The 922746-nt window shown below is 71.9% G+C and carries 853 protein-coding genes, 9 tRNA genes, 3 rRNA genes, 2 other RNA genes, 4 pseudogenes and 2 riboswitches (2 of these 873 running past the window's edge); of the genes and pseudogenes, 492 read left to right on the plus strand and 379 right to left on the minus strand.

Going from position 1 to position 922746, the window contains the following annotated elements; translation table 11 throughout:
* The 3 genes in view from ACQPYE_RS01965 to ACQPYE_RS01975 are tightly spaced (at most 37 nt apart) and all read right to left on the minus strand, a layout consistent with a single transcriptional unit that may run on beyond the window.
* Positions 1–22, minus strand: partial view of an antibiotic biosynthesis monooxygenase family protein gene (locus ACQPYE_RS01965; protein WP_053715850.1) — the 5' portion only. Its footprint begins 287 nt before the window's first position; 22 of the gene's 309 nt are visible here — the first part of the coding sequence; its start codon is at positions 20–22; its stop codon lies beyond the left edge, outside the window.
* 9 nt (positions 23–31) lie between these two features.
* Positions 32–643, minus strand: coding sequence for a CGNR zinc finger domain-containing protein (locus ACQPYE_RS01970; RefSeq protein ID WP_498718805.1), 612 nt, complete (start codon positions 641–643; stop codon positions 32–34).
* A gap of 37 nt (positions 644–680) precedes the next feature.
* On the minus strand, positions 681–2159 hold the full coding sequence (locus ACQPYE_RS01975; RefSeq protein ID WP_498718806.1) for a M1 family metallopeptidase: 1479 nt from the start codon (positions 2157–2159) through the stop codon (positions 681–683).
* Between the two features lie 17 nt (positions 2160–2176).
* On the opposite strand from ACQPYE_RS01975, the gene ACQPYE_RS01980 reads away from it, so the two are divergent.
* Entirely contained in the window at positions 2177–2923 is a 747-nt protein-coding gene (locus ACQPYE_RS01980) for an alpha/beta fold hydrolase (protein ID WP_498718807.1), read from the plus strand.
* Here the strand turns inward: ACQPYE_RS01980 and ACQPYE_RS01985 are convergent.
* From ACQPYE_RS01985 to ACQPYE_RS01995, 3 genes are read right to left on the minus strand one after another with little or no spacing between them, the layout of a single operon-like run.
* The gene (locus ACQPYE_RS01985; RefSeq protein WP_498718808.1) at positions 2872–3369 is read right to left on the minus strand and encodes a 2'-5' RNA ligase family protein; all 498 of its coding nucleotides are present in this window, start codon (positions 3367–3369) and stop codon (positions 2872–2874) included. The two genes, ACQPYE_RS01980 and ACQPYE_RS01985, sit on opposite strands and share 52 nt — an antisense overlap.
* A 2-nt stretch (positions 3370–3371) precedes the next feature.
* On the minus strand, positions 3372–4247 hold the full coding sequence (locus tag ACQPYE_RS01990; RefSeq protein WP_498718810.1) for an HhH-GPD family protein: 876 nt from the start codon (positions 4245–4247) through the stop codon (positions 3372–3374).
* Positions 4248–4291: 44 nt separating this feature from the next.
* Positions 4292–4783 carry a beta-class carbonic anhydrase gene (locus tag ACQPYE_RS01995; RefSeq protein WP_498718811.1) on the minus strand — a complete coding sequence of 164 codons (492 nt, stop codon included), beginning with the start codon at positions 4781–4783 and terminating at the stop codon, positions 4292–4294.
* Positions 4784–4923: 140 nt separating this feature from the next.
* Here ACQPYE_RS01995 and ACQPYE_RS02000 point away from each other — a divergent pair, with 140 nt between their 5' ends.
* On the plus strand, positions 4924–5583 hold the full coding sequence (locus tag ACQPYE_RS02000; protein ID WP_498718812.1) for a hypothetical protein: 660 nt from the start codon (positions 4924–4926) through the stop codon (positions 5581–5583).
* A gap of 335 nt (positions 5584–5918) precedes the next feature.
* On the opposite strand, the gene ACQPYE_RS02005 is transcribed toward ACQPYE_RS02000, so the two are convergent.
* The 3 genes from ACQPYE_RS02005 to ACQPYE_RS02015 form a co-directional block, all read right to left on the minus strand.
* A complete protein-coding gene (locus ACQPYE_RS02005; RefSeq protein WP_498718813.1) occupies positions 5919–6950 on the minus strand; it encodes an LLM class flavin-dependent oxidoreductase in 1032 nt (343 codons plus the stop codon).
* 270 nt (positions 6951–7220) lie between these two features.
* Positions 7221–8324, minus strand: coding sequence for a LacI family DNA-binding transcriptional regulator (locus tag ACQPYE_RS02010; protein ID WP_498718814.1), 1104 nt, complete (start codon positions 8322–8324; stop codon positions 7221–7223).
* A 107-nt stretch (positions 8325–8431) separates the two neighbouring features.
* Complete coding sequence (locus ACQPYE_RS02015; protein WP_498718815.1) at positions 8432–9481, minus strand: LacI family DNA-binding transcriptional regulator; 1050 nt, start codon at positions 9479–9481, stop codon at positions 8432–8434.
* 226 nt (positions 9482–9707) lie between these two features.
* Between ACQPYE_RS02015 and ACQPYE_RS02020 the strand changes: the two genes are divergently transcribed.
* From ACQPYE_RS02020 to ACQPYE_RS02030, 3 genes are all read left to right on the plus strand, one after another.
* Positions 9708–10964, plus strand: a complete 1257-nt coding sequence (locus ACQPYE_RS02020; protein WP_498718817.1) for an extracellular solute-binding protein — start codon at positions 9708–9710, stop codon at positions 10962–10964.
* 66 nt (positions 10965–11030) lie between these two features.
* Entirely contained in the window at positions 11031–11951 is a 921-nt protein-coding gene (locus ACQPYE_RS02025) for a carbohydrate ABC transporter permease (protein WP_498718818.1), read from the plus strand.
* Entirely contained in the window at positions 11951–12844 is an 894-nt protein-coding gene (locus ACQPYE_RS02030) for a sugar ABC transporter permease (RefSeq protein WP_498718819.1), read from the plus strand. Before ACQPYE_RS02025 ends, ACQPYE_RS02030 begins: the two co-directional genes overlap by 1 nt.
* Positions 12845–12881: 37 nt before the next feature.
* Here the strand turns inward: ACQPYE_RS02030 and ACQPYE_RS02035 are convergent, their stop codons facing one another.
* Together ACQPYE_RS02035 and ACQPYE_RS02040 are read right to left on the minus strand one after the other, a co-directional pair.
* Complete coding sequence (locus ACQPYE_RS02035; protein WP_498718820.1) at positions 12882–13283, minus strand: type II toxin-antitoxin system VapC family toxin; 402 nt, start codon at positions 13281–13283, stop codon at positions 12882–12884.
* Positions 13276–13548: a PhdYeFM domain-containing protein gene (locus ACQPYE_RS02040; protein WP_498718821.1), complete on the minus strand. Its 273-nt coding sequence runs from the start codon at positions 13546–13548 to the stop codon at positions 13276–13278. The genes ACQPYE_RS02035 and ACQPYE_RS02040 overlap by 8 nt, the downstream gene beginning before the upstream one ends.
* A 217-nt stretch (positions 13549–13765) precedes the next feature.
* Between ACQPYE_RS02040 and ACQPYE_RS02045 the strand changes: the two genes are divergently transcribed.
* From ACQPYE_RS02045 to ACQPYE_RS02060, 4 genes are all read left to right on the plus strand, one after another.
* Positions 13766–14866 (plus strand): ABC transporter ATP-binding protein, encoded by a 1101-nt coding sequence (locus ACQPYE_RS02045; RefSeq protein WP_498718822.1) that lies wholly within the window; start codon positions 13766–13768, stop codon positions 14864–14866.
* Between the two features lie 161 nt (positions 14867–15027).
* Positions 15028–16023: a metal ABC transporter solute-binding protein, Zn/Mn family gene (locus ACQPYE_RS02050; protein ID WP_498718823.1), complete on the plus strand. Its 996-nt coding sequence runs from the start codon at positions 15028–15030 to the stop codon at positions 16021–16023.
* Positions 16020–16907: a metal ABC transporter ATP-binding protein gene (locus ACQPYE_RS02055; protein ID WP_498718824.1), complete on the plus strand. Its 888-nt coding sequence runs from the start codon at positions 16020–16022 to the stop codon at positions 16905–16907. Before ACQPYE_RS02050 ends, ACQPYE_RS02055 begins: the two co-directional genes overlap by 4 nt.
* A 7-nt stretch (positions 16908–16914) precedes the next feature.
* Positions 16915–17745 (plus strand): metal ABC transporter permease, encoded by an 831-nt coding sequence (locus tag ACQPYE_RS02060; RefSeq protein WP_498718825.1) that lies wholly within the window; start codon positions 16915–16917, stop codon positions 17743–17745.
* Positions 17746–18064: 319 nt separating this feature from the next.
* Here the strand turns inward: ACQPYE_RS02060 and ACQPYE_RS02065 are convergent, their stop codons facing one another.
* From ACQPYE_RS02065 to ACQPYE_RS02110, 10 genes are all read right to left on the minus strand, one after another.
* A complete protein-coding gene (locus ACQPYE_RS02065) occupies positions 18065–19471 on the minus strand; it encodes a GGDEF domain-containing protein (protein WP_498718826.1) in 1407 nt (468 codons plus the stop codon).
* A gap of 307 nt (positions 19472–19778) precedes the next feature.
* Positions 19779–21002, minus strand: coding sequence for an MFS transporter (locus ACQPYE_RS02070; RefSeq protein WP_498718827.1), 1224 nt, complete (start codon positions 21000–21002; stop codon positions 19779–19781).
* Between the two features lie 360 nt (positions 21003–21362).
* Positions 21363–22784 (minus strand): MBOAT family O-acyltransferase, encoded by a 1422-nt coding sequence (locus ACQPYE_RS02075; protein WP_498718828.1) that lies wholly within the window; start codon positions 22782–22784, stop codon positions 21363–21365.
* 442 nt (positions 22785–23226) lie between these two features.
* Positions 23227–24195, minus strand: a complete 969-nt coding sequence (rlmB, locus tag ACQPYE_RS02080) for a 23S rRNA (guanosine(2251)-2'-O)-methyltransferase RlmB (protein WP_498718829.1) — start codon at positions 24193–24195, stop codon at positions 23227–23229.
* Between the two features lie 4 nt (positions 24196–24199).
* Positions 24200–25591, minus strand: a complete 1392-nt coding sequence (gene cysS, locus ACQPYE_RS02085) for a cysteine--tRNA ligase (RefSeq protein WP_498718830.1) — start codon at positions 25589–25591, stop codon at positions 24200–24202.
* 45 nt (positions 25592–25636) lie between these two features.
* Complete coding sequence (locus tag ACQPYE_RS02090) at positions 25637–26248, minus strand: HAD family hydrolase (RefSeq protein WP_498718831.1); 612 nt, start codon at positions 26246–26248, stop codon at positions 25637–25639.
* Between the two features lie 77 nt (positions 26249–26325).
* A complete protein-coding gene (locus tag ACQPYE_RS02095; RefSeq protein WP_498718832.1) occupies positions 26326–26721 on the minus strand; it encodes a PPOX class F420-dependent oxidoreductase in 396 nt (131 codons plus the stop codon).
* Between the two features lie 5 nt (positions 26722–26726).
* Complete coding sequence (gene ispF / locus ACQPYE_RS02100) at positions 26727–27200, minus strand: 2-C-methyl-D-erythritol 2,4-cyclodiphosphate synthase (protein WP_498718833.1); 474 nt, start codon at positions 27198–27200, stop codon at positions 26727–26729.
* A complete protein-coding gene (ispD, locus tag ACQPYE_RS02105; protein WP_498718834.1) occupies positions 27197–27913 on the minus strand; it encodes a 2-C-methyl-D-erythritol 4-phosphate cytidylyltransferase in 717 nt (238 codons plus the stop codon). The genes ispF and ispD overlap by 4 nt, the downstream gene beginning before the upstream one ends.
* Before the next feature lie 26 nt (positions 27914–27939).
* On the minus strand, positions 27940–28428 hold the full coding sequence (locus tag ACQPYE_RS02110) for a CarD family transcriptional regulator (RefSeq protein ID WP_012782996.1): 489 nt from the start codon (positions 28426–28428) through the stop codon (positions 27940–27942).
* Between the two features lie 303 nt (positions 28429–28731).
* Between ACQPYE_RS02110 and ACQPYE_RS02115 the strand changes: the two genes are divergently transcribed.
* Both ACQPYE_RS02115 and radA read left to right on the plus strand, forming a co-directional pair.
* Positions 28732–29493 carry a copper chaperone PCu(A)C domain-containing protein gene (locus ACQPYE_RS02115; protein WP_498718835.1) on the plus strand — a complete coding sequence of 254 codons (762 nt, stop codon included), beginning with the start codon at positions 28732–28734 and terminating at the stop codon, positions 29491–29493.
* Between the two features lie 134 nt (positions 29494–29627).
* Positions 29628–30992, plus strand: coding sequence for a DNA repair protein RadA (radA, locus tag ACQPYE_RS02120; RefSeq protein ID WP_498718837.1), 1365 nt, complete (start codon positions 29628–29630; stop codon positions 30990–30992).
* 50 nt (positions 30993–31042) lie between these two features.
* On the opposite strand, the gene otsB is transcribed toward radA, so the two are convergent.
* On the minus strand, positions 31043–33577 hold the full coding sequence (otsB, locus tag ACQPYE_RS02125; protein WP_498718838.1) for a trehalose-phosphatase: 2535 nt from the start codon (positions 33575–33577) through the stop codon (positions 31043–31045).
* 55 nt (positions 33578–33632) lie between these two features.
* A complete protein-coding gene (locus tag ACQPYE_RS02130; protein ID WP_498718839.1) occupies positions 33633–35069 on the minus strand; it encodes an alpha,alpha-trehalose-phosphate synthase (UDP-forming) in 1437 nt (478 codons plus the stop codon).
* A gap of 588 nt (positions 35070–35657) precedes the next feature.
* On the opposite strand from ACQPYE_RS02130, the gene ACQPYE_RS02135 reads away from it, so the two are divergent.
* Positions 35658–35733, plus strand: a tRNA-Thr gene (locus ACQPYE_RS02135).
* Positions 35734–35908: 175 nt separating this feature from the next.
* Here the strand turns inward: ACQPYE_RS02135 and ACQPYE_RS02140 are convergent.
* The 4 genes from ACQPYE_RS02140 to ACQPYE_RS02155 form a co-directional block, all read right to left on the minus strand.
* Entirely contained in the window at positions 35909–37504 is a 1596-nt protein-coding gene (locus tag ACQPYE_RS02140; RefSeq protein ID WP_498718840.1) for a vWA domain-containing protein, read from the minus strand.
* 241 nt (positions 37505–37745) lie between these two features.
* Positions 37746–39143: a sensor histidine kinase gene (locus tag ACQPYE_RS02145; RefSeq protein WP_498718841.1), complete on the minus strand. Its 1398-nt coding sequence runs from the start codon at positions 39141–39143 to the stop codon at positions 37746–37748.
* Entirely contained in the window at positions 39140–39838 is a 699-nt protein-coding gene (locus ACQPYE_RS02150) for a response regulator transcription factor (RefSeq protein WP_498718843.1), read from the minus strand. Before ACQPYE_RS02150 ends, ACQPYE_RS02145 begins: the two co-directional genes overlap by 4 nt.
* A 297-nt stretch (positions 39839–40135) precedes the next feature.
* Positions 40136–41188, minus strand: coding sequence for an ADP-ribosylglycohydrolase family protein (locus ACQPYE_RS02155; RefSeq protein WP_498718844.1), 1053 nt, complete (start codon positions 41186–41188; stop codon positions 40136–40138).
* A 177-nt stretch (positions 41189–41365) separates the two neighbouring features.
* On the opposite strand from ACQPYE_RS02155, the gene ACQPYE_RS02160 reads away from it, so the two are divergent.
* On the plus strand, positions 41366–44158 hold the full coding sequence (locus ACQPYE_RS02160) for an AfsR/SARP family transcriptional regulator (RefSeq protein ID WP_498718845.1): 2793 nt from the start codon (positions 41366–41368) through the stop codon (positions 44156–44158).
* Between the two features lie 427 nt (positions 44159–44585).
* Here ACQPYE_RS02160 and ACQPYE_RS02165 read toward each other — a convergent pair whose 3' ends face one another.
* The 7 genes from ACQPYE_RS02165 to ACQPYE_RS02195 all read right to left on the minus strand — a co-directional run bounded on the left by ACQPYE_RS02165 (position 44586) and on the right by ACQPYE_RS02195 (position 52244).
* The gene (locus ACQPYE_RS02165; protein WP_498718846.1) at positions 44586–45350 is read right to left on the minus strand and encodes an SGNH/GDSL hydrolase family protein; all 765 of its coding nucleotides are present in this window, start codon (positions 45348–45350) and stop codon (positions 44586–44588) included.
* Between the two features lie 144 nt (positions 45351–45494).
* The gene (locus tag ACQPYE_RS02170; RefSeq protein WP_498718847.1) at positions 45495–46556 is read right to left on the minus strand and encodes an N-acetylglucosamine kinase; all 1062 of its coding nucleotides are present in this window, start codon (positions 46554–46556) and stop codon (positions 45495–45497) included.
* Positions 46553–47821: a 6-phospho-beta-glucosidase gene (locus ACQPYE_RS02175; RefSeq protein ID WP_498718848.1), complete on the minus strand. Its 1269-nt coding sequence runs from the start codon at positions 47819–47821 to the stop codon at positions 46553–46555. The genes ACQPYE_RS02170 and ACQPYE_RS02175 overlap by 4 nt, the downstream gene beginning before the upstream one ends.
* Complete coding sequence (locus ACQPYE_RS02180; protein ID WP_498722820.1) at positions 47818–48627, minus strand: carbohydrate ABC transporter permease; 810 nt, start codon at positions 48625–48627, stop codon at positions 47818–47820. The genes ACQPYE_RS02175 and ACQPYE_RS02180 overlap by 4 nt, the downstream gene beginning before the upstream one ends.
* 71 nt (positions 48628–48698) lie before the next feature.
* Complete coding sequence (locus ACQPYE_RS02185) at positions 48699–49679, minus strand: carbohydrate ABC transporter permease (RefSeq protein WP_498718849.1); 981 nt, start codon at positions 49677–49679, stop codon at positions 48699–48701.
* 2 nt (positions 49680–49681) lie between these two features.
* Entirely contained in the window at positions 49682–51010 is a 1329-nt protein-coding gene (locus ACQPYE_RS02190) for an extracellular solute-binding protein (protein WP_498718850.1), read from the minus strand.
* A 10-nt stretch (positions 51011–51020) separates the two neighbouring features.
* Complete coding sequence (locus ACQPYE_RS02195; RefSeq protein WP_498718851.1) at positions 51021–52244, minus strand: ROK family transcriptional regulator; 1224 nt, start codon at positions 52242–52244, stop codon at positions 51021–51023.
* 144 nt (positions 52245–52388) lie between these two features.
* Here ACQPYE_RS02195 and ACQPYE_RS02200 point away from each other — a divergent pair, with 144 nt between their 5' ends.
* Positions 52389–53024 (plus strand): DUF3159 domain-containing protein, encoded by a 636-nt coding sequence (locus tag ACQPYE_RS02200; protein ID WP_498718852.1) that lies wholly within the window; start codon positions 52389–52391, stop codon positions 53022–53024.
* A 12-nt stretch (positions 53025–53036) separates the two neighbouring features.
* On the opposite strand, the gene ACQPYE_RS02205 is transcribed toward ACQPYE_RS02200, so the two are convergent.
* Both ACQPYE_RS02205 and ACQPYE_RS02210 read right to left on the minus strand, forming a co-directional pair.
* Positions 53037–53978, minus strand: coding sequence for an N-acetylglucosamine kinase (locus ACQPYE_RS02205; protein ID WP_498718853.1), 942 nt, complete (start codon positions 53976–53978; stop codon positions 53037–53039).
* A gap of 106 nt (positions 53979–54084) precedes the next feature.
* Entirely contained in the window at positions 54085–57351 is a 3267-nt protein-coding gene (locus tag ACQPYE_RS02210; RefSeq protein WP_498718854.1) for a S8 family serine peptidase, read from the minus strand.
* Between the two features lie 115 nt (positions 57352–57466).
* Between ACQPYE_RS02210 and ACQPYE_RS02215 the strand changes: the two genes are divergently transcribed.
* Genes ACQPYE_RS02215 through ACQPYE_RS02225 form a run of 3 tightly spaced genes read left to right on the plus strand, consistent with a single transcriptional unit; the run spans position 57467 to position 60388 of the window.
* The gene (locus ACQPYE_RS02215) at positions 57467–58321 is read left to right on the plus strand and encodes a fumarylacetoacetate hydrolase family protein (protein WP_498718855.1); all 855 of its coding nucleotides are present in this window, start codon (positions 57467–57469) and stop codon (positions 58319–58321) included.
* A 1-nt stretch (position 58322) separates the two neighbouring features.
* Complete coding sequence (locus tag ACQPYE_RS02220; RefSeq protein WP_498718856.1) at positions 58323–59642, plus strand: enolase C-terminal domain-like protein; 1320 nt, start codon at positions 58323–58325, stop codon at positions 59640–59642.
* Positions 59639–60388, plus strand: coding sequence for an SDR family NAD(P)-dependent oxidoreductase (locus ACQPYE_RS02225; protein ID WP_498718857.1), 750 nt, complete (start codon positions 59639–59641; stop codon positions 60386–60388). Before ACQPYE_RS02220 ends, ACQPYE_RS02225 begins: the two co-directional genes overlap by 4 nt.
* Positions 60389–60548: 160 nt before the next feature.
* Here the strand turns inward: ACQPYE_RS02225 and ACQPYE_RS02230 are convergent, their stop codons facing one another.
* Positions 60549–61223, minus strand: a complete 675-nt coding sequence (locus tag ACQPYE_RS02230) for a FadR/GntR family transcriptional regulator (RefSeq protein ID WP_498718858.1) — start codon at positions 61221–61223, stop codon at positions 60549–60551.
* A gap of 193 nt (positions 61224–61416) precedes the next feature.
* Between ACQPYE_RS02230 and nagA the strand changes: the two genes are divergently transcribed.
* Positions 61417–62664, plus strand: a complete 1248-nt coding sequence (nagA, locus tag ACQPYE_RS02235) for an N-acetylglucosamine-6-phosphate deacetylase (RefSeq protein ID WP_498718859.1) — start codon at positions 61417–61419, stop codon at positions 62662–62664.
* 164 nt (positions 62665–62828) lie between these two features.
* On the opposite strand, the gene ACQPYE_RS02240 is transcribed toward nagA, so the two are convergent.
* Genes ACQPYE_RS02240 through ACQPYE_RS02260 form a run of 5 tightly spaced genes read right to left on the minus strand, consistent with a single transcriptional unit; the run spans position 62829 to position 68436 of the window.
* Positions 62829–63872 (minus strand): SIS domain-containing protein, encoded by a 1044-nt coding sequence (locus ACQPYE_RS02240; protein ID WP_498718860.1) that lies wholly within the window; start codon positions 63870–63872, stop codon positions 62829–62831.
* A gap of 13 nt (positions 63873–63885) precedes the next feature.
* Positions 63886–65334, minus strand: a complete 1449-nt coding sequence (locus tag ACQPYE_RS02245) for a glycoside hydrolase family 3 protein (protein ID WP_498718861.1) — start codon at positions 65332–65334, stop codon at positions 63886–63888.
* 6 nt (positions 65335–65340) lie between these two features.
* Positions 65341–66162: a carbohydrate ABC transporter permease gene (locus tag ACQPYE_RS02250; protein WP_498718862.1), complete on the minus strand. Its 822-nt coding sequence runs from the start codon at positions 66160–66162 to the stop codon at positions 65341–65343.
* Positions 66159–67145, minus strand: coding sequence for a carbohydrate ABC transporter permease (locus ACQPYE_RS02255; RefSeq protein ID WP_498718863.1), 987 nt, complete (start codon positions 67143–67145; stop codon positions 66159–66161). Before ACQPYE_RS02255 ends, ACQPYE_RS02250 begins: the two co-directional genes overlap by 4 nt.
* 7 nt (positions 67146–67152) lie before the next feature.
* Positions 67153–68436, minus strand: coding sequence for a sugar ABC transporter substrate-binding protein (locus ACQPYE_RS02260; RefSeq protein ID WP_498718864.1), 1284 nt, complete (start codon positions 68434–68436; stop codon positions 67153–67155).
* Positions 68437–68677: 241 nt separating this feature from the next.
* On the opposite strand from ACQPYE_RS02260, the gene ACQPYE_RS02265 reads away from it, so the two are divergent.
* Together ACQPYE_RS02265 and ACQPYE_RS02270 are read left to right on the plus strand one after the other, a co-directional pair.
* The gene (locus ACQPYE_RS02265) at positions 68678–69436 is read left to right on the plus strand and encodes a GntR family transcriptional regulator (RefSeq protein WP_230569723.1); all 759 of its coding nucleotides are present in this window, start codon (positions 68678–68680) and stop codon (positions 69434–69436) included.
* 515 nt (positions 69437–69951) lie between these two features.
* A complete protein-coding gene (locus ACQPYE_RS02270) occupies positions 69952–71406 on the plus strand; it encodes an MFS transporter (RefSeq protein WP_498718865.1) in 1455 nt (484 codons plus the stop codon).
* Position 71407: 1 nt separating this feature from the next.
* On the opposite strand, the gene ACQPYE_RS02275 is transcribed toward ACQPYE_RS02270, so the two are convergent.
* Positions 71408–72328 carry a threonine ammonia-lyase gene (locus tag ACQPYE_RS02275; protein ID WP_498718866.1) on the minus strand — a complete coding sequence of 307 codons (921 nt, stop codon included), beginning with the start codon at positions 72326–72328 and terminating at the stop codon, positions 71408–71410.
* A gap of 629 nt (positions 72329–72957) precedes the next feature.
* Between ACQPYE_RS02275 and ACQPYE_RS02280 the strand changes: the two genes are divergently transcribed.
* Positions 72958–74040, plus strand: a complete 1083-nt coding sequence (locus ACQPYE_RS02280; protein WP_498718867.1) for a S1 family peptidase — start codon at positions 72958–72960, stop codon at positions 74038–74040.
* Between the two features lie 117 nt (positions 74041–74157).
* On the opposite strand, the gene ACQPYE_RS02285 is transcribed toward ACQPYE_RS02280, so the two are convergent.
* Both ACQPYE_RS02285 and thiE read right to left on the minus strand, forming a co-directional pair.
* Positions 74158–74913, minus strand: a complete 756-nt coding sequence (locus ACQPYE_RS02285; RefSeq protein ID WP_498722821.1) for a dioxygenase family protein — start codon at positions 74911–74913, stop codon at positions 74158–74160.
* Complete coding sequence (thiE, locus tag ACQPYE_RS02290; RefSeq protein ID WP_498718868.1) at positions 74913–75572, minus strand: thiamine phosphate synthase; 660 nt, start codon at positions 75570–75572, stop codon at positions 74913–74915. The genes ACQPYE_RS02285 and thiE overlap by 1 nt, the downstream gene beginning before the upstream one ends.
* Positions 75573–75616: 44 nt before the next feature.
* Positions 75617–75728: riboswitch (TPP riboswitch) on the plus strand.
* Between thiE and thiO the strand changes: the two genes are divergently transcribed.
* From thiO to ACQPYE_RS02310, 4 genes are read left to right on the plus strand one after another with little or no spacing between them, the layout of a single operon-like run.
* On the plus strand, positions 75729–76766 hold the full coding sequence (gene thiO, locus ACQPYE_RS02295; RefSeq protein WP_498722822.1) for a glycine oxidase ThiO: 1038 nt from the start codon (positions 75729–75731) through the stop codon (positions 76764–76766).
* Positions 76763–76963, plus strand: a complete 201-nt coding sequence (gene thiS / locus ACQPYE_RS02300) for a sulfur carrier protein ThiS (RefSeq protein WP_498718869.1) — start codon at positions 76763–76765, stop codon at positions 76961–76963. The genes thiO and thiS overlap by 4 nt, the downstream gene beginning before the upstream one ends.
* Before the next feature lies 1 nt (position 76964).
* Complete coding sequence (locus ACQPYE_RS02305) at positions 76965–77720, plus strand: thiazole synthase (protein WP_498718870.1); 756 nt, start codon at positions 76965–76967, stop codon at positions 77718–77720.
* A 57-nt stretch (positions 77721–77777) separates the two neighbouring features.
* Positions 77778–78209: a MarR family winged helix-turn-helix transcriptional regulator gene (locus ACQPYE_RS02310; RefSeq protein ID WP_498718871.1), complete on the plus strand. Its 432-nt coding sequence runs from the start codon at positions 77778–77780 to the stop codon at positions 78207–78209.
* Here the strand turns inward: ACQPYE_RS02310 and ACQPYE_RS02315 are convergent.
* Genes ACQPYE_RS02315 through thiC form a run of 3 tightly spaced genes read right to left on the minus strand, consistent with a single transcriptional unit; the run spans position 78163 to position 80921 of the window.
* Entirely contained in the window at positions 78163–78411 is a 249-nt protein-coding gene (locus ACQPYE_RS02315; protein ID WP_498718872.1) for a hypothetical protein, read from the minus strand. The two genes, ACQPYE_RS02310 and ACQPYE_RS02315, sit on opposite strands and share 47 nt — an antisense overlap.
* 57 nt (positions 78412–78468) lie before the next feature.
* The gene (gene thiD / locus ACQPYE_RS02320; protein WP_498718873.1) at positions 78469–79272 is read right to left on the minus strand and encodes a bifunctional hydroxymethylpyrimidine kinase/phosphomethylpyrimidine kinase; all 804 of its coding nucleotides are present in this window, start codon (positions 79270–79272) and stop codon (positions 78469–78471) included.
* The gene (thiC, locus tag ACQPYE_RS02325; protein ID WP_498718874.1) at positions 79272–80921 is read right to left on the minus strand and encodes a phosphomethylpyrimidine synthase ThiC; all 1650 of its coding nucleotides are present in this window, start codon (positions 80919–80921) and stop codon (positions 79272–79274) included. The genes thiD and thiC overlap by 1 nt, the downstream gene beginning before the upstream one ends.
* 219 nt (positions 80922–81140) lie before the next feature.
* On the opposite strand from thiC, the gene ACQPYE_RS02330 reads away from it, so the two are divergent.
* Positions 81141–81902, plus strand: coding sequence for a hypothetical protein (locus tag ACQPYE_RS02330; RefSeq protein ID WP_498718875.1), 762 nt, complete (start codon positions 81141–81143; stop codon positions 81900–81902).
* 399 nt (positions 81903–82301) lie between these two features.
* Positions 82302–84578 (plus strand): AAA family ATPase, encoded by a 2277-nt coding sequence (locus ACQPYE_RS02335; RefSeq protein WP_498718876.1) that lies wholly within the window; start codon positions 82302–82304, stop codon positions 84576–84578.
* A gap of 62 nt (positions 84579–84640) precedes the next feature.
* Here ACQPYE_RS02335 and ACQPYE_RS02340 read toward each other — a convergent pair whose 3' ends face one another.
* Positions 84641–85291, minus strand: coding sequence for a LytR C-terminal domain-containing protein (locus ACQPYE_RS02340; protein WP_498718877.1), 651 nt, complete (start codon positions 85289–85291; stop codon positions 84641–84643).
* Positions 85288–85584: a DUF3263 domain-containing protein gene (locus ACQPYE_RS02345; protein ID WP_498718878.1), complete on the minus strand. Its 297-nt coding sequence runs from the start codon at positions 85582–85584 to the stop codon at positions 85288–85290. Before ACQPYE_RS02345 ends, ACQPYE_RS02340 begins: the two co-directional genes overlap by 4 nt.
* 111 nt (positions 85585–85695) lie before the next feature.
* Between ACQPYE_RS02345 and ACQPYE_RS02350 the strand changes: the two genes are divergently transcribed.
* Positions 85696–86280, plus strand: a complete 585-nt coding sequence (locus ACQPYE_RS02350; RefSeq protein WP_498718879.1) for a peptide deformylase — start codon at positions 85696–85698, stop codon at positions 86278–86280.
* Between the two features lie 428 nt (positions 86281–86708).
* On the opposite strand, the gene pssA is transcribed toward ACQPYE_RS02350, so the two are convergent.
* From pssA to moeA, 3 genes are all read right to left on the minus strand, one after another.
* Entirely contained in the window at positions 86709–87680 is a 972-nt protein-coding gene (gene pssA / locus ACQPYE_RS02355) for a CDP-diacylglycerol--serine O-phosphatidyltransferase (RefSeq protein ID WP_498718880.1), read from the minus strand.
* A gap of 4 nt (positions 87681–87684) precedes the next feature.
* The gene (locus ACQPYE_RS02360) at positions 87685–88398 is read right to left on the minus strand and encodes a phosphatidylserine decarboxylase (RefSeq protein ID WP_498718881.1); all 714 of its coding nucleotides are present in this window, start codon (positions 88396–88398) and stop codon (positions 87685–87687) included.
* A gap of 175 nt (positions 88399–88573) precedes the next feature.
* Positions 88574–89788 carry a molybdopterin molybdotransferase MoeA gene (moeA, locus tag ACQPYE_RS02365; RefSeq protein WP_498718882.1) on the minus strand — a complete coding sequence of 405 codons (1215 nt, stop codon included), beginning with the start codon at positions 89786–89788 and terminating at the stop codon, positions 88574–88576.
* A 54-nt stretch (positions 89789–89842) separates the two neighbouring features.
* On the opposite strand from moeA, the gene ACQPYE_RS02370 reads away from it, so the two are divergent.
* The 5 genes from ACQPYE_RS02370 (at position 89843) to ACQPYE_RS02390 (ending at position 95301) form a co-directional block, all read left to right on the plus strand.
* Positions 89843–90487: an AIM24 family protein gene (locus ACQPYE_RS02370; protein WP_498722823.1), complete on the plus strand. Its 645-nt coding sequence runs from the start codon at positions 89843–89845 to the stop codon at positions 90485–90487.
* An 80-nt stretch (positions 90488–90567) separates the two neighbouring features.
* On the plus strand, positions 90568–90774 hold the full coding sequence (locus tag ACQPYE_RS02375; RefSeq protein ID WP_033432301.1) for a cold-shock protein: 207 nt from the start codon (positions 90568–90570) through the stop codon (positions 90772–90774).
* A 111-nt stretch (positions 90775–90885) separates the two neighbouring features.
* Positions 90886–92139 carry a serine/threonine-protein kinase gene (locus ACQPYE_RS02380; protein ID WP_498718883.1) on the plus strand — a complete coding sequence of 418 codons (1254 nt, stop codon included), beginning with the start codon at positions 90886–90888 and terminating at the stop codon, positions 92137–92139.
* Positions 92140–92356: 217 nt separating this feature from the next.
* Positions 92357–93979 carry a chaperonin GroEL gene (groL, locus tag ACQPYE_RS02385; protein WP_498718884.1) on the plus strand — a complete coding sequence of 541 codons (1623 nt, stop codon included), beginning with the start codon at positions 92357–92359 and terminating at the stop codon, positions 93977–93979.
* A gap of 542 nt (positions 93980–94521) precedes the next feature.
* The gene (locus tag ACQPYE_RS02390; RefSeq protein ID WP_498718885.1) at positions 94522–95301 is read left to right on the plus strand and encodes a phosphodiesterase; all 780 of its coding nucleotides are present in this window, start codon (positions 94522–94524) and stop codon (positions 95299–95301) included.
* Between the two features lie 45 nt (positions 95302–95346).
* Here ACQPYE_RS02390 and ACQPYE_RS02395 read toward each other — a convergent pair whose 3' ends face one another.
* The 4 genes from ACQPYE_RS02395 to ACQPYE_RS02410 form a co-directional block, all read right to left on the minus strand.
* Positions 95347–98112, minus strand: coding sequence for a CHAT domain-containing protein (locus ACQPYE_RS02395; protein ID WP_498718886.1), 2766 nt, complete (start codon positions 98110–98112; stop codon positions 95347–95349).
* Between the two features lie 142 nt (positions 98113–98254).
* Entirely contained in the window at positions 98255–98677 is a 423-nt protein-coding gene (locus tag ACQPYE_RS02400) for a carboxypeptidase regulatory-like domain-containing protein (protein WP_268997141.1), read from the minus strand.
* 59 nt (positions 98678–98736) lie between these two features.
* Entirely contained in the window at positions 98737–99342 is a 606-nt protein-coding gene (locus tag ACQPYE_RS02405; protein ID WP_498718887.1) for an RNA polymerase sigma factor, read from the minus strand.
* Between the two features lie 182 nt (positions 99343–99524).
* A complete protein-coding gene (locus tag ACQPYE_RS02410; protein WP_498718888.1) occupies positions 99525–99722 on the minus strand; it encodes a hypothetical protein in 198 nt (65 codons plus the stop codon).
* A 130-nt stretch (positions 99723–99852) separates the two neighbouring features.
* Between ACQPYE_RS02410 and ACQPYE_RS02415 the strand changes: the two genes are divergently transcribed.
* From ACQPYE_RS02415 to ACQPYE_RS02435, 5 genes are all read left to right on the plus strand, one after another.
* Positions 99853–100506 (plus strand): copper homeostasis protein CutC, encoded by a 654-nt coding sequence (locus ACQPYE_RS02415; RefSeq protein ID WP_498718889.1) that lies wholly within the window; start codon positions 99853–99855, stop codon positions 100504–100506.
* Positions 100507–100600: 94 nt separating this feature from the next.
* On the plus strand, positions 100601–101875 hold the full coding sequence (locus tag ACQPYE_RS02420) for an extracellular solute-binding protein (RefSeq protein ID WP_498718890.1): 1275 nt from the start codon (positions 100601–100603) through the stop codon (positions 101873–101875).
* Between the two features lie 7 nt (positions 101876–101882).
* On the plus strand, positions 101883–102785 hold the full coding sequence (locus tag ACQPYE_RS02425) for a carbohydrate ABC transporter permease (RefSeq protein ID WP_498718891.1): 903 nt from the start codon (positions 101883–101885) through the stop codon (positions 102783–102785).
* Positions 102782–103627, plus strand: coding sequence for a carbohydrate ABC transporter permease (locus ACQPYE_RS02430; RefSeq protein ID WP_498718892.1), 846 nt, complete (start codon positions 102782–102784; stop codon positions 103625–103627). The genes ACQPYE_RS02425 and ACQPYE_RS02430 overlap by 4 nt, the downstream gene beginning before the upstream one ends.
* Positions 103624–104973 carry a beta-N-acetylhexosaminidase gene (locus ACQPYE_RS02435; protein WP_498718893.1) on the plus strand — a complete coding sequence of 450 codons (1350 nt, stop codon included), beginning with the start codon at positions 103624–103626 and terminating at the stop codon, positions 104971–104973. Before ACQPYE_RS02430 ends, ACQPYE_RS02435 begins: the two co-directional genes overlap by 4 nt.
* On the opposite strand, the gene ACQPYE_RS02440 is transcribed toward ACQPYE_RS02435, so the two are convergent.
* Positions 104974–105195, minus strand: a complete 222-nt coding sequence (locus ACQPYE_RS02440; RefSeq protein WP_498718894.1) for a PspC domain-containing protein — start codon at positions 105193–105195, stop codon at positions 104974–104976. It abuts the gene before it with no gap.
* A gap of 72 nt (positions 105196–105267) precedes the next feature.
* Entirely contained in the window at positions 105268–106089 is an 822-nt protein-coding gene (locus ACQPYE_RS02445) for an NADP-dependent oxidoreductase (RefSeq protein ID WP_498718895.1), read from the minus strand.
* Positions 106090–106161: 72 nt separating this feature from the next.
* Between ACQPYE_RS02445 and ACQPYE_RS02450 the strand changes: the two genes are divergently transcribed.
* The 15 genes from ACQPYE_RS02450 (at position 106162) to ACQPYE_RS02520 (ending at position 120710) form a co-directional block, all read left to right on the plus strand.
* Positions 106162–107067 (plus strand): AraC family transcriptional regulator, encoded by a 906-nt coding sequence (locus ACQPYE_RS02450; protein ID WP_498718896.1) that lies wholly within the window; start codon positions 106162–106164, stop codon positions 107065–107067.
* A gap of 38 nt (positions 107068–107105) precedes the next feature.
* Positions 107106–107984 carry an AAA family ATPase gene (locus ACQPYE_RS02455; protein WP_498718897.1) on the plus strand — a complete coding sequence of 293 codons (879 nt, stop codon included), beginning with the start codon at positions 107106–107108 and terminating at the stop codon, positions 107982–107984.
* Complete coding sequence (locus ACQPYE_RS02460; protein WP_498718898.1) at positions 107981–109066, plus strand: vWA domain-containing protein; 1086 nt, start codon at positions 107981–107983, stop codon at positions 109064–109066. The genes ACQPYE_RS02455 and ACQPYE_RS02460 overlap by 4 nt, the downstream gene beginning before the upstream one ends.
* Positions 109059–110165: an XdhC family protein gene (locus tag ACQPYE_RS02465; RefSeq protein WP_498718899.1), complete on the plus strand. Its 1107-nt coding sequence runs from the start codon at positions 109059–109061 to the stop codon at positions 110163–110165. The genes ACQPYE_RS02460 and ACQPYE_RS02465 overlap by 8 nt, the downstream gene beginning before the upstream one ends.
* A 71-nt stretch (positions 110166–110236) precedes the next feature.
* Entirely contained in the window at positions 110237–110716 is a 480-nt protein-coding gene (locus ACQPYE_RS02470; protein WP_498718900.1) for a (2Fe-2S)-binding protein, read from the plus strand.
* Positions 110713–113160, plus strand: coding sequence for a xanthine dehydrogenase family protein molybdopterin-binding subunit (locus ACQPYE_RS02475; RefSeq protein WP_498718901.1), 2448 nt, complete (start codon positions 110713–110715; stop codon positions 113158–113160). Before ACQPYE_RS02470 ends, ACQPYE_RS02475 begins: the two co-directional genes overlap by 4 nt.
* A complete protein-coding gene (locus ACQPYE_RS02480) occupies positions 113157–114011 on the plus strand; it encodes an FAD binding domain-containing protein (protein ID WP_498718902.1) in 855 nt (284 codons plus the stop codon). The genes ACQPYE_RS02475 and ACQPYE_RS02480 overlap by 4 nt, the downstream gene beginning before the upstream one ends.
* Positions 114008–114661 (plus strand): SRPBCC family protein, encoded by a 654-nt coding sequence (locus ACQPYE_RS02485; RefSeq protein WP_498718903.1) that lies wholly within the window; start codon positions 114008–114010, stop codon positions 114659–114661. The genes ACQPYE_RS02480 and ACQPYE_RS02485 overlap by 4 nt, the downstream gene beginning before the upstream one ends.
* A gap of 47 nt (positions 114662–114708) precedes the next feature.
* On the plus strand, positions 114709–115758 hold the full coding sequence (locus ACQPYE_RS02490; protein ID WP_498718904.1) for a CapA family protein: 1050 nt from the start codon (positions 114709–114711) through the stop codon (positions 115756–115758).
* A 218-nt stretch (positions 115759–115976) separates the two neighbouring features.
* A complete protein-coding gene (locus ACQPYE_RS02495) occupies positions 115977–116165 on the plus strand; it encodes a hypothetical protein (RefSeq protein WP_498718905.1) in 189 nt (62 codons plus the stop codon).
* Between the two features lie 42 nt (positions 116166–116207).
* Positions 116208–116900 carry a hypothetical protein gene (locus ACQPYE_RS02500; RefSeq protein ID WP_498718906.1) on the plus strand — a complete coding sequence of 231 codons (693 nt, stop codon included), beginning with the start codon at positions 116208–116210 and terminating at the stop codon, positions 116898–116900.
* The gene (locus ACQPYE_RS02505) at positions 116897–117802 is read left to right on the plus strand and encodes a DUF6895 family protein (protein WP_498718907.1); all 906 of its coding nucleotides are present in this window, start codon (positions 116897–116899) and stop codon (positions 117800–117802) included. The genes ACQPYE_RS02500 and ACQPYE_RS02505 overlap by 4 nt, the downstream gene beginning before the upstream one ends.
* Positions 117799–118830, plus strand: coding sequence for a serine hydrolase domain-containing protein (locus tag ACQPYE_RS02510; protein WP_498718908.1), 1032 nt, complete (start codon positions 117799–117801; stop codon positions 118828–118830). Before ACQPYE_RS02505 ends, ACQPYE_RS02510 begins: the two co-directional genes overlap by 4 nt.
* A 90-nt stretch (positions 118831–118920) precedes the next feature.
* Complete coding sequence (locus ACQPYE_RS02515; protein WP_498718909.1) at positions 118921–119808, plus strand: alpha/beta hydrolase; 888 nt, start codon at positions 118921–118923, stop codon at positions 119806–119808.
* Positions 119805–120710: an RNA polymerase subunit sigma-70 gene (locus ACQPYE_RS02520; RefSeq protein WP_498718910.1), complete on the plus strand. Its 906-nt coding sequence runs from the start codon at positions 119805–119807 to the stop codon at positions 120708–120710. The genes ACQPYE_RS02515 and ACQPYE_RS02520 overlap by 4 nt, the downstream gene beginning before the upstream one ends.
* Positions 120711–120719: 9 nt before the next feature.
* On the opposite strand, the gene ACQPYE_RS02525 is transcribed toward ACQPYE_RS02520, so the two are convergent.
* The 4 genes from ACQPYE_RS02525 to ACQPYE_RS02540 all read right to left on the minus strand — a co-directional run bounded on the left by ACQPYE_RS02525 (position 120720) and on the right by ACQPYE_RS02540 (position 124372).
* The gene (locus ACQPYE_RS02525) at positions 120720–121655 is read right to left on the minus strand and encodes an o-succinylbenzoate synthase (protein WP_498718911.1); all 936 of its coding nucleotides are present in this window, start codon (positions 121653–121655) and stop codon (positions 120720–120722) included.
* 86 nt (positions 121656–121741) lie between these two features.
* On the minus strand, positions 121742–122383 hold the full coding sequence (locus tag ACQPYE_RS02530) for a hypothetical protein (protein WP_498718912.1): 642 nt from the start codon (positions 122381–122383) through the stop codon (positions 121742–121744).
* Between the two features lie 144 nt (positions 122384–122527).
* Positions 122528–122677, minus strand: a complete 150-nt coding sequence (locus tag ACQPYE_RS02535) for a hypothetical protein (RefSeq protein ID WP_498718913.1) — start codon at positions 122675–122677, stop codon at positions 122528–122530.
* Between the two features lie 33 nt (positions 122678–122710).
* Complete coding sequence (locus tag ACQPYE_RS02540; protein ID WP_498718914.1) at positions 122711–124372, minus strand: DNA repair helicase XPB; 1662 nt, start codon at positions 124370–124372, stop codon at positions 122711–122713.
* A 210-nt stretch (positions 124373–124582) separates the two neighbouring features.
* On the opposite strand from ACQPYE_RS02540, the gene ACQPYE_RS02545 reads away from it, so the two are divergent.
* From ACQPYE_RS02545 to ACQPYE_RS02560, 4 genes are all read left to right on the plus strand, one after another.
* Positions 124583–125197, plus strand: a complete 615-nt coding sequence (locus ACQPYE_RS02545) for an LppU/SCO3897 family protein (protein ID WP_498718915.1) — start codon at positions 124583–124585, stop codon at positions 125195–125197.
* A 143-nt stretch (positions 125198–125340) separates the two neighbouring features.
* A complete protein-coding gene (locus ACQPYE_RS02550; RefSeq protein WP_498718916.1) occupies positions 125341–126216 on the plus strand; it encodes an LppU/SCO3897 family protein in 876 nt (291 codons plus the stop codon).
* Between the two features lie 76 nt (positions 126217–126292).
* The gene (locus tag ACQPYE_RS02555; protein WP_498718917.1) at positions 126293–126760 is read left to right on the plus strand and encodes an LppU/SCO3897 family protein; all 468 of its coding nucleotides are present in this window, start codon (positions 126293–126295) and stop codon (positions 126758–126760) included.
* A gap of 65 nt (positions 126761–126825) precedes the next feature.
* Positions 126826–127800: an LppU/SCO3897 family protein gene (locus ACQPYE_RS02560; protein WP_498718918.1), complete on the plus strand. Its 975-nt coding sequence runs from the start codon at positions 126826–126828 to the stop codon at positions 127798–127800.
* A gap of 122 nt (positions 127801–127922) precedes the next feature.
* Here the strand turns inward: ACQPYE_RS02560 and ACQPYE_RS02565 are convergent, their stop codons facing one another.
* Complete coding sequence (locus ACQPYE_RS02565) at positions 127923–128789, minus strand: ABC transporter substrate-binding protein (RefSeq protein WP_498718919.1); 867 nt, start codon at positions 128787–128789, stop codon at positions 127923–127925.
* A 556-nt stretch (positions 128790–129345) separates the two neighbouring features.
* Between ACQPYE_RS02565 and ACQPYE_RS02570 the strand changes: the two genes are divergently transcribed.
* The 4 genes from ACQPYE_RS02570 to ACQPYE_RS02585 are packed head-to-tail and all read left to right on the plus strand — an operon-like array spanning position 129346 to position 134541.
* Entirely contained in the window at positions 129346–132750 is a 3405-nt protein-coding gene (locus ACQPYE_RS02570; protein WP_498718920.1) for a sensor histidine kinase, read from the plus strand.
* Positions 132747–133166 (plus strand): roadblock/LC7 domain-containing protein, encoded by a 420-nt coding sequence (locus ACQPYE_RS02575; RefSeq protein WP_033442969.1) that lies wholly within the window; start codon positions 132747–132749, stop codon positions 133164–133166. The genes ACQPYE_RS02570 and ACQPYE_RS02575 overlap by 4 nt, the downstream gene beginning before the upstream one ends.
* Positions 133167–133196: 30 nt before the next feature.
* Positions 133197–133955 carry a DUF742 domain-containing protein gene (locus ACQPYE_RS02580; protein ID WP_498718921.1) on the plus strand — a complete coding sequence of 253 codons (759 nt, stop codon included), beginning with the start codon at positions 133197–133199 and terminating at the stop codon, positions 133953–133955.
* Positions 133936–134541 carry a GTP-binding protein gene (locus tag ACQPYE_RS02585; RefSeq protein WP_053718648.1) on the plus strand — a complete coding sequence of 202 codons (606 nt, stop codon included), beginning with the start codon at positions 133936–133938 and terminating at the stop codon, positions 134539–134541. The genes ACQPYE_RS02580 and ACQPYE_RS02585 overlap by 20 nt, the downstream gene beginning before the upstream one ends.
* 108 nt (positions 134542–134649) lie before the next feature.
* Here ACQPYE_RS02585 and ACQPYE_RS02590 read toward each other — a convergent pair whose 3' ends face one another.
* The gene (locus tag ACQPYE_RS02590; RefSeq protein ID WP_498718922.1) at positions 134650–135012 is read right to left on the minus strand and encodes an XRE family transcriptional regulator; all 363 of its coding nucleotides are present in this window, start codon (positions 135010–135012) and stop codon (positions 134650–134652) included.
* A gap of 3 nt (positions 135013–135015) precedes the next feature.
* Positions 135016–135408, minus strand: coding sequence for a type II toxin-antitoxin system RelE/ParE family toxin (locus ACQPYE_RS02595; RefSeq protein ID WP_498722824.1), 393 nt, complete (start codon positions 135406–135408; stop codon positions 135016–135018).
* Positions 135409–135444: 36 nt separating this feature from the next.
* Between ACQPYE_RS02595 and ACQPYE_RS02600 the strand changes: the two are divergent.
* Positions 135445–135681, plus strand: a pseudogene (locus ACQPYE_RS02600) (ATP-binding protein); the annotation flags it as partial.
* A 207-nt stretch (positions 135682–135888) separates the two neighbouring features.
* On the opposite strand, the gene ACQPYE_RS02605 reads toward ACQPYE_RS02600, so the two are convergent.
* Complete coding sequence (locus ACQPYE_RS02605) at positions 135889–138135, minus strand: helicase-associated domain-containing protein (protein ID WP_498718923.1); 2247 nt, start codon at positions 138133–138135, stop codon at positions 135889–135891.
* 225 nt (positions 138136–138360) lie between these two features.
* Between ACQPYE_RS02605 and ACQPYE_RS02610 the strand changes: the two genes are divergently transcribed.
* The 4 genes and pseudogenes from ACQPYE_RS02610 (at position 138361) to ACQPYE_RS02625 (ending at position 141566) form a co-directional block, all read left to right on the plus strand.
* Complete coding sequence (locus tag ACQPYE_RS02610) at positions 138361–138546, plus strand: hypothetical protein (RefSeq protein WP_498718924.1); 186 nt, start codon at positions 138361–138363, stop codon at positions 138544–138546.
* Between the two features lie 97 nt (positions 138547–138643).
* Positions 138644–140038, plus strand: a complete 1395-nt coding sequence (locus ACQPYE_RS02615; protein ID WP_498718925.1) for an NAD-dependent malic enzyme — start codon at positions 138644–138646, stop codon at positions 140036–140038.
* 21 nt (positions 140039–140059) lie between these two features.
* Positions 140060–140533, plus strand: a complete 474-nt coding sequence (moaC, locus tag ACQPYE_RS02620; RefSeq protein ID WP_498718926.1) for a cyclic pyranopterin monophosphate synthase MoaC — start codon at positions 140060–140062, stop codon at positions 140531–140533.
* Between the two features lie 122 nt (positions 140534–140655).
* Positions 140656–141566, plus strand: a pseudogene (locus ACQPYE_RS02625) (molybdenum cofactor biosynthesis protein MoaE).
* 126 nt (positions 141567–141692) lie between these two features.
* Here ACQPYE_RS02625 and ACQPYE_RS02630 read toward each other — a convergent pair.
* The 3 genes from ACQPYE_RS02630 to moaA form a co-directional block, all read right to left on the minus strand.
* The gene (locus ACQPYE_RS02630) at positions 141693–142343 is read right to left on the minus strand and encodes a transglycosylase family protein (RefSeq protein WP_498718927.1); all 651 of its coding nucleotides are present in this window, start codon (positions 142341–142343) and stop codon (positions 141693–141695) included.
* A gap of 380 nt (positions 142344–142723) precedes the next feature.
* The gene (locus ACQPYE_RS02635; RefSeq protein WP_498718928.1) at positions 142724–142978 is read right to left on the minus strand and encodes a MoaD/ThiS family protein; all 255 of its coding nucleotides are present in this window, start codon (positions 142976–142978) and stop codon (positions 142724–142726) included.
* A 1-nt stretch (position 142979) separates the two neighbouring features.
* On the minus strand, positions 142980–144038 hold the full coding sequence (gene moaA / locus ACQPYE_RS02640) for a GTP 3',8-cyclase MoaA (RefSeq protein WP_498718929.1): 1059 nt from the start codon (positions 144036–144038) through the stop codon (positions 142980–142982).
* Between the two features lie 127 nt (positions 144039–144165).
* Here moaA and ACQPYE_RS02645 point away from each other — a divergent pair, with 127 nt between their 5' ends.
* From ACQPYE_RS02645 to ACQPYE_RS02670, 6 genes are all read left to right on the plus strand, one after another.
* Positions 144166–144630 carry a MarR family winged helix-turn-helix transcriptional regulator gene (locus tag ACQPYE_RS02645; RefSeq protein ID WP_498718930.1) on the plus strand — a complete coding sequence of 155 codons (465 nt, stop codon included), beginning with the start codon at positions 144166–144168 and terminating at the stop codon, positions 144628–144630.
* 18 nt (positions 144631–144648) lie between these two features.
* Positions 144649–145455: an HAD-IIA family hydrolase gene (locus ACQPYE_RS02650; protein WP_498718931.1), complete on the plus strand. Its 807-nt coding sequence runs from the start codon at positions 144649–144651 to the stop codon at positions 145453–145455.
* A 108-nt stretch (positions 145456–145563) separates the two neighbouring features.
* The gene (locus tag ACQPYE_RS02655; RefSeq protein ID WP_498718932.1) at positions 145564–146121 is read left to right on the plus strand and encodes a maleylpyruvate isomerase family mycothiol-dependent enzyme; all 558 of its coding nucleotides are present in this window, start codon (positions 145564–145566) and stop codon (positions 146119–146121) included.
* 18 nt (positions 146122–146139) lie between these two features.
* Positions 146140–146307, plus strand: coding sequence for a hypothetical protein (locus ACQPYE_RS02660; RefSeq protein WP_498718933.1), 168 nt, complete (start codon positions 146140–146142; stop codon positions 146305–146307).
* Positions 146308–146439: 132 nt separating this feature from the next.
* Positions 146440–147231 carry a metallophosphoesterase gene (locus ACQPYE_RS02665; RefSeq protein WP_498718934.1) on the plus strand — a complete coding sequence of 264 codons (792 nt, stop codon included), beginning with the start codon at positions 146440–146442 and terminating at the stop codon, positions 147229–147231.
* A 51-nt stretch (positions 147232–147282) separates the two neighbouring features.
* Positions 147283–147672: a VOC family protein gene (locus ACQPYE_RS02670; protein ID WP_498718935.1), complete on the plus strand. Its 390-nt coding sequence runs from the start codon at positions 147283–147285 to the stop codon at positions 147670–147672.
* A gap of 48 nt (positions 147673–147720) precedes the next feature.
* Here ACQPYE_RS02670 and ACQPYE_RS02675 read toward each other — a convergent pair whose 3' ends face one another.
* Positions 147721–148095 (minus strand): YccF domain-containing protein, encoded by a 375-nt coding sequence (locus ACQPYE_RS02675; RefSeq protein ID WP_498718936.1) that lies wholly within the window; start codon positions 148093–148095, stop codon positions 147721–147723.
* Positions 148096–148127: 32 nt separating this feature from the next.
* Between ACQPYE_RS02675 and ACQPYE_RS02680 the strand changes: the two genes are divergently transcribed.
* Both ACQPYE_RS02680 and ACQPYE_RS02685 read left to right on the plus strand, forming a co-directional pair.
* The gene (locus ACQPYE_RS02680) at positions 148128–149099 is read left to right on the plus strand and encodes a Gfo/Idh/MocA family protein (protein WP_498718937.1); all 972 of its coding nucleotides are present in this window, start codon (positions 148128–148130) and stop codon (positions 149097–149099) included.
* A 3-nt stretch (positions 149100–149102) separates the two neighbouring features.
* A complete protein-coding gene (locus ACQPYE_RS02685; protein ID WP_498718938.1) occupies positions 149103–149366 on the plus strand; it encodes a hypothetical protein in 264 nt (87 codons plus the stop codon).
* Positions 149367–149430: 64 nt separating this feature from the next.
* Here the strand turns inward: ACQPYE_RS02685 and ACQPYE_RS02690 are convergent, their stop codons facing one another.
* Entirely contained in the window at positions 149431–149970 is a 540-nt protein-coding gene (locus ACQPYE_RS02690; RefSeq protein ID WP_498718939.1) for a TetR/AcrR family transcriptional regulator, read from the minus strand.
* A gap of 36 nt (positions 149971–150006) precedes the next feature.
* On the opposite strand from ACQPYE_RS02690, the gene ACQPYE_RS02695 reads away from it, so the two are divergent.
* Positions 150007–150660 (plus strand): HAD family hydrolase, encoded by a 654-nt coding sequence (locus ACQPYE_RS02695; RefSeq protein WP_498718940.1) that lies wholly within the window; start codon positions 150007–150009, stop codon positions 150658–150660.
* Here ACQPYE_RS02695 and ACQPYE_RS02700 read toward each other — a convergent pair.
* Positions 150620–150817 carry a hypothetical protein gene (locus ACQPYE_RS02700; RefSeq protein ID WP_498718941.1) on the minus strand — a complete coding sequence of 66 codons (198 nt, stop codon included), beginning with the start codon at positions 150815–150817 and terminating at the stop codon, positions 150620–150622. The two genes, ACQPYE_RS02695 and ACQPYE_RS02700, sit on opposite strands and share 41 nt — an antisense overlap.
* Positions 150818–150955: 138 nt before the next feature.
* On the opposite strand from ACQPYE_RS02700, the gene ACQPYE_RS02705 reads away from it, so the two are divergent.
* Positions 150956–151342 (plus strand): cold-shock protein, encoded by a 387-nt coding sequence (locus ACQPYE_RS02705; protein ID WP_498722825.1) that lies wholly within the window; start codon positions 150956–150958, stop codon positions 151340–151342.
* A 265-nt stretch (positions 151343–151607) separates the two neighbouring features.
* Here ACQPYE_RS02705 and ACQPYE_RS02710 read toward each other — a convergent pair whose 3' ends face one another.
* The 4 genes from ACQPYE_RS02710 to ACQPYE_RS02725 are packed head-to-tail and all read right to left on the minus strand — an operon-like array spanning position 151608 to position 155363.
* Positions 151608–152087 (minus strand): DUF2771 family protein, encoded by a 480-nt coding sequence (locus ACQPYE_RS02710; RefSeq protein ID WP_498718942.1) that lies wholly within the window; start codon positions 152085–152087, stop codon positions 151608–151610.
* Between the two features lie 11 nt (positions 152088–152098).
* Positions 152099–153649: an MFS transporter gene (locus tag ACQPYE_RS02715; protein ID WP_498718943.1), complete on the minus strand. Its 1551-nt coding sequence runs from the start codon at positions 153647–153649 to the stop codon at positions 152099–152101.
* 34 nt (positions 153650–153683) lie between these two features.
* A complete protein-coding gene (locus tag ACQPYE_RS02720) occupies positions 153684–154586 on the minus strand; it encodes a threonine ammonia-lyase (RefSeq protein ID WP_498718944.1) in 903 nt (300 codons plus the stop codon).
* An 18-nt stretch (positions 154587–154604) separates the two neighbouring features.
* Positions 154605–155363 (minus strand): glutaminyl-peptide cyclotransferase, encoded by a 759-nt coding sequence (locus tag ACQPYE_RS02725; protein ID WP_498718945.1) that lies wholly within the window; start codon positions 155361–155363, stop codon positions 154605–154607.
* Between the two features lie 58 nt (positions 155364–155421).
* Between ACQPYE_RS02725 and ACQPYE_RS02730 the strand changes: the two genes are divergently transcribed.
* Together ACQPYE_RS02730 and ACQPYE_RS02735 are read left to right on the plus strand one after the other, a co-directional pair.
* Positions 155422–156192 (plus strand): DUF3027 domain-containing protein, encoded by a 771-nt coding sequence (locus ACQPYE_RS02730; protein WP_498718946.1) that lies wholly within the window; start codon positions 155422–155424, stop codon positions 156190–156192.
* Positions 156189–159020 carry a sacsin N-terminal ATP-binding-like domain-containing protein gene (locus tag ACQPYE_RS02735; protein ID WP_498718947.1) on the plus strand — a complete coding sequence of 944 codons (2832 nt, stop codon included), beginning with the start codon at positions 156189–156191 and terminating at the stop codon, positions 159018–159020. Before ACQPYE_RS02730 ends, ACQPYE_RS02735 begins: the two co-directional genes overlap by 4 nt.
* Before the next feature lie 603 nt (positions 159021–159623).
* Here ACQPYE_RS02735 and ACQPYE_RS02740 read toward each other — a convergent pair.
* Positions 159624–159893 carry a DUF2530 domain-containing protein gene (locus ACQPYE_RS02740; protein WP_498718948.1) on the minus strand — a complete coding sequence of 90 codons (270 nt, stop codon included), beginning with the start codon at positions 159891–159893 and terminating at the stop codon, positions 159624–159626.
* Between the two features lie 75 nt (positions 159894–159968).
* Here ACQPYE_RS02740 and ACQPYE_RS02745 point away from each other — a divergent pair, with 75 nt between their 5' ends.
* The 6 genes from ACQPYE_RS02745 to ACQPYE_RS02770 all read left to right on the plus strand — a co-directional run bounded on the left by ACQPYE_RS02745 (position 159969) and on the right by ACQPYE_RS02770 (position 166298).
* Positions 159969–161480: an NCS2 family permease gene (locus ACQPYE_RS02745; protein ID WP_498718949.1), complete on the plus strand. Its 1512-nt coding sequence runs from the start codon at positions 159969–159971 to the stop codon at positions 161478–161480.
* 34 nt (positions 161481–161514) lie between these two features.
* A complete protein-coding gene (locus ACQPYE_RS02750; protein ID WP_498718950.1) occupies positions 161515–161964 on the plus strand; it encodes a MarR family winged helix-turn-helix transcriptional regulator in 450 nt (149 codons plus the stop codon).
* Between the two features lie 79 nt (positions 161965–162043).
* Entirely contained in the window at positions 162044–163291 is a 1248-nt protein-coding gene (locus tag ACQPYE_RS02755) for an MFS transporter (protein ID WP_498718951.1), read from the plus strand.
* A gap of 19 nt (positions 163292–163310) precedes the next feature.
* Positions 163311–164075, plus strand: a complete 765-nt coding sequence (locus tag ACQPYE_RS02760) for an ABC transporter permease (protein ID WP_498718952.1) — start codon at positions 163311–163313, stop codon at positions 164073–164075.
* 176 nt (positions 164076–164251) lie between these two features.
* The gene (locus ACQPYE_RS02765) at positions 164252–165883 is read left to right on the plus strand and encodes an ABC-F family ATP-binding cassette domain-containing protein (RefSeq protein WP_498718953.1); all 1632 of its coding nucleotides are present in this window, start codon (positions 164252–164254) and stop codon (positions 165881–165883) included.
* Positions 165884–165887: 4 nt separating this feature from the next.
* The gene (locus ACQPYE_RS02770; RefSeq protein WP_498718954.1) at positions 165888–166298 is read left to right on the plus strand and encodes a hypothetical protein; all 411 of its coding nucleotides are present in this window, start codon (positions 165888–165890) and stop codon (positions 166296–166298) included.
* Positions 166299–166303: 5 nt separating this feature from the next.
* Here the strand turns inward: ACQPYE_RS02770 and ACQPYE_RS02775 are convergent, their stop codons facing one another.
* Positions 166304–166978: a pentapeptide repeat-containing protein gene (locus ACQPYE_RS02775; RefSeq protein ID WP_498718955.1), complete on the minus strand. Its 675-nt coding sequence runs from the start codon at positions 166976–166978 to the stop codon at positions 166304–166306.
* Here ACQPYE_RS02775 and ACQPYE_RS02780 point away from each other — a divergent pair.
* The gene (locus ACQPYE_RS02780) at positions 166973–167191 is read left to right on the plus strand and encodes a hypothetical protein (RefSeq protein WP_498718956.1); all 219 of its coding nucleotides are present in this window, start codon (positions 166973–166975) and stop codon (positions 167189–167191) included. The two genes, ACQPYE_RS02775 and ACQPYE_RS02780, sit on opposite strands and share 6 nt — an antisense overlap.
* A gap of 94 nt (positions 167192–167285) precedes the next feature.
* Here ACQPYE_RS02780 and ACQPYE_RS02785 read toward each other — a convergent pair whose 3' ends face one another.
* Positions 167286–168785, minus strand: a complete 1500-nt coding sequence (locus ACQPYE_RS02785; RefSeq protein WP_498718957.1) for a glutamate-cysteine ligase family protein — start codon at positions 168783–168785, stop codon at positions 167286–167288.
* Positions 168786–168991: 206 nt separating this feature from the next.
* Between ACQPYE_RS02785 and ACQPYE_RS02790 the strand changes: the two genes are divergently transcribed.
* Together ACQPYE_RS02790 and ACQPYE_RS02795 are read left to right on the plus strand one after the other, a co-directional pair.
* The gene (locus ACQPYE_RS02790) at positions 168992–169768 is read left to right on the plus strand and encodes a TrmH family RNA methyltransferase (protein ID WP_498718958.1); all 777 of its coding nucleotides are present in this window, start codon (positions 168992–168994) and stop codon (positions 169766–169768) included.
* 48 nt (positions 169769–169816) lie between these two features.
* Positions 169817–170497 carry a DUF2537 domain-containing protein gene (locus tag ACQPYE_RS02795; protein ID WP_498718959.1) on the plus strand — a complete coding sequence of 227 codons (681 nt, stop codon included), beginning with the start codon at positions 169817–169819 and terminating at the stop codon, positions 170495–170497.
* A gap of 87 nt (positions 170498–170584) precedes the next feature.
* Here ACQPYE_RS02795 and ACQPYE_RS02800 read toward each other — a convergent pair whose 3' ends face one another.
* Positions 170585–172453 (minus strand): ABC transporter ATP-binding protein, encoded by a 1869-nt coding sequence (locus tag ACQPYE_RS02800; protein WP_498718960.1) that lies wholly within the window; start codon positions 172451–172453, stop codon positions 170585–170587.
* The gene (locus ACQPYE_RS02805; RefSeq protein ID WP_498718961.1) at positions 172450–174213 is read right to left on the minus strand and encodes an ABC transporter ATP-binding protein; all 1764 of its coding nucleotides are present in this window, start codon (positions 174211–174213) and stop codon (positions 172450–172452) included. The genes ACQPYE_RS02800 and ACQPYE_RS02805 overlap by 4 nt, the downstream gene beginning before the upstream one ends.
* 136 nt (positions 174214–174349) lie before the next feature.
* On the opposite strand from ACQPYE_RS02805, the gene ACQPYE_RS02810 reads away from it, so the two are divergent.
* Positions 174350–174544: a hypothetical protein gene (locus tag ACQPYE_RS02810; RefSeq protein ID WP_498718962.1), complete on the plus strand. Its 195-nt coding sequence runs from the start codon at positions 174350–174352 to the stop codon at positions 174542–174544.
* Positions 174545–174578: 34 nt separating this feature from the next.
* Here ACQPYE_RS02810 and ACQPYE_RS02815 read toward each other — a convergent pair whose 3' ends face one another.
* The 7 genes from ACQPYE_RS02815 to ACQPYE_RS02845 all read right to left on the minus strand — a co-directional run bounded on the left by ACQPYE_RS02815 (position 174579) and on the right by ACQPYE_RS02845 (position 180815).
* Positions 174579–175019: a hypothetical protein gene (locus tag ACQPYE_RS02815; RefSeq protein WP_498718963.1), complete on the minus strand. Its 441-nt coding sequence runs from the start codon at positions 175017–175019 to the stop codon at positions 174579–174581.
* Positions 175012–175386, minus strand: a complete 375-nt coding sequence (locus tag ACQPYE_RS02820; RefSeq protein WP_498718964.1) for a hypothetical protein — start codon at positions 175384–175386, stop codon at positions 175012–175014. The genes ACQPYE_RS02815 and ACQPYE_RS02820 overlap by 8 nt, the downstream gene beginning before the upstream one ends.
* A gap of 342 nt (positions 175387–175728) precedes the next feature.
* Complete coding sequence (gene sepH / locus ACQPYE_RS02825; RefSeq protein WP_498718965.1) at positions 175729–176640, minus strand: septation protein SepH; 912 nt, start codon at positions 176638–176640, stop codon at positions 175729–175731.
* Between the two features lie 238 nt (positions 176641–176878).
* Positions 176879–178012: a phosphoserine transaminase gene (serC, locus tag ACQPYE_RS02830; protein ID WP_498718966.1), complete on the minus strand. Its 1134-nt coding sequence runs from the start codon at positions 178010–178012 to the stop codon at positions 176879–176881.
* A gap of 121 nt (positions 178013–178133) precedes the next feature.
* The gene (locus ACQPYE_RS02835) at positions 178134–179306 is read right to left on the minus strand and encodes a hypothetical protein (protein ID WP_498718967.1); all 1173 of its coding nucleotides are present in this window, start codon (positions 179304–179306) and stop codon (positions 178134–178136) included.
* Position 179307: 1 nt separating this feature from the next.
* Positions 179308–179706, minus strand: coding sequence for a polysaccharide biosynthesis C-terminal domain-containing protein (locus tag ACQPYE_RS02840; protein WP_498718968.1), 399 nt, complete (start codon positions 179704–179706; stop codon positions 179308–179310).
* A complete protein-coding gene (locus ACQPYE_RS02845; protein WP_498718969.1) occupies positions 179703–180815 on the minus strand; it encodes a citrate synthase 2 in 1113 nt (370 codons plus the stop codon). The genes ACQPYE_RS02840 and ACQPYE_RS02845 overlap by 4 nt, the downstream gene beginning before the upstream one ends.
* A 186-nt stretch (positions 180816–181001) precedes the next feature.
* On the opposite strand from ACQPYE_RS02845, the gene ACQPYE_RS02850 reads away from it, so the two are divergent.
* Genes ACQPYE_RS02850 through ureG form a run of 5 tightly spaced genes read left to right on the plus strand, consistent with a single transcriptional unit; the run spans position 181002 to position 184661 of the window.
* Positions 181002–181304 carry an urease subunit gamma gene (locus ACQPYE_RS02850; RefSeq protein ID WP_498718970.1) on the plus strand — a complete coding sequence of 101 codons (303 nt, stop codon included), beginning with the start codon at positions 181002–181004 and terminating at the stop codon, positions 181302–181304.
* 10 nt (positions 181305–181314) lie between these two features.
* Entirely contained in the window at positions 181315–181626 is a 312-nt protein-coding gene (locus ACQPYE_RS02855) for an urease subunit beta (RefSeq protein WP_498718971.1), read from the plus strand.
* Positions 181623–183323: an urease subunit alpha gene (locus ACQPYE_RS02860; RefSeq protein ID WP_498718972.1), complete on the plus strand. Its 1701-nt coding sequence runs from the start codon at positions 181623–181625 to the stop codon at positions 183321–183323. Before ACQPYE_RS02855 ends, ACQPYE_RS02860 begins: the two co-directional genes overlap by 4 nt.
* Complete coding sequence (locus tag ACQPYE_RS02865; protein ID WP_498718973.1) at positions 183323–183973, plus strand: urease accessory protein UreF; 651 nt, start codon at positions 183323–183325, stop codon at positions 183971–183973. The genes ACQPYE_RS02860 and ACQPYE_RS02865 overlap by 1 nt, the downstream gene beginning before the upstream one ends.
* Positions 183974–183977: 4 nt before the next feature.
* Positions 183978–184661 carry an urease accessory protein UreG gene (ureG, locus tag ACQPYE_RS02870; RefSeq protein ID WP_498722826.1) on the plus strand — a complete coding sequence of 228 codons (684 nt, stop codon included), beginning with the start codon at positions 183978–183980 and terminating at the stop codon, positions 184659–184661.
* Here ureG and ACQPYE_RS02875 read toward each other — a convergent pair.
* A complete protein-coding gene (locus tag ACQPYE_RS02875) occupies positions 184631–185134 on the minus strand; it encodes a DUF4232 domain-containing protein (RefSeq protein WP_498718974.1) in 504 nt (167 codons plus the stop codon). The genes ureG and ACQPYE_RS02875 overlap by 31 nt on opposite strands.
* Positions 185135–185211: 77 nt before the next feature.
* On the opposite strand from ACQPYE_RS02875, the gene ACQPYE_RS02880 reads away from it, so the two are divergent.
* The 3 genes from ACQPYE_RS02880 (at position 185212) to ACQPYE_RS02890 (ending at position 188176) form a co-directional block, all read left to right on the plus strand.
* On the plus strand, positions 185212–186072 hold the full coding sequence (locus tag ACQPYE_RS02880) for an urease accessory protein UreD (RefSeq protein ID WP_498718975.1): 861 nt from the start codon (positions 185212–185214) through the stop codon (positions 186070–186072).
* Between the two features lie 48 nt (positions 186073–186120).
* Positions 186121–186777, plus strand: coding sequence for a pyridoxamine 5'-phosphate oxidase (gene pdxH / locus ACQPYE_RS02885; protein WP_498718976.1), 657 nt, complete (start codon positions 186121–186123; stop codon positions 186775–186777).
* A 124-nt stretch (positions 186778–186901) separates the two neighbouring features.
* On the plus strand, positions 186902–188176 hold the full coding sequence (locus ACQPYE_RS02890) for an MFS transporter (protein ID WP_498718977.1): 1275 nt from the start codon (positions 186902–186904) through the stop codon (positions 188174–188176).
* A 15-nt stretch (positions 188177–188191) separates the two neighbouring features.
* On the opposite strand, the gene ACQPYE_RS02895 is transcribed toward ACQPYE_RS02890, so the two are convergent.
* On the minus strand, positions 188192–189493 hold the full coding sequence (locus ACQPYE_RS02895; protein WP_498718978.1) for a cation:proton antiporter: 1302 nt from the start codon (positions 189491–189493) through the stop codon (positions 188192–188194).
* A 131-nt stretch (positions 189494–189624) separates the two neighbouring features.
* Between ACQPYE_RS02895 and ACQPYE_RS02900 the strand changes: the two genes are divergently transcribed.
* The gene (locus ACQPYE_RS02900; RefSeq protein ID WP_498718979.1) at positions 189625–190182 is read left to right on the plus strand and encodes a hypothetical protein; all 558 of its coding nucleotides are present in this window, start codon (positions 189625–189627) and stop codon (positions 190180–190182) included.
* On the opposite strand, the gene ACQPYE_RS02905 is transcribed toward ACQPYE_RS02900, so the two are convergent.
* Both ACQPYE_RS02905 and ACQPYE_RS02910 read right to left on the minus strand, forming a co-directional pair.
* Entirely contained in the window at positions 190176–190334 is a 159-nt protein-coding gene (locus ACQPYE_RS02905) for a DUF397 domain-containing protein (RefSeq protein WP_498718980.1), read from the minus strand. The two genes, ACQPYE_RS02900 and ACQPYE_RS02905, sit on opposite strands and share 7 nt — an antisense overlap.
* A gap of 12 nt (positions 190335–190346) precedes the next feature.
* A complete protein-coding gene (locus ACQPYE_RS02910) occupies positions 190347–191189 on the minus strand; it encodes a helix-turn-helix domain-containing protein (protein WP_498718981.1) in 843 nt (280 codons plus the stop codon).
* A 94-nt stretch (positions 191190–191283) separates the two neighbouring features.
* On the opposite strand from ACQPYE_RS02910, the gene ACQPYE_RS02915 reads away from it, so the two are divergent.
* A complete protein-coding gene (locus tag ACQPYE_RS02915; RefSeq protein ID WP_498718982.1) occupies positions 191284–191517 on the plus strand; it encodes a hypothetical protein in 234 nt (77 codons plus the stop codon).
* A gap of 71 nt (positions 191518–191588) precedes the next feature.
* Positions 191589–192971, plus strand: coding sequence for an APC family permease (locus ACQPYE_RS02920; protein ID WP_498718983.1), 1383 nt, complete (start codon positions 191589–191591; stop codon positions 192969–192971).
* Here the strand turns inward: ACQPYE_RS02920 and ACQPYE_RS02925 are convergent.
* Genes ACQPYE_RS02925 through ACQPYE_RS02940 form a run of 4 tightly spaced genes read right to left on the minus strand, consistent with a single transcriptional unit; the run spans position 192940 to position 196849 of the window.
* Positions 192940–195096: a hypothetical protein gene (locus ACQPYE_RS02925; protein WP_498718984.1), complete on the minus strand. Its 2157-nt coding sequence runs from the start codon at positions 195094–195096 to the stop codon at positions 192940–192942. The genes ACQPYE_RS02920 and ACQPYE_RS02925 overlap by 32 nt on opposite strands.
* Before the next feature lie 34 nt (positions 195097–195130).
* A complete protein-coding gene (locus ACQPYE_RS02930; RefSeq protein WP_498718985.1) occupies positions 195131–195421 on the minus strand; it encodes a YiaA/YiaB family inner membrane protein in 291 nt (96 codons plus the stop codon).
* A gap of 52 nt (positions 195422–195473) precedes the next feature.
* Positions 195474–196298, minus strand: coding sequence for an MBL fold metallo-hydrolase (locus ACQPYE_RS02935; RefSeq protein WP_498718986.1), 825 nt, complete (start codon positions 196296–196298; stop codon positions 195474–195476).
* A complete protein-coding gene (locus ACQPYE_RS02940) occupies positions 196295–196849 on the minus strand; it encodes a TetR/AcrR family transcriptional regulator (protein WP_498718987.1) in 555 nt (184 codons plus the stop codon). Before ACQPYE_RS02940 ends, ACQPYE_RS02935 begins: the two co-directional genes overlap by 4 nt.
* A 68-nt stretch (positions 196850–196917) precedes the next feature.
* Between ACQPYE_RS02940 and ACQPYE_RS02945 the strand changes: the two genes are divergently transcribed.
* Both ACQPYE_RS02945 and ACQPYE_RS02950 read left to right on the plus strand, forming a co-directional pair.
* Positions 196918–197790, plus strand: coding sequence for an aldose 1-epimerase family protein (locus ACQPYE_RS02945; protein WP_498718988.1), 873 nt, complete (start codon positions 196918–196920; stop codon positions 197788–197790).
* Between the two features lie 19 nt (positions 197791–197809).
* A complete protein-coding gene (locus tag ACQPYE_RS02950; protein ID WP_498718989.1) occupies positions 197810–199006 on the plus strand; it encodes an amidohydrolase in 1197 nt (398 codons plus the stop codon).
* A 192-nt stretch (positions 199007–199198) separates the two neighbouring features.
* Here the strand turns inward: ACQPYE_RS02950 and ACQPYE_RS02955 are convergent, their stop codons facing one another.
* Positions 199199–200338: an acyl-CoA dehydrogenase family protein gene (locus tag ACQPYE_RS02955; protein ID WP_498718990.1), complete on the minus strand. Its 1140-nt coding sequence runs from the start codon at positions 200336–200338 to the stop codon at positions 199199–199201.
* Between the two features lie 90 nt (positions 200339–200428).
* Here ACQPYE_RS02955 and ACQPYE_RS02960 point away from each other — a divergent pair, with 90 nt between their 5' ends.
* The 3 genes from ACQPYE_RS02960 to ACQPYE_RS02970 all read left to right on the plus strand — a co-directional run bounded on the left by ACQPYE_RS02960 (position 200429) and on the right by ACQPYE_RS02970 (position 203542).
* Entirely contained in the window at positions 200429–201025 is a 597-nt protein-coding gene (locus tag ACQPYE_RS02960; protein WP_498718991.1) for a TetR/AcrR family transcriptional regulator, read from the plus strand.
* Positions 201022–201960, plus strand: coding sequence for a carbohydrate kinase family protein (locus tag ACQPYE_RS02965; protein ID WP_498718992.1), 939 nt, complete (start codon positions 201022–201024; stop codon positions 201958–201960). The genes ACQPYE_RS02960 and ACQPYE_RS02965 overlap by 4 nt, the downstream gene beginning before the upstream one ends.
* Before the next feature lie 268 nt (positions 201961–202228).
* The gene (locus ACQPYE_RS02970; RefSeq protein ID WP_498718993.1) at positions 202229–203542 is read left to right on the plus strand and encodes a citrate synthase; all 1314 of its coding nucleotides are present in this window, start codon (positions 202229–202231) and stop codon (positions 203540–203542) included.
* Positions 203543–203664: 122 nt separating this feature from the next.
* Here the strand turns inward: ACQPYE_RS02970 and ACQPYE_RS02975 are convergent, their stop codons facing one another.
* The 4 genes from ACQPYE_RS02975 to ACQPYE_RS02990 form a co-directional block, all read right to left on the minus strand.
* Positions 203665–204234: a PadR family transcriptional regulator gene (locus ACQPYE_RS02975; protein WP_498718994.1), complete on the minus strand. Its 570-nt coding sequence runs from the start codon at positions 204232–204234 to the stop codon at positions 203665–203667.
* Positions 204235–204467: 233 nt separating this feature from the next.
* A complete protein-coding gene (locus tag ACQPYE_RS02980; RefSeq protein WP_498718995.1) occupies positions 204468–205655 on the minus strand; it encodes an ABC transporter permease in 1188 nt (395 codons plus the stop codon).
* Positions 205652–206563: an ABC transporter ATP-binding protein gene (locus ACQPYE_RS02985; protein ID WP_498718996.1), complete on the minus strand. Its 912-nt coding sequence runs from the start codon at positions 206561–206563 to the stop codon at positions 205652–205654. The genes ACQPYE_RS02980 and ACQPYE_RS02985 overlap by 4 nt, the downstream gene beginning before the upstream one ends.
* A 46-nt stretch (positions 206564–206609) precedes the next feature.
* A complete protein-coding gene (locus ACQPYE_RS02990; protein ID WP_498718997.1) occupies positions 206610–206867 on the minus strand; it encodes a helix-turn-helix transcriptional regulator in 258 nt (85 codons plus the stop codon).
* Between the two features lie 196 nt (positions 206868–207063).
* Between ACQPYE_RS02990 and ACQPYE_RS02995 the strand changes: the two genes are divergently transcribed.
* The 3 genes from ACQPYE_RS02995 to ACQPYE_RS03005 are packed head-to-tail and all read left to right on the plus strand — an operon-like array spanning position 207064 to position 209521.
* Positions 207064–207507, plus strand: coding sequence for a YbaB/EbfC family nucleoid-associated protein (locus ACQPYE_RS02995; protein WP_498718998.1), 444 nt, complete (start codon positions 207064–207066; stop codon positions 207505–207507).
* Positions 207508–207518: 11 nt separating this feature from the next.
* The gene (locus ACQPYE_RS03000; RefSeq protein WP_053718582.1) at positions 207519–207833 is read left to right on the plus strand and encodes a type VII secretion target; all 315 of its coding nucleotides are present in this window, start codon (positions 207519–207521) and stop codon (positions 207831–207833) included.
* Positions 207830–209521, plus strand: coding sequence for a WXG100 family type VII secretion target (locus ACQPYE_RS03005; protein ID WP_498718999.1), 1692 nt, complete (start codon positions 207830–207832; stop codon positions 209519–209521). Before ACQPYE_RS03000 ends, ACQPYE_RS03005 begins: the two co-directional genes overlap by 4 nt.
* A gap of 123 nt (positions 209522–209644) precedes the next feature.
* Here ACQPYE_RS03005 and ACQPYE_RS03010 read toward each other — a convergent pair whose 3' ends face one another.
* Positions 209645–211087 carry a glycerol-3-phosphate dehydrogenase/oxidase gene (locus ACQPYE_RS03010; RefSeq protein WP_498719000.1) on the minus strand — a complete coding sequence of 481 codons (1443 nt, stop codon included), beginning with the start codon at positions 211085–211087 and terminating at the stop codon, positions 209645–209647.
* Complete coding sequence (locus ACQPYE_RS03015) at positions 211084–211650, minus strand: TetR/AcrR family transcriptional regulator (RefSeq protein ID WP_498719001.1); 567 nt, start codon at positions 211648–211650, stop codon at positions 211084–211086. Before ACQPYE_RS03015 ends, ACQPYE_RS03010 begins: the two co-directional genes overlap by 4 nt.
* 16 nt (positions 211651–211666) lie before the next feature.
* On the opposite strand from ACQPYE_RS03015, the gene ACQPYE_RS03020 reads away from it, so the two are divergent.
* On the plus strand, positions 211667–213304 hold the full coding sequence (locus tag ACQPYE_RS03020) for an FAD-binding oxidoreductase (protein ID WP_498719002.1): 1638 nt from the start codon (positions 211667–211669) through the stop codon (positions 213302–213304).
* Positions 213294–214490 (plus strand): amidohydrolase, encoded by a 1197-nt coding sequence (locus tag ACQPYE_RS03025; protein ID WP_498719003.1) that lies wholly within the window; start codon positions 213294–213296, stop codon positions 214488–214490. The genes ACQPYE_RS03020 and ACQPYE_RS03025 overlap by 11 nt, the downstream gene beginning before the upstream one ends.
* A gap of 44 nt (positions 214491–214534) precedes the next feature.
* Here the strand turns inward: ACQPYE_RS03025 and ACQPYE_RS03030 are convergent, their stop codons facing one another.
* Together ACQPYE_RS03030 and ACQPYE_RS03035 are read right to left on the minus strand one after the other, a co-directional pair.
* Positions 214535–215542 carry an NADP-dependent oxidoreductase gene (locus ACQPYE_RS03030; RefSeq protein ID WP_498719004.1) on the minus strand — a complete coding sequence of 336 codons (1008 nt, stop codon included), beginning with the start codon at positions 215540–215542 and terminating at the stop codon, positions 214535–214537.
* Between the two features lie 41 nt (positions 215543–215583).
* Positions 215584–216294 carry a GNAT family N-acetyltransferase gene (locus tag ACQPYE_RS03035; RefSeq protein WP_498719005.1) on the minus strand — a complete coding sequence of 237 codons (711 nt, stop codon included), beginning with the start codon at positions 216292–216294 and terminating at the stop codon, positions 215584–215586.
* A gap of 35 nt (positions 216295–216329) precedes the next feature.
* Between ACQPYE_RS03035 and ACQPYE_RS03040 the strand changes: the two genes are divergently transcribed.
* Complete coding sequence (locus ACQPYE_RS03040; protein WP_498719006.1) at positions 216330–216737, plus strand: GNAT family N-acetyltransferase; 408 nt, start codon at positions 216330–216332, stop codon at positions 216735–216737.
* Here ACQPYE_RS03040 and ACQPYE_RS03045 read toward each other — a convergent pair.
* The 5 genes from ACQPYE_RS03045 to ACQPYE_RS03065 all read right to left on the minus strand — a co-directional run bounded on the left by ACQPYE_RS03045 (position 216734) and on the right by ACQPYE_RS03065 (position 221391).
* A complete protein-coding gene (locus ACQPYE_RS03045) occupies positions 216734–217153 on the minus strand; it encodes a hypothetical protein (protein ID WP_498719007.1) in 420 nt (139 codons plus the stop codon). The genes ACQPYE_RS03040 and ACQPYE_RS03045 overlap by 4 nt on opposite strands.
* Positions 217150–219915, minus strand: coding sequence for an FtsK/SpoIIIE domain-containing protein (locus tag ACQPYE_RS03050; RefSeq protein ID WP_498719008.1), 2766 nt, complete (start codon positions 219913–219915; stop codon positions 217150–217152). The genes ACQPYE_RS03045 and ACQPYE_RS03050 overlap by 4 nt, the downstream gene beginning before the upstream one ends.
* Position 219916: 1 nt before the next feature.
* Positions 219917–220168, minus strand: a complete 252-nt coding sequence (locus ACQPYE_RS03055) for a hypothetical protein (RefSeq protein WP_498719009.1) — start codon at positions 220166–220168, stop codon at positions 219917–219919.
* A gap of 1 nt (position 220169) precedes the next feature.
* A complete protein-coding gene (locus tag ACQPYE_RS03060; protein WP_498719010.1) occupies positions 220170–220430 on the minus strand; it encodes a hypothetical protein in 261 nt (86 codons plus the stop codon).
* A gap of 139 nt (positions 220431–220569) precedes the next feature.
* On the minus strand, positions 220570–221391 hold the full coding sequence (locus ACQPYE_RS03065) for a hypothetical protein (protein WP_498719011.1): 822 nt from the start codon (positions 221389–221391) through the stop codon (positions 220570–220572).
* Positions 221392–221609: 218 nt separating this feature from the next.
* On the opposite strand from ACQPYE_RS03065, the gene ACQPYE_RS03070 reads away from it, so the two are divergent.
* Positions 221610–221999: a hypothetical protein gene (locus ACQPYE_RS03070; RefSeq protein WP_498719012.1), complete on the plus strand. Its 390-nt coding sequence runs from the start codon at positions 221610–221612 to the stop codon at positions 221997–221999.
* Between the two features lie 53 nt (positions 222000–222052).
* Here ACQPYE_RS03070 and ACQPYE_RS03075 read toward each other — a convergent pair whose 3' ends face one another.
* The 4 genes from ACQPYE_RS03075 to ACQPYE_RS03090 form a co-directional block, all read right to left on the minus strand.
* Entirely contained in the window at positions 222053–222835 is a 783-nt protein-coding gene (locus ACQPYE_RS03075; RefSeq protein ID WP_498719013.1) for an alpha/beta fold hydrolase, read from the minus strand.
* The gene (locus tag ACQPYE_RS03080) at positions 222836–223441 is read right to left on the minus strand and encodes a DUF4232 domain-containing protein (RefSeq protein ID WP_498719014.1); all 606 of its coding nucleotides are present in this window, start codon (positions 223439–223441) and stop codon (positions 222836–222838) included.
* 223 nt (positions 223442–223664) lie between these two features.
* Positions 223665–224717, minus strand: coding sequence for a gamma-glutamylcyclotransferase (locus ACQPYE_RS03085; RefSeq protein ID WP_498719015.1), 1053 nt, complete (start codon positions 224715–224717; stop codon positions 223665–223667).
* Positions 224718–224868: 151 nt separating this feature from the next.
* Positions 224869–225252, minus strand: a complete 384-nt coding sequence (locus ACQPYE_RS03090; RefSeq protein ID WP_498719016.1) for a winged helix-turn-helix transcriptional regulator — start codon at positions 225250–225252, stop codon at positions 224869–224871.
* A gap of 95 nt (positions 225253–225347) precedes the next feature.
* On the opposite strand from ACQPYE_RS03090, the gene ACQPYE_RS03095 reads away from it, so the two are divergent.
* Positions 225348–226148, plus strand: coding sequence for an SDR family oxidoreductase (locus ACQPYE_RS03095; protein WP_498719017.1), 801 nt, complete (start codon positions 225348–225350; stop codon positions 226146–226148).
* Here ACQPYE_RS03095 and ACQPYE_RS03100 read toward each other — a convergent pair.
* The gene (locus ACQPYE_RS03100; protein ID WP_498719018.1) at positions 226145–227131 is read right to left on the minus strand and encodes a LysR family transcriptional regulator; all 987 of its coding nucleotides are present in this window, start codon (positions 227129–227131) and stop codon (positions 226145–226147) included. The two genes, ACQPYE_RS03095 and ACQPYE_RS03100, sit on opposite strands and share 4 nt — an antisense overlap.
* A 190-nt stretch (positions 227132–227321) precedes the next feature.
* Between ACQPYE_RS03100 and ACQPYE_RS03105 the strand changes: the two genes are divergently transcribed.
* Positions 227322–227753 carry a nitroreductase family deazaflavin-dependent oxidoreductase gene (locus ACQPYE_RS03105; protein ID WP_498719019.1) on the plus strand — a complete coding sequence of 144 codons (432 nt, stop codon included), beginning with the start codon at positions 227322–227324 and terminating at the stop codon, positions 227751–227753.
* A 69-nt stretch (positions 227754–227822) separates the two neighbouring features.
* Here the strand turns inward: ACQPYE_RS03105 and ACQPYE_RS03110 are convergent, their stop codons facing one another.
* A complete protein-coding gene (locus ACQPYE_RS03110) occupies positions 227823–228680 on the minus strand; it encodes a PhzF family phenazine biosynthesis protein (RefSeq protein WP_498719020.1) in 858 nt (285 codons plus the stop codon).
* A gap of 76 nt (positions 228681–228756) precedes the next feature.
* On the opposite strand from ACQPYE_RS03110, the gene ACQPYE_RS03115 reads away from it, so the two are divergent.
* Complete coding sequence (locus ACQPYE_RS03115) at positions 228757–229572, plus strand: LysR family transcriptional regulator (protein ID WP_498719021.1); 816 nt, start codon at positions 228757–228759, stop codon at positions 229570–229572.
* Positions 229573–229582: 10 nt separating this feature from the next.
* Here the strand turns inward: ACQPYE_RS03115 and ACQPYE_RS03120 are convergent, their stop codons facing one another.
* The 3 genes from ACQPYE_RS03120 to ACQPYE_RS03130 all read right to left on the minus strand — a co-directional run bounded on the left by ACQPYE_RS03120 (position 229583) and on the right by ACQPYE_RS03130 (position 233832).
* Positions 229583–230986, minus strand: a complete 1404-nt coding sequence (locus ACQPYE_RS03120; RefSeq protein WP_498719022.1) for a GTPase domain-containing protein — start codon at positions 230984–230986, stop codon at positions 229583–229585.
* Positions 230983–232791 (minus strand): dynamin family protein, encoded by a 1809-nt coding sequence (locus ACQPYE_RS03125; protein WP_498719023.1) that lies wholly within the window; start codon positions 232789–232791, stop codon positions 230983–230985. Before ACQPYE_RS03125 ends, ACQPYE_RS03120 begins: the two co-directional genes overlap by 4 nt.
* Positions 232792–232920: 129 nt before the next feature.
* Positions 232921–233832, minus strand: a complete 912-nt coding sequence (locus ACQPYE_RS03130) for an IniB N-terminal domain-containing protein (RefSeq protein WP_498719024.1) — start codon at positions 233830–233832, stop codon at positions 232921–232923.
* 244 nt (positions 233833–234076) lie between these two features.
* On the opposite strand from ACQPYE_RS03130, the gene ACQPYE_RS03135 reads away from it, so the two are divergent.
* Positions 234077–235342 carry an Hsp70 family protein gene (locus ACQPYE_RS03135; protein ID WP_498719025.1) on the plus strand — a complete coding sequence of 422 codons (1266 nt, stop codon included), beginning with the start codon at positions 234077–234079 and terminating at the stop codon, positions 235340–235342.
* Positions 235339–237750 (plus strand): helix-turn-helix transcriptional regulator, encoded by a 2412-nt coding sequence (locus ACQPYE_RS03140; protein WP_498719026.1) that lies wholly within the window; start codon positions 235339–235341, stop codon positions 237748–237750. Before ACQPYE_RS03135 ends, ACQPYE_RS03140 begins: the two co-directional genes overlap by 4 nt.
* Positions 237751–237833: 83 nt before the next feature.
* Here the strand turns inward: ACQPYE_RS03140 and ACQPYE_RS03145 are convergent, their stop codons facing one another.
* Together ACQPYE_RS03145 and ACQPYE_RS03150 are read right to left on the minus strand one after the other, a co-directional pair.
* Positions 237834–238307 (minus strand): DUF2165 domain-containing protein, encoded by a 474-nt coding sequence (locus ACQPYE_RS03145; RefSeq protein WP_498719027.1) that lies wholly within the window; start codon positions 238305–238307, stop codon positions 237834–237836.
* Positions 238308–238536: 229 nt separating this feature from the next.
* Positions 238537–242559: an nSTAND1 domain-containing NTPase gene (locus ACQPYE_RS03150; RefSeq protein ID WP_498719028.1), complete on the minus strand. Its 4023-nt coding sequence runs from the start codon at positions 242557–242559 to the stop codon at positions 238537–238539.
* A gap of 351 nt (positions 242560–242910) precedes the next feature.
* On the opposite strand from ACQPYE_RS03150, the gene ACQPYE_RS03155 reads away from it, so the two are divergent.
* The 7 genes from ACQPYE_RS03155 to ACQPYE_RS03185 all read left to right on the plus strand — a co-directional run bounded on the left by ACQPYE_RS03155 (position 242911) and on the right by ACQPYE_RS03185 (position 247692).
* Positions 242911–243075 carry a hypothetical protein gene (locus ACQPYE_RS03155; protein ID WP_498719029.1) on the plus strand — a complete coding sequence of 55 codons (165 nt, stop codon included), beginning with the start codon at positions 242911–242913 and terminating at the stop codon, positions 243073–243075.
* Positions 243076–243212: 137 nt separating this feature from the next.
* Positions 243213–244670: a DNA-3-methyladenine glycosylase 2 family protein gene (locus tag ACQPYE_RS03160; protein WP_498719030.1), complete on the plus strand. Its 1458-nt coding sequence runs from the start codon at positions 243213–243215 to the stop codon at positions 244668–244670.
* A 16-nt stretch (positions 244671–244686) separates the two neighbouring features.
* Positions 244687–245175 carry a methylated-DNA--[protein]-cysteine S-methyltransferase gene (locus ACQPYE_RS03165; protein ID WP_498719031.1) on the plus strand — a complete coding sequence of 163 codons (489 nt, stop codon included), beginning with the start codon at positions 244687–244689 and terminating at the stop codon, positions 245173–245175.
* Between the two features lie 200 nt (positions 245176–245375).
* Positions 245376–245960, plus strand: coding sequence for an ArsR/SmtB family transcription factor (locus tag ACQPYE_RS03170; protein WP_498719032.1), 585 nt, complete (start codon positions 245376–245378; stop codon positions 245958–245960).
* A gap of 2 nt (positions 245961–245962) precedes the next feature.
* Positions 245963–246676 (plus strand): SRPBCC family protein, encoded by a 714-nt coding sequence (locus tag ACQPYE_RS03175; protein WP_498719033.1) that lies wholly within the window; start codon positions 245963–245965, stop codon positions 246674–246676.
* On the plus strand, positions 246673–246879 hold the full coding sequence (locus tag ACQPYE_RS03180; RefSeq protein ID WP_498719034.1) for a hypothetical protein: 207 nt from the start codon (positions 246673–246675) through the stop codon (positions 246877–246879). Before ACQPYE_RS03175 ends, ACQPYE_RS03180 begins: the two co-directional genes overlap by 4 nt.
* Before the next feature lie 15 nt (positions 246880–246894).
* On the plus strand, positions 246895–247692 hold the full coding sequence (locus tag ACQPYE_RS03185; protein ID WP_498719035.1) for an alpha/beta fold hydrolase: 798 nt from the start codon (positions 246895–246897) through the stop codon (positions 247690–247692).
* A 75-nt stretch (positions 247693–247767) separates the two neighbouring features.
* On the opposite strand, the gene ACQPYE_RS03190 is transcribed toward ACQPYE_RS03185, so the two are convergent.
* Positions 247768–248601, minus strand: coding sequence for an SAM-dependent methyltransferase (locus tag ACQPYE_RS03190; RefSeq protein WP_498719036.1), 834 nt, complete (start codon positions 248599–248601; stop codon positions 247768–247770).
* A 213-nt stretch (positions 248602–248814) separates the two neighbouring features.
* On the opposite strand from ACQPYE_RS03190, the gene ACQPYE_RS03195 reads away from it, so the two are divergent.
* From ACQPYE_RS03195 to ACQPYE_RS03205, 3 genes are all read left to right on the plus strand, one after another.
* Positions 248815–249690, plus strand: coding sequence for a Sco1979 family transcriptional regulator (locus tag ACQPYE_RS03195; RefSeq protein WP_498719037.1), 876 nt, complete (start codon positions 248815–248817; stop codon positions 249688–249690).
* 129 nt (positions 249691–249819) lie between these two features.
* Positions 249820–250059: a DUF397 domain-containing protein gene (locus ACQPYE_RS03200; protein WP_498719038.1), complete on the plus strand. Its 240-nt coding sequence runs from the start codon at positions 249820–249822 to the stop codon at positions 250057–250059.
* A complete protein-coding gene (locus ACQPYE_RS03205) occupies positions 250043–250354 on the plus strand; it encodes a hypothetical protein (RefSeq protein ID WP_498719039.1) in 312 nt (103 codons plus the stop codon). Before ACQPYE_RS03200 ends, ACQPYE_RS03205 begins: the two co-directional genes overlap by 17 nt.
* A gap of 216 nt (positions 250355–250570) precedes the next feature.
* On the opposite strand, the gene ACQPYE_RS03210 is transcribed toward ACQPYE_RS03205, so the two are convergent.
* Positions 250571–251179, minus strand: coding sequence for a TetR/AcrR family transcriptional regulator C-terminal domain-containing protein (locus ACQPYE_RS03210; protein WP_498719040.1), 609 nt, complete (start codon positions 251177–251179; stop codon positions 250571–250573).
* 74 nt (positions 251180–251253) lie between these two features.
* Here ACQPYE_RS03210 and ACQPYE_RS03215 point away from each other — a divergent pair, with 74 nt between their 5' ends.
* The gene (locus ACQPYE_RS03215) at positions 251254–251796 is read left to right on the plus strand and encodes a peroxiredoxin-like family protein (RefSeq protein WP_498719041.1); all 543 of its coding nucleotides are present in this window, start codon (positions 251254–251256) and stop codon (positions 251794–251796) included.
* Between the two features lie 215 nt (positions 251797–252011).
* Here ACQPYE_RS03215 and ACQPYE_RS03220 read toward each other — a convergent pair whose 3' ends face one another.
* From ACQPYE_RS03220 to ACQPYE_RS03245, 6 genes are read right to left on the minus strand one after another with little or no spacing between them, the layout of a single operon-like run.
* Positions 252012–252464, minus strand: coding sequence for a hypothetical protein (locus ACQPYE_RS03220; RefSeq protein ID WP_498719042.1), 453 nt, complete (start codon positions 252462–252464; stop codon positions 252012–252014).
* A gap of 25 nt (positions 252465–252489) precedes the next feature.
* The gene (locus ACQPYE_RS03225) at positions 252490–253263 is read right to left on the minus strand and encodes an ABC transporter permease (RefSeq protein WP_498719043.1); all 774 of its coding nucleotides are present in this window, start codon (positions 253261–253263) and stop codon (positions 252490–252492) included.
* On the minus strand, positions 253260–254186 hold the full coding sequence (locus ACQPYE_RS03230) for an ATP-binding cassette domain-containing protein (protein WP_498719044.1): 927 nt from the start codon (positions 254184–254186) through the stop codon (positions 253260–253262). The genes ACQPYE_RS03225 and ACQPYE_RS03230 overlap by 4 nt, the downstream gene beginning before the upstream one ends.
* A 22-nt stretch (positions 254187–254208) precedes the next feature.
* On the minus strand, positions 254209–255393 hold the full coding sequence (locus tag ACQPYE_RS03235) for a cytochrome P450 (RefSeq protein WP_498719045.1): 1185 nt from the start codon (positions 255391–255393) through the stop codon (positions 254209–254211).
* 26 nt (positions 255394–255419) lie between these two features.
* Complete coding sequence (locus ACQPYE_RS03240; RefSeq protein WP_498719046.1) at positions 255420–256259, minus strand: DUF4097 family beta strand repeat-containing protein; 840 nt, start codon at positions 256257–256259, stop codon at positions 255420–255422.
* A 59-nt stretch (positions 256260–256318) separates the two neighbouring features.
* Positions 256319–256807, minus strand: a complete 489-nt coding sequence (locus ACQPYE_RS03245; protein WP_498719047.1) for a toxin-antitoxin system HicB family antitoxin — start codon at positions 256805–256807, stop codon at positions 256319–256321.
* A 431-nt stretch (positions 256808–257238) separates the two neighbouring features.
* Between ACQPYE_RS03245 and ACQPYE_RS03250 the strand changes: the two genes are divergently transcribed.
* Positions 257239–258417: a Fic family protein gene (locus ACQPYE_RS03250; RefSeq protein WP_498719048.1), complete on the plus strand. Its 1179-nt coding sequence runs from the start codon at positions 257239–257241 to the stop codon at positions 258415–258417.
* 182 nt (positions 258418–258599) lie between these two features.
* On the opposite strand, the gene ACQPYE_RS03255 is transcribed toward ACQPYE_RS03250, so the two are convergent.
* On the minus strand, positions 258600–259451 hold the full coding sequence (locus ACQPYE_RS03255) for a tetratricopeptide repeat protein (protein ID WP_498719049.1): 852 nt from the start codon (positions 259449–259451) through the stop codon (positions 258600–258602).
* A gap of 176 nt (positions 259452–259627) precedes the next feature.
* Complete coding sequence (locus tag ACQPYE_RS03260; protein WP_498722827.1) at positions 259628–259858, minus strand: transcriptional regulator; 231 nt, start codon at positions 259856–259858, stop codon at positions 259628–259630.
* A gap of 164 nt (positions 259859–260022) precedes the next feature.
* Here ACQPYE_RS03260 and ACQPYE_RS03265 point away from each other — a divergent pair, with 164 nt between their 5' ends.
* On the plus strand, positions 260023–260355 hold the full coding sequence (locus ACQPYE_RS03265) for a helix-turn-helix domain-containing protein (RefSeq protein WP_498719050.1): 333 nt from the start codon (positions 260023–260025) through the stop codon (positions 260353–260355).
* An 88-nt stretch (positions 260356–260443) separates the two neighbouring features.
* Positions 260444–260815 (plus strand): hypothetical protein, encoded by a 372-nt coding sequence (locus ACQPYE_RS03270; RefSeq protein WP_498719051.1) that lies wholly within the window; start codon positions 260444–260446, stop codon positions 260813–260815.
* A gap of 76 nt (positions 260816–260891) precedes the next feature.
* On the opposite strand, the gene ACQPYE_RS03275 is transcribed toward ACQPYE_RS03270, so the two are convergent.
* Positions 260892–260964, minus strand: a tRNA-Arg gene (locus ACQPYE_RS03275).
* Positions 260965–261162: 198 nt separating this feature from the next.
* Here ACQPYE_RS03275 and ACQPYE_RS03280 point away from each other — a divergent pair.
* Both ACQPYE_RS03280 and ACQPYE_RS03285 read left to right on the plus strand, forming a co-directional pair.
* Entirely contained in the window at positions 261163–262017 is an 855-nt protein-coding gene (locus tag ACQPYE_RS03280; RefSeq protein ID WP_498719052.1) for a hypothetical protein, read from the plus strand.
* A gap of 18 nt (positions 262018–262035) precedes the next feature.
* The gene (locus ACQPYE_RS03285) at positions 262036–262782 is read left to right on the plus strand and encodes an FkbM family methyltransferase (protein ID WP_498719053.1); all 747 of its coding nucleotides are present in this window, start codon (positions 262036–262038) and stop codon (positions 262780–262782) included.
* Between the two features lie 174 nt (positions 262783–262956).
* Here ACQPYE_RS03285 and ACQPYE_RS03290 read toward each other — a convergent pair whose 3' ends face one another.
* Positions 262957–266226: a penicillin acylase family protein gene (locus ACQPYE_RS03290; protein ID WP_498719054.1), complete on the minus strand. Its 3270-nt coding sequence runs from the start codon at positions 266224–266226 to the stop codon at positions 262957–262959.
* A 145-nt stretch (positions 266227–266371) separates the two neighbouring features.
* Here ACQPYE_RS03290 and ACQPYE_RS03295 point away from each other — a divergent pair, with 145 nt between their 5' ends.
* Together ACQPYE_RS03295 and ACQPYE_RS03300 are read left to right on the plus strand one after the other, a co-directional pair.
* On the plus strand, positions 266372–267010 hold the full coding sequence (locus ACQPYE_RS03295) for a peptidoglycan recognition protein family protein (RefSeq protein WP_498719055.1): 639 nt from the start codon (positions 266372–266374) through the stop codon (positions 267008–267010).
* A 141-nt stretch (positions 267011–267151) separates the two neighbouring features.
* Positions 267152–267799, plus strand: a complete 648-nt coding sequence (locus ACQPYE_RS03300) for a response regulator (protein WP_053719266.1) — start codon at positions 267152–267154, stop codon at positions 267797–267799.
* A 364-nt stretch (positions 267800–268163) separates the two neighbouring features.
* On the opposite strand, the gene ACQPYE_RS03305 is transcribed toward ACQPYE_RS03300, so the two are convergent.
* Both ACQPYE_RS03305 and bluB read right to left on the minus strand, forming a co-directional pair.
* Entirely contained in the window at positions 268164–269678 is a 1515-nt protein-coding gene (locus ACQPYE_RS03305; protein ID WP_498719056.1) for a GGDEF domain-containing protein, read from the minus strand.
* Between the two features lie 73 nt (positions 269679–269751).
* Positions 269752–270384, minus strand: a complete 633-nt coding sequence (gene bluB, locus ACQPYE_RS03310) for a 5,6-dimethylbenzimidazole synthase (RefSeq protein WP_498719057.1) — start codon at positions 270382–270384, stop codon at positions 269752–269754.
* 84 nt (positions 270385–270468) lie between these two features.
* Here bluB and ACQPYE_RS03315 point away from each other — a divergent pair, with 84 nt between their 5' ends.
* Positions 270469–270789 (plus strand): hypothetical protein, encoded by a 321-nt coding sequence (locus tag ACQPYE_RS03315; protein WP_498719058.1) that lies wholly within the window; start codon positions 270469–270471, stop codon positions 270787–270789.
* Positions 270790–270886: 97 nt separating this feature from the next.
* On the opposite strand, the gene ACQPYE_RS03320 is transcribed toward ACQPYE_RS03315, so the two are convergent.
* The gene (locus tag ACQPYE_RS03320) at positions 270887–271540 is read right to left on the minus strand and encodes a histidine phosphatase family protein (RefSeq protein WP_498719059.1); all 654 of its coding nucleotides are present in this window, start codon (positions 271538–271540) and stop codon (positions 270887–270889) included.
* 54 nt (positions 271541–271594) lie between these two features.
* Here ACQPYE_RS03320 and ACQPYE_RS03325 point away from each other — a divergent pair, with 54 nt between their 5' ends.
* From ACQPYE_RS03325 to ACQPYE_RS03350, 6 genes are read left to right on the plus strand one after another with little or no spacing between them, the layout of a single operon-like run.
* The gene (locus ACQPYE_RS03325; RefSeq protein WP_498719060.1) at positions 271595–271915 is read left to right on the plus strand and encodes an EthD family reductase; all 321 of its coding nucleotides are present in this window, start codon (positions 271595–271597) and stop codon (positions 271913–271915) included.
* A complete protein-coding gene (locus ACQPYE_RS03330; RefSeq protein ID WP_498719061.1) occupies positions 271912–272745 on the plus strand; it encodes a 3-hydroxyacyl-CoA dehydrogenase family protein in 834 nt (277 codons plus the stop codon). Before ACQPYE_RS03325 ends, ACQPYE_RS03330 begins: the two co-directional genes overlap by 4 nt.
* Positions 272746–272754: 9 nt before the next feature.
* Positions 272755–273885 carry a GNAT family N-acetyltransferase gene (locus ACQPYE_RS03335; RefSeq protein ID WP_498719062.1) on the plus strand — a complete coding sequence of 377 codons (1131 nt, stop codon included), beginning with the start codon at positions 272755–272757 and terminating at the stop codon, positions 273883–273885.
* Between the two features lie 21 nt (positions 273886–273906).
* The gene (locus ACQPYE_RS03340; protein ID WP_498719063.1) at positions 273907–274527 is read left to right on the plus strand and encodes a trimeric intracellular cation channel family protein; all 621 of its coding nucleotides are present in this window, start codon (positions 273907–273909) and stop codon (positions 274525–274527) included.
* A gap of 58 nt (positions 274528–274585) precedes the next feature.
* Positions 274586–275275, plus strand: coding sequence for a response regulator transcription factor (locus ACQPYE_RS03345; RefSeq protein ID WP_123744229.1), 690 nt, complete (start codon positions 274586–274588; stop codon positions 275273–275275).
* Complete coding sequence (locus ACQPYE_RS03350) at positions 275272–276666, plus strand: sensor histidine kinase (protein WP_498719064.1); 1395 nt, start codon at positions 275272–275274, stop codon at positions 276664–276666. Before ACQPYE_RS03345 ends, ACQPYE_RS03350 begins: the two co-directional genes overlap by 4 nt.
* 169 nt (positions 276667–276835) lie before the next feature.
* Here ACQPYE_RS03350 and ACQPYE_RS03355 read toward each other — a convergent pair whose 3' ends face one another.
* From ACQPYE_RS03355 to ACQPYE_RS03365, 3 genes are read right to left on the minus strand one after another with little or no spacing between them, the layout of a single operon-like run.
* Positions 276836–277714 carry a carbohydrate ABC transporter permease gene (locus ACQPYE_RS03355; protein ID WP_498719065.1) on the minus strand — a complete coding sequence of 293 codons (879 nt, stop codon included), beginning with the start codon at positions 277712–277714 and terminating at the stop codon, positions 276836–276838.
* Entirely contained in the window at positions 277711–278679 is a 969-nt protein-coding gene (locus ACQPYE_RS03360; RefSeq protein ID WP_498719066.1) for a carbohydrate ABC transporter permease, read from the minus strand. Before ACQPYE_RS03360 ends, ACQPYE_RS03355 begins: the two co-directional genes overlap by 4 nt.
* A gap of 4 nt (positions 278680–278683) precedes the next feature.
* On the minus strand, positions 278684–279982 hold the full coding sequence (locus tag ACQPYE_RS03365; RefSeq protein ID WP_498719067.1) for an ABC transporter substrate-binding protein: 1299 nt from the start codon (positions 279980–279982) through the stop codon (positions 278684–278686).
* 156 nt (positions 279983–280138) lie between these two features.
* Here ACQPYE_RS03365 and ACQPYE_RS03370 point away from each other — a divergent pair, with 156 nt between their 5' ends.
* The 4 genes from ACQPYE_RS03370 to ACQPYE_RS03385 all read left to right on the plus strand — a co-directional run bounded on the left by ACQPYE_RS03370 (position 280139) and on the right by ACQPYE_RS03385 (position 285986).
* Positions 280139–282136, plus strand: coding sequence for a beta-galactosidase (locus tag ACQPYE_RS03370; protein ID WP_498719068.1), 1998 nt, complete (start codon positions 280139–280141; stop codon positions 282134–282136).
* A 1-nt stretch (position 282137) separates the two neighbouring features.
* Positions 282138–282935: a DeoR/GlpR family DNA-binding transcription regulator gene (locus ACQPYE_RS03375; protein ID WP_201438442.1), complete on the plus strand. Its 798-nt coding sequence runs from the start codon at positions 282138–282140 to the stop codon at positions 282933–282935.
* The gene (gene galT / locus ACQPYE_RS03380) at positions 282932–284011 is read left to right on the plus strand and encodes a galactose-1-phosphate uridylyltransferase (protein WP_498719069.1); all 1080 of its coding nucleotides are present in this window, start codon (positions 282932–282934) and stop codon (positions 284009–284011) included. Before ACQPYE_RS03375 ends, galT begins: the two co-directional genes overlap by 4 nt.
* A gap of 88 nt (positions 284012–284099) precedes the next feature.
* Positions 284100–285986 (plus strand): S1C family serine protease, encoded by a 1887-nt coding sequence (locus ACQPYE_RS03385; RefSeq protein WP_498719070.1) that lies wholly within the window; start codon positions 284100–284102, stop codon positions 285984–285986.
* A 99-nt stretch (positions 285987–286085) separates the two neighbouring features.
* Here the strand turns inward: ACQPYE_RS03385 and ACQPYE_RS03390 are convergent, their stop codons facing one another.
* Genes ACQPYE_RS03390 through ACQPYE_RS03410 form a run of 5 tightly spaced genes read right to left on the minus strand, consistent with a single transcriptional unit; the run spans position 286086 to position 289462 of the window.
* Positions 286086–286484: a hypothetical protein gene (locus ACQPYE_RS03390; RefSeq protein ID WP_498719071.1), complete on the minus strand. Its 399-nt coding sequence runs from the start codon at positions 286482–286484 to the stop codon at positions 286086–286088.
* On the minus strand, positions 286481–287527 hold the full coding sequence (locus tag ACQPYE_RS03395; RefSeq protein WP_498719072.1) for a molybdopterin-dependent oxidoreductase: 1047 nt from the start codon (positions 287525–287527) through the stop codon (positions 286481–286483). The genes ACQPYE_RS03390 and ACQPYE_RS03395 overlap by 4 nt, the downstream gene beginning before the upstream one ends.
* Complete coding sequence (locus ACQPYE_RS03400; RefSeq protein ID WP_498719073.1) at positions 287524–288126, minus strand: class I SAM-dependent methyltransferase; 603 nt, start codon at positions 288124–288126, stop codon at positions 287524–287526. The genes ACQPYE_RS03395 and ACQPYE_RS03400 overlap by 4 nt, the downstream gene beginning before the upstream one ends.
* A complete protein-coding gene (locus ACQPYE_RS03405) occupies positions 288123–288785 on the minus strand; it encodes a TIGR04282 family arsenosugar biosynthesis glycosyltransferase (RefSeq protein WP_498719074.1) in 663 nt (220 codons plus the stop codon). Before ACQPYE_RS03405 ends, ACQPYE_RS03400 begins: the two co-directional genes overlap by 4 nt.
* Positions 288782–289462 (minus strand): glycosyltransferase family 2 protein, encoded by a 681-nt coding sequence (locus ACQPYE_RS03410; protein ID WP_498722828.1) that lies wholly within the window; start codon positions 289460–289462, stop codon positions 288782–288784. Before ACQPYE_RS03410 ends, ACQPYE_RS03405 begins: the two co-directional genes overlap by 4 nt.
* 151 nt (positions 289463–289613) lie before the next feature.
* On the opposite strand from ACQPYE_RS03410, the gene ACQPYE_RS03415 reads away from it, so the two are divergent.
* The 3 genes from ACQPYE_RS03415 to ACQPYE_RS03425 are packed head-to-tail and all read left to right on the plus strand — an operon-like array spanning position 289614 to position 292579.
* Positions 289614–290855, plus strand: a complete 1242-nt coding sequence (locus ACQPYE_RS03415; RefSeq protein ID WP_498719075.1) for a hypothetical protein — start codon at positions 289614–289616, stop codon at positions 290853–290855.
* A gap of 9 nt (positions 290856–290864) precedes the next feature.
* The gene (locus ACQPYE_RS03420; RefSeq protein WP_498719076.1) at positions 290865–291560 is read left to right on the plus strand and encodes a response regulator transcription factor; all 696 of its coding nucleotides are present in this window, start codon (positions 290865–290867) and stop codon (positions 291558–291560) included.
* Complete coding sequence (locus ACQPYE_RS03425; protein ID WP_498722829.1) at positions 291560–292579, plus strand: sensor histidine kinase; 1020 nt, start codon at positions 291560–291562, stop codon at positions 292577–292579. Before ACQPYE_RS03420 ends, ACQPYE_RS03425 begins: the two co-directional genes overlap by 1 nt.
* Here ACQPYE_RS03425 and ACQPYE_RS03430 read toward each other — a convergent pair.
* Positions 292548–293567, minus strand: coding sequence for an NAD-dependent epimerase/dehydratase family protein (locus ACQPYE_RS03430; RefSeq protein WP_498719077.1), 1020 nt, complete (start codon positions 293565–293567; stop codon positions 292548–292550). The genes ACQPYE_RS03425 and ACQPYE_RS03430 overlap by 32 nt on opposite strands.
* A gap of 95 nt (positions 293568–293662) precedes the next feature.
* Here ACQPYE_RS03430 and ACQPYE_RS03435 point away from each other — a divergent pair, with 95 nt between their 5' ends.
* Positions 293663–294163 carry a MogA/MoaB family molybdenum cofactor biosynthesis protein gene (locus tag ACQPYE_RS03435; RefSeq protein WP_123748144.1) on the plus strand — a complete coding sequence of 167 codons (501 nt, stop codon included), beginning with the start codon at positions 293663–293665 and terminating at the stop codon, positions 294161–294163.
* Positions 294160–294369, plus strand: coding sequence for a hypothetical protein (locus ACQPYE_RS03440; protein ID WP_498719078.1), 210 nt, complete (start codon positions 294160–294162; stop codon positions 294367–294369). The genes ACQPYE_RS03435 and ACQPYE_RS03440 overlap by 4 nt, the downstream gene beginning before the upstream one ends.
* A gap of 371 nt (positions 294370–294740) precedes the next feature.
* On the opposite strand, the gene mscL is transcribed toward ACQPYE_RS03440, so the two are convergent.
* The 6 genes from mscL to ACQPYE_RS03470 all read right to left on the minus strand — a co-directional run bounded on the left by mscL (position 294741) and on the right by ACQPYE_RS03470 (position 298597).
* Positions 294741–295142, minus strand: a complete 402-nt coding sequence (mscL, locus tag ACQPYE_RS03445; protein WP_498719079.1) for a large-conductance mechanosensitive channel protein MscL — start codon at positions 295140–295142, stop codon at positions 294741–294743.
* A 51-nt stretch (positions 295143–295193) separates the two neighbouring features.
* Complete coding sequence (locus ACQPYE_RS03450; protein WP_498719080.1) at positions 295194–296135, minus strand: RNA polymerase subunit sigma-70; 942 nt, start codon at positions 296133–296135, stop codon at positions 295194–295196.
* Entirely contained in the window at positions 296135–296554 is a 420-nt protein-coding gene (locus tag ACQPYE_RS03455) for a VOC family protein (protein ID WP_498719081.1), read from the minus strand. Before ACQPYE_RS03455 ends, ACQPYE_RS03450 begins: the two co-directional genes overlap by 1 nt.
* Before the next feature lie 462 nt (positions 296555–297016).
* On the minus strand, positions 297017–297526 hold the full coding sequence (locus ACQPYE_RS03460) for an SAF domain-containing protein (RefSeq protein WP_498719082.1): 510 nt from the start codon (positions 297524–297526) through the stop codon (positions 297017–297019).
* 88 nt (positions 297527–297614) lie between these two features.
* Positions 297615–297929 carry an FmdB family zinc ribbon protein gene (locus ACQPYE_RS03465; protein WP_498719083.1) on the minus strand — a complete coding sequence of 105 codons (315 nt, stop codon included), beginning with the start codon at positions 297927–297929 and terminating at the stop codon, positions 297615–297617.
* Positions 297930–298030: 101 nt separating this feature from the next.
* Positions 298031–298597, minus strand: coding sequence for a 5-formyltetrahydrofolate cyclo-ligase (locus ACQPYE_RS03470; protein ID WP_498719084.1), 567 nt, complete (start codon positions 298595–298597; stop codon positions 298031–298033).
* Positions 298598–298635: 38 nt separating this feature from the next.
* On the opposite strand from ACQPYE_RS03470, the gene ACQPYE_RS03475 reads away from it, so the two are divergent.
* The 8 genes from ACQPYE_RS03475 (at position 298636) to ACQPYE_RS03510 (ending at position 307873) form a co-directional block, all read left to right on the plus strand.
* Entirely contained in the window at positions 298636–299517 is an 882-nt protein-coding gene (locus ACQPYE_RS03475) for a UTP--glucose-1-phosphate uridylyltransferase (RefSeq protein WP_498719085.1), read from the plus strand.
* Positions 299518–299531: 14 nt separating this feature from the next.
* Positions 299532–300755, plus strand: a complete 1224-nt coding sequence (gene glp / locus ACQPYE_RS03480; protein ID WP_498719086.1) for a molybdotransferase-like divisome protein Glp — start codon at positions 299532–299534, stop codon at positions 300753–300755.
* A gap of 50 nt (positions 300756–300805) precedes the next feature.
* A complete protein-coding gene (locus ACQPYE_RS03485; RefSeq protein ID WP_498719087.1) occupies positions 300806–301462 on the plus strand; it encodes a GNAT family N-acetyltransferase in 657 nt (218 codons plus the stop codon).
* A 161-nt stretch (positions 301463–301623) separates the two neighbouring features.
* Complete coding sequence (gene sepX / locus ACQPYE_RS03490; protein WP_498719088.1) at positions 301624–302316, plus strand: divisome protein SepX/GlpR; 693 nt, start codon at positions 301624–301626, stop codon at positions 302314–302316.
* A gap of 63 nt (positions 302317–302379) precedes the next feature.
* Positions 302380–302452 (plus strand) — tRNA-Ala (locus ACQPYE_RS03495).
* Between the two features lie 230 nt (positions 302453–302682).
* Positions 302683–305658 carry a UvrD-helicase domain-containing protein gene (locus ACQPYE_RS03500; protein ID WP_498719089.1) on the plus strand — a complete coding sequence of 992 codons (2976 nt, stop codon included), beginning with the start codon at positions 302683–302685 and terminating at the stop codon, positions 305656–305658.
* Between the two features lie 132 nt (positions 305659–305790).
* On the plus strand, positions 305791–306210 hold the full coding sequence (locus tag ACQPYE_RS03505) for a VOC family protein (protein WP_498719090.1): 420 nt from the start codon (positions 305791–305793) through the stop codon (positions 306208–306210).
* Positions 306211–306556: 346 nt separating this feature from the next.
* A complete protein-coding gene (locus tag ACQPYE_RS03510) occupies positions 306557–307873 on the plus strand; it encodes an alpha-lytic protease prodomain-containing protein (RefSeq protein ID WP_498719091.1) in 1317 nt (438 codons plus the stop codon).
* Between the two features lie 61 nt (positions 307874–307934).
* On the opposite strand, the gene ACQPYE_RS03515 is transcribed toward ACQPYE_RS03510, so the two are convergent.
* Positions 307935–308642 carry an SDR family NAD(P)-dependent oxidoreductase gene (locus ACQPYE_RS03515; protein WP_498719092.1) on the minus strand — a complete coding sequence of 236 codons (708 nt, stop codon included), beginning with the start codon at positions 308640–308642 and terminating at the stop codon, positions 307935–307937.
* A gap of 58 nt (positions 308643–308700) precedes the next feature.
* Here ACQPYE_RS03515 and ACQPYE_RS03520 point away from each other — a divergent pair, with 58 nt between their 5' ends.
* Together ACQPYE_RS03520 and ACQPYE_RS03525 are read left to right on the plus strand one after the other, a co-directional pair.
* A complete protein-coding gene (locus ACQPYE_RS03520; protein ID WP_498719093.1) occupies positions 308701–309270 on the plus strand; it encodes a TetR/AcrR family transcriptional regulator in 570 nt (189 codons plus the stop codon).
* A 16-nt stretch (positions 309271–309286) separates the two neighbouring features.
* Positions 309287–311284, plus strand: a complete 1998-nt coding sequence (locus ACQPYE_RS03525; protein ID WP_498719094.1) for a serine/threonine-protein kinase — start codon at positions 309287–309289, stop codon at positions 311282–311284.
* On the opposite strand, the gene ACQPYE_RS03530 is transcribed toward ACQPYE_RS03525, so the two are convergent.
* Both ACQPYE_RS03530 and ACQPYE_RS03535 read right to left on the minus strand, forming a co-directional pair.
* On the minus strand, positions 311235–312377 hold the full coding sequence (locus ACQPYE_RS03530; RefSeq protein ID WP_498719095.1) for an APC family permease: 1143 nt from the start codon (positions 312375–312377) through the stop codon (positions 311235–311237). The genes ACQPYE_RS03525 and ACQPYE_RS03530 overlap by 50 nt on opposite strands.
* The gene (locus ACQPYE_RS03535; protein WP_498719096.1) at positions 312374–312766 is read right to left on the minus strand and encodes a DUF2000 domain-containing protein; all 393 of its coding nucleotides are present in this window, start codon (positions 312764–312766) and stop codon (positions 312374–312376) included. Before ACQPYE_RS03535 ends, ACQPYE_RS03530 begins: the two co-directional genes overlap by 4 nt.
* A gap of 104 nt (positions 312767–312870) precedes the next feature.
* Here ACQPYE_RS03535 and ACQPYE_RS03540 point away from each other — a divergent pair, with 104 nt between their 5' ends.
* Positions 312871–313329: an Lrp/AsnC family transcriptional regulator gene (locus ACQPYE_RS03540; RefSeq protein WP_498719097.1), complete on the plus strand. Its 459-nt coding sequence runs from the start codon at positions 312871–312873 to the stop codon at positions 313327–313329.
* A gap of 12 nt (positions 313330–313341) precedes the next feature.
* Here ACQPYE_RS03540 and ACQPYE_RS03545 read toward each other — a convergent pair whose 3' ends face one another.
* Complete coding sequence (locus tag ACQPYE_RS03545; RefSeq protein WP_498719098.1) at positions 313342–314913, minus strand: dolichyl-phosphate-mannose--protein mannosyltransferase; 1572 nt, start codon at positions 314911–314913, stop codon at positions 313342–313344.
* Between the two features lie 24 nt (positions 314914–314937).
* On the opposite strand from ACQPYE_RS03545, the gene rsmI reads away from it, so the two are divergent.
* The 9 genes from rsmI (at position 314938) to ACQPYE_RS03590 (ending at position 325429) form a co-directional block, all read left to right on the plus strand.
* Positions 314938–315783 (plus strand): 16S rRNA (cytidine(1402)-2'-O)-methyltransferase, encoded by an 846-nt coding sequence (gene rsmI, locus ACQPYE_RS03550; RefSeq protein ID WP_498719099.1) that lies wholly within the window; start codon positions 314938–314940, stop codon positions 315781–315783.
* 133 nt (positions 315784–315916) lie between these two features.
* Positions 315917–317707, plus strand: coding sequence for a methionine--tRNA ligase (gene metG, locus ACQPYE_RS03555; protein WP_498719100.1), 1791 nt, complete (start codon positions 315917–315919; stop codon positions 317705–317707).
* Positions 317704–318540, plus strand: coding sequence for a TatD family hydrolase (locus ACQPYE_RS03560; protein WP_498719101.1), 837 nt, complete (start codon positions 317704–317706; stop codon positions 318538–318540). The genes metG and ACQPYE_RS03560 overlap by 4 nt, the downstream gene beginning before the upstream one ends.
* 281 nt (positions 318541–318821) lie before the next feature.
* Positions 318822–320255 (plus strand): resuscitation-promoting factor, encoded by a 1434-nt coding sequence (locus ACQPYE_RS03565; protein ID WP_498719102.1) that lies wholly within the window; start codon positions 318822–318824, stop codon positions 320253–320255.
* A gap of 94 nt (positions 320256–320349) precedes the next feature.
* Complete coding sequence (rsmA, locus tag ACQPYE_RS03570; RefSeq protein ID WP_498719103.1) at positions 320350–321228, plus strand: 16S rRNA (adenine(1518)-N(6)/adenine(1519)-N(6))-dimethyltransferase RsmA; 879 nt, start codon at positions 320350–320352, stop codon at positions 321226–321228.
* Between the two features lie 86 nt (positions 321229–321314).
* Positions 321315–321407, plus strand: a riboswitch (SAM riboswitch).
* A 202-nt stretch (positions 321408–321609) separates the two neighbouring features.
* A complete protein-coding gene (locus tag ACQPYE_RS03575; RefSeq protein WP_123744188.1) occupies positions 321610–322620 on the plus strand; it encodes a methionine ABC transporter ATP-binding protein in 1011 nt (336 codons plus the stop codon).
* On the plus strand, positions 322617–323300 hold the full coding sequence (locus ACQPYE_RS03580; protein WP_498719104.1) for a methionine ABC transporter permease: 684 nt from the start codon (positions 322617–322619) through the stop codon (positions 323298–323300). Before ACQPYE_RS03575 ends, ACQPYE_RS03580 begins: the two co-directional genes overlap by 4 nt.
* 28 nt (positions 323301–323328) lie before the next feature.
* A complete protein-coding gene (locus ACQPYE_RS03585) occupies positions 323329–324135 on the plus strand; it encodes a MetQ/NlpA family ABC transporter substrate-binding protein (RefSeq protein WP_498719105.1) in 807 nt (268 codons plus the stop codon).
* A gap of 328 nt (positions 324136–324463) precedes the next feature.
* Entirely contained in the window at positions 324464–325429 is a 966-nt protein-coding gene (locus ACQPYE_RS03590) for a 4-(cytidine 5'-diphospho)-2-C-methyl-D-erythritol kinase (RefSeq protein ID WP_498719106.1), read from the plus strand.
* A gap of 1 nt (position 325430) precedes the next feature.
* Here the strand turns inward: ACQPYE_RS03590 and ACQPYE_RS03595 are convergent, their stop codons facing one another.
* Positions 325431–325823 (minus strand): PASTA domain-containing protein, encoded by a 393-nt coding sequence (locus ACQPYE_RS03595; RefSeq protein WP_498719107.1) that lies wholly within the window; start codon positions 325821–325823, stop codon positions 325431–325433.
* A gap of 119 nt (positions 325824–325942) precedes the next feature.
* On the opposite strand from ACQPYE_RS03595, the gene ACQPYE_RS03600 reads away from it, so the two are divergent.
* Positions 325943–327712, plus strand: a complete 1770-nt coding sequence (locus ACQPYE_RS03600) for an ABC-F family ATP-binding cassette domain-containing protein (RefSeq protein ID WP_498719108.1) — start codon at positions 325943–325945, stop codon at positions 327710–327712.
* A 181-nt stretch (positions 327713–327893) separates the two neighbouring features.
* On the opposite strand, the gene ACQPYE_RS03605 is transcribed toward ACQPYE_RS03600, so the two are convergent.
* On the minus strand, positions 327894–329237 hold the full coding sequence (locus tag ACQPYE_RS03605; RefSeq protein WP_498719109.1) for a DivIVA domain-containing protein: 1344 nt from the start codon (positions 329235–329237) through the stop codon (positions 327894–327896).
* A 107-nt stretch (positions 329238–329344) separates the two neighbouring features.
* Here ACQPYE_RS03605 and ACQPYE_RS03610 point away from each other — a divergent pair, with 107 nt between their 5' ends.
* Positions 329345–330994: a fatty acyl-AMP ligase gene (locus ACQPYE_RS03610; protein ID WP_498719110.1), complete on the plus strand. Its 1650-nt coding sequence runs from the start codon at positions 329345–329347 to the stop codon at positions 330992–330994.
* 69 nt (positions 330995–331063) lie between these two features.
* Here ACQPYE_RS03610 and pth read toward each other — a convergent pair whose 3' ends face one another.
* The 8 genes from pth to ACQPYE_RS03650 all read right to left on the minus strand — a co-directional run bounded on the left by pth (position 331064) and on the right by ACQPYE_RS03650 (position 338959).
* Positions 331064–331633 carry an aminoacyl-tRNA hydrolase gene (gene pth / locus ACQPYE_RS03615; protein WP_498719111.1) on the minus strand — a complete coding sequence of 190 codons (570 nt, stop codon included), beginning with the start codon at positions 331631–331633 and terminating at the stop codon, positions 331064–331066.
* Positions 331623–332135, minus strand: a complete 513-nt coding sequence (locus ACQPYE_RS03620; protein WP_498719112.1) for a DivIVA domain-containing protein — start codon at positions 332133–332135, stop codon at positions 331623–331625. The genes pth and ACQPYE_RS03620 overlap by 11 nt, the downstream gene beginning before the upstream one ends.
* 58 nt (positions 332136–332193) lie before the next feature.
* Positions 332194–332799 (minus strand): 50S ribosomal protein L25/general stress protein Ctc, encoded by a 606-nt coding sequence (locus tag ACQPYE_RS03625; protein WP_498719113.1) that lies wholly within the window; start codon positions 332797–332799, stop codon positions 332194–332196.
* 363 nt (positions 332800–333162) lie between these two features.
* Positions 333163–334134 carry a ribose-phosphate diphosphokinase gene (locus ACQPYE_RS03630; protein ID WP_498722830.1) on the minus strand — a complete coding sequence of 324 codons (972 nt, stop codon included), beginning with the start codon at positions 334132–334134 and terminating at the stop codon, positions 333163–333165.
* A 13-nt stretch (positions 334135–334147) separates the two neighbouring features.
* Positions 334148–335626 carry a bifunctional UDP-N-acetylglucosamine diphosphorylase/glucosamine-1-phosphate N-acetyltransferase GlmU gene (gene glmU / locus ACQPYE_RS03635; protein ID WP_498719114.1) on the minus strand — a complete coding sequence of 493 codons (1479 nt, stop codon included), beginning with the start codon at positions 335624–335626 and terminating at the stop codon, positions 334148–334150.
* 68 nt (positions 335627–335694) lie between these two features.
* The gene (locus tag ACQPYE_RS03640) at positions 335695–337344 is read right to left on the minus strand and encodes a GGDEF domain-containing protein (protein WP_498719115.1); all 1650 of its coding nucleotides are present in this window, start codon (positions 337342–337344) and stop codon (positions 335695–335697) included.
* 91 nt (positions 337345–337435) lie between these two features.
* A tRNA-Gln gene (locus ACQPYE_RS03645) sits at positions 337436–337506 on the minus strand.
* 307 nt (positions 337507–337813) lie between these two features.
* Positions 337814–338959, minus strand: a complete 1146-nt coding sequence (locus ACQPYE_RS03650) for an alpha/beta hydrolase family protein (RefSeq protein WP_498719116.1) — start codon at positions 338957–338959, stop codon at positions 337814–337816.
* Between the two features lie 155 nt (positions 338960–339114).
* Between ACQPYE_RS03650 and ACQPYE_RS03655 the strand changes: the two genes are divergently transcribed.
* Both ACQPYE_RS03655 and ACQPYE_RS03660 read left to right on the plus strand, forming a co-directional pair.
* Entirely contained in the window at positions 339115–340074 is a 960-nt protein-coding gene (locus ACQPYE_RS03655; RefSeq protein WP_498719117.1) for an acyl-CoA desaturase, read from the plus strand.
* A gap of 128 nt (positions 340075–340202) precedes the next feature.
* On the plus strand, positions 340203–340796 hold the full coding sequence (locus ACQPYE_RS03660) for a TetR family transcriptional regulator (protein WP_498722831.1): 594 nt from the start codon (positions 340203–340205) through the stop codon (positions 340794–340796).
* 188 nt (positions 340797–340984) lie between these two features.
* Here ACQPYE_RS03660 and ACQPYE_RS03665 read toward each other — a convergent pair whose 3' ends face one another.
* Both ACQPYE_RS03665 and ACQPYE_RS03670 read right to left on the minus strand, forming a co-directional pair.
* Positions 340985–342109 (minus strand): PQQ-dependent sugar dehydrogenase, encoded by a 1125-nt coding sequence (locus ACQPYE_RS03665; protein ID WP_498719118.1) that lies wholly within the window; start codon positions 342107–342109, stop codon positions 340985–340987.
* A gap of 101 nt (positions 342110–342210) precedes the next feature.
* Positions 342211–342741 (minus strand): DUF4291 domain-containing protein, encoded by a 531-nt coding sequence (locus ACQPYE_RS03670; protein WP_498719119.1) that lies wholly within the window; start codon positions 342739–342741, stop codon positions 342211–342213.
* A 153-nt stretch (positions 342742–342894) separates the two neighbouring features.
* Here ACQPYE_RS03670 and mfd point away from each other — a divergent pair, with 153 nt between their 5' ends.
* The 6 genes from mfd to ACQPYE_RS03700 all read left to right on the plus strand — a co-directional run bounded on the left by mfd (position 342895) and on the right by ACQPYE_RS03700 (position 353308).
* Positions 342895–346473: a transcription-repair coupling factor gene (gene mfd / locus ACQPYE_RS03675; protein ID WP_498719120.1), complete on the plus strand. Its 3579-nt coding sequence runs from the start codon at positions 342895–342897 to the stop codon at positions 346471–346473.
* A 13-nt stretch (positions 346474–346486) separates the two neighbouring features.
* Positions 346487–347422 (plus strand): hypothetical protein, encoded by a 936-nt coding sequence (locus ACQPYE_RS03680; protein ID WP_498719121.1) that lies wholly within the window; start codon positions 346487–346489, stop codon positions 347420–347422.
* Complete coding sequence (locus ACQPYE_RS03685) at positions 347419–348333, plus strand: nucleoside triphosphate pyrophosphohydrolase (protein WP_498719122.1); 915 nt, start codon at positions 347419–347421, stop codon at positions 348331–348333. The genes ACQPYE_RS03680 and ACQPYE_RS03685 overlap by 4 nt, the downstream gene beginning before the upstream one ends.
* A 103-nt stretch (positions 348334–348436) precedes the next feature.
* A complete protein-coding gene (locus tag ACQPYE_RS03690) occupies positions 348437–351607 on the plus strand; it encodes a S41 family peptidase (protein WP_498719123.1) in 3171 nt (1056 codons plus the stop codon).
* A 102-nt stretch (positions 351608–351709) separates the two neighbouring features.
* Positions 351710–352261 (plus strand): hypothetical protein, encoded by a 552-nt coding sequence (locus ACQPYE_RS03695; protein WP_498719124.1) that lies wholly within the window; start codon positions 351710–351712, stop codon positions 352259–352261.
* A gap of 204 nt (positions 352262–352465) precedes the next feature.
* Positions 352466–353308, plus strand: coding sequence for a lytic transglycosylase domain-containing protein (locus ACQPYE_RS03700; protein ID WP_498719125.1), 843 nt, complete (start codon positions 352466–352468; stop codon positions 353306–353308).
* A gap of 109 nt (positions 353309–353417) precedes the next feature.
* On the opposite strand, the gene ACQPYE_RS03705 is transcribed toward ACQPYE_RS03700, so the two are convergent.
* From ACQPYE_RS03705 to ACQPYE_RS03715, 3 genes are all read right to left on the minus strand, one after another.
* The gene (locus ACQPYE_RS03705) at positions 353418–353753 is read right to left on the minus strand and encodes a DUF6968 family protein (protein ID WP_498719126.1); all 336 of its coding nucleotides are present in this window, start codon (positions 353751–353753) and stop codon (positions 353418–353420) included.
* On the minus strand, positions 353750–354127 hold the full coding sequence (locus ACQPYE_RS03710) for a tetratricopeptide repeat protein (protein WP_498719127.1): 378 nt from the start codon (positions 354125–354127) through the stop codon (positions 353750–353752). The genes ACQPYE_RS03705 and ACQPYE_RS03710 overlap by 4 nt, the downstream gene beginning before the upstream one ends.
* Before the next feature lie 68 nt (positions 354128–354195).
* The gene (locus ACQPYE_RS03715) at positions 354196–354909 is read right to left on the minus strand and encodes an alpha/beta fold hydrolase (protein WP_498719128.1); all 714 of its coding nucleotides are present in this window, start codon (positions 354907–354909) and stop codon (positions 354196–354198) included.
* Between the two features lie 109 nt (positions 354910–355018).
* On the opposite strand from ACQPYE_RS03715, the gene eno reads away from it, so the two are divergent.
* The 11 genes from eno to ACQPYE_RS03770 all read left to right on the plus strand — a co-directional run bounded on the left by eno (position 355019) and on the right by ACQPYE_RS03770 (position 368119).
* Entirely contained in the window at positions 355019–356305 is a 1287-nt protein-coding gene (gene eno / locus ACQPYE_RS03720) for a phosphopyruvate hydratase (protein ID WP_498719129.1), read from the plus strand.
* The gene (locus ACQPYE_RS03725; RefSeq protein WP_498719130.1) at positions 356305–356925 is read left to right on the plus strand and encodes an FtsB family cell division protein; all 621 of its coding nucleotides are present in this window, start codon (positions 356305–356307) and stop codon (positions 356923–356925) included. The genes eno and ACQPYE_RS03725 overlap by 1 nt, the downstream gene beginning before the upstream one ends.
* Positions 356922–357413 carry a DUF501 domain-containing protein gene (locus tag ACQPYE_RS03730; protein WP_498719131.1) on the plus strand — a complete coding sequence of 164 codons (492 nt, stop codon included), beginning with the start codon at positions 356922–356924 and terminating at the stop codon, positions 357411–357413. The genes ACQPYE_RS03725 and ACQPYE_RS03730 overlap by 4 nt, the downstream gene beginning before the upstream one ends.
* Positions 357414–357579: 166 nt before the next feature.
* On the plus strand, positions 357580–358905 hold the full coding sequence (locus tag ACQPYE_RS03735; RefSeq protein WP_498719132.1) for a lytic transglycosylase domain-containing protein: 1326 nt from the start codon (positions 357580–357582) through the stop codon (positions 358903–358905).
* Between the two features lie 466 nt (positions 358906–359371).
* On the plus strand, positions 359372–361093 hold the full coding sequence (locus tag ACQPYE_RS03740; protein WP_498722832.1) for a cellulose-binding domain-containing protein: 1722 nt from the start codon (positions 359372–359374) through the stop codon (positions 361091–361093).
* Between the two features lie 416 nt (positions 361094–361509).
* Complete coding sequence (locus ACQPYE_RS03745; protein ID WP_498719133.1) at positions 361510–362460, plus strand: Ppx/GppA phosphatase family protein; 951 nt, start codon at positions 361510–361512, stop codon at positions 362458–362460.
* 172 nt (positions 362461–362632) lie between these two features.
* Positions 362633–364273, plus strand: a complete 1641-nt coding sequence (locus ACQPYE_RS03750) for a peptide ABC transporter substrate-binding protein (RefSeq protein ID WP_498719134.1) — start codon at positions 362633–362635, stop codon at positions 364271–364273.
* A gap of 52 nt (positions 364274–364325) precedes the next feature.
* The gene (locus ACQPYE_RS03755; RefSeq protein WP_498719135.1) at positions 364326–365249 is read left to right on the plus strand and encodes an ABC transporter permease; all 924 of its coding nucleotides are present in this window, start codon (positions 364326–364328) and stop codon (positions 365247–365249) included.
* Entirely contained in the window at positions 365242–366141 is a 900-nt protein-coding gene (locus ACQPYE_RS03760; RefSeq protein WP_498719136.1) for an ABC transporter permease, read from the plus strand. Before ACQPYE_RS03755 ends, ACQPYE_RS03760 begins: the two co-directional genes overlap by 8 nt.
* Positions 366142–366150: 9 nt before the next feature.
* Positions 366151–367125 carry an ABC transporter ATP-binding protein gene (locus tag ACQPYE_RS03765; protein WP_498719137.1) on the plus strand — a complete coding sequence of 325 codons (975 nt, stop codon included), beginning with the start codon at positions 366151–366153 and terminating at the stop codon, positions 367123–367125.
* Entirely contained in the window at positions 367118–368119 is a 1002-nt protein-coding gene (locus ACQPYE_RS03770) for an ABC transporter ATP-binding protein (RefSeq protein ID WP_498719138.1), read from the plus strand. Before ACQPYE_RS03765 ends, ACQPYE_RS03770 begins: the two co-directional genes overlap by 8 nt.
* Positions 368120–368197: 78 nt before the next feature.
* On the opposite strand, the gene ACQPYE_RS03775 is transcribed toward ACQPYE_RS03770, so the two are convergent.
* Entirely contained in the window at positions 368198–369682 is a 1485-nt protein-coding gene (locus tag ACQPYE_RS03775; RefSeq protein WP_498719139.1) for a S10 family peptidase, read from the minus strand.
* Between the two features lie 30 nt (positions 369683–369712).
* Between ACQPYE_RS03775 and ACQPYE_RS03780 the strand changes: the two genes are divergently transcribed.
* From ACQPYE_RS03780 to ACQPYE_RS03845, 14 genes are all read left to right on the plus strand, one after another.
* Positions 369713–370414, plus strand: a complete 702-nt coding sequence (locus tag ACQPYE_RS03780) for a uracil-DNA glycosylase (protein ID WP_498719140.1) — start codon at positions 369713–369715, stop codon at positions 370412–370414.
* A 48-nt stretch (positions 370415–370462) separates the two neighbouring features.
* Positions 370463–370744: a type II toxin-antitoxin system RelE/ParE family toxin gene (locus ACQPYE_RS03785; RefSeq protein WP_498719141.1), complete on the plus strand. Its 282-nt coding sequence runs from the start codon at positions 370463–370465 to the stop codon at positions 370742–370744.
* Between the two features lie 13 nt (positions 370745–370757).
* On the plus strand, positions 370758–371057 hold the full coding sequence (locus tag ACQPYE_RS03790; protein WP_498719142.1) for a HigA family addiction module antitoxin: 300 nt from the start codon (positions 370758–370760) through the stop codon (positions 371055–371057).
* An 81-nt stretch (positions 371058–371138) separates the two neighbouring features.
* Positions 371139–371918, plus strand: coding sequence for a hypothetical protein (locus ACQPYE_RS03795; protein ID WP_498719143.1), 780 nt, complete (start codon positions 371139–371141; stop codon positions 371916–371918).
* Positions 371919–371983: 65 nt separating this feature from the next.
* Complete coding sequence (locus ACQPYE_RS03800; RefSeq protein WP_498719144.1) at positions 371984–372646, plus strand: DUF4129 domain-containing protein; 663 nt, start codon at positions 371984–371986, stop codon at positions 372644–372646.
* Entirely contained in the window at positions 372643–373110 is a 468-nt protein-coding gene (locus ACQPYE_RS03805) for a hypothetical protein (protein ID WP_498719145.1), read from the plus strand. Before ACQPYE_RS03800 ends, ACQPYE_RS03805 begins: the two co-directional genes overlap by 4 nt.
* A gap of 41 nt (positions 373111–373151) precedes the next feature.
* Positions 373152–374108, plus strand: a complete 957-nt coding sequence (locus ACQPYE_RS03810) for an AAA family ATPase (RefSeq protein ID WP_498722833.1) — start codon at positions 373152–373154, stop codon at positions 374106–374108.
* Positions 374105–375505 (plus strand): DUF58 domain-containing protein, encoded by a 1401-nt coding sequence (locus ACQPYE_RS03815; protein ID WP_498719146.1) that lies wholly within the window; start codon positions 374105–374107, stop codon positions 375503–375505. The genes ACQPYE_RS03810 and ACQPYE_RS03815 overlap by 4 nt, the downstream gene beginning before the upstream one ends.
* A 159-nt stretch (positions 375506–375664) precedes the next feature.
* Positions 375665–376171 carry a hypothetical protein gene (locus tag ACQPYE_RS03820; RefSeq protein WP_498719147.1) on the plus strand — a complete coding sequence of 169 codons (507 nt, stop codon included), beginning with the start codon at positions 375665–375667 and terminating at the stop codon, positions 376169–376171.
* Between the two features lie 170 nt (positions 376172–376341).
* Complete coding sequence (locus ACQPYE_RS03825; protein ID WP_498719148.1) at positions 376342–377667, plus strand: NAD(P)/FAD-dependent oxidoreductase; 1326 nt, start codon at positions 376342–376344, stop codon at positions 377665–377667.
* Between the two features lie 194 nt (positions 377668–377861).
* Positions 377862–377984 (plus strand): hypothetical protein, encoded by a 123-nt coding sequence (locus ACQPYE_RS03830; protein WP_267935188.1) that lies wholly within the window; start codon positions 377862–377864, stop codon positions 377982–377984.
* 3 nt (positions 377985–377987) lie between these two features.
* Complete coding sequence (locus tag ACQPYE_RS03835) at positions 377988–379106, plus strand: ATP-grasp domain-containing protein (protein WP_498719149.1); 1119 nt, start codon at positions 377988–377990, stop codon at positions 379104–379106.
* A complete protein-coding gene (locus tag ACQPYE_RS03840; protein ID WP_498719150.1) occupies positions 379087–380157 on the plus strand; it encodes a SagB family peptide dehydrogenase in 1071 nt (356 codons plus the stop codon). Before ACQPYE_RS03835 ends, ACQPYE_RS03840 begins: the two co-directional genes overlap by 20 nt.
* 87 nt (positions 380158–380244) lie before the next feature.
* Positions 380245–380318 (plus strand) — tRNA-Leu (locus tag ACQPYE_RS03845).
* Between the two features lie 181 nt (positions 380319–380499).
* Here the strand turns inward: ACQPYE_RS03845 and ACQPYE_RS03850 are convergent.
* The 11 genes from ACQPYE_RS03850 to ACQPYE_RS03900 form a co-directional block, all read right to left on the minus strand.
* Positions 380500–382128 carry a DUF885 domain-containing protein gene (locus ACQPYE_RS03850; protein ID WP_498719151.1) on the minus strand — a complete coding sequence of 543 codons (1629 nt, stop codon included), beginning with the start codon at positions 382126–382128 and terminating at the stop codon, positions 380500–380502.
* Positions 382129–382181: 53 nt separating this feature from the next.
* Positions 382182–382829, minus strand: coding sequence for a LuxR C-terminal-related transcriptional regulator (locus ACQPYE_RS03855; protein WP_498719152.1), 648 nt, complete (start codon positions 382827–382829; stop codon positions 382182–382184).
* Entirely contained in the window at positions 382781–384058 is a 1278-nt protein-coding gene (locus tag ACQPYE_RS03860; protein ID WP_498719153.1) for a sensor histidine kinase, read from the minus strand. Before ACQPYE_RS03860 ends, ACQPYE_RS03855 begins: the two co-directional genes overlap by 49 nt.
* 104 nt (positions 384059–384162) lie before the next feature.
* Entirely contained in the window at positions 384163–385038 is an 876-nt protein-coding gene (pqqB, locus tag ACQPYE_RS03865; protein WP_498719154.1) for a pyrroloquinoline quinone biosynthesis protein PqqB, read from the minus strand.
* Positions 385035–386108: a pyrroloquinoline quinone biosynthesis protein PqqE gene (gene pqqE, locus ACQPYE_RS03870; protein WP_498719155.1), complete on the minus strand. Its 1074-nt coding sequence runs from the start codon at positions 386106–386108 to the stop codon at positions 385035–385037. The genes pqqB and pqqE overlap by 4 nt, the downstream gene beginning before the upstream one ends.
* A complete protein-coding gene (pqqD, locus tag ACQPYE_RS03875) occupies positions 386101–386370 on the minus strand; it encodes a pyrroloquinoline quinone biosynthesis peptide chaperone PqqD (RefSeq protein ID WP_498719156.1) in 270 nt (89 codons plus the stop codon). Before pqqD ends, pqqE begins: the two co-directional genes overlap by 8 nt.
* An 11-nt stretch (positions 386371–386381) precedes the next feature.
* Positions 386382–387086, minus strand: coding sequence for a pyrroloquinoline-quinone synthase PqqC (gene pqqC / locus ACQPYE_RS03880; protein WP_498719157.1), 705 nt, complete (start codon positions 387084–387086; stop codon positions 386382–386384).
* Positions 387087–387196: 110 nt separating this feature from the next.
* A complete protein-coding gene (pqqA, locus tag ACQPYE_RS03885) occupies positions 387197–387292 on the minus strand; it encodes a pyrroloquinoline quinone precursor peptide PqqA (RefSeq protein ID WP_498719158.1) in 96 nt (31 codons plus the stop codon).
* A gap of 78 nt (positions 387293–387370) precedes the next feature.
* Positions 387371–388534 carry a polysaccharide deacetylase family protein gene (locus ACQPYE_RS03890; RefSeq protein WP_498719159.1) on the minus strand — a complete coding sequence of 388 codons (1164 nt, stop codon included), beginning with the start codon at positions 388532–388534 and terminating at the stop codon, positions 387371–387373.
* 67 nt (positions 388535–388601) lie between these two features.
* Complete coding sequence (locus ACQPYE_RS03895) at positions 388602–389306, minus strand: class F sortase (RefSeq protein ID WP_498719160.1); 705 nt, start codon at positions 389304–389306, stop codon at positions 388602–388604.
* Positions 389303–390718, minus strand: a complete 1416-nt coding sequence (locus ACQPYE_RS03900; protein ID WP_498719161.1) for an MSCRAMM family protein — start codon at positions 390716–390718, stop codon at positions 389303–389305. The genes ACQPYE_RS03895 and ACQPYE_RS03900 overlap by 4 nt, the downstream gene beginning before the upstream one ends.
* A gap of 249 nt (positions 390719–390967) precedes the next feature.
* Here ACQPYE_RS03900 and ACQPYE_RS03905 point away from each other — a divergent pair, with 249 nt between their 5' ends.
* A complete protein-coding gene (locus ACQPYE_RS03905) occupies positions 390968–391768 on the plus strand; it encodes a Bax inhibitor-1/YccA family protein (RefSeq protein WP_498719162.1) in 801 nt (266 codons plus the stop codon).
* Positions 391769–391945: 177 nt separating this feature from the next.
* Here ACQPYE_RS03905 and ACQPYE_RS03910 read toward each other — a convergent pair whose 3' ends face one another.
* From ACQPYE_RS03910 to ACQPYE_RS03920, 3 genes are read right to left on the minus strand one after another with little or no spacing between them, the layout of a single operon-like run.
* The gene (locus tag ACQPYE_RS03910; protein ID WP_498719163.1) at positions 391946–392158 is read right to left on the minus strand and encodes a hypothetical protein; all 213 of its coding nucleotides are present in this window, start codon (positions 392156–392158) and stop codon (positions 391946–391948) included.
* Positions 392159–392212: 54 nt separating this feature from the next.
* Positions 392213–393433 (minus strand): acetyl-CoA C-acetyltransferase, encoded by a 1221-nt coding sequence (locus ACQPYE_RS03915; RefSeq protein ID WP_498719164.1) that lies wholly within the window; start codon positions 393431–393433, stop codon positions 392213–392215.
* Positions 393434–393489: 56 nt separating this feature from the next.
* Entirely contained in the window at positions 393490–394269 is a 780-nt protein-coding gene (locus tag ACQPYE_RS03920; RefSeq protein WP_498719165.1) for an SGNH/GDSL hydrolase family protein, read from the minus strand.
* A gap of 98 nt (positions 394270–394367) precedes the next feature.
* On the opposite strand from ACQPYE_RS03920, the gene ACQPYE_RS03925 reads away from it, so the two are divergent.
* From ACQPYE_RS03925 to ACQPYE_RS03935, 3 genes are all read left to right on the plus strand, one after another.
* Positions 394368–395738: a cystathionine beta-synthase gene (locus ACQPYE_RS03925; protein WP_498719166.1), complete on the plus strand. Its 1371-nt coding sequence runs from the start codon at positions 394368–394370 to the stop codon at positions 395736–395738.
* 172 nt (positions 395739–395910) lie between these two features.
* Positions 395911–396996 (plus strand): RDD family protein, encoded by a 1086-nt coding sequence (locus ACQPYE_RS03930; protein WP_498719167.1) that lies wholly within the window; start codon positions 395911–395913, stop codon positions 396994–396996.
* An 86-nt stretch (positions 396997–397082) separates the two neighbouring features.
* Positions 397083–398234 (plus strand): cystathionine gamma-synthase, encoded by a 1152-nt coding sequence (locus ACQPYE_RS03935; protein WP_498719168.1) that lies wholly within the window; start codon positions 397083–397085, stop codon positions 398232–398234.
* Between the two features lie 268 nt (positions 398235–398502).
* Here the strand turns inward: ACQPYE_RS03935 and ACQPYE_RS03940 are convergent, their stop codons facing one another.
* The 3 genes from ACQPYE_RS03940 to hppD form a co-directional block, all read right to left on the minus strand.
* Complete coding sequence (locus ACQPYE_RS03940) at positions 398503–398775, minus strand: DUF2277 domain-containing protein (RefSeq protein ID WP_498719169.1); 273 nt, start codon at positions 398773–398775, stop codon at positions 398503–398505.
* A 31-nt stretch (positions 398776–398806) separates the two neighbouring features.
* Positions 398807–399037, minus strand: coding sequence for a hypothetical protein (locus ACQPYE_RS03945; RefSeq protein ID WP_498719170.1), 231 nt, complete (start codon positions 399035–399037; stop codon positions 398807–398809).
* Positions 399038–399207: 170 nt separating this feature from the next.
* Positions 399208–400389 (minus strand): 4-hydroxyphenylpyruvate dioxygenase, encoded by a 1182-nt coding sequence (hppD, locus tag ACQPYE_RS03950; protein ID WP_498719171.1) that lies wholly within the window; start codon positions 400387–400389, stop codon positions 399208–399210.
* Positions 400390–400464: 75 nt separating this feature from the next.
* Between hppD and ACQPYE_RS03955 the strand changes: the two genes are divergently transcribed.
* Positions 400465–400959, plus strand: coding sequence for an Lrp/AsnC family transcriptional regulator (locus tag ACQPYE_RS03955; protein WP_053719386.1), 495 nt, complete (start codon positions 400465–400467; stop codon positions 400957–400959).
* 106 nt (positions 400960–401065) lie between these two features.
* Here ACQPYE_RS03955 and greA read toward each other — a convergent pair whose 3' ends face one another.
* Positions 401066–401560: a transcription elongation factor GreA gene (gene greA, locus ACQPYE_RS03960; protein WP_498719172.1), complete on the minus strand. Its 495-nt coding sequence runs from the start codon at positions 401558–401560 to the stop codon at positions 401066–401068.
* Between the two features lie 185 nt (positions 401561–401745).
* Complete coding sequence (locus ACQPYE_RS03965; protein WP_498719173.1) at positions 401746–402156, minus strand: DUF4307 domain-containing protein; 411 nt, start codon at positions 402154–402156, stop codon at positions 401746–401748.
* Positions 402157–402266: 110 nt separating this feature from the next.
* On the opposite strand from ACQPYE_RS03965, the gene mca reads away from it, so the two are divergent.
* Together mca and ACQPYE_RS03975 are read left to right on the plus strand one after the other, a co-directional pair.
* Entirely contained in the window at positions 402267–403148 is an 882-nt protein-coding gene (gene mca, locus ACQPYE_RS03970) for a mycothiol conjugate amidase Mca (RefSeq protein WP_498719174.1), read from the plus strand.
* Complete coding sequence (locus ACQPYE_RS03975; RefSeq protein WP_498719175.1) at positions 403145–403465, plus strand: hypothetical protein; 321 nt, start codon at positions 403145–403147, stop codon at positions 403463–403465. The genes mca and ACQPYE_RS03975 overlap by 4 nt, the downstream gene beginning before the upstream one ends.
* 12 nt (positions 403466–403477) lie before the next feature.
* Here the strand turns inward: ACQPYE_RS03975 and ACQPYE_RS03980 are convergent, their stop codons facing one another.
* Positions 403478–404224, minus strand: coding sequence for a metallophosphoesterase (locus tag ACQPYE_RS03980; protein ID WP_498719176.1), 747 nt, complete (start codon positions 404222–404224; stop codon positions 403478–403480).
* 53 nt (positions 404225–404277) lie between these two features.
* Here ACQPYE_RS03980 and ACQPYE_RS03985 point away from each other — a divergent pair, with 53 nt between their 5' ends.
* The 3 genes from ACQPYE_RS03985 to ACQPYE_RS03995 all read left to right on the plus strand — a co-directional run bounded on the left by ACQPYE_RS03985 (position 404278) and on the right by ACQPYE_RS03995 (position 407973).
* Entirely contained in the window at positions 404278–406245 is a 1968-nt protein-coding gene (locus tag ACQPYE_RS03985) for a thioredoxin domain-containing protein (RefSeq protein ID WP_498719177.1), read from the plus strand.
* Positions 406246–406321: 76 nt separating this feature from the next.
* Complete coding sequence (abmR, locus tag ACQPYE_RS03990; RefSeq protein ID WP_498719178.1) at positions 406322–406879, plus strand: ATP-binding transcription factor AbmR; 558 nt, start codon at positions 406322–406324, stop codon at positions 406877–406879.
* Positions 406880–406920: 41 nt separating this feature from the next.
* The gene (locus ACQPYE_RS03995) at positions 406921–407973 is read left to right on the plus strand and encodes a M1 family metallopeptidase (protein ID WP_498719179.1); all 1053 of its coding nucleotides are present in this window, start codon (positions 406921–406923) and stop codon (positions 407971–407973) included.
* Here the strand turns inward: ACQPYE_RS03995 and trhA are convergent.
* Positions 407964–408635, minus strand: coding sequence for a PAQR family membrane homeostasis protein TrhA (gene trhA / locus ACQPYE_RS04000; protein ID WP_498719180.1), 672 nt, complete (start codon positions 408633–408635; stop codon positions 407964–407966). The two genes, ACQPYE_RS03995 and trhA, sit on opposite strands and share 10 nt — an antisense overlap.
* 81 nt (positions 408636–408716) lie before the next feature.
* Here trhA and ACQPYE_RS04005 point away from each other — a divergent pair, with 81 nt between their 5' ends.
* Entirely contained in the window at positions 408717–409496 is a 780-nt protein-coding gene (locus ACQPYE_RS04005) for an isoprenyl transferase (protein WP_498719181.1), read from the plus strand.
* 167 nt (positions 409497–409663) lie between these two features.
* Here the strand turns inward: ACQPYE_RS04005 and ACQPYE_RS04010 are convergent, their stop codons facing one another.
* Both ACQPYE_RS04010 and ACQPYE_RS04015 read right to left on the minus strand, forming a co-directional pair.
* Entirely contained in the window at positions 409664–409993 is a 330-nt protein-coding gene (locus ACQPYE_RS04010; RefSeq protein WP_498719182.1) for a hypothetical protein, read from the minus strand.
* Positions 409994–410309: 316 nt separating this feature from the next.
* Entirely contained in the window at positions 410310–410660 is a 351-nt protein-coding gene (locus tag ACQPYE_RS04015; protein ID WP_498719183.1) for a hypothetical protein, read from the minus strand.
* 240 nt (positions 410661–410900) lie between these two features.
* On the opposite strand from ACQPYE_RS04015, the gene ACQPYE_RS04020 reads away from it, so the two are divergent.
* Both ACQPYE_RS04020 and phoH2 read left to right on the plus strand, forming a co-directional pair.
* A complete protein-coding gene (locus ACQPYE_RS04020) occupies positions 410901–412139 on the plus strand; it encodes a DUF885 domain-containing protein (RefSeq protein ID WP_498719184.1) in 1239 nt (412 codons plus the stop codon).
* Between the two features lie 507 nt (positions 412140–412646).
* Positions 412647–413936 carry an RNA 5'-3' helicase PhoH2 gene (phoH2, locus tag ACQPYE_RS04025; protein ID WP_498719185.1) on the plus strand — a complete coding sequence of 430 codons (1290 nt, stop codon included), beginning with the start codon at positions 412647–412649 and terminating at the stop codon, positions 413934–413936.
* Here the strand turns inward: phoH2 and ACQPYE_RS04030 are convergent.
* From ACQPYE_RS04030 to pdxR, 4 genes are all read right to left on the minus strand, one after another.
* Positions 413924–414646, minus strand: a complete 723-nt coding sequence (locus ACQPYE_RS04030; RefSeq protein WP_498719186.1) for a Pr6Pr family membrane protein — start codon at positions 414644–414646, stop codon at positions 413924–413926. The two genes, phoH2 and ACQPYE_RS04030, sit on opposite strands and share 13 nt — an antisense overlap.
* Positions 414647–414738: 92 nt before the next feature.
* On the minus strand, positions 414739–416178 hold the full coding sequence (locus ACQPYE_RS04035; RefSeq protein ID WP_498719187.1) for a GuaB1 family IMP dehydrogenase-related protein: 1440 nt from the start codon (positions 416176–416178) through the stop codon (positions 414739–414741).
* Positions 416179–416823: 645 nt separating this feature from the next.
* Positions 416824–418392, minus strand: a complete 1569-nt coding sequence (locus ACQPYE_RS04040) for an ATP-dependent DNA ligase (protein ID WP_498719188.1) — start codon at positions 418390–418392, stop codon at positions 416824–416826.
* Positions 418393–418448: 56 nt separating this feature from the next.
* Entirely contained in the window at positions 418449–419825 is a 1377-nt protein-coding gene (gene pdxR, locus ACQPYE_RS04045; protein WP_498719189.1) for a MocR-like pyridoxine biosynthesis transcription factor PdxR, read from the minus strand.
* 47 nt (positions 419826–419872) lie between these two features.
* Here pdxR and ACQPYE_RS04050 point away from each other — a divergent pair, with 47 nt between their 5' ends.
* Positions 419873–420787, plus strand: coding sequence for a DMT family transporter (locus ACQPYE_RS04050; RefSeq protein ID WP_498719190.1), 915 nt, complete (start codon positions 419873–419875; stop codon positions 420785–420787).
* A 55-nt stretch (positions 420788–420842) separates the two neighbouring features.
* Here the strand turns inward: ACQPYE_RS04050 and ACQPYE_RS04055 are convergent, their stop codons facing one another.
* The gene (locus tag ACQPYE_RS04055) at positions 420843–422234 is read right to left on the minus strand and encodes a class II fumarate hydratase (RefSeq protein ID WP_498719191.1); all 1392 of its coding nucleotides are present in this window, start codon (positions 422232–422234) and stop codon (positions 420843–420845) included.
* Positions 422235–422312: 78 nt separating this feature from the next.
* Here ACQPYE_RS04055 and ACQPYE_RS04060 point away from each other — a divergent pair, with 78 nt between their 5' ends.
* A complete protein-coding gene (locus tag ACQPYE_RS04060; protein ID WP_498719192.1) occupies positions 422313–423299 on the plus strand; it encodes an NAD(P)/FAD-dependent oxidoreductase in 987 nt (328 codons plus the stop codon).
* Here the strand turns inward: ACQPYE_RS04060 and ACQPYE_RS04065 are convergent.
* The 8 genes from ACQPYE_RS04065 to ACQPYE_RS04100 all read right to left on the minus strand — a co-directional run bounded on the left by ACQPYE_RS04065 (position 423296) and on the right by ACQPYE_RS04100 (position 429074).
* Positions 423296–423727, minus strand: a complete 432-nt coding sequence (locus tag ACQPYE_RS04065) for a L,D-transpeptidase (protein WP_498719193.1) — start codon at positions 423725–423727, stop codon at positions 423296–423298. The genes ACQPYE_RS04060 and ACQPYE_RS04065 overlap by 4 nt on opposite strands.
* Before the next feature lie 56 nt (positions 423728–423783).
* On the minus strand, positions 423784–424371 hold the full coding sequence (locus ACQPYE_RS04070) for a L,D-transpeptidase (protein WP_498719194.1): 588 nt from the start codon (positions 424369–424371) through the stop codon (positions 423784–423786).
* 161 nt (positions 424372–424532) lie between these two features.
* Positions 424533–425297, minus strand: a complete 765-nt coding sequence (locus ACQPYE_RS04075; protein WP_498719195.1) for a S1 family peptidase — start codon at positions 425295–425297, stop codon at positions 424533–424535.
* A gap of 207 nt (positions 425298–425504) precedes the next feature.
* Positions 425505–426560: a class II fructose-bisphosphatase gene (gene glpX, locus ACQPYE_RS04080; protein WP_498719196.1), complete on the minus strand. Its 1056-nt coding sequence runs from the start codon at positions 426558–426560 to the stop codon at positions 425505–425507.
* A gap of 55 nt (positions 426561–426615) precedes the next feature.
* Positions 426616–426825, minus strand: a complete 210-nt coding sequence (locus ACQPYE_RS04085) for an exodeoxyribonuclease VII small subunit (RefSeq protein ID WP_498719197.1) — start codon at positions 426823–426825, stop codon at positions 426616–426618.
* Positions 426822–427229 (minus strand): sugar ABC transporter substrate-binding protein, encoded by a 408-nt coding sequence (locus ACQPYE_RS04090; RefSeq protein WP_498719198.1) that lies wholly within the window; start codon positions 427227–427229, stop codon positions 426822–426824. Before ACQPYE_RS04090 ends, ACQPYE_RS04085 begins: the two co-directional genes overlap by 4 nt.
* Positions 427210–428535: an exodeoxyribonuclease VII large subunit gene (gene xseA, locus ACQPYE_RS04095; RefSeq protein ID WP_498719199.1), complete on the minus strand. Its 1326-nt coding sequence runs from the start codon at positions 428533–428535 to the stop codon at positions 427210–427212. Before xseA ends, ACQPYE_RS04090 begins: the two co-directional genes overlap by 20 nt.
* Positions 428532–429074, minus strand: a complete 543-nt coding sequence (locus tag ACQPYE_RS04100; RefSeq protein WP_498719200.1) for a lipid droplet-associated protein — start codon at positions 429072–429074, stop codon at positions 428532–428534. Before ACQPYE_RS04100 ends, xseA begins: the two co-directional genes overlap by 4 nt.
* A gap of 64 nt (positions 429075–429138) precedes the next feature.
* Here ACQPYE_RS04100 and ACQPYE_RS04105 point away from each other — a divergent pair, with 64 nt between their 5' ends.
* Positions 429139–430083: a 4-hydroxy-3-methylbut-2-enyl diphosphate reductase gene (locus ACQPYE_RS04105; RefSeq protein WP_498719201.1), complete on the plus strand. Its 945-nt coding sequence runs from the start codon at positions 429139–429141 to the stop codon at positions 430081–430083.
* 68 nt (positions 430084–430151) lie between these two features.
* Here the strand turns inward: ACQPYE_RS04105 and ACQPYE_RS04110 are convergent, their stop codons facing one another.
* The gene (locus ACQPYE_RS04110; protein WP_498719202.1) at positions 430152–430355 is read right to left on the minus strand and encodes a DUF397 domain-containing protein; all 204 of its coding nucleotides are present in this window, start codon (positions 430353–430355) and stop codon (positions 430152–430154) included.
* The gene (locus ACQPYE_RS04115; RefSeq protein ID WP_498719203.1) at positions 430352–431215 is read right to left on the minus strand and encodes a helix-turn-helix domain-containing protein; all 864 of its coding nucleotides are present in this window, start codon (positions 431213–431215) and stop codon (positions 430352–430354) included. Before ACQPYE_RS04115 ends, ACQPYE_RS04110 begins: the two co-directional genes overlap by 4 nt.
* A 121-nt stretch (positions 431216–431336) precedes the next feature.
* On the opposite strand from ACQPYE_RS04115, the gene ACQPYE_RS04120 reads away from it, so the two are divergent.
* Positions 431337–431840, plus strand: coding sequence for a hypothetical protein (locus tag ACQPYE_RS04120; RefSeq protein WP_498719204.1), 504 nt, complete (start codon positions 431337–431339; stop codon positions 431838–431840).
* Between the two features lie 70 nt (positions 431841–431910).
* Here ACQPYE_RS04120 and ACQPYE_RS04125 read toward each other — a convergent pair whose 3' ends face one another.
* Entirely contained in the window at positions 431911–432834 is a 924-nt protein-coding gene (locus tag ACQPYE_RS04125) for a hypothetical protein (RefSeq protein ID WP_498719205.1), read from the minus strand.
* A gap of 284 nt (positions 432835–433118) precedes the next feature.
* Between ACQPYE_RS04125 and ACQPYE_RS04130 the strand changes: the two genes are divergently transcribed.
* Positions 433119–435002 (plus strand): ABC transporter ATP-binding protein, encoded by a 1884-nt coding sequence (locus tag ACQPYE_RS04130; protein ID WP_498719206.1) that lies wholly within the window; start codon positions 433119–433121, stop codon positions 435000–435002.
* 347 nt (positions 435003–435349) lie between these two features.
* A complete protein-coding gene (locus ACQPYE_RS04135) occupies positions 435350–438220 on the plus strand; it encodes an AfsR/SARP family transcriptional regulator (RefSeq protein ID WP_498719207.1) in 2871 nt (956 codons plus the stop codon).
* A gap of 42 nt (positions 438221–438262) precedes the next feature.
* Here the strand turns inward: ACQPYE_RS04135 and ACQPYE_RS04140 are convergent, their stop codons facing one another.
* Positions 438263–441142, minus strand: a complete 2880-nt coding sequence (locus ACQPYE_RS04140; protein WP_498719208.1) for an AAA family ATPase — start codon at positions 441140–441142, stop codon at positions 438263–438265.
* A gap of 56 nt (positions 441143–441198) precedes the next feature.
* Positions 441199–442341 carry a metallophosphoesterase family protein gene (locus tag ACQPYE_RS04145; protein ID WP_498719209.1) on the minus strand — a complete coding sequence of 381 codons (1143 nt, stop codon included), beginning with the start codon at positions 442339–442341 and terminating at the stop codon, positions 441199–441201.
* Between the two features lie 96 nt (positions 442342–442437).
* Here ACQPYE_RS04145 and ACQPYE_RS04150 point away from each other — a divergent pair, with 96 nt between their 5' ends.
* Positions 442438–443376, plus strand: a complete 939-nt coding sequence (locus ACQPYE_RS04150) for a DNA recombination protein RmuC (protein WP_498719210.1) — start codon at positions 442438–442440, stop codon at positions 443374–443376.
* A gap of 37 nt (positions 443377–443413) precedes the next feature.
* A complete protein-coding gene (locus ACQPYE_RS04155) occupies positions 443414–444208 on the plus strand; it encodes a DUF6542 domain-containing protein (RefSeq protein ID WP_498719212.1) in 795 nt (264 codons plus the stop codon).
* A 4-nt stretch (positions 444209–444212) separates the two neighbouring features.
* Here ACQPYE_RS04155 and ACQPYE_RS04160 read toward each other — a convergent pair whose 3' ends face one another.
* Both ACQPYE_RS04160 and ACQPYE_RS04165 read right to left on the minus strand, forming a co-directional pair.
* Positions 444213–444710, minus strand: a complete 498-nt coding sequence (locus ACQPYE_RS04160) for a methylated-DNA--[protein]-cysteine S-methyltransferase (RefSeq protein WP_498719213.1) — start codon at positions 444708–444710, stop codon at positions 444213–444215.
* A complete protein-coding gene (locus ACQPYE_RS04165) occupies positions 444707–445975 on the minus strand; it encodes a bifunctional transcriptional activator/DNA repair enzyme AdaA (protein WP_498719215.1) in 1269 nt (422 codons plus the stop codon). The genes ACQPYE_RS04160 and ACQPYE_RS04165 overlap by 4 nt, the downstream gene beginning before the upstream one ends.
* Positions 445976–446055: 80 nt before the next feature.
* Between ACQPYE_RS04165 and ychF the strand changes: the two genes are divergently transcribed.
* Entirely contained in the window at positions 446056–447135 is a 1080-nt protein-coding gene (gene ychF, locus ACQPYE_RS04170; RefSeq protein ID WP_498719217.1) for a redox-regulated ATPase YchF, read from the plus strand.
* A gap of 9 nt (positions 447136–447144) precedes the next feature.
* On the opposite strand, the gene ACQPYE_RS04175 is transcribed toward ychF, so the two are convergent.
* Entirely contained in the window at positions 447145–447714 is a 570-nt protein-coding gene (locus ACQPYE_RS04175) for a Uma2 family endonuclease (RefSeq protein WP_498719219.1), read from the minus strand.
* A 437-nt stretch (positions 447715–448151) separates the two neighbouring features.
* On the opposite strand from ACQPYE_RS04175, the gene ACQPYE_RS04180 reads away from it, so the two are divergent.
* Positions 448152–449363, plus strand: a complete 1212-nt coding sequence (locus ACQPYE_RS04180) for a mannosyltransferase (RefSeq protein ID WP_498719221.1) — start codon at positions 448152–448154, stop codon at positions 449361–449363.
* Here ACQPYE_RS04180 and ACQPYE_RS04185 read toward each other — a convergent pair.
* Positions 449319–449612 (minus strand): 4a-hydroxytetrahydrobiopterin dehydratase, encoded by a 294-nt coding sequence (locus tag ACQPYE_RS04185; protein WP_498719224.1) that lies wholly within the window; start codon positions 449610–449612, stop codon positions 449319–449321. The genes ACQPYE_RS04180 and ACQPYE_RS04185 overlap by 45 nt on opposite strands.
* Positions 449613–449749: 137 nt before the next feature.
* Between ACQPYE_RS04185 and ACQPYE_RS04190 the strand changes: the two genes are divergently transcribed.
* The 3 genes from ACQPYE_RS04190 (at position 449750) to ACQPYE_RS04200 (ending at position 453386) form a co-directional block, all read left to right on the plus strand.
* Positions 449750–450784 carry a thiamine ABC transporter substrate-binding protein gene (locus tag ACQPYE_RS04190; RefSeq protein WP_498719226.1) on the plus strand — a complete coding sequence of 345 codons (1035 nt, stop codon included), beginning with the start codon at positions 449750–449752 and terminating at the stop codon, positions 450782–450784.
* A gap of 83 nt (positions 450785–450867) precedes the next feature.
* Complete coding sequence (locus tag ACQPYE_RS04195) at positions 450868–452415, plus strand: ABC transporter permease (protein ID WP_498722834.1); 1548 nt, start codon at positions 450868–450870, stop codon at positions 452413–452415.
* Positions 452415–453386 carry an ABC transporter ATP-binding protein gene (locus ACQPYE_RS04200; RefSeq protein ID WP_498719228.1) on the plus strand — a complete coding sequence of 324 codons (972 nt, stop codon included), beginning with the start codon at positions 452415–452417 and terminating at the stop codon, positions 453384–453386. The genes ACQPYE_RS04195 and ACQPYE_RS04200 overlap by 1 nt, the downstream gene beginning before the upstream one ends.
* Before the next feature lie 7 nt (positions 453387–453393).
* On the opposite strand, the gene ACQPYE_RS04205 is transcribed toward ACQPYE_RS04200, so the two are convergent.
* Genes ACQPYE_RS04205 through ACQPYE_RS04220 form a run of 4 tightly spaced genes read right to left on the minus strand, consistent with a single transcriptional unit; the run spans position 453394 to position 456904 of the window.
* A complete protein-coding gene (locus ACQPYE_RS04205) occupies positions 453394–453894 on the minus strand; it encodes a GNAT family N-acetyltransferase (RefSeq protein WP_498719230.1) in 501 nt (166 codons plus the stop codon).
* A gap of 3 nt (positions 453895–453897) precedes the next feature.
* A complete protein-coding gene (locus ACQPYE_RS04210; RefSeq protein WP_498719232.1) occupies positions 453898–454731 on the minus strand; it encodes an ABC transporter permease in 834 nt (277 codons plus the stop codon).
* Positions 454728–455768, minus strand: a complete 1041-nt coding sequence (locus tag ACQPYE_RS04215; RefSeq protein ID WP_498719235.1) for an ABC transporter ATP-binding protein — start codon at positions 455766–455768, stop codon at positions 454728–454730. The genes ACQPYE_RS04210 and ACQPYE_RS04215 overlap by 4 nt, the downstream gene beginning before the upstream one ends.
* A complete protein-coding gene (locus ACQPYE_RS04220; RefSeq protein ID WP_498719237.1) occupies positions 455765–456904 on the minus strand; it encodes a LolA family protein in 1140 nt (379 codons plus the stop codon). The genes ACQPYE_RS04215 and ACQPYE_RS04220 overlap by 4 nt, the downstream gene beginning before the upstream one ends.
* 137 nt (positions 456905–457041) lie before the next feature.
* Here ACQPYE_RS04220 and ACQPYE_RS04225 point away from each other — a divergent pair, with 137 nt between their 5' ends.
* The 3 genes from ACQPYE_RS04225 (at position 457042) to ACQPYE_RS04235 (ending at position 460000) form a co-directional block, all read left to right on the plus strand.
* Positions 457042–457776 carry a response regulator transcription factor gene (locus tag ACQPYE_RS04225; protein WP_498719238.1) on the plus strand — a complete coding sequence of 245 codons (735 nt, stop codon included), beginning with the start codon at positions 457042–457044 and terminating at the stop codon, positions 457774–457776.
* Positions 457773–459059 (plus strand): sensor histidine kinase, encoded by a 1287-nt coding sequence (locus ACQPYE_RS04230; RefSeq protein WP_498719240.1) that lies wholly within the window; start codon positions 457773–457775, stop codon positions 459057–459059. Before ACQPYE_RS04225 ends, ACQPYE_RS04230 begins: the two co-directional genes overlap by 4 nt.
* A 125-nt stretch (positions 459060–459184) precedes the next feature.
* A complete protein-coding gene (locus ACQPYE_RS04235; RefSeq protein ID WP_498719242.1) occupies positions 459185–460000 on the plus strand; it encodes an NUDIX domain-containing protein in 816 nt (271 codons plus the stop codon).
* A 205-nt stretch (positions 460001–460205) separates the two neighbouring features.
* On the opposite strand, the gene trpS is transcribed toward ACQPYE_RS04235, so the two are convergent.
* Positions 460206–461171, minus strand: a complete 966-nt coding sequence (trpS, locus tag ACQPYE_RS04240) for a tryptophan--tRNA ligase (RefSeq protein ID WP_498719244.1) — start codon at positions 461169–461171, stop codon at positions 460206–460208.
* 333 nt (positions 461172–461504) lie between these two features.
* Entirely contained in the window at positions 461505–461735 is a 231-nt protein-coding gene (locus ACQPYE_RS04245; RefSeq protein ID WP_498719245.1) for a hypothetical protein, read from the minus strand.
* A gap of 147 nt (positions 461736–461882) precedes the next feature.
* On the opposite strand from ACQPYE_RS04245, the gene typA reads away from it, so the two are divergent.
* The 10 genes from typA (at position 461883) to ACQPYE_RS04295 (ending at position 474855) form a co-directional block, all read left to right on the plus strand.
* Positions 461883–463784 carry a translational GTPase TypA gene (gene typA / locus ACQPYE_RS04250; protein WP_498719247.1) on the plus strand — a complete coding sequence of 634 codons (1902 nt, stop codon included), beginning with the start codon at positions 461883–461885 and terminating at the stop codon, positions 463782–463784.
* 949 nt (positions 463785–464733) lie between these two features.
* Entirely contained in the window at positions 464734–466386 is a 1653-nt protein-coding gene (locus ACQPYE_RS04255) for an ABC transporter family substrate-binding protein (protein WP_498719248.1), read from the plus strand.
* A 294-nt stretch (positions 466387–466680) separates the two neighbouring features.
* Positions 466681–468504 carry an ABC transporter family substrate-binding protein gene (locus ACQPYE_RS04260; protein ID WP_498719250.1) on the plus strand — a complete coding sequence of 608 codons (1824 nt, stop codon included), beginning with the start codon at positions 466681–466683 and terminating at the stop codon, positions 468502–468504.
* Positions 468505–468654: 150 nt separating this feature from the next.
* Positions 468655–469653, plus strand: a complete 999-nt coding sequence (locus ACQPYE_RS04265) for an ABC transporter permease (protein ID WP_498719252.1) — start codon at positions 468655–468657, stop codon at positions 469651–469653.
* A complete protein-coding gene (locus ACQPYE_RS04270) occupies positions 469646–470605 on the plus strand; it encodes an ABC transporter permease (protein WP_498719253.1) in 960 nt (319 codons plus the stop codon). The genes ACQPYE_RS04265 and ACQPYE_RS04270 overlap by 8 nt, the downstream gene beginning before the upstream one ends.
* A complete protein-coding gene (locus ACQPYE_RS04275; protein ID WP_498719255.1) occupies positions 470602–471783 on the plus strand; it encodes an ABC transporter ATP-binding protein in 1182 nt (393 codons plus the stop codon). The genes ACQPYE_RS04270 and ACQPYE_RS04275 overlap by 4 nt, the downstream gene beginning before the upstream one ends.
* A complete protein-coding gene (locus tag ACQPYE_RS04280; protein WP_498719257.1) occupies positions 471780–472847 on the plus strand; it encodes an ABC transporter ATP-binding protein in 1068 nt (355 codons plus the stop codon). The genes ACQPYE_RS04275 and ACQPYE_RS04280 overlap by 4 nt, the downstream gene beginning before the upstream one ends.
* A 70-nt stretch (positions 472848–472917) precedes the next feature.
* Positions 472918–473757, plus strand: coding sequence for an N-acetyl-1-D-myo-inositol-2-amino-2-deoxy-alpha-D-glucopyranoside deacetylase (mshB, locus tag ACQPYE_RS04285; RefSeq protein ID WP_498719259.1), 840 nt, complete (start codon positions 472918–472920; stop codon positions 473755–473757).
* Positions 473754–474146 (plus strand): hypothetical protein, encoded by a 393-nt coding sequence (locus ACQPYE_RS04290; RefSeq protein WP_498719261.1) that lies wholly within the window; start codon positions 473754–473756, stop codon positions 474144–474146. The genes mshB and ACQPYE_RS04290 overlap by 4 nt, the downstream gene beginning before the upstream one ends.
* The gene (locus ACQPYE_RS04295; RefSeq protein ID WP_498719263.1) at positions 474127–474855 is read left to right on the plus strand and encodes a hypothetical protein; all 729 of its coding nucleotides are present in this window, start codon (positions 474127–474129) and stop codon (positions 474853–474855) included. Before ACQPYE_RS04290 ends, ACQPYE_RS04295 begins: the two co-directional genes overlap by 20 nt.
* On the opposite strand, the gene ACQPYE_RS04300 is transcribed toward ACQPYE_RS04295, so the two are convergent.
* Positions 474831–475568 carry a GNAT family N-acetyltransferase gene (locus ACQPYE_RS04300; protein ID WP_498719265.1) on the minus strand — a complete coding sequence of 246 codons (738 nt, stop codon included), beginning with the start codon at positions 475566–475568 and terminating at the stop codon, positions 474831–474833. The two genes, ACQPYE_RS04295 and ACQPYE_RS04300, sit on opposite strands and share 25 nt — an antisense overlap.
* Before the next feature lie 146 nt (positions 475569–475714).
* On the opposite strand from ACQPYE_RS04300, the gene fdxA reads away from it, so the two are divergent.
* Entirely contained in the window at positions 475715–476041 is a 327-nt protein-coding gene (fdxA, locus tag ACQPYE_RS04305; RefSeq protein WP_498719267.1) for a ferredoxin, read from the plus strand.
* 2 nt (positions 476042–476043) lie between these two features.
* The gene (gene dapC, locus ACQPYE_RS04310) at positions 476044–477132 is read left to right on the plus strand and encodes a succinyldiaminopimelate transaminase (protein ID WP_498719268.1); all 1089 of its coding nucleotides are present in this window, start codon (positions 476044–476046) and stop codon (positions 477130–477132) included.
* A 154-nt stretch (positions 477133–477286) separates the two neighbouring features.
* Here the strand turns inward: dapC and dapD are convergent, their stop codons facing one another.
* A complete protein-coding gene (gene dapD, locus ACQPYE_RS04315; protein ID WP_498719270.1) occupies positions 477287–478258 on the minus strand; it encodes a 2,3,4,5-tetrahydropyridine-2,6-dicarboxylate N-succinyltransferase in 972 nt (323 codons plus the stop codon).
* Positions 478259–478283: 25 nt separating this feature from the next.
* Here dapD and dapE point away from each other — a divergent pair, with 25 nt between their 5' ends.
* From dapE to ACQPYE_RS04330, 3 genes are read left to right on the plus strand one after another with little or no spacing between them, the layout of a single operon-like run.
* Positions 478284–479363, plus strand: a complete 1080-nt coding sequence (dapE, locus tag ACQPYE_RS04320; RefSeq protein WP_498719271.1) for a succinyl-diaminopimelate desuccinylase — start codon at positions 478284–478286, stop codon at positions 479361–479363.
* Between the two features lie 10 nt (positions 479364–479373).
* On the plus strand, positions 479374–480138 hold the full coding sequence (locus ACQPYE_RS04325) for an LOG family protein (protein WP_498719273.1): 765 nt from the start codon (positions 479374–479376) through the stop codon (positions 480136–480138).
* Positions 480135–480671, plus strand: a complete 537-nt coding sequence (locus tag ACQPYE_RS04330; RefSeq protein ID WP_498719274.1) for an LOG family protein — start codon at positions 480135–480137, stop codon at positions 480669–480671. The genes ACQPYE_RS04325 and ACQPYE_RS04330 overlap by 4 nt, the downstream gene beginning before the upstream one ends.
* Here the strand turns inward: ACQPYE_RS04330 and ACQPYE_RS04335 are convergent.
* The 3 genes from ACQPYE_RS04335 to ACQPYE_RS04345 form a co-directional block, all read right to left on the minus strand.
* Positions 480664–481707, minus strand: a complete 1044-nt coding sequence (locus ACQPYE_RS04335) for a DNA glycosylase AlkZ-like family protein (protein WP_498719276.1) — start codon at positions 481705–481707, stop codon at positions 480664–480666. The two genes, ACQPYE_RS04330 and ACQPYE_RS04335, sit on opposite strands and share 8 nt — an antisense overlap.
* Positions 481700–482071: a DUF3224 domain-containing protein gene (locus ACQPYE_RS04340; protein ID WP_498719277.1), complete on the minus strand. Its 372-nt coding sequence runs from the start codon at positions 482069–482071 to the stop codon at positions 481700–481702. The genes ACQPYE_RS04335 and ACQPYE_RS04340 overlap by 8 nt, the downstream gene beginning before the upstream one ends.
* A gap of 324 nt (positions 482072–482395) precedes the next feature.
* Positions 482396–483892: a CocE/NonD family hydrolase gene (locus ACQPYE_RS04345; protein WP_498719278.1), complete on the minus strand. Its 1497-nt coding sequence runs from the start codon at positions 483890–483892 to the stop codon at positions 482396–482398.
* 171 nt (positions 483893–484063) lie between these two features.
* Between ACQPYE_RS04345 and folP the strand changes: the two genes are divergently transcribed.
* Positions 484064–484933: a dihydropteroate synthase gene (gene folP, locus ACQPYE_RS04350; protein WP_498719279.1), complete on the plus strand. Its 870-nt coding sequence runs from the start codon at positions 484064–484066 to the stop codon at positions 484931–484933.
* Entirely contained in the window at positions 484930–485832 is a 903-nt protein-coding gene (locus tag ACQPYE_RS04355; protein WP_498719280.1) for a glucosyl-3-phosphoglycerate synthase, read from the plus strand. The genes folP and ACQPYE_RS04355 overlap by 4 nt, the downstream gene beginning before the upstream one ends.
* Before the next feature lie 197 nt (positions 485833–486029).
* Here the strand turns inward: ACQPYE_RS04355 and ACQPYE_RS04360 are convergent.
* The 4 genes and pseudogenes from ACQPYE_RS04360 to ACQPYE_RS04375 form a co-directional block, all read right to left on the minus strand.
* Positions 486030–487235: pseudogene (locus ACQPYE_RS04360) on the minus strand (ATP-binding cassette domain-containing protein); the annotation flags it as partial.
* A complete protein-coding gene (gene cydD / locus ACQPYE_RS04365) occupies positions 487232–488791 on the minus strand; it encodes a thiol reductant ABC exporter subunit CydD (protein WP_498719281.1) in 1560 nt (519 codons plus the stop codon). The gene cydD and the pseudogene ACQPYE_RS04360, both read right to left, overlap by 4 nt.
* On the minus strand, positions 488778–489623 hold the full coding sequence (locus ACQPYE_RS04370) for a cytochrome d ubiquinol oxidase subunit II (RefSeq protein WP_498719283.1): 846 nt from the start codon (positions 489621–489623) through the stop codon (positions 488778–488780). Before ACQPYE_RS04370 ends, cydD begins: the two co-directional genes overlap by 14 nt.
* A gap of 10 nt (positions 489624–489633) precedes the next feature.
* Positions 489634–490800, minus strand: a complete 1167-nt coding sequence (locus ACQPYE_RS04375) for a cytochrome ubiquinol oxidase subunit I (RefSeq protein WP_498719284.1) — start codon at positions 490798–490800, stop codon at positions 489634–489636.
* 89 nt (positions 490801–490889) lie between these two features.
* On the opposite strand from ACQPYE_RS04375, the gene ACQPYE_RS04380 reads away from it, so the two are divergent.
* From ACQPYE_RS04380 to ACQPYE_RS04400, 5 genes are read left to right on the plus strand one after another with little or no spacing between them, the layout of a single operon-like run.
* Positions 490890–491228: a PadR family transcriptional regulator gene (locus ACQPYE_RS04380; RefSeq protein WP_498719286.1), complete on the plus strand. Its 339-nt coding sequence runs from the start codon at positions 490890–490892 to the stop codon at positions 491226–491228.
* Entirely contained in the window at positions 491210–491887 is a 678-nt protein-coding gene (locus ACQPYE_RS04385) for a permease prefix domain 1-containing protein (RefSeq protein ID WP_498719287.1), read from the plus strand. Before ACQPYE_RS04380 ends, ACQPYE_RS04385 begins: the two co-directional genes overlap by 19 nt.
* A gap of 28 nt (positions 491888–491915) precedes the next feature.
* Complete coding sequence (locus ACQPYE_RS04390) at positions 491916–492263, plus strand: DivIVA domain-containing protein (protein ID WP_498719289.1); 348 nt, start codon at positions 491916–491918, stop codon at positions 492261–492263.
* Positions 492250–492663, plus strand: coding sequence for an SRPBCC family protein (locus ACQPYE_RS04395; RefSeq protein WP_498719290.1), 414 nt, complete (start codon positions 492250–492252; stop codon positions 492661–492663). Before ACQPYE_RS04390 ends, ACQPYE_RS04395 begins: the two co-directional genes overlap by 14 nt.
* Complete coding sequence (locus tag ACQPYE_RS04400) at positions 492660–493223, plus strand: DNA-3-methyladenine glycosylase I (protein WP_498719292.1); 564 nt, start codon at positions 492660–492662, stop codon at positions 493221–493223. The genes ACQPYE_RS04395 and ACQPYE_RS04400 overlap by 4 nt, the downstream gene beginning before the upstream one ends.
* A gap of 55 nt (positions 493224–493278) precedes the next feature.
* Here the strand turns inward: ACQPYE_RS04400 and ACQPYE_RS04405 are convergent, their stop codons facing one another.
* On the minus strand, positions 493279–494058 hold the full coding sequence (locus ACQPYE_RS04405) for an enoyl-CoA hydratase-related protein (RefSeq protein WP_498719293.1): 780 nt from the start codon (positions 494056–494058) through the stop codon (positions 493279–493281).
* 15 nt (positions 494059–494073) lie between these two features.
* The gene (locus ACQPYE_RS04410) at positions 494074–494853 is read right to left on the minus strand and encodes a PaaX family transcriptional regulator (RefSeq protein ID WP_498719295.1); all 780 of its coding nucleotides are present in this window, start codon (positions 494851–494853) and stop codon (positions 494074–494076) included.
* A gap of 262 nt (positions 494854–495115) precedes the next feature.
* Between ACQPYE_RS04410 and ACQPYE_RS04415 the strand changes: the two genes are divergently transcribed.
* The 3 genes from ACQPYE_RS04415 to ACQPYE_RS04425 all read left to right on the plus strand — a co-directional run bounded on the left by ACQPYE_RS04415 (position 495116) and on the right by ACQPYE_RS04425 (position 497538).
* The gene (locus tag ACQPYE_RS04415; RefSeq protein WP_012783412.1) at positions 495116–495283 is read left to right on the plus strand and encodes a DUF3117 domain-containing protein; all 168 of its coding nucleotides are present in this window, start codon (positions 495116–495118) and stop codon (positions 495281–495283) included.
* Positions 495284–495453: 170 nt separating this feature from the next.
* Positions 495454–496905 (plus strand): leucyl aminopeptidase, encoded by a 1452-nt coding sequence (locus tag ACQPYE_RS04420; RefSeq protein ID WP_498719297.1) that lies wholly within the window; start codon positions 495454–495456, stop codon positions 496903–496905.
* Positions 496906–497169: 264 nt separating this feature from the next.
* Complete coding sequence (locus tag ACQPYE_RS04425) at positions 497170–497538, plus strand: hypothetical protein (RefSeq protein ID WP_498719298.1); 369 nt, start codon at positions 497170–497172, stop codon at positions 497536–497538.
* Here ACQPYE_RS04425 and ACQPYE_RS04430 read toward each other — a convergent pair.
* Positions 497520–498386, minus strand: coding sequence for a LysR family transcriptional regulator (locus tag ACQPYE_RS04430; RefSeq protein WP_498719299.1), 867 nt, complete (start codon positions 498384–498386; stop codon positions 497520–497522). The genes ACQPYE_RS04425 and ACQPYE_RS04430 overlap by 19 nt on opposite strands.
* A 56-nt stretch (positions 498387–498442) precedes the next feature.
* On the opposite strand from ACQPYE_RS04430, the gene ACQPYE_RS04435 reads away from it, so the two are divergent.
* The gene (locus ACQPYE_RS04435) at positions 498443–499861 is read left to right on the plus strand and encodes an MFS transporter (RefSeq protein WP_498719301.1); all 1419 of its coding nucleotides are present in this window, start codon (positions 498443–498445) and stop codon (positions 499859–499861) included.
* A gap of 1341 nt (positions 499862–501202) precedes the next feature.
* On the opposite strand, the gene glgA is transcribed toward ACQPYE_RS04435, so the two are convergent.
* Complete coding sequence (glgA, locus tag ACQPYE_RS04440; RefSeq protein WP_498719302.1) at positions 501203–502366, minus strand: glycogen synthase; 1164 nt, start codon at positions 502364–502366, stop codon at positions 501203–501205.
* A 103-nt stretch (positions 502367–502469) separates the two neighbouring features.
* Here glgA and glgC point away from each other — a divergent pair, with 103 nt between their 5' ends.
* Positions 502470–503684, plus strand: a complete 1215-nt coding sequence (gene glgC / locus ACQPYE_RS04445) for a glucose-1-phosphate adenylyltransferase (RefSeq protein WP_123744050.1) — start codon at positions 502470–502472, stop codon at positions 503682–503684.
* A 150-nt stretch (positions 503685–503834) separates the two neighbouring features.
* On the opposite strand, the gene ACQPYE_RS04450 is transcribed toward glgC, so the two are convergent.
* On the minus strand, positions 503835–504461 hold the full coding sequence (locus tag ACQPYE_RS04450; protein ID WP_498719303.1) for an O-methyltransferase: 627 nt from the start codon (positions 504459–504461) through the stop codon (positions 503835–503837).
* A 216-nt stretch (positions 504462–504677) separates the two neighbouring features.
* Between ACQPYE_RS04450 and sigE the strand changes: the two genes are divergently transcribed.
* The 4 genes from sigE (at position 504678) to tatB (ending at position 507926) form a co-directional block, all read left to right on the plus strand.
* A complete protein-coding gene (gene sigE / locus ACQPYE_RS04455) occupies positions 504678–505253 on the plus strand; it encodes an RNA polymerase sigma factor SigE (protein ID WP_498719304.1) in 576 nt (191 codons plus the stop codon).
* Complete coding sequence (locus ACQPYE_RS04460) at positions 505250–505888, plus strand: anti-sigma factor family protein (RefSeq protein ID WP_498719305.1); 639 nt, start codon at positions 505250–505252, stop codon at positions 505886–505888. Before sigE ends, ACQPYE_RS04460 begins: the two co-directional genes overlap by 4 nt.
* Positions 505889–505969: 81 nt before the next feature.
* Entirely contained in the window at positions 505970–507496 is a 1527-nt protein-coding gene (locus ACQPYE_RS04465; RefSeq protein WP_498719307.1) for a S1C family serine protease, read from the plus strand.
* Positions 507497–507545: 49 nt separating this feature from the next.
* Positions 507546–507926, plus strand: coding sequence for a Sec-independent protein translocase protein TatB (tatB, locus tag ACQPYE_RS04470; RefSeq protein ID WP_498719309.1), 381 nt, complete (start codon positions 507546–507548; stop codon positions 507924–507926).
* A gap of 109 nt (positions 507927–508035) precedes the next feature.
* On the opposite strand, the gene ACQPYE_RS04475 is transcribed toward tatB, so the two are convergent.
* From ACQPYE_RS04475 to ACQPYE_RS04485, 3 genes are all read right to left on the minus strand, one after another.
* Complete coding sequence (locus ACQPYE_RS04475; protein WP_498714637.1) at positions 508036–509208, minus strand: ISAs1 family transposase; 1173 nt, start codon at positions 509206–509208, stop codon at positions 508036–508038.
* A 179-nt stretch (positions 509209–509387) separates the two neighbouring features.
* Positions 509388–513071 carry a CARDB domain-containing protein gene (locus tag ACQPYE_RS04480; protein WP_498719311.1) on the minus strand — a complete coding sequence of 1228 codons (3684 nt, stop codon included), beginning with the start codon at positions 513069–513071 and terminating at the stop codon, positions 509388–509390.
* A gap of 246 nt (positions 513072–513317) precedes the next feature.
* On the minus strand, positions 513318–514487 hold the full coding sequence (locus ACQPYE_RS04485; RefSeq protein ID WP_498719312.1) for an Mrp/NBP35 family ATP-binding protein: 1170 nt from the start codon (positions 514485–514487) through the stop codon (positions 513318–513320).
* A 97-nt stretch (positions 514488–514584) separates the two neighbouring features.
* Here ACQPYE_RS04485 and ACQPYE_RS04490 point away from each other — a divergent pair, with 97 nt between their 5' ends.
* Complete coding sequence (locus ACQPYE_RS04490; RefSeq protein WP_498719313.1) at positions 514585–515046, plus strand: MarR family winged helix-turn-helix transcriptional regulator; 462 nt, start codon at positions 514585–514587, stop codon at positions 515044–515046.
* Positions 515047–515049: 3 nt separating this feature from the next.
* Here the strand turns inward: ACQPYE_RS04490 and ACQPYE_RS04495 are convergent, their stop codons facing one another.
* The 4 genes from ACQPYE_RS04495 to ACQPYE_RS04510 are packed head-to-tail and all read right to left on the minus strand — an operon-like array spanning position 515050 to position 518167.
* The gene (locus tag ACQPYE_RS04495) at positions 515050–515631 is read right to left on the minus strand and encodes a DUF1003 domain-containing protein (protein ID WP_498719315.1); all 582 of its coding nucleotides are present in this window, start codon (positions 515629–515631) and stop codon (positions 515050–515052) included.
* Positions 515624–516877 (minus strand): magnesium transporter MgtE N-terminal domain-containing protein, encoded by a 1254-nt coding sequence (locus ACQPYE_RS04500; RefSeq protein ID WP_498719318.1) that lies wholly within the window; start codon positions 516875–516877, stop codon positions 515624–515626. The genes ACQPYE_RS04495 and ACQPYE_RS04500 overlap by 8 nt, the downstream gene beginning before the upstream one ends.
* A gap of 58 nt (positions 516878–516935) precedes the next feature.
* Positions 516936–517835 carry an aminoglycoside phosphotransferase family protein gene (locus ACQPYE_RS04505; protein ID WP_498719320.1) on the minus strand — a complete coding sequence of 300 codons (900 nt, stop codon included), beginning with the start codon at positions 517833–517835 and terminating at the stop codon, positions 516936–516938.
* Positions 517832–518167 (minus strand): hypothetical protein, encoded by a 336-nt coding sequence (locus tag ACQPYE_RS04510; protein ID WP_498719322.1) that lies wholly within the window; start codon positions 518165–518167, stop codon positions 517832–517834. The genes ACQPYE_RS04505 and ACQPYE_RS04510 overlap by 4 nt, the downstream gene beginning before the upstream one ends.
* Before the next feature lie 116 nt (positions 518168–518283).
* Here ACQPYE_RS04510 and ACQPYE_RS04515 point away from each other — a divergent pair, with 116 nt between their 5' ends.
* Together ACQPYE_RS04515 and ACQPYE_RS04520 are read left to right on the plus strand one after the other, a co-directional pair.
* Positions 518284–519243, plus strand: coding sequence for an HpcH/HpaI aldolase/citrate lyase family protein (locus ACQPYE_RS04515; protein WP_498719324.1), 960 nt, complete (start codon positions 518284–518286; stop codon positions 519241–519243).
* 300 nt (positions 519244–519543) lie between these two features.
* On the plus strand, positions 519544–519705 hold the full coding sequence (locus ACQPYE_RS04520) for a hypothetical protein (protein ID WP_498719326.1): 162 nt from the start codon (positions 519544–519546) through the stop codon (positions 519703–519705).
* On the opposite strand, the gene ACQPYE_RS04525 is transcribed toward ACQPYE_RS04520, so the two are convergent.
* A complete protein-coding gene (locus tag ACQPYE_RS04525; protein WP_498719328.1) occupies positions 519706–520002 on the minus strand; it encodes a DUF4190 domain-containing protein in 297 nt (98 codons plus the stop codon). It abuts the gene before it with no gap.
* A gap of 143 nt (positions 520003–520145) precedes the next feature.
* On the opposite strand from ACQPYE_RS04525, the gene ACQPYE_RS04530 reads away from it, so the two are divergent.
* Positions 520146–521342 carry an acyl-CoA dehydrogenase family protein gene (locus ACQPYE_RS04530; RefSeq protein ID WP_498719332.1) on the plus strand — a complete coding sequence of 399 codons (1197 nt, stop codon included), beginning with the start codon at positions 520146–520148 and terminating at the stop codon, positions 521340–521342.
* A 162-nt stretch (positions 521343–521504) separates the two neighbouring features.
* Here ACQPYE_RS04530 and ACQPYE_RS04535 read toward each other — a convergent pair whose 3' ends face one another.
* Both ACQPYE_RS04535 and ACQPYE_RS04540 read right to left on the minus strand, forming a co-directional pair.
* Entirely contained in the window at positions 521505–521747 is a 243-nt protein-coding gene (locus ACQPYE_RS04535; RefSeq protein WP_498719334.1) for a hypothetical protein, read from the minus strand.
* Between the two features lie 203 nt (positions 521748–521950).
* On the minus strand, positions 521951–522532 hold the full coding sequence (locus tag ACQPYE_RS04540) for a hypothetical protein (protein WP_498719336.1): 582 nt from the start codon (positions 522530–522532) through the stop codon (positions 521951–521953).
* 746 nt (positions 522533–523278) lie between these two features.
* Between ACQPYE_RS04540 and ACQPYE_RS04545 the strand changes: the two genes are divergently transcribed.
* The 8 genes from ACQPYE_RS04545 (at position 523279) to ACQPYE_RS04580 (ending at position 531833) form a co-directional block, all read left to right on the plus strand.
* Positions 523279–523824 carry a YflT domain-containing protein gene (locus ACQPYE_RS04545; RefSeq protein WP_498719338.1) on the plus strand — a complete coding sequence of 182 codons (546 nt, stop codon included), beginning with the start codon at positions 523279–523281 and terminating at the stop codon, positions 523822–523824.
* A gap of 171 nt (positions 523825–523995) precedes the next feature.
* Positions 523996–525252 (plus strand): ABC transporter substrate-binding protein, encoded by a 1257-nt coding sequence (locus ACQPYE_RS04550; protein WP_498719340.1) that lies wholly within the window; start codon positions 523996–523998, stop codon positions 525250–525252.
* Positions 525253–525308: 56 nt separating this feature from the next.
* Entirely contained in the window at positions 525309–526220 is a 912-nt protein-coding gene (locus ACQPYE_RS04555; RefSeq protein WP_498722835.1) for a carbohydrate ABC transporter permease, read from the plus strand.
* Entirely contained in the window at positions 526220–527065 is an 846-nt protein-coding gene (locus ACQPYE_RS04560) for a carbohydrate ABC transporter permease (protein ID WP_498719343.1), read from the plus strand. Before ACQPYE_RS04555 ends, ACQPYE_RS04560 begins: the two co-directional genes overlap by 1 nt.
* 4 nt (positions 527066–527069) lie before the next feature.
* The gene (locus ACQPYE_RS04565; protein WP_498719344.1) at positions 527070–528251 is read left to right on the plus strand and encodes an ABC transporter ATP-binding protein; all 1182 of its coding nucleotides are present in this window, start codon (positions 527070–527072) and stop codon (positions 528249–528251) included.
* A 293-nt stretch (positions 528252–528544) separates the two neighbouring features.
* Positions 528545–529432 carry an SDR family NAD(P)-dependent oxidoreductase gene (locus tag ACQPYE_RS04570; protein ID WP_498719347.1) on the plus strand — a complete coding sequence of 296 codons (888 nt, stop codon included), beginning with the start codon at positions 528545–528547 and terminating at the stop codon, positions 529430–529432.
* 156 nt (positions 529433–529588) lie between these two features.
* Positions 529589–530560, plus strand: coding sequence for a hypothetical protein (locus ACQPYE_RS04575; RefSeq protein WP_498719349.1), 972 nt, complete (start codon positions 529589–529591; stop codon positions 530558–530560).
* 187 nt (positions 530561–530747) lie between these two features.
* Complete coding sequence (locus ACQPYE_RS04580) at positions 530748–531833, plus strand: DUF2332 domain-containing protein (protein WP_498719350.1); 1086 nt, start codon at positions 530748–530750, stop codon at positions 531831–531833.
* Positions 531834–531972: 139 nt separating this feature from the next.
* On the opposite strand, the gene corA is transcribed toward ACQPYE_RS04580, so the two are convergent.
* Complete coding sequence (gene corA / locus ACQPYE_RS04585) at positions 531973–533049, minus strand: magnesium/cobalt transporter CorA (protein WP_498719352.1); 1077 nt, start codon at positions 533047–533049, stop codon at positions 531973–531975.
* A gap of 296 nt (positions 533050–533345) precedes the next feature.
* Here corA and ACQPYE_RS04590 point away from each other — a divergent pair, with 296 nt between their 5' ends.
* Both ACQPYE_RS04590 and ACQPYE_RS04595 read left to right on the plus strand, forming a co-directional pair.
* Positions 533346–533849: a MaoC family dehydratase gene (locus ACQPYE_RS04590; protein ID WP_498719354.1), complete on the plus strand. Its 504-nt coding sequence runs from the start codon at positions 533346–533348 to the stop codon at positions 533847–533849.
* Between the two features lies 1 nt (position 533850).
* A complete protein-coding gene (locus ACQPYE_RS04595) occupies positions 533851–534936 on the plus strand; it encodes a DUF2332 domain-containing protein (RefSeq protein WP_498719356.1) in 1086 nt (361 codons plus the stop codon).
* 14 nt (positions 534937–534950) lie between these two features.
* Here the strand turns inward: ACQPYE_RS04595 and ACQPYE_RS04600 are convergent, their stop codons facing one another.
* Positions 534951–535364 carry an NUDIX hydrolase gene (locus ACQPYE_RS04600; RefSeq protein WP_498722836.1) on the minus strand — a complete coding sequence of 138 codons (414 nt, stop codon included), beginning with the start codon at positions 535362–535364 and terminating at the stop codon, positions 534951–534953.
* A 142-nt stretch (positions 535365–535506) separates the two neighbouring features.
* Between ACQPYE_RS04600 and ACQPYE_RS04605 the strand changes: the two genes are divergently transcribed.
* The 5 genes from ACQPYE_RS04605 to ACQPYE_RS04625 are packed head-to-tail and all read left to right on the plus strand — an operon-like array spanning position 535507 to position 538333.
* Entirely contained in the window at positions 535507–535665 is a 159-nt protein-coding gene (locus tag ACQPYE_RS04605; protein WP_170185132.1) for a hypothetical protein, read from the plus strand.
* A gap of 37 nt (positions 535666–535702) precedes the next feature.
* Entirely contained in the window at positions 535703–536263 is a 561-nt protein-coding gene (locus tag ACQPYE_RS04610) for a PH domain-containing protein (RefSeq protein ID WP_498719358.1), read from the plus strand.
* Positions 536264–536277: 14 nt separating this feature from the next.
* Positions 536278–537135, plus strand: coding sequence for a PHP domain-containing protein (locus ACQPYE_RS04615; RefSeq protein ID WP_498719360.1), 858 nt, complete (start codon positions 536278–536280; stop codon positions 537133–537135).
* A 45-nt stretch (positions 537136–537180) separates the two neighbouring features.
* Positions 537181–538020 carry a RecB family exonuclease gene (locus ACQPYE_RS04620; protein WP_498719362.1) on the plus strand — a complete coding sequence of 280 codons (840 nt, stop codon included), beginning with the start codon at positions 537181–537183 and terminating at the stop codon, positions 538018–538020.
* Between the two features lie 10 nt (positions 538021–538030).
* The gene (locus ACQPYE_RS04625; RefSeq protein ID WP_498719364.1) at positions 538031–538333 is read left to right on the plus strand and encodes a hypothetical protein; all 303 of its coding nucleotides are present in this window, start codon (positions 538031–538033) and stop codon (positions 538331–538333) included.
* Between the two features lie 18 nt (positions 538334–538351).
* On the opposite strand, the gene ACQPYE_RS04630 is transcribed toward ACQPYE_RS04625, so the two are convergent.
* The 3 genes from ACQPYE_RS04630 to ACQPYE_RS04640 all read right to left on the minus strand — a co-directional run bounded on the left by ACQPYE_RS04630 (position 538352) and on the right by ACQPYE_RS04640 (position 543239).
* Positions 538352–539224 carry an alpha/beta fold hydrolase gene (locus ACQPYE_RS04630; protein ID WP_498719366.1) on the minus strand — a complete coding sequence of 291 codons (873 nt, stop codon included), beginning with the start codon at positions 539222–539224 and terminating at the stop codon, positions 538352–538354.
* 94 nt (positions 539225–539318) lie between these two features.
* A complete protein-coding gene (locus ACQPYE_RS04635) occupies positions 539319–540692 on the minus strand; it encodes an Rv3212 family protein (protein WP_498719368.1) in 1374 nt (457 codons plus the stop codon).
* Between the two features lie 897 nt (positions 540693–541589).
* The gene (locus ACQPYE_RS04640; RefSeq protein ID WP_498719371.1) at positions 541590–543239 is read right to left on the minus strand and encodes a DEAD/DEAH box helicase; all 1650 of its coding nucleotides are present in this window, start codon (positions 543237–543239) and stop codon (positions 541590–541592) included.
* A 354-nt stretch (positions 543240–543593) separates the two neighbouring features.
* Between ACQPYE_RS04640 and ACQPYE_RS04645 the strand changes: the two genes are divergently transcribed.
* Positions 543594–544289: a ferritin-like fold-containing protein gene (locus ACQPYE_RS04645; protein WP_498719373.1), complete on the plus strand. Its 696-nt coding sequence runs from the start codon at positions 543594–543596 to the stop codon at positions 544287–544289.
* A gap of 41 nt (positions 544290–544330) precedes the next feature.
* A complete protein-coding gene (locus ACQPYE_RS04650; RefSeq protein WP_123744014.1) occupies positions 544331–544561 on the plus strand; it encodes a DUF3107 domain-containing protein in 231 nt (76 codons plus the stop codon).
* Positions 544562–544668: 107 nt separating this feature from the next.
* Here the strand turns inward: ACQPYE_RS04650 and ACQPYE_RS04655 are convergent, their stop codons facing one another.
* On the minus strand, positions 544669–544971 hold the full coding sequence (locus ACQPYE_RS04655; RefSeq protein ID WP_498719375.1) for a DUF4873 domain-containing protein: 303 nt from the start codon (positions 544969–544971) through the stop codon (positions 544669–544671).
* Positions 544971–545705 (minus strand): TetR/AcrR family transcriptional regulator, encoded by a 735-nt coding sequence (locus tag ACQPYE_RS04660; RefSeq protein WP_498719377.1) that lies wholly within the window; start codon positions 545703–545705, stop codon positions 544971–544973. The genes ACQPYE_RS04655 and ACQPYE_RS04660 overlap by 1 nt, the downstream gene beginning before the upstream one ends.
* An 83-nt stretch (positions 545706–545788) precedes the next feature.
* Between ACQPYE_RS04660 and ACQPYE_RS04665 the strand changes: the two genes are divergently transcribed.
* Complete coding sequence (locus tag ACQPYE_RS04665) at positions 545789–546688, plus strand: AurF N-oxygenase family protein (RefSeq protein WP_498719380.1); 900 nt, start codon at positions 545789–545791, stop codon at positions 546686–546688.
* Positions 546685–547593: an alpha/beta fold hydrolase gene (locus ACQPYE_RS04670; RefSeq protein WP_498719382.1), complete on the plus strand. Its 909-nt coding sequence runs from the start codon at positions 546685–546687 to the stop codon at positions 547591–547593. The genes ACQPYE_RS04665 and ACQPYE_RS04670 overlap by 4 nt, the downstream gene beginning before the upstream one ends.
* A gap of 49 nt (positions 547594–547642) precedes the next feature.
* Here ACQPYE_RS04670 and ACQPYE_RS04675 read toward each other — a convergent pair whose 3' ends face one another.
* Positions 547643–548290, minus strand: coding sequence for a TetR/AcrR family transcriptional regulator (locus ACQPYE_RS04675; RefSeq protein ID WP_498719383.1), 648 nt, complete (start codon positions 548288–548290; stop codon positions 547643–547645).
* Between the two features lie 140 nt (positions 548291–548430).
* Here ACQPYE_RS04675 and ACQPYE_RS04680 point away from each other — a divergent pair, with 140 nt between their 5' ends.
* From ACQPYE_RS04680 to ACQPYE_RS04740, 13 genes are all read left to right on the plus strand, one after another.
* Positions 548431–549414, plus strand: a complete 984-nt coding sequence (locus ACQPYE_RS04680; RefSeq protein WP_498719385.1) for an alpha/beta fold hydrolase — start codon at positions 548431–548433, stop codon at positions 549412–549414.
* A gap of 82 nt (positions 549415–549496) precedes the next feature.
* Entirely contained in the window at positions 549497–550525 is a 1029-nt protein-coding gene (locus ACQPYE_RS04685) for a DUF3152 domain-containing protein (protein WP_498719387.1), read from the plus strand.
* Positions 550526–550625: 100 nt separating this feature from the next.
* On the plus strand, positions 550626–551798 hold the full coding sequence (moeZ, locus tag ACQPYE_RS04690) for an adenylyltransferase/sulfurtransferase MoeZ (RefSeq protein WP_498719389.1): 1173 nt from the start codon (positions 550626–550628) through the stop codon (positions 551796–551798).
* 211 nt (positions 551799–552009) lie between these two features.
* Complete coding sequence (locus ACQPYE_RS04695) at positions 552010–552804, plus strand: TIGR02569 family protein (RefSeq protein ID WP_498719391.1); 795 nt, start codon at positions 552010–552012, stop codon at positions 552802–552804.
* A gap of 152 nt (positions 552805–552956) precedes the next feature.
* Positions 552957–554930 carry a molybdopterin oxidoreductase family protein gene (locus ACQPYE_RS04700; protein ID WP_498722837.1) on the plus strand — a complete coding sequence of 658 codons (1974 nt, stop codon included), beginning with the start codon at positions 552957–552959 and terminating at the stop codon, positions 554928–554930.
* Positions 554927–556369, plus strand: a complete 1443-nt coding sequence (locus ACQPYE_RS04705; protein ID WP_498719393.1) for an FAD-dependent oxidoreductase — start codon at positions 554927–554929, stop codon at positions 556367–556369. The genes ACQPYE_RS04700 and ACQPYE_RS04705 overlap by 4 nt, the downstream gene beginning before the upstream one ends.
* Positions 556370–556469: 100 nt before the next feature.
* Positions 556470–557822, plus strand: a complete 1353-nt coding sequence (locus ACQPYE_RS04710) for an MFS transporter (RefSeq protein ID WP_498719395.1) — start codon at positions 556470–556472, stop codon at positions 557820–557822.
* A 119-nt stretch (positions 557823–557941) separates the two neighbouring features.
* Positions 557942–560446, plus strand: a complete 2505-nt coding sequence (nirB, locus tag ACQPYE_RS04715; RefSeq protein ID WP_498719397.1) for a nitrite reductase large subunit NirB — start codon at positions 557942–557944, stop codon at positions 560444–560446.
* Positions 560443–560763: a nitrite reductase small subunit NirD gene (gene nirD, locus ACQPYE_RS04720; RefSeq protein WP_498719399.1), complete on the plus strand. Its 321-nt coding sequence runs from the start codon at positions 560443–560445 to the stop codon at positions 560761–560763. Before nirB ends, nirD begins: the two co-directional genes overlap by 4 nt.
* Positions 560760–561875: a uroporphyrinogen-III synthase gene (locus ACQPYE_RS04725; RefSeq protein ID WP_498719400.1), complete on the plus strand. Its 1116-nt coding sequence runs from the start codon at positions 560760–560762 to the stop codon at positions 561873–561875. Before nirD ends, ACQPYE_RS04725 begins: the two co-directional genes overlap by 4 nt.
* On the plus strand, positions 561872–562537 hold the full coding sequence (locus tag ACQPYE_RS04730) for a sirohydrochlorin chelatase (protein WP_498719403.1): 666 nt from the start codon (positions 561872–561874) through the stop codon (positions 562535–562537). The genes ACQPYE_RS04725 and ACQPYE_RS04730 overlap by 4 nt, the downstream gene beginning before the upstream one ends.
* Positions 562538–562706: 169 nt before the next feature.
* Positions 562707–563666, plus strand: a complete 960-nt coding sequence (locus ACQPYE_RS04735) for a pirin family protein (protein WP_498719405.1) — start codon at positions 562707–562709, stop codon at positions 563664–563666.
* Positions 563663–564067: a tetratricopeptide repeat protein gene (locus ACQPYE_RS04740; protein WP_498719407.1), complete on the plus strand. Its 405-nt coding sequence runs from the start codon at positions 563663–563665 to the stop codon at positions 564065–564067. Before ACQPYE_RS04735 ends, ACQPYE_RS04740 begins: the two co-directional genes overlap by 4 nt.
* On the opposite strand, the gene ACQPYE_RS04745 is transcribed toward ACQPYE_RS04740, so the two are convergent.
* Entirely contained in the window at positions 564030–564356 is a 327-nt protein-coding gene (locus tag ACQPYE_RS04745; protein WP_123748116.1) for an MGMT family protein, read from the minus strand. The two genes, ACQPYE_RS04740 and ACQPYE_RS04745, sit on opposite strands and share 38 nt — an antisense overlap.
* A 61-nt stretch (positions 564357–564417) precedes the next feature.
* Between ACQPYE_RS04745 and ACQPYE_RS04750 the strand changes: the two genes are divergently transcribed.
* Together ACQPYE_RS04750 and ACQPYE_RS04755 are read left to right on the plus strand one after the other, a co-directional pair.
* Positions 564418–567582: an ATP-dependent helicase gene (locus ACQPYE_RS04750; RefSeq protein ID WP_498719409.1), complete on the plus strand. Its 3165-nt coding sequence runs from the start codon at positions 564418–564420 to the stop codon at positions 567580–567582.
* Between the two features lie 70 nt (positions 567583–567652).
* A complete protein-coding gene (locus tag ACQPYE_RS04755) occupies positions 567653–571144 on the plus strand; it encodes an ATP-dependent helicase (RefSeq protein WP_498719411.1) in 3492 nt (1163 codons plus the stop codon).
* Here ACQPYE_RS04755 and ACQPYE_RS04760 read toward each other — a convergent pair.
* Entirely contained in the window at positions 571141–571677 is a 537-nt protein-coding gene (locus tag ACQPYE_RS04760) for a hypothetical protein (RefSeq protein WP_498719413.1), read from the minus strand. The two genes, ACQPYE_RS04755 and ACQPYE_RS04760, sit on opposite strands and share 4 nt — an antisense overlap.
* 79 nt (positions 571678–571756) lie before the next feature.
* The gene (locus ACQPYE_RS04765) at positions 571757–572137 is read right to left on the minus strand and encodes a DoxX family protein (RefSeq protein WP_498719415.1); all 381 of its coding nucleotides are present in this window, start codon (positions 572135–572137) and stop codon (positions 571757–571759) included.
* Between the two features lie 69 nt (positions 572138–572206).
* Between ACQPYE_RS04765 and ACQPYE_RS04770 the strand changes: the two genes are divergently transcribed.
* Both ACQPYE_RS04770 and ACQPYE_RS04775 read left to right on the plus strand, forming a co-directional pair.
* Positions 572207–573619, plus strand: coding sequence for a M20/M25/M40 family metallo-hydrolase (locus ACQPYE_RS04770; protein ID WP_498719417.1), 1413 nt, complete (start codon positions 572207–572209; stop codon positions 573617–573619).
* 68 nt (positions 573620–573687) lie between these two features.
* Complete coding sequence (locus tag ACQPYE_RS04775; protein WP_498722838.1) at positions 573688–574683, plus strand: potassium channel family protein; 996 nt, start codon at positions 573688–573690, stop codon at positions 574681–574683.
* Between the two features lie 76 nt (positions 574684–574759).
* Here ACQPYE_RS04775 and ACQPYE_RS04780 read toward each other — a convergent pair whose 3' ends face one another.
* Together ACQPYE_RS04780 and ACQPYE_RS04785 are read right to left on the minus strand one after the other, a co-directional pair.
* The gene (locus ACQPYE_RS04780) at positions 574760–576484 is read right to left on the minus strand and encodes a sensor histidine kinase (RefSeq protein WP_498719418.1); all 1725 of its coding nucleotides are present in this window, start codon (positions 576482–576484) and stop codon (positions 574760–574762) included.
* Positions 576481–577158: a response regulator transcription factor gene (locus ACQPYE_RS04785; protein ID WP_498719421.1), complete on the minus strand. Its 678-nt coding sequence runs from the start codon at positions 577156–577158 to the stop codon at positions 576481–576483. Before ACQPYE_RS04785 ends, ACQPYE_RS04780 begins: the two co-directional genes overlap by 4 nt.
* Positions 577159–577750: 592 nt before the next feature.
* On the opposite strand from ACQPYE_RS04785, the gene ACQPYE_RS04790 reads away from it, so the two are divergent.
* Complete coding sequence (locus tag ACQPYE_RS04790) at positions 577751–578188, plus strand: hypothetical protein (protein ID WP_498719425.1); 438 nt, start codon at positions 577751–577753, stop codon at positions 578186–578188.
* On the opposite strand, the gene ACQPYE_RS04795 is transcribed toward ACQPYE_RS04790, so the two are convergent.
* Positions 578158–579057 (minus strand): neutral zinc metallopeptidase, encoded by a 900-nt coding sequence (locus tag ACQPYE_RS04795; RefSeq protein ID WP_498719427.1) that lies wholly within the window; start codon positions 579055–579057, stop codon positions 578158–578160. The genes ACQPYE_RS04790 and ACQPYE_RS04795 overlap by 31 nt on opposite strands.
* Before the next feature lie 15 nt (positions 579058–579072).
* Positions 579073–580404 carry a neutral zinc metallopeptidase gene (locus tag ACQPYE_RS04800; protein WP_498719429.1) on the minus strand — a complete coding sequence of 444 codons (1332 nt, stop codon included), beginning with the start codon at positions 580402–580404 and terminating at the stop codon, positions 579073–579075.
* A gap of 75 nt (positions 580405–580479) precedes the next feature.
* Here ACQPYE_RS04800 and ACQPYE_RS04805 point away from each other — a divergent pair, with 75 nt between their 5' ends.
* From ACQPYE_RS04805 to nudC, 4 genes are all read left to right on the plus strand, one after another.
* Positions 580480–582120: a DUF2207 domain-containing protein gene (locus ACQPYE_RS04805; RefSeq protein WP_498719431.1), complete on the plus strand. Its 1641-nt coding sequence runs from the start codon at positions 580480–580482 to the stop codon at positions 582118–582120.
* 336 nt (positions 582121–582456) lie between these two features.
* Positions 582457–583743 (plus strand): M16 family metallopeptidase, encoded by a 1287-nt coding sequence (locus ACQPYE_RS04810; RefSeq protein WP_498719433.1) that lies wholly within the window; start codon positions 582457–582459, stop codon positions 583741–583743.
* Positions 583740–585128: a M16 family metallopeptidase gene (locus tag ACQPYE_RS04815; RefSeq protein ID WP_498719435.1), complete on the plus strand. Its 1389-nt coding sequence runs from the start codon at positions 583740–583742 to the stop codon at positions 585126–585128. The genes ACQPYE_RS04810 and ACQPYE_RS04815 overlap by 4 nt, the downstream gene beginning before the upstream one ends.
* On the plus strand, positions 585125–586075 hold the full coding sequence (nudC, locus tag ACQPYE_RS04820) for an NAD(+) diphosphatase (protein ID WP_498719437.1): 951 nt from the start codon (positions 585125–585127) through the stop codon (positions 586073–586075). Before ACQPYE_RS04815 ends, nudC begins: the two co-directional genes overlap by 4 nt.
* 40 nt (positions 586076–586115) lie before the next feature.
* On the opposite strand, the gene ACQPYE_RS04825 is transcribed toward nudC, so the two are convergent.
* A complete protein-coding gene (locus ACQPYE_RS04825; RefSeq protein ID WP_498719439.1) occupies positions 586116–586985 on the minus strand; it encodes an NmrA/HSCARG family protein in 870 nt (289 codons plus the stop codon).
* 58 nt (positions 586986–587043) lie between these two features.
* Here ACQPYE_RS04825 and ACQPYE_RS04830 point away from each other — a divergent pair, with 58 nt between their 5' ends.
* Complete coding sequence (locus tag ACQPYE_RS04830; RefSeq protein ID WP_498719441.1) at positions 587044–587517, plus strand: MarR family winged helix-turn-helix transcriptional regulator; 474 nt, start codon at positions 587044–587046, stop codon at positions 587515–587517.
* A gap of 49 nt (positions 587518–587566) precedes the next feature.
* Positions 587567–588769: an ROK family transcriptional regulator gene (locus ACQPYE_RS04835; protein ID WP_498719442.1), complete on the plus strand. Its 1203-nt coding sequence runs from the start codon at positions 587567–587569 to the stop codon at positions 588767–588769.
* 20 nt (positions 588770–588789) lie between these two features.
* Here ACQPYE_RS04835 and ACQPYE_RS04840 read toward each other — a convergent pair whose 3' ends face one another.
* Complete coding sequence (locus ACQPYE_RS04840; protein ID WP_498719444.1) at positions 588790–589863, minus strand: alkene reductase; 1074 nt, start codon at positions 589861–589863, stop codon at positions 588790–588792.
* Between the two features lie 114 nt (positions 589864–589977).
* Here ACQPYE_RS04840 and ACQPYE_RS04845 point away from each other — a divergent pair, with 114 nt between their 5' ends.
* Entirely contained in the window at positions 589978–590349 is a 372-nt protein-coding gene (locus tag ACQPYE_RS04845; protein ID WP_498719446.1) for a MerR family transcriptional regulator, read from the plus strand.
* A gap of 33 nt (positions 590350–590382) precedes the next feature.
* Here ACQPYE_RS04845 and ACQPYE_RS04850 read toward each other — a convergent pair whose 3' ends face one another.
* From ACQPYE_RS04850 to ACQPYE_RS04860, 3 genes are read right to left on the minus strand one after another with little or no spacing between them, the layout of a single operon-like run.
* Positions 590383–594780: an SbcC/MukB-like Walker B domain-containing protein gene (locus ACQPYE_RS04850; protein WP_498719448.1), complete on the minus strand. Its 4398-nt coding sequence runs from the start codon at positions 594778–594780 to the stop codon at positions 590383–590385.
* Positions 594777–595943, minus strand: a complete 1167-nt coding sequence (locus tag ACQPYE_RS04855; RefSeq protein ID WP_498719450.1) for a TIGR02678 family protein — start codon at positions 595941–595943, stop codon at positions 594777–594779. The genes ACQPYE_RS04850 and ACQPYE_RS04855 overlap by 4 nt, the downstream gene beginning before the upstream one ends.
* The gene (locus ACQPYE_RS04860) at positions 595943–597424 is read right to left on the minus strand and encodes a DUF2397 domain-containing protein (protein ID WP_498719452.1); all 1482 of its coding nucleotides are present in this window, start codon (positions 597422–597424) and stop codon (positions 595943–595945) included. The genes ACQPYE_RS04855 and ACQPYE_RS04860 overlap by 1 nt, the downstream gene beginning before the upstream one ends.
* Positions 597425–597475: 51 nt before the next feature.
* On the opposite strand from ACQPYE_RS04860, the gene ACQPYE_RS04865 reads away from it, so the two are divergent.
* On the plus strand, positions 597476–598444 hold the full coding sequence (locus tag ACQPYE_RS04865) for a cobalamin biosynthesis protein (protein WP_498719454.1): 969 nt from the start codon (positions 597476–597478) through the stop codon (positions 598442–598444).
* On the opposite strand, the gene ACQPYE_RS04870 is transcribed toward ACQPYE_RS04865, so the two are convergent.
* The 3 genes from ACQPYE_RS04870 to ACQPYE_RS04880 all read right to left on the minus strand — a co-directional run bounded on the left by ACQPYE_RS04870 (position 598386) and on the right by ACQPYE_RS04880 (position 600323).
* A complete protein-coding gene (locus tag ACQPYE_RS04870) occupies positions 598386–599189 on the minus strand; it encodes an SURF1 family cytochrome oxidase biogenesis protein (RefSeq protein WP_498719456.1) in 804 nt (267 codons plus the stop codon). The genes ACQPYE_RS04865 and ACQPYE_RS04870 overlap by 59 nt on opposite strands.
* Positions 599190–599205: 16 nt before the next feature.
* Positions 599206–599769, minus strand: a complete 564-nt coding sequence (locus ACQPYE_RS04875) for a DUF1349 domain-containing protein (RefSeq protein WP_498719458.1) — start codon at positions 599767–599769, stop codon at positions 599206–599208.
* Positions 599770–599867: 98 nt separating this feature from the next.
* A complete protein-coding gene (locus ACQPYE_RS04880) occupies positions 599868–600323 on the minus strand; it encodes a low molecular weight protein-tyrosine-phosphatase (protein WP_498722839.1) in 456 nt (151 codons plus the stop codon).
* 63 nt (positions 600324–600386) lie between these two features.
* Here ACQPYE_RS04880 and ACQPYE_RS04885 point away from each other — a divergent pair, with 63 nt between their 5' ends.
* From ACQPYE_RS04885 to ACQPYE_RS04915, 7 genes are all read left to right on the plus strand, one after another.
* Positions 600387–600860 carry a hypothetical protein gene (locus tag ACQPYE_RS04885; RefSeq protein ID WP_498719460.1) on the plus strand — a complete coding sequence of 158 codons (474 nt, stop codon included), beginning with the start codon at positions 600387–600389 and terminating at the stop codon, positions 600858–600860.
* Positions 600861–600915: 55 nt separating this feature from the next.
* Positions 600916–601152: a hypothetical protein gene (locus ACQPYE_RS04890; RefSeq protein ID WP_498719462.1), complete on the plus strand. Its 237-nt coding sequence runs from the start codon at positions 600916–600918 to the stop codon at positions 601150–601152.
* Between the two features lie 76 nt (positions 601153–601228).
* The gene (locus ACQPYE_RS04895) at positions 601229–602239 is read left to right on the plus strand and encodes a polyprenyl synthetase family protein (RefSeq protein ID WP_498719464.1); all 1011 of its coding nucleotides are present in this window, start codon (positions 601229–601231) and stop codon (positions 602237–602239) included.
* Between the two features lie 27 nt (positions 602240–602266).
* Positions 602267–603310, plus strand: a complete 1044-nt coding sequence (gene cobC, locus ACQPYE_RS04900; protein WP_498719465.1) for an Rv2231c family histidinol phosphate aminotransferase CobC — start codon at positions 602267–602269, stop codon at positions 603308–603310.
* Positions 603307–604125, plus strand: coding sequence for a Nif3-like dinuclear metal center hexameric protein (locus ACQPYE_RS04905; protein WP_498719467.1), 819 nt, complete (start codon positions 603307–603309; stop codon positions 604123–604125). The genes cobC and ACQPYE_RS04905 overlap by 4 nt, the downstream gene beginning before the upstream one ends.
* 56 nt (positions 604126–604181) lie before the next feature.
* Positions 604182–604919 carry a zinc ribbon domain-containing protein gene (locus ACQPYE_RS04910; protein ID WP_498719470.1) on the plus strand — a complete coding sequence of 246 codons (738 nt, stop codon included), beginning with the start codon at positions 604182–604184 and terminating at the stop codon, positions 604917–604919.
* Positions 604916–606040, plus strand: a complete 1125-nt coding sequence (locus ACQPYE_RS04915) for a bifunctional RNase H/acid phosphatase (RefSeq protein WP_498719472.1) — start codon at positions 604916–604918, stop codon at positions 606038–606040. The genes ACQPYE_RS04910 and ACQPYE_RS04915 overlap by 4 nt, the downstream gene beginning before the upstream one ends.
* On the opposite strand, the gene ACQPYE_RS04920 is transcribed toward ACQPYE_RS04915, so the two are convergent.
* Entirely contained in the window at positions 606037–606597 is a 561-nt protein-coding gene (locus tag ACQPYE_RS04920) for an NAD(P)H-dependent oxidoreductase (protein ID WP_498719475.1), read from the minus strand. The two genes, ACQPYE_RS04915 and ACQPYE_RS04920, sit on opposite strands and share 4 nt — an antisense overlap.
* Before the next feature lie 221 nt (positions 606598–606818).
* On the opposite strand from ACQPYE_RS04920, the gene rnpB reads away from it, so the two are divergent.
* Both rnpB and ACQPYE_RS04930 read left to right on the plus strand, forming a co-directional pair.
* An RNA gene (rnpB, locus tag ACQPYE_RS04925) (RNase P RNA component class A) lies at positions 606819–607219 on the plus strand.
* Positions 607220–607523: 304 nt separating this feature from the next.
* Entirely contained in the window at positions 607524–609134 is a 1611-nt protein-coding gene (locus tag ACQPYE_RS04930) for a DUF6345 domain-containing protein (RefSeq protein WP_498719477.1), read from the plus strand.
* A 115-nt stretch (positions 609135–609249) separates the two neighbouring features.
* Here ACQPYE_RS04930 and ACQPYE_RS04935 read toward each other — a convergent pair whose 3' ends face one another.
* Positions 609250–609594: a ParB family protein gene (locus ACQPYE_RS04935; protein WP_498719479.1), complete on the minus strand. Its 345-nt coding sequence runs from the start codon at positions 609592–609594 to the stop codon at positions 609250–609252.
* Positions 609595–609977: 383 nt separating this feature from the next.
* Here ACQPYE_RS04935 and ACQPYE_RS04940 point away from each other — a divergent pair, with 383 nt between their 5' ends.
* From ACQPYE_RS04940 to ACQPYE_RS04980, 9 genes are read left to right on the plus strand one after another with little or no spacing between them, the layout of a single operon-like run.
* A complete protein-coding gene (locus ACQPYE_RS04940; protein WP_170185127.1) occupies positions 609978–610253 on the plus strand; it encodes a hypothetical protein in 276 nt (91 codons plus the stop codon).
* A gap of 3 nt (positions 610254–610256) precedes the next feature.
* Positions 610257–610730: a hypothetical protein gene (locus tag ACQPYE_RS04945; RefSeq protein ID WP_498719481.1), complete on the plus strand. Its 474-nt coding sequence runs from the start codon at positions 610257–610259 to the stop codon at positions 610728–610730.
* A 25-nt stretch (positions 610731–610755) separates the two neighbouring features.
* Entirely contained in the window at positions 610756–613572 is a 2817-nt protein-coding gene (locus ACQPYE_RS04950) for an ATP-binding protein (protein ID WP_498719483.1), read from the plus strand.
* A 40-nt stretch (positions 613573–613612) separates the two neighbouring features.
* On the plus strand, positions 613613–615517 hold the full coding sequence (locus ACQPYE_RS04955; RefSeq protein ID WP_498719485.1) for a hypothetical protein: 1905 nt from the start codon (positions 613613–613615) through the stop codon (positions 615515–615517).
* Positions 615517–616128 carry a hypothetical protein gene (locus tag ACQPYE_RS04960; protein WP_498719487.1) on the plus strand — a complete coding sequence of 204 codons (612 nt, stop codon included), beginning with the start codon at positions 615517–615519 and terminating at the stop codon, positions 616126–616128. Before ACQPYE_RS04955 ends, ACQPYE_RS04960 begins: the two co-directional genes overlap by 1 nt.
* A gap of 1 nt (position 616129) precedes the next feature.
* A complete protein-coding gene (locus ACQPYE_RS04965) occupies positions 616130–617131 on the plus strand; it encodes a C40 family peptidase (protein WP_498719489.1) in 1002 nt (333 codons plus the stop codon).
* A 12-nt stretch (positions 617132–617143) separates the two neighbouring features.
* Entirely contained in the window at positions 617144–617671 is a 528-nt protein-coding gene (locus tag ACQPYE_RS04970; RefSeq protein WP_498719491.1) for a hypothetical protein, read from the plus strand.
* Positions 617672–617708: 37 nt separating this feature from the next.
* Positions 617709–617897 (plus strand): hypothetical protein, encoded by a 189-nt coding sequence (locus tag ACQPYE_RS04975; protein ID WP_157621353.1) that lies wholly within the window; start codon positions 617709–617711, stop codon positions 617895–617897.
* A 21-nt stretch (positions 617898–617918) separates the two neighbouring features.
* Positions 617919–619325 carry an RNB domain-containing ribonuclease gene (locus ACQPYE_RS04980; RefSeq protein WP_498719493.1) on the plus strand — a complete coding sequence of 469 codons (1407 nt, stop codon included), beginning with the start codon at positions 617919–617921 and terminating at the stop codon, positions 619323–619325.
* A gap of 70 nt (positions 619326–619395) precedes the next feature.
* Here ACQPYE_RS04980 and ACQPYE_RS04985 read toward each other — a convergent pair whose 3' ends face one another.
* Positions 619396–620520: an FAD-dependent monooxygenase gene (locus ACQPYE_RS04985; RefSeq protein WP_498719494.1), complete on the minus strand. Its 1125-nt coding sequence runs from the start codon at positions 620518–620520 to the stop codon at positions 619396–619398.
* Positions 620521–620644: 124 nt separating this feature from the next.
* Here ACQPYE_RS04985 and ACQPYE_RS04990 point away from each other — a divergent pair, with 124 nt between their 5' ends.
* Genes ACQPYE_RS04990 through ACQPYE_RS05000 form a run of 3 tightly spaced genes read left to right on the plus strand, consistent with a single transcriptional unit; the run spans position 620645 to position 623050 of the window.
* A complete protein-coding gene (locus ACQPYE_RS04990) occupies positions 620645–621574 on the plus strand; it encodes a TetR/AcrR family transcriptional regulator C-terminal domain-containing protein (RefSeq protein ID WP_498719496.1) in 930 nt (309 codons plus the stop codon).
* 52 nt (positions 621575–621626) lie between these two features.
* A complete protein-coding gene (gene npdG / locus ACQPYE_RS04995) occupies positions 621627–622295 on the plus strand; it encodes an NADPH-dependent F420 reductase (RefSeq protein WP_498719497.1) in 669 nt (222 codons plus the stop codon).
* Positions 622295–623050, plus strand: a complete 756-nt coding sequence (locus ACQPYE_RS05000) for a helical backbone metal receptor (RefSeq protein WP_498719498.1) — start codon at positions 622295–622297, stop codon at positions 623048–623050. The genes npdG and ACQPYE_RS05000 overlap by 1 nt, the downstream gene beginning before the upstream one ends.
* Here the strand turns inward: ACQPYE_RS05000 and ACQPYE_RS05005 are convergent.
* From ACQPYE_RS05005 to ACQPYE_RS05025, 5 genes are all read right to left on the minus strand, one after another.
* On the minus strand, positions 623040–623489 hold the full coding sequence (locus ACQPYE_RS05005; protein WP_498719499.1) for a GNAT family N-acetyltransferase: 450 nt from the start codon (positions 623487–623489) through the stop codon (positions 623040–623042). The two genes, ACQPYE_RS05000 and ACQPYE_RS05005, sit on opposite strands and share 11 nt — an antisense overlap.
* A 54-nt stretch (positions 623490–623543) precedes the next feature.
* Positions 623544–624488: a prolyl aminopeptidase gene (gene pip, locus ACQPYE_RS05010; RefSeq protein ID WP_498719500.1), complete on the minus strand. Its 945-nt coding sequence runs from the start codon at positions 624486–624488 to the stop codon at positions 623544–623546.
* Positions 624489–624530: 42 nt separating this feature from the next.
* Positions 624531–625007, minus strand: coding sequence for an AbeC-like domain-containing protein (locus tag ACQPYE_RS05015; protein ID WP_498719502.1), 477 nt, complete (start codon positions 625005–625007; stop codon positions 624531–624533).
* 136 nt (positions 625008–625143) lie between these two features.
* Positions 625144–625998: a 3-methyl-2-oxobutanoate hydroxymethyltransferase gene (gene panB, locus ACQPYE_RS05020; protein WP_498719504.1), complete on the minus strand. Its 855-nt coding sequence runs from the start codon at positions 625996–625998 to the stop codon at positions 625144–625146.
* A 265-nt stretch (positions 625999–626263) separates the two neighbouring features.
* Complete coding sequence (locus tag ACQPYE_RS05025) at positions 626264–627949, minus strand: right-handed parallel beta-helix repeat-containing protein (RefSeq protein WP_498719506.1); 1686 nt, start codon at positions 627947–627949, stop codon at positions 626264–626266.
* A 57-nt stretch (positions 627950–628006) separates the two neighbouring features.
* Between ACQPYE_RS05025 and ACQPYE_RS05030 the strand changes: the two genes are divergently transcribed.
* On the plus strand, positions 628007–628819 hold the full coding sequence (locus ACQPYE_RS05030) for a TetR/AcrR family transcriptional regulator C-terminal domain-containing protein (protein ID WP_498722840.1): 813 nt from the start codon (positions 628007–628009) through the stop codon (positions 628817–628819).
* Positions 628820–628854: 35 nt separating this feature from the next.
* Here the strand turns inward: ACQPYE_RS05030 and ACQPYE_RS05035 are convergent, their stop codons facing one another.
* Positions 628855–629604, minus strand: coding sequence for an SDR family oxidoreductase (locus tag ACQPYE_RS05035; RefSeq protein ID WP_498719508.1), 750 nt, complete (start codon positions 629602–629604; stop codon positions 628855–628857).
* 120 nt (positions 629605–629724) lie between these two features.
* Here ACQPYE_RS05035 and ACQPYE_RS05040 point away from each other — a divergent pair, with 120 nt between their 5' ends.
* Positions 629725–630570 (plus strand): helix-turn-helix transcriptional regulator, encoded by an 846-nt coding sequence (locus ACQPYE_RS05040; protein ID WP_498719511.1) that lies wholly within the window; start codon positions 629725–629727, stop codon positions 630568–630570.
* Here ACQPYE_RS05040 and ACQPYE_RS05045 read toward each other — a convergent pair.
* Positions 630471–630938 carry a helix-turn-helix domain-containing protein gene (locus ACQPYE_RS05045; protein WP_498719513.1) on the minus strand — a complete coding sequence of 156 codons (468 nt, stop codon included), beginning with the start codon at positions 630936–630938 and terminating at the stop codon, positions 630471–630473. The two genes, ACQPYE_RS05040 and ACQPYE_RS05045, sit on opposite strands and share 100 nt — an antisense overlap.
* A 176-nt stretch (positions 630939–631114) precedes the next feature.
* Here ACQPYE_RS05045 and ACQPYE_RS05050 point away from each other — a divergent pair, with 176 nt between their 5' ends.
* Positions 631115–631396, plus strand: a complete 282-nt coding sequence (locus ACQPYE_RS05050; protein WP_498719514.1) for a DUF4287 domain-containing protein — start codon at positions 631115–631117, stop codon at positions 631394–631396.
* Between the two features lie 24 nt (positions 631397–631420).
* Positions 631421–632068: a uridine kinase family protein gene (locus tag ACQPYE_RS05055; protein ID WP_498719516.1), complete on the plus strand. Its 648-nt coding sequence runs from the start codon at positions 631421–631423 to the stop codon at positions 632066–632068.
* A gap of 21 nt (positions 632069–632089) precedes the next feature.
* Here ACQPYE_RS05055 and ACQPYE_RS05060 read toward each other — a convergent pair whose 3' ends face one another.
* Positions 632090–633025 (minus strand): hypothetical protein, encoded by a 936-nt coding sequence (locus ACQPYE_RS05060; RefSeq protein ID WP_498719518.1) that lies wholly within the window; start codon positions 633023–633025, stop codon positions 632090–632092.
* Positions 633026–633114: 89 nt separating this feature from the next.
* Positions 633115–634662, minus strand: a complete 1548-nt coding sequence (locus ACQPYE_RS05065) for an alpha/beta hydrolase (protein ID WP_498722841.1) — start codon at positions 634660–634662, stop codon at positions 633115–633117.
* A gap of 88 nt (positions 634663–634750) precedes the next feature.
* On the opposite strand from ACQPYE_RS05065, the gene ACQPYE_RS05070 reads away from it, so the two are divergent.
* Both ACQPYE_RS05070 and ACQPYE_RS05075 read left to right on the plus strand, forming a co-directional pair.
* The gene (locus tag ACQPYE_RS05070; RefSeq protein WP_498719519.1) at positions 634751–636466 is read left to right on the plus strand and encodes an NAD+ synthase; all 1716 of its coding nucleotides are present in this window, start codon (positions 634751–634753) and stop codon (positions 636464–636466) included.
* A gap of 82 nt (positions 636467–636548) precedes the next feature.
* Complete coding sequence (locus ACQPYE_RS05075) at positions 636549–637328, plus strand: hypothetical protein (protein WP_498719520.1); 780 nt, start codon at positions 636549–636551, stop codon at positions 637326–637328.
* A gap of 6 nt (positions 637329–637334) precedes the next feature.
* On the opposite strand, the gene ACQPYE_RS05080 is transcribed toward ACQPYE_RS05075, so the two are convergent.
* Positions 637335–637850 carry an HdeD family acid-resistance protein gene (locus tag ACQPYE_RS05080; RefSeq protein WP_498719522.1) on the minus strand — a complete coding sequence of 172 codons (516 nt, stop codon included), beginning with the start codon at positions 637848–637850 and terminating at the stop codon, positions 637335–637337.
* Positions 637851–638327: 477 nt separating this feature from the next.
* On the opposite strand from ACQPYE_RS05080, the gene ACQPYE_RS05085 reads away from it, so the two are divergent.
* Positions 638328–639494, plus strand: a complete 1167-nt coding sequence (locus ACQPYE_RS05085) for an MFS transporter (protein ID WP_498719524.1) — start codon at positions 638328–638330, stop codon at positions 639492–639494.
* Positions 639495–639884: 390 nt separating this feature from the next.
* Here the strand turns inward: ACQPYE_RS05085 and ACQPYE_RS05090 are convergent, their stop codons facing one another.
* Both ACQPYE_RS05090 and ACQPYE_RS05095 read right to left on the minus strand, forming a co-directional pair.
* A complete protein-coding gene (locus tag ACQPYE_RS05090) occupies positions 639885–641390 on the minus strand; it encodes an MFS transporter (protein WP_498719526.1) in 1506 nt (501 codons plus the stop codon).
* A gap of 23 nt (positions 641391–641413) precedes the next feature.
* The gene (locus ACQPYE_RS05095; RefSeq protein WP_498719528.1) at positions 641414–642064 is read right to left on the minus strand and encodes an LppX_LprAFG lipoprotein; all 651 of its coding nucleotides are present in this window, start codon (positions 642062–642064) and stop codon (positions 641414–641416) included.
* Between the two features lie 151 nt (positions 642065–642215).
* Here ACQPYE_RS05095 and ACQPYE_RS05100 point away from each other — a divergent pair, with 151 nt between their 5' ends.
* The 6 genes from ACQPYE_RS05100 to ACQPYE_RS05125 all read left to right on the plus strand — a co-directional run bounded on the left by ACQPYE_RS05100 (position 642216) and on the right by ACQPYE_RS05125 (position 654617).
* Complete coding sequence (locus ACQPYE_RS05100; protein WP_073896124.1) at positions 642216–643559, plus strand: glutamine synthetase family protein; 1344 nt, start codon at positions 642216–642218, stop codon at positions 643557–643559.
* Between the two features lie 59 nt (positions 643560–643618).
* Complete coding sequence (locus ACQPYE_RS05105; protein ID WP_498719531.1) at positions 643619–648028, plus strand: FkbM family methyltransferase; 4410 nt, start codon at positions 643619–643621, stop codon at positions 648026–648028.
* 469 nt (positions 648029–648497) lie between these two features.
* A 16S ribosomal RNA gene (locus ACQPYE_RS05110) occupies positions 648498–650015 on the plus strand.
* Positions 650016–650368: 353 nt separating this feature from the next.
* Positions 650369–653450, plus strand: a 23S ribosomal RNA gene (locus ACQPYE_RS05115).
* Between the two features lie 117 nt (positions 653451–653567).
* Positions 653568–653684 (plus strand): 5S ribosomal RNA (gene rrf / locus ACQPYE_RS05120).
* The 16S, 23S and 5S rRNA genes sit together here, the layout of an rRNA operon.
* 75 nt (positions 653685–653759) lie before the next feature.
* Positions 653760–654617 (plus strand): GNAT family N-acetyltransferase, encoded by an 858-nt coding sequence (locus ACQPYE_RS05125; protein ID WP_498719533.1) that lies wholly within the window; start codon positions 653760–653762, stop codon positions 654615–654617.
* On the opposite strand, the gene ACQPYE_RS05130 is transcribed toward ACQPYE_RS05125, so the two are convergent.
* From ACQPYE_RS05130 to ACQPYE_RS05145, 4 genes are read right to left on the minus strand one after another with little or no spacing between them, the layout of a single operon-like run.
* Positions 654598–654804 carry a helix-turn-helix domain-containing protein gene (locus tag ACQPYE_RS05130; protein WP_498719535.1) on the minus strand — a complete coding sequence of 69 codons (207 nt, stop codon included), beginning with the start codon at positions 654802–654804 and terminating at the stop codon, positions 654598–654600. The genes ACQPYE_RS05125 and ACQPYE_RS05130 overlap by 20 nt on opposite strands.
* Entirely contained in the window at positions 654801–654947 is a 147-nt protein-coding gene (locus ACQPYE_RS05135; protein ID WP_498719537.1) for a hypothetical protein, read from the minus strand. Before ACQPYE_RS05135 ends, ACQPYE_RS05130 begins: the two co-directional genes overlap by 4 nt.
* Positions 654944–655558: a hypothetical protein gene (locus tag ACQPYE_RS05140; protein ID WP_498719539.1), complete on the minus strand. Its 615-nt coding sequence runs from the start codon at positions 655556–655558 to the stop codon at positions 654944–654946. Before ACQPYE_RS05140 ends, ACQPYE_RS05135 begins: the two co-directional genes overlap by 4 nt.
* Before the next feature lie 29 nt (positions 655559–655587).
* On the minus strand, positions 655588–656052 hold the full coding sequence (locus ACQPYE_RS05145) for an Lrp/AsnC family transcriptional regulator (protein ID WP_498719541.1): 465 nt from the start codon (positions 656050–656052) through the stop codon (positions 655588–655590).
* 79 nt (positions 656053–656131) lie between these two features.
* Here ACQPYE_RS05145 and ACQPYE_RS05150 point away from each other — a divergent pair, with 79 nt between their 5' ends.
* From ACQPYE_RS05150 to ACQPYE_RS05175, 6 genes are all read left to right on the plus strand, one after another.
* Entirely contained in the window at positions 656132–656569 is a 438-nt protein-coding gene (locus tag ACQPYE_RS05150; protein ID WP_498719543.1) for a rhodanese-like domain-containing protein, read from the plus strand.
* Positions 656570–656583: 14 nt separating this feature from the next.
* Positions 656584–657321 carry a type 1 glutamine amidotransferase gene (locus tag ACQPYE_RS05155; RefSeq protein WP_498719545.1) on the plus strand — a complete coding sequence of 246 codons (738 nt, stop codon included), beginning with the start codon at positions 656584–656586 and terminating at the stop codon, positions 657319–657321.
* Positions 657322–657447: 126 nt separating this feature from the next.
* Positions 657448–658581 (plus strand): inorganic phosphate transporter, encoded by a 1134-nt coding sequence (locus ACQPYE_RS05160; protein ID WP_498719547.1) that lies wholly within the window; start codon positions 657448–657450, stop codon positions 658579–658581.
* Positions 658578–658802, plus strand: a complete 225-nt coding sequence (locus ACQPYE_RS05165) for a hypothetical protein (protein ID WP_498719549.1) — start codon at positions 658578–658580, stop codon at positions 658800–658802. Before ACQPYE_RS05160 ends, ACQPYE_RS05165 begins: the two co-directional genes overlap by 4 nt.
* Before the next feature lie 39 nt (positions 658803–658841).
* Positions 658842–661784, plus strand: coding sequence for a bifunctional [glutamine synthetase] adenylyltransferase/[glutamine synthetase]-adenylyl-L-tyrosine phosphorylase (locus tag ACQPYE_RS05170; RefSeq protein WP_498719551.1), 2943 nt, complete (start codon positions 658842–658844; stop codon positions 661782–661784).
* 12 nt (positions 661785–661796) lie between these two features.
* Complete coding sequence (locus tag ACQPYE_RS05175; protein WP_498719553.1) at positions 661797–662726, plus strand: NADP-dependent oxidoreductase; 930 nt, start codon at positions 661797–661799, stop codon at positions 662724–662726.
* A 75-nt stretch (positions 662727–662801) separates the two neighbouring features.
* Here the strand turns inward: ACQPYE_RS05175 and ACQPYE_RS05180 are convergent, their stop codons facing one another.
* Positions 662802–663020 carry a hypothetical protein gene (locus ACQPYE_RS05180; RefSeq protein WP_498719555.1) on the minus strand — a complete coding sequence of 73 codons (219 nt, stop codon included), beginning with the start codon at positions 663018–663020 and terminating at the stop codon, positions 662802–662804.
* Between the two features lie 188 nt (positions 663021–663208).
* On the opposite strand from ACQPYE_RS05180, the gene ACQPYE_RS05185 reads away from it, so the two are divergent.
* Together ACQPYE_RS05185 and ACQPYE_RS05190 are read left to right on the plus strand one after the other, a co-directional pair.
* The gene (locus ACQPYE_RS05185) at positions 663209–663859 is read left to right on the plus strand and encodes a hypothetical protein (protein ID WP_498719557.1); all 651 of its coding nucleotides are present in this window, start codon (positions 663209–663211) and stop codon (positions 663857–663859) included.
* Positions 663860–664261: a YkvA family protein gene (locus ACQPYE_RS05190; RefSeq protein WP_498719559.1), complete on the plus strand. Its 402-nt coding sequence runs from the start codon at positions 663860–663862 to the stop codon at positions 664259–664261.
* Positions 664262–664376: 115 nt separating this feature from the next.
* Here the strand turns inward: ACQPYE_RS05190 and glnA are convergent, their stop codons facing one another.
* On the minus strand, positions 664377–665801 hold the full coding sequence (gene glnA, locus ACQPYE_RS05195; RefSeq protein ID WP_498719561.1) for a type I glutamate--ammonia ligase: 1425 nt from the start codon (positions 665799–665801) through the stop codon (positions 664377–664379).
* 194 nt (positions 665802–665995) lie between these two features.
* Here glnA and ACQPYE_RS05200 point away from each other — a divergent pair, with 194 nt between their 5' ends.
* Entirely contained in the window at positions 665996–666469 is a 474-nt protein-coding gene (locus ACQPYE_RS05200) for an RDD family protein (RefSeq protein ID WP_498719562.1), read from the plus strand.
* A gap of 101 nt (positions 666470–666570) precedes the next feature.
* On the opposite strand, the gene ACQPYE_RS05205 is transcribed toward ACQPYE_RS05200, so the two are convergent.
* Positions 666571–667311 carry a DUF4191 domain-containing protein gene (locus ACQPYE_RS05205; RefSeq protein ID WP_498719563.1) on the minus strand — a complete coding sequence of 247 codons (741 nt, stop codon included), beginning with the start codon at positions 667309–667311 and terminating at the stop codon, positions 666571–666573.
* Between the two features lie 72 nt (positions 667312–667383).
* On the opposite strand from ACQPYE_RS05205, the gene ACQPYE_RS05210 reads away from it, so the two are divergent.
* The 4 genes from ACQPYE_RS05210 (at position 667384) to ACQPYE_RS05225 (ending at position 671820) form a co-directional block, all read left to right on the plus strand.
* Complete coding sequence (locus ACQPYE_RS05210; RefSeq protein ID WP_498719564.1) at positions 667384–669441, plus strand: ATP-dependent DNA helicase UvrD2; 2058 nt, start codon at positions 667384–667386, stop codon at positions 669439–669441.
* Between the two features lie 691 nt (positions 669442–670132).
* Positions 670133–670531 (plus strand): WhiB family transcriptional regulator, encoded by a 399-nt coding sequence (locus tag ACQPYE_RS05215; protein ID WP_053717402.1) that lies wholly within the window; start codon positions 670133–670135, stop codon positions 670529–670531.
* Entirely contained in the window at positions 670528–670752 is a 225-nt protein-coding gene (locus ACQPYE_RS05220) for a hypothetical protein (protein WP_498719566.1), read from the plus strand. The genes ACQPYE_RS05215 and ACQPYE_RS05220 overlap by 4 nt, the downstream gene beginning before the upstream one ends.
* Positions 670753–670902: 150 nt before the next feature.
* The gene (locus ACQPYE_RS05225) at positions 670903–671820 is read left to right on the plus strand and encodes a class I SAM-dependent methyltransferase (protein WP_498719568.1); all 918 of its coding nucleotides are present in this window, start codon (positions 670903–670905) and stop codon (positions 671818–671820) included.
* A 552-nt stretch (positions 671821–672372) separates the two neighbouring features.
* Here the strand turns inward: ACQPYE_RS05225 and ACQPYE_RS05230 are convergent.
* The 4 genes from ACQPYE_RS05230 to ACQPYE_RS05245 form a co-directional block, all read right to left on the minus strand.
* Positions 672373–672927 carry a hypothetical protein gene (locus ACQPYE_RS05230; RefSeq protein ID WP_498719569.1) on the minus strand — a complete coding sequence of 185 codons (555 nt, stop codon included), beginning with the start codon at positions 672925–672927 and terminating at the stop codon, positions 672373–672375.
* An 81-nt stretch (positions 672928–673008) separates the two neighbouring features.
* Positions 673009–674319 carry an ABC1 kinase family protein gene (locus tag ACQPYE_RS05235; protein ID WP_498719570.1) on the minus strand — a complete coding sequence of 437 codons (1311 nt, stop codon included), beginning with the start codon at positions 674317–674319 and terminating at the stop codon, positions 673009–673011.
* An 86-nt stretch (positions 674320–674405) separates the two neighbouring features.
* Positions 674406–675416 (minus strand): ThiF family adenylyltransferase, encoded by a 1011-nt coding sequence (locus tag ACQPYE_RS05240; RefSeq protein ID WP_498719571.1) that lies wholly within the window; start codon positions 675414–675416, stop codon positions 674406–674408.
* 131 nt (positions 675417–675547) lie between these two features.
* Positions 675548–675703, minus strand: coding sequence for a DUF5679 domain-containing protein (locus ACQPYE_RS05245; RefSeq protein WP_015098458.1), 156 nt, complete (start codon positions 675701–675703; stop codon positions 675548–675550).
* Positions 675704–675905: 202 nt separating this feature from the next.
* Between ACQPYE_RS05245 and ACQPYE_RS05250 the strand changes: the two genes are divergently transcribed.
* Positions 675906–676433, plus strand: a complete 528-nt coding sequence (locus ACQPYE_RS05250; protein ID WP_498719573.1) for a M48 metallopeptidase family protein — start codon at positions 675906–675908, stop codon at positions 676431–676433.
* 15 nt (positions 676434–676448) lie between these two features.
* Here the strand turns inward: ACQPYE_RS05250 and ACQPYE_RS05255 are convergent, their stop codons facing one another.
* Entirely contained in the window at positions 676449–677807 is a 1359-nt protein-coding gene (locus ACQPYE_RS05255) for a zinc-dependent metalloprotease (protein WP_498719574.1), read from the minus strand.
* Between the two features lie 81 nt (positions 677808–677888).
* On the opposite strand from ACQPYE_RS05255, the gene ACQPYE_RS05260 reads away from it, so the two are divergent.
* Positions 677889–678974, plus strand: a complete 1086-nt coding sequence (locus tag ACQPYE_RS05260; protein ID WP_498719575.1) for a YlbL family protein — start codon at positions 677889–677891, stop codon at positions 678972–678974.
* A 15-nt stretch (positions 678975–678989) separates the two neighbouring features.
* Here the strand turns inward: ACQPYE_RS05260 and ACQPYE_RS05265 are convergent, their stop codons facing one another.
* The gene (locus ACQPYE_RS05265; RefSeq protein ID WP_498719577.1) at positions 678990–679532 is read right to left on the minus strand and encodes a PPA1309 family protein; all 543 of its coding nucleotides are present in this window, start codon (positions 679530–679532) and stop codon (positions 678990–678992) included.
* Between the two features lie 128 nt (positions 679533–679660).
* Between ACQPYE_RS05265 and ACQPYE_RS05270 the strand changes: the two genes are divergently transcribed.
* From ACQPYE_RS05270 to ACQPYE_RS05280, 3 genes are all read left to right on the plus strand, one after another.
* A complete protein-coding gene (locus ACQPYE_RS05270; protein ID WP_498719578.1) occupies positions 679661–682642 on the plus strand; it encodes a UPF0182 family protein in 2982 nt (993 codons plus the stop codon).
* A 94-nt stretch (positions 682643–682736) separates the two neighbouring features.
* Positions 682737–682810 (plus strand) — tRNA-Met (locus ACQPYE_RS05275).
* A gap of 297 nt (positions 682811–683107) precedes the next feature.
* A tRNA-Met gene (locus ACQPYE_RS05280) sits at positions 683108–683184 on the plus strand.
* 53 nt (positions 683185–683237) lie between these two features.
* Here ACQPYE_RS05280 and ACQPYE_RS05285 read toward each other — a convergent pair.
* Entirely contained in the window at positions 683238–683435 is a 198-nt protein-coding gene (locus tag ACQPYE_RS05285) for a hypothetical protein (protein WP_053717392.1), read from the minus strand.
* A gap of 378 nt (positions 683436–683813) precedes the next feature.
* On the opposite strand from ACQPYE_RS05285, the gene ACQPYE_RS05290 reads away from it, so the two are divergent.
* The 6 genes from ACQPYE_RS05290 (at position 683814) to ACQPYE_RS05315 (ending at position 687964) form a co-directional block, all read left to right on the plus strand.
* Positions 683814–684314 (plus strand): PadR family transcriptional regulator, encoded by a 501-nt coding sequence (locus ACQPYE_RS05290; RefSeq protein ID WP_498719580.1) that lies wholly within the window; start codon positions 683814–683816, stop codon positions 684312–684314.
* Positions 684315–684365: 51 nt separating this feature from the next.
* The gene (gene prfB, locus ACQPYE_RS05295) at positions 684366–685466 is read left to right on the plus strand and encodes a peptide chain release factor 2 (protein WP_498719582.1); all 1101 of its coding nucleotides are present in this window, start codon (positions 684366–684368) and stop codon (positions 685464–685466) included.
* A gap of 67 nt (positions 685467–685533) precedes the next feature.
* Positions 685534–686223, plus strand: coding sequence for a cell division ATP-binding protein FtsE (gene ftsE / locus ACQPYE_RS05300; protein ID WP_123743906.1), 690 nt, complete (start codon positions 685534–685536; stop codon positions 686221–686223).
* Positions 686224–686276: 53 nt separating this feature from the next.
* Positions 686277–687179: a permease-like cell division protein FtsX gene (gene ftsX, locus ACQPYE_RS05305; protein ID WP_123743905.1), complete on the plus strand. Its 903-nt coding sequence runs from the start codon at positions 686277–686279 to the stop codon at positions 687177–687179.
* Between the two features lie 30 nt (positions 687180–687209).
* Positions 687210–687686, plus strand: a complete 477-nt coding sequence (gene smpB, locus ACQPYE_RS05310) for an SsrA-binding protein SmpB (RefSeq protein ID WP_498719585.1) — start codon at positions 687210–687212, stop codon at positions 687684–687686.
* 26 nt (positions 687687–687712) lie between these two features.
* Positions 687713–687964 carry a hypothetical protein gene (locus tag ACQPYE_RS05315; protein ID WP_498723109.1) on the plus strand — a complete coding sequence of 84 codons (252 nt, stop codon included), beginning with the start codon at positions 687713–687715 and terminating at the stop codon, positions 687962–687964.
* Here ACQPYE_RS05315 and ACQPYE_RS05320 read toward each other — a convergent pair.
* Together ACQPYE_RS05320 and ACQPYE_RS05325 are read right to left on the minus strand one after the other, a co-directional pair.
* Entirely contained in the window at positions 687946–688590 is a 645-nt protein-coding gene (locus tag ACQPYE_RS05320; protein WP_498719587.1) for a response regulator, read from the minus strand. The two genes, ACQPYE_RS05315 and ACQPYE_RS05320, sit on opposite strands and share 19 nt — an antisense overlap.
* Positions 688578–689828, minus strand: a complete 1251-nt coding sequence (locus ACQPYE_RS05325; protein WP_498719589.1) for a sensor histidine kinase — start codon at positions 689826–689828, stop codon at positions 688578–688580. The genes ACQPYE_RS05320 and ACQPYE_RS05325 overlap by 13 nt, the downstream gene beginning before the upstream one ends.
* Positions 689829–689994: 166 nt before the next feature.
* Between ACQPYE_RS05325 and ssrA the strand changes: the two genes are divergently transcribed.
* Positions 689995–690367: a transfer-messenger RNA gene (ssrA, locus tag ACQPYE_RS05330) on the plus strand.
* Positions 690368–690429: 62 nt separating this feature from the next.
* Here ssrA and ACQPYE_RS05335 read toward each other — a convergent pair.
* The 5 genes from ACQPYE_RS05335 to hrpB all read right to left on the minus strand — a co-directional run bounded on the left by ACQPYE_RS05335 (position 690430) and on the right by hrpB (position 695547).
* Positions 690430–691299, minus strand: a complete 870-nt coding sequence (locus ACQPYE_RS05335) for an SDR family NAD(P)-dependent oxidoreductase (protein WP_498719591.1) — start codon at positions 691297–691299, stop codon at positions 690430–690432.
* A gap of 106 nt (positions 691300–691405) precedes the next feature.
* Positions 691406–691984, minus strand: coding sequence for a TetR/AcrR family transcriptional regulator (locus tag ACQPYE_RS05340; protein ID WP_498719593.1), 579 nt, complete (start codon positions 691982–691984; stop codon positions 691406–691408).
* 147 nt (positions 691985–692131) lie between these two features.
* Positions 692132–692743, minus strand: a complete 612-nt coding sequence (locus tag ACQPYE_RS05345; RefSeq protein WP_498719594.1) for an alpha/beta fold hydrolase — start codon at positions 692741–692743, stop codon at positions 692132–692134.
* On the minus strand, positions 692740–693165 hold the full coding sequence (locus ACQPYE_RS05350) for a hypothetical protein (RefSeq protein WP_498719595.1): 426 nt from the start codon (positions 693163–693165) through the stop codon (positions 692740–692742). Before ACQPYE_RS05350 ends, ACQPYE_RS05345 begins: the two co-directional genes overlap by 4 nt.
* 57 nt (positions 693166–693222) lie before the next feature.
* On the minus strand, positions 693223–695547 hold the full coding sequence (gene hrpB, locus ACQPYE_RS05355) for an ATP-dependent helicase HrpB (RefSeq protein WP_498719596.1): 2325 nt from the start codon (positions 695545–695547) through the stop codon (positions 693223–693225).
* A gap of 28 nt (positions 695548–695575) precedes the next feature.
* On the opposite strand from hrpB, the gene ACQPYE_RS05360 reads away from it, so the two are divergent.
* The 6 genes from ACQPYE_RS05360 (at position 695576) to ACQPYE_RS05385 (ending at position 700645) form a co-directional block, all read left to right on the plus strand.
* On the plus strand, positions 695576–696676 hold the full coding sequence (locus tag ACQPYE_RS05360) for a glycosyltransferase family 2 protein (protein ID WP_498719598.1): 1101 nt from the start codon (positions 695576–695578) through the stop codon (positions 696674–696676).
* 4 nt (positions 696677–696680) lie between these two features.
* Entirely contained in the window at positions 696681–697493 is an 813-nt protein-coding gene (locus ACQPYE_RS05365) for a GNAT family N-acetyltransferase (RefSeq protein ID WP_498719599.1), read from the plus strand.
* A gap of 61 nt (positions 697494–697554) precedes the next feature.
* Positions 697555–698871: an MFS transporter gene (locus tag ACQPYE_RS05370; protein WP_498719601.1), complete on the plus strand. Its 1317-nt coding sequence runs from the start codon at positions 697555–697557 to the stop codon at positions 698869–698871.
* 67 nt (positions 698872–698938) lie between these two features.
* Positions 698939–699706: a DsbA family protein gene (locus ACQPYE_RS05375; protein WP_498719603.1), complete on the plus strand. Its 768-nt coding sequence runs from the start codon at positions 698939–698941 to the stop codon at positions 699704–699706.
* 129 nt (positions 699707–699835) lie between these two features.
* A tRNA-Ala gene (locus ACQPYE_RS05380) sits at positions 699836–699908 on the plus strand.
* A gap of 497 nt (positions 699909–700405) precedes the next feature.
* Positions 700406–700645 (plus strand): hypothetical protein, encoded by a 240-nt coding sequence (locus tag ACQPYE_RS05385; RefSeq protein ID WP_498719605.1) that lies wholly within the window; start codon positions 700406–700408, stop codon positions 700643–700645.
* 19 nt (positions 700646–700664) lie between these two features.
* Here ACQPYE_RS05385 and ACQPYE_RS05390 read toward each other — a convergent pair whose 3' ends face one another.
* Positions 700665–700910, minus strand: coding sequence for a hypothetical protein (locus ACQPYE_RS05390; protein WP_498719607.1), 246 nt, complete (start codon positions 700908–700910; stop codon positions 700665–700667).
* Positions 700911–701134: 224 nt separating this feature from the next.
* Here ACQPYE_RS05390 and ACQPYE_RS05395 point away from each other — a divergent pair, with 224 nt between their 5' ends.
* From ACQPYE_RS05395 to ACQPYE_RS05420, 6 genes are all read left to right on the plus strand, one after another.
* Positions 701135–702700 carry a helix-turn-helix domain-containing protein gene (locus ACQPYE_RS05395; RefSeq protein ID WP_498719608.1) on the plus strand — a complete coding sequence of 522 codons (1566 nt, stop codon included), beginning with the start codon at positions 701135–701137 and terminating at the stop codon, positions 702698–702700.
* Between the two features lie 278 nt (positions 702701–702978).
* Positions 702979–704760 carry a GmrSD restriction endonuclease domain-containing protein gene (locus tag ACQPYE_RS05400; RefSeq protein WP_316037338.1) on the plus strand — a complete coding sequence of 594 codons (1782 nt, stop codon included), beginning with the start codon at positions 702979–702981 and terminating at the stop codon, positions 704758–704760.
* 783 nt (positions 704761–705543) lie between these two features.
* A complete protein-coding gene (locus ACQPYE_RS05405; protein ID WP_498719610.1) occupies positions 705544–705801 on the plus strand; it encodes a hypothetical protein in 258 nt (85 codons plus the stop codon).
* Position 705802: 1 nt separating this feature from the next.
* Positions 705803–706621: an SPASM domain-containing protein gene (locus tag ACQPYE_RS05410; protein WP_498719612.1), complete on the plus strand. Its 819-nt coding sequence runs from the start codon at positions 705803–705805 to the stop codon at positions 706619–706621.
* 109 nt (positions 706622–706730) lie between these two features.
* Positions 706731–707384, plus strand: a complete 654-nt coding sequence (locus tag ACQPYE_RS05415; RefSeq protein WP_498719614.1) for an AAA family ATPase — start codon at positions 706731–706733, stop codon at positions 707382–707384.
* A gap of 56 nt (positions 707385–707440) precedes the next feature.
* Positions 707441–708226, plus strand: a complete 786-nt coding sequence (locus ACQPYE_RS05420; RefSeq protein WP_498722842.1) for an aminoglycoside phosphotransferase — start codon at positions 707441–707443, stop codon at positions 708224–708226.
* A 464-nt stretch (positions 708227–708690) separates the two neighbouring features.
* On the opposite strand, the gene ACQPYE_RS05425 is transcribed toward ACQPYE_RS05420, so the two are convergent.
* Positions 708691–709875: a tyrosine-type recombinase/integrase gene (locus ACQPYE_RS05425; protein WP_498719616.1), complete on the minus strand. Its 1185-nt coding sequence runs from the start codon at positions 709873–709875 to the stop codon at positions 708691–708693.
* Positions 709876–709980: 105 nt separating this feature from the next.
* Positions 709981–710295, minus strand: coding sequence for a helix-turn-helix domain-containing protein (locus ACQPYE_RS05430; RefSeq protein WP_498719618.1), 315 nt, complete (start codon positions 710293–710295; stop codon positions 709981–709983).
* A 247-nt stretch (positions 710296–710542) separates the two neighbouring features.
* On the opposite strand from ACQPYE_RS05430, the gene ACQPYE_RS05435 reads away from it, so the two are divergent.
* Positions 710543–710983: an NUDIX hydrolase gene (locus tag ACQPYE_RS05435; RefSeq protein WP_498719620.1), complete on the plus strand. Its 441-nt coding sequence runs from the start codon at positions 710543–710545 to the stop codon at positions 710981–710983.
* A gap of 54 nt (positions 710984–711037) precedes the next feature.
* Here the strand turns inward: ACQPYE_RS05435 and ACQPYE_RS05440 are convergent, their stop codons facing one another.
* From ACQPYE_RS05440 to ACQPYE_RS05450, 3 genes are all read right to left on the minus strand, one after another.
* Positions 711038–712321 (minus strand): NsdA family TPR-like regulatory protein, encoded by a 1284-nt coding sequence (locus ACQPYE_RS05440; protein WP_498719622.1) that lies wholly within the window; start codon positions 712319–712321, stop codon positions 711038–711040.
* Positions 712322–712555: 234 nt separating this feature from the next.
* Positions 712556–713721 (minus strand): IS3 family transposase gene (locus tag ACQPYE_RS05445; protein WP_498719624.1). Its coding sequence is split into 2 segments (ribosomal slippage): positions 712556–713434 and positions 713437–713721, totalling 1164 coding nucleotides; the frame shifts between segments, so codons are not numbered across the junction.
* A gap of 45 nt (positions 713722–713766) precedes the next feature.
* Positions 713767–714072 carry a hypothetical protein gene (locus ACQPYE_RS05450; protein ID WP_498719627.1) on the minus strand — a complete coding sequence of 102 codons (306 nt, stop codon included), beginning with the start codon at positions 714070–714072 and terminating at the stop codon, positions 713767–713769.
* A gap of 91 nt (positions 714073–714163) precedes the next feature.
* On the opposite strand from ACQPYE_RS05450, the gene ACQPYE_RS05455 reads away from it, so the two are divergent.
* The 3 genes from ACQPYE_RS05455 (at position 714164) to ACQPYE_RS05465 (ending at position 716261) form a co-directional block, all read left to right on the plus strand.
* Positions 714164–715018 (plus strand): helix-turn-helix domain-containing protein, encoded by an 855-nt coding sequence (locus tag ACQPYE_RS05455; RefSeq protein ID WP_498719629.1) that lies wholly within the window; start codon positions 714164–714166, stop codon positions 715016–715018.
* On the plus strand, positions 715018–715305 hold the full coding sequence (locus tag ACQPYE_RS05460) for an HC3 family zinc finger protein (RefSeq protein WP_498719631.1): 288 nt from the start codon (positions 715018–715020) through the stop codon (positions 715303–715305). The genes ACQPYE_RS05455 and ACQPYE_RS05460 overlap by 1 nt, the downstream gene beginning before the upstream one ends.
* A gap of 365 nt (positions 715306–715670) precedes the next feature.
* Complete coding sequence (locus tag ACQPYE_RS05465; RefSeq protein WP_498719632.1) at positions 715671–716261, plus strand: DinB family protein; 591 nt, start codon at positions 715671–715673, stop codon at positions 716259–716261.
* 190 nt (positions 716262–716451) lie between these two features.
* On the opposite strand, the gene ACQPYE_RS05470 is transcribed toward ACQPYE_RS05465, so the two are convergent.
* A complete protein-coding gene (locus tag ACQPYE_RS05470) occupies positions 716452–717501 on the minus strand; it encodes a replication-relaxation family protein (protein WP_498719634.1) in 1050 nt (349 codons plus the stop codon).
* A gap of 774 nt (positions 717502–718275) precedes the next feature.
* On the opposite strand from ACQPYE_RS05470, the gene ACQPYE_RS05475 reads away from it, so the two are divergent.
* Genes ACQPYE_RS05475 through ACQPYE_RS05495 form a run of 5 tightly spaced genes read left to right on the plus strand, consistent with a single transcriptional unit; the run spans position 718276 to position 736912 of the window.
* Positions 718276–719406: a serine/threonine-protein kinase gene (locus ACQPYE_RS05475; protein ID WP_498719636.1), complete on the plus strand. Its 1131-nt coding sequence runs from the start codon at positions 718276–718278 to the stop codon at positions 719404–719406.
* A 58-nt stretch (positions 719407–719464) separates the two neighbouring features.
* Positions 719465–722458, plus strand: coding sequence for an SNF2-related protein (locus tag ACQPYE_RS05480; protein ID WP_498722843.1), 2994 nt, complete (start codon positions 719465–719467; stop codon positions 722456–722458).
* Positions 722455–727914 (plus strand): class I SAM-dependent DNA methyltransferase, encoded by a 5460-nt coding sequence (locus ACQPYE_RS05485; RefSeq protein ID WP_498719638.1) that lies wholly within the window; start codon positions 722455–722457, stop codon positions 727912–727914. Before ACQPYE_RS05480 ends, ACQPYE_RS05485 begins: the two co-directional genes overlap by 4 nt.
* Complete coding sequence (locus ACQPYE_RS05490; RefSeq protein ID WP_498719639.1) at positions 727911–734648, plus strand: DEAD/DEAH box helicase; 6738 nt, start codon at positions 727911–727913, stop codon at positions 734646–734648. Before ACQPYE_RS05485 ends, ACQPYE_RS05490 begins: the two co-directional genes overlap by 4 nt.
* Positions 734645–736912 carry a UvrD-helicase domain-containing protein gene (locus tag ACQPYE_RS05495; RefSeq protein WP_498719641.1) on the plus strand — a complete coding sequence of 756 codons (2268 nt, stop codon included), beginning with the start codon at positions 734645–734647 and terminating at the stop codon, positions 736910–736912. The genes ACQPYE_RS05490 and ACQPYE_RS05495 overlap by 4 nt, the downstream gene beginning before the upstream one ends.
* Before the next feature lie 361 nt (positions 736913–737273).
* Here ACQPYE_RS05495 and ACQPYE_RS05500 read toward each other — a convergent pair whose 3' ends face one another.
* Entirely contained in the window at positions 737274–737495 is a 222-nt protein-coding gene (locus tag ACQPYE_RS05500) for a hypothetical protein (RefSeq protein WP_498719642.1), read from the minus strand.
* Between the two features lie 72 nt (positions 737496–737567).
* Here ACQPYE_RS05500 and ACQPYE_RS05505 point away from each other — a divergent pair, with 72 nt between their 5' ends.
* The 3 genes from ACQPYE_RS05505 (at position 737568) to ACQPYE_RS05515 (ending at position 746176) form a co-directional block, all read left to right on the plus strand.
* Positions 737568–737774 carry a hypothetical protein gene (locus ACQPYE_RS05505; protein ID WP_498719644.1) on the plus strand — a complete coding sequence of 69 codons (207 nt, stop codon included), beginning with the start codon at positions 737568–737570 and terminating at the stop codon, positions 737772–737774.
* A gap of 562 nt (positions 737775–738336) precedes the next feature.
* Positions 738337–741579: a hypothetical protein gene (locus ACQPYE_RS05510; protein WP_498719646.1), complete on the plus strand. Its 3243-nt coding sequence runs from the start codon at positions 738337–738339 to the stop codon at positions 741577–741579.
* Entirely contained in the window at positions 741545–746176 is a 4632-nt protein-coding gene (locus tag ACQPYE_RS05515; RefSeq protein WP_498719648.1) for a DEAD/DEAH box helicase, read from the plus strand. Before ACQPYE_RS05510 ends, ACQPYE_RS05515 begins: the two co-directional genes overlap by 35 nt.
* A gap of 899 nt (positions 746177–747075) precedes the next feature.
* Here ACQPYE_RS05515 and ACQPYE_RS05520 read toward each other — a convergent pair.
* Both ACQPYE_RS05520 and ACQPYE_RS05525 read right to left on the minus strand, forming a co-directional pair.
* Positions 747076–747924, minus strand: a complete 849-nt coding sequence (locus tag ACQPYE_RS05520; RefSeq protein ID WP_498719650.1) for a DNA-processing protein DprA — start codon at positions 747922–747924, stop codon at positions 747076–747078.
* A 4-nt stretch (positions 747925–747928) separates the two neighbouring features.
* Positions 747929–748678: a hypothetical protein gene (locus tag ACQPYE_RS05525; RefSeq protein WP_498719652.1), complete on the minus strand. Its 750-nt coding sequence runs from the start codon at positions 748676–748678 to the stop codon at positions 747929–747931.
* A gap of 1220 nt (positions 748679–749898) precedes the next feature.
* Here ACQPYE_RS05525 and ACQPYE_RS05530 point away from each other — a divergent pair.
* The 11 genes from ACQPYE_RS05530 to ACQPYE_RS05580 all read left to right on the plus strand — a co-directional run bounded on the left by ACQPYE_RS05530 (position 749899) and on the right by ACQPYE_RS05580 (position 762419).
* Positions 749899–750345, plus strand: coding sequence for an NUDIX hydrolase (locus ACQPYE_RS05530; RefSeq protein WP_498719653.1), 447 nt, complete (start codon positions 749899–749901; stop codon positions 750343–750345).
* Between the two features lie 141 nt (positions 750346–750486).
* Complete coding sequence (locus tag ACQPYE_RS05535) at positions 750487–750933, plus strand: YbaB/EbfC family nucleoid-associated protein (RefSeq protein ID WP_498719656.1); 447 nt, start codon at positions 750487–750489, stop codon at positions 750931–750933.
* A gap of 4 nt (positions 750934–750937) precedes the next feature.
* Positions 750938–751243, plus strand: coding sequence for a type VII secretion target (locus tag ACQPYE_RS05540; RefSeq protein ID WP_498719657.1), 306 nt, complete (start codon positions 750938–750940; stop codon positions 751241–751243).
* The gene (locus ACQPYE_RS05545) at positions 751240–755712 is read left to right on the plus strand and encodes an RHS repeat-associated core domain-containing protein (RefSeq protein WP_498719659.1); all 4473 of its coding nucleotides are present in this window, start codon (positions 751240–751242) and stop codon (positions 755710–755712) included. The genes ACQPYE_RS05540 and ACQPYE_RS05545 overlap by 4 nt, the downstream gene beginning before the upstream one ends.
* Positions 755713–755764: 52 nt before the next feature.
* Positions 755765–756166, plus strand: a complete 402-nt coding sequence (locus ACQPYE_RS05550) for a hypothetical protein (RefSeq protein WP_498719660.1) — start codon at positions 755765–755767, stop codon at positions 756164–756166.
* Entirely contained in the window at positions 756153–756494 is a 342-nt protein-coding gene (locus tag ACQPYE_RS05555; protein WP_498719662.1) for a hypothetical protein, read from the plus strand. Before ACQPYE_RS05550 ends, ACQPYE_RS05555 begins: the two co-directional genes overlap by 14 nt.
* A 310-nt stretch (positions 756495–756804) precedes the next feature.
* Positions 756805–758016, plus strand: a complete 1212-nt coding sequence (locus ACQPYE_RS05560; protein WP_498719664.1) for an ISAs1 family transposase — start codon at positions 756805–756807, stop codon at positions 758014–758016.
* A gap of 642 nt (positions 758017–758658) precedes the next feature.
* The gene (locus ACQPYE_RS05565) at positions 758659–758928 is read left to right on the plus strand and encodes a hypothetical protein (RefSeq protein ID WP_141978925.1); all 270 of its coding nucleotides are present in this window, start codon (positions 758659–758661) and stop codon (positions 758926–758928) included.
* Positions 758921–759532, plus strand: a complete 612-nt coding sequence (locus ACQPYE_RS05570; RefSeq protein WP_498719666.1) for a DUF6879 family protein — start codon at positions 758921–758923, stop codon at positions 759530–759532. Before ACQPYE_RS05565 ends, ACQPYE_RS05570 begins: the two co-directional genes overlap by 8 nt.
* Before the next feature lie 222 nt (positions 759533–759754).
* Positions 759755–761935, plus strand: a complete 2181-nt coding sequence (locus ACQPYE_RS05575; RefSeq protein ID WP_498719668.1) for an ATP-binding protein — start codon at positions 759755–759757, stop codon at positions 761933–761935.
* 283 nt (positions 761936–762218) lie between these two features.
* Positions 762219–762419 carry a hypothetical protein gene (locus ACQPYE_RS05580; RefSeq protein ID WP_498719670.1) on the plus strand — a complete coding sequence of 67 codons (201 nt, stop codon included), beginning with the start codon at positions 762219–762221 and terminating at the stop codon, positions 762417–762419.
* A 224-nt stretch (positions 762420–762643) separates the two neighbouring features.
* Here ACQPYE_RS05580 and ACQPYE_RS05585 read toward each other — a convergent pair whose 3' ends face one another.
* Positions 762644–763153: a hypothetical protein gene (locus ACQPYE_RS05585; RefSeq protein ID WP_498719672.1), complete on the minus strand. Its 510-nt coding sequence runs from the start codon at positions 763151–763153 to the stop codon at positions 762644–762646.
* Positions 763154–763639: 486 nt separating this feature from the next.
* A complete protein-coding gene (locus ACQPYE_RS05590; RefSeq protein WP_498719674.1) occupies positions 763640–766864 on the minus strand; it encodes a DEAD/DEAH box helicase in 3225 nt (1074 codons plus the stop codon).
* Between the two features lie 97 nt (positions 766865–766961).
* On the opposite strand from ACQPYE_RS05590, the pseudogene ACQPYE_RS05595 reads away from it, so the two are divergent.
* Positions 766962–767267, plus strand: a pseudogene (locus ACQPYE_RS05595) (SbcC/MukB-like Walker B domain-containing protein); the annotation flags it as partial.
* 484 nt (positions 767268–767751) lie between these two features.
* On the opposite strand, the gene ACQPYE_RS05600 reads toward ACQPYE_RS05595, so the two are convergent.
* Entirely contained in the window at positions 767752–769494 is a 1743-nt protein-coding gene (locus tag ACQPYE_RS05600) for a hypothetical protein (protein WP_498719676.1), read from the minus strand.
* 187 nt (positions 769495–769681) lie between these two features.
* A complete protein-coding gene (locus ACQPYE_RS05605) occupies positions 769682–771004 on the minus strand; it encodes a phosphorothioated DNA-binding restriction endonuclease family protein (protein ID WP_498719678.1) in 1323 nt (440 codons plus the stop codon).
* A 148-nt stretch (positions 771005–771152) separates the two neighbouring features.
* Between ACQPYE_RS05605 and ACQPYE_RS05610 the strand changes: the two genes are divergently transcribed.
* Genes ACQPYE_RS05610 through ACQPYE_RS05635 form a run of 6 tightly spaced genes read left to right on the plus strand, consistent with a single transcriptional unit; the run spans position 771153 to position 780926 of the window.
* A complete protein-coding gene (locus ACQPYE_RS05610; RefSeq protein WP_498719679.1) occupies positions 771153–771470 on the plus strand; it encodes a hypothetical protein in 318 nt (105 codons plus the stop codon).
* Positions 771467–772801: a helicase-associated domain-containing protein gene (locus ACQPYE_RS05615; RefSeq protein WP_498719682.1), complete on the plus strand. Its 1335-nt coding sequence runs from the start codon at positions 771467–771469 to the stop codon at positions 772799–772801. Before ACQPYE_RS05610 ends, ACQPYE_RS05615 begins: the two co-directional genes overlap by 4 nt.
* 13 nt (positions 772802–772814) lie before the next feature.
* Positions 772815–774044: a TIGR02679 family protein gene (locus ACQPYE_RS05620; RefSeq protein WP_498719685.1), complete on the plus strand. Its 1230-nt coding sequence runs from the start codon at positions 772815–772817 to the stop codon at positions 774042–774044.
* 38 nt (positions 774045–774082) lie between these two features.
* Positions 774083–775636, plus strand: coding sequence for a TIGR02677 family protein (locus tag ACQPYE_RS05625; RefSeq protein WP_498722844.1), 1554 nt, complete (start codon positions 774083–774085; stop codon positions 775634–775636).
* Entirely contained in the window at positions 775633–776865 is a 1233-nt protein-coding gene (locus tag ACQPYE_RS05630) for a TIGR02678 family protein (RefSeq protein ID WP_498719687.1), read from the plus strand. Before ACQPYE_RS05625 ends, ACQPYE_RS05630 begins: the two co-directional genes overlap by 4 nt.
* On the plus strand, positions 776862–780926 hold the full coding sequence (locus ACQPYE_RS05635) for a TIGR02680 family protein (protein WP_498719689.1): 4065 nt from the start codon (positions 776862–776864) through the stop codon (positions 780924–780926). Before ACQPYE_RS05630 ends, ACQPYE_RS05635 begins: the two co-directional genes overlap by 4 nt.
* A 210-nt stretch (positions 780927–781136) precedes the next feature.
* Here ACQPYE_RS05635 and ACQPYE_RS05640 read toward each other — a convergent pair whose 3' ends face one another.
* Both ACQPYE_RS05640 and ACQPYE_RS05645 read right to left on the minus strand, forming a co-directional pair.
* Positions 781137–782249: a serine hydrolase domain-containing protein gene (locus ACQPYE_RS05640; protein WP_498719691.1), complete on the minus strand. Its 1113-nt coding sequence runs from the start codon at positions 782247–782249 to the stop codon at positions 781137–781139.
* A 298-nt stretch (positions 782250–782547) separates the two neighbouring features.
* Positions 782548–783678 carry a serine hydrolase domain-containing protein gene (locus ACQPYE_RS05645; RefSeq protein WP_498719692.1) on the minus strand — a complete coding sequence of 377 codons (1131 nt, stop codon included), beginning with the start codon at positions 783676–783678 and terminating at the stop codon, positions 782548–782550.
* Between the two features lie 280 nt (positions 783679–783958).
* Here ACQPYE_RS05645 and ACQPYE_RS05650 point away from each other — a divergent pair, with 280 nt between their 5' ends.
* From ACQPYE_RS05650 to ACQPYE_RS05670, 5 genes are all read left to right on the plus strand, one after another.
* Positions 783959–785182 carry a sensor histidine kinase gene (locus ACQPYE_RS05650; RefSeq protein ID WP_498719693.1) on the plus strand — a complete coding sequence of 408 codons (1224 nt, stop codon included), beginning with the start codon at positions 783959–783961 and terminating at the stop codon, positions 785180–785182.
* Positions 785170–785826 carry a response regulator gene (locus ACQPYE_RS05655; protein WP_498719695.1) on the plus strand — a complete coding sequence of 219 codons (657 nt, stop codon included), beginning with the start codon at positions 785170–785172 and terminating at the stop codon, positions 785824–785826. The genes ACQPYE_RS05650 and ACQPYE_RS05655 overlap by 13 nt, the downstream gene beginning before the upstream one ends.
* Positions 785827–786036: 210 nt before the next feature.
* Positions 786037–786645 carry a hypothetical protein gene (locus tag ACQPYE_RS05660; protein WP_498719697.1) on the plus strand — a complete coding sequence of 203 codons (609 nt, stop codon included), beginning with the start codon at positions 786037–786039 and terminating at the stop codon, positions 786643–786645.
* Positions 786642–789842 carry an ATP-binding protein gene (locus ACQPYE_RS05665; RefSeq protein WP_498719698.1) on the plus strand — a complete coding sequence of 1067 codons (3201 nt, stop codon included), beginning with the start codon at positions 786642–786644 and terminating at the stop codon, positions 789840–789842. Before ACQPYE_RS05660 ends, ACQPYE_RS05665 begins: the two co-directional genes overlap by 4 nt.
* 212 nt (positions 789843–790054) lie before the next feature.
* Entirely contained in the window at positions 790055–790717 is a 663-nt protein-coding gene (locus ACQPYE_RS05670; RefSeq protein WP_498722845.1) for a DUF4097 family beta strand repeat-containing protein, read from the plus strand.
* Between the two features lie 94 nt (positions 790718–790811).
* Here ACQPYE_RS05670 and ACQPYE_RS05675 read toward each other — a convergent pair whose 3' ends face one another.
* Positions 790812–791678, minus strand: a complete 867-nt coding sequence (locus ACQPYE_RS05675; RefSeq protein WP_498719700.1) for a hypothetical protein — start codon at positions 791676–791678, stop codon at positions 790812–790814.
* A gap of 238 nt (positions 791679–791916) precedes the next feature.
* On the opposite strand from ACQPYE_RS05675, the gene ACQPYE_RS05680 reads away from it, so the two are divergent.
* From ACQPYE_RS05680 to ACQPYE_RS05695, 4 genes are read left to right on the plus strand one after another with little or no spacing between them, the layout of a single operon-like run.
* Positions 791917–792507: a toll/interleukin-1 receptor domain-containing protein gene (locus ACQPYE_RS05680; RefSeq protein ID WP_498719702.1), complete on the plus strand. Its 591-nt coding sequence runs from the start codon at positions 791917–791919 to the stop codon at positions 792505–792507.
* Entirely contained in the window at positions 792507–794120 is a 1614-nt protein-coding gene (locus tag ACQPYE_RS05685; RefSeq protein WP_498719704.1) for a tyrosine-protein kinase family protein, read from the plus strand. The genes ACQPYE_RS05680 and ACQPYE_RS05685 overlap by 1 nt, the downstream gene beginning before the upstream one ends.
* An 11-nt stretch (positions 794121–794131) precedes the next feature.
* Complete coding sequence (locus ACQPYE_RS05690; RefSeq protein ID WP_498719707.1) at positions 794132–794740, plus strand: hypothetical protein; 609 nt, start codon at positions 794132–794134, stop codon at positions 794738–794740.
* Positions 794737–797877: an ATP-binding protein gene (locus ACQPYE_RS05695; protein ID WP_498719709.1), complete on the plus strand. Its 3141-nt coding sequence runs from the start codon at positions 794737–794739 to the stop codon at positions 797875–797877. Before ACQPYE_RS05690 ends, ACQPYE_RS05695 begins: the two co-directional genes overlap by 4 nt.
* A gap of 92 nt (positions 797878–797969) precedes the next feature.
* Here ACQPYE_RS05695 and ACQPYE_RS05700 read toward each other — a convergent pair whose 3' ends face one another.
* Positions 797970–798875 carry a hypothetical protein gene (locus ACQPYE_RS05700; protein WP_498719710.1) on the minus strand — a complete coding sequence of 302 codons (906 nt, stop codon included), beginning with the start codon at positions 798873–798875 and terminating at the stop codon, positions 797970–797972.
* 248 nt (positions 798876–799123) lie between these two features.
* Here ACQPYE_RS05700 and ACQPYE_RS05705 point away from each other — a divergent pair, with 248 nt between their 5' ends.
* Complete coding sequence (locus tag ACQPYE_RS05705) at positions 799124–799303, plus strand: hypothetical protein (protein WP_498719712.1); 180 nt, start codon at positions 799124–799126, stop codon at positions 799301–799303.
* A gap of 109 nt (positions 799304–799412) precedes the next feature.
* Positions 799413–800636, plus strand: a complete 1224-nt coding sequence (locus ACQPYE_RS05710) for a helix-turn-helix domain-containing protein (protein ID WP_498719714.1) — start codon at positions 799413–799415, stop codon at positions 800634–800636.
* 50 nt (positions 800637–800686) lie between these two features.
* On the opposite strand, the gene ACQPYE_RS05715 is transcribed toward ACQPYE_RS05710, so the two are convergent.
* Positions 800687–803617 (minus strand): AfsR/SARP family transcriptional regulator, encoded by a 2931-nt coding sequence (locus ACQPYE_RS05715; protein ID WP_498719716.1) that lies wholly within the window; start codon positions 803615–803617, stop codon positions 800687–800689.
* A gap of 162 nt (positions 803618–803779) precedes the next feature.
* Between ACQPYE_RS05715 and ACQPYE_RS05720 the strand changes: the two genes are divergently transcribed.
* Both ACQPYE_RS05720 and ACQPYE_RS05725 read left to right on the plus strand, forming a co-directional pair.
* On the plus strand, positions 803780–804361 hold the full coding sequence (locus ACQPYE_RS05720; protein WP_498719718.1) for a vWA domain-containing protein: 582 nt from the start codon (positions 803780–803782) through the stop codon (positions 804359–804361).
* A gap of 86 nt (positions 804362–804447) precedes the next feature.
* On the plus strand, positions 804448–805365 hold the full coding sequence (locus ACQPYE_RS05725) for a hypothetical protein (RefSeq protein ID WP_498719720.1): 918 nt from the start codon (positions 804448–804450) through the stop codon (positions 805363–805365).
* Positions 805366–805384: 19 nt separating this feature from the next.
* On the opposite strand, the gene ACQPYE_RS05730 is transcribed toward ACQPYE_RS05725, so the two are convergent.
* Entirely contained in the window at positions 805385–805795 is a 411-nt protein-coding gene (locus ACQPYE_RS05730; protein WP_498719722.1) for a RidA family protein, read from the minus strand.
* A gap of 80 nt (positions 805796–805875) precedes the next feature.
* Here ACQPYE_RS05730 and ACQPYE_RS05735 point away from each other — a divergent pair, with 80 nt between their 5' ends.
* The 3 genes from ACQPYE_RS05735 (at position 805876) to ACQPYE_RS05745 (ending at position 810415) form a co-directional block, all read left to right on the plus strand.
* Positions 805876–806250 (plus strand): winged helix-turn-helix transcriptional regulator, encoded by a 375-nt coding sequence (locus tag ACQPYE_RS05735; protein ID WP_498719724.1) that lies wholly within the window; start codon positions 805876–805878, stop codon positions 806248–806250.
* A 141-nt stretch (positions 806251–806391) separates the two neighbouring features.
* Positions 806392–808407: a cellulose binding domain-containing protein gene (locus tag ACQPYE_RS05740; RefSeq protein ID WP_498719725.1), complete on the plus strand. Its 2016-nt coding sequence runs from the start codon at positions 806392–806394 to the stop codon at positions 808405–808407.
* Between the two features lie 301 nt (positions 808408–808708).
* Positions 808709–810415, plus strand: a complete 1707-nt coding sequence (locus tag ACQPYE_RS05745; RefSeq protein WP_498719726.1) for an RICIN domain-containing protein — start codon at positions 808709–808711, stop codon at positions 810413–810415.
* A gap of 51 nt (positions 810416–810466) precedes the next feature.
* Here ACQPYE_RS05745 and ACQPYE_RS05750 read toward each other — a convergent pair whose 3' ends face one another.
* From ACQPYE_RS05750 to ACQPYE_RS05760, 3 genes are all read right to left on the minus strand, one after another.
* Positions 810467–811150 carry a dihydrofolate reductase family protein gene (locus tag ACQPYE_RS05750; RefSeq protein WP_498719727.1) on the minus strand — a complete coding sequence of 228 codons (684 nt, stop codon included), beginning with the start codon at positions 811148–811150 and terminating at the stop codon, positions 810467–810469.
* Between the two features lie 72 nt (positions 811151–811222).
* On the minus strand, positions 811223–812467 hold the full coding sequence (locus ACQPYE_RS05755; RefSeq protein WP_498719728.1) for an RNA polymerase sigma factor: 1245 nt from the start codon (positions 812465–812467) through the stop codon (positions 811223–811225).
* A complete protein-coding gene (locus ACQPYE_RS05760; protein WP_498719729.1) occupies positions 812464–812835 on the minus strand; it encodes a YciI family protein in 372 nt (123 codons plus the stop codon). The genes ACQPYE_RS05755 and ACQPYE_RS05760 overlap by 4 nt, the downstream gene beginning before the upstream one ends.
* 185 nt (positions 812836–813020) lie before the next feature.
* Here ACQPYE_RS05760 and ACQPYE_RS05765 point away from each other — a divergent pair, with 185 nt between their 5' ends.
* Entirely contained in the window at positions 813021–813908 is an 888-nt protein-coding gene (locus ACQPYE_RS05765; RefSeq protein WP_498719731.1) for a substrate-binding domain-containing protein, read from the plus strand.
* Between the two features lie 15 nt (positions 813909–813923).
* Here ACQPYE_RS05765 and ACQPYE_RS05770 read toward each other — a convergent pair whose 3' ends face one another.
* Together ACQPYE_RS05770 and ACQPYE_RS05775 are read right to left on the minus strand one after the other, a co-directional pair.
* Positions 813924–815075 carry a DUF1700 domain-containing protein gene (locus ACQPYE_RS05770; RefSeq protein ID WP_498719733.1) on the minus strand — a complete coding sequence of 384 codons (1152 nt, stop codon included), beginning with the start codon at positions 815073–815075 and terminating at the stop codon, positions 813924–813926.
* On the minus strand, positions 815072–815395 hold the full coding sequence (locus tag ACQPYE_RS05775) for a PadR family transcriptional regulator (RefSeq protein WP_123743866.1): 324 nt from the start codon (positions 815393–815395) through the stop codon (positions 815072–815074). Before ACQPYE_RS05775 ends, ACQPYE_RS05770 begins: the two co-directional genes overlap by 4 nt.
* Positions 815396–815584: 189 nt before the next feature.
* Here ACQPYE_RS05775 and ACQPYE_RS05780 point away from each other — a divergent pair, with 189 nt between their 5' ends.
* Complete coding sequence (locus tag ACQPYE_RS05780) at positions 815585–815902, plus strand: hypothetical protein (RefSeq protein ID WP_498719735.1); 318 nt, start codon at positions 815585–815587, stop codon at positions 815900–815902.
* Positions 815903–815963: 61 nt separating this feature from the next.
* Here ACQPYE_RS05780 and ACQPYE_RS05785 read toward each other — a convergent pair whose 3' ends face one another.
* A complete protein-coding gene (locus ACQPYE_RS05785; RefSeq protein WP_498719737.1) occupies positions 815964–818003 on the minus strand; it encodes a beta-galactosidase in 2040 nt (679 codons plus the stop codon).
* Positions 818004–818171: 168 nt separating this feature from the next.
* Here ACQPYE_RS05785 and ACQPYE_RS05790 point away from each other — a divergent pair, with 168 nt between their 5' ends.
* Genes ACQPYE_RS05790 through ACQPYE_RS05805 form a run of 4 tightly spaced genes read left to right on the plus strand, consistent with a single transcriptional unit; the run spans position 818172 to position 822252 of the window.
* The gene (locus ACQPYE_RS05790) at positions 818172–819458 is read left to right on the plus strand and encodes an ABC transporter substrate-binding protein (protein ID WP_498719738.1); all 1287 of its coding nucleotides are present in this window, start codon (positions 818172–818174) and stop codon (positions 819456–819458) included.
* Between the two features lie 4 nt (positions 819459–819462).
* Positions 819463–820392 carry a carbohydrate ABC transporter permease gene (locus ACQPYE_RS05795; protein ID WP_498719740.1) on the plus strand — a complete coding sequence of 310 codons (930 nt, stop codon included), beginning with the start codon at positions 819463–819465 and terminating at the stop codon, positions 820390–820392.
* Entirely contained in the window at positions 820389–821222 is an 834-nt protein-coding gene (locus tag ACQPYE_RS05800) for a carbohydrate ABC transporter permease (protein WP_498719742.1), read from the plus strand. Before ACQPYE_RS05795 ends, ACQPYE_RS05800 begins: the two co-directional genes overlap by 4 nt.
* Before the next feature lie 7 nt (positions 821223–821229).
* Positions 821230–822252, plus strand: coding sequence for a LacI family DNA-binding transcriptional regulator (locus ACQPYE_RS05805; protein ID WP_498719744.1), 1023 nt, complete (start codon positions 821230–821232; stop codon positions 822250–822252).
* A gap of 3 nt (positions 822253–822255) precedes the next feature.
* Here the strand turns inward: ACQPYE_RS05805 and ACQPYE_RS05810 are convergent, their stop codons facing one another.
* Together ACQPYE_RS05810 and ACQPYE_RS05815 are read right to left on the minus strand one after the other, a co-directional pair.
* Positions 822256–822816 (minus strand): HD domain-containing protein, encoded by a 561-nt coding sequence (locus ACQPYE_RS05810; RefSeq protein WP_498719745.1) that lies wholly within the window; start codon positions 822814–822816, stop codon positions 822256–822258.
* Between the two features lie 10 nt (positions 822817–822826).
* A complete protein-coding gene (locus ACQPYE_RS05815) occupies positions 822827–823888 on the minus strand; it encodes a helix-turn-helix domain-containing protein (protein WP_498719748.1) in 1062 nt (353 codons plus the stop codon).
* Between the two features lie 211 nt (positions 823889–824099).
* Here ACQPYE_RS05815 and ACQPYE_RS05820 point away from each other — a divergent pair, with 211 nt between their 5' ends.
* Positions 824100–824303 carry a hypothetical protein gene (locus ACQPYE_RS05820; protein ID WP_498719749.1) on the plus strand — a complete coding sequence of 68 codons (204 nt, stop codon included), beginning with the start codon at positions 824100–824102 and terminating at the stop codon, positions 824301–824303.
* A complete protein-coding gene (locus ACQPYE_RS05825; protein ID WP_498719751.1) occupies positions 824300–824662 on the plus strand; it encodes a hypothetical protein in 363 nt (120 codons plus the stop codon). The genes ACQPYE_RS05820 and ACQPYE_RS05825 overlap by 4 nt, the downstream gene beginning before the upstream one ends.
* Here ACQPYE_RS05825 and ACQPYE_RS05830 read toward each other — a convergent pair.
* The 10 genes from ACQPYE_RS05830 to ribA all read right to left on the minus strand — a co-directional run bounded on the left by ACQPYE_RS05830 (position 824652) and on the right by ribA (position 836566).
* Positions 824652–825881: a hypothetical protein gene (locus ACQPYE_RS05830; protein ID WP_498719752.1), complete on the minus strand. Its 1230-nt coding sequence runs from the start codon at positions 825879–825881 to the stop codon at positions 824652–824654. The two genes, ACQPYE_RS05825 and ACQPYE_RS05830, sit on opposite strands and share 11 nt — an antisense overlap.
* 208 nt (positions 825882–826089) lie before the next feature.
* Positions 826090–827364 carry a hypothetical protein gene (locus tag ACQPYE_RS05835; RefSeq protein ID WP_498719754.1) on the minus strand — a complete coding sequence of 425 codons (1275 nt, stop codon included), beginning with the start codon at positions 827362–827364 and terminating at the stop codon, positions 826090–826092.
* A gap of 30 nt (positions 827365–827394) precedes the next feature.
* On the minus strand, positions 827395–828039 hold the full coding sequence (locus tag ACQPYE_RS05840) for a response regulator transcription factor (RefSeq protein ID WP_498719755.1): 645 nt from the start codon (positions 828037–828039) through the stop codon (positions 827395–827397).
* Positions 828027–829262 (minus strand): sensor histidine kinase, encoded by a 1236-nt coding sequence (locus ACQPYE_RS05845; RefSeq protein ID WP_498719757.1) that lies wholly within the window; start codon positions 829260–829262, stop codon positions 828027–828029. Before ACQPYE_RS05845 ends, ACQPYE_RS05840 begins: the two co-directional genes overlap by 13 nt.
* A gap of 4 nt (positions 829263–829266) precedes the next feature.
* The gene (locus ACQPYE_RS05850) at positions 829267–831714 is read right to left on the minus strand and encodes an ABC transporter permease (RefSeq protein WP_498719759.1); all 2448 of its coding nucleotides are present in this window, start codon (positions 831712–831714) and stop codon (positions 829267–829269) included.
* Positions 831708–832433, minus strand: a complete 726-nt coding sequence (locus tag ACQPYE_RS05855; RefSeq protein ID WP_498719761.1) for an ABC transporter ATP-binding protein — start codon at positions 832431–832433, stop codon at positions 831708–831710. Before ACQPYE_RS05855 ends, ACQPYE_RS05850 begins: the two co-directional genes overlap by 7 nt.
* 194 nt (positions 832434–832627) lie before the next feature.
* Entirely contained in the window at positions 832628–833269 is a 642-nt protein-coding gene (locus tag ACQPYE_RS05860) for a response regulator transcription factor (RefSeq protein ID WP_498719763.1), read from the minus strand.
* The gene (locus ACQPYE_RS05865; RefSeq protein ID WP_498719764.1) at positions 833266–834378 is read right to left on the minus strand and encodes a sensor histidine kinase; all 1113 of its coding nucleotides are present in this window, start codon (positions 834376–834378) and stop codon (positions 833266–833268) included. Before ACQPYE_RS05865 ends, ACQPYE_RS05860 begins: the two co-directional genes overlap by 4 nt.
* A 10-nt stretch (positions 834379–834388) precedes the next feature.
* Positions 834389–835819 (minus strand): alpha/beta hydrolase, encoded by a 1431-nt coding sequence (locus tag ACQPYE_RS05870; RefSeq protein ID WP_498719766.1) that lies wholly within the window; start codon positions 835817–835819, stop codon positions 834389–834391.
* A 99-nt stretch (positions 835820–835918) separates the two neighbouring features.
* A complete protein-coding gene (ribA, locus tag ACQPYE_RS05875) occupies positions 835919–836566 on the minus strand; it encodes a GTP cyclohydrolase II (protein ID WP_498719767.1) in 648 nt (215 codons plus the stop codon).
* A gap of 94 nt (positions 836567–836660) precedes the next feature.
* On the opposite strand from ribA, the gene ACQPYE_RS05880 reads away from it, so the two are divergent.
* The 4 genes from ACQPYE_RS05880 (at position 836661) to ACQPYE_RS05895 (ending at position 839930) form a co-directional block, all read left to right on the plus strand.
* A complete protein-coding gene (locus tag ACQPYE_RS05880) occupies positions 836661–837059 on the plus strand; it encodes a 6-pyruvoyl trahydropterin synthase family protein (protein WP_498722846.1) in 399 nt (132 codons plus the stop codon).
* Positions 837056–838063: a glycosyltransferase family 4 protein gene (locus ACQPYE_RS05885; protein WP_498719769.1), complete on the plus strand. Its 1008-nt coding sequence runs from the start codon at positions 837056–837058 to the stop codon at positions 838061–838063. The genes ACQPYE_RS05880 and ACQPYE_RS05885 overlap by 4 nt, the downstream gene beginning before the upstream one ends.
* On the plus strand, positions 838060–838839 hold the full coding sequence (locus tag ACQPYE_RS05890; RefSeq protein WP_498719771.1) for a class I SAM-dependent methyltransferase: 780 nt from the start codon (positions 838060–838062) through the stop codon (positions 838837–838839). The genes ACQPYE_RS05885 and ACQPYE_RS05890 overlap by 4 nt, the downstream gene beginning before the upstream one ends.
* Positions 838840–838976: 137 nt before the next feature.
* A complete protein-coding gene (locus ACQPYE_RS05895; protein ID WP_498719772.1) occupies positions 838977–839930 on the plus strand; it encodes a lysylphosphatidylglycerol synthase transmembrane domain-containing protein in 954 nt (317 codons plus the stop codon).
* On the opposite strand, the gene ACQPYE_RS05900 is transcribed toward ACQPYE_RS05895, so the two are convergent.
* Positions 839859–840542 carry a creatininase family protein gene (locus ACQPYE_RS05900; protein ID WP_498719774.1) on the minus strand — a complete coding sequence of 228 codons (684 nt, stop codon included), beginning with the start codon at positions 840540–840542 and terminating at the stop codon, positions 839859–839861. The genes ACQPYE_RS05895 and ACQPYE_RS05900 overlap by 72 nt on opposite strands.
* A gap of 40 nt (positions 840543–840582) precedes the next feature.
* Entirely contained in the window at positions 840583–841536 is a 954-nt protein-coding gene (locus tag ACQPYE_RS05905) for a zinc-dependent alcohol dehydrogenase (protein ID WP_498719776.1), read from the minus strand.
* A 44-nt stretch (positions 841537–841580) separates the two neighbouring features.
* On the opposite strand from ACQPYE_RS05905, the gene ACQPYE_RS05910 reads away from it, so the two are divergent.
* On the plus strand, positions 841581–842363 hold the full coding sequence (locus ACQPYE_RS05910) for a CDP-alcohol phosphatidyltransferase family protein (protein WP_498719778.1): 783 nt from the start codon (positions 841581–841583) through the stop codon (positions 842361–842363).
* Positions 842356–842751 (plus strand): DoxX family protein, encoded by a 396-nt coding sequence (locus ACQPYE_RS05915; RefSeq protein WP_498719780.1) that lies wholly within the window; start codon positions 842356–842358, stop codon positions 842749–842751. The genes ACQPYE_RS05910 and ACQPYE_RS05915 overlap by 8 nt, the downstream gene beginning before the upstream one ends.
* Here ACQPYE_RS05915 and ACQPYE_RS05920 read toward each other — a convergent pair.
* Positions 842733–843404: a RibD family protein gene (locus ACQPYE_RS05920; protein ID WP_498719782.1), complete on the minus strand. Its 672-nt coding sequence runs from the start codon at positions 843402–843404 to the stop codon at positions 842733–842735. The genes ACQPYE_RS05915 and ACQPYE_RS05920 overlap by 19 nt on opposite strands.
* A 73-nt stretch (positions 843405–843477) precedes the next feature.
* On the opposite strand from ACQPYE_RS05920, the gene ACQPYE_RS05925 reads away from it, so the two are divergent.
* The 6 genes from ACQPYE_RS05925 to hisS all read left to right on the plus strand — a co-directional run bounded on the left by ACQPYE_RS05925 (position 843478) and on the right by hisS (position 850846).
* Positions 843478–844689 (plus strand): sensor histidine kinase, encoded by a 1212-nt coding sequence (locus tag ACQPYE_RS05925; RefSeq protein WP_498719783.1) that lies wholly within the window; start codon positions 843478–843480, stop codon positions 844687–844689.
* Complete coding sequence (locus ACQPYE_RS05930) at positions 844686–845357, plus strand: response regulator (protein WP_498719785.1); 672 nt, start codon at positions 844686–844688, stop codon at positions 845355–845357. Before ACQPYE_RS05925 ends, ACQPYE_RS05930 begins: the two co-directional genes overlap by 4 nt.
* Before the next feature lie 108 nt (positions 845358–845465).
* Positions 845466–846134, plus strand: coding sequence for a DUF2306 domain-containing protein (locus ACQPYE_RS05935; protein ID WP_498719786.1), 669 nt, complete (start codon positions 845466–845468; stop codon positions 846132–846134).
* Positions 846131–847708: a sulfatase-like hydrolase/transferase gene (locus tag ACQPYE_RS05940; protein WP_498719788.1), complete on the plus strand. Its 1578-nt coding sequence runs from the start codon at positions 846131–846133 to the stop codon at positions 847706–847708. The genes ACQPYE_RS05935 and ACQPYE_RS05940 overlap by 4 nt, the downstream gene beginning before the upstream one ends.
* Positions 847709–847794: 86 nt before the next feature.
* Complete coding sequence (locus ACQPYE_RS05945; RefSeq protein WP_498719790.1) at positions 847795–849243, plus strand: serine hydrolase; 1449 nt, start codon at positions 847795–847797, stop codon at positions 849241–849243.
* A gap of 316 nt (positions 849244–849559) precedes the next feature.
* Positions 849560–850846 (plus strand): histidine--tRNA ligase, encoded by a 1287-nt coding sequence (gene hisS / locus ACQPYE_RS05950; protein WP_498719792.1) that lies wholly within the window; start codon positions 849560–849562, stop codon positions 850844–850846.
* Between the two features lie 127 nt (positions 850847–850973).
* On the opposite strand, the gene ACQPYE_RS05955 is transcribed toward hisS, so the two are convergent.
* The 4 genes from ACQPYE_RS05955 to ACQPYE_RS05970 all read right to left on the minus strand — a co-directional run bounded on the left by ACQPYE_RS05955 (position 850974) and on the right by ACQPYE_RS05970 (position 855380).
* Positions 850974–853004 (minus strand): iron ABC transporter permease, encoded by a 2031-nt coding sequence (locus ACQPYE_RS05955; RefSeq protein ID WP_498719794.1) that lies wholly within the window; start codon positions 853002–853004, stop codon positions 850974–850976.
* Positions 853004–853978: an ABC transporter substrate-binding protein gene (locus ACQPYE_RS05960; protein WP_498719795.1), complete on the minus strand. Its 975-nt coding sequence runs from the start codon at positions 853976–853978 to the stop codon at positions 853004–853006. The genes ACQPYE_RS05955 and ACQPYE_RS05960 overlap by 1 nt, the downstream gene beginning before the upstream one ends.
* A gap of 34 nt (positions 853979–854012) precedes the next feature.
* Positions 854013–854831, minus strand: a complete 819-nt coding sequence (locus ACQPYE_RS05965; protein WP_498719797.1) for an ABC transporter ATP-binding protein — start codon at positions 854829–854831, stop codon at positions 854013–854015.
* A gap of 90 nt (positions 854832–854921) precedes the next feature.
* Entirely contained in the window at positions 854922–855380 is a 459-nt protein-coding gene (locus ACQPYE_RS05970) for an SRPBCC family protein (RefSeq protein WP_498719798.1), read from the minus strand.
* Positions 855381–855604: 224 nt separating this feature from the next.
* On the opposite strand from ACQPYE_RS05970, the gene ACQPYE_RS05975 reads away from it, so the two are divergent.
* The gene (locus tag ACQPYE_RS05975) at positions 855605–857812 is read left to right on the plus strand and encodes a terpene synthase family protein (protein WP_498719799.1); all 2208 of its coding nucleotides are present in this window, start codon (positions 855605–855607) and stop codon (positions 857810–857812) included.
* Positions 857813–858178: 366 nt separating this feature from the next.
* Positions 858179–860836: an AfsR/SARP family transcriptional regulator gene (locus ACQPYE_RS05980; RefSeq protein ID WP_498719800.1), complete on the plus strand. Its 2658-nt coding sequence runs from the start codon at positions 858179–858181 to the stop codon at positions 860834–860836.
* A gap of 121 nt (positions 860837–860957) precedes the next feature.
* Here the strand turns inward: ACQPYE_RS05980 and ACQPYE_RS05985 are convergent, their stop codons facing one another.
* A complete protein-coding gene (locus tag ACQPYE_RS05985; protein WP_498719802.1) occupies positions 860958–862268 on the minus strand; it encodes an MFS transporter in 1311 nt (436 codons plus the stop codon).
* 156 nt (positions 862269–862424) lie between these two features.
* On the opposite strand from ACQPYE_RS05985, the gene ACQPYE_RS05990 reads away from it, so the two are divergent.
* From ACQPYE_RS05990 to ACQPYE_RS06000, 3 genes are read left to right on the plus strand one after another with little or no spacing between them, the layout of a single operon-like run.
* Entirely contained in the window at positions 862425–862994 is a 570-nt protein-coding gene (locus tag ACQPYE_RS05990) for an NADPH-dependent FMN reductase (RefSeq protein ID WP_498719803.1), read from the plus strand.
* Position 862995: 1 nt separating this feature from the next.
* Positions 862996–863970 (plus strand): zinc-binding dehydrogenase, encoded by a 975-nt coding sequence (locus ACQPYE_RS05995; RefSeq protein ID WP_498719805.1) that lies wholly within the window; start codon positions 862996–862998, stop codon positions 863968–863970.
* Positions 863971–863980: 10 nt separating this feature from the next.
* A complete protein-coding gene (locus ACQPYE_RS06000) occupies positions 863981–866944 on the plus strand; it encodes a helix-turn-helix transcriptional regulator (RefSeq protein WP_498719807.1) in 2964 nt (987 codons plus the stop codon).
* Between the two features lie 90 nt (positions 866945–867034).
* On the opposite strand, the gene ACQPYE_RS06005 is transcribed toward ACQPYE_RS06000, so the two are convergent.
* The gene (locus tag ACQPYE_RS06005; RefSeq protein ID WP_498719809.1) at positions 867035–867859 is read right to left on the minus strand and encodes a hypothetical protein; all 825 of its coding nucleotides are present in this window, start codon (positions 867857–867859) and stop codon (positions 867035–867037) included.
* Between the two features lie 329 nt (positions 867860–868188).
* Between ACQPYE_RS06005 and ACQPYE_RS06010 the strand changes: the two genes are divergently transcribed.
* Genes ACQPYE_RS06010 through ACQPYE_RS06030 form a run of 5 tightly spaced genes read left to right on the plus strand, consistent with a single transcriptional unit; the run spans position 868189 to position 872163 of the window.
* A complete protein-coding gene (locus ACQPYE_RS06010; protein WP_498719811.1) occupies positions 868189–869313 on the plus strand; it encodes an acyl-CoA dehydrogenase family protein in 1125 nt (374 codons plus the stop codon).
* Positions 869313–870320: a s-methyl-5-thioribose-1-phosphate isomerase gene (locus ACQPYE_RS06015; RefSeq protein ID WP_498719813.1), complete on the plus strand. Its 1008-nt coding sequence runs from the start codon at positions 869313–869315 to the stop codon at positions 870318–870320. The genes ACQPYE_RS06010 and ACQPYE_RS06015 overlap by 1 nt, the downstream gene beginning before the upstream one ends.
* Positions 870313–870978 carry an acireductone synthase gene (mtnC, locus tag ACQPYE_RS06020; RefSeq protein ID WP_498719815.1) on the plus strand — a complete coding sequence of 222 codons (666 nt, stop codon included), beginning with the start codon at positions 870313–870315 and terminating at the stop codon, positions 870976–870978. The genes ACQPYE_RS06015 and mtnC overlap by 8 nt, the downstream gene beginning before the upstream one ends.
* Positions 870975–871577 (plus strand): methylthioribulose 1-phosphate dehydratase, encoded by a 603-nt coding sequence (mtnB, locus tag ACQPYE_RS06025; RefSeq protein ID WP_498719817.1) that lies wholly within the window; start codon positions 870975–870977, stop codon positions 871575–871577. The genes mtnC and mtnB overlap by 4 nt, the downstream gene beginning before the upstream one ends.
* 13 nt (positions 871578–871590) lie before the next feature.
* The gene (locus tag ACQPYE_RS06030; RefSeq protein WP_498719819.1) at positions 871591–872163 is read left to right on the plus strand and encodes a 1,2-dihydroxy-3-keto-5-methylthiopentene dioxygenase; all 573 of its coding nucleotides are present in this window, start codon (positions 871591–871593) and stop codon (positions 872161–872163) included.
* On the opposite strand, the gene ACQPYE_RS06035 is transcribed toward ACQPYE_RS06030, so the two are convergent.
* The 3 genes from ACQPYE_RS06035 to ACQPYE_RS06045 form a co-directional block, all read right to left on the minus strand.
* Positions 872138–872707 (minus strand): HD domain-containing protein, encoded by a 570-nt coding sequence (locus ACQPYE_RS06035; RefSeq protein WP_498719821.1) that lies wholly within the window; start codon positions 872705–872707, stop codon positions 872138–872140. The genes ACQPYE_RS06030 and ACQPYE_RS06035 overlap by 26 nt on opposite strands.
* 151 nt (positions 872708–872858) lie before the next feature.
* The gene (locus ACQPYE_RS06040) at positions 872859–874145 is read right to left on the minus strand and encodes a HAMP domain-containing sensor histidine kinase (RefSeq protein ID WP_498719823.1); all 1287 of its coding nucleotides are present in this window, start codon (positions 874143–874145) and stop codon (positions 872859–872861) included.
* On the minus strand, positions 874142–874810 hold the full coding sequence (locus ACQPYE_RS06045; RefSeq protein ID WP_498719825.1) for a response regulator: 669 nt from the start codon (positions 874808–874810) through the stop codon (positions 874142–874144). Before ACQPYE_RS06045 ends, ACQPYE_RS06040 begins: the two co-directional genes overlap by 4 nt.
* Positions 874811–875050: 240 nt before the next feature.
* Here ACQPYE_RS06045 and ACQPYE_RS06050 point away from each other — a divergent pair, with 240 nt between their 5' ends.
* From ACQPYE_RS06050 to ACQPYE_RS06070, 5 genes are all read left to right on the plus strand, one after another.
* Positions 875051–875770 (plus strand): hypothetical protein, encoded by a 720-nt coding sequence (locus tag ACQPYE_RS06050; protein ID WP_498719826.1) that lies wholly within the window; start codon positions 875051–875053, stop codon positions 875768–875770.
* 283 nt (positions 875771–876053) lie between these two features.
* Positions 876054–877841, plus strand: a complete 1788-nt coding sequence (gene ctaD / locus ACQPYE_RS06055) for an aa3-type cytochrome oxidase subunit I (protein ID WP_498719828.1) — start codon at positions 876054–876056, stop codon at positions 877839–877841.
* 90 nt (positions 877842–877931) lie between these two features.
* Complete coding sequence (serB, locus tag ACQPYE_RS06060) at positions 877932–879158, plus strand: phosphoserine phosphatase SerB (protein WP_498719830.1); 1227 nt, start codon at positions 877932–877934, stop codon at positions 879156–879158.
* Positions 879159–879172: 14 nt separating this feature from the next.
* A complete protein-coding gene (locus ACQPYE_RS06065) occupies positions 879173–879853 on the plus strand; it encodes a peptidyl-tRNA hydrolase (RefSeq protein ID WP_498722847.1) in 681 nt (226 codons plus the stop codon).
* A 30-nt stretch (positions 879854–879883) separates the two neighbouring features.
* Positions 879884–881293 (plus strand): phospholipase D-like domain-containing protein, encoded by a 1410-nt coding sequence (locus ACQPYE_RS06070; protein WP_498719831.1) that lies wholly within the window; start codon positions 879884–879886, stop codon positions 881291–881293.
* A 111-nt stretch (positions 881294–881404) separates the two neighbouring features.
* Here the strand turns inward: ACQPYE_RS06070 and ACQPYE_RS06075 are convergent, their stop codons facing one another.
* On the minus strand, positions 881405–883432 hold the full coding sequence (locus tag ACQPYE_RS06075) for an ATP-dependent DNA helicase (RefSeq protein ID WP_498719833.1): 2028 nt from the start codon (positions 883430–883432) through the stop codon (positions 881405–881407).
* Positions 883433–883574: 142 nt separating this feature from the next.
* Positions 883575–884150 (minus strand): biotin transporter BioY, encoded by a 576-nt coding sequence (locus ACQPYE_RS06080; protein WP_498719835.1) that lies wholly within the window; start codon positions 884148–884150, stop codon positions 883575–883577.
* 694 nt (positions 884151–884844) lie between these two features.
* Here ACQPYE_RS06080 and wecB point away from each other — a divergent pair.
* The gene (gene wecB, locus ACQPYE_RS06085; protein ID WP_498719837.1) at positions 884845–886008 is read left to right on the plus strand and encodes a non-hydrolyzing UDP-N-acetylglucosamine 2-epimerase; all 1164 of its coding nucleotides are present in this window, start codon (positions 884845–884847) and stop codon (positions 886006–886008) included.
* Between the two features lie 132 nt (positions 886009–886140).
* The gene (locus tag ACQPYE_RS06090; protein WP_498719839.1) at positions 886141–886803 is read left to right on the plus strand and encodes a hypothetical protein; all 663 of its coding nucleotides are present in this window, start codon (positions 886141–886143) and stop codon (positions 886801–886803) included.
* Positions 886804–886857: 54 nt separating this feature from the next.
* On the opposite strand, the gene ACQPYE_RS06095 is transcribed toward ACQPYE_RS06090, so the two are convergent.
* Together ACQPYE_RS06095 and ACQPYE_RS06100 are read right to left on the minus strand one after the other, a co-directional pair.
* Positions 886858–887427, minus strand: a complete 570-nt coding sequence (locus ACQPYE_RS06095) for an isochorismatase family protein (RefSeq protein WP_498719841.1) — start codon at positions 887425–887427, stop codon at positions 886858–886860.
* A gap of 9 nt (positions 887428–887436) precedes the next feature.
* A complete protein-coding gene (locus ACQPYE_RS06100) occupies positions 887437–888711 on the minus strand; it encodes a nicotinate phosphoribosyltransferase (RefSeq protein ID WP_498719843.1) in 1275 nt (424 codons plus the stop codon).
* Positions 888712–888787: 76 nt separating this feature from the next.
* Here ACQPYE_RS06100 and clpS point away from each other — a divergent pair, with 76 nt between their 5' ends.
* The 7 genes from clpS (at position 888788) to ACQPYE_RS06135 (ending at position 892780) form a co-directional block, all read left to right on the plus strand.
* Positions 888788–889087 carry an ATP-dependent Clp protease adapter ClpS gene (clpS, locus tag ACQPYE_RS06105; protein ID WP_498719844.1) on the plus strand — a complete coding sequence of 100 codons (300 nt, stop codon included), beginning with the start codon at positions 888788–888790 and terminating at the stop codon, positions 889085–889087.
* Entirely contained in the window at positions 889084–889641 is a 558-nt protein-coding gene (locus ACQPYE_RS06110; RefSeq protein ID WP_498719846.1) for a DUF2017 domain-containing protein, read from the plus strand. The genes clpS and ACQPYE_RS06110 overlap by 4 nt, the downstream gene beginning before the upstream one ends.
* Positions 889641–890198, plus strand: a complete 558-nt coding sequence (locus tag ACQPYE_RS06115; RefSeq protein ID WP_498719848.1) for a peptidase S58, DmpA — start codon at positions 889641–889643, stop codon at positions 890196–890198. Before ACQPYE_RS06110 ends, ACQPYE_RS06115 begins: the two co-directional genes overlap by 1 nt.
* A gap of 207 nt (positions 890199–890405) precedes the next feature.
* Entirely contained in the window at positions 890406–890942 is a 537-nt protein-coding gene (locus tag ACQPYE_RS06120; protein WP_498719849.1) for a DUF2231 domain-containing protein, read from the plus strand.
* 51 nt (positions 890943–890993) lie between these two features.
* On the plus strand, positions 890994–891449 hold the full coding sequence (locus tag ACQPYE_RS06125) for a M67 family metallopeptidase (protein ID WP_498719850.1): 456 nt from the start codon (positions 890994–890996) through the stop codon (positions 891447–891449).
* 71 nt (positions 891450–891520) lie between these two features.
* The gene (locus ACQPYE_RS06130) at positions 891521–891793 is read left to right on the plus strand and encodes a MoaD/ThiS family protein (RefSeq protein WP_498719851.1); all 273 of its coding nucleotides are present in this window, start codon (positions 891521–891523) and stop codon (positions 891791–891793) included.
* Positions 891794–891829: 36 nt separating this feature from the next.
* Positions 891830–892780 carry a PLP-dependent cysteine synthase family protein gene (locus tag ACQPYE_RS06135; protein ID WP_498719852.1) on the plus strand — a complete coding sequence of 317 codons (951 nt, stop codon included), beginning with the start codon at positions 891830–891832 and terminating at the stop codon, positions 892778–892780.
* Between the two features lie 52 nt (positions 892781–892832).
* On the opposite strand, the gene ACQPYE_RS06140 is transcribed toward ACQPYE_RS06135, so the two are convergent.
* Both ACQPYE_RS06140 and ACQPYE_RS06145 read right to left on the minus strand, forming a co-directional pair.
* Positions 892833–894158, minus strand: coding sequence for an extracellular catalytic domain type 1 short-chain-length polyhydroxyalkanoate depolymerase (locus ACQPYE_RS06140; protein ID WP_498719853.1), 1326 nt, complete (start codon positions 894156–894158; stop codon positions 892833–892835).
* Positions 894155–894832: a polysaccharide deacetylase family protein gene (locus ACQPYE_RS06145; protein WP_498719854.1), complete on the minus strand. Its 678-nt coding sequence runs from the start codon at positions 894830–894832 to the stop codon at positions 894155–894157. Before ACQPYE_RS06145 ends, ACQPYE_RS06140 begins: the two co-directional genes overlap by 4 nt.
* Positions 894833–895269: 437 nt before the next feature.
* Here ACQPYE_RS06145 and ACQPYE_RS06150 point away from each other — a divergent pair, with 437 nt between their 5' ends.
* The gene (locus ACQPYE_RS06150; protein WP_498719855.1) at positions 895270–896040 is read left to right on the plus strand and encodes an MBL fold metallo-hydrolase; all 771 of its coding nucleotides are present in this window, start codon (positions 895270–895272) and stop codon (positions 896038–896040) included.
* A 45-nt stretch (positions 896041–896085) separates the two neighbouring features.
* On the opposite strand, the gene ACQPYE_RS06155 is transcribed toward ACQPYE_RS06150, so the two are convergent.
* Positions 896086–896931 carry an SMP-30/gluconolactonase/LRE family protein gene (locus ACQPYE_RS06155; protein ID WP_498719856.1) on the minus strand — a complete coding sequence of 282 codons (846 nt, stop codon included), beginning with the start codon at positions 896929–896931 and terminating at the stop codon, positions 896086–896088.
* A gap of 148 nt (positions 896932–897079) precedes the next feature.
* Here ACQPYE_RS06155 and ACQPYE_RS06160 point away from each other — a divergent pair, with 148 nt between their 5' ends.
* Genes ACQPYE_RS06160 through ACQPYE_RS06180 form a run of 5 tightly spaced genes read left to right on the plus strand, consistent with a single transcriptional unit; the run spans position 897080 to position 900285 of the window.
* Positions 897080–897739: a rhomboid family intramembrane serine protease gene (locus tag ACQPYE_RS06160; RefSeq protein WP_498722848.1), complete on the plus strand. Its 660-nt coding sequence runs from the start codon at positions 897080–897082 to the stop codon at positions 897737–897739.
* Entirely contained in the window at positions 897736–898533 is a 798-nt protein-coding gene (gene murI / locus ACQPYE_RS06165) for a glutamate racemase (protein ID WP_498719857.1), read from the plus strand. Before ACQPYE_RS06160 ends, murI begins: the two co-directional genes overlap by 4 nt.
* 37 nt (positions 898534–898570) lie before the next feature.
* Complete coding sequence (locus ACQPYE_RS06170; protein WP_498719858.1) at positions 898571–899383, plus strand: MBL fold metallo-hydrolase; 813 nt, start codon at positions 898571–898573, stop codon at positions 899381–899383.
* Entirely contained in the window at positions 899373–899876 is a 504-nt protein-coding gene (locus ACQPYE_RS06175) for a hemerythrin domain-containing protein (protein ID WP_498719859.1), read from the plus strand. The genes ACQPYE_RS06170 and ACQPYE_RS06175 overlap by 11 nt, the downstream gene beginning before the upstream one ends.
* Before the next feature lie 10 nt (positions 899877–899886).
* Positions 899887–900285 carry an OsmC family protein gene (locus ACQPYE_RS06180; RefSeq protein WP_498719860.1) on the plus strand — a complete coding sequence of 133 codons (399 nt, stop codon included), beginning with the start codon at positions 899887–899889 and terminating at the stop codon, positions 900283–900285.
* Positions 900286–900435: 150 nt separating this feature from the next.
* Here ACQPYE_RS06180 and ACQPYE_RS06185 read toward each other — a convergent pair whose 3' ends face one another.
* Complete coding sequence (locus ACQPYE_RS06185; RefSeq protein ID WP_498719861.1) at positions 900436–900954, minus strand: DUF2231 domain-containing protein; 519 nt, start codon at positions 900952–900954, stop codon at positions 900436–900438.
* Between the two features lie 54 nt (positions 900955–901008).
* Here ACQPYE_RS06185 and rph point away from each other — a divergent pair, with 54 nt between their 5' ends.
* Both rph and rdgB read left to right on the plus strand, forming a co-directional pair.
* Positions 901009–901773, plus strand: a complete 765-nt coding sequence (rph, locus tag ACQPYE_RS06190; protein ID WP_498719862.1) for a ribonuclease PH — start codon at positions 901009–901011, stop codon at positions 901771–901773.
* On the plus strand, positions 901770–902375 hold the full coding sequence (gene rdgB, locus ACQPYE_RS06195) for an RdgB/HAM1 family non-canonical purine NTP pyrophosphatase (RefSeq protein ID WP_498719864.1): 606 nt from the start codon (positions 901770–901772) through the stop codon (positions 902373–902375). Before rph ends, rdgB begins: the two co-directional genes overlap by 4 nt.
* 63 nt (positions 902376–902438) lie before the next feature.
* On the opposite strand, the gene bcp is transcribed toward rdgB, so the two are convergent.
* The 3 genes from bcp to ACQPYE_RS06210 all read right to left on the minus strand — a co-directional run bounded on the left by bcp (position 902439) and on the right by ACQPYE_RS06210 (position 904790).
* The gene (gene bcp, locus ACQPYE_RS06200) at positions 902439–902912 is read right to left on the minus strand and encodes a thioredoxin-dependent thiol peroxidase (protein WP_498719865.1); all 474 of its coding nucleotides are present in this window, start codon (positions 902910–902912) and stop codon (positions 902439–902441) included.
* 19 nt (positions 902913–902931) lie between these two features.
* A complete protein-coding gene (locus tag ACQPYE_RS06205; RefSeq protein WP_498719867.1) occupies positions 902932–903462 on the minus strand; it encodes a hypothetical protein in 531 nt (176 codons plus the stop codon).
* A gap of 284 nt (positions 903463–903746) precedes the next feature.
* A complete protein-coding gene (locus ACQPYE_RS06210) occupies positions 903747–904790 on the minus strand; it encodes an LLM class flavin-dependent oxidoreductase (RefSeq protein WP_498719868.1) in 1044 nt (347 codons plus the stop codon).
* 94 nt (positions 904791–904884) lie between these two features.
* Here ACQPYE_RS06210 and ACQPYE_RS06215 point away from each other — a divergent pair, with 94 nt between their 5' ends.
* Positions 904885–905925, plus strand: a complete 1041-nt coding sequence (locus tag ACQPYE_RS06215; protein ID WP_498719869.1) for an FAD-dependent oxidoreductase — start codon at positions 904885–904887, stop codon at positions 905923–905925.
* Here ACQPYE_RS06215 and ACQPYE_RS06220 read toward each other — a convergent pair.
* Complete coding sequence (locus ACQPYE_RS06220) at positions 905891–907177, minus strand: styrene monooxygenase/indole monooxygenase family protein (protein WP_498719871.1); 1287 nt, start codon at positions 907175–907177, stop codon at positions 905891–905893. The genes ACQPYE_RS06215 and ACQPYE_RS06220 overlap by 35 nt on opposite strands.
* Before the next feature lie 169 nt (positions 907178–907346).
* Here ACQPYE_RS06220 and ACQPYE_RS06225 point away from each other — a divergent pair, with 169 nt between their 5' ends.
* Positions 907347–908363 carry a sensor histidine kinase gene (locus tag ACQPYE_RS06225; protein WP_498719872.1) on the plus strand — a complete coding sequence of 339 codons (1017 nt, stop codon included), beginning with the start codon at positions 907347–907349 and terminating at the stop codon, positions 908361–908363.
* Positions 908354–908992: a response regulator transcription factor gene (locus tag ACQPYE_RS06230; RefSeq protein ID WP_498719873.1), complete on the plus strand. Its 639-nt coding sequence runs from the start codon at positions 908354–908356 to the stop codon at positions 908990–908992. The genes ACQPYE_RS06225 and ACQPYE_RS06230 overlap by 10 nt, the downstream gene beginning before the upstream one ends.
* Here the strand turns inward: ACQPYE_RS06230 and ACQPYE_RS06235 are convergent.
* A complete protein-coding gene (locus tag ACQPYE_RS06235) occupies positions 908977–909597 on the minus strand; it encodes a DedA family protein (RefSeq protein WP_498719875.1) in 621 nt (206 codons plus the stop codon). The two genes, ACQPYE_RS06230 and ACQPYE_RS06235, sit on opposite strands and share 16 nt — an antisense overlap.
* Before the next feature lie 68 nt (positions 909598–909665).
* Complete coding sequence (locus ACQPYE_RS06240; protein ID WP_498719877.1) at positions 909666–910076, minus strand: SRPBCC family protein; 411 nt, start codon at positions 910074–910076, stop codon at positions 909666–909668.
* 47 nt (positions 910077–910123) lie between these two features.
* Here ACQPYE_RS06240 and ACQPYE_RS06245 point away from each other — a divergent pair, with 47 nt between their 5' ends.
* Together ACQPYE_RS06245 and ACQPYE_RS06250 are read left to right on the plus strand one after the other, a co-directional pair.
* Positions 910124–910675, plus strand: coding sequence for a TetR/AcrR family transcriptional regulator (locus ACQPYE_RS06245; protein WP_498719878.1), 552 nt, complete (start codon positions 910124–910126; stop codon positions 910673–910675).
* 213 nt (positions 910676–910888) lie between these two features.
* Complete coding sequence (locus tag ACQPYE_RS06250; RefSeq protein ID WP_498719880.1) at positions 910889–911839, plus strand: CobW family GTP-binding protein; 951 nt, start codon at positions 910889–910891, stop codon at positions 911837–911839.
* A 21-nt stretch (positions 911840–911860) separates the two neighbouring features.
* Here the strand turns inward: ACQPYE_RS06250 and ACQPYE_RS06255 are convergent.
* Positions 911861–911934, minus strand: a tRNA-Leu gene (locus tag ACQPYE_RS06255).
* A 175-nt stretch (positions 911935–912109) separates the two neighbouring features.
* Here ACQPYE_RS06255 and ACQPYE_RS06260 point away from each other — a divergent pair.
* Positions 912110–912331 (plus strand): DUF3618 domain-containing protein, encoded by a 222-nt coding sequence (locus ACQPYE_RS06260; RefSeq protein WP_033438423.1) that lies wholly within the window; start codon positions 912110–912112, stop codon positions 912329–912331.
* A 7-nt stretch (positions 912332–912338) separates the two neighbouring features.
* Here ACQPYE_RS06260 and ACQPYE_RS06265 read toward each other — a convergent pair whose 3' ends face one another.
* Positions 912339–912953, minus strand: coding sequence for a TetR/AcrR family transcriptional regulator (locus ACQPYE_RS06265; protein WP_498719881.1), 615 nt, complete (start codon positions 912951–912953; stop codon positions 912339–912341).
* A 94-nt stretch (positions 912954–913047) separates the two neighbouring features.
* Positions 913048–913308, minus strand: a complete 261-nt coding sequence (locus tag ACQPYE_RS06270; protein WP_498719882.1) for a hypothetical protein — start codon at positions 913306–913308, stop codon at positions 913048–913050.
* A 222-nt stretch (positions 913309–913530) separates the two neighbouring features.
* Here ACQPYE_RS06270 and ACQPYE_RS06275 point away from each other — a divergent pair, with 222 nt between their 5' ends.
* Complete coding sequence (locus ACQPYE_RS06275; RefSeq protein ID WP_498719883.1) at positions 913531–914091, plus strand: LAVTG motif-containing sortase-dependent surface protein; 561 nt, start codon at positions 913531–913533, stop codon at positions 914089–914091.
* A gap of 9 nt (positions 914092–914100) precedes the next feature.
* On the opposite strand, the gene ACQPYE_RS06280 is transcribed toward ACQPYE_RS06275, so the two are convergent.
* Complete coding sequence (locus tag ACQPYE_RS06280; RefSeq protein ID WP_498719884.1) at positions 914101–914709, minus strand: TetR/AcrR family transcriptional regulator; 609 nt, start codon at positions 914707–914709, stop codon at positions 914101–914103.
* 77 nt (positions 914710–914786) lie between these two features.
* On the opposite strand from ACQPYE_RS06280, the gene ACQPYE_RS06285 reads away from it, so the two are divergent.
* On the plus strand, positions 914787–916274 hold the full coding sequence (locus ACQPYE_RS06285) for a flavin-containing monooxygenase (RefSeq protein WP_498719885.1): 1488 nt from the start codon (positions 914787–914789) through the stop codon (positions 916272–916274).
* A gap of 121 nt (positions 916275–916395) precedes the next feature.
* Here ACQPYE_RS06285 and ACQPYE_RS06290 read toward each other — a convergent pair whose 3' ends face one another.
* From ACQPYE_RS06290 to ACQPYE_RS06310, 5 genes are all read right to left on the minus strand, one after another.
* On the minus strand, positions 916396–917112 hold the full coding sequence (locus tag ACQPYE_RS06290; RefSeq protein WP_498719886.1) for a type 1 glutamine amidotransferase: 717 nt from the start codon (positions 917110–917112) through the stop codon (positions 916396–916398).
* Positions 917109–918287 carry a MurT ligase domain-containing protein gene (locus tag ACQPYE_RS06295; RefSeq protein ID WP_498719887.1) on the minus strand — a complete coding sequence of 393 codons (1179 nt, stop codon included), beginning with the start codon at positions 918285–918287 and terminating at the stop codon, positions 917109–917111. Before ACQPYE_RS06295 ends, ACQPYE_RS06290 begins: the two co-directional genes overlap by 4 nt.
* A gap of 114 nt (positions 918288–918401) precedes the next feature.
* Positions 918402–918884 carry a helix-turn-helix domain-containing protein gene (locus tag ACQPYE_RS06300; RefSeq protein WP_498719888.1) on the minus strand — a complete coding sequence of 161 codons (483 nt, stop codon included), beginning with the start codon at positions 918882–918884 and terminating at the stop codon, positions 918402–918404.
* Positions 918885–919015: 131 nt separating this feature from the next.
* Complete coding sequence (locus ACQPYE_RS06305) at positions 919016–919681, minus strand: SanA/YdcF family protein (protein WP_498719890.1); 666 nt, start codon at positions 919679–919681, stop codon at positions 919016–919018.
* Positions 919682–919703: 22 nt separating this feature from the next.
* Entirely contained in the window at positions 919704–921440 is a 1737-nt protein-coding gene (locus tag ACQPYE_RS06310; protein ID WP_498719891.1) for an LCP family protein, read from the minus strand.
* 398 nt (positions 921441–921838) lie between these two features.
* Here ACQPYE_RS06310 and ACQPYE_RS06315 point away from each other — a divergent pair, with 398 nt between their 5' ends.
* A protein-coding gene (locus ACQPYE_RS06315) for a glycine--tRNA ligase (RefSeq protein WP_498722849.1) crosses the window boundary here: on the plus strand, positions 921839–922746 show its beginning. The gene runs 2038 nt beyond the window's last position; the window shows 908 of its 2946 coding nt (coding positions 1–908); the start codon lies at positions 921839–921841; the stop codon falls past the right edge of the window.

The following is a 922746-nucleotide window of genomic DNA, read 5'->3' on the forward strand; positions in this document are numbered from 1 at the left end:
CATTGATCTTCACAACCGCCATGCCCCGACGTTACTGCGCCCCGGCCGGTTCCGTCTCGTGGCGTGCCCGGTGGGCGCGGACCTTGTGCCGGTTGCCGCAGCGCTCCATCGAGCACCAGCGGCGGTTGCCCGCCCGGGAGGCGTCCACGAACAGCAGGCCGCAGTCGTCCGCCGAGCACTTGCGCACGCCGCCGTGCGCGACGAGCTCGACCGCGTCACGGGCCGCCGCGCCGAGCACCTGCGTGCCGGTGATCGGCCGTGCCCACGTGAGCGCGCGCGTGCGGGGGTCGACGACCGGTCGTGGTGTCTCGGCGGTGGCCGCGTTCAGCACCGCCAGGCCCTCGGCCGGGAGGTCGGCGCCCCGGACCATCGCCCGGGCGACCCGCCAGAACGCGTCGCGCAGCCGCTTCACCGCGTCCAGCTCGGCTTCGGTGACGCGCACGTCGGCCGCGGTGAACGGCGCGGTCGCGGCGAGGCGCGAGTCGACCAGCCACGCGGCCAGGTCGTCGGGCCGGTGCAGCGCCTCGAACACCCGCAGCTCGCCCGGGCCGCCGCTGACCAGCAGTTCCATCGCGAAGCTGCCGGGGTCGAAGCGGAAGCTCTGCCCGTCCGGCCGGGTCAGCGTCCTCGCCCACGTCGCCATGTAACCACTGTAGCCAGTTTCACCGACCGGCCCGGGGTCACCGCCGCAGCGTGCCCGGGTACAGGAACTCGTCGGCGGGCGCCCGGTCGCCGCGGAACCACGCGGCGAAGAACGCGTCCAGGTCCTGCCCCGACACCTGCTCCACGTGCGCCTCGAACTCCGGCCACGACGCGTTGCCGTCCCGGTTCGCGGCCACCCAGTCCTTGACCACGCGGTCGAACGCCTGGTCGCCGACCTGGCGGCGCAACGCGTGCAGCGCGAGCTGGCCCTTGTCGTAGACGCCGCGGAACTCGTTGCCCCGGCCCATGTCGTAGAGCTTGCGACCCCAGTACGTCTCGCGGTCGCCCACCCGCTCGACCTCGGCGTGGTACCGGGCGTCCAGGTCGACGTCCTGCTCGGCCTCCGCCCACAGCCACTGGGCGTAGGAGGCGAAGCACTCGTTCAGGCAGATGTCGGCCCAGTTCTCCAGGCTCACCGAGTCGCCGAACCACTGGTGCGCGTTCTCGTGCACCACGGTGTCGAGGTCGGCCCAGCCCGCGTAGATCGGCCGGGTCTGGGTCTCCAGCGAGAAGCCGATGTCGTCGGCCAGGAAGATCCCACCCGCCGAGGAGAACGGGTAGGGCCCGAACTTCTCGGCCAGGAACGCGAGCACCTCCGGCAGCCGCTCCTGGTGCTGCCTGCCGCCCTCCGCGCCCGGCGCGTAGGCGTTCACCACGGGCGTGCCGTCGGGCAGCGCCGACCGCTCGACGGTCCACCGGTCGATCGCGATCGTGGTCAGGTAGGTGGCCATCGGCTGCTCGGCGACCCAGCGGAACGACGTCCAGCCGTCGGCGGTGGTGGAGCCGGCCTCGACGCCGTTGGAGATCACCGACCAGCCCTCCGGCACGCGGGCGGTCAACGCGAACGCCGCCTTGTCGCGCGGGGTGTCGTTGGCGGGGAACCAGGTGGTCGCCGAGTGCGGCTCGCCCGCCGCGAACGCCCCGCCGGACGAGGAGACCTGCCAGCCGCTGCGGCCCAGCGCGCGGTCCTCGAACAGGGTCGGCTCGCCGCCGTACCGGACCGCGGTGGTGAACTCCTCGCCGTTCGCCAAGGGCGCCGCGGGCGTGACGACCAGCTCGTGGTCGCCCTCCTGGCGGAAGCCGGCCGCCTGCTCGCGCACGTCGACGCCCGAGACCTCCAGCGCGTACAGGTCGAGGTTGAACCGGGACAGGTCGGCGGTGGCCCTGGCGGTGATCGTCGCGACCCCCTCCAGCCGCTTCGTGGCCGGGTCGTAGCTGACGGACACGTCGTACGCGCTGACGTCGTAGCCGGTGTTGCCGTCCTGCGGGTAGTACGCGTCACCCGCCCCGTCGCCGCCCTCGGCGTTCACCACGGGCGGAGTGGTGGTGGTGGTGGTGGTGGTGGCCGGCGTGGCGGTCGGTTGGTCCCTCGGCATCCTGGCCACGACGATCCCGGCCACGACCAGCACCACGATGACGACGATCAGGTACGGGCGCGCCTGGGGACTCATGGCCATGCCGACATGATGCACGCATGAGCGTTGCGGAGTTCGGGGGATCGGGGCAGGGCATCCTGCTGCTCCACGGCCTGATGAGCCGGGCGAGCACGTGGTGGACGGTGGCGCAGTGGCTCAAGCCGCACGGGCGGGTGGTCGCGCCGGACGCGCGTGGGCACGGCCGCAACCCGGTGCGGGGGCCGTACCGGACGGAGGACTTCGTCGCCGACGCGGCCGAGGTGATCGAGCGGCACGACCTCGCGCCCGCCGTGGTGATCGGGCACTCGATGGGCGGGCTGCACGCGTGGGCGCTCGCCGCGACCCGGCCAGACCTGGTGCGCGCGGTCGTGGCGGAGGACGTGGTGCCGGACAACCGCGGTCGCACGGTCGAGGAGTGGAAGTGGTACTTCGACACGTGGCCGCCGGCGTTCGAGTCCCTGGCGCACGTGCGGCAGGTCGTGGACGTGCCGCGGGTGGAGGAGATGTTCGAGGAGCGCGAGGACGGCTGGCACCTCATCGCGCACCTGCCCGACCTGTACGAGATCGCCTCCGAGTGGGGCGAGCGGGCGTACTGGGACCACGTGGACGCCATCCGGTGCCCGATGCTGGTGATCGAGGCGGGGCTCGGCGGGCTGCGCGCCGGGCAGATGGCCGAGGTGGCGCGGCGGACGGGGGCGACGCACCTGGTGGTGCCGGAGTCCGGGCACGTCGTGCACGACGAGGCGCCGGAGGTCTACCGGGGCGCGGTGGAGGCGTTCCTGAGCGGCTCGATCGACCCGGTCTGAGTGTCCACGATCGCCATCTCGCGGGTCTTGGCGCGGATCGGCGTGATCGGGTGCAGCTCGGCGAACGCGGCCCTCACCTCGTCGTCCTCGCCGTCGACCAACGTGCAGTGGGGCACCCAGTTGCCCGGCAGGTGCCGGCCGTGGGGGTGCTTCACCCGGCCCGCGAGGACGTCGTGCACGGCCGAGTGCACGGCCAGCAGCTCGGCGTCCACGACCGCGCCGAGCTGCAACGCGCTCCCGGTGGCGCTGAGGGTCTGCAACCACACGTCGGGCAGCCACAGCCGGGACAGGTCCTCGCGCAGCTCGGCGCGCGCCTTCGGCCCGATCGTGCCCGCCGCCGCGTAGGTCAGGTGCGGCGGCAGTTCGGACCTCGCACCGATCCGCCGCCACAGCGACCGCACGGCCTGGTCGGCCTCGGCGTCGAAGAACACCACCAGCGCGTGCACGGTCAGTGCTCACCGGGCAGCGCGAACAGGCCCGCGACCGTCTGCTCGACCAGACCGTCGACGAGCAGCGAGTGCAGGCACCGGTCCCGCTGGCCCGCGTCCGACCAGACCACGTCGAGCCGGGACTTCGCCACCGGCTCGCTGGTGCCGCGCAGCACGTCCAGCAGCAGGCCGCGCACCTGCCGGTCGGTGCCCGCGAACTTCTGCGCGACCTTGGCCGGGCCGTCGTACGCGGGACGGCCGTTGAGCTGCCACGCGCACGCGTCGAACACGGGGCAGTCGGCGCACTTGGGCGCGCGGGCCGTGCAGACGAGGGCGCCCAGCTCCATCAGGGCGGCCGAGTAGACGGCGGCGCGCCCCTCCTCTTCGGGGAGGAGGGCTTCGACGTCCTTCATGTCCTTGGTGGTGGACGGCGGACCCGCGTCGCCCGCGCCGTGCACGGCCCGTGCCACGACGCGGCGGACGTTCGTGTCGACCACCGGGCACCGCTGCCCGTAGGCGAACGCCGCGACGGCCCGTGCCGTGTACGCGCCGATGCCCGGCAGGGCCAGGAGGGTGTCGACGTCGCTCGGGACGACGTCGTCGTGCAGCTCGGCGATGGCCTGCGCGGCGGCGTGCAGCCGGAGGGCGCGGCGCGGGTAGCCCAGCTTGCCCCAGGCGCGCAGCACCTCGCCCTGGCTCGCCTCCGCCATCGTCGACGGCGTCGGCCACCGGGCCAGCCACTCGTGCCAGAGGGGCTCGACCCGCGCGACGGGGGTCTGCTGCAACATGATCTCGCTGACCAGCACGCCCCACGCCGTGCACCCCGGCCGTCGCCAGGGCAGGTCGCGGGCGGTGTCGGCGAACCAGTCGAGGAGGAGCTCGGCGTCCAGGCTCATAGCGCCGCACAGTCTCCCACGACCGGTTCGCCGACCACTTCCGGTCAGACGACTTCGGTCAGCTGACCCGTGTGCACGTCGTAGACGAAGCCGCGCACGTTGTCGCGGTGCGGGAGGAAGGCGCTGTGCCGGACCCGGTTCACCGAGCCGCGCACGCTGTCCTTCACCTCGCGGAACGCCTCCACCGACCACGGCGGGCGCAGGCCGGACGCTTCCTCCAGCTCGTCCTTGAAGTCGTCCTCCGTGACCAGCTCCAGGCCGCAGTTCGTGTGGTGCACCAGCAGCACCTCGCGGGTGCCGAGCTTGCGCTGGCTCAACGCCAGCGAGCGGATCATGTCATCCGTCACGACACCGCCCGCGTTGCGCAGCACGTGCGCCTCACCCTGCTTGAGGCCGAAGATCTCGAACACCCGGATGCGGGAGTCCATGCAGGTCAGGATGGCAACTTGCATCGAAGGCCGCGGCGAGGAACGGTCGCCGGGAACGATGTTGCCCAATTCGGCGTTGCGGTGGAGCAGCTCGTCGATCGCGGTCATCGCACACCTCCCGTTGTTCCCTCGGATTGGAACCTGCCTCCCGCATGGCGGGCAAGCGAATCGGGCCAACCTCACGTTCACCTCATCGGGGGACCGATGCCTCCCCGGTAATTCCACGCGACCCGGCTACCTTCGACCGCGTGACCGAGACCACAGGTTCGCACCCGCGGTCGGTGTACCGGCGGCGTCGCGCGCTGGCCGTCGCCGGGTCGGTGGTCGCCCTGGTCCTCGCGGTCTGGCTGGTCGGCGCCTTGATCGGGCACGGCGACCCGGCGCCGCCGGCCACCCAACCGCCATCCCGCCCCCCGGAACCGCCCGCGACCCCCGTGGTCACGGCCTCGTCCTCGACCGCACCACCCACACCTCCACCACCCGTGACACCTCCGCCGACCTTGCCGCCGGGCCCGCCTCCGCCGTGCGACGACGCGCAGGTCGCCGTCGTGGCCGAGGTCGACAACCCCTCGACCCCCGCCGGCCACCCCGTGCGGTTCACCATCGCCATCTCCAACACCGGCCCGCTGCCGTGCGCGAAGGAGATCGGGCGGCAGGTGCGCGAGCTGGTCGTGACGAGCGTGGACGGCGTGACGCGGCTGTGGTCGAGCAACGACTGCTTCGCCACCGAGGGCTCCGAGGTGCGCGTGATGCAACCGGGTGAGCGGTTCACCTACGGCCTGCGGTGGACGGGCGGCACCTCCGAACCGGGCTGCCGCAAGCACTCCGCGCTGGGCGCGGGCGACTACCTGCTCACGGCGCTGGTGGCGGGCAAGGCGAGCAACCCGGTGATCTTCCGAGTGACGTGATCACAACCTCGCCGGACGGCAGAGCGCCGCACTGGTTGCTTCAACCGGCACTGGTTGCTTCACACATAGGGGTTCGTGTCATCCCGCCGACCTGGCTTTGCCCTGCCGCGCGTGTCAAGGGGGCCGGTGAAGGCTTGCCCGCGGCGTCGACTGGGGGCCGCCCCCTTGATGCGTGTGGTAGCCCGGAGGGAGGTCGGTGGGATGACACGCACCCCGACCCACAACGGACCCGCAGCATGACCACCCAGTAGGCGTCATCCTGCTGATCTGCCCGTCCGGCGAGGACATGCTTTTGAGCTCTTGTCCATGCCGGCTGTGAGGCTCCGGCCGCGGCGTCAGGGCTTCCAGCCGAGCGCCGGACCGAGGACGGTGGCGATGTCGGTGAGGATCTGCACGTAGTCGGCGTGCTCGAAGGTGAACGGCAGGGCGAACGCCACCTCGTCCACCTCGCGGAACGCCGCGTGGTCGTAGAGCCGTCCGGCGATCTCGTCGGACGTCCCGACGAGATCCGGCGCGAACAGGAGCCCGGCCGGTCCCTGTGGCGCCCTCGTGCGCGGCAGGCGCTTGGCCGCGTAGTCGTGGTACTTCGCGCGCTGCTCGTTCGTGGCCGAGTCGGTGGGGATCACGACGAGCCCCTGGGAGACGCGGGCACGTTCACCGTGAGGGTGGCCGGTGTGGAACGCCCGGATGTGCTCTCGCTGGATGTCCGCGAACCCGTCCCCCACCTCCACCCCGGTCCGACCCTCGGCCTTGACCACGCTGCTGACCAACAGGTTCATCCCGTGCTCACCGGCCCACCGAGCCGACGCGAGGCTACCCGCGCCGTACCAGATCCGGTCGCCCAGCCCTTGGGAGTGCGGCTGCACCCGGTCCGAGAAGACCTCGATGCCCTCCGTCCCCCGGAAGTCGGTGACGGGCTTGCCGCGCACGTGGTCGAGGAGCCGTTCGACGCGCCGGTGGCCGAAGTCCTCGGCGTCCGCGGTGTCGGGGTAGAGCGCTTCCCGGACGCGGTCGAAGTGCATCGGCGGCCCGGCGCTCACGCCGGGGTTGAGCCGACCGCCGGACAGGACGTCCACGGTGGACAGGTCCTCGGCGAGGCGGAGCGGGTTCTCCCAGCCGAGGGGGATGACGGCGGTGCCCAGCTCGATGCGGCTGGTGCGCTGGGTGGCGGCGGCGAGCACGGCGACGGGCGAGGAGATGCCGAACTGGAGGTGCCGGTGCCGCACCCAGGCGCTGTCGAACCCCAGCTCCTCGCCCAGCCGGATGACCTCCAACGTTGCCTCGTGCCCGCGCCGGGGGTCCGCCTCGTCGAACAGGCCGATGGTGAGGAAGCCGAGCTTGCGCAGCGGTCGTGAGGGCAACGGCATACCCCGATTGTCACTCCTCACCGCCGTCTATCCACCTGGTGGGACCACCGCACCGCCGCACTCCTGCACCACCAACGTCACGTCGCCGCACCACCAACCGCCGCGCCGCCGCACCACCAACCGCTGCACCACCCGACCGCCGCACCACCAAAATTGTCGGTGGTCGCCGGCAAAATAAAAGCAGGGGTCCCCTTGGTCGGGGACCCCTGCGGAGCGTTCAAGAGCGGGTGGGGTGTCCGGTCGTCGGTGGCAGTCAGGCCGGACGGGGGATCAGGGGCCGAACCAGCGTTCCTCCGCCGTTCCGCGCGGTGGGGCGGCGGTGGTGCCGTGGATCAGTTCGGTGGACAGCGTGACGGCTCGGGGACGGGTGCGCTCGGCCGAGTCCAGGAGCAGCTTGCCGGCCGCGCGGCCCTTCTCCAGGACCGGCTGGCGGACCGTCGTCAGGCCGGCCTGCTCCGCTTCGCGGATGCCGTCGAACCCGGTGATGGTGATGTCGGCCGGCACGCGCAGACCGCGCCGCTGGACCTCCGCCATCGCGCCCAGAGCCAGTATGTCCGACGTGCAGATCAACGCGGTGATCTGCGGGTCGCGCTCCAGCACCTGCGCCGCCGCCGCCGCGCCGGACGCCGTGGTGTGGTCGAACCGCTCCGCCACCGGCACGGTCGCCCAGTCCACGCCGACCGACTCGAACGCCTGCGCCAACCCCGCCAACCGGGCCCGCTGCACGTGGAAGTGCGCCGCCTGCTGCCGCTCCGGCACGACGAAGTCGTCGTTGCGGTCACGGGCCAGCCGCATGCACACCACGCCGACCCGCCGGTGCCCCAACGAGATCAGGTGCTGCGCCAACGAGTGCATGGCCGCCTGGTCGTCGATGCCGACGCGGTCGACGTTGCCGAGGTCGGGCTGGTCGCACACCACCGTCGGCACCGGCCGCTCCAGCACCGCCGCCAGGTGCGGGTCGTCGTCGGGCACCGAATACACCACGAAGCCGTCCACCCCCGCCCGGTGGACCGCCGCCACGTCCTCGCGCTCGGGGTTCGCCGGCACGAGCAGCAGCCCGGTCCCGGCGTCCTCGCACGCGAGCGCCAACCCCTCCAGGAACCCGATCGCCGCCGGGTCGCGGAACGCGTAGGACAGGTTCTCGGTGAGCAGCAGGCCCACCGCACCGGCCTTCCTCGTCCGCAGGGAGCGGGCAACCGGGTCGGGCCCCGGGTAACCGAGTCGTCTAGCTGTCTCCAACACCCGGCGTCGCAGCTCTGGCGAGAGCTGGTCGGGACGGTTGTACGCGTTGGACACCGTTGTCCGGGAAACACCCAGCTCCGCCGCCAGTGAGGCGAGCGTCGCGGGGCGTCGCACATGCATCGACCGCGCCATGAAGTGACCGTAACGGTTCAGAACCAATTACAGAAGTGGGGGTGACCGGCGTCCCTCTACAACGTCATCTCCGCAGATGAGGATGGGTTACCTCGGGGTACAATGGTCTAAACCAATGGGGCTTCGGCGGACGACTCGCGGACGACCAACCGCGGCCGGAAAACGCGCGTGTAATTCCCCGCCGGACGTCGTCGCCGATCGGGGTCGAGCCGGTGCACCAACTCGTCCACGGCCGCCGCCGCCATCTCCTCGATCGGCTGCGCCAGCGTGGTCAACGACGGCGAGCAGTACGACGCCAGCGGGATGTCGTCGAACCCCACCACGGACAGGTCGCGCGGCACGGTCAGCCCGCGCCGGTGCGCCTCGCGCAGCACGCCGATCGCCATGTGGTCGGACGAGCAGATCACCGCCGTCGGCCGCACGGTGTCCAGCAGCGTCGACACCGCCTCCGCCCCGCCCTCCGGCCCGAACGGCGCGTGCGCCACGAAGTCGGACGTCGCGGGCAGCCCGTCCTCCTCCAGCGCCGCCGCCCACCCGGCCCGCTTGAGCCGCGACGGCAACGACCGCGCCGGCCCCGACACGAACCCGATCCGCCGGTGGCCCAGCTCGACCAGGTGCCTGGCCGCCGCGTAGCCCGCGTGCTGCTCGTCCACGGTCACGTCCGGCACGTCCAGCGACGGCGTGGCCCCGTTGAGGAACACCATGTGCACGCCGTCGGCCAGCAGCTTCGCGTAGTACGACGGTCGCGGCGCCTGCCCGAGCGGCACCTCGACGTTGGTGATCTCCGGCGAGACGAACACCATGCCCTCGACGCCGCGCGCCAGGAGCATCCGCACGTACTCCTCCTCGCCCATCGCGCCCGCGCCGGTGGCACGCGTGTTGCACAGCAGCGACGAGTACCCCAGCCGCGCGGCCCGCACCTCCAGCGCCTCGGCGAACGCCGGGAACACCGGGTTCGACAGCTCAGGCACGAGCAGCCCGATCACGCCGGTCCGCTGGAGCGCGCCCAGCCCGCGCGGCGTGTAAGGCATTTCCGCAAGCACCGCGAGCACGCGCTGGCGCGTCTCGTCGTTCACGCCCGCCCGGCGGTTGAGCACCCGGCTGACCGTGGAGATGCTCACCCCGGCTGCCCTGGCGATCTCGGACAGACCGGACACCGTGCCTCCTCGCTGACTCGTGGGTGAGGTGCAGCCTGCCGTCAGCGGCAAACTTTTGCAACGCCCACCGTGGTTTCCCCCGATCGAGCAGGGCCGTTACGGCTTGGTTACGTCAAGACCCTTGACCCGGCCCTGGTCGGCGGGATGAAATCCGCGTCAACAATTTCGCAAGTTCTTGCAAGCGCCTTCATCACGGTGAGGGCCCGCAGGAGGGACGACAGCAACGATGCGACGTACCACCCTCGTGACCGCAGTGGCGGCCGTTTCCGCCCTCGTCCTCACCGCGTGCGGCGGTGGCGACGGCGGATCGGCGTCCGGCGACTCCGGCGAGATCACCTTCTGGGACACCAGCGGCCCGAACGAGGGCCCGGTGTTCGCCTCGATCGCGCAGGAGTGCGCGACCAAGGGCGGCTACAAGGTCAAGACCGAGACCGTGCCCTTCGACGCGGCCCTGAACAACTACCGCACCGCCGCGCAGGGCGGCCAGGGCCCGGACGTCTTCCGCGCCGAGGTCGCGTGGGTGTCGCAGCTGGCCAAGCTGGGCTACATCGCCGACCTGGCCGGCACCGAGCTGGCGAGCGACACGTCGGACTTCCTGGACACGCCGCTCGGCTCCACCAAGTACGACGGCAAGACCTACGGCGTCCCCCAGGTCACCGACTCGCTGGCGCTGTTCTACAACAAGAAGCTGCTGGCCGACGCCGGCGTCGAGCCGCCGAAGACGTGGGACGAGGTCAAGACCGCCGCGGCCAAGCTCGGTGGCGAGAAGACGATCTTCATCAACAACGACGCGTACTACGCGCTGCCGTTCATCTACGGCGAGGGCGGCGACCTGGTCGACGCCGACGCCAAGAAGATCGTGGTCAACTCCGCGGCGAACGTGAAGGCGCTGGAGACCGCCAAGGGCCTGCTGGACGCCAAGGCCGCCTCCACCGCGCTGGACCCGTCGAACTCCTACAACAACATGCAGGCCGCGTTCACCTCCGGCGAGGTCGCCATGGTGGTCAACGGCCCGTGGTCGGTCGCCGACTACCTCAAGGGCGCCGCGTTCACCGACGCCGCCAACCTGGGCATCGCGCCCGTCCCCGGCGCCACCGCCGGCAAGGGCTCCGCGCCGGTCGGCGGCCACGACTACGTGATCCGCCAGGGCACCAAGGCCAAGGACTCGTCGGTCGAGTTCATCGCCTGCATGAGCAGCACCGAGTCGCAGGTGCGCATCGCCAAGGAGCTGGGCGTGCTGCCCACCCGCAAGTCGGCCTACGAGAACGCGGACGTGAAGGCCAACGCGGTCGTGTCCGCGTTCGAGCCGGTCGTCACCGCCGCCCACCCGCGCGCGTGGATCCCCGAGGGCGGCCAGCTGTTCGACCCGCTGAAGATCGCCTACGCCGACGTGCTGGCGGGCAAGAAGGACGCCAAGACGGCGCTGGACGAGGTGGCCAAGGCGTACCAGGACACCGTCGTCCCCGAGTACACCGTCGGCTGATCATCCCCTCGTGGCGTCCGGTCCGGTCGCGGGCCGGGCGCCGCGGGGCGGCGAAGGGAGACTTCGGTGCGCAGGTTCCTGGACCGGCACTGGTACGCGTACGCGATGGTGCTGCCGGTCGTGGTGGTCATCGCGGTGTTGGTGCTGTTCCCGCTCGCCCAGGGCGTGTTCTTCACCTTCACCGACATCAACGAGGGCAACATCGCCAACCCGGTCCTCGACCGGCCGGCGACCTACGTCTCCGTTGGCCTCGACAACTACCTGAACGTGCTGTCCGGCGACGCCAGCTACGGCGCGTTCTGGTCGACGCTGGCGCGCACGCTGATCTGGACGTTCGGCTGCGTGTTCTTCCACTACACGATCGGCCTGGGCCTCGCGCTGCTGCTCAACCGGGAGGTGCGCGGCCGGGCGGTGTACCGGGTGCTGCTGATCCTGCCGTGGGCCGTGCCCGCGTTCATCAGCGCGTTCGCGTGGAAGTACATGTTCAACGCGCAGTACGGGATCATCAACCAGTTCCTGCGCTTCCTCGGCCTGGACGACCCGCCGGTGTGGCTCGGCCAGTCGGACTGGGCGCTGGTCGCGGTGATCATCGTCAACGTGTGGCTCGGCGTGCCGTTCATGATGGTGGCGCTGCTCGGCGGGCTCCAGTCGATCCCCGGCGACCTCTACGAGGCGGCCGAGGTGGACGGCGCGACGCCGTGGCAGCGGTTCCGCAACGTGACGCTGCCCGGCCTGCGGTCGGTGTCCAGCACGGTGGTGCTGCTCGGCATCATCTGGACGTTCAACATGTTCGCGATCATCTACCTGATCACCGGGCCGAACCCGAACACCCGGATCCTGGTGACCTACGCGTTCGAGCGGTTCTTCTCCGGTGCGTCCCGCGACTTCGCGGTGGCGTCGACCTACGGCGTGCTGATCCTGTCCGTGCTGCTCGTGTTCGCGGGTGTGTACCGACGCGCGCTGCGCAAGCAAGGCGAGGTGTGGTGATGACGGTCGAAGCCGCTTCGGTGAAGGCGGTCCCCCAGGCCCGCGTGCGCTCGCGCTCGCGACGGTCGCCGCTGGCCGGTCTCGGGCTGCACGGCGCGCTGGTCGTGGCGTCGCTGATCGCGGTGTTCCCGGTGTTCTGGGTGCTGGTGACGTCGTTCAAGCCGGACGCCAAGGCCGTGGAGACCACGCCGAAGCTGGTCAACGACTCCAGCCTGGACAACTACGGGCGGATCCTGGCCGGCGAGAAGGGCGACTTCCTGGCGTGGTTCGGCAACTCGGTGCTGATCGCGCTGATGACCACGGTGCTGGCGGTGTTCCTGTCCGCGACGACGGGGTACGCGGCGTCGCGGTTCCGGTTCCCGGGCAAGCGGTCGCTGATGCTGTCGTTCCTGGTCGTGCAGATGTTCCCGTTCGCGGTGCTGATCGTGCCGCTGTACAACATCCTGCTGGCGCTCGGGTTGCAGGGCACGTCGCTCGGCCTGGTGCTCGTCTACTGCACGACCGCCGTGCCGTTCTGCACGTACATGCTGAAGGGCTACTTCGACACCATCCCGACCGACATCGACGAGGCGGGGCGGGTGGACGGCCTGACGCCGTTCGGCGTGTTCTGGCGGCTGGTCATGCCCCTGGCCCGGCCGGGCCTGGCCGTGACCGCGTTCTACGCGTTCCTGACGGCGTGGGGCGAGGTGGCGTTCGCGTCGGCGTTCCTGTCGGCGGCGGACGAGTCGAAGACGCTGGCCGTGGGCCTCCAGGTGTTCGTGCAGCAGAACCGGACCGAGTGGGGCCACCTGGCGGCGGCCTCGATCCTGGTCGCGATCCCCGCGATCGTCGTGTTCTACCTGGTGCAGCGGTTCCTGGTGACGGGCTTGTCGTCGGGCGCGGTGAAGGGCTGAGCCCCGGGGGCCTCCGCTCTCGTCGCGGAGGCCCCTTTCACACCTCGATGACCTCGACCAACTGCTCCAAGCCGACGAAGTCCTTCGGGTTGCGGGTGTAGAGCGGCAGGTCGTGGCACGACGCGATGGCCGCGATCATCAGGTCCAGCCTGCGCGACCGGGGATCGCGGCCGGCCGCGAGCGTCAGCCCGATCAGGCTGCCGTAGCGCGCGGACGCGCGGTGGTCGAAGGGCAGGAGGTCGAAGTCCACGATTGCGGTGGCCACGTGCGCTGTCCGCACCGCGCGGGTCGCCGCGTCCTTCGCGGCCATCACGCCGTGGTGCAACTCGGCCAACGTGATCGTGGTCAGTTCGGGAACGGCCGGCAGGACCTGCGGGTGCAAGAGGTCGAGGTCGATGTACGCGGACGTGTCCAGGACGCCGGACTGGCGGTCAGCCACGGCTGCGCTCCCACGGGTCGTCATCGATGCGATCGACGCCGAAAACCTCGTCGATCTCCGCGCGCATCTGCGCGAAGTCGACCTGCGGCAGGCGCTTGTGCCGCTCGACGAGCTCCTCCGCGGTCCACGGCCGTCCGTCCGTTCGCGGGTGGAGCTCGATCACCTCGCCTTCGCGTCCCGTGACGCGGAGTGCCTCGCCTGTTTCGAGTGCTTCCAGGACTTCTGCGGGGTTCCGGTCGAACTCCCGTTGGCTGATGACCTTCACAGCGGAGAGGCTAGGGAGCGGGCGCTGGGCGCGCCAGCAGTAAGACCGCTGGTCAAAGGCCTGGCCCATGCACCTCGACCGGGTGACCGCCGCCCCGCCGGACCCGTACCGCCCTGCTGCCGCTGAACCGATCCGGAACTAGACCAATTCACCCGTTCCCGTAAGCGCTTGCAATCCCTAGCGTTGCGGCAAAGCTTGGTAGTGAAAGGTGCGTGGCATGGCTGAGGTCGCCTACGTCAAGGCTTCGCGGATCTTCTCCGGCAACCCGCCGGTCCGCGCGGTCGACGAGTTGTCGTTGGACGTCACCGACGGCGAGTTCCTGGTTCTGGTCGGTCCGTCCGGCTCCGGCAAGTCCACCGCGCTGCGGATGCTCGCGGGTCTGGAGGACATCGACGAGGGCGCCATCCACATCGGCGGCAAGGACGTCACCAACGTCCCGCCCAAGGGCCGCGACATCGCGATGGTGTTCCAGTCCTACGCGCTGTACCCGCACATGACGGTCGCGGAGAACATGGGCTTCGCGCTCAAGCTGCGCGGCGTCAACAAGACCGAGATCCGGGAGAAGGTCGCCGAGGCGGCCAAGATGCTGGATCTCGAGAAGTACCTGGACCGCAAGCCGAAGGCGCTGTCCGGCGGTCAGCGGCAGCGTGTCGCGATGGGCCGCGCGATCGTCCGCGAGCCCTCCGTGTTCCTCATGGACGAGCCGCTGTCGAACCTGGACGCGAAGCTCCGCGTGGAGACCCGCGCGAACATCGCCGCCCTCCAGGCCCGCCTGGACACCACCACGATCTACGTCACGCACGACCAGGTCGAGGCCATGACCATGGGCCACCGGGTCGCCGTGCTCAAGGACGGCCTGCTCCAGCAGTGCGACACCCCGCGCGCGCTGTACGACAAGCCGGCCAACGCGTTCGTCGCCGGCTTCATGGGCTCGCCCGCGATGAACCTCAAGACCGTGCCGCTGACGTCGGAGGGCGCGAAGCTCGACGGCATCGTGGTGCCGCTGGAGCGCCGCGCGCTGGACAAGGCGGCGGGCGAGGGCCTGTCCGAGGTCACGTTCGGCATCCGGCCCGAGTCGCTGGCGCTGGTCAGCTCCTCGGAGCAGGGCATGGACATGACCGTCGAGCTGGTCGAGGAGCTGGGCGCGGACGCGCTCATGCACGGCTCGGTCCGCATCGGCGACGTGCCCGAGCGGTTCGTGGTCCGCGTCGACGGCCGCACGCCGCCCACCCTGGGCCAGACCGTCAAGGTCGCCGTGCGCGACGCCGGCGAGGTCCACCTGTTCCACCCCGAGTCGGGCCACCGCCTGACCGACTGACGATCCCCGAGCCCGCAGGGGCCACCTCCCGCACCGCGGTGAGGTGGCCCCTGTGGTGTGTAAAACACCCGGTCGGTGGACATGTCGGTCGCGGAGCGTTCTAAACTGAACTCGACAACGGTTTCCATTGCCTATCTGTCAGCCTGTCGAGGAGTGCTCTGATGACCGTCCGCAACGCGTTGCTCGGCGCGGTGGCCGCCGCGACCGCCGTCGTCCTCACCGCCTGCGGTGCCCAGGACACCCCCGCCGCGAACGACGGCACGATCAAGGTCGTCGCCTCCACCAACGTGTGGGGCAGCGTGGTCAAGGCCGTCGGCGGCGACGCCGTGCAGGTCAGCGCCATCATCGACGACCCGTCCGGCGACCCGCACTCCTACGAGAGCAAGCCGGCCGACCTGGCCGCGGTGCGCGACGCGAAGCTCGTCATCTTCAACGGCGGCGGCTACGACGACTTCTTCGCCACCCTGCTCGGCCCCGAGACCGAGGGCGCCAAGAAGATCGAGGCGTTCCCGGTGTCCGGCAAGGCGTCCGGCCACGAGGAGCCCGGCCACGAGGAGCCCGGGGCTTCAACCGAGCCCGGGGCCTCGGCCGAGCCGGAGGCCTCGGCCGAGCCGGAGGGCGAGGAGGGGCACGACCACGCCGTCAACGAGCACGTCTGGTACGACTTCGAGACCGTCCGCAAGGTCGCCGACCAGGCCGCCGCCGACCTCGGCGCCATCGCGCCGGACAAGAAGGCGACCTTCGAGGCCAACGCGAAGGACTTCAACGCCGCGCTGACCGGGCTGGAGCAGCGCGTCGAGGGCAAGGGCGCGGGCAAGAAGGTGGTGGCGACCGAGCCGGTGGCGCACTACCTGCTCGACACCGCGGGCGTCGAGGACGTCACGCCGGAGTCGTTCAGCGACGCCGTGGAGGACGAGACCGACATCCCCGCCGCCGCGCTCGCCGACGTCACCCGCCTGATCGAGCAGAAGCAGGTCGCCGCGCTGGTCAACAACGCGCAGACGGAGAACGCGGGCACCCAGCGGGTCGTCGAGCAGGCCAAGTCGGCGGGCGTGCCCATCGCCGAGGTGACCGAGACGCTGCCCGAGGGCGTCACGGGTTACCTTGATTGGATGACGAAGCAGGTCGACTCCCTGGTGGGAGCGCTCGGAGCATGACGCTGCGGGACAAGGCGCCGCAGGGCGAGGCGCCGCGGGGCGGGACGCTGCGGGGCGAGGCGCTCTCGGGCAGCACGGCCCAGGCGGCGGACCAGTCCACGCGCGCGGCCGTCGCGCTGCGCGGCGCGCGGCTGTCCTACGGCGACCGCGTGCTCTGGGACGGGCTGGACCTGGACGTCGCCCCGGGCGAGTTCGTGGCCGTGCTCGGGCCCAACGGCTCGGGCAAGACCAGCCTCATCCGGGTGCTGCTCGGCCTGCAACCGCTGTCCGCGGGCACGGTCCGGGTCGCGGGCGGCAACCGGCGCATCGGCTACGTCCCGCAGCAGCGGGCGATCGACTCCAGCCTCGCGCTGCGCGGCCGTGACCTGGTCGGGTTCGGCCTGGACGGGCACCACTGGGGCATCGGTTGGCGCGCCCGCCGCGAACGCCGGGCCAAGGTGGACGCGGCGCTGGAGTCGGTCGGCGCGACGAGGTACGCCGACGAGCCCGTCGGCCTGCTCTCCGGCGGCGAGCAGCAGCGGCTGCGGGTGGCGCAGGCCCTGGTCGGCGACCCCGAGGTGCTGCTGTGCGACGAGCCGCTGCTCTCGCTCGACCTCGCGCACCAGCGCGTGGTCAGCGACCTGATCGACGCCCGGCGCCGGGCCGCGACCACGGCCGTGCTGTTCGTGACCCACGAGATCAACCCGATCCTGCCGCTGGTCGACCGGGTGCTGTACCTGGTCGAGGGCCGGTTCCGGATCGGGCCGCCCGCCGAGGTGATGACCTCGCGGACGTTGACCGAGCTGTACCGCACGAACGTCGAAGTGGTCCGCGTGCGCGACCAGATCCACGTGGTCGGCGCGCAGCACGTGTGCGAGGACGAGCCGCACCACGTGGCGGGATGAAGGGCTGATGGAGAACTTCTTCGACCTCGGGCAGACGCTCGACCTGCTGCGCTACGTCCAGCCGATGCTCATCGCGGGCGCCGTGCTCGGCTTGGTGGCGGGACTGCTCGGCCCGCTCGTGGTGACCCGCAAGATGGCGTTCGCCGTGCACGGCACGAGCGAGCTGGCGTTCACCGGCGGCGCGGCGGCCCTGCTGCTCGGGATCGGCGTCGGGTACGGCGCGCTGGCCGGCTCGGTCGTCGCCGCGCTGCTCCTCGGCCTGCTCAGCACCCGCGACTCGGACCGGGACTCGGTGATCGGCGCGATCCTGGCGTTCGGCCTGGGGCTGGGCGTGCTGTTCCTGGCCCTCTACAACGGCCGTGCGGCGAACAAGTTCGGCCTGCTGACCGGTCAGGTGGTCAGCGTCGGTTCGACCGACCTGTGGCTGCTCATCGGCGCGTCGGTCGCCGTGCTGGCCGTGCTGGTGGTCATCTACCGGCCGCTGCACTTCGCCAGCGTGGACGCCGCCGTGGCCGTGGCGCGCGGTGTGCCGGTGCGGACCCTCTCGGTGGTGTTCGCGGTGCTGGTGGGCGTGGCGACGGCGTTGAGCGTGCAGCTGGTGGGCGCGCTGCTCGTGCTGTCGCTGATGATCACGCCCGCAGCGGCGGCGACCAGGGTCACCGCGAGCCCGGTGCGGGCCACCGTGCTGGCCGTGGTGTTCGCCGAGGTGTCCGTGCTCGGCGGGATGCTGCTGTCGCTCGCGCCCGGGATGCCGGTGAGCGCGTTCGTCACGGCGGTCTCGTTCTCGATCTACCTGGTCTGCCGCCTGGTGAGCGGCAAACGAGAAAGAGTGCAGTAACACGTTTGGGACGTGTCTTTAGTGGGTACTCGCGGTCGTAGGGGGCACTGGAGGCCCGGTCGTGGGACGCGGGCCGCGCGGAGACACGGGTGCCATGCGCAGCAGGACGACCACGCCGGTGGACCACCGCGGTCGCGGTGGCGGTGGTGGGTGTCCGGGTTCGCGCCGCCGAGCCCGCCGTGCCCACGCCCGGAGCGCCGGTCACGCGCGGGACGTCGAGGACTTACGCGGTGCGGGCGACCTGGACTTGCGCGGTGCGGGTGATCTGGATTCACGCGGTGCGGGTGGACCGGATTCACGCGGTGCGGGCGACCTCGACTTACGCGGTGCGGGTGACCTCGGCGGTTGCCGCCTGGTCGGCCGTGCCCTCACCCACCTGCTGGTCGCCCCGCGGCGCGGGCAGCAGCCGGATCTCGCCGCCGGCCACCCGCACCTGGTTGCGCCCGTTCTCCTTGGCCGCGTAGAGGGCCGCGTCCGCGAAGTGCTGCGCGTCCTGGAGGCAGTCGCCGTTGTCCGGCAGCACGGCCACGCCGATGGACGCCGAGATGGCGCGCACCTCCGGCCCGTCCGGCGTCAGCGGCAGGTTCCGACCGCGCAGGGTGACTGTGTTGCGGTGCTTGTCGGTGGTCATCACGGACATCTCGCCGATCGCCTCGCGCACCCGCTCGGCGATGGCCGTGCCCTGGGCCAGGCCCGTGTCGGCGAGCACCACGACGAACTCCTCGCCGCCGTCGCGCCCGGCCACGTCGCCCGGCCGCAGCTTCTCCCGCAGGATCCGGCCGACCTCGGCCAGCACGGCGTTGCCCGCCGGGTGGCCCCAGGTGTCGTTGATCCGCTTGAAGTGGTCCAGGTCGATGGCCAGCACGGTCACCGGCTGGTTGTCGTGGCGGCACCGGTCGGTGAGCCTGCCGCCGTACTCGGCCAGGCCGTTGGTGTTGAGCAGCCCGGTCCGGTAGTCGGTGTGCGCGTCCTCGGCCAGCCGCGCCTGCAGCTGCTCCTGCTCGCGCAGCAGCCGTTCGAGGTGCGCCCGCCGTTGCGCGGCGTGGTAGAGCAGCGAGTTCACCAGGATCACCGGGAAGACCAGCAGCAGCGGACCCACCCAGTGGGTGGTCATCAGCATGCCGAGCATGGCTCCCGCGCCGAGGGTGCTCAGCTCCAGCATGTTGTCCGCGCGCGAGCCCAGGAACTCCTGGATGCGGGTGTGCGGGGTGACGATCTTCAGCGCGACGGCGATGTTCATGCCCTGCGCGCCCCAGTTGACCAGGGCGGCCGCGATGAGCACGAGCACCAGGAACAGGTCGGTCGGGATGCGGCCGGTGGCCAGCAGCGACTGGCCGGACAGGTGCACCACGGCCCAGGCCAGCATGGTGCCGCCGAGGATGCTCGCGGAGCTGAACACGAACCGGTACGGCTGGCGGCGCGCGATCGGCTGGATCAGGATCCGCATCCAGACCGTGGCCAGCACGGCCAGCGCGCCCGGCAGCGCGATGGCGGCGGCGAACGTCCAGACGGACGTCAGGTCGATGTGCGGACCGGCCGACTCGTTGCGGCGCGACTCCTCGGCCCGTCGCACGATCATGAGGTGCACGGTGATCGCGAACATCACCGCGCCGAATCTGAGCCAGTCGGCGTTCGAGATCGAGTCGAGGCCGGTGAGCAGCCAAATGGCGGCAGCCGCTACCGCCGATTCGATGAAGAAGAAGTAGACCAGCGCGGCCGGTCGCAACGTCCACAGATCCCAGTTGCGAATCGAGGGCCGGCCGACTGCCCCAGACGCCTTCTGGTCAGTCAAACTGTTCTTCACCACGACCCCCTACCCTCTGCCCGGCGCCGCGTGGCGAACGCCGTTCGCAGCGGCACGTCCGTGCCCGAGATGCGCACTGAGGAGGTGTTCGCCATGCGCAACCGCGACATGTGAGCCGCTCCCTCCATACCACCCCGGACCGAATGTTCACCGTACGTGCCCGCGGGCTAGCGGGCCGCAGCCGAGGGGTCCTTCATGTTTGACAATCGCGATATGTGATGAGTCCGTTTCAGATCGCCACCGCTTTCGGATCGTTCCGGGTGCGGGCCCGTCGCCAGGCTACGGTCGCCTGCGTGGCCAGCAACAGCCCGATGCCGCCTGCACCCGCGATCGTCGCGGTCACCGAGCCGATCGAGTGCGCCACGACACCCGCCAAGGCCATCCCGCCGCCCTGCGACGAGCGCAGAGCGGCCCGGCCGATGCCGTACGCGCGACCGCGGTAGGCGTCGGGCAGGATGCGCATCCACGCCGAGCGCGCGGGCGTGTGGTACGCGCCGGCCATGCCGGCGATCACCAGCAGCACGATGGTCCAGGTCAGGTTCGGGTTCAGCGCGAACATGACCAGCGGGGCCAAGGACAGGATGGCGAGCGGGCCGATGAGCCGCTCGCGCTTCGCGGGATCGCGCACCACCCGGAACAGCACGGCCACGCCGAGGACGTTGGCGGCGGGCTCGATGGCCAGGATCAGGCCGACGGCCCACACCGCGTCCAGACTCGCCGCCAGGGGCACGGCGAGTCCCTCCGGGACCATCGCGAGACCGGCCAGCAGGCGCATGCCCATCAGGCTGCGCAGCCGCGGCTCGGTGACCAGGAGCGTGAACGCTCCCTTGGGGCCTTCGGGGTCCCGCTTCGCGCCGCGCGGGTCGGCGGCGGGCCGGTGCTCGACCGACAGCTGCACCAGGATGGCCACCAGCACGAACGAGACCGCGTCGATGGCGAGCGCGACGTTAGCTCCGGCGTTGATGACGAGGAACCCGGCGGCGGCCAGGCCGACCATCTGCGCGACGTCCACCGACGTGCCGAACACCGCCACGCCGTCGTCGTAGCGCTTGTCCGGCAGCACGTGGGGCAGGCTGGCCTCCTGCGCCGCCAGGAACGGCGACGAGATCATCAGCACGATCACCAGCAGCACGATCATCAGCCACAGCGGCGTGCCGGGAATGGCCATCAGGCCCACCAGGGCGGCTTGCGACCACGCGCACCACACCATCACCGTGCGGCGGGGGAACCGGTCCGCGAGCCAGCCGAGCAGCGGGCCGGAGATCAGTGGCGGGAACAGCGTCAACGACCACGTGAGGGCGGTCCACGCGGCGGACTGGGTGCGCTCGAACACCAAGAGGGAGAGCGCGACCGCGGCGAGTTGATCGCCGACGGTGGACACCGTCGAGCCGATCCACATGCCGCGGAACTCGCGGTTGCCCACGAGCGCGCGGATGGTCCCCCCGGAAGTCACAACTCCCCCAGGTTGGTCGGCCCCGATGAGTGAGTCACGTTACCCCCACCCGAAGTAACAATTCCCTCGGTTAGCACGGTAGAAGCTGCCGGATGTGCAATCTCTGTCCTACCACACTGTGTACCCGAACGGAGCAGGTCGGTTACATAAAGTAGTTGCAACGGCGAAAAATCGCCCACTTATTCTTGACAGTTGACGGTAGGTGACCCGGCGTGAGCAATCCTCGCCTACCCTACGTCGACCACGGGCCCCATTGGGTACCGAGGGGCTGGTCCGACCGGGCCAGCGCGTTCCTGCGGTCGCCGACCGCGCGCCGGCGGCGGTCGGGTCAATTGTTGAACACCGTCCGCGTGTCGATCTTCAGAACTGGTAGTACAGGAACGGGCTGAACGTGCCGCTCGCCACCAGGATCGCCGCGTAGCCGACGCCCACCGTCATCAGCGAGATCCTGGCCACGGTGGCGATCTTGTCCCGGGAGGACTCCAGGTAGGGCCCGCTCACCGGATGATCGGGCATTGCGACAATCGTCAGCGCGAGCACCAGCAGCACAATGCGCTGATTGGTCGCCGCGGCCGCGACCGCATCCGTGAACCCGCCGAGATCCGGCAACAACATGTGGCCGATGATTGTGAACGCCGTACCGAGATCGGCGGATCGGAAGAACACCCAGCCGATTACCACCAGCAGCATGGTCACGATCCGGCGGGCAATTCGGGTACGCGTAGTGACCGGCGCCGAATCCCAGCCGAATCGGCGTTCCAGCACGAGCAGCCCGCCGTGGAACACACCCCACACGAGGAACGTCCAGTTGGCCCCGTGCCAGAAACCGGTGAGCACGAAAACGATCGACAGGTTCCGGTAAGTCTGCAGCACGCCGCCGCGGTTGCCGCCCAGCGGGATGTAGACGTAGTCGCGGAACCAGCGCGACAGCGACATGTGCCAGCGGCGCCAGAACTCGGTGATCGTGACCGACGAGTACGGGCGGGCGAAGTTCTCCGGCAGCCGGAAGCCCAGCATCCGGCCCAGGCCGATGGCCATGTCGGAGTAGCCGGAGAAGTCGAAGTAGAGCTGGAGCGTGTAACCGATCGCGCCGAGCCAGGCGATGGTCGTGGTCATCTCGTCGGCCGGGGTGGCGAAGCAGGCGTCGACCATCGGCGCGAGCGAGTCGGCGATGATCACCTTCTTGCACAGGCCGAGGGCGAACCGGGGGAAGCCGGCCGCGACGTCGTCCCAGCGGTGCAGGCGCGACTGCGGCAGCTGGTCGGCGATCTCGCGGAACCGCACGATCGGGCCGGCCACCAGCTGCGGGAACATCGCGATGTAGGTGACGAACGCGACCGGCTCGCGCAGGGCCGGGCGTTCGCCGCGGTACACGTCGACCACGTACGAGATGTGGTGGAAGGTGTAGAAGGAGATGCCGATCGGGAGCGCGAGCTCGACCACCGGCAGGTCGGCGCCGACGACGGCGGCGATGTCGTGCAGCTGCCCGGTGGCGAACCCGGCGTACTTCCAGACCAGCAGCACGCCGAGGTTGAGCGCGATCGAGCCGACCAGGACCAGCCTGCGGTCGCCCGGCGAGCCCGGCTCCAGCCGTCGCCCGGCCAGGTAGTTGACCACCATGCAGGCGAGCAGCAGCAGCGTCGTGCCGCCCGCGCCGGAGACGTAGAACAGCAGGCTCGCCACGGCGACCACGCCGTTGCGCCAGTTCCGGGGCGTGACGAGGACGGTCGCGAGCACGACCGGGAGGAAGAACCACAGGAACAGCGGGCTGGCGAAGGACATCGCCGCAGACCTTATCCGCCGCTCACGCCCCGCTGGTCCGGATCACCCACAAACCGGCCCCACCTCACACCCCGGCGTGTCGAACACCCAGGACGCGAGAGTCCTACGTTCAGGGTGCGAGAGTCCTGCGTTCGGGAGGGGTGAGTTCAACGTTCGGGAGGGAGAGATGAAGGCCGAAGATCAAGAGAGTCCTCGCCGGACGGGCAGATCAGCAGGATGACGGGCTGGTGGGTGGTGATGCTGCGGGTCCGTTGTGGGGCAGGGTTTCGTGTCATCCCACCGACCTCCCTACGGGCTACCACACGTATCAAGGGGGGCGGCCCCCAGTCGACGCCGTGGGCAAGCCTTCACTGGCCCCCCTTGACACGCGCGGTAGGGCGGAGCCAGGTCGGCGGGATGACACGAAGCCCTTCCGTTGGGGGAAGGGCGGTGGTGGTGGGGGTTAGCCGCGGATCTCGAGGCGGCGGCGGCGGGCGATTTCGGCCAGGACGACGCCCGCGGCGACGGAGGCGTTGAGGGATTCCACGCCGGCGGACATGGGGATGGAGACCGTCTGGTCGCACGTCTCCTTGACCAGGCGGGAGAGGCCGCGGCCCTCGGAGCCGACGACGACCACCAGTGGGCCGGTGGCCAGGTCGAGGCCGTCCACGTCGACGTCGCCGTCGGCGTCCAGGCCGATGATCATCAGCCCGGCGTCGGCCCACTCCTTGAGCTGGCGGGTCAGGTTGGTCGCCACGGCGATCGGCATCCTGGCGGCGGTGCCGGCGCTGGTGCGCCAGGCGACGGCGGTGATGCCGGCCGAACGGCGTTGGGGCAGGACGACGCCGTGCGCGCCGAACGCCGCCGCCGAGCGCACGACGGCGCCCAGGTTGCGGGGGTCGGTCACGCCGTCCAGCGCCACCAGCAGCGGGGGCAGGCCGGACTGGTTCGCGATCTTGAGCAGGTCGCGGGGCTCGGCGTACTCGTACGGCGGCACCTGGAGCCCGAGGCCCTGGTGCATCGCGCCGCCGGTGATCCGGTCCAGCTCACCGCGCTGCACCTCCAGCACGGAGATGCCGCGCGTGGCCGCGAGCTGCACCGCCTCGGCGACCCGGTCGTCCGCGTCGATGCCCAGCGCCACGTACAGCGCCGTCGCCGGGATGCCGGCGCGCAGGCACTCGACCACCGGGTTGCGCCCGGCCACGGTCTCCGGCCCGTTCTCGGCGGCCTTGCGCCGCTGCGACCGGACCTGCTCGGCCTTCGCCGCCGCGTTGGCCCGCTTGTACGCGGGGTGGTTGGGTCGTTCGGTCGCCTTCGGGGTGGGGCCCTTGCCGTGCAGGCCCTTCGACTTCTGCCCGCCGGAACCGACGACCGCGCCCTTCTTGGATCCGGGGTTGCGCATGGCGCCCCGGCGCTTGGAGTTACCAGCCACGAGCTCAGTCGTCCTTCAACGTCCACAACGGACCGTCGGGGGTGTCCTCGACGGCGATACCGGCCAGCAGCAGGTGATCGCGCAGCGCGTCCGCGCGCGCGAAGTCCCTGTCCTTGCGGGCCTGCGACCGCTCTTCCAACAGCCGCTCCACGAGCACGCCCAGCGCCCGCCTGCCCGCGCCACCCGCCGCGGCGTCGTGCCACAGCGGCGACAGCGGGTCCAACCCGAGCAGGCCGGTCATGGCCCGCACCGACTCGGCCGCGGCACGCGCGCCCAGGTCGTCTCCGGACTCCAGGGCCGTGTTGCCCTCGCGCACCCGCTTGTGGATGGCGGCCAACGCGCCGGGCGTGCCCATGTCGTCGTCCATCGACGCCACGAACGCGGGCGACAGCTCGCCGTCCGCGCCGACGGCGCCCGTGCGCTCGACCACGCGCCGCAGGAACGACTCGATCCGGCGGTACGCCGACACCGACTCGTCCAACGCCTCGGGCGAGTACTCGATCGTCGACCGGTAGTGCGGGCCGACCAGGTAGTACCGCAGCTCGGGCGCGCGGACCTGCTCCAGCATCGCCGGGATCGTCACCGTGTTGCCCAGCGACTTCGACATCTTCTCGCCGCTGAGCGTCACCCAGGCGTTGTGCATCCAGTACCGGGAGAAACCGTCGCCGGCCGCACGCGACTGCGCCTGCTCGTTCTCGTGGTGCGGGAAGATCAGGTCGATGCCGCCGCCGTGGATGTCGAACGTCCCGCCCAGGTAGGCGGTCGCCATCGCCGAGCACTCCAGGTGCCAGCCCGGCCGGCCCGGACCCCACGGCGTCGGCCACGACGGCTCGCCCGGCTTCGCCGCCTTCCACAGCGTGAAGTCGCGCGCGTCGCGCTTGCCCGTCGCGGCGGACTCGCCCTGGTGCACCTCGTCGAGCTTCTGCCCGGACAGCGCCCCGTACTCCGGGAACGAGGTCACGGAGAAGTACACGTCACCCCCGGAGGCGTACGCGTGGCCCTTCTCGATCAGCCGGTCCATCAGCTCGACCATCTGCGTGACGTGGCCCGTCGCGCGCGGCGAGGAGGACGCGGGCAGGCAGCCCAGCACGTCGTAGGCGTCGTCGAACGCCCGCTCGTGCTGGTAGGCCCACTCCCACCACTCGGCGCCGTGCTCGGCGGCCTTGGCGAGGATCTTGTCGTCGATGTCCGTGACGTTGCGCACCAGCCGCACGGTCGAGCCGTCACGGGCCAGCCAGCGCCGCAGCACGTCGAAGTTGAGCCCGCTGCGCACGTGGCCGATGTGCGGAACGCCCTGCACCGTGGCCCCACAGACGTAGATCGACGCCGTTCCGCTGACCTGCGGGACGAACTCCCGCATCGACCGGGTCGCGGTGTCGAAAAGGTGGAGGCTCACGTGAAGATGGTACGGGCGTTGACCAGCCGGGGTTGAATCGCCCGGTCAAATGTGCTTGCGGAGCACCTGCAGCAGAGCCTCCGGACGGCTCCCGGTCGGCAGCGGGTCGACGATCTCGACCTGGCACCCGAGCGCCGCCGCGCCGCCGTCGGCCTCGACGCTGTCGCCGATCATGAGGGCCTCGGTGGGGTGCACGCCGAGGCGGTCGCACGCGATGCGGAAGAGCTTCGGGTCCGGCTTGACGAAGCCCTCCTGGTAAGAGAGCACGAACTCGTCCACCCGGTTCTCGACGCCGTGACGGGCGAAGACGGCGGAGATGTCCCACGCGATGTTGCTGACGACGGCGGTCGGCAGCTCGGTGCCCAGCGCCTGCGCGGTGTCCGGGTACGGCTGCCAGAACGGCGGGCTGCACAGGTCGGCGTAGAACTTGGCCGGGTCCTTCGCGCCCGCCTTCGTCAGCACGGCGAGGTGCATCTCGCGGTGGGCGTCGGGGTCGAGGTCGCGGCGTTCCCACTGCTCGGGGTCGACGTCCAGCCCGTCCGCCACGCCGACGGGCGCGGTGAGGGCGCGCATCAGTCCGGCGTGGGCGGACAGGGAGTCGTGCTCCAAGCGGAACAGGGTGCCGGAGAAGTCGAAGAGGACGGCGCGGATCGTCACATAACGCACGTTACGTGGTCCGGACATCGGAGGTCTCGGGTATCCCGCAGACCGAGAGCAGCCTCACGGGACCGGTGTCAGGCGGCGTTGCCGGTGACCTTGGCCGGGGTCAGGCGGAGCACGACGCGGACCTTGCCGGGCGCGTCGGCGGGGAAGTGCCGGCCCGTGTACTTGAGCGACAGGAGGTCGGCCAGGGTCCGGCCTTCGTCCTCGACGATCGTCACGGTGCCGCGGACCTCCGCGTACACCTCGGGGTCGTCGTTGCTCCACACGCTCACGCTGGCCCGCGGGTCCCGGCGGAGGTTGCGCTCCTTCGCCCGGTCGTGCAGCGTCGAGAACAGCAGGTCGTCGCCGTCGCGGGTGACCCACACCACCGATGTCTGCGGGCTGCCGTCCGCGTTGAGGGTGGCCAGGACGCAGTAGTTCCGCCCGTCGACCAGGGCACGCGTCGTCGCGCTGAGGGTGACCGCCATGCGGATCAGGCTAGTGGGACGAGCAGGGCGGTCGCGACGGCGGCGATGCCCTCACCGCGACCGGTCAGGCCGAGGCCGTCGGTGGTCGTGCCGCTGACCGACACCGGGCCGCCCACCGCGTCGGACAGCACCCGCTGAGCCTCGTCGCGGCGCTTGCCGATCTTCGGCGCGTTGCCGATGACCTGCACGGCCGCGTTGCCGACCCGGTAGCCGGCCTCCTCGACCAGGCGGCGCGCCTCGGCCAGGAACTCCACGCCGTGCCGCCCGGACCAGCGCGGGTCGCTCGTGCCGAACACCGCGCCGAGGTCGCCGAGGCCGGCGGCGGACAGCAGCGCGTCGCACAGCGCGTGCGCGGCCACGTCGCCGTCGGAGTGGCCGGCGCAGCCGTCCGCGTCGTCCCAGCGCAGGCCGGCCAGCCAGCACTCGCGACCGCGTTCCACTTGGTGGACGTCCGTGCCGATGCCCACTCTGGGGATCACGGTGCTCCTCGGGTGCCGACCAGCAGCGCCTCGGCCACGGCCAGGTCGAACTTCGTGGTGATCTTCATGGCGTCGGGGTGCCCGGGCACGGTGACGACCGGCACGCCGAGCCGTTCGACCAGGCCCGCGTCGTCCGTGGCGCCCAGGCCGGCGTCGTGCGCGGCGTCGTGAGCGCGCAGCAGCACGGCCGCGTCGAAGCCCTGCGGGGTCTGCACGACGCGCAGCGCCGCCCGGTCCGGGGTGGCGACCACCACGCCGTCGGCGTCGACCTGCTTGACCGTGTCCGCGACCGGCAGCACGGGGATGACGGCCGGGTGACCTGCGGCGACGGCGTCGACCACCGCGCCGACCACGGCGGGCGGCGTGAACGCACGGGCCGCGTCGTGGACGAGCACGATGGAAGTGTCGGGGATCTCACGCAAGGCGTACGTTAAAGCCAGGCGCACCGAGTCCGACCTCTCGGCGCCGCCGGCCACGACGTGCACCGCCCCGTCGGCTGGGGCCAACGGGGCGGTGACGGTACTCACAACGTCCACATCGGACGGCGGCGCGGCGATGACGACGTGCCGAACGCGACCGGAGTCGAACAGGCCGCGCACCGCACGCACGAGCAGCGGAACGCCGTCGACCGGCACGAGCGCTTTGGGCATGCCATAGCCCAACCGCTCACCCCGGCCCGCCGCGGGCACGAGCGCGACCACACCCGTGTTCACGGTGTCCGAGGTGGTGGGTGGAACGATCAGGACGCGGTAGCCAGGACCTCGTCGAGGAGCACTTCGGCCTTGTCCTCGTCGGTGCCCTCGGCCAGCGCCAGTTCGCTAACCAGTATCTGTCGAGCCTTCGCCAGCATCCGCTTCTCACCAGCGGACAGTCCGCGATCCTTCTCGCGCCGCCAGAGGTCGCGCACCACTTCGGCCACCTTGTTCACGTCACCGGACGCGAGCTTCTCGAGGTTGGCCTTGTACCGCCGGGACCAGTTGGTCGGCTCCTCCGTGTGGGGAGCACGCAAGACCTCGAAGACCTTGTCGAGACCCTCCTGGCCGACGACGTCACGAACGCCCACGATCTCGGCGTTGTCGGCGGGGACGCGAACCGTGAGGTCACCTTGGGCGACCTTGAGGACGAGGTACTTCTTCTCCTCGCCCTTGATCACACGGGTCTCGATTGCTTCGATGAGAGCGGCACCGTGGTGCGGGTAGACGACGGTCTCTCCGACCTTGAAAACCATGTGTCCTCTGCCCCTTTCGCTAACCCCATCCTAACACGCCGAGCAATCCCCTCATCGGCCTGTTGAGATCGGTTAGCGCTGGTCAGGGCCGCGTGGGGGGTTGACAAATCACCCGGTCGCATGCAACGCCCGTGGTCGATCTTGCTCCACTGTGGACGCGCCGAGGACGGTCGCGACCCGCTGTGGGGCACCACATGCCGCAGGTCCGGGGCCACCCGGTTAGGCTCCTGGACTGGTGGTCGGACCCGCTACTACCGGGTGCGACCCGCCTCGTCAGCACACCGGGAAGGGATCCGAGCAGCCGTGGGTCGCGCACTCCAGAAGTCACCAGCGCCGCGCCGCCTGGCCGTCGTGGCCGCCCTGGCGACCGGCCTCGGCTTGGTCGCCGCAGGTTGCAGCGCAGGTCAGATCACCCAGACGGACACCCAGGTGGCCGTCGTCAACGGGGCCAGCGGGCAGGCGGGCGACATCGCCGTCCGCGACGCGCAGTTCCTCTTCCCGACGGCGCACGGGTACTACGAGGAGGGCGACGACGCCCCGATCGTGGTCGTCATCGCCAACAACGGCGCCGAGGTGGACAAGCTGCTGGGCGTGACCAGCGAGTCCTCCGAGCCGGCCGAGGTCACCGGCGACACGCGGTTGGAGCCGGCGTCGGCCATCGTCGGCGGCGCCGACCAGGACGACGCGGGCAGCCACGCCACGACGACGTCCAAGTCCGCGTCCGCGTCGGCGTCCGCGTCCGCGACTTCGGGCTCGTCCGCGTCGACCACGACCACCACGCCGTCCGGTTCGGGTGCGGTGACGACGACCACGACGGGCACGCCGACGTCGGGCAGCGGCACGTCCGTGTCGAGCCCGCCGACGACGGGCACGAAGCTGCCGTCGTCCGTCGACCCGACCGAGCCGGGCGTGGTGAAGATCGTGCTGAAGGGCCTGGCGAAGCCGCTGCGGCCGGGCCAGACGATCAAGGTCACGTTCCTGTTCGAGCAGGCCGGTGAGGTGACCCTGGAGCTGCCGATCGGCGCCTCCGCGGAACCGCGCGTGGACGCGCCCTCGGAGCACTGAGCGCACCACCGCACCGAAAGCCGCGCAGGGGTCCCCGCCGAGGGGGCCCCTGCTCTCGTCGTGCCGCCGTTCCGTTCCGGAGTCCGGACCGGAGCCGCCCGTGGGATGTCGGGGGCGCCGGATAGCCTCCGGGCGTGGCGAAGACAGCACGGGTGGCCAAGGCGACGTACCGGTGCGCCGAGTGCGGGCACGAGGTGGCCAAGTGGGTCGGGCGGTGCCCGGAGTGCCAGGCCTGGGGCACGGTGGAGGAGCGGGGCGCCTCGGCCGCTCCCCGGTTCCTCGCGGGCACGCCGAGCAGTGAGGCCCGGCCCATCGCGCAGGTCGACATCGAGTCCGCGCGGGCCGTCTCGACCGGCGTCCTGGAGCTGGACCGGGTGCTCGGCGGCGGTCTCGTGCCGGGCGCCGTGGTGCTGCTGGCGGGCGAGCCGGGTGTCGGCAAGTCGACGCTGCTGCTGGAGGTCGCGCACCAGTGGGCGCTGTCGGTCGGCCGCTGCCTCTACGTCACCGGTGAGGAGTCGGCCGGGCAGGTGCGGCTGCGGGCGGACCGGACCGGCAACCTGCACGACGAGATCTACCTGGCCGCCGAGAGCGACATCTCCGCCGTCCTCGGCCAGGTGGACGTCGTCAAGCCGACCATGCTCATCGTGGACTCCGTGCAGACCATGTCCTCGCCGGCGGTGGACGGCGCGCCCGGCGGGGTCAGCCAGGTCCGCGCCGTCACGGCCGGCCTGATCGCGGTCGCCAAGGAGCGCGGGCTGCCCGTCGTGCTGGTCGGCCACGTCACCAAGGACGGCTCGGTCGCCGGGCCGCGCGTGCTGGAGCACCTGGTGGACGTGGTGCTGCAGTTCGAGGGCGACCGGCACTCCTCCCTGCGCCTGCTGCGCGGTGTGAAGAACCGGTTCGGACCCGCCGACGAGGTCGGCTGCTTCGAGCTGCGCGACGACGGCATCGCGGGCGTGCCCGACCCGTCCGGCCTGTTCCTGCACCGCCGCGACCAGGCGGTGTCCGGCACCGCCGTCACGGTCGTCGTGGAGGGCAAGCGGCCCATGCTGGGCGAGGTGCAGGCGCTGGTCACGCCGACCGCGCTGCCCGCGCCGCGACGAGCGGTGAGCGGCCTCGACTCGGCCCGCCTCGCCATGGTCCTCGCGGTGCTGGAGAAGCGCGGCCGGGTCGGGCTGGGCAACAAGGACGTGTTCACCGCCACGGTCGGCGGGATGCGGCTCGTCGAGCCCGCGGTGGACCTCGCGGTGGCACTGGCGGTCGCCTCGGCGGCCACCGACCTGCCCCTGCCGCACGACCTGGTCGTGGTCGGCGAGGTCGGCCTGTCGGGGGAGCTGCGCCGCGTCAACGGCGTCGGCCGCCGCCTCACCGAGGCCGCCCGGCTCGGCTTCACCAAGGCCCTCGTGCCGCCGGACGCCGGTCCGCTGCCGCAGGGCACGCGCGTCCTCGTCGCCAACGACCTGCACGAGGCCCTGAACCTGCTCAAGCTCCTCAAGTAGCGGAAAACGGCGCCCCCGAAGTCGAGGACGCCGTTCCGGTGGGGAAACGACTACTTGCCGGCCGCCAGCAGCTGGGCGCAGCGGATCAGGCCCAGGTGGCTGTAGGCCTGCGGGTGGTTGCCCAGGGAGCGCTCCGCGATCGGGTCGTACTCCTCGGGCAGCAGGCCGGTGGGGCCTGCGGCGTCGACCATCTGCGCGAACAGCTCCTCGGCCTCGGTGCGCCGGCCGGTGAGCAGGTAGGACTCGATCATCCACGCCGCGCACAGGTGGAAGCCGCCCTCGTCGCCGGGCAGGCCGTCGTCACGCCGGTAGCGGTAGACGGTGGAGCCGGACCGGAGTTCGGCCTCGATGGCGGTGACGGTGGCCTGGAACCGGTCGTCGGTCGGGTCGATCAGGCCCGACAGGCCGACGTGCAGCGAGGCGGCGTCGAGGTCGTCGCCGTCGTAGGCGGTGGTGAAGGACTGCGCTTCCTCGCTCCACCCGTGCTTGAGCACGTCGCCCGAGATGGTGTCGCGCAGCACCGGCCAGGACGGGTCGACCTCGCGGCCGTAGGTCTCGGCCAGTCGCACCGCCCGGTCCAGCGTCACCCAGCACATGACCTTGGAGTAGACGTGGTGGCGCGGCGCGTGCCGCTCCTCCCAGATGCCGTGGTCGGGCTCGTGCCAGCGGCGGGCGACCGCCTCGGCCATCGCCTGCACCATGGCCCAGTCGGGGTCGGTCAGCTCACCGCGCGCGGCGGCCAGCTGCACGACCAGGTCCACCACGGGACCGAACACGTCGAGCTGCACCTGCTGGTTGGCGAGGTTGCCCACCCGCACCGGCCGCGACCCGGCGTACCCGGGCAGCGTGTCGATGACGGCCTCGGCGCCGAGCATGGTGCCCTGCAACGTGTACAGCGGGTGCAGCCGCTCCGGGCCGGGCAGGGTCGACAGCACCCCGTGCACCCACCCCAGGAACGCCTCCGCCTCGCCGGTCGACCCGACCGACACCAGTGCCTGCGCGGTCAGCGCCGCGTCGCGCAGCCAGCAGTACCGGTAGTCCCAGTTCCGGATGCCGCCCAGCTCCTCCGGGAGCGAGGTGGTGGCGGCGGCCATGATCGCCCCGGTGTCGTGGTGCACCAGGCCCTTCAACGTCAACGCCGACCGCAGCACCAGGTCCGACTCGACCTGGGGCAGCTTCAGCGTCGCCGCCCAGTCCGACCAGAACGCGCCGGCCCGGGCCCGCCGCTCCGGCTCGCCGAGCGTGGCCTCGGACAGGTCGTCCGTGCCGCAGCGCAGCTCCAGCAGGATCGGCGCGCCCTCGCGGGGGCGCACGACGGCCGTCGCGGTCTCCTGGATGCCGTCGGAGGTGATCTGCCAGTCGACGCCGGGGGAGCGCAGCACCATCGGGTCGGAGGTGCCGACCACGCGCAGGCCCTCGCGCTCGCGCAGCAGCCGGACCGGGACCTGGCCGAACTCCGGGCGCGGCGCGAACGTGATCAGCGCGTTGGTCGAGCCGGAGACGCGTCGCACCAGGTCGGTGCGGTGCGAGGCCAGGTCGTGGTCGAGGTAGTCGGTGACGAGCAGCCGCGACCAGCGGGTCTCCACGATCATCGTGCCCGGCACGTACCGCTGGCCCAGGGGCAGCGAGCCGTGCTCGGGCTTGATCGAGAAGTGCCCGGCGGCCGGGCCGCCCAGCAGGTCGGCGAACACCGCCGCCGAGTCCGGCTCCGGGTGGCACAACCAGTTCAACCGCGCGTCCGGCGTCAGCAGCGCGACCGACCGCTCGTTGGCCAGCATGGTCAACCGCTCGATCGGCACGGCCTGGTCACCGTGCAACCACGCCCGCCGCTCCTCCAGCAGGAACGCCAGCACCGTGGCCACGTCGATGCTGTCGGCGACGAAGTACTCGGCCAGCGACTCGCCGTCGCCGACCTTGATGCCCACGTCCGGCCCGGACAGCCGGGCGAACGCCTTCTCGTCGGTCACGTCGTCACCGACGAACACGGCCGCGGTCGCCGAAGCGCGGTGCCGCAGGACGTCCAGGGCGTGGCCCTTGTCCGTCTGCACCACGGCCAGCTCGATCACGGCCTTGCCCTCGGTGACCTGCACACCGTCCCACGTGGCCGGTCCGGTGCGCACGGCGTGGAGAACCCGCTCCCCCACGGCGGGGTCGGCACGGCGAACGTGCACCGCGATGCTCGCGGGCTTCACTTCCAGGCCGATGCCTTCGTGGCCGGCGACGACCCCTTCCAGTTCTGTTTCCAGGCGACGGTGCAGTTGCTTCGCGTCAGCGTCCAGCGCGTGCACGAAACCGACGTCGAACTCGGATCCGTGCGAACCCACCAGGTGCACCTCGGACGGCAGGCGCGACAGCGTCGCCAGGTCGCGCAGAGCGCGCCCGGAGATCACCGCGGCCGTCGTCTCGTGCAGACCGGCCAGGGAGCGCAACGCGCCCACCGACTCGGGCAGCGGGCGGGCGTCCTCTGGGTTGGCCACGATCGGAGCCAATGTCCCGTCGTAGTCGCAGGCGACCAGCAGGCGCGGTGTGCGTGCCAACTGCACGATCGCACGACGAAGTTCGGCGGGGAGGGCCTCGGCGGTCAACGCCCCTCCTCAATGCTCGGTGGGACAAGGGTCGGTAATATCGGTCTGAACTGATTCAGATCGTGGACTGCGTGCCCAAGGCATCAAGAAACGATCGAGCCCAGCGGTCGACGTCGTGCGTGAGGACTTGGCGGCGCAGCGCGCGCATCCTACGGCGGCCTTCGGCCGGATCCAGCGTGAGGGCGGCCTCCAGGGCGTTCTTCACACCGTCCAGGTCGTGCGGGTTGACGAGGAACGCGCTCGTGAGCTCGGCCGCCGCGCCGGCGAACTCGGAGAGCACCAGCGCGCCGCCGAGGTCGTAGCGCGTGGCGACGTACTCCTTGCAGACCAGGTTCATCCCGTCACGCACCGGGGTCACGACCATGACGTCGGCGGCGGTCATGAACGCGGTCAGCTCACGCCGGTTGACCGATTGGTGCAGGTAGTGGACCACGGGATGGCCCACGGTGGAGAACTCGCCGTTGATCCGGCCGACCGCCTGCTCGATCTCGCCCCGCATCTGCTTGTAGTGCTCGACGCGTTCGCGACTGGGCGTGGCGAGCTGCACCATGGTCACCTCGCCGGGGTCGACGCGGCCGTCGGCGAGCAGTTCGTGCAGCGCGCGCAGGCGCACGTCGATGCCCTTGGTGTAGTCGAGGCGGTCCACACCGAGCAGGATCTTCTTCGGATTCCCGAGGTCTTCGCGGATTTGTTTCGCGTGTTTTTGGACTTCTTTGTCCCGCGCGAGCGCGTCGAGTCCCGCGGAGTCGATAGAGATCGGGAATGCCCCGACCCGCACAGTGCGGTCTCCGACCTGGACGACACCGGGCCTCGTGCGCACGCCGACCGCGCCGCGGCTGGGCTCCAGGCCGACCAGGCGGCGGGCCAGCCAGAGGAAGTTCTGCGCGCCGCCGGGCCGGTGGAAGCCGACCAGGTCCGCGCCGAGCAGGCCGCGGATGATCTCCGTGCGCCACGGCAGCTGCATGAACAGCTCCACCGGCGGGAACGGGATGTGCAGGAAGAAGCCGATGCGCAGGTCCGGGCGCAGCTCGCGCAGCATCGCCGGCACCAGTTGGAGCTGGTAGTCCTGCACCCACACCGTGGCGCCCTGGGCGGCGACCTTCGCGGTCACGTCGGCGAACCGCTGGTTGACCCGCACGTAGGCGTTCCACCAGCGCCGGTGGAACGCGGGCGGCGCGACCACGTCGTGGTAGAGCGGCCACAGCGTGCCGTTGGAGAAGCCCTCGTAGTAGTCGGCGACCTCGGTGGCGCTCAACGCCACGGGGTGCAGCTGGAGGCCGTCCTCCTCGAACGCGTCCACCTCGGCGTCCGCGACGCCGGGCCAGCCGACCCAGGCCCCGCTGTGCGTGCGCAGGAACGGCTCCAGGGCGGTGACCAGGCCACCGGGGCTGTGCTTCCAGCGCTGCGTGCCGTCGGGCAGGCGCTCCAGGTCAACCGGTAGGCGGTTGGCCACGACCAGGAAATCCGCGCCGTTCTCGCCAATGCTGCTCACCGGGTAGCGCCTCCTAAGGGATTCGTCTCGCCCACCGTCGAGGTTAGTGGGAACGTGCAGGTTGGATGCCCTGTCGTCACCCCCGTCACACTGTGTTGACTTGACGAAAGCACGTCAGGTGGGCGATCTCACGTGGAAACCTCGTGTTCAGGTGCTCGACGGTGGGAACGGGCCGCCGGCCGGCCGAGTCCGGTGCGCACGGGTCGACCCAGATGTTCACCCAGGACGACGCCGCTCGCCAGTGCGAGGGCCGTTACGGCGGCCGGCACGAGGGCCGACGAACCGGCCGCGCCCGCCCCCGGCCATCTGCGCCTCGCCAGGTCGAGCACCCGCCCGCCACGCCCGACCGTGTCACATTCGAGGCTGTGTCATGCGCCACCCCTGGACGGGGTACCTAGACCAGGTGAGCCGATCACCGTGCGTTCACTACTGTTGATGGCGCTGGCCAGCGGTTTCACGGGTCGCCAGGGCCACCCGGACGGTACCCGCGACCTCCGGATGGACCAACGCGGGACCACCGTGAGCAGACCGTTCGCCGCAGGTGGCACGCCCTGCGGGCGCTTACGATGTTCCAGGCCTCCGGGCCGCGCCGGTGTAGCTCAATTGGCAGAGCACTCGCCTTGTAAGCGAAAGGTTAGGGGTTCAAGTCCCCTCACCGGCTCCACGACAGTCGGCCTGGCCTCGAAAAGCCTGGTCAGGCCGTTGGTTCATGATCATACCGCCTCCCGGTCCGCTCCCTCGCGGGCCGAGCACGTGCGGAGGACCGCCATGACGCGGTCAGCTGGACGTGGTCGCGGCCCGTGCCGGGCAGGCACGGGCCGCGACCCGTTCACGCGGTGCTAGTCGCGGTCGGTGGTGAGCTGGTAGGCCACGCCGCCGTGGTCCTCGCCCTCGACGAACTGGACGAGGTTCGTCAGGTACTCGCCCGGGACCTCGGGGGTGAAGGTGAGTTCCGCGGTGAACCGCTCGCCGGGCAGGAGCGGCACGCCGAGCAGCGCCGCCCGCCTCGGGTCGAGCTGGAACGCGGTCTCGCCGACCTGCTTCACGCCCTCGGCCTGACCGCCGCCGGCGCGCCAGCGCTCGAACAGGCGCGGGCCGAGGTCGATCACCACGGTGCCCGCCACCGGCTTCTCACCGGTCAGCACGAGGTCGGTCCTGACCTCCCGCTCGGTCCCGTTGCCCAGCGCGAACCAGCCCTTCACCGGCTGGAACACCTTGCCGCGCACGGTGACCAGGTTCTTCCACGCGATGTTGTTGTTGTTCTTGGTGTTCAGCGCGGTGTTCGAGCCCTCGGCGAACGTCATCGGGTCCGTCGCCGACACCCAGCGCGCCAGCAGGCAGAAGTGGCCGGGGCCGGGGACGTTCGCCCACGGGATCTTCGCCACCGTGCCGCCGGTGGGCACCGTCAGCGACTGCTGGCCGATGGCGACCCAGTCGCCGTTGGTGACGTTGTTCCACGTCGTGCCACCGCCGGTGGGCGTGCGGTAGACCTTCAGCGTGCCGGTGCTCGGGGCGGACGCGTTGTTCAGCCGCACGTGGACGACGTTCGTCGCGCCGACGACCGGCTGGATGCCCGCGCAGTCCGCGGTGGTCGGGCAGACCTTGATGTCCGGGCTGTTCCACACCGTCCCGTTCGGGTTCGGCTCGGCGCCCGTGTCGCTCACCTGGTCGCGGATGACCACGTCGGTCTGCCGGCAGTCCGACAGGAGCTTGCGGATCGCGTCCGCCGTGCCCGCGCCCGCGGCCGTCGTCTGCGTGAACACGCCGCCGGTGGTGGTGGCGTAGTTCTGCATGATCGGCGTGATCACGGAGGTGTAGGCAGTCGACGTCGGCACGTACACCGGCGAGATCTTGATGCCCTTGCCGAGGGCGTCGTTCGCCCGCTGCGCCGCGTTGGCGACGTCCACCGCCGCGTGCACGTTGTCGAACCCGCCGGGGCGGGCGTCGGTCACCAGCACGACGAACTTCATCGCGTTCGACCGCCACAGCCCGCCGAAGTCGGCGTTCTGCGGGCGACCGGCCGCGGGCAGGTTGTTCACGACCGTGTTCAACGCCTCGTCGGACGCCTCCGGCTCGCTGCCGCCCGCACCCGCGGCGAGGGTGTTGGTGACGTAGTTCGTCACCGCCGCCGCGTTGCCCGCCGCGAGGGTGTTGTGGACGGTGATGTCGTCCTTGAACGTGACCAGGCCGAGCCGGTAGTCGCCGCCGGACGCCGTGACGACGTCGTTGACGATGGCGTTGATGCCGGTCTTGAGGTTCGCGATGGCCCCGCCCATGCTGCCGGTGTCGTCGAGGACGAACGCGACGTCGAGGGGACCGCACGGTGAGGCGGCTGCCGGAGCAGGGGCGGCCACCGCGGGGGAGGTGAGCTGGACGGCTGAGGCGGTCAGGGCGGCGACGGCTAGCAGCGTGCCGCGTCTGAGAGAGCGACGCATGTGATCTTCTTCCGCTCGCGCGTCCGGACGCAGGGGTCCGGGAGCTCGGACACCGATGTCCGGGCACACCAGGCGGATGATCGGGAGATCGGCGGAATACCGTCCGATGGGAGCAACTTCGCCGCCCTTCGCGACCGGCGTATGGCAGCCGGGCGTGCCGAGGTGGTGAGGTGCTCCGCCTTCCGGACGCCTCGCGGTACGACCGCGTGCTCGCCCTGCGGGCGGAGCCGTCGAACGCCGGCTAGCGCGGCAACGTCACGGTGAAGACGGTGGAGCCCGGTCGGCTGGTCAGCTCCACCGCGCCGCCGTGCGCGGCGACCAGGGAGTGCACCACCGCCAACCCCAACCCGCTGCCGCCGCGGTCACGCGTGCGCGAGTCGTCCACGCGGTAGAACCGGTCGAAGATCCGGGACCGGTCGGCGGCCGGGATGCCGCGGCCGGTGTCGCCCACCCGCAGCACGGCCGAGCCCTCCCGCGCGGAGACCGAGAGCGAGACGGACGTGCCCGCGGGCGTGTGCACGGCGGCGTTGGTGAGCAGGTTGTCCACCACCTGCCGCAGCCGCAGCGGGTCGAACGCCAGCCGCACCGGCTCCTCCGGCACGGTCACCGCCAGCGGGTGGGTCGGCCGGGACGCCCGGAACGCGTCCGCCGCCTCCCGGGCCAGCGCCGCCAGGTCGCCGTCGGCCAACCGCAGCGGCGTCTCCACCTCCGCCGAGTCCAGCCGGGCGAGCAGCAGCAGGTCCTCCAGCAGCACGCTCATCCGCGCCGCCTCCGACCGCAGCTTCTCCAGGTGCGCCTCGCGTTCCTCCGGCGCGTTCGCCGCCGCGTACCGGAACAGGTCCGCGTAACCCCGGATCGACGTCAACGGCGTGCGCAGCTCGTGCGACGCGTCCGCGATGAACCGCCGCAACCGCTGCTCGGCGGCGGTGCGCGCGGCCAGCGACGTGTCGATGTGGTCCAGCATCGTGTTGAACGCCGTGCGCAGCTCCTCGACCTCCGCACCGCCGTCGCCGCCCTCCGCGCGCACCGGCAGCCGGGCCGAGTCGGTCAGGTCGTGCGAGGTGATGTCGTGCGCGGTCCGCGCCATGTCGCTCAACGGCTGCAACCCGCGCCGCAGCACCGCCCGGCCGATCACCACGAACGCGATCAGCGCGAGCAGGAACGCGGCCACCTCCACGATCACCAGCTGCCGCACGGTCGTGGTGATGTCGTTCATCGGCGCCGCGCTGACCAGCACCACGCCCGCGGACACCCCGCACCCGCGCAACCGGTACGTGCCGTCGCCGTGCAGGTACTCCGTCCGGTAGACCGGCGTGCGGCCGTCGACCCGCAACGCCACCTCGGTCAGCTCGGCGTCGTCGGCGGGCAGGTCGTCGCGGTTCCTCGGCGTGGCCGTGCCGTCGCGCACGTCGTAGATGACCGAGTACCAGCCGTAGGCCGCGCCCTTGACCGTGCCGTCCTCGGCGTAGTCCTTCTTCAGCGAGACCTGGGTCGTCGCCATCTGCGCGTCGAGCCGGTGCTCCAGGTACTCCTGCATGCTCCGCGCCATCACCGTGCCGACGACCGCGAACACCGCCAGCGCCAGCGCGCCGAGGCCCAGCGCCAGCCGCGTGCCCAGGCGCAGGCGGCGGCGCGTCACTCCGCGGCTCGCCGCAGCACGTAACCCACGCCGCGCACGGTGTGGATCAGCGGCTCGCCGCCGTCGTCCAGCTTGCGCCGCAGGTGCGAGACGACCAGCTCGACCACGTTGGACCGGCCGCCGAAGTCGTACTCCCACACGTGGTCGAGGATCTGCGCCTTGGTCAGCACGGCGGGGGAGCGGCGCATCAGGTAGCGCAGCAGCTCGTACTCGGTGGGCGTGAGCGTGACCAGCTTCCCGGCCCGGCGCACCTCGCGGGTGTCCTCGTCCAGCACCAGGTCGGACACCTTCAGCACGGACCGCTTCCAGGCCGGTCCGGTCGACCGCCGCAGCACGGCCCGCAGCCGCGCCATCAGCTCCTCCACCGAGAACGGCTTGACCAGGTAGTCGTCCCCGCCCCGGGTCAGGCCCGCGACCCGGTCCGCCGTGCCGTCCCGGGCGGTCAGGAACACCACCGGCACCATCGCGCCCGCCGAGCGCAGGCGGTCCAGCACGGTGAAGCCGTCGAGGTCGGGCAGCATCAGGTCGAGCACCACGATGTCGGGGTGGAAGTCGGCGGCGGTCCGCAACGCGGCCTCGCCGCTGCCCGCGGTCGCCGCCTGCCATCCCTCGTACCTCGCCACCGTCGCCACGAGGTCCGCGATGTGCGGCTCGTCGTCCACCACGAGCAGCCGAACCGGAGTGCCCTTGTCCACGTGCCCATGGTGCGCCACCACCACCCGGCGGGCGAAGGCGTCGACCGGGCGGTGGGCCGATCAACAGCCAGTCGACAGGTTCACGACAGGGAGGACGGGCAGTGGGGTGGTTCACAACGTGAAGGAGGTGGGCCGCCTGTGATTGGCCACACGCGCTCTGCTACGGTTCCGCCACGGGTTTTCCCGCTCCACGGCCAGGTCAGCCGGGTTCCGCGCTCGGGGCGTGTCCCTGCGCAGACCGCGTGGAGAGCCGGCCTCGGTCGCACGCTTTCGGGAACGTGCGTGCCGAGGCCGGCTTCACCCTTCTCCGGCTCCGTAGCGGGCGAGGTCGAACTCCTCGCCGATCACCGAGCGGCCCAGGTCCGAGCCCAGCCGGGTCAGCAGGTCCACCAGTTCCAGGTTCGCGAGCCAGTCGCGCGGCAACGCCGACGTGCCGTGCAGGGCGCCCAGGACGTTGCCCGTGAGCGCGGCCGTGGCGTCGCTGCCGCCGGAGTGGTTGGCCGCCGCGCGCAGGGCGTTCACGAACTGCGACCGCTTCGGGTACACCAGGACCGTGTGCACGGCGATGGCCAGCGCCTCCGGGCCCGTCCAGCCGCTGCCCAGGCGGTCGACCCGGACGGACTCGAAGCCGAGCGCCTTGTGCTCGTCGGCGAAGACGACGGCCCGGTTGAGGGTGTTCGCCGTGTACGGGTCGTCCCGCAGCACCCGGCCGATGACCTGGTCCACGGCTTCCCGGATCGGCCGCCCGCGCACCGCCAGCAGGTGGATGAGCAGCGCGAACGCCCCGCCGGACACCCAGCCGCCGGTGCCGCCGTGCGTCAGCGCGGCGAACCGGCAGCCCAGGTCGTAGGCGATCTCGGCGCTCGGGGCGAACCCGGCCGGCGCGGTGCGGGTGACGCCGTTGCAGCCGGACGACTCGTTGTGCGGCTCCTCGGGCGTCGGCGGCGTGTCCGCGGCCAACGCGCGCAGGCACGTCAGGCCCGGTGACCGGCTGGAGTACAGCCGCTCGTCGCCCACCAACCCCACCGCGCCGGGTTCGGGCGCGGCCACCTGCTGGGTGATCAACCAGCGGCGGTAGCTCTGCCAGACGACCTGGATCGGGTCCCACTCGCCCGTGGTCCGGCCGCGCACCCACGCCCGCAGGTAGCCGTCGGCGGTGAAGAGGGTGAGCTGGGTGTCGTCGGTGACCAGCGCGGGTCGCGGTGGCGCCAGCACGCCCTCCGGGCCGTGGTCCCGTTGGATGTCCGCCCACCCGAGGTACTGGATGGGCGCGCCGAGGGCGTCGCCCAGCGCGCCGCCCAGCAGGCACGCCGCGCCGCGGTCGACCACGTTCATCGGCTCGCGCGGCACTTGCCCTCCTGCACTCGCCCGGGACGTCCGGGGTCAGAACCCTAGCCGTCCGTGCTCTCATCCGGTCAGGGGAGCACGACTGGTTGAGCAAGCAACATTTACTCACAGGTATCCAACGGCACGTCCGGCGCACCTGATCCAGTGACCGGGCCGTAGCGCACGAGGCGGGGGAGGGGCATGGTCGACCGGAGCAAGAGCGGGCTGGAGTTCGGCGTCCTCGGACCGTTGCAGGTGCTCGCGGACGGCCGGCAGCTCGTCATCGGTCGCAAGGGGATGCGCGGACTGCTCGCGATGCTGGTGCTGGAGGCCAACCGCGTCGTCCCGATCGACGAGATCGTGGACAGCCTGTGGGTCGACGAACCGCCCGCGACGGCCAGGACGATCGTGCACGGCTACGTGTCGCGGCTGCGCCGGATGCTGGAGCAGGCCGACCCGGCGGGCTCGGCGCGGATCCTCACCACCCCGCCCGGCTACCAGCTCTCGGTCGACCCGTGGCGGCTGGACTTCCACCGGGCCCGGCAGCTCGTGTCGAGCGCGCGCGGCAAGCCCGCGCCGATCCGCGCGCAGCTGCTGCGCGAATCGCTCGGCCTGTGGCGCGGCCAGGTGCTGGCGGACGTGCCGGGCGACCCGGTCACCTCCGACCTGGAGGAGCTTCGGCTTGCCGCAGTGGAAGAGCGCATCGAGGCCGAGCTGGAACTGGGCCGCCACCTCGAACTCGTCGGCGAGCTGCGGCAGCTGGTCAACGAGCACCCGTTCCGGGAACGGCTGGTCGGCCACATGATGCGCGCCCTGTACCGGTCGGGCCAGCGCGCCGACGCGCTGGAGGCCTACCAGCGCTTCCACCGGCGCGTCGTGGACGAGCTCGGCATCGACCCGGGCCCCGGCCTGCGCGTGCTGCACGAGCAGGTGCTCCGCGACGACCCGGCGCTCAGCTCACCCGGCCTGGCGGAACCCGCCCTCGTGCCGCCGCGTCCCGGCGTCGTCGTGCCGGCCCAGCTGCCCGCCGCGGCCAGCGGCTTCATCGGTCGCGACGAGGAACTGGCCTGGTTGGACCGCCTGTGCGACGCGCGCGACCTGTCCGCCACCACCATCGCCGTGGTCAACGGGGCGGCGGGCATCGGCAAGAGCGAGCTCGCCGTCACCTGGGGCCACCGCCGGGCCGAGCAGTTCCCGGACGGCCTCCTCTTCGCCTCCCTGAACGGCTTCGCCCCCGGCCGCGACCCGGTCGAGCCCGCCGAGGTCCTGACCCGGTTCCTGATCGCGCTCGGCGTGCCCGCCGACGGCGTCCCCCGTGAGCTGGACGACCGCGTCGGCCTGTACCGCTCGGTGCTGGCCAAGCGGCGCGTGCTGGTCGTCCTGGACGACGCCTGGGACCCCGAGCACGTGCGCCTGCTCCTGCCGCCCGGCGCCGGGTCCGTCGTCCTCGTGACCAGCCGCAGGCGCCTGGAGTCCCTGGTCGTCAGCAACGGCGCCCGGATGCTCACGCTGGACACGCTGTCCGAAGAGGAGGCCGTCCGCCTGGTCGACGAGGTCGTCGGGAAACCGCTGTCCGACCAGGAACCGGCGGCCACCCGCATGCTGGCGGAACTCTGCGGCAACCTGCCCCTGGCGCTGCGCATCGCCGCCGCCAAGCTCGTCTTCAGTCCCGAGTGGACGGTGGAGGCCCTGGTCGCCCAGCTCTCCGACGACGCCGTGCGCCTGCGCACCCTCGACCTCGCCGACACCGGCGTCGGCGTGGAACGCGCCCTCGCCGTCTCCTACCGCAACCTCCCGCCGGAACTGGCGGAGACGTTCCGCGCCGCGGGCCTCGTACCCGGCCGCTGGGTGAGCCCGCACGCCATCGCCGCCGTCTGCGACATCGACCTGGGCACCGCCGCCGCCCGCCTGGCCGACCTCGCCGACGCGCACCTCCTCGTGGAGCAGTGGCGCGGCGGCTTCGTCCTGCACGACCTGGTCCGCCTCTACGCCCGTGGCGTGGTCGAACACCGGGAACGCGGCCTGCGTCGCCTGATGGACCACTACCTGTGCGCCTGCGACCACGCGCGACGCCTGATCAGACCGGCGTCGGACGGCCTCGACTTCACCTGCGTCTCGCCCACGTCGAAACCCGCCACCTCGTCACAGGCGCTGTCCTGGTTCGACAAGGAGTGGTCCAACGTCATCGCCCTGGTGCACGCGGGCTCGGAGGCCGGCCTGCACGTGGAGGTCTGGCAGCTCGTGCGCCTGGTCCACACCTACTGCGTGACCAGGCTCGTCAGCCGGGAGTGGCAGGGCGTGGCCGAGTTCGGCCTCGCCTCGGCCCGCGTGATCGGCGACCGCCGCGGCGAGATGCTCGTCCTGAACGCCATGCACGACGTCAACAACCGCGCCGGAACCCTGCGCGGCACCCTCGACCAGGCCCGACTGGCCCACCGGATAGCCGTGGAGTCCGCCGAACCCCGCTACCTGGTCATGACCCTCGACCAGCTCGCCTTGGCCCTGGTCGCGGAGGACCGGGTGGAAGAAGCCCTGGGGCACTACCGCGAAGCCGTGGACCTGGCCCGTCGGGACGGTGACGCCCTCGGCGAAGCCACGGTGCTGAACAACCTGGCCCAAGTGGAGCAACGGCTCGGCCACCGGGAAACGGCGGCCCAGCACCAATACCTGGCAATGGAGATCTACCACCGGAACGGCGACGAACGGGCCTACGCGGTGGCGATGAACAACCTGGCCGAGCTCTACGCCGAACTGGACCAGTTGTCGGAGGCCGAGGAGCACGCCCGACAAGGCGTGGAACTGGCGCGCGGCGGCTCGATGCAGTTCGAGGAGGCGTTCGGCCGGCAGGTGCTCGGCACGGTGCTGGCCAGACGCGGAGAACGCGTTGCCGCACAAGCGGAGCTCGCGGAATCGCTTCGGTTGTTCGTACGCCTGGGCTCCCCGCGCTCGATGTTGGTCCGAACGGCTCTTGAAGCCTTGACCTCCGAGGTTTAGCCGCTGTTTAGCTCGACCTGACGAAGTCGTGGAAACTTGGAGTCGCGCTGATCAAGCGAGTCGCGGTCGGCACCGGGTGGCTCTTGGTAGGGGGAACCAGGGGGGAAGCCACCCAAACCCCGACTGGCCGGCGTTCGGGGGAGAGCGCCGGCCAGTCGGCTCAAACGCAATCGGCACCCCCGGCAGCCACCACCCACCTGCCCACAACGGACCCGCAGCACCCCCACCGAGGCCCGATTTGACATGGGTTCGGGTGCTTTAGGCTGGTCGAAGCCGGCAGGCTTGGCGGGACGCTTCACCCCGCCGGGCCTGCCGGCTTTGGCCTGCCTGGAGTGCCCGTAAGGGCCCCGTGTCAAATCGAGCCGAACCCAACCACCCAGCAGCCGACTCACCAATCGCCGACTCACCGGACCTCACCCACCAACCGTCAATCGCAAACCGGCAACAACTCCGGCCGCTTCGGCACCACCCCGTCACCCATCGACTCACCCCGCAACTGCCGCCCGATCCACGGCACCACGTGCTCCCGCGCCCACTTCAAATCGTGCCGCCGCTGCGTCATCCAGTCCTCGTCGACCAATGGCGGCCAAGGGGTGTTCCACGCGTCGTCCGTCTCGACCCCCAGCACCTCGGCCGCCCGCAACGCCACCCGCCGGTGCCCCTCGGGCGACAGGTGCAGCCGGTCGGCGCTCCACGCGCGCCGGTCGTGCAGCACGTTCATCGACCACAGGTCGACCACCTTGCAGTGGTAGCGCTCGGCCACCGACCACAGGTGGCTATTGTAGATCGCGATCTTCCCGCGCAACGACCGCAGGAACGGCGTGTGCTTCGGGTCGAACCCGGTGAAGATGACCACCTCCGCGCCGGCCGCCCGAAGTTCGGCCACCGCGATCTCGTACACCTCGGCCACCGCGTCCGCGTCGCTCCCGGGCACCAGGATGTCGTTCCCGCCACCGCAGAACGTCACCAGCTTCGGCTTCAACGCCGTCGCCAACGGGATCTGCTCGTCCACGATCTCGTGCAGCATCTTGCCCCGGATGGCGAGGTTGGCGTACCGGAAGCCCCGCTGCTTGGCCGACATCATCCCGGCCAGCCGGTCGGCCCACCCCACGTACGTCCCGTTCGGCGCCGGGTCGTCCATCCCCTCGGTGAAGCTGTCCCCTACCGCGACGAAACTGTCCAAACCCTCCATGCGTCCCTCCACTTCGCGCGGCACCCCCATGACCGCGCAGAACAGCATGCAACGCCAAGTCCGCTCCACGCCACCGACTCTTGGCGACGCCGTTACCAAGGTGTCACTCGGTGGTGTGAACCCGTGTCGGCAATGGGTGATTCATCAGGTTCGCCCGCCGAGAGTGCGTCGCAAATCACTCTGCCCCTCGCCTACCTGACCCCCACCCGCACCTCCGACCCCAACCCGCACCTCCGACCCGTACGCCGCGCGCAACCTCGCCTCCGCCCCTGGCGACGCGCCCACCACGTCCAACCCCAGCAACGCCGCCCCCACCACCGGCGGCACGTCCACCACCCGCACCCGAGCCGCCGGCGCGACCACCCCCAACCGCGCCGCCACCGCGTCGACCACCACCCCGCCCGTCCCGGTCAGCACCCCGCCGCCGAGCACCACGTCCACCGGTTCCGCCAGCAGCCCCAACCGCGTCAACGACACCCGCGCCAGCAGCACGACCTCCTCCACCAGCCGGTCCACCACCGACCGCGCCACCGCGTCACCACCGGCCGCCACCTCGAACAGCACCGGGCACAGGGCGTTCGGGTCGGCCTCCACCTCCCCGAAGTGCAGCCGCCGCACCGCCTCGGCCACCGTCGCCGTCCCGTAGTGCGCGACCACCGCGTCCAGCAACGCCGTGGGCTCGCCCCGGCCGTCCTCGGCCCGCACCGCCAGCCACAACGCCTCCGACCCGAGGTGACCGCCGCCGCCCCAGTCGCCCGAGATGTGCCCCAGCGCCGGGAACCGGTGCGTCCGCCCGTCCGGCGCGACCGCCACGCAGTTGATGCCCGCCCCGCACACCACCGCCACCCCGATCCCGTCCGCCGTACCGGCCCTGAGCAGCGCGAACGTGTCGTTCCCGACCACGGACGTCCTCGACCACCCCTGCGCCTCGACCGCCACCCGCAGCGCGCGCTCCTCCTCGGGCAGGTCCGCACCGGCCAGGTAGGCCGCCGTGTGAGCGGCGATCACCCCGCCACCCGCCACCCCCGCCAACCCCGCCACCTCCCGCACCAACCCGTCGAACACCTCCAGGCTCCGCGCCACCCCCAGGTGCTGCGGCGACGCCCCCGGCCCGCGCACCCGGGCGAGCACCCGCCCGTCCACGTCCACCAGCGCCACGGCCGTCTTGCTGTTCCCGCCGTCGATGGCGAGCACCCGGTCGGTCACACCGATCCCCTCGCCCACGGCAGGAAGTCCGCGTTGCGCGCCACGAGCTCGTCGGCCAACCTCTCGGCCACCGCGTGCTGCCCGACCAACGGGTGCGCGAGCAACGCGTCCGCCACCCGGTCACGCCCACCGCGCACGGCCGCGTCCAACGCCAGGTGCTCGTAGCTCGTCACGTGCGCGATCAACCCGGCCACCGACGGCGGCACGGGCGGCACGGGCAACGGCGTCGCGCCGCTGCCGCGCACCACCGCCGGCACCTCGATCACCGCGTCCGCGGGCAGGAACGGCAGCGTGCCGCCGTTGCGGACGTTCACCACGTGCTGCTCCGCCCCCGAACCGCCCGTCAACGCGTGCACCAGCTGCACGGCCGCCTCCGAGTAGTACGCGCCCCCGCGCTGCGCGAGCTGCGCCGGCTTCGTCACCACCGCCACGTCCCCGTACAAGTCCAGCAGCTCCTTCTCCACCCCGGCCACCACCTCGGCGCGCGGCGGCTCGGTCTTCTGCTCGCGCACCACCTCGTCGTGGTCGTAGAAGTACTTCAGGTAGTACGACGGCGCCATCCCCAACCGCCGCATCAGCGACGCGGGCAGCCCGAGGTGCTCGGCCATCGCTTCACCGTGCCGGGTCAGCAGCTCCGGCAGCCGGTCGACGCCGTCGACGAACACGCCCGTCTCCCAGCTCAGGTGGTTGAGCCCGACGTGCTCCAGCCGCACCGACTCCGGCTCGACCCCGAGCAGCCCCGCCGTCCACCGCTGGAACGTGATCGCCACGTTGCACAGCCCGACCGCCCGGTGCCCCTCGGCCAGCAGCGCGCGCGTCACGATCCCCACCGGGTTGGTGAAGTTCACGATCCAGGCGTCACCCGCCACCTCCCGCACCCGCCGCGCGATGTCCAGCACCACCGGCACGGTCCGCAGCGCCTTGGCCAGCCCGCCCGCGCCGGTCGTCTCCTGCCCGACGCAGTCGCACACCAGCGGGAACGTCTCATCCGACGCCCGTGCCGCCTGCCCGCCCACTCTGAGCTGCAACAACACCGCCGATGCGCCGTCGACGCCGCGTTCCAGGTCGGTGGTCGTCGTCACCCGCGCCGGGTGCCCGGCGTGCTCCAGCAACCGCCGCGAGAACGCGCCGACCACCTCCAGCCGTGACACGTCCGGGTCCACGAGCGCGATTTCGTCCACCGCGAGGCTGGTCCGCCGCCCCGCGATCCCGTCGACCAGCTCCGGCGTGTACGTCGACCCGCCACCGACAACGGTGAGCTTCACCCCTTGACCCCCGTGAACGTGATGCCCCTGACGAAGGAGCGCTGCGCGAACGCGAACAGCACCACCGCCGGGACCATGATCAGCAACGTGACGGCCATCGCCAGGTTCCACTGCACGTGGTGCATGCCCTTGAACGAGGACAGCGCCAACGACAGCGTCCACCGGTCCGGCTTCTCGCTCGTGTAGAGCAGCGGTCCGAAGTAGTCGTTCCAGGTGTAGAGGAAGCAGAACAGCGCGGTCGCCGCGATCCCCGGCCGCGCCATCGGCACGACTACCCGCAGCAGCGCCTGGAGCTCCGTGCAGCCGTCCACCCGCGCCGCGTCCACGTAGGACTGCGGGATGGTCAGGATGAACTGGCGCAGCAGGAAGATGCTGAAGGCGTCGAACAGGAAGTACGGCGCGATCAACGGCCACAGCGTGCCCGTCAGCCCGAGGCTCGACCACGTGTCGTACAGCGGCACGGCCACGACCTGCGGCGGCAGCATCATCGCGCCCACCACCAGCAGGAACACCACGTTCCGCCCGCGCCACCGCAGCTTCGCCAACGCGTACGCCGCGGGGATCGAGCTGATCAGCATGCCCGCCGTGGCCAGCAGCGAGTACATCATGCTGTTGCCGAAGTACGTCAGCAGCGGGGCCTGCTCGAACACCTCCAGGAAGTTGCCCCAGTGCCACTCGCGGGGCCACAGGTCCTTCGTGAACGCCTGGCTGTCCGACATGACCGCCGTCAGGAACACGAAGACGACGGGCAGCGTGAACATCAACCCCAACGCCAACCCGAGGCTGTGCACCGCCACCCAGTCCAGCGTCCTGCGCCACGCGAACGGCCTCCGCGCCCTCCGCGCCCTCCGCACCCCAACCACACCGACCGCCGCCGTCACGACTCCTCCTGGTACGACGCCCTGCGCATCCGCTGCACCAACAACGCCGTCGCCGCGAACGAGATCACGAACAGCACCGTCGCCATCGCCGCCGCGTAACCCATGTCGAAGTACCTGAACCCCTGCGTGTAGAGCCACACCGGGAACGTCAACGTCGAGTTCTCCGGGAACCCGAGCACCTTCGTCGACCCGGTCACGTCCGCCGACCCGCTGGCCGCCGACCCCGCCACCACGGCCTGCGTGAACAGCTGCAACGCCAGGATGATCGAGTTCACCACCCCGAACGCCAGCACCGGGGAGATCGTCGGCAGCGTGATGTGCCACCACCGCCGCACCGGCCCCGCGCCGTCCAGCGCGGCGGCCTCGTACTGCTCCTGCGGCACGTCCAGGACCGCCGCCAGGATGATGATCATCAGATCGCCGGACACCCACAGCACGACCGCCGCGATCCCCGGCTTCGCCCACACCGGATCGGCGAACCACAACGGCCCGTCGACCCCGAACCACCCGAGCAGCGAGTCCAGCGGCCCCTCGTTCGGCCTCAGCACCAGGAAGAACACCAACGTCGCCGCGACCGGCGGGGCCAGCGAGGGCAGGTAGCACAACGTGCGCACCAGCCCCACGCCCGACTTCAGCCGGGCGATCACCGAAGCGACACCCAGGGCGAACACCACGCGTGCGACGGTCAGCACCACCACGAACCACGACGTGTTGTAGACCGCGGTGCGGAACAGCTCGTCGGAGAACATGTAGGCGTAGTTCTCCCAGCCGACCCACTCCGGCGGGTTGATCAGGTCGTACCTGGTGAACGAGAACCAGATCGTGGCGACCAGCGGGTAGCCGAAGAACAACGCGAACCCGAGGATCGCGGGCGCCATGAACGCCAGCACGGTCAGGCGGTGGCGGGCGCGGGCCCGGGACCGCCCCTTGGCCGGGGCGGTCCGCGCCACGTCCACGCGCTCCAGCGTGGCCGTCACGCCTACCTGCCGCTCTTCGCGATCCGGTCGTCGATCTGCTGGTCGACTTCCGCCAGCCCGGCCATCAGGTCGGGCACCGCGCCCGCCTGCCACGACGTGGCGAAGTCGCCGATCGCCTTGATGTGCGCGTCGCCGATGGGCGTCACCGGGTTGCCCCGCAACCTGCCCGACGTGGCCAGGTCGATGAACGTCCTGAAGTTCTCGTCCACTTCGAGGCGCGGGTCGGTCAGCGCGGCCTTCGTGCTCGGGATGTTCTTGATCCCGTTGGCCAGGTCCACGATCGTGTCGGTGTCGAACGACAGGTGCTTGATCAGCTCCCACGCCGCGCCGGGGTTCTTCGCGCCCTTCGGGATGCCCATGATGGTGCCGGTGGTGAAGCCGGTGCCGTACAGCTCGGGCTTGACCGTCGGGAACGGCGCGGTGCCGAACCGGACGTCCGGAGCCTGGTCCTTCAAGAACGCCGTGCGGTACTCGCCGTCGATCATCATGGCGATCTTCTCCTGGTGGAACGCGTGGTCGTTCGAGTACTCCTGGCCCAGCCCGGCCCGGAACCGCTCCAGGTTGTCGTAGCCGTAGAAGTCGACGAGCTCCTTCTGGAACGTCAGCATCTCCGCCCACTCCGGCGTGGCCAGGCCCGACCTGCCGTCCGGGGTCTCCCACTCCGCGCCGAAGTTCGGCGCCCAGATCGGCGGGCGGTTGGCGTAGAACAGCATGGTCGGCAGGAAGCCCGCGACCTCGATCGAGCCGTCCGCCGCCTTCTTCGTCGTGCGCTTGGCGAAGTCGAGCAGCTCGGCCGTCGTCCTGGGCGGCGCGCCGATACCGGCCTCGGCGAGCATGTCCCTGTTGTAGTACAGCCCGTACACGTCGCTGAGCAGCGGCATCGCGCAGCGGTTGCCCTCGTGCTCGGTGTAGGAGCGGACCGCGTCCGGGATCTGGCCGAGGTCGACGCCGTCGCGCTCGACGTAGGGCTTGAGCTCCTGGAACGAGCCGCTGGTGCAGAACTGGCCGAGGTTGTCGGTGGTGAACGACAGGGCCACGTCCGGCGGGTTGCCGCCGCGGATGCCCGCGGTGATCTTGTCGTCGTCCTGGCTGCCCTCGTGCTCGATCCGGGCGTTGGGGAACTTCTCCTTGAAGCTCTCCAGGGCCTTGGTGACCTCGGCCTGCTCACGGCCGGAGTAGTTGCTCCAGACGGTCAACGAGAACTCGTCGCCCTCGCCGGGCGCCGCCGCCGGTCCCGACTGGTCGGCCTGCCGGCCGGAGCCCGCCGCGCAAGCGGTCAGGGATACCGCCGCGGCCACGCACAGCAACGCCGCGCGGTGGAGCTTGCGCATGTGCTCTCCTTCATGTCGACGTGCCCGGTGCGGTCCCGCCCTGCCGGCTCGGACCGCGGAAGGGTTCGGTCGTGGCGGCGGGCAGACCGAACACCTGTTCCCTGACGACGGACAACGCGGAGTGCAGCGCGCCGGAGCGCACCGGTTTCCCGGTCACCAGGGCGAGTTCGACGGGGGTGCGGGGCACCACCAGGCGGCGCAGCTCGGCGGCGACGAGGTCGGCGAGCGTCGTGCCGCCCGCCTGCGCGATCTCGCCGGAGAGCAGCACCAGTTCGGGGTCGAGCACGGCGACCACGTTCGCCACGCCGGTCGCGACCCGGCGGGCCAGGTCGACCAGGAACTCCCGGCCGGCCGGCCCCTCGCTCAACGCCTTCTCCACGGCGACCTGCCCGGTGCGCGCGGACACACCGTGGGCGTGGGCCAGGCGGGCGACGCTGGGGCTGTCGAGCAGGTCGCCGTAACGGCTGCCGGTGCGCTCGGTTCCCGTGTCGGCGTGCGCGTGGTCGGGCACCCGCATGGCGTCGATCTCGCCCGCGCCGCCGGTCGCGCCGCGCAGCAGCACGCCGTTGACCACGGCGGCCGCGCCCACCGCGTCGGCGGGCCAGAGCAGGACGAAGTTCCGCACGCCCACGGCCCGGCCGGCGATCATCTCCTCCAGCGCGACCAGGTTGACGTCGTTCTCGACCGTGACGGGGGTGTCGAGGAGGGCTTCGAGCTCCTCGGGGATGTTCTTGTTCTCCCACTCCGGCATGTGCGGCGCGTAGTTGAGGCGACCGGTCGTCGGGTCCACCGCCCCGGGGCTGCCCACGACCACGTGGTGCAGGGCGTCGGTGGTCAGGCCGGCTTGGGCCACGGCCTTCGCGACCGCGCCGCGGAACGCCTCCAGCACACCGGTCTTCGGCATGGGCGCGCGGTGTTCGGTGAGCGTGGCGCCGGAGATGTCGGCGATGGCGACGTCGACCGCGTCGGGGGTGAGGGAGATGGCGGCGACGTGGGCCAGCGCGCCGTTGACCTTCCACAGCTGCGCGCGTGGGCCGCGCCCGCCGCCGCGCAGACCGTCGCGCAGGACCGTGCCTTCTTCTTCGAGGCGGGTGAGGAGCTGCGCGGTGGCCGGTTTGGACAGGCCGATGATCCCTTCGAGCTCCGCCCTGGTCAGCGGGCCGTTGCGGAGCAGCGCCTCGATGGCGGCGCGGTCGTTGATCTCGCGCAGCAGCCTCGGGCTCCCGGCTCGCATCGGGTCTCCTGTCCGTGTCGGGCGTTCCTGTCTGGTAACTTTCCAGACGATTTCGTGGAGACGGTAGTGACGGGCCTCACGGGGGTCAATGGCCCGAGACGGGTCCGTTACCTGGGTTAGGCAGGCCTAAGGCACCCTGGAGGTATGACCGACACGCGTCAGGAGTCGTTGGCCTCGCTGCTGGGCGGGCGGGGCGGGGCGCTGGACGCCTCGCTGCCGCCGTTGGCGTTCGTCCTGGGGTGGCTGCTGGGCGGGAGTTCCATCGCCGCCGGCGCCCTGGCGGCCGTCGCCTGCGGTGTGGTCGTCGGCTTGGTGCGGGTGGTCCTGGGCAGCCGTCCCCGGGCGCTGCTGGCTTCGGTGGCACTGGTCGTGGTCGCCGCGTACATCGCGTTGCAGACGGGCCGGGCCCAGGACTTCTTCCTCGTGCAGATCTTCCTCAACGCCGCGTCAGCCCTGGTCTGGGCCGTCTCGATCGTCCTGCGTTGGCCGCTGCTCGGGGTGGTGGTCGGCCTGGTCACCGGCCAGAGGTCCCGCTGGCGACGCGACCCCGACCTGCTCCGCGCGTACCGCTACGCGTCGTGGCCGTGGGTGGGCCAGTACCTCCTGCGCGTGCTCGTCTTCGGCGCCCTGTGGCTGGCCGGCGAGGTGGTCCTGCTGGGCGTCATGCGCGTCGCCCTGACCTGGCCGCTCCAGGTGGCGTGCATCGCCGTGAGCTGGTGGGTCCTCCGCCGAACCCTGCCCACCGACCACCCGGGCCTCCGCCACCCCCGCACCCCTTGACCCCTCGCGGGGTCAGGTGGGGCGGGGGGCGGAGTCGCCCAGGACTTTCACGGCGGCCAGCCAGGCGGCGCCGGCGGCGCCCTCGGTGGCGACGGTGACGGTGGCCGAGGTGCGGCCGGCCAGTTCGAGCTTCAGGCGCGCGCCCAGCGGGTGGGCGTGGACCAGGCTGCCCATCAGCACGACGGGGGAGTGGTCGTCGGACGGACGGGCGGCCTCCGCCAGGTCGGCCAGGGTGCGCACGGCGGCGGTGATGATCCGGTCGGCCGACGGGGCCGAGGCGTTCGCCGTCACGAGGGGCGCGTAGGTCGCCAACGCGATCGGCGCGGCGTCGTTGGCCACCGTGATCAACCGCCGCCAACGCTCGCGGCGGGGCACGTCGGGCACGTCGGGGATGCCGGCACGCGCCAGCACGGCGGTCGTCAGCGCGTCCGGCGAGTCCTGCTCCAACGCCACCAGGGTCGCCCGCACCGCCTCACGCCCCAGCCAGAACGCCGACCCCTCGTCACCCAGCAGCCAGCCGTACCCGCCGGCCGTCGACACCAGCTCGTGGTGCTCGATCCGGGCCGCGATCGACCCCGTCCCGGCCACCAGCACGGTCCCGTCGGGCGACGCCGAGCCGGTCGCGAACGCCGCCTCGCAGTCGGTGATCACCCGCATCGGGCACCGCAGCCCCGCGCCCGCCCACGCCGCCTCGAACAACGCCGCCACCGCCGGGTCGCTGAGCAGCTTGCTCGACCCGGCCATGCCCAGCACGCCCGACTCGACCTTCGCCGGGTCCAACCCGTCCAACGCCGCCGTCAACGCCTGCCGCACGTGCGCTGCGGCCAGCTCCGGCGGGTGGGAGTTGGGGTTCGCGCCGCCGGCCACCCCGGCGCCGCGCCGGGCGCCGTCCAGGTCGAGCACCAACGCCCGGGTGCTCGTGCCGCCCGCGTCCAGACCCACCACGAAACCCATTCGCCCGAGTATGCCCAGCACGAACGAGGTCCGGCACACCCAACCGGGTTGTGCCGGACCTGGCTCTCGGTAACGAAGGTAACGGCCGGAACAGCGGGAACAGCGGTCAGCGCACCGCGAGCACCTGCGCGCGGTCGCCGGACGCGTTGTGGTGGTGCAGGAGGAGCAGGCTGCCGCCCACCGCGGACCCACCCCGCCGCACCCGCAGCACCGCACCCGGCTCGGCCACGAACGACACCCCGTCCTCGACCCCGAGCCCCGGCCGCAGCGGGTCGAACGCCATCGGCGTGGCGATCCGGTCCACGAGCCCGTCCGCGTTGCCCGGCGCCGGGTAGTTCCCGGACGTCACGACCGTGTAGGTCAACGGCGCGCCGCCGGCCGCCGGGTCGATCCCCAACGCGGCCAACGACACCGGCAGCACCACCACGTCGCTGTCCATCACGTTGGTGTCCACGTCGCCGTAGTGGCCGTTGAGCGGCTGCTCGTCCACGACCTCGCCGTCCGCCTCGCGCACGGTCCGCGCCAGCCACACGTCGGCCGTCACGACCTCGCCCACGCTCGGCTTCGCCGCGCGCACGGTGTAGTCGCGCACGCCGTCGCCGTTGGTGTCGATCCGGATCTCCGGGCTGTTGGACAGGCCGAGCGTGACCCAGTCGTGCCAGGTCACCACCCCGAACGCGAGCATCCCGGCCCCGACGCCCGCCCCGACGTACCGCAGGTCACCGCCCCTGGCCGAGCCGTTGACCGCGCAGTCGACCTGCACCTCGTCCGCGCAGTCGGGCAGCTCCGGGCTGGCGCCCTGCAACTCGACCACGCTCACCAACGACCGGTAGGCCTCGTCGCCCTCGCCCTGGTCCAGCGCGCGCCCGCCCAGCTCGACCGTGCCGTCACCGCGGTCGACCGCCGCCACGTCCGCGACCGGTTTCGGCGCCGCGTACACCGGCACCCGCAGCGTGCGGTCGCCGGACCGGACGAGCAGCCGCCCGGACGCCTCGGCCAGGAACTGCCGCGCCACGTCCGCCTGCACCTCCTCGATCGTCGGGTCGGCGACCTTCCGCAGCTCCTCGGGCGTGACGGTCAGCTCCACCTCGACCGACGCGGTCCCGCCCGCCGGCACGACGACCGCCGGCGGCCACACGCCGAACGTCGCGCCCGGCACGGTCGTCGCGGCCTCGTAGGACAAGAACGCCGTGCGCGGCCGGCCCGACTTGTTGACCACCTCCACCGTCTTGGCCACCCTCAGCGTCGACGCCGCCTCGACCGGCCCGAACGACACGCCCACCGTGCCCGGGTCGTCCGCGACCATGGCCAGCAGGTCGACGCCGACGGCGTCCAGCGCGTCCACCCGGCCCGCGCCGACCCGCATCGGCGCCTCGGGCGTGCCGGTGGTGTGGTCGTCGCCGTCGGTCACGTCGCCGGTCGCCGTGTTCATGATCGCCGCCTTGACCTCCTCGACCGTCCACTCCGGACGCGCCTCGCGCACCAGCGCGGCGATGCCCGCCACGTGCGGCGCGGCCATGGAGGTGCCGCCCATGCTCACCGCGTCGGAGCCCGTGCCGACCGACGCGGACACGATCGTGTCGCCGGGCGCGGCCACGTCCGGCTTGGCCGCCGTCGCGCCACGCGACCCGCGCGAGGACGACGGCGTCATCGTGTCGGCCAGGGTCGGCGTCGTCGTCGGCACGGCGTTGCGCAGCGAGCCGAGCATCCGCACCTGGAGCGTGCCGCCGGTCAACGCGGGCCGCACGGCGTCGGTCGCGGCACGGGTGAACTGGAACACCGGGATGCCCGCGTTGCCCGCGATGGCCGCCTTGAAGTGGTCACTGGTGGCGGGGAGCAGCACGCCTTCCGCGCCCGCCGCCTCGGCGTTGTCGGTGCGCGCGCCCGAGCCGCACTCGCGCGTCGCGTCGTCCTCGTCCCACTCCAGCCACACGAACCGGCCGTTCAGGTCCTCGGCGATCGGCGCGCACCCGTCGACGTTCGCCGGGTCGGCCACCGGCACGACGGGCAGCGTCACGTCCAGCCCGGCGTACCCGCGGTAGCTCTTGCTGTACTGCCCGGCCTGCCGCGCGCCCGCCACCTCGACGCCGTCGAGCAGCGCGAACGCGTCCCGCGTGTTGGCCACCGACAACGCCTCGGGCGTGTTCGCGGGCGAGCCGCCGACGTCGTAGAGGTCGCCGCCGTTGCCCGCCGCCGCGACCACCACCACGCCGTGCTCGACGACCTTGCGCACGAACAGGCTGTCCGGGTCGTCCTGACCGCTGAAGTCGCCGCCCAGCGACAGGTTCACCACGTCGAGGTGGTCGCCGAAGTCGCCGTCGCCGTCCGGGTCGAGCGACCAGTCGAGGGCCTGCCCGACCAGCTCGGTCGACCCCCGGCAGCCGAACACCTTCAACGCGTACAGCGACGCCTTCGGCGCGGTGCCGGGTCCGATCCTCATGCCCGCCACGTCCTGCGGCGTCAGCGCCGAGTAGTCGCCGGTGAACGGCGTGCCGTCGGCGTTCTCGCCGTACCCGGCGGCCGTGCCCGCGACGTGCGTGCCGTGGTTCTGGCAGTCCAGGGGGTTCGGGTCGGGCGCGGGCACCGCCTGCTCCGGCGTGGTCGAGTCGTAGGCGTCGCCCGCGAAGTCGTGGCCGCCGACGACCTTCGCCGTCGGCGTCCACGGCGCGGTGCGGTCGACGGCGTCGTAGGCGGCGGCGGTGCCGGGGCCGCCGAAGTCGGCGTGCGTGTAGTCGATGCCGGTGTCGATGACGCCGATGCGCAGGCCCTCGCCGTAGCGGCCGGTGTCCCGCCACACCTGCGCGGCGCGCGTCAGCTCGGCCGCGCCCGCGTTGCGCACCGACTTCGGCACGGTCCGCCGCACGGACTTGACCTCGGGCAACGCGGTCAGCCCGCGCAGGCTCGCGGCGTCGGCGGTGACCAGGACGCCCGGCACCGCGTTGCGCGTCTTGGCGACCTCGCGGGTGGTGGAGTCCTTGCCCCGCAACGCGGTCAGCACCCGGTCGGCCTGCACGTCGACGTGCCGCCGAGCCGCCCGGGCCGCCGCCGCGGGGTCGTGCCCGCCGCGTGCCTTCTCATCGCCGTAAGCCCTGGTGGCCGGGGTCGTGGTCAGCTCGACGAACGCGGTGACCGGCCCGGTGGCGCGGGCGAGCGTCGACCCGACCCGCTCGGCAGACCCCTCACCCGTGCGGCCCTCGCCCGCATGGCCCTCGCCCGCATGGCCCTCGCCCGCGTGGCCGGTGCGTGCGTGATCGGCGCGGGCGGGCGGCAGCGGTCTGGCCGCCGGATCGGCTCCCGAGGCGCTGCCGACGAGGAGCGTGCCGAGCAGTGCGGCGGTGGCGGTGGACGCCCACACCGCGCGATGGAGTGTCATCGCGACCTTTCATAACCGGAATTCATCGGACCACTAACCGGGCGTCCTCTAGACGGAGCCACGGAGGAGCGCTATACATCCGATCTGTCGACCGGACTGTTGAGGAGGACCTGCCGTGCAGTTGCTGCGCCTGGGACCGTTGGGCTCCGAACGACCCGCCGTCCGCGCCGACGACGGCGTCACGTACGACCTGACCCCGGTGACCGACGACGTGACCGGCGCGTTCCTCGCGGCCGACGGCATCGCCCGCGCCCGAGCCGCACTGGCCGCCGGCGAACTCCACCCGATCGTGGACGACGGCGTGCGGATCGGGCCGCCGGTCGCGGGGGTCGGCAAGCTCGTCTGCATCGGCCTCAACTACCGCGACCACGCGGAGGAAACCGGGCTGCCGCTGCCGGCCGAGCCGGTGGTGTTCCTCAAGACGCCGGACACGATCGTCGGCCCGAACGACGAGGTGCTGGTGCCGCGCCGGTCGGTGAAGACGGACTGGGAGGTCGAGCTCGCCGTGGTCATCGGCCGCACGGCCCGGTACCTCGACTCCACCGAAGAGGCTCTGACCTGCATCGCCGGGTACGCGCTGTCCCACGACGTCAGCGAGCGCGAGTTCCAGCTCGAACGCGGCGGGCAGTGGGACAAGGGCAAGAACTGCGAGACGTTCAACCCCCTCGGCCCCTTCCTCGTGCCCGCGGACGAGGTCGACGACCCGCAGGCGCTCGGCATGCGGCTGTGGGTCAACGGTGTGCCGCGACAGGACTCGTCCACCAAGAACATGATCTTCCCGGTGGCCGAGCTGGTCCGCTACCTGAGCTGGTTCCTCGTCCTCCGACCGGGTGACGTCATCAACACCGGCACGCCGGCCGGGGTCGCGCTCGGCCACCCGGAGCCGAAGCCGTACCTGCGGGCGGGCGACGTGGTGGAGCTGGAGATCGACGGGCTGGGCAGGCAGCGGCAGACGCTCGGGCAGGCGTGAGATGACCACGGGGGCGGACCGGGTCGTCGCGCTGGACGTGCTCGACATCCGGTTCCCGACCTCGCGGGAGCTGGACGGGTCGGACGCGATGAACCCCGATCCGGACTACTCCGCCGCCTACGTCGTGCTGCGCACGTCGGGCGGTCCGGAGGGGTGCGGGCTGGCGTTCACCATCGGGCGCGGCAACGACGTGCAGGCCGCCGCGATCCGGTCGTTGGCGCACCACGTGGTCGGCCGGCCCGTGCCGGAGACCGCCGCCGACCTGGCCGCGTGGTACTTCGACCTCGTCGGGGACTCCCAGCTGCGGTGGCTGGGGCCGGAGAAGGGCGTCGCGCACATGGCGCTCGGCGCGGTGGTCAACGCGGCGTGGGACCTGGCGTCGCGGCGCGCGGGCCTGCCGCTGTGGCGGTTCCTGTCGGGCATGACGCCGGAGGAGATCGTCGGCCTGGTCGACTTCCGCTACCTGTCCGACGCGCTCACCCCGGACGAGGCGCTCGCCATCCTGCGCCGCGCCGAGCCGGGGCGCGCCGAACGGGCGGAAGCGCTGGTCCGGGACGGCTACCCGGCCTACACGACGTCGCCGGGCTGGCTCGGCTACGCCGACGACAAGCTGGCCGACCTGGCGCGGCGGGCGTTGGCCGACGGGTTCGACATGATCAAGCTGAAGGTCGGCGGCGACCTGGCCGACGACGTGCGGCGGATGAGGTTGGCCCGCGAGGTCGTCGGCCCGGACGTGCGCATCGCCGTGGACGCCAACCAGCGGTGGGACGTCGGCACGGCCATCGCGTGGATGCGTGAGCTGGCGCCGTTCGACCCGTACTGGATCGAGGAGCCCACGTCACCGGACGACGTCCTCGGGCACGCCGCCATCGCGGCGGCGTTGAGCCCGATCAAGGTCGCCACCGGCGAGCACGTGCAGAACCGGGTGGTGTTCAAGCAGCTGCTCCAGGCCCGGGCGGCGGACGTGGTGCAGCTCGACGCGTGCCGGGTCGGCGGCGTGAACGAGAACGTGGCGATCCTGCTGCTGGCGGCGAAGTTCGGCGTGCCGGTGTGCCCGCACGCGGGCGGCGTCGGCCTGTGCGAACTGGTCCGGCACCTGGCGATGGCCGACTTCGTGGCGGTGTCCGGGTCGCTGGAGGACCGGGTCGTCGAGTGGGTCGACCACCTGCACGAGCACTTCACGGACCCGGCCGTGGTGCGTCGTGGCCGGTACGTCGCACCCGCCGAGCCCGGCTTCTCGGCCCGGCTGCGGGAGCGGACCCTGACCGACTACCGGTACCCCGACGGTCCGGTGTGGACGGAGCTGGAGGAGGAGCGGTGAGCGAGTTCGCAGGACTGGTCGCGGTGGTGACCGGTGGCGCGTCGGGCATCGGCCTGGCCACCGCGCGGTTGCTGGCCGCGCGGGGCGCGACCGCGGTGGCGTTGGACCTGGACCCCCGGGTCGACCCGCCGTTGCACGGGATGAGGGCGGACGTCGCCGACGACGGGTCGGTGCGCGCCGCGATCGACGAGGTGGTCGAGCGGTTCGGCCGGCTCGACGTGGTGGTGAACAACGCGGGCGTCGGCGCGCAGGGCGACGTGACCGCGAACCCGGACGACGAGTGGCTGCGCGTGCTGGACGTGAACGTGGTCGGCATGGCCCGGGTCGCCCGCGCCGCGCTGCCGCACCTGCGCAGGTCGCCGTCGGCGGCGATCGTGAACACCGGCTCCATCGCGGCCTGGGCCGGCCTGCCGCAACGCGCGCTGTACTCGGCGAGCAAGGGCGCGGTGCACGCGTTGACGTTGGCCATGGCCGCGGACCACGTGCGCGAGGGCATCCGCGTGAACGCGGTGGCGCCGGGCACGGCGGACACCCCGTGGGTGGGCCGCCTGCTCGACTCGGCGGCGGACCCGGCCGCCGAGCGGGCCGCGTTGGAGGCCAGGCAACCGCACGGGCGGCTGGTCACGGCGGACGAGGTCGCGGGCGCCATCGCCTACCTGGCCGGCCCGCTCTCCGGCTCCACCACCGGCACCGTCCTCGCCGTCGACGGCGGCATGCACGGCCTGCGCCTGCGCCCAACCCCCTGACCCCGCGCGAGTCCTACGTTCAGAACGCGAGAGTCCTACGTTCAGAACGACCGTGTCCTACGTTCAGGACCCCCGAGTTCAACGCTCAGGCATCGGCGGCAACGGTCGGCGGACGCTTTCCGGCCGCTCGTCGGCACTCCCGAGTCGGTCCCGCCGGCCGTCACGTCAGGTCCGCCAGCCACTGCTCGACGCCCGCCACGTGCACCGTCGACCACGAACGGGCCAGTTCGGGTTGGTGGGCGGCCAGGGCGTCGACGATGGCACGGTGCTCGGCGACGGTCCGGTCGACCGCGCCGCCCTGCGTGATGCCGCGCCAGATGCGGACCCGGACGGTCGGGCCGGCGAGGGTGTCCAGCAGTTGGGACAGGTAGGCGTTGCCCGAACCCCGCGCGACGGCGCGGTGGAACTCCAGGTCGTGCTCGACCAGCTCCTCCACCGACCGGGCGGACTCGGCGGCGTCGCACAACGCCCGCAGCGCCGCGACCTCGTCCGGCCCGACGCGCTGCGCCGCCATCGCCGCCGCCGCCGGTTCGAGGATGCGGCGCACCTGCAGCACCTCCAGCACGGAGTCCTCGCCCCGGTGCAGGTCGAGCACGAACGACAACGCGCCCAGCAGGTCGTCGGCACGCAGGCTGGACACGTACGTGCCGTCGCCCTGCCGCACGTCCAGCACTCTGACCAGCGACAACGCCTTGACCGCCTCGCGCAGCGAGTTCCGCGACAACCCGAGCCGCCCGGCGAGGTCGGCTTCCCGCGGCAGTCGGTCGCCCGGCTTCAGCTCGCCCGAGACGATCATCTCCTTGACGCGCAGGATGGCGTCGTCGGTAACTGCCACGGCGGCCCTCGACTCGTCAGCTAGACCTCGGATGTCTGGCGCCAAGTATGAGCCACGCCGAAGCGCCGCGAGGCCGACCGCGCCGGGCGGCGAAGCATTCACCCACCTTTACTCTATTCGGTTATCTTATAACCATACGTGACGGCGTCCACCACTTCCGGCCATAATGGTCTGGACCATTTGAGGAGGGACCTTGGACACGGTTGTCGCAGCTCCGCGAGCACTGCTCGGTCGGACCATCACCGGTCCCGTCAGCCTGAGGTTGAGGGCGGGCCGGATCGTCGAGGTCGTCGCGGGTTCACCACCCGACGGCGCCGAGGTGCTGACCGACGGCCTGCTCACCCCGGGCCTGGTGGACGTGCAGGTCAACGGGGCGGTCGGGGTCGACTTCGCCGAGGTGGACCCCGAAGGCATGGCCGCAGTGGCGAGAGCGCTCCCACGAACGGGGGTGACCCGCTTCCTGCCGACCCTGATCACCGCGCCGGTGCCGGTGGCGATACGCCAGGCGCACGCCGTGCTGGCGGCGTCGGCCACCCTGACGCGGCACGCGGGCGCCAAGCCGCTCGGCGTGCACCTGGAAGGGCCGTTCCTGTCGCCGAAACGCGCGGGCGTGCACGACCCGGCGCTGATGGTGGCGCCCGGCCCGGCCGAGATCGACCTGCTGCTGGACGACGAGGTGCTGCGTCGGGCGTTGCGCATGGTGACGCTCGCCCCCGAGCAGCCGGGCGGCCTGGACGCCGTGCGCAGGCTGGCGGCGGCGGGCGTGCTGGTCGCGGTCGGGCACAGCGACGCGACGGGTGAGCAGACCAGGGCCGCCGCCGAGGCGGGCGCCCGCATGGTGACGCACCTGTTCAACGCCCAGCGCCCGCTCGGCCACCGCGAGCCGGGCGTGCCGGGCGTGGCGCTGGTGGACGACCGGTTCACGTTGGGGCTGATCGCGGACCTGGCGCACGTCGGCCCGGACGTCTGCCGGTTGGTCTTCAACGCCGCCGGGAACCGGGTCGCGCTGGTCACGGACGCCGTGGCCGCCGCGGGCATGCCGCCCGGCCGCTACCAGCTCGGTGGCGCGGACGTGCTGCTGGCGGAGGACGGCGTGCCGCGTTCGCCGGAGGGCACGATCGCGGGCAGCGCGCTGACGCTGGACCTGGCCGTGCGCAACATCGTGTCGGTGGGCGTGGACCCGGCGGCCGCGCTGGCGTCGGCGACCGTCATCCCGGCCGACGCGATCGGCGAGCCGACGTTGGGCCGGCTGGAGCCCGGCGCCGTGGCCGACCTGGTCTGGTGGGATGACGACCTCCGGCCGCGCAAGGTGTGGGTGGACGGCGAGGTCGTGTTCGACCGTTCGACGGCGTACGAGAACGCGCCGGTCGTCGTGGCCCGGAACGAGTCGGTCGGCGTGGCCGAGAACGCGCCGGTGGGCGTGGCCGCCGCGGGGCAATAGCCACGTAGCCGCACAGCCGCACAGCCGCACAGCCGGAGAGGCCCGGGGGACGTGATCCCCGGGCCTCTCCCGTGTTCTGAGCGTTGAACTCGGGTGTCCTGAACGTAGGACACGGTCGTTCCGAACGTAGGACTCTCGCGTTCTGAACGTAGGACTCGCGAGGGTCAGCGGGTGCGGGTGACCTTGTTCAGGCCGCGCGGGTTGTCGGGGTCGCCGCCCCGGGCCAGGGCCAGGCCGTGGGCCAGGCGCTGGATCGGGAGGATCTCCAGGATCGGGGCGACCTCCTCGGCGGTCTCGGCGACCGGGACGCGCAGGGCCGCGGAGACCTTGTCGGAGGCCGAGCCGACCGCGAGGACATCCGCCCCACGCCCGTGCACGGCGTCCAGCACGTCGTGCAGCGCGTCACCGCCCTTGCCCGCGCTGGTCACCGCCAGCACGGCCGTCTCCGCGTCCACCGCCGCCACCGGCCCGTGCAGCAGGTCCGCCCCGCTGTACGCCCGCGCCGCCAGGTAGGACGTCTCGGCCAGCTTCAGCGCCGCCTCCGCCGCCGTCGGCAGCGAGTAGCCGCGCCCGGTGGTCAGCACCCGGTCCACGAACCGGTACCGCTGCACCGCCTCGGCCACCGCGTCCGCCGACGAGTCCAGCGTGGACCGGGCCAGGTCGCCCAACCCCGCCACGGCCGAGCCGTCACCACCCCGGATGCCGTCCACCAGCAGGTACAGCGCCAGCAACGTCGCCGAGTACGTCTTCGTCGCCGCCACGGCCCGCTCCACGCCCGCGCCGACGTCCACCGCCAGCTCGGCCGCCCCGTTCAACGGCGACGACGCGGTGTTCGTCACCGCCACGGTCAGCGCGCCGCGGGCACGGGCCGACTCGGTCACCTCCAGCAGGTCCGGCGACCCGCCGGACTGCGACACCGCGACCAGCAGCACGTCGCGCAGGTCCGGCCGCGCCCCGTACAGCGTGGTCGTGGACGGCGACACCAGCCCGGCCGGCAGCTCCAGCAGCACCTCGGTCAGGTACTTCGCGTACAGCGCCGCGTGGTCGCTCGACCCGCGCGCCGCCAGCAGCACGAACCGCGGCCGGCGCTCGGCGATCACCGAGGCGACCGACGCGATGGCGTCCCGCCGCGCGAACAGGTCGGCGAAGATCCCCGGCTGCTGGTCGATCTCGGCCGCCATGTGCCTGCCGGGCTGGTGGTCGGTCATCGGAAGTCCCCTGTCAGGTGCTCGGTCGCGAAGGCGAAGGTGCTCGGATGGCGTCGGCGATGCGCTCGGCCGCGGCCCGCAGGCACACCCGTGAACCGCCGTGGGTGTCCACGCGGGCGGCGGCGCCGAGGTCCGGCCCCGGCACGCCCGTCTCGACGTGCACAAGGTCTAGACCAATAGTAACCAGTGACGACACCAGCTCGCGAGCCCACGCGTGGCGGTGTGCCTCACGCGTCACCACCACGACCGGACGTCCGCCGGCCGACGACGCGATCTCCTCGGCGGACGCGGACGCCGCCACCACCGAGGTGCCCGGGACGAGCTCCGCCAGGTACGGCCCGAGCCCCCACGGCACGTCGCCGACCGCGATCGACGGCTCCACCGCCAGGTCCACGACCAGCGGCGGCCCGGACAGCGCCAGCGTGCCGCGCACCTCCAGCGCCCGCCGGGCCGCGACCAGCCCCAACCCCGGGTCGTGCGCCCGCGTCGACGCCGGCGGGGCGCCCAGCGCGGCCGTCCGCCGCGCCGCCTCCGCCAACCGCGCCTGCGGCAGCACGCCCGACTCCACGGCCGCCACGATGCTGTCGACCAGCCACCGCAGCCCGTCGTCGTCCAGCGGCTCGCCGCCCAGGCACAACGCGTCCACCCCGGCCGCCAGCGACCGCACGGCGCCCTCCGCGAGGTCGCCGCCGACGGCCTTCATGTCCAGCCCGTCGGTGATGACCGCGCCGGTGAACCCCAACTCCTCCCGCAGCACCCGCACCGCCACCGGGTTCAGCGTCGCGGGCGCCGTGCCCCACTCAGGCACGACGAGGTGCCCGGTCATGATCGACCGCACCCCCGCCAGCACGGCCGCCCGGAACGGCACGAACTCGACCGCGGCCAGCTCCTCGGGGGTGCGCGGCAGCACCGGCAGCGCCGCGTGCGAGTCCACAGTGGACGCGCCGTGGCCGGGGAAGTGCTTGGCGCACGCCGCCACCCCGACCGCCTGCAGGCCCTCCACGAACGCCGCCACGTGCGCGCCCGCCGCCACCGGGTCCGACCCGAACGACCGCACGCCGATCACCGGGTCGTCCAACGTCAGCACCAGGTCCGCCGACGGCGCCAGGTTCAGGCTCACCCCGCACGCCGCCAGCCGCGCCCCGATCGACGCCGCCACCTCCCGCGTCAGGGCCACGTCGTCCGCCGCGCCCAACGCGTGGTTGCCCGGCACCTCCGACCCGTGCCCGGCGTCGAGCCGGGTGACGTCGCCGCCCTCCTCGTCGATCCCGATCACGACGTCCGCCCGCGCGCCCCTCAGCTGCGCGTTCAAGGCCGTGACCTGGGCGTCGTCCACGACGTTCCGCCCGAACAGCACGACACCGCCGAGCCCGTCGGCCACCCTCCTCAGCAGCCAGTCGGGCGCGGTGGTCCCGTGGAACCCCGGCAGCAGCACACCCGACGCGAGCCGGTGCAACGACATGCGGTCCTACCCCTTCACCGCACCGGCCGTGACACCGGTGACCATCTTGCGCTGCACGATCAGGAAGAACACCAGCACCGGCAGGGTGAACAGCGCCGACGCGGCCATCGCGCCACCCCAGTCCGTGCCGAACGCCGTCTGGAACCCCGACAGCCACACCGGCAGGGTCTCCTTCGCCTGGTCCTTGACCAGCGACAACGCGAACAGGAACTCGTTCCACGCGGTCACGAACGCGAACACCGACGTGGCCACCAGACCCGGCCCGAGCAGCGGCAGCGTGACCCGGCGGAACGCGCCCCACCGGCCGCAGCCGTCCACCATCGCCGCCTCTTCCAGCTCCAGCGGGATGCCGTTGACGAACCCGCGCAGCGTCCACGCGCAGAACGGCAGCGTCACCGCGAAGTAGATCAGCGCCAACGCCGGCAGCCGGTCCAGCAGGTCGAGGTCCCGCATCATCAGGAACATCGGGATCAGCAGCGCCTCGAACGGCGCCATCTGCGCCACCAGCAGCATCATCACGAAGCCCTTGCGGCCCCTGAACCGCATCCGCGACAGCGCGAGCGCCGCCAGCAGGCCGATCACGATCGACGCCAGGACCGCGCTCAACGTCACCAGCAGGCTGTTGCCCAACGCGCTGAGGAAACCGGGCTTGGCCCACGCCGTGGCGAAGTTCGAGCCCGTCACGGAGAACGGCACCAGGTCGTAGCCGCTGGTCAGCAGGTCCTTGCGCGGCTTCAGCGCGGTCGAGAGCATCCAGTACGTCGGGAACGCGAAGAACACCGCCACGAGCAGCGCGACGACGTTCGCGGACACCTTCTTCACGATCACAGCTCGCCCTCCTGGGACCGGACCAGCCTGCGCAGGTACTGGAACGTGAGCAGCCCCAGCAGCACGACCATCACCACGGACACCGCGGCGGCCACGCCGAAGTGGCTCTTGGAGATGCCCTCCAGGTACTGGTAGACGGGCAGCGTGGTGCTGCCGCCGTCCGGGCCGCCCTTGCGCATCGCCCAGATCTGGGCGAACACCTTGAAGTCCCACAGCAGGGACAGGAACGTCACCATCAGCAGCAACGGCCGCAGCTCCGGCCACGTCACGGCGCGGAACGTCTGCCACGCCGACGCGCCGTCGATGCCCGCCGCCTCGTACTGGTCCTTCGGGATCCCGATGGCGCCGGCGTACAGCGAGAAGGCCAGGAACGGGATCGCCTGCCACACGATCAGCAGCCCGATCACGGCCAGCGTGGACGTGCCGGTGGAGAACCACGAGAACCCGGTGAAGCCGTCGAAACCCAGCTTGACCAGCGTCTTGTTCAGGATGCCGTACTGCTGGTCGAAGATCCACTGGTAGACCGTGGTGGCCGCGAGCAGCGGCATCGCCCACGCCAGCAGCATCGCGACCTGGAGCACGATCCGGACCACCGGGCTGACCATCCGCATCAGCAGCGCGATCAGCAGGCCCGCGAGGACCGACGCGACGACCACGAGCCCGGTGAACACGACGGTGCGCGCCGCGATGGTCCAGAACTCGGGGTCGCCCAGGATCTCGGCGTAGTTGTCCAGGCCCGTCCACACGACCTCGCCGCGGGTCAGCTCGCGCAGGTTCAGCTTGCGGAAGCTGGTCACCAGGACGGAGAGGACGGGCCAACCGATCAGCCAGAGGATGGCCACCACGGCGGGGGCCAGCAGCAGGTAGGGCAGCGCCCGGTCGAAGGCGCTGCCCCGACGGCGCGGCGCGCCGTCCGGAGCGGCACGCCGCGGTGCCGACGAGTTCGTCGGCACCGCGGCGTCGGTCGTGTGCACGGCCGTCATCCGATCGTCATCCGCCCAGGGTCTTCGACAAGGCGGCGTTCGCGTCGGCGGTGGCCTGGTCCAGCGGCTTCGCGCCGGTCAGGTACGCCGTCAGCATGTCCTTCAGCGGGTTCTGGCCCGCCTCGACCGCGGCCCACGACGGCGTGGTCGGGGTGACCTTGCCGTTCGGGGCGGACTCGGCCAGCGCCTTGCCGAGCGGGGTGGTGGCCAGCTTCGTCGTGTCGGTCGAGGTGCCGGGCACCGCGCCGCCCTCGGCCAGCATGCCCTGGTACTTCGCCGAGCTGAGCAGCTTCAGGTACTCCTTGGCCAGGTCGGCGTTCTTGCTGTTGGCCGGGATCGCGAGGTTCGAGCCGCCGAGGAACACCGGGGCCGTCTTGCCCGCGGTCTTCGACGGGATCGCGAACGCCGAGGTCTTCTCCTTCAGGTCGGGGTTGGCCTTGACCGCGCCCGCGAGCTCCCACGGCAGACCGATCATCATGCCGACCTTGCCCGTGGCGAACACCTCCATCTGCTGCGGGGTGGCCTCGTCCGCGTCCTTCGGCGCCTTCGTGCCGGAGGTGTCGACCAGCTTCTTGTAGAACTCCAGGCCGGCCTTGGCCTGCGGGGTGTCGAGCGCGCCCGCCCAGGCGGAGCCCTGCGACTTGGCGACGTCGCCGCCCTCGTCCCAGATGAACGACAGCAGCACGTACCAGGACTGGCCCGGCAGGTAGAGGGGCTGGAAGTCCGGGTCGGCGGCGTTCGCGGTCTTCAGCTTCTCGATCGCGGCGACCCACTCGTCACGCGACTTCGGCGCGGCGGTGATGCCCGCGGCCTCGAACAGGTCGGTCCGGTAGATGACCGTGCGGTTCGCGGCGTAGAAGGGCAGGCCGTACTTCTTGCCGTCCCAGGTCAGCGAGTCCTCAAGGCCGCCGAGCCACTGGTCGCCGTTGAGGTCGGCGACGTCCCCGCTGAGGTCGGTCAGCGTGTCCTCGGCCGCGAACTTCGCCGTCTGGGTGTTGCCCAGCTCGATGACGTCCGGCGGGTTGTTGCTGGTCAGAGCGGTGGTCAGCTTCTCCTGGATGCCGTTCCACTTCTGGATCTCGTACTTGACGGTGACGCCGGGGTGCGAGTCCTGGAACTCCTTGTTCAGCGCGTCGGTCAGGGTGGTCGGCGCCGAGCCGTCCATCAACCACACCGTCAGCGTCTTGGGTTCCCCGGAGTTGCCGCTGCCGCCGTCGGAGCTCGTGCCACATCCGGCCACGGCCACCGCGAGTGCGGCGGCACCTACGGCCAGTCCTCTCCAGCCCTTCACGTTGTGCGCCCTTTCCCCATGCCCCGATCCCACGACCGGAACTCCAAAGTGGTGTAGACCAATGCGGCCTAGAGTGTGCCTCGCCACAAGGCATGTCAAGGCCGTTGCTGGACCGTTGCAAAGTCATCGGATCATTTTCTTGCGGCTTGTCGGGGGTTCGGGCGCACGATCCGACGAGGACAAGGCATCCTGTGTCTGGGAGCGCTGGCAAGGTCGGCTGGCAAGGGGCGAGGAGGAAGGCATGCTCGAGACGAGCCCTGCTACTGGCGTGGACGCCAGGACTCGCGCGCAGCGCGAGCCGAAGTACTGGGGACTCAAGCGGCATCTGCTCGACCTCCTGCGCGCGTTGCCGCCCGGATCGCCGATCCCGACGGAACGGTCGCTGGCGGCGGAGTTCGACGTGTCGCGCACGACGGTGCGGCAAGCGCTTGCCGAACTGACCGTGGAGGGTCGGTTGCTGCGCGTGCAGGGCAAGGGCACGTTCGCCGCGGAACCCAAGGTGGCGCAACGGCTCCAGCTGTCGTCGTACACAGAGGACATGAAGGCGCAGGGCAGGCAGCCGTCATCGCGGCTGATCGAGGCGTCGGAGATGCCCGCCGAGGCCGAGCTGGCCAGGCTGCTCGGCGTGCGGGCGGGCGCGAAGGTGCTCCGCCTGCACCGGCTGCGGCTGGCCGACGGCGAGCCGATGGCGATCGAGACCACGCACCTGGCCCTCGGTCGGTTCCGCGGCCTGCGGCGCTACCTCGCGCCGGGCGCGTCGCTGTACCAGGTGCTGCGGGAGCGGTTCGGCGTGGAGATGGGGCACGCGGAGGAGACCATCGAGACGGCGCTGGCGTCGCCGGAGGAGGCGGAGCTGCTGGGTGCGGACATCGGCCTGCCGATGCTGCTGCTGTCGCGGCACTCGTTCGACACGGAGGGCAACCCGGTGGAGTGGGTGCGCTCGGTCTACCGGGGCGATCGTTACAAGTTCGTGGCAACCCTGAACCGCCCCGCCGGCTAGTCCGCAGCCAACCGGTTGGCCGGTCAGCCAGCCGGTTGGTCCGTCGGCCAGCCGGTTGGTCCGTCGGTTGGTTGGTTGGTCGGTCAGCCAGCCGGCTTGGTCAACCGGCCGGCTGGCAGCCAATCAGCACAGCCGGCCGGCGATCCCGCCCGACCCCGAGGCGAGACCGGCGGCGGCACCAGGAGCCCGCCGGTTCTTCGCGCACGGCGAACTTTCGCGCGCCCTGAGCTCTGCGTACGTGCCGAGCCAGGCCGGGCCGAGTCGGAACCGGCCGGGCCGGAGCCGAGCCGGACTCGCCCGAGTCAAGTCCGGGATGGCGCTTTCCGCTTCACGCGGCCTGCGGCTGTTCGTGGGGCCGCACCATCGCTCGTCCACCTCCGCACGTTCGACCGCAGCGCTGCACGGCTATTGCAGCGCTGCGTATTTGTTCGCCGCACTGTGCGGTGATCGTCCGCATTGGGGTGGTCGTCAGTGCCGCCGAAGCCGGTGGGCAACGTCGGGAGCAGAATGGATCTGTGGCGGAGACTGTGGTGTGGGGCACGGGCCGGGCGAGGGCCGTGCTGGCGACGACCATCCTCGGGTCGGGCATGGCGATGCTCGACAGCACGATCGTCAACGTCGCGCTGCCCCGCATCGGCGTCGAACTCGAAGCGTCCGTGGCCGGCCTCCAGTGGATCCTCGACGGCTACCTGCTGGCACTGGCCTCGCTGATCCTGATCGCGGGCTCGCTCGGTGACCGGTACGGCCGCCGCCGCGTCTTCACCTTCGGCGTCCTCTGGTTCGGCACGGCGTCCCTGCTCTGCGGCCTCGCGCCGACCACCGAACTGCTCGTCGTCGCCCGCGTGCTGCAAGGCATCGGCGGCGCGCTGCTCACCCCCGGCTCGCTCGCCATCCTCCAATCGGCGTTCGCCCGAACCGACCGGGGTCGCGCGATCGGCGCGTGGTCCGGCCTGTCCGGCGTGGCCACGGCGATCGGGCCGCTGCTCGGCGGCCTGCTGGTGCAGGTCTGGTCCTGGCGGCTCGCGTTCCTGATCAACCTGCCGGTCGCGGCGCTGTGCGTGTGGCTGGCCCGCCGCCACGTGCCCGAGTCCCGCGACGAGGCCCTCACCGGCCCCCCGAACGTCGGTGAGTCGGTCATCGGCGCGATCGGCCTCGCCGGCATCACCGGCGCGCTGGTCGAGGCGCCGGTCCGGGGCGCCGACGCGCTCGTGGTCACGGCGGCGGTGGTCGGCGTGACCGCCCTGGTGGTGTTCGTCGTGATGCAACGCCGCGGCACCGACCCGCTGGTGCCGCCGCAACTGTTCGCCAACCGGACGTTCGTGCTGTCCAACGCCCTGACGTTCCTGGTCTACGCGGCCCTGGGCGGGGTGATGGTGCTCATGGTGCTCCAGCTCCAGGTGTCGCTGCACTACTCGCCGACGGCGTCCGGCCTGGCCAGCGTGCCCATCACGATCATCCTGCTGGTCCTGTCCGCGCGTTCCGGCGCGCTCGCCCAGAAGATCGGGCCGCGCGTCCAGCTCGTCGCGGGACCGGTCCTGATCGGCGTCGGCATGCTGATGCTGCGCTGGGTCGAGCCGGGCGCCGGCTACTGGACCGGCGTGCTGCCCGGCCTGCTGGTGTTCGGCATCGGCCTGGCGGCGGTGGTGGCGCCGGTGACGGCGACCGTGCTGGCCGCCGCCCCGGACCGGTACACGGGCGTCGCCTCGGGCGTGAACAACGCCGTCGCCCGCACCGGCAGCCTGGTCGCGGTGGCCGTGCTGCCGGCCGTGGCGGGCCTGACCGGCGCCCAGTACGCCGACCCGACCGCGCTCACCGAGGGCTGGCAGACGGCCCTGCTGGTGTGCGCGGTCGCGTCGATCATCGGCGGGCTGCTGGCCCTCGGCGTGGACAACCGCGTCCTGGAGCCGACCCCGGACGCGCCCGGCGTGGACGGCGGCGTCGACGGCCCGCCCGCGCGCGTGACCGACTGACTCAGAGGTACCGGGCGAACACCTCGGGGTCGACGTTCCCGCCGGACAGCACGGCCACGGTCCGCTCCGCCGGCCGCGCGAGGTGGGCGGCCACGGTCACCGCGCCGCTGGGCTCCACGACGAGCCGCGCCCGCCGGGCCAGCACGCCGACCGCCTCGCCGATCTGCTCCTCGGACACCGTCACGACGTCGTCCACGTAGGCGCGCATGTGCTCGAACGTCAGCTCGGACGGCTCGGCGCGCAGCCCGTCGGCGATCGTCCGGGCCCGGTCGCCCGCCGGCCACCGGACCAGCGTGCCCGCCCGCAGCGACTCGGCCGCGTCGCCGGCCAGCTCCGGTTCCACCCCGATCACCCGCGTGCCCGGGCTGAGCGCCTTCACCGCCGTGGCCACGCCCGAGATCAGCCCGCCGCCGCTGACCGGCACCAGCACCGTCGCCACGTCCGGCAGGTCGGCCAGCACCTCCAGCCCGATGGTGCCCTGACCCGCGATGACGTCCGGGTGGTCGAACGGCGGGATCAGCGTCGCGCCCCGTTCCGCCACCAACTCGGCGGCCCGGGCCTCCCGCTGCGCCATCGGCACCTGGACGACCTCGGCGCCGTGCGAGAGGGTCGCCTCGACCTTGACCCGAGGGGTGTCGTCCGGCACGACGATCACGGCGGGGACGCCGAACAGCTTCGCCGCGTACGCGACGGCCTGCGCGTGGTTCCCGCTGGAGTAGGCGACGACGCCGCGCGCCCGCACGTCCTCGGTCAGCCGGGCCATCGCGTTGTACGCGCCGCGGATCTTGAACGCCCCGACCGGTTGCAGGCTCTCCGGCTTGAGCCACAGCCCGTCGTCGAACCTCAGCAGCGGAGTGCGGACCGCCGCGCCCACGATGCGGTCGGCGGCGGCCCGGATGTCGGAGATGGTGACGAGTCCCATGCGTCGATCCTCACCCCTGCGGTGGCGCGGCGAGTACACGGGTGGTTACCGGAACTCCTCCTGGCTCACCCGCTCGGGGCAACAACATTCACACGTCTGGGGCTGGTTTGACCGAAGCGCTTACATCTGGCAAAACCGCCCGAATCGGTGATCGACTCACTACCTTGAGTGAGAGTTAACTGTCAAACGCTACACAGCGCAGTCATATCGGCGTGTCCTGTGACACACTTCGCCCTCAGATGGCTCGGACCGTAACAGGTTACGGAGTCATAACGTCGCTCGAACGGGCGAGTACTGGTCGGTAGAGACCGGGGAGGAGTGCCATGCGGGACGTGCGATCGCTGTCCTCGTGGCGCGCTTCGCCGGATTCGACGGCGGTTTCGACGGCCCGGGCGACGACACGGGCGAGAAGCAAGACACGGGCGAGAAGTAAAGGGGTGGGGCGACCCCTGCCGCCGCCCCACCACCCGTCCCCCTAGAGCCCCCGAGAGCGGTCCCTGCAACCAGGCTCTCGGGTTCCCTGCACCCGAAGATGAGGGAGACGCCTAATGAACCGCACGAGTGCGGTCCGCCTTGCCACGGCCGTCCTGCTGGCCACCGGCACGGCTACAGCTCTCAGCGTACCGGCCATGGCGGCACCCGCCGCCCCCCAGGGCGCAAGCCCGGCCGACACGGAGAGCTACCCCGCCGGGTTGCTCCAAGCGGCGCAACGTGACCTCGGCCTGACCGCCGAACAGGTCACCGCCCGTTTGGCGAGCGACACCCGCGCGGGCGACGTCGAGGCCGCGGCGCGGTCCGCGGTCGGCAGCGCCTACGCGGGCTCGTGGATCAACGCGGCGACCGGCAAGCTGGTGGTCGCGGTGACCGACTCGGCGAAGGCGGGAGCGGCCCGTGCCGCGGGCGCCGACGCCAAGCACGTCGCCTTCTCCCACCAGCAGTTGACCGGCGCGAAGTCGACGATCGACGCCCTGTCGGCGCCGACGTCGATCACCGGCTGGCGGGTCGACGAGCAGACGAACTCGGTCGTCGTCGAGGTCAACCGCCTCCAGCGGGACGCGGCGGCGGAGTCGTTCCTGGCCACGGCCAAGGCGATCAGCCCGTCGGTCCGGGTGGTCGAGGTCGACCAGAGCCCGACCACCCTGTACGACACGCGCGGCGGCGACGCCTACTACATCGGCAGCGGCCGGTGCTCGGTCGGCTTTGCGGTGAGCGGCGGGTTCGTCACGGCGGGTCACTGCGGCCGCTCCGGCACCGCGACGACCGGCTTCAACCGCGTCTCGCAGGGCACCTTCGCGGGCTCGTCCTTCCCCGGCAACGACTACGCCTGGGTGCGGACGAACTCCAACTGGACCTCGCGTCCGTGGGTGAACCGCTACAACGGCTCCAACGTCACCGTGACGGGCTCCACCTCGGCGGCGGTCGGCGCGGCGATCTGCCGTTCCGGCTCCACCACCGGCTGGCGCTGCGGCACCGTCCAGGCCAAGAACCAGACGGTGAACTACTCGCAGGGCTCGGTCAGCGGCCTGACCCGCACCAACGCCTGCGCGGAGCCCGGTGACTCGGGCGGCTCGTGGGTCGCGGGCTCCGGCTACAGCCAGGCCCAGGGCGTGACCTCCGGCGGTTCGGGCAACTGCTCCTCCGGCGGCACGACCTACTTCCAGCCGGTCGGCGAGATCCTCAGCGCCTACGGCTTGAGCCTGACCCGCGGCTGACCTCGCGGACACCAGGCGCGCGGTCGCCCCTGCGGACCGCGCACCGCTCGAAGAACGCCCCCGGGCCATCGGCTCGGGGGCGTTCTCCGCGTTCTCGGCGCTTCCGCGTGCGAGGGGTCAGGCGAACTGCACGGACCGCTTGGACAGCCCGTACCAGAAGCCGTCGACGGTGGTCGTCGCCTCCTGCGCGGCGCTCGCGCCCAGGGACACGAACAGCGGCGCGAGGTGCTCGGTGCGCGGGTGCGCGACACCGGCGGCCGGCGCCTTGCGCCCGAAGTCCAGCAACGCGTCCACGTCGCCGCCGGCCAGCGCCCGCCCCGCCCAGTCGTCGAACTCGACGGACCACGACGGCGGCCGGTGATCGGGGCCGGCGGACATGTCCACGCGGCTCAGGTTGTGCGTCATGAACCCGCTGCCGACGACCAGCACGCCCTGCTCGCGCAGCGGGGCCAGCCGGCGGCCGACGTCGAACAGCTCGCGCGGGTCGAGGCTGGGCATGGACATCTGCAGCACCGGGACGTCCGCCTCGGGGAACATCTCCTTCAGCGGCACGTACGCGCCGTGGTCCAGGCCCCGCCGCTCGTCGCGCGCGACGGGCCGGCCGACCAGCCCGGTGACCTCGCGGGCCAGGTCGGGCGCGCCCGGCGCGTCGTAGGTGACCTCGTAGTACCGCTTGGGGAAGCCCCGGAAGTCGTAGGTGAGCGGCACGGTGGTGGTCGCGCCCAGCGTGAGCGGGTCGTTCTCCCAGTGCGCCGAGACGACGAGGATCGACTCCGGGCGCGGCAGCGCCGCGGACCACGACCTCAGCTCGCCGGTCCACCGTTCGTCGTCGGCCAGCGGGGGAGCCCCGTGGCCCAGGTACAGCACAGGCATCACGCCGACGACTGTACGCCACTTAGTTGAAGTTTCAACCAGGATGCGGCGGCCCGGGGGTCCTCGGCTTCGGTGATGGCGCGCACGACCACGACCCGTTCCGCGCCCGCCGCCAGCACCTGCGGCAGCCGGTCGGCGTCGATGCCGCCGATGGCGAACCACGGCCGGTCGGTCGTGCCCGCCGTGGCGCGCACCAGGTCCAGGCCCGGCGCGGGACGGCCCGGCTTGGTCGGCGTCGGCCAGCACGGCCCGGTGCAGAAGTAGTCCACGCCCGGTTCCTCGGCCGCCGCGCGCGCCTGGCCGACGTCGTGCGTGGACCGGCCGATCACCACGTGGTCGCCGAGGACGCGGCGCGCGAGCGGCACCGGCAGGTCGTCCTGGCCCAGGTGCAGCACGTCCGCGTCCACGGCGAGCGCCACGTCCGCCCGGTCGTTGACCGCGAGCAGCGCGCCGTGCCGCGCGCACGCCTCGGCGAGCACCTCCAGCGCGGCGATCTCCTGCTTGGCTTCGAGGCCCTTGTCCCGCAGCTGCACGACGTCGACGCCGCCCGCGAGCGCGGCGTCCGCGAACTCGGCGAGGTCGGGTCGTACCGGTGTGCAGAGGTAGAGCCGTGCGTCGGCGAGCCGCCGCCTGATCCGCGTTCCGTCGAGTCCTGGCACGGGCGGCACGGTAACCGCCGGCGCGTTCCGTGCGCTACGGTGGACGTGGTCCGCACGGGAGCCTGGAACACACCGGGCTGAGAGGGAGCGTGGTTCGCTCCGACCGTCGAACCTGATCCGGGTCATGCCGGCGCAGGGAGCGTGAGTGCCTTGGCAATGCGAGTGACCGTCCTCGGCGGTGGCGTCATCGGGCTGTCCGTCGCCTGGTACGCCGCCCGCGCCGGGTACGCCGTCGACGTCGTCGACCTCGGTTCGCCGCACGGCGGTTCGTGGGTCGCGGGCGGGATGCTCGCGCCGATCACCGAGGCGTGGCCGGGCGACGAGGACGTGCTGGCGCTCGGCGTCGAGTCGTTGGCGCTGTGGCCGGAGTTCGCGCGCTCGCTCGGCGTGGCGCTGAGCCCGGTGGGGACGTTGGTGGTGGCGGTCGACCGGGCCGACGCCGAGGTGCTGGACCAGTTGTGCGCCTACCTGGGCAAGGTGGGCCGGTCGGCGTCCCGGTTGACGGGGCGTGAGCTGCGCGCGCTGGAGCCCGGTCTCGGTCCGGTCCGAAGTGGACTGTCGGTGCCGGGCGACGTGGCCGTGGACAACCGGGCGTTGCTGCGCGCGCTGCGGGAGGCGTGTGCCGCCAGCGGTGTCGTGTTCGCGCCGGAGCCCAGTTCGCCGGAGCCCGGGTCGCCGGAGCCCGGGTCGCCCGGGTCCGGTGTGGAACCGGGCGTGACGGTGATCGCGGCCGGCGCGTGGAGCCGCGACCTGCACCCGTCGCTGCGCGACGTGATCCGGCCGGTGAAGGGCGAGATCCTGCGGCTGTCGGCCCGGCCCGGCGCGCTGCCGCCACCCCGGCACACGATCCGCGCGCAGGTCTCCGGCCGCCCCGTCTACCTGGTGCCGCGCGAGGGCGGGTTCGTGCTCGGCGCCACCCAGTACGACGCCGGTTTCGACGGCGACGTGACCGTGGGCGGCGTGCGCGACCTGCTGCGCGACGCCGAGGTGGTGTGGCCCGGTGTCGCCGAGTACGCGCTGACCGAGGTCGCCGCCGGGTTCCGCGCGGGCAGCCCCGACAACGCGCCGGTGATCGACTGGCTGGAACCCGGCGTGCTGGCCGCCACCGGCCACCACCGCAACGGTCTGCTGCTCGCGCCCGTCACGGCGCGGCGGGTGCTCTCCCTGCTCCGCGAAGGAGGAAACAGTCGGTGAAGGCGAAGGTCAACGGTCTGGAGCGGGAACTGGCCGACGGGTCGACCGTCGCCACCGTGCTCGCGCTGCTCGACGCCCCGCCCCGCGGCGTCGCGGTCGCCCTGGACGGCGAAGTCGTGCCGCGCGCGGCGTGGGGGACGACGGTGCTGTCCGACGGGGTCGCGGTCGAGGTGCTGACCGCCGTGCAGGGAGGGTGACGTGGACGACCCGTTGGTGATCGCCGGGCGGGAGTTCGGCTCGCGCCTGGTCATGGGCACCGGTGGCGCGGCGAACCTGTCGGTGCTGGAACGGGCGCTGGTGGCGTCCGGCACGGAGCTGACGACGGTCGCCATGCGGCGCCTGGACGCGTCCGGCGGCGGCGTGCTCGACCTGCTGGGCCGGCTGGGCATCCCGGCGCTGCCGAACACGGCGGGCTGCCGCACCGCCGCCGAGGCCGTGCTGACCGCGCGGCTGGCGCGGGAGGCGTTGGGGACGGACTGGGTGAAGCTGGAGGTCGTCGCCGATGACCAGACCCTGCTGCCCGACCCGGTGGAGCTGCTCGACGCGGCGGAGCGGCTGGTCGACGACGGGTTCGTGGTGCTGCCGTACACGTCCGACGACCCGGTGCTGGCGCTGCGGCTGGAGCAGATCGGCTGCGCCGCCGTCATGCCGCTGGGCTCGCCCATCGGGACGGGGCTCGGCATCCGCAACCCGCACAACATCGAGCTGATCGTGTCGCGCGCGGCCGTGCCGGTGATCCTGGACGCGGGCGTCGGCACGGCGTCCGACGCGGCGCTGGCGATGGAGCTGGGCTGCTCGGCCGTGCTGCTGGCGACCGCCGTGACCAGGGCGCAGGACCCCGAGCGGATGGCGGCGGCGATGCGGGCGGGCGTGGAGGCCGGTCGGCTGGCCAGGTTGGCGGGGCGGATCCCGAAGCGGTTCTGGGCGCACGCGTCGAGTCCGGCAGTGGGGTGATTGCGGGGCACGGCATGATGGACGCTCATCGTGTCCGTCTGCCCGAGGAGGAGTGCCGTGACGGCCGACCAGGTCGAGGACGCCACCGCCCGGCTGTACCTCGCGATCGGCAGGCTGTCCCGGCTGCTGCGTCGCACGGGGTCGCCCGGGCTCGGACCGGGCGCGGTGTCGGCGCTGGCCACGCTGGCGCGGTGCGGTCCCATGAGGCTGGGGGACCTGGCCGCCAAGGAGGGCGTCGCGCCGCCGACGTTGTCGCGGATCGTGGCGGCGCTGGTGGAGGCCCGGTACGTGCGGCGTGAGCCCGACCCGCAGGACGGCCGGGCGTGGCTGGCGACACCCACGCCGGAGGGCGTGACCATGGTGTCGGGGGTGCGGTCGGCGCGGGTGCGCGAGCTGCAACGGCGGATCGAGGAGCTGGCGCCGGAACACCGCGACGCGCTCGTCAACGCCCTGCCCGCGCTGGAGGAACTGGTCGGCGAGAAGACCTGACGCGGCGGTCCGCGCCCTCACCGGCGCGGTCCCCGGACGCCGGCCGGGAGCTGCCCGCGACCACCGCGAGCAGCCGCGCCACCACGAACCCGACCGCCCCCGGGAACACCGACCCCGCGAACAGCGCCGCCACCGCCTCCGGCCGGCTCAGCACCAGCTCGGCGGTGTACGCGTCCTGCCGTGCGCCCTCTTGTGCGCTCATGCCTCACAAGACGCACGAGTTCCCCGCCGGTGGCTCAGAGCGTCCTCGGAACCGGCGCTAGCCCTCCAACCGCCACAACGGCGACACCGGACCGACCCCGCCGCCCAACGGGTACGCGGCGGCCACCGAGCGGATGATGAAGTCCTTGCCGAACCGCACCGCCGTCGGCACGTCCGCGCCCCGCGCGAGCTGCGACGCGATCGCCGACGCGAGCGTGTCACCGCTGCCGTGCGTGTGCTTCACGTCGTAGCGCGGCCCGAGCAGCTCGATGAACTCCGCCCCGTCGTACAGCACGTCGAGGCACTCCGGGTCGTCCCACAGGTGCCCGCCCTTGACCAGCACCCACTCCGGGCCCATCGCGTGCAACGCCTCGGCGGCCTTGCGCTGGTCGCCACGGCTGCGCACGTCGATGCCGGTGAGCAGCCGCACCTCGTCCAGGTTCGGCGTCACCAGCGTCGCCCGGGGGAACAGCAGCGTCCGCAACGCCGCCAGCGCGTCGTCGGCCAGCAACTGCTGCCCGTGCATCGACGCGGCCACCGGGTCGACCACGAACGGCCCGACGCTCACCCGGTCGACGGCGGCGGCGACCGCCTCGATGATCGCCGCCGACGCCAGCATCCCCGTCTTCGCCGCGTCCACCCCGATGTCCGTGGCGACCGCCTCGATCTGCGCGGCCACCACCTCCGGCGGCACCTCGGTGTACCCGGTGACGCCCAGCGAGTTCTGCACGGTCACCGCCGTGACCGCCGTCATCCCGTGCACACCGCACGCGAACAACGTCCGCAGATCGGCTTGCAGGCCCGCACCACCGCCGGAGTCGGACCCGGCGATGGTGAGGACCTTCGGTGGGGCGACGGCCATCAGTCGATCACCGGCAGGTACACCTTGGCGCCGTGGTCGGTGAACTCCTCCGACTTCTCCGACATGCCCGCCTCGATCGCCTCCACAGTGGACAGACCACGCTCCTCCGCGTACCGCCGCACGTCCTGCGTGATCTTCATCGAGCAGAACTTCGGCCCGCACATCGAGCAGAAGTGCGCCGTCTTCGCGGGCGCCGCGGGCAGCGTCTCGTCGTGGAAGGACCGCGCCGTGTCCGGGTCGAGCGACAGGTTGAACTGGTCCTCCCACCGGAACTCGAACCGCGCCTTCGACAGCGCGTCGTCCCAGTCCTGCACGCCCGGGTGGCCCTTGGCCAGGTCCGCGGAGTGCGCCGCGATCTTGTACGTGATCACGCCGGTCTTCACGTCGTCCCGGTTCGGCAGGCCCAGGTGCTCCTTCGGCGTGACGTAGCACAGCATCGCCGTGCCCAGCCAGCCGATCTGCGCCGCCCCGATCGCCGACGTGATGTGGTCGTACGCGGGCGCGATGTCCGTGGCCAGCGGCCCGAGGGTGTAGAACGGCGCCTCGCCGCACCACTCCTCCTCCAACCGCACGTTCTCCGCGATCTTGTGCATCGGCACGTGACCCGGACCCTCGATCATCACCTGCACGTCGTGCGACCGGGCGACGTGCGTCAACTCGCCCAACGTCCGCAGCTCGGCGAACTGCGCCTCGTCGTTCGCGTCCGCGATCGACCCCGGCCGCAGCCCGTCACCCAGCGAGAACGTCACGTCGTAGGCGCGCAGGATCTCGCACAGCTCCTCGAAGTGCGTGTAGAGGAAGCTCTCCTTGTGGTGCGCCAGGCACCACGCGGCCATGATCGACCCGCCCCGCGACACGATGCCCGTGACGCGGCGGGCGGTCAGCGGCACGTACCGCAGCAGCACGCCCGCGTGCACCGTCATGTAGTCGACGCCCTGCTCGGCCTGCTCGATGACGGTGTCGCGGTAGACCTCCCACGACAGCTTCGCCGGATCGCCGTCCACCTTCTCCAGCGCCTGGTAGATCGGCACCGTGCCGATCGGCACCGGCGAGTTCCGCATGATCCACTCGCGAGTCGCGTGGATCCGCTTGCCCGTGGACAGGTCCATGATCGTGTCGGCGCCCCACCGCGACGCCCACACCATCTTCTCCACCTCCTCCTCGATCGAGGAGGTCACGGCCGAGTTGCCGATGTTCGCGTTGATCTTCACCAGGAACTTCTTGCCGATGATCATCGGCTCCGCCTCCGGGTGGTTGCGGTTGAGCGGGATGACCGCCCGGCCGATCGCCACCTCGTCCCGGACGAACTCCGGGCTCATGCTCTCGCGGGCCGCCACGAACCGCATCTCCGGCGTGATGATCCCCGCCTTGGCGTACGCCAGCTGGGTCACCGCCCCGTTGACCGGCTCACGCCGGCCGACCCAGTCCGCGCGCAGCCTGGGGAGTCCACTGTGGACGTCGATGGTCGCTTTGTCGTCGGTATACGGACCGGAAGTGTCGTACAGGTCGACGTGCTCGCCGTTGGTGAGCTCCACCCTGCGGAACGGGACCCGCACACCCCCGTCCACCTCGCGGTAGACCTTGTGCGAGCCCGAGATGGGCCCCGTGGTGACGCTGGGCTTCACCGAGCGGTCGTCAAGTGCCGTCACGACATTCCTCCCTACGCCGGCATTACCCGGTCAGGTTCAGGCGGTCGGCGGCGCCGGAGCCTCGCGCTCCAGCCGCCCTCTCAGCCCGCTGTGGCGCGAGCTCCCGCGTGTGTTGAGTTGTCGGTGCGTGTCGAGCACCGACCTGACCCTAACCACGGTCCGGTGCGGATGCCAAGGTGCGGATGCCAAGCGCCACCGTTTGCGCGTACCTTTCTCCGCGTGGCTGATCACCGGCCGTTCCCGCCCGGCGCCCGGCGCGTGGCCCGCCCCGCCGCCGTCTCGCCCTGCCCGTCGTGCGGCGACCTGGCCGGTCGCGGCTACCCGGCGTGCCGGTTCTGCGCGGAGCTCGTCGACCAGTACTGGCTGCTGGACTGGCAGGTGCTGCTGGCCGCCGAACAGCTCGCCGAGGGTGGCGCGGGGGAGCGCGAGCTGGCCGAGCTCGTCCTCGCCGACGAGGTGGGCAGGCACCCGTGGACCTGCACCGACTGGGCGATGACCCTGCTCGTGTGCACCCAGTGCGGCGAGGAGCTGGCCACCGGGCCCGCCGACTGCGTCCGCTGCGCCATGGCCGACGGCCTGCGCTGGTCGTGGGACCACGCCGGGTACCCGCGCGCCATCGACGCGGGCGAGCACGCGTTGCGCGTGGCCAGGGCGACGTTGCGCGCACCGCACCGCGCCCGTGCCGCGACCGTCGGCGCGTGGCGGCTGCTGGTGCCGTTCCTGCTGGTGGGGGAGCTGCCGACGGTCGGGCAGGTGCGGCGGATCAGGGCCGCTGTCCTCGCCGGCGCATACGCCGACCTGGCCCGCTGCACCACGCACGTCGAGCTCGCGTCGTTCCCGGAACTGCCCTGGCGCCGCCCCGAACGCCCCTCGCGCGTCGACCACCAGGCGAAGGCCCAACGCGACCAGCCCACCACCCCGGCTTTGGTCGAGGGCGCGCCGAACCCCGGCTCGGGCGAGCCGGTCACCGACCCGGTCTAGTGCGCCGGCCAGCCCCAAGCTGCCCGCGTCGCCACCCATTCGAGTGATCCTCATAAAAGGCATCAACCAAAACGCCGTTATCGCCAACCTGAAACGTCGGTTGAAACAAAGAGGACCGCCCCTCAACCCCCGCCCCAACCCGCCTCCCGCCAACCCACCTCCTGCCACCCGGCCACACCGCCACCCGGCCACACCGCCACACCGCGGCTTGCCCACCCACCGGCCACCCAGCCCGCCGCCTACCGCCGCCGCCCCTGCCCGCTGCCTGCCTGCCGCCGCCGCTGTCCGCCCGCTGTTCGCCGCCGCCCTGCCCCCGCGCGCCATCTGTCCCGCCTCCCGTCCGACCCGACCCGGCCGACCACGCGCCCTCGGCCGCCCACCCCAACTACGCTCACCCCCGTGATCACGTTGACCGCCCGCCTGTCCCCCTCGGCCCTGGACACCCGCCGCGGCGTGGTCCGCCTCCACCCGGAGGTGCTGGACGCGCTGGGCCTGCGCGCGTGGGACGCGGTGCGCCTGACCGGTGCCCGGGTGAGCGCCGCCCTGGCCGCCGCGACCGCCGGCGACGACCCGCCCGGCGTGGTGCTGGTGGACGACGTCACGCTGTCGAACCTCGGCGTGGTGGAGGGCTCGGAGGTCGTGGTGGCCCCGGTGGACGTCGCCGCCGCGCGCTCGGTCACCGTGGCCGGGTCGCGGTTGGCCAGCACGTCGCTCACCCCCGAAACCCTGCGCATGGCGCTGACCGGCAAGGTGCTGACCGTCGGCGACGCCGTCTCCCTGCTGCCGCAGGACCTGGCCCCGCCGCCCGGCTCGGACGTGAGCGCCACGCGGCGCAAGCTGTCCAACGCCATCGGCATGACGTGGACCAACGAACTGCTCACCATCACCTCCGCCGACCCGGCCGGGCCGGTGGCCGTGCAGCCGTCGACGGTGGTCGGCTGGCGCGACGGCGCGCGCACGGGCGACGCGCCGGCGGTCAGGTCGGGAGCCGGCGGAACGACCGGCGCGACCGGCATCGCGGGCACGAGCGGCGCGACGGGCGCGACCGTGACGGCGACGGCAGGCGCGGGTGCGGCGGGCGCGGGTGCGGCGGAGGTCGAGGTCGTGACGCCCGCCGTGCCGGTGGCGGACCTCGTCGGGCAGCAGGACGCCGCGAAGCGGCTGGCGGAGTGGTTCGACCTCACGTTCAGCCACCCGGAGCTGCTCGCCCGGCTCGGTGCCGCACCCCGCCTGGCGGCGCTGGTCAGCGGCCCCGAAGGCGTCGGCAAGGCGACGTTCGTGCGGGCCGTCGCACAGGGCGCCGAAGCCGCGGTGGTCGAAGTCGCCGCACCCAGCATCGCCGTGCTGGAGGCGAACGCGGCGGCCCAACGAGTCGCCGACGCGCTCAGCCGGGCCCGGTCGCAGGCGCCGTCGGTGCTGGTGCTGACCGACGTCGAGGCGCTGCTGCCCGCCGCCTCGGCCCCGCCCGTGGCGACCGTCGTGCTGGACGCGCTGCGCGCACGTCCCGACGGCGTCGCGCTGGTGGTCACCAGCGCGCACCCGGAGGCGATCGACCCCCGGCTGCGGGTGCCCGAGCTGGTCGACCGGGAGCTCGTGCTCCCGCTGCCCGACGGCAAGGCGCGGACCGAGCTGCTGCGGGTCCTGCTGCGCGACGTGCCCGTCGAGTCCGATGTGGACCTCGGCGTGATCGCGGACCGGACGCCCGGCTTCGTCGCGGCGGACCTGGTGGCGTTGCGGCGCGAAGCGGCACTCCGGGCCGCGCTGCGACAGCGTGACGTGGACGAACCGCGCGTCGCGCAGGCGGACCTGCTGGGCGGGTTGGAGATCGTCCGGCCGATCTCGATGTCCACTTCGGACACGCTGCGGACCGGCGGGCTGACGCTGGACGACGTCGGCGACATGGTCGAGGTCAAGCAGGCGCTCACCGAGGCCGCGCTGTGGCCGTTGCAGTACCCGGATTCCTTCGCCCGGCTGGGCGTCGCGCCACCGCGCGGCCTCCTGCTCTACGGGCCGCCCGGGTGCGGCAAGACGTTCCTGGTCCGGGCGCTGGCGGGCACCGGCCGGTTGAACGTGCTGTCGGTCAAGGGCGCCGAGCTGATGGACAAGTTCGTCGGCGAGTCCGAACGCGCGGTCCGCGAGTTGTTCCGCCGCGCGGCCGAGGCGGCGCCCGCGATGGTGTTCCTGGACGAGGTCGACGCGCTGGCGCCCCGGCGCGGCCAGTCCTCCGACTCCGGCGTGTCGGACCGGGTGGTCGCGGCGCTGCTCACCGAGCTGGACGGGGTCGAGCCGCTGCGGGACGTCATCGTGCTCGGCGCGACGAACCGGCCCGAGCTGGTCGACCCCGCGTTGCTGCGGCCGGGCCGGTTGGAACGACTCGTGTACGTGCCGCCGCCGGACGCCGAGGCGCGGGCCGAGATCCTGCGGGCGTCGTCGCGGAACACGCCGTTGGGTTCGGACGTGGACCTGGACGCGGTGGCCGAGGAGCTGGACGGGTACTCGGCGGCGGACTGCGCGGCGTTGATCCGCGAGGCCGCGTTGACCGCGATGCGCGAGTCGCTGTCGGCGGCGGAGGTGACGGGTGCTCACCTCGCGTCGGCGCGCGAAGCGGTCCGGCCGTCGTTGGACCCGGCCCAGCTCGCGGCCCTCGCCGCCTACGCCAAGTCGCGCGAGCGGTAGAACGTCGAGCGCGACCCGGTCGGTTCCCAGCCGGGAGCCGGCCGGGACCGACCGGGAACGGCCTAGGAGACCTTGCCGGACGTGCCCCGGTAGTCGTTGGTGACGATGACGATGATGCCGGGCTGCGCGGCCTGGATGCCGTCGAACCGGGGTTCCACGCGGGCGTTGAGCAGGCGGGCCAGTTCGCGGGCCGAGGCTTCCTCGTCGGTGCCGGGGCGGAAGTAGACCGTGGTGGTCCAGATCGTGCCCTGGGAGTAGTTGCCCCTCTCGGCGACCTGCCAGCCCGCGCTTTCGACCTCGTCCGACGCGCGTTTGGCCAGGCCCTGGGTGGTGCTGTTGTTGTAGATGCGCACCGGGACCTTGGGCACCGCGATCACCGGCGGTGGCGGGGTGTCCGTGGTGGGCGCGGCGGCGTTGGCGGTCGTCGTGGGCGCGGCCGTGCCAGCGGGCGGCGAGGTCGCCGACGACGTGTCCGACGACGGGGCGGTGGTCGGCTCGGTCTCGGTGGGTGCGGCGGAGGTCTCGGAGCCGTCCGACGTGCCCGAGGTCGCCGCCGGCGGGGTCGACTGGGCGGCGGGCGGGTTGTCGTCCGGGTCGCCGGTGAACAGGCTCACCAGGCCGACCACCAGGGCGATCACGGCCACGCCGAGCAGCGCGTAACCCGCGGCGCGGGCCGGGTGCGCGGGACCCGTCGGCTGTTCCGGATTGGTCATCGGCGCTCGACGCCCAGTCGCTTCGCCGCGCGCACGCGTTGCCTGCCTGAGCGGTTCCGGCGCAGTCTCTTGATCAACATCGGATCGGCGGCCAACGCCTCTTCCTTCTCGATCAACGCGTTGAGCAGCTGGTAGTAGCGCGTCGCGGACATGTCGAACAGCTCCTTGACGGCCTGTTCCTTCGCACCCGCGTACTTCCACCACTGGCGTTCGAAGGCCAGGATCTCGCGCTCCCGGTCGTTCAAACCGTCGTCCGGCCCCTCCGCCGGCGCCAGTGCCTCTGCGGCGTCCATCTGGCTCCTCAGCCGTGTCCCGTGCGTGGGTGCCATTACATCACGTGATCTTCGTGCCGGGCGGCTCATCGGTCGGCGCGTCCGATCCGGCCCGCCGTTAGGCTGCACGCCATGGCAGTTCACCCCATCCGGATCGCCGGAGAACCCGTGCTCCACAACCCGACCCGCCCGGTCGAGGTGTTCGACGAGTCGCTGCGGACGTTGATCGACGACATGTACGAGACGATGGCGGCGGCGCACGGTGTGGGCTTGGCGGCCAACCAGATCGGGGTCGACCTGCGGTTGTTCGTCTACGACTGCCCGGACGACGACGGCGTGCGGCACCGGGGTGTGGTGGTGAACCCGACGTTGGAGACGTCGGACGTGCCGCTGGGGATGCCGGACCCCGACGACGACTTCGAGGGTTGCCTGTCGGCGCCCGGCGAGACGTACCCGACGGGTCGCGCGTCGTGGGCGAAGGTGACCGGCTTCGACGGCGAGGGCAAGCCGATCGAGGTCGAGGGCACCGGGTTCTTCGCGCGGTGCCTCCAGCACGAGACCGACCACCTCGACGGGATCATCTACCTGGACCGGCTGGTGGGGCGGCACAAGCGCGCGGCGAAGAAGATGCTCAAGGTCAACGGCTGGGGCGTGCCCGGGCTGTCGTGGGACCCGGCGACGTCGGAGGATCCGTTCGCGGACGACGACGAGGACTAGCGCGGGGGGCCTGTGGCGCGGGTCGGCGGTTTGCGGCGCGAGCGCGCGAGTGGCCCGGGACGAACTGCCCGAGGGCGAGCGGCGCGAGGACGACCGGCCCGGGACGACCGGCGCGGGGGCGAGTGGCGCGGGTCGGCGGGTTCGCGGGTCGCGGCGGTTTGCGGGTCGGTGGTCGAGCCCGGCCCGTTTCGACGGCTCGCTCAAGTCCGGCCCGATGTGACTCAAGTCCGGCCCGACGTGACCCGGGGCACTGCGGGCGCCCCGGGTCACACCGGCTCGGCGAGGGTCGGGTTGGTCGCCGGCCTCGTTGTTTCAACCGACGCCCCAGCCTGCCGATAACGCCGTTTTCATTCACAGTCGGTCTGAAGATCACTCGATCGTGAACGGTGTAGTCAGGTGAAACAGCAGGTCAGAGCCAGTGTAGCGAGTCAGGGACGATCGTGCCGGCGCAGGCCGAGCTGTCGCCAGCCCCGGCGCTTGCCCGGCCTCGCCTGACCGTTTGCCTCCGCCGCCACCTGCGTCGGGTCGACCGCGCGCCGGGGCCGCCGCACGGCGCGCATCGCGGCGCCCGCCACCCGACCGCCCAGCGGCTGCCGCAAGCCCAGCCGCCGCGCCGCGACGCCGTGGGCCCGCTTGATCGCCCGCCGATCCGCCGCCGGCACCGACCACGCCTCCGGGTGCTTCGACAACCACCGGTAGCGGCGCACCGAGTAGGGCAGGTGCGCGAGGTACACCAGCATCGCCGCGCTCAACGCCACCAGCGGGAACGTGATCACCGCCGCCGCCAGCAACCCGACCAGCACCAACAGCGGCGCGACGTAGCGCGGCGGCACCTTGATCGTCTTCACCGACAGCGTCGGGATCCGGCTCACCAGCAGCATCGCGATCCCCACGGTCCACACCGCGACGACCGCCGGACTGGACCACCAGCCGGACCGGCCGAGCTGCTCGTCCAGGATCAGCGGCAGCAGCAGCAGCAACCCGCCCGCCGGCGCGGGCACGCCGACGAAGAACTCCTTCGCGAACGGCGGCTGCTCCACCTCCAGCAGCGTGTTGAACCGCGCCAACCGCAGCACCATGCACACCGCGAAGATCAGCGCGACGACCCAGCCCTCACGACCCGGGTCGAACCTCCACACGTAGATCACCAGCGCGGGCGCGACGCCGAACGAGATCGCGTCCGCCAGCGAGTCCAGCTCCGCGCCCATCTTGCTGGTCGCGTCGAGCAGCCGGGCGATCCGCCCGTCCAACCCGTCGAACACGGCCGCCGCCGCGATCGAGCCGATCGCCGCCCCGTACATCCCGATGATCGCGAAGTGCACGGCCGACAGCCCCGCGCACATCGCGAGGACCGTGATGGCGTTCGGCAGCAGCCTGATCCCCGGCCCGCTGGGAGCCATCCGCTCAGCCCTCCGCGGGTAGCTCGGCGAGCACGGTCTCGCCGCCGATCGTGCGCTGCCCGGCCTCCACCAGCACGCGGCTGCCGGTCGGCACGTACAGGTCGACCCGCGAGCCGAACCGGATCAGGCCGTAGGTCTGCCCGACCGCCACCTTGTCGCCCTCGGCGACCTCGCACACGATCCGCCGCGCCACGAGCCCGGCGATCTGCACGACCACCACGTCGTGCCCGGACGGCGTGGTCAGCCACACCGTGTTGCGCTCGTTGTCCTCGCTGGCCTTGTCCAGGTCGGCGCTCAGGAACTTGCCCGGCCGGTAGGACACCTGGCGCACCAGGCCGGGCACGGGCACGCGCTGCACGTGCACGTCGAACACCGACAGGAACACGCTGATCCGGGTCATCGGCGTGGCGCCGAGCCCGAGCTCGACCGGCGGCACGGCCTCGACCACGTGCGACACGGTGCCGTCGGCCGGTGCGACCGCGAGGCCGGGTCGGGTGGGCGTGGTCCGCTTGGGCTCGCGGAAGAACCACGCGACCCAAGCGGTCAGCAGGCCGCCGACGACACCGGCGCGCTTGGAGTACCGGCGCAGCAGCAGCGTCGCGACGGCCGCGCCCGCAACGAAGGGACGGCCCGCGGGGTGCATCGGGGGGACGATCCCCCGGGCGAGCTCGAGGAAGTGGGAGACGGCACCACTGTGCTTGTCGCGATCGACGGTCATGGCTCTTCCGTGTCAGGGCGGTGCTTCCGGCCCGCCACACGCTACGCGGCTCCACCGGCCCGCGTCCGGCCCGCCCGTGCGTCCCCCGACGAAACGCACGGACCGGCCGAACTCCGATCACCGCCAGTGTAAGCCCCGTCACACGTGTGCTCAATAGCTCAGCGTGAGAGGGATATCACTCTCCGTGTAGAAGGCGCACCGCCACCTCGGCGCCGGCCGCGAGCTCCGTGACGTCCTCCGGCACCTCGATCAGGCAGTTGCTGATCGCCAACGCCGACAGCAGGTGCGAACCCGGCCCGCCGACCGGCGTCACCACGCGCCCCGACTCCGGGTCGTACGCGCCGCGCCGGAACTGCGTGCGCCCCGCCGGCGACGTGATCGGCGCGCTCAACCGGGCCGCCGCCGTCGGCCGCTCCACCAGGGCGAACCCCATCGCGGCACGCAGCGCCGGCCTGACGAACACCTCGAACGACACCTGCGCGCTCACCGGGTTCCCGGGCAGCGTCGCCACCGCCACCCCCTGGTAGCGCCCCGCGCCCTGCGGCCCGCCCGGCTGCATCGCGACCTTCGTGAACTCCACGCCGCGCCCGGCGAACGCGTCCTTCACCACCTCGTACGCCCCCGCGCTCACGCCACCGGACGTGAGCAGCAGGTCCACCGACGCCAGCCGCGGCGCGATCGCCGCGTGGAACTGCCCGACGTCGTCCGGCACGAACCGCAGCAACTCCGCCTCGCCGCCCGCCTCGCGCACCGCCGCGGCCAGCATCACGCCGTTCGACTCGTAGATCTGCCCCGGCTCCAGCGCCGCACCGGGCCCCACCAGCTCCGACCCCGTCGACAGCACCAGCACCCGGGGCCTGCGCCGCACCGGCAGCGAGCCGAAACCCAGCGCCGCCGCCAACCCCAGCTGCGCCGGACCGAGCGTCACGCCCGCGCGCAGCACGGTCGTGCCGACGGCCACGTCGTCCGCCATCCGCCGCACGTTCTGCCCCGCCACCACCGGCCGGTCGACCCGCACCACCGCCGTGCCGCCGTCGGTCCACTCCACCTGCACCACGGCGTCCGCGCCCGCCGGCACCGGCGCGCCCGTCATGATCCGGTGCGCCGTGCCCGCCGCCAGCGGCCCCGACGCCGCCCGCCCCGCCGGGATGTCCTCCACCACCGGCAGCTCCACCGGGACCGACGCCACGTCCGCCGCGCGGACCGCGTAACCGTCCATCGCCGAGTTGTCGAACGGCGGCAACGGCACCGTCGCCACCAGGTCCTCGGCGAGCACCAGGCCGAGGCAGTCCGCCACCGGCGACCGCACCACCGGCATCACCCCGACCAGCCCGGCGACGTGGGCCTTGTGATCAGCGACTCGGGTCAGCGTGTCAGGCACGCGCCCCATCCTGCCCCGCCCGTGGCAGACTGCTCCAACCGGCTGATCACGACAGGGGGAACGTTGCAGGTCCGGACCCGCCACACCCCCACGTTCGGGGTGGCCCGACTCGTCCTGGCACCCGGTGAACCGGTGGTGGTCGAGCGCTCCTCGGTGCTCGCGACCAGCTACGGCATCACCGTCGACGGCCGCACCAAGTCGCCCGGCGTCAGCGCCGCGCTGTGCACCGCCGGCCCCGAAGGCGGCTGGGTGGACGTCGCGCCGCCCCTGCCCGGCGACCTGCACGTGCTCGAACTCGACGCCACGACCGGCTGGTGCGTCTCCCGCGACAGCTGGCTCGCCTGCGCCGCCACCGCCCACCTCGACCCGTCCGCGCCGCCCGTGCGCTCGCTGCACGGAGGCGACCAGGGCTTCCTCACCTACGCGTTCGGCACCGGGTCCGTCGTGCTCAGCTGCTACGGCACGCTCGACGTGGTCACCCTCGAACCCGGCGAGCTCGTCACCCTGGCCGGCGGCCACGTGGTCGCGTTCGCCGACACCGTGCAGTGCCGGCTGCGCGCCGTTTCCCCGGACGCGCCCCAATCCGTGCGGAATGGCGAAGGGCTCGTCCTCGACTTCGCCGGACCCGGTCTCGTGCTCACCCGGACCCGCAGCCCGCGCGGACTCGTCAGTTGGTTGCGCGACAACGGATTCAGCGCACGCGCATGACTCCATAAGGAGGTATCGGCGAACCCCCTCGTGCCTCTAGCGTGGCGGTTTGCTCAAGGTATTTCTCGAAGGAGGACGTCTTGGCTGTCGGCACGGTCAAGTGGTTCAACTCGGAGAAGGGCTACGGATTCATCGCGGCCGACGGCGGGCCCGACGTGTTCGTGCACTACTCGGCGATCCAGATGGAAGGCTTCCGGACGCTGGCCGAGGGCGACCGCGTGGAGTTCGAGATCCAGGCAGGGCGCGACGGCCGCAGCCAGGCATCGGACGTGCGGAAGGCATCGTGACCTCCGCCCGGCCCGTCACCCGGCGGGTCGGGCGTCCTTCCCGGGGCCGGTTCGCCCCCTTTGCCGGGAACCCCGCGCAAGTCCCTGTACGCGGAGGTTAGGCTCCAACGCGTGTCGGAGGACCTGAGCGGGCGACGGCTGGGCCATTACCGGATCGACGGGGTGCTCGGCCGCGGTGGCATGAGCGTGACCTACAAGGCCACGGACGTCAGGCTCGGTCGCAAGGTCGCCCTGAAGGTCATCGGCGAACACCTCACCGCGGACGCCGAGTTCCGGGAGCGGTTCGTCGACGAGGCGCGCAACACCTCGGCGATCGACCACGCCAACATCGTGCCGCTCTACGACTTCGACGAGGTCGACGGGCTGCTCTACATCGCCATGCGGCTGGTCGACGGGCAGGACCTCGCCAGCCACATCAAGGACGGCCCGCTCTCGCCCGCGCGCACCCTGACGCTGCTCGGCCAGGTCGCCGAAGCGCTCGACATGCTGCACGGCAAGGGCCTGGTCCACCTCGACGTGAAACCGGCCAACGTGCTGGTCACCACCAAGGAAGCCGCGGGCGAGCACGTCTACCTCGCCGACTTCGGCCTCACCCGGCGCGGCGCCACCGGGCACCGCACCCGCACCGGCGACTTCCTCGGCTCACCCACCTACGCCGCGCCCGAGCACCTGCGCGGCGAACCGCTCGACGGCCGCACCGACCAGTACGCGCTCGCGTGCATGGTGTTCGCGTGCCTGTCCGGGCGTCCGCCGTTCCAGGGCAGCGTGCAGGACGTCATCCAGGGGCACCTCGGCGCGGAGATCCCGCCGTTGACCTCGCTGGTGTCGCTGCCGCCCGCCATCGACGACGTGCTGCGCAAGGGCACCTCCAAGGACCCCAACCAGCGGTACGGCTCGTGCGCCGAGCTGGTCGCCGCGGCGCGGGTCGCGTTGTCGGGGGCACCTCAAGGCGCGCCGGCGCCACGCCGCACGGACTCCGGCGCGGTGCCGATGGGGCCGCAGACCGGTGGCGCGCCCGTGTCGCCGCAGCCGGGCGGCCCGTACCGGCAGCAGCCCTACCAGCAGCACCAGCCGCCGCCGGGGTTCCTGCACGAGCCCGTGCGGCTGCGCCCGCCCGCCCAGGTCGGCGCGAGCGCGTTCACCACCACGGCCAAGTCGCGGCCGGCGTGGTTCGCGCCCGTGATCGCGGGCGCGGTGGCCATCGCGCTCATCGTCGTCCTCGTGGTGATCCTCACGCCGAAGGATGAACCTCCGCGCCAGGGCGGCACCGGCGGCAACGGCGGCACCAGCCAATCCATCGAGGTCGGGGGCACGACGAGCAAGAAACCGCTGCCGACCAGCGTGCCCGTTCGCACGTCCCGCTGACCAGCTCTTCTTGCACTCTCCTCCGTCGAGTGCTAAACACGGTACTGGCACTCGGAACACCTGAGTGCCAACACGCAGGCTAGGACGGTGAGGCCCGTTCCCTCCTGGGGGCTGGTCGTCCGTCGCGGGCACCGAATCCTGGCCGAAGCACCGTGTTCCGCTGTGGGCGCGAGCCCTCAGTGGCCCCATTCGTAATCAGGCGGAGGAACACACCGCAATGGCCAAGATGATCGCGTTCGACGAGGATGCCCGCCGCGGTCTCGAGCGTGGCATGAACATTCTCGCCGACGCCGTCAAGGTGACGCTCGGCCCCAAGGGCCGCAACGTCGTGCTCGAGAAGAAGTGGGGCGCGCCGACCATCACCAACGACGGCGTCTCCATCGCCAAGGAGATCGAGCTCGAGGACCCCTGGGAGAAGATCGGGGCCGAGCTCGTCAAGGAAGTGGCGAAGAAGACCGACGACGTCGCGGGTGACGGCACCACCACCGCCACCGTGCTCGCCCAGGCTCTGGTCCGCGAGGGTCTGCGCAACGTGGCCGCGGGTGCGAACCCGCTCGGCCTCAAGCGCGGCATCGAGAAGGCCGTCGACGCCGTGATCGAGCAGCTGCACAAGACCGCCAAGGAGGTCGAGACCAAGGAGCAGATCGCCGCCACGGCGTCCATCTCCGCGGGCGACACCACCATCGGCGAGCTCATCGCCGAGGCGATGGACAAGGTCGGCAAGGAAGGTGTCATCACCGTCGAGGAGAGCAACGCCCTGGGGCTCGAGCTCGAGCTGACCGAGGGCATGCGCTTCGACAAGGGTTACATCTCCGGTTACTTCGTGACCGACCCCGAGCGCCAGGAAGCGGTCCTCGAGGACCCGTACATCCTGCTCTACGGCTCGAAGATCGCGTCGGTGAAGGACCTGCTCCCGTTGCTGGAGAAGGTCATGCAGGGCGGCAAGCCGCTGCTGATCATCTCCGAGGACGTCGAGGGCGAGGCCCTGGCCACGCTGGTCGTCAACAAGATCCGCGGCACGTTCAAGTCCGTCGCCGTGAAGGCACCCGGCTTCGGCGACCGCCGCAAGGCGATCCTGCAGGACATCGCGACCCTCACCGGTGGCCAGGTCATCACCGAGGACGTCGGCCTCAAGCTGGAGAACGCCGACCTGTCGCTGCTGGGCAAGGCGCGCAAGGTCGTCGTGACCAAGGACGAGACCACGGTCGTCGAGGGTGCGGGTGACGCCGAGCAGATCCAGGGCCGCGTCAACCAGATCCGCGCGGAGATCGAGAAGTCGGACTCCGACTACGACCGCGAGAAGCTTCAGGAGCGCCTGGCGAAGCTCGCCGGCGGTGTCGCGGTGATCAAGGCCGGCGCCGCCACCGAGGTGGAGCTCAAGGAGCGCAAGCACCGCATCGAGGACGCCGTTCGCAACGCGAAGGCCGCCGTCGAGGAGGGCATCGTCGCCGGTGGTGGCGTCGCGCTGCTCCAGGCCGCCGAGATCGCGTTCCAGGGCCTGAACCTCGAAGGTGACGAGGCGACCGGCGCGAACATCGTCAAGGTCGCCGTCGAGGCGCCGCTGAAGCAGATCGCCATCAACGCCGGCCTCGAGGGCGGTGTCGTCGTGGAGAAGGTCAAGGGCCTGCCCGTCGGCCACGGCCTCAACGCCGCGACCGGTGTGTACGAGGACCTGCTGGCGGCCGGCGTGCCGGACCCGACGAAGGTCACGCGCTCGGCGCTGCAGAACGCCGCGTCGATCGCCGCCCTGTTCCTCACCACGGAGGCCGTGGTGGCGGACAAGCCGGAGAAGGCGGGCGCTGCCCCGGCCATGCCCGAGGGCGGCGGCATGGACTTCTGATCGACCAGGTCAACTGACCAAGGTTCGATCGGCTGAAGTCACGAAGGGCCCGGTTCACCTCAGGTGAGCCGGGCCCTTCGCCGTGCCGTGCCCGGGGTTGAGGTGGTCCGGAAGCCGTTGGGTCACACAATCGGGTGAGATCGACCGAGAAATGTACGGAAACACCGTTACCGCCCCTCGGTTAAAACAGACCGAACCCCGAACCACCCACCTGCCCCAACCCACCCCGCCCGCCACTCGATCCCACCCGCCACCCCCGACCCCACTCCGCCTCGCACAGCGCCCCGCCCGCCGCCAACTCCGCTCAACCCGCCCGCCGCCCAACCCGACCACCTGACCCCGACCCATCGCTCCGGTCCGCTGCCGCCAACTGCCGGCCCCTGACTGCCCCGCCCACCTGCCACCCGCCTCGACCGCTTGCCCCACACCGCCCGCCCGCATCACCGCCCGCACCGCCACCGCCAGCTCGCCCGCATCACCACCGCCAGCCCGCTACCGCTAGCCCGCACCGCTGCCCGGACTCGAGGACTGGAGCTGACCACGTGCTCATCGCGCACCTGAGCGACCCGCACCTGCGGACCGATGCCCTGGCCGCCGAACCGGCCGCGTCGTTGCACCGCGCGTTGGGGAGGGTGCTCGCGTTGGACCCTCGGCCCGATTGCGTGGTGATCACCGGTGATCTCACCGAGCACGGGCGGGTGGGGGAGTACTCGTGGTTGCGGGAGGTGATCGGGGAGTTTCCGCTGCCGCTGCACCTGGCCATCGGCAACCACGACGATCCGGCGGCGTTGTTGGAGGTGTTCGGGGGATCGTCGTTCCTCGGCGGCGGGAGGTCGACGCACTACGCGGTCGCGCATGAGGGATTCACGGTGGTCGCGCTCGATTCCTGGGTGAAGGACAGTCCGGCCGGGCACGTCGGCGACGAGCAGTTGTCGTGGTTGGACGACGTGCTGGCCCAACGGCCTGAAGTGCCCGCGTTCGTCTGCCTGCACCACCCGCCGGTGGCGGTCGGGATCCCGTTCCTCGACGGCATGAGGCTGGACGACGGGCCGGCGTTGGGCGCGGTCCTCGCTCGGCACGGCAACGTCGCCCGCGTCCTGGCCGGGCACGTGCACCGGGCGATCAGCGTGCCGTTCGCGGGCACGGCGGTGGCGGTCGCGCCCAGCACCTACCGCCAGACCTCGCTGACCCTCCGCGCCGACCGGCAGGTCGGGTTCCTCGCCGAGCCGACCGGGTTCCTGCTGCACGTCGCGACCGAGTCCGGGTTCGCCACGCACACGGTTGCGGTCAGTGATGCGGCGGCGGTGATCGGGGCGTTCTGAAGGGGAAGTTCACTCGGTGGTGAGGGGGCGGCGGTCGCGGAAAGTTCAGGCTCCGAAACACACGAACGGGCGACGCAGCGGGTCCGCGGCGATGGCTTCGGCGAGGGCGTGGGACACCGGTTTGCCGTCCGCCAGGAGCTTGTGGAACGCCCCCATGGTCATCGCGGCCGCCCGGTCGCCCACCTGGTTGACCGCGGCCACGACGGTGCGCGAGCCGCTCGCCAGCAGGGCGCCCGCGAAACCCAGCGCCTCGTCGCCCGGCCGGATGTGGCTCAGCGCCAGCGAGCACGCCGCCAGGACCACTTGCTCGGGTGCGGTGCGGAGGCGGGCGGCCTCGTGGGCGAACAGCGGGCCGTCGGCCAGCTCCAGGCGGGAGAACAGGGCGTTGTCGGCGACGTGCTCGCCGTGCGCCGCGATGTGCGCCAAGCGGGCGCCGTCCAGCGCGGCCAGCACGTCGCTCACCGCCTCGGCCATCACGGCGTCGGGGTACGTGCCCCGCAGGCCGCTCACCTCGCCGACCACCTCGGGCAGGTTCGGCCCGGCGACCAGCACGACCCGGGTCGCCGACGTCCGCGCCGACGTCGCGTTCAGCCACGCTGTCGCCGAAGGGGCGACCACGATCGGGCGACCGTGCAGCGACGGCAGGGTGTTCCACGGCACCGCGTACAGGTCACCGGTCGGCACGACGACCAGCTCACGCCCGCCGATCAACCCACCCAGCGGCCCGAACAGCGCGTCGTCCAACCGCTCCGCCCGCCGCGCCGCCGACGCCGCCACCGACGCCACGAGCAGCGGCGGCAGGTGATCCGGCCCGAGCACGTCCACATCGGCGTGCAACTGCCGCACCGACTCGAACACCTGCGCCGCACGCCCCAGCCGCACGAGCGTCGCCTCACCCGCCGCCAGCACCACGGCCCACAGCACGTCACCGTGCGTCACGAAGCTGACCATCGCACGTTCACCCAGAGCGGCACGCACCTCGGTCACCCCGCACACCGGCCGCGGTCGGCCCCACACGCTCGTGTGCCACCCGAGCCGCGCCACCTCGCGCTGCAACGCGTCCAGCCGGCCCTCCAGCTCCGCCACGGGCCGACCGTCCAACCGCGCCTGCTGCACCGCCCGCGACAACGACCGGGACTCCGCCACCCGCCGAGCCAGCACCGGGTCGTCGATCGCCGGCAACGGCTCGTACCGGTACACCTGCGCCCGCGTCCGCTCCAGCCAGTCGAACGTCGCCTCGGCGTCGCCGTCGTGCTCCAGCACCAGCCCGACGGCGAGTTCACCCAGCTCACGGCCGTGCACGGCGGTGCCGCAGAGTAGGTCCAGACCACCCATCCGATCGCGGACGCGGCCCAGCTCGGCCAGGCCCTCCTCCGCTTCGCGCAACGCCAGCCCCGGCTCGCCGACGGCCACGGCGAGCTCGGCGCGGCACAGCCGCAGCAGCATCCGGTGGTCGACCGGGGTGATGGGGCCCGGCGCCGGCACCTGGTTCAGCACCGCGCGCGCGGCCTTGGTGTCGCCGCGCCGGATCGCCATCCGCACGGCGAGGAGCCTGGCGACGGAGGCCTCGTCGGTCAGTCCGACCGCGGTCAACCGCTCGGCCAGCCGGGTCGCGCGGGCGGGGGTGACCCGCGCGGACGCACGCGTCGACGGGCGCGTCGAGGCCGGCGGGGCGGGCAGCGCCGCCGATCGCTCCTGCGCGGGCACGAACGAGCCGTCGGTGCTGGTGGAAGAGCCGGGCATGGGGGACGAACCGGGGCTGGTGGAGGAGCCGGGCATGGCGGAGGGGCTGGGGGTGGTGGGGGAGCCGGGGGTGGCCGGTCCGCTGGTGGCCGAGGCGAACTCGGCCCTCATGCGCATCAACGCCGCCAACTCGGCCCACGACGTGCTGCCACGTCGCCGGAACCGGCGTTGGGCCTGGTCGGCCAGTTGGCGCGCGGTGGTCGGGTCGCCCTGGAGGAGGGCTGCCGCCGCGCGGGCCAGTTCGGCTTCCGCCAGGTCCTGGCCGACGCGCCGGCGGCGCAGCACGACCAGCGCCTCGTCCAGGTGCCCGGCCGCCTCGTCCGCCAACCCCGCGGCCAGCATCACGCGCGCCCGGTCGATCTGGGTCCGCGCCACCAGGTCGGGCGCCAGCAGCCGGAACGCCCGTTCGGCTTGCTCGTGGTACGCCAGCGCGCGGGGCACGTCACCCGTCAGGTGGGCGATGTCGCCGAGGTTCCCCAGCGCCTTCGCCTTCAGCAGCGGCAGGTCCTCGGCCTCGGCCAGTTCGATCGCGCGGCGCGCGTCCCGCTCCGCCGCCTCCGGCAGGCCGAACGCGATGTGGGTCACGCCGCGGTTCATCAGGGCGGTCGCCAGGGTCGCCGCCCCGACCGCGCCGGACGCCCACCCGGCCTCCAGCCGGCGCACCGACTCGTCGTACAGCCCGATGGCCTCGGCGGTCCGGCCGGCCCGGTGCAGGATCAGGGCCTCCTGGTCCTTCACGATCGCCCGCAGGCCGACCGCGTCCGGTCCCTCGGGCAGCGTGGCGATCAGCTCGGCCGCCGTCCGCAGGCGCGCGAGGCCGTCCTCGACGGAGTCCGTCTCCGCCTCGCCGTACGACAGGGTGATCAGGATCCGGATGCGGACCGTGGTCGCTTCGGCGTTCGGCGATGTCACCGGCAGTGCCCGCAGCGCCCGGCGCAGGAGGGTCACCGCATCCGCCGGACGTCCGCCCGACGCCGCCCGGAACGCCTTCTTGTGCAGGTCGGTCGCCGCTTCGACACCGCTCGGAGTGCGGGAGGAGACCGGCAGGGCGGCACGAGACACGGACACGTCCTTAATGCCAGCACACACAACGTGTCCGAGGAGCCGTCTTGTGGACGCTCTCCGCGAGCCGAACGGATCACTCTCCGTGAGTGCTCGACCGGTCGACCCACCGTGCCACCGTCCCCGGAGCCGGCCGGCGGGAGCGTTCCTACAACATGATCGTGGGCGTCACGACCGTGCGCCCGGGCTCGCCGCGCGAGTTCACCAGGTGCACCACGATCTGCGTGGTGCCGGCGGGCACGTCGGACAGCACGAACCGGCCACCGTCGTCGGCCTTGGTGGTGCTCGACTCGTGCTCGGCCACCCTCACCTCGACGGTGTGCTCACCGGCGGGCACGAGCCAGCCGTCGATGCGGTGCCGCGCGCCGATGGACGTGAAGTTCACCATCAACGTCAGGTTGTCCACCGTGAACGTGATGGTGCCGGGGCTGCCCCCGCGCACGCCCGCGAACGAGCCGGCGCGTTCCCAGCGGGCCACCTCGACGTCCAGGTTCTCCAGCGCCACCGCGAACTGGATGCGTTCGACGAGCCCCGGTGGGGGCGCGTCCAACTCGTACACCAGGCGGTTCAGTTCAGTGAGGACAGCGGTGTCCTCTTGGCCTCTGCGGTCATCGCGCGGGTCGATGTCGTTCACCGCGATCCTCCTTCCGCGTCGAGATGTGTGCGCAACGTGGTCAGGCACCGACCCCGGGTGGGGCCGATGCTGCCGCGCGGCATGGACAGTGCCTCGGCGACCGCGCGGTACTCCGCCCGGCCGGCCAGCACGGTGAGCCGCAGAAGTTCCTGGCACTTCTGCGACAGGCGGCCGAAAGCCCGCCACAGCCGGTGGTCCCGGTCGTCGACCAGGGCGGCGTCCTCGGGCAGGCCGTACTCGCTTTCCAGTTGGTCCGCCAGCTCGTCGCTCAGCGCCGCTTCACGGCGAGCCGGTGTCCAGGTCCGTTGGGCCTCGCGGCGCGTCGCGACGACGAGCCACCCGGCCAGCGCGCGCGGCTCGACCAGCCGGTCGAGGTGCCGCAGCAGCGCGAGCCAGACCGTCTGCACCACGTCCTCCGCGGTGCTGCGGTCCAGCCCGTGTCCTCGGGCTACGTGCCACACCAGTGGCGTCAGGTCGGCGATCAGCACGTCCAGGGCCCTGCGATCCCCGTCGCGGGCGGCGACGACACAGGCGGCGTGCCGGTCCGTGCCGTCGAGCCCCTCCCACGGTGGGCGCTCACCGGCCATGCGCAGTTCTCCCACGTCGTCACCTCCTTCTCGGCGTCCCCCCAGCCGAAGCTGATCGTCACACACCTTCGCCGTCACCGGCGCGGCGGCGGTCCGCGGTGCCCCCCTCGCACCGCGGACCGCCTCCCCCCATTGCGGGCGACCTCCGATCGGCACCCCTCGAAGCCGACCGACCGCCACCCTCCTCCCCCAGAGGTCTAGCTACCCGCGGCCGGCGCGGTGTCGGCGGCCACCGGGACGCCGTGCGTCTGGTGGTGGCCGGCCGGCGTCGCCGGTGGCAGGTCGTCCAGGTCGTCCTTCGGGTCGAGCTCGTCGACCAGCTCCTCGTCGCCCGCGAACTGCTTCTCCAGCTCTGCGGGGTCCAGCTCGTCGACGCCAGGCGGATTGGCGGTCATTCGGCCTCCTCAGTCGGGGTTGAGGACCGGTCATCAGGTAAGGAGTGAGTAGTTCTACGGGAGATACACCCGGCCGATTTAACAGTTCACGGATGACGTCCGCGTCCCCGTGCGGGCTATGGTCCAGACCATGCTTGAGGTCATCGCACTGGACGCCGCCGACGCCGAGGCCGCGCAGGCCGGCGGCGCGCACCGGCTGGAACTCACCGTCGACATGGCCGCGGACGGGCTGACGCCGCCGGTCGCCGTGCTGCGGGACGTGCTCTCCGCGACCGACCTGCCGGTCCGGGTCATGCTGCGCGACGCGCCCGGTTTCGCGCCCGGCGACCTGGCCGGGCTGCGGCGGGACGCGGCGGCGTTGCGCGAGGCGGGCGCGTCGGAGTTCGTGCTCGGCTTCCTCGACGGCGCCGGGCGGGTGGACGAGGCGGCGTGCGCGGCGCTGGTCGCCGAGCTGGACGGGTGCGCGTGGACGTTCCACCGGGCGCTGGACAACTCGGCGGACCCCGAGGCGGCGTGGGGCGTCGTCGGCGGACTGGGCTGCGACACGGTGCTCGCGGCCGGGAGCGCGCGCGGGGTCGCGGACGGCCTGGGCGTGCTGGAGCGGTTGGCCGCGCGGCAGGGCCCGGTGCGCCTGCTGGTCGGCGGCGGGCTGAAGGCCGGGCACGTCGCGCCGCTGAAAGCCGTCGGCGTCACCGGGTTCCACGTCGGCGGCGCGGTGCGGCCAGGCGGGTGGGACGCCCCGGTGTCCGCCGACGCCGTCCGGACCTGGGCGAATTTGGTCTAGACCGCTTGCCGATGCGGACATTAGCATCGCCGTTGCTTCCCGTGAAATAGCCGTTGCACATCACGCAACACGGGACACCTGAAGGGTGGGCGAGATGCGGTTCGCAGTAGCAGCTGCCGTGGGCGCCGTCGTGCTGGCCGGGTGTGCCCCGGTCCAGTCCGGCCCGGCGCCGACCGGTGGGGACGAGCAGACGGGGCAGCTGAGGGTCTGGCTGTTCGACGAGGTCAACCGGGGCCCGAAGGAGGCGGTCGTCGAGGAGGCGGTCACCGCGTTCGAGCAGGCGCACCAAGGCGTCACGGTCGACGTCCAGTACATCCAGGTGCAGACCCGCGCCGAGCGGTTCAAGGCCGCGTTCAGCGACCCCGCGAGCGCGCCCGACGTCGCCGAGTTCGGCAACACCGACCTGGCCGGCTACGTCGCGGGCGGCGGGTTCGCCGAGCTCGACCTCGGCGGGTGGCCCGAGGCGAAGGACCTGCTGCCCGCCGTCCTCGACACCGGCGAAGTGGACGGCAAGGTCTACGGCGTGCCCTGGTACGTCGGCGTGCGCGCGCTCTACTACCGCACCGACGTCTTCCAGGAGCTGAACCTCCAACCACCGGCCACGTTGGACGATATCGCGCCGCTGGCGAGGAGGATCCGCGCCGCCAAGCCCGACCTGCTCGGCATCTCCGCCGGCGGCAAGTACACCTACGGCGCGATGCCGTTCGTGTGGGCCAACGGCGGCGACATCGCCCGCAAGGACGGCGACAGGTACGTCGCCGCCATCGACAGCGCCGAGTCGAAGGCGGGCCTGCGCCAGTACACCGAGCTGATCGCGGACGACATCTGCCCGCCCGCCCAGTGCGCGGGCAACGGCGGCGACGCCAGCGTCGAGGCGTTCCGCGCGGGCAAGGCGGCGATGGTCGTGGGCGGCGACTTCAACCGCAAGTCGGTCGACGCCTCCAGCGCCGCGGGCAAGTACGCGGTCGTGCCGCTGCCGGGGAAGAAGGCCGGTGACATCGCGCCGGCGTTCGCGGGCGGCAACCTGCTCGGCGTGCTGAGGGGCAGCGCGCGCAAGACGCTGGCGAACGAGTTCGTGCGGCTGCTGGGCGGCAAGGAGTACCAGCGCAAGATGTTCGACGCGATGGGCAACCTGCCGACGTTCGGCGACGTGCAGGCCGAGGTGGCGAAGGCCAACCCGGTGCTGGAGCCGTTCATCGAGACCCTGGAGGCGGGCACGCGGTTCGTGCCGGTCACGCCGAACTGGGCCAAGATCGACGCCCAGGCCGTGCTGCCGACGTTGTTGCAGCAGGTCGCCGCCGGTGGTGAGGACCTCGACCGGGCGGCCGGGGACGCGGCCGCCCAGATGAACGCCGCCTTCGGCTCGTAGCCGGACGATGGACAAGAGTGTGCTGCGGACTTCCCGGGGCGACGGGCGGATCGCGTTCGCCTACCTCGTCCCCGCGCTGCTGGTGCTGGTCGGGCTGATGGGCTACCCGATCTACCAGCTCGTGCTGATCTCCCTGTTCGACTACGGCCAGGAGCAGGTCAGCGGTGGCGCGCCGCTGACCTTCCTCGGCCTGGGCAACTACACGACCCTGCTGTCCGACGCGCGGTTCTGGTCCGTGCTCGGGCAGACGGTCGGGTTCGCCGCCGTCTGCGTGGCGGGCACCCTGCTGGTCGGCGCCGCGCTGGCGGTGCTGGCCACCAGGGTCCGCACGTGGGCGCGGATGACGCTGTTCCTGGCCGCGCTGGGCGCGTGGGCGACGCCGACGGTGGCCGGGTCGACGATCTGGCTGTTCCTGTTCGACGCCAACCTCGGGTTCGTCAACGAGGTCCTGGGCACCACCGGGCTCTCCTGGACCTACGACAAGTGGTCGGCGTTCGGGCTGGTCGCGGCGCAGGTGGTCTGGTGCTCGTTCCCGTTCGTCCTGGTCACCCTGTACGCGGGGATCAAGGCGATACCGGGCGAGGTGCTGGAGGCCGCCGCGCTGGACGGCGCGGGCACGGTCAGGACGGCGACCGGCGTGATCCTGCCGCTGCTGCGGCCACTGCTGATCGTGGTGACGATCCAGTCGGTCATCTGGGACTTCAAGGTGTTCACCCAGATCTACGTCATGACCAACGGCGGCGGCATCGCGGGCCGCAACCTGGTGCTCAACGTCTACGCGTACCAGCAGGCGTTCGCCGCCTCCGAGTACGGGCTGGGCGCGAGCATCGGCGTGGTGATGACGGCGTTGCTGCTGCTCGTCACCCTCGGCTACCTGCGTGCGCTGCGGCGGAGCGGGGAGGTGCTGTGAACCGGCGTGCGTCGCGGGGGCTGGCGGAGGTGGTCACGGTCGTCGTCGCGGCCGTGGTGGCGTTCCCGCTGTACTGGATGGCGCTGACGGCGGTGAAGCCCGAGGCGGAGGTGATCTCGGCCGACCCGCGCCCGTGGACGCTCGCGCCGACGCTCGACAGCTTCACGCGCGCGCTGACCGTGCAGAACTTCGGCCGCTACCTGCTCAACAGCGTGGTGGTGGCGGTCGCGGTGGTGCTGCTGAGCCTGCTGATCTCGTTCCTGGCGGCCACCGCGCTGACCCGGTTCCGGTTCCGCGGTCGCACCACGATGCTGATCATGCTGCTGGTGGTGCAGATGGTGCCGGTGGAGGCGCTGACCATCCCGCTGTTCTTCCTCATGCGGTCGGTGCGGGACGTGGCGCCGGTGTTCGGGCTGAACCACCTCGGCTCGCTGGTGCTGGTGCACCTGGCGTTCAGCCTGCCGTTCGCGATCTGGATGCTGCGCGGGTTCGTCGCGGCCGTGCCGGTGGAGTTGGAGGAGGCGGCCACGCTGGACGGCGCGTCCCGGTTCCGGTTCCTGTGGCAGGTGCTGTTCCCGCTGGTGGCGCCGGGACTGGTGGCGACGAGCGTGCTGTCGTTCATCCACGCGTGGAATGATTTCCTCTTCGCCAAGACCTTCATCATCTCGGCGGCGGAGAACCAGACGCTGCCGCTGGCGTTGCAGGTGTTCGTGAAACCCGATCAGAACGACTGGGGGGCGATCATGGCCGGTTCGACGGTGATGACGATCCCGGTGCTGCTGTTCTTCATCCTGGTGCAGCGCCGGCTGGTGGCGGGCTTGGCCGGGGCGGTGAAGTCGTGATCCTGCCGCGTCCGGTCTCGTTCGCCCGCGGTGAGGGCGAGGTGCCGTTCGACGGCACGTTCCAGGTCACGCGGGAGGCCGGTCCCGCCGAGGGGTACCGGCTGTCCGTCTCGCCGGACGGCGTGCGGGTGCGGGCGTCCGACGACGCGGGGGAGTTCTACGCGCGGCAGACGTTGCGGCAGTTGAGCGGCCCTCAAGCGTTCCGGGCCGTGCCCCCGGGCGCGGTCGCGCTGCCGGTGTGCGAGGTCGAGGACCACCCCCGGTTCGCGTGGCGCGGCGTGATGCTGGACGTGGCGCGGCACTTCCTGCCCAAGCACGACCTGCTGCGGTACGTCGACCTGCTGGCCGTGCACAAGCTGAACGTGCTGCACCTGCACCTGACCGACGACCAGGGGTGGCGGTTCGAGTCGCGGCGCTTCCCCCGGCTGCACGAGGTCGGCGGGTGGCGGCCCGACTCGCGGTTCGGCGACCGGCGGGCCGGCGGGATGGCCGGGCGGCCCCACGGCGGCTACTACACCCAGGACGACCTGCGCGAAGTCGTCGCGTACGCGGCGCAGCGGCAGATCACCGTGGTGCCGGAGATCGACGTGCCGGGGCACAGCCAGGCCGCCATCGCGGCGTACCCGGAGCTGGGCGCGTCCGGCGGCGGGGTGTGGACGGACTGGGGGATCAACCCGAACGTGCTGCGGGCCGACGAGCCCACCGTGGACTTCTACCGGCAGGTGTTCGACGAGCTGCTGGACGTGTTCCCGTCCGAGGTGGTCGGGCTGGGCGGCGACGAGGCCGAGGGCGGTGACGGCCGGTTCGTCCGCCGGATCGCCCAGTTCCTGCACCAACGCGGGCGGCGGCCGTTCGGGTGGGACGAGGTGCTCGGCGTCGGACCCCTGCCGACCCGCACGATCGTCGCGTCGTGGCGCGGCGAGGAGGCGGGCCTGACCGCGTTGGACCGCGGCCACGACGTGGTGATGTGCCCGGAGGAGCACGTGTACCTGGACTACCGGCAGTCCGACCACCCCGACGAGCCGATCCCCGTCGGCACGGTCACCACCCTGGAGGACGTCTACCGCTACGAGCCCGCGGCGGCCGACCGGGTGCTCGGGGCGCAGGCGAACCTGTGGACCGAGCACCTCGACTCGCCGCGGCGCCTCGACTACGCCGCGTTCCCCCGGTTGAGCGCGTTCGCCGAGGTCGTGTGGAGCCCCGCCGGACGTGACGTGGCGGAGTTCCTGACCCGGCTGGCCGAGCACCACCTGCCGCGGCTCGACGCGCTCGGCGTCGAGTACCGCCCCCTCGACGGTCCCCGGCCGTGGCAGAGGCTCCCGGGCGTGCCCGGTCATCCCCGGTGATCAGGCCTCTTCGGGCATGAGGAGCCAGCAGGCGAGGTAGAGGACCGCGCCCGCGCCGAACCCGAAGAGGGTGGCGGCGACCAGCAGGATGCGGACCAGCGCCGCGTCCACGCCGAGCAGCTTGGCGATGCCGCCGCAGACGCCCGCGACCATCTTGTCGGTCCGGCTGCGGCGGAGCTTCTTGACCTTGTCGGTGGCCTGGCCGATCACGTCGTTCGTCATGTCCCAAGAGTGCTCCGGAGGGCCCTCTCGGGACATCGGGGGCGCACCCTGACTTCCCCCGGACACCCGTCCTCAGGGTCCACTTCCCGGGGTTTCCACCAGGACCTTGCCCCTGAGGTCGCCGGTCTCGGCCCGGCGGTGCAGTTCCGGCAGGTCGGCGAGGCCGTGGCGCTCGGACACGTCGAGCACGACGACACCCCGGTCGACCAGGGCGACCAGGGCGGTGAGCTGCGCCGGGTCGAAGCGGGTGACGAAGTGGGCGCCGGGGGCGTCGCTCATGGTCGCGGAGACGACGACGCCGCCCAGCCGGGCCACTTCGGCGTCGGCGACGAGGTTGAGCACGACGTCGAACCGCCCCGTCGGCCCGTAGCCGACGACCTCGTCCGCGCCCAGCTCGCGCACGGTGTGGGCGCTGCGCGGTGACGCGGTGGCGGTGACGTGCGCGCCCGCGTGCTTGGCCAGCTGCACCGCGAACCCGCCGATGCCGCCGCCCGCGCCGTTGACCAGGACCCGGTGGCCCGGCCGGACGTCCCCGTGCTCGAACACCATCTGCCACGCGCTGAGACCGGCCAGGGGCAGGGCGGCGGCGTCGGGCAGCGGGACGGCGCGCGGCGCGGGGACGAGCCGGTCGGCGGTGGTGACGGCGTACTCGGCCGCCGCGCCGTCGATCCAGCCGACCACCGGCTCGCCGTCGACCGTGCCGGCCACGTCCCAGCCCAGCGCGTGCGGCAGGGGGAAGTCGAACACGCCCGCCCGCACCGCCACCTCCGTCGGGTTGAACGAGGTCGCGGCCACCTTCACCAGCACCTCGCCGGGGCCTGGTTCGGGGATGGGGACGTCGTCGACCACGATGACGTCGGGTCGGCCGTAGGCGTGGATGCGCGCGCTCTTCACGCTGACCAACGTATGCACCGCAGGAGAGACGATCCATGCTCTCAGATCCCGCATACATGTTTAATCGTCTTCGTGGACGTGCTCAGTGACGTGATCGCGGTGATGCGCACCGGCCGGCCGGTCGTCGCGCGGGTGGCGTGGGAGGAGCCGTGGGGGCAGCGGTTCGCGCCGGTGCCGGGTGCGTCCGGGTTCCAGGTGGTGCTGGAGGGCACGTGCTGGCTCCTGCGCGACCACGCCGAGCCGGTCGAGCTGCGCGCGGGTGACGTCGTGTTCCTGCCCGACGGCCGGGGGCACGCGCTCGCGTCCGGCCCGACCACCCCGCCGGCCGGCGAGGCGTGCGACCCGAACGACCCGGACTTCGCCGCCGACCACCCCGTGCCCGCGCACCCGACCACCGTCACGCTGTGCGGCGCGTACGAGCTGGCGGACGTCCACCCGCTGCTGCGCGACCTGCCGGACACCGTGCTCGTCTCCGGTCCGGAGCCGCACGCCGCCGCCACCCTCCTGGCCGGCGAGCTCGACCACCCGCGCCTCGGCTCGGACGCCCTCGTCCCGGCCCTGCTCGACGCGCTCCTGCTCTACCTGCTGCGCACCTGGTTCAGCGGCTCCGCGGAGGTCACCGGGTGGGCCGCCGCGCTCAACGACCCCGTCACCGCCACCGCGTTGCACCACATCCACCGCGACCCCGCGCACCCGTGGACGGTGGCGGCACTCGCCGCGACCGCCGGCCTGTCCCGCGCGCCGTTCGCCAAGCGCTTCACCGCCCTGGTGGGCCGACCACCGCTGACCTACCTGACGTGGTGGCGGATGACCACCGCCGCGCGCCTGCTCAGGGACACCGACGCGCCCCTGTCGCGGATCGCCGGACAGGTCGGCTACACCTCGGAGTTCGCCTTCGCCGCCGCGTTCAAGCGGGCGCACGGCACGGCACCGGGCCGCTACCGGCGCTCGGGCTCGCGCGACCGAGTTCCGGGGTGATCGAGCCGCCGTCCGCGGCGCGGCGGCAGACTGGCACCGTGACGCCAGACGAGCTCGCCGCCGACCTGGACCGCGTCGGCTACCTGCCCGACCGGGGCATCGCGACCGCCGCCTTCCTGGCGCTGCGCATGCACCGGCCGCTGTTCTGCGAGGGCGAGCCGGGCACCGGCAAGACGTCCCTGGCCGTCGCGCTCGCCCGAGCCCTCGACCTGCCGCTGATCCGGCTCCAGTGCCACGAGGGCATCGACGCCACCCAGGCCCTCTACGACTGGGACTTCCCCCGCCAGCTCCTGCACCTGCGCGCCCTCGAAGCCGCCGGACCCGTCGACGCCGAGCAGGCCGAGGCCTCCCTCTACACCCGCCGCTTCCTCCTCGCCCGCCCGTTGCTGCAAGCCCTGGAGGACGCGCCGTGCGTCCTGCTCGTGGACGAGGTGGACCGGGCCGACGACGAGTTCGAGGCGTTCCTGCTCGAAGTGCTCGGCGAGAACTCGGTGACGATCCCCGAACTGGGCCGCGTCACCGCCGAGACCCCGCCGCTGGTCGTCCTCACGTCCAACCGCACCCGGGAGGTGCACGACGCCCTCAAGCGCCGCTGCCTCTACCACTGGCTGGAACACCCCGACCTGGCCCGCGAGGTCGCCATCCTCCGGCGCCGGCTGCCGGCCGTCACCGAACGCCTCGCGCACCAGGTGGCGTCCGCCGTGCGGCGGTTGCGCGAACTGGACCTGCTCAAACCACCGGGCGTCGCCGAGTCCCTGGACTGGGCGGAAGCCCTGCTCACCCTGGGCCGGACCGAACTGGACGCGGAAGCGGCGGCGATCACGCTCGGTGCCGTCCTCAAGTACCGGGAAGACACCCGACGCGCCCTTTCCGCCGGTGTCCTCGGTGCCGTGGCCGGGAGCACAATCGGGGGATGACGGGAGCCGGGGCGTCGATCGGGCTCGTGGGGTTCGCCCGCGCGCTGCGGCACGGCGGGGTGGCGTGCGGGCCCGAGAGGGTGCACGCGTTCGTCGCGGCGGTCGGCCACCTCGACGTCGCACGGCGCGAGGACGTGTACTGGGCGGGTCGGGTGACGTTGTGCGGTGAGCCCGACGACCTGCCCCGGTACGACGCGGCGTTCGCGGCCTGGTTCGGTGGGGTGGCGCCCGTGCCGCCGGGCAGGCGCGCGCGGCAGACCAGTCACCTGGCCGCGCTCGGTGGCGGCGCGGTGGAGCGCGATCGGGTGGCGTCCGCGACGAAGGTCGCGGCCAGTGACGTGGAAGTGCTGCGGCGCAGGGACATCGCGGAGCTCGGTCCTGCGGAGAAGCGGCACCTGGACGAGTTGCTGGCGGCCCTCAAGCCGGTGCCGCCGACGCGGCGCGCGCTGCGCCGGACACCGGCACGGCGAGGCGCGATCGACCCCCGCCGCACCCTCAGGGACCTGCTGGCCACCGGCGAGCCGACCCGGCCCCGCCACCGCCGCCGCGCCACCCGCCCCCGCAAGGTCGTGCTGCTGATCGACGTCTCCGGCTCGATGAAGCCCTACGCCGACGCGCTGCTGCGCTTCGCGCACGTCGTCGCCCGCCACATGCCGGTCGAGGTCTGCACGCTCGGCACCCGCCTGACCCGCGTCACCCGCCAACTGCGCCACCGCGACCCGGAGCACGCACTTCGGGCCGCCGCCCGCGCCGTGCCCGACTTCGAGGGCGGCACCCGGCTCGGCGAGACGCTCAAGGTCTTCCTCGACCGCTGGGGTCAACGCGGAGCCGCCCGGCGCGCCGTCGTCGTCATCTGCTCGGACGGCTGGGAACGCGGCGACCCGGCCCTGCTCGCGGAGCAGGCGCGACGGCTCGCCCGGCTCGCGCACAAGGTCGTGTGGGTCAACCCGCACGCCGGCCACGACGGGTACCGGCCGGTGCAGTCCGGCATCGTCGCCGCCCTGCCGCACCTGGACCGGCTGCTCGCCGGGCACAGCCTCGACACCCTGCACGCCCTGCTGGAGGAGGTCCGACTTGCGTGATGTCCTCGTCGAACTGGCCGACCGCGTCGACCGGGGGGAGACGGTCGGCGTCGGCACGGTGGTCGCCACGTTCAGCTCCGCCCCGCGTCCACCCGGCGCCGCGATGCTGGTCGGCGCGGACGGCGCCGTCGTCGGCAGCGTCTCCGGCGGCTGCGTGGAAGGCGCGGTCTACGAGCTGGCCCAGGAGGTGGTGCGGCACGACCAGCCGGTCCTCCAGCGGTACGGCGTGACCGACGACGACGCGTTCGCGGTGGGTCTGACCTGCGGCGGGATCATCGACGTCTACGTCGAGGCGGTCAACCGGCACACCTTCCCCGAGCTGCCCGAGGTCCTGGAGGCGGTGCGGGCGCGGGAGCCGGTGGCCATCGCCACGGTCGTGGAGCACCCGGAGTGGGTGGGTCGGCGGCTGGTCGTCCGGCCCGACCGCGCCACCGGCGACATCCCCTCGGCCAGGACGAGGGACGCCGTCACCGACGACGCCCGCGGCCTGCTCGCCGCCGGCCGCAGCGGCACCCTGCACTACGGGCCGGACGGGCAGCGGCGCGGCGAGGGCATGACGGTGTTCGTGAACTCCTTCGAGCCGCCGCCCCGGATGCTGGTGTTCGGCGCGATCGACTTCGCCGCCGCCGTGGCCAGGGTGGGCGCGTTCCTCGGCTACCGCGTCACGGTGTGCGACGCGCGCCCGGTGTTCGCCACGAAGAGCCGGTTCCCCGACGCCGACGAGGTGGTCGTCGACTGGCCGCACCGCTACCTCGCCGCGCAGGCCGACGCCGGGCAGCTGGACGGGCGCACGGTGGTCGCCGTGCTCACCCACGACCCGAAGTTCGACGTGCCGCTGCTGGAGGTCGCGCTGCGCCTCAAGCTCGGCTACGTCGGCGCGATGGGCTCCCGCCGCACGCACGACGACCGGCTGCGCCGGCTGCGCGAGGCGGGCCTGACCGAGGGCGAACTGGCCGCGCTCGCGTCCCCGATCGGCCTCGACCTGGGCGCCCGCACGCCCGAGGAGACGGCGGTGTCGATCGCCGCGGAGATCATCGCGCTGCGCTGGGGCGGGGGAGGCGGGCGACTGGCCCGTGCGGACGGCTCCATCCACAAGTGAGGGGGTTGTCCGACCGGACGACCAAGAGCAGTCTCGGTGTGATCGCCATCACCGCCACTCCTGGAGGCTTCATGCGGATCACGGTCACCGTCGACGGCGTGGCCTATCGCGACGAGGTGGAACCACGCACCTTGCTGGTCCACCACCTGCGCGAACGGCTCGGCAAGACCGGCACGGTCGTGGGGTGCGACACCAGCAACTGCGGCGCGTGCACGGTCCACCTCGACGGGCGGAGCGTGAAGTCCTGCGCCGTCCTCGCGGTGCAGGCCAACGGCCGGGAGGTCACCACGATCGAGGGACTGGCCCGCGACGGCGAGCTGCACCCCGTGCAGCGGGCGTTCCACGAGAACCACGCGTTGCAGTGCGGCTTCTGCACCCCGGGCATGATCATGCAGACCATCGACCTGATCGAGGAGAACCCCGACCCCGACGAGGACGAGGTGCGGCACGGCCTGGAGGGCAACCTCTGCCGCTGCACCGGCTACCAGAACATCGTCCGCGCCGTGCGCGACGCGGCGAGCCGGACCACCGCCGCCGGGGGTGCCGCGTGACCGCCACCGCCGAACCCGAAATCGGCAAAGCCCGAAGGCGCAAGGAGGACGCCCGGCTGATCACCGGCGCGACCCGGTGGACCGACAACATGCAGCTCACCGGCATGCTGCACATGGCGTTGCTGCGCAGTCCCGCGGCGCACGCCCGGATCACCTCGATCGACGTCACCGAGGCCGTGAAGATGCCCGGGGTGCTGGTCGCGCTCACCGGTCGGGACCTGGCCGACGAGCAGGGCAGCCTGCCGTGCGCGTGGCCGATCACCGAGGACATGCTCGCACCGCCCGCACCGTCGCTCGCCGTCGACCGGGTGAACTTCGCCGGCGAGGCCGTCGCCCTGGTGGTGGCCCGCAGCGCGGCCGAGGCGCACGACGCGCTGTCCGTGATCGACGTCGACTACGAGGACCTGCCGGTCGTGCTCGACCTGGAGCGGGCGGTCGCGGACGGCGCCGACCTCGTCCACCCCGACCTGGGCACCAACAAGAGCGCCACCTGGGTGTTCGACTCGGCCGAGGCGGGCACCGGGTCCGACGTCGACCAGGCCATCGCCGACGCCGAGGTGGTCGTCGAGCGCACGTTCCGCCAGCAGCGGCTGATCCCGGCGTTCATGGAGCCGCGCTCGGTCGTGGTCGACCCGGCGCCCGGCTCGGTGACGATGTGGTCGTCCACGCAGGTGCCGCACATCCTGCGGTGGATGCTGTCGGTCGTGCTCGACATCCCGGAGCAGCAGATCCGGGTCATCGCGCCGGACGTCGGCGGCGGCTTCGGCGGCAAGCTCCAGGTCACGCCGGAGGAGGTGCTGACCCTGCTGGTCGCGCGCCGCCTCGGCAAGCCGGTCAAGTGGACCGAGTCGCGCACCGAGTCGATGCTGTCCGGCCACCACGGCCGCGACCAGTTGCAGCGCATCACGATCTCGGCGCGTCGCGACGGCACGGTCACCGGCCTGAAGGTGGACCTGCTCGCCGACATGGGCGCCTACCTGCGGCTGATCACCTCGGGCGTGCCGATCCTGGGCGCGTTCATGTTCAACGCCATCTACAAGTTCCCGGCCTACCGGTTCACCTGCACGAACGTGTTCACGACCAAGGTGCCGACGGACGCGTACCGCGGCGCGGGACGCCCCGAGGCCACGTTCGCCATCGAGCGGATCATGGACGAGCTGGCCGCCGAGCTGGGCGTCGACCCGCTGGAGCTGCGCGAGCAGAACTGGATCAGGCACGAGGAGTTCCCGTTCACCACGGTCGCGGGCCTGACCTACGACTCGGGGAACTACGAGGCCGCCACCGCCCGCGCCAAGGAGCTGTTCGGGTACGACGCGCTGCGCGCCGAGCAGGCCCGGCGCCGCGCCGACGGCGACCCGGTGCAGCTGGGCATCGGCATCTCCACCTACACCGAGATGTGCGGGCTCGCGCCGTCACGCGTGCTCGGCGCGCTGCGGTACGCGGCGGGCGGCTGGGAGCACGCGGCCCTGCGGATGCTGCCCACCGGCAAGGTCGAGCTGATCACCGGCACCTCGCCGCACGGCCAGGGCCACGTGACGGCGTGGAGCCAGATCGTGGCCGACCGGCTCGGCGTGCCGTTCGAGGACGTCGAGGTGCTGCACGGCGACACGCGCGTCTCGCACCGCGGCATGGACAGCTACGGCTCGCGGTCGCTGGCCGTCGGCGGCGTGGCCGTGGTGCTGGCCGCGGACAAGGTGCTGGCCAAGGCGCGCACGGTCGCCGCGCACCTGATGGAGGTCGCCGAGGACGACGTCGAGTTCACCGCCGGCACGTTCTCCGTGCGCGGCACGTCCACGACCATGGCCCTCGGTGACGTGGTGGTGGCCGCGCACGTCGCCCACAACCTGCCCGACGGCGTGGAACCCGGGCTCGACGCCGAGGCCACGTTCGACCCGGACGACTTCTCCTACCCGCACGGCACGCACCTGTGCGCGACCGAGGTCGACACGCTGACCGGCGCGGTGAAGATCCGCTCGTACGTGTGCGTGGACGACGTCGGCAAGGTGGTCAACCCGATGATCGTGGAGGGCCAGGTGCACGGCGGCCTGGCCCAGGGCATCGCGCAGGCCCTGTACGAGGAGGCCGTGCACGACGAGGGCGGCACGCTCACCACCGCCACCCTCGCCGACTACCTGCTGCCGTCCGCGGTCGACCTGCCGCACTTCACCACCGACCGCACCGAGACGCCCGCGACCGGCAACCCGCTGGGCGTGAAGGGCGTCGGCGAGGCGGGCACGATCGCGTCCACGCCCGCCGTGGTCAACTCGGTCGTCGACGCCCTGCGGCACATGGGCGTCACCGAGGTGGAGATGCCGTGCACCCCGATGCGGGTGTGGAAGGCGATCAACGGACGAGGTGGCGGCGTGCCGGCCACCCCGGGCGCGGGCGGCGGCCTCGGCTCCCTCGACTCGCGGTCCGCCGACGACCGGGGAGGTGCGCGGTGATCCCGGCCGCGTTCGACTACGTCGCGCCCGCCACGGTGGACGAGGCGGTGCGCGCCCTGACCGCCGGCGGCGAGGACGCCAAGGTGATGGCCGGCGGGCAGAGCCTCATCCCGGTGCTGCGGATGCGGCTGGCCGTGCCGACCGTGGTGGTCGACCTGTCCGGGCTGACCGAGCTGACCGGCGTGCACGACGACGGGGACTCGCTGCGCATCGGGGCCATGACCACGCACCACGAGGTGCAGCGCGACCCGCTGGTGCGCGAGCACGCGGGGCTGCTGCGGCTGGCCACGGACACCGTCGCCGACCCGCAGGTGCGGCACCGGGGCACGTTCGGCGGCTCGCTGGCCCACGCCGACCCGGCCGGCGACCTGCTCGCGCCCGCGTTGGCGCTGGACGCGGTGATGGTGTGCGTCGGGCCGGACGGCACGCGGGAGGTGCCGGCGGCGGAGTTCTTCGTCGACTACTTCACCACCGCGCTCGCGCCGGACGAACTGCTCACCCACGTGAAGGTGCCCAAGCTGACCGGCTGGGGCGCGCGCTACGAGAAGTTCAACCGCGTCGCGCAGGCGTGGTCGATCGTGGGCGTGGCCGCCGCGGTGCGGGTGTCCGAGGGCCGGATCACCGGCGCGCGGGTCGGCCTGACCAACATGGGGCCGACCCCCGTGCGGGCCCGGGGCGTGGAGGAGGCGCTGGTCGGGCAGCCCGCGACGGCCGAGGTGATCACGTCGGCGGCCACCCGTGCCGCCGAGGGGGCCGACCCGCCGACCGACGGCAACGCCGACGCCGAGTACCGGTCCCACCTGGCCCGCGTGCTCACCGAGCGGGCGGTGGCGGCCGCGGTGAGCGCATGAAGCTCGAACACCGGTTCACCGTCCCCGCGCCCGTGCCGGAGGTGTGGGCGGCGCTGCTCGACCCGGAGAGGGTGGCGCCGTGCATGCCGGGCGCCACCCTCACCGGGGTCGACGGGCAGAGGTTCACCGGGACGGTCAAGGTCAAGCTCGGGCCCGTCACGCTCCTGTACAAGGGGACCGGCGAGTTCACGTCCGTGGACGAACGGGTGCACGCGGCCGTGCTGAAGGCGTCCGGCAAGGACACCAGGGGCAACGGCACGGCGTCCGCGTCCGTGTCGGTGGCGTTGACGTCCGGCACGTCGGGCCCCTCAGGCACGTCCGGCACGTCGGCCACCGAGGTGTCGGTGGTCACGGAGCTGGCCGTCACCGGCCGGCCGGCCCAGCTCGGCCGAGGTCTGATCAGCGAGGTCAGCGGCCGGATCATCGGCGAGTTCGCGGAATGCCTGGCGACGCGGCTCGCGCCGGCGGAAGCTGAGGAGGTGACTGCCACGGAGACCGCCGCCAAGCCGCACCTGCGCGTCGTGCCGGACGAGCCGATCGACCTGGTCGGCACGGCGGGCGTGCCCGTGCTCAAACGGGTGCTGCCGGTCCTGGCCGGGCTGCTGGCGGTGGCGCTGCTGGTGCGCGGGCTCCGCGGGCGGCACCGCTGAACGCGCGCGGCGGGCGACCGGTCCTCGGGCTGGTCGCCTGCCTCTGCGTGCTCGCGGCGTGCACCGGGTCGCCGGTGGTGATCACGACCGCGCGCGCCCCGGCGTCGACCACGTCGTCGGTGGTCCCCGAGCCGCCGTCGTTCACCCTGGCCGCCGGTGGCGACATCCTGATCCACCCGGCGCTGACCGAGCAGGCCGACGCCGACGGCGCGCGCGACTTCGTGCCGCTGCTGGAGGGGCTGCGCGAGGCGATCGACGCCGACGTGTCGATCTGCCACCTGGAGACGCCGCTGTCCGCGCCAGGCGCGCCGACCTACGGCTACCCGGCGTTCAGCGCGCCGCCCGAGGTCGCGTCGGCGTTGAAGGAGATCGGCTACGACAGCTGCTCCACCTCGTCCAACCACACCCTCGACCGCGGCGCGCCGGCGATCAGGACGACGTTGGACGCGCTGGACGCGGCCGGCTTGGAGCACACCGGCTCGTTCCGCTCGCCGGAGGAGTCCGCGACCCCGTTGCTGCTGGACGTGGGCGGGGTGAAGGTCGGGCACATCGCGTTCACGTACGGGTTCAACGGCATCCCGCTGCCGCAGCCGTGGATGGCGAACCAGCTCTCCACCGAGGGCGTGCTGGCGGCGGCGCGCGCGGCGAAGGCGGCCGGCGCGGAGGTCGTGGTGGCGAGCCTGCACTGGGGCGACGAGTACCGGCACGAGGCGACGCCGCAGCAGCGGGAGGTGGCCCGGGCCGTCCTCGCCGACCCGGCGGTGGACCTGATCATCGGCACGCACGTGCACGCCGTGCAGCCGATCGAGCAGATCGGCGGCAAGTGGGTCGTCTACGGCATGGGCAACGAGGTGGCCCGCCACTCCGAGCCGCGCGGCATCACCGAGGAAGGCATCGTCACCCGCTTCAAGTTCGTGAAGGGCCCGTCCGGCTGGGCGGTCCAGGAGGCGTCCTACCTCCCGACCCTGATCGAGTTCGGCCCCCCGATCCGCGTCGTCGACCTGACCCGCGTCCCGCCCAACCCCCGCCGCGCCGAGGCCCTCGCCCGCACGGACGGCGTCGTGCGCAGCCTGGGCTCGACCATCGCCCACCCCTGACCCGGTCGCCCTCGCCCGACCGTGTGCCCAGAGTCGTAGCTCTCCGAAACCATTGGGGGACAAGACAAAACCACTTGTCACCCGGACAGGTGTTACCGGTGGGGAACGGCGTCCGGGACCTGACGGGCGCGTCGAGCTGTGCTCCACTCGAAGGGCAGGACATTCACGGGCAGCCACTACGACGAACGTCGTGACGCCCACTGTGGAGGGAGGCTCCAATGTCTGTTCACACCCGGACCCGGACGGTCGCCGCGCCGGCGGATGTCGAGCTGCTCGGCACGCTGGTGGCCGAGCCGGAGTCCGCTCTGCCCGACCCGCCGCTGCCCGCGCCGAACGCCGCCGCCATCCTCCTGCTCGGCCTGGCCGCGCTGCTCTCGCCCGCGACCCCGAAGGAACCGCGCAAGTAGTCCGCGGCCGGAAGACGCGACGAGAGAGGACGGGAGGGCTTCGTGGACGCGTCGTCCTGCGCACGTGACGCCGCGGACCTGGCCGGTCGGGTGCTCGGCGCACTGAGGGGAAGCGGCGGAGTGGGTCTGGCCGACTTCCTGGACTCGTGCGCCGACCCGACCGCCGGGCTCGGCGCGGTCCGGTTGGTGGGTGCGGACGTCTTCCTGCCGCACGTGGTGCTGAACCGCCCGCTGGACGCCCAGGACGTCGAGGTCGTCACCGCGTCCTTCGAGGTGTTCCCGCCGGTCACCGACGCGGTCGCGCCGGAGCAGCGGGTGATGGCCTGGCACGACTGGTCCACCGCCCGGCTGCTGGCCGGCCTCACCGGCGACCGGGCCGTCGCGACGCCCGACGACCCGGTCGGCGTCCTGGGCCCGGTGGCGGAGTGGGCGCGCTGGTCGGTCGCGGTGTCGCAGCTCTCGTCGTTGGCGCACCCCGGCGCGACCGGTCCCGTGGTGGACGCGGTCGCGGCCCAGCCGTTGGCGCTGTGCCGGGGCGTGCTGCGGACCGTGCTGCGCCGCGACTTCACCACCGCGTGCCGGCTGACCCGGTGGGTGGCCCTGCTGCACGCCAAGGGCGTCGACCTGCCGGTGGACCCGGTGGTGCTGGTCGACCACGTGGGCCTGCGGGTCGACGCGGAGCCGCGCCGACTGCTGAACCTGGCCGTCGCCCGCCACCTGGTGGGTGCGGCGTGACCACCGTCGTCCACATCGCGCACGACGTCACGGCGGGCGCCCTCGGCTGGTTGCACGCCAATTGCGAGCTGGGCGGGTTCGAGGACGACTCCACCGCCGACCTCAACGACCCCGAGGGCGCCTACAAGCCGCTGTGCGAGCTGGGGCTGGCGTCGTCGCTGGTGCTGCGCGAGGGCGTGGCCGGCACGACCGAGCAGCGGGCCGCGCGCGAGCTGGCGGACTTCTCGTGGAAGCAGCTGCGCGACGGCGACCTGCTCTACGAGCGCCAACTCCGGTACGCCCTGCTCACCGACCCGTTGGAGACCTACGTCCACCACGCCCGCAGCGGACTGCGGCACCCGGCGCTGGAGCGGACCCTGGAGCAGTGCTCGGCCGAGGACTCCATGACCGAGGTGCTGCCCAACCGCAGGCTGGCCGTCGCCAACGCGCACCGCGTGCTGGGCATGCGCCGCGACGACGACTTCCCGGCCATGCTGCGGCAGACGTGGCTGGGCCGCGCGCCGCAGCCCTGGTCCCTGGACTGGTACACCGCCTACTACATGACGCACACCGTCTTCCACGTCACCGACTGGGCCGCGATGCCGGGCGAGCTGCCGCCCGACGTCGTCGAGTACCTGGAGAACTGGCTCCCGGTGTGGGCCGACGTGTGGGCGGAGGCGGGGCAGTGGGACCTGCTCGGCGAGCTGCTGATCGTGGGCGCGTGCCTGCCCGAGCCCCGGTGCGACCTGGGGGAGTGGGAGCTGTTCGCGAAGGCCCAGCACCCCGACGGGTTGCTGCCGCGCGACACCGAAACCGTCGTGGACGACCCGCGGCAGCGGTTCTACGACCACCGGCACACCGCCGTGGTAGCCACCATCGCGGGCACGTTGGCCATGTCCCGGCTGCTCGGCGGGAGCACATGAGGGACCTGGTCGCGCACCTGCCGGCCGCCGCGCCCGGCGCCACGGGTGTCGCGGTCGCGCTCCGCCAGGGCGATCGGGAGGCGGTCTTCGTCGGCGGCACGACCGGGCGAGTCGATCCGCGCCCCGTCACCAGGCACACCCGGTTCGAGCTGGGCTCGCTGACCAAGACGTTCACCGGCCTGCTGCTCGCCGAGATGGCCGACCGGGGCGAGGTGGACCCGGCCGATCCCGTCCGGCGGCACCTGCCGGTGGGCGCGGCGCCGCACCTCGGCCGCGACGTCACGCTGGAGCGCCTGGCCACCCACACGTCCGGCCTGCCGCGGCTGCCGCCCGGCTGGTGGCGGCGGGCGGTGCCGCACTGGCGCACGAACCCCTACCGCGACTTCGACGCCGACGACTTCGCGGCCTCCCTGCGCCGCACCCGTTCCCGGTCGCCCGGCCGGTACCGCTACTCGAACCTCGGCGGCGCGCTGCTGGGCGAGGCGCTGGCCCGCGCGGCCGGCCTGCCCTACCCCGAGCTGCTGGCCGAACGCGTGCTGCGCCCGCTGCACCTGGACGACACCGACTGCTCCCCGTCCGCGCAGGTCACCGGGCACCTGCGCGGACGTCCCCGGCCGCCGTGGGAGATACCCGGCCTGCCCGCCGCCGGCGCCCTGCGCTCGTCGGCGCACGACCTGCTGCGCTACCTGACCGCCCACCTGACCCCGTCCGCCGGACCGCTGGGACCGGCCCTCACCGAGGTCGTCCGACCGCGTGCGTCGGCCGGTGACCACGAGGTGTGCCTGGTCTGGAACCTGCGCCGCAGAGAGGGTCACGATCTGCTGTTCCACTCCGGCGCCACCCGCGGCTGCACGGCGTTCGCCGCGTTCAGCCCCGGCGCCGGCACCGCGTTCGTGGCCCTGGCCAACGCCGGCCCGACCGCGGGCAGCTCTTTCGTGCAACGCGCCTACGAAGCCGCCTGGTCGCTGACCGACCGCCCCGCGAGTCGAACCCCCAGGCCCCTCGTGTCGAACCTCCAGGCCCCCTGAGTTCGACACCCGGGACGAGCGCCCGACCGATTCCTCCGGCCCCGCCCGCCGGTCTGCACCCCCGACACCACGATCACGAGGGCGGGGACGATGGCGAGCAGGCAGTCGGCGGCGGTGCGCGCGATGTACGAGCGGTGGACGGTGGACCGGCTCAACGGGCGGCCGATGGACCCGGAGAGCTGGGGCGACCTCACCGCCGAGCCGCGCGGTGTCGACTACGTCGAGACCAGCGGGCCCGGCACGCCCGCGATGTGGCTGCTGCCGCACGGCGCGGCGACCGATCGCGCGCTGCTGTGCATGCACGGCGGCGGGTACGTGGCCGGGTCGATCTACACGCACCGCAAGATGTACGGGCACCTGGCCAAGGCCGTGGGGGCGCGGGCGCTGCTGTTCGAGTACCCGTTCGCGCCGGGCCACGCGCACCCGGCGCAGGTGGAGCGGGCCACCGGGGTCTACCGGTGGCTGCTGGGGACGTTCGCCGCGGCGCGGATCGCGTTCGTCGGCGATTCGGCGGGTGGAGCCCTGGCGGTGACCACGCAGCTCGACGCCCGTGCGCGCGGCCTGCCGCCGCCCGCCGCCGCGATGGCGATCTCGCCGTGGGTCGACCTGGAGGTGCGCGGGGAGACGTTCCGGACCAACGCGCTGACCGACGGCTACTTCTACCGCGACTTCGTGGACGGGTTGGTGGACGCCTTCCTCGGGCCCGGCGGCGACCGCCGCGACCCGCTCGCCAACCCCCTGCACGCCGACCTGACCGGCCTCGCGCCGCTGTACGTGCAGGTCGGTGGGCACGAGACACTGGTCGACGACAGCCGGATGCTGGTCGAACGGGCCGAGCACGCGGGGGTGGAGGTGCGGTTCGACGTGTTCGAGGAGCAGGTGCACACGTTCCAGATGGCCGCCGGGCGGGCGCCGGAGGCCGACGACGCGATCGCCCGGCTCGCGTCGTGGGCACGGCCGAGGTTGGGGTGGGCGTGACGTCGTTCGAGCGGGAGACCGAGCCGTTCCGGCGGGAGTTGCTGGCGCACTGCTACCGGATGCTCGGGTCGCGGCACGAGGCCGAGGACCTGGTGCAGGAGACGTACCTGCGGGCGTGGCGGTCGTTCGACGGCTTCGAGGGGCGGTCGTCGGTGCGGGTGTGGCTGTACCGGATCGCCACCAACGCCTGCCTGAACGCCCTGAAGGGCCGCCGTCGCCGCGTCCTGCCCTCGACGTTCGAGCCGGGCGAGGAGTGGTTGGAACCGATGCCGGACGCGCTGGTCACGCCGGAGTCCGACGACCCGGCCGCCGTCGTCACCTCCCGCCACGACCTGCGCCTGGCCCTGATCGCGGGCCTCCAGCACCTGCCGCCGCGGCAGCGGGCCGTGCTGATCCTGCGCGAGGTGCTGGACGTCCCGGCCGCCGAGGTGGCGTCGATGCTGGAGGTGACGGTGGCGTCGGTGAAGAGCGCCCTGCAACGCGCGCGGGCCACCCTGGCACAGGTCGCCCCCACCGCCGACGACGTGGTCGAGCCGACGTCACCGCGGGCGCGGGCACTGCTGTCGGAGTACGTCGCGGGTTTCGAGAACTCGGACCTGTCGGCGCTGGAACGCGCACTGCGCGCGGACGCGGCCCTGGAGGTGGTCGGCTCGCCGACGTGGTTCGACGGCCGCGCCACCTGCCTGGCGTTCCTCGGCACCGTCATCGGCTCGCCGGGTGACTGGCGGATGACCCCGACCACGGCCAACAACCACCCGGCCGTCTTCGTCCACCACCAGGGCGAGCCGTGGGGCATGGCCGTCCTCACCGCCACCGGGACCGGCATCGCCCGCCTCACGGTGTTCCCGGACCCGGCGCTCGTGGCACCGGCGCTCGTGGAGCCCGGTCTCCGCCGGACCTGATCGCCTCGGTCAGCGCGCGGCGCGGACGCGGTCCAGGCGGGCCAGCCACCGGGAGGTCGTCGCGTCGTCGGCGGCGAACTCGGCGAAGCGGTCGGGTCCCGGGGCGTGCCGGGGCACGGGCAGCAGGCCGTCCACCGGGACCAGCGAGTCGGTGGTGACGTCACCGTCCAGCAGGGGCAGCGTGCCGAGGCCGCACGCGAAGTCGAGGTCCGGGAGCGCGGCGGCCAGGGCGAGGCCGGCCGCCATCCCGACCGACGTCTCCACCGCCGACGACACCACGCACGGCAACCCGCACGCCTGCGCCACCGCCAACGCCCGCCGCACACCGCCCAACGGCGCGACCTTGATCACCGCCACGTCCGCCGCACCGGCCACCGCCACCTTCAACGGGTCCTCCGCGCGCCGGATCGACTCGTCCGCCGCGATCCGCACGTCGACCCGCCGCCGCACCGCCGCCAACTCCTCGATCGACCGGCACGGCTGCTCGACGTACTCCAGGCCGCGCGCCGCCCGTTCCAGCTCGCGGATCGCGTGCACGGCCGTGTCCACGTCCCACGCCATGTTCGCGTCCACCCGGATCGCCCCGGACGGCCCGAGCGCGTCCCGCACCGCCTCCACGCGCGCCAGGTCGTCGGCGAGCGGCGTGCCCGGATCGGCCACCTTCACCTTCGCCGTGGCGCAGCCGGAGCGGGCGACGATGTCGTGCGCGCGTTCCGGGGAGACGACGGGAACCGTGCAGTTGACCGGGATCCGGTCGCGGACCGGCGCGGGCCACCCCTGCTCGGCCGCCTCCAGCGCGCACGCCAGCCAGGGCGCGCACTCGTCGTCGGAGTAGTCGAGGAACGCGCAGAACTCACCCCACCCGGCGGCCCCTTCCAGCAGCACGCCTTCACGCACCGTGATGCCGCGGAACCGGTTGCGCATCGGGATCGAGTAGACCAGCACCACGCGACCTTAGGCGATGCCGCGTCGGGTCGGACGCCCGCTACGCTTATCGAAATTCGATAGGTTTTGAGTGGTATTCGATGTGATCAAGCTCGGGAGGCTCCATGAAGTACCTGCTCCCCGCCCTGCTCCTCGTCCTCGGCCTCGCCGCCTTCGTGGCCGGAGGAGCCGACGACTCGCCAGGTCTCCAGCTCATCGGGGCCGTGCTCGCCATCGGCGCGATCGTGCTCGGCGTGCGGGCGGCCCGGCGCGTCGGGTGACCAGTGGAGCGGGTCCAGGGCGGCGACCCGGCGCAGGGCGCTGCGCGTCAGCTCCGGGTCCGACTCCTCCACGACGATCCGCAACGCCGACTCGAACTGGTCGACGCGGCGGTCCAGTTCGGCCAGTTCGCGGGTCGGCTCGGCGATCGCGGCGGCCAGGCCGGGGCGGTTCTCGGTCCGGGACAGCGACTCCCGCATGGGTTGGCTGTCCCGCAACGCCAGCAACGCCCGCCACAGCAGCAGTTCCACCCGGGTGACGCGGCGGGGGTCGAGGTCGCGCATGGCGTCGAAGTGGGCGCACAGGCGGCCGGCGCGGCGGCGTTGGACGGGATCGGTGAACTGGTCGCAGTGCACGACATCGCGTGCTCCGGCGGCCATCACGACGTCCCACTCGGTCACCCGCGCCCACCGCCGCTTCCGCTTCGCGGCACGGCGGATCGCGGCGAGGTCGGCCTCGGGCCGCCACATCCACCAGCGGGGTAACGGCGCCACTCGGGTCACGTCAGCGAGCCGCGAGGAACGCCGCGAACGCCCCGCCGGCTGAACGTCGACACCGGGCTCCGCTCATCGATTCGCTGTAGGACGACTTGCGCCACGGGGACTTCATCGCGATCACAGGTCCTTCATAGTCCGCTCGATCCACCAGGGGAAGTCTGCCGACCGCTCCGCCACTCGCGGGTCCGGGGTCGAGGAGCGCTGCTCGATCGAGGCCGAGGCGGGGTTGACGGAGGTGGTCGAGCACTCCAGCGAGCGCTCGACCACCTCCGGGCAGTCGACGCGGACGGGGCGGCCGGCTCAGCCGACCTCGGGCAGCTTGGGGCCGAGCAGGTCGTCCGCGTCCACGATCTTGTACGCGTAGCCCTGCTCCGCCAGGAACCGCTGCCGGTGCGCCGCGTAGTCGGTGTCCAACGTGTCCCGCGACACGACCGAGTAGAAGTGCGCCTGCCGCCCGTCGCCCTTGGGCCGCAACAACCGGCCGAGTCGCTGCGCCTCCTCCTGCCGCGACCCGAACGTCCCCGACACCTGCACGGCCACCGACGCCTCGGGCAGGTCGATGGAGAAGTTCGCCACCTTCGACACCACCAACGTCCGCAGCTCGCCCCGCCGGAACCGGTCGAACAGGGCCTCGCGCTCCTTGTTCTTCGTCGAACCCTGGATGATCGGCGCGTCCAGCGCCTCGCCCAGCGACTCCAGCTGGTCCAGGTAGGCCCCGATCACCAGCGTCGGCTCGTCGGGGTGCCGCGCCAGGATCGCCTTCACCACCGGCAGCTTCGTCCGGGCCGTGGAGCACAGCTTGTAGCGCTCCTCCGGCTCGGCCGTGGCGTACTCCAGCCGCTCGTGGTCGGTCAGCGTCACCCGCACCTCGACGCACTCGGCGGGCGCGATCCAGCCCTGCGCCTCGATGTCCCGCCACGGCACGTCGTACCGCTTCGGGCCGATCAGCGAGAACACGTCGCCCTCCTGGCCGTCCTCGCGCACCAGCGTCGCGGTCAGGCCGAGCCGGCGGCGTGACTGGAGGTCGGCCGTCATCCGGAACACCGGCGCGGGCAGCAGGTGCACCTCGTCGTAGACGATCAGGCCCCAGTCCCGCGAGTCGAACAGCTCCAGGTGCTTGTACTCGCCCTTCGACTTGCGGGTGATCACCTGGTAGGTCGCGATCGTGACCGGCCGGATCTCCTTGCGCTCACCGGAGTACTCGCCGATCTCCTCCTCGGTCAACGTGGTCCGCGCGATCAGCTCGCGCTTCCACTGCCGGCCGGCCACGGTGTTCGTGACCAGGATCAACGTGGTCGCGCCCGCCTCGGCCATCGCCGCCGCGCCCACCAGCGTCTTGCCCGCGCCGCACGGCAGCACGACCACGCCCGAGCCGCCCGCCCAGAACGCCTGCGCGGCCCGCCGCTGGTAGTCGCGCAGCTCCCAGCCGTCCTCGACCAGGTCGATCGGGTGGGCCTCGCCGTCGACGTACCCGGCCAGGTCCTCCGCCGGCCAGCCGATCTTGAGCAGCAGCTGCTTGAGCCGGCCGCGTTCGCTCGGGTGCACGATCACCGTGTCGTCGTCGACGCGCGCGCCCAGCATCGGCTTGACCTTCTTGTGCCGGAGCACCTCCTCCAGCACGGCGCGGTCGAGCGAGTTCAGCACCAGGCCGTGCACGGGGTGGTTGGCGAGCTGGAGCCGGCCGAACCGGCCCATCGTGTCGACCACGTCCACCAGCAACGGCTGCGGCACGGGGTAGCGGGAGAACCGGACCAGCGCGTCGACCACCTGCTCGGCGTCGTGACCGGCGGCACGCGCGTTCCACAGCGCCAGCGGCGTGATGCGGTAGGTGTGGACGTGCTCGGGCGCGCGTTCGAGTTCGGCGAACGGCGCGATGGCGGTGCGCGCGTCGTCCGACAGGGGGTGCTCGACCTCCAGCAGCAGGGTCTTGTCCGACTGGACGATCAACGGGCCGTCGGTCACGGGTGCGCGCTCCTGTCGCTTGGTGTACCTCAAGTGTGCCTACCGCGTGCAAGTCGGAAGCGGACAGTACGCGGACGCGCACCCAACGCTTACGGACTCGGTTCGGTAAAACCGCGTACGCCCATGTGGTGCAGCCGATAACTTCCCTGCGCCCCACCGCGACCCTACGCGCGGACGTACTGGGGCCCTCCCGGATGAACGAAGGTCCACATGAGCACGGACATGCCCGCGTCCGCACCGCAGTACCAGAACGGTCCGCAGTACCAGGGCGCCCCGCAGTACCAGAACGCCCCGCAGGGCCAGCCGATTCCGCCGGCGCCGAAGAAGAAGGGCATCGTCGCGCGCATCCTCACCGCGATCATCGGTATCGCGGTGGCGGCTGTGGTCGTGTACGGCATCAACTACTTCACCAGCGACGCGGCCCAGTCCAAGGCCGGTGACTGCGCCAGCCTGACCGGCACCAACACCAAGCCGGACTACAAGGCCGTGGACTGCGGCTCGGCCGAGGCCAACTACACCGTCGGCCAGGTGCTCGACTCGACCACCGCGAAGTGCCCCAGCGAGTACTACGACGAGTACACCGAGACCGCCCGTCGCGGCCCCGACTCGAAGCTGTGCCTGGTGCCGAACCTGGTCGAGGGCAGCTGCTACGACATCGAGAACACCACGCAGATGGGCTACCCGGCCGTCGACTGCGGTCAGGCCGGCACGTTCAAGCTGGTCAAGCTGGTCAAGGGCAGCGCGGACGAGAGCGCATGCACCGACGCCGCGCCGCTGACGTACCCCGAGCCGAAGACGACCTTCTGCTTCGCGCCGAACGAGTAAGGGCGGACGAGCGACGACCGCTCCACGTCGCGACCGCGGACTCCGCCGGTGAGCCGGCCGGGCCGCGAGCGGCTGATCCACGTCGCGGTGCGCGTGGCGCTACCTTCAGTGGCGTCACGCGCACCCGTCCAGCGAGGATGATCATGAGCAACGAGCCGAGTCGACCCGTCGACGACGTGCCGGCCGGGGCCGGGGGCGATCCCGCCGCGCGCCCGGACGTGCCACCCGCCGACGCCGCGCGCATCGCGGCCTCGCGGGACGCCGCCGCGGCGGCCGACGAGCGGGAGCTGTCCACCCCGGCGTCGTCCGGCCTCGGCTCGGGCGCGGGCTCCGCCGAACCCGGCGACACCACCCCCGAGCCCGGCGCGAGCGTCCGGGAGCGCCCCGTGGCCGGCAACGAGCCCGCCACGCCCGCCGGCCCGACCGGTGTGCCCGGCGCGCGCCCCGCGCCCGCCGCGGACCCCGTGGCCTCCGTCGAGCCCGCCTCCGGAGCACCCGCGGCGAACGGGACCGGCAAGTCCGGCGGCGGCCGGAAGGTCCTCATCGGCGTGCTGGTCGTGCTGCTGATCGGCCTCGTCGTCTACGGCGTGCGCCACCTCACCAGCGATCCCGCCAACGCGGAGGTCGGCGACTGCGTCAGCGTGGCCGCCGAGTCGGACAACCGGGCCGAGGTCGACACCCTGGCCTGCTCCGCCGACAAGGCCTCGTACAAGGTGGGCAAGGTCCTCGACGCGACCGACGCCACCTGCCCCGAGGACGGCCTCTACACCGAGATCGTCCCGGCCGGCGGTGTCGGCGACGGCTACAAGCTGTGCCTGCTGCCCAACATGGCCGAGGGCGTCTGCTACCGGCCCGACGAGGGCACCGGGTTCGTCAAGTCCGACTGCAAGGGTCCCGAGACCATCAAGGTGACCAAGGTCATCGAGGGCTCCAGCGACCTGGAGGCCTGTGCCGACGCCGCGGGCATGGCCTACCCGGAGCCGCCCGTCACGTACTGCCTGGAGCCCGCGGAGCTGTGACGTTCGTCGCCGGGGCCTGACCACTGGCGGGTGAACCCGCTCAACCCGGCACGCGACCGTGCCGATGCCCTGTTCCATGCGGAAGATCGGGTTGGGCATCGGGGCGGTCGCGGTCGTGGTGGCGGGCGCGTTCGCGTTCTCCCTGCTCACCAGCGGGCCCGCGGGCACCGAGCCGGGGGTCTGCGCGCACATCGAGAAGGTCGAGAGCGGCGCGAAGTACCGGCCGATGGACTGCCGGGCCGCCGACGCCAACGTGCGGGTCGCCAAGGTCGTCGACGAGGCCTCGCAGTGCCCCAAGGGCGGCGCGCCGTACACGATCTTCACCCGCGCGGACACGTTGTGCCTGATCCCCAACTTCCTGGAGGGGTCCTGCTACCAGGGCGACCGCGAGGCGGGGATGAAGAGGGTCGACTGCACGACCGCCGAGGCGATCCGGGTGGCGAGCATCGACCGCGAGCCGGTGGAGTGCGCGAACGGGCAGAAGTTGACCTACGTCGAGCCCGTCGTCACGTTCTGCCTGGTCCCGGTGTCCGACAAGGGCTGAAATCGCTGCGCCCGCGCGGCGCGCGACGGTACGTTCCGCTCGTTGTACGTCGAGAGGAACGCCAGGTGACCACGCCACCCGACCAGCCGCCCCACGGCTTCCCACCGCCCCAGCAGCCTGGCTGGGGACCGCCGTCGTCGCCGCAGGGCTTCCCGGCCCCACCGCCGGACCCGACGCAGCCGTACCAGCAGCCGGCCTACCCGCAGCCGGCCTACCCGCAGCCGGCCTACCCGCAGCCGGCCTACCCGCAGCCGGCCTACCCGCAGAACCCCGATCACCAGCAGCAAGCCCCCGGCTACCAGCCGATGCCCGGCTACCAGGACCAGCCGCCCCAGTACGCGCAGCCCCAGTACCCGGGCCAGGGGCAGGGGCAGCCCGGCCGGCCCCCGTACGCAGGTCAGGGCCAGTACCCAGGCCAGTTCGGTCAGGCCGGTCACCCGGGTCAGCCAGGCCGGTCGGATCAGGTCGGTCAGGCCGGGTACCCGGTCCAGCCGGGTTACCCGCAGCAGTTCCCGCCCCCGCCCGCCAAGGGCACCTCGCGCGGTGCGAAGGCGCTGGTCGCGGTCGTGGCGCTGGGCATCGTGGGGATCGTGGTCGCGGGCATCATCGCCGGCCTCACCGGTCCCTCGGGCGCGGAGGCCGGTGACTGCATCAAGGTCGTCTCCGCCTCGGCGACCGACGCCGACGTCGAGAAGATCGAGTGCTCCTCGCCGGAAGCGGCCTTCAAGGTGGCCGCCAACCTGGACAGCAGCGCCGACTCCTGCCCGGACGGCGACTACGCCGAGTACTCCGACAGTGGCGGACGGCGCAGTGACGGCTTCAAGCTGTGCCTGATGCTCAACGCGGCCGAGGGCGACTGCTTCAAGGAGGAGAGCTCGATTGTCGCGGCCAAAACCACCAAGGTGACCTGCGATTCGAGCGCTTCGTACAAGGTGGGCAAGGTCGTGTCGGGTCAGGCGGACGAGAACGAGTGCGAGAGTGGCGACACCGTGACCGTTTACTCACAGCCCGCTACGACGATCTGCTTGACGGAAGCCTGATCACGACTGCACCGAGATGCCGTCGCCGCCGGATCGAGTTCCAACCGACGCGGAAATCGAAAAAAATGGGGGCCTTCCGCAATGGGAAGGCCCCCTGGCGCACGGGATTCGCTAACGGTGAGTCAGTTGGTGGTTCCAGGCGGCAACAACCCGCCGACGTCCAACCGCTCCGGCAGCACCTCTTCGGTGTCCATCATGTCGGCGACGCGCTGGAGCCGGACCGGGTTCAGCGACAGCGGGAACGTGCCCACCGACACCAGCGCCGCGGTCTGCTGGTCGACGTCCATGTAGCCGGTCAGGGCGTTCTGCACGGACAGCTTGTCGTTCGACGCCGCCTCCTGCGCGTCCCGCAGGACCTGCCGGAACAGGGCCAGCGTGCGCGGGTTGCCGTCGGCGAACTTCTTGCTCGACGCGTACCCGGACATGGGGAAGTCCTTGGTCGGGCCGACGGCGGTGTCGGTGAGGATGCGCGCGCCGGCCCCCGCCTGGGCCTGGGTGATGTACGGCTCGGTCATCCACGCCGCGTCGACCTGCTTGGCCTGCATCGCGGTGACCATCTGCTCGAACGGCATCTCGGCCAGCCTGATCCGCTGCTTCTCCACGCCCGCCGTCTTGAGCACGGCCTTCGTGGTCAGCGCGCCGACGTCGCCGGTGGAGGGCACGGCGATGCGCGGGTTGACCAGCTTGCCGGGGCTGTCGTAGTCCGGGTCGAGCGTGACCAGCGCCATCGTGTTCGCGCCCGCCTGGTACGCCTCGCCCTGAAGCTGGAGCGGGGTCTGCTCGGCGTAGCTGCGGAACAGCGTGACGTGCGTCGCCCAGGTCAGGTCGAGCGTGGTGTCGAGCTGCTTGATGCCCTCGACCTCGTTGTTCAGCGGCACCAGCTGCACCTGCAGCCCGACCTTCTCGAACAGCTTGTTGTTGAACGCCAGGCGCAGCGGCGCCACGTCCACCACCGGCAGCACACCGATGCGCAGTGTGTTGCGTTCCACGTCGGGGCGGCTGTTCCCGTCGGTGCCGGGGATCAGTCCGCACGCCGTCAAGGTGGCGGCACAAGCGAACAACGCTGCCGCACGTCGCAGAACACGCGCTGGGGTAGGCATGGCACCTCTCGCCGGGATGACCTCGAGAGCGGGGTCTTTTTGATCAACGAATTTGTCGACGCACTTGTCGATGACCGGGATGGTAACCACCCAGAGGTATGAAACGACAGCCCTGCTCCGATACGGTGAGTGCTTCCGGAGTCTTCCCTGTGGCTGGGGTCGAGCACTACGCTCCCCGGCTGGTGGCACAGGTCGTCGCAGACCGTCGTGTCCCCGTGCGGGGTGGGGGTGACTAGCCGGCACCACCGCTCCTGTGCTGCAATTCGGCCCGAATTCGAGTCCATGCTTCGGTCCGCGGGGGAGAGGCCGGAACCACTGCTGCCGGAAGAGGAAGCCCAGGGTGGCCCGTCGAGAGAGAGGTCCCAGCCAGTCAGGCGTGGGGATTACACCGCGCTCCGAAAGGCCCGGAACGGGTGACGGACTGACTGCGCTGAGTGATGGAACGGTGACCGAGCACACGGGGCCGACGAAGACCGGTGCGACCACGGCCGGCCGGGCCGGGGCGGGTCGCACGGCCGGCTGGCGGCTGCGCAACTGGCGGCTGCCCACCAAGCTGACGGCCGTCCTGCTGATCCCGACCATCGCCGCGGTGGCCCTCGGTGGCCTGCGCGTGAACTCCGACCTCGCCGACGCGGCCGACCTCAACCGGCTCGCCAACCAGATCCAGCTGGAGTCGGCGGTCGCCGACCTGGTGCAGCAGTTGCAGCGCGAGCGCGACCTGAGCGCGAGCCACGTGGCGTCCGGCAAGCAGCTCGACCGCGTGGTGCTCGACCGGCAGCTGCGCCGCGTCGAGGACACCGTCCAGGCCCTCAACGCCAAGATCGTGGACCTCAGCGCCGACCTCGACGACGAGGTGGTGACCCGGTTCCGCCGGGCGTCCAGCCAGCTCAACCGGCTCAACAGCCTCCGCAACGCGGTCCGCGAGACGCAGTACCCGTCCGAAGCCGTGATGCGCACCTACTCCGAGTCCGTGGAGAGCCTCCTCGACCTCGGCGAGCAGGCCATCGCGGGCATCAACGAGCCCGAGCTGGTGCGGCTGCACCTGGCCACCAACGCGATCGCCCGCATCAAGGAGCAGGAGTCGCGCAAGCGCGGCATCATGCTCGACGTCTTCCAGGGCGGCGTGTTCGGCCCGGGCCAGGAGCGCCAGCTGCTGGCCGCGAACGCCGAGCTGGACGCGGCCCGCAACGACTTCCGCAAGTCCGCGACCGCCGACCAGGCCAAGATCTACGACGACACCGTCACGGGTCTGATCGTCGACACCGCGAACGACATGCAGGAGACGGCGCTGAACCTGGCCGCCGCCGACAAGCCCATGACGTCGCTGCGCCCGGAGAAGTGGGACATCGCGTCCACGCTGACCGTGAACCTCACCCGGGACGTGGAGAACCTGCTGCTGGAGCAGCTGCAGAACCGGACCGACGAGCTGACCGGCGTGGCGCGGGCCGCCGCGTTCCGCGACTCCGGCATCGTGCTGGGCGCGTTGCTGCTGGCCCTGGTCATGGCGCTGTTCGTGGCCCGCTCGATCCTCAACCCGCTGCGCACGCTGCGCCGCACCGCCCTCGCGGTCGCCGACCGCGGCCTGCCCGAGGCGGTCAACCGGATCCTCGCCGACCCGAACCCGCAGGAAGCGGCGAAGACGGCCATCGCGCCGGTGCCGATCACCACCCGCGAAGAGGTCGGCCAGGTGGCCCGGGCGTTCGACGCGGTGCACGGCGAGGCCGTGCGGCTGGCCGCCGAGCAGGCCATGCTGCGCGACAACGTCAACTCGATGTTCGTCAACCTGTCCCGCCGCTCGCAGGCGCTGGTCGAGCGCCAGCTGAACCTGATCGACCGGCTGGAGCAGGACGAGCAGGACCCCGACCAGCTGGCCAGCCTGTTCGAGCTGGACCACCTCGCCACCCGGATGCGGCGCAACAGCGAGAACCTGCTGGTCCTGTCCGGCACGGACCTGTCCCGGCGGCTGACCCGCCCGGTCCCGGCGGCCGAGGTGCTCGGCGCCGCGGTGTCCGAGGTCGAGCAGTACGCCCGCGTGCAGGTCGGCCAGACCCCGGAGCTCACCGTCCAGGGCCGCGCGGTCAACGACCTCGTGCACCTGATCGCGGAGCTGCTGGACAACGCCACCGCGTTCTCCGACCCGGTGACGAAGGTCACCGTGCGCACCGCCCGCACCCGCAAGGGCGAGCTGGCGATCGAGATCCAGGACCGCGGCGTCGGCATGGGCGAGCAGGAGATCACCGACGCCAACGAGCGGCTGGCCGACCCGCCGGACGTGGACGTCGCGGTGTCCCGCCGGATGGGCCTGTACGTGGTCGCGCGGCTGGCCAAGCGGCACGACATCAAGGTGCGGCTGCGGTCCAACGAGGACATCGAGGGCGGCACCACCGCGCTCGTTCTCGTGCCGGACACGCTGGTCGCCTCGCCGGGCGCGATGGGCTCCCCGATGGGCGCCGAGCCCGCCTCGGCGTTCGGCGACCCCGGCTTCGGCGACGCCGGCGGTTTCGCCGACTCCGCCGGGTTCGGCGACGCCAACGGCTTCGGCGATCCCGCGGGGTTCGGGGAGTCCGGGTTCGGGACGACGGCGCAGCGCGCGTCCGGCATCGCCGGCGCGTTCGGCACCGGCACCATGTCCCGCCTGGACGACGACGCGAGCTTCCCGAGCCTGCCGCGCGTGGAGGACGAGCCGGCGTTCCCGGTGAGCTTCGTGCAGGGCCAGGGCGAGCACGACGCGGCCCGCGTGCCCGCCTTCGGCGAGACGCCGACGTTCGGGCAGGCGCCCGCGGAGACCCCCGCCGAGGTGTCGCAGCCGTGGATGCGGACGGCCGCCGAGCGCGAGGTGGACGACCGGGAACCGGCGGGCTCGTTCGGCGAGCCGACCCTGTTCACCGCCTACGAGGACCGCTCCGAGCACGACGCGGACTACGAGCACGGCTTCGAGACCACCCAGTTCGCGCCGCTGGACAGCGGCTTCCTCGTCGAGCCGGAGCCCGAACCGGCCCCCGTCCCGGAGCCCGCGCGCCGCAACGGCTCGGTCCCGCAGGTCGCGCCCGCGGCCAGGGAGGTCGACCGCGACCTGGACGCGCCGACCGAGCGGCTGCCGATCTACGAGGCGGTCCTCTCGCAGTGGTTCCAGGCCGTGGGCAGCGAGACGTCGGCGGCGACGGCGCAGGCCGTGCCACCGGCGCCGGCCGCCGAGCCGGAGCCGGCCGCGCCCGCCGGGTCGGTGCTGCCGACCCGCCGGCCGCGCCCGATCCCGCCGGTCGCGCCCACCACGTCCGCCGACCCGCTGCCGCTGCGCGGCGGTCTGCTCGACACGGGCCACAACGCCCAGCCCAAGCGCGAGTCGGAGAGCGGTTCGCTGCCCCAGCGGGGCGAGGGGACGACCGGCCACGCCGAGGGCACTAGTCTGACCGAGGGCGGGCTGCCCAAGCGGCAGCCCGGATCGCCCACCAACCTGCCCAAGCGCGCCGCGGAGGTGTCCCGCGTGACCGAGCCCGAACCGGTCGCCGAACCCGAGCCGGCCGCACCCGCCGCCGAGTCGGTCTGGGAATCCCCGGCCGACGCGGGTTGGCAGGCGGCACAGGCCTTGCTGAACAAGGCACCCGAGTCCACGACACAGGCGGGGTTGCCCAAGCGGGTGCCCAAGGCTCAGCTTGTGCCGGGATCAGCCGCACCGAAGCCGACGGCTTCGGAGCGGCAACCGCAGCGGCCCCCGCTGCCACCACGATCGGCTGACGCGATCCGTGGACGCATGTCGAGTCTTCAGCAGGGCGTCCATCGAGGGCGGCACGCTTTGATCGACGCTTACGCTGGTGACATGTCGAGCCGGCAAGACGAGGAGCAGGAGTGACGACCGCAGCTCAGCCAGGCAGCTTTGGTTGGCTTATCACCGACTTCGTGCGCCGGGTTCCCGGTGTGGCACATTCCGTGGTCGTGTCGGCGGACGGGCTATTGCTCGCCGGCTCGCAGGGTCTGCCCCGCGACCGCGCCGAACAGCTGTCCGCCGTGGCCTCCGGGCTCGTCAGCCTCACGGCGGGCGCGGCACGGTGCTTCGAGGCGGGCACGGTCAACCAGACCGTGGTCGAGATGGAACGGGGCTACCTGTTCCTGATGTCGATCAGCGACGGGTCGTGCCTCGCGGTGCTCGCGGCCCCGAACTGCGACATCGGCCTCGTCGCGTACGAGATGACGTTGCTGGTCGAGCGCGTGGGCCAGCAGCTGACCCCGGAGCTGCGCGCGCAGCTCCAGGGCGTGGTTCGGCGGTAGATCCTCATGAGATCGTGGGGGTGAAGGCAGATGGCTGAACGATCCGGCGCCGGCGGCCGACGCTCCGGTAGGAACTTCGACTACCAGGAGTGGGCGGTCGGCGGCTTCCGATTCGCTGAGCCGGATGCCGACCCCGCACAGGACGAGGAAGCCGAGGACGCACCCAACTCGTGGCGAGGCCGCCGGGCGGAGCAGGCGCAGCGGCCACGGGTCGAAGGCACAGGGCAGGGGCAAGGCGATATGTCTCAGCGTGAGGTTGACGACTCGTCGTACGACTACGACGACGTTCCCAACCGGTTCGACATCGACGGGTACGGCAGCGGCCTGTTCGGCGGTCCGGGAGCCGATCTGTTCGGCGCTCACGGCCTGCCGGACAGCGTGCCGGAACAGGTGCCGTACGTGACCGGTCCGCAGCCGGTCGTGCGGCGCGAGGAGAACCCCGCGGCGGAGTCCGGGTCGCTGGTCCGCCCGTACACCCGGACCGGTGGCCGGACCCGGCCCGACTACGACCTCGCGATCGAGGCGCTGGTGTCGACCAGCGAGCGCGGTCTCGAACGCGACGCGGCGGTGCTCCCCGAACACCGGTCGATCTGCGGGCTGTGCACCGACACCAGGTCGGTGGCCGAGGTCGCCGCCCACCTCCGGCTGCCGCTCGGCGTGGCCCGGGTGTTGATCGGCGACATGGCGAGCATGGGTTTGGTTTTGATTCATCAGGGTGGCTTGATCACCGGGGACAAGCCGTCCATTGATTTCCTTGAGAGGGTGCTCAGTGGGCTTCGCAGGCTCTAGCCCCAACGCGGCCGAAGGCGAACGGAAGCCGACGACCTCCGCGAAGATCGTGGTGGCCGGTGGCTTCGGCGTGGGCAAGACTACGTTCGTCGGTTCCGTGTCGGAGATCGTTCCGCTGACCACCGAAGCGGTGATGACCGAGGCCAGCGCCGGGGTCGACGACCTCTCGGCCACGCCGAACAAGGTCACCACGACGGTGGCCATGGACTTCGGTCGGGTGTCGCTCGACCAGGACCTGATCCTGTACCTCTTCGGCACACCGGGCCAGCACCGGTTCTGGTTCATGTGGGACGACCTGGTGCGCGGCGCGATCGGCGCGATCGTGCTGGTGGACACCCGTCGGTTGGCGGACGCGTTCGCCTCGATCGACTTCTTCGACGACCGGCAGCTGCCGTACGTGGTCGGGGTCAACTGCTTCGACGGCCTGCTGCACCACCGCATCGAGGACGTGCGCGAGGCGCTCACGATCGACCAGTCCGTGCCGATAGTGACTTGCGACGCGCGCAACCGGCAGTCGACCAAGCAGACGCTCATCACGCTGGTCGAGCACGCCATGCGCCAGTGGATGTCGGTTCGCGCGGGCTGATCGACCTCCGGGTCGACCGGTGTGCGCGCCGATCCGACGGCTCCCGCGCCGAAGGGCGGTCTCCTCGCAGGAGGCCGCCCTTCGACGTGCGCAGGTCAGGGGCGCGGCTCAGGCCGGCGTGGCGCTCCGGTCGATCTCGCTGATCGACACCACCACGTCGTGGTCGTCGAAGTCGGCGACGACGTGCAGTCGGCCACCCAGCGCGGTGATGTAGCGCTCGAGCGTGTCCACGACCATCTGGTCCACGTCGCCGCGTTCGAGCTGGCTGACTCGGGGTTGACTGATGCCCATGCGCGCCGCGACCTCGCTCTGGGACAGGCCCTGCTGCTCGCGCAACTGGGCCAAGCGGAAGCCGAGCACGTAGGCCTGCGTGCGGTTGTGCGCCTCTTCCCGCGCCACTTCCACGTCCCGGCCGGCGGCTTGGTCGCGCCGAGCTTTGTCGGCCTTGACGTCTTTCCACGAACGAGCCATCGGTCAATCCTTTCCCCTGCGCTTGTCCAACTCGGCCAAGTGCTCGTCGAACCGTCGGTCGGCCAGTGGGACGTTGCGTTCGTACCAACCACGCCAGTTACCGGATTTGTCACCAGCGACCAGCAGGATCGCCTGTCGGCGCGGGTCGAACGCGAAGAGGATCCGCACCTCGCTCACCCCCGAAGAGGCAGGCCTGAGTTCCTTCATGTTGTGGTGCCGTGACCCCTTGATCCGATCGACCAAGGGCCGGCCCAGTCGAGGTCCTTCGCGGGAGAGGTGGTCGATCGCCTCCTCGATCAGGTCCGCGCTCTCCGGATCTTCTTCGCAGAGTCGCGCGAACCAGGTGTCGACGTTTTCGTGCAGCACCACGTCCCAGTCGGTCACATCGCCGACCATAACGCTACCCTTATAGCGGCCGGTGCGCCAGGGTAAGACGCGTTCGCCTCGATCGACTTCTTCGACGACCGGCAGCTGCCGTACGTGGTCGGGGTCAACTGCTTCGACGGCCTGCTGCACCACCGCATCGAGGACGTGCGCGAGGCGCTCACGATCGACCAGTCCGTGCCGATAGTGACTTGCGACGCGCGCAACCGGCAGTCGACCAAGCAGACGCTCATCACGCTGGTCGAGCACGCCATGCGCCAGTGGATGTCGGTTCGCGCGGGCTGATCGACCTCCGGGTCGACCGGTGTGCGCGCCGATCCGACGGCTCCCGCGCCGAAGGGCGGTCTCCTCGTAGGAGGCCGCCCTTCGGCTTGCCCGAGCGGGTGGGGGTGGCCCGGCCCTTCGACGCGCGGGTGGTGCGCGAGCGCCGCGGTTCGACGCTAAGGGGTGAGGGGTTCACCGATCAGGTGATCATCGGTGCCGAACGGGGGATTACGCGCCGTCGTCCTCGACCAGGGCGGCGGACGTGATGCGGTGCAGGGGGAAGCGGCGCACCTCGCCGTAGCTGACGTCGACGCCCTCCAGCACGCCGCCGCCCACGACCTGCGGTGTGATCACGCGCCGGGCGGCGGTGCCGTGGCCGTCCACGAAGTCGACCAGGACGCTGCGCCCCTCCCGCGCCGCCCGTTGCAGCAACGCGAGCGTGGCCGACGGTCCCGCGCCCAGGTGACCCGGCACCGACACCCGCGCACCGCCGGTGGTTGTCGCCGCGCGGTCGCCCGCACGGACCATCAGCACCAGCTCGCCCAGCTGCTCGTCCGACGGCGCGCTCGGCTGCACCGGCCTGCGCCGCCCCTTGCCCGCGATCCGCCGACCACCCGCCCGCAGGTCGAGCACGTGCCCGTCCGGCCCCTCGGCGGCGGGCGCGAAACCGGCGGCGCGCAACGCGTCCAGCACCTCGGCCAGCGGCAGCGGGCTGACGATCACCGTGGGCGCGATCTTGCGCAGCGCCAGCCGCTCGGCCGCCGCGTGCGACATCACCTCGGTGACCAGCACGGGGTCGTCGCAGCGCAGGAACGACCCGGCCGCACCGCCCCGCAACCGGCCGTGCCTGCGCGCCGCGTCGTCGATCAGGTACGTCAACGACTGCGGCACCGGCGTGCGCGACCGGGACCGGAACAGCTCGTGCAGCTCGGCGGCGCTGCGCCCGGCGTCGAACGCGCGCCGCACGGAGCCCTCGCGCACCCGGTAGACCGTGGCGCTGCCGGCCGACTCGACGTCCGCGACCAGCGCGATCTCGTCGGCCAGCTCCGGGTCGAGCCGACCGGGCGCGACGACCGTCAGGTCGGCCTGCACCAGCACGTGGTCGACCGGCGCCGGCAACGCGTCGCCCAGCCGCTTCGCCGCCGCGCCGGGACCCTCGGTCAGCAACGTGCGGCCCTGGGCGGTGATGGCGTTGTGCGCGAGGACGCCGACCCGCGTGCCCTCGTCCACGGTCCAGCGCACCAGCTCGTCGCGCAGCCGCCCACCTCGGCGGGGCGCGCGCCACGCCAGCACGGCGGCCAGCTCGTCCGGCTCGATCACGGCGGTGCCGGGCTCCAGCGCGGCCAGGGCTTCGAGGATGCGCTTGCGGTCGCGGGGCGCGCCCGGCCGGTTCAGCTCCGGCGCGAGCGGGTTGAGCAGCCGGTCGCGGTCGTCGCGCTGCCCGATCAGGCCGGGCAGGCGGGGCAGGTCGAGCCACGCCTGGGCCAGCGTCGCCCACCGGTGCTCGGGCGCGGCGACCAGCCACGCGTCGGTCTGCGTGGTCGGCACCCACTCGGGCTCGACGCCCTCGGTGTCGGCGACCAGGCCCGCGTTGACGACCAGCTCGACCAGCAGCGCGGCCCGCCGTTCGTCCACGTCGAGGTCCTTGGCGAGCTTGCGCAGCTCCCGCACGCCGACGCCGCCCGACCGCAGCACCGCCGGCGGGTCCTCCGACCAGCTCTTGAGCAGCGTCTCGACGTGCCGGGACAGCTCCAACGCCTCCCCGCCGCCGGTGTGGTCGACGTCGGAGGGGTCGCGGCGGAACGTGGTGAGCGGCGGCTCGGTGGTCTGGATCGTGCCGAGCGGGTGGTCGCCCCGGACCTTCAGGCCGATCTCGCGGGGCAGCTCGACGGTCTGCGCGTCCCGCCGGACCAGCAGGCCGCGGGCGAGGAGCTTCTGGATCGGCGTCCGGGCGTTGGCGAGGGAGACGACGTGCGCGGCGTCCTTGGTCTGGCCGATCGGCGGACCGGCGGCGAGGGTGTGCAGGACGCGGTGCTCGTCGGGTTCGAGGTCGGCGAGGTCGGCGGTGGCGAGGCGCGGCACCGAGCGGCCGAGGCCGCCGGGGAACGGGTTGACCGCGTCCCGGGTGGCCGGCGGGGTGCTCAGCGCGTGGTCGCCGCCCCAGAGCAGGGCACGGGCGCGCAGCGTGTCCAGGGGCGCGCCGATGTCGGTCGGGCCGAACAGCTCCTGCACGGCGGTCCGGCCGACCGGCGCGAGGTCGGCGTCCAGCACGAGCAGCGCTTCGAGGACGGTCAGCGTCAGCGTGTCGAGGTCTTCGCAGGCCCGCGCCACGGAAGCCCGCGACCCGATGCGGGTGGCGAGCACGGTCGTGTCCGCCGGCGGGGGCGTGGCCAGGTCCGGCCGGGCGCGCAGCAGAGCCACGAGCGCGGAGTCGTCCTGCGCCCGCAGCCACTCGGCGAGGGTCGTGCCGGACATCCCCACCACGGTATATGCCGACCGGCGGGGCCCGTCGTGCGAGTCCGGTTCACGTCGGGGGCGTGACCGGCCGTCACCGGACCGCCGGTCGCGGTCGCTCACCGGTGCGAGGGCGAGGATCACACCCGTGACGTGGCTCTCGCTTTTCCGCGTCCGGCACCCCGCGTCGCGGTCAGGGCAGATGAGGCACACTTGTCCCGACGAAGGCACGACCGAGGAGGAACCGTGGCCAAGGCCCGCCCCGAGCGCATCGACCCGCACTGGCCGGAGCCGCCCGCCGACGGCAAGTACGCGGTGTCCGAGCTGGCCAGCGACACGCAGGGCGCGATGTCGCCGTTCGGCACGCTGACCTTCCCGCTGCCCGTCGAGGAGCTGGGCTACCACCACCCGGTGACCGAGATCAACCGCTAGCACGAGGGCGCGCGCGGCCGTCGAGCCGCGCGCGTTCCGCATTTCCGCGCGGACTACGCTCGACCCCCTCTTGAGCTGTGCTGTTCTGGGAGGTTCGATGCCGGTCCCCGGCCCTGGTTACTCGATCACCGTCCGGCTGGAGGCCCCGCCGTCGGCGTCGGCCGCCGGCGACCTGACCTCGGCCGTCGGCCGGGCCGGTGGCGTGATCACCGCGTTCGACGTCGTCGAGTCGCACACGGACCGGGTGATCATCGACCTCACCTGCAACGCGCTGTCGGCCAACCACGCCAAGGACATCACCGACACCCTGGAGCTGCTGCCCGGGATCGTGGTCCGCAAGGTGTCCGACCGGACGTTCCTGGTCCACCTCGGCGGCAAGATCGAGATCGCGTCCAAGGTGCCGCTGCGCAACCGCGACGACCTCTCCCGCGCCTACACCCCCGGCGTCGCCCGCGTCTGCATGGCCATCGCGGAGAACCCGGACGACGCCCGCCGCCTCACCATCAAGCGCAACACGGTCGCCGTGGTCACCGACGGCTCGGCCGTGCTCGGCCTGGGCAACATCGGCCCGGCCGCCGCGCTGCCCGTGATGGAGGGCAAGGCCGCGCTGTTCAAGAAGTTCGCCGGCGTCGACGCCTGGCCGGTCTGCCTGGACACCCAGGACACCGAGGAGATCATCCGCGCGGTCGAGCTGATCGCGCCGGTCTACGGCGGCATCAACCTGGAGGACATCGCCGCGCCGCGCTGCTTCGAGATCGAGGCGCGGCTGCGCGAGAAGCTGGACATCCCGGTCTTCCACGACGACCAGCACGGCACCGCGATCGTCGTGGTCGGCGCGCTGCGCAACGCCCTGCGCGTGGTCGGCAAGAAGATCACCGACTGCAAGGTCGTGGTGTGCGGGGTGGGCGCGGCGGGCAGCGCGATCATCCGGCTGCTGCTCAAGCAGGAGCCGGGCGACGTGGTGGCCGTCGACGTCGACGGCATCGTGCACCGCGACCGGCCCGGCCTGGACGACAACCTGAAGTCCGTCGCCGCGGCGACCAACAAGGAGAACGTCAGCGGCCGGCTGAAGGACGCGCTGGTCGGCGCGGACGTGTTCATCGGCGTGTCGGCCCCGAACCTGTTCGGCGCCGAGCAGGTCGCCACGATGAACCACGACGCCATCGTGTTCGCGCTGGCCAACCCGGACCCGGAGATCGACCCGATGGAGGCGCAGAAGCACGCCGCCGTCGTGGCCACCGGGCGCAGCGACTTCCCGAACCAGATCAACAACGTGCTGGCGTTCCCGGGCGTGTTCCGGGGCCTGCTCGACGCCCACGCGCGCACGATCACCGACTCGATGCTGATCGCGGCGGCCAACGCCATCGCCGACGTGGTGGACGGCGACCGGCTCAACGCGTCGTTCATCGTGCCCAGCGTGTTCGACACCTCGGTCGCGCCCGCCGTCGCGGAAGCGGTGCGCAAGGCCGCCACGGAATCCGCTTCCGCCTAGCGTCGGCCTAGCATCGGCCCCATGAGCAACCAGTTCACCCACTTGGACCCCAGCGGCGCCGCGCGCATGGTCGACGTGTCCGAGAAGGAGCCGACCACGCGCACGGCGGTGGCGTCCGGTGTGCTGCGCACGACGGACGAGGTGGTGGCGTTGCTGGGCAGCGACGGGCTGCCGAAGGGCGACGCGCTGGCCACGGCCCGCATCGCGGGGATCATGGCGGCGAAGCGGACGTGGGAGCTGGTGCCGCTGTGTCACCCGATCGCGTTGTCCGGGGTGAGGGTGGACCTCGTGCTCGGTGACGCCGAGGTGCGCATCACCGCGACCGTCCGCACGACGGACCGCACGGGCGTGGAGATGGAGGCGTTGACGGCCGTGTCGGTGGCCGGGCTGACGCTGCACGACATGGTGAAGGCGGTCGACCCGGCGGCGTCGATGGACGCGGTGCGGGTCGAGCGCAAGGAGGGCGGCAAGACCGGCCTGTGGGAGCGCCCGTGACGTCCGGGGCGGCGGGGACGGCATCCGGGGCGGCGGAGGCGACGCCTCAGACCGCTCAGGTGACCTCAGGGACCGCTCAGGTGACGTCCGAGACGCCTCAGGTGACGCCTGAGGCGGCTCAGGTGGCGCGGGCGACGTCCCGGACCGCGCGGGTGATCACGGCGTCGAACCGGGCGTCCGCAGGCGTGTACGCCGACCGGGGCGGGCCGATCATCGTGGCCTGGCTGCGGGAGCGGTCCTACGACGTGCCCGACCCGGTGGTCGTGCCGGACGGCGAGCCGGTGGCGGAGGCGCTGCGCGCGGCCGTGGCGGACGGTGTCGCGGTCGTCGTCACGACCGGTGGCACGGGCGTCAGCCCCACCGACCGCACGCCGGAGGCGACCAGGTCGGTGCTGGACTTCGAGGTGCCGGGGGTGGCCGACGCCATCCGCGGGTCGGGCTGGCCGCGCGTGCCCACGTCCGTGCTGTCGCGCGGGGTGGCGGGTGTCGCGAGCCGCACGTTCGTGGTGAACCTGCCCGGCTCGACCGGCGGGGTGCGCGACGGGCTGGACGTGCTCGCGACCGTGCTGGAGCACGCCGTCGACCAGGTGTCCGGAGGTGACCACGCATGACCGAGGTGCTGCGGGCGACCGTCAGCGATCAGCCGCTGTCCGTGGACGAGCACGCGAAGCTCGTGGAGCACGTGTCGGCGGGCGCGGTGGTGACGTTCGCCGGGGTGGTGCGCGACCACGACCACGGGCGTTCGGTGCGTGAGCTGGAGTACGTCGGGCACCCGACGGCCGGCGCGGTGGTGGCCGAGGTGGTGGCGGACGTGGTGGCCCGGTTCGAGGGCGTGCGCGCCGTCGCCGTGTCGCACCGGGTCGGTCCGCTGGCGATCGGGGACGTGGCGCTGGCCTGCGCCGTGTCCGCCGACCACCGGGGTGAGGCGTTCGCGGTGTGCTCGGAGCTCGTCGACGAGGTGAAGCGGCGGCTGCCGGTGTGGAAGCGGCAGGTCTTCGCCGACGGTGACGACGAGTGGGTCAACATGCCCTGACCGAGGGCGACGCTCGGCCGCGTCAGCCGCGGGCCCACCCCGGAAACGGGTCGGGGACCCCGGATCGCCGAGGGGGGCGGTCCGGGGTCCCTGCTCCGTCGTGCGCCGACTCGCGCCGGCCACAGATCACTTGGTGGCGATCTTGTGACCCGGGAGGATGAGGTCGGCGTTCGGGATGAACTCCTTGTTGAGCTCGTGCAGCTTCGCCCAGCCGCCTTCGACCTTCAGCTCGTCCGCGATCTTCGACAGGCTGTCGCCGGCCTTGATCTCGTAGTCGCCGTTCGGGTTGGAGGACGGCAGCGCCACGGTCACGGGAGCGGGGGCCTCCTGGACCGGTGCGGCCTGCTGGACCGGCGCGGGGGCGGCCTGGCGCGGCTGCGCCGGGGCCGGGGCGGTCCTGGCGGGCGCCGCGGCGCCGCCGAGGCCCTTGGGGCCGCAGACGGGCCAAGCGCCGATGCCCTGGGTCTGCATCACGTTCTCGGCGACCCGGATCTGCTCTTCGCGGGAAGCCTGGTGGGGCATTCCGGAGCCACCGTGGGCGGTCCACGTGGACGGCAGGAACTGCAGGCCGCCGTAGTAGCCGTTGCCGGTGTTGATGCTCCAGTTGCCGCCACTCTCGCACGCGGCGACCGCGTCCCAGTTGACGCCCTGCGCGTTGGCGGTGCCGGCGGCCATGGCCAGGGGTGCTCCGACGATGACGCCGGCGACGGCGACCTTCGCGATGCTCCGGGCGGTGGAACTGGTGGTCGGACGGTGCTTGCCTCGGTAAGAAGCCATTTCCCTCTCGTCCACCCGCACCTGCGCGTCCGGCTCGGGTTCGGGCCCGGTTCGCCGTTCGGCTTGATCCCTGTCCGGTGGTTGTCTCTCGCTCGGGGGGTGTTCCGGGACACCGGTGGACAGGTTCGGTGCGAGGCGTCCCGGTCTAGCTCTGGTCGGTCGGGGCCAACCGAGAAGCGACGGTACGTAACCGGGAGGCTCGCGCCAAATGATCTGCTATGTGACACACATCACTGTAACGCGACCGAGTGACTCCCCGAGCGCTCCGTTTAGCCAGTTCAGGGCACCGTTATCGGTCTGTTTCCGTTCCGAGATTCGCCGAGATCAATCACTTTAAGTGAGGTTTAGCTCACGTGCTAAGCCGCATGAGTGGAGAAGACTCATCCCCCGGCGAAGGGTGGCAACACGTCGAGTTGTGACCCGGACCACACGGCCGTGTCATGATCACGAACGGCCACACCGTCCAGCAGGTAGCTGCACGCGGGCAGCACGCGGACCGCTTCCGCGCCGTGCCGACGCCGGACCGCCTCGATCGCGGCGCCCACCGTGGCCGAGTCGCCGGGCAGCTCGAAGCTCTCCTCCGACACGCCCACCGCCGCCCGCGCGCCCGCGAAGTACCGCACCGTCAGCCGCACCTCACCCTCCGATCGCGCTCATGGGCCGGTCCGGCTGGCTGAACCCGGCCGAGTTGATGCCGTGCCCGGCGGCCTTCACCCACGAGTTGCCGCGCCACACGCGCGCGATGTCCTCGTCCGACGCGCCACCGCGCAGCAACGCCCTCAGGTCCGTCTCCGACTGGCTGAACAGGCAGTTCCGCACCTGGCCGTCGGCGGTGAGCCTGGTCCGGTCGCACGCCGCGCAGAACGGGCGCGTGACCGAGGCGATCACGCCGACCACGGCCGGGCCGCCGTCCACCAGCCACCGCTCGGCGGGCGCGCCGCCCCGCTCGCCCGGCTCGGGCGTCAGCGTGAACCCGGTCCGCAAGGACGCCAGGATCTCCTCGGCGGTGACCATGTCGTCGCGGTCCCAGCCGTGCTGCGGGTCCAACGGCATCTGCTCGATGAACCGCAGCTGGTAGCCGTGCTCCAGGCAGTGGCGCAGCAGCGGCACGGCCTCGTCCTCGTTCACGCCGCGCATCAGCACGGTGTTCACCTTGACCGGCGTCAACCCGGCCGCGCGCGCGGCGGCCAGGCCCGCGAACACGTCACCCAGCCGGTCGCGGCGGGTGAGGCGGTGGAAGCGCGCGGGGTCGAGGGTGTCGAGCGAGACGTTCACCCGGTCGAGGCCCGCGGCGACCAACCCCGCCGCGCGCTTGGCCAAGGTCAACCCGTTCGTGGTCATCGAGATGCGGGGACGGGGGTCGAGCGCCGCGGTCGCCGCGATCACGTCGTCCAGCCCGGGCCGCAGCAGCGGCTCGCCACCGGTGAACCGGATGTCGGTCACGCCGAGGCGGGTCACCGCGATGCCGATGAGGCGGGTGAGCTCGTCGTCCGAGAGCAGGTCGGGCTTCGGCAGCCAGTCCAGGCCCTCGGCGGGCATGCAGTAGGTGCAGCGCAGGTTGCAGCGGTCGGTCAACGACACGCGCAGGTCGGTGGCGATCCGGCCGAACCGGTCCACCAGCAGGGGTGAGTCCGGTCGTTCGGAGGTGTCCGGGTTGCCGCGCACGACGGGTAGCCCCAACTCGACAGCTGTCACCCCTGCCAGGGTAATCGGCTGACACTTGTGGGTGCTGGTGGAACCGGGGGCGGCGGCGCGCGGTGACTTGGACGAGGATGCGAACACGTTCGCCGGAACCCCGGGCGGGAACGCTAAGTTGCCTGACATGACCAGTGAGCACGAGGTGCCCGCGGACGTGCTGGAGCGGTTCAGCGTCTACGCGCGGGAGACCAGCGCGCTCACCATCCTGTTCCACACCCGGGTGGCCGAGCGGATGGGCCTGTCGCCGACCGACGAGAAGTGCCTCGACCTGGCCCTGCGGTCGTCGGGCCCCATCACCGCGGGCCGGATCGCCGAGCTGTCCGGGCTGTCGACCGGCGCGGTGACCGGCGTGATCGACCGGCTGGAGCGCGCCGGGTACGTGCGCCGGGTGCGCGACCCGCACGACCGGCGCAAGGTGCTGGTCGAGGTCACCGTGGGCGACGAGGGCAAGTTCGAGCACCTGTTCGCCGGCGCGCAGGAGACGCTGCGCGAGGTGCTGTCGCGCTTCACGGCGGAGGAGCTGGACGTGCTGGAGCGCTACAACCAGGCGCTCATCGAGACGTTCCGGCGGCGCGTGATCGAGGCCTGAGCCGGCAGCATGTCCGCCATGGCCGCTCAGTGGAACTACCTGATGGACATGGACGGCGTGCTCGTGCACGAGGAGCACCCGATCCCCGGGTCGAGCGAGTTCGTCGCCGAGCTGACCGCGAACGACATCCCGTTCATGGTGCTCACGAACAACTCGATCTACACCCAGCGCGACCTGCGGGCCCGCCTGTCCCGCACGGGCCTGGAGGTGCCGGAGACCGCCATCTGGACGTCCGCGCTGGCCACCGCGAAGTTCCTCGACTCGCAGCGGCCGGGCGGCTCGGCGTACGTGATCGGCGAGGCGGGCCTGACCACGGCGCTGCACGAGATCGGGTACGTGCTGACCGACCGCGACCCGGACTACGTGGTGCTCGGCGAGACCCGCACCTACAGCTTCACCGCCATCACCAAGGCGATCCGGCTGGTGGAGGAGGGCGCGCGGTTCATCGCGACGAACCCGGACGCCACCGGACCGTCCCGCGAGGGCTCGCTGCCCGCGACCGGCTCGATCGCCGCGCTGATCGAGCGGGCGTCCGGGCGCGCCCCTTATTACGTGGGCAAGCCGAACCCGTTGATGATGCGGTCGGCGCTGCGCGCGCTGGGCGCGCACTCGGAGAGCACGCTGATGATCGGCGACCGGATGGACACCGACGTGCGGTCCGGCCTGGAGGCCGGGTTGCGCACGATCCTGGTGCTCACCGGGATCTCGACGGAGTCGACGGCCGAGCTGTACCCGTACCGGCCGACGCGGGTGGTCAAGTCGATCGCGGACCTGGTCGGGAACTCGGCGAACCCGTTCCCGGACGGGGTGGCGGACGAGGGCTGAGCGGGTGGGGCGTGGGGCGTGAGGGCCGGCTGAGCGGGCGGGCCGGGCCGGCGGGGCAGGGGTCCGCACCTCCGGGAGTGTCGGTGGTCGGGGCTAGCGTCCCCGGGCATGGGCATCGATCACCTGGCGGTCGTCGAGGAGTACAGCGGGTCCTTCACCGAGGCGGTGGCGGGCAACCTCGGCGCGCCGGTGCCGAGCTGTCCCGGGTGGACGGTGGACGACCTGGTGGCGCACCTGGCGGAGGTGCAGGCCTGGTGGACCGCGGTCGTGCTGGCGAAGGGCGCGTACCCGGACGAGGAGGCGGCGCGGCGGGCCGCCGACACCGGGCCGGACCGGGTCGAGGGGTGGCGCGAGATCAGCGCGCGGTACGTCGCGGTGCAGGAGGACTACCTGCGCGTCGCCGGGCCGGACGCGCCGGTGTGGGTGTGGTGGAACGAGGAGGGGCGCGACACGGCGGCGGCGCTGGCGTCGCGGCAGGCGCACGAGGCCGTCGTGCACTGCTGGGACGCGCGGCGGGCGGTCGGCGCGGGCGCCGTCGAGCCGATCCCGGCCGAGTTGGCGGTGGACGGGGTGGACGAGTTCCTGACGCGCTTCCTCCACGGCAAGGCGTGGGACGGCGGGCCGGCGGTGCTGGAGCTGGCGGCGACCGATTCCGGCGACCGCTAGTGGGTGGGGACGGACGGGGTGGCGAAGCCGGTGCGGCTCGCCGGGGGTGCGGCGGACGTGCGGGTCGAGGGCACGGCTGAGCAGCTGTACCTGCTGCTGTGGCGGCGTCTGGGGGTGGCTGAGGTGGCGGTGGCGGGCGACCGCGCGAAGGCGGACGCGTTGCTGGCGTGGCCTGACCTGACCTGAGGGGGAGCCGGGCGGGCGGGTCCCCTGGAAGCGCGGCCATCACCCCGGCGGGGGAGGTGCGGCCGAAGCGTCCGGGCGGAGCGCTGATCGACTTTTGCGCGCCACACCCCCGCGTCGCTTATCGTCGCAGGTGTGGAACGACCGCTCTTCGTGGTTGGCGACGTGCACGGGCACCTCGCCGAGCTGACCCGCGCCCTGCACGCCTCGGGCCTGGTCGACGCCGACGGTGACTGGTGCGGCGGTGACGCGGAGCTGTGGTTCCTCGGCGACTTCGTCGACCGCGGCCCCGACGGCATCGGGGTGATCGAGTTCGTGATGCGGCTGGCCGAGCAGAGCGGCGGCCAGGTCGACGCGCTCATCGGCAACCACGAGGTGCTGCTCCTGGGCATGCACCGGTTCGGCGACCGCAACGTCCCCGGCGCGCCGACCCCGCGCAGCTTCGCCCGCAGCTGGCTGCTCAACGGCGGCCTGCGCAGCGACCAGGACCGGCTCACCGACGCCCACATCGGGTGGCTGACCAGCCGCCGGGTGCTCACCGAGGTCGACGGGCACCTGCTGATGCACTCCGACACCCTCGCCTACCTCGAGTGGGGCGACACGATCGACGAGGTCAACGAGGCGGTCTGGGAGGTGCTGAGGAGCGACGACCTGGACCACTGGTGGGAGTGCTGGCGCAAGATGACCACCCGCTACGCGTTCCGCGGCCCGGACGGCGCGGTGGTCGCGGGCGAGCTGCTGGGGGTGCTCGGCGGCCACGAGGTGGTGCACGGGCACAGCGTCATCGCCGACCAGCTCGGCGTGCCGCCGGAGGAGATCGACGGCCCGCTGCGGTACGCGGAGGACAAGGTGCTGGCGGTGGACGCGGGCCTCTACAGCGGCGGTCCGTGCCTGGTCGTCCAACTGGTTGCGGACCAGTCGGAGTAGGCGCAGCATGGCAGCCACCGCAAGGGGGCGGCACCCGCAAGGAGGCGCGCCATGCTCACCGCGACGCGGACCACGACGATCCTGCCCGTGACGGACCCGGACCGGGCGTCCCACTTCTACGCCGACCGGCTCGGCCTGGCGCCGCTGGGCGGCAGCGGCGACGGCACGCGGCTGTTCGAGCTCGGCCGGGGCGACGTGCTCGGCCTGATGCCCGCCGAGGAGGGGGCGCAGAGCGGGCACACCGTGCTCAGCTTCGAGGTCGAGGACCTGGCCGCCGAGATCGGCGAGCTGGAGCGGCGCGGCGTGCGGTTCGAGGACTACGACCTGCCCGAGCTGAAGACCGTCAACCACGTCGCCGTGTTCGGGACCGAGAAGGCGGCGTGGTTCCACGACAGCGAGGGCAACGTGCTGTGCCTGCACGAGGTCGTCGAAGCGGGGTAGGGCAGGCGGAGGTGGCGGGTCGAGGTCGGTGGGTCGAGGTGGGGCGGGTCAGGGGAGGGCGACGATCTCCTTGCCCAGCGGCATCAGGGAGACCGGCACCATCTTGAAGTTCGCCACGCCCAGCGGGATGCCGATGATCGTCACGCACAGCAGCACGCCGGTGACCACGTGGCCGATGGCCAGCCAGATCCCCGCGACGATGATCCACACGACGTTGCCGAGCAGGGACGGCGCGCCGGAGCCCGGCCGGTCGACCACCGTGCGCCCGAACGGCCACAGCGCGTAGTTCGCGATGCGGAACGACGCCAGCCCCCACGGGATGGTGATGATCAGCACGCAGCAGACCACGCCGGCGACCACGTACCCGACGGCCAGCCAGAAGCCGCTCAGGACCAGCCAGATCAGGTTCAGGATGAGCCTCACGCACCCATCTTGCCCGATTAAGCTCCCGTCCTGTGCCGAACAAACTCCGCTGGGGTGTCGTGGCGACGGGCGGCATCGCCGACGTCGTCACGGGCGACCTCCGTTCGCTGCCCGACGTCGAGGTGCTCGCGGTGTCGTCGCGGGCCCTGCCCAAGGCCGAGGCCTTCGCGGCCAAGCACGGGATCCCGCGCGCTTACGGCGACTACGCCGACCTGCTGGCCGACCCGGACGTGGACGTCGTCTACGTGGCGACGCCGCACGTCCAGCACCACGCGGTGACCCGCGCGGCGTTGGAGGCGGGCAAGCACGTGCTGTGCGAGAAGCCCGCCACGCTGACGCTGCGGGAGTTGCAGGACGTGGTGGACCTGGCGCGCGAGCGCGGCCTGTTCTTCATGGAGGCCATCTGGACCAGGTTCAACCCGCTCATCCGGCGGATGGCGGAGGTCGTCGCGGACGGCGGGATCGGCGAGGTCCGGTCGGTTCGGGCGGACTTCGGCTTCACCCTGGAGTACGACCCGGCGCACCGGCTGTGGAACAAGGCGCTGGGCGGCGGGTCGCTGTTCGACCTGGGGATCTACCCGGTGTCGTTCACGCACCTGCTGCTGGGCGAGCCGGAGACGGTCGAGGCGCACGGGCGGCTGGTCGACGGCGTGGACGCCGAGATCGGGATGCTGCTGGGCTACGAGGGCGGCGCGCACGCGCTGCTGGGGTCGTCGTTGGTCAGCCCGTTGAAGTCCGGTGCGGTCGTGTACGGGACGCGGGGCCTGATCGAGCTGCCGGAGGCGCTGTTCAACCCCAGCCGGATCATGGTGAACGGGGTGGAGCACCGGCACGAGCAGGAGGGCGCGGGGTACGTTCCACAGCTGCGCGAGGTCGTGAACCGGGTGCTGGCGGGTGAGACGGAGAGTCCGTCCATGCGGCCCGCCGAGTCGTTGGCGATCCTGCGCACCCTCACCAGGGCCGCCGAGCGGGTGGGCCTGAACTACGACGACGTGGCGGGTTAGCGCATGGGCAAGAAGTGGTTGGTCGCGGTGTCCGGGTTGGTCGGACTGGTCGGCGCGGTGGGGTTGGTCGCGTGCTCGCGGAAGGCCGGGGGGAGTGACGAGCCGGTGCGGCCGGCGGCGGTCCGGAGGCGTGAGGCGCCGAGGCGTGAGGACGTGCGGCGGGTCGGTGCGCGGCAGGCGGGTGTGCGACAGGCGGGTGTGCGGCGGGCCGAAGTCGGTGCGCGGCGGGCCGGTGGGAGGAAGGCCGGGTCTGCGGCGCGTCGGTGAGGTCGGGTGGGTCGAGGTCGGGTGGGTCGAGGCCGGGAAGTCAGGGGGCCGGGTGAGCCAGAACTCAGGCGAGGAGCGCCTCGGTCACCTGGACGACTGACTCGGCGCGGCGGCTGCTGGGCGTGAGCAGGTGGCTCAACGCCACCCGCACGATCGTCTCCGCGATCAGGTGCACGCGCGGGTCCGGCAGCGCGGGCCAGTGCCGGCGGATGTGCTGGGCGAACACCGAGGTGGCGAGCGTGAGGATCGGTCGCCCCTTGGTGGTCAGCAGCGGCAGCATGTCCTCGGCGTTCGCGCCGTTCAGCACGGACCTGGCGAGCGGGTCCTTGGTGGCCAGGTCGAACGCGAACGCGATGCTCCGCCGCAGGCCCTCCAAGGGGTCGGGGGTGCTCAGCAGCTGCGCGCGCACGCCGTCGAGGAACTCGGCCGTCTTGTGCAGCGCCACGGCCTGCACGAGCCGTTCCTTGTTGCCGAACTCGTTGTAGACGGTCTGCCTGCTCACGCCGGCCTTGGCGGCGACCTCCGCCATGCGCAGGCCACGTGAGCCGTGTGCCGCGATCAGCTCCACCGCCGCGTCGAGCAGGGCCCGGGTGAGTTCCGTCACGGCGCAAAGCTTGGCACAGCGCATAGGGTGCGAACCGTGCCGTTGACCGTGGGTTTCGACCTGGACATGACGTTGATCGATCCCAGGCCCGGCATGGCCGCGGTGATGGACGCGGTCGCGGCGGAGAGCGGCTACCCGCTGGACGGCGCGCACTTCGCGGCCAACCTCGGCCCGCCCCTGGACATGATCTTCCGCGACTTCGGCGTGCCGGAAGAGGACGTCCCGAGGCTGATCGCCCGGTTCCGCGGGCTGTACCCGGAGGTCGTCATCCCGGCCACGGTCGCCCTGCCGGGCGCCGCGCAAGCGCTTGCGGTGGTGCGTGAGCTGGGCGGGACGACGATCGTGGTCACCGGCAAGTACCGGGCCAACGCGGCGCTGCACCTGGCGGCGTTGGACTGGGAGGTGGACCACTTGTTCGGGGAGCTGTGGTCGACCGGCAAGGCCGAGGCGCTGAAGGCGCACGGCGCGGCGGCGTACGTGGGCGACCACGTGGGTGACGTGCGCGGCGCGAAGGCGGCCGGCGCGGTGGCGGTCGGTGTGGTGAGCGGGCCGTGCGACGCCGGGGAGCTGACGGCCGAGGGCGCGGACGTGGTGCTGGCGGACCTGACGGAGTTCCCGGGGTGGCTGCGGGCGAACGCCGACCGGTTGCTCAGCGTCGGGGCCGAGGTCGGGCGTTCCGCACCGCGCTGAACACGGCCAGCGCGAGACCCGCGGGGGCGAGCAGCCAGCCGGCGGCGAACACCCAGGCGGGCAGGCCGCGTTCGCCGGCGACGAACATCGCGACGATGGCCGCCACGCCGAGCGCGAACAACGCCACTGCCAGCGGCATCAGCTTCGAGGACGACATGGGTGGAGCGTAGTCGCGGGCGCAGTCGCGCGATCGGAGGTGCCCCGGTGGTGGTGTTCTGGATAGTCTGGTGGGACGCGCCTTGGGCAGGCCCCGGGGCGCGTTCGTCGTGTGATCGCACAAGGATTGGTGGGAACGGTGCCGACCGGCAAGGTCAAGTGGTACGACTCGGAGAAGGGCTTCGGCTTCGTCACACAGGACGGTGGCGAAGACGTCTACGTGCGGAAATCCGCGCTGCCTCCGGGTGTCGAGGGCTTGAAGGCCGGTCAGCGGATCGAGTTCGGCATGGCCGAGGGCAGGCGCGGTCCACAGGCGCTGTCGGTCCGGCTGGTCGACCCGGCGCCGTCGGTGGCCGAGGCCCGTCGTCGGCCCGCGGAGGAGCTGCACGGCCTGATCGAGGACATGATCAAGCTGTTGGAGACGAAGGTGCAGCCCGAGCTGCGGCGGGGGCGGTACCCGGAGCGGAAGAACACGAAGTTGATCGCTGATGTGGTTCGGGCGGTGGCGCGGGAGTTGGACCCGTAAAGCGGAAGCGGAGCGGGGAGCGGGAGCGGAGCGGGGAGCGGGGAGCGGCTGTTCGTGCGGGCCGGCTCGATGTGACATGGGGCCCTTACGGGCACTCCAGGCAGGCCAAAGCCGGCAGGCCCGGCGGGGAAGAGCGTCCCGCCAAGCCTGCCGGCTTCGACCAGCCTAAAGCACCCGAACCCATGTCAAATCGGGCCTCGGTGGGGGTGTGGCGGGTCCGTTGTGGTGGGTGTTGGTGGGATAGGCGGGGGTCAGTGGGGGTGCGTCAGTTGGCGCGGTCGTCGATGGAGAGGATCCAGGTGCCCCGGGCGACGAAGTCGAACGCGCCGGTGGTGCTGGACTCGATCCGTGCGCCGTACTGCTGGACCTCGACGCTTTCCAGCTGGTCGTCGGGGTTCGGGAGCACGAGGGTGTAGGCGTACTTCGGGTCGCGTTCGGTGAAGAGCTTGCTGCGCAGTGGTTCCTGGGGTTGGCCCTGGGCGTTGCGGTAGGTGAACTTCACCGACCAGGCGGTGTCGGCGAGGTCGCCCGGCACGGAGATCTGGACCGGCTTGCCCGGGCGGACGCGCAGCACGCCGACCGCGTCCGGGGCGACGTCGCAGTTCTCCGATCGCAGGTCGCAGTACTGGGACGGCCCGACGTTGATCGTCTTGCCGTCGGCGTGGAACGTCACCTCGGGATCGGTGGGCGCCGCCGCGCAACCGGCCAGGACCAAGAGCGACACGGGGATCAGGAGTCGGCGCACGGCGGTCGAGCCTACGTGCCCGGCCTGGGCACGACGGGTGCGGGCCGCAGTGGGCGGTCGCCGCCCAGGCCAGGGATGAGGGTCGTGCCCCGCTTGGTCTGGACGGTCTGCGCCAGGCCGACCGCGAGCAGGACGGCCATGACGGTGAAGCCGATCCAGTACTCGGTCGGCAGGAGCACGCCGAGCGCGCCGCCGAAGACCCAGCCCAGTTGCAGGATGGTCTCAGACCGGCCGAACGCGGACGCGCGGGACTCGTCCGGGACGTCGTCCTGGATGACCGCGTCCAGGGACACCTTGGCCAGCGAGCTGGCGGTGGCGCCGACCAGGCCGACGACGGCGGCCGTGACCAGGCCGGGGAGGACGGCGGCCAGGACGACGGTGACCAGCGTGCCGACGAGGCAGCCGATGACCACCTGGTCCGGGGCGCCGAAGTGCAGTCGCGCGCCGATGGCGTTGCCGAGGAAGCTGCCGACGCCGGCCGCCGCGGCGATCACGCCCAGCAGCAGCAACTGCATGAACGCGTCGCCCTCGGTCTGGGCGCGGACCACGAACGCGGCGAACAGCATCAGGAAACCGGTCAGCATGCGGATCGAGCCGTTGGCCCAGAGGCCGACCACGACCGTGCGGCCGAGCGGTTGTCGTTTCGGCTTCTGCGGCTTGGCGCGGAGCGAGGTGGGGACCTCACCCTCGGTGACCTCGACCCACGACGGGATGCGCAGGCAGTAGTAGGCGTTGGCCAGGCAGAGGACGGCGGTGAACCAGAGCGCGCCCGGTGAGCCGAAGAGGTTCGCGAAGCCCGCTGCGACGGCGCCGAACACACCGCCGGCGGCCAGGCCGAACACGGTCATCCGGGCGTTGGTCTTGGACAGGGTTATCTCACGGGGCAGCACGCGCGGTGTTATCGCGGCCTTGAGGACCGTGAACGACTTGGACAGGACCATGCTGCCCAGCGCCGCCGGGTAGAGGCCCCAGTTGTCGAAGTTCAGCGCCATCGCGATGGACAGGAAGACGCGCAGGGCGCAGGCCGCGGCCAGCGCTATCCGCCTGCCGTGCTGGATGCGGTCGAGAGCGGGGCCGATGACGGGCGCCACCAGGGCGAACGGCGCGACGGTGATCAACAGGTAGAGCGCGACCTTGCTCCGGCTCTCACCGGACGCGGCGGAGAAGAACAAGGTGTTGGCCAGGGCGACCGCCATCGCCGCGTCGGCCGCGTAGTTCAGCATCACCGCGTAGGTGAGGGACGACAGGCCGGACTGCTTGGCGCCGTCGGCGTGCGCGGCCTTGCGGAAGGCGGCCAGGGCCTGGCTGCTGAGCTGCCTGGTGCGGAACCACGCCACGCGGGTGACGGTCAGCTTCCTCGGCGGGGTGGGGATGGTCGGCTTGTCGGCCTCGGGGTCCGCCTGGGGTGGGGCGAAGCGGGCGGATTCGCGTTCGTCCCGGGACGGGGGTGGGTCGGGTGGCGGTGGCGAGCCCGGGGTCGGGTACGGCCGGGTGCGCGGCTTGTACTCGTCGTCCTCCCACGGGTACCGCCGCGACTGGTCTTCCGGCCGAGGGGGTGTCACGCGCTCAATCCTGCCTCACCCGGTGCGGCCTGTCTCAGACATTGCCGCCGGTGAGCACGGTGGCGATCGTCTCGCCCGGGATGTCGGCCGCGGCGATGGCGGCCAGGCCGATGGCGCCCGCCGGTTCGAGCACGAGGCCGAGCGTGGTCCGGGCCAGCGCCATCGCGTCTCGAATGGCGTCGTCGGGGACCAGGAGCATGTCGTCCACGAGGGCCCGGAGCCGCGGGATGGCGGCGGGCACGGGCACGCGGACGGCGATCCCGTCGGCGATGGTGTCGATGGGCGTGTCGGCCACCGGGCGGCCCGCCCAGGCGCGCGCCACGGCCGGCGCGCCCTCGGCGCAGACACCGACGACGCGGGTGTCCGGGGAGTGCTCCTTGATCCAGCGGGCCATGCCGGTGATCAGCGCGCCGTCGCCGACGGGCACCACCGCGGTGTCGAACCGGCCGGCGCGGAGGAGTTCGACGGCGATGCTGCCCGCGCCCTCGGTGACGGCGACGTCGCGGCCGTCCTCGACGAAGATCGCGCCGACGCGCTGGGCGTGGTCGCGGGCGGCGTCCTTGGCGGCGGTGAAGTCGCCCGGGACCTCGACCACGGACGCGCCGAGGGACTTCATCCGGCGGACCTTGTCGCGGACGGCGGACCGCGAGACGAAGACCTCGACCGGGAAGCCCCGGCTGCGGCCGACGTAGGCCACGGCCTGGCCGAAGTTGCCCGCCGACGCGCACACCACCGGGCGTCCCGGCGGCAGGGTCGCGCCCATGAAGTCCGCGCCCCGGCCCTTGAAGCTGCGCAGCGGGTTGACCGTCTCGACCTTGATCAGCACCCGCCGGCCCAGGGCGGTGCAGAGCTGCTCGTCGACGTACTGGGGCGTGCCGCGGAAGACGGGGTCGATGGTCTCGGCGGCGCGGGCGATGTTGTCGAGGTCGATGTCCACGCCCGAGACGGTAGGTCACTACCGGGTGAACCGGATCCGGAAGATCGTCGGCCAGTTCTTCCCCGTCACGAGGAACTCGTCGGTGCCCGGCACGGCCGCGATGCCGTTGAGCACGTCGGACACCGGCACGCCGGCCGGCCGCAGCCCGCCGAGGTCGACGGTGGCGGTGACCCGGCCGTCCGCCGGGTCGATGCGCACCACCTCGTCGGTCTGCCACACGTTGGCCCACACCTGGCCGTCGACGCACTCCAGCTCGTTGAGCCGCGTGACCGGCCGCCCGTCGCGGCGGACGGCGACCGCGCCCGTCTCGGCGAAGGACGTCGGGTCGCGGAACGCCAGCTCGTCGCTGCCGTCGCTCATCACCAGCCGGCCGCCGTCGCGGCACAGCCCCCAGCCCTCGCCTTCGTACGTGACGCGTCTCACTTCTTCGAGCGTGTCGCGGTCCCGCTCGATGGCCACGCCATCCCTCCAGGTGAGCTGCCAGATCCGGTCGCCGACGACCGTGATGCCCTCGCCGAAGAGGGGTTCGGGCAGGTCGACCCGCTGTTCCAGCTCGCCGGAGGAGGGGTCGAGCCGGCGCAGCGAGGACTGTCCCTCCAGGCCGGTGCCCTCGTAGAGGACGCCGTCCACGAGTTCCAGGCCCTGCGTGAACGCGCCCGGGTCGTGGGGCAGCGTGCCCAGCACCTCGAACCGGGTCGGACCACCCGTCGGACCGCTCGGCGGGGTGGCGCACGCCGCCGACAGAACGAAGAGCGCCACCATCAGGAGCCATCGCACGTCCGAAAGGGTGGCACGTGTGCACGGCGAGGCGCGGACGTGCGGCACAATTCATCCCGTGACCGCCACGCCGACCCGCCAGCCCGATCCAGCGCTCGCCGACCCAGCGGCAGTCCGGCTCGCCCGAGCCGCCGCGCAAGAGGAGGCGGGCGCGGAGCGCGTCGGCGACCACGTGGGGACCGTCGCCGAGGACCCGGTGTCCGCGACCCACCTGTTCGAGGCCGACCACGCGGGCTACCAGGGCTGGAACTGGGCCGTCACGGTCGCGTTCGCCGGACCCGGCACGCCGCTGTCGGTGAGCGAGGTCGTGCTGCTGCCCGGCGACGACGCGCTGGTCGCGCCCGAGTGGGTGCCGTGGCACGAGCGGGTGCGCGCGGGCGACCTCGGTGTCGGCGACCTGCTGCCCACGCCCGAGGACGACCCGCGCCTCGCGCCGGGCTACGTCGGCTCGGACGACCCGGCGGTCGAGGAGGTCGCCCTGGAGGTCGGGCTCGGTCGCGTGCGGGTGCTGTCGCGGGAGGGCGTGCTCGACGCCGCCCAGCGCTGGCACGGCGGCGACTTCGGGCCGCGCAGCGAGATGGCCCGCAGCGCGCCCGCCCACTGCGGCACGTGCGGCTTCTACACCCGGATCGCCGGGTCGCTCGGCGCCGCCTTCGGGGTGTGCGCGAACGAGATGACGCCGGCCGACGGCCAGGTCGTGCACGTGGAGTACGGGTGCGGCGCGCACTCCGAGGTCGAGGTCGAGGGCGGCCCGCTGGTGCCGGTCGCCGAGGTCGTCTACGACGACGCGGTGCTCGACGTCGAGGCCAACGCCGAGAGCGGGAAGTGAGCGCGGACCCGTTCGGCACCGAGGCGCTGCGCGAGTCGGTGCTGGCGGCGTGGCGCGGCTCGCCCACGCGGTTCCGCGAGGACGCCAACGCCGAGGAGGACCTCAGGCTCGGCGGGTACCGCGACCGGCTGCTGGTGGAGCTGGCGCAGAACGCCTCCGACGCGGCCGGTGACGCGCCCGGCGTGCTGCGACTGTCCGTCGTGGACGGTGAGCTGCGCGCGGCGAACACCGGCGCGCCCCTGGACGCGGCGGGTGTGACGGCGCTGGCGTCGTTGCGCGCGTCCTCGAAGACCGCCGACACGGTCGGGCAGTTCGGCGTGGGCTTCGCGGCCGTGCTGGCGGTGACCGACGAACCCCGGGTCGTGTCGCGCAGCGGCGCGGTGGCGTTCTCCGCCTCCCGCACGCGCGAGGCGGTGCCGTCGCTGGCGTCCGCGCGCGGCGGTGACGTGCCGGTGCTGCGGTTGGTGTGGCCGTCGGACGAGTCGGACGTGCCGGACGGGTTCGACACCGAGGTGCGGCTGCCGTTGAAGGCCGCGGACGGCCCCGCGCTGCTGGCCGAGTTCGCGGTGCAGGTGCCGGACCTGCTGCTGGCGCTGCCGGGGCTGCGGCGGGTCGAGGTCGGCGCGGAGGCGTGGGAGCGGTCCGAGGACGACGGCGTGGTGGTGCTCACCGGGCCCGGCGGCGCGCAGCGGTGGCTGGTGCACCGGGTCGGCGGCGAACTGCCCGAGGCGCTGGTCGCCGGGGTCGAGTCGCGCCCGCAGTGGTCGGTGTGCTGGGCGTGGCCGATGGACGAACCCCTGTCCGGCGACGTGCTGCACGCACCGACGCCCACGGACGAGAAGCTCTCGCTGCCCGCCCGGCTGATCGCGACCCTGCCGGTGGAGCCGTCGCGGCGGCGCGTGCTGGCGGGCGCGGCGGCGACGTTCGTGCTGGAGGAGGCCGCGGCGGCGTACCCGGAGCTGGTGGCGAAGCTGCCGGCGGTCGAGCGGACGTCGCTGGTGCCGCTGCCCGGGTTCCCCCTGTCCGAAGTGGACGACCGGCTGCGCACCGGTGTGCTGGCGGCCCTGCGGTCGGCCTCGTGGCTGCCGCTGGCGGACGGCGAGTGGGCCGCGCCGGCCACCGCGAAGGTGCTGGACCTGGCGTCGTTCGAGCTGGTCGAGCTGCTGGAGGACGTCATCCCCGGCCTGCTGGACCACGAGCTGACGCTGCCACCGCACGCGAAGGCGCTGGCGGCCCTGGAAGTGCCGCGGCTCGGTGTGTCCGAAGTGGTCTCCGCGCTGGCCGGCGTCGGCGGCGACCCGACGTGGTGGCACCAGGTGTACGACGCGCTGTCACCGGTCGCGGACGTCGACTCCACCGCGCGCGAGGCGATGGGCAGCCTGCCCGTGCCGCTGGTGGACGGCAGGCTGGTGAGCAGCCCGCGCGGGGTGCTCGTGGGCACGGACACGGAGCTGTTCTCGGTGCCCGGGCTGCGGATCGCGCACCCCGAGGCGGTGCACCCGCTGCTGCTGCGACTGGGCGCGACCGAGGCCGGTCCGGCGGAGCTGCTGGACTCCGACGCCGTGCGCGAAGCCGTGCACCGCAGCCTGGACGACCCCGCCTTGGACGGTCCCGAGCTGGTGCGGACCGTGCTGCGGCTGGTGTCGCGGGCCGGTGGGCGGCCGTGGCTCGCGGAGCTGGCGCTGCCGTCGGCGGACGGTGAGTGGCGGCGCGCGGACGAGCTCGTGCTGCCGGACTCGGCGCTGCTGGCCGTGCTGGAGCCCGACGCGCCGTTCGGCGTGCTCGACGCCGAGGTGGCGGCCGAGTGGCCCCGTTCGGTGCTGGCGGACGTCGGCGTGATCGACGGGTTCACCGTGGTGGAGGACGACTCGCCCACCGAACCCGACCACGACCTGGCCGACGAGGGCTACTGGTGGGACGCGTTCGACGTGCCGCCGACGCGGGTGCTCGGCATCCGCGACCTGGACCTCGTGGCGCGGGACAAGTGGCCTCAGGCGTTGGCGATGATGGCCGCCGACCCCGTGGCGTGGCGGGCGGTGAGCGAGCCGGACGGCTACACGGGCTGGTGGCTGGCCCGGTACGCGACGATCGAGGGCGTGCCGCTCGGGTCGTGGCGGCTGCCGGACGCGGACGCGTTGGAGGGCCTGTACGACGTCGTGCCGTCGATCGGCCTGCCGCCGCACGTGCTGGCGGCGGCCGGGGTGCGCACGTCGTTGAGCGTGGTGGACTCCGACGACGTCACGGATCTGATCGCGCGGCTGGGTGACCCTTCGCGCAAGCTGTCCGACGCCCTGGTGCTGCGGGTGCACGCGGAGTTGGCCGAGGTGGCGGACTCGGTGAGCGTGGAGCCGCCGGACCGGGTGCGGGTGCTGACCGGCGCCGCTTCGCCTGCTGACGACGTGCTGGTGCTGGACCTGCCGTGGCTGCTCGGCGTGCTGCCGCCGGCCCAGGTGCTGGCGTCGTCCGGCGCGGCGGCCGAGCTGGCCGAACTGCTGGCGCTGCCGTTGGCGTCGGAGGAGGTGTCCGGCGCGGTGGTCGGCGAGGGCGACGAGGTGGTCTGGTCGGAGCTGGGCGCGGTGCGGTTGGCGTGCGACCTGCTCGGGGTGGAGCTGCCGGTCGGTTCGCTGGTCGTGCACGACGACCTGGTGGTGGCGGCGGAGGGTGCGGAGCACTCGGTGTCGTGGTGGGTGGACGAGGAGGTCGTGCACGCCGCCGACACGCCCGAGGGCTTGGCGCGTGCGCTGGCGTGGACCACGGGCCGCTGGGATGATCGGCACACGTTCGCCGCCCTGATCACCGACCCGACACCTGCCGTCCTGCTGGGCTGACCACCCGGCCTGCCCCCGACCGCCGAGATCACCCGATCGTGCAAGCGGCTCCGGGGATGAATGGAAATCCCGGATTTGTTGCCGGAAAAGAGGGAGGCGCGGCGCTTCGGCCCCCAGTGTCAGCCGAGCCGTCCGCGTCGTCCGAGCCCTCCGAGCCCTCCGCGTCGTCTCGGACCTCGGTCGGTGCCAGCCGCGAGAGTGGGTCGCGGCAGCCGAGGCGCGGTGGGTCCAGGGGCGGCCGGTGCCAGCGGGCGGCGGATGCCGGCGGGGGACGGACCGCGTCGGCAGGGGACGGGTGGTGTCGGTCGCCGGGTGGCGTCAGTCGGTGGCGGCCCGGGTGGACTGTGTCCGGAGTGGGCTGTGCCAGCCGGGTGGTGCCGGTGGTGCCGGCGAGGGTGGTGCCAGCCAGGCAGCCAGGCACGATCGGTCCTCGGTCCTCGGTCCCCGGTCCCCGGTCCCCGGTGCCTGAGATGTCCGGTGCCTGAGATGTCCGGTCCGTGGTCCGTGGTCGGTGCCGGGTCCGCTCCGGGCGGGGTGGGGCGGCGGTGTCGGCGGTGGGTGGGGCGGCCTGTCAGCGGTGGGTGGTGCGGGGGTGGGTGGTGTTCACTCCAGGCCTTGGCCCTGCTGGGCGGTGCGGCTGCCTCGGCGGGCGGCGGATCGTTGCCAGGTGAACAGGCCGTAGCCGGTGAGTCCCAGCAGGCCGCCGCACAGGCACGTCCAGAGCAGGACCGCGTCGTCCCGCGCGAACAGCAGCACCCCGACCAGCGCGAGCAGCCACAGGGCCGTCCCGGCCACGATCGCGGGCACGGGGTCGGCCAGGCGTGGGGGGAGCGGGGGTGGGGGAGGGAGGGGTGTCGAGTCCTGTTCGGCCACGTCGGGCAGGCTACCCGCCTGAAACACGAGTAGGGCACGCTCTGCCTGCTCCGCACCACCGATCGAGGAGATGAGATGGCCACCGCCGAGACACCCGCCGCTCAGACGCCGCCGACGCCGCCGCCGACCCCGCCGACGTCGCCCCGGTCCAAGCTGGACGGGTTCTTCAAGATCTCCGAACGCGGCTCCTCGGTCGGCCGGGAGGTGCGCGGTGGGCTCGTCACGTTCGTGACCATGGCCTACATCGTCGTGCTGAACCCGCTGATCCTGGGCAGCTTCGCCGCCGACGACCCCTCCGCGAAGGTCGACGTGCTCGGCAACATCCTCACCATCCCGCAGGTCGCGGCGGTGACGGCGCTGGTCGCGGGGGTGATGACGATCCTCTTCGGACTCGTCGCCAACTACCCGTTCGCGCTGGCCACGGGCTTGGGCATCAACTCGTTCGTGGCCGTCACGATCGTGCCGCAGATGTCGTGGCCCGAAGCGATGGGCCTGGTCGTGGTCAACGGCCTGGTGGTCCTGCTGCTGGTCGTCACCGGCGTCCGCACGGCCGTGTTCAACGCGGTCCCGGCGGAGCTGAAGGCGGCCATCGCGGTCGGCATCGGGTTGTTCATCTGCTTCATCGGCCTGGTCGACGCCGGGTTCGTGCGCCGGGTGCCGGACGCGGCGGGCACCACCGTGCCGGTCGGGCTCGGCATCAACGGGTCCATCGCGTCGTGGCCCACCTTCGTCTTCGTGGTCGGCCTGGTGGTCACCGGCATCCTGGTCGCGCGCAAGGTCAAGGGCGCGATCCTGATCGGCGTGCTGGCGGCGACCGTGCTGTCCATCGTGATCGAGGCGATCGTCAAGGCGGGCCCGTCGAAGGGCACCAACCCGGCCGGCTGGAACCTCGGCTACCCCGGCCTGCCGGAGCAGGTGTTCGGGCTGCCCGACCTCTCGCTGCTGGGCGACGTGTCGTTCGGCGCGTGGACGCGGGTGCCGGCGCTGACCGCCGCGCTGCTGGTGTTCACCCTGGTGCTCACCGACTTCTTCGACACCGTCGGCACGATGACCGGCCTGGGCAAGGAAGCCGGGGTCATCGGCAAGGACGGTCAGCTGCCGGGCGTGTCGAAGGCGTTGTTCGTGGACGGCGTGGGCGCGGTCGCGGGTGGTGCGGCGTCCTCGTCGTCCAACACCGTCTTCATCGAATCGGCGTCCGGCATCGCGGAGGGCGCGCGGACCGGGCTGGCGAACATCGTCACCGGCCTGCTGTTCCTCGCCGCCATGTTCCTCACCCCGCTGTACGCGGTGGTGCCGATCGAGGCGGCGGCGCCCGCGCTGGTCGTCGTCGGCGCGCTGATGATCATGCAGATCAAGGAGATCGACTTCGCCGACTTCTCGGTCGGCCTGCCCGCGTTCCTCACCATCGTGATCATGCCGTTCACGTACTCGATCGCGAACGGCATCGGCGCGGGCTTCGTCAGCTACGTGGTGTTGCGGGCGCTCACCGGGCGTGCGCGCAGCGTGCACCCGCTGATGTGGATCGTCGCGGCGGCCTTCGTCGTCTACTTCGCGATCGGACCGATCCAGGCCGCTCTCGCGAGCTGAGATGGGCAACTTCACAGGGACGGGTGCCGAGATCGTGAGGTATGCTAACTACGTGGTGGAGACCGAGGCTGAAGCGGGACTGGCGAGTCGGCTGCGACTGGCCGTCGTCCGGCTCAACCGCAGGCTCCGCGCGCAGCGGGTGAACTCCGCGATCTCGCTCACCCAGGTGTCCGCGCTGTCGACGTTGCACAAGTGCGGACCCCTGACGCCGGGCGAGCTGGCCGCCAAGGAAGGCGTCCAGCCACCGTCGATGACCAGGGTGATAGCCGCCCTGGAGGAGTACGGGTTCGCCACGCGCCGCCCCCACCCCACCGACGGCCGGCAGGCCATCGTGGAGCTGAGCGAGACGGGGCTGAGCTACATCAACGAAGAGGTGTCCGCGCGGGAAGCCTGGCTGGACAAGCGGTTGGCCGAGCTGACACCCGAGGACCGGGGCGCGCTGTCGCGCGCCGCCGAGATCATCGACAGGATGGCGGGGCAGTAACGAAGTGCCGGCGTACGCGGGTGGGGCAGAGACGGACCAGGTCGAACGCAACCCAGCCGCACCCCCGCCACGTCGTCGCATGTTCGGCTCGCTCCGCGTCCGCAACTACCGCCTCTACGCCTCCGGCCAGGTCGTCTCGCTCGTCGGGCTGTGGATGCAGCGCGTCGCGCAGGACTGGCTGGTGCTGGAGCTGTCCGACGGCTCCCCGGTCGCCCTGGGCATCGCGGCGGCGCTCCAGTTCGCGCCCACGTTGCTGCTGTCGCTGTGGGCGGGCGTGCTCGCCGACCGGATGGACAAGCGCAAGCTGCTGCTGGTGCTGGAGACCGGTCTCGGGCTCTGCGCGCTGACGCTCGGCCTGCTCGACGTCACCGGCGTGGTCCAGCTGTGGCACGTCTACCTGCTGTGCCTGCTGCTCGGCGCGGTGTCCGCGGTGGAGACGCCGGTGCGGCAGAGCTTCGTGGTCGAGATGGTCGGCCGCGACCAGCTCACCAACGCGGTGGCGCTGAACGCCATGACGTTCAACCTGGCCCGGATGGTCGGACCGGCCGTCGCCGGCGTGATGATCATCTTCGTGGGCACCGGCTGGGTGTTCCTGATCAACGCGATCAGCTTCCTCGGCGTGCTGGCCGGGCTGCTGCTGATGCGTGCCGCCGAACTGCACCGCGGCGACCCCGTGCCGCGCGAGAAGGGCCAGCTGCGGGAAGGCCTGCGGTACGTGCGCAAGCGCCCGGACCTGGTGATCCTGCTGTTCCTGGTGTTCTTCATCAGCACGTTCGGGCTGAACTTCTACGTCACGCTGGCCGTGCTGGCGCGCAACACGTTCGGCGGCGACGCGTCCGCCTACGGCCTGCTGTCCACGATGTTGGCGGTCGGCACGCTGGCGGGCGCCACGTTGGCCGCGAAGCGCAGTGCGAAGGGCAAGCCGCGGCTGCGGCTGCTGATCATCGGAGCCCTGGCGTTCGGCGTGCTGGAGATCGTCGCCGGCATCCTGCCCACGATGTGGCTGACCGGCGCCGCGCTGATCCCGCTCGGCATCGCCATGATGACGTTCACCACGACCGCCAACGCGACCGTGCAGCTGGGCGTGTCGCCCGCGATGCGCGGCCGGGTCATGGGCCTCTACATGCTGGTGTTCCTGGGCGGCAACCCGGTGGGCGGCCCGGTGATGGGCTGGCTGGCCGAACACTTCACCGCCCGCGCGCCACTGGTCGTCGGCGGCGTGGTGTCGATCCTGGCGGCCGTGGTCGGCGGGGTCGTGCTGGCCCGGCGGGGTGGCGTGAAGCTGCCCGCGCACCGCTTGGGCCTGCGCCGTCGCGCACGCGTCTGACCGGTCCGACAATGGGCGCGTGGTCATCGCGACGGACTGGGTCCGGCTGCTCGTCGTCTGCCTGATCTTCACCGGCGTCGCGGGCGCCGTGCTGTGGTGGGCGCGGTTGGCGTCGCCCCGGCCCGTGGTCCGGGCGGCCGTGCGGGCGACGGCGCAGCTGGCCGCGGTGTCGGCGGTGATCGCGGTGGTGCTGGCGTCGTTGCCGTTGACGGCGGCGTTCCTGGTGGTGATGGCGGTCGTGGCGACGGGGACGTCGGCGGCGCGCACGAAGACCGGGCGGCGTGGTGCGTGGGTGGGCGCGGCGATCCTCGGCGGGACGGTGCCGGCGCTCGTGGCGCTGGTGGTGAGCGGTCTGGTGCCGTTGCGGGGGATCGCGCTGGTGCCGGTCGGCGGGATCCTGATCGGTGGGGCGATGACGGCCACGACGTTGTCCGTGCGGCGGACGCTGGACACGTTGCGGGACCGGCACGGCGAGTTCGAGGCGGCGTTGGCGCTGGGGTTCACCGAGCCGGTGGCGGTGCGGGAGCTGGTGCGGGGACCGGCTGCGGAGGCGTTGGTGCCGGCGTTGGACCAGACCCGGACGGTCGGCTTGGTGACGTTGCCCGGCGCGTTCGTGGGGATGCTGCTGGGCGGCGCGCCGGTGTGGCAGGCGGGCGCGTTGCAGCTCGTCGTGCTGCTGGGGCTGCTGGCGGTCGAGGCGGTGGCGATCGCGGTGGTCGTGGAACTCGTCGCCCGCGGCCTGGTGCGCAGGACTGGTGTGGTCGGTGAAGTTAGGCTAACCTAAGGCTCGTCGCTTCGTGGTGGGAGCGGCAGTCAGTTCGGGAACAGACGAGGCCCCGCCTCCCGGTCGTACCGCCGGGTGGGTGGGGCCTCGTCGTATCGGTGGGCGGGGCCTCGTCGTGCGTCGGGGGCGGCGGAAAGTCGGGTGCCGACGGCGGGCGGGCGTGCCACGATCGGGCGGTGTTGACAGCCCGGAACGTCACGCTGTCGTTCGGTCCGCGGACCGTGCTCTCGGAGGTGGATCTCGATGTTCCCGCAGGTGAACGCGTAGGGCTGGTCGCGCCCAACGGCGTCGGGAAGTCGACGTTGCTGCGGGTGTTGGCCGGTGAGCTGACGCCCGACTCCGGCGTGGTGACCGTGCGCGGCGCCGTCGCGCACCTCACCCAGGAGACGGAGATCCGGCCGGGCGAGTCGTTGCGCGACCACCTGGCCCGGCGCACGGGGGTGGCGGCGGCGCAGCGCGCGTTCGAGGCGGCGACCGAGGCGTTGAGCGAGGGCGCGGCGGGGTCGGAGGACGCTTACGCGCGGGCGTTCGACGGGTGGACCGCGTCCGGCGCGGCGGACTTCGCGGAACGCGCGGAGGAGGTGTGCGAACGGCTCGGGCTGCCGGCGACGTTGCTGGACGAGCGCGGGTCGGACGAGGGCGGGTCGGGGTTCGTCGAGCTGTCCGGCGGGCAGGCGGCGCGGCTGCGACTGGCGGCCGTGCTGCTGACGACGGCCGACGTGCTGCTGCTCGACGAGCCGACCAACGACCTCGACCTGGCCGGGCTGGAGGTCCTGGAGTCGCACGTGCTGCGCAGCCGTGCCGGGATGGTCCTGGTCAGCCACGACCGCGAGTTCCTGGCCCGCACCACGACCGCCATCGCCGAGCTGGACGAGTTCAGCCACGGCGTGACCGTGTTCGGCGGCGGGTGGGACGCGTACGTGCGGGAGCAGGCCCGTGCGCGGGAGCGGGCGTGGGAGGAGTACGGGGCGTTCGCGGCGAAGCGTGACGCGTTGGCGCAGCGGGCGCGGCAGACGAGGGAGTGGTCGCGGCAGGGCGTGCGGCGCAACGCGAAGTCGGACGAGAGCGACAAGAACATCAAGGCCGCCCGCAAGCAGGGCGCGGAGAACCTGACCGCCAAGGCGTCCGTCGTGGACCGTCGGCTGGCGCGGCTGGAGGAGGTCGAGGAGCCGCGTGAGCCGTGGGAGTTGCGGTTGACGTTGCCCGGCGCGGGGCGGGGCGGTCAGGTCGCGTTCACGTTGCGCGGGGCGGTGGTGCGTCGGGGCGACGTCACGCTCGGGCCGGTCGACCTCACGATCGGCGCGGGGGAGCGGTGGCGGATCACGGGGCCGAACGGGTCGGGGAAGTCGACGTTGCTGGGGGCGCTGCTGGGCCGGTTGCCGTTGGCGTCGGGTGAGCGGAGCCGGGGACCGGGGGTGGTGGTGGGTGAGGTCGACCAGGTGCGCGCGGACTTCGCCGTGTCGTCGTCGGTGCTGGAGGTGGTGACCGGGATGACCGGGTTGGCGGACGTGGAGGCGCGGACGTTGCTGGCGAAGTTCCGGGTGGGCGCGGACGCCGTGCTGCGACCGGCCCGTTCGCTCTCGCCGGGTGAGCGGACCAGGGCCGGGTTGGCGGTGCTCCAGGCCAGGGGGACGACGTGCCTGGTGCTGGACGAGCCGACCAACCACTTGGACGTGGCGGCCATCGAGCAGTTGGAACAGGCGCTGGAGGGTTACGGGGGCACGCTGCTGCTCGTCACCCACGACCGGCGGATGGCGTCGGCTGTGGGGGTTGACCACACCTTGGACGTGCGGACCCTGGCAAGATAGGCGCATGGGCACCGAGGAGGACTGGCCGATCGAGCAGACGTGGTCTCTGCGCAACACGCATTGGCACGCGTATGTGGAGCACACGTCCCTCGACCACGCCTCCCCGCGCGCCGAGCGGTTGGAGCGCACGCCGGAGGAGGTCCTGAGCACGCCGACGGAGGTCGCCGCGTGGTTGGAGATCAACCTGCGCAGCGCGACCAAGCCCGAGGAGGCCGGGAAGAAGCGCACGAAGGACGAGCGGGACTTCTCCGACTCGAACCGGGTGCACACGTCGCTGGCGTCGGCGGGCGAGAGCATCTACACGGGCGTGAAGGGCATGCTGACCCTGGCGGTCGAGGCGGTGACCCCCGACGAGTGCCGCAGCTCCCACGACGGCGCCGACGTCGCCCCACTGAAGTCCGGCCGCCGCCGCTGATGAAATCAGGCCGCCGCCGCTGACCTGGGGTAATGTGGTCGTGCGGCGCTGAGGCGGGCACCGTGAAGATCACCTGAACGAGCTAACCGCGTGCGTTCGGGGATCAATGGAAACGCCGAAAGCGTTGCCGGAAGAATGAAGGCGCGGCGCTCGGCCTCAACCCTGCGCCGGGCTCCATGCCGAACGGTGCGCCATGACGAGGCCATGGTCGAGGTCGACGTGGTGATCGACGCGGGCGTGGGCGGGGGCGTGGGCGGGGGCATGGACGCGGGGCGAGGCGGGAACGCGGGAACGCGGGAACGCGGGAACGCGGGAACGCGGGAACGCGGGAACGCGGGAACGCGGGCGAGCTCACCACCAGCGTCCTGTGGTGGCGTGGTCGGTGGCGGTGTGCTCGACGCGTGCCGTCGTGTGACGCGCCGTCCAAGCGGGCTCCGGGTAGCTGTCCGCGCCGTCCAGCCCCGCCCGCCCCGCCTCGCTCCGCCCAGGTCCGCTGTGGTGAGGTCGGCTCCGCGGAGGTTCGCGACGATCAGGATCGCTTCGCCGAGGCGCGCGCCGGTCAGGTCGACCTCGGTCAGGTCCGCGTAGTCCGCCTGCGCGCGGGTGAGATCGGTCCACTTCAGCGTGGCCCGCGTGAGGTTCGCCGTTCGCAGGTCCGCGCCGACGAAGTCGCCATGCACAAGGCAGGCGCCGCGCAGGTCCAGGTCGCCCGCGGCGGGGGTGTGGCGTCGTGGGTGTGGTCGCGGGTGGTCAGCCGGGTGGTCAGCACGGTGAAGGCGGCTTGGACGTCCGGCGCCATCCGATCGGGGAGGTGGTTGTCGGTGGTGGGGTCGAGGCGGTGGGTGGTGAAGGTGCGGTGGGTGGTGGAGCTGATGAAAGTACTCAGGCGTTGACGATGGTGGGTTGGTCGCGAGGCGAGTCGGCGGCGAGGCGTTGCAGGACGGTGTGGGTGCCCGCCGCGCGAACGAAGCGCGGCGGGCACTGGTGTCACAGGCCCACGGGCCAGGTGTGGACCGGTTCGCCGGCGTGGGACAGTTCGACGTAGCGGCCCAGCATCGCGCTCAGCGCGGTGTCGCGGTCGGCGCCGCGGTCCTCCAGCAGCGCCACCGTCTCGCGTTGCCACTGGGAGCCCGTGCGCCGCGCCAGGCACCGGGCCTCGATCACGCCCAGGTAGCGCTCGCGCGCCTCGTCGGACACGCCGCACGCCCGCAGCCCTTCGTGGGCCAGGGGCAGCAGCCGGCGCAGGACGAGCTCGTCCGGCGGCACCCAACCGATGCCCGGCCAGTACAGCTGCGAGCCCATCCCGTGCCGCGACCCGGCGTACAGGTTCTCCTCGGCCGCGTGGAACGACATTTGGGTCCACAAAGGACGTTCCAGGGTGGTCAGGGCTCGTTGCGCGCCGTAGAAGAACGCCGCGTTCGCCATCGTGTCGAGCACCGTCGGCCCGGCCGGCAGGACGCGGTTCTCCACCCGCAGGTGCGGCACGTCGTCCACCACGTCGTACACCGGCCGGTTCCAGCGCCACACGGTCCCGTTGTGCAGCCGCAACTCCGTCAACGACGGCGTCCCACCGGCACCGAGCACGTCCAACGGGTCCTCGTCGCCGGTCTCCGGCAGCAGCGCCGGGAAGTACCGCACGTTCTCCTCGAACAAGTCGAAGATCGACGTGATCCACCGCTCGCCGAACCACACCCGAGGCCGGACGCCCTGGTTCTTCAGCTCCTGCGACCGCGTGTCCGTGGCCTGGAGGAACAGCGGCACGCGGGTCTCGTGCCACAACGCCCGCCCGAGCAGGAACGGCGAGTTCGCCGCGATCGCCACCTGCACGCCGGCCAACGCCTGCGCCGCGTTCCAGTGCGCCGCGAAGTCGTCCGGCGCCACCTGGAGGTGCAGCTGCACGGACGTGCAAGCCGCCTCCGGCATGATGGACTCGGCGTAGCTGGACAACCGCTCGCCCGCCCGCCCCGGCAGGGGCGAGCCCTCCATCGACAGCACGACCTCCTCACCGCGCGCGGCGAGGATCTGGTCGTTCAACGTCGTGTACCGCGCCTGCTGCGACAGCCACCGCCGGTCGAAGTGCTCGTGCCGCAACGTCGGCAGCACCCCGATCATCACGATCGACGTGCCGGCGTCGTGCGCCTTCTCGTCCGCCGCCGCGAGCGTGGAGACCAGCTCGCGCTCCAGGTCCAGCGTCTCGTCACCGGCCAGCTCGCGCGGCGGGACGTTGACCTCCAGGTTGTGCTGACCGAGCTCCAGCGTGAACGACGGGTCGTCGATCTTCTCCAGCACCTCGGAGTTGGCCATCGCGGGCCGACCGACGCCGTCGACCAGGTTCAGCTCGATCTCCAGCCCCATCTGCTGCCTCGGGAAGGAGAAGCTCTCCTCCGCCAGCATGGTCCCCAGCGCGTCCATGCACCGCTGCATGCGCTGGCGGTAGCGCCGGCGGTCCTCTCTGGTGAACGTCCGACTGGACACATCCGTACCCATGCCGCCTCCCAATCGGTAGGGCTGCTCCGGCGGGCTTAGCGGAGGCCAACCGTGACACAGCGAGCATCTGCCCGCCAGCGCCCAAATCGGTGCTCTCTGTCACATGGGAGTAACAATAAGCGAGAATGTGCTGGTTAGCGGGTTGCGGCTGCGACATCCGATCTACGAGGGGTGTTCACCTGTCGTCAGGTGGGACACTGCACGGCGTGATCGAGATCGACGACCCGGCGGACCCCCGGCTGGACGACTTCCGGGACCTGTCGACGGCCGACCGGCGACCCGACCGGCCGGGTGGGCGCGGCCTGGTGATCGCCGAGGGCGTCGTGGTGGTCGAACGGCTCCTGAGCTCGCCCTACCCGGTGCGCGGGCTGCTCGGCGTGCGGCGGAGGGTCGAAGCGCTCGGCGACCTCCCCGCGCCCGCGTACGTCACGTCCGCCGAGGTCATGGCCGAGGTGGTCGGGTTCCACCTCAACCGGGGCGTGCTGGCCGCCGCCGACCGGGCGCCCCAGCCGGACGTGGCCGACCTGGTCGCCTCGTCACGGCGGCTCGCGGTGCTGGAGGGCGTCGGCGACCACGAGAACCTGGGCTCGCTGTTCCGCAACGCCGCCGCGCTCGGCATCGACGGCGTGCTGCTCGGCCCGGGGTGCAGCGACCCGCTGTACCGGCGCAGCGTCCGCGTCTCGATGGGTCACGTGCTGCGCGTGCCGTTCGCGTCGGCGCCGAACCTGACCGAAGCCTTCGAGCTGCTGCGCCACAACGGTTTCGCGGTCGCCGCGCTCACGCCGAGGGCCGGCTCCGAGAACCTCGCCGACGCCGGGCTGCGCGGTCGCAAGGTCGCTGTCCTGCTCGGATCGGAGGGGCCGGGCCTGACGGACGAGGCCATCGCGGCGGCCGACGTCGCGGTCCGCATCCCGATGGCGGACGGTGTCGACTCGCTGAACGTGGCGACCGCGGCCGCGATCGCCTTCTACGCGATCGCCTGAACGCGCTACGTTCTCCCCGAGCACGAGCACGACCAGAGGAGGACGTAGGTGGAACTGCGGGTCCAGGACGGCCGGGCCGTGCTCGCGGGCCGTGACGACGCGGGTGAGCGGGAAGTCGACCCGCACAGCCTCCCGCTCGGCGCGGGTCTCGCCGACGCGTTGCACGAGTGGGCGAAGGTGGCCGACGCGCTGACGCGGACCGACGCGCCCTCCGACGGCGTCGCGAGCGCCCTCGTGACCAGGCGGGGACGACAACTCGCGGGAAGGCTGGCGGCTGACATGGGCACACCGGTGGAGTACACCGATCCCGTGAGCGGTGAGTTGGTGGTCGTGGACGCTCCGCCCGGTGAGGCGGAAGAGGCCGCGGGGGTTGGCGGGGCGGCGGGGGTTGGCGGGGCCGAGGGGGCGGGTGAGCCGGGTGAGGCCGGTGACGTCGCGGAGGGGGAGGCCGGGGAGCCGGAACCCCAGGAGGAGACCCCCTGGGGCACCGGGCTCACGGTCAGCTTCATCGTCGCCGCCGTGGTGACGTTCACCGTCTACACGCTGTCGGTCGGGCTGGGCGAGACCAGCCAGTGGCTCGCGTTGCTGGCGAACGTCCTGGTGGTCGGCGGCATCACCCCGTCCGTGTGGCTGGCGCGGAAGGTGCCGGTGTGGCGGTGGGTCGCGTACGGCGTGGTGGCGGGTGTGCTGGCGGCGTGGTTGTCGTTGCTGCTGACGACCCTGCTGTGAGCTGACGCCCTGCTGTGAAGCCGACGACCCTGCTGTGAGGCCGACGACCTCGCCGTGAAGCCGACGGTCCCGCGGTGAGGTGGGGGCTCAGGCCAAGGAGTCCCGCCAAGCGGTGTGCAGCGCGGCGAACCGGCCGCGCCCGCCGATCAGCTCCTCCGGCGTGCCGTCCTCCACCACCCGGCCGCCGTCGAGCACCAGGACCCGGTCGGCGATCAGCACGGTGGAGAGCCGGTGGGCGATGATGAACGCCGTCCGCTCGGCCAGCACGGTCTCCAGCGCGCCCTGCACCGCGCGCTCGGTCGGCACGTCCAGGCTGGACGTCGCCTCGTCCAGCACCAGCACCGCCGGGTCGGCCAGGAACGCCCGCGCGAACGCCACCATCTGCCGCTGCCCGGCCGAGAGCCGCCCGCCGCGCTTGCGCACGTCGGTGTCGTAGCCCTCGGGCAGCGCCCGGATGAAGTCCTCCGCGCCGACCGCCCGTGCCGCCGCTTCGACCTCCTCCCGGGTCGCGGACGGCCGGCCCAGCGCGATGTTGTCCAGCACGGACCCGTCGAACAGGAAGTTCTCCTGCGTCACCATGACCACCGCGCGCCGCAGGTCGACGTCCGCGACGGAGCGGAGGTCGACCCCGTCCAGCCGCACCGAGCCCGCGGACGGGTCGTAGAACCGGGCCACGAGCTTGGCCAGCGTGGACTTGCCCGCACCGGTCGCGCCGACCAGCGCCACGGTCTGCCCGGCGGGCACGGTCAGGTCGAACGGCGGCAGCACGACGGGCGTGGAGCCGGAGTAGCGGAACTCGACGCCGTCGAACCGGACCGCGCCCTGGACGTCGCCGAGGGGAGTCGGTTCCTCCGGTTCGCGGACCTGCGGTTCCTCCTCCAGCAGACCGGAGATCTTCTCCAGCGCGGCGGTGGCCGAGGCGTAGGCGTTGGCGAACATGGCGAGCTGGTCGAACGGGTCGTAGAACCGCCGCACGTACAGCGTGAACGCGGCCAGCACGCCCAGTTCCAGCTGCCCGCCCGCCACGCGGAACGCGCCCCACGCCAGGATCACCGCCAGCGACAGGTTGCCGATCACTCGGACGAGTGACGTGAACGCCGCCATCACGCCCATCGCGTCGGTGTTGGCGTCGCGGAACCGCGTGTTCAGCTCGCCCATGATCTTCTCGTTGCGCCGCTCGCGCCGGAACGCCTGCACCGCGCGGATGCCGTTCATGGTCTCCACGAACTGCACGATGATCTTCGCGATCGCGCCGCGCGTGTGGCGGTAGGCCCGGCCGGACCGGCGGCGGAACCACTGGGTGAGCAGGATCAGCGGCAGGAAGCCCGACAGCACGACGAGCGCCAGCGGCACGTCCAGGTACAGCAGGACGACCGAGATGCCCAGCAGGGACAGCATCGAGGAGAAGAAGCCGTCCAAGCCCTCTTCGACCAGGTCCTGGAGGGAGTCGACGTCGCTGGTCAGGCGCGAGATGACCTTGCCAGACGTGTACTTCTCGTGGAACGAGACGGACAGGCGTTGGGCGTGCCGGAAGACGCGTTCGCGCAGGACGAGCAGGATGTCCTGGCCGATCCGACCGGTCAGGCGGACGAACGACCAGCGCAGCAGCGTGGCGGAGATCGCGGCGACGACGTAGCCGCCGACGCACCAGGCCAGGGCGTCGGGACGGCCGTCGAGCGCGGCCGGGATGCCGGTGTCGATGGCCGCGGCGATGAGGAGCGGGCCGGCCAGGTTGACCACGTTCTCCGCGATCACGATCACCAGGGCCAGGATCGCGGCCCTGGTGTGCGGGCGGATCAGCTCGCCGAGGAGACGGCGAGAGCGGGCCTGGAGCTTGACCCCGGTGGCGTGGTCGACGTCCTCGACGTCCTCGGCGGCGACGCCGCGCCAGGCTTCGTCCTGGTGGGGTGGTTGGGGTGGTTGGGGTGGTTGGGGTGGTTGCGGGTGGGTGGTCACGCGGCGACCTCCTCGTCCTCCATCGTGGACAGGAGGTTGCGGTACTCCTCGTTGTCCGCCAGCAGTTGCGCGTGCGTGCCGGTCGCCGCGATCCGGCCGTCGACCAGCATCGCCACCCGGTCGGCCAGCTGCACGGTGCTCGGGCGGTGGGCGACGACGAGCGCGGTGACGTCCTTGAGCACGCGGCGCAGCGCGGCTTCGACCTCGGCCTCGGTGTGCACGTCCAGCGCGGAGAGCGGGTCGTCCAGGACGAGCACGGCCGGGTGCCCGGCGACCGCTCGCGCGAGGGCGAGGCGCTGGCGCTGACCGCCGGACAGGGACAGGCCCTGCTCGCCGATCCGGGTGTCGAGCCCCCACGGGAGGGCGTCGACGAAGCCCTCGGCGCGGGCGACCTCAAGGGCTTCGCGGACCCGTTCCTCGCTGACGTCCTTGGCGCCGAGGGCCACGTTCTCGGTGACGCTCGCGGAGAACAGGATCGGCTCCTCGAACGCGGTCCCGACGACCCGGCGGAGTTCGGCGAGGTCGAGTTCGCGCACGTCGACGCCGTCGAGCGTGATCCGGCCCGCCGTGACGTCGGCCAGCCGGGGCACGAGCGCGGTGACGGTGGTCTTGCCGGAGCCGGTGGCGCCGACGAGGGCCACGGTCTCACCCGGTCGGATGTCCAGGTCGACGCCGCGCAGCACCTCGTTGTCCGAGCCGGGGTGGTGGTAGCGGACGTCCTCGAAGCGGACGTGCCCGCGGACGGGTGTGGTCAGCGGCTTCGGGGTGGTCGGGGTGGTGACGGTGATCGGGGTGTCGGTCACCTCGAAGTACCGCTCCAGGGCGGACGCGGTCGAGTTCGTCTCCGCCAGCAACCACCCGATCGAGTCAACCGGCCAGCGCAGGTAGGCGCTCACCGTGACGGCGGCGACGAGCGTGCCGACCGTGACGGTGCCGTTGGCGATGCCCATCGAGCCGAACGCCAGCTGACCGGCGATGCCCAGCTCGGGCAGCACGATCAGCACGGCCCACAGCGCGGCGAAGATCCGGACCTTCGTGACCTCGGTGTCGCGCAGCTCGCGCGCCTGGCGGACGAACCGCTTGGTCAGGTGCGGCCCGCGGCCGAAGGCCTTGAGCACGCGGATGCCGAGCACCGACTCCTCGACCACGGTGGTGAGGTCGCCGGACTGGTCCTGAGCACGGCGGGCGACGACCTTGAACTTCGTCTCGAACAGGTAGGACAGGGCGACGAGCGGCAGCGTGGTCACCAGCACGATCAGGCCGAGCACGGGTGACAACCAGAACAGCACGCCCAGCCCGGTCAGCACGACCAGGCTGTTGACCACCAGGAAGATCACGGCGAAGCCGACGAACCGCCGCACCTGGGTCAGGTCGGTCGTGGCGCGGGACAGCAGCTGCCCCGACTGGTAGCGGTCGTGGAAGGCCACCTGAAGGTCTTGCAGGTGGTGGTACAGCTCGGCCCGCATCCGCGCCTCGACGTCCGACGCCGGTCCGGCGATCAGCTTGCGACGGGCGTAGAACAGCGCGGCCTCGGCGCAGCCGAGCAGCACGATGACGCCGATGAGCAGCGGCAACGCGCTCAGGTCGCGGCCGGCGATCGGGCCGTCCACGATTTGTTGGGTGATCAGTGGGATGCCCAGGCCGCACGTCATCGCGAGCATGGTGGCGGCCATCGCCAGCACGACGGGTGTGCGAACGGGCTTGAGGTACGGCCACAGCCTGCGCAGAGTCGCGGCTGTGGAAGTACGGTCTTCCGACACGAGTCCCCCTCCGGTCCACCATGACGGTACGAAGGTGGACCGACAATCGGCATCCGGTTTTCGTCTCTTCGACCCTGCAAGCTGGAGCTAGGTGGAGGTCAAGGTGGAGGTCAAGTATCTCCGGGCGGAGCCGGCGATGGCGTTTCCCCGCGGTCGGTTGCTGGCGGTGAGCGGGGGGAGGTTGTACGTGCTCGCGCCCGATGGGTGGGACGTGGTCGGGGGCGTCCGGCCCGAGGGGGCGAGGCCGATCAGCCGGGAGGAGGCGGAGGGCTGGTGCCGGTTCGAGGGGTTCGGCGTGGAAGTGCTCGACGAGGTGCCGGTGCCGGACTGATCCCGTCCGGTGGAGCCGCTATTCGGGGGAGCTGCTACTTCGCGCGGCGGAGGATCGCCGGTGAGGTGACCAGGCCGGCGAGGCCGTAGCTCGCGCCGGCGAGGAGGATCAGGACGGTCCACCGGTCGCCGAGGGAGGTCAGCCGCTCGGGCGCGCCGAAGTAGTGCGCGAGGCCCAGGATGATCGGGCCGAGCAGGATGATCGGCCACACCGGGCGGATCTTCAGCAGCCAGAGCACCGGTCCGGCGACCAGGGCGCTGAACACCAGCGCGATCGGCAGGCCGACCACGACCAGCAGGATGAACCCGCTCAGGCTGGTCTCGTTCACCACCCGGTCGAGGACGCCGCTGCGGTACGCCCAGATCCAGGCGATGAGCAGCGCGGAACCGAGGACGGCCGACACGACGACGCGCAGGAGCGCCTTGACCGCGAAGCCGCCCACGGTGAGGCGTGCGGGGTGCGGCGTGTCAGTCACGGGCGGAAGTGTGGCTGACCGGCTGCCTCGCTGTCACCGGGGCGGCCAGGACGAAGCCGAGCACACCGGCGGCGACGGACCCGGCGGGGATCGAGACCCAGACGGTGAGCAGGGTGAGGACGGCGGTGAACGTGACGCCCACGGTCGCGTAGCCGAGCGGGCGGTCCTGGTGGGCGGCCCTGAGGATGACCCAGGCGATCAGCACGCCCACGACCAGGCTGATCGGCATGGCGAACAGGCCCACGGCCAGGCAGTCCCAGTCCTCGGTCGAGCAGACGGCTCCGGATGCGATGAGTTCGCGCAGGCCCCACCAGGCCGCGCCCAAACCGGCCCCCAAGACGGCGCCGACGACCAGTCGTCCCAGCATGGCGGGGGGTTACCCGGATGGGGTGGTGGTCAAGCTTGCGGGTGGGGGTGGGTTGGGGACGGGCGGGTTGGGGTTGGTGGGGCGGGGTTGGGGACGGGTGGGGTTGGGGACGGGTGGGGCGGGGTTGGGTGGGGGTGGGGTGAGTCCGGCTCGATGTGACATGGGGCCCTTACGGGCACTCCAGGCAGGCCAAAGCCGGGCAGGCCCGGCGGGAAGAGCGTCCGCCAAGCCTGCCCGGCTTCGACCAGCCTAAAGCACCCGAACCCATGTCAAATCGGGCCTCGGTGGGGATGTTGCGGGTGCGTGGCCTCCGCGATGGTGCTGGGGGGCGTTGTCGTGTTGTCAGCCTCGGGTGGAGCGGACGCCCAGGAGGACGTCTTCCCAGGAGGGGACGATCGGGTGGTTCTTCTTGCCGCGCTTGGGTGGTGGGTCCTTGCGGGGCGGTTGTTGCTTGGAGCCTGCGGCCGGTTGGTGGGGGGCCGAGGGTGGCGTCGGGGCCGGTTCCTCGGCGACCGGGGCGGGTTCGGGGGTTGGTTGGGGGTCCTGGGCCGGTGGTGGAGGGGGCGGTGGGGGCGGGTCCTCGCGGGCGAGGATTTCCGGTTCCTGTTGCTTCTCCAGTTCCAGGGCCTGGCGGGCCAGTTGGGTCACCGGGCGGACCGTGCGCAGGGTCCGGTTGGGGTTCGGGTCCATGAGTTCCATGGCGCCGTCGTCCAGCGCGGTCACCGTGCCGCCCTGGGCTCCCGGGTGGAAGGCCCAGTGCGCCAGGTTGTCCGACCGGCCGGCGGTCCAGTGGAGCTGCACGACCCAGCGGCCGTCCTCGCCTCGCCACGAGTCCCAGCTGACGTCGGCGTACTCCTGGCCGCGCAGGCCGAAGGAGTGCGCGACGACCTCGCCGAGGGTCTGCACGTCCGGGCCGTCCTCGCGGACGGGGTGGGCGCGCTGGGCCAGGTCGGCGGTGCGGGAGCGTTCGAGGAGGACGGGGTAGGCGTAGCGCTCGACGCGGTGGGCGGGCAGGCCGGCGGCGGCCGCCACCTGGGCGACGGACTCGCCGGCGCGGATCCTGGCCTGGATCTCGCGGGGGCGCATCTGGCTCTCGACCTCGATCTCGATCTGGCCGAGTCGGGTGAGGTCGCCGCGTGCCGCCGCGCGCAGCCGTTCGTCGGCGGGGAGCACGAAGCGCTCGCCGCGATCCGGGTCCTCGAGGATGACGGACTTGCCGTCGTCTTCGAGCCCGATGACTCGCAACGCACGCATCATGGCCTCCCGGATGGCTCACCTCGCCGAGTACAACGTAATCCGGCGCGCCGCCTTGACGGGGGCGACTCGCCGTGTTCGCCGATATCTTCGTGTGATCTTGCCGTATGTCGGCGGCTCGCGCACCTCCGTTAGCACAAGGTTCACCTCGCCGGCCGTGCCTACGGGTTGCCGAAGTGCCTGGTCATGACTGTGGGGGCCGTCCCCGGAAGGACGACCCCCACGGTGCGGCTCGGGGTCAGAGCTTGCCGACGACCCAGTCGACGGCCTTGGTCAGCGTGCTCACGTCGGTCGGCTCGACGGCCGGGAACATGGCGACGCGGAGCTGGTTGCGGCCGAGCTTGCGGTACGGCTCGACGTCCACGATGCCGTTCGCGCGCAGGACCTTGGCCACCACGGAGGCGTCCACCGAGTCGTCGAAGTCGACGGTCCCGACGACCTGCGAGCGGTGGGCCGGGTCGGCCACGAACGGGGTCGTGTAGGAGGTCGCCTCGGCCCACGTGTAGAGCCGCGAGGACGAGTCGGCGGTGCGGTCCACGGCCCACGTGAGGCCGCCGTTGGCCAGCAGCCACTCGATCTGGTCGTTGAGCAGGAACAACGTGGCCAGGGACGGCGTGTTGTACGTCTGGTCCTTGGTGGAGTTGTCCAGCGCCGTGGTGAGGGAGAGGAACTCCGGCACCCAGCGGCCCGACTTGCCGATCTCGGCGACGCGGTCGAGGGCGGCCGGCGACATCAGGGAGATCCACAGGCCGCCGTCGGAGGCGAAGCACTTCTGCGGCGCGAAGTAGTAGACGTCGAAGTCGGAGGGGTCGACCGGGAGGCCGCCCGCGCCCGAGGTGGCGTCGATGGCGATCAGGGCGCCGTCGCTGTTCGCGGGGCGGGAGACCGGCACGGCGACACCGGTCGAGGTCTCGTTGTGGGCCCAGCCGACGAGGTCGGCGCCCTCGGCGTAGGTGATCTCGGGCGCGCTGCCCGGGTCGGCCTTGACCACGATCGAGTCGCCCAGGAACGGCGCGTCGCCGGTGACCTTGGCGAACTTCGAGGAGAACTCGCCGTAGGTGAAGTGCTGGGCGCGCTCGCGGACCAGGCCGAACGCGGCGGCGTCCCAGAACGCGGTGGTGCCGCCGTTGCCGAGGACGACCTCGTAGCCCTCGGGCAGCGAGAACAGCTCCCGCAGGCCGGCGCGGACGGAGCCGACCAGGGACTTCACCGGCTTCTGCCGGTGGGAGGTGCCCATCAGCGCGGCGCCCTCGGCCGCGAGTGCCGCCAGGGCCTCGGGACGGACCTTGGAGGGCCCGCACCCGAACCTGCCGTCGGACGGCAGCAGGTCGGAGGGCAGGACCAACGAGGTCGGGTCGGCGGTCTGGGTCATCGCGAAGCCTCCGGTTACGGGGAGGGGGTCGGCACGACCGGCGCCGTTGCCGGGAGCGCTCAGTGTTGCAGCCGCGTGGCCGGACGGTGACAGGCGGGTGTCCCTGGTCACGTGGAATGGGTCAGGCGAGGAGGTCGAGGACCTGCGCCAGGGCGGTCCGGCGCCGGCCCGAGGCCCGCTTGCCGAACGCGTACAGGAAGGGCCACTGGGAGGCGTTCTCGTACGGCGCGGCGACGTGGCCGAGGTGCTGGAGGAGCCCGCGCGCGACGGAGATCGCGCCGGTGGCCATGCCCAGGCCGACGAACACGTCCACCTGCTGGGCCATCGCCTCGGCGGCGACCAGGCCCAGCCCGCCGCCGGTGAGGGCGCCGTCGGGGCCGCGCACCAGGTCGCGCCAGTCGTTGCGCAGGCGGCCCGAGTCGAAGTCGGCCTGCAACGTCCGCAGGAGCACGCCCTCGGTGGCCGCGCCGGACCGGACGGTGGCGCACACGCCGCTCATCCAGCGGGCGAGCAGGTCGCGGCCCTCGCCCTCGGTGAAGCCGGTCAGCGGCGCGCCGCCCGCCGCTTCGAGGCGCCCGAGCAGGTCGAGGACCTGGTCGGTCAGGTCGGTGAGCAGGGCCTGGTCGGGGAGGTCGACCGCGCCGCGCGGCTCGTCGCCGTGCAGGGTCGAGAGCAGGTCGTGGAAGCGGCTCTCGCGCGGGGAGAGGTAGAACGGGGCCTCGCCGCCGGAGAGGGTCAGCGCGTCCAGGTGGTTGTAGGCGTGCCGCAGGACGTCGGTCGCCAGGGCGCGGGGCGAGTCCCGGAACCGGCCGGCGTGCTCGACGACGCCCACCGGGAACGACCCGGCGGTGGGGCCGGTGAGGGCGGCGTGGAGGGTGCCGACCACCTCGGGGTGGAGTTCGACGTGCTCGGTGGCGCGGACGGAGCCCTGCTCGTCGGGGGCGATCACCACGCGGCGCTCCGCGAGGGGCCGGGAGGCGTCGTCGCGCGCGATGGAGCGGATGGCGTCGTCGACCTCGGTGCGCCACCCGGCGCCCGACCACTGGTGGCCGTCGCGGAACGAGCGGTCCAGCAGCCAGGGCTCGCAGCCGACGACCCTGATCCGCCCGTGCTCGACGTGGCGCACGAAGTCCGCGTCGGCGACCCGGCAGCGCGGGCTCTCCAGCAGCCGGCTCGACGGCGACCACAGGACGAGGGGCGCGCTGGTGGCGATCATCCGGTGCAGGTGCTCGTAGCCGGTCTCGCCGTACTCGCTGATGTGGCAGAACGTGCGGAACACGTCGGTGTCGGCCATGTCAGTCGGTGACCTCGCGGGGGAACGCGTCGGGGTCGGCCGGGTCGTAGGGCCGGTCCGAGGCGACGAAGAGCCACAGGTCGGCCTGGCCGTCGTTGCGGACGGCGTGGGCCCAGTTCGGCGGTGGGGCGACCACGACGCCACCCGATCCGGTGAACGTGCGGTGGTGGCTCGGGGTGTCCGGGCCGGTGTCCCAGTGCAGCGACCAGGCGTCCTCGTACACCACGGTGATCAGCTCGCCCTTGTGCGCGTGGTAGTGCCGGCCGCGCACGTGGCCCGGCCGGATGGACGCCACGTGCACGTCGGCGATCGGGCCGATCGCCGACAGGTCGGCCAGGGCGAAGCTGACGCCGCGCCGGTCGGCGGAGGGCGGCAGGTGCGTGATCGGCAGCTCCGTCACGCGATCTCGTCCCAGCCCTCCACCTCGGACGGCGTGCGGGGGCCGGGGCCGACGTACTTGGCGGACGGGCGGACGAGGCGGCCCGTGCGCTTCTGCTCCAGGATGTGCGCGGACCAGCCGGCGGTGCGGGCGCAGGTGAACATCGCGGGCATCATGTGCGGCGGCACCTGGGCGAAGTCGAGGATCACGGCGGCCCAGAACTCGACGTTGGTCTCGATGGCGCGGTCCGGGCGGCGTTCGCGCAGCTCGGCCAGGGCGGCCTGTTCGAGGGCGTTCGCGGCCTCGTAGCGGGTGGCGCCGAGCTCGCGGCACGTGCGGCGCAGCACGCGGGCGCGGGGGTCCTCCGCCCGGTAGACGCGGTGGCCGAAGCCCATCAGGCGCTCGCCCCGGTCGAGGATGCCCTTGACGTAGGACTGCGCGTCGCCGGTGCGCTCGACCGCCTCGATCATCGGCAGCACGCGGGCGGGCGCGCCGCCGTGCAGGGGGCCGGACATGGCTCCGATCGCGCCGGACATGGCCGCGGCGACGTCCGCGCCGGTGGAGGCGATGACGCGGGCGGTGAAGGTGGAGGCGTTGAGGCCGTGCTCGGCGGCGGACACCCAGTAGGCGTCCAGGGCCTTGACGTGCGCCGGGTCGGGCTCGCCGCGCCAGCGGGTGAGGAAGCGCTCGGTGATGGTGCGGCACTCGTCGATGCGGTGCTGCGGCACGGCGGGGCGGCCGATGCCGCGGGCGGACTGCGCGGCGTAGGACAGGGCCATCACCGAGGCGCGGGCGAGCTGCTCGCGGGCCTGCTCGTCGGTGATGTCCAGCAGCGGCTGGTAGTCCCAGATGGGGGCGACCATGGCCAGCGCGGCCTGCACGTCCACCCGCACGTCGCCGGTGTGCACCGGGATGGGGAACGGCTCGGCCGGCGGCAGGCCGGGCCCGAAGCGGCCGTCGACCAGCAGCGCCCACACGTTGCCGAAGGTCACGTGACCGGCCAGGTCCTCGATGTCCACGCCGCGGTAGCGCAGCGCGCCGCCGTCGCGGTCCGGTTCGGCGATCTCGGTGCGGAAGGCGACCACGCCCTCCAGGCCCGGCCGGAATCCGTCGTCCTCGGTCTGCACCACGCTGTGCGCTCCTTCTCGGCGGGAGTGAAGAGTTGACAGCACCTTGCTCCCGTTCCGACGTGCGGGCAATCGGGGGTGCGCGTGTCGTCGGTCACGATCAAGGGACCGATTCAGAGGCGGGGTAGATCGTTAAGCCCTTGTTTCGGTTCCGGGCCCTGGTGTGTTTCCCGTGGTAGACCACCGGTCATGCACCTGACACCGCACGAGCGGGACAAGCTGCTGGTCCACGTGGCGGCCGACGTCGCGCGCCGGCGGCTCGATCGCGGGGTGGTCCTGAACTACCCGGAAGCGGTCGCGCTCATCACCGACCACGTGCTCGAAGGCGCCCGGGACGGCCGGACGGTCAGCGAGCTGATGGACAGCGGCAGGCACGTGCTGGGCCGGGACCAGGTCCTCGACGGCGTCCCGGAGATGATCGAGTCCGTGCAGGTCGAGGCGACCTTCCCGGACGGCACCAAGCTCGTGACCGTGCATGACCCGATCGTGTGAGGAGCAGCCCGTGGTCCCTGGCGAGATCATCACCGGCGACGAGCCGGTCGAGCTGAACCCCGGCCGGCCGCGCACCACGCTCGTCGTCGTCAACGCGGCGGACCGCCCGGTGCAGGTCGGGTCGCACTACCACTTCGCGGCGGCCAACCCCGGGCTGGAGTTCGACCGGGAGGCCGCGTGGGGCAAGCGGCTGGACGTCCCGGCGGGCACGGCGGTGCGGTTCGAGCCGGGCGTCGAGCGCGAGGTGGTGCTGGTGCCGATCGCGGGTCTGCGGCGGGTGCCCGGGTTGCGGCCGGAGCTGGCCGGGGAGCTGGACCGGTGAACGAGATCAGCCGCCGCCGCTACGCGGAACTGCTGGGGCCGACGGTCGGCGACCGGATCCGGCTCGCCGACACCGACATCCTGATCGAGGTGACCGAGGACCGGTCGAGGGGGCCGGGCGGCGCGGGCGACGAGGTGATCTTCGGCGGCGGGAAGGTGATCCGCGAGTCGATGGGCCAGGGCGTGGCCACCCGCGCGGAGGGCGCGCCGGACCTCGTCATCACGGGCGCGGTCGTGCTCGACCACTGGGGCGTGGTCAAGGCCGACGTCGGTGTGCGCGACGGCCGGATCGTCGCCATCGGGAAGGCGGGCAACCCCGACACCATGGACGGGGTCGACCCGGCGCTGGTGATCGGGCCGTCGACGGAAGTCCTGTCGGGCAACGGGAAGGTGCTCACGGCGGGCGGCATCGACTGCCACGTGCACTTCATCACGCCGGGCATCGTGGACGTCGCGGTGGCGTCCGGGTTGACCACGTTGATCGGTGGCGGCACCGGGCCGGCGGAGGGCACGAAGGCGACGACGGTGACGCCCGGCGCGTGGAACCTGGGGCGGATGCTCGCGTCGATGGACCACATGCCGGTGAACGTGCTGCTGCTCGGCAAGGGCAACACGACCCGGGAAGACGCCCTGCGGGAGCAGCTGGCGGGCGGCGCGGGCGGGTTCAAGCTGCACGAGGACTGGGGCACGACGCCGGCCGCGATCGACGCGTGCCTGCGGGTGGCGGACGAGTCCGGGGTGCAGGTCGCCATCCACACGGACACGTTGAACGAGGCCGGGTTCGTGGAGTCGACGCTGGCCGCCATCGCGGGCCGGTCGATCAACGCCTACCACTCCGAGGGCGCGGGCGGCGGGCACGCGCCGGACATCATCCAGGTGGTGTCCGAGCCGAACGTGCTGCCGTCCTCGACCAACCCCACGCGCCCGCACACGGTGAACACGCTGGAAGAGCACCTGGACATGCTGATGGTGTGCCACCACCTCAACCCGTCCGTGCCCGAGGACCTGGCGTTCGCGGAGAGCCGCATCCGGCCCACCACGATCGCGGCCGAGGACATCCTGCACGACCTGGGCGCGATCTCGATGATCAGCTCGGACTCGCAGGCGATGGGCCGGGTCGGCGAGGTGATCATCCGGACCTGGCAGACCGCGCACGTGATGCAGCGGCGGCGCGGCGAGATGCCGGACAACCTGCGCGCCCGCCGGTACGTGGCCAAGTACACGATCAACCCGGCCATCGCGCACGGCATCGACCACGAGGTCGGGTCGGTGGAGGTGGGCAAGCTGGCCGACCTGGTGCTGTGGGAGCCGAAGTTCTTCGGCGTGCGGCCGGCGGTGGTGCTGAAGGGCGGGTTCATCGCGCACGCGGCGATGGGCGACGCGAACGCGTCCATCCCGACCCCGCAGCCGGTCTTCGCGCGGCCGATGTTCGGCGCGCACTCGGCGGCGCGCAGCAGCGTGCACTTCGTGTCGCAGCAGGCGGTCGACGCCGACCTGGCGGACGTGCTGCGGCTGGCGCGGCCGTTGGTGGCGGTGCGGAACACGCGGGGCGTCACCAAGACCGACATGGTGCTCAACGACGCGATGCCGCGCGTGAAGGTCGACCCGGACAGCTTCGCCGTGCGCATCGACGGCGAGCTGGTGGAGCCCGCGCCGGTGGCCGAGCTGCCGATGGCCCAGCGCTACTTCCTGTTCTGATGAACCTCGCGGCGCTGATGATCGCGGACTCCCGGTTCCCGGGCGGCGGCCACGTGCACTCGGGCGGGCTGGAGGAGGCCGTCGCGCGGCGGCTGGTCGCCGACGAGGCGTCGTTGGCGTCGTTCCTGCTCGGGCGGTTGCGGACGGCGGGCGCGTTGAGCGCGGTGTTCGCGTCCGCCGCGTGCCGCGGGCGCTACGGGGAGCTGGACGCCGAGTTCGACGCCCGCACGCCCTCGCCCGCCCAGCGCAACGCGTCACGCGTGCAGGGGCGCGGCATCGCGCGGGCGGCTCGGCGGGCGTGGCCGTCGGCGGAGTTGGCGGAGCTGCTGCGGGTCACGCCGAGGCCGCACCACCCGGTCATCGTGGGCGTGCTGGTCGGCGAGCCGTTCGAGGCCGCGCAGACCGTGGCCTACCACGCGGTGACGGGTCCGGCGACGGGCGCGATCCGGCTGCTCGGCCTGGACCCGTTCGGCGTGAACGCGGTGCTGGCCCGGTTGGCGCCGGAGATCGACGCCATCGCCGCGATGGCCGCGGGCCACGCCGACACCCCGCCCGAGGACCTGCCCGCCCCGAGCGCGCCCGGCCTGGACCTGCTGGCCGAATCACACGACCGCCACCACTCGGAAGAGGTGCGTCTCTTTGTCAGCTGACCACGTGCACCCGGTGAACTTCGACCCCGCCGACGCGGGCCACGACCCCCACGAGGCCCATGAGCCGCACGAGCACCGGGCGGTGCGCCTGGGCATCGGCGGGCCGGTCGGCAGCGGCAAGACCGCGTTGACCGCGGCGCTGTGCCGGGCGTTGGGCGGGAGCGTGAACCTCGCCGTGGTGACCAACGACATCTACACGACCGAGGACGCCGACTTCCTGCGCGCCGCCGGGGTGCTGGACGTCGAGCGGATCGAGGCCGTGCAGACGGGCGCGTGCCCGCACACGGCGATCCGCGACGACATCACGGCCAACCTGGACGCCGTGGAGCTGCTGGAGCACCGGGTGCCCGGCCTGGAGCTGGTGATCATCGAGAGCGGCGGCGACAACCTGACCGCCGTGTTCAGCCGCGGCCTGGTGGACCGGCAGATCTTCGTGGTGGACGTGGCGGGCGGTGACAAGGTGCCGCGCAAGGGCGGTCCCGGCGTGACCACCGCGGACCTGCTGGTGATCAACAAGACGGACCTCGCGCCGATGGTGGGCGCCGACCTCGGTGTCATGACGGCCGACGCCCACCGGATGCGCGGCGAGCTACCGGTGATCGCACAGTCCCTCGTGGACACACCGGACGCGCCCGCGGTGGCCGACTGGGTGCGCGCTCAGCTCCGCACGCTCGCGACGGTCAGTTGACTCCCGAACGGGCTGACGTCGCCCGCGCAGCCGTGCTGTCCGGTCATCGGCAGGTGCAGCGGCGCCGTCTCGTCCGGCGGGAACACGCGGATGCCCCACACGGGCGTCTTGCGGCACACGTCCGGGTCGAAGTTGTCGACTTGGGCGAAACCGACGTCCGAGCGGACCGCCGTGCCGTGCGGCAGGGTGAGCAGCGGGCCGCGTTCACCGACGCGCGCGGCGGCGGCGCCGACCCGGTCGCCGTTCCCGTCCACATAGGACACGCCCGGGAAGCCCCGCAGCACGCACGTGCGCGGGCCCCGGTTGGTGAGCACGACCTCCCGGTACACCGTGCCCGCCGCGCCTTCCTCGCGGCCGAACCCGATGGTCAGGTCCGCCGACCGGCACGTGCCGGCCGCCGGCTGCGCGACCGCCGTTCCCCCGGTGACGAACACGGCCGCGACGACCGCGGCTGTTGCGACGAATCTCCTCATCACGATCTCCCCCGAGATGCGCGGGTGGGACTTCCACCCGATCCGAGGACGTGTCGGGGGTCACAGGGGTTGCTCCGGTGAGGGCGCGGGCTCACCTGGTCGTGGCCTGCGACCCGAACGGGCGATCCGTCGTGCGCGACGTGCGGTCGATGGCGCCGTTGCGCCTGGTGCCCCGGCGCGGCCCGCAGGAGGTCGCGCTCGTGCACCTGGTCAGCGCGGTCACCGCGCCGCTGGGTGGCGACGACCTGGAACTGCGGGTGGCGGTCGAGGCGGGGGCGTCGCTGGAACTGCGCGGGGTGGCCGCGACGCTGGCCCTGCCCGGTCAGCACGCGGGCGGCAGCCGTGCGCTGGTCGACGTGGAACTGGCCGACGGCGCGTCGTTGGCGTACCTGCCGGAACCGACCGTCGTCACGGCGCGTGCACGTCACGAGTCCGTGTTCCGCGCGCGGATGGGGGAAGGCGCTCGGCTGCGTGCGCGGGACGTCGTCGTGCTGGGTCGGTCGAACGAGCGGCCGGGCTCGCTCACCACGACGCTCGACGTCCGGCGGGACGGGCCGGTGATCAAGCAGACATCGCGGTTGGGAACGCACGAAGTGGACACCAGTCCGGCCGGGCTGGCCGGCCGCCGGGTGTTCGGCACGGAGTTGCTGTGCTGGGACGACGACCTGCCGGGAGCGGTCTCGGCCGACTGGTGGTCACTCGTCCCGCTGGCGCGTGGCGGGAGCCTGAGCACCGCCTTGGCCGATGACGCCGTGACCGTGGAACGCGCGCTCGACGAAGCGCGGTCCAGGCATCCCGGGTCGAGCGGCCCTCTGACACGATCCCGTGCTCGATTCCGAGGCGCGGGTCACACCGAAAGTCACGGATCGGGTGGCGGTCATCACCGTGCGAGCGGTTTCGCCTCGGGCGCGGAACCCGTACGGTCGCGGGATCGCTAGGTGCCACAAGTGCCTTGGCCAGGACGAATTACGCTCCGGGAGGTCGGGATGTCGGAGACGACGAACATCGCGTTGCCGTCGATGCGCGTGTCCTACGAACATGGCTCGCTCACAGAGAGCGACCTCGCGGCCAGTTGGCACGAGCAGCTCCAGCTGTGGCTGGACCAAGCGGCGGGGGCGGGCCTGCCGGAGCCGAACGCGATGGTGCTCGCGACCGCCGACACCGAGGGCCGGCCGTCCTCGCGGACCGTGCTGGCGAAGGGCCTCGACGAGCGCGGCCTGGTGTTCTTCACCAACTACACGTCGGCGAAGAGCCACGACCTGATGGCCACCCGGTACGCGTCGGCCACGTTCCCGTGGTTCGCGATGCAGCGGCAGGCGCACGTGCGCGGCATCGTCGAGAAGGTCGGTCCCGCCGAGACCGCGAGCTACTGGGAGAGCCGCCCGCGCGGCTCGCAGCTGGGCGCCTGGGCCTCGCCGCAGTCCCGCGTCGTCAGCGGGCGCTCCACTTTGGAGAGCGCGCTGAACAAGGTCGAGCGGCAGTTCGCCGACGCCGACCGGGTACCCGTGCCGCCGCACTGGGGCGGCTGGCGCATCCGGCCCGAAGAGGTCGAGTTCTGGCAGGGCCGCCGCGACCGCATGCACGACCGCCTCCGCTTCCGCCTCGGTCGGGACGGCTGGGAGCTCCAGCGGGTCGCGCCCTAGTCCGACCACTCCGGGAACGAGCCCCGCGGCACCTCGCCGCGGGGCTCGTCCCGCGTCCGGACCCGCTCGGGTCGTGTCCCACGTCTCGGTGAGGCTGTCGTTAGTTGCCGTACGCTAAACGACCGTGCGGAGAGTCCTGGGGAAGATTGCCATCGACACCCGGCCGTTGAGGGTCGTGGCGTACCGGCGGCTGTGGCTCTCCACCATCGTGACGGCCGTCGGCAGCCAGCTCACCGCGGTGGCGGTGCCCAAGCAGGTGTACGACCTCACCGGGTCGTCGGGCTGGGTCGGTGTCGCGGCCGGTGTGGCGCTGGTGCCGTTGTTGGTCTTCGGGCTGTACGGCGGGGCCATCGCGGACGTGGTGGACCGGCGCAAGCTGCTGATCGTCACCAACACCGGCATCGCGGTGACGTCCGTGCTGCTGTGGGTGCAGGCCGCGCTGCACGTCGACTCCGTGTGGCTGGTGATCGCCCTGCTCGGGCTGCAACAGGTGTTCTTCGCCGCGAACGCCCCCGCCCGCACCGCCTCCGTCGCCCGGCTGGTGCCCGCCGAGCAGATCCCGGCCGCCACGGCGCTGAGCTCGACGGTGATGATGTTCGGCGGCGTGTTCGGGCCCATGGCGGCGGGCGCGCTGATGCCGGTCGTGGGCCTGTCGACGTTGTACCTGGTCGACGCCGTGGCGCTGACGCTGACGATCTGGGCGGTCTGGAAGCTGCCGCCGCTGCCGCCGTTGAGCGGGACGTCGCGCCGCGCCGGGCTGCGGGACGTGGTCGACGGGTTCCGGTACCTGGCCGTGCAGAAGATCCTGCTGGCGAGCTTCCTGCTGGACATCATCGCGATGGTGTTCGGGATGCCCCGGGCGCTGTTCCCGGAGATGGCCGAGAACACGTTCGGCGACCCGCCCGGCGGCGGGTTGGCGCTGGGCCTGCTGTTCGCCGCCATCCCGCTGGGCGCGATGCTGTGCGGCCTCACGTCCGGCTGGACCTCACGCGTGACCCGGCACGGCGTGGGCGTCGTGCTCGCGGTCGTGGCGTGGGGCGTGGCGATGGTCGGGTTCGGCCTGTCGCACGCCCTGTGGCTCGCGGTGGTGTTCCTGGCGATCGGCGGCGCGGCGGACATGATCAGCATGGTGTTCCGCAGCGCCATCCTCCAGTCGGCGGCGACGGACGAGATGCGCGGCCGGATGCAGGGCGTGTTCATCGTGGTGGTGGCGGGCGGTCCCCGGCTGGCGGACCTGCTGCACGGCACCACGGGCGCGATGATCGGCCCTGGCAACGCCACCGCGCTGGGCGGCGTCCTCGTGGTGGTGGCAACCGGGCTGGCGGTGCTGGCCATCCCGGCGATCAAGCGCTACCGCTTCACGCCGGCGGTCGTGGACTCCGGGCCGCCCGCCGGCTGAACTGCCGGCCTCCGCTCAGACGGGGGTCCGCGGGGCCTGGTCGGGATCACCGTGCCGGTCCCGCGCCGCGCGCAGCCGCAAGCGGTCCAGCAGCCTGATCGACGGTGTCGCGGTGACGCCGTGCAGGACGATGGAGCCGATCACCACCAGGCCGACCACCCGCCAGATCGCGTCCTGGTCGGCGAAGTCCCCGGCTTGCAGCGCGTAGGCGACGTAGAAGAGCGACCCGACGCCGCGCACGCCGAAGAACGAGATGACGGCCCGCTCCCGGGGCCCCGTCTTGCCCCGCGCCAGCCCGATCAGCCCCGCCACCGGCCGCACCACCAGCAGGACGACCAGCGCGACCAGCACGTCCCGCCACCCGGTGCCGGCCAGCAGCCCGGTGACCGCCGCGCCGCCGAGCAGGAAGATGATCAGCACGGTGAGCATCCGCTCGACCTGCTCGACGTACTGGTGCAGGACGCGGTGGTAGCCGTGGGACCGCTCGCCCGCCCGGATCGCGCAGGCGCAGACGAAGACGGCGACGAAGCCGTACCCCTCGGCCAGCTCGGTGAGGCCGTAGGCCAGGAAGGTGGCGGCGAGCGCGACGAAGCCCTCCGCGTGCTCTGCCAACCGGAAGTCCTTCGACGGCGCGGCGAAGAACAGCTTGCGCAACCCCCAGCCGGTGAGCAGGCCGACGAGCACGCCGCACGCCAACCGCCACAGCACGTCCACGACGAGCCAGTGCGGCAGCCAGCCCTCCGGCGCGGCCCCGGCGATGCTGATGGCCACGGCGGCGTAGGTGAACGGGAACGCCAGCCCGTCGTTGAGCCCCGCCTCGGACGTCAGCGCGAACCGCGCCTCGTCCTCCTCCTCGCCCGGGTCGTCGGGGTCCTCCGCGGGCTCGGCCACCTGCACCTCGCTGGCGAGCACCGGGTCGGTGGGCGCCAGCACCGCCGCGAGCAGCACCGACGACGCCAGTCCCAGGCCGAGCGCGCCCCAGCCCAGCAGGCCGACGGCGAGCATCGACAGCGGCATCGTGACGCCGAGCAGCCGCCAGGTGGTCGACCAGCGACGCAGCCCGACCGGCCGGTTGAGCGCGAGGCCCGCGCCCATCAGCGAGACGATGACGCACAGCTCGGTGAGGTGCACGGTGAGCGTGCCGTGCGCGGTCGGGTCCGGGTCGGGCAGCGGGTCGAAGGCCGCGAACGCGACCGCGCCCGCCGCCAGGAAGACCATCGGCATGGACGCGGGCGCCCGCCCCAGGACCCTGGGCAGCACCGCGGCCAGGAGGGTCGCGACACCGACACCGGCGTAGACCACGGCGGTGGGCTCCAACGGGCGGGTTCCTCTCGTCGGCTCGCGGTCAAGAGGGCGAGTACCCACCCAGTTACCCGGATCGGGTGATGCCAACCGCGTCCGGGCGAGCCACCGCGTCACACCGGGTCCGGAGCACCGGTGTCCGGTCGGTGGACGTGACCCGGGTGACGCCGTGGCGGGCGTGGTGGACTGGACGGGTGATCACCTACGACCGCCGGGCGTTCGTGCAGGCGTTCCTCGACGCCCACCCGGAAGCCAAGCGCGGTTACTACTACAGCCAGGCGTACAACGCGGCGTTGCGCGAGCACCGCCAACGGGTGCTGCGCGGCTTGCAGGAGCTGTTCGGCCTCACGCTCGACTTCGAGGGCGTGGCCGAGTACCGGGCGCTGTTCCTGCTGTTCCGCGGCACGGCCTCGTCGTACGTCAAGATCACCGGACCGGGCGAGGGGTTCGCGGAGGCCGGGTTGATCCTCAAGCAGCTCGCCCAGTCGGGGGTGGAGCAGCCGGTCCACGACGCGCTGAACCGGATCACCGCGTGCAACGACCAGTCGGCGGAGGCCCACCTCGACGTGCTGGTGACGTTGGTCGGCGTGTTCCTGGGCGATCGGGCCACCGCGACCTTCACGTCGGCGGACCTGGCCGCCGTCGGCGTGGACGACACGGCCGGCCCGGACTCCGCCGACTACGACGTGTGGGAGGACTACTGAGCCCGCAGGAACCGCGCCCACGAGGTCGCGGGGAAGGTGACGGTGGGCGCGGGGTTCTTGGAGTCCCGCGCCGCCACCCGCTCCTGGACCCGGGCCACCTCGACGCAGTTGGCACTGCTGTTGCTGCGAGAACTCTTACGCCACAAGGTCATGGCTCCATCGTGTCACGCGAGGCCCTTCAAGTAATCCAGCGTCTCCTCCGCCGTGTAGGCCAAACGCCGCAGTGCCGCCCAGGTCGCCTCGAACACCTCGATCTGGTCGTCCTCGTCGATGAACAGGCTCGCGACCTTGTTCTCCAGCAGCACGAGGCTCGGGTCGTCGTCGTACTCCAGGATCACGAACGGCCCGTTGAGCCCGCCGTGCAGTTCGGCGTCGGTCGGCACCACCCGCACCGTGACGTTGGGGCGTTCGCCGGCGTCGACGAGGTGTCGGATCTGGCGGCGTTGTGCCGCCTGGTCGTGGAACGGCCGCTCCAGGACGCCCTGCTCGATGATCACGCTGAGCTTGAGCGGCGTGTTGCGGCTGAGGAGGCCTTGGCGTGCCATCCGACTGGCGACCAAGGCGTCCACCTGGGCATTGGTGAGAGCGTGCCCGGTGGCCTTGATGATCGACCGGGCGTATTCCGGCGTTTGCAGCAGACCGGGAATCATCAGGGGTTCGTAGTTGAGCAGTGAACTGGCCTCGTCCTCGAAATCGACCCAGGTCTGCCAGTCCTCGTGCACCCTTTGGTTGTTGTTCATGCGCAACATGCCACGCTGTTCGGCATGCCGGGCGAGGTCGAGGAGTTCGACGCGTTGCTTGCGCGCGACTTTGTAGAAGTCGAGCAGCTTCTCCAGGTCGTCGAGGTAGATGCCCGCACCGGAGGTCTCGATGCGGCTGATCTTGCTCCCGGACATGCCCACCGCCTCACCCACGGCATCGGTGCTGGTGCCGCTGGTGGTGCGGAGCTTCTTGAGGACGTGTGCGAGTCGGCGGGAGCGGACCGACGTTCCAGCGCGGCGTGCCATGCGATCAAGTTAGGGGCGCTGCAAATTGAATCGCAAGAACAGTCACTCGAATGAGTTATTGCGGAATTTAAGACAGCGCTGCGAATCTTGGGGCATGGAGCAGATCATCAAGGTGACGTCGCCGAAGCGCGAGTGGTTGTTGCGGTGCTACTCGGACCAGGAGGACGTGCTCAGCCTCGAAGTCCAGGACGGCGGGATCGACGTGTTCCTGCCCACCGGCGTGGACGGGGTGAGGCTGGAGGCGGACCAGATCGCGGCGTTCCGGGAGGCGTTGGACGAGGCCATCGCGCAGGCCGAAGCCGACCTGCGGGCCGCCGCCCGACCCTGAACATCAAGACTTGCCCAAGGTGTGCCGCTCCGACTATCCGCGCCCAGTGTGATCCGGCACACTCACACGGCATGGCGGAAGCGACGAGCGCACCGGGGCAACCGGAACTGAAACGGGCCATCGGCCCGAAGTTGCTGCTCTTCTTCGTGGTCGGTGACATCCTCGGCACCGGCATCTACGCCCTCACGGGCAACGTCGCGGGCAAGATCGGCGGCGCGCTGTGGGTGCCCTTCCTGGTCGCGTTCGCGGTGGCGTTCCTGACCGCGTTCAGCTACCTCGAACTCGTCGGCAAGTACCCCAGGGCGGCCGGCGCGGCGCTGTACACCAACCGCGCGTTCAAGATCCAGTTCCTCACCTTCATGGTGGCGTTCGCGGTGATGAGCTCGGGCATCACGTCGGCGTCCTCCGCCGCGCTCGCGTTCGGGCGCACCTACCTCCAGTCCGTCATCAAGGAGTTCTTCTCCGACACGTTCACCGTGTCGGCGACGCTGGTCGCGATCCTGTTCATCATCGGCCTCGCCGCGATCAACTTCCGGGGCGTCTCGGAGTCGGTCAAGGCGAACGTGGTGCTGACCTGCATCGAGCTGTCCGGCCTGGTGATCATCATCGCGATCGGCCTCTACGCGGTGCTGGTGGGCGACGGCGACCCGGCCCGGTTGACGCAGGTCGACCCGGCGCCGGGCCAGAGCGCGCTGGTCGCGATCACGTCCGCCACCGCGTTGGCGTTCTTCGCGATGGTCGGGTTCGAGGACTCGGTGAACATGGCCGAGGAGGTGCGCGACCCGGTCCGCATCTTCCCGCGCGCGATGCTGTGGGGCATGGTGATCGCGGCGGTCATCTACGTGCTGGTCGCGATCACGTCGTCGTTGCTCATCCCCGCCGACCAGCTGGCGAAGGCGGGCTCCTCCGCGCTGCTGCTGGTCGTGCAGGTCGGCGCGCCCGGCTTCCCGCTGTGGGTCTTCTCGCTGATCGGCCTGTTCGCGGTCATCAACTCGGCGCTGATCAACATGCTGATGGCCAGCCGGCTGATCTACGGCATGTCGAACGAGCGGATCATCCCGAAGGTGTTCGGCACCGTCCACCCGTTCCGCCGCACGCCGTGGATCTCGATCGTCTTCACGTCGGGCGTCGCGATCATCCTGGTGTCGACCACGGACATCGCCAAGCTCGGCGGCACGACGGCGTTGCTGCTGCTGGTCGTCTTCACCATCGTCAACGTCGCGGTGCTGGTGCTGCGCAAGGAGGAGGTCGACCACGAGCACTTCCGCGCGCCCACCTGGGTGCCGGTGCTCGGCGCGATCACGTGCGCCTACCTGGCGAGCCCGCTGTCGGGCCGCGCGTCGGCGGACTACGAGATCGCGCTGTACCTGCTCGCGGCCGGCGTGGTCCTGTGGCTCATCAACCGGCTGGTGCACGGCAAGGTCACGTTCGACGCGGAGAAGCTGACGAAGTGACCTCCTGACCGGGTCCGGCCAGGAGGGCGAGGAGCCGCAGCCGGTCCTCGTCGTCCTGGCGGACCCGGCGGCCGTGGATGCCGCCGCCCGGCATCGCGGCGTCGCCGTGGGCCAGGGCGCGCAGGCCGGGCAGCAGCGGGGCGGCGTCGGGGCCCAGCTCCCGCAGCGACTCGGCCAGCCAGGCCCGGGCGCCCACCCAGGTCAGCCGGTGGCGGACGGCGTCGAGGAGGGGCTCGGCCTCGCCCGTCACGCGGCGCAGGGCCAGCGCGGCGGCGTACGTGTCGTGGCGGTCCGCGAGCAGTTCGCGCAGCCGTGGCGCCAGCGCGGCGGCCGGTGGGCCGATCAGCCCCGCCAGCTCGACCGCGTCCGCCACGTGCCGGGCGTGGTCGAGGGCGTCGGCGACGGCCCGGAGCGGGGCCGCCACGTCACCGGCCCGCCGCAGGAGCCCGGCCGCGTCGAGGCGCAGCCGGGTGGTGGCCGGGGTGTCGTCCGCGTCGGTGGTGGCGAGCTCGCGCAGCGCGGGCAGCAGGTCGTGCAGGGGCAGGTCGTGGCGCACGGCGGTCTGCGCGGCCGGGACCGGCTCCTCCGCGCCGGCCTCGGCCACGCAGGCGCGCACGTGGTCGGGGTCGCCGGTGATCGCGGTGAGGGCTTCGGCGCAGTCGAGGCGGTGGCGCCAGGACGCCGCCGGGTCGTGGCGGACACCCGTCAACGCGGGGACGGCGGACGAGGCGGCCTGGCCCATCGCGGCCAGCGCGCGGACCGCCCACCACCGGTCGTGCGGGACGAGCGCGACGAGTTCCGGCACGGCCTCGGCCGCGTCCGCGCCCCAGCGGCGCAGCAGCCTGGTCAGGTTGTTCAGCTCGTTGTGCCACCGCACCCGGCCCAGGAGCGCGTCCTGGTCCGACGACGGCTCCCACCGCGCCGGCAGGGCCGCCAGCCGCCGTCGCACCGCGGTCAGCAGCACGGCGTCGCACGGCACGCCGGCGTCGATGATCGTGCCCAGGACCTCCGGCCCGATCCCGCCCGCGGCGAGCGCGGCGGTGAACGGCCGCCGCCAGCGCGGGTCGCCGAGCGTGACGAGCACTTCGAGGCCGAGGCCGAACAGCCGTGCCCCGGGGGTGTTCGGCGCGGTCGGCGGCGGACCGGTGAGGTGCGCCGCGAGGGAGTCCGCGGCCAGGGGAGCGGCCGGGGCCACGTCGCGGACCGCGGTGGCGGCGGCGACGCGCACCCACGGCTCCGGGTGGTCGACGGCGGCGGCCAGCAGCGGGGCCAGCTCCTCCCGGACCGACCGCGACCGCGCGCACCGCTCGTAGACGGCGTCGACGGCCCGTTGCGCGGTGTCGGCCGGGCCCTGCTCGATCAACGAGCGGCAGAGCGCGGCGAGGGACGCGGTGTCGGCGCCCGCCACGACGTCGGCGAACGGGTCGGCGGACCAGACCCAGTTCGTCAGCGGTTCACCGGTCACCCAGCAGGCGATGACGGACGAGGTGGCGGTGTCCGGCCACGGCAGCCCGGCGTCGGCGATCGCCCACAGCGCGCCGGCGTGGACGGCGGCCGGCCGGTCCGACCCCAGCTCGGCGGTCAGCCACCCGGCGCTCTCGGCCGGCGCGAGCCGACCGGCCGCCGCCAGCAGACCCGCGACCACGTGCGGCGACTGCTCACGCGCGCGTCGCGCCCGCACCGCCGCCACCAGCCCGGCGGTGGGCGGCAGGTTGCCCAGCAGGTAGGTGGCGACGTGCCGGAGTTCGACGTCCGGGTCGTCCAGCAGCGGCAGCAGGGTCGCGGTCTCGCGGGCGAGGGCGGCCCGCACGTCCGCCAGCACCTCCGGCGAGGCGTCACCGGTCTCGGCGACCACCCCGAGCAGGTGCGCCAGGCCCGCGCGCCGGGGCGTGCCCGGATCGGCGGCGAGCCGGGCCAGGAACGGCACCGCCCGCGGCGTCGCCGAGTACAGCGTGCCCTGGTGGTAGATGCTGCCGAAGAGGTGCTCGAACGCCTCGCCCGCCAGCTCCTCGTCCTCGCCGACGGCGTCGCGCAACGTCCGGGGCACGTCCGCCGCCGAGCCGTGCGCGTGGCCGAGGGACGCCCACTCGACGTCGTCGACGCCGTCGAGAGCGGCGGCGGTCATCGGTCTGCTCCCATGAGCGGTGCAGCCTAGGGGGTCAGGCCGCCTCCACCCGGTAGGGGTCGTGCTCGGCGAGCAGCTTCTCCAGCCGTGCCTGGTCGACCCGGCTCACCACGTAGGTCTCCTCCTGCCGGTCGCGGACGCACTTGGCCAGGGTGAACGCCGACGTGATGGTGAACAGGAGGCCGACGGCCAGGAAAGCGCGCACCCACCCGTCCACGGGCAGGTAGGCGACACCGAGCCCGACGGCGGCCAGCGAGACGACGAAGGAGATCACCGCCTGCGCGTAGAAGGCGTTGGTGGTCGGCGAGTGCGGTTTCGCGGTCATGCCCGAAGCGTCCCCGCCGACCCCTGCCGGTGTCATGAGTACTGCTACTCGATCAGGCGTGCGCCTTCTGGTGGCGGCGCAGCTCGGTGGCGTCGTGGGCGCTGAAGACGTCCACCTCGTCGTGGTGGTCGCGCACGAGTTCGCGCAGGCGCTCCTGGTTGGCGACGCGCAGCTCGGGCAGCACCTGCATCCGCTTCTGCATGAACGCCAACCCGGGCGGGCAGTGCCGCTGCGCCTCCACCTCGCCGTGGAAGAAGTACGAGTCGCCCGCGTGCAGCAGCCACCGGTCGCCGACGCGCACCGCCACGCCCGTGTGCCCGTGCGTGTGCCCGAACAACGGCACCAGCAGCACGTCCGGCCGCACCTCGCGCACACCGCCGAAGCCGAACCACGTCTCGCCGGTCGGCCCGTGCGGCGTCCACTTCGGCCCGTGCCGCCACTGCGCGTCCGGGTACCGCACCCGGTCGTTGCCCGACTTGTCCGGGCGGGTCGCCGAGGCCAGCTCCTCCGCCGACACGTGCACGCGCGCGTCGGGGAAGTCGCGCAGGCCGCCGCCGTGGTCGAGGTCGAGGTGGGTCAGCACGACGTCGCGCACGTCGGAGGCGCCGAACCCGAGCGCTTCCACCTGGCGCAGCGCGGTTTCCGGCTCCGCCAGCGCGGGTCGGCTCATCAACCGCCACCAGCGCGCCAACGTCTCGTCCGGCCGCCGCACGTCGCCGAGGCCCAGACCGCTGTCGACGAGCACCAGGCCGTCGTCGGTCTCCAGCAGCAGCACGTGGCAGACCAGCTCGGCCGCCTCGAAGTACGAGCCCTGGCCGGTCACCAGCTTCCCGCCGAACGGTCGCATGGTGCCGCAGTTCAGGTGGTGCGCTCTCATGGCCTTGGCCTTCCGAGGAGGACGCCCAGGCGGGCGCCGACGGCGTGCAGGGGGTCCGGCGAACGGCGGGTGCGGGCGAGCAGCAGCGCGCCCTCGATGGCGGCGAGCACGACCGTGGCCAGGCCGTCGTCACCGACGCGCGTGGCGATGAGGTGCTGCCACTTGGCGTAGACGTCCGCACAGGCCAGGCGGATCGGCTCGCTGTCCGACGCCGCGTCGAGCGCGACCGTGGCGACGGGGCACCCGCTGCGGAAGTCCGAAGCCAGCAGGTCGCGGACGAGGAGGTCCAGGGCGAGGGAAAGCGCTTTCGTGGAGTCGGGTTCGGCGTCGAGGACGGCGGCGAGCGCGTCGCACAGCTCGTTGCCCGCCAAGGTCACCGCCTCGACCGCCAACTGCTCCTTGCCGCCCGGGAAGTGGAAGTAGAGCGAGCCCTTGGGCGCGCCGCCCTCGGCGAGCACCTGGTTGAGGCCCGTCGCGTGGTAGCCCTGCGACCGGAACAGGTCGGCCGCCGCGCGCACCACGCGTTGTCGGGTGTCGGTCCGTCTCGGCATGGTTTTACTATAGAGACCGGTCTAGTAACTAAGTCAAGGGTCGAGCCGCTCGGATACGCTCCTGACCCATGCTGGAGATCGCCCACGGCGCGGCACGCGCCGTCATCGCACCCGAGGGTGCGGGACTCAAGTCCTACGAAGTCGGCGGCGTGCCGTACGTGGAGACGTACGACGACGAACCGCCCATGGGCAGCGGCGCGGTGCTGGTGCCGTGGCCCAACCGCACGGCGGGCGGCAGATGGGTGCTCGACGGCGAGGAGCAGCAGCTGGAGATCGGCGAGCCCGCGCGGGGCAACGCGATCCACGGGCTGGTGCGCCGCGCGATCTGGGGCACCGTGGAGCACACGGGGTCGTTGATCTCGCTGGAGACGCCGGTGGCCGGCCTGGGCTGGCCGGTCGAGCTGCGCACCACCATCACCTACGCGCTCGACGACAACGGCCTCACCGTCTCGCACGGCGTCACCAACGTGGGTGATAAGCGGACCCCGTTCGGGGTGGGCACGCACCCGTACCCGCGCGCCGGCGCGTCCCTGACCGACGAGACCTCGCTGTCGCTGGCGGCCACGACCGTGCTGCCGGTGGACGCGCAGACCATGATCCCGAACGGTCCGGCGACGCCCGTGTCGGGCGACCTCGACTTCCGGGTGGCGCGGCTGCTGGAGGGCGTGGAGCTGGACACCGCGTTCGGTGGCTGCGAGCCGGTGGACGGGCTGGTGCGGCACGTGCTGAAGGGCCCGGCGGGCGGCGTCGAGGTGTGGGCGGACCCGGACTTCAAGTGGGTGCAGGTCTACACGCCGCACAACTACCCCGGCCGTGGCCGCGCGGTGGCGATCGAGCCGATGACGTGCCCGCCGGACGCGTTGAACAGCGGGGTCGACCTGCTGTGGCTGGAGCCGGGCGAGTCGTGGGCCGGCCGGTGGGGTTTGCGCCCCCTGTCGTAGACCGTTAGCGTCGCTAACTATGAACGTCGCCATCACGGGTGGGTACGTCGTCCCGGTCGCCGGAGAGCCGATCGAGGGCGGCACGGTCCTGATCCAGGACGGGAAGATCGTCGCGGTCGGCCCGGACGTCGAGGTGCCGGCCGGCGTCCCGGTCGTGGACGCGGCGGGCGGTTGGGTGCTGCCCGGCTTCGTGGAGGCCCACGGCCACCTCGGCGTGCACGAGGAGGGCGAGGGCTGGGCCGGGCAGGACACCAACGAGATGACCGACCCCAACGGTGCCCGGCTGCGCGCGTTGGACGCGATCAACGCCGCCGACCAGGGCTTCGCCGACGCCCTGTCCGGCGGCGTCACGACCGCGGTGGTGAAGCCGGGGTCGGGCAACGTGATCGGCGGCCAGACCGTGGCGGTGAAGTGCTGGGGTCGCACGGCCGACGAGATGCTCGTGCGCAACCCCGTCAGCGTGAAGAGCGCGTTGGGCGAGAACCCGAAGCGGGTGTACGGGGACCAGAAGAAGCTGCCGTCCACGCGCCAGGGCGTGGCGGCGGTGATCCGCGACGCGTTCACCAAGGCGCAGGACTACGTGGCCAAGCGGGACGCCGCCGAGGACGGCGTGTTCGAGCGGAACACCACGTCCGAGGTGCTGGCGCGGGTGCTGTCGGGCGAGCTGCCGTGGTGCCAGCACTGCCACCGCGCCGACGACATCGCGACGGCGTTGCGGCTGGCGGACGAGTTCGGCTACCGGCTCATCGTCAACCACGGGACCGAGGGTCACCTGATCGCGGACGTGCTGGCGGAGCGTGAGATCCCGGTGATCATCGGGCCGCTGTTCACGTCGCGGTCGAAGGTCGAGGTCCGCAACCGGTCGTTGCGCAACCCGGGCATCCTGGCGCGTGCGGGCGTGCAGATCGCGATCACCACGGACCACCCGGTCGTGCCGATCCACTTCCTCGTGCACCAGGTGACGTTGGCCGTGAAGGAGGGCCTGGACCCGCGCGTGGGTCTGGAGTCGATCACCGTGAACCCGGCCCGCATCATGGGCCTGGACGACCGCGTGGGCTCCCTGCGTCCGGGCCTGGACGGCGACGTCGTGATCTGGTCGGGCGACCCGCTGGACGTGATGAGCCGGGCCCTGAAGGTCTACGTGGAAGGCCGCGAGGTCTACCGCTACGCCGACGGCGAGGAAATCGTCACCAACCCCTTCTACCGCGAACCCTGACCCGCGTGTCGAACCTCCAGGTCCCGCGTGTCCTACGTTCGCGTCACTCGTGTCCTACGTTCAGGACACCCGAGTTGAACGCTCAGAACAGTCGATCTTGTGCTGAGCGTTCAACTCGGGGTACCGGAACGTAGGACACGCGCGTTCCGAACGTAGGACACGCGGGACGCGGAGGTTCGACACGCGCGGGGGTCAGCGGAGGGAGCGGCCGATGACGAGGCGTTGGATCTGGTTGGTGCCCTCGAAGATCTGGAGCACCTTGGCCTCGCGCATGTAGCGCTCCACCGGGAAGTCGCGGGTGTAGCCGGCGCCGCCCAGGACCTGCACGGCGTCCGTGGTCACCTTCATCGCGGTGTCGGTGCAGATCAGCTTCGCGATCGCGGCCTGGCGGCGGAACGGGAGGCCGCGGTCGCGGCGGCGGGCCGCCTCCAGGTACGTGGCGCGGGCGGACTCCACGGCGGCGGCCATGTCGGCCAGCAGGAACTCCAGGCCCTGGAAGTCGATGATCGCGCGGCCGAACTGGGTGCGCTGCTTGGCGTACGCGACGGCCTCGTCCAGCGCGGCCTGCGCCAGACCGACGCCGCACGCGGCGATGCCGAGCCGGCCCGAGTCCAAAGCGGACAGTGCGATCCCCAGACCGCCGCCCTCGGTCCCGATCAGGCGGTCCGCGTCGAGCCGCACGTCGGCGAACGACAGCTGCGCGGTGATCGAACCGGTCAGGCCCATCTTGCGCTCCGGCTTCGCGGCGACCAGCCCCTCGGCCTGGCCGGGCGCGAAGAAGCAGCTGACGCCCTTGCCGCCGTCGTCGGATGTGCGCGCCATCACCGTGTAGAAGTCGGCCACGCCGGCGTGCGTGATCCACGCCTTCGTCCCGTTCACGGTGTAGTGGTCGTCGGACCGGACGGCACGGGTGGAGAGGGCGGCGGCGTCCGAGCCCGCGTGCGACTCGGACAGCGCGTAACCGCCCAGCAGGTCGCCGCCCACCACGTCCGGCAGCCAGCGCGACTGCTGCTCCTCGCTGCCGAACGTCGCCAGCGCGTAGCTGGACATGACGTGCACCGACAGCCCGACGCCGACCGACATCCACGCCGACGCCACCTCCTCCAACGCCTGGAGGTACACCTCGTACGGCTGCTCGCCCCCGCCGAACCGCTCCGGGTACGGCAGCCCGAGCAACCCGGTCCGGCCGAGCAGCCGGAACGCCTCACGAGGGAACCGCGAGTGCTCCTCCGCCTCGGCGGCGTGCGGCGCGAGCTCGTCGCGCGCGATCTCGCGGACCAGGGCGAGCAGGTCCTCGGCCTCGGTGGTGGGCAGCAGGCGCTCGGCGGGCATCGTCGACCTCCGGATCGCGGGAGTACTGTCGCCAGTACTGTAGGACGTACTCCAGTACTGGAGCCAGGCGCTGTGACAGAGTTGGCCCCCGTGACCTCGATCGTGCGCCGACCGCTGACGCCCCGGCAGGTGGAACTGCTGGCCAGGCTGGAAGCGCTCGTGCTCGCCGAAGGTTTCGCGCACTTCACGCTGGACGACCTCGCCGCCCGCCTGCACTGCTCCAAGTCCACGCTCTACGCGCTGGCCCCGAGCAAGGAGCAGCTGGCGGTCAAGGTGGTCGGCCGCTACTTCAAGGGCGCGGCCGAGCGGATCGAGCAGCGCGTCGCCGACGTCGACGACGTCCGCGCCCGCGTCGGCACCTACCTGGCGGGCGCGGCCGAGGAGCTGCGGCGCGCGTCGGACCGGTTCATCACCGACGTGTCCGCGTTCGCGCCCACGCGCAGCACCTACGAGCGCAACGCCCGCGCCGCCGCCGAGCGGATCCGCGAGTTCATCCAGGAGGGCGTCCGCGACGGGGTGTTCCGGGACGTGCATGCGACCCTGATCGCCGAGATGGCCGGTCTGCTCATCGAGGGCATCCAGACCGGTGTGCTGCCCCGGCGCGCGGGGGTCTCGGACGCCGAGGCGTTCACCGCCCTGGGTGAACTGCTGCTGGACGGGTTGCGGAGAGAACGGAGCCAGTCGTGATCGTCGTTGCAGGTGAGGCGCTGGTCGACCTGGTGCCCACGCCGGAGGGCACCCTCGCGCCGCGGTTGGGCGGTGGGCCCTACAACGTGGCCGTGGCCGCCGGCCGCCTCGAAGCGCCGGTGAGCTTCCTGTCCCGGGTGTCGACCGACCTGTTCGGCGACCGGCTGGTCGAACGGCTGCACGCCTCGACCGTGCGCACCGACCTGGTCCAGCGCGGCGGCCAGCCGACGACCCTGGCCGTGGTCGGGCTGACCGACGACGGCTCGGCGCGCTACTCGTTCTACGTCGAGGGCACGGCGGACCGCCAGGTGACCGATCCGGGGCCGCTGCCCGCCGGCACGGAGGCGGTGTCCTTCGGCACGCTGTCGTTGGTGCTGGAGCCGGGCGCGAGCACCTACGAGCGCGTGCTGTGGCGCGAGGCCGAACGCGGCGCGCTCACCGTGCTCGACCCGAACATCCGCGCGGGCCTCATCCGCGACCCCATGGCCTACCGCGACCGCTACGACTCGTGGCTGCCGCACGTCGGCCTGCTGAAGGTGTCCGTTGAGGACGCGCGGTGGCTGGCCGACCTCCCCTCGGACGCGTCCGAGGACGACGTGCTGGAGGTCGTGCGCGACTGGCAGGGTGCGGGTCCGGCCGCCGTCGTGCTCACGCGGGGTGGCGACGGACTGGCCGTGCTGACCGCCGCCGGCGACGTGATCCGCGTCCCACCCACCCCCGTGGACGTGGTCGACACCATCGGCGCGGGCGACACCGTGCAGGGCGCGCTGCTCGCCTGGCTGCACGCCCACGACGCGCTGTCCGTCGAGGCTGTCCGGGGTCTGGACGCCGCCGGGTGGGGTCGGGCGCTGGCCTACGCGGGCGCCGCCGCGGCCATCACGTGCTCCAGGGCGGGCGCCGAGCCACCGTTCAAACGAGAGCTGGAGATGACCTAGCTCTCACCCCGCGTGAGATGGAGAAACAGCCCGGAAGGGCTACCGTGGTGGATGCACGCTAGCCACCCATGCATCCGGATGTGATGCCTGTCCCACCTCACAGAATCGGTTCACACCGCGGCTGTGCGGAGGGTCGTCCTCTGACTAGCGTGGGAGAACTGACAGGACCCCAACGGGGTGGTGCTGCGGTGCGGGGCGATCCCACGCCCGCGCGCGTGCGTGCGAGACCCGCATGAGCCACCCCGCCCTAGCGTGAGAGGGACTCTGCATGCCCGACGCGACGACTGCGCCGAACGACACCCGTACCGTCGCGCTGCGCCATCCGGGCGGAGAGCACGAGATGAAGGTAGTGCCGGCCACCGAGGGTGCGCCCGGTATCGACCTCGGGAAGCTCCTGGCCACAACAGGTCTGGTCACACTGGACAGCGGGTTCGTCAACACCGCGTCCTGTTCCTCCGAGATCACCTACATCGACGGTGACGCCGGCATCCTGCGCTACCGCGGCTACCCGATCGAGCAGCTCGCGGCGAAGTCGAACTTCATCGAGGTCAGCTACCTGCTGATCTACGGCGAGCTGCCGACCCAGGCCCAGCTGGAGGAGTTCTCCTCCAAGATCAACCGGCACACGCTGCTGCACGAGGACCTGAAGCGGTTCTTCGACGGCTTCCCGCGTGACGCCCACCCCATGCCCGTGCTGTCCTCGGCGGTGTCCGCGCTGTCGACGTTCTACCAGGACAGCCTCAGCCCCTTCGACGCCAACCAGGTCGAGATCTCCACGATCCGCCTGCTGGCCAAGGTGCCCACCATCGCGGCGTACGCCTACAAGAAGTCCGTGGGCCAGCCGTTCCTGTACCCGGACAACTCCCTGGGCCTGGTGGACAACTTCCTGCGCATGACGTTCGGCTTCCCGGCCGAGCCGTACGACGTCGACCCCGACCTGGTGCGGGCGCTCGACCTGCTGTTCGTGCTGCACGCCGACCACGAGCAGAACTGCTCCACGTCGACCGTGCGCCTGGTCGGCTCGTCCGAGGCGAACCTGTTCGCGTCCATCTCGGCCGGCATCAACGCGTTGTTCGGCCCGCTGCACGGCGGCGCGAACTCCGCGGTGCTGGAGATGCTGGAGAAGATCCGGCGCGAGGGCGGTGACGTCGCCTCGTTCGTGAAGAAGGTCAAGAACAAGGAGGACGGCGTCCGCCTGATGGGCTTCGGCCACCGGGTCTACAAGAACTACGACCCGCGCGCCGCGATCATCAAGAAGACGGCCGACGAGATCCTCGGCAAGCTGGGCGCGTCCGACGAGCTGCTGGACATCGCCAAGGCGCTGGAGGAGACCGCGCTCGCCGACGACTACTTCGTCGAGCGGAAGCTGTACCCGAACGTCGACTTCTACACCGGCCTGATCTACCGCGCGATGGGCTTCCCGACGAAGTTCTTCACCGTGCTGTTCGCGCTCGGCCGGCTGCCCGGCTGGATCGCGCACTGGCGCGAGATGATCAACGACCCGGCCACCAAGATCGGCCGCCCGCGGCAGGTCTACACCGGCTCGCCGGAGCGCGACTTCGTGTCGATCGACCAGCGCTGACCGCGACTCCCACCACGTTCCGCGGCGAAGGCCCGCACCGGTGCCCGGTGCGGGCCTTCCCGTTGCGGGACAACGCTCAGCCGGTGTTGCGCGGCGGGATCGGCCCTCTCGGCCGGGCCGGGTCAGGTGGGCCAGGTCAGGGCGCCGGCGCGGATGTCGTCCACCACCGTGTCGATCCAGGCGAGTTCGGCGCGGGCCTGGCTCAAGGCGTACTCGGTCTCGATGACGTGCAGCCGGGGGACGCCGCCCGCCAGCACCTCGGCCAGGCCGCGCTCGTCGGCCGCGATGCGGGCGGACAGCCGTTGCCCGCGTTCGGTCAGGGCCTCGACGGCGCCGATCGGGCCGAGCGCGCCGAGGTAGGCGACCGCGCCGAGGAACTGGGTGAACTCCCGCTGCGGCGTGCGGATCTGGCTGTCCAGCCGGCGCACCAGCTCGTCGTGCCCGGCGTCGGTGAGGGCGTACACGGTCCGCTCCGGGCGGTTGCCGGTGCGCTCGGTGCCCCGCGGCGCGATCCACCCGGCCGTGCCCAGGGCCTCGACGACGTCGTACAGCGTGCCCCGGTTGATCGCGGTGGCCCGGTCGCTGCCGCGCGCCCGCAGGTCGGTGAGCATCTGGTACGGGTGCGCGGGGTGCTCCAGCAGGAGGCCCAGCACCGCGAGCACCAGCGGGTTGTCGAGCGCGCGTCGTGGCATGGTCGAAAACTATCAGTCGAAATCGACTATGCGAACGAGCCGGTCGTACGGACGCGCGCGTGACGCGGCGGTGGCGGAGCGGGTCGAGCTGGTGCGCGCGGGGTCGCCCTGCGCCGTCACGCCGGGGCGGGTCACCAAGGCCGACGGCACGCCGTACCGGGTGTTCACGCCGTTCCTGGAGGCCTGGCCGGACCACGGCGTGCGCCCGCCCGCGGCGACCGCCGGACGACGGCCTAGCGCAGCACGTCCCGCAGCCGCACGCGGGCGCCCGTGCGCAGGACGGCGTTCGAGTACACCTTGCCGCCCAGCCACGTGATCGCCGCGATGGCCGCCAGCGCGAGCACGATCGCCAGCAGCACCTGCCACGCCGGCGCGACGCCCATCGCCATCCGGCCCGGCATCAGGATCGGCGCGAACGGCGGCAGCAGCGACATCACCGTCACCGTCGTCCCGCCCGGGTCGGTGACCATGAAGTTGATGCCGAGCAGGAACGCCACCACGATCGACATGCTGATCGGCATCACCACCGCCTGGAGCTCCTCCTGGCGCGACACCAGCGACGCGGCGGCGGCGAAGACGGTGGCGTACAAGAAGAAGCCGAGCACGTACCACAGCAGACCGGTGGCCAGCGCGCCGCCGGCCACGCCCGCGATGTCGACCACCCCCGAGAACGACGCCAGCGCCAGCCCGAGGCCGCCGATCACGAGCAGTTGCAGCAACCCCACCGCGCCGAGGCCGACGACCTTGCCCAGCAGCAGCTGCCACGGCCGCAGCGTCGCCAGCAGGATCTCCACCACCCGGCTGGACTTCTCCTCCACCACGCCCTGCGCGACCATCGCCCCGTAGACCAGCAGCGAGTAGTACAGCAGCCCGGCGATCACCAAGCCGATCGCCAGCCGCTGGCCGCTCTGCGAGTCCTCCGGCTCCAGCGCCACCACCTCGACGCCCGCGCGTTCGACGTTGCGCGCCACCTCGGCCGGGTCGACGCCCGCCTCGGCCAGGTGCGCGTCCAGCACCTGCTGCTTGACCAGCAGGTCGAGCGAGTTGCGCAGCGAGTTGCCCAGCGAGTCCTTCACCAGCACGCGCAGGTCGTCCGACGCGCCGGTGATCAGCGCGTCCACGTCGCCCGAGCGCACCTGCTCCTCGGCCGCCGCCACGTCGGTCACGTCGACGGTCTCCACCTCGCGGCCGAACGACCGGGCGGTCTGCTTCAACGGCTCCGCGAGCGCGGTGGCCTGACCGCTCAGCGCGACCCGGTCGCGGCCGGCGTCGTCGAACAGCAGGGCTTGCAGCAGCACGTACCCCGCCATCACGGCGATGATCACCAGCGTGCCCCACACGAACGACTTCGTGCGCACCTTGCCCAGGAACTCCCGGCGCGCCACCAGGAACACCGCCCGACCGGGGGTGAGGCTGCTCATGCGGCGGACTCCTCGGTCACCACGCTGCGGAACAACTCGGTCAGCGACGGCCGCTGCCGGGCGAACTCGTGCACCGGACCCGTGGCCAGGGCGGCGCGCAGCACGGCCTGGTCGTCCACGTCCGACGTGACCTCCAGGACCGTGCGGCCGGTCGAGGTGTGCGCCGAGCGCACGCCCGGCAGGTGGTCGGCCCAGCCCGGCGGCGCCAGCGGGGCGTCCACCACCAGCTTCGACTCGCCGCCGGCGCGCAGCTCGGCCACCGAGCCGGACGCCACGAGCGTGCCGCTGCGCACGATGCCGACCCGGTCGCACAACCGCTCCACCAGGTCCAGCTGGTGGCTGGAGAACACCACCGGCACGCCGCTCGCCGCCTTCTCGCGCAGCACGTTGCTCATCACGTCCACGGCGACCGGGTCGAGGCCGGAGAACGGCTCGTCCAGCACCAGCACGTCCGGCTCGTGCACCAGGGCCGCGGCCAGCTGCACGCGCTGCTGGTTGCCGAGGCTGAGCTTCTGCACCTCGTCGTCACGGCGGTCGCGCAGGCCGAGGCGGGCGATCCACCCGTCCGCCGAGCGGTGCGCGGCGTTGGTCGACAGGCCGTGCAGCTCGGCCAGGTAGACGAGCTGGTCGAGCACCTTCATCTTCGGGTAGAGCCCGCGCTCCTCGGGCATGTAGCCGATCCGGCGGCGGGTCTCGAAGGTGATCGGCGCGCCGTTCCACCTGACCTCGCCCGAGTCGGCGGCCAGCACGCCGAGCGCGATGCGCATCGCGGTGGTCTTGCCCGCGCCGTTGCTGCCGACGAAGCCGTACAGCTCGCCCGCCCGCACGTCGAAGGTCATCCCGTCGAGCGCGACGACCTCCCCGTAGCGCTTGGAGACCCGGTCGACCTCCAGCACTCCCTGTGCCACGTGCCCTCCTCCTGTCGTGACCTGGTCGTGCCCAGCCCTCGACCTGCTAGCCGTAGACCTGCGTGGACAGCGGTTCGAACGGCGTGCGGCTGAACACCGCCTCGACCGGCAGGCCGAACACGGCGCAGATCCGCAGCGCCAGGTCGAGGCTCGGGTAGTGGTCGCCCCGCTCCAGCGCCCCGATCGTCTGGGGGTTGACCTCGACCGCCGCGGCCAACCCCGCCCTGGTCAAACCGCGTTCGACCCGGAGCACCCCGATCCGGTTGTGGATGGGCTGCCCCGGGCCCCGGCGCACCGGACTCATGCTACGAAGTGTTGCGAAAACCCAACAGAACGGCAAGTAAACAATTCACAGAATAGGCCGAACGGCGGTATCCGCCGGGGGGCGTGCCCGGGAAATCACGTTTCGGTGAAACGATACGTCGCCGGGAACCGAATCGAGGGTCGACGGGTCGAATTGCGCAGTAGGGCCGCAAGCCCCGTGGCCGTGAGGGGTGAACATGGAGCCGGACCAGTGGCTCGCGCAGTACGGAGAGAAGATCGAGCAGGCCAAGCGGAACGCCGCGCAGGCCGAGACGCAGCTCGGTGGCGTCGGCGGTAGCGCGACGTCGCCGGACGGCCTGATCACGGTCACCGTCAACGCGTCGGGCGCGTTGACGGACCTGGTCCTGCGCCCGCAGTTGCGCGGCGAGGACCCCGAGCGGATCTCCGGCGCGATCATGACCGCCGTCGCGCAGGCGCAGCGCGCCGCGGCGGGCAAGGTCGTCGAGATCATGACGGAGTTCGTCGGCGACAGCCCCGCCCTGGAGTTCGTGAAGGCGAAGATGCCCAACGGCTATTCGGGTGACGGCACGGACGCCGTGGAACCGGAGCCCGAGTTGCGGCGTCGAGACACCAGGCCCGACGACGACTACTTCACCAACCCACCCGATGTCATGGCCTGAGCAGGGGGTAGATGACCATGTTCGACTCGTTCAACGTGAACCCGGAGGAGATCCGGGCGCACGCTGGCACGGTCGACCAGTTGACGCAGCGGATGCTCTCGGCCACCAACACCGCTGACCCGTCGCTGTCGACCGACGCCTTCGGCGTGTTCGGCTCGTTCCTGGCGCAGTTCCTGCTCAAGGCGGCCGGCTCGTCGCAGGACATCCTCGGCCAGGCCACGGAGACCGTCGCCGACATGTGCCAGGGCCTCAAGGAGGTCGCCGACCTCTACGAGAACGTCGACCTCGACAACGCGTTCGGCTTCACCGGAAAGGCACGGGGATGAGCGGACAAGCCACCACCTCCCAGGGCCGCGACCCGTCGCACCTGATCAGCGACGTGCAGGGCACCGTCGCGGCGGTCGAGCGCGGCGACTGGGTCCAGGCCGGTCTCGGCATGGCGAACACCGCCATGGGCATCGTCGGCATGGCCAGCAACCCGTTGTCGGGCTTCCTGTCCGCCGGTTTCAGCTGGGCCATGCAGCACGTCGACTTCCTGCGCGAGCCGTTCGACGCGCTGCTCGGCGACCCGCAGGCGATCCAGAAGATGTCCGACAGCTGGGCGTCCGCGGGCAAGCAGATCGAGGGCATCGTCGCCGACTACCGCCGCACGGCGGTGGAGGAGACCCGGACCTGGCGCGGCCGTTCCGCCGACGGGTACCGGGAGGCGAGCAAGCGGCACGCGGCCGGGCTGGAGACGCTGTCCAAGGCCACGCAGGGCATCTCGCGCGCGGCCAAGGGCGCGGGCGAGCTGGTGGCGACCGTGCGCAAGACCATCATGGACCTGATCAGCCAGGCCGTGTCCGAGATGGTCATGAAGATCATCCAGTGGCTGGCGGCGTCGTTCCTGACCTTCGGCGCGGCCATCGGCGCGGCCATCGCGGACATCGTGCAGATGGCGTGCAACTACGCCAAGAAGCTCGCCGACTTCCTGCAGAAGCTCGGCAACTCGCTCAAGAAGCTGATCGACCTGATCAAGTCGGTCGCGCAGATCGCCCAGACCGCCAAGCAGATCCTCCAGGCGATCACCGCGATGACGTCGTCCAACAAGGGCGGCAGCGGCGGTGGCGGCTCGGGGCCGCGGCTGTCGCAGGGTGGCCTCGGCCTCGACGAGCGCCGGCTCGCCGACATGGACCGGGGCGCGAACGAGCGGTACACGAACAACCCGGGCGGCGGCGGTGGTGGCGGCGCCGGGTCGACCATCCCGTCGGGCGGCGCCAACCCGATCGGTCCGGTGGTGAGCCGTCCGCCGACGGTCGGCACGGGCTACGGGCCGGGCACGGGCGGCACGACCGACCCGAGCCGGGCCTACCCCGGTGGTCCGGGCGGTCCCGTGGTCAGCCGTCCGCCGACGGTGGGCTCGGGCGGTTCCGGCTCCGGTGGTTCCGGTTCGGGTGGTTCCGGCGGGCCCGGCAGCGGTGGCCACTGGGAGCCGGGCCGGTGGGTGCCGGAAGGTTCCGGTTCGACCGCGGGCCGGGTCCCCCCGCCGCCGACGTTCCGCGACACGACGTTCGCGACGGGTAGCGAGACGCCTCGCGTGCCGACCACGCCCCCGATCCGGCCGGTGTCGGCCGACCTGCCCACCGCTGGTGGTGGGGCCGGCGGTGGCGCTGGTGGCGGCTTCGCCGGTGGCGGTGGCGGCGGTGGCTTCGCCGGTGGCGGCGGCGGTGGTTTCGCGGGCGGTTCCGGCGGCGGTGGCGCCGGCGGCGGCGCGACGCTCCAGGCCGGTGGCACGTCCGGCGTGCTCGGCCAGGCCGGTGGTGCGGCGGCCGGTGGCGCGGCGGGCGCGGGTGCGCCCGGCGCGGGCGGTGGCCGTCCCGGTGGCGTCGGCGGCGCGGGCATGATGGGCGCGCCGATGATGGGCGCGCCCGGCCAGGGCGGCGACGGCAAGGACCACCAGCGCAAGGTGCGGCTGGAGGGCGAGCCCCTGATCGAGGAGCCGCCGAAGGCCGCGAAGCCGACCATCGGCGAGTGACCTGACCCGCCGAAGGGGGACCTCCACCACGGAGGTCCCCCTTCGCGTGTCCCACGTCCAGAACGCGCGAGTCCTACGTTCAGAACGCGCGAGTCCTACGTTCAGGTACCCCGAGTTGAACGTTCAGGACGCGGCTTGGGCGGCCAGTTCCGCGGCCACCTCGGCGGTGACGGCCGGTTCGGCGGCGGCGCGGTCGGTCGGGACCAGGCCGATCCGGGTGCGGCGGTCCAGGACGTCGTCGGCGGTCAGGGCGCCCTCGTGGCGGACGGCCCAGGCGACCTCGCCGATCTCGGCGACCCGCGACGCCTCCGCGCCGTAACGGGCGGTCAGGTGGGGTGGGCCGGTGGCCGGTCCCGCGCCCACCAGGGGGATGTGCGCGGTCCGCGAGCGGGTCGTGGTGAGGGCGGTGGCGTCCACGGCGTCGGCGGCCATGCGGCGGTAGGTGGTGAGCTTGCCGCCGACGACCGTGGTCACGCCGTCGTTCGTCAGCACGGCGTGCCGGCGCGAGAGGTCGGCGCTCGGGCCGTCGCCGGTGTCGAGCAGCGGACGCAGCCCGGCGAACGCGCCCCGCACGTCGGCACGGGTCAGCGCGCGCTCCAGCACCGACGACGCCACTCCCAGCAGGAAGTCCACATCGGACTCGGGCACGGTCGGGACGTCCGGGATCGGGCCGTCCACCGGCTCGTCGGTCAGACCCACGTACACCCGCCCGTCGCGCTGGGGCAGCACGAGCGCGTAGCGGTTGCGGGCGCCCGGGACGGGCACGGTCAGCGCCGTGCCCGACAGGCCGAGGGCGGACGCGGACAGCACGAGGTGCGAGCCGCGGGACGGGCGGAGCTTCACCTCCGGCACGAGGTCGCCCGCCCACACGCCGGCGGCGTTCACCACCGCACGCGCTCTGACGTGCAGTGACGTACCGGTGAGCGTGTCGACCACGTGCGCGCCGCGGCCCGACAGGGAGGTCGCGCGGGCCCGCGTGACGATCCGGGCGCCGTAGCCGGCGGCGGTCCGGGCCAGCGCCACGACCAGGCGGGCGTCGTCGACCAGCTGCCCGTCGAAGCTCAGCAGGCCGCCGCGCAGGCCGGCCCGGCGCAGCCCGGGGACCAGCGCCAGCGCCTCGACGGCCGGCACGTGCCGCGGACCCGGCAGCACGCGCGACGGCGTGCGGGCCAGGCGGCGCAACGCGTCCCCCGCGCGCAGCCCGGCCATCACGACCGGGTCGTGCGCCTTGCCGTGCAGCGGCACCAGCTGCGGCAGCGCCCGCACCAGGTGCGGCGCGGTCCGGGTCATCAGGATGCCCCGCTCCACCGCGCTCTCGTAGGCCAGCCCGACCTCGCCCTGGGCCAGGTAGCGCAGGCCGCCGTGGACCAGCTTGCTCGACCAGCGGGACGTGCCGAACGCCAGGTCGTGCGCCTCCACCAGGCACACCGACAGGCCGCGTGACGCCGCGTCCAGGGCGACACCGGCGCCGGTCACGCCACCGCCGATCACGAGCAGGTCGACGGACGAGGACGCCAGGTGTTCGAGGTCCGCGCGCCGCCGGGCGGCGTTCAGCGACGTGGTCACGACAGCGCCCCGTCCAGGTAGGCGGCCAGTTCGGCCAGCAGTTCCTCGAAGTCCAGGTCGGTGGTGGCCGGCCGGATCGAGAGCACCAGCGACTGCGCGGTCAGCAGCACGAGCCGGGACTGGGCGGCGGTGGAGCCCGGCCGGATCGAGCCGTCCGCGTGGCCTTCCTCGATCCGACCGGTGAGGAACGCCTCGACCAGCCGCTGCGTGCTCCCCAGCCGCCGCACGAGGTACGGCAGCATCAGCTCGGCGTCCAGGTCGAGCACCCGCCGCATCACCGGGTCGGCGGCCAGCAGCCGGATGCCCGCGATGGCCTGCGCCACGAGCCGCTGCCTGGCGTTGTCGCCGGTCACCTCGACGCGCTGGAGCAGCGCGGTGAACTCCCTGGTCATGAGGGCCCTGACCAGCGTGCCGACATCCGGGAACCGGCGGTAGAGGGTCATCCGGCTCACCCCGGCGCGCTTGGCGATGTCCGTCAGCGTGGTGCGGCGGACCCCGACCTCGACCACGCAGTCGCGGGCCGCGTCGAGGAGCGCGTCATCACTGTGACGTTGAGACGTCATGTGTCACACTGTAGCGGTGACCGAGCACATCGACCACACCCTCCGGGGCAGGTGGACCACGACCGCGGGCTCGCTGCCGCCGCACGCGGTGAAGTGGCTGCGGGAACGGACGGGGCTGGGTGACGTCCGCACGCCGGCCCGCGCGCCGGAGGCGCCGGAGTCCGCGCTGGACGACGCGGCGCGGGTGGCGCTGGGCGAGGTGGTCGGCCCCGGCTACGTCCGGGTGGACCGCGACTCGCGGCTCGGCCGGGCCGGCGGTCTGTCCTACGTGGACCTGCTGCGGCAGCGCGGCGACGGCGAGCCGGCCGTGCCGGACGCGGTGGTGCTGCCCGCGTCGCCCGAGCAGGTCGTCGAGGTGCTGGAGGTCTGCGTCGAGCACGACGTGGCGGTGGTGCCGTTCGGCGGCGGCACGTCCGTGGTCGGCGGAGTCAACGCCCTGCGCGGTGACAAGGCGGCGGTGATCGCGCTCGACCTGAACCGGCTGGACAAGCTGGTCGAGGTCGACCCGGTGTCCCGGGTGGCCGTGCTCCAGGCGGGGCTGCCGGCGCCGCGGGCGGACCGGTTGCTGGCGGCGCACGGGCTGACCATCGGGCACGTGCCGCAGTCCTACGAGCGGGCCACCATCGGCGGGTTCGCCGCGACCAGGTCGGCCGGTCAGGCGTCGTCGGGCTACGGCCGGTTCGAGGACCTGGTGGAAGGCGTCCGACTGGCCACGCCGGTGGGCGAGTGGCGGTTGGGCGGCGCGCCGGCGTCGGCCGCCGGGCCGGACCTGAAGCAGGTGGTGGTGGGCAGCGAAGGCGCCTTCGGCGTGATCACGGAGGTCGCGCTGCGGGTGCGGCGGCGGCCGGAGGTCGAGCGGTACGAGGGTTTCGTGGTGGACGGGTGGGAACGCGGGTCGGCCCTGGTGCGCGAGCTGGCGCAGCGGCGGGTGCTCGCGGACGTGACCCGACTGTCCGATGTGGACGAGACCGAGGTGTCCCTGGCGCTGGGCGGCGGGTGGAAGGTCAACGCGCTCAAGGGTTACCTGAAGGCGCGGGGCGTGCGGGAACCGTGCGCGCTCATCCTCGGTTGGCACGGCGCGTCGAAGCGCGAGGTGGCGAGGCGCAGGGCCGAGACGTTGCGCGGGGCGGAGGTCGTGTCCCTGGGGAAGGCGCTCGGCGAGGCGTGGCGGCACGGGCGGTTCAACGGACCTCGTCAGCGGGACGCGTTGATGGAGGTCGGCGTGTGCGTGGAGACGTTGGAGACCGCCACGCACTGGTCGAAGGTGTCGGAGCTGCGTGCCGCGGTGCGGGAGGCGTTGGTCGACGCGCTGGGCCGGTGCGTGGTCATGTGCCACATCTCGCACGCCTACGAGACCGGCGCGTCGCTGTACTTCACCGCGCTGGCGGCCCGGGACACCGCCGATCCGATCGGGCAGTGGCAGGTCGCCAAGGCCGCCGCGAGCGAGGCCATCACCGGGCTCGGCACGATCAGCCACCACCACGCGGTGGGCGTCGACCACGCGCCGTACCTGGAAGCCGAGATCGGCCGGTTGGGCGTGGACGTGCTGGCGTCGGTCAAGCGGACGCTCGACCCGACCGGCGTGCTCAACCCGGGCAAGCTCCTCGCTGGCGACATCGGTGTCGCGGGGCTAGCGTCGCCTGGTGACCGGTGACCTGCTGATCCGTTCCGTGCGGCCGTGGCCGAACGCCCCGGGCGCACCCCTGGTCGACGTGCTCTGCGCGGACGGGCGCGTCGCGGCGTTCGGCCGGGACGTCGACCCGCCGCCGGGGGTGGCGGTGGTCGACGGGCGGGGCGGCGTGCTGCTGCCCGCGTTCACCGACGCGCACGCGCACCTCGACTCCACCCGGCTGGGGCTGCCGTTCCGCCCGCACAGCGCGGACGAGGGGCTGGCGGGGCTGATCGACAACGACCGGCGCAACTGGCGTTCCGCCGAGGCGTCCGTGGCCGACCGCGCCACCCACACGCTCGGGCGGACGATCGCGTCCGGCGCGACGCACGTGCGCAGCCACGCGCAGGTGGACGTCGACTCGGGCCTGGAGAAGCTGGAAGGCGTGCTCGCGGCCCGGGAGGCGCACGCCGGGCGGGCGCACGTCGAGGTGGTGGCGTTCCCGCAGTGCGGCGTCCTGCGCGAGAAGGGCACCGCCGAGCTGCTGGACGCGGCGCTGCGGGCGGGCGCGGACCTGGTCGGCGGGCTCGACCCGGCGGGGTACGACCGGGACCCGGTGCGGCACCTGGACGTCGTGTTCGGGTTGGCCGAGAAGCACCAGCGCGGGGTGGACGTGCACCTGCACGACGCCGGGTCGCTGGGCGCGTTCCAGGTGGAGCTGATCTGCGAGCGGGTGGGCGCGCTCGACATGCGGGGGAAGGTGACGATCAGCCACGCGTTCGCCCTGTCCACCGTGGACGAGTCGCGGCGGGCGGAGCTGGTGGACCGGCTGGCCGAGCACGACGTCGCGGTGACGACCGTCGCGCCGGGTGCGCGGGAGCCGTTGCCGTTGCGGCAGCTGCGGTGGGCCGGGGTGAGGGTCGGGCTCGGGCAGGACGGTATCCGGGACTACTGGTCGCCCTACGGCGACGGCGACATGCTGGACCGGACGTGGCAGTTGGCCTACCGCAACGGTTTCCGGCGCGACGAGCTGGTCGAGATGTGCGTGGACATCGCCACCCGGGGCGGCGCTTCGGTGATGGGCAAGGCCTGGGGGCTCACCGAGGGCGCGCCGGCGGAGCTGGTGGTCGTGCCCGGTGACACGGTGACGGCGGCCGTGATGGACCGCGCGCCGCGCACGGTGGTCGTGCACGAGGGGCGGGTGGTGGCCGCCGACGGCGAAGTCGTGTGACCCACGCGTCGCCGGCGGCGCCCGACCGTCCTGCCCCGACCGTCCTACAGGGTCACCAGGGCCTTGCCGACGTTCTCCCCGCGCAGCATCCCGATGAACGCCGCTGGCGCCCGGTCGATGCCCTCGGTCACGGTCTCCTGATAGCGCAGCTCGCCCGAGGCGATCCAGCCGCCGACCTCGCGCACGAACTGGTCGCGCAGGTGCTGGTGGTCCATGACCAGGAACCCGCGCAGGGACAGGCGCTTGCCCACGGCCAGGCCGAGGTTGCGCGGGCCGGTGGGGGTCTTGGTGTTGTAGTTCGCGATCGAGCCGCACAGGGCGAAGCGGGCGAACGGGTTGGCCGAGTCGATCGCCGCCTCCAGGTGCTCGCCGCCGACGTTGTCGAAGTACACGTCGATGCCGTCCGGCGCGGCCTGGCCGAGCAGCTCGCCGACGGAGCCGTCCTTGTAGTTGAACGCCGCGTCGAAGCCCAGCTCGTCCACCAGGTACTTGACCTTCGCGTCGCTGCCCGCGCTGCCGATCACGCGCTTGGCGCCGCGCAACCGGGCCACCTGGCCGGCGACCTGGCCGACCGCGCCCGCCGCGCCGGAGACGAACACCACGTCGTCCTCCTTGAACGCGGCGACGTCCAGCAGGCCCACGTACGCGGTCATGCCGGGCATCCCGAGCACGCCCAGGTACGCGCCGAGGGGAGCGGCCTGCGGGTCGACCTTGGCCGCCTCGCCGGCGTCCACGGCGCTGTACTCGCGCCAGCCCAGGCCGTGCAGCACGGTGTCGCCCACCTCGAACCCGGGCGCCTTGGACGCCACGACCTCGCCCACCGCGCCGCCGGCCAGGACCTCGCCGACCTCGTACGGCGCCACGTACGACTTGCTCAGGTTCATCCGGCCGCGCATGTACGGGTCCACGCTCATCACGAGGTTGCGGACCAGCAGCTGCCCGTCGGCGATGTCCGGCAGGGGCACTTCGACCAGGTCGAAGTCCGCCGGGGTGGGGAAGCCTTCGGGACGGGAGGCGAGGTGGACCTCGCGCGCGGTGTTCGGCAACGTCATACCACGTGCAACAGCGCGGCGGAGCGGCGCTGTTCCGCCATTCAGGTGTGACCTGGGTCCCGCAGCGCGGTCACGCTCCGGTAGGTGAAACCGAGCCGCCGGTACACCGCGATGGCGGTCTCGTTCGCCCGGTCGACCATCAGCCCGCACGTGCCGTGCGCGGCCAGCAGCGCGCTCACGACGAACGAGCAGACCTTCGTGGACAGCGACCTGCCCCGGTGGTCGGGGTGGGTGGCCACGCCCGCGACGAAGCCGACGTCGGGGGAGGGCCAGGCGTCCGCCGCGACGGCGACCAGCGCGCCGTCCACGTGGACGCCCGCCCAGCGGACCGGGCCCGGCTCGCGGGGCCGCACCCAGGAGTCCGGGTTGGCCTCGCGCAGCAGCGACTCGACGTCGTCCTCGTCCTGTTCGGACAGCCAGCGGGCGTCGGGGGCGGGGTCGAGGGCGCCGGCGCGGTCCATCCAGCCGAAGGTGCCGTGGACCGGCCAGTCGAGCTCGTCGGCCACGGCGGTCGCCACCACGGGTCTCACATCGGGGCGGGCATGGGCGCGCAGCAGCGTCGAGACGTCGGCCGCGGGGCCGGTGAGCACCAAGCGGTTGAAGCGGTACAGCGCGGGCGCCAGGACGGCCACCGCGTCGCCGTGCGCCCACGCCGTGCCGCCCCGACCGGGCAGGAGCGACTGCGCCGCCCAGCGGGCGACCGGGTCGGGGGTGGCGGCGGAGACGTCGGCGGGGGAGGGCAGAACGCGCATGACCGCATCCTCGCCCAAGGGCTACCCTCGCCCGCATGGACATCCGGCGGATCACGTCGTCGGCCGCGGTGATGGCGGCGGGCCACCTGTTCGACGACGTGCCGCGCGAGGACGCGACCCGCGCGTTCCTGGCCGACGACCGGCACCACCTGCTCATCGCCTACGTCGACGGCGAACCGGCCGGGTTCGTGTCCGGTGTGGAGACCATCCACCCCGACAAGGGGGTGGAGATGTTCCTGTACGAGCTGGGCGTGGACGACGCGCACCGGCGACGCGGCATCGCCACGGCGCTGATCGGGCGGCTCATCGAGCTGGCCAAGGACCGGGGCTGCACCGGCGCGTGGACCGGCACCGAGAAGGACAACGCCGCCGCCCTGGCCACCTACCGCCGGGCCGCCGCCGAGCTGGACTTCGACACCGTCGCCGTCTCCTGGGGCTTCTAGCGGAACAGGGCGCGCTTCTGCAGCGACTCCTCCAACGCCCGGAACGCCAGGTCCAGGGCGGTGTTGTACTCCCGCTGGTCCCGCGGCGGCACCGACTCGTCCGGCCGCGGCACCGTGGTCATGGTGAACCACCGCTCGTCCCAGAGCAGCCCGACCACGGCCTCCCAGTGCTCCGCGACGACCTGCTTGACCAGCTTCTCCTGGTCGATGACCTCGGCCATCCGGTCCTGCGACTCGGCCAGCCGCTCCAGCAGCTGCCGCACCCGGGCCCGGTCGGCGGCGCGCAGCCGTTCCGCCGACTCGGCGGCCAGCGCGACGACCTCCCGGTACCGCTCGATCGCCGAGACCGCCTCGACCTCCGGCGCGCCGTGCCCGTTGGTGCGCTGCGCGGGAACGACTGAGGCGTGGCTGATCATGGTTCCTCCCCGGTGTCGAACGGGATGACGACCTGTGGTCGCGAGTGCTCGAACCGGTCGAAGAACAGGCCGCGCCGCGGTCGCGGTGACCAGGCCATGACCTGTTCCGGTCCGAACGACAGCAGTTCCTTGCCCTGGACGTCGAACGCGATCCACGCGCCGATGTCGTCGTAGACGCCCGGCGACAGGCTGTTCTTCAGCCGCTGCACGCCGCGCCACCAGCCCAGCACGTGGGTCCGGTTCTCCGGCCCGTGCTTGAGCACGGTCCGCAGGCTGTCGACCCCGGAGGCGCGGGCCGTGTTCTTCGCCTCCAAGAGGGTGTGCGCCGCGTCCACCGCGTAAACCACCAGATAGTGCGGTAGCAGCGGCACGCCCGTCTCGCCGGTCATGCTGGCGGTGATCCCGGCCGCCGTCTCGTCCACCAGCTTCCGGATGCCGTCCAGTTCGACCGACTCCACGGTGTGGCCCGCGTCGCCCAACCACTTGGCCAGCCGCTGCGCGTGCGGCAAGGCGTCCTCGGCCAGGCACGCGAGGGTGAACCGGGCCCCGCCCGGCTCGTGCTGGCGGGCCAGCGACAGCGCCGCGCCGCCCAGCACGCCCGCCGCGTCGTCGGCCAGCGAGCCGAGCACCGCGATGTTGCGGCCCGGCGTGCGGGCGAACCGCACCTTCGCCGCGCTGCCCGCCACGTCGATCACCTGGCCCAGCAGCACGGTGGGGCTGCCGCCGTCGACCGGCCCCAACGCCCGGAAGTCCGGCAGCGCCCGCAGCACGGGCACCTTGCTGCCGTCGAACAGGATCGGTTCGGCCAGGTCCGGCGGGCGCAGCCGGTGCAGCTCGGCCTGCAAGGCGTCGAACGTGCCCCGGGCGGTGGCGTCCGGGATGCGCGCGACCTCGTTGCCCGGCCGCACGCCCGACTCGTGGTTGACCACGGCGTGCCAGCGCGGCAGCTCCACCGCGGCGTCGTTCTGCGGCTCGGCCAGCACCCGCCGCGCCTTGGGCAGCGCGATGCGCACGGTGAACTGCTCGAAGATCGCCGACTTGCCCCAGAAGCCCTCGATGCCGGACACGTCCTGGCTCGACAGCACCAGGTGGATGCCCTGCGACCGGCCACGCCGGGCCACGTCCTCCAGCAGCTGGGTCGCCTGCGCGGTGACCTGGTCGCGTTCGCCGAACAGGTACTGGAACTCGTCGATCACCGCCACGATCCGCGGCCAGTGGCCGTGCGGGTCCTCCTCGCGCAGCTGCTCCAGCTTGGTGACCTCGTGCCGCTTGGCCGCGTCCGCGCGCCGGCGCATCTCGTCGGCCAGGAACGCCAGCAGCGCCACGCCGAACTCGCGGTCGGTGTTGACGTTCACCCCGACCAGCCGGGCGTGCGGCAGCCACGTCGGGTCCTTGCGGCCCGGCGCGAACTGCGCGAACGACACGCCCTCCTTGAAGTCCAGCAGGTACAGCTCCAGCTCGTCGGGCGCGTACCGGGCGGCGAGGCTGCCGAGCATGGCGTAGAGGAAGTTCGTCTTGCCCGAGCCGCTCGGCCCGCCGATCAACGCGTGCGGCGACGTGTCGCCCAGCCCCACGTGCACCGGCTCGCCTTCGAGGAACCCGACCGGCGCGAGCACGCCCGCCGACGAGTCCTCCCGCCAGAAGCGCTCCGGCAGCAGGTCGGCGAACGTGCTGAGCCGGTTGCGGCGCTCCTCGCGCCGGTCCGCGATCGCCGCGCAGGCGCGGGGCACCTGCGCGCGGGGCAGCGGCGGGTCGAGCGCGACGGCCACGTGCTTGCCGGTCATCGTGCACGTCGCGGACTGGTCGGCGGCGATCGTGACGGTCTCGATCGGCGAGTTGACCGTGACCGGGATGTCGACGACGAACAGCTGGATGCCGGCCGCCAGGCCGTTGCGCGCCACCCGTTGCAGCTGTTGCTGGTGCTCCTCCCGCAACGGCTGCCGGTTGCCGAACAGCACCGCCACCCGCCACGGCTCGGTCCGCCGCCCGCCCGCCGCCCGCACCGACTGGTGCCCCTCGGTCAGCACGCCGGTGTGCACCCGGCGGATGTGGTCGGACAGCTCGTCGAGCAGCTCGTGCAGCCGCGCCGGGTCGTGCACGGTCAGCAGGCCCGCCCTGGTCAGCGGGTACAGGCCGGGCAACGCGCCGGTGAGCTGGCCGACGTCCCACACGTGGACGTGCACCAGGCCCGGCTGGAAGTGGCTCAGCACCCGCAGCAGCAGGCCCTCCACCAGCGCCTCGGCCGCGGCGCGGCTCTCGTGGGTGGAGGAGACGTGCAGGTGCGAGTGGTCCAGCAGCGGCACCGCCACCGGGAACCGCTGCGCCTCGGGCGCGCCGCGCACCACGCCGGTGCCGATGCGCCACAGCTCGGGCGCGCCGTCGGCGCCGTCGGCCGTGCCCGGTGTGCCGAGCCACGCCTCGGGCGGCCACGACGCCGGTCCGCCGGCCGCCGCGTCGACCAGCGCGGTCAACTGGTCCGGGCCGCGCTCGGACCACTCGCGGAACGCCTCGACCCGGTCGATCAGCGCCTTCGCCAGCTGCTGCTCGAACAGCGGGTTGGCCAGCGCGTCGGCCAGCAGCGGGTCCGCCAGCGCCCGGTCGACGCCGTCGCCGCGCAGGATCACCTCGAACATGTCGCGCGCGCGTTCGTCGGCGAGGAGGCGGTGCGCGCGCGAGGCGTTGCCCAGCGCGGCGGCGACCGCCTTGCGGAACTCCTCGAAGGAGCCCTCGATCCTCTTGCGGCGCTCGTCACGCCTGCTCACGTCACAGCTCCACGGCTAGGCGTTGGACCAGTTCCAGGCTGCCCACGATCAGCTCCAACTCGTCGGCGAACCGCTCGCCCGCGGCCACGAACCCGGCGGGCACCAGGGACTCGTGGTGGTCGGCGCTCGCGTCGAGCAGGATGTCGACCGCCTCGTCCAACGCGGTCTGGGCCTCCCGGACGCTGCGGTAGGCGTCCCGGAGGAACTCGCAGCTCTGCTCGAGCGCGAGCTTGACCTCGCCCACCGACGTCACGTCACAACCTGGAGTTGATGCTCTCGGCCTGGGAGATCCCGGCGCCGAGGTGCTGCTGCAGGTCGGTGACGCCGCTGACCACCTCGGCGAAGCGCGCGTTCGCCTGCTCGACGTCGGCCTGGACGCTGCCCTGGGTGGCCGTGCTGAGCAGTGCCTGCGCGTCCTCGGCCAGGTCGGCGGCCTGTTGCAGGGCGTTCACGCTCTGCCCCGCCTTCTCGACGGCCTGTGCGATCGCGTTGCGGACCTCTTCGATGCTGGCCATGTCGGATTCCGACCCCTCCCGGCGACACTGATTGAGTTCCTATAGTTGAAAGTAGTACCTAAAGTTTCACGATTCACAAGCAAGATCGGCTGACCGGGTGGCATCCGAAATCCACTCGATCGGGTCAGCGAAGTGGATCTCAGTCGGGCACCGTCCACACGAATGCCGAGCCCGGTGTCGCTGTCAGTTCCAACGCGGCGATCCCCGCCCGCGGCACCGGCGCGGCCGACCAGCGGGTCGACCCGGACCCGGCGGACCACTCGACCTCGGACCACCCCGAACGGCCCAGCGACGCCACCGCGTCCTGTAGCGCGACCGTGGGCGAATTGATGCTCGGACCGAGGTCGACGTGCACGCTCAGTAGATGCCCGTGGGGAGCCACTCGGGTGATCTTGCCACTGCGGGCGACCCGGCTCGCTACCGCCCGCGCCTGCCATTCGGCGCCCGCGGACCGGTCGGTGGCCACGTCGACCCGCAACGACAGCCGCGACCCCGCTCGCGGCTCGGCCACGTTCGCCCGTTCGGGCGGCGGCGGCTCGTCCGGTCGCCCGTCGTCGCCCCGGGCCTCGTCCTGCTGCGGGTCGCCACCGGCCCACGCCTCCACCAGCAACCGCTCCGCGCCCGGCACCAGTCCGTCGAGCAGCGCCGGGTCGTCCAGCACCGTCCACGCCGTCGGCGGCTCGCAGGCCACCCGGGGCGTGGGGAACTCGTCGCCCAGCCGCCGGACGAACGTGCGCACCGCGCGGGCCAGCGCGCCCGCCACGTTCTGCGTCGCGCGCTCGTCGCTGACCCGGCTGATCGTCACCGACCAGCAGCCCGGTTCCTCGTCGGAGCAGTCGAAGGCCCGCACGACCCGCCCGCCGACCTGGCGCAGCAGTGCGGAGCAGGCGGCACGCGCCTGCTGCTCGTCGTCGGCCGCCACCACCGCGGTGATCAGCAGCTCAAGGTCGTCTTCCACCATGTCGACCAAATTGTCCATGAAACGCGTGGGGCGCGTGAGGGTGCCACTGATGTCACCCATAAGCAGGGACTTGCGCACACCCCTCGTGATGTCCGCTGATCAGGCCGTTTTCGCTGATCTAACCCCCGTTCACACGATGCGGTCGGCGAGGTCCGGCGAAGTGCCGTGCGAGGTAACGATGTGAACGCATGGCCGTCTACTCCACAGGAGGTTCCACCATGCGCAGCATCATCCGACTGGTCGCCGCGAGCGCCCTTTCCCTCCCGATCATCGTGGGCGCCGCCGGCATCGCGTCCGCCGACGTCGAGTTCGACCAGAACAACGCGTCCGCGTCGGCGGACGGCGCCACCCTGCACGACCTGGCGTCGGGCTCCGACGGTGAGGGCAACTCGTACTTCTACGAGTCGTACGAGCTCGCCAGCCCGTACGGCGCCGGCTCCTTCACCGTGCTGGCGTGGACGTACGGGGGTGGCGCGGGCTACTACGACCAGTACGCGTGGTCCAGCCCGGACGGCGCCTGGGTGGGTTCGACATCGGCCACCGCCGATGACGGTCACTACGTGGAGGAAGACGCCGACGCGGACGTGTCGGACGACCTCGACGATTAATCCGTGACGGGGTGGGGCGGCGACGCGTCCGCCGCCCCACCCGTTTCGGGCCGCTAGCCCAGCTCGAGCGCCCGTCGCACGAACGCCACCACGTCCGCCAGCACCTCGTCCGAGTTGGTCTCGTTGAACACCTCGTGCCGCGCGCCGGGGTAGACGCGCTCCTCGAACAGCAGGCCGCGCAACCGGTCGGTGCCGGTGCGCGTGTCCGCCGCCGGCACCAGCTCGTCGGCGTCGCCGTGCAGCCACAACGTCGGCAGGTGCTCCAGCGAGGGCCCGTAGTTCACCTCGTCCAGCGCGCGTTCCAGCGCCTGCAAGGACTCCCTCTTGTACGGCCCGTGCCACACCAGCGGATCGGACGCGTACCGCTTGCCGACCTCCGGGTCGCGCGACAGCAGCCGGGGGTCCAGCGGCTCGCCCGCGTCCTCGGACCCGAGCCGGTCCAGCCCTTCCCACGTGCCGAGCACCGGCGCGGACAGCACCAGCGCCGCCAACGGGTTCGACTGGGCGTACCGGGCCGCGACCAGCCCGCCCTCGCCGTGCCCGACCACCACGGTGGGCAGGTCGGACGCCGCCGAGCTCACCGCGGCGGACAGGTCGGCCACCAGGCCGTCGTAGTCCTCGACCAGCGCCCGCTCGCCCTCGGACCGGCCGTGCCCGACGAGGTCCGCCGCCACCACCAACGCGCCCGCCCGCACCAGTGCCTCGGCGACGTGCGCGTATCTGCCGCCGTGCTCGCCGTAGCCGTGCACGAGGACGGCGAGCCAGTCGGCGTCCAGGTTGGGCCAGGTGCGGACCGCGAGCTCGCCGGCGTGGCCGGGGACGTTGGACTCGATCACCTAGGCAGCGTAGAACGCGCTGATCTCGATCTTCCCCCCGGCGCACACCGGACCCAGGCCCCACGACAGGCTCATCGGCTCGGTCTCGTCGGGCGGGATGGCCGCCGCCTTCGCCGCCTCGGCCTGGCACGGCCGGTCCACCGGTTCCGCACCGGTGGGCACCACGGTCCAGTGCAGGTTCGCCGCCGCCACCTTGCCGGGCGCCAGCGTCACCGGCGCGGGACCGGGGTCGGCCTGGCGCTGGAGGTCGGTCGGCAGCGCGTTGCCCGCCGCGTCGAGCAGCTGCAACCCGCTGTACCCGTTGATCGTGCACGGCGCGGCGCCGTTGTTGGTCACCACGAGCTTGCCGTACCGGTTCCCCGCGCCCGAGTCGGTCGGCTCCACGGCTCCCGCCAGCACGGCCGCGGTGCACCGGCCGGAAGCGGGCGCGGCGTCCTGGGCCGAGGTCGACGCCGAGGTCACCGGCGCCGAAGAGGGAGGAACCGGTGCGACCTCCGCGGACGTCGCCGGTTCGACCACGATGGTCGACTGGTCGGCCGCTTGCCGGGGACTCCCGCAGGCCGCAAGCGCGAGCGCGAGGGCGCCGAGCGCCACGAGTCGCCTCATGTCCACCTCCTGACTAGGAACGGGTGCTTATCAGGAGGACGTACCCCACCGCCGGATGGTTGGGTGGATCGGCCAGGAATTCACTGGATCGGGCGCATCATTGACGCCCGGCAACCCCCGACCGGCGTCGACGGACGCGCGCCCGCGCCGGACCGGGCCGCCTCAGTCCGCCATCCTCCGGACCGGGCCGCGTCAGCCGGCCCATCCCCGGGGCGGCACTGCCTCAGCCCGTCCATCCTCCGGACAGCACCGGCAGGTCGCCCACCGTGGCCGTCCACACGTAGGTCCAGCACACCTGCCCATCGGGCAACGTCACCCGCACCCGGCGGTACTCGTCACCCTCGTACTCGTCCAGCACCGGCAGCGCGTCCTCGGGCCGCTCCAGCCGCAGCACGTGCCCCGGCACCCCGGGCCCGTCGCCGGGCCGCAGCGCGGGATACCCCCGGCCGGTGTCGTGCAGCGTCCCCGGCAACGACGCGGCCACCGGGTCGCCCACCACGAACGGCTCCACCAGCCGCCACGCCGCCATCCCCGGCTGGAGCGTCCCGTACGCGAACAGCCGGTCCGGCCAGTCCTGCGGCGACGGCTCGCCGTGCACCGGCGTCACGTCCAGCCCGTCGCCGTCCGCCGGCCGGCCACCGAGCCTGCGCGCCGTCCGCTGGTCCACGTCGGCGCACCGCACCGCCCGGCCGTTGACCAGCAACGGCATCCGCCTCGTCCCCGCACCGGTGTAGGCGAGCACCGAATCCACCACGCCACCGTTGAACAACGTCACCCGGCCGGTGTGCACGCGGACCAGCCGGTACCGCAGCCCGCGGCCCTCGCAGCGGTCCAGCACGCGCAGCTGCTCCGCGGTGGCGAACCACACCGCGTGCTCCTCCTCGACGCCCGGCGCGGCGGCGAGGGTCGCCGGTCGCTGGCCGTCGGTCTTGCGCAGTCCCGCGGCCCACACGGCGGCGAGCCCGTCGCACCGGGCCCTCAGCACGACCGCCGGGCCGGCCAACCCGAGCTCCTCGCGCAGCCACGTCACCTTGGCCGGGTTGGCGTTGGAGCCGTAGGCCAGCACCGGCAGCCGGCCCGCGAGCGGCGGTTCGCCGTGCGTCGCGAGCCAGTCGTCCAGGTCCTGCCCGTCGGGGGCGACCCGCCACCCGGAATCGGCGCCGGGATCGGGCGTGACCGGCCAGCCGGCGCCGTCGAGGTGCACGAAGCAGTGTCCCGGCCGAGCTCCCGGATAGGGCTCGGCCGGGTGACTGTCGTCCGTGAAGGGCTGCGTCATGGCTCCCATTCTGGCAAACCACACCGGGAATTCACCGGTCGTTGGTTTTTGGCGGGAGTAAGAGGTCGGATCTTTCACCCTTCCCCTGCGTGAATCCCCGCCTAAGGGGTCTTGTGACGTGCACACAGGTCGGAGGTGTGAACGTGACCCGTCACACGTTCTCGGCCCGTCGCGCGTCGTACTCCTCTTGCGCCGCCATGAAGTTCGGCAGGTTCTCCTCGATCCAGCCGAACAACCCGGTGATCTGCTTCGCCGCGTGGGCGCCCAGCGGCGTGAGGGAGTAGTCCACCCGCGGCGGGATCACGGGGTGGACCTCGCGGCGCACCAGCCCGTCGCGCTCCAGCGCCTGCAAGGTCTGCGCGAGCATCTTCTCGCTGATCCCGGTCACCGCCCGGCGCAGCTCGCCGAACCTCTTCGTGCCGCCACCGTCGTCCAGGAGCTTGCCGAGCACCAGGCTGCCCCACTGCCCCGTGGCGTGATTCGCGATCACCCGAGTAGGGCAGTTGCGGTCGTACACGTCACCACGCAGTTCCATGGCAACGACCCTACCTGGATGCTTTCTGACTCGTAAGTACCAAACTTTGAGGTAGGTACTTACGAATAGTTAGCACCCCACCTACGGTTTGCCGCATGACGACCTTGATCACCGGCGCGACCGGCCACCTGGGCTCCCTGATCCTGAAGCACACCCTGACCCGCCTCCCGGCCGACCGGCTCGCCGTCTCCGTCCGCGACCCGCGCAAGGCCGAGGGCCTGGGCGTCGAGGTCCGGCCGGGCGACTTCGACGGCCCCCTCGCCGACACGTTCGCCGGCGTGGAGACGCTGCTGCTGGTGTCGATCGACGGGCCGGACGAGATCCGCGTCCGACTCCACCGCAAGGCGGTCCAGGCAGCCGTCGACGCCGGCGTGCGTCACATCGTCTACACGTCCGTCACGGACGCGGACACCTCGCCGCTCGCGCTGGCCGCGGTGCACAAGGCGACCGAAGAGGCGATCCGCGCCACCGGGATCCCGTTCACCTTCCTGCGCAACGGGATGTACCACGAGAACTACCTCCCCCACGGGCCCGGGCCGATCGTCAGCGCCACGGGCGACGGGCGCATCGCCAGCGCGTCCCGGGACGACCTGGCGCTGGCCGCCGCCGTCGTGCTCGGCACCCCCGGCCACGAGAACGCGGTCTACGAGCTGACCGGCCCGCGGGCGTGGAGCTTCGACGAGCTGGCCGCGCTGGCGGGCACCACGCACGAGAAGGTGGGTGCGACCGACCGCGTCGCCGGGCTGAAGGGCTTCGGCCTGCCGGACTTCCTCGCCGAGCTGCTGGCCGACATCGAGGTCAACATCGGCCGCGGCGCGCTCGCCGAGGTCCGCCCCGACCTGGAGAAGCTGATCGGCCGCGCGCCGCGCACCATCGAGGACGCGCTCCGGGGCTAACCGCCGGCCGCCAGCGCCGCGTCGATCTCCCGGTGCGCTTCGGGGTGCTCGTCCCACCACTTCGCGTACCCCGGGTTGCGGGGCAGCACCGCGCGGTACGCCCGGGCCGCGGCGGCGAACACGTCGTGGGCCCGCCCGGCGGCGGGCCCCTCGCGGCGGGTGGCCAGCATCAGGTCCACCATCAGCGGCGCGCCGCGCAGCGGCCGGATCACGATCCCGTCCCCGCCGCGCGACTGCGGCAGCGCGAACGACACCGCGCCGTTGGCGACCAGGCCGCGGGCGGTGCTCGCCTCGTTCACGTGGTGGGTGAACCGGGGCGTGAACCCGGCCGCCGCGCACGCCGTGAAGACCTGGAGCCGGTTGCCGACGAACTCGTCCGGCGGCGCGACCCAGTCCCGGTCGGCCAACCGGGCGAGGTCGACGTCGTCCCGCGTGGCCAGCGGGTCGTCCTCCGGCAGCGCCACGAACTGCGGCTCGCTCACCAGCCGCCGCAGCTCCAGCCCGCGCAGCTCCCGCCGCTCCAGCCCCTCGAACCGGTCCAGCACGCCCAGCTGCACCTGCCCCGACACCAGCAGTTCGAGCAGGCCCGACGCGCCGGGGGTGATCTCGGTGCGGACCTCCGAACAGGGGATCACCCGGCGCAGCTCCTCCACGAAGTGCCCGAAGAACAAGGTGGGCACCCCGCCCACCAGCAGCGGGCCGGGGGTGCCGTCCCCGGTCCGCGCGCGGGCCAGCGAGACGAGCTGCGCGACCTCGTCGAGCACCAGCCGGGCCGTGCCGACGACCTGCTTGCCGAGGTCGGTGGGCAGGGAGCCGCCGGGCGTCCGGTCGAACAGCCGACCGCCCACGATCCGTTCGACGGTCCGCAGCTGGGCGCTCATCGCGGGTTGCGTGAGCCCCAGGCGCGAGGCGGCCTTGGTGAGGCTGCCTTCTTCGGCGATCGCGCACACCGCGCGCAGGTGGCGCAGTTCGAGCTCGGGCATAACGCTCTTCTATCCCCCTTTCGCATGAGCCGCCAGCCCTGTGCCCGGTCATAGTTGGCCAGGTTCCCCTGCGACCGAGGAGATTCAGATGCGTCACGCGAGCCAGATCTACTGAGCGGGCCGGGGCCGCCGGTCGTGACCGCGGAGCGGACGACCGGCGGTCCCGCCGCGTTGTGGGTAACTTCAAGGCATGTCAGTCCTGGACAGCCCTGTCGATTGGGTGAACGAGCACATCCGCAAGTACGTCGAGTCCGGCGGCGCGGAGGGGCACGAGTGGCAGCCCGGTGTCTTCACGCTCCTGCTGACCACGGTCGGCCGGAAGTCCGGCAAGCCCCGCCGGACCGCGTTGATCTACCAGCCCTACGGCGACGCCTACGTGGTCGTCGCGTCGTACGGCGGCGCGCCGGAGCACCCCGCCTGGTACCGCAACCTGAGCGAGCGCAACGAGGCCGAGGTGCAGGTGAAGGCGGACGTCTTCCGGGCCACGGCGCGCACCGCGACCGGTGAGGAGCGCGCGAAGCTCTGGAAGCTGATGACCGAGGTGTGGCCGGCCTACGACGAGTACGCCGAGAAGACCGACCGCGAGATCCCGATCGTCGTCCTGGAACGCGTCCAGGGCTGACCTGGATCGGCGGTGGTCCGTTCGGCGTCGACCGGTTCGGAGGTGGACCGGGTCCGGCGGTTGCCGGGTTCAGGCGTCGACCGGGATCCGCACCGCCGCCCCGGTCACGGTGACCCGCGGGTCGTCGGGCGAGACCGCGATCTCCAGCAGGCTGGGCCGACCCATGTCCACGCCCTGGTGGATGGTGATCGCCCTGGGCCGCCCGACCTGCCCGACGGCCCGCAGGTACCCGCCGAACGCCGCCGCGGCCGACCCGGTCGCCGGGTCCTCCACCACCCCGCCCACCGGGAACGGGTCGCGCGCGTCGAACACGTCCTCGCCCCGCTGGTGCACCAGCTGCGCGGTCACCGCGTCGTTGGCCCGCAGCAGGTCGCCCAGCGCGTCGAAGTCGTACGCCAACGCCGCCAACCGCTCCCGCGTGCGCACCGCCAGCACGAGGTGCCTCGACCCGCCGAACGCCCAGTGCGCCGGGTACCGGGGGTCGAGGTCCTCGGCCGACCACCCCAGCGCGCGCAACGCCTCCGCCACGTCACCGTCCGGTGCCGGGACGGACGACGTCGGCACGCTGGTCAGGCTCGCCCGCCCGGGCGTCGCGGCGATCTCCACCAGCCCCGCCGGCGTGTGGAACCGCACCGTCCCCGCCCGCTCCAGCGCGACCGCCGACGCCACGGTCGCGTGACCGCAGAACGGCACCTCGACCAACGGGCTGAAGTACCGCACGTCGAACTCCGACCCGCCACCGCGCGGGAACAGGAACGCGGTCTCGGAGTAGCCGACGTCGGCGGCGATCCGCAGCATCGCCCCCTCGTCCAGGCCGGTAGCGTCGAGCACGACACCGGCCGGGTTGCCGCCGGCGGGGTCGGTGGTGAAAGCGCTGTAGCGGAGCACGGTCGGCTCCTGCGTCGCGGGTTCCCGCACGTCGTTCATGCGGACAGCTTCTCCCACCACTCACCATCGAGTCCAACGATTCCCTGCGATGGCTCCGATCGGTATTGTCGATCTGGTGGACACCCGCCTCCTGCGCACCCTCCTGGTGCTCGCGCGCACGGGCAGCTTCACCGCCACCGCGGCGGAGCTGCACCTCGTGCAATCCACGGTGACGAGCCAGGTCAAAGCCCTGGAACGGCACCTGGGCGCGCGCCTGTTCGACCGGCTGCCCAGCGGCGCCCGGCTGACCGAGGCGGGCCGGCAGGCCGTCGAGCACGCCCGCGAGGTGCTCACCTCCGAGCAACGCCTGCGCGACGCCGTGCGCGGCAGCACGGCGGTGGAGGGCGACGTGCGGATAGCCGCGCCCGAGTCGGTCTGCGCCTACCGGTTGCCGCAACGCGTCGCGGACGTGGCGATGCGCTGGCCGGGCATCTCCGTGCACCTCTCGCCGGCGGGCACCCGCCAGGCCCTGGCCGGCGTCCGCAACGGCACCCTGGACCTGGCGCTGGTGCTGGAGGACTCGCTGGTCGCGCCGGGTCTGAAGGTGACCGCCGTCGGCGTGGAGCCGATCGAGCTGGTGTCCGCGCCCGGCGTGGTGCTCGACGAGCGGTACTTCCTGCTGGAGGAGGGCTGCTCCTACAGCGACCGGTTCGTGCGCGACCTGCCCGCGACGCCGAGCATCACCCGGTTCGGCAGCATCGAGGCCGTGCGGTCGTGCGTGGTGGCCGGGCTGGGCTGGACCGTGCTGCCCCGCGTCGCGGTGGCCGAGCACCTGGACGCGGGCACGCTCCAGCGCGTCCGCGAACTGCCCGACAGCACGCTGTTCCTGGTCACGGACCCGCGCCGGACCCCGTCCGCCGCCGTCCGCGCGGTGGCGGCGGCCCTGGGCTGAGGTCGGCGGGTCACCCGACCGGCTGCGCCAGCATCCCCTCGCAACTGCGCACGACCACGGCCGCCGCCCGCCGCTGCCCGTGGTCCAGCGCCGGGTCCGCCGCGAGCTCCCGCCACCGCCCCAGCGTCTCCAGCACGGCGTGCCGCAGCTCGCCCTCCGTCGGCTCGTACTCCATCCCCAGCCGCACCAGCGGGTTCGTCCCCAACCCGCCCACCAACCGCGACGCCTCGGCCTCCAGGTCACCCGGCAGCCGCGTGCGCCCGCCCTGCAACGCGGCCAGCAGCCGCAGCTCCCGGAAGTCGTGCGCCGAGGCGAGGATCCGCTCCACCGACGCCGCCAACCCGACCGAACCGGGCCGGGGCTCGGCGCGCAGCACCACGTCCAGGCCCAGCAGCGCGGACCGCGCCTTGAGCACTTCCCGCCGCTCGGTGAAGTAGACGCCGATCGAGTCGCGCAGCTCGCCGAGCCCGCTGCGCTGCACCAGCTGCCCGGTCAGCTTCACCTGCGTGTCGAAGCCCTGCCGGATCAACGTCGTCGTCAGCCGCACGCCGAAGATGCCGAACCGATCCACCAGGCCCCGCCGCGCCGCCGGCTCCAGCCGCACCGGGAAGTCCTCGCCGACGAACCGGTCCGCGGACAGCAGGTGGTCGTCCAACTCCGCGCGCGCCAACGACGCCAGCGCGGTCAGCGCGGCGAACTCCTCCGCCCGCAGGGTGCGCGCGGCCACCGCGAGCAGCCCCGCCACCGCGACCACGTTCTGGCACAACGGGGTCACCGTCGCCTCGCGCCGGTACCGGCGGGCGATCTGCTTGGCCGACGACAGCGCGTCGATCCGGCCGCCGCCGATCTCGTCGGCCCGCGACAGCACCAGCACCGTGTTCACCGGGGCGACCCGCGCCACCGGGTGGTCGTGCGCGGTCTGGAGGAACCGCGCGTCCGCGGTGTGCATGTGCCGGGTCAGGTACAGCACCGCGTCGGCCTCGCCGTAGACGTGCTCGACCGGCGCGCCCGCCGGCGTGTCGATCAGGGTCAGGTCGCGCAACGACCGGGACGGCCACTCGACGGTCACGCGCTCGGCGTCCGGCGCGTCCACGAACGCCTTGCCGTCACGGCGGACCACCGGCACCTCGTACTGGCCGACGTGCGCCCTGGGCCGGGGCCCGTCCTGGTACCACGTGGTGGCGCCGGTCGGCGCGAACTCCTCGCCGATCAACGCGCTGACCACCGTCGACTTGCCCGAACGCGGCGCGCCCGCCACGGCCACGCGCACCGGCTCGCCGAACCGCGCCTGGTGCCCGCGCAGCCACGCGACCGCGCGCGGGCTGTCCCGGTAGACCACCAGGGCGTCCTCGATCAACGCCCAGACCTCGTCCTCCAGCGCCACGCCGCCGCCCGCCTCGCCCGAAGGCGTCACGCGCTGATCCCCAGCGGTGGCGCCTGGCCCCCCGCGAGCGCCTGGACCCGGTGGTAGAGCTGCACGAGGTCGTCCAGCTCCCGCTTGGCGTCCCGGTGGCGGCGCTCCCGCTCGGCGGTGTCGTCCTGCACCGCGCGGCGGGCGCTGCGGGCCGATTCGAGCAGCGTCTCCTGCAACTCCTCGGCTAGCGCGGCGAAGTGGTGGCGCAGGCTGCGCTGGACGTGCCGGGCCGCGTCGCGGCAGTCCTTGCTGAACTTGAGGAAGAAGTCGTCCACGTGCCGGGCGGCGGCGGCCTTGGCGGCGGCCTGCCTGCGCCGCAGCCGCTGGTCGCTCTCGTCGATGATCGACTTGCCGCCGAACAGCGCGCCCGCGCCCAGCGAGATCGCGTTGATCAGCGGCATCCCGGCGAGGCTGGTGGCCAGGCCGAACATCAGCACGCCGCCGTAGGAGCCTTTCAGGCCGGTGAACGCCTTCTGCGCCACCCCGAACTTCTCGATGACCGGCTTGTCCATCGGCGCGACCCGGTCGAGCACGTCGTCCGGGAAGACCGACTCGGGCAGCAGGTCGTCGCGGACGACCGGGAAGCTCCTGGCGACCTTCTCGGCCACCCACTCCGAGCGGTCGAGCAGCCAGGCGAAGTTCGTGGTGGCGGCCTCGGTGAGGTTGTCCTCCAGCCAGGCCTCGAACGTGTCCCAGCCCAGCGCCGGGTCGGCGGTCTCGAACGTCCGGTCCACCTCGCGGATGATCTTGCGGGTGCGGTCGCGCAGGTCGTACTCGATGTCGGAGACCAGGTCGGCCATCTCGTCGGCCAGCACGGTCTGCCAGCGCGCGGACCGGCGGCGCAGCTCGTCGATGCGGCGCTGCGCCTCGTTGAGCGCGGCGATCGTCCTCTCCGGCCCCTGCGCGGCGCGGGCGGACAGCTCCTCGCGCACCGGCGCGACCAGCTGCTTGATCGCCGACGCGGCGGTGACCGCGACCGTGCGGCGGGCCAGGTGGTCGGCGGCGGCCACGATGTCCTGCCGCACGCAGGCCAGCAGCTCGGGGAAGCCGGACTCGGCGTTGAGCGCCTTGTCCCCGGTCCTGGCCGCGCGCAGGCGCAGCGCGGCGGACACCGGCACCAGCTTCGCGGTCACGCCCGCGCGGGCCAGGTGCGCCCGGTTGCGCTCCAGGACCCGCCGCCACTGCGCCGTGATGTCGATCTTGGTGAGGACCACGACCACGTTCGGGCACGACGTCATGACCTGCTTGATCAGCTCCAGCTCCGAACCGGTCAGCTCGGCCGTCGCGTCGGAGACCATGAGCACGGCGTCGGCCTGGAGCAGCGCGGCGAACGTGCTCGCGGTGTGCGCGGGACGCAGGTCGCCCACGCCCGGCGTGTCGATCAGCACCAGGCCCGAGTCCAGCAGGGCTCGCGGGATGCCGACCTCGGCGCGCACGACGTCGCCGCCGTGGTGCCGGCCGCCCACCTCGTCGGCGAGCTGGTCCAAGGGCACGGGGATGCGCTCGGTGGGGGTGTTCGCGATGGACGCGCCGCGTACGAGTGCCGCCGACGGGGTCTCCGCGTGCTGCACGAAGGTGGGGACGGTGGTCGTGACGTCGTCACCCACCGCGCAGACCGGGGCGTTCACCATCGCGTTCACGAGCTGGCTCTTGCCCTGCTTCGGCTCGCCGATCACGAGCACGCGGAGCTTGGGGTCCAGCTGGCGGGCGCGCTTGTCGCGCAACCGTTCGGCCAGGTCGGGCCGGTGGTGCGCGGCGCAAGCCCGGATCGTGTCGTCGAGCACGTCGAGCCAAGGCGCGGACATCACCCCGCAGAGTGTGCCGGTAAAACCCGTCCGGGTGAAAGTCCGGACACGCTCCGGGCACGTTCCGGGAACGAGAGGAGGGCCGGTCCCGCGGCTGCGCGGGACCGGCCCCCCGGTGGTCGACCAGTCTCAGAAGAGCAGGTCGTCCAGGTCGAGCGAGTCGACGACCGGCAGGTCGAGGCCGTCGACCGTGCCGGTGACGTTGCTCACCGCGCCGCCGAGGCCGGCGGTGTCCGCCACGCCCGCGACCGCGCCGGTGACGTCGGCCAGGGGAGCGGCGCCGTGGGTGTCGAAGTCGGCGGAGCCGGACACGCCGCCCAGGGCGTCGTCCAGGCCCGCGACGGCGCCGAGGTCGCCGACGGGCAGCGAGCCGGTGAGGCCACCGGTCACGTCGCCGATCACGCCGTGGAGCGTGTCGACGGCGCCGAACGCGGTGCTGGTCAGGCCCTCCGCGCCCGGCAGCGAGCCGGTGACCCCACCGGCGGTGGCGACGGCGCCGTCCAGCGTGCCGGTCGCCGTGCCGGTCAGGTCCGAGACCTGACCGGTGGCGGTGTGCGTCGTGCCGTCCAGGGTGTCGGTCACGTCGCCCACCGCGGAGAAGTCACCCTCGACCGTCAGCTCCGCCGAGGCGGCCCCGTCCAGCAGGTCCCAGCTCGAGACGCCGCCGAAGACGGACAGGCCGTCGGCGTCCGCGCTGAGCGTGCCCGCCACGGCGGCCTTGACGTCGCCGGCGCCGGTGGCACCCGACACCGCGAGCTGGTCCGTGACGGCCTTGAGCTGGAAGATCGCGCCGGCCTGGCCCGCGTCGACCAGGTCGAGCGGCAGGTCCTCGAGCAGCGAGCCGTCGAGGGCGGGCAGGCCCCCGGTCGGCACGTAGTCGAGCACCAGCGGGATGACTTCCTGCACGTCCAGGGCACTGATGTCGCTCAGGCCCGCCTTCGCCAGGGTGCCCTCGGCGTCGGCCTGGAAGTCGGCCAGCGCGGTCGGGTCGCTGAGCAGGTCGAGAACGAAGTCGTGCAACGTGGTGGGGCTGGAGCCCATGGTGGATGTCTCCTGGTCGAGTAGGACGCGGGTAGCCGGTCCGGCAGGGGTGAGGCCCGGCGTGGTGATCACGGTAGGAGCGGGGGGATCACCGGCCATCGGGGATTACTCCCAGTAGATGCCGCAACCACTGTGGGGTGCTTCTCGTTCACTCCCTAGGGGATTAGGGGATCACCTTGTGACCATCTCGTCACCCGTGTAGGTACTGCCGGTAGATCGTTCAGGTGAGTGAGGAGGCTCCGGGTTGCCATACGTCCTCGGGGTCGACGTGGGCACCACGCGCACCGCCGCCGCCGTGTGCAGGCTGGGCGGGGCCGGGCGCGGCGAGCCCGAGGTGGTCGGCCTCGGCGGTCCTGGCGGCGGGGTGGCGTCGACGCTCCAGCTCCTGCCGGACGGCGCGTTCGCGGTCGGCGAGCCGGGCGACCCGCGGTGGACCGCCACCGGTTTCGGCCGCCGGGTCGGCGACCCGGTGCCGGTCGTGCTCGGCGCGGACGGCGTCGCCGAGAGCTTCCCGGCGGAGGAGCTGACCGCGCTCGTGGTCAGGTGGGTGGTCGACCAGGTGGCCGCCCGCGAGGGCGAGCGGCCCGCGCACGTCGTGCTCGCGCACCCGTCCGGCTGGGGCGCCCACGCCAAGGGCCTGGCGCACCGGGCGCTGCGGTCGCTCGGCGTGGCGGCGTCGTTGGTGCCGGAACCCGTCGCGGCGGCCGAGAACCACGCGTACACCCGGTCGTTCGCCGGGTCGCTCGGCGTGTTCAGCCTCGGCAGCCACGGGTTCGGCGCGGCGGCGGTCGGCCGGGGGTTCGAGCTGCTCAACACCGCCGAGGGGGTCGACCAGGCCGCCGGCGCGGACTTCGACGACGCGGTGTTCGCGCACGTGCGGACCTCGCTCGGCCGGGCGTTGGCGGAGCTGGACGCCGACGACCCCCGCACCCGCGGCCTGCTCGCCCGGCTGCGGCGCGACTGCGAGGCGGCCAAGCGGGTGCTGTCGGGCGCGGTGGAGACGTCGATCCCGGTGCACCTGCCGTCCGGGCCGGTGGACGTGCCGATCACCCGCGCGCGGTTCGAGGACCTGATCCGGCCGGACGTGGAGCAGGCCGCCGCCGTCTTCGCCAGGGTCGCCGGTGACGTGGAGATGACCGTGCTCGTGGGCGGCAGCGCCCGCATCCCGCTGGTCGCGGCGTCCGTGCCCGGCCGGGTGGTGCTGGAGGCCGCGCCCGAGACGTCGGTGGTGAAGGGTGCGGCGCTGGCCGCGCGCAGGCTCGTGATCGGGCCCGACGCCGAGCCCGAGCCGATCGAGACCTCGGTCATGGTCCGCGACGACGACCCGCTGCTGAGGTTCCCCGTGGGTGGTCCGGAAGCGCCGGCGGCGGAGCTCACCGCGCCGCCGCCCCGCCCGCCCGTCGACATCACACCGCTCGACCTGCCGGAACGGCGCACCGTGAAGCGCGTCGTGCGCGGGCTCGTGCCGACCGGTGGGCGCCGCGCCCGTGACAGCGAGGATGGCCGTTGAGCCCGAGCGCGATCGCCCGTCCGGTGCTGTCCCACCAGGTCGCACAGGTCCTGGACGCCGTCGCGGCGGCAGCCGCCGGCTCCGGGCCGGTGCTCCGGCTGGGCGTGGTCGCGCCCGGCGGGTACGGCAAGACCACCGTGCTGCGGGAGATCACCCGGGCGTTCGAGGAGGTCGGCGCGCCGGCCGCGGTCGTGGACGACGCGCACCTGCTGCCGGACGCCGAGCTGTCGGCGCTGCGCTCGCTCGTCGAACGGGGGGACGAGCACGTCGTGGTGGCCTACCGACCGTGGCCGCGGTCGCGCGCGCTGGCGGCGTTGGCCGAGGCGGCCGGGCGGGCGCGCCCGTCGTTGATGCTGGAGCCGTTCACCCGGGAGCAGGTGCGGGCGGTGCTGCCCGCGTCCGCGCGGGGCCTGGCGGACTTCGTGCACCAGCAGACCGGTGGCGTGCCGCGGTTCGTGCGGCGGCTGGCCGGACTGACCGCGGCGGAGGTGACGCCCGAGGTGGTGGCGTCGTTCCGGGCCGACCTGGACTGGCTGGACGCCGACGTGCGCAAGTACCTGCTGGCCGCCGAGGCGGGCGCGGCGCTGCGGCTGGACCTGCTCGGCGGGCTGCTCGGGGTCGACGCCGACGCGGTCGGCGACGTGATCGAGGCGGGCCGGGCCACCGGCCTGGTCGCGGCCGACGGGACGTTGCTGCCCGTCGCCCGGCTGGCGGTGGCCACGCTGAGCCGGGCCGATCGGCGGATCGCCGTGCGGCAGCGGCTGGTCGAGCTGCAACTGCGGTCCGGCGGTCCCGTGCTCGACCTGGTGCGGCCGTTGGTCGACGTCGGCGGTGAGGACGACCGGACCGGGGTCGCCGGGCCGGGGATGGCGCAGGCGTTCCGGGCGGCGGCCGACGAGGCGCTGGCCGCGGAACCGGCGTTGGCGGCCCGGCTGCTGGCCGCCATCGGCACGGCGGGCGCCGACGTGGCCGTGCGGCGGGCGGTGGCCTCGGCCATGGCGGGCGACCTCGACGCGGCGCTGCGGCTCGCGGACCGGGTGATCTCCAGCGGGGACACCGCGCACCGGGGCGCGGCGGCGGAAGTGGCCGCCATCGCGTTGGCGCACCGGGGACAGCTGGCCCGCAGCACGGAGCTGCACCGCTGGTCGCCGAGCTCGACGTCGTCGGCGTTCGCGGTGATCGGCCAGGTCGGCACCGGGCGGCTGCCGACCGCGGCGCTGCCCGTCGCGCCGCCGACCATGCTCGACGGCGGCGCTTCCCTGATGGCGCAAGGCGTGGTGGAGTCGGTGACGTCGTCCGCGACCACCTCGCTGTCCACTTTGGTGCGTGCGGCGGGCCTGCTCGAACCGGCCGGTGGCGCCGTGCTGCTACCGGACACGCCCGCCGCGCTGGCCGCGCTGGTGGCGCTGCACAGCGGTGAGCCGGGCGTCGCGGAATCGGTGCTGGACCGGGCGATGGCGACGTCCTCGGGCGGCGCGCTGATGGTCGTGCGGCACCGGCTGCTGCGGGCGTGGATCGCGATGCAGCGCGGCAACCTCGCGCAGGCCAGGGAAGCGCTGGTGGCGCTGCGGAAGGCCGGCCGCCCGCTGGAACCGCGCGACTGGCTGTTCGCGGTGGCGCTGGAGATCGGCGTCGCGCGGCGCGACAGCGACCTGGCGACGTTGAAGCGGACGTGGGAGCAGGCGTGCGAGGCGGTGCTGAGGCACCCCGTGGACCTGTTCACGTTCCTGCCGCTCGGCGAGTTCGCCACCGCCGCCGCGCGGCTGCGCGACCAGCACCGGCTGGCGCCGCACCTCGCCGCCGCGCGGACCCTGTTGCGGGACCTGGGCGAGCCGAGCCTGTGGGCCGTGCCGCTGCACTGGAGCGCGCTGCACGCGGCGATCATCGCCGAGGAGGCGTCCGTCGCCGAGGAGCACGCCGCGTCGCTGGCCGCGTGCCGGGACCGGAGCCGGTACGCCCGGATCGTGTCGACGGCGGCGGAGAGCTGGCTCGACGTGGTGGCGGGCAAGGTGGACGCCGACCAGGTCGAGGAGTCCGCGCGCGGCTTGCAGGCGGTCGGCCAGTGGTGGGACGCGGCCAGGCTGGCGGGCCAGGCCGCGATCCGGACGTCGGACCGCCAGGCGATGGTGCGGCTCCTGGACTGCGCCCGACTGCTCCAGGGGCGCACCTCCGCGACCACGCGCAGGCAGCCCGAACCGGCCGTGGAGGCGGCCGACGCGGGCAAGCTCAGCGACCGCGAGCGCGAGGTGGCCGAGCTGGTCGTCAACGGGCTGACCTACAAGCAGGTCGGCGACCGGCTGTTCATCTCGGCCAAGACGGTCGAGCACCACGTGGCCCGCATCCGGCAGCGGCTCGGCTGCACCAGCCGGGCCGAGCTGCTGGACCAGCTCCGCCAGATCGTCGGCTAGAGACCGCAGCCCGCGCCGGCCTGGCAGCACCGGCGCGGAGGTCCGGCGGACGCTCACCGCGTTCGTGCCGGAGCGGTCTCGACTCAGTCGCGCTTGCCCGCGTGCAGCAGGATGAGGCCGAGCGCGGCGATCACGAAGTTCTGGAACGCGGCCGACAACCCGTTCCAGTCCTTGGACTGCCACATGAGGAACCACTCGCCGCCGATCGCGATGAAGCCGCCGCCGAACAGCAGCGCCTGCATCACCCAGCCCGTCGACGACAGCCGGCGCGCCAGGTCCTCCCGGCGGCGCAGCCAGGCGACCAGGCCGGCCAGCAGCACCAGCGCGGTGACCGCCTCCCAGATGATGATCAGCACGTAGGCCGCGGTCACCACGGCCGGGTTCGTGATGGCGCGCCACGACGTGCTGGGCGAGCCGAACGTGGTGTCCATCGCGAACACGTGCTGGACGAACGCGTGGTTGGTCTCGTAGTCGGTGATGTTCCCGAACGCGACGAGAGCCATGTAGAGCGCGGTGATCCCGGTCAGCGCCGTGACCGCCGCTTTCAGGCTCCCCACCCTGGCAAGTAGACGCATGATCTGTAGAACGTAGTCACGATCGACCGGAAGTCCACGAGCGGATTTCACCTTCACCGGCCCGCGGTCGGCCGGGACGGGGTCCGGCGGCGCCCCGAACCGCAGGTCGGCGGGTGGCCGGGCCCGGTCCGGCGCGCGACCCGGCCGGCCGCGCCCGGATGCGGTCTGGACCAGTCGGGGGTTCGGGGTGGGGTGGGCGCCCGAGGAGGGGTCAGGGGCAGGGCGGCTCGTAGTCCAGCTGCGGCAGGTGCTCGTCCCACCGCTCCTTCGGCAGCACGCCCTTGGTCTTGAGGCAGATCCGGCTGATCACGTGCTGAAGGTCGAGGTCCCACACCCGGACCGTGCTGTCGGAGCTGGTGGACGCCAGCCTGCGGCCGTCCGGGCTGAACGCGATGTCCCGCAACCCGCCGTCGTGCCCGGTCAGCACCTGGCCGACGGGGGTGGGGCGCTGGAGGTCGTGCACGTCCCACAGCCGGATCGTGCGGTCCTCCCCGCCGCTGGCCAGCGTCCGCCCGTCCGGGCTGAACGCCACCGTCACCGCCGCCTCGACGTGCCCGGTCAGCGGCGCGCCGATCGGCTTGACCCGGTTCGGCACGGTCAGGTCCCACAGCCGGATCGTCCGGTCGTCGCCCGCGGTGGCCAGGGTGCGGCCGTCGGGGCTGATGTCGCCCGCGCGCACCGCGCTGTCGTGCCCGGTCAGCGGCCGGCCGATCGGCTGGGCGGTGGCCGGGTCGGTCACGTTCCACAGCCGCACGGTCTTGTCCGCGCTGGCCGTGACCAGCGTCTTCCCGTCCGGGGTGAACCCCACGTAGTGCACGTACGCGTCGTGGCCGACGAGCGGGAGGCCGAGCGGCTCCGGTCGCCCGCGGTCGCTGATGTCCCACAGCTGCACGGAGTTGTCGTCGGAACCGGTGACCAGGACGCGGCCGTCGGCCCGGAACGCCACCGGCGAGCTGTAGCGGGTGCCCACCTCGATCGGCTCGCCGAGCGGTCTGGGGTCGTGCGGGTCGGTGAGGTCCCACAGCCGCACCGTCTTGTCGCTCACGCTGGCCAGCGTGACGCCGTCGTCGCTCAACGCCAGCGACCACACCCCCGCGCCGTGCGAGACCACGGCGGTCGACTTCGGCACGGCCTGGTCGCCGATGTCCCACACCCGGATCGTCTCGTCCTCGGCCGCCGACACGAGGTGGTGGTGGTCGGGGGTGAAGCGGGGACCGATGGTGCGCGCCGAGTGCCCGACGAGCACGCCGGGCGGCAGGGACCACAGCCGCACCACGGAGTCCTGGCTGCCGGTGGCCAGGGTGCGGCCGTCCGGGCTGAACGACACCGCGTACACGATGCCGTTGCGGCCCGTCAGCGGCTGACCGAGGGGGATGGGGTGCGCCGGGTCGGTGATGTTCCACAGCCGGGTGGTGCCGTCGGCGCCGGCCGCCGCGAGGACCCGGCCGCTCGGGCTGAACGCCACCGACCACACGCCCTCGGCGTGGTCGATCAGCGGCCGTCCGACGGGCCTCGGCGCCGCCGGGTCCGCCAGGTCGAACAGCCGCACGCTGTGGTCCTCGCCACCGCCCGCCAGCAACCGGCTACCCGGGCTGAACGCCAGCGAGTGCACGGTGTTCTCGAACCCGGTGATCGGCTCGCCGACCTGCTCCGGGTGGGCGGGGTCGCGCACGTCGAACACCACCACGGTCCGGTCGTCGCCCCCGGTGGCCAGCAGCGCGCCGTCCGGGCTGACCGCGATCGAGCGCACCGGCCTGGTGTGCCCGCCCAGCGGCTCGCCCAGCGGCCGGGGCTCGGCCGGGTCGGACACGTCCCACAGCCGCGCCGTGCGGTCGCCGTTGGCGGTGACCAGCGTCCGGGAGTCGGGCGTGAACGCCAGCAGGTAGACGGTGTCGTTGTCGCCCCGCAACGGCTCGCCGAGCGAGCGCGGCCGTTCCGGGTCGCTGACGTCCCACAGCCGCACGGTGGCGTCGTCGCCCGCGGTGGCCAGGGTCCTGCCGTCGGGGCTGAACACGGCGGAGGACACCCAGCTGCGGTGGCCGGGCAGCGGCGGGCCGAGCTGCACGGGGTTGTCCCGGTCGCGCAGGTCCCACAGCCGCACGGTCTCGTCGAAGCTCGCGGTGGCCAGGAACCTCCCGTCCGGGGAGTAGGACGTGAGGTACACCGGGCCGGTGTGCCCGACCAGCGGCACCGCCAGCGGCGTCGCCTGCGTGGACAGCAGCCGGGTCCGCACCTCCTGGTCGTCGGGCCGCATCCGGTGCGCGACCAGGGTCAGCTGCGCCGACGCCGACGGGTCGGACTCCTGCAACCGGTCCGCCTCCGCCACCACCTGCCGGAACACCGCGTCGTCGCGCTGCCGCACGGCCAGCACGGCGGCCGTCGCGGCGATGAGCGCCAGCACGACCACGCACGCCACCGCGGCCCGCCTGCCCCACGCCGCGCGCCTGCGGTACTGCGTCGACACCGCGAGGAAGTCCTGGGCGGTGCCGGTCACCCCCTCGGGGCCCGCCGCGTCCGCCCAGTGCCGCGCGGTCTCCAGCCGCGCGCCCCGGTAGAGCAGCGACGAGTCGCGGTCCTGGCCCGCCCAGGTCGCCGCGTCCTCCTCCAGCCGCTGCCGCAGCAGCTGGCCCTCCCGGTCCTGGTCGATCCAGCTGCGCAGCCGCGGCCACGCCTGGAGCAGCGCTTCGTGCGTGATCTCCACCGACCCCGCGTCGAGCGTGACCAGCCGGGCCCGCGCCAGCACCTCCAGCGCCTCCTCGCCGGCGGCCCGGTTCGACGCCTGGTCGACCAGCTCGTGCCGGGTGGAGCGGCGGCGGGTGTCCTGGGTGTCCTCGCCGACGCGGACCAGCCGCAGCAGCAACGGCCGCGCGGCCTGCTGCGCCTCCGGCGCGAGGTCGGCCCACGCCCGTTCCGCGGTGGCCGCGACCGCGCCCTGGATGCCGCCCGCCGAGCGGTAGCCCGCGATGGTCAGCTTGCCCGCGGCCCGGCGCTGCCAGGTGGCCAGCAGGGCGTGCGACAGCAGCGGCAACGCGCCCGCGTCGTACGCGCCCTGTCCTGCCCGCCCCTGCGCGCGCCCGCTGCGCACGCCGAGGTCGCGCAGCATCAGCTCGATCAGCCCGGGCTCCAGTTGCAGGCCCGCCGCCTTCGCGGGCCGCGACACCGCCTCCCGCAGCTCCGCCGACGTCATCGGGCCGAGCACCATCTGCCGGTCCTGCAACGCGTCGGCCAGCTCCGGGTACGCCAGGCAGCGGCCGTAGAAGTCGGCCCGCACGCCGACCAGCACCAGCGCGGACGGCGTGCCGCCGGGCACCGCGGGCGTGCACGCCACGTTCAGCGCCTGGACGAACACCTGCAACCGGTTCTCGTCCGAGGACAGCGTGAACGCCTCCTCGAACTGGTCGACCACGACCACCACCCGGTCACCGCCGTGCCGCGCCGCGTACGCCGCGAACGCCGCCCGGATCTGCCCGGCGAACCGCAGCACGCCCATCAGCGTCTGCCCGAGGAACCTGTCCGGACCGTGCCCGGAGGCCGCCGGGTCGAGGTCCGCCCCGTCCAGGGAAAGCGCCACGTCCAGGATCTCGGCCAATTCCGGGACCTGCCGGATCAATTCCTTCACCGGGTCCGCGCCGGGCGTGATGACGACCGCCGGCCACGCCGTCGAACCGGCGATGCCCAAGGCGCCGTCGCGAATGGAAGGAATGACGCCCGCGCGCACCAACGAGGATTTTCCGGCGCCCGACGCGCCGACCAGCATCACGATCCCACCGGTTTCCGCGGCGTTGCCGAGCCGGGCCACCAACGCGGCCGTGCTGCGTTCCCGGCCGAAGAACCAACCGGAATCCTCGGGCTGGAACGCGGCCAATCCCCGATAAGGGCACACGCCGATTTCGCCGGAGCTCGGCGGATCCTCGTCGTCGGCCGCCGCCACCGGGCTGGCCAGCGCCTCCTCCCACAGCGCGCGCCACGCGTCCAGGTCGTACAACTCGGTCACCGGCGGCTGCGGGCGCGACTTCCTGGCCTCACCGATCAAAATTTCAAGCACTACCGAGAGTGCCGAGAACCGGGCCGGCACGTTGCGCCCCCGACGCCAGTCGCTGACCCGTTGCGCGGTCGCCCGGATCGGTCGCCCGCGCTCGTCGACGCGCCTGGCGCGGCCGACCGACTCGGTCACCTTCTTCAGAGGTGGATCGCCCGCCTCCGCGTAGAGCAGCGCGAACCGCTCCGCGAACACGGCACGGGGACCTGACCCCTGACCGGAACCAGCCATCCGCGGCGTGCCTCCTAGAGGTCCGGTGTTCCGGACCGGAAAACCGGGTGTGAGCGCGTGAACTGGTCGTTTGTCGACCGGTGGTGCTCTTCTCGGTCCACCCTAACGACTTCCGCTGACAAGCTGACCGGGACGTTCCGGTGACGTCGACAAGTTGTGCGAAGGGACCGGTCAAAGTGGTTTCGCAGGCAACTACCGCGAGTGGCAGCTCGTTCGTCGCTGAGGGGTCCTGGGGGTCTTCTCAGCGATGTGCACCAGACCGACCAGGTCGGTGGAACGGTGCGGCGACCTGCCATGCGGACCGGAGTTGACCCGGTGCGGACCACTGGTCCACCGGTCACGGCCCGTGAGGACCGGGGCATCCCCGGTGAAGCACGGGTCTGCCCGATCCTGAGGACGGTGCTCGACGCGCACGGTCGCGACCGGGCCGAGGTGGGACTGGACCTCCTGGCCCGGCTCGCCGCCCCGGCGCACAGCTAGTCGGTGTCCGGCCGCAGGGCGTCATCGCCCTCCGGGAGCGTCGCACAGCGCGGTGCGGCGCCACCGGCCCGGTGGCGTTTTCCGCCATGTCGCATTTCCGCCGGCCACCGGCCCTCGCGTTGACCGATGCTGGTGCCGTGCACGAAGACGCGGAACGTTGTGCCCGAGCCGTGCGGTCGAAAGACGCCCGGTTCGACGGGTGGTTCTTCACCGCGGTCCTGACCACCCGGATCTATTGTCGGCCGAGTTGTCCGGTAGCGCCGCCCAAGGTCGAGAACATGCGGTTCTACCCGAGTGCGGCGGCGGCCCAACAAGCGGGATTCCGGGCGTGCAAGAGGTGCCGGCCCGACGCGTCGCCGGGTTCGCCCCGGTGGAACCACCGGGCCGACTCGGTGGCGAAGGCGATGCGGTTGATCGCCGACGGCGTGGTGGACCGGGACGGCGTCCCGGGCCTCGCCGGCCGCCTCGGCTACAGCGTGCGGCAGGTCGAGCGGCTGCTGCTGGCCGAGCTCGGCGCGGGGCCGTTGGCGTTGGCCAGGGCGCAACGCGCGCAGACCGCCCGGCTGCTCATCGAGACGACCGCGCTGCCGATGGTCGAGGTCGCGCTCGCGGCCGGGTTCGCCAGCGTCCGTGCGTTCAACGAGACGGTGCGCGAGGTGTTCGCGCTGTCGCCGACCGACCTGCGCCTGCGCCGTCGTCCCGCGCCGGACACGTCGGGCGTGCTGTCGCTGCGGCTGCCGTTCCGCGCGCCGCTGCGGCCGGACAACCTGTTCGGCCACCTCGCCGCGACCGGCGTGCCGGGGGTGGAGGAGTGGCGTGACGGCGCGTACCGGCGGACGCTGCGGCTGCCGCGCGGTCACGGCGTGGTGTCGTTGGCGCCGCAGGACGACCACGTGGCGTGCAAGCTGGTGCTGAGCGACCTGCGCGACCTGTCGATCGCCATCGCCCGGTGCCGCCGGATGCTGGACCTCGACGCCGACCCGGTCGCGGTGGACGAGCAGCTGCGCTCGGACCCGCTGCTCGCGCCCCTGGTCGACGCGGCTCCGGGACGGCGCGTGCCGGGCACCGTGGACGCCGCCGAGTTCGCGGTGCGGGCCGTGCTCGGGCAGCAGGTGTCCACGGCCGCCGCCCGCACGCACGCCGGTCGGCTGGTGCGCGCGGCGGGCGAGCCGATCGCGGACGGCGGGCTGACGCACCTGTTCCCGACGCCGTCGGCGCTGGCCGCGCTGGACCCCGCCGCGCTGGCGGTGCCGCAGGCGCGCAAGAACGCGTTCCGCGCGCTGGTGGAGGCGTTGGCCGACGGCTCGCTCGACCTGGGCGTCGGCGCGGACTGGGCGAAGGCGCGGGCCGACCTGCTGGCGCTGCCCGGGTTCGGGCCGTGGACGGTCGAGGTGATCGCGATGCGGGCGCTCGGCGACCCGGACGCGTTCATCCCGACCGACCTGGGCATCCGCGCCGCCGCCCGCGCCCTCGGCCTGCCCGGCACACCCGCCGCCCTCGTGCGGCGAGCCCAGGCGTGGCGCCCTTGGCGCGCCTACGCCGTCCAGCACCTCTGGGCCACCGGTGACCACGCGGTCAACCGGCTGCCCGCGTGAAAGGACTCCCCTCCCGATGAGCCACACCACCGTCGACAGCCCCGTCGGACCGCTCACGCTGGTCGCGCACGACGGCGCGCTGTCGGGGCTGTACATGACCGGGCAGCGACACCGGCCGGCCGACGACGAGTTCGGCCCCGAGGACGCCTCGCCGTTCGGGGACGTGGTCGTGCAGCTGGCCGAGTACTTCGAGGGCACGCGCACGGCGTTCGACCTGCCGTTGGACCCGATCGGGACGCCGTTCCAGCGGACCGTGTGGCGGGCGTTGGCCGAGATCCCGTACGGCGGGACCGTGACGTACGGGGAGCTGGCGCAGCGGCTCGGCCGGCCGTCGGCCGCGCGGGCGGTCGGCCTGGCCAACGGCCGCAACCCGATCGGCATCATCGTGCCGTGCCACCGCGTCGTCGGCGCGAACGGCGACCTGACCGGCTACGGCGGCGGCCTCCCCCGCAAGCGCCACCTCCTCACCCACGAACTGTCCCACCACCACCCCACCCTCTTCTAACCCGCGAGAGTCCTACGTTCAAGCGCCGAGAGTCCTACGTTCACGCACCCCGAGTTCAACGCTCACGACGAACGGCCGAGTGCCTGAGCGTTGAACTCACGGGTCCTGAACGTAGGACTCTCGCGCTGTGGAGGTAGGACTCTCGCGCCGACAAGGTTTTTTGTCTTGACGGGGGAAGTTGTCGGTGAGAGGGTTTCCCCATGCTTGACGTGGCAGTGATCGAGGACCCGGCGACGGCCGAGGTCTCGTTGGACCCGGTGCGGGCGAGGTTGCTGGCCGAGCTGGCCGAGCCGAGCTCGGCGACCATGCTGGCGGCCAGGGTCGGCCTGCCCCGGCAGAAGGTCAACTACCACCTGCGCACCCTGGAGCAGCACGGGCTGGTGGAGCTGGCCGAGGAACGCCGCAAGGGCAACATGACCGAACGGATCATGCGCGCCACCGCCGCGTCCTACGTCATCTCGCCCACGGCGCTCGCCGCCGTCCAACCCGACCCGGAACGCGCGCCGGACCGACTGTCGGCCCGCTGGCTCCTGGCCGTCGCCGCACGGCTGGTCCGCGACGTCGGCAACCTCCTCACCGGCGCCGCCAAGGCGGACAAGAAGGTCGCCACCTTCGCGCTGGACGGCGAGATCCGCTTCGCCACCGCCGCCGACCGCGCGGCGTTCGCCGAAGAGCTGGCCACCGCCGTCACGACCCTGGTCGCCAAGTACCACGACGAAGCCGCACCCGGCGGACGCGCGCACCGCGTCGTCGTCGCCGTCCACCCCAGCATCCCGAAGGAATGACGATGGGTCACGCGTTCGAAGGCGTCAACGAGGTCGAGCTGGCCGGCGTCACGCCGGACCAGGTCTGGGAGGCCATCGCCACCGGCCCCGGCCTCGACTCCTGGTTCATGGGCGCCAACGAGGTCGACCCCGGCGCCGCGATCAGGCAGGTCTGCTTCGGCGGCTACGAGCCGACCCACCGGATCACCGCCTGGGAACCCGGCAAGCACCTGGCCTACGGCGGCGAGAAGGCCCCCGACGGCCGGTTCATCGCCTACGAGTTCCTGGTCGAGGGCCGCGAGCACGGCAGCACGGTCCTGCGCATGGTCGCCGCCGGCTTCCTGCCCGGCGACGACTGGGAGGACGAGTTCGAGGCCATGACGGCGGGCGGCGAGATGTTCTGGCAGACCCTCGTCACCTACCTGCGCCACTTCGCCGGCCGCGCCGCCCGCCCCGTCACCGTCGTCGGACCGGCCATCGCCGACTGGCCCGCGCTGTGGGTGGCCCTCGGCCGCGAGCTCGGCCTGGACCGCGCGCCGAAGACCGGGGACCGCGTCGACCTGGACGGCGGCGTCGTCTACTTCGCCAACGCCCAGACCGTCGGCATCCGCACGGAGCACGCGATGTACCGCTTCTTCCAGGGACGGCCCGGCGCCCTGATCGCCATGCACCACGTGTTCGCCGACGACCACCGCGACGAGCGGACCTGGTCGGCCTGGCTGGGAGACCTGGCGTGACCACCCCGCGCCGACAGGACACCCCGCGCCGACAGGACACCGGCGAGAACGGCGCCCGCGAGAACGTGGCCGCGGGCGTGCTGCCGCCGACGCCGCTGCCCTTCCCGGGCGCCGCGTCGGGCACGGTCCCGCGGTACGGCGGCGCGGTCGCCGGGTGGTCGTGGGCGTCCGCCATCGCGGCGAAGCCGCGCTCCGAGATCTGAAGGACAGGGCACATCATGGGACAGGTCGTTTCCAAGGACGGCACCGCGATCGGCTTCACGCGCATCGGGTCCGGACCGGCGTTGATCATCGTGGACGGCGCGATGTGCTACCGCGCCTTCGGCCCGGCCGCGAACCTGGCCGAGGCGTTGTCCGAGCACTTCACCGTCTACACCTACGACCGGCGCGGCCGGGGCGAGAGCGGCGGCGGCACCGCGCCGCACAACGTCGGGCGCGAGGTCGAGGACATCGCCGCGCTGATCGAGGAGGCGGGCGGGTCGGCGCGCCTGTTCGGCATGTCCTCGGGCGGCACGCTGGTCGCCGAGGCCGCGCACCGGGGCGTCGCCGCCGAGCGGATCGCGATCTACGAGTCGCCGATGGTCGTCGACGGCACCCGCGAGCCGATGGCCGACGACCTGCCGCGACGGGTGGAGCGCGCGGTCGGCGAGGGACGCCGGGGCGACGCGGTCAAGCTGTTCATGCGGTACGTCGGCACGCCGGGCCTGTTCGTCGCGATCATGCCGCTCCTGCCGGTGTGGAAGAGGATCAAGGCCGTCGCGCACACGTTGCCGAACGACTTCGCGCTGGTCGGCGAGTTCCAGCGGGGCACGCCGCCGCCCGCCGGCCGGTGGTCCGGCGCGACGGCGCCCGCCCTGGTGATCGCCGGCGGGAAGAGCCCGGACTACCTGCGCAACGCGCAGCGGCACCTGGCGTCGGCCCTGCCGCACGGCGAGCTGACCGTCCTGCCCGGACAGACCCACATGGTCAAGGCCAAGGCGACGGTCCCGGTCCTCGTCGACTTCTTCACCCGCTGAGCACGCTGAGCACGCGGCCGAAACCTGGTGGTGGGCGGGGGACCGCCCCGTCCACCACCGTCGCGCGCGACGGCTTCAGGGCTTGCGGCCCACCGCGCCCGCGATGCAGTAGCTCACCGAGTCGAGCTCCTTGAGCCGCGGCCCGTCCGGCCACCAGTCCGCGCAGATGACCAGCCCCGGCTCGACCAGCTCCAGGCCGTGGAACAGCTCGCGCATCTCACTCCTGGTGATGAACCGGCCGCTGCCCATCGGCGAGTGCAGGAACGTCTGCTCCATGCGCCGCGCGATGGCGGAGTGCTCCTCGGTCTCGGGGTCGAGGAAGTGCGAGATCGCCACGTAGGAGCCGGACGGCAGGGCCTCGATGTACTCGGCCATGATCTCGGCCGACGAGGGCGTGTCGCCGTTGTAGTGGTGCAGCGTGCCCATCTGGAACAGCGCCACCGGCTCGGTGAAGTCGATGTGCTTGCGCACGACCTCGTCGTTGAGGATCTCCTGCGGCTTGAAGATGTCGGCGGCCGAGAAGTGCGTCTGGTCGTTCTCCTCCAGCAGCGCGCGTCCGTGCGCCAGCACCACCGGGTCGTTGTCGACGTAGACGACTCGGGCATCCGGGTTGATCCGCTGGGCCACCTGGTGGGTGTTCTCGGCGGTGGGCAGCCCGGACCCGCAGTCGAGGAACTGGTCGATGCCCGTCTGGCTCGCGACGAACCTGGTGGCGCGGATCAGGAAGCCGCGGTTGTCCACCGCGAGGGTGGCCGCCTCGGGCGCGATCTGCTGCACGCGCCGCAGCACCTCGCGGTCGATCTCGTAGTTGTCCTTGCCGTTGAGGAACGCGTCGTAGACCCTGGCGATGCTGGCCTTGGTGGTGTCGATGTAGACGGGGGCGGCGGCGTCCGAGGACGAACCCGGCATGTGTGTGACCTCGCATTACGGGGATGGGAGTGATGTTGTGTGCACCGCGTCACAGTCCGGTCAGCGTAAGGGTATGGGCCCAACGCGTGAGTGAGCCTCGTGCATCTGACCGGGCAGGATCATGGGTGTACGTTCAGTGACGATGCGAGTCGGCCCTCCTCGGGCGCAACCGCTGTTCGGGTGGGACGGGCACGACGGGCGGGAGGAACGGCGATGGCGACTGGCGAGTCCACGCCGGAGCGGGAGAGCGGACCGACCGCGTTGCGCATCGTGCTCGGCGCCCAGCTGCGCCGCCTGCGCGAGGCCGCCGAGATCAGCCGGGCGGACGCGGGCTACGCCATCCGCGGCTCGGAGTCGAAGATCAGCCGGATGGAGCTCGGGCGCGTCGGCCTGAAACCGCGCGACGTGAACGACCTGCTGACCATGTACGGGGTCGACGACGCGGGCGAGCGGGAGAAGTTCCTCGACATGGTCCGCCGGTCCAACGAGCCGGGCTGGTGGAACCGCTTCACCGACCTGATGCCCGACTGGTTCCACGACTACGTGGGCCTGGAGGAGGCGGCGGCGCGGATCCTGATCTACGAGACCCAGTTCGTGCCCGGCCTGCTCCAGACCGAGGACTACGCGACGGCCATCGCGAGCCACGGCCGGCCGGAGCTGGTGACGCCCGAGGTGCGGCGGCGGGTGTCGCTGCGGATGCAGCGGCAGAAGATCCTGACCCGGCCGGGCGCCCCGAGGGTGTGGGCGGTGATCGACGAATCGGTGCTCCACCGGGCCATCGGCGGCCGTGAGGTCCTGGTCAACCAGCTGGAACACTTGCTGAGCGTGACGAAGGACGGTCCGGTCACTCTGCAGATCGTGCCGTTCCCGTGGGCCGGTTACGCAGCGAAGGGGCCCTTCGCGATGCTCCGGTTCGGCGAGCCCGACCTGCCGGACATCGTGTACCTCGAACACCTCGCCGGTGCCCTCTACCTGGACAAACTCGAAGAGCTGGAGATCTACAGCCGGGTCTTCGACCGGCTCACGGTGGACGCGGAGACACCGGACCGCAGCCGGCAGATGCTCGCCAAACGGCGGGCCGAGCTCTAGCTGTCGTCCGACCGGGTGGAGTTCACGCTCCGCATCTGCACGTGCATTTACCCGTGCACCGGCCGGTGCTACGGTCCGTGCACAACCGGATGCACGTGCAGATGCATCTCTGGCTTGGAAGGTGAGTCGATGGCCACCAAGGTGCACAACGGCATGTCCGCGACCGACCTGACCGGCGTCACGTGGACCAAGAGCTCCTACAGCGACGCGATCGGCAACTGCGTCGAGTTCGCCGTCGTCGACGGCGGCGAGATCGCGATGCGCAACTCCCGGTTCCCCGAAGGCCCCGCGCTCGTCTACACGCGAGCGGAGATGGCCGCCTTCCTGGCCGGGGCCCGGGACGGGGAGTTCGATGACCTCGTCGACTGACCAGCCCTCGCGGACGACGTTCCAGCTCCGCGAGCTGATCGCGCGCGGGTTCCAGTTCCTCCACCCGCGCGACGCCAGGGGAGAACTGGCGGCGGTGGTGGGTGTTCGGGCGCACGACGCGGTGATCGACGTGGTGCGCCTGCACACCGAGGACGACGCGGTGGCCATGCGGATGCCCGCGGACGAGGTGAACGTCCTGTCTCCCAGCCGCTTCTCGTGGCGCCGTCGCGGCCCGGCCACGCACGTGCTCGAACAACTGCTCGACCTGCCGGACGAGGACGAGCTGACCGCCTGAAGTCTTCCCGTCCACATCCGCGGTGGTGGACGGGACGAGAGGGGAGAGCCCTCTCACCGGCGAACCTGACCTGGAGACGCAGCGGGAGTCGACTCCGCGCCGGAAAGAGGCGTCGACACCACGCTCGGAGCGCAACTCCGTGTTCGTCGCGTTAGGTGCGGGGGCCGAGGTCGGCTTCGGCCTCCGCACCGGCCGCATCCCTGGTGCGGCAGCGTTTCAGGGGCGGCGCAGGCCGCTCAGCACCACGTCCAGGCCGCGGCGGAACTCGATCTCCGGCGGGATCGTCCGCGCGGTGGCGGCGGTGTCGGCCAGCAACGGGAAGTGCTCGCCCATCGCGGCCAACGCGTCGGTGCCCATGCCCGACAGCGGGCTGCGGTGCTCGGTCTCGGTCGCGCCGATGAGGTAGCTCAGCAGCGCGCGCAAGGCGAAGACCCGCTGCTCCCCGGTGAACCCGGCCTTGGTCAGCACCTCCAGCACGGCTTCCGCCCAGCGCAGCAGGCTCGGGCAGCGGTGCCGGTGCGCCATCGTGAGCGGCACGACGTCGGGGTGTGCGGCGATGGCGACGCGGACCCGTTCGACCAGGACGGCGATCTGCTTGTCCCACAACGCCTTCGGTGGCACGGTGTCCACTCCGGACATCGCCTGCTCGACCGCGAGGGCTTCCAGCTCGTCCCGGTCGGCGACGTACCGGTACAGCGACATCGTGCCCATGCCCAGCTCGGCGGCGACGGAGCGCATCGACAGCGCCGCCAGCCCGTCCCGGTCGAGGACGGCGAGCGTGGCGGCGGCGAGCGCGGACTTCGTCAGCGACTTCGGACGTGGCATGGCCTTGACAGCGTACAAGTTACGCGCATAACTTGGGTAGGCGTACAGTGCACGCTTACGATGAGGGGGATGTCGTGAAGGTCGGCGCACGTGAGTGGGAAGCCGTGCTCGGTGGCACGGTGCGGGTGCCCGATCCGCGCACCCTGGTCCACCTGCAGTTCCGCCGCTTCGCCGGCTGCCCGGTGTGCAACCTGCACCTGCGGTCGATCGTGCGGCGGCACGACGAGATCACCGCGCGCGGCATCACCGAGGTGGTCGTGTTCCACTCCTCGGCGGACGAGCTGCGCCCGCACGCCGTCGACCTGCCGTTCGCCGTGGTCGGCGATCCGGAGAAGCGGCTGTACGCGGAGTTCGGCGTCGGGTCCGCGCCGCGTTCGGTGCTCGACCCGCGCGCGTGGGGCGCGATCGTGCGCGGCGTCGTGCGGGACCTCGGTCCGGTGCTGCGCGGTCGCCGTCCGCTGCCCGAGCCGGCAGGCGGGCGGCTCGGCCTGCCCGCCGACTTCCTCATCGCGCCGGACGGCACGGTGGTCGCGGAGAAGCGTGGACAACACGCCTACGACCAGTGGTCGGTGGACGAACTGCTCGCCCGTGCACAGGCGCTGACCAGCAAGGACTGAGTTGTCCACAGGGTTGTCCCCAGCTGTGGACGGCTCGAACAGGCGTTCGACACAACGTGCGGTGCACGGAGTGCGCGGCGAGACCCCGCCTCTTGTCGAGGCGGGGTCTCACGGCCCTTCGGCGTGCGTCGATCAGCCCACCGGCCGAGACATCACGAACCAGTTGAAGCCCTCCACCAGCCGGCGGGTCTTGGTGCTGACGTAGCGCGGCCCGGTCAGCTCCCACCGCACCACGTTGCGGTAGGAGCCGGCAGCAGGCTCTCGTCGGCCGGCGTGTTCGCGTCGTCCTTGGCCGCGATGTGCTCCACGACCGTCTTGCGCTCCAACGTCACGTCGAGCGACTCGTAGGCGGACTGGTGGTGGAGGTAGTCGTCCTGGCCGTGGTCCAGGGCGCGGCCCGGGTCGGCCGGCTTGAGCTGCACGGTGCCGCCGTCGAACGAGCCCTTCGCCGACACCGCGGTGACGATGTGCCCGCCGGTGCTCTCCAGGCTCCCGGCGCGGGGGCCGGGGGCGTAGCGCCCGTAGACCAGCTGCACCGGGCCCTGGTCGAGCCGCTTGCGGGCCGACGGCGTCCCGGCGTCCACGAGTACGTCCTCCACCGGGTAGGCGTTGACCACGTGTGGAGGACGGCCGAGCAGCTGGTGGACTCCCGGAGCCAGTGGTCGCACCGGGCGATCCCAGCGTCCGCGCAGCTCAGCGGGAGGGGTCGCGGTCGAACAGGACCCGCGCCCTGGCGTAGCCGACGGCGCTGAGGACGAGGCACCAGCCGACCGCCCAGTACCCGCTGCCACCGATCGGCGTGCCGATGAGCAGTCCGCGCAGGGTGTCGGTGACCGGTGTGAACGGCTGGTGCTCGGCGAACCAGGCCAACCCGCTCGACATCGAGTCGGTCGGCACGAACGCGCTGCTGACGAACGGCAGGAACTGCAGCGGCAGCGCGGAGCTGTTGGCGCCGGCGACCGTCTTCGCGCCCATGCCGAAGGCGATCCCCAGCCAGGTGAACGCGAACGCGACGAGCAGCAGCAGCCCGGCCGCGGCGACCCAGTCGGCGAGGCCGGCCGACGGGCGGAACCCGTTGAGCACCGCCACGCCGATCACCAGCGCCAGGCTGAGGACGGTGTTGAGCAGGCTGCTCAGCGCCTGCCCGGTCAGCACCGAGTAGCGCGAGATGGCCATGGTGCGGAACCGGGCGATGATGCCCTCGCCCATGTCGGTGTTGATGTTCACCGACGTCCACGCGGCCCCGGCGCCGACGGCCATCACCAGGATGCCGGGCACCAGGTAGTCCACGTAGGACGCGCCGCCGGGGATCGTGGTGTCGAGCGAGCCGCCGAACACGTGCACGAACAGCAGCATCATCACCACCGGCATGCCGATCGTGCCGATCGACATCATCGGGAAGCGCTGCACGTGCCGCAGGTTGCGGCGCAGCATGGTCGTCGTGTCGCGGATGGCCGTGGTGCTCATCGCCGCGCGGTCCTCTCCGTGGTCAGGGCGAAGAAGACGTCGTCGAGGTCCGGCGTGTGCACGGACAGGTCCTGCACGTCGACCGCGGCGTCGTCCAACCGGTCGAGCAGGGCCCGCAACTGGTGCACGCCACCGTCACCGGGCACGTCGAGGGTCAGGCCCTCGTCGTCGCGGGAGGAGCCGTCGAGCGCCTCGGCGGCGAGGTCGAGCGTGCGCGCGTCGGCGAAGCGCAACCGCACGTGCCCGCCCGGGATCAGTCGCTTCAGCTCGGCCGCGGTGCCCTCGGCGACCAGCCGGCCGCCGTTGAGCACGGCGATCCGGTCCGCCAGCTCGTCGGCCTCCGCCAGGTGCTGGGTGGTGAGGAAGATCGTGACGCCGTTCGCGACCAGGCCGCGGATGACCTGCCACATGGCGTGCCTGCTGCGCGGGTCGAGGCCGGTGGTCGGCTCGTCCAGGAAGATCAGCTCCGGCTCGCCGACCAGCGTCATCGCCAGGTCCAGGCGTCGGCGCATACCGCCGGAGTAGGTTCCCGCGGGCTTCTTCGCGGCCTCGACGAGGTCGAACCGCTCCAGCAGCCGCGCGGTGCGGCGGCGTCCGTCCCGGCGGTCCAGGTGGGCGAGGTCGGCCATGAGCCGGAGGTTCTCCTCGCCGGTGAGCAGGTTGTCGACGGCGGAGAACTGGCCGGTGACGCCGATGGCCTCGCGGACGCGGGCCGGGTCGCGGGCGACGTCGTGGCCCGCGACCTCCGCCCGGCCGCCGTCGGGGGTGATGAGCGTGGACAGGATCTGCACGGTCGTGGTCTTGCCCGCGCCGTTGGGCCCGAGCAGGGCGAACACCGTGCCGGGCTCGACCCGCAGGTCGAGGCCGTCGAGCACGACGTGGTCACCGTAGGACTTGCGCAGACCGGTGGCGGTGATCGCCATGGGTGGCTCCTCGGTCAGTCGGTCAGTCGGTCAGCGGCTGGTCGGTGAGCAGCGGCAGGGACTGCACGCCGGTGAGGTTCGGCGACGGCATGAACACCGGCCGCCGGTCGGGGTCCGTGCGCAGGCGCGGGAAGCGGTCGAACAGGACCTCCAGCGCGAGCCGTCCCTCCAGCCGGGCCAGCGGCGCGCCGAGGCAGAAGTGGATGCCGCGGCCGAAGCCCAGGTGCGGGTTGGGGTCACGGGTGACGTCGAAGACATCAGGGTTCGCGAACCGGCGCGGGTCCCGGTTGGCCGCGCCGACCCACAGCAGCAGCATCTGGTCGGCGGGGATCTCGACGCCGCCGAGCGTCTCCGGTCGGTTGGTGACCCGCGCGACCGCCGCGAACGGCGTGAGGAACCTCAGCGACTCCTCGATGGCGGACGGGATCAGCGCGCGGTCGCGGCGGACCGCCGCGAACTGGTCCGGGTGGGCGTCCAGGGCCAGCACGGTGTTGCCGAGCAGCATGGTGGTGGTGATGTGGCCCGCCACCAGCAGGACGGCCGCGAAGTTCACCACCTGCGCGTCGGTCAGGCGCTCACCGTCCACTTCGGCCTGGACGAGGTCGTTGAGCAGGCCGGGTCGCGGCGTGCGGCGGCACTGCGCGGCGTGCTCGCCCAGGTAGTCCATCAGCGGCCGGATGGCGTCGACGCTGTCGCGCAGCCCTTGCTCCTGCGTGGCCTCGTCGTCCTTGAGGGAGAACTGGTTGGTGCTCTCGAACATCTTGTCGACCCACACCTTGAACAGGCCGCGGTCGCTGCTCGGCACGCCCAGCAGTTCGGCGATCACGATCACCGGCAGTGGGTAGGCCAGGTCGCGGACCAGCTCGAACTCGTCGCCGGTGACGTCGTCGAGCAGTTCGCCGGTGAGCTCGGTGATGCGCGTGCCGAGGTCGGCCACGACCTTGGGCGTGAACGCGTGGCCGACCAGGCGGCGCAGCTTCTGGTGCGCCGGCGGGTCGAGCTGGATGATGTTGCCCTCGGTCAGCGACTCGTCGGTGGCCGGGAGCAGCCGCGTGGTGTCGGACGAGAACCGGGCCCAGTCGCCGAGGACCTCGACGGACTCGGGGTGGCCGTAGACGTTCCAGAAGCCGAGCTGCTCGTCGTACTCGACGGCGTTGCCGGGTCGTTCTCCGCGCAGCCAGAACTGCTGCGGGTTGGTGTCCCACATTGTCTTGTCCCCCAATGGTGTTGTGGTTACGAGCGGTGGATGACGATGTCCCCCAGGGAGGTCCGGGCGCGGACCTCGACCCGCTCCTCGGTGTCGCCCGGCGCGTCGGCGCCGGTCAGCTCGTTGCGCACGCGACCGGCGACCGCGCGCACGTCCAACCAGGCGGCCGTGCCCTCGCGGATGCCGACCTCCAGCCCGCCGGCCGACGTCTCCACCACCACGGAGCCGCGCACGACCTCGTCGAGGCGGATGCGGCCGTTGACGGTCTTGGCGTGCACGTCCCCGCCGGCGTGGCCGACGAAGATGTCGCCGTTCGCGGCGCCGATCCGGACCTCGCCGGTGACCTCGCCGATCCGGGTCGCGCCGTTGGAGTTCTTCACCGTGCCGGTGCCGTCGAGCCGGTCGACGCGCAGCTCGCCGGAGCCGGTCGACAGCTCGGCGCGGCCGGTGACCTGCTCCACCGCCACGTCGCCGTGGGAGGTGGTGGCCTTGAGCGCGGCGGTGTCCTGGAGCCGGATGTGCCCGGCCGAGGTCTTGAACCGGCACTCGCCCAACACGCCCTCGGCGCGGAAGTCGGCGAGCGAGCCGTGCGCGACGACGTTCGAGCCGGCGGGCAGCCGCACCACCACCTCGACCATGCCGGTCTTGCCGAAGATGCTGCGCGACCTGGGTGTCTTCACGGTGAGGCGGCCGGCTTCGAAGTCGACCGAGGTGCCCTGGGCGGCGGCGACGTCCTTGGTGTTGTCCGGGTCGGCGGGGTCGACCTCGACCACGGTGTCGCCCCGGTCGGAGGCGGCGATGAGGACGTTGCCGGCGACGACGTCGAGGGCGAGTGTGATGGTCCCGGGCGTGGCGAAAGAAGGCATGGCTTTCCCCTTGGAGTGGGTCGGGTCGGTGTTCGTGCTGGTAGCGGCGCCAGGGCCGGCTAGCGGACCCAGCCGGTGTAGCTCTGTCGGGACGAGGAACGGCCGGTCGGCCGCCCGCCGTGCCCGAGCCCGGCCGCGGCGGCCCGCACCAGCCAGGCGTTGACCGAGACGCCTTCGCGGGCGGCGGCCTCCTCGACCCGCAGCTTCAGGTGCTCGGGCAACCGCAGGTTGATCCGCGCGACCGGGCCCTCCTCGGCCGCCACCGGCGGCAGCTCCGTGGCACCACCCTGGCTCAGCGTGGCATCATCCGGCACCGACACCACGAACTCGGGGTCCCGGCCACGCAGCCGCACGTCGACCGACCCCGGCGCGAGGTCCCGCGTGATCTCGTCCACGGCCACGGAAAGGGCTTCCAGCAGCGTCAACCGCACCGCCGACTCCAGCGGGGCGACGAGTCGCTCGGCCAGCGCCCGTGCCTCCGCGCCGCCTGCCTCGGCGGCGGTGGCGAGCTCCCGGCGGAGGTTGTCGACGTACGGCGTCAGATCCATGGCACCACTATGGCACCACAGTGGTGCCAGTGCAAGCCTCGGTGGTGTCACGGCACTGGGTGGCGGTTCCGGGTGGCTGCCCACCCGATCGGATGAAATAGCGGTTCGACGAGACCGGTGGTCCATTTCGGAACGTGATGTGCTGCCGTGATCATTTTCCTGGTTGTTCGCTTGAGGTGGAATATCGCAGCTCGCGGTCCGCCGTGTGGAATCTTCGTCGTTCGTGATCAAATGGCGCTGATACGGGCTTTGAGCAGCAGAAATGTGGCGATCTTCGGTATCTGGCCGTAATTTTGCGGGCCTCCGCCGGGGCGGTGACTCGAATGGCCTAACGGGGCTATCCGCTGCGATGTGTAGTGAAGGGCGGGGTGGCTTCACTTCGATTCAAGAATGCTTGCCAAGGACTCGGTGGCCGTGCCAGTCTTCCGCCCATGGATTTCCGCCCTCTGCCTGACGGGCAGTGGTCGCCGGTGCCCGAGCTGCCCGGCATCCCCGAAGCACTCCGGCGCGAAGGCGCCTACCTGCCACCGCCGCTGCCCTCGGACCTGGCGCTGCCGGTGTCGACCTACCGCCGGTGCGCCGAGGCCGAGCACGCGCTCGGTCGGCTGGACGAGGCGGTCCACCGGTTGGGCGTGCGGCCCGCGCTCGTCCGGTCGACGCAGGTCCGCGACGCGAACAGCTCAGCCGGGCTGTCCGGGGTCGCGGTCGGCCTGCGCGAGACGTTCGCGGCGGACCTGCTGGCGTCCCGGGAAGGCTCGCCGCCGACGGACAGCGCCGCGCCGACCCAGCTGGTGGCGCCGTTCCTGCAAGCGTGCGACCACGGTCTGGCGCGGGTCCGCGCCGGCGCCCCGGTCGACGCCGAGCTGGTCGCCGAGGTCGCCGCGATCATGACCGGGGGCAAGCCCGGCCGCCGCCTGGCGGACGTGCTGCGCGACGCGCCCGGCCGGTTGGGCGTCAGCGACGCGCGGGCCTACCTGCTGACCGCGACCGGCGCGCACCTCGTGGCGCTGCTGGAGCAGTGGTCGACCTGGGTGCGCGAGGAGGACGAGCAGCCGAGGATCGCCAAGGTCGCGCTCGCGCACTACCAGCTGGAGGTGCTGCAACCGTTCCCCACGGCCAACGGGCACGTCGCGCGCACGTTCTCGACGTTGGAGATGGTGCGGTGCGGGCTGGTGCGCGACCAGGTGCTGCCGCTGTCCGTGTGGCTGGACACCGCGCTGGCCGAGTACCAGTGGCAGATCCGCGCCGTGGTCGACACCGGCCGGGTGGACCGCTGGGTCGAGTTCTTCGCCACCGCCGTCCGCGACCAGGCCCTGGCGCAGCTGCGGCTGATCGGCCACCTGGAGGCGTTGGACGACGAGTACACCGCCCGGCTGCCCCGCACGGGGACGCTGCCCCGGGTGGCGGCGGCGCTGATCGGCTTCCCCGCGGTGGACAACCGGTCGCTGTGCGCGCGTTACGGCATCTCCCCGAAGGCCGCCACCGACCTCACCTCCCGCCTGGTCGAGCTGGGCGTGCTCGTCCCGTGGGAGTACCTCGGCTACCGCCGGGTGTTCCTGTGCCGGGACGTGCTGCGCCTGCTGGCCGACCACCCCGACACCACCGCCTGACCGCTCTCGACCACCGCCCGACCCCGGACCACCGCCCGACCGCTCTCGACCACTGCCCGACCCCGTTCGACGACCCGGAAAGAAGCGCGACGACCCCGATGAACGCAACCCCCGACCGACCGTCCTCCCGCTGCCGGCGCGCCGGCTGTCTCAGGCAGCACTGCCGCCGACGGCGCCACCGCTCAGGGAACCTGCCGCGGGTCCGCCTCGTGGTCGGCCTGCTGATCCAGGTCGGCGTGGCCCTGCTGCACTGGTTCCGCGACTGACTCCAGCTCGGCCACCAGGTCGCGCACGCGTTGCGCCGCGTCGTCGTCGGTCCCGATGAGCAGCGCGAGCGCGCGGTTGAACCGCCGGTGCGCGACGGCCCGGTCGCCGGACAGCCACAGCGCCCGGCCGAGCGAGGACAGGGCGCGCGCGCGGGCGGCGGGGTCGGCGAGGTCCTCGAAGAGCTTGTCCGCCCGGGACAGGTACTTGACGGCGGAGTCGTGCCGGCCGACCTCGATCATCAGCTCGCCGAGGTGGGCCAGCGCCCGCGCGGCGCCGGGCCGGTCGTCGTGCAGGAGGTGCAGCTCCAGCACCTCGTCGGCGCACCCGATGACCTTGTGCAGCCGGCCCTGGGCGCGGTAGGTGACGGCCAGGTCGTGCAACGCGCCCGCGGCGGCGTCCGGGTCGTCGTCGCGGAGGCGGTGGACGGCCAGCTCGCGCATCCCCGCGACGGCGGCGAGGCGGAGCGCTCCTCGCCCGCGTAAGTGCACCGCGGCACGGCGGAAGCCGGTGGCCAGCAAGAGCGACGTGGGCAGGGCGGCGGCGAGCTCGGCGCCGAGGTCGAGCAGGTCGCGCGCCCACGCCTCGTCCACGTCGGCGGGCAGCGCCGGCCACACGTCGGCGAACAGCGCGACGGCGGCCTCCGGTTCGGCCGGCGCGGCGCGCAGGGCGGCGAGCAGCTCGTCCCGGTGCGCGTCGAACCAGTTGTGCCCGGCGGTCCGCAGTTCCCCGCGCAACCGCGCGACCTCGTGCCGTGGCTCGTCGCTCACCTCGTGCCACCCTTCCGCGTCCCCGTGTCGGTGGACCGACCCCTGCTCTCAGCGCCCTGCGACGTCACTTGATCACGAGTGTCAACCAAACGGGTGAGTCCGCACACCGCTGGAAGTGGCCGACTACCCGCGGACCGGTTCACACGTGCGCGGGACGCCGGCGCCACGGACCGTCATCACCGCTGGGTGGGGGCGATCTCGAAGAGGTCCTCGAACTGCATCGGCGCGAGCGCCGTCACCGCGCCGCCGATGAACGCCGGGCCGGGCTGGAGGTCGCCACCGAGGACGCGCGCGACGGTGGAGCGGTTGACGTCCATCGCCTTGGCCAGGGCGTAGTCCGAGCGGAACCCGGCGAGCCGCGCGGCTTTCCTGAAGACATCGGTGCGGAGCTTGATCGTGTACGGCATGGCCTGCCTCGTGTTGTGCACGCCCAACGCATGTTGTGAGGTCACAACGCTAGGCAGTTTGTTTTGTATGCGCAACTGATGTTGTGTACAGACAACATGCAGGTCATGGGCTACCTGGGGGGAGTGCCCAACCAACGTTGCGTGTGCGCACGTACCATGTCGGCGTGACCAAAGCCGAGAGTGCGGACTCGTCCTGGTCGGACTTCGTCCAGAAGCAGATGGACGACCGCGGGATGAGCACCGGAGAACTGACCGAGAAGACCGGCTTCGACCGGAGCCGCCTGACCGCCTGGAGGAAGGGCGAACGCCCGAACCTGGACACCGCCCGCGTCGTCGCCAAGGCCTTCGGCATGAGCCCGCTGGAAGTCATGGTGGCCGCGAAGCTGATCCTCCCGGAGGAGGCGGACCTGCGAGGGGTCTCCAGCCCCGACCCGGCCGCGCTGACGGACCAGCAACTGGTGGCCGAACTGGGCCGCCGCCTCCAGAACCGCCCCTGACCCGTCCGGGCGACCTCGGGCGGCAGCGGACCGCGGCGGCCGGACCGATCCACTCGGCCGCCGCGGTCCGCGCGGGCAGGATGTGGGCGTGTTCGACTTCGGGATCGAGGGCTACCGGCCGGACTGGGGCAACGGCCTCGACGACGCCATGCGCCACGCCGCGCGGATGCGCGCCCTGGTGGGTCGGCGGCTCACCGACGCGTGGCTGGTCTGGGACCTGGAGCGGGACGAGTGGTGGGCCGACTGCCCGGTCCTGCTCGACTTCGACGGCGAGCGGATCGAGATCAACCACGCTCGGCGGCGACCACCTGTGCGTGTTCAACGCGCTCGACGAGAACGGCCTGGAGATCGGCCCCCCGACCCCCGCCTCCCACCGCATCCCGCTGACCACCTGAAGCCCGGCTCCACGGTGACCGCTTGGCGCTCGTGGGAGCCTGGACGAACGGCGGGTCCCGGCTGACGGCGACTGAGGTAAAAGATCAGGCCCCGAGCGCGTTTCCGCTGCTCAGGGCCTGATTCACCCGGCGAAAGGTGAGTGCCCCCGGCAGGATTCGAACCTGCGACACACGGTTTAGGAAACCGATGCTCTATCCCCTGAGCTACGAGGGCGCGGTGGTGAGCGTACCGGGTCGGGGGTCGGGCTTCCGGTGGTGGGTTGTCACTCGGTGGGCCTAGGGACGTGCACCTTGGGTTAGGGGGTGGGGCCCGGCGGGTCGGCTGTACGGGGGAAGTGGGCGACCTCATCTGTTCCGCATCGGTCCAGTGAGGTACAGAGGGGCCATATCCCCCTCCGACGAAAGCCATCCCATGAGCAGCCGACCCTGGCCTGACTTCCGTCCCGGCCCCCTGGGCTCCGTCGGCGCGTGGTGGCGGCGGCTCCGCGCCCGCCCCAACGCCGAGCAGTACACGTTCGTCCCGGCCTCGACCTCCCACCAACACCCGTTCGAGTCGCCGCTGCCCAGCGCCGTCTACGGGCTCGACTTCCACGCCAAGATGACGATCCACTGGCGCGTGGACCTGACGACGGGCGCACGGCACAACGCGCCGCGCAGCGCGGCCGTCAACGACGTCATCCACCGGGCCAAGGCCCTCACCGAACGCGCGATGCTCGTCCACCACGCCCCGTTGCAGCACCAGCTCGGCGCGGAGTTGGCGGCGGAGCGGCAGGTCGAGGGCACGCACGTCTGGGCCCGGGCGGACGCGGTCGAGCTGACCGTGGACGAGCACGACCTGGCGATGGCGCGCAAGCACATCGAACTGCTCCAGACCACCACGATGCGCCAGGCGGAACGGGACGCCGAGCGCGCCGAGATCAAGTACCTGCGCGACGAGGTGCTGACCGACCTGTCCAGTGCCACGATCTGGTGGCTCATCCGCAACGGCTACGAGGTGGAGCAGGCGGTGAAGTTGAGCAGGCACCTGGCCGAGCTCGTCGGCATCGCCTCGCAGCGCCGCGACCAGCACTGGGCCGACACGCTCGTCACGTCCTTCGAGAGCGCCCTGCCCCGCCTGGAGGACGGGCACCGCGCCGACGTCCGCCTCCACCTGGCCAAGGCGCTCGGCATCTACGGCGGCTCGACGGTCGCCGCGGAGTTCGCCGAGCAGATCGGCCTGCCCGCTCAACTGCAGCAGAACCAGAACGGCGCCAAGCCCCTGACGTGATTGCCTAACCTGGTGATCGTGACCCACAACCTGACCGAGGCGCGCAGCGCGGCCGTGGCCGGCGCGTTGCGCGTCCTCGCCCGGCTCACGCCGTTCGTCGAACCCGAGCTGATCGGCCTGCGCGAGGTGGTGCGGCCCGGGGACGTGTGCGTCGACATCGGCGCCGCGCTCGGCCTCTACACCGTCTCGCTGTCCCGCCTGGTCGGTCCACAAGGGACAGTGCACAGCATCGAGCCGCTGGTGTTCGCCCACCCCGCGCTGTCCTACCTGCTGCGCCCGCGCGAAAGCCGCAACGTGGTCCGGCACTCCGTCGCGTTGGGAGCGAGCGAGGGTCGTGAGGTCATGAGCGTCCCGGTGCGGCACGGCACACCGGTCACCGGCCGTTCGTTCCTCACCTCGGGCGCGGACGGCCTCGGCTCCAACGCCGAGTTCGCCGAGCACCTCGAAGTCCTGGTGCGCACGGACACGCTGGACCGGTTCTGCGCGGCCAACGCCATCGGCCGGCTGGACTTCGTCAAGGCCGACGTGGAAGGCGCGGAACTGCGCGTGCTGCAAGGAGGTGCGGAGACGATCGAGAGGTTTCGACCGAAACTTCTCCTGGAGATCGAGGAACGGCACGTGCTGCGGTTCGGGTACCGGGCGTGCGACGTGCGGGACTGGCTGGCCGAACGCGGGTACCGGATGCACGCCTGGCACCGCAACACCTGGCGGCCGGTCGAGCGGATCGACGATCGCGTGCGCAACTACCTGTTCGTGGCGCGTTAGCCGTTCCGGGAGCGGTGTTCCGGGCAGCCGTCCGGGCAGCCGTCCTGCCGGCGGGATGTCAGCGGGATGTCAGCGGCTTGGTAGGGCCTGGTGGCGAGGTGGAGCGGGGTCGAGCTCGGAACAGCGGAAGACCCCGGTCCCTGGGGGTGGACCGGGGTCTTCCTGTGGGCCGGTCTACTGGACGTAGACCTCAAGTTCGTAAATCGAGTATCCGTAACCGGTGGCCCGTTGGATACCCGTCATTCGTACGAATCGTGCCGCATCGGGTGGGAACGACGCAAGATCCCGGCCACCATCTCCTGCGGAAGTCGTGTAGACGGTCCGCCACGCGCTGCCGTCGGCGGACAGCTCTATGCGATACGCCTTGGCATAAGCCGCTTCCCACGACAGCACGACCCGGCCGACGGTGCGCGTCGCGCCCAGGTCGACCTGGACCCACTGCTGGTCCGACCAGTCGCTGGCCCAGCGGGTGTCCGCCTTGCCGTCCACGGCGTTCGAGGGCGGCGAGCTGTACCAGCCGCGCTCGTAGCTGCTGGCGGTGGCCGCGGCGCCGGCGGCGAGGTTCGCCAGGCTCGTGCCGCGGCGGGACGGGAACTGCACGACCTGCTGGTAGGTGGGCCGGTTCTGCCAGTGCGCCTTGTCGTGCGCGATGCCGCCCATGGCGCGGTGGATGATGGTGTCGGCGCACCACTGGTCACCCGCCGCGCACGAGTCGTCGCCGGGGTAGACGGTGGTCGCCGGGGTCGCCGCCGCCGCGTTCAGCGCGTCGAGCAGCGCCTGGCGGCAGGCCGCCACGTTCCCGTTGCCGCAGTAGCGGGCGCCCAGGGCGCCGTCCACGTGATCACCGAGGACGGCGCGCAGGTCCTTGTCGACGTAGCTCCACCAGCCGTTCTGGAACGACGAGCCCTTGTGCGGAGCCGAGCCGTGGGTGTCCGACGGTGGTTCGTCGATCTGGACGGCACGGGTCAGCTGCCCGTAGAGGACGTCGCCGAGGCCGGGCTTGAACTGCGCCTCGACCAGGCGCGGCCACCACGCGTCGAGCAACCGGATGGCGTCCGCGTGCGCGTAGGTCTTGCTGCCGCGCGAGGTCTCCTTGCGCAGCGAGCCGGCGCGGTGCCACTCGCGGAGGCGGGTCACGGTGGCGGCGAGGGCGGGGTCGGTGACCGGCGCCGTGTCGATCACGCGGAGGAGGTCGGGCAGGACCTGTTCGGCGCGGAGGTCGGCGACGCCGGCTTCGGCCATGGCCTGGGTGAGGGAGGTGCGGGTGACCTTGCCGCGGTCGATCAGGGCGCGCACCCGGTCGTCCAGCAGGTCGCCCCGGTGCACCGAGCCCATGCCGTAGCCGGACGCGGAGAAGTCGAGCGACTGCTTGTTGTTCCAGCTGATGTAGTAGTCCTGGTTGATCGAGTTCGGGTGCTGCGCGAACGGCGTGTACGCGGCCGTGTTGCGGTCGGCGTCCCAACCGTCCCACTCGTACGCGGCCTCGGCCTTCACCGGCAGGTGCGGGTCGACGGTCGCCTTGCGCACGGGGTTCGCGCCGGAGTTGAAGTACGCGGTGTCGCGCGAGTCCACGTAGAACCAGTTGAACGCGTAGCCGACGTGCTCGGCGGCGCGCTGGAAGTCGGCGGCCGACGTGATCGCGTCGGGGTCGTTGAACTCCTGGAAGCCGATGATCGAGTCGACTTCGTGCAGGTAGGTGGAGCGCAGCGAGGTGTAGGCGACGAACTTGCCGCCGACCTGCGCGCGGCTCTGCACCAGGCCGTACTTGGTGCGGTGCATGACGAGCGAGTACGAGCCGGCGGGTGTCGGGTCGGCCACGGTCGGCTTCCAGGCGTTCTTGCGCTCCAGGCGTTCCATCGGCAGGCACTGGCCGTGGTAGAGGTAGTGGAGCGACGCGGCGGTGGACGTGCCGTTGGAGGGCTCGCAGAGCTCGACGGCGTAGGTGTCGGTGATGTCCTGGCCGGCCGAGGTCGCGCTCCACGAGTAGTCGACGCCGCGGCCGAGCTGCACGTACATCGAGACGCCGGCGAACGACACGCCGCGAGCGCGCAGACCGGGGCCGTGCAGCTCTTGCAGCATCAGCAGTTGCGGGGCGAAGTAGCCGGTCTGCGGTCCCCACACGGCGATCGGGTTGCCGGTGTCGGTGTGCCGGCCCGAGACGACCAGCGCGTTGGACATGCCGTGCTTCTTGGTGAGCAGGTCGGGAGGGAGCACGCCGTCGGCGAAGAGGCCTTCGAGGGGCTTGAGGTCGGGTGGGACGTCCACTGTGGAGGGTGCGGTCGAGGTCTGCGAGTGGACCATCGGTTCGGGGGTCACGACGCCGTTGTCGGGCAGCGCGACGCCTTGGGGCGAGGCGGGGGTCGTGCCGTAGGGGAAGCGCCGGCCGTCGTGCAGCGTGAGCACGGCTTCGGGGTCGTTCTGCTCGCGGAACGACCGCCACACCCGGTCGCCGGCGGTGGCGCCGTACTTGTTCTGCGCGGCCAGCTTGACCAGCGCGTTCTGCACCTCGCCGCCACCGCCCGCGCCGAACAGCCCGCCCACGACGGCGGCGATCGCGACCAGGTCGGTCGGCTGGAACGGCTTGATGTCGTTCCAGTTGGTGATCGCGTCGGCGTGCCCGGTCAGCACGTACTCGCCGGGGAACGTGCGGTTGGCGACGGAGGTGGTGAGGTAGGCGTTGATGCCCGCGATGTAGTCCTTGACGTCCTGCCAGGCCTGCGCCCCGCGCGGACCCTGGGCGGCCACTTGGTCGATCTGCGCCTGGAGGTCGGCCTCGGTGTAGGGGATCTGGTTGTAGAAGCTCTGCTCCAGCGCCCGGTTGCCCTCCGCGCCGCCCGCGAACCCGGACAGCTGGCCGCGACCGAGGTGGCGGAACAGGTCCATCAGCCAGAGCCGGTCCTGCGCGGCGGCGTAACCGGCGCCGAACTCGGTGCCGGACCGGGTCGTCCCGTAGATGTGCGGCATGCCGAGGGCCTTGTCGCGGACGATCGTGACGTCGGCGCGCGGCTTGATCGTGCTCTCGACCTGGTCGGCCGGGACGCCGAAGGAGGCGTCGTTGAAGAACGTGCCCAGCTGCTCGTTGGTCAGGCCGCCGTAGCCGGAGACGAGCGAGTCGTAGCGGCCGAGCTGGTCGGCGGAGTGCGCCGGACGGGTGCCGAGCGCGCGGTGGGCCAGGATCTCGGCGAGGGTGGCGTTGCCGTTCTGGCCGGGTGGCAGCACGTCGTGGCACTGGCCGAGGCAGTGGTCGTCAGGGGTGAACGCGGTGGTTCCGACGTCGGTGGCTGCGGTTCCGGCGGTGGAGGTGGCTGCGGTTTCGGCGGAGGCGGAGGCGGTTCCGGTGGAGGTGGAGGCAGAGGTGGAGGCAGAGGTGGAGGTGGTGGGGACGGTGATGGTCGCGGTGGCGAGGAGTGCGACCACGGCTAGCGATCGGGCGGCTCTCCGCATGACGCGAAGCTCCTTCCAGGCAGGGATCGTGTGACGCACGTTACTGGCTGGTCACAGATTCGCGAAAGACCTTCGCGTTTTGGCTGCGCCGGATGGGTGTGGGGACTTGACGCGGTGATGAGGTATTGGGAAAACAGTTCACATGATGCGACGTCGTTCGCTGCTCACCGGTCTCACCGGTCTCGCCGGTGCGGGGGTGCTCGTTGGTCTGGGTTCCTCGCCGGCGCTCGGCTCACCCGTCCTGCCGATCCGCGGCTGCGCCGACTGGGGCGCGAGGCCGCCGGCGCAGCCGACGACCGTTGTGAACGAACGGCCGGTGCGGATCCTCGTCCACCACACCGCGTCGGCGAACGTCACCGACTACTCGCAGGCGGCGGCGTACGCCAACGCCCGGTGGATCCAGAACCTCCACATGGACACGAACGGCTGGATCGACTCCGGCCAGCACTTCACGAACAGCCGTGGCGGGTTCCTCATGGAGGGCAGGCACGGCAGCCTGGCGGCCTTGCGCGCCGGTGACCGGGTCGTGGTCGGCGCGCACTGTCCCGGCCAGAACACCGCAGCCATCGGAATCGAGAACGAAGGCCTCTACATGGACGTGGAGCCGCCCAAGTCGCAGTGGGACTCGCTGGTGTCGTTCTGCGTGTACACGTGCGAGCAGTACGGCATCCCGCCGTCGGCGATCCAGGGCCACCGGGACTACCGCGACACCCTCTGCCCGGGCGACAAGCTCTACGCCCTGCTGCCACGCCTGCGCCAGGAAGTCGCGCAGGTCCTGAGCTGATCCCGGGTATTTCCTGGCAACTGTGAACAGGCTGAACCCGCGTCCTCCCGTGGTGAGATAACGGGGAATTAACGTCAGCTTGCGTGTTCGTGCACGAGGCTGGGCGGGTACGAACACGAAACGCCAACGCGGGGAGGCGTCGTGATCAAGGTGATGCTGGCCGATGACGAAGACCTCGTCCGGTCCGGCCTTCGCATGATCCTCAGCAGCGCCGGCGACATGGAGGTCGTGGCCGAGTGTGACGACGGGCACCTGGTGGCCGACCTGGCACGCCGGCACCGCCCGCACGTCGTGCTGCTGGACATCCGGATGCGGTCGTCCGACGGGTTGATGGCGCTGCGCAGGCTGCGCGCCATCCCGGACCCGCCGAAGATCGCCATGCTGACCACGTTCGACGTGGACGAGTACGTCTCGGAGGCGCTCCGGTTGGGCGCTTCGGGTTTCCTGCTCAAGGACACCGAGCCGGAGCAGCTGGTGCGGGCGGTGCGCGACCTCGCGGTGGGTGGCGCGGTGCTCGATCCCGGTGTGGCGGCGCGGGTGCTGGCGGCGGTCGCCGACGGTGAACGGGCGGCTGAGCCCGCTCGGCGGTTGCTGGCCTCGTTGTCCGAACGGGAGCGTGAGGTGTTGGTCCTGATCGGACAGGGCATGTCGAACGCGGAGATCGGTGGGACGTTGCACCTGTCCGAGGCGACGGTCAAGGGGTACGTGTCGTCGGTGCTGGGCAAGATCGGTGCGGTGAACCGGGTTCAGGCGGCGCTGGTGGCGTTCAGGGGCGGCCTGATCGCGTGAGTCCTACGTTCGGGGCTCGTGAGTCCTACGTTCGGAGCTCGTGAGTCCTACGTTCGGGGCGCGAGAGTCCTACGTTGGTGGGACGAGAGTTCTACGTTCAGGGGTGGTGAGTTGAACGGTCGGTGGTTGGTGGTGCGGGCCGGCTCGATTTGACATGGGGCCCTTACGGGCACTCCAGGCAGGCCAAAGCCGGCAGGCCCGGCGGGGAAGAGCGTCCCGCCAAGCCTGCCGGCTTCGACCAGCCTAAAGCACCCGAACCCATGTCAAATCGGGCCTCGGCGGTGGGTGCGGCGAGGCCGTGGTGGGGAGTGTCGGGGGTGCGGCGGAGCTGTGGTGGGGTGGCGGAGCCGTGGGGGTGGGTGGATCAGTTGCCGGAGATCGGTTCCGGGGTGACGAGGTGGGGTTCTACTTCGACGCGGTTGCGGCCGAGGCGTTTTGCGCGGTAGAGGGCCATGTCGGCGGCGGCGAAGAGTTGGTCCAGTTTGGCCGGGCCGGCGGCTACGCCGATGCTGACGGTGGGGCGGCAGGTGGGACCGAGGACGACGGTCCAGTCGTGGCCGTCCACGGCGGCGCGGATGCGTTCGGCGACGGTCGGGCCCACTTCCGGGGTGTTGCCGTCGGTGTGGCCGAGCAGGATCACGAACTCGTCGCCGGCCCAGCGGGCGACCAGGTCGGCGGCACGGCACTCGCGGCGGAGGAGTTGGGCGATCTCGCGCAGGGTGGCGTCGCCCGCGGCGTGGCCGGCGTCGTCGTTGACGCCCTTGAAGCGGTCGACGTCGACGAGGACGAGCCAGGGCACGCGGCCGCGGCCGGCGGTGTTCTCCAGGAGGCCGGCGGCGGCTCGTTCCAGGCCCAGGCGGTTGGCCAGACCGGTGAGGGGGTCGCGGGCGGCGGCTTCCTGGGCGGCGACGGCCAGGCGTTGGGCTTGAACGGCGACGCGGCGTTGTTCGAGCGCCTGGCCCAGTCCTTCTTGGAGGGTCTCGGTCGCCGTGCGGCCGGCCGCGACCGAGCAGCGCAGCGCGGTGGCCTCGCCGACGTGGTCGCCCATCTCGGCGCAGATGTCGGCCAGGTCCAGCGAGAACCGCAGGAGCAGGGACGGGTCGTTGATGGACTCCGAGGCGGCGACCGCGCGGCTGGCCAGGGTGCGGGCCCGGACCAGGTCGCCCTGGTCGCGCCGGACCACCGCGAGGACCCAGCAGGCGACCGCGGACGCCCACTTGTCGCCGGCGTCCTCGGCTTGGCGCAGTGCCTCGTGGGCGTGCTCCTCGGCTTGGCCCAACTCGCCGACGCCGGCCAGTGAACGGCTGTAGGCGGCGAGCAGGGCGCGGCGCATGTGCTTCTCTTCTACCAGGTCAAGGCCCTCTTTGAGGTAGCCCCGGGCTTCTTCGAAGATCGCCGGGGCGCGGTCGGGTGGTGAGGAGATCGCGCGGAAGTTCAAGGTGCCGCCCAGGCCTTGCAGGCAGTGGCCGAGGATCTCGACGGCGCTCGGGGAGCGCTCGGCGGCGCGGCGGGCGACCTGGACGGACAGGCGGAGCATGTCCACGGCGGCACGGCGGTTGCCGATGCCCTCCAGGAGGTAGGCGAGGGCGTGCATGGCCTGGGCGGCGGCGGGGTTGTCGCTGTGCTCGCCGTCGAGGTCGGTCCAGCCCTCGGCGGCCAGTTCGAGCGCGAGCGGGATGCGGCCCAGGCGCCAGGCGAGCTTGGCGCGGTCGACGAGGACGGCGGAGCGCTGCCAGCGGTCGGCGCCGGGTGGCACGCGGCTCACCACCTGGTCGAACAGGGTGTTGGCCTCGGGCAGGCGGCCAGCGTTCAGCAACGCCTTGACCTCGAGGTCGAGTTGCGGGGCCTGTCCGGCTACCAGCCGATCTCGCTGCTCCACTCGCGCTGACACTCCATTCCGACTCGGCGATGCGGTACGCGGTACCGCTCGCCGCCGGCACGGCTACCACAGGCTACCGGCCGGAACGCCGGGTGTACCGCTCCTCGTGCAGCACTGCCTCCAGGGGCAGCCGGTTGCGCCAGCCGTGCCGTTCCAGGTCCGGGGTGTCCGGCAGGTCGGCGACGGGCCCGACGCACAGCCAGGCCACCGGGCGCACGGGCTGGGGGATGCCCAGCATCCGGCGGAGCACGTCCTCGCGGTAGAAGCTGACCCAGCCGACGCCGAGGCCCTCGGCGGTGGCGGCCAGCCACAGGTTCTGGATGGCCAGGCACACCGAGTACAGGCCGGCGTCGGCGATGGCGTGCCGGCCGAGCACGGCGGGCGAGCCGCGGTCGGGGTCGTAGGTGACGACCACGCCGACCGTGGACTCCATGATGCCCTCGACCTTGATCCGGGCGAACAGCTCGGCCTGCCGCGGGTCCAGTTCGGCGGCGAAGACGCTGCGCTCGGCGTGGACGTGGTCGCGGAACGCGCGGCGGGTGCGCTCGTCGCGCACGACGATGAAGTCCCACGGCTGGGACAGGCCCACGCTGGGCGCGGCGTGCGCGGCGCTGAGCACCCGGCGCAGCACGTCCGGCGGGATCGGGGCGCCGGTGAACTCACCCCTGGTGTCCCGTCGGCGGTGCAGGACGTCGTAGAAGCTCATTCGGACGATCGTGCCTCACGCCTTCCGGTGAACCTGGCCGGGAGAGCGTGGTGTGCGTCTCAGCCGGGCGTTGAATGGCCGGTCATGGTCGGAACGGTGCACGGGTCCGCGCTGGGTTTCGCGGGTGGAGTGGTGGTGACCGCGCTGGCGGGGAGCTGGCCGGTGTTCGCCCTGCTCCTGCTGGTGGTGGTCGTGGTCGTGGTCTCGTGGTGGACGACCGTGCTCGGCGCGGCGTTGACCGCGGTGCAGTGCTGGGGCCTGTACGGGAGCTTCGTGGTCGGTGACGAGGGCCACCTGGTGGCGGACTGGCCGGCGTTGGCGGTGCTGGCGGTCGCGGGCACGGTGTCGTTCAGCGGGTTGGTGCGGGACCGGTCCGTCGCCGTGGTGGACCCCACGGTCGGGTGACCTTCACCCCGGGTGGAGCCGCGCGGTGGTCCCGGCCGGGCCGCGGAGGTCCGGCCGGGGGCGGTTGGTACAGGAGGGCCGGACACCGTGGTGCGCGTCAGCCGATCGGCCCCTGCGTCTCGCCGTCCGGGGACGTCCGCCACTGGTCGAACGGCCGGTCCAGCCGCCACGCCGCGCCGTCGTGGGTGAGGACCCGGTGCTCGCACGTCTCCAGGTTCGACAGGGACTCGAACAGCTCGATGCTCCACCCGAACAGCCGGCGGCACAGCAGCCGGATGGTGAGGCCGTGCGAGACGACCAGGGCCGTGCCGGGGTGCGCCGGGTCCCGCATCCGGGTCTCCAGGTCGGTCAGGAACGCGGCCAGGCGGTCGTCCACGTCCGCCCCGGACTCGCCGTTGGGCAGCCGGAAGAAGAAGTGCCCGAACGCGTGCCGCTGGTGCTTGAGCACCTCCTGCCGCACCGGGTCCTGGAGGTTGCCCCAGTCCTGTTCGCGCAGCCTCGGCTCGGCCACCGTGCGCTCCTGCTGGTGGCCGAGTTCGAGGTTGCGCAGGGTGGCCTTGGTCCGCACGTACGGGCTGACGTAGACCGCCGCCGGGTCGCCGTCGAGGAGCGCCTTGATCCGCGGCCCGGCGTCGCGGGCCTGTTGTTCGCCCAGTTCGGTCAGCGGGAGGGCGTGGTCGGGGACGCGGCAGTAGGCCAGCTCGTCGACGTTGCCCAGGCTCTGCCCGTGGCGCAGCAGGATGATCCGCACCGCTCCATGGTGCCGGTGTTACATTCGCAGGCGAAACCGGCCGGAAGGTGTCACATGATCAAGTACGTCGCCCTGTACCGGAAACCGACCGACGTCGAGGCGTTCGACGAGGCCTACTTCGCGTCCCACCTGCCGTTGGTCGAGAGGACGCCGGGCCTGCTGCGGGCCGAGGTGGCGAAGGTCTCCCACGTGTTCGTGCCCGGTTTCCTCGGCGAGAACGAGCCGCACGTCGTGGCCGAGATGTACTTCGAGTCCGCCGAGGCCATGAAAGCGGCCTTCGGGTCGCCGGAGTGGCACGCCGCGGGCGCGAACCTGTCCGAGATCGGCGGCGTCGAGCTGGTGGCGATGTTCGCCGCGGAGGTCGTGGACCGGTGATCGCGGTGGTGATCGGCGGCGGCACGATGGGCGCCGGTGTCGCCCACCTGCTCCTGGCCGGCGGGCACGAGGTGGTGCTGGTGGAGGCGGGCGCTGACCGGGCGGCGGCGGCCCGGCGCGCGGTGGAGGCGTCGCTGGCGAAGGCCGCCGACCGGGGCAAGCTGGCCGTGCCGCCGTCCGGTCTGCTGGCCGGTCTGACGGTGGTCGAACGGCTCGACACGCAGGTCGGGCGGGGTGCGGCGCTGGTGGTCGAGGCCGTGCCGGAGGACCTCGGGTTGAAGCGGCGCGTGCTCGGCGACGCGGCCCGGGCGTGCCCGGACGCGGTGCTGGCGTCGAACACGTCGTCGTTGTCGATCTCGGCGCTGGCCGAGGGGCTGCCGGGCGAGCGGGTGCTGGGGATGCACTTCTTCAACCCCGTACCCGTGCAGCAGCTGGTCGAGCTGGTGCACCACCCCGGGGTCGCCGCGGACGTGGTGGCGCGGGTCCGCGGCTGGGCCGAGGAGCTGGGCAAGACCGTGATCGAGGTGCGGGACGCGCCGGGGTTCGCCACGTCGCGCCTCGGGGTGGCGGTCGGCATGGAGGCGATCCGGATGATCGAGGAGGGCGTCGCCTCCGCCGAGGACGTCGACACCGGGATGCGGCTCGGGTACGGCTGGCCGATGGGTCCGCTGCGGCTGACCGACCTGGTCGGGCTGGACGTGCGGCTGGCCATCGCCGAGCACCTGGCGGCCGAGCTGGGCCCGCGCTTCGAGCCGCCGTCGTTGCTGCGGGAGAAGGTCGCGGCGGGTCAGCTGGGTCGCAAGACCGGTCAGGGGTTCTTCACCTGGTAGGGAGGACGTGTGCGGATCCGTGAGCTGACCCCGGACGACGTCGGCGAGGCCGACCGGTTGCGCCGGGTGGCGTTCGGCGGCATCGGCGAGCCGTCGTTGCGGCCCGGCCGGCGCGGGCTGCTCGCCGAGGTGGACGGGCACGTCGCGGGCCTGCTCACGATCAAGGACTTCCACCAGTTCTGGGGCGGCTCGACGGTGCCGATGGGCGGCGTCGGCGGCGTGGCCGTCGACTCCTGGGCACGGGGGCGCGGCGTGGCCGGCGCACTGCTCGACGCGGCGTTGCGGGACATGCGGGAACGCGGCCAGGTGGTGTCCGCGCTGTACGCGACCGTGCCCGCGGTGTACCGGTCGCGCGGGTGGGAGCGGTCCGGCGTGTTCGAGTGGCTGGAGTTCCCGCTGGACCGGATGCCCGCCGGCGCGCGGGTCGCCACCCGGCCCGTGGTGGCGGGCGACCTCCCCGCCTTGCAGGCGTGCTACCTGGACGTGGCGTCCACCGTGGACGGGCTCGTGGACCGCAGCCCGCCGACCATCGCCGCGGACGACCTGCTGGACGAGGCCGTGGTGTCGGTGGTGCCCGGTCACGACGGCGAGGTGCGCGGGTACCTGGCGGCCGAGCGCGACGCCGACGGGCTGCGGGTGCACGACCTGATCGGCCGGGACGTGACGACGCAGCTGGGGCTGCTGCGGGAGCTGGGCGGCTGGGCCGGCGTGCTGGACAAGGCGCGGCTGCTGGTCACGGACCCGGCCGTGACGGGCCTGCTGACGAACCAGGCGATCGAGCACACCGTGACCACGTCCGCGTGGCTGCTGCGCGTGGTCGACCTGCCGGCGGCGGTGGCGGCGCGCGGCTGGCCGGCGGCGGCGTGGCTGAAGCCCGCGGCGGTGGACCTCGACGTGGTCGACGAGCACGCGCCGTGGCACGCGGGGCGGTGCCGCCTGGTGGTGGAGGACGGCTCGGTGCGCGTCGAGGCGGGCGGCAGCGGGGCCGTGCGGCTGCACGCGCGTGCGCTCGGGCCGTGGTTCAGCGGGATGCAGGACAGCCACGCGTTGCGCCGGGCCGGGCTGCTCGACGGCGCCGGCGCGCTGCTCGACCGGCTGGTCGGCGCACCGGGCGTGCCGCGACTGGCGGATTACTTCTGACTGCTCCTAACCTGGCCAGCCGTGCTGCTCGCCGCGTTGGAACTGGTCGGTATCGCCGCGTTCGCCGCTTCCGGGGCGGTCGCGGCGGTGGGCGCGCGGCTGGACGTGTTCGGGGTCATCGTGCTGGCGCTGACCACGGCGTTGGGCGGCGGGATCATCCGGGACGTGCTGCTGGGCGTGCACCCGCCGGCGGCGTTGGTGAGCTGGCCCTACCTGGCGGTGGCCGGTGTCACCGGATTGGTTGTCTTCTGGTTTCACCCGACCGTGGCCAAGCTGTGGCGGGCGGTCCTGCTGCTGGACGCGGTCGGGCTCGGCTTGTTCGTCACGGCGGGCACCACGACGGCGCTCGCGCTGGGCGCCCCGCCGTACGCGGCGTGCCTGGTCGGGATGACCACGGGCATCGGCGGCGGCGCGCTGCGCGACGTGCTGCTGAGGGAGATCCCGCTGGTCCTGCGCCGGGAGATCTACGCGGTGGCGGCGTTGTGCGGCGCGGTCGTGGTGGCGTTCGGCGACTACCTCGGCCTGCCCGCCGTGCCGGTGACGCTGGTCGGGTCGGTGGTCATCGTCGGCCTGCGGCTGCTGGCGCTGTGGCGCCGCTGGAACGCCCCGGTGGCCCGGGACGTGACCGGCCCGGAAACTTGACGGGTAGCTCACACCGGCTTCTCAGGCGGCTCTCAGGACCAGGAGCAAGACTGACCGCATGCGCATCCTCGTTGTCGACGACGACCGGGCCGTGCGTGAGTCGCTCCGTCGCTCACTGCAGTTCAACGGCTACCAGGTCGACCTTGCCGGCGACGGCCAGCAGGCCCTCGAGTCCGTCGTCTCCCAGCGCCCCGACGCCATGGTGCTGGACGTGATGATGCCCCGGCTCGACGGGTTGGAGGTGTGCCGCCGGCTGCGCAGCACCGGCGACGACCTGCCGATCCTCGTGCTCACCGCCCGTGACGCGGTGTCCGACCGGGTCTCCGGGCTCGACGCGGGCGCCGACGACTACCTGCCCAAGCCGTTCGCGCTGGAGGAGCTGCTGGCCCGGCTGCGCGCGCTGCTGCGGCGGGCCGCGTCGGACGCCGAGGAGCCCGCGGGCGCGGTGCTGCGGTTCGCGGACCTGGAGCTCGACCCGGGCACCCGGGACGTGCGGCGCGGCGAGCGGCCGATCAGCCTCACCCGGACCGAGTTCGCCCTGCTGGAGCTGTTCCTGGCGCACCCGAAGCAGGTGCTGACCCGCGGCCGGATCCTGGAGGACGTCTGGGGCTACGACTTCCCCACCTCGGGCAACGCGCTGGAGGTCTACGTCGGCTACCTGCGCCGCAAGACCGAGGCGGAGGGCGAGACCAGGCTGCTGCACACCGTGCGCGGCGTCGGCTACGTGCTGCGGGAGACCCCTCCGTGATCGGTGCCGCCAACGGGCGGCTCCAGCGGGTGTCGCTGCGGGCCCGGGTGACCCTGCTGGCCGCGTTCTGCGTGGCCGGAGCCGTCGCCGTCGTGTCGCTCGGCGCGTACATGACGGTGAGCCGGAACCTGCACGACCAGATGGACGAGAACCTGCGGCAGCGCGCCCAGGCCGCGGTGAACGCGCCGAAGGTCAACAACGACGTCACCGAGATCCCCGGCGCGTTCCTGGCCGCGGGCGACATCCGGATCGGCGTGCTGGACGTGACCGGGCAGATCCTGTACCCGAAGGGCACGGTCGCGCCGCCGACCCAGCCCGCGGACCTGGACGTGGCGCGGGGGTCGCGGCTGGAGAACATCTGGACCGACCTGCGCACCGACTTCCGGGTGATCGCGGTGCCGTACGGCGACGGTCAGGCGATGCTGATCGCGCAGTCCACCAAGCCGCTGAACGTCACGCTGGGCAAGCTGTCCGTGGTGCTGTTCGTGATCAGCGGGCTGGGCGTGCTGGTCGCGGCGGTGGCGGGGACGGCGGTGGCGCGGACCGGGCTGCGGCCCGTGCAGCGGTTGACGGAGGCCACCGAGCGGGTGGCGCTGACCGGCGACCTGCGGCCGATCCCGGTGTCGGGCGACGACGAGCTGGCGTTGTTGTCGCAGCGGTTCAACGCGATGCTGGGCGCGGTGGCGGACTCGCAGGAGCGGCAGCGGCGGCTGGTCGCGGACGCGGGGCACGAGCTGCGGACGCCGTTGACGTCCATGCGCACGAACCTGGAACTGCTGCTGGCCTCGGAGCGGCCGGACGCGCCGACGTTGTCCGACGTGGACAAGGCGGAGATCAACGCCGACGTGCGGGCGCAGCTGGACGAGCTGACGACGTTGATCGGGGACCTGGTGGAGCTGGCGCGTGAGGACGCGCCGCAGGTCGTGCACGAGCCGGTGGACCTGGTCGAGGTGGTGGAGCGCGCGCTGGACCGCGCCAAGCGCCGTGCGACGGACGTGGACTTCGCGGTGGAGGTGCAGCCGTGGTCGTTGCTGGGTGATTCGAGCGCGCTGGAACGCGCCGTGCTGAACCTGCTGGACAACGCGGTGAAGTTCAGCCCGGCGCGGGGCGTGGTGCGCCTGTCGTTGAAGCAGCTGGGCGACGGCAGCGCCGTGGTCGAGGTGGCCGACTCGGGTCCGGGCATCGCCGACGACGACCTGCCGCACGTCTTCGAGCGCTTCTACCGCTCGTCCGAGGCCCGCACCCTGCCCGGCTCGGGCCTGGGCCTGGCGATCGTCAAGCAGGTGGCGGAACGCCACGGCGGCCTCGCCTACGTGGGCCGCGCCCCGGAGGGCGGCGCCATGTTCACCATCCGCCTCCCCGGCCGCCCTTCCCCCGTCCCCCACCACTGACCCCCGCGAGTCGAACCTCCAGGTCCCGCGTGTCCTACGTTCGCGTCGCGCGTGTCCTACGTTCAGAACACCCGAGGTGAACGCTCAGAACACAAGCGGGCTGTTCTGAGCGTTCAACTCGGGGTACCGGAACGTGGGACACGCGCGTTCGGAAGGTTCGACACGCGGGTCAGCCTTTGGTGGAGCCCAGGGTCAGGCCGCCGATGAACTGGCGTTGCAGGGTGAAGAAGACGACCAGGGTGGGCAGGGCGACCAGGAGGGAGCCGGCGGCGACCAGGTTGTTGTCCACGAAGAAGGTGCCCTTCAGGTTCTGCAGGGCCGAGGTGATCGGCATCTTGTCGCCGGTCTGGATCAGCACCAGGGCCCACAGGAAGTCGTTGTAGATCCAGGTGAACTCCAGGGTGGCCAGCGCGGCCAGCGCGGGGCGGCACAGCGGCAGGATCACCTGCCAGTACTGCCGGAACACGCCCGCGCCGTCCACGCGCGCCGCCTCGCTGAGCTCGTGCGGGATCGTCTTCATGTAGTTGCTCAGCACGAACACGCAGAACCCCGACTGGAACGCCACGTGGATCAGCACCAGCCCGAGCTGCGAGTCCAGCAGCACCCCGCTGTCGCTGAGCCAACCGGGCAACGGCGTCAGCAGGTACAGCCGGTACAGCGGCGTCACGATCACCTGCTGCGGCAGCAGGTTGCCCGCCGTGAACAGCATCAGCAGCCCCAGGTTGAACCGGAAGCCGAACCGCGACACCCCGAACGCCACCATCGAGCTGAGCAGCAGCACGAGCACCACCGCCGGCAAGGTCACGACCAGCGTGTTCAGGTAGTAGTGCGGCAGGTCGGCCTGCGTCCACGCGGACGTGAAGTTGTCGAGCGTCAGGCTCTCCGCGATCGAGAAGTACCCGTTGCGCGCCGTGTCGTCGTACGTCCGCAGCGACGCGTACAACGCCCACAGCAGCGGCGCGAGCGTGGCCAGGCACGTCAGGACCAGGAACGCGTGCAGGGCGATGCGCCCCAACGGGATCGAGCGGGGTCGGAAGGCGAACGTCACGCCCGTCCCTCCTCGCGGAACACCTGGACCAGGTAGGTGACGATGAACCCGAGCGAGATCAGCAGCAGGACCACGGCCAGCGCCGAACCCCACCCGATCCGGCTCGACTCGCCGATGATGTTGTCGGTCACCAGCACGGACAGCAGCTCCAGCCCGTTGCGGCCCTTGTTGATCACGTACACGATGTCGAACGCCCGCAGGCCCTCGATCACGGTGACCACGAGCACGACCACGTTCACCGGCTTGAGCACAGGGAACGTCACCCGGAAGAACGTCTGCCACGCGGTCGCGCCGTCCAGCGCGGCGGCCTCCTTCAACGCCGGGTCGACCGACTTCAACCCGGCCAGGTACAGCAGCATGACGTACCCGGTGTGCCGCCACCCGGCCGCGACCAGCACCGCGTACAGGTTGATGTCCGGGTCGCCCAGCCAGTTCACCGGGTCCGAGGCGGCGATGCCGAGCACGTTGTTCAGCAGCCCCTGCTCGGGCTGGTAGATCAGCTGCCAGATGAACCCGACCAGCGCCAGCGACAGCACCATCGGCAGGTACAGCGCGCTCTGGTAGATCCGCCCGAACCGCAGCTGACGGTCCAGCAGCACGGCCAGCAGCAGCCCCGCCACGGTCGGCGCCACGAGCAGGAACAGCAGCCAGACCAGGTTGTGCCGCAGCGCGGGCCAGAACCGGGGGTAGCTGGTGAAGATGTCGACGTAGTTGCGGAACCCGACCCACTCGATGTCGGCGAACCCGCCGATGCCGTCCCACGAGCTGAACGACAGCCCGACCGAGCCGAGCGCCGGCAACCACACGAGCGCGATGTGCACCACCGACGGGATGCCGAGCATCAGCCCGAGCACGAGCTTGTCGCGCGGCGCCAGCGCGGTGGCACGGCGACGCCTGCCGCGCCGGGACGTCGGGGAGGGGGCCGACGTCCCGGCGGGCTCCGGTGGGGACTGCGACGTGGTCACGCCGTCACTCCGAGAAGATCGTCTTGGCCTGGGCGGCCATGCCCCTGAGGATCGAGTCGAGGTCGTCGGGGTCCTGGATGAACGCGTTGAGCCCGTTGGTCGCCGCGTCGCTGGCGAAGCGCGGGTCGGTGTCGCGGTCGAGGAACTGCGTGATGTGCGCGGCGTCCTTGATCACCTGCGCCGACTTCTTCTGCAACGGGCTGTAGCCGGTCGTGTCGGCCTTGTTGGACGTGGGGATCTGGCTCGGGTCGGCCTTGAGGTACGCCAGCTGCGCGGCCGGCGTGGACAGGTACTCCAGCAGCTTGCGCGCGCCCTCGGCGTTGGCGGGCTTGCGGGACATCATGAAGCCGTCGATCGGCGCCTCGACGGTGTCCTGGCCGTGCTCGGGGTTGATCTCGGGGTACGGGAAGAAGTCCAAATCGTCCAGGTCCGGGCCCTTGAACTGCTGCGCCACGAACGAGCCGAGCAGGTACATGCCCGCCTTGCCCTGCTGCAACGCCTGCGCGGCCTCCTGCCACTCGCGGCCGAGCGCGTTCTCCTGGTGGTGGGGCAGCAGCCGCTTCCAGGTGTCGAACACCTCCCGCACCTTCGGTCCCTGCCAGTCCTCCTTGCCTGCCATGAGGTCGACGTGGAACTGGTAGCCGTTGATCCGGAAGTCGAGCTGGTCGAACGTGCCCATGCCGGGCCAGCCCTGCTTCTGCGCGAACGCGATCGGCACGAGCCCGTCCGCCCGCATCCTCGTGGACAGCGCCACGAGCTCGTCCAACGTCTTCGGCTGCTCGTACCCGCGTTGCTCCCAGACGCTCTTGCGGTAGAACACGCCCCACGGGTACTGCACGAACGGGACCAGGTACTGCTTGCCGTCCGAGGCGGTGGACGCCTCCTTCAGCGCCGGCTCGTAGCCGCCGGAGACCTTCGACCACACCTCGCTCAGGTCGCCGGTCAGGCCCTTCTCGGCGAAGAACCGCATCCGGTAGCCCGCGAACCAGGACAGCACGTCGTCCGGCTTGCCCTGGAGGTAGTTGTTGATCTGCTCCTGGTACTGCTCGTGCTGCTTGGTGTTGATCGCGACCTTGAGGCCCGACTCGCCCTCGAACGCCTTCAGCACGGCGGTGATCGCGTCCTTCGGCACCTGGTCGGACTGGTTGTTGCCGAACGACACCGCGTCGGTGGCGGCGCCCCCGCCGTCGGAGCCGCACGCGGCCAGACCGGGCACGGCCGCGACGCCCGCGCCCGCGACGATCGCCCGTAACAGCGCGCGGCGGCCCATCAAGGGGTGGGGGCTGGCGGAGAACCTCGTCATCGTCGCTCCTCCGGGTGACACCAAGCGATGCCAAGTGAACAAAGAGTCAACAAGAGGACTCACAATGTGGTGTCCGCCACAGTGGATGTCAAGCTATTCGACGGTTCTTGTTGGACTGTGTTGACGTTTTCGCGACAAATCGACCACTCTTGTGCCATGACGACTTGGCCCACCGGTGTGCGCGGCCTCGCCTGGGGCGCCGACTACAACCCCGAGCAGTGGCCGGAGGACGTCTGGGACGACGACGTCGAGCTGATGCGCCGGGCCGGGGTGAACCTGGTGAGCGTGGCGATCTTCTCCTGGGCGTTGCTCGAAGTGGAAGAGGGCCGCTACGAGTTCGGCTGGTTGGACCGCGTGCTCGACCGTTTGCACGCGGGCGGCATCCGGGTCGACCTGGCCACCGCGACCGCCGCGCCGCCGCCGTGGCTGACCACCGCGCACCCCGAGATGCTGCCGGAGACCGCCGACGGCGTCCGGCTGGCGCACGGCTCGCGCCAGTCCTACTGCCCCAGCTCGCCGGTCTACCGGTCCAAGGCCGTCGCGCTGGCCCGCGCGCTGGCCGAGCGGTACCGCGACCACCCGGCGCTGGCCGCCTGGCACGTCAACAACGAGTACGGCTGCCACGTCTCGCGCTGCTACTGCGACCGGTGCGCGGTGGCGTTCCGGGCCTGGCTGCGAGTCCGCCACGGGACGCTGGACGTGCTGAACGAGGCGTGGGGCACGGCGTTCTGGAGCCAGCGCTACACCTCGTGGGAGCAGGTGCTGCCGCCCCGGGCCACGCCGACGTCGCACAACCCGGGCCAGCTGCTCGACTTCGACCGGTTCTCCTCCGACGCCCTGCTGGAGCTGTACCGGGCCGAGCGGGACGTGCTGCGCGAGGTCACCCCGGACGTGCCGGTGACCACGAACTTCATGGCCGCCTCGTTCTCCGCGCTGGACTACTGGAAGTGGGCCGCCGAGGTCGACTTCGTCTCCAACGACCACTACACGATGGGCGAGGACCCCGACCGGCACGTCCACCTCGCGTACTCGGCCGACCTGGTGCGCGGCCTCGCGGGCGGCCGGCCGTGGCTGCTGATGGAGCACTCCACGTCCGCGGTGAACTGGCAGCCGCGCAACATCGCCAAGCTGCCCGGTGAGCTGCGGCGCAACTCCTACGCCCACATGGCCCGCGGCGCGGACGGCACGCTGTTCTTCCAGTGGCGGCAGTCGCGGGCGGGCGCGGAGCGCTACCACTCGGCGATGGTGCCGCACGCGGGCCCGGACACGAAGGTGTACCGCGAGGTCGAGCGGGTCGGCGCCGAGTACCGGCGGATCGCCGAGGTCGTCGGGTCGACCGTGGACGCGTCGGTCGCCGTCGTCTTCGACTGGGAGTCCTGGTGGGCCCTCGGCCAGTCCGGGCACCCGACCGGGGACTTCGTCTACTCCGAGCACGTCTTCGCGTACTACCGGGCGTTGTGGCGGGCCGGGGTGACGGTCGACTTCGTGCCGCCCGGCGCGGACCTGTCCTCCTACCGGCTGGTCGTCGTGCCGGCGCTGTACGCGGTGGACGACGCGACGCCGTACGAGGAGTACGTCGCCGCCGGCGGCCACCTGCTGGTCACGTACCTGTCCGGCGTCACGGACACGCGCGGCCACGTGCACCTCGGCGGCTACCCCGGCGCGTTCCGCGAGCTGCTCGGCGTGCGCACCGAGGAGTTCCACCCGCTGCGGGCGGGCGAGGTCGTGGCGCTGGACGACGGCTCGTCGGCCCTGATCTGGACCGAGCACCTGCACGTCGACGGCGCGGAGGTGGTCGCCTCCTACGTCGACGGCCCGCTGCCCAGTGTGCCCGCCGTGACCCGCCACGAGCGCGGCGCGGGCGTCGCCTGGTACGTGGCGTGCGGCCTGTCCGGCGACGGGCTGGAGCGGCTGGTGCGGAGCGCGCTCGACCGGGCGGGCGTGCCGGTCGGGCCGGGCGGTGACGTCGAGGTGGTGCGTCGGCGCGGTGAGGTGGCGGGCTCCGCCGTATCGTGGCTGGTCGCGGTCAACCACGGGGCCGGCGACGCCGAGCTGCCCGCGGTGGGTGTCGAGCTGCTGTCCGGCACGCGTGCGTCCGGCGGTGTGGTCGTGCCCGCCGGCGGCGTGGTCGTGATCCGGGAAGAAGGGGTGTGAGGTGCTGGCACGCCAGCGACAAGCGGTGATCCTGGAAGAGGTCCGCCGCACCGGCGCGGTGCGGGTGAGCGACCTGGTCGTCCGGCTGGGCGTCTCGGACATGACCGTGCGCCGCGACCTGGACGTGCTGGCCGCGCGCGGCCTGGTGGAGAAGGTGTACGGCGGCGCCACGTCCGTGGTCGGCCGCAGCACGGACGAGCCGGGCTTCGAGGCCAAGTCGGTGCGCCAGCTGCCGGAGAAGGAGGCCATCGCGGCGTTCGCCGCGGGCCTGGTGCGCCCCGGCACCGCGATCGGCCTGTCGGCCGGCACCACCACGTGGACGCTGGCCCGGTTCCTGGACGACATACCGGACCTGACCGTGGTGACCAACTCGATCCGGATCGCCGACGTGCTGCAGCAGAGCGGGCGCACGGACCGCACGGTGGTGCTCACCGGCGGGGTGCGCACGCCGTCGGACGCGCTGGTCGGACCGGTGGCCGTGCAGGCGCTGCGGTCGCTGCACCTGGACGTGGTGTTCCTCGGCGTGCACGGCATGGCCGAGCGCTCCGGCTTCACCACGCCCAACCTGAACGAGAGCGAGACCGACCGCGCGCTGGTCGACGCGGCCGGGCGGGTCGTCGTGGTCGCCGACCACACCAAGTGGGGCACCGTCGGCATCTCCACCATCGCCGCGCTGGACGAGGCGGACGTGCTGGTGACCGACGAGGGATTGGCCGAGCCCGCGCGGGCGGTGCTCGGCGAGCAGGTCGGTGAACTGGTCCTGGCGCACGTGCCGGGCCGCGGAGAGGAACTGGCGTGAGGCGCACGGCGGGGGAGCTGGCCGATGGTCGCGAGATCATCTACTTCGACGACACCCCGGACGCGCCGCCGCGCGACGCGGTCGACACCCGCGACCTGCCGCGCACGCAGCCGCTGTCGGAGGTGCGGCGGGACCCGTTGACCGGCGAGTGGGTGGCGATGGCCGCGCACCGGCAGACCCGCACGTACAAGCCGCCGGCCGACCTGTGCCCGCTGTGCCCGTCCACGCCCGGCAAGCCCACCGAGGTGCCCGAGTCGAGCTACGACGTGGTGGTGTTCGAGAACCGGTTCCCGTCGTTCGCCCAGGGCGTGCCGGAGCTGCCGTCCACTGTGGACGGGATGCCGATGGTGGCGCGGGCGGCCGGGCGCGGCCGGTGCGAGGTGATGTGCTTCACCTCCGACCACGACACGTCGTTCGGGTCGCTGCCCGCGTCACGGGTGCGCACGGTCGTGGACGCGTGGGCGGACCGCACGGCGGCGTTGAACGCGACGCCGGGCGTCGAGCAGGTCTTCCCGTTCGAGAACCGGGGTGAGGAGATCGGCGTGACGCTGTCCCACCCGCACGGTCAGATCTACGGCTACCCCTTCGTGACCCCGAAGACGGAACGGATGCTCGCCGTCGCGGCGGACTACCAGGCGTCACACGGCCGTCCACTGATGGGTGACATCCTGGCCGCTGAACGCGCGGTCGGCACCCGTGTCATCGCCGAGAGTGAGCACTGGACGGCGTTCGTGCCCGCCGCGGCGCGGTGGCCGGTCGAGGTGCACCTGGTGCCGCACCGCCAGGCGCCGGACCTGCCCGCGCTCACGGACGCCGAGCGGGACGACTTCGCCGGCCTCTACCTGACCGTGCTGCACCGCCTGGACGCGCTCTACGACCGCCCGCTGCCCTACATCGCGGCGTGGCACCAGGCGCCCGTGCGCACCGGTCGTGACCTGGCGTGGCTGCACCTGGAGGTGTTCTCGGTGCTGCGCGCCGCGGACAAGCTCAAGTACCTGGCCGGCTCCGAGTCGGGCATGGGCGTGTGGGTGAACGACGCGACGCCGGAGCAGATCGCCGAGAGGTTGCGCGGCTGAGCCGACCGGCTGAGATCCGGGCGGACTCACAAGTGATGCCCAGTTTCGTTTAAGGCTCCTCTCAGGCGGGCACCGCACAGTGGTGGACATGACCGAAGACGAGCAGCCGAAGCAGCCACCGCAGTCTCCGCCGGCCCAGCCGCAGAGCCCGTGGGCGCGCGGGGGCGCCGGACTCGGTCACGAGGACGCCGGTGGTCGGCAGCAGGGTGCCGACCGGCCGGGCAGCGACGACACCGGCGCCGTGCAGGGCGGCGCCGGTGCGTCGGAGTCCGTCGGCGCGGGAGGTGCCTGGCAGGGAGCCTCGACGCGGCCGCGGGACGTGACCGACGGGTCGGCGGCAGGGGCCGACCGGTCGGCGGCGGGGTCGGCCGGTGTTCCGCGGGGGAGCACCGGCCACCCGGCCGACCTGTACCCGGACAGCGCGACCTCGACCGCTGCCACCTCGAACTCCGGCTCGCCGGCCGCTCCGCACGCGAGCGCCGCCGAGCCCGTGCCCGGGTCGTCGGACGCGTGGTCGCGTCCCGGTCGCCCGGATGACTTCGGCTCGCCGGCCGCCTCGCAGGGTGCCGCCGGCCTGTCGGGAACCGGTCGGGCGGGTGCCGTGCAGGGCGGCGCCGGCCCGACCGGAGCAGGTGTGGCCGGTGCTGTGCAGGGCAGCGCCGGTCATCCCGGAACCGGTGGTCCCGGCGCCGTGCAGGGCGGCGCCGGGCTGCCGGGACCCGGGCCGGAGGCCTGGCAGGGAGGCTTCCACCGCCCGGAGCACACCGGTCCGCACGGCGTCCCGCGGACCGGCGCCCAGGACCACCCGGGCTCGCCGGCCCACTTCCCCTCGGGGTCGGCGCAGCCCGGTGGGCCGGGCCCGTACTACGCGCCGCCCGGCTCGGTCGCCGCCCCACCCCGTCCGCCGCGGGGCCGCGGCAAGGTCGTGGCGGGGGTCGCCGCCCTCGTGCTCGCGATCGGCGGCGTCGCGGGCGGTGTCGGCGGGTACGTCGGCTTCCAGGCCGCCGAGGACGCCAGGCCCGTGACCAACGCGCTCAACCAGGCCCCGCCCGCCCGGCAGAGCTCCGACGCCCCGACGGGCTCGATCGAGCAGGTGGCCCAGAAGGTGCTGCCGACCGTGGTGCAGGTGCAGGTCAACGGCGGCGCCGGGTCCGGCTTCACGCTCAGCTCCGACGGCCTGGTGCTGACCAACAACCACGTGGTCGAGAGCGCCGCCGCCGGCGGGCCGATCAAGGTCCAGCTCCAGGACGGCCGCTCGTTCGACGCGAAGATCGTCGGCCGCGACCCCACGTCCGACCTGGCCGTGGTGAAGGTGGAGGACGTCTCCGGTCTGCCCACGGCCGAGCTGGGCAACTCCGGCGACCTGCGGATCGGCCAGGAGGTCGTGGCCGTCGGCTCGCCGTTCGACCTCAACGGCACGGTCACGTCCGGCATCGTCAGCTCGCTCAACCGCCCGGTGCGCGCCGGCGGCCAGCAGGGCGGCGTGGACACCGTGCTCAACGCCATCCAGACCGACGCCGCGATCAACCCCGGCAACTCGGGCGGCCCGCTGGTGAACATGCGCGGCCAGGTCGTCGGCATCAACTCGGCCATCTACAGCCCGAACTCCAGCCAGTCCGCGCAGGGCGGCTCGGTCGGCATCGGCTTCGCCATCCCGATCGACCAGGCCCGCCGCACGGCCAAGGAGCTGTCGGAGACCGGCAAGGCCACCCAGACCGTGCTCGGCGTCCAGGTGGGCGACGCGCCGGAGGGCGGCGCGGTGGTCCGCGACGTGACCGGCGGCGGCGCGGCGGAGGCGGCGGGCATCAAGTCCGGCGACGTGATCACCAAGTTCGGCGACCGGCCCATCGACGCCTCCGACTCCCTGGTCGCGGCCGTCCGCTCCCGCGCGCCGGGCGAGAAGGTGCAGCTCACCATCGGCAAGGACCGCACGGTCGACGTGACGCTCGGCAGCCAGCCCGTCGAGATCCGCTAGCCCGGGATCCTCTGGCCTGAGATTCGCTGGCGCCCGCGAACCGCCGGCTCCCGTGCCCGAGCCGGTCGTGGAGGCCGCACACCGGCAGGTGACCGCCCCTCACCCGTCGGAGTGCGGCCTCTTGTCGCGCCTGGCGAACGCCACCGCCAGGACGACCGACCAGACCACGCCGATCGCCACCAGGAGCCCGAGCGGGTAGTCCCGGTCGACCAGGCCGGGGTTGGGCCCACCGGCGAACGGCCGCCAGAGCAGCGGCACGGCGAGCAGCACGAGCACGCCGGTGAGCGTGCCGCCGACCAGCACCGCCGCGCGCCACGGCGTCGGCACCCGGCGGGCGACCAGCAGGCCGAAGCCGGCGCAGAGGGGCGCGAGCAGGACGTCGTGCGCGATCGGGCCCGCCACGAACCACACCACCAGGTCCACGGACACCAGCGGCAGCACCAGGACCGCGCCCCACAGCCCCATGACGACACCCAGCGCGCCGATCACCCACCTCATCGGACGACCTCCAGTCGGGTGACCCACTTGGTCTGCGTCACGCCCGGTCGGCTCGGCGCGATCAGCCGGCACGGGTAGCCGTGGTCCAGCGGCAGGGGCCGGCCGTCCAGCCGCAGCGCGAGCAGCGTCACCGGGTCGCGGGCGTGGGCGGCGGGCAGCGTGCTCGCGCGGTAGAGGCCGTCGCGCTCCAGCGACTCCACCCGGACGTCACCGGGTCCGAGGCCCGCCAGCGCCAGCAGGTCGCGCACGGGCACGCCGGTCCACCGCGCCGACGCGCTCCACCCCTCGACGCACGCGATCGGCAGCTCCGCCGTGGTCTGGGGCAGCGCTTCGAGCTCCCGGCGGGTGAACCGGCGACCGCCGACGGTCAGCCGCCAGCCGTCGTCCACCTCCGACACCCCGGCGGCGGCGGCCGTGCGGTTGACGGGCAGCGCGGCCGACCGCGTGCCCAGGACGGAGGCGGTCCGCAGCCACGGCACCGTGCCGCCCGCCGTGGCCAGCACCGCGAGCGCCGCCGCGCCGCCCGTGGTGAGCAGGAACCCGCGTCGGCTGAGCGTGCCGTGGCGCACCTCCTCGGCGGGCGTGCGCACGAGCGGCAGCTTGACCGCGACGTGCACGAGCAGCGCGCCCACCGCGATCCAGGCCGTCGCGTGGTGCGCGGTCGGGAAGAAGAACTGCCACGGGTAGTTCTGCGCGGCGTTGAACAGGCCGGTGACCAGCTCGAAGAACGACGCGCCGAGCAGCACGAAGATCGAAGCGCGTTCCAGCGCGTGCGGCAGGGACCTCACCAGTGGCCGCTCGAACAGCTTCGGGTAGACCGTCCACAGCTTCGCGAGCAGCAACGGGATCGCGGCCACGCCCGAGGTGACGTGCACGCCTTGCGTGAACCGGTAGAGCCAGACCGGGCGGGTGGGCCAGGCGAACCACGCGGGCGGGTGCTGGAGGTAGTGGCTGAGCAGCCCGGTGACGAAGCACAGCCCGAACGCGACGCCGAGCCACCGGCCGACGCGGGTGGCGGTGTGCGGGCTGGACGTGCGCTTCACGGCCGCACCAACTCGGCGAACCAGCGCCCGTCGCGCTCGACGACCCACCGCACGGCCAGCCCGGCCCGTGCGGCGGCCGGCGCCAAGGCCGGCGCGTCGACCCGCGCCCAGTCGAACCACGCGCCGCCGGCGATCCGCGCGCGTTCCCGGCGCAGCCCGCAGCCGGGCGGCTCGACCTCGACCAGCGCGCTGCCGCGCCGGCGCAGGAGCTGCCGGGCCCGCCGGAGCAGCGCGACGGGGTCGCCGCCGATGCCGATGTTGCCGTCGGCGAGCAGCACGTGCGCCCAGCGGCCGGCGCCGGGCAGCCGGCCGAACAGGTCCCGGTGCAGGGCCGGGCCACCCCTCGCCCGGGTGAGGGCGACCGCGAGCGGCGAGTGGTCCACGCCCAGCGCCACCACCCCGCGCCGGACGAGCGCCGCGACCAGCCGCCCCGGACCGCAGCCGAGGTCGACGGTCGGGCCGTGGCAGGCGTCGAGGAGGACGTGGTCGGCGGCGTCGGCGTCCTCGTGCCACCGGTCGACCGGCAGGGGCACGAGGTCGCCGCCGGCCAGTTCGAGCCGGCACTCCGCGCCGCCGAGGCCGAGGTCGAACGCGGTCATCGCAGTGCTCCCAGGTGCGCGAGCGCGGCGGCGAACCGCGTGCGCGGCACGGCGGCGGCGACCTCGCGCGCCGTGGCCATGTCGTCCACATCGGACAGCACGGGCAGCAGGCCGGTGTCGAGGTCGCCCAGGGCCCGCAGCGTCGCCGCGCCCGTGTCCGACCGGGACATCGGCACGGCGCGGAGGTTCGCGGCCACCGCCGGGTCGCCGAGCCCCAGCGCCCACCACCCCCCGTCGGCCGCCGGACCGAGCACGGCGTCGTGGCCGGCCAGCCGGTCGACCGACCCGGCCAGCAGCGCGGGCGTGAGCTGAGGCGTGTCCATGCCGATCTGGAACACCGGCAGGCCGTGCGCGCGGTGCGTGTCGGCGTGCGCGTTGGCCAGCCGGTCGGCGAACGACCCACCCCGTTGGGGCAGCACCGTGAAGTGCCGCAGCACCGCGCGGATCTCGACCGACCGGCGCGCGTCGCCGAGCGACCCGGTCAGCGCCACCACCGGCCGGACGCGCGGCGTGCCGAGCACGGCGTCGAGGGTGTCCAGCAGCGCGGCGGCGGCGATGTCGGCCGCCTCCTCGATCGTCGCGGGTGGGCAGAGTCGGGTCTTCGCCAGGCCCGGAACCGGGGCCTTGGCCACCACCAGCAGGCTCGCCGAGGGGGTCATCGGCGCACGTCCCCGGCGGTGGGGCCCGGCTGGGCAACGCCCCTCCGGAGGACCGCCGCCATGTCGCGCACCGCCCGCGCGGTCCCGCGCACCGAGCCCGACACCTTCGACTTCGTGCCCGCCGTGCGCGGCCCGTACCGCACGTCCCGCTCGACCACCCGCCACCCGGCCGCCGCCGCGCGCAGCAGCAGTTCCAAGGGGTAGCCGAACGCCCGGTCCTCGATCCCCAGCTCCAGCAGGTCCCGCCGGCGGAACGCCCGCACCGGCGCGATGTCCCGCACCGGCAGCCCCTCGCGCCGCAGCAACCCGGCCAGCACCGCGTTGCCCGCCCGCGCGTGCCACGGCCAACTGCCCGCCTCCGGCACCCGCCGCCCCACGGCCAGCTCCGCCCGCGCGAGCAACGCCACCAGCTCCGGCAGCTCGCGCGGGTCGAGCGAGCCGTCCGCGTCGAGCACGCACACCACCTCGGAACGCGCGCGCTCGATGCCCGTGTGCACCGCCGCGCCGTACCCGGGCCGCGGCTCGTGCACCACCTCCGCGCCCCACGACCGGGCGATCTCCGGCGAGCCGTCACGCGATCCGTTGTCCACCACCAAGGGCCGGTAGCCGGCGGGCATGGCCCGCAGCACACCCGGCAACGCCGCCGCCTCGTCCAGGCAGGGGAGCACCACGTCGATTTCGTCCACGTCCCAGAGCATGGGTCGTCGCGGGCGGTCGAAAACCGTTGTGGCGCTTACCGAACCATGACGTGTGCGCCAGTTCTTACGGACCGCTGACGGTTGCCCTCGCGGCCACGTCGCCCGACCCGCACCGCCTTACGGTGGGCGTGTGCTCCGTGTCCTGGCCGCCGCGGCCCTGGTCGTCTCGGCCGTCGTGGCCGGCGCGCTCCTGCCCGATGACCGAACGCTCGCCCCCTTCCCGCCGCTGTTCGCCGAGTGGCTGCCGCACGTCGGCATCGGCACCCCGTTCGCCGTGCTGGTGGCGGTGGCGGTCGTGGTGTGGGGTCCGACGCTCGCCGGGCGGCTGTCCTGGCGCCCGGCGCTGGGCGCGGGTTACGCGACCGCCGTGGCGTGGACGTTCTCGCTGGCCCTGGTGGACGGCTGGGAACGCGGTTTCGCCGGGCGGCTGACCACGGAGCACGAGTACCTGCACGAAGTGCCGGGCGTGACGGACGTCGGCGCGATGCTGCGCGGGTTCTCCTCCCGCATCCTGGACTTCCAGCCCGACTCGTGGGCCACCCACGTCTCCGGGCACCCGCCGGGCGCGTTCCTGGTGTTCATCGGCCTGGACCGGGTCGGGCTGCCCGGCGGCGCGTGGGCCTCGGCGTTCGTGGTGCTGGTCGGCGCGCTGACGGCGGTCGCGGTGCCGGTGACGGTGCGTGCGCTCGCCTCGGAGGAGCACGCTCGGGCCGTGCTGCCGTTCGTGGCGCTGTTCCCCGGCGCGGTGTGGATCGGCGCGTCGGCGGACGGGTTGTTCGCGGGCGTCACGGCGTGCGGCATCGCGTTGCTGGCCACCCGGCGCGCGGTGGCGGGCGGCGTGGTGCTGGGTTTCGGCGTGTTCCTGTCGTACGGGCTGGTGCTGATGGGCGTGCTCGCGCTCGCGGTGCTGGTGTGCCACCCCCTGGGGCGCGATTGGCGGCGGATCGGCCTGGCCGTGCTGGGCGCGTCGGCGGTGGTCGCGGTGTTCGCGGCGCTCGGGTTCTGGTGGTTGGACGGCTACCACCTGGTGGTCGAGCGCTACTACCAGGGCATCGCCACGCCCCGCTCCTACGCGTACTGGGTGTGGGCGGACCTGGCCGCCGCGGTGTTCGCCTGCGGTCTGGCGCCCTTCGCGGCGCGGTGGCGGAACACGTCCACGATCGCCGCCGGTGCGGTCACACTGGCCGCTGCGGCGGCGGTGGCCATCCTGGCGGCCGACGTGTCGGGCTTGAGCAAGGCCGAGGTGGAGCGGATCTGGCTGCCGTTCACCGTCTGGCTGGTCGTGCTCGTGCCGGACCGCCGGCGGCTGTGGCTGGCGGCGCAAGCGGTGACCGCGCTCGCGGTCAACCACCTCCTGCTGACCAACTGGTGAGGCGCGGACATGGGTGAGACGACCGGGCGGGTGCTCGTCGTGGACGACGATGTGACCGTGCGCGACGTGGTGCGCCGGTACCTGGAGCTGGCCGGCCACGAGGTCGAGCTGGTCGGTGACGGCGAGAGCGCGCTGCGCCGGTTCGCCGAGCGCGAGCCGGACCTGGTGGTGCTCGACCTGATGCTGCCGGGCGTGGACGGGCTGGAGGTGTGCCGCCGGCTGCGGGTGCGCAGCGCCGTGCCGGTGGTGATGCTGACCGCGCTGGGCGAGGAGGAGGACCGGATCGCCGGGCTCCAGCTCGGCGCGGACGACTACGTGACCAAGCCGTTCAGCCCGCGTGAGCTGGCGTTGCGGGTGACGTCGGTGCTGCGCCGGTCGCGGGTGGCGGTGGCGCGGTCGGCGTCGGTGCTCAGCGACGGCGGGCTGCGGGTGGACGTCGGCGCGCGGTCGGCGTGGCTCGACGGGCGGGAGATGTCGCTGACCACGCGCGAGTTCGACCTGCTGGTGTTCTTCCTGACCCACCGGGGCACCGCGTTCAACCGCGGTGAGCTGCTGTCGCGGGTGTGGGGCTGGGAGTTCGGCGACCAGTCCACCGTGACCGTCCACGTGCGACGGTTGCGGGAGAAGGTGGAGGTCGACTCGGCCCGGCCGGTGCGCATCGCCACCGTGTGGGGCGTGGGCTACCGGTACGACGGCGGTGCGTGATGCTGGTCGAGATCTACCACATCCTCCCGTACGCGGTGCTGTTCTCGCTGCCGCTGGCGCTGCTCGGCGCGGTGCTGCTGCGGCGGTTGCGCAACGGGTCGCTGGCCACGGCGCTGACCGTGCTGGCGATCGTGCCGGTGGTGGCGACCATCGGCGGCGTGCTGGCGGTGAGCGGGTTCATGTTCACCCCGATCCTCACCACGACCGTGCTGGTGTGCCTGCTGGTGGCGCTGGTGACGGTGCCGACGGCGGTGCTGCTCGGTCGGGCGCTGGCGCGGCGCAGCGTGTGGGAGAGCGAGGCGCGGGCGCGGGAGCGCGCGGCCGAGGCGTCCCGGCGCGAGCTGGTCGCGTGGATCAGCCACGACCTGCGCACGCCGCTGGCCGGGATCCGGGCGATGGCCGAGGCGCTGGCCGACGGCGTGGTGTCGCGGCGGGACGAGGTCGCCGACTACGCGGGGCGGATCTCGACCGAGGCGGAGGCGTTGTCGGGCATGGTGGACGACCTGTTCGAGCTGTCCCGCATCACGGCGGGCGCGCTGCGGCTGACGCTGTCCGAGGTGCCGCTGGCGGACGTGGTCAGCGAGGTGGTGGCCGCGGAGAGCCCGGTGGCGTCGCGCAAGGGCGTGCGGCTGCGGGCGGACGCGGCGACGTGGCCGGTGGTGCTCGGCAGCGACCCCGAGCTGGCCCGGGTGGTGCGCAACCTGCTGTCCAACGCGATCCGCCACACCCCGCCGGACGGCACGGTGGCCGTGCAGGTGGGCGTGGACGGCACGTCGGCGCTGCTGCGCGTGGACGACGCCTGCGGCGGCATCCCGGAGGCCGACCTGCCCAGGGTGTTCGACGTGGCGTTCCGCGGCACGCCGCACCGGCAGCCGGTCGGCGGCGGGTTGGGGCTGGCCATCGCGCGCGGGCTGGTGGAGGCGCACCAGGGCACGATCGACGCCCGCAACCACGGCCCCGGCTGCCGGTTCGAGGTGCGGCTGCCGCTCAGCGCAGGGGGTCCGTTGCGAACTGCCTGACCCCGTCGGCGAAGGTCGTCGCGGCGTGGAAGCCGAGCAGCTCGCGGGCGCGGGTGGGATCGGCGACGACGTGCCGGACGTCCGCCGGCCGCGCGCCGCCCACGACGCGCGGCCGAGGACCGCCGAACGCCTCGGCCAGGTGGGTGGCGAGGTCGCCGACGGTGTGCGGCTCGCCGGAGCAGATGTTGAGCGCGGTGACCGTGCCGGGCGCCTGCGGGCGGTGCAGGGCCAGGACGTTGGCCCGCGCGACGTCCGTGACGTGGACGAAGTCGCGGCGCTGCCGGCCGTCTTCGAGGACGGTGGGCGCCTCGCCGCGTTCGAGCGCGCTGCGGAACAGGCTCGCCACGCCCGCGTACGGGGTGTCCTTGGGCATCATCGGGCCGTACACGTTGTGGTAGCGCAGCGCCCACACCGTGCCGCCCGTCTGCCGCGCCCACGCCGCCGCGTAGTGCTCCTGGGCGAGCTTGCCGGCGGCGTACGTGCTGCGGGGGTCCAGCGGGGCGTCCTCGGGGACCAGGAGCGGCTCCAGGGGGCGGTCGCAGCGCGGGCAGGGCGGTTCGTAGCGGCCCTGGTCGAGGTCGGCCTGGCGGCGTGGCGCGGCCCGGACGACGCCGTGCCGGTCGCACTCGTACCGGCCCTCGCCGTACACGACCATCGACGACGCCAGGACCAGGTGCTCCACGCCCTTCTCGTGCATCGCGGCGAGCAGCACGGCGGTGCCGAGGTCGTTGTTGCGGGCGTACAGCGGCGCGTCGGACGGGTCGAGGCCGTGGCCGACGACGGCGGCCTGGTGGCAGACCGCGTTCACCCCGTCGAGGAGGTTCTTCACCGCGTCGAGATCGGTGACGTCCTGGGCCGTCGGTGGCCGGTGGCGGTGGGCCTGGGGCAGGTAGGCGTCGAGCACGACGACGTCGTGGTCTTGGGCGGTCAGGTGGTCGGCGATGTGCGAGCCGATGAACCCGGCCCCGCCGGTGAGGAGAACGCGCACGTCACCGACGTTAGGGCCGGTTCGGCGGGATCGGGCGGCGCGGCAGCGTGACGTCACGGAACCGTCAGATCCTCCGATTGGCTACGGTGGCGCTCATGGAACGCAGCGCGCAGCGACTGGGACGCGCCCTTGTCGTGATCGTGGACGACCGGGTGGCGCACGGTGAGCACGACGACAGCACAGGACCGCTGGTCACCGAGTTGCTGGAGGAAGCAGGGTTCATCGTCGACGGGACGGTCGCGGTGGAGGGCGAGGTCGTGGGCATCCGCGCCGCGCTGAACACCGCGGTGATCGGCGGTGTCGACCTGGTCGTCACCGTCGGCGGCACCGGGGTGTCGCCGCGCGACGTGACGCCGGACGCCACGCAGGGCGTGCTCGACCGGCCGATCAGCGGCATCGCCGAGGCGCTCCGGGCCTCGGGGCTGGCGGCGGGAGCCGTCGACGCGGGCATCTCGCGGGGGCTGGTCGGCGTGTCCGGCAGCACCCTCGTGGTGAACCTGGCCGGGTCGCGGTCGGCGGTGCGTGACGGCATGGCGACGTTGTCGGCCCTGGTGCCGTACGTGATCGAGCAGCTCTCGGGACTGGACGAGGCATGACCGGGCCGGCTGACGACGCCGACGCCACCGCTGACGCCACCCCGGCCGCCTCGGCTGCCGCGGTCGCGGAGGAGGCGGCGCGGCGTCGTCGGCTGGCCGAGGTGTTCGGCGACGTGCTGCCGGAGGGCTCGGCGGACGAGCCACACCCCACCGGCCGCGACGACCGCTGGTACGAGGAGAACCGGCCGCCGCACCACGGCGGTTAGGCGGCCAGTCCTGGCCCGAGCGGATCACCAGCCGCCACCGTGACGGCTGATCCCGCCCGCGCCAGGCCACTCCCGACCACGTCCCGCGCCACCGAACGACCCGACCTCCGCCGGCCCGCCCCTTCGCGCCGGTCAACCCGCACCTTCGCCATGTCGACCCGTCTCCACCGCCGAATCGACCCATCTCTACCGCCAGGGCGACCCATCTCCATCGCCGGTTGACCTACTCGCGGCCGACCTACTCGCGCCGGCTGGCCTGTCCGCGCCGGCCGGCCTGCCCGCGTGCTAGCTGACCTGTTCGCGCCGGTTGGCCCGTTCGCCGCCGGTCGATCTTCGTCCCAGTCCTACCGGAGTTCGTGCCGCTGCCGCGGTCAGTCCTGGCGCTGGCGCTGCTGCGCGGCGAGGAGGTCGCGGATCTCCTTGAGCAGCTCGACGTCGGTCGGCTCCGCGGGGCCGACCTCCTGACCGCGCTTGCGCCGCTCCTTCAGCTTGTTCATCGGTAGCACGAAGATGAAGTAGACGATCGCGGCCACGATCAGGAAGTTGATCACCGCCGTGATGATCGCGCCGAAGTCGATGATCGTCTTGTCGCTGCTGCCCAGCTGAACGGCCAGGCCGTTGACGTTGTTGCCGCCGAACAACGCGATGATCGGGTTGATCAGGTTCGTGGTGAACGCGGTGACGATCGCGGTGAACGCGGCGCCGATGACCACCGCCACGGCGAGGTCGATCACGTTGCCGCGCACGAGGAAGTCCTTGAAGCCCTTGATCACGGTTGGCTCCTCCGTTCGGGGTATGGGTGGGGGCCAGCGGAGGGTAACGGCTCAGGGGCTCACCGGTGACGCTCCGGGTACGTGTGTCGCGGGGAGGCTGAGCAGCTCGAACCTCGAGGGGCCGAACGTGGTGATCTCGGCGATTCGGTCGCCCTCGACGCGCAGGACGTCCAACTTGAGCGCCCGGAACACCGTGTCGCCGTGTCGGCGCAGGTAGCTGGCGGCGGCCGGCATCCGGTTGGCCCGGGTCGGCACGAGCAGCCAGTCGCCCTCCCGGTCGGGGCCGAGGGCGCGTTCCACCAGCGCCGCGACCTGGTCGAGCCCGTCGAAGCACAGCGGCGCGGGCGGCATGGTGACCCTCAGGTCCTCGGCCGCGATCGCCACGGCCGCCACCGCGTCACACCGCTGGTGGGCGTCGATGAACCGGCTCAGCAGCTCGCGCTCCCGCGGGTTCGGCTCCCGGGCCGTCCAGTCGTTGCGGTGGGACGGCAGGTGCTGCCGCATGGTGGCGCGGGCGCGCTGGAGCGCGCTGTTGGCGGCGGCCACGCTGATGTCGAGCAGGCCGGCCGTCTCCTGCGCCGTCATGCCCAACACCTCCCGCGCGAGCAACGCCGCCCGCTGCCGTGCGGGGAGTAGTTGCAGGGCCACCAGGAAGGCCAGCTCCACGGTCTCCCGCGCGACCGCCACCACGTCCGGCTCGTCGTCGGTCGGCGCCACCTGGTCCAGCAGGCGGTCCGGGTAGGGCGTGAGCCAGCTGATCTCCGGCTGGGTCCTGGGCGTGCGCGCCTTGGCCCGGATCAGGTCGACGCACGTGTTGGTGGCGATCTTGTAGAGCCAGGCGCGGACGTTGCCGCCGTCGAAGGTGTCCCACGCCCGCCAGGCGCGCAGGAACACCTCCTGCACGGCGTCCTCGGCTTCTTCGTAGGAGGCGAGCATCCGGTAGCAGTGGACGTGCAGCTCGCGGCGGTGCTGCCGGGTGGCCTGCTCGAACATCAGCGCAGGGGCTTCGCGACCTGCTGGACGGCCCACGTGTTGCCGTCCGGGTCGTCGAAGAAGATGAAGGAGTTGTAGTCCCCGCCGGCCGGGTCCGCTCCGGGCGTCATCACGCCGTTCTCGAAGTGCTGCGGGCCGGAGTTCGCCACGCCCTTCGCCTCGAGGTGCGCGTGTGCCTCCTCGATGTCGGAGACCACCAGTTGGCAGCCCTTGAGCGACCCGGGCGCACCGCTGTCGCCCAGGCCCGTGCCGAAGACGATGGAGCACGCCGAGCCGGGTGGGGTGACCTGGACGACGCGGAAGGCGTCGCCCGAGCGGTGGTCGGTGTCGAGCGTGAAGCCCAACGTCTCGGCGTAGAAGGCCTTGGCGCGCTCGACGTCGGACACGGGAACGACGACGACTTGCAGCTTCCAGTCCACGGTTCTCTCCTCGGTACGGGGCCGGAGCCCCACCCTGCAATGCCTTGTACCGGGTGGAACGACAGGCGCGCCGGAAACTCATCGGTCACCCGATGAAAACTTCGTCTTCCCAGCTCACACCCGCCTGCCGCCTGCCGATAGACAAGATCGCGAACCAGGCAACGGCGGCGCGGCAAGCAGCGGCGTGGGCAAGGCGGGTCGACAGACGAGATCGCAGAGCAGATCCGGGCCAGCGCGGTCAGGCACGGTTGATGGGCGGGTGGTGGTCGGTGGGTCGGGCAACGGCGTGGGCCGGGCAGGGCTGGCCTGGCCTGGCCTGGCTCGGCTGGATGGCTGGTTGGAGGGTGGGCGGGGTAGCCCAGCCGGGGCCGGGGGTTGGGAGTAGCTGGTGAGGAAGGGCGGTGCGCCGGTACTGGGCGAGGTGTTGGGTGCGGGGTGGCGGGGTGGCGGGGTGTGGGTGGGTTAGCGCAGGATCAGGGCGACTGGGCCGGCCAGGGTTTCGGCGGCTAGGCGGTGGGCTGCCGCACGTTCGGCGGAGATCACGACCACCTCGCCTTCGCGCACCGCGACCACCGAGGCGTCCACCGCCAGCACCTCCGACTCCGCGCCGACGACGTCCACCCGGCTCCCCGGCCGCAGCAGCCCGACCACCCCGGCGTCGGCCAAGCGCACGGCCACCGACGACACACCCGGGTCGACCGGGGACAAGCGGGCGTCGGTCAGTGGCTCGCCGGAACGGGCGGCGCTCACCAGGCTGCGACCTAAAGCGTCACTCGACGACACCGCGCCCGCCGGCGACGAAGACGGTGGCACGGCGACCACGCGCACGTCGTCCGCACCGAGCGGCACGCCGGGAGCCAGATCGCGCGACGCCACCACGACGTCGACCGTCGAGCCGTCCGGCAGCACGGCGACACCCACGGCTACCAGGGCCAACAGGCCCGCCAGGATCCTTCTGAGGTGGAGGAGCACGGTTCCGACGGTAGGGGGCGGAACAGGTGCTCGGACAGCGTCAACCCCCGAGCTGTGGACAACTCGGGGGCTTGTGGACAACTTCCGCTCAGGAGGCGGCGGCAGCCGGAGCGCTCGACGTCGAGGACGACGAAGACGAGGACGACGACGTCGAAGAGGACGACGACGAAGACTCGGACTTCGCGGCTGCGGGAGCCGGCGAGGCCGCGGGAGCCCCGGTAGCAGACGAACGGCTGTCGGTCCGGTAGAAGCCGCTGCCCTTGAACACGACACCGACCGCGCCGTAGAGCTTGCGCAACCTGCCGGAGCACTGGGGGCACTCGGTCAACGCGGAGTCCGAGAAGGACTGCACCGCGTCGAACCGGTGGTCGCACTCGGTGCAGGCGTACTGGTAGGTCGGCACGGTGAGCCCTCCACGAGTCCTGTTTGGCACTCCTGCGTCACGAGTGCCAACACCGATGATGCGCCACTCGGCATCCGTGGCGCAAACATCACAGGTCAAAGTCACAGCGACGGCAGCCGAACCACACCCCGCGCGGGCGTCAGCACCGCGTCCACCCGCACGTCGTGCGGTTCCGCCGGCAACGCCTGCACGAACTCCTCGTCCCGCACCACCGCCACCACCGGGCCCGCGGCCGACCCCAACACCCGGTCGTAGTAACCGCCGCCCTTGCCCAACCGCACCCCCGAGTGGTCCACCGCCAACGCCGGCACCAGCACCAAGGCCGCCGACCGCACCGCCTCCGCACCCAACAACGGCCCCACCGGCTCCTTCAGCCCGAACGCGCTCACCCGCAACCGCCCGTCGTACGCGGCCCAGTCCAACCCGTCCCCGACCACCACCGGCAGCAACACCCGCAGCCCGTGCGACCGCAACGCCTCCACCATCGCCAACGACCCGGGCTCCGCCGCCGAAGCCACATAAGCGCACACGGTCTCACCAGGCAAAACGCCGAAAGCGGCGACGGCGGCCAGCACCTCGTCCGCCATCTGAGGCAGCACCGCGCCCCGCCGCCCGGCCCGCAGCCGTGTGCGCAGAGTCGCCTTCCGATCACGTTCACCGGACGTCATGGCAGGTCACCCTAAGCGCGCCGTTACGCTCGCAGCCCATGAGCGCCTTCCAGACAGCAATCGTGCCGGCGGCAGGCCTGGGCACGCGCTTCCTCCCCGCCACCAAAGCGGTGCCCAAGGAGTTGCTGCCGGTCGTCGACACCCCCGGCATCGAACTCGTCGCCACCGAGGCCGCCGAAGCCGGCGCGACGAAGCTCGTCATCGTGACCTCCCCCGGCAAGGACGCCGTCGCGGAGTACTTCCGCCCGCAGCCGGAGCTGGAGGCGACGCTCGAGGAGCGCGGCAAGTCCGACCTGCTCGCCAAGGTCCGTCGCGCGCCGAACCTGCTCACCGTCGAGACGGCCATCCAGGACAAGGCGCTGGGCCTCGGCCACGCGGTCGCCTGCGCCGAGGGCAACCTGACCGGCGCGGACGAAGCCGTCGCCGTCCTGCTGCCCGACGACCTGGTGCTGCCCACGGGCGTGCTGACCAGGATGTCCGCGGTCCGCGAGAAGCTCGGCGGCAGCGTGCTGTGCGCGTTCGACATCCCCAAGGAGCAGATCTCCGCCTACGGCGTCTTCGACGTCAGGGAGACCGGTGACGACGACGTCAAGCAGGTCGTCGGCATGGTCGAGAAGCCCAAGGCCGAGGACGCGCCGTCCACGTTCGCCGCGGCCGGCCGCTACCTCCTCGACCGGGCGATCTTCGACGCCCTCAAGCGCATCACGCCGGGCGCGGGCGGCGAGCTCCAGCTCACCGACGCCATCGCGCTGCTGATCAACGAGGGTCACCCCGTGCACGTCGTGGTCCACCGCGGTGGGCGACACGACCTGGGCAATCCGGGGGGATTCCTCAAAGCTGCGGTTGACTTCGCACTCGAGCACCCCGACTACGGGCCCGAGCTGGGGGAGTGGTTGCGGGCACGCCTCGCCAACTCCTGAACGAGGTCGAACTTATGAGGTCAGTGGACGAGCAGCTCGCCAGGGTGGTCGCCGCCGCCGTGCGGCCGGCCCCCGTGCGGGTCGCGATCTCCGAGTCGCAGGGCCTGCTGTGCGCCGAGGAGGTCGTCGCCGAGCGCGCGTTGCCCGGTTTCGACCAGGCGGCGGTCGACGGCTACGCCGTGCGCAGCGTCGACGTGCAGTCGGCCAACGAGGAACCGGTCACCCTCCCGGTGGTCGGCGAGATCCCCGCCGGGTCCCGCCAGCCCAGACGGCTGCAACCCGGCCAGGCGGTCCGGGTCGCGACCGGCGCGCCGCTGCCGACCCTGGCCGACGCCGTGGTGCCCGTCGGCTACACCGACGGGCACGCGGCGAAGGTCACCGTGCACCGCCCCGTGCCGTCCGCGGCGTTCGTGCGGCGCACCGGCGAGGACGTGCAGACCGGTGACGTCGCGGTGCGCCGGGGCGCGTCCATCGGCGCCGCCCAGGTCGGCCTGCTCGCCGCGGTCGGCCGCAACAAGGTGCTGGTCCACCCCCGGCCGAGGGTGTCGGTGATCTCCCTCGGCGAGGAGCTGGTCGACGTCGACCGCACGCCGGGCCAGGGCCAGGTCTACGACGTCAACTCCTACGCGCTGGCCGCCGCCGCGCGGGACGCGGGCGCCGAGGTCAGCCGGGTCGGCATCCAGTCGTCGGACCCGCGCCGGATGCGCGAGGTCGTCGAGGGCAGGTTGCTGCTGTCGGAGATCGTGGTGGTCGCGGGTGGCGTCGGGGGCGTCATCGGCGACGAGGTGCGCGCCGCGGTGGCCGACCTCGGCGACGTGGACGTGACCCGGGTGGCCATGCACCCCGGTTCGGTGCAGGGCTTCGGCCGGCTCGGACCGGACGCGGTGCCGACGTTCCTGCTGCCGGCGAACCCGATGAGCGCCCTGGTCGTCTTCGAGGTGCTGGTGCGTCCGCTGATCCGGGCCGCGCTCGGCAAGCGCAACCCGTACCGGCGGGCGGTCAGCGCGCGGCTGCTGTCGCCGCTGACGTCCACGAAGGGCCGGCGCGGCTACCTGCGCGGCCAGCTGCTGCGCGACGCGGACAACGGCGAGTACCTGGTGCAGCCACTGGGTACCTCCGGGTCGCACCTGCTGGCATCGTTGGCCGAGGCGAACTGCCTGGTCATGGTCGACGAGGACGTGACGGACGTGGCGGTCGGCGAAGAGGTCATGGTCAGCTTCCTCGCCCAACGGGGATGAGACCCCCGACGGGACGGACCCCTGACGGGAAAGAGGCACCGGGGGAATGGATGAGTTTCGCGGGTGACGGCGGTCGGCACCCCGGCTGGCCCGCGCGGCTCGGACCGCTGAGGGTCGCGGCGGGCCTGGTGGAGCTGCGTCCGCCGAAGCTGTTCGACGCCTCGGCGTGGTCGCGGGCCCGGCTGCGCGACCGGGCGTACCTGGAGGACTGGGAGCCCACCGCGGCCGAAGGGTGGCACGAGCGCAACGCGCCGCTGGCGTGGCCGCCGCAGTGGTCGTCGCTCAAGTCGCTGGCCCGGCGCGGCCAGGCGCTGCCGTTCGTGATCACCGTGGACGGCGTGCTGGCCGGGCAGATCACCGTGGGCAACGTCGTGCGCGGCTCGCTGCGCTCGGCGTGGGTCGGCTACTGGGTGGCGGCCGACCGGGCGCGCGGCGGCGTGGCCACGGCGGCGTTGGCGCTCGTGGTCGACCACTGCTTCGGCACGGGCGGCCTGCACCGGCTGGAGGCGACCGTGCGGCCGGAGAACCGGGCCAGCCTGCGGGTGCTCGCCAAGGCGGGCTTCCGCGAGGAGGGGCTGTTCCAGCGCTACCTCGACGTGGCGGGCGACTGGCGTGACCACCTGTGCCTGGCGATGACCGCCGAAGAGGCGTCACCGGAAGGGCTCGTACGCCGATTGGTCGCACAGGGGTACGCCCGAACCGCCTGATCCGCAGGCCGACCGGCTTATTCGGATCACCCGAAAGTGGGTGATACACCACACTTTGGTACGTACGCCAGTCGGCGTGCCTCCGACACAGGTGTGACTGTTGTGACTAGCGTGGCATGTGCACCACCGAGCGCGCCGCGGGGTAGGGGGAGGTGACGGGGATGCCGAGCTCGCTGATCGTCGTGGGACTGGTCGTGGCCTGGTTGGTCGTCCTCGTGCCGATGGTCGCGCGCAAGCGCGCCGACGCGTCGCGCGGCAGCATGGAGGAGGAGTACGACGCCATGCCCGAGGCTGACACGGACTTCGAGGAGTACGACGACTACGACGAGCCGGGCGCCGACTTCGTCGAGCACCGGCCGTTCCGCCCGGGGCGGGGCGGTTACGACCCGGAGACCGCGGCGATCGTGGCCCAGGCGAAGTACGCCTTCCGCCGCCGCGTCGTCGGCACGCTGCTGCTGCTCGCCCTGGTCACGGGCGTCGTCGCGGGCGTGCTCTACCCGCTCGCCTGGTGGGGCCACGCCGCCGTCGACGTGACGCTCGTCTCCTACCTCGGGTACCTGCGCCGGCAGGTGCGGATCGAGGAGGAGATCCGCGCGCGCCGCGTGGCCAGGCACTCCCAGCCCCGCCGCCGCACCACCGCGCGACCGACCGCGGACGCGCCGCCGCACACCGCCACCACGCCGTCCGCTGAGTCCGAGCCGTCCGGCGACCAGTCCGGCCTGCCCCCGCAACCGAGGTTCCAGCACCAGGCCCGCCCCGGCACCGTCGTGGTGGACCTGGACGACGAGGACCCGCTGTTCGTCGAGCTGGACGGCCCCGAAGCCCTCCCGTACCGCCGGGCGTCGGGCGAGTAGAGGGGGGTGGCAAAACCACCCCCCGGCTACTGATATGCTTCCTCCCGCACGACAACAGAACACGGGGCTGTAGCGCAGTTGGTAGCGCGACTCGTTCGCATCGAGTAGGTCAGGGGTTCGATTCCCCTCAGCTCCACGGCCTCGGCCGACCTGTGTTCGCGGAAACGCGAACCTGGTCGGTCGTTGTGCTTTGTGTGTGTGGTGGGTGCAACCCCCAATGCCGGCCCGGTCGGTTCGCACCGGATTCCCCTGTGGTGGTTGCGTTTCATGCGCGTGATGGCGCGATATCGACCGTCCACAAGTGTCGGAGGTAGTCGCGGAGGCCTCGCGCGAGGGCGGAGTGGGTCGGTCAGTACGCTCTGGCCGGTGCGCTTTGTGGCGGATCTCCACATCCACTCCAAGTACTCCCGGGCCTGCAGCCGTGACTGCGACCTCGAACACCTGACCTGGTGGGCCCGCCGCAAGGGGATCTCGCTGGTCGGCACCGGCGACTTCACCCACCCCGCCTGGTACGACCACCTCAGTGAGAGCCTGGTCGAGGCGACGCCCGGCCTGTACCGGCTGCGGGACGACCTCGACCGCGACATCGACCGCAAGCTGCCGCCGTCGTTGGCCGCGGCGCCGGTGAGGTTCATGCTGTCGGTCGAGATCTCGACCATCTACAAGCGCGGCGACCGCACCCGCAAGGTCCACCACCTGGTCTACATGCCCGACCTGGCGTCGGCGGCGCGGTTCAACGCCCGGTTGGCCAAGATCGGCAACCTCGGGTCGGACGGGCGGCCGATCCTCGGGCTCGACTCGCGCGACCTGCTGGAGATCACGCTGGAGTGCGGCGGCTACCTGGTGCCCGCGCACGTCTGGACGCCGTGGTTCGCGGTGCTCGGGTCGAAGTCCGGGTTCGACGCGATCCAGGACTGCTACGTCGACCTGGCCCCGCACATCTTCGCGGTGGAGACCGGGCTGTCGTCGGACCCCGAGATGAACTGGCGGGTGTCGAGCCTGGACCAGTACCGGCTGGTCAGCAACTCCGACGCGCACTCGCCGCCGGCGCTGGGGCGTGAGGCGACGGTGTTCGACACGGAGTTGGACTACCACTCGGTGCGGTCGGCGTTGGAGACCGGTGACGGGTTCGCCGGGTCGCTGGAGTTCTTCCCGGAGGAGGGCAAGTACCACGTCGACGGGCACCGCAAGTGCGGTGTGCGGATGGAGCCCGAGGAGACGGTGGCGCACAACGGGATCTGCCCGGAGTGCGGCAAGCCGTTGACGGTCGGCGTGCTCAGCCGGGTGGTGGAGCTGGCCGACCGGCTGCACGGCTCGCGGCCCGCCGGTGCGGCCGGGTTCACCAGCCTGGTGCCGTTGCCGGAGATCATGAGCGAGATCGTCGGCACCGGGCCGAAGAGCAAGAAGGTCGTCGCGGAGATCGACAAGCTGACCGCGGCGCTCGGACCGGAGCTGGTGATCCTCCAGGACGTGCCGGCGGACGACATCGCCGTGCACTCGACGTTGCTGGCCGAGGCGGTGACCCGGCTGCGGCGCGGCGAGGTGGTGCGCGACTCGGGGTACGACGGCGAGTACGGCGTGATCAGGGTGTTCGAGCCGGGGGAGCTGGAGCGTCGGCGGTCGGCGTTCGCGCTGTTCGACTACGACGCCCCGGCTCCGTCCACTGTGGAGCGTGCCCGGCCGGTGCCCGCGCCTGCCCCGGTCGCCGTCGCGACGCCCGTCCCGGAGTCCGCCGGTTCGTCCTTGCTGGACGGCTTGGACCCGGAGCAGCGGGCGGCGGCCGAGGTCGACGGCGGACCGTTGCTGATCATCGCCGGGCCGGGGACGGGGAAGACGCGGACGTTGACGCACCGGATCGCGGACCTGGTGACGTCGCGGGGCGTGCCGGCGTCGGAGTGCCTGGCGATCACGTTCACCCGGCGCGCGGCGGAGGAGATGGCGGAACGACTGGCCCGGCTGGCGCCGGACGCCGCCGGTGAGGTGACGGTCGCGACGTTCCACTCGCTCGGGGTGCTGATCCTGCGGGAGCACGGCGCGTCGTTCGGGTTGTCGACGTCGTTCGGGGTGGCGGATCCGGAGCGGCAGCTGGAGGTGGCGCTGTCCGTCGTCGCGGACGAGAAGGAAGCGCGTGAGCTGGTCGCCACCGGGGACGCGCGGTACAAGAAGGCGTTGCGGGCGCAGGACCTGGTGGACTTCGACGACCTGATCTCGTTGCCGCTGTCGTTGCTGGAGGAGTCGCCCTCGCTGGTCTCCGGTTACCGGGCGCGGTGGCGGTGGGTGTCGGTGGACGAGTACCAGGACGTGGACGAGCAGCAGTACCGGCTGCTGCGGCTGCTGGCGCCGCCGGACGGCAACCTGACCGCGATCGGCGACCCGGACCAGGCGATCTACCGGTTCCGCGGTGCGGACGTCGGGTTCTTCCTGCGGTTCCGGGAGGACTTCCCCACTGCCCGGACCGTGCAGCTGACCAGGAACTACCGGTCGTCGACGGCGGTGGTGACGGGCGCGTTGGCGGTGATCGCGCCGTCGTCGCTGGTGCCGGGGCGCGAGCTGCGGCCGATGGTGGACCACGGCGACGCGCCGATCGGTGTGCACCACGCGTCGTCGGAGGCGGCCGAGGCGGGGTTCGTGGCGCGGACGATCGAGCAGGTGCTGGGTGGCGCGTCGTTCCACGCGTTCGACAGCGGGCGGGTGGTGGGTGACGGCACGGAGGGGCTGGGCTTCTCGGACTTCGCCGTGCTGTACCGGACGGATCGGCGGTCGCGGGCGCTGGTCGAGGCGTTGACGCAGTCCGGCCTGCCGTTCCAGAAGCGCTCGCACGACCGGTTGGCGGACCGGCCCGGGGTGGCGCGGATCGCTCATGACCTGAAGTTCGCCGCCGGCTCCACCGTGCTGGACCGCGTGCGTGCGGTGGCCGGTGACGACCACACCGCCTACGAGCTGCTGAAACCCCTGGCCGTCGAGTGCGGGACGGACTTCGAGCGCTTCCACACGGCTCTCGCGCTGGGGGTGGAGGTGGACACGTGGGACCCGCGGGCGGACCGGATCTCGCTGCTCACGCTGCACGCGTCGAAGGGCCTGGAGTTCCCGGTGGTGTTCATCGTCGGGTGCGAGGACGGCCTGCTGCCGTTGCGGTGGCCGGGGTCGGACGACGCCGAGGCGGTGGACGAGGAGCGCCGGTTGTTGTTCGTCGGGATGACCAGGGCGCAGCGGCACCTGTTCCTGAGCCACACGACGGGGCGGCCGAGGTCCCCGTTCCTGGCGGCGTTGAAGGCTTACGAGCAGCTGGGCGACGCGCAGCCGAGGCGCAAGCGCAAGGGCACCCAACTCAGCTTGCTCTGACACCGCCTCGCGCTGACACCGCCTTCCTCTGACACCGCCTTTCCTCTGACACAGCCTCGCGCTGACACGTTGCGCTGACACCGCCGGCCTCGCTGCTCCGGGAGTGTCGGACCCCGCGGCTACGGTCGTGAGATGGCGCACACCATCGGCTTGGCCCTCGACTGCCACCACCCGACCGAGCTGGCCGAGTTCTGGAAACTGGCCCTGGGCTACGAGGACGAACCCCCACCCGCGCCGTTCAAGACGCGGGCGGAGTGGGTGGCGCACCACGACGACCCGGACGACGACCAGGACGACGGCGCCTGGCTGCACGACCCGACGGGCGCGGGCCCGAGGCTGTTCCTGCAACAGGTGCGGGAACCGAAGACGGAGAAGATCCGCCTCCACCTCGACGTCCGGGTCAGCCTGGAGGCGCCGCCGGAGGACCGCTGGGCGACGGTGTGGCGCAAGGTCGACCAGCTCTTGGCGGCCGGGGGCAGCGTGGTGCGGGAGTACCCGGAACACCACGTGACCATGGCCGACCCGGAGGGCAACGAGTTCTGCGTCTGCTAGCCCGCGTCACACCTTCGAGTGATCATCGCCGAGAAATGTACGGAAACATCGTTCCCGTACCTCGGTTAGAACGAAGCCGACCGCCGAACCACCCCACGACCCCCAACCACCCGTGACCTCCCGAACCACCCCCACACCCCCCCGAACCACCCCCACAACCCCCGAACCACCGCCCGACCACCGCCCGACCACCCGCTCGCCGGGCACGGGACGAAGATCGGAAGTGGACTGGACCATACCGCCGCGTTATGACTGGACTGGCATATCCGCTGGAGGTCTCCGCCGCCTAGCGTCGGGTGCAACGGCCCCGCATCCCGTGTCACCACCCCTGCAAGGAGACAAGCGGATGACCCGACGCACCGTCGCCGCGGTCGCCGTGGCGGTCCTGAGCGCTGCCGGACTGGCAGCCGCGCTGGCCACCACCGCGACCGCCGGCCCACCACCGCCACAGCTGGACGTCGACGGCGGCATGGTCGCGGCCATGGCGCGCGACCTCCACCTCACCCCCGACCAGGCCCGCGCGCGCATCGAGCGCGAAGCGGTCGCCACCCGGACCGAGAGCACGCTCAAGGCACGGCTCGGGCCCGGCTTCGCGGGGGCTTGGCTCAACGCCGACGCGACCGAGCTCGTCGTCGGCGTCACGGCCGCGTCGCAGATCCAGGCCGTCGAAGCGGAAGGCGCGCGGGCGATGGTGGTGCCGCGTTCGCTCGCCCAGCTGGACGCCCTCAAGGTCAAGCTCGACCGGAACGCGCGCGGCGCGCCGCGGACCGTCCCCGGCTGGTACGTCGACGCCCCCACGAACACCGTGGTCGTCCTCGCCCGCGACGTCACCGCCGCGCAAGCGTTTGCGCGTGCCAGTGGCCTGGGCGAGGCCGACGTCCGGGTCGAACCGTCCACAGAGGAGCCGCGCCCGCTGGCCGACGTGATCGGCGGCAACGCCTACTACATCGGCAGCGGCTCCCGCTGTTCGGTCGGGTTCGCGGTCCAGGGAGGGTTCGTCACCGCCGGGCACTGCGGTAGCACCGGCGCGACGACGACCCAGCCCAGCGGCACGTTCGCCGGCTCCAGCTTCCCCGGCAACGACTACGCCTGGGTCCGCACGGCCGCCGGCAACACCGGCCGCGCCCTGGTCAACCGCTACCCCGGCACGGTGCCGGTGGCCGGCTCCACCGAGGCCCCGGTGGGCGCGTCGGTCTGCCGCTCCGGCTCCACCACGGGGTGGCGCTGCGGCACCGTCCAGCAGAAGAACACCTCCGTGACCTACCCCGAAGGCACGATCACCGGCCTCACCCGCACGAACGCCTGCGCCGAACCCGGCGACTCCGGCGGCTCGTGGCTGACGGGTGACCAGGCGCAGGGCGTCACCTCCGGTGGCTCCGGGAACTGCACGTCCGGCGGGACGATCTACTTCCAGCCGGTCAACGAGATCCTCCAGGTCTACGGCCTCCAGTTGATCGTCAGCGGCGGCACGCCAACCAGCACCACCTCGCCGACCACGACGACCACCTCGAACCCCGGCCAGACCACCTGGCAGCCAGGCGTCGCGTACGCGATCGGCTCCCTCGTGACGTACGACGGCGTCGGGTACCGGTGCTTGCAGGGGCACACGTCCCAACCAGGCTGGGATCCGCCGGCGGTGCCCGCCTTGTGGGCGCGCGTGTGAGCTAGCGGCGAGCGCACGCGCGGGGTCCGGCTCGCACACGCGGCGAGCCGGGCCCGTCTGCTCACAGGTGGGCTCCTCCGGTCGCGTCCAGCCACGCTCCCGTCATCCACCGCGCTTCCTCCGACGCCACGAACGACACCACGTCGGCGATGTCGTCGGGACGACCGATCCGGCCCAACGCCGACCGCGCCGCCATCGCCGCCTCCGCCGCCGGGTTCCCCCGCAGCCACGACGCGTTCACGTCGGTGTCGACCACCCCCGGCGCGACCGTGTTCACGGTGATCCCGCGCGGCCCCAGGTGCTGGGCCAGGGTGCGGGTGAACGTGTCGAGCGCGCCCTTCGTCATCGAGTACGCGATGCCGACCGGCATGGCGATGCGCGTCGCCCCGGACGAGATGTTCACGATCCGCCCACCGTCCCGCAGCACCGGCAGCGCGCGCTGCACCAGGAAGAACGGCGCCCGCACGTTCACCGCGAACACCTCCTCGAACGCCTCGGGCGTCACGTCCTCGATCGGCGCCGGCAGCCCGATCCCGGCGTTGTTCACCAGCACGTCCAACGGGGGCAGCGCCGCCACCAGGGCGTCGAGCTCCGAGGGCAACGACGCCCGCACCGCGAACGCGCCACCCCCGGCTTCCCGCACCACGGCCCGGGCCGCGTCGACGTCCCGCGCGTGGTGCACGACCACCCGCATCCCGTCCGCCGCCAATCGCAACGCGATCGCCCGCCCGATCCCACGACTCGCCCCGGTCACCAATGCCGTCTTCACCAGCGCTCCAATCTGTAACGATCGCTATACAACGGTGGACTGTAGCGGACGTTATAGAATGGGTGCCGTGGTGGGGCGCAAGCGGGGGTTCGACCGGGACGACGTGCTGGACCAGGTCACGCGCGCGTTCTGGCGCGACGGCTACCAGGCGACCTCGGTCGCCGACCTCACCGCGACCACCGGCGTCAACCCGCCGAGCCTCTACGCCGCGTTCGGCGACAAGCGCGCCCTCTTCGCCGAAGCCGTCGCCCGCTACCAGCAGACCTACGGCGCGTTCACCGCGCGAGCCCTCGAAGAGGAGCCCACCGCACGTCGGGCCGTCGAGCGGATCCTGACCGAAGCCGCGATCGAGTACACGACCGCCGACCGGCCCAAGGGCTGCCTGATCCTCAGCGCACCCGAGCTGGACGACCTGCGCGACCAGGCCGGACAGGCGGTCGAGGCCAAGATCCGGCACGACGTCGCGACCGGCGCGCTCCCCGCGGGCACGGACGCGCGCCGCCTCGCCGTGTTCGTCGCCGCCACGGTCCGGGGGATGTCGTCGCTGGCCAGGGACGGCGCCACGCGGGCTGAACTGCACGATGTTGCCCGGACGGCACTGTCGGCGTGGCCCGCACCCGTACCCTGAGAGGCGACGAGAAGGGGTGGTGCGGGTAGTGGAACTGGCCGAGTCGCTGCTGGCGTGGCTGCACGACTGGTCCGGTGTGCCCCTCTGCCCCGGCGACTGGGCCTGGACCACCACCGCGTTCGGCGCCCTGATCGGCGTTCTGCCGACGGTCGCCGCCCTGCTGTCGATCACCGTCCGCCGCGTGGTCGGCAACTCCTACGGCCCGTTCACCGGCGCGATCTTCGCCGTGCTCGGCGTGGTCAGCACGCTGGTGCTGCCGTGGATGGCGTTCTCCGCCACCTACAAGCTGCTGCGCACCCGCGCGCTGCCGGGCACGGAGTCGCTGGACGACTCGCCGTGCCTGGCGCTGAGCCAGTACGACTACCTGATCGGCAGCGACCCGTTCATCACGGCGATCACCGGTCGGTCCGGGGTGCCGGACGTGGTCATCGCCGGGGTGACGGCGCTGCTCGCGCTGCTGTGCCTGCTGTTCGTGATGCTCCAGGCGGGCTCGGCGTTCCGGCTCGGCCCGAACTGGCCGCGCCGGGTGTTCTGGCCGCCGTTCCTGGTCCTGCTGCTGTCGACGTCCGCGCTGCCGGTGTCGCTGGTGGGCCACCTGCTGCTCGGGTTCTTCCCGATCGCCGTGGCGGGCTCCCTCGTCGTGCGGGTTTTCGGGTTGACTACCGCCATGCTGAACCGCCCCGGTCGCGATCGCGGGAACCCGAGCCCGCAACCCGCGGTGTCGAGAACGCCGCCGCCGTCGTCCCAGCAACCGCACCAGCCGTCGTCCCAACACCAGTCTTCGTCCCAGCACCAGCCGTCGGCGCAGCAGTCGCGCCAGTCCTCGCAGCAGTCGCGTCAGCCGTCGGCGTCCGCGCAGCAACCGCAGCAGCCGCGCCAACCGCACCAGCCGCCGCCCTACAAGGTGGAGAAGCCGCCGCCCTACCAGCCCGCGCAGATCCCGCCGTACCAGCCGATCCCGCCCTACCGGCCGACGCCGCCGGCTCGGCACTACCCGCCGACGCGGATCGCCGACGCGCCCGTGGAGTCGCCGAGGCCGACCAGGCCGGAGCAGCCGGCGCCGCTGGCCGACACGCCCGGCCCGCTGCCGTTCGGCCCGGGAGGCGGCAGCGCGTCGATGCCGACCCCGACGCCCGACTCCGGCAAGGTGTGGAACCCGGCGGCCGGTCGGTTCCGGCGCATCCGCCAGCTCGGCCGCGGCGGGTTCGGCACGGTGTGGCTGGCCGTGGACGAGCAGTTGGCCCGCACGGTCGCGGTGAAGCTCGCGCACGCGCCCGACAACGACACCGAGCAGCGCATGTTGCGTGAAGCGCGCGCTCTGGCCGCCGTGCGGCACCCGAACTGCGTGCGCGTGTTCGACATCGTGCAGGACCCGGACGGGCTCGCGATCGTCATGGAGTACATCGACGGCCAACCGCTCTCCGACGTCGTGCTGAACAGCGGTCTGCTCGCCGACACGCTCGCCGCCCGGCTCTGGGTGAACATGGCGGACGCGCTGGCCGCCGCGCACGAGCAGGGCGTGCTGCACCGGGACGTGAAGCCGTCCAACGTCATCGTGGACACCCGGGGCACCGCGCACCTGATCGACTTCGGCATCGCCCGGTCGAAGGGCGACAGCACGCTCACCGCCACCGGGATGATGGTCGGCACGCCCGACTTCCTGGCGCCGGAGACCGCCCGCGGCGAGGCCGCCAGCCCCGCGTCGGACGCCTGGCAGCTCGCCGCGACGGTCAGCTACGCGCTCACCGGCCACCCGCCGCGCGGGTCCCGGGAGAACCCGATCTCGTCGCTGATGGCCGCCGCGCAGGGCGAGCCGTGCGTGAAGCTGCCGCAGCACAGCGCCCACGCCCGGCTGCTCACCAGCGCGCTGGACGCCGACCCGGCCAAGCGGCCGGCGTTGGGCGCGATCCGCACCGAGCTGAGCACGTGGCTGTCGCAGGCGGGGTTGAGCAAGGAGGGCCCGGTCACGAAGATGATCGACCGGCCGGGACCGCCGACCCGTCCCGCGCGCTGACCCGTGCGCCGATCCGGGCGCTGACCAGGGCCGCGACCCCGATCACCAGCGGCACGGCCAGCAGCACGCCGGAGAACGCGAGCACCAGCGCGGTGCAGCCGAGGGCGAACGCGGCCGTGCGGCGGCGGAGGAGCTTGACGGCGGCGGCCAGTCCCGCCGCCGTCACCGCCGCGAGCGTGGTCGACGCGACGCGCATCAAGGTGTCCAGCTCCACGTGCAGGCGCAGCGCCACGGCGGTGAGCAGCGCGCACAGCACCAGCAAGCCGGTCAGGCCGTGCCGCCCGCCCAGGCGCGCGCCGCCCGCCAGGTAGGTGTTGATCGCGCCGAACGTCAGCAGCGTCGCGGCCACGGCCGTGACCAGCCGGGCGGACGGCCCGAACGCGCGTTCCAGCAGGTCGGCGAGCGGGACGTCGCTCGTCGTGCCCGCCGTCGTGATCGCCAGCCCCAGGTACAGGACGGCCACGACGACCAGTGTCCGCCGGGTCGCCCGACGCACGTCGCCGAACTCGTCGGCCAGGGCGCTCGCCGCTTCCCACCCGGAGAACGCGAAGAACAGCACCACGGCCGCGTGCCCGACGGCGAGCCACCCGTGCGGCGCGAACGGCTCGAAGTCCTCCCGCGACACGTGCGGGACGCTGTGGGCGACCGCCACGACCAGCAGCGTCGCCAGCAACCCGACCAGCAGCACCTGCGCGCCCGCCGACACCCGCACCCCGGCGTAGTTGGTCGCGAACGCGGCGGCCAGCAGCACCACGCCGATCAGCGCGGGATCACCGCCACCGAGGGCGTGCGCGACGTACCGCCCACCGACCAGCGCGCCGCCGAGCACGCCGAACGGCACGCCGACCAGGTAGAACCACCACGTGACCGCTCGTGCGGCCGGTCGGCCGAACGCGATCCGCACGAAACCGACCACCCCGCCGCGGTGCCGCTCGCCGAGCCGGGCGAACGACACCGCGATCGGGACGCTCAACGCCAGCAGCGCGGCCCACGCCAGCACGGAAGCGGGCCCGGCGGCCCCGGTGGCCAGGGCGGGCAGCACCAGCACGCCGGGACCGAGCACCGCGCCCACGTACAACGCGGTGAGCCTCATGCCATCAACGGGAGCTTGCGGGTCAGCCGGGTGACCTCGGCCCTGGGACCGTAGAGGGCGACGGCGACGAACTCGGGGTCCTCGGCGAGGGCGAGGGCGGCCAGGTACTCGGGGTAGGCGCGGGAGCGGCGCGCGACCTCGGTGAAGCCGATCTTCAGCACGCCGTCGGCGCGGTGCAGGGCCTTGAGGTGGTCGGCGGACGCGGTCAGCACCGGCACCGGGTGGGTGTTGAGGCCGAGGTGGAGGGTGCCGTCGGCGTCCTTGGCGTCCTCGCCGAGCAGGTCGGGCAGCCGGGCGCCGAGGGTGAGGCCGAGGACGACGGCGGCGTTCGCGGCGAGGTTGGGCGGCAGGTCGTCACGCAGGATCAACGCGAGTCTGGTCGGCAGCACGTCCGGGTCCGTTCGTTCGGTGGATTTCCCTCAGACTTGCCCACCCGGATGACTCGATCCAGCGTCACCGAACTTCGTTCGGCGGTGTTTGCCATGATCTGGACGTGGACGAACTTGATTCGGCGATCACCAGGAATCTGCAACTGGATGCGCGGCTGACCAACCGCGAGCTGGCCCGGCGTCTCGGCGTCGCGCCGTCGACGTGCCTGGAACGCGTGCGCGCGCTACGCGAGCGCGGCGTGATCAGGGGCTATCACGCGGACGTCGACCTGGGCGCGCTCAACCGCCCCGTGCAGGCGTTCGTCGCGGCCCGCCTGCGCCCGATGAGCCGCGCCGTGATCGCCAACTTCAAGGCGGCCATCGGCGCCCTGCCCGAGGTGACCGCGATGTACGTCGTGGCGGGCGACGACGACTTCCTCATCCACCTCGCCGTGCCGAACCTGGAACACCTGCACGCGTTCCTCATCGACCGCCTGAGCGAACGCCGCGAGGTCATCAGCTTCCGCAGCTCGGTGATCTACGAGAGCATCCGCAACCCCGTGCTCACCGAGCTGCCGCGCTGACCCGCCCCTCGGTCAGTTCCACGACGGGAGCCACTTCTGGGCGTCCCACACCTCCGGGGTGATCGGTATGCCGTTGAGGATCGGCCACAGCCACACGAAGTTGGCCACGACCAGGCCCACGTACAGCGCCACCGCGAGCAGGCCGGTGCCGCGGCGTTCCCGGCCGTCGGTCCGCCTGCCCAGGACCTCGCCCAGCGCCAGCGCGATGCCCAGCGCCAGGAACGGCGCCATCGGCATCGCGTAGAAGTAGTACATCTGCCGGTCGACGTTGATGAACCACGGCAGGAAGCCCGCGCCGTACCCGACCAGCACGGCCGCGTACCGCCAGTCCAGCTTGGCGATCGACTGCCACATCGCCCACGCCAGCATCGGGAACGACACCCACCACAGGGCGGGCGTGCCGATCAGCATGATCGCGCCGACGCAGCTCGGCCCGCCGCAGCCCTGCACCGAGCCCTCGAAGTAGTAGAGCATCGGCCGCAGGCCCATCGGCCACGTCCACGGCTTCGACTCCCACGGGTGGCGGTTGGTCTCCGACGTCACCAGCTTGGTGTGGAACTCCAGCACGTTGCCGCTGTAGTACCAGAGCGCCCGCAGCGGCGCCGGGATCCAGCCGTCCTCGGGGATCTTGGTGCCCGCGATGTGCCGGTCGATGGCCGTCTCCGACGCGAACCACGCCCACCACGTGGCCAGGTACGCCAGCATCGGGATCACCAGCAGCGCGAACAGCGACGGCAGCAGGTCCTTCGCGAACGCGCCGAGCCACGGCCGCTCCACCCCCGCCGAACGACGCGCCAGCGCGCTCCAGAGCACCGACAGCACGCCGAAGAACGCGATGTACCACAGACCGGACCACTTCACGCCGCACGCGAGGCCCAGCGCGATCCCGCCCGCGAACCGCCACCAGCGGAAACCCAGCCACGGGCCGTACGGCGAGTTCGTCGCCCAGCCCTCGCGCACCGCGACGGCCAGCCGCGACCGCACCTGGTCCCGGTCCACCACCAGGCACGCGAACGCCACCACCACGAAGAACGTCAGGAACGCGTCCAGCATCCCCATCCGCGACTGCACGTGGCTCATGCCGTCCGCGATCAGCAGCACGCCCGCGATGGCGGCGATCAGGTCCGACCGCGTCATCCGCCGCGCGATCCGCACCACGAGCAGGATCGTCAACGTGCCCGCGACCGCCGACGCGAACCGCCAGCCGACGCCGTCGTAGCCGAACAGCCACTCGCCGATCGCGATGAGCTGCTTGCCCAGCGGCGGGTGGACGATCAGCTCGTAGCCGGGGTTGTCCTCGTACCCGCCGTTGCGCAGCACCTGCGCGCCCTGCGGCACGTAGTGCTTCTCGTCGAAGATCGGGGTGCCCTTGTCGGTCGGGAACCCGAGGTTCCAGAACCGCACCACACCGCCGATCAGCGCCACGGCCAACGTGACGAGCCAGCCCCTGAGGGCGTCGCTCATCGCGCCGGGCTCCAGCTGGCGGGCCCGCTGTTCGCGGTCGTTGCCCGGTGGCGGGCTCGTCGGCGGTACCCCGCCCGCGTCAACCACGTCGTCTGCGGACTGCGGTGCGATCAGGCTCACGCGCACGATCGTAGGGTGAGGGACGTGAGACCTGTATCTGGATCAGGCCGTTTGGTGCTGGCGGCTACCCCGCTCGGCGACGTCCGGGACGCTTCACCGCGCCTGGTCGAGGCGCTGGGCACGGCCGAGGTGATCGCGGCCGAGGACACCAGGCGGCTGCGGTCGCTCGCTTCGGCCCTCGACGTCACGCCGACGGGGCGGGTGGTCAGCTTCTACGACCAGGTCGAGACGGCCCGGCTGCCCGGCCTGCTGGAGGCGCTGCGGGACGGCCGCACGGTGCTGCTGGTGACCGACGCCGGCATGCCGAGCGTGTCCGACCCCGGCTACCGCCTCGTGGCGGCGTGCGTGGAGGAGGACATCCGGGTCACGTGCCTGCCCGGCCCGTCCGCCGTGACGACCGCGCTGGCCGTGTCGGGCCTGCCGTCGGACCGCTTCTGCTTCGACGGCTTCCCGCCGCGCAAGCAGGGCGAACGCCGGCGGTGGTTCGGCGGCCTGCTCGACGAGTCCCGGACCTGCGTCTTCTTCGAATCACCGCACCGGCTGGCGGACACCCTCGCCGACGCCGCCCACGTGCTCGGCGCGGACCGCCGCGCCGCCGTGTGCCGGGAGTTGACGAAGACGTACGAGGAGGTCAAGCGGGGCGGTCTCGGCGAGCTGGCCGAGTGGGCGGCCGAGGGCGTGCGCGGGGAGGTCACCGTCGTGCTGGCGCCCGCCGAGGCCCGCGAGACCCCGCCGATGGAGGCGCTGGTGGCCGAGGTGCGGCAGCGCGTGGCCGACGGCGAGCGGATGAAGACGGCGGCGGCGGAGGTCGCGGAGGCGGCGGGGGTGAGCAAGAAGGCCCTGTACGACGCCGCGATCAGCCAGGGCTGAGACGACCGGGCAGGCGACCGCCAGACGACCGGGCAAGCCGCCGTCAGCCGACCGGGGGATCTTCCGCGCCCGGCCCCTCGCGGACTGCCCAACCCGCCAAAAACCGCTGGGAGCGGCTCCGTAGGCTTGGCCCATGAGTGCCTCCGTGCTGACCGCGGTGGCGTGGCCCTACGCCAACGGCCCCCGCCACATCGGTCACGTCTCCGGTTTCGGTGTCCCCTCCGACGTGTTCTCCCGCTACATGCGCATGTCGGGCAACCGGGTGCTGATGGTCTCCGGCTCGGACGAGCACGGCACACCCATCTCGGTGCAGGCCGAGAAGGAGGGCGTGTCCACCCGCGAGCTCGTCGACAAGTACCACCGCGTGATCGCGAACGACCTCCAGGGCCTCGGCCTGTCCTACGACCTGTTCACCCGGACCACCACCGGCAACCACCGCAAGGTGGTCCAGGAGCTGTTCCTCGCCCTCTGGCGCAACGGCTACGTCATCCCGAAGACGGAGATGGGCGCGATCAGCCCCTCCACCGGCCGCACCCTGCCCGACCGCTACATCGAGGGCACCTGCCCGATCTGCGGCTACGACGGCGCCCGCGGCGACCAGTGCGACAACTGCGGCAACCAGCTCGACCCCGTCGACCTGAAGAACCCGCGCTCGCGCATCAACGGCGAGACGCCGAAGTTCGTCGAGACCGAGCACCTGTTCCTCGACCTCCCGCAGTTCATCGACGCGCTCGGCGGCTGGCTCCAGACCCGCACCGAGTGGCGCCCGAACGTGCTCAAGTTCAGCCAGAACCTCATCAGCGACCTGCGCCCGCGCGCCATCACCCGCGACCTGGACTGGGGCATCCCCATCCCGCTCGACGGCTGGAGCGAGCAGCCGATGAAGCGCTTCTACGTGTGGTTCGACGCCGTGATCGGCTACCTCAGCGCGTCCGTCGAGTGGGCCCGCCGCAGCGGTGACGACGACGCCTGGAAGGAGTTCTGGACCGGCGACGCCCAGGGCTACTACTTCATGGGCAAGGACAACATCGTCTTCCACTCGCTGATCTGGCCCTCCCTGCTCCTGGGGCAGAACGGCCAGGGCGCGAAGGGCGGCGAGCCCGGCTCGTTCGGCACGCTGAACCTGCCCACCGAGGTGGTCAGCTCCGAGTTCCTGACCATGAGCGGCTCGAAGTTCTCCACGTCGCGCGGCACGGTGATCTACGTCACGGACTTCCTGAAGGAGTTCGGGCCGGACGCGCTGCGCTACTTCATCTCGGTGGCCGGCCCCGAGAACCAGGACACCGACTTCACCTGGGAGGAGTTCGTCCGCCGGACGAACTTCGAGCTGGCCAACGAGTGGGGCAACCTGGTCAACCGGTCGATCTCGATGGCGCACAAGAACGTGGGCGCGATCCCGAGGCCCACCAGCCCCACCCAGGCCGACCACGAGCTGCTGGAGCTGTCCCGCAGGGCGTTCGACGTGGTGGGCGCGAACCTGCGCCGCTCCCGGTTCAAGCAGGCCTCCGGCGAGGCGATGAAGGTGGTCGGCGCGGCCAACCGCTACCTGTCCGACCAGGAGCCGTGGAAGCTCAAGGACGACCCGGAGCGCCGCGACACCGTGCTGCACACCGCGTTGCAGGTCGTGCAGGACGCCAACGCCCTGCTGACGCCGTTCCTGCCGCACTCGGCGCAGAAGGTGCACGAGGCGCTGGGCGGCACGGGCGTGTGGGCGGCCCAGCCGCGGTTGACCGACGTCGCCGACCTGGACGTGCCCGACCGCGAGTACCCGGTGCTGACCGGCGACTACGCGGCCGAGCAGGCGACCTGGGCGTCCACCCCGATCGAGGTGGGCAGGCCGCTGGCCAAGCCCGCGCCGCTGTTCGCGAAGCTCGACCCCGAGCTGGGCGAGACCGGTCCCGAGTGGGCCCCGATCGCGAAGTGACGAAACGCCGAGGCGAACGGCCACCGGTCCCGGACACCCTGCCGGCGCCGGTGGTCGACGCCCACACCCACCTCGACGCGTGCGGCGCGAAGACGCCCGACCAGGTCCGCGAGATCCTCGACCGGGCCACCCGGGCGGGGGTGGACCGCGTGATCACGGTCGCCGACGACCTCGACGCCGCGCGCTGGGCCGCCGAAGCCGCCACGTGGGACGACCGGGTGTTCGCCGCCGTCGCCCTGCACCCCACGCGCACGTCGGCGTTCGGCGAGGTGGAGCAGGCCGAGCTGAGCCGGCTCGCCGAGCAGCCCCGGGTGGTCGCGATCGGCGAGACCGGCCTGGACTACTACTGGGACTACGCGCCGAAGGCCGCCCAGCACGAGGCCTTCCGGTGGCACATCGACCTGGCCAAGCGGGTCGGCAAGCCGTTGATGATCCACGACCGGGACGCGCACGACGACGTCCTCGCGGTGCTCGACGCCGAGGGCGCGCCGTCCACCGTGGTCTTCCACTGCTTCTCCGGCGACCTCTCCTTCGCGCGCGCCTGCGTGGAGCGCGGGTTCGTGCTCTCGTTCGCGGGCACCACGACGTTCCGCAACGCCCACGCGCTGCGGGAAGCCGCACTGTGGGTGCCGGAGGACCACGTGCTCGTCGAGACGGACGCGCCGTTCCTCACGCCCCACCCGTACCGAGGTCGCCCGAACGAGCCGTATTGCGTGAACTACACGCTCCGGGACCTGGCGACGCTGCGTGAGGTCGACCTGGGTGAGTTGGCCACGAAGATCACCCGAAACGCCGAACGCGTCTTCGGTCTTCGTGACGCCGTGAAGTCGTAATCCTCCTTACGACGAATGGCGGACAGACTTGCTCCCCTGACGGGGTGACTGAACTCACAAGGGTTGTCGGGGTGTTGGCACAACCCCCGTCGACCCGTTACGGTCCCGTGACCGTGCCCCGAGTCGTGATCCGGGGCGCACCCGCAGTCGGGGCGGGTCACGTTGACACCAGAAGCGAGAAGCCGAACAAGTGCGGGAGTTGCCGGAGATCACCAGCTGACCACCGACACCGAACCCGTGCGCGTCGCCGGACTTCGCGCCTTCAGGAGGTATGGCACCCCGTGAACTCGTTCAACGAGGACACCGACTGGTTTACGCCCGTGCAGCCGACACCCTCGACCGGTGTCGACGTCCTGGACAGACCCGGGCCGCCGTCCGAATGGGACACCGCGGTGTTCACCATCACCCCGGACGACGTGCTGGAAGTGCTGGGACCGGACGCCGACGAGCTGCTCGCCGGGGCGAACGTCGACGTCGACGAGCTGATCCGGCTCATCAACGCCGAGACCACGCTCCTGCCGCCGATCATCATCCCCGACGAGGTCTCCCAGGACCGGGTCGCGAGCAGCCTGGCCGCCGAGCGGCCGAGCGCCCCGCCCGCCGCGCTGGTCGAAGCCGCGGGGAAGTGGAAGCGGCGCTTCCTGAAGGCCGCCGTCCTCACCGTGCTGGTCACCGTCTCCGGCGGCGGTGCCACCGCGATCGCGATGGACAAGTCCGTCACGGTCGACGTCGACGGCGAGGCCACCACCGTCCGCACGTACGAGTCGACCGTCGGCGAGATCCTCGCCGACGAGGGCATCGTGATCGGCGAGCACGACGCGCTGAGCCCGTCACCCCAGGCCAAGGTCAGCGACGGCGGGAAGATCTCGCTGGACCGCGGCCGGCTGGTGAAGATGACGGTCGACGGCGAGCAGCGCGAGGGCTGGGTCCGCTCGGTCACCGTGGACGAGGCGCTGGACCAGATGCAGGTGGCCGACGAGGGCGCCTGGCTCTCCCACGACCGCAACATGGACGTGCCCCTCGGCGGGCTGTCGCTCGAGGTCAAGAGCCTCAAGACCATCACGCTCTACGACGGCGGCAACGAGCCGCGGCAGATCAGCACGACCGCCGTGACCGTCGAGGAGCTGCTGAAGGGCGAGAACCTGTCGCTCGGCCCCGACGACAAGCTCGGGACCGCGTTCGACCTGCGCGTCACCAACGGCGCCGAGGTCCACATCACGCGCACCGGCGTGTCGGTGATCAACGCGACGGAGGCCATCCAGCCGCCCGTCGAGGAGGTCAAGGACGACGCGCTGATGAAGGGCCAGAAAGAGGTCCTGGACCCGGGCGAGGCTGGCGAGCAGATCGTCACCTACCGCGTCACGGTGAAGAACGGCGCCGAGGTCGGCCGCGAGAAGCTGGGCGCGAAGGTCACCAAGGAGCCGAAGCCGAAGAAGGTCAAGGTCGGCACCAAGCTCCCGCCCGACGGCGCGGTCTGGGACCAGCTGGCGCAGTGCGAGGCCACCGGCAACTGGGCCATCAACACCGGCAACGGCTACTACGGCGGCCTGCAGTTCAACAAGAGCACCTGGGACGCCTACGGCGGCTCCCAGTACGCCGCGTACCCGCACCAGGCGACCCGCGAGCAGCAGATCGCCATCGCCACCAAGCTCCGCGACGCGCGCGGCGGCTACTCGGCGTGGCCCCACTGCCAGTCGAAGCTCGGACTCTCGTAACACGGCGCCGCCTCCGGCGTCGCGGCGAGGTCGCCTGGAAGTCGACGCGACCTCGCGTGGTGGTCCGGGAGCGGTGGTGTGGAGAATGGGTCCGGTGACTGAGGATTCGACGACGGCCGGGCGCGGGAGCCACCTCCTGGGCCCGGCCGACGTCCGCCGGCTGGCCGCCGAGCTGGACATCCGGCCCACGAAGAAGCTCGGGCAGAACTTCGTGCACGACCCGAACACGGTGCGGCGCATCGTGTCGGCGGCCGACCTGCGCCCGGACGACGTGGTGCTGGAGGTCGGCCCCGGGCTGGGCTCGCTGACGTTGGCGTTGCTGCCCTCCTGCCGCGCGCTGGTGGCCGTGGAGATCGACGGCGTGCTGGCCGACCGCCTGCCGGTCACCGTGGCGGAGCGGGCGCCTCAGCTGGCCGAGCGGCTGTCCGTCGTGCACGCCGACGCGATGCGCGTCACCCCCGACCAGCTCCCGGTCGCCCCGACCGCCCTGGTGGCGAACCTGCCGTACAACGTGGCCGTGCCCGTGGTGCTGCACCTGCTGGCCGTGCTGCCGTCGTTGCGCACGGGCCTGGTGATGGTGCAGTCCGAGGTGGCCGACCGGATGGCCGCCGGCCCCGGCAGCAAGGTCTACGGCGTGCCCAGCGTGAAGCTCGCCTGGTACGCCGACGCCCGCCGGGCCGGCCCCGTGCCCCGTTCGGTGTTCTGGCCCGTGCCCAACGTCGACTCGGCGCTGGTCGCGTTCGACCGCCACGAGACGCTGTCCACTGTGGATCCCAAACGGCTGTTCGCCTTGGTGGACGCGGCTTTCGCGCAACGCCGCAAGATGCTGCGCGGCGCGCTGTCCGGCTGGGCCGGCTCGGCCGCCGAGGCCCAGCGGCTGCTCGTCGCGGCCGGCGTGGACCCGGCGGTGCGCGGCGAACAACTGGCCGTCGGTGACTTCATCCGGATAGCCGAGGTCGCCTCCACTCGGTAGTCGTTGATCTTTCGGCCGAAAGTGTGATTTGCCGGACGATCCTGTTTCGGGCTTGCGTCAGCCGGTCCTGGTCAGGTCTACTCGTGGTGCCATCCCGAGCGGCCGAGAGACCTGGCTCTACGACGCCGCAGCAACCACCCCTCCACGGGGGCAGGTGCTTCCGCCAGGAACGATGGAGGATCACGTGCCCAGGATGCGAACGCTCACCCGCCGGCGGGTCGTCGACCACGGCCGCCGGACCTCGTCGGCCTGTCGCAGCCGCTGACCAGCCGCAGGCACCTCGAATCCCCGAGTCCTTCACCCAGGACACCTTTCCGAGCTGAGCCGTCGGTCACGCACGCCATGAGCGTGTGCTGCCGCATGCCGTCGTGGAGCGAAAACGTGATCACTGTCGAGAACCTCACCAAGACCTTCCCCGGGAGTACCGGGCAGGTTCGCGCGCTGGACGGCGTGAACCTGGACGTCGCCGCGGGCACCGTGCTCGGCGTCGTCGGCCCCAGCGGGGCGGGCAAGTCCACCCTGGCCCGGTGCGTCGCGCTCCTGGAGCGCCCCGACAGCGGCGCGATCCGCGTCGACGGCACCGACCTCGTCTCGCTCGACGGCACCGCGCTGCGCGCCGCCCGCCGGCAGATCGGCGTTGTGCCGCAAGGGGATTCCCTGCTGCGCCAGCGCACCGCCGCGGGCAACGTCGCGCTGCCGCTGGAAGCCGCGGGCGTGGCCGGGCCCCAGCGCCGCACCCGCGTCGCCGAACTCCTCGACCTCGTCGGCCTGACCGACAAGGCCGGCTCGTACCCCGACCAGCTCTCCGGCGGGCAGCGCCAGCGGATCGCGGTCGCGCGGGCGCTCGCCGCGTCGCCGTCCGTGCTGCTGGCCGACGAGCCGACCTCCGCGCTCGACCCCGACACCACCGGCTCCGTGCTCGCCGTGCTCGACCGGGCGCGCGCCGAGCTCGGCGTGACGGTGCTCGTGGTCACGCACGACATGGGCGTGGTCCGGAAGATCTGCGACGACGTCGCGGTGCTGGAGGACGGCCGCGTGGTGGAGCACGGCAAGGTGCTCGACCTGGTGTCGGACGCCGCGAGCCGCACCGCCGCGTCGCTGTTGCCGGCCGTCGACCAGAACCCGGCCCTGGAAGGCTCGTTCGACCGGGTCGCGGACGTGGTGCTGATCGGCTTCGCCGCCGTGGGCGCGCTGCTGCCGGAGGCCACCAGCCGGTTCGGCGTGGAGCTGAACCTGCTCGGCGGCGGCCTGACCAGGCTGGGCGAGACCCCCGTGGCGCGGTTCCGCGTCGGGCTGAAGGGCGAGCGCGCCGACTCGGCGCTGGAGTGGATCTCGGAAGCGGGCGGCTCGGTGCGCCGGACCCTCTCGGGTCCTCAGGGAGTAGCTGCGTGAGGTCCGCAACACCCTGGTCCATCGTGTTCGACGACCTGCTGGTCGCCACCGGCGAGACGTTGTACATGGTGGTCGTCTCCACCCTGATCGCGGTGCTGCTCGGAGCGCCCGTCGGCATCTGGCTCCAGCTCACCGCTCCCGGTGGGCTGAAGCCCCGGCCGGTGTTGCACAAGGTGCTCGGGTTCGTCGTCGACCTCGGCCGTTCCATGCCGTTCCTGGTCCTGCTGGTGGTGCTGACCTCGCTGACGAGGCTGCTGCTGGGCAGCACCATCGGGCCGACGGCGGCCATCGTGCCGCTCGCCGTGGGCGCGATCCCGTTCGTCGGCAGGCTGGTCCAGAACGTGCTGGCCGAGGTGCACGTGTCGGTGGTCGAGGCCGCCGTCACCACCGGTTCGTCCACGCTGCGGATCGTGCGCAGCGTGCTGCTCCGCGAGTCGTTGCCCGCCCTGGTCAACGCCATCGGCGTGACCGCGATCGCGCTGCTGGGCTACTCGGCGATGGCCGGGGTGGTCGGCGGCGGAGGGCTCGGCGACCTCGCCGTGCGCATGGGCTACCAGCGGTTCAACGACCGCTACCTGTGGAGCACGGTCGTCGTGCTGGCGGTCATCGCCACCACGATCCAGTTCACCACCAACCGCGTGGCCCGCGGCGTCGACCGCCGCCGCACCGCGTCCGTCTGATCGTCTTTCTCCTCACCTAAGGAATGAAATGCGTATTCGTGCTGCCCTGCTGGCCGTGCTGCTGACCGCGGTGGGCTGCGGTAGTGGCGACACCGGCGCCGCGTCCGACCCGGCCGCGCCGCTCAAGGTGGGTGTGAGCCCGGTGCCGCACGCCCAGGTCCTCCAGTACGTCGCGGACAACCTGGCCGCGGCCAAGGGGCTCAAGGTCGAGATCGTCGAGTTCACCGACTACGTGCAGCCGAACACGGCGCTGGTGGACGGGTCGCTGGACGCGAACTACTTCCAGACCGTGCCGTACCTGGACACGTTCAAGGCGGAGAGCGGCGCGTCGCTGGAGTGGATCGGGCCGGTGCACATCGAGCCGCTCGGCGTGTACTCGAAGAAGCACAAGTCGCTGGCCGACCTGCCGTCCGGCGCCCGGGTGGCCGTGGCGAACGACGCGACGAACGAGGCGCGCGGCCTGAAGCTGCTGCAGGACAACGGGCTGATCAAGGTCACGCCGGGTACGGAGAAGACGGCGACCATCCGGGACATCGCGGAGAACCCGCGCGGGCTGGAGTTCGTCGAGCTGGAGGCCGCGCAGCTGCCCCGGTCCCTGGACGACACGGACGCGTCCGTGGTGAACGGCAACTACGCCATCGACGCCGGCCTGAAGCCCGCGTCCGACGCGTTGGCGCTGGAGAAGGCCGAGGGCAACCCGAACGCGAACGGCCTGGTCACCCGGTCCGAGCTGAAGGACGACCCGCGGATCAAGGACCTGCTGGCCCTGCTCCAGTCCCAGGAGGTCAAGGACTACATCAAGGAGACCTTCTCGGGCTCCGTCCTCGCCGTCTGACCCGCGAGTCCTACGTTCAGAACGACCGTGTCCTACGTTCAGGACACCTGAGTTCAACGCTCAGGCGCCGTGGGTCGGCTGATCAGCCGGCCTGAGCCGTCGTCCGGCCGGGTGTCCGGCCCGGTGCGCTGCCCGAAGGGCGAATGCTTCGCAGGGGTCCCCGCCAAGGGGACCCCTGCTTTGATCCTGCCCCAGAGGTCCGACAAAGCGGGTCAGGGTGGGGTCGGGCTGTGGACAACTGCGAGAAGAGCGGGCCGGAAGTGTCTTTCGCCGCAGGTCAGCGGTCGGTGGGAGCGGGCGACCCGGAAACGCCCGTAGGCTTCATGGCGTGCTCGCTGTCGTCCCACCCCCGGTCATCGTCCGCGTCCCGGCCAAGGTCAACCTGCACCTGGCCGTAGGCGACTCCCGCGCGGACGGCTACCACGACCTGGTGACGATCTTCCAGGCCTTGTCGCTGACCGACGAGGTGACCGTCGCCATCGCCGAGGACCCCGGCGTCGAGGTGCACGGCGAGGGCGCCGACTCGGTGCCCACCGGCGCGTCCAACCTGGCGTGGCGGGCGGTGCGGGCGCTGGCCCAGCACGTCGGCCGCGACCCGGACGACCCGAAGGTCCGCATCGTCATCCGCAAGTCCATCCCCGTCGCCGGTGGCATGGCGGGCGGCAGCGCGGACGCGGCGGCGACGCTCGTCGGCCTGGCCTCGCTGTGGCGGCTGGAGATCAGCCGGGACGAGCTGGCCGGCGTCGCGGGCAAGATCGGCGCGGACGTCCCGTTCGCCATCTACGGCGGCACGGCCCTCGGCACCGACCGCGGCGACCGGATCGTGCCCGTGCTGTCCCGCCACACGTTCCACTGGGTGCTGGCGTTCGACCGGCGCGGCCTGGCCACGCCCGAGGTGTTCGACGAGCTGGACCGGCTGCGCGCCGACGGCGACCCGCCCCGCGTCGGCGAGGCGGAAGCCGTGCTCGAAGGCCTGTCCTCCGGCGACCCGCGCCAGCTCGCCCTGCTCCTCGGCAACGACCTGCAGGCCGCCGCCGTGTCGCTGCGCCCCAACCTGCGCCGCACGCTGCGCGCGGGCGTGAACGCGGGCGCGTTGGCCGGCATGGTGTCCGGATCCGGCCCGACCTGCGCGTTCCTCTGCACGGACGGCGACTCGGCGGTGCGCGTGGCGGCCGAACTGGCGGGCGCGGGCGTCTGCCGGACGGTGCGCGTGGCGCAAGGACCGGTGCACGGCGCCCGCGTCATCGGCACCGAGGAAGCACCCCGGCCGATCCCGCCCGAGGTGCACGCGTGACCTACTCGCCCGTCTTCTTCGCCGCCAGGGTGACCTCGGTGTCGCAGTCGACCACCTGACCGGCCGGGACGCTCTGCGCGGTGGTGGTCCAGTTGCGGTCGACCACCAGCAGGCGCCCCTGCCCGGTCGCGTCCTCCTCGCGCAGCCGGTACAGGCCGGCGGCCTGCATGGTGTCCTGGGCGGCTTGGTGGACCATGCCGACCACGTCCGGCACCGTGCACGTCTTCGCGGGCCGCGTCACGGTCGGAGGTGGCTCCGTCACCGCAGGAGCGGTCACCGTAGGAACGATCACCGCGGTCGTGGTGGTCGTGCCCGCGGGTGGAGTGGTCGTGGCGCCGCATCCGGCGGCCAACAGGACGGCTAACGCGCCGACGACCCGTCTGAGCTGTGACATCGGACTCCCTGCCTCGGTGGTAGCCGGTACGTCGAACCCGGCCGGGACGTCGTTACCGGCGCGATAGCTAGGCTGGCGTACTGCGTTGTCACCCCCGTTCTCGATGAAGGTGCTGGTACATGGCCAACTTGGTCAACTTGGAGAACGTCTCCAAGTCGTTCGGCGTGCGTCCGCTGCTCGACGGCGTGTCCCTCGGCGTCGGCGAAGGCGACCGGATCGGGGTCGTCGGGCTCAACGGCGGCGGCAAGACGACGCTGCTGGAGGTGCTGGCCGGGCTCGCCGCGCCGGACGAGGGGCGCGTCAGCCAGAACCGCGGTCTGCGCATGGCCGTGGTCACGCAGCGCACCGAGCTGGCCGAGGGGTCGACGGTGCGCAACGCCGTGATCGACCCGCTCGGGTTCGACTCCGAGCACGAGTGGGCCTCCGACGCGCGGGTGCGGTCGATCCTCGACGGGATCGGCATCACCGGGTTCGGGCTGGACTCGCCGGTCGCCACGATGTCCGGCGGCGAGCGGCGACGGGTGGCGCTGGCGGCGGCCCTCGTGCAGGACCTGGACCTGGTCGTGCTGGACGAGCCGACCAACCACCTCGACGTCGAGGGCGTGCGGTGGCTGGCGGAGCACCTGCTGGCCCGTCGCACGGCACTCGTCGTGGTGACACACGACCGGTGGTTCCTGGACACGGTGTGCAGCCGCACGTGGGAGGTCGTCGGCGGTCGCGTCGAGCAGTACGAGGGCGGCTACGCGGACTGGATCTTCGCCCGCGCCGAACGCGGTCGGCTCGCCGACACGCTGGAGGAGAAGCGCCGCAACCTGGCCCGCAAGGAGCTGGCGTGGCTGCGGCGTGGCGCGCCCGCCCGCACGTCCAAGCCCCGCTACCGCATCGACGCCGCCGAGGCGCTGATCTCCGACGTGCCGCCGCCGCGCGACTCGGTGGAGCTGCTGGCGTTCGCCAAGCGCCGGCTCGGGCGCACGGTGCTGGAGCTGGAGGACGCGACGCTGACCGTGCCCGACCGGGTGCTGGTGCGCGACCTGACGTGGCGGATCGGGCCCGGTGACCGGGTCGGGATCGTCGGCGTGAACGGGTCGGGCAAGACGACGTTGCTGCGGGCGCTGGCCGGTGAGCGGGAGCTGGAGACCGGCCGGCGCGTGCAGGGGCAGACGGTGAAGCTCGCGCACCTCAGCCAGGAGCTGCACGACCTGGACGGGTCGATGCGGGTGCTGGAGGCCGTCGAGGAGATCGCGCGGCGGGTGGTGCTGGGCAAGCAGGAGATGTCGGCGTCGCAGCTGGCCGAGCGGTTCGGGTTCTCGTCGCAGAAGCAGTGGACGCCGGTCGGCGACCTGTCCGGCGGCGAGCGGCGGCGGTTGCAACTGTGCCGGCTGCTGATGGCCGAGCCGAACGTGCTGCTGCTGGACGAGCCGACCAACGACCTGGACATCGACACGCTGCAACAGCTCGAGGACCTGCTCGACTCGTGGCCGGGCACGCTGGTGGTGATCTCGCACGACCGCTACCTGGTGGAACGGGTGTGCGACAAGGTGGTGGCGCTGTTCGGCGACGGTGGGCTGACGGACCTGCCGGGCGGGATCGAGGAGTACCTGCGGCGGCGGGACAAGCAGAGGGAGGTCGCCGCCGTGCCGAGCGCGAAGCCGACGTCCGGGCTGTCTTCGGCGGCGGACCAGCGCGCGGCGCGCAAGGAGCTGTCCCGCCTGGAACGGCGCCTGGAGACGTTGCAGAAGAAGGAAGCCAAGCTGCACGCGGCACTCGCCGAGGCGGCCACCGACCCGGAACGACTGCTGGCCCTGGACGCCGAGCTGAAGGCCGTGATGGCCGAGGCCGAGGACGTCGAGACCCAGTGGCTGTCCGCCGCCGAATCCGCCGAAGCCTGACCATCCCGCGCGAGAGTCCTACGTTCACGCCGCGAGAGTCCTGCGTTCAGCGCACCTGAGTTCACCACTCGGCAGACCGGACGGTCGGTCCGAGCGTTGAACTCGGGGTGCGTGAGCGTAGGACTCTCGCACTGTGAACGTAGGACTCTCGCGGGCTGAAGGTAGGACTCTCGCGAAGGGGTCAGCGGTTGCGGCGGCGGAGTTCGGCGGTGAGCAGGGGCATCAGCTCGTCGACGAAAGCGCAGTCGTAGCCCTGGCCCGCCATCAACGACGTGGCGAACTTCGTCGTCGCCACCTCCTCCGACGACGCGCCGAGCATGCCGTCGAGCGCGATGCCGACCTCCTCCAGCACCCGGTCCACCTGGGACGTCCGGTACCCGCGTTGCGCCGGCCCCGCCGACGGGATCTTGATCGCCCGCAGCTGCTTCCACGACGTGATCGGCGGGATCGGGTCGGGTCGTGGCGGTCCGTCGCCCAACTGCCTCTCCACCCGCGCCAGGAACGCGTCCACCTCGGTCTCGTCGTACCCGCGCCGGCCGAACATGGGCCGGCTGAAGCGGACCTCGCGGACCTCGCGCGCGGTCAGGTCGTCCTGCCCCAGCAGCGTGTTCTCGATCCGGTCCAGGAACTTGTCGACCTGCGACTCCTGGTAGCCGCGCCGGCCGCGCGGCGGCTTGCCGAAGGCGGCGGTGCGGACGTCGCGAGCGGTCAACGGGCGCGTGCCCGGACCGGGACGAGGCCGCAAGGGAGGCGGGGGAGAGGAGGGAGAAGCGGGAGTGGCAAGAGGCGCGAGAGGGGCAAGAGGGGCGGGAGGCGTGCGGAGAGCGGAGGGAGCAGAGGAAGCGGGAGGAGCCAGGGCGGAGGAGGCGAGGGGAGTGCGGGGAACGGCGGCAGCGGGAGGTCCGGCCCAGGCCGGCATCCGCTCCAACGTCACCACGACGAGGTCGAGGAAGGTGTCCACGTCGTCCTCGTCGTACCCCACCTGCCCCGGCGGGGCGAAGCTGAACTCGAAGTCCTGCACTTCCCGGGCGGTCAGGTCGTCACGACCCGCCAGGGTGTCCTCGATCCGGTCGAGGAACGCGTCGATCTCGCCCTCGTGGTAACCCCGGTTCCCCGGTCTCGGCTTGTGGAACCGCACACCGCGCACGTCCTGCGGCGTCAGCCGGGCCGCCGGGCGCATCCCGGTCGACGTGGCGTGCGCGCCCTGCGCGGGAGCGGTGGCCTGGCGCCGCTGGGGCGTCGAGCCGAGCGTCTCGGCCACCAGGTCCATGAACGCGTCGACCTCGGCCGCGTAGTAGCCGGGCCGCGAGGGTCTGAACCGCACCTCGCGCACGTCCTGCTCGGTCACGTCGTCGCGGCCGACCAGCGTCGCCTCGAGGCGGTCCAGGAAGGCGTCCACCTGACCCTCGTCGTACCCGGGCTGGCCGGGCGGGGGGCGGTGGAAGGCGACCTGCCGCAGATCCTGCGCGCCCAACAGCGGCGCCGGATGTGCCGGCAGGTGCCGGCGAGCGTCGAATCCGGCCACCCGATTACCTCCTTCGTGTGATGTACCGGGGAGTATCGCCGGACGAAGCGCCCGATGTTTCGCCCTATCGGCTCAATGCGCCGGAAGATCGCTCTACCCTGGCGGACATGAGCCGGTTCGTGGACACGATGGTGGCAACCGCTACGGGTGCCGGGGGACAGGCGCGTGGCATGACCACGGGGGAGCCGAACGCCCCGATCCGCAGGTCGTGGGCGGAGGTGCACCAGCGGGCCACCCGCGTGGCGGGCGCGCTGGTGGCGGACGGGGTGGCGCGCGGCGACTCGATCGCCGTGCTCGCGGGCGACCCGGCCGAGATCGCGCCCGCAGTGCAGGCGGTGTGGCTGGCCGGCGGCAGCACGACCATGCTGCACCAGCCGACGGCCCGCACCGACCTGGCCGAGTGGGCCGCCGACACGTTGCGCGTGCTCACCATGATCGGCGCGAAGCTGGTGCTGCTCGGCGCGCCGTTCGACGCGCTGTCGGGCGTGCTGGACGAGAACGGCGTCTCCTACCGCAGGCTGGCCGAGCTGGACGGCGAGCCGCTGGCGGCGCCCGTCGACGTGGACGAGGACCTGCCCGCACTGTTGCAGCTCACCAGCGGTTCCACGGCCGACCCGAAGGCCGTCCGCATCACGCACGGCAACCTGTGGTCCAACGCCAAGGCCATGGAGATCGCCGCCGAGCTCGACCCGGAGACCGACCGGATGGTCTCCTGGCTGCCGCTGTTCCACGACATGGGGATGGTCGGCTTCCTGACCGTGCCCATGCTGTTCGGCATCGACCTGGTCAAGGTCACGCCGGTCGACTTCCTCGCCCGGCCCACCCTGTGGCCGGACCTGATCAGCCGCTACCAGGGCACCATCACGGCCGCGCCGAACTTCGCCTACGCCATCGCCGCCCGCCGCATGAAGGGCGTGGACGACGGCGCGTTCGACCTGTCGAAGCTGCGGATCGCGCTCAACGGCGCCGAGCCCATCGACCCGGCCGCGGTGAAGACGTTCACCGACGCGGGCGAGCGCTTCGGGCTGCGCGCCGAGTGCGTGCTGTGCGCGTACGGCATGGCGGAGACGACGTTGGGCGTGGCGTTCGCGCCGGTGTTCACCGGCCTCTCGGTCGACGTCGTGGACCCGGAGGAGCTGGAGGCGGGCCACCGCGCCGTGCCGGTGTCGCCGGACAGCCCGAACGCGCGGGCGTTCCCGCTGCTCGGGCCGCCGCTGCCGGGGCTGGAGGTGCAGGTGGTCGACACCGCGGGCACGGTGCTCGGCGAGCGCGAGGTCGGTCAGCTGCGGGTGCGCGGCGAGGCCGTGACGCCCGGCTACCTCACCGTGGACGGGCCGAAGGACACCCAGGACGCCGACGGTTGGCTGGACACCGGCGACGAGGGCTACGTGGTCGACGGTCAGGTCGTCGTCTGCGGGCGGCGCAAGGACGTGATCATCATGGGTGGGCGCAACATCTACCCCACGGACATCGAACGCGCCGCGACCGCCGTCGAGGGCGTGCGGGCGGGCAACGCGGTGGCCGTGCGGCTGGACGCGGGCACGCGGCGCGAGCGGTTCGCCGTGGTGGTCGAGTCGAAGCTGGCCGGTGAGGACGACGCGGTGCGGGCGCTGAGCAAGGCGATCAGCGCGCGGGTCGTGGACGCGGTCGGGCTGCGGCCGTTCTCCGTGGTCGTGCTCAAGCCGGGCAGCCTGCCCAAGACGCCGTCCGGCAAGCTCCGCCGTTCCGCCGCCGCGAGCCTGGTGCCCACCGCGTGACGTCGCCGACGGCGCGGTCGACCGGCACCCGCCTCGACCGCGCCGTCGACGCGTCAGCGGAGCTCGTTGTCAGTGGAACTTGTTCTGGGCGGCTTCCAGCCCGAGCTCCAGCAACGCCTCCACGGCGTCCGCCGCGCGGTCCAGTTCCAGCGCCAGCTGCTTGCGCTCGACCAGCGAGAAGTCGCGCAGCACGTAGTCGGCGGGGTCCATCCGGCCCGGCGGCCGGTCCACCCCGAACCGCACCCGGTGGTAGTCCTTGGTGCCCAACGACTTCGTGATCGACCGCAGCCCGTTGTGCCCGTTCTCGCCGCCGCCGAGCTTGAGCCGCACCGTGCCGAACGGCAGGTCCAGCTCGTCGTGCACCACGATGATCGACGCCGGCGGCGCCTTGTAGAAGTTCGCCGTGCCCGCCACCGGGCCGCCGGAGGTGTTCATGTAGCCGCGCGGCTTCGCCAGCACGACCCGGCGTCCGGCCAACCGGCCCTCGACCACCTCGGCGCCGCCCTTGTGCGCCTTGAACCTCCCGCCCGCGCGGGCGGCCAGCTCGTCCAGCACGAGGAAGCCGACGTTGTGCCGGTTGCCCTCGTACTTGGGACCGGAGTTGCCCAGCCCGACGACCAGGGCGACGTCATCGACCACGGAACCGCAACTCCTGCTCAAGCTCGTCCAACAGGGCGTCCACCGCGCGCACCTGGTAGCCCCGCCGCAGTCCGGACGTGGTGGTGAACCGGGTGTGGCGCACCTCGCTGGAGGTCATCCGCCCCCGGCCGTCCAGCGCCGCGGCGGCCCGGCCGAGGAACGCGTCGACTTCGCCGCGATCGTAGCCGTTCGGGGAGCGCGGCAGCTTCACCGCCAGCACCGCCTCGCCGGTCTGCAACGTGGTCGGCGGCACGTGCCCGGACCGCAGCTGGTGCTCGCACGCGGCCAGGAAGTCGTCCACGGTCCGCTGGTCGTAACCGCCGGCGATCTCCGTGAACACGATCGTGCGCACCTGATCGGGGGGCAGCGGCACACGTCCGGTGAGCGCGTCGGCGATGCGCAGCACGAACGCGTCCACCTGCGCCGGGTCGTAGCCCTTGCCCTTCTTGCGGGGGAACCGGGTGGCGCGCACCTGGGCCGGACTGAGGAACGGGAACGGCACGCCACCCCAGCCGGGTGGCGGGGGAGGCGTGCCGTTCGAGTTGCCCGACGTGATGGGCTCAGCCTTCTTCGGTGGCCTCGGCCTCGGCGGCCTCGCCGGAGTCACCGGCCACCTCGGCGGCGGTCGGCGCGGCGTTGATCGCGAGGACCATCGCCTCACCGTCGGTCACCAGGGTGGTGCCGGCGGGCAGGACCAGGTCGGAGGCGTGCACCTGGGTGCCGGCCCCGAGACCGGCGATCGAGTACTCGACCTGCTCGGGGATGTTGAGCGCGTCGGCCTCCACCTGGACGGTGGTGAGGTCCTGCGTGAGCAGGGTCGCCGCGGCGGCGTCGCCGGTGAGGACGATCGGCACCTCGATGGTGACCTTCTCACCCCGCCGCACGAGCAGCAGGTCGACGTGCTCGATGTAGTTCTTGATGGGGTGCGTGGTGACGGTCTTGGTCAGTGCCAGCTCGGTGGAGGACTCGATGTCCAGCGTGAGAACTGCGTTCTGACCGTGCTCGCGGACAACACGGGCGAACTCGAGCGCCGGCAGGGCCAGGTGCTTCGGGTCGGAACCGTGGCCGTAGAGCACCGCGGGGATCTTGCCGGCGCGGCGGGTGCGGCGGGCGGCGCCCTTGCCGAACTCGGTGCGCTGCTCTGCGGCGAGACGGACCTCGGACACGGTGGGGCTCTCCTAACGGTCTGGCCTGGTAAACGTCGGCGGGTACGTCGGCGGGGCGAGCGGGGGTTGGCCTGCGGCGGCGGGCGGCGCGGAGGGTGAACACGCGCGGCATCACAACCGCCGCGTCGATCACGCCGAGCGTGATGCTCGCCCTCGCCGAGGCAACCTGGCCAGTGTAGGCCCGACCGCCGGACAAGGCCTAATCGGGGGCCTGAACGGCTCGCTCCGACCGTCGCGAACGGTGAATTCGGGGGTCCTGAACGTAGGACTCACGAGCCCTGAACGTAGGACTCGCCCGTTCCGGAGGTAGGACACGCGGGGGAGTCCTGCGTCCGGAACGGGCGAGTCGGGTCGAGCGGGGTGTCAGGCGTTGCCGTCGAACAGGGAGGTCACCGAGCCGTCCTCGAAGACCTCCTGGATCACGCGGGCCAGCAGGGGGGCGATCGGCAGCACGGTCATGGCGTCGAAGCGCTTCTCCGCCGGGATCGGGAGGGTGTCGGTGAACACGACCTCACGCGCGCCGCAGTCGCGCAGCCGCTCCACGGCGGGACCCGACAGGACCGGGTGGGTGGCCGCGATGACGACGTCCGACGCGCCCTCGGAGAGGAGCTGGTCCACGGCCTTGGTGATGGTGCCGCCGGTGTCGATCATGTCGTCGATGACGACGCACAGCCGGCCCTCGACCTGGCCGACGACCCGGTTGGCCACGACCTCGTTCGGCCGCAGCGGGTCGCGGGTCTTGTGGATGAACGCGATCGGCGTGCCGCCCAGCGTGTCCGCCCACTTCTCGGCCAGCTTGGTGCGGCCGGCGTCGGGGGAGACGACGGTGATCTCGCGGCCCGCGTACTTGCCCCGGATGTGCTCGGCCAGCAGCGGCATGGCCCACAGGTGGTCCACCGGGCCGTCGAAGAAGCCCTGGATCTGCGAGGTGTGCAGGTCCACCGACACCAGCCGGTCCGCGCCCGCGGTCTTGAACATGTCCGCCACCAGCCGGGCCGAGATCGGCTCCCGGCCGCGGTGCTTCTTGTCCTGCCGCGCGTACGGGTAGAACGGCATGATCACGGTGATGCGCTTCGCGGACGCGCGCTTGAGCGCGTCCACCATGATCAGCTGCTCCATCAGCCACTGGTTGATGGGTGCGCAGTGCGACTGGATGACGAACGCGTCGCAGCCGCGCACGCTCTCCTCGAACCGCACGAAGATCTCGCCGTTGGCGAAGTCGTACGCCGACTGCGGGGTCACCGACACGTTCAGGTGCTTGGCCACCTGCTCGGTCAGCTCGGGGTAGGCCCGCCCGCCGAAGAGCATCAGGTTCTTCTTGGGTGTCCCGGCCATCGTGGGGTTCACGTCAGCGCCCTTCATCGGTTGTGCCTGCATTCTCGGGCGTCAGGGCGCGCTCCGCCGCTTCGGCCGAAGGTGTGCCCGCGCGGCGGGACACCACCCATCCGTCCAGGTTGCGCTGGGGTCCGCCGGACACGGCCAGCGCGCCGGGCGGCACGTCGCGCCGCACCACGGTCCCCGCGCCGGTGTACGCGCCGTCGCCGACGGTGACCGGCGCGACGAACATGTTGTCGGAACCGGTGCGGCAGTAGGACCCGATCGTGGTCCGGTGCTTGTTCACGCCGTCGTAGTTGACGGTGACGCTGGCCGCGCCGATGTTGGAGTGCTCGCCGATGGTGGTGTCGCCGATGTAGCTCAGGTGCGGCACCTTGCTGCCGGCGCCGATGTCGGAGTTCTTCGTCTCCACGAAGGTGCCGATCTTGCCGCGCTCGCCGAGCCGGGTGCCCGGCCGCAGGTAGGCGAACGGGCCGACGGACGCGCCGGCGCCGATCTCCGCGCCGGAGCCGTGCGCGCGCACCACGGTCGCGCCCGCGCCGACCACGCACGCCGACAGCGTGGTGTCCGGACCGACGACCGCGCCCTCGCCGACGGTGGTGCCCGCCCGCAGCTGCACGTTCGGCTCGACCAGCACGTCCCGCTCCAGCCGCACGTCGGCGTCCAGCCACGTGGTGGCCGGGTCGACCACGGTCACGCCCGAGCGCATCGCCGCCTCCACCAGCCTGCGGTTGAGCTCGGCGCCCAGCCTGGCCAGCTGCACGCGGTCGTTCACGCCCTCGACCAGCCAGGCGTCCGACGTCACGAGCGCGCCCACGCGCCGACCGTCGCCGCGCGCGATGGTCAGCACGTCGGTCAGGTACAGCTCGCCCTGCGCGTTGTCGGTGGACAGCCGGGACAGCCCGTCGCGCAGCACGGCCGCGTCGAAGGCGTACACCCCGGAGTTGATCTCGGTGATCGCCAACTGCCCGGGCGTGGCGTCCTTCTGCTCCACGATGCCCTCGACCGAGCCGTCCGCGGACCGCACGATCCGCCCGTACCCGGTGGGGTCGGCCACCACGGCGGTCAGCACGGTGACGGCGTTGCCGCGCGCGCCGTGCTCGGCGAGCAGCCCGCGCAACGTCTCCGCGTCCAGCAGCGGCACGTCGCCGTAGGTCACCACGACGGTGCCGCCGAGGTCGGCGGGCAACTCGGCCAGGCCGCAGCCGACCGCGTGCCCGGTGCCCTTCTGCTCCTCCTGCACCGCCACGGTGACCTTGCGGTCCAGCGCGGTGGAGAGGCTGTCGAGGTGGTCGGCGACCGCGGCGCGGCCGTGGCCGACCACGACGGCGAGGTGGTCCGGGCCGGTGCCCGCGGCGGCGCGCACGGCGTGCTCCACCAGGGAACGGCCCGCGACGCGGTGCAAGACCTTCGGGGTGGCTGAGCGCATGCGGGTGCCTTCACCCGCTGCGAGGACGATCGTGCTGACTGGGGTGGGGACACCCTCGAGCATCAGCGCTCTCCCTAGCTGAGATGCGTGCCTTCGGCGGGAGGGGCCTGGCTTCCCGCCAGGTGCCGATACTAAGCCTCCGAGGAGGGCTCGCCTTCCACGGCCGCAACCTGGCAGCCACCTCGCCGCTTCGCCACGTACATCGCCGAGTCGGCTCGGGCCAGCGCCGCGTGGGCCGCCTCGCGCGGGCGCACGGAGATCACGCCGACGGACAGCGTGACCCCTCTGGACAGCTCGGATCGCAGGGTGGCGACCGCTTCCACAGCCCGGCCGAGGGCCGCTTCGGCGGCGTGCAGGGGCGCGCCGGGCAGCAGCACGACGAACTCGTCGCCGCCGTAGCGGGCCACCAGGTCGTCACCCCGCAACGCCTGGCGCAGTGTGCTCGCAATCACGCGGAGGACGTCGTCGCCCTCGGCGTGCGAGTGCCTGTCGTTGACGACCTTGAACCCGTCGAGGTCGACCAGCGCGATGGCCATGGGGTGGGTCTGCGCGTTGATCAGCGCGGCCAGCCGGTCGTCGAGCGCGCGGCGGTTCGGCAGCCCGGTCAGCGGGTCCTGCAACGCCTGCTGGGCGATCGCGCCGTGCGCGCGGGTGAGCCGCTCGTGGTCGCGCCGGGTGAGCAGGGTGGCGGTGCGCGCCTCCTGCATCAGCCACAGCTCGACCTCCAGCGCGGTGGCGTAGGTCTGCAGCGCCGAGATGGTGCGCTCGCCGTGCGGGCCGGACATCCGGGCGTACTCCCGGGTCAGGCACAGCATCAGGGTCGGCTCGGAGGTGTCGTGCTCCAGCCGGTCCTGCGCGTCGTGCAGCACCTGCAACGCCTGCTGCGGCAGCTCCTCCATCTCCAGGCAGCGGGCCAGCGCGATCGACACGATGATCAGCTCGCGGGCGTACATGGCCAGCTCGCGCAACGACCACAGCCGCGCGATGTGCTCCGCGCCCGGCTTGGCCAGCGCGTGCGCGGCGCCGATCACCGGCACCTGCTCGGCGGCGGTGCGGTCGCGCCTGCCGGGGTGCAGCGACTCGCGGAACGGCCCCTCGACGGCGGTGGCGATGGCCGACGCGGTGGCGAACCGCTCGGCGGCCTCCTCGAAGTTGTCCACCCGTTCCAGCCGCAGGCCCCAGCCGATCAGCAGCCGGGCCCGGTTGACCAGGTGGACGTAGATCTGGTGCGGGTTGGCGCTGTCCCGGATCGCGTTGTGCGCCCGCGCCAGCACCTCGTCCGCCATCTCGTAGACCCCGAGCTGGGTGAGCACGAGCCCGGTCGACTGCAACGCGGAGGCGAGCAGCCGGTCCCAGGTGCGCTTGTCGATCATCGGGTCGGGGGCGAGGTCCTCCTCCAGCATCGCCAGGCCGGCGGCGACCTCGGTCAGCGCCTTGTCCTCGAACCCGCCGAGCAGGTAGCGCCGCCCGCGCAGGGCGTGCGCCTCCGCCTCCAGCACCAGCAGGCCGTGCCGGCGGCAGTGCGCCAGCATCTCGTCCAGGACGGAGTCGGAGAGGTCGACCAGGCCGGGGGTGACGATCCGGACCACCGCGGCCGCGCGCAGCAGCTGGCCGACGATCCGCGGCTCGCCGCGGCCCTGCGCCTCGGCCAGGATGTCGTCGACCTCGTGCGCCGCTTCGAGCTGTTCGGAGAGGTGGCTGCTCTGGGCCACGGCCACGAGCTCGCTCGCGCGGCCGACCAGCCACGCGTCGGACATCTCGTGGAGAGACGGAGTCGCCACGTTGCCCTGCTCGTCGACCGCTTCCTCGTGCAGCGACTCACACCCCCATGCAGACGCAGGGCGGCCGGGGCCTTCGTGGCCCGGCCCCTCGCTCCGCCACCAGGATTCGAACCTGGACCATCGGAACCAAAATCCGAGGTGCTGCCTTTACACCATGGCGGAACGGTCGAGGTTCGCCCCGACCGCGCGAACACATGTTGTCACGAGTCCCCCTCGAAGGTCAGCACCACCACTCAAGTGGCGGCAATCCCACCGTAACTCGATCATGACACTGAGTGTTTGTGGAGGTCAGAGACGCGCTCGACGTGGCCTACATCACGGTCGAGTGAACTTCGTGCTGCTGCGAGTCGACGCTCGGTCGGCCCCGACAAGCCTTCCTCGACCCCTGTTCGACACGATTTCGTGCAAAACAATCACCCGCTTAACTACCAACGGTAGTCAATCGGGCACGCCCGGATGCCCCGTCGAGTCACCGGATGCCGTCGACCGAGTCGAGGAACTCGGTCAGCGCGAGGTCGTAAGCCTCCGGGTCGACGTTCCACGCCGCCGTGTGCTCGGCCGCGGGCACCTCGACGTACCGCAGCGGCCAGTCGAGCCGGTCCGCCGCCGCGGCCAGGTCGCGCGACGCCTGCACCGGCACGGTGCCGTCCGCGCCGCCGTGGAACAGCAGCGTCGGCGGCCTGCGCGCGGGCGGGTGGTCGAGCAGGTCGAAGCGGGCGAACTCCAGGTCGACCCGCCAGTCCGAGACCAACTCCGCGATCGGCGCCAGCTGCGCCGGCACGCCCCGGTTGCGCGACTGTAGCTCCAGCGTCTTCGACCAGCTGACGACGGGTGCGTCGAGCACCACGGCGGCCACGTCGCCCGCCTCCGCCGAGCGGCCGAGGAACTGGCCGACGATCGCGCCGCCCATGGACCACCCGTACAGCACGACGTCGCGCGCGCCGTGCTCGCGGGCGTACCGCACGGCCGCCTCCACGTCGCGCCACTCCGTGTCGCCGAGGTGGTACAGGCCGTCGGGTGAACGGGGTGCGCCGGCGTCGTTGCGGTAGGTCACGGCCAGAACGGGTAGCCCTAGTCGGTGCAACGCAGGCATGACCCGCAGCGCCTCGGCCCTCGTACCACCCCGACCGTGCACCGCGACGACCCACGTGGCCGAGGTCGCGGGGACCAGCCATGCCGGCGCGTCACCCAGTTCGGTGGGAATTCGCACTTCCGTGTACTCCAGGTCGAGCGCGGTGGCGGGGTCCGTGCGCCAGATCGAGGTCTCCAGCCGCACCTTCGTGCCGTCCGCCGGCGCGACGCCCTGAAGTTCGCGCACCACCGTGCCCTCCGACCGCCGGGTCACCTGGCCGACCTTCGCGCCGCCGTCCGGCCAGACGAGACCCCACGTGCCGGGGAGCGCGGTGACCTCGGACTCCGCCAGCGAGACGGTCCCCGAAGCCGACGACGTGACCACGTCGCGGTAGCCGGGACGGGCGTTCGCCGGGTCGAGGAGTTGGCCGCTGTAATACCAGCCGAACCCCAGCAGACCCCCGATGAGCAGCAGGAACACCACCGCGAAGGTGACCAGTGCGATGCGCGGGCGGCGGCGTCCGCGGACGTTCGGTGACCCCATCACCGAATGATGCCCCGGCGTTGATCGACACGCCCGACTTCCTGAGAACACGCCGTGACTTCGGCCCGGCCCCTGGCGGCACAAGGCTGACCTAACTTACGCTGGCGTAAGTTACGGTTCCGTAGGTAGCCCCGAACACACAACGAGGTAGATGTATGACCAGCACCCTGGAGAGCAGGTCCACGCCGCAAGGTCCCGAGGATCGTGGACCCAAGCCGATGATCGAAGGGCGACGGGGACACGTCGAACAGCTCGGCGTGTACGTGTTCGTCATCGTGCCGTTCCTGGCTCTGCTCGCGGCCGTTCCGCTCGCTTGGGGCTGGGGGCTGGGCTGGGTCGACGTCGCGCTGTTCGTCGCGTTCTACTACCTGGCCGGCCTCGGCGTGACGATCGGGTTCCACCGGTACTTCACGCACGGCTCGTTCAAGGCCAACCGGGCGCTCAAGATCGGCCTGGCGATCGCGGGCATGATGGCGCTGCAGGGCCCGGTGATCGTCTGGGTCGCCGACCACCGCCGCCACCACGCGTTCTCCGACCGCGAGGGCGACCCGCACTCGCCGTGGCTGTTCGGCCGCGGCCCGGTCGCGCTGGCCAAGGGCTTCTGGCACGCCCACATGGGCTGGCTGTTCGACCGCGACAAGACCAACGCGGAGCGCTTCGCGCCGGACCTGCTGGCCGACAAGGACCTGGTCCGGATCGACAAGCTGTTCCCGCTGTGGACCGCGATCAGCCTGCTCGCGCCCGCCGTGCTCGGCGGCCTGATCACCATGTCGTGGTCCGGCGCGCTCTCGGCGTTCTTCTGGGCCGGCCTGGTCCGGGTGGCGTTCCTGCACCACGTGACGTGGTCGGTCAACTCGATCTGCCACATGGTGGGCGACCGCCCGTTCGCCGCGCGCGACCGTTCCGCGAACGTGTGGGCGCTGGCGATCCTGAGCTTCGGCGAGTCGTGGCACAACCTGCACCACGCCGACCCCACGTGCGCGCGGCACGGCGTCAAGCGCGGTCAGATCGACACGTCCGCGCGGATGATCTGGCTGTTCGAGAAGTTCGGCTGGGCGACCAACGTGCGGTGGCCGAACCAGCAGCGACTGGCCCGCATCAGCGCCAAGAAGTAGACGTGGTCGAGAAGTAGTCGAGCAAGCGACCGCCTGCCCCTCGCGACTCACGCGGGGGGCAGGTGTTTAGGGTGGTCTGGGTGGCGGGGAGACGGCGCGGCGACGGGGCACCCGTGCCGCGCGTGCGGATGACGGGCAAGGAGCGGCGCGAGCAACTGCTCGACGTGGCCCGCGCGCTGTTCGCCGAGAAGGGCTTCGAGGTCACGTCCATCGAGGAGATCGCGCACCGGGCGGGCGTGTCGAAGCCCGTCGTGTACGAGCACTTCGGTGGCAAGGAAGGCATCTACGCGGTCGTGGTGGACCGGGAGATGCAGTACCTGATGGACCACATCGTCAACGCGCTGTCCGGCGGGCACCCGCGTGAGCTGCTGGAACAGGCGGCGTGCGCGTTGCTGGACTACATCGAGGGCTCGTCGGACGGCTTCCGGATCCTCGTGCGCGACTCGCCCGTGGCGTCGTCCACCGGCACGTTCTCGTCGTTGCTGAACGACATCGCGTCCCAGGTGGAGTCGATCCTGGGCCTGCACTTCTCGCGCCAGGGCTACGACCGCAAGCTGGCCGCGCTGTACTCGCAGGCCCTGGTGGGCATGGTCGCCCTGACCGGCCAGTGGTGGCTGGAGGTCCGCAAGCCGAAGAAGGACGAGGTGGCCGCCCACCTGGTCAACCTGGCCTGGAAGGGCCTGTCCCACATGGACCACAAACCCCGCCTCCGCACCCGCTGACCCGCGTGTCGAACCCCCAACCCGCGTGAGTCCTACGTTCACGTCACGCGTGTCCTACGTTCGCGTCGCGCGTGTCCTACGTTCAGAACACCCATGTTGAACGCTCGGAACAGTCGATCTTGTCCCGAGCGTTCAACATGGGGTACCGGAACGTAGGACACGCGCGTTCCGAACGTAGGACACGCGCGTTAGGTGGGGTTGGTGATGCGGAGGATCTTGTCGTCGGTGCCGTTCGAGGTGGTCAGGTAGAGGGCGTTGTCGGGGCCCAGCTCGGCGCCGCGGAGGCGGCCGTGGGCGCCGTCCAGCTCCGGGGGGATGGCGACCGAGTGGACGCCGCCCTCCTGGGTGACGGTGAAGAGGAGGACCTTCGCGCCCTTCAGGGCGGTGACGGCCAGGACGCCGTTCAGCGGGCCCCACTGGTCGCCGACGAGGAAAGCGGCGTCGCAGATCGCCTCCGTCGGCCGGCCGGACGACCAGACGGCGGCCACGGCGTCGGGGAAGCGCGTGAGGTCCGTCATCGGCACGTCCTCGTCGTACCCGCCGACCGTGCCACCCTGCGACGGGTCCCAGCCGTAGTTCCCGCCGGCCTTGAGCACGTTCACCTCGTCGTCCACCGACGGCCCGTGCTCGGCGGTGAACACCATCCCGTCCTGCCGCACGGCGACGCCCTGCACGTTGCGGTGCCCGTAGGTGTAGATCCGGTCCCCGAACGGGTTGCCCGCCACGCCCTCGCCGGTCGCGAGGTCGACCCGCAGCACCTTGCCGCCGAGGCTCGACCGGTCCTGCGCGACGTCGCCCCGCGCGGTGTCACCGGTGCCGATGAGCAGGTTGCCGTCGCGGTCCAGCGCCATCCGGCACCCCGAGTGACGTCCGCTCGCCGCCGTCGGCAGCCCCGAGAGCAGCGGGTCCTTCACCCTCGTCGCCTTCGAGCCGGCCAGCTCCCACGTCACCAGCCGCACGTCCGAGGACGTGTTGAAGCACGTGGTGAACCGGTGGCTGGTCGCGAAGTCGGGGTGCACGACCAGGCTCATCAGCCCGCCCTCGCCCCGCGCCTCGACGTCACCGAGATCGGCCTCGACGTCGGCGACCGACCCGTCGGCGGACACCAGCGCGATCCGGCCCGGCCGCTGCGGCACGAGCATCCGCCCGTCGGGCAGGAACCCCACGTCCCACGGGTGGCTCAGCCCGGAGGCGACCACCTCGACCTTCAGCCCCTCGGGCGTGGTCGTCGAGGGTGCGCTGCCGCCGGAGCCCTCCGCCGAACACGCGGCACACGCGGCCAGCACCGCGGCGAACCCGACAAACCGACGCATGACGCCCAGCATGCCAACCCCCGTGTGTGCTCGCTGTTCCGAGACCCGGTCGACCGGCCCGGTCGTGCGGCCCGGTCGTGCGAGCCGGTCGTGCGGCCCGGTCAAGCTTCTGGAGTCGGGTAGGGCCGTTCCACCGGGAGCAGCGCTCGCGCGTCGGCCAGTGCACCGGCACGCACCAGGGCGTGCACCTCCCGGGCCAACGGCGTCACGTCGGTCAGCCCCACGACCCACTCGTCCACGTACCGCCGCGACGCCTCACCGGCCAGCCCCAGCTGCAACGACCGGTGCGGCAGCGGGTTCAGGCGCAGGTCCCGCTCCGGGTCCCACTGCACCCGCACGTCCGGCTTCCGGCCGACGCCCTCGTCGCTCGGCACGGCCGACCGCACCGCCCAGTCGAACCCCGATCGGGTGATTCGCACGGCCAGGACGCACTCCTGGTCCGGCTTCGCGCCCCACCCGGACCGGTACATCATCCAGAGGAACGACGGCTTGATCCAGGTCATCCGGCCCGGCTTGAAGGGCGGCACGAATCGCCCCGCCGCCAGTGCGGGGACGGCGACGGCGGGCGAGTACGCCTGGTACACGGTGATGTGCCGATCGTCGTAGTCGGCCCTGATCTCTCTCTGCTCCACGTACCCAGCGTCACCCCGCGGTCAACCGAAATGACGGAGCACCTCGCCCGGAAGGGCCGTAGGCTGGGAACCGAGAACCCCTCCGGTGGACGTGTGGACGCTCAGTCCCGGGCAGGGGTCTGTCCGCGTTTGATCCCCCGGGGAGCCATCGCAATGCCCCAGCCCGGCCCGCTGTCCGGCCTGCTGACCGCTGTCCTGCCCGACAAGGCGCTGCGCGCCCTCGCCGACTCGATCGGCGTGCCCGACCTCGAACTCGAAGGACCGCCCGCCGCCCGCCCGCTGGTCGCGGCGGCCCTGGCCGGCAGCGCGCCCGTGCTCGCGGTCACCGCGACCGGCCGCGAGGCGGACGACCTGAAGGCCGTGCTGTGCGACCTCATCGGTCCCGACCAGGTCGCCCTGTTCCCGTCCTGGGAGACGCTGCCGCACGAGCGGCTGTCGCCCCGGGCCGACACGGTCGGCGCCCGCCTGGAGGTGCTGCGCCGCCTGGCCCACCCCGGCGAGCACCCGCTCAAGGTCGTCATCACCACGGTCCGCAGCCTGATCCAGCCGATGGCGCCCGGCCTGGGCGACCTCGCGCCGGTGCGCCTGGCCGTCGGCTCGGAGCACGACTTCGAGGCGCTGCTGGTCACCCTGACCGAGATCGCCTACACCCGCGTCGACATGGTCGAGAAGCGCGGCGAGTTCGCGGTCCGCGGCGGCATCCTGGACATCTTCCCGCCGACCGCCGTGCACCCGCTGCGGGTCGAGTTCTGGGGCGACGAGGTCAGCGAGATCCGCCCCTTCTCGGTCGCCGACCAGCGGTCGCTGCCGGAGGAGGTCGACGGGTTCGTCGCGCCGCCGTGCCGCGAGCTGCTGCTGACCGGGCAGGTCAGGGCCAAGGCCGCCGCGCTGGCCGCGGAGCACACGGCCGACGCGCACCTGCACGAGCTGCTGGCCAAGATCGCCGAGGGCATCCCGTCGGAAGGCATGGAGGCCCTCATCCCGGCCCTGTGCGAGGGCGAGTTGCAGCTGCTCACCGACGTCGTCCCGGCGGGCACGCACGTCCTGCTCAACGACCCGGAGAAGATCCGGGCCCGCGCCGCGGACCTCGTGCGCACCGGCCAGGAGTTCCTGGAGGCGTCCTGGATGGCCGCGGCGGGCGGTGGGCAGAGCCCCATCGACCTGGACTCCAGCGCCTACCACAGCCTCGCCGACGTGGCGCAGTCCGCGCGGGCGAAGGGCCGGCCGTGGTGGACGCTCAGCCGGCTCACCACCGAGGGCGAGGACGTCGTCCGGCTGGAGCTCAAGCCGGTCGAGGCCTACCAGGGCGACATCGAGCGGGCGTTCGCCGACCTGCGCGCCCACACCGTCTCCGGCGGCACGGCGGTCCTCGTCGTCCCCGGCGCGGGCACCGCCCAGCGCGCCACCGAGCAGTTGCGCGAGGCAGACGTCGCCGTCGTGCTCCGGGACACCCTCGACACCGCCCCGAAGAAGGGCGCGGTCACCGTCGTGCGCGGCGCGCTGGAGGACGGCTTCTCGCTGCCCGAGCTGGCCCTGGTCGTGCTCACCGAGACCGACCTCACCGGCGGGCGTCACGGCACGTCCACCAAGGACATGCGCCGGATGCCCAGCCGCCGCCGCAACGCGGTGGACCCGCTGGCCCTGCGGCCCGGCGACTACGTGGTGCACGAGCAGCACGGCATCGGCAAGTACGTCGAGATGGTGCAGCGCACGACCAAGGACACCGCCGGGGTCACCGCGACCCGCGAGTACCTGGTACTGGAGTACGGCTCCAGCAAGCGCGGCCAGCCCGGCGACCGGCTGTTCGTGCCGACCGACCAGCTCGACGAGATCTCCCGCTACGTCGGCGGCGAGCTGCCCACGCTGAACAAGCTCGGCGGCAGCGACTGGAAGAACACCAAGGCCAAGGCGAAGAAGGCGGTCAAGCAGATCGCCGCCGAGCTGGTCCAGCTCTACGCCGCGCGCCAGGCCGCGCCCGGGCACGCCTTCGCGCCCGACACGCCGTGGCAGCGCGAGCTGGAGGACGCCTTCCCGTTCACCGAGACCCTCGACCAGATGGCGGCGATCGACGAGGTCAAGGCCGACATGCAGCGCACGGTCCCGATGGACCGGGTGATCTGCGGCGACGTCGGCTACGGCAAGACCGAGATCGCGGTGCGGGCGGCGTTCAAGGCGGTGCAGGACGGCAAGCAGGTCGTGGTGCTCGTGCCGACCACGCTGCTCGCCCAGCAGCACCTGAACACGTTCGCCGAGCGGATGCGCGCGTTCCCGGTGAACATCAAGGGCCTGTCCCGGTTCACCGACGCGCAGGAGGCCGAGCAGACGATCACCGGCCTGGCCGAGGGCGACGTGGACATCGTCATCGGCACGCACCGGCTGCTGCAGAAGAGCCTGCGCTACAAGGACCTCGGCCTGGTCATCGTGGACGAGGAGCAGCGGTTCGGCGTCGAGCACAAGGAGCACATCAAGGCGCTGCGCACGCACGTCGACGTGCTCACGATGTCCGCCACGCCGATCCCGCGCACCCTGGAGATGTCGCTGGCCGGCATCCGCGAGATGTCGACCATCCTCACCCCGCCCGAGGAGCGGCACCCGATCCTGACCTACGTCGGCGGGTACGACGACAAGCAGGTCGCCGCCGCCATCCGCCGCGAGCTGCTGCGCGACGGCCAGGTCTTCTTCGTGCACAACCGCGTGTCCTCGATCGAGCGCGCCGCCCGGCACCTCCGCGAGCTGGTCCCCGAGGCCCGCGTGATCACCGCGCACGGCCAGATGAACGAGGACAAGCTCGAGAAGATCATCCAGGGCTTCTGGGAGAACGAGTACGACGTGCTCGTCTGCACCACGATCGTCGAGACGGGCCTGGACATCTCCAACGCCAACACCCTCATCGTGGAGCGCGGCGACCTGCTCGGCCTCGCCCAGCTGCACCAGCTGCGCGGGCGCGTGGGCCGAGGCCGGGAACGCGGCTACGCCTACTTCCTCTACCCGCCCGAGGCGCCGCTGACCGAGACCGCGCACGACCGGTTGGCCACGATCGCGCAGAACACCGAGCTGGGCGCGGGCATGGCGGTGGCCATGAAGGACCTGGAGATCCGCGGCGCGGGCAACATCCTCGGCGCCGAGCAGTCCGGGCACATCGCGGGCGTCGGCTTCGACCTGTACGTGCGGCTGGTCGGCGAGGCCGTCGAGGCGTTCCGCAAGCACGCGGGCGCGGACGGCGAGGTCGAGGAGGACCTGGCCGAGGTCCGCGTCGACCTGCCCGTGGACGCGCACATCCCGCACGACTACGTGCCCGGCGAGCGGCTCCGGCTGGAGGCCTACCGCAAGATCGCCGCCGCGGGCGACGCCGAGGCGCTGCGGTCGGTGTGGGACGAGCTGAAGGACCGCTACGGCACCCCGCCGCTGCCCGTCGAACGGCTGCTGGCGGTGGCCCGGTTCCGGCAGGAGTGCCGCGCGCACGGCGTCACCGAGGTCGCCACCCAGGGCCAGACGATCCGCTTCGCGCCGCTGGAGCTGAAGGACAGCCAGCTCGTGCGGCTGCGCCGGCTGTTCCCGAAGGCGGTCCACAAGGAGACCGCCCGCACCGTCAGCGTCCCCCGGCCGACGGAGGGAGCGGCCGGCGGCCGGATGGGCGCACCCCAGTTGCGTGATCAGGAATTGCTGGATTGGTGCGCCCGGTTCCTGCAGTCTTTGGCGGGGACTCCCGTGAGCGGCGTCACGAGGTCGTGAGAAGGTACTGGTCGTGAGGACTGTGCAGAGGCGCTTCACCCTGATCGGCGCGGCGGTGGCACTCCTGGTCGCGGGCTGCGGCACGGGGCCGAGCCACGTCGGCTCGGCCGCGATCGTCGGCGACACCGTGCTGCCGCTGGAGCAGGTGCAGCAACGGCTGGACGTCGTGCTCAAGAAGGAGCCCGAGGCCCAGAAGCTGCACGACCAGCGCAAGCTCGACCAGGTCGCGCGGCAGCTGGTGACCCTGGGCGTGCAGCACGAGCTGATCGAGCTGGCGGCCCGGCGCGAGGGCGTGTCCGTGACCGAGGAGGCCGTGACCGAGTCGGTCGAGCAGGCCGGCGGCGCGGAACTGGCCTCGCAGAACACCGTGTACGACGCGGCGACGTTCCGCGAGCGGGCCAAGGACCAGCTGCTGCTGGTCGAGCTGGCGCGCAGGTACGTGGACCGGATGGAAGTCACGTTCGACTACTTCTTCACCAAGGACAGCGCGGCCGCGATCGAGAAGGCCAAGCAGGTCGCGGCCGACCCGGCGAAGATGGCCGAGTTCGTGGCCGACGCGCCCGAGGGCAACCAGGGCCAGACCCTGTCCAAGGAGAGCCAGCGGGTGCGCTCGGCCGAGTCGCCGCAGGCGGCCCAGTCGCCGTTGTTCGGCGTGCCGGCGGGCACCGTGGTGGCGTTCGCGCCGGACCCGAGCAGCGCGCAGTGGATCGTGGCCTACGTGACCGACCGCAAGACCGACGTGCGCGCGTCCGGCGAGTCGGCCACCGAGCAGCTGACGCCGCAGCTGCTGGAGCAGATCGGCCTGCGGCTCGTGCAGACGCTGGCCGGCGACCCGGAGATCCAGGTCAACCCCCGCTACGGCCTGTGGGACGGCACCGCCATCTCGCTGGCGCCGAGCGAGGGCGAGCTGACCGGCTACCAGGCGACGGTGCGGCAGAAGTCGTCGTGACCGTTGTCGTCGTAGGCGCCACCCCCGTTCTGCCCGCCGCCGCGCTACCCGCTCTGCGGGGCGCGGCGGTGGTGTACGCGGGGGAGGGCGTGGACCCGGCGCTGTGGTCGGCGGAGCCGGTGTCGGCGCCGGTCGCGGGCCCGTCGGTGGTGCTGATCACCACGAACCCGGACGAGCCCGCCGCGCGGGAGCTGATCTCGGCGGGGTCCGACGTGATCCGCGCGCCGGGCCTGGCGCTGCTGGACGCGGCGGCCGTGATGGACCGCCTGCGGTCGCCCGGCGGCTGTCCGTGGGACGCCGAGCAGGACCACCAGTCGCTGCGCCAGTACCTGGTCGAGGAGACCTACGAGCTGCTGGAGGCCATCGAGGACGGCGACCGGGCGGCGATGCGCGAGGAGCTCGGCGACGTGCTGCTCCAAGTGCTGTTCCACGCGCGGATCGCGGCGGAGGACGCCGAGGGGCCGTTCGGGATCGACGAGGTGGCGGGCGACCTGGTGACCAAGCTGGTCGGACGGCACCCGCACGTGTTCGCCGGCCACGACCCGGCGGTGCGCGACGCGGCGTCCCAGCAGCACCGGTGGGAAGAGCTCAAGCAGGTCGAGAAGCAGCGCGAGTCCAGTGTGGACGGCGTGGCGGGCGGGCAGCCCGCGGTGGCGCTGGCCGGGAAGCTGGCGCAGCGGGTGGCGCGGGCCGGGTTCCCGGTGGACCTGCTGCCGGAGGGCGACGGCACCGGGGACACGTTGTTCGCGGTGGCGGCGCTGGCGAAGCTGGCCGGCGAGGACCCGGAGACGGAGCTGCGGGCCGTGGCCCGGCGGTTCGAGGCGGACGTGCGGACGGCCGAGCGGTCGGCCCGCGCGGCAGGGGTCGAGCGGCTCGGCGCGGACGACTGGCGGGCCCACTGGCCGTCCTGAGCCCGTGATCGCGGGTGGGAGCGGGTCCGATGTGGTTCCGATGCCGAAGGGCGCCGGCCGGGGCGGCTCGGGCCGGGTCGGTCGGGGCGCTAACGTCGAAGGGGTGACCGAGGCCTACCTCCGCTTCCCGCACCTGCACGGCAACCTCGTGACCTTCGTGGCCGAGGACGACGTGTGGCTGGCCCCCCTCGACGGCGGCCGGGCCTGGCGGGTGACCGCCGACCAGGTGCCCGTCTCCTTCCCCCGCTTCGACCCGACCGGAACCCGGTTGGCCTGGACCAGCCGCCGGGACGGCGCGCCCGAGGTCCACCTGGCCCCGGTGGACGGCGGCGAGGCCACCCGGCTCACCTACTGGGGCGACTACTCCACCGGTGTGCGCGGCTGGACGTCCGGCGGCGAGGTCGTCGCCGTCACGTCCACCGGCCAGGCGACCACGAACCGGCAGTGGGCGCACGCCGTGCCCACCGACGGCGGCCCGCCCCGGCGGCTGCCGTTCGGCTGGGTGGACGACGTGGCGTTCGGGCCGTCCGGGCAGGTGGTCGTCACCTCCGTGTACGGCCGCGACCCGGCCTGGTGGAAGCGCTACCGGGGCGGCGCGGCGGCCAAGCTGTGGGTCGACGTGGCCGGTGACGGCGAGTTCGCGCGCATCCTGCCCGAGCTGACGTCGTCGTTGACCTCGCCGATGTGGATCGGGGACCGGATCGCGTTCCTGTCCGACCACGACGGCGTCGGCAGCCTGTACTCGGTGACCCCGGACGGGTCGGACCTGCGGCGGCACACCGAGCAGGAGTTCTACGCCCGGGTCGCGTCGAGCGACGGCGAGCGGGTCGTCTGGCAGCACGCGGGCGAGCTGTGGGTCCTGGACGGCCTGGAGGCCGAGCCGCGCCGGCTGGAGATCGCGCTCGGCGGGCCCCGCACGGCGCGCAGGCCGCGACCGGTGTCGTCCCGGCCCGACGACTTCCACCCCGACAAGACCGGGCGCGGGAGCGTGGTCGAGGTGCGCGGCACCGTGCACTGGGTGACCCACCGGGACGGTCCGGTGCGCGCGCTGGCCGAGCAGCCCGGCGTCCGGGCCAGGCTGCCGCGCGTGGTCGGCGACAGCGTGGTGTGGGTGACCGACGCGGACGGCGAGGAGGGCTTGGAGTTCTCCCCGGTCGGCGGCGTCGAGCCGGGCAACGAGCCGCGCCGGGTCGCGGTCGGCAAGCTCGGGCGGGTGCTGGAGCTGGCAGTCTCACCGGACGGGCGCAGGCTCGCCGTCGCCACGCACGACGGGCGGCTGCTGCTGGTCGAGGTCGAGTCCGGCGAGGTCCGGGAAGTGCTGAAGGACGCGAACCCGCACGTCGGCGACCTGGCGTTCGCCCCCGACTCGAACTGGCTGGCCTGGTCGCACCCCGGCCCGCGCCCGTTGCAGCACATCAAGATGACCAACACCACCGACCTGTCCGTGGTGGACGTGACGCCGCTGCGGTTCTCCGACTTCTCGCCGACGTTCACCGAGGACGGCCGCTACCTGGCGTTCCTGTCGGTGCGCAGCTTCGACCCGGTGTACGACGCGCACGTGTTCGACCTGTCGTTCCCGACCGGCTGCCGGCCCTACCTGCTGCCGCTGGCCGCGACCACGCCGTCGCCGTTCGACCCGCTGCGCCTCGGCCGGTCGGTGGGCGACGACTCCTCGGACAAGGACAAGGAGAAGGAGGACGAGAACCCGATCACGGTCGTCGACCTCGACGGGCTGGCCGACCGGGTGGTGACGGTGCCGGTCGCCGCCGCCCGCTACTCGGGCCTGACCGCCGCCAAGGGCGGGCTGCTGTGGCTGCGGTCGCCGTTGCGCGGTGTGCTCGGCGACAACCTGGCGAGCCCGTCGTCCCGGCCGCCGCGCGCCGTGCTGGAGCGGTTCGACCTGGCCAAGTCGCGCACCGAGGTGCTGGCGGACGGCGTGGACGCGTTCGAGGTGACCGGCGACGGGCAGCGGGTGGTCGTGCGCGACGGCGGTGACCTGCGGGTGGTGCCGACCGACCGGAAGGTCGACGCCGAGGACCACGACTCGGTGGACGTCGACCTGTCGAGGGTGCGGGTGGTGGTCGACCGGGCGGCCGAGTGGCGGCAGGCGTACGCGGAGGCCGGGCGGCTGATGCGCGACCACTTCTGGCGCACCGACATGGGCGGCGTGGACTGGGCGGGCGTGCTGGCGCGCTACCGGCCGCTGGTGGACCGGCTGGGCAGCTACCACGACCTGATCGACCTGCTGTGGGAGGTCCAGGGCGAGCTGGGCACGTCGCACGCCTACGTCATCCCGGCGCACGGGGTACCCGGCCGCGCCGTGGGGCTGCTCGGGGCCGACCTGGAGCGGGACGAGGCGGGCGCGTGGCGGATCACGCGGGTGATCCCGGGCGAGACGTCGGACCCGGCGGCGCGGTCGCCGCTGGCGGCCCCCGGTGTCGCGGTGCGGGTCGGTGACGCGATCGTCGCGGTCGACGGGCGGCAGGTGGACCCGGTGACCGGGCCCGCGCCGCTGCTCGTCGGCACGGCGGGCAAGCCGGTGGAGCTGACCGTGCGGCCCGGCGGCGGTGGCGAGCCGCGGCGGGTCGTGGTCGTGCCGCTGGAGGACGACGAGCCGCTGCGCTACCACGCGTGGGTGGCCGACCGGCGGGCGCGCGTGCACTCGCTGACCGACGGGCGGGTCGGGTACCTGCACGTGCCGGACATGATGGGCGCGGGGTGGGCGCAGCTGCACCGCGACCTGCGGGTCGAGCTGGCGCGCGAGGCCGTGGTGCTGGACGTGCGCGAGAACGGCGGCGGGCACACGTCCGAGCTGGTGGTGGAGAAGCTGGGCCGGCGGATCATCGGCTGGTCGGTGGCGCGCGGGTACACCACGGCTGACAGCTACCCCGGCGACGCGCCGCGCGGGCCGGTGATCGCGATCGCGGACGAGTTCGCCGGGTCCGACGGCGACATCGTCAACGTGGCGATCAAGGAGATGGGCATCGGGCCGGTCGTCGGCACCCGCACGTGGGGTGGCGTGATCGGCATCGACATGCAGTACCACCTGGTCGACGGGACGATGGTCACGCAGCCCCGCTACGCGACGTGGTTCGCCGGTCCGGGGTGGGGCGTGGAGAACCACGGCGTCGACCCGGACGTCGAGGTGGTGGTGACGCCGCAGGACCGGGTGGCCGGGCGCGACCCGCAGTTGGACACGGCGGTGCGGTTGGCGTTGGAGGCGTTGGAGGCGCGGCCGGCGGCCGTTCCGCCGCAGCTCCCGCCCCTCACCTGAGCAAGTCCACCCGGACGTGTGACGGCGTGGTGGTTGCGGCCGGTGGCCCGAAACCGACCAATGGGTACCACGCAAGATCGGGTCCGGGGGGCGGGGTTTCGGGTGAGTCATCGTGAGTCGTCGCGCAGGGGGCGCGGGTGCCTGGCGGCGGCCGTGGTGCTGCCGCTGGCGGCGGTGGGCGGTGCGGCGGTGCTGGTGCTGACGTTCGGTCAGCCGGCGCCGCCGTCGTCGGCCCAGCCGCCGGTCACCGCCCACCAGACCCTGGTGAGCGTCCGGACCGCCGCGCCACCCGCCCCGCTGTCGCCGTTTGTGGTGGTCCACCCGACGTCGCCGCGCCCGCCGGGAGCGGTCCGATCGGCGGAGCCGACCCCGTTCCCGGAGCGCCTCGCCGGCCACCAGCCGCAGGTCCCGCCGGGCACGTCGGCGCGGAACTCCGGTCCCCGCGGCCGGGTCGACCTGCCGCCGACCCGGTCGTTCGCCACCACCGCGACCACGACCACCGCGGCCGAGCCCACCGGGCCGACCACCGCGCCGCCGGTCACCACGACGACTCCGGCGGCTCCGACGACTCCGCTGACGACCAGGCCGACTCAGCCGGCCGCGGAGCCGACGACGGCCGAACCGACCACGACGGCCCCGGCGCCGCCGCCGTGACCGGGTGGGTCGGGCGAACGGGGTGTCGCCCCCGACGCCGCCTTCGCGGACACCGGGCGGCACGGCGAAGTGGCCGGAGCCGTCGGGCTCCAAGTGCCCCCACCTCGTCCTTCGCGCAGCCCGATGAGCCCGTTGCCGGCAGGCGGGAACGAATTGGTGCGTGATCCCCGCCGTGCCGGCGTCGGGAGCACGTAGCCTGGGGTCGTGGTCGTCCCGCCGCCGCCCAAGACGTCGAAGCCCGAGCCGCGCCCGAACCGCGGCCGTGCCGGCGACCTCGTCGGACGCCTGGTCCTGGTGCTGATCCTGCTCGCCGTGGTGGCGGGCGGGGCGTGGGCGCTGGCCACGTTCAACCGCTCGGGGCCGAGGCAGGCCGCCGACCCGCCGTTCCCGGTGCCGTTCCTGGCCGTCGAGCCGGGCGTCGCCGCGCCGGGTGCGGGCGGTGAGGCGCCACCGGCCGGCGAACCGCGGTCGACCGCCGACCCGCTCGGCACGTGGGCGGCGGCGTTGTCGGACAAGACCGACATCCCGGAACGCGCCCTGCGCGCGTACGCCGTCGCGGACATGGTCATGCGGACGCAGGAGCCGGCGTGCCAGGTGTCGTGGGCGACGCTGGCCGGCATCGGCCGCATCGAGTCGCACCACGGCACGATCGGCGGCCTGCGCCTCGGCGAGGACGGCCGGCCGTCACGCCCGATCATCGGCATCCCGCTGGACGGCTCGCCGGGCGTGAAGGCGATCGCCGACAGCGACGGCGGCACGCTCGACGGCGACACCCGCTGGGACCGCGCGGTCGGCCCGATGCAGTTCATCCCGACCACGTGGGCCCGCTACGCGGTGCGCGCGAACGGCGACGGGCAGGACCCGGACCCGCAGAACATCGACGACGCCGCCCTGGCCGCCGCCCGCTACCTCTGCTCGGGCGGACGCGACCTCGGCACCGGCGCGGGCTGGTGGGCGGCCGTGCTGGCCTACAACAACTCGACCGAGTACGGCCAGAACGTCTACAGCGGGGCCGACGCCTACGCCCGGGCGAGCATCGGCGGCTGACCGGTCGGGTTGATCGGCCGAGTTGGCCGGTTGGGCTGAGCGGTCAGATCGATCGGTCGGGTTGGTCGGTTGGTTGAGCGGTCGGGTTTGATCGGTCGCGGTCGACCCGTCAGGGGCGCACGGGCGGGTCGACGGTCAGGCCCAGGTCCGCCAGGCCGAGCCAGTCCAGCTCGACCGCCGCCTCCACCGCGCGCGCGGCGAGTTCCAGGCGCACGCGGTACACGCTGAGGAGCAGGGCCTGGAGCGAGTCGACGCCGAACGACGCGCCGACGGTCTCGTTGCCCAAGCCCAGGATCTGGTGCGGGCAGCACCAGTCCTCGTTCGGGCTCAGCGGGTCCGGGTGGGGCGTGCCGAACCTGATCACGACCTCCGCGCGGGAGCCGTCGCCGGCCACGCGCCACAGCCGCCGTTCGGCCACCACGGGCCCGAGCTCGTGGGCCGTCACCGGTCGCGCTCCACCGCGAGGCGGGCGCTGACCTCGCCCAACGCCTCCTGGTACTCCGGCGACGGGTTCATCGCCGCCGCCATCCGCAGCTGCGTCAACGCCTCGGGCAGCCGGCTCTGCCGCTGCAACGTCCGGCCGAGCGCGAACCTCGCGTAGTGATCGCTGGGGTCCAGGTCGAGCACCTTCCGGAACGCCGCCTCGGCACGCGTGAGCTGGGCCGAACCGAGGTAGGCCCGGCCCGCGAGCAGCTGCACTCCCACTTGGTCCGGCGCCGCTTCGAGCACGACTCGCAGCTCGCGCAGCGCCTCCAGCGGTCGGCGTCCCGCGAGCAGCGCCTCGGCTCGGCGGAACGCCTCGAAGGTGCTGTCCGTCATGGTTCGATCAACGCTACCCGGCCATCCGGCCGCCACACGACAGCCGACCGGATGACGGGACGGGCGTGTCACGACACGAGAGCGCCGTGCAGCCGGTCGAGCACCGGCTTGATCGACAGCGGGTGCTCCACGTGGGCGTTGTGGCCCACCCCGGGCAGCACCACGGCGTCCGCCCGCGCCGCGAGCAGGTGCTCCGGCGGGCACATGTGGTCGGTCTCGCCGGCCGCCAGCACGACCGGCGCCTTCGCCACCGCCAGCAACCCCGCCACGTCCGGCTCGCCCACCCCGAACGCCGCCGGGTCCAGCGCCGCGCGCCACCCGCCGGCCACCTCGACCACGCCGTCCGCCAACGGCACACCGGCCAGCTTCGACGCCCACGCCGACGCCTCCTCGCGGGTCGGGAGCACCCGCGCGGGCTTCGCGGCCAGCGACGCCGCCCGCGCCAGCTCCTCCGCCGTCCACCGCACCTTGATCCCGAGCCCGCCGACCGCCCGCACGTCGACCCCGAACCACCCGCTGGCCAGCGTCAACGCCACCACGCCGCCCAACGAGTGCCCGAGCACCGCCACCGGACCCGGACCGACCGCGGCGGCCACCGAAGCCGCCAGCGACCCGAACGAGTACCGCGCCGCCGGCGCCGACCGACCGTGACCGGGCAGGTCGACCGCCAACCACGCGCCGGGCCACGTTTCCGCAGCTCCGCGCCACACCGACCCCGTCGCGCCGAGCCCGTGCAGCAGCACCAGCAGCGGTCCGTCCCCACCCCGCGCCACGTGAACCACCGGTGAACCCCTTCCGGCCGGTGCCCCAACAGGCGAGCCGGGGCAGTCCCACACCTTGCACCAACTAGGCTCGGCACCGATACACGGATGGTCTGACGAGGGAGCGCACGTGGCGGTCATCGAGCAGGTCGGCGCCCGCGAGATCCTGGACTCGCGAGGCAACCCGACCGTCGAGGTAGAGGTGGCGCTGGACGACGGCACGCTGGAGCGCGCCGCGGTTCCGTCCGGCGCGTCGACCGGCGAGCACGAGGCGGTCGAGCTGAGGGACGGCGACGCCAAGCGCTACCTGGGCAAGGGCGTCGAGCGCGCGGTCACGGCGGTGCTCGACGAGATCGGCCCCGAGCTGGTCGGCATCGAGGCCGTCGAGCAGCGGGTGGTCGACCAGAAGCTGGTCGACCTGGACGGCACGCCGGACAAGTCCCGCCTGGGCGCGAACGCCATCCTCGGCGTGTCGCTCGCGGTGGCGAAGGCGGCGGCGGCGTCCAGCGGCCTGGAGCTGTTCCGGTACATCGGCGGCCCGAACGCGCACGTGCTGCCGGTGCCGATGCTGAACATCCTCAACGGTGGCGCGCACGCCGACACCGACGTGGACATCCAGGAGTTCATGATCGCGCCGATCGGCGCGGAGACCTTCCGCGAGGCGCTGCGCTGGGGCGCGGAGACCTACCACGCGCTGAAGTCGGTGCTGAAGTCGAAGGGCCTGGGCACGGGCCTCGGCGACGAGGGCGGCTTCGCGCCGTCCCTGTCGAGCAACCGGGACGCGCTCGACCTGATCCTGATCGCGATCGAGAAGGCGGGCTTCACGCCGGGCCGCGACATCGCGCTGGCGCTGGACGTGGCCGCCACGGAGTTCTACTCCGACGGCGCCTACACGTTCGAGAAGACCAAGCGCAGCGCCGAGCAGATGACCGGCTACTACACCGAGCTGGTCAACGCCTACCCGATGGTGTCGATCGAGGACCCGCTGTCCGAGGACGACTGGGACGGCTGGGTGCAGATGACGGCCGAGCTGGGCGAGCGCGTGCAGATCGTCGGCGACGACCTGTTCGTGACCAACCCGGAGCGGCTGGAGGAGGGCATCTCCCGCCGCGCGGCCAACGCGCTGCTGGTGAAGGTCAACCAGATCGGCACGCTGTCCGAGACGCTGGACGCGGTCGCGCTGGCCACGTCCTACGGCTACAAGTCGATGATGTCCCACCGGTCCGGCGAGACCGAGGACACCACGATCGCCGACCTGGCCGTGGCCGTCGGCGCGGGCCAGATCAAGACCGGTGCGCCCGCCCGCGGCGAGCGCACCGCGAAGTACAACCAGCTCCTGCGCATCGAGGAGGCCCTGGGCGACGCCGCGCGCTACGCCGGCGACCTGGCCTTCCCGCGGTACACGCCGGAGAGCTGATGGCACGACGGGAACGGGAGCCCCGGCGTGGTCGCGAGGCCACGCCGAGGTCCCGCCCTGCGCGGGCGCAGGCCCGCGACGGTCAGTCCCGTGACGCCCGAGGGGGCGAGCCGCGCCAGGGTGCGGCCCGCCAGGGCGCCACCCGCCAGGACGCCACCCGCAAGCCGGAACCGCGCAAGGGCAAGGCCGCGGCGCGCAAGCCGCAGTCCCGGGCCCGCACCAGGGCGGGCGCGGGCACGGGCGGCGCGTTCGGCATGACCGGCACGCGGCGGGCCGCGTTGCTGGCGATGGTGGTGTGCGCGTTGGCGCTGAGCATCGCCGTGCCGCTGCGCACGTACCTGGCGCAGCGCGAGGAGCTGCGCGAGGTCACCGCCTCGCAGGAGACGCTGCGCGCCGAGGTGGGGCAGCTGGAGCGGCGCAAGCGGGAACTGGCCGACCCGGCGCACGTCGAGGCCGAGGCACGGCGCAGGCTGCACTACGTGCGGCCCGGCGAGACGCCCTACGTCGTGCAGCTCCCCGGTGACGAGGAGCGTGAACTGGACCAGCAGCGACCGGAGACCAAACCGGCCGAGGACAAGGCGTGGTACGAGCAGTTGTGGGATTCGGCGGCGGCACGATGACGGTGAGCGAAGAGGACCTGGCGGCGGTCGCGGCGCAGTTGGGCCGCGCGCCGAGGGGCATCAGGGCGATCGCCGCGCGGTGCCCGAGCGGGCACCCGGCGGTCGTGCGGACCAACCCCCGGTTGGAGGACGGCACGCCGTTCCCGACCCTGTACTACCTGACCTGCTCGCGGGTGAACTCCTACGTCAGCAGGCTGGAGGGGGCCGGGCTGATGAAGGAGATGACCGACCGGTTGGCGGTGGACGAGCAGCTGGCCGAGAGCTACCTCCGGGCGCACGAGGCGTACTTGGCCGAGCGGGACGCGATCGAACCGCTCGGCACGACCGTGACGGCCGGTGGGATGCCGACGCGGGTCAAGTGCCTGCACGTGCACGTGGCGCACTCGCTGGCCGTCGGCCGGGGCGTGAACCCGTTCGGCGACGAGGCGCTCGACCAGCTCGCCCAGTGGTGGCCGAGCGGGGAATGCGCGTCAAAGGTGAAAAACTGACCGTCCTGGCAGTTCTCCGGGCACAAAGCTCGTGCGTGCCCGTGACACCGCCGTTCGGATCAGGCAGGCTGGTCTTCAGGCTGGGTGACGAGTCGATGGGGAGTCCGTGGCTGTGCCGAAGTCGAAGCGTCGGGGGCGGAAGCGGACCAAGGTCCATCCGGGCACGATGACGCCTCGGCAGTGGGGCTTCGCGGCCACCGCCACCGCCGCGATGCTCGTGCCCGCGCTGCTGCACACGGCCACCCCGGTCGACTGGTTCAGCCTCGCCGACCGCGCCGACGTGGAAGCCGTGCCGCCCGGTCCGGGCGACGTGCTGGGCACGCTCGCGCTGGACGCCCGGGGCAAGCTCGGCGCCACCGGCCAGCTGCCCGAGACGGACGAGCTGAGCGCGGCGCTGCTGGCCGACGCCGACGACCCGTCGGAGTTCGAGGACGACCTGCCCCCGTTGGAGGGCGGTTACCTGCGCGAGGGCCAGCACGGCATCCCCGGCGTCATGCTCGACGCGTACATGCGCGCGGCGGACCGGCTGGGGCAGACCACGCCCGGCTGCCGGCTGGACTGGCCGCTGCTGGCCAGCATCGGCCGCATCGAGTCCGGGCACGCGCACGGCGGCCGGGTCACCGAGAGCGGCACCACGGTCGAGCGGATCGTGGGTCCGGTGCTCAACGGCGCACCCGGCGTGGCCGCGATCCGGGACACCGACGGCGGCAGGTTCGACGGCGACCGCACCTGGGACCGGGCCGTCGGCCCGATGCAGTTCATCCCGTCCACGTGGGCCGGGTACGCGGCCGACGGCAACGAGGACGGCGAGCGGAACCCGAACAACATCTACGACGCCACCACGGGCGCGGGCAACTACCTGTGCGCGAACAACGTGGACGTGAGCGACCCGGTGCAGCGCGCGCGGTCGGTGTTCCGCTACAACCAGTCCAACGAGTACGTGGCCACGGTGCTGTACTGGGCGGACGTGTACGCCAACGGCGTGCCGGTGCTGCCGGACATCATCGGCTCGGACGACGACTTCGGGCCCAGCCCGGGCAACGGCGACATCCCGTCGGACAACGACAACACCTCGCCGCCCGGGAACACGCCGCCGTCCTCCAGCACGGCGAACCCGACCACGACGACGACCACGAGGACGTCCCGGCCCGGCGTGACGATCACGTTCACCCCGACCGTGCCGACGCACTCGACGACGACCACCACGCCGACGTGCCCCACGGAGCCGACCGAGCCGACCGGGGCGACGACCAGCACGCCGACGACGACGCCCACCACGACGCCGTCGATCCCGCCCGGCTGCCCCACGCCGACCACCACCACGACGACGACCACCACCACGACCGAGGAGCCCGCGACGACGCCCGTCGGGACGACCTCGGCAGGCACGTCGCCCGCCGGGACCTCTGGAGGGACCTCGGGTGGCACGTCCTCAACCGGTTCGGGCTCGTCCTACCCGGCGTCGTCGACGTCGTCCATGAAGGCCACCTGAGCCACGCCCAACCCATCGCCGGCGTCGCCGGGGCGGAATTCGCTTAACGGGTTAAGACGGACGTTGTCGCAACGTTGCGACAGTCGTTGACAACGCGGTGGAGTCGGTCGAACACTACCCGCACCGGCAGCCCCGATCGCCGGTCCGGTCACCCCGTCGCGATCCGGTGATCCGGTCGCGATCCGGTGATCCGGTGACCTGGTCGTCCGGCCGCACGACGACCGACCGAACCGCCGAGGTGCACGTCCCCGGTGTGCGTGGCCGCCATCCCGCCACCGGCCAAGTCAGGCTCGCCGAGTGCTGTCCCGCTGCCCTCAACGAGGCGTCCGCGCTTCCCGGCGTTGAGGGCAACCCGAATCCCACTTCACCCCGCGATGCCCTGGATCACCGCCGCCGCACGTACCGGCTGAACTGATGGAGGGCAGAAATGACCATGCGTGGACACAGATTCCGATTCTTGTCAGCCGTGGCGGTCGCCGCGGTCGGCGTGGGCAGCACGGTGTTCGTGGCGCAGGCCGCCGCAACGGGCTGCGGCGTCACCTACTCCGTCCCGTCGCAGTGGAACAACGGCTTCACCGCGAACGTGACCGTGACGAACCTGGGCGACCCGATCAACTCGTGGACGCTGACCTGGAGCTTCGCCTCCGGTCAGCGGGTCACCCAGGCGTGGAACGCCACCGCGACGCAGAGCGGCGCCCAGGTGAGCGCGCGCGGCGTCAGCCACAACGCCAACCTGGCCACCGGCGCGACCGCGACGTTCGGCTTCAACGGCTCGTGGAGCGGCAGCAACCCGGCGCCGACCTCGTTCGCCCTCAACGGCGTCGCGTGCACGGGCGCGCCGGTGACCACCACTACCGCTACCGCTACCACGACGACGTCGACGACGACGACCGGCGGACCGACGTCCACCACGTCCGTGCCGCCGACCGACAACCCCGCGTGGGGCAGGTCCCTGCCGCCGGCGGGCGCGCAGACGAGCATGGCGTACGACATCGTCGTGTCGGAGAGCGCCACCGGCTACACGCCGAAGGCCGGCGAGTGCTCGCGCGAGGTCCACGCCCGGTACTGGGCGTACGGCCCGGACGGCAAGGTCTACCCGACGTGGCACCCGCCGCGCGACGCGAGCGGCTGCGCGTTCGGCCACGAGCACGGCGACGACCCGCGCACCTCCGACCTGTTCGCCGACGCGAAGTGGCCGTACTTCGGCTACACCAGCGAGGTGATGATGAGCGCCAACCCCGGTGGCGCGCACCGGCACGAGGACCACGTCGGCCACAAGGTCCTCGCGGTCAACAACTCGAACGTCATCCAGGGCGACAACGGCACGAGCTTCTTCCCGCCGCAGGGCACCACCATCGCCACGTGCGACACCCTGCTGAAGTTCCACCAGGGCACGCACTCGACGGACGCGTTCACCAACAACGTGCACGAGCTGATCTACGACAACAAGTGCACGCACCGGGACAACAACCAGGTCACCGAGGCCAAGTTCACCGCCTTGATCCCCAACGGGCGACCGGGCGGCTTCGGCGCGACCGACTGCCCCGGCCCGTTCAACAACAAGTTCACCACCGTCGGCCCGGCCATCCCGGCGGACTCGCCGTCCGACACGCGCTCGCTCGGCCGGCTGATCACCGACGCGGCGTGCGTCCAGGCGATCCGCGAGGGGAAGACGCACTTCGAGGTCATCACCGGCACCGACATCCCGTTCGACACGAACGACCTGCACGAGTTCTGGTTCTCGGACGTCACGGTCAGCACCTCGCAGCTGTCGTTCACCATCCAGCCGCTGTTCTACGTGCTGAACCCGGGCCGGTACTACGACGCCTCGAAGCCGAACAGGCTGGCCCGCCAGGTCGACCTCTGCTACGAGGGCATTCGCGGCGACTACTGCAACGCGGTCCGCCGCATCACCGAGCAGACCGGGCAGCGGGTGGCGTGGGACGACCCGCGCTCGCCGTTCAAGGGCACGCTGCGCGAGTTCCGGCCGGGCGGCTTCAAGCTGCGCAACTCCGGCCCGACCGCCGTCTACACCGACGTGTACGGCCGCAACGCGTCCACCACGCCGTTCAACGGCTCGATCAAGCAGCACTTCTCCGGCAACCACGCCGAGCAGAACATGTTCGTGCGCGGGGCGACCAGGGACTACGCGGCGAACGCCGCTGACCAGATCCACGCGCCCAACTGATTCTGGGTGGGCGGGGTTCATGTGCGGACGGGCGCTCGCGGGCTGATCGGTTCGTGAGCGCCCGTTCGTTGCTTGTTGGGCAGGAGTTTTAAGGGCTTAAAAGCTGAAGAGCGTCCTCGCCGGACGGGCAGATCAGCAGGATGACCCCTGGTCGGGTGGTTGTGCTGCGGGTCCGTTGTGGGTCCGGTGTCCGTGTCATCCCACCGACCTCCACAAGGGCTACCACGCGTATCAAGGGGGCGGTTCCAGCGGAAGGTTCCTGGTGGGATGAGATGTGCCCCCTTGACACGCGCGGTAGGGCTGCGCCAGGTCGGCGGGATGACACGAACCCCTCCTTTGGGAGGAAGGGCCTGCCGGCGGACCTCTTGTGGTTACGCTGCCGGCAGCACTCACCAGCGACGAAGGAGACCTCGGGCATGGCACGCGTGGCCGCGATCGACTGCGGGACCAACTCGATCCGCCTCCTGGTCGCCGATGTGACCACATCGGACACCGGCGGACGGTGGTTGCGGGACGTGCACCGGGAGATGAGGGTCGTCCGGCTCGGCCAAGGTGTCGACGCGACCGGTGAGCTGCACCCCGAGGCCATCGCACGCACCCGGGCCGCGCTCGTCGACTACGCGAACGTCCTGCGGCGCAAGGGAACCGAGCGCGTGCGGATGGTCGCGACGTCGGCCACCCGGGACGCCGCGAACAAGGCCGCCTTCTTCGACATGACCCGGGAGGTGCTCGGCGTGGAGGCCGAGGTCATCACCGGTGACGAGGAGGCCCGGCTCTCCTTCCTCGGCGCGGTGTCCGACTTGGACGCGGACGAAGGTCCCTTCCTGGTCTCCGACATCGGCGGCGGGTCGACCGAGTTGGTGCTGGGCACGTGGGACGGCGTGCGCGGCGAGGTCGAGGCCGCCCGGTCGGTCGACATCGGCTGCGTCCGGCTCACCGAACGCTGCCTGCACACCGACCCGCCGACCGAGGCGCAGGTCGAGCAGGCGGTCGGCGTCACCCGGGAGGTGCTCGCCGAGGCGTTCGCCGCCGTGCCGACCGCCCGGGCCAAGACCTGGATCGGCGTCGCGGGCACGGTCACGACCCTCGTCGCGCTGGCCAAGGAGCTGCCGCGGTACGAACCGGAGGAGATCCACCTCGCCCGGCTCGGCATCGACCGGATCCGCGAGGTCACCGCGAAGCTGCTCACGATGGGCCACGACGAGCGCGCCGCGCTCGGCCCGATGCACCCCGGCCGGGTGGACGTGATCTGCGGCGGCGCGCTGGTCGTCCGCACGCTCGCCGACCACCTGGAGTCGCAGGGCATCACCGAGCTCGTCGTCAGCGAGCACGACATCCTCGACGGCATCGCGTTCGCCCTAGCCTGACGGCCACACCGCGAACGAGCACGTCAACCCACCCGCCCGTCAACTGGGATTGATCGTGACCAGGTCGTGACGCGCTCACCCGTGTGGCCCGGGTCACCCGCCCCCTAGGTTCTCTCTCACGCTGCGAAAGCGGTCGACTCTGCTCGGTTACCCCGATCAGGTGGGAGGACCCATGTCAGGTTCACGATTACGCCCCTCAACCGCGACCGCTGCCACAGCCGTGGCGCTCGTCCTGGCGGCCACGGCCTGCGGTTCGGCCGAGACCCCGACCGGCTCGAACGCCGACGCCGGCATCACGATCTTCAACACCGAGCCGGAGAACCCGCTCATCCCCGGCAACACCACCGAGACCGGCGGCAGCCGCGTCCTCGACCCGCTGTTCACCGGCCTGATCGAGTACCGCGCGGAGGACGCGCAGCCGGTCAACGCGATGGCCGAGTCGATCGACACCACCGACTCGAAGGTCTTCACCGTCAAGCTCAAGCAGGGCTGGCTGTTCCACGACGGCACCCCGGTCACCGCCAAGAGCTTCGTGGACGCCTGGAACTGGACCGCCTACGGGCCCAACGCCACCCAGGGCGCCAGCTTCTTCTCCCAGATCGAGGGCTACGCCGCGGTCAACCCGACCGACCCCGACGGTCCCGACGGCGAGCAGGAACCACCGGCCCCGACCGCCAAGTCGCTGTCCGGCCTCGAAGTCGTCGACGACCACACGTTCACCATCACGCTGTCCGAGCCGTTCGCCGTGTTCCCGGTGACCGTCGGCTACGAGGTGTTCGCCCCGCTCCCCGAGGCCTTCTTCGCCGATCGCGCCGCGTTCGAGGCGAACCCGATCGGGAACGGCCCGTTCAAGTACGTCTCCCGCACGGTCGGCACCGACATCAAGCTGACCCGCTACGACGACTACCAGGGCGCCGACAAGCCGAAGTTCAAGGACCTGACGCTGAAGGTCTACCAGAGCCGCGAGTCCGCCTACGCCGACCTCGTGTCGAACAACCTGGACTTCATGGAGGAACTGCCGCCCAACGCGTTGGCGGGCAAGCAGTACGAGACCGACCTCGGCGACCGCGTCGTGCAGCGGGAGACGCTGAACAACCAGACCATCGCCTTCCCGTTCTACACCGAGCCCTACGACAACGCGGACCTGCGCCGCGCGATCTCCATGGCGATCAACCGCGAGGAGATCACCGCGCGGATCTTCGAGGGCACGCGCAAGCCCGCGGACGGCTGGGTGCACCCGCTGATGAAGGGCTACCGGCCCGGCCAGTGCGGCGAGAACTGCGAGTTCGACCCGGCCAAGGCCAAGGAGGCGCTCGCGAAGTCCGGCCACACCGGGGAGATCGTGCTGCTGTCCAACACCGACGGCGGGCACCAGGAGTGGGCCGAGGCGGTGGTCAACAGCATCAAGAACACCCTCGGCGTCGAGGTGCGGTTCGTGCCGTCGACCAGCTTCGGCGAGTTCCGGCAGAACGTGAACGCGCACAAGATGACCGGCATGTACCGGTCGGGCTGGATCGCCGACTACCCGTCGATCGAGAACTGGCTCACGCCGCTGTTCCGCACGGGCGCGTCCTCCAACGACGGGCTGTACTCGAACCCGGCGTTCGACGCGAAGCTCGCCGAGGCCGACAAGGCGTCCAGCGAGGACGCGGCGATCGAGCTGTACCTCGAAGCCGAGCGGATGCTGGCCCCCGACCTGCCGTCCATCCCGCTGTGGACGCAGAACACCATCGCGGGCCGGTCCGAGCGGCTCAAGGTGGCCAACCTCGACCCGTTCCGCACGCTCGACCTCTACTCGGTGGAAGTGGCCTGACCACGCCGAGGGCACCGGACACACCCGCCAGCCAGCCGAGGGGAGCGCGGAGTTGGGTCGGTACGTGCTGCGCAGGTTGCTCCAGATGGTGCCGGTGTTCGTCGGCACCACGTTCCTGATCTACGCGCTGGTGTGGGCGGTCCCGGGCGACCCGTTCGAGGGCAAGTGCGGCGAGCGCGACTGCCCGGCCTCCTACGTGTCGATGATGCGGGAGCGGTTCAACCTGGACGACCCGCTGCCGCTGCAGTACTGGAAGTACCTGGTGAACCTGGTCCAGGGCGACTTCGGCGTCACGTCGTCCGGCGTCCAGGTGGTCGACCGGATCGCGGCGACGTTCCCGGTGACGCTGCGGCTGGCCCTGGTCGCGCTGCTGGTCGAGGCCGTCATCGGCATCGTCGCCGGCGTGGTGTCGGGGCTGCGCGGCCGGGGGTTCCTGGACAGCCTGGTGCTGGTCTCGACGCTGTTCCTGATCTCGATCCCGGTGTTCGTCACCGGGTACGTCGTGCAGCTGGTGTTCGGGCTGCAACTGGGCTGGATCGCGCCCACGGTCACCACGCCCACGTTCGGGAACCTGATCGTCCCCGGGTTCGTGCTGGCCAGCCTGTCCATGGCCTACGTCGCCCGCCTGTCACGCGCGAGCATCGCCGAGAACCGGCGCGCGGACTACGTGCGCACGGCGTTGGCCAAGGGGTTGCCGACGCGCCGGATCGTCGGCGTGCACCTGCTGCGGAACTCGCTGATCCCGGTGATCACGTTCCTCGGCACGGACCTCGGCGCGTTCCTGGGCGGCGCGATCGTCACCGAGGGGATCTTCAACGTGCCCGGCGTCGGCGGCCTGGTGTTCCGGTCGATCCTGACCAAGGACGGCGCGATGGTGACCGGCGTGGTGACCGTGCTGGTCCTGGTGTACCTGCTGATGACGTTGCTGGTGGACCTGCTGTACGCGGTCTTGGACCCGAGGATCCGCTATGACTGACCAACTGGCCTCACTCGTCCCCGACCGGCCGCGCGGGCTGTTCGGCGACGCCTGGCACGCGTTGCGGCGTCGGCCGCTGTTCTGGGTGTCGGTGTCGTTGATCCTGCTCGTGCTGCTGATGGCGGCGTTCCCCGGCCTGTTCGCCTCCGGCGACCCGAACGCGGCCGACCTGTCCAGGTCACGCGGCGCGCCCTCGTCCGTCGCCTGGTTCGGGTACGACAACCAGGGCTACGACATCTACACGCGGGTCGTGCACGGCGCGCGGGCGTCGATCGTGGTCGGGTTGCTGGCCACGGCGGGTGTCGTCCTGGTCGGGGCGAGCGTCGGGATGCTGGCCGGGTTCTTCGGCGGGTGGCTGGACGCGGTGGTGTCGCGGGTCGCGGACGTGTTCGTCGGCGTGCCGTTCGTGCTGGGCGCGATCGTCATCCTGACCACGTTGAACGCGGGCCGTGACGCGGGGCCGGTGCGGATCGTGGCGCAGGTGGTGCTGTCGATCTCGGTGCTGTCGTGGCCGGTGGCGATGCGGATCATGCGGTCCGCCGCCATCGCCGCCAGGCAGCAGGACTACGTGAAGGCGGCACGGGCGCTCGGCGCGTCGCCGGCGCGGATCATCGGCAAGCACATGCTGCCCAACACCGTCGCGCCCGTGCTCGTCTACTCGACGATCGCGCTCGGCGCGTTCATCGGGGCCGAGGCGACCCTGTCCTACCTCGGGATCGGGCTGCGGCAGCCGGTCGTGTCGTGGGGCGTGATGATCAACAGCGCCAAGGACTACCTGCGCGTCGCGCCGCACGCGCTGCTGTTCCCGGCGGGGTTCCTGACCGCGACCGTGCTGGCGTTCGTGATGCTGGGCGACGCGGTGCGCGAAGCCCTCGACCCGAAGCTGCGGTAGGAGGGGATCATGCTGCTGGAGGTCGAGGACCTGCACGTGGAGTTCCGCACGCGGGACGGGGTGGCGCGCGTGCTCAACGGCGTGAGCTACCACGTGTCGGCGGGCGAGACGCTGGCCGTGCTCGGCGAGTCCGGCTCGGGCAAGAGCGTGACCGCGCAGACGATCATGGGCATCTTGGACACGCCGCCCGCGTTCGTGACGGGCGGCTCGGTGCGGTTCCACGGCGAGGAGCTGCTGTCGGCGTCGGCCGAACGACGGCGCGCCGTCCGCGCCGAGGGCGTGGCGATGATCTTCCAGGACGCGCTGTCGGCGCTGAACCCGGTGTTCACGGTGGGCTTCCAGATCGAGGAGCAGCTCCGGCTGCGGCGCGGGATGAGCCGGGCGCAGGCCCGGGCGCGGGCGATCGAGCTGCTCGACCTGGTGCGGATACCGGCGGCGCGGCAGCGGGTCCGCGAGTACCCGCACCAGTTCTCCGGCGGCATGAGGCAGCGGGCGATGATCGCGATGGCGCTGGCGCTCGACCCCGAGGTGCTGATCGCGGACGAGCCGACCACGGCGCTGGACGTGACCGTGCAGGCGCAGATCATGGACCTGCTGGCGGAGATCCAGCGCGAGCGGCGGATGGGGCTGGTCCTGATCACGCACGACCTGGGCGTGGTCGCCGAGGTGGCCGACCGGATCGTGGTGATGTACGCGGGGCGGATCGTGGAGCAGGCGGACGCGCTGTCGTTGTTCCGCTCGCCCGGCCACCCGTACACGGCGGCGTTGATGCGGTCGCTGCCCCGGCTGGACTCGAAGGGCGCCGCGCTGGAGACGATCCGCGGGCTGCCGCCCAGCCTGCTGCGCATCCCGTCGGGCTGCCCGTTCCACCCCCGGTGCCCCCGGGCGGAGGGCGTGTGCGCGTCGGACGTGCCCCGGGACGTGCGGCTCGGGTTCGGGCGGATCAGCGCGTGCCACTTCGCGGAGGAGGTCGTCGGTGGCTGAGCTGGTGGAGGTGCGCGACCTGGTGAAGCACTTCGCGGTGACGCGCGGGGTGGTGTTCCGGCGGACCGTGGGCCGGGTGCGCGCGGTGGACGGCGTGTCGTTCTCGCTGCGCGCGGGGGAGACGCTGGGCGTGGTCGGCGAGTCGGGGTGCGGCAAGTCGACGTTGGCGCAGGTGCTGATGCGGTTGGAGCCGCCGACGTCGGGCACGGTGCTGTTCGAGGGCGAGCCGGTGTTCTCGTTGCGGGGCGCGGCGCTGCGGCGGTGGCGGCGGGACGTGCAGATCGTGCTCCAGGACCCCTACACCTCGCTGAACCCGCGGATGACCGTGGGCGACATCGTCGGCGAGCCGTTCGAGATCCACCCGGAGGTCGCGCCGCGCGGGTCGCGGGCCGGGCGGGTGCGCGAGCTGCTGGACGTCGTCGGGCTGAACCCGGAGCACCTCAACCGGTACCCGCACCAGTTCTCCGGCGGGCAGCGGCAGCGGATCGGGATCGCGCGGGCGTTGGCGCTGCGGCCGAAGGTGATCGTGTGCGACGAGCCGGTGTCCGCCCTGGACGTGTCGATCCAGGCCCAGGTGATGAACCTGCTGGCGGAGTTGCAGGCCGGGTTCGGGCTGGCCTACCTCTTCATCGCGCACGACCTGTCGGTGGTGCGGCACCTGTCCGACCGGGTGGCCGTGATGTACCTCGGGAAGATCGTCGAGATCGGCACCGAGGAGCAGATCTACCAGCACCCCACGCACCCCTACACGCAGGCGCTGCTGTCGGCCGTGCCGGTGGCGGACCCGGCCCTGCGCGGTCGCCGTGACGTGATCCGCCTGACCGGCGACGTGCCGTCACCGCTGAACCCGCCCTCCGGCTGCCGGTTCCGCACGAGGTGCTGGAAGGCGCGGGACGTGTGCGCGATCGAGGAACCGGCGCTCATCGCCCGCGTCGGCGCCCACCCCAGCGCCTGCCACTTCGCCGAGGAACGCCACGTCGTGCCCGAAGGGTGAGGGCCCTGGTGCGATGCGCGCACCAGGGCCTCCCGTCCTGCCGCGGTCCCGCGTCCGACCCGCGCGGGATCGGTCGGATCAGCGGTTCGAGGCGGACTGGACGAAGTCGGCCAGGTCCTTCGACTGCTGCAACCGGCTCTCGGTGTGCACGTACATCATGTGGCCCGCGGGGTAGTACGCGGCCTCGATGTTGGCGTGCAGCTCCTCCGGGATCCGCAGGTGCGCGACCACGTGCTCGGCCGCGTAGTACGGCGTCGCGCCGTCCAGGTAGCCGTACGCGACGTGCACCTTGAGGTGCGGGTTGGCGCGCATCGCCGACGACAGCTTGTCCGCCACCGTCACGTGCGTGCCCTCGAACTCCTTGTACGACCACGGCCGGACGTTCATCGTCAGGATCTCGTAGGGCAGGTCGTTCTCGTACTCCAGCTCCGCCCGCACGTAGTGGTTCAGCGCCGCCGTGTACGGGCCGAGGATCGCCGAGTACGACGGGTCGTCGCTGAAGTGCTCGCGGCCGTAGTCGGCGTCCGGGCCGGTGAACCGCGAGTCCAGCCGGCCGACGACCTTGCGCTCCGAGCGCAGCAGCTCGGTGAAGAACCGCACGTGCTCGACCCGCAGGTCCACCCGGTCCACGTAGTCCTCGCTGAGCCCGGTCAACCCGGCCAGCCGCGCCACCACCGCCGTGCGCTCCTCGGCGGACAGCCGGTTGCCGCGCGCCAGCGCCCACGGGTAGTCGCGGGACGCGAAGTCCTCCGCGTCGGCCAGCACGTCCTCCAGCGAACGGTCGCCGTGCAGCCCGTGGTAGTGCGCGATCGCCGCGTAGGTCGGCAGGAACAGCGTGTGCGGCAGGTCGTTGCCCTCGCTGAAGTCCAGCGTGGTGAAGTCCAGCACGGACGAGATCAGCATCAGCCCGTTGAGGTACATGCCGTACCGCGACTGGAGGTAGTCGGCCAGGCCCGCCGCGCGCGTGGTCCCGTACGACTCGCCGGCCAGGAACTTCGGCGACATCCACCGCCCGTTGCGCGAGGTCCACAGCCGGATCACCTCGCCGACGGACTCCAGGTCGCCCTGGAAGCCGTGGTACTGGCCGGGCTTCTCGCCCTTCACCGCCCGTGAGTAGCCGGTCGACACCGGGTCGATGAACACCAGGTCGCTGTGCGCGAGCAGCGTCTCGGTGTTGTCGACCAGGTCGTACGGCGGGGGAGTGAGGTCGCCGACGTCGCCGGAGACGACCCGGCGCGGTCCGAGCAGGCCCAGGTGCAGCCACACGCTGGACGAGCCGGGACCGCCGTTGAACGCGAACGTCACCGGCCGCTTCGCCGGGTCCGCGCCGTCCAGCGTGTACGCCGTGACGAAGACCTCGGCCTTCGGCAGGTGGCCGTCGAACTTGCCCTCGGTCAGCACCTCCTGGCGCAGCACCACCCGACCGGTGGTCGTGGTGTAGTTCAGCTTGCGCCGCTTGACGGTGATGCTGTGCTGGGTGGTGACGAGGTCGTCGGCGGGGAGGTCCGCCCCGTCGACGTTGTCCTCGGCGGCCCGCTCGTCGCCGTTGTCCTTGTCGGTCATGGTCGAACTCTACGATCGGAGTCGTCGTCGGTGCTCCCGCTGTCCGCTCTCGACGAACGGGTTACCGGTTGCCGGGCGTGCCCGCGGCTGGTGGCGTGGCGCGAGGAGGTGGCGCGGGTCAAGCGGGCGGCGTTCCGCGACCAGGAGTACTGGGGACGCCCGGTGCCGGGTTTCGGGCCGGCGGACGCGTCGCTGGCGATCATCGGCCTGGCCCCGGCCGCGCACGGCGCCAACCGCACCGGCCGCATGTTCACCGGTGACCGTTCGGGTGACTTCCTGTACGCGGCGATGCACGCGGTCGGCCTGGCGACCCAGCCGACGGCCACGCACGTCGGTGACGGCCTGGAGCTGATCGGCACCCGCGTCACGGCCCCGGTGAAGTGCGCGCCGCCGGAGAACAAGCCGACCCCGGAGGAACGCGACAACTGCCGCCCGTGGCTGGTCCGCGAGCTGGAGCTGCTGCGGCCGACGTTGCGCGCGGTGCTCGTGCTGGGCGCGTTCGGCTGGCAGGCCGCGCTGCCCGCGCTGGCCGCGTGCCGCCCGGTGCCGCGCCCGCGCCCCGCCTTCGGCCACGGCGTCCACCTCACCCTGCCCGCGCCGGACGGCGGCGAGCCGCTGCACCTGTTCGGCTGCTACCACGTGAGCCCGCACAACACCTTCACGGGCAGGCTGACCCAACCCATGCTCCAGGACGTGCTGCGCCGCGCCAAGACCGCCGCCGGCCTCGGCTGAACAGCATAACGCTGGACGTTAATAACGGTATCCGTTATGCTTGGACGGGTGCTGCGATCGTTCGCCGACAAGGAGACGGAACGAGTATGGCAACGAAGTCGTTCGCGAGTACTTGATCCGAACGTCCAGCGGGTTGCCTTGCGCAAACTCGCCATCCTGGACGCGGCGGAGACCTTGGAAGACCTGCGGGTGCCGCCCGGCAACCGCTTGGAGAAGCTCCACGGTGACCGGGCGGGGCAGTACAGCGTCCGGATCAACCAGCAGTGGCGCATCTGCTTCCACTGGACGGTTGCGGGGCCGGAGAACGTTGAGATCGTGGACTACCACTGAAGGGAGCTTCGGGATGACCGACGAGATCATGCCTCCCGTTCATCCGGGTGAGATCCTCGACGAGGAGTACCTCGGGCCGCTCGGGGTGACCCAGCACCGCCTCGCGGTTGCCATCGGGGTTCCGCCACGCCGCATCAACGAGATCGTGCACGGCAAGCGCGGCATCACAGCCGACACCGCGCTGCGGCTCGCACGGTTCTTCGGAACGTCCGAGAGGTTCTGGCTCAACCTGCAGTCCCGTTACGAGCTCGAACGGGAGAAGGACCACTTGGCGCAGGAGTTGGCCCGGATCCAGCCGTTGGCCGGCGTGTAGGAGCTTCACGGGCAGGCTGACCCAACCCATGCTCCAGGACGTGCTGCGCGCCGCCGGGACCGCGGCGGGCATCCTCTAGTCATGGGTAGCCGGGCCAACTACGTGATCGTCGGGAACGGCGGCGTCGAGCTGTTCTACTCGCACGCCGGCGCGACCACCTTGCTGGACGACCTCGCCCGCGGGCCGGAGGTGGTCGGGCGGTTCCGGGCGGAGCGGGCCGTGCGGGAGTGGCTGGACGACGTGTGGTGCGAGGGTGCGGCGCTGGTCGACCTCGCGAACGAAGTGCTGCTCCACTTCACCTGGCACCACGACGGAGTGGCGGATCGGGCGCGGAAGCTCGCGGCGATCGAGGACGCCTGGGTCGGGTGGGACGTCCGCTGGGCGTACGGCGGCATCGAGGACGTCGTGGCGCACCTGGGCCTCGACCGGCTGACCGTGCGGACCGGACGGGCGGAGGTCGAGGCGCTGAACGGGCCGCACGAGGACTTCCCGCACGAGACCACGTGCGTGCTCACGGTGCGCGATGCCGACGGCGTGCTGCGCGGGTACGCCGTCCACCACGAGTTCTGCGAGCCGTTGTGGGCCGGGCCGCGGCTGCTGCACCTCGTCGAGCCGCTGACCCCGGTGGCCGGCCGGGGCGTGCTGTCCCCCGACGACCAAGGGCCGGACCTGGGCGTGCACGTCGACGTGGCCCGGCGCGAGGTCGGCTGTTGGACGGCCACCACGGTCAAGGGGTCGGTCGAGGAACTGGCCGCGGCCTGGCCCGGGTGGCGGTTCGAGTTCTGGGAGGACCGCCACGAGGAGCAGGCGCGGCGGTGCGCGGGCGAGTTCGAGGTGTTCCCGTTCCCGCCGCGCGGGTGACCCGGTTCGGCCGCGTTCCGGTCAAACCGGCCGCGCCGCGCGGGGGCGACGGGCATCCTTGGTCCATGAAGCCCCGGCTCGCGCTCGTCCTCGCGGTCGGGTCCGTGCTCGTCCTGATCGCGCTCGCGGCCCGCGGGACGTCGCCGGTGCGCTACCGGGACCGCCCGACCGCCGCCGACGAGCCCGCGGCGGCGACACCCGGGTCGAGCCCACCGCTGGAGACCGAGCTGGACGGCTCCGCGGCGGCCGGGTCGCTGCTGGTCTTCCTGGTCATCCTCATCGTGGTGGCGGTCATCGGCGTGGTCTGGCTGCTCGTCTCGCTCGGCGTCTTCCGGCGTCGGCGGCGGCGGCGTGGCCGGGGGGTCGCGGTCGACGCGCCCGACCTGCCCGACGAGCACGCGAACCCGCCGCCGATCCTCGTCCGCGGCGCCGCGGAAGCCCTCGAAGAGCTGCGCGAGCACGCGAACGGACCGCCGGGTGACGCCGTGATCGCCGCCTGGCTCTCCCTCGAACGGGCCGCGCAGGACAGCGGCGTGCCGCGCCGGGGCCACCAGACGGCGACCGAGTTCACCGGCGACCTGCTGCGCCGCTACCGCGTGGACGAGCACGCGGCGGGCACGCTGCGCCGCGTCTACCAGCGGGCCCGGTTCGGCACGGCCGAGGTCACCGCGGCCGACGCCCGCACGGCCACCGAGGCGCTGGAGCACATCGTGCGGGACCTGCGGTGAACGCCCTCGTCGGCGGCATGGGCCGCGCGGTCGCGTTGGCGCTGGTGGGCGCGGCCGTCACCGCGTTCGTGCTGACCCGCGTGGGCGCGCCGTGGCTGTGGGCGGTGGCGCTCGCGCTGCCCGTCGGCGGACTGACGCTGCTCGTCGCCCGCCTCCCGCGCGCGACGGACGTCGTCTGGGCGCAGCAGCCCGCCACCCTCTCCACCGCCACGTCCGTGCAGGCCACCACGCTCGCGAGCCGGCTCGCCGAGGCCGCCGTAGACCAGGACCGGTTCGTCCGCCGCGTCCAGCCCCGGCTGCGCCGGCTCGCCGAGGCGCGGCTGCGGCAGGTGCACGGCGTCCACGACCTGCACCACCCGAAAGCCCGCGAGGTGCTCGGCGCCGACCTGCACCGCCTGCTCACCGACCCGAACGCGCCGCTGCCCGAGCCGTCGAAGCTCGCCGACCTCTTGGAGAACCTGTGACCTCGACCGAAGCAGGAGCGGAAGCCGGAGCCGACACCGGAGTGGGCGTCGAGGTGATCGCGGCCGAGGCGAAGGCGGTGCTGGCCGCCGTCGGCACCGCCGTCGTCGGCCGGGAGCGGTCACTGCGGCTGGCGCTGGCGGCGATCCTCGCGGGCGGGCACGTGCTGCTGGAGGACGTGCCGGGCCTGGGCAAGACGCTGATGGCGCGGTCGCTGGCGCAGGCGTTGAAGCTGGACTTCAAGCGCCTGCAGTGCACGCCCGACCTGCTGCCCGCCGACGTCACCGGCTCGTTCCTCTACAACCCGGGCGACCGCGAGTTCACCTTCCGCGAGGGACCGCTGTTCACCGGCCTGCTGCTGGCCGACGAGATCAACCGCACCCCGCCGAAGACGCAGTCCGCGCTGCTGGAGGCCATGCAGGAGCGCCAGGTCACGGTCGAGGGCCGCACGTTCGCCCTGCCCCGCCCGTTCCACGTGCTGGCGACCGCGAATCCGGTGGAGTACGAGGGCACCTACCCGCTGCCGGAGGCGCAGCTGGACCGGTTCCTGCTGCGGCTGGACATCGGCTACCCGCCGCCCGCCGAGGAGGTCGAGGTGCTGCGCCGCAGGCTCACCCGGCAACGCGAGGAGACCTCGGTCGCACCCGTGCTGGACGCGGTCCGGCTGCGGCGGCTCCAGCACGGCGTCGAGCAGGTGTCGGTGGACGACGACGTGCTGCGGTACTGCGTGGACCTGGCGTCCGCGACCCGCGCGCACGCCGCCGTCGAGGTCGGCGCGTCACCCCGCGGCGCGCAGGCGCTGGTGCTGGTCGGGCGGGCGTTGGCGGTGCTGGACGGGCGGGACTTCGTGCTGCCCGAGGACGTCAAGGAGTGCGCCGTGCCCGCCCTCGCGCACCGGCTCACGCTGCGCCCGGAGACGTGGACGTCCGGCGTCACCGGCGTCGAGGTCGTGACCGAGCTGCTGGGCCGGGTGGCCGGCCCCGCGAGCACGCGGTCGTGAACCGGGCGGAACGGCTGCGCGAGGCGTTCACCAGCGGGCGCGGGGCGCACTGGCACCCCACGGACGCGCTGGTGCGCGGGCTCGCGCTGGGCATCGGGATGGTGGTGCTCGGCGGCCTGCTGCACGAGGTCGAGCTGGTCCTGTTCGGCGCGCCACTGCTCATCTCGACCCTGCTGGGCCTGCTCGCACCGGTCGTCGGCACGCCGGAGGTGCGGGTGCGCGGGCTGCCGCGCACCGGCGAGGTCGGCGCGGCCAGGTCGGTGGTGGAGGTCGACCCCGGCCAGGGCGCCGAGGTGATGGCGATCCGGCTGCCCGGCGTCGGCGAGGGCATCGGCCCGGTGCACCTGCTGCCCGCGTCGGCGCGGGAGATCGAGGTCGTGCTGCGGCGTGACGCGTGGGGCGAGGGCGTGGACCTGCGACCGGACCACCTGGTGGCGGGGCCGGACGCGTTGTTCGTGCTCGGTCCGGTGACGGCGCCCGAGCGGGGCCGGGTGATCCTGCCGCCGGTCGAGGCGCTGCCCTCCGGGTTGTTGCCCGCGCGCGCCGTCGGCCTGGTGGGTGCCCACCGGGCGCGCCGTCCGGGCGACTCGGTGGAGCTGCGCGACATCCGGGCGTTCCAGCCGGGCGACCGGCTGCGGCGGATCGACTGGCGGGTGTCGTTGCGGGCCTCCGGCATGGCCGGGTCGGCGGAGGGTACGAACCTGCACGTCCGCGAGCACCACGCGGAGGCGGACGCGGACGTGGTGCTGGCGCTGGACACGCGGTACGACGTGGGCGTGGAGCTGGGCGACTGGTCGGCACCGGTGCGGGCGACGCCGGGTCTGGTCTCCGGTCGCTCGTTCGGCGAGTGGTCGTTGACCTCGCGCGGCACGACGGTCCGGCCCGGCGGCAGCCTGGACCTGGCCGTGCGGGCGGCGGCGTCGTTGGCGGCGGGGTACCTGCGGCAGGGCGACCGGGTCGGCCTGGTCGACCTCGGTCGGCCGCAGCTCGGGGCCCGGCCGGGCGCGGGGCGGCGGCAGCTGCTGCGGCTGCGCAACCAGCTCGTGGTGTGCGCGCGGTCGGCCGGGTGGGCGCAGCGGCCCGTGCTGCGGCCCGAGCAGGTGCCGCACGGCGCGCTGGTGGTGGTGCTGTCGCCGTTCCTGGACGCCGAGGTGGTGGAGCTGGCCGTGCACGCCGCGCGGCGGGGCAACCTCGTGCTCGCGGTGGACGTGCTGCCGTCGCCGTTGTGCGCCGACCCGGAGACGCCGTGGGGTGGGAGCGCGCTCAAGGTGATCCGGCTGGAGCACGACGTGCGGCTGGAGGCGATGCGGCAGCACGGTGTGGCCGTACTGCCGTGGGGCGCGCCGATCGGGGGCGTGCTGCGCGCCGCCCGGACCGCCCGGCGGGTGTCCCGATGACGCGAACGTCGAACTCGGGGGTCCTGAACGTAGGACTCTCGCGTCCCGAACGTACGACTCGCGCGAGAGTCCTACCTCCACGCCGCGCGAGTCCTACGTTCGGAACAGGCGTGTCCTACGTTCAGGCACCCCGAGTTCAACGCTCAGGACGGGGGAGCGGTGCGGGCTGAGCTGGGCGCCGGGCTGCCGGCGTGGGTGTTGCGGGCGTCGATCGGGGTCGTCGCGGCCGGCGTGGCGTGGGTCCTCGCGGTCAACGGGGTCGAGTGGCCCGCGCTCGCGCTGTACGGCGCGCTGGCGGTCGTGGCGGCGGCGATACCGGCGTCCGCCGCGGTCGCGCTGATCATCGGGTACCCGGCGGCGGCGATGGCGTTCGCGACCGACGAGCCGTCGTGGTCGGGCGTGTTCGCGCTGGTCGTGCTCCTGCACCTGCTGCACGTCCTGTCCGCCTACGCGGCCGTTGTCCCGATCGGGTCACGCGTTCACCCGGTTGCCCTAAAGGCGCCGGCCAAGAGGTTCGTCGCCGTGCAACTCTCCGTGCTCGCCCTCGGCGTCGTGGTACTCCTGTTGCCGGGCGGCCGAACGGACGCCGCGGTCGAGGTCGTCGGCCTGGTCTGCGCCGTCGGACTGGTCGTCGGCACGGTGCTCCTCCTGCGTCGGAAAGGCTGAGGAAGACCCCCGCCGGCCTCAGCGCGAGCTGACCGTCTGGATCGTTCCTCTCAGCACGTTCACCCAGCCGCGCAGGTCAGCGGCCGAGTGTCGCCAATCACGCGGCGACTGTGGTCACAACGGGCCCGCTCGATGCGCCGGAAAGCCCTGCCCGGTGCGACCATGTGTGTATGGCTGCTGTGAAGTCGCAACCCACACGGATCGTGATTGTCGGCGGTGGGTACGTCGGCATGTACACCGCGCTGGGATTGCAGAAGAAGCTGCGTTCCGGCGAGGCGTCCGTCACGGTGATCGACCCCCAGCCGCACATGACCTACCAGCCGTTCCTCCCCGAGGCGGCGGCCGGTTCCATCGAGCCGCGCCACGTCGTCGTGCCGCTGCGCAAGGTCCTCAAGCGCTGCCACGTCGTCACCGGCCGCGCCACCCGCATCGAGCACGAGCGCAAGACCGTCACGGTCGAGCTCGCCGACGGCCACGTCGAGGAGTACGGCTACGACGTGCTCGTCTCGGCGCTGGGCGCGGTCTCGCGCACGCTGCCCATCCCGGGCCTGCCCGAGGTCGGCATCGGCATGAAGACCATCGGCGAGGCCATCTACCTGCGCAACCACGTGCTGTCGCGGCTCGACCAGGCCGCCAGCACGAACGACCCGGGGCTGCGCAAGCGGCTGCTGAGCTTCGTCGTCATCGGCGGCGGCTTCGCGGGCATCGAGACGCTGGCCGAGCTGGAGGACATGGCCCGCTACGCGCTGCGGTACTACGAGGGCCTGGAGCAGTCGGACATGCACTGGGTGCTGGTCGAGGCCACCGGCCGGATCATGCCCGAGGTGAGCGCGCGGCTGGGCGTCTACACCGTCGAGCAGCTCGAGAAGCGCGGCATCAAGTGCTACCTCGACACGCGCGTCAAGAGCATGGAGGGCGGCCACGTCGTCCTGGACGACGGCACCGAGTTCGACTCGGACACCATCATCTGGACCGCGGGCATGAAGGCCAACCCGATGCTGCGCGACACCGACCTGCCGCTCGACGAGCGCGGCCGGGTCCGGTGCACGGCGGCGATGCAGGTCGTCGGCCTGCCGGGCGTCTGGGCCGCGGGCGACTGCTCGGCCGTGCCGGACCTCTCGCGCACCGAGGAGGACCCGACGGCGACCTGCGTGCCCAACGCGCAGCACGCCATCCGGCAGTCCAAGCTGCTGGCCAAGAACATCGTCGCCAGCCTGCGCGGCAAGCAGCCGACGGACTACGAGCACAAGTACCTGGGCTCGGTCGCCGGCCTCGGCCTCTACAAGGGCGTGGCCGACGTGTTCGGCCTGCGCTTCAAGGGCGTCGTCGCCTGGTTCATGCACCGCAGCTACCACGTGATGTTCATGCCCACGGTCAACCGCAAGTTCCGGGTGTTCGTGGACTGGACCCAGGCGCTGTTCTCGGGCCGCGAGGTCGTCGCCCTCGGCCAGATCCACGAGCCGAAGGCCGAGTTCGACCGGGCCACCAAGAGCTGAGTGCGACGGGGTCCACGCCCGCTGCGCCGTTCGGGCGCGGCGGGCGTACGACTGTTCGGAGCAGCGCTTGCGCTTGAGCCCCCAGACGGGCTAACGGGCTGCGCGTCGCCTTGACATTGCGTAACGTGAACCCGAGAATACAGCTGGTGTATCGCCTGAATGTGTGATGCATCAGTGGGAGAGAGGTGACCGCGATGTCTCTCGAGGAGCTGGCCGCACAGCTTCGCCGCGGTGAGATCGAGGATCGTGCGCTGGCGGAGTACTCCGCGGAGTACGCCACCGCCGAAAAGCGTTTTTGCAGCAAGAAAGACGACTGAGTCATGACCGTCTCCGGGTGGGGGAACGAGATCGTCCCCCCGCCCGAGGCCGCCAGACCGGTGAAACCCACCCCGCTGTTGCTCCAAGGCCAGGACTACCTCTTCCGGTCGCAACCCAAGTGCCTGGACTTCCAGGAGCAGGTCCACCGCCTCGGCATGGTGGACGAGGGCGACGGCAGCCCCGTGCCCTGCGTGCTGGTCCTCGCCCGGGCCGCCGACATGGAGATGAACGAGCTCTCCATCGCGCTCGCCGAACGCGGCATCCGGATGGCCCGCATCGACGCCGACCGCTCGGTCGACCTGCCGCTGACCGTCTACACCGACCAGCCGCTGCTGGAGCTCGACCGCTGGCTGCTGCGACCGCTGCTGGTGTGGCGCAGGCACTTCGAGCTGACCGCGCTGCCCCTCGAACCCGGCACGCTGGCCGGCGCGTACGCCGTGGACCAGTGGGGCGCGGTCGCCGACTGGCTGTCCAGCCGCGGCGACTGGGCGCACGTCAACCCCAGTCGCACCACCTCCCACCTCAACCGGCTCACCCAGCTCGCGGACGCCGCCGCGTTCGGCCTGACGGTGCCGCGCACCACGGTCACCACCCGACCCGGCCGCACCCGGCCCGGCGGCGGGCGGTGCATCGTCAAGACCTCCGGCAGGCACCTGCTGGAACCGCGCCCCGGCATGCAGCACGGCCTGTTCCCGCGCCCGCTGGAGACCAGCCGGTCCGGTGACGTGCCCGAGTCCGCGCCGGTGATCGTGCAGGAGTACGTGCCCTCCGACACCGAGCTGCGCGTGTTCGTGGTCGGCGAGCGGTGCCTGGCGTTCCAGGTCGACAAGCTCGACCCGGCGCAGCTGTGGGTCGACCCCGAGGCGGTCCGGGTCACGCCCGTCGACGTGCCGAGCGGCCTGACCGACCGGCTGCTCGCGCTGGCCAGGCACTGGCGGCTCCAGGTCGCCGCGTTCGACCTGCTGGTCTCCGGCCGGGATCACGTGTTCCTGGAGGTCAACGTCAACTGCGACTGGCGGTGGTTCGAGCACCGGGCGCAGGACTCGCGGGTGTCCGACGCCGTGCACGAGTGGGTGGCGGCGCGCTTCAAGGAGCTGCTGGGTGCGGGCAAAGGTCGCTGAGCACGCGACGCTGTTCTACTCCGGCGGCGCCGTGGTGTGGGACGACTACCTCCACCACCGCCAGTTCGCCATCAGCGAGACCGCCGAGCTGCTGTGCCGCAAGTTCACCGAGTTCACCGACGTCGACGCGCTGCTCGCGCCGCTGGCCGAGGACGACCGGGCGGCGCTGCGCAAGGTGCTGGACGAGCTGGTCGAAGCCGGTGTGCTGATCGTCGAGGGCTCGCCCGAGCACGAGCGGGAACGCCGGCTGCTCGCCGCGTGGGGCGACTGGGGCACGTCGGCCCGGCACTTCCACTTCGCCAGCCGCACGCTCGCCGACGCGCCGTACCAGCGCTCGGAGGAGCACGACGCCGTGCTGGACGCCAAGCTCGACGCCCAGCCGCCGCCCGCGCCGTTCCGCAGCCTCGGGCGCACCGCCGTGCTGCTGCCCCGCCTGGACGGCACCTCGAAGTGGGCGTCGGCGGGCCTGCTCGACGTGCTGCTGACCCGCCGCACGACCCGCGAGTTCGGGCCGGGACCGCTGTCGTTGACGCGGGTCGCCGAACTGCTGGCGGTGCTGGCCGGCCCGTCGCCGACGCGGTCGCGGATCGGGCGGTCCGGCACGGTGTTCAAGACCAGCCCGTCCGGCGGCGGGCGGCACCCGGTCGAGCTGTACGCGCACGTGCGCGGCGTCGAGGCGCTGGAGCCGGGGTGGTACCACTACGACGGGCTCGCGCACGCGCTGGAGCCGATCGGGGTGGCGTGGGGGCCGGCCGAGATGGCCGCGGCGGCGGGCGACCAGGACTGGGTCGGGCAGGCGCCGTTGGTGCTCGCGTACACGGGAGTGCTCGAACGGACTAGATGGCGTTACGACACGTCACGTGCTTACCGCGTTGTGCAAATGGACGTAGGACACCTGTCCCAAACGGCTTATCTGGTTGCTACGGCAATGGGTTTTGGTATCGGCTTCACCGCAGCATTGCGGGATGAGCTCGTCGAACAAGCACTCGGCTGTGACGCTTATCACGAAGTCGTACTCGGTCTGAGCGCCTTGGGGCCATTACCCGAATGAGCGCAATAGCGGATCTCATTGAGCCGTGCGGGCGACTTCTTCTCAAGTAGCCCCACGAACGCTCGGTAACCGCTTAGGCTCCCCGCTGCCCCCGTAGCCCAACCGGTAGAGGCAGGCTCCTTAAAAGAGTCACAGTACGGGTTCGAATCCCGTCGGGGGCACGTTCGGCGCCACACACAGACCTCACCCATCTGCCGGGTGAACCACAACGGTGCGTCGTGCCGGTCAGTATCGAGTCACTCGATCGGGCCCGCGAACGCGGTGCGGTTGCCGTGAACAGGCATACCGCATCGGACGAGTCGCGAGGCCCGATCGGATGACCAGTGGAAAGCCGGCGAAAGGTCAGCGTTCGCGGATCCATTCCGCGACCACTTCGCCCAGCACCGCCAGCGGCAGCGGCCCGCCGCCGAGCAGCACGTCGTGGAACGCGCGGATGTCGAAGCGCTCGCCCAGCGCGTCCTCGGCCGCCGCGCGCAGCCGCAGGATCTCCAGCCGGCCGACCATGTAGGCCAGCGCCTGGCCGGGCGCGGCGATGTAGCGGTCGACCTCGTTCTCGATCTCCACCAGCGCCAGCGGCGTGTTCTCGCGCAGGTACTCGACGGCACGAGCGCGGCTCCACCCGTGCGCGTGCAGGCCGGTGTCCACCACGAGCCGGCCGGCGCGCATCGAGTCCATCGCCAGCATCCCGAGCCGCGCCACGTCGCCGGAGTACAGCCCCATCTCGTCGGCCAGCCGCTCGGTGTAGAGGCCCCAGCCCTCCAGGTACGCGGTGACGTGCGCGACGCGGCGCAGCACCGGCAGCTCGGTGAGCTGCTGCGCCAGCGTGATCTGGAAGTGGTGCCCCGGCACGGCCTCGTGGAACGCGATCGCCTCGGCCTGGTAGCGGAACCGCTCCTCGACCCGGTGGGTGTTCGCGTAGTAGGTGCCCTGCCGCAGCCCGTCCGGGGTCGGCGGCGAGTAGTAGGCGATCGGCGCGCCCGGCGCGTCGGCGGCGGGCACCGGCTCGACCCGGCAGCGCTGCTCGGGCACCCGGCCGAACCAGCGCGGCGCGGCCTGCTCCGCCCTGGTCACGGCCTCGCGCGCGGCGTCGATCAGCTCGTCCTCGGTGCTCCAGCGCAGGGCCGGGTCGGTGCGCATCCGCTCCAGGACCTCGGCCACGTCGGACGTGCCGAACACCCGTTGCCCCAGCTCGGCGTACTCGCGGGCCAGGCCGGCCATCACGTCCAGGCCGGTCTGGTGCAGTTCCCCGGGCGTGCGGTCGGTCGTGGTCTGGGCCCGTGCCAGCGCCGCGTACATCGCCTCGCCGCCGGGCAACCACCCCAGGCCCACCCGGTCGTCCGGGCGGCCCTGGATGCCCGCGACCACGTCCCGGTAGGCGGCGAACGCGGGCCGCACCACGTCGGCCAGCAGGCGTGCCCGCTCCGCGTCGAACGCCTCGCTGCCCGCCGGCCGGGCCAGCGGGTCCTCGTCGGCGGCGAGGTAGCGGTCCAGGTGCGCCACGGCGGCGTCCACGAGGCGCTGGACGGGCGTGCGGCCGGCCGTCGCGCCCGCGAGCTGCCGCTGGGCGATCCGGCGCAGGAAGTCGGGCACCGCGGCGAGCCGGTCCAGGTAGGCCCGCTCGGACTCCGGCCCGGACAGCACGATCGTCGGCATGACCACGAGCACCTCGCCCGCCGGGGCGAAGAACGAGTCGGTGATCGTGTACTCGACGCCGAGCGCGTCGATCTCGTCCACGACCGCCTCGGCCTGCTGGACGATCACCGCGCGCGTCACCGGGTCGTCGTCCGCGGGCAGGGCGCGCGCCCGGTCGGCGATGTCCAGGGCCCGTGCCCGGGTGGATTCCTCGGTCTCCGCCCGGTGGTCGGCGAGCAGGTGGTCGTATCCCGGCACGCCGTAGACGGTCGCGCCCAACGGCCCCCGCGAGAACATCAGGTCGAGCAGTTCGTCGGCCAACTCCGCCGTCGTGCCCATGCGCACCCCCTGGTCGTCGTGAAACCAAGATGGTACTTAGCCTAAGAAACGATTTACACCCGGTCCAAATAGGCCAGCACGGCGAGCACGCGCCGGTTGTCGTCCTCGGACATCGGCAGGTCCAACTTGCCGAAGATGTTCGCGATGTGTTTGCCGACGGCTTTCTCGGTGACGAACAGCCGGCCGGCGATCGCGCCGTTGGAACGGCCCTCCGCCATCAGCGACAGCACTTCCCGCTCGCGCGGCGTCAACGTGGTCAGTGGCTGGTCGCGCGCGCCGCGCGCGAGCAGTTGGTCGATGACCTCGGGATCCATCGCGGTGCCGCCGCCGGCGACCCGGCGAATGGCGTCCACGAACTGCTTGACGTCCGACACGCGGTCCTTGAGCAGGTAACCCACCGCGCCGCCCCGATCGGACAGCAGTTCGCGCGCGTAGAGCTGCTCCACGTACTGCGAGAGCACCAGGACCGGCAGTCCCGGCACCCGCTTGCGTGCCTCGATCGCGGCGCGCAGCCCCTCGTCGGTGAACGTCGGCGGCAGGCGGACGTCGACCACCGCCACGTCCGGGCGGTGGTCGACCAGGGCCTTGAGGAGGGCGGGACCGGAGTCGACCGCCTCCACCACGTCGAAGTCGTAGGCCTTCAGGAGCCGGATCAGGCCGTCCCGGAGGAGGACGAGGTCTTCACCGAGGACAACTCGCACGGCAGCTCCATGGTCACGATGGTCGGCCCGCCCACCGGGCTCGCGATGCCGAGTGTGCCGTCGAACGCGGCCAGCCGGCGCTCGATCCCGCGCAACCCACCGTTCTCGGCCGGCTCCGCGCCGCCCCGCCCGTTGTCGCCGATCATCAACGACAACCGGCCGTCGTCGTGCCGCACCCGCACCCACGCGTCGGTCGCGCCGCTGTGCTTGGCCACGTTCGTCAACGTCTCGGCCACCGCGAAGTACGCGGCCGACTCGACCGGCGCCTCCGGTCGGCCCGCCAGCTCCAGGTCCACCTCCACCGGCAGCGGGTGGGCCAGCGCCAACGCGCGCAGCGCGCCGTCCAGCCCGCGGTCGGCCAGCACCGGCGGGTGGATGCCGCGCACCAGGTCCCGCAGCTCGGCCAACGCCTGGGTGGACGACTGGCGCGCCTCGGCCAGCAGCTCCTGCGCCGCCCGCGGGTCACGGGCCAGCAGCTCCTCCGCCATGCCCAGGTTCAGCCCGAGCGCGACCAGCCTGGCCTGCGCGCCGTCGTGCAGGTCCCGTTCGATCCGGCGCAGCTCGGCGGCCTGCGCGTCGACGGTGTCGGCCCGCGAGTCGGCCAGCACGCGCACCCGGTGGGTGAGGGCGGCGGTGGCGCTGGGCGCGAGCAGCCACCTGACGACGGACGCGTGCAGCCGGGCGGCGCGGGGCGTGACCCACCACGCCAGCACCAGGAAGGCGATGCCCATCAGCGGCGCGAGCACGAAGTTGCCCGGGGTGTCGCGGCCGAGCAGGACGTAGTCGACGTCCCCCCGGTCCAGCCAGACCAGCGGCACCGCGAACCCGAGCACACCGTTGATCCAGACCCCGACCGGCAGCACGCCGCAGAGGATCCCGACGATCGCGTTGACGGGCAGGAACGCCAGGTCTCGCCACGTCGCGGGGTCGGTGGCGATGGTCCGGACCCTGGTCATCGGGCCCCGGTTCGCCGGCAGCCGGTACGGCGCCGGGATCTCCACCTCCAGCACCCGCGAGGCCCACCGGCGGAAGAAACCGGTGTAGTGGCGGCTCAGCGCGGTGAACACCAGCAGCAGGGGCACGCCGACGGTCACCAGGATCAGCGGGTAGGCGTAGAGCAGCAGCGGGATCAGCGCCAGGCCCGCGACGCACAGCGGTGTCCGGGCCAACCCCAGCCCTGCCTGCGTCAGCCGGGTACGGGCGGCGCGCACCAGGTCGTGGTCCGTCATGGCGGCGATTCTTCCGGCTTGCCCCAGGCAAATCGGTGGGTTTAACCCCCCAATGCCCGCGGAGGTTGATCACGGCCGCCCTCTGGGATCGATCACGGCTGCCCTCAGAGGTCGATCACGGTCCCGTCCGCGACGACCTCCACGCCCGCCCCCGTGACCTCCGCGTGCTCCGGCGACGTCGGGTCCAGCACCGGGTTGGTGTTGTTGAGGTGGGTGTAGATCCGCCTGGTCGCCGGGTGCCCGCGCAGCTCCGGGAGGCTGTGCGCGATCGGCAGGTGGCCCATCGCGGCCTGCCCGCTCGGCCTGCCGGTGGCCGCGCCCATCTCCGACGGCGCGTGGAACGTGCCGTCCAGCAGCACCACGTCCGCCTCCGCCACCAGCGCGTCGAACCCGGCCGGCCAGGACGCCAGGCACGGCGCGTACAGCAGCACCCCGCCGGTGGCCGGGTCGCGGAACCGGTAGGCCACCACCCAGTGGCCCGCCGCCGGCGGGTCGGCGGCGTAGCGGGGCCGCTTGCCGCTCACCGGGAACGCGGTGACCTCGATCCCGCCCGTCAGCGCGAACGCCCGCTCGGGCTCCACCGGCCGCCACGACCACTCGCCGTACGCGGCCAGCACGGCACGCGTGGGCGCGAGCGCGTGCAGCACGGTGGCGGGCGCGTGCACCCGCAGTCCCGGCGCGCCGCGCAGCACCGCCAAGCCCAGCGTGTGATCCAGCTCGGCGTCGGTGAGCAGCACACCGCGCACGGGCGTGTCCCGCGGGCCGGGACCGGGCGCGAGCGCGGGGGTGGCGGCGAGCTGCGCGCCGATGTCCGGTGAGGCGTTGACCAGCCACCAGTCCACGCCGTTCCCGCTCACGGCCACCGCGTCCTGCGTGCGCGCGGGCAGGACGCCTGCCCGCACCGCCGTGCACGGGCCGCACGCGCAGTTCCACTGCGGCACACCGCCACCGGCGGCCGTGCCGAGCACCACGGCCTTCACCGCACGACCCCCCGGTGCTCGACCACCTCGGCCGGCGCGCCCGCCAGGATCAGGTCGACCACGCCCCGGTGCGGCGACAGCGTGCACACCGGGTCGGTCGCCGACGCGTCGCCGGTCAGCTGGAACGCCTGGCAGCGGCACCCGCCGAAGTCCAGCTCGCGGCGCGCGCACGAGCGGCACGGGTCGCGCATCCAGTCGAAGCCGCGGAAGGCCGTGAACGCGGGCGAGGTGTGCCAGATGTCGGCCAGCGGCCGGTCCTTCACGTTCTCCACGCCGAGCCCGTCGATCACGCCCGCCGCCGGGCACGGCAGCACGTCGCCGTTCGGCGCCACGGTCAGCTGCCGCGCGCCCCACCCGTGCATGCACGGCTTCGGGTGCGCCTCGTGGTAGTCGGCGACCACGTACACGATCTCCATCGCCGACCGGGCCCGCGCGGCGGCCACCACCTCGCCGGCCCGCGCCACCTGCTCCCGCGTCGGCAGCAGCGCGGCCCGGTTGCGCAGCGCCCAGCCGTAGTACTGGGTGTTGGCCAGCTCCAGCCGGTCCGCGCCCAGGCGCTCGGCCAGCGCGACGATCTCGCCGACGTGGTCGAGGTTGAGCCGGTGCAGCACCACGTTCACGGTCAGCGGCAGCCCGGCGTCCCGGACCGCCTCGGCGGCGCGGAGCTTGGGCTCGAACGCCCGCACCCCGGCGATCCGGTTCGCGCCTGCCTCGTCCGCGTCCTGCACGGACAGCTGCACGTGGTCCACACCGGGCAGCCCCGCCAGCCGCTCGCGGGTCAGGCCGAGCCCGCTCGTCACCAGGTTCACGTAGCAGCCGAGCCCGGCCGCGTGCTCGACCAGCTCCGGCAAGTCCTTGCGCGCCAGCGGTTCGCCGCCGGACAGGTGGACCTGGAGCACGCCCAACGCGCGGGCCTGGTCGAACACCCCGCGCCACCGCGCGGTGTCCAGCTCGTCGGCGCGACGGGCCAGCTCGACCGGGTTGGAGCAGTACCCGCAGCGCAGCGGGCACCGGTGGGTCAGCTCGGCGAGCAGCCCGAACGGCGCGTCCGCCCCCGGCGCCTCACCCATCGACGTCCACCACCCGGCGGGCCACCAGCCGCGCGACGAGCTCGGCCACGTCGTCCGCCCGCACCCCGTCGAACTCCTCGGCCAGCAGGCGTGCGATGTCCTCGACGGACGTGCGCCCGTCGCACAGCCCGACCACCGCCGCCGCGGTCTCGTTGAGCACCAGCACGCCTTCCGGGAACAGCACCACGTGGCTGTCCCGGGTCTCGTCGTAGGTCGTCTTCACGCCCCGGCGCAGGCGCGGCACCGCGCTCAAGCCCGTCATGGCCGGCTCCGTCACGAGTAGTAGTCCACGGCGTCGAGCACCGCTCGCAGCACGTCGCACTTGAACGCCAGGGCGGCGATCGCCGCCTCCTGCTGCTCGCGCGTGCGGCAGTTGCGCACCACGATGTCCACAGTGGACCTCCCTTCGTCGGCGACCGCCTCGATCCGGGTGGTGAAGTAGGTGAAGCCCTCCTCGGCGATCCACGGGTAGTGCTCGCGCATGTCCACCAGCCGGCGCGCCATCAGGCCGCGGGAGAACATCTCGGTCAGCCCGGACGCGACCGCCTCCACCCACGGCCTGGTGCGGGCGAATGTCACGTAGGCGTCCACCGCGAACCGCACGCCCGGCAGCACGTGCCGCTCGTCGAGCACTTCCTCGCGGGGCAGCCCGACGGCCTCGGCCAGGCGCAGCCAGTTCTCGACACCGCCCTCGCCGGGCCCGCCGCCGTCGTGCCAGACGATCCGCTCCCGCCACACCCGCCGGACCGCGACGTCCGGGCAGTTGGCCAGGATCGCCGCGTCCTTGCGCGGTATCGCCTGCTGGTAGTACCAGCGGTTGGCCGCCCACAGCTGCAGCTCGTGCTTGCCCAACCGGCCCTCGTGCAGCCGGAGGTGGAAGGGGTGGCGGTCCCAGTAGCGGGGTGACAGGGCGCGCAGGCGCGCGGTGAACTCGGCCGGCGCCAACGTGGCGGAGCCGGACGTCTCGGGGGTGGGCACAGCGGTGGGGCACCTCTCGGGTACGCGGGCGCCGCGCCCCGCCGACGCGCGGCCGGCGGGCACGGCGGCGGGACGGGACGCGGCGGACGGGACGGGACGCGGCGGCGGGCTCAGCCGCGAGCGGCGTAGGCGGTGACTTCCATGGGGGTGTCGACGTCCCGGAAATCGGGCTTGACCCAGGTGCGCTTCTCGGGCTCGGTGGTCATGCGCTCTACTCCTCGGATGTGTGGTGCCTCTCCGTGGGGCGGCGGTAACCCACCGTAGGGCTTGCGGCGGCTACCGCGCTAGTTCCAGTTCCGCGCGGCGGGCATGCGCCTCAACTGTTCCAGCACCACCGGATCCTGCAACTGCATCCACTGGATCACCTCCGTATAGGTGGCGCACACCGTTTCGGGCTTGACGCACACCTCGCCGAGGAATCCCTCCACCGCGTTGCCGAACGCGCCGCCCGCCCACTCGTTGAAGTGGTTGCCGATCACGATCGGCGCGCGGTTGCCGTTGACCGCGGACTGGTGCACCGAGCGGTAGGTGTCCAGCACGATCCGGGTGTAGTCACCGGCCCGGTCCGGCTCGTCCTCGGCGCCGTTGAGCGCGTACCAGAGGTTGAAGTCCATCATCACGACCTGCTTGCCCAGCGCGGGCACGCGGACCTCCGGCAGGGGGAACTCCCACAGGCCCTCGTGCACGAACGGCCACACCACGCCGAGGCTCACGTGGCTGGTGTCGTAGGCCAGGCCGTGGCCGCGCATGGCCGGGAACGCCTGGCCCCACTGCCCCTCCAGGCACGGCGTGCGCCCGCCGCGCACGGCCGCCGGGTCCAGCTTGAACCCCCGCTGCCGGGCCTTCTCCACGATCGCGGAGAACTGGTCGAGCTCCCGGTTCCACTGGTCGGTGTCCCACCGGTCGACGTTCGGCTCGTCGCCGACGCAGTAGTGGCCGTTGTAGTGGGTGCCGATCTCGTGGCCCGCGTCGATGGCCGCGTTGAGGTAGCCGATCCGCAGCTCCACGTCCGCGCGGCTGCCGCCGAACCCGATGGACGAGTACCCGGGCTGGTGCCCGGGGCCGGTGTAGGTGTGGGACTCGTCGTCCGGCACCAGGTACACGCCCGACAACAGGCCGGTGACGTGCGCGTTCACCCGCTCGGCGATCGGCATGATCCGGTCCCAGTGCGGCTTGGACGCGGCGCCGTCGAACGAGAACAGCACGAACTGCGGCGGCTTCTCGCCGGGCTGCATGCGCCGCATCCACGCGGGTGGCGAGACGGCGGCGGGCACGGCCGGCGCGGCGGCGGCGCTGGTGCTGCCTGTCGTGCGCGGCGCCATCGGCAGCGGCGCGGCCAGGTCGCCCACGTCGTGCCCCGGTCTGGCCTCACGGGCTCCCAGGACGGCCAGCACCACCAGGGTGAGTGCCAGCGCGACGCCCGTGCTCAGCCAGCCCCATCGCTTCACACCCACAAGACGACGGGAAGTAGCCGGAGGTTGCCCCGCTGTGACGTGATCACCGAACGTGATCGCGTCACGGCACGGGCGTGGCGGTCACGACCTGGTTCTCCTCGTAGCCGGTGTCGCCGCCGACCCACCGCCCGCCGCACGTCACCAGCACCAACCGGTGCCCGCCGCGCGGCCCGAACAGCTCGACCGCCCGGGCCGGCAGGGCCTCCTTGCGGACCGCCTCGACCCGGCTGACCTGGAACCCGAACGTCCGGCCGGCGGTGTCGACCACGGTCACCCGCTGCCCGACCGCCATCCGCCACAGCTCGTCGAACGGTCCGGTCACGCCCTTCCAGTCCACGTGCCCCGCCAGCACCGTCGCGCCCTCGGCCGCGCCGAGGTCCACGCCCCACCACGTCGCCTCGCCGACGCCCTCCGGGATCGGCAGCGCGCCGGCCGCGGTGACCTCCTCGCGCACCAGCGTGGCCAACCCGCCCTCGGGCAGCCGTACGGTCCCCGGCTGCTGCCGGGGCGGGTCGGCGGGCGGGGGAGCCGTGGCGGTCGTCGTGGTGGGCGCGGGCGGGGGAGCCGCGGGCTGGTTCGCACCGGCCGGCATGCCCGCCAGGTCCACTCCACGTCCGGAGCGCGCGCTGTCGCCCAACGGGTGCGGCACGACGGCGTCACCGGGGACCGGCCGGCCCGCGAGGACCACGTCCGGCGCCTGGGTGGAGACGAGCGCGGCGGAGGCGAGCAGAGCCGCCACCGCCGCGCCCGTCAGCAAAGCCTTCACGACCGCGAGGCCGCCCGTCGCCGCACCAGGAGGCCGACCAACGCCGCGCCGATCAGCACCACGCCGCCGAACCCGACCAGCGCGCCGGCCGACACCTCGCTGGTGTACGCGGCCTTCGCGACCACGCCGGCGCCCTGGGACCCGGCCGCGATCGTGATCGGGACGACCGGCTTGTCTGGCTTGTTGGTCAACGCCAGCGCCAGCGTCTGGCCCGCCTCGACGGTCCCGCACACCTTGGGCGGCGCGGTGGGGTCGAAGAACTCCTCGTAGCCCTTGGCCGGCGCGACCTCGACCAGGCAGACCTCCTGCGGCGTGCGCAGGTCGGGCACGGTCGCGGTGCCGTCGGCCGCGGTCTGGAGCACCAGCGGCGTGCCCTCGGGCCCGGTCAGCTCGGTGTCGTCCTGCCGCTTCGCGGGCTTCGAGCCGTCGGCCGAGGTCACCTTCAGCGTCACGCCCGCGATCGCCTTGCCGGTCTCGGCGTCGGTCTTGGCGACCTTCACCACACCCGGCGGGGTCTTCGCGGTCGTCGACGCGTTCGCGGCCAGCTTCTTCTCGCCGCCCGTGGTGACGATCCGCTGCATGTCGTCGTCGGCCGGGATGTGCACCTTGGGCCGGTCGGCCGGGCTGTCCAGCTTCACCGTGAACGACGGGTTCGGCCCGGTCGGCACGACCTTCACCGCGAGCGACTCGCCGTCGGTGGAGGTGGTCAGCTCACCGGTGGCGGCGCCGGACTCCAGCGTCGCGTCGGTCAGCTCCACGCTCAGCGGCGCGCCGGCCACCTGGCCGCCGTCGGTCTTGGTGATGTCGACCACCCACGTGTCGGGGGTGCCGATGACCTGCTCCTTCTCCGGGGCGCTCACCTTCGCCGCCCACGGGCCGCGGTTGGCCGCCGCCTCGGCCTCCAGCCTGCCCACCGCCTGCTGGGCCTGGCCGAAGCGCCCGAGCTGCTGGAAGTGGAAGTCGGCGTTGTAGGCGATGTGCCGGAAGTCGCTGTTCGGGTCGAGGGAGATGCCCTTGGCCGGGTCCTCGCGCGCCGTCCACGTGTGCAGCAGGTGCGCCAGCGCCGCCGACTCGTCGGCCGACTGGGTGTTCGAGTACCTCAGCAGGAGGTACGAGATGCTGCCCGCCACGTCGTCGGGGAGCCGCGCGCCGCCCTTGGTGAGCAGCTCGTCGCCTTCCTTGTACTCGACCGAGCTGTCCGGCGCGAGCAGCGAGTACTGCACGCACCACACCTGCTGCCCGCGCCACAGGTAGGAGCCGAGCCAGTCCCCACCCGCCGGCTTGCCCCGGTAACCCTGCGGGTCCGTCTCGTAGCCGATGCCCTGCTGCGCCTGCGCCCCGGCTGTGACGGGCACGACGAGCAAGGTCAGACCGGCCGCGAGCACCGCGCCGGCGAGTCGTCTCCACACCATGATGTCCTGAACCCCTCGGGCGCGCCGGTGGGCGTCGCCGGTCGGTGAGAGCTGCCGGGACTGAGCCTTACGGGTCCGAGATCACGTCGACAAGCCACCAGGGGGGTGGAACGCCGACTACGCTCCGCAGCGCGGGGTGTGGATTCGAGATCGACAGTCCGAGTAAAGTCGCTTTTACCCGACGGGAACCGATCGACTCGTGTGGTCGTTGAACCCCGTGACGGCGTCAGCACGCCACAGGAGGACGAGGTGCGTACCACCAGCAACCCCGCGTTCCGCAACCTGCCGACCAGCGGCGGTAGCGGTAACCACGCAGGCTTCGGCCAGCCCTATGAGGCGCAGCAGTACGGCGGCTACCAGGGCGCGCCGCCGACCACCGGCGAGCGGCCCATCACGATCGACGACGTGGTCACCAAGACCGCGACGACGCTCGGTGTGGCCATCCTCACCGGGTTCGTCTCGGCGTGGCTGGTGCTCTCGGGCCAGATCGCGCCGTTCGCGCTCGCGGTGCCCGGCATGCTCATCGGGCTGGTCCTGGCCCTGATCATCATCTTCAAGCGCACGCCGAGCGGCCCGATGGTGCTCGCCTACTCGGCGGCGGAGGGCGTGTTCCTCGGCGCCATCACCGGCGTGTTCGAGTCGATCTTCCCGGGCATCGCCTGGCAGGCGATCCTGGGCACGTTCGGTGTGTTCGGCGCGATGCTCGTGGTCTACAAGACGGGCGCGATCCGGGTCACCCCGCGGCTGACCAAGTGGGTCATCGGCGCGACCGTCGGCGCGGCCGTGCTCATGCTCGGCAACCTGGTCATGGGCATGTTCGGCGTGAACATGGGCCTGCGTGACGGCGGCACCCTGGCGATCATCTTCAGCCTGGTGGTCATCGGCATCGCGGCGTTCAGCTTCCTGCTGGACTTCGAGGCGGCCAACGAGATGATCCGCGGCGCGCTGCCCGCCAAGTACGCCTGGCTGGCCGCGTTCGGCCTGATGACCACGCTGGTCTGGCTGTACCTGGAGATCCTGCGACTGCTGTCGTACTTCCAGAACGACTAGTCGCACCCGCACCCGAAGGGCGCCCCCGGCCACCGCCGGGCGGCGCCCTTCGCGCGTGTCGTACCTCCAGCGCCCGCGTGTCCTACCTCCAGAACCCGCGAGTCCTACGTTCGGAACGCGCGAGTCCTACGTCCAGGACCCCCGAGTTGAACGCTCGGAACGCGCGGGGCCGGGTGGTCAGCCGCGCCAGGTGTGGTCGTCCTCCATCGCCGAACCGACCTGGACCAGGCACGGCACGCACAACGTCCCGCTCCGCGACCGCAGCACGTGCTCCGGCGGCACGGAGTGGGCGCACGCCGCCTCGAAGTACGCCTCCGAGGCCTGGCGCTCGGCGAAGGCGTGGCACAGCCGGTCGTACCCGCTGTGCCACCACACGTACGGCATCGTCACCCGGCCTCCCCTGCTCGAAGGTAGGACGAGGGGTAACGGTAATCGTGACGCGGTTCAGCTCAACCGTTCGATCACCATCGCCATGCCCTGACCACCGCCCACGCACATGGTCTCCAGGCCGAACTGCTTGTCGTGGAACTGCAGCGAGTTGATCAACGTCGTGGTGATCCGCGCGCCGGTCATCCCGAACGGGTGACCCACGGCGATCGCGCCGCCGTTGACGTTGAGCCGGTCCAGGTCGATGCCCAGGTCCCGGTACGACGGGATGACCTGCGCCGCGAACGCCTCGTTGATCTCCACCAGGTCGATGTCCGAGATGGACATCCCGGCCAGCGCCAACGCCCGCTTGGACGCCTCGACCGGCCCGAGCCCCATGATCTCCGGCGACAGCCCGGACACGCCGGTCGACACGATCCGCGCCAACGGCGTGACGCCCAGCTCCTTCGCCTTCACGTCGCTCATGATCACGAGCGCCGCCGCGCCGTCGTTCAACGGGCAGCAGTTGCCCGCCGTGACCCGCCCGTCCGGCCGGAACACCGGCTTGAGCCCCGACACGCCCTCGATGGTCACGCCGGGTCGCGGGCCGTCGTCGGTCGACACGACCGTGCCGTCCGGCAGCGTCACGGGCGTGATCTCGCGCGCCCAGAAGCCGTTGGCGATGGCCTTCTCGGCGAGGTTCTGCGACCGCACGCCGAACTCGTCCATCTCCTGCCGCGTCACGCCCTTGGCCAGCGCCAGGTTCTCCGCCGTCTGCCCCATGGCGATGTAGACGTCGGGCACCTGCCCGTTCGCCCGGGGGTCGACCCACTCCGACGCGCCGGACTCCGCCACGGCCGCCGTGCGGGCCCCGGCCTCGGCGAACGCCGGGTTGTGCGTGCCCGGCCACCCGTCGGACGACCCGCGCGCGAAGCTCGACACCGTCTCCACGCCGGCGCTGATGAACACGTCGCCCTCGCCGGCCTTGATCGCGTGCAGTGCCATCCGGGTCGTCTGCACGCTCGACGCGCAGTAGCGGTTCACCGTCGTGCCGGGCAGGGCGTCGTGCCCGGACAGCACGGCCACCACGCGGGCCAGGTTGAAGCCCTGCTCGCCGCCGGGCTGGCCGCAGCCGAGCATGAGGTCGTCGATGTCGTTCGGGTCGAGCTGCGGGACCTTCGCCAGCGCGGCCTTGAGGACCTGCACGGTCAGGTCGTCGCCTCGGACGTCCTTCAGCGAGCCCTTGCCCGCGCGCCCGATGGGCGACCGGGCGGTGGAGACGATCACGGCCTCAGGCATTACGGAACTCCTTTGTTTCGCCGCAACGTGTGACGTGCAGCCTAGTTAACGCCCGTTCAGCGCGGCCACCACTCGTGACGAAGGACGCCGCACAGCGGAGCCAGCAGGACCGACGTCGCCGCCTCGTACCCGGTCGCGCTCGGGTGGAACCGGTCCCGGCTGAAGTAGTCGGCGTGCCGCGCCCGGAACTCCGCCGCGAGCAGGTCGCCCAGCGCCACCGCCACGCCGCCCGCCCGTTCCACCTCGACCCGCTGCGCCCACGCCAACCGCCGCGACCACTCCCGCGCCAGCGACCGCGCCGGTTCCGCGATCGGCCGCACCGTGCCCAGGTCGGGGCACGTGCCGACGACGACACCGACCCCCGCCGCGCGCAGCCGCCGCACCTGCGCGCCCAGCAGCGCCGCCGACCCCGGGATCGACAGCCGCGTGGTCACGTCGTTCGCGCCGATGATCACCAGCGCCACGTCCGGCGGGTCGGCCACCGCCCGGTCCACCTGCGCCGCCAGGTCGCGGGACGTGGACCCGGAGATCGCGTACGTCTCCAGCCGCACGGGCGCGCCCACCTCGTCGGCCAACCCCGTCGCCAGCACCACCCCCGGCAGCTCGGCCGGGTCGTCCACCCCGAGCCCGGCCGCCATCGAGTCACCCAGCACGGCGAACCGCACCGGCGGCCCGTCGCCGTCCCCGTACACGGCGTCGGCGCGCAACGGCGGCGCCTCGGGCACCCCGATCACCACCCGCGCCCGCCGCGACTGCTCGCTGACCAGCCCGTACGCCACGCCGGTCAACCCGCCCAACACCCCCGCGACCAGCGCGAGGAGCCGAAACCCCCGCATCGGACCCTCCACTCTCCCGATGCCCATCGTCCACCGGGCCGAACCCGCCGCCACCCATATACGCTCAGCGGGTCATCTCAAGAAGTGGAAGGTCCGTCGTGGAGTACGTCGAGAGCGTCGTAGACCTGGTCGGCAACACGCCGTTGGTGAGGCTGAACGCGGTGGCCGAGGGCCGCCGGCCGCTCATCCTCGCCAAGGTCGAGTACCTCAACCCCGGCGGCAGCGTGAAGGACCGCATCGCGCTGCGCATGGTCGAGGCGGCCGAGCGCAGCGGCGAGCTCAAGCCCGGCGGCACGATCGTCGAGCCCACCTCGGGCAACACCGGCGTCGGCCTGGCGCTCGTGGCCCAGCGGAAGGGCTACAAGTGCGTCTTCGTCTGCCCGGACAAGGTCAGCGTGGACAAGCGCAACGTGCTCAAGGCGTACGGCGCCGAGGTCGTGGTGTGCCCGACCGCGGTCGCGCCGGAGCACCCCGACTCCTACTACAACGTCTCCGACCGCCTGGTCGCCGAGATCCCCGGCGCGTGGAAGCCCAACCAGTACGCCAACCCGGAGAACCCGGCCAGCCACTACCACGGCACCGGCCCGGAGGTGTGGCGGCAGACCGACGGCCGGATCACCCACTTCGTCGCGGGCGTCGGCACCGGCGGCACGATCTCGGGCACGGGCAAGTACCTCAAGGAGGTCTCCGAGGGCCGGGTGAAGGTCATCGGCGCGGACCCCGAGGGCTCGGTCTACTCCGGCGGCACCGGCCGGCCGTACCTGGTGGAGGGCGTCGGCGAGGACTTCTGGCCGGACGCCTACGACCGCGACGTCTGCGACGAGATCGTCGCGGTGAGCGACAGCGACTCGTTCGAGATCACCCGGCGACTTGCCCGCGAGGAGGGGCTGCTCGTCGGCGGCTCGTGCGGCATGGCCGTCGCGGCGGCGCTGCGGGTCGCCGAGACCGCGGGCCCGGACGACGTGATCGTGGTGCTGCTGCCCGACGGCGGGCGCGGCTACCTGTCGAGCGTGTTCAACGACAAGTGGATGGCCCAGTACGGCTTCCTGTCGCCCGACACCTCCGGCGCGACGGTCGGCGACGTGCTGCGGCGCAAGGACGGCACGGTGCCCGACCTCGTGCACGGCCACCCGAACGAGACGGTCGCCGAGGCGGTCGCGATCATGCGCGAGTACGGCGTCTCGCAGATGCCGGTCGTCAACGCCGAGCCGCCGGTGATGGCCGCCGAGGTGGCGGGCGCGGTCAACGAGCGGGACCTGCTCGACGCGCTGTTCACCGGCAAGGCGCAGCTGACCGACCGGCTCGACCGGCACATGTCGTTGAAGCTGCCCACGATCGGCGCGGGCGAGTCGATCAGCTCGGCCATGGCGGCACTGTCCTCAGCGGACGGTGCGCTGGTGCTGGAGGACGGCAAGCCGGCCGGCGTCGTCACCCGGCAGGACATCCTGGGTTTCCTCGCCGGTCGCTGACCGGTCGCCGAGCGGACGCCGATTCCCGGTCGGACCCCTGTCGACGTGTCCCGATCCTCGTCGCGGATCGGGACAGGTTGACCGGTTGTGCGTGGCCGGGGGCACGGCATCCGCTAGCGTTGGCCACCGACTCATACACCTACGGCCCGTGCCAAGGGGGTTGGAAACTCCGATGAACGCTCCGCAGCCGCCAGGAAACCAGCAGTTCGGCGGTCACAACCAGCAGGAGCAGGGGCAGGGTGCCCAGCCCCCGAACGCCGACGCGACCCAGGTCGTGCCCGGCGGCGGCCAGCCCCCTGCGTTCCCGCCGCCGGAGGCGACCCAGGTCGTGCCCTCCGGACCGCAGCAGGTCCAGCCGAACCCGGACGCGACCCAGGTCGTGCCGCCGGGCGCGACGCAGCAGCCCGGCTCCAACCCGTACGGTCAGCCGGCGCAGCAGCCCGGCTCCGGCGCGTTCCCGGCGCAGCAGCCGCCCCAGTACGGCCAGCAGCCGCAGCAGCAGTACGGCCAGCAGAACCCGTACGGCCAGCCGCAGCAGCAGAACCCGTACGGCCAGCAGCCGCCGCAGCAGTACGGCCAGCAGCCGCCGTCGAACCCCTACGGCCAGGCGCCCGCGTCGAACCCGTACGGCCAGCCGCAGCAGCAACAGCAGCAGGCGTGGGGCGCGCAGCAGGCTTACGCCGCGCAGCCCGCTTACGCCGCGCCCTCGGGCGGTTACGCGGAGTGGGGCAGTCGCGCGGTCGGCTTCCTGATCGACTACTTCGCGCCCGGCCTGATCGTCGGCATCCTGGCCGGCATCGGCGCGGCGACCGGCGACCCGACGATCTCGTTGATCCTCAGCGGCGTCGGTTACCTGGCCCTGCTCGGCTTCATCGTCTACAACTCCTGGTACCTGGCGGGCACCACCGGCCAGTCGATGGGCAAGAAGATCGCGAAGATCAAGCTCATCAAGGAGGAGACGGGGCAGCCGATCGGCTTCGGCAACGCCTTCGTGCGCCACCTGTGCCACTTCGTCGACTCGCTGCCCTGCTACGCGGGCTGGTTCGCGCCGTTGTGGGAAGCCAAGAAGCAGACGTGGGCCGACAAGATCATGGGCACCATCGTGGTCAACGCCCCCGAGGGCGCGGCTCCCGGTGGCTACTCCGGTGGCTACGGCCAGCAGCAGCCCAACCCGTACGGCCAGGCGCCCGCGTCGAACCCGTACGGCCAGCCTCAGCAGCAGAACCCGTACGGCCAGCAGCCGCCCCAGCAGTGGTGACTTAGGTCGGACACCGATTCACCCGACCGCCCGTCGGCCTTCCGGTCGACGGGCGGTTGCTTTTCAGGTCGCCGTACCCTGAGTGCATGACGGACACCGGCCCCTACGGTTTCGCGACCAGGGCTATCCACGCCGGGCAGGACCCCGACCCGACCACGGGCTCGGTCATCGTGCCGATTTACGCCACCTCCACCTACGCGCAGGACGGCGTGGGCGGGCTGCGCGGGGGGTTCGAGTACTCCCGCACCGGCAACCCGACCCGTGCCGCGCTGGAGGAGTGCCTGGCGGCGCTCGAAGGCGGGCGGCACGGCCGCGCGTTCGCCTCCGGCATGGGCGCGACCGACACGGCCCTGCGCGCGATGTGTCGTCCCGGTGACCACGTCGTCATCCCGAACGACGCGTACGGCGGCACGTTCCGGCTGATCGACAAGGTGCTGTCGCACTGGGGCGTCGAGCACACGCCGGCGCCGCTGTCCGACGTCGACGCGGTGCGCGCGGCGATCCGGCCCAACACCAAGGTCGTCTGGGTCGAGACGCCGACCAACCCGTTGCTCAACATCGCCGACATCGCGCTGCTCGCGCAGGTGGCGCACTCGGCGGGCGCGCTGCTCGTGGTCGACAACACGTTCGCCTCGCCGTACCTGCAGAGCCCGCTGGAGCTGGGCGCGGACGTCGTGCTGCACTCGACGACCAAGTACGTCGGCGGGCACTCGGACGTCATCGGCGGGGCGTTGATCACGTCGGACGACGAGCTCGACGCGCAGTTCGGCTTCCTGCAGAACGGCGCGGGGGCCGTGCCGGGGCCGTTCGACGCCTGGCTGACGTTGCGGGGCATCAAGACGCTCGAAGTGCGCATGGAGAAGCACTCGGACAACGCCGAGAAGGTCGTCGAAGCCCTGGTCAGGCACCCGAAGGTGACGCGGGTGTACTACCCGGGCCTGCCCGAGCACCCCGGCCACGAGATCGCGGCGAAGCAGATGCGCCGGTTCGGCGGGATGATCTCGTTCAGCGTGGCGGGCGGCGAGGAGGCGGCGCTGCGCGTGTGCTCCCGCACCAAGCTGTTCCTCCTGGCCGAGTCGCTGGGCGGCATCGAATCCCTGATCGAGCACCCGGGTCGGATGACCCACGCCAGCACCGCGGGCTCGCTCCTGGAGGTCCCCGCCGACCTGATCCGCCTGTCCGTGGGCATCGAGTCGGCCGACGACCTGATCGCCGACCTCCTGACCGCCCTCGACTGACCCGAGAGTCCTACGCTCACGCCTCGCGTGTCCTACGTTCAGAACGCGCGTGTCCTACGTTCAGGACACGCGTGTCCTACGTTCGGAACACCCGAATTCAACGCTCAGAACAGGCGAACCCCGCGTCCGAGGTAGCTGGACGCGGGGTTCGTGCTGCGCTGAGCGTTCAACTCGGGTGTCCTGAACGTAGGACACGGTCGTTCCGAACGTAGGACACGCGGGGCGTGGAGGTACGACTCACGAGGCGTGAACGTAGGACTCGCGCGGGTCAGCGAGGGCCGAAGCGGGCGGCGGAGCGTTCCTTGGCCTTGGCGGCCTCGATCTCGCGGTCACGGGGCGGGGCCTGCGTGACCAGCGCTTCCAGCAGAACGCGAGTGGCCTCGGCCACCGCCTCGACGGCCGCGTCGAACGCCTCCTGGTTCGCCGCCGACGGACGCGTGGCCCCGCTCACCTTGCGCACGTACTGGACGGCCGCCGCGTGGACCTCGTCCTCGGTGGCGGGCGGTTCGAAGTTGTGGAGCACCCTGATGTTGCGACACATGGGTCCACTATCGCCCAAACGCGCGCGGACGTCAGGGCTTGACGTCGTACCGGGCGTTCTCCACCCGCGGCACGGCGGGCAGCTCGTGCCCGTCCACGCACCCGCCGACGAACTCCACCACGCCGTCGCGGTCCACGAACCGGCCCGCGTCCGCGCACCCCGCGTGGGCCACGGTGAAGAAGGCCGCGCCGGTCAACGCCACGGCCGTGGCCACCGCGCCGACGAGCGGGAGCACCGCGGTGACCCGTGCCGCGAGCGCCATGCCACCCTCCAGGTGAATGCTGTGTGAGATATCCCCGCACCGAGAGTACCGGTCCCGGCGCGTGCGGTACGGCCATCGTCAGCGTTCCGACAGGATCCGACGCGAAAGGGCCGGCCCGGGGTGCCCGGACCGGCCCGTTCCCGAAGCAGCAGCTGCGGGAGACCGCGGAGCTAGAGGTTGCCCCGGCGCTCCTGCTCGCGCTCGATCGCCTCGAACAGGGCCTTGAAGTTGCCCTTGCCGAAGCCGAGCGACCCGTGCCGCTCGATCAGCTCGTAGAACACCGTCGGCCGGTCCCCGATCGGCTTGGTGAAGATCTGCAGCAGGTAGCCGTCCTCGTCCCGGTCGACCAGGATCCGGTGCTCCTTGAGCACCTCGATCGGCACGCGCACCTCACCGATGCGCGCCCGCAGCTCCGGGTCGTCGTAGTACGAGTCGGGCGTCTCCAGGAACTCCACGCCGGCCGCGCGCATCGCGGTCAACGTGGTCACGATGTCGTTGGTCGCGAGCGCGATGTGCTGCACGCCGGCGCCCTCGTAGAACTCCAGGTACTCGTCGATCTGCGACTTCCGCTTGGCCACGGCGGGCTCGTTGAGCGGGAACTTCACCCGGTGGTTGCCGTTGGAGACGACCTTGCTCATCAGCGCCGAGTAGTCGGTGGCGATGTCGTCGCCGATGAACTCCGCCATGTTCACGAAGCCCATCACCCGGTTGTAGAACTCGACCCAGTGGTCCATCCGGCCGAGCTCGACGTTGCCCACGCAGTGGTCGACCGCCTGGAACAACCGCTTCGGCGCGCCCGCCGGCCGCACGACCGTGCTCTCCCGCGCCTCGTACCCCGGCAGGTACGGCCCGCGGTACCTCGACCGGTCGACCAGCGTGTGGCGGGTCTCGCCGTAGGTCGCGATGGCCGCGGTCCGGACGGTGCCGTGCTCGTCGGTGAGGTCGTGCGGCTCCACGAGGACGGTCGCGCCCTGCGCCCGCGCGTGCTCGACGCACCGGTCGACGTCGGCGACCTCCAGCGCGAGGTCCACCACGCCGTCACCGTGCTTGCGGTGGTGGTCGAGCAGCGGGCTGTCCGGCCGCACGCCACCGTTGATCACGAACCGCGCCGAGCCGGACTTGAGCACGAAGGACTTGTGGTCCCGCTGCCCGGTCTCCGGCCCGGCGTAGGCGACGAGCCGCATCCCGAAGGCGACCTGGTAGAACCAAGCGGTCTGGGTCGCGTTGCCGACCACGAAGACCACGGCGTCCATCGAGCGGACGGGGAACGGGTCACGCGTCCCGTCGTAGTCGACCAGGCCCACGAGCTGGCGGAGCTGGTCGTAGCTCACGTCGTCAAGCTGCTGCGTCATGCTCCACAGGATGTGCGCGCCTGGTCAGGGTGAGCAACAGTCACCGGTTTCACTGGACGTTCTGTACAGTGAAATATGCCTTCGGACCCGCAAGCTGAACACTCTGACCAGGCCGTCGACGCTCTGGACGCACGGCTGCTGCTGCTGCTCACCGACGAGCCGAGGCTGGGCGTGCTGGAGTGCTCACGGCGCCTCGGCGTGGCCCGCGGCACGGTGCAGGCCCGGCTGGACCGGCTGGTGGCGCGCGGCGTGCTGACGGGCTTCCCGCCCGCGCTCGACCTGGCCGCGATGGGCTACGGCCTCACCGCGTTCGCCGTGCTGGAGATCGCCCAGGGCCGGCGGCACGAGGTGTCGCAGGGCCTGGCCGCGATCAACGAGGTGTGCGAGGTGCACGCGACGACCGGGCCGGGCGACCTGTTCGCGCGGGTCGTCGCCCGGTCCAACGCCGACCTGCAACGGGTGATCGACTCGATCGTGGACGTGCCGGGCGTGCAGCGGCTGTCCACGTCGATCGCGCTCTCCACGCCGGTGCCGCCCCGCGTGCGGCCCCTGCTGGAACGGGTCACCTGACGAACGAACGGCCACCTGAGCAACGGTCACGTGACGAACGGAACAGGTGGCGCGACAGCAGAAGGGCGGCCACCCCGCGTGGTGGCCGCCCTCCCGGTGTCTGGGGTCAGCCGGCGTACGGCACGGCCTTGATCAGAGTGACCTTCATCGTGCTGCCGTTCGGCAGCTCGTACTGACGCGCCTCGCCCTCCTTCGCGCCGAGCAACGCCTTGCCCAGCGGCGACGAGGGCGAGTAGACCTCCAGGGCGCCGTGCGCGCCCTCCTCACGGGTGGCGAGCAGGAACTCCTCCGTCTCGTCATCCCCGTCGTAACGCACTGTGAGCACCATGCCGGGCGCCGCGACACCCGACACCGTGGGCGCCTCGCCGACCTTGGCGACCCTCAACAGCTCCTGGAGCTGGCGGATGCGGGCTTCCTGCTTGCCCTGCTCCTCACGGGCCGCGTGGTACCCGCCGTTCTCGCGGAGGTCACCCTCTTCGCGACGCGCGTTGATCTCCGCAGCAATGACCGGGCGATTCTCGATCATCTCGTCCAGCTCCCCCTTGAGCCGGTCGTAGGCCTCCTGGGTCAGCCAGGTCACCTCGGTGTCGCTCACGGTCACCAACTCCTCGTCTTGCTCCGGCCCACGGCGTGGGCTGGCAGTTCCCGGGCGCACCAGCCCGGAACGGAAAAACACGGCCCGCGTCGGGGCCGTGCTGAAAGGCCAGAGTAACAGACACAGAACGTTCGACGACGGCGTTTTGTTCCCGGATACGCCACTAAACCCGCAGATCACCCGCTTGGCCGCTACCTCGTGGACAGGTACGCCGGAACCTGGTAGGAGCAGCCGAAGACCTCACCGGTGACCGGTGGTTTGGACGTCCGCAGCACGGTCGTCGCACGCACCGTGCCGGCTCCCGGCTCGACCAGGACCTCCCGCCGGCCGGCCTCGTCGCCGTCCCCGGAACGCGCGCGCACGATGCACACCACGGACTGCTCCGGCGTCTGCCTGACCACCTCGAACGTGATCTCGACCGTGCTGCCGTCCACCACGGTGAACGCGGTCTGCTTGGCCTCGACGGGCATCGTGCCGAGGTTGCGGTAGCCGACCCACGCGACGACCCCGCCCACCAGCACCGCGATCACGGGGAGTGACCAGCGCGCCCACCTGGGCAGGGACCTGCGCGGTGTGCCGTACCGACCCTCCGGCAGTGCCACTGTCCAAAGCCTTCCCGCCCGTGGGGAACAATGTCCCTCGACCACCGCGTTGAGTGTCGCAGGGGCCGGACCAGACAGGTTCGGCAGGGGCGAGGAGGAGCACCACCGTCATGGTTGAGAAGCTGCGCCTGATGGCGGTGCACGCGCACCCCGACGACGAGTCCAGCAAGGGCGCCGCCACGATGGCCCGCTACGTGGCCGAGGGCCACGAGGTCATGGTCGTGACCTGCACGGGCGGTGAGGCGGGCAGCATCCTCAACCCCGCCATGGACCGCCCCGACGTGCTGGAGAACATCGCCGAGGTCCGCCGCGCCGAGATGGCCCGCGCCGCCGAGATCCTGGGCGTGCAGCACCGCTGGCTGGGCTTCGTCGACTCGGGCCTGCCCGAGGGCGACCCGCTGCCGCCGCTGCCCGAGGGCTGCTTCGCGCTGACCCCGCTGGAGGAGTCGACGCCGCCGCTGGTCCAGGTGATCCGCGAGTTCCGGCCGCACGTGATCGTCACCTACGACGAGAACGGCGGCTACCCGCACCCCGACCACATCCGCTGCCACGAGGTGTCGATCGCCGCGTTCGACGCGGCCGGCGACCCGGAGCGCCACCCCGAGCTGGGCGAGCCGTGGCAGCCGCTGAAGCTGTACTACTCGCACGGCTTCTCCCGCGCGAAGCTGACCGCGTTCCACGAGGCCCTGATCGCCGAGGGCCAGGAGTCCCCGTACGCCGAGTGGCTGGCGGGCTGGGACACCGACAAGCCGGACGTCATCGAGCGGGTCACCACCCGCGTCGAGTGCGCCGACTTCTTCCCGGTGCGCGACGAGGCCCTCAAGGCCCACGCCACCCAGATCGACCCGGAGAGCCGCTGGTTCGCCGTGCCGCTGGAGATGCAGCGCTCGGTGTGGCCGACGGAGGAGTACGAGTTGGCGCGGTCGCTGGTCGACAGCACCGTGCCCGAGGACGACCTGTTCGCGGGCGTCCGGGAGAGGGTGACCGCGTGAGTTCGTTCGACCCGATCCCGTGGGAGCAGACCACGGCGGTCGTCCTGGCCCAGCAGCCGTCCACGGACAAGGACCCGGGCGGCCAGCAGGAGGACTTCGGCAAGTCCTCCCCGCTGGGCCTGCTGGTCCTGGTGCTGTTCTTCATCGCCGTGGTCTTCCTGGTCAAGTCGATGAGCAAGCACCTGAAGAAGCTGCCCGCGTCGTTCGACGAGCCGGAGCCCGAGACCAAGCCCGGGGCCGAGCCCGCGGCCGAGCCGGGAGCCAAGCCCGGGGCGAAGGCGGGCAACGGCAACGGCGGCGCGCGGAAGGACGGCTAGGTCCCGCCCGTCCTACTGCTCGTACCAGGTCCGCCGGGCGGGGACGGAGACCAGTTCCCGTTCCGGGTAGCGCAGCGCGGTCAGCCTGCCGCCGAACACGCAGCCCGTGTCCAGGCACAGGGTTCCGTTCACCCACTCCGGTTCCGCGACCGGTGTGTGTCCATAGAGGACCATGGCGGCGCCCCGGTAGTCGCGCGCCCACGGGTAGCGGACGGGGAAGCCGCGTGAGTCGTACTCGCCCGTGCCCACGCCCCAGAGCGCCAGCGACCGCATCCGCGGCGACTCGCTGCCGTGGAAGCGCTCGGGCAGCCCGGCGTGGGCGATGACGAGCTTGCCGCCGTCCAGCACGTAGTGCGGCACCAGGGAGTCGCAGAACGCCAGCACCTCGGCGCGGAACCGCGGGGTCTCGCGGGCCAGTTGGTCCAACGACTGCTCCAGGCCGTGGCTCACCTGGACCTGGTGCCCCTTCAGCGCGCGCACCAGCTTCTCCTCGTGGTTGCCGCGCACGGACACGGCGTTGCCCGCCGCCACCATGGCCATCGCGAGCCGCAGCACGCCCGGCGTGTCCGGGCCGCGGTCCACGAGGTCGCCCAGGAACGCCACCTTGCGCCCCTCCGGGTGCGCGCCTTCGTCGGAGTAGCCCAGTTCGCGCAGCAGGTGGCGTAGTTCCACGTGACACCCGTGCACGTCGCCGACCACGTCGAACGGCCCGGTCTCGTGGCGCAGGTCGTGCGGTAACGGCTCACCGGAGGGCTCCATGCCCCCAGTCTGATCGACGGGTCCGGCGGTTGTCCGGGAATTACTGTGGAGCCATGACGAACCGGCTCGCGTCCTCGACCAGCCCGTACCTCCTCCAGCACGCCGAGAACCCGGTGCACTGGCGCCCGTGGTCGCCGGAGGCGTTCGAGGAGGCGCGCGAGCGGGACGTGCCGGTGCTGCTCTCGGTCGGGTACGCGGCGTGCCACTGGTGCCACGTGATGGCGCACGAGTCGTTCGAGGACGAGGCCACCGCGGCGTACATGAACGAGCACTTCGTGAACGTGAAGGTGGACCGCGAGGAGCGGCCGGACGTGGACGCGGTCTACATGGCCGTCACGCAGGCGCTCAGCGGGCACGGCGGCTGGCCCATGACGTGCTTCCTCACCCCCGACGGCGAGCCGTTCTACGCGGGCACCTACTACCCGCCGTCGCCCCGGCCGGGCCTGCCGTCGTTCCGGCAGGTGCTGGAGGCCATCGACCACGCGTGGCGCGAGCAGGGCGACGAGGTGCGCGAGTCGGCGGCCGGGATCGTGGCGCAGCTGGCGTTCAAGCCGCTGCCGCAGTCCACTGTGGACGAGGAGGTGCTGGCCGGCGCGGTGGTGTCGCTGCTGGGGCACTTCGACCGGGCCAACGCCGGGTTCGGCGGCGCGCCGAAGTTCCCGCCGTCGATGGCGCTGGAGTTCCTGCTGCGCCACCACGAGCGGACCGGATCGGTGGAGGCGCTGTCGATGGCGCGGACGACGTGCGACGCGATGGCGAACGGCGGGCTGTACGACCAGCTGGCGGGCGGGTTCGCGCGGTACAGCGTGGACGCGGCCTGGGTCGTGCCGCACTTCGAGAAGATGTTGTACGACAACGCTCTGCTGCTGCGCGCGTACACGCACCTGAGCCGGCGTGACGACAACCCGCGGTACCGCCAGGTGGTCCGCGAGACGGCCGAGTTCCTGATCCGCGACCTCGGCACGGCGGAGGGCGGGTTCGCGGCGTCGTTGGACGCGGACACCGAGGGCGTCGAGGGCCTGACGTACGTGTGGACGCCCGCGCAGCTCGTCCAGGTGCTCGGGATGGCGACCGGAGCGCGCGCTGCGGCGCTGTACGGCGTGACCGACGAGGGGACGTTCGAGCACGGCGCGTCGACGTTGCGGATGCTCGGCACGCCGGACGACGGGATCGCGGCGAAGCTGCTGGCGGCACGCGACCGCCGGCCGCAGCCGGGACGTGACGACAAGGTCGTGACGGCGTGGAACGGCCTCGCGGTCGCCGCGCTGGCCGAGGCGGGCGCGGTGTTCGGCGAGCCGCGGTGGGTGGAGGCGGCCGTGCGGGCGGCGTCGCTGGTCCTGGACGTGCACCTGGTCGACGGGCGGCTCCTGCGCACGTCCCGCAACGGCGCGGCGGGCACGGCGGCGGGCGTGCTGGAGGACTACGGCTGCCTCGCCGACGGCCTGCTCGCCCTGCACCAGGCGACCGGTGAGGTCAAGTGGTTCACCGTGGCCTGTGGACTGCTGGACACGGCGCTGGCGCGGTTCGCGGGGGAGGAGCCCGGCGTCTACTACGACACGGCGGACGACGCCGAGGCGTTGGTGCAGCGGCCGTCGGACCCGTCGGACAACGCGACCCCGTCCGGCGCGTCGGCGTTGGCCTCGGCGCTCGTGACGGCGTCCGTGCTGGGCGGGCCGTCGACCTACCGCGAGGCCGCCGAGGCCGCCCTCGGTCGCGCCGGTCTGCTGGCCGCGCGGGAGCCCCGGTTCGCCGGGCACTGGCTGAGCGTGGCCGAGGCGCTGGCGCTCGGGCCCGTGCAGGTCGCCGTGGTCGGCGCCGCGTCCGAGCTGGTCGGTGCCGCGTGGCGTGGTGTGCACGGCGGCGGCGTGGTGGTGGCGGGCGCGCCGGACTCCGCGCCGCTGCTGGCCGACCGGCCGTTGGTGGACGGTGGCGCGGCGGCCTACGTGTGCCGCGGGTACGTGTGCGACCGACCCGTGACGTCGGTGGCCGAGCTGGTCGAGGCCCTGGCCGTCCACCGGTAGCGAACCGGACGCGCTGTCCGGCGTTACCGGCGTAGCGTCAGCATCACTGTAATCATGTAATCAGAGGTGGTGCGGGATGCGACGTGGATGGGGAAGCAGGGGCGGCTGGCAGCAGGCCGAGCAGCCGCCGGCGGACGACGCGGTCGGGTGGTTCGGCGGCAGGCTGCCCGACGGCTGGTTCACCGGAGCGCCGGTCGTGACGGTGGACCGGGAGGAGATCCTGGTCGTCGGCACGCTGCCCGCGGTGGAGGGCTCGTTCGCCGACGACGCCGAGCGCGCGGCGGCCGAGTCGGGCCGGATCAGCCGGTTCCGGGAGCAGACCAGGGACGAGCGGATCGAGATCGCGCGGCAGGCCGAGCACCGGTACCGGCGCAAGGTCGCGTGGGGCGCCCGGCTCGGTGGCGCGGAGGAGCTGTTCACCACGCTGTCGGTGCCGGTGATGACGCGGCTGCGGCAGCCCGAGCGGATGGTGCTGGACACGCTCGTCGCGGCGGGCGTCGCGCGGTCGCGGTCGGAGGCGCTGGCGTGGGCCGTGCGGCTGGTCGGCGAGCACGCGGACACGTGGCTGACCGAGTTGCGCGAGGCGATGACCCGGGTGGACGACCTGCGGGCGCAAGGCCCGGACCTGGCGTGACGACACCCCGTTCCCCGACTAGCTTGGGAACGGGGTGGATCATGACCACAGTCGAGTCGTACGACCTGGCCTGGCGGCTGGACCCGTCGTCCGCGCAGGTCCGGGGCCGCACCACGATCCGCTTCCAGGGCGGGCGCTCGCGCGTCGACCTGGAGGCCGACGAGGTGCTCGACGCGTCGTTGAACGGCGGCCCGATGCGGTGGGACGTGCCGTTGGAGGGCGCGAACGTGCTGCGGGTGGAGGCCCTGTTCCCGTTCGCCGAGCGGGGTTTCCGCCGCGTGGTCGACCCGGTGGACGGCCAGGTCTACCTGTACGCGACGAACTACCCGGACTTCGCGCGACGCACCATGGGCGACTTCGGCGACCGGTGGCACCAGGCGCCGGTCGCGCTGACCGTGACCGTGCCGCCGTCGTGGACGTGCGTGTCGAACGGCCCGGCGGTCGTGGCGGGCGGTGAGGTCCGCACGTTCAGCCCGACGGTCCCGATGTCGAGGTTCGCCGTGTCGGCCGCCGCGGGTCCGTTCGTGCGGGCGCACGAGTCGGTGTACGTGCCGCGGTCCCGTGCGTCGGTGGACGGCGCCGCCATCGCCGACCTGGTGACGGACTCGACCCGGTTCTACGAGACCCTGCTGGGCCCGAACCCGTACCCCAAGTGCGAGGTGGTGTTCGTCCACGACCTCTCGTCACTGGCCTTGTCCACCGCGGGTCTGATCCTCGTCGACCAGTCCGTGCTGGACCGCCTGGACAACGCCCGCCACGCGGCGACGGTGATCAGCCACGAGGTGGCGCACCAGTGGTCGGGCAACCTTGTCAGCAGCACGGGCCCGCTGGTGGAAGGCCTCGCCGTCTACCTGAGCCGCCTCTACGTCGAAAACGCCCTACCCCGCAGCCGCCCGTGGGACGACCTGCCGGACCAACCCCTCCCGGACCGCCCATACGCCCCCTACCTGGCCCGCATCCTGGAGACCGAGGCCACCATCGGCCGCCCGGCCCTCCTGCGAGGGCTGCGAACCGTCATGACCACCTTCACCCACCGCCACGCCACCGAAGCCGACTTCGCCTCCCACTGGCCCCGAACCGCTGGTCAGGAGTAGATCGCGAACCAGATGGCGATGTAGTGGCACAGCGCCGCCAGCACGGTGGCCGCGTGGAAGAACTCGTGGTAGCCGAAGACTTCCGGCCAGGGGTTCGGCCAGCGGGACGCGTAGAAGATGGCGCCGGCGGTGTAGAGGAGGCCGCCCACGAGGAGGAGGACCAGGGCTGCCACGCCGACGTGGTGCAGCAGGTCGGGCAGGACGAAGACCGCCACCCAGCCCAGCGCGATGTAGATCGGCACCCCGAGCCACCGCGGGGCGTGCGGCCAGGCCAGTTTCAGCGTCACGCCGCCCAGGGCGCCGCCCCACACCACGAGCAGCACGACGTTGCCCGTGTCCGGGGGCATCGCCAGCAGCGCGAACGGCGTGTAGGTGCCGGCGATGAAGACGAAGATCATCGAGTGGTCGAGGCGCTTCATCCACGTCCGCGCCCGCACGCTGACCCAGTTCACCCGGTGGTACAGGGCGCTCACGCCGAACAGGCCGAGGACGGTCACCCCGTACACGGACGTCGCCAACGCGGCCTTCGCCGACACGGTGGCCGCGGCCAGGGCGACCAGCGTCGCGCCCGTCCCCACGGACACCACGAACGACCAGAGGTGCAGCCACCCCCGCAGGCGAGGCCGCAGCGCGGGCTGTGGGGTCTGAGTCGACGTGGTCACGCCCCGAGGTTACGGGAGCGCGGGTGACCGGGTCAGCACACGACGGCGTGACCGCGCCCACCCGGCGTACGCTCTTCCAGCGTGGGTCTTCGCGAACAGGTCAAGAGCGTCCTGCTCAAGGGTTACGAGTTCCGCCTCAACCGATGGCTCGACGGCAAGCAACGACCACGGCACGTCGGCGTGGTGCTCGACGGCAACCGTCGGTGGGCCAAGGAGGCGGGCTTCGACGACGTCGCCCACGGCCACCGGGCCGGCGCCCGCAAGATCCTGGAACTGCTGAGCTGGTGCCGCGAAGCCGAGGTCGAGGTCGTCACGCTGTGGATGCTCTCCACGGACAACCTCAACCGGCCGGCCGAGGAACTGGACCCGTTGCTCGGCATCATCGCCGACATCGTCGACGAGCTCGCCGAGCCCGGCAACCCGTGGCGCATCCGGCACGTCGGCGCGCTGGACATGCTGCCGACCGAGACCGCCGCCCGACTGTCCGCGGCGGCACTGCGCACCAAGGGCCGCACCGGCCTGGAGGTCAACGTCGCGGTCGGCTACGGCGGCCGGCAGGAGATCGCCGACGCGGTCCGCAAGCTCCTGCAGAAGCACGCCGAGTCCGGCGGCACGATCGAGGAGCTCGCCGAGGTCCTGGACGTCGACCACATCGCCGAGCACCTCTACACGTCCGGTCAGCCCGACCCCGACCTGCTCATCCGCACCTCGGGGGAGCAGCGGCTGTCCGGGTTCATGCTGTGGCAGTCCGCGCACTCCGAGTTCTGGTTCACCGAGGCCTACTGGCCCGAGTTCCGCCGCACCGACTTCCTGCGCGCCCTGCGCGACTACGCCATCCGGCACCGCCGCTTCGGCTCCTAGCACCGGGCCTGCGGGCACCGAACCCGCAGGTGACGAGGGGTATCGCGACCCACGGGCATCCCGGCGCGCGCGGCACGACCCGCGACACGCCAAGGGCGGCGCGCCCCGAACCGGGGTGCGCCGCCCTTGGAGGATTCGACGAGACGTCAACGAGCGGTCAGCGAGACTCAGCCGTTGTCGTCGTTGTCGTCGTCGTCCGTGTTGATGCAGTAGCTCTCGTCGTTGTTCGAGAGGATCGGGATCGCCAGGACGTTGACCTCGAGCTCGCAGAGGTTGATGTTGCTCAGCAGGTCGGAGTCCTGAGCGAAGTTGACCAGGCCGAACTGGTCGGCGTAGTCACCCTCCTCGCCCTCTTCGACGTCGACGTAGGAGTTCAGCTCGCCGACGGCGGTGTAGTAACCGTGGTCGTCGTCGTGGTGCGGCGTGGCGAACGCGGGAGAGCCCAGCATCATGAGTCCAGCCGCGGCGATGGCGACAGCGCCTGCCTTCTTGAACATGTGGAACACACTCCTCTAGTGGGGAATTGATGTGACGCCCAGAACCTCGCTCTAACATTCCGAGCATTCGGGGAGTCTGGCGGCTCAGGCGGTATGCCCTCGCTCCGGTAACTTACTGGCTTGTGCTATGAATTGCACCAGGCTGACACCATCGTGTGAACGCGGCGTTTTCCGGTTTTGTTCTCGGGTGTGAATCCGGAGATTGCGCCACCTGCTGTGCCGCCATTGTGCGGGTATTGCGCTCGACGGGGCTCGACGGGCTCGGAGCCTCGGCGACCTCGGTGGGGCCGACCGGACCCACCGAGGTCACGGCCGATCAGTCGTCGTGGTCGTGACCGTGGCTGTCGTTGTCGTCGTTGTCGTCGTTGTCCGTGTTGATGCAGGTGCTCTCGTCGTTGTTCGAGAGGATCGGGATGGTGAGGATGTTCACCTCGACCTCGCACACGTTCAGGTTGCTCGCGACGTCCGAGTCCTGGGCGAAGTTGAGGAGGCCGAACTGGTCGGCGTAGTTCCCCTCTTCGCCGCCTTCGTTCACGTGCCAGTTGCTGTGGCCGTGGCCATGGTCGTGACCGTGCTCGTGGGGGTCGCCCGCCACGGCGAATGCCGGCCCGCCGACCATCATCAGTCCGGCCACGATCGCGGCGACGGTGCTTGCCTGCTTCAGCACTATCAACACTCCTCTTTGTGGTATCCCGGTCGATCCAGCGCTGCTCGGAAGCCCGGTTGTGGGTGCGTCTTGTCTGCCCGGCAAACTACCGAACCAGACGCCCCGGATGGATCTCCATAACACCATTGTGTGATCCGCCGAACGTGGGTGTCCCCCATTGCGGTGTCTTTTCGGGCCAAAATTCGTGACTGCGGTTCGCCTGTGGTAAACCGGCCGGTCATCTCGTATGGTCTTCAGTCCGTGGACGGCGACCGGATCGTGCGTGAGTACCTGCTGCTCGGGCTGCGGCTCGACCGGCTGTCGCCGGGGCTGGTCGACTCGTTCACCGGCGACCGGGCGCTGCGCCGCGCCGTGGACGTCGAACCGAGGTCGCACCCCGTGGCGCTGACCGAGCGGGCCGCCCTGCTGCGCCGCGAGCTGCCGGGCGCCGACCTGGAACCGGATCGGAAGCGCTTCCTGGACGCCCAGCTGGTGGCCGTCGAGACGATCGCCCGCAAGCTCGCCGGCGTGCGCGTCGGCTTCGTGGACGAGGTGCGCGCGTACTTCCAGGTCGACATCCGCCCGGGTCACCCGGACACCTACCGCCGCGCGCACGCCGGCCTGGACGAGCTGCTGCCCGGCACCGGCACGCTGGCCGAACGGCTCGCCGACCACCGCGCGCTGGACGAGGTGCCGCCGCCTCGCCTCAAGGGCACGGTGCACGCGCTGTCCAGCGCGCTGCGCGACCGCGTGCGGCAGCGGTTCGAGCTGCCCGCGAACGAGGTGGTGGAGTACGAGGTCGTCACCGACAAGCCGTGGAGCGGCTTCAACTACTACCTGGGCGGCTTCCGGTCGCGCGTGGCGATCAACGCCGACCTGGGCCACCGGATGTCGAACCTGCCGCACCTGGTCGCGCACGAGTCCTACCCCGGCCACCACACCGAGCACTGCCGCAAGGAGGTGGGCCTGGTCGGCAAGCGCGGGCACGCCGAGCAGGCGTTGTTCCTCATCAACACGCCGCAGTGCCTGATGGCCGAGGGCATGGCCGAACTGGGGCTGCACGCCGTGGTCGGCGCCGGCTGGGGCCGCTGGACCGAGGAGATCATGGCCGACCTCGGCCTGCGGATGGACGGCGAGCTGGCCGAACGGGTGGAAAGCGCGCTCTCCGGGCTGCTCACCGTGCGTCAGGACGCCGCCCTGATGCTCCACGACCGGCGTGCCCACCCGGATGACGTGGTCGACTTCCTGTGCCGCTGGCTGCTGGTCCCCGAACGCCGCGCCCGCCACATGCTGCGCTTCCTCGGTGACCCTCTGTGGCGGGCCTACACGACCACCTACGTGGAAGGTGTGCGCCTGGTCCGGGCGTGGCTCGACCTCCGGGCCCGGACGGACACCTTGGGCGACCGCTATCTGAGACTCCTCGACGAACCGCTGGTGCCGGCGGCGTTGGCGGAGGAAGTCGCGGCGGGCGTGCCCTGGCTGTCCGGCGACCCTGGGTGACGGCACCCGCCACGACCCCGCCACGGCCGACCGCACGTGCTCTGAGCTGCGTGGACGACGTCAGGTTGCGCCGATGTGACGGCTGGGCGTCGGCCACGCGCACCCGGAGTGGCCGTCTTTCGCCAGTTTTGCGGCGAGGTGACGAATTGACGAATCACCTGTGTGGCTGCCTGCATAAGAGGGACCCGCAGAGGTAACTTCCGGTTGGCGGGACGCGTCCACTGCGGACCGCGCAGGGAGGCCCTGATCGTGGCTGTCGTCGTATCGCCGGTTCCGCCGGCGGTGATGAGCGCGAGAGGGCCGGCACCCGGCCCTCGTGACCGGCGCGCCTCCAGCTAGCGGAGGCGGTCCGGTCGATCGGGGTGGTTGCCTGGCCCAGCGAGGAGCGGACGCGGGTGCCGCGTTCGTGAGGGAGTTGCCGTGAACGCACGACGACCCGCGAGCCGTTCCTCAGGCTCATCGCGCAGCACTTCCCGGCGCCGTGGCGCGCCGACGACCAACACGTACGTGGTGGACACGTCCGTGCTGCTCTCCGATCCCCTGGCCACCACGCGGTTCGCCGAGCACGAGGTCGTGCTGCCGCTCGTGGTGATCAGCGAGCTGGAGGGCAAGCGGCACCACCCGGAACTGGGCTGGTTCGCCCGGGAGGCGTTGCGCCTGCTCGACGACCTGCGACTGCGGCACGGCCGGCTGGACCACCCGGTCCCGATCGGCGAGGCCGGCGGCACGCTGCGCGTCGAGCTCAACCACTCCGACCCGGAGGTGCTGCCCGCGGGTTTCCGCACGGACTCCAACGACGCCCGCATACTGGCCTGCGCGCTCAACCTCGCGGCCGAGGGCAACGCCGTCACGCTGGTCACCAAGGACATGCCGCTGCGGGTCAAGGCGGGCGCGGTCGGCCTGGCCGCCGAGGAGTACCGGGCGCACGACGTCACGCTGTCCGGCTACTCCGGGATGTCCGACGTGGACGTCGACCAGACCGTGGTGGACGCGCTCTACCGCGACAGCGTGATCGACCCGGCGCTGTTCGACCTCGCGCACGTGGCCGAGCTGCCGTGCCACAGCGGGTTGCGGCTGCTCGCGGGCACGTCGAGCGCGTTGGGCCGGGTCACGCCGGACAAGCAGCTGCGGCTGGTGCGCGGCGACCGGGAGGCGTTCGGGCTGCACGGTCGGTCGGCCGAGCAGCGCGTCGCGCTGGACCTGCTGCTGGACACCGAGGTCGGCATCGTCTCGCTGGGCGGACGGGCCGGCACCGGGAAGTCGGCGCTCGCGCTGTGCGCGGGGTTGGAGGCGGTCATGGAACGCCGCCAGCACCGCAAGGTCGTGGTGTTCCGCCCGCTGTACGCGGTGGGCGGCCAGGAGCTGGGGTACCTGCCCGGTTCCGAGAGCGAGAAGATGCAGCCGTGGGCGCAGGCGGTGTTCGACACCCTCGGCGCGCTGGTCAGCCAGGACGTCGTCGAGGAGATCATGGACCGCGGCATGCTGGAGGTCATGCCGCTGACCCACATCCGGGGCCGGTCGCTGCACGACTCGTTCGTGATCGTGGACGAGGCGCAGTCGCTGGAGCGCAACGTGCTGCTGACCGTGCTGTCGCGGTTGGGCGCCAACTCGCGGGTGGTGCTCACGCACGACGTGGCGCAGCGTGACAACCTGCGCGTCGGGCGGCACGACGGCGTGGCGGCGGTCATCGAGAAGCTGAAGGGCCACCCGCTGTTCGCGCACGTCACGTTGACCCGCTCGGAGCGCTCGCCGATCGCCGCGCTGGTCACCGAGATGCTGGAGGACTACGCCTCCTGACGGTCCGACGTCGAGGCCGCCCCGGTCGCCGTGACCGGGGCGGCTTTCAGCTTGTGGTCGACGACCCCGGCGAGCCAGGCCAGGACCGCGGCGGCGACGAGCACGAGCAGGGCGTTGCGCAGGGCGGCGCCGAAGCCGAGCTCGGTGGCGTCCAGGAACGGGTACGGGTACCAGTCGGTGACCGCGCCGTGGACGAACGTGTAGGCGATCCACAGGACGGGCCAGATGAGCAACGCCCTGGCGACGGTGGCCCGGTCGACGCGCGGACGGGGACCGAACAGCAGCCACCCGAGCACCGCCAGCACCGGCGACAGCTGGTGGAAGCCGAGGTTCACCCACCAGGCGATGCCGACGTGGTGCACCAGCGGCGCGAGCACGAGGGCGAACACGAGGCCGGTGATCGTGATGCCGAGCAGGGCGTCCAGCCGGGCCACCCGCCAACCGCGCCCGTCCCGGACCGGGTTCACCGCCAGCGTGATCGCCACGACGAGCACGAACAGGTTGCTCTGAATGGTGAAGTAGCTGAACAGGCGGAGGAGGCGGACACCGAGCGTCACCTGGGTCGCGGTGTCGCCGGAGTTGACGTCCGCCCCACCGGTGAAGATCAGCACCAGTTGGGTGATCAGGGACGCGGCGATCACGGCCGCCAGCACGCCGTGCCACACCCGTGAGCCGGTGTGCCAGGGGGTGGGGCTCGGTGCGGTGCTCATCGCCCGATCATCGGGCCGGTTCCGGGGTTCTGCCGGCCGAACCCCCACCAGGGCCGCGCCGGACGCCGGCCCTGGTGGGCATCTCGAAGGGGTTACCAGCCGGACGGCAGCGGGCGACCTTCGGCGAAACCGGCCGCGCTCTGCACGCCGAGGGTCGCCTTGGCGTGGAACTCCTCCAGGGTCTGGGCGCCGGCGTAGGTGCAGGAGCTGCGGACGCCCGCCGTGATGGCGTCGAGCAGGTCCTCGACGCCGGGGCTGTTCGGGTCCAGCCGCATGCGCGAGGTGGAGATGCCCTCCTCGAACAGGCCCTTCCTGGCGCGGTCGAACGCGTTGTCGGTGCGGGTGCGGGCGGACACGGCGCGCTTGGACGCCATGCCGAACGACTCCTTGTAGAGGCGGCCCTGCTCGTCGCGCTGGAGGTCGCCGGGCGACTCGTAGGTGCCGGCGAACCAGGAGCCGATCATGACGCTGGACGCGCCGGCGGCGAGGGCGAGGGCGACGTCGCGCGGGTGGCGGACGCCGCCGTCGGCCCAGACGTGCCTGCCGAGCCGGCGGGCCTCGGCGGCGCACTCGGCGACGGCGGAGAACTGCGGGCGGCCGACGCCCGTCATCATCCGGGTGGTGCACATCGCGCCCGGGCCGACACCGACCTTGATGATGTCCGCGCCCGCTTCGACCAGGTCGCGGACGCCTTCGGCGGTGACGACGTTGCCGGCGACGACCGGGACGGCGGGGCGGGCCTCGCGGACGGCCTTGAGGGCGGCGAGCATCTTCTCCTGGTGGCCGTGGGCGGTGTCGACGACGAGGGTGTCGACGCCGGCCTGGAGGAGGTGCTCGGCCTTGGCGGTGACGTCGCCGTTCACGCCGATGGCGGCGGCGACGCGGAGCTTGTCCGCGTCGTCGAGGGCGGGTTGGTAGACGTCGGCGCGCAGGGCGCCCAGGCTGGTCATCACGCCGCGGAGGCGTCCGTCGGCGTCGACCCCGAGCGCGATCCGCTGGGTGCCGCCGTGGAGCCGGTCGAAGACTTCGCGCGGAGGGGTGTCCAACGGAAGGGTGACGATGCGCTCGTCGGCCACGTCGTGCAACCGCGTGAACCGGTCGACGCCCGCGCACGCCGCCTCGTCCACGACCCCCGTGGGCCGGCCGTCGTCGTCGACCACGACCACCGCCCCGTGCGCCCGCTTGTGCAGGAGGTTGACCGCGTCGGCGACCGAGTCACCGGGGTGCAGCGTCAGCGGGGTGTCCCACACGGCGTGCCGTGCCTTGACCCACTGGACGATCTCCGCGACCGCTTCCGGCGCCACGTCCTGCGGGAGCACCACCAGCCCGCCGCGTCGCGCCACGGTTTCCGCCATCCGCCGTCCCGCCACCGCGGTCATGTTCGCGACCACGATCGGGATCGTCGCCCCCGTTCCATCGGAGGTCGACAAGTCGACACCGAACCTCGAGTCCACGGCCGATCGGCCGGGCACGAGGAAGATGTCGTCGTAGGTCAGGTCGTAGCTGGGCCGATGCCCTTCGATGAACCGCACGAGAACTTGACGATACTCGCGTCGGGGCCAATTTGCCCTGGTTGTCCGCACTAGCGGGGGGACCGATACGGGGTCTGCGGTTGTAGCTTCCTCCAAGCCCGCACTCCTGCGGCTCAACCGATCGAGCCGCCTGGTCTCGCGCGGCCAGTTGGCCGGTTGCGTCGCGGCCGTCAGGTGGCATCGTGGGCCGGCCGCTGGGGTCCGGTCGGGGTTGGAGGGGCGCGGACTGCCCGATCGCGACTTAGCTGCCTGGGTCCGCGTGCCGGCCGGCGGGGTCCGGCCGGGGACTGGCCGGCGGTCCGGTGGCTGGCGGGGTCCGGCGGTGGCTGGCCGGCGGTCCGGTGGTGTCGGGTCCGGCGGGTGGCGGGGCGGGTGGGTTGGCTGGGCGGGGTGGGGAGGTGGCCGGTCGCTGGGTGGGGAGGTGGCCCGGTCGCTGGGTGAGCGGTTGGGCAGGTGTGGGCGGGCTGTGGCTGGGGTGGGCGGCTCCGGGTCTGGGTGGGCGGCTTGGTGTGGGGTTTGGTGGGAGTTGGAGTGGGGCTGGGGATGGGGTGGCTGGGTGGTTGCGGCGCGGGCCGGGTTGGTTGGGTTCCTCTTCGTTTTAACCGAGGGGCGGTAACGGTGTTTCCGTACATTTTCGGGCCATGATCACCCGATTGTGTTTGGTGGGGTGGTGGCACGTTGGGGCAGCAGGGCGCGGACGGCGTCGATGGTGTCCGCCTCGCCCGCGTCCTTGTCCGGTCGGTAGCGGAGCACGCGGGCGAAGCGGAGGGCTACGCCGCCCGGGTACCTGGAGCTCACCTGGACCCCGTCCAGCTCGATCTCGATCACCATCTCCGGCCTGACCACCACCGCCCACTCGGTCTTCTCCGTCGCGATCGCCATCAACTCACGCGTCTGCCACGCCAGCAACTCGTCCGTCAGCCCCTTGAACGTCTTGCCGACCATGATCGGCGCGCCCCCATCGGGATCGCGCGCCCCCAGGTGCAGGTTCGACAGCAGCCCCCGCCGCCGACCGCTGCCCCACTCCACCCCGAGCACCACCAGGTCGAGCGTGTGCACCGGCTTCACCTTCTGCCACGCCCGCCCCCGCCGACCCGCCGCGTACACCGACCCGAGCGACTTCACCATCACGCCCTCGTGCCCGCCGGCCAACGCCTCGTCCAGCACCCGCGCCGCCGCTCCCTCCTCCGGCGATGGCGAAGACAAAGGCGAAGGCGACACCACCCCCGGGATCACGTGCGACCCCGCCACCCGCCGCAACGCGTCCAGCCGCACCGACAGCGGCTCGTCCAGCAGGTCCACGCCGTCCAGGTGCAGGCAGTCGAAGAAGAACGGGCTCAGCAGCAGCTCCCGGACGTCCTGCGCCCCGAACCGGCTCATCGTCTCCTGGAACGGCCGGGGCTTGCCGTCGTCGGTCAGCGCCAGCGTCTCGCCGTCGAGCACCACCGACGTGCACGGCAGGGCCCGCACCAGCTCCACCAGCTCCGGCACGGTGCCGGTGATCTCGCGCAACGTCCGCGTGAAGATCCGCACCTCGTCACCCGACCGGTGCACCTGGATCCGCGCGCCGTCCAGCTTGTGCTCCACCACGCACGGCCCCAGCTCCGCCAGCGCCGAGGACAGCGACTCCGCCGGCGACGCCAGCATCGGTCGCACCGGCCGCCCCACCTCCAGCCGGAACGCGGCCAACGCCGCCGCCGACGCCGCCGCGTCCTCACCGCCCATCGCCGCCTCCGCGGTCCCCGGCAGCGACCCCGACAGCATGAACGCCCGCCGCACCACCTCGCCGGGCACGTCGGCCGCCCGCGCGATCGCGTCCACCATCACCCCTTCGAGGGCGCCTTGACGCAGCTCACCCGTCAGCAGCCGACGCAGGAAGTCCTGCTCGGCCGCGGTGGCCCTGCCGAACAGCGAGGTCAGCGCCTCCGCCCGGCGAGCAGCCGCACCCCGGCCGCCGATCGACGCGAACGACCCCAGCGCCTCGTCCACGTCGGACACCGTCAGCGAAGGCGCCGGGGCAGGCGGGACGTCCAGGTCGAACACGGTGCGCCAGCCCGCGCCGATCCGACCCTGGCTGGGCACGCCGACCAGGAACGACACCACCGCGGGCGTGCTCATCCGGCGCACCAACCCGGCCAGCGCGGCGACCTTGGCCAAGCGGGAACGCGTCGCCGCCACCGCGGCGGACGTCTCGACGACTTCGGCGAACAACACGTGACCATGGTGCACCCGACCACCGACAAGAACAGGATCAGCGGAAACCTGGGCGGTCAGACCGCCGCGCGCAGCTCCGCGACGGCCTCCCGCAGCCGGTCCGGCGTCAACGCCGCGTACCCGAGCACCAGCCCGGGGAACGTCGGCGTGCGCGCGTACCGGGCCAACGCCGGCGCGTTCACCCCGCGCCGCGCCAGCCGCTCCTGCAACGCCACGTCGTCCGTCCCGGCGGGCAGCCGCACGACCACGTGCAACCCGGCCGCCACCCCGATCGGCTCCCACTCCGGCAGCACGGCCCGCAACGACCCCACCAGCGCGTCCCGCCGCGCCCGGTACAGCTGGCGCGTGCGCCGCAGGTGCCGGTCGTACCCGCCGCCGCCGAGCAGCCGGGCCAACGCCGCCTGGTGCAACGTCCCCGTGCCGAGGTCGTCCAACCGCTTGCGGTCCACCACGACGTCGCGCAACGCCGCCGGCAGCACCAGCCACCCCAGCCGCAACGCGGGCGCGAGCACCTTGCTCGCACTGCCCTGGTACACCACCCGCGTCGGGTCGAGCGCCTGCATCGCGCCCAACGCCGGCCGGTCGTAGCGGTGCTCGGCGTCGTAGTCGTCCTCCACCACCAACCCGTCGCACGCGCGCGCCCACTCCAACAGCGCGCGCCGACGCTCCGGGTGCAGCACGACGCCCAACGGGAACTGGTGCGCCGCCGTGACGAACACCGCCCGGCAGTCCGTCGCGGCCAGCACGTCGACGCGCAGCCCGTCGGAGTCGACCGGGATCGGCCGGATCGCCAGGCCGTGCGACGCCAGCATCTCCGACGCGCCGAAGTGGCTCGGCTCCTCGACGGCCACGCTGCGGTGCCCGGCCGCGCGCAGAACCCTGCCCAGCAAGGAGATCCCCTCCGCCGCGCCGTTCGTCACGACCACTTCGGACGGTCGCGCCGCCACCGCGCGCACCCGGCCCAGGTAGTCCGCCAGCTCACGCCGCAGCGGCGCGAAACCGGCCGGGTCGGGGTAGCCCAGGTCGTCGGTGGACAGGTCCGCCAACGCCGACTTCTGCGCCTGCGACCACTCGTCACGGGGGAACGCGCTCAACGCGGGCACGCCGGGCTTCAGGTCGTACCGGAACCTCGGCGCGGGCTCGGTGTCGGGGGCGGCGGCGCCCGGCCACGTGGAGGTGGCCGTCACGGTGGTGCCCGAGCCGCGCCGCGCGGTCAGGTAGCCCTCGCCGATGAGCTGCGCGTACGCGGACGTGACCGTGCCGCGGGCGACGCCGAGCTGGGCGGCCAGGTCGCGGCTGGAGGGCAGGCGGGTGCCCGGTGCGAGCCGCCCGTCCCGCACCGCGCGGCGCAGCTCGGACTCCACCGCGCGCCTGCCGTTCGTCGGGGCGGGGAGGAGGAGGAGCTCGCGGTAAGTGGTCCAGTTGATGGGCATCGAAGTGGAGCTTAATCCTGGACCACTGGTCGCGAAGAGTCCTCGCCATGGGAAATGGCAGAACCGCGATCGCGGCGGGTGCGTTGTCGTCGGTGATCGTGGGCGCGTCCGTGCCGGTGACGGGCATGCTCCAGGCATATCCGCTGCTCACGGGGCAGGCGATGCGGTACGCGCTGGGCGGGGTGGTGCTGCTCGGGTGGATCCGGGCGCGGGGTGGGCGGCTGCCCGTGCCGGGGCGGCGGGACTGGCCGGCGCTGATCGGCTTGGTGGCGACCGGGATGCTCGGGTTCACCGCGTGCGTGCTGTACGCGCAGCGGTACGCCGAGCCGGGGTTCGTCGCGGCCGTTCTCGGGGCGAGTCCGCTGGTGCTGGCGCTGGTCGCGCCGTTGCTGGCGGGGCGGAAGCCGGCCGTGGCGGCGGTGGTGGGCGCGGTGGCCGTGGTCGGCGGGGTGGTGGTGCTGTCGGGTGGTGGGTCGTGGCACGGGCCGGGGCTGCTGCTGGCGTTGTTGACGATGGCGGGCGAGGCGTCGTTCACGCTGTTCGCGGTGGGGGTGGTGCGGCGGTTGGGCGGGTTGGCGGTGGCGACGTGGTGCTGCCTGGTCGCGGCCGTGGTCGGCGGGGTGGTGGGGACGTTCGTCGGCGGGTGGCAGGTGCCGACGGTGCGCGAGGGCGTGGCGCTGGTGGTGCTGGGGGTCGTGCTGACGGCGGTGGCCTTCGGGCTCTGGTACTTCGCCGTGGCGCGGTTGGGCGCGGACCGGGCCGGGGTGCTGATCGGGTTGATGCCGGTGGCCGGGCTGGTGGCCTCGGTGGCGTTGGGCGCGCAGGCGTTGACCGCGGTGGCGTTGGCCGGGGCGGTCGCGGTGGCGGTGGGGTGCGTGATCGGGCTGCGGGGGCGGGCGGCCGACGTCGACCGCCCGCCCCTGGTCGAGCCGAACGCCCGGGTTGCGCGTTCCGAGCGTTGAACTCGGGTGTCCTGAACGTAGGACACGCGCGTTGTGGAGGTAGGACTCTCGGGGGTCAGTGGGGGTTGGCCATGCGGAGGACGTCCAGGGCGCGGTCCAGGTCGGCTTCGGAGAGCTTCGAGGGGACGTGGCCGCGCTCCAGGACGACCTCGCGGATGGTCTTGCGCTCGCGCAGGGACTGCTTGGCGATGGAGGCGGCCTCCTCGTAGCCCAGGTAGCGGTTGAGGGGGGTGACGATGGACGGTGACGACTCGGCGTACTCGCGCATCCGGTCGACCTGCGGTTCGGCCCCGGTCAGGACCTTGTCGGCCAGCAGCCGGGCGACGGCCGCCAGCAGGCGGGACGACTCCAGGACGTTGCGGGCGATCACGGGCAGCATCACGTTGAGCTGGAAGTTGCCCTGCGACCCGGCGAACGCCACCGCCGCGTCGTTGCCGATGACCTGCGCGACCACCATCATCGTGGCCTCGGAGATCACCGGGTTCACCTTGCCCGGCATGATCGACGAGCCCGGCTGGAGGTCCGGCAGCGCCAGCTCGCCCAGCCCGGTGCGCGGTCCCGAACCCAGCCACCGCAGGTCGTTCGCGATCTTGTAGAGCCCCACGGCGGTGGCCCGCAGCTGCCCGGAGATCTCCACCACGCCGTCCTGCGTGGCCTGCGCCTCGAAGTGGTCGCGGGCCTCGGTCAGCGGCAGGCCGGTGACCGAGGCCAGCTCCGCCGCGACGGCGGCGCCGAAGCCGGCGGGCGCGTTCAGGCCGCTGCCCACCGCCGTGCCGCCGATCGGCAGCTCGGCCAACCGGGGCAGCGACGAGGTGAGGCGCTCGACGCCGTAGCGGACCTGGGTCGCCCACGCGCCCGCCTCCTGGCCCAAGGTGATCGGCACGGCGTCCATCAGGTGCGTCCGGCCCGACTTCACCAGGGACGTCCAGTCGGCGGCGCGGGCGTCCAGCACCGAGAGCAGGTGCTCCAGGGCCGGCACGACGTCACGCGCCACCGCCTCCGTCGCCGCGACCCGCAGCGTGGTCGGGAACGTGTCGTTGGACGACTGCGACGCGTTGACGTGGTCGTTCGGGTGCACGTCACGGCCCAGCGCGCGGGTGGCCAGGGTGGCGATGACCTCGTTGGCGTTCATGTTCGACGACGTGCCGGAGCCGGTCTGGAACACGTCCACCGGGAAGTGCGCGTCGTGCTCGCCCGCCGCGACGGCGTCGGCGGCCGAGGCGATGGCCGCGGCGACTTCGGGTTCCAGCACCCCCAACCGCTCGTTCACCCGCGCGGCGGCGGCCTTGAGCAGGCCCAGCGCGCGGATCTGGGCGCGTTCCAGGCCGCGCCCCGAGATGGGGAAGTTCTCCACCGCGCGCTGCGTCTGCGCACGCCACAGCGCGTCCGCCGGCACCCTGACCTCGCCCATGGTGTCGTGCTCGACGCGGTACTCCTGTTCAGCCATGCACCCGAGTTTGTCGCGCCTTGCCGTGTTCGGCCCGAGAAGGTGGGAAGAGTGGCCTGGAACACCTATGGTCGAGGGATGGAGCTTGAGGTCGACCTGCTGATCGTCGGTGCGGGCCCCACCGGCCTGTTCGCGGCGTACTACGCGGGGTTCCGGGACCTGTCGGTCGCGCTGGTCGACGCGCTGCCCGAGGCGGGCGGGCAGATCACCGCGATGTACCCGGAGAAGATGATCTTCGACGTGGCCGGGTTCCCGGCGGTGCGCGGGCGCGAGCTGGTGACCGCGCTCGTGCAGCAGGCGGACCAGTGGCAGCCGACCTACCTGCTCGGCAGGCAGGCCCGCACACTGTCCGAAGTGGACGATTCGGGTGGGGGCGGTCGGCTGGTGGTCGGGCTGGCCGACGGCGGCGTGGTGCGCGCCGGCGCGGTGCTGATCACGGCGGGCATCGGCGAGTTCCGGCCGCGCCCGCTGCCCGCGGGCGACGGCTGGCTGGACCGGGGCGTGGTGCACTTCGTGCCCAAGCTCAACGTCCACACCGGGCAGGACGTGGTGGTCGTCGGCGGTGGTGACTCGGCGTTCGACTGGGCGCTGGCGCTGCACCCGATCGCGGCCAGCGTCACGCTGGTGCACCGGCGGGCGACGTTCCGGGCGCACCCGCCCACCGTGCGGCAGGTCCGCGACCTGGGCGTGGAGATCATCACCGACGCCGAGGTGCTGGAGCTGCGCGGCGCGCCGGACCTGGCCGAGGTGGAGCTGGGGCTCAAGGGCGGCGACCGCAAGGTGCTGCCCGCGCAGTCCGTGGTCGCGGCGCTGGGCTTCACCGCCGACCTCGGCCCGATCGAGTCGTGGGGCGTGGAGCTGGACCACCGGGCGGTGCTGGTGGACAGCACCATGCGCACCGCCCGGGACCGCGTCTACGCGGCGGGTGACGTCGCCCAGTACCCCGGCAAGGTCAAGCTGATCGCCACCGGGTTCGGCGAGGCCGCCACCGCGGTCAACAACATCGCCGTGCTGCTCAACCCGGGAGCGCACCTGTTCCCGGGCCATTCGAGCAACGCGGGTTAGGGCACCACCTGGACCTGCTCACCGGGGAACAGGTTGTCGTAGAACACCAGCGACTCCCGCGCGCCCAGTCGGACGCAGCCGTGCGACCGGAGGGTGGTGTCGCCCTGGTGGAACGCGATGCCGTCCGTGGTGAAGTACACCGCGTTCGGCATCGGTCCGTTGTAGGGCACGCTCCAGTCGTCCTTCACCTTGCGCAGCACGGGATAGGTGCCGACCGGGGTCTCGTAGCCGGGCATCCCGTGGGACACCGGGACGGGGCCGTAGCTGGCGCTCCCGTCGTAGATCAGCCACGCCTGGTTGGTGGACAGCTGCACGCACGCGCCGTTCGGTACGGAGCACGGCGTGCCGGTGGAAGCGGAAGCGGGTGTCGCGAGGCCGAAGGTCAGGGCCGCCGCGGCTATCGCCGTCGTGCCGAGCGTCTTCCTCATCGCTATCACTCCTCGGTGTCAGGATTACCCACCGAGGAGTGATCCGACACACCGCGTTACGCAACCACCTGGACCTGGTCACCCACCTGGAGGGTGTGGAAGTACTTCGCCGCCGCTTCACGTGCCAGGTGGATGCAGCCGTGGGACTCGTCGGTGAGGCTGCCCTCGTGGAACGCGATGCCGTTGCTCACGAAGTACGTCGAGTACGGCATCTCGGCCATGCCGAAGTCGCGGCTGTGGTCGAGCTCGACCTTCCACAGCACCGAGTGGTAGCCGACGGGCGTCTCGTAGCCGGGTCGCCCGGACGTCGTCGGCACCGGCCCGTAGTCGACCTTGCCCCCGCTGATCAGCCACGACTCGTTGGTCGACAACCGCACGCACGCCCCCTCGGTGATGTCGCACGGCGTGCCGGCCACGGTCACCGGCGGTGGCGGCGGCGCGGGCTGCGGGTCCGGGGTCCTGGTGGTCTCCTCCGCCGGGACGGCGACCGGGGCGTCCGGTGTGGACGGGTCGGCCGGCGTGGACGGGGCCGTCGACCCCGACGTCGGCGCGGCCGGAGCGGAAGAAGTGGAAGAAGAAGGGGACGTGGCCGGGCCGGAAGCCTCGGACGTCCCACAAGCCGTTGCCAGCAAAGCGATTGCCACCAGTGCTGCTCTGCGCATCTCGCGCACCCCCCGGAAATCGTGCTGTGTGCTGATCCTGGAGACGCCGTGCTGCGGGCCCTGGTTGCAAGCCCTTCGGTAACGAATGGGAAAGGGCCGCCCCACCCGGAGGAGGGACGGCCCTTCGAACGCGACCGAACGGCCTAGACCGCGCCCGCGTACTGGCTGATCCACGAGCGGAACGCCGGCACGTCCATGTAGATCGACGGCGCGGTGGCGCAGGTGGAGCTGTTGTTGCCCGCGCGGCTCGTGGCGCCGATCAGCTGCCACACCCCGTTCACGGACTTGACCTGCGGGCCACCCGAGTCGCCGTAGCAGGCGCCCGCGTTGCCGTTCGGGTTGTTCGTGCAGATCTCGTAGGAGCCGTAGATCCCCAGGCAGCTGCCGTCCGACACGATCGACGTGTTCAGCTCCTGGAGGATCGTCGGCGCGCCGCAGCCACCGCGCGGGGCGCACGTCTGGCCCCACCCGATGATGCGGGTGGCCGTGCCGACCGCGCCCGACGTCGACGCCACCGCGATCGGCGTCTGGCCCACCGAGGTGGACAGGCGCACGAGCGCGATGTCGTACGACGAGTTGGTCACGATCTGCGCGCCGGTCGCGACCGTGCCGCCGCTGGTGCGGTTGGTCGTGCCGATGCGGGCCCGGATCGAGGACGCCGACCGGCCCTGCACGCAGTGCTTGGCCGTGACGACCCAGTTGGCCTTGATCAGCGAGCCGCCGCAGAAGTGGCTGCCCGTGGTGCTCTGCAGGGAGACCATCCACGAGTAGGTCTGCGTGGCGTTGCCGCCGCCCACGATGAACGGGGTGACGCCGTCGGTCGCCGGGGCCGCCGCCGCCCCGGCCGCCGATGCGAGAGCCGCGCCGACCGCCACCGCGAAGGCGGTGAACAGGGTACGAACCTTCATCGCTTCCTCTCCGTCCCCGGCGCAGGGTGCTCGGGGACGGATCGGAAACTAGGGATGAACGCGACGTGATCGCCACAGCCGATCGGCCGGTAACGCTCGGTTGACCGTTGCCGGCTCTCGGTGGCGACCGTCCGACCGCGGGCCGGAGAACCGGTCAAGAGAGGCCGGAAACGGTCGGGGGAGCGGTCAAGAGCGACAGGGGTGCGGCTAGGGGAGCGGCGGCAGGGCGTCCTGGCCGGTGACCGGGATGTCGAAGTCGACCGACGAGTACTCGCGCAGCTTGGTCAGCCGGTGGAAGCCGTCGATCATCCGCACCGTGCCGGACTTCGAGCGCATCACGATCGACTGGGTCGTGCAGCCGCCCGCCCGGTAGTGCACGCCGCGCACCAGGTCGCCGTCCGTCACGCCGGTCGCGCAGAAGAAGACGTTGTCGCCGCGCACCAGGTCGTCGGTCAGCAGCACGCGGTCCAGGTCGTGGCCCGCGTCCAGCGCCTTGCGCCGCTCCTCGTCGTCCTTGGGCCACAGCTTGGCCTGGATCGCGCCGCCCATGCACTTCAGCGCCGCCGCCGCGATGATCCCCTCCGGCGTGCCGCCGATGCCGACCAGCAGGTCGATGCCGGTGTTCGGCCGGGCCGCCGAGATCGCGCCCGCCACGTCGCCGTCGGAGATGAAGTGGATCCGGGCCCCGGCCGCGCGCACCTCGCTGACCAGCGACTCGTGCCGCGGCCGGTCCAGCAGGCACACCGTCACGTCGGAGACGTCGCTGTGCTTGGCCTTCGCCACCCGGCGGATGTTCTCCGCGATCGGCGCGGTGATGTCGATGACGTCCGCCGCCTCCGGTCCGGTGGCGAGCTTCTCCATGTAGAACACGGCCGACGGGTCGAACATCGCACCGCGCTCGGCCACCGCGAGCACCGCGAGGGCGTTCGGCATGCCCTTGGCCATCAACGTGGTGCCGTCGATCGGGTCGACCGCCACGTCGCACTCGGGGCCGTTGCCGTCGCCGACCTCCTCGCCGTTGAACAGCATGGGCGCCTCGTCCTTCTCGCCCTCGCCGATCACGACCACGCCGCGCATGGACACGGTGCCGATCAGCTTGCGCATGGCGTCCACCGCCGCGCCGTCGCCGCCGTTCTTGTCGCCGCGCCCCACCCAGCGCCCGGCGGCCATCGCGGCCGCCTCGGTGACCCGGACGAGCTCCAGCGCGAGGTTCCGGTCGGGTGCCTCGCGACGGCGCTCGGACGGGCTGCTGCCTGTGACCATGGGGGTTCCTCCTGCGACTGCGATTACCGGCCGGTAGACCAATCCTCGCACGTCATCACGCCTCGGCCACGTCCTCCTCGGTCACACTGAGTGCTTGATCGATCCGCTCCCGGGCGCCCGCGAGCCGCCGCTCGCACGTCTTCGCCAAGGCCTCGCCGCGTTCCCACAGCGCCAGCGACTCCTCCAGCGACAGTCCTCCCGCCTCCAGCCTGCGGACCACCTCCACCAACTCGTCCCTGGCCTGCTCGTAGCCCGGCTCGCTCACGTGGACAACTTCCCCAATCGGTTCTGGACGTGCACCACGACGGTCGCGACCGCCTGGTCGTACCCGATGAACGCCTCGGCGAACTCCGCGCCGTCGCCTTCGCGCACGGCGTCGTCGATGCGGTGCTCGGCGTCGACGACGCGCCTGCGGTGCACCGAGCCGTGGCCCAGCCACCACCGCATCCCGGCGTAGCCGGAGGTCGCCTCGGACAGGTCGTGTAACCGGTTGATCAACGTCTGCCTGCCCGACGTGCAGCCGGCCACCAGGGCCAGCCAGCAGTCGGCGGCGGCCTGGTCGGCCGACACGGCGCGGCTGCGCACGGCGCCGGCGCCTTCGTCGTCGGCCTCGCCCGCGGCGGCCACCGTCAAGGGCAGGAACGTGGGCTCACGTGCGGGGTTCGGCACCACCGCCTCCTTCTCGGGCCGCCTTGCCGTCTCCGCCGGGGGGCTCCTCGCCGTCCCCTCCGGAGGTGACGACCGCGTGCACCGCGCCGTCGGCCACGCGCACCCTCAGCCGGGTGCCCGCGGGAGCTTGGGAGGTCGAGCGGAGCACGCCGTCGACCCCGTCGGGGGTGACCAGTTGGACCACCGCGTAACCCCGCGCCAGCGTGGCGGCAGGGCCGAGGGTCGTCAAGCGCGCCGTGGTGGCGACCAGGCCGGAGGTCTCCGCGTCGAGGCGGTTGCGCACCGCGCGCCGGGCGCGTTCGCGCAACCGGTCCACGTCCTCCGCCCGCCGGTCCAGCGGGCCGTGCGGGTCGGCGAGCGCGGGCCGCGTGCGCAGCGCCGCGAGCAGCTTCCGCTCCCGGTCCACCCAGCCGTGCAGGGCGCGCCTGCTGCGGTCGCGCAGCTGGCGGATCCGCTCGCCCTCCTCCGCGACGTCCGGCACCACCCGCTTGCCCGCGTCGGTCGGCGTGGAGCACCGGAGGTCGGCCACGTGGTCCACCAGCGGGGTGTCCGGCTCGTGCCCGATCGCGGACAGCACCGGCGTGCGGCACTGCGCCACCGCCCGGCACAGCGCCTCGTCCGAGAACGGCAGCAGGTCCTCCACGCTGCCGCCGCCGCGGGCCAGCACGATGACGTCCACCTCGGCGTCGCGGTCCAGGGTGGACAGCGCGGTGAGGATCTGCGGCACCGCCAGCGCGCCCTGCACCGCGACGTTGACCACCCGGAACCGGGCGCCCGGCCAGCGGGCGTGCGCGTTGGTCAGCACGTCCCGCTCGGCGGCCGACGCGCGTCCCGTCACGAGGCCGATCTTGTTCGGCAGGAACGGCGGCTTGCGCTTGCGCCGGGGGTCGAAGAGGCCCTCGGCGCCGAGGAGCTTGCGCAGCCGTTCGATCCGGGCCAGCAGCTCGCCGATGCCGACCTGCCGGATCTCGTCCACGCGCAGGCTCAGGGTGCCCCGGTTCGGGAAGAAGTTGGGCTTGCCGTGCACCACCACGCGGCTGCCCTCGGACAGCTGCAACTCGCGCACCATGCCCACGGGCGCGGTCAGCTGCATCGACATGTCCACGGACGGGTCGCGCAGGGTGAGGAACGCCGTCGCCGTGCCCGGGCGCGCGCTCAGCTGGGTGACCTGGCCCTCCACCCACACGTCGCCGAGCCGGTTGATCCAGTCGAAGATCTTGCGCGCGACCGTGCGAACCGGCCACGGGTTCTCGGGGCTCGACCTTTCGTCCGGGGACCTCTCGGTGCTCGTCCTCTCGGCGTTCACTGGTTCTCGAGGTTCGCGATGCGGCGGGTGAGCATGCCGGTGAACTCGGGGCGCGCGGCGTGCGTGCGCTCGTGCGCCAGCAGCTCTTCGAGGTCCTCGGCGGTCAGGGTGCGCAGACGTGCCCTGAGCTGCGCCAACGACAGCTCGTCGTAGTTCGGCAGCACGGCGGGCGGCTCGGCGGCCAGGGCCTGCTCCTCCACCGACCACGGGTCGTCGGCGTCGAGTTCGGCGTCGAGGTCGGGGCCCGCGTCGGGACCGGCCCCGGCGCCCGCGCCGGCCGGCGGGGTCGCGACGTCCTCGTCCTCGTCGAACGTCGCCCACCCGGGTTCCTGCTCCACCGGCCGCAGCACCGACAGCGCGTCGTCACCCTTGATTGCGAGTTCCGTCACCCGCTGCTGGAGCCGCATGGACAGCTGCAGGGCCTCACTGACCACGGTGACCGGGAGGCCCACGAGTTGCCCCGGCAGCTTCCGGGCCTGCTCGACGGCGGTGACCGCCAGTCCCGCGGCGAGGCGGACGGTCAGGGGCAGTGGCTTCATGCCCTACAGCCTGCCGCAGTCGGCCGTCGGATGCCTACATCCGGCACGCCGTACCCTGGTGGTCATGGACAAGCGAGTGCTCCTGGCCAAGCCGCGTGGCTACTGCGCCGGTGTGGACCGTGCCGTCGTGACCGTGGAGAAGGCGCTGGAGCAGTACGGCGCGCCGGTCTACGTGCGCAAGGAGATCGTCCACAACAAGCACGTCGTGGAGACCCTGTCCCGGCGCGGCGCGATCTTCGTCGACGAGACCGACGAGGTGCCCGAGGGCGCGCTCGTGGTGTTCTCGGCGCACGGCGTGTCGCCCGCCGTGCACGAGGAGGCCGCCTCGCGGCAGCTGCGCACGATCGACGCCACCTGCCCGTTGGTGACCAAGGTCCACAACGAGGCCAAGCGGTTCGCCCGCGAGGACTACGACATCCTGCTCATCGGCCACGAAGGACACGAGGAGGTCGAGGGCACGTACGGCGAGGCGCCCTCGCACATCCAGCTCGTGGACACCGCCGAGGACGTCGACAAGGTCGTGGTGCGCGATCCGTCCAAGGTGGTCTGGCTCTCGCAGACCACGCTGTCGGTGGACGAGACGATGGTGCGGGTGCGGCAGTTGCAGGACCGGTTCCCGGACCTCCAGGAGCCCCCGTCGGACGACATCTGCTACGCGACGTCCAACCGGCAGACCGCGGTGAAGACGATGGCGCCGGAGTGCGACCTGGTGCTGGTGGTCGGGTCGAAGAACTCGTCCAACTCGGTGCGGCTGGTCGAGGTGGCGCTGCAGGCGGGCGCGCGGGCGTCGTACCTGATCGACTACGCGAACGAGGTCGACCTCGCGTGGTTGGAGGGCGTCGCGACGGTCGGCGTGACGTCGGGCGCGTCGGTGCCGGACATCCTGGTGATGGAGCTGCTGGAGTTCCTGGCGACGCACGGGTACGGCGACGTCGAGGAGATCACCACGGCGAACGAGAAGATCGCCTTCGCCCTGCCGCGCGAACTGCGCAAGGACATGGTCCGCTAGCACGCCCCTGACGTGCCGAAACGCCCCACGCCGGTCATGGCGGGGGCGCTTCGCGGTTCTGCGGTTCGTCAGGCCGCGCCGTCGAACCCGCCGTTCTTGGCGGTGGTGACGAACGCGGCCATCGTGCCGGGCGCGAACGTCAGGATCGGGCTCTTTTCGCCCAGCTTGCTGTCACGGACGCCGACGACGACCGTCGAGGCGCTGGTGCCAACCTCGACGCAGTCCCCGTTGGTCGCCGACCGGGATGACTTCCGCCATGACCAGGTGCTCATCTCAACTCCTCGCGAGCCTCGTTGATCATCGACGCCGAGTCCGATTCGGGGAGCGCCAGCTCCAGCAGCCGGCCGGCAACGGCGGCGTACTCGTCGATCTCCTCAGTATCGTCCCTGTACCGACCACCGATTCGATCTTCGACGTAGACGACGCCCGGATCACGTTCGATCGGGAACTCCAAGATCGTGAACGACCCGTGCAGAGCCGGGTGCACGCCCACGCTGTAAGGCAGCACCCGGACTGTGATGTTCGGGCGCTCGGCGGCTGTCAGCAGGTGGTCCAGCTGTAGGCCGAGCACCCCCGGGCCGCCGATCCGCCTGTGCAGGACGGCTTGGTCGATCACAGCCGCCAGCTCCAGCGGCGACTCGTCCCGGTTGAGCGCGTCCTGTCGTCGCATTCGCAGGTCGAGCCTGCGCTGAACCTCCGAGTCGGGCAGGCCCACTTCGTGGCCGCGAAACAACGCCTCGGCATAGGGCCGGCACTGGAGAATGCCCTTGAAGGTCATGGCGTCGTAAGTGATGAGCCGGCTCGCGCCCTGCTCCAGGCCGAGGTAGAGGTCGAAGCCCGGTGGGAGGGTCATCGACTCGTCCCACTCGAAGACGGGCGCGGCGGTGCGGGCCTGCACGATCAGCTCCCGGAAGCCGGAGACCAGGTCGTCCGCGCCGTAGAACGGCAGCAGCAGCTCGACGTCGGTCAGCTTCGGCAGGTTCCGGCCCGATTCGAAGTGCGTGATGCGGGACTTCGACGTGTCCAGCCGCTTCCCGGCGTCGAGTTGGCTCTTGCCCGCGATCTCGCGGAGGCGTCGCAGCTCGAACGCGATGTAGCGGCGGAGCACCGTGGGCGTGGTCGAGAGCGCCACGAGAGATCCCTTCACCCGATCGTAGGTCTAGACAGTAGTCGGTTACACAGTAATCTCGTCCATGACGATGAGTAACTGTGTAACTGCGCTGAGCAAGATTCCCACACGAGGAGTTGATCAGGTGAGCTGGGTGTCGGACGGCGTTGTGACGAGTCTCGGGCTGCGGCTGGAGGCGGGGGTTCCGGTACGCCTGCGCGGAAGCCTGGACAAGACGGCGTTCCTGAACTTGGGGGACACGATCGAGATCGTCCTGGAGCGGGAGCACGTGGAGGCGTTGCGGGAGCAGACCACAGCCGCGTTGGGTGACATGGTGCGGGCTGAAGCGGCGGAAACGCTGGTGCACGACGCCTTCGACGCCGGGGTGCAGGCACGCAGGGCGGGCGAGCTGGCGTTGGCGCGGGTCGAGGTCGCGCGGCGGGTGGGTGCCGACGAGCAGGCCGAGTGGGCGCACCGGGCGGGACGGGCCGCAATCGAGGCGGCGGAACGGGCATCGAGGGCCGTGCGAGCCGCCGGCGAGGCGATCGACTTGGCCGACGAAGCTGCCGAGGATGCCGTGCGGGCGGCCGATGCGGTGAAGGCCGCCGGGCAGCTCGCCGGGAAGAGCGAAGAGCCGGCGTTGACCTGAAGATCGAAATGTCCTCGCGGCGATCGGAGCCCGGCCAGGGCCGCCACCCCGATCGGCGCGACAGCGGCTCTCAGCCCCGGTCGTAGCGGTGGTCGGGCGGGCTCGGCGGCCACGCCACGATCGCGTCCTTGTACCAGATCGGGTCGCAGACACCCGTCTCACCGCACTTCTTCGCCCGCTCCCGCCAGCCGGCCATCGCCAGCAGCCCGGCCTTATCGCCGCGCGACAGCACCTGGTTCCAGCTGGTGACGTCGTCCACGGTCCGCCCGCCCATCAGCGCGTACTGGCCCTGGAACTCGGCGAAGTAGTGGTTGAGCCCCATGTGGTGGCCGAACTCGTGCATCACCTTGAGCGCGATCTGGTAGCGGGACTCCCGGTCGCCGGCCAGGCTGCCCTCGACCAGGTCGGTCCACTGCGGCAGGTGCGCGAAGCTGATGTTGCCGCCGGTGAGGGCCACGCCCCGCCGGTCGAGGGTGGTGCCGGGGTAGGCGATCCCGACGGCGCCGGTCAGCTGCGGGTCGAAGGTGATGCTGATCTGGTGGGCCGGCCTCGGCGTGGTCAGGTAGGACTCGCCGTCGTAGTCGAGGTACTCCAGCCGCCCGCCGACCCATTTGTTGGTCTCCAGGACCATGGTGGAGAGCACCTCGTCGAAGCCCTCCAACCACCGCTCCTCCCGCGCCAGCCGCGGGTCGTTCTCGGGCAGGCCGCGACGGTTGCGGTAGAGCTTGACCGTGTAGTGGTCCACCAGCTCGTAATAGGCGGGATTGGCCAGGCCGCGGTACTGGGTGAGGTTGAACCCGTACTGGTTGCGCTGGTCCCGCGCGTCACCGGGGTAGGGGTCGACCAGCATCTTGTCGGGCTGGTAGGGCGTGCGCCCGAGGCTCGGGTCGTACGGTGGCACGGCGGCCGAGGCGGGCGTGGTCAGCACCGCCGACGCCAGCACCGCCGCGAGGGCGGCCACACCGAGGCGCGCCCGGCCGGGAATTGTGCGCATGGGTTTCTCCATTCGCGATTCGTGCGCGTCGAACGACCGCGCGGAAAGCCGAAAAGGCGTCCGGGTGACGGGGCGGCGGCGCGATTGCCCGGGTCAACCCGCCTGTCGGCGGGAATCGTCCGCGCGTTAGCGGATCGGCGGGTTATTCCATTCCGGCGGGCACGTCGGGGAGTCCCGCGGTGATCGTCGCACGGCGGTACGACAGTCCGGCTCGCGCGTGGCGTTGAGCTGCGCTGATCGTGAACGTGGTTGGCGCGGGCGTGAAGTTCGCGTTTCCTGGGACGATGAGCACCGTGCTGATCGGGGTGGAGAACGTGGCCACCCCCAAGTGGGCCCGTCGTCGCGGTGGGACGTCGGTGAGCTTGGGCAAGGCCCTCAAGAGCCTGCCGTCGGCGGTGTCGATGGTGGTCCGGCTCGCCTGGCGCACCTCGCCCCGGCTCACCGTGCTGGCCGGCGTGGTGCACGTGCTGTCCGGCGGCGTGACCGCGTTCGGGCTGCTCGCCACCGCCGACGTGTTCTCCGCGCTGCTGCGGGACGGGCCGACCCCGCAACGCGTGGTGGAGGCGTTACCCGCGCTGGCGGTGGTGGTCGGGTCGTTCGTGGTCCGCGCGTTGCTCGACACGGCGGTCGCGGCGGTCGAGAGCTCGCTGCGGCCCCGCGTCACGCGTGAGGCGAACGACGAGGTGACGGCGGTCCTGGTGCGCGCCCAGCTCCTCGCGTTCGAGGACGCCGACTTCCGCGAGCTGGCCCGGCAGGGCGGCCGGCGCGGCGTCCGCTCGCTGGAGAGCAGCCTGCGGTACCTGGCGGACCTGCTGTCCGGCGGCATCTCGCTGGTCGCGGCGGTGGTGACGGTCGGGTTCCTCAACCCGTGGCTGGCGCCGGCGCTGCTGCTGGCCGCGTTCGCGAACGCCTGGGCGTCGGCGCGGGCGTCCAAGCTGCGCTACGAGCACTTCCTCGACTCGGTGACCCGCAACACCCGCAAGGGCGTGGTGGAGGAGGTCGCCACCGAGCGCGACTTCGCGCTGGAGCGGCACGCCCTGACGTTGCAGGAACAGCTGCTCGGCGAGCACCGGCGCATCTCGGACAGCCTCATGGCCGACGAGATCCGGATGGCGCACCGCACGAACGTGGTGCGGTTGACCGGACGCGCGCTGGCCGGCGTCGGCACCGCCATCGCCTACGTCGTGCTGGGCTTCCTGCTGCACACCGGCGGCATGGAGCTGGCGCTGGCGGGCACGGCGGTGCTGGCCATGCGCACCGGGTTCTCGTCGCTGGCCTCGACGACCCGCGCGGTCAACTCGCTGTACGAGGACTCGTTCTACATCGACTTCTACCGCAAGCTGCTGGTCGAGGGCGCGGAGCGGGCGCAGGGCAGCACGTCGGTCAAGGCGCCGGAGGACCCGGAGAACATCACGCTCACGGACGTCTCGTTCACCTACCCGGGCGCGCCGAAGCCCGCGTTGCGCGAGGTGAACCTGACCGTGGCCAGGGGCGAGGTCGTCGCGCTGGTGGGGGAGAACGGGTCGGGCAAGACGACGCTGGGCAAGGTGCTGACCGGCCTGTACCCGGCGTCGTCGGGCACGGTCGCGTGGGACGGCGTCGACCTGGCCGAAGCCGACCCGCACTCGGTGCACTCGTCCATCGCGGTGATCGCGCAGGACCCGGCGCAGTGGCCGATGACCGCGCGGCACAACGTGACGGTCGGGCGGCTGGAGCGCGAGGACGACGAGGCGTGGCAGGAGGCGGTGGCCAAGTCGGGCGCGGACGAGGTGCTGGCGAGCCTGCCCGCCGGGCCGGACACGGTGCTGTCGCGGCAGTTCAACGACGGGCAGGACCTGTCCGGCGGGCAGTGGCAGCGGATGGGCATCGCGCGCGGCATGTACCGGGACGCGGCGGTGCTGGTGGCCGACGAGCCGACGGCCGCGCTGGACGCCAAGGCCGAGGCGAGGGTGTTCGAGGGCCTGCGCGAGGCGACCGCGCGGCGCACCACGATCCTGGTGACGCACCGGCTGGCGAACATCCGCAACGCCGACCGGATCGTCGTGCTCGACCAGGGCCGGATCATCGAGCAGGGCACGCACGAGCAGCTGATGGCGTTGCGCGGGCACTACTTCGAGCTGTTCGAGCTCCAGGCCTCCGCGTACCGGGGCGGCCTGCTCGCGTCCTAGCCCGGGGCGGCGGGCCCGCTCGCGTCGTGGCCCGCCCGCGCACTCGCCGGCAGACGTGGACCACGACCGGGCGGCGGGTGGAGGGTGCCGCCCGGCGCCCGTCGCCCGGTCGTGGGGTCTGCCTCGCGGCGGCGGCGCGCGCGGGGGAGTCGTGGCTGTGGCCCTCCCCCAGTGAAGGTCACAGCCGGCGACCCGTGTGGTCGAGCTTGGCGCACGCCGGTACACCGCCGGTACACCGGCGGTCCACGACCGGGGCTCTGGTGGTCCACGACCGGGGGTCCGCCGGTGCGCTACCTTCGGACCCGCCTCGGTCGTGGGGACGGCCGCGGGCGCTGGGGGTGTGCCGAGTGCTGTTCCGGGTCCTGGGCGCGGTCGACGTCGTGCGGTCCGACGGGGTGCGCGTTCCCGTCGACGCCCGGAAACCGCGGGCGCTGCTGGCCGCGCTGCTGCTGCACGCCGGCGAGTGGGTGAGCGTCGAGCGGCTGGTCGAGGCCCTCTGGCCGGAGGGCGCGCCGCCATCGGCGGAGAAGAACACCAAGACCTACGTCTGGAAGCTGCGCGGGCTGCTCGGCGGTGAGCGGATCGACGGCGGTCGGGCCGGCTACCGCGTCCGGGTGGCGGAGGGCGAGCTCGACGCGCACCGGTTCGAGGCGCTGGTCCGCGCGGGACGGCGGCACGGGGACGCGGGCCTGCACCGGCAGGCGGAGGCGGCGTTCGCCGAGGCGCTGGCGCTGTGGCGCGGCGACCCGTTCCGCGACCTGGCGGGCCCCGACGCCGACAGCGTCCGGGCCAGGCTGGTGGAACGCCGGCTGACCGCGCTGGAAGGGCACGCGGCGGCGTTGTCGGCCCTGGGGTCGCACGAGGAGGCGGCGGTCGCGCTCGCCGGGTTGGTCGCGCGACACCCGTTCCGGGAACGGCTGCGCGGCGCGCTGATGACCGCGCTGTACCGGGCGGGCCGCCAGGCCGAGGCGCTGGACGTCTACGACGAGGGCCGCGTGCTGCTCGACCGGGAGCTCGGCCTGCGACCGGGCGAGGAGCTGCGCCGGCTGCACCTCGACATCCTCAACCAGGACCCGAACCTGGCGGTCGGCCGGGAGGCGGGCCCGGCCGGGTGGACGAGCCCCGCGCAGGTGCCCGCCGCCGTCGTCGGCTTCACCGGACGTGCCGAGCACCTGCGGCGGCTCGACGACCTCCTGTCGCGGGCGGACGACCGGCAGCCGTCGCCGGTCGCGGTGATCACCGGCACCGGGGGCGTCGGCAAGACCGCCTTGGCCGTGCACTGGGCGCACCGCGCGCGCGACCGGTTCCCCGACGGGCAGCTCTACGCCAACCTGCGCGGTTACGACCCCGAGCTGCCGGTCGGGCCGGGTGACGCGGTGTCGGGCTTCCTGCGGGCGCTGGGCGTCGACTCGCGGGACGTCCCACGCGACCTGGACGAGCGGTCCGCCGCCTTCCGGTCCCTGCTGGCGGGCCGCCGGGTGCTCGTGGTGCTCGACAACGCCCGCACGGCCGCCCAGGTCCGGCCGCTGCTGCCCGGGTCGCCGGGCTGCCTGGTGCTGGTGACCAGCCGGGACTCGCTGCGCGGGCTGGTCGCGAAGGACGGCGCGACCCGGCTGCGGCTCGACCTCCTGCCCGCCGACGAGGCCACCGACCTGCTGCACGCGCTGATCGGCCCCCGCGCGGCGGCGGACCCGCGCGCGGTGGACGTCCTGGCGGAGCTGTGCGCCCGGCTGCCGCTGGCCCTGCGCCTGGCCGCCGAGCTGGCCACCGGCCGGCCCTCGGCGTCGCTGGCCGACCTCGCCCGCGAGCTGACCCGCGAACAGGACCGGCTGGACCGGCTCGACGACGACGCCGACCCCCACGCGGCGCTCCGGTCGGCGTTCTCGTGGTCCTACCGGCACCTCTCCCCGGCGGTCGCGCGGGTGTTCCGGCTGCTGGGCGCGCACCCGTGCCACGAACTCGGCGTCGCCGCCATCGCCGCGCTGACCGGCTCCGACGACGTGGTGGCCCGGCGGCACGTCGACGTCCTGGTCCAGTCGCACCTCGTGGAGCCCACGGCGGACGGCCGGTTCCAGATGCACGACCTGCTGCGCGCCTACGCCCGCGGCCTCGCCGCCGAGGTGGACGCCGCCGACGGGCGGGCCGCCGCGCTGCGGGCCCTGGCCGACCACTACGCGCGCGTGGCGGCGGTCGCGATGGGGCTGTTCGACCCGGCCGACCCCGCCGGGCGGCGACCCGCGCCGCCGTCGACCGGCCTGACCACCCGTGCCGACGCGGTGGCGTGGCTGGAGGCCGAGCGGGCGAACCTCCTCGCGGTCGCCGAGCACGCCGCCCGGCACGGCGACGCCGAGCACGCGGAGGAGCTGACCGCCACGCTGTGGCGCTACTTCCACGTCCGCGGCCACCACGACGAGTCCCTCGCCCTGCACACCCACGCCCTGGAGGCCGGGCGGCGGCGGGCGGACCGCGTCGCCGAGGGCGCCGCGCTGACCGGCCTGGGCGTGGCGTGCGAGCGGTTGGGGCGCTACGAGGAGGCGTTGCGCCACCACGAGCGGGCCGTCGCGGTCGGGCGGGAGACCGGTGACGTGAGCTTCACCGGCCGGGCGCTGAAGAACCTGGGCGTCGTGCTGCGCCGCCTCGGGCGCTACGAGGAGTCCGAGCGGAGCTTCCAGGAGGCGCTGGCCATCGCCAGGGCCATCGGCAACCGGCGCGGCGAGGCCGGCGTGCTGTGCAGCCTCGCGCTGGTGCACGAGGCGTCGGGGCGCTACGAGGAGGCGTTGCGGCACGTGGAGAGCGCCCTGGCGGCCGTGCCGGACGTCGACAACGACCACGCGCTGGTGGACCACCTCCAGGCGAACCTGGGGCTGGTCCACTTCCGGCTGGGCCGGTGGGAGGTCGCCGGGAAGCACCTCGGCGAAGCGCTCGCGGGCGCGCGGGCGACCGGCAACCGCGACCTGGCGGCCGAGGTGCTCGACACGCTGGGCGAACTGGCGACCGCCGAGGGCGACCCGGGGCGTGCCGCGGACCACCACCACGAGGCGCTGGCGCTGACCCGCCGCACGGGCGACCGGCACGAGGAGGCACGCGCCCACGACGGCCTCGCCCGCGCCTACGCGGCCTGGGGCAGGCCGGACGACGCCCGCCGGCACCGGCTGCTCGCGACGCGCCGCGCGCCCGGCGCACGTCCGGCCGACGGTGGCGGCCGAGCGCCGGGGTGAAGCACGGTCGCCGGCCCCCTTCCACCCGCGGCCCGGTCGGGGTCAGGCCGTCAGCTCCAGCGAGGAGCCCTCGCGGGCCTTGCGGACGCGCAGCCGGGTCGGGATGCGCTGCCGCAGCTCCTCCACGTGCGAGACGAGACCGACGACCCGGCCACCGGCGCGCAGCTCGTCCAGCGTGGTCATCACCAGCTCCAAGGTCTCGGCGTCGAGCGTGCCGAAGCCCTCGTCGATGAACAGCGTGTCCAGCACGGCGCCCGCCGCGACCACGTCGGCCAGGCCCAGAGCCAGGGACAGCGACGCGAGGAACGACTCGCCGCCCGACAGCGTCTTCGCCGGCCGCTGCTGCCCCGAGTAGTCGTCCATGACGTCGAGGCCCAGCCCGCCCCGCGTGCCGCGCGGACCGGCCTCGACCGAGTGCACGAACCGGTAGCGGCCCTGGCTCATCCGCTCCAGCCGGGCACTGGCGGCCACCGCGACCTCCTCCAGCCGGGCGGCCAGCACGTACGTGCGCAGGGTCATGCTCTTCGTGTTCTGCCCCGACCCGTTGATCACGTCGGTCAACGCGTCCAGCTCGGCGAACTCGGCCTCCACCGGCTCCAGCCGCAGCCACGCGTCCCGCAGCCGCTCGGCCAGGTCGGCGGCGCGGGCGGCCCTCGTGCGGGCGTTCGTCAACGCGGTGGCGGCCTCGGTCGCGCCGTCGCTCGCCACCCGGAACCGCTCCTCCGCGCCCGCCACGTCGACCTCGGCGTCCGGGTCGGTGCCGGGCAGCTCGGCCAGGGTGCTCTCGGCCGCCGTCCTGGTCTTCTCGACGTCGCGGATCCGGGTCTCCAGCTCGGCGACGGCGGTGGCCGGGCGGGCGGCGGCCAGGGCGTCGGCCACGTCGGCGAACCCGGCCAGCGACGCCAGCCGCGCCACCTCCAACCGCTGGTCGGCGAGGCGTTCCTCGTGCTCGGCCACGGCGGCGCGGCGCGCGGCCAGCCCGGTCACCGCGTCCGCCAGGTCGCCGAGGTGAGCCCGGCGCGTCACCACGTCCGGGAAGTCGCCGCGCGCCTCCTCCAGCCGCGCGCCACGCTCCTCGACGGCCTCGGCCAGCTGCGCCCGCTGCGCGCCCGCCTCGGCCAGCTCGCGCTCCAGCGCGCCGCGCTGGTCGAGCGCGCGGCGGACCTCGGCCTCCAGCTCCGCCAGCTCGGCCTGCCCGCTCTCCAGCTGCTCGGCCCGCGCGGCGACGGACCGGTGCTCGCGCTCCAGCTCGGCCGGCGGCCGGTCGCCCAGCTGCTCGCGCAGCAGCGCCAGCCGCTCGCCCAGCCGGTGCGACTCCCGCTCGGCCCGCTGACGCAGGTCCAGGGCGCGCTGGTCCTCCTCGGCGGCGCGGTCCTCGTCCAGGGCCGTCACCGCGTCCAGCACCGGCTGCGCGGGCGAAGGGTGCTCGGCCGAACCGCACACGGGGCACCCGTGGCCCGCGCGCAGCTGCCCGGCCAGCTCGACGGCCATGCCGTCCAGCCGTTCCCGGCGGATCCGGAGCAGCTTCTCGCGGGCCCTCTGCTGCGCGTCCACCGCGTCCCGCCGGGCCTCGTCGGACTCCCGGAACGCCCGCTCGACGCGCGGCAGCTCGGCCGCGGCGGTGGCCAGGCCCGCCACCTGCGGCAGCCGGGCGGCGGCCTCGGCCGACTCCTCGACCGCGCTCCTCGCGGCGGCCAGCCGGTGCGGCACCTCGTCCAGCTGCGCGACCAGCGCGGACAGCCGCTGGGACGTGGTGGTGACGTCACGGTCCAGCTGCGCGATCCGCCGCTGGTCCGCCCGCTGCCGTTCGGCCTCGGCGGCCAGGCTGGTCAGGCTGCCCGCCTCCTCGCGGAGGCGTTCGCCGTCGCCGCGCAGGTCGCTGCCCCCGTAGCCGAGCGCGGACACGGCGACGGCCGCGGCCTGCTCCTGGGCGACGGCGGCGTCGAGCTCGCGGGCCAGCTTCACCGCGCGTTCCTGGGCGGGCACGACGACCGCCGCCTGCCGGGCCGCGTCACGTTCGGCGACCCACGCCCGCAGGCTCGGCTCCACCTCGGCGTACCGGTCGAGGTGGCGGCGCGCGTCCCGCACCCGGCGGACCCGTTCGTGCCGCGCCCGCGCCTCCTGCCAGTCCCGCTCGGCGACGGCCCGCCGCCCGGACGCCTCGGCCGAGACCTGCTCGGCGTCGCGCTCGTCCTCGTCCAGCCGCTTGAGCAGGGAGCTGAGCCACTCCTGGTCGCCACCGCCCGCCGGCGGCTCCTCCCGCGCGACCTCGGCGACCCGCAGCACCAGGTTCCGGTGCTCCTGGCCGAGCTGCTCGACCTCGCGCTTGCGCTCCTTGCGGCGGTCGCGGAACCACTTCTCCACGTCCAGGAACCGCTCCGTGCCGAACAGCTTCTCCAGCAGCTTCTCCCGCTCGGCGGTCTCCGCGCGCAGGAACCGGGCGAACTCGCCCTGCGGCAGCAGCACCACCTGGAAGAACTGCTCGGCGGTCATCCCGAGCAGGCCCTCGACCTCGCGGGCCACGTCGTCGATGCGGCTGTGCCCCTCGCCGGTCCAGCCGCTGACCCACGTCAACGAGACCTGCGCCTGCTGGCGGGTCGCGCCGTCGCCGCGCTTCTTCGGCCGCTCGTACTCGGGGCTGCGCTTGAGCCGGAACCGCCTGCCGCGCACGGTCAGCTCCAGCTCCACGTACGTGGGCGTGTCGCGGTGGGCGTAGTCGCAGCGCAAGCGCTTCACGTCGCCGCGCGCGCCGGGCACCTTGCCGAACAGCGCGAACGCCACCGCGTCGAGCAGCGTCGTCTTGCCGGCGCCCGTGTCGCCGTGCAGGAGGAACAGGCCGTCCGCGCCGAGCAGGTCGAAGTCGACCTCCTCGCGCACCGCGTACGGGCCGAACCCGCTGACCGCCAACCGGTGCAGCTTCACGCGTCGTCCTCCGGGTTCACGCCTCGTCCTGTCGGTTCACGCTTCGCCCTGTCGCTTCACGCCTCGTCCTCCCGGGCCGCCGCGGCGAACGCCTCGCGCAGCAGGTCGAGCTCCCGAGGACCTGGCTGGTCGCCGCGCACGTCCTCGACGAAGCAGCAGGCGATCTCCTCGTCGTCACGACCGCGCACCCGTTCGGCGAACCGCAGCTCGCCGGTCCGCCCGCCCTCCGGCCGCCACTCCACGTGCACCGCGTGCGGGAACCGCTTCTGCAACCGGCGCAACGCGTCCAGCGGGCGCACCCGGTCGGTCAGCGTGACGGAGAGGAAGTGGTCCTGCACCGGCTCGTGGTCCGGGTCCAGCAGCAGGTCGTCGAGCGCGCCGCTGAGCGTCGACAGCGCGCGGGGCACCGGCAGGGAGTGCCGTCGGACCCCGGCCAGCCCGCCCGCGTCCAGCTCGACCAGCCACACCGACTTGTGGTGCCGCGCCTCGGAGAACGAGTACGCCACCGGGCTGCCCGAGTACCGCAGGTGCTCCGCCAGCGTCTGCTGGCCGTGCAGGTGGCCCAGCGCCACGTAGTCGACCCCGGCGAACACCGCGCCCGACACGTCCTGCACGCCGCCCACCGCGATGGTGCGCTCCGACTCGCACGGCTCGCCGCCGGTCACGAACGCGTGCGCCAGGACGACCGACCGCGTGTTCTCCCGGGCCGCGAGGTCCTGCTTGACCAGCCGCATCGCCTCGGTGAGCACGCCGCCGTGGCCCTTGGCCTCCACGCCGAGCGCGTGCCGCGCCGTCTCCGGCTCCAGGAACGGGATCCCGTACACCGCGACCGGGCCGTGCTCGTCGGCGAGCAGCACCGGGTCGTGCAGCTCGGCCACGCGCGTGCGCAGGTGCAGGCCGCCCGCCTCGGCGAACGCGCCCAGGAAGCCCAGCCGGGCCGCCGAGTCGTGGTTGCCGGGCGTGATCACGATCTTCGCGCCCGCCTCGCGGATGCGCTTGAGCACCCGGGAGCACACCGCGACGGCTTCCGCGTTCGGCACCGCCCGGTCGAACAGGTCTCCCGCCACCACGACCGCGTCGACCCGCTCGTCCGACACGGTGTCGGCGAGGCCGCCGAGCACCGATTCCTGCTCTTGCAGCAGGTCACGGCCGTGGAAGGTGCGACCCACGTGCCAATCGGACGTGTGCAGGATCTTCACGGCGGCCACGGTAGGGCCTCGGGCCGTCCGATCGGTCAACCCCCCCGGCGTGTCGCTCGAACGTGTGGTCGGACACCTGTGCGCGATGATCAGGGCATGACAGCGGTCCTCAGCACGGCGGCGGTGGTCGTGGCGCTCCTGCTCGCGGGCGCGCTGGTGTTCCTCTGGCGGCTCTACCAGGACAGCGTGCGGCGCACCGACGCCGCGCTGGCCGCGGTCCAGGCCGAACGGGAACGCGGCGACGCGCAGTGGGTGGCGTTGCAGCGCTACGAGGTGGCGTTCTCCTCGGTCAGCGGACGCGGCGAGCTCGGCGAGAAGGTGCTGGTGGAGACGGCGCGGGTGCTCGGCCTGCGCGAGGGGATCCACTTCGACCTCCAGGTGGACGTGGCCGGCGGCGGTTCGGTGCGGCCCGACCTGGTCCTCAACGTCGGCGGCGGGCGGCGGGTGCCGGTCGACGCGAAGATGAGCATGGCGACGTGGGCGGAGGCGGTGGAGACCGACAACGCGGCCGAGCGCGTCGACGCGCTGCGCGTGCACGTCCGCAACATCCGGTCGCGGGCCGCGGAGCTGGCGGGCAAGGGCTACCAGCGGTGGGCCGACGCCATCTACGGGACGATCATGTTCGTGCCGAACGACGGCGCGGTGGTCGCGGCCCTGGACACCGACCCGGAGCTGCTGCGCTGGCTGCTCGACCGGCGGGTGTTCCTGTGCGGGCCGACCGGGTTCGCGGTGATCGCGTCGGCGGCGATGTTCGCGGTGACCGACCGCGCGCTGGCCGACGACGTCGAGCAGGTCAGGGCGGCGTCGTCGCGGGCGCACCGGGCGGCGGACGGCGCCATCGACGCGGTGAACCTGTCGAGCACGCACCTGCAGCGGTTCCTGTCGGCGCGGCGGCGCGAGCTGGACGCGCTGGAGGGATTCCGGGCGGCCGTGGAGCCGTTGAGCAACGCGTCGTCCGACGTCACGCCCCTGCCGGCGGTGAGGCGGACGGACGAAGCCGGCCTCGGTGCACCCTTGGACGCCCGGGAGGCGTAATAGAGTGTGCCGGGACTGAGCCGAACGAGGAGTGTGCGTGACCGCTGCAACGCGTGACGACTCGCGCAGCGAGCCGGAGGACGACGAGTTCCCCGCCGTCCGCTGGAACGACCGCGCCATGTTCGGCAGCTTCCGGGGTCTGCCCTGGTGGGCGGCCGTGCTCATCGCCTTCGTGGTGGCCATCGTCGGCACGTTCGTCGACGTGAGCTCGGCCGCGCAGACCGTGGGCTGGGTGTTCGCCGTCACGTTCTTCGTGGGCTGCGTCGGTGCGGTGGTGTTCGTCGAGCGGCGCTCGATGTTCGGCCCGATCGTCCAGCCGCCGCTGGTGCTGGCGATCGTGGTGCCGGTCCTGGTGGTGGTGACGCAGGGCATGCCCAGCGGTGGGCTGGCGGCGATGGGCCTGGCCCTGGGCAAGCCGTTGATCGACGGCTTCCCGGCGATGGCGATCACCACGGCGTGCACGGTGATCATCGGCATCGTGCGGGTGACGACCCAGAAGGACCCGAACCGGCTGACCAAGGACGAGATCCGCGAGGCCAAGCGCAAGCCGGACAAACCGCGCCGCGCCGACCGTCCGGACCGCGCCGACCGTGGTGCCGACCGCCCGGCCCGCGCCGAGCAGGCCGAACCGGAGGACCGCCCGAAGAAGCGCCCCCGGTCCGACCGCTCCTCCGACGCGCCCGCCGACCGCCGCCGCCAGACCCCGGCCGCCGACGAGGACCGCCCCAAGCGCCCCCGCCCCTCGTCCGGCGCCTCGGACCGCCCCCGCCGCCCCGCCCCACCCCGCGAAGGCGGCCGTCCCCCGCGCCGCCGCCCGCGCGACGACGACTGACGCGTCAGGACTCGTGGTCCAGCAGCCACCGCTTCACGTCCGCGCCCCAGCGGAAGGCGCCGATCGCGCCGCCCGTGCGGATCACCCGGTGGCACGGCACGAACAGGGTGGCCGCGTTGCGGGCGCACGCGGTGGCGGCGGCGCGGACGGCGGACGGCCTGCCGGCCAGCAGGGCGTAGTCCGCGTAGCTGACCGGCTTGCCCGCCGAGACGGTGCGGAGCGCCTCCCACGCCTGCTGCATGAACTCACCCCCGCGTTGCCGGACCGGGATGTCGACGATCGCGTCCAGGTCACCCGCGTGGTACGCGCGAACGGCCTTGGTCACCGCCCCGAGGTCACGGTGGTGCGCCAGGGTCGTCGGGCGCAGTGACGGCGAGACCTGGGGCAGCAGGTCGTCCACGTCCGCGGTCCACCCGCTGGCCAGGACGGCGCCGTCCATGGCGACGACGGCGGTGAAAGGGCTGATCGGGGTGTCGATGGTCGACACGTGGCCGGTGCTCACGCGGTCCTCCTCAAGTGCATCGCGGCGTACGAGCGCCAAGGGCGCCACGCGATGTTGTCGCTGGTCAAAGGGATGTCAGGGGCGCCGAGCACGCGCATCACGACGTACGAGGCGACCGCCGGGCCGACGCCGGGGAACGCCGACAGCTCGGCGTGCAGCTCGTCCGCGTCACGGCCCACGTCGACCCGCAGCGTGCCGTCCGCCAACGCCCGCGCCACCGGCGAGTCGATCGTCGACGGCGCCGGGTACAGGTGCGTCACCGGGCCGTCGGGCTGCTCCAGCGGCTCACCCGGCGCGTCGTGGCCGAGCGCCCGGAGCAGGGTCTCCGCGCCGTCGACGCTGCCCGGCAGCCGCACGCCCGGCCGGGCGACGACCGACGGCCGCAACGCCGGGTCGGCGGCCAGGAACTCGTCCACGGCCACCGGGTCGGCGTCCAGGTCCAGCAGCCGCCGCACCCGGCTCACCGCGCTGCCCAGGTCACGCAGGTCGGTCAGCCGCAGCGAGCACGACACGTGCCCCGCCGCCGGCTCCAGCAGCACGGTCGCCTGCCCGTGCGACAGGCGCAACGACCGCGCGTAGCGGCGGTCCGTCACGTGCTCCACCCCCGGGATCGCGTGCGCCCGGAAGTACGCCAGCAGGCCCGCCGCGTCGAACGGCGGCCGGTACGGCAGGCGCAGCGTGATGCGGCCCGCCGCGCCCGACGCCGCACGGGTCGAGCGCATCGCCGACGGCGTGCTCGCGAACACCGTGCGGATCGTGTCGTTGAACTGCCGCACGCTGGCGAAACCGGCCGCGAACGCGATGTCCGTGAACGACAGGTCCGTCGTCTCGATCAGCAGCCTCGCCGAGTGCGCGCGGTGCGCCCGCGCCAGCGCCAGCGGACCGGCGCCCAGCTCGGCGGTCAGCACGCGGGTCAGGTGGCGTTCCGAGTAGCCCAGCTGCCCCGCGAGCCCCGGCACGCCCTCCCGCTCCACCACGCCGTCCGAGATCAGGCGCATGGCCCTGGCCGCCAGGTCGGCCCGCAGGTTCCACTCCGGCGAGCCGGGCACGGCGTCCGGCAGGCACCGCCGGCACGCCCGGTAGCCGGCGGACTGCGCCGCCGCCGCGGTCGGGTAGAACTCCGCGTTGCGGCGCTTCGGCGTCACGGCGGGGCAGGACGGCCGGCAGTAGATCCGGGTCGTGCGCACCGCGAGGATGAAGCACCCGTCGAAGCGGGCGTCGCGGGCGGCGACGGCCCGGTAGGCGCGTTCGTCGTCGAGGAGCACGGCGCCCACTCTGCCGGCGGCACGACGTCGGGTCTCGCGGGAATCGGACACGGCATCCGGTGCGCGTAGACTCACGCCTCGTGAGTTTGACCCTCGGCATCGTCGGCCTGCCCAACGTCGGCAAGTCCACCCTGTTCAACGCCCTCACGCGCAACGACGTGCTGGCGGCGAACTACCCGTTCGCGACCATCGAGCCGAACGTCGGCGTGGTGCCGCTGCCGGACGCACGCCTGGCGAAGTTGGCGGAGATCTTCGGCTCCGAGCGCGAAGTGCCGGCGGTGGTGTCGTTCGTCGACATCGCGGGCATCGTGAAGGGGGCGTCCGAAGGCGCGGGGTTGGGGAACAAGTTCCTCGCCAACATCCGCGAGGCCAACGCGATCTGCCAGGTCATCCGCGTCTTCGACGACTCCGACGTGATCCACGTCGACGGCCGCGTCGACCCCGTCGCCGACATCGAGACGATCAACACCGAGTTGATCCTCGCCGACCTCCAGACGTTGGAGAAGGCGATCCCGAGGTTGGAGAAGGAAGCCCGCACGCAGAAGGACCGCCGTCCCGCGCTGGAGGCGGCGCAGAAGGCGCGCGAGGTGCTCGACGGGGGCCGCACGCTGTTCGCCGCGCAGTCCGAAGTGGACGGTTCGCTGCTGCGCGAGCTGAGCCTGCTGACCGCGAAGCCGTTCCTGTACGTGTTCAACGCCGACGAGGGCGTGCTCACCGACGAGGCGAAGCTCAAGGAGCTGCGCGAGCTGGTGGCGCCCGCGGACGCGGTGTTCCTCGACGCCAAGGTCGAGGCGGAGCTGCTGGAGCTGGACGAGGAGTCCGCGCGCGAGCTGCTGGAGTCGATCGGCCAGCACGAGCCGGGCCTGTACTCGTTGGCGAGGGCAGGCTTCCACACCCTCGGCCTGCAGACCTACCTGACGGCCGGCCCGAAGGAGTCGCGGGCGTGGACGATCCCGAAGGGCGCGACCGCGCCGCAGGCGGCCGGCGTGATCCACACCGACTTCGAGCGCGGCTTCATCAAGGCCGAGGTGGTCTCCTTCGCCGACCTGGTGGAAGCGGGCTCCATGGCCGCCGCCAAGTCCGCCGGCAAGGTCCGCATCGAGGGCAAGGACTACGTCATGGTCGACGGCGACGTCGTGGAGTTCCGCTTCAACGTCTGACGGTCGGCGTCACGGCATGAGCTTGGCCAGGTCGATGTCGATCTCGAACGGCACGGTGAGGTGCAGGGAGTCGCGGAAGACGCCGGTCGGCGCGTAGGACTTGGTCGGCTCGTCCAGTTCGTAGACGTGCACCACGGGGCCGGTGGCCTCGTCCTCGACCAGCCAGTAGTGCCGGATGCCGGCTGCGGCGTACTTGCCCAGCTTGACCGTGCGATCCCGGAACGCGGACTCCGGTGAGATGACTTCGACCACCAACAGCACGTCGCCCGGCTCCAGCCAGGTTCCGTCGTCGTCGAAGTCGGAGGTCGAGAGCACGATGTCGGGTTCAAGGCGGTTGCGAACGTCGAGTCGGACCGTGATCTCCCGCTCGACCTCGACACCGTCCGGTGCCTGGTCGTCGAGTGCCGCGGTGAGCCTGGAGATGATGCGGCCGTGCCAACGCCGCTGTGGTGCCATCATGAAAACGAGCGCTCCGTCGATCAGTTCGGTGTGTCGGGGCGCCTCGGGCAGTCGGTCGAGATCCTCTGCGAACCAGCCTTCTTCGCGCGGTGGGCGCATCCAGTCGGGCAAGTCGGCCATGTCCCCACCGTAATGCGGTTCGATGACGTGGGCAGCAATCATGAGTGATCGACTCCTTGGCGTGGCGTCGTCCGGAACGCTAGGCCGGGAGCCGGTCTCCCGGTAGTCGCACGATGGCATGGCGCGGCCACGGCGGCGGACCGCTGGTACCGGGCGACCAGGCCCGGAACAGACCTCGGGGCGGTGCGCTCAGGTGAGCGCACCGCCCCGAGGTACTGTGCTGTGGCGTCAGCGCACCTGGTTGCGGCTGTGGCGGGCCAGGGCGAAGACGCCCCCCGCGGTGGCCAGCATGGCCAGGGCAGAGACGGTGAACACGACGATGTCGGTGGTCATGCGATTTTTCCCCTTGCGTTGATCTCCCACTCGTCTTGACGTCCGGGTACCCGGTTTCGTGGCCCGACAGTCGTGTAATTCACACGATCGTGGAGGTAGATGCAGTGGGACTGCGTGCACTTGAGGGGCGGGTGCTCGCCTACGCGCCGTGGATCCTGGGCGTGTCCCTGCTCGGGCACCTGGCGATGGTCGCGTTCCAGACGAAGATGACCATGGTGGACCTGATGGTCTACCGGAACGCCTCACCCGAGCTGTTCACCGGGCTGCTCTACGACTGGCGGCTCAAGGAGTTCTCCGACCAGTTCGCCCTGCCGTTCACCTACCCGCCGTTCTCCGCGCTCGTCTTCGTGCCGCTGTCGTGGGTGCCGTGGGGCCTGGCCCGCTGGGTCTGGCAGCTCGCCTGCCTGGCCTGCCTGTGGTTCATCACCCGCAAGTCGCTCCAGCTCGTCGGCAGCAACGACCCGCGCCGCGCGATGCTGTGGACCGGCCTGTTCGTGTGGGTCGAGCCGGTCCGCACGACCCTGAACTACGGCCAGGTCAACCTGGTCCTGGCCGCCCTCCTGCTCGGCACGATGGTCAGCGCCCGGAGCTGGAAGCAGGGCGCGGGCGTCGGCATCGCGGCCGGGCTGAAGCTCACCCCCGCCATCTCCGGCCTGTACTTCCTGCTCAACCGCCGCTACCAGGCCGCCGCGTGGTCGGTCGTGGCGTTCTTCGGCACGGTCGGGCTCGGCTACCTGATCTCGCCGCGCCTGTCGGACGAGTACTGGTTCCACCTGCTCGGCGACGCCTCCCGGGTCGGCCCGGTCGGCTCGGCGATCAACCAGTCGCTGCGCGGCGCGCTGTCCCGCACGGTCGGGTACGACGTCGGCACCGGGCCGGTCTTCCTCGGCGCGGTGGTGGTCGCGGCCGTGCTGACCGGGTTCGCGCTGCACGCGTCGCTGAAGGCCAAGGACACGTTGGCGATGATCGTCTCCGTCCAGTTCCTCGGCCTGCTGGTGTCGCCGATCTCGTGGAGCCACCACTGGGTGTGGGCCGTGCCCGCCCTGATGTGGTTGATCTACGCGGCGAAGCACCGGCTCGCCACCGTGACGGCCGTCGCGTGGGTCCTGGCGATCGGCAGCTACCTGATCTCGTTCCTGCTCAAGGCGCAGCCGTCGATCTGGGTCATCCCCCGGCCCTGGTACTACTCGGCGCTGGGCTGGGTCTACCCGGCCGTGGGCTTGCTCACCCTGGTCACCGTCGCCGTGGTGCTGCGGCAGCGGTCGTCGAGGTCACAGCAGGACGTCGAGCACCCCGTCGATCTCCTCCGCGAGTGACACGTCCAGCGCCGTGATCCCGCCGCTGACGTGCGTGGCGCAGCGGAACGTGAGCGTGCGCCAGCGGATGTCGATGTCGGGGTGGTGGTTGTCGTTCTCCGCGATCTCCGCCACCCGGTTCACCACCTGGAGCGCCTGGGCGAAGCTCTCCAGTTCCACCGTGCGCACCAGCGCGGTGTCCTTCGCCTGCCACGAGGGCAACGAAGTCAGCGCGGCGGTCACCTGGTCGTCGGTCAGCAGCTCGGCCATGGCCCTGATCGTCCCACCGCGCGGGGTAAGCTGCGCGTTCGCCACGGGAGTCCGGTGCTGCGCCGGGCTGAGAGGAAGGCGCGCGAGCCTTCGACCGTCCACACCTGATCCGGGTCATGCCGGTGTAGGGAGAGATGATGTTCCGACGAGTGCTGCCCGCCGTGACCGCGTTCGCGCTGCTCACGGCCTGCTCGGTGACCACGTCCGACGCGCCGGCGCCGGGGGAGCGGGTCGTCACGCTGGTGACGCACGACTCCTTCGCCCTCACCCCGGAGCTGCTGGAGAAGTTCAAGGCCGACACCGGCATCACGATCAAGCCCCTGGCCAGCGGTGACGCCGGGGAGGTGACGAACAAGCTGGTCCTGACCAAGGACGCCCCGATCGGTGACGTCGCCTTCGGCGTGGACTCGACGTTCGCCTCCCGCGCCTTGAAGGAGGGGGTGTTCGCCGAGTACGCGAGCCCCGAGGCGCAGAAGGGCGCGCAGCGCTACCAGCTCGACCCGCCGAACCGGCTGCACGCCGTCGACGTCGGCGACGTGTGCCTGAACATCGACGTCGCGGCGTTCAAGGACATCGGGGAGCCGAAGCAGTACGCGGACCTGGCCGACCCGAAGTACAAGGACATGCTGGTGGTCGAGGACCCGGCGACGTCCTCCCCTGGCCTCGCGTTCCTGCTCGGCACGATCGCCACGTTCGGCGAGCAGAACTGGCAGAACTACTGGGGTCAGCTCACGGCCAACGGCGTCAAGGTCGTCAGCGGCTGGGAAGAGGCCTACACGCAGGACTTCTCCGGCTCCAGCGGCAAGGGCCCGCGGCCGATCGTGGTGTCCTACGCGTCGTCGCCGTCGGCGGAGATCGGTGACGATGGCACGCCGCGCACCAAGGCGCTGCTGGACACGTGCTACCGCCAGGTCGAGTACGCGGGCGTGCTGAACGGCGCGAAGAACCCCGAGGACGCCGGGAAGGTCGTGGACTTCCTGCTCGGCGAGCAGGTGCAGGCCGACGTGCCGGGCCAGATGTACGTCTACCCGTCGCGCGAGGGGGTCGCGCTGCCGGAGGCGTGGACGAAGGCCGCGCCGCTGCCCGCGTCCGCCCGGTCGCTGCCCGCCGTCGAGGTCGACGCGAACCGCGAGCAGTGGGTGCAGCAGTGGCGCACGCTGGTCCAAGGCTGAGCCCACGCCCGAGCCCGCGCCCGAGTCCGCGCGCACGCCTGAACCCGCGCTTGAGCCCTCGCCTGGCCTGGTCGCTCGCCGCGCTGCTGCCCCTGGCGTTCCTGGGCGTGTTCTTCGCGTGGCCGGTGCTGGCGATCGTCGGGCTCGGCTTGGGCGAGGGCGGCGTGCTGCCGGTCCTGGCCCGTGCCGACACGTGGGACCTGGTCGGGTTCACCCTCGGCCAGGCCGCCGCGGCGACGGCGCTGGCGCTGGTCACGGGTCTGCCGGTGGCTTTCCTGCTGGCGCGCTGCCGGGTGCGGGGCACGGGGCTGGTGCGCGCGGCGGTGATGGTGCCGTTCGTGCTGCCGACCGTGGTGGTGGGGTTGGCGTTCCGGGCGTTGTGGCCCGACGGCGGCGTGCTGCCGATCGTGCTGGCCAACGCGTTCTTCAACGTCGCCGTGGTCGCCCGCACGGTCGGCGGCCTGTGGGCGCGGGTCGACCGGCGGGCGGAGGACGCGGCACGGGCCTTGGGCGCGTCCCGCCCGCGCGCGTTCGCCTCCGTCGTGCTGCCGTCGTTGGCGCCGGCGATCGGGTCGGCGGCGGCGGTGGTGTTCCTGTTCTGCGCCACCAGCTTCGGCGTGGTGCTGGTGCTCGGCGGCGCGCGTCACCGCACCCTGGAGACCGAGATCTACCTGCGCACGGTGGAGCTGTTCGACCTGTCGGGCGCCGCCGCGCTGTCGTTGGTCCAGTTCGTCGCCGTGATCGCGGTGCTGGTGGTCGGCGCCCTGGCCCGGCGCGGGCGCGAGAAGTCCCTGTCGCTGCGGATCGAGCCACCCCGTCGGCCCACCGGCGGCGAGTGGGGCGTGGTCGGCGCGGCGTGGCTGGTGGTGGTGGCGCTGCTGGCGCCGGTGGTGGGGCTGATCGCCAGGTCGCTCGCCACCGACGACGGCTGGAGCCTCGCCGGGTACGCGGCGCTGGCGGGCACGGGGGAGCGCGGCACGCTGGCGGTGTCCGGGCTGGACGCGGCGCTGAACTCGGTGCGCACGGCCACCGACGCCACGCTGGTGGCGCTGCTGGTCGGCGTGACGTCCGCGATCGTGCTGGTGGGGTTGCGGCGGCACGGGTCCTGGTTCGCGGAGACCTTGGACACCGCGCTGATGCTGCCGCTGGGGGTGTCCGCCGTGACGCTCGGCTTCGGCTACCTGATCACCATGGACGCGCTGCCCGGCGACTTCCGCACGTCACCGCTGCTGGTGCCGTTGGCGCAGGCGCTGGTGGTGACGCCGTTGATCGTGCGGATCGTGCTGCCGGTGCTGCGCGCGGTCGACGAGCGGCTGCGGCAGGCGGCGGCGACGTTGGGCGCGAGCCCGTGGCGGGTGTGGCGCGAGGTGGACCTCCCGCTGGCGTCGCGGTCGCTGCTGGCGGCGGCCGGGTTCGGGTTCGTGGTGGCGCTGGGCGAGTTCGGCGCGACGAGCTTCCTGGCCCGGCCGGACGCGCCGACGTTGCCGGTGGTGATCGCGCGGCTGATGTCGCGGCCGGGTGAGCTGAACAGCCAGATGGCCTACGCGGCGTGCGCGGTGCTGATGGTGGTGACCACGGCGGCCGTGCTGGTGATCGAGCGGTTGCGCGTGCCGAGCGGCGGGGAGTTCTGATGGCGTTGCGGGTCGACGGGGTGAGCGTGGCCTACGGTCCGGTGACCGCGGTGTCCGAGGTGGACCTGGCCATCGCGGACGGCGAGGTGGTGGCGCTGCTCGGGCCGTCCGGGTGCGGCAAGTCGACGTTGCTGCGCGCGGTGGCCGGGTTGGCGCCGCCGGCCGCCGGGACCGTGTCGTGGGACGGCGTCGACCTGGCCGGCACGCCCGTGCACCGGCGTGGTTTCGGGTTGGTGTTCCAGGACGGGCAGCTGTTCCCGCACCGGGACGTGGCGGGCAACGTGGCGTTCGGGCTGCGGATGCGCCGGGTGGCGCGGGAGGAGCGGGAGGAGCGGGTGGCCGCCCTCCTGGACCTGGTGGGCCTGTCGGGGTACGGCGACCGCCGCGTGACCGAGCTGTCCGGCGGCGAGCAGCAGCGCGTCGCGCTGGCCCGCGCCCTCGCGCCCCGGCCCAAGCTGCTCCTGCTGGACGAGCCGCTGTCCGCGCTGGACCGGGCGTTGCGGGAGCAGCTGGCGGTGGACCTGGCGCGCCTGCTGCGCGACACGGGCGCGACCGCGCTGGTGGTGACGCACGACCACGACGAGGCGTTCACGCTGGCCGACCGGGTGGCGGTGATGCGGGCGGGCCGGATCGTGCAGGTCGGCGAGCCGTCCTCGGTGTGGCGGCGCCCCGCCGACGTCGACACCGCGCGGTTCCTGGGCTGCGGCAGGATCCTGTCGCCCGACGCCGCCGAGCGCCTGGTGGGCGTCCGGGCCCGGGTCGGCCTGCGCGCGACGGCCCTGCGCGTCGACCCGGCCGGCCCGATCACCGCGGACGTCCTGGAGCGCGTCCACCGCCGCGACCACGTGCGCCTGCTCGTGCGGCTGGACGGCGAGGACTTCGAGGCGGTCGCCCCGGTCGCCTCGCCACCGGCGCCGGGCGACCGCGTCACCCTCTCCGCGGACCACGACGGGGTCGCGACCATCGGCTGACCCGCCGTCACCCCCGCAGGTCGAGGGCGTACTCCACGTCGCCGTGCTCGGCGCCCTCGATGGGGTCGGGCCACTGTTCGTGGAACGTCCGCACGTGTTCGAGCCCGACCTTCTCCAGCACCCGCCGCGACCCGGTGTTCACCGCCATCGCGTACGCCACGATCCGCCGCAACCCCGTCGCGCGCCCGTGCGCCACCAGCGCCGCCGCGCCCTCCGTGGCGTAGCCGCGCCCCCAGTGGTCGGGGTGCAGCCGGTAGCCCAGCTCGGCCACACCCCCGTCCACCGGGCTCAGCTCGAACCAGCCGATGAACGCCCCCGACGCCTTCAGGTGCGCCGCCCACCAGCCACCGGCCGCCACCTTCGGCAGCACGGTGCGGACCACCTCGGCCCGCGACACCGGCTTGCCGTCCTCGACGTACCGCATCACCCGGGGCTCGCCCAGCAGCCACGCCACCGCGTCCACCTCGGACCCGACGAACTCCCGCAGCACCAACCGCTCGGTCTCCACGGGCTAGTTGTCCTTGGTCGCCAACCGCATCGCCGCCAGCGACAGCCCGATCAGGACGTAGCACCCCGCCAACGCCGTGCTCCGCCACAACCCCTCGGTCGGCAGCGGGTCGCGCATCACGTCGGCCAAGCCCTCCCACGCGGACGTGAGGAGGTACGGGTGCAGCCAGTCCAAGGCGCTGAACACGCCCAGCACCGCGAACACGATCACGCCGGCCATCGTCGCCGCCATCACCACCAGCGGGTGCTCGGTGCACGCCGAGATCGCCATCGCGACCGCCGCCACACCCCACACCTGCACGGTGACCAGCAGGATCGTCAGCACGATCCGCCCGAGCGCCGCGCCGAACGACAGCGTGGACCCGGACAGCGTGAGCATCCCCTCGCCGCCGAACAGCACCACACCGGTGATCGCGCCGACGAACGCGATCAACGTCACCGCGAACAACGTCATCGTGGCCACGCCGAACGCCTTGATCCCCAGCAGCCGCAGCCGGCCCACCGGCGAGATCATCAGCCCGCGCAACGTGCCGTGCTGCGCCTCGCCCGCCAGCCCGTCGGCCGCCCAGATCGCGCCGACCAGCGGCAGCAGCAGCGGCAGCGCCAGGAACAGCGTGAACACCGGCAGCACCAGCCCGTTGCCCGCGATGATGGCGGCCAGGCCCGGTCCGGCGGGACCGTCGCCGTCCACCGCGAACCACAGCCCGACCCCGGCCAGGACCGGCACCAGGCACAGCGACGCCAGCCCGATCACCGTCCGCGGCCGGCGCACGATCCAGCGCAGCTCCGAGCGCAGTTGCCTGCCCAGCGGAGCGCGCGTGGCGACCAGCGCGCTCATCGGGCCCCCTCCTCGATCGTGTCCACGGCGGACAGGTTGTGCTCGGACTCCTCGGCCTCGGTGAGCCGGGCGAACAGGTCCTCCAGACCGGTGCGGTGGCGCCGCGCCTCGTGCACCTCGACCCCCGCGTCCACCAGCGTCCGCACCACCACGGGAGCGGTCGTGCCGATGAGTTCGACGCGAACGCCCTCTGTGGTCTCATCGCCGGCTCCACCGGCGGAGATCGGCCGCGCCGAGATCCGACCGGCGCGCAGCGCGTTCAGCGCGTCGTCCACGTCCGGCGTGACGACCAGCAGCGAACTGCTGTCCGCGTGCAGCAGCTCGGCCAGCTCCCCCTGCGCCACCACGGTCCCCCGGTGCAGCACGGCCACGTGCGTGCAGATGGCCTCGATCTCGCTGAGCAGGTGCGACGACACGACGACCGTGCTGCCCGCCTCGTGCAGGTCGGCGATCACCTTGCGCACCTCGCGGGTGCCCGCCGGGTCCAGGCCGTTGGTCGGCTCGTCCAGCACGATCAGCTTCCGCTTCACCAGCAGCGCCGCGGCCAGCCCCAGCCGCTGCTTCATGCCGAGCGAGTACCCCCGGTAGCGCCGGTGCGCGGCGGCGCCGAGGCCCACCCGCTCCAACGCGTCCTCGACGGCCTGCTTGATGTCGCCCGAGGCGAGCAGCGGCTCGAAGGCCGCCGCCCGCCGCAGGTTCTCCCGACCCGACAGGAACGGGTGGAACCCCGGACCCTCGACCAGCGCGCCCACGTGCGGCAACGCCTGCGCGACGCCGTCGGGCAACGCCTTGCCCAGCAGCTCGACCTCGCCCTCGGTCGGCCGCACGAGTCCGAGCAGCATGCGGATCGTGGTGGTCTTGCCCGACCCGTTGGGGCCGAGCATCCCGAGCACCGCCCCCTGCGGCACGTCGAGGTCCACCCGGTCCACCGCGACCGTGCGCCCGTACACCTTGCGCAGTCCCCGCGTCCGGGCCGCGTGGACCGGGGTGGAGCCGGTGCCCACCGGCTCCACCCGCGCGCTGGTCGAGGTCGTCACTTGACCTGGCCGATCGCGTCCACGAGCACCTGCTCCGGCACCGCGCCCGCGGCCACCCGGCCGTCGTCGGCGATCAGCACGGCGCCGACCCGCGTGGTGATGAGCGTGCCCGAGCCCCAGTCACCGCTGACCTGCTTGCCCAGCTGCTTGAGCAGGCCCTGCACGTCGACGTCCGCACCCTGGCCGTCCTCCTGCCAGCGGCCGTGGCGCTGACCCTGCTCGCGCTGCGCGTCGGCCAGACCCGTCAGGGCCTCGTCCGGCACGCGCGCGCCCACCACGGTGTCCCAGCCCTCGCCGATGACCTGCGGGTTCGCCTCGGTGAACGCCTGCTCGGCGGCGGCCTTGTCCTCGGCCGACGGCTCGTCGGTGTTCGGCTCGGTCACCTTCGCCCCGGCCGGCGGGGTGAACGCGAACAGCGACGCGTCCTGCGGGCCGACGGTCAGCTCGGAGAACCCGACCTGCACGGCCGGCGCGTCCGTGCCGTTGGTCAGCACGGCCACCCGCAGCGGCATCCGCAGCTCCGAGTCGACCGCGACGCGCACCTCGCGCAGCACCGTCTTCTCGGTCGGCTTCGGCGTCAGCACCAGCTCGTACACCGGCCGGTTCGCGACCCGGGCGGTGCCGTCGACGGTGATGTCGCTGTACTCCTGGATCGCGGCCACCACCTGGCGCGACAGCGTCACCGGGTCCGTCGGCAGGGCCTTCTGCCCGCCGCCGAGCTCCGGCTTGCCGTGCTCGAACGACCCGTGCGGCATCTTGTTCACGCTCTGCTCGGCCGAGTCCCAGAGCCACGCGGTCTGGCCGTCGTCGACGAACGTGCGCTCGGAGTCGCCGCCGGGCAGCTGCACCCGCAGCTTGCCCTGGCCGTCGGTCCAGATCCGCAGGTTGCTCGCGCCGTCCGACGCCTGCGGCACGCCCGCGATGGCCGGGATGCCCAGGTCGTTGTCCACGTCCACGGTCCCGCCGAACGCGGCCGGCTCGGCGTTGAGCACCGACTCGACCAGCGCCTCGGCGCTCACGTCCGGCAGCACCGGCGCGGGACCGGCGCCGGCGGGCATCGCGAGCAGCCCCAACCCGGTCGCACCGGCGACCACGCCCACCGCCGCCGCCGCGACGGTCACCCTTCTCCGGTTCATGTGTCCCTCCTCTACCGGGCAGCCCCTTGCGACCCGACAAGCCAGACACTCCTCCGGGGGCCCTGAGATCGAGCTGAGAGCGGCCCGGACGCTGAGAGCGCACTGAGACTCCGCGCCGATTGTCCTCCTCACGGGGCATGCTGTGGGGCGTGAGACCACGGGTGCTGGTTGTGGACGACGAGATCGGCGTGCGCCGCGCGTTGGAACGCGGGCTGTCCGCGGAGGGCATGGAAGTGGTGACCGCCGCCGACGGCCCCAACGCCCTGCGCGTGGCGCTGACCGGCGCGTTCGACGTGGTGCTGCTGGACATCATGCTGCCCGGCCTGTCCGGCTACCGGGTGTTGCAGCGGATGCGTGCCGAGGGGGTGCGCACGCCCGTGCTGATGGTGTCCGCCAAGGACGGCGAGGTCGACCAGGCCGACGGGCTCGACCTCGGCGCCGACGGCTACCTGGTGAAGCCGTTCTCGTTCGTGGTGCTCGTGGCCCAGGTCCGGGCGTTGCTCCGGCGCAACTCCACCGACCTGGCGCGGCGCAGGCTCAAGCTGGGCGAGCTCGTGGTCGACCGCGCGATGCGCGAGGTGAGCTGGGCCGGCGAGCCGGTGTCGCTGTCGCCGCGCGAGTACGCCGTGCTCGACGTGCTGGCCGGCCGCGCCGGCTCGGTCGTGACCAAGGACGAGCTGCTGCGCACCGTGTGGGGCGACGAGCAGGCCGCCACCCGCAACGCGGTCGAGGTGTACGTCGGCTACCTGCGGCGCAAGCTCGACGCGATGGGCGCGGGCGAGGTCGTGCGCACCGTGCGCGGCCACGGCTACCTGGCCTCCACGCCCGACCTCGACGCGGCGCTGGGTTCGGCGGGGACCAGGCGCAGGTGAACCCGCGCCGGTGGTGGCCGCCGCGCCGGTGGTGGCTGCGGCGGACGCTGCGGTTCCGGATCACCGTCGTGGCGACCGGCGTGGCCCTGCTGTGCCTGCTCGCGTTCACCCTCCTGGCACCCCAGCTGATCGGGTTCGTGCAGGTCAACGCGGTGGACCGGGAGCTGGCCAAGGCGGAGAACGTCCGCGTCCTCGACACCGCCGGCACCCCGCTGGACGGCGGGCCGAAGCCCGACCTGACCGCGGCGGAGATCCGCGCGCTCAAGTCCGGTGAACCCGTGCTGCGGATCGACGGCCCCAGCGCGCACCGGTGGGTCGGTCGGGTCGAGTTCGCCGCGGACGGCACGCCCCGGCTGCACGTCGCGGGCGACGCGCTGGTCGGCTACCGCGAGGCGAACCGGCTGGGCACGCGGTGGCTCGCGGTCGCCGCCGTGCTGGTCGCGGGCCTGGTCGGGATCGCGACGTGGCTGGCCGTGCGGTCGTCGTTGCGGCCCGTGGAGCGGATGCGGGTGGCCGCGGCGGAGCTGCCGCGCGGCCAACGCCTGCCCGTGCCGGCCGCGCGGGACGAGCTGCAAGCGCTGGCGGAGGCGTTGAACGCCCTGCTGGCCCGCCGCGACGAGGCCACCGAACGGCTGCGCCGGTTCACCGGCGACGCCGCGCACGAGCTGCGGTCGCCCGTGACGTCCGTGCGGGCGCAGGCCGAGGTGGCGGTGGCGCACCCCGACCCGGACTTCTCCATCGAGGTGCTCGAATCGGTGGTGGAGGAGTCCGAACGGCTGTCCGCGCTGGTGGACGCGCTGCTCATCCTGGCCCGCGCGGACACCGGCGAGCTGCCCCGGGCCGAGCCCGTCGACCTGGTGCTCCAGGCGCAGGCCGCCGTCGACCGGCTGGGGGAGGCGGAGCTGCTGGTGCAGCTGGCCGCGCCGATGAGCGCGTGCCTGATCTCCGCCGCGGGCGCCGAGGTCGAGCTGGTGCTGGACAACCTGCTGCGCAACGCCGCCCGGTACGCCCGGACGTTCATCCGGATCTCCGTGCTGCCGGCCGTGCGCGAGGTGCGGCTGCTGGTGGACGACGACGGGCACGGCATCCCCGAGGAGCACCGGGAGAAGGTGTTCGACCGCTTCTACCGGGTCGACTCGGACCGGGGACGGGCCACCGGCGGGTTCGGGCTGGGGCTCGCGCTGGTCGCGCACCTGGTGCGGCGGCGGCGCGGGACGATCCGGGTGGGCGAGTCACCGGAAGGCGGCGCCCGGCTGGAGGTCCGCTGGCCGCTCTACCGCTGACCGGCGGCGCCTCTGACCGGACCTTCCCGCGCGACCGCTGACCGGGCCTTCCCTCTGACCGGCAGGTTCCCGCTCCCCGGCCGCTCTACCGGTGACCGGCGGCGCCTCTGACAGGATGGGCGACCGTGCCCGAGCTGAGAACCACCACCCTGGTCGACGCGCCGTTGCGGACCGTCGCGGCCGCGTTGCTGGACGCGCGGCTGCTCGCCCGTGCCGTGCGGGGGTTGGGCGTGCGGATCACGGGTGGTTCGCCGCTGCTGTACGCGGGTGCTTCGCTGACCGGGTCCGTGGGGCCGGTGAACGGGACGCTGGTCGTGACGCGGGCCGACACCACCGGCGTGTCGGCGGAGCTGGTCGGCGGGCCGCTGCCGAAGTTCACGCTGGTCACGGACCTGCTGCACACCGGTGGCGGCACGATGGTGGTCGACTCCGTCGAGTGGTCGAGCCCCGGCGGACCGTTCGGCCGGCTGGCGGACGTCCTCGTGGGCCGCGGCCTGGCGCTGAAGGTCCTGGAAGCCCGTGCCGCCGCCGTGTCCGCGCGCAGCACCGAGCTGCTGAACGCGCGCGTGGTGGTGGCTGCCGCCATCATCTGCGACGGCCGCGTCCTGGCCCAGCAGCGCGGCTACCCGCCCGAGGCCGCCGGCAAGTGGGAACTCCCCGGCGGACGCGTCGAACCGGACGAGACCGACCACGCCGCCGTGATCCGCGAGTGCGCCGAGGAACTGGGCATAACGGTCGTCCCGGGCGACCGCATCGGCCCGGACGTCCCCCTCCGCCCCGACCTCCTGCTCCGCGCCTACGCGGCCACCCTCGCCTCCGGCACCCCGGTCCCCGCCGACCACCGGGCCGTCCGCTGGCTGACCGCCGCCGGCCTCGACTCCGTCGACTGGCTCCCCGCCGACCGCGTCCTCCTCCCGTCCCTCCACCCCCACCTCCCCTGACCCGCGAGAGTCGTACCTCCAGCCCCCGCGTGTCCTACGTTCGCGTCACTCGTGTCCTACGTTCAGGACACCCGAGTTGAACGCTCGGAACAGTCGATCTTGTGCTGAGCGTTCAACTCGGGGTACCGGAACGTAGGACACGCGGGACGCGAACGTAGGACTCACGCGGCGTGAACGTAGGACTCTCGCGTGGGTGGGTGAACGGTCAGCCCAGGCCGGACATGCGCAGGGCGGCGTCGAGGCGGTGGCGGCAACGCTCGCGGGAACGTTCCGCGCCGTGCGCCCGCACCCGGTCCAGCTCGGCCGGGTCGTCCAGCAGCCCCTGCGTCACCTCGCGCACGGGCCGCAGCTCCTCGACCACCGCGTCCGCCGCGGCCTCCTTCAACTCCGCGTAGTCCTTCACCGAACCCGCCAGCTCCGCCGGGTCCTTCCGCGTGCACGCCGCCAGGATCTCCAGCAGGTTCGCCACGCCCGGCTGCTCCTCCGGCGCGTAACGCACCTCGCCCCGGTCGTCGGTCACCGCACGCCGGATCTTGCGGCGCACCAGGTCCGGCGGGTCGAGCACGAACACCGTGCCCGCCGCGTCCTTCGCCGTCTTGGCCATCTTCCGCGACGGATCCGCCAGGTCGCGCACCCGCGCCGCGGTCGGCGGCACCACGGACCGGGGCACCGCGAACACCTCGCCGTACGTGCCGTTGAACCGGCGCGCCAGCACCCGCGCCAGCTCCACGTGCTGCCGCTGGTCGTCACCGACCGGCACCTCGTGCGCGCCCTGGAGCAGGATGTCGGCCGCCATCAGCACCGGGTACGTGAGCAGGCTCAACCGGACCGACGACCGGCCCGCCGACTTCTCCTTGAACTGGATCATCCGGGCCGCCTCGCCGTACGTGCAGGTGCACTCCAGCACCCACGTCAGCGCGCCGAGCTCGCGGACCAGGTCGGACTGCACGGCCACCGACCGCGGGTCCACGCCGGCGGCGATGAGCACCGCCAACTGCTCCCGGGTCAGCGATCGCAGCCGCGACGGGTTGTGCGACGTCGTCATCGCGTGCAGGTCGCTGATGAAGTAGACGTCCTCCTCGGTGCCCTCGGCGGCCCACCGCCGGATCGCGCCGAGGTAGTTGCCCAGCTGGACGGGGCCGGACGGGGTGATCGCGGACAGCCTGATCATGGTGGTCCCTTCGGGGGTGTGCCCGCTCGACCCGACCCCCGAAAGCACGAAGGCCGCCCCGGCGGGCGGCCTGCGTTCGTCTGCGCGCAGTTCTCAGGGCCGCCTGAAGGCGGACCACCAGAACGTGTGAAGAGTGCGCACAGCGTGATTCTAGCGGGTAACCGCCGTGCACAGGGGGTTACATTCCTCCCACGTACGTCGTGCTGCTGGAGCACACCGCACCGCTGGACGAGGTCGACCACGCCCTCCCGGACCACGTGGAGTGGCTGAAGAAGCAGTACGAGGCCGGGCACTTCCTGGCCGTCCCACCCGGCGTCGGCCGGGCGGTGGCCCTCACGCGGACGCCTTCTCCTTGCCCTTGCCGACCTTCTTCCCGCTCTTCTTCCCGGCCTTCTTGCGCTCTTCCCGCCCCTCCTGCGCCTTGCGCTCCTGCTTGGCCGCCTTCTTCGCGGCCTTCTCCCGCGCCTTGAGCAGCACCACGACCGGACAGCTCTTGCACCTCGGCGTCGAACGGCAGCACTTCTTCTTCACCTTGACCTTGCCCACGCGTCGTGCTCCACTCATCCGGGTGTCCTCAGAGTAGGTGAGGCTGACCTCACCTGCCGTCCCTGTGTGGTAAAGGCGCTGCGCCCGGTAAGCTGTAGTCAGGCTGCGCGCGATCCAACGTCCGGCGCCTGGCTTCCCTCGCACAAACAGCTCTAGGAGTTCCGCGTGCCCACGGCCACCGCGTCGATCAAGGAAACGCTGGTCCGCAACGACCTGCGCAACGTCGCGATCGTCGCGCACGTTGACCACGGCAAGACGACCCTCGTCGACGCCATGCTCCGCCAGTCCGGGGCCTTCTCCGAACGTGCCGAGCTCGTCGACCGGGTCATGGACTCGGGCGAGCTGGAACGTGAGAAGGGCATCACGATCCTCGCCAAGAACACCGCCGTGCGCCGCCACACGCCCGACGGTCCCGTCACCATCAACGTGGTCGACACCCCAGGTCACGCCGACTTCGGCGGCGAGGTCGAACGCGGCCTCTCCATGGTCGACGGCGTCGTGCTGCTCATCGACGCCTCCGAGGGTCCGCTGCCGCAGACCCGGTTCGTGCTGCGCAAGACGCTGGCCGCCGGCCTGCCGGTGATCCTGGTGGTGAACAAGGTCGACCGCCCCGACGCCCGGATCTCCGAGGTCGTCGAGGAAGCGCACGACCTGCTGCTCGACCTGGCCAGCGAGGTCGGCGCCGACGACTCGGTGCTCGACCTGCCGGTCGTCTACGCCTCGGCGCGCGCCGGCCGGGCGTCGCTCAACCAGCCCGAGGACGGCGGCCTGCCCGACGAGGAGAACCTCGACGTGCTGTTCGAGGTCCTGTTCAAGCACATCCCGGCCCCGCTGGGCGACGCGGACGCGCCGCTGCGCGCGCTGGTGACGAACCTCGACGCGTCGTCGTTCCTCGGCCGCATCGCGCTGTGCCGCATCGAGTCGGGCACCATCCGCAAGGGTGAGACGGTGGCCTGGTGCCGTGAGGACGGCACGATCCAGAAGGTCCGCATCACCGAGCTGCTGATCACCGAGGCGCTGGACCGCGTGCCCGCCGAGACGGCGCGGGCGGGCGACCTGGTCGCCATCGCCGGCATCCCGGAGATCACCATCGGCGACACGCTCGCCGACGTGGACAACCCCGAGCCGCTGCCGCGGATCACCGTCGACGAGCCCGCGATCTCGATGACGATCGGCGTCAACACCTCGCCGCTGGCCGGTCGCGGCGGCGGCACCAAGCTGACCGCGCGGGTGCTCAAGGCCCGGTTGGACTCGGAGCTGGTCGGCAACGTGTCGGTGCGCGTGCTGCCCACCGAGCGCCCGGACACGTGGGAGGTGCAGGGCCGCGGTGAGCTGGCGCTGGCCATCCTCGTCGAGCAGATGAAGCGGGAAGGCTTCGAGCTGACCGTCGGCAAGCCGCAGGTGGTCACCAAGACCGTCGACGGCAAGCTGCACGAGCCGTTCGAGCGGCTGACGATCGACGCGCCGGAGGAGCACCTGGGCGCCATCACCCAGCTGCTGGCCAACCGCAAGGGCCGGATGGAGAACATGTCCGGCCACGGTTCCGGGCGGATCAAGCTGGAGTACGTCGTGCCGTCGCGCGGCCTCATCGGCTTCCGCACCGAGTTCCTGACCGAGACGCGCGGCACCGGCATCGCGAACGCGGTGTCCGAGGGCTACGCGCCGTGGGCCGGCGAGATCCGGACCAGGCACAACGGCTCGCTCGTCGCCGACCGGTCGGGTCAGATCACCGCGTACGCGATGATCCAGCTGGCCGACCGGGGCACGTTCTTCGTCGAGCCCGGCGCCGACGCGTATGAGGGCATGGTCGTCGGCGAGAACCCGCGCGCGGAGGACCTGGACGTCAACGTCTGCCGTGAGAAGAAGCTGACGAACATGCGCACGTCGACCGCCGACGTGATGGAGACCCTGGCCCGGCCGCGGCGGCTGTCGTTGGAGGAGGCGCTCGAGTTCTGCGCCGCCGACGAGTGCGTCGAGGTCGCGCCGGAGGTCGTGCGGGTGCGCAAGGTGATCCTGGACGCCAACCAGCGCGGTCGCGAGCGCAGCCGCAACAAGTTGCGGGGCTGACCACCGCACCCTATATATAAGGTCTGTTCGACGGGCACCCCGGGCTTCGGCCCGGGGTGCCCGTCCGCTTACCCGCTCTCCCACCCGTGACAGCTGAACACGATCGGGTGAACATAGGCCAAAAATGTACGGTAACACTGTTACCACCCCTCGGTTGGAACATGAGGAAACCGACCGACCGCCCCGCCGCCGACCACCCCCCGACCCTCACCACCTCCCACCCCCACCACTCACCGCCCCCTCCGCCGGTCACCCCCACAGCCCGCCCACCGCCGACCCACCGGGCCACCTGGCCCGCCCAGCCCCGCACCCGCGCCGACCCCACCGGACCACCCACTCGGCTCCGCGTCCGCCACCCGGCCCCGCCCAGCCACCGGGCCGGCCCCGCCCCGCCCGGCCCCGCCCGGCCGCCAGTCCGCGCCCGCCGCTCACCCACCGGGGTGGATGGGTGGCCCGCCGCTCATCCACCGGGCCACCCGTCTGGCCCCGCGCCCGCCCCTGGCCACCGGCCGCCTGGCCTCGCCCGGCCATTCGGCTCCGCTCGGCCACCCAGCTGCGCCCGGCCAGCGCCCGCCGCCGACCTTGCCGGGCCACCCGCCCGCCGCCCGGCCACCGGCTGCCTGGCCTCGCCCGGCGATCCGGCTCCGCCCGGCTACCCAGCTGCGCCGGCCCGTGCCCGCCGCTGACCTCGCCGGGCTGCCCGTCCGGCTCCGCGCCCGCCGCCCGACCCGCCGGGCGGCCCGGCCCCTGCCCGGCCCACGCCCGGCTATCTGGCTCCGCCCGGCCACCCGGTTGCGCCCGGCTACGCGCTCGCCGCTGGGTGTGATGGGGGCGAGGGAACGGGCGGGGGTGGTGGTGGGGATCGTGGTGGGGGAGTGGTGGGGTTGGAAGTCAACTGTCAGCGTCGTCTGGCACGCTCGTACCCATGGGGACGCGGAGGGTTCTTGCGGTGGTGGCTGCGCTCGCGCTGGTCGGAGCGGGTTGCACGGCCACACCGCCGCCGCCCCTGGTGCCGTCGACGCCCGGGGTGACGGTCGTCCCGAAGGAGAAGCAGAACGAGGTCGTGGTCGGCCTGGACGACGTCAAGGGCGGCTACAACCCGCACACGCTGGCCGGCCAGAGCACCGTCACGACGGCGCTCGCCGCCTTGCTCCTGCCCTCGACCTTCCGGACCGACGCGGACGGCAGCCCGCGGCTCGACCTGGACCTCGTGGTGAGCGCCAAGGTGACCAGCGCGGACCCGTACACGGTGACGTACACGTTGCGGCGGGATGCCAGCTGGTCGGACTCGGCGCCGATCGCGGCCGAGGACTTCGTCTACCTCTGGCAGCGGATGCGGGAGGAGCCGGGGGTGGTCGACCCCGCCGGGTACCGGTTGATCGACGACATCGCCAGCCGGGAGGGCGGCAAGGTCGTCGAGGTCGTGTTCGACCAGCCGTACCCCGGCTGGCGGAGCCTGTTCCGCCACCTCCTGCCCGCCCACCTGCTGAAAGACGCCCCCGGCGGGTGGAGCGCGGCGCTCGCGGACAGCTTCCCGGCGACCGCGGGGCCGTTCGCGGTCCGCACGCTGGACCAGCCGCGCGGCGAGATCGTCCTCGAGCGCAGCGACCGCTTCTGGGAGGCTCCGCCCGCCCTCGACCGGGTGATCCTGCGCCGGGCGAACCAGCACGACACGATCGAGGCGCTGAACACCGGCGACGACCAGGTCGCCCTCCTGCACGCGGACGCCATCGCGGTCAAGGACATCGACGAACTGGCCAAGACCAAGTCACTCGCCAGCGTGGTCGTGCCCCGTGCCGAAGTCGTCCAGCTCCTCCTCCGCCCCGCCTCGCCGCGAATGCAGGACCTCCGCGTCCGCACCGCCGTGATGAACCTGCTCGACCGCGACGACCTGATCGCCACCGGCACCCGCAGCGGGCCCAGCGCGGGCCTCCGCGCGGATGCCCAGGTGATCCCGCCGAGCAAGTCCGGCCACCTCCCGACCATGCCCGCCAAGGCCGGTGACCCGGCGCTACTGCTCACCGAGGCGGGTTACACCCGACCGGAGGGTGGGCAGTGGGGACGGGACGGCAAGCCGTTCGAGCTGACCGTCGCCGCGCCCGCCGGGATCGAGCCGTACGTGACCGTCGCGAACCGCGTTCAGCGTCAACTGTCATTGTCCGGAATCGCCGCACGCGTCCTTACAACGCCGCCCAATCAGTTGTTCGGCCAAGATCTGTCGGATACCGCCGCTTCCAATGAGCCCGTCGACATTGCCGTCGTGCCACAGGTCGACACCGGCGATTCCGCGGCCGTTCTGGCTTCCACATTCGGCTGCCGTCCGTCACCCGAGGACGGCGGTACACCCTTTCCGGCGAATCTGTCCGGTTTCTGCGACCAGGCCGTCCAACCGGTGATCGACCAAGCCCTCAGCGGTCAGGTGCTGCTCGCCGACGCCCTCCGGACCATCGAGCCGATCCTCTGGCAGCAGGCCGTCTCGCTGCCGTTGTTCCAGGTAGCGGACCTGCTGGTGATCCTGCCGGAGGCCGAGAACGTCAGCGCGGGCGCTCCGTTCGCCGGTCCGCTGAGCGCCGCGCGCACTTGGCGGCGCGCAGATCGTTGACCGTTGACCCGGACGTAACACGGGCTTCAAGATGCGTTCGCGGTGCAGTATTGACAGTATTCTCGTCGTCCGGTTAACGAACGCTCCCGCCCGGTAACGACGGAGTCGCGTGCTGCGACCAACGTGTCACCCTTTGGTCACGATCGGCCGATGGGCAGTGACCGTGCCGCGCACTGGTTCTTATCGTGCTGCAACGGTGTGTCGGTTCGGGGCGCGTTTGGCACATCACGGTTATGGGTGGAAGTCGGCCCAAACGGTCGACGCTCCAACCCAGTGCTAGGAGGGCACGTGTCGATGAGGAGATCAAAGGCTGTCTCGGCGCTTGCGCTGTTGACCGGAGCCGCGCTCGTGTTGAGCGCGTGCGGCGGCGGCGGCTCGGGCAGCGGCGATCAAGGCGGGCCGCAGGACCTCGACCCCGGCGCGATCGGTGGTCAGGACGAGCTGTTGAAGCGTCCGAAGGTGGAGGACATCGGCGAGGTCGCGATCGCCGTCGAAGAGGGCTTCAGCAACTACAACAACAACATCGGCGCCACGAACAACTTCGCGAGCACCATCGCGCTGTCGAACGTGCAGCCCTCGCCGTACATCACCGAGCTGGTCGACGGCAAGGTCATCATCAAGATCGACGGTGACCTGATGGAGTCCATCAAGGTGACGTCGAGCGACCCGCAGACGATCGAGTGGAAGGTCCAGAAGGCCGCCGTCTGGTCCGACGGCGAGGCCATCGACTGCGACGACTTCCACCTCAAGTGGCTGGCCGCGACGAGCAAGGCCACCGTCAAGGGTGACGACGGCACGGAAGCCTCGATCTTCGACTCGTCCGACACGGGCTACAAGGACATCGAGAAGCTCGAGTGCTCCGACGACGGCAAGACCATCACCACCACGTTCTTCAAGGACAAGGCGTTCGCGGACTACCGCGCCCTGTTCTCGCAGCCCGGTAGCGACAGCCTGCTGCCGGCGCACATCCTGGAGCAGAAGACCGCCGTCGCGGACATCACCAAGATCGCGCCCGCGCAGAACGACGACACGGTCAAGAAGATCGCCGAGTTCTACACGACCGGCTGGCGGGGCTTCGACCCGGCGGTCGCGCTGTCCGGCGGTCCCTACATCATCACCTCGGCCGACCTCAAGGACCAGACGGTCCTGGAGCGCAACCCGAAGTGGTGGGGCAACCCCGGTGGCCCGGCCAAGGTCATCCTGAAGACGAACACGGACGCCCAGTCCGCCGCTCAGCAGCTGCAGAACAAGGAAGTCCAGGTCATCGCCCCGCAGGCGGACGCCGCCGTGGCGCAGCAGCTGCGCGGTGACAGCGCGTTCGACGTCTTCGCGGCCGGTGGCCAGACCTACGAGCACGTCGACTTCAACATGGCGCTGCCCCTGTTCAAGGAGAACAAGGACCTGCGCACGGCGATCGCCCAGTGCTTCGACCGCGACGGTCTGGTCGAGAAGCTCGTGGCGGACGTGGACCCGAACGCCAAGCCGCTGGGCAGCCTGACGTTCATGCCGAACGAGGTCGGCTACGAGGACCACTACAGCGACACCGGCAAGGGTGACGTCGCGGCGGCCAAGAAGACCCTCGAGGACGGCGGCTGGAAGCAGGGCGCCGACGGCATCTACACCAAGGGCGAGTTCAAGGCGTCCTTCAAGCTGGGCCACAAGATCGTCCAGCGCCGTGCGGACACCGTCCGCATCCTGCAGGACAAGTGCAAGCAGGCCGGCATCGAGATCGTCGACGACCAGGCGGCGGACTTCAACGACAAGCGCCTCCCGGCCAGCGAGTTCGAGGCCGCGCTGTTCGCGTGGGTCGGCCAGCCCCTGAAGGCCGGCGCCTACGGCAACTACGCCCAGAAGGACAAGGGCGGCACGGCCAACTACAACAACTACGACTCCGCCGCGTTGACGGAGAAGTGGTCGGCCGCGAACGGCGAGCTGGACTACAAGAAGCGCATCACCATGATGAACGACGCGGACAAGATCATGCGGGACGACCTGCACAGCGTCCCGCTGTTCCAGCTGACCGATTTCGCGGCGTCGAGCGCGGACATCGGGCCGATCTCGTACATCGGTGTCGGTGGTGGCGTGACCTGGAACCTGTACGCCTGGCAGAAGAAGTAGTAATCGCCGGGCTCGGTGAGTCCAGTTAGAAAAGCACGACCCAACCGCCGGGGGGCCGGTGCCACAAGCACCGGCCCCCCGGACGGTGTCCGCGTCCGGTAGGCTCCCACGCTTGCACGCGGGGGTGCCTAGGGAGACTAGAGACTCGTCATGTTCCGTTACATAATCCGGCGGTTGTTGATCTCGATTCCGCTGTTGATCGTCGCTTCATTCCTCTGCTTCGGTCTCGTCAACGCCATGGGTGACCCCCTCGGCGAGTGGAAGCTCCAGAAGCCCCGGACACCGGCGGAGATCGCCGCCGCGTACGAGCGGACGGGCTACAACAAGCCGTTCATGGAGCGCTACGTCGCCTGGGCCGGCGACTTCGTGACCGGCGACTGGGGCGAGTCCGTCGTCCCCGGCAACGCGGGCAAGCCGGTCAAGGACGAGCTGCTCAAGGCCTTCGGGGTCACGCTGCGGCTGATCCTCGGCGCGGAGCTCATCGCGCTGCTGCTCGGCATAGCCGTCGGTGTCATCGGCGCGGTCAGACAGTATTCGATATTCGACTACACGGCGACCGGAATATCGTTCGCCATGTTCTCGATGCCGTTGTTCTGCGTGGCCCTCGTGCTCAAGGCCGGTGGTATCGAGCTGAACAACTGGCTGGAGTCCATCGGGGCCGACCGGTGGATCATCACGGCGGGTCCGCCGGGTGACGGGTTCGGCGGCAGCTTCGGTCAGCAGGTGTTCCAGTACAGCGGCGCCTACATCCTGCCCACCATTTCGCTGGTGGTCATCCAGTTCGCGCTCTACAGCCGCTTCCAGCGCGCCTCGATGCTGGAGACGCTCAACGCCGACTACGTCCGCACGGCGCAGGCGAAGGGCATTTCGCAGGCGCGGTCGATCTTCCGGCACGCGTTCCGCAACGCGCTCATCCCGATCATCACGGTCTCCTCGCTCAACATCGGCGCCGGGTTCGGTGGCGCGGTGATCACCGAAACGGTCTTCAGCTGGTCCGGAATGGGCAAGTTCATCGTCGAGGCCATCACGAAGATCGAGCCCTACCAGGTGCTCGGCTTCATGATGCTCACGGCCGTGTTCATCATCGTGTTCAACCTGATCGCGGACATCCTGTACGCCTTCCTGGACCCGAGGATTCGCCTTGACTGAGATCGGTTCCCCCGTGGCGCAGGCGCCCGCGCCCCCGTCGGGCGGCGAGGCGAGCACGTTCGACACGACCACGGCGCGCAAGCAGTGGCAGGTCATCCTGCGCCGGTTCACCCGGCACAAGGCGGCCCTGGTCGGCTCGGTCCTGTTCGCGATCCTGGTGCTGTTCGCCTTCTTCGGCGGCGTGTTCTGGAAGTACTCGTACACGGACCTGGGCTTCAAGCGGTACCTGCCGCCCAGCGCCGACCACCCGTTCGGCACGGACCGGCTGGGCGGCGACATGGTCGCGCTGATCATCCGCGGCACGCAGTTCTCGCTCCAGATCGCGATCTTCGTGGCGGTGCTGTCCACCGTCATCGGCGTGGTGCTGGGCGCGCTGGCCGGCTACATGAAGGGCTGGGTCGACACCCTGATCAGCCGCTTCATCGATCTGCTGCTGGTGATCCCCAGCCTGATCATCGCGGCCGTGCTGGTGCGCAACAGCTTCGTGGTGTCGGTGGCGGGCGGCAGCGGCGGCAGCAACTGGCTGATCGTGGCGCTCTACCTGGGCATGATCGGCTGGCTGTCGATCGCCCGGGTGATCCGCGGCATGGTGCTGTCGCTGCGCGAGAAGGAGTTCGTGGAGGCGGCCCGCGCGCTGGGCGCGTCCACGTTCCGCATCGTGTTCCGGCACATCCTGCCCAACACCGTGGACGTGATCATCGTGAACGCCACGCTGGCGATCGCGCAGGCCGTGCTGCTGGAGGCCGCGCTGTCGTTCATCGGCCTCGGCGTGCAGAGCCCGGACACGTCGCTCGGTCTGATGATCAGCCTGAACAAGAACGAGCTGACGCTGCACCCGTGGCTGTTCCTCACGCCGTTCGTGTTCATCGTGCTGATCTCGCTCGCGGTGAACTTCATCGGCGACGGTCTCCGGGACGCCTTCGACCCGCGGCAGAAGAGGGTGAAGGCATGAGTGAGGTGGACGTGATGGGCGCGCCCGAGTCGATCTTCGACAACACCGCCGGCGGCGAGAAGCTGCTCCGGGTCGAGAACCTGTCGGTCGACTTCCCGACCGACGACGGCACCGTGCACGCCGTGCGGGACGTGTCGTTCACCCTCGGCCCCGGCGAGGTGCTGGGCATCGTGGGCGAGTCGGGCTCCGGCAAGTCGGTGTCGTCGATGGCGATCATGGGCCTGCTGCCCAAGACCGCGAAGATCGGCGGGTCGATCAAGTTCAAGGACCGCGAGCTCGTCGGCCTGAACTACAAGCAGATGCAGCCGGTGCGCGGCAACGGCGTCTCGATGATCTTCCAGGACCCGATGACCTCGATGAACCCGGTGTACACGGTGGGCTGGCAGCTCGCCGAGGCGCACCGGGCGCACCACGACGTGTCGAAGAAGGCCGCCTGGGCCAAGGCCGTCGAGGCGCTGGAGCTCGTGGGCATCCCGCAGCCGGACCGGCGAGCCTCGCAGTACCCGCACGAGTTCTCCGGCGGCATGAGGCAGCGCGCGATGATCGCGATGGCGATCATCAACGACCCGGACGTGATCATCGCGGACGAGCCGACCACGGCGCTGGACGTGACCGTGCAGGCGCAGATCCTGGACACGCTGCTGCGCATCCGGGACGAGACGAGCGCGGGCATCATGGTCATCACGCACGACCTGGGCGTGGTGGCGGGCATGGTGGACCGCGTGCAGGTCATGTACGGCGGCACGGTCGTCGAGCAGGGCACCGTGGACGAGGTCTTCGAGGCCCAGCGGATGCCCTACACCGTCGGCCTGCTGGGTTCGATCCCGAACCCGAACCTGCTCGGCAAGCGGCTCACCCCGATCAAGGGGGCGCCGCCGTCGCTGATGAACCTGCCGCACGGCTGCTCGTTCTCGCCCCGCTGCCCGCTGGCGATCGACGAGTGCCGCGAGACCGAGCCGCTGCTGCTGGAGACCGACCGGGCGGGCCACTTCGCGCGGTGCCACCGCTCCGCGCACCTGGCGACCATCGAGAACCCGCAGCGGCTGTTCGCCCACGACGAGATCGGCGTGGTCGAGAACCCCGCGTCGCTGACCATGGCGAACCCGGACATCCCGGTGAGCGAGGACCTCGACGTGGTCGAAGCTCGGTTGCACGAAGAGGAGAAGCCGACCTCATGACGTCGACAGACAGCAACCCCCAGGCCGGTGGCCTCGCGTCGGGCGGACGTCCGGGCGAGACCCCGCTGCTGGAGGTCAAGGACCTGGTCAAGTCGTTCCCGGTGCGCGGCGGCGGCATCATCCCGCGCACCGTGGGCCAGGTCCAGGCGGTGTCCGGGGTGAGCTTCGACCTCTACCCGGGCGAGACGCTGGGCCTGGTCGGCGAGTCCGGCTGCGGCAAGTCCACCACCGGTCGGGCGATCCTGCAGCTGCACAAGCCGACGTCCGGCTCGGTGAAGTTCGAGGGCCGGGAGCTCACCAAGCTGCGCGGCAAGGGCCTGCGGGGCGTGCGCCGGGACATGCAGATCGTGTTCCAGGACCCGTACGCGTCGCTGAACCCGCGCTGGCAGATCAACGAGCTGATCTCCGAGCCGTTCAAGATCCACGGCCTGCCGCCCGACGCGGGCGGCGACGTGCAGCACCGGGTCAACGAGCTCATGGAGCTGGTCGGCCTGAACCCGGAGCACCGCAACCGGTACGCGCACGAGTTCTCCGGCGGCCAGCGCCAGCGCATCGGCATCGCCCGCGCGCTCGCGCTGAACCCGAAGCTCGTGGTGCTGGACGAGCCGGTGTCCGCGCTGGACGTGTCGGTGCAGGCCGGTGTGGTGAACCTGCTGGAGGAGCTGCAGGAGCGCCTGGGCCTGGCGTACCTGTTCGTGGCGCACGACCTGTCGGTCGTCCGGCACATCTCCGACCGGGTCGCCGTGATGTACCTCGGCAAGATCATCGAGATCGGCGACCGGGAGGACATCTACGCCCGGCCGATGCACCCGTACACGCAGGCGCTGCTGTCCGCGGTGCCGGTGCCGAACCCGAAGGTGGAGCGCCGGCGTCAGCGGATCGTGCTCACCGGTGACGTCCCCTCGCCGGTGAACCCGCCCTCGGGCTGCCGCTTCCGCACCCGGTGCTGGAAGGCGCAGGACATCTGCGCCGTCGAGGAGCCCAAACTGGAACGGCGCGGCGACGGCGACGGCACCCTCTCGGCGTGCCACTTCGCCGAGGTCGTCCCCGCCCTGGTGGGGTAGTGCGCGGTTCCCGGCCGCTGCTCCGCCGCCTGCGGAGCAGCGGCCGGCGGACACCGATTAGGCTCTTCCGGTGACGCTCACCTCTCCACCACGGTTGCTGCTGGTACACGCACACCCCGACGACGAAAGCCTGTGGACGGGTGGCACGATCGCCCGCTACTCGGCGATGGGCGTGCACGTCACCGTGGTCACCTGCACCCTCGGCGAGGAGGGCGAGATCATCCCGCCGGCGCTCCAGGAGCTGACCGCGGACGCCGCCGACCAGCTCGGCGGGTACCGGGTCGCGGAGCTGAGGTCCGCCTGCGCCGCGCTGGGCGTGACCGACCACCGGTTCCTCGGCGGCATCGGCCGCTGGCGGGACTCCGGGATGGCGGGCGTCGAGGCGAACGGCCACCCGCGCGCGTTCGTCAACGGCTCGCGCGACGAGCAGACCGCCGCCCTGTCGGAGATCATCGCGTCGGTGAAGCCGCAGGTCGTGGTCACCTACGACGCGTTCGGCGGCTACGGGCACCCCGACCACATCCGGGCGCACGAGATCACCACGGCGGCGGCGGCGGACGTGGACCGCGTCTTCCACGCCGTGACGTCCCGCGCCGCGACCGAGGCGGGCGCGGCGGCGTTGGCGGAGCTCGGCGACCTGCCGTGGCGGCTGCCCGCCGAGGACGAGCTGGCGGTCACCGACGACGCCGCGATCACCACCACGATCGACATCTCCGAGCACCTGGTCGCGAAGCTGAGGGCGCTGCGCGCGCACTCCACGCAGATCAGCGTGTGGCAGGACGGCTCGGGCCGGGCCGCCTACGCGCTGTCCAACGGCGTCGCGCAGCCCGTCGTGCAGGCCGAGTACTACGTGCTGGCCAAGGGGCCCGCGGCGGGCGCGGAGGCAGACCTGTTCGGGGGGCTGGATTGACCGATCGCCTCGCTCTCGTCGGGATCGCGGTCGCGGCGTTCGTGCTCGCGGTGCTGGAGCTGTTCTTCCTGCCGCTGCGGCTGGACGGCACGCTGCTGCCGCGCGTGGACGACCTGCCGTTCCCGATCACGGTGGTGCTCGCGGCCGTGACCACGCCGCTGCTGGTCCTCGCCGCGTCGCGGCACTCGCGCCGCACGCCGGCCGCGCTGTCGCCGCTGCTGGTGTGGACCGGCACGCTGCTGCTGTTCGGTGTGTTCGGACCGGGCGGTGACGTGGTACTCCTCAACGACTGGCGCACCCTGGTGCTGTTCGCCGGGGGCGCGCTGCCGGGCGCCATCGCGGTGGGCGCGCACATGGGGAGGGCGGCCGGTGCCGGAGACGATCACTGACCGGGACGTGGTGCGGGCGCTGCGCCCGTTCGTGCGGGCGACGGGACCGCTGCTGGACACCCTGCGCGACGCGAACCTGCTCGGGCTGCGCGACCGCGAGGTCGAGCGCGACGCCGACCGCAAGCTCGTGGACAAGCTCTGGGACCAGCTGGCCGCGGTGAAGGTGCCGGGCACGGCCGCCTGGACGCGGATGGACGTCCCGCAGCGCGACGAGTTCTGGCTCAACCGGGTCGGCCGGCTCGTGTCGCTGGTCGCGGCGCTGCCCGGGATCGGCGGCGTGCTCGCCGACCGGCTGCCCGTCCAGTCGGCGCTCGGCGCGGCCGGGCAGGGGCTGCTGCTGTCGGCGATCGCGGGCGAGCACGGGTTCACCTCCACCGAGGACCGCGTGCGGCTGCTCGCGCACGTGCTGTTCCAGCGGGAGGTCGACGGGCTGCCGGTGAACCAGGTCAAGGAGGACGAGCAGACCGCCGCGCTGACCGAGGAGCTGCGGGAGCGGTCCACGTTCCGGGCGATCGGCGCGACGGTCTGGAAGCTCGCCAAGGTCCTCTGGAAGCTGGAGGACGAGCTGGACAAGCGCCCGCAGGGCCGGCTCTACCACCAGGCGCTGGGCATGGTGCCGGTCCTCGGCGTGGTGGGCGACTACTTCGGCGAGCGGTCGGCGTTGAAACGGGTCCGCAAGGCCGCCTACGCGTGGTTCGACACCCAGTAGCGGTAGCGGTGGTGCTCGACGCAGCCCAGCGACTCGTAGAGGGTGATCGCGGGCTTGTTGTGCTCGGCCACCTGGAGCGCGCACGTCGTCGCGCCCCGGTCGACGCCCCACGCGGCCAGGCCGCCCATCAGCCGCCGTGCCAGGCCGAGCCGGCGCGCCCCGGGTCGGACGGCGAGCCGCGCCACGTGGAGCAGGTCGCCGACGACGGCGCCGCGCACGGCGGCCAGCACCCGGCCGTCCCGCACGACCGCGCCGAAACCGACCTGCCCGCCGGACGCCAGCACGTGCCGCTGCGCGGGGGTGGGGTCGGGTTGCGCGGCGAGCTCCCACCATCCGGGAGACGGGAAGTCCGAAATGTCCACCTCGACGTCCTTCGGGGTGGCGAACCCAGCCGGCCTGCCGGTCATCACCAGCGACTCCGCGCCGCCCGGGTGATCCACATCGACCCGCCACCCGGCGGCGTCGACATCGGCCTCGGCGGGCGCGCCGATCACCACGTGGGCGGCCGGCTTGATGCCGTGGGCGGACGCGAAGCCGACCACCTCGGCGAGCGCGTCGGCGACCGGGATCCCCGGATCACCCGTGGTCAGGGCGCTGTTGGCACGTCCGGTGAACCCGCCCGCGGCCCGCAGCCGCCACTGCCCGAGCGGCCGGTCGACCAGCGCCGGCCACGCGTCGGCGCACCGCTGCTCCAACTCGGTGACGTGCTGCACCCCCGCATCGTGCACCGCCCCGGTGGCAGGCGGTCTGTGAGCTGGAGCACGGTGCTGATAAGGCAAGCCTGAACGTTGGACAAGCGACCTCGCCGCGTATTCTCCGGCTTGCGCGGTGTGGACCAGAACAAGAGCAGGAGAGCGCAATGACCTATGTGATCGCCCAACCGTGCGTGGACTTGCTCGACAAGGCGTGCATCGAAGAGTGTCCCGTCGACTGCATCTACGAAGGCGACCGGATGCTCTACATCCACCCGGACGAGTGCGTCGACTGCGGTGCCTGCGAGCCGGTGTGCCCCGTCGAGGCCATCTACTACGAGGACGACGTCCCGGACGAGTGGAAGGAGTACACGAAGGCGAACGTGGACTTCTTCGACGAGCTGGGTTCACCCGGCGGCGCCTCCAAGGTCGGCAAGGTCAGCGCCGACCCCGCGTTCATCAAGGCCCTCCCCCCGCAGGCGTCGCACGAGTGACGTTGCGCGGCAGGCTCCCGGACTTCCCCTGGGACTCGCTGGCCGACCACGCCGCCAAGGCGCGCACGCACCCCGGCGGCGTGGTCGACCTGTCCATCGGCACGCCCGTGGACCCGGTCCCGGAGCTGATTCGGCACGCCCTCGGCGCGGTCGCCGACGAGCCCGGCTACCCGACCACGCACGGCACGCCCGCGTTGCGCGAGGCGGTCGTCGGCGCGCTGGCGCGCCGGCACGGCGTGGTCGGGCTCGACCCGGCGGCGGTGCTGCCGACCATCGGGTCGAAGGAGCTGGTGGCGTGGCTGCCGACGTTGCTGGGCCTGGGGCCGGGCGACGTGGTGGCCATCCCGGCGTTGTCGTACCCGACGTACGAGGTGGGCGCGCGGTTGGCGGGCGCCACCCCGGTGCGGCTGGCCGACGGCGAGCCGCCGCCGGCCGGGACGTCGCTGGTGTGGCTGAACTCGCCGTCCAACCCGACCGGTCGGGTGCTGTCCGAGGAGCAGTTGGCGCGGGCCGTGGCCGACGCGCGGGCGGTCGGGGCGGTCGTCGCGTCCGACGAGTGCTACCTGGCGCTGGCGTGGGACGCGCAGCCGGTGTCCGTGCTGCTGCCGTCGGTCAACGGCGGTTCGCGGGACGGGGTGCTGGCCGTGCACTCGTTGTCGAAGTCGTCCAACCTGGCCGGGTACCGGGCGGGGTTCGTGACGGGCGACCCGGCGCTGGTGGCGTCGTTGCTCGAGGTGCGCAAGCACGCGGGGATGATCGTGCCCCGGCCCGTGCAGGCGGCGATGGCGGCGGCGTTGAACGACGACGCGCACGTCGCGGAGCAGCGCGAGCGGTACCGGGCGCGGCGGGACGTGCTGCTGCCGGCGTTGACCGGGGCGGGGTTCACCGTGGACCACTCGGAGGCCGGCCTGTACCTGTGGTCGACCCGGGACGGCGAGCACGCCTGGGACACCGTCGCCTGGCTGGCGGAGCGCGGCATCCTGGCCGCTCCCGGCACGTTCTACGGCCCGACGGGCGACCGGCACGTCCGCATCGCCCTGACCGCCACCGACTCCGCCATCACCACCGCCACCACCCGCCTCACCCCTTGACCCCCGCGAGTCCTACGTCCACGCCGCGAGAGTCCTACGTTCACGGCACCTGAGTTCAACGCTCGACCGACCACTCGGTATGGCCGAACGTTGAACTCGGGGTCGCCGAACGTAGGACTCTCGCGCGATGAACGTAGGACTCTCGCGAGGGGGGTTAGTCGTTGGCGTGGAGGGCGGCGTTCAGCTCGACGCCCTGGCCCTTGCGGGGGCGCACCTTGACGACGCCGGTGGTCGAGTCGCGCAGGAACAGCAGGTTCGACATGCCGGACAACTGGCCGGCCTTGACGACGGCGCCGTCCTCGCCGGTGACCTTCGTCCCCGCCGTGATGTAGAGGCCCGCCTCCACGACGCAGTCGTCGCCCAACGAGATGCCCACGCCGCCGTTCGCGCCGATCAGGCAACGCTCACCGACCGAGATGACCTGCTTGCCGCCGCCGGACAGCGTGCCCATGATCGACGCCCCGCCGCCCACGTCCGAGCCGTCACCGACGACGACACCGGCCGAGATGCGGCCCTCCACCATGGACGTGCCCAGCGTGCCCGCGTTGAAGTTCACGAACCCCTCGTGCATCACGGTCGTGCCGGACGCCAGGTGCGCGCCCATCCGCACGCGGTCCGCGTCCGCGATCCGCACCCCGCTCGGCACGACGTAGTCCACCATCCGGGGGAACTTGTCGACCCCGTGCACGGTCACCGGACCACGCGCGCGCAGCCGCAGCCGGGTCTGCTCGAACCCCTCCACCGCGCACGGCCCGAAGTTCGTCCACACCACGTTGTTGAGCAGCCCGAACAGGCCGTCCAGGTTCGCGCCGTGCGGCTGCACGAGCCGCGAAGACAGCAGGTGCAGCCGCAGCCACACGTCGTAGGTCGAGGTGGGCGCGTCGGCCAGCGAGCCGATGCCGACCCGGACGCCGACGACCTCGACGTCGCGTTCGGCGTCCGCGCCGAGCTGCTTGGCGGCGGCCTCACCGAGCGAGGCCGCGACCTCCGCGGACGACAGCAGCGCCACACCGGGCTCCGCGGTCCCGAGCGACGGCGCCGGGAACCACGTGTCCAGCACAGCGCCGGTAGGGGTGACGGTGGCGAGTCCGACGCCGTACGCGCCGGTGGGGTTTGCGGTGCTCACGGGTGCCAACGGTAACGTGCGCCGGGTGGCCGACACCTTGCACCTAGCCGCCGATCCCGTCGAGCTGACCGCCGCGCTGGTCGACACGCCCAGCGTCTCCGAAGACGAAGCCCTCATCGCCGACCTCGTCGAACGCTCCCTCAGGGACCAGACCACCCTTGAGGTCACGAGGTCCGGCAACGCCGTGCTGGCCCGCACGAACCTCGGCCGCCCGTCGCGCGTCGTGCTCGCCGGCCACCTCGACACCGTGCCGATCAACGACAACCTGCCGTCCCGCCTGGAGGACGGCGTCCTGCACGGCTGCGGCACCGTCGACATGAAGAGCGGCGACGCGGTGATGCTGCACCTCGCCGCCACGGTCGCCGACCCCCGCCACGACCTCACGTTCATCTTCTACGACTGCGAGGAGATCGAAGCCGTCCGCAACGGCCTGGGCCGCATCGAGCGCGAGCTGCCCGAGTGGCTGCGCGGCGACCTGGCGATCGTGTGCGAGCCGTCCAACGGCGTGATCGAGGCCGGCTGCCAGGGCACGATCCGCGTCGAGGTCCGCACGAAGGGCGTCCGCGCCCACACCGCGCGCGGCTGGATGGGCGTGAACGCGATCCACGCCATCGGCGACGCCCTGAGCCGCCTGACGGCCCACGAGCCGCGCCAGGTCGAGATCGACGGCTGCCGGTACCGCGAGGGCCTTCAGGCCGTGAAGATCAGCGGCGGCGTCGCGGGCAACGTCGTGCCGGACGAGGCCGTGCTCACGGTCAACCACCGCTTCGCCCCCGACCGCACCCCCGAGCAGGCCGAGCAGCACCTGCGCGAGCTGTTCGAGGGCTACGACGTCACGGTCACCGACAGCTCGCCCGGCGCGCTGCCCGGCCTCGGCTCGCCGACCACCCGGGAGCTCGTCGACGCCGCCGGCGGCGTCCCCGTCGCCAAGCTCGGCTGGACCGACGTGGCCCGCTTCGCCGCTCTGGGCATGCCGGCGGTGAACTTCGGACCCGGCGATCCGACGCTCGCGCACACGCAGCAGGAGAACGTCCCCGTTCACCAGATCCGGCAGTGCGCCGACGTGCTGCGCCGCTTCCTCAGCCACGACCCGGCACGCGGCTAGACTCCGGCCAATGACGGACAGCGTGGACGAGCACCCCAAGGAGAAGCAGCGCGGACCGGTCGTCCTGCGTCGCGGGCGCCGCGACGAGCTGACCACCACCGACCAGCGGTTGCTGGACTCGCGCGGCCACAGCGACTGGGTGCACACCGACCCGTGGCGCGTGCTGCGCATCCAGGCGGAATTCGTCGAGGGCTTCGGCGCGCTGGCCGAGGTGCCGAGCGCGGTGACCGTGTTCGGCTCCGCCCGCACCGGCCGCGACCACCCCGAGTACGAGACGGGCCGCAAGCTGGGCGCCGCGCTGGCCGAGGCGGGGTTCGCGGTGATCACCGGCGGCGGGCCGGGCGCGATGGAGGCGGTCAACCGGGGCTGCTCGGAGGCGGGCGGGTTCTCCGTCGGCCTCGGCATCGAGCTGCCGTTCGAGCAGGGCCTGAACCCCTGGGTCGACCTCGGCGTGAACTTCCGCTACTTCTTCGTGCGCAAGACCATGTTCATCAAGTACTCGCAGGCGTTCATCTGCCTGCCGGGCGGGTTCGGCACGCTCGACGAGCTGTTCGAGGCGTTGACGCTCGTGCAGACGAAGAAGGTCACCAAGTTCCCGGTGGTCCTGTTCGGCAAGTCCTACTGGCAGGGCCTGTACGACTGGGTGCGCGAGTCGGCGCTGGCCAGCGGCAAGGTCGGCGAGAAGGACCTGGACCTGCTGTACCTGACCGACGACATCGACGACGCGGTGCGCGTGGTGAACGACGCGCACAAGGCCTGGGCGGACGCGCATTGACCACCGTCACGGTGTACTGCGGGTCGTTGAGGACCGTCCCGGACAGCTACCTGGAGCCGGCGGCCGAGGTGGGCACGCGGATCGCGGCGCGCGGCTGGTCGTTGACGTGGGGCGGTGGCCGCACGTCCATGATGGGCGCGGTGGCGCGGGCGGCCCGCGAGGGCGGCGCCCGCACCACCGGCGTGATCCCGCGCGGCCTGGTCGACCGCGAGGCGGCCGACTCCGACGCCGACGAGCTGCTGGTCGTCGAGACCATGCGCGACCGCAAGGCGTTGATGGAGGCGCACGGCGACGCGTTCCTGGCGCTGCCCGGCGGCATCGGCACGTGCGAGGAGCTGTTCGAGGTCTGGACGTCCCGGGTGCCGGCCATGCACGCCAAGCCGGTGGTCCTGCTGGACGTCGACGGCCACTACCGGGGCCTGGTGTCGTGGCTGGAGGAGCTGCGCGAACGCGGGTTCGTGTCCCGGTTCGCGCTCGACTCCCTCGTCGTCACCGACGACGTGGACCAAGCCCTCGACGCCTGCGCTAGCTGACCCGGGCCTCCGCCAGACCACGAGCCGCCGCCAACCGCGCCGCCTCCTCCGCGAACATCCCCACGTCCAGCGGCACGAACGGCGACACCTTGACATCCAGCCGCGACCCCGTCGCCCTGGCCTGCCAGGTGCCCAGGACCTCGCCGTCCACGAGCAGCGCGCCCCGCCGGCCCAGGATCCGCCACACCTGCTTCTGGTGCGCCTTGTCCGGCACGAGCAGGTCGCGGTCGCGGGCGTTCAGGTAGGGGTCCAGCGGCGGCAGCAACCGCACCACCTCGGGCTCCGGCGGGTTCTCGAACGCGTCCATCCGATCGGCCGGCAACCACGCCCTCTTGGACACCGCGACCAGGTCGTCCGGCCACACGTCCTTCACCTCGCGCACCGGCGCGCCGAAGTAGTGCGCCACCTCGGACGGCCCGGCGGGGCCGTGCAGTCTCAGGTAGTCCGCGATCAACGCCGGAAAACCCCCATCGCGGCGAGGCACCTCCCGCCGGCCCTCCAACGGCACGAACGTCACCGCCTTCTCCGCCGGGTCGAACCGCAGCCCGGCGGGCAGCACGGCGAGGCGGAAGATCGGGTCCAGCACGTGCGTGGCGTCGCAGCCCCGGCACCAGGCGGCGACCTCCGGGCGCACCTTCGCGGTGAGCCGGGACGACGCCTCGCCCTTCGTCATCGGCCCCGTCACCACCTCGCGCAACGCCGACGCGACCTCGTGCAGCACCTCGCGCCCGTGCTCCACCGGCGGCCGGCCCATCCGGGCCACCGCGTCGGCGTCGCTCAACGGCCACAGCCGCGCGGCCAGCGCCGGCACCTCGTCGGCCCGGTGCCAGTGCGGCGCACCCCGCACGCTCCACGTGAGGGTGAACGCGGTCAGCTCCGGCACCTGCTCCAACCGCGCCGCCAACGCCGGCACCGCCGACCGCTCCGAGTCCTGCAACCCGAGGTCGAACACCCGCAGCCCGGACGCGTCGGCGACGGTCCGGTCGAACTGGTGCGCCGCGACCCGGTAGGCGATCACCCGTTCCCGGTCAGCCAAGGTCGGCGTCCAGGATGATCAGCTCGTGCTCCAGCCGGGCCGTGCCGGAGATGCCGGCCAACTCGCCGGTGCCGGACCCGGGCACGATGTGGCCCCAGAACCGCGCGTCGTCACCGGACATGATCGCGCCGTGCTGGAGGACGAACGTCCCGGCCTTCCCGTCCACCGTCCCGACGAACCTCTCGGTGCCCACATAACCGGCGGACCCGTCCGACGGCTGGCACATCGTCAACTCGGCCGTGCTGGCGCCCTCCATGACCCCGCTGTACACCTTGTCCACGAGCGCCCGGCCCAGCTGCGGCTCCGCCTCGTCGTAGACGGTCTGGTCCCAACGGGTGATCTTGAACGTCGACTTCGCTTCCATGCCGGGAATCCTGTCAGGCATTCCTGCCACCCGCTGTCAGCTACCCCCCGTCCCGCCCCCACTGACACGCCCTTCCGCCTTCCCCCCAACGGAAGGGCTTCGTGTCATCCCGCCGACCTGGCTCCGCCCTACCGCGCGTGTCAAGGGGGCCGGTGAAGGCTTGCCCGCGGCGTCGACCGGGGGCCGCCCCCTTGATACGTGTGGTAGCCCGTAGGGAGGTCGGTGGGATGACGCGAAACCCGACCCACAACGGACCCGGCACAGAACCACCCACCAGGGCGTCATCCTGCTGATCTGCCCGTCCGGCGAGGACTCTCTTGTCCTTCACCCCCTCGGCACCTCCAACCACGAGTCCGCCCCGAACGCCACCGACGACCCGACCACGCTCGACCCCTGGTACCGGCCATCCACGGTGTCCACGACCAGCACCAACCGGTTCCCCGCCGCCACGTTCCACACCACCGGCTCCAGGTCGACGTCCACCGCCCGCGTCCCGCTCCCGACCACCGTCACCGGCTTGTGCGTGACGAGCGCGCCCAACCCGAGCGCGTTCACCTCGTACAGGTACGCGTACAACGTCGTCCGAGCCGCGCTGGGCGTCACCGTCAAGCGCACCCTCGGCGTGCCGCTGACCGTCGAACCGCTCCACTCCACCGGCCCGCGCCACACCGCCGCCGCGCCCCGGTCGATCAACGGCGTCGACACCCCGACCGGCAGCCGCAAGAACCCCTGCAACGCACCCGACACCAGCACGACCCCGCTCTCCGCGATGGTCGGCCACCCCGCGCCGATCCGATCGGCCGCCAACGCCACCGTGTCCGTCCGGGCCGTCACCGCCGCCCACGACGCGTACGACCGCCAACCACCGCCGTTGTTCGGCTTCACCTGCACGGGCAGCTCACGGTCGACCCCGTTCGCCTCGCCCTTCACGTACCGGTCGAACCAACGCCCCACCGACGTCCAGATCTCGTTCGGCAACCCGGCCGCCCCGAACAGCTCGGCCGTCGCGTGGTCACCCGGCGACAGCATCAACCGCTTCGGCCCGGTCAACCGGCCGAAGAAGTCCGTGAGCTGGCTCGGCGCGAACAGCCCGTCGTTCCACGCGTTGCCGATCATCACCGCCGCCTTGATCGACGACACGTGCGAAGCAGGCGACCGGGGCGGCGAGATCGGCAGCACGTCGGCGAACCGGCCCTCCCGGTAAGCGGCCTCCGCCTCGCGCAGCACGGGTCCCGGCCGGCCGGTCAGCTTCCCCGCCGCCAGCAGCAGCTCCACCGCCTGCGCGCTCACCGTCTCGTTCGGGTACAGCGAGCGACCCAGGTCGGTCCACGTGCTCAGCGCCGTCACCGCCTTGATCCGCGGGTCGCGCGCCGCGGCCAGCAGCGACTGCCCCGCGCCGTAGGAGATCCCGCCGACGCCGATCCGCGCCGGATCGCCGCCCGCGTGCGCCAAGCCCCAGTCGATCACCCGGCTGACGTCGGCCACGGTGTCCGGCCCGGCCACGTCGATCTCGCCCGCCGAGTCGTAGAAGCCGCGGGACGTGTAGCTGATCACCGAGTACCCGGACTCGTAGGCGAGCTTGGCCGCCGCGCCGACGTACTCGATGTTGTTCACGCCCCAGCTCGACGGCAGGACCAGCAGCGGGAACGGTCCGGCGCCACGTCCGGTCGGCGTGACGACGAAGGCCTTCAACGGCGTGCCGCCCTCGCCGGGGATGCTCTGGTAGGCCACCGCGAACCCGGGCACGACGGCCTGGGCGGACGGCGGTGTCAGCACGAGCGCCACCAGGGCGGCGAGCAGCAGGGGGAGTGATCGGCGCACGAGGGTCCTCCTTGACCTTCTCCGGCCACCGCGCCCTCCTCCGGCCTCGGCGACCTCCATCAGCCACCGTGACCGGGATCACGCAGGGTGTTACCGGCGAGTAAACACGAACTGTACTCACCAGTAGCAGTCTCCTGTGACGCAGATCACGTGCACACCCGACGTGGCACCATGCCGTACATGCGGTTCGGTTCACGAGAGGTCGCCGGAGATCGCGCGCTGGTGATGGCGATCGTCAACCGGACGCGCGACTCGTTCTACGACCGCGGCGCGACCTTCTCCGACGACGCCGCGATGGCCGCGGTGGACCGGGTGGTCGCCGAGGGCGCGGACATCGTCGACATCGGCGGGGTGAAGGCGGGCTCCAAGGGCGAGGTGGTGGACGCCGCCGAGGAGGCGCGACGGGTCGTGCCGTTCGTCGCGGCGGTCCGCGAGCGGCACCCCGACCTGGTGATCAGCGTCGACACCTGGCGGCACGAGGTGGGCCGCGCGGTGTGCGAGGTCGGCGCGGACCTGATCAACGACACGTGGGCGGGCGCGGACCCGGCGCTGGCCGAGGTGGCGGCGGAGTTCGGCGTCGGCATCGTCTGCTCCCACACCGGCGGCCTCGAACCGCGCACCGACCCGCACCGGGTCCGCTACGCCGACGTGGTGGCGTCCGTGGTGGCGGAACTGGTCGACCGGGCCGAGCGGATGGTGGCGCTGGGCGTGCCCGCCGAGGGCGTGCTGATCGACCCGACCCACGACTTCGGCAAGAACACGTGGCACGGCCTGGAACTCCTCCGCCGGCTGGACGAGCTCGTGGGCACGGGGTGGCCGGTGCTGATGGCGCTGTCGAACAAGGACTTCGTCGGCGAGACGCTGGGCGCGGAGCTGGCGGACCGGGTCGACGGCACGCTGGCCGCCACCTCCGTGGCCGCGTGGACCGGCGCGAAGGTCTTCCGGGCGCACCAGGTGCGCCAGACCCGGCGGGTGGTCGAGATGGTGGCGAGCATCGCGGGCACGCGTCCGCCCGCGCGCGTGCTGAGGGCGTTGGCATGACGGACTGGTTCGCGACCAACACGTGGCAACGTCCGCGGTGGGCCGTCGAGGAGCTGCTCGCCCACAAGGCGGGCCGCACCGTCAGCGTCGTCCTCCCCGCCCTCGACGAGGAGGCGACCGTCGCCGACGTCGTCTCCGTCGTCCGACCCCTCCTCGGCACCCTCGTGGACGAGCTCGTGGTCGTCGACTCCGGCTCCACCGACGACACCGCGGCACGCGCGGCCGCCGCCGGGGCGCGGGTCGTGCACCGGACCGACGTGCTGCCCGACCTGCCGCCCCGTCCCGGCAAGGGCGAGGTCCTCTGGCGCTCGCTGGCCGCCACCACCGGCGACCTGGTCGTGTTCCTCGACTCCGACCTGGTCGACCCCGACCCAGACTTCGTGCCCGCCCTGCTCGGCCCGCTGCTCACCCGTGCCGGCGTGCACCTGGTGAAGGGCTTCTACCGGCGTCCGCTGCGGCTGGAGAGCACCGGCGGCGGCCGGGTCACCGAGCTGGCGGCGCGACCGCTGCTCAACGCCCTGCGGCCCGAGCTGGCGGGTGTCGTGCAGCCGTTGGGCGGCGAGTACGCGGGCACCCGCGAGTTCCTGGAGTCGGTGCCGTTCGCGCCCGGTTACGGGGTGGAGATCGGCCTGCTGCTCGACGCGCACACCCGCTACGGCCTGGCCGGGATCGCGCAGGTCAACCTGGGTGTGCGCAAGCACCGCAACCGGGACCTGCGGCAGCTCGGGCCGATGGCGGCTCAGATCGCGGTCACCGCGCTGCGCCGGTGCGGCGTGCCGGTGGCGTCGTCGACGTTGACGCAATTCGTGCCGTTCGACGGCGAGTGGCTGCCGTCGCCGGTGGACGTGCCCGCCGAGGACCGCCCCGCCATGCGCTCGGTGTTCCAGCGGTCGCGGTAGTACCCGTCGGACGCCACCAGCTCCTCGTGGGTGCCGTCCTGGCCGACGCGACCGTCCTCGACGACCACGACCCGGTCGAAGCCGGCCAACGGCGCGAGCCGGTGCGTGACCAGCACGACGGTGCCCCGCGCGTGGTCGAGCACGCGGCGCAGCACGGCGTCACCGTGGTCGATCGCCAGGCCTTCGACGGGTTCGTCGAGCAGCAGCACGTCCGGGTCGGCCAGCAGGGCGCGGGCCAGCAGCAGGCGTTGCCGCTGACCGCCGGACAACGCGTCGCCGTCCTCGCCGACGACGGTGTCCCACGGCACGTCCAGGTCCACCACCCGGGCGACTTCGTCCAGCTCCTCCCGTGACGCCTCCGGCCGGGCGAGCCGCACGTTCGCCTCCACGGTCGCGTGGAAGACGTGCGCGTCGTCCAGCACGCCCTTGGCGACGCCGGGGTGCGCGGCGGCCAACGCCCGCAGGAACGTGCTCTTCCCCGCACCGCTGGCGCCCACCACCCCGACCCGGCCCGCCGGCAGTTCCACGTCCGGTGTCGGGATGGCGCCCACTCGCAACGCCTCCCGTCCCCGCAACGCCTCCCGCACCCGCTCGACCGACCCCCGCACCTCGGCCCACCGCTGTGCCGCCGCCACCAACGGCACCGTCACTTCCAGCACCGCGACCGAGCCGAGCACGACGTGCGCCGGCGCGCCGGACCGCAGGAACGCCAACGCCACCCCGAACTGCACGACCACGGCCACCGCCGCCAGCACCGCCGCGCCGAACCCGCCCCGCCGCTCCCGTTCGGCCACCGCGTCGACCACCCGGCCGGTCGCGGCCAGCTCGCGGTCCAGCGCGCCGAACGCGGTCAGCTCGGCCGCGCCGTCCAGCAGCACGACGGTCCGTTCCGCCAACTCCGACCGCAACGGCGCGAGCGCCTCCAGGTGCCGCACCGCGAGCCGGTGAGCAGCCCACGGGATGAGGCACGCGGTCACCACCAACCCCGCCGCCATCGGCCACGCGAACCCGGTCGCGACCAACGCCACCACGCCCACCACGACCGCCACCGCGCCCGGCAGCGCACACCGCAGCATCGCGTCCTGCACACCGTCCACATCGGACACCAGTCGCGTGAGCGCGTCACCCCTGCCCAGCGGACGGCGCAGCAACGCCTCGTAAACGCGCCCCCGCACCTCCGCCAAGTGCCGCAGCACGGCCGAGTGCCCGGCCAGCCGCTCGGCGTACCGCAGGCCGCCGCGCGCCAGGGCCAGCGTCCGCACCGCCACGATCGCCACCACCAACGCCGACAGCGGCGGCTGCTCGGCGGCGCGCGCGATGAGCCACACGGCCGTGGTCATCAGCCCGATCCCGGCGAGTTCGGCGGCCACCCCGGCCACCACCGCGAGCACCAACCGCCTCATCCGCCCGCCACCGCCCGCCCACCCTCACCGAACACCGCCCGCTCTCCTTCACCGAACACCACCACCCGATCCACCTCACCGAGCATCACGGGCCGGTGCGCCACGACGACCGCCGTCCGCCCGTCCACGAGCCGCCGCGTCGCCCGCAGCACCGCGTCCTCGGTGCCGCCGTCCAGCCGGGACGTGGGCTCGTCCAGCAACAGCAGCCGCGCCCCGTCCCGCACCAGCGCCCGGGCCAACGCGACCCGTTGCCGTTCACCGGAGGACAGCGGGTGCTCGGCGTCGACCAGGTGCGCCAACCCCATCTCCTCCGCCGCGGCGCGCACGTCACCGGAGGACCCCAGCGCGATGTTCTCGCCGACCGTGCCGGGGAACAGCGTCGGCCGCTGCGGCACCCACGCCAGCTGCCGCAGCCACGACTCCCGGTCGATCTCGCGCAGGTCCACCCCGCCGACCAGCACCCGCCCCGACGCGGGCGTCACGAACCCCAGCAGCACGGCCAGCACCGTGCTCTTCCCCACCCCGCTGGGCCCGACCAACGCCACCCGCTCACCGGCGGCGACCCGCAACGACATCCCGCCCAACGCCTCCCTGCCGGGATACCGGACCACGACCCGCTCCACCACGATCTCGGCCGTCCTCAGATCGGGCGCACGCGTCTTGCCCACCTCGACCCCCGCCCCAACCCCCGCCCCCGCCTCAGCCCCCGGCACGGCTTCGAGCACGGCCAAGCCCTCGGCGGAGGCGTGGAACTGCGACCCGGCCGCCCGCAGCGGCAAGTACGCCTCCGGCGCCAGCAGCAGCACCAGCAACGCCACCTGGAACGTCACCCCGCCGTGCAGCAACCGCAACCCCACCGGCACCGCCACCAGCGCCACCGACAACGTCGCCACCAGCTCCAGCACCAACGCCGACAAGAACGCCACCCGCAGCGTCCGCATCGTCGCCGCCGCGTGCGCCCCCGCCATCGCCCGCACCGTCTCCACCTGCGCCGCCGCCCGCCCGAACACCTTCAACGTGCCCAACCCGCGCACCACGTCCAGGAAGTGCCCGCCCACCACCGCCAGCCCCGCCCACCGCGCCCGCGTCCGATCACGGGTGTGCAGGCCGACCAGCGCGGCGAACACCGGCACCAGCGGCAACGTCACCAGCACCACCACCGCCGAGGTGAGGTCCGCGAACGACAGCCGCGCCACCACCGCGACCGGCACCACGGCCGCCGCCACCACCTGCGGCAGGTAACCGGCGAAGTACGGCTCGACCGCGTCCACCCCCTTCACCACGAGCGTCGTGACCGCCCCGGACGTCCCGGAGCGCCCGTCCCGCAGCACCCGCCCGCGCAACGAGGCCTTCACCGACGCCGCGAAGCGCTGGGTCACGACCCGCCCGCCCCACACCACACCCCCGCGCGCCAGGACCACCGCCACCACCCACCACGCCGACCACCCGCCCGCCAGCACCCCCGCCAGCACCTCGGCCTGCGCCAGCACCACCACCGCCGTCAGCGCCGCCAACACCGCCAGGACGACGACGTACCCCCGGTCAACGTGCCGCACGGGACATCCGCCAGGTCGCCCACTGGAACACCAGCACCAACGGCACCACCGCGACCGCCGCCCACGTCAGCACCCGCAACGTCGACACGTCGGCCATCACCGACACCGTCACCACCGACCGCGCCCCGAACACCCCCACCACCGGCAACGCGCACAACAGCGCGCTGCACCCGAAAGCCACCCGATACCGCTCCGCCCGCAACGCCACCCCGACCCCGCCCAGCACCCCCAACCCGACCACCGCCGTCACCCCGAACGCGGGCACGGGCACCGACCCGGCCGTCACCACCGCCGCCACCACGAAACCCGCACCGGGCAGCACCAGGAAACCCGCGATCCGCACCGCCCGCGCCCGCAACCCGCCCGACAACCGCCACGCCAGGAAGACCGCCCCGTGCAACGTGAACAGCACCGCCATCCCCGGGCCCCACAACCACACCGGCCCACCGAGCACCCGCCCCAGCAGCACACCCCACCCGACGGCCACCACCAGCGCGCCGCCCACCACCAGGAAGTCCCAACCGGGCGACCGCAGCTGCACCGCCACCGTGAAGCACACCAGCCCGGCCAACAGCACCGCGAACACCGTGTGCTGCGACGACAGCAGCTCGCCCTCCAACCGGGGGAACGCGCCGAACAGCACGCCCACCGCCGCGACCAGCCACACCTCGTTGCCGAGGAAGAACGGCGTCACCGCGCGCAGCACCGCCCGCCGCGACGGCTCGTCCCGCCCGACCACCCGCAGCACCGCCCCGACCCCGTAGTCGAACCCGGCCAGCGCGAAGTAACCGCAGGTCAGGAACGTCAGCAGGACAACCCAGACACCTTGCACGACACACCCCTCACAGAGCCGGGACGAGCGGCGACACCGGCGCCTCGTCCGAATCGACCGGTCCGCGCCGCGCCAGCCGGGCGATCAGCACCCAGTCGGCGACCGCCAGCACCGCGAACACGGACGTGAACGCGATGAACGACACGAGCATCTGGTCCGCACCGACGTGCGACATCGCGTCCCGCGTGGTCAGCACGCCCTGGACCAGCCACGGCTGCCGCCCGACCTCCCGGAACAGCCAGCCGCCGATCGCCGCGACGAACGGCAGCGGGATGCCGAGCACCATCAGGTACAGGGGGAACCGCAGCCGCACCACCCAGTCGCGCACCAGCAGCGGCACGGTCGCCCAGCTCGCCAGCAGCAGCGCGAACCCGATCTGGATCATGAACCCGAGGCCCACCCCGTCCGGGACGCCGACCGTGTCGAACTTCTCCGGCTGGTAGCGCTGCACGATCGGGAACTGCCCGAACCCGAACCCGATCAGCGCCGGCGTGCTCAGCGCCGTCAGCACCACGCCCAACCGCAGCGACCGGCGGAAGAAGTCGACCTCCGCCGTGCGGCGGATGAAGTGGTAGGCGCTGACACCGGTCAGGAACACGCCGCCGACGGTCAACGACGCGGAGCACACGTGCAGGAACGCCGTCCCGAACGTCGGGTTGGTCAGCAGCGCCGAGAAGTCGACCAGCCGCAGCACGCCGTCACGCGACTCGTGCCCGGCGGGGTTCTGCAAGAACGCGTTCGCCACCATGATCCAGAACGCGGAGGCGAACGCGGTCAGCGCCACCAGCCAGATCAGCGCCAGGTGCGCCCACTTGCCCAGCCGGTCCCAGCCGAAGATCCACAGGCCGAGGAACGTCGACTCCAGGAAGAACGCCACCAGCGTCTCCAGCGCCAGCGGCGCGCCGAACACGTCACCCGCGACCGTCGACAGGCCCGACCAGTTCAGCCCGAACTGGAACTCCATGACGATGCCGGTCGCGATGCCGAGCGCGTAGTTCACCACGTAGAGCCGACCCCAGAAGCGCGTCATCCGGGCGTGCACGGGGTCGGCGGACAGCGTGGCCCGGGTCTGCATCACCGCCACCGACGTCACCAGTCCGAGCGTCAGCAGCACGAACAGGAAGTGGAACGAGGTCGTGGTGGCGAACTGGAGCCGGGCCAGTCCGAGAGCATCCATGAGTAGGGAAGGTATATGTAGCCAGACAACGCAACATCGGGGATGTCCCCGATGCCGACCCCGGTCCGCGACCAGTAGAGTGGCTACCCATGAAGTCCGACGCGTTGCGGGGGCACCTGGACGCGCTCCTGCTGGCCACGCTCGACGGCGGCCAGTTGCACGGCTACGCCATCATCGAGGCCTTGCAGCGGCGCAGCGGCGGCGCCCTCGACCTGCCCACCGGCACCGTCTACCCGGCCCTGCGCCGGCTGGAGACCGCCGGCCTGGTCGCCAGCGAGTGGAGCACCGTCGGCGGCCGGCAGCGCCGCACCTACCGGCTCACCAAGGCCGGCACGCGCGCCCTGGCCGCCGAGCGCACCGCGTGGCGCGAGTTCACCACCGCCATCGAGGGCGTGCTGGGAGGCGGGCCGTGGCCGGCGCAGGCGTGATCGACGACTACGTGACCGACCTGGACCGGCGGCTGCGCGGCCCGGACCCGGTCAAGGACGACCTGCTCGCCGAGGCCAGGGACAGCCTCCACGACGCCGCCGCCGCGCACCGCGACGAAGGGCTCACCGAGGAGGACGCCCAGCGCCGCGCCGTCGCCGAGTTCGGCCCGGTCACCGCCATCGCCCGCGAGTACCAGGGCCTGCTCGCCCTCGCCCACGGCGCCCGCACGCTGCGGTCGGTGATGATCGTCATCCCCCTCGCGTACGTGATGTGGGAGCTCAACCGCACGTTCTGGATCGGCGCCTGGCACGACTTCGACGCCCCGCCGCCCGACTGGTACCTCGCCGTCGCCCGGTTCAACGACACGTCGGCGTGGCTGGTGGCGGGCGTCGCGGTGCTCGCGCTGCTGGTCGGCCGGCGGCTGGCCCGCACGGCGGTCAGCACGGTGACCCTGGCCCGGCTCGCCGGTGTCGTCGCCGTCGTCGCGGTCGGGTTGTCCCTGCTCGGCAACGTGGCGATCCTGGCCGCCACCGCCTACCTGGACGCGACGAGGCTGCTCATGTCGCCCCCGGTGGCCGCCGCGACCGTACTCTCGTTCGCCATCGCGCTGCGGCTCGCCGTCCTCGCCCGGCGTTGCGTGGTGTTCTCCTCGGTCTGACCGGCGGGGCATGTGCCACGATCCTCCTGTGACCTCAGCGCTCATCTACATCGTCGTCATGGCGCTCGTCGCGGCCGTGGTCTTCCTGCTGGCCGCGCTGGTGTTCGGGCGTGGCGAGGAACTGGCGCCGCTGCCGCCGGGCGCGTCGCCGACCCAGCTGCCGTCCGACGACGTGACCCCGGACGACGTGCGCGACCTGAAGTTCCAGCAGGTCCTGCGCGGCTACAAGATGACCGAGGTGGACTGGGCGCTGGACCGCCTGGCCGGCGAGGTCGAACGGCTGCGGGACCGCGTCGCGGAACTGGAGGCCGAGCTGGGCGTCGACCACCGGACGACGCCCGAGCCCGAGCAGGAGCCCGCCCATGACCCGGCTTGACCTGCGCGTCGACGTCGAGGCGCCGGCCGGGACCACCTGGGCGGCGCTGACCGACTGGGCCCGGCAGGGCGAGTGGATGCTCGGCACCACCGTCCGCGTGACCAGCGGCGACGGCGTCAGCGAGGGCAGCGGGCTGACCGCGTTCACCGGCCTCGGCCCGCTCGGGTTCACCGACACCATGCGCATCACCGCGTGGGAGCCGCCGGTGCGCTGCGCGGTCGAGCACACCGGCCGGCTCGTGCGCGGCACCGGCGAGTTCGTCGTCGTCCCGCGCGGCGAGGAGCGCAGCGAGCTCGTCTGGTCCGAGGACATCGCGCTGCCGCTCAACCTGGCCTTCGCGCCGGGGGTGAAGTGGTCGCTGCGCCGCTTCGCCGCCTTCGCCCGGGAGTACCGCGCATGACCGACCTCGTCCGCTGCCCGTGGGGCGGCAGCACGCCCGACTACGTCGACTACCACGACACCGAGTGGGGCGTGGAGTTGCACGGCGAGGCGGCGATGTTCGAGCGGATGTCCCTCGAATCGTTCCAGTCGGGCCTGTCCTGGATCACCATCCTGCGCAAGCGCGAGAACTTCCGGGCCGCCTTCGCGGGCTTCCGGCCCGAGGTGGTGGCCGAGTTCGACGCGGCCGACTTCGACCGGCTGATGGCCGACGCGGGCATCGTCCGCAACCGCGCCAAGATCACCGCCACGATCGACAACGCCCGCGCCGTCGCCCGGCTGGACGTGCCGCTGGACGACCTGCTGTGGTCCTTCGCGCCCGAGCGCCACGAACGGCCCGCCACGATCGCCGACGTGCCCGCCGTCACGCCCGAGTCGAAGGCGATGGCCAAGGAGCTCAAGCGCCGCGGCTTCGCGTTCCTCGGCCCCACCACCTGCTACGCCCTGATGCAGGCCACCGGCATGGTCGACGACCACATCGCGACCTGCTTCCGCGCCACGTCCCAGCCCGCCACGTCCTAGCCGGTCACGTCCTAGCCGGTCACGTCCCAGCCCGCCACCCGCGGGCTCCGAGCCGTCACCGACCGGTGAACGTCGGCTTCCGCTTCGCCACGAACGCGGCCACCGCCTCGCGGTGGTCGGCCGTCGCGCCCGCCTCCGCCTGCGTGCGCGCCTCCACGTCCAGCGCCGCCGCCAGCTCACCGGAGAACGCCATCGCCTCCTTGATCTTCGCGTACGCCGTGGTCGGCCCGGCCGCCAGCTGACGGGCCAGCGCCTGCGCCGTCGTCAGCGCCTCGCCGTCCGGCACGACCTGGCCGACCATGCCGATCCGCAACGCCTCCTCCGCGTCGACCGGCTGCGCGAGCATCATCATCTCCATCGCCCGGCCGTGCCCGATGAGCCGCGGCAACGTCCACGACGCGCCCGAGTCCGCGGTCAACCCCACGTTCGCGAACGCCATCAGGAACTTCGCCCCCGCAGCCGCCACCCGCAGGTCGCACGCGTACGCCAACGACGCCCCCGCGCCCGCCGCCATCCCGTTCACCGCGGCGATGACCGGCTTCGGCATCCCCACGATCGCCTTGATCAGCGGGTTGTAGTGCCGCTCCACCGTGTGCAGCGGCGCCGGGTCGCCCGCCTCCAGCAGCGCGACGTGCTCCTTGAGGTCCTGACCGGCGCAGAACGCCTTCCCCGCACCCGTGACGACCACCGCGCGCACGGCGTCGTCCGCGGCGGTCTCGACCACGGCCTCCAGGAACCGCTCCTTCAACGCCACCGTGAACGAGTTGAACGACTCGGGCCGGTTGAGCGTGAAGGTGCGAACGCCGTCAGCGTCGTCGATGAGGAGTTCGGACACGGGGTGACCTCCGGTTCAGTGGTGTGCGAGGGACTCGTCGACGAACTCGGCCACCGCCGGCGCGAGGCGGTCGGTGTGCCGGTCGAAGAACCCGGCCGCCGCCGCGCCCGGCCAGTCGGCGGGCAGCAGCTCGCGCGGCAGGCCCGGGTCGCGGAACAGGAACTTGCGCCAAGCGTGCAGGAACCGCTGCGAAGCCGCGAACGCCGCCGCGGGCGACGAACCGTCCACAGCGGACATCACCGGCTCCCACTCGGCCACGAACCGCGCGTAGTCGCGCCCCAGCGTGGCCAGGTCCCAGGCACGGGCCGCCAGCTCCGCCGGGTCGCCCTCGTGCTCGCCGTGGAACGTGCTGCCCCGGACGTTCTCCCCGGTGAGCACGTCCGCCAGCTCCGGCGACGGGCGCGGTGCGATCCACGTCACGGGTCCCAACGCGCCGTAGCCGAGCAGTTGCAGCGAAGAAGCGAGCCGGTCCCGCGCCTCGCGCGCCGGCAGCTCCTCCAGCACCACCACGTGCCAGCGACCGTCCCAGGTGGACGGCCGGGTGCGGTAGATGCGGGCCGCCGCCTCGTCCAGCCGCCGTTCCGCGCGAGGTGTCATCGCGTAGCCGGGGCCGTCCGGCAGGCGGACCGGTGCCAGCCAGCCCTGCCGCACGGTGCGCGAGACCGCCGTGCGCACGGCGGGCGCGGCGAAGTCCAGCGGCTCCAGCAACCGGACCAGGGCGGCGATCGTCGCCGCGCCACCCCGATCGCGGAGGTGGCCGCCGTAGACGTCGAAGAGCGCGGAACGGGCTCGCACGAGAGCCGAGTCTGTCAGGGCCACCCCGCGACACGCCACAAAGCCGGGAACGGTCACGACCAGGTGACGGCCGGCGGTCGGCGCGGAAGTCGTTGCGGCACGGTGATCCTGGCCCTGATCTGCGGCTTGGTGAAGATCGCCAAACGGTCGCCGGCCGACCGGAAAGATCGGTTCGGTTTCGCTGCCGAGTCCGCATAGGGGAGAATGGCCGGAGTATCCGGCCCTGGTCGGACGGGGAAGATGTTGACGGAGGGAGCACGCGATGGCGGCCATGAAGCCCCGGACCGGCGACGGTCCCCTCGAGGTGACCAAGGAGGGGCGCGGCATCGTGATGCGCGTTCCGCTCGAGGGTGGTGGGCGCCTCGTCGTCGAGATGTCGGCGGACGAGGCCAACGCCCTGGGCGACGCCCTCAAGGCAGCCGCCGGCTGACCAGCCGGAGAAGAGAAAGCGTCGACGCCCCGGTTCCCACTGCGGAACCGGGGCCTCGCTACGTCGTGCCGCGCCGGTGACGCCCGTGCGTGGCGGTGACGTCGTGCCAGGGCGCTGAACTGCGGCTTCACCGGCTCCAACCCCCTGTCGGCCCCATTCGGAGGTCCCTCGTGCGAGCACCCCTGCCCACCCCGCTGGTCACCGTGGAGGTGGCCGACACCCTCCGGCGAGGTGTGCCCGCGGTGCTCGTCGCGTTCCCCGGTGAGCCGGTGCGGCTGGGGCCGGGCGCGCAGGACGTGACCGACCTCGGCGACGTGAGCGGCAAGGCCGGCGCGACGTCCCGGCAGGGGCGGGCGTGGGTGGTCGGCGTCGGCGACGGCCGGTCGGGCGACTGGCGCAAGGCGGGCGCGTCGCTGGTCCGGGCGCTGCACGCGGACGCGGAGAAGTCGGGCGGGACGACGTTCGACGTGCGGTTGCCTGCCGACGTGACGGCGGAGGCGGTGGCGGCGTTCACGCTGGGTGCCGCGGTCGGCGGGTACCGGTTCAAGGTGACCTCCGAAGAGGCCCCGAAACGGGTGAAGTCGTTGCGCCTGGTCACCGGGGGTGCCGGGTTGGCGGACGTGGTGCGGAAGGCGAACGCGCTGGCCGCCGCGACGTCGTTCGGGCGCGACCTGGCGAACACGCCGTCAAATGTGAAGGATCCGTCCTGGCTGGCTTCGGCGGCGGTGCGGGCCGCGCGGGCGGTGCCCGGTCTCGACGTGGCGGTCCGGGACGAGGCGTGGCTGGCCGAGCAGGGGTTCGGCGGGGTGCTGGCGGTCGGTGGCGGCTCGTCCCGGCCGCCGCGGTTCATCGAGCTGACGTGGCCGGGCACCGGCGAGGGCGGGCCGCACCTGGTCCTGGTCGGCAAGGGCATCACGTTCGACACCGGCGGCATCTCGATCAAGCCGGCCGAGGGCATGCACCTGATGCGCACGGACATGTCCGGTGGTGCGGCGGTCATCGCGGCCCTGGTCGGCATCGCCCGGCAGAGCCTGCCCGTCCGGGTGACGGGGCTGGTGCCGGCGGCGGAGAACCACGTGTCGGGCTCGGCGTACCGGCCGGGTGACGTGATCACCCAGTACGGGGGCACGACGACCGAGGTGACGAACACGGACGCCGAGGGTCGGCTGGTCCTGGCCGACGCGCTGGCCTACGCGGTGCGGAACCTGCGGCCGGACGTGCTCGTGGACGTGGCGACCCTGACCGGCGCGATGAAGGTCAGCCTGGGCTTGCGCACCGGGGGCCTGTTCGCCACGGACGACGACCTGGCCGCGCGCGTGGCCGAGGCCGGCGCCCGGGTCGGCGAGTCGTGGTGGCGGATGCCGCTGCCGGCGGACTTGGCCGAGGACGTCCGGAGCGACATCGCCGACCTCCGCCAGTGCCCGCCGGGGCCGGGCGGCATCACCGCGGCGCTGTTCCTGAAGGAGTTCACGGGCGGTGTGCCGTGGGCCCACCTGGACATCGCCGGTCCCGCGCGGGCCGACAAGGTCTACGACGAGGTGGTGCCGGGAGCCACCGGCTTCGCCGCCCGAACCCTGATCGAACTGGCCGAGACCTACAGCCCGCCCAACACGATCGGGTGATCATGGCCCGAAAATGTACGGAAACACCGTTACCGCACCTCGGTTGAATCGAGGAACCGCAACCCCCCCAACCCGCCACCTCACACGGACAGCGGGTGGGGCGGGCAAGCGGCAGGACGCGGAAGGCGGTGAGCGCACTGGCCACGGACGGCGGCTGGCCCCGGACGCCCTGCCCGGACGCCCTGCCCGGATGCCCAGCCCGAATGCCTGGCGCGGACGCCCGGCCCGGATGTCCGGCGGCCATCGGGCGCGGCCATCGGGCGGATGCCTGGCGCGGGCATGACGGGCATGACGGGCATGGCGGCCGTGATCGCGGTGGTCGCCGGATGGGCGTGCCAGGCCTGGTCGGTCGGCTGGAGCGGCGGACCCGGCGAGGTGTGGTCGGTCGGCTGGAGTGGCAAGTCCGGCAGAGGCCTGGCCGGTCGGCTGGAGTGGCAGACCCGGCGGGGTGTGGTCGGTCGGCTGGAGTGGCGGGGGTCTGGCTGGTCGGCTGGAGTGGCGGGTCCGGCGTGGCGTGGTCGGCTGGCTGTCGTGGTGGAGGCGTGTGTGCGGCGGGCCTGGCCGCTGGGTCGGGGACGTCGGGTCGGGCTGCCGGGTCAGGCAGGGAAGCGTGATCAGGGTGCCAGCGCGTGATCGCGGAAGGCCCGGACAGCCGGGGGGAGCGGGGCATCGGCAGGCCAGACCAGCGCGATCTCCCGCGCGGCCCGTGGGTTGAGCGGGATTTCCGGCAGGCCCGACGGTGAGTCGGCGTGCGGCAGCAGGGCGACGCCCAGGCCCGCCGCGACCAGGCCCCGGACGGTCTCGGTTTCCTGGCCCTCGAACGCCAGGGTGGGTACGAAGCCGGCCGCGGCGCACAGGTCGTCGGTGATCTGCCGCAGGCCGTAGCCCGGTTCGAGGCCGACGAACTCCTCGCCCGCCAGCTCGGCCACCCGCACCGACGGGCGACCGGCCAGGCGGTGGCCCGGCGGGACGACGAGGATCAGCTCCTCCTCGCGGATGACGGCGTGCGTGAACGCGGGGTCGGTCGGCGGTGGGGAGACGAGGGCCAGGTCGACGTCGCCCTCGGCCAGGTGGGTGAGGATGTCCTGGCGCGAGTTCTGGACCAGGCGGAATCGCACGGACGGGTGATGTTCGCGGAAGGTGCTGACCAGGGACGGGACGACGGACCTGCCCAGGAGGTGGAGGAAGCCGAGCGCCACCTGGCCACGTTCGGGTGACACTTCCTCCGCTGCGGCGCGCTGGCCCGCTTCCAGGGCCGTCAGGGCGCGGTCGGCGGCTTCGCAGAGCAGGCGGCCGGCCCTGGTCAGGCGGACGCGGCGGCCCGATCGGATGACGACCGGCGCGCCCAGTGTCGTGCCCAAGGCCGCCAGCCACCGGCTCACGGTCGGCTGGGGCACGCCGGCGGCTTCGGCGGCGTGGGTCACGTGCTCGTCGGCGGCCAGGGCGCGGAGGACGGCCAGGCGTTGGACCACTTCATCCATCACCGCATGGATTATCGCAAACTGGCGCATTGGACGCATGGATTAGCGTCGAAGACGTGCCCAGCCGCCTCACCACCGCCGTCGCCGCCACCGGCCTGGCCACGTTCGCGCTGCTCTACGCGCCGCAGTCGGTCCTGCCCGACCTCGCCCGCGAATTCCGCCTCACGCCGGCCGAAGCGTCCCTCGTCATCAGCGCCGCGACCGGCGCGCTGGCCCTCGCGATCATCCCGATGGCCGCCCTCGCCGACCGCGTCGGCCGCCGCCGCGTCATCGTCTGGTCCGTCCTCACCGCCGCCGTCCTCGGCCTGCTCCTCCCGCTCGCCCCGACCTACGAAGCCCTCCTCGCGGCCCGGGCCCTGCAAGGTGTCGCCACCGCCGGGGTCCCCGCGACCGCGATGGCGTTCCTCGCCCAGGAAGCACCCAGGACGCACGTCGGCGCGGCCATCGGCGCCCTCGTCGCGGGCAACAGCGCGGGCGGCATGCTCGGCCGCCTCATCACCGGTTTCACCACCGACGGCACGTCGTGGCGCACCGCCCTGGCCCTCGCCGGCGCGTTCGGCGCGGCCTGCGCGATCACCGCCGCCCTCCTGCTGCCCAAGGGCCACCACGCCGAACGCCGCCCGAGCGCCCTCAAGGACGCCCTCACCGACCGCGTCCTGCTCTGCCAGTACGCGGTCGCGGTCCTCGCGGTGGCGGCGTTCATCTCCGTCTTCAACGTCATCGGCTTCCGCCTCACCACCGACCTGGGCCTGCCCACCGGCGTGGCGACCCTGGTCTACCTCGCCTACGCGGCGGGCGGCGGCACGTCCGCCGTCGCGGGCCGCCTCGCCGACCGCCACGGCCGCGCCCGCGTCGCACTCGCCGGCCTGGCCCTGGCCGCCGCCGGCGCCGCGATCACCCTCCCCGACCACGTGGCCGCGATCGCCGTCGGCCTCACCCTGTTCACCGGCGGCTTCTTCGCCGCCCACGCGGTGGCGAGCGGCTGGGTCGGCGCGCACGCCCCCGAGCACGTCCGGGGGCAGGCCTCGGGCGTGTACCTGTTCGCGTTCTACGTCGGCAGCAGCACCGGCGGCACGGCGGGCAGCGCCGCCTACCAGGCCCGCGGTTGGCCGGGGCTGACCGCCCTGATCACGGTCTGGCTGGCGCTGGCGGCCGTCGCGGTCCTCGCCGCGCACAAGGCCACGACCGCCCGCAAGCCCACGACCGGCCGCACGACTACGACCGACCGCACGACCACGACCGGCCACAAGGCCGTGACCGCGCGCAAGCCCACGACCGGCTGCGAGGTCACGACCGCCCGCGAGGCCCCCTGGGCTCAGAAGTCCAGCGGCACCTCGACCCCGGGCCCACCGGTCACCGCGACCGGCCCCAACTGGGGCAGCGCCACCGTCCCCGCCGCCACCGACAACGTCGCCGACCGCACGTCCTCCGGCACCTCGTACACGACCGCCACCGGCACCGTGTCCCCGCCGTAACGGGCGCCGACCTGCCGCGCCGCCTGCCCGCCCGGCACCGTCAAGGTGAACAGCGGCGCCGTCTGCCCCGCGCCGACCACGCTCGGCAGACCGTGCCCGACCAACCGCAGCTCCACCAGCGCCAGCCCGGTGCCTGCCGTCGCCAGCTCGTACTGCGCGTTAGACGACACCGGCCGCTGCCGCCCCAGCCGCGCCCGCACGACCTCCACCGACCCGGCCGCCGCGCCCACCGCCACGGGCGTCGACACCGAGATCGCCTCGGGCCCCGGCGCGCGCCGCAGCACCTTCGTCGCCTCGCCGACGACCACCCCGGTCGGCACCTCGACCCGCTGTTGCAGCGACTTCGCCCCCACGGTGTCGAGCACCAGCGACTCCTGCCCGCCCGTGACCGGCACCGTGTAGACGACCAGCGCCGACCCGTCGTCCGGCAGCCGTTCGGCCGGCAGCCGGTGCCGCCGGCCCGGCACGTCCAGCGACAGCTCCGGCGGCTGCGGCAGCCACCCGCGCCACGGCGTCTGCCCGAACGCCGAGTCGACCTCGCCGTGCCGCGTCACCCGCACCCGCAGCACCCGCAGCGCCACCCCGTGCTCGGCCCGCAGGTCACCCTCCGCCGTCGGCCACACCGACGGCGACGAGTACCCCGTCACGTGCACTTCGAGCTGGTCGTCGCGCACCATCGCGGACGCCGCGTCGAGCACCTGCCCGTCGTCGGGCAGCACGGCCAGGAAGTCCGGCCCGGCCTGCCCGACGCCCTGGTCGGCGTCGGTCTCCCGCCCGTCGGTGCGCACCAGCTTCCCCACCGGCGTGCTCCGGGCGCCCTGCGCGGGCACCTGCGGCGGCTGGACCTCCAGCCGGACCCCGGACGCGGTGCGCTCGGCCTGCTTCAACGGCACCGGCACCCAGTCGGTGGCCGCGGCCGTGCCCGGCACCTGCACGGGACCGCACCACAACCGCGTGTCGACCTCGAACGCCTCACCGGTGCGCGCGAACCAGCAGCTCACCGCGTCCTGCCCGGTCCGGGCCACGTAGCCGAACGACAGCGTGTAGCTCAGCTCCGCCTCGGCCCGGGACTGCAGACCGGGCGCGTCCAGCACCGCCTCTCCCTCGATGGTCAACCTGACCTGCTCCGCGCTGAACGCGGGCGTGGCGCACCCACCGGCCACCAGCGCGAGCAGGAGCACAAGCCACCGCATACCGCCCCCAGTAGTCGCCCCTACTGGTTAAAGGCGGTCGGTGGCCCATACCGTTGCATCGGGATGGAGTGGCGCACGTCACACTGCGGGTCGGGTGATCGCCCGACCCGTTCGGCTCCGCCTGGTAGCCGTCAGCCCCGGAGGGCGCTCACCTGGCGCCGTTGAGCGCCGCCGAGTACACCGCCACGGTCTGCTCGGCCACCGTCGCCCACGAGAACTCCTCGATCGCCCGCGCGCGCCCCGCCTCGCCGAACGCCGCCGCCCGCGCCGGGTCGCCGAGCACCTCGTTCACCGCGTCGGCCAACGCCACCCGGTACGCCTCGACGTCCTTCTCGTCGTAGTGCACCAGCAGCCCGGTCCGCCCGTGGTCCACGACCTCCGGGATGCCGCCCACGTCGGAGGCCACCACCGCCGTGCCGCACGCCATCGCCTCCAGGTTCACGATGCCCAGCGGCTCGTACACCGACGGGCACACGAACACCGTCGAGTGGCTCAGGATCTGCCGCACCTCGGCCGGCTGGAGCATCTGCCGGATCCAGAACACCCCCGGCCGCGACGCCGCCAGCTCCGCCACCGCGAGCCGCGTCTCCTCGGCGATCTCCGGCGTGTCCGGCGCGCCCGCGCACAGCACGACCTGCGCGTCCGGCGAGATCCGGTGCGCGGCGGCGACCAGGTGCCCGACGCCCTTCTGCCGGGTGATCCGCCCGACGAACGTCACGATCGGCCGCGCCGGGTCGATGCCGTGCCGGACCAGCGCGTCGGTCTCGGAGACGGGGTGGTAGGCCGACGTGTCGATCCCGTTGCGCACCACGTGCACGCGCGCCGGGTCCAGCGCCGGGTAGCAGTCCAGCACGTCGGCCCGCATGCCCTCGCTGACCGCGATCACGGCGTCCGCCGCCTCGTACGCGGTCCGCTCCACCCAGGACGACACCCGGTAGCCGCCGCCGAGCTGCTCGGCCTTCCACGGCCGGCGCGGCTCCAGCGAGTGCGCGGTCACCACGTGCGGGATGCCGTGGAGCAGTTTCGCCAGGTGACCGGCCATGTTGGCGTACCAGGTGTGGGAGTGCGCGAGCTGCGCGTCGCCCAGCGCGGCGGCCATCTCCAGGTCCACGGACAACGTGGCCAGCGCGGCGTTCGCCTGCTCCAGGCCGTGCGCCGGGTTGTGCGCCCTGGCGTCCGCGCGCGGCCCGCCGAAGGCGTGCACGTCCACGTCCACCAGTTCGCGCAACCTCGGCACGAGGAAACCGACGTGCACCCCAGCGCCGCCGTAGACCTCCGGCGGGTACTCCCGTGTCAGCAGTCCAATTCGCACGTCGCTCACCGTAACCCGCTCGCCGGGGCAGCCGGGTGAACGAGAGGGGTTTGCGTTACTTCGCCGTTGGTGGGTCGGCAGTCACCCGGTTAGGGTCGTTGCTGTGAAAGGGCAACCGCACGTTCTAGGAATTGTCCTCGCCGGTGGCGAAGGCAAACGGTTGTGGCCGTTGACCGCCGACCGGGCAAAGCCGGCGGTGCCCTTCGGCGGTAACTACCGGCTGGTGGACTTCGTCCTGTCCAACCTGGTGAACGCGGGTTTCGTGAAGCTCTGCGTGCTCACCCAGTACAAATCCCATTCCCTCGACCGGCACATCTCCACCACGTGGCGACTGTCCAATGTGCTGGGCCAGTACGTCACGCCGGTGCCGGCGCAGCAGCGGCTCGGGCCGCGCTGGTACACCGGCAGCGCGGACGCCATCTTCCAGTCGTTGAACCTCGTCAACGACGAGAAGCCGGAGCACGTGATCATCTTCGGCGCGGACCACGTCTACCGGATGGACCCCGGTCAGATGGTGCAGCAGCACGTGGAGACCGGTGCGGGCGTCACCGTGGCGGGCATCCGGGTGCCGCGCGCGGAGGCCAAGGCGTTCGGCTGCATCGACTCCGACTCGACCGGCCTGATCACCCGGTTCCTGGAGAAGCCCGCGGAGCCGCCGCACGTGCCGGACGACCCGGAGGTCACCTTCGCGTCGATGGGCAACTACGTGTTCACCACCGAGGCGCTGATCGACGCGTTGCGGGCGGACGCGTCGAACCCCGACTCCGACCACGACATGGGCGGCGACATCATCCCGATGCTCGTCGACCAGGGGCAGGCGCACGTCTACGACTTCGCCGACAACAAGGTGCCGGGCGAGACCGACCGCGACCGGGGTTACTGGCGCGACGTGGGGACCATCGACGCCTACTACGAGGCGCACATGGACCTGGTCTCGGTGCGGCCGGTGTTCAACCTCTACAACCAGGCGTGGCCGATCCGGACGGCGACCCCGCCGCTGCCTCCCGCGAAGTTCATCGCGGGCGGCAGCGCGGAGGACTCGATGGTGGGGCCGGGCTCGATCATCTCCGGCACCGTCCACGGGTCGGTGATCAGCTCGGACGTGGTCGTGGAGTCCGGGTCCGTGGTGCAGGGCAGCGTGCTGCTGCCGGGGGTGCGGATCGGGCGTGGCGCGGTGGTGCGGCGGGCGATCCTGGACAAGAACGTCGTCGTGCCCGACGGCGCGCTGATCGGCGTGGACCCGGCGACGGACCGGCAGCGCTACACCGTGTCGTCCGGCGGCGTGACCGTGCTGGGGAAGGGCGTCACGGCCCACTGACGGGGGAGTGCGGCGTCGGGCGCCCGGGGTGTCCGACGCCGCGCCACGTCGGTGACCACGGATTCACCCGCCTGGATGACTCCTCGGGGGTGGTGCCGCGATCGGGCCAGAGGAACCCGAAGCCGCCGGCCGGTCGGGCGTGTCGGGCCCTCAGCCGACCTTCGCGGCGACCAGCAGGCCGTCGCCGAGCGGCAGGATCACCGGCACCAGGCGATCGTCCTCGCGGACCGACCGGGCCACCTCCCGCATCGCCACCGTGTCCGGGTCGCGGTGCGACGGGTCGACCACCCGGCCGTGCCACAGGACGTTGTCGAACGCGATCACGCCGCCCGGCCGCAGCAGCCGCACGCCCTCCGCCAGGTACTTCGGGTACTCCGACTTCGCCGCGTCCACGAACACCAGGTCGTAGGCGCCGTCGGTCAGCCTGGGCAGCACGTCCAGCGCCTGCCCCATGATCAACCGGGTCCGCGACACCGCGATCCCCGCCTCCGCGAACGCCACCCGGGCCGCGCGCTGGTGCTCCGGCTCCACGTCGATCGACGTCAGCACCCCCGCCGCGGGCATGCCGCCGAGCAGGTACAACGCGCCGACGCCGGCGCCCGTGCCGATCTCCACCACGGCCTTGGCCCGCGTCGCCGCCGCGAGGAACCGCAACGCCGCCCCGCCGCCGGACCCGATCGGCACGCACCCCAGCCCGGCGCCACGAGCCCTGGCGGCCGTGATGACGGCGTCCTCGGGCAGGTAGCGCTCCACGTACTCGCGCGTCGGCGCATCCACAGCAGGAAGGCTAACGCCGCCGGCGCCGGTTCGGGTCACTCTCGCGGACACCCGGATTCTCAGCCTGCTCTCAGCCGCCTCTCACGATGGTTATAAGGGAAGACGTCAAGCTGTCCCCAACGCATGACGAGCAGGACCAACGGGAACACGTCGGGGTAGCCGAGCGTTGACCCGTGCAGCAGGGCAGCCAGCCCAGTGGAGGTGCTTAACCGCCCGATGCCAAAGCAGCCGACCGTCGCACCGACCGCGCCCATCGAGGACGCGGACTGGATCGCGCCCTCGTGGGACCAAGTGGTGCGTGAGCACGCCGACCGGGTGTACCGGCTGGCCTACCGCCTGTCGGGCAACCAGCACGACGCCGAGGACCTCACCCAGGAGACGTTCATCCGGGTGTTCCGCTCGCTGGCGTCGTACAAGCCCGGCACGTTCGAGGGCTGGCTGCACCGCATCACCACGAACCTCTTCCTCGACATGGCCCGCCGCCGCTCCCGCGTGCGGATGGAGGCACTGCCCGAGGAGACCGACCGCATCCCGGGCGACGACCCGACGCCCGAGGAGATCTACGACGACACGCACCTCGACCCCGAGCTGCAGGCCGCGCTGGACGAGCTGCCGCCCGAGTTCCGCGCCGCCGTCGTCCTGTGCGACGTGGAAGGACTCTCCTACGAGGAGATCGGCGCCACCCTCGGCGTCAAACTCGGTACCGTGAGAAGCAGGATCCACCGGGGCCGCCAGGCCCTGCGGGTCGCACTGGAACGCCGTCGGGGTCTGGCCTTGGAGGACTCTGCATGACCGACCTGCGAGGTTGGCAACTGCCCGAGCAGCACCTGCTGCCCGACGCGGTCGTCGCCTTCGTCGACGGCGAGCTGACCGCCTCGGCGCACAACAGGGCGTCCGCGCACCTACAGCGCTGCCCGTTCTGCGCGGCCGAGGCGTACTCGCAGCAGCAGGCCCGCTCCGCCGTGCGCGCCGCCGACGCGCCGTGCGCGCCCGCGCGCCTGCTGGCCAGGCTGGGCGCGATCCCGCAGGAGGTGGAGCTGCCCAGCGCCCCGGACGGCCTCGCGGTCTCCGAGGACGGCCAGCTCGTCACCGTCCAGCGGCCCGACCGGGTCGCGTTCGGCAGCGGTCCCGTGCTGGGGTCCGGCCGCCCTTTCGGGACCGGCGGCGGTAGCCGCGTCGGCACGGGGCTCTTCGGCACCGGCCTGTTCGGGGGCCGCCGCGCCCGCCAAGGCGCCGGCGTCGTCGTCTCCGGTCTCATGCTCGGCGCGCTCGCCCTGGTCGCACCGGGCAGCGAGGACACCGCGCCGCCGCCCGCCCAGGGCAACTCCCCGCAGCCCTCGCCCGTGGTCGCGCCGTCGTTGACCGACGACCGCGAGCCCGTCGGCGTGCTGCGCCCGGCCGTGGACACCGGCGCCCCGGGCCGCTGACCAGCCCGCTGACGGCAACTTCACCGGTCATCGGTCACGATTGCCCCGCGAGAACCATGGTGTGACGACGTGCGGGGAGCGATGAGCGAGCCAGAGCAGGGCAACGGGACTCCCAGGTCGGGTGTTGACGACGGGGTGCACCGCAGGCTCGCACCCCGTCCGCTGAACCGCCCGGCCGTCGACCCCGGGCAGCAAGCCGTGTTCGGCCGACCGCAGGGCGTGGCGGGCGCGTTCTCCGCCGACCGCCCGAGCCCCAACGGCACCTCGCCCGTCCAGCTCGCGCCGCCGCCACCCGAAGCGCTGTCCACGGCGTTCGGCCGACCGCGCGGCGACGGCGACACGCTCCTGCAACGACCGCCGGTCGACCTGAACGGCGAGCCCGAGGTGGAGCCCGTCTTCTGGGAGGGCAAGCCGGCGGGCGACGCGTGGCGCGACCCGGGCGCGTCGGCCGTCATCGGCCCGCCCGCCGTGACCGAGCAGCCCGACACCGAACCCAAGCCCGAACCCGAGCCCGGACCCCAGCTGAGCGTGCCCGAACTGCTGTTCGGGCGGCGGGTCAAGCCGCTGGGCCTGGTGCTGCTGATGGTGGCGGCGCTGGTGGTCGGCGCGGGCGGTGGCCTGGTCGGCTGGTTGATGGGCCGCGTCGGCAACCCGCTCACCGACGGCGGCGTCACGCTCGCCGAGGTCAAGCCCGGCAAGGAACGGCCCGTCGGGTCGGTCGCCGACATCGCCGGGCGGGTCACGCCCAGCGTCGTGTCGATCGAGTTCAAGGGCGCGAGCGTGGCCGGCGTCGGCTCCGGCGTGGTCATCGACGGCGAGGGCTACGTGCTGACCAACGACCACGTGGTCGCCCCGGCGGTGCAGGACACGTCGGCGAAGCTGACCGTGGTCTTCACCGACGGCAAGCGGGCCGTGGCGCAGGTCGTCGGCCGCGACTCCAAGACCGACCTCGCGGTGATCAAGGTCGAGGTGGACAACCCGACCGTGCTGCGGTTCGGCGACTCCGACGAGCTGGCGGTGGGCGACACCGTGCTCGCGATCGGCTCGCCGCTGTCGCTGTCGAACACCGTGACCGAGGGCATCGTCAGCGCCCTGCACCGGCCCGTGACGGCGGCGGGCGAGAACGGCGGGCCGCAGGTCACCTACGACGCGATCCAGACCGACGCGGCCATCAACCCCGGCAACTCCGGTGGCGCGCTGGTCGACTCGTCCGGCGCGCTGGTCGGCATCAACTCGTCGATCCGCACCGAGACCGGCGGTTCGGTGGGCCTCGGGTTCGCGATCTCCGGCAACTACGCGCGCAAGGTGTCGCAGGCGCTGATCCGCGACGGCGAGGTCAAGCACGCGGACATGAACATCAACGTGCGGTCGGCGTCGGCGGAGACGGCGGAGGGCGCGCAGGTGCAGAACGTGCCCGACGGCGGCGCGGCCGACGCGGCGGGCATCGAGGAGGGCGACGTGATCACCCGGGTCGGCGACCGGATGGTGCGCAACGCCGCTGAGCTGACGGTTGCGGTGAGGGACCATGAAATCGGCGAGACCGTGCCGGTCGTGCTGGCCAGGCAGGGTCGTGAGCTGACCGTGCAGGTGACCCTGCGGTCCGACTGACGGCTACGCTGGCAGCCAGGGCTTGGGGCGCGGAAGGTGGGGCACGAGGGTGTTCGACAGCATCGGGTGGCTTGAGATCCTCGTCATCGTCGTGGCGGGCCTGTTCATCCTCGGTCCGGAACGACTGCCCGAGGCCGCCGCGTGGGTCGGCAAGACGGTCCGCAAGGTCCGCGAGTACGCGACCGGCGCGCGGGAGCAGCTGAAGCAGGAGATGGGGCCGGAGTTCGAGCAGCTGCGCAAGCCGCTGGAGGACCTCCGGGAACTGCGCAACTTCGACCCGAAGCGCGCGATCACGAAGCACCTGTGGGACGACGACCCGGTCGAGAAGCCGAACGGCTACCCCGCCGTCCCCCCGGCCCGCGACACGACGAGCCGCGACCGTCCCCTGGACCGCGGCGAACGCCCCCCTTACGACCCGGACGCCACCTGACCCCTGGCCCCTGGCCCGGTCACCAAGCCGGAATTGTCGGACCCCGTCGGTAGAATCACAGCAGGGGTCCCCTTGGCGGGCAGGGTTCCGGCAAAGTCGTTTGTGCTGTTCAGTGGGTGATTCCGAGGAGTTGGAGTGGTCGTCGGGGGTCACGGGCCATGGCCCGTGACCCTTTGGCGATGTTGGTGTGGCCGGCCAGGCGCAGGGCGTTGACGGCGAGGTTGCGCAGGCCGGCCATGATGCGGGGTGCGTGGCCGGCGCGGATCCGGGAGGCGTCCTCGCCGTAGGTGACGTCACGGACCCAGTGCAGCCGGTTCTCGATCTGCCAGTGTCCGCGCAGGTAGGTGGCGACGCGGGCGGGGTGGGCGTCCTCGCCGGTCAGGCTGGTCACCCCGAGCGCGGCGTAGGCACCGCGCCTGCCGGTGGTGTGACAGGTCCGGTAGCGCTCGACGAGGAACGCGTGGTTCGCGTGGGGAAAGTCGACCTCGCCGAACCCGCGGTCCCCGAGCGGGGCGACACGGACGGTGCGCAGTTCGGTGCGGCCGTGCCCGCGCTCCCGGAACACCAGGCACGGCATGTCGTCCCAGGGCAGCGAATCGAGCTGGGTGTAGACCCTCGGCCAGCCGGTCTTGACGGTGAACACGTAATGCGCGCCCCGCTCGTGCAGGTAGCGGGCGTGGTCGCGTTGGGTGTGCAGCGCGTCGGCGGTCACCACCACCCCGGCCAGGTCGACGGTGTCCAGCAGCGGCCGGAACCCGGCGAGTTCGCCGCCGGTCGGGACCTGCCGCTGACCGGCCACGATGCCGTCCTCGTGACGGAACACGGCCATCAGGTGCACCCCGGAGCCGCCGGCACGGCCGAACGTGGCGGCCACCGACTTGCCGTCCACCGCCACCGCCGGCAACACCCCGCCGGTCTCCCGTCCGTCGACCCGCGACGCGGACCAGGCGCCGATCACCGCGTCCAGCGCGTCACCGTCCACCCGCGACAACACCCTGCGCACCGTGGACTCCTCCGGTGCCACGAACCGGTCGCCGACGATGTCGAACCGCACCCCGAGCCGTCGCAACAACCGCTGCGGCGCGTCGGCGGCCCATTCCGCGATCGCCGCGAACGACCGCGCACCCGCCACCACCGCCGCCGCGGACAGCAGCAGGATCGACGACAGGGAGTGCCGCACCCCACGACGCTTGCGCGGATCCGGCACCCGATCCAGAAAAACCCGCAGGTCCGCGACCTGCCCGACCGGCACCGAGGCCAGCCGGTCGACAACCACGGGCATCGGGCAGGATGACAACGCGGGCACGGCACTCCCAAGATCATGCGACGTAGACACTCACATGATCGACCAGAGCGCCGTGCCCGTCCCACAATCAAACCCTCACCAGCACAAACGACTTTGCCGGAACCCTGCCCTTGGCGGGGACCCCTGCTTCGCGTTCCGAGGTGGGGTGGGTCGGGTCAGGAGATGCCTTGGCCGCGTCGACCGGACGCGGTGGTGGTCGGGGTGCCGGTGATGGTGAACTGCGAGCCGGGTTCGATGACGACGGCGCCGGTGGACGAGTTGGTGATGGTCACGGCGGTCAAGGTCGCGCTGCCGCGTGCGCCGCCCATGGCCAGGATGCCCGCGCCGTTGGTGGAGCGGTCGATGCGGACGTTGCTGATGACGACCCCGGGGACGTTGCCGCCGCCCGACTTGAACTGGATGCCGTCGTAGGTGGAGTCGTGGATCTCGGTGTCGCGGATCGTCACGCCGGTGATGTCGCGGCTCTGGGCGAACAGCGTGATCGCGCCGAACTCCTGCGCCTCGCCCCAGAACGCCCCGCCCGTCCGGAACAGGGCGTTGTTGGCGAGCAGGGTCTGGCCGGAGAACGGCAGCGGGTCGTGGTCGGTCGCCAGCATGATGCCCGGGTAGTTCATCGTGTCGTAGATGAGGTTGTTCTCCACCTTGTTGCCGTGACCGCCGTAGATCGCGACGCCGTTGGCCCGCCACGGCAGCTGGATCGTGTTGTTCACGAACGCGTTGTCGTGCGCGACGTCGACCGCCTGGTCCTTGACGTAGCGGTTCGCCCACACCGCCAACGAGTCGTCACCGGTCGTGCGGAACGACGAGTCGAACACCCGTGAGTTGCGCGTGCCGTTGGTGAAGTTGATCCCGTCGGCGTAGGTGTCGCGGATCCTCATGCCGCTGAACTCGACCCCGTCGGCGGGTCCCCACAGCTCCGGGATGTTGTCGTAGTCGCGACCGACCCACACGCCGACGTTCGCGTGCTCGATCCACACGTTGGTGATCTTGGTGCCGGCGCCGAACCGGCCGTTGAGGCCCACCCCGCCCTCGGCGCCGCCCGCACCGCCGCGGATCCGGCCCGAGCCGAAGATCGCGATGTCCGAGATCGTGGTGTTCGCGTCGATGTCGAACCCGAAGTTGCCCTCGTGCGGGTGGTTGATGCCGCCCTGCGCCAAGTGCGGTTCGGTGAGCGTGTGGAGCTGCGAGTGCCACATGCCCGCGCCGCGGATCGTCACGTCGCGGATGCCCACCTGGTTGTGCTGGCCCCGGTTGAGCGGGTCGTCGGTCAGGATCTTCTTCTCCTGCCGCCACTGCCCGGCCGGGATCCACACGCAGCCGATCACTCCGTTCTGGTCGTCGGTCACGGCGCGCTGGATGGCGTCGGTGTCGTCACCGCCGTCACCCGGGACGGCGCCGTAAGCGGTGATGGAGGTGCACTCGGCGGGCTGCGACGACGGTGGCGCGACCTGCTCCAGGTCGATCAGGTCGATGACGTAGAACGCCGCCGTGTCACCCGCGTCGCGTTGCAGCTTGAACCGGGTGCCGGCCGGGTAGGTCCGCCCCAGCAGGGCGTTCGCCTCGTCGAACAGCCGCCGCGCGTCGGCCTGCGGCGTGTTGGTCAACCCCTCGGGGTCGTCCGTGGTGCCGTAGAGCCAGCTGTGCTTGGACGACAACGTCAGCTTCCGCGTGAACACGTCGTCCACGTAGAGGCTGATCGTGGCCTCGATGCCACCGCCGCCGGCCGCGTCCGGGATCGAGTTGCGCACCACGATCGAGTTCGCCGCGGTGGTCGACGTGACCTCCACGAACTGGCCGGTGCCGCTCAGCCGCACGGACTTGCGGCCGGACGACTCGGTGGCGAAGTTCGTGTGCCCGAACCGCCGCAACGGGTCGGCTTCCAGCAGGGTGCCCTGGTAGCGGGCGGCTTCCGCCTCGTGCTCGACGTACGGGACCGCCGCGCCGCGGCCGACCACGATCGACCGCGAGAACGCGTTGTTCGTCTCGTTGGTCTCGGTGACGACGCCGGTCGCGTCGGCCGTGGCGGTGATCGTCGCGCCGCCCGCGGTGGCCGTCCACGTGCCGCCGACCGGCACGGTGACCGTCGCGCCCGCCGCGACGGCCGGGGTCTGCCCGTTGAGCGTGGCGCCGCCGACCGTGACCCGCGTGACGCTGCCCGCGCCGACGGCGGTGGTGCCCCGGTTGCGCACCGACGCGGTGAACGACACGGGCGCGCCGACCGCCGGGTTGGACGGGGTGGACGTGACGCCGGCGACGGTCAGGTCCGGGCCGGGCGCCTGCGCCACCACCAGCGGGGACGGCGCGGTGTGCGCGTTGTTGCCGTTGTCCTGCTCGATGACGGCGTCGGTGGGGTCGACCACCGCCTTGACCGGGTAGCTGCCCATCGCCCGCCGGCCCGCGTTCACCGACACCGCTGTCGACGCGCCGGCGGCCAGCCCGGCGACCGGCGCGCTGCCGACGACCGTGCCGCCGAGGCTGAAGTCGACCGTGGTCGGGCCGGAGGCGGCCGAGCCGGTGTTGCGGACCGCGGCCGACAGCGTGACGGCGTCGACCTCCGACGGTGCGGCCGGCGTCCACGTCACCGACGCCACGGTCAGGTCCGGGTTCGGCGCGGGCGTGCCGAGGACCTGGAGCTCGGCCACCTGCCCGCCGGGCGCGCCGGTGTTGCCGAAGAACTCCAGCCGCACGTCCGCCGCCCGCCTGCCGATCGGCACCGTCACCGAGTTCTGGTTCCCGGCCGGGCTGAACGCGTGCTCGGCGCGGGCCGCCAGCGACGTGAAGCCCGCCGCGCCCTGCTCACGGCCGAGCACCTGGAAGCTCTGCGTCCGCGGCCCCCACACCGGGTCGGGGTCGAGCTTGACCACGACCGAGTCCACGTCGGCGTTCGCGCCGAGCTTCACGGTCAGCGTGGCCGACTGCCCGCCCGCCTCCCAGTACGTGGCGAGGTTGCCGTCGGTGGCGTTGGCGGCGACGAAGCCGAACGTCGACGACGACGCCTCGACCGGCTTGCCCGCCGCGAGGTTCGTGCCGCCGCCCCGGCCGACGCGCGTCACCGCGTTGCTGTCACCGGACACGTTGCCCGCCGCGTCACGCGCCCGCACCGTGTAGGTCACGGTGGCGGTGGTCGGTTGGCTGTCGGTGTGGGTGAGCGTCGTGCCGGACACGGTGGCGCGCGGCGCGCCGTTGGCGAAGACGGTGTAGCCGGTCACGCCCGTGTCGTCGGTCGACGCCGTCCACGTCAGCCGGACCTGGCCGGCGGCGGGCTCGGTGAACGAGAGGCTGCCCGGCGCGGTCGGCGCCCGGCCGTCGCCGGTGGCGGCGCCGTAGACCTCGAACTCCGAGACCTGGGCGGCGGGCCAGCCGGTGTTGCCGGTGACGCGCAGCCGCACGTGCCGGGCGTCCCGCGCGGTGAAGTCGATGGTGGCGGTGTTGCCGCTCGCCGGGGCGAACAGCCGCGCGGCGGACGGCGAGAGGTCGGTGAACGTCGTGCCGTCCGTGCTGCCCTGCACGGCGAGCGTCTGCGTGCGCTCGCCCCAGCCGGTCGGCAGCTCCAGCACGACCCGGCTCACGCCGAACGTCGCGCCGAGGTCGACCTGGAGCCACTGCGGGAACGCGTTGTTCGCGCTCTCCCAGTAGGAGGACTGGTTGCCGTCGGTGGTGTTGGCCGCCGGGTAGCCGGCCTGCGCGCTGCTCGCCGACGTGGCCTTGCCCGCGGCCAGGTCGACCGGGGCGACGCGCACGGGGTCGGGCGCCGCCGAGGCGGGGGAGAGGCCGAGCACGGTCAGGCCGACCGCCAGGATGCCGCCGACCAGTCGCCGGCTGCGCTGCTTCCGTTTCATCGGTGTCCTCTTCGTTGGGGACGACGGTGCGCTGACGGCAGACCGCGGCGGAGCGCCTGCCGCTAAGTTGCGAGTCGATATGAAGATTTTGAGCTGTAACTGTCAACTTCTTGCGGAGTTGCGTACAAAGGTTTCAGACGCGCGGCGGTTCGTCAACGGCCGACCGGACGCGGGCCGCGACCGGACGCGGGCAGCACGGAACAGGGGCCCCCGGAATCCGGGAGCCCCTGTGCGAGGGTCGGTTCGTCAGCGGCCGGCGGGGGTGACGTTCAGCAGCCGGCCGGCGAGCCCGCGCGACCGCGTGGACAGCCTGGTCGCCACGGTCGTCAGCACCTGCCCGGCGGGCGACTCCGGGTGCGCCAGCACGATCGGCGTGCCCGAGTCGCCCTGCTCGCGCACCCGCTGGTCGAGCGGGACCTGGCCCAGCAGCGGCACGTCCGCGCCCACGGCCTGGGTCAGCGAGTCGGCCACGGCCTGCCCGCCGCCCGAGCCGAACACGTCCATCCGGGTGCCGTCCGGCAGCTCCAGCCACGACATGTTCTCGATCACGCCGGCGATGCGCTGCCGCGTCTGCAACGCGATCGACCCGGCCCGCTCCGCCACCTCGGCCGCCGCCTGCTGCGGCGTGGTCACGACCAGGATCTCGGCGTTCGGCACGAGCTGCGCCACCGAGATGGCGATGTCGCCGGTGCCCGGCGGCAGGTCGAGCAGCAGCACGTCCAGGTCGCCCCAGAACACGTCGGCCAGGAACTGCTGCAACGCCCGGTGCAGCATCGGGCCGCGCCACACGACCGGCGTGTTGCCGGACGTGAACATGCCGATCGAGATGAGCTTCACGCCGTGCGACTGCGGCGGCATGATCATCTTCTCGACCTGGGTGGGCCGCGCGTCCGTGCCGAGCATCCGGGGGATGGAGTGGCCGTAGATGTCGGCGTCCACCACGCCGACGGACAGCCCGCGCGCGGCCATCGCGACGGCCAGGTTCACCGTCACCGACGACTTGCCGACACCGCCCTTGCCCGACGCGACGCAGTACACCCGGGTCAGCGAGCCGGGCTGGGCGAACGGGATCACCGGCTCCTCGACGCCGCCGCGCAGCGACTTGCGCAGCTCCGTGCGCTGCGCGTCGCTCATCACGTCCAGCTCGACGCGGACGCCGGTCACGCCGTCGAGCGCGGTCACGGCGGCGGTCACGTCGGCGGTGATCTTGTCGCGCAGCGGGCAGCCGGAGACGGTCAGGAAGACCGCCACGTCCACGATCCCGTCGTCACCGACCACGACGCCCTTGACCATGCCGAGGTCGGTGATCGGACGCCGGATCTCCGGGTCCTGGACGCCGGCCAACGCCTTCTGCACGTCGTCAACGGTAGGAAGAGTCACGGGAACGCCTTCGGGAGAGGGTGGTGGGACCGCCATGCTACGGCGGGCCGTGCACTTCCAAGCTACCGGTCGGTCACCCCGGTTCCGGGGGCAGCGCGCAGCCGCTCGCGTGCTTTCCGTAACATCGGTATCCGTGCCGGAAACCGGATCTGCCCGGTTGCCCACCCGTACCGAGCTGGGGGTGTGGCGATCCTTCCTCCGGGCGCACGCGAGGCTCACCCGGATCCTGGAATCCGAACTGATCGCCGAGCAACGCTTGTCGCTCGCGGCCTACGACGTCCTGGTCCAGCTCGCCGAGGCGTCGCAGCACCGACTGCGGATGACCGAGCTGGCCGACGCCGTGCTGCTGTCGCGCTCCGGCGTCACCAGACTCGTCGACCGCCTGGAACGCGCGGGCCTGGTGCTGCGGGAACGCGCCGACGGCGACGGCCGCGGCGTGGTGGCGGTGCTCACCTCGCAGGGCCTGGAGCGGCTGCGCGTGGCGTCCGGCACGCACCTCGCGGGCGTGGCGCGGCACTTCGCGGAGACGTTCGGCCACGCCGAGCTGGAGGCGTTCGGCCACACGTGCGACCGGCTGGGCGCCGACGAGCCCTGACGCTCAGGACGACGGCACGTCGTCCTTGAGGTCCACGACGTCGCCGAGCTCCTTGGCGTCCCTGAGGTCCTTCGCGTCCTTGGTGTCCTTGGCGGGGAGGTCCCTGGCGTCCTTGCCGGGCCGCTTGCGCTCGCGGAACACGCGTTCCAGCTCGCTGCGCAGGTAGTCGCGGGTCGCCACCTCGCCCACGGCGATGCGCAGCGCGGCCAGCTCGCGGGCCATGTACTCGGTGTCGGCCTTGGTCTGCGCGGCCCGGGCCCGGTCCTCCTCCAGCGACACCCGGTCGCGGTCGTCCTGCCGGTTCTGCGCCAGCAGGATCAGCGGCGCGGCGTACGCGGCCTGCGTGGAGAACGCCAGGTTGAGCAGGATGAACGGGTACGGGTCCCAGCGCAGCGTCACCGCGAACAGGTTCAGCGTGATCCAGATGATCACCAGCAGCGTCTGCCAGAACAGGAACTTGCCGGTGCCCAGGAACCGGGCCAGGCGCTCGGAGAACCGGCCGAACGCCTCCGGGTCCAGCGACAGCCGGAACCGGCCCTCCGTGCGCGGCTGGTCGAGCCGTCGACGCGGCAGCAGCTCAGGCATGGGACAGCCCCGTTTCGCGCCAGTTGGCCGGCAGCAGGTGGTCGAGCACGTCGTCCACGGTGATCGCGCCGAGCAGGTGGTCGCTCTCGTCCACCACCGGCCCGCACACCAGGTTGTAGGCGGCGAAGTAGCGGGTCACGTCGCTGAGCGAGGCGGTCGGCGACAACGTCGCCAGGTCCGTGTCCAGCACGCCCGCGACCAGGTCCGACGGCGGCTCGCGCAGCAGCCGCTGGATGTGCACGCAGCCCAGGTAGCGGCCGGTGGGCGTGGCCGTCGGCGCCCGGCACACGAACACCATGCTGGCCAGCGCGGGCGTCAGGTCCGGGTTGCGCACGTGCGCCAGCGCCTCCGCCACGGTCGCGTCCGGCGCGAGCACCACCGGTTCCGGCGTCATCAGGCCGCCCGCGGTGTCGAAGCTGTACTCCAGCAGCCGCCGCACCGGCTCGGACTCCGCCGGCTCCATCAGCTCCAGCAGCCGGTCCTTCTCCACCTCGGACAGCTCCGACAGCAGGTCGGCCGCGTCGTCGGGGTCCATGGCCTCGAGGATGTCCGCGGCGCGCTCGTCGTCCAGGTAGGCCAGCAGGTCCTTCTGGTCCTCCTCGGCCATCTCCTCGATCACGTCGGCGAGCCGTTCGTCGTCCAGCGCCTCGGCCACCTCGTAGCGCCGCTTGGCCGGCAGGCTGTGCAGGGCCAGCGCCACGTCCGCCGCGCGCATCGTCTCGAAGATCGCCACCAGGTGCTGCGCGCCCTGCGGCTGGCCGGCCAGCTCGGTCACCGACAGGCCGGTCAGGTCCTCCCAGCGCAGCACCTGCACCGGTCCGCGCCGGGCCAGCCGGCCGGTGCGCTCCCGGACCGCGACCCGCGTCATCCGCCAGTCCCGCGTGCGGCTGGGTTCCATCGCGGCGTCGACCAGCACCGCCACCACGCCGGAGCCGAGCGTGACGCGCGCGTCGAGCAGCTCGCCGACCACCAGCACCTCGTTGGCGCGCTGGTGGAACTGGCGCAGGTTGACCGACCCGGTGACGAGCGTCACGGCGTTCGGCTCGATCGAGTTGACCCGCAGCATCGGCACGAAGATGCGCCGCCGGGTCGCCAGCTCCAGCACCAGGCCGAGCACGCGGGGCGGCTGGCGGTCCACCCGCAGGCCGATGACCAGGTCGCGGACCTTGCCGATCGACTCGCCGTCCGGCCCGAACACGGGCAACCCGGCGAGCTGAGCGGCGAAGACCCGGTTCACGGCAGGCACGTGATCAGGCTAGTCCGCCGGGTGCGCCACCGCTGCGTTCCACTGTGGACGTCCCCGGTCAGGTTCGCCGCCAGGTCTCCGGTCGGGTTCCTGGTCGGGTCTCCGGCCGGAACGCGTGGGTGATCGCCTCGACGGCGACGGCCATCTCCTCCAGCCCGCCCGCCAGGCACCACAGCCAGGTGTCGACGGCGCGGCAGAACGTCCAGGCGCGGGCCCGGTCGGCGTCGAGCTCGCCGATGTCGCACAGGGCGGCGAACCGGTCGCGCAGGCCGCGTTCGCCGGCCAGTTCGCCGAACCTGTTCCACAGCAACGGGATCACGCCGAACTCGCGGTCGCCCGCCAGCGGTTTCGGATCGATCATCAGCCACGGCTCGCGGTCGCCGCGCAACACGTTCTGGTAGTGCAGGTCCTGGTTGACCAGCGTGTTCCCGGCGTGCCCGACGAGGTCGCGGCCCAGTTCGCGAGCCTGCTCGACGAGGGCGGCGGGCAGCGGGCCGCCCAGGTCGGCGTTCTCCGCGACCAGGTCGGGGAAGTCGTGGCGGCGGAACTCCGGTCCCGCCGGGACGCGCAGCCGGCGCAGCAGTCCGCCGGTGACGGCCAGCGCCTCCTCGATCGGCGCGTCGTCCAGCGACCTGGTGTGGTCGAGGCGTTCCAGCAGCAGCGCGCCGTGCCGGTCGTCGTGGTCGAGCAGCGCCACCACGCCCTGACCGGCCCACGCCCGGAGCGCCAGTGGCTCCTGCCGGGTCTCATCGTCCACCCAGGTGAGCTTGAGCACGGCCGGGTGGCCGTCGGCGCGGCGCACCGGGAGGACGACGGCGACGTTGCCGTTGAGCAGGGCACCGTCCGGGGTGAGGCGCCAGCGCGCGCAGAACTTCGTGGCCAGCGAGGGCAGGGAGGCGCGCCAGTCCCGCGCCTCCTCGCCCAGGATCGCGCCGAAGCCCTCGGGGACGGTGATCACGCGAGCTCCAGGCGGTAGACGTCGTCCCACTCCGGGCGGCCGTTCAGGCGGGCGGCTCTCAGCGCCTGCGCGGCGTCGTCGTCCAGGTCCGCGCGGCGTGCGGTGGCCCGTGCGTCGACCAGGTGGGAGCGGGTGGTGGGGGAGCGGACGGTGACCGTGCACCCGACGCCGTCGGCCAGGCCCGGCACCCGCTGTTCCGTGCCGCCGACGGCCACCAGGACGGCCCCGTCGCGCCACAGCGCCCACACCAGCCGCGGCTCGTGGCCGTCCGGTCGGATCCACACCGCGGCGGCCTTGCGCAGCGCGTTGTCCAGCACCTGCTCGATCTCCACCGGTTCAGCCTGCCACGGGCCTGTGAGCCGTGACTCACGCGATGGCGGGCCGTATGCGACCGTGCCACCCTTCGCACCACATGTAGTTACCGGCCGGTACGAGGAGGTACCCCCCAGTGGTCGACCAGCAGCGTCCCCGTCGCTCGTGCCTGGCCGTGCCCGGTTCGAGCCAGAAGATGATCGACAAGGCCCGCACGCTGCCCGCGGACCAGGTGTTCCTCGACCTGGAGGACGCGTGCGCGCCGCTGGCCAAGCCGGGCGCGCGCAAGACCATCGTGGCCTCGTTGAACGAGGGCGACTGGGGCTCCCGCACGCGGGTCGTCCGGGTGAACGACTGGACCACCGAGTGGACCTACCGCGACGTCACCGAGGTCGTCGAGGGCGCCGGCGCGAACCTCGACTGCGTCATGCTGCCCAAGGTGCAGACCGCGGAGCAGGTGCACGCGCTCGACCTGCTGCTCACCCAGATCGAGAAGACCATGGGCTACGAGGTCGGGCGGATCGGCATCGAGGCGCAGATCGAGAACGCGCTCGGCCTGATCAACGTCAACGCCATCGCCACCGCGTCGCCGCGGGTGGAGACGATCATCTTCGGCCCGGCCGACTTCATGGCGTCGATCAACATGAAGTCGCTGGTCGTCGGCGAGCAGCCGCCCGGCTACGACGTCGGCGACGCCTACCACTACATCCTGATGCAGATCCTGATGGCCGCCCGCGCGCACGACAAGCAGGCCATCGACGGCCCTTACCTGCAAATCCGGGACGTCGAGGGCTTCCGCCGCGTGGCCGGCCGCTCGGCCGCCCTCGGGTTCGACGGCAAGTGGGTCCTGCACCCGGGCCAGATCGACGCGGCCAACGAGGTGTACAGCCCGAAGCAGGAGGACTACGACCACGCCGAGAACATCCTCGACGCGTACGACTACTTCACCTCCGAGCGGGGCGGCAAGCGGGGCGCGGTGATGCTCGGCGACGAGATGATCGACGAGGCGTCGCGCAAGATGGCGCTGGTCATCTCGTCCAAGGGACGTGCCGCGGGCATGGCGCGCACGAACGTGTGGTCGCCGCCGGAGGACTGACTTCCCGGGGCTCCCGGCCGGCGCGTGGTCGTCGAGTGATCGCGTGGGCGGCCGGGAGCGCCCTCGAAGCGGCTGCTCGGCTACTGCCCGGGTTACGTCAAGACGGTCGACGGGCCGTTGGCGATCCAGGACCTGGGCCTGACGCGCCCTGCGCGCGCGGTGCCCGCACCTCGACGCCTGGCTCCGGACCTTCGAAGCGCGACCGACCGCGCACGGACCGTCGACCCCGTCGGTGAGCATGACCACAACCCGCGGTGTCGAGTGGCGATCACGGGGGGCCGCCTGTGCATGGTGGTGGGCGTGTCCAGACACCGCACCCCGCGCAGGCGGCTGTTCCAGCGCCGCCGCGACGACCTGGTCGAGCGCAGCTTCCGGCCCTGCCCCGCCTGCTCGCACGACGTCCACGTGTTCGCCGACGTGTGCCGCCACTGCGGTGGCGGGCTGGAGCTGCGCGCCTCCTGATCAGCGCGGTGCCGGCAGGTTCCCGGCCTCGCGGTACAGCCACACCACCAGCACGACCCACAGCACGAGGGCCAGCACCCACAGCACGGTGAGCACCACGCCGATGACGAGCCCGGCGGTCGCCATGCCCCAGCCCTGCTCGCCGGTCCGCCGGATCTGCTTGCGCGCCACGACGCCCAGCACGATGCCCGCCGGTGAGAACAGGAACGCCGTGATCAGCGCCGCGATCGCCATCCCGTTGGTCGGCGCGGGCTGCGGCGGGTAGTAGCCCGGTTGCGGTTGGTACGGCTGCGACATGTGGATCCCCCTGCTGGTCGTGCGGGCGCACAGGCTAACCCGCTGTTTCGGTTCAGCGGGTGGCGATGAGCACTCTCGTGACGCGAACGGGCGTTAACCGGGCCATACTCGCCGGTAACCCGAGAGCTACGAAGGGAAACGCGATGGCGCGCCTGGCCCGGACCGCAGGACTGACCGACGTCCAGGAGGAAATCCTGTCGACGGTTCGCACCTTCGTGGACAAGGAGATCATCCCGCACGCCCAGGCGCTGGAGCACGGCGACACGTACCCGGCCGACATCGTCGAGGGCATGAAGGAGATGGGCCTGTTCGGGCTCACCATCCCGGAGGAGTTCGGCGGGCTCGGCGAGTCGCTGCTGACCTACGCCCTGGTCGTCGAGCAGATCGCGCGCGGCTGGATGTCCGTGTCCGGCGTGATCAACACGCACTTCATCGTGGCGCACATGCTCAAGCAGCACGGCACGCCCGAGCAGCAGGGCAAGTACCTGCCGCGGATGGCGACCGGCGAGGTGCGCGGCTCGTTCTCGATGTCCGAGCCGGAGCTGGGCTCGGACGTGGCGGCGATCCGCACGCGGGCCGTGCGCGAGGGCGACGACTTCGTCGTCAACGGCCAGAAGATGTGGCTGACCAACGGCGGCACGTCCAACCTCACCGCCGTGCTGGTGAAGACCGACGAGGGCGAGGAGAAGGCGCACCGGAACCTGACCACGTTCCTGGTGGAGAAGCCCGAGGGCTACGGCGAGGTCGTGCCCGGCCTGACCATCCCCGGCAAGATCGACAAGATGGGCTACAAGGGCGTCGACACGACCGAGATGGTGTTCGACGGCTTCCGGATCCCGGCGGAGCAGGTGCTCGGCGGCCGGACCGGGCGCGGGTTCCGGCACATGATGGACGGCGTCGAGGTCGGCCGGGTGAACGTGGCGGCGCGGGCGTGCGGCATCGCGCTGCGGTCGTTCGAGCTGGCGATCGAGTACGCGCAGCAGCGCAAGACGTTCGGCAAGCCGATCGCCGAGCACCAGGCCATCGCGTTCAAGCTGGCCGAGATGGCGACCAAGGTCGAGGCCGCCCACCTGATGATGGTGAACGCGGCACGGCTGAAGGACTCGGGCGCGCGCAACGACGTCGAGGCCGGCATGGCCAAGCTCCTCGCGTCGGAGTACTGCGCCGAGGTGACCCAGGAGGCGTTCCGCATCCACGGCGGCTACGGCTACTCCAAGGAGTACGAGATCGAGCGCCTGATGCGCGAGGCGCCGTTCCTGCTCATCGGCGAGGGCACGAGCGAGATCCAGAAGACCATCATCAGCCGGGGCCTGCTGCGCGACTACCAGTCACGCGGCTGACCGAATCCCCGCACCGACCCGGGTGGCCGCCCTTCGACGTCGGACGGCCACCCGAGGTGGATCGGTCGTATGGCGGACCTGAATCCAGGGATCGCGTCGTCCTCGATGGCTCATCGCGTCCCGGATCCTGTCACCGTGTCGGTGCTGTGCGGCGCTGCCGCGTCATACCCGTTTTGCGGCGCCCCGCAGCACCATGAGCGGCGTCAGCGCGAGCACGAGCAGGGTGATCTGACCGGGCGTCCAGCCTGCGGCGAAAGCCGTGAGCACCAGCACCAGCCACGGCGCCTCGGCGAGCAGGTTCTTCGGCAGGGACAGGTGCCATTCCCCTGGCGGGGGGAATGCTTGGACGCCCGTATCGGGGCGGGCGGTACCGCTGTGACCGCTGAGCGGTCTTGAGCTGGACATCTCTACTCCTCGTCCTGAAGACGAATGCGTTCGTAACGGTGCGACCGAGCTGACTGCCGATGACATGGCGGGGGTCAGTCCCCCGGTATCGACTCCGGATCAACATCGAATCTGGATGGATTGGCGACCTTAGGGAGCTTCGCTGCTACCCCTCCGGGTTGAAGATCACGGCAGCGGGTTCCCCGAGCACTGCGGGCGGATCCTCAACGGCCGGTGACGTAGATGGTCGCCGCGACCACGGCCACGGTCCAGCAGACCAGGAACGCCGCTCTCCTGATCGTCGCCGATTGGCTGACGCCGCGTTGCCACCGCGATGCGGCGGCCCACCACCTCTTGGCGAGTCGAGCAGGTCCGTGAGGGCGACCGGTGTCGACGGCCCGCGCCATCAACTCCACCTGCGCGGTCGGTGGGAGAGGGACGGACTCCGGGACGGGTTCGTCTCGCGCTCCTCGGTCGCGGAGCCGCCGCCATTGCGACACCCAGAGGTTCACTTCGAAGGCCGAGCCACCGCACGCCTTCACGAACAACTCGACCTGGTCGGCCCGCGTGGGCAGGGTGGTCTTCAAGGTCGCGACCATCGCTTGGGCGGTGGCCCTCGGCAGGTGTCCGTTGGACCGCTGTTCGATCTGCCGGAACGACGTGCTCGTCTCCGTCCTCACCTTCCGCAGTCCGTCGAGGAACTCGGCTGTCGAGGCGAAGGTGCGGGAGGGCGCCGTGGGTCTAGGGGAGAGGGCGCCTGTCCTGTCGAAATCGAGGCCGTCGAACCACGACGGGTGTTCGTGCACCCGAACTGATTTCCGCGTGCTCGGGGGCCGCCGGCCGGGAGACGCGGTGTGGTGTGTAGTCATCGGATGTCGTCGTAGTGATTGGACCGGTCACCCCAGCCGGCGGTCGTGCCGGGGCGACGGAGGTCGACAGCACCCTGGGCGGGGCAGGGACGAGAAACACATGGAGTACCTCCACGATGGCCTGGACGACGGGGCCGCTTTCCGATGTCCGGCAGTTCGCGCTACCGGAATCGGCGGACGTGGTCTTCACGTCCTGCGGACTTGACCATCATGGCCCCTCCGGCCGCCTGCGAAGCGTCCAGGATCGCTGTCCGGACACCCCGTCACCGTCCAGAGCGTCCAGCACGACGCGTCCAGGATCGTGAGTCGTCGGCCCATGACGCACAGGAACGCGTCCTGAACTGCGCAATGTCACCGGTTCGGGTGTCCAGGAGCGTCCCGAACGGCTGCGTCGACCCAGTAGTCGGAACTACAGTGGGCGATATCGATCAGGACAGCAGGAGGCGCTCTTGGTCGATCCTGAGGTCCGTCTGGAATGGCCTGGACGACATATCGGGTTCACGGGAGTCCTCGTTCGCGCGGGGACTCCCGCACTTCACACCATGGTGTTGCGTCGACCTTCGTCCACCCCGCCGGCCTCACCTCGTCCCCCGGCCCAGGTCACGTTTCACACCCTTCCCGGCGACCTGTTTCGCGCCGCCCGCCCGGTGTTGGCAGGATGGGGAGATCAGCACCGCGAAGAGGTGGTCACCGTGACGAGTTCCTTCTCCGGCCAGAACCGACCCGGGGTGCCTCCCCGTCTGCCCACCCCACCCACCGGTTGGCCCATCGGCTCGTACGGCACCTACGAGGAGGCCCAGCGCGCCGTCGACTTCCTCGCCGACGACGACTTCCCCGTCCAGGAGGTCACGATCGTGGGTGTCGACCTCATGCTCGTCGAACGGGTGACGGGTCGCCTCACCTGGGGACGCGTGCTCGGCACCGGCGCGGCGTCGGGCGCCTGGTTCGGCCTGTTCGTCGGCGTCCTGCTCAGCCTGTTCAACACCGGTCCCGGCGCCAGCCTCGGCCCCATCGTCGCCGGCCTGGTGGTCGGCATCGCGTTCGGCCTGATCTTCGCCGCGGTCGGCTACGGCTCGGCCCGCGGCAAGCGCGACTTCCAGAGCGCCAGCCAGCTCGTCGCGGGCCGCTACGACGTGCTCTGCCAGCCCCGTTCCGCCGAACGCGGCCGCGACCTGCTCGCCAAGCTCGCCATGCGCCCCTCCGACGCGGGCAAGGCGGGCAAGGACTGAGGTTTGCCGCACCACCGGATCGGGTAAGGCCGTTCCGGGCTCCGGTGGTTGCGGCACCTGATCACCGGGCCTACGTTCGTTCCGCCGTTCGGCCCAGCCGACCGGCGGGCACGACGAGGTGCCGGGCGTCGCGGTCTGGCTCCTCCGCTGTCGGGAGAGGAGGCAGGACCGATGAGGGGCAAGGGTCATCGGTTGGCCGCCGCAGGGGGCGCCGCGCTGATCGCGTCGTCCGTGCTGGCGGGCTGTGGTTCGGGTGACGGCGGGATCACCATCAACGTCTACAAGTACCCGCAGCAGAACTTCCAGAAGATCGTCGACAACTGCAACGAGCGGGCCGACGGGTACGAGATCGTCTACCACAAGCTGCCGCGCGAGGCGGACGGCCAGCGCGAGCAGATGGTCCGCCGGCTCGCCGCCGGGGACGACGACATGGACGTGCTGGCCCTCGACGTCACGTGGACCGCCGAACTGGCCGAGGCCGGCTGGATCCGGGAGTTCACCGGCGGGACCAAGGCGCAGGTCGAGGACGGCACGCTGGAGACGCCGCTGGAGACCGCCCGCTACGAGGGCAAGCTGTACGGCGCGCCGGACAACACGAACGTCCAGCTCCTCTGGTACCGGGGCGACCTCGTGCCCACGCCGCCGAAGACGTGGTCCGAGATGATCGAGATGGGCACCCGGCTCGAAGAGGACGGCAACGACAAGACCCCCGGCCGGGTCGCCGCCCAGGGCAAGCAGTACGAGGGCCTCGTCGTCCTCTACAACACCCTGGTCAACACCGCCGGCGGGCAGATCCTGGACGAGGGCGGCGCCAAGGCGGTCGTCGACGAGGGCGCGGTCCAGGCGCTGGAGGTGCTCAAGCGGTTCGCCACGTCCAAGGTGGTCGACCCGTCGTTCTCCAACGCCGCCGAGGACGACGCCCGCCTCTCCATGGAGACCGGCAAGGCCGCGTTCCAGCTGAACTGGCCCTACGTCTACGCCGCCGCCCAGGCCGTGCCCGACCTCGCCCCGAACCTGAAGTGGGCGCCCTACCCGTCGATCGACGGCGGACCGGCCGAGGTCACCGTCGGCGGCATCAACTACGCGGTCAGCGCCTTCTCCCGGCACCCCGACGAGTCGTTCGACGCCGTCACGTGCCTGCGCAGCGCGGAGCACCAGAAGTTCGCCGCCATCAACGACGGCGTGCCGCCCACCATCGAGTCCGTCTACGACGACCCGGAGATGGCCGAGCCGTACCCGATGAAGGAAGCGATCCTGGAGACACTGAAGAACGCGAGCGCCCGCCCGCGCACCCCCGCCTACCAGAACGTCTCGACCGTCATCTCCACGATCCTCTCGCCACCGGCCGACCTCGACCCGCGGGCCACCGCCGACCGGCTGCGCGCCGAGCTCCAGGACGCGCTCGACTCGAAGGGGGTGCTGCCGTGAGCCACGCGTCGGACACCGCGCCGGCCGCCACCGGACCGGGCGCCGCCGAGCCGCGGCTGTCGCCCAAGGCCAAGGCCAAGGCCGCGCTCAGCGAGGGCAAGAAAGCCGAACGCCGGCTCGGCCTGCTGCTGTGCGCGCCCGCGATCCTGATCATGGCCGCCGTCGCGGGCTGGCCGATCCTCTACTCCCTCTGGCTGTCGTTGCAGCGCTACGACCTGAAGTTCCCCGACCGCACCGAGTTCGTCGGCCTGGACAACTACGTCACCGTGCTCACCAACCCCTATTGGTGGAACGCCATGTGGGTGACGGTGCTCATCACGGTGGTGTCCGTGGCGGTCGAACTGGTGCTCGGCATGGCGCTGGCGCTGATCATGCACCGCACCCTGGTCGGCCGGGGCATCGTGCGCACGTCCACGCTCATCCCGTACGGCATCGTCACGGTCGTCGCCGCGTTCTCCTGGCGCTACGCCTGGACGCCCGGCACCGGCTACCTGGCCGAGACGATCGCGGGCGGCGACCCCGTGCTCACCCAGAAGATCCCGGCGATCATGGTCGTGACGCTGGCCGAGATCTGGAAGACCACGCCGTTCATGGCCCTGCTGCTGATGGCGGGCCTGGCGCTGGTGCCGGACGACCTGCTCAAGGCCGCCGCGATGGACGGCGCGAGCGCGTGGCAGCGGTTCACCAAGGTCATGGTCCCGGTGATGAAGCCGGCGATCCTGGTGGCGCTGCTGTTCCGCACGCTCGACGCGTTCCGCATCTTCGACAACCTGTTCGTGCTCACGGCGGGCTCGCAGGGCACGTCGTCGGTGTCGATGCTGACCTACAACAACCTGATCAAGGGCCTGAACCTGGGCATCGGCTCGACCATGTCGGTGCTGATCTTCATCGCGGTGGCGATCATCGCGTTCGTGTTCGTGAAGCTGTTCGGCACCGCCGCGCCCGGCGGCGACGGGGGGAGGCGCTGATGGCGGGCATCGGCGGAGCCGTGACCACGGGCCGCAAGGCGCGCTGGACCGTCCTGAACGTCCTGGTGGTGGCGTACGCGCTGGTCCCGGTGCTGTGGATCGTGTCGCTGTCGTTCAAGACCAAGGAGACCCTGGGCGACGGCAACTTCATCCCGCGCGCCTGGACGTTCGACAACTACAAGGCGATCTTCTCCACCACCGAGTTCGTCCGCGCGCTGGTGAACTCGATCGGCATCGCGCTGATCGCCACGGCCGTCGCGGTCGTGTTCGGCACGATGGCCGCCTACGCGATCGCCCGGCTCGACTTCCCCGGCAAGCGCCTGCTGGTCGGGGTGTCGCTGCTGATCGCGATGTTCCCGCAGATCTCGCTGGTCTCGCCGCTGTTCGAGATCGAGCGGGCGCTCGGGCTGTTCGACACCTGGCCCGGCCTGATCCTGCCCTACATCACCTTCGCGCTGCCGCTGGCGATCTACACGCTGTCGGCGTTCTTCCGCGAGATCCCGTGGGAGCTGGAGAAGGCGGCGAAGATGGACGGCGCGACGCCCGGCCAGGCGTTCCGCCGGGTCATCGCGCCGCTGGCCGCGCCCGGCGTGTTCACCACCGCGATCCTGGTGTTCATCTTCTGCTGGAACGACTTCCTGTTCGCGATCTCGCTGACCTCCACCGAGAGCTCGCGCACGGTGCCGGTCGCGCTGTCGTTCTTCACCGGCGGCTCGCAGTTCGAGGACCCGACCGGGTCGATCGCCGCCGCCGCCGTGGTGATCACCGTCCCGATCATCCTGTTCGTGTTGTTCTTCCAGCGTCGGATCGTCGCCGGGTTGACCTCCGGCGCCGTCAAGGGGTGAGGCAATGGCCGAGATCGTCCTGGACAGCGTGACCAAGCAGTACCCCGACGGCGCGGTGGCCGTGCGGGACGTGGACATCGAGATCGCCGACGGCGAGTTCATCATCCTGGTCGGCCCGTCCGGCTGCGGGAAGTCCACGACCCTGAACATGATCGCGGGCCTGGAGGACATCACGTCCGGCGAGCTGCGCATCGGCGGCGAGCGGGTCAACGAGCGCGCGCCCAAGGACCGCGACATCGCGATGGTGTTCCAGTCCTACGCGCTCTACCCGCACATGACCGTGAAGGAGAACATGGCCTTCCCGCTGCGGCTGGCCAAGGTGGACGACGCGACCGTCGAGAAGAAGGTCCGCGACGCCGCCGCGATCCTGGACCTGACCCACCACCTGGACCGCAAGCCGTCCAACCTGTCCGGCGGGCAGCGGCAGCGGGTCGCGATGGGGCGGGCGATCGTGCGCAACCCCAAGGCGTTCCTGATGGACGAGCCGCTGTCGAACCTCGACGCCAAGCTGCGCGTGCAGATGCGCACGTCGGTGTCGCGGTTGCAGAAGCAGCTCGGCACCACCACCGTGTACGTCACGCACGACCAGACCGAGGCGATGACCCTCGGCGACCGGGTCGTGGTGATGCGCGGCGGCGCGGTGCAGCAGATCGGCGCGCCGCAGTCCCTCTACGACAACCCGGCCAACCTGTTCGTCGCCGGGTTCATCGGCTCGCCCGCGATGAACTTCGTGCCCGCCGCGCTGGAGGACGGCGTGCTGCGGTCGCCGCTGGGCGACGTGCCCCTCACCGACCGGGTGCGGGGGTTGCTGGAAGGCGCCGACGCGCCCCGTGAAGTGATCATGGGGTTGCGGCCCGAGCACTTCGAGGACGCCCGGCTGGTGGACGACGCCGTTCGCCCGAAGGGCGTCACGTTCACCGACCACGTGGACGTGCTGGAGTCGATGGGCTCCGACAAGTTCGCCTACTTCAGCCTCCGGGGTGAGCAGGCGACCTCGGCGGAGCTGGCCGAGCTCGCCGCCGACGCGGGCTCGGCCGACGTGCCCGGCGGCGGCGTGTCGCTGGTCGCCCGGATCGCCGCGACGTCCACCGCGGTGGAGGGCGAGCCGGCCGACATCTGGTTCGACGCCGACCAGGTGCAGCTGTTCGACCCGGACAACGGCCGCAACCTCACCTACCGCGGCTGAACCACCTCTCCGGAGGGCCGTCCCCGTTCGTCGGACTCGTGCCGCGGGGGCGGCCTTTCACACTTTCAGGCGAAGCTCAACGGGAGGTTTCCGGAGGTCGCGGGCAGTTGCCGACCAGTCCGGACCATCGGCAGGGACGAACTCCCTGGGCCATTCAGCGCAGCAAACGCACATCTCGTCGCATTTGTGGCGCGACCGGTGCCGGTCATCCCCACGCTGGGCGGAGGCGGAAACGACTCCGGCCGTAAAGAGCCGGGGCAGGGGAGTCCGCCGAGCACAGAGAAGAGCGCGAGATGGGGATTCTTGACGGCAAAGCAGTGGTGATCACCGGGGCGGGACGGGGTCTGGGCGAGGCCTACGCGATGCACGCCGCGCAGGCCGGCGCCGCGGTCGTGGTCAACGACATCGACGCTGACCAGGCAGAACAGGTGGCGGAGCACATCCGGGCGTACGGCGGGCGGGCGGTGGCGAGCTCGGCGTCGGTGGCCGATCCCAGCGAGGCGGAGAAGATCGTGGGAATGTGCCTGACCGAGTTCGGCCGGGTCGACGGCCTGGTCAACAACGCCGGGCTCAACTACGAGGCGCTGCCGTGGGAGGACGAGCCGGAATCCATCCGGCGGATCGTCGAGGTCAACCTCCTGGGTGTCATCTACACCGGAATGGCCGCGATGCGCGTGATGCGCGAGCAGGGCCGCGGCTCGATCGTGAACATTTCGTCAGGCGCGTTTCTCGGCCAGCGCAAACTCGCCGCCTACTCGGCCACCAAAGGCGCGGTGGCCTCGCTCAGCTCGTCGTGGGCACTCGACCTGGAAGGGGACAACATCCGGGTCAACGCCGTCTGCCCGGTCGCCCACACCCGGATGGTGTGGAAGTCGGAGCGCTCGCTGCGGGCCATCCCCGCCGACCGCACCCCCGGCAAGGTCGCGCCGCTGGTGCTGTTCCTGCTCAGCGACGCGGCCGACGGCATCACGGGCCAGATCGTCCGGTGCAACGGCCGCCAGCTGCACCTCGTGGGCCACCCGTACTTCAAGCAGCCGATCCTGGAGAGCGACACCTGGGACACCGCGTCGGTGAAGCGGGCGTTCGACGGCGTCCTGCAAGCCCACCTGGAACCGTTCGGCCTGGAGAAGCGCATGCCGCCGCGCCTGCGCGAACTGGTCGAACCCGGCCGCACGGCCTGAGTCGGGCGGGGGAGTGCCGTCCGGCGCTTCCCCCGCCTCGAAGCGCCGGTCCGCCGGAGTTCACCTGTTTGCGGGTGCGCTGAATCGGATCCGCCCGCCTGGTCACACCTTCGGGTGATCGCCTGATAGGTGGTCCTTGCTGCGACGATGCTGGACATGGGCACGCGCGCTCCCCGGGTCACGGACTGGCGGCTGGTGGTGCAGTCGCGGTTGGACCGCGTGCGCGCCGACCTCGCCGCGCTCGGAGCACCCGATCCGCTCGACCCGGAGAGCACGCAGTGGCGCCGGGTGGCGGAGCAGGAGGCCGCCGTGGTCGAGGACATGGTCACGCGGGCCGAGTCGCGCTGGCGCACGGTGGCGTCGTGGTGGTCCGGGTGGCACATCGAGCGGGCCTGGCGGTCGTTGCACGAGGCCGAGATCGCGGTCGTGGCGGCGGACAGCGGGTTCCTCGGGCGGTTGCCCGGCCTGAAGGCCCGGGTCGCGGAGAACCTGGACGAGCACGACCCGCGGCGGATCGCGCTGGAGGAGCTGCGACCCGGCGAGTTCCCGCTCTCGGTGGAACGGGAGATCGTGGTGGACGCGCTGCGAGCCGCCTTCGACGCCTCCGACTTCGCCCACGCCGGGTCCCGGGCGCTGCGCAACAAGCTGATCGCCACGTCCGTGGTGCTGTTCGTGGTGAACACGGCGCTCGGGTTGATCGGCCTGACCGAGCCCGGCCTGGTGCCGATGTGCGTCAGCGCGGAGAAGCTGCCCACGGTGTGCCCGTCGGGCAAGTCGGCGACCGGCGCGGACGTGTGGCTGATCCAGTTGTTCGGCGCGTTCGGCGCGGTGCTCTCGGCCGTCGTCCTGCTCCTGCGCCGCCGGCCCAGCCTCTCGCCGTACGTGATGGTCGGCTACCAGGCGATGATCAAGGTCCTGCTGGGCTCGGCGCTCGCGGTGGTCGGCATCCTGGCCCTCGGCGCGGGCGTGACGACCGGCCTCATCGGCGTGGCGTCCCAGGCCGCCCTGCTGCTCTGGGCCGTCATCCTCGGCTACGGCCAGCAGGTCGCGACCCGGCTGCTGGACAGCTACACGGACCGGGTGATGGACCAGGCCCGCCCGCTGCCCAGGCTCGAAGGCCAGCGATGACCCCGGTGCTCCCGGCGGCGGCCCTCCTCGGGGCACGGGGACGTTCGACCGCCTCGCCGGCCACCGCGAGCACCCCCGGCGCCCACCGGGCCCGAGCGCCGCGGCGGCCGGCGACACCTCGCCGGTGAAAGGGTGAACAACGCGTCCCTCGCCTGCCGCACAAGGGAAATCGGGTTAACGTCACAGGGTGCTCGCCGAGCTGTTCCTCGACGCGTCCCGCGCCTGCGACGTCCACAGCCCGCTCACCCGCACCCTGCTGGTGGCGGCGGCGGACGACCTGGCCCGCGGCGGCGTCACCGCGCGGGTGATGGCGGGTGCCGAGTGCGACCGGCACGGCACCGTGCCCGGCCTGCGGTTCGCGGGCGCCCTGCACCGGCTCGTCCTGGAGGGCCGCGCGCCGGCGCTGGCCAGGCACTACCCGACGGCCGGCGGCCGACCCGACCTCGGCGGCGTCTGGGACGACGCGCTGACCGTGCTGCACGAGCACACCGACGAGCTGCGCGCCCTGGTCACGTCCACGGTCGTGCAGACCGACGAGCCGGGCCGCAGCGCGCCCCTGTTCGGCGGCCTGCAGACCGCCACCCACCTGGCCGCGGCCGAGGCGGGCCGCCGCGCCACGTTCCCGATCCGCCTGCTGGAGGTCGGCGCGTCCGGCGGCCTGAACCTGCGCCCGCACCGCCTCGCCTACCGGGTCGACGGCGTGACGTTCGGCGACCCGGGCAGCCCGTTCGCCCTCGACCCGGGCTGGACCGGCCGCCCGCCCGTCGACCTGCGCCACAACCTGCGCCTGGTCCGCCGCGCGGGCTGCGACCCCCACCCGGTCGACGTGTCCACAGAGGACGGGCGGCTGCACCTGTCGTCGTTCGTCTGGGCCGACCAGCGGGCCCGCTTCGACCGCCTCCAGGCCGCCGTCGAGCTGGCCAGGCTCGACCCCGTCCCGGTGCGGCGGGCGACCGGTCCCGAGTGGCTGGCCGAGCAGCTCGCCCGCCCGGAGCGCGACGTGCTGACCGTCGTCTGGCACTCGGTCGTCTGGCAGCACGTGTCGCCGGCCGACCGCGCCATGGGTCGCGCGATCCTGGCCGACGCCGCCTCCCGGGCCACCCCGGTGGCGCCGCTGGCGCTGCTGGTCTACGAACCGCGCCGCACGCACACCGCGGGCACGTACGAGTTCCGGCTGCTGCTCAAGCTGTGGCCGGCCGGGGTCTCGCTGCGCCTGGGCACGGGCGGCGGGCACGGCATCCCGTTCACGTGGGACACCGCGCCCTGGAACTGACCGGTCAGCTCCCGTTCGCGATCAGCAGCGTCACCGTGGCGAGCCAGCCGATGAGGAAGGTGAGCACCCAGAACCGCAGGTTGGTGAACATTCTCGACATGGGGGGACATCCCGTCGCTGGCTGGGGAGGGGGAAGGGCTCAGAGCCACTGGTTGCGACGGAATATTCGGTAGAGCGTGAGGCAGACCACGAGGATCACGGCGATCACCATGGGGTAGCCGTACTTCCAGTGCAGCTCCGGCATGAAGTCGAAGTTCATGCCGTACACGCCGACCACCATGGTCGGCACGGAGATGATCGCCACCCACGCGGCGAGCTTGCGCATGTCCGAGTTCTGCTGGAGCGTGATCTTCGCCAGCACGGCGTTGACCAGCGTGGTCAGCAGCTCGTCGAAGTTGATCACGCGTTCGGACACCTCGGTGAGGTGGTCGTCCACGTCGCGGAAGTACGAGCGCACCTGCTCGGGGATCAGCGGCGTGTAGCCCTCCGCCAACCGCCGCAGCGGCACCGCCAGCGGCATCACCGCCCGGCGCAGCTCCAGCACCTCGCGCTTCATCAGGTAGATCTGGTCGGCGCTGACCCGGCTGCGCGGCTGGAAGACCAGCGCCTCCATCTGGTCGATGTCGTCCTCGATGTGGTCGGTCACGTCGAGGTAGTTGTCGACCACGTGGTCGGCGATCGAGTACAGCACCGCGGCCGGCCCCGTGCGCAGCCGGTCCGGCTCCTCCTCCAGCTCGCGCCGCACCGCCGCCAGCCCCGAGTGGTTGCCGTGCCGGACCGTCACCACGAAGTCGCGGCCCAGGAACACCATGATCTCGCCGCTCTCGACGATCTCGTTGGCGGTGTCCGGCGACGAGTTCTGGATGTACCGGACCGTCTTGAGCACCATGAACAGCATGTTGTCGTAGCGCTCGAGCTTGGGCCGCTGGTGCGCGTGCACGGCGTCCTCGACGGCCAACTCGTGCAGCCCGAACGTGTCCGCGACGCCCTGGATCTGCTCCTCGTCCGGCTCGTGCAGCCCGATCCAGACGAACCCGTCGCCGCGCCTGCGCACCTCCTCGACCGCGTCGACGTGCGACCAGCGGCCGGGCAGGCGCGCGCCGTCCACGTAGACGCCGCAGTCCACGACGTACCGCGCCAGCGGCACGGGGATGGGGACGGAGGGTCGTTCCTGCGCGCGGCCTCTCAAGCCGCCGAGCGAGGGCAAGCTGGGCACGGGTCCTCCAGGTGGGGAGCGTCGACTCGACGAACGACGACGGCACGTCCCGACCGGTACCGCTGGGCCTAGCTGTGGAAAGCCGGCTCCCCGATGAGGACGCGCGAGGTACTCGCAGGATGGGGGTCGTTACTCATCGGTAGTCCTCACCTCCTCGGGTTGGCGGGCCTCGGCGGTGTAGTCGCTCACAGACCAGTTGCCGAGGGTACTCCCCCGGTGCTCACACTGTCGTCCCGGTCGGCGTGGTCCTCGATCACACCGATCCCACACTGGTAGCCGGCCAACGGAGGCGTGCGGTGCAGTTCGGGCGTTACTACGAGGAGTTCGAGGTCGGCGCGGTCTACAAGCACTGGCCCGGGAAGACGGTCACCGAGTACGACGACCACCTGTTCTGCCTGCTCACCATGAACCACCACCCGCTGCACCTGGACGCGCACTACGCGGCGGAGACCACCGACTTCGGCAAGAACGTCGTCGTCGGCAACTACGTCTACTCGCTGCTGCTGGGCATGTCGGTGCCCGACGTGTCGGGCAAGGCCATCGCCAACCTGGAGGTGGAGTCGCTCAAGCACGTGAAGCCCACGTTCCACGGGGACACCATCTACGGTGAGACCGAGGTGCTGGACAAGACGCCCTCGAAGTCCAAGGACGACCGCGGCGTGGTCCACGTCGAGACCCGCGGGTACAAACAGGATGGAACGGTCGTCTGCGTGTTCCGCCGGAAGGTCATGGTGCCCAAGCGCTCCTACGGCGAGGCGCGCGGCGGCGAGCAGCCGGGCAGGCCCGAACCCAAGGAGTGACGTGACCTCGCTGGATCTGGTGCGGCAACGACTGGCCCGGTTCGCCAAGAGCGAGGCGCACGGCGTCTCGCCGCTCTACGAGCACCTGGCCTCGCGCGCCGCCGACGATCCGGAGGTCGCCGGTCTGCTGACCGCCGCCCCGGAGCGGTTCGCGCACGCGACCCTGCTCCTGGCGGCGGCGCACCGGCTGGTGCAGGCCGAGCCGTTCCACGAGCTGTCCCACTACTACCCGTCGCTGGGCGGCACGTACGGCGCGGACGAGAGCACCTGGCGGCTGTTCCGGGGGTTCGTGCTCGACCGGGCCGACAAGGTGCGCGAGCTGGTCGCCACCCGGTCCGTGCAGACCAACGAGGTGCGGCGGGCCACGCTGCTGTACCCGGCGCTGGCGCTGGTCAAGGGGCCGGTCGGGCTGCTGGAGGTCGGCTGCTCGGCCGGCCTGCTGCTCGGCCTCGACCAGTACGGCTACCGCTACCAGACCCAGCAGGCCGGGCAGCTCGTCGCGGGACCGGCCAAGGCGGCGCTCGGGCTGCACTGCGCGCTGGAGCTGGCGCCCGGCGCGGAGCTGCCGAAGATCCCCAAAACGGTGAAGATCGCGGCCAAGGTGGGGCTGGACCGGGCGCCCGCCGACCTGACCGACGAGGACACCTACGCGTGGCTCGAGGCGTGCGTGTGGGCCGACCAGCCGGAGCGGCTGCGGCTGTTCGGCGTGGCCGCGACCGTGCAGCGCAAGGCGCCCCCGGAGTTCGTGGTCGGCGACGCGGTGGCGGACCTCGGCCGGGCCGCCGGCCGGGTGCCCGAGGACCTGCCGCTGGTGGTCCTGACCAGCAACGTCCTGCCGTACCTGGCGGGGGAGGAGTTCGTGGCCGCGTTGCGCGACCTCGGCCGCCCGGTGTGGTGGTTGAGCCACGAGGGGTACGCGGCGGGGCTGGCGCACGTGCTGCCGGAGCGGGACGACCTGCGGCCCGGTCCGGACGAGCCGGCGTTCGGCGTGGTCGGGCTGGTCCGGTTCGAGGGCGGCGAGGTGCGGTCGGCGCGGGCGCTGGCGAAGACGGCGCCGCACGGCCAACGGTTGGTGTGGCTCCCCTGAACGGGGGATGCCGTTCACGAACGGGGGAGTTGGCCCCAGGCTTCGAGGGTCTCGCGCAGCATCTCGGCCAGTGGGAGTGTGGCCAAGATCGCAGCGTCGACCCACCGGGCGTCCACCGCGTCGTCGCCCGGGCGGAGGACGCCGGATCGCACCTGGCAGGCGTAGTCGTGGATCTCGTAGACGCCGCGTGGCGCCGTTCGGGTGACGCTGCCGACCAACGCCCCGACGGTCACGGAGAGTCCCGTCTCTTCGCGCAGTTCCCGCACGATTGCGGTCTCGTCGGATTCGCCGGGTTCGACTCGGCCGCCCGGCAACGACCACAGTCCCTCACCTGGAGCATTGCGCCTCCGGACGAGTAGCAGTCGCCCGGCCGGGTCGTGGGCTATGCCACCGACACAGCGGATCCGGGGCTCACGTTCGGCCGTCACGATCACCTAGCGTAGTCACACCGGGTTGGCGGTGCAGGACGCTGACCCAAGTGCGGTACAAATCTCCCGACGTGTCGCGGAGTGCGGTACAACGGTTTTCACTGGCGCCAAACGGGTGCGGTAGCGAACGGGGTTGATCACCGTGAATCTGAAGAAGATTCTCACTTTCGCCGGGGTCGGCTTGGTCCTGTTCTTCCTCATCGCGGAGCCTCAGCAAGCGGCTCAGCTGGTGCAGAACATCCTGGGCACGCTTCGGGAAGCCGCTGAGGCGCTCATCACCTTCGTGAAACAATTGTTCTGAGTCGCCCGGCTCCTCCCCAAGGCGAGAGGTCGCAGGCATGTTCGCACCACGGGACCCCGACGAGTACCTGCTCCCCACGGAGCGTCGGGTCATCCGGGTACGCAGGCACTGGAGCAGTCTGCTCTGGGATCTCCTGGAGGCCGGCGCGCTGCTCGCCGGCGCGATGATGATCTCCTACCTGCTGCCCGACAACGCGGGCATCATCCAGAACATCCTCTGGTACGCCTCGCTGTTCGTGCTGCTCAGGCTGGCCTACTTCGTCATGGAGTGGTGGGTGGAGCGGATCGTCGTCACCGACAAGAGGTTCATGATCTCCTCGGGGGTCTTCGAGACCAAGGTCGCCATGATGCCGATCAGCAAGGTCACCGACCTCACCTACGAGCGCACGGTGCTCGGGCGCATGTTCGGCTTCGGCACCCTGGTCGTGGAGTCGGCGGGTCAGATCCAGGCCCTCAACCGGATCGAGTACCTGCCCAACCCCGAGGAGGTCTACGACGCCATCTCGGAGTTGACCTTCGGCGACAAGAAGGCACAGGCGGAGCGCTTCTCGATGATCAAGGCGCAACGGGCGGCGCGCGGCAAGAAGATGGTGCCGTAGTTCAGACTGGGTGGGTGCGCATCGACCTGCACACCCACTCGACCGAGTCCGACGGCACCGACACGCCCGCGGAGTTGGTGGCGGCCGCGGCCGCCACCGGCTTGACCGCGGTCGCGCTCACCGACCACGACACCGCTGCGGGCTGGGCGGAGGCGGCCAACGCGCTGCCACCCGGCTTGAAGCTGGTGCGCGGCGCCGAGCTGTCCTGTGCCTCCGACGACGGCCGGGGCCGGGTCATCACCGTCCACCTGCTCGCCTACCTGTACGACCACACCTCGCCCGCGTTGGTCGAGGAGCAGCTGCGGCTGCGCCTGGAACGACGGCAACGACTGCGCCGGATGGCGGAGCGGATGGTCGTCGACGGGTTCCCCATCGACCCCGACGAGCTGATGGCGGCCATGCCCGCCGACGCGCCCGCCGGACGTCCCCACCTCGCCATGGCGTTGATCCGGGCTGGTGTCGTGGCCACCGTCGACGAGGCGTTCGCCCGGTACCTCACCGGCGGCCGGTACTACGTGCCGCGCACCGACACGCCCGTGGCGCGGGCGATCGAGATGATCACCGAGGCGGGCGGCGTGACCGTCCTGGCCCACCCCTTCGCCACCTCGCGCGGCCCGATCGTGACCGACCAGGTGGTGGCCGACCTGGCGGGCCTCGGCCTGGCCGGCGTCGAGGTCGACCACCCCGACCACGACCCCGGGACGCGGGCGCGGCTGCGGGGCCTCGCGGGGGAGCTGGGCCTGCTGACCACCGGCTCCAGCGACTACCACGGCACGAACAAGACGGTGCGCCTCGGCGCCGAGACCACGTCACCGGACGTGCTGGACGCCCTCGCCGATCGGGCGACCGGGTGCAAGGTGCTGGTCGGTTGAGGTAGCTCCGCGAGAACTGTCGGACCTCCTCGGTAGCGTGGGGCTGTGCAGGAACAGCTGGGGTTCGACTTCGGCGCGATGCCGAAGAAGCTCGTGCGGGTGACGCCGGCGAAGCTCTCCACGTGGGCCGACTGCCCGCGTCGCTTCCGCATGGCCTACCTCGACCGGCCCTCGCCGCCGCGCGGCGGGGCGTGGGCGCACAACACCCTGGGCGCGGTCGTGCACAACGCGTTGAAGGCGTTGTTCGACCTGCCCGCCCAGCGCCGCACCCCCGAGCAGGCGGTGGCGCTGCTGCACCGGCAGTGGAAGAACGACGGGTTCCGGGACGCCGAGCAGGCGGCCGTGTACCGGGACCGGGCGGTCGGGTGGGTGCGCGACTACGTCACCGAGCTGGACACGTCGATCGAGCCGGTCGGCATCGAGCGCTGGGTGTCCACGCCCACGTCGAAGATCGTCGCCGAGGGCCGGGTCGACCGGATCGACCTGCGCGACGGCGAGCTGGTGATCGTCGACTACAAGACCGGGCGGCACGCGCTGACCGTGGACGACGCGCGAGGCTCGCAGGCGCTGGCCCTGTACGCGCTGGCGGCCCGGCGGACGCTGCGCAAGCCGTGCCACCGGGTGGAGCTGCACCACCTGCCCACGGGCGCCGTGGCGGTGTGGGAGCACACCGAGGAGAGCCTGGGGCGGCACGTGTCGCGGGCCGAGGAGGCGGCGGACGAGCTGCGGCTGGCCACCGACACGCTGGCGGCCGGCGGCAACCCCGAGATCCTGTTCCCGCCGCGCACCGGCAACCAGTGCACGTGGTGCGACTTCCGCCGGTCGTGCCCCGAAGGCCAACGGGCCGCGCCGACGATCGACCCGTGGTCGTTGCTCGCGCCGTAGAGTTGACCGCGTGACGATGGTGGACAGCGGACCCGAAGCACGCCTGGCCAGGCTGTGGCGCGGTGTCAGCGGCGCGCTCGCCGTCGGCTTGGCGCTGCTGGCGCTGGCCCTGATCGGCGTGCAGGTCTACGCGGGAACCCACGACCTGCCCGGACCGGGGCTCGACGTGGTGGCCGGGCACGTCGTGGCGGCCGTGGCGGCGGTGGTGGCGCAGGTCGTGGCCGACCGCCGGCGCGGCTTGGCGGTGGCGTTGTGCGGCCTGCTGGTCGTGCTGCTGGCGGCGTCGACCCTGTGGTTCTTCTGGTGGGCTTAGGCGGCCCCCTGTCGGGTCTCAGGACAGCCAGGCGCGCCAGGTCGGCAGGAGCGTGGCCAGCAGGGCGTCCGGGGCCTCGGTGTTCGGGTTGTGCATGACGCCGGACAGCACGGCGAAGTCGGCGTCGAGGCGTTCGGCCATGTCCCGCTGACCGGCGGCCGACCAGGCGTCGTCCAGGTCGCCGCACACCACCAGGCACGGGATGCCACTCGACCGGGCGACACGGGCCAGCTTGGCGACCAGGTCCGGTTCGGCGCGCAGCGCCTCACCCATGCCGAGCAGCCCGACGGGTGACGAGCGGACGAACCGCTCGCGGTAGAAGTCCTTCAGCTCCTGCGGGACCATCCGCCAACCCGGGTTGAGCGCCAAGCGGGTCTCGTTGACCTGCTGCGACGCCTCGATGCCCTGCTCGCGGAGCACGATCTCGCCGTAGTCCAGCGCGGTGCGCCGCGCGCCCGGCGGCAGCTCGGACGGGCCGGACGCCATCAGCGTCAACCCGGCCACCGGCGCGCCCGCCAGCACCGCGCCACGGGCCACCAGCCCACCGAACGAGTGACCCAGCAGCAGCACCCGCCTGCCCTCGGCGGCCAGCTTCGCGGCCAGTTCGGCCACCGCCCCGCCCAGCGCCTCGGGCCGGTAGTCGGACTCGGCCGGCGGGCCGGGCGACTCGTACTGGCCGGGCAGGTCGATCGCCACGACCTCGATGCCGGCGTCGGCGATCGGGTCGAGCAGCGGCGCGAAGTCCTCCTTGGACCCCGTGTAGCCGGGCAGGAGCAGCGCGGTGGCGCCGAGGTCGGGTCCGGCGGCGGGCGCGTGGAGGGCCGCGATCGGTCCGTGCCTGCCGGGCAGGTCCACGCGTTGCGCCCGGTGCGGGCTGAACTGCGAGTGCACGTCTGGCAGTCTGCCGCACCGGGCGCGTGGGCGCGTGACGCGTTACCGCAGTGGACTTCGTTCCGGGCTTGGTGCTGGGCCGGGTGCCGGGGCGTTACCGGAGGGCGACGAGCGTGCCGCCGCGCTGCTCCAGCACGACCGGGCCCTCGGTGGCCATCTCGACCGGGCCGGTGTGGTCGCCGCGGTCGACCGGGATCGAGGCGACCTCCTCGCCGGTGATCTGGTCGAGCACCTCGAGCCCGGCGTCGACCGGCAGCACCAGCCGGCCGGCGAGCGTGGTGCCCGCGCCGAGGGTGTCGTTCGCGGTCCACAGCGGGGTCAGCTCGGTCAGCGACAGGGCGATCGTCCTCGACCCGGTGAACCAGTAGACGTTCGCGGTGCTGGTGAACGTCGACGCCACCCGTCCGGGCGGGTCGCCCGCGAGTTCCTCGGCGGTGACGTCGACCGGGTAGCTGCCGATCGACGCGCCGGTCTCGGAGTCGAACACCACGAGCCGGCCCGGCACGGCCAGCGCGACCCGGTTCGCCGTCACCGCGATCACCCGCGAGCCGTTCTCGCCGGTCACGGTGGAGGTGATGACCTGCGGCTCGTCGGACTTCTCGGGGTTGGGCTTGAGGATGGTGAGGCGGTCGGACGGGTCGAGGGCGGGGCAGCGCTCGACCAGCGCGACCTTGCCGCCGGTGACCGCGAACGAGTGGTACGTGCAGCCGGTGCGGGGCTGCTTGTTCGGGTTCACGATCGCGCGCAGGGCGCCGTACTCCATCGAGCGGACCAGGTCGTCGCGGCGGTAGACCTCGACGTACGTCCCGCCCGTGGTGAGCACGTGCGAACCCTCGTTCAGCAGGCGGGTGCCGAACTCCGCGTCGCCGTTGCGCTGCGGCCCGCGCTTGCCGGAGGCGGTTTCGAGGGTGGTGATCTCGGAGCAGTTGGTGTCCTTGCGGTGCGCCGCGAACACCCGGCCCCAGGCCGTGGTGACCGTGCACAGGGGGAGGTCCCGGGCGTAGCGCCAGCGGACGTCGCCGGTGAACGCGTCGCGACCGACCACCTCACCGCCGTCGCCGGTGACGACGACCGAGTCGAGGTTCACCGGAACGGGTGTCGCGCCGCTGGGCGCGCGCCAGATCTCCGACAGCGTCGGCGGCATCGCGGTGACCGGCTGCAACGGCGTGATCTCGGACGGACCGGTCTGGCTGACGGTGTTGCGGGCGTCGCTGGTCAGCCACAGCACGAGGCTCGCCACCAGCACCGCGACCACGACCAGGGTCAGGCCGATGAAGTCGCCCCTGGTGCGCCACGACCTGGCCGGCACCGGCTCGTGCGGCTCGGTGTCGGTGTCGTGCGGCTCGGCGTCACGCGGCTCGCGCCCGTCGTCCTGCGGCTCGACCTGGGATTCCACGGGCTGCGCCAGGACGTCTTCCCCGTCCAGCACGACCTGCCCGTTCGACTCCGCCTGCTCCGGCTGGCCCACTGCCCGGCTCCCGATGGTCGGTGATCTATCGCGTTCGGTCTGGCGACATGCTGCCACCACCGGGAAGAGGTCGGTGTGAGGCGGCGACACCTACCGCTCCCCGCAGCCTCCCACCACCGCGCCCCCGCCCCGTTCCGGCGCGATCCGGGCACGCCCCCACACCTTCCACGACTCCCGCTTCCAGCGACTCCGCGCAGGTCCGGCAGGGGTCGTCGCCAGCGGTCTCCGGCGGTCTCCGCGCGGGGCCGCAGAAGCGGGGCCGGCAGAAGCCGTCGCCAGCGGGCTCCGACCGATCCGCCACAGGTCCGGTCCAGTGGCTGTGCCGGCGCTGGCTGTGCTGCTCGCGGTCTGACCGCGGTCTGACCGCGCCTGTCCGGGCCGGGGCCCGGCCGTCGCGGTCCCGAGCCGAGGCCGGGTCACCGCTGGCCTGCCGTCGCGGTCCCGAGCCGGGGCTCGATCACCGCTGGCCTGTCACCGCTGTCCTGGGCCGCAGGGTCCAGCCACCGCTGCCCGGTCACCGCCGGCCTGGGCCGGGTCCGGTCGCCGTGTCCGGTGTTCGGGCCGAGCGGCGGGCCGTGGCCGGTGGGGCGTTGCGCCTGCCGTTCGCGGCCGGTGACCAGCGGCCGGTGGGCTGGGACCTGGGGGACTGGCGGACCGGGGTCCGTGTCCTGGCTGGTGCGGTGGGCGGTGGGCCGGTGGGTCTGTCCGTCTCCTGGGGGTCCGGTCGCCGTGGTGGTGGCGGGTGGTTGGCCAGGGGGCGGGTTGGGTCGGGGCTCCTCGTTTTCAACCGAGGTGCGGTAACAGTGTTTCCGTACATTTTCGGGCCATGATCACCCGATCGTGTTGGGGATCGGGCCGGGCAGCGCTGGGATCCGCGCTGCCCACCACGATTGTTCCCTATTCGGCCGGTGCGGACTCGGTGGAGTCGCCGCCCGTGCGGCGGCGCCTGCGGCGGCGCGGGCGTTCGGCGTCACCGGCGGGGGTGGCCGACGAGTCCGGAGCACCCGCGGTGACCTCGGCGGATGCCTCGGTAGCCCCGCCGCCCTCACCTGCCGCCGACACGCCGGCACGGCTGCGGCGGCGCTTGCGCGGCCTGGTGCCGCCCTCCTCGCCCGAGCCGGAGCCGGTGGTGCTGCCGCCACCGCCGTTGCCGCTGCCGGACTCGGTGGCCGGAGCCGCGTCGCCCGCCCGCCCGGTGCGGCGGCGCTTGCGGGTCTTCTTCTCGCCCTTCAGGTTCTCCTCCGGCTCGGCGTCCAGGCCCGCGCGCGTGCGCAGCCCCATCGGCAGCCGACCGGTCGAGCCCGCCGGGATGTCCAGGTCCGCGAACAGGTGGTCCGACGTCGAGTACGTCTCCACCGGCTCGGGCTTGCCCAGGTTCAGCGCGTCGCTGATCGTCTTCCACCGGGGCATCTCGTCCCAGTCGACCAACGTGACCGCGACACCCGTGCGCCCCGCCCGACCCGTGCGGCCGATGCGGTGGACGTAGGTCTTCTCGTCCTCGGGGCACTGGTAGTTGATCACGTGCGTGACGCCCTCGACGTCGATGCCGCGGGCCGCCACGTCGGTGGCCACCAGCACGTCGATCTTGCCCGCGCGGAACGCCCGCAGCGCCTGCTCGCGCGCGCCCTGCCCCAGGTCACCGTGCACGGCCGCGGCGGCGAAACCGCGCTCGACCAGGTCGTCGGCCACCTTCTGGGCGGTGCGCTTGGTCCGGGTGAACACCATCGACAGGCCGCGCTCGCGAGCCTGCAACGCCCGCGCCAGCAGCTCCGACTTGTCCAGCGCGTGCGCCCGGTAGACGAACTGCTCGGTGCGCTCGTGGATGGCGCCCGCGTCGTTCTCCTCGGCCCGCACGTGCGTGGGCTGGTTGAGGAACGTGCGCGCCAGCGTGATGATCGGGCCCGGCATGGTCGCCGAGAACAGCATGGTCTGCCGCTCGTCGGGCACCATGCGCAGGATCCGCTCGATGTCGGGCAGGAAGCCCAGGTCGAGCATCTCGTCGGCCTCGTCCAGCACCAGCCCGCGCACCTTGCCGAGCACCAGGTGGCGCTGCTCGGCCAGGTCGAGGAGCCGGCCCGGGGTGCCGACGACCACGTCGACGCCCTTGCGCAGGGCCGCGATCTGCGGCTCGTACGGCCGCCCGCCGTAGATGGCCAGCACGCGCACGTTGAGGTGCTTCGCCGCGTCCGTCAGGTCGTGGGTGACCTGGAGGCACAGCTCGCGCGTCGGCACGACGACCAGCGCCTGCGGCGTGCCGTCACCGGGCGTGACGATGCGCTGGAGCAGCGGGATGCCGAAGCCCAGCGTCTTGCCCGTGCCGGTGCGGGCCTGGCCGATGACGTCGTCGCCGGCCAGCGCCAGCGGGAGCGTCAGCTCCTGGATGGCGAACGTGCGGTGGATGCCCGCCTCGGCCAGGGAGCGCACGATCTCCTCGCGCACCCCCAGCTCGCCGAAGGTAGGCGAATCGGGTGCGACCGGGGCGTCGGCCACGAGCGGGTGCGAGGTGTCGTCTTCGGGGACACCCGCCTCGCTGTGCTCCAAGGCCACCGGGTCGATATGGGTCTCTTCGTTCGTCGCGGTCAGGGTGATCGCCTCTCTCGTACCAGCGCGCCACGGCCTGTACGGGCCGCTCGACCGCGTCACCGCCACTCGGGCCACCGCTAGGGGGCCGGGCGGGTCGCGGGAGGGCCAGCGAGGTGTGTGCGCGCACCCTCTCCTGGCGGCACGGTGCCGCCGCAGTTCAGCCTTCGGCACCGCTGCGAGCCCCCACTGGGCCGCGCCGCGCCGGGCGTCGTCTGTCGAGTCTACCCGCCGACTAGGCCGATCGGGCTGGATCGCGGCGTCGAGTGCGGTTTCGCGTGCCTGAGGTGTTGCCGATGACACGCGACTAGGCTCCGTGGCATGAGCGACCGGGGAGTGGGTGCAGCGGTGGGCCGGGTTGCGGTGGGTGACGGGGACCAGGTGGCGGAGGGCGTCGTGGACCTCCTCGGCGCCCTCGCGTACGGCGAGCTGTCGGCGTTCGACCGGCTCGCCGAGGACGCCAGGACCGCGCCCACGCTGGCCGGGCGCGCCGCGCTGTCGCAGATGGCGGCGGCCGAGATCGGCCACTACGCGCTGCTGGACCGGTACCTGGCCGAGCGCGGCCACTCGCTGGAGGAGGCCATGCGGCCGTTCGCCGCGGGCTTCGACGGCTTCCACGCCTCCACGGCGCCGCGCTCGTGGCTGGAGTCGCTGGTCAAGGCCTACGTCGGGGACGCCCTGGCGGCCGACTTCTACCGCGAGGTCGCGGAGTGGCTGGACGAGCCGACCAAGGAGCTGGTGCTCGCGGTGCTGGCCGACACGGGCCACTCGGCGTTCGCCGAGCGCGAAGTCCGGTCGGCCTGCGACGACGACCCGACGCTGCGAGACCGGCTCACGTTGTGGGGTCGCCGGCTGCTCGGCGAGGCATTGACGCAGGCCCAGTACGTGGTGGCGGAGCGGGACGGGCTCGCGGAGCTGATCGTGCGCGGCTCGGGCGACCTCGCGGGCATCGCGGCGCTGTTCCGGCGCCTCCAGCAGAGCCACACGCGGCGCATGGCGGCCCTCGGGCTCGGCTAGGGTTGGTGTTCGAAAGCCATCAACGCCGCACGGAGGTCAGCGTGGAGGTCAGGGTCGGGATCGCGGACAGCCCGCGGGAGCTCGTGGTGTCCAGCGGGCTCACCCCCGAAGAGGTCGAGGCGCAGGTCCAGGACGCGCTGAAGACGGGCACCGGGCAGCTCGTGCTGATCGATCAGAAGGGCGCCCGCTACCTGGTGCCGGCGGCGCGCATCGCGTACGTGGAGATCGGGCCGAGCGACTCGCGCCGGGTCGGGTTCATCTCCGGCGACTGAGCGCGAGCGCGCGGCGCGCAGCCGGGCGATCTCCGGGCCCGGGCGACCGGGCACGAGAAAGGGGCACCCGATCGGGTGCCCCTTTCCGCGTTCTCGCCGCCGGCCGGTCAGCCCACCGCGAACGGCGGCGTCGAGGTGCCCGCCACGCGGTAGCGCAGCCAGGGGTCGGGGTCGGTCAGCGACCCGGTCGCCGAACCGTCGGGCGTGCGCAGCAGCGCGGTCCGCGCACCACCCTCCACCAGCTCGGTGACCTGCTCGTTCGCGCCGACCCGGCCGTACCAGTGGTAGCGGCCGTCGATGGGCTGGAAGTAGCCGCGCAGCTGGACGCTGACCGGCACCTCCCGCTCGTCGAACACCAGCACGGCCGCGCCGGTGTAGCCCTCCTCGTCGTGCTCGTGCTCTTCCGACATCACGCCTCCTCGACGTCGACGACCCGCAGCCGGGGTCCTTCGGGCCGGTCGCCGTCGGCGAACCCGGTGCTCAGCGGCTCGTCCGGGTCGAGTGCCACGCCCGCGGAGCGGAGCAGGCCGTCGATGGCGTGCCAGATGATCGTGGTCAGGTAGTCGCTCAGGCTCGCCCGCGTCATGGACTGCCGGTCGAGCCACCAGTCGCCGGCGTTCTGCACCATGCCGACCAGCGCGTGCGCCCACGGCTCGGCGCCGCCGGAGTCCATGTCGAACGCCCGCAGGTAGTCGCCGAGCAGCCGCGCCAGGGCCGCCGCGATCAGCTGCTTGTCCTCGGTGACCACGTCCTGCTCGACCGGCCGGTCGGTGAACGACTTGCGCACCACGAACCGGTACAGGTTGGGGTGCTCCTCGATCACGGACAGGTAAGCGTCGACGATGCCCTGGATGCGGGGCCGGATCGGACCGTCGAGGTCGATCGCGGGGCCCATCTTGTCCATCAGCATCTCGGTGCCGCGCTGGCCGACGGCGAGGTACAGGTCGGACTTGTCGGCGAAGTGCCGGTAGAGCACCGGCTTGCTGACGCCCGCCTCGGCGGCGATCTCGTCCATGCCCACGTCCGGGCCGTGCTTGGCGACGGCGCGGATGGTGGCCTCCACGAACTCGGCGCGCCGCGCCTCGCGGTGACCCTTCCACCGTTCCCGGCGGGCGTCGGTTCCGCCCTTGACAGTTCGAGCCATGTGACGCACGCTACCAGAAGTAACCGTTACCTCAAGTCACAGATACCTCAAGTCGCAGATACTCTCCCCGGGAGGGACCACCGATGACGAAGGCCTTGAAGGTCGCGGATCGCGAGAAGACCGCCGAGCGTCTGCTCAACTCCTCGGCCGACAAGTTCTACGACCCAGAGGTGGACATCGACTGGTCCGCGCCCCTGGTCGACGGCCTGCGGTACACGCCGGAGCACCGCTGCTCGCTGTACGGCACCGAGCTGTGGGACCGGATGAGCCCGGAGCAGCGCGTGGACCTGTCCCGGCACGAGGTCGCGAGCATCGCCAGCGTCGGCCTGTGGTTCGAGATCCTGCTGATGCAGATGCTGCTCAAGGAGGTCTACCGCTCGGACCCGACGACCAGGCACGCGCAGTACGCGCTGACCGAGGTCGCCGACGAGTGCCGGCACTCGACGATGTTCGCCCGGATGGTGGAGACGATCGGCTGCCCGCCGTACGGCCCCCGTCAGCACACCTACCAGCTGGGCAAGCTGCTGCCGGTGATCGGCTACGGGCCCGCCCTGTACGGGTCGATCCTGGTCGCCGAGGAGATCCTGGACCGGTTGCAGCGCGAGACGATGGCCGACGAGACGGTGCAGCCGCTGGTGCGCATGGTCAACCGGATCCACGTGCTGGAGGAGGCCCGGCACGTGCGGTTCGCGCGCGAGGAGGTCGTGCGCGGGATGGCGCAGCTGACGAAGAAGGAGCTGCCCTACCAGCGGTGGCTGATCGCGACCACGTCCATGTTCATCACCCGGTCGCTGATCAACCCGGACGTGTACGCGGCGGTGGGGCTGGACAAGGAGCAGGCGCACAAGGCGGCGCTGGCCAACCCGCACTGGCGGGAGAGCATCCGCTGGTCGGGCGAGCGGATCATGAAGTTCCTGGACGAGGTCGGTCTGGTCGGCAAGCCGGGCATGAGCGCGTGGCGCCGCTCGTTCCTGCTCGGATGAGCGCCCCGACCAGCGCCCCGACCGCCGGGGCCGCCGTGCCGGCCGCCGGGGGAGTCGACGACCGGTTCGTGACGTCCGACGGCACGGCGTTGCACGTCGTGGACACCGGACCGGGCGACGCCGAGGTGACCACCGTGCTGCTGCACGGCTGGACGTTGGACCACACGTCGTGGGACGCGGTGGCGTCGGCGCTGCCGGGACGGGTGCTGCGGTACGACCACCGGGGTCACGGCCGCTCGGCGCCCGCGCCGGTCGGCACCGCGACCATCGCCCGGTGCGCGGACGACCTGGCCGAGCTGGTCGCGGCCCGGGCGCCGACCGGGCGGATCGTGCTGGTCGGGCACTCGATGGGCGGCATGACGATCATGGCGCTGGCCGAGGAGCACCCCTCGCTGCTCGACCGCGTGGACGGCGTGGTGCTGGTCGCCACCTCGTCGGGGGAGCTGGCGGGGTCGACGCTCGGGCTGCCGGGCGCGGTCGGGCGGGCGTTCCTGCTGGGGGAGAGGGCGGTCAACCGCCGGATCGCCCGGTCGCGCCGGGCCGCGCTGCTCACCCGCACCGAGGCGGCCCGGCCGGGGCTGCGGTGGCTGCTGTTCGGCAAGCGCCCGTCGTGGCGGGACGTCGCGATGACGGCCGCGATGGTCGGCCGGTGCCACCCGGTGAGCATGGTCGGGTTCCGCGACTCGCTGGACGAGCACGACCGGCGCGCGGCGCTGGCCGCGCTGGCGGGGATCCGGGCGGTGGTGCTGGCGGGCGCGGAGGACCGGCTGACGCCGTTGCGGCACGCGCGGGTGCTGGCGGACGGGCTGCCGCACGCCGAGCTGGTCATCCACCCGGGCGCCGGCCACATGCTGCCCCTGGAGAGGGCGCAGGAGGTCACAGCACACATCACCGCGCTGCTGTGAGCGGACCGGTCGGGGGTCGCCGTCGGGGGCGACCCCCGACCGGGTGTGCTCAGTGGTGCAAGGGGAAGCCGCCGCCGATGCCCCGCCAGGCGAGGTTCGAGATCAGGGCGACCGCGTCCTCCTTCGCGAGCTTCCGGTCGTCCGCCAGCCACGCGCGGGCCGTGACCTGGGACAACCCCACCAGGCCCACCGCGAGCAGCCGGGCGCGGTGCTCGTCGAGGCCCGCGTCGGCGGTGATCGTGTCGGTGATGGCCTCCACGCTGTCCGTCGTCGCCCGCTCCACGGCGCGCGCCACCGCCGGCTCGCCGCGCAGGTCCGACTCGAACACCATCCGGAACGCCTGGCCCTCGCCGTCCACGAAGTCGTAGAACGCGGCGACCGCGGCCTTCACCCGCTGCTTGTTGTCCGTCGTGGACGCCAGCGCGCCGCGCACGCGGTTCACCAGCTCGTCCACGTGGGACTCCAGCAGCGCCATGTACAGCTCGAGCTTGCCGGGGAAGTGCTGGTAGAGGACGGGCTTGCTGACCCCCGCGCGTTCCGCGATCTCGTCCATCGCGGCGGCGTGGTAGCCGTTGGTCACGAACACGTCCTGCGCCGCGGCCAGCAACTGGGCACGCCGAGCGGTGCGCGGGAGCCGCACACCCCGCCCCGCCGCGCCGCCGTGGTGCCCGACCGCAGTCTGGGCCGTCTCCGTCATGGTGCCTCCAGCCGACCAATCACTTCGCGCAACCGGGAAGGGGGTTGCCCTTCCGGCTCGCCGGCAACCTTACTCGCTGGTAGCCGCGTTCCGGGAAAGCTTCTCGTTTCGTAGGACGCCCGGCCAGGCATCCTGGAGTGGTGACCGAGACGCTGGAGGCCCACCGGACCGCCATCACCCACGTGCCCCTGTCCACCGCGCCACTACCTCCGCTGGACACAACGATCCAGCCGTGGCCTGGTGACTACGTCGAGGTGGGCGGGCACGGCGTGCACGTCCGCCGGACCCCGGGACCGGCCGGGACGAAGGCGGTCTACGTGCACGGGCTCGGCGGCTCGGCGACGAACTGGACCGACCTGGCCGCGCAGCTGAGCGGGCACGTCGAGGGCCACGCGCTGGACCTGCCCGGGTTCGGCCGCTCCGAGCCGATCGACGGCTACGACTTCCGGATGGCCACGCACGCGCGGGTCGTGACCGGGTACATCGAGTCGCTCGGCCCCGGCCCGGTGCACCTGTTCGGCAACTCCATGGGCGGCGCGATCACGATGCTGGTGGCCTCCGCCCGGCCCGACCTGGTCCGCACCCTGACCCTGGTCTCGCCGGCCGTGCCGGACCTGCGGCCGAGCCTGCGCCGGGTGTCGGACCGGCGGCTGCCGCTGGCGTACCTGCCGGTCGTCGGCCCGCGCGTGCAGGCGCGGCTGGCCGCGATGACGCCGCGCGAGCGCACCCACCAGATGCTGCGGCTGTGCTTCGCCGACCCCGACGCGGTGCCGGCGAACCGGATCGAGCAGAGCGAGCACGAGTACACCGAGCGGTCCGCGCAGGCGTGGGCGGGCGGCGCGCTCAGCGCCAGCACGGTCGACCTGATCCGCTCGTGGCTGGTGCCGAGGTCGAGGTCGATGTGGCTGCTGCCGCCGAGGATCACCGCGCCCACGCTGGTCGTGTGGGGCACGGAGGACCGGCTGGTCAGCGTGCGCAAGGCGCCCAGGGTGGCCCGGCTGATCCCGCGCGGCCGGCTGCTCGTGCTGCCGCGCACCGGGCACGTGGCGCAGATGGAACGGCCGGTGACCGTGGCGCGTGCCGTGACGGGCATGTGGGAAGCGGTCGAGCGGCGGGCGTGGTGACCCCTGATCGGTTCCGCCGACCGGTGACGCGCAGGTCACCTGGAGTCCGCCGGCGGGGTGCGGTTGTGGCACCCTGGTCGCCGTGAACCGGACGTCGCAGGGCGAGCGTGGCACGGCGCCGTCCTCTGATGGCCGGCCGCCGCTGTCCGACGAGCGCTACCGCCGCGGCACGCGCCGCACCGGCGCCGAGCCGCTGGCCGCGGCCTGGGAACCGGCCGGCCGCCAGCGCCGCAAGCGCCGCGGGGGTGTGCGGGGCCTGGTCGCCGGCTACGGCTGGCGGATCTACGCGATCCCCGTGCTGCTCGTGCTGACGGCCCTGGTCGTGCTGGACACCGCCGCGCCGTCGACGTCCGCCGACGGCGGGGCGAACCCGACCACCGGCCTGTCCACGCCGCCGTCCACCTCCGGCCCGCCCGAGGCGACCGAGAAGCCGCCGGTCGAGGTCGACCTGAAGAACTTCCCCACCGCGCAGCTGCCGGACGGGCCGAAGTTCTCCGAGCAGGGCGCGGGCACGTTCGCCGTGGTGCCGGGCGGCACCCAGCCGGCGGGCGCGGGCGGCAAGCTCTACAAGTACGCGATCGCCATCGAGGACGGCGTCGAGCCCGCGGACTACAACGGCGACCGCGAGGCGTTCGCCCGCACGGTCGACGGGATCCTGGCCGACCCGCGCAGCTGGGTCGGCACCGGCCAGGTCTCCATGCAGCGCGTCGAGGGCGGGCCGGTCGACTTCACCGTGAGCTTGACCACCACCGGCACCACGCACGCCCTGTGCGGGTTCCAGATCCAGTTCGAGTCCTCGTGCTGGCACCCCGGCACCGAGCGGGTCGTCATCAACGTGGCCCGGTGGGTGCGCGGCGGCAAGGTCTACGGCAGCGACCTGAGCGCCTACCGGACGTACGCGATCAACCACGAGGTCGGCCACGTGCTGAAGAACCCGCACGAGGGCTGCAAGGAGAACGGCAAGGCCGCGCCGGTGATGATGCAGCAGTCGTTCGGGGTGGCCAACGACTACGTCGCCCAGCTCAACTCGGTCGACTCCTCCAACCGGTACGCGGTGGAGGCCAACGGCCTGGTCTGCACGCCGAACCCGTTCCCGAACGCGCCGCAGTAGCGTCGTCCCGCGCCTTGGGACGACTTTCCATCGGGGAAGACGGACGGGCAGGCTGGTGTTGTCCGTCGGTACAGGACATGTTTCGTCGAGGAGGACTCAGATGGCGCTTCCGCCGCTCGTGGAGCCCGCAGCGGAGCTGACCAAGGAAGAAGTAGCGCGCTACAGCCGCCACCTGATCATCCCGGACGTCGGGGTCGACGGGCAGAAGCGGCTGAAGAACGCGAAGGTCCTGGTCGTCGGCGCGGGTGGTCTGGGCAGCCCGGCCCTGCTCTACCTGGCGGCGGCGGGCGTCGGCACGCTGGGCGTGGTCGACTTCGACGTGGTCGACGAGTCGAACCTCCAGCGCCAGGTCATCCACGGTCAGTCCGACGTCGGCAGGCCCAAGGCCGAGTCGGCCCGGGACTCGGTGGCCGAGATCAACCCGTTCGTGAAGGTGGTGCTGCACCAGACCCACCTGAACTCGGAGAACGCGCTCGACGTCTTCCGCGACTACGACCTGATCCTGGACGGCACGGACAACTTCGCCACCCGGTACCTGGTCAACGACGCGGCCGTGCTGCTGGGCAAGCCCTACGTGTGGGGCTCGATCTACCGGTTCGAGGGCCAGGTCAGCGTGTTCTGGGAGGACGCGCCGAACGGGCAGGGCCTGAACTACCGCGACCTCTACCCCGAGCCGCCGCCGCCCGGCATGGTGCCGTCGTGCGCGGAGGGTGGCGTGCTGGGCGTGCTGTGCGCGTCGATCGGCTCGGTCATGGTGACCGAGGCGATCAAGCTGCTGACCGGCATCGGCGACCCGCTGCTCGGCCGGCTCATGGTCTACGACGCCCTGGAGATGTCCTACCGGACGATCAAGATCCGCAAGGACCCGGAGAGCCCGAAGATCACCGAGCTGATCGACTACGAGGCGTTCTGCGGTGTCGTGTCCGACGACGCCCAGCAGGCCGCCGCGGGCAACACGATCACGCCGCTGGAGCTGAAGCAGAAGCAGGAGAGCGGCGAGGACTTCCTGCTGGTGGACGTCCGCGAGCCGCACGAGTACGAGATCGTGAAGATCCCGGGCTCGGTGCTGATCCCGAAGGACCGCATCCTGTCGGGCGAGGCGTTCGCGGAGCTGCCGCAGGACAAGCAGGTCGTGCTGCACTGCAAGTCGGGCGCCCGCTCGGCCGAGGCGCTGGCCGTGCTGCACCAGGCCGGGTTCAAGGACGCCGTGCACGTGGGCGGCGGCGTGCTCGCCTGGGCCCGCGAAGTCGACCCCTCTTTGCCGACGTATTAATTGCGCCGCCTCCGGCGTCGCGGCTCGGTCGCCTGGAAGTCGGTCGTCCGAGCCCGGTTCGCGGGAACCGGGCTCGGACGACCGGCGCGACCTCGCGTGGTGGTCCGGTCCGGAGACCGCAATAATGCGGTTGGGCCGAATGCGCGGACACCGCGTGTTCCCACCCCCGAGGTCCACCACCAGGAGGCTCGGTGCAGGTAGCGTGCCTGCCGTGACCACTCCGGAGCCGCCGCCGTCGCACGTGCGCGCCGCGTTCGGCGCGCGCGACGCCGAGCCGGAGCTGATCGACGGCGGCCCGGTGTGGCGGTGCGGTGACGCGGCGATCCGGCCCGCGGGCAAACCGGCCGAGGCCACCTGGGTGGCCAAGACCCTCGACGTGCTCGACGTCGACAACCTGCGCGTGGCCAGACCGCTGCGCTCCACCGACGGCCGGTACGTGGTCGGCGGCTGGGCGGCGACCAAGTACCTCTCGGGCCGCGCCGAGCCGCGTCACGACGAGGTCGTGGACGTGGCCGTGAAGCTGCACCGGGCCACCGCCGAGCTGCCCAGGCCCCGGTTCCTGGACGCGCGCGCCGACCTGTTCGCCACCGCCGACCGCTGCGCGTGGGACGAGGAGAGGGCCGACCTCGCCCCCGACCTCGGCGGCAGGCTGTTCGACCTGACCGCCGCCCACCGCAAGCCCGTCGCGCTCAAGCCCCAGGTGGTCCACGGCGACCTGTTCGGCAACGTGCTGTTCGCGGGCGACGCCGCGCCGGCGATCATCGACTTCGCCGCCTACTGGCGTCCCGCGCCCTACGGCGCGGCGGTCGTCGTGGTCGACGCGCTGTCCTGGGGTGGCGCGGATCACGGTCTGCTCCAGCGCTGGGCCCACTTGGACGAGTGGCCGCAAATCCTCCTGCGCGCCACCCTGTTCCGGCTCGCGGTCCACGCCCTGCACCCCCGTTCGGGCAGACAATCTCTGGCGGGGCTGGAGCGAACGGCCGCACTGGTCGTCGACCTGCTGTGACCTCACCCCCAACGCGCCGTGGTTGAGCAGGCAAGTTCGCGCGGATGAAACAATCCACGTTCTGGCGTTAACAGCCGGTTCTTACCGTCGGGCACGTGACCGACTCCCGCAGGATCGACACTCACTGCCCGTACTGCGCGCTGCAGTGCGCGATGACGATCGAGAACGGCAAGGTGTCGCCGCGGGAGTTCCCGACCAACCGCGGCGGGCTGTGCCAGAAGGGCTGGACGTCGGCCGAGCTGCTGACCTCGCCCGCGCGGCTGACCACGCCGCTGGTCCGCCGGGACGGCGAGCTCCGGCCGGCCGGCTGGGACGAGGCGCTGGACCTGATCGCGGCCAAGCTCGCGGAGCTGCGCGAGGAGCACGGGCCGGACTCGGTCGGCGTGTTCGGCGGCGGCGGGCTGACCAACGAGAAGTCCTACCTGCTCGGCAAGTTCGCCCGGGTCGCGCTGGGCACGTCCCAGATCGACTACAACGGCCGGTTCTGCATGTCCAGCGCCGCCGCCGGGGGCCTCAAGGCGTTCGGGCTGGACCGCGGCATGCCGTTCCCGGTCACCGACCTCGACCACGCGGACGCGATCCTGCTGGTCGGCGGCAACCCGGCGGAGACCATGCCGCCGTTCGTGCAGCACCTCAAGAACGCCGAGCTGATCGTCATCGACCCCCGGCGCACGCCCACCGCCGAGCTGGCCACCCTGCACCTGCAACCCGCGCCCGGCACGGACCTCGCGCTGGCGCTCGGCCTGCTGCACACCGCCGTGGCCGACGGCCACCTGGACAAGCAGTACCTCGACGAGCGCACCACCGGCTTCGACGAGGCCTGGCGCATCGCCGCGACGTGGTGGCCGGAACGGGTCGAGCGGGTCACCGGCGTGCCGGTCGCCGACCAGCGGGCGGCGGTGCGGATCCTGGCCGAGGCCCACAACGCCTTCATCCTCACCGGTCGCGGCACCGAGCAGCACGCCAGCGGCGCGGACACCGTGTCGGCGTGGATCAACCTGGCGCTGGCGCTGGGCCTGCCCGGCCGGAAGTACTCCGGCTACGGCTGCCTCACCGGCCAGGGCAACGGGCAGGGCGGGCGCGAGCACGGCCAGAAGGCCGACCAGCTGCCCGGCTACCGCAAGATCGACGACCCGGCGGCCCGTGAGCACATCATGGACGTCTGGGGCGTGGACGACCTGCCCGGACCGGGCCGCTCGGCCTACGAGCTCCTCGACGCGCTCGGCCAACCCGGCGGGCCCAAGGCGCTGCTGGTGTTCGGCAGCAACGTCATCGTCTCCGCGCCGCGCTCGCAGCACGTCGCCGACCGGCTCGGCGCGCTGGACCTGCTGGTCGTGGCCGACCTGGTGCTGTCGGAGACGGCCGCGGTCGCCGACGTCGTGCTGCCGATCACGCAGTGGGCGGAGGAGAGCGGCACGATGACCAACCTGGAGGGTCGCGTCCTGCTGCGCCAGGTGGCCGTGGCGCCGCCGGAGGGCGTGCGCAGCGACCTGGACGTGATGCAGGGCCTGGCCACCCGGCTCGGGCAGCCCGCCGAGCGGTTCCCGACCGAGCCCGAGGTGGTGTTCGAGGAGCTGCGGCTGGCGTCGAAGGGCGGCGTCGCCGACTACTCCGGCGTGACCTACGAGCGCCTGCGGCAGGGCGAGGCCCTGCACTGGCCCGTGGTCCGGGACAGCACGCCGCGCAACTTCCTCGACCGCTTCGCCCACGCCGACGGGCTGGCCAGGTTCGTCCCCGTCGAGCACCGCGGCCCGGCCGAGCTGCCCGACGCCGACTACCCGTTGCAGGCGACCACCGGCCGGGTGCTCCAGCACTACCAGTCCGGCGCGCAGACCCGGCTGGTGCCCGAGCTCAACAAGGCCGAGCCCGAGGCGTACGTGGAGGTCCACCCGGACACCGCGACCAGGGCGGGCCTGGCCCACGGCGGGATGGCGGCCGTCGTCTCGCGGCGCGGCCGGACCGTGGCGCGGGTGCGCTGCGTGCCGTCGATGCGGATCGACGTCGTGTTCCTGCCCTTCCACTACGCCGGCGAGGGCCGGGCCAACCTGCTGACCAACCCGGTGCTGGACCCGACCAGCCGGATGCCCGAGTTCAAGGTGTGCGCGGTCCGATTGGAGTCGGTATGAGGAACGTTGTCATCGTGGGCTACGGCATGGCCGGCGCGCGGCTGGCCGACGAGATCCGCCGCCGCGACCCGAAGGCGGAACGGGTCTCGGTGACCGTGCTGGGCGACGAGTCGCACCACGCGTACAACCGGGTGCTGCTGTCCAGCGTGGTGGCGGGGTCGCTGACGCCCGACGCGGTGCGGCTGCACGACCCCGACTGGGCCGCCAAGCACCACGTGGACCTGCGGCTCGGCGGCGCCGTCACCAAGATCGACCGCACCCGCCGGGTCGTGCACGTCGACGACACCGAGGTGCCCTACGACGCGTTGGTGCTGGCCACGGGCTCGCGGTCGTGGGTGCCGCCGACGCCCGGCCTGCTCGACGGCAACGGCGACCTGGCGTCCGGCGTGGTGGCGTTCCGCTCGCTGGACGACTGCGCCAAGATCGTGGCCAAGGCCTCGCCCGGCACGCCGGTCGCGGTGCTCGGCGGCGGGCTGCTCGGGCTGGAGGCCGCGCGCGGCCTGGCCGGCCGGGGCTGCCTGGTCACCGTGGTGCACCCGGTCGCGCACCTGATGGAACGGCAGCTCGACGCGGGCGCGGGCCGGGTGCTGGCGAGCACGCTGAACGGCCTGGGCATCGAGTTCCGGCTCGGCGTGCTGGCCGCGAAGTACACGCCCGGCGACGGGCTGGAGCTCGACGACGGCACGCACGTGCCCGCCGACCTGGTCGTCGTCTCGGCGGGCGTGCGGGCGGAGACGGGCCTGGCCGAGCAGGCGGGCATCGAGGTCGACCGGGGCGTCCTGGTGGACGACGCGCTGCGCACCAGCGACCCCAGGGTGCACGCCATCGGCGACTGCGCCCAGCACGTCGGCACGGTGTCCGGCCTGGTCCAGCCCGCGTGGGAGCAGGCGGCCGTGCTCGCCGACCGGCTCACCGGTGTCGCGCCGGCCGCCCGCTACGCCGGCACCACCGTCGTGACCAGGCTCAAGGCCCGCGACGTCGACCTGGCCGCGTTGGGCGACGTGCACGTGGGCGTCGACTCGGTCGACGACGAGGTGCTGTGCTTCCAGGACCCGGCGCGCGGCCGGTACGCCAAGCTCGTGCTGCGCGACGACAAGGTCACCGGCGCGATCGTGCTCGGCGCGCCGGACGCGGCGGCGGCCATCACCCAGCTGTTCGACCGCGGCCTGCCCGCGCCGACCGACCGGCTCGCGCTGCTGCTGGGCCGCGCGCTGCCCGCCGAGAACGAGGCCAGCCCCGCCGACCTGCCCGCCGCCGCGGTGGTGTGCCGGTGCAACACGGTCAGCAAGGGCCAGCTGGTCAGCGCCTGGCGCGGCGGCGCGACGACGTTGTCCGCCATCGCGGAGGTCACCCGGGCGAGCACGGGCTGCGGTGGCTGCAAGGACGCGGTGTGCGGGATCGTCGACTGGCTCGCGGCCTCACAGCCCCAGTCCGCGTGATGTGCGGGGGAGTTGCCGCCGACGACACCTGTGCGAACGTCGGGGTAACGGGCCGTTCTTACGGTTCCCCCAACGGCAAATCGGTGTCCGGGAGGGTCCAATGAGCACGATGGTGGAGACCGAGGGCGTTGCGCCGCAGGCGAAGCGCGGCGGTCGGTGGATCGAGCACTGGGAGCCGGAAGACCCGTCGTTCTGGGAATCGCGCGGCAAGAAGATCGCCCGTAAGAACCTGGTCTTCTCGATCCTGGCGGAGAACCTGGGCTTCACGGTGTGGAGCCTGATGAGCATCGTGGTGGTGAGCCTCGGTTCGGTCGGCTTCAGCTTCAGCGTCGGCCAGACGTTCTGGCTGCTGATCGTGCCGAACCTGGTCGGCGCGGTGCTGCGCATCCCCTACACGTTCGCGGTGCCGAGGTTCGGCGGGCGGGCGTGGACCACGATCAGCGCCGCCCTCCTGCTGATCCCCACCACGATGCTGGCGATCGCGGTGTCGGACCCGGGCACGCCGTACTGGTTCTTCCTGCTCACGTCGGCCGCGATGGGCTTCGGCGGCGGCAACTTCTCGTCCTCCATGGCGAACATCTCGTTCTTCTACCCGGAGGGCAAGAAGGGCCTGGCCCTGGGCCTGAACGCGGCGGGCGGCAACCTCGGCGTGGCGATGGTGCAGCTGGTCGTGCCGATCGTCATCTCGCTGGGCACGGGCATCAACCTGGCCTACGCGGCGCTGGTCTGGATGCCGTTCGTCGTGCTCGCGGCGGCGTGCGCGTGGTTCCTGATGGACAGCCTCACCCAGGCCAAGCCGGACGGCTCGTCGTACAAGAAGGCGATGTCGAACAAGCACACGTGGGTGATGTCGTTCCTGTACATCGGCACGTTCGGCTCGTTCATCGGCTTCTCGTTCGCGTTCCCGTCGCTGATCAAGCTGAGCTTCGTCGAGTACAAGGGCTTCGTCGCGCTGGCCTTCCTCGGCGCCCTCATCGGCTCGGTGAGCAGGCCGTTCGGCGGCTGGCTGTCCGACCGGTTCGGCGGCGCGCGGATCACCGTGGCCGTGTTCGTCGGCCTGGCGGTGGGCACGGTCGGCCTGCTGATCAGCATCGAGGTCCGCAGCTTCGCGCTGTTCTTCGGCTCGTTCATCGCGCTGTTCGTGCTGGCCGGCATCGGCAACGGCTCGACCTACCGGATGATCCCGGCGATCTTCGCCGCGCAGGCCGAGGACATCCGCTCGGCGAAGCGGCAGGCCGCCGCCGTGGTCGGCATCGCGGGCGCGATCGGCGCGTTCGGCGGCGTGCTGGTGAACCTGGTGTTCAAGTTCTCGCTCGAGGGCAGCAAGACGCTGGCGCCCGCGCTCACCGCGTTCCTGGTGTTCTACGGCCTCTGCCTGGCCACCACCTGGTGGTTCTACCTCCGCCGGCGGGTCTTCGCCCGCGTGCCGAGCCTCGCTTACGCCGGGGTGTGACGCACACAACGCTCTGAAGTGCGGCGTGAGGCTCCTTTAACGCCTGCGAAACATTCGCGACCTAGGCACGACACGGTGCCCGGTGAGCATTGACCCGGGCAGAAGGAGGGATTGGTCCCATGACGCGAACGCTCGTAGTGGTCGGTCACGGCATGGTCGGTCACCGTCTCGTGGAGGCGCTCCGCGAGAAGGACGTCACCGGCCAGTGGCGGATCGTCGTGTTCGCCGAGGAGACCCGTCCCGCCTACGACCGGGTCGCGCTGTCGTCCTACGTGGACAGCTGGGACGCGGGCTCGCTGAGCCTCGCGCCGCACGAGGACGACGCGGTCGTGCTGCACCTGGACGACAAGGTCGTGCACATCGACCGCGACAACAAGGTCGTGCGCACCACAAAGGGCCGGGCGCAGCCCTACGACGCGCTGGTGCTGGCCACCGGCTCGGTGCCGTTCGTGCCGCCCGTGCCCGGCCGCGACCTGCCCGGCTGCCACGTCTACCGCACCATCGACGACCTGGACGGCATCCGCGCCACGGTCGAGTCGGCCCGCGCGGCCGGCCGGCACGCGGGCATGGTGCTCGGCGGCGGACTGCTCGGCCTGGAGGCGGCGAACGCGCTGCGCGGCATGGGCATCTCCCCGCACGTGGTCGAACTCGGCCCGCGGCTGATGCCGTTGCAGGTGGACGAGGGTGGCGGCGGCCTGCTCAAGCGCCTGGTGGAGAAGCTGGACCTGACCGTGCACACCGGCACGTCGGCGTCCTCCATCGAGCAGGACGGCGAGCGGCTCATCGCCAAGCTGTCCAACGGCGTCGAGCTCGACCTGGACGTCGTGGTGTTCTCCGCGGGCATCCGGCCGCGCGACGAGCTGGCCCGCTCGTTCGGCCTCACCGTCGGCGAACGCGGCGGCATCGTGGTCGACCAGGCGTGCCGCACCTCCGATGACGACGTCTACGCCATCGGCGAGTGCGCCAACCTCGGCGGCATGGTCTACGGGCTGGTCGCGCCCGGCTACTCCATGGCCGAGGTCGTGGCCGACCGGCTGCTCGGCGGCTCCGCCGAGTTCCCCGGCGCCGACCTGTCCACCAAGCTCAAGCTCCTCGGCGTGGACGTCGCCTCGTTCGGCGACGCGCACGCCAAGCAGGAGGGCGCGCTGGAGGTCGTCGTCAACGACGCCGTGGCGGGCACCTACGCCAAGGTCGTGGTGTCCGACGACGCCAAGACGCTGCTCGGCGGCATCCTGGTCGGCGACGCGTCCAAGTACACGATCCTGCGCTCGCTGGTCGGCAGGCCCGTCCCGGGCGACCCGGTGGCGCTGATCGGGCCGGAGGGCGGCGTCGAGCTGTCCATGCCGCACGACGCGCAGGTGTGCTCGTGCCACGCGGTCACCAAGCAGCAGATCGTGGACGTGGTCGACTCCGGCGACGCGGTGGACGTGCCGGGCATCAAGGCGTGCACCAAGGCGGGCACCGGCTGCGGCTCGTGCGTGCCGATGCTGAAGAAGCTGCTCTCCGAGTGCGGCGTCGAGCAGTCCCGCGCGCTGTGCGAGCACTTCGACCACTCGCGCGCCGACCTGTTCGAGATCGTCCGCTCCACCGGCATCACCACGTTCACCGAGCTGATCTCCCGGCACGGCCGCGGCGCCGGCTGCGACCTCTGCAAGCCCGCCGTCGCCTCGATCCTCGCGTCGCTGGACAACGGCCACGTGCTGGAGGGCGAGCAGGCCACCCTCCAGGACACCAACGACCGCTTCCTGGCCAACATGCAGCGCAACGGCACCTACTCGGTCGTGCCGCGCATCCCGGGCGGCGAGATCACGCCGGAGAAGCTGATCGTCATCGGCGAGGTCGCCCGCGACTTCGGCCTCTACACCAAGATCACCGGCGGCCAGCGGATCGACCTCTTCGGCGCGACCGTCGACCAGCTCCCGGAGATCTGGAAGCGCCTGGTGGACGCCGGGTTCGAGTCCGGGCACGCCTACGGCAAGGCGCTGCGCACGGTGAAGTCGTGCGTCGGCACCACGTGGTGCCGCTACGGCGTGCAGGACTCCGTGTCGCTGGCCATCGCGCTGGAGCTGCGCTACCGCGGCCTGCGGTCGCCGCACAAGCTCAAGTCCGCCGTGTCCGGCTGCGCGCGCGAGTGCGCCGAGGCGCGCGGCAAGGACTTCGGCATCATCGCGACCGAGAACGGCTGGAACCTCTACGTCGGCGGCAACGGCGGCTTCACCCCGCGCCACGCCGACCTGATCGCGTCCGACGTGGACACCGAGACCCTGATCAAGCTGATCGACCGGTTCCTGATGTTCTACATCCGCACCGCGGACCGGTTGCAGCGCACCTCGACGTGGATCGAGTCGCTGGAAGGCGGGCTGGACCACCTGCGCGACGTCATCGTGGACGACAGCCTCGGCATCTGCGCCGACCTGGAAGCCGCGATGGCCAAGCACGTGGACAACTACGCCGACGAGTGGCGCGGCGTGCTGGAGGACCCGGAGAAGCTGTCCCGCTTCACCTCGTTCGTCAACGCGCCCGGCACTCCCGACCCGACCATCACGTTCCGCGAGGAGCGCGGCCAGAAGGTGCCGGTTCTGCTGGGTGTTCCCACTGTTGGCCAGGCGGAGGTTTCCCGATGACACCTGTGTGCGAGTTGAGCGCCCTGCAGCCCGACCGGGGGGTGGCGGCCCTGCTGCCCGACGGTTCCCAGGTGGCGGTGTTCCTCACCTCGGCCGGGACCGTGCACGCGCTGGGCAACATCGACCCGTTCAGCGGCGCGGCCGTGCTGTCGCGCGGCATCGTCGGTGACCGCGGCGGCGTGCCGGTGGTCGTGTCCCCGGTGTACAAGCAGGCGTTCGAGCTCTCCACCGGCAAGTGCCTGGACGACCCCTCGACCGGGGTGCCGGTGCACCCGGTGGTCGTGACCGACGGCGTCATCCAGGTCGGGTCACCGTGACCGCCGCCCCGCTGGCCGGGTACACGGTCGGTGTGACCGCCGCCCGGCGGGCCGACGAGCTCGGCGCCCTGCTGGAGCGCAAGGGCGCGACCGTGCTGCACGGTCCCGCGATCCGGATCGTGCCGCTGCCCGACGACGCGGAGCTGCTGGCCGCGACCAAGGCGGTGGTGGATGACCAGGTGGACGTCGCCGTGGCGACCACCGGCATCGGCTTCCGCGGCTGGGTGGAGGCCGCGGAGGGGTGGGGGCTCGGCGCGCGCCTGCTGTCCCGGCTGTCCGGGGCGCGGGTGCTGGCCAGGGGGCCGAAGGCGCGGGGCTCGGTGCGTGCCGCCGGGTTGGTGGAGGCGTGGTCGCCGGAGGGTGAGAGCAACGCCGAGTTGCTCGACCACCTGCTGCGCTCCGGTGTGTCCGGCCTGCGCATCGCCGTGCAGCTGCACGGCGAGCCGCTGCCGGAGTTCACGTCGACCTTGCGCGCGGCCGGTGCCACGGTCGTCGAGGTCCCCGTCTACCGCTGGACCGGCCCGGCCGACCCCGCGCCTCTGGAACGGCTGCTGGAGGCGGTGCTGGCGGGCCAGGTGGACGCGCTGACGTTCACCAGCGCGCCCGCCGCCGCCTCCGTGCTGCGGACCGCCGAGGCCATGGGCAAGCAGGCCGAGCTGGTCTCGTTGCTGCGCCGGGACGTGCTGGTGGTGGGCGTCGGCGCGATCACCGCGAGCCCCCTCGTCGCGGCCGGCGTGCCGGTCGTGCAACCCGCCCGCGCCCGCATCGGCGCGCTGGCCCGTGAACTGACCCTGGAACTGCCCGCCCGCGCGACCAAGCTGCGCATCGCGGCCCGTGACGTGGAACTGCGCGGCCAGGCCGTCGTGGTGGACGGCGAACTGCGGCCCGTCCCACCCGCGCCGATGGCCGTGCTGCGCGTCCTGGCCGCCGCGCGCGGCCGGGTCGTGTCCCGCCGCGACCTGCTGGCCGCGCTGCCCAGCGGCGGGGAGGAGCACGCCGTGGAAACCGCCATCGGCCGGCTGCGCTCGGCGTTGGGCGAACCGCGCATGGTCGCCACCGTCGTCAAGCGCGGCTACCGCCTGGCCATGGACCCCGCCGGAGTGGCCGTATGACCCTGGTTCTCGTCGCGCACGGCACCCGCGACCCCGCCGGCGCCGTCGTCGTGGAGGAGATCGCCTCCCTCGTCCGCGCCCGCCTCGGCGGCGTCCCCGTGCGGGTCGCCTACGCCGATGTGCGGCAGCCGGACGTCACCTCCGTGCTGAGGTCCGTCTCCGGGCCGGCCGTCGTCGTGCCCGCCTTCCTGGCCGCCGGCTACCACGTCCGGGTGGACATCCCGGCCCAGGTGGAGGCCTCGGGCCACCCCGACGCGGTGATCACGGACCCGATCGGCCCGGCTCTCCTCCCCGCCCTCCTGGCCCGCTTGACCGAGGCGGGCTGGACGTCGGGCGACTCGGTCGTCCTGGCCGCCGCCGGCTCCTCCGACCCGCGCGCGCTGGCCGACGTCCGCGCCATCGCCACCGCCCTGTCCCGCCGGGTGGGTCCGGTGACCATCGGCTACGCCGCCACCGCTCAGCCCCGCATCGGGGACGTGGTCGCCGCCGCCTCGGGCCGCGTGGCCGTCGCCTCGTGGCTGCTGGCGCCGGGGCTCTTCCACCGCGTCGTCGCCGACTCCGGCGCCGCCGTCGTCGCCGCCCCGATCGGCGCCCACCTGCGCGTCGTCGAAGCCGTCCTCCTCCGCTACTACGAGGCCCGCTGCTTCCAGGACGTCGCCTGACCCGCGAGTCCTACGTTCAGAACGCGAGAGTCCTACGTTCGCGTACCCCGAGTTGAACGCTCAAGCGTCGAACGGCGTCCGGCGACGGGCCAGGAATAGTTGAGGTTTCAACTAGGTTGACGCGGGTGAGACCGCCGAACCCGGGCGGTCACCGCCCGAGGAGGCAGCCATGCCCGCCGTCACCGCCGACACCCTGACCCTGCCCCGCCTGCCCCGGCTGCCGGAGTCCACCACCGCGTGGCGCGGCGTGCGCCGGGTCGTGCGGGCGCGGCGGTTCCTCGAAGGCGAGGGCTTCCAGGTCCGCCGCCCCTTCCCGGGCGTGGAGCTCGCCGACGCGGACCCGTTCCTGCTCCTCGACCACATGGGCGCGGTCGAGTACGGCCCCGGCGAGGCGAAGGGCGCGCCCTGGCACCCCCACCGCGGTTTCGAGACCGTCACCTACCTGATCGACGGCGTCTTCGAGCACCGGGACTCCGCGGGCGGCGGCGGGGTGATCACCAACGGCGGCACGCAGTGGATGACCGCCGGTTCCGGGGTGCTCCACTCCGAGCTGCCGTCGCAGGAGCTGGTGGCCAAGGGCGGGCTGTTCCACGGCGTGCAGCTGTGGGTCAACCTGCCGAAGGCCGCCAAGTGGACGCCGCCGCGCTACCAGGACATCAAGCCCGAGAACACCAGGCTGCTGTCCGGCGACGACGGCGGCGCGCTGGTCCGCGTGATCGCCGGCGACGTGGCGGGGCACCAGGGCCCCGGCATGACGCACACGCCGATCACCTACCTGCACGCCACGATCAGCCCGCACGCCCACCTGACCATCCCCTGGCCCGAGGACTTCACCGCGATGGTCTACGTCCTGTCCGGACGCGGCACGGTCGGCGCCGACCGCCGCCCGCTCGACGAAGGGCAGCTGGCCACCTTCGGCGACGGGGCCGCGCTCACCATGCGCGCCGACACCACCTGGGACGTCCTGGTCCTGGGCGGACTGCCGCTGCGCGAGCCGGTCGCCCGCTACGGACCGTTCGTGATGAACACGCGGGCCGAGATCCTGCAAGCCGTCGAAGACTTCCAAGCCGGGCGACTGGGCGTCACGCACGTGCCGCACGTCACCGCGGCGGACGAGGAGCTGTCATGACCGATGTCCTTGAGCTGCTGCGCAAGGGACGCCTGTTCCGCGCGTCCGGCGACCCGAGCGGCGCGGCGCGCTACCTGGCCGAGGCGGCCGAGCACGCGCCGCGCGACCGGACCGTGCTGACCGAGCTCGCGCTGGCGCACTTCAAGTCCGCCGCGCTGGGCAAGGCCGAAGGCGTGCTGAGGACCCTGGTGGACCTCGACCCGTCCGACGGCTACCCGCGGCTGCTGCTGGGCCGCACGCTCAGCAGGCAGAGCAGGCACGCCGAGGCGCTGCCGCACCTGCGCCTGGCCGCCGCGATGACCCGGGACCCCGAGATCGCGGACGAGGTGGCCCGCGTCGAGGCGCGGGTCACCCCGGCGGCGGTCAGAACAGGGCCGGCGGCTCCTCCGCCTTTTCCTTGACCGCGTCCTCCCAGCGGTACGTGCGCAGGTCGACCTTGCTCCCCTCGACCACCACGCCCTCCTCGCGCAGCCGTTGCAGCTGCTCGTCGGCGATGTGGGGCGCGCACGTGCCGTTGGCGCGGAGCACCCGGTGCCACGGCAGGTCGAGCCCGTCCTGGTTGAGCACCTGCCCGACCAGGCGGGGCGACGGCGCGCGGGCGATGTCGGCCACGTCACCGTAGGTCGCGACCCGGCCGCGCGGGATCCTGCGCACGACGGCGCGAACCATCTCGTGCAACTCTTCGTCCACCGGCACAGCTTTCCACGTGCGCCCGGGAGCGTGTCGGTGGTCTGTGATTGCATGGCTCCCCGTGGCAGGGAACAGGGCGCCGTTGCTGGTGCGCCGGGTGCGGCAGGAGGAGCCCCGGCGGGACTGGGACGCGCCCGCACGCGCCGTGTTCGACCACGCGGGCGGACCGTTGCGGTTGCTCGGCGGCCCCGGCACGGGCAAGACGACGTTGCTGGCCGAAGTCGTGGCGCACCGGGTGCTGCACGGCGGCGTGCACCCGGAGAACGTGCTGGTCCTCGCGCCCAACCGGCGTGCGGCCGAGGCGATGCGCGCCCACATCACCCGCCTGCTGACCGGAGCCCGGGGTGACGGCGCGCTGCCGACCACGCAGGAACCGCTGGTCCGGACCGTCCACTCCTACGCCTTCGCCGTCCTGCGCGCGCAGGCACTGCACCAGGGCGAACCCGCGCCACGCCTGCTGTCCGGCCCCGAGCACGACGCGGTGGTGCGCGAGCTGCTCGCCGGTGACGTGAGCATGGGCGCCGCGAAGTGGCCGGAACGCCTGCGCCCCGCCCTCGCGCTGCCCGCCTTCGCGCACGAGCTGCGCGACCTGATGCTCCGCGCCACCGAACGCGGCCTCGCCCCGGAAGACCTCACCGAGCTGGGGCGCAAGCACTCCCGCGAGGAGTGGGTCGCGGCCGGCCTGTTCGCCACCCAGTACGAGCAGGTCAACCTGCTGTCCAGCAGCGGGCAGGGGCACGCGCCGTCGTTCGACGCGGCCGAGCTGGTCGGCAGCGCGCTGCTGGCCTTCCAGACCGAACCGGACGTCCTCGCCGCCGAGCAGCGGCGCGTCAGGCACCTCCTGGTCGACGACGCCCAGCACCTCGACCCGTTGCAGCACGAGTTCATCCGCGTGCTGGGCGAGGCCGCGCACGAGTTCGTCCTCGCGGGCGACCCCGACCAGGCCGTGTTCTCCTTCCGCGGCGCGGATCCCACCCTCCTGGCCGAGGCGGACGGCCCGGCGGTCGTGCTCACCACGGGCCACCGGATGGCGCCGGAGATCAGAGCCGCGGTGGGCAGGCTCGCCGGCCGCCTGCCCGGCGCGTCGCCCACCCGCGCGGTCTCCCCGGCGGACGGCACGGGCAACGTCCAGGTCCGCCTGTTCGCCTCCGCCGCCCAGGAGGCGAGCTGGGTGGCCGACCAGCTCCGCCGGGCCCACCTGATCGACGAGGTGCCGTGGTCGCACATGGCGGTCGTGGCGCGCTCGGCCACCAGGTCCCTCCCGGTCCTGCAACGCGCCCTGCTCGCGGCGGGCGTCCCGGTGGCCGTGCCGCGCGACGAGCTGCCGCTGGCGCGCCAACCGGCCGTGATGCCGTTCCTGGCGCTGCTGCGCTGCGCGGCCGTGCCCGGCAGCCTCGACGAGGACACCGCCGCCATGCTCCTGGCGTCCCCGCTCGGTGGCGCCGACCCGCTGGCGCTGCGCCGCCTGCGCCGCGGCCTGCGGCGCCTGGAGCTGGCCGCGGGCCGCGACCGGCCCAGCGGCGAGCTGCTGATCGAGGTGATCGAGTCGGACGACCGGCTGGCCGCGCTGGAGGACGCCGAGGCGCAGCCGGCCCGACGTGTCGCCGGCCTGCTCCGCAAGGCCCGCAAGGGGATCGCCGACGGTGTGACCGTCGAGCAGGTGCTGTGGGAGCTGTGGCAGACCACCGGCCTGGAGCTGCGCTGGGTGGCGCAGTCCGCGCGGCACGGCACCGCCGGCATGCAGGCCGACCGGGACCTGGACGCGATCGTGGCGTTGTTCGAGGCCGCCGCGAAGTACGTGGACCGGTTGCCCGGCTCGGGCGCCGAGGGCTTCGCGGACTACCTGGCCGCGCAGGAGATCGTCGGCGACACGCTGGCCGCCGCCGCGCCCACCGGCGAAGCGGTGTCGGTGCTGACCGCGCACGCCGCCGCCGGTCGCGAGTGGACGGTCGTCGCGGTGCCGGGCGTGCAGGAGGGCAGCTGGCCCGACCTGCGGCTGCGCGGGTCGTTGCTCGGCGTGGAGCGCATGGTCGACGTGGTCGCGGGAGTGTCGGTGGAGACGGTGTCCGCGGTCGCGCCGATCCTGGCCGAGGAACGGCGGCTGCTGCTCGTCGCGGCGAGCCGGGCCCGGCGGACGTTGCTGGTCAGCGCCGTGCGCGGGGAGGACGAGCAGCCGTCACGGTTCCTGGACGAGATCGAGGAGCTGTCCACCGACGAGCCGGAACGGCCGACGTTCACCCCCGAGCGCGGGCTGGTGCTGGCCGAGCTGGTCGGCGAGCTGCGCCGGGTCGTGTGCTCCGACGACGAGCCGGCCGGGCGCCGGGAGCGCGCGGCCGGCCAGCTCGCCCGGTTGGCGGCGCAAGGCGTGCCGGGCGCGCACCCGGATTCCTGGTACGGCTTGGCGGAGGTCACCACCGACAGTCCGCTGTGGACGGACGAGCACACGGTCAGCGTGTCGCCGTCGACCGTCGAGACGCTGGCGAAGTGCCCGCTGCGCTGGGTCGTCGAACGGCACGGCGGGCAGGACCCGGCCGAGCTGGCGTCGATCACCGGTACGCTCGTGCACGCGCTGGCGCAGGCCGCCGCGACCGGCGCGAACGAGAAGGAGCTGCGGGTCAAGCTGGACGAGGCGTGGGCCGCGGTGGACGCGGGCGCGCCCTGGTTCTCCCGGCGCGAGCGGATCCGGGTGGAGCGGATGCTCGACACGTTCCTGGACTGGCTCGCGTCCAGCCGCTCCCAGCTCACCCAGGTCGCGGTCGAGGAGGAGATCTCGGTCGAGATCCCCCGACCCGACAGCGGCCCGAAGCTGCGCGTGCGAGGCCGCGTCGACCGCCTGGAGACCGACCGCGAGGGCCGGCCGGTCGTGGTGGACGTGAAGACCGGCAAGTCCCCGGTGAGCAAGGACAAGGCGCAGGAGCACCCGCAGCTCGCGGTCTACCAGCTGGCGACGGCGCTGGGCGGCTTCACGCACCTGGGCCTGGGCACCGACCCGGGCGGCGCGCGCCTGCTGTACGTGGCCAAGGAGGACCGCAAGACCGGCGCCGTCGAACGGGAGCAGGTGCCGCTGGACGAGCAGGGCGTGCGGGTGTGGCTGGAGGCCGTGCAGCTGGCCGCCGGGTCCAGCGTCGGACCGTCCTACCAGGCCAGCGAGAACGCGGACTGTGATCGCTGCCCGGCCCGCACCACCTGCCCGGTGCACTCCTCCGGTCGCCAGGTGAGCCACTAGCACGGTCCTGAACAGCCAATTCGGCCCCGCCCTGCGGGTCGCCGAAGCAGCCGGGACCCGACCACGGAGAATGCGGGACGTGGTCGTGCCGAACGGGGTCGAACGGGTGGCGGGTGAGCCGGTGGCGCTCGCCGGCCCGTTCGAGGTCGCCGAGGCGCTCGGCCTGCCCAAGCCGACGCCCGAGCAGGCCGCCGTGATCGCCGCGCCCACCGCGCCCGCGCTGGTCGTGGCCGGCGCCGGGGCGGGCAAGACCGAGACGATGGCCGCCCGCGTGGTCTACCTCGTCGCCAACGGCTTCGTCACCCCCGACCGCGTCCTGGGCCTGACGTTCACCCGCAAGGCCGCGCGCCAGCTGTCCGACCGCGTCCGGCTGCGGCTGCGCCGGCTCGGCGGCTCCACCCTGCTCGACCGGCTCGACCCCAGCGGCGAACGACGGGCCGCGGTGCTGACCACCGAACCGGTCATCCTGACCTACCACGCGTACGCGGGCAGGCTGGTCGGCGAGCACGGCCTGCGGCTGCCCGTGGAGCCGGGCGTGCGGCTGCTCACCGAGACCGCCGCGTGGCAGCTCGCGCACCGCGTGGTGTCGACCTGGAACGACGACCTGGACACCGACAAGGTGCCCGCGACCGTCACCGGCTACCTGCTCGCGCTGGCCGGCGAGCTGGGCGAGCACCTGGTCGACCCGGTCGCGCTGTGGCGGCACGCCGAGCGGCTGTGCGCGGTGATCGAGAACGCGCCCAAGACCGCGCGGCAGCGCGACGGCCTGCCGGAGTCGCTGAAGGCCGTGGTGAACGCCCAGCGGTTGCGGGTCAACCTGATCCCGCTGCTGGAGGCGTACCAGGCGCGCAAGCGGCGTGAGGCGGCGATGGACTTCGCCGACCAGATGTCCCTGGCCGCCCGGCTCGCGTCCGAGTACCCGGAGGTCGTGCGCGGCGAACGGGAGCGCTACGGGGCCGTGCTGCTCGACGAGTACCAGGACACCGGTCACGCGCAACGCGTGCTGCTGCGGTCGTTGTTCGGGCGCGGCGAGCCGATGTCCGTGACGTCGGTGGGGGACCCGGCGCAGGCGATCTACGGCTGGCGCGGCGCGTCGGCGGCGAACCTGCCCCGGTTCGTGCACGACTTCCCGCCCGCGAAGAAGTACGGCCTGCTCACCAGCTTCCGCAACCCGCCGGAGGTGCTGGCCCTGGCCAACGCCGTGTCCGCGCCGCTGCGCGCCATGGGCCTGGACGTGGACGAGCTGCGGGCCCGTGCCGGCGCCGGGCCGGGTGACGTGCGGGTCGGGTTGTTCGACGACGTGCGGCAGGAGCTGGACTGGGTGGCCGACACCGTCGCCGCGCAGTGGGAGCAGCACCTGGACGGCAGCGACGAGCCGCCGACCGCCGCCGTGCTGGTGCGCCGCCGTTCGGACATGGCGAACATCGCGGCGGCGCTGCGCGACCGCGGCCTGCCGGTGGAGGTCGTCGGCCTGGGCGGGCTGCTGGACGAGCCGGAGGTGCGCGACCTGACCAGCGCCCTGCGCGTGCTGGTCGACCCCTTGGCCGGCACCGCCGCCGCCCGCCTGCTCACCGGCTCGCGCTGGCGGATCGCCGCCTACGACCTGGCGGCGTTGTGGACGCGGGCGCGTGACCTGGCGGGCGCGCCGAGCAGGCAGGCCGTGGCGGCCGACCCGCTGGCCGTGATCGCGGACGCGCTGCCCGGCGAGCACGCCGAGCAGGCCGGTCTCGCGGACGCGCTGGACGACCCGGGCGACCCGACCGCGTACTCCGCCGAGGGGTACCGGCGGATCCGGCGGCTGGGCGGGGAGCTGTCGGCGTTGCGCCGGCGCCTGGTCCAGCCGCTGCCCGAGCTGGTCGCCGACGTCGAGCGCACCCTGTTGCTGGACATCGAGGCGATGGCCCGGCCGGGCGGTGTCGGTCGGGCGCACCTGGACGCGTTCGCCGACGTGGTCAACGACTTCGCCGCCGCCAGCCCGTCGGCCACCCTGCCCGCGCTGCTCGACTACCTCTACACCGCCGAACAGGCCGAGGACGGCCTGGAACCCGGTGAGGTGGAGGTGGCCGAGAACCGGGTGCAGGTGCTGACCATGCACTCGGCGAAGGGCCTGGAGTGGCACATCGTCGCCGTGCCGCACGTGGTGAAGGACGTGTTCCCGGGCCGGAAGAAGTCGTCCAGCTGGCTGCGCTCGGTGGCGGAGCTGCCCGCCGAGCTGCGCGGTGACGCCGAGGACCTGCCGACGCTGCGCATCGCGCCCGGCGCCAACCGCAAGGAGGTGGAGGAGGCGCTCGCCGGGCACGAGGACGACTTCGACGCCCGGCGGCTGGTGGAGGAGCGGCGGCTGCTGTACGTGGCGCTGACCAGGTCCGAGCACAGCCTGCTGGTGTCGGGGCACTGGTGGGGCGAGACCGGCGACAAGCCCAAGGGGCCGTCGGCGTTCCTGACCGAGGTCCGGGAGTCGGTGCTGGCCGCCGACCACCCACCCGCCGACATCGTCCACTGGGCCGCCCGACCCGCCGACGACGAGCCCAACCCGCTCGCGTCGCAGACGAAGACGGCCCAGTGGCCGGCCGACCCGCTGGGCAAGCGCCGTGCCGCCGTGGCCGAGGGAGCCGACCTCGTCCTGACCGCCCTGGACCGCCACCTGTCCGCACCGCCGGAGCCGGACCTCGACCTCGACCGGCCGGCCGAGCCGGAGCCGGACCTGCCGCCCGAGCCGGACCTCGACCTGCCCCCCGAACCGCCGGACTTCGAACCGGGCTACGAGCCGGACTTCGAAGCCGACTTCGGACCGGAATCGGAGCCGGACTTCGAGACACCGCCGGCCCCCGAGCTCTCCGAGGTTCCCGGGGTGTCCGAGGTCTCCGATGTCCTTGACGACGATGACGATCCGGACGGCTGGGCCCGCGACGTCGACGTCCTCCTCGCCGAACGCGCCGCCGCCGCCGACCGCCGGGAACGCGTCGTCCTGCCCGACCACCTCTCGGTCAGCCAGCTGGTCGAGCTCGCCGCCGACCCGGACCTGCTCGCCCGCCGGCTGCGCCGTCCCCTGCCGTTCCCGCCCAACCCGCTGGCCCGTCGCGGCACGGCGTTCCACACCTGGCTGGAACAGCGGTTCGGCGCGAGCCGCCTGTTCGACCTGGACGAGCTGCCCGGCGCGGCCGACGAGGGCGCGGCGCCGGACACCGACCTCACCCGTCTCCAGGACGCGTTCCTGGCGAGCACGTGGGCCGACCGCGTCCCGCACGACGTCGAGGTGCCGTTCGAGGCGGAGATCGACGGCCTGTCCGTGCGCGGCCGGATGGACGCGGTGTTCGCCGACGACGACGGCGGCTGGACCGTGGTCGACTGGAAGACCGGCGCGGTGCCGGAGCCGGACCGCCTGCCGGCGCTGTCGGTGCAGCTCGCGGCCTACCGGCTGGCGTGGGCGGCGTTGACCGGGACACCGGTGGAGAAGGTGCGGGCGGCGTTCCACTACGTCCGCCAGGACCACACGCTGCGCCCCGCCGACCTGCTGGACGCCGACGGCCTGCGCGGGCTGCTCCGCTCGATCCCTGCCTAGGTGTTCACCCGCGCGTGCGCGGGCACTTCCTTCAACACCCGGTCGTAGAGCACTTCCAGCAGCCACCGCCCGAACAGCGACGGCCCGAACTCCGTCGACCGGTCCTCCGGCGGCACCAGCAGCTCGGCCGCGCCCGCGGCGTCCACCGCGACCACGCCGATGCCGTAGTAGTCGAGCTCGATCAGCGGCCACGCCTGCTCGCCCAGCGGCGCCGGGAGCACGACCGAGCACGGCGCGAGCGTCATCAACGTCCCGCACGACTGGAGCGCGCGGTCGACCGTGGACTCACCCACCAGCACACCGACCAGCTCGACGGCGGGCACGGGCAGCTGGTCGTGCGCGGCCGGCTCGAACCACGAGCGGAACCACGAGGGGTCGGCCTGCGGCGGCCAGCCGTTCGCGCTGCGCCACTCGTGCACGTCGGCACGAACCCGCACGACGGCCGACACCTGGTGGCCCAGCACGGCGACGTCGGGCACGACGGTGCCGCGCCAACCCAACGCCGTCGCGGCAGGGTGGAGGAGCGGTTGCACTCGGGCATCCTAGGACTGGTTGCGGTTTCGATGACAGACCCTCGGCCGCGCTGGGTGTCGAACCCAGTGCCGAGAGTGATCAGGGAGTTGAGCGTCCTACGCGCAAGGCCCACAGGATCAGCGGCACCTGCAACGGCAACCGGCCGTACGCGACGGCCTTCACCCTGGGTGACTTCGTCCGGAGGTCGCAGGCCATCTTGACGTTGGCCGGGAACACCGCCGCGAAGAACCCGGCCGCCAACTTCCCGCCGACACCTCGCGTGCGCGGCACGGCGACCGCCGCCGCCAGCGCCAACTCGGCGACCCCGGACAGGTACGTCCAGGTCCGGGGCTTGCCCGGCAGCGCGCGCGGCACGATGGCGTCGTACGGCTTCGGCTTGGCGAAGTGCGTGACACCCGCGACGCCGAGCAGTCCGGCCAGCGCGAGCGCCGACCGGGAACGGGAACGAGTGGGTTCCATGGGGCCACCCTGTCACGTCGTCCGCCGAACGGCGCTCCCAGGGCTCGTCCGGGGCTATCCTCCCGCACCGTGAGCGGTGATCCCGAAAAACCCGAACAGCCCGAGCGGGCGGCCGTGGCCGCGTTCGCCGACGACTTCCTGATCGGCCTGCGCGAGTGGCTGGCCATCCCGTCGATCAGCGCCGACCCGGCCCACCACGGCGACGTGGCCGCGTCCGCGCACTGGCTGGCCGACGCGCTGCGCCGGGACGGGTGGCCCGACGTGCGGGTCTGGGACGAGGGCCCGGCGCTGCCCGCCGTGTACGCGTGCCTGCCGGCCGCCGATCCCGACGCGCCGACCGTGCTGGTCTACGGCCATCACGACGTGCAGCCGGTCGACCCGGTCGAGCAGTGGCACCATCCCCCGTTCGAGGCGACGGTGATCGGCGAGGAGCTGTTCGGCCGGGGTGCCAGCGACGACAAGGGCCAGGTCGCGATGCACCTGCTCGGAATGCGGGCGCACCTCGCGGCGACCGGCGCGGCGCAGCCGGCGGTGACCGTGAAGCTGTTCGTGGAGGGCGAGGAGGAGGCCGGCTCGCCGCACCTGACCCGGCTGCTCGACGACCACCGCGACGACCTCGCGTGCGACCTCGTGGTGTTCACCGACACACCGCTGTACGGGCGTGACGCGCCGACCGTGTGCACGGGTCAGCGCGGGGTGTACGGGGCGGAGGTCGTGTTCACCGGCGGGACGTCCGACGTGCACTCGGGGCGGGCCGGTGGCAGCGTGCCGAACCCGGCGACGGCGATTGCGCGGCTCGTCGCGGCGCTGCACGACGAGGACGGGCGCGTCCGGCTGCGTGACTTCTACACCGATGTGATCGAACCCACCGCCGCCGAACGCGCCGATTACGCGGCGTTGCCGTTCGACGAGGCGGAGTGGCTGGCGAACGCCGGCGGTGCCCAGGGACTGGCCGGCGAGCCCGGTTGGTCGACCCTCGAACGGGTCTGGGTGCGGCCCACGGCGGAGGTCAACGGCATCGAGGGCGGCTACACCGGGCCGGGGCTGAAGACGATCGTGCCCGCGCGTGCGTCGGTGAAGCTGTCGTTCCGGCTCGTGCCCGACCAGCGGCCGGAACGGGTGGCGGACGCGCTGCGCGAGTTCGTGGCCCGGCACACCCCGGCCGGGTTGCGCGCCGAGGTGATCGCGCGCGGTGACGGCGCGCCGCCCTACGCGGTGGACGTCTCCCACCCGGCGGTGGAAGCGGTGCGCGACGCCGTGCAGGCCGCGTTCGAACAGCCCGTGCGGTTCAGCCGGACGGGTGGCTCCGGTCCGGCGGCGCTGCTGCACGAGTGGCTGGGCGTGCCCGTGGTGTACCTCGGCGCGACGTTGCCGGATGATCGGATCCACGCGCCCGACGAACGCGTCGTCGTGCCGCTGCTGCTCCGCGGCGCCGAGGCCGCCGCCCGGTTGTGGCGGCTGCTGCCGGAGAGGTTGTCGTGATCCGCCGCACCAGCCCGGGAGAACCGCTGGCCGACCGGCCCGGCCACTCGCTCGTCGGCGTGGTCAGGATGCCGGACACGGTGCAGAGCCCGGTCCGCGCGATCCTCAAGCGGGTGGTCGGCGCTCTCGGCGCGCTCATGGCGGCCGTGCTGATCGTCTACATCGACCGTGACGGCTACCGTGACGTCAACGGGGACGGCCTGTCCCTCTTGGACGCGGTGTACTACGCGACGGTGTCGCTGTCGACCACCGGATACGGTGACATCGCCCCGGCCAGTTCGTCGGCGCGGCTGGTCAACGTCCTGGTGATCACCCCCTTGCGGGTGCTCTTCCTGATCGTCCTGGTCGGCACGACCCTCGAAGTGCTCACCGAGCGTTCGCGGCAGGCGCTGCGCATCCAGAAGTGGAGGATCAAGGTGCGGGACCACGTCGTCGTCATCGGGTACGGCACGAAGGGCCGGTCCGCCGTGAGCGCCCTCATGGGCGACGGCACCGAGCCGGGCTCGATCGTCGTGGTCGACACCACGCAGGAGGCGCTGGACGCCGCGTCCGCCATCGGCCTGGTCACCGTCCACGGCTCCGGCACCAGCAACGACGTCCTGCGGGTGGCCGGCGTCGCCCGCGCACGTGCCGTGGTCGTCGCCGCGAACCGCGACGACACCGCCGTCCTGGTCACCCTCACCGCCCGCGAGCTGGCGCCGAAGGCCCAGATCGTGGCCTCGGTGCGGGAGCGCGAGAACGAGCACCTGCTCCGCCAGTCCGGCGCGGACTCGGTGGTGGTCTCCAGCGAGACGGCGGGCAGGCTGCTGGGCATGGCCACCGCCACCCCGTCCGTGGTGGACATGGTGGAAGACCTCCTGACCCCGGACGCGGGCCTGGCCATCGCCGAGCGCGACGTGGAACCCTCGGAGATCGGCGGGTCGCCCCGACACCTGCCGGACATCGTCCTGGGCGTGGTGCGCGACGGCACCCTCTACCGAGTGGACGCCCCGGAAGCCGACGCCGTCGAAGCCGGCGACCGCCTCCTCTACGTCAAGAAGGTCACCCCACCCAAGAGTGCCTGACCCACCCCGCCACCTGGCACCCCGCCACCTGGCACCCCGGCTCCCGGCACCCGGCCATCCGTCACTCAGCCGCCCGTCATCCAGCCAACGGAATCCGCACCTCGAACGCGGCCCCCACCGAACCGACCCTCCGGCCACCCCGCCGGTCCGCGACATCACCGGGCGGCACGCCGCCCTGCGGGCCGTCGGCCGGGGCCGGTCGCGACGCGTCCGCACCACGCGCGCCCGCAGCCGAACCGCGATCACCGGTCACGTCGGTACCCGCACCAGGCTGTCCGGTGCCCGCCGCCGAATGGCCTCCGCCAGACCCTTCACCGGTCACGTCGGCGACCGCGCCGACAGTCACGTCGACAGCCGCGCCGGCCTTCGCGGCATCGGCGCTCGGTACAGCCGCACCCGCATCCACACCTGCGGTCGCGGCCGTGCCCGCAGCCGCACCCGCAGCCGTGCCCGTATCCGCACCCGCAGCTGCGGCCATGCCCGTGCCCGCAGCCGTGGCCGTGCCTGTGGCCGTGCGTGGTCCCGCCGCGCCGCCGAGACCGGTGGCGCGTGCGGGCGTGGTGGCGGAGTGGGCCTGGCCGGGCGCGATGCAGGACAGCTCGCCGCCGTGGGCGCGCACGACACCGCGGGCGATCGGGAGTCCCAGGCCCGAGCCGCCGGAACGCTGGTCCCTCGCCTCGTCCAGCCGCACCAGCCGGTCGAAGATGCGTTCCCTCTCCTCCGGCGGCACGCCCGGACCGTCGTCGGACACCACCAGCCGCGCGAAGCTGCCCACCCTGGACACGCGCAGCCGCACCCTGCCCGACGGGCCGGTGGCCTGGCGGGCGTTGTCGGCCAGGTTCGCCAGCACCTGCGCCAACCGCTGCGGGTCGCCCGAGACGAACGCCGACTCGCCCTCCGCGACGATGTCGAAGTCCGGCGCGAGCAACTGCGTCCGCCCCACCTCGGCCTCGGCCAACGCGAGCAGGTCGACCCGTTCCCGGTGCAGTTCGAGACCGGCCTCGATGCGCGCCAACGCCAGCAGGTCGTCGACCAGCCGCCCGGCCCGCCGCGACTCGCGCACCAGCAGCAGGTTCAACCGCTCCCGCTCCTCGGCACTGGAGGTCTGCATCAGCGCTTCCGAGACCGCCTGCACGCCCGCGATGGGTGTCCTCAGCTCGTGCGCCGCGTCGGCCACGAACCGCTTCGTCCGCTCCTCCGATCCCTCCAGCGAGTCCAGCATGTCGTCGAACGCGGCGGCCGTCCGGCCGAGTTCGGTGTCCGCCCGCGACGGGTTGAGCCGGTGCCCGCGGTTGCCGCGCGCGATCGACCGGGCCAGCGTGGTCATCGCGTCCAACGGCGCCAACGCCCGCCGGACCACCAGCAGCATCGCCCCGACCGTCACGGCCAGCGCGCCGATCCCGGCCAGCAGCAACAACCGCCGCAGCCTGGTCCGCGCCGCCGTGATCACCGCCGCCTCGGCGTACACCGTGATCTTCGACCCGTCGGCCAACTGCCGACTGACCTCGTTCGCCACCTCCCCGTCCGGCTCGTTCCCGAACACCGTCCCGTCCGGCATGACCAGCCGGACCTCCACGCCCCGGCCTTCCAGCCGGTTCACCAGCTCCGCCCCGCGCACCCGCTGCCTGACCAGCTGCTGCGCCACGCGCGCCTTCTCCAGCAGCGCGGTGTCGACGTCCCGCTTGGACTGCGCCGCGAACAGCGCGTCCACCAGCAACACGACCCCGATCAGCACGACGCCGAGCACGCCGATCGCGGACAGCGTCACCCGTCGGCGCAGCGAGACGGTCCGCAAGTTCACGCCTCGTCCGCCCTGAGCACGTAGCCCAGCCCGCGCACGGTGTGCAGCAACCGCGGCCCGTGCTCCTCCAACTTCCGGCGCAGGGCGCTGACGTGCACCTCGACCAGGTTCGGGTCGTAGTCCTCGTAACCCCACACGGCGGTGAGGATCTGCGTCTTGCCCACCACCCGCCCGCGCTGCGCGGCCAGGTACCGCAACAGGCGCAGTTCGGTGGCGGTCAACTCGACCGGCGCGTCACCCCGCATCACGACCGCCGAGTCGGCGTCCACCACCAGGTCGCCGATCTGCACGGTCGACGGCGTCCGCCCCAGCCGCCGCAGCACCGCGCTCACCCGGGCGACCAGCTCGGCCAGCACGAACGGCTTGATCACGTAGTCGTCCGCACCCCGGTCGAGCCCGCGCAGCCGGTCGGACACCCCGTCCCGGGCGGTCAACATCACCACCCCGGCACCGCACGTCCGCCGGATGACCTCCAAGAGCATGAAGCCGTCCCGACCGGGCAGCATCACGTCGAGCACCACCAGGTCCGGCCGGAACCGGACCAGGTCGCCCTCCAGGTCGCGACCGTCCGGCCGGACCTGCACCTGGTAACCCGCGTCCCGCAAGGCGGAACTCACCGCGGCGCCGATCGCCTCCGCGTCCTCGATCACCAGCACCCTGGCAGCAGTCGACACCTCCTCATTCTGCGTCGCGGCGCCCGCCACGGCCGCAAGGCCACGACAAACCCGGACAGGTGACCCTCACACGTCCGCACCCCGCTGCTACCACCCGACGCCTCCGCCGTCGCCGCTTGTGGGCGGCCGGTTGCGGTGGGCGATGTGGGCGATGTGGCGGGCGTTGTGGGGTCGCCCGAGAGAGCGGTGAGGCCCGCTGTGACCGGACCCTGGGGTAGGGGGCCGGTCTCCCTCGACGCAAGTGGTCCTGTGGGGTGAGAGCGCTCAGGTGGGCGCACGCACGCGGCACGGGGACCGCGCCGGCCGGTGGTCGCACGACGGCGGCGGGAGTCGAGGGCTCCAGCCGGACCCCGGGCTTCTCCGGCGCGGCACGCGGGTCCAGGGCCGGAGATCCCGGCGCGGCGCCCGGTGGGGCATCCGGCGACGGGCTCGGGGGCGGACGGGTTCCGTGGTTTTCGCGGTGAGGGGCATGGGACTAGTGTCGAACAGGAGTTCGAGGGTGGGCAAGATCACGATCAGGTGATGTTTGGGAGGTCGGCGGAGCCGCCGGCCCGCACGACAACCGCCCACCCCGTCTGCGACCATCCACGCTGTGGCGGTTCCGCGAAGCCCGGTCAGGTGGGCGCTGGTGCTGCTGGTCGTGGGCCTGGTGGCCGTCGCGGCAGCGGTCGCGTCGTGGTGGCCGCGCACGTCCACCCAGCTCCAGCGGGCCCCGGCCACCGTCGTCGCGCCGGCCTCCTGCGGCGACGCGCAGGCGTACGACCGGGTCGAACTGACGATCGGTGACCGGACGCACACCGCCAGGCTCGACGGCTGCGGCCATCAGCAGGACGAGGTGGTGGAAGTGGTCGTCCCGGCGGACACCGGCGGCGAGTTCACCGTCCAAGCCGCGGCCAGCACACCAGGGGGCGTGCCGTTCGACGTCCGGCTGACCACGTTGCTGCTGTGCCTGAGCGGCCTGGCCGGCGGCCTCTACGCCTACCTGCTGACCAGGCGTTCTCAGGCGACGGCCGGCGCCGGCGCCGCATAGGTGTTGCACGACGACGTCACGCCCGTGGTGAACCCCTGCGACGCCCATTCCGACTGGTTGTCCGGGCTGCCGTGGGCGTTCTTCTCCGGCGGCTCCTCCACGGCGTACTGGAAGTCGTCCGCCGCCTCCTGCGCCAACCCGGACCCGATCGACCCGGACACCGCGACCAGGAACATCCCGGCGAAGCAGTTGGCCTGCAACTCGATCCGCCGCGACATCTCCAGCCCCGCCGGCGTCTCCTCGCCCGCGTCGACGATCTTGCCGTCCGCCGCGCGCAGCATCCCCGTCAACGCCTGCACGTGGTGCCCGTACTCGTGCGCCAACGTCGCCAGGTGCGATCCCGGTCGCTCTCCGCCACCGTTGTCGCGCAGCCGCCGCGTGGGCATGTAGATCGTCCTGTTGCGACCGCAGTAGTACGCGACCGCCTCGCTCTCCGCGGGCGCCGAGCCGCACGGTCCCTCGGCCAGGTCCGGCGACGTGTCCAGCGCGGGCGGGTCGAACGGCAGGTTCGCCTGCTCCAGCACGGGCCGCCACGCCTGGTCCAGGCACACCACGCCGGCCTTGTAGTACGCCGACAGCTCCGCGTCCGACACGCCGAAGCCGGGCAACGCGCACGGCACCGCGGGCAGCCGCACGGACGCCGTGAGCAACGGGTGGTCGGCCAGCCGGTGCACGGCACGCGGTCGCGGGGCCTCCGTCTGCGCGGGCTGCGCGACGGTCGCGCCCGGCGCGGCCACCGCCCGGCCGTTGATCCGACGGGACGTCTCCAGCTGCGTGATGCCGCCGAGACCCAGCACGCACAACACGATCAACGAGAACACGCCGATGAGGACGATCGGGTTGTTCTTGGGCTCCTCGGGCGTGTGCACGGTCCTCCAGTCGGGTCAGCTGACGTCCGCCGCGCTCGCCACCCAAGTGTTGCACGCGCTCGTCTCGTTGTTTTTGAACCCGTGGTTGACCCAGGCGGCGTTCTTCTCGGGCGCGCCGTGGTCCCGGTTGGGGTAGATCGGGTAGTCGCCCCGGTTCCCCGCGTCCGTCAGGGCCACCGAGATGACGTCGCCGGGCACCGCGCCGTGCGACAGGGGCGCGAGCGTCATCCCGCCGAAGCACGTGGCCTGGAGTTCCTTGCGGCGGTTCAGGTCGAGCCCCTCGGGGGTGTCCCAGCCGCCCTTCTCGTACTGCGCCTGGCTGGACGCACGCAGGATGCCGGACAGCCACTGGATGTGGTGGCCGTACTCGTGCGCGAGCTGCCCCAGGTACTTGCCCGGGTGGTTGGGGTTCGCCGAACCCTGTTCGTTCGCGTAGTGGTTCGGCGTCCAGTAGATGGTGCCGTCGCAGTACATGGCCGTGCGGTCCGGGCCCATGGAGCCGCACGTGTTGGTGATCTGGGACGTCACCATGACCAGCTCCACCGGCTGGTAGGGCAGGTTCGCGCGCTCGAACGACGGCTTCCACATCGACTCGATGCACGGCAGCGAGGCCCTGAGGAACCGGTCCTGGCCCGCGGGCGAGTAGTCCATCGCCGGCAGGGCGCAGCCCTCGATGTTGAACGCGCCGAGGCCGGCGGCGTGGATCGGGTTGTCACCCAGCGTGATGACGGCTTTCGGGCCGGCCTTCGGCGTGCTGGTCGACGTGGACCGACTGCTGGTGCTCTCCGTCTCGGACGTGGTCGTGCCGGCCGTGGTGGTGGTGGGTTCGGGCGTGTACGTGTAGCTGTCGTACCCGGCGTTGGCCGAGTCGCTCGTTCCCTTGGAGCCGCTGTTCGCGGCCACGACGCCGATCGCGACCACGCTCAGCACGAGGAAGCCGACGGCCAGCACGGCGACCAGCGGCCCCTTGCCCTTCTGCCGGGGCAGGGGCGGGTACGGCATCGGGGCCGGGCCCCAGCCCCGGGGCGGTCCGGGCGGGGGACCCCAGTTGGCGGGCGGCGGCTGGGGTGGCCCCATCGGCGGCAGGTGCGGCGGCCCCATCGGCGGTTGCTGCGGCGCGGTCGGCGGAGACGGCATCACGGGCGCCTGGCCCGGCCAGGACGGCGGTGGCGGCGGGCCGGGCGGGGGCTGCTGGGCGGGCCACTGCGGGGGCTGCTGGACGGGCTGTTGCGGGGGCTGCTGGACGGGCCACTGCCGGGGCTGTTGGTGGTGCAGCGGCGCGGGCACCGGCGGCGGTCCGACCGGTCGTGGCGGCGGCCAGCCACCCGGCGGCGGTGGTTGCGTCATCGCTGGTCGTCCCCCATATCGCGGATGCCCGAATCAGCACAAGAGCTTAGGGGAACTCCGCTATTCTCCGCGGCCGTGTCGAAAAACTGGGGAGCGGCGGCCATCTGCGCGGTCGCGCTGTGCGCGGGGGCCGGCGCGGCGGCGGCGCAGCCGAGCGACCCGGCCGGGTTGCCCGGGACGGTCGGCGCGGACGTGCGGCTCAAGCTGGAGCGCGACGGCAGGCTGACCGTGACCGAGGTGGTCACCGTCCCCGACGGCCGGACCGCCACCCGGGTCGTCCCGCTGCGCGTGCCGGTCTCCGCCGACCGGGACCGGGTGTTCCGGGTCGACGACGCCGTGGTGGAGGGCGAGGGCACGGCCACCGCGTCGGACGACGAGCTGACGATCGCGCTCCGGGCGGGCACGTCCACCGTCAAGTACTCCGTGCTCGGCGCGGTCGCCAAGATCGGCGACACGCTGGAGCTGCGCTGGCAGCCCGCGAGCGGCTGGGACACCCCGCTCGACTCGGTGGAGGCCTCCGTGATCACGCCGGACGCGCCGAGGTCGGTGAACTGCCTGGCCGGCGAGCCGGGCACGTCGAAGCCGTGCACCACCGCGGACCTGGGCGACGGGCGCGGCGTGCGGGTGACCGAGATCGGCCTGGCCGCCGGCGAGCGGGTCGACGTGGCGGTCGGGTTGCAGGAGGGCGCGGCTCCGGCCAACGCGCGGGTGGAGGAGTCGTCGGGGCTCGCGGCGGCGTTCGCGTTAACCCCCCTCACCGGCGCCGGGCTCGGTGGGCTCGTGGTGCTGCTGCTGTGCGGCGGGTTGCTGTTGTGGTACCTCCGCGGCCGTGACGCGCGGGCGTTGGCCGGCGAGGTCGGGCCGGTGGACGTGCTGGTCACCGACGGTTCCGGGCGGGTGGCGTTCGCCTCGCCGGACGGCGTGCTGCCGGGCCAGGTGGGCACCGTGGTGGACGAGCACGTGGACGTGGTCGACGTGACCGCGACGATCGTGGACCTCGCGGTGCGCAACTACCTGTGGATCGAAGAGGTCGACGGGCACGACTGGCGGTTCGTGCGGCGCAACCCGGCCGACCCGTCGCTGTCCGGGTACGAGCGCGCGGTGTACGAGGCGGTGCTGCCCGACGGGGTGGACGCGGTGTCGCTGGCGGAGCTGCGGGGCAGGCGGATCGACCTGTCCCGGGTGCGGGACGCGCTGTACGCGGACGTGGTGGCGAAGAACTGGTTCGCGCGCCGGCCGGACGCCGAGCGCAACCTGTGGTGGTGGGCCGGTGTCGGTGTCGGCGTGCTGGGCGCGGTGCTGACGGTGGTGCTGGCGCTGGCCGGCGGGGCGGCGTTGTTCGGGCTGGTGGTCGTGGTGGCCGGGGTGGCGTTGGCGGTGGGCGCGCGGACGATGCCCGCTCGGACCAAGCGCGGCAGCGTCTTGTTGGAGCACGTGCGCGGGTTGCGCGGGTACCTGCACACGGCGACGCCGCAGGACATCCCTGAGCCCGATCGGGAGATGGTGTTCTCGCGGTCGTTGCCGTACGCGGTGGTGCTGGGTGAGACGGAGCGGTGGCTGGCCGCGTTCGCCGGCACGCGGCCGGGGCTGTACTGGTTCGGCGAGGCGGAGCAGGGCGGTGACCTGCGGCGGTTCGCGCAGCGGTTCCCGTCGTTCCTGGGCGCGGTGGACGGCGTGCTGGCGCAGGCGGGTCACCTGCGGTCGCTGCGGGGCTGACCCGCCGTTCACTCGAAAGTGATCTTGCACATCTCGAACACAGGTTCGACACTGGAGTCATCCCGGAACACGGACCCGCGGGCGGCGGGCGAGGGTTGCCCGGGGTGAAGCCGCTGCCGACCCGGTGCCCACACGCGCCGGCTCCACCGGGTGGGGCGGCCTGCTGAGACAGGCGGTGGTCCGGACCGGCGCGGGCGCGTGCCCGGCTCCGGATCGGCCGTCGAGTCGCTGGTCGACCGGTCCGAATCCGGTCGGTTCGCGCTGGGCGTAGCGCGACGCTTCGGTGGGTGGGCGACCATCGAGCCCGGCAGTGGTGTGAACCCGTAGGCTGCTTCCATGGCGCTACCCGAACTGCACAGGTTCACGCTTCCCAACGGTCTGCGGGTGGTGCTCGCACCCGACCGCAGCGCCCCGGTCGTCGGGGTGAGCGTGCACTACGACGTGGGCTTCCGCTCCGAGCCCGAGGGGCGGACGGGGTTCGCCCACCTCTTCGAGCACCTCATGTTCCAGGGCAGCGAGAGCCTGGAGAAGCTGGCCCACTTCCGGCACGTGCAGTCCTCGGGCGGCACGTTCAACGGGTCCACCCACCCCGACTACACCGACTACTACGAAGTGCTGCCGTCGGCGGCGCTGGAGCGGGCGCTGTTCCTCGAGGCGGACCGGATGCGGGCGCCGAAGATCACCGAGGAGAACCTGCGCAACCAGATCGACGTCGTGAAGGAGGAGATCCGGCTCAACGTGCTCAACCGACCGTACGGGGGGTTCCCGTGGATCCTCCTGCCGCCGGTCCTGTTCCAGACCTTCCCCAACGCGCACAACGGCTACGGCGACTTCACCGACCTGGAGAACGCCACCGTGGACGATTGCGCCGCGTTCTTCGACACCTACTACGCGCCGGGCAACGCCGTGCTGACGGTGGCGGGCGACTTCGACCCGGAGGGGGCGAAGGCACTCGTCGAGAAGCACTTCGGTGACGTGCCCGCCCGCCCGGTGCCGACCCGGCCGTCGTTCGCCGAGGCGGCGCCGAAGGGCGAGCTGCGGGTCGAGCACGTCGACAAGCACGCGCCGATGCCCGCCCTCGCCGTGGGCTACCGCATCCCGGACCCGGTGAACGAGGTCGAGGCCTACCTCGCGTACCTGGTCCTCGCCGGCGTGCTCACCGACGGCGACGGGTCGCGGTTGCAGCAGCGGCTGGTGCACCGCGACGCGATCGTGGTCGACGTCGGCGCCGGGTGCGGCCTGTTCGGGCCGCTGGAGGCGCGCGACCCGGACACGTTCAGCATCACCGCGATCCACCCGGCGGAGGTCACCTCCGAGCAGGTGCTCGCGGCGGTGGACGAGGAGCTGCTGCGGTTGGCCGAGGAAGGGCCGACCGAGCAGGAGCTGGCGAAGGTCACCGCCCGCTGGGTGTCGACCATGCACCGCGAGCACGACCGGCTCACCAGCCGGACCCTGGGGCTGGGGTCGGCCGAGCTGCTGTTCGGGCGGGCGGAGCTGCTGCACGAGCTGCCGGACAAGCTGGCCGGCATCACCACCGACGAGGTCGCCGCGGCGGCCAAGGCGTTGCGGCCCGACTCGCGCGCCGTCCTGATCCTCAAGCCCGCCAGTGGAGGTAACGAGTGAGCGCCCCGACCAAGCACCGCAGCGCCGACGAGATCGGCCGTACGGAGCTAGGGCCTCGCCCGTTCCCGGAGTTGGGCGAGCAGCGGGCGGCGGCGGACCTGGACGCGATCGACACGACGCTGGCCAACGGCCTGCGGGTGCTGGCCGTGCGCCGGGACTCGGTGCCGCTGGTGGAGGTGCGGCTGCGGATACCGTTCGGCGACCCGGCGACGAGCAGCGTCGGCTCGACGCACGCGGCCCGCGCCGAGGTGCTGGCGAACACGGTCCTCACCGGCACCGCCACCCGCAGCCGGGTGGACGTGGACACCGAGCTGGCCCTGGTCGGCGGCGAGCTGGACGCGGTGGTCGACCCGGAGCGGCTGTCGTTCTCCGGCAACGCGCTGGTGTCCGGCTTCGAGACCGTGCTGGACGTGCTGCGGGACGTGCTGACCGGCGCGACCTACCCGGCCGACGAGGTCGAGCGGGAGCGCGCGCGGCTGGTGGAGCGGATCCGGTTGGCGCGGTCGCAGCCGAACGTGATCGCGCGGGAGGCGTTGCAGCGCCACCTGTACGGCGACCACCCGTTCGCCAAGGAGATGCCCGAGGCGGACGAGGTCGCCGCGGTGACGCGGGACGACGTGCTGGCGCTGCACTCGTCGGCGGTGCTGCCGCGCGGTTCGGCGATCGTCGTGGTGGGCGACGTGGCGCCGGACGCGGCGGTGCGCGCGGTCGAGGCCGCGCTGGGCGGCTGGACCGGTGAGGGCGCCGCGGTGGCGTTGTCGCCGCTGTCGCCCGTGCGGGGTGGTGACGTGCTGTTCGTGCACCGCCCCGGCGCCGTGCAGTCCCAGATCCGGCTCGCCGGGCGCGGGCTGGAGCGCACCGACGAGCGGTACCCGGCGTTGCAGCTGGCGAACCTGGTGTTCGGCGGGTTCTTCTCGTCCCGGCTGGTGGAGAACATCCGCGAGGACAAGGGCTACACCTACAGCGCGCGGTCGCACCCGGAGTTCACGCCGGGCGGCGCGACGTTGCTGGTGGACGCCGACACCGCCAGCGAGGTGACGGCGGCGGCGCTGCTGGAGACCAGGTACGAGCTGGGCCGGCTCGGCCTGGTGCCGCCGACGGAGTCCGAGGTGGACACCGCGCGCCGGTACGCGATCGGGTCGCTGCTGACCGCGACGTCCTCGCAGGGCGGGCTGGCGTCGTTCCTGGTGAACCTCGCCGGGCTCGGCCTGGACATCGGGTGGTTCACCGGGCACCCGGCCCGGCTGGAGGCGGTCACCGTCGAGCAGGTCACCGAGGTGGCGTTGGAGTTCTTCGCGCCCACGTCGTTCACCGGCGTGCTGGTGGGCGACGCGGAACTGCTGACCCCGCAGCTGCGGGCGCTGGGCGGCGTGACCCTGCCGTGAGCTTCGAGTTGGTGGAACTGCCCGCCCTGTCGCGGTCCACGGTGGACCGGCAGGAACCGTTGCGCGGCGACGCGGAGCGGATCGCGCAGCTGTGGCCGAAGGCGCGCGTCATCACCGTGGACGCGCACGGCCGCACGGTGGTGGCCGACCAGGCATCGCGCCTGGTCGACCGCCCCGCCACCGAGTTCGGCGACGGTCCGCCGGACACGGCGGTGCTGCTCGGCGAGCAGGACGGCGTGGCGTACTGGGCGGTTCCGCTGACCGAGGACGAGACGGACGTCAGCGCGCCCGCCGGCCGGGCGTGGGTCCGGCCGGAGCTGACGGACGAGCCGCAGTGGCTCGACCTGCGGGCGTGCGGCGCGTTGCTGGACGACACCGGCGCGGGCCTGTTCACGTCGGCGGTGGCGTTGTTCCACTGGCACCGGTCGGCGAAGTTCTGCGCGGTGTGCGGCGGGACGACCGAGTCGATCAAGTCCGGGTGGGCCCGGGTGTGCGAGCGGTGCGGGCGCGAGGAGTACCCGCGCACGGACGCGGCCGTGATCTGCCTGGTCCACGACGGCGCGGACCAGGTGCTGCTCGCCCGTGGCGAGGGGTGGCCCGAGGGTCGCTACTCGGTGCTGGCCGGGTTCGTCGAGGCGGGCGAGTCGCTGGAGGCGTGCGTGGCGCGGGAGATCGCGGAGGAGGTCGGCGTCGAGGTCGGCGGCATCCGCTACCTCGGCAGCCAGCCGTGGCCGTTCCCGAGGTCGTTGATGGTGGGGTTCGAGGCGGTGGCCGACCCGACCGAGCCGCTGCTGCTCGCGGACGGTGAGATCGCGCAGGCCCGGTGGGTGAGCCGGGCCGACGTGCGGCGGGCGCTCGCCGAGCCGGGTAGCGTGCCGGACCTGCTGCTCGCGCCGGGCGCCTCCATCGCCTACCGGATGATCCAGTCGTGGGCGGCGGTCGGCTGACCCGGCGCGTCACCTCGATCAGCCGGCCTTCAGCAGGTCCTCATCGGGTCTTCAGCAGGTCCGGCCAGGGCAGCGGGCGCACGAAGTCGGCGTACCGGGTCCAGGTGACCTCGGGCAGTTCCGCGTGCAGCCGGGGCAGGTCGATGTCGGTGCCCACCTCGGTGAAGTAGCCGAACATGGCGGCCAGGTCCGTCGAGTGCCGCGCCACCACGTCCAGCGGTGGGCGGTGGTGGCGGATCGGGTGGCCGATGGCCGCGGTCAACGCCTCGGCCATGCCCGCCGGGGTCAGGGCCTCGCCGGCGAGGTCCAGCCGCCTGCCCGCGAACCGGTCGGGTTGTTCCAGGGCGAGCACGGCGACCGCCGCGATGTCCCGCACGGCGACCAGGTGCAGCGCGCGATCCGACGGCAGGGGCAGGTGGAACGTGCCCTCGCGCAAGCCCCGCAACGTCCACTCGCCGAACTTGTCGTCGATGAACGCGGCCGGCCCGAGGATCGTCCACCGAGGTCCGGCGTCGACCAGGTGCCGCTCGACGCGGTGCTTGCTGTCGAAGTGCGGGACGCCGGTGTCGCGGTCGGCGTTGGACGCGGACGTGAACACGATGTGCTCCACGTCCCGCGCGGCGTCGACCAGCGTGGTGCCGTGGCGGACCTCGGTGTCGGTGTCGGTGTCGCTGCCGAACGGCGTGGTCACGGCGAAGACGGCGCGGACGCCGGCCAAGGCCGCGCGCAGGGACGCCGGGTCGTCGAAGTCACCGTGCGCGATGTCCGCGCCGAGACGCCGGAGTTCTTGCGCCGCAACGCTCCGCGGGCCGCGGGTGAGGGCCCGGACGGGGTGGCCGCGGGCCAGGAGCGCGCGGCTCACGGCTCCGCCTTGGGCGCCGGTCGCGCCGGTGACCAGAATAGGTTCCATGCGCAAAGGTTGACTGTGAAAACGTTCCTTGGTCAAGCGAGTTTGTTAGGATGCCGCCATGAGTCGACAAGAGCCGGGTGACGCACTGCTGGCGTGGCTGTACGTCCAGCAGGGCGTGGACGCGGTGCGGGTCGCCGTGGAGCGGCGGATCGAGGCCGTGGCCGGGTGTTCGCTGCTGGAGCACGAGGCGTTGTACCGGATCGACATGAACGACCGCCTGCTGATGTCCGAGCTGTCCGACCTGCTCGCGGTCAGCCCGAGCGGCGTCACGCGCCTGGTCGAACGGCTGGTGCGCCGGGGCTGGGTCGCGCGCGAGCAGCCGCCGGACAACCGCCGGGTCGTCCACGCCGTGCTGACCGACGCCGGGCGGCAGGTCCTCGCGGCCACGAGCGCCCCCGCCTACCGGGAATCGGTCGCCGAGGAGTTCGCCGCCGCGCTGAGTGATCGCGACCTCGCGGATCTGAAGCGCGTCGGGCGGAAACTGCTGGAGGCACACGGCAAATGGGACGCCAAGCGGTTCGCGACCGACTAACGTCGGAAGTTCTACGCGCCCGTGTGGCGACCGTGGTCCTACTCGCCCGATGGGGGTCGCCGTGCACCGCAAGCTGACCGTGCGCGACCTGCGCGCCGGCAATCGGGCGCGGGTGCTGCGCGCGCTGTACTTCGACCACCCGCGCAGCCGGCAGGAGCTCGCGGGCGCCACCGGCCTCAGCCAGGCGTCGGTCAGCAACGTCGTCGCCGAGCTCATCGCGGACGGCATCGTGGTCGAGGCCGGGCAGGTCGACTCGGACGGCGGGCGGCCCCGCGTGCTGCTGCGGGTCGACCCGGCGCACGCGGCGGTGGTGGGTGTCGACGTCGGCGAGACGCACGTGCTGGTCGAGGTGTTCGACCTCGCGCTGCGACGGCTCGCCGAGGCGACGTTCCCGATGGAGCCGGAGGTCCACTCGGTCGACGACGTGGCGCGGCGGGTCCTCGAAGGGCTCGACCGGTGCCTCGCCGCCAGCGGGGTCGGCGACGTGCTCGGCGTGGGCATCGGCGTGCCGGGGCAGGTCGAGCACGGGCTGGTGTACGCGCAGACCGTCGGTTGGCGCGGCGTCGCGCTGGAACGGCTGCTGCGCACCGGGACCGACCTGCCGCTGTTCCTGGACAACGGCGCCAACACGTTGGGGCAGGCCGAGGTCTGGTTCGGCGCGGGCCGCGGCACGGGTGACGCGGTGGTCGCGTTGATCGGGTCGGGCGTCGGCGCGAGCGTCATCGCCGGCGGCGTGCTGTACCGCGGCTCGTCCGGCGGCGCGGGCGAGTGGGGGCACACGACGGTCGCCCTGGACGGCCGCCCGTGCCGGTGCGGCGCGCACGGGTGCCTGGAGGCGTACATCGGCGCGTCGGCCGTGGTCGAGCGGTACCGCGCGGTGAAGGCGGACGTGCCCGCCGAGCAGGAGGCGGCGTTGGCGGCGCTGGTCGCGGACGGTTCCCGGGCGGCGCGGGACGTCCTCGCCGAGACCGCCCGGTACGCGGGCCTCGGCATCGCGAACCTGATCAACCTGTTCAACCCGTCGCAGGTGATCGTGGGCGGCTGGGCCGGTCTCCTGCTCGGCGCGCGGATCCTCGACGACGTCCGCGCCCAGGCCTCCCGCCACGCCCTGCGCCGACCGTTCGAGCAGGCGTCGATCACCCTGTGCGAACTGGGCCCCGAGTCGGTCGCGCTCGGCGCGGCGACCCTGCCGGTGGCCCAGTTCCTGACCGCGGGTGGCGTGCGCCGCCGCGCGGCCAGTCACGTCGTCTAGGTGGTGCCCGTCTGGTCGGCTCAGGCGGTGTGCTGGTACGCCGAGTAGGTGAGGTAACCCGCGTCGCCGCCCTGGTAGTACGTCGCCGTGTCGACGGGCGCGATCGGCAGGCCGGTGCGGAGCCGTTCCACCAGGTCGGGGTTGGCGATGAACGCGCGGCCGAAGCTGATCAGGTCCGCGCCCAGGTCGAGCCAGCGGTCGGCGGTCGTCCGGTCGGTCTGCTTCGGGCCCATCGGGACCACCGGGTTCATGATCAGCGTGCCCGGCCACGCGCGGCGCAGCCCGACCAGCACCTCCTCGTCGGCGGTCGCCTCCAGGTGCACGTAGGCGAGGTCGAAGCGGGTGAGCTCGGCGAGCAGGGCCGCGTACAGCTCCGGCACCCCGCTCTCCTCGACGCCCCAGAACGTGCCGCCGGGGGAGAGCCTGATCCCGGTGCGGTCCGCGCCGACGGCGTCCACCGCGGCGGCGACCGCCTCGACGGCGAAGCGGATGCGGTGGGCGATCGGGCCGCCGTAGGCGTCGGTGCGCAGGTTGGCGTTGGACGACAGGAACTGCGAGATCAGGTAACCGTTCGCGCCGTGCAGTTCGACCCCGTCGAACCCGGCGTCGACGGCGCGTCGGGCGGCCTCGCCGTACGAGCGGGCGTGCTCGGGCACCTCGGCGGTGTCCAGGGCGCGCGGGACCGGCGCGGGCTGCGGCCCGGTCGGGGTGAACACGTCGCCCACCGCGGCGACCGCGGACGGTCCGACCGGCTGGAAACCGGTCGTGTCGGGGTGCGAGACCCGGCCGCCGTGCATGACCTGGGCGAAGATGCGGCCGCCGTTGGCGTGCACGGCGTCGGTGACGGGCCGCCAGGCGGCCACCTGCTCGTCGGTGTGCAGGCCGGGGGTGCCCGGGTTGGACTGCCCGACCAGGCTCGGCTGGACGCCCTCCGAGACGATCAACCCGGCGGTGGCGCGCTGGGCGTAGTAGGTCGCCATGGACGGGGTCGCGAGGCCGCCGGCCGCGGCGCGGACCCGGGACATCGGCGCCATCACGACCCGGTTGGGCAGGTCCAGGCCGCCGAGGCGGTAGCGGTCGAACAGCGTGGTCATGCCGGAGCTCCTTCGTACTGGTCGAGACCCGTGGCGGGCCTGACCGGTACGCTAAAACCTGACATCAATGTGAGAGGCAAGCCGTGCGGCCGACGTCACAACCGGGAGGGTGAGATGCGGATCGGAGACCTCGCGGCGCGAGCCGGGGTCAGCGTCCGTTCGTTGCGGTACTACGAGGAGCAAGGACTGCTCAGCAGCACCCGCAGCGCGGGCGGGCAGCGGCACTACACGGAGTACGACGTCGAGCGGGTCGCCTTCGTCCGGCGCATGTACGCGGCAGGGCTGTCCAGCCGCACCATCATCGAGCTGCTGCCGTGCGTCGACTCGCCGAGCGACGAGAACTCGGACGCCGCGATGGAGCGCATGGCCGAGGAACGCGACCGGCTCTCCGACCACATCGAGGAGCTGCTGCGCACCCGCGACGCGCTCGACGCCCTGATGGTCACGGCGCGGCACTACCGCGACGCCCGGCGGGTCTCCGCCTGACCCGAGCCGTGGTCAGGGTCGACCCGGGCCGCGTCAGGGGTCGACCCGGTCCAGCGCCGCGCCGTCCCACGTGGTCTGCGTGCACGCCACGCCGCGTCCGTTCTTGGGCCGCAGCACGTCGTAGATGTGCATGCGCGGGATCTTGTCGGACACGCCCCAGCCGCTGGGCCAGGTGATCACCCAGTCCATGTCGAGGTCGACCAGCAGGCCGAGCATGCGCGCGATCGTCGGGTCGTCCAGCCGCTCGAACGCCTCGTCCAGCAGCACCAGCCGCAACGGCGAGAACTCGCCGCTCACCGCGTCGTAGAACGACGCCGCCGCCGCGAACAGCGTCACGTACGAGATGAGCCGCGTCTCGCCGGAGGACAGCTGCCGCAGCCGTCGTTCCCGCGGGTTGCCGTCCGGGCCGGTGTCGGCGACCGTGACGGTGAACTGGTGCCACGTCCGGTAGTCCAGGGCGCGGGACAGGATCTCGGCGTAGTTGCCGGTGTGCGCGTCGCGTTCGGCTTCGATGCGTTCGGTGAACACGCGCCGCAGCGTGGCGTCCTGCTCGGGGTCGCGTTCCGCGTACGGGAGGCGGACCAGCGCCAACGCGTCGCGCGTGTCCTCCTCCAGCGCCGACGACGGCTTCCACGCCAGCTTCACGTGCACGCCCTGGCTGGAGCGGGCCTTGCCGAGCACCTCGTTCATCCGCTTGCACAGGTCCTCGGCGACCGCGATCTGCCCGCGCAGCCACTCGGCCAGGTCGCGGATCAGGTAGTCGGCGAAGATGTCCTGGTACTGCTCGTCGAGGAAACCGCGCTGCTCGGCCAGCTTCGCGGTGACCTGCCGGGCGGCGACGGCCACCGGGCGGGCGCCCTCCTCGCCGGTGACGGTGACGGTGAGCAGGCCGACGTGCTGCTCGGCGGCGATGTCGTGGCTGCCGGCCAGCGCCGTCTGCAACGCCTGGAGCTTGGTGATCACCGTGGCCTCGCCCGCGCCGCGCCGGTCGGACGCGGCCAGGGCCGTGCGGACCGACGTGACGTCCTCCGGGGTGTCCGGCAGGGCGGCGACGAGGATGCCGGGCGCCTGCACGGTGGCCTTGAAGTGCTCGGTCGCGCGGGTCAGGGCGTCGCGGGCGGTGGTGAGCTGGTCGGCCGACGTCTCCAGTTGGGCGTTCAGCTTCGCGGCCTGCTCGCGTGCCGAGGTGACCTGTTCGCGCACGCCCTTGAGCTCATCGCGCATCCCGCGCCTCGAACGCTCCAAAGTGGACAGTTGGTCCGCGATCTCCCTCGCCTCGCCGCCGATCGCGTCGGTCAGCTCGGCCAACGTCGACGCCTGCGACGCGTAGTCGACGCACCGCGCCTCCGCCTCCGCCTCCGCCACCACCCGATCCTCCACCGCCGCGTGGTACCGGTGCGCCGCGTCGGTCAGGTCGGCCACCGTGCCGCGGCACTGGCGGCGCAGGACGTCACCCAACCGGTCGGCCGTGCGCTGCGCCTCGGCCGCCGCCTGCTGGGCTTGGTGCAGGCCGTCGGTGGTGGCGGGCAGGCCCGCGTCGCCGGCCTGGCGCACGACTTCGGCCGCGGCGGCTTCGCCTCGCGCCTGGGCGGCGGCGAGTTCGTCGCGCAACTCCTCGGCGCGCCGGGCGGCACGGTCGGCGGATTCCTGCGCGGCCTGGAGGCGGCCGTGGCGGGCCACCAGCTCGCGGTCGGCGGGGAAGCGGTCGAGGTGGGTCTCCCACTGCTCGACCAGGCCGCGCGCGGCCGCCAGATCGGCTTCCGCCACGCCGAGATCGTCGCGCAGGGCGGCCAGCTCGTCCTCCAGCTCCACGATCCGGCGCTGGCGGGCGGCCTCGCGGGCTCCCGCACCGATGAACTCCGCCGCGTCCTTGTGCCACGCGCCGGTGAGCACGCCCGCCTGCCAGTGGCCGTCCGGCGACACCGCGAACGCGGCGGCGGCCGGAGCGTTGGCCGAGGTGGCGGCCGGAATGGCGGCCGAGGTTGCGGCCGGGGTCAGGGTCCGCAGGGACACCGACGCGAGCAGGTCCGCCACCACCGCGGCCGGCACCGGCGAGGCCGGCTCGACGGCGGGGATCAGGACCGTCGCCAGGGACGGGCCGTCCACCGGGGGGCCGGGCACGGCCAGCACGTCCTGTGCGCCGGCTGCGGTGTGGGCAGAGGTGGCGGCAGGGCCGGGGTCGGCAGGGGTGGCGGGGTAGGTCGGGCTGACGGGGCTGACGGGGCTGACGGGGCTGACGGGGGTGACGGGGGTGACGGGGGTGACGGGGGTGACGGGGTGAGTCTGGTCAGCGGTCGCGTTCGGGTCGGCGGTGGAGGCAAGTGCGGGGTCGGCGGTGGAGGCGAGTGCGAGGTCGGCGGCGGGGGTGGCGGGGGTTGGGTGGTCGGGGGTGGTTTCGGCGGGTCCGCTGGTTTTCAACCGAGTGGCGGTAACGATGTTTCCGTACATTGTCGGGGTGGATTCACCCGAATGTGTGACCCAGGCGTCCAAGAGGCCCGATGCCTCCAGGGCGGCTTCCAGGCCGGCCCTGGCGTGGTCGTCGACGGTGGGGTGGAAGTCGACCAGGCGGTAGAACGGGGCGCCCGTGGTGGTGTCCCGGTCGGACGCGGTGAAGCGGGTGCGGTCCGGGGTTTGGGCGGTGCCGGAGCGGAGGGCGGACAGTTCGGCGTCGCGGGTGTTGATCGAGGTGGTCAGGTCCGCTCGGCGTTGTGCGACCGCGTGCGCGGCGTCCCGGGCGGCTGTCACCGAGGGGCCCACCCAGTCGCGGGCGGTGGTGGTCAGGGAGCGGGCGGTGGCCGGGTCGACGGTGGTGGGCAGCGGCAGGGGGGAGTCGGGGCGGGTGGTCGCCAGGGGGCCGGAGGCGCACCACGACTCGACGTCGGCCAGCCACCCCTGCGCGACCTCGGCCAGTTCCTGCGCCTCCTGGTTGCGCAACGCCGCCGCCTCGGTCGCGGCGTGCCGCGCGTCCCGCGCGGTCTGGCGGAGGGCGTCGACCTGGCGTTGCGCCGAGTCCAGCTCGGCGGCCCGCGCGGCCAGCGCGAGCGCCAAGGCACCCCGCTGCCGCGCCGACGACGCGATCGACGACGTGCGCGACGCGAGGTCGTCCAACGCCAACTCGTCCACGGCGGGCGGCACGCGGCGTTCGATCGGCAGTGGTTCGGCTTCCGGGTCGGGCTTGGCCCGCACGGACTCCGTCCGCACCACGGCGTCCGAACCGGACACCCGGGGGACGTCCGGCACGTCGGCGGCCGGGAGCCCGGCCGCCCGCAGGTGGTGGCGCAGCGGCTCGACCAGCTCCCGCGCCGAACCGAGGTCCTCGGCCAACCGCCGCAGCAGCCGCAGCACGCCGTCGACCGCGCCGTCCTCCTGCGACCGCTGCCTGTTCGCCATGTCCAACGCCGCCACCGCCGACGAACGCTTCTCCGCCACCAGCTTCTCGCGCGTCTGGAGGTCCTGGAGGTCGCGGAACGCCGGCAGCTCCTTCAACGCGCCGATGGTCTCCTCGGCCTGCTGCTCACCGGCCTCCAACGAGGCCAACGAGTGCTCCGCCGCCGCACGCGCCGCCAGCGTCTCCGCCAACGACGCCGACAACCGGGCCGACGCGCGCTCCAGCTTCCGCACCCCGTCCTCGGCGCCGCCCAGCTTCTCCGCCGCCGCGCGCAGCCCGCCGAAGGCGTAGTCCGAGTACGTCTTGAGGAACGTCCCCAGCGCCGCGTCGGCCGACGACAGCCGCGTGATGTTCTCCCGGATCGACTCCAGGTCGTCGAACGACGTCGCCAGCTGCTCGACCATCGCCTGGTCCAGCGGCGGCAGCGCGTCGGACAGGATCTGCTCCAGCTGCCCCTCCAGCACCTTCAACCCGACGTCCGGGTTGCGCAGCGTCCGCTGCAGGTGCAGCAGGTCGCCGTACCGGGGCGCGGGCACGCCGTACACGGTCTCGGCCACCCGCGCCCGGAACGCCGCCTCCTCCAGCACGCAGTCCGCGCCGATCAGGTCGCGCAGCTGCGCCGGGCCCAGCGGCGTGCGGTCCGCGCCGACCAGCGTCAGCCCGTGGCCCACCCGCGACGAGGTGATGAACCGCCACGAGTCGGTGATCGCCTGCGAGGTCTTGGACGCCTTCACGCCCAACCCGCAGGTCAGGTACTCGTCGGCGCCGCGCGTCAGCTCCACCCACGCGTACCCGATCCGGTTCGGCCCGCCGTCGTAGTCGTCCAGCATGAGCCGCCGCAGCGACACCGTGTCGAACCCCTTGGAGCCGACCTGCCGCAGGTCGCCGTCCAGGCACAGCGGCAGCAGCAGCTCCAGCGTGCGCGACTTGCCGGACCCGTTGGTGCCCTGGAAGATCGCCCGCCCGCCCGAGAAGTCGAACACCTGCTCGGTGTACTGCCAGATGTTGACGATGCCGCCCCTGTGCAGCCGCCACCTGTTCACGCGGTCTCCTCGTCGAACAACGACCAGCTGGGCACGTCCGGCACGACCACCGGCTCCACTTCACGTTCGGGATCGCCGTCGGGCGCGGGCAGCCACCGGTGCGCGGCGGCGTTGAGCAGCCACCCGTCCGCCGAGGCGACCGCCAACCCCATGCGGCGCAGCAGTTCCAGCACCTCGTCGACCAGCCGGTCCAGGTCCTCGGTGAACTGCTTGGACCACGCGGTCGGGTAGTCCTCCACCAACCGCGCGCACACCGACCGCAGCTCCGCCGGCACGACCACGTGCCGTCCGTCGGGGCGGGGTGGCGAGGAGAGCAGCTCCGGCAGCGCCAGCAGCGCGATCCGCGCCACCGTGGACGTGCCGGGGAAGTACAGGTCGGTCAGGTAGTCCTCGGGGTCGGCCGCGAGCACGCCCTCGACCCGGCACTCGGTGCGCAGGCCGAAGCACGTCTCCAGCAACGCGGACTCCTTGCGCTGGTTGCGCCGCAGCCACTCCGCCTGCTCCGGCGGCAGGTCCGCGTACAGCACCACCGGGTTCTCCACGAGCCTGCGCCGCACCGCGTGCTCGACGCCGCGCGGACCGGGTCGTGCGGCCAGCTCCACCAACCGCGACGGCGACGACGCCTCCGCCACCGGCCCGGTCAGCAACTGCCCGAGCAGGTCGGTGTCGATCGTGATCAACGCCTCGGCCTGCACGTCCACCGTGCCCTCGGTCTCGTGCAGCACGCCGAGCGACACCAGGTGCCGCAACGCCGCCGTCAGCGCGCGCCGGTCCGCCACGTCGTCCACGACGGTGAGCCCGGCCTCCACCGCCGCCGCGCGGATGTCCGCGACCAGCCGCGACAGCAGCGCCTGCCGGCCGACCCCGGTCAGCACCGCCATGGTCAGCGCCACGTACGCGTACCCGCGCGGCGACATGCCGAGCACGCCGCGCGAGTCGTCGGCGCCCGGCCCGGCCTTGTAGAGCCGCGCGAACCGCCGCTCCACCACGAGCCGGTAGCCCAGCAGCCGGGCGAACAGGTCCTGCAACGCCGCCCGGTGCCGGTAGACCGGCGTCAACAGCTCGCCGTCCGGCCCGTCGGCGCGCAGCAACGGCCGCCGCAGCAGGGTGCGGGCGCAGCGCACCACGGTCGCCGCGTCGATCTCGGAGAGGTCGTCGAACATCAGTCGAGCACCACCGTCGAGTCGTGCAGCGTCAACGTGCCCGCAGCCGAACGGATGCGCGTCGCACGCCCGAGGGCGTGCGAGACGGTCACCCGCAGCCCGCGCACCGGGTCGGTCGCCGAACCCGGGTCGGTCGCCGTGTCGCGCTGCGCCATCGCCAGCGTCAGCAGCTCGCACAGCACTTCGAGCGCCTCGCCGGACAGCGTCGTGGACGCCAGCCGGGGAGCCGCCGCCGCCAGCTCGGCCACCGACGCGGCCCGCCGCTCGTCGGCCTCCCGCGCCTCGGCCAGCAGCGACTGCTCGGTCATCGGGTCGTCCAGGATCCGCGACGTCCGCCCGCGCGCGCCGCGATCACCACGGCTGCGCACGCTCACCTGCACGTCCACCACCGGTCCGTCGCGCCACGGCGTGCGCTCGTTGTCGCGGTCGTGCTCGGGCGCCGGCGACAGGTGCCGCGCCGCGTGCAGCCCGAACGCCGCCGCGTACAGCTCGTGGGCCTCCGACCGCGTCCCCGCGTCGAACCACCCGGCCAGCTTCAGCAACTCGGCCCGACGGCTCGGCAGCAGCCCGCCACCGGACGTCGCCCGTTTCACGCTCGCCAGCAGCGACCCGATCGCGCGCGCCGTCGCCTCCCGCAGCGCCGTCACCTGGCTCGGCCGGCCGGGCCGGTCCACGAACCAGTCGGTCAGGTCCTGCCAGTCCTCCGCCGACCGCCCGCGCGCCCGTTCCACCTGCTCGCCCAGGTCGGCCCGGCCCAGCAGGCGCAGCAGCTCGGAGCGCGCGGAGGTGACGCGGGCCAGGGCGTCCGCGATGGCCGGGGTGTGCCGCAGCACGTCCTCCACGACCATCTGGATGTACTCGACCAGCAGGTTGCGGAACCCGGAGATCTCCTCCGGCGCCAGGTGGTGCCGCGTCACGACCTGGCCGAGGTAGGCGTAGAAGTCGCGCACGGTCGCGGCCAGCTCGGCGTGCTGGAGGAACAGCGTGGTGACCTGCTCGGCCAGCACTTCGCGGGAGCGGGGCGCGCCGCTGGTCAACGCCTCCGCAAGCGAGTGCCCCAGCCGGTCGAGGCCGCGTTCCACGGCGGGCAGCAGCTCCCGCGACACCTCCCGCGCCCCCTCGGGCACGCGCAGCAGCTCGTCCACGTCGCGCTGCACCCGGACCGCGAGCTTGCTCACCTGGTAGCGGACGCTGCCGTGCTGGAACTCGGCGATGCTGGAGGCCACCACCTCGCGCCTGCCCTGCACCAGGTTGCCCCACTCGACCAGCTGCCGGAGCCGGTTGAGCACGTTCTCGATGCGCGACTCGCCCGCCTCGACCCGGCCCTCCCGCTCGGCGCCCGCCAACGCGCCCGCGACCTCGCCCGCCGACAGGTCGGCCAGCAGCGTGGACGTGAACAACCGCATGATCGCCAGGTACGTGCGTTGGTGATCGCGGGCGTCCAGGTACGCGTAGAGCTTGAGGCGGCCGGCTGGTTCCACGGTGCGCCACCCTAATGCGGCGGTCCGACAGGTGCGGGCTACCGTGCCCGTGTGAGTCTGGGGCGCGCGGTGGGGTTGGTGTTGGGCGTGGCCGCTGACGCGGTGTTCGGCGACCCCGAGAGGTACCACCCGGTAGCGGGATTCGGACGTGCGGCGGCGGCGCTGGAGCGCAAGCTGTACCGCGACCACCGGGCCGGCGGCGTGGCGCACGCGGTGGTGCTCGTCGGCGGCACGGTCCTCGCGGGTGTCGCGGTGCAGCGGCTGGGCAGGCGCAGCCAGGTCTTCGAGGTCCTGAGCACGGCCGCCGCCACGTGGATCGTGCTGGGCGGGTCGTCGCTGGCCGACGAGGGCACCGCGATGGGCCGCGAGCTGGACGGCGGCGACCTCGAAGCGGCGCGCGACCGCCTGCCCAACCTGTGCGGGCGCGAGCCGCGCAAGCTCGACACGATGGGCCTGGCGAAGGCGACCGTCGAGTCCGTGGCGGAGAACACGTCCGACGCCGTCGTGGCGCCGCTGTTCTGGGGCGCGGTCGCGGGTGTGCCCGGCCTGCTCGGCTACCGCGCGGCGAACACCCTGGACGCCATGGTCGGCCACCGCGACGAGCGGTACCGCCGGTTCGGCTGGGCCGCGGCCCGGCTGGACGACGTGGCGAACCTGCTGCCCTCGCGGTTGGCCGCGCTGCTCACGGCGGCCGGCGCGCCGGTCGTCGGCGGGTCGGCGGGCGAGGCGTGGCGGACGTGGCGGCGGGACGCGGCGGCGCACCCGAGCCCCAACGCGGGCCAGGTCGAGGCGGCGTTCGCGGGCGCGTTGGAGGTCCGGCTGGGCGGTCGCACGGTGTACGCGCACGGCGCGGAGGACCGGCCGGTGCTCGGGCACGGCCGCAACCCCGACGCGGGTCACGTCACGCGGGCGGTGGAGCTGTCGCGGGTGGTCGGCGCGTCGGCGGCGGCGGTGACCGCGGTCATCGCGCTGGCGCGGCCTCGTCTTCGGCGAGCTGTTCGGCGACGGACTTCCGCCTGACCTTCGTCCGGCCGGTGTCCTCGCGCAGCGCCCCGCCGGGGCGGATCTCGCGGACGGTGAAGTACAGCCAGCCGCCGAGCGCCATCGCGCCGAACGCGATCCACTGCAACGCGTAGGAGAAGAACGGCCCCGCGTCGAGCTTCGGCAGCGGAAGGGACTCCTCGACGCCCGGTTGGCCGTCGGTGAGCTGGAAGTAGCCGGGGCGCAGTTCCAGCCCGGCGGCCCGGCCGACCACGGCGGAGTTCACCGAGTACACCTGCCGGTGCGCGTCCTCCTGGAACGCGTCCCGGGTGTCCGACTCGTCCCGGCGGACCAGTGCGACCAGCGTCACGTCACCGGTCGGCACGGGCTGGAGGTCGGGCACCTTGATCCCGTTGACCGGCCGCACGTAACCCCGGTCGACCAGCACGGTCGGCCCGTCGGTCAGCCGGAACGGCGTCAGCACCTCGAACGCCGCCTCGCCCTGCACGGTCCGCAGCCGGGCCACCGCCTGCCCGTCGGGCAGGTAGCGGCCGGTGAGCGTCACGCGCCGCCACTCGACCTCGGCGTTGGGCCGGTCGAGCAGGGTGGTGACCGGCACCGGGTCGGTGCGCAGGGACGACACGACCGCGCTGTTCTGCGCGTCGCGCTCGGTGTCGCGGTCGAACTGCCAAGGCGCCAGCAGCGTGAAGCACGCGCCCGCGAACACCCAGACCGCCAGCGTCAACGCCAGCCACCCGGGCTGCAACAGGAACCTCAACCGCACGTGACCACGGTAAGCCCTAGGCCGTTGTGACCTGCACCCGGTCGAATCGGGTGGTGAAGCCCGGGCCGGTCGGCGCCGCGACCATCACGCCGACCAGCGTCTCCGCGCCAGGCGGGAAGTACGCCAGCCGCAGCAGGGTCGTCGGCTCGGCGTCGCCGACGCCGTAGCGGACGGTGACCGCGTCGCCCTCGCGCGTCGCGGTGATCGTCACCCGGTCGACGCGCCCGGCCGGCACCACCGACCAGTCGGAGAAGTCCCTGGTCACGACCGTGCTGACCTGGAACTCGTCGTCCACGAGCTCGACGCCCGCCTTGATCCAGTTCCGGTCGTCGAGCCACAGCGCGACGCCGGCCTGGTCGTACTGGGCGGCGTAGTCCGCGGTGAACGAGGCGGCGATGGCGAAGTCGCCCGCCAGGTCCACGCCGAGGACGTGGCCGCTGGCCCGGTCGTAGCCGTAGTGGGTGGTGCGCCAGAAGTCGGTCTCCGGGTCGCTGGTGACGGTCAGCCCGCCCTGGTCGCTCCACGCGCGCGGCTCGTTGAGCCAGCGCCAGTCGTCGCGGTCGAACACCGTGATCCCCATGCGGTCATCATCGCAGCGAACGCGCCGCGGACAACGCCTGTCGGGCGTAACCCCGGTGCCCGGCACCCCGGTCAGCCGCTGCGCCGCCTCCGCCGGTGTCACAGCCGTTCGCGGACCCACGCCAGCAGGCCCGGCACGGCGGCCTCCACCATCTCCACCACGCGGTCGAAGCCCGCCTCGTCGCCGTAGTACGGGTCGGGCACGTCCTCGCCGTCCGCGTCCGGGTCGAACGAGCGCAGCAGCCGGACCCGCGCCGGGTCGCCGACCAGCCGCCGCAGCGCCCGCGCGTGCCCCGTGTCCAACGCCACCAGCAGGTCCGCGTCCAGGTGGTCGTCGCCGACCTGGGCGGCGCTGTGCCCGGTCGGGTAACCGTTGTCGGCCAACGACTTCGCCGCGCGCGGGTCCGCCGGGTCGCCCACGTGCCACCCGCCGGTGCCCGCGCTGGTCACCTCCACGAGATCACCCAGGCCGGCCCGGCGCAGGTGCTCGCGGAATATGATCGCGGCCACGGGGGAACGGCAGATGTTGCCGGTGCAGATGAACGAGACGGTCAGCGTCACGGCAGGGGAGTCTGCCAGGTCGGGCGCTCCGCGACCGCTCGCGTTGGGGGTCCAAGCATGTCCGGGGTCGTGGTCGGTGTCGTCGTGGTGCTCGCGGTCTCGGTGATCGCCGGGTCGGTGGTGGCGGTGCGCCGCCGGTCCTGGCCGGAGACACCCGCGTTCGCCCGGCCACGTCCCGTGACATCGCCCGGCGGACCGGTTCCCGACCCCGACGCCGGATTCTTCACGCACCGCCGTTTCGTGTTCCGGAAAAGGCATTTCTTCGTCGGCACGGGGTGCCCTCCGGTGCTGGTCGCCGATTTCCCGTCACTCGACGTGTTGCGTCGGGAACAGCCCGTGCGCATTGCCCGTTACGGCATTCGGGTGTGGTGGTGGTTCGAGGAGGATTTCTACCGGGCGGCGGTCGGTCTGGGTGCTGACGACGTGCGAGCATGGGTGCGTGAGCGGGAACGGAAGCAGCGGGCACGGCGGGACCGGCACCGACTGCTCGCAGCGGCGGAAGAGAGTCTCCGAAAGCGGGCTAACGGGTAACGGGCAGTCCCGGAACTCCGACGTCAAAGACGTGGGGAATGTGACGGGAAGGAAAGTGAATGACGCGCACATGTGGCGTGCGGCGGGTCCGCCCGGCCAATTCGGGATGGGCGTCGCGCTGGAGGACCGGGTCGGCCTGGTCGGTGCGGTCGCGGACACCGGGAAGGACCGGCGACCGGTGGTAGTCGAGCCGTCGCTGTGCCGTGAGTCCAGGTACGGCGCGCCCTCGGCGGTCCACCTGGTGCTGAGCCTCGCCCTGCTGTGCTTCGCGGTCGCCATCTCGATGCTCTGACGGCGGTCGGACCCCGGTTCCGGCGGGTCTCGGTGGTCTCAGCGGGCTCTCAGGCGCGACGGGCGACGATCGACGAGTGTCCACAGTGCAGTCGAACCAAGCGCAGTCGACCATGCCGGCGCTCGCCCGTGCGCTGCCGAGGGTCGAAGACGAGATCCGGGCGCTGGCGACGTCGTCGTCCCTGCCGGTCGTGAACACCTTCACCGGCCGCACCACCGCGGCCGGCGGCAAGCGGCTGCGCTCCGTGCTGGTCCTGGCCGGCTCGCTGGCCGTGTCCGGCCGGATCACCGACAAGGCGGTCACCGCCGCCGCCTGCGTCGAACTGCTGCACGCCGGCTCGCTGGTGCACGACGACCTGATGGACGACGCCGTGCAACGGCGCGGCGTGCGCACGGTCGACGCGAACCGGGGAACCGGCCCCGCCGTGCTGGTCGGCGCCACCCCCGTCGACACGAGCGTGCTGGCCCGCGCCGGCCAGGTCGCGCTGGAGCGGATCTCGCCGTTCGCCGCGAGCAGGCTCGCCAAGGCCGTGACGGACCTGGTCGAGGGCCAGGTGCTGGAAGTGGTCGACCTCTACGACGCGCACCGCGACCCGGACCACGCGGTGCGGTCCATCGAGCTGAAGACGGGCGCGTTGTTCGAGGTCGGCTGCGTGCTGGCCGCGCACTGCGCCGACGCCGACGAGGCGACCACCGACGCCATGGCCCGCTTCGGCGCGGTGTTCGGGCTGATGTTCCAGCTCCTCGACGACCTGCTCGACCTGGCGTCCACCTCGCAGCGGCTGGGCAGGCCGGTCGGCAACGACATCCGCCAGGGCGTCTACACGTTCCCGCTGCTGCGGGCGTTGTCCGACGAGCAGCGCGCGCTGCTCGCGCGCCGCGGCCGTGAGCTGACCGACGCGGAGCTGGCCGGGCTGCTGGCGGAGCTGCGGCAGACCAGCCTGGCCGCCGACACCATCGCGCACTGCACGGCCTTGGCCGCGCGGGCGGTGAGCGCGCTGCCGGACCTGCCCGGGTCCGACGCGCTCGACATCCTGCGCGAGCTGCCGGGCGCCTACCTGGACTGGGCCGCCTCCCAGATCGGGTGACGACGCTGATCGCCTAGACTCGCGGCGATGACCAGCCAGGATTCCGGCCGGGCGCTGCTGCGCCACCACGGGGACGTCGACGCCGCGCCCGGGCTCGTGGACTTCGCGGTGAACGTGCGGGTGCCCGCCCCGCCCGCGTGGCTGCGCGACCGGTTGGCCGCCGCGCTCGACGGCCTCGGTTCCTACCCGGCCGCCGCCGCCGACGAACGCGCCCGCGCCGCCGTCGCCGCGCGGCACGGGCGCACGCCGGACGAGGTGCTGGTCCTCAACGGCGCCGCCGAGGGCTTCGCGCTGCTGCCGAACCTGCACCCGTGCCTGGCCGCGGTGGTGCACCCGTCGTTCACCGAGCCCGAGGTGGCGTTGCGGGACGCGGGCGTGCCGGTGCAGCGGGTGCAGCTGTGGCCGGAGGACGGCTACGGGCTGCGCGCCGACCTGGTGCCCGACGAGGCCGACCTGGTGGTGCTGGGCAACCCGACGAACCCGACGTCCGTGCTGCACCCGGCGGAGGTCGTGGCGTCGCTGAGCAGGCCGGGCCGGGTGCTGGTGGTGGACGAGGCGTTCGCCGACGCCGTGCCCGGCGAGCCGGAGTCGCTGGCCGGCCGCGCCGACCTGCCCGGGCTGCTGGTGCTGCGCAGCCTGACGAAGACGTGGGGCCTGGCGGGCCTGCGCGCGGGCTACCTGCTCGGCGCGCCGGAGCTGCTGGCCCGGCTGGCGCTGCCCCGACCGCAGTGGCCGGTGGGCAGCCTGGTGCTGGAGGCCGTCGCGGCGTGCTGCGAGCCGTCCGCGGTGGCGGAGGCCGAGGCGTTGGCGCGGGAAGCCCGGGAGCACACCGCGCACGCCGTCGCCCGGCTCGGCGACCTGGTGGTCGTGCCGCCCGACGCGCCGTTCGCGCTGCTGCGCGTCCCGCAGGGGCGGCGGGTGCGGGAGGCGTTGCGGGACAAGGGGATCGCGGTGCGGCGCGGCGACACGTTCCCCGGGCTGACCGCCGACCACCTGCGGGTCGCGGTCCGCGCGCCCGAGGAGTTCGACCTGCTGGTGGACGCGCTGCGAGTCGTGCTGGAGGAGCTGTGAGGACGCTCGGGGACGTGCTGGACGCCCTGGAGGCCGCCTACCCGCCCGCGACCGCCGAGTCGTGGGACGCCGTCGGCCTCGTCTGCGGCGACCGCGCCGAACCCGTGTCGCGGGTGCTGTTCTGCGTCGACCCGGTGGAGTCCACTGTGGACGAGGCGGTGGCGGTGGGCGCGCAGCTCGTCGTCGCCCACCACCCGCTGATGCTGCGCGGCGTCACGGGCGTGCCGGCCGACGACCCGAAGGGCGGGCTGGTCCACCGGCTCATCCGCGCCGGCGTCGCCCTCTACACCGCGCACACCAACGCCGACGTGGCCAACCCCGGCGTCTCGGACGCCCTCGCCGAGGCCATCGGCCTGCGCGTCACCGGACCGCTGGTGCCCGCCGACACCGATCCCGGCACGGGCGCCGGCCGGATCGGCGAGCTCGACCGGCCCGAACCGCTGCGCGACTTCGCCCGGCGCGTCGCCGAGGCCCTGCCCGCGACGGCGTGGGGCGTGCGCGCGGCCGGCGACCCGGACCGGCCGATCCGGCGGGTCGCGGTGTGCGGCGGCGCGGGTGACGGCTACCTGACCGCGGCGGCACGCGCGGGCGTGGACGCCTACGTCACCGCGGACCTGCGCCACCACCCGGCGGGCGAGCACCTGGCCGCCGGCGGGCCCGCGCTGGTCGACGTGGCGCACTGGGCCAGCGAGCAGCCGTGGTGCGGACAGGCGGCGCACGTCGTGCGCACCGCGTTCGGCGGTACGGTCGAGGTCCTCGTCTCGACCCGCCGGACCGACCCGTGGACCGTGGGCGTGCCGAGCCCGAACGCGTGACACGCTCGACCGCGTGACCAGCCCGAACCCCGAGCACACCGAATGAGAGGCTCACCGTGAAAGCCGATCCCGCCGTGCAGCGCAGGCTGCTCGACCTCGCACAGGTCGACGCCGAACTGTCGCGCGTCACCCATCGGCGCCGCACGCTGCCCGAGATCGCGGAGATCGCCGAGGCGGAGAAGCAGTTCCGCGCCAAGCAGGACGCGCTGACCACGATCGAGACGACCTTGGGCGACCTCAACCGCGAGGTCAAGCGGCAGGAGACCGAGATCGACCAGGTCAGCGCCCGCGAGGAGCGCGACCGCAAGCTGTTGCAGGGCGGCGCCGTCGGCGCCAAGCAGCTCACCGACCTGGAGCACGAGCTGGCCACCCTCGGCCGCCGCCGCGGCGCGCTGGAGGACGACCTGCTGGAGCTGATGGAACGCCGCGAGGCCGTCGAGGCCGACATCCAGCACGCCCGCGTCTCGCTGGACAAGGCGCAGGAGGCGCTGTCCGACGCGGCCCGCCGCCGCGACAGCGCGCTGGCCGACCTGGAGTCGACCGAGACCAAGCGCACGGCCGACCGCGAGCGGATGACCGGCCAGTTCCCCGAACCGCTGCTGGCGCTGTACGAGCGGGTGCGCAAGCACAAGAACATCGGCGCGTCCCTGTTGCAGTCGCGGCGCTGCGGCGCGTGCCGCATCGAGCTGGACCGCAACGCGTTCGCCAAGGTCAAGGAGGCCGCGGCGGACGAGGTCATCCAGTGCGAGGAGTGCGGCGCGATCATGGTGCGGACCGGGGAATCGGGTCTGTGAGGGTCGTCGTCGAGGCCGACGGCGGCTCGCGCGGCAACCCCGGGCCCGCCGGGTACGGGGCCGTCGTGCTGGACGAGTCGGGCGCGGTGCTGGCCGAGCGGTCGGCGGGTCTCGGCGTCGTCACCAACAACGTCGCCGAGTACCAGGGGCTGATCGCGGGGCTGCGGGCGGCGGCCGAGCTCGGCGCGTCCGAGGTGTCCGTGCGGATGGACTCCAAGCTCGTGGTCGAGCAGATGTCCGGCCGGTGGAAGGTCAAGCACCCGTCCATGCAGCCGCTGGTCGCGCAGGCCCGCGAGGTGGCGCGGGCGTTCGACCGGGTGGGCTACGAGTGGATCCCGCGCGAGCGCAACCAACGCGCCGACCGGCTGGCCAACCAGGCGATGGACGTGCAGGCGGGCGGGTCGAGGCCGGCGAAGGCCGAGCCCGTGCGGGCGCAGCCCCGACCGGACCAGCGGCAGCCGGACCCGGCGGCCACCCAGTCACCGGTGTCGTGGACCGGCGCGGTCGGCGAGCCGACCCGGCTGTACCTGCTGCGGCACGGGCAGACCGAGCTGTCGGTGGCCCGCCGCTACTCCGGGCGCGGCAACCCGCCGCTGACCGACGTCGGCCGCGGGCAGGCCGAGGCCGCGGCACGTCGGCTGGCCAAGGTCGAGGACCTGGCCGCGATCGTGTCGTCGCCGCTGGGGCGGGCCCGGGAGACGGCGCGGGCCGTGGCGGCGGCCACCGGCGCCGAGCTGTCGTGGGACGACGACCTGATCGAGACCGACTTCGGCGCGTGGGAGGGGCTGACCTTCACCGAGGCCGCCGAACGCGACCCCGACGTGCACCGGCGGTGGCTCGGCGACCCGTCCGTGCCGGCGCCCGGCGGCGAGAGCTTCGACCAGGTGCACCACCGGGTGCGCCGGGCGCGCAACGCCGTCGTGTCCCGCTTCGGCGGCGCGAACGTCGTCGTGGTCAGCCACGTCACGCCGATCAAGACGTTGCTGCGGATGGCGCTGGACGTCGGCCCGTCGCTGCTGTTCCGGCTGCACCTCGACCTCGCGTCGCTGTCGGTGGTCGAGCTCTACCCCGACGGCCTCGCCTCCGTGCGGCTGGTCAACGACACGTCGCACCTCGGCTAGCCGGCGGGGCGCAGCCGGGCGCGTTCGTCGCGCCGGAACCGGGCGTCCTCGACGGCCAGCGCGAACCGGTCCACCGCGTCGCGAATCGCCTCGGCGGCTTTCGGCGCGATGGTCCCGCCCTCGATGTCCGGGTCGAGCACGAATTCGCCGCGCAGCACCGAATCCGCGCCTTTGCCCGCGAGCAGCGGGTTCAACGCGTAGTCCATCGCGACCAGGAAACCCTGGCTGCCGCCCGTCGCCAGCGGCAGGATCACCCGACCGCGCAACGCCTTCTTCGGCAACAGGTCGACCAGCGCTTTCACCAGCCCGCTGTAGGCCGCGCGGTAGACCGGGCTGGCCACCACGATGCCGTCCGCGCGCAGCACCGCGGTGACCGCGTCACCGATCTCCGGGTCCCTCAGGTCCTCGGTGAGCAGCGGCAACGTCGGCAGCTGCCGCACGTGCAGGGTGCGCACCGCGTACCCGGAGGCGAGCAGCAGCCCTTCGACGTGCGAGACCAGGACGCCGGTCCGGGACGTCGGCGACGGGCCGCCGGAAATCATCAGAATGGAGGGCATGGGGCGCTGGCACCTTTCGGGAAAAGGCTCGGAGTACGAGGTAAAAAGTGTCAGCGACAACAGATCGCGGCGGCGGTGCGGCCGAAGTCGACGTGCCGGCGGCGGGTGAGTACCCCGATTCCTGCCATGGTTTCGAGTAGAGCAGCAAGCCCACATCACGACAAGGTTTCGCGGCCCTGGTTCCACTGCCTGGGAAGCCGCCGGTATCCTGGTGCGGCGGATGAGTCGGCAGGGCGGTCGCGTCGACGGGTTCTCGGATCCGTCGCCGAGGAAAGTCCGGACTCCACAGGGCAGGGTGGTTGTCAACGGCAACCAGGGGCGACCCTCGGGACAGTGCCACAGAGAACAGACCGCCCCGGCGCGAGTCGGGGTAAGGGTGAAACGGTGGTGTAAGAGACCACCAGCGCTCCCGGTGACGGGAGCGGCTAGGTAAACCCCACCCGGAGCAAGGCCAAGAGGGTGCCCCAGGGCACCTGCGCAGGCGTTCGAGGGCTGCCCGCCCGATGCCTGCGGGTAGGCCGCAAGAGCCTGTCGGCAACGGCAGGCCGAGATGGATGGCCGCCGAACGGGACCGCCGCGAGGCGCCCGGGAACAGAATCCGGCTTACATGCCGACTCATCCGCCCCTTCCCGGCCACCCGGCTGCCCGGCCGGCCGGCCAGTCGACCTCGCCGATCGCACCAGCCGCTCAGCCGGCCTCGCCGATCGCACCGTCCGGCCGTTCGGCCCACCGCCCGTCCGGCCGCACCCCGCCGTTCGGGCTCACCGGCATCCTCGGGCCTACGTGCCCGCCTATACATCCCTTGCGTGCCAACGGCGTTACACAAGTGAGGCCGTTCGAGTGGTTGTCGGTATCAGCCCCGTCCGGCCCGAGTCCTCCTCGCAGACCGCGGGTCCTGCCCCGCGGTACCACGAGGAGGGAAACACATGTCCACCAACAGGAGGCGTGCCACCACCTGGCTCGCCCTCACCGGCCTGATGGGCGCGGCGGCGATCACGGGCTCCACGGCCGCGGTCGCGGCGGCGGCCGTCGAGATGCCGGTCTACCAGGTCCGGTCCGTGGGTCTCACCCAGGACCAGGCCCTGGCGTTGCAGCGCGCGTTCGGCCTCAAGGACGTCCAACGCGCCGAGGACGGCACGGTGTCGTTCGCCGACGAGGCGACGTACCTGCGCGTGCCCGGCCTGGACCTGGGCGCGGGCCAACCGGACGAGTCGGGCGCCGCGACCTCGCTGACGGCGCTCGACGTCGACTCGCTCAAGCGCCTGCGCGCCCTCCCCGTCGAGGACGCCACCAGGAAGGCCGCCGAGACCCTGCGCGGGATCGGCCTGCTGCCCGGCAACGCCACCCCGACCGCCGGGCAGACGACGTTCGAGGTAGTCGACGCCAACCAGAACGCGGTCGTGACCGCGCCGCTGGACACCGCGGTGTCCTTCGCCTTCACCCTCGGCGGCGTGCCGCTGGAGGGTCCGGGCGCGAAGCTGCGGATCGCGTTCGACGGCCAGGGCGCCGTCGCCGGGCTCACCTACGCCGTCCGCGGCCTGCTGAGCTCGTCCAGCATCCCGGTGCTGAGCCTGGACGAGGGCCGCGAGCGCTGCGCGAAGGTGCTCGGGGCGAGCGTGCGGCCGACCGGGGTGTCCTACGTCTACGAGGCGCCGCCGCTGGCCGAGAAGGTCGACAGGATCGAGCCCGGGTTGCGCTGCGACGGCCTGAACTCCGACGGCGCGGCCGTCCAGTCCGTCATCGTCGGCGCGGCCGTCGACGCGCGGCTGCCCGAGCCCGGCCCGGCGGACCCGCCGCGCCAGCAGGGCTCGTTCACCCCGCAGTGGACCAACCGGGTCGACGTCGGCAGCGAGGGCACCGGCCCGTGCTCCGGCCTGCCCTGGACGGCGGCCAACCTGGCGTCGTTCAACAACCGGTTCACCGCCGCCGGCGTGCCGGTGCAGTTCAGCTGGGTCAACCACAACGCCTGGGAGCGGGACTTCAAGGACCCCGCGTTCGCCGGCGGCCAGGACCAGCTCTTCGCCGACGACGTCGACATGACCTACTGGCAGGGTCACGGCTCGCCGACCGGCTTCTCCTTCGCCGGGTGCAGCAGCAACACCGACACGTTCCTGTCCAACAACGACGCGCGCTGGGGCAACCGGGACGTCGAGTGGATGAGCCTGTTCACCTGCTCGATCCTGCAGGGCACGTCGGGCGGGCAGAGCTGGGCGACGCGCTGGGGCCGGGCGTTCCGCGGCCTGCACCAGATCAACAGCTTCGACACCGTCTCGTACCACTCCGCCGTGCACGGCGGGAAGTTCGCGAACTACCTGGTGCGGACGCCGTTCCTGTGGTGGAACCGGCCGATGAAGGTCCGCGACGCGTGGGCGCAGGCGTCGATCGACACCCAGCCGGCGTCGGTGCGGTGGGCGACCATGGGCCCGATCGGCGGCGGTGGCCTGGCCAACTTCAACGACTACTTCTGGAACAAGGGCCCGGTCGGCCCGGACACGCTGCCCAGCACCGGCTACTGGCGCATCTCCGGCACCAGCTGACCCGGCGCCGGCCGACTCGGCACCAGCCGACTCGGCACCAGCCGACTCGGCACGCGTGAGCAGACGGGGTCCCTTCCGCACCTGGGGGTGGGAAGGGGCCCCGTCCGCGTGCGCGTCAAACGCGGCGGGCCGGGCGTCCGGGTGGCATGCGGAACACCGGGCGGAACGCCGCGCCGCCGTTGTAGCGGCGCTCCAGCTCGGCCACGTACGCCTCGACGGCCGGGTTCACGATGTCGGCCAGGCTGCGCACGCCGGCCTCCGCCTCGTAGGCCGCCAGGTAGGTCGCCGCGGCCCGCGCCCGCTCCAGCACGTCCTGGTCGAAGTTGACCGTCCGCTGCACCCGCCGCCCGGTTTGCCGGTCCCCACCGGTAACCTGATCATCGTCCGAGACGGCCACGGAGACGGTGATCTCGTTCACTCCGCCGGCTGGTTCGGGCACGTCCTCGGGCGGCTGGGTCATCGGCGGGCCTCCTCGGCGTCGTCACTGCTGCCTGCGGACCGTTCGGGTGCCCACCGCTCGACCGGACGGGGGATTCGTCGTGGTCGGCGAAACGTGGGCCGAAGATCGTGCACACTGTGCGTGACCAGGGGCTTCGCAGGCGGGTGAACTATCTCAGCAATCGGGAGAATCCCGGGACGTCGGTTTTCCACCGGCTCCCCCCGATCCATGATGTCCGTGGTCAGATTAGACGTAATCGACTACCAGGGGAACGCTTATTGATCTACGCACCGCTGATCGCCAGGCACACCTGGTGACGAAGACGTGTTCTACTCGATAGCGCACCAACCGGACGGGCACCCCTCGGCCCGCCCGGCGAAGTCCTGCGTACTCAGGAGTACGAGATGACCGCCATGACCCTGGTAACACTCGCCCAGCAGCCGCCCGCTTTGGGCACAGGCGGGGTGCGCCAGTGGATCCTCGACAACCTGGTCCCGCTGCTCTTGTTGACCGTCGCGCTGCTGCTCCTCTGGCTCGGCGGTGGCAAGGGCGACAACGCCGGGGTCATGCGCCGCCTGGGCGGCGTCATCATCGCGTTGGCGATCATCGGCCTGGCCGTCACCACGAACGCGGGCGCGAACATCGGCCAGTGGATCGCCGGCCTGTTCACCGGCGGGTGACCCTTGCGGGTACGCACTGACGACGAGGTCTACCGGGTCGACGCCGTCTGGCTCGGCCCGCCCAAAGCGACCTTCCCGTGGCGTGCGCGGTACGTCGCGTGGGGTGTCGGCATCGTGGTCTTCCTGCTGGTCACGGCTGTCCAGCGGCAGGTGGGCTTCGGTTTCGACTTCATCAACACCGGCTGGGGCTTCGTGATCACGATCGCCCTGACCCGGTTCATCTGCTCGCGGATCAGCCACGAGCGCCCGCTGTCGTCGGTCCTGGCGATGTGGGTGCGCGAGCTGACCGCGCCCCGGGAGACCACGTCCGGGCGGGGCGGCGCGGCCAGCGCCGCGCGGATCCGCGTCGCCGCGCAGCGCCCGCGCAAACGTCCCAAGAGGGGCTCGAAACGCGCGAGCGCCGCCACCCGATCCCAGCACCGCACGCAGCAAGACCGCCGTCAGAAGGAGGTGCGCGGTGTTCGGACGCCGGCGTGACCGTGACCGACGATCCGCTGCGCACGTGGCCCAGCACGCGGCTGCGGCGCGCGACGACCGCAAGGTCTACAGCAAGCGGGGCCGCCGCCTGCCGGGCGAGCAGGCCGTGCCGAGCTACACGCCGTCGATCTCGGCCCGCAGCATCGACGGCCACCTGCTGCGCACCGGCCAGGAGGTCTACGCCTGGTACCGGCTCGCGCCGCAGCGCTGGTCGTTCCGGTCGGACTCGCAGCGCCAGGACCTGATCGCGGCCATCGCGGGCCAGTACGCCGAGCTCCAGGGCCGCTGGATGCACCTGCGCGTGACGAACCGGCCGTACCCGATCCGGATGTGGGCCGAGGCGCACGTGCACAACGCCGTGCGCCGGCTCCCGGACACCCCCGGCACGCTGAGCTTCGACGACTACATGGTCGGCGAGCAGCAGCAGCTGATGGGCCGGTCGATGGCCGAGAAGGAGGTCTACCTCGGCGTCCAGGTGCAGACCCGCAACATGATGGACCGCGCGGTCGAGCGCGCCGCGCCCGTGCTGCGCAAGGTCTTCCCGGACGCGGTGGACGCCGAGCTGGTCGCGATCGAGTCCGAGATCGACCACCTCGACCAGGTGATCGGCTCCGCGGGACTGGAGGGGCGTCCGGCCACGGCCGAGGAGATGGCCTGGCTGATGCACCGGTCGTGCTCGCTGGGCCTGCCCGCGCCGCGCAACCTGCCCGCCGTGCCCGGCGCGCCGTGGGAGCCGGAGGACCTGGCGTCGTTCACCGACGCGGCGGACTTCCACCAGGAGCCGTACTCGCCGACGGTCACCGTGCGCGGTCGCACGGGGTCGAACGCGGGCATCAAGCGGCACGTCGCGGTGCTCACCGTCGGCCTGATGCACGGCTTGCAGATCCCCGAGCAGGACGACCCGTGGGTGCAGCGGTCGGACCGGCTGCCGGCGGCGGTGGAGTGGTCGGCGCGGATCTACGTGCGGCGTCCCGAAGAGGTCTCCGGCGAGTTGCAGCGGCAGATGAGCAAGGTGCGCTCGCAGGTGCGCCACTACACCGACGAGCACGAGCTGGACCCGCCGCAGTCGCTGGCCCGCCAGGCGTCCCGGGTGCTGGAGATCGACGACGAGATGACGTCGGGCTTCACCGCGCTGGGCACGCGGGTGCGCAGCTGGTGGCGGCTCGCGGTGTCCGGGCCGACCGAACGGGAGGCGCTGCGGCTGGCGCAGGGCCTGCTCGACCTCTACAAGCCGAAGGTGGCCATCGAGCACCCCGAGGCGCAGTACGCGATCGCGCGGGAGTTCATCCCCGGCGAGCCGCTGTCGTCGTCGGCGTACCTGCGGCGCGGCTCGGTGCTGTGGGCGGCTTCGGCCGTGCCCACCGCGACGGCCGAGGTGGGCGACCGGCGCGGCATCCTGCTGGGCGAGACGGTGACCGCGACCCGGCGGCCGGTGGCGTGGGACCCGTGGATGGCGCAGGAGCTGCGCGACTCGTCCGGCCTGACCGCGATGGTCGCGGGCCTGGGCGCGGGCAAGTCGTTCCTCGGCGGCGGCATCGTCTACAAGACGTTGCGGGCCGGGGCGCACTGGACGCTGCTCGACCCGTCCGGGCCGCTGGCGGCGCTGTGCGAGCTGCCGGAGCTCAAGCCGTACGCCCGGCCGATCAACCTGCTCAACGCGCAGGCGGGCATCCTCAACCCGTACCGGGTGGTGGCCGAGCCGCAGCTCGACCACTTCATGGACGAGGAGGACCCGGAACGGGCGTGGCGGCGGGAACGCGCGCTGGCCGCGGCCACCCGGCGCCGCCTCGTGCTGGACGTGCTGTCCGGCCTGCTGCCGTTCGAGGTGGCCCGGTTGCCGCAGACCCGGATCGTGCTGCTGCGCGCGGTCCGCACGGTCGGCGGCCGGCCCGACGCGCACCCCGGCATGGTGTTCGAGGCGTTGCGGCGTGACGCCTCGGAGCACCACGAGCACGCGGTCGTGGTCGCCGACTTCCTCGACGAGATGCGGGAGCGCATGTCGCTGCTCATCCCGGAGGAGGACCTGGACCCGTACAACGAGACGCGGGACGACCGGCTGACCGTGCTGACCATGGCGGGGCTGAACCTGCCGAAGGACGGCACGGGCCGCGAGCACTGGACGGACGCGGAAGCGCTCGGCGTGGAGATGCTGAACCTCGCCGCGTGGCTGACCCAGCGGTCGATCTACGAGCGGCCGAAGGACCTGCGCAAGGGCGTCTGGATCGACGAGGCGTTCTTCCTGTCCGAGGTGCCGACGGGTCGCGTGCTGATGAACCGGTTCGCCCGCGACTCCCGCAAGTGGAACGTCCGCGTGCTGCTGTCGTCGCAGATCCCGGCCGACTTCCTCAAGATCCAGGGCTTCATCACGCTGCTCGACTCGGTGTTCGTCGGCCGGTTGGACGACGACCAGGCCCAGGCCGACGCGTTGCGCCTGCTCAAGGTGCCGATCGGGGCGGGCTACGAGCAGGTGGTGGCGTCACTTGGCCGCCGCCCGGGCGGTGTCCGCACCAACCTCGAACGCGACCGCGCGCCGCGCCAGTTCATCTTCGGCGACGGCGCGGGCGGCGTGGAGCGGATCCGCATCGACTTCTCCGGGCCGCACCTGGAGCACCTGCGCAACTCCCTCGACACCACCCCGGACGCCATGCGCGAGGGCCCGGAGTCGACCGAGGTGGAGGTCTCCTCCCCGCCGCAGGACCCGTTCGCCTACGCCGAGCAGTACACCGACGAGTACGACGACGAGCTGGCCGCCGACCTGGAGGTCGGCCTGACCGACGAGCTGGTCGACTCGGCGCACGGCGAGGGAGGAAACCGCCGACCGGGCCGGGAAGGCAGCGCATGAGCGGCCTCGGGCACGGGTCGCGGACACGCGGGGGGCCCGCATGAGCACCCTCCTGCTGGTGGCGCTGGTCGCCGTCGCGCTCTACGCGCGACGGCGGTTCAGACACGCCCAAGAGCACGCCGAGGCACACGGCCGGCCGGCGCGCGCCCGGTGGCGCGCGATGGCCGTGGTGGTGGCGATCGTCGGCCTCCAGGTGGTCATCGGGGCCACGCCCGCCAGCGCCGCGCCGTGCGGCGAGGCGCCGAACCCCGAGCGGCCCGGCTCGGGCATGGTCGGCGCGATCGACCCGCCGATCGGCAACGGCCTGCCGGAGACGCCGTACCTGAACCACGGGTACGCGGGCATGGTCTGGCACACCTACCAGGAGAAGTGCCTGGTGCCCAACGCCACCCCGGTGCTGGACACCTGGATGGGCAACGAGCTGTTCAACGTCGGCAAGAACATCGTCGGCGCGACGAACGCCCTGCACTACACGGTCGTCGGCCAGGGCCTGCTGCAACCGCTGGACGAGGCGGTGAAGACGGGTGTCCAGAAGGTCTACGACAACGTCTACCTGCGCTGGTTCGGCCTGGTCGCGCTGATCCTGGCGATACTGATGTTCCGCCAGATCTGGCAGGGCGACCTGGCCTCGATCAGCAAGCGGGGGCTGTGGGCGCTGGCCGCGATGTGGCTGGCGACCTCGACCCTGGCGCTGCCGCAGTTCTACAACCTGCTCGACAGCACCCTGGTCACCAAGACCTCGGAGATCCAAGCCGGTTTCATCGACGTGGACGCGGGCCAGGACACCCTCGACAAGCTCCCGACGGACCTGCACACCACCGTGGTCTACCAGAGCTGGCTGCGCGGCGAGTTCGGCGCTCCCGAGGCGCCGCAGGCCGCGGAGTTCGGCCCGAGGCTGCTGGCCGCGCAGTCGTGGACGGTGCAGGAGCTCGCCGACCACAAGGACGGCGACCAGGCCGCGCTCGACGCCAAGAAGGCCGAGTACAAGAACATCTACGCGCAGCTCGGCCCGACGAAGGGCTACTTCAGCGGCGATGACGGCGGTCGCACCGGCGCCGGGTTCCTCTCGCTGCTCCAAGCCGTCGCGTTCTCGCTGTTCCAGCTGTTCGCGAAGGCCGCGGTGCTGCTGGCGCAGCTGCTGCTGCGGGTGCTCACGCTGGCGGGCCCGCTCATCGGCCTGGTCGCGCTGATCCACCACGACCTGCTGCGCAAGGTCGCCCGCGCGGCGGCCGTGACCGTGTTCAACGTGCTGGTGCTGGCGGTGCTCGCGGGCACGCACGCGCTGCTGCTCCAGGCGATCTTCAACGCCACCGGGTTGACGCTGCTGACCAAGGCGCTGCTGGGCCTGATGCTGACCCTGGTCTGCTTCATGGTCGGCAAACCGCTGCGCCGGATGTGGCAGATGGTGGAGATGTCGGTCGGCTCGGCCAGCAACGCGCTGCCCATGCGCGGCGGGGTGTTGTCGCGGTTGCGGAAGAAGAAGGAAGGGCCCTCGCCGCAGGAGGAGTTCTGGGACACCGTGCGCGACGCGGACCCGGACGGGCCCGAGGTGCCGCAGCGGGACCGGCGGCGGGTGCGGCCCGAGGCGGCCAACCCCGTGGCCGCCACCGCGCAGCGGTTGGACCGGGCCGGGAACAGCGTGGGCGAGTTGGGCGCGGGCAGCGGGAACGGCGCGGCGGCGTTGCCCGCGGGCGGGTACGCCGGTCCGGCGGCGTTGCCGTCCGGGCGGTCCAGGGTGGTCGACGCGGTGCCCATCGCCGACCGGAACTACGACCGCGTGGACGACGCGGTGCTGGTGCCGTCGCGAGTCAGCGGGTCCGGTCGGGTGCTGGACGCGCCGGCCGGCGTGCCGGGACCGCGCCGGGCCGAGACGGAAGTCGTGGCGGGACGGCAGGTCCACGTGATCTACCGGCCGTCACGCGGGCTTGAGGTCAGGGACAGCTGATGCCGATCCGAACCAATCGCGGCCGCGCGGCCGTGTACCGACGCCTGTGGGGCTGGCCCCTGCGCTCGCCCCGCCACCTCGTGACCACGATCGTCGGCGTGTTCGTCGTGGTCACCACGATCAGCGTGGTCATCCCGAACGCGATCAAGCCGCCGCCGGGCCGCGGCGGCACGGCGGGCGCCACCACCACCGCCACGACGGGCGGCAACGGCGGCAACCAGGTCGGCGTGCTGCCCACCCTCACGTCCACCGCGCTGCCGACCAAGGCGCAGAGCCCCACCGCCGCGGCCCCCTCGGCGCCGGTGAACCCCAACGCGCAACTGGTCGCCGACATGTGGGTCGACGCGTTCGGCTCGTACGAGCCGGGCAAGACGACCAAGGAGCAGTGGCTGGCTGCGCTCAAGCCCTACACGAAGAACGAGAAGTTCTCCGCGCTCCAGTCGGTCGACCCGGTGAGTGTGCCCGCGGAGATCGACAAGGCGGTCAGGCCGATCAAGTCGGTCACCGGTTCGGTGGACTTCGAGGCGAAGCTCAAGGACGGCAGGCTGATCGTCACGGTCGCGGAACTGCCCGAGGGCTGGGTCGTGACCGACTGGACCAAGGTGGGGTGACATGCTGAAGATCGGGCTAGTGGTCGTCGCGGTGGTGGCCGTGGTCGCCGTCGCCGTGACCAACGGCGTGTCCACCGTGCTCGACGAGAGCACCCCGTCGGAGGAAGCCGCCGGCATCCGGATGGCGAGCTGCAACGCCTCGATCGGCCCCTGGGGCGGCGGCGGCGAGGAGAAGGGCCGCCGGGAGGCGGAACGGCTCACCGACGAGCAGCGCACCACCGTCGCGAACATCATCTCCATCGGCCGCGAGCGCCGGCTGTCGCCGCTGGCGTGGCAGGTCGCGATCCAGGCGGGCATGACCGAGTCGGGGCTGCGCAGCCTGGACTACGGCGACCGCGACTCGCTGGGCATCTTCCAGATGCGCCCGTCGATGGGCTGGGGCACGCCGCAGCAGGTCACCGACCCCCACTACGCGATCAACAAGTTCTACGACGTGCTGCTCAAGCTGCCCGACTGGGAGCAGCAGCGGCCCGGCGACTCGGCCCAGGACGTGGAGCGCTCGGCGTTCCCCGACCGGTACCACAACTGGGAGGCCATGGCCGCCTTCCTCATCAGCAAGGAAGGCGACGTCAGCGACCCGGCGGGCTGCGGCGAGAACGTCGGCCAGTACCTGCTCGCGTCGAACGCGGCGGGCACCGCGATCGAGTTCACGAAGCAGCAGCTCGGGGAGCCGTACCTCTGGGGCGGCAACGGTCCCGACGCCTGGGACTGCTCCGGCATCCTGGTCAAGGCGTTCGGCGCGGCGGGCGTGAAGATCCCCCGGGTGGCGAACGACCAGTACATGTCCGGCGGGGCGTACCTGCCGGTGCGCGAGGCCAAGGCCGGCGACCTGATCTTCTGGGCCACCAACCCGGCCAACCCGGTCACCGTCCACCACGTGGCGATGTACCTGGGCAACGACGAGTACATCCACGCGCCGCAGACCGGTGACGTGGTGAAGATCAGCAAGGTGAACTGGACCTACCACGAGTTGATGCCGCTGGCCGTCCGGCCGGGCGTGTAGGGAGGCACGACGGTGTTCAACCACGAACCCATCCAGCGCCACGCCGGGCCGCCCGCGTCGAGCACGCCGACGCGGGACTACCTCAACACCCGGCCGCCGGGCACCGACCAGTCCTACGCGGTGCTGCCGCGGTCGCTGGTCGAGGCCATGCCGCTGCCGTGGCAGCAGCAGATGGCGCACCTGCTCGCCGACTTCCACCGCACGTACGGGCACCTGAACTGGCCGGTGTACCGGGTGGTGCCGTCGCGGGTGGAACGGCTGGTCGACCTGGACGAGGAGCAGCTGGCCGAGGTCGGCGCGATCGTGGAGATCGACGCGGACGGCGAGCTGGTCTACCGGGACCGCTCCGGCGCGGTGATCGCCGACCCGGAGCACAAGACCGTGCTGGTGTCGGTGCTCGACCCGATCCCGGGCGAGTTCGCCAACGCCAACCAGAACACGCCGCCGCGCGGCTTCCCCCAGCCGCCGGCCGCGCCGCAGCCGACGTTCCCGCAGTCGGGCCCGGTGCCCGTGCAGGCGCCCCAACCACCCCGCTGGTGAACATGACACGCGCCGCGGCGCGTGGAAACCTGGGTGCATGGCTTCTGACCCGAACGCTTGGTACTACTGCCTGACCCACCAGACGGTCGAGCACGGTGTTGGCTGCCGGGGCGGTGACCGCATGGGCCCCTACCCGGACGAGGCCACGGCGCAGCGCGCGTTGGAGCTGGCGCGGGAGCGGACGAAAGCCGAGGACAAGGCCGATAAGGACTGGGGGAAGCGCTGAGGCCGGCCTAGGGTGCACCCCATGGTGATCCGCACCGGTCGAGCGGACCTGGACTTCGGCGGCATCCGGACCGAGTTCGGCCTGCCCGATCAGTTCCCGGCCGACGCGCTGGCCGAGGCACGGGCCGCGGTGTCGCGCGACGTCGGCGTGGCCGACCGCGAGGACGCGACCGGGCTGCCGTTCGTGACCATCGACCCGCCCGGCTCGAAGGACCTGGACCAGGCGCTGCTGGTGCAGCGGGTCGGGTCCGGGTTCCGGGTGCACTACGCGATCGCCGACCTCGGCGCGTTCGTGGTGCCCGACGGCGCGCTGGACGCGGAGGTGCGCGAGCGGGGCCAGACGCTGTACCTGCCCGACGGCAACGTGCCGCTGCACCCGCCGGTGCTGTCGGAGGGCGCGGCGAGCCTGCTGCCGGGCCAGACGCGGCCCTCGGTGCTGTGGACGTTCGAGTGCGGCCCGGACGGCGAGCCGGTCGAGGTGCGGGTGCGGCGGGCGGTGGTGCGCTCGACCGCGCAGTTCGACTACGAGGGCGTGCAGGCGCAGTTCGACGCGGGCACGCCCCACCCGTCGATCGAGGCGCTGCCCGACTTCGGCCGGTTGCGGCGGGAACGCGCGGTCGAGCGCGGCGCGGTCGAGTTGCAGCTGCCGGAGCAGGAGATCGTGCCGAACGGCGACGGCGACTGGAAGCTCGTGGTCCGGCCGCGCGCCGACGTCGAGGCCTGGAACGCGGAGGTCTCCCTGCTCACCGGGATGGCCGCGGCCAAGATCATGCTCGCGGCGAAGGTCGGGGTGCTGCGCACGCTGCCCGACGCGGACGACGGCGCGGTGGACGTGCTGCGGCGGTCGGCGCACGCGCTCGGCGTGCCGTGGCCGGCCGGCGTGACACCGGCACGGCTGTTGGCGGGCCTGGACCCGAGCAGGCCCGAGGCGTTGGCGCTGTTCGTGGACGCGACCCGGCTGCTGCGCGGCGCGGGCTACACGGCGTTCAACGGCGAGGTGCCGTCCGTCTTCACGCACGCGGGCCTGGCCTCGCCGTACGCGCACGTGACCGCGCCGCTGCGCCGGCTGGTCGACCGCTTCGCCACCGAGGTGTGCCTGGCCGTCACGGCGGGGCAGGACGTGCCCGAGTGGCTGACCAGGGCGTTGCCGCTGCTGCCCGGCTTGATGGGCGGTTCGGACGCGCTGGCCGGCAAGGTCGACCGGGCGTGCCTGGACCAGGTCGAGGCGTGGGTGCTGGCCGACCGGGTCGGCCAGCGGTTCGAGGCGGTGGTGCTGCGGGCGGAGGGCAACGGCGCGGACGTCTTCGTCCCCGAGCCGCCGGTGATGGGCCGCTGCACGGGCGAGGACCTGCCGGAAGGCGAGCGGATCGCGGTGCGCCTGGTCGAGGCCGACCCCGAACGCCGCAAGGTCGTCTTCGAACGCGTGTGACCGCCACCCGTCGAGCCGCCCGTCGAGCCACCCGCCGGACGCCTCGACGGGTGGCGGGCCGGGTGAGCCGTCAGCTCGCCGGGTCGTCCAGGGAGATCGCGTGCTTGGCCCGGTCGACCGACTCCTCGGCGGGCGGGCCGGCCGGGTTCTCGGTGGCCAGGGCCTGGTTCAGCTCGACGAACGGGCGCATCCGCCGCTCGTAGGCCGCGAACGCGGTCGGGTGGTCGACACCCGCCCGACCCAGCTCCTGCGCGAGCACGTGCGCGCCGACCAGCGCGAGGCTGGTGCCCTGCCCGGACAGGGCCGAGGCGCAGTAGCCCGCGTCCCCGACCAGCGCCACCCGGCCGGTCGTCCAGCGGTCCATGTGGATCTGCGTCATCGAGTCGAAGTAGAAGTCCGGGGCGTCCGCCATCGCCGCCACCAGGGTCGGCACGTGCCAGCCCAGGCCGGCCAGCCGCTCGGCCACGATCCGCTTCTGCCGCGCGACGTCCCGGTGGTCGTGGGCCAACGGCTCGGAGGCGAAGCCGAGGGTCACCCGCAGCTCGGTGTTGTCGCGCACGGGGTAGATCGCGCCGCCCGTGCCGGCCGCCTGGTCCTGGAACCACAGCTGCCACCGGTCGAGGTCCAGGAAGTTGGCGGTGGGGAAGATCGCCAGGTACTGGCCCAGGTGTCGGCCGAACCGCTCCTCGGGTCCGAAGGCGAGCCGCCGCACGGCGGAGTGGGCGCCGTCCGCGCCGATCACGAGGTCGACCGTGCGGGAGCCGCCGTGCTCCAGCTCGACCCGCACGCCGTGCTCCTCCTCCCGCAGCGCGGTGACCGAGTCGCCGAAGACGTGCTCGACCCCGTCCCCGGTCGCCCGGTGCAGCACCGTGATCAGGTCCTCCCGCAGCAGTTCGACGTCCTCGCCGGCCAACCGGCCGCTGCTGAGCGCGTACTCCTCGGACCGGAACAGCTCGTTGCCCTCGCCGTCCAACACGGACATCCCGCGCATCCGGGTCCGCGCGGCCCGCACCTGCTCGCCGAGCCCCATCCGGTCCACCACGTCGAGCGCGACACCGCGGACGTCGACGGCCTGGCCGCCCCGGCGCGGGCCGGGCGCGCGTTCCACCACCGTCACCGAGAAGCCGTGGTGCCGCAGCAGGTGGGCCAGGGCCGAACCAGCGACGCCGGCCCCCGAGATCAGCACGGTCCGCATGGTGTTCCTCCGCAAGAAATAGACGCTGTACGTTTACGATGAACACACTGCATGAACACGCAGGAAGCAGCCAAAACTGACCTAGTACAGTTTGGCATCTGTACCAGCACAGGCAGGGGTGGACGTGTCGACCGGACCGCGGTACCTGGGCATCGTCGCCGACCTCCGGCGCCGCATCGAGGAGGGCGAGTGGCCGCCGGGTGCCAAGGTGCCCTCGACCCGCCGGATCGCCGCCGAGTGGGGCGTCGCGGCGGCCACCGCGGCCAAGGCGCTCGACACCCTGGCCAGGGACGGGTTGGTGCGCGCCGAACCGCGCTCGGGCACGGTGGTCGCCGACACCCGCCGTCCCGCGGCCGGCAAGCACCGCCCGGCGCACGGCAGGCAGCCGGAGCTGACCCGCGAACGGGTCGTGCGCGCGGCGATGGCGATCGCCGACGCCGAAGGGCTCGGCGTGCTGTCCATGCGCGGCGTCGCGGCCCGCCTCGGGGTGGCGCCGATGTCGCCGTACCGGCACGTCGCGGGCAAGGACGAGCTGGTCGTGCTGATGTCCGACGCCGCGTTCGGCGAGCAGGGCTACCCGGACCGGCCGCCGGAGGGCTGGCGGGCCCGGCTGGAGCTGTGCGCGCGCACCCTGTGGTCGCTCTACCGGCGACACCCGTGGCTCGCGCAGCTCACCCCGATCACCCGGCCGCTGCCGCTGCCGAACCTGGCCGTGCACGCGGAGTGGGCGCTGGCCGCGCTGGACGGCTTCGGCCTCGACGCCGCCGACCTGTGCGACCTGCACGTGATGCTCTTCAGCCACGTGCACGGTGTCGCGGTCCACCTGGAGCGTGAGCAGCAGGCGCTCGGCGCGTCCGGGCTGTCCGAGGACGAGTGGATGGACCGCCAGGAGCCCGCGATGGAGGCGATCACGGGCTCCGGCCGCTACCCGACCTTCGCCCGGATGTTCACCGCGCTGTCCCGGGACGGCTACGACCTGGACCTGGACCACCTGTTCGAGCTGGGCCTGCGCTCGCTGCTGGACGGCCTCGCCCTCCGGCTCGACCGGCTGTGATCACGCACGCGATCGGACGGCCCGCCCGGAACTCCTGTGATGTGATGGCCGGGTGACTGATATTCGTGAGCTCACCGTCGGGGTGCTGGGCGGCACCGGAGCGCAGGGCAAGGGCTTGGCGCTGCGGTGGGCCAAGGCGGGCCTGGAGGTCGTCATCGGCTCCCGCGACGCCGGACGCGCCGAGGCCGCGGCCGCGGAGATCCGCGAGCAGGCGGGCGGCGGGCACGTCGAAGGCGCGGACAACGAGGGCTGCGCCACGCGGGCGGACGTGGTGCTGATCGCCGTGCCGTGGGACGGGCACGCGGACACCGTGGCGGCGCTGCGCGAACCGCTGCGCGGCAAGGTCGTGATCGACTGCGTGAACCCGCTCGGCTTCGACAAGCAGGGCCCGTTCGCGCTGCCCGTGCCGGAGGGCAGCGCCGCGCAGCAGGCCGCCGCGCTCCTGCCGGACTCCCGCGTCACGGCCGCGTTCCACCACGTCTCCGCGGTGAACCTGGCCGACCTGACCGTCGAGCGGGTGGACAACGACGTGCTGGTCCTGGGTGACGACCGGGAGGCCACCGACCTCGTGCGCGCGCTGGCCGAGACCATCCCCGGCTTCCGCGGCGTCTACGGCGGACGGCTGCGCAACGCCCACCAGGTGGAGGCGTTCACCGCGAACCTCATCGCGATCAACCGCCGCTACAAGGCGCACGCCGGCCTGAAGATCACCGACATCTGATGCTGCCGGTCGACGACCTCGGCGAGCCGGTCCCGCTGCCCGGTCCGCCGACGCGCGTGGTCAGCCTGGTGCCGTCGCTCACCGAAGCCCTGGTCACCGGTGCCGTCGACCCGGCCGTCCTGGTCGGGGCCACGGACTACTGCACCCACCCGCCGGACCTCGACGTCACCCGGGTCGGTGGCTCGAAGTACCCGGAGGTGGACCGGGTGCTGGCGCTGCGCCCGGACCTGGTGCTGGCCAACAGCGAGGAGAACCGCCCGGAGGACGTCGAACGGCTGCGCGCCGACGGCATCCCGGTGTGGGTCACGGCCGCGCCCGCCACCGTCCCCGCCGCGCTGGGCTCGCTGCGCCGCCTGCTCGGCACGGCGTGGGACGTGGAGCCGGACTGGCTGGTCGAGGCCGAACGGCTGTGGCGCGAGGTGACGCCGCCGTGGACCCGGGCCGTGGTGCCGGTGTGGCGCAAGCCGTGGGTGGTGCTGGGCCGCGACACGTTCGCCGGCGACGTGCTGCTGCGCCTGGGCGTGGTCAACGTTTTCGCCGACCACCCCGAGCGCTACCCCCGACCCGGGCTGCCCGACCTCCAGGACGCCGACCTGGTCGTGCTGCCCGACGAGCCGTACCTCTTCACCCCGGACGACGGCCCGCAGTTCTTCCCCGGCCTGCGTCCGGTGCACGTCTCGGGCCGCCACCTGACCTGGTACGGCCCGTCGCTGGTGGACGCGCGCGCGTCGTTGGCGGCGGCGCTCAGGCCGTGAGGAACCGCTCGCCGACCACCTGCCCGCGGAACGCCTGCCCGGTCGGTGTGAACCCGCAGCGCGCGTAGAACCCCTCGGGCCCGCCGGGGCCCGGCACCCAGAGCACGGTGATCCGGTCCTGGCCACGCCGGCGTGCCTCGGCGGCGAACTCCTCGACCGCGAACCGCCCGTACCCCGCGCCCTGGTGACCGGCCGCCACGGCGAGCCGCCAGATGCCGCACCGGAAGTAGTCGACCGGGCTGCCGGGGTCGAACGCGCCCATGACGAACCCCACGACCCGGTCGCCGTCGTGGACCACCCGCGGCCACGCGACCTCCGGCTGCGCGTAGGCCTCGGCGAGCGACTCCGCGACGGGCGCCACGAACCTCTCCTGCCCCGGCTCGAGTTCGAGCCGACAGGCCGCCACGACGTTGTCCGGTGTCACCGGTCGGAGTTCCACGCACCGGAGTCTGGTCGTGCCCGGCACCCGGCGTCCAAGCGCGGATGGGCCGGATCACACCTGCTTGAACCGGTCGGTGGCGGCCAGCAGCGCGCGCAGGACGCCCGGCTCGTCGAACGCGTGCCCGGCGTCCGGCACCACCACCAGCTCCGACCCCGGCCACGCGCGGTGCAGGTCCCAGGCGGTCACGGCGGGGGTGGCGAGGTCGTAGCGGCCCTGCACGATCACGCCCGGGATGCCCGCGAGCTTCCCCGCGTCACGCAGCAGCTGCCCCTCCTCCAGCCACCCGCCGTGGCGGAAGTAGTGGTTCTCGATCCGCGCGAACGCCAGCGCGTACCGTGGCTGCGCGAACACCTCCACCAGCTCCGGCCGGGGCAGCAGCGTGACCGTCGACCCCTCCCACACGCTCCACGCCACCGCCGCCGGTTCGCGCACGGCCGGGTCCGGGTCGTCCAGCAGCCGCCCGTAGGCCTCGATCACGTCCGCGCCCTCGGGCACGCGCGACACGACCTGCTCCCACAGCTCCGGGAACAGGAACCCCGCGCCGCCGCCGTAGTACCAGTCGAGTTCCTTGCGCCGCAACGTGAAGATGCCCCGCAGCACCAGTTCGGTCACCCGCTCCGGGTGCGTCTGGGCGTACGCCAGCGCCAGCGTCGAGCCCCACGACCCGCCGAACACCTGCCACCGGTCGACGCCCAGGTGCGCGCGGACCTCCTCCAGGTCGGACACGAGGTGCCAGGTGGTGTTGTCCGACAGGTCCGTGCCGCGCTCGGACGCGTGCGGCAGGGACCGGCCGCAGCCGCGCTGGTCGATCAGCACGATCCGGTACGCGGCCGGGTCGAACAGCCTGCGGTGCACGGGCGCGCACCCACCGCCGGGCCCGCCGTGCAGGAACACCACGGGCTTGCCGTAGGGGTTGCCGCACACCTCCCAGTAGACGCGGTTGCCGCCGCCGACGTCGAGCAGGCCCTGGTCGTGCGGTTCGATCTCGGGGTACATGGCGACCACTCTGCCCGAGGCCGGGCCGCGAGTGGATCACCGTCAGCCGGTGATGTCGATGTCCCCGGTCAGCGAGCCGGTCTGGAGCACGTGCCCGGTCAGCGTGCCGCCCTCGGTGACGGTGACCGTGTTGACGGTGTTGTTGACGATCGACTGAGCCTGCTGGTCGAACGACGCCGTGTGGTACCCGGCGTCGCGCAGGATCTCCGCCACGGCCAGCGTGACGCGGGTGCGCAGCAGGTGCGTGTAGCGCTCGACGTCGGCCTGCTGGAAGTAGCTGTGCAGCTCGACGTCCGCCGCCATCTCCCGCAGCGTCATCAGGGAGCCGTACTTGTCCGCGTCCACCCGGGCGCCCGCCTGGGCGCGGGGACGCGGGTGCGTGGCGAGCCGCACGACGCGGGACAACGTGCTCGCGGGCAGCAGCACGAGGTCCTTGAGGGCGCGGCCCACCGGCGCCCACGGCGGCTCGCCGGGCCGGCGCAGGTAGTGCGCCGAGGCCCGGTCGGGCAGGTGGTCCACCAGGCCCTGCGCGGCGAAAGCGAATGGTGCTCGCCGTCGCGCTATTCGCTTTCGCGGGGAATCGGCGGGAATTCGACCAGGACGGCACGAGGTCGTCGCGCCGGCCGGGACCCGCGCGACGACCTCGGTCGGTCGATCAGTGGAAGGTGTGCTCGGGGCCGGGGAACTGGTGGCCCTTCACCTCGGCCGCGAACTGCTCCGCCGCCGACTTCATCACGCCGGCCACGTCGGCGTACCGCTTCACGAACCTGGGCGCGCGCCCGCGGCGCAGGCCCATCATGTCCTGCCAGACGAGCACCTGCGCGTCGGTGTCCGGTCCCGCGCCGATGCCGACGGTCGGGATCGCCAGGTCGTGCGTGATCTGCTTGGCGACCTCGCTGGTCACCATCTCCAGCACCACCGCGAACGCGCCCGCGGCCTCGACCGCGCGGGCGTCCTCGACCACCGAGTCGAAGGCGTCGTTGCGGCCCTGCACGCGGTAGCCGCCGAGCTGGTGCTCGCTCTGCGGGGTGAACCCGATGTGCGCCATGACCGGGATGCCCGCCCGCACGATGGCCTCGATGTGCGGTGCGAAGTGCTTCCCGCCTTCGAGCTTCACCGCGTGCGCGCGGCCTTCCTTCATGAACCGCACGGCCGTCGCCACGGCCTGCTCGACCGACACCTGGTAGGAGCCGAACGGCAGGTCGGCCACGACCAGCGACCGCTTCACCGACCGGGTCACGCCCCGGACCAGCGGGATCAGCTCGTCCACGGTCACCGGCAGCGACGTGTCGTAGCCGTAGACGTTGTTGGACGCGGAGTCGCCGACCAGCAGCACCGGGATGCCCGCTTCGTCGAAGAGCTCCGCGGTGTACATGTCGTAGGCGGTGAGCATGGGCCACGGCTCGCCGCGCTCCTTCAGCTCCCGCAGGTGGTGGATGCGCACCTTCTTGCCGGTGGGGGCGCTGCCCGCCCCGTTGCCGTAGGGCGCGGTTACCTCTGACGAGGTCATCGTCGACCGTCCTCCCTCGGGGCCGGCGTCATCGCTGGTCCCCGGGACCTTGTTGCACGGTTACCCGCCCAGCCTGACACCGACGCCGGGGTAAATGCGCGTAGTGCGAGACGCTTCACACGCTCCGTCCGCCACATCGCGCGCCCCGCCGATCGCGAGTACCGTGCGCCCCGCCCGCTCAGCCGCCGCGCAACGCCGTGAGCACCGCCAACGCCACCGCGTCCGGCCGGCGCGTCGATCCGGCGGACCGTGCTGTTCCCGTTCGTCAGGCCCGTCTCGTGAGCAGGCCCGCCCGCGCCCGGATGCCCGCCGTTGCGGCGGCGAACCCGGCCGGGTCGGCGATCGTGGTGTTGCCCTCGTAGGTGACGCCGTCCGGCACGGCGTCGCTGCCGACCGGGTCGGCGTCCCAGAAGTTGCCCCGGTAGGCGACGTGCTCCAACGGCGGGTGGACGTGCAGCACGGCGGTGTTGTCGGCGCGGGCGACCACGTTCCCCTCGACCGCCACCCACGTGGCCCCGTAGTCGGTGTAGAGGCCGAAGTTGTACGGCGTGCGCGTGTCCTCGATGACGTTGCCGCTGATCACGGCCCCGTTCTCGGCCGGGCCCTGCGCGCCGGACAGGTAGATCCCGCCGCCGTCGGCCAGCACGCCCATCGCCCCGGTGACGAGGTTGCGCGTGATGCGGGTGCCGCCGCGCGACGGGTTGGCCACGATGCCGTTGTGCGGCACGTCGCGCACGTGGTTGTGCGCGACCGTGCAGTCCTCGGTGTCGTGGAACGTGATGCCGGCCGAGCCGGAGTGGTCCAGCCCGACGTCCGCGACGAGGTTGTCCTCGATCGTCGCCCCGCTCGTCCCGGTGACCGAGATGGCGGACGCGGCGAGGGTGTCGAAGTCGCAGCCGCGCACCACGAGGTCCGCGCCGCCGGTCGCGCCGAGCCCCGACGCGCCCAGCCTGGTGAACCGGCAGCCCTCGAACCGCACCCCGGTCGTCCCGTCCACCTGCACGCCGGCGGGGATCTGCTCGTGCTCCTCGGGCACGGTCAGCCACGCGCCCTCGGCGGGCTCCACCCTCCCGATCCGGCCGCCGTCGTAGTAGCCGTTCGAGTGGTAGTGCAGGAAACCCCGGTCGCTGCCCGGCCGCAGCCACGTGGTGTCGGCGAACGTCACGCCCCGGAACGCCACGTCCCGCACGCCGGTGGCCCGCACCAGCACCTCCAGCGCGGGCGCGACCACGTGCGGCTCCTCGTCCGGGCGGGGCAGGTAGTGCAGGACGTGCCGGCCGGGGCGCGAGCGGTCCAGCGCGAACGTGCCCTCGGTCAGGAACGCCGGGTCGTTCTCCACCCGGGTCGGCGCCGGGGGACCGGCCATCACCTGGCCGAACCACTCCGAGTTGTAGACGTCCACGGCCCAGCCGAACGCGGGCTGCGCCATGGTGATCTCGCCGCCGGTGGCGGACGCGACCGCCGTGCGCGCCTCCGTCCACGGGTAGACGCCCCGGTGCACGAACTCGACGCCCGCCGGGTCGTGCCAGTCCAGCGGCGCGTCCGTGGTGTAGCCGGTCGCGGTGCGGCGGACCGTGCCGGGCAGCCCGTCCACGCCGGCGCGCTCGACCCGCCGCCCGTCCACCACGAGGTGCCGCGTCACCAGGTCGCCGACCTCGGCCCGCCACACGCCGTCCGGCCCCCGTCGCCCGACGACCTCCCGGCCGCCGCTGACGACGGCCTCCTCCGGCGCGCCGGTGCCGTGGCCGAAGGCCTGGTAGACGACGCCGGAATCCTCCTCGGTCAGGACGAACGGCTCGGTGAGCACGTGCGTGCCCGCCCTGAGGTGCACGGTGACGTCGCCGGCCACCTCGCGGGCCGCCTGTCGCGCGCGGGCCAGCGTGGCGAACGGCCGCTCGGCGGTGCCCGCCGTGGCATCGTCCCCGGTCGGGGAGACGTGGAAATCGGTCATGAGCAGCCCCCAGGTTGTTTATGGCGTAAACCGCAACAGGTATACCATGGAGGCGTGATGGGTACGGCGGGCGATCCCGACCTTTCGGTGGAGTTGCTGTGGGGCGGGCGGCCGGGGCTCAGCCTCCAGGCGGTCGTGGGCGCGGCGGTCGAGGTGGCCGACGCCGAGGGGCTGGCCGGGCTGTCGATGCGCAAGGTCGCCGAACGGCTCGGCTTCACCACCATGGCCCTCTACCGCCACGTGCCCGGCCGCGACCACCTGGTCGACCTGATGAGCGACGCCGTGCTCGGCGACCCGCTGCCGCCGGCCGACGGCGGTTGGCGCTCGGCGCTGGAGGCGTTCGTCCGCCACGCCTGGGAACTGCGGAAACGTCATCCCTGGCTGGCCGAGGTGCCGGGTCGGCACGTGCCGGGGCCCAACGCGCTGGCCCACTACGAGCACGCGCTGGGCATCGTCGCCGGCACCGGCCTCGCCCCGGCCGAGGTGGTCGCGGCGGTCGGCCTGGTCGCCCGGTTCGTGGACGCCGAGTCGTCCGCCCTGGTCGAGGCCGCGCGGGCGGAGCGCGGCACCGGGGTGAGCGACGAGCAGTGGTGGGGCGCGCGGGACGCGTTGTTCGCCCGCTTCGACCGCTACCCGACGCTGACCTCCCTGTGGGAGGCCGGCGGCTTCGACCAGTCGGACCCGTTCGGGTTCGGCCTGGCCCGGCTGCTGGACGGCATCGAGCTGCTGATCCAGAAGCGTGATGAAAAGCGTGATGAAACTTGTCGGGTGTGCGGTAAGCCGGTGACGCAGCCGACGTCCGGGCGGCCCCGCGCGTACTGCTCGCGGAGCTGTCAGCAACGCGCCTACCGCAGTCGCCGGTCGAGCTGAGCCGCCCACCGGCGGGGTGGGCGGCCCGGCCGTCCTCAGACCTGCACGGTCGGCAGCACCACGAGCTGCCGCAGGTTCACGTTCTTGGGCCGGCTGGTGGCGAACCCGACCACGTCACCGATGTCGGCCGGGTTCAGCGGCGGCACCTGCTCCCGCCACGCCGCCAGGTGCGCGTCCACGTCCGGGTTGTCCATGTGGTCGGCCAGCTCGCTCTGCACGAGACCGGGCTCGACGTTGGTCACCCGCACGCCCTGCGGGCCCAGCTCCGTGCGCAGGTTCGCCGACAGGTGCGTGACGGCGGCCTTGGTCGCGGTGTAGACGGCGTAGTTGGGGAACGTCAGGTGCGCGCCGACGGACGAGATGTTCACCAGGTCGGCGGTGCCGGTCGCGCCCGCCCCGACCAGGTCCGCGGTGAACGCCTTGGTGACGTTCAGCAGGCCCTTGAGGTTGGTGTCGATCATCCGGTTCCACTCGTCGTCCCGGCCCTCGGCGAGGGGGTTCGCGAGCATCACGCCGGCGTTGTTCACCACCAGGTCGACCCGGCCGAAGGCGGTGTGGACCGCCTCGACGGCCTCGGTGAGGTCACCGGTGACGTCGGCGGCGACGGCGAGCGCCTGCCCGCCCTCGGCGGTGATCTTGTCGGCCAGGTCCGCGAGCCGGTCGGCGCGACGGGCCAGCAGCGCGACCTTCGCCCCGGACCGGGCCAGGACGAGCGCGATCTCGGTGCCGATGCCGCTCGCGGCCCCGGTGACGACGGCGGTGCGGTTGTTCAGGTCGTAGGTCATGGCAAGAACACTGGACCTGGTCAGGCCAGGTACCAGAGGCTCCGGTCAACCTGTGGGAAGACGTTCCCTAGGTCTGCCAGTACCCAGGCTCGACCCGCAGGGGGCGGCCATACTGGGTGGGTGAACCACGACCTGGGCGAGTTCCTCCGCAGCCGCCGGGCGCGCGTCCGCCCCGACGACGTCGGCCTGCCCGGTGGCGGTCGGCGACGCGTGCCCGGCCTGCGCCGCGAGGAGTTGGCCATGCTGGCCGGCGTGAGCGTGGACTACTACATGCGCCTGGAGCAGGGCCGCACGCCCGCCGTCTCCGACTCGGTGCTGGACGCCGTCGCCCGCGTGCTGCGGCTGGACGAGACCGAGCGCTCCCACCTGCGCAACCTCGTCCGTCCCGCGCCGGCCAAGCGGCCCGCGCCCCAACGCGTCCGCCCGGGTCTGCGGCGGTTGTTGGAGATGGCCGGCGACGTGCCCGCGTTCGTGATGGGCCGCCGCTCGGACATCCTGGCCTGGAACCCGCTGGCCGACGCCCTCTACGGCTTCGGCGACCTGCCGCCGGAGGACCGCAACTCGGCCAGGCACACGTTCCTGCGCCCGGAGTCCCGCACCTTCTACCGCGACTGGCCCACCGTCGCCGCCGACATGGTGGCGTTCCTCAGGCTGGACGCGGGCCGCTACCCGGACGACGCCAGGTTGGCGGCGCTGGTGGGTGAGCTGTCGGTGAAGGACGAGACGTTCCGCAAGCTGTGGGCGCAGCACAAGGTGCAGGAGAAGACCCACGGCACGAAGCTCATGCACCACCCCGTGGTCGGCGACCTGGACCTCGACTACGAGACCCTGCAACCGACCGGCGACCCGGACGTGGTCCTCGCCCTCTACACCGCTCGCGTGGGCTCGCCGACCGAGGAACGCCTCAAGCTGCTGGCGAGCTGGGCCGCAGTGCCCTCAGGAACGCCCTCAGAGCAGCAGGCGTGAACTCCAGCACCGGTCCGTCGGCACGCCTCGATGCGCCGCGCGGTCTCCTCGGTGTTGAAGAACTTCCGCAGCCGGTCCGGGATCGCCGAGCCCCACGGCGTCTTGGGGCGGCGCCTGCGCGCCTCCTCCCCGAGGTGCACCAGGTCGGCGCGCTCTTCCTCCGCCACTCCGAGGAGGTCGAGCAGGGCCACCAGTTCCAGCGGCGCGATCGAGTGGTCGCCGCGCAGGATCTTGCCGACCTTCGACTCCGAGCAGCCCAGCGTGGTCTGGATATCGGCTTTGGTCACGTCCCTGCGGCGCATCAGCTCGCGCAGGCGGTGGGCGAGGCCGACGCGGTAGTCGACCGGACTGCGGTCGCTGCTGGTCATGGGTCTCCTCGGACTTGATCGCCGACAGTCTGCCGCACCCGTCTCGCGCTCTTAGGTCACCTGATCAGGTGTCAAGGGCTCGGAACTGCTCTGGATCCAAGAACCGACAATAAATCTTGTCAAGACAAGATAAGTTGTCCTAGGCTGGGTCCACACCGACGAACAAGGAGCCGGCCATGTCCTTCCAGGCGTACCTCGACACCATCGAGCGCAAGACCGGCAAGACACCGGCCGAGCTCTTGGCCGAGGCGGGAGAGCGCGGGTACGACGCGACCACCAAGGCGGGCGTCGTCCTCCAGTGGTTGAAGGACGACTACGACCTGGGTCGCGGGCACGGCATGGCGCTCTACCACGTGCTCAAGAACGGCACCACGATCGGCGACAAGCACGTCGGTGGCACCGGGACGCACCGGGACGACTCAGCCACCCTGCGGGTGGACGGCCTCGCCCACCGCTGATCCGATCGACCGAGGAGGCTCCGCGTGCGACTGAACCCGGGTGAGACCCAGGCGACGGGGTGGCGCGTCGAGACGCTGCCCGACGTCGTGCGGCGACTGCGCGAAGCGGCCGGCGACGTCACCGGACGTCCCGTCGTCGTCGCGATCGACGGACGCGGCGGCGCCGGGAAGTCCACCCTCGTCGAGCGGTTGCGGAAGGTCGTTCCCGGCTCCGGGGTCGTGCACACCGACGACATCGCCTGGCACCACGCGTTCTTCGACTGGGTGGACCTCGTGGTCGACCACGTCCTGCGGCCCCTGCACCGGGGCGAGGCGGTGGAGTTCCGACCGCCGGCCTGGGTCGAGCGCGACCGCCCCGGCGCGATCCGCGTCGCCGCCGGTGCGGGTGTCGTGTGGGTCGAGGGCACCGGCATCCTCCGCCAGGACCTCGTCCCGTGGCTCGACGCCTCGATCTGGGTGCAGGGCGACCTGGACGAGCAGGAACGCCGGATGACCGCGCGTGACGGCGACTCCGCCGACCGGCGGCGGTTCCTCGCCGACTGGCTGGCCGAGGAAGTGCCGCTGCTGCTCCGCGAGCAGCCGTGGCGGAAGGCGACCGTGGTCGTGGCCGGCACGACCGTGCTCGACCACGACCCGGACACCGAGGTCGTCACCGCCGCGGCACGTCCTTGACCGGACCGTCCGCGGTCCCGGTCAGAGCGCGTAGAACCAGTTCTGCACCGTGTCGTGCAGGTTCTCCTCGATCCACGCGCTCATTTCCGCGTCGTGCGACTCGTCCAAGGTGGGAATGCTCACGGCGGTGATGTTCGGCGACCACCCGCGCACCGCCAGCCACTCCCGGACCCCGTCCTGCGGGAAGCACTGAAGCGGAACGCACAGCGCGGCCTGCCGGGCGGCGGGGAGACCCTGGGCGATCTCCTGCGGCATCAGGCCGCCCGCCGGTGGGAAGAACGTGGTCCCACCGCTCCCGCCGTGCCCGATCGTCACCAGGATCAGGTACGTCGGAGCGGCGTGCGCGCCGGGGAACGCCACGCTCTTCGGCTGGGCCGTCGCCCGGTAGGCCACCGCCCCCTCCGGGAAGCGGAGTTCCGCGGGCGGGCGGATCAGCGCGGTGTCGGGCGGCACGTGCACGGTGATCCGGTCGCCCACGAAGCCCGCCAGCAACCGCCGGACCTCACGCACCACGTCCGGGTGAATCCGCTCCTGGTCGAGCCCCTGCGCGGCGAGGTGTTCGGGCAGGGCGTCACCCGCGATCGTGCTCGGCACACCCTCGTTGCGCTCGACGTCCACCCGCATCGCCGGGTCGAGCGCGGCGTAGGCCGCGCGCAACCGGTTCACGTAGTTCTGCGACAGCTTCCCGCCCGACCAGACGATCACCGCCCGCGTCTGCGCGACCTTGGCGTCCAACGCCTGGACGTAGGCGTCCTCCTGACCCTGCAACCGCTCGAAGCGGTCGATGAAGTCCGCGTCACGGGTCAGGTACGGGAGGTTCGAGGTGATCGAGGCGACCAGGAACCGGTTCATCGGTGACGGCAGGTGGTCCGAGATCGCCACGCCGACCTCGTTCAGGGAGGCGCGCAACCGCCTCAAGCCCTCGGCTCCGACCTGGCTCACGCCGTCAACGGTCATGCGAACACGCTCCCAGTGTGGAAATGCCCGCGATCGTAGTGCCGCCCCGCACGGGTGTTCGCGAGATCACCCGGTCGGCTCAGCCCGGATCAGGAGCAGCGCGTCCCCTCGCGCGGCAGCGTCAACTCGACCAGGTAGGCGTGCCCGGCCGAGTCCACGCACTCGTTGCCGTGGAAGTAGACGGTGTGCTGGTTGCCCTCGAACGTCAACAGCCCGCCGCCCAACTCCTTCGCCAGGCTGACCCCCGCCTCGTACGGCGTCGCCGGGTCGCCCGTCGTGGAGATCACCAGCACGGGCGGCAGCCCGGCCACCGGCTTGTGCTCCTGCACGGTCGGCGGCACGGGCCAGAACGCGCAGGCGTCCAGCGCCGCGCCCGGCGGCTGGCCGTCGTCCAGGAACGGCGCGGCCTCCTTGTACCGCCGCGCCACGTCGTTCAGCACGTTCTTGTCCGTCACCCGCGGCTCGTCCACGCACTTCACCGCCACGAACGCGTCCGTGATCGTGGAGTACCGGCCTTGCGGGTCGCGGTCGAAGTAGTTGTCCGCCAACAGCATCAGCACGTCACCGCGGTTGTTCTTCAGCTCCGTCAACCCCGTGTTCAGCGGCGCCCACAGCTCTTCCGAGTACATGGCCTGGATCGCGCCGGTGATCGCGTCGTTGTACGACAGCTTCCGGTCGCCCACCGCCACGGGCCGCTGCACCAGCGGCAGCGTCAGGTCCCGGAACGACTGGTTCGCCTTCGCCGGGTCCGTCCCCAACGCGCAGTCCTGCCGCTGCGCGCACCACGCGGCGAACGCGTCGAACGCCTTCTGGAACCCGGCGCCCTGCGCGATCAGCGACTCGACCTGGTTCTGCGTCGGGTCGACCGCGCCGTCCAGCACGAGCGCCCGCACGTTGCCCGGGAACGCCTGCGCGTACGCCGCGCCGATGTGCGTCCCGTACGAGTAGCCCAGGTAAGTCAGCTTCTCGTCGCCGAGCGCGGACCGCATGACGTCCAGGTCGCGCACGACGTCCCGCGTGCCGACGTTGGCCAGCACGTCCACGCCCGTCGCCGAGGCGCACTTGTCCGCGTAGGCCTTGTTCTCCGCCTCGGTCTGCGCCAGGCCCGCCGGCGACGTGTCGATGTCGGTGTCCAGCCGGTCGGCGTCCCGCTCGGCGTCGGTCAGGCACTTGACCTGCGGCTCGCTCGCCCCGATGCCACGCGGGTCGAACCCGATCAGGTCGAACCGCTCGCCCACCGGCGTCGACTTCACCTGTGTGCCCATGCCCGCCGCCGCGGCCATGCCGGACGCGCCCGGACCGCCCGGGTTGACGACGAGCGAACCGATCCGGTCACCGGACGCGGGCTGCCGCAGCAGACCGATCCTGATCGTGCGCCCCTCCGGCTTCGCGTAGTCGAGGGGCACCTCCAGCCGGGCGCACTCGATCGACTTCTTGTTCTTGAACAGCGACGTCGTCGTCCCGGTGGTCGAGTACGGCGCGCAGTCCTCCCAGCCGAGCTGCTGGCCGTAGAACCTCTCCAACCCCGCGGGCACGGCCCCGGCTGGCCCTCTGCGCTCCAACGCGGTCCCGGCGTTGGGCGACCCGGGCAGCACGCTCGTGCACGAGGCGAGGAGCGGGAGGGCGAGGAACAGCATCATCGGACGGCGCACGTCTTCGATCGTAGGTGTGACGCGTCGGCCACAACGCGCGCCAAGGCCGCCGCGTGTGAGCGAGAATGCCTCCATGCCACAGCTCCGACTCGCCCTCGCCCAGGTCAACGCCTGTGTCGGCGACCTGGCGGGCAACACCGAACTCGTCGTCGAGTGGTCCCGCAAGGCCGTGGAGGCGGGCGCCCACCTCGCGGTCTTCCCCGAGATGGCGCTGACCGGGTACCCGGTCGAGGACCTCGCGCTGCGCGTGTCGTTCGCGGAGGCGTCCAAGGAGGCGCTGACCGCGCTCGCGTCCAGGCTGGACGACGAGGGGTGCGGTGAGCTGGCGGTGTTCGCCGGCTACCTCGACCGCGACGAGCACGGCATGCGCAACGCCGCCGCCGTGCTGCACCGGGGCGAGGTGGTGGCCCGGCAGCACAAGCACCACCTGCCGAACTACGGCGTGTTCGACGAGCGCCGGTACTTCACCCCCGGCGACGCGCTGGACGTCGTGCGCGTGCACGGCGTCGAGGTCGGCATGGTGATCTGCGAGGACCTGTGGCAGGACGGCGGGCCGATCGCCGCCCTCGGCGAGGCGGGCGTGGACCTGGTGGTCTCGCCGAACGCGTCGCCGTACGAGCGGAAGAAGGACGACGCCCGGCTGCCGCTGGTGGCGCGGCGCGCGGTCGAGGCGGGCGCTCCCCTCGCGTACGTGAACCTGATCGGCGGGCAGGACGAGCTGGTCTTCGACGGCGACACGATGGTGGTCGCCGCGGACGGCTCGCTGATCACCCGCGCGCCCCAGTTCGTGGAGCACCTGGTCGTGCTGGACCTCGACCTCCCCGGCGGCACGCCCCGCACGGAAGGCGCGTACGGCGGGTTCACCGTCACCCGCCGCTCCCTGACCCACGAACCGCTCCCGGCCTACGACCCGCTGCCCGTGCCGCAGCCCGCTGAACCGCTGTCCGACGAGGCGGAGGTGTGGCACGCGCTCGTCACCGGCCTGCGCGACTACGTCCACAAGAACGGCTTCCGCTCGGTCGTCCTCGGGCTCTCCGGTGGCATCGACTCGGCGGTGGTGGCCGCGTTGTCGGTGGACGCCCTCGGCGCGGACCACGTGTACGGCGTCTCCATGCCGTCGGTGTACTCGTCGGACCACTCGAAGTCCGACGCCTACGACCTGGCCCAGCGCACCGGCTGCCACTACTCGGAGCAGCCGATCGCGGACATGGTCCGCGTCTTCGTGGACCAGCTCGGGCTGACCGGGCTGGCGGAGGAGAACGTCCAGGCGCGGTGCCGCGGCGTCACGTTGATGGGGTTGTCGAACCAGCACGGCCACCTGGTGCTCGCCACCGGCAACAAGACTGAGCTGGCCGTCGGCTACTCGACCATCTACGGCGACGCGGTCGGCGGGTTCGCGCCGATCAAGGACGTGCTGAAGACGCTGGTCTGGGACCTGGCGCGGTGGCGCAACGCGGAGGCCGAGAAGCTGGGCGAGCTGCCGCCGATCCCGGAGAACTCGATCAGCAAGCCGCCGTCGGCCGAGCTGCGCCCCGGTCAGGTCGACACCGACTCGCTGCCGGACTACGAACTGCTCGACTCGGTGCTGGACGACTACGTCGAGGGCGACAAGGGCTACCGCGACCTCATCGCGATGGGCTTCTCGCACGAACTGGTCGACAAGGTGCTGCGCATGGTCGACAAGGCGGAGTACAAGCGCCGCCAGTACCCGCCGGGCACCAAGATCACGTTCAAGGCCTTCGGCCGTGACCGCAGGCTGCCCATCACCAGCGGCTGGCGTGAGGGCTGATCACGTAGCGCGGTCCCGCCACGACGACTGACCGCCGGCCGCTACCCTCCCTGTCCTCAAGACGGGGAGGGGAGCTTCGGTGGTGACGGAGTCGTCGTCCGAGGACACGTCCGCGCGTCTGCTGCCCCAGGGCGTCGGGATCGCGGCCGACGTGGCCGCGGTCTCCGCGCTGGTGATCGCCGGCGGCAGCCCGCTCGTGGTGGCGGCCGGCGCCCTGGCCGTGTTCACCGGGGTCTACGTGGTCTGGAAGCGGTGGGCGAAACCGGTCGACCGGACGCTCGCCGTCGCCGCGGCCGTCGCCGCCCTGGGCGCGGGTGTGATCGGGTTCTCGCTCAAGCCGTCGTCGCCGACGCCGCCCGCCGACGTCGCCGCCTCGACCACCAGCCGCACCACGACCACCACCACTTCGAGCCCGACGACGACCTCCGCTCCCAGCAGCCCGCCGTCCACCACGACCTCGACCTCGACCTCGACCTCGGTGAGCACCACACCCACCAGCGCGCCGGCCAACCGCAAGCTGTACAGCTCGGGCGGCGACCGGGAGTCCTACTCGATCGACTTCGAGGACGGCCTGACCACCGGGCAGGACCTGATGGTCGGCCCCACGTCGCTGGACTCGGAGCACGGCTCCCAGTTCGCCCTGCTGGAACGCGGCGCGCCGGATCCGGTCTACGGCGTGTGCGCCGCCCGTCCGGACGGTGACTGGCGCACCTCCGTGCCGCTCGCCGAGTTCCGCGAGGAGGTGCGCGTCCTCTGCATCCGCACGAACCAGGACCGACTGGGTTTCGTGGAGGTCAAGGACGTGCGGATGGTGGGGGAGAGCTTCGACTCGGTCTACCTGCGCTGGGCGATCTGGGAGTAGGGCGGGTCAGGCGGTGGCGGTCGTCCCGGTGGACGCGGTGGCCGCCGTCTTGACCCGCGGCTTGCGGCTCGTGCCGACCCCACCCGCGATGGCCATCGCGCCGAACACGATCAGCACCACGGCGAGCAGCCAGACCAGCGCGAGCAGGCTCGCCACCGGCCAGACCAGCACCACGATCCCGCCGATCGCGGTGATCGCGCCGGAGAACACCGCCCACCCGCTCTTGCCGAACCCGTGGAAGACCTCGGCCACGCCGCCGACGACCCAGGTCACCCCGAGCAGCAGCGCCAGCACCGCGATGGTCTGGAACGGCGCGCGCAGGCACAGGATGCCCGCGACCAGCGCCAACAACCCGGCCACCGCCAGCAACCACCGCTGTCGCCCCAGCGCGTCCGCGGTGAACGACGCGGCGAGCCAGAAGACGCCGGTGACGAGCATCTGCACGCCGAACAGCACCGCCGCCGTCAGCAGCGTCAGCCCCGGCCAGAGCAGGACGGCCAGCCCGATCACCAGGGTGATCACCCCAAAGGTGATCCACAACGTCCGCCCGCGCCCGGCCGTAACCCCGGCAGGCCGATCCTGACCAGCGGTGCCCGCATCGGGATACGTCATGGGCCCATGCTCCGTCCACCAACCCCCACCCGCACCCGCCACCACCCCACTCCGCCCTTTCGAGTGACCCCACTCGCACATCCCCCTCCACCGCCTGTACTCCGCCCCACCTCCACCGTCGAACTCCAGCCCCCACCTCCACCGTTCGAGTTCAGACCCTCGGAGCTCGCATTGGCCACTCCGCTCCCCAACCCCCACTCTCACCCCATGCACCACGGTCACCGGCCCGACCGTCGCCATCCCCACCCGCCCCCGCACCCCCGCCACCCGCCCCCGCACCACCCGAACTCGCGCCCCCGCCGCCGACCGCACCCCCGCCCTTTCCTCCGCCCGCCCTCGCGTTCCCGCTCCCGCCCCCACCTCCGCTTTCGCCCTCACCGGTGGTCGGTGACCCGAGCGCCCTTCGTGGTGGCGGTCCTGGTGGCGGCCGTGATCCTGGCGGTGGGCCAGCTCTACCTGACCGTCCCGCTGCTGCCGGGCGTGGCCGAGCGCTACGACATCCCCCTGTCCACCGCGGCGTGGGTGGGCGGCGGCTTCGGCTTCGCGTTCGCCGCGGGCAACCTGCTCTTCGGCACCATCTCCGACCGCTACGACCGCCGTCACGTGATGGCGGTCGGCCTCGCCCTGGGTGCCGTGGTCAGCGCGATCGCGGGCACCTCGGCCGCCTTCGCCCCACTTCTCGCGGCCCGTGCCGTGCAAGGCTTCCTGGCCGCCGCGATCCCGTCCGTGTCACTCGCCTACGCCACCGAAGCCCTCCCGCCGGCCCGCCGCGCCGTGGGCGTCACCGCCGTCTCCGGCTCGTTCCTCCTGGCAGGCGTGATCGGCCAGGCCTACGCCCTGGGCGTGGACGAAGTCCTCGGCTGGCGCTGGGTCTTCTGGCTCCTGACCCCACTGCTGCTGGCCGTCGCCATCACCATCACCCGCCTGCCCACGATCCCCCGCCCAACCCCCACTGCCCTGACCACAACCTTCACCCGTCTGGGTCACCTCCTCCGCCGCCCGTCACTCCTCGTCGCTTACACGGGCGGCGTCACCCTCCTGCTGACCTTCGTGGGCATGTACACGGCCCTGACCACCACCGTCGGCGAGCGCTACGGCATCCACAGCGCCGTCGACCTGCTCCTGCTCCGCCTCCCGGGCCTGCCGGGCATCGCCCTGGGCCTCTTCACCGGCCCCCTGATCACCCGCTTCAGCGCCCACCGCGTCGCCCCCACCGCATTCCTCATCGCCGCCGCCGGCCTGGCCCTGGAAGCGGGCTCCACCACACTCCCCGTGCTCCTCGTCGGCAGCGCGATCTTCGTCGCGGGCCTGGCCATCACCATCCCGGCACTGGTCACCCAGGTCAGCCGCGCTTCCGGCGAAGCACGCGGCGCGGCCCTGGCGGGCTACGGCTTCCTGGTCGGCCTGGGCGGCGGCATCAGCCCCGTCCTCGTCACCGCCCTGGCCCCCGCCGGCTTCCCGGCCGTCTGCCTGACCCTCGCCGGCGTGCTCATCCTCGCGGCGGCCACCCTCGCCCTGGGCCCCCAGCCAACTCCCGCACCCGCCACCGCCTGACCACGCCACCACCAGACCCCAGTCTCCGGCCCCGGTCCACTCCTCGCCGCCGTCTGCCCGGCGGAACCGTCTCCCCGGCACCACCGTCTTCCCGGCCACCGCCACTTCCCGCTCCACTTGCCGCCGCTCCCACGTGAGTCAGAGCGAGGCGTGGGCGGCGGGTAGGGGGATGTGGGCGGTCGGGGGTGGTTTCGGCGGGTCCGCTGGTTTTCAACCGAGGTGCGGTAACGGTGTTTCCGTACATTTTCGGGTCAGGTTCACCCGATCGTGTTTGCCGTCCCTCGATCAAATCCAGCTTACCGCGCAGGCGTGACCTGCGCAGATGTCCACAGCCCGCCGCTCACTCCGACAACCTCGCCAAACGCGAATTCGCCCAGTGGCCGTCAACGACTAGAACGGGCGACTCGAACGGGGCAGTAGCAGTGACACCACCGCGCCGACGCCGCAGATCACCGCCGTGATCCAGAAGATCTCGTGGTACTCCGTCAGTAACGCCGCGGTCAGCGCCTCCCGGTACGCCGCCGCCTTCTCGGCGAACTCCTCCGGCGTCATCCCGAACGGCAGCGGCGTGTCCAGGTCCGCCGTCAGCTCGCGGAACCGGTGCAGGCCCCAGGCGGACAACCCGGCCACGCCGACCAGCATCCCGGTCATCCGCGCCACCACCACGGCGGCCGACGCCACACCGTGCTGCGCAGCCGGCACCACCCGCAGCACCGCCGCCGACACCGGCGCGATCACCAGCCCCAACCCGAACCCGGCCACCGCCAGGTCACGCCCCACCACGAACGACGACACCGAAGCCGGCCACTGCGCGATCAGCGCGTACGCGCCCGCAGCCACCACCAACCCGATGAACGACACCCACCGGTCACCCAACGGGGTCCGCGCCGCCAGCCACCCGCCGACCAGCGCGCCCACCGGCAACGCGATCAGGAACCGCGCCAACATCCCCGCCGCCGCGGCCGAGTCACGACCCAGCACGGTCTGCGCGAACAGCTCCACGTCCACCAAGGTCACCATCAACGCCGCACCGGCCGCCAACGACACACCCAGCGACGCCAGGAACGGCCGCACGGCCACCCCCGCCGGATCCAGCAGCCGCACCGACGACCGCCGCTCCCACAGCACGAACCCGACGAACACCACCGCCGCCCCACCGAGCGCCGGCCACCCCCACGACGGCAGCACCGACCGTGCCGGATCGGGGTTGTACAGCCCTACGACCAGCAACGCGAGGGCCGACGCCAGCAAACCGCCGCCGACGAGGTCGATCCGCACCGACGACCGGACCGACCGCGGCACGGTCACCTGCACGACCGCCATCGCGACCGCCGCCAACGGCAGGTTCACCCAGAACACCCACCGCCAGCTCTGCGGCTCCACCGACTCGAAGAACGACCAGGCGTTGAACAACGACGCCAACCCGACGCCGTACAGCGTGCCCAGCACACTGCCCAACTCCTGCGCCGCGCCCACCACGCCCAGCGCCGACGCACGCCGTTCCGCCGCCCAGAGGTCCGCGACCAACGCCATCGTCACCGGCAGCAACGCCCCACCGGCCAGCCCCTGCACCACCCGGCCGGCCACCAGCAGCGGCAGGTCGCCCGCCAGCGCCGTCACCGCCGAGCCGACCGCGAACCCGACCAGGCACAGGTGCAGCACCAACCGCCGCCCGAACCGGTCCGACAGCTGACCCAGCAGCGGCATCCCGGCGACGTACCCGAGCAGGTACCCGGTCACCACGGGCGTCGCGCGTTCCAGGTGGTTCACCGGGATGCCCAGGTCGCGCACCATGTCCACGAGCACGCCGACGACCACGTACGCGTCGAGCGCCCCCAGCAGCACCGCCGTCGCGCCCGCGCCGATCGCCAGCCGACGGGCGCGAACCGCACCCACCCCGCCGGCACCCACGGCCGAGCTCACGCGGGCGGTGAAACGGTGACGGGCTTGTTGAAGTCGGACAGCTCGATCGTCACCTTCGCGCCGCTCGGCAACGTGAACAGCGCCTTCTGCAACTTCTCGTCCCGCACCGAGAACTCCGAGGCGACGTCGGCGTCGATGCCCGGCACCAGCCCGGCGACCACGTCACGCGGCACGGTCGCCTCGACCACCGCGAGCCCGTCGTCGGTCGACACGGTCTTGGCGTCACGCGCGTCGGCCAGCACGCGGGCCACGCCCCTGTCCGGGTCCAGGATCGCGGTCGGGTCGTACACCTGGCCCGCCAGCGCCGCGGGCAGCTTGGTGAACCCGCCGGTCGGCCCCTTGAAGTAGAGGTCCTTCCCGACCAGCACGTACTCGACCTCGATCAGCTGGCCGAACTGCTCGACCTTCGCCCGGCCCTGCGACTCGCCCCCGGCGGTCAGGTCGCCCTCGGCGTCCTTCACGGTCACGCCCGGCAGCTCGCCGTCCACCTTGATCGTGAAGTGGGTGCTGGTCACGGACTTCATCCCGGCGGACGCCTTGGCCAGCAGGTCCGGCCCGTCCGGCTGGGCCCCGGCGCCACCGGAGGACGTGCAGCCCGCCACGAGGGCGAGCACGAGCGACCCGATCAGGGCGCGACGAGGGAGCATGGGCTGAATCGTAGATCCAGCGGACGCGTCACACCGCCGAACACCACCGCAAGTCCCTGACCTGCGCAATCGCTGAATCACGGCAAACGGCGCAGTGCGTTCGGCCGAGTCGGCAACGCGCGGTTAACCGTCCTTACCTAGGCTTCGGGTCATGAACCGCCAGCAGGAGTTCGTGCTCCGCACCCTCGAGGAACGCGACATCCGGTTCGTCCGGCTCTGGTTCACCGACGTCCTGGGCTTCCTCAAGTCGGTGGCGATCGCTCCCGCGGAGCTCGAGGGCGCCTTCAGCGAGGGCATCGGCTTCGACGGCTCCGCCATCGAGGGCTTCGCCCGCGTGTACGAGTCCGACATGGTGGCCAAGCCGGACCCGTCGACGTTCCAGGTGCTGCCCTGGCAGACGCCGGACAAGAGCCACTACTCGGCGCGGATGTTCTGCGACATCGCGATGCCGGACGGCTCGCCGTCGTGGGCGGACCCGAGGCACGTGCTGCGCCGCACCCTGGCCAAGGCCAGCGAGGCGGGCTTCACCTGCTACGTGCACCCCGAGATGGAGTTCTTCCTGCTCAAGGGCCTGCCGGACGACGGGAGCGAGCCCGTCCCGGCGGACAACGGCGGTTTCTTCGACCAGACCAGCCACGAGACCGCGACCCACTTCCGCCGCCACGCCATCGAGGCGCTGGAGGCGATGGGCATCTCGGTCGAGTTCAGCCACCACGAGGGCGCGCCCGGCCAGCAGGAGATCGACCTCCGCTACGCCGACGCGCTGACCATGGCCGACAACGTGATGACGTTCCGGTACGTGATCAAGGAAGTCGCGATCACGCAGGGCGTGCGGGCCTCGTTCATGCCCAAGCCGTTCACCGACCAGCCCGGCAGCGGCATGCACACGCACGTCAGCCTGTTCGAGGGCGACCGCAACGCGTTCTACGACGCCGAGGACCCGTACCAGCTGTCCGACACCGGCAAGATGTTCGTCGCCGGCCTGTTGAAGCACGCCCGGGAGATCTCCGGCGTGACCAACCAGTGGGTGAACTCCTACAAGCGGCTGATCGTGGGCGGCGAGGCGCCGACGGCGGTGTGCTGGGGCCACGCGAACCGGTCCGCGCTGGTGCGCGTGCCGATGTACTCGCCGGGCAAGTCCTCGTCGCGCCGGGTCGAGATTCGCTCGCTCGACTCCGCCTGCAACCCGTACCTGGCGTACGCGGTGATCCTGGCGGCCGGGCTCAAGGGCATCGAGAAGGGCTACGAGCTGCCGCCGCCCGCCGAGGACGACGTGTGGTCCCTGACCGACCGCGAACGGCGTGCCGCCGGGTACGACAACCTGCCGCAGAACCTCGGCGAGGCGTTGACCGAGATGGAGAACTCCGAACTGCTCCCCGAAGCGCTGGGCGAGCACGTGTACGACTTCTTCCTGCGCAACAAGCGGGCCGAGTGGGACGGCTACCGCCGCAGCGTGACGCCGTACGAGCTGCGCAACCTGTTGCCGGTCCTGTGAAGGAGGCACCCGTGCGGGTGGTCCACACCGGGCACTCGGAGAAGCTAGGTTTGCAGACCGTGACCGAGGTGCCCGCGCGTACGGAATCCCGTCCCACGTTCATCGCCTGCACGGTGGCGACCGCCGCCGAACTGCCCGCGGTGAAGGTGCTGTCGAGCTCGTTCCTGGCCAACCACCCGCAGGCCAGGTTCCTGGCGCTGGTGGTCGACGCCCTGCCGGAGAACTCCGGTCCGGGCCTCGTCACCCCCGCCGACCTGGGGATGAGCCGGGACGAGCTGGCCGAGCTGGCCACCGGCTGCACGGCGTCGCAGCTGTGCGGCGTGCTGCGGCCGAAGCTCCTGGAACAGCTGCTCGGCCAAGGCGTGCCGGTGCTGTGCCTGGACCCGTGGGTGCAGGTGCTCCACCCGCTCACGGACCTGGTCGAGGCCGCCGTGCGCCGCGGCCCGCTGGTCCTGGTGCCACGGGCGTTGCGGCCGTTGCCGGACGACGGCCTGCGCCCGACCCCGACCGAACTGCTCGAGACGGGCGTCTTCGACCCGGGGTTCCTCCTGGTCGCGCCCGGCTCGGAGCCGTTCCTGCAGTCCCTCGGCGAACAGCTGCGCCGCACGCCCGACGCCACCAAGGCCGTGCTCGACATGGCTCCCGCGCTGGTCAACCTGCACGTCCTGCGTGACGCGACGGTCGGCCTGTCGGTATGGAACGCGGCACAGCGCGACCTCCACCGCCGTCCGGACGGCACGCTGACGACGGTCGGCGAGCCGGTCCGCAGCGTCCACTTCGCCGGCTTCGACCCCCACCGCCCGTGGCTGCTGTCCGCCGACTTCGCCGACCGCCCCCGGGTCCTGCTCTCGGAGCACCCGCAGCTGGCGGAGCTCTGCACGGCGTACCGGGCGGAACTGGTGCGCAAGGGCCACTCGCCGCAGCGGGTCCGCTACGGCTTCGGCCAACTCCCGGACGGCACCCACATCCCGGACGAGCTGCGCGCGGACTACCGCGAAGCCGCCCGGACCCACCCGGGCTCGGCCTTCAGCCCAGGACCCAGGCCCACCGCCGAACCGGCCCCCGCTCCGGCCCCCACCCAGGCCACCGGGCCGACCACCACGCCGACCATCAACGGCACCCGCCCGACCACCGAGCCCGAGGTCCTGCCCCCCGCCCCGGCCTCCACCACCCCGGCCCAGCCCGAGCCGGCTCCCGCCGCCGAGGTACCAGCCGACGCCGAGCCGACCGCCGAGGACATCACCCTGACCGGTCAACTCGGCCGGCCCGCCGAGAGCACCGAGTCGACCGGTCAAGTCGCGCAATCCGCCGACCACGCCGCGCCGACCGCCGATGCCCCGGCAACCGCCGAGGACTCCGGCCCTACCGCCGATACCGCGCCGACTGCTGACAGCGCCGAGCCGGCCGTCGATGCACGGGTATCCGCCGAAGGCACCAGCCCCATCGCCGATGCCGCGCCGTCCGCAGAACGCGCCGAGCCGGCCGCCGATGCCGCGCCGACTGCTGACAGCCCCGAGCCCGCCGACCAGGCCGCATCGTCCGCCGATGCCGATGCCGATGCCGATGCCGATGCCGAGCCTGCCGCCGACCTCGCCGCGCCCGCACCCGCGCCCGCCGAGGTCGAACCCGGTAGTGCGGCTTCAGCGTCCGAAAGCCCGGCACCCGAAAGCCCGGCACCCGCGAGCCCCGAGCCCGCCGCCGACCACCCCCACCCGGCCGCCGCCGAGCGTCCCACCCCACTCGCGCCTGCCGAGCCCACCCGCCCGGCGAGCGGTCTGCCAGCCAACGCATCCCCGGCCGGCGCGTCACAAGTCCTCGCCTCACCTGCCACCCGGAGCACCCCACCCCCGGCCTTCGGGTCGGACGGCGGAGCGGGGTTCGTGGCCTGGGCGAGCGAACCCGTGCCCGACCTGCCCGGCAGCACGCGCTGGTCCGTCGCCCTCTGGCGCTCCGACCAAGCCCTCCGCACCCAGTTCCCCGACCCGTTCGGCGAGGACGGCCCGGCGTTCCGCGACTGGTGCGCGAGCGTCGGCGTGGCCGCGGGCCGGTTGCCGGTCGCCGCCGTGCCCCGGCCCCGCGCCGAAGGACCCGTCCTGCACGACCAGCTCGGCGTCTCCGTCCTCGGCGCCGGCCCGATCGCCGAACTCGTCCACGCCGCCGCCCGCGCGTCCGGCCTCCCGACCTCGACCACCGCCGGCTACCCGGTCGTGATCCGCGTCGGCACCACCGAACGCGTCCCGGACAGCCGCTTCGTCGTCGACTACCTCCTCGACGACGACCAGCCGACCGACGCCGCCGAGCTCTGGGTCCCCTCCGAGACGACCCGCGCCACCTTCGAACGCCAAGGCGGCCCGACCGTCCGCGTCCTCCCGCTCCCGGTCCCGGAAGCCGAAGACCAAGACCTCGGAGCACACGACGGGGTGATCTTCGGAGCCCTCGCCGATCACACCATCGACCGCGCGGGCAACGTGCTGGGCGCGGTCTCCGCCTTCCTCTCGGCCTTCCCCGACCGCAACGACGTGACGCTGCGCATCCAGGTCACCCACGCGCACGCCCACCCCGAGGCCGCCGAACGACTGCGCCTGGCCACCGCCGCCGACCCGCGCATCGACCTGGTCGACACCCTCGGCCCCGTCCACTGCCTCGTCCACCTGCACAGGGGCGGCGCGTGCGACCGGATCGCGCACACCCTCGCCGGGCACGCCGCCCGCGCCACGCCGGTCCTGACCTCGGACCACGGCGCGGTCGCCGAGCTGTTCGACAAGTCCGCGGTGATCTTCGTGCCGTGCCGCCAGGGCGTCGAGCCCGACGTCCAGGCCGCCGCCAAGCTCATGCGCGCCCTCGCCGACGACCTGCCCACGGCCGTCGCGATCGGGCTCAAGGGACGCGACCACGTCCGCGCCACCCGTGACGTCGCCGAGGTCGGCGAGGTCCTCCGCGACCACGTCGAGCGCGCCTACCGGGGTTGGCGCGCCCGCCGGGCCAAGCCCTCGCCGACCGTCGACCCGCTGAAGGCGCTGCACTCGGCGAAGCACGCCCTGCTGCGCCAGCCCGACGTCGGCACGGCCAGCCGCACGCCCATGGCGCCGCAGCTGCGCAAGGTGGTCCTGCGCGTCCTGGACCACTACGACAACCACATGCGCAACGTGCTCACGTCCCTGGTCGAAGGGGTCGAGCGCACGGTCTCCGAGGTGGTCCGCCGCCAGGACGACATCTCCACCGGCGTCGGCCTGGGCGAGCTGGAGGTGCTGCGCGCCGAGCTCGAACAGCACGCCGAGCACCAAGGCCACCTGGCCGACCAGCTCGTCGGCATCGACGACGGCGTCGTCCGGGTGCGCGCCGACATGGCCGGCCAGGGGCGGCGGGTGCGCGAGATCGAGGACGCCGTCGTCGCCGAGGCCGCCAAGCGCGCCAAGCAGGGCGACGCCCTGGCCCAGCGCATCGACAAGCTCGCCGTCGCGCTCGAACGCACCCTCGACCGCATCGACTCGCTGGAGTCCAAGGTCGTCGACGTGCTGCGGGACCGCGACACCAAGCTCGACTTCGGCCTGCGTGCCGCGAACCAGGCCCAGCAGACCGCCGACGCCTTGCGCCGCGTCGTCGTGCGCGAGCACGAACGGCACAACGACACCGTGCCGCGCAGCTCGCTCGTGCTGACCGACGTGGGTCTGCTGCGCCTCCCGTCGGACGACGCGTTCATGCTGCCGATGCTCTCCAGCAACGGGGTGTGGGAGCCCGACCTGTCGGAGCTGATCGACTCGGTGGTCGAGCCCGATGGGATCTTCCTCGACATCGGCGCGTACGTCGGCTACCAGACCGTGCGCATGCTCAGCCGGTTCGGGACGAGCGGCGCGGTGGTCGCGGTCGAACCGTGCCCGTCCGCGCGGGCGCTGCTGCGGCACAACGTCGACGTCAACTTGCCCGAACGGGTGGCGCAACAGCTCGTCCTGGTGGACGCCGCCGCGTGGGAGAGCACCGGCGAGCTGTTCACCCAACCGTCGTTGACGGGCGGGGTGTCGGTCGCGCCGCTGCCCGAGGGCGCGGGTGACGACGTGCCTCGGGTGCGCGCGACCAGGCTCGACAAGGAGCTGGAGGCCGTGCCGTCGTTGCAGGGCCGCAAGCTGTCCGTCGTCCGGGTGGACGCGCCCGGTCGCGGTCACCGCGCGCTGGCCGGACTGGTTCGCCTGCTGCGCCGGGACCGCCCGCACGTGTTCCTGGACTTCTCCGCCACGGCGACGTCGGGTTTCGGCGACGATCCGGTCACGGTCCTGAAGGAGTTCCGGATCTGGGGCTACGACCTGGTGCCGGTGCCGGTGCCGACTCGCGAACCGGCCATGCCGGAGCAGATCGTGACCGCGATGGAGGGCATGCGGAGCGTCCCGCTGTGGTTGCGACCCCGTCCGGTGGCGCCCAAGGGACCGGGTCCGCAGGTCGCGATACCGGCCCGCACCGCACCGGCAAGCCGCTGACCAGGCGATTTGACACCGACGAAGGTCATGAGTAACTTTTACCGAGTCGCCAGCAAGAACCTCGGAACGAGCGGTTGACACCGCGAATCGGGCCGAGTAGACTACTGCGGCGTCAAGCTCCCAGAAACGAATAAGCAGCACAGCGTGCTGCCTCCGCTCTGGAAACTGATACAAATTGAATGCTAAGCGAGTTTGTCGCGGAGCCGAGAAGCCGAAACCGGCCGATTTGACACCGCGAAAACGAACGAGCTAAGGTTCAACCACAGCAAGCGAAACACCGGAAACACAAAGCCCCGGATTGCACCGCGGTAAGACTGCGGGACGAGATGGTGAGCGCGTGTTCTTTGAGAACTCAACAGCGTGCCGAATAGCCAGTAAATTTATGAACCTCGTCAAGAGGTTTCCTTTGAGATTGTTACTGGACAACTGACATTACTTGTCAGTGTTGTTCGGAGCGATCAAACATTCCTTATTGGAGAGTTTGATCCTGGCTCAGGACGAACGCTGGCGGCGTGCTTAACACATGCAAGTCGAGCGGTAAGGCCCTTCGGGGTACACGAGCGGCGAACGGGTGAGTAACACGTGGGTAACCTGCCCTGTACTCTGGGATAAGCCTGGGAAACTAGGTCTAATACCGGATATGACTCCACTAGGCATCTTGTGGGGTGGAAAGTTCCGGCGGTACAGGATGGACCCGCGGCCTATCAGCTTGTTGGTGGGGTAATGGCCTACCAAGGCGACGACGGGTAGCCGGCCTGAGAGGGTGACCGGCCACACTGGGACTGAGACACGGCCCAGACTCCTACGGGAGGCAGCAGTGGGGAATATTGCACAATGGGCGAAAGCCTGATGCAGCGACGCCGCGTGAGGGATGACGGCCTTCGGGTTGTAAACCTCTTTCAGCGGGGACGAAGGGCAACTGACGGTACCCGCAGAAGAAGCACCGGCTAACTACGTGCCAGCAGCCGCGGTAATACGTAGGGTGCGAGCGTTGTCCGGAATTATTGGGCGTAAAGAGCTCGTAGGCGGTTTGTTGCGTCGGCTGTGAAAACTTCACGCTTAACGTGGAGCCTGCAGTCGATACGGGCAGACTTGAGTTCGGCAGGGGAGACTGGAATTCCTGGTGTAGCGGTGAAATGCGCAGATATCAGGAGGAACACCGGTGGCGAAGGCGGGTCTCTGGGCCGATACTGACGCTGAGGAGCGAAAGCGTGGGGAGCGAACAGGATTAGATACCCTGGTAGTCCACGCCGTAAACGGTGGGTGCTAGGTGTGGGGGACTTCCACGTCCTCCGTGCCGCAGCTAACGCATTAAGCACCCCGCCTGGGGAGTACGGCCGCAAGGCTAAAACTCAAAGGAATTGACGGGGGCCCGCACAAGCGGCGGAGCATGTGGATTAATTCGATGCAACGCGAAGAACCTTACCTGGGCTTGACATGCACCGGAAACCTGCAGAGATGTAGGCCTCTTCGGACTGGTGTACAGGTGGTGCATGGCTGTCGTCAGCTCGTGTCGTGAGATGTTGGGTTAAGTCCCGCAACGAGCGCAACCCTCGTTCCATGTTGCCAGCGCGTAATGGCGGGGACTCATGGGAGACTGCCGGGGTCAACTCGGAGGAAGGTGGGGATGACGTCAAGTCATCATGCCCCTTATGTCCAGGGCTTCACACATGCTACAATGGCCGGTACAGAGGGCTGCTAAGCCGTGAGGTGGAGCGAATCCCACAAAGCCGGTCTCAGTTCGGATCGGGGTCTGCAACTCGACCCCGTGAAGTCGGAGTCGCTAGTAATCGCAGATCAGCAACGCTGCGGTGAATACGTTCCCGGGCCTTGTACACACCGCCCGTCACGTCACGAAAGTCGGTAACACCCGAAGCCCGTGGCCCAACCAGCTTGCTGGGGGGAGCGGTCGAAGGTGGGACTGGCGATTGGGACGAAGTCGTAACAAGGTAGCCGTACCGGAAGGTGCGGCTGGATCACCTCCTTTCTAAGGAGCATTCCTCACCGGTCACTTTCGGGTGGCCTGTGGAGAGCCTCGCGATCGGCGAATGATCGATCGGTGGTTGCTCAATGATGTGGATGCTGGCTATATACAGAACCTGGGATTGTCCGGAGAGTTAGTACTGTCCGTGAGGGCGTGGAAGGGTCTCCTGAGGGTTCGAGTCTTCTGTTCGGCACGCTGTTGGGTCCTGAGGGAACACGTGAGTGTCTCTTTCAGCGAGAAACGACAGGACGGTCTCCGTCCGCGAACCGCTGGTCTTCGGGCCGGGTAGGCGTGGGCAGTGTGGGGCGGTGTCTGGTTGTTCTTTGAGAACTGCACAGTGGATGCGAGCATCTTTGTGGCAAGTTATTAAGGGCACACGGTGGATGCCTTGGCACCAGGAGCCGATGAAGGACGTAGGAGACTGCGAAAAGCCTTGGGGAGCTGTCAACCGAGCTGAGATCCAAGGGTATCCGAATGGGGAAACCCGGCCCCAGTCATGTGGGGTCACCCACGCCTGAACACATAGGGCGTGTGGAGGGAACGCGGGGAAGTGAAACATCTCAGTACCCGCAGGAAGAGAAAACAACCGTGATTCCGTGAGTAGTGGCGAGCGAAAGCGGAAGAGGCTAAACCGTATTCGTGTGATACCCGGCAGGGGTTGCGTGTACGGGGTCGTGGGACTTACTGGCCAGTTCTGCCGGATTGGCAAGGAGTCATAAAATGTCGTGGTTAGCGGAACGCGTCTGGAAAGCGTGGCCGTAGAGGGTGAGAGTCCCGTACGTGAAAACCCGACATCTCCTAGTGATGTTCCCAAGTAGCAGCGTACTCGTGAAATTCGCTGTGAATCTGGCGGGACCACCCGCTAAGCCTGAATACTACCTGGTGACCGATAGCGGACTAGTACCGTGAGGGAAAGGTGAAAAGTACCCCGGGAGGGGAGTGAAATAGTACCTGAAACCGTGTGCCTACAATCCGTCGGAGCCTTTAGGGGTGACGGCGTGCCTTTTGAAGAATGAGCCTGCGAGTTAGTGCTGCGTGGCGAGGTTAACCCGTGTGGGGTAGCCGTAGCGAAAGCGAGTCCGAATAGGGCGATCCAGTCGCGTGGTCTAGACCCGAAGCGGAGTGATCTAGCCATGGCCAGGGTGAAGCGTGGGTAAGACTACGTGGAGGCCCGAACCCACCAGGGTTGAAAACCTGGGGGATGAGCTGTGGTTAGGGGTGAAAGGCCAATCAAACTCCGTGATAGCTGGTTCTCCCCGAAATGCATTTAGGTGCAGCGTCGTGTGTTTCGTGCCGGAGGTAGAGCACTGGATGGTCTAGGGGGCCCACAAGCTTACCGAAATCAACCAAACTCCGAATGCCGGTACGTGAGAGCGCGGCAGTGAGACTGCGGGGGATAAGCTTCGTAGTCGAGAGGGAAACAGCCCAGAACGCCGGCTAAGGCCCCTAAGTGTGTGCTAAGTGGGAAAGGATGTGGGGTCGCCCAGACAACCAGGAGGTTGGCTTAGAAGCAGCCACCCTTTAAAGAGTGCGTAATAGCTCACTGGTCAAGTGGTCCTGCGCCGACAATGTAGCGGGGCTCAAGCACACCGCCGAAGCCGTGTCATTTCAGTGTCATGCTGGGATGGGTAGGGGAGCGTCGTTCAGCCATTGAAGCGCCGGAGTGATCCAGGTGTGGAGGCTGGACGAGTGAGAATGCAGGCATGAGTAGCGAAAGACGAGTGAGAAACTCGTCCGCCGGATGACCAAGGGTTCCTGGGCCAGGCTAATCCGCCCAGGGTAAGTCGGGACCTAAGGCGAGGCCGACAGGCGTAGTCGATGGACAACGGGTTGATATTCCCGTACCCGTGTGAACGCGCCCATGGCGAACCTTGTGATACTAACCGCCCAAAGCCTGTCCCGGGTCTTCGGATCTGGGACTACGTGGAGCGCGGGACCTGAACTTGTAGTAGTCAAGCGATGGGGTGACGCAGGAGGGTAGCTCCGCCAGTGAGTGGTAGTACTGGTGTAAGCGTGTAGGCCGTAGCATAGGCAAATCCGTGCTGCATACAGGCTGAGACGTGATGCATAGCCGATTGAGGCGAAGTAGAGTGATCCCATGCTGCCGAGAAAAGCCTCTAGTGAGTGTTCATGCGGCCCGTACCCCAAACCGACACAGGTGGTCAGGTAGAGAATACCGAGGCGATCGGGCGAACTGTGGTTAAGGAACTCGGCAAAATGCCCCCGTAACTTCGGGAGAAGGGGGGCCGAGGGATTTGAAGCCCCTTGCGGGCTAGGATTTTTCGGCCGCAGAGACCAGCGAGAAGCGACTGTTTACTAAAAACACAGGTCCGTGCGAAGTCGCAAGACGATGTATACGGACTGACGCCTGCCCGGTGCTGGAACGTTAAGGGGACCGGTTAGTCTTTCGGGGCGAAGCTGAGAACTTAAGCGCCAGTAAACGGCGGTGGTAACTATAACCATCCTAAGGTAGCGAAATTCCTTGTCGGGTAAGTTCCGACCTGCACGAATGGCGTAACGACTTCTCGACTGTCTCAACCACAGGCCCGGCGAAATTGCATTACGAGTAAAGATGCTCGTTACGCGCGGCAGGACGGAAAGACCCCGGGACCTTTACTATAGCTTGGTATTGGTGTTCGGTTCGGCTTGTGTAGGATAGGTGGGAGACTGTGAAGCGCTGACGCCAGTCAGTGTGGAGTCGTCGTTGAAATACCACTCTGGTCGTACTGGATGTCTAACCTCGGTCCGTGATCCGGATCAGGGACAGTGCCTGGTGGGTAGTTTAACTGGGGCGGTTGCCTCCCAAAGGGTAACGGAGGCGCTCAAAGGTTCCCTCAGCCTGGTTGGCAATCAGGTGTCGAGTGCAAGTGCACAAGGGAGCTTGACTGTGAGACCGACAGGTCGAGCAGGGACGAAAGTCGGAACTAGTGATCCGGCCATGGCTTGTGGAAGCGTGGTCGCTCAACGGATAAAAGGTACCCCGGGGATAACAGGCTGATCTTGCCCAAGAGTCCATATCGACGGCATGGTTTGGCACCTCGATGTCGGCTCGTCGCATCCTGGGGCTGGAGTAGGTCCCAAGGGTTGGGCTGTTCGCCCATTAAAGCGGTACGCGAGCTGGGTTTAGAACGTCGTGAGACAGTTCGGTCCCTATCCGCCGCGCGCGTAGGATACTTGCGGAAGGCTGTCCCTAGTACGAGAGGACCGGGACGGACGGACCTCTGGTGTGCCAGTTGTCCTGCCAAGGGCATTGCTGGTTGGCTACGTTCGGAAGGGATAACCGCTGAAAGCATCTAAGCGGGAAGCCTGTTCCTAGATGAGGTATCCCACCCCTTTGTGGGTTAAGGCCCCCAAGAGACCATTGGGTTGATAGGCCGGAGATGGAAGGTCGGTAACGGCTGGAGTTGACCGGTACTAATAGGCCGAGGACTTGTCTCGAAGACGCTACGCATCCACTGTGCGGTTCTGAAAGAACCGAACCGGACCACCACGGTCCACCCATGGCATCGGCTGGGGGTGGGTTGGGGTGCCTACGGGTTGGTAATTTCATAGTGTTTCGGTGGTCATAGCGGTTGGGGAACACCCGGTCCCATTCCGAACCCGGTAGTTAAGCCTTCCAGCGCCGATGGTACTGCACTCGTGAGGGTGTGGGAGAGTAGGACGCCGCCGAACAATTCTTCGCCTTCAGGGGCACCCGATTCGGGTGCCCCTGAAGGCTTTTTGCGTTACGGTCCGATCGTGGCCGAGGTGACGAGACACGACGACCTGGCGGAGTTCTGGGCGTTGACGGGTGAGTTCTTCAACGCGGACCCCGTGTTCCACACGATTCCGATCGCGGCAGTGGACCGGAGGCTCAACCACGCCGATCCGGAGGACGAACCACCGCTGCTGGTCAGCGTCACCGAGGACGGCGTGCTGGTGGCCGCGGCACTGCGCACACCGCCGTGGCCGCTGACGTTGAGCGGTGTCGCGCCGGAGTGGGCGGAGGTCGTCGCGGACGCGTTGGCCGGTGAGGTGGAGCTGCCCGGCGTGAACGGTCCGCGCGATTCGGTCGAGGCGTTCGTGGTGGCCTGGGCCGCCCGCACCGGCTGCAACGCGCGGGAGCACATGGCGTTGCGCCTGTACGCGCTGGGCGACCTGGCCGCGCCCGCCGACGTCCCCGGCACGGCCCGGCTGGCGACCATGGACGACCTGAACCTGTTGACCGACTGGCGTGCCGAGTTCGGCATCGAGGCGACCGGGCAGGACCGCGAGCAGCACAGCCTGGACCGGATCCGGCTCATGGTGCGGGTCGGCCTGGAGGCCGGGCACGGTCACCTGATCTGGTACGTCGGCGACATCCCGGTGGCGTGGGCGGCGGCGAACGCGCCGGCGTCCGGCATGTCCCGCATCGGCCCCGTCTACACGCCGGCCGAGCACCGCCGGCACGGCTACGGCGCGGCGGTCACGGCGGCCTGCGCGGCGTGGGCGCGGGAGAACGGCGCGGAGCACGTGGTCCTCTACACCGATCTGGCGAACCCGACGTCGAACTCGATCTACCAGCGGATCGGGTTCCGGCCGGTGGTCGACTCGGCGGAGTTCGTGTTCACCCCGGCCGGTGGCTGATCAGGTCGCCCGGCTGGCAGTCCAACGCCTCGCACAGGGCGGTCAGCGTGCTGAACCGGATCGCCCTGGCCCGGCCGTTCTTGAGGATCGACAGGTTGACCACGGTCACGCCGACGCGGTCCGCCAACTCGGTCAAGGTCATCCCGCGCTCGACCAGCAGCCGGTCGAGGTGCACCTGGATGCTCACACGGTTCCCTCCAGGTCCGCGCGCAACTCCGCGCTCGTGCGCATGATCTTGCCAAGTGCCCGCAGACCCACGTCGGTGACCACGAACGCCTCGATCGCCGACAACGGGGTGAACGGCCTCGGCACGTCCTGCTCCACCGTCACACCGTCCCTTCGAGGTCGGCGCGCATCTCCGCGCCGGTCACCATGATCTTGGCCAGGGACAGCAGCGCGACGCCGGTGATGACGGCCCACCACGGCACGTCCCACTCGCCGAGGAACGCCAGGGAGCCGGCGTCGAAGGTGACGGCGGCGTGCACCAGCGAGGTCCGCGCGATCGACTCGACCATCGCCGCCGCCGGCAGCACCCACAACAGGTAGTGGCCGAGGCGGCGCACGCCGGACGCCGTGCCCTGGGTGTAGATGCCGTGCCGCGAAGCTCCACGCAGCAACAGCAGGAGCAGCAGGAGCGCGCCGACCTGGGTGAACGCGGTCGGCGCCTCGGACAGGAAGCCGAGCACGTGGTGCCACGGCGCGGGGTCGTCGACGCACAGCGCGACCCGGTCGACGTCGGCCAGGCGGACGCCCGCGACGACACCCGCGCCGAGGTCACGGCCCGAGTTGTCGTGCGGCCAGTGCTCGGCCGTGAAGCACACCGGGTCGAACAGGCCGATCGTCAGGCGGATCGCGGTCGCGAGGCCGTAGGCCCCCAGGCTCAGCGTGAAGACCGCGGACACGACGCCGGTCAGCGGCTCTAACGGGTTCCCCCTCGACATGACAGCCCCCCGCATATCGTTTATCGATGTTATCGAGAAACGATACCCTCGACGACCGCACGCGTCACGGGCCGGTTGCGGGCGTGGGAGGAGAACACCAGGGACGTGGTCGTGTCGCCGTACCGCTGGGCCTGCTCCACGAACTCCTCCAGCTCGACCATCGACCGGCACACCACGCGCAGCAGCCAGCAGTCGTCCCCGGTCACGTGGTCGGCGTCGCGCACCTGCGCCAGCGTCACCACCCGGTCCCGGAACCGGGGCGTGTCCAGGCTGCGCACCCGCACCCGGACGATGGCCTCGATCGGCAGCCCGAGCCGCTGCGGGTCGACCACCGCCGCGTACCCGGTGACGATCCCGGCCTGCTCCAGCCGCCGCACGCGCTCGGTCGTCGCGGGCGCGGACAGGGAGACCCGCTTGGCCAGCTCGGTGAACGTCATCCGACCGTCCCGCTGGAGCAGCTCCAGCAACTTCCAATCCAGATCGTCCAGTTCCACCGTGGAATCGTAAGCGGAACCCGAGTCACGCCTTGGGTTCTCCATGGGGAAGAACACGCTGGTCAGCGACGATCTACCCATGACGAACACGCTCCGCTTCCCCGCCGCCGACCCCGCTGCCGCCGCCGCGTTCTTCGCCGCGGAACTGGCCTTCGAGGCCGACCCGGACGACGTGGTCCGCGACTTGCAGGCAGGCACGACCGAGGGCTTCCAGCTCGTCGAGACGCGCAGCCCCGAGTCGTTCGCCCGGGTCCGCATCCCCGGCGCGATCAACCTCCCGCACTGGGACGTGGACGAGACGACGACCGCGGACTGGGACCGCGACCTCGTCTACGTCTGCTACTGCGAGAGCTTCGAGTGCAACGCCGCGACCAAGGGCGCGCTCAAGCTGTCGCGGCTCGGGTTCAAGGTGAAGCGGCTGGCCGGTGGCATCACCACGTGGCACGGGTCGGGCTACCCGGTCGAGGGCGACGCGGTGGCGCACGAGAGCCGGCACGGGATCTCCTGCGACTGCTGACTACCCTCGTCCGGGTGACGCGACTGCTTGTGCTGCAACCCGGCCACGACGACCCGCCCGGCCGCCTCGGCGAGTGGCTGACCGCCGCCGGGGCGGTGCTGGACGTGGTGCGGCCCTACGAGGAGCCGGTGCCGGACTCGCTCGACGGCTACCGGGGCGTGGTGTGCCTCGGCGGCGCCATGGGCGCGCTGGACGACGCCGAGCACCCCTGGCTGGCGGACGTCCGCAAGCTGCTGTCCCACGCCGTGTCGCGGAGGGTGCCGCTGCTCGCGATCTGCCTCGGCGCGCAGCTGCTGGCGGTGGCGACCGGCGGTCAGGTGCGGCGCAACCCGCTGGGGCCGGAGATCGGGATGGGCCTGGTGGCCAAGCGCGACGTGGCGAGCGGTGACCCGTTGTTCGCCGGGTTGCCGTGGACGCCGGACGTGCTCCAGTTCCACTACGACGAGGTGTCGTTCCTGCCGCCGACCGCGGTGCAGCTCGCGTCCTCCCCGAAGTGCGCCAACCAGGCGTTCCGGGTCGGTGACCACGCCTACGGCCTGCAGTTCCACGTCGAGACCACGCCGGAGGTGGTTCTCGGCTGGGCCGCTGGGTACCCGAGGGACGTGGAAGGAGCGCGTCCGGGGGCGTTCGACCCGGCCCGGCTCGCCGAGGGACACGAGGACATTCAGGAGGTGTGGCAACCGTTTGCCGAACGATTCGTGCGCCTGGCCGCCGGTGAGCTGACGATCCACCGGAGCCTGCCGCTGGTGTGATGAACCTCCGCCGATGGGAGCGTTCATCGTTCGGACAGGTAGCGTTCACCTTGTCGTTGTGAGTGTTCATCGGCCAGACGGGTAGCGTTTACCTTCGACTGTGTCGATTCAGTTGGAGGAATCAGCGTGGATGCCTCGCTCCTCGTCATCATCGTGGTCATCACGGCTCTGGTCTTCGACTTCACCAACGGCTTCCACGACACCGCGAACTCGATGGCGACCTCCATCGCCACCGGCGCGCTGCGGCCACGCACGGCCGTCGCCTTCTCCGCGGTGTTGAACCTGGTGGGGGCGTTGTTGTCGGTCGAGGTCGCCAAGACCATCTCCGGCGGGATCGTCGACGACGCGAGAATCACGCCCGCGATCGTGTTCGGCGGGCTGATCGGCGCGATCATGTGGAACCTGGTGACCTGGTACGTCGGGTTGCCGTCCAGCTCGTCGCACGCCCTGTTCGGCGGCCTGATCGGCGCGGCCTGGGTCGCCTCGGGCGCGGACGCCGTGCACTTCGTGAAGGTCGTGGACAAGGTCGTCGCGCCCGCGATCGCCGCGCCGCTGGTGGCGGGCGTCGTGGCGCTGCTGGCCACCTACCTGACCTACCGGCTGACCAAGCGGGCGCGGAAGTCCGTGACCGACAAGGGGTTCAAGGCGGGCCAGATCGCGTCCGCCGCGCTCATGTCGCTGGCGCACGGCACGAACGACGCGCAGAAGACGATGGGCATCATCACGCTCACGCTGATCACCGCCGGGACGCTCGCGCCGGGCTCGGAACCACCGCTCTGGGTGATCCTGAGCGCGGCCGTCGCCATCGCGCTGGGCACGTACCTGGGCGGTTGGCGGATCACCAAGACCCTCGGCTCGGGCCTGACCACGATCGAGGCGCCGCAGGGCTTCGCCGCGCAGACGAGCGCGGCGACCGTGATCATGGCGTCCTCGCACCTGGGGTTCGCGCTGTCCACGACGCACGTGGCGTCCGGCGGGATCATGGGCTCCGGCCTGGGCCGCGAACGCGGTGGCGTGCGGTGGGGCGTGGCGGGCCGGATGGCGGCGGCCTGGGGGTTGACGCTGCCGGCGGCGGGCCTGGTCGGCGCGCTCGCGGGCAAGGTCGCGTCGCTGGGCACGCTCGGCGTGGTGGCCGTGGCCCTGGTGGGCATGGGCGTGGCGCTGGTGATCTGGGTGCTGTCGCGCCGTGAGCCGGTGCGGCCCGAGCACGTGGTGGACGAGATCGCGGCACAGGCCGAGACGCACAAGGTGGCGGTGTGAAGATCGACTGGGTGGCGCTGGGCTCCGTGTTCGGGGTGAGCCTGGCGGTGGTGCTGGGGCTGGTCCTGCTGTTCTCCGGCGGGCTGCGCGCCTGGTCGGCGCGCGAGGTGGCGCAGGAGCGGCAGGCGTCTACGGCGCTGCCCACGGCTGCGGCGGCGGCGTGCCTGCTGGCGTGCGTGACCGTAGTGTTGTTCGGCATCTACTTGATCGTGGCTGGCTGACGCTTCCCCCGGCGTCCTGGCGGGCTACGGTGTTCGTCGATGACCGATCCAGCTCGTCTCCCGACGTCCCCCGCCCGGTTCGGCCTGACCGAGGCGCGCGGTGGTGAGCACCTGCGTGCCGCCGGGTGGTGGGAGGGGCGACGACCGACCGACGGCAACGAGCCGATCCTGGTGGCGCTGTCCCGCAGCCCGGACCCGGACCTGGCGCTGCTCGGGATCGACCGGCTGCGCGTCGCGCTCGGCGACCGGTGGCCCGAGCTGGACGGGGCGTTGCGGGACGGCGAGGCGTTGCGCGGCCGGCTGCTCGCGGTGCTGGGCTCGTCCACCGCGTTGTCGGACTTCCTGGTCGCCAACCCGGACCGCTGGCACGGCCTGGTCGACGACGAGCCGGTGGACGCCGGGTCGTTCGCGCCCGCCCTCGTCGCCGCGGTCGAGGGGCTGACCGGCGCGGACGCGGTGCGGGCGCTGCGGGCCGAGTACCGGGCGCTGCTGTGCCGGATCGCCGCCGACGACCTGGCGCACGTGGTCGAGCCGGACCAGCGGTACGTCAACTACGACGACGTCGCCAGCCTGCTGTCGGACCTGGCCGTGGCCGCGCTGCGGGCCGCGCTGGACGTCGCCGAGCGGCAGGTGCCGCGGTCAGACGAGTGCCGGCTCGCGGTGATCGCGATGGGCAAGTGCGGCGCGCGGGAGCTGAACTACGTCAGCGACGTCGACGTGGTGTTCGTCGGCGAGGGCGACCTGGCCGTGGCGACCCGGCTGGCCGGCGCGGTGATGCAGGTCGCGGGCCAGGCGTGCTTCGAGGTGGACGCGGCGCTGCGGCCGGAGGGCAAGGCCGGGGCGCTGGTGCGCACGCTGGACGGCCACGCCACCTACTACCAGCGGTGGGCGCGGACCTGGGAGTTCCAGGCGCTGCTCAAGGCCAGGCCGGTGGCAGGCGACGAGGAGCTCGGCCGGCGGTACATGGACGTCGTGCGGCCCCTGGTGTGGACGGCCGCCGAGCGGGAGAACTTCGTGCCCGACGTGCAGGCCATGCGCCGCCGCGTCGAGGAGCACGTGCCGGCGGGGCTGACCGACCGGGAGCTGAAGCTGGGCCGGGGCGGGTTGCGCGACGTCGAGTTCGCCGTGCAGCTGCTGCAACTCGTGCACGGTCGCGGTGACGAGGAGCTGCGCATCACCACGACCACCCAGGCGTTGGCGGCCTTAGGGCGCGGCGGGTACGTCGGGCGCACGGACGCCGCCGACTTCGGTCGCGCCTACCGGTTCCTGCGCACGTTGGAGCACCGGTTGCAGTTGCAGCGGATGCTGCGCACGCACCTGTTCCCGGCCGACGACGACGTGGCCGCGCTGCGGTGGCTGGCGCGTGCGTCCGGGTTGCAGGCCGAGGGCGGGCTGTCGGAGAGCCAGGTGCTGTTCGCCGAGTTCCGCAAGCGCGCCAACCATGTGCGCCGGCTGCACGAGAAGCTGTTCTACCGGCCGCTGTTGCAGGCCGTCGCGAACGTGCCGACGGAGGCGCTGCGGCTGACGACGTCCCAGGCCGCGGCGCGCCTGGCCGCCTTGGGCTACGCGGCGCCGGACGGCGCGCTGAAGCACATCGAGGCGCTGACCAGGGGCGTGTCCCGGCGGGCGCGGATCCAGACGGCCCTGCTGCCGGTGCTGCTCGACCTGTTCGCCACCACACCGGACCCGGACCGCGGCCTGCTGGCGTACCGGAAGGTGTCGGAGGCGTTGGCGGAGACGCCCTGGTACCTGCGGCTGCTGCGGGACGAGGGCACGGTGGTCGACCGGCTGGCCGCGCTGCTGGGCACGTCGAAGCTCGTGCCGGACCTGCTGGTGCGCGCGCCCGAGGTGCTGCCGCTGCTGGCCGACACCGAGGCGCTCGTCGGCCGCGACCCGATGACCATCGGCAACCCGCTGCGCAGCGCCGTGTCCCGGTACAACGACCTGGACCGCGCGGTCACCGCCGCCCGGTCGCTGCGCCGTCAGGAGCTGCTGCGGGTGGCGTCGGCGGACCTGCTCGGGCTGGTGCCGCTGCGGACGGTGTGCGTGTCGCTGTCCGAGGTGTGGGTGGCGGTGTTGCAGGCGGCGTTGGACGCGGTGGTGCGGTCGGCCGGTGAGCGGTCGGCGTCGATCGCGGTCATCGGCATGGGCCGGCTCGGCGGGCGTGAGCTGGGGTACGGCTCGGACGCCGACGTGCTGTTCGTGTGCGAGCCCGCGCCCGGGGTGAGCGACGCGGACGCCGCCCGGTACGCGTCGTCGGTGGTGGAGCAGGTGCGGCGGCTGCTCAGCGCGCCCAGCCAGGACCCGCCGTTGCAGGTGGACACCGACCTGCGGCCGGAGGGCAGGCAGGGGCCGCTGGTGCGCACGCTCGACTCCTACCGGGCCTACTACGCGCAGTGGGCCGAGCTGTGGGAGGCGCAGGCGCTGCTGCGGGCGCGGTTCATCGGCGGCGACGCGGACCTCGGCGCGCGGTTCGTCGAGATGATCGATCCCGTGCGCTACCCGGAGAAGGGCCTCGACGCGGGGGCCGTGCGGGAGGTCCGGCGCATCAAGGCACGCGTCGAGGCCGAACGGCTGCCGCGCGGCGCCGACCCGTCCACCCACACCAAGCTGGGTCGGGGCGGGCTCGCCGACGTCGAGTGGACCGTGCAGCTGTTGCAGTTGCAGCACGCGCACGAGGTGCCCGGCCTGCGCACGCCGTCGACCGTGCGCGGGTTGCGCGCGGCGACGGAGGCGGGGTTGATGTCGGAGGACGACTCGTCGGCCCTGAGGGACGCGTGGGTGATGGCGACCGAGGCGCGCAACGCCGTCGTGCTGGTGCGGGGCAAGGCCGGTGACCAGCTGCCGACGGCCGGGAGGGACCTGGCCGCAGTGGCGTCGGCGATGGGGCACCCGGGCGACCCGGGCGAGTTCCTGGACTCCTACCGGCGCACGGCGCGTCGCGCGCGGGCCGTGATCGAGCGCATCTTCTACGGGTCCTGAACACTGGGGTTCGTGAAAGCGATCGCGCAGACCGAATTCGGAGACGCCGAAGTCCTCGTGGTGCGGGAGCTGCCGGACCCGCCGATCGCGCTGGACCAGGTGCTGGTCGAGGTGCGTGCCGCCGGGGTGAACCCGGTGGACCGGCTGGTGCGGATGGGGTACGTGGCGGGTTCGATGCCGTGCCACTTCCCGCTGGTGCCGGGCTGGGACGTGGCCGGGGTGGTGCGGGCCGTCGGGCCCGCGGTGGACGGGTTCGCCGTCGGCGACGAGGTGTTCGGCTACCAGCGCAAGGACCACGTGCAGCACGGGACGTACGCGGAGCTCGTCGCGGCCACCGAGCGCGGGTTGGCGCACAAGCCGGCGTCGCTGTCGTTCGTGGAGGCTGGTGGGCTCGCGCTGACCGGGCTGACGGCGGTGCAGTCGTTGCGCAAGGTCGGGGTGTCCTCCGGCGACACGGTGCTCGTGCACGCCGCCGCCGGCGGTGTGGGGCACCTGGCCGTGCAGGTGGCGCGGATCCTCGGCGCGGCGCGGGTGATCGGCACGGCGTCGCCGCGCAACCACGAGTTCCTGCGGGCGCTCGGCGTGGAGCCGGTGGCCTACGGGGACGCCCTGGTGGACAACGTGGCCGAGCTGCTCGGCGGTGACGGGCTGGTCGACGTGGTGTTCGACTGCGTCGGCGGCGCGGCGCTCAACGACTCGCCCGCCCTGGTGCGCGACCCGGCCCGGATCGTGTCCATCGTGGACACCAACGTGCTGGAGCTCGGCGGCCGGTACTCCTACGCCAAGCCCGTGCGGGAGGACCTGGACTGGCTGGCCGGGCAGGCGGGGTCGGGCGCGTTGAAGGTGGAGGTCCAGCAGACGTTCCCGCTGGCGCAGGCCGCCGAGGCGCACCGGCTGCTGGAGGGCAAGCACGTGCGCGGCAAGGTCGTGCTGACCGTGTGAGGTGACCTGCGGTGAAGGGCCCCCGTCGCGGACGGCGGGGGCCCTCCGGCCGGTTGCTGCTCGGCTGCTCCTCGACTACTCCTCGTCGACGGTCGGGACCGTGGTGAGCAGTTCGACGATCCACTCCTCGACGAGCGTGTCGTCGGACTCCTCGTCCTGGACGAGGCGGTTCGACACCCGGACACCGAGACCGAGCACGTCGGCGGCGCCGATCGCCTCGATCGCCTCGGCGGCGGAGTCGAAGATGTTGGTGGACAGCACCTGGGCGGGGGTTGCGACGTCATCATCAGACACGGCGCGACCTTAACCGCCCGACCCGATCGGGGTAGGAGCAGCCCTGGTGTCGACGGACTGTTGATCGAGGGCTACCCACCGTCGATCCAGGGCCCCTCGCATTGACTATTAGTGTTCCCTATGTCGAGACTAGCGACACTCCTGGGGGAGATTCACGTTCGCACGCGTGCGCCCGGACGAAGGACGTCATGGCCGACGAGACCCACCGCAAGAAGAGCAGCGCGACTGTGAAGATCAGCTTGGTCGTGCTGGGTGTGCTGGTCCTGCTCGGGGTGATCCAGGCGGTCACCGCCGGCACGGTCGGCGTCGGCGTGTTGAGCGTCACCCTGCGTGAAGACCCTGCGACCACGCCCGGCACGACTTCCGCGTCCACTTCGTCCACCTCGTCCACTTCGGATGAGACCGTCGGCGGCCTGGACGGCGCGGTGGGCACGACGTCCGGGGAAGAGACGCCGGCCGGCGCTTCCGCCAAGGTGCTCACGGGGTCGTGGAAGCAGGCACGCGGCCTGCTCACCGTGGAGATCACCAAGGTGGAGAACGCGGGTGGCCGGATCAAGGTGTTCGCCACCGCCGTCAACGCCAGCAACGCGAAGATGGACCTGCCCGTCGCGTCCGTCACGGCGGTCGACGACGTGCGGCGCGACTACGGCGCGTCCGCGTCCGCCAGCCGGTGGCCGGTGTCGATCGGGAAGAACTCCAGCATCAACGGGTACCTGGAGCTGGACCGGGGGATCGGCGCCGACAGCACGTCGTTCTCGCTGACGTTCGCGGGGATCATCGGCCAGCTCGCGCCGACCGGCGGGGCGGTGACCGTGACCGGGATCCCGATCCCCAAGTAGGTGGACGTCCTCGTCGGTGTCGTGCTGGGGCTGGCCGGCCTGTGGCTGCTGCTGGTCCTGGGCCTGTTCCTGGTGAGGCCGCGCGGTGTGGCGTTGCGGTTGGTCCTGCGCCTGCTGCCCGACGTGCTGCGGCTGGTGACCCGCCTGGCCCGCGACCCCCGGGTCCCCCGATCGGCCCGCGTGCGGTTGTGGCTGCTGCTGGCCTACCTGGCGCTGCCGTTCGACCTGGTCCCCGACTTCATCCCGGTGCTGGGCTACGCGGACGACGCGATCGTGGTGGTGTGGGTGCTGCGCTCCGTCATCCGCACCGCCGGCCCCGAGGTGGTGGCGGAGCACTGGCCGGGCACCCGGGACGGCCTGGCCGTCGTCCACCACCTGACCGGCCTCAACCGCGAGCCCTAGGGGCGGTCGGGTGGCAAAGGCCGAGGGCCGGGTGACTGTCGAGCAGTCACCCGGCCCTCGGCCCTGTGGAGGATCAATCGAGCCCCGACCACGCCTGGTCAGGGCCCGGCGTCGATCACACGTCGTAGTACAGCGCGAACTCGTAGGGGTTCGGGCGCAGGCGCAGCGGGTCGATTTCCTGCTCCCGCTTGAACGTGATCCAGGTGTCGATGACGTCCGGCGTGAAGACGCCGCCCTCCAGCAGGAACTCGTGGTCCGCTTCGAGGCTGTCCAGCACCGCGTCGAGGGACGCCGGCACCTGCTTGACGTCGCGGGCCTCCTCGGGCGGAAGCTCGTAGAGGTCCTTGTCGATCGGGGCCGGCGGCTCGATCTTGTTCTTCACGCCGTCCAGGCCGGCCATCACCATGGCCGAGAACGCCAGGTACGGGTTGCCCGACGAGTCGGGGCAGCGGAACTCGATGCGCTTGGCCTTGGGGTTGTTGCCGGTGATCGGGATGCGCACGCACGCCGAGCGGTTGCGCTGGGAGTAGACCAGCGACACCGGGGCCTCGTAGCCCGGCACCAGGCGGTGGTAGGAGTTCACCGTCGGGTTGGTGAACGCCAGTAGCGACGGCGCGTGGTGCAGGATGCCGCCGATGTAGTGGCGCGCCGTGTCCGACAGGCCCGCGTAACCGGACTCGTCGTGGAACAGCGGCTGGCCGTCCTTCCACAGCGACTGGTGGGTGTGCATGCCCGAGCCGTTGTCGCCGAACAGCGGCTTCGGCATGAACGTCACGGACTTGCCGGCCTGCCACGCGGTGTTCTTGATGATGTACTTGAACAGCATCAGGTCGTCCGCGGCGTGCAGCAGCGTGTTGAACTTGTAGTTGATCTCCGACTGGCCGGCGGTGCCCACCTCGTGGTGCGCGCGCTCGACCGAGAAGCCCTGGGCCTGCATGTTCAGGACCATCTTGTCGCGCAGGTCCGCGTAGTGGTCGGTCGGCGAGACGGGGAAGTAGCCGCCCTTGTACTTGACCTTGTAGCCGCGGTTGCCGCCCTCTTCCTCACGCCCGGTGTTCCAGGCGCCGGAGATCGAGTCGATCTCGTGGAAGGCCGCGTTCGCGGTGGTGTCGAAGCGGATCGAGTCGAAGATGTAGAACTCCGCCTCGGCGCCGAAGTACGCGGTGTCCGCGATGCCCGACTCGGTGATGTACTGCTCGGCCTTGCGCGCGATGTTGCGCGGGTCGCGGCTGTACGCCTCACGCGTGAACGGGTCGTGCACGAAGAAGTTGACGATCAGCGTCTTCTCGATCCGGAACGGGTCGAGGCGCGCGGTGAACAGGTCGGGCAGCAGCAGCATGTCCGACTCGTGGATCGACTGGAAGCCGCGCACCGACGAGCCGTCGAACGCGAGGCCCTCGGCGATGGCGTCGGCGTCGAACGCGGAGGCTGGGAGCGTGAAGTGCTGCATCACGCCGGGCAGGTCGCTGAAGCGGACGTCGACGAACTTCACGCCCTCGTCGGAAATGAACTTCAGGACCTCGTCGGGATTCTTGAACACCCTCGTCGACTCCTTCACTGCGGTGGGGGCGTGGTTGTACGCCGCTGCGTGGTGCGGCCTGCCATCGTGGCGAAACTAAGACCGTGGTGTTGCCCAGCCGTCACCCACGTGTTTCGCCAGTGTTAACGGGCCTCTCAGGTCGGGCAACCCGACCGCCGCTCCTCACCCGCTGAGCACGGCCTTACTCTGGTGGGGTGAGCAAGTGGACCGGTTCGTGGCTGTCAGGACCCCGCTCGGCGCTGGAACCCGGTGCCGACTCCGGAGACGGTACCGGGCAGCGGTGGCGGGGTGAACGCCTCGGCCTCCCCCGATCGGGTCCCGGCTCCGTAGCGTCCACGGGCCGCCGCGCGATCGCCATCCTGGTCGACTTCGCGCTCTCGGGCGGCGTGGCGGGCCTGTTCACCATGCCCGAGCTGCCGCAGAACTGGAGCCTGCTGGCCTGGTTCTCGATCACCGTCGTCGCGGTGGGCTTCTTCGGCTTCACCCCTGGTCACGCGCTGTTCGGGCTGCGGGTCGTGCGGATGGACGGCACGGCTACCGTCGGCCTGCCGCGGGCCGCGCTGCGGACGGCGTTGATCTTTCCCATCATCCCGGCCGTGGTGTGGGACGCCGACGGCAGGGGTCTGCACGACAAGGCCGCGGGCACCGTCGTCATCCGCGTCCGCTGACGTTCCCGAGAACGCCGCAGGCCCGTCCCGGGCACGTGCCGGAACGGGCCTGAACTGCGGAAACACTCATCCGAGGCGTGCTCGGCGACGACGCGGCAAGCTCAGCGACGGCGCATGGCGCGCTGCACGTTGCGCATCTTGGCGCCCTGGGGCATCGGGCCCTTGGGCAGTGCCGCGCCGCGGCTGGCCAGCGCGGCCAGCCGGTTGTCGATCGTGTCGACCTGGGCGGTCGAGATGTTGCGCGGCAGCTTCATCAGGTGGCCCTGGAGCTTGCGCAGCGGCACCTGGCCGTCCTCGGTGCCCACGACGACGTCGTAGATCGGCGTCTCGCCGATGACCCGCGCCACCCGCTTCTTCTCCTGCGCGATCAGGTTCTTGACCCGGTGCGGCGCGCCCTCGGCGACCAGCACCACACCCGGCCGGCCGAGCACCCGGTGCACCATGTCACCGCTCGTCGTGCCCGCCACGGCCTTCGTGACGCGCCACTTGCCGCGCAGGTTGTCCAGCGCCCACGCCGCCGCGCCGGCCTGGCCGTCGGCCTTCGCGTACACGGTGCGCTGCACCCGGCGGCCGAACACGATGACCGCGAGCAGCGCGCCCACCGCGATGCCCATGGGCAGCAGCACCCACTGCATGTCCCAGATGAGGCCGATCAGGAACGCCGCGGCCGTCGCGCCGAGCAGGCACGCCAGCATCAACGGCACGAGCGCCTTGTCCTCGCGGCGCTGCATCTTGAACGCCTCGAAGATCTGGCTGCGCTTCGCCTTCGATGCCGCGCGCCGAGCCTTCGCCGCTTCCTTGGAGGCCGCCTTGGCAGCCGCCTTGTCCTGCTTACCAGCCATACCCACCAGGATACGGCGCGCCGTCGCGCCCCATGACGGGAGTACTCGCAGACCTCTGCGAGGATGCAGCGCATGGACGGGCTGCTGGAGGGACTCGACCCGGAACAGCGCGCCGCCGTGGAAGCTCCGCGCGGCCCGGTCTGCGTGCTCGCGGGCGCCGGCACCGGCAAGACCCGCACCATCACGCACCGCATCGCCTACCTGGCCCAACGCGGGCACGTTTCGCCTGGTCAAGTCCTCGCGGTCACGTTCACCGCCCGTGCCGCGGGTGAGATGCGGACCCGGTTGCGGGCGCTCGGCGTGCACGGCGCGCAGGCCCGCACGTTCCACGCCGCCGCCCTGCGCCAGCTCCGCTACTTCTGGCCGCGCGTGGTCGGCGGCGAGCAGTGGCAGCTGATCGACCGCAACAAGCTGCGCCTGGTCGCCCAGGCCGCCAACCGCGCCGGCCTGTCCACCGAGTCCGACTCGCTGCGCGACCTCGCTGGCGAGATCGAGTGGGCCAAGGCGTCGCTGGTCGCGCCCGACGACTACCCGAACGCCGCCAGCCGCACGAACCGCGACACGCCCGCGCCCGCCGAGCACGTCGCGCAGGTCTACCGGACCTACGAGGAGCTGAAGAACCAGGCGCAGCTGCTCGACTTCGACGACCTCCTGCTGCACACCGCGGCGGCGCTGGAGGAGCACGGCGAGGTCGCCGAGGAGTTCCGCGACCGGTACCGGTGCTTCGTGGTGGACGAGTACCAGGACGTCACGCCGTTGCAGCAACGCGTGCTGGACGCGTGGCTGGGCGCGCGCGACGACCTGACCGTGGTCGGTGACGCGAACCAGACCATCTACTCGTTCGCGGGCGCCTCGCCGCGTCCGCTGCTGGACTTCCCGCGCCGGTTCCCCGAGGCCGTGGTGGTGCGGTTGGAGCGCGACTACCGGTCCACGCCGCAGGTCGTTGGCCTGGCCAATGAAGTGATCAAGTGGGCGCGCGACCGCCCGACCGGGTCGCGGCTGCGGCTGATCGGGCAGCGCCCGGACGGTCCGACGCCGACGTTCACCGAGTTCGACGACGAGACGCTGGAGGCCGCGGCCGTCGCGCGGCGGGTGAAGGCGCTGCTCGACGAGGGCGTGTCGGCCAGCGAGATCGCCATCCTCTACCGCGTCAACGCCCAGTCGGAGGTCTTCGAGCAGGCGCTGGCCGAGGTCGGCGTGCCGTACCAGGTGCGCGGCGGGGAGCGGTTCTTCCAGCGGGCCGAGGTGCGGCAGGCGATGGTGTCGCTGCGGTCGGCGGCGGCGCACGAGCCGACCGGCGAGCTGCCGAAGGTGGTGCGCGAGGTGCTGGCCGGGATCGGCCTGACCGACGAGCCACCCGCCGGCGGGACGGCGCGGGAGAAGTGGGAGTCGCTGCTCGCGCTGGTCGAACTGGCCGAGGAGCTGGTCACGACCGTGGACTCGGCGGACCTGCGGACGTTCGTGGCCGAGTTGGAGCTGCGCGCCGAGGCGCAGCACCCCCCGACGGTGGAGGGCGTGACGCTGGCGTCCCTGCACGCGGCGAAGGGCTTGGAGTGGGACGCGGTGTTCCTCGTGGGGCTGGTCGAGGGCACGGTGCCGATCCAGCACGCCGAGGGTGACGACGCGGCGATCGAGGAAGAGCGCCGACTGCTGTACGTGGGCGTGACGCGGGCCCGCGAGCACCTGTGGATGTCGTGGGCGTTGGCGCGCGCCGCGGGCGGGCGTCGTTACCGGCGGCGCAGCCGGTTCCTCTACGGGCTCGTGCCGGAGGACCACCCTGCGTCGCGCACGGCCGCGAAGCGCGAGCCGCTGCAGAAGCGGCCCAAGCCGCAGTGCCGGGTGTGCGGGTCGGCGTTGGTGGACGCGCGGGCGATCAAGCTCAGCCGCTGCGCCTCGTGCCCGTCGGACCTGGACGAGGAGCTGCTGGCCAAGCTGCGGGCGTGGCGGGCGGACCGGGCGCGTGAGCTGAAGGTGCCCGCCTACGTGGTGTTCACCGACGCGACGCTGGTCGCCATCGCCGAGCAGCGGCCCGAGGACGTCGCCGGGCTGGTGTCGATCTCGGGCATCGGCGCGTCCAAGCTCGACCGCTTCGGGGACGACGTGCTGGCCCTCGTGCGCGGCGGGCGTTGACCTCCACGTCGGCTCCCGGTCGTCCCTGCGCGGTCCCTCTTGTCGGAGCCGCGTCGAGGCCGCGTCGGGGTCCGTGTTGATCCGGCGTTGATCCGCGGTCGGTGACCGCGCCCGGCTCGCCCGCAGGCGGCGTGGTCCGGACGAGTGGTCGTCCCTGGCGCTCTGTGCAGGGCAAACGCTGAATTTTCACTCAATCGACAGGTATTTGGAAAAACCGGTTGCACCCGTCCCGCGCGGAGTCATAACCTGCTCAGGCCGGGCGCGAAGCGCCCGCTGGGGATTCAAGAGCTAGCAGTCGAGTACGAGCCACCCGAGGAGGTGACCGGACGTGAACACTCCCACGTGCTTCGAGACGCCCGGTTACCTGATGACCGGGGTGATCTTGGCTTCAGGCGCTGCTCGTGTCGCGGGGGAGAAGTCTGCCCGCGATCGCCACGCCCTCAAGTGGGGCGCTGAGCGAGTTCAGCTGATCCAGGTGCCGACGCCGCATGCGTCGACCGTTGTCCCGACTCAGAACGTTGCGCCGTCCGCGCACGAGCGAAGTACCTGACGACCTCGTAGTCAGGCCACCAAGCTCACGAAGGCCGCGGACCCGTAACCGGATCCGCGGCCTTCGTGCTGTCCCGACCCGTTTTGCGGTTCGAACGACAAACAAAAACCCCATGCAAGACCCTTGACAGGAGTCCACCTGATGTTGACCGCGACCGTCCCCATAAACGGGACGTTGTCCACCGAGCCGGAGCTCTCCGGGGCGGGTGTCGCCACTCTGATCGACACCGCGCCGGACGCCGGCTTGGAACTTCCTTGCCGTACCAACAACCCCGACCTGTGGTTCGCCGACGCGCCGGCGGAGCTGGAGGAGGCGAAGAGGTTCTGCGCCACCTGCCCCGTCATCGCGGAGTGCCTGGCCGGTGCGCTTGCTCGTCACGAGCCCTGGGGGGTCTGGGGCGGCGAGATCTTCGAGCGCGGAACCGTGATCGCGCGGAAGCGTCCCCGTGGGCGCCCGCGCAAGGACGCAGCACCTGTTGTACCCGCGGCACCCGCCGCGACCGTTGTCCGGGGGGCTAACGACCAGGAGGCCGCCGCGTGACCACGTACCGATCCACCACAGACGAAACCATGCTGATCGAGGTCAATCCCAAGGGGAACCCCATGCTGCTCGAAGAAAATCTCGCCAGATCCCGAATGCATGACGCGGAGATATTCGCGCGACAGCATCGGCTGGCCCACCGCCTCGTCGTCGCCCGCAGGTGGCGCCGGCTCGCCGGATGGGCCCAGCGCAGGGCTGCCATGAAGGCCCGCGCGATCTGATGCACGGCGAGGCCCGCCCTTCTCGTCCCACGACGGGAGGGCGGGCCCCGCCGTGTCCGCACCCTGGAAAGGAGTACTCGCCGACCACCTCCCCGACGCCGCGGGATGTTCGGTCGGATGGTTCCCCTCGGCGTGGGTACGGTTCTTCGCGTGGCAGCTCACTCTCACAACCATGCCCACGCCCACACCCACGACGGGATCGACTGGTCGTCCCGGCTGAACTCGTTGCGGCAGGCCGATGAGCTGGACGCCGAGTCGCGCCGCGTCGTCGCGCGCAGACTCGTCCGCGCCCTGCCCGACCAGCCGACCGTCCTGGACGTCGGGTGCGGCGCGGGTGGGATGAGCGTGGCCTTGGTCGAAGCCCTGTCCGCTCGTGGCGGCGGCACCGTCGTGCTGGTCGACGCCGTGCCCGAGCTGTTGGACGCGGCCACGAGCGCCGCCCGGTCGGCGGCCACCTACGAGACCGACACGACCACGGCGACCGTGCGCGTCCGGCCGGTGCTCGCCGACCTGGCCACCGAACGGCCGGTGGAGATCGCCGGGCCCGCGCAGTTGGTGTGGGCTTCGAACGTCGTGCACCACCTCCCTGATCAGCGTGCGGCCGTGCTGCGGTTGGTCGAGGCGGTCGCGCCAGGCGGGTGGTTGGCGCTCGCCGAGGGCGGGTTGAGCGGCAAGTTCCTCCCGTTCGACCTGGGTGTCGGTGAGCCGGGCTTGCAGGAACGACTGACCGCCGCGCGCGCCCAGTGGTTCGTGCGGATGCGGGAGAACACGGCTGGCGCCGTTCGCCTGCACGGCGGCTGGAACCTCGTGCTCTCCGACGCCGGCCTGGTGGACGTGACCGCGTTCAGCTACCTGGTCGACCACCCGGCTCCGCCCGGGCAGGCGGTGCGGGACTGGGCGGTGAACCAGCTGGCCTGGTTCGCCGAGGTCGCCGGGGACGCGCTCCACCCCGCCGACCGCCGCACGGTGGAGCAACTGCTCGACCCGCTGGACCCGGCGTTCCTCGGGCGGCGCGACGACGTGTTCCTGCTGACCGCCAACACCGTGTACCTGGGCCGCAAGCCGTGACCGACACGTGCGCTCGTTGCGGGCGGACGCGTTCGTCCGTCACGGACCCGGCCCAGCTCTTGGCTTGGGTGCGGGAACGGGAGCGCGGCGCAGACCAGTGGTTGTGCCACGTCTGCGCGCGGGCGCACGTGCGGGATATCGAGGGCAAGCTGCCGTCGGACTACTGGACTGCCGGGTAGAGCAGGTCAGGTCGGCCGCCGGTGGGCCGAGCGGTGTGTCGGCGGTAGGTGTGGGTGCGGCTGGCTTTGGGCTGCGGTTGGTGGGTGGGCTTCCTTGAGCGGACTGCGGGGTGGCGGATAACGGGCGGTGAGTGGCGGGCAGCGGCCCACGCGTTGTGGATGGCGGGCTGTGGGTGTGGCGGGCTGTGGGTGGCCGGTTGGGGGTGTTGGTGCAGGACTGGTTGGGCTCCGGGCTCCGGGCTCCGGGCTGCTGGCTGGGCCGAGTCGGGTAGGGCGGTGTGTTGGTGAAGACGAGTGCGCGGGTGCGGGGCGTGAGTGAGGGCGGGTGGGGTTGTGGTGGAAGGGCTTGGTGAGGGGGGATGGGGTGCGGTGGCTAGCGGAGGAGGGTGGAGAGGAGTCTCAGGGTGGCGCGGGGGGTGGCGGTGCCGCGTTTGCTGCCCGCGTCCAGTTCTCTGGTCAGGCCGGTGACCGTGCACATCCCGGAGCGGACGGCGGTGGCCAGTAGGTGGCGTTGGCGCAATGGGTCTGGTTCGTGGCGGGCGGCGTCGAGGGTGGCCCTGGTCGGTTCGGCGACGGGGAGGCCGGCTTCCAGCACGACCCGCGGTGGGCGGGTGGTGCGTTCCAGCAGCACGTGGTCGGCGCACGAGCGGCGGGTGGTGGCTGGTTGCAGGAGGTGCACGCGCGGTGGGGGAGGCAGGTCGCGCAGGCCGTGGGCGTGCAGGGCGTCGACGCCGGTGACCACTGCCTTCGGGCCGGCGTAGGCGAGCGCTGCCCGCAGCCGTTGGTCACGGGTCGGCGGGCTCGCGCTCAGCAGCACCACGCCCGGCAGGATGCGCTGCCACGGCCCGCCGGGCCGGCACTTGAGGTCGATGAGGTAGCCCGGCACGCCGGTCGCCTTCAGCTTCACCGCGGTGATCACCTGGTCCATGGGATCGATCTTCCGGTGGTTCCGGGAGCTCGGCCATGGGGTGTTCGGGATCTGTGGACAAGTCGGCGACCTGTGGACAACTCAGTCGTCGAAGCCCGGTTGCCACCGCGCGACGATGGCCCTGGCCTGCACGTTCGCGTCGAGCTGGCAGAGGATGCCGGTCGCGCCCAGTGTCACCCTGTGGACAAGTAGGTACTGCGGGGGCAGGTTCAGGGACCTCCCCGTCTGCGAATCGGGGCTGCGGAGGTCGCCGACGCGCTCCGCCTGCTTCTGCAGCCACCGCCGGGTGAAGTGGAACGTCTCCGTCCGCAGCGGCTCGACGAACGGCGCCAGGTAGTTCAGCACGTCCTCGGCGTGCAGCTCGGTCCCGGGGCGGATGAACCGCTCCGACCGCAGCAGCTCCACCAGGTCCGCCGACCGGCCGTCCAGCGCCAGCCTGGTCATCAGGCCCAACGTCCGGGGCAGGCCGTCGGGCAGCCGGGCGACCGCGCCGAAGTCCAGCACGCGCAACCGGCCGTCCGCGCCCAGCATGAAGTTGCCGGGGTGCGGGTCGGCGTGCAGCAGCCCGGACCGGCTCGGCGCGGAGAAGTGGAACTCCGACAGCAGCTGCCCGGCCAGGTCGCGCTCCTCGCGCCCGCCCTCGCGGATGATCTTCGACAGCGGCGTGCCCTCGGTCCACTCGGTGACCATCACCTTCGGCGAGCTGGCCACCACCCGCGGCACGAGCACGCGGTCGTCGCCGTCGAACGCCTTCGCGAAGACCCGCTGGTTGCCCGCCTCGGTCCGGTAGTCCAACTCCTCCAGGTACCGGTCCCGCAGCTCCTCCAGCAGCGGCTTGACCTCCGCCCCGGGCATCACGGCCTGCAACACCCGGCTGAACCGCAGCAACGTGCTCAGGTCGCTCTGCAACGCCTCGTCCGCGCCCGGGTACTGCACCTTCACCGCCACGTCGCGGCCGTCGTGCCACACCGCCCGGTGCACCTGCCCGATGCTCGCCGACGCGGCGGGCGAGTCGTCGAACGACGTGAACCGCTTCCCCCACCCCGCGCCGAGCTGCTCGGCCAGCACGCGGTGCACGGTGCGCGCGGGCATCGGCGGCGCGGCCGTCTGGAGCTTGGTCAACGCCTCGCGGTACGGCTCGGCCAGCTCGTCCGGCACCGCGGCCTCGAACACGCTCAGGGCCTGGCCGAACTTCATGGCGCCGCCCTTGAGCTGCCCGAGCACGGCGAACACCTGCTCCGCGGTCTTCGCCGACACCTCGGCGCTGACCTCCTCGGAACTGCGGCCTGCCAGGCGCTTGCCCCAGCCGCCCACCACCCGGCCCGCCACCCCGAGCGGGAGGCTGGCCAGCTTGGCGGTGCGCTGCACGGCCTTGCGCGGGATCTCGCTCACCCGGTGATTCTCCTCCCGCCCGTTCACGTGGTCGCAGTGGTGCACGCCCCTGCCTCAAAACCTACACAGCCCCACCTGAGGGCGGATCAGGTCGCGCGACGGCACTCGCAGCGCGGGTGCACCGGCGCGATCCGGTGCTCGACCACCCCGGCGAACGCGTCCACCTCCAGGGTCGCGTCCCAGGTGGGTGGTCTGGTCGCGGCCGGCTCGGACCGGTCGAGCGCCAGCAGCGCCTGCCCGACCGCCAACCCGGCCGTCGCCGTGACGGTGGCCAGGTCGGCGTGCTGGGCGCGGTCCACCAGCTGCGCGGCGATCATCGGCCACGCCGGGTCCGCGTCGGCCGCGTGCCGGTCCGCGCACCTCAGGCAGCTGCTGCGACCCGGCACGACCAGCGGCCCGACCACGCCCAACCCCTCCCGGACCCGCACGGCCAGGTGCGGCGTGCCGTCCGACACGAGCCGGTGCAGCACCTCCGGGGCGGGCACCAGGGCGTCGGCCAGCACCACCAGGTCCACGGCCCGCCCCACCGGCCGCACGGTCCCGCACGTCCGCCGCACGGCGTCCCGGGCGGCCTCGGCGCGCGGTCGGCCGACGTCCGCTTCGACGTACCCCGATCCGGTGTCCTCCGGCCCGACCCGACCCCGCGCGACCACCCGAACGTGTGCCACCCCGGAGGCCGCCAGGAGCGCGGCGACGGTGACCGCGAGCCTGCCCTCGCCGTGCACCACGACGGATCTGGCGGCCCGGTCGGCGGGCACCGCGACGGCGCACCGACGGGTCCGCAGCGCCCACCCGGTCACCTCGGCGGCCAGTCGCGGGTGCGGCACGGGCACGGATTCCTCGACCAGCCCGGCACGCGCCAGGCCGTGCAGCACGCCGGCGAACTCGGCTGCCTGCCGACCGTGACCGGCGAGGCGTTCCCGCAGGTCGGTGAGGGTGTCTCGACCGTCGAGGCCGAGCAGGACGGACGCCATCGGCTCGGGCACGTCCTCGACGAGCATCGCGTGCCGCGGGTCCGTGCCGATCTGGACCACGTCGTCGCGGCGGCGCAGCAGCGGCAGGCCGGGCAGGACCCTGGGGCGGTTGGGCAGATCCACACCGGCAGCCTGCCCGCGCCGGCCGGTCCGGCAAAACGCCTGTCCACAGGCGTGCCGGTTGTCCACAGAGGCCACGAATGGCCTTGACGAGCGGCCGGACGCCCGCGAGGGGCCCGGCCGCCCGTCCTCGATCAGACCTTCGCCTTGCCGAGGATGCGGGTCACCGTGGTTCCGCAGACCGGGCACTTTCCCTTGGCCATCCTGCGGTTGTTGCTCTCGTGCACCTCGCCCGTGAAGTCGCGCTTCTCACGGCACTTGACGCAGTAGCCGTTGTAGGTCTCGGCCACGGCTTCCTCCTCGCTTCGAGAGTGCGGAGCGATCTGCGCCACACTCGGGGTTGCGCTGAACGCTACCTCCGGGAACGCGCCTCCGCTGCACGCCGCGTCGAGCGTGTCCAGCCGCCTTTCGGTGGAACCTGCCGGTACGCCACTCCACGGACCGCCGCTTGGCCGCCGCGGATTGTCGGTCCCTGGCCTTACCGTGAACGCCATGCCCGAACCGCAGGTGGAGGTGCGGCGCAGCGCCCGGCGCCGTCGCATGGTGAGCGCGTACCGCGAGGGGGACACGGTCGTCGTCCTGCTGCCGGCTCGCATGAGCAAGAGCGAGGAGAAGCACTGGGTGGCGGAGATGCTCAGCCGCCTGCAGCGCAGCGAGACCCGCAGGCGCTCGCCCACGCGCACGTCGGACGCCGCCCTGCTGGCGCGCTGCGAGGAGCTGGCGGAGAGGTACCTGGACGGCGTGCGGCCGAGCAGCGTGCGGTGGGTGCCGCCGATGCGCACGAGGTGGGCGTCGTGCACGCCGAGCGAGGGCACGATCAGGATCAGCGAACGCCTGCGCGACGTGCCCGCGTGGGTGCTCGACTACGTGCTCGTGCACGAGCTGGCGCACCTGGAGGTGCCCGGGCACGGCAAGGACTTCTGGCTGCTCGTGCACAGGTACCCGAAGGCGGAACGCGCCATCGGGTACCTGGAAGGACTCTCCGCCGCGGCGGGCCTCGGCATCACCGAGGAAGACTGAAGGTGGCCGAGGGGGTTACTCCCCGTCCTTCTTCGGCTCGCCGCGCTCGCCGTCCACGCCGCCCTCGCCCTTGTCCTGCTCGCCCTTGTCCTGCTCGCCCGCGTCGCGCAGCGTGCGCTCCAGCTCCGCCATCGGGTCCTCCAGCGCCTTGCGCGTCTGGCCGAACCGCTCGGCGAACTCCATCGGGTCGTCCAGGTCCTCCGCCGAGGGCACCAGGTCGGGGTGCTCCCAGACGCTGTCGCGCTGCTCGATCCCGTGCTGGTCGGTGAGCAGCTTCCACAGCGCCGCCGCCGAGCGGTGGCGACGTGGCCGCAGCTCCAGGCCGACCAGCGTGGCGAACGTCTGCTCCGCCGGCCCGCCGGACGCACGCCGCCTGCGCAGCGTCTCCCGCAGCGCGTCGGCGCCGGGCAGCCGCTCGCCGACCGCCTCGTTCACCACCACGTCCACCCAGCCCTCGACCAGGGCCAGCAGCGTCTCCAGGCGGGTCAGCGCGGCCTTCTGCTCGGGCGTGGTCTGGGGTTCGAGCATCCCCGACTTCATCGCCTCTTCGATGCTCGCCGGGTTCGCCGGGTCGATCTGCCCGGCCAGCTGCTCCAGCGCCGAGGTGTCGACGGTGATGCCGCGGGCGAACTCCTCCACCGTGTCCAGCAGCCGCTGCCGCAGCCACGGCACGTGGCTGAACAGCCGCTGGTGCGCCGCCTCGCGCGCGGCCAGGAACACCAGCACCTCGCTGGCCGGCCGCTCCAGGCCCTCGGTGAACTTCTCGATGTTGTCGGGCAGCAACGCCGCGGTGCCCTCCGGCCCGAGCGGCAGGCCCACGTCGGTCGACGTCAGCACCTCCGAGCCGAGCTGCGCCAGCGCGCCGCCCAGCTGCGAGCCGAACGCCATGCCGCCCATCTGGCCGAGCATCGACAGCAGCGGTCCGGCGGCTTCCTTCGCCTCGGCCGGCATCGCGTCGACCCAGGCGCCGGACACGCGCTGGGCCACCGGGTCGCACAACCGCTGCCACGTCGGCAACGTGCGCTCCACCCAGTCGCGCGCGCTCCAGCTCTGGGACGTGCGGGCGCCGGCGGGCAGCGACGTCACCGGGTCGAGCCACATCTCCGCCAGGTGCACGGCGTCGGCCACCGGGCCGCTCTGGTCCGGGCCGAACCCCGTGCCGCCCTTGCCGGCGAGCTGCTGCAGCGCGATCTGCTTCGCGAGGTCGTAGTTGACCGGCCCGGCCGACGAGCCCGGGTTGCTGAACATCGCACCGAGCTGGCTCAGCATCGCGCCGAGCTGGTTGAAGTCGAAGGGGTTCTCCCCTTGGTCCCCGGGTTTGCGGTCGCGGTCGTCGGGGTCCTGCGGGCTGAACCCGAAGGGCAGGTCACTCATGGGTCCACGGTACGCGGCACGGCAGCCCCGCGTGGGACCGGTTCGCCGGCAGCGTGACGCCGTGGTCGTACCCTGTCTGGCGTGACCGAAGGCACCGACACCGCCGTGGACCAGGCACCACCCCCACCGCACGCGCCGCGGCGCGGCCTGACCCGGCGGACGTGGACCCTCGTGGTCAGCCTCACGGTCGTGCTGGCGCTCGGCCTGCTCGGCGGGTTCGCCCGCGTGCCGTACGTCGCCCTCGGTCCCGGGCCGACCTACGACACGCTGGGCCAGGTCAACGGTGGCGACGTGGTGAAGGTGGACGGCCAGGGGACGTTCCCGACCGGCGGCCACCTCACCATGACCACCGTGTCGCTCACCGACGACGTGTCGCTGTTCGGCGCGCTCGGCCTGTGGATCAGCGGCCGGTACGCGCTGGCGCCGCGCGAGGAGTTCTTCCGGCCCGGCGAGTCCGAGCAGCAGGTCCGCGACCAGAACGTGAAGGCCTTCCAGGACTCGCAGAGCAGCGCCGAGGTGGCCGCGTTGAGCTACCTGGACTACCCGATGAAGGTCGTCGCCGCCGAGATCACCAACGACACCGCCGCCGCCACCGTGCTCGAGCCGAACGACCGGCTGCTGGAGGTCAACGGCAAGCAGGTCACCACCGCCGACGACGTGCGCGCGGCGCTGGAGAGCACCAAGCCGGGCGACCAGGTCCCGCTCACGTTCGAGCGCGGGTCCGAGCGCAAGACCGCCACCGTCACGCTCGGCCGCACCGACGGCCGCGAGACCGGCTTCCTCGGCGTGCTGCCGCTGGACCGCGCGGACGTGCCGTTCGAGATCAAGATCAGCCTCACCGACGTCGGCGGGCCGTCCGCGGGCCTGCTGTTCGCGTTGTCGATCGTCGACAAGCTCACCCCGGGCGAGCTGAACGGCGGCCAGTCCGTCGCGGGCACCGGCGAGATCGACGACAAGGGGCAGGTCGGCCGCATCGGCGGCATCGGGTTCAAGATGGTCGCCGCCCGCGAAGGCGGCGCCACCGTGTTCCTCGTGCCCGCGGGCAACTGCGAAGAGGCGAAGCAGCACGCCCCGGAGGGCATGCGCCTGGTCAAGGTCGAGAAGCTGGACGACGCCGTGCGGTCCCTGGAGTCCTTGAGCAAGGGCGGCGACGCGCCGAGCTGTTGAGCCGCCGCCCGGCGGTCACGGTCGGAGGGTCTCCAGCAGCGCGCGGGTGAGGTTCGGGGCCAGTTCGGGGTGCGCCACGACCTCCTCGGGCACCTCCATGTTGCCGCGCAGCCGCAGCACGCACGCCGCCGAGCCGTCCCGCAGCACCGCCGCCACCAGCCGCGCCTCCCGGCGCTGGGGGTGCTCGGCGGCGAACCTGCGCGCCTGCTCGTCGTCCAGCTCCTGCGCGGTCAGCTCCGCCTCGGCGTCCGGCGGCAGCACGACGATCTCCTGCGCCAACGCGCACCCGTGCACGACGTCGGGCCAGACGATGCCGGCCAGCGCCCGGTCCAGCTCGTCGTCCGGCAGCGAGTCCTGCGCGATCGGCGTCAACGGCGAGGCGGCGGGGTCGAGCTGGCCCGCCAGCTCGGGCTGCTGCGCCAACAGCTCGGCCGTCGGCACCAGCGCGAACAGCTGGGTCGGCTGGTTCCACCCGGCGGTGGACACGAACTCCTCGACCTCGCGGGCGACCTCGGGCAGCACCACGGGCGGCGTTTCACTGGCTGACACGTCCGCCATGGTCGCACCTGGCCCGGTCGAGCCGACAATCAGATGCGAAGACAAGACCGAACGGGGAACCTCGGGCGGCCTCCGTAGAGTTGGACAGAACGTACGAACGCCACTACCGCGATCCAGGAGCGTGCCCCGTGGCCACACGGCCCCCGGTCGGACTGCCCAGGCTGTCCCGTCGCAGCCGGATTCTGCTCATCGTCGGTGCGGTGGTCCTGGTCGGTCTGATCACCGGCTCAAGGCTGCTCGGCACCTACGTCAACTGGCTCTGGTTCGGCGAGGTCGGCTTCCGCAGCGTCTACGGCACGGTGCTCGCGACCCGGTTCGGGTTGTTCTTCGCCGTGGGCCTGCTGGTCGGCGGCCTCGTCGCGATCAACCTGATCCTCGCCTACCGCTCCCGGCCGGTCTTCGTGCCGGTGTCCGGGCCCGACGACCCGGTGGCCCGCTACCGCGCGGTCGTCAGCAAGCGGATGAAGCTGTTCGCCATCGGCCTGCCGGTGCTGGTCGGCCTCGTCGCCGGCACCTCGGCCCAGGGCGACTGGCGGGAAGTCCAGCTGTTCTTCAACGCCACCTCGTTCGGCGTGAACGACCCCGAGTTCGGCCACGACATCGGCTTCTACGCGTTCCAGCTGCCGTTCTACACGTGGGTGCTGGGGTGGCTCTTCGTCGCCACGGCGGTCGCGTTCGTGGCCGCGGTCGTCGCGCACTACCTCTTCGGCGGCATCCGGCTGGCGGGCCGCGGCGGTCAGCTCTCCGGGCCCGCGCGCACCCACCTGGCGATCGTGGCCGGCGTGTTCATCCTGCTCAAGGCGGTCGCGTACTTCTTCGACCGGTACACACTGCTGTTCTCCGACCGCAACGACAAGTTCGACGGCGCGAGCTACACCGACCTCAACGCGGTGCTGCCCGCCAAGTTGATCCTGCTGTTCATCGCGGTCTTCTGCGCCATCGCCTTCTTCGCGGGCGCGGTGCTGCGCAACCTTCAGCTGCCGGCGATCGCGACCGTGCTGCTGGTGCTGTCCTCCATCCTGGTCGGCGCCGCGTGGCCCGCCGTGCTGGAGCAGTTCTCGGTGCGGCCGAACGCCATCGAGAAGGAGGCCGAACCCATCGGCCGCAACATCGAGGCCACCCGACAAGCCTTCGGGCTGACCGCGGACAAGGTGGAGAGCAAGCCGTACGCGGGCAAGCAGAACGTCTCGCTGGACGAGCTGAAGAACGACCAGGCCACGGTGGGCAACGTCCGGCTGCTCGACCCGGCGGTCATCTCCAAGACGTTCACCCAGTTCCAGCAGCTGCGGCCGTTCTACGCGTTCCCGGAGAAGCTGGACGTCGACCGGTACACGAAGGACAAGCAGCTTCAGGACTACATCGTCGCGGTCCGCGAGCTGAACACCGCGGGCATCCCGCAGGGCCAGCGCGACTGGATCAACCAGCACCTCATCTACACCCACGGCAACGGCATGGTGTTCGCCGAGGCCAGCAAGGTGAACTCGACCGCGGACGACGACGGCGACGGCGGCTACCCGGTGTTCGAGGTGGCGCAGGTGGACCAGGACGGCAAGGTCCAGCCCGGCCCGTTCGGCGTGGAGCAGCCGCGCACCTACTTCGGCGAGCTGGGCACCCCGGCCGACTACGCCATCGTCGGCGGTCGCGGCGAGGGCGCGCCCGGTGAGTACGACACCGACGGCTCGTCCTACACCTATGGCGGCAAGGGCGGCGTCCGCATCGGCGGCCTGTTCAACAAGGTGGTCTTCGCCGCCGCCTACGGCGAGCGGAACATCCTGTTCAACTCGGCCATCGGCGACGACTCGCGGATCATCTTCAACCGCCACCCGCGCGACCGCGTCGAGGCCGTGGCGCCGTGGCTGACCGTGGACGGCGACCCGTACCCCGCCGTGGTGGACGGCCGCATCACGTGGATCGTCGACGGCTACACCACGCTCGACAACTACCCGTACGCGCGCCGCACGGCGCTGGGCGACGCCACGAACGACTCGCTGCCCGGCGTGGCGCAGCAGCCCAACCGGGAGATCAGCTACATCCGCAACTCGGTCAAGGCCACTGTGGACGCCTACGACGGCACGGTGACGCTGTACGAGATGGACAAGCAGGACCCGGTGCTGAAGGCGTGGATGGGTGTCTTCCCGGGCACGGTGAAGGCCAACAGCGAGATGTCGCAGTCGCTGAAGGAGCACCTGCGCTACCCCGAGGACCTGTTCAAGGTCCAGCGGGAGATGCTGTCGGAGTACCACGTGGACAACCCGCGCGACTTCTACTCCGGCGTCTCGTTCTGGGACGTGCCGTCCGACCCCACCATCGACAACGCCACCACCGTCGAGGCCCAGCAGCAGGGCGTGCAGCAGCAGCGGGACCGGCAGCCGCCGTTCTACGTGCTGGCGGGCGACCCGACCGGTGACGCGAACAAGGTGAGCTTCCAGCTGACCAGCGCGCTGGTGCGGTTGAACCGGGAGTTCATGGCGTCGTACGTGACGGTCAGGTCCGACCCGGACAACTACGGCAAGATGAGCGTCCTGACCTTGAACAACGAGGTCAAGGGCCCGCAGCAGATCCAGACCACCTTCCTCACCAACGGCGAGGTCAGCGGTGAGCTGAACCTGCTCGCCCAGCGGCAGACGAAGGTCGTCTACGGCAACCTGCTGACCCTGCCGGTGGGCGGCGGCCTGCTCTACGTGGAGCCCATCTACATCGAACGGGCCAGCCAGAACACCCAGTTCCCGCAGTTGTTCAAGGTCCTGGTCAGCTTCGGCGACAAGGTGGGCTACGCGCCGACGCTGGCCGAGGCGATGGAGGAGGTCCTGTCCGGCGCGTCGTCCCAGGTGCCGCAGACGGACCCGAACGGCCAGCCGCCCAGTTCCACCCCGTCCACGACGCCCACGGCGCCCAACGACGGGCAGGGCGGCACGGAGCTGCAGCAGGCCGTGCGGGACATCCAAGCGGCGCTGGCGCGCGTGAAGTCGGCGCAGTCCAGCGGTGACTTCGCCGAGCTCGGCAACGCCTACAAGGCGCTGGACGACGCGACGAAGAGGTTCAACACGGCGGCGGGTGCGTCGACCACGACGCCGTCGACGACCCAGGCGTCACCGACGCCGACCGGCTGACCTGCACTGATCTCGACATCGGGTGGCCTGAGACACGTTCCGGGCCACCCGATTTGCATTCCGGTCAACCCCCGGCGTAGAGTTCTAAATGCAGCGCGGGGTGGAGCAGCTCGGTAGCTCGCTGGGCTCATAACCCAGAGGTCGCAGGTTCAAATCCTGTCCCCGCTACAAAGTGGGAAAGCCGTGTTCACGGAAAACGTGAACACGGCTTTTTCGCATTTACACCGGGGGTCCAGCCCCGGACCCCGGGCAGGAGGGCTTCGCCCCCTGCGCCCCTGACCGGGGGCGTTGCCCCTGGACCCCGAAACCGGTGCAAGTTGGGTCGGTAGGTGTGGGGTGGTGGCTGGGTGTTGGTGGGGGATAGGGTGGGTCTCGCCCGGGTGATGGGGCGGGTGAGCTGGGGATATGCGGTTAAGGGACCCCGGTGAAAAGTGGTTTTCGGGGCGTGTATAGTTGTCCTTACAGCGCGGGGTGGAGCAGCTCGGTAGCTCGCTGGGCTCATAACCCAGAGGTCGCAGGTTCAAATCCTGTCCCCGCTACCACGTGAAAGGCCCCCGGAGTTTCGACTCCGGGGGCCTTTCGCTTGTGCGCGTGCTCAGGTCATGTTCTCGGCCCAGTACTGGGCGCACGTGAGGGAGCACACCCGGCCTTCGCCGCTGACCGTGCGATGCCTGCGGATCTGCTTGCCGCACACCATGCACTCGTCCTTGCCCGCCTGCTCCGGGATCGTGCCGGACGCCCAGGCGCGGGCGTTGCGGACTACCTTCGTCCCCGTCGTCCATTTGATGCCCACAGCTGACCTCCCAGTCGTACGAACACCCGACGTAATGGTCCCACCACGGGACGTGTTTGCCACGTCGAGAGCACGACATCACCGGGTTGTGCTATCGCCCGATGGGGCCGGTGGGGGCGGGTGGCAGCGGCGCGTGACGTCGCGCTGCCGTTCGAGTGAACGCAATAGTGCGGTTTCCCTTGCCCCTCAATGGATTTCCACTCGACGTGGACAAACCGGGTCAAGGGGCCGAACGCGTGGCGTTGCCCGGAGGGCGGTTACGCAGCGATGTTTGCGTTGCTCCGCTTGGCCCAACTCGACTAGCCCGTGATCAGCCACAGTGGACAGAACGGCTGACCATTGTGGACAGCGACCGGTGAGCGTGGCACCGTTGGTGGGGTGTCGGACCTGAATGCGACGGCGGCGGCCCTGCTCGGGCTGCTGCACGACGGACCCAAGACCGGTGGCCAGCTCGTGGCTGAGGCCGGAGAGCGCTTCGGCGCGTTCTTCAGCGTCACCCGCAGCCAGGTCTACCGCGAGCTGCCCGCGTTGGCGGACGCAGGCCTGCTGCGCCTCGGCAAGCAGGGCCCGCGCTCCAGCCAGCAGTACGTGCTGACCGCGGCGGGCAAGAAGGCGTTCAAAAACTGGCTGCTCTCCGAGCCGGGGCCGGACCACCTGCGCAGCCCGTTGATCCTGCGGCTGGTGCACGCGGGCTCCCTGACCGCAAAACAGCGGCAAGGGCTCGTGGACTCCGCCCGTGCGACCTACGGCGCCCACCAGGAGGCCCAGAAGATCGCCGCCAAGACCGCCGAGGACGCCTACGCCAAGGCGGTCGCCGAGTTCGGCCTGGCGCACGCCAAGGCCGTGCTCAAGCTGCTCGACGCCATCCCGACGGCCTGAACCGCGCCCACCGGTCGCACTCCGCGACCGGTGCCGGCGTAATCTTGGGACGTGAATCCCGACGTCGAAGCAGACATCAAGGACCTCTCCGCCACCCTCACGAGCATCGAGGCGGTGATGGACCTCGATGCGCTGCGCGCGCAGGTCGCGGAGCTGGAGGAGGCCGCGGCCCGCCCTGACCTGTGGGACGACCAGGAGAAGGCGCAGAAGGTCACCAGCCTGCTCTCGCACCGGCAGGGTGAGCTGCGCCGCATCACGACCCTGCGCGAGCGCCTCGGCGACCTGTCGATCATGTACGAGCTGGCCGAGGACGAGGGTGACGCGGGCAGCCTCGCCGAGGCGGACACCGATCGGGCGAAGCTCCGCGAGGAGATCTCCTCGCTGGAGGTCCGCACGCTGCTGTCCGGCGAGTACGACGAGCGCAACGCGCTGGTCACCATCCGCGCCGAGGCCGGTGGCATCGACGCGGCCGACTTCGCCGAGATGCTCATGCGGATGTACTCCCGGTGGGCCGAGCGGCACGGCTACGGCGTCGACGTGTTCGACACGTCCTACGCCGAGGAGGCGGGCATCAAGTCCGCCACGTTCCGCGTCACGGCCCCGTACGCCTACGGCACGCTCAGCGTCGAGCAGGGCACGCACCGCCTCGTGCGCATCTCGCCGTTCGACAACCAGGGCCGCCGGCAGACGTCGTTCGCGGGCGTCGAGGTGGTGCCCGTGGTCGAGCAGACCGACCACGTCGACATCGACGAGAAGGACCTGAGGGTCGACGTCTACCGCTCGTCCGGTCCCGGTGGCCAGGGCGTCAACACGACCGACTCGGCGGTGCGCCTGACGCACCTCCCGACCGGCATCGTGGTCTCCTGCCAGAACGAGCGCTCCCAGTTGCAGAACAAGGCCACCGCGATGGCCGTGCTCCAGGCCAAGCTGCTGGAGCGGCAGCGGCAGGAGGAGCGGGCGAAGATGGACGCCCTCAAGGACACCGGGTCGAGCTGGGGCAACCAGATGCGCTCCTACGTGCTGCACCCGTACCAGATGGTCAAGGACCTGCGCACGGAGCACGAGGTCGGCAACCCGTCCGCGGTGCTCGACGGCGAGATCGACGACTTCCTGGAGTCGGGCATCCGTTGGCGCAAGCAGCACCAGTCCTGATCGGTCAAGCCCCCGTCCGGCGGGCGAGACGAGGGCTTTACCCCGCCCGCGAGTACACTCGCGCCTCGTGATTCGCCTCGAACACGTGTCCAAGGTCTACAAGAGCTCCGCGCGTCCCGCGCTCGACAACGTCTCGGTCGAGATGGACAAGGGTGAGTTCGTGTTCCTCATCGGGCCTTCCGGTTCCGGGAAGTCCACTTTCCTGCGGCTGCTGCTGCGGGAGGAAGTGCCCAGCAAGGGTCGCGTGTACGTGTCGAACTTCGACGTGGCCAAGATGTCCCGGCGCCGGGTCCCCCGCCTGCGCCAGTCCATCGGCTGCGTGTTCCAGGACTTCCGGCTGCTGACCAACAAGACCGTGGCGGAGAACGTCGCGTTCGCGTTGGAGGTGATCGGCAAGCCGCGCAACACCATCGTGAAGGTGGTGCCCGAGGTGCTCCAGCTGGTCGGCCTCGACGGCAAGGCGGACCGGATGCCGCACGAGCTCTCCGGCGGCGAGCAGCAGCGGGTGGCCATCGCCCGCGCGTTCGTCAACCGGCCGCTGGTGCTGCTGGCCGACGAGCCGACCGGGAACCTGGACCCCGACACCAGCCAGGACATCATGCTGCTGCTGGAGCGGATCAACCGCACCGGCACGACGGTGGTGATGGCGACCCACGACCACTCCATCGTCGACTCCATGCGCCGTCGCGTGGTCGAGCTGGACAACGGCCGGATCATCCGCGACGACGCGCGGGGTGTTTACGGCGTGGGTCGCTGAGCCCGAGGCCGCCGGACCCCCTCATCCCCCGACCCTGAGGAACGTTCCCCCCGATGCGTACCAGCTTCGTGTTCAGCGAGGTCGTCACCGGCCTGCGCCGGAACGTCACGATGACCATCGCGATGATCCTCACGACCGCGATCTCGCTCTTCCTGCTCGGTGTCGGCCTGCTAGTCGTCAACATGGTGGGCAAGATGCAGGACGACTACCTCGGCCAGCTCGAGGTGGCGGTCATGCTCACCAACGACATCAGCGTGAACGACAAGGACTGCACGCAGCAGCCCTGTTCGAGCCTGCGCAGCCAGCTGGAGACCACCTCCGGGGTCGAGACGGTCGTCTACGAGAACCGCGACAAGGGCTTCGAGCGGTTCAAGAAGGTCTTCGAGTCGCAGCCGGAGCTGGCGAAGCTGGCCCGTCCCGAGGCGATCCCGGCGATGTTCCGGGTCAAGCTGGAGGACGCGCAGCGGTCCGACGTGATCGTGCAGGCGTTCACCGGCAAGGCGGGCGTCAAGAAGGTCGACGACCAGCGCGAGGACCTGGACCGGCTGTTCGGCTTCCTCAACGGCGTGCGGGACGCGGCGCTGGCGCTGGCGCTGCTCCAGGCGTTCGCCGCGCTGATGCTGATCTCCAACACGATCCAGGTGTCGGCGTTCACCCGGCGCACCGAGGTCGGCATCATGCGGCTGGTCGGCGCCACCCGCTGGTACACCCAGCTGCCGTTCCTCATCGAGGCGGTGGTCGCCGGCGTGATCGGCGCGGTCGCCTCGATCGGGTTGCTCGTGGTGACGAAGCTCTTCCTGCTCAACCGGGTGCTCGGCGAGCTGTTCGCGGCCAACATCATCCCGGAGGTGAGCATGGTGGAGATCCTCTTCCTCTCACCCATCCTGGTCGGTGTGGCGATAGCGATCTCGGCGCTGACCGGCTACGTCACGCTGCGTCTCTACGTGCGCCTATAACCGCTGGCGCGCTCACGTAAGGTTTCGGTCATGGTCAAGGAACGCGGTCAGAAGGTGATCGCGTCGAACCGCAAGGCTCGGCACGACTACACCATCCTCGACACCTTCGAAGCCGGTGTCGTGCTCGTCGGCACCGAGGTGAAGAGCCTCCGCATGGGCCGGGCGTCCCTCGTGGACGCCTTCGCCCAGGTGGACGACGGCGAGATCTGGCTGCACGCGCTGCACATCCCGGAGTACGTGGCGGGCACCTGGACCAACCACGAGGTCCGCCGCAAGCGCAAGCTCCTGCTCCACAAGGGCGAGATCGAGCGGCTGATCGGCAAGACCAAGGAGAGCGGTCTGTCGCTGATCCCGCTGTCGATGTACTTCAAGGACGGGTACGTCAAGATCGAGCTGGCGCTGGCGCGCGGCAAGAAGTCCTACGACAAGCGGCAGGACCTCGCCAAGCGGGACGCGGAGCGGGAGATCCAGAAGGCGCACGGCCGCGCGTTGAAGGGCCGCTACTGACCGCCGCCGTCCCCGGCCTGGTCGACGTGCACGTGCACTTCATGCCGCAGCGCGTGCTGGACGAGGTGTGGGCGTTCTTCGACGAGGCGTCGCGGCACTACGGCGTCGACTGGTCGATCCGGTACCGGCTGCCCGACATCCCGTACGACTACTCGGCGCAGTTGGCCGCGATCGAGGGCTGGGCCGCCGCCGACGACCGGCTCGGCGAGCCGTTCCTGCGGGCCGTGCTGCACGACAACGGCGCCGGGCTGCTCGGCCTTCAGCCCAGGTTGAGGTAGGCCAGCACGGCGCGCACGCGGCGGTGCTCGCTCGTGCTGGGCTCCAGGCCGAGCTTGGCGAAGATGTTGCCGACGTGCTTCTCCACCGCGCCGTCGGACACGACCAGCGAGGCCGCGATGGCGCCGTTCGACAGCCCTTCCGCCATCAGCCCGAGCACCTCGCGCTCACGCTGGGTGAGCGAGTCGACCGGGTTGCGCCGGGACCGGGCCATCAGCTGCGTGATGACCTCGTGGTCGATGCTCGTGCCGCCGTCGGCGACCCGGCGGACCGCGGCCACGAAGTCCGCCACGTCCGCCACGCGTTCCTTGAGCAGGTAGCCGACGCCGTTCGCGCCGCCGGCCAGCAGCTCCACCGCGTACCGCTCCTCCACGTACTGCGAGAGGACCAGCACGGGCAGGTCCGGGATGCGCTTGCGCGCCTCGATCGCCGCCCGCAGGCCCTCGTCGGTGAACGTCGGCGGCATCCGCACGTCCACCAGGGCCAGGTCGGGGCGGTGCTCGTCGATCGCGGCGAGCAGCGCGCCGCCGTCCTCCACCGCCGCGACCGTCTCGATGCCCTCGTCGGCCAGCAGGCGTTGCACCCCCACCCGCAGGAGGACCGAGTCCTCCGCGATCACCACGCGCACGGCAGCTCCGTCCGGATCACGGTCGGCCCGCCGATCGGGCTCACCACGACGACCACGCCGTCAATCGTCGCAGCCCGGTCCGCCAGCCCCGCGAGGCCACCACCGGGGCGGACCTCCGCGCCGCCGCGGCCGTTGTCGGTGACCTCCACCACCACGGAGTTCGCCGTGCGGGACACCTTCACGTGCGCCCGGGTCGCGCCGGAGTGCTTGGCGGCGTTGGTCAGCGTCTCGGCGACGGTGAAGTACGCGGTGCTCTCCACCGCCGTCGGCGGGCGCGGCTCGACGTCCACCTCCACCTCGACCGGGAACGGCGACCGCGCGGCCAGCGACGACAGCGCCGCGTCCAGCCCGCGGTCGCCCAGCACGGAGGGGTAGATGCCGCGGGCCAGGTCGCGCAGCTCGGAGATGGCGAGCTTGGCGTCGGCGTGCGCCTCGGCGATGAGCTCGCGGGCGCCGTCCGGGTCGGACTCCATCTTGCCGCGCGCCCGGCCGAGGCCCATGGCCACGGCGACCAGGCGTTGCTGCGCGCCGTCGTGCAGGTCGCGTTCGATGCGCCGGCGCTCCGCCTCGGCGGCCTCCACGCCGCGGGCCCGGCTGGCGGACAGCTGCTCCGCCTTGGCCGACAGCACGCCGTAGCGCGAGGGGCCGAGCAGCGACTGGGCGAGCAGCGCGTGACCCCGGCCGAGGGCCTTGAGCACCCGGTGCGACAGGACGCCGAGCAGCAGGCCCAGGACGCTGACGGGGATCGCACTGGCGAAGGAGTCGACCAGCCACACGGTGCCCGGGCTGAACGTGACCTCCCACGTCACCGGGAGCCAGTGCAGGTAGAACGGCAGGAACACGGTGGCCGCGACGACCGCCCACAGCGTCACCGTGAGGGCGAACTCGAACACGCCCAGCGGCAGCATGATCAGCCAGTAGGCCAGGTCGCGCCACGTCGCCGGGTCCTTGGCGACGGCCTTCGCGCGAGCGGTGGCGCCCTCCTCGGGCAGCGCCCGGTACGGCCGGGGGATGTCCACGCCGAGGGTCGCCCGCAGCCAGGCCCGTTCGGCCGTCGCCGCGCCGCGCGCCAGGGTCAGCGTGAGCACGCCGAGGGGCACGCCGACCCAGATCACCGCGGTGCCGATGCTCACCGCGCCCAGCGCCACCAGCAGGATGAACCAGAAGAGCCCGGTGACCAGGTTCAGCAGGAAGTACCCGCTGACCCGGCCGATGTTCGGGTTGACCCGCGTCGCCATGTCCCCACCTTCACGCCCGATGTTGCCCTGACCAGCATCGCTCGAACGGGTGATCGGGACCATCAGGTCCGCCGGTCGGCGAGGGGTGGGGCCAGCCCTACCAACGTAATGGGAATGAACCGGGGGTCGCGGGGGGTTATGCTGTGCGTGGCAGTGCCCACGACACGGGGGTGAACGGTTTCGACTTTGTGCGTTGATTCAAGGGAAGCGTGCCGGTGCAGGCGAGAGACCACCGTAAGCGTCATCGCAAACCAATAAGCGCCGAGTCTAACGACCAGCGCGCGTTCGCCCTCGCCGCCTGAGGCTAGGAGCGACGCTGTCGGCCCGGAGGAGCCTCCGCTCCGGTCGCCGGCATCAGCTAGGAGGCTCACCGCCGTCCCCGGCCACGGGGAACGGTCGGGACACCCACAGTGGCTGGGCTCATCACGATGACTTGTCCGCGTGATCATCGGGGCCGAGTAGAGGTGTAGTGGACTGCGCACGGAGAAGCCTTGATGATGCGGCAGAGGACCCGGGTTCGATTCCCGGCACCTCCACCACCACGGCGGCCCCTTCCTTCGGGAAGGGGCCGCTCGTCGTTGGTGGCCGTGCTCGGGCGGTGCTAAACGGGTGCGTGGCGGTGGCTGAGGCGGGTGACGGCCTCGGCGACGCGGGGGTCGGTGGCGGCGCGCGGCGGTGTGACCGGGTGAGCGTTCGGGCCGATGACCACACCGGTCCGGCCGGTCAGGGAGTCGTCGGTGGCGGCGAAGACCGAGGACCTGGCCGCGGTGGACGCCGGGCCGGCGGTGGAGCGCTCGAAGACCCGGCGGACGATCGGCCAGAGCAGCCGGAGGCCGGGGGAGACGATCCGGGGGTCGTCCATCCTGCCGGTGGTCATGTCGGTCGCGGCGCCGCCCGGGTCCGCGGCGAACACCGAGACGCCCGAGCCGTCGAGGCGGGCGGCCAGGGCCAGGGTGTAGGCCAGGTTGGCGAGCTTGGCGCGGCCGTACCAGTGGAAGCCGTAGTAGCCGCCGGGTGGTTCGACGGCGTCGAACGAGCGCCGGGCGGTGCGGACGGCGCCCGAGGTCACGGTCACGACCCGGCTCGGCGCACCGGCGCGCAGCACCGGTAGCAGCAGTTCGGTCAGCAGGTAGGGCGAGAGGTGGTTGACGGCGAACGTCGCCTCGACCCCGTCGACCGAGTCCTGGCGCTCGGCGAACATCGCCCCGACGTTGTTGACCAGCACGGTCAGCGGGCCGTCGGCCGCGATCCGGCCGGCGAGGGCGCGGACGGCGTCCAGCGAGGCCAGGTCGGCGGCCAGGAAGCGCGCCGGGTGCGCCGGCCCCGTGGCGTTGATCCGCTCGATCGCGCGGGCGCCGCGTTCGGCGTCACGCCCGACCACGGTGACCGCGAAGCCGGCGGCGGCCAGTCCCACGGCGGTCTCCAGGCCGATTCCCGCTGTTCCCGCTGTGACGACCGCTGTTCGCTCCACCGTGGCACCGCCCTTGTCCGGATAACTATCCGTTTCACCGTAGCAGAAGTGGATAGTTATCCGGTTCGATGTGCAAGGGGTGGCCGGGCATCGGGACGGGCGAGGATCAGTCGGTGGGCCGCAGACCGGCCACGAGGATGTCCAGGTACAGGTCGGCGTAGCGGGGGTCGTCGTCGCCGGAGCGCACCGCGTGCCCCACGCCGCACAGCAGCCGCCTGACGTCGTCGGGCACGACGTCGGGGCGGACGACGCCCGCCTCGTGGGCCCGGTGGAGCAGGGGCGTGACGGCCCGGTCGAGTTCGGCCTTCAGCGCGGCGGTCGGCGCGCCGGCGCGGTCGGCCGACTCCAGCACCGCCGCGAACCCGGGGTCCGCCAACGACAGGTCGAGCGTGTGCCGCAGCAGGCCGCGCAGGCCGCGCGCCGGGTCCGGGTCCGCCGCCGCCTCCAGCGCCCGCTCGACCAGGCGCTGGAAGCGCTCGGCCACCAGTGCCTCCAGCAGCGCGTGCCGGGTCGGGAAGTGCCGGTACACCGTGCCCACGCCCACCCCGGCGAGCTTGGCGATGGCGTTGAGCTGCACCGAGTCGTCACCGGCGGCCAGCCGTGCCCGTGCCGCCTCCAGCACTCGTTCGCGGTTGCGGGCGGCATCGGCGCGCATCGGCGCTGCCCGCTCGTCCCTCGCGCTCACGTCGTCAGCATAGGTCCGCTCCCCACGCCCCGACCCGTGCGCTCGGGTCGGCGAGAACCGGTTGTGGATCGAGGTGCGCGGGGCGCGGTTGGCGCTGCTGCGGGAGTTCCCGAGGGCGTTGGTCGGGCCGGCGGTCGTGGCGGTCGGCTAGCGGTCGGCCAGGTAGGCGTTGACCAGCTTCGCGACCAGGGTCGGGTTCTCGCGGGTCATGGCGTGGGTGGTGTCGACGTGGACGACTTCGACGTTCGGCGGCAGGGTCGGGAGGTCGCGGGCCAGGCCGTGTCGGTACGCCTCGAACAGGGGGTGGCCGGGCAGCGGCTTGGTGGCCAGGGCCAGCAGCATCGGGCAGCGGAGGTCGCGGAACACCTCGAAGCAGTCGAGGTCTTCCAGGGCCTGTTGCAGTTCGGGTTGGCCGTAGGCGCGGAAGGATTCGCGCAGCGCTGCGATTTCTTCTGCGACGGCGCTGGGGTCCAGGTAGCGCTGCGGTTGAGTGGGCACGCCGTGGCCGTCGAGGTTGATCACGGCCGGGCACTCCGGGTGGCGCCTGCCCCACAGCGCGGCGACCATGCCGCCCAACGACATGCCGAGCACGGCGGGGTTGTCGGTGGCGTGTGGTTCGATCCGGTCCAGGACCGAGTCCCAGTCCCACGGGCCGGTCAGCGGCAGCGGGACGACCTCGTGCGCGCCGCCCACGGCCGTGATCACCTCGTCCCAGTCCTCCGGCGAACCACCCGCGCCGTGCAGTGCCAGTACCTTCATCCGCCCAACCTCGCTCGTACCGAGGCGACGGTCACGCCGCCGCCGTCCGCGTTCCGCGCCAACTTGCCGCGCCGCACCAGGTCGTGGACGCCCTGCTTGGTGACGCCGAGCATCGCGCCGGCGACCGAGTACGACACGGCCGGCGTCGCCGGGTGGCCCATCCGCCGCGCCACGACCTGGCCGAGCGGCGTGCGCCACCAGTCGACGGGTGGGTCGAACGGCTCGTCACCGGGGTACAGCGCGCCGATGAGCCGCGCGATGGCGTGCACGGCCGCCGCATCGTCGTCGCCCCGCATGGCCGCGGCCATCCGCCGCGCCACCTCGTCGGCGCGGGACGGCAGGTCGCCGACGTCGTCGAAGAGGATCTCCAGCGGGTCGAGCAGCCGGGTGCGGATGATCGTGGCGATCTGTTCTGCGAGCACTCCCGCATCACCTCCTTGACGGGGTGCGTCAAGTACTTGACGCACCCCGTCAAGTAGCTAACGGCGGGCCGGGCGGGCGGTCAGCGGGTCCTCCGGCCAGCGGTGCTTCGGGTAGCGGCCCCGCAGTTCCGACCTGACCCGCGGGTAGCCCGTCCGCCAGAACGACGCCAGGTCGCCGGTGACGGCGGTCGGCCGACCGGCGGGTGAGAGCAGGTGCAGGACGATCGGCACGCGGCCGTCGGCCAGGCGCGGGGTCTCGGTCCAGCCGAACACCTCCTGCACCTTCACCGGCAGCACCGGCTCGGCCGCGGAGTAGTCCACCCGGATGCGTGAACCCGAAGGCACCTCCAGCCGGTCCGGTGCGAGTTCGTCGAACCGCGCGGCGGCGGGCCAGGGCAGGAGTCGGCGCACGACCTGCTCGCCGCTGATGCGGGCCAGGTCCGCCTTGCGGCGCGCGTCGCCCACGTCGACCACGGCGAGCAGCGCGTCATCGTCCACCGACGGCCACGGGTCACCGATCACGCGGTGCAGGAACGCCATCCGCTCACGCGTGCGCAACCCGTCCGCGTCCCACCGCAGGAGACCGACGCCCTCCGCGCGCAGACCTTCCAGGAGCGCGGCGCGGATCGCCTCCCGGTCGTGCAACGGCTTGCTGGACAACGTGATCGCGCCCAGCTTGCGCAGCCGGTTCGCCACCACGTCGCCGTCCCACCGCACGTCGTCCTCCTGGACCAGCAGGGACGACGCGGCGGTCACGGCGAGGTCCTCGTCGGCGCGTGCGGCCAACCGGATGCGACCGTGCGCGCGGCCCGCCTCGCGGTCGGCGACGGCCACGGCGAGCCACTCGGCATCGGCCAACGCGCTGCCCGGCGGCAGCTCCACCGCCGTGCCGCCGGCCATCAAGTACACCGGCGAACCGGGGGAACGCCTGCGCGCCAACCGTTCCGGGTAGGCGAGGGCGACCACGAGGGCGGGGTCGCCGTGGCCCGTGCCCTCGACCATCGCGGCCAGGCGGCGGACCTCGCGCGGGTCGGCGTCACGGGTCGACAGCTCGACCCCGGAGCTCGCCCGGTCGTCGTCCAGCAGCGCCACCACCTCGGCGGCCTTGCGCGCGCCCACGGCCGCCGCGCCGTCCAGCAACGCCCGTGCCAGCCGGGGGTGCAGGCCGAGGTCGGCCATCCGGCGGCCCCGATCGGTCGCGCCGCCGTCCGAGTCCAACGCGCCCAGCGCCCGCAGCACCGATCGGCCCGCGTCCAGCGCGCCCGGCGGCGGCGCGTCCCACCAACCGAGCCCTTCGCCGTCCGGCACGCCCCAGCAGGCCAGTTCCAGGGCCAACCGCGTCAGGTCCGCGGTGCGGATCTCCGGCTCCGGGTAGCGCGGCAGCGTGCTGTGCTCGTGCGCGGGCCAGCAGCGGTAGACCTTGCCGGGCGCCTCACGTCCCGCCCGGCCCGCGCGCTGGTCGGCCACCGCCGCGCTGACCCGGACCGTGGCCAGGCCCGACAACCCGCGCCGGTGGTCGACCCGCGGCACCCGCGACAGCCCCGAGTCCACGACGGCGCGCACACCCGGCACGGTCAGGCTCGACTCGGCGATCGCGGTGGCCAGCACGACTCGTCGCCGGGCTCCCGGGCGCAACGCGTCGTCCTGCGCGGTGGTGGTGAGGCGACCGTGCAGCGGCAGCACGTCCACGTCGTCGCCGAGCAGCGCGGCGCAGCGCCGGATCTCCGCCACGCCCGGCAGGAACGCCAGCACGTCACCGTCCACTTCGGACAGGGATTGGCGGATGGCGCGGGAGACGGTGGCCTCGACCCGTTCCCGACGTGCCGGCGGGGTGTGCACGACGTCCACCGGGAACGTCCGCGCCTCGACCCGGATGACCGGCGCGTCGCCGAGCAGGTGCGCCAGCCGCTCGGCCGCCACGGTCGCGGACGTGGCCAGCAGCCTGAGGTCCGGCCGCAGCCCGGCGCGGGCGTCGAGCAGCAACGCCAGCAGCAGGTCCGCGTCCAGGTGCCGCTCGTGGCACTCGTCCAGCAGCACCGTGCCGACGCCCGCCAGCTCCGGGTCGTGCTGCAACCGCCGCACCAGCAGCCCCGAGGTCACCACCTCGATCCGGGTGTTCTTCGAGGTCCTGCGGTCGCCGCGGACCGAGTAGCCCACGGTCTGCCCGACCGGTTCGCCGAGCAGGCTCGCCATCCGCGCGGCGGCGGCGCGAGCGGCCAGCCGGCGTGGTTCGGCCACGACCACGCGACCGTCCAGCGCCAACGGCACCAACGTCGTCTTGCCCGTGCCCGGCGGCGCGACCAGCACCGCCGAGCCGTGCGCGGTCAGCGTGGCCGCGATCTCGCCGAGCAGCGGTCGGATCGGCAGGTTCGGCAGTTCCACGGCCCCAGTGTTGTGCCACTGTGGACCCATGGGGAAATGGGGTGTCCTCGGCGCGGCGGTGGCCCTGGCCCGCGCGGCCGTGACGATCAAGGTGTGGCAGGAGGTCGAGCGGCTGCCCGCGACCCAGGTGGACGCCGGCCCGGTCACCGTCGTCGTGCCCGCGCGCGACGAGGAGCACGCGATCGACCGGTGCCTCGCCGGCCTGCGCCGGCAGGACTGCGCGGACCTGCGGATCGTGGTCGTGGACGACGCGTCCACCGACCGGACCGCGGAGATCGTGCGGCGGCACGCGGCGGAGGACCCGCGCGTGCGGCTGGTGAGCAGTTCCGGGCCGCCGTCCGGCTGGGCGGGCAAGGTGCACGCGCTGCACGTGGGCACCGCCGGCGCCGACACCGACTGGCTGCTGTTCGTGGACGCCGACACCGAGGCCGCGCCCGACCTGGTCGGCAGGCTGCTCGCGGGCGCCCGGCGGGACGACCTCGACCTGGTCTCCACGTCCGGTCGCGGCGCCAAGCCGAGCGCCGGGTGGTGGCTGCTGCTGCCGCCGGTGAACCAGCTGCTGTTCGAGACGACGAGCGTGGACGGGCGGCGCGGCATGGCGCTGGCCGTCGGGCACTGCATCCTGGTCCGCCGCGCGGCCTACGAGCGGGCGGGTGGCTGGGCCGCGATCGCCGGGTCGCGCGCGGACGACGTCGGCTTCGCCACGCTGGTCCGCGACACCGGCGGTCGGACGCGGTACGTGGACGGCGCGGACTCGCTGACCACGTCGGGCCTGGACACGTTCGGCGGCACGTGGGCGTCGATGCGCAAGAGCATGGTCGCCGGCACGTCCCTGTACGCGAAGGGACCGGCGAGCGCGTCCCTGTCGCTCGGGTCGACCGGTCTCGCGCACATCGCGTACGGGGTCGTGCCGGTGGTGACGGCGTTGCGCGGGTCCAAGCCCGGGATGCTGGCGTGGCTCGGCCAGTCGCTCGCCGAGTGGATCTTCCTGCGGCGGTCCCGGCAGCCGCGGTCGGCGGCCGTGCTCGCGCCGCTGGCCTACGTCACGTTCGGCGCGCTGTCGCTGGACGCGGCGTGGCGGGCGTTGCGCGGCACCACGAAGTGGAAGGGCCGGGACGTGCGAGGCTGACGTCGTGGTTGACCCGCTGCGCGATCCCGACGACCCCGACCTGCTCGACCCGTACCGGGCCCGTGACCTGGCCGAACTGGTGGAAACCGCCCGGCTGGCCGCCGGCGCCGTCCGGTACGGCAAGGTCGGCCGCGTCGGCGTGGCCCAGGTGGTGGTGAACCGGGACAACCCGCTGCCCGGCGGCAACCACGCGTGCGGCGTGTACGGGTCGTCGGCCGAGGTCGCGGGCACGCTGATGCGGCTGGAGCAGACGTTCGCCGACGTGGGGCGCGCCGAGGCGGTGCTGTACGCGTCGCCGACCACGGTGGCCGAGATCGAGGGCATCGCCGACGACACCGGGTGGCACGCGGTCGAGGAGTCGTTGGCCGTCGTGCACCGGGGTGGCGCGCGGCGGTCGCCGCTCGTGCGGCCGGCGTCGGACGCGGACCTGCCCGGCATCGCCGAACTGCTGGCCGACGACCTCGGCGTGGACGGGCCGCGGCTGCTGCGACACCTCGGGCAGCGGCTGGACGACCCGCGGTGCGTGTTCGTCGTGGTGGACGACGGCGATCGGATCGGCGGGTTCGCGTCCGGGTTCGGCGAGCGCCGGGTCGGGTTGGTCGAGCACGCGGTCGTGCGACCGGCACGCCGTCGTCGTGGCCTGGGCAAGGCGCTGGTCGACGGCGTGGTGGTCGAGCTGCGGCAGGAGGGCGCGTTGCTGGTGGCCTCGCACGTGGCCGAGGGCGGCGCGGGGGAGCGGTTCGTGGAGGCGTGCGGCTTCGAGGTCTGCTACCCGGTGACGGCCTACGCGCGCAGGGTGGACGAACTCCTCGATTGAGTGTTCGGCCGCCGCACCGCATATCCTTAGCACAGCTAACGGAGATCGGAAGGGGCGCACAGTGCTGGGGACCGGGTCCGATGTGAAGGTCAAGCCCCGGCTACCCGGCGAGGTGTGGGTGCTCGTCGTGGCGAGCTTCATCATCGCCCTCGGGTTCGGCATCGTGGCGCCCGTCCTGCCCGCGTACGCCAAGAGCTTCGACGTCGGCACCTTCGCCGTGTCCGCCGTGGTCAGCTCGTTCGCCCTGGTCAGGCTGCTGTTCGCGCCGATGAGCGGCCGACTGGTCAACCGGTTCGGCGAGACGTGGGTCTACATCGTCGGCATCCTCATCGTCGCGGTCGGCACCGGCGCGTGCGGCTTCGCCACCGCCTACTGGCAGCTCATCGTGTTCCGCTCGTTCGCGGGCATCGGGTCGACCATGTTCACCGTGGCCGCCGTGGGCCTGCTGATCCGGATCACGCCCGCGCCGATGCGTGGTCGGGCGTCCGGGCTGTGGGCGACCGGGTTCCTGCTCGGCAACATCGGCGGCCCGATCCTCGGCGCGGCGCTCGTGGAGATCTCCATCCAGGTGCCGTTCGTCACGTACGCGGCGGCGCTCGTGGTGGCCGCGCTGTTCGTGTGGTGGTTCCTGCGCCGCTCCACGCTCGCCGCCGCGCTGGACAAGTCCGTCGAGCAGGAGTCGATGCCGGTGCGTGCGGCCGTGCGGCTGTCGGCGTACCGGGCGGCGTTGGCCTCGGGGTTCGCCAACGGGTGGGCCGTGTTCGGCGTGCGGATCTCGTTGGTGCCGCTGTTCGTGGTGGAGGCCCTGCACAGCACGCCCGCCATCGCCGGCATCTCGCTGTCGGTGTTCGCGGCCGGCAACGCCGCCGTGCTGATGATCTCCGGGAAGCTGTCCGACACGATCGGGCGCAAGCCGGTCGGCATCGCGGGGCTCGCGGTGTCCGCGGTGGGCACGGTGTGGCTCGGGTTCAGCGTCGGCGTGCCGATGTTCATGGTGGCTTCCCTGGTGGCGGGCATCGGCGCCGGGCTGCTCAACCCACCGCAGAACGCCGTCGTGGCCGACGTGATCGGGACGAAGGCCAAGGGCGGGCCGGTGCTGGCGGCGTTCCAGATGGTCGCCGACTGCGGCGCGATCGTCGGGCCGCTGCTGGCCGGCGTGCTGGTGGACCAGTTCTCGTACCAGGCGGCGTTCACCCTGACGGGTGCGATGGCCGCGGTGGCGATGGTGTTCTGGCTGTTCGCGCCCGAGACCCTGCCCCGGGAGGAGGAGACGCACGTCGCGTCGGAAGTGGCTGGTGAGTCCGGGTGCCTGGACGAGGGGCCCGAGGTGCCCGTCGGCGAGCGCGTGGCCGGTCGTCCGCGTCAGCCGGACGCGTGAGCGCTCAGGTTCCGCTCAGCATCTCTCGGTAGCCTGCGGGCCGGGTTTTGACCGGGAGGGCAGTGCGGTGGGTGGCGCGGAGCGCAACGCTCGGAAGAAGAAGCAGCAGCAGGCGGCGACCAAGGCGGTGGTCTCGGCGCGTGGCGCGTCCGGCGACCGGAACAAGGTCATCATCGGCGTGGTGGTCGTCGTGGTGCTCGCCGTGGCCGTGATCGGCGGGGTGATCTGGTCGTCCTCCGATTCGGACTCGGGCGCGGACGACTCGTTGGCCAACCCGCCCTCGGTCTCCGGTGTGTCGGCGCCGATCGCGCGCGAGGCCGGCGTGGTGGTGGTCGGCAAGGACGGCGCGAAGGTCACCCTCGACCTGTACGAGGACTTCCTCTGCCCCGCCTGCGGCGCGTTCAAGAAGGCGTACGGCGAGCAGATCAAGCGGGAGATCGAGTCGGGCGCGCTCAAGGTCCGCTACCACGCCCTGCCGTACCTGAACCGGCTCTCGGACCCCGAGGGGTACTCGCGTGACGCGGCCAACGCGGCGCTGTGCGCGGCCGACGAGGACAAGTTCTGGGAGTACCACGAGACGTTGTTCCTGCGGCAGCCCGAGGAAGGTGGGCCGGGGCACACCAAGGCGGAGTTGGTGAAGCTCGGCACGGACCTCGGGATCACCGGCGACGCGTTCCGGCAGTGCGTGGAGAGCGGCGCGCACGAGCAGGACGCTCAGGCGGGGCTGGACGCCGTGCGGGCGACGGGCAAGTTCAAGGGCACCCCCACCGTGATGAAGGACGGCGAAGTCGTCGAGTGGGACGACCGCGACTGGCTGACCAACCTGCTCAAGTAACCCCGCACACCCCCGCTCAGCAGGCCGGATGCCGTAGGGTGCCCCCCGATTTCGTCCTTGCGGGTGCCGTGTTGTACGGTATTGCCACACGAGAACGGCGGCCCCAACCGCCGGGAAACGTGCAGGCAAGGGGCTGTGGCGCAGCTGGTAGCGCATCACACTGGCAGTGTGAGGGTCAGGGGTTCGAGTCCCCTCAGCTCCACAATCGAATACAGCATACGAATCGCCCGCTGACCTGCGGTAATGCAGGCGGCGGGCGATCTTGCTTTCGTGTCCACTGTGGACTGCGGTGGCCGGTGTGGAGCAAATCTGGAGCAGACGGTCGCTCCGGGCGAAATGTTGTCAGCGTTCTGCTCCAGGTCTCGGTGACCCGCTGGGTGATTCTGCTCAATGACTTTTCGGCTGCCGTAGCGGTTTGCCGATGCCCGGCTCCGGTGTGCTGACCCCAGAACGGTCCTGAACGGCCGTCAGCGGGCAGGTGGGCCGCCTTGTCGCTACGCCGGTCCGATCTTCTTGGTGTGCACCACGGTCGGGTGCGGTTGTGGGTTGGCCGGCATGTTTGTTGTGACACCGTCGGTGGCGATGTCACCGTCCATGGGTGGCGCGCTCGTCGGCGCGGTTGCCGCCGCCGAAGCGGTAGGTACGGAAGGAACCGGATGACCGCCACCACCGACACCGGGCCGGACGAGCTGCAACCGCATGGTCGACCACATCGCCGAAGCCGGACACCTGCGCCCGGACGCCGTCGAGCACGCGCCGCGCACCGTGCCCCGCCACCTGTTCATGCCCGCTGCCACTGTTGAGGACGCCTACGCCAACAGGTCCATCACCATCAAGCCCGGTGAGGCCGGTGGCAGGCCCGCGACCTGTATCTCCGTGCCACCGTCGTGGCGACGATGCTCGACCAGCTCAACACTCGTCCCGGCGACCGCGTCCTGAAGATCGGTGCCGGCACCGGCTACACGCCGCCATCGAAGCCGGCCTGTGCAACCCCGCGTTCAAGTACAGCAGCCCCGCCCTGGTCGAAGGCGACTCCCTGGCCTGCCTCACCCTGCGCGGCCCCCGAGCCCAAGCCACCGAACGCCGCTTCGAACTCGGCGCTACCGGCCACGGTCCACTCGGTACGGACCTGGCCGAACGCCGGTGCGCCGGAATCCGTGCTTGGAACCATGACCGCACCGCGCAACCCGTCATCACTGCCCATCCCGCAGGCATCCTCGACGCTGGTCTGGCTGACGGCAGGTCATCGACAAGCGGTTCGTCCGCTTGGTGATCTCCGCATCGCTGGGCATGGTTCGCCGGGGCAGGCGAGCCGTCGGTGGATGAATGCGTTCGCCGTGTGATCACCGAAGTTGACTGATCACGCTTTCCGCGTCAGAGCTACACTGCGTGCGCCAGTGGTGTCGCTCGCGCAATCTGGGAGTTCGCATGAGAATTCTTCACGGCGATGACGAGGAGAGGCGGTCGGCGACAACTCCGGTCGAACCGGCGGCGAACGTGGCCGACAATTCCGCGAAGGCGGATGGCAGTGCTCTAGGCGCGGCGGCCACGAGGCTGGCGGATGAAATCCGTAAACGCCGCAACCAGGCCGGCATGAGCCAGCCACAACTGGCCCGATTGATCGGGTACACCCGCCAGTACGTGTCCCATGCCGAACGCCCTCAAGCCAACCTCCCCTCCCTGGAACTCGTTCGAGCGCTGGACAAGATGCTGAAGGCGGACGGAGTCCTGCTGGAAATACGGGAGGCCGCACGACGGGAGCGGCACGGGCGGCGTGAACAGCTCCACCGGACACGTTCGACGATGTCGGACACATCCCTGGGCGCTGCTCCCGACGATGCGCCTCCGTCTCAGCACGTACGAGCGAGCCAGGAAGAATGGTTGCACGTCCGCAACGCTCCAGGTGTCAGGGGACGAGAGTTGACGGAACTGGCGGCTTGGTTGTACCCCGCGTCCGACCGCGCGACCGGTGGCCACGTGCTCGCCGACTCGCAATGGCTTCTGGAAGAACCCGTCGAGTTGGACTCCGTCAAGCTGCGCTGGGATCACGATGCCACGCCTTACATGCTCCCCAGGACCGCCTCCACCGACGGCCTACTTCCCCTGCGCGACAACGACAATCGCTACACGGATTACAGCCGAGCCGTACGTGACCTGGTCCGCCCTCGGCTGCTGGAGAACCGTCTCAGCTACCGACTGACCGGCCTGCACGGCGAGGCGGATGGAACTCTGACACTGAGGTTCGGGCGCACCACGTTCTTTGAAGTCTTCAACGTCAAGCAGATGGTCGCGCACGAGTTCAAGAAAGCCTGGCTCCTGTCGGGAAGGCAGATTCCCGGGTTCGAAAGGCTTCCGTTGCGTGCAGCCATCGGGAACCCGTTCGACCCCGCACGACTGCTCATGTCGCCGGGAATCAACACCTTGACGATACGACGTGGCAGCCTTGGTGAGGGTGCGAGCTTCGTCCTGCACGAACGCGACGGCAGCAAGGTGGCCGACGGCGGCGGGTTGTGTCATGTGATGCCCGCCGGGGAGTTCCAGCCGTCATCCACTGCGCTGGCGGATGTGACGAACGACTTCTCCCTCTGGCGCAACATCATGCGCGAGTTCTCCGAGGAATTCCTGGGGAATCCCGAACACGACGGCTGCAACCCGAACTCGATCGACTACGAGAACGATGAGCCCTTCGCGCGCTTCGAGCTCGCCCGCGACCGGGGAACACTTCGCATGTGGTATTACGGACTGGTCGTGGAACCGCTCGAACTCGGTGTCCTGCAACTCACCGTGGCGGTCCTGGACGCACCCGAGTTCGACAGGCTGTTCGCCAACATGGTGTCCACCAACGACGAGGGAAGCGTGATCGGCAAGGGCGGCACCAAGCGCATCCCGTTCACCGAAGAGGCCATCAACCGCCTCGAACCACGCCTGACGGCCAGCGCGTTGACCCTCCTGCGCCTGGCGTGGCGAGACCGGGCCGCCCTCCTCCGGTACTAGCGTTCGGGCCTCCATCGAACCGACCTGCCCGGAAGTCATGGACGACTCACCTGAAACTCGCTGAGGTCACCTCACTGCAGCGCATCCACTTGTGATCGTACGTCCGGGGTGCGATCGACGCGGCTCGTCGAGGCACGGTGCCGGTCCTTGTGCATGGAGTGGAACCTGCTCGCGCAGCATGTGACGGAATCTCGTGCAGTCGATGCGACGTTCGGAGAAACCTTTCCGTCCGACTGTGCGATACAGCCCTCGACAGCACAGCGAACGGGGTGATCCACGTGGGCGTCGAGGCCTTCGGCATCGAGAAGGAGTTCCTGAAGGACCTGCTCACCCAGGTGGACAGGAGCGAAGCGCAGCTCCCCGAGTTCCAGCGCGGCTGGGTGTGGCCCGATCGCAACATCGCCAGCCTGATCGCCTCGATCTCACTGGGCTACCCGGCGGGCACTGTGATGATGTTGAAGCAGGGCGGTGACGTCCGCTTCAAGACCAGGTCGGTCGAGGGAGCACCCCGTGCCAGCGCCGTGCCCGACCGGTTGATCCTGGACGGCCAGCAGCGGTTGACCTCGCTCTACCAGTCGCTGTTCCGCGACGCCCCGGTGGAGACCCACGACGTCCGCGGCAACACCACGCGCGGCTGGTTCTACATCGACATGGAGAAGGCCCTGCTCGGCGACGGGGATCGTGAGGAGGCCGTGGTCTTCGTCCCCGAGACCAAGGTCCGCGTGGACTTCCGGGGGCAGGCGCTGCTGGACCTGTCCACGCCTGAGCTGGAGTACGCGAACCGCATGTTCCCGTGCACGGCCGTGTTCAACTCGATGCAGTGGATGATGGGGTTTTTCCAGTACTCGCCCGAGCGGCAGTCCGAGAACCTGGCGCTGTGGGGCAAGTTCCACGAGGCCGTGGTCAAGCGGTTCGAGCAGTACCAGCTGCCGGTGATCGAGCTGGGTAAGAGCACGCCTCGCCAGGCGGTGTGCCAGGTCTTCGAGAAGGTCAACACCGGCGGGGTCACCCTGACCGTCTTCGAGCTGCTGACCGCCACCTTCGCCGCCGACGACTTCGACCTGCGCCAGGACTGGGCCGACCGCAAGGCGCAGTGGGCCGGCAGTCAGTACCGGATCCTCTCCGAGGTCGCCAACACCGACTTCCTCCAGGCGGTGACGCTGCTGGCCACGCACGAGCGCCACCAGGCCGCCATGGAAGCCGGTCGGGACGAGGTCGCCGCCCCGCGCATCGGCTGTCGGCGCGCCGACATGCTCAACCTCACCTTGCCGGAATACCGCAAGTGGGCGCCCGCCGTGACCGATGGGCTCAAGTCGGCGGCGCAGTTCCTGCACTCGCAGCACATCTTCGACACCCGGTTCCTGCCGTACGGCAGCCAGCTCATCCCGATGTCCGCGATCTTCGCCCTGCTCGGCGGCAAGGCTGGGACCGTCGGGGCACGGGAGAAGATCTCCCGCTGGTACTGGTCCGGTGTGTTCGGCGAGCTCTATGGCGGCACCACCGAGACCCGCTTCGCGCGCGACGTGCCCGAGGTCGTGGCCTGGGTGACCGGCCAGGGCGGTGAACCGCGCACCGTGCAGGAGGCCCAGTTCTTCTCCAGCCGCCTGCACTCCCTGCGCACCCGCGGCTCCGCCGCCTACAAGGGCCTCTACGCACTGCTGCTCCAAGTGGGGCCTGTGGACTGGGCAACGGGCTCGGACATGTCCGACGAGAACTACTTCGACAACGCGGTCGACATCCACCACGTGTTCCCCAAGGCGTGGTGCGAGAAGCAGGGCATCAGCCCCGCCGAGTACAACTCCATCCTCAACAAGACACCGCTGACCGCCCGCACCAACCGCCTCATCGGTGGCCGGGCTCCTTCCGTGTACCTGCGCGGACTGGCCAAGATCGCGGACACCACACCGGAACAGGTCGACCGGAACGTGCAGTCACACCTGATCTCGGCCGCCGACCTGCGCAACGACGACTTCGACGCCGCGATGAGGGCCCGACAGGGCGCCCTGCTCGACCTCGTGGGCAAAGCCATGGGCAAGGATGCGCAGATCGACACCGAGTAGCCGACCGGCCAGGAGGGTCTGACCTGGCGGTACCCGTGCACCGATCCCGACTGCGGCACAGCGGATGAATGCGTTGACCTTGTATGGCGGGATGTTCGTGGTGGCGGACTTCTCCGACAACTCGTTAGTGAATCCGCCACGCCGGCCGATCTCCCGGGAGGACGGAGTGGTCTCGGCATCATGGAGGGCTGTCGACCCGCCCCAGGGAGCTCGCTGTGATCGCGTCCTCGGTGATGACCGACCATCCCTCCTGGCAGTCGGCAGGCGCAACCGCCTATCGCGCCGTTCGTTCCGGAAGCTCCACCTGAGTGTTGGCCTCCACACTCACTGAGACCGGTGCAAACCGGACGGAGGCACACCCGGTACAGGGCGACGAGGGCGCTCCCGTGCTCGACGTCGTCGACCGGTCGGGCTGACCGGCGCCGATGAGGTGGCGGATTTGCTGCGCGCTGCCGGCACGGTGGGACGTTGGCGCAACCCGGACCTGTGGGATGCCCTGGCGACCTCGATCGTCCGGCAGGTGGTCCGAGCAGGTCAGGCGCGCACGCAAGCTCTACCGAGCCTTCTGCCAGGCGCACGCCGAGGAAGTCCTCACACCCCACGGGCCGGCGTGACTGTTCCCGGCACCGGAAGCCGTCCTCGCGCTTCCGGACGACGGGTTCACTCTCCTCGGGATGGCCTTCAAGTGCCGTCCGCTGAAAGCTGCAGCCGAGGCGGTGCTGGACTTCGGCGCGAAGTGGGTCGAACTCGACCTGGTCGTCCTGCGGGACGAGGTGCAAGGGCATGCCCCGCATCGGTCCGTGGACTGCGGGCGCGACCGTCGCCGACATCACCAACGACTATTCGCTGTACCCGTACGCCGACTTGGCGGTGCGTACCTGGGCGGACCACCTCTCGACCGGGCGAACCTGGCCCGAAGCCGAACCGGAGTTCGCCCGCCTCCGGGCACGGTTGGCGGGCAAGGACCTGTCCGCCTGGACGCTGCTCACACCCGCATGGGGAGTACGTCATGCCAACACCTCGGGAGCCGTCGCCATCTGACGTGTCCGCAGCACTGGTCACCGGCACAGACCGACTCCTGCCCCATGACCAGAAGTCGCTGGCCCGGTTCTTCCCGCAGGGACCGGACCTCACCGGCTTGGTGCTGCGGTCGATCCGGTTCGAACGCCGTGGTCCGGGCTGCACGCTGCGGGTCGACCTGCCGGTGGCGTCGGACGTGCCGGGTTACGGCCGGGTGCAGGCGCACCTGGGGTTCCTGGCGGTCGACGACGTCCGGCTGTCCGGCGGCGCGGTGCTGCCCGCCACGGTCTCGGTCGAGTTCGAGGAACGGCCGAGAGCGAGGCTGGCCGTGTCGGTGACCGGCGAGTCGCTGCGCCTGACGCTGACGTGCGCCGAGCAGTTCCGCTTCGGCAAGGTCAGCGTGCACGACCTCGGCGACGGACAACGCGTCGAGCAGGCACGTGTTGAGCTTGCCGCGCTGGGGTTCGACGGCGAGGTGCGCGTCGACCGCTTGCGAGGGGTCGGACGCGGAGCGCGTGCCATGGCCTCCGACTCGTCTGCGCTGTGCGGGCAGTGCGGTGACGGGAAGGTCGCGGTTGCCGCGGACGGCTCGGTGTGGCCGTGTGTGTTCTCGCGTTGGCTGCCGGTGGGTAACGTGCGGCTTGCTCCGCTTGTCGAGATCCTGAACGGACCAACCATGCTGGCGACGACGACTGCGTTGGCCGAGCGGTTCGCGCAACGACCGGTGTCGCCGTGTGTGCCGAACATGTGCGACCCGCAGTGCGGGCCGAGTTGTGGCCCGGCGTGCAACCCTGCGGGCAACTGCACGCCCAAGGGGAAATGCGTCCCGACCGAGTACTGATCAAGGACGGCCCATGCTTGCCCGCCGCGCGTACATCCCTGACGACCTACTGCCCTCCGGTCTTCCGGATTCGCGACCGTGGCCGCTCACCGTGCCGTGCGTAGCGCAGATGGCCGAGGAAGGCATGGTCTTCGAGCGGCCGATCACCTTCCTGGTCGGGGAGAACGGTTCGGGGAAGTCGACCCTGGTCGAGGCGTTCGCCGAGGCGTGGGGGCTGGACGCGCGCGGCGGGCGAGCGGGTCGCAAGTACGTCAACGACCGGCCGAAAACGGTGCTGGGCGACCTGCTCCGCTGGGAGACCACGGCCGCGGGCGCCCGGCAGAAGAGCGGGCCGCGGACCAAGCGCCGGGGGTACTTCCTGCGGGCCGAGACGGCGTTCGGGTTCATGGAAGCCGTCAGCGGAATGCGCGGCTATTGGGAAGAGGACACCAGCGAGATGAGCCACGGCGAGGGCTTCCTCACCGTGCTGGCGAACATGTTCCGTGAACCCGGCTTCTACCTCATGGACGAGCCCGAGGCGGCGCTGTCGTTCACGTCCTGCCTACGGCTGGTCAACCTCCTGTACGACCTCGGTGAATCGGGGGCGCAGGTGATCTGCGCGACGCACTCGCCGGTCCTGGCCGCCACGCCGGGCGCCGACATCATCGAAGTGGGCGAGCACGGGTTCCGGCGGACGAAGTGGGAAGACCTCGCACTGGTCGACCACTGGCGCCGGTACATGAACAACCCGGCCGCCTACCTGCGGTACGTCACCGAACAGTGAAAGGGGGCGAGGTGCCGGTCGACACCAGCGAAGCCGACGCGCGGTTCCGGCAGTGGATGCGCGGCAACCTCGACCGCGCTGCCGAACACTTCGGCGTGATCGTGACCGGGGACCCGCTGCTCGGCTGGCACGACCGGTCGATCAGCACTCCCGTCCGCAAGGGTGACGCCGAGTACTGGCTGCGCGTCGTGTCCGAGGACAAGCAGTGGATCGCTGGCGACTTCTGGACGGGCAACCTCGACGCGAACGTCCTCGCCGACCTCGCCAAACCGCGCGTCCTGGACGTGGCTGAGTGGGAGGAATGGCGACAGCAACGCGCCGAACTCATGACCCGCATGCCTGGCCGACCTTGCTCACCCACCGACGCACTGCGCACCGAGGTCGAACTGCCCGACGAGTGGTGGGCCGAGCTGCGCCGCACCATCGACACCGTCGCGGCGACACCGACCACGCGCGTCAACAGCAGCCAGGACAAGATCACCGACCGGATCGTGCAACGCTTCGGCGACATCATTGACCCCACCGTGCCCGAATGGGAGACCGTCCACGGCGATGTCCACTGGGCGAACCTGCTGCGTCCACGGTTCGGCCTGCTCGACTGGGAATGGTGGGGACGCGGACCCGCCGGCACCGACGCGGCGACCCTGCTGTGCTACAGCCTCCTGACGCCCACGATTGCGCAGCGAGTACACGACGTCTACGCCGACATCCTCGACACGGACGCGGGCCGGTTCGCGCAGCTCTACACCATCGCCCGGCTGTCGCGTCGCATCGGCGACGGAGAGTTCCCCGACCTCGCCGAACCGCTCGAAAGACACGCGCGAACGTTGCTCGGTCACTGAGAACCCCTTTCACGCTGCTGGTCTTCTCGCGAAGGCGGTCGGCGGAGAAGACCTTCCCGTCGAGGACCACATGGCCCAGTCCCTCGGCGCGTCGCAGGGGGTCGTGCGGATCCGGGCCTGGTCGGCGAACACGGTGACGGCCTCGTCGTGGTAGCGGTGGGCAGTGGCCCTGCTGATGCCGAATCCGGAGCCCGCTACGGGCCAGGTCCTCCTGGCTTGGGGAACCACACTGGCTACGAACAACGCCTGATTTCAGCAGGTCAGCGCCCGGCGCCCGCAGCAGGTGCCACGTGCCCCGCGTTCGGTGGCCGGCAACCGCGACACGTACATCGCGGTCGGGTGCGGCTGCGGGTGGCCAGGATGTCGATCAGGACGTCGTCGAGGGTGGCTTCGGAGTGCATGGTGACCGGCTCGTCGGCGTGGTTGTCGCCGTTGTAGTGATGGATGAAGAGACCACGCATCGGCTACGCCATCCTGCGCCAGGAGCTGTCACCGACATCGACGACGGCCTTGTCCCAGCGGTCCTGCAGGCACTGGAGCAGGCGGCTGGTGACTTCGGGGGCGACGTGGGAGTAGGTGCGTTGGACGGGGTCTTTGAGGATGTGGCCGAGTCGGAGTGACTGGGCGATCTCGGGGATGGTGTCGGCGATCATCCAGGTCTTGTGGCTGTGGCGCAGCCCGTGGAACGTCAGGCCGGGCTTGACCGGCTGGAGGCGCAGGACGGCGCGGGGCTGGTTGAGGTTGCCGTCGGCGGCGGGGCGCAGGGCGCGTTTGCTGAAGTTGCTGCGGCGCTGGAGTGCGCCTTCGGGGGTGGTGAAGACGTGTGGGTGGACGTGGTGGTCGAGGTGTGCCCGCAGGAGTCGGACGAGTGAGGGGGTGAGGGCGATGGTGCGGGCGGAGGCGTCGGTCTTGGGTGGGCCGAGCCAGAGCTTGCCGCCGGCGGATTCGTGCAGGGCGCCGTTCTGTGGGTCGATGACGAGGAAGCCGGTGTCGTCGTCGAAGAGGTGCAGGTTGTGGCGTTGCAGGCCGGTCAGCTCGCCCCAGCGCGCGCCGGTCCAGCCCGCGGTGATGACGAGTACGGCTCCGACGGGTCCGTAGAAGGCGGCGACCTGGTCGGCGATGCGCAGCACCTCGGCGGGCTCGGCCCAGACCTTCTCGGGGATGCGGGCGGCGTGGTTGCGGCGTCCGCGTCGTCGGGGCCGGATGGGGTTGGCGACGATGAGCTTGTCCTCGGCGGCGTCGGTGAGGATCTGGGAGAGCAGCTTGACGAATCCGGCGACGGTCACCGGTGACAGGCGTCCGGCGCGCAGCTGCTTGGCCCATGCCTGAACCTTGAGGTTGGTGATGTCGGCCAGGGCGGTGTCGCCCCAATGGGGCGTGATGTGGTTGCGCACGATGCTGCGGTAGTTGTCCTCGGTGCGGGTGTCGACGTCGAGGGCGTCCCACCAGTCGGTGAGCCACTCCTCCAGGGTCGTGCGTCCGCCGGTGGGGTCGAGCCAGGTGCCGCGACGTTGGTCGGATTCGAGGTCGTTGGCGTGGTCCTGGGCGGCTTTCTCGCTCCTGAAACCGGGAATGGACCCGATGGTGGCGTCGTCGCGGCGGAACCGGACGCGCCAGTGGTTGCTTCCCGACTGCTCCACCCAGGCCATGTGTGCTGCTCCTTCGTTCGGTGGTGGTGTGGTGGTCACGGTGTGACAGGAGGATGAACGCTCCTGTGGCCGAGTAATGCAAGCGTTGCGGCACAAGAACTTTCGTCAGTTCCGAAAGGACTTGGTGCGCCTGGTCGGTGGTCGGGTGGAGCGTGCGGGCCGGGCGCCTGTCCGGGCGATCGAGGCGAGGTCGTCGGAGGAGAAGCGCAGGTGCCTGCCGAGGAAGGTGCACGGAATCTCCCGGCGTCCTGCCTTGCGGCGAAGCCACGACTCGCGGACAGCCAGCAGGGCCGCCGCTTCAGCGGGGGTGTGCAGCAGGCGGTGGGTGTCGGCGTCTGGTTGAGGCACGGGGGCCCTCCGGAGGTGGTCGAGGGTGCGATGACACCCCTTAACTCCGAAATAAGGACCGTTGGGGGACACGCGCCGACAAGATCTTTTCGCCGACTTCCGTCCAACCAGTCACGTCGACCGGTCCGTGAGACGGGTACCAACCGCTTACCGAACTGGTACCGCGCCTCGTAACAGCTGCTCAGCGCCCTCTGTCTGGGCCTGGATCAGCAACATGAACGACACGGACCACACAATCGGCGACCGCGTGCGTGCGGAGAGTCACACGCCTCGTAAGCTGCATCGGGTTCCAGGCCGCGTGAGCAACCGACGAGGATCCATGGCTGACCGACACCTGATCGACGTGCACGTCCTCCTCGTCCGCGACGACGACGTCCTGCTCACCCGCCGTCGCGACACCAACCCGCTCTTCGACGGCCTGTGGCACCTGCCCTCAGGCAAGCTCGACGCGGGCGAGTCCGTTCTCGATGCCGCTGTCCGCGAGGCGGAGGAGGAGGTCGGCGTCCACGTCGACCCCGCGGACCTGCGCCTGGTGCACACCCTGCACGTCAACGGATCCGGCCCCGAACCCCGCCTCGGCCTCTTCTTCGAGACCCGCCGCTGGGTCGGGACGCCGACCAACCGGAAACCCGACAAGTGCTCCGCGGTCCGCTGGTTCCCCCTCGACGCCCTGCCCGACCGGCTCATCGACTACCCGGCCGCCGGCATCCACGCCTACCGCACCGCCAGCACCTTCAGTACCCGAGGCTGGGCTCGGTAACCAGTGAGGCTTTACGGACCGGGTGGATGAATCGATTCCTTTAGCTGAATCGGCCTACCGACCTATCAGAGTGTCGTGGATGTGGTCGTCCAGTTCGACGATGAAGGCTTCAGCGCGCCATGGGCGTAGGTGGCTGCGTGCACGACGAATGCGCTGTGCTGGGACTCGACCTCCGGTTTTGGCGGTGATGTCCACTGCCTCGTGAAGGTAGGCAACGCAGGCTGTCACGTCACCGATACCCAGGCGGGCCAGGGCGAGGTCGGTGGCACCGATGCCTCGCTGCACCGCATCGCGTGGGCCGGTGAGGCTGGTCAGGGAGCGGGTGAGCAGATCGTCGGCGTGGCGAGGTTGGCCGCTGTATAGGGCGCACAGACCCTCGAAGCCGCTGACGCGGTCGGCGTTGAAGGCGGCGAAGGGGTCGTCTGTCGAGAGTTGCTCCACGGTTTTCCAGGCCCGGTCGAGGGCTGCCGCCGCGGCTGTGGCGTTGCCTGCGCGGGCTTGGACTTCGGCGTGGACAGCGTGGGCGCGTGCCCGGATGGCGTGACTGGAACCGCGGTGGGCATCGTGGGTGGCGGCGCGGGCCAAGGCGAGGGCGGCAGCGAGGTCGTTGGTGGCGTGCAAGGTCACCATGGTGTGGCTGGTGCGCACGGCCGCCAAGTGGCTGTGGTCGGGGAGGCGCGTGGCGGTGGCCTCGGCGTCTTGGTAGAGCGCCACCGCGGTCTCGTCGTCACGCGTTTCGAAGGCTAGGCGGGCGCCCAGTGCGTAGGCGTCGACGGCTGTGGTCAGTAGGTCGACTGTGAGACCGGGGTGCGCGAGCAGCTTGCGACAGGTGTTGAGGACTGGCGCGAGTTGGAGTTGTAGCCGGACGAATGGGGTGGAGCCGACCTGTCGGTTGAGGATGGTGACGGTGGTAGCCAGATGGTCGGCCAAGTCTCCGATAGGGCGTGCCGGAGTGCGTGGGCGTGCTTTCCCGGCGTGGGCGATGGAGTCGACGAGTCGGTCAATGCGTTGGGGCGAGGTGCCGAAGAGGCGGAGCGCATCCAACAGGATGGCGAAGTCGGAACCGGTGCCGAGTGCCCAGGTTCCCGCTGAGGTCTTCGCGTAGATCCTCGCGAGAAGGTGCTGATAGCGATCGCCGGGCTTGGTGCGGTCGGTCGGGCTCTCCCAGCGGGCGACGGTACGTTGGATGCTGGCGACGGGGAGATTGCCCGGGGATGCCATGCCCAGGTCGCGGGCGGTGTCGCGCAGGGCTCGGGCCAGGTCAGCCCAGGACCAGCCGCGTGATTCGCGCAGTCTGCGCAGTGTGGCCGCTCCGAGTTCACCTTCCGCGGTGGTCATAGGGGCATTACAGCATTGATCACGCGTTAGACGGGTACCACCAAGCGGGGTTTTCCCTGATCGGATGCATAGTTGAGCGTGTACCAGGTGCCGGAGGTCTGGCTGGTGCCTCGGGGGAATCCGATGACGAACTCACTCCGGTCAACCATGTAGCGGTTGCGGGCATGGTAAGCCGAGGTGTCGAGTGCGGGTGCGGTCAGTTGGGTCTGCTGCACGAGTAGGTGACAGTGGTAGTCACGCAGCCTGACTGGCTGGCGTGGTCATCATTGCTTCGTACTCGATGGGGGTCAACCGGCCGAGGCCGGTTTGGCGTCGGCGACGGTGGTAGGTGCGTTCGATCCAGGTCACGATCGCGATCCGGAGTTCCTCGCGGGTGCGCCAGGTGCGCCGGTCGAGAATGTTGTTCTGCAGCAACGCGAAGAAGCTCTCCATGGCCGCGTTGTCTCCGGCGGCGCCGACCCGGCCCATTGACCCGGTCAGGCCGTGACGGGCGAGCGCGCGGACGAATTTCCTTGATCGAAATTGCGATCCGCGGTCGGTGTGGACCACGCAGCCGGCGACGTCACCGCGGCGGGCGATGGCGTTGGTGAGCGCGGTGACGGCGAGGCGGGACTTCATCCGGGAGTCGATGGAGTAGCCGACGATCCGGTTGGAGCAGACGTCCTTGACCGCGCACAGGTACAGCTTTCCCTCTGCGGTTCGGTGTTCGGTGATGTCGGCCAGCCAGAGCCGGTTCGGCGCGGTGGCGGTGAAGTCACGGCGGACCAGGTCGTCGTGGACCGGCGGGCCGGTCTTCTTGCCGTTGCGGCCGCGTTTCTTGCCGAATGCGCTCCACCAGCCCTGCGACGAGCAGATCCGCCACGCGGTCCGGTCCGCCATCGGCCGCCCTGCCCGCCGGGCTTCGTCGGCCAGGAACCGGTAACCGAACTCCGGATCGTCGCGATGAGCGTTGAACAACGCGTTCGCCCGATACGCCCGCTCGAGTTCCGAGTCGGTGACCGGCCGAGCACGCCACCGGTAGTACGGCTGTCGAGCGATGTCGAGTACCCGGCACGTCACCGCGACCGGAACACCGTCCGCGGCGAGCTCGCTCACGAGCGGGTAGAGCCTTTTCCCGGCAGGTTCGCCTGCGACAGATACGCCGCCGCCCGGCGCAGGACCTCGTTCTCCTGCTCCAGCAGCTTGATCCGCTTGCGAGCCTCGCGCAGCTCGGCCGAGTCGTTCCTGCTCACACCGGGCTTGGCGCCTTCCTCGACCTCGGCCTGGCGCAGCCACTTGAACAATGTCATCGGGTGAACCCCGAAGTCCTTCGCGATCTGCTCGACCGTCACGCCGGGCTCGCGGTCACGAGCGACCCGCACGACATCGTCGCGGAACTCCTGGGGGTAGGGCTTGGGCACAGCAACATCCTCCCAGGCCAGCCTCACGGCAAGCCAACTCAGATGTCACCTATCGGTGCAGCAGACCCGTTCGATGACTTTGGTCAGTCTGTTGCGCGCGTGCCACGAGACGATCGCCGAGGAAGCGGATTCCGGCTGGTTAGCGATGGTGCTCGGGACGACGATGGTCAACGGTGCCGAGGTGTTGTCCGCGAGCCAGTCGAGTGCGGCGGTGTCGATGCCTGCCGCACCGCCGATGTAGAAGTGCGCGGTGGCGAACGGTGCCAGGTAGTCGTTGAAGAGTGAGTTGAGGTCGTCGGAGTCGTTGGTGCCGACGGCTCGTGTTCCTGTGATGGTGATGTTGCGGATCATTCTTGTCCGTCTTCCTGGATGTCATCTGCCGTGCATGCGTTCCCAACGATCTCATGGCTTCGTCGAGCTGTTCCTGCGTCGAAGGGGAGCCATGGAGACTGTGATCGAGGAGAAGCGGCAGACCCGGCTGAGCACTGCTCGTAGCCGGGAATTGGGTGAGGAGTTGCGGCGGGTTCGGCATCGGGCCCGGTTGTCGTCCGCGGTCGTCGCAGAGGCGTTGGGGTGGTCGCTGGGCAAGTTGAGCAAGCTGGAGACCGGTAGCCGCGGTACGAGTCCGTGGGAGATCGGCACGCTGCTGGGACATTGCGGTGCGGACAAGCCCACTCGTGATCGGATCATGGTCGTCGCCAACGAACCCGAGACCGGCAACTTCCTGCGGTACCACGATGGGTCTCCCGACTCGCTGCTGGCGCTCAACCTGCACGAGCAGATGGCTCAGAGCATCACCGCTTACGAGCCGCTGACCGTGCCGAGCCTGGCACAGACCGAGGAGTACGCACGTGCGTTGACCGGTGACTCGGTGGTCGTCGAAGCCCGGATGGGGCGGCAGGCAACGCTGCGACGCTCGAGTGGGCCCCAAGTGGTGATCTTCGTGCACGAAGCTGCCCTTCGGGTCGTTGTCGGCGGTCCGGAGGTGATGCGGGACCAGTTGCTGCGTCTGGCGGTGATGTGCGGTTGGGAGCGCATGAGCCCGCGATTGGTGCCTATGGCCGTCGGAGTGAGCAGGGCGTTGCGCGCCTCCGGGGCCCTGCTCACCTTCGCGGCTCCGGTTAAGGCGGTGGCCTACGCGGAGACCGAGACGGCCACGGTGTTCCACGACGAGCCGGCGGCTGTCGTCGCCTATGAGGCCAAAATGCGGCGGCTGCGGCAGGTAGCGTTGGGTGTTGAGCAGTCGCAGGCGGTCTTTGCCCGGTGGGCCGATGTCTATGAGCGGCAGGTGCGCTGATGCTGCCGCGTCCGTTCCGCTGGCTTCCTCACGCAGGTTGGCGCCATGCTGTGGACATCGAACTGGTCGCATACGACCAAGCCGCCACGCTCTGCGGTGAGGAGCTGGTTATTCCGGCGGCTCGGCCGACGAAGCAGGAGTGGTGCTGGCCGACTTGTGCGGCGTGTGACGCGGCCTGGCGGGCTGCCGAGGGCATCTTGCCTTTTCCTCGGCAGGGAGGTGCTGCTTCCGATGGCAAGGTGCCTGGTCGATGGACCCATGTCAGCCCTTCGGTCGTGGGGTTGTAGGTACAGCGGAGCGATCATGGTGACGCCGCTGGGAATTCATATGGGGGATCACATTGGGGATCAGGTTGGGGATCCTGTTAGAGCGCCACCCCCTCCGATCGGCGAAGAGCCTGATCACGGGGGCTGTAGGGGGATCCGCTGGTATCCCAGACTCGCTTGCCCACAAGCCTGTGACACATCGGGGCGGGCTGGTCGTCAGCGGCCACTCGGTCTGCCCTGGACGTCTGTGCCGGTTACGGATGGCTCGGTCGATGCACCGGCTTCGTCGCCTTACCCACTGATACCGCGGTCTTCCGCACTGTTCGCGGAAGATTTGTTGCGGGCCGACGGCCGAGGGCATGGCTGATGGTGCAGGCTCGTACTCCATGATCGATGACTTTGCGAAGGAGTACCTGCACAGCGACCTGCGAGAGATCCGCGAGGCGATGCTCCGGAAGCTCGACGGGCTGTCCGAGTACGATGTCCGCCGTCCCCTGACCTCGACCGGGACCAACCTGCTCGGCCTGGTCAAACACTTGACCTTGTCGGAGGCCCGGTACTTCGGGGAGGTCTTCGGCCGACCGTTCCCCGAGCCCGTCGCCCGCTGGGACGACCCGGAGCGGCGCGGCGCCGACATGTGGGCGACCGAGCACGAGACGCGCGAGGAGATCACCGGCCGCTACCGGCGCGCCTGCGCGCACTCCGACGCGACCATCACCGCGCTCGCCGTCGACTCGTCCGGTCACGTGCCCTGGTGGCCGCGTCCCGACGTGATGCTGTTCAACGTCCTGGTCCACGTGCTCACCGAGACCAACCGGCACGCCGGTCACGCCGACATCCTGCGCGAACAGCTCGACGGCGAGGTCGAGATGGACCAGGAGGGCATGGCCCGGCGGGGGCAGGACGCGGCCTTCTGGGAGAACCAGCGCGCGCAGATCGAGAGAGCAGCCCGGGCGGCTGGCTCAGTCGAGGCTTGACCAGGCGATATCGGACAGGTGGCGTCCAGCCGTTGTGCCCGTCGAGCGAGTGGTAGGTCTCTCCGCTTCGCCGATCATGATGTTGACCTGGACGACCGGCAGGCGCTGCGCCTCTGCCGGTGGTGGCCCTACCCACCAAGCAGCTCGCCGTCGGCTCCGGCGAGCCCCCTTCATCGCCTAATCGCTCGGTTCACGCTTGTGGCGCCGTCGCTGCGGGCGGCATCGGCGAGGGCGGTGGGGTCGTCGAGTGCGGCGAGTTCGGGGCGGGAGCGGCCGCAGCATCATCGTCGACGACGGCCGGGGCCGCGACGTGAGCCCAGACGTCGGACAGCTCGGACAGCGACCGCCGATAAGTGTCGCTGGCCGGCGTGCCGAGAGGAAGCCAGACTTCGTCGGCCGGACTGGGATGCACGGCGTTGGGGTCGAGTAGCTCGGCCGCCGCGGTGGCGACCGGTACCGAGCGTGGGTCGTGCAGTTCGCGCCAAGCTTGGTGGAGCAGCTGGCGGGCGGTTGCTTCGCGGCGCGAGGTCGGCAGCCAGACGAGCAGTGGTGTGGTGATGCCGGTGGACTGTGCGAGGGCGGCGTAGCCGGTGAGTTTCCCGGCGAGCTTGGTCAGGGCCTCGGTGCCGAAGTCGTACTCGAGGAACCACTCGATCCGTCGGTCGCCGTCGTGCCAGCGGCCGTAGCCGTCGGGCTTGACCAGGTCGCCGAAGTAGCGGACGCAGCGGGCCTCCGACCACCACGCCGCCAGGCCGACCTGCTCGCCCGGTCGAGGGTGGCGGGCGCGGTCGACCAGGGCGGTGAACCACTCGTTGACGCCGACGGTGTGGGCGAGGCGCAGGCTGTGGGCGATGCCGAAGGCGCGGTCGTGCCGGTAACCCATCTTCTTGACGTCCAAGCCGTCCTCGGCCGCGAGTACGGCCGCACCGGCGGGCGCCAGGACGTAGTGCATGGGTGCGGTGCCGACACTGATGAAGGGCTGGAAGCGGTCGACGACGCTCCAGAGGTAGAGCTCGCGTAGCCGCTGGCGCCCGGAACGGAAGCTGGGGAAGGCCAGTGCGGTGATCTGGTGGGCGGTAAGGACCCGATGCTCCCACAGCATCCTGGCAATCCACTTGTCTCGCGGGGTCAGTCGCCCAGTGAGCAGGGCTTGGTGCTCGACGGTGCCAGCGGCGCGTGGGGTGGCACGGACGGGCTTGTGGCCGCGTAGCGCGTGTTGGCGGGTCGGGTTGGTGATCATGGGTGCCTTTCGGAGGGATCGAGGCGAGAGCTCTCCTTCGCACTCCTGAACTCCGAAAAAACCGCCCTGTGGGACATGTGGTTTCAGAATCGCTTCCTGCCTACCTTTATGAGCCCGGAGAACACTCAGCGGTTCGTAGCACTGCACCCGAACCGCCAGGCCCATATAGACGCCGAGCGCCTCCAGTTCAACACCGACCAGTCCGAGCCCGCCTCGCCTCAGTCGCCGTTCATGATCCTGTCCAGTGCAGCCTGGCCAGCTGTCGGGATGCCGACGCCGGTGACCGCGGTGGTGTCGTCCTTCGGCGTTACGACGAACGGGTTGTTCACCCATGTTCCAACCAGTCGAGCTGCTCCGCGTTGTCCCGCTCGACCTGCTCATACAGTTCGACAGTCACCTTCAGTGACTCAGCCATCGCGTCCAGTGCCTCCGAAGCTTGATGCCGCTACTTTGGAACGGAGTCAAAGCCTTCAGGAGTGTCTATGCATGGCTCGAGTGGACGCGAAGTAGCTGAACGAAGCAGTGGAAGGGTAAATAAGGAATAGCGATTTATGTTCGATACGATCGGATTACCTGCAGCGCTGCTGCCTGTTGTCCGGTCGGTTAACGCATATATTCCGGCGAGGCGCAGTCCTTGTTGGCCTTCGGGTAATTTCATTGGTAGCCAATTCTTTTCCGGTAGCAACCGGCGCAAGTGCTGCATTGCCGTCCCGGTCGGTAGAGTGCGCCTGAGGTAGGGGTAACGCCAGGACGCAGGGGGGCGATCAGCAGATCATGAGCACCACACCCGCAGAGATCGGCCGTTACACGGTCGAGCGGGAACTCGGCTCCGGTGGCATGGGCGAGGTGTACCTGGCGTTCTCGCCAGCCGGTGACCCTGTGGCGGTCAAGCTGATCAGGGAGGACAGGCTCAACCCGGTCACGCGCAAGCGCTTCGAGCGGGAGGCCGACATCGCCCGCACGATCGTCGGCACGAACCGGGTGGCCCGCTTTTTGGAGGCCGACCCGTTCGCCGACCGCCCGTGGCTGGCCATGGAGTACGTCCCCGGGCGGACGCTGCACGCCCACGTCGAGGCTGAACCACCGCTGTCGCCCGCCTTGACGTCGAGCCTGGGTGCGCTGCTCGCCGAGGGGCTGGCCGCCGTGCACGGTGCCAACCTGCTGCACCGCGACCTCAAACCGCAGAACGTGATCATGGGTGCCCACGGTCCGATGCTGATCGACTTCGGTCTCGGGGCGTTCCTGGACGCCGGTCACGACTCGTTGTCCCACGGCGGCATCGTCATCGGCACGGTGCGCTGCATGTCGCCCGAGCAGGCGGACGGGGACACCTCGCAGGTCACGACGGCCTCGGACGTGTACGGGCTGGGCGTCGTGCTGTTGTTCGCCGCCACTGGCCACTACCCGTACGAGGGTGCCGGCTGGGGAGCGATCCACGCGCAGGTGGTCAACCCCGATCGGGAGCCCGACCTGAACGGTTTACCGCTCGCGCTGCGCCCACTGGTGTCCACGATGCTGGCGCACGACCCAGCGGCACGGCCGACGCTCGACGAGGTCACGGACCAGTGCACGCGGGTGATGGCGGAAGCGTCCCTGTCGCCGGCGATGGCTCGCCACGCGCTGATCGAGCTGACAACCCGCGACGGGGTGGCCGCAGCCCACGTGGCGCCTTCGGCGTCAGTGGCCCGGCGTCTGTACGAGGCCGTGGTCGAGGGCAGTGGGTCCGTCGAGGAGCAGGTGGGCGACGACGTCGAGTCGGTTGTCCCCGAGGCCGAGGTCGTGCCGGAGACCGACAGGTCCGGTGAGGACGTGCCATCGACCCTGGCTCGTCGGACGAGGACGCCGGCTTCGCGCAAGGTGGCCGACAACCTGCGGCAGCGGTACGCCATGCAGTCCGGCCTCTGACCGGCGCGGGCGGGGCGGGTGTTGGGACAACGTGAATGGAGAGCGGTACTTGACCGGCATGACGGAGGCCGAGGACGGCCACCAGGAGACGTCCGACGCGACCCGGTTCCCACCGGGTGTCCAGGTCCGGGTCCGGGACGAGCAGTGGCTGGTCAGGAAGGCCGTCAAGACCCGGTATGACGGGTGGATGCTGGAGGTCACCGGCGTTTCCCCGTTCGTCCGGGGCACCGAGGCGGTCTTCTACACCGAACTCGATCACGTCGAGGCGCTCGACCCGCGCCGGACGCGGCTGGTGGCGGACGACTCGCCGAACCACCGGCGGGCCCGCCTCCACCTGGAGGCGGCGATCCGGAAGACGGCGCTGCCGCAGACCGAGCACGGCCTCGCCCTGTCCGACAGTTTTCTCATGGACCGCCAGACCCACCAGTTGAGGCCGGCCGAACTCGCTCTGTCGATGAAGAACCCGCAGCCCCGCATCCTCATCGCGGACGTCGTCGGTCTGGGCAAGACGCTGGAAATCGGTCTGCTGCTGGCCGAGCTGATCCGCCGGGGACGTGGGGAGCGAATCCTGGTGGTGACGCCCGCGCATGTGCTGGAACAGTTCCAGCGTGAATTGTGGACGCGATTCGCCCTGCCGCTGGTGCGGTTGGACTCGACCGGTATCCAGCGCATTCAGCAGGAAATCCCGGCGGGACGCAATCCGTTCGCCTACTTCAAGCGGGCGATCATCTCGGTCGACACGCTCAAGAGCGCCGTGTACGCCTCGCACCTGGGCAACACCGACTGGGACGCGGTGGTCATTGACGAGTCGCACAACCTGGTCAATCGAGGCACCCGCAACAACGATCTGGCCCGGTTGCTCGCGCGCCGCACGGACGCCCTGATCCTTGCCTCCGCCACTCCGCACAACGGCAACCCGGAATCGTTCGCAGAGCTGGTCGGCCTGCTGGACGAGGCCGCCATCGCCAACCCGTCGGACTACGAGGTGCGCAACCTGGAGCACCTCTACATCCGGCGGACGAAGACCTCACCCGAGGTCCGCGACTCGCTCAAGGGCGTGTGGGCCGACCGTGGCCCGTCCGAGCCGGTGCTCGCCGAGGCGACCGCCCCGGAGCGGAAGGTGTTCGCCGAGTTGGCCGAGCGGTGGATTCCGGCCGACCGGGGGACTCCGTCGGTCAGCGCCGACCCGCTGTTCCCCTACACCTTGTTCAAGGCGTTTCTGTCGTCGCACCAGGCGATGCTCGAAACGGTCGGGACGCGCCTGGCCACCCTCGACAAGCCTTCGAACGGCCGGAACGAACAGGCCAGGCAGGCTGAGCGGTCGGCGTTGCGGGATCTCCAGGCCCTCGGCGTGGCCATGACCGACACCGACTCGGCGAAACGAGCGGCGCTGGTCGAGGTCCTGCGGGAGATCGGCGTAGGCCCCAAGTCCGACACCAGGGTCGTCGTGTTCTCCGAGCGCATCGCGACCCTGACGTGGCTCGCCCAGGTGGTTCCCGAGGCACTGGGGTTCCGCGCGAACGGGCCGCGTGACGACAGGAAGCCGTGGTCGGTGTTCTCCGGTGCCGTGCAGGTGATGCACGGCAAGGCGACGTCCGACGACGAGCAGAAGATGATCGTCGAGAAGTTCGGGCTGCGCGACGACCCGGTGCGCATCCTGTTCACCGGCGATGTCGCGTCCGAGGGCGTCAACCTGCACCAGCAGTGCCATCAGCTCATCCACTACGACCTGCCGTGGTCGCTCATCCGGATCGAGCAGCGCAACGGCCGGATCGACCGCTACGGGCAGGAGTATCCGCCGGAGTTCCGTGCGGTCTTGCTGACCAGCGACGTCGAGTGGCGGGAGGACGAGGACGGGGAGCCGTTGTGGCTGGACGACCGGCTGGTCGGCCTCAAGCTGCTGCAACGGGAGGAGCAGGCACACCGGATCGAGGGGTCGGCCGAGACCGTGACCGGTCTCTACCGGGCCTCCGAGGAGGAGAACCGGCTCACCAAGGACCTGGTGGCGGGCAAGACGACGGAGAAGTCCGTCGAGGAGTCCCGCGCGGAGGGCGCCGGGTTCCTCGCGGACCTGATGGGCAACGTGGGCACCGAGAACGTCCAGGAAGAGGTCCCGATCGCGGACGTGCCGACGCTGTTCGAATCGACCGAGGCGTACTTCGACGAGGCGCTGCGCCAGATCTGCCGGATCAGTCCCGAGGACGAACTGGGATTGCGCCGCGATGACGATGGCACGGTCGCGTTCGAGCCGCCCCCGGACCTCCAGTACCGCCTCAAGGCGCTGCCCAAGTCCTACCTGGACGAGCAGGGCATCCTGCCCAAGGCCAACGTGCCCGGCCGGTTGCGGATCACCTTCGACAAGCCGCTCGCTGAGCGGCGGCTGAAGATCGCCCGGGACTCGTCGAAGACGCTGTGGCCGAGCGTCGGCTACGTCTCCGACATCCACCCGGTCCTCGACTGGGTGACCGATAAGGCGCTCGCCTCGATCCGGCACGACGAGGCGTTCGTCCTGGCTTTCCAGCCGGACCTGGTCCGTGCCCGCCAGTGGGAGGAGCGGCTGGCCGCGGAGTTGACCGGCCCGGTGTTCCTCGTGCAGGGCATCTACTCCAACGCGTTGGGCCGGCCCACCGTGGTCGAGTGGATGGCCGTCCTCGGACTGCCCGGGGAGCCGCGGGTGATGCCCATGAACGGCCGCCTGCTCGACGTGTGCGGTGTGGGCCCGAGGATGCCGGGACGCGCGCACCTCGCGGACCGGGACGGGCTGAATCTGCTCGTGCCGCAGGCGATCGACGAGGCCGAAAAGTACTTGGTGCAGCGCAGGGACGAGTATGACGCGCAGGTGGACCGTGTCCTCGAGCCGTACAGCAAGCGGGTGCGGGATTGGCGCCAGGAGGCGCTGTTCGGGCCGGCCAGGATCGACAAGGAAGGCGTGGATCTCACAGCGGGTCGCAGGCAAGCGCTCATCGGGTCATTGAGGACCGCAGGGGCGCCGATGCTGCGCCTGCTCGCCGTCCTGGAGCCGCTGTCCGTCGCAGAAGGAACCGTCCGATGAGCGCTGAGTTCGACTCGTTGACCAACCGCGGTGAGTACCTGTCCGCGCACTACTTCGCCGACCAGCTCGCCGTGGACCTCCGCAAGGGCATTTTCGGCCTCTGGACGACGCGGGAGAATGACGAGCACTACCAGAGGCCGACGCCGCGGAAACTGGTGCGCGACCTGCGCAGCACCTACCTGTCCGAAACGTGCCGGGAGTACTTCGCCGACCTGGTCGACAAGGACGCGGACGGCGAACGCGACGACGTCCGGTTGCACACGCATGGCAACCCGGAATGGGTGAAGCGGATTGCCTCCTGGCACCAGGACGTGCTGACCGCACTCGGCTACTTCGACCCACGCGCCGAGCCGACCGCCCCCGAGCCCCCGGTCGAGCTGACCGTCCACCGGGCCGGTCGCGATCACGTCGTGCGCACCGCCTGGCACGGCGACGGAATCGTCGCTCTGGACTGCGGCTGGACCGCCGTCAACGACTCCGCGCTCGACGCCGACGGAGCCGGACGCCTGTTGCACCCGCTGAAGGTGAACGCGTCCGAGAGCTACGAGACCGGCGCGGCGCTGACGACCTGGCTGTTCCAGGGCGAACTCGGCGGACCGGGCGGCGAGCCGCCCCGGTTCGTGCTGCTGTTGTGCGGCGGCGTCATCGTGCTCGCCGACCGGAACAGCTGGGGCGAGGGCCGGTTCCTCGCTGCGAACCTCGACGCAGCCCTGGAGCGCAACGACCGCAAGCAGGCCGGCGAACTGGCGACGATCGCCGCCCTGTTCAGCCGCGAGATGTTGCTTCCGGCGGAGGGCGACACGGGGCCGCTGCGGATCGACGAACTGCTCAAGAAGTCCACGGACAACGCGGTCGGCGTGTCCGGTGAGCTGCGCGAAGGCCTGCAACGCTCGGTGGAGGTCATCGCCAACGAGGTGCTGTCCCGACTCGCCCAGGCCGAGCTGGAGCCGTGGGAGATCGAGGACACCGCCATCCCGTTCGCCCGCGAACTCACCCGGGAATCCCTGCGCTACCTCTACCGCGTCCTGTTCCTCCTCTACGCCGAGGCTCGGCCCGAGCTGGGCATCCTGCCCGCCGACGACGGCTCGTACGAGGCGGGCTACTCGGTGGCACGCCTGCGCGAGCTGGTCGCGCGCGACGAACAGCTCGTCGAAGAGGAGGCCAGGCAGGGCTTCCACCTGTTCGAGTCACTGGACGTCCTGTGCTGGCAGATCAACGACGGCCACCGCCTGTACGGCACCGAAGCCGACGACCCCCAGGCCGATGACGATGAGGAGACCGCCAAGGCGAAGGCGGCGCGTCGAAGCGAGGACCGGGGCTTGCGCTTCGAGCCGCTGCGCAGCGAGCTGTTCGAACCGAAGGCGATCAGGCTCATCGGCCGGACCCTGCCGCACCCCCGCGTGAACGACCGCCTGTTGGACCTGCGGTTGCGCAACGAGGCCCTGCACGAGGTGCTGCGGCTGCTGACGATGAAGAAGGGCGCGCGCAACGGCGAGCGGGGCGGGTTCATCTCCTACCGCAACCTGGGCATCAACCAGCTCGGCGCGGTGTACGAGGGGCTGATGTCGTACACCGGCATCATCGCCGAGGAGGAGCTGTGCGAGGTCGCCAAGGGCGGTGACCCGGAGAAGGGGTCGTGGCTGATCCCGGCACGGCGGCAGACGGACTACCCGGAGAAGACGCTCGTCATGTACGACGAGCACGACATGCGCAAGGGCCTGCGCGGCCCGAAGCGCTACCAGCCGGGCACGTTCGTCTACCGGCTCGCCGGTCGGGACCGCGAGACGTCCGCGTCGTACTACACGCCCGAGTCACTGACGAAGGTCACCGTCGAGCTGACCCTCAAGCACCGGCTCGACCAGGAGAAGGACGCCGACGGCAACACGATCCGAACTCGTGCCGCCGAGCTGCTGAAGTACCGGATCTGCGAACCCGCGCTCGGGTCCGGGGCCTTCCTCAACGAGGCGATCAACCAGGTCGCCGAGGAGTACCTGCGGCGCAGGCAGGAAGAACTCGGCAAGTCGGTGCCGACCGCCGACGCGTTGACCGAGAAGCAGAAGATCAAGGCGTACATCGCGTTGCACAACGCCTATGGCGTCGACCTGAACGCGACCGGCGTCGAGTTGGCCGAGGTGTCGCTGTGGCTCAACACCATGCACCCCGGGATGCGTGCGCCCTGGTTCGGCCTGCACCTGCGACGCGGCAACTCGCTCGTTGGCGCACGGCGCGCGGTGTTCTCGGGCAAGGATGTGACGTCCGCCGAGAAGGCGTGGCTGAAGACCAAGGGCGCGCTCGCGCCGACACCTCTGCCGTTCCTGAAGGACGGGGCTGAGCAGCCGCTGCCCGTCAATGCTGTGCACCAATTCCTTCTACCTAGCCCTGGGTGGGCCGTCGTTGCCGGGGCGAAGGAAGTAAGGTCGTTCGCTGAGGAGGACGCGGATCGGCTCGCCAAGTGGAAGAGCGATGTCCTGCAACGGCCTAAGCATACACCAGCCGACCTGAACCCGGACGTAAAGCGCAAGTCGACTAAGTCATCGCAGTTCGCGAGGCTGCGGGATGCGGCGCGGCGGGTCGAATTTCTGTGGACGCTGGTCGTAAAGCGGATGCAGATTTCTGAGGACGCTATCGCGAGAAATATTGACGTCTGGGGTGTCGATCCGGGTAGCCCCGAGTTCAATTTCCTGCACAGACCCGCGCATGTGGTGGAAAAAAAGCAGGTGCTCGACGACCTTTTCAATGCACCAGATACGCCATACTGGCGGCTCAAGATTGTAATGGACGCTTGGTGTGCCCTGTGGTTCTGGCCGGTGAACAAGGTTGGCCTGCTGGATGGCACTGATCCTGTATACACCGCGACCGCGAACATTGACTTCGATTCGTTGCTAAACGAGACGGTTCCTATGGCGCCGCCTGCTCGTGAGTCCGAACTGATATCTGATCCTGTCTCTCGGCCTGCCGAACCGATAATCCAACACCAAGGAGTGTTTTTCAGGGTTGACGGTGAGCAGTTGATGTTTGATGACGGTGACGAGTTGGCAGAAGAGCAGGTGATCATCCGTGCAGAGGAGCAGAAGCCGAAGGTAAAGCCTAAGTCGGAGCGCAAGGTCATCCCCTTGGCGAATCTGGACGACTGGCTGGAGTTCGTCGAGGCCATGCTCGGCACCAAGGATGTGGACGGAACGGTCCTCAGCGGGTTGGATACCCTCGTCAAGTTGAAGGACTACGAGTCCCTGCTGTCGTCATATATGGTGATGGATAAAGGTGACCCCGAACAGCGCTTCCCATGGCTGCATGAAGTGCGGAACATTGCATCGAAACAGGGTTTTCTGCATTGGGAGTTGGAGTTCGCCTTGGTCTTCGCTCAAGGTGGTGGCTTCGACCTCCAAGTGGGGAATCCGCCCTGGGTTCGCCCGGACTGGAAAGAAGACGCTGTACTTGCAGAATACGAGCCATGGTTTGGGTTGACGGAAAAGCCTGGAGCCGCTGAGAAAGCTTTGCGCCGAGCGGCGGAACTTGAGAATCCCGAAGTGTTCGCCTATGTTCGCACTGAGCTTAACTCGACCATTTCTATGGCGAAGTACATTGCAAACCCGCAGGTCTATCCGCTCATTTCCGGTGGACGTCCGGATTTCTACAGAGCTTTCATGTGTCAAGTATGGTCCCACGCTGCGGTTGGTGGATGTATCGGACTTGTTCACCCTGATACACATTTCGCTGGCGATAAAGAAGCGCGCTTGAGGGAAGAATCATACCAACGCTTGCGTCTGCATGCAGACTTCGTGAATGCCGGGAACCGGTTCTTTCCTCCGCCGGTTGGTCGTTCTAGCCACTTTGGAATTCACATCTATAGTGATGTGCAGGAGATTTGCTTTACGCATCTTTCGTGGTTGTTCTCGGTGGATTGTTTGCGATTTTCGGAGGCGGCGGACGCTGGTGGTGAACCGCCGGGTGTGAGGTTTAATGGAAGATGGGATGACAGGCCGCACCCCCTGCGGGTGGTTCAGGTCGATGTGAATACGCTTGCCCGTTGGCGACGCATGATTGGTGACGATGGTGTGCCGCTGGTGACGACGCCATTGCTCACGCCGGTTAGTAGAGCTGAAGATCCAGCTATTGAGGCGCTCGGGGTTTATCCAATACGTGCGCGCATGTATCTGCCGCAAATTGCGCAGGGTTTGAACGAGACCACTTCGAAGAAGTCGAAGTTTGGCAGTGATGGCGCTAGCCCATTGATTGACTTCAGCACGGGAGTTGATAACCGGAAAGATTACGAAGCCGGAGCCTGGCGGAAGGTAATCCTTGTAGGGCCGCAGATTGGTGTTGCAAACCCCATGTTCAAGCAGCCAAGTCAAGGCAAAGGAGAGGTTCTTGGTCTGGATCATAGGAGCCTTGCCGTCGACGCAGTACCCGAGTCACAGTATCGACAACTAGTGGATGACGCTACTTACCTTGGCCAGCAAGACGAGTGGGTGGACCGACAACTGCTCGATAAATTTCGCGGTTCAGAGGAAGTAATTGCTGATGCGCGAGCTAGGCTCGCTGCAGCGTCAACCCTAGAGCCTGACGGGGTAGATGGCGAGGCTATCGACCGCTACTTGACTAGTCGTGCGACCAAGTCCTACACGCAGTTCTATCGCGTGGCGTGGCGAGAAATGATCGCCCCTGATACGGAACGTAGTCTTTACGTCGCTTTGATCCCGCCTGGCCCGGCACATGTCCACGCTATTCGGTCTGCTGTGCTTTATTCCAAGCTGGACGTTGCCCTGTTGGCGGGCTTCTGGGCGTCCTTGCCGCTGGACTACCTTTTGCGCACGACCGGCGTTGGGCATCTGGATGTGACACAGGCTCAACGACTTCCTGCGCCTCAATCTAATCACCCACTTGCCGGTGTGCTGCTACTGCGTGCACTTCGGTTGAACTGCCTCACCTCCGAATATGCCAACCTGTGGAACGAGTTGTACCCGGTGATGGATCAGGAGGGGTGGGCGTACGACTGGCGTGGACTTACACCTCTCACTCCAGTTTCCGCCACTTGGGGGTACGACACGCCGTTGCGCACGGAGCGTGCCCGGCGTTCGGCATTGGTGGAAATTGATGCACTCGTCGCAGTTTGGCTGGGGATTTCAGCCGACACACTGGTCACCATGTACCGAGCCCGTTTCCCGATCATGCAGGACTTCGACCGTGTCACCTGGTTCGATGCCAATGAGCGGAAGATTGCCGGGGACCGCTACACCTACGGCCACGGGCAGACGAAAGAGCACTGGAAGCAGTTCCAGGAATATCTGGAGCGAGGTGAGAAGTCGCCGGTGCCTGAGGGGTACACGGCCCCGTTCTACAAGGCCGACAGGGAAACTGAGATGCGAGAGGCGCACGCCGTGTTCCAAGCTCGGTTGGACGCTGCCGTCGCTCGCGGTGAGTGGGACCCGGTGAAGCAGGAGGTACCGCAGTCGTGAGACCGACGCTGGAAGCGCGCGGGCTGAAAGAGAGCCTGTTGCAGTACCTCTCGACCACCTACGCCCTCACGGACGAGGGCGCTCGTGAGTCGTTGCACCGGTTTCTCGGTGATGAGACCGCGGGCATGTTCCGCGGCCCCTTCCTGCGCATCCGCACGCCGTTCACGACCGCTGCCCCCGGCTGGGAGAACCTGCTCGACTGGTTCCCGGACGACTGGACCCCGTACTCCCACCAGGCTGCCGCCTTCGCTCGCCTGACCAGCGCCAACGGTCACAAACCGCAGCCGACGATCGTGACGACCGGCACGGGCTCGGGTAAGACCGAGGCGTTCCTGTACCCGGTGCTCGACCACTGCGCTCGGGAACACGCCGCCGGCAACCACGGTGTGAAAGCGGTCCTGCTGTACCCGATGAACGCCCTCGCCACGGACCAGGCGGAGCGCATCAACACGCTGCTCGCGGACACCTCGGCGCTCAAGGATCTCCGCGCTGGCCTCTACATCGGCGACCAGGCGGCGAAGCCGTTCTCGCACGTCTACACCCGCCGCTCCGAGATGTGGTTGTCGCCGCCGGACATCCTGATCACCAACTACAAGATGCTCGACCTGCTGCTGCAACGTTCTTCGGACGACGCGCTGTGGCAGGGCTCGGACATCCGCTACGTCGTGGTGGACGAGTTCCACACCTACGACGGCGCGCAGGGCACCGACGTCGCGATGCTGCTGCGCCGCCTGTCCGCCGCAGTGGGGACACCCGAACCGGACCGACCGCTGGGGCGCATGTGTCCGGTCGCGACGTCGGCGACCCTCGCATCAGGCACCGGCCCGGAGGAGCAGGACAAGCTCCTCGAAGTGGCGGCGCTGGTGTTCGGCACGGAGTTCACCGAGGACGCCGTGATCGGCGAGCGCCGTCAGTCGGTCGACGATTTCATCCCGGTGGAGACCTTCGACCCGGAATTGCCGTTGCCCAAGCCGGAGGAGCTGGCCGTCCTGCCGGACCCGACGCAGGACGATAAAGCGTTGGAGGACCTGCTCGAAGCCGTCACCGGCAAGCGCGACCTCGACCCGTTCGAACTCGGCAAGACCCTCAAGCGGCACGTGCTGACCTCGGCCGTCATGAAGGCCCTCGCCGACAGCGGGGTGTACTCGAACGACGACATCCTCAACGTGATGTGGCGGCACGGCGCGCAGCCGTGGGCCCGTGACATCACCCAGCGCCCCGAAGTGGCGGCGTTGGCGCTGTCCCGATTCGTCGCGCTGCTGTCGATCGCACGGAATCCGGACTCGACGCCTGAGGAACCGCGTCCCCTGGTACACGTCGAGGTCCACCAGTGGGCGCGGGCGGTGTCCCGATTGGTGCGCGGCGTGCTGCCGTGGCCGCAGGCCGAGTTCCGGTGGGACGCGGCTGGCGCGGTCGACGTGTACGGCGAGGGCCATGCCCGCACCGCGCCGGCGACGGCCCTGACGTCCGGGCAGCCGGCGAACGTGTTCCTGCCCGCGATCTACTGCCGCGACTGCGGCCGTTCCGGGTGGGCGGTGTTCTCCCCGGAGAGCGACGACCTGGCGCTCGAGTTCGACACGGTCAAGACTCGCCGCGCGTCCACCAGCCAGGACAAGGTGCGGGTGCGCAACCTGATCGCGGCGACGGACCTGGAGGCGGCGGACGTCGTCGCGATCAAGCCGATGGCGGTGTCGGCACGCACGCGCACGAACCGCTCACCGCTCGACCAAGGTTCCGGTGGCACGCTCATGGTGCTGGACGGGCCGGGCTCGCAACTACGACTGCCGAACCAGGCCACCGACTATGACGAGGACGGACGGCCGAGCCTGAAGGCGGACTCGGCGTTCGTGCTGGTCATCACCGGTCCGACGGCGAACACGGCGGCCGGGCAGGACTGGTGCCCGGCCTGCGGTGAGCACAACGTGATCCGCTACCTCGGCACCGGGTCGGCGGCGCTCGCGGCGGCGTCGATCACCCAGCTGTTCACCGGCGGCGAGCTGGACGAGGCGCTGGGGGAGGACAAGCTGCTGATGTTCAACGACTCGGTGCAGGACGCCGCGCACCGGGCCGGGTTCGTCGCCAGTCGCTCCTACACCTTCTCGTTGCGCGCGCTGCTGAAGAAGCACCTCTCCGAGGAACAATCCACCGCGCTCAACGACCTCATCGCCGACGTGATCGACGAGACCACGGACCCGAAGACGTTGAGAGCGGTCGTGCCGACGGACCTGCACGACATGAGGGGCGTCACCCGGCTGCTCACCGGCAAGGGGCGCGGCGGCGACCTGGCGACGTGGGAGCTGATCGGCGAACGACTGGCGTTCGAGGCGTTGATGGAGTTCGGCTTCCGTTCCCGCAACGGCCGGACGTTGGAGCTGACGCGCACCGCGGCGGCCCAGGTGTCCATCCCGGACCCGGCGGCCGCGGTCGCCCTGGTCAAGGAGATCCACCTTGAACTTGGTCACGCCACCATGGCCCCGGAGCCGCAGAGTGACGCGCGCTACCTCGCGTTCCTGCGGATCTTCCTGGAGCGTCTGCGCTCCCGCGGCGCGGTCAAGCACACGTGGCTGAAGGGCTACCTCCAGGAGAGCGGCACCAGCCGCTACCAGGTCTGGGGTGGCCGCCCACCGGGCATGCGCGCGTTTCCGAAGGGGATCGCCGCCCCGCGGTTCCTGCTCGCCCAAGCCAAGGCGGGCAGCGAGTTCGACGTGGCGACAGGTCGGCTGTCCTGGTACGAGCGGTGGGCGCAGCGCTGCCTGGCGCTGCCTCGTGAGCAGGCCCCGGAGCTGTGGAACCGGCTGCTGCCGGCGTTGGCCTCTGCGGGCATCCTGTCCGTCGGCACGCCGAACGACAGCTCGGTGCGCATCTACGGCCTGCAACCGGGCAACATCGAGATACGGTTGCTCTCCGACGACGAGGTGAACGTCGCGTTCGTGCGCTGCACGGTGTGCTTCTGGGAGCAGACCGTGCACCCGTCGCTGCTCGACCAGTGGCACGCCCAGCCGTGCCCGTCCTACCGGTGTCGGACCGGCCGGCTCGTCGCCGGTGACCGACCGGAGGAGCTGGGCATCCACCTGCGTGACCGCGACTACCGCAACGATTACTACCGCCACCTGTACCGGCGGGCGGGCACGTACCAGGTCATCACCGCCGAGCACACCGGAATGCTGAAGCGGGCTGATCGGGAGCGGGTCGAGGCGGCGTTCAAGCGCGGCGACGGGTTCAAGGACCCCAACGTGCTGTCGTGCACGCCCACGCTGGAGATGGGTATCGACATCGGTGACCTGTCCGCTGTGGTGCTGGCCGCGCTGCCCCGCCGTCCCGCGAACTACGCGCAGCAGGTCGGCCGGGCCGGACGCCGCACCGGCAACGCGTTCCTGCTGACCGTGCCCGGTCGCAGCCGCCGCGACCTGTACTTCCTGGAGCAGCCCAAGGAGATGATCGCGGGGCAGGTGGTGCCGCCCGGCTGCCACCTGTCGGCGATCGAAATCCTGCGTCGCCAGTACCTCGCGCACCTGCTGGACCTTGCCGCGCGGCAACGCCTGATGCGGACCGAGGACTCGCCGCTGCGGGCGGTGCCGGGGAAGGCACCGGACCTGTTCGGCCCTTCGGGCTACCTGAACGACCTGGTCGAACTCGCCGTCCCCCAGGGGGACGACCTGGTCGACGGCTTCCTCGCGTTGTTCCCGACCGGGGTGACCTCCGAGGTCAAGGCCGAACTGCGGCAGTTCGCGACACGTGATCTGCGTGGCGCCGTCGAGCACGCGGAACGCGAGTGGCACCGCCGTCTCGACGTCCTGCGCACGCGTGCGCGGCTGATCGGCGAGGCGATGGCCGAGCTGCACGAGACTGATCCGGAGCAGGAGGCGCGCAAGCGGGAGCTGGAGGCGGACCTGCGGAGCACCGGCAAGCAGCTCGGCGCCCTCGGTCAGACCACCGCGCAGAACGCCCTGTGCGACCTGGGGCTGCTGCCCAACTACGCGCTCCTCGACGCGGTGACCACGCTCAACGCGACGCTGTACTGGTCGGAGGACGCCCCCGACGGGGGGACTCGGTACGGGGCCAAGATGTACCCCTACGAACGTCCCCAGCGCTACGCGTTGTCCGAACTCGCGCCGGGCAACACCTTTTACGTCAACGGGTACCGGCACCAGATCACCGGTATGGAGATCGGGACCAGCGCGGACCGGCAGTGGAAGGAGTGGCGGTTCTGCCCGGACTGCGGCTACGTGCGCACCGAGAACGCCCGCGAGGACCGCACACCGTGCTCGCGGTGCGGCAGCGTGCGCATCGCGGACGACGGCTCCTGCCTGCACAACGTGGTGAAGCCGACCGTCGTCACGTCCCGGGACAAGCGGGAGGACGCCCGGATCAGCGACGACAAGGACGACCGCGAACAGCGGTTCTATACGGTCGTAGACGCGGTTGACATCGAGGTGGGGGACATCGAGCCCGACACGTCGTGGCGACACACGAGCCAGACGTTCGGAATCGACTACTGCCGCAAGACGATGATCCGGCGGGTCAACGTCGGCCCGGCTCGATTCGACAAGCACGCCGAGGACCAGCTGGCGGGCAAGTCGGTCCGGCTCAGCCCGTTCCACGTGTGCACCGGGTGTGGCGCGGCCACCGCCGACGGCAAACCGGTGTTCGACCACGACACCGACGCGCTGGCCTCGTCAGTGGCCCGCGACCCGAAGCTCAAGCACCACCTGCCCTGGTGCCCGTTGCGGCGCGGCAAGCGGCCCGCCGACGTGCCCCAGGAACCGGTGCTGCTCGCCCACGAGTTGCGCACCGAGGCGCTGCGGGTGCTGCTGCCGGCGTCCACGGTGCTCGTCGACCAGAAGGTGCACTCGTTCCGCGCGGCGCTGCGGCTCGGCGTGGACCGGCAGTTCGGCGGCGATCCGCAGCACCTGGACAGCACGGTCGCGTCCATGCCCGATCTTGACACCGGTGGCCGACGCCACTTCCTCGTCCTGTTCGACCGACTGCCCGGCGGCACCGGCTACCTGCACAAGCTCACCGATGCCGAGGCGTTCAAGGAAACCCTCATCCACGCGCGGCGCATTCTGATGAACTGCCCTTGTATCAACGAGGGGCGTCGGGCATGTCATCGGTGCCTGCACCGGCACGCCGACTCTTCCTATCACGAGGTCGTGTCCAGGCAGGAGGCGTTGGACATCCTCCGCGACCTGCTCGGGCCCTGTGACAACGAAGGCGAGACGGTCGTCGACGAGTGGGACGTCGCCGCGCTGCCGAACACCCAGGAAATCGGTCTCGACCGTCAACTGGAGTCGGACCTGGAGGCCAGGTTCCTCGCCGCTTTGAGGCAGTGGGTCGCGCGTGAGGACCACGTTGCGCTGGACGAGGACGGCAGGTCCAGCGGCTACCTGCGGTTCGCTGATCCACATGGGGTGGTCAGCTGGCGGCTGACGGCGCAGCGGGTCATGGCGCACACCCGCACCGACTTCACGTTCGAGCGCGTAGACGGCCCGCGGCAGACCGTTACCGCCTACCTAGACGGCCACCGGTTCCACGCGACGAAGGAGCACAACCGCATCGCGGGAGACTGCGACAAGCGCAACGAGCTGAGGGCGGACGGCCAGGTCGTCTTCCAGATCACCTGGGACGACGTCGACCTCTTCGAGCAGCGTCCCACCCGCGCCGAACCGGTGTGGCCGCCCTACCAGGGGCGGGCGCAGGACATGGCCAAGGACGTCTACGAGCAGCTCGGGGGACAGCGGGCGCACCTGGCGGATGCCGTCTTCGGGAACCCGATCGCCTCGCTGCTGGCCTACCTGCGGCAACCCGACCCGGAGAGCTGGGGTCAGCGGGCCAAGGCTCTGGTCGCGGGCCTGGCCATCGCGTCCACCCCGGTTGCGGGGCAGGTCGACCGCGCCAAGGTGCCGGCGGCGCTGCGGGCAGCGCTGGGCGACAGCCGCGCGCGTGCCGTGTCCGGTGGCGGCCCGGTGAACGTGCTGCGGAGCAAGGACCTGCACGGCCTGCCGATCGTCTACGCACTTGACGCGTCACGGGGCACTGCGGCCGGGGAAATCCGGTGGACCGCACTCACCGTTCTCGACGACGAGGACGACTCCCTCGGGACCTCCGAGCACAAGCTGCGGTGGCGGGCGTGGCTGTACTGGTCCAACCTGGTGCAGTTCCTCGCCTACGCCGGTGGCGATGGCGTGCAGCTGGCGGACAGCCGGGCCAGGTCCTACCCCCTGGAGACGCTCGCGGTCTGCGGCGGCATCGGCGAACTGGAATCGCTGGCCACAGCACGTTTCGGCGTCGAATCGACAGGACGACCCGGACGACCCGGACGCGAGTCGTCCGTTGTCGACGAGTGGTCGCCCGCAGAGCACGGCGTGGCGGAGCTGCTGCAGGACGCCGCCTGGCACGACGACATCCTGGACCTGCTGGAAGAAGACGAGCCGAACTCGGATCTCACCAAGCTCGCCCGCGTGCTCGCCGCCCGGGGCAAACGCGCACCGGTGTTCGGACACGAGCTGGGCGAGCGACGGTGGCAGATCGACTTCGGCTGGCCGCACCTCGGGCCGGGAGTGGGTGTCCTGGGCGAACGGCGTGACGACGAGGAAGCGCGGAAGCGTGACGAGGCCTACGCCTCCGCCGGATGGACCGTTCGCACGGCGGCGGAATGGCTCGACCACCTCGAGTCGCTGCTCGCCCTGCTACCCGACGCGACCCCCGACCTGGAAGGCTCCGCACACCGATGACCGCGCGCATCAGCCTGCACCCCAAGGCCGAGCAGGAGCTGTACAAACTCGACCGGTCGGTGAAAGGCGTCTTCTTCGACTTCTGCCACTTCTTCCGGGACAACCCGCACCACGCGAAGTTCGATCTGAAGCCCCTCAAGGGCAACGGCCGTGTGTTCCGGGCCAGGATCGACCCGTCGTACCGGGCGCTGCTGGTGAAGGCCGGTGTCGACAAGGCGGGCGTGGAGAGCTGGGTCGTGATCGCGGTCCGCCACCGCAAGCACGTCTACGAGGAACTGTCGGTCGCGGTGAACCGGATCACCGGCGAGATCGAGTTCGTGGACCTCTCGATCGTCGGAGACAGTGTCCTGCACCGGGCGGGCATCACCCTGACACCGGCCGAGCCGGACCTCGCTGCTGCGGAGAGCACCGAAAAAGAAGCCGCCGAGGTGTCCCCACGTCCAGCGGCGTCGCCGCTACTCGTGGGGGTCACCGCAGCGGACCTGCATTCCCTCGGCGTCAGCGAATCGCTCGTAGAACTGGCCCTCCTCGTCACCAGCAGCGAGGAACTGGACCAGTTGGTCGCCGGGGCGCCGCTGCTGTCCAAAGACATCCTCATCGGCCTGGCCGCGGGCCTGACCCTGGACGAAGTACGTCGCGAGATCACCGCCGAGGTCGAGGTCGAACTGGCCGACGACTACGCGGACGACTTCGGCGCGGCCCTGGCGCGGACCACCGTCACCACCATCGACGAAGACCTGAAGTACGCCATCGAGGAAGGCGACTTCCGGGCCTGGAAGGTCTTCCTGCACCCCAGCCAGGCGAAACTGGTCGGCCGGCGCTACAACGGTCCGGCCAGGGTGTCCGGTGGACCCGGCACGGGCAAGACGATTGTCGCCCTGCACCGCGTGAAGTACTTGGCCGAGCAGTTGCCACCCGGGTCGAACCGACCCATTCTGCTGACCACCTTCACCAAGAACCTCGCCACGGACCTCCGGGCACGCCTCGCGTCACTGCTCGAACCCGGCTTGTCGGCACGCGTCGAGATCGCCCACATCGACCAACTCGCCGCGAGGGTCCTCAGCGAGAACAGCGGTTCCGGTGCGGTCAAGCAACGGGTGCACGAAGCGGCAGCGATAACCGTGCTGCGTGAGGTGCTCGCAGAGACGGGCAACGAACACTGGGGCGCCGAATTCCTGTTCGAAGAGTGGGACCAGGTCGTCCTCGGACAGTCGTTGATTACCCGCAAGGAGTACTTCGAAGCCCGTCGTGCCGGCCGCGGTCGTTCACTGACTCGTCCTGAACGCAACCAGGTCTGGAAGCTGCTGGAGCAGTTCACCGCACGCCTGGACAAGGACGGCATCGAAACCTGGGGCCAGGCAGCCGAACGCGCTGCCCGCTTCGAACGGGAACGGGCTGCCAGGATCGAGGCGGCCGACGGAACCGGGCAGCAGGACGACAACTCGGGCGTACGCCACCTCCGTCACCGCTACCGGCACATCGTCGTGGACGAGGCGCAGGACCTCCGCGCCGCGCACTGGAGGATGTTGCGAGCGATGGCCCCGCCTGCATCGGACGACCTCTTCATCGCCGGAGACACCCACCAGCGCATCTATGACCACCAGGTCACGCTCGGCACGGTCGGGGTCAACATCCGCGGCCGGTCGTCCAAGCTGACGCTGAGTTACCGGACCACCGGGGAGATCCTCGCCCACGCGGTCGGGATCATCACCTCGGGGCAGGTCGCCTACGACGACCTCGACGACGGAACGGACAACCTCGCCGGATACCGGTCAGTGCTGCGCGGCCCGGTTCCCGAGTTGGTTGCCTGCACCTCGTGGCAGGACGAACTCACCCGCCTGGGAGAGACGCTCGAACAGTGGCGTGAAGAGGTCGAGGTGGGCAATGACGACACCCGGCGTGACTCTCGGGGCAGCCTGGCCGTGTGCGTGGCGGATCGCGAGATGGTCGGCCGGGTCATCCACCACTTGACGAACACGGGCATCACCTGTGCCGAACTGACAAAAGAGGGCCAACAAGGCGATGGAGGGGTGCACGTTGGAACGATGCACCGATTCAAAGGGCTTGAATACCAGCGCCTCGCGATCGTCGGCGTGCGGGACGGCATCATTCCGCGCAACCAGCACATCGACGACCCGCGTCGTCGCGAACGGGAGGAGCGCAAGGCGAGGTCACTACTGTTCGTCGCGGTAACCCGGGCCAGAGACACGCTGCGCATCAGCTGGTACGGAAAGCCCAGTCCTTACCTGCCGATTAGTCGGTGAGACGCTCTCAAAAGCACTTAATCCAAGCTGTCGAAGTATAGTTGTGAAACACCGTAGAGGTTGAGTTGCTTCGGCGGGCAATTGGGGGCCGTTGACCGTGATGACGAGCATTCGGTGAGGAACTGGACCTGTCCTCGTAGGAGGTGGCTGGTGTAGCCCGTGGCACTGGGCGCTTCATCCTGCGGCGGTCTCGTGTTTCTTGAAGACGTGGATTGCAGTTGGCGTGCATTGGCGGGTGTTGGGCGCGGTTCGTTGATGTGGCGGGGTCCGTGCGTCTCGGTTATGACTGCGGCGCGGATTGCTTGGCTGACCGGACCTGATAGGTGTGCTGAACCGCGCGCCTCGATCTGCGGGGCGGTGGTCAGGTCGTGGGTGTGTCGTTGGCGGGAGGCCGGTGCAGGGCTTCGACCTCGGTGCTTAGGTGGCGCGCCGCCGGGTCGTCGTAGGCCGCGAGCAGGGCTGCTGCCTCATCCAGATAGGTTGCTGCGGTCTGTGAGTCGTCGTTGGTGAGCAGGGCCGTCGCCAGGTTGTGCAGCGCGACGGCCAGTGCCCATCTTTCGTCGAATCGCCGGAACGTGTCCACCGCGTACCGGTGGAACTCGGTGGCGTTCTCGTACCGGCCCAGTGCCTAGCCGGGGTGCGGTGGTCGCGGGCGATGGTTCAGTGCGTCCCGGATGAACTGGTGGGCTCGTGCGGCGTCGCCGAGGAGTCGGTGGGCGTGGCTCAGGCCGCGCAGCGCACTCTCACCGCCGGCGATGGACAGGCGGTGGTCCCGTCCAGTGCCGCGGTCAGCAGCGGGACGGCTTCGGTCGGTGAGCACTGGCACGACTTCGGCGACGACTGGTGGCGCGAGCAGGTCTGACACAGGCGCCATCTGCGTACCCGCGTCGACATCTTCTTCCAGTACCCGCCGATCATGTGGCTCCAGGAGGAATCGTCACCAACCAAGTGTTCCTTCTGTTTGCGGACGGCCGCCGCATACACGAGACCGAGGGAACCTCTCTACCGGCCGGTCGAGCTCACCAGGAGCCTCCCTTCCCGCTCCAACTGCGCCATGACGTGCACCGTCGCGGTGAAACTCCTTGTTCACATGCGAGCGACGGCGAATGGAAATGGGCATTCGCTGTTGCAAGGGGAGAAATTTTCGCGATTCCGCGCTGTCCTGGTCGTCGCAGGCTCCTCGACCGGGTTTCCGCGAGCGGCCTATCCGCTGCTGTCGTGAGGCATCGCTGTCTTCTGGATGTGCGGTGTAACGGTCGGTGCGCCCTGGCGATGAGTCGGTCAACACTCCTGACTGCACGAGGAGGACGACGATGGTCGTAGAGCGAAGTGCGGCTGTCAGCGCACCTCCGAAAGTTACCTCCGACGAGCTGCTCAACCTCCGGGAGAAGCAGTGGTCGTCCCGCCTTCGGGGGTGCTCGCTAGTGGCGGAGCTGGAGGTCAAAGACGAGCACTCGAGGCAGGCGGCGAAGGCCCTTGGTCGGATGTACGACAAGTGGCTCGCCCGAGGGCACGCGGAAATGATCTTCACGCGATGGCCCGCCTGCGTCGCCGTTGCCCTCACAGGGATCGCCGCCCGCGAATACCGGCAGGGTGAGCTGTGGCCAGAGCTGTGGGAGGGCTTGGAGTACGACGGTGACCAGCGGGATCGGGTCATCTGGGGACAGGGCTTCCACACCGCGGTTCGTCGACTCGGCATGCCCGACTTCGCGGAGATGCGCACCAAGTACGTGGGGCCGATCCTCATGCACACGGGCATCCCGACCTACTGCCTGGACGACTACTTCCACCTCCTTGCCCACCGCAGGGCTCTCGACCCGGATCTCGACCCCGAGGGGTTTCTCGACTGGGCGATCGCGGTGCCCAACAGGATCAATGAACTGGACGTGCCTGCCCGCCGGTTCCTGCAGCACGGAAGTGACTACGCGCTCGACTTCGTGGGTCGCACCTACGACCTGCTGGACCGGCTCGGCGACTTCACCCCAGACCTGGAGGGGGTGGCACTGCCGGCACGGGTGGCGATTCGTGCCCAGGAACTTGCTTCCGCCGGTGTCCTGCGGCTTCAGCCGCGGCGTTCCGGCGCTTCGAGCCGCCGTCGTGTCGAGCGGCCCCGCATCGGGCTCGACCCGTTCGGACGCGGCGTGGAGGTGATCCTGCCCGCGCTCGATGAAGTGCTCGGCGGCTCCGCTGCGTGGACGGTGACCGCCGACGGCATCACCAGGACGGTTCGCGGCCAGGCGCAGTGGGAGGGGGTGGCGGAGTCGGTGCCACCCTCCGCCTTCACGCTGTTGCAGCCGGTCCGCACGGTGGTGGTCGCGACGGATGACGGTGGTGACCGGACGGAGTTGACGGTCGTCGACGCCAAGTCCCCGCTCCTGGTCTTCACGGCCGACGGCAGGCGCTTGGCGGCGAACATGCCCCTGCCTCCCGACGACGTCTGGGTCGTCTACCCGGATGAGCACGAACTGGCCGGGGATGGCCCGCTCCGGGTCACCATCGAAGGCCAGCTCCCCCTCGGGTGGACGGGTTGGAGGCTCAGGCAAGTGCGCCTTGCCGGTGTCCGCTCCTTGGAGTTGGCGGGTATTCCGACTACGCGACGTCCCATCCGTGGTTACGCGCGGCCGCGGGTGGAGCTCGGTCGCCCCGTCGTCGGTATCACCACCCCGTACGGCACCCCCGTGCACGCGGAACTCCCCGCGATCTGGCTGCCGGGTCGTGAGGACGCGGAGACGAAGTGGACCATCGAGCTCCGGCGCGGTGGCGATGACATTCCCATCCTGTCCACGAGCCGCACCGTGACAGCGCCGCACTCGTTCACGGGACTGTGGGAAGACTTGCCGCATCCGGTGTTGGGGTCCTTCGACATCACGGTGCGCGGACCGCTCGGTCGAGGACTGAATCGCACCCTGTTCGTCGCGGAAGGGCTGGAGAGCCGTTTCCAGCCGGCGGTGCGCGTCTTCGAGGGGAGCGGGCTGGAGCGTGGGCGGGCGGAACTGATCGCACCGGTCGGGGCCACGGCTGCTCCGCGCGTCCTCGACTTCGCTTCGGACGTGAGGGCCGAGGTTGTCGAGTACCGCACTCCGACCGAGACCGAACCGCTGGTCGTCACGCCGCCGCACCTGCAGGTGATGCACGAGCGAGCCGATCAGTCGCTGGTCTGGTCGGCCGGGTCTCTGCGCATCGCCGCCGACGTGTTCGCCGATCAGCCGGGCGTGCTGCTGGTGCGCGTGCCGGAAGCCGCCGACGTCCCACCGCTCCAGGTGGCCGTGCCGGGAGCGGTCGTCCAGACGGTGCCGCCGAGTGGTCGGGTCGAGGCCGGTACGGCGCGTTACGACCTCGTCCGCGTTGCGGACACCGTCGCAGAACACCACGGTGTGGAGCTGGTGCTCGACCTCGGTGGGAGACCGGTCCGGTTGGCGACGGTCCGGCCACGCCGCCTCGCGGAAGGCGTCCGGCGAGCGGGCGACCACCTCCAATTGGTGGAGCCGGTCCCGATGGACGGCCTCACCGCCGGTGTTTACGCGACGACGGCGCCGTGGCGGGCTCCGGCCGTCGTGCCGGTGACCGGTGACGGCAGCGTCGCCCTGCCGCCGGAGTTGCGCCACGCGGGTCCCTTGCTCGTGGACCTGCGGGTCGACGACCCCTGGGTGCCCGTCGAGTGGCCCAGCTGGCCGGAGCAGTACACCAGGGTATTCGGCGAAGGGCATCTGGCCTGCGGAGATCCTGAAGAGGAGGCGCTGTCCCGGTTCGTCTCGGGTGCGAGTGGGTTCCCGGCGGGCGTCCGTGACCTGCGCCGGCTCTGGATGCTGATCCACCTGGCGCCTCGACTGCGCAACGCTCGTGATGTCGTCGACTTTCGGGACACGTGCGCGGGGCCGTTGCGGCGGAGCACCATCGACGCGCTCAAGGCGCTGGTCGACCTGCACCTGGCCCCGGACCAGACCGTGACCGCGGTGATCTCGGCCGGACTGGCGTCGTCCCGCGTGCCCGGTCGCCATCACGCCGAGGCGGCGCGGCTGCTCTGGGCGGTGTCACCCCTGGCCGGAGCCCTCGTCGGAGCCGCCGCGGACGACGATTGCCTCGACGCCGCCCGCCGCCAGTGCGGTGACTCCGTCGACGTGATCGTCGCCAAGGGGAACGACCCGCACGCGGGTGTCGGGCGGTTCGGCCCCGAGACGATTCCGTTGACCGCCATGTCACCCCCGCAGTTGGAGGGCCTGTGGCGGGCCGCCCAAGTGGTGCCGCACGGCCTGCTGGACGCCGACAGCAGGGCGGTCGCCGCTCGCCGGCTGTTCGACCGGCGCGACGAAGACCGCGTCGGGGACGTGGGGCGGTCGGCCTCGACGTGGCTGAGGAGTCTGGCGGACCTGGTGGTGGACCGGCCGGTGCTCCGGGTTCAGATCGAGGCCCGCAAGCCACCGGCGGGCAGGACGGGGTGGTGGAACATCCCGGCCGCGTCCTGTGCGTTCGCCGTCGTCGCGAGACTCGCCGCCAGAGGGGTTCCGGCTTGTCGCGGCGTCGAGCGGGGATTCCGACAGGTGTGGGCGGATTTGGCCGGGATCGCTCCCGAACTCGTCGTGCTCGACCTGGTCCTGGCCGAGCTGTTGATCACGCATGAAGAGGGGGAGCAGGGTGAACCGCACCTTGGACTCGCTGGCGACCAGTGAGCTCATCGTCGAGAGCTACCGGCGGTACCTGGGGTCGCTGCTCCCGCTCCGGGAGCCGCGCATCGCGAGCGCGCTCGCGGAGGAGATCGCCCGGAGCCCGATGCTCACCAAGGGGCCCTTGCTCGAAGCCACACCGCCGTACGCCACCGGCGCCACCTTGCGCGAGCTGATCGACCAGGGTGTCCTCACCTCGTCCTTCGCGAGCCTGGAAAGCCGGGCGTTGCCGCTCGACCGCCCGCTCTACCAGCACCAGGAGCAGGCACTGCACAAGGCGGCGCGAGGCCGGAACCTGGTGGTGGCCACCGGCACGGGGTCCGGCAAGACCGAGAGCTTCCTGCTGCCCGTGCTGAACTCGCTGGCCGCTGAGCACGCCCGCGGCGAACTCGGGCCGGGGGTGCGCGCCCTGCTGCTGTACCCGATGAACGCCCTTGCCAACGACCAGCTCAAGAGGCTCAGGAGCCTGCTGGCGGACAGCCCGGCCATCACGTTCGGCCGCTACACGGGGGACACCCCGGACAGCGTGCGTCGAGGCGTCGAGTCCTTCGAGGCGCTCAACCCGGGACAGCCCCGCCTGTCGAACGAGTTGCTCAGCCGCGAGGAGATGCGGGCACAGCCACCGCACCTGCTGCTGACCAACTACGCGATGCTGGAGTACCTGCTGCTCAGGCCGGCCGACTTGGAGCTGTTCGAGGGGCGGAGCTGGCGGTACGTCGTCCTGGACGAGGCCCACGTCTACGACGGGGCCAAGGCCGCCGAGGTCGCGATGCTGCTGCGCAGGTTGCGCGACCGGGTGGCTCCCGACGCGAAGGTGCAGTGCATCGCCACGAGCGCGACCGTCGGCGACGACCCGCCCAAGGTGATGAACTTCGCGACCAAGCTGTTCGACGCCCCCTTCGATTGGGTGGAAGACGACCCGACGCGTCAGGACCTCGTCAGGGCGGCCCGGGTGGAGATGCCGACAGGACCGTTCTGGGGGCCGCTGCCGGGGGCCGCCTACCGCGAACTCGCCCTCGAAGCCGACCTCGGGGCGGAGGTCCTGCGGCTCGCGAAGGAGCACGGGTTCGCCGCCGATGACGCCGGGACGGCGCTCGCCCATGAATCCGGCATGGCCGAGCTGCGGATCACACTGGCGCGACGACCCGACACGCTCGACGCGCTCGCCGCCGAACTGCTGCCCGCGGAGGAACACCCGCGCGAGGCCCTGGCGGCGATGGTCGCGGTGGGGAGCGCGGTCCACGACAGCAGCGGTTCCCCGGTGCTGTCCGCCCGCTACCACCTGTTCGCCCGCGCCACCGAAGGTGCGTTCACCTGCCTGACCTCGTCCGGGCCGCACGTGTCGCTCGGCAGGCACGAGACATGCCCGTCCTGCGAAGGCGCGATGTTCGAGTTCGGCGCCTGCAAGCGGTGCGGTGCCGTCCACCTCACCGGCACAGTGCTCAACGGTGACCGGTTCGTCCCGCGGGCCGGCGCGGAGGGCAGGAAGGGCTGGCTGCTGCTCGGTGACGCGCCGATGCTGGTGGACCAGGACGACGAGGCGCTGGAGGACACACGGCAACTCACCGCCCAGGACCGCTTCCTGTGCGTGTCGTGTGGCGTTCTCCACACCGCTCCGCGCGCGGAGTGCGGGAAGGCGGGCTGCACCGGCGACCTGCTCTGGCCCGTCCGCCTGCTCGACACGCACGAGGATTCCCCCAGCGGGTGCGCCTCGTGCGGGGCGAGGGGCCAGTCGGGCATGGTGCGCCTGTTCGAGAGCGGTAACGACGCGGCGGTGTCCGTCCTGGCGACCGCGCTCTACCAGGCGCAACCGCCGTCGCCCGACGACGACCTGGCGGATCAGCCCGGCGAGGGGCGCAAGCTGCTGACGTTCAGCGACAGCAGGCAGGCGGCGGCGTTCTTCGCGCCCTACCTGGAGTCGAGCTACTCGGGCATCCAGCACCGCTCGCTCCTGCTGAAGGGACTGGCCGCGGCAGCTCGTGACGACGAATCCGCCGGCATCGCCGATCTGGCCTTCCACGCGGCGAAAGCAGCTGATCTCGCCGGCGTCTTCACCCGCCGCATGTCTCGTCAACAGCGGGAGCGCGAAGTCCTGTTGTGGATCATGCAGGAACTGGTGTCCGTCGACGACCGCCAGTCCTTGGAGGGCTTGGGACTGCTCCGGGTCGAGATGGGCCGCGGCCGCGGTTGGCAACTTCCCCCACCTCTCCGTGCCCTCGGGCTCACAGAGGACGAAGGGTGGGCGTTCCTGGAGGAACTGCTCCGCAGCCTCCGACAGCAAGGCGTCCTCGACATGCCGGAGGGGGTGGACCCGAACGACGAGGCTTTCGACCCTCGCCGAGGGCCCATCTACGTTCGCGAGGACGGCGCCGAACGCAAGCGGAAGGTGCTGAGCTGGCTGCCTACGCGAGGGGTGAACCGTCGACTCGACTACGCGGACCGCGTCCTGCGGGCATTGGGTTCGGACATGGACGCCACCGCACTCCTGCGCGGGTGTTGGAAACTGATCAGTAGCTGGCGGGACGGATGGTTGACCACGGAGAACATCCGCGGACTCGGGACGGTCCGCAGAATCGACCACACCTGGCTCCAGCTGGCATCGACGACGCGTCCCGTGCACCGCTGCGACCTCTGCCGGCGGATCACGTCACTCTCGGTTCGGGGCGTCTGCCCCACCCTCGGGTGTCCGGGGCGGCTCCACGAGTTCACCGTTCCGCCCGCAGCCGAGGACAACAACCACTATCGGCTGATGTACGCGTCGATGAACCCGGTGCCCATGCTGGCGATGGAGCACACTGCGCAGTGGACCAGCCAGGAAGCCGCTGACATCCAACAGCGGTTCGTCAACGGACAGGTCAACATACTATCGTGCTCGACCACCTTCGAGCTCGGTGTGGACGTCGGGGAACTCCAGTCCGTGGTCCTGCGGAACATGCCCCCGACGACCGCGAACTACGTGCAGCGCGCCGGTCGGGCGGGCCGGCGCACCGACTCGGCGGCGTTGGTGGTGACCTACGCGCAGCGGCGCTCCCACGACCTCACCCGCTACGCCGACCCGGTTTCGATGATCGCGGGCGAGACCCGGGCGCCACACGTGCCCCTCGGCAACGAGCGGATCGACCGGCGCCACGCCCACTCGATCGCGCTGTCCGCGTTCTTCCGGCACGCCAAGCGGACCGCCGGTGAGACCTGGTCGACCGCCGGTGACTTCTTTCTTGGTGACCGGGCGCCGTCCACTCGCGTCCACGCGTTCCTCTCGCCTGTTCCACCGGAGGTTCGCCAGTCGTTGGTGCGCGTCCTTCCCGAACGAGTCCGGGATGAGATCGGCGTGGACACCGACGCGTGGGTGAACGAGTTGAGCAAGCTGCTGGAGGAGGTTCGCGCCCAGCTCGTGCAGGACGTCACGATCTTCGAAGAGCGCAGGCTGCGGGCCTTTGAGGACCGGAAGGGCCACCTCGTCACCCGCTACGAGATGGCGATCAACACGCTCACCAAGCGGGATCTACTGGGTTTCCTCGCCAACCGGAACGTCCTGCCGAAATACGGGTTTCCCGTCGACACCGTCGAGCTGCGCACCACCTACTCGAGCTCCCCGGTCGGCCGCAAGCTGGAACTCACGCGCGACCTGTCAGCGGCCATTCACGAGTACGCCCCAGGCGGCGAGGTCGTAGCAGGTGGCCACCTGTGGCGCTCGGGAGGCGTCTACCGGCTTCCCGACCGGGAGCTGATCGGCAAGCACTACTTCGTGTGCGAGCACTGCCGGCACTACTGGGAAGGCGAGGACGACATCGATCCGACCTGTCCCTCGTGCTCGGTGGTCGCGACCCGTGCGCCGAGGCAGTACTACGTCCCCGAGTTCGGCTTCGTCACGGAACCGGAGCCACGTCGAACCACTACCACGCCGCCGAAGCGGAGTTGGAACGGGGCGACCCACGTCCTCGCGCTGGCGGCCGAGGCGACCACGACGACTACCTGGCTGGCGCCCAGCGGTGGAGCCTTGGATGTGGTGGCCGGGTCGCGCGGCCGATTGATCGCCCTTTCCGAGGGGCCTAACCGCACGGGATACCTGATCTGCGATTGGTGCGGTGCCGGTCGTGCGCTCGACGGCAGTAGGCCGAAATCGACGCACGAGCACCTGCTCCGGGGCACCGAGTGCACGGGGCCGATGAGGCAGCGCTCACTAGCTCACCCTTACGAGACGGACCTGATGAATATCACCTTCGGTCCCCTGGTCGGGCCTCTGACACCCGACCCTGGTGCTTGGCGATCGCTGCTGTACGCCCTGCTCGAAGGTGCGGCCGAGCGACTGGAGCTGAACAGGGATGACATCGACGGCACCCTTCACCCGCGTCCGGGCGGCGGTATCGGCATCGTCCTATTCGACACCGTTCCCGGAGGTGCCGGTGGGGTACTGCGCATCGCCGAGGCGCTGGACAGGGTCGTCGAGGCGGCGCGGGATCGGGTCCGCGACTGCGACTGCGGTGCCGAGACCTCTTGTTACGGCTGCTTGCGCGGATATCGGAACCAGCGGTTCCATGAGGAGTTGACCCGGCAGTCGGCGTTCGACGTGCTCGAACCGCTGGTCGGTATGTCGAAGGGGTGATGTGGTGTGGGGCCGGGTGCTCGGCAGGTGAGCCAGGGCACCCCGTCATTCACACCGCTGCGCGTGGAGCAGATCTAGAGCAGGCGGTGGAGTCAAAGGACGTGCGACGGCCTCGAACGACGATGAACGGCATCGGCTGACGTGCTGTTTCTCGGTTTGTGCCGGTCAGGGAAGTGGCCGGACCACGCTGGCGGATCAACTTGTTAGCTGCACTTCGCCGCAGCTGACATGGATTGGCGGTTGTTGGGCTCAGTTCGTTGGTGTGGTGGGGTTCGTGCGTCTCGGGTGTGACTGCGACGCGCGGATCGTCTGACTGGATCAGGCCCCGGTGGATGTCCTGAACCGCGTACCCGATTTGCGGGACGATGGTCAGGTCGTCGGCGGGAGGCTGGCGTAGGACGTTGGCTTCGGCGCGTAGGCGGTGCGCCATCGAATCGTTGCAGGCCGCGACTCGGCGGAGTCCTCGTACTGGCCCAATGCCGGGTACGCCTAGCCGGTCGCGTCGAGGGCTGCGGCCTCCCGGGATCCGGTCGTCCAGTCGCCGTTGGAGCGACGCGACGTGCCGGTAGGGCACCAGGCCTCGGCGGGAGTACCGGGCGCAACAGCACCCGGTCCGCCTTCAACGAACAGAACGCCTTCCAGATCGAGTTGAGGTGGTCACGGGAGTCTTCCGGTGAAACCCAACGGCGGCGGGGGCCGATTTGATCGTCACGCCGGGGCGGGGACCGGTAGAGCGCGACCGCCTCGGCCCGGAACTCCGGCGGATGGTGCTTCATCACCATCTGAACGAAACTCTTGTCCACCCGGATCGTCAGGATCCAAGTATGTCTGGTTTCCGACATCCAGGGGCAAGTTCCCAACGTGGGTGACCCGTTGCGGAGTTCTGGGAACCTACGGGCTCAGTAGAGCTGTTGCTGGCCCGACTCCTGCGCGGCCAACAGACCGGTGAGCACCTCGTCGAACTCGCTGCGGTACCGCACTCGCACAGCACCGCGCCGTACCAGCAGTCGACTGCCTGCGAGGGTCTCGTCCCCGAAATCGACGACGTAGACCGGCTTGCGCGCAGCGAGAGCGCCCTCGCCAGCTGCGAGGGTTCCGCCGCTTTCGCCGGCTTCGACTACGAGCAGTGCACGGCTCATGCCGTAGACGACTTTGTTGCGAGTCATCGCGGCGTGCGCACGCCAAGGCTGTGCCGGGGCGAACTGCGAGAGCACGACCACCCGCTCCTGGTCGAAGTGCTCCCGGTAGATCTCTTTGACCTTGAAGTGGTTGAAGCCTTCCGCGAGAACTGCGGCGGTTCGGCCGCCTGATTCGAGGGCAGCCAGGTGGGCTACGGTGTCGACGCCTTTCGCGTAGCCGGAAACCACGACAAACCCGCGGTCAACGGCCGTCTTGGCACACGCCCGAGTAGCGTCGAGAGCCCGTTTTTCGGCCGACCGTGCACCTGCGATTGCGATCGAAGGCTCATCCAGGAGTTTTGGGTTTCCCCAGTGGAACACGATCGGTGCCAAGGGTCTGCCATCGACGACGAGCGCATCGGGGAAATCTGACGGCAGGTGCACGAAAACACCGACACCCATGCGGTCTAAAGATTCGCTTTGCTGGTCGACCTTGTCGCGGGTCTCGTTGTCGAGTTCCTCGTAGAGGTCGGCGAGCGAGTGCCGGCCGTGCTCCGCTAGATAGGCCGAGATCTTGCCAGGGCTCTTAAGCTTGGCGAACGCAGTGAGGGCATGACGCAGGTCGAGCACCGGATCACTTCCCCACGAGGGCGACGGCCAATCCGAAGACCTTAGCGGCTCCGGCGGCGCGGGCCGCTCGCGCGGCGGCACCCATGCTGGTTCCGGATCGGTACACGTCGTCGACCACCACGACCGAAGTACCGGGAAGCGTCTCCTCGATCTTGAACGTCGGGGGCGAAGCATCTGCATGCCGTTCCTTCGCCGGTAGCCGCATGCCTCCGGGATCCGTGGTCTCCACGAGTCGCTTGCCCGTGCTCCGGGCGACCTCGGCGACGAGCCACTCGCCGAAGCTGGTCCCGTCGGCCGTGTGGCCGGGCACAGCGACGAGGTGCGACGCACTCGCGAGCAGGCGATGTCCTTCGATGGCGTTCGACAAGGCGGCCACCACGTCTACTCGCGCGCTTCGCCGGGTCCTGTCGTCTTTGGGACTGTACTTGGCCACGCTTAATCGGGCGCCGATCGACGTGTTCTGATCCGACCGCGTCGGTTTGTACCGACCCAGTACAAGGACCAGGTCCAGATTGGCTGGGCGTACGACCGGCGTCAGTGACCGCTCCAGTTGGTCTAGCAGGGAGGGTAACCAGTCGGGAACGCCTCGCGGGTACTCGAAGGCGTGGGTGTACTCGGCTATCCGGTAGAGCGGCACCGGTATCTCGTTCGCCGTACCTTCGGAGGCGACCTTGATCTGATCGGCAATTTCCGGCGTGGCGTGTACGTACAATCGACGCAAAGGGAAATCTTTATCGCCGGATCGGACGATCATCTTTCTGATTAATCGACTTGCATCCGGATCGAGCGCGGAAGACTCGGGTCGGTGCGGCACTTACTACCCCTGGATGGTCACCTGACGGTACTGGGCATGGTAACGCCGATGGTACTCGATTGCACACGTTCGAGTGAATCGGCACGTGATCTGCGGAAGACCTGGATATTGCGAGGATTGCTCGGAAGCGGGTCTTCTTCAGCCCGATGTCGAGGAGCCTCGAGCGCGCATGAGACATGGCGGTGCTTCCGCGGTGACTTCTCGACAGAGTAGGACTGCCACGAGGAGCTTCGAGTGCTTCTCCGCCTGTTTGGTCGTCGGTGGGTCGCGGGCTTGTTCGGTGGTCCAAATGCGTCTATGGGGTCGATCTCGGTTGAACTTCCCTTGACGCCGCCACGGTGAGGCTCGAGCGACACGGGGCTTGGACGGCGTCAGTGGCTCCCGCATGGCGGGCGGAAAGTCGTTGACCGCCTTGGTGTAGTCGTCCGGTGTCTCAGCTTTAGCGGGTGGATGATGTACCGCTCGTCGGCGTCAGCTGGCCGGATGTAATCGATTCCGGGTTCGCCCTGCGCGCTGTTGCGAGGCGTCGAGGGCGGAGAAGTTGCACCGGCGCAAGTCGAGGCAGAAGCCGGCGCAGACGTTGCTGTCCACCCTGGCCTTAGGTGCTGCGGACGAAGCGTTGCAAGCGCAAATCAAGTTCTACGTCGCAAGAGGTGAACACACGTTCGATGAATGAGTTCAGTTGATTCCGTTATTCATGCCGCTGCATGTGGAGCAGATCTGGAGCAGGCGGTGGAGTTGAACGACGTGCTACGGCTTCGAACGGCGGTGAACGGCACCGGCTGACGTGCGGGTTCTCTGTTTGCGCTGGTCAGGGGAATGGTCGGACCACGCTGGCGGCGTGAGGGTCAGGGGTTCGAGTCCCCTCAGCTCCCCAATTGAATACAGCACATGAATCGCCCGCTGACCTGCGGTAATGCAGGTGGCGGGTGATCTTGCTTTTCCGTCCACTGTGGACTGCGGCGACCGGTCTGGACAGACGGTTGCTCCGGACGAAATGTTGTCGGTTCCGTGCTCCAGGTCGCGGTAACCCGGCCGAGTGGTTCCGACGAAGAACTTCGCCGCAGCCACAGCCGTTGCTGCCGACCTCGACACCGACGAATCACACACCGCGTAAGCTGCGCCGGGCCCCGAACCGCGTGAGCAGCTTCCGAGGACCCATGGCCGACCGGCACCTGATCGACGTCCACGTCCTCCTCGTCCGCGATGACGACGTCCTGCTCACCCGCCGCCGCGACACCAACCCACTTTTCGACGGCCTGTGGCACCTGCCCTCCGGCAAGCTCGACGCGGGAGAATCGGTCCTCGACGCCGCCGTCCGTGAGGCCGAGGAAGAAGTCGGCGTCCACCTCGACCCTGCCGACCTGCGCCTGGTCCACACCCTCCACGTCAACGGCTCGGGTCCCGAACCCCGCCTCGGTCTCTTCTTCGAAGCCCGCCGCTGGACCGGGACACCGATCAACCGCGAACCCGACAAGTGCTCCGCGGTCCGCTGGTTCCCCTTCGATGCCCTGCCCGACCGGCTCATCGACTACCCGGCCGCGGGCATCCACGCCTACCGCGCCGCCGCTACCTTCAGCACCCGAGGCTGGGCGCGGCACCAGTAGAACTCTGAGACGGATCCGCCAAGCCGATGATCGGCTGTGCCTTGTTGGGCTGAACCGGCAACCTCGGGAACGAAACCGCCTCGGGCTCCGTCCCACACGAGGTAGCGTGGCGCGATTTCCACGTCACCGGAGGGGAAGCCGATGACCGATCCCTTGGCCAACGTGCAGCGCCTGGTCGACGACTGGGAGCGCGATGCCGAGCAGAAGGCGGCGCGGTACGAGTCGATGCGGCAGGAGGTCGAGCGGATCTCGCTCACCCGGTCGGCCGCCGGTGGAGCGGTCAGCGTGACCGTCGGCCCCAACGGCATCCCCAGTGACGTGTCCATGACCGAGGCGGTGTCGCGGCTGCGCCCGGAGCAGATCGCGGCGGCGGTGATGGAGGCGATGCGCCAGGCCCAGGCCGCCTACCCGGCCGAGTTGGCTCGGATCGTGGGGGAGACGGTCGGGGATACCGCATCGGGACAGCACATCGTGGCCACCGCCGAGCGCAACTTCCCGCAGGTCGAGGCGGACAGCCCTCCCACCGCGCCGCCGCACCGACCGCGCCGGGACGACGGCGACTTCACCGACGAGAGCTATCTGGGGTGACGCGATGACGGGGTACGAGGCCGTTACCGGTGAGATCGGGGCGTTGGCCGGTCGGGTGGAAGGTCTGGCGGATCGGCTGCGCACGGCGGCGGACGCGGCGCGGACGGTGGCGATGAACGACTCCGCCTACGGCGTGGTGTGCCAACCGTTCGCGATGCTGTTGCAGCCGTTCGAGGAGATGGGCGTGGAGGCCCTGGTCAAGGCGGCGGAGACGATGTCGGACAACGCGGCGAACCTGCGTGAGACCTCCCGCGCCTACGACGCGCAGGAGACCGGCGAGGCGGCGCGCTTCGACGGGATGAACACGTGAACAACCCCCTGGTCGCGACGGCGAAGAGCGACACGACGGCGGTCACCGGCATCGGCATCGCCGAGTCCGCGAACGACCTGGCGCAGGGCATCTCCGACGGAAGCTGGGTCGCGGCCGGGCTGGGAGGTGTCGGTGTCGGGTTGGAAGTGCTGTCGATGGTCATCGACCCGATCGGCACGGTGGCCTCCTACGGCGTGGGGTGGCTGATCGAGCACGTGCAGCCGCTCAAGGAAGCCCTGGACTGGTTCGCCGGCGACCCGCCGGTGATCCGCTCGTTCAGCGAGACCTGGGGCAACGTCGCCGCCGAGGTCGGCCGCATCGCCGCCGACCTGGGCACCCAGGACGCGCCGGGCTGGCAGGGCGCCGCCGCCGACGCCTATCGCGGCCACGCCGCGCAGACCGCGGACGCCATCGCCGGCGCCGCCACCCTGGCCGACGGCATCGGCACCGGTGTGATGGTGATGGGCGAGGTCGTCTCCGCAGTCCGCGAGATCATCCGCGACCTGGTGGCCGAGGTCGTCGGCAAGCTCATCACCTGGGCACTCGAAGCCGTCGCCACCCTCGGCCTCGCCACGCCCGTCATCGTCGCCCAGGCCACCTCCACCATCGCCCGCGTCTGCAACCGCATCTCCGACCTCGTCCGCAAGCTCGTCAAGACGATCGGCAACGTCACCCCGCGCATCCGCAAGGTCCTCGACAAGCTCGGCGAGATCATGGAGAAGCTGGGCAAGCTCGGCCGCAAAGCCGACGGCCCGAGCAGCCCCGGCACCACCAGCCCGGCCGGCGCCCCCAGCGCACCCGACGCGCCCACCGTCAAGGGCCCGGACGGCACCACCAGCCCGTCGAGCACAGCGGACACGACCTCGCCCTCCGGCACGACCTCCCCTTCCGGCACCACCACTCCCTCGGCGGCCACCACCCCGAATAGCCCGGCCACTCCCGACACCACCAGTCCGGACGGCTCGACACCCACGTCCTCGGACAGCCCTCGGCAGGCCGACCGCACCGGGAACAGCGGGCAACGCGACGGCGACATCGACAGCACGGTGGACGACCCCCACAACGCCTCCCAGTCGGCCGACCGGCCGTTCTGCGAGGACGACCCGATCGACGTCGCCACCGGCGAGGTGGTGCTGTCGCAGACCGATGCCACGTTGCCCGGCCTGCTGCCACTCGTGTTCTCCCGGCACCACCAGTCGTCCTACTGGGCCGGGCGGTTGTTCGGCCCGTCCTGGGCCTCCACCCTGGACCAGCGGGTCGAGGTCGGCCCGGTCCACGTCTGGCTGGCGACGGAGGACGGGCGCCTGCTGCGCTTCCCCAAGCCGGAGGGTGCGGAGACCGTGCTGCCGGACTTCGGTCCGCGACTGTCTTTGCGGCGCAGCGGCGCGGGCTACGAGGTGGTGCACCCGCAGCGGGGGTTGGCGTGGGAGTTCCAACCCGTCGGCGCGGAGTGGGACGCGCACTCGACGCTGCCCCTGACGGCCGTCCGACGACGGGCGGGCGGTGAGATCTTCGTCGACCACGACGACGAGGGCCTACCGACGCGGTTGCGCCACTCCGGCGGGTACGAGGTCGCGGTCGACACCACCGACGGACGGGTGACGGCGCTGCGGCTGACATCCGCGCCCGAGCCGATCACCCTGACGCGCTACGCCTACGACGACGCGGGGCAGTTGGCCGAGGTGACGAACTCGTCCGGAGCGGCGTTGCGCTTCACCCACGACGAGGACGGCAGGCTCACCTCCTGGACCGACCGCAACGGCGTCTGGTACCGGTACGTCTACGACGACGAGGGCCGGGCCACCACGACCATCGGTTCCGGTGGGGCGCTCAACGGCACCTTCGCCTACGAGGACCGCCGCACCACGCACACCGACACCCTGGGCAACACGACCACCTACGAGCTCAACGAGCTCGGTCAGGTGGTGCGGCAGATCGACCCGCTCGGTGCGGTGACCACCCGCGAGTGGGACCGCTTCGACCGGCTGGTGGCCGTGACCGACCCGCTCGGCCACACCTCCCGCTACGCCTACGACGGCGAGGGTGACGTCACCGCGATCACCCGACCGGATGGCACCACCGTCACCGCCGCCTACGCCGGCGCGGGCCTGGCGACCGAGGTCACCGATCCCGCCGGCGGCAGGTGGCTGCGCGAGTACGACGCCCACGGCAACCTGGTGGTCGAAACGGACCCGGCCGGCGCCACCACGAGGTTCCAGTACGACGAACGCGGCCACCTGAGCCTCACCACCGACCCGCTCGGCAACGTCACGCGGTACGAGACGGACGACGCCGGGCTGATCATCACGATCACCGACCCGCTCGGCGCCACCACCCGGCACCAGCGGGACGCCTTCGGTCGCGTCGCCGCCACGACCGACGCGCTCGGCGGCACCACCCGGTACAGCTGGACCGTGGAGGGCAAGCTGCTGTCGCGCACCCGGCCCGACGGCAGCACCGAGCGGTGGCGCTACGACGGCGAGGGCAACCAGGTCGAGCACGTCGACGCGCTCGGGCAGGTGACCCGCACGGAGTTCACCTTCTTCGACCTCCCCGCGGCCCGCACCGCTCCGGACGGCGCCCGCACGTCGTACGCGTACGACACGGAACTGCGACTCGTCGAGGTCGTCGGCCCGCACGGGTTGAGCTGGCACTACGAGTACGACGCCGCAGGCCGTCTGCGGCGGGAGGCGGACTTCGACGGCAGGGTGCTCACCTACACCCACGACGCCGTCGGCAGGCTGTCCACCCGCACCAACGGCATGGGCGAGACGGTCGTCTACGAGCGCGACGTCCACGGTGACGTGGTCGCCAAGCACACACCGACCGGGACGGCCACCTTCGACCGCGATCCCTGCGGTCGCGTGATCCGGGCGACCAACCCGGACACCGAGGTCGTCTACGAGCGGGACGCCCGTGGCCGCGTGCTGGCCGAAACCGTCGCCGGACGCACCGTCCGGTCCGGGTTCGACGCCGTCGGCAGGCGCGTGTTCCGCGAAACCGCGGTGGGCGTGACCTCCGCCTGGGAGTACGACGCGGCGGGCAACCCGGTGGCGCTGCACGCGACCGGTGGCAGCCTCGCCTTCCAGCACGACCCGCTGGGCCGTCAGGTGGAGCGGAGCCTGGGCGAGCTCACCGTCACCCAGTCGTGGTCGCCCGCCCACCAGTTGACCGGACAGGTCGTCGCGGCCAAGCAGCCGATCACCCACCGCAGCTGGCGGTACCGATCGGACGGCCACGTCGAGGGGATAACCGATCCGACCGGTGAGCGCCGGTTGGTGTTGGACCGGCGGGGACGCGTCGTCTCCGTGCAAGGGCAGGGCTGGTCCGAGCGCTACGACTACGACTCCGTCGGCAACATCACCCGCGCCGACCTACCGGTCGCGGACCTCGGGTCCGAAGGACCGCGTGAGTACGCCGCCATGCGCCTGCGCAGTGCGGGCCGAACCTCCTACGTCCACGACCGGCAGGGCCGCGTGGTGCAACGGCGGCACCGCACGCTGTCGGGGCAGGTGCGCCTGTGGCGCTTCACCTGGAACGCCGAGGACCGGCTCACCGGCGTGACCACCCCCGACGGCACCACCTGGCGGTACCGCTACGACCCGATGGGCAGGCGGATCGCGAAGGAGCGGTTCGACGCGGCCGGCAACCCCGTGGAGCGGTTGGACTTCACCTGGGACGGCACGCGACTGGTCGAGCACGTCCACAGCAGCGGCACTACCAGCACCTGGGAGTACCAGCCGGGATCGGCCACCCCGATCGCCCAGGTCGACCAGGACGAGGTCGACCGGCGCTTCTACGCGATCGTGGCGGACGTCGTCGGCAGCCCGACCGAACTGGTCGACGCCCGCGGCGAGGTCGGGTGGCGACGCACGAGCACCCTCTGGGGTCGAACGCTGTCCCAGGCGGGCGGGACGGCCTGTCCCCTGAGGTTCCCGGGCCAGTACCACGACCCGGAGACCGGCTGGCACTACAACCACTTCCGCTACTACGACCCGGAGACCGGGCGGTACGCCTCGCCCGACCCGCTGGGACTGGTGCCGTCGGTCAACCCCGGAGCCTACGTACCGAACCCCACCCGGCAGATCGACCCGCTCGGCTTGCAGAGCTGCGACGTCAGCGGGGACGAAGCCAAGCAGCAGGCACTCGCCGACGCCGGTGTCCCGCCTGGTTCCGACCCCTTGGACAGCCGCATGGTGCCGTCCACGACGCCGAGCGGCCGGCAGATCCTGGACGAGAACTACCAGCCGGTCTACTTCCCCGAGGAGATCTACCTCAACAACCGGGACGAGCTGATCGCGTTCCAGGACCACTACACCGGCCACCAGTTCGGCGAGGGTGGAGTGGGCGACCAGCCCCCGCACGTCCATGTGCGACCCTACGAGAACACCCGCAACGGCCAAGTCCCCGGAGCGCAGGAGCACTACTATTACAACCCCAGCCTGGGCAGACCGACTCCTACCCGATGACGCCAAGCTGCTGGCCCGGTTCTACCCGCAGGGACCGGACTTCACCGGCTCGGTGCTGCGATCGATCCGGTTCGAGCGCCGCGGCCCCGGCTGCACGCTGCGCGTCGACCTGCCGGTCGCCTCGGACGTGCCCGGCTACAGCCGCGTGCAGGCACACCTGGGGTTCCTGGCGGTGGACGACGTCCGGCTGTCCGGCGGCGCGGTGCTCCCGGCCACCGTGTCGGTCGAGTTCGCGCAGCGGCCGGAGGCGAGGTTGGCCGTGTCGGTGACCGGTGAGTCGTTGCGCCTGACGCTGACGTGCGCCGAGCAGTTCCGCTTCGGCAGGATCAGCGCCCACAACTCGCCCCCGGACGCGGTGGACGACGGGCCGCACGAGTTCACCAGCAGGCTGGACCAGCGGCTGTACACGGCGGTCCCCGGACCGGAGATCGACACTTACCATGAGCACATCTGACCTGTCGGCGTTCGAGCTCTACGCCCTGCACTGGGACGAACGCGACCAAGCCGTCACCGCGTCCTTCGAAGGACCGCTGGACGAAGCCGCCCGTCGGACGTGGGAGGCGCCGCCCGAGCACGACTGGATCCGGTTCCACCTCAGGTTCGCCGCGGTCGACGACGTGCAGGTGCGCGGCTGGAGCCACCAGCTGCCCATCAGGGTGGAGCAGGTACCGGTGGGGGACCGGGTCACGGTCACGGTGACCGGGGAGGGCACCGACGTCCGTTTCACCTCCGCCCCCGCCGCCCGGGTAGGGAGCCGAACGTCCAAAGCCGGATCGTTCTGACCGACACGGGCGACGGCACCAAGAGCTGACGTGCCACTCTCTTGAAGCCTCGCGACCGCCTGTCCATCCAAGGTCGGCTTCAGAGTCGGCGAGGGACTTCCCGGCAGGGAGACGACGGCGGCACGACACGAGCGGGACGAGCAGCTGGCTGCGGTGTTGCCCAGGGCGATTGCGTAGTCAGACACCAAGGCGCTGAACTGGGAGTTTGCGAAGTGAAGGGCCTGCGTGGAGGCGACGGCGGCGGGTGAGACCGCATCGGTGATCATGGAGTTGCGACGCTTCACGACTCCGAGGAAGACCCCACCCGCCGATGACATCCTCTCCCATCACCGCACTGACCGTCACGCCGGGCCGCGTCGGCAGCCCACCACCGCCTGTCACCGACGGTGAGCACGGTGGTCTGCTGGATGCCTTGGCGAAGGTTCCGGACCCGCGTGACCCGCGCGGGATCCGTTACCCGTTGTCGGCGCTGCTGATGGTCGCGGTCTGCGCGGTCCTGGCCGGGGCGTCGTCCTTCACTGCGATCAGCGACTGGCTGCGGGATCTCGACCGTCACGCCCGTGAGCGGCTCGGGTTCGACCGCATTCCTTCCGGCACAACGATGTGGAGGTTATTGACCCGCCTCGACGCCGACTTGTTGGCCACCGTTCTCGCCGGGTGGCTCACCGCCCGCGCCCGGCGGTCACCACCGGTCCGACCAGGCCGATACCGCCGCGTCATCGCCGTGGACGGCAAGACCCTGCGCGGCGCCCGCCTCGACGGCGGCCGACAGGTCCACCTGCTCTCCGCGCTGGACACCGACACCGGCATCGTCCTGGCCCAGGTCACCGTGGACACGAAATCGAACGAGATCCCCGCGTTCACACCGCTTCTCGACGCCGTCCACAAGGTCGTGGGCACCCTGGAGGGCGTGGTGTTCGTCGCCGACGCCCTGCACACCCAAACCGGCCACGCCCGCCAGGTCGCCGCCCGCGGAGCCCACCTCATGGCCGCGGTCAAGGGCAACCAACCGACGTTGTTCGCCCAACTGAAATCCCTGCCCTGGACCGACATCCCGGTCGGTGACCGCACCCGCGACCGCCGTCACGGACGCCGCGAGACCCGCACCGTCAAAGCCGTCACCCCGCACATCCCCGGCGGCATCGCGTTCCCCCACGCCGAGCAGGCCATCCGGATCACCCGCAGCCGCACCACCCACGCGAAAACCACCCGCGAAACGGCCTACTTCACCGTGTCCCTGCCCGCCGGCGAGGCCCCGCCAGGCGAGCTACAGGCTTGGATCCGCCGCGAGTGGCTCATCGAGAACCAGGTCCACCACGTCCGCGACGTGACGTTCCGTGAAGACTCCCACCAGGCCCGGACCGGCACCGGCCCGGCCGTCATCGCCACCCTGCGCAACACCGCAATCGGCTGGCACCGCACCAATGGCGACACCAACATCGCCCGCGCCCTCCGCCGCGCCAACCGCCGATCACACGACCTGATCAACGCCGTGACCAGCAGCTACCCCACAACGCAATGACCCTGGGTGTTGCCGGTGCGGGTCGAGTTCCGCACCGCGTGTGGGAACGCGTGTTCGGCGGTTGGGTTCGGTTCAGCAACTATTCACGCCGCTGTGTGGAGCAGATCTGGAGTTTGGGCCACGTGCGGCGGCTTCGAACGGCGGTGAACTGCGCTGGCTGACGCGACGTTCTCGATTTGCGCCGGTAAGTGCCCTGTCCGGGTCGTGCCAACGGTGTGGAGATGCCAAGCACCATCGGGGCCTGTTCACCTTGGCGGGGGTCACCGAGCTCCGCCGGATCCGAACTCGACATCACGAACCTCGTGCGTGATCGCCCCTGGCCACGGCTTCGTTTCACTGCGGTCAGGAGGGCGCGACATCCCTCGGTGCGACCAACACAGTGAGGGGTAGTCCGGAAGTGTGTCGCCCAGATGGAGGGGCGGAAGTCGGCAAATGCGCTCTGTGTGAATAACGCCGGTCGATCGTGTGTTCCCACCGGACCTGTGTGGTGTTCCCATTTCGACGGAACGGGCGTTGAGTCCGCATTTATGCGGACTGAGGTGGTGTGGTGCTCACTAACATCGGTTGTCAAGTGGTGAAGACGCTCGAACGTGGTGTCGCCATACAGTATTTCCGGGATCACCTCGAATGCAAGGGGATTTCATGAGTCGTCCTTGGGAAGCCGACCCCGTCGCGCACTTCGCCAAACGACTTGGCAGGTCCGCCGTCCAGTTGGGTGTCACCAACGACGACCCCTCCTGTCCGGACATCTGGGAGCTGGGCAATGGCGACATCGCGGTCATCGGTCGAGACCTCACAGCGGACTACGCATCCCGCTTACCCGACGGCGTTCACATCGGCGCGGACGAGAAACTCGTCGTGATCCCCGGTGTCATGCTGCGAGCAGCCAAGAGGGACATCGCCGATGAGTGACCCCGAGGCCGTCCTGAGCGGCACCAGGCTGAGCGTCGACGAGTACCTCGACGACTTCAAGGGCAACTTCTGGCACGACAACAACGGCGTGAACTGGAAGCTGGAACGGCGTCAGGAGTTCGTCGAGTCCTCCAACGAGAGCTGGGAGGCGTCCAGGCGCAACGACTGGCGCAGATCGCTCGACCTGCTGGAGGAGGGACGTGCGAACGTCGCCGCCTACGAGCGCAGGATCAGCGACATGGGCATGGAAGTGCGTCGTGTGCGGGTGGTGGAGAAACCGGTCACCCCGTACCTGCTCTGGGAGTTGACCTCGCTCCACGTCCGCCACCAGGTAGGCGGGAAGATCCGGGTGGTCGAGCGTGACCAGGTTCGCGCGCTCGAAACCGGCGGCACGGTGCTCCCCGAACTCTTCCTCCTCGGCCGGACCATCGCCTACCAGGTCCTTTACGACGATGAAGGCGTGTTGAGCGGTGCGGTGAAGTGCACGGTTCCCGATGAGGTCGGGCACTGGGGCGACATCGTGGCTTCCCTGTACGACCAGGGTGAAGAACTCGGTTCGTTCTTCGACCGTGAGGTGGCCAGGCAATTACCCCTGGCGGGCTGACAGGTCATGACCGGACCCGACAGGCACGGATGGGGTGAATCGCACAACGACCTGAGCGGATCAGCCGAGGACGTCGTCCAAGCCCGTGATGTGATCGGCGGTGTGCACTTCCACCGCTCCGGGCGCCCCACTGCGCCGATGCCACGACAGTTGCCTGCTGACGTGCGTGGCTTCGTCAACCGTTCCGCCGACCTCGAATTGCTCACGCTGACATCGTCAGAGGTGGCGGACCGGGTCGTGGTGTGGGTGGTGGTCGGCACCGCCGGTGTGGGCAAGACGTCGCTGGCGGTGCGGTGGGCGCACCAAGTCGCCGGCGACTTCCCGGACGGTCAGCTCTACGTGAACCTGCGCGGTTACGACGCCGGGCTGCCGATCGGCCCGGACGAGGCGCTCGACCGCTTCCTGCGCGCGTTGGGCGTGCCCGGCAACCTCGTACCGGCCGACCTGGACGCACGCTCGGCGTTGTTCCGGTCACTTCTCGCGGGACGCAGGTTCCTGATCCTGCTGGACAACGCGGCCTCACCTGCGCAGGTGAGACCGCTCCTGCCGGGTACCGCCGGCTGCCTCGTGCTGGTCACCAGTCGCGACAAGCTCGCCGGCCTGGTGTCCCGGGACGGCGCGCGTCGGCTGCGATTGGACATCCTGCCCCTCGACGAGGCCGTGTCGTTGCTGCGGGACCTCATCCAGGAGTACCGCCCCCAGGACAACGACGAAGACCTGGCGCAACTGGCCAGGCTGTGCGCACGTCTGCCGTTGGCACTGCGCATAGCGGCGGAGCGGGCGATCGGCAAACCGCGGACGTCACTGCGGGACATGATCACCGAGCTGCGCGACGAGTCAAGCCTGTGGGACGCCCTGGGATCGGACGACAGCGACGCCGTCCGCACCGTCTTCGCGTGGTCCTACCGGGCGCTGTCCAAGGGGGCGAGCCGACTGTTTCGCATGCTCGGCCTGTACCCCGGTGACGACTTCGGCCCTGCGGCTGTCGCGGCGCTGCTGGGCGAGCCTGTGCCCACCGTGCGGCGCCTGCTCGACGACTTGGCCGGCGCGCACCTGCTGGAGAGCACGGCGACGGACCGCTACGAGTTCCACGACCTGCTCCGGCTCTACGCGCAAGACCAGGCGCGAACCGAGGAACCACCGGAGGCGGCGACGGCGGCGCTGGAACGCCTGGCCGCCTGGTACCTGCACGCGGCGTGGAACGCGGTCCGGGCGCTGATCCCCGAAACCGCTGCCCGTGAGCTGCCGCCGCTGTCCCAGACAGTGTCCGCCCCGATGTTCGCCGACCACCAGGACGCCTTCGACTGGTACGAACACGAGCGCCGGAACCTCCGGTCGGTGATCCGCGTCCTGGACGAGCGGGGACACGACGAGGGGGTGGCACTCCTGGCTGACGTCCTGCGCGAGATCTACGCCCGCTACAACCACTTCGACGACTGGATCACGACCGGCGAGGCAGGTCTGGACGCGGCCCGCCGATCGGGGAACCGCCGCGGTGAAGCGGACGCGCTGGAAAGTCTCGGCAAGGCTCACACCCAACAGGGAAACCGGACCAGGGGAATCGAGCACCAAGCACTGGCGCTGGGGATCAGGCAGGAGATCGGCGACCGACGCGGCGAACTCGCTTCCACCAACGCGCTCGGCCTGGCGCACCTGCGCAACCACGAACCGGACACGGCGCTGCGGCACTTCCGGCGTTCCCAGGAGATCGCGGACGACCTGGTCGACGGCTACTGGACAGCAGTGACGTCCAACAACATCGCCAACGCCCTGATCGACCTCGAACGCCCAGAGGAGGCCGTTCCCCTGCTCCACGCCGCCCTGGCCGGGTACCGGCGCCTGTCGATCCCCGGTGGCGAAGGCGACGCGTTGCGCGGGTTGAGCCACGCGCACCGCCTGCTCGGGGTTCCGGACCAAGCACACCGCTTTATCAGCGACGCGCTGTCGATCGCGAGGGACCGCAAGAACCCGGCGTGGGAGGCGTTCTGGTCGCTGGAGGCCGGACAAGTGTCCCTGGCTCTCGGTGATCCCGACGAGGCCCTGGTCCTCTACCAGCGCGCGGCGTCGCTCCAGCGGCAGCTGGGCGACCGGATCAGGGAGGCTGCTGTCCTGGACGCCACCGGTGAGGCATACCGGCGGTCGGCGCGTCCTGCGGATGCCATCGCGTTCCACCAGTACGCGGTGGACGTTTTCCGCCAATCCGATGAGAGATGGCGGTTGGCCGTAGCCCTCCGGAACCTGGGGGCCGTCCTGATCACCGCGGAAGGCGCGCAAGCCGCGGCGAGCGCCCTCGACGAGGCCGCAGCACTGTTCGCCGAGTTCGACGACCCGGCCGTCCACCGTCACCGCGCCGAGGTCGACGCACTGCGCCGGGATGGGGAAGACGGTCCCGCAACGCTCTGACCGACTTGCGTGCGGCAGCGGCACTGAGTCTTGGCCGAGCCTGTGCTGAGGGTGCGAACCGAGTTCACGCCGCATATGGGAACGCGTGTTCGGTGGTTGAACTCGGTCTCCGCCACTGTTCATGCCGCTGCGTGTGGAGCAGATCTGGAGCAGACGGAGAAGTTGACGACGTGTGACGGCTCCGAACAGCAGTGAACGGTATCGGCTGACGTGCTGGTTCGCAGGTCGCGGTCTGCCACGCCGCCCTCGGTGACGCGCCGGAGGCCCTGGCACACCTGGAACGGTGCTGGAAATCCGGCAGCGGCAGCTCGGCGCCACCGACGACGAGATCGTCGAACTGCGCCGGGAGGCGGCCAGGTCGCAGGCATCGGCGGGGGACGCGCGAGGTGCGGCGGCACGGGTTCGCGCACTCCTGGTGGACCTCGGTCTCTCGCATCCGAGAAGCGACGAACCGCGCGTGATGCTGAGCCGATTCACGGGTTGACGCGGCTCACCCCGCCGCGGTGCCCGGGGAAAGCGGGGGGACGTCCGGGCGATCAGGCGGATCCGCTCGCGGACCTCCTCACCGATCGCCTCGGCGTTCCCCGCTCCACTCCGGGTCCAGCGCCGTGGGGCCTCGCCCCTTGAACGCGTGGACCACATCACGCACCAACCTGGACCGTCAGCCGACCAGGCCGGTTACCGGGTCGACGTTCCGGGACGCGGGTACTAGTTGCTGTTTCCGTACTTCCACCCGAGGTAGTTGGCGAAGTAGGTGCGGGACACGTGGCCGATGCGGCCGCCGACGCTGGTGGCCCAGACGCCGCCGTTGCCGTCGGAAAGGCCGACGTGGCCGTACGACGAGATGTTCCAGAAGACAAAAGCACCACGTGGCGGGTTCGTGCCGGTGTGGCGGCCGCCGTCGTTGGAGTTCCAGTGAGCTATCGCGCTGGCGTGGTGGGTGCTCCGGTTCCAGGCGAGGCGCACGGCGCGTTCGCAGTAGCCGTCGTACTCGGTGCTGCCTTGACGGTTCCGAAACCAGTCGATGGCGCCTTCGACCGTCTGCAGGGTGCCCATCTCATCGCCGCCCGTCGGCAGGACGGCACCCGGGTCGGCGATGTCGGCGGACGTGATCCGGCTGTACACCTCGGTGGGCCCTGCGGCGACGACCGCCGGACCGGCCGCCGTGGCCATCCCCGCACCGACGGTCAACACCGAAAATGCCGCGACGACGAGCACGGCGACACGGGAAATTCGCTTCATCGGGCATCTCCTCTTTTGCCCGCGTGCAGCGGGCGAGTTCGTAAAGCATCTCGCGACCACCGTGATGGATCCACACATCTCTCGGAAACCAACCGTTTGGCCCAGGGTGAAGTGAAAACCGTGAGCGGCCCGCGTTGTTCGGTCGGCCGGAAGTGTTATTCCGGTCCAACCGAATACGGCGATCAGGTCGGTGGTCGGCGACCTCGGCGTCAATCAGGAGACGCTGCGCGACCGGGGAGGTCGTGGTGGACCCGGGCTCGCCGGAGGACGGGAACGCCGCGCTGCGCCGGCTGATCCGCGTACCGGAGGAGGAGCGGGGCATCCCGCCGACGTGGTCGATTATTTCGCCGGGAAGACGCGCCGGTAAGGGTTCGCAACGACATCATCGGCGGTTCGGGAATCACCGTCACCGCCGTGCGCTTCCCGCCGGTACTCGTGATGGAACCGGCTCGCAGCACCGCGCTACAGGGCGAACAGGTCCCGGATGTCGCCGACGTCGAGGGCCGCGCTGAAGGCGTTTCCGTCGTCCATGACGCCGGCGAACAGCTCGGCCTTCTTCGCCTTGAGCGCCATCACCTTCTCCTCGATGGTGTCCTGGGCGACGAAGCGGTAGACCATGACGTTGCGGGTCTGGCCGATGCGGTGGGTCCGATCCACCGCCTGGGCTTCGGTGGCCGGGTTCCACCACGGGTCGAGCAGGAAGCAGTAGTCCGCCTCGGTGAGGTTGAGCCCGAACCCGCCCGCCTTGAGGCTGATGAGGAAGACGGGAGCCGTCCCCTCCTTGAACCGCTTGAGCACGGCGGCCCGGTCGCGGGTCTTGCCATCGAGGTAGCAGTGCTCGACGCCGGCCGCGTCGAGCCCGGCGCGCACCTTGTCCAGGAACCCGGTGAACTGGCTGAACACCAGGGCCCGGTGTCCGCCGTCGATCACGTCGTGGAGCTGCTCGGTCAATGCGTCGACCTTGGCGCACGGCAGGTCGTGGTGCTTGTCGTCGACCAGCCCCGCGTGCAGGCTGAGCTGTCGCAGCAGCGTGAGCGAACGCAGGATCGTGAACCGGTTCTTGTCCACGTCGTCGATCAGGCCGAGCACCTTCTGCCGTTCCCGCTGCAACCGGGCCTGGTAGATCTTCCGGTGCCGGGGGTGAAGTTCGACCGTCAGCACCTGCTCCTGCTTCGCGGGCAGGTCGGCGGCCACCTGTTCCTTGGTCCGCCGCTTGACCAGCGGCTTGATGCGCCGCCGGAGCTGGGCCAGGCGGTCGTTGTCGCCGCGCTTCTCGATCGGCAGGGCGTAGTACTCGCGGAACCTGGTGGGGCTGGGGAACAACCCCGGCGCGGTGATCGAGAGCAGTGACCACAGCTCCATCAGGTTGTTCTCCATCGGCGTGCCGGTGATCGCCAGCTTGACCGGGGCGGGCAGCAGGCGCGCGCACTGGTGGATCTTCGACTGGTGGTTCTTGGCGAACTGGGCCTCGTCCAGCACCAGGCCGGACCACGGGGCCTTCGCGTACTCGTCGAAGTCGATCCGGAACACCGCGTACGAGGTGACCACCACGTCCGCTCCGGTGATGACCGCGTCCAGCGCCTGACCGCGTCGCCTCGACGTGTCCGGCACGACGACGACGTCGAGCCCCGGCGCGAACCGCGCGGACTCGGCGGCCCAGTTCGACAGAACGCTCGTGGGCGCGACGATGAGGAACGGCGGCCCGTCGGGTGCTTCCCGCTTCGCGTGGCAGATCAGCGCCAGTGACTGCACCGTCTTGCCCAGTCCCATGTCGTCGGCCAGGATGCCGCCGAGTCGGGCTTCCCACAGGAAGGCGAGCCAGCGGAAGCCGTCCACCTGGTACGGGCGCAGTCGGGCGTCGAGGGTCGGGGGCACCTCGAAAGCGCGCAGCGCCTCCCCGGACAGCAGTCCCCCGACCTGGCGTCGCCACGCCTGCGCCTGGTGCTCCACCACCCCGAGACCGACCAGCTCGTCCCACAGGCCGGCTTGGAAGCGGCTGATCCTCAGCCCGCCGCCGGGTGTGTCCTGCAGCGCCCGCGCTTCCTCGATCAGCCCCGCCAGCGCCCGCAGGCCGGGCTTTTCCAGGGAGAAGTACGCGCCGTCGTCGAGCAGCACGTGCGAGTGGCCCTGGCTCAGCGCGGAGAACACCTGGGCGAAGTGGACCTGCGTGCCGTCGACGCTGATCGTGACACCGAGGTCGAACCAGTCCGTTTCACCGGTCAGCGCCCGCGTGGACACGCCGATCGACACGCTGTCGCTCACCTCGCGGTAGTCGACCGGCGTGCCATCCGTCTCGACCACCACCCCAGGGCGTTCGGCCAGCAGCGGCAGCACCTCGGTGACGAACCGCATCGTGTCGAGCCCGGTCAGGCTGGTCCGGTCCGCCCGCGGTCCGAACTGCTCGACGGACGCGAGCGCGGCGAGTTCCGCGTCGGCGTCGCGGTAGTCGCCTTCCGGCCCGGAAGCGTCCAGCGGCACGCGCAGCCGGGACTCGCCGATCTCGTACGCCCACTCCCAGCCGACGTCGAGGGCGTGATCCGCGCCGAACCCGGCTCGCACGACCAGGGTGGGTCCGGAGATCTCCGGGGGTGTGAAGGCGCCGTCGGAGGAGATCACCGGGGCCAGGTGACGCAGGCGCGGGTAGAACTCGTCCCGGAACCGGCTCCGCCCGGACTCGGGAACCGTCAGTCGCCGCTTCTCCAGCACCAGCCGTTGCAGCGGGGGTGGGACGTGCTCGGCGAACCTCGCGAGCCGGAAGCGCCAGCGGCGGCAATCGGCGTCGGCCTCCGTCTCGGCCCGATCCGCGTAGACCAGGCCGTGGCCGTCCGAGCCGACGAAGCAGAGCGGCTCGATCTCCGTCGAGACCTCGTCAACGCCGATCACCGGGCTCACCGTGCTGCCCGCCTCGTTCCCGGTGACGTCAAGCGCGATCCGCGCGACGCCCGGGGCGGGCAGTTCTCCCCACGACTTGCGCGCGTGCACCAGTCGCAGACCGATCTGCCGCGCCTCGTCGATGGAGGACCAGAGCGTGGCCGAGTCGATCGAAGCGAGGTCGATCGACTTCGTGTCGTAGTAGGCGCGGTAGCCGGCGCCGGCGCCGGCGAGGCACAGCCCGTACATCTCGCGCAGGAGCCGGACGTGCGAAGCGCGGTACTCCTCGACGTGGTACGCGCCGAGCTGGTTCCAGCTCAGCCCGCTCGAAACCCACCCGGTCTTGCCCTGCCGCACGATCCGCGCCTGCACCGCGAAGCCGGTCCCACCGTGCGACCTGCCCGGCGTCAGCGTCAGCTCGACCGCCAACGGCTTGCCCGCGCCAACGTCCCGGCCGGAGGTCAGCAGCTCCTGGAACGCCTGGTCCCACGTGGCCTTCGGTGTCGTGCCCCGGCGCGGTCGTTGCGTGGCGACGACCACCAGCGCCACCACGTGCTTGCAGTTGAACCCCACAGGACAGGTGCACTCGCCGTGCGCGAACTCGACCACGTCGTCATCGACGACGTCGAAGTACGCGGACGACTCGTAGACGTCGCCCTTGCCGCGTACCGTCCCGTGCAGCGCCACCTCCACCGCGTCCCACGACGCGCCCAGCACCGCACCCCGGTCCGCGTAGTCGGTCCCCCGATCGAAGGTGGTCCTGCCGACCGCGTCCTCGACGTCCGCGAGGTCGAACCGGAACCGCGTCACTCGCATGCGGGCAAACGTAGCAACCCCCTGTCCGGCGATCTCGACGGCGCGTCGTGACACGGCGGCCGACGGTGTCGCCGACGCGCACGGGTCCGGCCGACCGCCCCTGTTCGCCGTCGTGGCCGCCCACTACCAGGCCGTTGCCGGAGCGCCGCGAGTCATCCTGCTGGACGAGGTCTTCGTCGGTGTCGACAGCGTCAACCGCGGTCAGGTGTTCGAACTGCTGTCCGCGTTGGACCTCGACCTGGTCCTCACCTCCGACCACGAGTGGTGCACCTATCGCGAGCTGGACGGGATCGCGATCCACCAGTTGATCAGCGGTGGTGACGGTGTCGACGCCGTCACCGCGGTCCGGTTCGTGTGGAACGGCGCGGAGGTGGTCGACGAAGACGTGGCGGAGGACGACTGATCGCAGTTCATCGCAGATCGAAGCCCGGGTAGATGAGGCCATTCCGCCGGTCACGCTGTGGCAAGGGGAAACCCGGCTGCGATGTCCAGTCGCCTGAACAATGGCTGCTCGACGACGGTACCATCCCTTTGTCGCATCTGGCGGCGAACTGTCGAGTCGTTTACCGATCTTGGTCCCTTCTCCGCTGAATCTGCCTATGAGGCGGTGACGACGGCGTGGCATGAGCTGGGGGAGCCGTTCACGCCGCGGTGTGTGGAGCAGATCTGGAGCAGGCGGAAGAGCTGAACGACGTGCGACGGCTCCGAACGGCGGCGGGTGGCGCCGGCTGACGTGCCGGTTCTCTGTTCACGCTGGTCAGAGCGCTTGTGGAACAGTCCTGGCGGAGTGAGGATCAGCTTGTTGCCTGCGCTTCGTCCCAGTTGGCATGTATTTGCGGTTGTTGGGTGGGGTTCTGAACCGCGTACCTTGATTTACAGGGCGGTGGTCAGGGTGTGACCTCGGATTTGGTTGATTCGGTAGATTTCGTGCCGATCCTCTCGCTCGCCTCGATGGAGGCGTAGCGCCGTCGTTGAAGTTCATCGCGTTCAGCGTCCGGGATCGTCATCGACTCGGCGAGCACGGCAGCCAGTGCGTTCACTTGAGTGTTGTCGATGTCGGTGTGGAAGAGCCACCGGATGTTCTCGTCGCGGGTGATGAGGTCGATCGTCAAGCGTGAGTTCTTGTCCTGTGTGGTTGTTGTCCGGATGTATCGCACCTGGTCGATCGGGACGTCTTGACGGATCTCGGCTTGCTCGAGGAATTCGGTTGTCTTGGCCGTGATGATGCGGCGGTCCGTGACGGCGACCAGTATCTTTGCCGGAGTCTTGTCCCTCGCTCCCGTCAGCATTTCCTTTGCTCCGCCGACGATCGCGGAAATGGGGTCGAAGGTGTCGGGCTGGTCGGAGAAGCCGAGGGCGCGGAGGGTCTCACCGTCCTCGAAGAGCCATCGCAGAATGCGGAGGTACGGCTCTGGGTCCAGCGATTCGGGTGCGCAGACGACGTCGGGGACCTTGAGCGGAGGGGTCGGCGGGTGGAGGGTGTCGGCAAGAGGCTGGATCGCCTCCAGGATCCGGGCGGAGGCTTCGCGGGAGCCCTTCACGTCCTTGCGCTTCCCCGGCAGCGGCCATGCGTCGGGGCCGCGGAGCTCGGCGGTGATCCGCAGCTCCAGCGTCAGCGCGTCGACGAGGCTCGTCGTCTCGGCGAGGGCGGAGTCGAACCCCGCGCGGGTGTCGCGTGCGATGACCTCGGCGTATTGGGCCTCGGCGGTGTCGTCGCGGCCGGCGGCTCTCGCCCTTGCGGCGCGAAGCGCGTGGTACCCGGTCCACGCCTTGAGGGAGGACAGGAGGGCGTAGACGTCGAAGGCGATCGCCTGGGCATTCGTCTGCAGGTACTCGCGGTGGCTGCGTGCGTCGGCCTGGCTGATCTGCCTGACGTGGTCGCGAACGTTCCCCTGGTAGAGGTCGAGTTGCTTCTGCAGCAGCGCTCCGCTGCCCGCGACGTCCTCCCACAAGGACGTCGGGACCGACTCGATCTCTCGCGCTTGGTCGACCGCGCGATCGATGGCGGTGACGAGCCCCGTCAGCTCGGCCCACTGGTCCTTGCGGATGGTGGTGAGGAGCTGATTCGTGACCGCGAGGTTGGTCCTGACGAGGCCCGACACCTCACTCAGCATCATCTGAAGGGCGACCATGGCCAGCGCCGGCCCGATCGAGGCCGCGACTCGCGCCTTGCTCACCGCACTTACGGAGTAGAAGCGGGCCTGGTGCAGGATGCCGCCGGGACCCATTACCGCGCCGAGATTTCCGCCGTCCTTGACGGCGAGCGCCGCGCCGTTGTTCAGCAGGGCTTGTGCCGTGCCACCGATCCTGTAGAGCCCCTGCGCGCCGGCGAACGCGTTCCCGAGATTGCCGGCCACGGTCGTCGCGTTCCCGATCGAGGCGAGGACCGCTGAGATCTGCTTGCGGTCGGCAGCCGGCACGACCCCGAAGTCGATCAGATCAGGCTTCAGCTCCGGAGGGACCTCGCCGGCGACGATAGCCACCCCTGGGAGCACCTCCACCAGGACCGTCGTCGTCGAGTCGATGTCCGAGTCGGACGTCGGATCGTCCACGACAGGTGAGTCGGTGGCATCGCTCCGGCCGTTCTCCTGAGGCTCGGCGATCTCCGTCGAGTCCGAAGGGTCCTGCATGCGATCTCCTCCCGCGGGGCGCGTGCAACGGCCGGACCTCGTCGGCGGCGACGGCTGCTCGGGCTCGTGGCTGGGTGCGTGTTGTGGTCAAGACGGCGGATGCGCTGGGTCAGTCTGATGCTCGAAGTGGCGGTCAGGGGTACTCCGGCGTGATCTCGTTGCAGGACCGGAAGAACCGTGTGCACCGTCATGCCTTGAAGATCTTCGTGCGGTGCCACTCGAAGTAGGGTGCCGATGAAGAGGTGTAGGCAGTGCTGGAGCGTCCGCTCAGGTGGCTGAGACGGTCGCGCAGGCTGCCTTCGGGAGCTGTGTCCGGTGGCCGTGTCTGCACGAGCCCGTTGTCGTCGACGGTGATCCAGCCGGCTTCGTAGAGCGCGTCGCAGCCGAACGTGCAGGCGAGCATCGCGATGTTGTCGAGGTCGCGGCGTTCGTCATCAGTGCACGAGGCCCGCTTCTTGATGTGGGCGGCGACGAGGAAGGCCAGTGGGAACAGATCGCCACAGAGGGCACATCGCGCGGATGTCCGACCACCGGCGAGCAGGCTGCGCAGCCGACTCTGTTCAAGTCTGATCTTCACCTGGGCGATCGAGTCGAGCCGGCCGGTGTGGTGGTCGCGAGTGATGCCGTCGACCGACGGCTCGTCGAGCACCACCACGGCGGGTTTGCCGGTGAACCGCGCGCCGGGTAGAACCGCAAGCACAGCGCCCACGAACGAACTCCGGTGCCCCAACTCGTCGGTGGTCAGCCGTACCGACCCGCGAGTGGCCAGCAGGTCCAAACCCTTCTGCACGGCGCTCACGGGTACGGGTCGTCCATCGGGTGATCGGTTCGTTTTCACCACGACGTCGTTGCCCTGCACGTCCAGAATGGTGTTCGGCTCGCCGGACGAGGTGCGGAGCTCGATCCCGATGAGGTCTGCGAGCAGGTCGACGGCCTTCGGCAGGCCCAGCAGCGGATCGTTTTGCTCGTAACCGTCAGGTCTTCGTAACGAGTTCTCTGCCCGAGCAACGTCCGGTTGAGGTTCCGCTGGATCTGCACTGGTGTCGTCCAGGCCGGTCGATCTCAGCGCTTCAGCCGTCGAGCTGTCGCGGAAGAACCGGTGGAGCAAGGCCCGGACAACAGCGTCGCGGGCATCCACGTCGGTGGCGAGCAGGTCGTAGAGCTTGGCGGGAAGCCCGCCCTGCGGGTTGTGCTTCTTCAACCACTTCAGCGGAGCCGAACCATGTGCACGAGGGATTTGGCTGAGCACGTGAGGCAGCTCCCACCACTGCGTCTCGGCCAACGCCACGAACGGGTACTGCGGCGTCGGACGACTCCCCTCGCGTCCCAGTGCGGTGAACAGCGGCCGCAACTCGTCCTGCGCATCGGTCCAACGCACCAGCCGCGGCAACCCTTGAGCCGCTCTGCCGATCGCCCACAACAACAATATTCCCTGATGCCGGACCGGCCGCTCGGACGTGCCGGCTGGAGTTAATTCCTCGACCATCGCCACCAGGTCGTCACCTGTCACCGCCCACGCACCTCCCGGCATGCCGTGACGGCAGCATAGGAAGAGGAAGCACGTTCCGGACAGGTTTCACAATGGTGAGCGGTGCTCGTGACCACGTGGTCGTAACTCCTCGTGGGAGTTCTATCACCGAGTGTGGGAACCTTGCGGTGTGAGCCGATCGAACCGGGTGGCGCTGGACGCGTTGATCGCGGAAGCGACTGTCGACTGCTATGACGACAGCGAGTGCGTCACGGGCTTCCACACCATGATCGAGGAGCACCTCGCCGTGCCGTTCCAGACGGTGGTGCTGGGCGTGGACGTGACCGTGACGGGTGTGGACCTGACCGATGACGGGCAGATCGCGGCTGTCTGCGTGCGCGGGAAGTCGAAGCAGCGCATCCCCGTCCTGGATCTGCCGCTGCCTGCTCCGCCAGTGGAAGGCGTGCAGTGGATCGACGCCTACCGCCGCTGGGTGAGGGGGGCGTGAACCCGGTGGACTCCTCGCTGGAGCAGGTGCGGTGCACCGAGGAAGAGGCCCTGGCGAACCTGCGCGCCGTGCTCGAACTGTGCGCGGCAGGGGAGGTGAGGTGCAGTGACAAGACCAGTCGGCCGTCGGCTGCGAGTGTGCGCACGGTGGGCGCGCACCTGGTGGGAGGGGACTTCTATCCCGAGGAGCCCATTGCGGCGTTCGCGTGGCCGTTGCTGGTCCAGGCTGGTGGCCTGGCGACACTCGACGGCACCCGCCTTCGGTTGACCCCGAAGGGGCGTGCGGTGCTCGGGAAGCCGTCTGCCGAGGCCGTTCGGGGCCTGTGGCGGCGCTGGCTCACCCACGCGGTGATCGACGAGTTCAGCCGGGTCGAGCAGATCAAGGGGCAGCAGGCGCGCAACGTGCTCACGGCGGCCAAGACCCGGCGACAGATGGTCGCCAAGGCCCTGGCCACCTGCCCGCCGGACAAGTGGGTCGACGTGGACTTCCTGTTCACCGCCATGCGGCGCGGCAACATGAGCCCCACCATCGCCCGCACGGAGATGGCGCTGTGGAAGCTGTACCTCGTCGATCAGGAGTACGGCAGCCTCGGCTACGAGGGGCATCACGACTGGGAACTCCTCGAAGGTCGCTACACCCTGGCCGTGTTGTTCGAGTACGCGGGCACCCTCGGGTTGATCGACCTCGACTACGTCGACCCGCGTGGTGCGCGCGACGACTACGTCGACAACTGGGGTGGTGACGACCTGGACGCGCTGAGCCGCTACGACGGACTCGTGGCGATCAGGCTCACCGCGCTGGGCGCTTACGTCCTCGGTCTGACCGACGCGTACCAGCCGCCCGAGCCCACGACTGCCGGAACCCGGCCGCTGAAGGTGCTGCCCAACCGCGACATCGTCGCCATGGGCGACATCGGCGCCGCGGACCGGCTCGTCCTGTCCGCCCACGCGGAGCAGACCGCCGAACGCGTCTGGACGGTGTCGGCGGCAAGCCTGCTCATGGCGCTCGACAACGGCCGCGACCTCGGTGAGTTCGTCGACTTCCTCGCCGAGCGGACCGAGCACGACCTGCCCGACGCATTGCGCACGCTGGTCGCGGACGTCGAGCGGCGGAGTTCGCAGCTGACCGATCTCGGCCACGTCCGCGTCATCGAGTGCGCCGATGCCGCGCTCGCCGCGTTGATCAGCCGTGACCGCGCGACCCGCGCGTTGTGCCGCCTGATCGGCGACCGCCACCTCGCCGTCCCGCCGGACCAGGAGCCGAAGTTCCGCAAGGCCCTGCTGAAGCTGGGGCACGTCGTCCCGGCCGGGGTCCGCGGAGGTGGGCTCTGACAGGGTTGGGGTCGTGCGTTCGTTGAACGGGCTCGACTCCGCCGCCCTGCGGCCCCTGTGGCGGGCCGTGCACGACCGGTTGTCGTCGGGACGGCCGGTCAGCCGGGTGAAGGTCGGTCCCCTCGACGAGGAGCAGCGGTCGGCCGTGGCCGATCTGCTGGGAGCCGATCGACTGCCGGGCCAGTACGCGACGGTGTCGGTCGCCGGGCTCGACGGGTTGCTCCGGGAGTCTGTGCAGGCGGGGGTGCGTGAGGTCGTCGTGGCACTGCTGGGTCCGCTGGATGACCGGGCCGGGCGCCGGGCGCTCGCCACCGGCGCCCGCTCCGAGCTGTGGGCGTGGCTGGCCGGGCACTCCGCGGTGACGGCCCAGCCGGCGTTGCGGGACTGGGTGGACGCCGTTCGGCGGGCCGGGCTCGTCGGTGGTTCGGTCGACCGCACCCGGGATGAGCTCGACCGGGCGTTGCGGGTGGTCGCCGCGTTGCCCGCGACGGGCGTGCCGCTGCCGGTGCTGGCGGAGGCCGTCCTCGGCGATCCGCACGCCCTGGACGAGGGAACGCGGTGCGCCGGGCTGGTCCTGCGGGCGCTGGCGGCGCTCTACGGCGTCGACCTGCCGGGAGACGCGCAGGAGCGGCGGGCGCTGTGGGAGCGCGCCGGGGTGGTCGAGGACGAGTTGTCCTCGGTCGTCCTGGTCACCGGCCTGCGATTGGGTGGTGTCGGAGGAGGGGTGCTGCGCGTGTGCGCCGACGCGGGGCACGTCGCGGCCCTGACGCTGGCGCAGGTCCGGGCGACCTCGTTCGTGGTGACACCGCAGGACGTGTGGGTGTTCGAGAACCCGAGCGTGCTGGCGGTGGCGGTGGCCCGGTTCGGGCCTTCGTGCCCGCCGGTGGTGTGCACGTCGGGCTGGCCCAACAGCGCGGTGATCGTGCTCCTGCGGGGTCTGGCCGCCGCCGGGACGACCCTCCGCTACCACGGGGACTTCGACGGCGAAGGTGTGCGGATCGCCGCGCACGTGATGGCGCGCACCGGCGCCGTGCCGTGGCGCATGGGCACCGACGACTACCTCCTGGGGCTGGGTGGCGCACGCGTCGGCACATCGGTGGGGCGGGTCACCGAGGCGCCGTGGGACGGCGGGCTGGCGGACGCGATGCGCGAGCACGGGCTGGCGGTTCCGGAGGAACGGGTCACCGCTCGGCTGTTGGACGAGCTCGACGATTGCGGACGGGATGTCGGTGGCCTGCCGTAGCGTGCTCGACCGGTGGGAGGAGGGTGTTCGTGGAGGCCATGCGCGTGCCGCCGGAGATGTTCCGGTTCACCACGGGTGAGCGGGCCGGGCTGTACGTGGCGATCCTGCACGCCTTCGGCGAGGCCAACGAGCGGTTGGAGACCGCTCTCGGGCTGGACGACGTGCGGGCGAGGCTCCGCTCGGTGGGGTGGCTCGACCCGCTGGACGACAAGGACCTGACCGAAGCACTGGGGAGCCTGCGCGACTGGCGGCTGCTCGACGTCACCCAGAACCACGCCGAGAACTACCGGACCGCCGACGAGTACGAGCGGCGCAACCTCCAGTACTCCTTGACCAAGCGCGGTGAAGCCGCCCTGGCCGGTGTGGTGCACGCGATGGGCGTGCTGGCCTCGACGGGCGCGCTCCAGACGGCGGTGCTCGACGCGATCGCCGACCGGCTCGGGGAGCTGGTCGCGCAGCTGGACGACCCCGGTGTGCCGGATCGCCGGATCTACAGCACGCTGGTCGAGCTGGAGGGGCACCTGGAGGCGTTGCGGGGCAACACCAAGCAGTTCAACGGCGAGTTGCAGCGCCTGTTGCGGGCGGAAGGGGCCGACCAGGAGACGTTCCGCGAGGTCAAGTCGGCGACGGTGGCGTACCTCCAGGAGTTCACCACGAACCTGGAGCAGCGGGCGCACGCGATCGCCAACCGGGTCGGGCTGGTCGAGGAACGGGGAGTGGCACTCCTGCACCACCGCGCGCTGGTGGGCGCCGAGCTGCCGCCCACCTCGGGCGGTGATCCGGCGGTGGCCTGGCTGGAGCTGCGCCGGGCCAGGTGGGAAGGGTTGCGAGCGTGGTTCCTACCGGTGGACGGCGGCACGCCCAGGGTGCAGCAGCTGTTCGTGGTCGCCCGGCGCGCGATCATCGCGTTGTTGCAGGTGCTCGACCGGATCACCGAGTCCAGGCGCAGGTCGACCAGCGCGGCGGCCGACTTCCGCGAGCTGGCGCGCTGGTTCGCGGTCGCGCCGGCGGAGGAGGACCTGCACCTGTTGTGGTCGACCGCCTTCGGGCTCGGCTCGGCCCGGCACGCGCACCTCGCGCACCCCGACCCGGAGCTCGTGGTGTCGTCCACCCGGTGGGGCGACGCGCCACCGGTGGAGGTGTCGGCGTTGCTGCGCAGCGCGGGGCGGACCGAGCGGTTCAGCCGCACCGGGCGGGTCCGCGACGTGGCCGCGGTCAAGGCGGCGCGTGCCGAGTCGGCTCGTGCGGAGCGGTCCGCGCTGAAGGCCGCGTGGGACCGGTTGGACACCGGTGGTGGCATGAGGTTGTCGCGGTTCGGGCGGTTGGACCACGAGGTGCTCGAACGGTTGCTCGACCTGCTCGGGCGGGCCTTGGCCGTGGCACCGGACCGATACGGCGTTCACCGGGCCACCACGGGTGACGGGCGGGTGGAGATCCTGCTGAGGCCGCCGGAGGCGCACCGCGAGCAGGCGGTGCTCAGGACGCCGCGCGGCGTGTTCACCGGCCCGGACTACGACGTCGAGATCCGCACGCCGGGTGGTCGCACGGCACGAGGGTCGCAGCGGGCAGCCGAGGGGGTGACGACCGGATGAGCAACCTGGCGAACCAGCTGGTCATCGCGGAGCGCGAGGAGGTCGCGCGGGCGATCCGCTTGCTGCTGGCGACACCGCTGATCGGCGCCGGGGCCGCACCGGAGGCCTTCGACCTCGTGCGCAGGCGACGCGAACCGGTCGAGAAGTGGTTCGACTACTACTGCGGGTGGTCGCTGATCGTCGAACCCCGACTGGGGTACGCGCGGTTGGCCAAGGTCCGGATCGCCACCGACCCCACCCGCCCGGCGCGACGGCACCGCACGGGGCGGGCGCCGTTCGACCGCCGCCGGTACACCCTGCTGTGCGTGGTGGCCGCCGAGCTGCTGGGGGTGCCGGTGACCACGGTCGGCTTGCTGGCCGACCGCGTCGTCCAGGCGTCGGCCGCGGACCCGGTGCTGCCACCGTTCGACACGTCCAGCCGCGCCGAGCGGATGGCGTTCGTCGACGTGCTGCGACTGCTGGAGTCGGTCGGCGCGGTCGAGGTGGTGGACGGCGCCACCGAGTCGTTCGCGGACTCCGCCGACGCGAAGGTCCTCTACCGGGTGGACGCGACGTTGCTCATGCGCCTGTCGGCGACCCCGGTAGGAGCGTCGCAGGTCGCGGTCCCCGCCGACGAGGTTCCGTCGCGCTTCGCCGAGCTGCTGGCCCGGCTGTCCCGCGAACGGCGTTACGGCGATGCCGACGAGCCGGTGTCCGAGGTCCAGCGCAACCTGTGGCTGCGGCACTCGGTGTTCCGCAAGCTGGTCGACGACCCGGTCGTGCACCGCGACGACCTGACACCCGCGGAACTGGCCTACCTGTCGTCACCGACCGGTGGGCAGCTCCTGCGCCGGGCCGCCGATCAGGCGGGGTTGCTGGTGGAGGAACGTGCCGAAGGAGTCATGCTGATCGACCCGGACGGCGTGGCCACGGACAGCCGGTTCCCCGACGACTCCGGCAACGCCAAGGTCGCCGCCCTGCTGCTCCTCGACGTGATCACGTCCGCGCCCGGACCGGTCGCCGTCGAGCAGCTTCGCACCGAGGCCGACGCGTTGCTAGGCCGCTTCCCCAAGTGGGCCAAGGGCTACCGCGGCGAGGACGGGGCCACGCGGCTGGTCGCCGACGCGCTGGACGTGCTCACGGCGTTCGGCCTCGTCCGGCTCGACGGCGGTGTCGTGCGCGCCCGGCCCGCCGCCGCCCGCTACGCGGTGACCCGAACGAGTGTCGACGACGTCGAGGACGAGTCATGACGGTGACGGAACTGCCACGCGCGGAGAGCGGCGCCGCGCCGGAGGCGGTGGCCAGGTGGGTGCCCGAACGCGCCGGGATCCTGAACGTGTGGCGCTACTACGACGAGGTCTTCAGGTTCCACAAGGGACGGTTGTTGCTGCGCGGCCCCAACGGCACAGGCAAGTCGAAGGCGCTGGAACTGCTCCTGCCGTTCCTGTTCGACGCCAACCTGCGCGCCAACCGGCTCTCCACGTTCGGCACGTCCGAGCGCACGATGCACTGGAACCTGATGGGGGAAGGGGCGACCGGCACCACCAGGGTCGGGTACGTGTGGCTGGAGTTCCGCTTCCCCGGCGCGGACGGCTCGCCGGACAAGTGGTTCTCGTGCGGTGCGCGGCTGGCCGCGACCAGGCACACCACCGCGGTGCACCCGGACTACTTCACCACCGGGCAGCGCATCGGCGTGCCGGGTGGCCTCGACCTCACCGACCCGAACAGCGCGCCCCTCACCGGCAAGGCCCTGGAAGCCGCGCTCGGCGACCGGGGCACGCTGCACCAGAACGCGGCCGACTACCGGGCGGCCGTGCGCTCGACCCTGTTCCCCGGTCTGAGCGAGCAGCGCTACGACGCGCTCATCACGGCGCTGCTCCAGCTCCGCACGCCGAAGCTCTCGCAACGGCTCGACCCCGGGCTGCTGTCCACGCTGCTGTCCAAGGCGCTGCCGCCGCTGGGCGAAGCGGAGATCAGCGACCTCGCGGAGGGCTTCGAGCGCCTGGACCGGCAGCGTGAACAGCTCAAACGCCTCGACGCGGAGGTAGACGCCGCGCAGCACCTCAGAACCAGGCAACGCGCGTACGCGCAGCGCGTGCTGCGTGCCGCGGCGGCGAAGCTGATCTCCGCCACCACCGAGCTGGGCAACCTCGCGGACGCCGCGAAACTCTCGGAGGACGAGCACCGCCGCGCCGCTCGGCGCAAACAAGAGGCCGAAGAACGCGGCGAGTTGCTGGAGCAGCGCATCGTCGAGACGGAAGGCCGCATCCAGGGCCTGACCGGCAGCGAGGCGTACCGGAAGGGTGAACAGCTCGACCGGCTGCGGACCCGCGTGCGCGAGGCTCGTACGACCGCGGGGAAGAGGCGCGCCGACGCGGTCCGCCACCGCCGGCTCGCCCTGACCGACGCGGAAGCAGCCGACACCGCTGCCCGGCACGCGGAGGCGCGGGCCGCGACCGCGGGAGCGCTGACCGACGGCGCCTCGACCGCCGCCGCCCGTGTCGGTCTCACCTCGGTGCACGCCGAGATCGCCCGCGTCCTCGCCGACCCCTCGCGGTCGCGGGCTCTGCTGCGCGCCGCGGTGCAGGCACGTGCCGGGCAGGTCGAGGCCGTGCGCGCCGCGCTCGACGAGCACGAGGCCGCGGTCAACAGCAGGCGGGACGCGGAACGGGTGCTCGACGAGGCACGGGAAGCCCTGACGGAGGTCACCGAACGGCGGGCCGAGTCCGCCGACCGGCGCGAGGCCGCGCTCGTGGCGCTCCGGACCGCCATCCTGACGTGGGTGGCGGGCTGCGGTGAGCTGACCTTCCCCGACTCCGAGGCACTGGCGGACCTCGCGGCGTCGGAGACCGCCGTGCTGACCGGGATCGATGCGGCCGCGAGCCGCGTGCTGGGCGCCATCACCCGGGAAGAGACCGTGGTCGGGACGGCGCTGGCGAACGCCGAGCGCGATCGGGATGCCTTGCGCGACGAGGTCCGCCGGCTGCTGACCGAGGAGGACCTGCCTCCCCAGCCGCCGCACACGCGCACCGCGGATCGCGGATCGATGACCGGCGCGCCGCTGTGGCGCCTGGTCCGCTTCGCCGACGCGGTGCCCGAGGACGTCCGCGCGTCGGTGGAGGCCGCGCTCCAGGCGTCCGGGCTCCTGGACGCCTGGGTCGGCCACGACGGCGCGGTTGCCGGACACGACACGTTCGCCGTGCCCGGCGCCGTACCACCGGCTCCGGGTCGCTCGCTCGCCGACGTCCTCGTGCCCGAGGTCGACGCGCCCGTGGCCGCCGACGTCGTCGCCCGCCTGCTCGGCGGCGTGGCCTACGGGGAAGGTCTGCCCGGAGCCCACCCGGTCGCCGTCGGAGCCGACGGTGGTTGGCGCGTGGGCACCCTGCGCGGCACGTGGCACAAGGACGAGGCTTCGCACATCGGCGCGTTCGCCAGGCAACGGGCCCGGCAGCGCCGGTCGACCGAACTGCGGGAGCGGATCGCCGCGACGGAAGAGCTGATCGAGACGCACACGGCCGCCTTGCGGTCGCTGACCGAACGCAGGTCCGACGTCGAGGCCGACCGGAACGCCCGGCCCGACCACACCGACGCGAACGCCGCACTGGAGGCCCTGACCCGGGCTGACTCGGCGGTCTCCAGCGCCGACGACGTGGTTCGGCGTTCGTTGGACGGCTTGGCGAAGGTCGAGCAGCGCGTGGACCGCGCCCTGCGCGCGCTGACCACGACGGCGGCCGAACACGGCCTGCCCGCCGAGCGGAACGCGCTCACCGCCGTCATGACCGCCGTGGACTCCTTCCGGAGCGCGTCCGACGCCTGGATCGACGAGCACGCCGTTCTGCTCACGGCACGTCGTGAAGCCGACCGGACCGCCGAGCAGGCCCAGCGGTCCCGGCTCGCCGCCGAACAGCGCGAGGACGAGGCGGACGACGCCGAAGCCGCGGCCCGCGGGCTCGACAGCGAGCTGGACGCCGTGCAGGGCACCATCGGCGTCGACTACCGGCAGGTGCTGGACGACCTCGCCGCGCTGCGCGAGCTGCTGGGCTCGGTCAGGCGGGAGGCGCGTGCCAACCAGAACGAGATCAGCACCCTGGCCGTGCGCCTGGGAGAACTCACCGCCCAGCGGGCCACCGACGCGCGTGACCGCGACCGCGCCACCGAGGTGCGCGACCAGGCCGCGGTGCGGTTCCGGCACCTGGCGGACGGCAGCCTGCCCGCCGACAGCGGTCTGGACGACCTGACCGCGTTCGGGCAGGGGTTGACGGCGTCGGGCGGTGTCCGGGCAGCGCTGGACGCGGCGAGGTCGATCGCGGCCGCGTGGCCGACCCTGCCCCACTCGCCGAAGAACCTCGGCGACGCCGCACACCGGCTGGCGGAGGAGGTGCACGCCTCCCGCGAGGTCCTGGGCGGGCGGGCCGACCTCGAACTCGACTCCGACGAGGACGTCCAGGTCTTCTCCGCGACGGTGGACGGGGTGAGGATCGGCGCTTCGGCCCTGTTCGACCTGCTGCGGTCCGACGCGGAACGTAGCCGGGAGGACATCACCGCGCAGGAGCGCGAGCTGTTCGACCGGACCCTCACGGGGGACACGCGCCGCCACCTCGCCGCCCGGATCCGGCAGGCGCACGACCTGGTCGACGGCATGAACGCCCGGTTGGAGCGCGTGCGCACCGCGTCGAAGGTGGCGGTGCGGTTGGTGTGGGAGGTCTCGCCCGAGCTGCCACCGGGCACGAAAGCGGCGCGTGACCTCCTGCTCAAGGACCCGGTGCGGTTGACCGAGGCGGACCGCGAGTCGCTGCACCGGTTCTTCCGCGACCGGGTCGAGCAGGCCAAGGGCGACGAGACGGCCACCAACTGGGAGCAGCAGCTGGGGCAGGTGTTCGACTACACGGCCTGGCACAGGTTCGTGGTGAAGGTCGACCGCATGAACGGGACCGGCTGGCAGCCCCTGACCAAGAAGCTCCACGGCGCGCTGTCCGGCGGTGAGAAGGCGATCGCGCTGCACCTTCCGCTGTTCGCCGCCGTGGCCGCCCACTACCAGGCCGTTGCCGGAGCGCCACGAGTCATCCTGCTGGACGAGGTCTTCGTCGGTGTCGACAGCGTCAACCGCGGTCAGGTGTTCGAACTGCTGTCCGCGTTGGACCTCGACCTGGTCCTCACCTCCGACCACGAGTGGTGCACCTATCGCGAGCTGGACGGGATCGCGATCCACCAGTTGATCAGCGGTGGTGACGGTGACGACGCCGTCACCACGGCCCGGTTCGTGTGGAACGGCGCGGAGGTGGTCGACGAAGACGCGGCGGAGGACGACTGAGCACAGCTCATCGCAGATCGACGCCCGAACAATGGCGCTCGACGACGGTCCCCGATGAGGCGGTGACGACGGCGCGGATTGTCTGCTGGACGAGATCCGGTCAGTGCAAGGGCTGGGTCCGCGGCCCTGCCTGACTCGGCAAAGTCTCACTGGTCGGTGCGGTGGTGTGTCCACCGCACCGACCGGTGAGCGGAGCAAGCGTGCGGGTTGCTACTTCGTGGCGCACAGGGCCTTGTCGAAGAGGGCGATGACCTCGTACTGGTGGACTTCGTCGTTCGTCCCGGCGACGGTGACCGCCCGGCCGTCGGGGGTGATGGCGGCGCGGGTCTGGAAGCCGTCGGCGTCGCCGCCGTGGCCGTACGCGGTGATTCCGCAGCTGAGCTTCATCTCGATGACGCCCAGACCGTAGCGCCAACCCTCGAAGAGGCCGGGCGCGTCCACGGTCTGACGCATCTCCGCCAGCCGGGCGGGCTTGAGCAGCCGACCGTCCTGCAAGGCGACCAGGAACTTGTTCACGTCGCTCGGGGTGGCGATCATCTGCCCCGCGGCACCGGCGATCGACGGGTCGAACCGGGTGATGTCGATCAGGTCACCGGGGATCGGCTCGCCCTTGTCGTTCCTGGGCAGCAGGTACCCTCGGGGGTGCGGGGCGCGGATGTCACGGTCGCCCGGACCCGGGTAGTACGTCTCCTTCAGCCCGACCCGGTTGATGATCTTGTCCGTGACCACCTCGGCGAAGGGGCGTCCCGCTGCCTTCTGCGCCACCAGGCCCAGCAGCATGTACCCGGTGTTGCTGTACGCCCACACCCTGTCCTGTCCCGGGGCGAACGTCGGTGCTTGCGTCAGCGCCGCGTCCAACATCTCCCGGGTCTCGAAGTACCGGTCCTTGACCGGCAGGATCCCGTTGGACATGAAGGGGACCCCGGTGGGCATCCCGCTGGTGTGGTTCAGCAGCTGCCTGATCGTGATCGTCCGACCGTCGATCGCCGCACCGTCGCCGGCGCCCCGCACGACGCCCGGCAGGAGCTCCTCCACCGTGTCGTCCAGCGCGAGCTTGCCCTCGTCGGCCAGCTGCAGGACCGCCACTGCGGTGAACATCTTCGTGATGCTGGCGAGCCGGACGTAACCGTCCGTCGGCACCTTCGACTTCGTCCGGACATCACCCACCCCGGCGGTGTAGTCCGTCACCCGCCCGTTCCGGTCCCGCACCGACATCAGCACCCCGGGCAGCGACCCGTCGGCGACCAGCGCCTCCAGGCCCGCCTGCACCGTCTTGTCGTGGCCCGGCCTCGACCTGTCACCCGAGGCGCCGGCCGACGCCACGTCCGTCAGCGTGAGTCCGGCAACCGCTACCGCCGCCATTGCCGCGGCGGCCACACCGCGACGACGGCGCGCGGAGCCCGGTCGGGTTTCGGCCGGACGACTGAGATCATTCGACAAAGGACACTCTCCCCTTGAACGCTTCGCACTGACCCACCCAGTGTTGCCACCGTCCCCGCGCTCCACGATCCCCCGTGCTGAACACCTCGGGTACAGCAGGCACTACCTCCGGGTGGACCCGATCGACGGGGTCCACCCGGAGGTGCGACGACGGCGTGGGGGCCGAGACCTCAGCCGGGTGTCAGTTCGCGCACAGCGCGGCGTCGACGAACGCACCCCGGTCCGCGGCGACGGACTCGTCCTTCACCGACCCGGTGAGCGAGGTGACTACCAGGGTCGCCGCGCGGCCGTCATCGGTGGCCGCGTTGGCGGTCGCGTAGCCCGGGATGTCGCCGCCGTGGCCCCACGCGACTCCTCCGCAGCTCAACGGCGTGCGGAACAGGCCGAGTCCGTAGCCCGACCCGGATTTCGGGTCCGTCGGGATGGTGGTGCGCATCTGGGCCAGCTGGGCGGGTTCGAGCAACTTCCCGTCCAGCAGCGCGCGCAGGAACGTGGTGAGGTCGTTCGGCGTGGAGACCAGGTGACCGGCGGCCCAACCCCAGCTCGGGTCCATCCGCGTGAAGTCGACCAGTTCGTCGGTCGCCGGGTCGCGCTGGTAGCCCCTGGGGTGTCGGCCGCGGATGTCCTCTTCTCCGACCTCGGGCGCGTACGTGTCGCGCAGACCGATCCGCTGGATGATCCGGGTGGTCACCAGTTCGTCGAACGGGCGGCCGGTGACCCGCTGGGCGATGAGGCCGGCCAGGAGGTAGTTCGTGTTGCTGTAGGACCAACCGCTGCCCGCGGCACGCCCGTCCTCCCTGGCGTTCGCCAGGTCGAGCAGTTCCCGGGGTTCGAGGTAGACGTGCTGGTAGGACAGGAAATCGCCCTTGGTCTTGAACATCGAGTCGGTGTAGTCCGGCAGGCCGCTGTTGTGCTGGAGCAGGTGGCGGACCGTGATGGCGGTGGCGTCCACGCCCTTGCCCCGCACCAGGCCGGGCAGGTACGTCTCGATCGACGCGTCGAGTTCCACGCGGCCCTCACCGACGAGTTGCAGCACGACGACGGAGGCGAACATCTTGCTCGCGCTGCCGATCCGCACCCTGCCGTTCACCGGCACCTTGCCGCCGGTCCGCAGGTCGCCGACCCCGGCCGTGTAGTGGCGGGTCCGGCCGTGCCGGTCCCGGATGGCGGTCAGCGCCCCGGGGTGCCGGTCGACGCCGACGAGCTCGTCCAGGCTCTGCTGGACCACGTCGGGGCGGTGCGCGGCCTGGGCGGCCTGGACCGGGCCGCCGAACGCGAGGCCACCCGCCGCGGCTGCCACCACCGCCGTCACGGCGACCGCGCGGCGGTGCGGCGGGGAAGAGGACCGATCTCGCTGAGAAGAGGACGTGAACAAAGCAGACAACTCCCGGGTTGCACGGACGTCGGTCCTGCGATGACCGACGGGATCGAGGCTGCTCATCTCCACCTCGGTGGACAATCCAGCCCACTGGACAACCGGAGTGGTGGTGGCACCACGAGGCCGTCGTCCAGCCGGGCAGGCCACGACGGGCAGCTCGATTCGCGTGCACCACGGGGTTCTGCTGATCGGTTAAGGTTCGGAGGGGGGTGACATGGCACAGGTGCGGAAGCGCCTGCCGGCGTCATTGGACGCTGTCGCGCGCTTGGTCGGCGGCCTCGGCACAGCGCTGCTCGCGTTGACCGTCCTGGTCTGGTCCGGCGTGGTCGCGCTGCTCAGCTGCGTCGGTGTCGGCGTTGTCCTGGTGCCCTCCGCCCTGCGCGTGGTGCGGGCGGTCGCGAACCGGGAACGGGCCCGGCTCGGTGTCCTCGCCCCCGGCCCGGTGCCGCGGCAGGTGTTCGCCGCGCTGCGGGACGTGACCGTGCGGCGTGAGCTGGCCTGGCTGCCGCTGCACGCCACGGTCGGTCTGGCGGCGGGGTTCCTCGGGCTCGCGATGCCGGTCACGATGTTGCAGAACACGACGTACCCGTTCTGGTACCGCCTGCTGCCGCCCGTGGACAACACCCCCAGTTTCATCTTCTGGGACATCTTCTGGGACGTCACCGATCTGACCGGCGCGTTGGTCGTGGCACTGACCGGCGTGTTCTGCGGCGTCTTCGTCGTCGGGCTGGCGCCAGTGCTCGTCCGGGCGCAGGAGTGGCCGGGCCGGCACCTGCTGGCGCCGCCCGCGGGCGCGGACCTCTCGCTGCGGGTCGTCGAGCTGACCGCCACCCGCGCCGCCGCTCTCGACGCGCACGCCGCCGAGCTGCGCCGCATCGAGCGGTCGCTGCACGACGGCACGCAGAACCGGCTGGTCGCCGTGACGGTGCTGCTCGGCGCCGCGCGGCGGGCCGTGGACCGGGACCCGGCCGCGGCCGGCGCCGTGCTGGACCGGGCGCAGGACGCCGCCGAGCAGGCGCTCGCCGAGCTGCGCGCGGTGGTCCGCGGCATCCTGCCCCCGGTGCTGGCCGACCGCGGGCTCGCCGGCGCCCTGGCCGGCCTCGCGGGCAGCTGCGGCGTGCCGTGCGAGGTGGTGGTGGACGTGCCGGGCCGGTGCGCCGCCTCGGTCGAGGCCACCGCGTACTTCGTGGTGGCCGAAGCCCTCTCCAACGTGGCCAAGCACAGCGGCGCCGCGAGCGCCGTGGTGGAGGTGGGCCGGAAGGGCGACCGGCTGCTGCTGAGGATCGGCGACGACGGCCGGGGCGGCGCGGACGAGCGCGGCGGGTCGGGCCTGTCCGGCATCCGCCGGCGGGTCGAGGCGTACGACGGTCGCCTCACCCTGGACAGCCCGCCCGGCGGGCCCACGACGATGCGGGTGGAGCTGCCGTGCGGATCGTGATCGCGGAGGACGACCCGCTGCTGCGCGAGGGGTTGGCGCTGCTGCTGCGCGCCGAGTCGCTCGACGTGGTGGCCACCACCGACACGCCGGGATCGTTCCTGGCGGCGGTGGCCGAGCACGAGCCGGACGTCGCCATCGTCGACGTGCGGATGCCGCCCACCCACACCGACGAGGGAATCGTGGCGGCCGTCGAGGCACGCCGCCGCCGACCCGGCCTCGCGGTGCTCGTGCTCTCGGCGTACGTGGAGCAGGCGTTCGCCACCGAACTGCTCGCCGCCGGCGCCGACGGGCTCGGCTACCTGCTGAAGGAGCGGGTGGGACGGGTCGAGGAGTTCCTGAGCGCGCTGCACCGGGTGGCGGGCGGTGGCACGGCCGTCGACCCCGAGGTGGTGGGCCAACTGCTGGCCCGCAACCCGCACACCAGCGCGCTGGGCCGGCTGAGCCCCCGGGAGCGGGACGTGCTCGCGCTCATGGCCGAAGGGCTGGGCAACACCGCCATCGCCGAGCGGCTCGTCATCACCGAGGGCGGGGTGCACAAGCACATCCGCAGCATCTTCGCGAAGCTCGACCTCGCACCCGACGACCGGGCCGACCGGCGCGTCACCGCGGTCCTGCGCTACCTCAAGGGCACCGGGCCGAAATAACGCCGCCGCACCACCGAGGTTCGGCCGCGATGCGCTCGCTGCGCACGTCGGGGGAAAGACTCCGGGCGCTGTCCGGAGCGGGTGACGTGTCTGGTCCTGGACGGTCCACGTCGTGTGGTTACGATCCGTGGGCCCTCACCCCGGACGGGCGACCGGCCGGCTTCACCGTTGTCGATCGAGGACGCGGATGACCGCGGGAACGGATAGGGGATGTCCGAGGAACGGCTCACCACGCGCGATCGCGCCGCACTGCTCGTGCTGATGGCGGAGGCCCGCGAGTTGACCAACGCCGAGCTGCGGGAACTGGCCGGTTTCACCCTCGACGGGGCCTGTCGTCGCCGCCTCAACGACCTCGGGCTGGTCGTCAGCACCAAGGTCGGCCGCGCCTACGTGCACGACCTCACCGACGAAGGCGCCGTGCGGTGCCAAGCCGAGTTGTCCGCCGCGCGGCCTTCGCGGGCCGGTTATGCCGGTGGAGCCCTCTACGCGCTGCTGGCCGGGTTGCGACGTCACCTGGAGATCACCGGCGGCACCCTAGGCGGGCTCTTCACCCCGGACCTGGGCCACCGGGTCGAGACCGCCTACCGCGTGCTGGCGCCACGTCCCGGTGACGCGGTGCCCCTCCGCGCGCTGCGCGAACACCTCGACGACGTGCCGACCGACCGGCTCGACCGGGCACTGACGGCCCTGGCGGACCGGACCGACGTCCACCTGCGGGCCGAGGCCGACCAGAAGTCGCTCACCGAGCGGGACCGGCAGGCCGCGTTGGTGCTCGGCGGCAGTCCTCGGCACACGCTGGCGATCGAGGCGACCGGGTGAACGAGGAGCAGCGTCACGCGCTGTCGTCGGTGCAGTTCGGCTGGGCGGTGACACCGGACGACATCTGGAGTCCCATGCACCACCACGTCGACGGGCTGCACCCGCACGCCGTCGACGGCATCACCCGGGCCGTCGCCGCGGCCGGACGACGTCCGCAGGCCGGCCCCATGGGCATCGTGCTGCGGGGCGAACGCGGCGTGGGCAAGACGCACATGCTCGGCTGGCTCCGGCAGCACGTGCAGGGGGAGGGCGGGTCGTTCTTCCTGCTCAAGCTCCTCGACGGCCACTCGTTCTGGGCGGGTGCGGTGCACGGCGTGGTCGGTGGCCTGCTCGACCGCCAGGGCGGGCAGTTGGGGCGCCTGCTCGGTGGACTCGCCCGCCTCACCGGCCAGGACCGGGAGACGAGCATGCGCCTCACGGGCACCCTGCCGGTGCGCAGGCAGGACGTCGAGGCGTTGCTCGACGGGCTGCGCCTCCTCGACGCCCAGGTCGCCGTCGAGTGCCAGGACACCCTGCGGGCGCTGGTCCTGTACCGCGCGAACGGCAAGGCGTGGGAAGCGGGCAACGCCTACCTCGTCCTGCCCGAGGGCGTCGAGGCCGCCGACCGGGTGGAGTGGGGGTTCCGCGTCCCGACCCGGTCGCCGCAGCTGCTGCTCGGCGACCTGTCCAAGGTCTTCGCCCTGGTCGGTCCGGTCGTCATGGCCGTCGACCAGGTCGACAGCGTCATCACCCAGGCCGCCGACCCGACGGGGGAGGAGTCCCTGGTCGACCGCCTGGCCGACGGGCTCATGCGGGTGCGCGAGGAGACCAGGCGCACCATCGTGGTGGTGGCCTGCCTGCCGCGCTCGTGGGACCTCATCGAGCACCACGCCGTCAACTCCGCGGCCGACCGGTTCCGCGTGCTCGACCTGCGCACCGCCATGCCCAGCACGGCCGTGGCCACCGCCATCGTGGAGCGGCACCTGGCCGGCCACTACGGCGAGATCGGGTTCACCCCGCCGCACGCCACCTGGCCCGTCCACCCGTCGGCGTTCGCCGGGCGGGACGTGGCCCACTGGACGCCCCGCCGGCTCCTGCAACGCGTGGACGAGCACATCCGCCGGTGCCTCGCCCACGACGCCGTCGAGGAGCTGGAGGACTTCACCGCCATGGCCGAGCCCGTGGGCCGGCCGACGGCGGCGCCACCGGCAGCGGATGAGCTCGACGCCCTGTTCGACCGCCTGCGCGACGCCGCCGACGTCCTCGCTCCCCTGGACCACCAGCGGGAGGACGAGCGCATGCAGGCCCTGCTGGGAACCGCGCTGCACTGCTTCGTGCTCGAACGAGGCGCCGACGGCCCGCCGCTGACCGTCGACGCCTCGCGCGGCGGCAACCCGTCCCTGCACGCGCGGCTGCGCCTCACCGTCGACGAGGCCGGCGAGGGCGAGGTCCACTGGAGCTTCCGCGCCATCGCCCACACCAACGCCCGCGCCGTGCTGGCGCGGCTCAAGTCCGCCCAGCTGGAAGCGGAACTCCGCCGGGGCGACGACAAGCGCCACCTGGTCGTGCTGCGCAACACGGCGTTCTCCGGCGGGCCCGCCACCACGGCGGCGCTGGAGGCGTTCCGCGCCGACGGGGGCCTGGACCTGCCGATCGGCGAGAGCGACCTGCGCCTGTTCAGCGCCCTGGAGAAGATGCGCGACCAGTCACCGCCGGGGTTCCTGCCGTGGCTGCTCGCCCGCCGCCCCGCGACGTCCTCGCGGCTGCTGACGAGAGCGCTGGCGGACCTCGACCACTTCGTGACGACGTCCGTGCCGCGGGTTCGTCATGACGACCCCGACCCGGCGCCGGAGTGGCCGGGGGTCAGCGGCACGCTGTCCGACCTCGCCGCCGACCAGCCCACCACCTCGTCCGAGGAGGAACTCGTCGCACCGGCGGAATCCGCCGCAGGGGAACCGGCCACCGGCGAGCCGAGCGTGCGCCTGGGCACCGGCATCGTGACCGGCACGCCGTTCACGGTCCCGCTCGCCCTGCTGCGCAAGCACACCGTCGTGTTCGCGGGCAGCGGCTCGGGCAAGACCGTGCTGCTGCGCCGCCTGGTCGAGGAGGTCGCCCTGCAAGGGGTCTCCTCGATCCTCATCGACACCAACAACGACCTCGCCCGGCTGGGCGATCCCTGGCCCTCCCCGCCCGCTCTCTGGGAACCCGGCGACGCCGAACGCGCTGATCGCTACCTGCGCGACACCGACGTGGTGGTCTGGACACCCCGGCGCGAGGCGGGCAGGCCGCTCACCCTCGACCCGCTGCCCGGCTTCGACCACGAACCCGACGACCCGGACGAGTTCCGCACCGCGATCGACGCGGCCGTGGCCGGGCTGGTGCCGCGCACCAACCTGAGCGGGCGCAAGGCCACCACCACCGGCCGAGCCGTCCTCACCCAGGCCCTGACGCGCTTCGTCCGCGACGGGGGCGGTGAGCTGCGGGCCTTCCTCGCGTTCCTGGCCGACCTGCCGTCCGGGGTCAGCACCGTGCGGGACGCCACGCGCCTCGCCTCCGACATGGCCGACGGCCTCGAAGCCGCGAGGATCAACGACCCGGTGTTCGGCGGTGCGGGGGAACGGCTCGACCCCGGGGTGCTGCTCACCCCGCCTCCCGGCAAGCGGGCCAGGGTGTCGGTGATCAGCTGCATCGGCCTGCCCAACGACGACCAGCGCCAGACCTTCGTCAACCAGCTCCAGCTCGCCCTGTTCTCGTGGATCAAGCGCAACCCCGCCAGGGACCGGCCGCTCGGCGGGCTGTTCGTGCTGGACGAGGCCCAGACGTTCGTGTCCTCGCGCGCCACGACCGCCTCCACCCAGAGCACGCTGACCCTGGCGTCGCAGGCGCGCAAGTACGGGCTGGGCATGGTCTACGCGACGCAGGCGCCCAAGGCACTGCACAACGTGGTCTCGGGCAACGCCGCGACCCAGTTCTTCGGCCTGCTCAACGCCCCCGTCCAGATCCAGGCGGCGAGCGACCTGGCGCGTGCCAAGGGCGGGCGCATCGACGACGTCTCCCGACTGCCCGCCGGTCAGTTCTACGGCGCCACCGAGGGCACCGGGTTGTCGAAGGTCCGGGTGCCGATGTGCCTGAGCCACCACCCGCCCACGGCGCTGGCGGAGGAAGAGGTCCTGGCGCGGGCGCAGGCGTCGTCGGTGGGTGCGCGGAGCTTGACCTGATCGAGTCATCGGGGTGAGCCGGCAGCGGTGAACGGAGTGGTGTCGGCGGCAGGTGGTGTCGGGACGTGCGTGTCAGGAGCGCGTCAGCACGGTGGCTGTCCGGTGTCAGGACGGCGGGCGATGGTAGGTCCGTGATCAGGACACGGATCGCAGTCGGTGCCACCGGATCCGTCCCCGGCAGGGGGATGGCCGACGAAGTTCAGGAGAACGCCATGCAGAAGTTCGACACCCCCACCCCGATCTCCGCCGTTCTGGACATCCCCGCCGGGCGGGTTCGGGTCATCGCCGCGGACCGGGAGGACACCGCGGTCGAGGTTCGGCCGGCGGACGCGTCGAAGGGGCGCGACGTGAAGGTGGCGGAGCAGGCCACGGTCGAGTACGCCGACGGCGTCCTGCGGGTCACGGCCTCGGCGAAGAAGCAGTACTTCGGCCCTTCCGGGGCCGTCGACGTGACGATCCACCTGCCCGCCGGGTCCAGGGTCGAGGCGACGTCGGCCGGTGCGGAGTTCCAGGCGACCGGGCGGCTCGGTGAGGTCGCGGTCAACGGCGCGTACGGGTCGGTCGCGCTCGACGAGGCCGCGAGCGCCCGGCTGACCTTGCTCGGCGGCGACGTCACCGTCGGCCACTTGGCCGGTCCCGCCGAGATCAGCACCAGCAAGGGCGACATCCGCATCACGGAGGCGGTGGCCGGCGTCGTCGTGCTGCGCACCCAGGCCGGCGACGTGTCGGTCGGCACCGCCGCCTCGGCGTCCCTGGACGCCGGCACCTCCCACGGCCGGATCCGCAACGCGCTCAAGAACACCGAAGGGGCCGCCGCTCGGCTCGCCATCCACGCGACCACCGCGTACGGCGACATCACGGCCCGCAGTCTGTGAGCAGCAGCCGACCCGCTCGGCCACGTCAGCCCCTGGTGGGACTCCGTGGCCGAGCTTCCGGCTCGGGTGGCGCGTCCGATCAGCGGTCGGCTCGTCAACGGTCGGCTCGTCGGCGGGCCGCGTCGTCGAGCAGGGCGCCGACGGTGCGGCGGGAGGTGCCGGGGGTGGTCGGCGCGGTATCCCGGTGGAAGCGGTGCAGCAGGTTCATTCGCAATCGGGCGGTCTCGCCTCGGACGACTCGTTCGACGACCCGGTTCTTCTCGGCGGTCGGCAGGGCGGCCACCCAGGCGGTGAGGGTGGCGGTGGGTTCGGTGAGCGGCGGGCTGGTCACGGCGGCGGTTGCCAGCAGGTCGTCGTCCAGGCGGAGGAAGTCGGAGAGGGCGCGCTGGGCCTCGGTGAGCGTGGTGAGCCCGGGCGGGACCGGCGGTTCGAGGTTGTCGTCGGCGTCGCGGTCGAAGGCGTCTTCGTCGCGTTCCCAGGTGCCGTAGGCGGCGAGCCAGGCGAGGTAGAGCGGGCGGAGGTCGCCGGTGGCCAGTTCGGCGCGGACGCCGACGATGGTCGACAGCAACGTCCCGGTGTCCTCATCGGAGTCGACGTCGATGTCGACGTCGTCATCGGAGTGGTCCTCGTTGACGAAGTCGAGCACGACGGACTCGCCGGTGGTCCAGGCGGCCAGCCGATCGTCCACGCAGTACTCGTCGACGACCTCGGGGTCGAGCAGGTCGCTCGGCAGGCGGAACATCACCCGGCGCGTGCCCCAGTTCGTCACGTGCAGGTGGGCGTCGTAGTAGTGCTCCATCCACAGGTCCGTGTCGCCCTTGAAGTCGCCCCAGTGGTACTCGTTGACGAAACCTGTGGCGGTGATCGTCGCGCGGGTGGACGCGGTGCGGATCTCGGCCTGTTCGTCGGCGTTCAGCGGGCGGTCGATCGCCAAGAACTCGTAGTACTGGTACTCGCTCACTGTCCGTCCAGTCGTTCGATGGGGTCTGTGGGCCGCCCGGCGGCATGCGGGTGAAGGTAGCGGTAGGGCGGTGGGGGATGTGGCACCGCGGGGGACGTCCACGCCCATGCCCTTTCGCACCGTGAGGCGCGTCGTCGGCGGCGTGGACCCGTGTTTGTCCACTTTTTGGCCCGCCGGGAACTGATTGCCCACTTTTTTGTCTGTTTTTCGCGCGCGATTGCTGCATATCATCTGCCGCGTGTCCGGCTACAAGTTCGATTTGTTCATCAGTTACGCCCGTCGCGGCAGCGTCCAGAAATGGCTGCTGAACCACTTCCACCAGAAGCTCCTGGAGTGCTTGGCCGACCAGTTGGCGCCGACGCCGACGGTGTACGTCGACCGGACGATGTCGCGTGCCGTGCACTGGCCGGCGGACCTGCGGCACGCCTTGCGGCACAGCAAGATCATGATCCAGCTGCTCACCCCCCAGTACTTCCAATCGGCGTGGTGCATGGCCGAGTGGCACAGCATGTTGGAACGGGAGAGGTGCCTGGGGCTGACCGATCTGGACAAGCCCCAAGGGCTGGTCTACCCCATTCTCTACTCGGACTCGGACAACTTTCCGCTGGAGGGGAAGGTGCGCGGCTGGGTGGATTTCAAGGAATTCGCCTACCCGGATCCGGTGTACCAGCAGACGCACGAGTTCATCCGCTTCCACCGCGAGGTCAACAAGCTGGCCGGTGACCTCGTCGCACTGCTCCAGCAAGTGCCGCCCTGGCGACCCGACTGGCCGGACGTCGATCCGCCCGATCCCGTGCTGGCCCCCACACCCCCGATGCCGAGGTTCTGATGACCACCGGAACCGTCATCACCTTCTACTCCTACAAGGGCGGGGTCGGGCGGAGCTTCACGTTGGCCAACGTCGCCGTGCTGCTGGCCCGTTGGGGCTACCGCGTGCTCACCATCGACTGGGACCTCGAGGCGCCTGGCCTGCACCACTACTTCAGGCCGGTGATGTCCGAGGAACCCGAAGGCGGGGTGATCGACCTTGCCCACGACTTCCTCGCGGGCGCGGAAGGCCCCCGGCCGCACGCCGTCCGGATCGACGTCGAGGGCAACACCCTCGCGCTGCTGGCCGCGGGCCGGGACGACGACTCCTACATGAGCCGGATGCAGGGCATCGACTGGGAGGACCTCTACCGGCGCGGGTTCGGCGCGTTCCTCGAGCGCTGCCGGGAGCGGTGGACCGAGGACTACGACTTCGTGCTGATCGACAGCCGGACCGGCATCTCGGACATCGCCGGCATCTGCACCGCGCAGCTGCCGGACCGACTGGCCGTCGTGTTCACCGCCAACGAGCAGAACCTCAAGGACGTCGTGGACGTCGTGCACCGCGCCGACAGCGCTCGGGACCGCCTGCCCTACGACCGACCGCGACACCTCGTGCTCCCGATCCTGTCCCGGCTGGACACCTCGGTGGAGTACGAGCGAGCCGAGCAGTGGCGCAGGAAGTGCGCCGAGGTCGTCGCGCCGTTCTTCCGGAACTGGCTGGTCAAGAGCGTGCCCGAAGACCGGATGCTGCGGCACCTGACGGTGCCCTACATCTCCTACTGGAGCTTCGGGGAGCAGCTGTCCGTGGTGGAGGAGCCGATCCCGTCGGCGGGACAGGTCTCGTTCGCCCTGGAGACGGTGGCGTCCGTGCTCGCGCAGCAGTTCGACCGCACCGACCTGCTCGACGACAACAGGGACGCCTACGTGGCGGCGGCACGTGACCGCCGCCGGGACTTCGACCTGGACCTGCTGGTGTCCAGCCCGCGCTCCGCGTTGCGCACCGCGGACCACTTGGTCGAGGAGCTGCGCGTCCTCGGCCTGCGGGTCGAGCGGTCGTCGTCCGGTGATCTGGAAATCCTCGACAAGACCAGTGAACTCGCCGAACACCTGTGCCTGGTGGTGGATGGCAGCTTGAGCCGCTGGCAGGTCACGGAGGTCGAGCGCTTCCTGCGGCACACGATCGGCCCGGACGGCGGTCAGCGGCGGCTGTTCTGCGTGCTGACCGACGACACCGACCCCGCGAACCTGCCCGGCTTCCTGCGCAACCTGCGCCACTGGCGGTTCGAGCCCGGCGTGGCACGGGAACTGCACGACCTCATCACCGGCGCGCCCGTCGGCGACGTCGACCGGGACCGGGAAGCGCTGCGGACCGCGGCGTCCGCGCTGCGCGCCGTGCCGGAACGGCTGCCGTCCGCCGGGCGGTTGTCGCTGGTCGAGCAGACCGTGCGGGAGATGTCCACCGCGTTGGAGGACGGTGACCTCGCCACGCTGCGGGATCTGTCGCTGATTCTCGGTGTGCTGTCCAAGTCCCAGCCGGACGGCGGCTGGTCCACGCCGTCGCTGGGCCTGCACGCCCTCATCCAGACCCTCCTTGAGCGGATCGATCGTCGGATCGACGCGTCCACCAACTGAAAGGCGGCACCATGCCGGAGAAGTACGGGATCCACGAGCAGGCTGCTCTGTTCGTGCTGGCGAGAGAAAACCGCGAGGTGCCGAACACGGAGCTGACGAAGGCCGGCATCAAGCTCAGCCCGGCCGGTCGCACCAAGTTGAACAAGGCCGGCCTGATCCGGTCCGATCTGGACACCCGGCCATACGTGCACCGGATCACCGAGGAGGGCATCCGCTGGCGTGAAGGTGCGCTGGTCGCCGTCGAGGCGCCTGCGGGGTCGGGACCTTTGGTGCGGGAGATGTTCGCGCTGTTGAGGAGCTTCGTCCCGCTCCTCCGTCGGCACGGCATCAGCCTCGCCGACATCTTCCGGGCCGGTGACGACCTGGAGTCGGTGATCCGGGCCGCCTACCTGGCCCTGTCCGTCAAGCCGCAGGACTGGGTCCGGTTGGCCAAGCTCCGCCCCGAGCTCAACGGCGCGGACAAGGACGAGGTGGACGCGGTCCTGTTGGAGATGGTGAAGACCGGCTCCGTCCACCTGGCCCCGGACTCCAACCGCAAGGTGCTGACCGAAGCCGACCACGCCGCGGCGCTCCGGATCGCCGGCGAGGACAACCACCTGGTGGCGATCGAGGAATCATGAGCGAGCAACAGCGCAAGGCACTGGCCGCACTCCGCTTCAACTCGGCGTTGACGCCGGACGACGTCTGGCAAACCCCGCCGTCCCACGTGGAGGGGCTGCACGCGAAGGCGGAAGCCCGGATCCGGGCCGGTATCGCGGAAGCCAGGAGGAGCACCGGTCCCAGCCCCATCGGCCTCGCGATCCAGGGGCGCAAGGGGGTGGGCAAGACCCACTTGCTCGGCTCGGTGCGCCGCATGGTGCAGCGCGAAGGCGGCTACTTCTTCCTGGTCGAGCTGACCACCGGCCAGGAGTTCTGGAACGACGTCGCCGAGGCGATGCGCAGCGAGCTGCGCCGCGCCACGGACGACGGCGAGCTGCAGCTCACCGTGCTGCTCCGCCAGTTGTGCGAGACGGCGGGCGTGCCCACGTCGGTGGCGCGGGCGATCACGGGCGAGACGACGGTGACCCCTCAGGACCTGACCGTCCTGCTCAACCACCTGCGCGGGGTGGACGGCCGGATAGCGATCGAGTGCGCCGACACGATCCGGGCGCTGGTGCTCTACGCCTCCGAGCACGCCGACATCGGCTTGACCCACCTCCAGGGTTTGGCGGAGGCGGGCGGCGTTGCTCGGGACTGGGGTCTGCCGCCGAGGTCGAAACCACCGCAGACGCTGGTGCGGGACATCTCCCGGGTGCTGGCGCTGACCGGCCCGTGCGTCATCGCCGTGGACCAGTTGGACACCCTGGTCAACCTCGACCAGGAGTCGATCGACGCGAAGGTGACGAACGCCGAGCTGAAGGGGGAGCTCGCGCTCATCGCCGACGGGTTGATGAAGGTCCGGGAGAAGACCAGGCGGACGCTGTCGATCGTGGCCTGCCTGCCCAACACGTGGAAGATGTTGCACGACATCGCGAGCGACACGGTCACCGACCGGTTCACCGAGATCCCGTTCCTGGGCTCGATCGTGGACCCGGCACTCGGCCGCGCGCTGGTGGAGAAGTGGCTCGGAGTGGTCTACCAGCGCATCGGGTTCACCCCGCCCTACCCGACCTGGCCGGTGGCGCCGGAGGCGTTCGGTGCGGGATGGGCTGTCACCCTGACCCCTCGCGTGCTGCTCAAACGCATCCACTCGCACGTCGAGTCCTGCCTGTACGGCGACATCCGGGAGCTGGGCTCGTTCACCGAGGGGCCGATCGAGCAGCCCCCGCCGCCCGACGACGGGGTGGAGCCGGACTACTTCCAGGAGCTCGACACCCGGTTCGAGCGGTTGCGGGAGAAGGCGGAGGTGTCGGCGGCCGAGTTGAAGCAGCACAACGAGGACGAGGTGATGCCGGCGTTGTTGCTGGCCGGGTTGAAGTCGTGGATCAACGAGGTCGGCAACGACGACATGGCGTGGCAGGCCGAGCAGCTCCACGGTGGTGGCGACCTGCACGCCCGGTTGCTCCGCACGCTGAACGAGGACCTGGACACCGACGAGCGGTGGGGGTTTCGGCTCATCGCCAGCGCCCACGGCCGCTCCGTGCTGAACCGGATGCGGAAGGTGCGGGACACGGCCCGCTTCGGCACGCACAACCGGCACCTGGTCCTCCTCCGCAACAGCAGCGGCGGGTGGACCGGCAAGGTGACCAGGACCGAGGTCGCCGAGCTGGAGCAGGCCGGTGGCCGGTGGGTCGAGATCGCGGACGAGGACCTGCGCACGTTCAGCGCGTTGAAGGAGATGCTGTCCTCGCAGACGCACCAGTTGCTGTCCTGGTTGGTGGCGCGCAAGCCAGCCAGTCGGACGACGTTCCTGCGGGAGGTGCTGCCGGGGTCCGACAGGTCCGGGTCCGACCGGTCCGCGGCAGGGCACCAGGAGACCCGGCCACCGCCCGTCGGGGAGACGGAGACGGAGACGGAGCCGGAGCAGGTGGCGGTGCCGCGCGAGCCGCTGTCGCCGACGGAGATCGTGCTCGGCATGGACGGTGGGATCAGGATCGAGCTGGAGTCGTTGCGCAAGCACGCCATCGTGTTCGCGGGGTCCGGCAGCGGCAAGACCGTGCTGCTGCGGCGGATCGTCGAGGAGTGCGCCCTGCGGGGGGTGTCGGCGATCGTGCTGGACCCGAACAACGACCTGGCACGGCTGGGTGACGCGTGGCCGGAGCCGCCCGAGGACTGGTTGCCGGGTGACGCGGACGCCGCCGCCGAGTACCTCGCGAACACCGAGGTGGTGGTGTGGACGCCCGGTCGCACCAGTGGCCGGCCGTTGAGCTTCCACCCGCTGCCGGACTTCGCCGAGGTGCGCGGGGACGTGGACGAGTTCGCCGCCTCGGTCGAGGCGGCGCTGGCCCGACTGGTCCCGCACGCCAAGGCCGGCGGCGACTCGAAGTCCGCCGCCCGCAGCCGGGCGGTGCTGAAAGAGGCGCTGACGCACTACGCCCGCTCGGACGGTCGGGACCTGTCGGCGTTCATCGAGGTGCTGGACGACCTGCCGGAAGGGGTGAGCAAGCTCAGCACCGCCCGCGCGACGGCGGCGGACCTGGCGGAGACGTTGCGCGCCGCGATGGTGAACGACCCGCTGCTCGGCGGCACGGGCGAGCCGACGGACCCGGCCGTGCTGCTCACCCCGACGCCGGGCAAGCGGGCGCGGATCTCGGTGATCAGCTTCATCGGGCTGCCGTCGGAGGAGCAGCGGCAGGGGTTCGTCAGCCAGCTCCAGCTGGAGGTGTTCGCCTGGATCAAGCGGAACCCGGCGGTGGACCGGCCGCTCGGCGGCCTGGTCGTGATGGACGAGGCGCAGACGATCGCGCCGTCCAACGGGCAGACGGCGAGCACGCGGACCACGATCCTGCTGGCCTCGCAGGCCCGCAAGTACGGGTTGGGCCTGCTGCTCGCCACGCAGGCGCCGAAGGGCGTGCACAACCAGGTCGTCGGCAACGCGACGACGCAGTTCTTCGGCCGGCTCAACAGCCCGGCGCAGATCGCGGCGGCGACCGAGATGGCCAGGGCCAAGGGCAGTTCGGTCGGCGACATCTCGCGGTTGGCACGAGGTCGGTTCTACGCCACGGGGGAGGACTTCGGGTTCCGCCTGATGCGGACGCCGCTGTGCCTGAGCCACCACCCGCCGAGCCCGCTGCGGTTGGAAGAGGTGCTCGACCGGGCGCGCGGAGGAAGGGACTGACCGCCGGCACGACAACGCGCTCCCCGTCCGAGCAGGTGGGGAGCGCGTTGTCCGTGCCGGCGGTCAGGTGAGCGCCGCGCCTCGCCGCGCGGTCAGGCGACGGTCGAGGCGAGCACCGCTTCGATCCGCTGCCAGAGCGCGGTGAACAGCTCCTCCCGGCGGTAGGCGCGGGTCGAGCCGCTGCCGCCGAGCACCGAGAAGTCGTGCACCTCGAGCACGGCCGCGCCCACGCCGGTGTCGTAGACCGGGCGCGCCCAGCCGTTGGTGAGCGCGGCGGCCCCGTCCTGCCTGCCGAGCACGAAGTTCACCGTCTCGTCGCCGCCGATCCCGCCGCGCTGGAGGTCGAGCGCGTACACGGTGTCGCCCGACCGTTCCACCCGCACGGCGATGCGCGTCTCGCCGACGTGCGCGGTGCCGACGAACCCGTGCCGCTCCAACCCCGGCAGCGCCGCGGCGAACTGCGCGCCCAGGTAGCGCAACGTCGCGTCCTGCTCGGTGTAGCGGCTGAAGGTGGCGGGCACGACCGGCTCCGCGACGGCCTCCTCCTGCACCGTCGCCGGGACGGCGCCCTTGATCCCGGCCACGACCTCGGTGACCGGCGCGCGCTCCCGGCCGACCGCCTCGGCCGCCTCGATCCGGGTGGTCAACGCCTCGGCGAGCCGGTCCGGCGCCGCGCCGCGCACGTAGGCGACGTGCGGGTGCAGCAGGTCCGGTGGCACGACCACGTCGCCGAGCAGCACCGGCAGCACGTGCTCGGCGCCGGCCTTGACCGCGCGCAGCGCGGCCGTGGTGAAGTCGTCCACCTCCGACACGAACGGGACGAAGAACCGCACCCGCGCGTCCGGCAGGTCGCCGCCCTCCTTGTGCGCCCACCACTCGTGCGTGTGCTCGGGCCCGTGCAGCACGGTCAGCCCGCGTTGCTTGAACGCTTCGACCACCTCCTCCACGGCGGAGCGCTGCTCCTCGGCGAACGACACGGCGACGTCGTACTCGCTCACGACCGAACCTCCCTGTTCAACCCCGGCGCGGTGGCCGGTTGTCCTGGTCTGCGGGCACAGCATCCGCGCCGCGTGTCGACCAGAAGTGGACGAGGAGTGGATGCGCCCGTTGCCCGTTGCCCGCGCGGTCGGGAAACGGGCAACACCTGGCCACCCGCGTTATGTCGGTGAATCATTCTCGGTGAGGGCGGAAGAGTTCGAATAAATGCCCCGAAAGAATGTCAACCGATTCCCGTGGAGGATTCACCATGTCCAAGATCGTGTCTGATCTCGTGACCAAGGTCGGATTGTCGCTGGCGGTGCTGGGCGCCGTGGTCGCGGTGTTCGCGTCGGGTGGCGGCGCGTCCGCCTCGTCGTTCGACGAGTGCCCGCCGCCGGTGACCACCACCCTCACCGTCGGGCCCGACGGCAACCCGTGGTACGGGTGACCGCAGAAATGCGCCCGGTCGGCCGCGGAATTCCCGCGGACGGCCGGGCGATTGCGCCGGACCGGGCGCGGTGGTGTACTCGGATGTCGGCCGGACCAGGAGGCTTCAGGTGACCGGATCGTTTGGTGAATTACTCCGCGAATGCCGGGTGGCCGCGGGTCTGTCGATAGGGCAGCTGGCCAAGCGCGTGCACTACAGCAAGGGCCACCTCAGCAAGATCGAGAACGACCTGAAGCTGCCGCACGACACCATGGCGCGGCTGTGCGACAGCGTGCTCGACGCGGGCGGCGGCCTCATCGAGGCGGCCCGCGCGGCACGGGACCAGGCCGTCGAGCGGGTCGCCGGGGTCGGGCTCGCGCTGGACCGCCGCCAGGTGCTGGTCGCCGGCACGGGCACGGTGCTCGGGATGGCGCTCGCGGGCGGCCCGCGGCCCGCGGCGGACGAGCGGGTGGTGGCGGGGATGCGGACCTCGTTCGAGCACCTGCGCTCCCTGGGCATGCAGACGAGCCCCGTCGTGGTCCTCGAACCGCTGGTCGCCCTGCTGCGGACGGTGCACGCGCTGGCGCACGAGAACCCCGAGCCGGTCCGGGCCCGGCTGCTGCTGCTCGCCGCGCGGATCGCCGAGTACACGGGGTGGATGAACCAGGAAGCGGGCGACGAGCAGGGCGCGCTGTCGTGGACCCGGCACGCCTCGGAACTGGCGCGGGCGGGCGGCGACCGGGAGATCGTGAGCTACGCGCTCGTCCGGGAGGCCGGGCTCGCGCTCTACCGGCAGGACGAGGCCGGGACGATCGGGCTCGCCCGGCAGGCGCAGGACGTCGACCGGGCGAGCGCGCGGACCCTGGGCCTGGCGGCCCGCCGGGAGGCGCAGGGTCACGCCCTGGCGGGTGACCTCGGCGCCTTCGACCGCGCGATGGACCGCGCCGCCCACCTCCTCGACCGGTCCACCGCGGACACCGGGGCGTACCCGGTGCTCGGCTCGACCGCCCCGGACCCGGCGGAGCTGGCCAGGGGCTGGTCGCTGTGCGACCTCGGCCGGACCGGGGAGTCGGGGGCCGTGCTGGAGCGGGAACTGGTCCGGTTGCCCGCCACGTCCCGCCGGTCACGGGCCAGGTTCGGCACCCGGCGCTCGCTCGCCCTCGCGCTCGCCGGTGAGGTCGACCAGAGTTGCGTGACGCTGGCCGGCACGCTGGACGACGTGGCGCAGGTCGACTCGGCGACCGTGCGGGCGGACCTGCGGGAGCTGTCCAGGACGTTGGGCCGGTGGCACAACCACGGCGCGGTCCGGGAGGTCTACCCCGAGCTGCGACGCGTGCTGCGGCAGCGGTTCTGAGCGTGCCCGGCGGGTCGCGGTGACCCGCGGCCCGCCGGGCACGACGCGGTTCAGCGGCACGCGCAGGCCAGGCTCGCGTGCTCGGCCCGGACCTCGTCCGCCTCCGGCTGGCCGAGCGCGACGAACTCCGCCTCCGCCGCGTCCCAGTGCCCGGCGGCCTTGGCGTGCTGCCCCAACGCGTGCAGCGCCCGGGCGACGCCGTGGTGGGCGCGGGCGCCGTGCCCGCGGTTCCCGGCTCCCGTCGCCAGGTCCAGCGCCGCGTGGTAGGAGCGCAGCGCGCCCGACCGGTCGCCGCCGGCCTGCGCGGTCGCGGCCCGGTCGAGGAAGAGCCGGGTGCGCAGGTCGGTGTTGGACACGTCGGCCGCCGCCACCCTGGCCAGCTCGTGGTGGTGCACGGCTTCGGCCACCCTGCCCTGCGACCGGTGCACGTTGCCGGTGTAGTTCAGCGCGTAGGCCGCCAGGCAGTCGTCACCCAGCTCGACGGCCAGGTCGTGCGCCTCCAGGTGGGCGTCGAGCGCCTCGTCCGCCAACCCCAGCCGCTGCTGCACCGAGCCGAGGTTGTTCAACGCGTGCGCCAGCCCCTGCCGGTGGTCGACCGCGCGCAGGAGCGGCACGGCGGCCCGGTGCTGGCGCAGCGCGAGGTCCAGGTTGCCGCGTTCCTCGTTCAGCACGCCGAGCATGCTCAACGCGTGCGCCTGGCCGCGCCGGTCACCGCACCGCTCGAACTTCTCCAGCGCGGCCTCGAAGTGCCCGATCGCCTCGGCGTGCCGGCCGAGCTGCATCCGGGTGACCGCGAGCATGCTCAACGCGTCCGCCTCGCCCAGCACGTCGCCGAGCCCCCGCCACACCGCCAGCGCGCGGGTGGCCGGCTCCACCGCGTCCTCCAACCGCCCGAGCCGGTCGTAGGCGGTGGCCAGCCGGAGCAGCACGTGCGCGCGGCCGTGCTCCTCGCCCGGCACGGCGCGCACGGTCGCCCAGGCCAGCTCCACCGTCTCGACCCAGTCCTCGAACCGGCTCGTGGTGTGGAAGTGGCGCCAGATCAGCACCGCCAGCCGCCACACGTGGCCGGGCAGGTCGTGCCCGGCGGCGTAGTGGACGGCGGCGACCAGGTTGTCCCGCTCGGCCGCGATCCAGTCGGTCGCGGCCTGCTTGTCCCCGAACACGGGCACCACCCGGCTGGTGCGGTGCACGGCGGGCAGGTGGGCGCGGTCGAACGGGTAGGCCGCGCCCACCGCTTCGGCCAGCCCGACCAGGTAGAAGTCGAGCAGGCGCAGCAGGGCGTCGGTCCGTTCGGCGGGCGTGGTCGGCGACGGCTCGGCGGCGGCGAACTCCTTGAGCGGGTCGAGCATCCGGTAGCGCTCCGGTGCGACCTCTTCCAGCAGGCACACCTCGTGCAGGTCGTCGAGCACCGCGCGGACGCCGTGGACGTCGCGGTCGGCCAGGGCCGCCGCGCCCGCCACGTCCAGGTCGGGCCCCGGCAGGTGGCCGAACAGCCGGAACACCTCCTGCTGCGCCGCGTCGAGCTGCTGGTACGACACCCGCACCGCGGCGCCGTCCGCGCCGTCGCCGGTCGCGGGCCACGGCCCGCTGTCCTCCAGCTTCCGCAGCAGGTGCTCCAGCTGCCACCGGTCGTGCCGGCGGAACAGCGCCGCGGCCAGCCGGATCTGCATCGGCATGTGCCCGCACCGCTTGACCACCCCCGCCACCTCGGCCGACCGGCCGCCCAGCCGCGGCGGGCCGGCCAGGGCGCGGAACAGCGCGGACGCGTCCTCGGGCGGCAGTTCGAGCAGCCTCAGGTACGCGCCGGTGTCCGGCTCGCCCACCCGCCTGCTGGTCACGATCGCGAAGCAGCCCGACTCCTCCGGCAGCAGCGACCGCACCTGCTCCGGCGAGTGCGCGTTGTCCAGCACCACCAACGTCCGCGTGCCGTACAGCTCCGTCTGGTACAGCGTGAACTTCCGGTTCACCGACGCCGGGATCTGCTCGGGCGGCACGCCCAGCTCGCCCAGGAGCTGGTCCAGCGCGTCCGACACCGTCATGGGGGACACGTTGGGCGTGTACCCGTTGAGCCGCACCAGCAGCTGCCCGTCCGGGAACCGGTGCCGCAGCCGGTGCGCCGCCTCCACGGCCAGGCCGGTCTTGCCCACGCCCGGTCCCCCGCCCACCCACACCGCGCGCCGCTCGCCCGGTGTCGAGGCCACCGCCCCGATCGCCGCCAGTTCCGCGTCGCGACCGGTGAACCCGCCCTCCCGCGACGGCAGCGAGCTGGTCGGCTCGCCGCGTTCCGCGCGGGCGGCGAGCTTGCGCAGCTGCGGCCCCGGCTCCCAGCCCTGCTCGGCCAGCGCTGACTTGGTGGCGTGGAAGACGCGGCCCGCCTCGGTCCGGTCGCCGTTGGCGATCAACGCCCGCATGAGCAGCCCGGCGTGCTTCTGGCGGGCCGGGTCGGTGCGCACCACCGGCCGCAGCCGGTCCCGCACCGACCGGTGGTCGCCCGCGTCCAGCTCCAGCTCGGACAGGTCGCCCACCGCGTCGTAGTAGCCGTCGTCCGGCGAGATCACCTCGGTGCCGCCGACCCGGTCGTGGTCGATGTCCTCCAGGAACCGGCCCCGCCGCAGGTCGACGGCGGCGCGTAACAGCGTGATCGCCCGGCGCGGGTCCTCCGCCCGCACCGCTTCCGCCTCCGCGCGCAGCCGGTCGAACCGGACGGTGTCGAGCTGGTCGTCGTCGACCCGCAGCAGGTAGCCGGTCGGCGTCGTCTCGATCACCACGTCCGCGCCCTGGAACGCCTTGCGCAGCTTGTTGATGTAGCCGCGCACGAGGTTGCGGCGGTCGGGGTTGCCGCCCCAGACCACCTCCGTCAACTTCTCGGTGGACACCGGCCTGTTCGCGTGCAGCAGGAGCACGACGAGCACGAACCGCTGCTGCTGGTCGCCCAGTGACAGCCGAGCACCCCCGTGCCACGCCTCCAACGGACCAAGCATCCGAAATTCCACGCCGCCTCCTGGTTCGCGAGCTCGATGTCTACGACGCATGTCGCCCGAACGGCCGGATGTGTGTCGGCATCCGCCTCGGGTCCACTCCCGGTAGACAAGCACCCGCCACGCTCCGGCCGGTCCGCAAAAGGTGTGAGGTGGAGGAGCCGCATGGAATCCGATGTGCTGCCGTGCTACGTGGTGTGCGACGTGTCGCTCTCGATGACCGATCACCTCGACGAGGTGAACGCCGGCCTCCGCGAGCTCCGCGGCGCCGTGCACGCCGACCCGCCGGTCGCCGCGCGGGTCAGGGTCTGCGTGGTCGGGTTCGCGGCGACGCCGACCGTGCTGCAACCGCTGCGCCCGGCGGCGGAGCTCACCGACCTGAGCGGGGCGAGACCCCGGACGGGCACCAACTTCGGCCCCGCGTTCGCCCTGCTGCGCGAGACGATCGCGCACGACGTCGTCGCCCTGGAGGCGCGGGGCCTCCGGGTGCACCGCCCGGTCGTCTTCTTCACCTCGGACGGACGGCCGACCGACCCGGCGACCTGGCCCGAGGCGTTCGCCGCGCTGGCGGACCCCGCCTGGCCGCACCGCCCGACCGTGGTCGCCTTCGGCCTCGGCGCGGTCGACCGCGGCACGCTCGACCACATCGGCACGTCCCGCGTCTTCCTCGGCCAGGACGGCATCCGGCTCGGCACCGCGCTGGCGGTGTCGGTGACCGGGACGGCCCGGCGGACCGACCGCCTCTAGGCCATCCACGATGCGTCCACCTCCGGTCCACTGGCCCGCCGCACGCTGCACGGCGGAACACCGTGGAGATCGACGGGGGTGAGGCGATGAACGCGTACGCGGACCTGGTCCGGGAGCTGAAGTCGCTCCGCAAGGGTCGCGGCGTGCTGGCGGGCAGGATCGGGGACCGGGTGGGACCGACGCTGCGCGCGACCTGCGGGGTGAGCGAGGGCGACGCGCCGGGCGCGATCCGCCGGAAGGTGTCCGCCCGGCTGGAGGAGCTGGCCGGGCGGCTGCCGGCGGACCTGCGCCTGGCGACGCTCGCGGCGTTCGCCATCGACGCCGAGGCCAGGCTGCCGCTCTACCAGGACCGGGTGCACTGGGCGGCGGTGCGGATGGAGCGCGACCCGCGCACGGTCCGCCGCCGGGTCGACGAGGCCATCAACCACCTCGCCGAACTGGCCGCCGACGTGCCCCGGTCCCGGCCGGGTGGTCCGCCGGGCGGGTGGCGCACCACCGAGCTGCACGCCGTGCTGACCCTGGACCGGCCGCTGCCCGAGGTGATGGAGCGGCACCGGGTCGTCGCCGACCGGGACGGCCTGCGCGAGCTGGCCCTGACGCCGCCGCTGCCGCTGGACCGGCGCGACCTCGACGTGCGGGTGCTGTACGGCGGCACGCTGGTCTCCCGCGCAGGCCCGACCCTGGCCCTGCCGGCGTCGGTGGACGGCGGCGACTCGCACGACTTCGCGATCCGCTTCCGCCCACCGACCGCGCAGGCCCTGCGGTCGTACTTCGCGCACGTGCCGCGGCACCCGGTGGACCTGCTCGACCTGAGGGTCCGCTTCGGCGGCGCGCCCACCCCGCCGACCGTGTGGGTGCTGGACGGCGCGCACCGGCACGACGGCGCCGATCCCGCCGATCGCGGCCACCGGCACCCGGTGGACCAGGCCGGGGAGGTCCACCTCAGGTTCCGCCACCTGATGCCGGGTCTGGCCTACGGGGTGCGGTGGGAGGCGGGGGACTAGGCCGGGCGGGTCCCACGGGTCAGTCGAGGACCGCGAACGCCTCGACCTCGACGAGCACGTCCGGCTCGAACAGGTGGTCGACGCCGATCAGCGACGCGGGCGGGAACGGGCGGGGGATGCCCAGCTCGTCGGCGACCCGCTCGATGCCCGCCAGGAAGTCGCCCATCCGCTCCGGGCTCCAGCGCGTGACGAAGAACCGGAGCCGCACGACGTCGGAGAAGTCCGCGCCGGCGCCGGCCAGGCCGCGCGCGGTGTTGCGCAGGACCTGGGCGACCTGGCCGGCGAGGTCGCCGGTCGCGACCGGGTTCCCCTCGGCGTCGCGCGCGATCTGGCCGGCGACGTGCACGTGGCGGGTGCCCGTGCCGATCGAGACGTGGTGGTAGGGGACGGGCTGGAACATGCCCTCGGGGCTGAGCAACCGCACGGTCACGGGAAGTCCTTCACGCTGGTAGTGAGTGGTATCCAACGTCTACCTGGTACACGGAGGGAACTTCAACGAGACTAGGTGTCATGGTGGAAACCGCCCGACCGACCTCCGACGGCCCCCAGATCACCGCGCCGCACCGCGAGCTGCTCGACCAGGTGCTCGACAAGTGGTCGTTGCAGGTGCTCGACCGGCTGTGCGGGCGTCCCTCGCGCTTCAACGAGCTGCGCCGGGCGATCCCGCTGGTGACGCAGAAGTCGCTCACGACCACGTTGCGGCGGCTGGAGCGCAACGGGATGGTCGAGCGCGTCGTCGTGAGCTCGCGGCCGATCGCCGTGGAGTACCGCATCACGCCGCTCGGGACGACGTTGCAAGACCTGATCGACGCCCTCCTGCGCTGGACCACCGTCACCATGGCCGACGTCGAACAGGCCCGCGCGCGGTTCGACGCCGAGGTGTAGCTCCGCCGCGGGACACCCGGCGATCACCCGTTCGGCCGAGGGTGGCGAAGCGCTTCGATGCTGGTCATTGACAAGATCGAGGACCGCGTCGCACAGTTTGGGAGCGCTCCCAGTTCATCAACGTCGATGAGGAATCCTCTTATGAGACCGCGTCCCGTCGTGCTCCCGGCACTCGTCGCGCTCGTGGCCGCCCAGGTCGTGCTGACCGCGGGCGCTTCGGCGCAGGCCGACCCCGCCGCCACCGTCACGGTCAACACCAGGGCCGGGTTGGAGGTGGTGCACGAGGCCGCGACCGGGGTCAACCACGCCATCTGGGACACCCACCTGGGCAGTGACGCCGTCGCCGACCTGCTCAAGGACGCCGGCGTGAAGGCCATGCGCTACCCCGGCGGCTCGTACTCGGACATCTACCACTGGGCGGACCACACGGCTCCCGGCGGGTACGTGGCGCCCAACACCGACTTCGACACGTTCATGGGCGGCGTGCGGCGGGCCGGCGGGCAGGCGATCGTCACGGCCAACTACGGCACGGGCACGGCGGAGGAGGCGGCGGCCTGGGTCCGCTACGCCAACGTCGAGAAGCGGTACGGCGTGAAGTACTGGGAGATCGGCAACGAGAACTACGGCAACGGCCACTACGGCTCGGGCTGGGAGGCGGACGAGCACCCGGACAAGAGCCCGACCTACTACGCCACCCTCGTCCGCGACTACGCCACGGCCATGAAGGCGGTCGACCCGACCATCAAGATCGGCGCGGTGCTGACCACGCCGGGCGAGTGGCCGGACGGCATCGCCGCGGCGGGCGACAGCGGGTCGTGGAACGAGGTCGTGCTGTCGATCGCCGGCCCCGTGGTCGACTTCGGCATCATCCACTGGTACCCCAGCGGTGACACCGCGGCGCAGGTGCTGGCCAAGACCGACCGGGTGAGCGACCAGATCGCGATGGTGCGCGAGCAGTCGCGCCGCCTGGCGGGCAAGGACCTCGGCATCGCGCTGACCGAGGTGAACACCTCCTACGGCCGCAACACCCAGCCGGGCGCGCTGTTCGCCGCCGACGCGTACGCGACGATGATCGGCCAGGGCGTGTTCAACGTGGACTGGTGGAACGTCCACAACGGCATCGGCCAGGTCCGCGAGATCGCCGGCCACCCGGACTACGACGACTACGGCCTGCTCTCCAGCGGCAACTGCACCGCCGACGGCGCGGTGTGCCAGCCCGCGCTGAACACGCCGTTCGCGCCGTACCACGCGATCTCGATGGTGTCCCGCTTCGCCCGCCCCGGCGACCAGCTCCTCACCACCGCCTCCACCGACCCGCTGGTGCGCGGCCACGCGGCACGGCGCGCGGACGGCAGCCTGTCGGTGATGCTGATCAACCAGGACCCGGACGCCGCGAAGACCGTCGACCTGCGGCTGGCGGGCTACTCGGCCGCCGCCACGGCGACCGTGCTGACCTTCGCCAACGGCGACAGCGGCATCTCGACCGCGACCGGCCCGTCGTCCTCGGCGACCCTGCCGCCGTACTCGATCACCACCCTCGTGCTCAAGCCGACCGGCGCCGTGACCGGCCCGGCCGCGCCCGCCCGCCCGGCGGTGGACTCGGTCACCGACCGCACCGCCGTGCTGTCGTGGCCCGCGCCGCCCGCCGCCGTGAAGTACGAGGTGCACCGCGTCAACGGCGCGAACACCGAGCAGTGGGGCGAGACCACCGGCACGACGTTCACCGCGGCCAACCTCAAGCCCGCCACGGAGTACACGGTCAACCTGGTCGCCCGCGACAACGCGGGCAAGGTCTCGTGGTCCTCGCCGCCGCTGACCTTCACCACCGGCACGCCGGCCACCTCGACGTGCGCGGTGACCTACCGGGAGAGCACCAACTGGGGCAACGGTTTCGTGGCCGACCTGGAGATCGCCAACACCGGCACGACGCCCGTCGCCGGGTGGACGCTGACCTACACCTGGCCGACCACCTGGCAGCAGGTCTCCAGCGGCTGGAACGCCACCTGGACCCAGACCGGCCACCAGGTGTCCGTGGCCAACACCGCGACGCTGGCGCCGGGCGCCTCGACCACGGCCGGGTTCGTCGGCTCCTACCAGGGCCCGAACGTGCGCCCGGTGGCGTACTCGCTGAACGGAAAGCTCTGCACCACCCGCTGACCGGTGAGTTCCCGCTGCCCCCTGCCGACCTCGGTCGACAGGGGGCAGCGGCGTTTCGCCGAACGTTGTTCGTTCACATTCATGACCAGTGCGGGCCGCTTTTGTTCACGAGTGTGACCAGCGCGTATGCGAAGACGGAAAAGCGAATGCCCGGCGTTGACCGGATGTGCCGCAGCTCCTAGCATCCGAAGGGAAATAGCTTTCCCTGCCCGGCGGTCACATTTGTGAATCGGCGACGAGTCCGCCGGTTCCTGTCGTGCGCGAAAAGCCCCGTCGGAAGTCGTGTGGAAGTGGAGTCGGCATGAGCACATCGGAGCAGCCCGCAGTGGCGCGGGCTGTACGACCGAGGGTCGTCCGCAGTGGGTTGGTCGCGGTGGCGGCCGTCGCCGCGTTGGCGGCGACGCTCGCGGCCTGGCCCCTCGCCTCGCCCGCGCAGGCGGCGGTCGGCGCGGGCACCTACACCGTGAAGAACGTCGCCAGCGGGCACTGCCTGGACGCCGCCGGGTCGGCTGCCGGCACGCAGCTGCGGCAGCAGTCGTGCGGTGACGTCGCGGCGCAGCGGTGGTCGTTGACGGCGGTCAGCGGCGGGTTCCGGATCACGTCGGCCGCGACCGGCCTGTGCGTCGGCGTGCAGGACGCGTCGACCAGCGCGGGCAAGGCGATCCAGCAGCAGACGTGCACGGGCGGCTCCAGCCAGGTCTGGTCGGTGACCGCGAGCGGCAGCAACTACCGCGTGGTCAACGCCAACGGCGGCAAGTGCGTGAACGTCAAGGACAGCTCCACCGCGGTCGGCGCCCTGGTGCAGCAGAACTCCTGCGACAGCGTCACCTCCAAGCAGTGGACGTTCACCCCGGCCAACGGTGACACGACGACGACCACCACCAGCACGACCACGAGCACCACCACGACCACGACCACCACGACCACGTCGCAGCCGCCGGCCTCCGCCCTGTACGTGGCGCCGAACGGCACCGACGGCGCGGCGGGCACGCAGGCCGACCCGACCACGCTCACCTCGGCGATCAGCCGCATCACGGCCGGCGGCACGATCCTGGCGCGCGGCGGCACCTACCGCTTCGCGCAGACCGTCACCATCCCGCAGGGCAACAACGGCACGTCGGGCGACCGCACCGAGCTGTTCGCCTACCCGGGCGAAACGCCGGTGCTGAACTTCTCGGCGCAGGCCGAGGACCCGGCCAACCGCGGCCTGGCCGTGAACGGCAACTACTGGCACGTGCGGGGGATCGTCGTCGAGCGCGCCGGTGACAACGGCATCTTCGTCGGCGGCAGCAACAACATCTTCGAGCGCACGATCACGCGCTTCAACCGCGACACCGGCCTCCAGCTGTCGCGGATGCTGTCCACCACGCCCAAGGACCTGTGGCCGGCGAACAACCTGATCCTCAGCGCGGAGTCGCACGACAACGCCGACTCCGACGGCGAGGACGCCGACGGGTTCGCCGCGAAGCTGACCTCCGGTCCGGGCAACGTGTTCCGCTACGCCGTGGCGCACAACAACATCGACGACGGCTGGGACCTCTACACCAAGACCGACACCGGCCCGATCGGCGCGGTCACCATCGAGGACTCCCTGGCCTTCGAGAACGGCACGCTGAGCAACGGCGGCCAGGCCGGCAACGGCGACCGCAACGGCTACAAGCTCGGCGGCGAGGACATCGGCGTCAACCACGTCATCCGCCGCAACATCGCCTACGACAACGGCAAGCACGGCTTCACCTACAACCGCAACCTCGGCACGATGACGATCTCCGACAACGTCTCGATCGACAACGCCGAGCGCAACTTCACCTTCGACGGCGGCAGCTCCGTCTTCCGCAACAACACGTCCTGCCGCAGCGGCAGCGGCACCAACGACAAGATCGTCGGCAACGCGGACGGCTCCAACCAGTTCTGGAGCGGCGCGAACGGTTCCCGCTGCGCCTCCTACGCCGGCGCGCTGCGCTGGTCCTACGCCTCGGACGGGCGCCTGGTCGTCACGTTCGGGTAGACCCCTGTCCCGGTGCGGCGGGGAGTGGACCCCGCCGCACCGGTGACGTCCTCAGTTGCCGCGACCCCGGTCGTCCAGCACGAGCGGGGCGCGGCCTTCCACGGTGTAGCGGACGTGCGTGACACCCGGGGTGTGCAGGACCCGGGTGGGCGTCAGCTCGATGCCCTCCTCCTGCCCCAGCCCGAGGTCGGCGTCCAGCAGGCGCAGGCCGTCGCCGAGCACCACCGGCACGATGTGGAGCTCCAGCTCGTCCAGCAGGCCGGCGGCCAGGACCTGGCGGACCAGCGAACCGCCGCCGGCGACCGCGACGTCCTTGCCGCCGGCCACCGCCTTCGCCCGCGCCACCGCGCTCTCGACGCCCTCGGTGACGTAGGTGAAGCTGGTGCCGCCCTCGCGCTCCAGGGTCTGCCGCGGCCGGTGGGTCACCACGAAGACCGGCGCGCGGAACGGCGGCTCCTCGCCCCACGGCACCTCGCCGCCGTCGGCCATGCGCCGGCCCATCACGTACGCGCCCGCGGCCTCGAAGCTCTCCTGGATGACGTCGGAGTTCACGTCCCGCTCACCGCCCGCGATGCCCTGCCGCTCCCGCCACGCCATCGCGCCGATCGCCCAGCGGGTGACGCGGAAGAACGCCGCCGCCTCCGCCGAGTGCAGCCAGTCGCCGCCGCCCTCGTGGCGCGGTCCGGCGTAGCAGCCGTCGAGGGACACCGACAGCTGCGCGGTCACCTTGGTCATGGCTGCGTTCCTTCCTCCCGGCGACGCCCGACGGCGTCGCTCGGGAGGGGATCGGAGCCGACGACGCGACTTCTACGTCCGCTCGGAAGTTTTTTCGGCCGATGCGCAGCGGGCCGCCCGCAGGAGGAGGAACCGCTGCTCGGGGACGTTGCCGGCGAGCCGCGCGGCCTGCCGGAACGCCTCGCTCGCGGCGGTGCGGTCACCGGCCCGTTCGAGCAGGTGCGCCCGCACGGCGAGCAGCCGGTGGTTGCCGGCCAGCGCCCCCCGCGCCAGCTCGGCGACGACGTCCAGGGCGGCCCGGGGACCGCGCACCTCGCCCAGCGCGACGGCCCGGTTCAGCGCGGTGACCGAGCTGGGTGCCAGCCGCTCCAGCACGTCGTACAGCGCGAGGACCTGCGGCCAGTCGGTGTCCTCGGCGGTGGCCGCCTCGCTGTGCACGGCCGCGATGGCCGCCTGCACCTGGTACGGACCGACGGGGTGGGCGGCCAGGCTGCGGGTCACCAGGTCGGCGCCCTCGGCGATGGCCGCCCGGTCCCACCGCGACCGGTCCTGCTCGGCCAACGGGACCAGCACGCCGTCCGGGCCGGTGCGGGCCGCGCCGCGGGCCTCGGTCAGCAGCATCAACGCCAGCAGCCCGGCCGTCTCGCCGGAGTCGGGCAGCCGCTCGTGCAGCTCACGGGTCAGCCGCACCGCCTGCCCGGTCAGGTCGGGACGGCGCAGCCGCGGACCGGCGCTGGCGCTGTAGCCCTCGTTGAACAGCAGGTAGAGCACGTGCAGCACGACCGCCAGCGCCCGTTCGCGGTCGGCGGGCGGCTCGAACCGCGCGCCCGCCTCCAGCAGCCGCTGCTTGGCGCGGGAGATCCGCTGGCCCATCGTCTTGTCCGGCACCAGGAACGCGGCGGCGATCTCGGTGGTGGTCAGCCCGGCCACGGCCCGCAGGGTGAGCGCCATCTGGGACGGCGCGGTCAGCACGGGGTGGCAGCACAGGAACAGCAGCTCCAGCAGGTCGTCGCGGGCGGGCTCGGCGTCCGGCGGCGGCGCGAGCAGCGCGTCGCGCGGCACGGCGTCGAACACCGCCTGCTCCCGGCGTTCCCGCGCGGCGTCGGAGCGCACCAGGTCCACGTAGCGGCGTGCGGCGACCGTGGTGAGCCAGCCGAGGGGGTGTTCGGGGACGCCGTCGCGCGACCACGTGCCGGCGGCGTCGATCAGCGCCTCCTGCACGGCGTCCTCGCACCGCGCGAAGTCGCCGTGCCGGCGCACGAGGATGCCGAGCACCTGCGGCGTCACCGTGCGCAGGACGTGCTCGACGGCGGTCAAAGGTCGTCGTCGCCGTGCCGCATGAGGGGCCACACCTCCAGCCCGCCGCCCAGGCCGCGGCTGTAGCGAAGCGCCGGGTAGGACCGCGCGATCTCCAGGGCCCGCTGCTCGCTGTCGACGTCGACCACGAAGTAGGAGCCGACGTACTCCTTGGCCTCCAGGTACGGGCCGTCGGTGACGACGGGCGCGTCGCCGACCACGCGCACCGACCGGGGGTTCGCCACCAGGCCCTGGGAGTCGACCAGCTCGCCGGACTCCCGCAGGTCCGCGTTGAACGCGTCCACGTCGGCGACCAGCTTCGTGAACTCCGCCGCGTCCACGCTGTTCCACACCTGCTCGTTGCCGTAGATCAGCATCAAGTACTTCACCGCGTTGCCTCCGACCGTCGACTTCGGACGGTGGGGATTCTGCCGGCACCTCCGCACCTTCGAAACTTTTGCGAAAGGCTATCGCTACTTCAGGGTTTCCTGTGGCGACAGTCCGATAATCTTGGTGAATCGTTGCAGCTCAGAGCTTCATTGTGTTTCGTGGAATTTCCGATAGTGTCGGAGCTGTGAGCGCGCTGAAGATCCTCGAACGCACGTGCCTCGTGCGCCGGGCGCGGAGTGACCGGCCGCGCCCTCCCGCACCGCTGGTGGAACTGGTCTTCCCCGCCCTGAACAGCGCGTGGGCCATGGAGGTGATGCGGGGCGTCGTCGACTCCGGGTTGGACGTCGTGCTGTCCTCGGCCACCGGTCGCGGCACGTCGTGGGCGACCGACCTGGTCGACGCGCGGCGCGCCGGCGTGCTGCTGGTGACGTGCCCGATCAGCGCGGCCGAGGAACGGGTGCTGGCGCGTGCCGGCGTGCCGCTGGTGCACATCGACCCGGTCGACGCGGCCACGCCGGACCTGCCGATCGTCGCCGCCACCAACCGGGCGGGCGGCGTCACGGCGGTGAAGCACCTGCTGTCGCTCGGGCACCGGCGGATCGGCGTCGTCGGCGGCCCGCCCGACGTGCTGTGCAGCCGGGCCCGGCTGGCCGGCTACCGCTTCGCCCTCGGCCGCGCCGGCATCGCGCCCGACACCGCGTTGGTGCGGCACGCCGACTTCACCCGCGAGGGGGGCCGGCGCGAGGCCGCCGAACTGCTCCGCCTGCCCGACCGCCCGACGGCGATCTTCGCGGCCAACGACGAGCAGGCCCTCGGCGTGGTCGAAGCCGCCCGCGCCGCGGGCCTGTCGGTGCCCGCCGACCTGAGCGTCGTCGGCTTCGACGACCTCCCCGCCGCCCGCCGCTGCACCCCGTCCCTGACCACCGTCCGCCAGCCACTGGCCGCGATGGGCGAGCAGGCGGGCCGGATGCTGTCCGGGCTGATCGCCGGCCACCCGCCGGCGACCGACCGGGTCGAACTGGCCACCGACCTGGTCGTCCGCGACTCGACGGCCCCGCCGACCCCCTGGTGACGGGGCGCCGTCGCGTCAGCCCGTGGTCGTCACCGTGGTCGGCGCGGTCGTCGTGGGCGCGGTTGTCGTGGGCGCGGTCGTCGTCGGCACGGGTGACTGGGTGACGGTCGACGGTGCCGTGGTCGTGGTGGTGGTGCTGGTGGGCACGGTCGGCATCACGACGGTGAAGGGGACGCCCGGCTCTTCGTGGCAGCCCTTCTCGTCGTGGACCACCTGCGGGCGGGGGTAGCGGTTGTCGTTGCGGCTCTCGCTCTCGCAGCCGTACCACGGCGCGTTGAGCGGGCGGCCGTCCTCGTCGTAGAGGTGGACGTCGGTCAGCGGCTTGCCGTCCTTGTCGAACACGTAGATGTTGCCGCGGGCCTCCGGAACCGGCGGGGTGTAGGAGTACGAGCTGCTGACGGGGTAGCTGTCGAAGTTCGTGAACAGCCTGCCGAGGAAGAGCAGCAGGACGCCCAGGGCGAACCCGGTCGAGGGCAGGCTGATCCACAGCCACCGGCGGTCGGTCTTCGCCTTCGGACCGGCCACGAGCGACAGCGCGGCCAGCACCAGGGCCACCAGGAACGTGCCGTCCGGCCGGTGCACCATCATGCCGCCACCGGCGACGAGGAGCGCGCGCACCACCCACCACAGCGGCTGGAAGGGGCGCAGGCCCGCGAACGCCTGCTGCGGGTCGGACTTCGCGGCACGGGCCAGCACGTCCTTGACGGCGACGGCCTCCGGCAGCTGCGCGACCTCCGCCGACAGGCCCTTCTGCCGGAAGACCAGCACGGTGGCGAGCGCGGCGCAGAGGCCGACCAGGACGGTCGCCTCCACGATGTCGCCGCGGGTGGCGGCGAAGCCGAACGCCACCACCGTGGCGGCGACGAGGCTCCAGAACGCGAACCTGGCCAGGACCACCTGCCGGTCGCCGGTAGCCGGCGCGGGGGTCGCGGTGGGGGAGGGGTACCCCGCCGCGACCCGCAGTTCCTCGGCGTACGCGCGCGGCGTGCCGAGCCGGTCGATCAGGGCGGCGGCCGAGAACTCGTCGCCCATCTCCTCGGCGACCTCGACCACGTGCGCGCCCGCGTCGTCCATGATCTCGGCGACCTCGGCGGCGGGCAGGTCGGACAGCACGTCGCGCATGGCGTCCAGGTAGTGCTTGACCTCGGTGTTCGTCTGCGTGCTCATGCACCCTCCCCCAACAGGTCGTCCAACGTCCGCGCGAACGACTTCCAGGTCTTGCCGGATTCGAGCAGCCGTTCCCGGCCCGGCTCGTTGAGGCTGTAGTACTTGCGGTGCGGGCCCTCTTCGCTGGGCACGACGTACGACGTGAGCAGCCCGGCGTTGTAGAGCCGGCGCAGGGTGCCGTAGACCGATGCGTCGCCGACGCCGTCCAGGCCGCCCTGGCGGAGCCTGCGCAGCACGTCGTAGCCGTACCCGTCCTCCTTGCGCAGCACGGCAAGGACGGCGAGGTCCAGCACCCCCTTGAGCAGCTGGCTGGTGTCCATGCGCTTCTCCCCGGTGGTGTGCGGTGAAGGGTACTACGGTATGCGCAGTACCGCGCAAGAGGGGGTAGTCGGATCCGCTGCCCCCGGTCGTGTGGTTTGCCCGGGCGCTCAAGCGCTCGACGGCACGATCATGGTCCTGGTGTGGTGCTCTGAGCGGGCAGTAACCGTTCAGTGACAGGGAGACATGACATGCGACGACTGATCCTCGGAGCCGTGGTGCTCGCCGCCGGCGCGGTGGTGGGCGCGGTGGGCGGCACGGCCGCCGCGACGGTCGAGATGTCCGGCGCCACGACCACGTGGACCGCGATGGACGACCCCGGCTTCACGTGCGAGCGCATCGAGGACCAGGGTGATCGGATCGCGGCGTACGGCTGCGAACCCGTCCCCGAAGGCGAGTTCGCCGGGCCGTTCACCGTGGAGGACGGCAACGAGAAGTTCGTGTGCGGGTACGGCGTGGCCTACGCGGACGACGGTCTGCTCGGCGATGAGTGCCGGGCGATCGACTGACCGGTCGGCGTGCTGACCGGGGTCGTCCGGCCACGCGCCCGGACGACCCCGGTGGACCCGCTCAGGTCCGGAGCACGGCCGCGCCGCCCGCCGGGACGGTCAGCTCGGACTCGCAGCGCTGCCCGGTGAGCAGCTCGGTGCCGGACGCGGCCAGCCGCACCTCGGCGTCGGTGTGGTTGAGCACGAACAGGTAGTCGGCGTCGGCGCCGCTGCGGCGCACCACCTCCACGTCGCGCGGCAGGTCGTCGCGCGCCTCGACGCCGGCGGCGGGGAAGACCTCGCGCAGCACCGCGTCGAGCGCCGCGCCGCGCAGCCGGGTCGAGACGTACCAGGCGGTGCCGGCCCCGAGGCGGTGCCGCGTCACCGCCGGCCCTCCCGCCGCCGGACCGTCCACGTAGGAGCGCACGGTCTCCGCGCCGGCCGGCCGGATGTGCTCGGCCCACACGTCACCGCGCAGCCCGCCGTCCAGCGAGACCTCCTCGCCGGCGCGCAGCGGCAGGAACTCCTCGACCTCCAGGCCGAGCACGTCGCGCAACGCGCCGGGGTGACCACCGGGGTGCACGGTGTCGTTGCCGTCGACGATGCCGGAGAAGTACGACACGACGAGCGTGCCCCCACCGGCCACGTAGTCGTGCAGCACCTTCGCCGCCGCCGTCGACGTCAGGTAGAGCGACGGCACCACCACGAGCCGGTACCCGGTCAGGTCCGCCTCCGGCGCGACGAAGTCCGCGGTCAGCCGGGCGTCCCACAGCTGCTCGTAGAACGCGCCGACCCGTTCCCGGTACGACAGGTCCACCGAGGGCCGCCAGTCCAGCTCCAGCGCCCACCACGACTCCCAGTCCCACAGCACGGCGACGTCGGCGCGCACCACGCTGCCGCGCACCTCGCGCAGCGCCCCGAGGTCGCCGCCCAGCCGCACGACCTCCTGCCACAGCCTGCCGCGCGTGCCGGAGTGGGGCAGCATCGCGGAGTGGAACTTCTCCGCGCCGAAGCGGGAAGCCCGCCACTGGAAGAACATCACCGCGTCCGCGCCGCGCGCCACGTGCGCCAGGCTGTTGCGGCGCATCTCGCCGGGCCGCTTGGCGATGTTGCGCGGCTGCCAGTTCACCGCGCCGGTGGAGTGCTCCATGAGCATCCACGGCCGCCCGCCCGCCACCGCGCGGGTCAGGTCCGCCGACATGGCCAGGTCGATGTGGTTGCGGTCGGCTTCGGCGGTCAGGTAGTGGTCATTGGCCACCACGTCGACCTCGCGCGCCCAGCGCCAGTAGTCGATCGACTTGCAGTTGGTGGTCATGAAGTTCGTGGTCACGGGCACGGTCGAGTGCTCGCGCAGGATGTCGCGCTCGGCGGTGTAGCAGGCCAGCAGCTCGTCCGAGCAGAACCGGGCGAAGTCCAGCTCGTGCGCCGGGTTGCCGGTGGTGCCGGACGCGCGCGGCGGCTCGATCTCGGCCCACTCGCCGTAGCGCTGACCCCAGAAGCTGGTGCCCCAGGCCGCGTTGAGCGCGTCCAACGAGCCGTGCCGGGCGCGCAGCCAGCGCCGGAACGCGGTGGCCGACTCGGGGCAGTAGCACGCGCCGACCGGCGCGCCGTACTCGTTGTGCACGTGCCACAGCGCCACGGCCGGGTGGTCGCCGTAGCGCGCGCCGAGCCGCCGGGTGATGGTCGCGGCGGCCTGGCGGTAGGCGGGCGCGCTCGGGCAGAACGTCGCGCGCGACCCGCGTTCCAGCTCCGTGCCGTCCCGGGTGACCGGTCTGATCGCCGGGTGCGCGCGGTAGAGCCAGGCGGGCGGCACGACGGTCGGCGTGGCCAGGTTGACCGCGATGCCCGCGCCGTGCAGCAGGTCGAGCAGCCGGTCCAGCCAGCCGAAGTCGAACTCGCCGGGCCGCGGCTCCAGCGCCGCCCACGCGTGGATCGCGACGCTGACCAGGTTGACCCCGGCCCGCCGCATCAGCTCGACGTCCTCGACCCACACCTCCTCCGGCCACTGCTCGGGGTTGTAGTCCCCGCCGTAGACGAGCCCGTCGACGCCTACCGGCATCCGCGGTGCGAACGGGTCCCCGGCGGCCCGCTCGTCGGCCTGGCGAGGCGCCACAAATGTCATGAACACTCCAGCGGCTGTGAACGTGCACGGTCTTCTTGCAGATTACGGTGCAGATAAGACAGGGTGTCAAGTGGTTGACACGCGTCACCTCGGGACAACTACTGTGCACGTTCACAGCGTGGTTCTCGCTGGCAGCGGCGTCAGCGACGCGGAACCCCCGGAGACCTCATGCGACTCGACATCGCGAAGAAGGCCCTGGCACTCGGACTCGGCCTCACCCTGCTCGCGGGCTGCGGCGGCGGCGCCGAGGAGACCGCCGACGGCCCGGTCGAACTCTCCTTCTGGGCGTGGGCTCCCGACATCGACAAGGTGGTCGACCGGTGGAACGCCGCCCACCCGGACGTCAAGGTCGTGGTGAGCAAGCAGGCCCAGGGCGACGACCTGGTGACCAAGCTCCTGACCAGCGCGAAGGGCGGCAACCCGCCGGACCTCGCGCAGGTGGAGTACCAGGCGCTGCCGACTTTGGTCAGCAACGACGTGCTGGCCGACATCTCCGAGCACGCCGGGAGCGCCAAGGACAAGTTCGCGCCGGGCATCTGGGACCAGGTCACGCTCGGCGGCAGCGGCGTCTACGCCGTGCCGCAGGACTCCGGCCCGATGATGTTCTACTACCGCGCCGACCTGTTCCGGCAGTACGGCCTCACGGTGCCGACTACCTGGGACGACTATGCGCAGACCGCCCGTGACCTGCGGGCCAAGGCCCCGGAGAAGGCCCTCGGCACGTTCTCGTCCAACGACCCCGGCTGGTTCGCGGGCCTCGTGCAGCAGGCGGGCGGGTCGTGGTGGTCGGTCGACGGCGACGCGTGGAAGGTCTCCGTGGACGACGCCGCGACCAGGAAGGTCGCGCGGTACTGGAGCGGCCTGGTCGCCGAGGGCGCGGTCGACAAGTCGCCGATGTACACGCCGGAGTGGAACAAGGCGCTCAACGACGGCACGCAGATCGGCTGGCTGAGCGCGGTGTGGGCGCCGGGAGTGCTCAAGGGCAACGCGGAGAGCACGCAGGGCAAGTGGGCGATGGCCCCGATGCCGCAGTGGGACCCGGCCGAGCCGCGCACCGGCAACTGGGGCGGCTCGACCACCGCCGTGACCGCAGGTTCGAAGAAGCAGGAGGCGGCCACCGAGTTCGCGCTCTGGCTCAACACCGACCCGGCCGCCGTCGAGGCGCTGGTGACGGTGAGCGGCATCTACCCGGCGGCCACCTCGGCGCAGCAGGCGCAGGCCAAGCCGCCCGCGTTCTTCCCGAACCAGCCGGACTTCCACACCGAGGCCGCGAAGATCGCCGCCACGTCGTCCGGCTTCACCTGGGGGCCGAACGTCAACGTCACCTACACCGCGTACAAGAACGCGATGGGCGAGGCGATCAGCGCCGGCGCGGACCTCGTGCCCGCGTTGGCGAAGATGCAGGCCGCGACCGTGGACGACATGAAGGCCAACGGCTTCACGGTCGGCGGCTGAGCTCGTGCCGTCGAAGCGTGCGACCACGCGGGGTGGCGCGGCGCCGAAGCTGGCGCCGTACGCCTTCGTGGCCCCCGCGGTGGTGTTGTTCGTGCTGGTGTTCGCGCTGCCGATCGCCTACACGGTGTACCTGAGCCTGTTCCGCACCGAGGTCAAGGGCCTGGGGCTGGGGCGGGGCAGCCGGTCCGAGGTGTTCGTGGGCCTGGACAACTACGCGCGCGCCCTCACCGACGCCGAGCTCGGCGCGGGCGCGCTGCGGGTGCTCGCCTACGGCGCGGTCCTCGTGCCGACGATGCTCGGGCTGGCCCTGGTGTTCGCGCTGCTGCTGGACGAGGACCGGGTGCGGGCCCGCGGGTTCGGCCGGATCGCGATCTTCCTGCCGTACGGGATCCCCGTCGTGATCGCGTCGCTGCTGTGGGGGTTCCTGTACCTGCCGGGGACCAGCCCGCTCAACCAGCTGCTGCGCGCGTTGTCGCTGCCCGAGGTGGACCTGCTGTCGCCGACCGGGATCTACTTCGCGGTGGCCAACATCGCGGTGTGGGGCGGCGTCGGCTACAACATGGTCGTCCTCCACACCGCGCTGCGCTCGATCCCGCGCGACCTGTACGAGGCGGCCCGGATCGACGGCTGCTCGCCGTGGCAGGTCGCGCTGCGGATCAAGGTCCCGCTGCTGGCGCCCGCGCTGGTGCTGACGTCGCTGTTCTCGATCATCGCGACGCTCCAGGTGTTCGCCGAGCCGACCACGCTGGCGCCGCTGACCAACTCGCTCTCGCTCACCTGGACGCCGTTGATGAAGGTCTACCAGGACGCGTTCGGCCGCGGTGACCTCTACTCGGCCGCCGCGACGTCGGTGCTGATCGCGGTGGTGATGTTCGCGATCTCCTTCGTGCTGCTGCGGGTGACGCGGTCGCGGGCGTTCGGGGGTGAGCGGTGAGGGCGCGCCTCGGCGGCCTGCCGACGTTCGTGCTGCTGGTGGGCGCGGTGTACTGCCTGTTCCCGGTGGCGTGGGTGGTGGTCGCCGCGACGAAGAGCACGGGCGAGCTGTTCGCCACGACGACGTTGTCGGTCGGGTCGTCGCTGGCGGCGAACCTCGGCGAGCTCGGCTCCTACCGCGACGGCGTGTTCTGGCGGTGGATGGCGAACTCGGCGCTGTACGCGGGCGTGGGCGCGCTGCTGTCGGCGGCGCTGTCCGGCGTCACGGGGTACGCGCTGGCCAAGTACGCGTTCCGGGGCCGGGCGCTGATCTTCAACGCGCTGATCGCGGGCGTGCTGGTGCCGGCCGTGGTGCTGGCCATCCCGCAGTACCTGCTGATGTCGGAGATCGGCCTGACCGACACCTACCTGTCCGTGCTGCTGCCGAGCGTGATCAGCCCGTACGGCATCTACCTGGCCCGCGTCTACGCCGCCGCGTCCGTGCCGGAGGACGTGGTCGAGGCGGCCCGCACGGACGGCGCGAGCGAGGTGCGGATCCTGGGCTCCATCGCGCTGCCGATGATGGTCCCGGGCCTGGTCACGGTGTTCCTGTTCCAGTTCGTGTCGATCTGGAACAACTTCATGCTGCCCTACATCATGCTCGGCGACGACGGGAAGTTCCCGGTCACGCTGGGGCTCTACACGATGCTCAAGCAGGGCAACACCACGCCCGCGCTCTACACCCTGGTCGTCACCGGTTCGCTGGTGTCGGTGCTGCCCTTGATCGCCCTGTTCCTCACGTTGCAGCGATACTGGCGCATCGACCTGCTCTCCGGAGCGGTGAAAGCATGAGGGAGCCATGAGCGTCGAGCGCAGCAAGGCGGCGCGGAACCGGCCGACCATCCACGACGTGGCGGCTGCCGCGGGGGTGTCGCGCGGCACGGTGTCGCGCGCGCTCAACGGCGGGCGCAACGTGAGCCCGGCCGCGTTGGAGGCCGTGCTGAAGGCCGTGCGGACCACCGGGTACGTCGCCAACCCGGCCGCGCGCAGCCTCGTCACGCAGCGTGCGCACTCGGTGGCCTTCGTGCTCACCGAACCGCAGCAGCGGCTGTTCGAGGACCCCAACTTCAGCATCCTGCTCCAGGGCTGCACCCAGGAGCTGGCCGAACTCGACGTGCCGGTGCTGCTGATGACCGCCAGCACCGAGGTGGAGCGCAAGCGGACCAGCCGGTTCATCGCCGCGGGCCACGTGGACGGCGTGCTGCTGGTGTCGTCGCACACCGGCAACCCGCTGCTGGAGGAGCTGCGCGACTCGGGCATCCCGGTCGTGGCCTGCGGCAAGCCGATCGGGCACGAGGGCCAGGTCGCCTACGCGGCGGCCGACGACCGCTCGGGCGCGCGGCAGATGGTCGAGCACCTCCGGTCGCGCGGGCGGCGGCGGATCGCCACCATCACCGGCCCGCCGGACACGCCCGGCGGCGTCGAACGCCTCGCCGGCTACCACGACGTGCTCGGCCCCGACGCCTCCCCGGACCTGATCGCGCACGGCGACTACAGCCGTGCGGGCGGCGAGGCGGCGATGGCCTCGCTGCTGGAACGCGCGCCGGACCTGGACGCGGTGTTCGTCGCGTCCGACCTGATGGCGGCGGGTGCGCTCAACGTGCTGCACGACTCCGGCCGCCGCGTGCCCGAGGACGTCGCGGTGGGCGGTTTCGACGACTCCAGCATCGCCACCTCCACCCGGCCCGCGCTGACGACGGTGCGGCAACCGTTCCAGCGCATCACCCGCGAGATGGTCCGGCTCCTGCTGGAGCAGATCCAGGGCGAACCACCCGCCGCCTCCATCCTGCCGACCGAACTGGTGGTGCGCGCCTCGACCTGACGCCTACCGGTCACGCCAGGCGAGCGGCGAGAGGGTGAGCGCGGCCTCGGCGATCCGGCGTGCGGTCTCGGTCCGGAGACTCCCGCGGGCGGAGTCGATCCACCCGTCGACCCGTCGCACGCCGGTGTCGCGGTACTCGACGGCCTGGAGCAGCATCTCCAGCTTGTCGGCGTCGCTCGCGCACCGCGCCTCGCCGGACTCCTTCGCCTCGTACTCCTCGACCGCGTCCCGAACGACCCGGCGCGACCTCTCCGGCAGCCGCTCCGTCTGGTCGGCCGTGATCGCCTGGGGATCGGGCTTGGCGACGTACCCGCTGATCGTGTGGGGCAGGTCCCCGGTGCGGGTCTCCTGGGTGTCGTGCCACAGGGCGAGGAACGACGCTCGCACCGGATCGGCACCCTCCTCGGCCGCGATCAGCGCCGCGAGCTGGGCCACCCGCATCGTGTGCTCGGCCACCGACTCGGGATCCCGCACCCCCGCGTGCCACCACCCGGCCCGGCGCATGCGCTTGAGCACCCCCAACTCGTACCCGAAGGCGGCCAGTGCGGCGGCGTCGTCTGACACGTGTTCTCCCTTAGCGGCCGGAGATGCGGAGGACGTAGTGGAGACCGGCCACCTGGTCCCGTCCTGTTCGGGACAGCGAGTCACTGGAGGACAGCCGATCCAGGGACTCGGTCAGCGAGGCGCGGAGGCGTGGTCGGACGTCGAGCAGCGCCGGCCGCGAGGCGACGAGGGCGTGCAGCGTGTGCAGGTTGAGCGGGAGGTGGGGCGTGGTCGGATCGAGGCGATTCGCGAGGTGGGCGAGGAGCGCGCTCCCGCTCCACGTGCCGGTGTCCGCGTCCCGCATGAAGGAGTCGTCCGTCCGCACGTCGCCGAGTTCGCCGATCCAGTAGGCCCAGTAGTTCAAGTTCGCCACCTCGTCGCGCGTACCCGACATCCGGTCCACGAAGTCGTGGATGTGCTCTCCCTCCCCGGTCGAGGCCAGGGCGACCGAAGCGGAGCGCGCTTCGAGCAGTCCGGTGACGTCGTTCTCGATGATCGTCCGGCGGCCTACCCGATGCCACTCGTCGCGCAGCCAGTCGACCACGTGCGCACGCCGATCGAATCCGAGCAGGTATACGGCCTGTCGTCGCAGAAGTGGTTCACCTGCGTGCCCGGCTCTTTCCGCCACGTGCGTCAAGTGATCGAAGAAACGCAGGCGCTCGTCCGCGTGCAACAGCGGGTGTGGTGTGACCGGGCCCCGACGGGGCACCTTGGGGATGAATTCACCCAATTGTGGCGGCGTGCTGCCGGTAAAGGGCCAGGTGATCAGATTGGTGATGGTCTTGCGGTGCACCGCGGCGGCGAGTGGGTGCTGATCGGGGTCGACCCACGAGTCACCGGCCGTGATTCCGGTGGCGAGTACGAGGTCCGCCTCGATCGCCTCGTTCAGGTGTCGTCCGGTGGACGCCGGCGCTCCCGCTCTGGACAGCCTCGCGCTGAGCTTCACCAGCTCACCGGCACCGACGGCGGCCAGTGGACGTCGTCCCGATTCCCAACCCTGCACGGTGCTGGGATCGACGCCGAGGAGTTCGGCCAACCTCTCCTGGGTGAGCCCGGCCGCCTGCCGGCCCAGCTTCAGCACGAACCCGGCCACAACGCCCGTGGCACGCGAACCCCGACCACCGGTCGGTGTTGTGGCACCAGTTCGCACGGGCACCTCCCACATCGCCGTTCGCCGTGTCGGACGCACTCGCACCACCAGTCAGTTCTCACTGAGACCCGCCGATCGTAGCGTGTCGAATGTTCGGCACCGTCGTCAATCCACTTCATCCGGCCGAATTCCACACCGGAAACAAGGAGGCGCAATGCGCGGCATTGCACCGGAGTCCCCGCCGCCACGACGGGCGCTTCACCAGTCCGGTGGACGCCTGCCCATGCCCTTGTCGCCGAGCGCTTTGGAGACCACGTCGGCGATCCGGCTCGTCAGCCCCGACCAGGCGGGCAATGCCCTGCTGCCCGGCGAAGAGTCGGCAGACCTCATCCAGTGGCTGGAAAGGAAGAGCGCGTGAACGAGCAGGCAGCACGATCGACGATCGAGCCGTGGGGCGAAGAGGACTTCACTGCGGTCATTCGCAGGCTCGCGGCAGACGAGGCGCCTCGGTTGTTCGCCATCGTGGAGGAGTACGGCGACGCGGAGGACGCCCGCGTCGCGGGTTACGGCTTGGCTTATGCCGACCGCGCCGAGGTCAACGCCGTGGAAGGCGGCTTCCACCTGAGTTCCCGGAGTGCGGAAACCGCCCGCATCCTGTTCGAGGTCAGCTCCAGGTCGGCGGGGACGCGGCGCGCGCACCTGGTCTGGCTCGACGGACAAGCACCGCCTGCTGGACGGAGGGAGCCCAGCAGGCGCGTTGCCGCACCTAGCGGCTGAACGACTCCAGCGTGCTGCGGCGGGCGGTGACGTCGTCCGGGTCGTCGCCGAAGACCAGCAGTTGGAGGGTGCTGAGCACCACCGGGTTGTCGGTGCGGGTGGTGTCGTGGCCCGAGGTGATGAGCACGCCGCCCGCGTTCAGCGCCGGTTGGACGTAGGCGAGCAGCTCGGCCAGCGGTGCGGCGACGGTGAGCTTGACCGACTCGGCGTACCCGTCGAGGGCGTCGGGTCGGACCGACTGGAGGGCGAGCAGCGGGATCGAGCCGCTGGTGATCCGGAAGTTCAGGTCGAGCATGACGAGCTGCCCGTCGAGCGTCTCGGCGCAGTCCAGGCTGCACAGGCCGCGGTAGCCGACGTCGGCGGCGCGTTGGGTGATCGCCAGGCACTCCGCGAGCAGGTCGGCCGGCGGTGCGCTGACCAGGCCGAACCGGCCGCCGACGTAGACGCCGGTGTCGTCCACGCGCTGCTCGGTGACGGCGAGCAGGCGGGCGACGGCGTCCGGGCCGACGTAGAGCTGGACGCCCCAGTTGCGCGCCAGGTACAGGTACTCCTCGATCACGAACTCGCCGAGCAGGTCGGTGAACGCCGGGAACTCGACCCGTTCGCCCGCCTCGTGCAGGTAGACGTCGAGGCTGCCGCCGTGCGCGTCGTTCGTGGCGGCCTTGAGGACCCAGGACTTCTCCGCCGGCGCGGCTCCGGCCAGCTCCGCGCGCGTGACGACGCTGCGGCGGGCGTGGAAGCGCGGTGCGACGAACGTGCTGATGGTGGCCTTGTTGTTCAGGTAACCGACGAGGTGGGCGGTCTTGACCACGCGTTCGTCGGGGCACAGCGCGGTGGGGTGCGGGTACTCCATCGAGATCGGCAGGCCGTCGGCCATCACCTCGGCGACGCGGGCGGCGAACCCGGCTTCGTCGCGGAAGTCGCGCAGGTCGTCGCCGACGGGCAGGCCGCCGTCGCGCAGCCGCGCCAGCAGCGCCGGGTCCGTGCCACCCGCGCTGCAGATCACCGGCGTGTCGCCGGCGACCGCGATCGGGCGGGCGGAGAGCGCGTCGACGGTGTTGCGGTGCCGGTTCGCGGCGGTGACGGCCGGACGTGCGCAGACCGCGATGCCCGGACCGTAGACGTCGGTGAGCGCGCGAGGTGCGCCGACGGCCGGCGGCAGCGGTGTGGAGATGCTGATGACGTGCTCCCGTAGGGGTGAGTCGGGACGGCCACGCACGCCACACGGGTGGTGTGGACGTCATGCCGCAAGGCGGAGCGAGAGCTGTGAAGACCTGCCGCGCGAGAGGCGGCGTCCACTGCGGGCCCCGTCGATGCTCGGGAACCGGGTGCGTGGACCGTGGGCGAGCAGCCGGGACTGGGGCCGCGTCCACCCAGCCTCTCACACCCACCCCCACCTCACCCAAACGCGCGGGAGGACTCCCGGGCTAGTGGGGGGTGAAGGTCAGGCAGAGGCGGAGGGGGTGTTCGCCCCACGTGTTCATCGCGTACATGGCCAGGAGGCCGCCCGCCTCGATCGACTCGCGCGTCGCCGGCGCGTTGAGGGAGGCCTGACCGAGCCACATCGGGGTCTCCGCGGGCGGCGTGGGCGCGGTCTGGGCGATCGCGACCGGCCGGCCCTCGTGCTCCTGGACGGCCAGCAGCACGTGCGGCTCGGCCAGCTCCGCCGTGTTCCGGCCCGGCTCCACGGTGACGTGCTCGCCCCGCTCCGCCGCCGCCGCGCTCATCCGGCCGATCCAGCGGAACGCCTCCAGCAGCGTGTCCGTGGTCAACGCCTCGTGCGCCTCCAGCCCGGTCACCCTGGTCAGCCCGGTCACGGCGCCGGCGATCCCGCCGTCCTCGGCGCGGTACCGGTCGAGCAGGGTGATCGTGGCCGACGCCTCGTCCAGCGCGACCAGGTCGCGGAACCGCCGGTCGGTCAACGGCGTTCGCGCGAGCACGCCGAGGGCCAGCTTCTCCAGCACCGCCTCCGGCGACGTCATCCGCCAGAACGTGCACTCGTCGTCGATCCACAACGGCAGGTAGCCGCCGATCGGCAGCCCGGGCACGACCGTCGTCACCGTCGAACCGACCTCGGGACCGGGACCGGGATCGGGAGCCGGCGCGGGAGCGGCGGCGGGCACGAACGGCGCGAGGGCGGCGAACCTCGGATCGACCCGCGCGGTGCGGATGACGTGGTGCGCCCAAGCCCGCACGCGCGTCAACGGGTGGTCGGCGAACTGCTGGTCGTAGCGCGGGTCGTCGCCCTTGTGGAACGGCAGCCGCCCCTGCACCTCGGGCGCGTACGGGTGCGGCATCACCCACCCGTCGAACCCGAGTTGCGCGACGAGCACCGCCTCGCGCGTCCCGGTCGTCCCCCGCTCCGCCGCCTGGAGCTTCAGCACGGCGCTGTTCTCGGCCCTGGGCACGGTGAACGAGCCGATGAACACCTGGCCCGAGGGCTGGTCCGGCAGCGGCACCTTCACCACCTGCAACAACGCGGGCACGTCACCGAGCCGCACGTGGTGCGCCTCGATCAGGCAGCCGACGTCACCGGTGGTCACGGCCAGGTCGTGCCGCAGCTTCGGCATCTCGTCCAACGACGCGGGCAGGTCGGGCGGCAGGTCGAAGTACGTGAGGCTGACCTGGTCCCCGTTCGCGGGGTTCACCCAAGTGGTCTGGTCGTGCTGCTGGAAACCGGTCGTGTCGAATGCGATGGGCACCCGCTGACCCTATGGGGTGACACCCGGCGCTCACTGGTTGAGATACGCCAGCACCGCCTGGACGCGCCGGTGGGTGTTGTCCGCCGGCGGCAGGTCCAGCTTGGCCAGGATGTTGCCGATGTGCTTCTCCACCGACGGCGGCGCGAGCACGAGCTCGGCGCAGATGGCCGAGTTGGACAGGCCCTGCGCCACCAGCGCCAGCACCTCCCGCTCCCGCGCGGTCAGGGCGCCGACGCGATGGTCGCGGGTGTTGCGGGCGAACAGCTGGCGGATCACCTCCGGGTCCATCGCGGTGCCGCCGGCGGCCACGCGCTCCAGCGCGTCCAGGAACTCGTCCAACGCCGTCACGCGGTCCTTGAGCAGGTAGCCGATCGCGCCGTTGCCGTCGGCCAGCAGCTCGGTCGCGTACGTGCGCTCGACGTACTGCGACAGGATCAGGATCGGCGCCTTCGGGTCCTTCTCGCGCACGGACAACGCGGCGCGCAGCCCCTCGTCCCGGAAGCCCGGCGGCAACCGGACGTCCACGATGGACAGATCAGGCCGGTGCTCGATCACGGCCCGCTCCAGGTCCGGCGCGTTGTCCACGGCCGCGACCACGGTGTGCCCGGTGTCGGTCAGCATCCGCACCAGGCCGTCGCGGAGCAGCAGCAGGTCTTCGGCGATCACGATGCGCATGGGAACTCCGCGAGGACGGTGGTGGGCCCACCGGGTGGACTGGTGACCTCCATCGTGCCGTCCAACGCCTCCACCCGGCGTCGCAACCCGTCCAGACCGGAGCCGGACGGGTCCGCGCCACCTCGCCCGTCGTCCCGCACGGCCAGCGCCAGCACCCCGTCCGACCGCCGCAGCGTGATCACGCACTCGTCCGCGTCGGCGTGCTTCACCGCGTTCGCCAACGCCTCCGCGACCACGAAGTACGCCGCCGACTCGACCGCCGCCGGCAGCTCGCCCAACTCCGAGGCGTCCACCACGACCGTCGACGGCGCGTCACCCGCCAACGCCGTCAACGCCGCCGCCAACCCCCGGTCGGTCAGGATCGGCGGGTAGATCCCGCGCACCAGCCGCCGCAGCTCGGCGAGCGCCTCGTCCAACTGCCGCCGCGCGCTCACCACGTCCGCCCGCGCCGGGTCCTCCGCCAACCCCGACGCGCGCAGCTTCCGATCCGCCAGCGCCAGCGTCATGCCCGCCGCCACGATCCGCGCCTGCGCGCCGTCGTGCAGGTCGCGCTCGATCCTCCGCAACTCGGCCGCCTGCGCGTCCACCACCCGCAGCCGGGTCGCCCGCAACGCGCTGACCTGCTGCCGCAACCGCGCCCGCGGCCCGGCCTCCAGCAACCGCGCCGCCACGGACGCCTGCACCCGCGACACCGCCGCGACCAGCCACCACACCGGCCACGACACCACCAGCCCGGCCGACGCCATCGCGAACCGCCCGCCGACGGTGTTGAACAGCCAGTCCGCCGCCGGGTACAGGCGCGGGTTCGGCACCGCCCACAGCCACAGCGGCGCGAGCACCGCGCCCAGCCAGACCACCCCGGCGACCACCCCGGCCACCCCGGTCGCCAACCCCACCGGGAACCCGGCCAGCAGCCACGCCAGGTCACGCCACGTCCCCGGCTCTCGGATCGCCGAACGTCCACGCGTCCACGGGTTCCGTCCGGTCAGGGGCCCGTACGGGTCGCCGATGGTCCTCCGCAGGACCCACCCGGCCCGCCACCGCTCCAGCCGCGCGATCCGCCGACTCACCCACGTCACCACCAGGAACACCGGCGGCCCCAGGTAGGTGAACGACAGCAGACCGGTGGCCAGCGTGGTCACCACCGCCCAGACGAACGAGGCAGGCCCGATCACCAACCCGGCCAGCAGGTGCGCCAGCCCCCTGGCCGCTCGCGAGAACACCTGGTCAACCTAGCCGGGGCAGGGCGCGCAACCGGACCACCACCCGTGCCGGCACCGCACCGGCCACCAGACCGAGCACCCCGACACCCACCACCATCCCGAAGTACCGCACCGGGTCCGCGAACAACCGCCAGCGCCCGTCCTGCGCCACGCTGAACGCGCCGACCACCACCCCGCTGATGGCGCAGCCGAGCACCAGCGCGACCACCACCGTGATCAACGCCTCCCAGTCGAGCAACCGGCGCAGCTGCCGCGACGTGGCGCCGGCCAACCGCAGCTCCCCGAACTCCCTGCGCCGCGCCCCGGTGGCCACCGCGAACGTGTTGACCACCGCGATCGCCGTGAACCCCAGCGACACCGCCACCATCAACTCCCACGCCGCCTGCTGGTTCTGCGCCTCGCCGACCCCCGCCGACCCCGCGACCACCGGGAACCCGGTCAGGTCCGGCTCACCGCGCAGGTAGACCGCACCCACCAACCCGCGCGGGTCGTGCGCCGCCACGAGCCCCGCGTCCAGCACCAGATCACCGAACCCGCGCCAGTTCGAGAACACCGCCACCACCACCAACGCCACCCGCGTGCCGTCCGCGAGCCAGAACGACGGCCGATCGCCGACCGCCCACCCGCGCCGCTCCGCCAACGGCCCGCTGACCGCCACCGAATCCCTCGGAACACCACCCGGATCCCCTTCGACCACCCCCAGGTCCAACGCGGGCTCACCGGCCATCCGCAACCCCTGCGCCGGGTAGTCCTCCGGCTTGCCGCCCTCGTCGACCACCACCCTCGTGCCGACGACCAACGCGGACCCCGTCACCGACGGCAACGCGGCGATCCGCTCCGCCGTCACCAGTGGCAACCCGGACGCGCTCGTCACCCGCACCGTCGCCGGCGCGACCCGTGCCGCGTCTTGCTCCGCCGTCACCGCGCCCACGATGTCGCCGTTGACCAACATCGTCGCGTTGACGGCGAACATCAGCGTCAACGGGATCGCGACCCCCACCACCCGCCGACCCTCGACCCGCGTCATCGCACCGGCGACCCGCCCGACCACACCCGCGAGCCCCACCACCCGCGACACCACCGCCGTCAGCCCACCGACCACCACGGGCCCCGACGCCGCCGCCGCGCACAACAGCAAGGCGCACGACACGAAACCCATCCCCATGCCCAACGACCCACCCAGCGGAACGAGCACCAGCACCGCCACCGCGCCTGCCGCGAGCACGACCGCCGCCACCACCCTCGGCGCCCGACCGCCACCACCGGCCGTCACCGTCTCGCGCAACGCCTGCGTCGGCGAGATCCGCACCGCCCGCCGCGCCGCCACCGACGTGGCGCCCACCGCCACCAACAACCCGACCACCGCCGCCGCGATCAGCACCAGCGCGCTGACCGTCACCGTGAACTGCGCCGGAACCGCACCCAGCTCGCGGAACCGACCGGCCACCACGTGCGCCACCACCACGCCGACCGGCAACGCCGGCACCGCGGCCACCACCGCGACCAGCCCGCTCTCCGCGCCCAGCAAACGCCTCAGCTGACGCGGCGTCGCACCGGCCGTCCGCAACAACGCCAACTCCCGCAACCTCTGCCGCACCGCCAGCGACACCGTCCCCGTCAGCACGAACACCGCCGCGAACCCCGTGATGCCGAGCACGAACCCGAAGATCGAGACGCCCCCGATGTAATCCGGCACCGCCCCCGGCAGGTCCCCGTTCACCTTGTCCGCCCCGCTGAACACGCCGACCCCGAGCCCTTCCAGCGCGGCGACGACCTCACCCACCTCCACCCCCTCCGCCACCCGCACCGCGAGAGCCGTCGGCCCGCTCAACCCCGACCACTCGCCGACCTGCCGGTCCGCCACGAACACCGCCACCTGCCCCGGCACACCACCGCTCACCAACCCCGCCACCCGCACCTCGCGCGTACCCGTCTTCGTCGTCAGCCCCACCACCTGCCCGACCGCCAACCCCAACTCCGGCCCCACCACCACCTCGCCGTCCGCGGGCTCGACCCCCTCCCGCAACGCGTACGGCGTCAACCCCGCCGAAGCCCACCCGTGCCCCACCACCGCCGCCCGCTGCGCGACACCCCCGTCCAACGCCACCGGGAACGCCACGTCCGCCACCACCTCGCCGAGCCCGCCAACCCGGTCGACGACCGACCCCACCACCTCGTCGGACAGCACCCCCGCCCCCGTCAACCGCTCGGTCTTGGTCTTCACCTTGACCTCGTCGCCCTTGTCCACCGACGTCGTGAGCTCGACGACACGCTCCGCCGCCACCACCACGTCCACCGCGGCGAACCGGTCCCCACCCGGCCCGGCCGTCAACACCGAGTACAGCAGCAACCCACTGCCCGAGATCAACGCGACCGCCAAGAACGCCGTCAGGAAGGTCCCGAAGAACGACCCGACCCGCCGCCGCACGCTCGCCACCGCCAGCTTCAGCACCGGGTCAGCTCCGTCATCCGAGCCGCCACCCGCTCCGCCGTCGGCGACAGCAACTCACCCGCGAGCCTGCCGTCTGCCAGGAACACCACCCGATCCGCCCACGCCGCCGCCGCCGGATCGTGCGTCACCATCACCACCGTCGCCGCGGACGAGTCCACGAACCCCCTCAACAACCCCAGGACCTCCCGCCCGGTGGACAGGTCCAACGCACCCGTCGGCTCGTCACCGAAGATCACCTCCGGACGCCCCGCCAACGCCCGCGCCAACGCCACCCGCTGCTGCTGCCCACCGGACAACTCCCCGGGCCGAGACCTCTCCCGCCCACCGAGCCCGACCCGCTCCAGCACCTCACGCGCCCACGCCTTGTCCGGCCGGGTCCCCGCGAACCTCTGCGGCAGCAGCACGTTGTCCCACACCGACAACGCGTCCACCAGGTTGAACGACTGGAACACGAACCCGACGTGCCGCCGCCGCACCGCCGTCAACCGGGGCTCCCGCAACGCGCCGACGTCCTGCCCGGCCAGCACGACCCGCCCGCCATCCGGCAGGTCCAACCCGGCCGCGCAGTGCAACAACGTCGACTTCCCCGACCCGGACGGCCCCATGACCGCCGTGAACGACCCCCGACCGAACCCGACCGACACCCGGTCCAACGCCCGCACGCGCCCGGCGTACACCTTCGTCACATCCGTCAACGACACGACATCCCGCAGCACCATGCCGACAACCCTCCCGCCGGCACCCCCCGAAACCCACCGTGCAACCCCTGAACCACCAGGTATGGCTACCCCTACCCAACGCTCAAACCCTGGCCCACAACGGACCCGGCACTGGATCGCAAAGCCCAGTCATCCTGCTGATCTGCCCGTCCGGTGAGGACTCTTTGATCTTCACCCCTCTTCCCTCGCCCCCTTCACCGCCCCAACCCGTGCTCATACGCGTAGATCACCGCGTGCACCCGCGTCCGAAGCCCCAACTTCGTGAGGATCCGGGCCACGTGCGTCTTCACCGTCCCCTCCTCGATCGTCAACTCCGCCGCGATCTCCGCGTTGCTCAACCCCCGCACCACCTGGGCCAGCACCTCCTGTTCCCGTGGCGTGAGCCGGTCGACCTCCGGCGGCGCCGCCCGAGGCGACAGCTGCGCGAACCGGGCGATCAGCCGCCCCGTCACCTTCGGGTCGATCAACCCGCGCCCTTCGTGCAGCCCGCGCACCGCGTCCAAGAGCAACGCCGGATCACTGTCCTTCAACAGGAACCCGCCCGCGCCCGCCGCCAGCGCGCCGAAGAGGTACTCGTCCAGGTCGAACGTCGTCAGCGCCAGCACCTTCGCGCGAACCTCCGCCGCGCCCAACCGGGCAATCGCCGCGATCCCGTCACCGTGGGGCATCCGCAGGTCCATCACGACCACATCCGGCCTTCGCGCCAACGCCAGGTGGACCGCTTCCGTCCCGCTGCCCGCCTCACCGACCACCTCGATGTCCGGCTCACCGTCCAACACCAACCGCAACGCTTCCCGCACCGCCCGCTGGTCGTCCGCCACGAGCACCCGGATCACCGGACAGCCCTCCCCGTCGGCAACTCCGCCCGCACCGACCACCCACCCGACTCACCGACCCCGACCACCAGCGTCCCCCCGACCGACCGCACCCTCTCCCGCATCCCCCGAATCCCCTGCCCCTCCAGGAACGGCCTGCCCGCCCCTCCTACCTCCCCGTCGTCCACCACGGTCACCACCAACCACCCCAGATCCCGGTGCAACCGCACGTCCACCTCACCGGCTGTCGAGTGCCTGACCACGTTCGTCAACGCCTCCTGCACCACCCGGTACGCCGTGTGGTCGACCGCCGGCGGCACCGGCGCGGCCACCCCGGACCACCTCACCCCGATCCGCCGGTCCGGCCCCGAAAGCCGCTCGACCAACTGCTCCACCTCACCCAGCCCCACCCCGATCGGCACGTCCCGCAACGCGCTCAACAACCCCCTCACCTCCTCCAACGCCGACGACGACAGCTCGGCGATCGTCCCCAACGCCCGATCGGCGACCGGCGGCGCACCGTCCAGCACCCGCCGCGCCGCCGTCGCCTGCATCCGGATCGCCGTCAGGTGGTGACCGACGCTGTCGTGCACGTCCCGTGCCAACCGGGACCTCTCCTCCGCCAGCACCCGATCCGCTTCCGCCACCAGCCGATCCGCCTCCGCCCGCTGCACCCGCAACGTCTGATCCGCCCGTTCCCGGTGCAGCCGCAACGCGTACCCGGTCGCCACCGGCGCCACGCCCATCACCACCAGGTCCGTGACCGTGAAGACCCGCACCGGACTGCCCGCGATCACCGCGCTGACCAGCACCCAGCACCCGCACACCGCCAGCACCACCCGGGGCCCGCGCTCGCGGTGGTAGACGGCCGCGCAGAACGCGCCCATCGTGACCAGCATCCCCGGCCACGCCGGCAGGAACCCGAGCCCGCCCAACCCCACCACCGCCGACAGCACCGCTCCCGTCAACGGCAGCACGCGCCGCAACGACAACGGCAGCGCCACGCAGAGGCTGGACCCGACCAACACCGCCATCCCCAGCGGCGGCCGGCCCTTCCCCTCCCACAACGTCAGCAGCACCAACACCACCGCCACCCCGGCGACGAGGAGGCCTTCCCTCAGAAATCTCACCTGCTACCACCTACGCAGCGCCGCAGACCGCACCCCCACTTGGCAACTCACCCGTCAGCAAGTACCTGTGCACGTGCTCCCGAACGCACGGGTGGCCGCTCAAGTACAGCGCATGACCACCCTTCACCGGCAGGTACCGGGCGTTCCCCAACTGCGCCGCCACCCTCCGCGCATCCTGCGGCGGAGTAGTGCTGTCGTACTCGCCGCTCACCACCAGCACCGGCCCCACCCCCGACGACCGCAACCGCTCCGGCGGGTACGTCCCCGTGCCCGGCAAACCGGCGCAGTGGTACGCCATCGGCCACGCCGCCACCCACCCGATGTGGGGTGTGACCTGCCGCAACCGTGCCTCGAACGACTTCACCACCCGGTAGTCGGACGGGTACGGGAAGTCGGCGCAGAACATGATCCGGGACAGGTCCGGGTCACGCCCGCCGACCGGCTGCTCGGCGAACCGCGTGGCGTCGCCCGCGTGCGCCTCCGCGATGGCCCTCGCCAACTCCGGCCACTCCTGCTCGAACCCCGGGTTGGTCCGCGACACGATCCGGGAGGCGTTCACCGTCGTGCTCCCGGCCGGGATCGGCTCGCGCGCCGCCCGCGCCAGCACCTCGTCCCACACCCGCAACACATCACGTCCGTGCAGCGCGCACCCGGTCTCCCCGCCGCACCACTCCGCGAACCGCGCCATGTTCCGCTCCACCGTCTCGGCGCGCGGCAGGAGCCAGTCGACCCAGGACCGGGTCGTGTGGTCCAGGACGCTGTCCAGGTACATCCGCCCGATCCGCCCCGGGAAGTGCCGCGCGTACGCCTGAGCGAACACCGTGCCGTAGGAGTTGCCGTAGTAGTTCAGCCTCGACTGCCCCAACGCGACCCTGATCGCGTCCACGTCGTGCGCGACCTGCCGCGAGTCGAGGTGACCGGCCAACGGCCCGGCGGCCACCTGCCCGCAGTCGACGCCGAACCCGTGGTTCACCGCCTGGTACCGCTCGTACGCGGCCTCGTCCGGCGACGCCCACTCCAGGTTCTCCGGCAACGGCGCCGGGTATGGGCAGGTGATCCCGGCACTCGCCTCGAACCCGCGCGGGTCGGAGACCACGACGTCGAACCACCGGGTCAGGTCGCTGAACGCGCTCCTCGCGACGCGCAACACCGAGATCTGCTGCGCTGGCCCGCCCATGTTGACGAACAGCACGCCCTTCTTCGCGGCCTGGTCCCGCGCGGGCAGTCGTGCGACGGCCAACCTCACCCGCTCGCCACGCGGCTTGCCCCAGTCCGCCGGCACGGCCACCTCACCGCACTGCAACCCGTCCCCGCAGTCCGCCCACTCCAACGGACTCGCCGCCGCCTGCGACACTCCTTCTGCCTGCGACACACCCGGTGCCACGTTGAGCGCGGTGAGCAGGCAGACCGCCCCCGCCACACCCCTGATCGCTTTCCTCATGAGCCCAGCGTGCTCGGCCGCCCCCGCCCTCCACGTCTGCCTTTCGACAGATCTTGCTCGCCGGAGGAACGCCTGCAACCCGGCACGGGCCGCCCGGGGTCACCTCGCCGTGGGGTACTCGTAACTCACTCCCGGCTGATCGACCTGCGGCAGGTCGTGGCCCAGCCGGTCGCGCTTCGCGGTCAGGTAGCCGATGTTGTGCGGGTTCGGCTGCATCAGGTGCGGCACGCGGGCCACGACCTCGATGCCGTCGGCCTCCAACGCCTCGATCTTGTCCGGGTTGTTCGACATCAACCGCACCGACGTGACGCGCAGGTGCTTCAGCACCCGTGCGGCCGGTGAGTAGTCGCGGACGTCGACCGGCAGGCCGAGCGTGGTCGCGGAGTCGAGCGTGTCCAGGCCCTGCTCGTCCTGCAGCACGTGCGTGCGCACCTTGGCCACCAGGCCGATGCCGCGCCCCTCGTGGCCGCGCAGGTAGACCAGGATGCCGCTGCCCTCCGCCACGATCCGGTCCAGCGCCGCGTCCAGCTGGTCGCCGCACTCGCAGCGCATCGCGCCGAAGAGGTCACCGGTCATGCATTCCGAGTGGACGCGCACCAACACGTTCTCGCGCAGAGCCGTCTTGCCGTAGACGAGCGCCATGTGCTCGTGCCCGTCGGCCCGGAACGCGACCGCGCGGAACGTGCCACGTCTCGTGACCAGGTCCGACTCCGCCACGTCCTCGTCGTTGAAGGCTTGTTCGCGCATCCGGCTCCTTCGTCACCAAACCCCGACACCGGCGAGAGTTCACTACGCTCGACCGGTACTCGCACCGTAGCTCGCTCACTCGGCGGAGGTCACCCTGTTCAGCATCACCGTTCGCGATCACGTGATGGTCGCCCACAGCTTCCGCGGCGAGGTCTTCGGCCCGGCGCAGCGCCTGCACGGGGCGACGTTCGTGGTGGACGCGAAGTTCAAGCGGGCCGAACTCGACGCCGACAACATCGTGGTCGACATCGGACTCGCCACCGAGCGGCTGCGCGCCGTTCTCGGTGGGTTCAACTACCGCAACCTCGACGACGTGCCGGAGTTCGCCGGGGTCAACACGTCGACCGAGTTCCTGGCCAAGCACATCGCGGACGCGCTGGCGGAGGCCGTGCACGCGGGTTCGCTCGGCGAGGGCGCGCGCGGGCTCTCGGGGATCGAGGTCTCGCTGCACGAGTCGCACGTGGCCTGGGCGAGCTACGAACGTCCGTTGTGACGGTCCACTTCGTCCTGCCCGGCGGCGTGGACGACCCGGCGTCGCCCAGCGGGGGCAACGCCTACGACCGGCGGGTGGTCGAAGAGCTCTCCCCGGTGCACGAGGTCGTGGTGCCCGGCGCGTGGCCGCGACCCGACGCGACCGCCCGATCGACCTTGGACCGGGCGCTGGCCGGTATCCCCGACGGCTCGGTCGTCGTGCTCGACGGCCTGGTGGCGTGCGGTGTGCCGGAGGTCGTCGTGCCGCACGCCCACCGGTTGCCGCTGGTGGTCCTGGTGCACCTGCCGCTGGCCGACGAGACGGGTCTGCCACCGGCCTTGGCGGCACGGCTCGACACCGCCGAGCGGGAGGTCCTGCGCGCCGCGCGCGCCGTCGTGGCCACCAGCCCGTCGGCGGCCCGGCGGCTCGCCTCGCACCACGGGTTGGCACGGGTGCACGTCGTCGCGCCCGGCACCGATCCCGCGCCGCCGGCCGTCGGCACGGATGGCGCGTCCCGCCTCCTGTGCGTCGCCTCGCTCACGCCCCGCAAGGGGCACGACGTGCTCGTGCGCGCGCTGGCTTCGGTCGCCGACCTGCCGTGGACCTGCGCGTTCGTCGGACCCGAGCGGTCGCCGGTCCGCGACTTGGTCGACCGGCACGGCCTGGGCCCGCGGATCGAGCTGCCCGGTCCACTCAGCGGCCCGGCGCTGGACCGCGCGTACGCGACGGCGGACCTGTTCGTGCTGGCGTCGTTGGCGGAGACGTACGGGATGGTGGTGACCGAGGCGTTGGCGCGCGCTGTGCCGGTGGTGGCCAGTTCCGTGCCGGACGCGCTCGGCGCCGGCGGGGTGCTGCTGCCGGCCGGGGACGTGACGGCGTTCGCCGAAGCCCTGCGGCGGTGGCTCACCGATGACGAGTGGCGGCGGGACCTGCGCGGTCGTGCTTCGGCGCGGCGGCTGGAGTTGTCCACATGGGACCAGACGGCCGCCGCGCTGGCGGAGGTGCTGGCTAGTCTGCGGCCATGAGCACCTTCGCACCGGAATGGCTGTCGCTGCGCGAGAAGGCCGACGCCGAGGCCCGCGCGCTGGACCTGGTCGACCGGCTCTTGGAGATCGATCTGAACCGGACACCCCTCGTGGTGCGTGATCTCGGGTGTGGCACAGGATCGTTGGGACGATGGCTCGCCGGTCGGTTGGGTGGTCCGCAGCACTGGGTGCTGCACGACCGCGACCCCCGGCTGCTCAGCATCGCGGCGGCGACGATGAGCGGGGTGACGATCGAGACGCACGAGGGCGACCTCACCGGGCTGACCGGCGCGGACATCGCCGGCACGTCGCTGGTCACCGCGTCCGCGCTGCTGGACCTGCTGACCGCCGACGAGGTGGACGCGCTGGCCGGGGCGTGCGTCGAGGCGGGCTGTCCGGCGCTGTTCACGCTGTCGGTGGCGGGTCGGGTGGAGTTCGACCCGGCCGAGTCGCTGGACGCCGAGTTCGAGGCCGCGTTCAACGGGCACCAGCGGCGGGTGGTCGGTGGACGTCGCCTGCTGGGGCCGGACGCGGTCGCGGTCACCGCGGCGGCGTTCGAGCGGCGGGGCGCGGAGGTGACGACGAGTCCGAGCCCGTGGCGGCTCGGGCCGGAGCAGGCCGCGCTGGCGGGGGAGTGGCTGCGCGGGTGGGTGGGCGCGGCGGTGGAGCAGGAACCCGGCCTGGCCGCCGAAGCGCCCGGTTACCTGCGGCGCAAGCTCGACAACGGCCGACGCGTGGTGGTGCACCACACGGACCTCCTGGCGGTGGTTCGTTGACCGACCACGTGCGATGGCGCACCCGACCTCCTCAGCCGCACCACGATCAAGCGTCCGGCCGCACCCCTGACCGCTCGACCGGTCACACCCCTGACCGCTCGACCGGTCACACCCCTGACCGCACCACCACGGGACGCGTGTGGCCCTGGCTGCGGCTCTCGGCGGCCGTCGCCATCCTGGTCGCCCTGGGCCATCGCCTGGGCGCCGACGCGTTCGTGGCGGGCCTGCGCGCGGTCGACGGGTGGGCGGTCGCCGCCGCGTCGGGCATCGGCCTGCTGACCACCGTGACCAGCGCCTGGCGGTGGTGCCTGATCGCCCGCCGCCTCGGCCTGCCGCTCACCCTCCCCACCGCCGTCGCCGACTACTACCGCGGCCTCCTCCTCAACGCCGTGCTCCCCGCCGGGGTGCTCGGCGACGTCCACCGGGCCGTGAGCCACGGGCGGCAGGCCGGTGACGTCAGCCGCGGCGTCCGAGCCGTCGTGTTCGAGCGCGGCGCCGGTCAGGTCCTGCTGGTCGCCCTCGGCATCGCGGTCCTGTGCACCGGACCCGCGGTCATCCCCGGCCTCACCCTCGCCCTCTCGCTCACCGCCCTCGCCCTCGCCGCCCTCTCGCTCACCGCCCTCTCGCCGAAGCTCCGCCGAGCCGCCCGGACCACCTGGGCCGACGCCCGCACCGGCCTGGTGAACCGCGAGGTCCTGCCGAAGGTCGCCCTCCTGTCCGCGGTGACGCTCGCCGGGCACGTGGCGCTGTTCCTGGTCGCGGCCCGGACCGCCGGCGCGCAAGCACCGACCGCCCGACTCCTCCCGCTGATCGTGCTCGCCCTGCTGGTCATGGCCGTCCCGCTGAACGTCGGCGGGTTCGGGCCGCGCGAGGCGTTCCTGGCGGTGGCGTTCGGGGCGGCCGGCCTCGACGCCGCGCAAGGCGTCACCACCGGCGTCGTCTACGGCGTGCTGGCGCTGATCGGCAGCCTGCCCGGCGTCCTCACCCTCCTCCGGGGACGGCGACCGCCACCGCACCGGTCAGAACACCGCCAGGTACGCCCCGAACGCCTCGACCAGCCCGGCGAGCACGTCCCGGCCCTTGTCGGCTGACGCCAGCGACGGCCGCCCGACCACCCCCGACGACGTGTACGGCGCGAGCCCCAGCGTGAGCATGTGCGGCCGGTCGTCGGCCAGGTGGTCGCTCGTCTCGTACCCGGGCCTCACCAGTTCCGGGTGGGCGTGCAGGAGGATCGACGTCTCCAGCTCACCCGCGTGCATGTCGCTGCGGGACGACGTCTCGATCCCGGCGGCGGCCCGCGCCGCGGCCCAGTCGCCGCTGCCGGGGAACAGCGCCATCCCCTCCGACTCCTGCACCACGTTCGACAGCACGTAGTTCCCGCCGTGCCCGCTGACCAGCACCAGGTGCGGCACACCCGACCGGCGCAACGAGTCCGCCACGTCCCGCACCACCGCGTACAGCGTCCGCGCCGAGATGCTCACCGTGCCGGGCCACGCGGCGTGCTCCTGCGAGCACGAGATCGTGATCGGCGGTAGCAGCTGCACGGGGTGCGCGTCGGCGATCGCCCGCGCGACGGTGCAGGCCACGACCGTGTCCGTGGCCAGCGGCAGGTACGGGCCGTGCTGCTCGTGGCTGCCCACGGGCAGCACCGCCACGGTGGCCGCCCGCGCACGCACGTCTTCGGTGGTGTCAGACAGGTACATACCCGGCACGGTAGTCACCCCGGCCCTTCGACCCCGACCCTCAACCCCCGTAGTCGACCCGGTGGCACAGGGGCGGCAGCGCGCCGCCGGCCAGCACGGACGGCAGGTCGTCGAACCGGCTCTCCCCGGTGATCAGCGCGTCGAAGACGGGATCGGCGAGCAGGTCCAGCGCCAGCGCCATCCGCTCCCGGTACGTGCGGTCCGGCCGCGCCACCACCCCCACCTGACTGCTGCGCAACCGCAACCGCCGCGAGTGGAAGAACTCGCCGAGCGGCACCGACACCCGCCGGTCGCCGTACCAGCTCAGCTCCACCACCTGCCCCTCCGGCGCGAGCAGCGCCAACGACCGCGCCAACCCCTCCTCGGACGCGCTCGCGTGCACCACCAGGTCGCAGTTCCCGGCAGCCTCCTCGGGCGAGGCGAACCCGACACCCAATGCGGCGGCCACCGCCGCGCGGTCCGGGTCCGCGTCCACCAGTTGCAGCCGCACGCCCGGGAACCGCGCCAGCAGGGCGGCCACGCCGCACCCCACCATCCCGCCGCCGACGACCGCGATCCGGTCGCCGATCAACGGCCTGGCGTCCCACAGCGCGTTCACCGCCGTCTCCACCGTCCCGGCCAGCACCGCGCGCGCGGCGGGCACCGAGTCCGGCACGGGCGTCACGGCGTCGGCCGGCACCACGTACCGCGTCTGGTGCGGGTAGAGGCAGAACACCGTGCGGCCGAGCAGCGGTCCCCGTTCCACCACGCCGACGTTGAGGTAGCCGTACTTCACCGGCCACGGGAAGTCGCCCTCCTGGAACGGCGCCCGCATCACGTCGTGCTGGCTCTCCGGCACGCCTCCGCGCAGGACCAGGCTCTCGGTGCCCCGGCTGATCCCCGAGTACAGCGTGCGCACCACCACGTCCTCGGGTCCGGGCTCGGCCAGCGGCACCTCTCGGATCTCGCTTCTTCCCGACGAGGTGAACCAGAGAGCCCTCGCAGAGCGTGTCATCCGTACAACCTCCGAACACCGGGGCCACCGCCACGAGGGGCACGATGACGACACTCCACCACAGCGCGACCGAACCGCCGTCCGCGGAGCAGTGGCGATCCGCCGCCGAGCCCGCCGCGTGGGCCGGTGCCCAGGTGATCCTGCTCGGCGTGCTGGCGGGCACGGTCGGGTTGGGCGTGCTCGGGTGGCTCGCGGGCTTCGCCTTCGCGGTGGCGGCCCAGGCGTTGCTGAGCGGCGCGGTGCAGCGGTCGGCGCGCGGGGTGCTCGGACCGGCCGACCGGGTCACGTTGGCCAGGGGGCTGCTGGTCGGCTGCGTCACGGCGCTGGTGGCCGACGGCGGCCGGCACCCGGCGCTGCTCGTCGTGGCCGCCTCCGTCGCGCTGGCGCTGGACTTCGTGGACGGGCAGGTGGCACGTCGCACCGGCACGGCGTCGCCGATGGGCGCGCGGTTCGACATGGAGGTCGACGCGTTCCTGATCCTGGTGCTGAGCGTGCACGTGGCGTTCACGCTGGGACCGTGGGTCGTGGTGATGGGCGCGCTGCGGTACGCGTTCGTCGCGGCTTCCCTGGGCCTGGTCCGGCTGAGGGGCGCGCTGCCGCCGAGCTACGCGCGCAAGGCCGTGGCCGCCGTGCAGGGCGTCGCGCTCGTCATCGCCGCGTCCGGCCTGCCGCCGCACCCGGAGGTCCTCGTCGGACTCGCGCTGGCCTCGCTGCTCTGGTCGTTCGGCCGCGACATCATCTGGTTGTGGCGCAAGGCACCCGCAGCACCCATAACACCTGCGGCCCCCGCAGCACCCGGATCGGTGGAAGGAATCAGCCATGTCTGACACAGCCCGGACGAACGTCGACATCGGCCACATAGTCCTGTGGGTGTCGCAGGTGCTGCTGGCCGCCTACTTCGTCCACAGCGGGATCTCGCTGCTCGGTGACGACTTCGTCGGCAAGTTCGACAAGATCGGGTCCGGCCAGTGGCTGCGGTACGTGACCGGGGTGCTGGAGCTCGCCGGCGCGCTCGGCCTGCTCGTGCCGCGGCTGTGCGGGCTCGCCGCGCTCGGCCTGGTCGGCGTGATGGCGGGCGCGGTCGTCACGGAGCTGGTCGTCCTGGGCGACCCCGCCGGCGCGGTGCTGCCCGCCGTGCTGCTCGTGCCGGCCGCCGTGGTGGCGCTGGGCCGCCGCGACACCGTCCGCGCGTCGCTTCAGCGCTTCGGGAAGTAGCGCAGCACGGCGACGTCACCGAGCTTGCTCACGTCCGCGAGGTGGAAGCGGCGCGCCGGGCCGCCGGGGAACTCGGCCGGGTTGACGAACCTCGGCGCGGTGGCCTGCCCGATCAGCATCGGCGCGACCGCCATCCGGATCTCGTCGGCCAGCCCGGCGGACAGGAACGCGGTGTGGATCGTGCCGCCGCCCTCCACCATGAGGCGGTCCACGCCGCGCGCGCCGAGGTCGTCCAGCAACGCGCCGAAGTCGACCGCCGGTCCCAGCGACACGACCTCCGCCAGGTCACCGACGGCCTTCGCGGCCCGACCTCGGCCGGTATCCGCGGTGTAGACGAGCTTGTCGCCGCCGTGGTGCCAGAACTTGAGCGTCGGGTCGAGGTCGCCGCTGCCGGTCACGGTCACCTTCACCGGGTGCTCGGGCCGGCCACCGGCCACCCGGGCGGCCCGGCGGTGCGCGTCGTTGACCAGCAGGCGCGGGTTGTCGCGGCGGATCGTGGCCGCGCCGACCAGGATCGCGCCGGACTCCGCGCGCACCTGGTCCACGTGGTCGAAGTCCTCGGCGTTGGACAGCGGGAACCGTTGCGCGCCGCGGTCGTCGATGTAGCCGTCCACGCTGACGGCGACGCTGAGCAGGACGTACGGGCGGGTCACGGGCCCCACCGTACCGAGGTCCGTCGTACTCCAGTCCGATCCGCGGCACCCCGCGCCCTCGTACGATCAGCCCGTGCACGACCTCCTCCGCTCGACCTGGGCCGAACCCCGGCCCCGCCACCCGCCGACGCGAGGGTGGCGGGACTGGGCGCTCGTGGGCGTGCTCGTACCGGCGGCGGCGCTGGAGATGGCGCTGCGGCCGGACCTGCCGTGGCGGGGCCTGTGGGCCGTCGTCGTGATCGGACTCGCGCCCACGCTGCTGTGGCGCCGGGCCCGACCGCTCCTGGTGCTCGCCGTCGCCTTCGCCGCCACCGGCCTGGTCCCGCTGCTCACCGGCGGGGACCGGGTCGAGCCCTACACCTCGGCGTTCCTGCTGGTCCTGGTGTACTCGGTGGTCAGGTGGGGTTCGGGGCGCGAGGCCGTCATCGGCCTGGCCGTCGTGCTCGGCAGCGCGGTGTGCTCCGCGGTGCTGCGCCACCTGGCCCCCGTCGACGCGGTCGCCGGGCTCACCGTGGTGCTCACGGCCTGCGCCCTGGGCGTCGCGACGCGGTACCGGGCCGGCCTGCGGGCGCGTGAGCTCGCCCAGGTCGAGCTGGTGGAACGGGAACGGCTGGCCCGCGACCTGCACGACACGGTCGCCCACCACGTGTCCGCCATCGCGATCCGCGCCCAGGCGGGCCTCGCGACCGCCGCGGCGCAGCCGGCCGCCGCGACCGACGCGCTGCGCCTGATCGAGGCCGAGGCCTCGCGCGCCCTCACTGAGATGCGTGCGATGGTGCGCGTCCTGCGGCGTGACGAACCCGCGGACCTGGCGCCCAGCCCGCGCATCGCCGACCTGGCGCCCAGCCCGCGCATCGCCGACCTGGCGCCCAGCCCGCGCATCGCCGACCTGGCGCCCAGCCCGCGCATCGCCGACCTGGGGCAGCTCGCGACCAGTCCCCGCACCGGACCGTCGGTCGAGGTGGGCCTCGCGGGCGACCTGGCCGACGTCCACCCGTCCGTCGAGGCCGCCGTCTACCGCCTGGCCCAGGAGGCGGTCACCAACGCCCGGCGGCACGCCCGGCACGCCACCCGCATCGAGGTGCGCGTCGCCGCCGACGACACGTCCGTGCACCTGCGCGTGAGCGACGACGGGCACGGCTCCGCGCGCACCACCCCCGGCTACGGGCTCATCGGCATGTCCGAACGCGTCGACCTGCTCGGCGGCACCTTCGCGGCCGGTCCCGACCGCGAGCGGGGCTGGACCGTGACCGCCGCCCTGCCCCGGACGGGACCGGGCGCATGAGCGTCCGGGTGGTCGTCGCCGACGACCAGGAGATCGTCCGCACCGGCCTCACGATGATCCTCGACGCCCAACCGGGCATCGAGGTCGTCGGCTCGGCGGCGGACGGTCGACGCGCCGTGGAACTCGCCGGGCGACTGCGCCCCGACGTGTGCCTGTTCGACATCCGGATGCCCGGTCTGGACGGCATCGAGGCCGCCCGGCTCCTGGCCGGACCGGGCGTGGCGGACCCGCTCGCCGTCGTCGTCATCACCACGTTCGACCTGGACGAGTACGTCTTCGCCGCGCTCCGGGCCGGCGCGGTCGGCTTCCTGCTCAAGGACGCCGGTCCCGCGCTGCTCGCCCAGGCCGTCCACGCCGCCGCCGAGGGCGACGCGCTCATCGCCCCGAGCATCACCGCACGGCTGCTGAAGACCTTCGCCGCCGCCGGGCCCGCCACGCCGCCGCACCCCGTCGCACCGCTCACGGACCGCGAGGAGCAGGTCCTCGTCACCGTGGCGCGGGGCCGGACCAACGGCGAGATCGCCGACGAGCTCCACATCACCCTGAGCACGGTGAAGACCCACATCGCGAGCCTGATGACCAAGCTCGGCGTCCGCAACCGCGTCGAGATCGCCCTGTGGGCCTACGAGACCCACCGCCTCGTCCGCCACCCCGACCGAAAGTACTAGCCGCACCTGCCCGGGAGTACCACCCGACTCCGGCCCTTCTCCCGATGTCCGCCCCGCCGCCGGTCACCAGACTCGGACCACCGAGACCGGACCGACGAAGGGCCTCCCGTGACCTCCTCCACCAGGGCCGACTGGCTCGTGCCGATCGCGTTGACCGCGTTGACGCTCATCCCGATGGCCGGCGGCGCCATCCGCCTCACCGACCTGGCGGGCGGCGAGGTCACCCCGGAGAACGCGAGGTTCTTCGCCGCACCCGCACCGGTGGTGCTGCACATCTTCAGCGCCGTCCTGTACTGCCTCGGGGGCGCCTTCCAGTTCTCCGCAGGGTTCCGCAGGAGGAAGCCCGCCACCCACCGCGTCCTCGGTCGGGTCCTCGTCCCGGCGGGTGTCCTGATGGGACTCACCGCCCTGTGGATGACCCTGTTCTACCCCTACCCGGAGGGCGACGGAGACCTCCTCGCGGCCTTCCGCCTGGTGACCGGCTCGGTCACCGTCCTGGCCCTCGTCCTCGGCGTCCACGCGATCCGCCGTCGCGACGTGCGCCGCCACCGCGCCTGGATGATCCGGGCCTACGCCCTCGCCCAGGGCGCGGGCACGCAAGCGCTGGTCACCATCGCGTGGGTCCTGCTCGTCGGCCCGGCCACCGGTTTGACCAGGACGCTGCTCCTCGGTCTCGGCTGGGTGATCAACGTCGCCGTGGCCGAATGGGTCATCCGTGAACCGGGCAGGGGTCCGCGCACGTTCTACCGGGCAAGGAGAGCAGAGAGGACCGCATGACCGACGCCCGCCGCAGGGCGGTCACCACCCTGGCCGCCGTGCTCGTCCTGCTCGCCCTGCTCATGCCGGGCGACGTCGGGTCGCTGACCCCGGCCACCTTCCTGCGCCTGCCCGTCGAAGCGCTGCTCGGCGTCGTGCTCGTCCTGGTCCTGCCCGACCGGGCGCGACGCGTCGCGGCGCCGCTCGGCGGCGCCGTGCTCGGCCTGCTCGTCGTGGTCAAGGCGCTGGACATCGGTTTCGACGCGGTGCTGCACCGGCCGTTCGACCTGGTCCTCGACTGGCCGCTGCTCGAACCCGCCGTGGGCTACGTGGACGTGACGGCGGGCCGGTTCGCGGCGGTCGCGGCCATCGTGGCGGCAGTGCTGCTCACGGGCGTGATCGTGGTCCTGATGGCACGGTCGGTGGCACGGCTCAGCGCGGTGGTGGGCCGGCACCGGCCCGTCGTCGCCCGGGTCGTCGCCGTCCTCACCGCCGCGTCGATCACCCTCGCCGCACCGGTCGTCTCGCACAGCACGGCGGCGTTCGTCCACGACCAGGCCCAACGGGTGCAAGCGGGATTCCGCGACCGGGCGGAGTTCGCCGCGGAGTCGGCGGTGGACCCGTTCGCCGGCGCGGCGGCCGAGGAGGTGCTGACCTCGTTGCGCGGCAAGGACGTCGTCGTGGCGTTCGTCGAGAGCTACGGGCGCGCCGCGGTCGAGCACCCGGACATTGCCCCGCACGTCGACCCCGTGCTCGGCGCGGGCGCCCGCCGACTCGCCGACGCCGGCTACGGCTCGCGCAGCGCCTACCTCACCTCGCCGACGGCGGGCGGCGGGAGCTGGCTGGCCCAGGCCACCCTGCTGTCCGGGCTGTGGATCGACAACCAGCAGCGCTACCGCACGCTCCTGGCCGGCGACCGGTTGACGCTCGGCGGCGCGTTCCGGCGCGCGGGCTGGCGCTCGGTCGGCGTCATGCCGGGCATCACGCGGGCCTGGCCGGAAGGCGACTTCTTCGACTACGACCGGATCTACGCGTTCGACGACCTCGACTACCGGGGACCGCGCTTCGGCTACGCCACCACGCCGGACGAGTTCACGATGTCGAGGTTCCAGCAGTTCGAACGCGCTGCCGGGCACGCGCCCGTGATGGCGGCGATCCCCCTGCTGTCCAGCCACGCGCCGTGGTCGCCCGCGCCGACGGCGGTCGGCTGGGCCGACATCGGTGACGGCTCGGTGTTCCACTCCATGCCCTCGGGGGAGGCCCCGGCGGAGGACATGTTCGGCCGCGACCCGGTGCTCGTGCGGTCCGACTACGCGCGCACCGTCGAGTACTCGATCACCACCCTGGTGTCCTACGTCGAGACCTACGGCGACGACGACCTCGTGCTCGTCTTCCTCGGCGACCACCAGCCCGCGCCGCTCGTCACCGGCCCGGACGCGGGTCGGGACGTGCCGATCACCATCGTGACCCGCGACCGGGCCGTGCTCGACCGGACCGACGGCTGGGGCTGGACCGACGGCCTCAAGCCCGGTCCCCAAGCCCCGGTGCGCCCCATGGACACCTTCCGCGACCAGTTCCTGACCACGTTCCGATGACCGCTCCCGGTGGAGAACGGGGCACCCATCACCGGCGAATGCACTACCGTCATCGGCGCAGACGGATCAATCCATGGGGGAGTGCAATGAGGTCCTTCCGACGCAGACTGCTCGTCGCCACCGCGCTCACCGCGACCACCGTGCTGGCCGGCGCCGTGACCACGGCGTCGACCGCGAGCGCGGCCGGGGACGTGAACGCCCTGCTGGCCGAGTCGCTGCGGCAGGCGATCGTCGCGCAGAACTTCAAGGACGTGCTCGACCTGACCCCGCCGGAGTCGGCGGCGTCGAAGGCCGGCGCGCCGGAGAAGCACGACCCGCTGTCCGCCGAGGAGGCGTCGACGGACCGGCTCGGCGCCGCCGCGGCCCGGCCGCTGCACCAGACGCCGAACATGGACCTCGCGGTGATCGAGCTCGACCGCCTCGGCCGGCCGATCGCGATGGCCGACGTCCTGCTCAGCCCGCAGTACCCGAACGGGGTCGTGGTGCCCCTGAACGAGCGGAAGCTGTCCACCGACCAGGTGCGCTACCGCTGGTGGGACGACACCGAGTGGGACGTCAACGGCGGCCGGGGCACCCGTGACGTGCTCGCCGGCCGGGAGAACGCGCCCATCGACTTCTCCTCGCCCTACCCCGCCTCGGTGCTCAAGCTCATGGTCGGGTTCGGCGTGCTGCGGCTCGCCGACCAGGGCCGGGTGAACCTCGACGCGGTCTACGACTACCAGCCGGTGACGCAGCACCCGGTGTGCGGCGCGGCGTCCAGCAAGGTGATCCGGCAGCACTTCGACGAGATGATCACCAAGTCGCAGAACGAGTCCACCTGCGCGCTGATCAAGATGATCCACGACCTCGGGGCGTGGGACGAGGTCAACCGCACGTTCGTCGAGCTCGGCATGCCGACGCTGATGGTCACCGGCACCAACCCGGAGAACGGCGGCCGGTGGATCGGGTCGAACATGAGCAGCATCGACACCGCGAAGCTGCTCCTGCTCGTCAACGGCGGCTCGGGCGTGCTGTGGACGACCGACGCGGGCAAGCAGGTCACCCGCAACGAGCTGACCGAGGCGTCCCGCGTGCAGTTCATCAAGTCGCTGGGCAACCAGGGCCACAACGAGATGCTGTCCACCACGAACCACTGCGGGCGCGCGTACCCGGTGCAGGGCATCCCGCAGCTGACGCCGCCGCGCTGGATCCAGGCCGACGGCACGGTGAAGGTGGGCGACGCCGTGTACGACAGCGACGTCCGGCCGTGCGACGCGGTCGCCGAGGTGACGTTCAGCCACAAGACGGGCTGGGTCGACACGACCGGCAGCGACGCGGGCATCGTGCGCTCCCTGCCCGGCAAGGAGCGGCGCACCTACATCGTGGTCGCGTTCTCCAACCTGGGCACCGACTACGTCGACACCTACCGCCCCGCCAACCGCCCCAACGTCTTCCCCGTGCTCTACACCGAGAAGTACGCCAAGCTGGGCGCGGCCGTCGACGACATCATGATCGCCATCACCCCCCTACCCCACTGGAACGTCCGCCAGGGCTAGCCCCACCACAACCACCCGCGCAGGCCCGATTTGACATGGGTTCGGGTGCTTTAGGCTGGACGAAGCCGGCAGGCTTGGCGGGCGCTTTATCCGCCGGGCCTGCTGGCTTTGGCCTGCCTGGAGTGCCCGTAAGGGCCCCGTGTCAAATCGAGCCGGACTCTCCCCTCACCCTCACCCTCACCCTCACCCTCACCCTCACCCTCACCCTCACCCCCAACCCCAACCCCACCCCCACTCCCACCCCACCCCCACCCCCACTCACCCGATCGTGAAAACCCGTTGGCACCACCCCACCCCTTCCGGTGGACTTCCAGCCATGAGCGACCAACCCGCAGTGCGACCGGCGCCCGTCAGCGGCTTCCCGGAGTGGCTGCCGCACGTGCGCCTGGTCGAACTGCGTTGGCTGGACGACATCCGCGCCGCCTTCGAGCGCTACGGCTTCTGCTCCGTCGAAACCCCTGCCGCCGAACGGCTCGACGTGCTCCTGGCCAAGGGCGAGACCTCCAAGGAGGTCTACACGCTCGGCCGTGCGCAGGGTTCCGACGAGGGGCAGCTCGGCCTGCGCTTCGACCTCACCGTCCCGTTCGCCCGGTACGCGGCGCAGCACTTCAACGAGCTCGTCTTCCCCTTCAAGCGGTACCAGATCCAGCGCGTGTGGCGCGGTGAACGGCCGCAGGACGGGAGGTTCCGCGAGTTCACCCAGTGCGACATCGACGTCATCAACGTCGACGAGGTGCCGATCCACTTCGACGCCGAGCTGCCGCGCATCGTGCACGAGGTGCTGACCTCGCTCGACCTGCCACCGTGGACCATCAACGTCAACAACCGCAAGGTGTTGCAGGGCTTCTACGAGGGCTTGGGCATCACCGAGCCGCTCGACGTCATCCGGGCCGTGGACAAGATCGACAAGATCGGCGCCGACGGCGTGGCGTCCCTGCTGGCCGATCGGCTCGACCAGGCCCAGCTCAAGTCCGTCCTCGAACTCGCGCAGCTCCGCGGCGGCGTCGAGGACGTGCGCGCGCTGGGCGTGCGATCGGCCCTCCTGGACGAAGGTCTCCAGGAGCTGGACTTCGTCCTCGGCGAGCTGTCCGACCTCCCCGAGGTGGTCGCCGACTTCTCCATCGCCCGCGGGCTGGACTACTACACCGGCACCGTCTACGAGGGGAAGTTCGTCGACTGGCCGGAGTACGGTTCGATCTGCTCCGGTGGCCGGTACGAGGACCTGGCCGGGTCGTTCATCCGGCGCAGGCTGCCCGGCGTCGGCATGTCGATCGGGCTCTCCCGGATCTTCGCCAAGGTGCTGTCCGCCGGCCTGCTCGTCACGGGTCCGAGCACGCCCGCCGACGTCCTCGTCGTCCTGCCGCCGAACCGCCGTCGAACCGCCTCCGGCACGGCGAAGTCCCTGCGCGACAACGGCTCGAACGTCGAGCTGTACCACCAGGAGGACAAGGTGGCCAAGCAGGTCCGGTACGCCTCCCGCAAGGGCATCCCGTTCGTGTGGTTCCCGCCGTTCGAGGACGGTCGGCCGCACGAGGTGAAGGACCTGTCCACCGGCGTGCAGACCGCCGCCGACCCGGCGACCTGGTCACGCGGGCGGACCTGATCCCCGCTCGACGAGCCGTCACCGCCCGGCCAACCGACCCGGAACGGGTAGTTCCCCGCCAGAAGACCTGTGCCGATGCTCCCGGTAATGGGACCGCCCCAGAGCACCAGAGCCCCAGAACACCCGGTCAGGTGCGCATCTCCCGCGTCCGCCACATCACCAGCACGAAGTACGGCGTGCCGATCAACGCGATCACCAGCCCGGCCGGCACCTGCGCGGGCGCGATGACCGTCCGACCCACCGTGTCCGCCGCGCTCACGAGCACCGCGCCCACCGCCGCCGCGACCGGCAGCACGCGCGCGTGCCGGCCGCCGACCAACGACCGGGCCAGGTGCGGCGCGACCAACCCGACGAACGCCACCACGCCGATCGCCGACACGGCCGTCGCCGCCAGCACGCCCGCCGCCAGCAGGATCACCAGCCGCGACCGCTCCACCCGCATCCCCAGCACGCGCGGCGTGTCCTCGTCCAGGCTGTGCAGGTCCAGCTCGCGGTGCCGCGCCCACAGCAACGGCGTCAGCAGCGCCAGCGCCAGCGCCGTCGGCACCACCTGCTCCACCGTCCGCCCGTACGTCGAGCCGGACATCCACGTCAACGCCTTCGCCGTGTTCCACGGGTCCGACGTCACGATCAGCAGCGTGATCAACGCCATCCCGGCCGACCACATCGCGATGCCGATGACCACCAGCCGGTCCGAGTCCAGCCCCGACCGCCACGCCAGCCCGTAGACCAGCGCGAACGCCACCACCGCGCCCACGCCCGCCGCACCGGCGATGTGCCACGCGCCGGCCATCGGCACCGCCGTGATCAACGCGATCGCGGCCAGCCCCGCACCCGCCGTGATGCCCAGCAGACCGGGTTCCGCCAACGGGTTGCGGCTCACCGACTGGATGCCGCACCCGGCCACCGCCAGCGCCGCGCCCGCCACCAGCGCCGCCAGCACGCGCGGCAGCCGCTGGTCGACCACGAACGTCAGCGCCGTGCCCGTCCGCCCCGCGAACCAGTTCGCCAGGTCGCCCAGCAGCACCACCCGGTCCCCGAGCATCAGCCCCACCGCGGGCGCCGCGACCAGCAGCACGCCCAGCACCACCGACGTCACCACGAGCCGCCGCGTCGACGTGGCCACCCCGACCCGCCCGGCCGGCGCCTGCCGGGGCGTCCCGCCGGACCGCCCCCGCCGCGCCAACCAGATCAGCACGACCGCGCCCAGCACGGTGGTCATCACCCCGGTCGGCACCCGCACCGCCGCCGCCGAACCCATGATCGCCCGCAGCAGCACGTCCGCGCCCAGCACGATCACCACGCCCACCAGCCCGGAGAACGGCAGCAGCACCCGGTGCTTGCCCAACCCGGGCACGAGCGGCGTCAGCAGCCGGGTGATCACCGGCGCGCTCAGCCCGACGAACCCGATCGGCCCGGCGATCGTCACCGCCGCCGCCGTCAGCGCCACGGTCAGCAGCACCGCGCCCACGCGCGTGCGCCGCACCCGCAACCCCAGCACGGTCGCGTTGTCGTCACCCAGCGCCAGGACGTCGAGCGACCGCCCCATCACCAGCAGCGCCGCCACCGCGACCACCACGACCGGCGTCATCTGCGCGGTCGCGTCCAGGTCGCTCACGGTCAGCGAACCGGAGCCCCACGCGAACAACCCGGTCGTCTCCTGCTCGTACATCAGCAGCAGCAGGATCGTGGCCGACTGGAGCGTCAGCATGACCGCCGAGCCGACGAGCACCAGTCGCGGGCTGGTCGACCCGCCGCCGGACAACCCGAGCACGACCGCCGACGCCGCGAGCCCGCCGACGAACGCCGCCGCGCCCGCCGGCAGCGTGGGCAGGCTCAGCCCGAACGCCGCGATCGCGACCACGGCCAGGTGCGAGCCCGCGTTCACGGCGAGCGTGTCCGGTGAGGCCAGCGGGTTGCGCGCCACCAACTGCATGCCCGCGCCGGCCACGCCGAGCGCGACACCGAGCAGCAACGCGGCCAGCAGGCGCGGCACGCGCGAGCCCTCCAGCACGGCGAGGGTCTGCGCGTCCCCGTCGCCCGCCAGGGCGGCGAGCAGGTCGAGCACACCGGTGGACGCGGTGCCCTGGGTGAGGTGGACGGCGGAGAGCACGGCGATGAGCGCCACGACCCCCGCCGTCACGGCGGCGGTGCGCATCAGGCGGTGATGGCCTTCACGAACTGCTCGGCGACCCCGATGACCGACTTCGGCCCGCCGAACGTCCAGGTGCCCGGGTCCAGCTTGACGACCTTCTTCGAGACCACGAACGGCAGCCGCTGCCACACCGGGTTCGCGGCGAGGCCGGTGGTGAACACGTCGTCCTCGGAGGCGCTGTAGAACAGCACCGTCTTCGGGTCGGTGAGCGCGGTCAGGCCCTCGACGTCGGTGGCGCCCAGGCCCCACTGCGGGTCGACCTCGCCGGTCCAGGCGTTCTTCAGGCCGACCGCCTCGGCGGCGTCGGAGACCAGCGAGCCCTTGCCGAACGGGCGGATGTTGACCGTGCTGCCCTGGAGCCAGCCGTCGGCCATGACGAACGGCGTGCCGGCCGCGCCCCCGGCCTCGACCGCCTTCTTGCCGTCGGCCAGCGCGGTGTCCAGCTCGGTCAGCAGCGCGTCGCCCTCGGCGGACTTGCCGATCGCCTGGGCGATCAGCTTCGTGTCCTGGCGCAGCCGGTCGAGGTTGCGGGAGGCGTCGCTGGCCTCGGTGACGATCACGGGGACGTACTTCTCCAGCTGGGAGGCCAGCGTCTCGTCCCGGCCCTTGGCCATGATCACCAGGTCGGGGTCGAGCGCGACGATCGAGTCGACGCTGGGCTCGTTGCGCTTGCCGACGTCCTTCACGTCGGCGGCGAGCGGCACCACCGCGTTCCACGTCTTGTAGCCGGCCGCGTCCGCGACACCCACCGGCATGACACCCAGTGAGGCGACCGTTTCGGTCTCTGCCCACTCCAGCGTGACGACCTTCGTGGCGGGGGAGTCGAGCTTGACCTCCTTGCCGCGGGAGTCGGTCACGGTGACCGGTCCGCCGGTGGACCCGGTGGACCCGGTCGGCGCGGACGTCGGCGTCTCGGTCGTGCCGCACGCGGACAGCAGCACGGCCGCCGTCACGAGGGCAGGGGCAAGCAAGCGCATCGCTGGAACCTCTCAGGGGTGAAGGGAAAAGGGGTCAGGCCGGTCGCGGGGTGTGCCTGCCGAGGGGGCGGCAGTGGATCGCGCCGGTGACCGGGTCGTCGGCGACGTGCACCGCGACGCCGTAGGCGTGGGTCAGGTGCTCACCGGTGAGGACGTCGCGGACCCCGCCGGCCGCGACGACCCTGCCCTCGCTGAGCAGCACGACCTCGTCCGCGATGATCGCCGCGTGGTCGAGGTCGTGCAGCACGACGCCGACGGCCACGTCGTGGTCGTCCGCCAGGTCGCGCACCACGTCGAGCACCTCGACCTGGTAGCGCAGGTCGAGGTGGTTGGTCGGCTCGTCCAGCAGCAGCACGGAGGTCTGCTGCGCCAGGCACGAGGCCAGCCACACGCGCTGCAACTCGCCGCCGGACAGCTCGTCCACGCCGCGGTCGGCCATCGCGGTCACGCCCGTCAGGTCCATGGCGCGCTCGACGGCCGCGCCGCCCTCCGGGTCGACCCCGCGCCACCCGGTCCGGTACGGGTACCGGCCGTAGGAGACGACGTCGCGCACCGACACGCCCGACGGTGTCGGCCGCTGCTGGGTGAGCAGGGTGACGTTGCGGGCGAACTCCTTGCCGGACAGGGGGGAGTGGCCCCACACCGACCGCCCGCCCACGCGGACGTTCCCCTCGCGTGGCCGGTGCAGCCGCGCCAGCGACCTCAGGACGGTCGACTTGCCGGACCCGTTGGGCCCGACGAGAGCCGTCACGGCGCCGGCGCGGAGCCCGAGCGAGACACCGTGCACCACCGCGCGGTCGTGGTGCGCCAAGACCAGTCCCTCACCGGCGAGCAGCGCGTCTCCCTTAGACATGAGGGGAGCCTAACCTAAGGTCGCGAATCACCCATCTGGGCGTGATCTACTGCACTGCTCGGCCTATTCGGTAACGCTGCGCACGCAAGATCACCCGTCGAAGTGGCGCCGCGTGTCGGCGACCAGGGACCTGAACACCACCGTGTTCATCCGGCGGTCCGCCTTCACCGCGGGCTCGTAGGCGAACGTCCAGGTCAGCCGGCACCCGTCCCCGGACCGCTCCACCAGGTAGTCCTCGCCGAACCGCCGGTACACCGGCAGGTTCGCCCGGTCCACCAGGAACGACTGCCGCCGCCTCTCCTCCCAGCGCATGAAGTGCTCGTTGAGCCGCAGCACGCCCAGCACCGTCGCCGTCCGCGTCGTGCCCACCCCGAACGGGCGCGGGGAGGTGTACTCCACCGACGACAGCAGCCGGCACCACCACAGCGGGTTGGAGGCGGTCAGGCCCCGCCACACACGTTCGGGTGACGCCGGCAGCTCCAGCACGTAGCTGTGACGCTGCGGCGCCGAGTCGAAGAAGTCCACGTCGAACGGCTCCAGGCGGGGCACGCAGTCCAGTGTGACGCCTGTGTGCCGGTTTCACCGCTCGCCCGCGCGACGGTGCCGCACCGGCTGAACCGCTACCGGCCGACAACCACCCAAAGCAGCAGTGCGTTGAGCCGGACGGGGGGACTCGCCGCTCGAACGTGTGGATCACCACCGCCGGGTCTTGGCCGCCACGCCCGCGCACTGGTTGCGTACACCAGGTAAGTCCCGACGAGAGGTGCGAGCCGATGGCGCAGCCGTTCCAGCTGCCGGATTTCTACATGCCCTACCCGGCACGGCTGAACCCCAACCTGGAGCGCGCGCGAACGCACACGAAGACGTGGGCGTACGGGATGGACATGATCGACGTCCCCCAGCACGGCACGGTCATCTGGACCGAGGACGACCTCGACTCCCACGACTACGCCCTGCTCTGCGCCTACACCCACCCCGACGCCTCGGCGGACGACCTCGACCTCGTCACCGACTGGTACGTGTGGGTCTTCTACTTCGACGACCACTTCGTGGAGCTCTACAAGCGCAACCCGGACGTGGCGGGCGCGAAGGCGTACCTCGACCGGTTGCCGCTGTTCATGCCGGTCGACGGCGCGATCACCGAGGAGCCGACCAACCCGGTCGAGAAGGGCCTCGCCGACCTGTGGACGCGCACCGTCGGCAGCCACTCGCAGGACTGGCGCCGCCGGTTCGCCGACAACACCAAGCACCTGCTGGACGAGTCCATGTGGGAGCTGCTCAACATCTCCGAGGGCAGGCTCTCCAACCCGATCGAGTACATCGAGATGCGCCGCAAGGTGGGCGGCGCGCCGTGGTCGGCGAACCTGGTCGAGCACGTCACCGGCCTGGAGGTGCCCGCCCGGATCGCCCTCAGCCGTCCGATGGGCGTCCTGCGCGACACGTTCGCCGACGCCGTGCACCTGCGCAACGACCTGTTCTCCTACGAGCGCGAGGTGCTGGACGAGGGCGAGCTGAGCAACGGCGTCCTGGTGCTGGAGAAGTTCCTGGACATCCCGACCCAGGAGGCCGCCGAGGCGGTCAACGACCTGCTCACGTCCCGCCTGCACCAGTTCGAGCACACCGCCGTCACCGAGGTGCCGCTGCTGCTCGACGAGCACGCCGTCGACCCCGCCGGCCGCCTCGCCGTGCTGGCGTACGTGAAGGGCCTGCAGGACTGGCAGTCCGGCGGCCACGAGTGGCACGCCCGCTCCAGCCGCTACATGAACGAGGGCGCGGTCACCGCGAGCCCGGTGCTCGGCGGCCCGACCGGACTGGGCACGAGCGCGCTGCGCTCGCTCATCGCCACCGCGCCGCAACGCCTGCGCAGCTTCAGCCACGTGCCGTTCGAGGAGGTGCCGCCCAGGCCCGAACCGGCGCTGGACATGCCGTTCGAGCTGTCGCTGAGCCCGCACTGGAAGGACGCGCTGGAGAAGAGCATCGCGTGGGCGCGGGACATGGGCATCCTGGACGACGTGCCACGCGTGTGGACCGAGGACAAGATGCGCGACATCGACCTCGCGCTGTGCTCGGCGGGCATCGCCCCGAACGCCACCGCGGCGGAGCTGGAGATCAACGCGCTGTGGCTCACCTGGGGCACCTACGGCGACGACTACTACCCGGTCGTGTTCGGCCGGACGTCGGACCTGACCGCCGCGAGGGCCGCCACCGACCGGCTCAAGCAGATGATGCCGCTGGAGGGCGCGTCGCCGTCGCCGGTGACCCCGCTGGAACGCGGCCTCGCCGACGTCTGGCGGCGCACCACGGCCCCGATGCCGCCCGCCAACCGGCGGCAGCTCCGCCACGCGCTGGACCTGATGCTGGACAGCTGGGTGTGGGAGCTGAAGAACCAGCACGAGAACCGGGTGCCCGATCCCGTCGACTACGTCGAGATGCGCCGCCACACGTTCGGCTCGGAGCTGACGATGCTCCTGGCCCGGCTCGGCCACGGCAGGCTGGTGCCCGACGCCGTCTACCGGACCCGCACCATCCGCAACATCGAGAACTCGGCGATGGACTACGCCACCATCCTCAACGACCTCTTCTCGTACCGGAAGGAGATCCAGTTCGAGGGCGAGGTGCACAACCTGGTGCTCGTGGTGCGCAACTTCCTCGACGTCGACCTGGACCGGGCCTGGGGCATCGCGACCGACCTGGCCAACGCGCGGTTGGCGCAGTTCCAGCACTCGGTGCGGGTCGAGCTGCCCGCGCTGTTCGAGGAGTTCCACCTCGAACCCGAGGTGCGCGACGCGTTGCACGTCTACGTCGGCGACCTGGAGGACTGGCTGGCGGGCATCCTCAACTGGCACCGGGAGGTCGTCCGCTACCACGACGCCGACCTGGCCAAGCACTTCGGCGACCGGGAGGTCGGGTTCACGCCGCAGGCCCTGCGCGGTCCCACGGGCCTCGGCACGGCGTCGACCCGCATCCTCGTGCGCGGGTGACGCGCGCCTGAGCGGACGTCAACGCTCGCCGTGCAGCCCGCGGGCGACGCGGATGCGCTCGGACACGGACACGGGCACGGACGTCGCGGACCCCGCCACTTCCCGGACACGGGGACGGCCGCCCCCAGGTCGGCCGTCCCCGTGAGCGCGGGACCGACCGCGTCCTCCCCGATGGGTGCGGACACATCGCGGCGTCCCAACCGGCAGGAGAGCACCGGTCGGGACGTCGACCCCTCGTCGCCGGCGGGGGTGTGGGGCACTCCGCCGGGGTCCTTTCACCTGTCCGCGGTCATGGGGACACCCTGCCCGGCCGAACGTGAGCGAACCTAGGATGAACCTTGAACCGGCTGTTCAAGGGGGCTGAGCGTGTACTTCGGGCTGCTGGGTGGCGTGCGCGCCCAGGTCGGCGGCCACGACCTCGACATCGGCCACACCCGCTGGCGGAGCGTGCTGGCGGCACTGCTGCTGGAGACCGGTCGTCCGGTCACCGCGGCACGGCTCGTCGACCGCGTCTGGGGTGATCAGCCGCCGCTGCGGGCGAAGGAGACGCTGTACGGGTACGTCTCCAAGCTGCGGTCCGCCGGGATCGACATCCGCCGCCGGCCCGGCGGGTACGTGCTGGAGACCGACCGGGTCGACCTGGTCGAGTTCCGCGCCCTCGCCGAGCGGGCCCGCGCCGAGACCGACGCCGGACGTGCCGTCGAGCTGTACGACCGGGCGTTGCGGCTGTGGCGCGGCGACGCGGTGGACGGCCTCGACTCGCCGTGGTTCGCCCAGGTCAGGGACTCGTTGCGGGCCGAACGCGCGGCCGTCGAGCTGGACCGCAACGACGTGGCCCTCAGCCTCGGCCACCACGCCGCCCTGCTGCCCGCCCTGCGCGACGCGACCGAGGCCGACCCGCTGGACGAACGGCTCGCCGGCCAGCTCATGCTCGCCCTGCACCGCAGCGGCCGGTCGTCGGAGGCGTTGCAGCACTACGACGCGTTGCGCCGCGTGCTCGCCGACGAGCTCGGCACCGACCCCGGCCCGCCGCTGCAAGACCTCTACCTGGGACTTCTGGGTCACGCCCCGGCGGATCGACCAGCACCGACGACCACCCGGGCCGTGCCGCGGCAGCTGCCCGCGCCGCAGCGCTGGTTCACCGGCCGGGAGAAGGAGATCGCCGACCTCGCCGAGCCGTCGGCCACGGTCGTCATCACGGCGATCGGCGGCGCGGGCGGCATCGGCAAGACGGCGCTGGCGTTGCACTGGGCGCACCAGCACGTGGACGACTTCCCGGACGGCCAGCTCTACGTCAACCTGCGTGGGTTCGACCCGGTCGGCGACCCCGTCACGCCGCAGAACGCGCTGCGCGGCTTCCTCGAAGCCCTCGGCGTCGACGACCCGCCGGCCGACCTCGACGCCAAGGCCGCCCTCTACCGCAGCCTGGTCGCGGACAAGCGGGTGCTCGTCGTCCTGGACAACGCCCGCGACACCACCCAGGTCACGCCCCTGCTGCCCGGTGGCGCGCGCTGCACCGTCCTGATCACCAGCCGCCTGCAACTCCTCGGCCTGCTCACCGCGCACGGCGCGCGCTCGGTCGCGTTGGACGTCCTGGACGAGCACGAGTCCCGCGCGTTCCTGGTCTCCCGGCTGGGCGCGGAACGGGTCGAGGCGGAGCCGGACGTCACCCGCGAGCTGCTGGCGCTGTGCGGCGGCCTGCCGTTGGCGTTGAGCATCATCGCGGCCCGTGCGGTGACGCAGCCGGACCTGCCGCTGGCCGCCCTCACCGAGGAGCTGAAGGACCAGCGGCTCGACGCGCTGGACGACCTCAGCGCCGACCTGCGCACGGTGTTCGCCTGCTCGTTACGGGTCCTCAGCCCCGAGGCGGCGGAGCTGTTCGGGCTGATCGGCCTGACCTCCGCGCCGGACCTGAGCCTGAGGGCGATCACCGCCCTCACCGGCCGCGCCCGCACGCGCCGCCTGCTCCGGGAGCTCGAAGCCGCCCACCTGGTCCAGCAGCACCGGCTCGGCCGCTACCGGATGCACGACCTCGTGCGCCTCTACGCCGCCGAGGTCGCGCCCCCGCACGCCGACGCCAACCTCCGGGCGTTCATCGGCTACTTCGCCGCGACCGCGCACCACGGCGACCGGCTCATCGAGCCGCACCGCCCGCCGATCACCGCACCGCCCGGCGACGCGGCGCCGTTGTCCGACGTCACCGCCGCGATGGACTGGTTCGACGCCGAGCACGAGTCGCTGCTGGCCGCCCAACGCCTGGCCGTCGACCACCGCCGGCACGACGTCGCCTGGCACCTGGCGTGGGCGTTGACGAACTACCACCTGCGACGGGGGCACGCCGCCGACGACGTCGTCTGGCGGCTCGCGCTGGACGCCGCCGACGCGTTGGGCGACCGGTTCAAGCAGGTCACGGCGCACAAGTTCCTCGGCATGGCGTTGACCGACTTCGGTCGCCACGACGAGGGCGACCACCACCTGCGCCAGGCGCTGGAGCTGGTGGAGGACGACTACGGCAAGGCGTCCGCGCACCGCGCCATGGCGTGGGCCATGGAACGGCGAGGTGACGTCGCGGGGGCGTTGGAGCACGCGCGGGCGCAGTTGGAGCGGTTCCGCGCGCTGGGCATCCCGGTGCGCATCGCCGAGGCGCTCAACGACGTCGGCTACCGGATGGCGCGGCTCGGCGACCACGCCGGAGCCGAGGCGCACTGCCGGGAAGCGTTGGCGCTCAACGAGGAGCTCGGCCACGTCGAGGGCGAAGCGGCCACGTCGGACAGCCTCGGCTACATCGCCCACCACCACGGGCGCGACGCGGACGCCGTGGAGCACTACCGGCACGCGTTGCGGCTCTACCGGCAGTTGGACAACTCCTACGAGGAGGCCAGCGTGCTGCGGCACTTCGGCGACGTGCTCGCCGCCGTGGGCCGGCACGACGAAGCGCGCGACGCACGACAACGAGCCCTCACCCTCTTCCGCGCCCAGGGCCGCGTCGAGGACACCGACGCGGTCTTGGCGCTGCTCGGCTGACGCGCCGCGGTCTTGGCGCTCTTGGTCGACGCGACGCGTGCTCGGCCGACGCGCCGAGGTCCTAGCGCTGCTCGGCCGACGAGCCGAGGTCCTAGCGCTGCTCGGCTGACGCGCCGAGGTCCTAGCGCTGCTTGGCCGACGCGAGCACCCCGACCGCCACCACGGCCACCGCCGCCAACACCGCGACCCCCGCGCGGAACCCGGCGTCACCGCCGCCCGCCAGACCCGCCGCGAGCGCCGCCACCGCCGGCCCGACCGTCGTGCCGACCATCCGCGCGGTGGCGCTCAGACCACCCGCCGCACCGGCCATCCCCTCCGGGGCGCCGACCACGACCAGCGTGTTCATGGCCGTGTTGAACAAGCCCTGCCCCACACCCAACACCGCCAGCCGCCACCACAGGTCGACCGGCGACGTCACCGGCAGCACCAGCAACCCCAGCGCGAGCGCGCTCACCACCGACCCGCTCATCGCCACCAGCCACGGCCCGTACCGGTCGGTCAGCGAACCCGAGACCGCCGCGAGCGCGGCCACGCCCGCCACGAACACCAGCAGCGCCAACCCGACGTCCTCCGGCGAACCGCCCAGCACGTCCGTCACGTGGTAGGGCACGAGGAAGAACATCACCCCGCCCAACGTCGACACCAGCGACAACGTCAGCAGCGGCAGCCCGAACAGCCGTCGCCGGACCAACGCCAGGACCGGCCGTGAGCCGGGCAGGCGCGCCCACCACACCGCCAGGACCAACGCCACCACGAGCAGCCACGCCGCGTCCTCGAACGCCAGCAGCGCCGACGTGATCGCGCCGCCCAGCAGCACCGCTTCCAGCACCAACCCCCGGTCCGGCACGGGCAGCCCCCGCCCGTCACCGCGCAGCGACCGCCACCCCAGCCACAGGGCGACCGCCACCACCGGCAGCTTCACCAGGAACACCGAACGCCACCCGAACGCGCCCGCCACCGCCCCGCCCAACGGCGCGCCGGCCAGCCCGCCGACCGTCATGATCGTGATCACGTACCCGATCGCCCGCCCGCGCTGAGCCGGCGCCACCGCCGCGACCACGATCGGCATGTACCCGGCCAGCACCAGCGACCCGGCCACGCCTTGCAGCACCCGCCCCACCACCAACACCCAGAACGACGGCGCGGCGGCCGTGACCACGCTCGCCACCGCGACACCGACCAGCGCCAGCAGGAACGCCGACCGCCCGTCCGCCCGGTCCACCCACCGCCCGGCCGGGATCGCGATCGCCGCCATCGGCAGCGTGTAGGCCAGCAGCACCCACGCCGCGGCCGACGGGCCGATGTCCAACTCGCCGCCCAGGCTGGGCAGCACGACCGCCGCCACCGACATCTCGGTGGTGACCACCAGCATCGCCGCCGCCAACGCCACCACGGGCATCCAACGGGTCGTGACCTGCGCGTTCTCCGTCATGGCGCCAAGCTACGACCGCCCGCCGCCCGGCCGAATCCGTCAGGTGACCGGTCGTCGGACGCCCACTCGTGGTCAGGACGACCAGTCACCTGACAGATGCCCGTGCCCTGCCCCCGCTCCTAGCGTCGACACCGGCACAACCGAGGAGGGCACACCGTGATCAAGCTGGCGATCATCGTCGGGAGCACCCGGCGCGGCAGGTTCGCGCCGGTGGTGGCGAACTGGTTCGCCGACCGGGCCAAGCAGCGCGAGGACCTGAGCGTGGACGTGGTCGACCTGGACGACCTCGACCTGCCGGACCGGCTGCACGCCTTCGGCGAGGACCCGGCGCCGGAGGTCGCGCTGGTCTCGCCGCGCCTGCGTGACGCGGACGCGTTCGTCGTCGTCACGCCCGAGTACAACCACAGCTTCCCCGCGCCGTTGAAGAGCGCCATCGACTGGCACTACACCGAGTGGCAGGCCAAGCCGGTCGGGTTCGTCTCCTACGGCGGCGTCGGCGGCGGGTTGCGCGCGGTCGAGCAGCTGCGGCAGGTCTTCGCCGAGCTGCACGCGGTCACCGTGCGGGACACCGTCAGCTTCCACGGCGCGTGGTCCCGGTTCGACGACGCGGGCGAACCGGTCGACACCGACGCGGTGGACAAGGCCGCCACGGCCGTGCTCGACCAGGTGGTCTGGTGGGGCACGGCGCTCAAGGAGGCCCGCGCCAAGCGGCCTTACGGGGCCTGACGTGCGGGCCGTGCGGCTGCACGCGTTCGGCTCGGCGCTGCGGTGCGAGGAGGTCGAGGACCCGGCGCCGGGACCGGGTCAGGTGCGGATCGCGGTGCGCGCGGCGGGCGTGCACCTGGTGGACGGGGTGGTCCGGCGTGGCCGTGACGACCGCGTGCCGTTGCCGGACCTGCCCGCGGTGCTGGGCTCCGAGGTGGCCGGCGTGGTGGACGCGGTCGGTCGTGACGTGGACGGGTCGTGGCTGGGGGAGCGGGTGGTGACGCAGCTCGGCCTGCTCGGCGGGGGGTACGCCGAGCTGGCGGTGCGGGAGGTGGGCGCGCTGCACGTCGTCCCGACCGGGCTCGACTTCCCGGCGGCCGTGGCGATGATCTGCACCGGCGGCACGGCGTTGGGCGTGTTGGACGCGGCGGTGCCCGCCCCGGACGACGTGGTGGTCGTGACCGCCGCCGCCGGTGGGGTCGGGACCATGCTGGTGCAGGGCGCGGTCCGGGCGGGCGCGCTGGTGGTGGGCTTGGCGGGGTGCGAGGAGAAGCGGCGGGCGGCGTCGCGGGCGGGTGCCGCGGTGGCCGTCGACTACCTGGTGGAGGGGTGGCAGCGGCAGGTGCGCGAGCGGCTCGGTGGACGGGAGGTGACGGTGGTGCTGGACGGTGTCGGTGGTTCGCTGGGCCGGGCCGCGGTGGACCTGCTCGCGCCGGGCGGGCGGGTGGTGATGTTCGGGTCGTCGTCGGGCGAGCTGCTGCACCTGACCTCGGCCGACCTGTTCGCCCGCGCCCTGACCGCGACCGTCGCGGTAGGACCGCAGGTGGCGAAGCGGTCGGGTGGGCTGCGTGCGCTGGAGGCCCGTGCCCTGGCCGCGCCCCACGGCCTGACCCCGTCCATCCAGACGTTCCCGCTGGCCGAGGCCGGGCGGGCGCACGAGGCGATGGAGAGCAGGCACACGGTCGGCAAGGTCGTCCTGCTCCCGGCCGCCGGCTAGGGTCGGGGACATGCTGCACGGGAGGTCCGCCGAACTGGCCGCCGTGGACCACCTCCTCTCCGCCGCCCGCGCCGGGCACAGCGGCGTGCTCGTGGTGCGCGGCGAGGCGGGCATCGGCAAGTCGGCCCTCCTGTCCCACGCCGCCACCCGGGCAACCCCGCCAACCCCGAAATTGTCAGACCCCTCTGGCATCCTGAAAACAGGGGACCCCCTGCCGGGTACCCCTGCGCAGCAACCGCCCTCCCCATCCGGCGACAACCACACCCTCGCCGACGACAACCCCGCCCCACCCAGCGGCAACCACACCCCGGCGACCGGCAACCACACCTCTGCTGCCGGTGATCCCGTCCCGCCCAGCGGCAATCCCGCCCTGGTGACCGTCGCCCACACCTCGACCGCCGCCCTCGCCACAGCCCCCGCCACAGGCGCTACCCACACCTCAGCTGACGCCGGTCGGTTCCTGGTGTTGCGCGGCACGGCAGTGGAGTCCGAGTCGGTCGTTCCGTTCGCCGGGTTGAACCTGCTCCTGGGCCCCGTCGTGCACCGCCTCGACACCCTCCCGCCCAACCAGGCCACCGCACTGCGCGCCGCCCTCGGCCTCGCCCCGCCCGAAGGCGGCGACCACCACCTCGTCGGCCTGGCCGTGCTCACCCTCCTGGCCGACCTCGCCGACCGGAACCCCGTCCTCTGCCTGGTCGACGACGCCCACTGGCTGGACCAGGGCTCCGCCCAAGCGCTCGTCTTCGCCGCCCGCCGCCTCCAGGCCGAGGGCGTCGCGATGATCTTCGCCGCCCGCGACCTGCACGCGCCGCCGTTCCCCGCACCCGGCCTGCCCGAACTGCGTCTCACCGGCCTCACCCCGGAGCACGCCGCCGCCCTCCTCGAAGAGCACGCCGCCGACCTGCCGCGCTACGTCCGCGACCAGATCGCCGAGGAGGCCCGCGGCAACCCGTTGGCGCTGCTGGAACTCCCCGCCGCCCAACGCGAAGGCCACCTCCCCGCCGCCCACGCCTACCGCGTCGCCGCCCTGCCCACCCACAGCCGCATCCAGCAGACCTTCGCCGACCGCATCGGCACGCTCCCCGAACGCACCCGCACCCTCCTGCTGGTCGCCGCCGCCGAGGACACCGGCGACCCGGCCGTGGTGTTCGGGGCCGCCGGCCTGCTCGGCGCGTCCGTCGACGACCTCGAAGTCGCCGAACAACGCCAACTCCTGCGCTCCGACGACGGCCGGCTGACCTTCCGCCACCCCCTGATCCGCGCCGCCGCCTACCGGAGCGCGCCGCTCAAGCACCGCCTCACCGTCCACAGGGCACTGGCCGACGTGCTCGCCGACGCCGATGCCCACCGCAGCGCCTGGCACCTGGCCGCCGCCGCCACCGCGCCCGACGAGGACGTCGCCCGAGCCCTCGCCCGCACCGCCGAGGACGCCCGCAACCGGGGCGGCTACGTCGCCGTCGCCTCCGCCTACCACCGCGCCGCCGAGCTCACCCCGGATCCCGTCGAACGCGGCCTCCGGCTGGCGTCGGCGGCGGGCGCGGCCGGCGCGGCGGGACAGTTCGACCGCGCGGTCGGGCTCGCCGACCAGGCGTGGCACCTGGTGGCCAACCCGGTGGACGGCGCGCGGGTGGCCCGCATCCAGGCGCGGCTGGCGAGCGAGCAGGGACGGCCGGCGGAGGCCGCGGCGCAACTCGCCCGCGCCGTCGCGTGCGCCGCGCACACGGATCCGGACCTGGCGGGGGAGTTGCTGTTCCACGCCGCCAACAACGCGTGGGCCGGCCGTGACTTCGGCCTCCTCGCGGACATCGCGGCACGTGCCGGAGACCTGCCCGGCGCCGACGACACCCGGCGGGTCGCCACCGCAGCACTGGGCCTGGAAGGCGACGACGTCCCCGGCGGCTTGGCCGCGCTGCGCGAGCTCCTCGGCTCCCCGTACGTCGGCGGGCCCGGCAACGCGGTCACCGCCTGGTGGAACCTCGTCCTGGGCGACGACCGGGCGGCCTACGCCTGGGCGTTCGACCTGGAACGCCAGTCCCGCGCCCAAGGCGCCCTCGGCGTGCTGCCCCGGGCCCTCGCCTACCTGGCCCGCGGCCGGCTGCACCTCGGCCGGCACCGCGACGCGCGGGCCACCGCCGAAGAGGGGCTGCGCATCGCCGCGGACATCGGCCAGGAGTTCAGCGTCGGCTTCCTGACCGCCGTGCTCGCCGAACTGGCCGCCATCGAGGGCGACGCGGCCAGGTGCGAGGAGCTGGTGGCGACGCTGGTCGGCGGCGCGCCCCAGTCCGTGCGGGCCGCGTGCGCGTTGGCGCTGCTCGACCTCGGTCTCGGCCGGCACGAGGCCGTGCTGGACCGGTTGGCCGACGTCGCCGCGGGCGCGCACCGGCTCTACTCCGTCACCAGCCTGCCCGACCTGGTGGAGGCGTCCGCGCGGCTGGGCAAGCCGGACGCGAACGCCGCCGGCTGGTACGACGAGTGGGCGTCGGGCACCGGCCAGCCGTGGGCGCGAGCCGTCTCCGCGCGGTGCCGCGCCCTGCTCACCGATGACGAGCAGTGGTACGTGGAGGCCGTCGACCTGCACCGCGCCGACGACAGCCGCCCGTTCGAACGCGCCCGCACCGAGCTGCTGTACGGGGAGTGGCTGCGCCGGGCCCGCCGCAAGGCCGACGCCCGCACTCACCTGCGGTCGGCGGCGGAGGTGTTCGAACGGCTGGGCGCGACCCCGTGGGCCGCCCGCGCCAGGACCGAGCTGCGCGCCACCGGCGAGAGCCGCGCCGCGCCGGGACCGGACCCGCTCAGCGCCCTCACCCCGCAGGAACTCCAGGTCGTGCGCCTGGCGGCCGACGGCCTGAGCAACCGGGACATCGGCGCGCAGCTGTTCCTGAGCCCGCGCACGGTCGGCTACCACCTCTACAAGGCCTACCCGAAGCTCGGCGTCGCGTCGCGCGTGGAACTCGGCAAGCTCGCCCTCACCTGACCCACCCCCGCGCGAGTCCTACGTTCACGTCCCGCGAGTCCTACGTTCAGAACACTCGTGTCCTACGTTCGGAACACCCGAGTTCAACGCTCAGAACACGACGCGGGCGGCGGAGACCGGGCGTTGCGCCAACGCGAACGTCCCCGCGGGCGACGTGTTCACGCTCCACCGGTACCGGCTGAACTCACCGGTCGCGTCGGACGCGTAGAACATCATGTGCCCGTAGCCCGCGCCGTCCGTCGCCGCCGTGGCGTTGAAGATCCGGTTGTCCGGGAACCGGAAGTAGTTGCCCACCCCGTACACCCCGTGCGGCTCGGACGTGCAGTCCACGACCTCCACCGCGTACTGCGTCTCACCGCGGAAGTTCAGCCCGCGGGTCGGCGCGGTGTAGACGCCCCTGACCGAACGCACCATCACCACGTGACCGGTGTTGGTGTCCTGGTCGTTGCGGTAGTCGACGGCGATCACGTCACCCGGACGAAGGTCCGCCACCCTGGTGACGCGCTCGAAGTGCGGGATCTCCCGCTCCGCGAACGCCGCCCGGTAGTCCCGCGCGAACGGGCTCGCCACACCGAAGTGGGCGCTGAAGAACCTCGGAGTCGCCCACTTGTACGTGCGCTTCAGCACGGCGGTCAGGAACGACGCGCACTGGCTCTGGTTGACCCACCCGGACGCGTCACCGGGCGAGCCCCACCGGACCACGTTCGGCTGGTCCGGCGCCTTGTAGGTGTTGTTGGCCAACGGGCACGTCGGCAACGACAGGTAGCCGACCAGGTGCTCGGCTTCCAGCAGGTGCGGTGTGGACGGCCGGTGTGGACGCGGCGTCCGGGCCGACGCGGCGGTCGTCCCGGCGGTCGCGGTCGCCGGTGCGGCGACGGCGGTTCCCCCGGAGAACGATCTGCGCGACAGGTCCATCGTGCGACTCCCCCTTCGGTGCGGGCCCGCATACCGTAGTCGAAGGGGGTGGGCCGCACGTGGTGGTTCAACGCACGCAGGTCGGCAGCCCGGTGCGCAAGCAGTGCGGGACGACTCCCGGATCGCTTCCCGGCGGACTCGGCTGGTGACATGTCCCCGAATAGCGTCCCGGTCAGGCCAGGTCGAATTCAGCGGTCGCCCGGTAACCCCGCGCTTCGGCCTGTGCGTTCCCGATCGGAATCGCGGCCTCCCATGTGGCGGAACGCTCAGTCGCCGGGGCGCGCCGGCGATTAGGCTCGCCTGTCGGGACGCAGACGGTAGGAGGGCGCATGACGAGCACCGATGGTCGGCAGAAGTGGCTGACCGTCGCCGAGGAGCTGGCCGCGGCGTTGCGGGTCGACGCGGCGGAGCGCGACCGGCTCGGTGCGGAGCCGTCGGCCGAGGTCGGCGCGTTGCGGCGGTCCGGGTTGCTCGGGATCGGCGACTGGGCCACGCAGCAGGCCGTGACCAGGGTCGTCGGCGCGGCGGACGCCAACGTCGGCCACCTCCTCGGCTACCACTACCTCCAGGTCTGGCGCAGCGGCCTCTTCGACAACCCGAACTTCCAGGCGGGCGACAACCTCTTCTGGGCCGGGGTCAGCAACCCGCTGGACGCCGCCCTGGAGCTGCGACCGGTCGACGGCGGGTACGAGGTCACGGGTCGCAAGACGTTCGCCACGGGCGCGTCGGTGGCCGACCGGCTGGTGGTCAGCGCCACCGACACCGAGACCGGCGGCAAGATCACCTTCACGCTCGACGCGAAGGCCGACGGCATCACCTACGCCGGCGACTGGGACAACATCGGGCAGCGCCTCACGGCCAGCGGCGGCGTGGCGTTCGACCACGTGCACGTGCCGTCCGACCAGGTCCTCGGCACGCACGACGAGACGAGCCCGCGCCTCTCGCTGGCCGCCCTCGGCTTCCAGCTCGTGCTCGCCCAGCTGTACGTGGCGATGGCGGAAGGCGCGCTGGCGGAAGCCGCCCAGTACACCCGGACGACCACCCGCCCGTGGTTCCTCAGCGGCGTCGACACGGCCACCGCCGACCCCTACGTCCTCGGCACGTACGGCGAGCTGGTCGCCGACGCGCAGGCCGCCGGTTTCCTCGCCGACCACGCCTCGGACCGACTGGACCAGGCTTCCCGGCGCGGCGCCGACCTGACCCGCAACGAGCGCGCCGAGACCGCCGCCGCCATCTCGTCGGCCAAGGTCGTCGCCACGAAGGTCGCCAACCAGACCACCAGCCGGGTGTTCGAGCTGTGCGGCGCGCGCGCCACCGCCGCCGGCTACGCCTTCGACCGGTTCTGGCGCAACGCCCGCACCCTCACCCTGCACGACCCCGTGGCGTACAAGGCCCGCGAGGTCGGCGCGTACCACCTCACCGGCGAGCACGCGCCGTTCACCGGGTACAGCTGATGGAACCGTTGCTCGCGCGCAGCGTGCGCCTCGAAGACGACGGTGTGCACGTGCTGGACCGGCGCACCTTCCCGTTCGAGAAGACGTGGGTGCGCTGCGGCACGGTCGCCGAGGTCGCGAAGGCCATCGAGGACATGGTCACCCAGTCCTCCGGCCCGTACTTCGCCGCGCTGTGGGGCATGGTGCTGGCCGCCCGGGAAGCCCGCGACCTGCCCCGCGACGAGGCCCGCGCCTACCTCGACCAAGCCGGCCGGCTGCTGATCGACACCCGCCGCACCAACAACCACCTGCGCAAGGCCGTGGCCGCCGTGCTGGCGGGCGTCGACGCGAACGACGACCTCGAAGCCGGCGCCCTCGAAGGTGCGAGGGCGGGGGACGAGCGCTACCGCGGTCGCAGCCGCAGCCTCGGCGCGCACACCGCCGAACTGCTGCCGGACGAGGGCGCGGTGCTCACGCACTGCTGGGCCGATCTCTACCTGACCGAGACCGTCACCGCTGCCCAGGCGATGGGCAAACGCTTGCGGTTCATCTGCACGGAGACCCGCCCGTACCTCCAGGGAGCCCGCCTGACCGCGGAGACGCTGGGGGAGATGGGCGTCGACACGACCCTGATCACCGACGGCATGGGCGCGGCCGTCATGTCGACCGGCGACGTGGACGTGCTGCTGACCGCCGCCGACCGCGTCACGATGGACGGGCACGTGGTCAACAAGGTCGGCACGCTCGGCCTCGCCATCGCCGCGCACGCGTTCGACGTGCCGTTCCTGGCCATGGTGCAGGCCCCGGACCGCCTGGCACCCACCTCCGCCGACGTGCCGATCGAGTACCGGCCGGGCGACGACGTGCGGCACACCCTGGGCCGCCGCACGGCCACCGACCGGGCACGGGGCCTGTACCCCGCCTTCGACGTCACCCCGCCGCGGTTCGTCACCAAGGTGGTGACCGACCGCGGTGCGTACGCTCCGGGCGGTCTGGCCGATTACTACGTTGGGGAAGTTCATGACTGAATGGGTCGTGCTGGACATCGAGGGCACGCTCAGCGCCACCGACCAGGTCCTGGTCACGCTGTACGACTACGCCCGGCCGCGCCTCGGGCCGTGGATCGACGCGCACGGTGACGACCCGGCCGTCGCGGAGGCCGTGGCGCAGATCCGCGAGCTGTCCGGTGTGGACGGCGGCACGGACGATCTGGTGCGCGTGCTGCACGGCTGGATGGACGACGACCGGAAGGTCACACCGCTGAAGACGTTGCAGGGCCTGATCTGGCAGCGCGGGTACGCCGAGGGCGACCTGGTGGCCGAGTTCTTCCCGGACGTCGTGCCCGCCCTGCGCGCGTGGCACGCGGAGGGCGCGAAGCTGGCCGTGTTCTCCTCGGGTTCGGTGGCCGGCCAGGTGGCGTTCTTCGCGCACACGACGGACGGCGACCTCACGTCGTTGTTCGAGTTCCACTTCGACACCGTGAACGCGGGCCCGAAGCGCGAGGCCGCGTCGTACCTCACGATCGCCTCCGTGCTCGGGTCCACCGACATCACCTTCTACTCCGACGTCCCGGCCGAGCTGCACGCCGCCGCCGAGGCCGGCTGGCAGACCGTCGGCGTGGCGCGCCCCGGCGAGCCGTACGGCGACGCGGACTTCGGTCCACACCGGACCGTGGACGCCCTGTGACGCCCGGCGAGGCGTTGGCCGCCGAGTGCGCCCGGTACACCGCGATGGGCTGGATGCGCGGCACGTCGGGCAACCTCTCCGTGGTCGTGGACCGCGACCCGCTGCGGCTCGCGGTCACCGTCAGCGGCAAGGACAAGGGCGAGCTCACGCCGGACGACGTGGTGGTCGTCGACGCCGAGGGCCGCACGGACGACCCGGTGCGCGTGCCGTCGGCCGAGGCGGGCCTGCACGGGCGGATCGCGGCGGTGTCCGGCGCGGGCGCGGTGGTCCACGTGCACGCCCTCGCCCCGGTGGTCGCGGCCGAGCACTGGCCGGACGGCGTCGAGCTGCGCGACCTGGAGATGCTCAAGGGCTTCGGCCGCCAGGCGCACGAGTCCGTCGTCATCCCGGTGACGCCGAACAGCCAGGACATGCGGGTGCTGGGCGACGCGTTCGAAGCCGGCTTCCGCGCGGACGTGCCGGCCTTGATCGTGGCCCGCCACGGGGTGTACGTGTGGGGTGACGACCTCTACCAGGCGCGGCACCGGCTGGAGTGCTTGGAGTGGCTGTTGCGCTTCAAGACCGAAACCACCCAGCGCAGGGACTCACCACGAACATGAGGGAGCAGGCGCGATGACGTTGCTGACCGTGTGGTCGGACACCGACCCGGAGACCGCTCTGGTGCGCACCACCGACCCCGCCGAGATCGCGGTGGAGCTGAAGCAGCTGGGCGTCCGGTACGAGCAGTGGCCGGTCGTACCCGGTGTGACCAGGGACAACGCCCTGGAGGTGTACGCCGAGCAGGTCGCCCGCGTCACCGAGACCGAGGGCTACATCCTGGTCGACGCGATGGAGATGGCACCGTCGGACGACCCGGAGTGGCTGGCCTCGGCGGCGCAGGCGCGGGTGAAGTTCCTGGCCGAGCACACCCATGACGACGACGAGGACCGGTTCTTCGCGCGCGGCTCCGGCGTGTTCTACCTGCACGTCAAGGACCGCGTGCACGCGGTGCTGTGCGAGGCGGGCGACCTGCTGAGCGTGCCCGAGAACACCACGCACTGGTTCGACATGGGCACCCGGCCGGACTACGTGTCGATCCGGTTCTTCCACGACGACGACGGCTGGGTCGGCAACTTCACCGGCAGCGAGATCGCCAAGGCGTTCCCGACCTACGACGTGCTCATGGCGGGTCACCGAGCGAGCTGAGCTCGGCCGCGAGGTTGGCCTTGGCGCGGTCCTCCCACCGCTCACGCGCGTGCGGCGTGGCGTAGAGCGGGTCGCGCCCGGCCAACGCGCGCAGGACGTCCGCCCGACCCACCCGCCACGCGTCGTCCGGCACGTGCGCGTACTCGGCGCGCACGGCCGCGCGGTAGCGCTCGTAGGCGGCCGGGTCGGCGCCGAGGACGGCCAGGTCGGCGTCCAGGAGCAGGCACGTCAGCGGGTCGTCCGAGGTGTGGTCCGCGGTGGCCAGCACCAGTCCGGCCACCTCGTCGGCCTCGGGCAGGCCGGCGAGCCGGGCCCGGGCCCACTCGGCGCTGCGCCGCTCGTCCTCGCCAGGCTCGCCGTCGTAGACCACGTCGTGCGCGAGCGCGGCGAGCGTGAGCACGGCGCGTTCGCGTGCCGTGCGGTCGGCGGCCAGCGCGTCCGCGTCACGGACGACGGCCAGCACGTGGTCGGCGTTGTGGTAGCCGCGGTGCGGTTCGGCGTACCGCTCGACGAGGTCCCCGGGCCCGTTCGCGCCGCCCAGCACCCGGACCGCCTCGTGCCACCGAACCTCCAGCCCACGCCCGACCGACTCGCGCCCGACCGACCCATGCCCGACCGACCCATGCCCGACCGACCCATGCCCGACCGACCCACGCCCGACCGACCCACGCCCGACCGACCCACGCCCGACCGACTCAGCCATGGGGCAACCTCACCGTGAAGGCCGCGCCGCCCTCGGGCGCGGGACCGGCCTCGATCGTGCCACCCAACCGGGTCACCAGGCCGTGCACCAGGGCGAGCCCGACACCCGTGCCGACCGGTCGGGAGCGCTCGTACTTCGCGTGCAGCGCCCCCTTCCGGAACGCGACGCGGTAATCCTCCTCGGACAACCCGGGGCCGCCGTCGCGCACCTGGAGCACGTCGTGCAGCGCCAGCACCACCGGCCGACCGGCGGGCGTGAGGCGCAACGCGTTCTCCAGCAGCCCGTCCAGCACCTGCCGCACCCGCCGCGCGTCCGTCGTCCGCACGGTCGGCCCCGACGGCGCCACCAGCCGGAACTCGACGCCCTTCGCCGCGCACCGCGCCCGCCACACCTCGGCGGCGGCCGTGACGACCTCGGTCAGGTCGACCGGCGCGAGGTCGACGCGGAAGTCGTCCGCGCCCAGCCTGGCCAGGTCCAACAGGTCCGTGACCAGCCGGTCGAGCCGGTGCGCCTCCGCGGAGATGGTGCGGCCGACCGACGGCACCTCCGGCCCGGACACCACGCCGTCGGCCAGCGACTCGGCGAACCCGCTCACCGCGGTCAACGGCGTGCGCAGCTCGTGCGAGACCGACAGCAGGAACTCCCGCTGCCTGGCCTCGCTGCGCGCCAGCGCGTCGGCCAGGGCGTTCACCGCGCCGCCGACCTCGGCGACCTCCGCCGGCCCGTGCTCGGGCGCCCGCAGGTCACGCCGACCGCCGCTCATGGTGCGCGCGACCTCCGCCGTCCGCCGCAGCGGGCGCGCGACCAGCCTGCCCAGCAACCACCCGGCCACCGCCGCCACCAGCAACCCGACACCCAGCGCGAACGTGATGTTGCGCAGCAGCTTGCGCCCGGGCCCGTTGCCGATCCCCGCCTCCTGCACCAGCGCGACACCGTCGCGCACCTCGACCAGCCGGGTGCCGGCGGCGCCGGACCTGCCCTTGACCTCGCGCACCGCGCGCACGGCCTGCGGGTCGCCGGTCAACCCGCCGTCCGGCCCGACCAGCACCACGGCGATGCCCTGCCCGCGCAGCACCTCGACCACCCGCAGCCGCCCGGCCCGGCCCACGTCCAGCTGCCCGGCCACCACGTCGGCCTGGTCGGCCAGCGCCTCCCGGCTCACCTCGCGTGCCGCCGTGAGCACCAGCCGGGCCGACACCAACCCCGCCACCACGACCGCCACACCGGCCACGGCCAGGCACAACGCCGTGATCCGGAACGCGAGGCTGGTGCGCGTCACGGCGCCTCGGCCGAGTAGCCGACCCCGCGCACGGTCCTGATCGGGCTGCGGTCGCCGAGCTTCGCCCGCAACTGCGCGACGTGCACGTCCACCGTCCGCGTGCCCGCCACCGCCGCGTAACCCCACACCGCGCTCAACAACCGCTCCCGCGCGAACACCCGCCCGGGGTGCCGCATCAGGTGCGCCAGCAGCTCGAACTCCGTCGACGTCAACGCCACCTCGACCCCACCCGCCCACACCCGCCGCCGGTCGCCGTCCAGCTTCACGTCGCCGACCACGTGCACCGGGCTGACCTGCGGCGTCCCCCGGCGCAGCACGGTGCGCACCCGGGCCACCAGCTCACGCGGGCTGAACGGCTTGGTCACGTAGTCGTCCGCGCCCAGCTCCAGCCCGAGCACCCGGTCCACCTCGTCGTCGCGCGCGGTCACGAACAGCACCGGCGTCCAGTCGCCCGCCGCGCGCAGCGCCCGGCACACCTCGACCCCGTCCATCCCGGGCAGCCCGACGTCCAGCAGCACCGCCACCGGCCGCGACCGCCGCACCGCCGCCAACGCCGCGTGCCCGTCCACCTCCACCTGCACCCCGAAGCCCTCGCGCCGCAGGTAGAGGCAGATCAGGTCCGCGATGGCCCGTTCGTCCTCCACGACCAGCACGAGTCCCTGCACGCCGCGCATCGTGGCATGGGGTCGGCGGTGATCGGGGTAGCGGAGTGTTCGGGTTCGGTAAAGGTCACGTCCGGCGTAGACCGCACCTCCATCCGGGGAGGCGTCACTACCCGCCGTCAACATCACCACCGCATAACGACTCGACGGCAACCTGATTCATCTGAATGGGTTAGCTCGATAGAGGGTGGCCGGTGTAGTTCGATGCCCCCGATCAGCCCTCGACCCAGCGGAGCAGCCGCCATGCGCATCACCACCCGCCGCCTGTTCGGAGCAGCCGCGCTGCTCGCCCTGAGCGCCACCGGCCTGCTGGGCGGCACCGCCTCGGCCACCTCGGAGACCCCGCTGCCCGGCGACGACCGCGCCGTCGTCGGCGAGCGGAAGAACGTCGACATCGGCCAGCCGGGCAACGCCTGCGAGGTCGTCGGCCTGCCCGGCGAGGAGATGACGCTGCCCGCGGGCACCTTCACCGTCGAGGGCGTCGACATCGACATCACCGCCAACCCCGAGGGCTACGTGCTCACCGGCGTCGTGGTGAAGGGCGGCCCGGCCTACAACGTCTACACCGCCGCCGAGCTGGGCGACCTGGCCTGGGAAGACCTGCACCCGCCGCTGAACGCCAGCGGCACCCCCGCCGGCATCAGCCACTGGTTCGTCTGCGCCAAGCAAGACGACACCACCACCACCACCACCACGCCAACCACCACCTCAACCACCCCCGCCACCACCACGTCACCCCTCACCTCAACCACCCCCGCCTCCTCTTCTTCCACCACCTCCTCCACCACCACCGAGTCGATCGCCATCACCCCGACCAACACCTCCACCCCGGCCTCCACCGACGGCGACCTCGCCAACACGGGCTTCAACGGCGGCTGGCTGCTGCTCGTGGGCCTCGCCCTGGTCGCCACCGGCGCCGCCTTCGTCGCCTCCCCGAAACTCCGCCACCTCCTCCGCCGCTAACCCCCCACACCCGCACCGCTCGCGAGGTCGCGTCGACCGTTCGCGTCCTCATTTCCGATGATCACGCTTTTCGATCGTCGGAAATCAGGGCGCGAACGGCCGACTTCCCGGCGACCTCGCCCGCGACGCCGGAGGCGGCGCCATCCAACACTGTGACCTGCGCTACCTCACTTGATCCAGCGGGCAGCCCAGCCGAGCCACCCGGAACAGCGCCGTCTACGATCCGATGAGCCGGCGGCGCCACCCACCGGCGAAGCCAGAACCAGACAGTGCAGGAGGCACCGTGACGGCCGTAGCCCCGCAGCCGATCGCGACGCGGCCCTTCGGGACTCGCGACGCGGTCAAGGGTTCGTTCCTGCTGCGGATGTTCCGCACCACGGACCACAAGCAAATCGGCATCATGTACCTGGTCACGTCGTTCGCCTTCTTCATGGTGGGCGGCGCGATGGCCATGCTGATGCGGACCGAGCTGGCCCGACCGGGCATGCAGTTCCTGTCCCAGGAGCAGTTCAACCAGCTGTTCACCATGCACGGCACGGTGATGCTGCTGCTCTACGCGACGCCCATCGTGTTCGGCTTCGCCAACTTCATCCTGCCGCTGCAGATCGGTTCGCCGGACGTCGCGTTCCCGCGGCTCAACGCCTTCTCGTACTGGCTGTACCTGTTCGGCGGCCTGATCGTGATGGCGGGCTTCCTCACGCCGGGTGGCGCGGCCGACTTCGGCTGGTTCGCCTACACCCCGCTGTCGAACGCCATCCACTCGCCCGGCGTCGGCGCCGACCTGTGGATCTCCGGCCTGGTCGTCGGTGGTCTCGGCACCATCCTCGGCGCGGTCAACATGATCACCACCGTGGTCTGCCTCCGGGCGCCCGGCATGACCATGTTCCGGATGCCGATCTTCACCTGGAACATCCTGGTGACGTCCGTGCTGGTGCTGCTGGCGTTCCCGATCCTGACCGCCGCGCTGCTGGGCCTGCTGGCCGACCGCCACCTCGGCGCGCACGTGTTCGACCCCGCCAACGGCGGCGTGATCCTGTGGCAGCACCTGTTCTGGTTCTTCGGCCACCCCGAGGTCTACATCGTCGCGCTGCCGTTCTTCGGCATCGTGTCGGAGATCTTCCCGGTGTTCAGCCGCAAGCCGATCTTCGGCTACAACGGCCTGGTCTACGCGACGCTGGGCATCGCGGCGCTGTCCGTGGCCGTGTGGGCGCACCACATGTACGCCACCGGCGCGGTGCTGCTGCCGTTCTTCGCGTTCATGACGTTCCTGATCGCGGTGCCGACCGGTATCAAGTTCTTCAACTGGATCGGCACGATGTGGAAGGGGCAGCTGACGTTCGAGACCCCGATGCTGTTCAGCATCGGCTTCATCGTCACCTTCCTCTTCGGCGGTCTGTCCGGCATCCTGCTGGCCGCGCCGGCGATCGACTTCCACGTGTCGGACACGTACTTCGTCGTCGCGCACTTCCATTACGTGCTGTACGGCACGATCGTGTTCGCCACCTTCGCGGGCATCTACTTCTGGTTCCCGAAGATCACCGGCCGGATGATGGACGAGCCGCTGGGCAAGCTCCACTTCTGGACCACGTTCCTCGGCTTCCACGCCACGTTCCTGGTGCAGCACTGGCTGGGCAACGAGGGCATGCCGCGCCGGTACGCGGACTACCTGCCCAGCGACGGCTTCACCACGCTGAACACGATCTCCACGATCGGCGCGTACATCCTGGGCGCGTCCACGCTGCCGTTCATCTGGAACGTCTTCAAGTCCTACCGGTACGGCGAGACCGTGAAGGTGGACGACCCGTGGGGCTTCGGCAACTCGCTGGAGTGGGCGACTTCGTGCCCGCCGCCGCGGCACAACTTCACCGAGCTGCCGCGCATCCGCTCGGCGCGCCCGGCGTTCGAGCTGCACTACCCGCACATGATCGAGCGGTTGCACAGCGAGGCGCACGTGACGTTCACCGGCAAGGCCATCGCCCACGAGGACGCGCCCCAGGCGCCGTCCGAGCTGGCCGCGCAGGCTGTGCAGTCGGGCACAGCTTCGGAGGGAACCGAAGGCGACCACAAGTAGCACTTGTAACCTGAGCGCAGGTTCAACGGCGAGCCCCGACGACCGTTCCCGGTCCTCGGGGCTCGCCGCTGTCTGGCATAGGAGCCATCAGTGACCAAGCCCAGCACCACGCCCGTCCTGATCACGGTCACCGGACCGGACAAGCCGGGGGTTTCCTCCGTGCTCTTCGCGGTGCTGACCAGGCACGGCGTGGAGATCCTCGACGTCGAGCAGGTCGTCATCCGCGGTCGGTTGGTGCTCGGCGTGCTCGTGGCCGCCGATCGCGACCCGGAGGGGTTGCAGGAAGCCGTCGAGCAGGCCATGGCGACGGTGTCCATGCAGGTCGAGGTGGAGATCGGCGCGGACTCGAAGCGGACCGCGCGGCTGGAGTCCAGCCACGTGCTGATCCTGCTCGGCCGCCCGGTCACGGCCCGCGCGTTCACCGAGGTGGCACGCCGGCTGGCGTCGCTCGGCGTGAACATCGACGCGATCCGCGGCGTGGCCGACTACCCCGTCACCGGCCTCGAACTTCGGGTGTCCGTGGCCGACGACACGCCGGAGAGCGACGCGCAGCTGCGGTCGGCGTTGGCCGAGGTGGCGGTGCGCGGCGGGCTGGACATCGCGGTGGAGCGGGCCGGGCTGACCCGGCGGGCCAAGCGGCTGGTGGTGTTCGACGTCGACTCCACGCTCATCCAGGGCGAGGTGATCGAGATGCTGGCCGCGCACGTCGGGGTGGAGCCGCAGGTCAAGGAGATCACCGACGCGGCGATGCGCGGCGAGCTGGACTTCACCGAGTCGCTGCGGCGGCGGGTGGCGCTGCTGGAGGGCCTGGACGAGTCCGTGCTGGACGAGGTCGCCGAGTCGCTGGAGCTGACGCCGGGCGCGCGGACGACGGTGCGGACGTTGAAGCGGCTCGGGTTCCGCTGCGGTGTGGTGTCCGGCGGCTTCACGCGCGTGATCCAGCACCTGGTGGACGACCTGGGCCTGGACTTCTGCGCGGCCAACGAGCTGGAGATCGTGGACGGCAAGCTCACCGGCCGGGTCCTCGGCGAGGTGGTCGACCGGGCGGGCAAGGCGGTGGCGCTGCGGCGGTTCGCCGACCAGCAGGGCATCACGCTGGCGCAGACCGTGGCCGTCGGCGACGGCGCCAACGACATCGACATGCTCGGCGCGGCCGGGCTGGGCATCGCGTTCAACGCCAAGCCCGCGTTGCGCGAGGTGGCGGACACGGCGCTGTCGCACCCGTTCCTGGACGCGGTGCTGTTCGTCCTCGGCGTCACGCGTGCGGAGGTGGAGGCCGCGGACGCGGCGGACGGTCTGGAGCTGAACCGGCTGTGAACCCGATCCTGCGGATGCTGGTGGACCGGCACTGGTCCACCGACGAGGAAGACCCGGCGTCGGTCCGGGCGATGCCGGTGGTGCTGCGGATCGAGCGGTCCGCGCCGCCGTCCCGGACGGACGTGCTGGAGGCCGCGGCCGCCGCCGCCATCGCGGTGTGCCTGGACGACCGGGCGCTGCCGGACGGCGAGTGGCACGACGAGCTGGTGGCGTGGGTGCGCGGCCGGATCCGGAAGGTGTCGCGGCGGGCCAGGGGCGCGCACTGGGAGGCCGTGCAGGCGTTGCCGGGCGTGACGATCACGGTCGGCGGGGCGTCCGTGCGGGCGTTCGTGCCCAGCCGGGTGGTCGACCTGCCCAAGGAGCTGAGCCGGTTGCAGATCTCGGGCAGCGAGCTGCCGCCCGACGAGCCGGGCCCGGTGCCCCCGGGCGCGGTCGAGCTCTGGCTGAACCCGCGCGTCGAGATGACGGCGGGCAAGGCCGCGGCGCAGGTGGGGCACGCGTCGATGCTGCTCGCGCCGCACCTGTCCGACGCCGAGCTGGCGCAGTGGGCCGGGCTGTCCTACCGGTGCGCCGTGCGGACGCCGTCGGCGGCCGAGTGGGACGCGCTGGTGGCGCGGCCGGACGTCGTGCTGGTGCGCGACGCCGGGTACACCGAGGTCGCCCCCGGCACCGCCACGGTGGCCGTCAACGTTTGATCCTCCGCGTTTGCGGTAACCACTCCCGACGTGGGCCTGTTGGACGTGCTGGACGCCAAGCTCGGTGACGGGCTGGAGAGCTTGCTGTGCGCGCACCACGCCAGACGGTTGCGCAAGCTGGGGTGGGGGTCGGTCTTCGGTTCGGAGGCCGGCTGGTGGACGCCGCGACGGCCGGTGCGGACCGGCAACCAGGTCGACGTGCTGGTGGACGGGCACGAGGTGCTGCCCGCCATCGCGGAGGCGATCTCGTCGGCGCGCAAGTCCGTCCACCTGGCCGGGTGGTGCGCCAGCCCGGACTTCCGGCTGACCCGCGAACCGGGTTCGCCGACGTTGCGCGACCTGCTGGCGTCGGCCGCGTCCCGGGTGCCGGTGCGCGTGCTGCTGTGGGCGGGTCCGCCGGTGCCGATGTTCGAGCCGACCCGCAAGCGCGTGCTGGCGGCGCAGCGCGAGTTCACCCGCGACAGCTCCGTGCGGTGCGAGATCGACGCGCGGGAGCGGACGTTGCACTGCCACCACGAGAAGATCGTCGTGGTGGACGACGAGGTGGCGTTCGTCGGCGGCATGGACCTGACCGCGGTGGAGGGCGACCGCCACGACACCACCGAGCACCCGCCCCGGGAACCGCTGGGCTGGCACGACATCGGGACGCGCCTGCGCGGGCCGATCGTCGCGGACGTGGCCGAGCACTTCCGCCTGCGCTGGCAGGAGATCGCCGGCGAGCAGCTGCCCCCGGCCGTCCCACCACCTCCGGCCGGCTCGTCCTCCGCCCAGCTGGTGCGCACGATCCCGGAGCGCACCTACGACTTCGCGCCCCGCGGTGAGTTCAGCCTGCTCGACTCCTACCTGCGCGCCCTGCGCTCGGCGACGAGCCTGGTCTACCTGGAGAACCAGTTCCTCTGGTCGCCCGAGGTCACCGAGGTCCTGATCGACAAGCTCCGCAACCCGCCGAACCCCGACTTCCGCACGGTCCTGGTGCTGCCGCGCAAGCCGAGCAACGGCGCGGACACCACCCGCGGCCAGCTGGGGCGCCTGCTGGACGCCGACGACGGCAACCACCGCCTGGTGGCCGCCACGCTGTCCTCGCACGACGGCGCGACGTCCTCGTCGGTCTACGTGCACGCCAAGCTCGCCCTCGTGGACGACCGCTGGCTGAGCGTCGGCTCGGCCAACCTGAACGAGCACTCCCTGTTCAACGACACCGAGGTCAACGTCGTGACCGACGACCCGGAGGTGGCCCGGGACGCCCGGCTGCGCCTCTGGTCCGAACACCTGCAACGCCCACTGGCCGACGTCTCCGGCCCGGCTCACGAGGTCGTGGACACCCTCTGGCGCCCCACCCTCGCCTCGTCGGGCGAACACCGCCTGACCGCCCTCCCGGGCGTCTCCCGCCGCGCCGGCCGCCTCCAAGGCCCGCTCCGCGGCCTCCTCGTCGACGGCTGACCCCCCGAGTCCTACGTTCAGAACGCGCGAGTCCTACGTTCACGTCGCGCGAGTCCTACGTTCGCGTACCCCGAGTTGCACGCTCAGGACACGCGACCTGCGGAAACGTGCTCAGTTGTTGGCCGCGTCGAGCCGCTTGAGCGCCGCCCGCACGACCTCCGGGTCGTACGTCGTCCAGAACGGCGGCAGGGAGGCACGCAGGAACCCGCCGTAACGGGCCGTCGCCAGGCGCGGGTCGAGCACGGCGACCACGCCCTTGTCGTTCATCGAACGCAGCAGCCGCCCGGCGCCCTGGGCCAGCAGCAGCGCGGCGTGGGTCGCGGCCACGGTGAGGAAACCGTTGCCGCCGCGCGACTCCACCGCCTTCTGCCGCGCCGACGCCAACGGGTCGTCCGGCCGGGGGAACGGGATGCGGTCCATCACCACCAGCGACAACGCCGGCCCCGGCACGTCCACGCCCTGCCACAGCGACAGGGTGCCGAACAGGCACGTCTGCGCGTCCTCGGAGAACCGCTTCACCAGCTGCCCCGTGGCGTCGTCGCCCTGGCACAGCACGGGGTAGTCCACCTTGTCCCGCAACGCCTCCGCCGCCGCCTTCGCCGCACGCATCGACGAGAACAGCCCCAACGTGCGCCCGCCCGCCGCGTTGACCAGGCCCTCGATCTCGTCCACGTAGGCCGGTGGCAGCCCGTCACGTCCCGGCGGCGGCAGGTGCCGTGCCACGTAGAGGATCCCGCTGCTGCCGTGCTCGAACGGCGAGCCGACGTCCAGCCCGCTCCACCGCGGCGCGCCCAGGTCCGACGGCGGCTCCTTGTCCGTCGCCGTCCCCTCCGCCTTCCGCGCACCCGACGCCGCCGGCAGCCCCCACTGCCGGGCCAACGTGTCGAACGTGCCGCCCAACGTCAACGTCGCCGAGGTCAGGACCGTGGTCCGCTTCCCGAACAGCCGCTCCCGCAGCAACCCGCCGACACCCAGCGGCGCGACCCGCAACGACGGCGGTTTGTTGCGGTCGGCGAAGTCACCCGACACCCAGACCACGTCGTGGTCCTCGTCGAACGCCCCCAGGATCCGCGTGGCGCAGTCGTGCACGTCGTCCAGCAGCGACATCGCCAGCTTGCGCGACGTCGCGCCGTCCACGTCCTCCTTGCGCTCCGGCCCCAACGACGTGATGCACGCGTGCGCCGCGTCCTTGGTCGCCCGCAACGCGCCCGCCAACGCCTGCGGCAGGCTGTCCAGCCGACCGGCCGGCAGCTCCTCCAGGATCATCGCCAGACCGTCGCTCGCCTCGGCCATCCGGTCGGCCACCGTCTGGTCGATCAGCCGCCCGCAGCGCCTCGCGGCCGTGGCGACCAGGGACGCGCTCAGCTCCTCCGTCGCCACCGACGTCACCCGGTCCACCAGGTCGTGCGCCTCGTCGATCACCACCACGTCGTGGTCCGGCAGGACCTGGTAACCCTCCAGCGCGTCCACGGCGAGCATCGCGTGGTTGGTCACCACGACGTCCGCCTTGCCCGCCTCGGCCCGTGCCTTCTCCGCGAAGCAGTCCACGCCGATCGGGCACTTGTTCACGCCGAGGCACTCACGCGCGGTCACGGACACCTGGCGCCACGCCTGGTCCGTCACGCCGGGCACGAGCTCGTCCCGGTCACCGGTCTCGGTGTCGGACGACCACTCGTGCAGGCGCTTGATCTCGCGGCCCATCTTGGACACCGCGAACGGGTCGAACAGGCCCGCGTCCTCCGGCTCGTCCGGGGCGCCGGTGTGCAGGCGGTGCATGCACAGGTAGTTGCGGCGGCCCTTGAGGATGGCGAACCTCGGTTCGCGCCCCAGCTCCTTGCGCAACGCCTTGGCGAGCCGGGGCAGGTCGCGGTCCACGAGCTGGCGTTGCAGCGCGATGGTGGCGGTGGAGATGACGACCGTCGTCTCCTCGGCCACGGCGTGCCGCAGCGCGGGCACCAGGTAGGCCAGCGACTTGCCCGTGCCGGTGCCCGCCTGGACGGCGAGGTGCTCGCCGGTCCGGATCGACCGCTCGACGGCCTCGGCCATGTCGACCTGGCCCTGGCGTTCGGCTCCGCCCACCGCCTCCACGGCGACGGCGAGCAACGTCCTGGTGTCGGGGATGGCGGTGGTGGCGGGCACGGCGAAGACCGTACCCGCCCACCCCGTCAACACGGGCCGGAGACCCCGACGCGTGCTGAGCGTTGAACTCGGGTGTTCCGAACGTAGGACACGCGTGTTCCGAACGTAGGACTCACGCGTTGTGAACGTAGGACTCTCGGGGTTACTTGCGGTTCAGCAGGGCCCAGGTGGCGGGCAGGAGGCCGGCGGCCAGGGCGATCTTCAGCGCGTCGCCCAGCAGGAACGGCGTCACGCCCAGTTGCAGCGCCTTGCCGAAGCCCACCCCCGCCGCGGCCATCAGCCACGGCACGCCGCACGCGTAGATCACCAGGTTGCCCACCGCCATCGTGCCGACGGTCCGCAACGGCGTCCGGTCACCGCCCCGGGCCGCCAGGTGGCCGACCAGCGCGCCGGCGAACACGAACCCGACCACGTACCCGAGCGACGCGGGCGTGCCGGACGAGGCGCCCTGGAACCACGGCACACCGGCCACGCCGGCGATCAGGTAGAGCGCCATCGACGCGCCACCGCGCTGCCACCCGAGCGCCGCGCCCACCAGCAGGGCGGCGAACGTCTGACCGGTCAGCGGCACGGGGCTGCCCGGCACCGGCAGCGCGACCTGGGCGGCCAGGCCGGTCAGCCCGGCGCCCGCGACGACCAGGGCGATGTCACGCGCGAGAGCGCCCGGGACCAGGTCGGCGAGCACCGCGCGACGGCCGGGAACGGCGAGGACGGACACTTGGGACCTCCCAGAGGATCGACTTCACCGCGAGGTTAACCGGCGATCACCGGCCTGGTCTGCGTCGGAGCTCCACAAAGTCGGGCACATCACGCGCGACGCCGCACCCCACCGTGATCCGCTCGGTGTCGCGCTTCCATCGATCGGGGATCGCCCGATAGGGCTGCTTGGTGGTCATCGGGTCTGCGCAGGGCGAACTTCACCCCCGGATCGAGTGACAACGCGAAGTGATTTCGGGCGACGAGCCCACCACCGGTGGGTGCAATTGCGCGATTCGAGTGACCGTCGTCCCTCTTTACGGTCAACAGCCCTCAATACGGCGGGAGGAACGCCGATAGGGGCATTTGCTCGACCAGACGTTCCGAGAGTGAGGAGCTGCATGCGTGTGCCCATGACGCGGCGCGTCGCGGTGGCCGGACTGGTCGCCGCCACGGCGCTGGTCCTCGGAGCCGCACCGGCCTCGGCGCTGCGCCGCCGACACGGCCTCGCGGCGGTCTGAGCCGTGTGCGAGACCCCCGGCGACGCGGTCGGCACCGGACTCGGCTCGTCGGCGGCGACCGCCGACGAGTAGCGCGCGTGCGCCCCGGCCACGCGCTCACCCCCAGTCGCGCGGCCGGGGCGCCGCACCCCCGACATTCCGGCGTCACCCGAATCGGGGTGAACGCCACTCGAGAAACGCGGTGGAAGGAGCAAGGTGAAGGAAGTCGTGCTGCTCGCGGGCACCCGACCCGAGGCCGTGAAGGTCGCGCCGGTGGCGCTGGCGCTCGGCGACCACCCGGTGCTCCGGCCCGTCCTGGTCCACAGTGGACAGAGCAACGGCGTGGTCGGGCAGGCGCTGGGCGCGTTCGGCCTGCACGTGGACGTCGGGCTCGACGTGCCGCGGACCACCGGGGGCCGGGGCGAGCCGCCGGCCCGCCTGGTCGCGGAGTTCGACCGGCTGCTGCGCCGGCGCGATCCGGCCGTCGTCCTCGTGCCGGGCGGCACGACCACCGCGCTGGCCGGCGCGCTCGCCGCGTCCCGGCGCGGCGTCCCGGTCGCGCACCTCGAAGCCGGCCCGCTCCCCGGCGACCTCGCGGGGCCGGTCCCCGAGGAGGGCGCCCGGCGGATGATCGCCCGGATCGCCACCCTGCACCTCGTGCCCACCGACGAGGACGCCGCCGCGCTCGTCCGCGAGGGCGTGGCCGACCGCCGGGTCGTGGTCACCGGCAGCACCGCGGTCGACGCCGTGCAGCGGGTGGCCGCCGCCGACCTGCCCGCCCGCGACCCCGACCTCGCGCTGCTGGAACGCGTGCTCGACGAGCGCTCCGAACGCCTGGTGCTGGTCACCGCGAACCGGCGCGAGTCGCGGGGCGAGCCGTTGACGCGCGTGCTGCACGCCGTGCGGGCGATCGCCGACCGGCACCCCGACGTGCGCGTGCTGCTGCCCGTCCACCCGGACCCGCGGGTGCGCGCGGCGGCACGGGCCGTGCTCGGCGGGCACGAGCGGATCGTGGTGACCGAGCCGTTGGGCTACTCGGACCTGGTGCGCGCGTTGCGCCGGTCCGCGCTGGTGCTCACCGACTCCGGCGGCATCCAGGAGGAGGCGCCCACGTTCGGCGTGCCGGTGCTGGTGCTGCGCGACACGACCGGGCGGGTGTCCGCGGTGGAGGCGGGCGGGGCGTGGCTGGTCGGCACCGACCCGATCCGGATCGTGGCCGAGGCGGGCTGGGTGCTCGGCGCGCGGCTGCGGCTGCCGCGCGGGCGCAACCCGTTCGGCGACGGCCGCGCGGCGTTCCGGGTGCGTGGCGCGTTGGAACGACTCGTGGGTCTGCCGGGTGATTTCTCCAGCGCGCCGCTGCCGGTGCGCATCCCGTGCTGATCACGCCCCGGTGGTCGTCACTCGATCAGGTACGGAATTTCCTCTTGCGGGTGATGTGCGCGCTAGATCATCGGGTCGTGTCCGCCGGGGTTCGATAGTCCTCTCGTCCGTGAAGAGCAGAAGGGCGACACGATGAAGCAGATCGGAGCGCGCCGGGTCGGCGCCGTGACCGCGGCGCTGGTACTCGGCCTGGTCACGGCCGCGCCACCGGCGTCGGCGGCCAACCCGGCGGGGGTGGCGTCCGTCGGCTCCGCCGAGTTCACCAAGGCGGGCACGGGGGTCACCGTCGCGCCGCTGGCGCCGTGCGCGGTCGACGGCACGACGTCGAACTCGTCCGAGGCGGTGAGCCGCACGGGCGTCCGGTTCGGCGCGGGCACGTCGTCGTGCACCACCGCGGTGGTGGACCCGGACAACGGCACGACCACGACCACGTCCGAAGCGGTCGGTTCCGCGTTCGAGCTGTCGGCGCTGGTGTCGGTGGGCGGGCCGAGGCTGCGGGTGGGCAAGTGGAAGAGCACCTGCGTGGGCACCGAGTCCGGCACCAACGCGGCCTGGGCGGCGGACGGCCTCCAGGGCTTCACGGGGCTGCCCGAGCAGATCGCGCCGAACCACGTGCACGAGGTGAAGGCGGGCGACGGCACGGTGCTGGCCACCGCGACGTTCGGCGAGACGATCGTGCCGAACCCGAACGACGGCAGCATCGCGATGACCATGCTGCACCTGCGCTTCACCGAGGCGTCCACCATCACCGGCCACGTCGTCCTCGGCGCGACCGCCTGCGCCCCGACCCCCTAGACCGCGCGCGTGTCGAACGCCCGAGCCGGGCGTTCGACACGCGGGTCGGTGAGGTCAGCCGACGCGCGGGGTGCCCGCCAGCGTCACGCCGGCATCACCCAGCCGCGTCAACGCGCTGTCCACCGTCGCCTGCGACACGCCCGCCGTGAGGTCCAGCAGCACGGTGACCGCGAAGCCCGCCTCCGCCGCGTCCACCGCCGTCGCGCGCACGCAGTGGTCGGTGGCGACCCCGACCACGTCCACCTGGTCGACGCCGCGCGCCCGCAGCCAGTCCACCAGCCGCTCACCCGTGCGGGACTCGCCCTCGAAGCCCGAGTACGCCGCTGCGTACGCGCCCTTGGAGAACACCTCCTGCACCGGCGTCACGTCCAGCTCCGGGTGGAACGCCGCGCCGGCCGTGCCCGCCACGCAGTGCACCGGCCACGAGTCCACGAAGTCCGGCGTCTCGCTGAAGTGCGCCCCGGGGTCGACGTGGTAGTCGCGCGTCGCCACCACGTGGTCGTACGACGACGAGGCGACGTGCGCCGAGACCGCCGCCGCCACGGCCGCACCGCCGGGCACGGCCAGGGAACCGCCCTCGCAGAAGTCGACCTGCACGTCCACCACGATCAGCGCCTTGCTCATCTGCGCCCCCTACAGGAACGTCGTCGGGATCGCGGGCTCGCCGCGGGACAGCTTCAGACCTTCCCACGGCACGGTCACCAGAGCAGCACGGAGCCGCTCCCGGCTCTCCGCCAACGTGTCCAGGCCGTCCACCCGCCGGCCGGCGCGGACCAGCGGCACGGCCAGCAGCCGGTCGTGCGCGCCCGTCGACGGCTCGGCGTCGTGCGGGAACACGACCTCCTCCAACGCCGTCCCGGTCTCCTTGTGCCGCCGCAGCGAGCTCTTGCGCCCGCCGCGCGACTCCTTGTGCGAGCTGCGCTTGGCCACCGGCCGCCCGGCCACCTCGACCAGCTTGTAGACCATGCCCGCCGTCGGCGCGCCCGAGCCCGTGACCAGGGACGTGCCCACGCCGTAGGCGTCCACCGGCTCCGCGCGCAGCATCGCGATCGCGTACTCGTCCAGGTCGCCCGACACCACGATCCGGGTGTTCCGCGCGCCCAGGGAGTCCAGCTGGTCACGCGCCTGCCGCGCCAGCACGCCCAGGTCGCCCGAGTCGATCCGCACCGCGCCCAGCTCCGGCCCCGCCACCTCGACGGCGGTCTTGATGCCGTTGGTGATGTCGTAGGTGTCCACCAGGAGCGTCGTGTCCACGCCCAACGCCTCGACCTGCGCCCGGAACGCCTCCTCCTCGCTGTCGTGCAGCAGGGTGAACGCGTGCGCGCACGTGCCGGCGGTCGGGATGCCGTGCCGCCGGGCCGCCTCCAGGTTCGACGTCGCGGTGAACCCGGCCAGGTACGCGGCCCGGGCCGCCGCCACGGCCGCCTCCTCGTGCGTGCGGCGCGACCCCATCTCGATCATCCGGCGACCGTTGGCCGCGCCCACCATCCGGGCCGCGGCCGAGGCGATGGCGCTGTCGTGGTTGAGGATCGACAGCGCCAGGGTCTCCAGCACCACGCCGACGCCGAACGGCGCCCGCACGGACAGGATCGGCGAGCCCGGGAAGTACAGCTCACCCTCCGGGTAGCCGTCCACGTCCCCGGTGAACGTGTAGTCCGCCAGCCACGACAGGGTGGCCTCGTCGACCACGTCCGTGCGTTCCAGCAGCTCGATGTCACGATCGGTGAAGGTGAAGTCGGTGATCGCGTCCAGCAGCCTCCCGGTGCCCGCCACCACCCCGTACCGCCTGCCCTCCGGCAACCGCCGGGCGAAGACCTCGAAGACGCACGGTCGGTCGGCGGTGCCGTCGCGCAGCGCCGCGGCGAGCATCGTCAACTCGTAGTGGTCGGTGAACAGCGACGTCGACATGCGAGGAAGCCTAAGCGGTCGGCCAGGGTGCCCCTGAGGGCTCCACCGCGGAGCGGAACATGACACCATTGGCGGTATGACCACGCCCGTCGAGCATGAGCGGACGCAGGTTGACCCGGCCGGCGAGGAGGTCCGCAGCGAGGACCGCCCGTGGCAGACCCTGGTCTGGAACGACCCGGTGAACCTGATGTCCTACGTGACGTACGTGCTCCAGAAGCTGTTCGGCTACAGCCGTGACCACGCGACCAAGCTGATGCTGGACGTGCACCACAAGGGCAGGGCGATCGTGTCGTCGGGGACCAAGGACAAGGTGGAGGCCGACGTGGCCAAGCTGCACGCGGCCGGGCTCTGGGCGACCATGCAGCGTTCGTCGTGAAGAAGTGGACACGCACCGGCGACCAGGTGCTCGGCCGGTTCGACCGGCAGGAAGCGGCCGTGGTGCGCGGCCTGGTGAGCCAGATCCAGGACATGCTGATGGCACGCGCCGAAGAGGCCCCGCAGGACGAGCTGGCGGAGCTGACCGGCATCCGCACCGGCCCGTCCACGCCGCCGGACGACCCGATCCTGGGCCGGCTGCTGCCCGACTTCCACCGGCTCGACCCCGACGCGCCCGATCCGGGCGAGGTCGACTCGGCCAACGCCCTGCGTTCGCTGCACGAGCCCGAGCTGCTGGACCTGAAGACCGGTGTGGCGGCGGTGGTGCTGCGAACGTGCCCGCCCGACGGCGGTGAGGTGCGGCTGGCGCTGGACCAGGCCGAGGCGTGGCTGTCGGCGTTGAACGACGTGCGGCTGGCGCTGGGCACGGCGTTGGACGTGCAGGAGGACATGCCGGACGAGCTGCCGCCGGACGACCCCCGGTCGCCGCACCTGGGCGTGTACCACTGGTTGACGTGGGTGCAGGAGACGCTGATCGAAGCGGTCATGGCCTGATGCTCCTCGGGCGCGCGCCGGGGGTGGCGGTGCTGCTGACGCCCGCCGGCGCGGTGGCCGGGGTCGACGTCCGGGGCGCGCCGGTCGGCACGCGTGAGCTGGACCTGCTCGACCCGTCGACGCTGGTGCGGCGGGTGCACGCCGTGGTGCTGGGCGGACCCGCGGTGGTCGACGGGGTGGTGCGGTGGCTGGCCGAGCGCGGCCACGGCTTCCCGGTCGGCCCACGACCGTTCGAGGTGGTCCCGATCGTGCCCGCCGCGGAAGCCCTGGGCCTGCCCCCGGCCGACGGCTACGCGGTCTGCGCGTCGGCCGTGCCCCTGGACGTGCCCGCGCTGGCCTTCGTCGGCTCGACCGCGGTCGGCCTGGTCGTCGTGGACGCCGACCTGGACCCGGCGGAATGCCGAAGGGTCGCGATGTCGGCCCACGACGCCTTCGCCCGCGCCGGGACCACCGTCCCCGCCACCGTCTTCGCCGTCGCCACCGGCGCCCCGACCGGCACCCCGCTGAACGACCTCTGCACCACCGCCACCACCGCCCTGGAACGCGCCACCCACTGACCCGCGCGTGTCGAACCCCCAGGTCCCGCGTGTCGAACCTCCAGGACCCGCGTGTCGAACCTCCAGGACCCGCGTGTCGAACGCCCAGGGCCCCGAGTTCCACGCCCAGGGCGGCGGCGGTCGGCCCGGAACGTGGAACTCGGGGGTCCTGGAGGTTCGACACGCAAGACCTGAGTGTTCGACACGCGCGGTGGGTACCCGAGGGGCATGGCGGCTGTGCAGAGGGCGTTCAGGTGGGTGCGGACCAGTCCGGCGGTCGGGAAGGCGGCCGGGGCGTTGGCGGAGGCGGTGCCCGCCGCGCTGCGCAAGCGCGAGGTGACCGACCTGCTGCGCGCGAGGGCGCTGGGGCGGCCGGTGCACCCGGCGGTCGTGGCGCTGCCCATCGGGCTGTACGCGGCGTCGACGGCGCTCGACCTGATGCCGGGCGGGAGCAAGGCGGCGCGGGCGTTCATCGGGGTCGGGCTGGCGGTCGCGCCCGCGGCGCTGGCCACGGAGCTGGCCGAGTACGGCACCTTGCCCGAGAACCGGAGGCGTGCCGCGTTCGTGCAGATCACGGCCAACGCCGCCGCGACCGTGTGCTACCTCACGTCGTTCCGCCTCCGGGGCCACGGCTTCGGCCTGCTGGCCAGGGGCGCCTCGGCGCTGGGGCTGGCGGCGCTCGGCGCGGGCGGCCTGCTGGGCGTCCACCCGACCGACCCGAAGGTCCACCGAGCGGTCTTCGAGAGCACTCGCGAACCGGCGTAGTGCGAGTTCTCACACGGCGGGACACCTTCCCCCACCACGTAGGATGGTGCCGTGCTGGTGATTCGCCGTGACCTCGTGGACGCGATGGTGGCCCATGCCCGTCGCGATCACCCGGACGAGGCGTGCGGGATCATCGCGGGCCCGGAGGGCTCCGACCGCCCGGAGCGGTTCATCGCGATGGACAACGCCGAGCGCTCGCCGACGTTCTACCGCTTCGACTCGATGGAGCAGCTGCGCGTCCACCGCGAGATGAGCGCCAACGACGAGGAGACGATCGTCGTCTACCACTCGCACACCGCGACGGAGGCGTACCCGTCCCGCACGGACATCTCCTACGCGAGCGAGCCCCAGGCGCACTACGTGCTCATCTCCACCCGCGACCCGGAGCAGCACGAGCTGCGCTCCTACCGGATCGTGGACGGCGTGGTGACCGAAGAGCCCGTCGAGGTCGTGGAGTCGTACATGTTCGCCCACACCGGCTCCGACGACACGCCCGACTGTCCCTGAGCCCTCCAGGTGCGTCCGCGCACCACTCGTGGCACCACCTTCACCAAACCCGGCTCCTCGGAGGTACCAGCATGGCCGTCACCGTCTCCATCCCCACGATCCTGCGCACCCACACCGGTGGGCAGAAGTCCGTCGAGGCCGCGGGCGCGACGCTCGCGGAGGTCATCGACGACCTGGAGACCAACCACGGTGGCCTGAAGCAGCGCCTGGTCAAGGAAGGCGCGCTCCACCGGTTCGTCAACGTCTACGTCAACGACGAGGACGTGCGGTTCGCGGGCGGCCTCGCCGCCGCGGTCAAGGACGGCGACACCGTGACGATCCTCCCGGCCGTCGCGGGCGGCTGACCCACCCCAGAAGGACTCACCCCGGAGGAAGCGATCGTGGCCCGGTACGAGTCACTGCTCGACGCGGTCGGCGGCACGCCCCTGGTGGGCCTGCCCCGGCTGTCGCCGTCGAAGGACGTGCGGCTGTGGGCGAAGCTGGAGGACCGCAACCCGACCGGCTCGATCAAGGACCGGCCGGTCCTGATGATGATCGAGGAGGCCGAGCGGACCGGGGTGCTCACGCCGGGCTGCACGATCCTCGAACCGACGTCGGGCAACACCGGCATCGCCCTCGCCATGGCCGCCAAGCTCAAGGGCTACGGCCTGGTGTGCGTGATGCCGGAGAACACGTCCACCGAGCGCAAGCAGCTGCTCCAGGCCTACGGCGCGCGGATCGTGTTCTCGCCGGCGGCGGGCGGCTCGAACCAGGCCGTGGCGACGGCCAAGGAACTGGCCGCGCAGAACCCGGAATGGGTGATGCTCTACCAGTACGGCAACCCGGCGAACCCCGGCGCGCACTACCACGGCACCGGGCCGGAGATCCTCAAGGACCTGCCGACGATCACGCACTTCGTCGCGGGCCTGGGCACCACGGGCACGCTGGTCGGCGTGGGCCGGTACCTGCGCGAGCACAAGCCGGACGTGCAGATCATCGCGGCCGAGCCGCGGTACGGCGAGCTGGTCTACGGCCTGCGCAACCTCGACGAGGGCTTCGTGCCCGAGCTGTACGACGCCGCGGTGCTGACCGGTCGCTTCTCGGTCGGCTCGTACGACGCGCTGCGCCGCACCCGGCAGCTGCTCGAAGTGGAGGGCATCTTCGCGGGCATCTCCACCGGCGCGATCCTGCACGCGGCGCTGGCCGCGGCGGAGAAGGCGGCGGCGCGCGGCGAGTCGGCGGACGTGGCGTTCGTGGTCGCGGACGCGGGATGGAAGTATCTGTCCACCGGCGCGTACGCGGGCACGTTGGACGAGGCTGCGGAACGGCTGGACGGTCACCTCTGGGCCTGAGGCCAGAGGGCCGGAGAAGGGCCCCGCTTCACCGCGGGGCCCTTCTCTCAGTTCAGCCGATCGTGCAAGCCACGCCGTTGAGCGTGAACGAGGTCGGCTTGTCCGTGTTGCCGTTGTGGGTGGCCTGGAACCCGATGCCGACCGACGCGGACGGGTTGAGGGCGCCGTTGTAGGACGCGTTGCGCGCCGTGACCGCACCGCTGGTCGGTGCGTACGTGGCGTTCCACCCGCTGCTGATGGTCTGCCCGCCGGGCAGGGTGAACGCGAGCTGCCAGCCGTTGATCGCGCTGGTGGACGTGTTGGCGATGGTGATGCTCGCGGTCAAGCCGGTGTTCCAGCCGTTGACGGTGTAGGTGACCCGGCAGCCGCCGGTCGGAGGGTTGCCTGTGGTCGTCGTGGTCGTCGTCGTGGTGGTTGTCGTGGTCGTGGTGCCGGTGGTCGTGCTCGTCGTCGTGGTCGTGGTGGTGTCGCCGGGCCTGTCCAACCCGAAGAACTGGATGGCGCGCAACGCCATGCCCGCCCCCATCAGGTTGTGGCCGGTGCCCTGCATGGAGATGGCCTCGACCTTGTCGCCGTAACGGGTGCGCGTCCACCCGGACTGCGGGCTGTCGCTGGACGTCGGGGTGGTGGACAGGCCGTGCACGTTGGTCCACTGGTCGATCGTCTCGCCGAAGTTCGGGTACCGCAGCGTGTCGTCCGCGGTGCCGTGCCAGATCTGCACGCGCGGCCGGGCGCCGGTGTAGCCGGGGTACATGCCGCGGGCGAGGTTGCCCCACTCCTGCGGCGTGCGGAGCACCTGGCCGTTGGCGCAGGAGCTGTTCCAGCCCGAGCCGTCGGTGGTGGCGAAGCAGCTCGCCGGCACGCCCGCGAACGCCGCGCCCGCGGCGAACACGTCCGGGTAGTTGGCGAGCATGACGTTCGTGGTCATCGCGCCGGACGAGACACCGGTGACGAACACCCGGCTCGTGTCGCCGTTGTAGCGCTGGAGCACGTACCGGACCATCGACATCAGGCCGACCGGGTCGCTGCCGCCGTCACGCCGCAGCGCCTGCTGGCTCGACACGTCGAAGCACTGCCCGCTGCGGGTCGCCGACGGGTAGACCACGATGAAGCCGTACTGGTCGGCCAGCCGGGCGAAGTCCGTGCCCGAGTGGAACGCCGGGCCGGTGCCCGTGCAGTAGTGCACGGCCAGCAGCACGCCCGGCCTGGCCTGGGTGCGGTCCGGCACGTACAGGTGCATGCGCAGGTTGCTGGGGTTGGCGCCGAAGCCGGTGACCTCGGTGAGCGTGGCGGCCGACGCCTGCGGTGCGGCGACGAAGGCCAGCACGAAGGCCGCGGCGGCGGCCAAGGAGGTCACGATCGCGCCGAGGACCTTCACGGAGCCACCACCCGTCCGGTGTTGTCGATGCGGCCGGGGCAGAGGTTCTTGGCCGCCAGGCCCTGGACGATGCGCGGCACGGCGTTGACCGTGTTCTGGTAGCTCGCGTGCATGAGCACGATGCCGCCCGCGTTCGCGCCGGTCGCCGCGCGCACGATGGCGTCGGTCGACGCGCCGTTCCAGTCCTGCGAGTCGACCGACCAGATGACCTGGGTCAGGCCCAGCTTGCGCGCCTCGGTCTGCACGGTCGCGTTCGTCGCGCCGTAGGGCGGGCGGAACAGCGTCGGCGTCTGGCCGGTGGCGTTGCGGATCGCGTTCTGGGTGTCGCCGAGCTCCTTGGCCACGGCGGCGGCGCTCAGGTTCGTCAGGTACGGGTGCGACCACGAGTGGTTGCCGACCCACATGCCGGCCTGCACGACCTCGCGGGTCAGCTGCGGCTGCTGCTGCACGCGTGAGCCGAGGTCGAAGAACGTGGCGCGCGCGCCCGCCGAGCGCAGCGCGCTCACCAGTGGGCGGGTGAACTGCGCGTTCGGACCGTCGTCGTAGGTCAGCGCGACGTACCCGTTGCAGGCGAGCGCGACCGGCCCGGCTGCCGGGGCGGGCGCGGCGCCTGCGGCGTTCGCGGACAGCAGTGGCGCCACCATCAGCAGCACCACGGCCAGAAGGGTCCTCATGACCATTCCCTCCTCCTTGAGGATCACGGCGTGAGTCGTCGTCACTATGTGTCACCGAGCGTTCGCGGACAATGAGTTTCGGGAAAGTTGCGAGTCTCAAATGGCCTGATGAGCTGCGGCAACGCCCCGTGCACCCGTTTGGTGGTGCCGGTTGCGCCCGAAAACTTTCGGTCAGTCGCCCGGTGGTCGGTCGCAAATCCTTCCGACAGCCGTCCAAAACCAATTGCAAAACAAGTCCGGTAGTCCGCGCCGGTGATCCGCGTGAATTGCCGCGTTACCGAATCCGCTTCGGCAACCCGCAGCCTCCGGTGGTTCCGCGCAGGCTTCCGACCTCGGTTGATGCATTCGAGTGAACCTGTGTGCCGGTTGAATTGAATGGCCGGCACTGAGGGTGTTCCCGCATTTTTGCCGACCCCCGTCCTGCTATCGTTTCGGCCATGCAATTGACGGTGCTCGGGTGTTCGGGCAGTGCGCCGGGGCCCGATCTGCCGACCTCCGGGTACCTGGTGGAGGCGGGCGGCGTGCGGATCGCGATGGAGCTGGGCAGCGGGGTGTTCGGCCCGCTCACCAGGCTGTGCGACCCGTTCGACCTCGACGCCGTGCTCCTGTCGCACCTGCACCTCGACCACTGCGCCGACTTCGGCTCGCTCACCGTCCACCGGCGCGAGCACCCGGAGCCGCCCTACGACGTCACCGAACGCCGGTTGCCGGTGTTCGCGCCGTCGCACGCCCCGTCCCGCCTGGCCAACGCGCACGCCGCCGACCGGGCCGCGCTGGCGACCACGGACCTGACCGAGGTGTTCGACTTCGTCCCGCTCGCGCCCGGCCGCTACGCCGTCGGCCCGGTGGAGGTCGAAGTCGCCGCGATGCGGCACATCTGCGAGGCCTACGGGTTCCGCATCTCGTACGGGGGCGTGTCGCTGGTGTTCTCCGGCGACACGGTGCCGTGCCCGGAGCTGGTGCGGCTGGCCACCGGCGCCGACCTGCTGCTGGCCGACTCGGCGTGGCGCGAGCAGGCGGGCCGCGCGAACTACCTGCACATGAGCGGGCAGGAGGCGGGCGAGGTGGCCAAGGCCGCCGGCGTCGGCCGCCTGGTGCTGACCCACGTCCTGCCGTGGTCGGACCGCGACGGCGTCCTGAACGACGCCGCCGACGCCTTCCCCGGCCCGGTCACGCTGGCCGCACCCGGCGCCACCTACACCCTCTAGCCGCCCGCGCTCAGCCGCCCCGCGCGCTCGGCCGCCCCGAGAGCCCTAGCCGGCGAACGCGGTCGACGGCAGGCCTTCGCCGATGCCCGGCAGCACCAGGACCGACCCGGCCAGCTCGCTCAACGCGTCCCCGTTCAACCCGACGCGCGCGGTCGTCACGTACAGGTCGGTGAAGTCCGCGCCGCCGAAGGCGCACGCCGTCGGCTGGCCCACCGGCAGCTCGACCTCCCGGTCCAGCACGCCGTCCGGCGTGTACCGGTGCAACGCCGCGCCGCCCCACAACGCGACCCAGATCGCGCCGGACGCGTCCACGGTCAGGCCGTCGGGCAGCCCGCGCGGCACCTCGGCCAGCGGCCGGCGGTCCGTCGCCTCGCCGGTCTCGTGGTCGTAGTCGAGGACGTCGATCCGCCGTTCCGCCGAGTCGACGTAGTACATGAGCGTGCCGTCCGGGCTCCAGCCGATGCCGTTGCTGACGCCCACCTCGCCCAGCACGACCTTCGCGTCGCCGCTGGGCTCCACGCGGGCCAGCCAGCCGCCCGGCTCCTCGTCGTACCGCATCGTGCCCGCCCACAGCCGGCCCGACGGGTCGACCGCGGCGTCGTTGCCCCGCACGCCGTCGCGCGCCCAGTAGACGAGCCACGTCTTGACGCCGTCCCGGTCGATCAACGCCACGCCGTCGCGGAGGTTCAGCACCAGTCCGCCGCGGGTCCGGGGCTTCGCCGCGCCGACGTGCTGCGGCACTTCGAGGACGGCGTCGTCGTCACGCGACGGGCTGTACCGGTGCACCTCGCTGCGGAGGATGTCCACCCAGAGCAGCGTTCCGCTGGCGTGGTCCCACGTGGGGCCCTCACCCAGTTCCGCTTCGGCCCGCACCGCCACTTCGATCGACACCGGGACAGCCTACGGTCACGCCCCGGTCCCGCACGGGTGAAGACGGAGAAGTCGCGGCTGAGCCGAAGCCACCCGTTGTGGCGGTCTCCGCGCGTAGCCTGGTGAGGTGGATCCCACCGGCCCGTACACACCGCCGACGCCCGACCCGGTGGTCGCCGCGCCCAAGCCCGTCGCACCGGCCAAGCCCGTCAAGCAGGCCAAGCCGCCCAAGCCGCTGTCCAAGCGCGTCGTGCCGCCGAGGCCCGTGCTGTCGGCCGTGGTCGTGCTCGGCTTCGTCGGCCTGCTCTACGTCGTCGAGGCGATCGACACCGTGCTCGGCGGCCGGCTCGACGACGACGGCGTGATCCCGCGTGACTTCAGCCAGTGGGACAACCTCCTGTGGTACCCGCTGCTGCACGGCGACTGGACCCACCTGACCGGCAACGCGGTGCCGCTGCTCGTGCTGGGCTACCTGGCCACCTCCGCCGGGATCAAGCAGTTCTTCCAGGTCACCGCCGTCATCTGGCTGGTCAGCGGACTCGGCGTGTGGCTCTTCGGCTCCTACGGCAGCCACATCGGCGCGTCCGGCCTGGTCTTCGGCTTCCTGGTGTTCCTGCTGGTGCGCGGCATCTTCGCGCGCAGCGCGGTGCAGATCGTGCTGGCCGTGGTCGTCTTCGCGATCTACGGCGCGGCGTTGTGGGGCGTGCTGCCGGGACAGCCGGGCATCTCCTGGGAAGGCCACCTGTTCGGCGCGCTCGGCGGCGTCCTCGCGGCCTGGGGCGTCGCCCGGGATGCCCGGAAGGGCGCGCGGACTACGCTCGACGCGTGAGCGCCACCGCCGATTCGCCCATCGCGATCTTCGACTCCGGCGTCGGCGGGCTGACCGTCGCACGGGCGATCATGGACCAGCTGCCCGCCGAGCGGATCCGCTACGTGGGCGACACGGTCAACTGCCCCTACGGTCCGCTGCCGATCGCGCAGGCGCGCGAGTACGCCCTGAAAGTGATGGACCGGCAGGTCGCCGACGGGGCGAAGCTGCTGGTCATCGCCTGCAACACGGCGTCCGCCGCCTGCCTGCGCGACGCGCGCGAGCGCTACGACATCCCGGTGATCGAGGTCGTGCTGCCCGCCGTGCGCCGGGCCGTCGCCACCACCCGCACGGGTCGGGTCGGCGTCATCGGCACGACGGGCACGGTCGCGTCCGGCGCGTACCAGGACGCGTTCGCCGCGGCACGGGACATCGAGGTCACGGCCGTCGCGTGCCCCAGGTTCGTGGACTTCGTGGAACGCGGCACCACCTCCGGCCGCCAGGTGCTCGGCATGGCGCAGTCCTACCTGGAACCGTTGCAGCGGGCGGAGGTCGACACGCTCGTCCTCGGCTGCACCCACTACCCGCTGCTCACCGGCGTGCTCCAGATCGTGATGGGCGACGGCGTGACGCTCGTCTCCAGCGCCGAGGAAACGGTGAAGGACGTCGTGCGGGTGCTCACGGAGCGCGACTTGTTCCGCTCCGGCGACCCCGACCAGCGGTTCAGCTGCACCGGTCCGGTGGAGCCGTTCGCCAGGCTGGCCCGCCGATTCCTGCCCGGCTTGGAAAAGGCGACGTTCCAAGCCCACGGTTGACCTTCCAAGCCCACCGCCGACCTGGCACGCTCCACGGGTGCTGTTGACCATCCTCGGCTGCTCGGGCAGCCTGCCGGGCCCGCACGGGCCCGCATCCGGCTACCTCGTCGAGGCGGATGGCTGCCGACTCGCGATCGAACTGGGCAGCGGTGTCCTGGCGTCGCTGCAGGCGCGTCACGACGTGTTCTCGCTGGACGCCCTGCTGTTCTCCCACCTGCACCCGGACCACTGCGCCGACTTCACCACCCTCGCGGTCATCCGCAGGTACCACACCCACCCGCCGCACGACACGCGCGAGCACCGGCTGCCCGTGCACGGTCCGGCCGAGACCGCCGACCGGTTCGCCCGCGCGTACGCGGAGACGGCCGACGAACTGCTCACCACCGACCTGGGCGACGTGTTCGAGTTCCGCGCGTTCACCGACGGCGCGGTGACCCGCGTCGGGCCGTTCGAGATCACCGCCTTCCGGGTGGACCACCCGACCGAGACGTACGGGTTCCGCATCGCCACCAAGACGGCGACGTTGGCCTACACCGGCGACACCGGGCCGTGCGAGGCGTTGGGCGGCTTGGCGCGCGACGTGGACGTGCTGCTGTCCGAGGCGACGTGGACGCACTCCGACGACCGGCCGCCCGGCACGCACCTGTCGGGCGTGCAGGCCGGGGAGGTGGCGGCGCGGGCCGGCGCCGGGCGGCTGCTGCTCACGCACATCGCGCCGTGGACCGATCGGGACGCCGTGCTGGCCGAGGCGCGCAGCCGCTTCACCGGGCAGGTCGACGTGGTCAACCAGGGCGACACCTACGTGGTTGACCGGTCGGAGGCGCGGGTAATCGGCGGCCATGGCTACTGATGTCGTCGAGCTGATCCTGGCCGACCACCGCAAGTTCGAGGAGCTGTTCCGCGCGCTGCGCGACCGGAACACCGACCGTTCGACGGTTCTGAGCGAGTTGGCGGCGCTGCTCGTGGCGCACGCCGAGGCCGAGGAGTCCGAGGTGTACCCGGCGCTGAAGCGGTACAAGGAGGTCGACAACGACGAGGTCGACCACGGCGCGGAGGAGCATGCCGAAGGGCATCAGGCGTTGTTGGCGTTGATGGAGGTCGAGGACACGAGCTCCGACGAGTGGGAGAGCAAGCTGGAGGAGCTGGTCCAGGCGCTCAACCACCACGTGGACGAGGAGGAGCGGACGATCCTCAACGACGCGCGGCAGGAGGTGTCCGACGAGCGGCGCGACCAGCTGGGCCTGCTGTTCACGGAGATCCGGAAGAGCCGGTTGGACGACGACTGCGGTGACATCGACTACGTGCGCAAGATCGCGGCAGCCACGGAGGACCGGATCGACTAACGTCGGTGGCGTGTCGAACGTCGAGGTGCGTCGGGTCGGTCAGCACGACTTCGTGGCCACCAACGACCGGGGCGCGTCCGTGCGCGTCGGTCGCAAGGGGGCCGAGGGCGCGTTCACGCCGGTGGAGCTGCTGCTCGCGGCGGCGGCGGGCTGTGCGGCGGTGACCGCGGAGACGCTGGTCACCCGCCGCGTGGACGGCGACTTCGTGGCCCGTGCGGACGACGTGCGTTCGCCGGACGGCCACTCGCTGACCAGCGTCCCGGTCGCCCTGGACTACGACGTCTCCCACCTGGACGCCGCCCAGCGCGCCGCCCTGGAGACCGCCGTCCTCCGCGCGATCGACCAGCTGTGCACCGTCACCCGCACCCTGAAGTCCACCCCGTCGACCCCTCTCACCCTCCCCACCTGACCCGCGAGAGTCCTACGTCCACACCGCGAGAGTCCTACGTCCAAGGCACCTGAATTCGCCGTTCGGCAGACCGGGCGGTCGGTTCGAGCGTTGAACTCGGGGTGCGTGAACGTAGGACTCTCGAGCTGTGGGCGTAGGACTCTCGCGGGGTCAGAGGGTTTGGACGAAGTCGTAGACGGCGGTCGAGCCGCTGTGGCCGATGCGGACGGTCTGGACGGTGGCGGCGGCGCCGGCGGCGACGACCAGGACGGCGACCACCACGGCGATCCGGCGCCACGTCCTCGGCACGGCCGAGTCCTCGACGGCGGCGGCGCGCTCGCGGTCGGCCAGCCGGCCCGAGACGAGCAGGGCCACGACCACCACCCCGAAGCCCAGCGCGAACGGCAGCAGGTCGTTGCCCAGGTCGGCGTGCCGCTGGATCAGCGGGTTGCCCAGCGCGGCCATCTTCGCGTGCAGCTGCTCGCCCGCCCACTGCGCCAACGGCACCGAGCCGACGGCCAGCAGCGTCACGCCCAGCAGGGGCCACGCGTACCGCTGCCGCCACCGGGGCACGACGGCCAGCGCGGCGGCGCCCACTGCGGCCAGCGGGAGCAGCACCACCACCGCGTGGACCAGCAGCGGGTGCGCGGGGAGATCGAAGATCGTCACCAAGTCGTCTGCGCGTGCCATGTGTCTCCCTACGCCGGTGGGTCGCCCCCGGGTTCAGCGACATAGGGTAGTGCCGTGCTGAGGACCGATGGCAGGAACGACGACGTACTGCGCGACATCCGGATCACCCGCGGCTTCCAGCAGTGGCCCGCCGGGTCGGTGCTGATCGAGTTCGGCAACACGCGGGTGTTGTGCGCGGCCAGCGTGACCGAGGGCGTGCCGCGGTGGCGGTCCGGCTCGGGTCTCGGCTGGGTGACCGCCGAGTACGCGATGCTGCCCTCCGCCACGCACACCCGCAGCGACCGCGAGTCGGTGAAGGGCCGGATCGGGGGACGCACCCACGAGATCAGCCGCCTGATCGGGCGATCTTTGCGGGCGTGCATCGACCTGGCCGCGCTCGGCGAGAACACGATCGTGATCGACTGCGACGTGATCCAGGCCGACGGCGGCACCCGGACCGCCGCCATCACCGGCGCGTACGTGGCCCTGGCCGACGCCGTCACCTACCTGGGCGCCGCCGGCCGCCTGGCCGACCCCCAGCCGCTGTCGTGCGCCGTGTCGGCGGTGTCGGTCGGTGTCGTGGACGGCCGCGTGCGCCTCGACCTGCCGTACGAGGAGGACTCGCGCGCCGAGGTCGACATGAACGTCGTCGCCACGGACGCCGGCACGTTGATCGAGGTGCAGGGCACCGGCGAGGGCGCGACGTTCGCCCGGTCGACGTTGGACAAGATGCTCGACCTGGCCCTGGCCGGCTGCGCCGAGCTCAACCGCGTCCAGGCCGAGGCGCTGGCCCTGCCCTACCCCGGCGTCCTGCCCGAGCCGAAGGCGAAGAAGAAGTGAAGCTGCTCCTGGCCTCGCGGAACAAGAAGAAGCTCGGCGAGCTGCGCCGGATCCTGCTGGCCGAGGGGCTGGCGGGGATCGAGGTCGTCGGGCTGGACGACGTGCCGGAGTTCCCGGAGGCCCCGGAGACCGACCCGACCTTCGAGGGCAACGCCCTGGCCAAGGCCCGTGACGCGTTCAACGCCACCGGCCTGCCGTCCGTCGCCGACGACTCCGGCATCGCCATCGACGCGCTCAACGGCATGCCGGGCGTCCTGTCGGCACGCTGGTCCGGCCGGCACGGCGACGACCAGGCCAACCTGGACCTGGTCCTCGGCCAACTCCGCGACGTCCCGGACGACCGGCGCGGTGCCGCCTTCGTCTGCACGGCCGCCTTCGTCGCCGGCCCTGACTCGGAGACCGTCGTGCGCGGCGAGTGGCGCGGCACCATCACCCGCGAGCCGGCCGGCGAGAACGGCTTCGGCTACGACCCGATCTTCCGCCCGGAAGGCCACGACCTCACCTCCGCCGAACTGACCCCGGCCCAAAAGGACGAGATCTCCCACCGGGGCCGCGCCCTGCGCCTGCTCCTGCCCCACCTGCGCGGGCCGGCTCAGCAGTAGCTGATCGTCACGCCGGGCCGCTACCTCGAACGGGTGGCGGCCCGGCGTCCGGTCGACGGGTGATCAGGCGGGCAGTTCGCGCAGCAGCTTGGCCACGTGGCCGGTCGCGCGGACGTTGTACATGGCCTTCTCGACCTTGCCCTCGGGGCCGACCAGGAACGTCGAGCGGATCACGCCCATGACGGTCCTGCCGTAGTTCTGCTTCTCCCCGAACGCGGCCCACTCGGTCAGCACCTTGCGGTCCACGTCGGACAGCAGCGGGAAGTTCAGGCCCTCCTCGGCGACGAACTTGGCCAGCTTCTCCGGCTTGTCCGGCGAGATGCCCACGACCTCGTAGCCGGACGACGCGAGGTCGCCGATGCTGTCGCGGAAGTCGCACGCCTGCTTCGTGCACCCGGGCGTGCCCGCGGCCGGGTAGAAGTAGACGACCACGGAGCGGCCGGCGTAGTCGGAAAGCGAGACGGGCTTGCCCTCGCTGTCGGGCAGCGTGAACGCCGGGGCCTGGTCGCCCGGTGCCAGGCGCTTCTGCTCGGTCATGGCCCCAGACGCTACAAGGTCAGGCGACACCCTCGAACGTCGCGCTCGGGTCCTGGTTGACGCCGTTCGGCTCGACCACGAGCCGCAACCGCACCGGGTCGGCGGGCACGGCGAACGCCATCGTCAGCACGGTCTCCGCGCCGGGCGCCACCTCGCTGACCGCGGCGCCGACGCCGTTGAGCCCCTGCACGGAGTCGCGCACCTCGGCCACCGGCTGCCCGTCGACCGACGCGCGCACGGACAGCTGGCTGGTGCGGTAGGCGGTCTTGGTGCCGTTGACCACGGTCATCGTGAACACGGCGGTGCGCGGCGACTGCGGGAACGACGTGTCGCTCGGTCTGAGGGACGTGGGCGCGGACACGGTGACCGCCATGCCGTTGGTCCACACGCGCTGCGTGCCGAACGCCGTGGACGAGGCGGACGACGGCTCTTCGCCGCGTTGCTCGGCCACCGCGGACGGACCGGGGGGCGCGGAAATGTCGGAGGGGTCCGCACATCCCGCCAGGCCCAGGCCCAGGCAGACGCCCACGGCCAGTTTGGCGAACTTCACGAACCTCCCCTTCCCGCCCCGGCGGTGGGCTGGACTGCGACTGCCACCACCATGACGGTGTCGGGGGGTGCTCGGTGACCGAACAGGGGCCTTGATTCGCACCTGGTGCATGCCTGTGGCCAAGCCGTGATGACGCACGGCTGCCCGCGTGGGCGGCGCCACACCTGGCGGCGACCACGCGGGTCGGCGGCGGCCGGGCGATCGGGCCCGTGGCCCGGAAGTTGGGGAGCGCGTCGGGGGGCGTGCGCGCTCCACTACGATCATCGCGCGCGGTGGCCGAACCGCTACACCTCTACTTCGGTCTTCACCCGTTCGGACGAACCCTGAACGGTCGAACGTCCCGCCAGTTCCGCCAGTAGTTCGTAAGACCTCAGCCTGGACGACTGCTCGGCGACCATCGTCGTCACCATCAGCTCATCCGCCCGGGTGTCCTCCAGCAGCCGTTCGAGTTCCGCCTCGACCGTCTTCGGCGAGCCGATGATCTGGGACGCGATCCGGTCCTCGTAGATCAGCCGCTCCACGTCGGTGTACGGGTAGTCGGCGGCCTCCTGGTCGGTGGCCAGCGGACCGGGCCGCCCGCTGCGCAGCTTGACCCACGCGAGCGCGCCGGGACCGGCGAGCCGGCGGGCCTGCTCGTCGGTGTCGGCCAGCACCACCGAGGCGCAGACCAGCGCGTACGGCTTCGCCAGCCGCTCGGAGGGCCGGAACCGCTCGCGGTAGAGGGCCAGCGCGGGCAGCGTGTTCTCCGCGCTGAAGTGGTGCGCGAACGCGAACGGCAGCCCGAGCAAGCCCGCGACCTGCGCGCTGTACCCGCTCGACCCGAGCAGGAACACGTCCGGCTTGTTGCCCTCGGCGGGCATCGCGTTGAGCTCCTCGGTGCCGTCGAAGTAGCCGGTCAGCTCGCTGAGCTGCTGCGGGAAGTCGTCCACCGACAGCGGGCCGGTGGTGCGGCGCAACGCCTGCGCGGTGCGCTGGTCGGTGCCGGGCGCGCGGCCGATGCCGAGGTCGATGCGGCCGGGGTGCAGGGCGGACAGCGTGCCGAACTGCTCGGCCACGACCAGCGGCGGGTGGTTGGGCAGCATCACGCCGCCGGAGCCGACCCGCAGCGTGGTGGTGGCGTCGGCGACGTGGCCGATGAGGATCGCGGGGGAGGAGCTGGCGATGCCGGGCATGTTGTGGTGCTCGGCCAGCCAGAACCGGGTGAAGCCGAACCGCTCGACGTGCTGGGCGAGCTCCCGCGTGTGCTTGAGCGCCGTGCGCGCGTCCGTCGCCGTCGTCACCGTGGCGAGGTCGAGCGCGGACAGGGGCACGTCACGAAGTCGGCTCATGACATCGACCAACGCCGGCGGCCTCGAATGCCTTCCTGGTGTGACGGTAACGACACCGGGAAGTGACCGGCCCGCCGCCGGCGTTGACCACGACATGGACGTCGTGGTCATCGGTGCAGGTCAGGCGGGGTTGTCCGCGGCCTACTTCCTCAAGCGCGCGAACCTCGACCACGTCGTGCTGGACGCGGACGCCGGTCCGGGCGGCGCGTGGCGGCACCGCTGGCCGACCCTGCGGATGGCGACCGTGCACGGCATCCACGACCTGCCGGGCATGCCGTTCGCCGAGCCGGACCCGACCGCGCCCGCCAACGAGGTGCTGCCCGCCTACTTCGCCGACTTCGAACGCCGCAACGGCATCGAGGTGCGGCGGCCGGTGCGCGTGCACGCCGTCCGCGACCACGACGGCCTGCTGCGCGTCGAGACCGACCGCGGCGTCTGGGAGGCCGAGGCGCTGGTCAACGCCACCGGCACGTGGAGCCGCCCGTTCTGGCCCCGCTACCCCGGCCAGGAGCTGTTCGGGGGCCGTCAGCTGCACTCCTCGCAGTACCGGGGGCCGGCGGAGTTCGCCGGGCAGCACGTGGTCGTGGTCGGCGGCGGCACGTCCGCCGTGCAGCAGCTGCTGGAGATCGACCGGCACGCCGCCCGCACCACCTGGGCGACGCGGCGTGAGCCGGAGTTCTTCGACGAGCCGTTCACGCCGGAGCTCGGCCGGAGCGTGGTCGCCGAGGTGGAGGACCGCGTCCGCCGGGGCCTGCCGCCCCGCAGCGTGGTCAGCGTGACCGGCCTGAACCTCACCCCCGCCGTCCGCGAAGCCCTCGACACCGGCGTGCTGGCCCGGCGACCCGTGTTCGACCGGATCACCGAGGACGGCGTGGTCTGGCCGGACGGCGCGCACGAGCGGGTCGACGCGATCCTGTGGGCGACCGGTTTCCGCGCCGCCCTCGACCACCTCGCCCCGCTGCGCCTGCGCGGACCCGGCGGCGGCATCCGGCTCGACGGCACGAGGGTCGTCGCGGACCCGCGCGTGCACCTCGTCGGCTACGGCCCGTCGGCCAGCACGGTCGGCGCGACCCGGGCGGGGCGCGCGGCGGCGCGGGAGGTCAAGGCGTCGCTGTCCCGCCGACAGGTCGCCTGAACAGCCTCGACACCTTCTGGCCCAGCACGTTGGCCCCGACGCCCAGCTTGTACCGCAGCACGTCCAACCGGCCCACGTCGCGCCGCGCCAGGAACTCCCGGGTGGCCGCCGCGTCGAAGAACCAGGGGAACAGCGACGCCGGGTCGTTGAACCCCTCCCACAGCTGCTCGCCGATGTCCTCCCGGCGTGACGCGGCGAGCATCACGGTCTTCTGCTCGTCGTTGAGCGGCGCGAGCAGCCCGTTGGAGAAGTCGCTGGTGTAGCGGCCCCGCTCCCACCACTCGTCGAACCTGTCGGTCAGCCACGACGCGGTGAACGGGCCGTCGTGCGCGGTCAGCTCCTCGGCGAAGAACCGGGCCATCCGGGTGGCGTTGTTCGCGCCCTGGCCGGCCAGCGGGTCGTTGAGCACGACGGCGTCGCCGAGGCCGAGCACGTGCCGCCCGGACGGCAGCACGGCCACCGGCTCGCGCACCACCGGCACGACCCGGCCCTTGATCCAGGTCACCGGGCTGGTCGCGCGCGCGGGCCGCAGGAACGCCGACTCGTGCGGGAACAGGTCGTCCACCACGGTCTTGAGCACGGCCAGGCCCTCGTCGGCCGAGGTCACGTCGCCGAACAGGTCCGCGCGGCCACCCGGAGCCGCCTCGACCACGACGCTGCGCGACTCGCCGACGTCCTTGTCGTAGAACGGGATCCAGAAGACCTCCAGCGTGCCCGGCAGGAACGAGAACACGCCTTCCCGGTGCTCGGGCCGGGCCGCCAGGTCGTAGCCGTGGATGTTGACCATGAACAGGCTGCGCTGCGCCTCCGAGTGCACCGACCGGGCCGGGTCGCGCTCGAACAGGCCGGTCAGCGACTTGTGCCCGGCCGTGACGACCACCAGGTCGTGCGCCGCGGCCAGCCGGTCCAGGTCCCCGACGTCGACCGTGCCGATCACCACCGTCGCACCGCGCGACTCCAGCTCCTTGAGGCCGGTGGAGAACTTCAACCGCTGGTCGACGGCCAGCGCGGGCTTGCGCAACGGCGCGTCGACCGAGAACGCGAGCGAGCGGTCCTCCGTGAACAGGTCCAGGTGGATGCGGCGCATCCGGGACGCCTCGGGCCAGAAGTCCAGGCCCAGCTCGGCCTCGTACTCGACCTGGTCGCCGAACAGGCAGGCGGTCGGCCGGCCGCGGTCGCAGAGGTGGTCCTCCACCGTCCGATCGGAGTAGAGCGCGACCCGCCAACCGGCGCGCAAGAGCGCCGCAGACAACACCAAACCCGCTTGACCTGCACCGATGACCGCGATTGTGCGCACGCTACAGATCCTCGGCAGGGGATGTGCGATCACCAATAGCACATTCGGGTCGACTAGCCTCGATCAGGTGCACAGGGGGTTGCGCGCTGTTGCCGGACTGTTGCTCGGCTTCGGATCGGCGCTGGTGGATCTGCTCGTCGTGGCGTTCGTCCGGAAGGGGGCCGTCGCGGTCGCCGGGCTGGAGCGGCGGCGGCTGCGGTCCTTCCTCGGGATCGACAGCGCCGAGCCGACGCGGGAGCAGGCGGTGCGCTACCTGGCCGTGCGCGCGCCGGTCGGCCTGTTCGGCGGGTTCGTGCTGGCCTGGCTGTTCTACGGCTTGGCGATGGGCGTGATCGTGCTGTACCGGCTGGTCGCGGGCGGTCCGGAGAGCGGCTTGGACCGCTCCGACGACTGGACGGCGTTCCTGTGGACGGGACTGATCGGCGTGGTCCTGCTCTACATCGAGGTGCAGGGCATCATCGGCGTGGTCGCGCTGGAGGGGAAGGTCGCCCGCCGCTGGCTCGGCCCGAGCGAGGCCGAGCTGCTGCGCCTGCGCATCGACGAGCTGGCCGAGAGCCGGGCGGGCATCGTGGCGGCCGTCGACGCCGAGCGCAGGCGCATCGAGCGCGACCTGCACGACGGCGTGCAGCAGCGGCTGGTCGCGCTGGGCATGCTGCTCGGCCGCGCCCGCCGCAACCCCGAGCGCACCGACGAGCTGCTGGCGCAGGCGCACGAGGAGTCCCGGCACGTCCTGGAGGACCTGCGGGAGGTGGCCTGGCGGGTCTACCCGGCGGCGCTGGACTCGTTGGGCCTGGTCGACGCGCTGGAGGCGGTGGCGGACCGGTCCGCGATCCCGGTGCGGATCCGGTGCGCGCCCCTGGTCGCGGCGCCGCGGGTGGAGACCGCGGTCTACTTCGTGGTCTGCGAGGCGGTGACGAACGCGGCCAAGCACTCGGGTGCGACCATGATCGGCGTGGACATCACCGAGGAGGCGGGCACGGTGCGCGTGCGGGTCGCGGACGACGGCGTCGGGGGAGCGGACCCGGCCGGCGGCGGGCTGGCCGGCCTGTCCCGGCGGGTGCTCGCGCTGGACGGCGCGTTCGACGTGACCAGCCCGGCCGGCGGTCCCACGGTGATCACCGCGGACGTGCCGTGCGGGTGATCCTGGCCGAGGACTCGACGTTGCTGCGCGAGGGCCTGGTGCGGCTGCTGGTCGAGGAGGGGCACGACGTGCTCGCCGCCGTCGGCGACGCGGAAGCGCTGATCAGCGCGGTGGCGGCGCACCTGCCGGACGTCGTGGTGACCGACGTGCGGATGCCGCCGACGAACTCCGACGAGGGACTGAAGGCCGCGTTGGAGATCCGCAGGCGGTTCCCCGGCGTCGGCGTGCTGGTGCTGTCGCAGTACGTCGAGCAGCGCTACGCCGTCGACCTGCTCACCGAGCACGCCGACGGCGTGGGCTACCTGCTCAAGGACCGGGTGGTCCAGGTGGAGGAGTTCCTGGACGCGCTGCGCCGGGTCGGCGCGGGCGACGTGGCGTTCGACCCGGAGGTGGTGCGGCGGCTGCTGGCCCGCACGACCCACCCGCTGGGCGTGCTGACCGAGCGGGAGCGCCAGGTGCTGGCGCACATGGCCGAGGGGCACACGAACAACGCCATCGCGGCCCGGCTGCACGTGTCGCGCAGCGCGGTGGAGAAGCACATCAACTCGATCTTCGACAAGCTCGGCCTGTCCGACGTGGACGGCTACAGCAGGCGGGTGCTGGCGATCCTGCGCTACTTGCGGGTCTGAGCCTTCTTCTTGTTCCTGCTCACGCGCGACACCACGAACCAGCCCACGGCGACCACCACCAAGCCGATCACCACCTTCGACACGACGCCCGTGTACTGGTCGACGAGGTGGTAGTTCGCGCCCAGCGCGTACCCGGCGAGGATGAGCGCGGAGTTCCAGATCAGGCTGCCGGCCGCGGTCAGCAGCAGGAAACCGGGCAGCGGCATCCGCTCCACGCCCGCCGGGATGGAGATGAGGCTGCGGAAGATCGGGACCATCCGGCCGAAGAACACCGTCGCCTTGCCGTGCCGGGCGAACCACTCCTCGGTCCGGTCCACATCGGACACGTCGACCAGCGGCAGCCGGCGCGCGATGGCCCTGATCCGGTCACGGCCCAGCAGCGCGCCGAGGTAGTACAGCGCGAGCGCGCCGACGACCGACCCGGCGGTGGTCCACAGGATCGCGGCGACCAGGCTCATCCTGCCCTGGCTCGCGGTGAAGCCCGCCAACGGCAGGAACAGCTCGCTCGGCAGGGGTGGGAAGAGGTTCTCCAGCGCGATCGCGATCCCGGCGCCGGGCGCGCCGAGCGTTTCCATCAGGTCGGTGACCCACGAGACGACATCCATGATCCCAAGTTACGAACGCGCCGCGGCCGTCGCCATGGTGCCGACCGCACACCGGGGTGTGGAAAACCTCAGTTCCCGGTGGCGGCGTGCGCGGCAAGCCCTCTGGCGTACCGCGAGATCACGGCTCGGAGCACCAAGCGGTAGAGCCACCCCGTCCCGCGCTTCTCCGGTTCGAACGACGAGTGCCAGCGGATCGCCGTCCCGTCGCCGTCCGGCACGAGGTCGATGAACGCCTGGTAGTCGCGAAGGGAGAGACCGGACAACAGGACGTAGCCCACCCGCCGGTTCGGCGTCAGTTCGACGACCTCCTCCCTCGTGAGCGCCTTGCGGCCTTTGTTCTCGAATACCCGGATTTCGCCGACGCCACTCGCGTCGCCGGCGCGTTCCCGTTCGTACCGCACCACGGGCGACCACTCGGGCCACGTCGAGCTGTCCGCGGCCAGTCGGTAGACCCGTTCCGGCGGAGCTTCGCTGCGCACCCGGACGTCCACTCTTTGTACCATGCGGTACATGTACCATTTGGTACATGCCGGAACAAGGGGCCGCCCGCGAACGCCTGCTCACCGCCGTCGTCGACCACCTGGCCGAGCGGGGCCTGGGCGACCTGAGCCTGCGTCGGCTGGCCGAGGCGGTGGGCACGAGCCACCGGATGCTCATCTACCACTTCGGCTCGATGGAGGGCCTGCTGGTCGAGGTCGTGCGGCTGGTCGAGGCCCGTCAGCGCGCCGTCCTGGCCTCCCTGCCGACCGACGACCCGGCCGAGGCCGCCCGCGCGTTCTGGCGCACGCTCACCGACCCCGCCCTGCGCGCCCACGAACGCCTGTTCTTCGAGCTCTACGCCCAAGCCGCCCAGGGCCGTCCCGGCACCACCCCGCTGCTGGACGGCATCGTCACCGACTGGCTGGAACCGGTGGCCGCCGTCCAGCGCTCGCTCGGCCACCCGCCGGCCGTCGCCACCGCCCGCGCCCGCCTGGGCCTGGCCGTCGCCCGGGGCCTCCTCCTGGACCTGATCGCCACCGACGACCTGCCCGCCGTCAACGCCGCCATGGACCACTTCATCACCCTGACCACCACCTGACCCCCGCGCGAGTCCTACGTTCAGAACGCGAGAGTCCTACGTTCAGAACGACCGTGTCCTACGTTCGCGTACCCCGAGTTGAACGCTCAGGACGGTCGATCTCGTTCTGAGCGTTCAACTCGGGTGTCCTGAACGTAGGACACGGGTGACGCGAACGTAGGACTCGCGAGGCGTGGAGGTACGACTCGCGCGGGGGACGTAGGATCGGTCGGCGTGAAGCGGATCCCGGTGGTCGTGGTGGCGGGGTTCCTCGGCTCCGGCAAGACGACGTTGCTCAACCACCTGCTCGGCGGCAGTCGCGGCACGCGGGTCGGGGTGGTGGTCAACGACTTCGGCGCCATCGGCATCGACGCGATGAGCGTGGCCGGTCAGGTCGACTCCACCGTCTCGCTCAGCAACGGGTGCCTGTGCTGCGCGGTGGACGTCAGCGAGCTCGACGGGATGCTCGCCAAGCTCGACTCGCTGGTCGACGTCATCGTCATCGAGGCGAGCGGCCTGGCTGAACCGCAGGCGATGGCACGGATGGTGCTCGCGAGCGAGAACCCGCGCCTGGCCTACGGCGGCCTGGTGCTGCTGGTCGACGCGGCGGAGTTCCCCGACGACCTGGCACGGCACGTGCGCGTGGCGGACCTCGTGGTGCTGAACAAGGTCGACCGCGTCACGGACCCCTCGGCGCTCGCGGCCGAGATCGACCGGCTCAAGCCCGGCGTGCCCGTGGTCCGGTCGTCGTTCGGCCGCGTCGACCCGGCCCTGCTGTTCGACCCACGTCCGCGGGAGCGGTTCGGCCAGCTGTCGTTCGAAGACCTGCTCGACGAAGAGCACGACCACGTGCGCTACGACAGCGTGGAGTTCACCGGCGGCGCGATGAACCCGTTGCGGCTCATGGCCTTCCTCGACGCGCGCCCCAAGGGCCTGTACCGGATCAAGGGCTTCGTGCGGTTCGACGTGCCCGGCCACCGGCAGCGGTTCGGCCTGCACACCGTCGGCGCGTTCCTGCGGTTCGAGCGCTCGGCGTGGCCGGGACCGCGGCGCACCGAGCTCGTGCTGATCGGCACGGACCTGGACGTCGCCGCGGTCCGCGCCGACCTGGCCGCTTGCGGGGAGGCGGACCCGACCGCCGTGGACCCGCAGTCGATGCTGGAGGTCCTGCGCTACGCGGTGTGACCCGGAACGGGGACGGGTGAGTGGGCTCGGAGAGACTCGAACTCTCACTGGCACGGACCTAAACCGTGTGCCTCTGCCAATTGGGCTACGAGCCCGTCGTCGCAAGCTTATCGGCAGGCCCCGGTCACCCGACCCGGAGGGACGCCACGGCCGCCGCCACCCGCGCACTTGAGTGAAAACAGTGTTATAAAAGCTCTCGTCGGACGGCCAGGTCAACGTGGTCGGCCCGTCTCAACTACGGTTGTGACCAAGGAGCAGGTAGGAGGAGATGTGGCCCGCGATCCCGACACCATCCAGCGCGAGATCGAGCAGGCTCGTGACGCGCTGGCCGTGACCCTCGACGAGCTGGGGACGAGGGCGAATCCCCAGCGCTTCGTCGAGTCCGGCAAGGAGAGCGTGCGCGCGAAGCTCGACGAACCCAAGATCCGGTACTCGCTGATCGCGGTGGCCGTGCTCGTCGGGTTCGCCTTGCTGCGCAAGCTGTTCCGCTGAAGGTGCGCTACTGCCCCTTGGCGACGAGGGGCACCAGCACCTGTTCCACCACGCGGTCGACGAAGGGCAGGTCCAGCGGGTCTCCGGTGAGCATCAACCGGTAGATCAGGGCCGCGCCCGCGATCTCGACCGCCATGCCGCGCGGCGCGTCCTGGCGGAGTTCACCGCGCTCCTCGGCGCGGTCCAGGATGCGCCGCAGCACGTCCCGCTGCGCGGTCAGGAACGTCTCGCGGAACGCCGAGGCGAGCTCGGGCTCGTGCGGCAGCTCGCCCACGAGGGCCTGCGCCGCCTTGCCGATCGGGCCGGACAGGAACGCGGCGAACGCGCTCAGGAACTCCCGCAGGTCGCCGCCGAGCGAGCCGGTGTCCGGCTCGGCCAGGTTGCGCTGCGCCAACTGCGTGCACGTGTCGATCACCAGGTCGAGCTTGGACTCCCACCGCCGGTAGATGGTCGCCTTGCCCGCACGGGCGCGCGCCGCGACGGCGTCCATCGTCAGCGCGCGGTACCCGACTTCGGCCATCACCTCCAGCGCGGCCTGCCGCAACGCGTCGTCCCGGCTGGCGTCTCTCGGTCTGCCTCGCTGCGGGGTCCGGGTAGCCCCGCTGTACACCGGTGTGGCCATTTCGCGCTCCTGTCGCCTTTGGCCGGACATCCTAGGCCGGGTGCGCCCGGAACCAGGCCCAGGCCATCTCGTCGGCCGGCGCGCCGCTTCGGGTTCACCCCGTCGGTGGTGGCACGAGACCCGCTCGGGTGTGCAGGTAGGCCACCGAGAACGCGAGCGCGTCGCCTTCCAGCAAGTGCACCACGGCCCGGGCGGAGCGGCCGGTCGCGATCTCCTCCACCAACTGGTCGGCGGCGAGCCTGGCCGCGATAAGGCCTGGTGCGGTGGCGTCGAGCTCCTTGCCGGCGGCGCGCACGGTGACGGCCCAGTCGTCGCCGTCGCGTCGGTAGTTCGCGGTGATGGGGAGTGTGGTCATGCCTTGCCTTCCGTGGTCGTTGCGCATATCTGACCGGCGTTCGGGCGTCGGCGCGGAGTCATTCCTTCGATCGTGTGGCACCCGCGAAAAGCACCGGAGCCCCTGTGTCGTCACCCGTTCGTGTATTCGAATACGGTGCACACACCGTGCATGAGCGGTAACGCACGGCCACCGGCCACCGATAGGCCATTTGGAGCAATGTCCAACGTTGGAGAGGTCCTGATGAGCCGTCGAGTGGTCGTTGTGGTGTGCGTGGCGTTGGGGCTGGCGGTCGCGCCTGGCGTGGCGTCGGCCGGTCCGCCGTGGCAGGTGCCGGACGGGTGGGGCGACCAGGTCCGGGGTGACGTCTGCCGGCACCGGGGCGACCCGCCGTGCCACACGCCGACCACGCCCACCACCACGACCACGTGCACGACGACCACGGCGCCGTCGACCACGGTGCCGTCGACCGGCGGGACGACCACCGGGACGTCGACCGGGGCGACCACCACGACGACCGACGTGTCCGGCACGTCCGCGACCTCCGTCACCACCACGGGTGTCGCCGGGACCACGACCGCGTCGACCACCTCGACGTCGGACGCGCGGACCACCACCGGCGCGGTGACCACGACCGGTGCGGTCGCCGCCGGGCACGCCGCCGCACCGCCTCCGCCACGCGCGGTCGCCGACCACGAGTTGGCGCACACCGGCGCCACGCCGCTGTGGACGGCTGTCGGCGGCCTGGCCGCGCTGCTCGGGGGCGCGGTGCTGCTGCTGTTCAGCCGCCGTCGGCGCGCCTGACCGTGCCGGTCACGTCGTGAGCCGGCTCGCCACGCCCCGCCACACGACGTCCATGACGTAGGCCGTCGCGAGCGCGGGTCCCACCTCGGGCCTGCGCTCGCACCACAGCGCGAGCCGTTCGGTCGAGCCGACCACGATCTCGGCGAACGCCTCGGCCTCCACCGCGTCCACGTCGGAGTCGAAGCTGCCGATCACGGCCGCGATCAGGTCGGTCTGCTGGCGGCGGATGCCCTCGACCTCCTCGACGGCCGACGGCACGGTGATCGCCGCCTCCTGCCGCAGCAGCGCCCACGACTGCTTGTGCTCGGCGATGAACTCGAAGAACGCCATCAAGCCGCGCCGCAGGACCTCCTCGGGCCCGTCCGCGCCGGCGATCGCCCGCTGCGTGCGGTCGAGCAGCTCCGTGCGCGCCCGGTGGACGCAGCCGATGAGCAGGCCCTCCTTGGAGCCGAAGTACTCGTAGAGCATCGGCTTGGACACCCCGACCCGTTCGGCGATCTCGTCCATCGACGCCGCCAGGTACCCGCGCTCGGCGAAGACGCCCTCGGCGATCTCGAGCATCTGCGCCTTGCGCTCGGCCTTGGGCATCCGCCGGCGGCGTGGCTCGGTGGTGGTCACGAAGTCGAGACTACCGGAGGTAACTTACTTCAAGTAACCTACTGAGCAGTATGTAGGCGAGCTTGGAGGAGACGGGCATGCACCGAGAGGTCAAAGTCCTGATCGTCGGCACGGGCTTCTCCGGCCTGGGCATGGCGATCGAGCTGAAGCGGGCGGGGGAGCGCGACTTCGTCGTGCTGGAGAAGGCGGGCGACCTCGGCGGCACCTGGCGGGACAACTCCTACCCCGGCTGCGCGTGCGACGTCCCGTCCCACATGTACTCGTTCTCGTTCGAGCTGAACCCGCGCTGGTCGCGCACGTTCGCCCGGCAGCCGGAGATCTGGGACTACCTGAAGCGGGTGGCCGAGAAGTACCGGCTGCGCGAGCACATCCGGTTCGACACCAAGGTCGGCGGCGCGCGGTGGGACGCCGACGACAAGGTCTGGCACGTCACCACCGAGAACGGCGACACGTACACCGCGAAGTCCGTGGTGGCGGGCGTCGGCGCGCTGCACATCCCGAACGTGCCGACCCTGCCGGGCATCGAGGCGTTCCAGGGCAAGACCTTTCACTCGGCCGAGTGGGACCACGACTACGACCTGCGCGGCAAGAGGGTCGCCGTGGTCGGCACGGGCGCGTCCGCGATCCAGTTCGTGCCGCGGATCGTCGACGAGGTGGGCAGCCTGACGCTGTTCCAGCGCACGCCGCCGTGGGTCATGCCGAAGGTCGACCGGGACATCAACACCTGGGAGCAGAAGCTGTTCCGCGCGGCGCCGTTCACCCAGCGCCTGTACCGCAACTTCGTGTACTGGACGCGGGAGTCGAGCGCGCTCGGCTTCGCGGTGAACCCGAAGATCATGGAGTTCGCGCAGAACATCGCCAAGCGGCACATGCGCGCCCAGGTGCCCGACGAGGCGTTGCGGGCGAAGCTGACGCCCGACTACACCATGGGCTGCAAGCGGGTGCTCATCAGCAACGACTACTACCCGGCGTTGGGCAAGCCGAACGTGGACCTGGTGACCGACGGCATCGCCGAGGTGCGGGCGAACAGCGTGGTGGACCGCGCGGGCGTCGAGCACGAGGTCGACGTGATCATCTACGGCACCGGGTTCCACGTGGTCGACTCGTTCGACTACTTGGACATCACCGGCAAGGACGGCGTCGACCTGGCCAAGCAGTGGCGCGAGAAGGGCATCGAGACCTACTACGGCATCACGGTCTCGGGCTTCCCGAACTTCTTCTTCCTGCTCGGCCCGAACACCGGCCTGGGGCACAACTCGGTGGTGTTCATGATCGAGTCGCAGATCCGGTACGTCCGGCAGTGCCTCGAACTGCTGGACCGCCACCAGGCCGACGAGCTGGACGTGCGGCCGGAGGTGCAGGCGCGGTTCAACCGGCAGTTGCAGCGGAAGCTGTCCAAGGGCGTGTGGACCGAGGGCGGCTGCAAGAGCTGGTACCTCGACGCGCAGGGCGTCAACCGCACGGTCTGGCCGGGCTTCACCTGGCGCTACTGGATGCGCACCAAGACCGTGCGCGCCGAGGACTACACCCTGACCCGCGCCCGCCGCACCCGCGTCCCGGCCTGACCCGAACGTTCGACTCGGGTGTTCCGAACGTAGGACTCTCGCGTTGCGAACGTAGGACTCTCGCGAGAGTCCTACGTCCAGGGCGCGAGAGTCCTGCGTTCGGAGACGGTGAGTTCGACGTTCAGGCGGTGAAGCCGGCGGCCTTGGTGCGTTCGGCGCGCAGGCGGGTCACGTCGGGCAGGTCGAGCGGGCTCGGCTTGGCGCCCGTGGCCCACTCGATCAGCAGGTCGGCGATCTGCGGGTTGCGCGGCAGCACGGGACCGTGCAGGTACGTGCACAGGATCCGACCCTGCACCGCGCCCTCCACCCGGCCGTCGTTGCCCGTGCCCACCTTGACGTGCGCCAGCGGACGGGCGGACGGGCCCAGCACGGTGCGGCCCTGGTGGTTCTCGAACCCGGTCAGCACGCCCTCGAACAGGCCGTCGGCGGGGGTCGCGACCACCTCGCCGATGGCCCGGCTGCCGCCCGCGTGCGACGTCGAGTCGATCAACCCGAGCCCGGCGTGCGTCACCTGGTCGGCCCGGGTGAACGACTCGCCGAAGATCTGGATCCCCGCGCACACGCCGAGGATCACCGCGCCGCGGGCCGCCGCGCGCTGCATCCCCGGGTGCTCGCGCAGGTGCCGCACGGCCAGCGTCTGCGCCGTGTCCTCACCGCCGCCGACCACGTAGATGTCGCACGACTCCGGCACGGGCTCGCCGAACCGGATGTTCACGATCTCGGCGGAGATGCCCCGCCACGTCATCCGCTTCTCCAGCACGACCGCGTTGCCGAAGTCGCCGTACGTGCCGAGCAGGTCGGGCAGCACGAGTGCGATCTGGACCTTGCTGGTGCTCACTGGGCGGCCCTCGCGTTCAGGTCGCGGAATGCGGTGTAGTTGGCGATCACCTCGACCGGACCGGGCGGCATGGCGTCGATCGCCAGCAGCGGGTCCGGCACGATCGTGTGCTCGACCTCGGCGTACGTCAGCCGCACGGCCAGGTCCGTCGCCCGCTCGCCGGACGCGATGACCTGCCGGCCGCGCAGCCGCTCGAACGGCACGTCCCACAGCCACGACAGGTCGCGCCCGTCGGCCTCGTGGGCGTTGATCACCAGCACGGCGGGGTGGTCGGCCTCGCGCACCACGGTCAACGTCTCGCTCCACCCGGCCGGGTTCTTCGACAGCAGCAGCCTGGCCCGGTGCCCGGAGCGCTGGATCGTCCGGTACCGGCCCGCCACGTTGGCCACCGCGCGCAACCGCTGCACGGCCTCCTCGACGGGCACGCCCAGGGCGGCGGCGGCGGCCGTGGCCATCACCGCGTTGGCCTGGTTGAACTTGCCGGGCAGCCGCAGCGCCAGCTCCACCTTCGCTCCGGTGGGCGTGACCAGGTACCCGTCGCCGGTCACCCACTGGGGCCGGGGCCGGGCCAGGTCGCAGCCGGTGCAGTGCCAGTGCTCGCCCTCCCAGCGGATCGGGTCGCCGCAGCGCGGGCACGAGGCCGCGTCGTTGTGCCAGCCCGTCCCGGTGGCGACCCACACCACGTTCGCCGAGTCACGGGCCGCAGACGTCACCATGATGTCGTCGCAGTTGGCCACCACTACGCCGGTCACCGCCGCCAGCGCCGTGCGCAGCGACTTCTCGATGGTGCGCACCTCGCCGACCCGGTCGAGCTGGTCGCGGCTGAGGTTGAGCAGCACGGCCACCTCGGGCGACGCGGCCCGCACGACCTCGGGGAAGTACCCCTCGTCGACCTCGAGCACCGCGAACGGCGCGTCGGGCTGCTTGGACAGCGCGGTCACGTGCCCGTCGGGCATGTTCGCGCCACCGTGGTTGGTGGCGACCTCGCCCAGGAACGACACGGCCCGGCTGAGCATCATCGTGCTGGTCGTCTTGCCGTTGGTGCCGGTCACCAGCGCGACCGAGCGCCCGGACGTCAAGTGCGCCAGCGCCTGCGGATCGAGCTTCAGCGCGACCCGGCCGCCGATCATGCCGCCCGCGCCCAGGCCCATCTTCTGCGACAGCTTGGAACTCATGTTGCCCAGTCGCACGGCCGCCGCGGTGCGCAGCGGCAAGCGGGCTGGGTCTGCACCTGGAGTGTTCGGCAAACCGACTTCCCGGATCTGTCAGGGGAGGGAGATCCCCCGATGCTACCGGTGTCGCTGGTGGTCCAGTTCCCGCAGGGTCCGGATCAGGTCCACCGTGCTGAGCTGGCACAACTGGGCCATGTACTCCAGCGCGGGCAGGTCGAGGTGCACCTCGGGCGCTTGGCCGGGCACCAGGTGCGCGAGCCTGCCCTGCGCCCAACGGCGCAGCGGCATCAGCTGCGGCCGCGGGTCGGCGACGACCGTGGCCAGGTCTACCGAGAGGTGACCGGCGGGCGCGTCACCGAACACGCGTTCGTGCACGCGGGCGAGCACCTGGTGCGCGGGCACGCCGAGCGCGGCGCAGATCTCCGCCAACCGGACCACCGAGCACTGGCGGGTGCCCAGTTCGTACGTGGCCAGCGTTTGCAGCGAGATGTCGCTCTGCAGCCGGCGGTTGAGCTCCTTGCGGGTCCATCCGCGCTGCTTGCGAAGGCTGCGGAGCTCATCACCGAGCACGCGCTGGTACGCCGCTGTGTCGATCTGCACCGTCGATCCTCCAGTCCGCCGGGGCCCCGACAGACCCCACGCAGATGGAAAGCGCGACAGGACGATCGCTTACGCGGGTTGTCCGATTTATCGCCCGATCGGGCTAACGGAGTCGTACCGAAAGTAGCGTTTCAACGCTGTAACGCGCTGGTGACGCCGGTCTCGCGCGGCCCGAGGAACTGTGGATCCGGCTTCGCCACGAGGCCGTCCCACATCGCCTTGCCGGCCGCGAACACCTCCCGGAAGTGCCCGTAGGCGGTGGTCGCCACCCGGTCGGACGTGTCGTGCCCCACACCGGACGCCTCGATGCCCGCCGAACGGCACAGCGCCACCGCGCGGGGCAGGTGGAACTCCTGGGTCACCACGGTCAGCCGTTCGACGCCGAAGATCCGCTTCGCCCGCGTGCACGAGTCCCACGTGTCGAGGCCCGCGTAGTCGGCCACCACGACGTCGGCGGGCACGCCTCGCCCGATCAGGTACGTGCGCATGGCGGTCGGCTCGTCGTACCCGGTCCGGCTGTTGTCGCCGCTGACCAGCAGCACCTCGACCTTGCCGCGCCGGTACAGGTCGGCCGCCACGTCCAGCCGACCGGCCAGGAACGGCGTCGGCGTGCCCGACCTGGTCAGGCCCGCGCCGAGGACCAGCGCCACCGGCGCGGCCGGCACGTCGGCCGCGTCGTGCCGGTGGGCGGCGCTGCCGACCTGCACCCACACCCACGGCGTGGCCGCGAGCACGGTCAGCAGGCCGAGCGCGATCAGCACCCGCTTCCAGCGGACGCGTCTGACGAAGCTCCCCACGACTACCCCCCCGAGTGGACGATCAGTTGACGCAGCGCACCCCGTCCGCCGTGATGGGCGGCTCGGTGGGCGTGGTCGTGCCCGGCTGCCGCCGCGCGCCGTCCAGGCCGACCAGCCGGTCGCCGGCGAGCGCCTGCGTGCCCGGCCCGGAGTAGTCCGAGCCGACGAACACGCGCACGTGACCGGCCGGGACGTCGTCGTCCTGCTCGATGTCGAGCCCGCCGAGGGAGTCGGCGACGGCCTCCGCGCCCGCGTCGCCGCCGACGCCGTAGCGGACCACGGACGTGGTCATGGGCGTGGCGTTGTCGGCGCCGCCGTCGGTGAACCGCTCGGCCACGAGCGCCTGCAGCACCCGGCCGGCCAGCCCCGGCGTGCCGGAGGCGTTGCGGACCTCCACGGTGACCGAGGCGTTGTCGAGGGCGGGCGCGCTGGTGCCGGTGGCGTTCGGGTCGGCGCCGAGGTTCTTGAAGAACTTCTTCACGTCGCGCTCGTTGACCTCGACCGCGAGGCCGTCCTCGGGCGTCTCCAGTTCCGGGGTGCCGGTCGGGATCGTCTCGAACTTGAGGTTGCCGCCGGTCAGGTCCTTCATCTGGGTGGCGAACCCCAGCACGTTCCAGTCCTTGTCCAGCACGATGGACTTGGTGAGCGCGTCGATCAGGGAGCTGAGCTTGCCGGGGTCGGACAGCGTGCCGGCGGACAGGATCTGCTTGGCCAGGCCCGCCATGAACACCTGCTGGCGCACGATCCGGTCGAGGTCGCCGCGCAGCAGCCCGTAGCGCTGCCGGACGAACGCCAGCGCCTCGCGCCCCTGGACCTTCTGCGGCCCGGCGGCGAAGTTCGCGCCGGACATGTCGTCGCGGGTGGCCTGGTTCAGACACACGTCCACGCCGCCGATGGCCTTGGTGATCTCGTAGAACCCGACCAGGTTGATCTCGGCGTAGCGGTCGATGGTCACGCCGGTGAGGCCCTCGATGGTCCCGATGAGGTTCTTCGCGCCGGCCTGCCGCGACCGGACCTCCAGCTGGGCCGGGTCGGTGACGCCCTCGCCCTCCAGCTTCGCGATGGCGTCGTTCTTGCCGTAGCCGTACGCGGAGTTGATCTTGTGCCGGCCGTAGCCGCCCGCGATCTGCACGTAGGAGTCGCGCGGGAACGACACCGCGACCGCCTTGCCGCCGTCGTTCGGCACGTGCATCAGGATCAGCGTGTCGGTGTTCAGGCCGCCGTCGTTCTCGTTGCCCGCGTGCAGCTCGTTCAGGATCTCCTGGGGCAGCGGGTTGCCCTTGGCGTCGGTGCGGCTGTCCATGCCGACCATGAGGATGTCGACCGAGCCGTCGGCGGGCTTCTCGCCACCGCCCGCGTCGCTGATGACGTCCGTCGTGGAGATGTCGCTGAGCAGCGTGTTCAGGTTCGCCCACGCGTAGCCGGTGCCCAGCAGCACGCCGATCGAGAACAGCGCGAGCAGCGACCGGCGGAAGATCGCGCCACCGGACGCGCGGCGCTCGGGCGGGCGGCGACGCGGCGGACCCGTGCGGCCGGCGGGCGGGCGTGGGCGTTGGCCGGCGGGCCGTTGCGCCGGCGCGATCCGCCGCGGTTCGGCCGGGCGCCTGCCGTCGGCGTCGCGCTCGGCGGGGCGGCGGTCGGCCTGCGGTCGGGGACGCTCGGCGCCGGACCTCGCCCGGCCGGGCTCGCTGCCGGCTCGTGCGCGTTCGTCCCTCGGCGCGTTCGGCCGGGGCCGCTCACCCGACGAGGGGTCGGTCACGGGTCGTTTCGGCCACTCACCGGGCACGCGCCCGCGTTCGCCGGTCGGGCGCTCGGGCCCGCGCCGTGGCGGCGGGTCGAACCGCCCCCCCGGCTCGGCTCGGCGCGGCGGCTCTTGGGCACGCGGGGGTTGGCCTGCGGAAGGACTCCGAGGGGGAACAGGTCGCCGGCGGAACCCATCGGGTTCGCCTGGCCTCGGCGGCCGGTTGTCCACTCCCACTCCTCCCATGTACCCGGGTTCGTCCCACTGGACGCATGGCAGGCCGCCCGGGTTGCCACCAGCGTCGCACAGCCGGTTCGCCGGACGTGGTGATACCGGTTCGCGGGCCCGCTGACCAGGTCGGTTACCCGATTGTGAGGTCCGCGGTCCCGCGTTCGTAGACTGCCACCGTGCTGACCATGCAGGATGCGCTGCTCGCGCTGACCAGGTACTGGACCGAACGGGGCTGCGTCGTCGTGCAGCCGTACAACACCGAAGTCGGCGCCGGCACGTTGAACCCGGCCACCGTGCTGCGGGTGCTGGGTCCGGAGCCCTGGCGCGTGTCCTACGTCGAACCGAGCGTCCGGCCCGACGACGCCCGGTACGGCGAGAACCCGAACCGGCTGCAGACCCACACCCAGTTCCAGGTCATCCTCAAGCCCGACCCGGGTAACCCCCAGGAGCTGTACCTGGGCAGCCTCGAAGCGCTGGGCATCGACGTCCGGGCGCACGACGTGCGGTTCGTGGAGGACAACTGGGCCTCTCCCGCGCTCGGCGCCTGGGGCCTGGGCTGGGAGGTGTGGCTGGACGGGCTGGAGATCACCCAGTTCACCTACTTCCAGCAGGCGGGCGGCATGTCGCTCGACCCGGTGTCGGTGGAGATCACCTACGGCATCGAGCGCATCATGATGGCTCTGCAGGGTGTCGACCACTTCAAGGACATCGCGTACGCGCCCGGCATCTCCTACGGCGAGGCGTTCGGCCAGGCCGAGTACGAGATGAGCCGCTACTACCTCGACGACGCCGACGTGGCGGCCAACAAGCGGCTGTTCGAGGAGTACGCCGCCGAGGCGCGCCGGATGCTCGACGCGCGGCTGCCCGTGCCCGCGCACAACTACGTGCTCAAGTGCTCGCACGCGTTCAACGTGCTCGACGCGCGTGGCGCGATCAGCACCACCGAGCGGGCCCGCGCGTTCGGGCGGATGCGCGGCCTGGCCCGGGAGGTCGCCGGGCTGTGGGCGGCCCGCCGGGAGGAGCTGGGCCACCCGCTCGGCTTGGCCGAGGCGCCCGCGCCGGCCACCGTGCCGGAGACGTTCGCCGAGGTCAC

The organism is Actinosynnema sp. CA-299493 (genome assembly GCF_050946825.1).
GTDB lineage: Bacteria > Actinomycetota > Actinomycetes > Mycobacteriales > Pseudonocardiaceae > Actinosynnema.

Excerpts from the sequence above, each read along its gene's own strand:
- ACQPYE_RS01970 (WP_498718805.1), bottom strand. The coding sequence starts at position 643 with ATGGCGACGTGGGCGAGGACGCTGACCCGGCCGGACGGGCAGAGCTTC.
- ACQPYE_RS01975 (WP_498718806.1), bottom strand. The coding sequence starts at position 2,159 with ATGGCCATGAGTCCCCAGGCGCGCCCGTACCTGATCGTCGTCATCGTG.
- ACQPYE_RS01980 (WP_498718807.1), top strand. The coding sequence starts at position 2,177 with ATGAGCGTTGCGGAGTTCGGGGGATCGGGGCAGGGCATCCTGCTGCTC.
- ACQPYE_RS01990 (WP_498718810.1), bottom strand. The coding sequence starts at position 4,247 with ATGAGCCTGGACGCCGAGCTCCTCCTCGACTGGTTCGCCGACACCGCC.
- ACQPYE_RS01995 (WP_498718811.1), bottom strand. The coding sequence starts at position 4,783 with ATGACCGCGATCGACGAGCTGCTCCACCGCAACGCCGAATTGGGCAAC.
- ACQPYE_RS02005 (WP_498718813.1), bottom strand. The coding sequence starts at position 6,950 with ATGCCGTTGCCCTCACGACCGCTGCGCAAGCTCGGCTTCCTCACCATC.
- ACQPYE_RS02010 (WP_498718814.1), bottom strand. The coding sequence starts at position 8,324 with ATGGCGCGGTCGATGCATGTGCGACGCCCCGCGACGCTCGCCTCACTG.
- ACQPYE_RS02020 (WP_498718817.1), top strand. The coding sequence starts at position 9,708 with ATGCGACGTACCACCCTCGTGACCGCAGTGGCGGCCGTTTCCGCCCTC.
- ACQPYE_RS02030 (WP_498718819.1), top strand. The coding sequence starts at position 11,951 with ATGACGGTCGAAGCCGCTTCGGTGAAGGCGGTCCCCCAGGCCCGCGTG.
- ACQPYE_RS02045 (WP_498718822.1), top strand. The coding sequence starts at position 13,766 with ATGGCTGAGGTCGCCTACGTCAAGGCTTCGCGGATCTTCTCCGGCAAC.
- ACQPYE_RS02050 (WP_498718823.1), top strand. The coding sequence starts at position 15,028 with ATGACCGTCCGCAACGCGTTGCTCGGCGCGGTGGCCGCCGCGACCGCC.
- ACQPYE_RS02055 (WP_498718824.1), top strand. The coding sequence starts at position 16,020 with ATGACGCTGCGGGACAAGGCGCCGCAGGGCGAGGCGCCGCGGGGCGGG.
- ACQPYE_RS02060 (WP_498718825.1), top strand. The coding sequence starts at position 16,915 with ATGGAGAACTTCTTCGACCTCGGGCAGACGCTCGACCTGCTGCGCTAC.
- ACQPYE_RS02075 (WP_498718828.1), bottom strand. The coding sequence starts at position 22,784 with ATGTCCTTCGCCAGCCCGCTGTTCCTGTGGTTCTTCCTCCCGGTCGTG.
- ACQPYE_RS02095 (WP_498718832.1), bottom strand. The coding sequence starts at position 26,721 with ATGGCGGTCACCCTCAGCGCGACGACGCGTGCCCTGGTCGACGGGCGG.
- ACQPYE_RS02110 (WP_012782996.1), bottom strand. The coding sequence starts at position 28,428 with ATGGTTTTCAAGGTCGGAGAGACCGTCGTCTACCCGCACCACGGTGCC.
- ACQPYE_RS02140 (WP_498718840.1), bottom strand. The coding sequence starts at position 37,504 with ATGCGTCGCTCTCTCAGACGCGGCACGCTGCTAGCCGTCGCCGCCCTG.
- ACQPYE_RS02160 (WP_498718845.1), top strand. The coding sequence starts at position 41,366 with ATGGTCGACCGGAGCAAGAGCGGGCTGGAGTTCGGCGTCCTCGGACCG.
- ACQPYE_RS02165 (WP_498718846.1), bottom strand. The coding sequence starts at position 45,350 with ATGGAGGGTTTGGACAGTTTCGTCGCGGTAGGGGACAGCTTCACCGAG.
- ACQPYE_RS02190 (WP_498718850.1), bottom strand. The coding sequence starts at position 51,010 with ATGCGCAAGCTCCACCGCGCGGCGTTGCTGTGCGTGGCCGCGGCGGTA.
- ACQPYE_RS02195 (WP_498718851.1), bottom strand. The coding sequence starts at position 52,244 with ATGCGAGCCGGGAGCCCGAGGCTGCTGCGCGAGATCAACGACCGCGCC.
- ACQPYE_RS02200 (WP_498718852.1), top strand. The coding sequence starts at position 52,389 with ATGACCGACACGCGTCAGGAGTCGTTGGCCTCGCTGCTGGGCGGGCGG.
- ACQPYE_RS02205 (WP_498718853.1), bottom strand. The coding sequence starts at position 53,978 with ATGGGTTTCGTGGTGGGTCTGGACGCGGGCGGCACGAGCACCCGGGCG.
- ACQPYE_RS02210 (WP_498718854.1), bottom strand. The coding sequence starts at position 57,351 with ATGACACTCCATCGCGCGGTGTGGGCGTCCACCGCCACCGCCGCACTG.
- ACQPYE_RS02220 (WP_498718856.1), top strand. The coding sequence starts at position 58,323 with ATGACCACGGGGGCGGACCGGGTCGTCGCGCTGGACGTGCTCGACATC.
- ACQPYE_RS02240 (WP_498718860.1), bottom strand. The coding sequence starts at position 63,872 with ATGACCGACCACCAGCCCGGCAGGCACATGGCGGCCGAGATCGACCAG.
- ACQPYE_RS02245 (WP_498718861.1), bottom strand. The coding sequence starts at position 65,334 with ATGTCGTTGCACCGGCTCGCGTCGGGTGTGCTGCTGCCGGGGTTCCAC.
- ACQPYE_RS02255 (WP_498718863.1), bottom strand. The coding sequence starts at position 67,145 with ATGACGGCCGTGCACACGACCGACGCCGCGGTGCCGACGAACTCGTCG.
- ACQPYE_RS02265 (WP_230569723.1), top strand. The coding sequence starts at position 68,678 with ATGCTCGAGACGAGCCCTGCTACTGGCGTGGACGCCAGGACTCGCGCG.
- ACQPYE_RS02275 (WP_498718866.1), bottom strand. The coding sequence starts at position 72,328 with ATGGGACTCGTCACCATCTCCGACATCCGGGCCGCCGCCGACCGCATC.
- ACQPYE_RS02280 (WP_498718867.1), top strand. The coding sequence starts at position 72,958 with ATGGCGGCACCCGCCGCCCCCCAGGGCGCAAGCCCGGCCGACACGGAG.
- ACQPYE_RS02285 (WP_498722821.1), bottom strand. The coding sequence starts at position 74,913 with ATGCCTGTGCTGTACCTGGGCCACGGGGCTCCCCCGCTGGCCGACGAC.
- thiO (WP_498722822.1), top strand. The coding sequence starts at position 75,729 with ATGCGAGTGACCGTCCTCGGCGGTGGCGTCATCGGGCTGTCCGTCGCC.
- ACQPYE_RS02315 (WP_498718872.1), bottom strand. The coding sequence starts at position 78,411 with ATGAGCGCACAAGAGGGCGCACGGCAGGACGCGTACACCGCCGAGCTG.
- thiD (WP_498718873.1), bottom strand. The coding sequence starts at position 79,272 with ATGGCCGTCGCCCCACCGAAGGTCCTCACCATCGCCGGGTCCGACTCC.
- ACQPYE_RS02340 (WP_498718877.1), bottom strand. The coding sequence starts at position 85,291 with ATGACCAATCCGGAACAGCCGACGGGTCCCGCGCACCCGGCCCGCGCC.
- ACQPYE_RS02345 (WP_498718878.1), bottom strand. The coding sequence starts at position 85,584 with ATGGACGCCGCAGAGGCACTGGCGCCGGCGGAGGGGCCGGACGACGGT.
- ACQPYE_RS02350 (WP_498718879.1), top strand. The coding sequence starts at position 85,696 with ATGGCAGTTCACCCCATCCGGATCGCCGGAGAACCCGTGCTCCACAAC.
- pssA (WP_498718880.1), bottom strand. The coding sequence starts at position 87,680 with ATGGCTCCCAGCGGGCCGGGGATCAGGCTGCTGCCGAACGCCATCACG.
- ACQPYE_RS02360 (WP_498718881.1), bottom strand. The coding sequence starts at position 88,398 with ATGACCGTCGATCGCGACAAGCACAGTGGTGCCGTCTCCCACTTCCTC.
- moeA (WP_498718882.1), bottom strand. The coding sequence starts at position 89,788 with ATGGGGCGCGTGCCTGACACGCTGACCCGAGTCGCTGATCACAAGGCC.
- groL (WP_498718884.1), top strand. The coding sequence starts at position 92,357 with ATGGCCAAGATGATCGCGTTCGACGAGGATGCCCGCCGCGGTCTCGAG.
- ACQPYE_RS02410 (WP_498718888.1), bottom strand. The coding sequence starts at position 99,722 with ATGACCGCCAATCCGCCTGGCGTCGACGAGCTGGACCCCGCAGAGCTG.
- ACQPYE_RS02415 (WP_498718889.1), top strand. The coding sequence starts at position 99,853 with ATGCTTGAGGTCATCGCACTGGACGCCGCCGACGCCGAGGCCGCGCAG.
- ACQPYE_RS02420 (WP_498718890.1), top strand. The coding sequence starts at position 100,601 with ATGCGGTTCGCAGTAGCAGCTGCCGTGGGCGCCGTCGTGCTGGCCGGG.
- ACQPYE_RS02425 (WP_498718891.1), top strand. The coding sequence starts at position 101,883 with ATGGACAAGAGTGTGCTGCGGACTTCCCGGGGCGACGGGCGGATCGCG.
- ACQPYE_RS02440 (WP_498718894.1), bottom strand. The coding sequence starts at position 105,195 with ATGACGAACGACGTGATCGGCCAGGCCACCGACAAGGTCAAGAAGCTC.
- ACQPYE_RS02460 (WP_498718898.1), top strand. The coding sequence starts at position 107,981 with ATGACGGGAGCCGGGGCGTCGATCGGGCTCGTGGGGTTCGCCCGCGCG.
- ACQPYE_RS02470 (WP_498718900.1), top strand. The coding sequence starts at position 110,237 with ATGCGGATCACGGTCACCGTCGACGGCGTGGCCTATCGCGACGAGGTG.
- ACQPYE_RS02485 (WP_498718903.1), top strand. The coding sequence starts at position 114,008 with ATGAAGCTCGAACACCGGTTCACCGTCCCCGCGCCCGTGCCGGAGGTG.
- ACQPYE_RS02495 (WP_498718905.1), top strand. The coding sequence starts at position 115,977 with ATGTCTGTTCACACCCGGACCCGGACGGTCGCCGCGCCGGCGGATGTC.
- ACQPYE_RS02510 (WP_498718908.1), top strand. The coding sequence starts at position 117,799 with ATGAGGGACCTGGTCGCGCACCTGCCGGCCGCCGCGCCCGGCGCCACG.
- ACQPYE_RS02515 (WP_498718909.1), top strand. The coding sequence starts at position 118,921 with ATGGCGAGCAGGCAGTCGGCGGCGGTGCGCGCGATGTACGAGCGGTGG.
- ACQPYE_RS02530 (WP_498718912.1), bottom strand. The coding sequence starts at position 122,383 with ATGTGGCGGCCCGAGGCCGACCTCGCCGCGATCCGCCGTGCCGCGAAG.
- ACQPYE_RS02545 (WP_498718915.1), top strand. The coding sequence starts at position 124,583 with ATGAGCACGGACATGCCCGCGTCCGCACCGCAGTACCAGAACGGTCCG.
- ACQPYE_RS02550 (WP_498718916.1), top strand. The coding sequence starts at position 125,341 with ATGAGCAACGAGCCGAGTCGACCCGTCGACGACGTGCCGGCCGGGGCC.
- ACQPYE_RS02555 (WP_498718917.1), top strand. The coding sequence starts at position 126,293 with ATGCGGAAGATCGGGTTGGGCATCGGGGCGGTCGCGGTCGTGGTGGCG.
- ACQPYE_RS02580 (WP_498718921.1), top strand. The coding sequence starts at position 133,197 with ATGGCTGAACGATCCGGCGCCGGCGGCCGACGCTCCGGTAGGAACTTC.
- ACQPYE_RS02590 (WP_498718922.1), bottom strand. The coding sequence starts at position 135,012 with ATGGCTCGTTCGTGGAAAGACGTCAAGGCCGACAAAGCTCGGCGCGAC.
- ACQPYE_RS02595 (WP_498722824.1), bottom strand. The coding sequence starts at position 135,408 with ATGGTCGGCGATGTGACCGACTGGGACGTGGTGCTGCACGAAAACGTC.
- ACQPYE_RS02605 (WP_498718923.1), bottom strand. The coding sequence starts at position 138,135 with ATGTCCGGCACGACCCTCGCCGAGTGGCTGCGGGCGCAGGACGACTCC.
- ACQPYE_RS02615 (WP_498718925.1), top strand. The coding sequence starts at position 138,644 with ATGCCGGTCCCCGGCCCTGGTTACTCGATCACCGTCCGGCTGGAGGCC.
- moaC (WP_498718926.1), top strand. The coding sequence starts at position 140,060 with ATGAGCAACCAGTTCACCCACTTGGACCCCAGCGGCGCCGCGCGCATG.
- ACQPYE_RS02630 (WP_498718927.1), bottom strand. The coding sequence starts at position 142,343 with ATGGCTTCTTACCGAGGCAAGCACCGTCCGACCACCAGTTCCACCGCC.
- ACQPYE_RS02645 (WP_498718930.1), top strand. The coding sequence starts at position 144,166 with ATGACCAGTGAGCACGAGGTGCCCGCGGACGTGCTGGAGCGGTTCAGC.
- ACQPYE_RS02650 (WP_498718931.1), top strand. The coding sequence starts at position 144,649 with ATGGCCGCTCAGTGGAACTACCTGATGGACATGGACGGCGTGCTCGTG.
- ACQPYE_RS02655 (WP_498718932.1), top strand. The coding sequence starts at position 145,564 with ATGGGCATCGATCACCTGGCGGTCGTCGAGGAGTACAGCGGGTCCTTC.
- ACQPYE_RS02670 (WP_498718935.1), top strand. The coding sequence starts at position 147,283 with ATGCTCACCGCGACGCGGACCACGACGATCCTGCCCGTGACGGACCCG.
- ACQPYE_RS02685 (WP_498718938.1), top strand. The coding sequence starts at position 149,103 with ATGGGCAAGAAGTGGTTGGTCGCGGTGTCCGGGTTGGTCGGACTGGTC.
- ACQPYE_RS02700 (WP_498718941.1), bottom strand. The coding sequence starts at position 150,817 with ATGTCGTCCTCGAAGCTGATGCCGCTGGCAGTGGCGTTGTTCGCGCTC.
- ACQPYE_RS02745 (WP_498718949.1), top strand. The coding sequence starts at position 159,969 with ATGGCCACCGCCGAGACACCCGCCGCTCAGACGCCGCCGACGCCGCCG.
- ACQPYE_RS02755 (WP_498718951.1), top strand. The coding sequence starts at position 162,044 with ATGTTCGGCTCGCTCCGCGTCCGCAACTACCGCCTCTACGCCTCCGGC.
- ACQPYE_RS02770 (WP_498718954.1), top strand. The coding sequence starts at position 165,888 with ATGGGCACCGAGGAGGACTGGCCGATCGAGCAGACGTGGTCTCTGCGC.
- ACQPYE_RS02780 (WP_498718956.1), top strand. The coding sequence starts at position 166,973 with ATGCACAAGGCAGGCGCCGCGCAGGTCCAGGTCGCCCGCGGCGGGGGT.
- ACQPYE_RS02785 (WP_498718957.1), bottom strand. The coding sequence starts at position 168,785 with ATGGGTACGGATGTGTCCAGTCGGACGTTCACCAGAGAGGACCGCCGG.
- ACQPYE_RS02810 (WP_498718962.1), top strand. The coding sequence starts at position 174,350 with ATGGCGTTTCCCCGCGGTCGGTTGCTGGCGGTGAGCGGGGGGAGGTTG.
- ACQPYE_RS02820 (WP_498718964.1), bottom strand. The coding sequence starts at position 175,386 with ATGCTGGGACGACTGGTCGTCGGCGCCGTCTTGGGGGCCGGTTTGGGC.
- sepH (WP_498718965.1), bottom strand. The coding sequence starts at position 176,640 with ATGCGTGCGTTGCGAGTCATCGGGCTCGAAGACGACGGCAAGTCCGTC.
- serC (WP_498718966.1), bottom strand. The coding sequence starts at position 178,012 with ATGACCCAGACCGCCGACCCGACCTCGTTGGTCCTGCCCTCCGACCTG.
- ACQPYE_RS02835 (WP_498718967.1), bottom strand. The coding sequence starts at position 179,306 with ATGGCCGACACCGACGTGTTCCGCACGTTCTGCCACATCAGCGAGTAC.
- ACQPYE_RS02850 (WP_498718970.1), top strand. The coding sequence starts at position 181,002 with ATGCACCTGACACCGCACGAGCGGGACAAGCTGCTGGTCCACGTGGCG.
- ACQPYE_RS02865 (WP_498718973.1), top strand. The coding sequence starts at position 183,323 with ATGAACCTCGCGGCGCTGATGATCGCGGACTCCCGGTTCCCGGGCGGC.
- ACQPYE_RS02875 (WP_498718974.1), bottom strand. The coding sequence starts at position 185,134 with ATGAGGAGATTCGTCGCAACAGCCGCGGTCGTCGCGGCCGTGTTCGTC.
- pdxH (WP_498718976.1), top strand. The coding sequence starts at position 186,121 with ATGTCGGAGACGACGAACATCGCGTTGCCGTCGATGCGCGTGTCCTAC.
- ACQPYE_RS02905 (WP_498718980.1), bottom strand. The coding sequence starts at position 190,334 with ATGACCTTGTGGCGTAAGAGTTCTCGCAGCAACAGCAGTGCCAACTGC.
- ACQPYE_RS02910 (WP_498718981.1), bottom strand. The coding sequence starts at position 191,189 with ATGGCACGCCGCGCTGGAACGTCGGTCCGCTCCCGCCGACTCGCACAC.
- ACQPYE_RS02915 (WP_498718982.1), top strand. The coding sequence starts at position 191,284 with ATGGAGCAGATCATCAAGGTGACGTCGCCGAAGCGCGAGTGGTTGTTG.
- ACQPYE_RS02920 (WP_498718983.1), top strand. The coding sequence starts at position 191,589 with ATGGCGGAAGCGACGAGCGCACCGGGGCAACCGGAACTGAAACGGGCC.
- ACQPYE_RS02925 (WP_498718984.1), bottom strand. The coding sequence starts at position 195,096 with ATGACCGCCGCCGCTCTCGACGGCGTCGACGACGTCGAGTGGGCGTCC.
- ACQPYE_RS02930 (WP_498718985.1), bottom strand. The coding sequence starts at position 195,421 with ATGACCGCGAAACCGCACTCGCCGACCACCAACGCCTTCTACGCGCAG.
- ACQPYE_RS02935 (WP_498718986.1), bottom strand. The coding sequence starts at position 196,298 with ATGAGAGCGCACCACCTGAACTGCGGCACCATGCGACCGTTCGGCGGG.
- ACQPYE_RS02940 (WP_498718987.1), bottom strand. The coding sequence starts at position 196,849 with ATGCCGAGACGGACCGACACCCGACAACGCGTGGTGCGCGCGGCGGCC.
- ACQPYE_RS02945 (WP_498718988.1), top strand. The coding sequence starts at position 196,918 with ATGCTGGAGATCGCCCACGGCGCGGCACGCGCCGTCATCGCACCCGAG.
- ACQPYE_RS02950 (WP_498718989.1), top strand. The coding sequence starts at position 197,810 with ATGAACGTCGCCATCACGGGTGGGTACGTCGTCCCGGTCGCCGGAGAG.
- ACQPYE_RS02955 (WP_498718990.1), bottom strand. The coding sequence starts at position 200,338 with ATGCCCGCCGAGCGCCTGCTGCCCACCACCGAGGCCGAGGACCTGCTC.
- ACQPYE_RS02970 (WP_498718993.1), top strand. The coding sequence starts at position 202,229 with ATGCCCGACGCGACGACTGCGCCGAACGACACCCGTACCGTCGCGCTG.
- ACQPYE_RS02975 (WP_498718994.1), bottom strand. The coding sequence starts at position 204,234 with ATGCCACGACGCGCGCTCGACAACCCGCTGGTGCTCGCGGTGCTGGGC.
- ACQPYE_RS02980 (WP_498718995.1), bottom strand. The coding sequence starts at position 205,655 with ATGAGCAGCCTCACCCCCGGTCGGGCGGTGTTCCTGGTGGCGCGCCGG.
- ACQPYE_RS02990 (WP_498718997.1), bottom strand. The coding sequence starts at position 206,867 with ATGAGTCCGGTGCGCCGGGGCCCGGGGCAGCCCATCCACAACCGGATC.
- ACQPYE_RS02995 (WP_498718998.1), top strand. The coding sequence starts at position 207,064 with ATGGAGCCGGACCAGTGGCTCGCGCAGTACGGAGAGAAGATCGAGCAG.
- ACQPYE_RS03000 (WP_053718582.1), top strand. The coding sequence starts at position 207,519 with ATGACCATGTTCGACTCGTTCAACGTGAACCCGGAGGAGATCCGGGCG.
- ACQPYE_RS03005 (WP_498718999.1), top strand. The coding sequence starts at position 207,830 with ATGAGCGGACAAGCCACCACCTCCCAGGGCCGCGACCCGTCGCACCTG.
- ACQPYE_RS03015 (WP_498719001.1), bottom strand. The coding sequence starts at position 211,650 with ATGACGTCTCAACGTCACAGTGATGACGCGCTCCTCGACGCGGCCCGC.
- ACQPYE_RS03030 (WP_498719004.1), bottom strand. The coding sequence starts at position 215,542 with ATGACGTTGCCGAACACCGCGCGCGAGGTCCACCTCGCCTCCCGTCCC.
- ACQPYE_RS03035 (WP_498719005.1), bottom strand. The coding sequence starts at position 216,294 with ATGCGCGTTCTGCCCTCCCCCGCCGACGTCTCCGCCGCCACCCCCGAC.
- ACQPYE_RS03040 (WP_498719006.1), top strand. The coding sequence starts at position 216,330 with ATGGACATCCGGCGGATCACGTCGTCGGCCGCGGTGATGGCGGCGGGC.
- ACQPYE_RS03045 (WP_498719007.1), bottom strand. The coding sequence starts at position 217,153 with ATGATCAGCCACGCCTCAGTCGTTCCCGCGCAGCGCACCAACGGGCAC.
- ACQPYE_RS03060 (WP_498719010.1), bottom strand. The coding sequence starts at position 220,430 with ATGGCCAGCATCGAAGAGGTCCGCAACGCGATCGCACAGGCCGTCGAG.
- ACQPYE_RS03065 (WP_498719011.1), bottom strand. The coding sequence starts at position 221,391 with ATGGTGGAAGACGACCTTGAGCTGCTGATCACCGCGGTGGTGGCGGCC.
- ACQPYE_RS03070 (WP_498719012.1), top strand. The coding sequence starts at position 221,610 with ATGCGCAGCATCATCCGACTGGTCGCCGCGAGCGCCCTTTCCCTCCCG.
- ACQPYE_RS03080 (WP_498719014.1), bottom strand. The coding sequence starts at position 223,441 with ATGAGGCGACTCGTGGCGCTCGGCGCCCTCGCGCTCGCGCTTGCGGCC.
- ACQPYE_RS03085 (WP_498719015.1), bottom strand. The coding sequence starts at position 224,717 with ATGACGCAGCCCTTCACGGACGACAGTCACCCGGCCGAGCCCTATCCG.
- ACQPYE_RS03090 (WP_498719016.1), bottom strand. The coding sequence starts at position 225,252 with ATGGAACTGCGTGGTGACGTGTACGACCGCAACTGCCCTACTCGGGTG.
- ACQPYE_RS03095 (WP_498719017.1), top strand. The coding sequence starts at position 225,348 with ATGACGACCTTGATCACCGGCGCGACCGGCCACCTGGGCTCCCTGATC.
- ACQPYE_RS03100 (WP_498719018.1), bottom strand. The coding sequence starts at position 227,131 with ATGCCCGAGCTCGAACTGCGCCACCTGCGCGCGGTGTGCGCGATCGCC.
- ACQPYE_RS03105 (WP_498719019.1), top strand. The coding sequence starts at position 227,322 with ATGTCAGTCCTGGACAGCCCTGTCGATTGGGTGAACGAGCACATCCGC.
- ACQPYE_RS03110 (WP_498719020.1), bottom strand. The coding sequence starts at position 228,680 with ATGAACGACGTGCGGGAACCCGCGACGCAGGAGCCGACCGTGCTCCGC.
- ACQPYE_RS03125 (WP_498719023.1), bottom strand. The coding sequence starts at position 232,791 with ATGTCCGCGCCTTGGCTCGACGTGCTCGACGACACGATCCGGGCTTGC.
- ACQPYE_RS03130 (WP_498719024.1), bottom strand. The coding sequence starts at position 233,832 with ATGGGCTCCAGCCCCACCACGTTGCACGACTTCGTTCTCGACCTGCTC.
- ACQPYE_RS03165 (WP_498719031.1), top strand. The coding sequence starts at position 244,687 with ATGAGCCACACCACCGTCGACAGCCCCGTCGGACCGCTCACGCTGGTC.
- ACQPYE_RS03170 (WP_498719032.1), top strand. The coding sequence starts at position 245,376 with ATGCTTGACGTGGCAGTGATCGAGGACCCGGCGACGGCCGAGGTCTCG.
- ACQPYE_RS03175 (WP_498719033.1), top strand. The coding sequence starts at position 245,963 with ATGGGTCACGCGTTCGAAGGCGTCAACGAGGTCGAGCTGGCCGGCGTC.
- ACQPYE_RS03185 (WP_498719035.1), top strand. The coding sequence starts at position 246,895 with ATGGGACAGGTCGTTTCCAAGGACGGCACCGCGATCGGCTTCACGCGC.
- ACQPYE_RS03190 (WP_498719036.1), bottom strand. The coding sequence starts at position 248,601 with ATGCCGGGTTCGTCCTCGGACGCCGCCGCCCCCGTCTACATCGACACC.
- ACQPYE_RS03195 (WP_498719037.1), top strand. The coding sequence starts at position 248,815 with ATGGCGACTGGCGAGTCCACGCCGGAGCGGGAGAGCGGACCGACCGCG.
- ACQPYE_RS03200 (WP_498719038.1), top strand. The coding sequence starts at position 249,820 with ATGGCCACCAAGGTGCACAACGGCATGTCCGCGACCGACCTGACCGGC.
- ACQPYE_RS03205 (WP_498719039.1), top strand. The coding sequence starts at position 250,043 with ATGACCTCGTCGACTGACCAGCCCTCGCGGACGACGTTCCAGCTCCGC.
- ACQPYE_RS03210 (WP_498719040.1), bottom strand. The coding sequence starts at position 251,179 with ATGCCACGTCCGAAGTCGCTGACGAAGTCCGCGCTCGCCGCCGCCACG.
- ACQPYE_RS03225 (WP_498719043.1), bottom strand. The coding sequence starts at position 253,263 with ATGAGCACCACGGCCATCCGCGACACGACGACCATGCTGCGCCGCAAC.
- ACQPYE_RS03230 (WP_498719044.1), bottom strand. The coding sequence starts at position 254,186 with ATGGCGATCACCGCCACCGGTCTGCGCAAGTCCTACGGTGACCACGTC.
- ACQPYE_RS03235 (WP_498719045.1), bottom strand. The coding sequence starts at position 255,393 with ATGTGGGACACCAACCCGCAGCAGTTCTGGCTGCGCGGAGAACGACCC.
- ACQPYE_RS03240 (WP_498719046.1), bottom strand. The coding sequence starts at position 256,259 with ATGCCTTCTTTCGCCACGCCCGGGACCATCACACTCGCCCTCGACGTC.
- ACQPYE_RS03245 (WP_498719047.1), bottom strand. The coding sequence starts at position 256,807 with ATGGATCTGACGCCGTACGTCGACAACCTCCGCCGGGAGCTCGCCACC.
- ACQPYE_RS03250 (WP_498719048.1), top strand. The coding sequence starts at position 257,239 with ATGGATTTCCGCCCTCTGCCTGACGGGCAGTGGTCGCCGGTGCCCGAG.
- ACQPYE_RS03260 (WP_498722827.1), bottom strand. The coding sequence starts at position 259,858 with ATGCCGTACACGATCAAGCTCCGCACCGATGTCTTCAGGAAAGCCGCG.
- ACQPYE_RS03280 (WP_498719052.1), top strand. The coding sequence starts at position 261,163 with ATGAGCAGCCGACCCTGGCCTGACTTCCGTCCCGGCCCCCTGGGCTCC.
- ACQPYE_RS03290 (WP_498719054.1), bottom strand. The coding sequence starts at position 266,226 with ATGCGGAGAGCCGCCCGATCGCTAGCCGTGGTCGCACTCCTCGCCACC.
- ACQPYE_RS03295 (WP_498719055.1), top strand. The coding sequence starts at position 266,372 with ATGCGACGTCGTTCGCTGCTCACCGGTCTCACCGGTCTCGCCGGTGCG.
- bluB (WP_498719057.1), bottom strand. The coding sequence starts at position 270,384 with ATGAGCTTCTACGACGTCCTGCACCGCCGACGGGACACCAGGGGTGAG.
- ACQPYE_RS03315 (WP_498719058.1), top strand. The coding sequence starts at position 270,469 with ATGGTCGGAACGGTGCACGGGTCCGCGCTGGGTTTCGCGGGTGGAGTG.
- ACQPYE_RS03325 (WP_498719060.1), top strand. The coding sequence starts at position 271,595 with ATGATCAAGTACGTCGCCCTGTACCGGAAACCGACCGACGTCGAGGCG.
- ACQPYE_RS03345 (WP_123744229.1), top strand. The coding sequence starts at position 274,586 with ATGCGCATCCTCGTTGTCGACGACGACCGGGCCGTGCGTGAGTCGCTC.
- ACQPYE_RS03365 (WP_498719067.1), bottom strand. The coding sequence starts at position 279,982 with ATGACGAGGTTCTCCGCCAGCCCCCACCCCTTGATGGGCCGCCGCGCG.
- ACQPYE_RS03370 (WP_498719068.1), top strand. The coding sequence starts at position 280,139 with ATGACGACTTGGCCCACCGGTGTGCGCGGCCTCGCCTGGGGCGCCGAC.
- ACQPYE_RS03385 (WP_498719070.1), top strand. The coding sequence starts at position 284,100 with ATGACCGAAGACGAGCAGCCGAAGCAGCCACCGCAGTCTCCGCCGGCC.
- ACQPYE_RS03390 (WP_498719071.1), bottom strand. The coding sequence starts at position 286,484 with ATGAGGTGGGTGATCGGCGCGCTGGGTGTCGTCATGGGGCTGTGGGGC.
- ACQPYE_RS03400 (WP_498719073.1), bottom strand. The coding sequence starts at position 288,126 with ATGACCGCGTTCGACCTCGGCCTCGGCGGCGCGGAGTGCCGGCTCGAA.
- ACQPYE_RS03405 (WP_498719074.1), bottom strand. The coding sequence starts at position 288,785 with ATGACCCCCTCGGCGAGCCTGCTGGTGGTGGCCAAGGCCCCGGTTCCG.
- ACQPYE_RS03420 (WP_498719076.1), top strand. The coding sequence starts at position 290,865 with ATGGGTGAGACGACCGGGCGGGTGCTCGTCGTGGACGACGATGTGACC.
- ACQPYE_RS03425 (WP_498722829.1), top strand. The coding sequence starts at position 291,560 with ATGCTGGTCGAGATCTACCACATCCTCCCGTACGCGGTGCTGTTCTCG.
- ACQPYE_RS03435 (WP_123748144.1), top strand. The coding sequence starts at position 293,663 with ATGGAACGCAGCGCGCAGCGACTGGGACGCGCCCTTGTCGTGATCGTG.
- ACQPYE_RS03440 (WP_498719078.1), top strand. The coding sequence starts at position 294,160 with ATGACCGGGCCGGCTGACGACGCCGACGCCACCGCTGACGCCACCCCG.
- ACQPYE_RS03450 (WP_498719080.1), bottom strand. The coding sequence starts at position 296,135 with ATGTTCGAGCAGGCCACCCGGCAGCACCGCCGCGAGCTGCACGTCCAC.
- ACQPYE_RS03470 (WP_498719084.1), bottom strand. The coding sequence starts at position 298,597 with ATGACGTCCGGTGAACGTGATCGGAAGGCGACTCTGCGCACACGGCTG.
- ACQPYE_RS03475 (WP_498719085.1), top strand. The coding sequence starts at position 298,636 with ATGAGCGCCTTCCAGACAGCAATCGTGCCGGCGGCAGGCCTGGGCACG.
- glp (WP_498719086.1), top strand. The coding sequence starts at position 299,532 with ATGAGGTCAGTGGACGAGCAGCTCGCCAGGGTGGTCGCCGCCGCCGTG.
- ACQPYE_RS03485 (WP_498719087.1), top strand. The coding sequence starts at position 300,806 with ATGAGTTTCGCGGGTGACGGCGGTCGGCACCCCGGCTGGCCCGCGCGG.
- sepX (WP_498719088.1), top strand. The coding sequence starts at position 301,624 with ATGCCGAGCTCGCTGATCGTCGTGGGACTGGTCGTGGCCTGGTTGGTC.
- ACQPYE_RS03505 (WP_498719090.1), top strand. The coding sequence starts at position 305,791 with ATGGCGCACACCATCGGCTTGGCCCTCGACTGCCACCACCCGACCGAG.
- ACQPYE_RS03510 (WP_498719091.1), top strand. The coding sequence starts at position 306,557 with ATGACCCGACGCACCGTCGCCGCGGTCGCCGTGGCGGTCCTGAGCGCT.
- ACQPYE_RS03520 (WP_498719093.1), top strand. The coding sequence starts at position 308,701 with ATGGGTGCCGTGGTGGGGCGCAAGCGGGGGTTCGACCGGGACGACGTG.
- ACQPYE_RS03530 (WP_498719095.1), bottom strand. The coding sequence starts at position 312,377 with ATGAGGCTCACCGCGTTGTACGTGGGCGCGGTGCTCGGTCCCGGCGTG.
- metG (WP_498719100.1), top strand. The coding sequence starts at position 315,917 with ATGAGTGCCTCCGTGCTGACCGCGGTGGCGTGGCCCTACGCCAACGGC.
- ACQPYE_RS03585 (WP_498719105.1), top strand. The coding sequence starts at position 323,329 with ATGCGTATTCGTGCTGCCCTGCTGGCCGTGCTGCTGACCGCGGTGGGC.
- ACQPYE_RS03595 (WP_498719107.1), bottom strand. The coding sequence starts at position 325,823 with ATGTCACAGCTCAGACGGGTCGTCGGCGCGTTAGCCGTCCTGTTGGCC.
- ACQPYE_RS03600 (WP_498719108.1), top strand. The coding sequence starts at position 325,943 with ATGGCCAACTTGGTCAACTTGGAGAACGTCTCCAAGTCGTTCGGCGTG.
- ACQPYE_RS03610 (WP_498719110.1), top strand. The coding sequence starts at position 329,345 with ATGAGCCGGTTCGTGGACACGATGGTGGCAACCGCTACGGGTGCCGGG.
- ACQPYE_RS03630 (WP_498722830.1), bottom strand. The coding sequence starts at position 334,134 with ATGGCCGGGACACCCAAGAAGAACCTGATGCTCTTCGGCGGGCGGGCC.
- glmU (WP_498719114.1), bottom strand. The coding sequence starts at position 335,626 with ATGCTCGAGGGTGTCCCCACCCCAGTCAGCACGATCGTCCTCGCAGCG.
- ACQPYE_RS03650 (WP_498719116.1), bottom strand. The coding sequence starts at position 338,959 with ATGGGGTCACCGAACGTCCGCGGACGCCGCCGCCCGCGCATCGCACTG.
- ACQPYE_RS03655 (WP_498719117.1), top strand. The coding sequence starts at position 339,115 with ATGACCAGCACCCTGGAGAGCAGGTCCACGCCGCAAGGTCCCGAGGAT.
- ACQPYE_RS03660 (WP_498722831.1), top strand. The coding sequence starts at position 340,203 with ATGACGGGCAAGGAGCGGCGCGAGCAACTGCTCGACGTGGCCCGCGCG.
- ACQPYE_RS03665 (WP_498719118.1), bottom strand. The coding sequence starts at position 342,109 with ATGCGTCGGTTTGTCGGGTTCGCCGCGGTGCTGGCCGCGTGTGCCGCG.
- mfd (WP_498719120.1), top strand. The coding sequence starts at position 342,895 with ATGCCCCAGCCCGGCCCGCTGTCCGGCCTGCTGACCGCTGTCCTGCCC.
- ACQPYE_RS03710 (WP_498719127.1), bottom strand. The coding sequence starts at position 354,127 with ATGACGGACAGCACCTTCGAGGCGTTCCGCCGAGCCGAGGCGCTGCTC.
- ACQPYE_RS03725 (WP_498719130.1), top strand. The coding sequence starts at position 356,305 with ATGGCACGACGGGAACGGGAGCCCCGGCGTGGTCGCGAGGCCACGCCG.
- ACQPYE_RS03730 (WP_498719131.1), top strand. The coding sequence starts at position 356,922 with ATGACGGTGAGCGAAGAGGACCTGGCGGCGGTCGCGGCGCAGTTGGGC.
- ACQPYE_RS03735 (WP_498719132.1), top strand. The coding sequence starts at position 357,580 with ATGACGCCTCGGCAGTGGGGCTTCGCGGCCACCGCCACCGCCGCGATG.
- ACQPYE_RS03745 (WP_498719133.1), top strand. The coding sequence starts at position 361,510 with ATGGCACGCGTGGCCGCGATCGACTGCGGGACCAACTCGATCCGCCTC.
- ACQPYE_RS03750 (WP_498719134.1), top strand. The coding sequence starts at position 362,633 with ATGTCAGGTTCACGATTACGCCCCTCAACCGCGACCGCTGCCACAGCC.
- ACQPYE_RS03760 (WP_498719136.1), top strand. The coding sequence starts at position 365,242 with ATGACTGACCAACTGGCCTCACTCGTCCCCGACCGGCCGCGCGGGCTG.
- ACQPYE_RS03765 (WP_498719137.1), top strand. The coding sequence starts at position 366,151 with ATGCTGCTGGAGGTCGAGGACCTGCACGTGGAGTTCCGCACGCGGGAC.
- ACQPYE_RS03775 (WP_498719139.1), bottom strand. The coding sequence starts at position 369,682 with ATGACCGACAAGGACAACGGCGACGAGCGGGCCGCCGAGGACAACGTC.
- ACQPYE_RS03790 (WP_498719142.1), top strand. The coding sequence starts at position 370,758 with ATGACCGACGAGATCATGCCTCCCGTTCATCCGGGTGAGATCCTCGAC.
- ACQPYE_RS03795 (WP_498719143.1), top strand. The coding sequence starts at position 371,139 with ATGGGTAGCCGGGCCAACTACGTGATCGTCGGGAACGGCGGCGTCGAG.
- ACQPYE_RS03800 (WP_498719144.1), top strand. The coding sequence starts at position 371,984 with ATGAAGCCCCGGCTCGCGCTCGTCCTCGCGGTCGGGTCCGTGCTCGTC.
- ACQPYE_RS03825 (WP_498719148.1), top strand. The coding sequence starts at position 376,342 with ATGGCTGCTGTGAAGTCGCAACCCACACGGATCGTGATTGTCGGCGGT.
- ACQPYE_RS03830 (WP_267935188.1), top strand. The coding sequence starts at position 377,862 with ATGTCTCTCGAGGAGCTGGCCGCACAGCTTCGCCGCGGTGAGATCGAG.
- ACQPYE_RS03835 (WP_498719149.1), top strand. The coding sequence starts at position 377,988 with ATGACCGTCTCCGGGTGGGGGAACGAGATCGTCCCCCCGCCCGAGGCC.
- ACQPYE_RS03850 (WP_498719151.1), bottom strand. The coding sequence starts at position 382,128 with ATGGGCACGACGGCGGAGTTGGCCGACGAACTGCTCGACCTGATGTTC.
- ACQPYE_RS03860 (WP_498719153.1), bottom strand. The coding sequence starts at position 384,058 with ATGACGGACCACGACCTGGTGCGCGCCGCCCGTACCCGGCTGACGCAG.
- pqqE (WP_498719155.1), bottom strand. The coding sequence starts at position 386,108 with ATGGGTGAGGCGCCGGGGGCGGACGCGCCGTTCGGGCTGCTCGCCGAG.
- pqqD (WP_498719156.1), bottom strand. The coding sequence starts at position 386,370 with ATGACGGGCTTGAGCGCGGTGCCGCGCCTGCGCCGGGGCGTGAAGACG.
- pqqA (WP_498719158.1), bottom strand. The coding sequence starts at position 387,292 with ATGACCACCGAGCCCGAGAAGCGCACCTGGGTCAAGCCCGATTTCCGG.
- ACQPYE_RS03900 (WP_498719161.1), bottom strand. The coding sequence starts at position 390,718 with ATGGTGTGGAGACGACTCGCCGGCGCGGTGCTCGCGGCCGGTCTGACC.
- ACQPYE_RS03915 (WP_498719164.1), bottom strand. The coding sequence starts at position 393,433 with ATGCCTGAGGCCGTGATCGTCTCCACCGCCCGGTCGCCCATCGGGCGC.
- ACQPYE_RS03920 (WP_498719165.1), bottom strand. The coding sequence starts at position 394,269 with ATGCGGGGGTTTCGGCTCCTCGCGCTGGTCGCGGGGGTGTTGGGCGGG.
- ACQPYE_RS03930 (WP_498719167.1), top strand. The coding sequence starts at position 395,911 with ATGAACGCTCCGCAGCCGCCAGGAAACCAGCAGTTCGGCGGTCACAAC.
- ACQPYE_RS03935 (WP_498719168.1), top strand. The coding sequence starts at position 397,083 with ATGACGGACACCGGCCCCTACGGTTTCGCGACCAGGGCTATCCACGCC.
- ACQPYE_RS03940 (WP_498719169.1), bottom strand. The coding sequence starts at position 398,775 with ATGTGTCGCAACATCAGGGTGCTCCACAACTTCGAACCGCCCGCCACC.
- ACQPYE_RS03945 (WP_498719170.1), bottom strand. The coding sequence starts at position 399,037 with ATGGCGCTCGCGGCACGGGTCACCGCGGTGCTCCCGCTCGTCGGCGCG.
- hppD (WP_498719171.1), bottom strand. The coding sequence starts at position 400,389 with ATGACGCAGCAGCTTGACGACGTGAGCTACGACCAGCTCCGCCAGCTC.
- ACQPYE_RS03955 (WP_053719386.1), top strand. The coding sequence starts at position 400,465 with ATGCCTTCGGACCCGCAAGCTGAACACTCTGACCAGGCCGTCGACGCT.
- mca (WP_498719174.1), top strand. The coding sequence starts at position 402,267 with ATGGTTGAGAAGCTGCGCCTGATGGCGGTGCACGCGCACCCCGACGAC.
- ACQPYE_RS03980 (WP_498719176.1), bottom strand. The coding sequence starts at position 404,224 with ATGGAGCCCTCCGGTGAGCCGTTACCGCACGACCTGCGCCACGAGACC.
- ACQPYE_RS03985 (WP_498719177.1), top strand. The coding sequence starts at position 404,278 with ATGACGAACCGGCTCGCGTCCTCGACCAGCCCGTACCTCCTCCAGCAC.
- abmR (WP_498719178.1), top strand. The coding sequence starts at position 406,322 with ATGCGACGTGGATGGGGAAGCAGGGGCGGCTGGCAGCAGGCCGAGCAG.
- ACQPYE_RS03995 (WP_498719179.1), top strand. The coding sequence starts at position 406,921 with ATGACCACAGTCGAGTCGTACGACCTGGCCTGGCGGCTGGACCCGTCG.
- ACQPYE_RS04010 (WP_498719182.1), bottom strand. The coding sequence starts at position 409,993 with ATGTTCAAGAAGGCAGGCGCTGTCGCCATCGCCGCGGCTGGACTCATG.
- ACQPYE_RS04030 (WP_498719186.1), bottom strand. The coding sequence starts at position 414,646 with ATGAGCACCGCACCGAGCCCCACCCCCTGGCACACCGGCTCACGGGTG.
- pdxR (WP_498719189.1), bottom strand. The coding sequence starts at position 419,825 with ATGCCCATCAACTGGACCACTTACCGCGAGCTCCTCCTCCTCCCCGCC.
- ACQPYE_RS04050 (WP_498719190.1), top strand. The coding sequence starts at position 419,873 with ATGGGAAATGGCAGAACCGCGATCGCGGCGGGTGCGTTGTCGTCGGTG.
- ACQPYE_RS04055 (WP_498719191.1), bottom strand. The coding sequence starts at position 422,234 with ATGGCTGAACAGGAGTACCGCGTCGAGCACGACACCATGGGCGAGGTC.
- ACQPYE_RS04060 (WP_498719192.1), top strand. The coding sequence starts at position 422,313 with ATGGAGCTTGAGGTCGACCTGCTGATCGTCGGTGCGGGCCCCACCGGC.
- ACQPYE_RS04065 (WP_498719193.1), bottom strand. The coding sequence starts at position 423,727 with ATGAGGAAGACGCTCGGCACGACGGCGATAGCCGCGGCGGCCCTGACC.
- ACQPYE_RS04075 (WP_498719195.1), bottom strand. The coding sequence starts at position 425,297 with ATGAAGGTTCGTACCCTGTTCACCGCCTTCGCGGTGGCGGTCGGCGCG.
- glpX (WP_498719196.1), bottom strand. The coding sequence starts at position 426,560 with ATGGTCACAGGCAGCAGCCCGTCCGAGCGCCGTCGCGAGGCACCCGAC.
- ACQPYE_RS04100 (WP_498719200.1), bottom strand. The coding sequence starts at position 429,074 with ATGAAGCCACTGCCCCTGACCGTCCGCCTCGCCGCGGGACTGGCGGTC.
- ACQPYE_RS04105 (WP_498719201.1), top strand. The coding sequence starts at position 429,139 with ATGGACAAGCGAGTGCTCCTGGCCAAGCCGCGTGGCTACTGCGCCGGT.
- ACQPYE_RS04110 (WP_498719202.1), bottom strand. The coding sequence starts at position 430,355 with ATGAGCACCTGGTCATGGCGGAAGTCATCCCGGTCGGCGACCAACGGG.
- ACQPYE_RS04125 (WP_498719205.1), bottom strand. The coding sequence starts at position 432,834 with ATGCGCACAATTCCCGGCCGGGCGCGCCTCGGTGTGGCCGCCCTCGCG.
- ACQPYE_RS04130 (WP_498719206.1), top strand. The coding sequence starts at position 433,119 with ATGAGCACCGTGCTGATCGGGGTGGAGAACGTGGCCACCCCCAAGTGG.
- ACQPYE_RS04150 (WP_498719210.1), top strand. The coding sequence starts at position 442,438 with ATGACAGCGGTCCTCAGCACGGCGGCGGTGGTCGTGGCGCTCCTGCTC.
- ACQPYE_RS04175 (WP_498719219.1), bottom strand. The coding sequence starts at position 447,714 with ATGGCCGACTTGCCCGACTGGATGCGCCCACCGCGCGAAGAAGGCTGG.
- ACQPYE_RS04185 (WP_498719224.1), bottom strand. The coding sequence starts at position 449,612 with ATGGCCGAGCTGCTGACCGACGACCAGGTGACCGCCGCGCTGACTTCG.
- ACQPYE_RS04190 (WP_498719226.1), top strand. The coding sequence starts at position 449,750 with ATGTTCCGACGAGTGCTGCCCGCCGTGACCGCGTTCGCGCTGCTCACG.
- ACQPYE_RS04200 (WP_498719228.1), top strand. The coding sequence starts at position 452,415 with ATGGCGTTGCGGGTCGACGGGGTGAGCGTGGCCTACGGTCCGGTGACC.
- ACQPYE_RS04210 (WP_498719232.1), bottom strand. The coding sequence starts at position 454,731 with ATGAGCGCGCTGGTCGCCACGCGCGCTCCGCTGGGCAGGCAACTGCGC.
- ACQPYE_RS04220 (WP_498719237.1), bottom strand. The coding sequence starts at position 456,904 with ATGAACCGGAGAAGGGTGACCGTCGCGGCGGCGGCGGTGGGCGTGGTC.
- ACQPYE_RS04225 (WP_498719238.1), top strand. The coding sequence starts at position 457,042 with ATGCTGTGGGGCGTGAGACCACGGGTGCTGGTTGTGGACGACGAGATC.
- trpS (WP_498719244.1), bottom strand. The coding sequence starts at position 461,171 with ATGATCAGGCTGTCCGCGATCACCCCGTCCGGCCCCGTCCAGCTGGGC.
- ACQPYE_RS04245 (WP_498719245.1), bottom strand. The coding sequence starts at position 461,735 with ATGAGTGGAGCACGACGCGTGGGCAAGGTCAAGGTGAAGAAGAAGTGC.
- ACQPYE_RS04260 (WP_498719250.1), top strand. The coding sequence starts at position 466,681 with ATGAGGAGATCAAAGGCTGTCTCGGCGCTTGCGCTGTTGACCGGAGCC.
- ACQPYE_RS04265 (WP_498719252.1), top strand. The coding sequence starts at position 468,655 with ATGTTCCGTTACATAATCCGGCGGTTGTTGATCTCGATTCCGCTGTTG.
- ACQPYE_RS04275 (WP_498719255.1), top strand. The coding sequence starts at position 470,602 with ATGAGTGAGGTGGACGTGATGGGCGCGCCCGAGTCGATCTTCGACAAC.
- ACQPYE_RS04280 (WP_498719257.1), top strand. The coding sequence starts at position 471,780 with ATGACGTCGACAGACAGCAACCCCCAGGCCGGTGGCCTCGCGTCGGGC.
- fdxA (WP_498719267.1), top strand. The coding sequence starts at position 475,715 with ATGACCTATGTGATCGCCCAACCGTGCGTGGACTTGCTCGACAAGGCG.
- ACQPYE_RS04325 (WP_498719273.1), top strand. The coding sequence starts at position 479,374 with ATGACGGACAGCGTGGACGAGCACCCCAAGGAGAAGCAGCGCGGACCG.
- ACQPYE_RS04340 (WP_498719277.1), bottom strand. The coding sequence starts at position 482,071 with ATGGAAGCGAAGTCGACGTTCAAGATCACCCGTTGGGACCAGACCGTC.
- folP (WP_498719279.1), top strand. The coding sequence starts at position 484,064 with ATGCCGTACATGCGGTTCGGTTCACGAGAGGTCGCCGGAGATCGCGCG.
- ACQPYE_RS04355 (WP_498719280.1), top strand. The coding sequence starts at position 484,930 with ATGACGGACTGGTTCGCGACCAACACGTGGCAACGTCCGCGGTGGGCC.
- ACQPYE_RS04375 (WP_498719284.1), bottom strand. The coding sequence starts at position 490,800 with ATGGATGCTCTCGGACTGGCCCGGCTCCAGTTCGCCACCACGACCTCG.
- ACQPYE_RS04380 (WP_498719286.1), top strand. The coding sequence starts at position 490,890 with ATGAAGTCCGACGCGTTGCGGGGGCACCTGGACGCGCTCCTGCTGGCC.
- ACQPYE_RS04395 (WP_498719290.1), top strand. The coding sequence starts at position 492,250 with ATGACCCGGCTTGACCTGCGCGTCGACGTCGAGGCGCCGGCCGGGACC.
- ACQPYE_RS04400 (WP_498719292.1), top strand. The coding sequence starts at position 492,660 with ATGACCGACCTCGTCCGCTGCCCGTGGGGCGGCAGCACGCCCGACTAC.
- ACQPYE_RS04415 (WP_012783412.1), top strand. The coding sequence starts at position 495,116 with ATGGCGGCCATGAAGCCCCGGACCGGCGACGGTCCCCTCGAGGTGACC.
- ACQPYE_RS04425 (WP_498719298.1), top strand. The coding sequence starts at position 497,170 with ATGCCTGGCGCGGGCATGACGGGCATGACGGGCATGGCGGCCGTGATC.
- ACQPYE_RS04430 (WP_498719299.1), bottom strand. The coding sequence starts at position 498,386 with ATGGATGAAGTGGTCCAACGCCTGGCCGTCCTCCGCGCCCTGGCCGCC.
- sigE (WP_498719304.1), top strand. The coding sequence starts at position 504,678 with ATGCCAAAGCAGCCGACCGTCGCACCGACCGCGCCCATCGAGGACGCG.
- ACQPYE_RS04460 (WP_498719305.1), top strand. The coding sequence starts at position 505,250 with ATGACCGACCTGCGAGGTTGGCAACTGCCCGAGCAGCACCTGCTGCCC.
- ACQPYE_RS04465 (WP_498719307.1), top strand. The coding sequence starts at position 505,970 with ATGAGCGAGCCAGAGCAGGGCAACGGGACTCCCAGGTCGGGTGTTGAC.
- ACQPYE_RS04475 (WP_498714637.1), bottom strand. The coding sequence starts at position 509,208 with ATGCCCGTGGTTGTCGACCGGCTGGCCTCGGTGCCGGTCGGGCAGGTC.
- ACQPYE_RS04480 (WP_498719311.1), bottom strand. The coding sequence starts at position 513,071 with ATGAAACGGAAGCAGCGCAGCCGGCGACTGGTCGGCGGCATCCTGGCG.
- ACQPYE_RS04485 (WP_498719312.1), bottom strand. The coding sequence starts at position 514,487 with ATGGCGGTCCCACCACCCTCTCCCGAAGGCGTTCCCGTGACTCTTCCT.
- ACQPYE_RS04495 (WP_498719315.1), bottom strand. The coding sequence starts at position 515,631 with ATGCCTGAGCTGCTGCCGCGTCGACGGCTCGACCAGCCGCGCACGGAG.
- ACQPYE_RS04525 (WP_498719328.1), bottom strand. The coding sequence starts at position 520,002 with ATGTCGCAGCCGTACCAACCGCAACCGGGCTACTACCCGCCGCAGCCC.
- ACQPYE_RS04530 (WP_498719332.1), top strand. The coding sequence starts at position 520,146 with ATGGCGCGCCTGGCCCGGACCGCAGGACTGACCGACGTCCAGGAGGAA.
- ACQPYE_RS04535 (WP_498719334.1), bottom strand. The coding sequence starts at position 521,747 with ATGTCCAGCTCAAGACCGCTCAGCGGTCACAGCGGTACCGCCCGCCCC.
- ACQPYE_RS04550 (WP_498719340.1), top strand. The coding sequence starts at position 523,996 with ATGAGGGGCAAGGGTCATCGGTTGGCCGCCGCAGGGGGCGCCGCGCTG.
- ACQPYE_RS04560 (WP_498719343.1), top strand. The coding sequence starts at position 526,220 with ATGGCGGGCATCGGCGGAGCCGTGACCACGGGCCGCAAGGCGCGCTGG.
- ACQPYE_RS04565 (WP_498719344.1), top strand. The coding sequence starts at position 527,070 with ATGGCCGAGATCGTCCTGGACAGCGTGACCAAGCAGTACCCCGACGGC.
- ACQPYE_RS04570 (WP_498719347.1), top strand. The coding sequence starts at position 528,545 with ATGGGGATTCTTGACGGCAAAGCAGTGGTGATCACCGGGGCGGGACGG.
- ACQPYE_RS04575 (WP_498719349.1), top strand. The coding sequence starts at position 529,589 with ATGGGCACGCGCGCTCCCCGGGTCACGGACTGGCGGCTGGTGGTGCAG.
- ACQPYE_RS04610 (WP_498719358.1), top strand. The coding sequence starts at position 535,703 with ATGTTCGCACCACGGGACCCCGACGAGTACCTGCTCCCCACGGAGCGT.
- ACQPYE_RS04645 (WP_498719373.1), top strand. The coding sequence starts at position 543,594 with ATGAGCGACCGGGGAGTGGGTGCAGCGGTGGGCCGGGTTGCGGTGGGT.
- ACQPYE_RS04655 (WP_498719375.1), bottom strand. The coding sequence starts at position 544,971 with ATGTCGGAAGAGCACGAGCACGACGAGGAGGGCTACACCGGCGCGGCC.
- ACQPYE_RS04660 (WP_498719377.1), bottom strand. The coding sequence starts at position 545,705 with ATGGCTCGAACTGTCAAGGGCGGAACCGACGCCCGCCGGGAACGGTGG.
- ACQPYE_RS04665 (WP_498719380.1), top strand. The coding sequence starts at position 545,789 with ATGACGAAGGCCTTGAAGGTCGCGGATCGCGAGAAGACCGCCGAGCGT.
- ACQPYE_RS04670 (WP_498719382.1), top strand. The coding sequence starts at position 546,685 with ATGAGCGCCCCGACCAGCGCCCCGACCGCCGGGGCCGCCGTGCCGGCC.
- ACQPYE_RS04675 (WP_498719383.1), bottom strand. The coding sequence starts at position 548,290 with ATGACGGAGACGGCCCAGACTGCGGTCGGGCACCACGGCGGCGCGGCG.
- moeZ (WP_498719389.1), top strand. The coding sequence starts at position 550,626 with ATGGCGCTTCCGCCGCTCGTGGAGCCCGCAGCGGAGCTGACCAAGGAA.
- ACQPYE_RS04700 (WP_498722837.1), top strand. The coding sequence starts at position 552,957 with ATGACGATCGAGAACGGCAAGGTGTCGCCGCGGGAGTTCCCGACCAAC.
- ACQPYE_RS04705 (WP_498719393.1), top strand. The coding sequence starts at position 554,927 with ATGAGGAACGTTGTCATCGTGGGCTACGGCATGGCCGGCGCGCGGCTG.
- ACQPYE_RS04710 (WP_498719395.1), top strand. The coding sequence starts at position 556,470 with ATGAGCACGATGGTGGAGACCGAGGGCGTTGCGCCGCAGGCGAAGCGC.
- nirB (WP_498719397.1), top strand. The coding sequence starts at position 557,942 with ATGACGCGAACGCTCGTAGTGGTCGGTCACGGCATGGTCGGTCACCGT.
- nirD (WP_498719399.1), top strand. The coding sequence starts at position 560,443 with ATGACACCTGTGTGCGAGTTGAGCGCCCTGCAGCCCGACCGGGGGGTG.
- ACQPYE_RS04730 (WP_498719403.1), top strand. The coding sequence starts at position 561,872 with ATGACCCTGGTTCTCGTCGCGCACGGCACCCGCGACCCCGCCGGCGCC.
- ACQPYE_RS04735 (WP_498719405.1), top strand. The coding sequence starts at position 562,707 with ATGCCCGCCGTCACCGCCGACACCCTGACCCTGCCCCGCCTGCCCCGG.
- ACQPYE_RS04740 (WP_498719407.1), top strand. The coding sequence starts at position 563,663 with ATGACCGATGTCCTTGAGCTGCTGCGCAAGGGACGCCTGTTCCGCGCG.
- ACQPYE_RS04755 (WP_498719411.1), top strand. The coding sequence starts at position 567,653 with ATGCGGGACGTGGTCGTGCCGAACGGGGTCGAACGGGTGGCGGGTGAG.
- ACQPYE_RS04765 (WP_498719415.1), bottom strand. The coding sequence starts at position 572,137 with ATGGAACCCACTCGTTCCCGTTCCCGGTCGGCGCTCGCGCTGGCCGGA.
- ACQPYE_RS04775 (WP_498722838.1), top strand. The coding sequence starts at position 573,688 with ATGCCGGACACGGTGCAGAGCCCGGTCCGCGCGATCCTCAAGCGGGTG.
- ACQPYE_RS04800 (WP_498719429.1), bottom strand. The coding sequence starts at position 580,404 with ATGACGCAACCACCGCCGCCGGGTGGCTGGCCGCCGCCACGACCGGTC.
- ACQPYE_RS04810 (WP_498719433.1), top strand. The coding sequence starts at position 582,457 with ATGGCGCTACCCGAACTGCACAGGTTCACGCTTCCCAACGGTCTGCGG.
- ACQPYE_RS04825 (WP_498719439.1), bottom strand. The coding sequence starts at position 586,985 with ATGGAACCTATTCTGGTCACCGGCGCGACCGGCGCCCAAGGCGGAGCC.
- ACQPYE_RS04830 (WP_498719441.1), top strand. The coding sequence starts at position 587,044 with ATGAGTCGACAAGAGCCGGGTGACGCACTGCTGGCGTGGCTGTACGTC.
- ACQPYE_RS04835 (WP_498719442.1), top strand. The coding sequence starts at position 587,567 with ATGGGGGTCGCCGTGCACCGCAAGCTGACCGTGCGCGACCTGCGCGCC.
- ACQPYE_RS04840 (WP_498719444.1), bottom strand. The coding sequence starts at position 589,863 with ATGACCACGCTGTTCGACCGCTACCGCCTCGGCGGCCTGGACCTGCCC.
- ACQPYE_RS04845 (WP_498719446.1), top strand. The coding sequence starts at position 589,978 with ATGCGGATCGGAGACCTCGCGGCGCGAGCCGGGGTCAGCGTCCGTTCG.
- ACQPYE_RS04855 (WP_498719450.1), bottom strand. The coding sequence starts at position 595,943 with ATGTTCGACGACCTCTCCGAGATCGACGCGGCGACCGTGGTGCGCTGC.
- ACQPYE_RS04875 (WP_498719458.1), bottom strand. The coding sequence starts at position 599,769 with ATGGGGATCACGGTGTTCGACCGCGACGACTGGCGCTGGCTCAACGAG.
- ACQPYE_RS04885 (WP_498719460.1), top strand. The coding sequence starts at position 600,387 with ATGTCCGGGGTCGTGGTCGGTGTCGTCGTGGTGCTCGCGGTCTCGGTG.
- cobC (WP_498719465.1), top strand. The coding sequence starts at position 602,267 with ATGACCAGCCAGGATTCCGGCCGGGCGCTGCTGCGCCACCACGGGGAC.
- ACQPYE_RS04920 (WP_498719475.1), bottom strand. The coding sequence starts at position 606,597 with ATGCCCTCCATTCTGATGATTTCCGGCGGCCCGTCGCCGACGTCCCGG.
- ACQPYE_RS04930 (WP_498719477.1), top strand. The coding sequence starts at position 607,524 with ATGTCCACCAACAGGAGGCGTGCCACCACCTGGCTCGCCCTCACCGGC.
- ACQPYE_RS04935 (WP_498719479.1), bottom strand. The coding sequence starts at position 609,594 with ATGACCCAGCCGCCCGAGGACGTGCCCGAACCAGCCGGCGGAGTGAAC.
- ACQPYE_RS04940 (WP_170185127.1), top strand. The coding sequence starts at position 609,978 with ATGACCGCCATGACCCTGGTAACACTCGCCCAGCAGCCGCCCGCTTTG.
- ACQPYE_RS04955 (WP_498719485.1), top strand. The coding sequence starts at position 613,613 with ATGAGCACCCTCCTGCTGGTGGCGCTGGTCGCCGTCGCGCTCTACGCG.
- ACQPYE_RS04960 (WP_498719487.1), top strand. The coding sequence starts at position 615,517 with ATGCCGATCCGAACCAATCGCGGCCGCGCGGCCGTGTACCGACGCCTG.
- ACQPYE_RS04965 (WP_498719489.1), top strand. The coding sequence starts at position 616,130 with ATGCTGAAGATCGGGCTAGTGGTCGTCGCGGTGGTGGCCGTGGTCGCC.
- ACQPYE_RS04975 (WP_157621353.1), top strand. The coding sequence starts at position 617,709 with ATGGCTTCTGACCCGAACGCTTGGTACTACTGCCTGACCCACCAGACG.
- ACQPYE_RS04980 (WP_498719493.1), top strand. The coding sequence starts at position 617,919 with ATGGTGATCCGCACCGGTCGAGCGGACCTGGACTTCGGCGGCATCCGG.
- ACQPYE_RS04985 (WP_498719494.1), bottom strand. The coding sequence starts at position 620,520 with ATGCGGACCGTGCTGATCTCGGGGGCCGGCGTCGCTGGTTCGGCCCTG.
- ACQPYE_RS05000 (WP_498719498.1), top strand. The coding sequence starts at position 622,295 with ATGCTGCCGGTCGACGACCTCGGCGAGCCGGTCCCGCTGCCCGGTCCG.
- pip (WP_498719500.1), bottom strand. The coding sequence starts at position 624,488 with ATGTACCCCGAGATCGAACCGCACGACCAGGGCCTGCTCGACGTCGGC.
- panB (WP_498719504.1), bottom strand. The coding sequence starts at position 625,998 with ATGACCTCGTCAGAGGTAACCGCGCCCTACGGCAACGGGGCGGGCAGC.
- ACQPYE_RS05025 (WP_498719506.1), bottom strand. The coding sequence starts at position 627,949 with ATGACCGATTTCCACGTCTCCCCGACCGGGGACGATGCCACGGCGGGC.
- ACQPYE_RS05030 (WP_498722840.1), top strand. The coding sequence starts at position 628,007 with ATGGGTACGGCGGGCGATCCCGACCTTTCGGTGGAGTTGCTGTGGGGC.
- ACQPYE_RS05035 (WP_498719508.1), bottom strand. The coding sequence starts at position 629,604 with ATGACCTACGACCTGAACAACCGCACCGCCGTCGTCACCGGGGCCGCG.
- ACQPYE_RS05045 (WP_498719513.1), bottom strand. The coding sequence starts at position 630,938 with ATGACCAGCAGCGACCGCAGTCCGGTCGACTACCGCGTCGGCCTCGCC.
- ACQPYE_RS05050 (WP_498719514.1), top strand. The coding sequence starts at position 631,115 with ATGTCCTTCCAGGCGTACCTCGACACCATCGAGCGCAAGACCGGCAAG.
- ACQPYE_RS05060 (WP_498719518.1), bottom strand. The coding sequence starts at position 633,025 with ATGACCGTTGACGGCGTGAGCCAGGTCGGAGCCGAGGGCTTGAGGCGG.
- ACQPYE_RS05065 (WP_498722841.1), bottom strand. The coding sequence starts at position 634,662 with ATGCTGTTCCTCGCCCTCCCGCTCCTCGCCTCGTGCACGAGCGTGCTG.
- ACQPYE_RS05070 (WP_498719519.1), top strand. The coding sequence starts at position 634,751 with ATGCCACAGCTCCGACTCGCCCTCGCCCAGGTCAACGCCTGTGTCGGC.
- ACQPYE_RS05095 (WP_498719528.1), bottom strand. The coding sequence starts at position 642,064 with ATGCTCCCTCGTCGCGCCCTGATCGGGTCGCTCGTGCTCGCCCTCGTG.
- ACQPYE_RS05100 (WP_073896124.1), top strand. The coding sequence starts at position 642,216 with ATGAACCGCCAGCAGGAGTTCGTGCTCCGCACCCTCGAGGAACGCGAC.
- ACQPYE_RS05140 (WP_498719539.1), bottom strand. The coding sequence starts at position 655,558 with ATGTCGAGGGGGAACCCGTTAGAGCCGCTGACCGGCGTCGTGTCCGCG.
- ACQPYE_RS05150 (WP_498719543.1), top strand. The coding sequence starts at position 656,132 with ATGACGAACACGCTCCGCTTCCCCGCCGCCGACCCCGCTGCCGCCGCC.
- ACQPYE_RS05170 (WP_498719551.1), top strand. The coding sequence starts at position 658,842 with ATGACCGATCCAGCTCGTCTCCCGACGTCCCCCGCCCGGTTCGGCCTG.
- ACQPYE_RS05185 (WP_498719557.1), top strand. The coding sequence starts at position 663,209 with ATGGCCGACGAGACCCACCGCAAGAAGAGCAGCGCGACTGTGAAGATC.
- ACQPYE_RS05205 (WP_498719563.1), bottom strand. The coding sequence starts at position 667,311 with ATGGCTGGTAAGCAGGACAAGGCGGCTGCCAAGGCGGCCTCCAAGGAA.
- ACQPYE_RS05210 (WP_498719564.1), top strand. The coding sequence starts at position 667,384 with ATGGACGGGCTGCTGGAGGGACTCGACCCGGAACAGCGCGCCGCCGTG.
- ACQPYE_RS05215 (WP_053717402.1), top strand. The coding sequence starts at position 670,133 with ATGTTGACCGCGACCGTCCCCATAAACGGGACGTTGTCCACCGAGCCG.
- ACQPYE_RS05230 (WP_498719569.1), bottom strand. The coding sequence starts at position 672,927 with ATGGACCAGGTGATCACCGCGGTGAAGCTGAAGGCGACCGGCGTGCCG.
- ACQPYE_RS05250 (WP_498719573.1), top strand. The coding sequence starts at position 675,906 with ATGCCCGAACCGCAGGTGGAGGTGCGGCGCAGCGCCCGGCGCCGTCGC.
- ACQPYE_RS05255 (WP_498719574.1), bottom strand. The coding sequence starts at position 677,807 with ATGAGTGACCTGCCCTTCGGGTTCAGCCCGCAGGACCCCGACGACCGC.
- ACQPYE_RS05265 (WP_498719577.1), bottom strand. The coding sequence starts at position 679,532 with ATGGCGGACGTGTCAGCCAGTGAAACGCCGCCCGTGGTGCTGCCCGAG.
- ftsX (WP_123743905.1), top strand. The coding sequence starts at position 686,277 with ATGCGTACCAGCTTCGTGTTCAGCGAGGTCGTCACCGGCCTGCGCCGG.
- smpB (WP_498719585.1), top strand. The coding sequence starts at position 687,210 with ATGGTCAAGGAACGCGGTCAGAAGGTGATCGCGTCGAACCGCAAGGCT.
- ACQPYE_RS05325 (WP_498719589.1), bottom strand. The coding sequence starts at position 689,828 with ATGGCGACGCGGGTCAACCCGAACATCGGCCGGGTCAGCGGGTACTTC.
- ACQPYE_RS05345 (WP_498719594.1), bottom strand. The coding sequence starts at position 692,743 with ATGAAGGTACTGGCACTGCACGGCGCGGGTGGTTCGCCGGAGGACTGG.
- ACQPYE_RS05360 (WP_498719598.1), top strand. The coding sequence starts at position 695,576 with ATGGGGAAATGGGGTGTCCTCGGCGCGGCGGTGGCCCTGGCCCGCGCG.
- ACQPYE_RS05385 (WP_498719605.1), top strand. The coding sequence starts at position 700,406 with ATGGTCGACCACATCGCCGAAGCCGGACACCTGCGCCCGGACGCCGTC.
- ACQPYE_RS05390 (WP_498719607.1), bottom strand. The coding sequence starts at position 700,910 with ATGGGCAGTGATGACGGGTTGCGCGGTGCGGTCATGGTTCCAAGCACG.
- ACQPYE_RS05395 (WP_498719608.1), top strand. The coding sequence starts at position 701,135 with ATGAGAATTCTTCACGGCGATGACGAGGAGAGGCGGTCGGCGACAACT.
- ACQPYE_RS05405 (WP_498719610.1), top strand. The coding sequence starts at position 705,544 with ATGCCCCGCATCGGTCCGTGGACTGCGGGCGCGACCGTCGCCGACATC.
- ACQPYE_RS05415 (WP_498719614.1), top strand. The coding sequence starts at position 706,731 with ATGGCCGAGGAAGGCATGGTCTTCGAGCGGCCGATCACCTTCCTGGTC.
- ACQPYE_RS05420 (WP_498722842.1), top strand. The coding sequence starts at position 707,441 with ATGCGCGGCAACCTCGACCGCGCTGCCGAACACTTCGGCGTGATCGTG.
- ACQPYE_RS05425 (WP_498719616.1), bottom strand. The coding sequence starts at position 709,875 with ATGGCCTGGGTGGAGCAGTCGGGAAGCAACCACTGGCGCGTCCGGTTC.
- ACQPYE_RS05435 (WP_498719620.1), top strand. The coding sequence starts at position 710,543 with ATGGCTGACCGACACCTGATCGACGTGCACGTCCTCCTCGTCCGCGAC.
- ACQPYE_RS05440 (WP_498719622.1), bottom strand. The coding sequence starts at position 712,321 with ATGACCACCGCGGAAGGTGAACTCGGAGCGGCCACACTGCGCAGACTG.
- ACQPYE_RS05450 (WP_498719627.1), bottom strand. The coding sequence starts at position 714,072 with ATGATCCGCAACATCACCATCACAGGAACACGAGCCGTCGGCACCAAC.
- ACQPYE_RS05455 (WP_498719629.1), top strand. The coding sequence starts at position 714,164 with ATGGAGACTGTGATCGAGGAGAAGCGGCAGACCCGGCTGAGCACTGCT.
- ACQPYE_RS05460 (WP_498719631.1), top strand. The coding sequence starts at position 715,018 with ATGCTGCCGCGTCCGTTCCGCTGGCTTCCTCACGCAGGTTGGCGCCAT.
- ACQPYE_RS05465 (WP_498719632.1), top strand. The coding sequence starts at position 715,671 with ATGATCGATGACTTTGCGAAGGAGTACCTGCACAGCGACCTGCGAGAG.
- ACQPYE_RS05470 (WP_498719634.1), bottom strand. The coding sequence starts at position 717,501 with ATGATCACCAACCCGACCCGCCAACACGCGCTACGCGGCCACAAGCCC.
- ACQPYE_RS05475 (WP_498719636.1), top strand. The coding sequence starts at position 718,276 with ATGAGCACCACACCCGCAGAGATCGGCCGTTACACGGTCGAGCGGGAA.
- ACQPYE_RS05480 (WP_498722843.1), top strand. The coding sequence starts at position 719,465 with ATGACGGAGGCCGAGGACGGCCACCAGGAGACGTCCGACGCGACCCGG.
- ACQPYE_RS05485 (WP_498719638.1), top strand. The coding sequence starts at position 722,455 with ATGAGCGCTGAGTTCGACTCGTTGACCAACCGCGGTGAGTACCTGTCC.
- ACQPYE_RS05495 (WP_498719641.1), top strand. The coding sequence starts at position 734,645 with ATGACCGCGCGCATCAGCCTGCACCCCAAGGCCGAGCAGGAGCTGTAC.
- ACQPYE_RS05505 (WP_498719644.1), top strand. The coding sequence starts at position 737,568 with ATGGTTCAGTGCGTCCCGGATGAACTGGTGGGCTCGTGCGGCGTCGCC.
- ACQPYE_RS05525 (WP_498719652.1), bottom strand. The coding sequence starts at position 748,678 with ATGATCGTCCGATCCGGCGATAAAGATTTCCCTTTGCGTCGATTGTAC.
- ACQPYE_RS05530 (WP_498719653.1), top strand. The coding sequence starts at position 749,899 with ATGGCCGACCGGCACCTGATCGACGTCCACGTCCTCCTCGTCCGCGAT.
- ACQPYE_RS05535 (WP_498719656.1), top strand. The coding sequence starts at position 750,487 with ATGACCGATCCCTTGGCCAACGTGCAGCGCCTGGTCGACGACTGGGAG.
- ACQPYE_RS05540 (WP_498719657.1), top strand. The coding sequence starts at position 750,938 with ATGACGGGGTACGAGGCCGTTACCGGTGAGATCGGGGCGTTGGCCGGT.
- ACQPYE_RS05555 (WP_498719662.1), top strand. The coding sequence starts at position 756,153 with ATGAGCACATCTGACCTGTCGGCGTTCGAGCTCTACGCCCTGCACTGG.
- ACQPYE_RS05560 (WP_498719664.1), top strand. The coding sequence starts at position 756,805 with ATGACATCCTCTCCCATCACCGCACTGACCGTCACGCCGGGCCGCGTC.
- ACQPYE_RS05565 (WP_141978925.1), top strand. The coding sequence starts at position 758,659 with ATGAGTCGTCCTTGGGAAGCCGACCCCGTCGCGCACTTCGCCAAACGA.
- ACQPYE_RS05570 (WP_498719666.1), top strand. The coding sequence starts at position 758,921 with ATGAGTGACCCCGAGGCCGTCCTGAGCGGCACCAGGCTGAGCGTCGAC.
- ACQPYE_RS05590 (WP_498719674.1), bottom strand. The coding sequence starts at position 766,864 with ATGCGAGTGACGCGGTTCCGGTTCGACCTCGCGGACGTCGAGGACGCG.
- ACQPYE_RS05600 (WP_498719676.1), bottom strand. The coding sequence starts at position 769,494 with ATGCAGGACCCTTCGGACTCGACGGAGATCGCCGAGCCTCAGGAGAAC.
- ACQPYE_RS05625 (WP_498722844.1), top strand. The coding sequence starts at position 774,083 with ATGCGCGTGCCGCCGGAGATGTTCCGGTTCACCACGGGTGAGCGGGCC.
- ACQPYE_RS05630 (WP_498719687.1), top strand. The coding sequence starts at position 775,633 with ATGAGCAACCTGGCGAACCAGCTGGTCATCGCGGAGCGCGAGGAGGTC.
- ACQPYE_RS05635 (WP_498719689.1), top strand. The coding sequence starts at position 776,862 with ATGACGGTGACGGAACTGCCACGCGCGGAGAGCGGCGCCGCGCCGGAG.
- ACQPYE_RS05650 (WP_498719693.1), top strand. The coding sequence starts at position 783,959 with ATGGCACAGGTGCGGAAGCGCCTGCCGGCGTCATTGGACGCTGTCGCG.
- ACQPYE_RS05660 (WP_498719697.1), top strand. The coding sequence starts at position 786,037 with ATGTCCGAGGAACGGCTCACCACGCGCGATCGCGCCGCACTGCTCGTG.
- ACQPYE_RS05670 (WP_498722845.1), top strand. The coding sequence starts at position 790,055 with ATGCAGAAGTTCGACACCCCCACCCCGATCTCCGCCGTTCTGGACATC.
- ACQPYE_RS05685 (WP_498719704.1), top strand. The coding sequence starts at position 792,507 with ATGACCACCGGAACCGTCATCACCTTCTACTCCTACAAGGGCGGGGTC.
- ACQPYE_RS05690 (WP_498719707.1), top strand. The coding sequence starts at position 794,132 with ATGCCGGAGAAGTACGGGATCCACGAGCAGGCTGCTCTGTTCGTGCTG.
- ACQPYE_RS05695 (WP_498719709.1), top strand. The coding sequence starts at position 794,737 with ATGAGCGAGCAACAGCGCAAGGCACTGGCCGCACTCCGCTTCAACTCG.
- ACQPYE_RS05705 (WP_498719712.1), top strand. The coding sequence starts at position 799,124 with ATGTCCAAGATCGTGTCTGATCTCGTGACCAAGGTCGGATTGTCGCTG.
- ACQPYE_RS05715 (WP_498719716.1), bottom strand. The coding sequence starts at position 803,617 with ATGCTTGGTCCGTTGGAGGCGTGGCACGGGGGTGCTCGGCTGTCACTG.
- ACQPYE_RS05720 (WP_498719718.1), top strand. The coding sequence starts at position 803,780 with ATGGAATCCGATGTGCTGCCGTGCTACGTGGTGTGCGACGTGTCGCTC.
- ACQPYE_RS05725 (WP_498719720.1), top strand. The coding sequence starts at position 804,448 with ATGAACGCGTACGCGGACCTGGTCCGGGAGCTGAAGTCGCTCCGCAAG.
- ACQPYE_RS05735 (WP_498719724.1), top strand. The coding sequence starts at position 805,876 with ATGGTGGAAACCGCCCGACCGACCTCCGACGGCCCCCAGATCACCGCG.
- ACQPYE_RS05740 (WP_498719725.1), top strand. The coding sequence starts at position 806,392 with ATGAGACCGCGTCCCGTCGTGCTCCCGGCACTCGTCGCGCTCGTGGCC.
- ACQPYE_RS05745 (WP_498719726.1), top strand. The coding sequence starts at position 808,709 with ATGAGCACATCGGAGCAGCCCGCAGTGGCGCGGGCTGTACGACCGAGG.
- ACQPYE_RS05750 (WP_498719727.1), bottom strand. The coding sequence starts at position 811,150 with ATGACCAAGGTGACCGCGCAGCTGTCGGTGTCCCTCGACGGCTGCTAC.
- ACQPYE_RS05770 (WP_498719733.1), bottom strand. The coding sequence starts at position 815,075 with ATGAGCACGCAGACGAACACCGAGGTCAAGCACTACCTGGACGCCATG.
- ACQPYE_RS05775 (WP_123743866.1), bottom strand. The coding sequence starts at position 815,395 with ATGGACACCAGCCAGCTGCTCAAGGGGGTGCTGGACCTCGCCGTCCTT.
- ACQPYE_RS05780 (WP_498719735.1), top strand. The coding sequence starts at position 815,585 with ATGCGACGACTGATCCTCGGAGCCGTGGTGCTCGCCGCCGGCGCGGTG.
- ACQPYE_RS05785 (WP_498719737.1), bottom strand. The coding sequence starts at position 818,003 with ATGACATTTGTGGCGCCTCGCCAGGCCGACGAGCGGGCCGCCGGGGAC.
- ACQPYE_RS05790 (WP_498719738.1), top strand. The coding sequence starts at position 818,172 with ATGCGACTCGACATCGCGAAGAAGGCCCTGGCACTCGGACTCGGCCTC.
- ACQPYE_RS05805 (WP_498719744.1), top strand. The coding sequence starts at position 821,230 with ATGAGCGTCGAGCGCAGCAAGGCGGCGCGGAACCGGCCGACCATCCAC.
- ACQPYE_RS05820 (WP_498719749.1), top strand. The coding sequence starts at position 824,100 with ATGCGCGGCATTGCACCGGAGTCCCCGCCGCCACGACGGGCGCTTCAC.
- ACQPYE_RS05840 (WP_498719755.1), bottom strand. The coding sequence starts at position 828,039 with ATGCGCATCGTGATCGCCGAAGACCTGCTGCTGCTCCGCGACGGCCTG.
- ACQPYE_RS05855 (WP_498719761.1), bottom strand. The coding sequence starts at position 832,433 with ATGGTGCTGCGGGATGTCGTGTCGTTGACGGATGTGACGAAGGTGTAC.
- ACQPYE_RS05870 (WP_498719766.1), bottom strand. The coding sequence starts at position 835,819 with ATGAGGAAAGCGATCAGGGGTGTGGCGGGGGCGGTCTGCCTGCTCACC.
- ribA (WP_498719767.1), bottom strand. The coding sequence starts at position 836,566 with ATGCGCGAACAAGCCTTCAACGACGAGGACGTGGCGGAGTCGGACCTG.
- ACQPYE_RS05890 (WP_498719771.1), top strand. The coding sequence starts at position 838,060 with ATGAGCACCTTCGCACCGGAATGGCTGTCGCTGCGCGAGAAGGCCGAC.
- ACQPYE_RS05900 (WP_498719774.1), bottom strand. The coding sequence starts at position 840,542 with ATGTACCTGTCTGACACCACCGAAGACGTGCGTGCGCGGGCGGCCACC.
- ACQPYE_RS05905 (WP_498719776.1), bottom strand. The coding sequence starts at position 841,536 with ATGACACGCTCTGCGAGGGCTCTCTGGTTCACCTCGTCGGGAAGAAGC.
- ACQPYE_RS05910 (WP_498719778.1), top strand. The coding sequence starts at position 841,581 with ATGACGACACTCCACCACAGCGCGACCGAACCGCCGTCCGCGGAGCAG.
- ACQPYE_RS05915 (WP_498719780.1), top strand. The coding sequence starts at position 842,356 with ATGTCTGACACAGCCCGGACGAACGTCGACATCGGCCACATAGTCCTG.
- ACQPYE_RS05930 (WP_498719785.1), top strand. The coding sequence starts at position 844,686 with ATGAGCGTCCGGGTGGTCGTCGCCGACGACCAGGAGATCGTCCGCACC.
- ACQPYE_RS05940 (WP_498719788.1), top strand. The coding sequence starts at position 846,131 with ATGACCGACGCCCGCCGCAGGGCGGTCACCACCCTGGCCGCCGTGCTC.
- ACQPYE_RS05945 (WP_498719790.1), top strand. The coding sequence starts at position 847,795 with ATGAGGTCCTTCCGACGCAGACTGCTCGTCGCCACCGCGCTCACCGCG.
- hisS (WP_498719792.1), top strand. The coding sequence starts at position 849,560 with ATGAGCGACCAACCCGCAGTGCGACCGGCGCCCGTCAGCGGCTTCCCG.
- ACQPYE_RS05955 (WP_498719794.1), bottom strand. The coding sequence starts at position 853,004 with ATGCGCACCGCCGCCGTGACGGCGGGGGTCGTGGCGCTCATCGCCGTG.
- ACQPYE_RS05960 (WP_498719795.1), bottom strand. The coding sequence starts at position 853,978 with ATGCGCTTGCTTGCCCCTGCCCTCGTGACGGCGGCCGTGCTGCTGTCC.
- ACQPYE_RS05965 (WP_498719797.1), bottom strand. The coding sequence starts at position 854,831 with ATGTCTAAGGGAGACGCGCTGCTCGCCGGTGAGGGACTGGTCTTGGCG.
- ACQPYE_RS05975 (WP_498719799.1), top strand. The coding sequence starts at position 855,605 with ATGGCGCAGCCGTTCCAGCTGCCGGATTTCTACATGCCCTACCCGGCA.
- ACQPYE_RS05985 (WP_498719802.1), bottom strand. The coding sequence starts at position 862,268 with ATGACGGAGAACGCGCAGGTCACGACCCGTTGGATGCCCGTGGTGGCG.
- ACQPYE_RS06000 (WP_498719807.1), top strand. The coding sequence starts at position 863,981 with ATGCTGCACGGGAGGTCCGCCGAACTGGCCGCCGTGGACCACCTCCTC.
- ACQPYE_RS06005 (WP_498719809.1), bottom strand. The coding sequence starts at position 867,859 with ATGGACCTGTCGCGCAGATCGTTCTCCGGGGGAACCGCCGTCGCCGCA.
- ACQPYE_RS06010 (WP_498719811.1), top strand. The coding sequence starts at position 868,189 with ATGACGAGCACCGATGGTCGGCAGAAGTGGCTGACCGTCGCCGAGGAG.
- ACQPYE_RS06015 (WP_498719813.1), top strand. The coding sequence starts at position 869,313 with ATGGAACCGTTGCTCGCGCGCAGCGTGCGCCTCGAAGACGACGGTGTG.
- mtnC (WP_498719815.1), top strand. The coding sequence starts at position 870,313 with ATGACTGAATGGGTCGTGCTGGACATCGAGGGCACGCTCAGCGCCACC.
- ACQPYE_RS06030 (WP_498719819.1), top strand. The coding sequence starts at position 871,591 with ATGACGTTGCTGACCGTGTGGTCGGACACCGACCCGGAGACCGCTCTG.
- ACQPYE_RS06050 (WP_498719826.1), top strand. The coding sequence starts at position 875,051 with ATGCGCATCACCACCCGCCGCCTGTTCGGAGCAGCCGCGCTGCTCGCC.
- ACQPYE_RS06065 (WP_498722847.1), top strand. The coding sequence starts at position 879,173 with ATGCTGGTGGACCGGCACTGGTCCACCGACGAGGAAGACCCGGCGTCG.
- ACQPYE_RS06090 (WP_498719839.1), top strand. The coding sequence starts at position 886,141 with ATGAAGCAGATCGGAGCGCGCCGGGTCGGCGCCGTGACCGCGGCGCTG.
- ACQPYE_RS06095 (WP_498719841.1), bottom strand. The coding sequence starts at position 887,427 with ATGAGCAAGGCGCTGATCGTGGTGGACGTGCAGGTCGACTTCTGCGAG.
- ACQPYE_RS06100 (WP_498719843.1), bottom strand. The coding sequence starts at position 888,711 with ATGTCGACGTCGCTGTTCACCGACCACTACGAGTTGACGATGCTCGCC.
- clpS (WP_498719844.1), top strand. The coding sequence starts at position 888,788 with ATGACCACGCCCGTCGAGCATGAGCGGACGCAGGTTGACCCGGCCGGC.
- ACQPYE_RS06115 (WP_498719848.1), top strand. The coding sequence starts at position 889,641 with ATGCTCCTCGGGCGCGCGCCGGGGGTGGCGGTGCTGCTGACGCCCGCC.
- ACQPYE_RS06120 (WP_498719849.1), top strand. The coding sequence starts at position 890,406 with ATGGCGGCTGTGCAGAGGGCGTTCAGGTGGGTGCGGACCAGTCCGGCG.
- ACQPYE_RS06130 (WP_498719851.1), top strand. The coding sequence starts at position 891,521 with ATGGCCGTCACCGTCTCCATCCCCACGATCCTGCGCACCCACACCGGT.
- ACQPYE_RS06145 (WP_498719854.1), bottom strand. The coding sequence starts at position 894,832 with ATGAGGACCCTTCTGGCCGTGGTGCTGCTGATGGTGGCGCCACTGCTG.
- ACQPYE_RS06150 (WP_498719855.1), top strand. The coding sequence starts at position 895,270 with ATGCAATTGACGGTGCTCGGGTGTTCGGGCAGTGCGCCGGGGCCCGAT.
- ACQPYE_RS06175 (WP_498719859.1), top strand. The coding sequence starts at position 899,373 with ATGGCTACTGATGTCGTCGAGCTGATCCTGGCCGACCACCGCAAGTTC.
- ACQPYE_RS06185 (WP_498719861.1), bottom strand. The coding sequence starts at position 900,954 with ATGGCACGCGCAGACGACTTGGTGACGATCTTCGATCTCCCCGCGCAC.
- bcp (WP_498719865.1), bottom strand. The coding sequence starts at position 902,912 with ATGACCGAGCAGAAGCGCCTGGCACCGGGCGACCAGGCCCCGGCGTTC.
- ACQPYE_RS06210 (WP_498719868.1), bottom strand. The coding sequence starts at position 904,790 with ATGAGCCGACTTCGTGACGTGCCCCTGTCCGCGCTCGACCTCGCCACG.
- ACQPYE_RS06215 (WP_498719869.1), top strand. The coding sequence starts at position 904,885 with ATGGACGTCGTGGTCATCGGTGCAGGTCAGGCGGGGTTGTCCGCGGCC.
- ACQPYE_RS06235 (WP_498719875.1), bottom strand. The coding sequence starts at position 909,597 with ATGGATGTCGTCTCGTGGGTCACCGACCTGATGGAAACGCTCGGCGCG.
- ACQPYE_RS06245 (WP_498719878.1), top strand. The coding sequence starts at position 910,124 with ATGCCGGAACAAGGGGCCGCCCGCGAACGCCTGCTCACCGCCGTCGTC.
- ACQPYE_RS06265 (WP_498719881.1), bottom strand. The coding sequence starts at position 912,953 with ATGGCCACACCGGTGTACAGCGGGGCTACCCGGACCCCGCAGCGAGGC.
- ACQPYE_RS06270 (WP_498719882.1), bottom strand. The coding sequence starts at position 913,308 with ATGACCACACTCCCCATCACCGCGAACTACCGACGCGACGGCGACGAC.
- ACQPYE_RS06275 (WP_498719883.1), top strand. The coding sequence starts at position 913,531 with ATGAGCCGTCGAGTGGTCGTTGTGGTGTGCGTGGCGTTGGGGCTGGCG.
- ACQPYE_RS06285 (WP_498719885.1), top strand. The coding sequence starts at position 914,787 with ATGCACCGAGAGGTCAAAGTCCTGATCGTCGGCACGGGCTTCTCCGGC.
- ACQPYE_RS06295 (WP_498719887.1), bottom strand. The coding sequence starts at position 918,287 with ATGAGTTCCAAGCTGTCGCAGAAGATGGGCCTGGGCGCGGGCGGCATG.